This window comes from Micromonospora globosa (genome assembly GCF_000717585.1).
Classification (GTDB): domain Bacteria; phylum Actinomycetota; class Actinomycetes; order Mycobacteriales; family Micromonosporaceae; genus Micromonospora; species Micromonospora aurantiaca.
Map to the genome: position 1 here is coordinate 1 of NZ_JNZR01000001.1, position 652,845 is coordinate 652,845.

At 73.5% G+C, this 652,845-nt stretch carries 529 protein-coding genes, 1 pseudogene and 3 riboswitches; of the genes and pseudogenes, 277 read left to right on the forward strand and 253 right to left on the reverse strand.

Annotated features, from left to right (window positions below):
- Positions 1–427, forward strand: a 427-nt coding sequence (locus tag IF06_RS0100005) for a nucleotide disphospho-sugar-binding domain-containing protein (protein ID WP_030268060.1), incomplete at its 5' end; no start/stop codon positions are given.
- Here the strand turns inward: IF06_RS0100005 and IF06_RS0100010 are convergent.
- Genes IF06_RS0100010 through IF06_RS0100030 form a run of 5 tightly spaced genes read right to left on the reverse strand, consistent with a single transcriptional unit; the run spans position 408 to position 5,819 of the window.
- The gene (locus tag IF06_RS0100010; protein WP_030268061.1) at positions 408–1,670 is read right to left on the reverse strand and encodes an activator-dependent family glycosyltransferase; all 1,263 of its coding nucleotides are present in this window, start codon (positions 1,668–1,670) and stop codon (positions 408–410) included. The genes IF06_RS0100005 and IF06_RS0100010 overlap by 20 nt on opposite strands.
- Before the next feature lie 18 nt (positions 1,671–1,688).
- Entirely contained in the window at positions 1,689–2,933 is a 1,245-nt protein-coding gene (locus IF06_RS0100015; RefSeq protein ID WP_030268062.1) for a P450-derived glycosyltransferase activator, read from the reverse strand.
- A 34-nt stretch (positions 2,934–2,967) separates the two neighbouring features.
- The gene (locus IF06_RS0100020) at positions 2,968–3,894 is read right to left on the reverse strand and encodes an NAD-dependent epimerase/dehydratase family protein (protein ID WP_030268063.1); all 927 of its coding nucleotides are present in this window, start codon (positions 3,892–3,894) and stop codon (positions 2,968–2,970) included.
- Positions 3,891–4,511 carry a dTDP-4-dehydrorhamnose 3,5-epimerase family protein gene (locus IF06_RS0100025; protein ID WP_186461512.1) on the reverse strand — a complete coding sequence of 207 codons (621 nt, stop codon included), beginning with the start codon at positions 4,509–4,511 and terminating at the stop codon, positions 3,891–3,893. Before IF06_RS0100025 ends, IF06_RS0100020 begins: the two co-directional genes overlap by 4 nt.
- A 45-nt stretch (positions 4,512–4,556) precedes the next feature.
- Positions 4,557–5,819 carry an activator-dependent family glycosyltransferase gene (locus tag IF06_RS0100030; RefSeq protein WP_030268066.1) on the reverse strand — a complete coding sequence of 421 codons (1,263 nt, stop codon included), beginning with the start codon at positions 5,817–5,819 and terminating at the stop codon, positions 4,557–4,559.
- Between the two features lie 207 nt (positions 5,820–6,026).
- Here IF06_RS0100030 and IF06_RS0100035 point away from each other — a divergent pair, with 207 nt between their 5' ends.
- The 3 genes from IF06_RS0100035 to IF06_RS0100045 are packed head-to-tail and all read left to right on the forward strand — an operon-like array spanning position 6,027 to position 8,856.
- Positions 6,027–6,605, forward strand: a complete 579-nt coding sequence (locus IF06_RS0100035; RefSeq protein WP_013287150.1) for a TetR/AcrR family transcriptional regulator — start codon at positions 6,027–6,029, stop codon at positions 6,603–6,605.
- A gap of 41 nt (positions 6,606–6,646) precedes the next feature.
- Complete coding sequence (locus IF06_RS0100040) at positions 6,647–7,513, forward strand: SDR family oxidoreductase (protein WP_013287149.1); 867 nt, start codon at positions 6,647–6,649, stop codon at positions 7,511–7,513.
- 56 nt (positions 7,514–7,569) lie between these two features.
- Positions 7,570–8,856, forward strand: coding sequence for an activator-dependent family glycosyltransferase (locus IF06_RS0100045; protein ID WP_030268070.1), 1,287 nt, complete (start codon positions 7,570–7,572; stop codon positions 8,854–8,856).
- Here IF06_RS0100045 and IF06_RS0100050 read toward each other — a convergent pair.
- Complete coding sequence (locus tag IF06_RS0100050; RefSeq protein WP_052166114.1) at positions 8,849–9,616, reverse strand: SDR family NAD(P)-dependent oxidoreductase; 768 nt, start codon at positions 9,614–9,616, stop codon at positions 8,849–8,851. The two genes, IF06_RS0100045 and IF06_RS0100050, sit on opposite strands and share 8 nt — an antisense overlap.
- A 155-nt stretch (positions 9,617–9,771) precedes the next feature.
- On the opposite strand from IF06_RS0100050, the gene IF06_RS0100055 reads away from it, so the two are divergent.
- Positions 9,772–10,206: an ester cyclase gene (locus tag IF06_RS0100055; protein WP_013287146.1), complete on the forward strand. Its 435-nt coding sequence runs from the start codon at positions 9,772–9,774 to the stop codon at positions 10,204–10,206.
- Positions 10,203–11,078, forward strand: coding sequence for a class I SAM-dependent methyltransferase (locus IF06_RS0100060; protein WP_036310121.1), 876 nt, complete (start codon positions 10,203–10,205; stop codon positions 11,076–11,078). Before IF06_RS0100055 ends, IF06_RS0100060 begins: the two co-directional genes overlap by 4 nt.
- Positions 11,079–11,146: 68 nt before the next feature.
- Here IF06_RS0100060 and IF06_RS0100065 read toward each other — a convergent pair whose 3' ends face one another.
- From IF06_RS0100065 to IF06_RS0100085, 5 genes are all read right to left on the reverse strand, one after another.
- A complete protein-coding gene (locus IF06_RS0100065; RefSeq protein ID WP_030268078.1) occupies positions 11,147–11,974 on the reverse strand; it encodes an NAD(P)H-binding protein in 828 nt (275 codons plus the stop codon).
- A gap of 3 nt (positions 11,975–11,977) precedes the next feature.
- Positions 11,978–13,579, reverse strand: coding sequence for an FAD-binding oxidoreductase (locus IF06_RS0100070; RefSeq protein WP_030268080.1), 1,602 nt, complete (start codon positions 13,577–13,579; stop codon positions 11,978–11,980).
- Positions 13,576–13,899 (reverse strand): antibiotic biosynthesis monooxygenase family protein, encoded by a 324-nt coding sequence (locus IF06_RS0100075; protein ID WP_013287142.1) that lies wholly within the window; start codon positions 13,897–13,899, stop codon positions 13,576–13,578. The genes IF06_RS0100070 and IF06_RS0100075 overlap by 4 nt, the downstream gene beginning before the upstream one ends.
- A gap of 108 nt (positions 13,900–14,007) precedes the next feature.
- A complete protein-coding gene (locus IF06_RS0100080; protein WP_013287141.1) occupies positions 14,008–14,832 on the reverse strand; it encodes an ABC transporter permease in 825 nt (274 codons plus the stop codon).
- On the reverse strand, positions 14,829–15,815 hold the full coding sequence (locus tag IF06_RS0100085; protein WP_013287140.1) for a daunorubicin resistance protein DrrA family ABC transporter ATP-binding protein: 987 nt from the start codon (positions 15,813–15,815) through the stop codon (positions 14,829–14,831). The genes IF06_RS0100080 and IF06_RS0100085 overlap by 4 nt, the downstream gene beginning before the upstream one ends.
- Positions 15,816–16,013: 198 nt before the next feature.
- On the opposite strand from IF06_RS0100085, the gene IF06_RS0100090 reads away from it, so the two are divergent.
- The 3 genes from IF06_RS0100090 (at position 16,014) to IF06_RS0100100 (ending at position 20,070) form a co-directional block, all read left to right on the forward strand.
- On the forward strand, positions 16,014–16,784 hold the full coding sequence (locus IF06_RS0100090; protein ID WP_013476225.1) for a response regulator: 771 nt from the start codon (positions 16,014–16,016) through the stop codon (positions 16,782–16,784).
- 289 nt (positions 16,785–17,073) lie between these two features.
- Positions 17,074–18,999 (forward strand): AfsR/SARP family transcriptional regulator, encoded by a 1,926-nt coding sequence (locus IF06_RS0100095; protein WP_232236597.1) that lies wholly within the window; start codon positions 17,074–17,076, stop codon positions 18,997–18,999.
- Positions 19,000–19,083: 84 nt separating this feature from the next.
- A complete protein-coding gene (locus tag IF06_RS0100100) occupies positions 19,084–20,070 on the forward strand; it encodes a Gfo/Idh/MocA family protein (protein ID WP_030268087.1) in 987 nt (328 codons plus the stop codon).
- 15 nt (positions 20,071–20,085) lie between these two features.
- Here IF06_RS0100100 and IF06_RS0100105 read toward each other — a convergent pair whose 3' ends face one another.
- On the reverse strand, positions 20,086–20,796 hold the full coding sequence (locus IF06_RS0100105; RefSeq protein WP_013476227.1) for a class I SAM-dependent methyltransferase: 711 nt from the start codon (positions 20,794–20,796) through the stop codon (positions 20,086–20,088).
- Positions 20,797–20,974: 178 nt separating this feature from the next.
- Here IF06_RS0100105 and IF06_RS0100110 point away from each other — a divergent pair, with 178 nt between their 5' ends.
- A complete protein-coding gene (locus IF06_RS0100110; RefSeq protein WP_030268089.1) occupies positions 20,975–22,084 on the forward strand; it encodes a DegT/DnrJ/EryC1/StrS family aminotransferase in 1,110 nt (369 codons plus the stop codon).
- A gap of 127 nt (positions 22,085–22,211) precedes the next feature.
- A complete protein-coding gene (locus IF06_RS0100115; RefSeq protein ID WP_030268091.1) occupies positions 22,212–23,648 on the forward strand; it encodes an NDP-hexose 2,3-dehydratase family protein in 1,437 nt (478 codons plus the stop codon).
- A gap of 168 nt (positions 23,649–23,816) precedes the next feature.
- Here the strand turns inward: IF06_RS0100115 and IF06_RS0100125 are convergent, their stop codons facing one another.
- A complete protein-coding gene (locus IF06_RS0100125; RefSeq protein WP_232236574.1) occupies positions 23,817–24,977 on the reverse strand; it encodes a nucleotide disphospho-sugar-binding domain-containing protein in 1,161 nt (386 codons plus the stop codon).
- A gap of 203 nt (positions 24,978–25,180) precedes the next feature.
- Here IF06_RS0100125 and IF06_RS0100130 point away from each other — a divergent pair, with 203 nt between their 5' ends.
- The 3 genes from IF06_RS0100130 to IF06_RS0100140 all read left to right on the forward strand — a co-directional run bounded on the left by IF06_RS0100130 (position 25,181) and on the right by IF06_RS0100140 (position 27,033).
- Positions 25,181–25,795 carry an NADPH-dependent FMN reductase gene (locus IF06_RS0100130; RefSeq protein ID WP_030268096.1) on the forward strand — a complete coding sequence of 205 codons (615 nt, stop codon included), beginning with the start codon at positions 25,181–25,183 and terminating at the stop codon, positions 25,793–25,795.
- Complete coding sequence (locus IF06_RS0100135) at positions 25,792–26,544, forward strand: class I SAM-dependent DNA methyltransferase (protein WP_030268099.1); 753 nt, start codon at positions 25,792–25,794, stop codon at positions 26,542–26,544. Before IF06_RS0100130 ends, IF06_RS0100135 begins: the two co-directional genes overlap by 4 nt.
- A gap of 69 nt (positions 26,545–26,613) precedes the next feature.
- On the forward strand, positions 26,614–27,033 hold the full coding sequence (locus tag IF06_RS0100140) for an ester cyclase (protein WP_013476232.1): 420 nt from the start codon (positions 26,614–26,616) through the stop codon (positions 27,031–27,033).
- 77 nt (positions 27,034–27,110) lie between these two features.
- On the opposite strand, the gene IF06_RS0100145 is transcribed toward IF06_RS0100140, so the two are convergent.
- The 3 genes from IF06_RS0100145 to IF06_RS0100155 all read right to left on the reverse strand — a co-directional run bounded on the left by IF06_RS0100145 (position 27,111) and on the right by IF06_RS0100155 (position 32,766).
- Positions 27,111–28,244: a nucleotide disphospho-sugar-binding domain-containing protein gene (locus tag IF06_RS0100145; protein ID WP_030268100.1), complete on the reverse strand. Its 1,134-nt coding sequence runs from the start codon at positions 28,242–28,244 to the stop codon at positions 27,111–27,113.
- Positions 28,245–28,251: 7 nt separating this feature from the next.
- Complete coding sequence (locus IF06_RS0100150) at positions 28,252–29,523, reverse strand: acyl-CoA dehydrogenase family protein (protein ID WP_030268103.1); 1,272 nt, start codon at positions 29,521–29,523, stop codon at positions 28,252–28,254.
- A 243-nt stretch (positions 29,524–29,766) separates the two neighbouring features.
- Positions 29,767–32,766, reverse strand: a complete 3,000-nt coding sequence (locus IF06_RS0100155) for an AfsR/SARP family transcriptional regulator (RefSeq protein ID WP_030268105.1) — start codon at positions 32,764–32,766, stop codon at positions 29,767–29,769.
- Positions 32,767–33,094: 328 nt separating this feature from the next.
- Between IF06_RS0100155 and IF06_RS0100160 the strand changes: the two genes are divergently transcribed.
- The gene (locus IF06_RS0100160; protein WP_030268107.1) at positions 33,095–36,043 is read left to right on the forward strand and encodes a hypothetical protein; all 2,949 of its coding nucleotides are present in this window, start codon (positions 33,095–33,097) and stop codon (positions 36,041–36,043) included.
- Positions 36,044–36,195: 152 nt separating this feature from the next.
- On the forward strand, positions 36,196–36,414 hold the full coding sequence (locus IF06_RS32945) for a PEP-utilizing enzyme (protein ID WP_084588780.1): 219 nt from the start codon (positions 36,196–36,198) through the stop codon (positions 36,412–36,414).
- On the opposite strand, the gene IF06_RS0100165 is transcribed toward IF06_RS32945, so the two are convergent.
- From IF06_RS0100165 to IF06_RS0100190, 6 genes are all read right to left on the reverse strand, one after another.
- A complete protein-coding gene (locus tag IF06_RS0100165) occupies positions 36,365–36,865 on the reverse strand; it encodes a MauE/DoxX family redox-associated membrane protein (protein WP_030268110.1) in 501 nt (166 codons plus the stop codon). The two genes, IF06_RS32945 and IF06_RS0100165, sit on opposite strands and share 50 nt — an antisense overlap.
- A 3-nt stretch (positions 36,866–36,868) precedes the next feature.
- On the reverse strand, positions 36,869–37,180 hold the full coding sequence (locus tag IF06_RS0100170; protein WP_013287125.1) for a S24/S26 family peptidase: 312 nt from the start codon (positions 37,178–37,180) through the stop codon (positions 36,869–36,871).
- Positions 37,177–38,955: an ABC transporter ATP-binding protein gene (locus IF06_RS0100175; protein ID WP_030268113.1), complete on the reverse strand. Its 1,779-nt coding sequence runs from the start codon at positions 38,953–38,955 to the stop codon at positions 37,177–37,179. The genes IF06_RS0100170 and IF06_RS0100175 overlap by 4 nt, the downstream gene beginning before the upstream one ends.
- A 3-nt stretch (positions 38,956–38,958) precedes the next feature.
- The gene (locus IF06_RS0100180) at positions 38,959–39,441 is read right to left on the reverse strand and encodes a hypothetical protein (RefSeq protein WP_030268115.1); all 483 of its coding nucleotides are present in this window, start codon (positions 39,439–39,441) and stop codon (positions 38,959–38,961) included.
- A 70-nt stretch (positions 39,442–39,511) separates the two neighbouring features.
- A complete protein-coding gene (locus IF06_RS0100185) occupies positions 39,512–39,748 on the reverse strand; it encodes a hypothetical protein (RefSeq protein ID WP_013287122.1) in 237 nt (78 codons plus the stop codon).
- Between the two features lie 65 nt (positions 39,749–39,813).
- The gene (locus tag IF06_RS0100190) at positions 39,814–42,732 is read right to left on the reverse strand and encodes an AfsR/SARP family transcriptional regulator (protein ID WP_030268117.1); all 2,919 of its coding nucleotides are present in this window, start codon (positions 42,730–42,732) and stop codon (positions 39,814–39,816) included.
- 411 nt (positions 42,733–43,143) lie between these two features.
- On the opposite strand from IF06_RS0100190, the gene IF06_RS0100195 reads away from it, so the two are divergent.
- A complete protein-coding gene (locus IF06_RS0100195) occupies positions 43,144–44,685 on the forward strand; it encodes a CopD family protein (protein ID WP_030268119.1) in 1,542 nt (513 codons plus the stop codon).
- A 50-nt stretch (positions 44,686–44,735) separates the two neighbouring features.
- On the opposite strand, the gene IF06_RS0100200 is transcribed toward IF06_RS0100195, so the two are convergent.
- The 10 genes from IF06_RS0100200 to IF06_RS0100245 all read right to left on the reverse strand — a co-directional run bounded on the left by IF06_RS0100200 (position 44,736) and on the right by IF06_RS0100245 (position 56,721).
- Positions 44,736–45,656: a M56 family metallopeptidase gene (locus tag IF06_RS0100200; RefSeq protein WP_013476241.1), complete on the reverse strand. Its 921-nt coding sequence runs from the start codon at positions 45,654–45,656 to the stop codon at positions 44,736–44,738.
- Positions 45,653–46,015 carry a BlaI/MecI/CopY family transcriptional regulator gene (locus IF06_RS0100205; protein WP_013287118.1) on the reverse strand — a complete coding sequence of 121 codons (363 nt, stop codon included), beginning with the start codon at positions 46,013–46,015 and terminating at the stop codon, positions 45,653–45,655. The genes IF06_RS0100200 and IF06_RS0100205 overlap by 4 nt, the downstream gene beginning before the upstream one ends.
- A 108-nt stretch (positions 46,016–46,123) precedes the next feature.
- Entirely contained in the window at positions 46,124–46,780 is a 657-nt protein-coding gene (locus tag IF06_RS0100210; RefSeq protein WP_030268123.1) for a DUF305 domain-containing protein, read from the reverse strand.
- A gap of 76 nt (positions 46,781–46,856) precedes the next feature.
- Complete coding sequence (locus IF06_RS0100215) at positions 46,857–47,258, reverse strand: DUF6153 family protein (protein ID WP_030268124.1); 402 nt, start codon at positions 47,256–47,258, stop codon at positions 46,857–46,859.
- Positions 47,259–47,418: 160 nt separating this feature from the next.
- On the reverse strand, positions 47,419–48,648 hold the full coding sequence (locus IF06_RS0100220) for an MFS transporter (RefSeq protein ID WP_030268126.1): 1,230 nt from the start codon (positions 48,646–48,648) through the stop codon (positions 47,419–47,421).
- A 40-nt stretch (positions 48,649–48,688) separates the two neighbouring features.
- Positions 48,689–49,987 carry a molybdopterin molybdotransferase MoeA gene (locus tag IF06_RS0100225; protein WP_030268128.1) on the reverse strand — a complete coding sequence of 433 codons (1,299 nt, stop codon included), beginning with the start codon at positions 49,985–49,987 and terminating at the stop codon, positions 48,689–48,691.
- Positions 49,984–50,745, reverse strand: coding sequence for a respiratory nitrate reductase subunit gamma (gene narI / locus IF06_RS0100230; RefSeq protein WP_030268129.1), 762 nt, complete (start codon positions 50,743–50,745; stop codon positions 49,984–49,986). The genes IF06_RS0100225 and narI overlap by 4 nt, the downstream gene beginning before the upstream one ends.
- Positions 50,742–51,362 (reverse strand): nitrate reductase molybdenum cofactor assembly chaperone, encoded by a 621-nt coding sequence (narJ, locus tag IF06_RS0100235; protein ID WP_030268131.1) that lies wholly within the window; start codon positions 51,360–51,362, stop codon positions 50,742–50,744. The genes narI and narJ overlap by 4 nt, the downstream gene beginning before the upstream one ends.
- Positions 51,359–53,056 carry a nitrate reductase subunit beta gene (gene narH, locus IF06_RS0100240; protein WP_030268133.1) on the reverse strand — a complete coding sequence of 566 codons (1,698 nt, stop codon included), beginning with the start codon at positions 53,054–53,056 and terminating at the stop codon, positions 51,359–51,361. Before narH ends, narJ begins: the two co-directional genes overlap by 4 nt.
- Positions 53,056–56,721 (reverse strand): nitrate reductase subunit alpha, encoded by a 3,666-nt coding sequence (locus IF06_RS0100245; RefSeq protein WP_030268135.1) that lies wholly within the window; start codon positions 56,719–56,721, stop codon positions 53,056–53,058. The genes narH and IF06_RS0100245 overlap by 1 nt, the downstream gene beginning before the upstream one ends.
- Before the next feature lie 234 nt (positions 56,722–56,955).
- Between IF06_RS0100245 and IF06_RS33515 the strand changes: the two are divergent.
- Positions 56,956–57,131, forward strand: a pseudogene (locus IF06_RS33515) (radical SAM/SPASM domain-containing protein); the annotation flags it as partial.
- Positions 57,132–57,180: 49 nt separating this feature from the next.
- On the opposite strand, the gene IF06_RS0100255 reads toward IF06_RS33515, so the two are convergent.
- Together IF06_RS0100255 and IF06_RS0100260 are read right to left on the reverse strand one after the other, a co-directional pair.
- A complete protein-coding gene (locus tag IF06_RS0100255; RefSeq protein WP_013287109.1) occupies positions 57,181–57,621 on the reverse strand; it encodes a hemerythrin domain-containing protein in 441 nt (146 codons plus the stop codon).
- A gap of 129 nt (positions 57,622–57,750) precedes the next feature.
- The gene (locus tag IF06_RS0100260; protein ID WP_013287108.1) at positions 57,751–58,557 is read right to left on the reverse strand and encodes a DUF2249 domain-containing protein; all 807 of its coding nucleotides are present in this window, start codon (positions 58,555–58,557) and stop codon (positions 57,751–57,753) included.
- On the opposite strand from IF06_RS0100260, the gene IF06_RS0100265 reads away from it, so the two are divergent.
- The 8 genes from IF06_RS0100265 (at position 58,556) to IF06_RS0100300 (ending at position 66,892) form a co-directional block, all read left to right on the forward strand.
- Complete coding sequence (locus tag IF06_RS0100265; protein WP_262420890.1) at positions 58,556–59,314, forward strand: helix-turn-helix transcriptional regulator; 759 nt, start codon at positions 58,556–58,558, stop codon at positions 59,312–59,314. The genes IF06_RS0100260 and IF06_RS0100265 overlap by 2 nt on opposite strands.
- Entirely contained in the window at positions 59,311–60,438 is a 1,128-nt protein-coding gene (locus tag IF06_RS0100270) for a hypothetical protein (protein WP_030268138.1), read from the forward strand. Before IF06_RS0100265 ends, IF06_RS0100270 begins: the two co-directional genes overlap by 4 nt.
- Positions 60,438–61,760 (forward strand): hypothetical protein, encoded by a 1,323-nt coding sequence (locus IF06_RS0100275; protein ID WP_030268140.1) that lies wholly within the window; start codon positions 60,438–60,440, stop codon positions 61,758–61,760. Before IF06_RS0100270 ends, IF06_RS0100275 begins: the two co-directional genes overlap by 1 nt.
- Positions 61,761–61,814: 54 nt before the next feature.
- Entirely contained in the window at positions 61,815–63,116 is a 1,302-nt protein-coding gene (locus IF06_RS0100280; protein WP_232236575.1) for a multicopper oxidase domain-containing protein, read from the forward strand.
- 5 nt (positions 63,117–63,121) lie between these two features.
- Complete coding sequence (locus tag IF06_RS0100285) at positions 63,122–63,880, forward strand: YwiC-like family protein (protein WP_030268144.1); 759 nt, start codon at positions 63,122–63,124, stop codon at positions 63,878–63,880.
- A 141-nt stretch (positions 63,881–64,021) separates the two neighbouring features.
- Entirely contained in the window at positions 64,022–64,963 is a 942-nt protein-coding gene (locus IF06_RS0100290) for an NAD(P)-dependent alcohol dehydrogenase (RefSeq protein ID WP_232236576.1), read from the forward strand.
- Positions 64,964–65,148: 185 nt separating this feature from the next.
- Complete coding sequence (locus IF06_RS0100295; protein WP_030268150.1) at positions 65,149–66,216, forward strand: lytic polysaccharide monooxygenase auxiliary activity family 9 protein; 1,068 nt, start codon at positions 65,149–65,151, stop codon at positions 66,214–66,216.
- A gap of 91 nt (positions 66,217–66,307) precedes the next feature.
- Complete coding sequence (locus IF06_RS0100300; protein WP_013476257.1) at positions 66,308–66,892, forward strand: hypothetical protein; 585 nt, start codon at positions 66,308–66,310, stop codon at positions 66,890–66,892.
- Positions 66,893–67,048: 156 nt separating this feature from the next.
- Here the strand turns inward: IF06_RS0100300 and IF06_RS0100305 are convergent, their stop codons facing one another.
- A complete protein-coding gene (locus IF06_RS0100305) occupies positions 67,049–67,552 on the reverse strand; it encodes a hypothetical protein (RefSeq protein WP_030268152.1) in 504 nt (167 codons plus the stop codon).
- A complete protein-coding gene (locus IF06_RS0100310) occupies positions 67,545–68,876 on the reverse strand; it encodes a molybdopterin-dependent oxidoreductase (RefSeq protein WP_030268154.1) in 1,332 nt (443 codons plus the stop codon). The genes IF06_RS0100305 and IF06_RS0100310 overlap by 8 nt, the downstream gene beginning before the upstream one ends.
- Before the next feature lie 186 nt (positions 68,877–69,062).
- Here IF06_RS0100310 and IF06_RS0100315 point away from each other — a divergent pair, with 186 nt between their 5' ends.
- Entirely contained in the window at positions 69,063–70,124 is a 1,062-nt protein-coding gene (locus IF06_RS0100315; protein WP_013287097.1) for an NAD-dependent epimerase/dehydratase family protein, read from the forward strand.
- Between the two features lie 37 nt (positions 70,125–70,161).
- On the opposite strand, the gene IF06_RS0100320 is transcribed toward IF06_RS0100315, so the two are convergent.
- Entirely contained in the window at positions 70,162–71,643 is a 1,482-nt protein-coding gene (locus IF06_RS0100320) for a hypothetical protein (protein ID WP_030268157.1), read from the reverse strand.
- 145 nt (positions 71,644–71,788) lie between these two features.
- On the opposite strand from IF06_RS0100320, the gene IF06_RS0100325 reads away from it, so the two are divergent.
- From IF06_RS0100325 to IF06_RS0100335, 3 genes are all read left to right on the forward strand, one after another.
- On the forward strand, positions 71,789–72,463 hold the full coding sequence (locus IF06_RS0100325) for a glycosyltransferase family 2 protein (protein ID WP_030268159.1): 675 nt from the start codon (positions 71,789–71,791) through the stop codon (positions 72,461–72,463).
- On the forward strand, positions 72,460–73,134 hold the full coding sequence (locus IF06_RS0100330; protein ID WP_030268161.1) for a TIGR04282 family arsenosugar biosynthesis glycosyltransferase: 675 nt from the start codon (positions 72,460–72,462) through the stop codon (positions 73,132–73,134). The genes IF06_RS0100325 and IF06_RS0100330 overlap by 4 nt, the downstream gene beginning before the upstream one ends.
- A gap of 600 nt (positions 73,135–73,734) precedes the next feature.
- Positions 73,735–74,580 (forward strand): DUF6671 family protein, encoded by an 846-nt coding sequence (locus IF06_RS0100335; RefSeq protein ID WP_030268164.1) that lies wholly within the window; start codon positions 73,735–73,737, stop codon positions 74,578–74,580.
- Between the two features lie 16 nt (positions 74,581–74,596).
- Here the strand turns inward: IF06_RS0100335 and IF06_RS0100340 are convergent, their stop codons facing one another.
- Complete coding sequence (locus IF06_RS0100340; RefSeq protein WP_013287092.1) at positions 74,597–75,139, reverse strand: carbonic anhydrase; 543 nt, start codon at positions 75,137–75,139, stop codon at positions 74,597–74,599.
- A 95-nt stretch (positions 75,140–75,234) separates the two neighbouring features.
- Here IF06_RS0100340 and IF06_RS0100345 point away from each other — a divergent pair, with 95 nt between their 5' ends.
- Positions 75,235–79,467 (forward strand): putative inorganic carbon transporter subunit DabA, encoded by a 4,233-nt coding sequence (locus IF06_RS0100345; RefSeq protein WP_030268166.1) that lies wholly within the window; start codon positions 75,235–75,237, stop codon positions 79,465–79,467.
- Positions 79,464–79,814, forward strand: coding sequence for a DUF190 domain-containing protein (locus IF06_RS0100350; RefSeq protein ID WP_030268168.1), 351 nt, complete (start codon positions 79,464–79,466; stop codon positions 79,812–79,814). The genes IF06_RS0100345 and IF06_RS0100350 overlap by 4 nt, the downstream gene beginning before the upstream one ends.
- 153 nt (positions 79,815–79,967) lie before the next feature.
- Here the strand turns inward: IF06_RS0100350 and IF06_RS0100355 are convergent, their stop codons facing one another.
- Positions 79,968–80,567 (reverse strand): TetR family transcriptional regulator, encoded by a 600-nt coding sequence (locus IF06_RS0100355; RefSeq protein ID WP_013287089.1) that lies wholly within the window; start codon positions 80,565–80,567, stop codon positions 79,968–79,970.
- Between the two features lie 129 nt (positions 80,568–80,696).
- On the opposite strand from IF06_RS0100355, the gene IF06_RS0100360 reads away from it, so the two are divergent.
- From IF06_RS0100360 to IF06_RS34655, 3 genes are all read left to right on the forward strand, one after another.
- Positions 80,697–81,887 carry an alkane 1-monooxygenase gene (locus IF06_RS0100360; RefSeq protein WP_030268171.1) on the forward strand — a complete coding sequence of 397 codons (1,191 nt, stop codon included), beginning with the start codon at positions 80,697–80,699 and terminating at the stop codon, positions 81,885–81,887.
- Between the two features lie 147 nt (positions 81,888–82,034).
- Positions 82,035–83,360, forward strand: a complete 1,326-nt coding sequence (locus tag IF06_RS0100365; protein ID WP_030268173.1) for a polysaccharide pyruvyl transferase family protein — start codon at positions 82,035–82,037, stop codon at positions 83,358–83,360.
- A gap of 301 nt (positions 83,361–83,661) precedes the next feature.
- A complete protein-coding gene (locus IF06_RS34655) occupies positions 83,662–85,365 on the forward strand; it encodes a tetratricopeptide repeat protein (RefSeq protein WP_030268175.1) in 1,704 nt (567 codons plus the stop codon).
- A 65-nt stretch (positions 85,366–85,430) separates the two neighbouring features.
- Here IF06_RS34655 and IF06_RS0100375 read toward each other — a convergent pair whose 3' ends face one another.
- The gene (locus IF06_RS0100375) at positions 85,431–85,871 is read right to left on the reverse strand and encodes a hypothetical protein (RefSeq protein WP_013287086.1); all 441 of its coding nucleotides are present in this window, start codon (positions 85,869–85,871) and stop codon (positions 85,431–85,433) included.
- A gap of 171 nt (positions 85,872–86,042) precedes the next feature.
- On the opposite strand from IF06_RS0100375, the gene IF06_RS0100380 reads away from it, so the two are divergent.
- The 9 genes from IF06_RS0100380 to IF06_RS0100420 all read left to right on the forward strand — a co-directional run bounded on the left by IF06_RS0100380 (position 86,043) and on the right by IF06_RS0100420 (position 97,467).
- The gene (locus IF06_RS0100380) at positions 86,043–87,635 is read left to right on the forward strand and encodes a beta-1,3-glucanase family protein (RefSeq protein WP_030268178.1); all 1,593 of its coding nucleotides are present in this window, start codon (positions 86,043–86,045) and stop codon (positions 87,633–87,635) included.
- Positions 87,636–87,813: 178 nt separating this feature from the next.
- The gene (locus IF06_RS0100385) at positions 87,814–88,974 is read left to right on the forward strand and encodes an alkaline phosphatase PhoX (protein ID WP_013476266.1); all 1,161 of its coding nucleotides are present in this window, start codon (positions 87,814–87,816) and stop codon (positions 88,972–88,974) included.
- Positions 88,975–89,103: 129 nt separating this feature from the next.
- Positions 89,104–89,240: riboswitch (cobalamin riboswitch) on the forward strand.
- A gap of 98 nt (positions 89,241–89,338) precedes the next feature.
- On the forward strand, positions 89,339–90,382 hold the full coding sequence (locus IF06_RS0100390; protein ID WP_030268181.1) for a peptidase: 1,044 nt from the start codon (positions 89,339–89,341) through the stop codon (positions 90,380–90,382).
- A gap of 34 nt (positions 90,383–90,416) precedes the next feature.
- Complete coding sequence (locus IF06_RS0100395) at positions 90,417–90,902, forward strand: hypothetical protein (RefSeq protein WP_030268182.1); 486 nt, start codon at positions 90,417–90,419, stop codon at positions 90,900–90,902.
- A 131-nt stretch (positions 90,903–91,033) separates the two neighbouring features.
- Positions 91,034–91,107, forward strand: a riboswitch (cobalamin riboswitch).
- A gap of 158 nt (positions 91,108–91,265) precedes the next feature.
- On the forward strand, positions 91,266–92,738 hold the full coding sequence (locus IF06_RS0100400; protein ID WP_030268184.1) for a prenyltransferase/squalene oxidase repeat-containing protein: 1,473 nt from the start codon (positions 91,266–91,268) through the stop codon (positions 92,736–92,738).
- Complete coding sequence (locus tag IF06_RS0100405) at positions 92,735–93,649, forward strand: hypothetical protein (RefSeq protein ID WP_030268186.1); 915 nt, start codon at positions 92,735–92,737, stop codon at positions 93,647–93,649. The genes IF06_RS0100400 and IF06_RS0100405 overlap by 4 nt, the downstream gene beginning before the upstream one ends.
- A complete protein-coding gene (locus IF06_RS0100410; RefSeq protein WP_030268188.1) occupies positions 93,642–94,886 on the forward strand; it encodes a CbiQ family ECF transporter T component in 1,245 nt (414 codons plus the stop codon). The genes IF06_RS0100405 and IF06_RS0100410 overlap by 8 nt, the downstream gene beginning before the upstream one ends.
- The gene (locus tag IF06_RS0100415; RefSeq protein WP_030268191.1) at positions 94,883–96,514 is read left to right on the forward strand and encodes an ABC transporter ATP-binding protein; all 1,632 of its coding nucleotides are present in this window, start codon (positions 94,883–94,885) and stop codon (positions 96,512–96,514) included. Before IF06_RS0100410 ends, IF06_RS0100415 begins: the two co-directional genes overlap by 4 nt.
- Positions 96,511–97,467, forward strand: a complete 957-nt coding sequence (locus tag IF06_RS0100420) for an ECF transporter S component (protein ID WP_013287077.1) — start codon at positions 96,511–96,513, stop codon at positions 97,465–97,467. Before IF06_RS0100415 ends, IF06_RS0100420 begins: the two co-directional genes overlap by 4 nt.
- Here the strand turns inward: IF06_RS0100420 and IF06_RS0100425 are convergent.
- Positions 97,414–98,052 carry a response regulator gene (locus IF06_RS0100425; RefSeq protein WP_013287076.1) on the reverse strand — a complete coding sequence of 213 codons (639 nt, stop codon included), beginning with the start codon at positions 98,050–98,052 and terminating at the stop codon, positions 97,414–97,416. The genes IF06_RS0100420 and IF06_RS0100425 overlap by 54 nt on opposite strands.
- Complete coding sequence (locus tag IF06_RS0100430) at positions 98,049–99,269, reverse strand: sensor histidine kinase (protein WP_013476275.1); 1,221 nt, start codon at positions 99,267–99,269, stop codon at positions 98,049–98,051. Before IF06_RS0100430 ends, IF06_RS0100425 begins: the two co-directional genes overlap by 4 nt.
- A 222-nt stretch (positions 99,270–99,491) precedes the next feature.
- Between IF06_RS0100430 and IF06_RS0100435 the strand changes: the two genes are divergently transcribed.
- The 5 genes from IF06_RS0100435 (at position 99,492) to manD (ending at position 103,101) form a co-directional block, all read left to right on the forward strand.
- Positions 99,492–100,532: an ABC transporter permease gene (locus IF06_RS0100435; protein WP_221488052.1), complete on the forward strand. Its 1,041-nt coding sequence runs from the start codon at positions 99,492–99,494 to the stop codon at positions 100,530–100,532.
- Positions 100,529–101,212, forward strand: coding sequence for an ABC transporter ATP-binding protein (locus tag IF06_RS0100440; RefSeq protein WP_013287073.1), 684 nt, complete (start codon positions 100,529–100,531; stop codon positions 101,210–101,212). Before IF06_RS0100435 ends, IF06_RS0100440 begins: the two co-directional genes overlap by 4 nt.
- Before the next feature lie 73 nt (positions 101,213–101,285).
- Positions 101,286–101,507: a hypothetical protein gene (locus IF06_RS0100445; protein WP_225319635.1), complete on the forward strand. Its 222-nt coding sequence runs from the start codon at positions 101,286–101,288 to the stop codon at positions 101,505–101,507.
- A gap of 131 nt (positions 101,508–101,638) precedes the next feature.
- Positions 101,639–101,809 (forward strand): hypothetical protein, encoded by a 171-nt coding sequence (locus IF06_RS33820; protein ID WP_013287071.1) that lies wholly within the window; start codon positions 101,639–101,641, stop codon positions 101,807–101,809.
- 83 nt (positions 101,810–101,892) lie between these two features.
- Entirely contained in the window at positions 101,893–103,101 is a 1,209-nt protein-coding gene (manD, locus tag IF06_RS0100455) for a D-mannonate dehydratase ManD (protein ID WP_030268196.1), read from the forward strand.
- Between the two features lie 10 nt (positions 103,102–103,111).
- Here manD and IF06_RS0100460 read toward each other — a convergent pair whose 3' ends face one another.
- The 6 genes from IF06_RS0100460 to IF06_RS0100485 are packed head-to-tail and all read right to left on the reverse strand — an operon-like array spanning position 103,112 to position 110,974.
- Positions 103,112–105,223 carry an alpha-glucuronidase gene (locus IF06_RS0100460; RefSeq protein ID WP_030268198.1) on the reverse strand — a complete coding sequence of 704 codons (2,112 nt, stop codon included), beginning with the start codon at positions 105,221–105,223 and terminating at the stop codon, positions 103,112–103,114.
- The gene (locus IF06_RS0100465) at positions 105,220–105,909 is read right to left on the reverse strand and encodes a DUF624 domain-containing protein (RefSeq protein ID WP_030268200.1); all 690 of its coding nucleotides are present in this window, start codon (positions 105,907–105,909) and stop codon (positions 105,220–105,222) included. The genes IF06_RS0100460 and IF06_RS0100465 overlap by 4 nt, the downstream gene beginning before the upstream one ends.
- Positions 105,906–107,429, reverse strand: coding sequence for a GH39 family glycosyl hydrolase (locus tag IF06_RS0100470; protein WP_030268202.1), 1,524 nt, complete (start codon positions 107,427–107,429; stop codon positions 105,906–105,908). The genes IF06_RS0100465 and IF06_RS0100470 overlap by 4 nt, the downstream gene beginning before the upstream one ends.
- Before the next feature lie 6 nt (positions 107,430–107,435).
- Entirely contained in the window at positions 107,436–109,079 is a 1,644-nt protein-coding gene (locus IF06_RS0100475) for an extracellular solute-binding protein (protein ID WP_030268204.1), read from the reverse strand.
- A gap of 42 nt (positions 109,080–109,121) precedes the next feature.
- Positions 109,122–110,048 (reverse strand): carbohydrate ABC transporter permease, encoded by a 927-nt coding sequence (locus IF06_RS0100480; protein WP_230650141.1) that lies wholly within the window; start codon positions 110,046–110,048, stop codon positions 109,122–109,124.
- Positions 110,045–110,974: an ABC transporter permease gene (locus IF06_RS0100485; protein ID WP_013287064.1), complete on the reverse strand. Its 930-nt coding sequence runs from the start codon at positions 110,972–110,974 to the stop codon at positions 110,045–110,047. The genes IF06_RS0100480 and IF06_RS0100485 overlap by 4 nt, the downstream gene beginning before the upstream one ends.
- 67 nt (positions 110,975–111,041) lie before the next feature.
- Here IF06_RS0100485 and IF06_RS0100490 point away from each other — a divergent pair, with 67 nt between their 5' ends.
- From IF06_RS0100490 to IF06_RS0100500, 3 genes are all read left to right on the forward strand, one after another.
- Positions 111,042–112,067 carry an acetylxylan esterase gene (locus IF06_RS0100490; protein ID WP_030268208.1) on the forward strand — a complete coding sequence of 342 codons (1,026 nt, stop codon included), beginning with the start codon at positions 111,042–111,044 and terminating at the stop codon, positions 112,065–112,067.
- A gap of 42 nt (positions 112,068–112,109) precedes the next feature.
- Positions 112,110–113,150 (forward strand): DUF4034 domain-containing protein, encoded by a 1,041-nt coding sequence (locus tag IF06_RS0100495; protein WP_030268210.1) that lies wholly within the window; start codon positions 112,110–112,112, stop codon positions 113,148–113,150.
- A 147-nt stretch (positions 113,151–113,297) separates the two neighbouring features.
- Positions 113,298–114,434, forward strand: a complete 1,137-nt coding sequence (locus IF06_RS0100500; RefSeq protein ID WP_030268212.1) for a hypothetical protein — start codon at positions 113,298–113,300, stop codon at positions 114,432–114,434.
- A gap of 61 nt (positions 114,435–114,495) precedes the next feature.
- Here the strand turns inward: IF06_RS0100500 and IF06_RS0100505 are convergent, their stop codons facing one another.
- A complete protein-coding gene (locus IF06_RS0100505; RefSeq protein WP_013476286.1) occupies positions 114,496–115,044 on the reverse strand; it encodes a TetR/AcrR family transcriptional regulator in 549 nt (182 codons plus the stop codon).
- 107 nt (positions 115,045–115,151) lie between these two features.
- Here IF06_RS0100505 and IF06_RS0100510 point away from each other — a divergent pair, with 107 nt between their 5' ends.
- Together IF06_RS0100510 and IF06_RS0100515 are read left to right on the forward strand one after the other, a co-directional pair.
- A complete protein-coding gene (locus tag IF06_RS0100510; RefSeq protein WP_030268214.1) occupies positions 115,152–115,565 on the forward strand; it encodes a nuclear transport factor 2 family protein in 414 nt (137 codons plus the stop codon).
- Positions 115,562–116,410 carry an oxidoreductase gene (locus tag IF06_RS0100515; protein ID WP_013287058.1) on the forward strand — a complete coding sequence of 283 codons (849 nt, stop codon included), beginning with the start codon at positions 115,562–115,564 and terminating at the stop codon, positions 116,408–116,410. Before IF06_RS0100510 ends, IF06_RS0100515 begins: the two co-directional genes overlap by 4 nt.
- 19 nt (positions 116,411–116,429) lie before the next feature.
- Here IF06_RS0100515 and IF06_RS0100520 read toward each other — a convergent pair whose 3' ends face one another.
- Positions 116,430–117,335 carry a helix-turn-helix transcriptional regulator gene (locus tag IF06_RS0100520; protein WP_013287057.1) on the reverse strand — a complete coding sequence of 302 codons (906 nt, stop codon included), beginning with the start codon at positions 117,333–117,335 and terminating at the stop codon, positions 116,430–116,432.
- Positions 117,336–117,501: 166 nt separating this feature from the next.
- Here IF06_RS0100520 and IF06_RS0100525 point away from each other — a divergent pair, with 166 nt between their 5' ends.
- The 3 genes from IF06_RS0100525 to IF06_RS0100535 all read left to right on the forward strand — a co-directional run bounded on the left by IF06_RS0100525 (position 117,502) and on the right by IF06_RS0100535 (position 120,088).
- Positions 117,502–118,359 (forward strand): SDR family NAD(P)-dependent oxidoreductase, encoded by an 858-nt coding sequence (locus tag IF06_RS0100525; RefSeq protein WP_013287056.1) that lies wholly within the window; start codon positions 117,502–117,504, stop codon positions 118,357–118,359.
- A 132-nt stretch (positions 118,360–118,491) separates the two neighbouring features.
- Positions 118,492–119,439, forward strand: coding sequence for a hypothetical protein (locus tag IF06_RS0100530; RefSeq protein ID WP_013287055.1), 948 nt, complete (start codon positions 118,492–118,494; stop codon positions 119,437–119,439).
- Between the two features lie 7 nt (positions 119,440–119,446).
- Complete coding sequence (locus IF06_RS0100535; protein ID WP_030268217.1) at positions 119,447–120,088, forward strand: M23 family metallopeptidase; 642 nt, start codon at positions 119,447–119,449, stop codon at positions 120,086–120,088.
- A gap of 9 nt (positions 120,089–120,097) precedes the next feature.
- On the opposite strand, the gene IF06_RS0100540 is transcribed toward IF06_RS0100535, so the two are convergent.
- The 3 genes from IF06_RS0100540 to IF06_RS0100550 all read right to left on the reverse strand — a co-directional run bounded on the left by IF06_RS0100540 (position 120,098) and on the right by IF06_RS0100550 (position 123,404).
- On the reverse strand, positions 120,098–120,511 hold the full coding sequence (locus tag IF06_RS0100540) for a DUF4260 domain-containing protein (protein ID WP_013287053.1): 414 nt from the start codon (positions 120,509–120,511) through the stop codon (positions 120,098–120,100).
- Positions 120,512–120,654: 143 nt separating this feature from the next.
- Positions 120,655–122,139 (reverse strand): class I adenylate-forming enzyme family protein, encoded by a 1,485-nt coding sequence (locus tag IF06_RS0100545; RefSeq protein WP_013287052.1) that lies wholly within the window; start codon positions 122,137–122,139, stop codon positions 120,655–120,657.
- Positions 122,140–122,162: 23 nt separating this feature from the next.
- Positions 122,163–123,404, reverse strand: coding sequence for a hydroxymethylglutaryl-CoA synthase family protein (locus tag IF06_RS0100550; protein WP_013287051.1), 1,242 nt, complete (start codon positions 123,402–123,404; stop codon positions 122,163–122,165).
- A gap of 126 nt (positions 123,405–123,530) precedes the next feature.
- Between IF06_RS0100550 and IF06_RS0100555 the strand changes: the two genes are divergently transcribed.
- Entirely contained in the window at positions 123,531–124,070 is a 540-nt protein-coding gene (locus IF06_RS0100555) for a DUF1697 domain-containing protein (RefSeq protein ID WP_013287050.1), read from the forward strand.
- A gap of 11 nt (positions 124,071–124,081) precedes the next feature.
- Here IF06_RS0100555 and IF06_RS0100560 read toward each other — a convergent pair whose 3' ends face one another.
- The 5 genes from IF06_RS0100560 to IF06_RS0100580 all read right to left on the reverse strand — a co-directional run bounded on the left by IF06_RS0100560 (position 124,082) and on the right by IF06_RS0100580 (position 130,522).
- Positions 124,082–125,362 (reverse strand): cation:proton antiporter, encoded by a 1,281-nt coding sequence (locus IF06_RS0100560; RefSeq protein ID WP_013287049.1) that lies wholly within the window; start codon positions 125,360–125,362, stop codon positions 124,082–124,084.
- Positions 125,359–126,177, reverse strand: coding sequence for a Crp/Fnr family transcriptional regulator (locus IF06_RS0100565; RefSeq protein ID WP_255367944.1), 819 nt, complete (start codon positions 126,175–126,177; stop codon positions 125,359–125,361). The genes IF06_RS0100560 and IF06_RS0100565 overlap by 4 nt, the downstream gene beginning before the upstream one ends.
- Positions 126,178–126,674: 497 nt before the next feature.
- Positions 126,675–128,882, reverse strand: a complete 2,208-nt coding sequence (locus tag IF06_RS0100570; RefSeq protein ID WP_013287047.1) for an acyltransferase domain-containing protein — start codon at positions 128,880–128,882, stop codon at positions 126,675–126,677.
- The gene (locus tag IF06_RS0100575) at positions 128,879–129,637 is read right to left on the reverse strand and encodes an enoyl-CoA hydratase-related protein (RefSeq protein ID WP_013287046.1); all 759 of its coding nucleotides are present in this window, start codon (positions 129,635–129,637) and stop codon (positions 128,879–128,881) included. Before IF06_RS0100575 ends, IF06_RS0100570 begins: the two co-directional genes overlap by 4 nt.
- A gap of 6 nt (positions 129,638–129,643) precedes the next feature.
- Complete coding sequence (locus IF06_RS0100580) at positions 129,644–130,522, reverse strand: DUF6039 family protein (RefSeq protein WP_013287045.1); 879 nt, start codon at positions 130,520–130,522, stop codon at positions 129,644–129,646.
- Between the two features lie 198 nt (positions 130,523–130,720).
- Between IF06_RS0100580 and IF06_RS0100585 the strand changes: the two genes are divergently transcribed.
- The 7 genes from IF06_RS0100585 (at position 130,721) to IF06_RS0100620 (ending at position 162,057) form a co-directional block, all read left to right on the forward strand.
- A complete protein-coding gene (locus IF06_RS0100585; protein ID WP_030268220.1) occupies positions 130,721–136,681 on the forward strand; it encodes an SDR family NAD(P)-dependent oxidoreductase in 5,961 nt (1,986 codons plus the stop codon).
- 25 nt (positions 136,682–136,706) lie between these two features.
- Positions 136,707–157,022 carry an SDR family NAD(P)-dependent oxidoreductase gene (locus IF06_RS0100590; protein WP_030268223.1) on the forward strand — a complete coding sequence of 6,772 codons (20,316 nt, stop codon included), beginning with the start codon at positions 136,707–136,709 and terminating at the stop codon, positions 157,020–157,022.
- Positions 157,019–157,954 carry an LnmK family bifunctional acyltransferase/decarboxylase gene (locus tag IF06_RS0100595; RefSeq protein WP_030268226.1) on the forward strand — a complete coding sequence of 312 codons (936 nt, stop codon included), beginning with the start codon at positions 157,019–157,021 and terminating at the stop codon, positions 157,952–157,954. The genes IF06_RS0100590 and IF06_RS0100595 overlap by 4 nt, the downstream gene beginning before the upstream one ends.
- Complete coding sequence (locus tag IF06_RS0100600; RefSeq protein WP_013287041.1) at positions 157,951–158,199, forward strand: acyl carrier protein; 249 nt, start codon at positions 157,951–157,953, stop codon at positions 158,197–158,199. Before IF06_RS0100595 ends, IF06_RS0100600 begins: the two co-directional genes overlap by 4 nt.
- Positions 158,196–159,431, forward strand: a complete 1,236-nt coding sequence (locus IF06_RS0100605; protein WP_013287040.1) for a hydroxymethylglutaryl-CoA synthase family protein — start codon at positions 158,196–158,198, stop codon at positions 159,429–159,431. Before IF06_RS0100600 ends, IF06_RS0100605 begins: the two co-directional genes overlap by 4 nt.
- Positions 159,428–160,621, forward strand: a complete 1,194-nt coding sequence (locus IF06_RS0100610; RefSeq protein ID WP_013287039.1) for an alpha/beta fold hydrolase — start codon at positions 159,428–159,430, stop codon at positions 160,619–160,621. Before IF06_RS0100605 ends, IF06_RS0100610 begins: the two co-directional genes overlap by 4 nt.
- 179 nt (positions 160,622–160,800) lie before the next feature.
- On the forward strand, positions 160,801–162,057 hold the full coding sequence (locus IF06_RS0100620; RefSeq protein WP_030268228.1) for a hypothetical protein: 1,257 nt from the start codon (positions 160,801–160,803) through the stop codon (positions 162,055–162,057).
- Positions 162,058–162,124: 67 nt separating this feature from the next.
- Here the strand turns inward: IF06_RS0100620 and IF06_RS0100625 are convergent, their stop codons facing one another.
- From IF06_RS0100625 to IF06_RS0100635, 3 genes are all read right to left on the reverse strand, one after another.
- A complete protein-coding gene (locus IF06_RS0100625) occupies positions 162,125–162,925 on the reverse strand; it encodes an ABC transporter permease (protein WP_013287036.1) in 801 nt (266 codons plus the stop codon).
- Entirely contained in the window at positions 162,922–163,908 is a 987-nt protein-coding gene (locus IF06_RS0100630) for a daunorubicin resistance protein DrrA family ABC transporter ATP-binding protein (RefSeq protein ID WP_013287035.1), read from the reverse strand. Before IF06_RS0100630 ends, IF06_RS0100625 begins: the two co-directional genes overlap by 4 nt.
- Before the next feature lie 83 nt (positions 163,909–163,991).
- Positions 163,992–165,230 carry a cytochrome P450 family protein gene (locus tag IF06_RS0100635; protein ID WP_013287034.1) on the reverse strand — a complete coding sequence of 413 codons (1,239 nt, stop codon included), beginning with the start codon at positions 165,228–165,230 and terminating at the stop codon, positions 163,992–163,994.
- Between the two features lie 195 nt (positions 165,231–165,425).
- Here IF06_RS0100635 and bioA point away from each other — a divergent pair, with 195 nt between their 5' ends.
- Entirely contained in the window at positions 165,426–166,787 is a 1,362-nt protein-coding gene (gene bioA / locus IF06_RS0100640) for an adenosylmethionine--8-amino-7-oxononanoate transaminase (RefSeq protein WP_013287033.1), read from the forward strand.
- Positions 166,788–166,872: 85 nt separating this feature from the next.
- On the opposite strand, the gene IF06_RS0100645 is transcribed toward bioA, so the two are convergent.
- On the reverse strand, positions 166,873–167,613 hold the full coding sequence (locus IF06_RS0100645) for a thioesterase II family protein (protein ID WP_013287032.1): 741 nt from the start codon (positions 167,611–167,613) through the stop codon (positions 166,873–166,875).
- The gene (locus tag IF06_RS0100650) at positions 167,610–174,170 is read right to left on the reverse strand and encodes a non-ribosomal peptide synthetase (RefSeq protein WP_030268231.1); all 6,561 of its coding nucleotides are present in this window, start codon (positions 174,168–174,170) and stop codon (positions 167,610–167,612) included. The genes IF06_RS0100645 and IF06_RS0100650 overlap by 4 nt, the downstream gene beginning before the upstream one ends.
- A 111-nt stretch (positions 174,171–174,281) precedes the next feature.
- Here IF06_RS0100650 and fabD point away from each other — a divergent pair, with 111 nt between their 5' ends.
- The 11 genes from fabD to IF06_RS0100705 all read left to right on the forward strand — a co-directional run bounded on the left by fabD (position 174,282) and on the right by IF06_RS0100705 (position 187,944).
- On the forward strand, positions 174,282–176,531 hold the full coding sequence (gene fabD / locus IF06_RS0100655) for an ACP S-malonyltransferase (protein WP_030268233.1): 2,250 nt from the start codon (positions 174,282–174,284) through the stop codon (positions 176,529–176,531).
- Positions 176,532–176,576: 45 nt separating this feature from the next.
- Complete coding sequence (locus IF06_RS0100660; protein ID WP_013476308.1) at positions 176,577–177,518, forward strand: DUF6039 family protein; 942 nt, start codon at positions 176,577–176,579, stop codon at positions 177,516–177,518.
- A gap of 3 nt (positions 177,519–177,521) precedes the next feature.
- Positions 177,522–179,366: a non-ribosomal peptide synthetase gene (locus IF06_RS0100665; RefSeq protein WP_030268235.1), complete on the forward strand. Its 1,845-nt coding sequence runs from the start codon at positions 177,522–177,524 to the stop codon at positions 179,364–179,366.
- A gap of 1 nt (position 179,367) precedes the next feature.
- Complete coding sequence (locus tag IF06_RS0100670) at positions 179,368–180,333, forward strand: chlorinating enzyme (RefSeq protein WP_013476310.1); 966 nt, start codon at positions 179,368–179,370, stop codon at positions 180,331–180,333.
- Entirely contained in the window at positions 180,330–180,560 is a 231-nt protein-coding gene (locus IF06_RS0100675; RefSeq protein WP_013287026.1) for a phosphopantetheine-binding protein, read from the forward strand. The genes IF06_RS0100670 and IF06_RS0100675 overlap by 4 nt, the downstream gene beginning before the upstream one ends.
- Entirely contained in the window at positions 180,557–181,795 is a 1,239-nt protein-coding gene (locus IF06_RS0100680; protein WP_030268237.1) for a beta-ketoacyl synthase N-terminal-like domain-containing protein, read from the forward strand. The genes IF06_RS0100675 and IF06_RS0100680 overlap by 4 nt, the downstream gene beginning before the upstream one ends.
- A 6-nt stretch (positions 181,796–181,801) precedes the next feature.
- A complete protein-coding gene (locus IF06_RS0100685) occupies positions 181,802–182,986 on the forward strand; it encodes an NAD(P)/FAD-dependent oxidoreductase (RefSeq protein ID WP_030268239.1) in 1,185 nt (394 codons plus the stop codon).
- A 104-nt stretch (positions 182,987–183,090) separates the two neighbouring features.
- The gene (locus tag IF06_RS0100690) at positions 183,091–184,650 is read left to right on the forward strand and encodes an ABC transporter substrate-binding protein (protein ID WP_013476312.1); all 1,560 of its coding nucleotides are present in this window, start codon (positions 183,091–183,093) and stop codon (positions 184,648–184,650) included.
- On the forward strand, positions 184,647–185,603 hold the full coding sequence (locus IF06_RS0100695; protein WP_013287022.1) for an ABC transporter permease: 957 nt from the start codon (positions 184,647–184,649) through the stop codon (positions 185,601–185,603). The genes IF06_RS0100690 and IF06_RS0100695 overlap by 4 nt, the downstream gene beginning before the upstream one ends.
- On the forward strand, positions 185,600–186,391 hold the full coding sequence (locus tag IF06_RS0100700) for an ABC transporter permease (RefSeq protein WP_013287021.1): 792 nt from the start codon (positions 185,600–185,602) through the stop codon (positions 186,389–186,391). Before IF06_RS0100695 ends, IF06_RS0100700 begins: the two co-directional genes overlap by 4 nt.
- Positions 186,388–187,944 carry an ABC transporter ATP-binding protein gene (locus IF06_RS0100705; protein ID WP_030268242.1) on the forward strand — a complete coding sequence of 519 codons (1,557 nt, stop codon included), beginning with the start codon at positions 186,388–186,390 and terminating at the stop codon, positions 187,942–187,944. The genes IF06_RS0100700 and IF06_RS0100705 overlap by 4 nt, the downstream gene beginning before the upstream one ends.
- 64 nt (positions 187,945–188,008) lie before the next feature.
- Here the strand turns inward: IF06_RS0100705 and IF06_RS0100710 are convergent, their stop codons facing one another.
- Both IF06_RS0100710 and IF06_RS0100715 read right to left on the reverse strand, forming a co-directional pair.
- Positions 188,009–188,419 carry a DUF3224 domain-containing protein gene (locus tag IF06_RS0100710; protein ID WP_030268244.1) on the reverse strand — a complete coding sequence of 137 codons (411 nt, stop codon included), beginning with the start codon at positions 188,417–188,419 and terminating at the stop codon, positions 188,009–188,011.
- Positions 188,420–188,447: 28 nt separating this feature from the next.
- Complete coding sequence (locus IF06_RS0100715; RefSeq protein WP_013287018.1) at positions 188,448–188,813, reverse strand: VOC family protein; 366 nt, start codon at positions 188,811–188,813, stop codon at positions 188,448–188,450.
- A gap of 289 nt (positions 188,814–189,102) precedes the next feature.
- Here IF06_RS0100715 and IF06_RS0100720 point away from each other — a divergent pair, with 289 nt between their 5' ends.
- The 6 genes from IF06_RS0100720 (at position 189,103) to IF06_RS0100745 (ending at position 203,679) form a co-directional block, all read left to right on the forward strand.
- The gene (locus IF06_RS0100720) at positions 189,103–189,840 is read left to right on the forward strand and encodes a class I SAM-dependent DNA methyltransferase (protein ID WP_013287017.1); all 738 of its coding nucleotides are present in this window, start codon (positions 189,103–189,105) and stop codon (positions 189,838–189,840) included.
- 12 nt (positions 189,841–189,852) lie between these two features.
- The gene (locus IF06_RS0100725) at positions 189,853–191,787 is read left to right on the forward strand and encodes a KedN5 family methylcobalamin-dependent radical SAM C-methyltransferase (RefSeq protein WP_030268246.1); all 1,935 of its coding nucleotides are present in this window, start codon (positions 189,853–189,855) and stop codon (positions 191,785–191,787) included.
- A 64-nt stretch (positions 191,788–191,851) separates the two neighbouring features.
- Positions 191,852–194,950, forward strand: coding sequence for a BTAD domain-containing putative transcriptional regulator (locus tag IF06_RS0100730; RefSeq protein WP_232236578.1), 3,099 nt, complete (start codon positions 191,852–191,854; stop codon positions 194,948–194,950).
- Positions 194,951–195,082: 132 nt separating this feature from the next.
- Positions 195,083–196,807, forward strand: coding sequence for a bifunctional 3-(3-hydroxy-phenyl)propionate/3-hydroxycinnamic acid hydroxylase (locus IF06_RS0100735; protein WP_230650055.1), 1,725 nt, complete (start codon positions 195,083–195,085; stop codon positions 196,805–196,807).
- Between the two features lie 416 nt (positions 196,808–197,223).
- On the forward strand, positions 197,224–201,480 hold the full coding sequence (locus IF06_RS0100740; RefSeq protein ID WP_030268252.1) for an FG-GAP repeat domain-containing protein: 4,257 nt from the start codon (positions 197,224–197,226) through the stop codon (positions 201,478–201,480).
- A gap of 165 nt (positions 201,481–201,645) precedes the next feature.
- Positions 201,646–203,679 carry a hypothetical protein gene (locus tag IF06_RS0100745; protein WP_036310082.1) on the forward strand — a complete coding sequence of 678 codons (2,034 nt, stop codon included), beginning with the start codon at positions 201,646–201,648 and terminating at the stop codon, positions 203,677–203,679.
- A 127-nt stretch (positions 203,680–203,806) separates the two neighbouring features.
- On the opposite strand, the gene IF06_RS0100750 is transcribed toward IF06_RS0100745, so the two are convergent.
- The 12 genes from IF06_RS0100750 to IF06_RS0100805 are packed head-to-tail and all read right to left on the reverse strand — an operon-like array spanning position 203,807 to position 216,367.
- Positions 203,807–204,961, reverse strand: coding sequence for a pyridoxal-dependent decarboxylase, exosortase A system-associated (locus IF06_RS0100750; RefSeq protein WP_030268256.1), 1,155 nt, complete (start codon positions 204,959–204,961; stop codon positions 203,807–203,809).
- Positions 204,961–206,202 (reverse strand): ATP-grasp domain-containing protein, encoded by a 1,242-nt coding sequence (locus IF06_RS0100755; RefSeq protein ID WP_030268258.1) that lies wholly within the window; start codon positions 206,200–206,202, stop codon positions 204,961–204,963. The genes IF06_RS0100750 and IF06_RS0100755 overlap by 1 nt, the downstream gene beginning before the upstream one ends.
- Before the next feature lie 17 nt (positions 206,203–206,219).
- A complete protein-coding gene (locus tag IF06_RS0100760; protein WP_013476321.1) occupies positions 206,220–207,146 on the reverse strand; it encodes a 3-oxoacyl-[acyl-carrier-protein] synthase III C-terminal domain-containing protein in 927 nt (308 codons plus the stop codon).
- Entirely contained in the window at positions 207,133–208,110 is a 978-nt protein-coding gene (locus tag IF06_RS0100765) for a transglutaminase domain-containing protein (protein WP_030268259.1), read from the reverse strand. Before IF06_RS0100765 ends, IF06_RS0100760 begins: the two co-directional genes overlap by 14 nt.
- A complete protein-coding gene (locus IF06_RS0100770; RefSeq protein WP_030268261.1) occupies positions 208,107–209,612 on the reverse strand; it encodes an AMP-binding protein in 1,506 nt (501 codons plus the stop codon). The genes IF06_RS0100765 and IF06_RS0100770 overlap by 4 nt, the downstream gene beginning before the upstream one ends.
- Positions 209,609–210,550, reverse strand: a complete 942-nt coding sequence (locus tag IF06_RS0100775; RefSeq protein WP_013287006.1) for a ketoacyl-ACP synthase III family protein — start codon at positions 210,548–210,550, stop codon at positions 209,609–209,611. The genes IF06_RS0100770 and IF06_RS0100775 overlap by 4 nt, the downstream gene beginning before the upstream one ends.
- A complete protein-coding gene (locus tag IF06_RS0100780) occupies positions 210,544–212,082 on the reverse strand; it encodes a class I adenylate-forming enzyme family protein (protein ID WP_013287005.1) in 1,539 nt (512 codons plus the stop codon). Before IF06_RS0100780 ends, IF06_RS0100775 begins: the two co-directional genes overlap by 7 nt.
- 10 nt (positions 212,083–212,092) lie before the next feature.
- On the reverse strand, positions 212,093–213,454 hold the full coding sequence (locus tag IF06_RS0100785) for an MATE family efflux transporter (protein ID WP_013287004.1): 1,362 nt from the start codon (positions 213,452–213,454) through the stop codon (positions 212,093–212,095).
- Positions 213,451–214,542 (reverse strand): acyl-CoA dehydrogenase family protein, encoded by a 1,092-nt coding sequence (locus IF06_RS0100790; RefSeq protein WP_013287003.1) that lies wholly within the window; start codon positions 214,540–214,542, stop codon positions 213,451–213,453. Before IF06_RS0100790 ends, IF06_RS0100785 begins: the two co-directional genes overlap by 4 nt.
- Positions 214,530–215,216: a hypothetical protein gene (locus tag IF06_RS0100795; protein WP_013287002.1), complete on the reverse strand. Its 687-nt coding sequence runs from the start codon at positions 215,214–215,216 to the stop codon at positions 214,530–214,532. Before IF06_RS0100795 ends, IF06_RS0100790 begins: the two co-directional genes overlap by 13 nt.
- On the reverse strand, positions 215,213–216,088 hold the full coding sequence (locus IF06_RS0100800) for a hypothetical protein (RefSeq protein ID WP_013287001.1): 876 nt from the start codon (positions 216,086–216,088) through the stop codon (positions 215,213–215,215). The genes IF06_RS0100795 and IF06_RS0100800 overlap by 4 nt, the downstream gene beginning before the upstream one ends.
- 3 nt (positions 216,089–216,091) lie before the next feature.
- Entirely contained in the window at positions 216,092–216,367 is a 276-nt protein-coding gene (locus IF06_RS0100805) for an acyl carrier protein (RefSeq protein ID WP_013476329.1), read from the reverse strand.
- 999 nt (positions 216,368–217,366) lie between these two features.
- Here IF06_RS0100805 and IF06_RS0100810 point away from each other — a divergent pair.
- A complete protein-coding gene (locus tag IF06_RS0100810; protein WP_013286999.1) occupies positions 217,367–219,364 on the forward strand; it encodes a S8 family serine peptidase in 1,998 nt (665 codons plus the stop codon).
- On the opposite strand, the gene IF06_RS0100815 is transcribed toward IF06_RS0100810, so the two are convergent.
- The 9 genes from IF06_RS0100815 to IF06_RS0100855 form a co-directional block, all read right to left on the reverse strand.
- Positions 219,365–220,264, reverse strand: a complete 900-nt coding sequence (locus IF06_RS0100815; protein WP_013286998.1) for a GlcNAc-transferase family protein — start codon at positions 220,262–220,264, stop codon at positions 219,365–219,367. It abuts the gene before it with no gap.
- Positions 220,261–221,205: a hypothetical protein gene (locus IF06_RS0100820; RefSeq protein WP_030268265.1), complete on the reverse strand. Its 945-nt coding sequence runs from the start codon at positions 221,203–221,205 to the stop codon at positions 220,261–220,263. Before IF06_RS0100820 ends, IF06_RS0100815 begins: the two co-directional genes overlap by 4 nt.
- Positions 221,206–221,332: 127 nt before the next feature.
- Entirely contained in the window at positions 221,333–222,253 is a 921-nt protein-coding gene (locus tag IF06_RS0100825) for a hypothetical protein (RefSeq protein WP_030268268.1), read from the reverse strand.
- Positions 222,250–222,750 carry a type VII secretion system-associated protein gene (locus IF06_RS0100830; protein WP_013286995.1) on the reverse strand — a complete coding sequence of 167 codons (501 nt, stop codon included), beginning with the start codon at positions 222,748–222,750 and terminating at the stop codon, positions 222,250–222,252. The genes IF06_RS0100825 and IF06_RS0100830 overlap by 4 nt, the downstream gene beginning before the upstream one ends.
- Complete coding sequence (locus IF06_RS0100835) at positions 222,747–223,112, reverse strand: type VII secretion system-associated protein (RefSeq protein WP_013286994.1); 366 nt, start codon at positions 223,110–223,112, stop codon at positions 222,747–222,749. Before IF06_RS0100835 ends, IF06_RS0100830 begins: the two co-directional genes overlap by 4 nt.
- Before the next feature lie 62 nt (positions 223,113–223,174).
- On the reverse strand, positions 223,175–223,498 hold the full coding sequence (locus tag IF06_RS0100840) for a YrhB family protein (RefSeq protein ID WP_013286993.1): 324 nt from the start codon (positions 223,496–223,498) through the stop codon (positions 223,175–223,177).
- Positions 223,499–223,576: 78 nt separating this feature from the next.
- Entirely contained in the window at positions 223,577–243,565 is a 19,989-nt protein-coding gene (locus tag IF06_RS0100845) for a DUF6531 domain-containing protein (RefSeq protein WP_030268271.1), read from the reverse strand.
- Positions 243,566–243,590: 25 nt separating this feature from the next.
- Positions 243,591–244,484 (reverse strand): WXG100 family type VII secretion target, encoded by an 894-nt coding sequence (locus IF06_RS0100850; protein ID WP_030268273.1) that lies wholly within the window; start codon positions 244,482–244,484, stop codon positions 243,591–243,593.
- Positions 244,481–244,891 (reverse strand): YbaB/EbfC family nucleoid-associated protein, encoded by a 411-nt coding sequence (locus IF06_RS0100855; RefSeq protein ID WP_013286990.1) that lies wholly within the window; start codon positions 244,889–244,891, stop codon positions 244,481–244,483. Before IF06_RS0100855 ends, IF06_RS0100850 begins: the two co-directional genes overlap by 4 nt.
- 252 nt (positions 244,892–245,143) lie before the next feature.
- Here IF06_RS0100855 and IF06_RS0100860 point away from each other — a divergent pair, with 252 nt between their 5' ends.
- The 13 genes from IF06_RS0100860 (at position 245,144) to IF06_RS0100920 (ending at position 267,242) form a co-directional block, all read left to right on the forward strand.
- On the forward strand, positions 245,144–245,464 hold the full coding sequence (locus IF06_RS0100860) for a WXG100 family type VII secretion target (RefSeq protein WP_013286989.1): 321 nt from the start codon (positions 245,144–245,146) through the stop codon (positions 245,462–245,464).
- A 37-nt stretch (positions 245,465–245,501) separates the two neighbouring features.
- Positions 245,502–245,804: a WXG100 family type VII secretion target gene (locus IF06_RS0100865; protein WP_013286988.1), complete on the forward strand. Its 303-nt coding sequence runs from the start codon at positions 245,502–245,504 to the stop codon at positions 245,802–245,804.
- Between the two features lie 123 nt (positions 245,805–245,927).
- A complete protein-coding gene (locus tag IF06_RS0100870) occupies positions 245,928–246,776 on the forward strand; it encodes a hypothetical protein (RefSeq protein WP_225319862.1) in 849 nt (282 codons plus the stop codon).
- Between the two features lie 42 nt (positions 246,777–246,818).
- On the forward strand, positions 246,819–250,178 hold the full coding sequence (locus IF06_RS0100875) for a hypothetical protein (RefSeq protein WP_030268276.1): 3,360 nt from the start codon (positions 246,819–246,821) through the stop codon (positions 250,176–250,178).
- Positions 250,179–250,180: 2 nt separating this feature from the next.
- Complete coding sequence (locus IF06_RS0100880) at positions 250,181–250,579, forward strand: hypothetical protein (protein ID WP_013286984.1); 399 nt, start codon at positions 250,181–250,183, stop codon at positions 250,577–250,579.
- Positions 250,576–254,535, forward strand: coding sequence for a type VII secretion protein EccCa (eccCa, locus tag IF06_RS0100885; protein ID WP_013286983.1), 3,960 nt, complete (start codon positions 250,576–250,578; stop codon positions 254,533–254,535). Before IF06_RS0100880 ends, eccCa begins: the two co-directional genes overlap by 4 nt.
- A gap of 13 nt (positions 254,536–254,548) precedes the next feature.
- On the forward strand, positions 254,549–255,958 hold the full coding sequence (gene eccD, locus IF06_RS0100890; protein WP_030268281.1) for a type VII secretion integral membrane protein EccD: 1,410 nt from the start codon (positions 254,549–254,551) through the stop codon (positions 255,956–255,958).
- 6 nt (positions 255,959–255,964) lie between these two features.
- A complete protein-coding gene (gene eccB / locus IF06_RS0100895) occupies positions 255,965–257,320 on the forward strand; it encodes a type VII secretion protein EccB (RefSeq protein ID WP_030268283.1) in 1,356 nt (451 codons plus the stop codon).
- A gap of 7 nt (positions 257,321–257,327) precedes the next feature.
- Positions 257,328–260,363 (forward strand): hypothetical protein, encoded by a 3,036-nt coding sequence (locus IF06_RS0100900; protein WP_030268285.1) that lies wholly within the window; start codon positions 257,328–257,330, stop codon positions 260,361–260,363.
- 4 nt (positions 260,364–260,367) lie between these two features.
- Positions 260,368–263,655 carry a right-handed parallel beta-helix repeat-containing protein gene (locus IF06_RS0100905; RefSeq protein WP_030268287.1) on the forward strand — a complete coding sequence of 1,096 codons (3,288 nt, stop codon included), beginning with the start codon at positions 260,368–260,370 and terminating at the stop codon, positions 263,653–263,655.
- Between the two features lie 50 nt (positions 263,656–263,705).
- Positions 263,706–264,005, forward strand: a complete 300-nt coding sequence (locus tag IF06_RS0100910) for a YbaB/EbfC family nucleoid-associated protein (RefSeq protein WP_369752305.1) — start codon at positions 263,706–263,708, stop codon at positions 264,003–264,005.
- A gap of 119 nt (positions 264,006–264,124) precedes the next feature.
- Entirely contained in the window at positions 264,125–264,760 is a 636-nt protein-coding gene (locus IF06_RS0100915; RefSeq protein ID WP_030268292.1) for a helix-turn-helix transcriptional regulator, read from the forward strand.
- A gap of 1 nt (position 264,761) precedes the next feature.
- The gene (locus IF06_RS0100920) at positions 264,762–267,242 is read left to right on the forward strand and encodes a hypothetical protein (RefSeq protein WP_030268294.1); all 2,481 of its coding nucleotides are present in this window, start codon (positions 264,762–264,764) and stop codon (positions 267,240–267,242) included.
- A 28-nt stretch (positions 267,243–267,270) separates the two neighbouring features.
- Here the strand turns inward: IF06_RS0100920 and IF06_RS0100925 are convergent, their stop codons facing one another.
- The 3 genes from IF06_RS0100925 to IF06_RS0100935 all read right to left on the reverse strand — a co-directional run bounded on the left by IF06_RS0100925 (position 267,271) and on the right by IF06_RS0100935 (position 273,016).
- Positions 267,271–269,322, reverse strand: coding sequence for a BREX system ATP-binding domain-containing protein (locus IF06_RS0100925; protein WP_030268296.1), 2,052 nt, complete (start codon positions 269,320–269,322; stop codon positions 267,271–267,273).
- A complete protein-coding gene (locus tag IF06_RS0100930) occupies positions 269,319–271,511 on the reverse strand; it encodes a BTAD domain-containing putative transcriptional regulator (RefSeq protein ID WP_030268299.1) in 2,193 nt (730 codons plus the stop codon). The genes IF06_RS0100925 and IF06_RS0100930 overlap by 4 nt, the downstream gene beginning before the upstream one ends.
- Before the next feature lie 290 nt (positions 271,512–271,801).
- The gene (locus IF06_RS0100935) at positions 271,802–273,016 is read right to left on the reverse strand and encodes a cellulose binding domain-containing protein (protein ID WP_030268301.1); all 1,215 of its coding nucleotides are present in this window, start codon (positions 273,014–273,016) and stop codon (positions 271,802–271,804) included.
- 296 nt (positions 273,017–273,312) lie between these two features.
- Here IF06_RS0100935 and IF06_RS0100940 point away from each other — a divergent pair, with 296 nt between their 5' ends.
- The 6 genes from IF06_RS0100940 (at position 273,313) to IF06_RS0100965 (ending at position 279,842) form a co-directional block, all read left to right on the forward strand.
- Entirely contained in the window at positions 273,313–273,657 is a 345-nt protein-coding gene (locus IF06_RS0100940) for a hypothetical protein (protein WP_013286972.1), read from the forward strand.
- A gap of 64 nt (positions 273,658–273,721) precedes the next feature.
- On the forward strand, positions 273,722–274,441 hold the full coding sequence (locus IF06_RS0100945) for a hypothetical protein (RefSeq protein WP_030268303.1): 720 nt from the start codon (positions 273,722–273,724) through the stop codon (positions 274,439–274,441).
- A gap of 320 nt (positions 274,442–274,761) precedes the next feature.
- Positions 274,762–276,057 (forward strand): ABC transporter substrate-binding protein, encoded by a 1,296-nt coding sequence (locus tag IF06_RS0100950; protein WP_030268305.1) that lies wholly within the window; start codon positions 274,762–274,764, stop codon positions 276,055–276,057.
- A gap of 27 nt (positions 276,058–276,084) precedes the next feature.
- Positions 276,085–277,002 (forward strand): carbohydrate ABC transporter permease, encoded by a 918-nt coding sequence (locus IF06_RS0100955; RefSeq protein WP_030268306.1) that lies wholly within the window; start codon positions 276,085–276,087, stop codon positions 277,000–277,002.
- A 3-nt stretch (positions 277,003–277,005) separates the two neighbouring features.
- A complete protein-coding gene (locus IF06_RS0100960) occupies positions 277,006–277,923 on the forward strand; it encodes a carbohydrate ABC transporter permease (RefSeq protein ID WP_030268308.1) in 918 nt (305 codons plus the stop codon).
- Positions 277,920–279,842, forward strand: a complete 1,923-nt coding sequence (locus IF06_RS0100965; RefSeq protein ID WP_232236579.1) for a glycoside hydrolase family 127 protein — start codon at positions 277,920–277,922, stop codon at positions 279,840–279,842. Before IF06_RS0100960 ends, IF06_RS0100965 begins: the two co-directional genes overlap by 4 nt.
- Before the next feature lies 1 nt (position 279,843).
- Here IF06_RS0100965 and IF06_RS0100970 read toward each other — a convergent pair whose 3' ends face one another.
- The 3 genes from IF06_RS0100970 to IF06_RS0100980 all read right to left on the reverse strand — a co-directional run bounded on the left by IF06_RS0100970 (position 279,844) and on the right by IF06_RS0100980 (position 285,826).
- Complete coding sequence (locus IF06_RS0100970; protein WP_013286966.1) at positions 279,844–280,884, reverse strand: LacI family DNA-binding transcriptional regulator; 1,041 nt, start codon at positions 280,882–280,884, stop codon at positions 279,844–279,846.
- A 16-nt stretch (positions 280,885–280,900) separates the two neighbouring features.
- Positions 280,901–282,424 carry a family 43 glycosylhydrolase gene (locus IF06_RS0100975; RefSeq protein WP_030268312.1) on the reverse strand — a complete coding sequence of 508 codons (1,524 nt, stop codon included), beginning with the start codon at positions 282,422–282,424 and terminating at the stop codon, positions 280,901–280,903.
- Positions 282,425–282,496: 72 nt separating this feature from the next.
- Positions 282,497–285,826 carry a discoidin domain-containing protein gene (locus tag IF06_RS0100980; protein WP_030268314.1) on the reverse strand — a complete coding sequence of 1,110 codons (3,330 nt, stop codon included), beginning with the start codon at positions 285,824–285,826 and terminating at the stop codon, positions 282,497–282,499.
- Between the two features lie 503 nt (positions 285,827–286,329).
- Between IF06_RS0100980 and IF06_RS0100985 the strand changes: the two genes are divergently transcribed.
- Complete coding sequence (locus IF06_RS0100985; RefSeq protein ID WP_030268315.1) at positions 286,330–287,430, forward strand: LacI family DNA-binding transcriptional regulator; 1,101 nt, start codon at positions 286,330–286,332, stop codon at positions 287,428–287,430.
- On the opposite strand, the gene IF06_RS34920 is transcribed toward IF06_RS0100985, so the two are convergent.
- The 3 genes from IF06_RS34920 to IF06_RS0101000 all read right to left on the reverse strand — a co-directional run bounded on the left by IF06_RS34920 (position 287,372) and on the right by IF06_RS0101000 (position 291,925).
- Positions 287,372–288,451, reverse strand: a complete 1,080-nt coding sequence (locus IF06_RS34920) for a cellulose-binding domain-containing protein (RefSeq protein WP_030268317.1) — start codon at positions 288,449–288,451, stop codon at positions 287,372–287,374. The genes IF06_RS0100985 and IF06_RS34920 overlap by 59 nt on opposite strands.
- A 12-nt stretch (positions 288,452–288,463) precedes the next feature.
- Positions 288,464–289,714 carry a cellulose-binding domain-containing protein gene (locus IF06_RS0100995; RefSeq protein WP_030268319.1) on the reverse strand — a complete coding sequence of 417 codons (1,251 nt, stop codon included), beginning with the start codon at positions 289,712–289,714 and terminating at the stop codon, positions 288,464–288,466.
- A 219-nt stretch (positions 289,715–289,933) separates the two neighbouring features.
- A complete protein-coding gene (locus IF06_RS0101000; RefSeq protein ID WP_030268321.1) occupies positions 289,934–291,925 on the reverse strand; it encodes an acyl-CoA dehydrogenase in 1,992 nt (663 codons plus the stop codon).
- Between the two features lie 170 nt (positions 291,926–292,095).
- Between IF06_RS0101000 and IF06_RS0101005 the strand changes: the two genes are divergently transcribed.
- Genes IF06_RS0101005 through IF06_RS0101015 form a run of 3 tightly spaced genes read left to right on the forward strand, consistent with a single transcriptional unit; the run spans position 292,096 to position 297,168 of the window.
- Positions 292,096–293,817 carry an ABC transporter transmembrane domain-containing protein gene (locus tag IF06_RS0101005; RefSeq protein ID WP_030268324.1) on the forward strand — a complete coding sequence of 574 codons (1,722 nt, stop codon included), beginning with the start codon at positions 292,096–292,098 and terminating at the stop codon, positions 293,815–293,817.
- On the forward strand, positions 293,814–295,610 hold the full coding sequence (locus IF06_RS0101010; protein WP_030268325.1) for an ABC transporter ATP-binding protein: 1,797 nt from the start codon (positions 293,814–293,816) through the stop codon (positions 295,608–295,610). The genes IF06_RS0101005 and IF06_RS0101010 overlap by 4 nt, the downstream gene beginning before the upstream one ends.
- A gap of 34 nt (positions 295,611–295,644) precedes the next feature.
- Positions 295,645–297,168 (forward strand): methyltransferase, encoded by a 1,524-nt coding sequence (locus tag IF06_RS0101015; protein WP_013286957.1) that lies wholly within the window; start codon positions 295,645–295,647, stop codon positions 297,166–297,168.
- A 59-nt stretch (positions 297,169–297,227) separates the two neighbouring features.
- On the opposite strand, the gene IF06_RS0101020 is transcribed toward IF06_RS0101015, so the two are convergent.
- Genes IF06_RS0101020 through IF06_RS0101045 form a run of 6 tightly spaced genes read right to left on the reverse strand, consistent with a single transcriptional unit; the run spans position 297,228 to position 302,337 of the window.
- Entirely contained in the window at positions 297,228–297,929 is a 702-nt protein-coding gene (locus IF06_RS0101020) for a LysE family translocator (RefSeq protein WP_013286956.1), read from the reverse strand.
- Positions 297,922–298,311 carry a hypothetical protein gene (locus IF06_RS0101025; RefSeq protein WP_030268330.1) on the reverse strand — a complete coding sequence of 130 codons (390 nt, stop codon included), beginning with the start codon at positions 298,309–298,311 and terminating at the stop codon, positions 297,922–297,924. Before IF06_RS0101025 ends, IF06_RS0101020 begins: the two co-directional genes overlap by 8 nt.
- Positions 298,302–299,561, reverse strand: a complete 1,260-nt coding sequence (locus tag IF06_RS0101030) for a lysine N(6)-hydroxylase/L-ornithine N(5)-oxygenase family protein (protein ID WP_030268332.1) — start codon at positions 299,559–299,561, stop codon at positions 298,302–298,304. The genes IF06_RS0101025 and IF06_RS0101030 overlap by 10 nt, the downstream gene beginning before the upstream one ends.
- On the reverse strand, positions 299,561–300,604 hold the full coding sequence (locus IF06_RS0101035) for an NAD(P)/FAD-dependent oxidoreductase (protein WP_030268334.1): 1,044 nt from the start codon (positions 300,602–300,604) through the stop codon (positions 299,561–299,563). The genes IF06_RS0101030 and IF06_RS0101035 overlap by 1 nt, the downstream gene beginning before the upstream one ends.
- Positions 300,597–301,964, reverse strand: a complete 1,368-nt coding sequence (locus IF06_RS0101040; protein ID WP_030268336.1) for a class I tRNA ligase family protein — start codon at positions 301,962–301,964, stop codon at positions 300,597–300,599. The genes IF06_RS0101035 and IF06_RS0101040 overlap by 8 nt, the downstream gene beginning before the upstream one ends.
- Positions 301,957–302,337: a cupin domain-containing protein gene (locus IF06_RS0101045; RefSeq protein ID WP_013286951.1), complete on the reverse strand. Its 381-nt coding sequence runs from the start codon at positions 302,335–302,337 to the stop codon at positions 301,957–301,959. Before IF06_RS0101045 ends, IF06_RS0101040 begins: the two co-directional genes overlap by 8 nt.
- 315 nt (positions 302,338–302,652) lie before the next feature.
- On the opposite strand from IF06_RS0101045, the gene IF06_RS0101050 reads away from it, so the two are divergent.
- Positions 302,653–303,561: a helix-turn-helix domain-containing protein gene (locus IF06_RS0101050; protein WP_221488056.1), complete on the forward strand. Its 909-nt coding sequence runs from the start codon at positions 302,653–302,655 to the stop codon at positions 303,559–303,561.
- 23 nt (positions 303,562–303,584) lie between these two features.
- On the opposite strand, the gene IF06_RS0101055 is transcribed toward IF06_RS0101050, so the two are convergent.
- Entirely contained in the window at positions 303,585–304,259 is a 675-nt protein-coding gene (locus tag IF06_RS0101055) for a pyridoxamine 5'-phosphate oxidase family protein (protein ID WP_013286949.1), read from the reverse strand.
- Positions 304,260–304,288: 29 nt separating this feature from the next.
- The gene (locus IF06_RS0101060; protein WP_030268338.1) at positions 304,289–305,761 is read right to left on the reverse strand and encodes a PLP-dependent aminotransferase family protein; all 1,473 of its coding nucleotides are present in this window, start codon (positions 305,759–305,761) and stop codon (positions 304,289–304,291) included.
- Positions 305,762–305,807: 46 nt separating this feature from the next.
- Between IF06_RS0101060 and IF06_RS0101065 the strand changes: the two genes are divergently transcribed.
- On the forward strand, positions 305,808–307,115 hold the full coding sequence (locus tag IF06_RS0101065; protein ID WP_232236581.1) for an FAD-binding oxidoreductase: 1,308 nt from the start codon (positions 305,808–305,810) through the stop codon (positions 307,113–307,115).
- A 61-nt stretch (positions 307,116–307,176) separates the two neighbouring features.
- Here the strand turns inward: IF06_RS0101065 and IF06_RS0101070 are convergent, their stop codons facing one another.
- The 7 genes from IF06_RS0101070 to IF06_RS0101100 all read right to left on the reverse strand — a co-directional run bounded on the left by IF06_RS0101070 (position 307,177) and on the right by IF06_RS0101100 (position 311,789).
- Positions 307,177–307,539, reverse strand: coding sequence for an ArsR/SmtB family transcription factor (locus IF06_RS0101070; RefSeq protein WP_013286946.1), 363 nt, complete (start codon positions 307,537–307,539; stop codon positions 307,177–307,179).
- Positions 307,540–307,599: 60 nt separating this feature from the next.
- Complete coding sequence (locus IF06_RS0101075; protein WP_013286945.1) at positions 307,600–308,007, reverse strand: arsenate reductase ArsC; 408 nt, start codon at positions 308,005–308,007, stop codon at positions 307,600–307,602.
- A 58-nt stretch (positions 308,008–308,065) separates the two neighbouring features.
- Positions 308,066–309,151, reverse strand: a complete 1,086-nt coding sequence (gene arsB, locus IF06_RS0101080) for an ACR3 family arsenite efflux transporter (protein WP_030268340.1) — start codon at positions 309,149–309,151, stop codon at positions 308,066–308,068.
- A 70-nt stretch (positions 309,152–309,221) separates the two neighbouring features.
- A complete protein-coding gene (locus tag IF06_RS0101085; RefSeq protein WP_030268341.1) occupies positions 309,222–309,908 on the reverse strand; it encodes a helix-turn-helix domain-containing protein in 687 nt (228 codons plus the stop codon).
- Positions 309,909–310,001: 93 nt separating this feature from the next.
- Entirely contained in the window at positions 310,002–310,385 is a 384-nt protein-coding gene (locus tag IF06_RS0101090; protein WP_013286942.1) for an ArsR/SmtB family transcription factor, read from the reverse strand.
- 162 nt (positions 310,386–310,547) lie between these two features.
- The gene (locus IF06_RS0101095) at positions 310,548–311,339 is read right to left on the reverse strand and encodes a DUF2470 domain-containing protein (RefSeq protein ID WP_030268342.1); all 792 of its coding nucleotides are present in this window, start codon (positions 311,337–311,339) and stop codon (positions 310,548–310,550) included.
- Between the two features lie 153 nt (positions 311,340–311,492).
- Positions 311,493–311,789: a DUF1540 domain-containing protein gene (locus tag IF06_RS0101100; protein WP_030268344.1), complete on the reverse strand. Its 297-nt coding sequence runs from the start codon at positions 311,787–311,789 to the stop codon at positions 311,493–311,495.
- A gap of 597 nt (positions 311,790–312,386) precedes the next feature.
- Here IF06_RS0101100 and IF06_RS0101105 point away from each other — a divergent pair.
- Positions 312,387–312,986 carry a VanZ family protein gene (locus IF06_RS0101105; protein ID WP_030268346.1) on the forward strand — a complete coding sequence of 200 codons (600 nt, stop codon included), beginning with the start codon at positions 312,387–312,389 and terminating at the stop codon, positions 312,984–312,986.
- 74 nt (positions 312,987–313,060) lie between these two features.
- Here IF06_RS0101105 and IF06_RS0101110 read toward each other — a convergent pair whose 3' ends face one another.
- Positions 313,061–315,781, reverse strand: coding sequence for a sugar-binding protein (locus IF06_RS0101110; protein WP_030268348.1), 2,721 nt, complete (start codon positions 315,779–315,781; stop codon positions 313,061–313,063).
- Between the two features lie 590 nt (positions 315,782–316,371).
- Between IF06_RS0101110 and IF06_RS0101115 the strand changes: the two genes are divergently transcribed.
- The 7 genes from IF06_RS0101115 to IF06_RS0101145 all read left to right on the forward strand — a co-directional run bounded on the left by IF06_RS0101115 (position 316,372) and on the right by IF06_RS0101145 (position 324,947).
- A complete protein-coding gene (locus IF06_RS0101115) occupies positions 316,372–317,454 on the forward strand; it encodes an ROK family transcriptional regulator (RefSeq protein WP_232236582.1) in 1,083 nt (360 codons plus the stop codon).
- Between the two features lie 260 nt (positions 317,455–317,714).
- The gene (locus tag IF06_RS0101120) at positions 317,715–318,767 is read left to right on the forward strand and encodes an extracellular solute-binding protein (protein ID WP_030268350.1); all 1,053 of its coding nucleotides are present in this window, start codon (positions 317,715–317,717) and stop codon (positions 318,765–318,767) included.
- Positions 318,768–318,828: 61 nt separating this feature from the next.
- Positions 318,829–319,902 (forward strand): ABC transporter ATP-binding protein, encoded by a 1,074-nt coding sequence (locus IF06_RS0101125; RefSeq protein ID WP_030268352.1) that lies wholly within the window; start codon positions 318,829–318,831, stop codon positions 319,900–319,902.
- A complete protein-coding gene (locus tag IF06_RS0101130) occupies positions 319,899–321,647 on the forward strand; it encodes an ABC transporter permease (RefSeq protein WP_013476376.1) in 1,749 nt (582 codons plus the stop codon). The genes IF06_RS0101125 and IF06_RS0101130 overlap by 4 nt, the downstream gene beginning before the upstream one ends.
- Positions 321,635–322,456: a creatininase family protein gene (locus IF06_RS0101135; protein WP_013476377.1), complete on the forward strand. Its 822-nt coding sequence runs from the start codon at positions 321,635–321,637 to the stop codon at positions 322,454–322,456. The genes IF06_RS0101130 and IF06_RS0101135 overlap by 13 nt, the downstream gene beginning before the upstream one ends.
- Before the next feature lie 41 nt (positions 322,457–322,497).
- On the forward strand, positions 322,498–323,952 hold the full coding sequence (locus tag IF06_RS0101140; RefSeq protein ID WP_030268353.1) for an argininosuccinate lyase: 1,455 nt from the start codon (positions 322,498–322,500) through the stop codon (positions 323,950–323,952).
- A 95-nt stretch (positions 323,953–324,047) separates the two neighbouring features.
- Positions 324,048–324,947, forward strand: coding sequence for an ROK family protein (locus IF06_RS0101145; protein ID WP_013286931.1), 900 nt, complete (start codon positions 324,048–324,050; stop codon positions 324,945–324,947).
- Positions 324,948–325,017: 70 nt separating this feature from the next.
- On the opposite strand, the gene IF06_RS0101150 is transcribed toward IF06_RS0101145, so the two are convergent.
- The 11 genes from IF06_RS0101150 to IF06_RS0101200 are packed head-to-tail and all read right to left on the reverse strand — an operon-like array spanning position 325,018 to position 336,749.
- On the reverse strand, positions 325,018–325,767 hold the full coding sequence (locus IF06_RS0101150; protein WP_030268354.1) for an enoyl-CoA hydratase: 750 nt from the start codon (positions 325,765–325,767) through the stop codon (positions 325,018–325,020).
- Positions 325,764–327,878, reverse strand: coding sequence for an acyl-CoA dehydrogenase family protein (locus IF06_RS0101155; RefSeq protein WP_030268355.1), 2,115 nt, complete (start codon positions 327,876–327,878; stop codon positions 325,764–325,766). The genes IF06_RS0101150 and IF06_RS0101155 overlap by 4 nt, the downstream gene beginning before the upstream one ends.
- Positions 327,875–328,603 carry a hypothetical protein gene (locus IF06_RS0101160; RefSeq protein ID WP_030268356.1) on the reverse strand — a complete coding sequence of 243 codons (729 nt, stop codon included), beginning with the start codon at positions 328,601–328,603 and terminating at the stop codon, positions 327,875–327,877. The genes IF06_RS0101155 and IF06_RS0101160 overlap by 4 nt, the downstream gene beginning before the upstream one ends.
- Positions 328,600–329,394 carry a CoA transferase subunit A gene (locus tag IF06_RS0101165; protein WP_030268357.1) on the reverse strand — a complete coding sequence of 265 codons (795 nt, stop codon included), beginning with the start codon at positions 329,392–329,394 and terminating at the stop codon, positions 328,600–328,602. Before IF06_RS0101165 ends, IF06_RS0101160 begins: the two co-directional genes overlap by 4 nt.
- On the reverse strand, positions 329,391–330,236 hold the full coding sequence (locus IF06_RS0101170; RefSeq protein ID WP_030268359.1) for an SDR family oxidoreductase: 846 nt from the start codon (positions 330,234–330,236) through the stop codon (positions 329,391–329,393). Before IF06_RS0101170 ends, IF06_RS0101165 begins: the two co-directional genes overlap by 4 nt.
- Positions 330,233–331,636, reverse strand: coding sequence for a 3-hydroxyacyl-CoA dehydrogenase NAD-binding domain-containing protein (locus tag IF06_RS0101175; protein ID WP_030268361.1), 1,404 nt, complete (start codon positions 331,634–331,636; stop codon positions 330,233–330,235). The genes IF06_RS0101170 and IF06_RS0101175 overlap by 4 nt, the downstream gene beginning before the upstream one ends.
- Positions 331,633–332,799 carry a thiolase family protein gene (locus IF06_RS0101180; RefSeq protein WP_030268363.1) on the reverse strand — a complete coding sequence of 389 codons (1,167 nt, stop codon included), beginning with the start codon at positions 332,797–332,799 and terminating at the stop codon, positions 331,633–331,635. Before IF06_RS0101180 ends, IF06_RS0101175 begins: the two co-directional genes overlap by 4 nt.
- Entirely contained in the window at positions 332,799–334,133 is a 1,335-nt protein-coding gene (locus IF06_RS0101185) for a phenylacetate--CoA ligase family protein (protein ID WP_030268366.1), read from the reverse strand. The genes IF06_RS0101180 and IF06_RS0101185 overlap by 1 nt, the downstream gene beginning before the upstream one ends.
- Entirely contained in the window at positions 334,130–334,768 is a 639-nt protein-coding gene (locus IF06_RS0101190; protein ID WP_013286922.1) for a TetR/AcrR family transcriptional regulator, read from the reverse strand. The genes IF06_RS0101185 and IF06_RS0101190 overlap by 4 nt, the downstream gene beginning before the upstream one ends.
- The gene (locus tag IF06_RS0101195) at positions 334,765–335,598 is read right to left on the reverse strand and encodes a cyclase family protein (protein ID WP_052166115.1); all 834 of its coding nucleotides are present in this window, start codon (positions 335,596–335,598) and stop codon (positions 334,765–334,767) included. The genes IF06_RS0101190 and IF06_RS0101195 overlap by 4 nt, the downstream gene beginning before the upstream one ends.
- The gene (locus tag IF06_RS0101200) at positions 335,595–336,749 is read right to left on the reverse strand and encodes an acyl-CoA dehydrogenase family protein (RefSeq protein ID WP_013286920.1); all 1,155 of its coding nucleotides are present in this window, start codon (positions 336,747–336,749) and stop codon (positions 335,595–335,597) included. The genes IF06_RS0101195 and IF06_RS0101200 overlap by 4 nt, the downstream gene beginning before the upstream one ends.
- Positions 336,750–336,964: 215 nt before the next feature.
- On the opposite strand from IF06_RS0101200, the gene IF06_RS0101205 reads away from it, so the two are divergent.
- Together IF06_RS0101205 and IF06_RS32765 are read left to right on the forward strand one after the other, a co-directional pair.
- Positions 336,965–337,732, forward strand: coding sequence for an enoyl-CoA hydratase-related protein (locus IF06_RS0101205; protein WP_030268370.1), 768 nt, complete (start codon positions 336,965–336,967; stop codon positions 337,730–337,732).
- A 9-nt stretch (positions 337,733–337,741) separates the two neighbouring features.
- Positions 337,742–338,371 carry an enoyl-CoA hydratase-related protein gene (locus IF06_RS32765; RefSeq protein ID WP_013286918.1) on the forward strand — a complete coding sequence of 210 codons (630 nt, stop codon included), beginning with the start codon at positions 337,742–337,744 and terminating at the stop codon, positions 338,369–338,371.
- Positions 338,372–338,490: 119 nt separating this feature from the next.
- Here the strand turns inward: IF06_RS32765 and IF06_RS0101215 are convergent, their stop codons facing one another.
- The 4 genes from IF06_RS0101215 to IF06_RS34660 all read right to left on the reverse strand — a co-directional run bounded on the left by IF06_RS0101215 (position 338,491) and on the right by IF06_RS34660 (position 341,139).
- Positions 338,491–338,910, reverse strand: coding sequence for a GlcG/HbpS family heme-binding protein (locus IF06_RS0101215; protein ID WP_013286917.1), 420 nt, complete (start codon positions 338,908–338,910; stop codon positions 338,491–338,493).
- Between the two features lie 35 nt (positions 338,911–338,945).
- A complete protein-coding gene (locus IF06_RS0101220; protein WP_013286916.1) occupies positions 338,946–340,151 on the reverse strand; it encodes a CaiB/BaiF CoA transferase family protein in 1,206 nt (401 codons plus the stop codon).
- Between the two features lie 46 nt (positions 340,152–340,197).
- Positions 340,198–340,560: a hypothetical protein gene (locus IF06_RS0101225; RefSeq protein ID WP_143025307.1), complete on the reverse strand. Its 363-nt coding sequence runs from the start codon at positions 340,558–340,560 to the stop codon at positions 340,198–340,200.
- A gap of 456 nt (positions 340,561–341,016) precedes the next feature.
- On the reverse strand, positions 341,017–341,139 hold the full coding sequence (locus tag IF06_RS34660; protein WP_013286915.1) for a hypothetical protein: 123 nt from the start codon (positions 341,137–341,139) through the stop codon (positions 341,017–341,019).
- A 583-nt stretch (positions 341,140–341,722) separates the two neighbouring features.
- Here IF06_RS34660 and IF06_RS0101235 point away from each other — a divergent pair.
- The 12 genes from IF06_RS0101235 to IF06_RS0101290 all read left to right on the forward strand — a co-directional run bounded on the left by IF06_RS0101235 (position 341,723) and on the right by IF06_RS0101290 (position 351,818).
- On the forward strand, positions 341,723–342,151 hold the full coding sequence (locus IF06_RS0101235; RefSeq protein WP_041799045.1) for a hypothetical protein: 429 nt from the start codon (positions 341,723–341,725) through the stop codon (positions 342,149–342,151).
- 175 nt (positions 342,152–342,326) lie between these two features.
- Positions 342,327–343,535: a substrate-binding domain-containing protein gene (locus IF06_RS0101240; RefSeq protein ID WP_030268379.1), complete on the forward strand. Its 1,209-nt coding sequence runs from the start codon at positions 342,327–342,329 to the stop codon at positions 343,533–343,535.
- Positions 343,532–344,308, forward strand: coding sequence for an ATP-binding cassette domain-containing protein (locus IF06_RS0101245; protein WP_036310099.1), 777 nt, complete (start codon positions 343,532–343,534; stop codon positions 344,306–344,308). Before IF06_RS0101240 ends, IF06_RS0101245 begins: the two co-directional genes overlap by 4 nt.
- Complete coding sequence (locus IF06_RS0101250) at positions 344,305–345,402, forward strand: ABC transporter permease (RefSeq protein WP_013286912.1); 1,098 nt, start codon at positions 344,305–344,307, stop codon at positions 345,400–345,402. The genes IF06_RS0101245 and IF06_RS0101250 overlap by 4 nt, the downstream gene beginning before the upstream one ends.
- Complete coding sequence (locus tag IF06_RS0101255) at positions 345,399–346,439, forward strand: amidohydrolase family protein (RefSeq protein WP_013286911.1); 1,041 nt, start codon at positions 345,399–345,401, stop codon at positions 346,437–346,439. The genes IF06_RS0101250 and IF06_RS0101255 overlap by 4 nt, the downstream gene beginning before the upstream one ends.
- A complete protein-coding gene (locus IF06_RS0101260) occupies positions 346,429–346,728 on the forward strand; it encodes a NifU family protein (protein ID WP_052166116.1) in 300 nt (99 codons plus the stop codon). Before IF06_RS0101255 ends, IF06_RS0101260 begins: the two co-directional genes overlap by 11 nt.
- Positions 346,725–347,933 carry a CaiB/BaiF CoA transferase family protein gene (locus tag IF06_RS0101265; protein WP_013286909.1) on the forward strand — a complete coding sequence of 403 codons (1,209 nt, stop codon included), beginning with the start codon at positions 346,725–346,727 and terminating at the stop codon, positions 347,931–347,933. The genes IF06_RS0101260 and IF06_RS0101265 overlap by 4 nt, the downstream gene beginning before the upstream one ends.
- A 10-nt stretch (positions 347,934–347,943) precedes the next feature.
- Complete coding sequence (locus IF06_RS0101270; RefSeq protein ID WP_030268387.1) at positions 347,944–348,375, forward strand: GlcG/HbpS family heme-binding protein; 432 nt, start codon at positions 347,944–347,946, stop codon at positions 348,373–348,375.
- Positions 348,372–349,256, forward strand: a complete 885-nt coding sequence (locus tag IF06_RS0101275; RefSeq protein ID WP_030268389.1) for a hydroxymethylglutaryl-CoA lyase — start codon at positions 348,372–348,374, stop codon at positions 349,254–349,256. Before IF06_RS0101270 ends, IF06_RS0101275 begins: the two co-directional genes overlap by 4 nt.
- Positions 349,253–350,407 (forward strand): CaiB/BaiF CoA transferase family protein, encoded by a 1,155-nt coding sequence (locus IF06_RS0101280; RefSeq protein WP_030268391.1) that lies wholly within the window; start codon positions 349,253–349,255, stop codon positions 350,405–350,407. The genes IF06_RS0101275 and IF06_RS0101280 overlap by 4 nt, the downstream gene beginning before the upstream one ends.
- Entirely contained in the window at positions 350,404–351,153 is a 750-nt protein-coding gene (locus tag IF06_RS0101285) for an SDR family NAD(P)-dependent oxidoreductase (protein WP_013286905.1), read from the forward strand. The genes IF06_RS0101280 and IF06_RS0101285 overlap by 4 nt, the downstream gene beginning before the upstream one ends.
- Before the next feature lie 29 nt (positions 351,154–351,182).
- On the forward strand, positions 351,183–351,818 hold the full coding sequence (locus IF06_RS0101290; protein ID WP_013286904.1) for a GntR family transcriptional regulator: 636 nt from the start codon (positions 351,183–351,185) through the stop codon (positions 351,816–351,818).
- Between the two features lie 58 nt (positions 351,819–351,876).
- Here IF06_RS0101290 and IF06_RS0101295 read toward each other — a convergent pair whose 3' ends face one another.
- From IF06_RS0101295 to IF06_RS0101415, 25 genes are all read right to left on the reverse strand, one after another.
- A complete protein-coding gene (locus IF06_RS0101295; RefSeq protein ID WP_030268392.1) occupies positions 351,877–352,740 on the reverse strand; it encodes an HpcH/HpaI aldolase/citrate lyase family protein in 864 nt (287 codons plus the stop codon).
- A 12-nt stretch (positions 352,741–352,752) separates the two neighbouring features.
- Positions 352,753–354,216: a dihydroorotase gene (locus IF06_RS0101300; RefSeq protein ID WP_030268395.1), complete on the reverse strand. Its 1,464-nt coding sequence runs from the start codon at positions 354,214–354,216 to the stop codon at positions 352,753–352,755.
- 22 nt (positions 354,217–354,238) lie between these two features.
- Positions 354,239–355,645 (reverse strand): MmgE/PrpD family protein, encoded by a 1,407-nt coding sequence (locus IF06_RS0101305; RefSeq protein WP_030268397.1) that lies wholly within the window; start codon positions 355,643–355,645, stop codon positions 354,239–354,241.
- Entirely contained in the window at positions 355,638–356,477 is an 840-nt protein-coding gene (locus IF06_RS0101310) for a cyclase family protein (RefSeq protein ID WP_013476393.1), read from the reverse strand. The genes IF06_RS0101305 and IF06_RS0101310 overlap by 8 nt, the downstream gene beginning before the upstream one ends.
- Positions 356,478–356,508: 31 nt before the next feature.
- Positions 356,509–357,708 carry a CaiB/BaiF CoA transferase family protein gene (locus tag IF06_RS0101315; protein WP_013286899.1) on the reverse strand — a complete coding sequence of 400 codons (1,200 nt, stop codon included), beginning with the start codon at positions 357,706–357,708 and terminating at the stop codon, positions 356,509–356,511.
- Positions 357,701–358,558 (reverse strand): IclR family transcriptional regulator, encoded by an 858-nt coding sequence (locus IF06_RS0101320; RefSeq protein ID WP_013286898.1) that lies wholly within the window; start codon positions 358,556–358,558, stop codon positions 357,701–357,703. The genes IF06_RS0101315 and IF06_RS0101320 overlap by 8 nt, the downstream gene beginning before the upstream one ends.
- A 45-nt stretch (positions 358,559–358,603) precedes the next feature.
- Complete coding sequence (locus IF06_RS0101325) at positions 358,604–359,593, reverse strand: EamA family transporter (RefSeq protein WP_030268400.1); 990 nt, start codon at positions 359,591–359,593, stop codon at positions 358,604–358,606.
- Entirely contained in the window at positions 359,580–360,044 is a 465-nt protein-coding gene (locus IF06_RS0101330) for an Ohr family peroxiredoxin (RefSeq protein WP_013286896.1), read from the reverse strand. The genes IF06_RS0101325 and IF06_RS0101330 overlap by 14 nt, the downstream gene beginning before the upstream one ends.
- Positions 360,041–360,868 carry an alpha/beta fold hydrolase gene (locus IF06_RS0101335; protein ID WP_013476396.1) on the reverse strand — a complete coding sequence of 276 codons (828 nt, stop codon included), beginning with the start codon at positions 360,866–360,868 and terminating at the stop codon, positions 360,041–360,043. The genes IF06_RS0101330 and IF06_RS0101335 overlap by 4 nt, the downstream gene beginning before the upstream one ends.
- On the reverse strand, positions 360,865–362,229 hold the full coding sequence (locus tag IF06_RS0101340) for a M20/M25/M40 family metallo-hydrolase (protein ID WP_013476397.1): 1,365 nt from the start codon (positions 362,227–362,229) through the stop codon (positions 360,865–360,867). Before IF06_RS0101340 ends, IF06_RS0101335 begins: the two co-directional genes overlap by 4 nt.
- Before the next feature lie 36 nt (positions 362,230–362,265).
- Complete coding sequence (locus IF06_RS0101345) at positions 362,266–363,012, reverse strand: SDR family NAD(P)-dependent oxidoreductase (RefSeq protein ID WP_013286893.1); 747 nt, start codon at positions 363,010–363,012, stop codon at positions 362,266–362,268.
- Positions 363,013–363,112: 100 nt separating this feature from the next.
- Positions 363,113–363,973 (reverse strand): ABC transporter permease, encoded by an 861-nt coding sequence (locus tag IF06_RS0101350; RefSeq protein WP_030268404.1) that lies wholly within the window; start codon positions 363,971–363,973, stop codon positions 363,113–363,115.
- A 12-nt stretch (positions 363,974–363,985) separates the two neighbouring features.
- Entirely contained in the window at positions 363,986–364,816 is an 831-nt protein-coding gene (locus tag IF06_RS0101355) for an ABC transporter ATP-binding protein (protein ID WP_013286891.1), read from the reverse strand.
- 25 nt (positions 364,817–364,841) lie between these two features.
- Positions 364,842–365,954 (reverse strand): ABC transporter substrate-binding protein, encoded by a 1,113-nt coding sequence (locus IF06_RS0101360; RefSeq protein ID WP_013286890.1) that lies wholly within the window; start codon positions 365,952–365,954, stop codon positions 364,842–364,844.
- A 99-nt stretch (positions 365,955–366,053) separates the two neighbouring features.
- A complete protein-coding gene (locus IF06_RS0101365; protein ID WP_013286889.1) occupies positions 366,054–366,440 on the reverse strand; it encodes a nuclear transport factor 2 family protein in 387 nt (128 codons plus the stop codon).
- Complete coding sequence (locus tag IF06_RS0101370) at positions 366,440–366,751, reverse strand: hypothetical protein (RefSeq protein ID WP_013286888.1); 312 nt, start codon at positions 366,749–366,751, stop codon at positions 366,440–366,442. Before IF06_RS0101370 ends, IF06_RS0101365 begins: the two co-directional genes overlap by 1 nt.
- The gene (locus tag IF06_RS0101375; RefSeq protein ID WP_013286887.1) at positions 366,751–367,827 is read right to left on the reverse strand and encodes a class I SAM-dependent methyltransferase; all 1,077 of its coding nucleotides are present in this window, start codon (positions 367,825–367,827) and stop codon (positions 366,751–366,753) included. The genes IF06_RS0101370 and IF06_RS0101375 overlap by 1 nt, the downstream gene beginning before the upstream one ends.
- A 64-nt stretch (positions 367,828–367,891) precedes the next feature.
- Complete coding sequence (locus IF06_RS0101380; RefSeq protein ID WP_013286886.1) at positions 367,892–369,919, reverse strand: FAD-dependent oxidoreductase; 2,028 nt, start codon at positions 369,917–369,919, stop codon at positions 367,892–367,894.
- Between the two features lie 488 nt (positions 369,920–370,407).
- The gene (locus tag IF06_RS0101385) at positions 370,408–370,992 is read right to left on the reverse strand and encodes a TetR/AcrR family transcriptional regulator (RefSeq protein ID WP_013286885.1); all 585 of its coding nucleotides are present in this window, start codon (positions 370,990–370,992) and stop codon (positions 370,408–370,410) included.
- A 62-nt stretch (positions 370,993–371,054) separates the two neighbouring features.
- On the reverse strand, positions 371,055–371,780 hold the full coding sequence (locus IF06_RS0101390; protein ID WP_013286884.1) for an ABC transporter ATP-binding protein: 726 nt from the start codon (positions 371,778–371,780) through the stop codon (positions 371,055–371,057).
- A complete protein-coding gene (locus IF06_RS0101395) occupies positions 371,777–372,907 on the reverse strand; it encodes an ABC transporter permease (RefSeq protein WP_013476402.1) in 1,131 nt (376 codons plus the stop codon). Before IF06_RS0101395 ends, IF06_RS0101390 begins: the two co-directional genes overlap by 4 nt.
- Positions 372,908–373,051: 144 nt before the next feature.
- Positions 373,052–373,477, reverse strand: coding sequence for a DUF6069 family protein (locus tag IF06_RS0101400; RefSeq protein WP_013476403.1), 426 nt, complete (start codon positions 373,475–373,477; stop codon positions 373,052–373,054).
- Positions 373,470–373,937, reverse strand: coding sequence for an SRPBCC family protein (locus tag IF06_RS0101405; protein ID WP_013476404.1), 468 nt, complete (start codon positions 373,935–373,937; stop codon positions 373,470–373,472). Before IF06_RS0101405 ends, IF06_RS0101400 begins: the two co-directional genes overlap by 8 nt.
- The gene (locus IF06_RS0101410) at positions 373,891–374,271 is read right to left on the reverse strand and encodes an ArsR/SmtB family transcription factor (protein ID WP_174361719.1); all 381 of its coding nucleotides are present in this window, start codon (positions 374,269–374,271) and stop codon (positions 373,891–373,893) included. Before IF06_RS0101410 ends, IF06_RS0101405 begins: the two co-directional genes overlap by 47 nt.
- A 145-nt stretch (positions 374,272–374,416) precedes the next feature.
- Positions 374,417–375,784, reverse strand: a complete 1,368-nt coding sequence (locus IF06_RS0101415; protein ID WP_030268411.1) for a PHB depolymerase family esterase — start codon at positions 375,782–375,784, stop codon at positions 374,417–374,419.
- 237 nt (positions 375,785–376,021) lie between these two features.
- Here IF06_RS0101415 and IF06_RS0101420 point away from each other — a divergent pair, with 237 nt between their 5' ends.
- The 4 genes from IF06_RS0101420 to IF06_RS0101435 all read left to right on the forward strand — a co-directional run bounded on the left by IF06_RS0101420 (position 376,022) and on the right by IF06_RS0101435 (position 379,889).
- On the forward strand, positions 376,022–376,984 hold the full coding sequence (locus IF06_RS0101420) for a PaaX family transcriptional regulator C-terminal domain-containing protein (protein WP_013476406.1): 963 nt from the start codon (positions 376,022–376,024) through the stop codon (positions 376,982–376,984).
- Positions 376,975–378,228, forward strand: coding sequence for a cytochrome P450 (locus IF06_RS0101425; protein ID WP_030268413.1), 1,254 nt, complete (start codon positions 376,975–376,977; stop codon positions 378,226–378,228). Before IF06_RS0101420 ends, IF06_RS0101425 begins: the two co-directional genes overlap by 10 nt.
- 96 nt (positions 378,229–378,324) lie before the next feature.
- Positions 378,325–378,585 carry an acyl carrier protein gene (locus IF06_RS0101430; protein WP_013286876.1) on the forward strand — a complete coding sequence of 87 codons (261 nt, stop codon included), beginning with the start codon at positions 378,325–378,327 and terminating at the stop codon, positions 378,583–378,585.
- 65 nt (positions 378,586–378,650) lie between these two features.
- A complete protein-coding gene (locus IF06_RS0101435) occupies positions 378,651–379,889 on the forward strand; it encodes a beta-ketoacyl-[acyl-carrier-protein] synthase family protein (protein ID WP_030268415.1) in 1,239 nt (412 codons plus the stop codon).
- A gap of 30 nt (positions 379,890–379,919) precedes the next feature.
- On the opposite strand, the gene IF06_RS0101440 is transcribed toward IF06_RS0101435, so the two are convergent.
- The 3 genes from IF06_RS0101440 to IF06_RS0101450 all read right to left on the reverse strand — a co-directional run bounded on the left by IF06_RS0101440 (position 379,920) and on the right by IF06_RS0101450 (position 382,294).
- On the reverse strand, positions 379,920–381,233 hold the full coding sequence (locus IF06_RS0101440; RefSeq protein WP_030268417.1) for a glycosyltransferase family 2 protein: 1,314 nt from the start codon (positions 381,231–381,233) through the stop codon (positions 379,920–379,922).
- 12 nt (positions 381,234–381,245) lie between these two features.
- A complete protein-coding gene (locus IF06_RS0101445) occupies positions 381,246–381,539 on the reverse strand; it encodes a phosphopantetheine-binding protein (protein ID WP_232236583.1) in 294 nt (97 codons plus the stop codon).
- 74 nt (positions 381,540–381,613) lie between these two features.
- Entirely contained in the window at positions 381,614–382,294 is a 681-nt protein-coding gene (locus tag IF06_RS0101450) for a 4'-phosphopantetheinyl transferase family protein (protein ID WP_030268421.1), read from the reverse strand.
- A gap of 65 nt (positions 382,295–382,359) precedes the next feature.
- On the opposite strand from IF06_RS0101450, the gene IF06_RS0101455 reads away from it, so the two are divergent.
- Positions 382,360–383,769 carry a condensation domain-containing protein gene (locus IF06_RS0101455; RefSeq protein WP_030268423.1) on the forward strand — a complete coding sequence of 470 codons (1,410 nt, stop codon included), beginning with the start codon at positions 382,360–382,362 and terminating at the stop codon, positions 383,767–383,769.
- A 4-nt stretch (positions 383,770–383,773) separates the two neighbouring features.
- Here IF06_RS0101455 and IF06_RS0101460 read toward each other — a convergent pair whose 3' ends face one another.
- Together IF06_RS0101460 and IF06_RS0101465 are read right to left on the reverse strand one after the other, a co-directional pair.
- The gene (locus IF06_RS0101460; protein ID WP_030268425.1) at positions 383,774–384,976 is read right to left on the reverse strand and encodes a cytochrome P450; all 1,203 of its coding nucleotides are present in this window, start codon (positions 384,974–384,976) and stop codon (positions 383,774–383,776) included.
- A 10-nt stretch (positions 384,977–384,986) separates the two neighbouring features.
- Positions 384,987–386,150, reverse strand: coding sequence for a nucleotide disphospho-sugar-binding domain-containing protein (locus IF06_RS0101465; protein ID WP_030268427.1), 1,164 nt, complete (start codon positions 386,148–386,150; stop codon positions 384,987–384,989).
- A gap of 157 nt (positions 386,151–386,307) precedes the next feature.
- Here IF06_RS0101465 and IF06_RS0101470 point away from each other — a divergent pair, with 157 nt between their 5' ends.
- A complete protein-coding gene (locus IF06_RS0101470) occupies positions 386,308–387,519 on the forward strand; it encodes a cytochrome P450 (RefSeq protein WP_030268429.1) in 1,212 nt (403 codons plus the stop codon).
- Between the two features lie 7 nt (positions 387,520–387,526).
- Here IF06_RS0101470 and IF06_RS0101475 read toward each other — a convergent pair whose 3' ends face one another.
- The gene (locus IF06_RS0101475) at positions 387,527–388,390 is read right to left on the reverse strand and encodes a TauD/TfdA dioxygenase family protein (protein ID WP_013286867.1); all 864 of its coding nucleotides are present in this window, start codon (positions 388,388–388,390) and stop codon (positions 387,527–387,529) included.
- Positions 388,391–388,551: 161 nt separating this feature from the next.
- Between IF06_RS0101475 and IF06_RS0101480 the strand changes: the two genes are divergently transcribed.
- The 6 genes from IF06_RS0101480 to IF06_RS0101505 all read left to right on the forward strand — a co-directional run bounded on the left by IF06_RS0101480 (position 388,552) and on the right by IF06_RS0101505 (position 395,873).
- Positions 388,552–389,577: a methyltransferase gene (locus IF06_RS0101480; protein WP_030268431.1), complete on the forward strand. Its 1,026-nt coding sequence runs from the start codon at positions 388,552–388,554 to the stop codon at positions 389,575–389,577.
- A gap of 252 nt (positions 389,578–389,829) precedes the next feature.
- On the forward strand, positions 389,830–390,849 hold the full coding sequence (locus IF06_RS0101485; protein ID WP_013286865.1) for a polyprenyl synthetase family protein: 1,020 nt from the start codon (positions 389,830–389,832) through the stop codon (positions 390,847–390,849).
- Positions 390,846–391,880: a UbiA family prenyltransferase gene (locus IF06_RS0101490; protein ID WP_030268433.1), complete on the forward strand. Its 1,035-nt coding sequence runs from the start codon at positions 390,846–390,848 to the stop codon at positions 391,878–391,880. The genes IF06_RS0101485 and IF06_RS0101490 overlap by 4 nt, the downstream gene beginning before the upstream one ends.
- The gene (locus IF06_RS0101495) at positions 391,877–393,577 is read left to right on the forward strand and encodes a prenyltransferase/squalene oxidase repeat-containing protein (RefSeq protein ID WP_030268435.1); all 1,701 of its coding nucleotides are present in this window, start codon (positions 391,877–391,879) and stop codon (positions 393,575–393,577) included. The genes IF06_RS0101490 and IF06_RS0101495 overlap by 4 nt, the downstream gene beginning before the upstream one ends.
- Positions 393,574–394,848 (forward strand): FAD-dependent oxidoreductase, encoded by a 1,275-nt coding sequence (locus IF06_RS0101500; RefSeq protein WP_030268437.1) that lies wholly within the window; start codon positions 393,574–393,576, stop codon positions 394,846–394,848. The genes IF06_RS0101495 and IF06_RS0101500 overlap by 4 nt, the downstream gene beginning before the upstream one ends.
- Positions 394,848–395,873: an aminotransferase class I/II-fold pyridoxal phosphate-dependent enzyme gene (locus tag IF06_RS0101505; RefSeq protein ID WP_232236584.1), complete on the forward strand. Its 1,026-nt coding sequence runs from the start codon at positions 394,848–394,850 to the stop codon at positions 395,871–395,873. The genes IF06_RS0101500 and IF06_RS0101505 overlap by 1 nt, the downstream gene beginning before the upstream one ends.
- Here the strand turns inward: IF06_RS0101505 and IF06_RS31915 are convergent.
- Positions 395,778–396,746: a 2-hydroxy-acid oxidase gene (locus IF06_RS31915; protein ID WP_232236585.1), complete on the reverse strand. Its 969-nt coding sequence runs from the start codon at positions 396,744–396,746 to the stop codon at positions 395,778–395,780. The two genes, IF06_RS0101505 and IF06_RS31915, sit on opposite strands and share 96 nt — an antisense overlap.
- A 5-nt stretch (positions 396,747–396,751) precedes the next feature.
- Positions 396,752–397,690: a 3-oxoacyl-[acyl-carrier-protein] synthase III C-terminal domain-containing protein gene (locus tag IF06_RS0101515; RefSeq protein WP_030268443.1), complete on the reverse strand. Its 939-nt coding sequence runs from the start codon at positions 397,688–397,690 to the stop codon at positions 396,752–396,754.
- 71 nt (positions 397,691–397,761) lie between these two features.
- On the opposite strand from IF06_RS0101515, the gene IF06_RS0101520 reads away from it, so the two are divergent.
- The 5 genes from IF06_RS0101520 (at position 397,762) to IF06_RS0101540 (ending at position 403,066) form a co-directional block, all read left to right on the forward strand.
- Positions 397,762–398,922: a glycosyltransferase gene (locus tag IF06_RS0101520; RefSeq protein ID WP_030268445.1), complete on the forward strand. Its 1,161-nt coding sequence runs from the start codon at positions 397,762–397,764 to the stop codon at positions 398,920–398,922.
- 85 nt (positions 398,923–399,007) lie between these two features.
- Positions 399,008–399,985, forward strand: coding sequence for a daunorubicin resistance protein DrrA family ABC transporter ATP-binding protein (locus IF06_RS0101525; protein WP_013286857.1), 978 nt, complete (start codon positions 399,008–399,010; stop codon positions 399,983–399,985).
- Between the two features lie 23 nt (positions 399,986–400,008).
- The gene (locus IF06_RS0101530) at positions 400,009–400,773 is read left to right on the forward strand and encodes an ABC transporter permease (RefSeq protein ID WP_013476421.1); all 765 of its coding nucleotides are present in this window, start codon (positions 400,009–400,011) and stop codon (positions 400,771–400,773) included.
- A 116-nt stretch (positions 400,774–400,889) separates the two neighbouring features.
- Positions 400,890–402,542 carry a class I adenylate-forming enzyme family protein gene (locus tag IF06_RS0101535; protein ID WP_013476422.1) on the forward strand — a complete coding sequence of 551 codons (1,653 nt, stop codon included), beginning with the start codon at positions 400,890–400,892 and terminating at the stop codon, positions 402,540–402,542.
- A gap of 44 nt (positions 402,543–402,586) precedes the next feature.
- Positions 402,587–403,066 carry a hypothetical protein gene (locus IF06_RS0101540; RefSeq protein WP_030268449.1) on the forward strand — a complete coding sequence of 160 codons (480 nt, stop codon included), beginning with the start codon at positions 402,587–402,589 and terminating at the stop codon, positions 403,064–403,066.
- 31 nt (positions 403,067–403,097) lie between these two features.
- Here IF06_RS0101540 and IF06_RS0101545 read toward each other — a convergent pair whose 3' ends face one another.
- Entirely contained in the window at positions 403,098–404,681 is a 1,584-nt protein-coding gene (locus IF06_RS0101545) for a ricin-type beta-trefoil lectin domain protein (protein WP_030268451.1), read from the reverse strand.
- Between the two features lie 525 nt (positions 404,682–405,206).
- Here IF06_RS0101545 and IF06_RS0101550 point away from each other — a divergent pair.
- The 4 genes from IF06_RS0101550 to IF06_RS0101565 all read left to right on the forward strand — a co-directional run bounded on the left by IF06_RS0101550 (position 405,207) and on the right by IF06_RS0101565 (position 411,650).
- A complete protein-coding gene (locus tag IF06_RS0101550; protein WP_013286852.1) occupies positions 405,207–406,208 on the forward strand; it encodes a glycoside hydrolase family 11 protein in 1,002 nt (333 codons plus the stop codon).
- A 140-nt stretch (positions 406,209–406,348) separates the two neighbouring features.
- Entirely contained in the window at positions 406,349–406,777 is a 429-nt protein-coding gene (locus tag IF06_RS0101555; RefSeq protein ID WP_013286851.1) for a Fur family transcriptional regulator, read from the forward strand.
- Positions 406,778–406,800: 23 nt separating this feature from the next.
- Positions 406,801–409,077 carry a catalase/peroxidase HPI gene (katG, locus tag IF06_RS0101560; protein ID WP_030268453.1) on the forward strand — a complete coding sequence of 759 codons (2,277 nt, stop codon included), beginning with the start codon at positions 406,801–406,803 and terminating at the stop codon, positions 409,075–409,077.
- 368 nt (positions 409,078–409,445) lie between these two features.
- The gene (locus IF06_RS0101565; RefSeq protein WP_013286849.1) at positions 409,446–411,650 is read left to right on the forward strand and encodes a carbohydrate-binding module family 20 domain-containing protein; all 2,205 of its coding nucleotides are present in this window, start codon (positions 409,446–409,448) and stop codon (positions 411,648–411,650) included.
- Positions 411,651–411,703: 53 nt separating this feature from the next.
- On the opposite strand, the gene IF06_RS0101570 is transcribed toward IF06_RS0101565, so the two are convergent.
- Positions 411,704–412,225, reverse strand: coding sequence for an RICIN domain-containing protein (locus IF06_RS0101570; protein WP_013286848.1), 522 nt, complete (start codon positions 412,223–412,225; stop codon positions 411,704–411,706).
- 194 nt (positions 412,226–412,419) lie between these two features.
- Between IF06_RS0101570 and IF06_RS0101575 the strand changes: the two genes are divergently transcribed.
- Complete coding sequence (locus tag IF06_RS0101575; RefSeq protein WP_030268455.1) at positions 412,420–415,194, forward strand: helix-turn-helix transcriptional regulator; 2,775 nt, start codon at positions 412,420–412,422, stop codon at positions 415,192–415,194.
- Here IF06_RS0101575 and IF06_RS0101580 read toward each other — a convergent pair.
- From IF06_RS0101580 to IF06_RS0101595, 4 genes are all read right to left on the reverse strand, one after another.
- The gene (locus IF06_RS0101580; protein ID WP_030268457.1) at positions 415,122–416,342 is read right to left on the reverse strand and encodes an MFS transporter; all 1,221 of its coding nucleotides are present in this window, start codon (positions 416,340–416,342) and stop codon (positions 415,122–415,124) included. The two genes, IF06_RS0101575 and IF06_RS0101580, sit on opposite strands and share 73 nt — an antisense overlap.
- Before the next feature lie 79 nt (positions 416,343–416,421).
- Entirely contained in the window at positions 416,422–416,895 is a 474-nt protein-coding gene (locus IF06_RS0101585) for a hypothetical protein (protein ID WP_030268460.1), read from the reverse strand.
- 33 nt (positions 416,896–416,928) lie between these two features.
- Positions 416,929–417,117, reverse strand: a complete 189-nt coding sequence (locus IF06_RS34665) for a hypothetical protein (RefSeq protein ID WP_030268462.1) — start codon at positions 417,115–417,117, stop codon at positions 416,929–416,931.
- A gap of 41 nt (positions 417,118–417,158) precedes the next feature.
- A complete protein-coding gene (locus tag IF06_RS0101595; protein ID WP_232236586.1) occupies positions 417,159–417,971 on the reverse strand; it encodes a hypothetical protein in 813 nt (270 codons plus the stop codon).
- A gap of 110 nt (positions 417,972–418,081) precedes the next feature.
- Between IF06_RS0101595 and IF06_RS0101600 the strand changes: the two genes are divergently transcribed.
- Both IF06_RS0101600 and IF06_RS0101605 read left to right on the forward strand, forming a co-directional pair.
- Entirely contained in the window at positions 418,082–420,742 is a 2,661-nt protein-coding gene (locus tag IF06_RS0101600) for a cation-translocating P-type ATPase (RefSeq protein WP_030268466.1), read from the forward strand.
- A gap of 33 nt (positions 420,743–420,775) precedes the next feature.
- Complete coding sequence (locus IF06_RS0101605; RefSeq protein WP_030268468.1) at positions 420,776–421,657, forward strand: universal stress protein; 882 nt, start codon at positions 420,776–420,778, stop codon at positions 421,655–421,657.
- Between the two features lie 76 nt (positions 421,658–421,733).
- Here IF06_RS0101605 and IF06_RS0101610 read toward each other — a convergent pair whose 3' ends face one another.
- Positions 421,734–422,033: an STAS domain-containing protein gene (locus IF06_RS0101610; protein WP_013286839.1), complete on the reverse strand. Its 300-nt coding sequence runs from the start codon at positions 422,031–422,033 to the stop codon at positions 421,734–421,736.
- Entirely contained in the window at positions 422,030–426,175 is a 4,146-nt protein-coding gene (locus IF06_RS0101615; protein ID WP_030268470.1) for a SpoIIE family protein phosphatase, read from the reverse strand. Before IF06_RS0101615 ends, IF06_RS0101610 begins: the two co-directional genes overlap by 4 nt.
- 293 nt (positions 426,176–426,468) lie before the next feature.
- On the opposite strand from IF06_RS0101615, the gene rph reads away from it, so the two are divergent.
- The 7 genes from rph to mmsB all read left to right on the forward strand — a co-directional run bounded on the left by rph (position 426,469) and on the right by mmsB (position 436,364).
- Positions 426,469–429,063 carry a rifamycin-inactivating phosphotransferase gene (gene rph / locus IF06_RS0101620; protein ID WP_030268472.1) on the forward strand — a complete coding sequence of 865 codons (2,595 nt, stop codon included), beginning with the start codon at positions 426,469–426,471 and terminating at the stop codon, positions 429,061–429,063.
- 48 nt (positions 429,064–429,111) lie between these two features.
- On the forward strand, positions 429,112–429,480 hold the full coding sequence (locus tag IF06_RS0101625) for a MerR family transcriptional regulator (RefSeq protein ID WP_013286836.1): 369 nt from the start codon (positions 429,112–429,114) through the stop codon (positions 429,478–429,480).
- Positions 429,481–429,522: 42 nt separating this feature from the next.
- Positions 429,523–430,617 (forward strand): 12-oxophytodienoate reductase, encoded by a 1,095-nt coding sequence (locus tag IF06_RS0101630; RefSeq protein WP_030268474.1) that lies wholly within the window; start codon positions 429,523–429,525, stop codon positions 430,615–430,617.
- Positions 430,618–430,801: 184 nt separating this feature from the next.
- Positions 430,802–432,154 (forward strand): endo-1,4-beta-xylanase, encoded by a 1,353-nt coding sequence (locus IF06_RS0101635; protein WP_013286834.1) that lies wholly within the window; start codon positions 430,802–430,804, stop codon positions 432,152–432,154.
- Between the two features lie 201 nt (positions 432,155–432,355).
- Complete coding sequence (chvE, locus tag IF06_RS0101640; RefSeq protein WP_013286833.1) at positions 432,356–433,495, forward strand: multiple monosaccharide ABC transporter substrate-binding protein; 1,140 nt, start codon at positions 432,356–432,358, stop codon at positions 433,493–433,495.
- A gap of 83 nt (positions 433,496–433,578) precedes the next feature.
- Complete coding sequence (gene mmsA, locus IF06_RS0101645) at positions 433,579–435,117, forward strand: multiple monosaccharide ABC transporter ATP-binding protein (RefSeq protein ID WP_030268477.1); 1,539 nt, start codon at positions 433,579–433,581, stop codon at positions 435,115–435,117.
- On the forward strand, positions 435,114–436,364 hold the full coding sequence (mmsB, locus tag IF06_RS0101650; protein WP_013286831.1) for a multiple monosaccharide ABC transporter permease: 1,251 nt from the start codon (positions 435,114–435,116) through the stop codon (positions 436,362–436,364). Before mmsA ends, mmsB begins: the two co-directional genes overlap by 4 nt.
- A 59-nt stretch (positions 436,365–436,423) precedes the next feature.
- On the opposite strand, the gene IF06_RS0101655 is transcribed toward mmsB, so the two are convergent.
- Complete coding sequence (locus IF06_RS0101655; RefSeq protein WP_013286830.1) at positions 436,424–438,079, reverse strand: glycoside hydrolase family 27 protein; 1,656 nt, start codon at positions 438,077–438,079, stop codon at positions 436,424–436,426.
- Positions 438,080–438,732: 653 nt separating this feature from the next.
- Here IF06_RS0101655 and araB point away from each other — a divergent pair.
- The 9 genes from araB to IF06_RS0101700 all read left to right on the forward strand — a co-directional run bounded on the left by araB (position 438,733) and on the right by IF06_RS0101700 (position 451,006).
- Positions 438,733–440,415, forward strand: coding sequence for a ribulokinase (araB, locus tag IF06_RS0101660; RefSeq protein WP_030268479.1), 1,683 nt, complete (start codon positions 438,733–438,735; stop codon positions 440,413–440,415).
- Positions 440,412–441,083: an L-ribulose-5-phosphate 4-epimerase gene (locus IF06_RS0101665; protein ID WP_013286828.1), complete on the forward strand. Its 672-nt coding sequence runs from the start codon at positions 440,412–440,414 to the stop codon at positions 441,081–441,083. The genes araB and IF06_RS0101665 overlap by 4 nt, the downstream gene beginning before the upstream one ends.
- Before the next feature lie 97 nt (positions 441,084–441,180).
- On the forward strand, positions 441,181–442,176 hold the full coding sequence (locus IF06_RS0101670) for an ABC transporter substrate-binding protein (protein ID WP_013286827.1): 996 nt from the start codon (positions 441,181–441,183) through the stop codon (positions 442,174–442,176).
- A 72-nt stretch (positions 442,177–442,248) separates the two neighbouring features.
- On the forward strand, positions 442,249–443,790 hold the full coding sequence (locus IF06_RS0101675; RefSeq protein ID WP_013286826.1) for a sugar ABC transporter ATP-binding protein: 1,542 nt from the start codon (positions 442,249–442,251) through the stop codon (positions 443,788–443,790).
- A complete protein-coding gene (locus IF06_RS0101680) occupies positions 443,787–444,857 on the forward strand; it encodes an ABC transporter permease (RefSeq protein ID WP_013286825.1) in 1,071 nt (356 codons plus the stop codon). Before IF06_RS0101675 ends, IF06_RS0101680 begins: the two co-directional genes overlap by 4 nt.
- Complete coding sequence (gene yjfF, locus IF06_RS0101685; protein WP_013286824.1) at positions 444,854–445,846, forward strand: galactofuranose ABC transporter, permease protein YjfF; 993 nt, start codon at positions 444,854–444,856, stop codon at positions 445,844–445,846. The genes IF06_RS0101680 and yjfF overlap by 4 nt, the downstream gene beginning before the upstream one ends.
- Positions 445,847–445,872: 26 nt before the next feature.
- Entirely contained in the window at positions 445,873–447,375 is a 1,503-nt protein-coding gene (gene araA / locus IF06_RS0101690; RefSeq protein ID WP_013286823.1) for an L-arabinose isomerase, read from the forward strand.
- 248 nt (positions 447,376–447,623) lie between these two features.
- A complete protein-coding gene (locus tag IF06_RS0101695) occupies positions 447,624–449,699 on the forward strand; it encodes an RICIN domain-containing protein (RefSeq protein WP_013476442.1) in 2,076 nt (691 codons plus the stop codon).
- Between the two features lie 317 nt (positions 449,700–450,016).
- Complete coding sequence (locus IF06_RS0101700; RefSeq protein WP_030268480.1) at positions 450,017–451,006, forward strand: LacI family DNA-binding transcriptional regulator; 990 nt, start codon at positions 450,017–450,019, stop codon at positions 451,004–451,006.
- Between the two features lie 54 nt (positions 451,007–451,060).
- Here the strand turns inward: IF06_RS0101700 and IF06_RS0101705 are convergent, their stop codons facing one another.
- The 3 genes from IF06_RS0101705 to IF06_RS0101715 are packed head-to-tail and all read right to left on the reverse strand — an operon-like array spanning position 451,061 to position 453,455.
- Positions 451,061–451,663 carry a copper resistance CopC family protein gene (locus IF06_RS0101705; protein WP_030268481.1) on the reverse strand — a complete coding sequence of 201 codons (603 nt, stop codon included), beginning with the start codon at positions 451,661–451,663 and terminating at the stop codon, positions 451,061–451,063.
- 20 nt (positions 451,664–451,683) lie between these two features.
- A complete protein-coding gene (locus IF06_RS0101710) occupies positions 451,684–452,901 on the reverse strand; it encodes a Dyp-type peroxidase (protein WP_030268482.1) in 1,218 nt (405 codons plus the stop codon).
- The gene (locus IF06_RS0101715; protein ID WP_030268483.1) at positions 452,898–453,455 is read right to left on the reverse strand and encodes a copper chaperone PCu(A)C; all 558 of its coding nucleotides are present in this window, start codon (positions 453,453–453,455) and stop codon (positions 452,898–452,900) included. Before IF06_RS0101715 ends, IF06_RS0101710 begins: the two co-directional genes overlap by 4 nt.
- A gap of 229 nt (positions 453,456–453,684) precedes the next feature.
- Between IF06_RS0101715 and IF06_RS0101720 the strand changes: the two genes are divergently transcribed.
- A complete protein-coding gene (locus tag IF06_RS0101720) occupies positions 453,685–454,089 on the forward strand; it encodes a Fur family transcriptional regulator (protein WP_013286817.1) in 405 nt (134 codons plus the stop codon).
- Positions 454,090–454,127: 38 nt separating this feature from the next.
- On the opposite strand, the gene IF06_RS0101725 is transcribed toward IF06_RS0101720, so the two are convergent.
- The 6 genes from IF06_RS0101725 to IF06_RS0101750 all read right to left on the reverse strand — a co-directional run bounded on the left by IF06_RS0101725 (position 454,128) and on the right by IF06_RS0101750 (position 462,852).
- Positions 454,128–454,520 (reverse strand): SCO5389 family protein, encoded by a 393-nt coding sequence (locus IF06_RS0101725; protein WP_013286816.1) that lies wholly within the window; start codon positions 454,518–454,520, stop codon positions 454,128–454,130.
- A 139-nt stretch (positions 454,521–454,659) separates the two neighbouring features.
- Entirely contained in the window at positions 454,660–460,125 is a 5,466-nt protein-coding gene (locus IF06_RS0101730; protein WP_030268485.1) for a carboxyl transferase domain-containing protein, read from the reverse strand.
- Positions 460,126–460,360: 235 nt separating this feature from the next.
- On the reverse strand, positions 460,361–460,591 hold the full coding sequence (locus IF06_RS0101735; protein ID WP_013286814.1) for a DUF2188 domain-containing protein: 231 nt from the start codon (positions 460,589–460,591) through the stop codon (positions 460,361–460,363).
- A gap of 132 nt (positions 460,592–460,723) precedes the next feature.
- A complete protein-coding gene (locus tag IF06_RS0101740; protein WP_013286813.1) occupies positions 460,724–462,103 on the reverse strand; it encodes an MBL fold metallo-hydrolase in 1,380 nt (459 codons plus the stop codon).
- A gap of 39 nt (positions 462,104–462,142) precedes the next feature.
- A complete protein-coding gene (locus tag IF06_RS0101745; RefSeq protein WP_052166120.1) occupies positions 462,143–462,487 on the reverse strand; it encodes a rhodanese-like domain-containing protein in 345 nt (114 codons plus the stop codon).
- A 50-nt stretch (positions 462,488–462,537) separates the two neighbouring features.
- Complete coding sequence (locus IF06_RS0101750; protein ID WP_030268489.1) at positions 462,538–462,852, reverse strand: rhodanese-like domain-containing protein; 315 nt, start codon at positions 462,850–462,852, stop codon at positions 462,538–462,540.
- 195 nt (positions 462,853–463,047) lie between these two features.
- Between IF06_RS0101750 and IF06_RS0101755 the strand changes: the two genes are divergently transcribed.
- The gene (locus tag IF06_RS0101755) at positions 463,048–463,698 is read left to right on the forward strand and encodes a class I SAM-dependent methyltransferase (RefSeq protein ID WP_030268491.1); all 651 of its coding nucleotides are present in this window, start codon (positions 463,048–463,050) and stop codon (positions 463,696–463,698) included.
- Between the two features lie 12 nt (positions 463,699–463,710).
- Here IF06_RS0101755 and IF06_RS0101760 read toward each other — a convergent pair whose 3' ends face one another.
- From IF06_RS0101760 to IF06_RS0101785, 6 genes are all read right to left on the reverse strand, one after another.
- Positions 463,711–464,913 (reverse strand): sugar efflux transporter, encoded by a 1,203-nt coding sequence (locus tag IF06_RS0101760; protein WP_221488058.1) that lies wholly within the window; start codon positions 464,911–464,913, stop codon positions 463,711–463,713.
- Between the two features lie 68 nt (positions 464,914–464,981).
- Complete coding sequence (locus IF06_RS0101765) at positions 464,982–465,287, reverse strand: DUF2470 domain-containing protein (protein WP_013286808.1); 306 nt, start codon at positions 465,285–465,287, stop codon at positions 464,982–464,984.
- Positions 465,284–466,822 (reverse strand): heme ABC transporter ATP-binding protein, encoded by a 1,539-nt coding sequence (locus tag IF06_RS0101770; protein ID WP_030268493.1) that lies wholly within the window; start codon positions 466,820–466,822, stop codon positions 465,284–465,286. Before IF06_RS0101770 ends, IF06_RS0101765 begins: the two co-directional genes overlap by 4 nt.
- The gene (locus IF06_RS0101775) at positions 466,819–467,922 is read right to left on the reverse strand and encodes a FecCD family ABC transporter permease (protein WP_030268495.1); all 1,104 of its coding nucleotides are present in this window, start codon (positions 467,920–467,922) and stop codon (positions 466,819–466,821) included. The genes IF06_RS0101770 and IF06_RS0101775 overlap by 4 nt, the downstream gene beginning before the upstream one ends.
- Positions 467,919–468,953, reverse strand: a complete 1,035-nt coding sequence (locus IF06_RS0101780; RefSeq protein WP_232236587.1) for a heme/hemin ABC transporter substrate-binding protein — start codon at positions 468,951–468,953, stop codon at positions 467,919–467,921. Before IF06_RS0101780 ends, IF06_RS0101775 begins: the two co-directional genes overlap by 4 nt.
- Positions 468,950–469,777, reverse strand: coding sequence for a neocarzinostatin apoprotein domain-containing protein (locus tag IF06_RS0101785; RefSeq protein ID WP_013476452.1), 828 nt, complete (start codon positions 469,775–469,777; stop codon positions 468,950–468,952). Before IF06_RS0101785 ends, IF06_RS0101780 begins: the two co-directional genes overlap by 4 nt.
- A gap of 193 nt (positions 469,778–469,970) precedes the next feature.
- On the opposite strand from IF06_RS0101785, the gene IF06_RS0101790 reads away from it, so the two are divergent.
- The 3 genes from IF06_RS0101790 to IF06_RS0101800 all read left to right on the forward strand — a co-directional run bounded on the left by IF06_RS0101790 (position 469,971) and on the right by IF06_RS0101800 (position 473,571).
- Positions 469,971–471,464 (forward strand): HtaA domain-containing protein, encoded by a 1,494-nt coding sequence (locus IF06_RS0101790; protein WP_013286803.1) that lies wholly within the window; start codon positions 469,971–469,973, stop codon positions 471,462–471,464.
- 92 nt (positions 471,465–471,556) lie between these two features.
- Positions 471,557–472,672: a WxL protein peptidoglycan domain-containing protein gene (locus IF06_RS34670; protein WP_013286802.1), complete on the forward strand. Its 1,116-nt coding sequence runs from the start codon at positions 471,557–471,559 to the stop codon at positions 472,670–472,672.
- Positions 472,669–473,571 (forward strand): hypothetical protein, encoded by a 903-nt coding sequence (locus IF06_RS0101800; protein ID WP_013286801.1) that lies wholly within the window; start codon positions 472,669–472,671, stop codon positions 473,569–473,571. The genes IF06_RS34670 and IF06_RS0101800 overlap by 4 nt, the downstream gene beginning before the upstream one ends.
- On the opposite strand, the gene IF06_RS0101805 is transcribed toward IF06_RS0101800, so the two are convergent.
- A complete protein-coding gene (locus IF06_RS0101805) occupies positions 473,568–475,142 on the reverse strand; it encodes an FMN-binding glutamate synthase family protein (RefSeq protein ID WP_030268500.1) in 1,575 nt (524 codons plus the stop codon). The two genes, IF06_RS0101800 and IF06_RS0101805, sit on opposite strands and share 4 nt — an antisense overlap.
- A 40-nt stretch (positions 475,143–475,182) precedes the next feature.
- Between IF06_RS0101805 and IF06_RS0101810 the strand changes: the two genes are divergently transcribed.
- The 4 genes from IF06_RS0101810 (at position 475,183) to IF06_RS0101825 (ending at position 477,684) form a co-directional block, all read left to right on the forward strand.
- The gene (locus IF06_RS0101810; RefSeq protein ID WP_013286799.1) at positions 475,183–475,794 is read left to right on the forward strand and encodes an RNA polymerase sigma factor; all 612 of its coding nucleotides are present in this window, start codon (positions 475,183–475,185) and stop codon (positions 475,792–475,794) included.
- Entirely contained in the window at positions 475,787–476,500 is a 714-nt protein-coding gene (locus IF06_RS0101815) for a hypothetical protein (RefSeq protein ID WP_013286798.1), read from the forward strand. The genes IF06_RS0101810 and IF06_RS0101815 overlap by 8 nt, the downstream gene beginning before the upstream one ends.
- A 67-nt stretch (positions 476,501–476,567) precedes the next feature.
- Positions 476,568–477,086, forward strand: coding sequence for a hypothetical protein (locus IF06_RS0101820; protein WP_013286797.1), 519 nt, complete (start codon positions 476,568–476,570; stop codon positions 477,084–477,086).
- 37 nt (positions 477,087–477,123) lie between these two features.
- Positions 477,124–477,684 carry a DUF5872 domain-containing protein gene (locus tag IF06_RS0101825; protein ID WP_013286796.1) on the forward strand — a complete coding sequence of 187 codons (561 nt, stop codon included), beginning with the start codon at positions 477,124–477,126 and terminating at the stop codon, positions 477,682–477,684.
- A 69-nt stretch (positions 477,685–477,753) separates the two neighbouring features.
- On the opposite strand, the gene IF06_RS0101830 is transcribed toward IF06_RS0101825, so the two are convergent.
- Both IF06_RS0101830 and IF06_RS0101835 read right to left on the reverse strand, forming a co-directional pair.
- Entirely contained in the window at positions 477,754–478,947 is a 1,194-nt protein-coding gene (locus tag IF06_RS0101830) for an endo-1,4-beta-xylanase (RefSeq protein ID WP_013286795.1), read from the reverse strand.
- A 210-nt stretch (positions 478,948–479,157) separates the two neighbouring features.
- Positions 479,158–480,162, reverse strand: a complete 1,005-nt coding sequence (locus IF06_RS0101835; RefSeq protein WP_013286794.1) for a LacI family DNA-binding transcriptional regulator — start codon at positions 480,160–480,162, stop codon at positions 479,158–479,160.
- A gap of 177 nt (positions 480,163–480,339) precedes the next feature.
- Here IF06_RS0101835 and IF06_RS0101840 point away from each other — a divergent pair, with 177 nt between their 5' ends.
- From IF06_RS0101840 to IF06_RS0101870, 7 genes are all read left to right on the forward strand, one after another.
- Positions 480,340–481,608 carry an ABC transporter substrate-binding protein gene (locus tag IF06_RS0101840; RefSeq protein ID WP_232236588.1) on the forward strand — a complete coding sequence of 423 codons (1,269 nt, stop codon included), beginning with the start codon at positions 480,340–480,342 and terminating at the stop codon, positions 481,606–481,608.
- The gene (locus IF06_RS0101845; RefSeq protein ID WP_013286792.1) at positions 481,605–482,603 is read left to right on the forward strand and encodes a carbohydrate ABC transporter permease; all 999 of its coding nucleotides are present in this window, start codon (positions 481,605–481,607) and stop codon (positions 482,601–482,603) included. The genes IF06_RS0101840 and IF06_RS0101845 overlap by 4 nt, the downstream gene beginning before the upstream one ends.
- Positions 482,600–483,466, forward strand: a complete 867-nt coding sequence (locus IF06_RS0101850; protein WP_013286791.1) for a carbohydrate ABC transporter permease — start codon at positions 482,600–482,602, stop codon at positions 483,464–483,466. The genes IF06_RS0101845 and IF06_RS0101850 overlap by 4 nt, the downstream gene beginning before the upstream one ends.
- Before the next feature lie 39 nt (positions 483,467–483,505).
- Entirely contained in the window at positions 483,506–485,830 is a 2,325-nt protein-coding gene (locus IF06_RS0101855) for a glycoside hydrolase family 3 N-terminal domain-containing protein (RefSeq protein WP_013286790.1), read from the forward strand.
- Positions 485,831–486,039: 209 nt separating this feature from the next.
- Complete coding sequence (locus tag IF06_RS0101860) at positions 486,040–487,143, forward strand: glycosyltransferase family 39 protein (RefSeq protein WP_232236589.1); 1,104 nt, start codon at positions 486,040–486,042, stop codon at positions 487,141–487,143.
- Positions 487,144–487,256: 113 nt separating this feature from the next.
- Positions 487,257–489,125, forward strand: coding sequence for a glycosyltransferase family 2 protein (locus tag IF06_RS0101865; RefSeq protein WP_030268504.1), 1,869 nt, complete (start codon positions 487,257–487,259; stop codon positions 489,123–489,125).
- A complete protein-coding gene (locus tag IF06_RS0101870; RefSeq protein ID WP_030268506.1) occupies positions 489,119–490,273 on the forward strand; it encodes a glycoside hydrolase family 26 protein in 1,155 nt (384 codons plus the stop codon). The genes IF06_RS0101865 and IF06_RS0101870 overlap by 7 nt, the downstream gene beginning before the upstream one ends.
- Before the next feature lie 287 nt (positions 490,274–490,560).
- Here the strand turns inward: IF06_RS0101870 and IF06_RS0101875 are convergent, their stop codons facing one another.
- The gene (locus tag IF06_RS0101875; protein ID WP_225319553.1) at positions 490,561–490,737 is read right to left on the reverse strand and encodes a hypothetical protein; all 177 of its coding nucleotides are present in this window, start codon (positions 490,735–490,737) and stop codon (positions 490,561–490,563) included.
- Between the two features lie 34 nt (positions 490,738–490,771).
- Between IF06_RS0101875 and IF06_RS0101880 the strand changes: the two genes are divergently transcribed.
- Positions 490,772–492,004: an RNA-guided endonuclease InsQ/TnpB family protein gene (locus tag IF06_RS0101880; protein WP_145753481.1), complete on the forward strand. Its 1,233-nt coding sequence runs from the start codon at positions 490,772–490,774 to the stop codon at positions 492,002–492,004.
- 101 nt (positions 492,005–492,105) lie between these two features.
- On the forward strand, positions 492,106–492,273 hold the full coding sequence (locus IF06_RS0101885; protein ID WP_225319552.1) for a DUF1963 domain-containing protein: 168 nt from the start codon (positions 492,106–492,108) through the stop codon (positions 492,271–492,273).
- Between the two features lie 13 nt (positions 492,274–492,286).
- Here IF06_RS0101885 and IF06_RS0101890 read toward each other — a convergent pair whose 3' ends face one another.
- Positions 492,287–493,612: an aminotransferase class V-fold PLP-dependent enzyme gene (locus IF06_RS0101890; protein WP_030268509.1), complete on the reverse strand. Its 1,326-nt coding sequence runs from the start codon at positions 493,610–493,612 to the stop codon at positions 492,287–492,289.
- A 140-nt stretch (positions 493,613–493,752) separates the two neighbouring features.
- On the opposite strand from IF06_RS0101890, the gene IF06_RS0101895 reads away from it, so the two are divergent.
- Positions 493,753–494,643 (forward strand): alpha/beta hydrolase family protein, encoded by an 891-nt coding sequence (locus IF06_RS0101895; RefSeq protein ID WP_013286782.1) that lies wholly within the window; start codon positions 493,753–493,755, stop codon positions 494,641–494,643.
- Positions 494,644–494,736: 93 nt separating this feature from the next.
- Positions 494,737–497,454: a helix-turn-helix transcriptional regulator gene (locus IF06_RS0101900; RefSeq protein ID WP_030268512.1), complete on the forward strand. Its 2,718-nt coding sequence runs from the start codon at positions 494,737–494,739 to the stop codon at positions 497,452–497,454.
- Positions 497,455–497,518: 64 nt separating this feature from the next.
- Here the strand turns inward: IF06_RS0101900 and IF06_RS0101905 are convergent, their stop codons facing one another.
- Positions 497,519–498,277, reverse strand: coding sequence for a class I SAM-dependent methyltransferase (locus IF06_RS0101905; RefSeq protein WP_030268514.1), 759 nt, complete (start codon positions 498,275–498,277; stop codon positions 497,519–497,521).
- 181 nt (positions 498,278–498,458) lie between these two features.
- Between IF06_RS0101905 and IF06_RS0101910 the strand changes: the two genes are divergently transcribed.
- From IF06_RS0101910 to IF06_RS0102025, 24 genes are all read left to right on the forward strand, one after another.
- Entirely contained in the window at positions 498,459–500,738 is a 2,280-nt protein-coding gene (locus IF06_RS0101910) for an FAD-dependent oxidoreductase (RefSeq protein ID WP_030268516.1), read from the forward strand.
- Positions 500,735–501,055 carry a putative quinol monooxygenase gene (locus tag IF06_RS0101915; protein ID WP_013286778.1) on the forward strand — a complete coding sequence of 107 codons (321 nt, stop codon included), beginning with the start codon at positions 500,735–500,737 and terminating at the stop codon, positions 501,053–501,055. The genes IF06_RS0101910 and IF06_RS0101915 overlap by 4 nt, the downstream gene beginning before the upstream one ends.
- Positions 501,052–502,278, forward strand: a complete 1,227-nt coding sequence (locus IF06_RS0101920; protein ID WP_030268518.1) for a cytochrome P450 family protein — start codon at positions 501,052–501,054, stop codon at positions 502,276–502,278. Before IF06_RS0101915 ends, IF06_RS0101920 begins: the two co-directional genes overlap by 4 nt.
- A 38-nt stretch (positions 502,279–502,316) precedes the next feature.
- Positions 502,317–502,982 (forward strand): TcmI family type II polyketide cyclase, encoded by a 666-nt coding sequence (locus IF06_RS0101925; RefSeq protein ID WP_013286776.1) that lies wholly within the window; start codon positions 502,317–502,319, stop codon positions 502,980–502,982.
- Positions 502,983–503,102: 120 nt separating this feature from the next.
- Positions 503,103–505,253 carry a sigma-70 family RNA polymerase sigma factor gene (locus tag IF06_RS0101930; RefSeq protein WP_030268520.1) on the forward strand — a complete coding sequence of 717 codons (2,151 nt, stop codon included), beginning with the start codon at positions 503,103–503,105 and terminating at the stop codon, positions 505,251–505,253.
- A gap of 186 nt (positions 505,254–505,439) precedes the next feature.
- Positions 505,440–506,798: a pectinesterase family protein gene (locus IF06_RS0101935; protein WP_013286774.1), complete on the forward strand. Its 1,359-nt coding sequence runs from the start codon at positions 505,440–505,442 to the stop codon at positions 506,796–506,798.
- Between the two features lie 20 nt (positions 506,799–506,818).
- A complete protein-coding gene (locus tag IF06_RS0101940; protein ID WP_030268523.1) occupies positions 506,819–508,198 on the forward strand; it encodes a cellulose binding domain-containing protein in 1,380 nt (459 codons plus the stop codon).
- 126 nt (positions 508,199–508,324) lie between these two features.
- A complete protein-coding gene (locus tag IF06_RS0101945) occupies positions 508,325–508,708 on the forward strand; it encodes a DUF1622 domain-containing protein (RefSeq protein ID WP_013286772.1) in 384 nt (127 codons plus the stop codon).
- Positions 508,709–508,775: 67 nt separating this feature from the next.
- The gene (locus tag IF06_RS0101950) at positions 508,776–510,857 is read left to right on the forward strand and encodes a heavy metal translocating P-type ATPase (RefSeq protein ID WP_030268525.1); all 2,082 of its coding nucleotides are present in this window, start codon (positions 508,776–508,778) and stop codon (positions 510,855–510,857) included.
- Between the two features lie 94 nt (positions 510,858–510,951).
- Positions 510,952–511,359, forward strand: a complete 408-nt coding sequence (locus IF06_RS0101955; RefSeq protein ID WP_013286770.1) for a TOBE domain-containing protein — start codon at positions 510,952–510,954, stop codon at positions 511,357–511,359.
- Positions 511,356–512,138, forward strand: a complete 783-nt coding sequence (gene modA / locus IF06_RS0101960; protein ID WP_013476477.1) for a molybdate ABC transporter substrate-binding protein — start codon at positions 511,356–511,358, stop codon at positions 512,136–512,138. Before IF06_RS0101955 ends, modA begins: the two co-directional genes overlap by 4 nt.
- On the forward strand, positions 512,135–512,932 hold the full coding sequence (locus tag IF06_RS0101965; protein WP_030268528.1) for an ABC transporter permease: 798 nt from the start codon (positions 512,135–512,137) through the stop codon (positions 512,930–512,932). The genes modA and IF06_RS0101965 overlap by 4 nt, the downstream gene beginning before the upstream one ends.
- Positions 512,929–513,981, forward strand: a complete 1,053-nt coding sequence (locus tag IF06_RS0101970) for an ABC transporter ATP-binding protein (protein WP_030268530.1) — start codon at positions 512,929–512,931, stop codon at positions 513,979–513,981. The genes IF06_RS0101965 and IF06_RS0101970 overlap by 4 nt, the downstream gene beginning before the upstream one ends.
- 95 nt (positions 513,982–514,076) lie before the next feature.
- The gene (locus IF06_RS0101975) at positions 514,077–514,349 is read left to right on the forward strand and encodes a hypothetical protein (RefSeq protein WP_013286766.1); all 273 of its coding nucleotides are present in this window, start codon (positions 514,077–514,079) and stop codon (positions 514,347–514,349) included.
- Between the two features lie 49 nt (positions 514,350–514,398).
- Positions 514,399–515,418: a zinc-dependent alcohol dehydrogenase gene (locus tag IF06_RS0101980; RefSeq protein ID WP_420063433.1), complete on the forward strand. Its 1,020-nt coding sequence runs from the start codon at positions 514,399–514,401 to the stop codon at positions 515,416–515,418.
- Between the two features lie 2 nt (positions 515,419–515,420).
- Positions 515,421–515,819, forward strand: coding sequence for a 6-pyruvoyl trahydropterin synthase family protein (locus IF06_RS0101985; protein ID WP_013286764.1), 399 nt, complete (start codon positions 515,421–515,423; stop codon positions 515,817–515,819).
- Positions 515,820–515,823: 4 nt separating this feature from the next.
- The gene (locus tag IF06_RS0101990) at positions 515,824–516,861 is read left to right on the forward strand and encodes a glycosyltransferase family 4 protein (RefSeq protein ID WP_030268534.1); all 1,038 of its coding nucleotides are present in this window, start codon (positions 515,824–515,826) and stop codon (positions 516,859–516,861) included.
- Complete coding sequence (locus IF06_RS0101995) at positions 516,858–517,667, forward strand: class I SAM-dependent methyltransferase (RefSeq protein ID WP_030268536.1); 810 nt, start codon at positions 516,858–516,860, stop codon at positions 517,665–517,667. Before IF06_RS0101990 ends, IF06_RS0101995 begins: the two co-directional genes overlap by 4 nt.
- Positions 517,668–517,769: 102 nt before the next feature.
- Positions 517,770–518,711 carry a lysylphosphatidylglycerol synthase transmembrane domain-containing protein gene (locus IF06_RS0102000; protein WP_030268538.1) on the forward strand — a complete coding sequence of 314 codons (942 nt, stop codon included), beginning with the start codon at positions 517,770–517,772 and terminating at the stop codon, positions 518,709–518,711.
- A 69-nt stretch (positions 518,712–518,780) separates the two neighbouring features.
- Positions 518,781–519,410: a GTP cyclohydrolase II gene (locus IF06_RS0102005; RefSeq protein WP_030268540.1), complete on the forward strand. Its 630-nt coding sequence runs from the start codon at positions 518,781–518,783 to the stop codon at positions 519,408–519,410.
- On the forward strand, positions 519,407–520,096 hold the full coding sequence (locus IF06_RS0102010; protein WP_030268542.1) for a RibD family protein: 690 nt from the start codon (positions 519,407–519,409) through the stop codon (positions 520,094–520,096). Before IF06_RS0102005 ends, IF06_RS0102010 begins: the two co-directional genes overlap by 4 nt.
- 107 nt (positions 520,097–520,203) lie before the next feature.
- Entirely contained in the window at positions 520,204–521,883 is a 1,680-nt protein-coding gene (locus tag IF06_RS0102015) for an extracellular solute-binding protein (protein WP_030268545.1), read from the forward strand.
- Positions 521,880–522,905 carry an ABC transporter permease gene (locus IF06_RS0102020; protein WP_030268547.1) on the forward strand — a complete coding sequence of 342 codons (1,026 nt, stop codon included), beginning with the start codon at positions 521,880–521,882 and terminating at the stop codon, positions 522,903–522,905. Before IF06_RS0102015 ends, IF06_RS0102020 begins: the two co-directional genes overlap by 4 nt.
- The gene (locus IF06_RS0102025) at positions 522,902–523,822 is read left to right on the forward strand and encodes a carbohydrate ABC transporter permease (protein WP_013286756.1); all 921 of its coding nucleotides are present in this window, start codon (positions 522,902–522,904) and stop codon (positions 523,820–523,822) included. Before IF06_RS0102020 ends, IF06_RS0102025 begins: the two co-directional genes overlap by 4 nt.
- Before the next feature lie 50 nt (positions 523,823–523,872).
- Here IF06_RS0102025 and IF06_RS0102030 read toward each other — a convergent pair whose 3' ends face one another.
- The 6 genes from IF06_RS0102030 to IF06_RS0102050 all read right to left on the reverse strand — a co-directional run bounded on the left by IF06_RS0102030 (position 523,873) and on the right by IF06_RS0102050 (position 528,938).
- Complete coding sequence (locus tag IF06_RS0102030; protein WP_013286755.1) at positions 523,873–524,610, reverse strand: amino acid ABC transporter ATP-binding protein; 738 nt, start codon at positions 524,608–524,610, stop codon at positions 523,873–523,875.
- Positions 524,607–525,377 (reverse strand): amino acid ABC transporter permease, encoded by a 771-nt coding sequence (locus tag IF06_RS0102035; RefSeq protein ID WP_013286754.1) that lies wholly within the window; start codon positions 525,375–525,377, stop codon positions 524,607–524,609. Before IF06_RS0102035 ends, IF06_RS0102030 begins: the two co-directional genes overlap by 4 nt.
- 38 nt (positions 525,378–525,415) lie before the next feature.
- Positions 525,416–526,270, reverse strand: coding sequence for an ABC transporter substrate-binding protein (locus tag IF06_RS0102040; RefSeq protein ID WP_013476489.1), 855 nt, complete (start codon positions 526,268–526,270; stop codon positions 525,416–525,418).
- A gap of 109 nt (positions 526,271–526,379) precedes the next feature.
- Positions 526,380–526,505: a hypothetical protein gene (locus IF06_RS34675; RefSeq protein ID WP_013286752.1), complete on the reverse strand. Its 126-nt coding sequence runs from the start codon at positions 526,503–526,505 to the stop codon at positions 526,380–526,382.
- Positions 526,506–526,538: 33 nt separating this feature from the next.
- A riboswitch (SAM riboswitch) is annotated at positions 526,539–526,649 on the reverse strand.
- 55 nt (positions 526,650–526,704) lie between these two features.
- Entirely contained in the window at positions 526,705–527,355 is a 651-nt protein-coding gene (locus IF06_RS0102045) for a hypothetical protein (RefSeq protein ID WP_013286751.1), read from the reverse strand.
- A 107-nt stretch (positions 527,356–527,462) separates the two neighbouring features.
- Entirely contained in the window at positions 527,463–528,938 is a 1,476-nt protein-coding gene (locus IF06_RS0102050) for an NAD(P)/FAD-dependent oxidoreductase (protein ID WP_030268550.1), read from the reverse strand.
- Positions 528,939–529,119: 181 nt separating this feature from the next.
- On the opposite strand from IF06_RS0102050, the gene IF06_RS0102055 reads away from it, so the two are divergent.
- The gene (locus tag IF06_RS0102055; protein ID WP_013286749.1) at positions 529,120–530,364 is read left to right on the forward strand and encodes a hypothetical protein; all 1,245 of its coding nucleotides are present in this window, start codon (positions 529,120–529,122) and stop codon (positions 530,362–530,364) included.
- 76 nt (positions 530,365–530,440) lie between these two features.
- Here the strand turns inward: IF06_RS0102055 and IF06_RS34170 are convergent, their stop codons facing one another.
- From IF06_RS34170 to IF06_RS0102065, 3 genes are read right to left on the reverse strand one after another with little or no spacing between them, the layout of a single operon-like run.
- Positions 530,441–531,208 (reverse strand): hypothetical protein, encoded by a 768-nt coding sequence (locus tag IF06_RS34170; protein WP_232236590.1) that lies wholly within the window; start codon positions 531,206–531,208, stop codon positions 530,441–530,443.
- A 15-nt stretch (positions 531,209–531,223) separates the two neighbouring features.
- Positions 531,224–532,990, reverse strand: a complete 1,767-nt coding sequence (locus tag IF06_RS31925; protein ID WP_232236591.1) for a hypothetical protein — start codon at positions 532,988–532,990, stop codon at positions 531,224–531,226.
- Positions 532,987–534,321: an SWIM zinc finger family protein gene (locus IF06_RS0102065; protein ID WP_030268552.1), complete on the reverse strand. Its 1,335-nt coding sequence runs from the start codon at positions 534,319–534,321 to the stop codon at positions 532,987–532,989. Before IF06_RS0102065 ends, IF06_RS31925 begins: the two co-directional genes overlap by 4 nt.
- Before the next feature lie 59 nt (positions 534,322–534,380).
- Here IF06_RS0102065 and IF06_RS0102070 point away from each other — a divergent pair, with 59 nt between their 5' ends.
- On the forward strand, positions 534,381–534,923 hold the full coding sequence (locus IF06_RS0102070; protein WP_013286746.1) for a GNAT family N-acetyltransferase: 543 nt from the start codon (positions 534,381–534,383) through the stop codon (positions 534,921–534,923).
- Positions 534,924–534,960: 37 nt separating this feature from the next.
- A complete protein-coding gene (locus IF06_RS0102075) occupies positions 534,961–535,371 on the forward strand; it encodes a hypothetical protein (protein WP_013286745.1) in 411 nt (136 codons plus the stop codon).
- Positions 535,372–535,417: 46 nt separating this feature from the next.
- Here IF06_RS0102075 and pgi read toward each other — a convergent pair whose 3' ends face one another.
- Positions 535,418–537,052: a glucose-6-phosphate isomerase gene (gene pgi / locus IF06_RS0102080; protein WP_030268555.1), complete on the reverse strand. Its 1,635-nt coding sequence runs from the start codon at positions 537,050–537,052 to the stop codon at positions 535,418–535,420.
- 247 nt (positions 537,053–537,299) lie between these two features.
- Here pgi and IF06_RS0102085 point away from each other — a divergent pair, with 247 nt between their 5' ends.
- The 3 genes from IF06_RS0102085 to IF06_RS0102095 all read left to right on the forward strand — a co-directional run bounded on the left by IF06_RS0102085 (position 537,300) and on the right by IF06_RS0102095 (position 541,159).
- Positions 537,300–539,240 carry an ABC transporter ATP-binding protein gene (locus tag IF06_RS0102085; protein ID WP_030268557.1) on the forward strand — a complete coding sequence of 647 codons (1,941 nt, stop codon included), beginning with the start codon at positions 537,300–537,302 and terminating at the stop codon, positions 539,238–539,240.
- A 77-nt stretch (positions 539,241–539,317) separates the two neighbouring features.
- Positions 539,318–540,367: an aldo/keto reductase gene (locus IF06_RS0102090; RefSeq protein ID WP_030268559.1), complete on the forward strand. Its 1,050-nt coding sequence runs from the start codon at positions 539,318–539,320 to the stop codon at positions 540,365–540,367.
- A 249-nt stretch (positions 540,368–540,616) separates the two neighbouring features.
- Positions 540,617–541,159 carry an RNA 2'-phosphotransferase gene (locus tag IF06_RS0102095; RefSeq protein WP_030268561.1) on the forward strand — a complete coding sequence of 181 codons (543 nt, stop codon included), beginning with the start codon at positions 540,617–540,619 and terminating at the stop codon, positions 541,157–541,159.
- A 7-nt stretch (positions 541,160–541,166) separates the two neighbouring features.
- Here IF06_RS0102095 and IF06_RS0102100 read toward each other — a convergent pair whose 3' ends face one another.
- From IF06_RS0102100 to IF06_RS0102125, 6 genes are all read right to left on the reverse strand, one after another.
- Positions 541,167–542,450 (reverse strand): sulfite oxidase, encoded by a 1,284-nt coding sequence (locus tag IF06_RS0102100; protein ID WP_030268563.1) that lies wholly within the window; start codon positions 542,448–542,450, stop codon positions 541,167–541,169.
- Between the two features lie 83 nt (positions 542,451–542,533).
- Entirely contained in the window at positions 542,534–543,172 is a 639-nt protein-coding gene (locus IF06_RS0102105) for a hypothetical protein (RefSeq protein ID WP_030268565.1), read from the reverse strand.
- The gene (locus tag IF06_RS0102110; RefSeq protein WP_030268567.1) at positions 543,169–544,575 is read right to left on the reverse strand and encodes a selenium-binding family protein; all 1,407 of its coding nucleotides are present in this window, start codon (positions 544,573–544,575) and stop codon (positions 543,169–543,171) included. Before IF06_RS0102110 ends, IF06_RS0102105 begins: the two co-directional genes overlap by 4 nt.
- A 16-nt stretch (positions 544,576–544,591) precedes the next feature.
- Positions 544,592–545,317, reverse strand: a complete 726-nt coding sequence (locus IF06_RS0102115; RefSeq protein ID WP_030268569.1) for an ABC transporter ATP-binding protein — start codon at positions 545,315–545,317, stop codon at positions 544,592–544,594.
- Positions 545,290–546,126, reverse strand: coding sequence for an ABC transporter permease (locus IF06_RS0102120; protein WP_030268572.1), 837 nt, complete (start codon positions 546,124–546,126; stop codon positions 545,290–545,292). Before IF06_RS0102120 ends, IF06_RS0102115 begins: the two co-directional genes overlap by 28 nt.
- Positions 546,123–547,094: a sulfonate ABC transporter substrate-binding protein gene (locus IF06_RS0102125; RefSeq protein WP_030268574.1), complete on the reverse strand. Its 972-nt coding sequence runs from the start codon at positions 547,092–547,094 to the stop codon at positions 546,123–546,125. Before IF06_RS0102125 ends, IF06_RS0102120 begins: the two co-directional genes overlap by 4 nt.
- Positions 547,095–547,237: 143 nt before the next feature.
- Here IF06_RS0102125 and IF06_RS0102130 point away from each other — a divergent pair, with 143 nt between their 5' ends.
- A complete protein-coding gene (locus IF06_RS0102130; protein WP_030268576.1) occupies positions 547,238–548,404 on the forward strand; it encodes an LLM class flavin-dependent oxidoreductase in 1,167 nt (388 codons plus the stop codon).
- Positions 548,405–548,553: 149 nt separating this feature from the next.
- On the opposite strand, the gene IF06_RS0102135 is transcribed toward IF06_RS0102130, so the two are convergent.
- The 7 genes from IF06_RS0102135 to IF06_RS0102165 form a co-directional block, all read right to left on the reverse strand.
- Positions 548,554–549,063 carry an NUDIX domain-containing protein gene (locus IF06_RS0102135; protein ID WP_030268578.1) on the reverse strand — a complete coding sequence of 170 codons (510 nt, stop codon included), beginning with the start codon at positions 549,061–549,063 and terminating at the stop codon, positions 548,554–548,556.
- A gap of 34 nt (positions 549,064–549,097) precedes the next feature.
- The gene (locus IF06_RS0102140) at positions 549,098–549,694 is read right to left on the reverse strand and encodes an NADAR family protein (RefSeq protein WP_030268580.1); all 597 of its coding nucleotides are present in this window, start codon (positions 549,692–549,694) and stop codon (positions 549,098–549,100) included.
- Between the two features lie 389 nt (positions 549,695–550,083).
- Complete coding sequence (locus tag IF06_RS0102145) at positions 550,084–550,725, reverse strand: SRPBCC family protein (protein ID WP_030268582.1); 642 nt, start codon at positions 550,723–550,725, stop codon at positions 550,084–550,086.
- Complete coding sequence (locus tag IF06_RS0102150; protein ID WP_030268584.1) at positions 550,722–551,087, reverse strand: ArsR/SmtB family transcription factor; 366 nt, start codon at positions 551,085–551,087, stop codon at positions 550,722–550,724. The genes IF06_RS0102145 and IF06_RS0102150 overlap by 4 nt, the downstream gene beginning before the upstream one ends.
- Positions 551,088–551,206: 119 nt before the next feature.
- Positions 551,207–551,881 carry a peptidoglycan recognition family protein gene (locus IF06_RS0102155; RefSeq protein ID WP_013286729.1) on the reverse strand — a complete coding sequence of 225 codons (675 nt, stop codon included), beginning with the start codon at positions 551,879–551,881 and terminating at the stop codon, positions 551,207–551,209.
- A gap of 88 nt (positions 551,882–551,969) precedes the next feature.
- Complete coding sequence (locus IF06_RS0102160; protein ID WP_030268587.1) at positions 551,970–552,716, reverse strand: lysozyme; 747 nt, start codon at positions 552,714–552,716, stop codon at positions 551,970–551,972.
- Positions 552,717–552,842: 126 nt separating this feature from the next.
- The gene (locus IF06_RS0102165; protein WP_332258924.1) at positions 552,843–554,318 is read right to left on the reverse strand and encodes an NAD(P)/FAD-dependent oxidoreductase; all 1,476 of its coding nucleotides are present in this window, start codon (positions 554,316–554,318) and stop codon (positions 552,843–552,845) included.
- On the opposite strand from IF06_RS0102165, the gene IF06_RS0102170 reads away from it, so the two are divergent.
- The 8 genes from IF06_RS0102170 to IF06_RS0102205 all read left to right on the forward strand — a co-directional run bounded on the left by IF06_RS0102170 (position 554,289) and on the right by IF06_RS0102205 (position 561,591).
- Positions 554,289–554,639 (forward strand): YciI family protein, encoded by a 351-nt coding sequence (locus IF06_RS0102170; RefSeq protein ID WP_013286726.1) that lies wholly within the window; start codon positions 554,289–554,291, stop codon positions 554,637–554,639. The two genes, IF06_RS0102165 and IF06_RS0102170, sit on opposite strands and share 30 nt — an antisense overlap.
- On the forward strand, positions 554,636–555,841 hold the full coding sequence (locus IF06_RS0102175) for an RNA polymerase sigma factor (protein WP_030268590.1): 1,206 nt from the start codon (positions 554,636–554,638) through the stop codon (positions 555,839–555,841). The genes IF06_RS0102170 and IF06_RS0102175 overlap by 4 nt, the downstream gene beginning before the upstream one ends.
- A 140-nt stretch (positions 555,842–555,981) precedes the next feature.
- Entirely contained in the window at positions 555,982–556,800 is an 819-nt protein-coding gene (locus IF06_RS0102180; RefSeq protein ID WP_030268592.1) for an ABC transporter ATP-binding protein, read from the forward strand.
- Positions 556,797–557,513, forward strand: coding sequence for an ABC transporter ATP-binding protein (locus IF06_RS0102185; RefSeq protein ID WP_013286723.1), 717 nt, complete (start codon positions 556,797–556,799; stop codon positions 557,511–557,513). Before IF06_RS0102180 ends, IF06_RS0102185 begins: the two co-directional genes overlap by 4 nt.
- Before the next feature lie 13 nt (positions 557,514–557,526).
- Positions 557,527–558,405, forward strand: a complete 879-nt coding sequence (locus IF06_RS0102190) for a branched-chain amino acid ABC transporter permease (RefSeq protein ID WP_013286722.1) — start codon at positions 557,527–557,529, stop codon at positions 558,403–558,405.
- Complete coding sequence (locus tag IF06_RS0102195; RefSeq protein ID WP_030268594.1) at positions 558,402–559,547, forward strand: branched-chain amino acid ABC transporter permease; 1,146 nt, start codon at positions 558,402–558,404, stop codon at positions 559,545–559,547. Before IF06_RS0102190 ends, IF06_RS0102195 begins: the two co-directional genes overlap by 4 nt.
- A gap of 50 nt (positions 559,548–559,597) precedes the next feature.
- On the forward strand, positions 559,598–560,869 hold the full coding sequence (locus IF06_RS0102200; protein ID WP_030268596.1) for an ABC transporter substrate-binding protein: 1,272 nt from the start codon (positions 559,598–559,600) through the stop codon (positions 560,867–560,869).
- 95 nt (positions 560,870–560,964) lie between these two features.
- The gene (locus IF06_RS0102205; RefSeq protein ID WP_013286719.1) at positions 560,965–561,591 is read left to right on the forward strand and encodes a TetR/AcrR family transcriptional regulator; all 627 of its coding nucleotides are present in this window, start codon (positions 560,965–560,967) and stop codon (positions 561,589–561,591) included.
- A gap of 78 nt (positions 561,592–561,669) precedes the next feature.
- Here the strand turns inward: IF06_RS0102205 and IF06_RS0102210 are convergent, their stop codons facing one another.
- Positions 561,670–562,086: a MarR family winged helix-turn-helix transcriptional regulator gene (locus IF06_RS0102210; protein ID WP_030268597.1), complete on the reverse strand. Its 417-nt coding sequence runs from the start codon at positions 562,084–562,086 to the stop codon at positions 561,670–561,672.
- Positions 562,087–562,175: 89 nt separating this feature from the next.
- On the opposite strand from IF06_RS0102210, the gene IF06_RS0102215 reads away from it, so the two are divergent.
- Positions 562,176–563,957 (forward strand): ABC transporter ATP-binding protein, encoded by a 1,782-nt coding sequence (locus IF06_RS0102215; protein WP_369752312.1) that lies wholly within the window; start codon positions 562,176–562,178, stop codon positions 563,955–563,957.
- Positions 563,958–564,139: 182 nt separating this feature from the next.
- Here IF06_RS0102215 and IF06_RS0102220 read toward each other — a convergent pair whose 3' ends face one another.
- On the reverse strand, positions 564,140–565,042 hold the full coding sequence (locus IF06_RS0102220) for a hypothetical protein (RefSeq protein ID WP_030268599.1): 903 nt from the start codon (positions 565,040–565,042) through the stop codon (positions 564,140–564,142).
- Between the two features lie 337 nt (positions 565,043–565,379).
- Here IF06_RS0102220 and IF06_RS0102225 point away from each other — a divergent pair, with 337 nt between their 5' ends.
- Positions 565,380–565,925: a hypothetical protein gene (locus IF06_RS0102225; RefSeq protein ID WP_030268602.1), complete on the forward strand. Its 546-nt coding sequence runs from the start codon at positions 565,380–565,382 to the stop codon at positions 565,923–565,925.
- Positions 565,926–566,160: 235 nt separating this feature from the next.
- Here the strand turns inward: IF06_RS0102225 and IF06_RS0102230 are convergent, their stop codons facing one another.
- Entirely contained in the window at positions 566,161–566,436 is a 276-nt protein-coding gene (locus tag IF06_RS0102230; RefSeq protein WP_013476513.1) for a DivIVA domain-containing protein, read from the reverse strand.
- 294 nt (positions 566,437–566,730) lie between these two features.
- Between IF06_RS0102230 and IF06_RS0102235 the strand changes: the two genes are divergently transcribed.
- From IF06_RS0102235 to IF06_RS0102265, 7 genes are all read left to right on the forward strand, one after another.
- Entirely contained in the window at positions 566,731–566,970 is a 240-nt protein-coding gene (locus IF06_RS0102235; protein ID WP_013286712.1) for a winged helix-turn-helix domain-containing protein, read from the forward strand.
- A gap of 56 nt (positions 566,971–567,026) precedes the next feature.
- A complete protein-coding gene (locus IF06_RS0102240) occupies positions 567,027–567,872 on the forward strand; it encodes an alpha/beta fold hydrolase (RefSeq protein WP_030268604.1) in 846 nt (281 codons plus the stop codon).
- Positions 567,873–568,112: 240 nt separating this feature from the next.
- On the forward strand, positions 568,113–569,372 hold the full coding sequence (locus IF06_RS0102245; protein WP_030268606.1) for a hypothetical protein: 1,260 nt from the start codon (positions 568,113–568,115) through the stop codon (positions 569,370–569,372).
- A 211-nt stretch (positions 569,373–569,583) separates the two neighbouring features.
- Positions 569,584–570,318 carry an HNH endonuclease gene (locus IF06_RS0102250; RefSeq protein ID WP_232236593.1) on the forward strand — a complete coding sequence of 245 codons (735 nt, stop codon included), beginning with the start codon at positions 569,584–569,586 and terminating at the stop codon, positions 570,316–570,318.
- 288 nt (positions 570,319–570,606) lie between these two features.
- Positions 570,607–573,516: a M36 family metallopeptidase gene (locus IF06_RS0102255; RefSeq protein WP_232236594.1), complete on the forward strand. Its 2,910-nt coding sequence runs from the start codon at positions 570,607–570,609 to the stop codon at positions 573,514–573,516.
- Positions 573,517–573,702: 186 nt separating this feature from the next.
- Positions 573,703–574,143, forward strand: coding sequence for a ribonuclease domain-containing protein (locus tag IF06_RS0102260; RefSeq protein WP_013286706.1), 441 nt, complete (start codon positions 573,703–573,705; stop codon positions 574,141–574,143).
- Positions 574,144–574,203: 60 nt separating this feature from the next.
- Positions 574,204–574,632: a barstar family protein gene (locus IF06_RS0102265; RefSeq protein WP_030268612.1), complete on the forward strand. Its 429-nt coding sequence runs from the start codon at positions 574,204–574,206 to the stop codon at positions 574,630–574,632.
- 749 nt (positions 574,633–575,381) lie between these two features.
- Here the strand turns inward: IF06_RS0102265 and IF06_RS0102270 are convergent.
- The 8 genes from IF06_RS0102270 to IF06_RS0102305 form a co-directional block, all read right to left on the reverse strand.
- Positions 575,382–576,107, reverse strand: coding sequence for an HD domain-containing protein (locus IF06_RS0102270; protein WP_030268615.1), 726 nt, complete (start codon positions 576,105–576,107; stop codon positions 575,382–575,384).
- A gap of 7 nt (positions 576,108–576,114) precedes the next feature.
- Complete coding sequence (locus tag IF06_RS0102275) at positions 576,115–576,573, reverse strand: ATP-binding protein (RefSeq protein WP_013476520.1); 459 nt, start codon at positions 576,571–576,573, stop codon at positions 576,115–576,117.
- 284 nt (positions 576,574–576,857) lie between these two features.
- Positions 576,858–578,201: a pectate lyase family protein gene (locus IF06_RS0102280; RefSeq protein ID WP_030268617.1), complete on the reverse strand. Its 1,344-nt coding sequence runs from the start codon at positions 578,199–578,201 to the stop codon at positions 576,858–576,860.
- 29 nt (positions 578,202–578,230) lie between these two features.
- Positions 578,231–579,397 (reverse strand): Gfo/Idh/MocA family protein, encoded by a 1,167-nt coding sequence (locus tag IF06_RS0102285; protein WP_030268619.1) that lies wholly within the window; start codon positions 579,395–579,397, stop codon positions 578,231–578,233.
- Between the two features lie 35 nt (positions 579,398–579,432).
- Positions 579,433–580,917, reverse strand: coding sequence for a mannitol dehydrogenase family protein (locus IF06_RS0102290; protein ID WP_030268621.1), 1,485 nt, complete (start codon positions 580,915–580,917; stop codon positions 579,433–579,435).
- Positions 580,908–582,209 carry an enolase C-terminal domain-like protein gene (locus IF06_RS0102295; protein ID WP_013286700.1) on the reverse strand — a complete coding sequence of 434 codons (1,302 nt, stop codon included), beginning with the start codon at positions 582,207–582,209 and terminating at the stop codon, positions 580,908–580,910. The genes IF06_RS0102290 and IF06_RS0102295 overlap by 10 nt, the downstream gene beginning before the upstream one ends.
- Positions 582,206–583,639 carry a glucuronate isomerase gene (gene uxaC / locus IF06_RS0102300; protein WP_030268623.1) on the reverse strand — a complete coding sequence of 478 codons (1,434 nt, stop codon included), beginning with the start codon at positions 583,637–583,639 and terminating at the stop codon, positions 582,206–582,208. Before uxaC ends, IF06_RS0102295 begins: the two co-directional genes overlap by 4 nt.
- Positions 583,640–583,655: 16 nt before the next feature.
- On the reverse strand, positions 583,656–584,984 hold the full coding sequence (locus IF06_RS0102305) for a Gfo/Idh/MocA family protein (protein WP_013286698.1): 1,329 nt from the start codon (positions 584,982–584,984) through the stop codon (positions 583,656–583,658).
- 241 nt (positions 584,985–585,225) lie between these two features.
- Between IF06_RS0102305 and IF06_RS0102310 the strand changes: the two genes are divergently transcribed.
- The 8 genes from IF06_RS0102310 to IF06_RS0102345 all read left to right on the forward strand — a co-directional run bounded on the left by IF06_RS0102310 (position 585,226) and on the right by IF06_RS0102345 (position 592,849).
- Positions 585,226–586,272, forward strand: coding sequence for a LacI family DNA-binding transcriptional regulator (locus tag IF06_RS0102310; protein ID WP_030268624.1), 1,047 nt, complete (start codon positions 585,226–585,228; stop codon positions 586,270–586,272).
- Between the two features lie 97 nt (positions 586,273–586,369).
- Positions 586,370–587,713 (forward strand): ABC transporter substrate-binding protein, encoded by a 1,344-nt coding sequence (locus IF06_RS0102315; protein ID WP_030268626.1) that lies wholly within the window; start codon positions 586,370–586,372, stop codon positions 587,711–587,713.
- A 21-nt stretch (positions 587,714–587,734) separates the two neighbouring features.
- The gene (locus tag IF06_RS0102320) at positions 587,735–588,715 is read left to right on the forward strand and encodes a carbohydrate ABC transporter permease (protein ID WP_013286695.1); all 981 of its coding nucleotides are present in this window, start codon (positions 587,735–587,737) and stop codon (positions 588,713–588,715) included.
- Positions 588,712–589,581, forward strand: coding sequence for a carbohydrate ABC transporter permease (locus tag IF06_RS0102325; RefSeq protein ID WP_013286694.1), 870 nt, complete (start codon positions 588,712–588,714; stop codon positions 589,579–589,581). Before IF06_RS0102320 ends, IF06_RS0102325 begins: the two co-directional genes overlap by 4 nt.
- On the forward strand, positions 589,578–590,228 hold the full coding sequence (locus IF06_RS0102330) for a hypothetical protein (protein ID WP_030268629.1): 651 nt from the start codon (positions 589,578–589,580) through the stop codon (positions 590,226–590,228). The genes IF06_RS0102325 and IF06_RS0102330 overlap by 4 nt, the downstream gene beginning before the upstream one ends.
- Positions 590,225–591,169 (forward strand): PmoA family protein, encoded by a 945-nt coding sequence (locus tag IF06_RS0102335; RefSeq protein WP_030268631.1) that lies wholly within the window; start codon positions 590,225–590,227, stop codon positions 591,167–591,169. Before IF06_RS0102330 ends, IF06_RS0102335 begins: the two co-directional genes overlap by 4 nt.
- A 106-nt stretch (positions 591,170–591,275) precedes the next feature.
- A complete protein-coding gene (locus tag IF06_RS0102340; protein WP_232236595.1) occupies positions 591,276–592,238 on the forward strand; it encodes a sugar kinase in 963 nt (320 codons plus the stop codon).
- Positions 592,235–592,849, forward strand: a complete 615-nt coding sequence (locus IF06_RS0102345) for a bifunctional 4-hydroxy-2-oxoglutarate aldolase/2-dehydro-3-deoxy-phosphogluconate aldolase (RefSeq protein WP_013286690.1) — start codon at positions 592,235–592,237, stop codon at positions 592,847–592,849. The genes IF06_RS0102340 and IF06_RS0102345 overlap by 4 nt, the downstream gene beginning before the upstream one ends.
- Here the strand turns inward: IF06_RS0102345 and IF06_RS0102350 are convergent.
- From IF06_RS0102350 to IF06_RS0102435, 17 genes are all read right to left on the reverse strand, one after another.
- On the reverse strand, positions 592,842–593,606 hold the full coding sequence (locus IF06_RS0102350; RefSeq protein WP_013286689.1) for a hypothetical protein: 765 nt from the start codon (positions 593,604–593,606) through the stop codon (positions 592,842–592,844). The genes IF06_RS0102345 and IF06_RS0102350 overlap by 8 nt on opposite strands.
- Positions 593,607–593,624: 18 nt before the next feature.
- Positions 593,625–594,101, reverse strand: coding sequence for a hypothetical protein (locus IF06_RS0102355; RefSeq protein ID WP_013286688.1), 477 nt, complete (start codon positions 594,099–594,101; stop codon positions 593,625–593,627).
- Positions 594,102–594,156: 55 nt separating this feature from the next.
- Positions 594,157–595,077, reverse strand: a complete 921-nt coding sequence (locus IF06_RS0102360) for a hypothetical protein (protein ID WP_013286687.1) — start codon at positions 595,075–595,077, stop codon at positions 594,157–594,159.
- Positions 595,074–595,751, reverse strand: coding sequence for a phage tail protein (locus tag IF06_RS0102365; protein ID WP_030268633.1), 678 nt, complete (start codon positions 595,749–595,751; stop codon positions 595,074–595,076). Before IF06_RS0102365 ends, IF06_RS0102360 begins: the two co-directional genes overlap by 4 nt.
- Positions 595,732–598,356 carry a putative baseplate assembly protein gene (locus IF06_RS0102370; protein WP_030268635.1) on the reverse strand — a complete coding sequence of 875 codons (2,625 nt, stop codon included), beginning with the start codon at positions 598,354–598,356 and terminating at the stop codon, positions 595,732–595,734. Before IF06_RS0102370 ends, IF06_RS0102365 begins: the two co-directional genes overlap by 20 nt.
- On the reverse strand, positions 598,353–598,802 hold the full coding sequence (locus IF06_RS0102375; RefSeq protein ID WP_013286684.1) for a GPW/gp25 family protein: 450 nt from the start codon (positions 598,800–598,802) through the stop codon (positions 598,353–598,355). Before IF06_RS0102375 ends, IF06_RS0102370 begins: the two co-directional genes overlap by 4 nt.
- On the reverse strand, positions 598,799–599,137 hold the full coding sequence (locus IF06_RS0102380; RefSeq protein ID WP_030268638.1) for a hypothetical protein: 339 nt from the start codon (positions 599,135–599,137) through the stop codon (positions 598,799–598,801). The genes IF06_RS0102375 and IF06_RS0102380 overlap by 4 nt, the downstream gene beginning before the upstream one ends.
- A complete protein-coding gene (locus tag IF06_RS0102385) occupies positions 599,137–600,708 on the reverse strand; it encodes a phage baseplate assembly protein V (RefSeq protein WP_030268640.1) in 1,572 nt (523 codons plus the stop codon). The genes IF06_RS0102380 and IF06_RS0102385 overlap by 1 nt, the downstream gene beginning before the upstream one ends.
- A gap of 49 nt (positions 600,709–600,757) precedes the next feature.
- Positions 600,758–601,516 carry a hypothetical protein gene (locus tag IF06_RS0102390; protein WP_013286681.1) on the reverse strand — a complete coding sequence of 253 codons (759 nt, stop codon included), beginning with the start codon at positions 601,514–601,516 and terminating at the stop codon, positions 600,758–600,760.
- 1,581 nt (positions 601,517–603,097) lie between these two features.
- Positions 603,098–603,580, reverse strand: coding sequence for a phage tail protein (locus tag IF06_RS0102400; protein WP_013286679.1), 483 nt, complete (start codon positions 603,578–603,580; stop codon positions 603,098–603,100).
- Between the two features lies 1 nt (position 603,581).
- Positions 603,582–604,838 (reverse strand): phage tail sheath family protein, encoded by a 1,257-nt coding sequence (locus IF06_RS0102405; protein ID WP_013286678.1) that lies wholly within the window; start codon positions 604,836–604,838, stop codon positions 603,582–603,584.
- Positions 604,839–604,855: 17 nt separating this feature from the next.
- Positions 604,856–605,536: a carboxypeptidase-like regulatory domain-containing protein gene (locus tag IF06_RS0102410; RefSeq protein WP_030268644.1), complete on the reverse strand. Its 681-nt coding sequence runs from the start codon at positions 605,534–605,536 to the stop codon at positions 604,856–604,858.
- Complete coding sequence (locus IF06_RS0102415; RefSeq protein WP_030268646.1) at positions 605,533–606,141, reverse strand: glycine zipper family protein; 609 nt, start codon at positions 606,139–606,141, stop codon at positions 605,533–605,535. Before IF06_RS0102415 ends, IF06_RS0102410 begins: the two co-directional genes overlap by 4 nt.
- Before the next feature lie 14 nt (positions 606,142–606,155).
- Positions 606,156–606,500 (reverse strand): hypothetical protein, encoded by a 345-nt coding sequence (locus tag IF06_RS0102420; protein WP_013476543.1) that lies wholly within the window; start codon positions 606,498–606,500, stop codon positions 606,156–606,158.
- A 138-nt stretch (positions 606,501–606,638) separates the two neighbouring features.
- Positions 606,639–607,502 carry an LppM family (lipo)protein gene (locus IF06_RS0102425; RefSeq protein WP_232236596.1) on the reverse strand — a complete coding sequence of 288 codons (864 nt, stop codon included), beginning with the start codon at positions 607,500–607,502 and terminating at the stop codon, positions 606,639–606,641.
- A gap of 179 nt (positions 607,503–607,681) precedes the next feature.
- Complete coding sequence (locus IF06_RS0102430) at positions 607,682–608,155, reverse strand: nitroreductase/quinone reductase family protein (RefSeq protein ID WP_013286673.1); 474 nt, start codon at positions 608,153–608,155, stop codon at positions 607,682–607,684.
- Between the two features lie 29 nt (positions 608,156–608,184).
- A complete protein-coding gene (locus tag IF06_RS0102435; protein ID WP_013286672.1) occupies positions 608,185–609,174 on the reverse strand; it encodes a LacI family DNA-binding transcriptional regulator in 990 nt (329 codons plus the stop codon).
- A 117-nt stretch (positions 609,175–609,291) separates the two neighbouring features.
- On the opposite strand from IF06_RS0102435, the gene IF06_RS0102440 reads away from it, so the two are divergent.
- Positions 609,292–610,551 (forward strand): MFS transporter, encoded by a 1,260-nt coding sequence (locus IF06_RS0102440; protein WP_013286671.1) that lies wholly within the window; start codon positions 609,292–609,294, stop codon positions 610,549–610,551.
- An 87-nt stretch (positions 610,552–610,638) separates the two neighbouring features.
- Positions 610,639–610,971 carry a hypothetical protein gene (locus IF06_RS0102445; RefSeq protein WP_013286670.1) on the forward strand — a complete coding sequence of 111 codons (333 nt, stop codon included), beginning with the start codon at positions 610,639–610,641 and terminating at the stop codon, positions 610,969–610,971.
- A gap of 17 nt (positions 610,972–610,988) precedes the next feature.
- Here the strand turns inward: IF06_RS0102445 and IF06_RS0102450 are convergent, their stop codons facing one another.
- A complete protein-coding gene (locus IF06_RS0102450; RefSeq protein WP_013286669.1) occupies positions 610,989–611,351 on the reverse strand; it encodes a fluoride efflux transporter FluC in 363 nt (120 codons plus the stop codon).
- 22 nt (positions 611,352–611,373) lie between these two features.
- A complete protein-coding gene (locus IF06_RS0102455) occupies positions 611,374–611,844 on the reverse strand; it encodes a FluC/FEX family fluoride channel (RefSeq protein WP_036310115.1) in 471 nt (156 codons plus the stop codon).
- A 224-nt stretch (positions 611,845–612,068) separates the two neighbouring features.
- Between IF06_RS0102455 and paaK the strand changes: the two genes are divergently transcribed.
- Together paaK and paaI are read left to right on the forward strand one after the other, a co-directional pair.
- Positions 612,069–613,376 carry a phenylacetate--CoA ligase PaaK gene (gene paaK, locus IF06_RS0102460; RefSeq protein WP_013476549.1) on the forward strand — a complete coding sequence of 436 codons (1,308 nt, stop codon included), beginning with the start codon at positions 612,069–612,071 and terminating at the stop codon, positions 613,374–613,376.
- Position 613,377: 1 nt separating this feature from the next.
- Positions 613,378–613,785 (forward strand): hydroxyphenylacetyl-CoA thioesterase PaaI, encoded by a 408-nt coding sequence (gene paaI / locus IF06_RS0102465; protein ID WP_013286666.1) that lies wholly within the window; start codon positions 613,378–613,380, stop codon positions 613,783–613,785.
- A gap of 87 nt (positions 613,786–613,872) precedes the next feature.
- On the opposite strand, the gene IF06_RS0102470 is transcribed toward paaI, so the two are convergent.
- Positions 613,873–616,008, reverse strand: a complete 2,136-nt coding sequence (locus IF06_RS0102470; protein WP_030268659.1) for an adenylate/guanylate cyclase domain-containing protein — start codon at positions 616,006–616,008, stop codon at positions 613,873–613,875.
- Positions 616,009–616,197: 189 nt separating this feature from the next.
- Between IF06_RS0102470 and IF06_RS0102475 the strand changes: the two genes are divergently transcribed.
- The 4 genes from IF06_RS0102475 (at position 616,198) to IF06_RS0102490 (ending at position 622,717) form a co-directional block, all read left to right on the forward strand.
- Positions 616,198–619,137, forward strand: coding sequence for a helix-turn-helix transcriptional regulator (locus IF06_RS0102475; protein WP_030268661.1), 2,940 nt, complete (start codon positions 616,198–616,200; stop codon positions 619,135–619,137).
- Between the two features lie 115 nt (positions 619,138–619,252).
- Complete coding sequence (locus IF06_RS0102480; RefSeq protein WP_013476553.1) at positions 619,253–620,023, forward strand: DUF5995 family protein; 771 nt, start codon at positions 619,253–619,255, stop codon at positions 620,021–620,023.
- 96 nt (positions 620,024–620,119) lie between these two features.
- Entirely contained in the window at positions 620,120–620,557 is a 438-nt protein-coding gene (locus IF06_RS0102485) for a hypothetical protein (protein ID WP_013476554.1), read from the forward strand.
- A gap of 63 nt (positions 620,558–620,620) precedes the next feature.
- The gene (locus IF06_RS0102490) at positions 620,621–622,717 is read left to right on the forward strand and encodes a hypothetical protein (protein WP_036310118.1); all 2,097 of its coding nucleotides are present in this window, start codon (positions 620,621–620,623) and stop codon (positions 622,715–622,717) included.
- Positions 622,718–622,756: 39 nt separating this feature from the next.
- On the opposite strand, the gene IF06_RS0102495 is transcribed toward IF06_RS0102490, so the two are convergent.
- From IF06_RS0102495 to IF06_RS0102520, 6 genes are all read right to left on the reverse strand, one after another.
- Complete coding sequence (locus IF06_RS0102495) at positions 622,757–623,716, reverse strand: TIGR03557 family F420-dependent LLM class oxidoreductase (protein ID WP_013286660.1); 960 nt, start codon at positions 623,714–623,716, stop codon at positions 622,757–622,759.
- Between the two features lie 182 nt (positions 623,717–623,898).
- Entirely contained in the window at positions 623,899–624,105 is a 207-nt protein-coding gene (locus IF06_RS0102500; protein ID WP_013286658.1) for a hypothetical protein, read from the reverse strand.
- A gap of 108 nt (positions 624,106–624,213) precedes the next feature.
- Positions 624,214–625,416, reverse strand: a complete 1,203-nt coding sequence (locus tag IF06_RS0102505; RefSeq protein ID WP_030268666.1) for a low temperature requirement protein A — start codon at positions 625,414–625,416, stop codon at positions 624,214–624,216.
- A 328-nt stretch (positions 625,417–625,744) separates the two neighbouring features.
- Entirely contained in the window at positions 625,745–626,797 is a 1,053-nt protein-coding gene (locus IF06_RS0102510) for a helix-hairpin-helix domain-containing protein (RefSeq protein ID WP_030268668.1), read from the reverse strand.
- A gap of 252 nt (positions 626,798–627,049) precedes the next feature.
- Positions 627,050–627,397, reverse strand: coding sequence for a TcmI family type II polyketide cyclase (locus IF06_RS0102515; RefSeq protein WP_013286655.1), 348 nt, complete (start codon positions 627,395–627,397; stop codon positions 627,050–627,052).
- Positions 627,398–627,459: 62 nt separating this feature from the next.
- Positions 627,460–628,305 carry an AfsR/SARP family transcriptional regulator gene (locus IF06_RS0102520; protein WP_052166117.1) on the reverse strand — a complete coding sequence of 282 codons (846 nt, stop codon included), beginning with the start codon at positions 628,303–628,305 and terminating at the stop codon, positions 627,460–627,462.
- A 410-nt stretch (positions 628,306–628,715) separates the two neighbouring features.
- On the opposite strand from IF06_RS0102520, the gene IF06_RS0102525 reads away from it, so the two are divergent.
- The 8 genes from IF06_RS0102525 to IF06_RS0102560 are packed head-to-tail and all read left to right on the forward strand — an operon-like array spanning position 628,716 to position 636,406.
- Positions 628,716–629,069, forward strand: coding sequence for a TcmI family type II polyketide cyclase (locus tag IF06_RS0102525; RefSeq protein WP_013286653.1), 354 nt, complete (start codon positions 628,716–628,718; stop codon positions 629,067–629,069).
- A complete protein-coding gene (locus tag IF06_RS0102530; protein ID WP_013286652.1) occupies positions 629,066–630,787 on the forward strand; it encodes an acetyl-CoA carboxylase carboxyl transferase subunit in 1,722 nt (573 codons plus the stop codon). The genes IF06_RS0102525 and IF06_RS0102530 overlap by 4 nt, the downstream gene beginning before the upstream one ends.
- Positions 630,787–631,272, forward strand: coding sequence for an acetyl-CoA carboxylase biotin carboxyl carrier protein (gene accB, locus IF06_RS0102535; protein WP_013286651.1), 486 nt, complete (start codon positions 630,787–630,789; stop codon positions 631,270–631,272). The genes IF06_RS0102530 and accB overlap by 1 nt, the downstream gene beginning before the upstream one ends.
- Positions 631,272–632,786 carry an acetyl-CoA carboxylase biotin carboxylase subunit gene (locus IF06_RS0102540; protein ID WP_013286650.1) on the forward strand — a complete coding sequence of 505 codons (1,515 nt, stop codon included), beginning with the start codon at positions 631,272–631,274 and terminating at the stop codon, positions 632,784–632,786. Before accB ends, IF06_RS0102540 begins: the two co-directional genes overlap by 1 nt.
- Positions 632,783–633,490 (forward strand): SRPBCC family protein, encoded by a 708-nt coding sequence (locus IF06_RS0102545; protein ID WP_030268674.1) that lies wholly within the window; start codon positions 632,783–632,785, stop codon positions 633,488–633,490. Before IF06_RS0102540 ends, IF06_RS0102545 begins: the two co-directional genes overlap by 4 nt.
- Positions 633,487–633,897, forward strand: a complete 411-nt coding sequence (locus tag IF06_RS0102550) for a cupin domain-containing protein (RefSeq protein ID WP_013286648.1) — start codon at positions 633,487–633,489, stop codon at positions 633,895–633,897. The genes IF06_RS0102545 and IF06_RS0102550 overlap by 4 nt, the downstream gene beginning before the upstream one ends.
- Complete coding sequence (locus IF06_RS0102555; protein ID WP_013286647.1) at positions 633,894–635,162, forward strand: beta-ketoacyl-[acyl-carrier-protein] synthase family protein; 1,269 nt, start codon at positions 633,894–633,896, stop codon at positions 635,160–635,162. Before IF06_RS0102550 ends, IF06_RS0102555 begins: the two co-directional genes overlap by 4 nt.
- Entirely contained in the window at positions 635,159–636,406 is a 1,248-nt protein-coding gene (locus IF06_RS0102560; protein WP_030268677.1) for a beta-ketoacyl synthase N-terminal-like domain-containing protein, read from the forward strand. Before IF06_RS0102555 ends, IF06_RS0102560 begins: the two co-directional genes overlap by 4 nt.
- Before the next feature lie 10 nt (positions 636,407–636,416).
- On the opposite strand, the gene IF06_RS34680 is transcribed toward IF06_RS0102560, so the two are convergent.
- The 4 genes from IF06_RS34680 to IF06_RS34685 all read right to left on the reverse strand — a co-directional run bounded on the left by IF06_RS34680 (position 636,417) and on the right by IF06_RS34685 (position 638,495).
- Entirely contained in the window at positions 636,417–636,545 is a 129-nt protein-coding gene (locus tag IF06_RS34680; RefSeq protein ID WP_263643350.1) for a hypothetical protein, read from the reverse strand.
- A gap of 124 nt (positions 636,546–636,669) precedes the next feature.
- On the reverse strand, positions 636,670–637,326 hold the full coding sequence (locus tag IF06_RS0102570) for a CatB-related O-acetyltransferase (protein ID WP_013286644.1): 657 nt from the start codon (positions 637,324–637,326) through the stop codon (positions 636,670–636,672).
- Positions 637,327–637,373: 47 nt separating this feature from the next.
- Positions 637,374–638,318, reverse strand: coding sequence for a sigma-70 family RNA polymerase sigma factor (locus IF06_RS0102575; RefSeq protein ID WP_013286643.1), 945 nt, complete (start codon positions 638,316–638,318; stop codon positions 637,374–637,376).
- 48 nt (positions 638,319–638,366) lie between these two features.
- Entirely contained in the window at positions 638,367–638,495 is a 129-nt protein-coding gene (locus IF06_RS34685) for a hypothetical protein (protein ID WP_013286642.1), read from the reverse strand.
- Positions 638,496–638,603: 108 nt separating this feature from the next.
- On the opposite strand from IF06_RS34685, the gene IF06_RS0102580 reads away from it, so the two are divergent.
- The 14 genes from IF06_RS0102580 (at position 638,604) to IF06_RS0102645 (ending at position 652,348) form a co-directional block, all read left to right on the forward strand.
- Positions 638,604–639,263 carry a TetR/AcrR family transcriptional regulator gene (locus IF06_RS0102580; protein WP_145753546.1) on the forward strand — a complete coding sequence of 220 codons (660 nt, stop codon included), beginning with the start codon at positions 638,604–638,606 and terminating at the stop codon, positions 639,261–639,263.
- Between the two features lie 219 nt (positions 639,264–639,482).
- A complete protein-coding gene (locus IF06_RS0102585) occupies positions 639,483–640,880 on the forward strand; it encodes a class I adenylate-forming enzyme family protein (RefSeq protein WP_049794881.1) in 1,398 nt (465 codons plus the stop codon).
- Positions 640,881–641,060: 180 nt separating this feature from the next.
- Entirely contained in the window at positions 641,061–641,324 is a 264-nt protein-coding gene (locus IF06_RS0102590) for an acyl carrier protein (protein WP_013286639.1), read from the forward strand.
- Complete coding sequence (locus IF06_RS0102595; protein WP_013286638.1) at positions 641,324–641,569, forward strand: hypothetical protein; 246 nt, start codon at positions 641,324–641,326, stop codon at positions 641,567–641,569. The genes IF06_RS0102590 and IF06_RS0102595 overlap by 1 nt, the downstream gene beginning before the upstream one ends.
- Positions 641,562–642,692 carry a beta-ketoacyl-[acyl-carrier-protein] synthase family protein gene (locus IF06_RS0102600; RefSeq protein ID WP_013286637.1) on the forward strand — a complete coding sequence of 377 codons (1,131 nt, stop codon included), beginning with the start codon at positions 641,562–641,564 and terminating at the stop codon, positions 642,690–642,692. Before IF06_RS0102595 ends, IF06_RS0102600 begins: the two co-directional genes overlap by 8 nt.
- A gap of 113 nt (positions 642,693–642,805) precedes the next feature.
- Complete coding sequence (locus tag IF06_RS0102605) at positions 642,806–643,306, forward strand: beta-ketoacyl synthase chain length factor (RefSeq protein ID WP_013286636.1); 501 nt, start codon at positions 642,806–642,808, stop codon at positions 643,304–643,306.
- Positions 643,303–644,922: a class I adenylate-forming enzyme family protein gene (locus tag IF06_RS0102610; RefSeq protein ID WP_013476569.1), complete on the forward strand. Its 1,620-nt coding sequence runs from the start codon at positions 643,303–643,305 to the stop codon at positions 644,920–644,922. Before IF06_RS0102605 ends, IF06_RS0102610 begins: the two co-directional genes overlap by 4 nt.
- A complete protein-coding gene (locus IF06_RS0102615; RefSeq protein WP_013286634.1) occupies positions 644,919–646,181 on the forward strand; it encodes a beta-ketoacyl-[acyl-carrier-protein] synthase family protein in 1,263 nt (420 codons plus the stop codon). Before IF06_RS0102610 ends, IF06_RS0102615 begins: the two co-directional genes overlap by 4 nt.
- 60 nt (positions 646,182–646,241) lie before the next feature.
- Positions 646,242–647,342, forward strand: coding sequence for a 4-hydroxyphenylpyruvate dioxygenase (gene hppD / locus IF06_RS0102620; RefSeq protein ID WP_030268682.1), 1,101 nt, complete (start codon positions 646,242–646,244; stop codon positions 647,340–647,342).
- Positions 647,339–648,262, forward strand: coding sequence for a phytanoyl-CoA dioxygenase family protein (locus IF06_RS0102625; protein ID WP_030268684.1), 924 nt, complete (start codon positions 647,339–647,341; stop codon positions 648,260–648,262). Before hppD ends, IF06_RS0102625 begins: the two co-directional genes overlap by 4 nt.
- A gap of 2 nt (positions 648,263–648,264) precedes the next feature.
- Positions 648,265–649,062, forward strand: a complete 798-nt coding sequence (locus tag IF06_RS0102630; RefSeq protein WP_013286631.1) for a DUF3050 domain-containing protein — start codon at positions 648,265–648,267, stop codon at positions 649,060–649,062.
- Complete coding sequence (locus IF06_RS0102635) at positions 649,059–650,030, forward strand: thiamine pyrophosphate-dependent dehydrogenase E1 component subunit alpha (RefSeq protein WP_030268687.1); 972 nt, start codon at positions 649,059–649,061, stop codon at positions 650,028–650,030. Before IF06_RS0102630 ends, IF06_RS0102635 begins: the two co-directional genes overlap by 4 nt.
- Positions 650,030–650,995 (forward strand): alpha-ketoacid dehydrogenase subunit beta, encoded by a 966-nt coding sequence (locus tag IF06_RS0102640; protein WP_030268688.1) that lies wholly within the window; start codon positions 650,030–650,032, stop codon positions 650,993–650,995. Before IF06_RS0102635 ends, IF06_RS0102640 begins: the two co-directional genes overlap by 1 nt.
- A gap of 3 nt (positions 650,996–650,998) precedes the next feature.
- A complete protein-coding gene (locus IF06_RS0102645; protein ID WP_030268690.1) occupies positions 650,999–652,348 on the forward strand; it encodes a hypothetical protein in 1,350 nt (449 codons plus the stop codon).
- The last annotated feature ends 497 nt before the right edge of the window (positions 652,349–652,845 follow it).

Here is a 652,845-nt window from a genome sequence, read left to right on the forward strand (position 1 = left end):
CGACGTCGACGTCGTCGCCACCCTGAGCAACAGCCAGATCCCGCCCGGCCACCCCATACCGGACAACGTACGCACCGTCGAGTTCGTCAACCTCGACGTGCTCCTGCCCACCTGCGCCGCCATCATCCACCACGGCGGATCAGGCACCTCCCAGACCGCACTCATCCACGGCGTACCCCAGGTCATCGTGCCGGCGGTGTTGCTCGACAACCACCTGAAGTCGTGGCGGGTGGCGGAGGCGGGAGCGGCACTGTGCGGCAGCGCCGAGAAGTGCACGGCGCGGGAGCTGCGCGCACTGCTGTCGAGAGTGCTCGAGGAGTCGTCGTTCGCGGCCGCGGCCGCCCGGCTGCGGGTCGAGATGCTCGCCGCGCCGGCACCGGCCGAACTGGTGCCGGCGCTGCGGCGCCTCACCCGCGCTCTGCGGTGAGCTTCTCCAGCATTGGAACCACGTCGTTCGGCGAGGGCATCGCACTCATGGCCTCGCGCAGCTGTCCGGCCCGGTGCCGAAACGAGCCCTCGTCGAGGATTCGGGCCAGGAGGCCGCGCAGCCTCGCCGGGGTGAGGTCGGAGGAGTGCAGGGCCAGTCCCGCACCGAGCGCCTCGGTGCGCTGGGCCCGGTAGACCGCGTCCCACATGTATCCGAGCGACAACTGCGGTACGCCCAGCGCTGCAGCAGTCGCCCAGGTGCCCAGGCCCCCGTGGTGCAGGACGGCGGCGCACGTCGGCAGCAGAACGTCGAGCGGCACGTGTTCGACCAGCCGGACGTTGTCCGGCACGTCCGGCACGAGGGCCTGCTCCTCGGCGGAGAGCGTGGCGACCACCTCGACGTTGAGCTCCGCGACGACCTCGAAGAGGTCCTCGATGGCGATCATGTTCGACCAGTTGCTGGTACGGGCGGTCATGCCGAGCGTCACGCACAGACGCGGCCTGCCGGGCGGCTCGCGCAACCAGTCCGGCACGATCGACGGCACCTGGCCGTTGTAGGGGATGTAGCGTATCGGCACGGTCGGCTGCCGGGTGTCGATCCGAATGCCCTCGGGCATCGGGTCGATGGACCACTGCCCGGTGACGATCTCCTCGTCGAAGCCGTGACCGTAGCGCGCAAGGGTCGAGTCGAGCCAGGACGCGAGCACGTCGTCGCGCCGCCCGGCCGGTAGCCGGTCGAGCATGGACAGGTGTCGCTCACGGGTGCTGAGAAACATGTCCGGCATCGTCAACAGCCGGGCGTGCGCCGCGCCGGTGACCCGGGCGGCGACCGCACCCGCGAACGTGAACGGCTCCCACAGCACCAGGTCCGGCTGCCAGCCGTAGGCCAGGTCTACGACGTCGTCGATCATCGAGTCGCTGTTCACCTTGGAGTAGAACAGCGCAGTCATCACGGTCTCGTGGCCCCTGAGGAACTCCAGGCCCAGCCTGTCGTGGCGCTTTTCCAGGTAGTCGCGGTCGTCGTGCAGTGCGAGGATGTCAGCGCCGACCTTGGCGAGCATCTGGTCGTGGGCGTGGTCGACGCCGACCGGCGCCGCGGTGAGTCCGGCACGCACGACGGCCTCGACGAGCGCCGGCTGTCCGGCGACGAGAACCTGGTGCCCGGCGGTGCGCAGGGCCCAGGCGAGGGGCACGCATCCGCTGAAGTGGCTGTCGACGGCAAAGCAGGTGATGAGTACTCGCATGTCCGCGCCTCCTTTCGCTCACGCAACGACGGGCCGCGACAGCGGGCTGCCGGTCACGGGGGACCGCAGCCGCCGGTAGCCCTCGCCGGCGGCGCGCAACGTGGGCAGGTGTGCCGCGAGGGCGGACACGGCGACGGTGGCGTGCCGGCGTACCGTCTCGGCGACGACGCCGGCCGGCATCGCAGGGTGCGCCCAGAGGATCTCGGCAGCCGGCTCGCGTCCCGGATCGAAGTGGTCCGGGTCGGCGAACGCGGCGGGGTCGCGATTGGCAGCTTCGAGCAGGACCACGACCTCGCTGCCCGCCGTGATCGCGGTGCCGTCCAGATCGAGGTCGGTGCGGGCGACGAGGCGTTGCAGCCGGACGGGCGGCGCGAAGCGCAGGGTTTCGCGTACCGCGGCGGCAGCGAGACCCGGATCCGTCGCCACGGCTGTCCACCGCCCGGGCTCGGCGAGCAGCGCGCTCATGGTGTTGGCGATCAGCGTCGCCGTAAGGTCGGCGCCGACGGCACAGTGGAGCAGCGCCACCGGCAGGACGCTGTCCGGCTCGGTGCGCGTCAGCTCGCCGAGCAGGTCGTCACCGGCGCCGGTCGGCAGCGAGACGAGCAGTTCCCGCAGCCCGGCGATCGAGTCGAGCAGCAGCCGGGCGGTGTCCAACCGCGGCGGGCACAGCGTGGCGTCGAGGGCGGTCGCGGCGCCCGCACACAGCCGCGCGAACTCCTCCTGGTGCGCTGCCGGCACGCCGAGCAGGACAGAGGTGGCCATGGTGGCGACGGGCACCGCGTAGTCCGAGGTCAGGTCGAACGTGCCGTTGAGGCCGGCGGCCAGCCGGTCGATCCGGACGGTGATCTCCGTGTGTGCCTTTCTCAGGCGTGGTGCGGCGAGTGCGGCCGTGACGCTTCGCCCGAAGCGTTCGCAGTCCGTCCGGTCGAGTTGGAGGCCCACGTCGTCGAGGGGCAGCACGTCGTCGAGGGTCGGCATGGCCCACGACGGTGCGCTGTCGGTGGGCGGCGGTTTGCGCAGCCCGAGCCGCTCGTCGCGGAGGAGCCGGACGGCCAAGGCGTGCGTCGCGGTGACCCAGGCCTCGGCACTGCTCCAGGTCAGCGCACCGTTCGCGCGTACGCGCCGGCCGAGTTCGTGGGGGTCGTCGCTCTCTGCCCGGAGCAGGAGGGCGTAGGGGTCCTGCCGGGCCCCGTACACCCACTGGAAGCCGCGCAGTGTCATGAGGGTCGAGCCGAGGGCGTCGTCTGTGCTGGTCGCCGTCATGCGGACAAGCTAGGAACGCGCGCTCGTGGTGCCCTCAAGCTTCGCTGTACCGCCTTGCCGCGTCGTGCCACATGTCGCGCAGCGACGCGTCGAGCGCGGTCCGCGGCTGCCAGCCGAGCAGCCGCGCCGCCCGGCGGTTGTCCGCCCGGGTCCAGTCTCCGCCCTTGCTCTGCACCGCGGCGCCCTGCTCGTCGATCGTGTCGGGCGGCAGTCCGGCCGCGGCCAGGAGCCAGTCGACGAGCTGCCGCATGGCGACCGCCTCGCCGCGGCCGACGTTGATGACCTGACCCACCGTGCTCTCGGGCGCGCGGGCCGCCCGGACGACCGCGTCGGTGAGGTCCCGCACGTCGAGGTAGTCGCGGCGCGCGTCGGCAATCGTCATCGGCACGCGGTCGCCCGGCCGGACGTCGCGGATCCGGTCGAGGACCGCGCCGAGGAAGCTGGCGGAAGTCGTGCCCGGCCCGCACACGTTGACCGCGCGCAGGACCACGCCCCGTGCGGTGCCGGCGGCGGTCGCGTTCAGAAGCGCCTGTGAACCGGCCAGCTTCGTCCGGGCGTATCCGGTCTGCGGCTCCGGCGTGCGGCTCTCGTCGATCAGTGTCCCGGCCGGCACCGGGCCGTACTCGTGGATGGTGCCGATGTGGACGATGCGCGGCGGATCGGGCATGAGTGTGCTGGCGGCGACCAGCCGTTCGACGATCTGGACGTGGGCGAGGTGCATCGCTTCGGCGCTGAGGACCCAGCCCCCCGTCGCGTTCACCACGATCTCGGTGCGGTGTGCGGTCAACGCTGCGGCGAGCTGCGCCGGCGCAGCCTCGGCGAGGTCGAGGCGGAGGGCGGAGCCCGCCGCGGATGTGCGCCGGGCGATGCCGAGCACGTGGTCACCGGAGGCACGGAACGCCGAGCACACGTGCTGCCCGACGCCACCGGTGGCCCCGAGTACCGCGACCGCGGTGCTCACTCGCGGCCCCGGGGCGCGGCGAACAGGTCGCTCTCCAGCTTCTGGCACTGTGCGTAGTCCGGTAGCAGGCCCAGTCTGCGGGCCTCCTCGATCGTGGGCGCGGACCTGTCCCGATCGGAGAGCACCCGCTCGACGCCGGTCGGCAGCGGCAGGTTCAGCGCCGGGTCCAGCACGTTGACCGCCTTCTCGTGCGCCTCGACGTAGCCGTCGGAGAGCATGTACGACACGACGGTGTCGTCCTCGAGCGCGGCGAAGGCGTGGGCCACGCCAACCGGCAGGTAGACCGCCCGGAACGCCTCTTGGTCGAGCAGGACCTGATCGAACTGCCCGAAGGTCGGGGAACCGACTCGGATGTCCACGACGAAATCGATCGTCTTGCCCCGCGCGCAGTACACGTACTTGGCGATTCCGGGCGGGGTGAGGGTGAAGTGCGCGCCCCGGACCACGCCCTTGCGTGAGCGGCTGTGGTTGGTCTGGGCCACCGGAAAGAGTGGGTGGCCGAGCGCCTCGACGAAGGCGGTCTCCTGGAAGGGTGAGACGAAGATCCCGCGGTCGTCGGGGAAGACCCGTGGGGTGAATTCGACGGCGCCTTCGACCTTCAGTGCGCGGGCCTGCATGGTGGATGACATTCGGTGCTCCCGAATCGGTTGGGCGATGGACGATCAGTTCGGACCGGCGGTGACCGGCCGACGATGCTGCTCGGTGAGCAGTTCGAGGGCGGGAACGATGTCGGCCGGTGTCGGGGCGCCGAGCACCTCGCGTCGCAGCCGCGCCGCCGCCTCGCGGTACGACGGATCGATCAAGACACGGCGGACGGCCGCGGCCAGGGCCGGCGCGGGGAAGTCCGGGTCCCGGATCCACACCCCGGCACCCGCACGTTCGATCAGCTCGGCCTTGTATTCGGTGTCCCACATCAGGTCGGGCACGACGACCTGCGGTACGCCGTGCAGCAGCGCGGTCTGCATCGAGCCGGAGCCGCCGTGGTTGATGATCGCCGAGCAGGTTGGCAGCAGCACGTCAAGGGCCATGAAATCGACGACCCGGACGTTCGACGGCACCGGGCCGAGGCCGGCGAGTTGCCGCGCGTCGAGCGTAGCGACGATCTCGGCGTCGATCTCGGCCGCGGCGGCGAGCAGTTCGGCGCTCGCGGCGCGGTCGCGGCCGAGCACGTCGCGTCCGCTCTGACCGAGCGTCAGGCACACGCGTGGCCGGTGCGCCGGGGCGCACGTCATCTCCGTCGCCGTGGCCGCGCCGTTGTAGGGCACGTACCGGACCGGCACGCGAAGCTGGTCGGTGGCGAGCCCGACCGAGGGTGGCACGGGATCGATGGTCCACTGCCCGACCACGGCTTCCTCGGCGAACGCGACGCCGTACTTGTCGAGCGCGCTGCCGAGCCAGTCGCGGAACGGGTCGTCGGGTGCGTCGTGACGCCGGTACTCCATCCGTGCGCGGGCGATCAGGTCGAGTCCGAACAGCAGCCGCGCGTGCGCGGCGCCGCCGGCCATCGCGGCGACGGCGCCGCCGAACGTCATCGTGTCCCAGACGACGAGGTCGGGCCTCCAGTCGAAGACGAGGTCGACGAGCTGTGCGATCATCGGCTCCGGGTTCAGTGCTCGGTAGACGTCGGTGGATATCGCCAGGGCGGTGCGCAGGTATTCGCGCGTGCGCCGGTCGGACCGCCGGCAGCTCAGGTCGGCCAGTGCCGTGAAGTCGACGGAGCCGTCGTCGGGCCGGTCGATCTGTTCGGACAGGGCGAGCGGCTCGCCGACGGGCACGAACAGATGGCCGGTCCGCGCGACGGCGTCGGCGAGATCCGGCTGGCCCGCGATCCGGACGTCGTGCCCGGCTGCGCGCAGCGCCCACGCGATCGGCACCTGGATCTGCAGGTGCGAGGGGGCAGCGAACGTCGTGAACAGGACCCGCATGAAGGTCTCCTCGAATGCGGACGGCGGCTGCCTCAGGCCCAGAGATTCGCACCGGGCGCTTGCGATCCGCTCGAGTCGGACTCGATGACCCCGTCTCCGCTTTCGAGCCGGAGAAGTGGGATCAGGATGTGCCAATCGTGGAGTACGATCTCCAAATTAGTTGCACTCATGTTCCGCTCTGGGCCACTATCCTGCTAGGCTGGGTCAATGGTCACGGAGGTGCCGGAGTCCGGAACGCGCAACCGAACCCGGCGCGCGATTCTCAACGCTGCGGCGTCGGTCTTCGCGCACAATCGTTCGGCCACCCTGGCCGACGTCGCGGTGGCGGCCGACGTGGGTCGTAGCACACTGCACCGCTACTTCCCCGACCGCGACGAGCTGATCAACTCGGTGGTCGCCGACTGCTACACGGCGATCGAGCAAGCCGTCGTCGACGCGCACGTCGAGCAAGGCAAGCCGCTCGACGCCATGCGCCGCCTGGTGGCGGCCATGGTGGAGCTCGGCGACCGTCTGCTGTTCCTGTTCGGCGACCCACGGCTGGCGGAGGAGTTCGCCAATCGTAAGCCCGAGAAGCCGCCGATCGTGCAGCCGGTCATCCTGCTGATCGAGCGAGGTCAGCAGGAGGGGGTCTTCGATCACGCCGTTGATGCGCGGTGGATCCAGCACGTCCTGTGGTCGCTGGTCTATACCGGCTGCGAAATGTCCGGCCAGGGCATGATGTCGCGGCACGAGGTCACCTCGACGGTCATCCGCACGCTCGAGCGTGGTGTCGTCCGCGACGCGTGAACGCGACCGGACACCACCCCTACAAGCCAATGGGAGCAACGATGAGGATCCTTGTGACCGGTGCGACGGGTTACGTTGGCCGCAACGTCCTGCCGCAGTTGGTGTCCGCCGGCGTCGACGTCCGCGCGCTGACCCGCGACCCGGCCAGAGCAGAGGTGCCGGCCGGCGTGGACCTGGTCCGCGGCGACCTGAGCCGGCCGGACTCGTTGAGCGAGGCGCTTGAAGGCGTCGAGCGGATGTACCTCTTCCCGGCACCGGAGACCGCGCGTGAGGTAGTCGCCCGCGCCGTGAAGGCCGGCGTGCGGCGCATCGTCGTGCTGTCGTCGGGGGCGGTGACCACGGGTTACGACACCGACTTCCACCTGCCGGTCGAGCGGGCAGTCGAGGAGTCCGGCCTGGAGTGGACCCATGTCCGGCCCGGCGAGTTCGCGACCAACACTCTGCACATGTGGGCGCCGTCGATCCGTGCCGAGAACGCAGTGTACGACCCGCATCCGGACGCCGTCGGCGTGCCGACGCACGAGCGTGACGTCGCCGACATCGCTGCTCTCGCGCTACTCGAAGACGGGCACACAGGTAAGGCCTACACCATCGTCGGGCCGCAGCCGCTCACCCACGCCGAGCAGCTGGAGGCGATCGCCGCGGCGGTCGGACGGGAACTGTCCTTCAAGGACGTCACCGCGCAGGAGGCCTTGGCGTACTACCAGGCGCTCGGTGGCTGGGCAGCAGCGAACGCACCGTTCCTGCTAGGTCTCGTCACGTACTCCAACGAGGAGACGACGCCGGAGGCCGAGCACCAGTACGACAAGGACACGGTGGAGGAGCACCCCACGGCCGAGAGTGTGACCAACCGGCCCGGGCGCACGTTCGCGCAGTGGGCTCAGGACCACGCCGACGACTTTCGCTGACGGGCTGCCCAGCGCGCTTCGAGCCGGCCACCACGGCCGGCTCCTAGCTTCGCGGTATGCGGGTACTCCTGACGACCTTCGCGGTCCGGTCCCATATCTACAGCCTCGTGCCGATCGCGTGGGCGCTACGTGCGGCCGGCCACGACGTGTGCGTCGCGACCCACCCCGAGGGGGAGGAGCACGTCGTCAGCGCCGGCCTGCCGTTCGCAGGGGTCGGCGAGCCGATCCCGAGCGTCGGTGAACAGGACACCGGCGGGGACGTCGAGAGTGGGGCCGCGCAAGACGGCGGCGGGACCTTCGGTTGGGCGGACTGGCCGGAGCTGCTCGACCTCGCCGAGACCGACCCGACGACGCTCACCTACGACTACCTTCTCGGCGTCTTCGCGGCGTACACGCCGATGGTCTTTCGGTACTACACCGACGGCATGGTCGACGGCCTGGTGGAGTTCGCCCGCAGGTGGAAGCCCGATCTGGTGCTGTGGGACACGATGTCGTTTGCCGGCCCGGTGGCGGCGGCGGCGTGCGGCGCCGCCCATGCGCGGGTGCTGTTCGGACTGGACATCCTCGGCCACGCCCGCGGCGCGTTCCTGCGCGCGGCCGCACGACGCCCCGCGTCCGCATGCGACGATCCGCTGCGCGAGTGGCTCGACGGCGTGCTGCGCAGGCACGGCCGCACGTTCAGCGAGGAGGTGGTGGTCGGGCAGTGGACCGTGGATCCGGTGGTGTCCTCGTTGAGCCTGGGCACCGCATCGCCCCGCATCGGTATGCGATACGTGCCGTACAACGGGCCCTCGGTCGTTCCGGCGTGGCTGGCCGAACTCGATCCGGAGGTGCCCCGGGTATGCGTCACGATGGGAATCTCACACCGGGAGATATGGGGCGCGGACCGCGTACCCGTCGCCCGGTTGCTGGACGGGATCGCCGACCTGGGCGTCGAGGTGGTGGCGACATTGTCGGGCGGTCAGCGCGACGGCGTCGACACCGAGCGCGTACGGGTGGTGGACTTCGCGCCGCTGGACGCGCTGCTGCCGCTCTGCTCCGCCGTGGTGAGCCACGGCGGAGCCGGTTCGTTCCAGACCGCGCTCGTGCACGGGGTGCCGCAGGTGCTGGTGCCGGACATGCTGTGGGACACCGGGTTGAAGGCGAGCCGCCTCGAGCAGCTTGGCGCGGGTCTGCGCGTGCGGGAGGTGCCCGCGACCTCCGCGCTGGTGGAGCGGGCCCTGACTGACAGACGGCTTCGCGACCGGGCGGCGCGGCTGCGGCGCGAGGCCCTCGGCATGCCGGCCCCCCGCGAGGTGGTACCAGTCCTCGAACGGCTGACGGCACGTCACGGCGTCAGGTGAGGGACAGGCCTCCGTCGATCGGGATCACTACGCCGGTCAGGTAACCGGCGTCCGGCTCGACGAGCTTGCGCACCCAAGTGGCGATCTCCTCCGGCGTGCCGACCCGTCCCGCCGGCGCACGGTCGGCCATCCACTTGAGGAAGTCGGCGTACTGCTCCTCGGTCATGCCGCTGCGGACCCCGATACCCGTATCGGCGACGCCGGGCGCGATCCCCACGACCCGGATCCCGCGCGGAGCCATCTCGACGGCCCAGGTGCGGGTCAGAAAGTCCAGCGCCACCTTACTCGCGCCGTACGCCCCGTTGGCGGGCCACGTCCGCTGGCCGAGCGCGCCCGCCGTGCTGATGTTGACCACCACGCCCCGGCTGGCCGCGAGGGGTTCGAGAGCACACCGCGTCAGGTGGATCGGTGCCATGACATTCGTCGCGAACTGCGACTGGATCTCCTCCTCCGTGGTGTCGGCGAGGAGCTTCGCGACCGACGTGGCGGCGTTATTGACCAGGACGTCGATCCGCCCGTACGCCTGCTGAGCCGCGTCGACGACGGCCTGCGGTGCGCCGGGAGCGGTGATGTCGGCGACAGACGTCCGGATGCCCGGGTAACCCTCGGCGGTGTCCCTCAGGCTCGCCGCAGTACGGCCGACGATCAGGACGTCATCGCCCTGCTCGGCGAACCCGCGGGCCACGGCGCGGCCGATGCCGGTGCCGCCGCCGGTGATGACGATGCTGCGCCTCAGCGCGGACCTGTTCCCATTACCCATGGCCGGATTCTGCGCTCCGCACCTCGAGCGGGTCTGTCTGGAGACCGGACCGTCGGGTACGTGTGGGCGAGCGCCGTTCGAGCCGGGTTCGAACCGGTGACGATCGGCTGCTGCCAGGGTCGGGCAACCGCCCCGACCATCGGTAGGAGCACCGCATGAGCAGTCAGACCGACGCCGTACGGCGCGTGATCAACGCGTTCAACACCGGCAAGACCGACGACGTCGACGAGTACATCCACGACGAGTACCTCAACCCGGCGACGCTCGAACACGGCATCTCGCAGGGTCCGAAGGCCTTCGCGATGGTCGTCGCCTGGGTACGCCGGACGTTCTCCGAGGAGGCGCACCTCGAGGAGATCAACGTTACCGAGAACGGCGAATGGGTCCGCGCCCACCTTGTGCTGTACGGCCGTCACGTCGGCAACCTCGTCGGGATCCCGCCGACCGGCCGGCGCTTCGCCGGCGAGCAGATCCACCTCTTCCGGATCGTCGACGGCAAGATCCGCGACCACCGCGACTGGCCCGACTTCCAGGGCACCCTGCGCCAGCTCGGTGACCCGTGGCCGGAGAACGGCGGGTGGCGGCCGTGACGACGCTCAAGGCCTCGGACTACAAGACCGAGGTGGCCGCTGCTTTCGACCGGGTCGCCGGGACCTACGACCGGCTCGGGGTCGAGTTCTTCGGACCGATGGGGCGACGGCTGGTCGAGCGTGTCGCGCCCGCACCCGGCCACCGGGTCCTCGACGTCGGCTGCGGCTCCGGCGCCTGCCTGTTCCCGGCTGCGGCCCGGGTCGGTCCGGCCGGCCGCGTCGTCGGCATCGACATCGCGCCGGGCATGGTCGAAACAGCCCGTGCCGAAGCCGCCCGGCGCGGCGTCGGCAACGTCGAGGCACGCGTCATGGACGGCGAACGGGTCGACTTCCCGGCGGCCTCGTTCGACGTCGTGATCGGCAGTTACAGCCTCATCTTCCTGCCCGACGTGCGCAGCGCGTTGCGCCGCTACGCGCAGGTGTTGGTGCCGGGCGGCCGGATTGGCTTCACCAGCCCGCAGTTCCGCACCGGCACCTTTCCCTTCCTCCCGCCGGTCTTCACCGAGCTGATTCCGAACGATCTGTTGCGCAGCCTGCCCGAGCAATGGCGGCCGGAGGCGCTGCAGCGGCGCTTCAACAGCTGGCTGGAGGGCCCGGCCGACCTGCGCGCGACAATGGAGGCGGCGGGATTCGTCGATGTCGACGTGCATGACGAGGCGGTACCGCTCGTCGCGGCCACCGGAGAGGTTTGGGTCGACTGGTCACACACGCACGGCATGCGGCTGATGTGGGACCACCTGACCGCCGACGACGCCGCCGCGCTGCGGGCCCGGCTCATCAAGGCCCTCGATGAGATGCGCGACGGCGCGGGACCGCTCGTCATCGACACCCCGGTCCGGTTCGTCACCGCGCAGACGCCTCCGGTGCGATAACGGGTCGCTGTGTTCGTCGGTCAGGTGACCGACGAACACAGCGACCCGGTCTTCTCTCGGGAGTCCGGTCAGAAGTCCGCGACGTGGTCGGCGGCCCATTCGGCGAGCGTGCGGGTCGGGCGGCCGATCACCCGTTCGGCATCGGGAGAGACCTGCGGTGGATGTTCGACCCACCGCTCCTCGAAGGCGAGGAGGTAGTCGGCGATCTGCTCCGGGAAGCCGAGGCCGATCAGGTCCGCGCGTGCCTCCGCCGGGCTCACCTCGATGAACGTGAGCGGACGGCCGATGCCGGTCGCGATCGCGGCCACCTGCTCACCCGGCGTCAGCTGCTGCGGGCCGGTCACGCGGTACGCGGCGCCCACGTGGTCGTTGCTCGTGAGCGCCGCCGCCGCGACGGCCGCGATGTCGGCCTCGTGCACTGGTACGCCGCGCGCCGCCGGGTAGGCCGCACGCACCACGCCCTTCTCGCGGATCGAGCGACCCCAGGTGTCCAGCTTGTTGAGCGCGAACTCGCCGGGCCGCACGTGGGTCCACTCGAGGCCGGACTTCTCAATCGCGCGCTCCACCGGCAGGTGGTAGACGGTGTCGGTGCCGTCGGTGACCGCGTCCGAGGAGAGCACGACGGCGCGGCGGATCCCGGCGGCGCGGGCGCGCTCGGCCACCGCCCCGGCGGTTTCCGCGACCGGGAAGAGGAACATCCGGTCGACGCCGTCGAAGGCGGGACCGAGGGTGTCCGGTGCCGCGAGGTCGCCCCGGACGATCTCGACGCCCGCGGGTAACCCGGCGACGGCTGGTTCCTGGCGGGTCAGCGCGCGTACCTCGACGCGTAGGGCGAGGAGATGCGCGATGAGGTGCCGGCCCACGTTGCCGGTCGCACCGGTGATCAGAATCCTCATCGTCTACTCCCAGGCCCGAACGGATAGCCCGTGGTGGAACACGTCGAGCGGGTCGTATGTCCGCTTGACCCGCTGCAGCCGTGGATAGTTGTCGCGGTAGTAGAACGCATGCCAGGGCACCCCTGACCGGTTCCACGCGGGATCGGCGATGTCGACGTCCGGGTAGTTGATGTAGGTACCGCTGTAGGCCTCACCCGGCACCGGTACGCCGCCGGTGGAGGCGTACACATCGCGGTAGCACTCGCGGGCCCAGGTGAGGAGCTTGGTCTCCTGCTCAGGCGTGAACCACACCGACTGGATCACCGAGGCGAAGCGCGCGTCGCGGTGCGGCATCGCCGTGGACGCTGCATCGACGGTGTTCACCTTCCCGCCGAAGTACCCGATGAAGGCATTGCTGCCGTAGAACTCGTAGCTGCCCTCGGACAGATAGCGGTACAGGGTGGACAGTTGTTCGCCGGTCCAGCCCGTACGCAGGAACGCGTCCTTGGCCTTGAACGAGTAGTCGCCGGCAGGCGGCATCGACAGGGTGGCCTTCAGCCACGGAGTCACCGACCGTTCCTCGGTGTTGGTGATGCCGAGTCCGTCGGACAGCGCGGCCAGGTATCCGGTGAGCAGCGCGTCGGCATCCGGGCGGGTGCCGTCGACGTTCACCCCGAGCTGGATCTGACCGTTGATCTTATGGTAGAGGAAGATTCCCGCGTCGATTCCGGTGTCGGTCGTCCCGTCGCCGCCGTGCTCCTCGTGCCACCGGCAGAAGTTGTGGACGAGGCGGAGGAAGATCTGCTCGTTGATGTCGCTCCAGTTCCAGTTGACCGCGGCGTGCAGCAGCGTGGCGGGCGGCCGGGGCAGCAGGGCGGCTGCGCTGGCGCCCGTAGCGCCGGGGGAGCGCAGCAGGTAGCGGGTGACGACGCCGAAGTTCCCGCCGCCGCCGCCGGTGTGCGCCCACCAGAGGTCGCGGTTCGGGTCGTTCGGTGCCCGGGTCGCGACGACCGTGCGCACCCGTCCTGACGCATCGACGACGACGACCTCGACGCCGTAGAGATGGTCGGCCGCGAGCCCGTGCCGTAGCGCCAGCGTGCCGTAGCCACCGCCGGCGAGGTGCCCGCCGATTCCGACACTGGGGCAGACGCCGGCCGGCAGAGTGACACCCCACGCGAGGTACAGCGTCCGGTACAGCTGGCCCAGCGTTGCTCCCGACTGCACGGAGATGGCCCGGTGCACCGGGTCGTAGGAGATGCCGCGCATCTCGGAGACGTCGATGACCAGGCGAACCTCGGGGCTGTCGACGAAGTCCTCGAAGCAGTGCCCGCCGCTGCGCACCGCGAGCCGGGCTCCGGTGCGCCGGGCGTCCCGGACCGCCTCGACGACCTGGGCGGGGGTATTCACCAGCCGTACCGAGTCGGGTGTGCCGGTGAAGCGGCGGTTCGCGCCCCGGATCGTGAGCTCCTGGTAGCGCGGGTCGTCGCGCCCGACGCTCACCGCGCCGAACTCGGGTGCGCAGCCGGCGGCTGCGGCGCCGCCGGGCGCGCCGATACCGCCGACGAGTGCGGAGCCGCCCGCGACGATCGATCCGCCGAGCAACCGGCGGCGGGTCAACGGGGTCATCGCTGCTCTCCGGCGACTTCCCGGTACAGGTTCGGTTCGCTGCTGCTCAGGGCTCGCAGGGCGCGGGCGTGCGGGGTGAATCCGGGTTGTGCCAGCGCGTTGTGGAATCGTTCGGCGTCGCGCCACACCGCGATGTTGACGTAGCTCTGCTCGTCGGTGGTGTGTCGCAGCAACGTGTTGCCGAGGTAGCCGTCCTGCGCGGCCATGAACGCGGTGGTCGCGGCGAACGTCCGTTCGAACTCCTCCGCGGACGCGTGCACCGTGAAGCGGTTGATGAATGTGACCGGTGCTACCGGTCCGGTTGGTTCGTTACCTGCCACCTGATCGCCCTTCGCTGCGGTGCGGCGTCGGGCCTACCGGGCCCGGCGCCGGTCAGGCTGGCAGGGACGCCTCGCGCGGGGATCGACGATCGCTGGTCGGCCGGCGCGTCACCGGCTCAGGTTGCGCCACCGACGCACGGCCAGCGGGAGGAAGACCGCGGTGATCACCAGCGGCCAGACGATGGCCAGAAGGGTGGCGTGGTCCGCGGCCCAGGAACCACCGGTGCGCCCGGGATTGCCGAACAGTTCGGCGCTGGCGCCGATGGTCGCCGAGAGTGGGTTCCATTCGGACATGACCCGTAGCCACGTCGGCATCTGCTCCGGCGACACGAACGTGTTGGCCAGCAGCGAGACCGGAAACAGCACCACGAACGACGACCCGGCGGCCTCCGGGGAGAGCCGGAGTCCGATGTAGATGCCCACCCAGATCAGCGAGTATCGCAGCAACAGCAGTAGCAGCACCGCCAGAACGGCGCTCTCCCAGCCGTTGTGCCAGCGCCAGCCGATGGCCAGGCCGCACAGGATCAGGCTGACCAGTTCGAGGAAGGAGTGGAACATTCCGGTGAAGCAGTGCCCGAGCACGACCGACGAACGCGAGATCGGCATCGAGCGGAGGCGGTCGGTCACCCCCTTGGAGCTGTCGTTGGCGACCGTCATCAGGGTGGTGACGATGCCGAAGAGCATGGTCTGGCCGAACAGGCCCGGCATGAGGTATTCGCGGTAGTTGTCGACCCCGTCGACGGCCATCGCGCCGCCGAACACGAAGCCGAACAGCACGACCATCTCAACCGGCCAGAACAGGCTGTATGCCATCTGAATCGGCACGCGAACCCAGCTGATCAGGTTGCGATGCCACATGACGAAGCTCTCGGTCAACGTCCAGCGCAGGTGTCCGGTGAGGCGGTCCGGCGACGATACGACCGTCGGGTTCATCCGACCGGCTCCTTGGTCTGATCGATGGGTATGCCCTCCTGCGCCGGGTCTGCGGTCAGCCGCAGGAACACCTCGTCGAGGGTCGGCCTGCGCAGCGCGATGTCAGCGACGTCGATGCCGGCCTCAGCGAGCCGGCGCGTCACCTCGACGAGCGTGCCGACCCGGTCTTTGACCGGAGCATTGATGCGGCGGGTGTCTGGCTCGCTGTGCGCACTCTGCGTGGTGACGCGTTCCACCAGGGCGGTAGCCGCGGCCAGCTCAGCGGCGTCGCGCACGACGATGTCGAGCTGGTCGCCGCCGAGGGTGGACTTGAGCTGCTCCGGGGTGTCGTCGGCGATCACGCGGCCGTGGGCCATCACGGCGATCTGATCGGCGAGCTGGTCGGCCTCGTCGAGGTACTGCGTCGTCAGCAGAACGGTGGTACCGCCGTGGGTCAACATGCGCACGGCGTTCCAGACCTCGTTGCGGCTCCGAGGGTCGAGGCCGGTGGTCGGCTCGTCGAGAAAGAGCAACCGTGGGGCGAGGATGAACGCGATGGCAAGATCGAGCCGGCGGCGCATGCCGCCGGAGTAGTGCCGAACCTGCTTGTCGGCTGCGTCGGTGAGCCTGAACTGTTCCAGCAGCTCGTCGGCGCGGATCCGCGCCGCCCGGGCCGGAAGATGGTACAGGCGGCCCCACATGCGCAGGTTCTCGCGGCCTGTCAGCATCTCGTCGACGGTCGGCTGCTGCCCGGTGAGTCCGATCTGGAAGCGCACCCGGGCGGGCTCGCGTACCACGTCGAACCCGGCGACGGTCGCGCTGCCGCTGTCGGGCAGAAGCAGGGTTGTCAGGATGCGCACCGCGGTGGTCTTGCCCGCGCCGTTCGGGCCGAGAAGGCCACACACCGTGCCCTCCATGACCGTGAGGTCGAAGCCGTCCAACGCCTTCGTCTTGCCTAGCTTCTTGCACAGGTCACGGGCGATGAGCGCAGGTCTGGTCGGCATGCTGCGCCTCCTCTCGGCGCCCTGAATCTAGCACACGAAACTCCAGTAATGGAACACTGATGTTCCATTGAGATTCGATCTCTTGGCAGAATGGGCTTCGCTGGTACTCTTTCGTAAGGCATCGACGTACTCTTTTCACTCACAGGGGCATGTTTCCGGCGGGGGCTGGCGGGTGCTCACCGACTCGCTGAGGTGTTGATGAAGATCGATTCACGATCGGAGCCCGACTCGACGTCACCGGCGATGGGGTCGCCTGTTGGTCACGTCCGCCCGACGACATTGATGATCGTGGATGGCCACGAACTCATCCGGCATGGAGTGCGCCAGATCCTCGAGACCGAGCAGGATCTGTCGGTCGTCGCCGAGGCCGGTGACAGCGTCACCGCAGTGACCGTCTCGACGGCGGTCCGGCCCGATGTCGTCGTGCTGGACATCGAGATCCCGGGTGGCGACCCCGTCGGCACGGTGCGCCGGATCAGGGAGGGGTCACCCGACACGGCCGTCATCATCCTGAGCATGCTCGATGGCCCGGAGCTGGTGCGCGATCTGCTCGAGGTCGGCGTGCGGGGCTATCTGCACAAGAGCGTGGCGCGGCACGACCTGGTGAGCGCGGTCCGAGCCGTCTCGCGCGATCGGGCCCGGGTCGTGCTCGGAGTCTCACGCAGCAGCCTCGACCATGTCTACGGCCGGCGCGACGAAGTGCTGTCGCCGCGCGAACTCGAAGTGCTCGCTGCTACCGCCGAGGGCCTCAGCAACGCACAGATCGCGACCCGTCTGTCTCTCGCGGAGACAACCGTGAAGCGGCACCTGCGCAACATCTTCGCCAAGCTCAGCGCGGTCTCGCGAATCGATGCCGTCAACAAGGCGGTGGCCGCCTCGATCATTCAACCTCCGGGCGCCCGCAATTCCTCCCGGCCGGGCCTCGTCGCAGGGGCGGTGCGGCCCTTTCGTAGTCGCACCAAGAATTGACAGGGGCCTTAAGGCCGGTCAATCTCTCGGCTGTCCAGCATTCCCAAGATGGCTGCAAGATATGTTTACATGCATGCAACAAATTGGGCGCCCAACTCGTCGCCAACGCCACCTCTGAAATGCCCATATCGACGCTCTACTACTTTCGATACCACTCTCTGCTTCCTTTGTGCACTGCGGTGCCGAGTCTTTGGCCTGCGGTGTAAAGGTCGTTTACGCTCGACCTCGTCTACACCGAACGTCGAGTTTGGGGGACTCAATGGACTTTCGAGTGCTCGGGCCTCTGGAAATGTACGCCAACGGACGGGAGGTCGTTCCTACCGCACCCAAGCCGCGCCAGGTCATTTCGCTTCTCCTGCTGCGTCGAAACGCCCTCGTGCAGACCGGCGAGCTCATCGACGAGCTGTGGGAGCAGGACCCTCCGGCAAGCGCGATGACGACCCTGCAGACCTACGTGTACAAGCTGCGCCGGGCCCTGGTCGGGTGCGGGTCGGAGCCGATCCTGTCCACCAAGCCGGGTGGCTACCTGCTCAACGTCCCGGACGAGGCGGTCGACCTGTACCGGTTCGAGACCGACGCCGCCGAGGGACGCGCGCTACTGGAGGCCGATGACGCCGAGCGGGCCGCGACGACGCTGCGCCGTGCCCTCGCCCTGTGGCGCGGGGCCGCGTTGGTCGACGTGGTGCCCGGCGCGTTGCTCACCTCGTACGTGACCCGCCTCGAAGAACTCCGGGCCCGCATCCTCGATTTGCGCATTCAGGCCGATCTCACCCTCGGCCGGCACAACGAGCTGGTCAGTGAACTGAAAGCCCTCGTCCTCACCCGCCCGCTCGACGAGCAGCTGCACGCTTCGCTCATGCTGGCACTGCACCGCTCCGGCCGCCGTCAGGAGGCCCTCGAAGTCTTCCGGACCCTGCGCGGCAGAATGATCGAGGACCTTGGGCTCGAACCGGGCCACGCCCTCGGCGCGCTGCACCATTCGCTGCTGTCCGACGCCCCGATGGTACCGAGCCAGCCCGGGCCGCCGGCACGTGAGCGGATCGTCGCCGGCGGGCAGACGCCCGCCGAGCCGGCTCCGGGTCGCCGGACGGTGTCCGAACAGCCCCGGCCCGTGCCCACCGCCCCGGCGAGTCAGCTGCCGCGGCCCGCCCAGCTGCCGACCGACATCGCCGACTTCACCGGACGGGCCGGCGTACTCGCCGAACTCGGCGCACACCTCGCGATGGACGCGGACGTCGGGTCGCGGACCGCGACCCGCATCGGGTTCATCACCGGCATGCCCGGTGTCGGCAAGACCGCCCTCGCGACGCACCTGGCGCACCGGCTGCGGCGCTCGTACCCCGGGGGCCAGCTGTACGCCGACCTCAACGGATCCTCAGGCCGGGCCCTGGACCCGGCCGAGGTGTTGCACGGCTTTCTGCGGACGCTGGGTCTGGCGGAGGAGCACATCCCCGACGACCTCACCGAGCGGTGCAAGACGTACCGGTCGGCGACGGCGGGACGGCGGCTCCTGGTGCTCCTCGACGACGCCGCCTCCGTCGACCAGGTGCGGCTACTGCTGCCGAGCGACCCGCGGTGCGCGGTCGTCGTCACCGGACGTCGCCGCCTGTACGGGCTGGGCGGCCTCTGGAACATCGATCTCGACGTGTTCGACCACGCCGAGAGTCTGGAGCTGCTCGCCCGCATCATCGGCCGGGACCGTGTCGACCGCGAACAGCGGGCCGCCCGCACCCTCGTCGACATGGTGGGCCGGCTGCCGCTCGCGTTGCGGTGCATCGGCGCGCGGCTCGCCGCGGTACCGGCCCGCTCGCTCAGCGGCATGGCCGAGCATCTGCAGAGATCGCGCGAGGTACTCGACGAGCTGTGCCTCGGCGAGCTGGATGTGCGATCGGCATACGACGCGAGCTACGACCTGCTCAACCGGGTGGAGCAGAGCACCTTCCGGCTGCTGAGCATGCTGCCGCACGGGGAGTTCACCGCTGAGGCCGTAGCCGACCTGCTCGGCTGGGAGGTCCTGCCGGCGGAGCGGCTCCTGGAGCGGTTCGCCGACAACCACCTGCTGAAGGTGAGTGTCGTACCCGGCGCCCGAGACCAGCTGCACTACTCGTTCCCGAGGGTGGCGCACCTGTACGCCCGGGAACGGCTCGACTCGGTGCTGTCGACGATGCGTAAGTTGCCGCCGAACCCGATCGAGCGGGTGTCGAGCAGCCGATGAGGCGTGCCCGCCAGGGTCGCCTTGGTTCGCACGTACGCCCGCGCTGAGAGGTGCCCGTTGTCTGGATCCGGTTCTGTGCTTCGGATGGGCGTGCTCGGGTGCGCCGACATCGCCATCCGGCGGTTGATGCCCACGATCGCAGGGCTCGACGGTGTCGAGGTCGTCGCGGTGGCCAGCCGGAGCCGGTCCAAGGCCGAACAGGTCGCCGGCCGGTTCGGCTGCGCGGCGGTGACCGGCTACCGCGATCTGCTCAAGCGCGACGACGTCGAGGCGGTGTACATCCCGCTGCCGCCGCGGCTGCACTACGAGTGGGTGGCGGAGGCGCTGCAGGCCGGCAAACACGTGCTCGCCGAGAAGCCGTTGTGCACCACGCACGTGGAGACGGTCGAACTGATGGCCGTCGCCCGCGAACGCGGACGTGTCCTCGCCGAGAACTTCATGTTCCTGCACCACTCGCAGCACGACGCAGTCCGGGCCATGGTCGCCGCCAACGCCATCGGCCGGCTGCAGGTGTTCTCCAGCTCGTTCGGTGTGCCGCCACTCGATCCGGCCGGGTTCCGCTACCAGCCGGCCCTCGGCGGCGGCGCACTGCTCGACGTGGGGGTGTACCCGCTGCGGGCGGCGCAGCTGTTCCTGCCGGAGCTCGAGGTGCTCGCCGCCACCCTGCGGTACGACGAGACCACCGGCGTCGACGTGGCCGGATCCGCCCTGCTGGCCGCGCCGGACGGCGTGGCGGTACAGCTGGCGTTCGGCTTCGACCACTCCTACCGGTGCGAGTACGCGCTGTGGGGCAGCACCGGCCGGATCGCCGTCGACCGGGCGTTCACGCCGCCGGACCAGCTGAAACCGCCGGTCCGGGTCGAACGCCAGGATCAGGCCACCGAGTTGGCGATGCCAGCCGACCCGCAGGTACGCAACGCGGTGCGGGCGTTCGTCCAGGCGGTTCGCTCCGGTGTCGACGGGCCGATCGAGGAGCGGGCCACCCTGCGGCAGGCCCAACTGGTCGAGGCGGTCCGCGACGTGGCACGCGTGACTGGTTCTCCGGCGAGAATGCTGCGTGCGGCCGGATGACGGTGCCGCACGCCCTCACTGTCGGATACCGACGAACAGGCCGCGCCCGGTCGGCGGGCCGGGGAGGAACTCGATCGAGCATCCGGCATCGCGGAAAGCTGATTCGTACTCCTCACGCGTGAACAGCGTCAGGCGGTCGATCTCCACGAACTCGCGGATACCCGACTCGTCGGCGACCAGGAACCGGACCTCCATCCGGGTGGCCCGGCCGTCGAGTGTCGAGTGGGAGATCCGGGCGATCGTGAGGTCCTCACCACGGGCCAGGTCACCCGCCACGTAGCCCTCGATGAACTGTTCAGGGAACCACCAGGGCTCGACGACCAGGACCCCTCCGGGCGCCAGGTGCCGCGCCATGCAACCGATGGCGGCGCGCATCTCCTCGACCGTGTCCACGTACGCGATCGAGCAGAACATGCACGTGATCGCGTCGAAGGTGGTGTGCAGGTCGAAGTCGCGCATGTCGCCGGCCCGGATGTGGACGCCGGGCAGCCGCAGCCTGGCCCGCTCCCGCATCGGTTCGGCCAGTTCGAGGCCCTCGACGTGCGCGAATCGGCGGGACAGCGCTTCGAGATGGGCCCCGGTTCCGCAGGCGACGTCGAGCAGCGTGCGCGCCGCCGGGCGGTGCCGGCGCACGACCTCGTCGACGAGGACGGCTTCGGCGCCCCAGTCCTTGCCCCGGCTCTGATAGATCTGCTCGTACACGTCGGCCAGATCGGCGCTGTACATCGGCGCTCCTGCGAAAAGGGGAGGGTGTCGGCCAAGAACCCTGGCAGAGCCCGCTCGCGACGTGCTGAACGGCTCACCAAGGTGTATCGAGCCGCGTTGCAGCGGTTCCCGAGCGCGTGCTGCGAACGTCGTGCCGACCTAGCCTGGCGCAGCGAACGGATGAGGGGCCGGCGCATCGATGAGCGACAACGTATGGGACTACCTCGGCGAGTACGAGACCGAGCGGGACGACATCCTCGACGCGGTCGACACCGTGTTCCGGTCCGGTCAACTGGTGCTGGGCCAGAGCGTAAAGGCGTTCGAGGCGGAGTATGCGGCCTGGCACGGGATGGCCCACTGCGTCGGCGTCGACAACGGCACGAACGCGATCAAGCTCGCGCTGCAGGCGGCCGGGGTCCGCCCGGGCGACGAGGTGATCACGGTGTCGAACACTGCAGCGCCGACGATCGTCGCGATCGACTCGGTCGGCGCGGTGCCGGTCTTCGTCGACGTCGACAGTGACACGTACCTGATGGACAACTCAGCGGTGAGCAGCGTGGTCGGCCCGCGGACCACCTGCATCCTGCCGGTTCACCTGTACGGACAGTGCGTCGACCTGACCGAACTGCGCGCACTCGCCGACGCCCACGATCTGATCCTGCTGGAGGACTGCGCGCAGGCGCACGGCGCGCGCCACCGCGGCCGGCTGGCCGGAACGACCGGTGACGCCAGCGCGTTCTCGTTCTACCCCACCAAGGTGCTCGGCACATACGGCGACGGGGGAGCGGTCGTCACCGACGACGACGAGACGGCCCGGCGGCTGCGCAGGCTGCGGTACTACGGCATGGAGGAGCGCTACTACGTCGTCGAGACGCCCGGTCACAACAGCCGCCTCGACGAGGTCCACGCGGAGATCCTGCGCCGCAAGCTGCGCCGGCTGGACAGCTACATCGCGGCTCGGCGGGCGGTGGCCGACCGGTATGCCGCCGCGCTGGCCGGGACGGACCTCGCGCTGCCGGTGGTCGCACCCCACAACGAGCACGTCTACTACGTCTACGTGGTGCGCCATCCCCGGCGGGACGAGATCATCGCCGCTCTGCGCGAGTACGACATCAACCTCAACATCAGCTATCCCTGGCCGGTGCACACGATGACCGGCTTCGCGCACCTGGGCTATGCCGAGGGCGCCCTGCCGATCACGGAGAAGCTGGCGGGGGAGATCTTCTCGCTGCCGATGTATCCCGCGCTGGAGCCGGCGAAGCAGGACCGGATCATCGATGCGCTCCAAACGGTTCTGGCCAAGCTGTGACCGGGCCGGTGCGCGAGCCTGCTCGCGCGCCAGTAGAGCGCGGATCCAGCCATCGTCGACGGTTACCCGTGACGGGTGCGCGACCGTCGAGACTTCGCACTTGGTAACGACGACGGAGGACTGCCGCATGCCTGTCCTGCCCCCTGCCACGACGTTACGGGTCGATCGTGAGCCGATCCACCTGCGCCTAGCCCGCTCGGCTCTCGTCCGCGACGGCGCCGGCGTCGCGGACGTCCGGGGCTGGTTTGACGAATTCGCCCGGCGCGCGTACACCGACGTACGCCGGATTCCGTTGTCGGCGCTGAAGAGCTGGCACACCGACCCGGCGACCGGCGACATCCGCCACGACCTGAGCAAGTTCTTCGTGGTGCAGGGCATCGACGTGGCGGTTCCCGGCGGGCCGGTCGCCCACTGGCGCCAGCCGATCATCCACCAGCCGGAGATCGGAATTCTCGGCATCATCGCCAAGGAGTTCGACGGGGTACTGCATTTCCTGATGCAGGCGAAGGTGGAACCGGGCAACGGCAACGGCCTGCAGTTGTCGCCGACCGTACAGGCGACCCGAAGCAACTACACGCGGGTACACAACGGTCGCGCCGTGCCGTACCTGGACTACTTCCGCCACCCCGGTATGCACCGGGTGATCGGCGATGTACGCCAGTCCGAGCAGGGGTCCTGGTTCTACCGCAAGCGCAACCGGAACATGGTCGTCGAGGTGACCGGGGACGTCGAGGTGCTGGACGGGTTCCGCTGGCTCACGCTCGGCCAGATCCATGCCTTGCTCAGCGCAGACGATCTGGTGAACATGGACGCTCGCACCGTGCTGTCATGCCTGCCGTTCGCTGGCGCCGGTGTGCACAGGGTGCTGCCCGGCGGCGGCGCGATCCGCGAGTCGCTGATCCGTGCCTGCGACGAGACCGCCGGCAGTCTGCACACCACGGGCGAGGTCCTCAGCTGGATCACCGAGATGCGCTGCGGGCTCGACGTCGAGACCCGGCGGATCCCGCTGAACGAAGTGACCGGCTGGCATCGGACCGAGGACGCGATCGTCCACGAGAGCGGCCGGTTCTTCTCGGTCATCGGAGTCGGCGTCTCGGCGGGCGGGCGTGAGGTCGCCCACTGGACGCAGCCGATGATCGAGCCGGTCGGCACCGGGCTGATCGGACTCCTGGTGCAGGACATCGGCGGCGTGCTGCACGTCCTCGTGCAGGCCAGAGTCGAGCCCGGCTATCTCGACGTCGTCGAACTCGGTCCCACCGTGCAGTGCATCCCCGGCAACCACGAGATGCTGCCACCCGGCGACCGGCCGCGGTTCCTCCCAGACTTTCTCAACGCGCCTGCCGACCAGATCCACTTCGACACCGTGCTGTCCGAGGAGGGCGGTCGATTCTTCCACGCGCTCAACCGGTACATGATCGTCGAGACCAGTCGCGGCGCCGAGCTGGAGCATCGGGCGTTCCGCTGGATCGCCGTGCACCAGCTTGTGGCGCTGCTGCGACACAGCCACTACCTGAGTGTCCAGGCACGCAGCATGCTCGCCTGCCTGCACAGCCTGATCACCTGAGCACCCGCCGGCCGCCCGGTGGTCAGGCGGGGCGGTCGTCGGCGTCGTTGAGCGGCAGCCGCAGCCGCAGCCGCGTCCTCGTGCCGCCACCCGGTCCGCTCGACACGTGCAGCTTCGATGATCGCCGTCAGGGAGCCGGAGAGCTGTCACGGAGGAGGAAGCAGAGAGTCAGACGACGATCAGGTCTACGAGATCCGCGGGCGTCGGCCGCTGCTCCATCTCTCCGCGCAGCCGCACGGCCGACCGCCTGTACGACCCGTCGGCGAGCAGTTCGTCGATGGCACGGCGGATCGCGGCGGCGTCGACGAGGTGACCCGGCAGCTGAACGGCGGCGCCGGCTGCGGCCACCCGGGTCGCCGACGCGGCCTGTTCGGAGGCGAACGTCAGCAGCACCTGTGGCACGCCCGCCCAGAGCGAGGTCAGGGTGCTGCCGCCGCCTCCGTGGTGGACAACCGCTGAGCACGTCGGCAGCAGCAGCCGTAACGGAAGCCGCTCGAGTACCCGCACCGTCGGCGGCACCGGGCCGAGCTCGGCCACGTCCTGCGCGGTCGCGGTGAGCACCACCTCGGCGTCCAGGCCTTCGAGCGCACGCACTGCCTCGGGCAGCACGAACGAGCGGGGACCCGACATCGAGCGCAACGCCGTCGACCAGGACAGGCAGACCCGCGGACGGTCGATGGGTTCGAGCAGCCACGTCGGAGCCGGGGCGGTGCCGTTGTAGGGGACGTAGCGCACCGGCAGCCGCTCGGCCGCCAGCGGCGGTTCGACCGATGACGGGCACGGGTCGACGACCGTCTTGATCATGCCGGCGTCGAACGGGCCGAGACCGTAGCGGGCGAAGGAGCCGCTGATGTCATCCGGCACGATCCGCATGTGCTCTGGTTCGGCCGGACCGACCGGACCCCACAGCACCATGGCCGTCTTGACGCCGGTGACGAGGCCGGCGAGCAGGCCCTCCAGGCTCGCCGGGTCGTGCAGCACGAAGTCCGGCCGGAACGCCGTCGTGTACTCGACCGCGGCGTCGAAGCTGGCCGCGGCCCGGGCGGCGACCTCCGGGAGCTGACGCTCGCGAAACCCGGGCAGATCGAAGTCGTCCAAGCCGTCCAGCTGCGCGCCGGTGATCGGATGCAACGGCGGCCACGGGTACGGCCATACCCCGTCGACCGCCTCCATGAAGTACTGCAGGCGGAGCCGGATCTCGTCCGACGGACTGTCCAGAATCGGCACCGGAATCAGCCCCGCTGCGCACAGCGGCGCTACCTGCGACGGGGTGCACAAAACGCGCACCTCGTGCCCGCCGGCCTGCAGTGCCCAGCCGATCGGCACCATCACAGCGTAGTGGGTGGGCCAGGACGACACCGTGAACAGGACCTTCACCGCAGCTCCCTCGATACGGATGCGCACGGCCTGCGCGTCGCCATCCTGGCCACATCCGGTCGAAAGGTGCTCGAGCGGGCGTCGATGCGTCGCCGACCGGAGCCGGGCAGAGTCGCCATGACACGACGTTCAGCACGACAGAAAGAGGTCCGTCGATGCCTGGGCCACCCCACCGCAGCAACCATCCGGCTCCCCAGGTCGTACTCATCGGTGGCTCGCTGTGCGCATCGTCGCGCACCGGCCGGCTTGCCGTGTGGTGTGCTGGTAGATGCGCCGAGGAGGGAGCCGTCGTCACGTGCCTGCGCGGCGCCGACCTCGAGTTGCCGTTCTACCGGCCACACCGCGGGGACGGGCCGCAGCGGGTACCACGGATCGTGGCGGCCCTCGCCCGTGCCGACGGGGTCGTGCTCCTCTCACCCACGTATCACGGCACCGTCTCCGGCCTGCTGAAGAACGCTCTCGACTACGCCAACGACCTCGCCGACGCCCGTGAGCCGTTCCTCAGCGACCGGCCGATCGGCTGCGTTGCCATCTCCTCCGGGGAACAGGGCGCGCACTCCACCCTGGCCACCCTGCGGACCATCGCGCACGCGCTGCGCGGCTGGCCGACCCCGCTCGGCCTCGCCCTGTCCGGTGAGCGCGCCGAACTGGACACGACCGGAGCGCCCGCCGACCCCCGTACTCGGGCCGCTCTGGAGATTCTGCTGGATCAGGTACTCGTCGCCGCCCGCCGTCGGGTGCGGCCGACGGTGGCGGGAGCGCGGCGATGACGACATCGGTGCCGGCGGCCGGCATGTACGGCGAGGAACAGGCCGAGGTGTACGAGCTGGTGCACCGTGCCCGAGGCAAGGATTACGACGAGGAGGCCGCGTTCGTCGCCGAGCAGGCGCGGGCGTTGCTGCCCGGCGCTGCGACCCTGCTCGACGTCGCCTGCGGCACCGGTGCGCACCTGCGCGCGTTCGCTCGCCTCTTCGACCGGGTGGAGGGCCTGGAACTGTCCCCTGCGATGGTCGAGGCGGCCCGCACGAACACCCCGGGGGCGGTCGTGCACCACGGCGACATGCGCTCCTTCCATCTCGGCGAGCGGTACGACGTGATCACCTGCATGTTCGGCTCCGTGGGCTACCTCACCGACGTCGAGGAGCTGAACGCGGCCCTGCGGCGCTTCGCGGCGCACCTCTCGCCCGGCGGTGTGGTCGCGATCGACCCTTGGTGGTTCCCGGACACCTACCTCGACGGATACGTGTCGGCCTCCCTTGTCGAGGCCGACGGGACGACCGTCGTACGCGTCTCGCACTCCAAGCGCGACGGCGACGCTTCCCGAATGGAGGTCCACTACATCGTCGCTCGCCCCGCTGGCGGCGTCCACCACTTCGTCGAGCAGCATCGCATCACGCTCTTCCCCCGCGACACGTATGAGAAGGCATTCCGGGGCGCGGGATTGAGCGTGCGCTACCTCGAGGGCAGCCAGTCGGGCCGTGGCCTCTTCGTCGGCTGTGCCGGACACCAGGAGGACTGAAGCCCTTTCCGAGCGCCGGGTGCCAGCATCGGCGGCAACCCGGCAGACCCCAGAGCATGAGGAGTTGGCATGTCGCCGCTGGAGAACAAGAATCGCTGCCTGCAGATGGTCGCCGCCTGGAACAGGGCAGACGTGTCGGGGGTGACTGAGCACTGGGCGCCCGACGTCACGCATTACAACCTGGACGGCGAGCCGCACGACACCGAACTCGTCCTGACGGCGATGCGTGGCTCGCTGGTGTCCTTCTCAGACCTGCGACTCGAAGTGAGGAGCATCCTCGCGGAAGGCGACCGGGTGATGCTCCGGTTGACCGCGACCGCCACGCACAGCGGTGAGTTCGCCGGGATACCGGCGACCGGGCGGAAGGTCACCTGGCACTACCTCGAGGAGCTGCGCTTCAACGAGGAGGGCAAGGTCGTCGAGCACTGGGACATATTCGACTTCGCCCCGCTGTTCCGGGAACTCGGCCACCCGGCACCGGCGCTCTGAGCGTCACGCCGGGCAGCGCCGGCAGTGTGAAACGGCCTCGTCCGGTCGCCGCCGGCGAGGCCGTTTCGCGTACCGGCTCACCTGGTGAGCTGCACCAACCGGGGAACGAGGTCGGCGACCGGCGGCATGGTGGCGGCCTCGGAGGCCGCGTCCCGAGCCGCCTCGCGCATCGAGTCGTCCTCGAGGAGCCGCCGGCACTCTGCAGGACCCAGCTGGGCCGAACTGGTCGAGAAGCCGATGCCTCGCTTAACCAGCACGTCGCGCCCGATGTTCTGGAAGGAACCCTGCGGGATCACACACTGCGGCACCCCGGCGACGAGCGCGGTCATGATCGTGCCGCTGCCGCCGTGGTGGATGATCCCGGCGCAGGACTCCAGGAGCACACCCAGCGGGAGCCATTCGATGACGCGGACGTTCTGCGGCAACTTGCCGAGCAGCGCCTCGTCACCGCCGCCCAGAGTGAGCACGAACTCGGCCTCGACAGAACCGGCGGCCTCGATGAACGGGGCCAGCTGGGCGATCCCACCCCAGCGGGCGTCGATCGTGCCGAGCGTGACCGCGATGCGCGGCCGCGCCGGCGCTTCCACGAGCCACTCCGGCAGGATCGCACCGCCGTTGTAAGGCTGGTACCGCACCGGCCAGGCACCCGGCGTGTGCGGACCGGGCAACAATGACTCGATGCTCGGCGCCATCGGCATGAGCCGGACCCGGGTACCGGGCGAGCCGCCGACAGCGTGCCGCTCGTAGTCGGTGGCCATCGCCGCACGGATCAGCGATGGCAGCTGCTCCTCACCGTCGGCCGGCCCGAGCGGCAGTTCGGCGCAGGGTATCCCGAGCGCAGCGGCGACGAGTGGCCCGGCACCCTGCGTCGGGGTGTACACGACCAGGTCCGGCCGCCACTGCTTCGCGAACGCGAGCGCGCCGTTCACCACGGCCCCCGAGACCCGGGCGAACATGGCTGCGAGATCAGCGACGCCCGCCTCGTCGGAGTGCATCGGGTCGACGCCGTCGGTCTCGTCCGGGATGAACAACTTCGCGTAGTCGGCGCCGGGCGAGGCGTCGACGCCACACAAACCGGCCTCGGCGACGGCATGGATCTCGCCGCCACCCGCGTACCGGACGTGGTGGCCCGCGGCCTGAAGGGCGTGGGCGAGCGGCACGGTGGGCAGGATGTGGCTGAGCCCGGGGGACGGGATGAACAGGACGCGCATGGCTCTCCTAAGGGGACGGCTCGCGCCGGGCTCTGATCGCCCGGGCGCTGACGTAGTCGTTGTCCTGGTCAAAGCAGAGGACTTGGCCGCTGAGGTAGTCGATCGCGTCGACGTAGGTGTACGGCTGCATGTATCGGCCGGCGCGCACGTCGCGGTAGTGGCGGGCGAGCGGGTGCCGGGCCGAGAAGGAGGCGCCACCGACGACCGTCATGCAGCGATCAACAATGTCTGACGCGAGCTGGTTGACCATGAGCTTCGCGCACTGGAACGGGGTCATCATCCGGCGGCCGCGCTCATCGGCAACGACCGAGAAGTCGAATGCGAGCTCGTCGGCATTGCGTAGCGCGGCGGCGGCCGACGAGCGCAGTGCGAACAATCGCGCCTCGATCTCGGCGAGCAGCGTCCGGACCGCCGCTCCTGGGTCGACCCGGCGCCGGACGGTCCAGTCGACGGCCACGTTGCGCGCCGCCGACGCGATCCCGGCGTAGATGCCGAGCATGGTGACCGAGCTGACCGTCTGCCCAGCGAGCACCGCGTCCTGGCGGGCACCGACGGCGGCCCTGGGGAGGACGTCCTCCGCTGCGATCGGGCAGTTGTCGAAGACGATGTCGACAGTGCCCGAGCCGCGCATGCCGAGGCCGTCCCAGTTGTCGAGGACCGTGAGGCCGGGCGTCTGGCGGGTCAGTACCGGCGCGGCGAGGCGGAGCGGTTCCTCGTCGACGTGCACCTCGGCGTATACCGCGAAGTGTGTGGCGGCGGGCGCGAGGCTTACCAGGGTCTTGCGACCGTTGAGCAACCAACCTCCGCCAGGCGCCGGAGTCAGCCTGGTCGTGGCACGCGGCGCGTCCTTGACCGCGCCGCAGATGATCGCCTCGCGCTCGCCGACCGAACGCATGAGCCGCTCGGCGAGGGACTGCGCCTCCGGCGCGCCGTAACGCCACTCGTATGTGAGGGTGAGCCCACGGCTGAGCTGCATGTGCAGCGCGAGCGCGACGGACGCGTCGAACTCGGCGAGGGTACGTAGCGCGAGCGCCACGTCGTGCATGTGGCTCACCCCGAGACCGCCCAGTTCGGCGGGAACGGTGGCGGCCAACACCCCCGAGGTGCGAAAGCGATCGAACACCTCGAACGGAAATGTGCCGTCCCGGTCGTGCGCTCCGCTTACCTCCCGTACGTACGGAATGTGCACGGCCAGCAGGTCAAGGAACGCCTGCCCCTCCTTGCTTACCGGTGCCAGCAACTCCCCGGCCGCCGGTGCTCGTACAGGCGTGGTGGTCATCCATGCTCCAGTCTGTGACCGTGTGCGTCAGATGCATCCGACTCTGCTCCGGACGATTTGAGCCTCACTGGAGCGGCATCATCGCCGTCAAGGAGGATTCGAGGGACCATCGCGACGGACGTCGGCCGGCCCGCCGTAGCCCTGGATAGCGCCCCCGAAACCCATCCAGAGCGGAACAGGGAGTCTGTTGCCTGGTATCTCGCCGGGTTGGCCGCCGCCGTACGTGGGCCCGGTCAAGACGATTCAGTCGTCGAGCGTCTTCAACAGACCAAGCGCGCGCGACTCGATCAGCCGGTAGCCGGCTTCGATCGCCATGCGCAGCGCGGCCTCGGCGTGCTCGCGAGCGACGTCGGGCTGCTTGGTGGCCAGGCACACCGCCGCCAGCCCCACCAGGGCACTCGCCTCGCACCACACGAACCGGGTCTGCCGGGCCAGGTCGAGCGCCAGGCGGTGTTCCTCGGCTGCCTCTGCCGGCCGTTCAGCGGCCAGCAGCACGCGGCCGTAAGCCTCGCGTGCCCACGCCTCGGTGCCGGCGTCGCCGATCTCCTGGGTCAACGCCACTGCTTGTCGCGCGTCGGCGCAGGCGCGTGGTGCGCGGCCGGTCATCGACCACAACAACGCACGTCCGCTGAGTGCCGTCGCCTCGCCGTACCGATAGCCCAGATCGCGGTTGGCGACCAGCGCCCGGTCGTACAACTCCTCGGCGGCTTCCCGGTCTCCACGGTCGCGGCGGATGCCCGCGAGGTCGACGAGAAGCACCGCTTCGTTGTACCGCGAGCCGCTCCGTTCCGCGCAGGCTAGTGCGTCCCGGATGTGCTGGTCCGCCTGTGACAGCGCGCCGAGCTGCCAGTGTGCGAAGCCGAGGTTGGCGAGGGACATGGCCTCGCCGCCGTCGTTGCGGTATTGCCGGTTGAGCTCCAGGGATTGTTGGGCGCAGTCGATTGCGGCTCGGGGGTTGCCGAGGCGCTGGTGCACCGCGCTGAGATTGTTCAGCAGGGCCGTGCGTCCCTCCGGCCACCGGTCATGGGCGTTGATGCGGAGGCCGTCGAGGAGGTGTTGGCGGGCTTCCTCGTACCGGCCGGCGGTGACGTGGGCGAGGGCGATGCTCAGGTGCATGCTCGCCTGGGCTGTCAGGTCGTTCGCGGCCTGGGCGGCGGCCAACCCTCCGGTGGCCGCGGACAGCCACTCGGCGCGGCGTCCACGCTGGTGGAACCAGGCGCGTAGGGCGTCGGTGAGCTGCCAGACAAAGCGTGCATGCCCGTGGTCGGCGGCGTGGTTGATCGCCGCGATGACATTGGCTGCTTCTGCGTCCAGCCACGCCGACGCCTCGTCGGCATCCGGAAACGATTGTTGCGGGACCGGCCCGGGGAGCCTGAGGAAGTGGGGGATGAGTTGACGTCCGGCGGCGTCGGCCCTGCTGCGATAGTGCTCAAGCAGACGCTGCCGGGCGTCGTGACGGGTGGTGTCGTCGTCCTCCGTGACGAGCCGGTCCACGGCGTACTGGCGGAGCAGGTCGTGAAACCGGTATCTGTCGCCTCCCTGATGCTCGATCAGGTGTGCGGACGCGAGGGCGCGAAGTGTTCTCGTCGCGATGGGGGGCGCGACCCCCTCGAGCGCGGCGGCGACGTGGGGGGTGAAGCTGCCACCGGGGACCAGCCCGATGTGACGGAACATTCGTTGCTGAGCGGTGGGCAGGGCCCGATACGACATCGCGAAGGCCTTCGTGACCGCGCCCTCGTCGGCACCGTCGACGGTCAGGCTGGTGAGAGGACCGCCCTCGTCGAGTTCCTCGGCCAGTCCGGCGATGCGGGGATGGCCGCTCGTCTGCAGGTTCGCTGCCGCTATCCGCAGTGCCAGTGGCAGGTGCCCGCAGAGGTGGGCGAGGCGGGCCGCGGCGCCAGCCTCGACCCGGACGGCCTCGTCGCCGAGCATCGCCGCCAGCAGCCGTACGGAGTCCGTCGGGCTGAGCACACCCAGCAGCAGAGATCGGGCGCCGGCCCGGACGACCAGCTCACCGAGCCGACGACGGCTGGTGATCAGAACGGTGCCGCTGGGCGGGATCAGTGGTATCACCTGGTCAGCGTCACGAGCATTGTCCAGCACCAGCAAAATCCTGCGGCCGGTCATCGTCGAGCGGAACAGCGAGACCCGGCCGTCCTGATCGTCCGGAACGACGCGGGGGTCGACACCAAGCCCACCAAGTAGCTGTCCGAGCGCGGCGGACGGTGTGACGGGTGGGCGCTCGACGTCGAAGCCGCGCAGGTCGATGAACATCTGACCGTCGGGGAAGGCGTCACGTACCCGATGCGCCCAGCGCACCGCCAGCGCAGTCTTTCCGACGCCGGGGATTCCGCTGAGAACCCAGACCGTCGTGGCGCTGGATCCGCCCGGCAGCTGGTCGAGACGGGTCATCTCGTCAGTTCTACCGATGAAACCTGGCACGTCCTGTGGCAGCTCTTCCGGACGGTGCGGGACGCTCGGCAGTGCGTCGTCGCGTTCCGCCGGCAGCACCGGATCGCCCCTGAGGATGAGCCGGTGCAGGCGGCTGAGCTCGCGTGACGGTTCCAGGCCGAGATCGTCGTGTAGCCGGGTGCGGAGATTGCGGTAGACCTCCGATGCTCGATCGGCCTGGCCCTCGAGATACAGGGCTGTCATGAGCTGACCGACGAGGCGGTGCCGATAGGGCTGTCCGGCCACTTGGTCGGACACCTCGCGCACCACTCTCCTCGTGCGACCCAGCCGCAGCAGCGCGTCCGCCCGGTCCTCCGCAGCCGTCCAACGGGCCTCGACGAGACCCGAACAGAGCAGTTGGCGTCCGGAATCGTCGACGACGTCGAGCAGTGGCTCACCTCGCCACAGGTCCAGCGCCTGGTCCAGCAACTCCACGGTGGTGCGATCGTCGGAAGAGCCTGCGGCCTGCTGGACGAGGGCGGAGAAGCGGTGTGCGTCGACGGTCGCCGGATCGGTGTGCAGCCGGTAGGCGCCGCGCTCGCTCAGCAGCTGCGCGGATGCACCGATCTGCCGGAAGGTGGCCCGTAGGCGCGAGACCATGGCCTGCACCGTCGCTCGTGCGCTGGGTGGGGGCGCCTGAGCCCAGATCAGGTCGATGAGCCGGTCCGCAGGTACCGGTCGATTGGCCTCCAGGACGAGCGCCGCCAGGAGCAACCGGGGCTGTCGTCCTCCGATGGCGACGCGGACACCCTCGGACCAGATCTCCACCGGCCCGAGGACCCGAAACTCCATGTGCACTTCCCTGCCGTCGCTGCGTGTGCGGGCCGGCGCGACTCCTCTGCAAGCATTTTGCAAGATCGCTGCATGCGCCGGCCCTGATTATGGTCGAGCCCGCTGACAGTGAGCGGGCGGTACGAGCGTGCGCTTCGCGGCGCGGCCAGCACGGGGTGGCCGCGAGCGACGAAGGGTGCGCAGAGTCCGGTGCGCTCATCCGGGGGGCGATGAGCGACGCAATCGCCGGGGTGCGATGCCTGCTGGCCGAGCACAACGATCCACCGGCCCGACGCGCCGTCCGCCGGACGGCACCGGCACCGGCCGGTCATCCAACAGAGGGAGTGCGATGAGAGACCCCCTGGCCCTGCTCAGCGCGACAGTTGTGCTGGCAGCGGCCGTGTTGACCAGTGGCGCCGCGCAGGCGGCGCCCGATTCGGCCGCGGCGCCAGCCGCCGTGGGAGCCGTCGCGCCGCCGCACACCGAACCGCGAGTCGCCGCCCCGCCGGTCCCGCAACCGACGCCGTTCAAGGAGGCGCCGCTCAGCACCGCCACCGGCAGGACGGCCGCCCCGCCCGACTTCGGCCCCGGGGAACGCGTGCTCTCGGCGTACCACCGGGGGAAGCTCTCCCGCGACGACGCGGTGCGGTACGGCCTGGGCGCGGTGCGCTCGCCCCGGTCGGTGCCGGCGCACCTTCGACCGACCGGGGCCATCCGCGACCCGCAGCGATATCTGACATACCTGTCGATGTTGGCGGCGAGCGCCGATCCGGAGGCGGCGCGGACGATCGCGCCAGATGTCGCGGTGCCTGCCGGCGCCGCCACGGCCGCCGGCTACGACGACTGCGCCGCCGAACCGTACGACTACCTCGGGGTCACCTATCGCTGCCGGGCGTCGGCCGGCGAGTTCCTCGTCCTCTACAACATCGCCGGTGGAGGCAGGCCGGGCATCCCGGCGGACGCCAACCCGAACGGCCGGGCGAAGGCGGTGCAGCATCTGCTGAACGCGCTCTCGATCGCCGTCGACGAGTATCGCGAGATGGGCTACCCGCTGCCCGTGCGGGACGGCAAGCCCTGGGTGCTGGTCTACGGCGTCGACGAGATTCCGATCGTCGGCGGGGTCGGCCTGCCGATCGACGCGCCGTTCGTTCTGCCGTTCGGCTTGAACCAGCAGGCGACCATGCTGGTGCCCAACGGGCAGGACGACTGGGACTACCTGCCGCGGCATGAGCTGTTCCACGTCATGCAGTACCAGTACTGGGACCGGTCCGACGTCGGCCTGGACTACCTGGCCCTCTTCGTGGGCGGCAAGGAGTTCGGCTCGATGAACTGGTGGATGGAGGCCACCGCGGAGTGGGCGACCCGCCAGACCTACGTCCGGGCGCCGTACGTGCCCATCCCCGGCGAGGAGAAGCTGTACGCCCGCAACGTCTACGACGTGCTCAGCAAGCCCGGGGCGGCACTCAACTCCTGGGGCGGGCTGGGCGGCGGTCCGCAGTATGGCGCGTTCCTGCTGCCGACCTATCTCACCGAGCAGGTCGACGCCTCCTTCGTGCGACGCACGTGGGAGAGCATCCGGGACCACGACCATCTGCCGATCGAGGCGATCCGGCACACCGCTGAGGGCTACGGCCTGAACTTCGCGGACATGCTCCTCAACTACCACATCGCCAACTACCGACTGGCCAAGGCGAACGCCGCGCCCGCCCCGACCGTGGACGCCTGGCGCATCTACGGCTACTCCGACTCCGACGCGAGCCTGTGGCGCAGCAACCTCACCGGCGCGAGCGGGACGAGCGACGACGCCCTCGGGGGCGCCAGACCGGCCCGGAAGAGTCACTCGACGCCCGCCGGCACCCAGGCGGAGTACCAGGACATCCTGCGTAAGGGCGGTGCTGTCTACCACGACTTCCGCGCGGTCAGGAACTCCGGCGACGCGAGCTGCGGATACTGCTCGACACTGATGGTGGACACCACCAGGGACGCCAACCGCAGATCTGCCGTCGTCGTCTGGTCGCCGACGGGAAGCACCGGCACGCTGGCGAAGTACCCGAGCATCCACACCGTGCGCCATCCCGACGCGGGTGGACTGATCACGGTGCCGGACTTCGCGTACCCCATGGTGGCCACTCTGGTTACCACCTGGACCGAACTGGACATCCACTCCGCCGACGCGGACAGCAGCCCGAAGACGTTCACCACGAATGTGGAGAGCGTGCTGCCACTCACGGCCCGCTCGTGCGCGCTGCGCCCGCTCTCGGTGCACAGCGTCGAGACCACGGTCGAGCCGGAGGGCGCGTTCAACAGATACGCCGCCAGCACGCCGGACGGCTGGACCGGCGGCGACTCCACGTACTCGGTGAAGCTGCCCGACGGCCGGATCGTCTGGCTGTTCTCCGACACCTGGATGGGCCCGCTCAACAGCGACGGCACCCGCCCGGTGAGCGCCCCCCTGGTCAACAACACCTTCGTCGTGCAGAACGGCGGCAGCCTCACCACCTACCAGGGTGGCACCGCCGGGGCGCCTCGGGCGTTGATGCCGCCGTCCGGACCCGGAAAGTGGTACTGGGTCGGTGACGGCCACCTCTCGGGCGGACAACTTCAAGTCGTGTACCAGGAGTACGAGCGGTTCGGCTCCGGCGCCTGGGACTGGCGGTTCAACCGCAACGTCGTCGCCAACTTCGCCCTGTCCAACCTGCGGACCCCGGTCAGCGTCCGGGAGTTGCCCTCTGCCAGCGGGGTCGCCTGGGGCTCGGGGCTGCTGCCGGCCAGCCGCAGCGGCGACGGCTACACCTACGTCTACGGCGTCGACGACTCCCCGATCAACAAGCAGATGCGCATCGCCCGGGTGTACGGCAGCGACCTCGCCAACGGCACCTGGCAGTACCACACGCCGTGGGGCTGGACGCTCCGCGAGCAGAACTCCCGCAACCTGCTGACCGGCATCGCCAACGAGTACAGCGTCACCCCCTGGGGCGGACAGTTCCTCCTCCTCAGCCAGGACAGCACCGAGGCGTTCAGCGGACAGATCAACGCCTGGACGTCCTGCTCACCGTACGGGCCCTTCACCCAGAAGACCCCGGTCTACCGCATGCCGGAACCCGGCCCCTACGGCAGCTACTGGAACCCCAACGTCATCTCCTACAACGCCCACGTGCACCCCGCGCTCAGCTCCGGTGACACCTTCATCGCCTCCTACAACGTCAACAGCATGGACACCCGTGTCTCCCCGGACGCGGACCACTACCGCGATCCGGGCATCTACCGCCCCCGCTTCTTCCGGTTCGTCCTCGGATAACCACTGCGGTTCCGCCGGGCGTAGGACACGCCCGGCGGAACCATCGGGCATCACCGGTACCGGTGTGTGCCTCCAAGAGCGCGACCGCGACGTGGGGTCAGCGACTTCGACGACCTGCGGGGCCCCACGTCGCGGCATGCCTGGGGCCGCCGATGCCGGGCGTGCCGGACCCCGGCCACCCGTACCTGCTCATCGCCGGCGACCTGGCGTCAGCCGACACCGCCGGTCTCGAACCAGGCCTGGTCGCCGCCGAGGGCGGGCCGACCAGCCACACCGCGATCCTGGCCCGGACCCGCGGCATCCCGGCCGTGGTCGGCTGTGTCACGTGCGGCTGGCGGCGCCGAACAGGTAGCGCAGCTCGTCCAGCATGACGACCAGCACGCCGACGGCCAGCGCGGCGGCGCCGGCCAGGACCGCCTCGCCGGGGCGTACGGCACCGGCCGGCGCGAGCGCGCCGGCGACGGCACAGGCGACGAGGAACGCGTTGCGCCACACGTGGTGCCGGCCCAGGGGCGCGGCGGTGCGGCCGAAGCAGCGGCAGGTGCCGCCGCCGCGCCGCAGGTTCGCGACGATGGCGGCGGTGAAGGCGAGCAGCAGGGCGCCCGAGGCGAGGAATCCGGCCAGCGGGAACACCGCCAGCAGGACCACGGCGGTGAACTCGGCGGCGACCACGGCCGCGGCGAGCGGGCCGGCGGGCCGGAAGCCCATGTCGCGCAGGGAGCGCGTGAACTCGCGGTAGGCGTCGCGGCCGGAGACCTTCCCGACCGCCGCCGCCAGCAGGACCGTGCCGAGCAGCACCCGGCACCCGATCTCGACGTACATCTGTCATCGCCTCCCTCTGACCACGCCGAGGACCGCCTCGGGTGGCACCGCGCCGAAATGCCGCGAGTCCTGGCTGTGGGTGTTGTCGCCCCGTACCGTCACGGCGCCGTCCGGTTCGACCCGGTGCACCCGCTTGACCATCCACGTCAGGTCGGAGGCGGGGACGACGTCGCGGGCCCGGAAGACGACGAGGTCACCGACGGCGGGCGCCCGGCCGACGCGGACGATGAGCCGGTCGCCGTCCCGCAGCGTCGGCGCCATGCTCTGCCCGCTCACCACCACGAGGCGCCAGCGGCGGCGCAGCCAGCCGGTCATGTCGCCGCCAGCTGGTAGCCGTCCGCCTGGAGGCGGAAGAGCCGGGCGTACTCACCGTCGGCCGCCATCAGCTCGTCGTGCGTGCCCGACTCGACGACTCGCCCGGCGTCCAGCACGACGATGCGCCGCGCGTCGCGCAGGGTGCTGAGCCGGTGGGAGATCAGCAGCCCGGTGCGGCCGTGGCGGATCCGGGTCAGCGAGGCGTGCACGCGGGTCTCGGCGTCCGCGTCGAGCCCGGAGCTGGGCTCGTCCAGGATGAGCAGGTCGGCGTCGGCGCGCATCAGGGACCGGGCGAGCGCGACCCGCTGCCACTGCCCGCCGGAGAGCGTCACGCCGGGCTCGCCGTCCTGGCCGGCGAAGGTGCGGCTGAGCAGCGTGGCGTACCCGTGGGGGAGGGCGCGGAGGCGGTCGTGGATCTCGGCGTGCGCGGCGGCCTCGGCGACCTGCTCGGTCGTGTGCGGCAGCCGGCCGATGCCGACGTTCTCCTCGGCGGTGAGGTCGTAGCACATGAAATCCTGGAACACCGCGCCCATCCGCCGGCGCACCGTCTCGATCCGCAGCTCGCGCAGGTCCACCCCGTCCCATGTGATCCGGCCGCGGTCCGGGTCGTAGAACCGGCAGAGCAGCTTGACCAGGGTGCTCTTGCCGGCCCCGTTGAGTCCGACGAGCCCGACGGCCTGCCCGGCGGTGATCGTGAGGTCGACGCCCCGCAGGACCCAGGGGCCGTCCTCGTCGTAGCGGAACCATACGTCCTCGAACCTGATCGCGGTGCGCAGCGGCGGCGCCGGCACGGTCCCGTCGACCAGGTCGGTGGGGCTGTCGAGGACGGCGACGTAGTGCCGGAACAGCCGCATGGCGGCACCGGCCTCGCCGAGCTGGGCGGCGATGCCGGCCAGGCCGCTGTGCGCCGCGGTGAACGCGGCCAGCAGGAGGGTGAGGTCGCCGAGGCTGAGCCGGCCACGGACCGTGGCGTTCACCGCGAACACCGTCGCGGTGAGGGTCACCGCGGCGCCGGCCAACGCCCAGCACGCCTGCACCGTCGTGGTGTGCCGGGCGGCGGCCAGCTCGATCCCGGCGGCCGAGCGCACCGCGCCGATGAGCCGGTCGTGGAAGAAACGGCCGAGGTGGTAGAGGCGCACCTCCCGGGCGGCGCGCAGGTCGGTCAGCACGGTCTGGAACAGGAACCGGGCCCGGAACAGGCTGGCGCTCTCCTCCACGGCCCGCGCGGTCCGCCGGGACAGTCGCAGTTGGATGAGGAAGTCGGGCACCGCCACGGCGAGCAGGAGCAGACCGGCCGGCGGCCAGAGGGACGTCAGGATCACGGCGAAGCCGCCGATGGTGACGACGTTCTGGGCCACGTCGACCGCGAACATGACGACCACGTACGGCGCCTGGGTGGCGGCCTGCTGGGCCAGCGCCAGCCGGTCGCGCAGGGCCGGCTGCTCGAACGGGCCCAGCCCGACGAAGGTGTTCAGTTTCCGGTACAGCCGCACGTCGGCGGCGATCGTGATCGCGTTCTGCAGGGCCGTGGTGAAGTATCCGGACACCCGGCTGGCGATCGCCGCCAGCGCGCCCAGGACGGCGATCGCCACGGCGTACCAGGTGGCGGTCGACGGGTCGGCCGAGCGGCCCCTGCCGACCTCGTCAAACAGCAGCTTGGTGAACCACGCGACGCCGATCGGGGGCGCCGCGCCGATGACGACGAGGGCGACCGTGGCGGCGAGCGCCCTGCGGTCCGCGCAGCCCAGTCGCAGGGCGGCTCGCAACGTGGCCACGTCTCAGGCCAGGACCGGAAGCTGGTGGCTGGAGTTGACGACGACGCCGTCGACGACCGACAGCACGGCGGGGAAGCCCTTGACCCCGAACTCCTTCTCCGCCTGGTCCTCGTTGATGGTCGCCGTGTCGAAGTCGGCCAGGCGGGGCGCCATCTCCACCGTGTCCTCCGGCATGCCGATCATGAACACGAAGGTGTCGTGGCGGTAGCGCCGGGCGTCGACGGTGAGGGTGTCCAGGATGGTCTGGCACGGTGGACAGGTGGGGGTCAGCATGACCACCGTGCGCCGACCTGCGGTCAGGTCGACGTGCGGGAAGCCGGTGACCTCCAGGCCCGGGGCGGGCAGCACCTCGGGGGCGGCCCCGCCGTCGTGGGCGGCGGCGGTCTGCGTCTCCCGGAGCCGCCGGGCGAGGGCCAGGGTCAGGACGAGGTTGAGCACGGCGACCGCGCCGATCACGGCGATGGCGGCGTAGGCGAAACCCGGCATGGGAACTCCTCAACGAGTCAGCGGGGAGTGGGGGCCGCGCCGACGGCGCGGCCCCCGAGGATGAGCCAGGTCAGCAGACGCCGACCTTCTTCGTGTAGCAGATCGGCGACGACGTCGTGACCGAGCACACGCCGGTGCAGGACAGGGTGCTCCGCCGGTAGTAGCGGAAGTACGAACCGCCCGAGCAGTAGCCGTTGGACACCGCGCAGCACGACTGGCCGTGCTCCGGCACGCAGGCGCCGGCCACCTCGCGGCCGAGCACCTTGCTGAGCATCGCGTCGCCGACGCGGTTGATGAGCTTGGTCATGGCAGACCTCCTTGGTGGGTGACTGCCATCACTGTGCTGGGTGCCGCTGCGCGCGCCCTGCGCTCCTACTGCGCGCCGGCTGCGCTCCGCCAACGCGTCAGCGATTCGCGCAGGTCGTCGACGTACGCGGAGTCGAAGTGCTCGAAGATGTGCAGCGCCTCCTCGCCCAGCGCGACGGCCCGGTCGTGCCTGCCGAGGGTGGCCTGCGCCCGCGCGAGCAGGTGCAGCGAGTTCGCCAGCGGGAACGGCTGCCCGACGCCGCGCAGCATCGCCACCGAACTCTCCAGTTCCACCACCGCCCGGTCCGCGTCGCCCTCCTCGAGGTGCGCCTTGCCGAGCAGCCGCCGGGAGATCGCTTCGCCCCACTCGTGACGCAGCTCGTGGAACGCGAGCACCGTACGCCGCAGCAGCCGCCGTGCCGCCTCGCCGTCGCCGGCCGCAAGGTGCGTCGCGGCCAGCGCCTGCTCGGCCGTGGTCACGCTCATCCGATCGCCGAGCCGGCGCGCGGCGGCCACCGCCTGCCGAAGCTGCTCCACGGCTGGCGGCCACTGCTCGGCGTGCCGGTGCAGCAGCCCGATGGTCTCCCGCGCGAGCGCCTCGCCCCACAGGTCGCCGTCGTCGACGAAGACCCGCAGGGCCGCAGCGCAGGCGTCCAAGGCGAACGGGGAGGTGAGCCGGTACTGCCCGTGCTGCATGCCGAGGGCCAGCAGCACGTGCCCGCCGACGCGGCCGACCGGCCAGTGCGCGGCGCACAGCCGCACCATCACCAGCAGCGCGGCGTCCGCCTCCCGCAACCTGCCGAGGTGGCGGCAGCACAGCGAGTAGCCCTGCAGGGCGACGAGGCGGTGCGCCACCCACCGCCCGCGGCCGGCCCGCTGCGCCGCGCGCAGCAGCGGCACGGCTTCGGCGTGCCGGTTCAGCGACCGGTACGCCGTGCCCAGGTGCAGCCGCAGCGACATCCGGGTCGCCGACGGCAGCTCGGCGTGGCGGCCGAGCACGGCGCGCAGACAGTCGACCAGCTCGGGCAGGTGTTGGCTGCGCATCGTCGCGAAGTTGCCCATCGTGCAGGCCAACCGCCCCGCCAGGTCGACGGCGCCCAGCCGCAGCAGGTCCTGCACCGCCGCGACCAGGTTCTCCCGCTCCGCCTCGAACCAGTCGACGGCCTCCCAGGCGTCGAGCGCCGGCCCCGCGTCGGCCACCGGCAGGGCCCCGCAGGGCAGCGACGCGTCGGCCCGCTCGGCGTACGCGTGCAGCCGTGCGTACCAGGCGACGACCTCGTCGACGGGGACCTCGGTGCGTTCCCGGGCGACGAGCCTGACCAGGTCGTGCATGCGTGCCCGGCCGCTGGCGTCGTCGGTCAGCAGGTGGGCCCGGCACAGCTGCTCCAGCAGCGGCTCGGTGGTCTCGTCCCACATGCCGAAGCTGCGCAGCGACGTGCGGCTGAGCACCGCGAGCAGCCGCGCGGCGGGCTGCGGCAACCGCTCGAACCCGACGGTGAAGCTGCTGCGCACGTCGAGCCCGTCGAGGGAGAGTTCGTCGAGGCGCCGTCGCTCGTCGCGCAGCCGCTCGCGTAACCGCGCCACGGTCATCGCCTCCCGCTCGGCCAGCCGCACGCCGGCGATTCGCAACGCCAGCGGCAGGCGACCGCACAGCTCCACAACGTCGGCGGCGGCCCCGGCCTCCCGGTCGATTCGCTCGCCGCCGGCGAGCCCGGCCAGCAGGTCCAGGCCGTCGTCGATCGGCAGCACGTCGAGCGGGACGACCTCGGCGCCCGCCAGCCCCGGCAGCGCTCCCGTGCTCGTGACGACAGCGCTGCCGCCGGGCGGCAGCAGCGGACGCACCTGCGCCGCGTCCGCCGCGCTGTCCAACATCACCAGCAAGGTCTGGTCGGCGAGCACGGAGCGGTACAGCGCCGCGCGCTCCTCGGCCGCCGCCGGGATCGCCTCGCCGGCCACGCCGAGGGCGCGCAGGAACGCGCCGAGCACCGTGCCGGGCCGCGCCGGATCCGGGGTGTTGCCGCGCAGGTCCGCGTAGAGGCACCCCCCGGGGAAGCGGTGCCGGCTCTCGTGGGCCGCGCGCAGCGCCAGCGTGGTCTTGCCCGTTCCCGCCAGCCCGGTCACGACGATCACCTGGGCGACCCCGGCGACCGTCGGGGTGCGCCCCAGCAACGACAGCAGCAGCCCCAGCTCCTTGTCCCGCCCGACGAAGTCACCGGTGACTCCGGGAAGCTGGTTGGGGCGCACCCACCCCCGCGGGGACGTCTCCTGCTCGCTGCCGAGGATCTCCCGGTGCAGTTGCCGCAGCTCCGGCCCCGGGTCGATGCCGTGCTCCTCCGCCAGCACCCGGACCCCGGCCCGGTACACGGCGAGCGCCTCCGCCTGTCGGCCGCTGCGGTGCAGGGCCACCATCAGCTGGCCACGCAGCCGCTCCCGCAGGGGTCGGTCGCGGACCAGCGTGGTCAGCTCCGGCACGAGTTCCCGGTGCAGACCGAGCGAGAGCAGTGCCTCGGCGCGCAGCTCCGTCGCGTGCTCGCGCAGCTCACGAAGCCGATCGCGCTCGTACTCGACGAGCCGCGACCCGACGTCGACGAACGCGTCGTCGCGCCAGCGCGCCAGCGCCCGGTCGAGCAGCTCCACGGCGCGGCGGGCATCGGCGGTGGCCGCGGCGGCCGCTACCTCGGCGGCGAACTCCGCCGAGTCGACGACCGCCACGGGGTTCAGCTGGTAGCCGGGCGAGCGGGTGAGGATCAGCTCCGGCTTCGCGCCGCGGCGGACCGAGGCGACGACCGCCTGGACCCGGTTGCGCGCCCCCGTGGGCGGATCGTACGGCCAGAGCCCGTCGATCAGGCGGTCGACGGAGACGATGCGTCCGTGGTGGGCCGCCAGGCTCGCGACGAGTGCCCGCTCCAGCGGGGCGAGCGACACGGCCACACCGTCGATGCTCACCTCGATCCGACCGAGGATGCCGATCCGATACCCACGCACGGCGCAAAACTAGCGCGGTCTGCGCCCTTCGTGACCGCACGTCCGGAACGTTCCCGGCGCTGAAAGCGCTGGTCACGACGATCCGGCCCGAAGATCGTGACCAGAGCCACTGTCTGCCCGGTCGCGGGGTGGCCGGTCCGACGCGGACACCGCGACGCCGGTGGCCTGCCCGAGCCCTGGTGACCTGCGCGTGTCCGACCTTGGCGGGGCCGCCGTCGATTTGCGCGGCACCAGTGAGCTACTACTCCTTGCTAGTAGTTGCCCTATGATGGCGACCGCGTCAGGTCGGAGCGATGGGCGCCGGGTCCATGTCTTCTCGACGGAGGGTTCAGCAGTGCCTTTCTCGCGGCATGCCCAGGTGGCCTGACGGTGTCCGCCGCATCGACGAGGTCTTCCCGGCGCAGGTTGCCGATGCGTGGCGTGGCACGGTGGGTGCTGCTGGTATGGCTGGCGTGGTGTCCAGCCCTGTTCGTGGTGCTCGGGTTCGCCTCGCCGGCCGCCGCGCACTTCAAGCTGGTCAAGGCCGTGCCGGCCGACGGCGCGCGGGTGAGTGGCGCTGTCGGAGAGGTCCGGCTGACGTTCAGCGCGCCCGGCACGCCCACCGGGGCCGGTTTCCGGCTTTCCCGCGACGGCGAGGCCGTTGCGGTGACCAGTCACACCCCGGACGGGGGTCGTACGTGGCTGGTGCACCCGGCCGCCCCGTTGACCGGCGGGGAGTTCGCGCTGCGGTGGAGTGTCGCCGCCCCTGATGCTCACCCGCTGACCGGCGACGTGGCGTTCACTGTGGTTCCGTCGGCTGCGGCACCCGGGGCGACGGCCACGCCCCGGCCCACCGCCGGTCCGCCCGGGCATGCCGGTCACGGTGTGCCAGGACTGCCGTCGGCGTCGCCGTCGGCCCATGCCGGCGGGCACGCGGTGGGTCATACCGCTGACGCCGAACAGGGGGCGGTGCGGTTCGTCGGCGTGGCGGGCCGGTGGCTGTCCTACGGGGCGATCCTGCTCGGTGTCGGTGGTCTGGTCTTCGCGTTGACCACGCTGGTGGGAACGCGCCGCGACATCCAGCTGGTCCAGGTCTGGGTGCGGGCGGCCGGGCTGACGGTGGCAGCCGGCGCGGTGCTCGAACTCGCGGCGCTGGCGGCGGTGTTCAGTGCCGATGGTGGTCTCGCCTCGGCGGCCGGCACACAGGCGTTGACCGCGCTCAGTCGTACACCGGTGGCCGCCGGCCTGGGTCTGCGGCTCGCCGGCGCGGCCGGGTTGCTCGTGGCCGGGTCCTTGGAGCCGGCGCTGATCCGGGGCCGGCACGCGGTCGGTCGGCACGCCGCAGCGACCGTCGCCGGTATCCCGACCGACCCTCAACCCCTGGTCGTGCCCACCGTCGGCGAAGCGCACGACGACGACGCGCACCGGGTCCGGGCGCGCGCGGTCCGGCCTGTGCTTCTGGGTGTCACCGTGGCGCTGCTGGTGGGTTCGTTCCTGCTCGACGGGCACACCGTCACCGCGCGACCGCGGATGATCGTCGTGGCGGCGGACGTCGCGCACACTCTCGCCGCAGCCGTGTGGGTCGGTGGGGTCCTGCTCCTGGCCGCGCTGCTGCTGGGGCGTGCACGTCTCGGTGCGCCGACCGGGGCCGCCGAGATGGCGGTGCGGTTCTCCGTGCCGGCCACGGCGGCGGTGACGTTGACCGGAGTCGCCGGCGTCGCGTTGACCGTGGCGATCCTGGACCGGCCGGGTCACCTGGTGAGCACCAGTTGGGGGCGGGTGCTGCTGGTCAAGGTCGCGTTGGTGGCGGTCGTCGCCGTCATCGGGCTCTACAACAGCAGGCGGGTGGTACCCCGGTTGGACGATCCCGTGCCGGGCGGCACGCGTCGCCTGCGTCGCACGGTGCTGGTCGAGGCGGTGCTGATGGTCGCTGTCCTGCTGGTCACCGCGATCCTGGTCAACGCCGGCACGTAGGCAACGCCCACCGGACGCACGGCCGCGTGTCGCGGACGGGGTCGCGGGGGTTACAGGCAGAACAGGATGCCGGCGGCCACGCCGACGACCAGGGGTGCGGCCAGGGTGGCCGAGGCGAGCGCGGCGCGGGCGAGCACGTTGCGGCGGTCCGGCCGGTACCCCTGAAGGCGTTGGAGTCGGATGGCCACCTCGGCGCCGGCCATCGACAGCGCCGACGGTGGGTGCGGCGCGCCGGCGAAGGTCAGCAGCGCGTCGCGTACGGCGCTCGGGCCGCACTCGCGGACCGCGGCGGCATCGGCGCGCAGTTCGACGAGCAGGCGTACGGCCGAGGGCGCCTGCCGGGTCAGTGGCAGCCACGGTACGGCCGCCGCGAGCCCCTCCACTGCGCCGACGAGGAGGTGGTGGCGCTCGCGCAGGTGGGCGCGTTCGTGGCTGAGCACCGCGGCGAGCTGCTCTGCCGGCAGGTCACCGGCGGCGCTGGCCAGGACCGTGAGTCCGCGGGATCCGCCGATGCTGTACGCCATCGGGGTCGGGTGTGGAATCCACAGCACCGCCTCACCGGACGCAGGCGGCCCGCCGGCGAGCGTGAGCAGGTCGGCGTGGGCGCGACGGGCGCGGTGGGCGCGGTAGGCCCGTTGGGTGCAGGTCATGGTGAAGCGGGCGAGCACGGTCAGCAGGAGCAGGGCCCCTACCGCCCCGACGACCTCGTCGACGGCGGCCGGCCGGCTGGGTTGGGCCCAGTGCCAGCAGACGCGAGCGAGGTCGTGCAGTGCCCACTGCCGGGTGCTGCCCGGGGCGAGGAGCATCACGGTGGCCAGGAGAAAGGTGGCGATCATCGCGACGAGCAGGCCGAGCCAGCCGAGCAGCATCGCGACGGGATCGGCGACATGCCGGAAGCACCACCGCAGCGCGGCGGGACCCCACCAGGCCACGGCCGCGGCGCCGGTGACGAGGGCGAGCGCGAGGCTCACGCCTCGGACTTCCGCTCGTCGAGGACCCGCCGCAGGATGTGCAGCTCGTGGTCGGAGGCGGACCGGGCGAAGTGCATGAGCACCAGGTCGGGATGACTGCTCGTCTCGATGACCCGACGCAGGGTGCGCGCGGTGATCTCCTCGCGGGTGCCGGCGGCGCGATAGCGGTAGGCCTTGCCGTCCTTCTCGCGAACGGCCCAGCCCTTACGGTGCAGATTGTCCAGCACGGTGAGGACGGTCGTGTACGCCAGCGCCCGCTCGGTGGTCACCGCGTCGAGGACGTCGCGCACGAGCACCGGATCAGAGGCACGCCACAGCACGTCCATGACGGCCGATTCGAGTTTGCCCAGTTCCGCCACGTGCCCTCCTTCGTGTCGCTCAGGGTACGCGAGGCGACGCGGCGGAGTCACCGCGCGGCGGTGCGGCCGGTTCCGACGCCAAGGCCGAAACCGGCCGCACCACGCCGGCTACAGGCGGTCGAGGATCTTCTGCAGGGTCTGCACCTCGGCGGCCTGATCCGAGGCGATCTTGGCGGCCAGCGCCTTGGCCTCGGGGTTGCTCCCGTCGGCCTGCTCGGTCCGGGCCATGTCGATGGCGCCCTTGTGGTGGGCGATCATCATCTCGGCGAACATCTTGTCGAACGCGGGGCCCTTCGCCGCGGCGAGGTCCGTCATCTGCTGCTCGGACATCATGCCGGGCATCCCCGCGTCCATCCCCGGCATGCCGTGCCCGGGCGTGGCGCTCATGCCGGGCATGCTGTGGTCGCTGGGCAGGTCCGTGGGCTTGCCCCAGGCCGTGAGCCACCCCTTCATGGTGGCGATCTCCGGATCCTGCGCCGCCTTGATCTTTGCGGCCAGGTCCTTCAGTTCGCTGTCGCTCGCGCGCGTCGGGGCCAGGTCGGCCATGGCGACGGCCTGCTGGTGGTGCGGGATCATCATCTGGGCGAACATCACGTCCGCGTCGTTGGCGGTGGCGGTGGCCGAGGACGAGGCGCTCGGCGTGGCACTGCCGGCGTCGTGCGTCATGCCGCCGGCGTCGTCCGCGCCGCCGCAGGCGGCGACGGTGAGCAGGGCGGACAGGGCGACGCCCGCGAGGGCGGCGCGACGCAGGATGGTTGGCGTCATCTGGTACGTGGTCCTTGTCGTGAGGTGGGTCGGAACAGGGCCGTCGGTTCGGGCGAGGCGCCGGACCGGGGTCTGCTCACGTGCGCAGGACCGTGACGGCTCGCAGTCGCAGCCCGATGGGCCGGCGGGGTGGACCTCGATCCGGGCTGATCACCCGCCGGCGGTGGCCGGTCGGCGTGCGTGCGCCGCGATGGCGGGACCGCAGCAGGGACAGGACGCCGAGGATCAGTGCGCCGCCCAGCACCGCCAGGCACACGGTGAACGCGTGCTCCCCGCCCCGGTGTCCGGGCGAGCCGTCGGGTCCGTGTTCGGCGGCGGGCGCGGCGGCGCTCCGGTGGGCGGTGCTCGCGTGGGCGGCTCCGGGTTCGCCCGGGTGGCCGAGGGTGTGCATGCCGAACACGCCGAGCGTCACGGCGACGAGAAGCGCCAGCCGCAGCGGCGCGCGCGCCGGTGGACGCCCCACCCTCACGTGTCGCATCCCACCCCCAGAGGTCGGCCGCCCCGACATCCTCTTCTACTACAACCGCATAGTAGAAGGATTATCACGGCGGCTCGGCACGGGGCTGGCGTTTACCCGGATTCAGCTTTGTCGTGCCTGGCCCGACCGGTCCGGCGCCGGTCAGGCCGTACCGGGACCGTCAACCGGCGCGGCGGGCCAGGCCTCCCATCTTCACCGCGGTGAACACCGCGGCGGCCAGCGCCACGTCGGAGAGCAGCATCAGCCCGATGGCGTAGGAGCCCTGCGACCCGTACACCCAGCCCATGATCAGCGGCGGCACGAACCCGCCGAGCCCGCCGGCGGCCCCGACCAGCCCGGTGACCGCGCCCACCTGGTCGGCGGGGGCGACCTTGCCGACCAAGGCGAACACCGCGCCGCTGGCCGCGCCGAGCAGCACCGCCATGCCGAGCAGCGCGACCGTGGCCACCGGCATCAGGGCCGGCTGGAAGGCCTGCACGACGGCGAACCCGGCCACCCCGGAGAAGCACCACACCAGCACCGGCACGGGGTGTAGCCGGTCGGAGAGCCAGCCGCCCACCGGGCGGGCCAGCACGGCGAGCACGACGAACCCGGCGGTCCGCAGCGCACCGTCCCCGGCACTGAGCCCGTAGGCGGTGCGCAGGTACGCCGGCAGGTACACGCTGAAGGCCACGAACCCGCCGAACCCGACCGCGTACAGGAAGCACAGCTGCCAGGTGACGGTCAGCCGGGCGACGCCGGCGAGCCGCTGCCAGGCCGACCCGGTGGGCCGGGCCGGGCCCGGCGCGTCGCGCAGCAGCAGGAACGACAGCACCGCGTACGCCGCCAGGATCGCCGCGACCAGCAGGAACGGGGCCCGCTCCCCGTAGGCGTCGGCCAGCCGGACGGTGGTGAAGTTGGCGATCGCGGTGCCACCCATGCCGACACCGAACACGCCGATGGCGAAGCCGCGCCGGGCCGGCGGATACCAGCCGGACACCAGCGGGACGCCGACGGCGAAGGCGGTGCCGCCGATGCCGAGGAAGAAGCCGGTCACGATCAGCGCCGGGTAGGAGGAGACCGTGGTGAGGGTCAGCACCGGCACGATGGTGGCGACGGTGACCAGCGGGAAGACTACCCGGGCCCCGTACCGGTCGGTGAGCGCGCCGACCGGGATGCGGCCCAGCGAGCCCACGATCACCGGCACCGCGACGAGCAGGGACTGCGCGGCGAAGCCGAGCCCCAGCCGTTCCTTGATGCCGGGGCCCAGCGGACCGAGCAGGGCCCATGCCCAGAAGTTCACCAGGAAGCCGAGGGTGGCCAAGGCTAGCTGGAGGGCGGCGCCGGAGGTGGCCTCGGGACGCCCGACCGGGGCGGTGGACCCGGCTTGCCGGTCACGGATGCTGGTCATCGTTCAACTCCGTCGGGATCGTCGTGCTGCTGTCGCGGCGTCAAAGGGGAATGCGGCGGTCCGCTTCACCGGTACGAGCCTCGCTCGAGCCAACCCACCCCGGCAGGGCCGGAAGACCCGGCCCAGGAGGACGTCCCACCTGCCACGGCAGGGTGAGCAGACCGACCGGGGTGCCGGGGCGCCAACCGGGCGGCACCACGGCCAGCGCGTCGGCGTCCGCCGCCGCGCCCAGGTATCCCGGGTGCGCCCCGTCGACCAGCCGCAGGCCCCGCGCGCCGCGCCGGACCGGCACGATCCGGGTGTTCCGCTCGTCGAGGCGCAACGGATCGGTGGTGAGGACGGCGGTGTCCAGATCGGCCGGCGGCCGTCCGGCCAGCCCGGTGAGCAGCGGGTCGATCAGGGTGAGCGCGGCGACCAGCGCCGCGTACGGGTTGCCCGGCAGGCCGACGATCCAGCGGGCCCCGGCCTGGGCCAGGACCTGTGGGTGCCCGGGCCGGCACCGCACCCCGTCCACGTGCGCCACGGCCCCGAGGTGCCGCAGCGACGCGTGCAGCCCGTCCGCCGGGCCGACGGAGGACGCCCCGCAGACGACCGTCACGTCGGCGTCTCGCGTGCTGTCCGCGATCGCCCCGGCGAACCAGTCGGGCTGGTCGCCGACCATCCGTGGACCGAGGAGGTCCGCTCCCCAGGCGGACAGCAGCGGGGCCAGCATCGGGCCGATCGCGTCCCGGACCCTGCCCCACGGGGGACGGCCGGCGTGGACCACCTCGTCGCCGCTGATCAACAGGCGGGCCCGGGGTCGGGCCCGGACGGTGAGGTGGTCGAGGCCGACGCTCGCGGCCAGCCCCAGCACCGCCGGCGTGACCGGCGAACCCGCGGGCACCAGTTCCTGACCGCGGGCGGCGTACTCGCCCGCGCACCGGATGTGCCGACGGTCGCCCGGCACCGCCCGCAGGACGTCACCGATCCGGTCGGCGATCTCGTAGGGCACGACCCGGTCCGCCCGGCCCGGGACGGGAGCGCCGGTGGCCACCTCTACGGCGGTCCCCTCGACCAGGGGCGCGACGGCGTGGGTGCGACCGGCCAGGATCTGGCCGACCACCCGCCACGGGCCCGGACCGCGCACCGCGTATCCGTCCATCGCGGAGTTGTCGAACCCGGGCAGCGGGACCGCCGCGACAAGTGGCGCCGCGAGGGTCCGGCCGGCGGCGGAGGCCAGCGGTACCGACTCCGCGGGCAGGGGAGCGGGGAGCCGGTGGGCCAGCGCCCGCGCCGCGGCCCACTCCGTCGCGGGTCGGGACGAATGGTGACTGCCGGTGTGGTGCGGTGCGGTGGTCACCGGCGTGAGCGGGTCCGACCGCCGCGCGGGGTGGGCAGCCGGGGCGGCCCCTCCCATCCGGGACGGGTCGGCCGCAGTCCGGGCCGGTCGTCCCGGCTGCGGTAGACGACGTAGGGGCGGGTGGCGTAGCCGACCGGAGCGCTGAACGCATGGACGAGGCGGGTGAACGGCCAGAACGCGAAGAGCGCGAAGGCGGCCAGGATGTGGATCTGGAAGCCCACCGGGACGCCGGCCATGATCTCGGGGTCCGGGCGGAGGTAGAACAGCGACCGGAACCACGGGGAGATGGTCTCCCGGTAGTCGTAGCCGGGGCCGGCGACGTTGGCCCGCACAGTGGCCCAGAGGCCCAGCACGATCACCCCCGCCAGCACCACGTACATCGCCTTGTCGTTGCGGGTGGTGGCGGCGAAGACCGGCCCGGTCAACCGGCGGCGGGCGATCAGGATGCCCAGCCCGATCAGGGTGCAGAAGCCGGCCACCGTGCCGATGAACACGGCCATGAGGTGGTAGGTGTGCTCGGTGACGCCGACCGCCTCGGTCCAGGACTTCGGGACCACCAGGCCACCGATGTGTCCGATCAGGACCATCAGCACTCCGAAGTGGAACAGTGGGCTGCCCCACCGCAGGATGCTGCTCTCGTAGAGCTGGGAGGATCGGGTCGTCCAGCCGAACTTGTCGTAGCGGTGGCGCCAGATCAGGCCGCCGACGAGGATCGCGATCGACAGGTACGGGTACACCACCCACAGCAGGATGTTCATCGGCGTCCTCCAGTCGTGTCGACCAGTCCGAATGGTTCGAGTCCGACCTGCTCCACCGGCGGCCCGGTGCGGGCCAGCCGGGCGGCGGCGGCGATGTCCCCGGGCTGGGCGGGCGGCAGCATCTCCCGGACGGCGGCGACGGCCTGCCGGTATATCGACTTCTCCCGCCCCAGCGCCTCGACCAGCAGGTCGAGGCCGACGCGGTTCTCCCGCAGCAGCCGCCACCCCTCGTCGTCGGCGGCGGCCAGGTCGAGGACGGCGGGCAGGAAGTCGGGCAGCTCGCCGTCGACGACGGTCAGTCCGGCCGCCTTGTACGCGGCGGCGAAGTCGACCAGCGCCTCACCCCGGCGACGGGTGTCGCCGCAGGTGTAGTACGTCAGGTGCAGGCAGCAGCGGCGCCGGAAGTCGAACACCTCCACGTAGGCGGTCCGCAGGTCGACCGGCGCGGCGGCTTCCCGGTGGGCGACCACCTCGCGCAGCGGCCGGGCGACCTCGGCCGGCAGGCCGTCGAGCGCGGCCCGCACGGTGGGCAGCGCTGCGAGAACCTCCTCTTCGGGATAGCGCAGCAGCAGGGACGCCGCGCGGGCGGCCACCGCCCGCCAGGTCGGCCGGCTCACGGGTTACCTCCGTCGACGGGTGCGGATTCGCGGCTGCGGGGCGGGAAGAGGCCCTTCGGGCTGCCCTTGCCGTCCCAGTTGAGCAGGTTGACCCGGCGGGGTTCGTCGCCCGGGTCGGTGAAGCCCTCCGCCGTCTGCCGGTCGCGCAGCATGTGGAAGGTCTCCACCTGGACCGGCACCGGCGTGCCGGAGGACTCCCCGAAGGGCCCCTGGCCGTACGGGCCGCCGCCGCCCATCCCGGGGCCGCCCTCGTAGTCGAGGCTGCACTCGGTGGCGATCTTCTCCAGCCGGTGCGCGTCCTCGGCGTGCGCGGCGGGGATGACGTACCGCTGCTCGTACTTGGCGATGGCGAGTAGCCGGTACATCTCGTCCATCTCCGAGCCGGTCATGCCGACCGCGGCGGCGATGGCCTCGTCGCGCTCCTCGCCCAGGTTGATCCGGCGCTGGTAGGCGCGCATCGCGGCGAGCCGGTTCAGCACCCCGCGCACCGGCTCCGGGTCGCCGGCGGTGAAGAGCTCGGCGAGGTACTCCACCGGGATGCGCAGCGCGTCGATGGCCCCGAAGAGGTTGCCGGCCTCCTCCGCGTCGTGGCCGGTCTCGCGCAACGCGTCGGCCACCGGCGACAGCGGCGGGATGTACCAGACCATCGGCATGGTCCGGTACTCCGGGTGCAGCGGCAGCGCCACCTCGTAGCGCATGATCAGGTCCCAGATCGGCGAGCGCTGCGCGGCGTCGATCCAGTCGTCCGGGATGCCGGCCTCGCGGGCGGCGGCGACCACGGCCGGGTCGTGCGGGTCGAGGAAGACCGACCGCTGCGCGTCGTACAGGTCGTGTTCGTCGGCGATGGCGGCGGCCTCGGCGACGCGGTCGGCGTCGTAGAGCATCAGTCCGAGGTAGCGCAGCCGTCCCACGCAGGTCTCGGAGCAGATGGTGGGCTGGCCGATCTCGATGCGCGGGAAGCAGAAGGTGCACTTCTCGGCCTTGCCGGTGCGGTGGTTGAAGTAGACCTTCTTGTAGGGGCAGCCGGTCACGCACATCCGCCAGCCCCGGCAGCGGTCCTGGTCGACCAGCACGATGCCGTCCTCGGCCCGCTTGTAGATCGCCCCCGACGGGCAGGAGGCCGCGCAGGACGGGTTGAGGCAGTGCTCGCAGATGCGCGGCAGGAAGAACATGAAGGTCTTCTCGAACTCCTGCTTCACCTGGCCGGAGACCTTCGCCAGCACCGGGTCACCGGCGGCGATCTCGTTGCCGCCGGCGAGTGAGTCGTCCCAGTTGGCGCTCCAGGTGATCTTCGTATCCTGGCCGGTGAGCAGCGACTTCGGCCGGGCCACCGGGGTGTCCTCGCCGGCCGGCGCGTTGATCAGGTGCTCGTAGTCGTACGTCCACGGCTCGTAGTAGTCCTGCATGGACGGCAGCTTCGGGTTGGCGAAGATGCTGAACATCTTCTTCACCCGGCCACCGGAGCGTGGCTTGAGCTTGCCGGAGCGGGTCCGCACCCAGCCGCCCTGCCAGCGCTCCTGGTTCTCGTAGGTGCGCGGGTAGCCCTGCCCGGGGCGGGTCTCCACGTTGTTGAACCAGACGTACTCGACGCCGGAGCGGTTGGTCCACGCCTGCTTGCAGGTGACCGAGCAGGTGTGGCAGCCGATGCACTTGTCGAGGTTCATCACCATCGCCATCTGTGCCATGACCCGCATCAGTACTGCACCTCCTGGGAGCGGCGGCGGATCACGGTGACCTCGTCGCGTTGGTTGCCGGTCGGGCCGAGGTAGTTGAACGCGAAGGACAGCTGCGCGTACCCGCCGATGAGGTGGGTGGGCTTGACCAGCAGCCGGGTCAGCGAGTTGTGGATGCCGCCGCGCCGGCCGTTGGTCTCCGACTTGGGCACGTCGATCACCCGTTCCTGGGCGTGGTACATGTAGACCGTGCCCTCGGGCATCTTGTGCGTCACCACGGCCCGGCAGACCACCACGCCGTTGCGGTTGACCGCCTCGATCCACTCGTTGTCCCGGACGCCGATCTTCGCCGCGTCGGCCTCGCTCATCCACATCGTCGGCCCGCCCCGGGACAGCGTGAGCATGATCAGGTTGTCCTGGTACTCGGAGTGGATGGACCACTTCGAGTGCGGGGTGAGGTAGCGGACGGTGATCTCCAGCTCCCCGTTGCGGCCGAGCCTCGGTTCGCCGAAGAGCTTGTGCATGTCCAACGGCGGCCGGAAGATCGGCAGCGCCTCGCCGGCCTCGTGCATCCAGTCGTGGTCGAGGAAGAAGTGCTGCCGGCCGGTGAGCGTGTGCCAGGGCTTGAGCCGCTCGGTGTTGATGGTGAACGGGGAGTAGCGCCGGCCGCCGTGCTCGCTGCCCGACCACTCCGGGCTGGTGATCACCGGCACCGGGCGGGACTGGGTGTCGGCGAAGGTGATCTGCTTGCCCTCGTGCTCGGCAGCCAGGTCCGCCAGGCGTACCCCGGTGCGCTTCTCCACGTCCCGGAAGCCCGCGGTGGCGACCCGCCCGTTGGTGGTGCCCGACAGCGCCAGGATCGCCTCGCAGGCGTGCGTGTCCTTCGCCAGCGACGGCCGCCCGTCCGCGGCGCCGCCGCGCACCTCACCGTTCTTGTGGCGCAGATACTCGACCTCCGGCCGCACGTCGACCGAGAAGCCCTTGCCGGTGGTGCCGAGGGTGTCCATCAGCGGCCCGAGCGCGGCCATCTTGTCGGCGATCGCGCCGTAGTCCCTCTCGACCACCACCAGTTTCGGCATGGTCCGGCCCGGCACCGGTGTCTCCCCGGTCGCCGCCCAGTCGCGGACCCGGCCGTGCGGGGTCGCCATCGCGTCCGGGGTGTCGTGCAGCAGCGGCGCCGCGACCAGGTCCTTGCGTACGCCCAGCCGCGGCCCGGCGAGCGTGGAGAACGCCTTCGCGATGCCGTGGAAGGCGTCGAAGTCGGTCCGGGTCTGCCACGGCGGGTTGATCGCCGGGGTGAAGGCGTGCACGAACGGGTGCATGTCGGTACTGCTCAGGTCGTGCTTCTCGTACCAGGTGGCGGCGGGCAGCACGATGTCGGAGAAGAGCGTCGTGGAGGTCATCCGGAAGTCCAGGCTCAGCAGCAGGTCGAGCTTGCCCTCCGGGGCCTCCTCCCGCCAGGTAACGTCCTTGGGCCGCAGCTCCTCCGGCGCCTCCTCGGCGCGCAGGTTCGCGTCGGTGCCGAGCAGGTGCCGCAGGAAGTACTCGTTGCCCTTGGCCGACGAGCCGAGCAGGTTGGCCCGCCAGACGGTCAGCACCCGTGGCCAGTTCTCCGGCGCGTCCGGGTCGGTGCAGGCGAACTTCACGTCGCCCTCGCCGAGCCGCTCGGCCACCCAGCCCGCCGGGTCGTCCGGCCGGGCGGCGAGAGCCTCGTCGGCCAGGTCGAGCGGGCTGCGGTCGAAGGTGGGCATCGACGGCATCCACCCCGAGCGGGCCGACTGGGCCAGCAGGTCCATGGTGTGCTTGCCGGCGAACGCGCCGGTGCCGGTGGGGGAGGAGACCACGTCGGCGGAGTAGGTGTCGTAGCGCCACTGGTCGGTGTGCACGTACCAGAAGGCGGTGCCGATCATCTGCCGGGGCGGGCGGACCCAGTCCAGGCCGAACGCGAGCTGCGCCCAGCCGGTCGCCGGGCGGCACTTCTCCTGCCCCACGTAGTGCGCCCAGCCGCCGCCGTTGACCCCCTGGCAGCCGGTGAGGGTGACCAGCGCCAGGATCGCCCGGTAGGTGGCGTCGGAGTGGAACCAGTGGTTCGTGCCGGCGCCGAGCAGGATCATCGACCGTCCGCCGGAGCGGTCCGCGTTGTCGGCGAACTCCCGCGCCACCCGGGCCACCTGCGCCGCCGGCACCCCGGTGACCGGCTCCTGCCACGCCGGCGTGTACGGCGCCTCGACGTCGTCGTACCCGGTCGGCCACTGGCCCGGCAGGCCGTCGCGGCCCACCCCGTACTGGGCCAGCACCAGGTCGAAGACGCTGGTCACCAACTGGCCCCGCACCGTGCGGGTCGGCACGCCCCGGCGCAGCGCCTGCGGGGTGTCGGTGTCGAACCGAGGCAGCTCCACCTCCACCGCGTCGCCCGCCCCGAGGCAGGTCAGCGCCGGCTCCAGGTCGCCCAGGTCCAGGTTCCACTGGCCCTGCTGCTCGCCCCAACGGTGGCCGAGGCTGCCCCGCGGCACGGCGGGAGCGTCGGTGGCCGAGTCCCAGAGCACCGTCCGGAAGGCCGCCTCCTTGTCGGTCTCGCCCAGGTCGTCGGCGGTGAGGAACTTGCCCGGCCGGTACGCCCCGTCGGCACCCGGCTCCAGGGTGACCAGGAACGGCAGGTCGGTGAACCTGCGGACGTAGTCGACGAAGCGTGGGGTGCGCCGGTCGACGAAGAACTCCTTGAGGATGACGTGCCCCATCGCCATCGCCAGGGCGCCGTCGGTGCCCGGCTGGGCGGGCATCCACTCGTCGGCGAACTTGACGTTGTCGGCGAAGTCGGGGCTGACCACCACGACCTTCTGCCCCCGGTAGCGCGCCTCGGCCATCCAGTGTGCGTCCGGCGTGCGGGTCACCGGGACGTTGGAGCCCCACATGACGAAGTAGGAGGCGTCCCACCAGTCCCCGGACTCGGGCACGTCGGTCTGGTCGCCGAAGACCTGCGGGGAGGCCACCGGCAGGTCGGCGTACCAGTCGTAGAACGACAGCATCGAGCCGCCGAGCAGGGACAGGAACCGGGCGCCGACGGCGTGCGACACCATCGACATGGCCGGGATGGGGGAGAAGCCGGCGACCCGGTCCGGGCCGTACTCGGCGATCGCGTGCACGTGCGCGGCGGCGACCATCTCCTGCGCCTCGTCCCAGGTGATCCGCACCAGGCCGCCCTTGCCGCGGGCCTTCTGGTAGCGGCGGCGTCGTTCCGGGTCGCCCTGGATGTCCGCCCACGCGGCCACCGGATCACCGAGGCGGCCCCTGGCCTCCCGGTACATCTCCACCAGCACGCCCCGCGCGTACGGGTAGCGCACCCGGGTGGGGGAGTAGGTGTACCAGGAGAAGGCGGCACCCCGGGGGCAGCCCCGAGGCTCGTACTCCGGCCGGTCCGGCCCGACGCTCGGGTAGTCGGTCTGCTGCTGCTCCCAGGTGATGATGCCGTCCTTGACGTACACCTTCCAGGAGCACGAGCCGGTGCAGTTCACCCCGTGCGTGGAGCGCACCACCTTGTCGTAGGACCAGCGGTCCCGGTAGAAGGCGTCCGCCTCCCGGCCGCCGATCTGGTGCAATGTCCGGCCGTCGGCGGAGACCTCGGCCCGGCGTACGAGGCCGCCCACGGCCAGCAGCGCCCGCCCCGCACTATCGGTGGCTCGCGACATACGCCTCATTCCTTCGATAGATGGCCGTACTGCCCCACGTTCTCGGCAGATGCGCCGGAGCGCAACCCCGAGCGAGGGCGTCCTGGCCATGGTGCCGACGTACAACCTCGGGAAACCGGGCCGAAGGTCCCGAGATCATCGGCTTTGTACCTGCGGGTCCGTGGCGGGACTTCGGGCCCGGTCGGGCGGTCACCGGCGGGGCACGGAGCGGGGCCCGGCCGTCTCGGTGTCACCCTGCCGGAGATCGCCGGGCAGGTTCGGGACCGGGGGCCACCGTGGAGCGTGTTCTTCCTGGTGCCGGCCGGGTGGGGCGCCGCGCTGGGCGGCCGCGACGCGGGCAGACCGAGGACGTGCTCGACGCCCTCTACGACCTCGGCGAGACCGTGCCGGTCAAGACCACCGAGGCGCACCGCCGGTAGCCGCGGGGCGGCGTCGGCAGCGGCCGACATCCGGGCCGGCTCACCTGGCCGCCGCCTCCGCCGGGGTGATCCGGTCCCAGGCCGGGATCGGCAGCGCGATCACCGCGGCCGGGAAGAGACCGTGCTCCTCGTTGTCGATGTGCCGGTGGAGCCGGTCCAGGGCGGCCAGCACTGCGGGCCAGTCCGGGTCGGCCCGGTCGACGCCGCCGAGCACGCCGTGGATGTCGTCGTGCTCCGCGCAGAGCTTCGCCACCGCCCCGGCCAGGCTGCCCTCGGCCCGCAGCTCCACGAAGAGGCCGTCCTCCTCAGTGGAGGTGTGCGGCATCAGCAGCGCCAGCAGCGCGTCCAGCGCCACCAGGGCGTCCGGGCCGGAGGCCCGCACCGCGCCGCGCAGCCGGCCGGCCGCGTTCGCGATCGCCTCGTGCTCGGCCGAGAGCCGGCCGATCAGCGGGAACTCCCGACAGCCGCAGTAGTTGCACACTTCGTCTCCTGACCACGAGGGTGGGCGACTCCATCGTGCGCACCGGCAACCTCCGTCAGCAGGGCCGGACGGCCCGGTACGCCGGGACGGCGGGCCCTGATCCCCACCGCCCTGGCACCGACAGACTGCTCAGACCGTCACCGGCCGGCGGGAGAGCCGGATCTGCCACACGTCCGGCCCGTCCTGCAGCCACTCGCTGGTCATGCCGTCGCCGTAGCGGGCTGCGACCTCGGCCAGCAGCGGGCGGGGTGCGTGCGGGGCGACCAGCACCAGCGCTCCACCGGCCGGCAGCGCCTCCAGCGCCGCCAGCACCCGCGCGTGGCGCTGGTCGTGCGGGAGCTGCCGGACGTCCAGCCGGGGATCGATGGTGAGGGTCGGGGCCGGCGCGTCGGCCGGTGCCCGGTCACCACCGCAGCCGCAGCCACCCCCGCCGCAACCGCCGCCATTCGAGCTTTCCGAGGAGCCGAGCAGATCGTGCATCCCCTCCAGCAACTTCGCCAGCGAGACGTCGGCCGCGTCCACCAGTAGCGGGACGACCAGGTCGTTCTCCTTGGCCAGGTGGACGGCGAAGAGCGCGGCGAGGGCGCGCGCGGTGCCGGCGAGGCGTACCGGCCGGTTGCCGGTCTCCAGCTCGGCGACCAGGCCGGTGATCGCCTGGTGCTCGTCGAGCATGCCCCGGACCAGCAGCGCACCCTCGGCCCGCTCACCGGCGGCGGCGTAGAGGGAGTCCTCCTCGGCGTGCGCGTGCGGCAGCAGTTCGTCGCGGAGCCATCGGAGCAGTTCGTCACGGTGCCGGAGCGCCCCGGCGGCGTCACCCTGGTCGGCCGCGGTCAGCAGGTTTCCGACGTGCCGGTCGAGGTCGGCGGCGAGCTGGGCGTGGTGCCGGACGACGGCCTGCGCGGCCTCGCGGTCGGCCGGGGAGCGTGAGGCGGACATGGAACCCTCCAGGGTTTTGCGGTTGAACGACGTTGTAACGTTATCTAACGTGGAAACCCCGAGAACAGGGCCGGTCGGCGAGACCATCGACCCGCAGCGCCACCGGGCTCTCGGCACCGCCAGCCGGGCCTCGATCCTGGAGCTCGTGCGCGCCGCCGGCGCCGGCATGACGATCGCCGAGGTGGGGGAGCGGACGGGCCTGCACCTGTCCACCGCCCGCGCCCACCTCGACCGCCTGGTCGACGCAGGACTGCTGGTCAAGGCGCGGGCCAGTGGGGGCCAGCCCGGACGGCCGGCGTGGCGCTACCGGGTGGCCGTCGCGGAGGCCCCGGCCCCCGCGCCGTACCGGGCACTCGCCGCCGCCCTGCTCGACCACCTGTCGCGGCGTGGCCACGGAGACGTCCGGGCGGAGGCCACCCGCGCCGGCCAGGACTGGGGACGCCACCTCGCCGCCGCCACCCCGCCCGGCAGGGAGCCGGTCGATACGCTGCTCGACGTCCTGCGCGGGCTGGGCTTCAGTCCCCGCCGACACCGGACGGCCGACGGGGCGACCGAGATCCACCTGCACACCTGTCCCTTCCTGGAGCTGGTCAACCGCAACCCCGACGCGATCTGCGCCCTGCACGTCGGCGTGGTCCGCGGCACGCTCGAACACGCCGGTGCCTCACCGGCCGGCGCCGTGCTCGAACCCTTCGGCGCACCCGACGCCTGCGTGGTGCGGCTGGCCCTGCCGAATATCACCGAAGAGCCGGCATGAACCCACGGCCGATCGCCGTACAGTGGCGGCTCCCCGTCCTCGCGGCGGGCGGCTTCGCCCTGGTGAGCGGTCTCTACGCCGCCCTGCTGCTGCTCGGACTGCCGGTGCCCGCGCCTCACGTCCCGCTGGAGCAGGTGCACGGCCCGCTGATGGTGCTGGGCTTCGTCGGCACCCTGGTGGCGCTGGAACGCGCGGTGGCCCTCGGCACCCGGTGGGCCCTGCTCGCGCCCGCCTGCTCCGGCGCCGGGGCGGTGCTGCTGGTGCTGACCGGGCCGAGCCTGCCCGGCCGGCTGCTGCTCGTGCTCGCCTCGGTGCTGCTGCTGCTGATCTACCAGCGACTGTGGTGGCGGCAGCCCGGCCCGGCGCTGCTGGCCCAGGTCACCGGCGCGCTGAGCTGGTACGCCGCCACCCTGCTCTGGCTCGCCGGCCTCAGCGTGCCGGAGATCGTGCCCTGGCTGGCCACCTTCGTGGTGGCCACCATCGCCGGGGAGCGTCTGGAACTCGCTCACCTCACGCTGCCCCGGCACGGCGTCGGCTGGTTCCTCGCCGCACTCGGCATGCTGACCGCCGGCGCCACCGCCACCGCGCTCTGGCCGGCCGTCGGGGCGTACCTCTTCGGGGTCGGCCTGCTCGCGACGGTGGCCTGGCTGGTGGTCTGCGACGTCGCCCGCCGCACGGTGCGCGCCGTCGGCCTGCCCCGCTACGTCGCGGTCGGCCTGCTCACCGGGTACGCCTGGCTGGCGCTGGCCGGCCTGCTGTGGGCCGGTGCCGGGCCGGTCACCGGCGGCTCCCGTTACGACGCCACCCTGCACCTGGTCTTCCTGGGCTTCACCATGTCGATGATCTTCGCGCACGCTCCGGTGATCCTGCCGGCGGTGCTTCGCCGCCCACTGCCCTACGGACCGTGGCTGTACGCCCCGCTCGCCCTGCTGCACACCACCCTGACGATCCGGGTCCTGGTCGGCGACGTGCTCGGCGTGCCGGCCGGGTGGCGCTGGGGCGGCGTCGGCAACGTCCTGGCGGTGCTCGGTTTCGTCGGCGGAGTGGTGGCCGCGTTGGTCCGCGCCGCCCGGCGGCGGACCCGGACGGCGGCCGTCCCGCCGGTCGTGCCGGCGGTGCGGTGATGGCCGGCACCCGCGGCGACTCCGCCCCGACCGCGTCCTCGGGCCCGGGGGCCGGGCCGACCGTCTCGGCAGTCGCGTCGGCCGGTCCCGCCGCCCCGGCCCCCGGCCCGGCGACCGCTCCGGCCGTGGCGGCGGGCCTTCGGCGGGCCGGCTGGCACCGCCGGGTCGCTGCGCTGCCGCTGGCCTACCTGGCCGGGCTGGTCGTGCTCGCCTTCGTCCACCCGTTCCTCCCGGCGTGGCGCTGGACGGCCATCCACCTGCTGCTGCTCGGTGCGGTCAGCAACGCCGTCGTGGTGTGGAGCGCCCACTTCGCCGCCGCCGTGCTGCGTGCCCCCGCCCCGGACCGCCGCCGCGCCGAGGCGGCCCGGCTGGCCGCGCTCAACGTGGGCGTGCTGGCGGTCCTGACCGGCGGCACGGCTGACCGCCCCTGGCTGGGCGTGGCGGGCGCTACGCTGGTCTTCGTCGCGGTGACCGCCCACCTCGTCGCGCTCACCCACCGGCTGCGCCGCGCCCTGCCGGCCCGGTTCTCCGTCACGGTCCGCTACTACCTGGCGGCGACCGTGGCCCTGCTCGCCGGCGTGCCGGTCGGCGCCGGGATACTGGTGATCGACGACCCGCTGCGCCCCCGGCTGCTGCTGTTCCACGCGCACGTGAACCTGCTCGGCTGGGTGACGCTGACCGTCCTCGGGACGCTGCTGACGCTCTGGCCCACCGTGCTGCGTACCCGGATGGCCGACGGTGCGGTCCGCGCCGCCACCGTCGCGCTGCCGGTGGCGACGACCGGACTGGTCCTGCTGGGCGTCGGCCTGCTCGCCTGGTGGCGGGTGGTCGCCGCGGCCGGGCTGAGCCTGTTCGCCCTCGGCGCGCTGATCGCCCTGCGCCCCGCGCTGGCCGTCGCGCGCACCCGCCCCCCGTACGCGTTCGCGTCCTGGTCGCTCGCCGCGGCCGGCGGCTGGCTGATGGTCGCTCTCGCCGTGGACGCCGCGACGCTGCTGCCCCCTGCGGACCCGGCCGGCGCGGCCGACCGCTTCGGTGCGGTGCTGCTCCCGCTGCTGGTCGGCTTCGTCGCCCAGGTCCTCGTCGGAGCCCTGACCCACCTGCTGCCCGTGGTGCTCGGCGGCGGACCCGCGCCGGTGCGCCGCCGCGCCGCCCTGCTGGAGCGGCACGGCCCGCAGCGCGTCGCGATGACCAACGCCGCCCTGCTGGTCCTCGTCCTGCCCACCCCGCCGTTCGTCCGCATCACCACCTCACTGCTGGTCCTCGCCGCGCTGGTGCAGTTCCTCGTGCCGGCCGTGCGGGTCCTGCTCACCGCCCGGAGGTAACCCGTGTCCGCGCGCACCGAAGCCCCCGTGCCCCGCCCGCTCGGCGGAGCAGCCGTGGGTCTCGCCCTCGTCCTCGTCGCCGTCCTCGTCGGGGTCGCCGCCCAACGCGTCTCCGGTGACGCACCCGTCCCCGCCGCCGCCACCGCCGTCACCCCGACCGGGCACACCACCACGGTCACAGTGGTCGCAGACGGCATGCGTTTCCACCCCGACCGGATCGACGTGCCCCGGGGCGATCGACTGGTCATCGAGCTGACCAACCGGGACAACCGCCGCCACGACCTCGTCCTGGCCTCCGGGGCGAGGACACCGCTGCTGACGCGGGACGGCGACGCCCGGCTGGACGCCGGCGTGATCGGGGCGAGGGTGGAGGGCTGGTGCTCCCTGCCCGCCCACCGGCAGGCCGGCATGACACTTCGGATCGTCCCGACGGGGGCCACGGTGACCGCTCCGACAGGGACGGCCGTGGCGACGGAGGGAACGAGGCCGCGCCTCGATGCCATGGCCGACCCTGGCGCGGCCTTCGTCGCCCGGGACGCCACCGCGCCGCCCGCGCCGCCCGGCCGGCTGCACCGGCGGGAGCTGCACGTCCGGGAAGTCGTCCGGGAGGTCGCGCCCGGGGTACGGCAGCGGCTGTGGACCTTCGACGGAACCGTGCCCGGCCCGGTGTTGCGCGGCCGGGTCGGCGACACCTTCGAGATCACCCTGGTCAACGACGGCACCCTGGACCACGGCATCGACTTCCACGCCGGTGCCGTCGCCCCGGACGAGGTGATGCGCCCGATCGACCCCGGGCAGCGGCTGACCTACCGGTTCACCGCGACCCGCGCCGGCATCTGGATGTACCACTGCTCGACCATGCCGATGCTGCACCACATCGGCAACGGGATGTACGGTGCGGTCATCGTCGACCCGCCCGACCTGCCCCGCGTCGATCGCGAGTACGTGCTCGTCCAGTCCGAGTTCTACCTCGGCCCGGACGGCGAGCCCGGCGACCTGGCCGCGATGCAGGCGGAGCGCCCCGACGCCGTCGTCTTCAACGGCTACCCCGCCCAGTACGCGCACCGTCCGCTGCCCGCCCGGGCCGGTGAACGGGTCCGAATCTGGCTGCTCGACGCCGGCCCCAACCGAGACAGCTCGTTCCACATCGTCGGCGCCCAGTTCGACACCGTCTACCGGGAGGGGCACTGGGAGAACCGGCCGACCGACCCCGGCGGAGCCCAGGTGCTGTCCCTCACCCCGGCCGGCGGCGGCTTCGTGGAGACGGTCTTCCCCGCAGCCGGGCACTACCCGTTCGTCAGCCACGCCATGGTCGACGCCGAGCGCGGCGCCCGTGGCCTGTTCGAGGTCCGGTGACCACCATGAACACCGCTGTCGTAGCCGACCGCCCGGTAACGCGCCGCCGCCGCGTGCGGCAGTTCGTCCCACCCCAGCACGGCGCGTGGGCGATGCTCCTGCTGCCGTACACCGTGGGGGTGGCCTTGGCCGGCCCGCGCTGGCCGCACCTGCCGCTGCTCGGCGCCTGGCTGACCGGCTACCTGCTGTCGTATTACGCCTTCCAGGCGATCAAGAGCCGTCGGCCGAGCCGCTTTGCCCCCCAGCTGCTGGTGTACGGCCTGTTGGCGGCGCCGCTCGCGGCGACTGTGGCGCTCGCCCGGCCCGCTGTCCTCTGGTACGCCCCGGGCTACGCCGCGCTGCTGGCGGTCAACGCCGGATACGCCTGGCGTCGCCGGGAGCGGGCCCTGCTCAACGACTTGGCCTCGGTGGCGCAGAGCTGCCTGCTGGTCTTCGTCGCGGCGACCATCGCCGGTGTGTCCGTCACCCGGGTCACCCCGGCCTTCGCAGTGCTCCTGCTCTACTTGTTCGGCACTGTCCTCTATGTCAAGACGATGATCCGGCAACGCGGTGACAGCCGCTTCCTCCGTCTCTCCGTCGGATACCACGTGCTCGCCCTGGCCGCCGTGGTCTGGCTGGTGGATGTGCTGCTCGGTCCGGTCTTCCTGCTGCTCCTGCTCCGGGCCGCGCTGCTGCCGGCACGCCGGCTCCGCCCTGTGCAGGTCGGGATGATCGAGATCGGTTGCTGCCTGGTCGTTCTGGCCGGGGTGCTGGCGACGCTCTGATTCTTGCGCAACGTCCCCCACTCGGAGGCGGTTGGTCCCTTGTCTCTGTCTGCTACCAAGAGGCCGTTGCCTGCCGGCCGTGGGCATAGTGCGGCCGGAGCGCCTGGGTGAAGGGCTAGGGGTGCGTGGATGAGAGCGGTTGTGTACGACCGGTACGGGTCGCCGGATGTGTTACGGATCGAGGACGTCTCCAAGCCGTCTCCCACCGGTCGGCAGGTGCTCGTCAAGATCGCAGCGACCTCGGTCAACCTGAGCGATTGGGAGACCCTGCGCGGCTCGCCGCTGTATTCGCGCATCGGTGGGCTGCGCTCACCGGCACGCCGGACACTCGGTTCGGACATCGCAGGCCGGGTCGATGCGGTCGGCCCGGCGGTCACCCGGTTCCGGCCCGGTGACGCGGTGTACGGTGACAACCTCATGCTCAAGGGCGGCTTCGCCGAGTACGCGATCGCTCCCGAGTCGGTTCTGGCCCACAAGCCCGCCGCCCTGACCTACGCCGAGGCCTCAGCGATTCCGCAGGCGGGTGCCATCGCATGGCAAGGGACTCAAGGCGCGGCAGCCGGAAAACGGGTCCTGATCAACGGTGCCGGCGGCGGATCGGGCTCATTCGCCATTCAGGTCGCCAAGCGGTTCGGCGCCGAGGTGACCGGCGTCGACAACGCCGGCAAGCTCGACTTCATGCGATCTGTCGGCGCGGACGAGGTGATCGACTACCGCAGCCAGGACTTCACCCGCAGCGGCCCGTACGACCTCATCCTCGACCTGGTCGCGCACCGGTCGGTGTTCGACTACCGCCGGGCACTGGCCCCCGGCGGCCGTTACCGGTGCGTCGGCGGCTCGGTCCCGGCGCTGCTCCGCGTACTGACGATCGGTGCCGCGGCCGGCTGGCTCACCCACCGCCGCCTGGGTGTGCTCGCCGTCAAGGAAGGGCCGACACATTTCGAACCGGTGGCCGACCTCTGCGCCACGGGTGACCTCACCATCCACATCGACCGGACCTTCACCCTCGATGAGGTGCCCGAGGCGTTGGCCCACGTCGGAGAGGGCCGAGCCCTCGGGAAAGTCATCGTGACCGTCGTCTGACCCGATAAGCCGGTATCGATTTACATTGACAGCCGTCTTTACTAACATCGTGGCTGGGAGTCGCCATGCGCTGCTGGGCAGCAGTGCCGTCCACCCCTGGGACGGCTTGAATCGATCGGCGTCACCTTCTCCGGGGTGGGCACCCAGCGAGGGCCACTGGGCGCCGGCGCATCCACTGGAGCATCATGAAAATCTCACGGACAGGACGCCGTCTGGGACTGGGCGCGGTCGCAGTTCTCCTCGCCTCGTTCACGATGGTCGTCGTCAACCAGGCCGATCCGGCCTCGGCGCACGGATCGGTCACCAACCCGCCGACACGCAACTACGGATGCTGGGAGCGCTGGGGTTCCGATCACCTCAACCCCACTATGGCCCAGACCGACCCGATGTGCTGGCAGGCGTGGCAGGCCAACCCGAACACCATGTGGAACTGGAACGGCCTGTACCGCGAGAACGTCGGCGGCAACCACCAGGCGGCCGTGCCGGACGGACAGCTGTGCAGCGGCGGTCGCACCCAGGGCGGCCTGTACGCCTCGCTCGACGCGGTCGGCGCGTGGACCGCGAAGCCGATGCCGAACAACTTCACCCTCACGCTGACCGACGGCGCCAAGCACGGCGCCGACTACATGTTGATCTACATCACGAAGCAGGGTTTCGACCCGACCACCCAGCCCCTCACCTGGAACAGCCTGGAACTGGTGCTCCGCACCGGCAGCTACCCGACCACCGGGCTCTACGAGGCGCAGGTGAACGCGGGCAACCGCACCGGGCGGCACGTCGTCTACACCATCTGGCAGGCGTCCCACCTCGACCAGCCATACTACCTCTGCAGTGACGTGATCTTCGGCGGCGGCGGCAACCCGCCGCCGACGACCCCGCCGCCCACCACGCCGCCGCCCACCACCCCGCCGCCGACGACTCCGCCGCCCACCACGCCGCCGCCGGCCGGAAACGGTGCCTGCACCGCCACCTACCGCAAGACCAGCGAGTGGTCCGGTGGATTCGGCGCCGAGGTCACCGTCCGGGCCGGCAACGCCGCCATCTCCGGATGGACGGTGGCATGGACCTGGCCCAACGGCCAGAGCATCACCAACGCCTGGAACGCGACGGTCACCTCGAGCGGTTCGTCGGTCACCGCGTCGAACGTCGGTTACAACGGTTCCCTGAGCGCCAACGGCACCACCAGCTTCGGCTTCAACGCCTCCTGGAACGGCACCAACTCCACACCCACCCTCACCTGCACCGCTCGGTAACAGCATCTGCGGTGGGGTGGCGCGGCACGCGCCACCCCACCGTCGGCGCCCTCCGCCACCATCAGGAACCGCGACGAGGTGAAGAACGATCATGACTTCCCGGGTAGGCGTCGGCGGCTGGTACCGGAGCCGCGTCGTGTGGATCGAGGTGTGCCTGCTGGCCGCGTCGATCGGTGTGGCCGCCGTGGTCACCTCGACCACCCCGAGGACGGACCCGGCAGATCTCCGCCGGCAGATCCTGGCCCGGATGCGTACGACCCTCGAGCAGGCGGACCCGGCACATCACCAGCACGCCGGGCACACCGCCCCGCAGGTGCCGGCCGGAGAGCAGGCCGCGCCGGCGGTCGTCTGCGGAGTCCATGTCTACGGCCACGAGCCCACCGGGGCCGCCACCCTGGCCGACGTCCGGACGGTCTACGGCTTCCACCTCTGCGGCGTCGCCGAACAGAAGCGCCACTGGGACGGGGCGGTCAAACTCGTCGGCCCGGTGATCATGGACATGACCACCCAGCCTCCCGGCATCAAGGTGGTCGAGGCGACCGCCGACGTCAGGTTCGTCGACCGGCTACGGGAGATGTTCCCCGACAAGTACGAGGTCCTGGCACTCAGGGAGGCGTTGCCCCCGTCGGAGATGGCCGACCTGCGGCGCCGGTACGACGCCGCCGCCGGCCTCTGACCACGCCGAGCGGCCGATACCCGCGCCGCGGCGCCGCAGGCGGCGAGGGCGAGAACGCCAGCGGTCAAGGCGTCCGCACCGGGCAGGGAAGTGCTACGAGGACCGGACATGAGCGGATGTCGGACCGGCCCCTGGTCGCGCAGGATCACCTGATTCTCACGTCTCCGCCGGTGGTCGACGGGCTGCTCGTCCTGGAGTCCGGCGTCGCTGCGGACGCAGCGTGCCACGACGGTGCCGCAGCGCGTAGAGCGCCGCGCTGACCGCGAAGATCGCTGCGCTGGCCAGCAGCCAGCGGGCCAGCAGCGGCTGCGGGGTCAGGCCGGTCGCCGCCGTGTACGTGTCGCCGCCGAGCCCGAGGATGCCGGGAAGATAGACGAGCAGCAGCAGTCCGGAGGCGAGCGCGGGCACCCGCACGTGATTCAGCGCCGATCGACGCCCGGGGCCGCACACCGCGGCGCGCAGCGCCCGGTCGACCAGCGCGTAGAAGGGGAACAGGAGCAGGTCGTGGGCGACGACCGCGCCGACGAACCAGAGCAGCATCCGGCCGGCGGCCGGTTCTCCGGCCAGCCGCAGAGCCATCCAGCCGGTCACCGCGAAGCAGGCCAGCAGGAGCAGCAGGTGCCAGGGCGCGGCGCCGTAGCCACGCCGGAACTCAGTCATCAGGCTGGTCCTCGAAGGTGATGTCGCGGACCCACTTCGTGCAGTGCACGCCCGGCAGCGCCGGCACGACGACGCGGGCGGGGTAGCCGTGGTCGGCCGAGAGGTCCACGCCGTTGACTCTCAGGGCGAGCAGCGAGTCGGGGTGGCGGACCTGGTTGACCTGTAACCGGGCCTGACGGAACAGACCGCCCCGTTCCAGCGACTCGACCCGCGCCACGGCGCTGCCGGCTGCGCCGACCAGCGCCGCGAGGTCCCGTAGCCGCACCCCCGTCCAGGTCTGCGTCGTCGACCAGCCCTCCACGCAGGCGATCGGCAGGTCCGCGGTGTGCTGCGTCATCGCGAGCAGGCCGTCGCGGTCCACCTCCACAGTGCGGCTGCCGGCGCGCACCGTCAGCCGCCACTGAGCACCGGTGTCGTCGGGTCGGACACCGGCCGCGGCGGCGGTCCGGTTGACCGGGAAACCGTTGGGTCCGTCGTCGTGCTGCCGGCCCCGCGGTAGCAGCAGCGCGGTACGGCGCAGCACCCCGTCCAGGCCCTGCCCGACGGTCAGCGCAGCCAGCAGCAACGCGCCGCCCCCGGTCAGGGCGAGGACGCCACGCCGGCTCATCGTCGCCGGGCCGGGCCGGCGGGCCACCAGCCCGTCCGGATCCGGCGGCTCCGGCACTGTCTCCTCCGCCGTCGTACGCATGAAGCGCGGGCCGCGCAGCGCGGAGATCGTACGAGGAAGCTTGATCAGCACGTGCGCGACGAGGGCGGCGGTGAAGATCCAGGCGCCGTACCAGTGCGCGGTGTAGAAGTCGAATCCGAACAGGTAGGCGTACTGGACGTTGAGCAGGCCGGTGGCCGTCTCGAAGAGGACTCCGCCCACCAGGAGCAGCAGGGAGAGCCGTTCGAGCACCTGGGCCACGGACCGGGCCGGCGGCCAGTCGAACAGCTTGGGTACCACTGACCAGAGTTTCGCCACGACCACCGGTAGCAGCACGATGCCGAGCGTCACGTGCAGTCCCTGGGTGAGCCGGAACAGCCAGGCGGGACGGGTCGGCCAGTCGAAGACGGGAGGGTGCAGCCAGCCCACGTCGCTGGGAAATGCCTGGCCGAGCCGGGGACCGTACGCGATCCAGTCCAGGAAACCGGTGATGATCACCAACGGAAGCGTGGCGAGCAGGACGACGCCGAACACGGACGTCAGCCAGGGACCACGCACCGGACTGCGCCACGCGTCGGCGGCGGCGTCGGCTCCGGGCGGGCGATGCCGGTCCAACGTACGCCACAGCCGCGCCGGGTAGGCGGCAGGTGGTTCGTCGGACGGCGGGTCGGCTGGCACGGTTCCTCCAGTCGGCGAGGCCGTCGGACCGGACGCGACGGGCTTCGTGCAGGACGCTAACCGGCAACGGCGCCCTCGGGCGGGCTTTGCCGCATTACCGAAGGCTTACCGGCCGTCCCCTTACGAAGTGCTGACGTCGGAGCCGAACGAGCCCCGGCGGCTTCTCCGCTGACCTAGCGTGACGCAATGCGGGTACTCGTCACCGGCGCCGCCGGGTTCATCGGATCGCAGGTCGCGGACCTGCTCGTCGCGCAAGGCCATCAGGTGGTGTGCCTGGACGCGCTGTTGCCCCAGGCGCACGGGAGTGAGCCGCCCGAGTGGTTCCGCCGCCATGAACCGGTCGTCGGCGACATCCGCGATGCGCACCTGCTCGACGATCTGCTGGCGGGCGTCGACGCCGTGTGTCACCAGGCGGCGATGGTCGGGCACGGGCTGGACCCGTCGGATGCGCCCGACTACGTCAGCCACAACGACTACGGCACGGCGGTGCTGCTGGCAGCGATGCACCGGGCCGGCGTGTCTCGCCTGGTGCTGGCGAGTTCCATGGTCGTCTACGGCGAAGGGCGATACACGTGCGCCCGGCACGGCGTCGTCCGGCCGGCCCCACGCCGCGCCGCCGATGTCGCCGTCGGCCGGTACGACCCCACCTGCCCGGTCTGCGCCGGCGCACTCGCCAGCGCGCTCGTGCCGGAGGACGCCCCGCTCGAACCGCGCAGCACCTACGCGGCCAGCAAACTGGCCCAGGAGAACCTGGCCGCCGCGTGGAGCCGGCAGACCGGGGCGGGGGTCTGGGCACTGCGCTACCACAACGTGTACGGCCCCCGGATGCCCCGCGACACGCCGTACGCCGGAGTCGCGTCGATCTTCCGGTCGGCGCTGGCCCACGGCCGGCCGCCGCGCCTCTACGAGGACGGCTTGCAGCAGCGCGACTTCGTGCACGTCTCCGACGTGGCGCGCGCCAACGTGCTGGCGCTGACCGCTCCGGCTCCGGACGGCCTGGTGCCGGTGAACGTCTGCTCCGGCCGGCCGCACACAGTCGGTGATCTCGCCACCGCCTTGGCGGCGGCGATGGACGGTCCGGCGCCGGTGGTCGTCGGCGGTGCCCGGCCGGCCGACGTGCGGCACGTGGTCGCCGACCCTCGCCGCGCACGTGACCTGCTCGGATACACCGCACGGGTCAGCTTCGCCGACGGGGTGGCCGCCTTCGCCACGGATCCGCTGCGGGAACGCGCCGCCGTGTCGGTCTGAGCGGCCCGCCCCGGCCCGCCACCGGCGGCAGGGCGGCTCACGAGACGGTGAACACGAGGTGATTGACGGCGAGGGCGGTGAGCGCCTGCCCGGCCAGCCACCAGCGGTGCGTCGCGGCGGGTAGGTGCGCCACGGCGACGAGCAGCCAGACCGTGAACGGTAGCCAGATCCGCTCGACCTCCGCCTTGCTCATGCCCGACAGGTCGGCGGCGAGCACCGCCAGCACCGCAGCGGCCGGTAGCAGAACGGTCGGCCCCAGTGTCCCGACCCGTCGCGCGAGCGCGCCGAGCCGCCGGTTCCGCACCGCGACGTGGGTCAGCGGGTCACCGCCAGGTGCTGGTCTGCCGGTGCCGGGCGTCCAAGCGGCCGGTGCCGGGGAACCGTCCCACCCTCGCCAGGCCCGGCGGGCCGCGTGCAGAGTGCGGCGCAGTGCCGGTCCGACGACCGGACCGGCAGAGAGAAGCAGCGCCGCCAGGTTCGCCCAGACCCAGTACGCGTACGGACGGTCGGCCGCCCAGCCTTGGTAGTAGCGCTCGACCACCCGGTCGTACCCCTGCCACCAGTGGAAACCCGCGACGGTGAACACCGTCGCCACAGTGGCCACCCCGGTCGCACCGGCGAGCAGCGCGGCAACCCGGCCTCCTGGACGCAGCGCGAGCACGACGAGAGCCAGGGGCGCGACGAGCACGAAGCCGTAGGACAGGTACAGCGCGAAGCCGAGCAGCACGCCGCCCGCCAACGCGGTCGCGGTTCCCCGCACGGCCAGCAGCGCGAGGCCGGCGGCCACTACCCCGGTGAAGAGACCGTCGGCGGAGGCACCCGCCCAGACCGCTCCGGGCAGCAGCACCAGGAACGGCAACGACGTGCGGGCGGCCCCTCCGGCGCCCAGTGCCCGTAGGGCGATCGGCACGGACACCACGACGCTCGCCCCGACCAGGACGCAGGCCATCGCCGCGGCCGTGCCACCGCCCAGGCCGACCCGGTCGAGTGCGACGAACACCAGCAGGGCACCTGGTGGATGGCCGGCCGTGTGGGTGGACCACGAGTCCGGCTGGAAGTCCAGGATGCGGTCCGCGAAACCGGCCAGCATCCGCCCGACGTCGGTGACCCGGGGTACCTCGTGCAGATACTCCGCCTGCGCGGTGAGCCGTGTCGTCAGCCCCGCCGACCAGCCGTCCACCAGCGCCAGGGCGAGCGTCCAGCCGACCGCCGCCAGGTAGCCGACGGACAGCAGAGGGCCCCACCGGGCGGTGCGGGCCCACTGCGTTCCGGGGCCGACCACCGCGACGGCGATCGCCAACGCGGCCGGCGTGCCCCAGCCCAGGTGCGGTCTCCAGGTGGCGTAGAGCGGCGCGGCGTCGGCGTGCAGGCCCACTCCGGCGCGGTTGAGCATCGCGCCCACCGCCACGGCGGTGACCAGCAGCGTCGCCTCGACGCCCAGCACCAGCAGGTCCCCCCGGTGTCGATCCGGGAGGCGGTGGTGGACGGACGAGCGGGAAACGGTGGCACCGGGTCTCATGTCGACCGGACGGTACGGCTCGGTTCCTCCGCTGTCAGCCGCTTCGCCGGTACGTCACCGGACGGTAAGGAGTGTCGGCACGGTAAGTGTTCCGTAAGGTTGAATCGAGCGCGCACCGCCGTCGGGCGGCCCTAGCGTCGGCGGTATGCCGACACAGATCGACGTGGTGCTGCCGTGCCTGGACGAGGCCGCTGCTCTGCCCGCCGTGCTGACCGCGTTGCCGCCCGGGTACCGGGCGATCGTCGTTGACAACGGGTCGCGCGACGGCTCACCCGAGGTGGCCGCCCGGCACGGGGCCCGGGTGGTGCACGAACCACGGCGCGGGTACGGAGCGGCCGTGCACACCGGGGTCGAGGCCGCCGACACGGAACTGGTCTGCGTGCTGGACGCCGACGGCTCCTTCGCTCCCCGGGAGTTACCCGCTCTGGTCGCCCTCGTCGCCGACGGTCTCGCTGATCTGGCCGTCGGCCGTCGCCGACCGGTCGGCGACGGGGTATGGCCCTGGCACGCCCGGGCGGGCACGGCGCTGGTCGCCGCGCTGCTGCGGCACCGGGGCATGCCGCTGCGCGACCTCAGCCCGATGCGGGTGGCGCGCCGGGAGGCGCTGCTCGCCCTTGGGGTCACCGACCGGGCCTTCGGCTATCCGCTGGAGCTGTTGATCCGAGCCGCCGCGGCGGGCTGGCGCATCCACGAGGTGGACGTCACCTACGCACCGCGCGCTGCCGGCACCCGTTCCAAGGTCTCCGGCTCGGTACGGGGCACCCTGCGGGCCACCCGAGACTTCGCCGCCGTGTTGCGTACCGTCCGGAAGTCGCGGTGACCGTCGTACTGGTGATGGCCAAGGCGCCCGTGCCCGGTCTGGTGAAGACCCGGCTGTGCCCGCCGGTGACTCCCGTCCAGGCCGCCCTGCTGGCCGCCGCCGCGCTGCTCGACACCCTGGACGCCGTCCGGGGGACACCAGGGGTGACGCCGGTTCTGGCGTTGGCCGGACATCTCGCGGAAGCCGTGGACGGCGTGGAGCTGACCGCCGCCCTCGCCGGTTGGTCGGTTCTGCCGCAGCGCGGCACGGACCTCGCCGACCGGCTCGCGCACGCCCACCTCGACGTCGCCGAGATGTTCCCCGGCCGCTGGGTCCTGCAGATCGGGATGGACACCCCGCAACTGACCCCGGCGTCGCTGGCCGCCGCCGTGCGCCGGCTCGAAGATGCCGATGCGGCGCTCGGCTTCGCCCACGACGGCGGCTGGTGGGCGCTCGGGCTGCGCGACCCCCGGCAGGCCGTGATGCTACGGGCGGTGCCGATGTCGACGCCGGTCACGGGCCGATCGACATGGTCCGCGCTGACCGGACGCGGGTTACGCCCCGTGCCGCTGCCCGTGCTGCGGGACGTGGACGACTGGTCCGACGCGCACGCCGTGGCGTCGGCGGTCCCGGACGGCCGGTTCGCCCGCCAGGTAGAGGCCGTGCGTCGCGACATGGTGGTACGCGCGTGAACGGGGACGGATTCGCCTCCGCGCTACGCGACCCCGCCGGAGACGTGCACTGGCTGGTGCCTGCGGACGGGCCCAGCCGCCGCCTGCCGGTGGAGCGGTGGCATCGGCAGGCCACAGCCGCGGAGGCGACGGTGGTGGCCCGCTGTGCCGGCGCCGGTGCCTGGCAGGGGCAGGCCCACGTGGAGACCGGACGACACCGGCGGACCCCCTTCCGCCGGGCGTGGCTGGACCCGGATGCGATGTCAGGTGTCGCTGTGGCGGCGCGCTCGCCGATGACAACCGGGAGATCTACGAGGACATCGTGCGGCTGGCCGGTGGCCCCGGCCGGACCCGGATCGGCATCGTCACCGCCGCCGCGCGGTGCGGGCCGAGGATCCGACGCCGGCACTCCGGACTGCAACAACGGCGACTGCTACGCCGGCCTTTACCGGACCTGCGGGGCGGCCGACGCCCAGTGGATCCCGATCGACCTCGACCACCCGGGCGCCGCCGGCGACCGGTACCGCTACGTCACCACGATGACACCACAGCCCGGGCGACCGCTCCGATACGTAACCGAATTCCGGAATCCTACTTCTTATCTCGGGTAGGATCGGTGGTGTGGAGGCGTCACCGTTCCATGGCGTGGTGGCCTGCCTGGCCACCATGCACGGCAAACAGTGGGCGCTGCGTCCGCTGCTGCGACGACGGCTCGGGATGAGTGTGCGGGTGGCGCCGGTGGACACCGACGCGCTCGGTACGTTCACCGGCGAGGTGCGGCGGGTCGGCTCGGCGCGGGAGACCGTGGTGCGCAAGGCCCGGCTCGGGATGGCCGCGACCGGGTCCGTGGTCGGGCTGGCCAGCGAAGGGGCGTTCGGCCCGCACCCGGCGGCTCCCTGTACTCCTGCCGACGTGGAGTACGTGGCGCTCGTCGACGACCGGTCGGGTCTGACCCTGGTGGAGAGCGCTCTGAGCGTCGAGACCAACCACGGCCAGGTGGTCACCGACGGTCGGGACCGCGGCGCCGTGCTCGCGTTCCTGCGCCGGGCCGGGTTCCCGCACCACGCGGTCGTCGTCCGGCCCGCGGCCGGGCCCGGTCGGCCGGTCAAGGGACTCCGCCGGCTCGCCGACGTCCTCGTCGCCGTCCGGCGGGCCGCCCTCGACTCCGCCGACGGCACCGCCGTGCTCGGCGCGGACCTGCGGGCCCACGTCAATCCGACCCGGATGCGGGTCATCGCCGCCGCCGCCGACCGGTTGGCCCGGCGTCTCGCCACGCCCTGTCCCGCCTGTGCGGCGCCGGGATTCGGCCTGGTCGGCACCGAGCCGGGACTGCCCTGCCGCGACTGCGGCACGCCCACCGCCCACCACGCGCTGCTGGTCTCGGGATGCGGCAGGTGCGCGTACCGCTCGCGCCGGCCCGTGGGCGGCGCCGCGGACCCCGGTGCGTGCCCGGTGTGCAACCCCTGATGAGGCGTCGCCCCACTCAGTGCGACCGCATCGACGCGTTGTTCGGTGGCCGCAGGCGGCAGGCCCGCCGGGCCGGCGGTGGCAGCGCGGGCCGCACCTCGTTGAGGAGGCGGTCCGCGTCGTGCCAGATCATGCCGTGGATGCCGCAGCGGCCGGAGCGGACGGCCTGGTCGAGCAGGGGGGACCGGCGGCGCAGGGCGGTGAGCGTGGCGCGTACCCGGTCCGGCCCGCTGCCGCCCGCCAGGGAGCAGGAGGCGTGGCCCAGCACGACCAGCAGGGGTGCGCCGAGGCGCGCGACCGCGTACTCCAGACTGCCCAGCGCGGCCGGGCCGACCTGCAGGCCGGCGGTGCGGACCGCGTAGACGTCGACGCCGCCGAACACGGTCACGGCCTCGGGCTGCGGGTCGGCGCACGACAGGACCGCGGCCACCGGTGTCGCGCCGGCCGACGGGACGGGAAGGCCGCCGGCCCGGAACCGGTGGTGCCCGGCGCGTAGCCGGGCGAGGGCGAAGCTCGGGCTGGTCTGCCACACCTGCGACGGGGATCCGGTCGCGTCCATCGCTCCTCCTCGTGCCGAGCCACTGTCTGTCGTGCGTCTCACGATACACGAATTACGAATCGTGTAATACAGTGCGCATGTCTGAGGAGGTGACGATGTCCGTCGCACTGGTTCTGGGAGTCCTGGCCGGGCCCGCATCGGCGGCGCTGTGCGCGCTGGCGGTACCCGATCCCCGTCGAGCCGCCCGGGTGGTGGGGGCGCTGCTCGCTCTCACCGCCGCCGCGGCCGCCGCGCTGCTGGCCCGGGTCGCGTACGACCCGGTGGCCCCGGCGCTCCTGCTCCGGCTCGACCCACCCGGGCCGGCGTTCTCCGTGGGGATCCGGCTCGACCGGTTCACCGCGCTGTTCGCGCTCCTCGTCTGCGGGCTGGCCGCCGTCGTCGCCGGCTACGCGCGCCGCTATCTCGACGGCGAGCCGGGCGCCCGCGCCCTGCAGGCCCGGATCGCGGCGGCCACCACGGCGACCCTGGTGATGACCACCGCGCCCAGCCTCGTGCAACTGGCCGTCGGCTGGATCGCGGCCGGGCACCTGCTCATCGGGCTCATCGGCTACTACCGGGAGCAGCCCCGGGTACGGGCGGCGGTGCGCCGTACCCGGGCGGTGTTCCTCGTCGGCGACGTGGCCCTGGTCGCCGGCCTGGCGCTGCTGGTCGCGCCGACGGGCGACGCCGACCTGGACGCGGTCCGGGCGGCTGCCGGCGACCGGCCCGGCTGGCTCCTGGCCGCCGCCGGCGGGCTGCTGCTGGTGGCCGGCGCGGTGCGATCGGCCCAGGTGCCGGCGCACCGCTGGCTGCCGTACACCCTGGACGCCCCGACCCCGGTCTCCGCCTTCCTGCACGCAGGCATGGTCAACGTCGCCGGCTTCCTGATGATCACACTGGCGCCGGTGGTGGTCGCCGCACCCGGCGTGATGCCGGCGATGGTGCTGACCGGCCTCGTGACCGCGGTGTCCGGGACGGTGTTCGCCGCGGTGCGCACCGACGTCAAGGGCACCCTCGCCCGGTCCACTGTCGCGCAGATGGGCTTCATGCTCGCCCAGTGCGGGCTCGGCGCGTTCGGCCTGGCCGCCGTGCACCTGGTCGGGCACGCGGTCTACAAGGCGTACGCGTTCCTGTCCGCCGGCGGCGCGCTCCAGGCCCAGGCGCGGACCGCGGCCGCGCCCCGCCCGGTCGGCCCGCCCCGGACCCGGACCGTGGCGCTCGCCGGCGCGGCGGTGCTCGCCGCCGTGGCGCTCACCGAGCTGTCGCTCGGCGCCAGCCCGAGCGGCCTGCTCAGCGCCGTCCTGGCCGGTGCGGCCGCGCTGACCGCGGTGCGGTCGGCGCTCGTGGACCGCGAGGTGCCGGCGCGGACCGCCGTCGCGATCACCCTCGCGGCGGGCGCGCTGGCCGGCGGCTACCTGGTCGCCGGTCGGGCCGTCGCCCGGTGGCTGGGGCTGCCGACCTCGGTGACGGACGCCGGGGTGGGCGTCGCGGCGGTCACGCTGGCCCTGGTGGCCGTCGCCGGCGCGTTCCTGGTGCGCCGGCACGGCGCCGCGCTGTGGTGGTGGGCCTGGCGTGACGGCGCCGGCGCGTGGTGGCGCCGGTCCGCCGGCGTGGCGGCGGGGGAGCCGGCCGCCTGGGCCGTGACCGCCGTACGCCGCCGCGACGCGTCCGACCGGTCGGACGCCGCCCGGGTCGTCGCCGCGCTGGCCGCTGCCGGTGACCACGTCGCCGCGGTCTGGCCGCTGGACACGTTCGTGGCGGTCAACCCGCTCGCCGGCCGGGAGCGGGTGCCGTTCGCGCGGGCCACTGCCGAGCTGCGGGCGCTCGGCGGCGCGCGGACCCACCTGCCGGCCGACGAGTACCGGCGGCGGCTGCGCGACGGCGAGATCGAGCCGGCCGACCTGACCGCGGTGCTCCCCCCGGCGGCCTCGGCGCCGGTCACGCTCGGCGGACGGTCGATCACGGCCGCGGACCTCCAGGTCGCTGCACTGGCCCACCAGGTGCACGACGGACCGCCCCCGCCACCCGACCTGCTCGCCGTGGCGCGGCGCCGGCTCGCGGTGACCCGGCCCGCCGTCGAGGCCGACCCGGACCCGCTCACCCTGGCCGAGTTGCTCGACCGGGTCCTGGGTACCCGGATCGGCGCCGACGTCGACGAGCTGGTGGCCGGCTGGTGCGCGGCGCACTGCGGCCGTCCGGCCGCCCGCTGGCCGGTTCCCGGCCCGGCCGACGAGAGCTGCTGGGCGCGCTGGCGGCGGGTGGCCGGCGTCGACCGCGCGGGCGTCAGCGGCCTGCGGGCACTCGTCGCCGCGCTGCCCGCCGAGCCCGAGCGGGCAGTCGCCCTGCTCCTGCGCGCCCTCGGCGTGGCGCCGGCGGCCTGGCCGGCGTATCTCACCCGGTCCCTGCTCCGGTTGCCGGGCTGGGCCGGCTACGCCCGCTGGTCTCAGACGCGTCCCGGTGAGCGACCGGACCTGACCCCGCTGGACCTGCTCGCGGTCCGGCTCAGCTACGAGCTGGCGCTGGCCGGCACCGCCACCCACCGCCACCTCGGCGTCCCGCCGACGCTCCAAGCGGTGACCGCCGCGACGACCCCCACCGCCGCGACGCCGACCGCCGTGTCGACGCCCACCGCCGGGACGGCGGGGACCGTACCGGCCGCCGGTGCGCCGGGGACGGACGAGCCGGCGGCTCTCGCCCGGCTGGTCGCGGCGCTCGGCGTCGACGCGCCGGCCCTGGCGCTGCTGCCCGAGGAGACGGTGGCGGTGGTGCGCGACGTGGTGGCCGAGCTGTCCCCGGCGCGGCAGGCCGAGGTGTGGCTCGCCGCCGCGGAGCACGCATACCGGCGTCGGTTGCGGAACCGGCTGGACCACGGGGCGCGGCCGCGCCCACGCCGCGCCGCCCGCGTCACCCCGCTCGCCCAGGCGGTGTTCTGCATCGACGTGCGCAGCGAGGGCCTGCGCCGGCACCTGGAGGCGGCCGGGCCGGTGGACACCTACGGCTTCGCCGGCTTCTTCGGCCTACCCGTGCGCACCGTGGCGGCCGATGCCGCCCGGGGCCGGGACCGCTGCCCGGTGCTCATGCGACCGGTGGCCACCGTCGGGGAGACCGCCGACGCCACGCGGGTACGCCGCCGGCGGGCCCGGCAGGCGTGGCGCCGGGCGTTCGCCTCGGCCAAGGCCGACCCGGTCGGCGCGTTCGCCTTCGTGGAGGTCGCCGGCGTGCTCGCCACCGCCGCCCTGGCGGTGCGCGCCGTGGCGCCGGGCCGGTTCGCGCCACCCGCCGACGACACCGCGCCGACGGTGGCCGACCTCGCCGCCGCCCTGACCCTCGACGAGCAGGTCTACTACGCGGAGGCGACGCTGCGCACCGTCGGGCTGACGACCGGCTTCGCCCCGCTGGTGCTGCTCTGCGGGCACGGGGCCACCAGCACCAACAACCCCTACGCGGCCGCGCTCGACTGCGGCGCCTGCGGCGGCAACCGGGGCGGGGTCAGCGCCCGGCTGGTCGCCGCGCTGCTCAACCGGCCCGAGATCCGCGAGGCGCTGGTCGCCCGGGGGATCCACCTGCCCGCCGACACCCACGTCCTGGCCGGCGAGCACGACACCGTCACCGACGAGGTGCGCCTGTTCGATGTCGACACCGTCCCCGTCCGGCTGCGCCCGCACGTCGACGACCTGACGCGCCGGCTCGCCGAGGCGGGAGCGGGTCTGCGCGCGGAACGGGCCACCCGGCTGCCCGGCCGGCCGGGCTCCCGCCACCTGCCCGGCCGCGCCTCGGACTGGGCCCAGGTGCGGCCGGAGTGGGCGCTGGCCGGCAACGCCGCGTTCATCGCCGCGCCGCGCGAGCTGAGCGCCGGGCGCGATCTCGGCTGCCGCACGTTCCTGCACTCCTACGACTGGACCGCGGATCCGGACGCGGTCGCGCTGGAGACGATCATGACGGGCCCGCTCGTCGTGGCGTCCTGGATCAACCTCCAGTACTACTTCTCCACGGTGGATCCGCACCGCCTCGGTGCCGGCACCAAGACCGTGCACACCGTCCTCGGCGACGCGCTCGGCGTCCTCTCCGGATCCGGTGGCGACCTGCGTGCCGGGCTGCCGCTGCAGTCCGTCGACGACGGGACACGGCCGGCGCACGACCCGCTGCGGCTGCTCGCCGTGGTCCACGCCCCGCACCACCTCGTCGACACCGTGCTCGGCCGCAACCCGGCCCTGCGCCAGCTGATCGACGGCGGCTGGATGTCCCTGACCGTCATCGACCCCCGTACCGGCGAATGGAGTGACCCGGGCGGATCCCGGCGCACCACGCCGCTCCCGGCCCTCGGCCCAGAGAAGGAGTACAGCGTATGAACGAGCTCGGACTGACGCGCATGGTCAAGGTGGAGGTCGTGACCCGCGCCGACGACGTCGACGCCGTCCGGACGCTGCTGCACGCCTCCGGCGTGAGCGGTTGGACCAGCCTCAGCGGGGTCTCCGGCTTCGGCCACCACGGCACCCACGAGGGCCGGCTGCTCTTCAACGACCGGGCCGGACTCGTCATGGTGATCGCCGTGCTGCCGCTCGAGCGGGCCGAGCCTGTCGTCGTCGGCCTGCGCGACATCCTGGCCCACCGGCCCGGCGTCATGTTCGTCAGTGAGGCCTGGGTGAGCCGGCCCGAGTACTTCGGCGCCGATCGACCGGCGGGCCCGGTGACCTGAAGGGGGCGAGTCGCGTCCGGGCGGGGTGGCGACCGCCGCCCCGCCCCGCCCCGCCGTGGCGGCCGGACCCGGCCGAGGAGGCCCTCGGGCACGTCCGGTCGTCCGCCGCTGTACGCACCCGGCCGACGCCCGCATCCCAGCTGATGCGCTCGTTCACGCGCGCGGCGGGTCCAGGAAGCGTTGTGCCAGTTCGGCGAGGGTGTCGGCGGTGTTGTCGACGGGCGCCGTCGGCAGCACGATGTGGCTGACGACCAGTCGCGCGAGGGATTCGGCGCCGACGGCGACTTCATCGGGAGGCACCCGGGGCAGGTGCGTGTCCGCCCACTCCCTCAGCACCGTGACGGCGGCGGCCAGGGCCAGGTCGGCGCGGGTGGTCAGGTAGGGGAGCAGGGCGTCGGTGCCCCGGGCACTGTTGAGGACGGCTTTGACCAGCGGGTCGGTGCCGGCCTGCGTCAACACGAACGTGACTGCGGCATGGACGGCGGCTCGCACGTCGCCGCCGTGGGCGGACAACGCCTCCCGCACACCGTCCATGAACCGGTCGATCTCGCGGTGTGCGATGGCTTCGCCCAGTCCGGCCTTGTTGGTGAACTCGTTGTAGAGCGTCTGCCTGCTCACGCCCACGCGGGCCGCCACGTCGGCCATTCGTACCGCGTCCCAGCCGCGGTCGATCGCCAGGTCGCGGCCGGCCGTGATGACCGTGTCACGCAGGTGCCGGCGCGCGGTGTGGCGATAAGGCGGAGGGGCGGCCATGGTGCGCCGAGTCTATCGAGTAGACACACATGCCTTGCGTGTCTACTCAATTGACGCAGAGCCGGATATTGTCAAGCGTGGTTATCCGTGTGACAGTCGACGCAGCGCTCGACACTCCGGAGGCGGTACATGCAGACCTCGATCGATGCTCCAGCCGCCGGCTGGCGTGACGGCAAGAAGCACCTGTGGCCACTGGCTCTCCTCGTGCCGGTGCTGCCGTTTCTGGCGTACGCGTTGTGGCAGCCCGGCGCCGGACCCGCTGCCTGGTGGCTCACCCCGGCGGTGGTCTTCGGACTCATCCCGATCATCGACGTGCTGCTCGGTGACGACGGAGAGAACCCGCCCGACGACATCGCCCGGCGGTTGCAGGAGGTCCGCTACTACCGCTGGATCACGTTCCTGTTCCTGCCGGTGCAGTACGCCGCCCTGCTGCTCGGAGCGTGGGTCTGGACGCGTGGCGGCCTCGGTGCCGCCGGCGCCGCCGGCCTGGTCGCCACCATCGGGATCGTCAACGGACTGGCCATCAACACCGCACACGAGCTCGGCCACAAGCGCGAAACGGTCGAGCGGTGGTTGTCGAAGATCGCCCTCGCGCCCACCGGGTACGGCCACTTCTACGTCGAGCACAACCGCGGGCACCATGTCCGTGTCGCCACACCGGAGGACCCGGCCAGCGCCAGGCTGGGGGAGAGCTTCTACTCGTTCTGGCCGCGTACGGTCTGGGGCAGCCTCATCTCGGCGTGGCGGCTGGAGATCGGCCGCTTCCGGCTGCGGCACAAGAGCCCGTGGACGCTGCGTAACAACCTGCTCAACGCCGGGCTCATGACCGTCGTGCTCTTCGCCCTGCTGATCGCTGTGTTCGGGTGGCGGCTCGTGCCCTTCCTGTTCCTGCAGGCGATCGTCGGCTTCTCGCTGCTGGAAGCGGTCAACTACCTCGAGCACTACGGATTGTGCCGCCGGCGCACCGCCACCGGCCGCTTCGAGAAGGTCGACCCACGGCACAGCTGGAACAGCGACCGCGTCGTCACCAACGTGTTCCTCTTTCAACTGCAACGCCACAGCGACCACCACGCCAACCCGCTGCGCCGCTACCAGACGCTGCGCAGCTTCGACGTCTCGCCGCGACTGCCCGGAGGCTACGCCTCGATGGTGTTGCTCGCTCTCGTTCCGCCGCTGTGGTACCGGGTGATGAACCCACGGGTTCTGGCGCACTACGGCGGCGACCTTAACCTCGCCAATCGCAACCCCCGCGCCGAGGCCCGACTGCGTCGCCGCTACGGCCGGCCCGCAGCGGACACCACAGCGGTCCACGCCGCCTGACCCGACCCGGTGTAGGTCTGACGGCACCTCTCCGTGTCAGGGCGTAGGATTTCGGTTCCTGCACGGAACGGGGCCGTGCCCGGCCGGTCGCGCCGCTTCGGCCTCGCCGGGCGCCGTGGCGTCCGGGACGAAGGGTGGACACCCCGGATGCACCAGCGGATCCTGCTGCGAGCCCGCAAGGGCCCGTTCGACGTCGTCACCGCCGAGGAGACCTACGAGCGGGACTGGATCGGCAAGAACAGCGGCAACCTGGTCTTCAGCCACGCCGCGCACAAGCTGCTGTCCACCTCGACGGCGGAGATCACCCCGTCGCGGTTCCGGACGGACCCGCGCGATGCCGACGAGATCAACGAGAAGTACGACGTCTTCGTGATCCCGCTGGCGAACGCGTTCCGACACGACTACGTGAACCGGTTGACGTCGATGACCCGGCTGATCGAGCGGCTCAAGATCCCGGTGGTGGTGCTCGGGGTCGGGGCGCAGACCGACGTGGACGGCGACCGGGAGTACCTGCGCCCGATCGACGAGCCGGTGAAGGCGTTCTGCCGGGCGGTGCTGGACCGATCGCACAGCATCGGCGTACGCGGCGAGATCAGCGAGAACTACCTGCGGACGCTGGGCTTCTCCGCCGTCGAGCAGATCGGCTGTCCGTCGATGTTCCTGCACGGCGACAGCTTCCGGGTCGAGAAGGCGAAGGCCACCCTGGACACCGAGGATCGGCTCGCGTTCGTCATCTCGCCGTACGTCCGCGCGTTGGCCCCGATCGTCCAGCACCACCACCAGCGCTACCCGAACCTGCGCTACGTGGCGCAGGGCCTGTACACCCTCGGCACCCTGCTCTACGGCGACGCACCGAAGTTGCGCGGCAAGACCGACGACATGCCGATCCACACCTCACACCCGCTCTTCGTCGAGGACAAGGTGCGGATGTTCATGGACCCGTGGCCCTGGATGGAGTATCTCTCCGGATTCGACTTCGCCTTCGGCACCCGGATCCACGGCACCATCACGGCGCTGATCTCCGGCACTCCCGGGTATCTCCTCGCACACGACTCGCGCACCCTGGAACTGGCCCGCTACTTCGACATCCCGCACCGGTTGATGCGCGACGTGCCGGCCGACGTCGACGCCGCCCGACTCTACGAGGAAGCCGACTACACGGCCCTGAACGAGGGCCACAAGGAGCGCTTCGCGCGGATCACCGCGTTCCTCGCCAAGCACGACCTCGGCCTGTCGTTCGCCGACGGGGACAGCGCCACCCGCTTCGACGAGCAGGTCCGCCGAACCGTCTACCCGCCGGCGGTCCGGCCGGCCTCCGCCTACACGGCCGAGGAACTGCTGACGCGCATCCAATGGCTGCGGGACGAGAACCGGACGCTGCAGCAGAAGCTCACGGCACGCCGCGCGCAGCCACTGCGCGACCAGGTCAAGCAAGCGGTGGGCCGCCGGGTCCGCCGGATGCTGTCGCGCTGACCGTCGTACGCCTGCTCGGCAGCGGAATGGCCGGCGCCGCGACGGCGGAGTTCGGCGTGGCGGGGCGATCAGCCCGCCGCGAATCGCGAGAACCCTTCTTATTTCCATCGACCGGCATTACGCTCTGGGCCAGCCCTGAGGTGCATCACATCGGAGGTTCCTATGAGGACGATGACCATCCGTCGCACGACTGCACTCCGCCTGGTGTCCGGCGCACGCCGCCTGTGGATCGAGTGGTGCTGGTAACTGCCGGCCCGGCGGGCGCTCCCGGGCGCCCGCCCCTGCGGCGGTGGGCCCTGCGGTGACGGACGGGGCGGAGCGCTACGACTGCCACCGCGACCACGGACCGTACGCCGGGGTCTCGGCCTTCCTCGGCCGGGTCGCCGCCGACCGGCCCCGCCTGGCGGCCCGGCACGCGGTCGAACTGCACGCGATCGCTCCCCAGCTCGACCCGGCGGCCCGGCCGGCCGCCGAGGAGGAGCCGATCCGCTTCCACCCCGCCCGCCGTACCGCCTGCCTGGCCTACGGCGCGGCGGAACTCGTGGCGGCCTGGGCCGGCACGCTCCGGCGGCCCGTCACCGTCCGGTTCGATCACGTCGCCGGCGCCGACGAGACGACAGCCGAACTGCTGGACGCGCTGGCCCGCCGGCTCGGGCCGGCCCCGGTGCGCCTCGACCTGCGCGACGACGGTGCCCCCGATCCGGCGCCCGGCGAGCGCACCCCGCAGGCGCTGCGACGGGCACTGGGCGACAGCCTGGCCCGCGGCTACTACCACCACGCGGCCCGGGTCGCCCGGCGCGGGCGGGCGGCGGTCACCCCCGACGGCGACCTGCGGCACTGGTGGGCGTTCACCACCGGCCTGGCCACCGCCCTGGCGGCCCTGAACCGGGCCGCCGAGGCGCTCGACCTCTACGACGAGGCGCGGGCCGTCACCGACGACCCGAAGATCACTATGTCGGCGGCGTACGCCACCGCCATGCTGCACGCCCGGCACCTGCCGGCGGCCGACCAGGACCCGGCGCTGGCCCGGCACTGGCTGGAGGTGGCGCTGCGCCTCGCCGCCGAACTGGCCGACCCACGCCGGCGGCTGCTGTCGACGGTCTTCTACGAGCAGGGCCTGGCGCTGCTGGACAGCCGGGCCGGCCGGCCCGACCGCGCGCTGCGGCTCGTCGACGACGGGCTGACCCGGCTGACGGCCGCGCTCGGCCCCGGCGAACGCCCGCAGGACCTGGCCCGGCTGCGCCACAACCGGGCGCAGGTTCACCTCGCGCTGGGCGACCCGGCGCGGGCGCTGGCCGATCTGGACACCGTGATCGCCCACGACCCCGACAACTGCGAGTACTACGTGGACCGCGCCGCCCTCCACCGGGCGGCGGGCCGGACCCGAGCCGCGATCAGGGACTACGACGCCGCCATCCGGCTGGGACCGCACCTGCCCGAGGCGTACTACAACCGGGCCGTGCTCCAGCAGGAGCGGGGCCGCCCCGAGCGGGCGCGCGCCGACCTGGAGCGGGTGCTCGCCATCGAACCGGGGCACCTCGACGCCCGGATCGCCCTGGTCAACCTGCACGTGGAGCGCGGCGCGCTGGATGCCGCCGAGGCGGGTGCGCGGGCCGGGCTGGCCGGCGCTCCGCAGGAGCCCGCGCTGCTGTGCACCCTGGGCCTGGTCCTCGCCGAGCGCGGCCGGCCCGTCGAGGCCGACGAACTGCTCACCCGGGCCCTGAACGGGGACCCCGAACTGGTGGAGGCGTGGACGAACCGGGCCGCCGCCCGGTTCGAGCGCGGCGACGTGGCCGCCGCGCTCGCCGACCTGGACCGGGCGGTGGCGCTGTCGGAGGCCCCCGTGCCGCGCTACAACCGGGGTACGGCCCTGGCCCGGCTGGGCCGGTGGGACGAGGCGGCCCGCGACTTCGCCCAGGCGCTCGCCCAGCCCGGCCTGGACCGCGCCCTGCGCCGGGATCTGCGCGCGGAACTCACCAGGTGCCGCCGCGCGCTGGCCGTCTGACCCGGCCCGGCCGGGGAGCCGGCGCTCATCGTGCGCCGGCCCCGGTCCGGGGGAGGGGAGCGGGTTCAGCAGCCCTGGCGGCGGCTGTAGATCTGGTGGCGCTCACCGGCCCATCCGATGTAGCCGACCGCCTCGACGCAGTAGTTCGCCGTACCGGTGACGGCGACCGGGCCGGCGTAGTAGCTGAAGTCACCGGAATTGGTGTCCGCGCCGCCCGACCGGGTGCAGTGCGCGCCCTCGCCCGACCGCTCCGCGCAGCGGTAGATCTGCACGAAGGTCGGCGCCGACCTCCCGTACGCCGCGCCGCGGTGGTAGAAGCAGGCGCTGTTGGTGCCCCCGTTGCTGCTGTTGTAGTAGATCACCAGTTCACCGAGCCCGGACGACTGCACCTGGCTGTAGGTGATGGTCCCCGAGCAGGAGCCGGCCGCCTGGGCGGCGGGGGCGCCGACAGTCAGGCCCGCCGCGACGGTCACCAGCGCCGTCAGCGCCGAAAGCATGCGTTTCATGTACCTACCTACCCAATCCACAGTCGACTGTTCCGTAGTGGATCTTAATCAACCGGTGACCTTCGCCGTGGCCCTGATCCATAGGCAACCACCTATTGACAAACAATATTAACAATTGGACCCTGCTGAGAGAGCGCTCTCCCGTCCCCCTGTCTCCCGCGAGGTGTCCCCATGCGTCTCCGAAGAAGGCTGCTCGCCGCCGCGTCCGCCCTGCTCGCCGGGCTCACCGGCGCCGTCGTCGCTACGCCCGCCCAGGCGGTCGGACCGGCGTTGCTGCCGGTCACCGTCACCAACACCACCGGCCGCAGCGACCCGGTCCACCTCTACGTCATCGGCGTCCAGCTGTCCTCCGGCCGGCTCGGCTACGTCACCTCCGGCGGCGGATTCGTACCGTGGACCGGCGGGCAGCTCCCGCCGTCACCCGCGCCGGACGTCTCCATACCGGGCCCCGGCAACGGCGGCAGCACCACGATCCAGTTCCCCCGCGGCTTCTCCGGCCGGGCCTACTTCTCCCTCGGGCAGAAGCTTAAGTTCTTCCTCACCCCGGACGGACTGGTGCAGCCCGCGCCCTGGGCGGCCGGTGACGCGAACCGCGACATCCTCTTCGACTGGAGCGAGTTCACCTACAACGACTCCGGGCTGTGGCTCAACAGCTCCCAGGTCGACATGTTCGCGATCCCGCACGCGGTCACCGTGACCGGCGCCAACGGCGTCACCAAGCGCACCGGCGACGTGGTGGCCAACGGACGCAACGCGGTGATCGACGGGATCCGGGCGCAGCCGGGCTGGGCCGGCACCGTCCACACCCGCTCCGACGGGACCGTGCTGCGCGTCCTGGCTCCGGGCAAGGCGGCCGGGGCCGGCCTGCTCAGCACCACCTACCTGGACTCGTACATCGCCTCCGCGTGGAACGCGTACACCACGAAGACCCTGACCGTGGCGCCCTTCGCCGACCAGCCGGCCATCCGGTACTACGGCCGCACCTCGGGCAACACCATGACCTTCACCAACGGCAGCGGCCAGGTCGTCGCCTCCTTCAACCGGCCCTCCTCGGCCAGCGTCTGGGGCTGTGACGGCGACCTGCCCGCGCCGAACGACCAGGTGGTCGGCCCGATCTCGCGTACGCTCTGCGCCGCCCTCAACCGAGGCACGCTCGGCACCGTCGACACCCAGCCCAGCACGAACGCCGCCGACTTCTACCGCAGCAACCCCACCAACCAGTACGCACGCCTGATCCACGCCAACATGACCGACGGCCGGGCGTACGCGTTCGCCTTCGACGACGTCGGCGGATTCGAGTCGCTGGTGCACGACGGCGATCCCCGTTCGGCCGGACTGATCCTCAGCCCGTTCACCGGCGGTGGCGGCGGCACCCCGACCACCGGGGTGCCAGTGGTCAGCAACTGGAACAACAAGTGCATCGACGTGCCGAGCTCCAACTTCGTCGACCGCGCGCCGTTGCAGATGTGGAACTGCAACAACACCAACGCGCAGAAGTGGACGTTCAGCGGCACGGCGCTCAAGAGCCAGAACAACAAGTGCATGGACGTCGACGCCGGGTCCACCGCGAACGGGGCGGCGGTGCAGCTCTACACCTGCAACGGCACCGGCGCCCAGCAGTTCACCCTGAACGCGGCCGGAGACCTGGTCAACCTCCAGGCCGGCAAGTGCGTCGACATCAAGGACTGGAACGGCAACGACGGCGCGAGGCTCCAGCTCTGGGACTGCGGGGGCACGGCCAACCAGAAGTGGCGCAAGGGCTGACCAGCCGTGCGAACGGTGGCGGGGGCCGACCGCGAGTCGCTCCCGTCACCGGCAGGCGACGGACGAGACGGCCGGTGACACGACGCCGCGCACCGAGGCGTCCATCGACGTTCATCCAACAGATCGATGTGCGTAAGCTCCGCCCGGTCAGATCTGGGGAACCTACCGAGGAGGTTCCATGGATCGTCGAGCAATGCTGCGGGCCACTGTCGTCGGTGCGGGCGCTGTCGCGCTGCCGTTCACCGCGTGGTCGGCGGCGTACGGAGCCCCGGCGCAGAACGCGGCGGGCCCCTACGGTGGGCTCCAGCCCGCCGACGCCAACGGCATCCAGTTGCCGGCCGGCTTCACCAGCTCGATCGTCGCACGATCCCGTCGGACGGTGCCGGGGACGTCGTACACCTGGCACGACGCTCCGGACGGTGGCGCCGTGTTCCCGAACGGCACCGGCTGGATCTACGTGTCGAACTCCGAGGTGTCAGCCGGTGCGGGCGGCGGTGCCTCACGCCTCGTCTTCGACTCCAGCGGCACCGTGGTCGGGGCGTCGCGGATCCTCTCCGGAACCAATAACAACTGCGCCGGGGGCAAGACACCGTGGAACACCTGGCTCTCCTGCGAGGAGGTGTCCCTGGGCCGGGTCTTCGAGACGTACCCCCTCGGCGGGACCGCCGTGGCGCGTCCCGCGCTGGGCCGGTTCAAGCACGAGGCGGCCGCGGCCGACCCGGTCCGCCGGGTCGTCTACCTGACCGAGGACGAGACCGACGGCAAGTTCTACCGGTTCGTGCCGACCACCTGGGGCGACCTCTCCGCTGGAACCCTCCAGGTCTTCCGCGCCGGTACGGCGACCTCCGGCACGTTCACCTGGGCCACGGTGCCCGACCCGGACGGCTCGCCCACCCCGACCCGGCAGCAGGTGTCCGGCGCGAAGACGTTCAACGGCGGCGAGGGCTGTCACTACGCGGATGACACCGTCTGGTTCACCACGAAGGGCGACAACCGCGTGTGGCAGGTCAACCTGGCCGCCGGCACGTACGAGCTCGCCTACGACGACAACCTGGTCAGTCCGGGCACCCCTCCGCTGACCGGGGTCGACAACATCACCGGGTCCACTGCCGGTGACCTGTACGTCGCGGAGGACGGCGGGAACATGGAGATCTGCATGATCACGCCCGACGACAAGATCTCGGTCTTCCTGCGGATCACCGGACAGAGCGGTTCGGAGATCACCGGGCCGGCGTTCACCCCGGCGGGGGACCGGCTGTACTTCTCGTCGCAACGCGGCACGACCGGCTCGTCCTCCGGCGGCATCACCTACTGCGTCACCGGGCCGTTCCGCCGATGACCGGCTCCCGGCCCCGCTGACAGTGACCACGAGGTGGAGGACGCCCGGTCTTCACCGGGCGTCCCGCCGGCCGTCACGGCACGTGTCCGGTTCCTGGCGCATTGACATCGGCGCTCCGGCCACAGCAGACTGTCGCGACAACTGAACCACCGCGTGTACGTGCGGGGGAAGACCGGTCGAAATCCGGCGCTGGCCCGCAACGGTAGGCCGCCCAGAGAAATCTGCGGCGGCGAGCCCGAATACCCGTCGTACGCGTGCATCCGCTCCCCACCCGTCGTGGCCCACGGGTCGGAGTCCCGGTCGACGCGGCGTTGCCGCGGTCGTCCGGGCTTTCGACGACCGCCGGGCCGGAGAGGCGCTTCCGATGGTCGTCCGCCGAAGCCGGCACCGCCTGCTCACGCTCCTCTGCGGCGTACTCGCCGCCCTCACCCTCACCACACCCGCCGTCGCCGCCCCCGAGCGCGCCGCCCTCACCCGCCCGGAGGCCGCCGGCGGCTGGCTCGCCCGGCAACTCGTCGACGGCGAACGCTTCGAGGCGGTCTTCGACGGTGTCGCGTACCCCGACCAGGGGCTGACCCTCGACGCCGTGTTCGCCTTCGCCGCCACCGGCGTCGCCGACGACCACGGCGCCGACGCGCTGGCCTGGGTCACCCGGCCGGACATCCGCGACGGCTACCTCGGCGACGGCGTCTCCGAGGCGTACGCGGGTGCGACCGCCAAGCTCGCCCTCGCCGTGCAGGTGCGCGGTGGCGACCCGGCCGACGTCGGCGGGGTGGACCTGATCGCCCGGCTGCGCTCGCTCCAGACGCCGGCCGGCAGGTTCAGCGACCGGTCCGCGTACGGCGACTACAGCAACGCGTTCAGCCAATCCTTCGCGCTGCTGGCGCTGGACCGTACGGCGGGCGGAGCGCCGCCGGCGGCAGCTGCCTGGCTGGCCGGCACCCGGTGCCCGGACGGCGGCTACCCGCTGCTGCCCGCGCAACCGGTCTGCACGTCCGACGTGGACGCGACGGCGCTCGCGGCACAGGCGCTGCGCGCCGCGGACCGTCCGGCCGACGCCGCCGCCGGGCTGCGCTGGCTGGTGTCCGTTCAGCGTGCCGACGGCGGCTTCGCCAACGCGGGCGGCACGCCGAACGCCAACAGCACCGGCCTCGCCGCGCAGGCCCTGCGCGACGGCCACCGGCTGCCGGCCTGGGCGCGGGCCCGGGCATTCCTCGCCGGACTCCAGGTCGGCTGCGCCGGGGCGCCGGCCGACCGGGGCGCTGTCGACTTCGACGGCGGCGGCTTCGACCCGGCCACCGCACCCCGGGCGACCGCCCAGGCCGTCCTCGGTCTCACCGGGATCGGGTACGCCCGTCTGTCCGCCGCCGGCGCCGACCCCGGCGCACCGGCGCTCGCCTGCCCGTGAACCCTTCGCCGCTCACCCGATCACAGGAGGATCCGTGTTCCGTCATCGTTCCACAGTCCGCACCTGGCTGGCCGGCCTGCTGGCCGCCGTCGTCGCCGGCGTCGCGCTGACCGCAGTCGAACCCGCGCCCCGGGCGGCGCACGCCGCCGCCTGCGCCGGCACCTCGGGAGTCACTGTGGTCGTCGACTTCGCCGCGCTCGGCGGCGGCGTCCAGGTCGCCTGTGCGCCGGGCGATCCGGCCACCGGCCTGGCCGCGCTCCAGGCCGCCGGCTTCACAGTCACCGGCACCGCCCGCTGGGGCCTGGCCTTCGTCTGCCGGATCAACGGCAAGCCCACCGCCGCGACCGAGCCGTGCGTCAACACCCCGCCGGCCACGGCGTACTGGTCGTACTGGCATGCGTCCAGCGGCGGCTCCTGGTCCTACAGCACGTCGGGGGCGACCGGCTACAACCCCGCGCCGGGCAGTGTCGAGGGCTGGTCCTTCGGCGCCGGCGCCCCGCCGAGCATCGCCGCTCCCTGAACCGCCGCTTCTAAGTGGTGTGACCAGCGGCGCACCGGGTACCGGCAGCTGCTCTGGCGTCGTCGCGCGCCCGGGCGGTACGGTGTCGGCACCCGGTGCGCCGGGCACACAACTGCATACGTCCCGCGCGGGGGGAAGCCGGTTCGAAGCCGGCGCTGACCCGCAACCGTGAGCGAGAGTCCCCCTTTCGCGAGCCGGAATGCCCCGCCCGGGACGAGCGGCTTCCACTGTCGAGGTCTACAGGGTGAAGTCCGGGCCGCCGAGGTCCGACCACCCCGCTCACCGCAGCACGCGGAGCGGGGTGTCCGTTTCTCGGGGTGCTTTCCGGAGGTTTCACCGACCGCTCTGCGAAAGGCACCCCTGATGCCCCTGTCCCGGCGTCTCACCACCGGCCTCGGTATGGCCACGGTGACGGCTCTCGCCGCGATCACCGGCGCCCCGCCGGCCGTTGTCGCGGCACCCGCCCCGGCCCACGTCACAGCCGCCCGCGAGGCCGCGTCCTGGCTGGCCGGCGAGTTCACCGACGGTTCGCTGCCCGGCCCGTTCGCCCCCGAGGACTGGGGGCTGACCATCGACGGACTGGTCGCGCTGTCCGCCACCGGCGTCGACGCGCCGACCCGGCAGGCGGCAACCGCGCAGGTCGCGAGACACGTACGGTCCTACAACAGCTACGACGACTGGGGCATCGAGGGCTTCACCGACGGCGGGGCCACCGCCAAGCTGCTCTACGCCGCGGCCGCCGCCGACGCGGACCCCACCGACTTCGGCGGCTACGACCTGCGGGCGGAAACGCTGTCGCTGATCGCCACGGCCGACGCCGGGCACCAGCGGGGGCGGATCACCAGCCGTACCACCGCCGACAGCGGCCCGGACGCCAGCAACACCTTCGACCAGTCCTTCGCCGTGCTCGGCCTGGCCCGCAGTGGCGACCTGCCACAGGACACCGTGGACTTCCTGATCCGGCAGCAGTGTGCGGCAGGTGGCTTCCGGCTCTACCCGGACGCCGCCGACGGACCCTCGCCGTCCTGCGACGACCAGCCCGGCGCCACCCTCGACGTCGACTCGACAGCGATGGCCGTGCAGGCGTTGCTGGCCGCCGCCGAGGACGGCGCCACCGGCGCCGACGATGCCGCCCGCAAGGGCGCCGACTGGCTGGTCACCCAGCAGCACACCGACGGCTCCTTCGGCGGCTCCGGACCGACCACCGGCGCGAACTCCAACAGCACCGGCCTGGCCGGGCAGGCCCTCGCCGCCGCCGGCCGCGACGACGAGGCCGCCCGGGCGGCGAAGGCCCTGGCCGCGCTGCAGCTCACCGCGGGCAACGGTGGGGCGGCCTCCGCCGACGCCGGCGCGATCGCCTACAACACCGACGGGTTCACGACTGCCGCCGCGGCCGGGATCACCGACACCGACCGGGACCAGTGGCGCCGGGCCACCGCGCAGGCATTGCTCGGGCTGGCCCAGGTTCCGCTGGGCCGGATCGGCCTCGACCCGCCGCCCACGTCGCATCCCACCCCGACCGGCACAGCCTCGCCCACCGCGCCCGCCTCGCCCACCGCGCCCGCCACGCCCACCGCGTCTCCCACGCTCACCACGTCGCCTCCGCCGACCGGCACCGCCGGCCCGACGCCGAGCGTGACCAGCCCTCCGGCGACACCCGCGCCCACGACCGCGGCGCCGACCACCGCCGCTCCGCCGATCACGACCCCGGCCGCGTCAGGGCTGGGCGGGCTGCCGACCACCGGCGCGGCGATCGGCAGCTACCTGCTGATCGCGCTGCTGCTGATCGGTGGCGGAGTGACACTGCTCGTGCTCGGCCGACGGCGGGCGGGATGAGCCTCCGCGCCGCCCGCGGTGCGCTGGCCGTCGCCCTGGTCACCGCGGGCACCACGATCGGACCGGGCGGTCCTGCGGTGGCCGCCGGGTCGGCCGGATACTGCCCGGACGCCTCCGGGGTGACAGTCGTGGTGGACTTCAACGAACTCGGCGGCGGAACGGTGGTGCGCTGCGCGCAGGGCGCCCAGGCCAGCGGCCTCGCGGCGCTCAAGAACGCGGGCTTCCCGATCACCGGAACCCTGCGCTGGGGTGAGGGGTTCATCTGCCGGATCGACGGCAAGCCGTCGGCCGCGACGGAGAAGTGCGTCGACACGCCGCCGGCGAGCGCCTACTGGTCGTACTGGCACGCGCCGAACGGCGGCAGTTGGACGTACAGCGACAAGGGTGTGCTCAACCGCAAGCCGGCGGCCGGCAGCTTCGAGGGCTGGTCGTTCTCCCTCAACCGCAACGCCGATGACGCGCCTCGTCCCGGCGCCGCGCCGAAACGCCCCGCCCCTCCACCGCCGCCACCACCACCGCCCCCTCCGCCGCCGCCACCCGCGGGCGGCGGGCCGGCGGTGCCACCACCGGCGGGAGGAACCGTCGCACCGCCGCCGGTCGCCGGTGGCCGGCCCGGCGAGCCCACCCGGCCGGCCGGCACCTCCGGCCCGCCGGCCTCCGTCAGCCCGCCGGCCTCCGCCGGCGCGTCACCGACGGCCGGTACGCCGACCCTGGCGGCGACGCCGGGTGCCGCCACCGGAACGGCACCGCAGGGCTCCTCCGACGAGCCGGTGGTGACAGATGTCGCCGCGTCCCGTGACGACGACGGCCTGCCACCGGGCACGATCGCCGGGGTGCTGCTGCTCGCCGTGCTCGCCACCGGCGCGCTGGTCGCGGCCCGACGACGCCGTGCCGCCGGCCCGGGTGACTGACGCCACGGGCACCTGGTCGCGGACGGCTGACGCCGGCCGGCTGCCGGGCCGGTGGCCGGTGTGGTGGCTACCCCGAGGGCTGCACCCGGGCGCATGGTGGCTGTGGGCGCTCGGCCTGGCCACCGCGGCCAGCCACACCACGAATCCGCTGCCGCTGGCCCTGCTCGTCGCCGTCGCTGGTCTGGTGGTGGTGCGCCGCCGGGGCGACGCGCCGTGGGCGTTGGCGTTCCGCATGTACGTCTGGCTCGGCGCGGTGATCGTCACGATGCGCGTCGTGTTCCGGATCGTGTTCGGCGGCGGCCAGGGCGAGCACATCCTGGTCCGGCTGCCGGAGATCCCGCTGCCCGAGTGGGCGGCGGGCATCCGCCTGTTCGGACCGGTCGCCGTCGAGCAGATCCTCGGTGGCTTCTACGACGGGCTGCGGCTGGCGACGATGCTGGTCTGCCTCGGCGCGGCGAACGCCCTGGCCAACCCGAAACGGCTGCTCAAGGCCGTACCCGGAGCGCTGTACGCGGTCGGCACCGCCATCGTGGTCGCGTTGTCGGTCGCCCCGCAGCTGGTGGAGAGCGTGCTACGGGTCCGCCGGGCCCGTCGGCTGCGCGGCGCGTCCGGCCGGGGGATGCGGGCGCTGCGCGGTGTCGCCCTGCCGGTGCTGGCCGACGCGTTGGACAGGTCCCTGGCCCTCGCGGCGGCGATGGACTCCCGTGGTTACGGCCGCACCGCGGCGGTGCCCGCCGGGCAGCGAACCGTCACCGGCACGCTCGTGCTCGGCGGGCTGGTCGGCGTGTGTGCCGGCACCTACGGGCTGCTCGACACCGCCGCACCCGGCTACCTGGGGCTGCCGATGCTCCTGGCCGGACTGACCGCCGCCGTGACCGGCATGCTGCTCGCCGGCCGCCGGGTCCGCCGCAGCCGGTACCGACCGGACCGCTGGCGCCCGGCCGAGCTGCTCGTGGCCGGCTGCGGGGTGGCCGCCGCGGCACTGACCATGCTCGCCGGCTCGGTGGACCCGGAACTGCTCTACCCGCCGGTCAGCCCGCTCACCTGGCCCCAGCTGACCCCGCTGATGCTTCTCGCCGTGGGCGTCGCGGCGGCACCCGCCTGGCTGGCGCCGCCACCACCACCGACGGCACGTGCCGGACGCCCGCCGGCGGTGGACCGGCCGTTCCCCGTCACGGACGTGCCGGCAGACGGAGAGCGCGCCGCGACCGCGACGACACCGGGAGACCGTCCATGATCACTTTCGACCGGGTCACCGTCCACTACGCCGAGGGCGGCCCGCCGCCGTTGCGGGACGTGACGCTCCGCATCGAGGAGGGCGAACTCTGCCTGGTCGCGGGCCGTACCGGCGCCGGAAAGTCGACGCTGCTGCGGGCGATCAACGGCCTCGTCCCGCACTTCACCGGCGGCACCCTGCACGGCGCCGTCACCGTCGACGGCAGGGACACCCGCACGCACCCGCCGCGCGATCTCGCCGACGTCGTCGGCGTGGTCGGCCAGGACCCGCTGGCCGGGTTCGTCACCGACACCGTCGAGGAGGAACTGGCGTACGGGATGGAGCAGCTCGCCCTGTCACCCGCGGTGATGCGCAAGCGGGTGGAGGAGACCCTGGACCTGCTCGGCATCGCCGACCTGCGAGACCGGCCTCTGCGGACGCTGTCCGGCGGGCAGCAACAGCGGGTCGCCATCGGCGCGGTGCTCACCGCGCACCCCCGGGTGCTGGTGCTCGACGAACCCACCTCCGCGCTGGACCCCACCGCCGCGGAGGACGTGCTCGCCACCGTCACCCGGCTGGTGCACGACCTCGGAGTGACAGTGGTCCTGGCCGAGCACCGGTTGGAGCGTGTCCTGCAGTACGCCGACCGGCTGCTGTACCTGCCCGGCGACGGCCACGTCCACGACGGGACACCCGCGACCGGGCTGGCCCGCATCGACATCGCGCCACCCCTGATCGAGCTGGGTCGCCTCGCCGGCTGGACACCGCTGCCGCTGTCGGTCCGTGACGCCCGCCGACGGGCGTCCGACCTGCGGCACCGGCTCGCCGGCGTGGCGCCGCCGCCGGTCCCGGCGGGCGCGGACACCGGTCCCGCGCTGACCGCGCGGAAGATCGTCGTACGGTATCCGGGGACCGTCGCGGTGGCCGGTGTCGACCTCGATCTGCGCGCCGGACGGGTCGTCGCGTTGATGGGCCGCAACGGATCCGGCAAGTCCAGCCTGCTCTGGGCGGTGCAGGGCAGCGGCCCCCGCCACGGCGGCACCGTGGCCGTGACCGGGCCGCAGGGCACCGTCGACCCGAAGGCCCTGCCGGCCGGTCAGGCCCGCCGGCACGTCGGCCTCGTCCCGCAGAACTCCGGCGACCTGCTCTACCTGGAGACCGTCGACGCGGAGTGCGCCCAGGCCGACCGGGAGACCGACGTGCCGGCCGGCACCTGCCGGGCGCTGGTGGACCAGCTCGTCCCCGGACTGCCCGGTGACCGGCACCCCCGGGACCTGTCCGAGGGACAGCGGCTCGCCCTCGCGCTCGCCGTGCAGCTCACCGCCGCTCCGCCGGTGGTCCTGCTCGACGAGCCGACCCGCGGCCTGGACTACCACGCCAAGCGGCAGTTCACCGCCGTCGTCCGGATGCTGGCCGGCGACGGCCGGGCCGTGGTGGTCGCCACCCACGACGTCGAACTCGTCGCGACCCTCGCCGATCGGGTGATCGTGATGGCCGAGGGGGAGATCGTCTCCGACGGCACCACCGGAGAGGTCATGCTGGCCTCGCCGGCGTTCGCGCCGCAGGTGGCCAAGGTTCTCGCCCCCGCACCCTGGCTGACAGTGGAACAGGTCGCCGCCGCGATCGACGCGACCGGGGCACCGGCATGAGTGTCCTGCGGGTCGCCCCGCGTACCGCTGTGGTGCTGACCCTCGCCTCGGCCGCCGCGCTGGCCACCTTCACCTGGCCCTTCTTCGTCCCCGCACACCCGGAGACCACCGCCCGCACCGGCGAGGCGCCGCTGGTCTTCATCGTCATGCTGCCGGTACTCGTGGCGCTCGTCCTCGCCGAACTCACCTCCGGCGGTATCGACAGCAAAGCCCTGGCGATGCTCGGCGTACTCGCCGCCGTCAACGCCGCCCTGCGCCCCCTGGGGGCGGGGACCGCGGGCATCGAGACGGTGTTCTTCCTGCTCGTCCTGGCCGGCCGGGTCTTCGGACCCGGGTTCGGGTTCCTGCTCGGCGCCACGTCGCTGTTCGCCTCCGCCCTGCTCACCGCCGGCGTCGGGCCGTGGCTGCCGTTCCAGATGCTCTGCGCCTCCTGGATCGGCCTCGGCGCCGGCCTGCTCCCGGCCCGGCTGCGCGGCCGCGCCGAGGTCGCCGTCCTGGCCGGGTACGGGGTTCTCGCCGCCTACGGCTACGGCCTGCTGATGAACCTGTGGTTCTGGCCGTTCAGCGTCGGCGCGGACACCCAGCTGTCCTACGTCGCCGGCGCCCCCGTACTGGAGAACCTGCACCGTCTCGCGCTGTTCACCGCCGTCACCTCCACCTTCGGCTGGGACACCGGCCGCGCGATCACGACCGCCGTGGCGATCGTCCTCGCCGGTCCGGCCGTCCTCGCCGCGCTGCGGCGCGCCGTCCGGCGGGCCGCGTTCGGCGCGCCGGTCACCTTCGCCACGGCGTGCGACCCGCCCACGCCCCGGGCGGACGGCGACGACGTGACCACGCCCGGCGTCCCGCTGTCGTCCTCGCGTCAGGACGGAGACGTCGTGACCGGGCACGCGCTCGGATCAGCGGCGGATCAGGCCGAGTTCGGTGGCGGAGGCGACGGCCGCGGTGCGTGAGTCGACGCCGAGTTTGGCGTAGATGCGGGCCAGGTGGGACTTGACGGTGCCTTCGGTCAGGTGCAGGCGGGTGCCGATGCTGTGGTTGGACAAACCGTCGGCGACCAGGGCGAGAACCTCGGTCTCGCGTCGGGTCAGGGCGGTGCCCGGCGTGCGCAGCCGGTTCATCAGCCGGTTCGCGACGGTGGGCGCCAGCGTGGTGCGTCCGGCGGCGGCGGTGCGGACGGCGGCAGCCAGGTCTTCGGGTGGGGCGTCCTTGAGGAGGTAGCCGGTGGCACCGGCCTCGATGGCGGGCAGTGTGTCGGCGTCGGAGTCGTAGGTGGTGACGATCAGCACGCGCGGCGCTTCCGGGCGGGCGGTGATCCGGGCGGTGGCTTCGGCGCCGCCCATGCCCTTTCCGAACTGCAGGTCCATCAGCACGACGTCGATGTCGCCTTCGCCTGCACGGGTGACGGCCTCCTCGGCGGTGGCGGCTTCGGCCACGACGACGAGGCCGGGTTCGGTTTCCAGCACGGCGCGCAGTCCGGCCCGTACGACCGGGTGGTCGTCGGCCAGGAGGAGGCGGACGGGGACGTCGTCGGTCACGGGCGGCCCTCGGGCTCGGTCCTGCTGGGCGGGGTGAGGGGAAGCTCGGCGGTCAGGGCGGTGCCGTGGCCGGGCGCGGATTCGACGGCCAGGGTGCCGCCGAGGGCGTTCATGCGGGCGCGCATGGCCGTCAGGCCGAAGCCGCCGCTGTCGACGTCGGGGGCGGGCAGACGGTCGGGGTCGAAGCCTTGCCCGTTGTCGACGACGTGAAGGGCGATGCGGTCGCCGAGACAGCTGAGGGTGACCTCGGCCGTGGTGGCCCGGGCGTGGCGGACCGTGTTCGCGAGGGCGGACTGGGCGATACGCAGGAGCGCCACCTCGTGGGCGGTCGACAGCGATACGGGGGCGCCGACGAGGTGGAAGCGGGCGGCGAGGCGGTGGCGGGCGCTGGTGGTGGTGCACAGGCGTTCCAGGGCGCCGGCCAGGGTGGTGCCTTCCAGGGTGGGCGGGGTGAGTGCGGCGACGAAGCGGCGGGCCTCGGCGAGGTTGTCCACGGCGACCTGGCGGGCCGCGTCGACGTGGCCGGAGGCGGCACCGGGCCGGCCGGGCAGGGCGCGCTCGGCGGCGCGCAGCAGCAGCTGGATGCTGGACAGGCCCTGGGCGAGGGTGTCGTGGATCTCGCGGGCCAGACGCTCGCGTTCGGCGAGTACGCCGGCCGTGTGCTCGGCCCGGGCCAGGTCGGCCCGGGTGGCGGTGAGTTCCTCGATCAGCTGCCTGCGCTGTTCGCTCTCCCGATACAGGGCCTGGTATCCCCACACCACCCCGACGGCGACGGCGGCGCCGAGCGCGGGACCGATCACCGTGGCCGCGGTGAAGGAGCCGGTGTGGGCACCGAACCCGGCGACGGCCGCCGCGGCGGTGGCGATCACGGCAGCCAGGCCGGCGCGGCGCGGCAGCAGGTGGAGCTGGAGGAAGTACAGCGGGAAGGCCACCCAGATCGCATCGGGGGACAGGCCCAGCAACACCAGCCACGCGGCGCCCACGGCGGCCAGCCACCAGGCGGCGGCCCACCGCGAGCGGCGGATGCGGGGGAGGAGCGGCCCGATGGCGTACGCCAGGCCGCACGCCACCGACGCAGCGACGATCGATCCGGCGCGGGGCCGGTCGTCGGCCACCGCCCGGCCGGCGGCCAGGACGAGCAGGCCGATGATCAGCAGGTGCAGGCACCAGGCCAGGGCTCGGGTGGTCGGGGTCAGGGCAGGGGCAGCGGTGCTCACAGTGCGTCCCACGTTACCGAGGCCGGCGCCCCGGGGGCCTCTATCGAAAGTTAGAACCCGTGCCCCGTCCTTCGGCCCGCGAAGTGCCTGCCTACGCCAGACGCGGACACGGGCGCCGGCCGCGATGGTGGAGTCGTACCGCTTCCACCGTCGAAAGGACAGGCCGGGGCCGTGTTTGTCGCCTGGAGAGATCTGAAGTTCGCCAAGGGACGCTTCGCCCTGATGGGGACCGTCATCGTGCTGATCACCCTGCTGGTCGGGCTGCTGTCCGGGTTGACGGCCGGACTGGGCCGGCAGAACGTCTCCGCCATCACCGGCCTGCCCGCCGACAGGATCGCCTTCCAGGCCCCCGGCGAGGGCCAGGGCGTGTCGTACTCCAACTCCACAGTCACCGAGAAGCAGTGGCAGCAGTGGGCCGAGGCGCCCGGAGTGACAGGCGCCGAACCGCTGGGCATCGCCACGACGAGGGCCACCGCCGGAAACAGGAGCGCCGGGGTCTCCGCCTTCGGCGTCCGGCCCGGCTCCCACCTGGCCCCCGGCAGCGGCCGGATCGACGGCCGCTCGGCAGTGCTGTCCACCAGGGCCGCCGACGACCTCGGTGTGAAGGCCGGTGACTCCGTCACCCTCGCCGGGCAGCGACTGACAGTGGCGGCCGTACGCGGCGACGCCTCCTTCAGTCACACCCCTGTCGTGTGGATCAGCTTGGACGTGTGGCAGAAGATCGCGCCTCCCACCGGCACCGGCGGCGGCAGCTCGGCGGCCACCGTCGTCGCCCTGACCACCACCTCGGGGGCCGATCTGGTGGCCACCGACCGGCAGGCGGGCACCAAGACGGTCTCCGTCGACGACTCGCTGTCCGCGATCGGCTCCTACACCTCCGAGAACGGCTCCCTGCAGCTGATGCGCGGCTTCCTGTTCGCCATCTCCGCCCTCGTCATCGGAGCGTTCTTCACCGTCTGGACGATCCAGCGCAGCGGCGACGTCGCAGTGCTCAAGGCACTCGGCGCCTCGACCGCCACCCTTCTCAAGGACGCCATCGGGCAGGCCGTCGTCCTGCTCGCCGGCGGCACCCTGCTCGGCACCGGCATCGCCGCCGCGCTCGGCGCCCTCGTCGCCGGATCGGCTGTGCCGTTCGTCCTCACTCCGGTGACCGTCCTCCTTCCCGCGGCCGTGATGGTCGTCCTCGGCGCCCTCGGAGCCGCCCTGGCCATCCGCCGCATCACCTCCGTCGACCCGCTGACCGCCCTGGGGAGCGCCCGATGAGCCTGAACCTGACCGACATCACCCTCACCTACCCCGACGGCGAGGGCCGCCTGACCGCCCTCGACCGCGTCACCCTGGACGTGCCCAAGGGGAGCCTCACCGCCGTGATCGGCCCCTCCGGCTCCGGCAAGTCCAGCCTCCTCGCGGTCGCCGCGACCCTCATCACCCCCGACACCGGCACCGTCACCGTCGACGGCACCCCGACTACCGGTCTCATTCGGGCCGAACTCGCCGACCTGCGCCGCCGCAAGATCGGCATCGTCTTCCAGCAGCCCAACCTGCTGCCCTCCCTCACCGCCGCCGAGCAGCTCCAGGTCATGGCCCAGATCGACGGCCGCCCACCGGCCGATGCCCGTACCCGCGCCGTGGAACTGCTCGACGCGGTCGGCCTCGCCGGTCAGGCCGACCGCCGGCCGCACCAGCTCTCCGGCGGCCAGCGCCAACGCGTCAACATCGCCCGCGCCCTGATGAACAACCCCACGGTCCTGCTCGTCGACGAACCCACCAGCGCCCTCGACCACGAACGCGGCGCCGCCGTCATCGACCTGATCACCCGCCTCACCCACCAGCAGGCCACCGCCACCGTCCTGGTCACCCACGACCGCACCCACCTCACCGCCGTCGACCAGATCGCCGAGGTCCACGACGGCCGCCTCCACGTTCCGGCACCAGCCCGCTGAAGCGGGTGTTCCGGGGGGCGGGTCGGCGCAGCGGCCTGCGGGCTGCTGTCGACGTCGTGATCCAATGAAGCGCATGGTTGTCCAGCGGATCACCGCCGGCCTGCTGTTGCTGATCGGGTTTCTGGCGATGGCGGCCTCCCACACCTTCCCGTTCCTCGACGATCTCTCCGAACCGGCAGAGTCGGCGGTCGCGATCGGGGGCGCGGCGTGCCTGCTGGCGGGGGTGTGGCTGTGGTTGCGCAAGCCGGCGGACCGGTCGTCCGCGCCCTCGGCCGGTGACGGTGAGAGCCCGTGACGGCGCGCGGATCGAGGCCGGGAGAGGGCCGGCGCTCGCGGTGACACGTCCGCCCGCCGCTCACTCCGGCGGGCGCCGCCCGTCGTCGTGCTCGACGGGCGGTCCCGGCTGAGGCGTCGGATACTGAGCCGATGACCAACCCCGACCTCGATCCCGAGGTGTACCCGCCGATCGACCCGCGTGAGGACGTGCCGGACGACCCCGGCGAACTCCTCCCGGACACGCCCGGCGAACTGCCCGAGGCGCCGGTCGAGCCGATGCCCGACGACGGGGAGCCCGGGGGCGTACCCGAACCGGCCTGACCGGCCGGCACCGGGGCACCCGACAGATCGACGATGATGGATAATCTTGTGGTGACCGGCGCGCCGACCGCAGGGGAGACCGGATGAGGATCGTCGACGCCCGGGTGATCGTGACCTGCCCCGGCCGGAACTTCGTGACCCTGAAGGTCGTCACCGACGCCGGCGTCACCGGCGTCGGTGACGCCACCCTCAACGGCCGGGAACTGGCAGTCGCGTCCTACCTGCGTGACCACGTCGTGCCGCTGCTGATCGGGCGCGACCCGGCCCGGATCGAGGACACCTGGCAGTACCTCTACCAGGGGTCGTACTGGCGGCGCGGGCCGGTCACGATGAGCGCCGTCGCCGCTGTGGACACCGCGCTGTGGGACATCAAGGGCAAGGTCGCCGGGCTGCCGGTCTACCAGTTGCTCGGCGGCCGGTCCCGCGAGGGCGTGACCGTGTACGGGCACGCCAACGGCGAGACCGTCGACGAGGTGCTGACCGAGGTCGCCCGCTTCGTCGACCTCGGCTACCGCGCGGTCCGGGTGCAGTGCGGCGTGCCCGGCCTGCCCCGGACGTACGGCGTCAGCGCCGACAAGATGTTCTACGAGCCCGCCGACGCCGCGCTGCCGACCGAGGCGACCTGGTCGACCGAGGCCTACCTGGCCCACGTGCCGGGCGTGTTCGCCCGGGTCCGCAAGGAGTTCGGGCCCACCCTCCGGCTGCTGCACGACGTGCACCACCGGCTCACCCCGATCGAGGCGGCGCGGCTCGGCAGGAGCCTGGAGCCGTACGCGCTGACCTGGATGGAGGATCCCGTACCGGCGGACCTGCAGGAGGGTTTCCGGCTCATCCGGCAGCACACCACCACGCCGATCGCGGTCGGCGAGGTCTTCAGCAGCATCTGGGACGCCGCCCAGCTCATCCGGGAACAGCTCATCGACTACGTCCGCACCACAGTGGTCCACGCCGGCGGGATCACCCACCTGCGACGCATCTTCGACCTCGCCGCGCTGCACCACGTCCGCAGCGGCTCGCACGGAGCCACCGACCTGTCCCCGGTCTGCATGGCCGCCGCGCTGCACCTGGACCTCGCCATCCCCAACTTCGGCCTGCAGGAGTACATGCGGCACACCGAGGCGACCGACGAGGTGTTCCCGCACGGCTACCACTACGAGGGCGGCTACCTACATCCGGCCGAGACTCCGGGGCTCGGTGTGGACATCGACGAGCAGGCCGCGGCCCGCTACCCGTACGCGCCGGCCTACCTGCCGGTGAACCGGCTGACGGACGGCACCGTGCACCCGTGGTGAGCGCGCCGGTTCAGTGGATGCGGCGACCGTGCGCGTCCGGCACCCCGGACTTGCGGAAGAAGTAGGTGTTGATCTGGTCCCGCCACTCGACGGCGCTGCGGAACTGTTCGTCGAGGCGCTCGGCCACCCGGTCGTGGACGGCCGGGTCGACCGCCCCGGCGACGAGCCGCCACCGCTCCCGCATCGCCGTGACCTCCTCGACCCCGGCGAAGTGCGTGTCGTAGATGTGCTGGATCACGGTACGGCCGCTGTGCAGCACGTGCCGGTACGGGACGTGATGGAAGAACAGCAGCAGTTCGTCGGGGCAGCGCTCGCGTGACTCGTACACCTCCGACCACGGCGGCGGGTACTGGCCGGTGAACCCGGTCCCGGTCGCCCGGGTCCGGTCCACCCCGACGCCGTCGCGGTCGGCGAAGTGGTACGTGCCCCACGGGGTGTACTCGTAGCCGTCCACGTCCGGGCCGTAGTGGTGGCCGGGCCGCACCATGAAACCGACGCCGAGCGGGGCGGTGTAGCGCTCGTAGGTGCGCCAGGAATCGTCCATGACCGCGTGCATCGTCCGCCGCAGCGCTTCCGGATCGCCGGTGGTGACCGGCAGCCAGGTCAGGTCGATCCACTCGTCGAGGATCGCGGCAGGATCCAGCAGCGGATCCCAGGCGAGCCGGCCGAAGGCGTACAGGTTCGCCTGCGCCAGCGGGTGCCCGGTCCAGAACGGGTCGTCGCCCACGTTGGCCACTGCCACCAGACCGCCGCCGGTGCCCGCCCGCCCGGCCGCCACGTCGGCGATCGTGCCGCCGGCCGCGCCCCGGGGCCGGAACCGCAGCACCTCACTCCACCAGGGCGCGAGGTAGCAGACGTGCCGCTGCTGGCCGGTGTACTCCTGCGTCGCCTGCACCTCCACCGCCAGCCGGGTGGCCGGCATCGCGGCGAGCACCGGGGACACCGGTTCGCGTGTCTGGAAGTCGATCGGGCCGAACTTCACCTGGAGGATCACGTTGTCGGCGAATCGTCCGTCCAGCGGCGCGAAGTGGTCGTGCGCGGCCCGGGCCCGGTCGGTCGACCGGTCCCGCCAGTCCTGGTGGTGGTCGTAGACGAACGCCCGCCAGCGCACCACGCCTCCGTACGGGGCGAGCGCGTCGGCGAGCAGGTTCGCGCCGTCGGCGTGGTCGCGCCCGTACGCGAACGGGCCGGGCCGGCCCTCGGAGTCGGCCTTCACCAGATAGCCGCCGAAGTCGGGGATCCGCCGGTACACCCGCCGGGTGGCGGCGGCCCACCAGGCCCGTACCCGCTCGTCCAGCGGATCGGCCGTGGGCAGGCCGCCGAGGACCACCGGGGCGGCGAAGGTCACCGACAGATGCACCCGGATGCCGTACGGGCGGAGCACCTCGGCGATCTCCGCGACGTCGCCGAGCCGGTCGGTCAGCAGCCGCGCCTCGGTGTCGTGCACGTTGACGTTGTTCACCGTGACGGCGTTGACGCCGCAGGAGGCGAGCAGGCGTGCGTAGTCGCGGAGCCGGGCGGTCTCGTGCCGGGCGGCGCCGTCGCGCCAGAACAGGGAGCCGCCGGCGTAGCCCCGCTCGACCTGGCCCGACACCGGGTGTACGGCCACGTTGTCCCAGTGGTCGAGCGTCCGCCGGTCCAGTGCCGGTCGGTGCCGCCGCGCCGGGAGGTCGTCGTCGAAGGCCGCCGCGCCGAGCCGGACCACGTGGAACATCCCGTACAGCAGGCCGGCCGGCGCGTCGGCCAGGACCACTGTCACGCCGTCCACCCGCGCCAGCAGGTACCCCTCGTCGCCGAGGGAGCCGTCACCGGTGCCGTTCACCGTCGGTGTCGCGCCGAGCCGGGCCGTCTCGGCTGCCGCGTTCGGCACCGGGCCGGCCCCGCGCAGGGCCAGCACCAGGTCGGCGTCGACCTGCCACGGTGGACCGTGCCAGAGCCGTCCGCCGTACCGGCCGCAGGCCCGGCTCACCTCGTCGAGGACCGTGTCGACCAGGGGCCCGTCGCCGTGCACCAGCACCCCGCGGGAGCCGAGTTCGCGGAACGCCGCGGGCGGGAGCCAGGCGGCGTGCCAGGCCGACTCGCCGGCGTCCGCAGACGCCCGGCCGGTGACCGGGACGCTCATGCGGTGAACTCCGCCCGGATCTCGTCGATCATCGGGTCGCCGATCCGCAGCAGTGCCAGCACCAGGAGCGCGGCGAGCAGGGCGAGTACCGCCTCGGAGAACACCGCTGTGACGCCGGCGACGGCGGCCAGCAGGGCGACGTTGCCGACTGTGACGCCGGGCTTGCGCGCCACGTAGTAGACGGCGAGCCGGAGCACGTCGCGGGTGCGGAAGGTGAACAGGGAGACGATCACCAGCGCGTTGACCCCGACCAGGATCACCCCCGCCCCGACCGCGACGAGCGGCACTGCCCACCAGCCGGGGACGGCGGCGGCGGGCAGGTTCGCCAGGTTGACAGCGATGACTGCGAGCCACAGCAGCGTCGGCGCCCAGACGCGCAGCACGCCCGCCAGGTTGGCCCGGTAGGCCCGGAGGAACGTGGCGGCGGGACGGAGATCGGTCAGGTCGGGGCGTTGGTGCCGCAGCGTGTGCAGCGCGGCCGAGACGGCCGGACCGAGCGGCAGCGCGGCGGCGGCGACCAGCGGGAGGTTGCTGCTGTCGCGGTCGAGCAGCACGAGCACGGCCAGGCCGGGCAGCGTGCTCACCAGGAGCAGCAGTTCCACCACGAGCAGGATGTGGACCCTCGCGGCGGCCCGCGACAACGGCCCGTCGCCGAACTCCCGCAGCCCGCCGGTCGCGCCGGTCACTGCCGGTCCCCGGGCGGGTCGAGCAACCTGTCGTCCCACCACGGCGGGGTCTCGTCCACCACCGGCGTCAGTTCGGCGAGGGTCACCTCGTGCCGGGTGAGGACGAGGTCGAGGTCGGCCCGCCCGGCCGCGACCGGCACTGCGCGATGGGTACGGGCCGGCTCGGCGGCTTCCCGCAACGCGTCGAGCTGCCGGGGCCGGGGCGAGTGCGGGCTGCCCATCTCCCGCCAGGCCGCCCAGGCGTTGCCGGCGTCCTCGCTCACCGACGAGCGGAGCAGGAATGCCGACACGGTGCCCGGCGGGCCGATCGGGACCGACAGCGACAGGGTGTGCCGCTCGGGTGCCGGTTCCCGGCCGGTGACGTCGACCGGGGCCCAGGCCAGCACCGCGACCCGGCCGTCGGGGTGCCGGGTGACGAGGTGGTCCGGTCCGCGTGCGAGCACCTCGTCGCCGAGCCGGGCCATGAACGCGTACAGGTGGTAGGTGGGTTTCTTGATCTGCCGGTGGGTGAGCAGGCCGAAGCCGCCGTGCAGCGGCGCGGTCGGCACCCCTTCCTCCTCGAACACGTCGCTGAAGGTCCAGTAGGAGAAGGAGTCGACCAGGTCCCCGCCGCCGGCCAGCACCGGGGCGAGGTAGGCGGCGTGGAAGGCCGTGTCGTGGATCGGGTTGTCCGGCCGGTAGGAGGAGTTGAACTCGGTGATGTGCACCGGGAGGTCGGCCAGCGCGGTGCCGGCCAGGTGCCGGCGGGGCGCGGCGAACTGTTCCAGCAGGTCCGCGGCCGGGGCCAGCGTCTGCCGGGTGCCGAACGGCAGGTGCCGGGCCGGGCCGGAGGTGTAGGCGTGCCGGCTGACGAAGTCGACAGGCACGTCGCGGCCGGTGACGAACTCGGCGAACGGCTTGAGCCACTCGTCGGCGCCGGGGGAGAGGGCCGGGCCGCCGACCTGGAGCGACGCGTCGACGTCCTTGACGGCGTGCGCCGACACCTCGTACAGGCGGTGGTAGGCGTCCTGGTCGGCACCCTGCCAGAACGCCGTCAGGTTGGGCTCGTTCCACACCTCGACGGGCCAGCCGCGCACCTCGTCGAGGCCGTACCTGTCGACCAGGTGGGCCACCGTGGCGCGGACCAGGTCACCCCATTCGGTGTACGACCGGGGCGGCGTCACGTTGCCCCGCCACCAGAACACCGTCTGGTCGCCGGAGGCGAGCGCCGAGGGCATGAACCCCAGCTCCACGAAGGGCCGGACGCCCATCGCGAGGTAGGCGTCGACGACCTGGTCGACGTAGGTGAAGGCGTGCCGCACCCGGCGCTCGCCCTGGTACGAGTAGGGGCGGTGCACGCCGGCGCCGTCGCTGAGCAGCCCGTGCCCGCGGATGTGCCGGAAGCCGATGTCCCGCTGCACCAGCGCCAGCGAGTCCTGATAGTCGCGTCGCAGAGCCAGGTCGAACCTGCCGGTGCCCACGCAGGTACGCCAGGCGTCGGTCAGCCGGCCGACGGGCCGCTCGGGAACGGTGCCGCGCATCGCCGGTCAGCCGTGGCTCTTGCGGTACCGCTCGTACGCCTTGTTGACCAGGTCGGTGTAGGCCTGCGCGTTCTTGCCCTTCAGCTCCGAGACGTAGGCGTCCCACTCGCTCAGCGGCCGCTGGCCGAGGGCGAACTTCAGCGTGTTCTGGGTGACGTGGTCCTTCAGCGCGGTCGCCCACAGCGTCGTCTGCTCCCGCTCCTCATCACTGAGCGGCGCGGGCGGCGGAGTCACCCAGGGCGCGGGCTTGCGGGCGTTCATCTCCTTCTGGAACTCCAGTTCCTCGGGCGAGAAGAACGACTGCACCAGGTCGAGCTTGCCGCCGTAGGCGAAGACGCCGTTGTAGAAGCCGAAGTCCTTCTGCAGGTGCTTGCTGCCCTTGGGGTTGAGCCCGATGACGTTGACGTCCGGGGCGAGGGCGCGCTTGCCCGAGGCGTCCTTGGTGTACGTGGTTCCCTCGACGCCCCACTTGGCGAACTCCTGGCCGGCGTCGGAGTACCAGAGCCAGTCGACGAACTGCATCATGGCCACGAAGTTCTTGCCCTCCCGGGCCTTGCTGGAGATCATCACGCCGTTCTCCAGCCGGCTCGCCGCGTTGACCGGGCCGGCCGGCCCGACCGGGAAGAGGATCTTGCCGAGCCGGGCGTTCGGGTTGATCTTCGCGATGTCCGGGCGGTAGTCGTTCACCAGGGTCTGCGCGTTCGTGCTGATCACGAACGACTTGCCGCTGGCGAGCTTCTGCCGGGCCTGGTCGTCGGTCTGGGTGAACGTCTCCGGGTCGAGCAACCCCTCGGCGACCAGCTTGTGGAGGTACTCCACCACCTGCCGGTAGCCGTCCGAGGCGCCGGTGAAGACGTACTTCCCGGCACCGGCGTCCCAGCTCGTCGGCTGGTAGTTCCAGCCGGCGCCGGGCAGGCCGTGTGCCAGGGCGAGCATGTTCAGCAGGTTGCCGGCCGGGTTGGGCTTGCCGAACCGGTCGGAGAACGGGATGACGTCCGGGTGGGCCGCCTTCATCGCCTTGAGCATGGCGTACACCTCGTCCCAGGTGGTGGGGGACGGGATCTTCAACTGCTCCAGCACGTCGGTGCGGACCGCGAGCGTGTAGTCCTGCCAGGGCTTCTCGTGCAGGCCGGGCAGCAGGTAGAACTTCCCGTCCTCCTGCCGCAGCGTGTCCATCTCCGGCTGGAGTCCCCACCGCTCGATCTTGTCCTTGAAGTGCGGCATCAGGTCGAGGTAGTCGCTGACCGGCAGGATGGCGCCGGACGAGACGTACGAGCTCTCCTGCGGGTGGTAGGTCTTCGGGATGATCAGCGGGGCGTCGCCGGAGCCGACCAGCACGCTGCGCTTCTGCTCGTAGTCGCTCAGCGGCACGGCGACCGGGTCCAGCTTGACGTTCGTCCGCCGGGCCAGCTCGGCCCAGAACAGCCACTCGGGCTTGAGCGGGTAGTTCGGGTGGTTGTTGTAGAGGATCGAGAACGTGACCGGCTCGGTGGCCTTGAACTGGTCACCGATGCCGTACTTCTCCATCGCGCCCGTACGGTTGCGGTCGAGGTCCTTCTTGTCCGGGGTGTCGTCGCCGCAACCCGCCAGGGCGGCGACGGCGGCCGCGCCGCTGGCGAGCAGCACCTGGCGCCGGGACAGCTTGGCCATGGATTCTTCCTTCCGGTGGTGGGGTGGTGGTGCGGGGGGCGGCTATCCCTTCACGGCGCCGAGCATGATCCCGGAGACGAAATAGCGCTGGATGAAGGGATAGACCGCGAGGATCGGCAGGATCGTCAGCACGATGGTCACGGACTGGATGGTGGCGGCGGACTGGACGACGTCGCCGGCGCTGCCGAGGCCGCCGCCGGTCTGCGTGGCGTCGGTCGCGCCCGCGATGAGGTTGCGCAGATAGACGGTCACCGGGAGCAGGTCCTGGCGGTCCATGTAGAGGAACGCGGCGAACCAGGAGTTCCAGAACGAGACGGCGTAGAACAGCACCATCGTGGCGACCATCGCCTTCGACAGCGGCAGGACGATCCGCAGCAGCGTGCCGTACGTGTTCAGCCCGTCGACGGCGGCGGCCTCCTCCAGCTCGACCGGCAGGCTCTCGAAGAACGCCTTCATCACCAGCAGGTTGAACACGTTTATGGCGTTGGGCAGGGCGATCGCCCACACGGTGTTCTTCAGTCCCAGGCTGGTGACCAGGACGTAGTTGGGGATCAGGCCGCCGGTGAAGAACATGGTGAACACGGCGATCCCGACCAGCGCGGTCCGGCCCCGCAGGTGCCGCTTCGACAGCACGTACGCGTAGCAGGTGGTCAGCACGACGGAGATGAGCGTGGCGACCACCGTGTAGAAGACGGTGTTGCGGTAGCTGATCCAGAACGTCGGGTCCGACGTCACCACGCGGTACGCGGTGAGGTTGAACCCGCGCGGCACCAGGTTCACCTCACCCGCGACGATGTACGCGTTGTCGCTGAGCGAGCGGGCCACGATGGTGAGGAACGGATACAGGGTCACCACCACGACGCCGGTCAGCACGACGGCGTTGACGACCTGGAAGACCCGGTAGCCCGCTGTCGGCCGGGGGCCACGCGGGCGGACCGCCGGTGCCCGCGTGCGGGCGCGCGTGCTCACCACAGGCTCGTCCCCACCGTGCGGCGGGAGATCGCGTTCGCCGACAGCACCAGCGTCAGCCCGATCACGGACTCGAACAGGCCGATCGCGGCGGCGTAGCTGAGGTTCCCGGAGACGATGCCCACCCGGTACAGGTAGGTCGAGATCACGTCCGCCGTCGGGTAGGTGAGCGGGTTGTACAGCAGCAGGATCTTCTCGAAGCCGACGGCCATGAAGGTGCCGATGTTGAGGATCAGCAGGGTGACCATCGTCGGCCGGATCCCCGGCAGCGTGACGTGCCAGGTCTGCCGCCACCGGTTGGCGCCGTCGATGCGGGCCGCCTCGTACAGGTCGCCGTCGACGGTGGTGAGCGCGGCGAGGTAGAGGATGGTGCCCCACCCGACGGTCTGCCAGACCTCGGAGGAGACGTAGATCGTCCGGAACCATCCGGCCTGCTGCATGAACGGGACCGGCTCACCGCCCACGGCACGCACCATCTGGTTCACAGTGCCGTCCACCGACAGCAACTGGAGGACCATGGCGGCCACGATCACGATCGACAGGAAGTGCGGCAGGTAGGACACCGACTGGACGAACCGCTTGAGGGCACGGTTGCGCACCTCGTTGAGCAGCAGCGCGAGCACGATCGGCAGCGGGAAGCAGAACAGCAGGGTCAGCGCGCCCAGCACGAGCGTGTTGGTGAACACGCTCCAGAAGGTCGGGTCGGTGAAGAACAGCCGGAAGTACCGCAGCCCGGTCCAGTACTCGCCGAAGATGCTGCCGCCCGGCTGGAAGCGCCGGAACGCGATCACGTTGCCGAGCATCGGCAGGTAGCGGAACGTCAGGAAGAACAGCAGCGGCAGGACGGCGAGCGAGTAGAGCTGCCAGTCCCGGCGCAGGGCACGCCGCCAGGGCGTACGGCGACTGCGCGGGGTCGGGGCTGCCAAACTCGTCCTCCCGCCTGACCGTCGGCCGGAACTTTCCGGTAATACGTCGTAAGCCTTTCGGAAATTTATGGGTATCGTTATCAGCGTGTCAAGAGCGTCGATTGATATCTCCCTCGACCGGCTCCGCCGCTACACACCGGCCGTTGTCGAGCCCGCCGACTTCGACCGGTTCTGGCGCGCCACCCTCACCGCCGCCGCGGCCACCCCGGTGCTCGTCGACGTCCGTCCCGAACCCACCGACCTGCGGCTGGTCGACGTGTGGGACGTGACGTTCGCCGGGTACGCCGGCGAACCGGTCCGGGCCTGGTACACCCGACCCGCGGGCGTACCGGCGCCGCTGCCGGCAGTGGTGGAGTACCCCGGCTACGGACGCGGCCGGGGCCTGCCGGGCGAGCGGCTCACCTGGCCGGTGGCCGGTTACGCCCACCTGCTGGTGGACAACCGGGGACAGGCCGGCCTGTTCAGCCGCGGCGACACCCCGGACCCGCACGACGCGCCCGGCGGGCCCAGCCCCGCCACGCGGGGGATCCTGTCCCCGGACGACTACCACTACCGCCGCCTCATCACCGACGCCGTCCGCGCGATCGACGCCGTCCGCGTCCTGCCCGGGGTGGATCCGGCCCGCGTCGCCGCGGTGGGCAACAGCCAGGGCGGTGGACTCGCGCTCGCGGCGGCGGGCCTCGTCGACGGCCTCGCCGCGCTCCTGGTCACCGCCCCGTTCCTGTGCGACATCCAGCGCGCCATCGAACTGACCGAGGCCTCCCCGTACGGCGAGATCGCCCGCTACCTGGCGGTGCACCGCGAGGCGGAGGAGCCGGTCCGGCGCACGCTGTCCTACGTCGACGGCGTGACCTTCGCCCGGCGGGCCACCGCCCCGGCGCACTTCGGGATCGGTCTGCGGGACGAGGTCTGCCCGCCGAGCACCGGGTTCGCCGCCTACAACCAGTACGCCGCCGGTGGATCGGCAGCGCCGCTACGGGAGATCCACACGTACCCGTTCAACGGCCACGAGGGCGGGGAGGCCGTCCACGTCCGGCGGCAGCTGCGCTGGCTCGACGCGGTGCTCCGCCCCGCCGGGACGGCAGCCGGCTGACGGGCTCACCGGCGGGGCCCGCGACATCTACCATCCCTGATCATGATCTCGACCGTGTGGCGGATACTCACCCGCCAGATCGACCCCAACCCGGCGCAGGACGACGCCGTGCTGCGCGAGGCGTGCACGCAGGCGCGGTACGGCTCCGACATCGGGCCGGCCCGGACGGCGCTGGTCGCCACCCGGAACGACTACGACCGCCGGGCCCGGTACGTCCGCGTGCTCGCCGAATCGACAGCTCGCGGGCTGGGATCGCGGATCGACCGTACGACCGGCCGGGTCGACACCACGGACGCCTGGACCGATCGCTGGGCGTCGCGCGCGCCCGCGGACCCGGATGCCCAGCTCGTCCGTGCCCGTTCCCTGATGGCACGGGCGTGGGAGGTGCGCGGCGGCGACTGGGCCGCCGGCGTACGCCGGGAGCAGTGGGTCGAGTTCAGCCGCCTGCTGGACCTGGCCCGGCAGGTGAACGATGTCGCGATGCGGCTCGCGCCGGACGACCCCACGCCGTGGGCGCACCGCCTGGACCTCATGATCGACACGAGTGCGCCACTGGAGGACGTCGAGGAGGCGTGGCGTGAGCTGACCAAGCGGGATCCCGGGCACCATCTGGGCCACGTGCTCCGGCTGACCTACCACTGCCGGAAGTGGAGCGGCTCGCACGAGGCGATGTTCGGCTTCGCCCGCTCGGTCGCCGCCACGGCTCCTACCGGCTCACCACTGCTCGTGCTGCCGGTTCGGGCCGCCGCGGAGTGGGCGCTGTGGGAGCAGGATCGCGAACCTCACGGCGGTACCCCCGACGAGATCGGCGAGCGGTGGCGACAGGATCCGGTCATGCAGGCGGATCTCGACAACGCCCTGTCCCGGTGGTTCCACCAGCCGGCGACCCGGCACGCCGCCTGGCTCGACGACGCCAACTTCCTGGCGTACGGGCTGGTGCGCACCGGCCGCGCCGCCGAGGCCGCGCCGGTGTTCGCGTCGATCGGCCGGTACATGACCGGCGTTCCGTGGGGCTGGTGGGGCGACGAGCGGGGCGACGCCGTCTTCCTCCGAGCCCGTCGCCGCGCCCGCCGCGCTGCCTGACGGCGGGCGGCACCGTTCCGGCCACAGTCGATGCCCCCTCGGAGGGACCGTTCTTACCACTCCCTTACGGGACAGCAGCCGGGCACGCGCGCAGCTTCGCGGAACGCGATGCTGAGGTCCGACCACCGATCGGGGAAGAGGGCCACCATGGGATCACTGGCACGGTACGGGCTGTCGGTAGCGACGGTCTCCACTCTGACGGCGGGTGTACTGCTCCCACCCGTCACGCCGGTCGCAGCCGCGGCCCCTTCGACATGGACGGCGACGATCCCCGCGCTGATCCACGAGAGCCGGCTGACCGACGTGGCCGCCACCGGCCCGAACAACGCCTGGTCCGTCGGCTACCAGGCGTCGACCTACACGGGGTACTCGATCGACCAGCCGTACGCCCTGCTGCGGTGGAACGGGCGGACGTGGACGGAACGGCGGCTGCCGCACCAGGCGTATCTGCTGTACAAGGTGGACGCGGCGAGCGCCCGGGACGTCTGGACGGTGGGCTCCCGGCGCCTCGGCGAGTCGTACGCCGGGCACTTCGACGGCACGACCTGGACGGCGCACGCGCCGTGGCCCGCCCCGGCCGGGACCGCGGAGCTGCTGGACGTGGCCGCCACCGGCGGCGGGCGGGCCGTGTTCGTCGGCCACGACGGTGGCCGGCCGCTGGTCGTCGAGGGTGACACCGGTCAGTTCGGCCGGGTCGCGGTGCCGGGAACCGATGGACTCAACGGTGTCCTGCGGGCGGTCTCGCGTACCGCGGACGGTGGCGTGTTCGCCGCCGGGGAACGGTACGTCGCCGACGCGCCCTACCCGGAGCCGATGATCGCGCAGCGCGTCGGCGGGTCGTGGCGGGTGGCGCCGCTGCCGTCGATCCCGAGCGCCCGGCTCACCGGCGTGTGGGCCCGCTCGTCGACCGACGCCTGGGCGGTCGGCACCCAGGACTACGACTCCGCCCCCAGGCCGGTCATCCTGCACTGGGACGGCCGGACGTGGCAGCGGGTGGCCGGACCGGCATCGGCCGGCTGGGTGTACGCGGTCGCGGGCGACGCGAACGGCAACGTCTGGATCAGCGGCACGAACCCGATCCCGCCGTACGTCGAGTACCCGGGCACGCTGCTGCTGCGCTACACCGGCGGGCGATGGAGCGTCGCGTACGGGCCGAAGGTCGAGGGCAACGATCCGAGCCTGGACGCCCTGGCCAACATCCCGGGGACCGCGTCCTTCTGGGGGAGTGGCACGGTGTCGACAGCCGGGCTCCGCCTCACCGCCGTGATCGAGCGGACCAGGTGAGGGCAGGGGCGTGAGCGCGGCACGGCTCACGCCCCACCACCCTGGCACCCGTCGGGAGGAACTACCGCCCGGAGGTCAGCACCGAACGGGTCAGTGCGGTGAGCCCGGCATCCCAGCGCTCGTCGGGCCAGTCGCGAAGATGCTCGACGAGATCGCTGCGCACCGCGGCCAGCAGGGCGTGGGCGAGGAACTCCGCCGACTCGGGGCCCCGGGCCTCGGACACGATGGCGGTCAGCGTCGCGTGCCACTCCTCGTACGACTCGTTGCGATAGGGGCTTCCGCTTCCCGCGTTCTCCAGGGCCAGTGTGAGGACCCGGTTGGCCCGCTTGAACCGGACCAGTTCCCGCAGCAGGTGCAGGGCGCGGTCCGCCGGCGAGTCGCCGGGCGGGCTCGCCGCGAGTGACGCCTGAAGCTGTTCGCCGCGCGTGCCGTAGAGGGCGCGGACGAGGCCCAGCCGGTCGCCGAAGTGGCGGAACAGCGTGCCCTTGCCCACGCCGGCGGCAGCGGCGACGTCGTCCATGGAGATCCGGTCGGGGTCGTTCGCCGCCTCGAACAGCCGATCGGCCGCGGCGAGCACCGCCTCCCGATTCCGCGCCGCGTCAGCCCGCACTTCTGCCCCCTCTCGCAAACGGACCGCCAGTCCGCTATGGTGAAGCGGACCGGCCGTCCGCTTATCGTAGATCACCGCGGGCGGCCCGCCGACAGGAAGGAACAGCAGTGCCGAGTACCGCCACCGATGTGTTCCACCAGGCCCTGGACCGTCTGCTCGCCAAGGACATGCCGGGCTTCATCGCCCTGTTCGCCGACGACGCCGTCATGGAGTTCCCGTTCGCGCCGGCCGGGCGGCCCAGCCGGGTGGCCGACCGCGCCGAGCTGCACAACTACCTCATCGACTACCCGCGGACCCTGGACATCCGCGAGATCGCCGACGTCACTGTCCACCAGACCGCCGACCGGGAGGTGATCGTCGCCGAGTTCACCGCCACCGGCGTCGTCGTCGCCACGGGCGAGCCGTACCGGCTGCGCTACATCGCCGTCCTCACCATCAGGGCCGGGCGGATCCTGCGCTATCGCGACTACTGGAACCCGCTGGCCGTGCGGGAACTGTTCGGCGAGGGGGTGCGGGCATGATCCTCGTCGTCGGAGGCACGGGAACGACGGGCCGGCTCGTCGCCGCGAGACTCGCCGCCGCCGGCCGCCGGGCCCGCGTCGCCAGCCGCCGGGCGTCCGCCGAGGGCGTCCGCTTCGATTGGTACGACCGCAGCACGCACGACACGGCGCTGGACGGTGTGACAGCGCTCTACCTGATCGCGCCCCTCGGCGACGCCGACCCGGCGCCGACCATGCTGCCGTTCCTGGACCTGGCCCGGCGTGCCCGGGTACGGCGGGCCGTCCTGCTCAGCTCGTCGGCGATCGAGGCCGGCACGCCGGGACTGGGCGAGGTGCAGGCCCAGCTCGGCGAGATGATCCCCGAGTGGGCGGTGCTGCGACCGTCCTGGTTCATGGAGAACTTCGTCGGCGACCATCCGCACGCCGCGAGCGCCCGGGAGCGTGGCGAGATCGTCAGCGCCACCGGCGACGCCCGCGTGGGCTTCGTGGATCCGGCCGACATCGCCGAGGTGGCGGTGCGTGCCCTCACGGATCCCGCGCCCCACGACACCGAGCACGTCATCACCGGTCCCGAGCGGCTGAGCTACGCCGACGTCGCCGCCACGCTCACCGACTTCCTCGGCCGCCCGGTCCGGCACCGTGCGGTCGACGAGGACGCGCTCACCGCGTACCACGAGGCTCACGGCCTCGCGCCCGACTACGCCCGCTTCCTCGCGGGCCTGGACACGGCCGTCGCCGCGGGCTCGGAGGACCGGGTCACGACGACCGTCGCGGACGTGACCGGCCGGCCACCCCGGACGTTCCGGGACTTCTGCCGCGACCGGCTGGCCGGAGTCCCTCGGACCGCGGACGCCTCGCGGGCCTGAGATCGACGCGCGGCCGGCGTCAGGACGGGTTCGGTTCGGTCCTGCTCGCGTCGGGCAGCGGCGTGGACGAGGCTCTGCCGGGGGCCGGCGCGGTCCGGGCGGCCAGCGATCCCAGCAGGCGCAGGTTGTCGTACGACGGGCTGCCGGGATCGGTGGTGTAGAGGAACAGCGTCTGGTCCGGGTCGCCGGGCAGGACGAGGGCCTCGTAGCGGAGGGTGATCGGCCCGACCGCGGGGTGGTGCATCCGCTTGGTGCCGTGCGTGCGTTCGTGCACGTGGCGGCCGTTCCACCAGGCCCGGAACTCCGGGCTCTTGATGCTCAGCTCGCCGACGAGCTCGCTGAGCTGCGGATCGTCGGGATTGCGTCCGGCGTAGAGGCGCAGGGTGCCGACCACGTCGGCGGCCACCGCCGGCCAGTCCAGGAAGGCGTCGCGGGCGCCCGGGTCGAGGAAGACCCACCGGATGTAGTTGCGGTGCCGCGGCGGGAGCAGTGTCCAGTCGGTGAGGAGGGCACGGCCCAGGGCGTTCGAGGCGAGCACGTCCGTGCGCCGTCCGAGGATGAGCGCGGGGTGTTCGGTCATCGAGGCGAGCAGCTGGTGCATCGCCGGGCGTACCCGTTGGGCGGGCATCTGCCGGCTGCTGCGCCTCGCCGGCCGCGCGAGGTCGGCGAGGTGGGCGCGGGCGGCGGCGTCGAGCCGGAAGACCCGGGCCAAGGCGTCGACGACAGCGGCCGAAGGGCTGGTGTGCCGGCCCTGTTCGAGCCGGGTGTAGTAGTCGACGCTCACGCCGGCGAGCAGGGCCACCTCCTCGCGGCGCAGTCCGCGGACGCGGCGTCCCTGCGCCACGGCGGCGATGCCGACCGCTTCCGGAGTCAGGTCGGCCCGGCACTGACGAAGGAATCGGCCGAGGTCGGAGTGTCCTGCCATGACCCGATGATCCGCCGCGAACGTCGTCCGCGACACCGCCTGGGTGGGTACGCCGTTCCCAGGCAGCGCTGGGCTCGTCCGGCTGTGTTCTCGGCCCACCCTCGTACCCACGATGGAGTGGCGTCCCCGGCCGGGGACACGACGACACCGAGATCCGGGAGTTCCCATGCCCTACCCCACCGCAGGTCCGGCCACGTGGTTCGTCACCGGCACGTCCCGCGGCATCGGCCTCGAACTGGTCAAGCAGTTGCTGGAGCGGGGTGACGACGTCGCGGCGACGACCCGGTCGGCCGAGCGGCTCGTCGCGGCCCTCGGGCCGGTCGACAGTGAGCGACTGCTTCCCCTCGAACTCGACCTGACCGACGAGGCCGCGGTGACGGCGGCCGTCCGGGCCACCACCGACCGTTTCGGCGGGATCGACGTCGTGGTCAACAACGCGGGGTACGGCTTCCTCGGTGCGGTCGAGGAGGCAGGCGACGCCGAGGTCCGGACGATGTTCGAGGTGCAGGTCTTCGGCGTCTGGAACGTGCTCCGCGCGGCCCTGCCCGGCATGCGCGCCGCCGGCAGCGGCCACATCGTCAACGTGTCCTCGATCCTGGGGCTGACCGCGTTCCCCGGCTGGGGCCTCTACTGCTCCGCGAAGTACGCCCTGGAGGGTCTGTCGGACTCGCTCGCGGCCGAGGTCGCACACCTCGGCATCAAGGTCACCGTCGTGGAACCCGGGTACACGCGTACCGACTTCCTTCGGACGTCCTCCCTCGGCCTGCCGGCGCGCACCACCGACGGCTACGAGGCGATCCGCGAGATGACCGAGGCGCACCTGGCCATGCCCGGCACCCAGCTCGGCGACCCGGTCAAGGCCGCGGCCGCCATCGTCGAGGTGGCCGTCGGCGGCAGAGCGCCGCTGCACCAGGTGCTCGGCTCCGACTCATACGGCCTGGCCAAGGCCCGCGTGGCGACGCTGCTCGCCGACATCGAGGCCGGCCGCGAACTCGCGCTCAGCACGGACGCCGACGAAGCCTGACCGCTTCGTCGACGGGTCGCGGCGTGCCGTCGCGCACCCGGACAGCTCGCGTCGGCCCGCCTCCGGAGGCGGGCCGACCGGTCGCACCGGCGTCGATCCGGCTCTGTCGGAGCCCGTGGCTATCCTTTCGCCGTGTCGTACGCCGATCTCAGTCATGCCCAGTGGAACGATCTCTCCGACGGCGCTGCCGGCCGGCTCGCCCAGGACGTCGCCGCGCGGCACGAGCTGACAGTGACCGGCCTGGGCGACACGGCGTACGCGGGGCGGTCGCACCGGACTGCGCTGTTCGACCGGGGCGGGATGCGGTTCGCTCTCGTACCCGGCGGCCGGCCGACGCTCGGCTACGACGCGGCCCGCTTCCGGCCCGCTGCGCACCAGGCCGCCGACTACGCCGACAGCGCCGCCGAGTTCGGCCTTCCGTCGCTGACCGAGTACGTCGACGCGATGACGTCGCCCGTACGCGACGTCGACATGCCGGCGATGCTGGTCGCGGTGGACGCGTTCGACCCGTGCGAGGTGCCGCTGGCGCCGGACGACCCTCGGGTGCGGGAGCTGGTCGCGTCGGTCGGGAACCGGTTCGGCGGGGTGCGCACCTTCCGGTCGGGTGACGGGCTGACTGTGGAGTTCGACCGGACGACCGGGCAGGTGGTGCGCGCCCGGGCGATCCGCGAGGTCTCGTACGACGAGGCGATGGCCGGGCTCGGGAGCCTCGGCGTGCGGACGACCACTCCGGACGAGTGGGAGTGGGCGTGCGGCGCCGGTGCGACGACCCTGTTCCGCTGGGGCGACGACTGCCCCGGAGACGGCTATCCGTACGACCACAGGACCGGCCCGCACCGGCAGGAGAACCTCTGGGGTCTGGCGATCGGGCAGGACCCCTACCGGCACGAGGCGACGACCGAGCGCACCGTCGTCTGCGGTGGCGACGGCGGCGGTGCCACCTGTGGCGGGAGCGGCTTCTTCCTGGGCTGGCTCACCCTCGCGACCGCGTACCGCGACGAGGATTTCGGCCGGTGGGTCGCCTCCGACGACGGATACGCCGACGAGATCCTGACCCGGCCCGTCATCGAGCTGGGCTGAGGCCCGGATGACCACCGAGCGTCCCCACGGTTCCCGCCGCCCGCGCCGCCGCGCCCCGCGCGTCCTGCTGATCGTCGGCGTCCTCGCGGCGCTCGCCGCCGGTGCGGCGGTCGTGGTGCCGCTGGTACGGCCACCAGGCCCGCGACCGGACTTCCAGCTCCCGGTGGCCTGCGGCGAGACGTGGCGGCTGTCCACCTATCCGGGGCACGACGACTACGACGTCGACTTCTTCCCGACTTCCGGGGACGCGTGGGGACGGCCGGTGCTCGCCTCCGCCGACGGCACCGTCACGGTGGCGGGGATCAACGGCTCGCTGGGCGGACGTACCCCGCAGGATCCGGACGGGCCGCGGGGGCGCGGCGGCGGCTACTGGGTCAAGATCGACCACGGTGGCAAATGGGAGACGCAGTACCTGCACCTGCTCGAACCGCCGTCGGTGCAGGCCGGTCAGCGGGTGGCCCGGGGCGACCAGCTCGGACGGGTCGGCAGCACCGGGAACTCCGGCGCCCCGCACCTGCACTACGAGCAGCGCCGGGGCTGGGAGAAGGTGGAGGCATACTTCGACGGCGTGCCGTCCGGGATCACGTCCGACGACCGCGAGTACTCGGTGCGGCTGACGAGCGCGAACTGCCGGCCGACGCGCCCGTGACCGGAACCGTCAGCGTTCGTCGGTGGACGATCCGGCACGCCGGGCCTTTCCGATCAGGCCGAGGTGGGTGTGCTCGAACCCCTCGGTCGTCTTGAGGCCGTAGCCCAGGGCGCGGTCGACGGCGATGTGGAACGCCCACGCGACGGCCAGGACTCCCAGCCAGTCGATCCGGTCGCCGGACGCGGCCGCTGCCACTGCCACCGCGCCGAGCGCCGCCGGCAGCGTGTACGAGTGCGCCACGTTGTAGCAGACGGCGCCGACGCGCGGCCCGCGCAGGTAGCCGAGCATGGACAGGTCGAAGACGAGGAAGAGGGCGAGCAGCGACCACCACGGGTACCCGGCCGCGACGGTCACGACGACGGCGAGGGCCGCGACGGCGACGGCCTCCACGCGCTGCGCCGCGACCGGGTTCAACTGCGGCATCTCCCACCTCGATGTCTGTCAGTGGCCCTTGCGCAGGCCCGAGCCCCCCGGTGGCCGGGGTGGTCGGAGGCAGCCGGCTCGTGCCGCCACCAGCTCTGACAGGGTACGCGGCGGAGGCCGTGCGCCGGCGGCAACCGCGACGGTCAGCCGCCGAAGCGTTGCCGCAACTGGTACTTCAGCACCTTGCCGGTGCCGCCGCGGGGCAGCGCGTCGAGGCGGTGGATGCGGGCGGGGACCTGGTGCGGCTCCAGCCGCTCGGCGAGGAACGCGGCGAGCGTCGCGTCGTCCAGGGCCGGGTCGGCCGCCACGACGGCGGCGACGATCTCGCCGTGCTCGGGGTCGGGCAGCGCGACGACTGTGGCCTCGCGTACCGAGGGGTGGTCGTAGAGTGCGGCCTCGACCTCCAGCGACGACACGAGCTTCCCGTCGGTGGTGATGACGTCGGTCATCCGGTCGAACAGGAACAGCTCGCCGTCGGCGGTGGCGCGTCCGAGGTCGCGGGTGCGGGTCCACCCGCCGGCGTGCACGCGGGCGTTGAGCGCCTGGTCGAGGTACAGCCGCTTGGGCGCCTCGCAGCGCAGCCACACCTCGCCGAGTTCGCCCGGCGGCAGCGGCTCGCCCTGCTGGTCGACGACGCGCATCTCGGTGCCGCGTCCGGGGCGTCCCAGCCACATCGGCCGGTCCGGGTCGACGTTGCCCAGGATGATCGCCGGCACCGCCTCGGACTGCGCGTAGGCGTTGGCGATGGTGGCGTTCGGCATGGCCGCGAGGAGGTCGCGGGCGATGCGCGGCGGCATGATCGCCGATGCGTTGCCGATGGTCTTGACCGAGCCGAGGTCGTAGCGGTCCTGCGGGCGGATGGCGGCGAGCCGGATCGCGGTCCACGGGGTGAGGATGAGGGTCGCGCAGCCGTGCGTGGCGAGCAGGCGGGCGATCTCCTCCGGGTCGTCCGGTGAGCACACGATCAGCGGTGACGGCGTCGTGGTGGCCAGCACCGCGACAGTCGTCGCGCTCGACGTGGTGCCCAGCGGCATCGGCGCGAGCAGCGGTGCTGGGTCGACCAGCTGCCCGAGGGCGGCGGACCCGCGCCCGTACGTGAGGTTGCCGTGCGGGTTGGTGAACGGCTTCGCCGGGCCGGTGGTGCCGGAGGTGTAGAGGATGTCGGAGATGTCCTCGGGGGTGACGCCGGTGTCGACGGCGGCGGAGTCGCCCTGGTCGAGGTCCGCGACGACCACCGACCAGCGTCCGGCGTCGTCCCGCCACGGCGGGAGCGCCGCGCCGCGGATCACACCGGCCACCGCACACTGGTCGAACCGGCGGCGCAGCTCCACCGCCGGCATCGTGTCGTTCACGTGTACGGCGGTGGCGCCGGCCTTGAGCACGCCGAGGTAGGCGACGGCGTAGTCGATCCAGTCGTCGCCGCCGAACAGCAGCGCCACCCGGGCGCCCCGCCCGGTGCCGCCGAGCCGGTCGAGCACCGCGCGGGCGACGGCGTTCGAGCGCCGGTCCCAGTCCCGGTAGGTGATCGCCGTCTTGCCGCGGACGTTTATCGCCTCCTGCTCGGGCATCAGGCCGGTGCGGTGCCGGAGCAGGTCGGGTACGACGACCGCGGACGTGGGCACACTCATGGGTCCTCCCTCGGATGGCGCGCTCAACTCCACCGGTACACGCGGTGGAAGTCTTCGATCCGGTCGAGCAGCAGCAGGCCCCGGCCGGCCACGTGGCTGTCCAGGACGGACCGGTAGGGGCCGGTGTCCAGGACGGCGTCGCGGACGCCGAAGGCGCGGTCGGCGGTGTGCCGGCTCCATTCGTCGAACTCGGCGACTGTGAGCCGGCGGCGTTCCTCGACGGCGCGGGCGAGCGGGCGGGCCGCGAGCCGGCCGGCGGCGCGCTCGGTGACGACGCCGCTGAAGAACTCGGACCCGCAGCCGGAGCCGTAGGAGAACAGGCCGATCCGGCGGGCCACCGTGAAGTCGGCGTGGTCGATCAGCGAACACAGCGCGAGGTAGAGCGAACCGGAGTAGAGATTGCCGATCTGGCTCGTGTACGACAGCGACGGGGCCACCCGCGCCGCGAAGTCCCTGTCGATGTCGGCCGGCGCCATGCGCTTGGTCTTGCGCAGCAGCGTGCGGTGGGCGCCCTTGACCATCCCGGCGAAGGGGATGTGGAAGACGAGGTGGTCGAACGTGGTGACGATGTCGGCGCCCTCGACGCGGTCCCGGTAGGCGGCGAAGCACCGTTCCAGACAGGTGAGATAGGCGAGCAGGGACAGGTCGGAGTTCACCACGTCGACGTCCGGCCGGGGCCGCAGCGTGTCCATCACCTCCTGGGTGTGGTACCCGCTGGCGCCCAGGTCGAGCCGCAGCACGTCGGGCGTACGGCTGACCAGCATCGCGACCGCGCCGGCGCCCTCCGACGGCTCGAAGTAGCTGCCGGCCGCCGCGACGCCGGCGATGTCGGTGGCGATCACGAGCGCCCGCGCGTCCGGCGCCGGGCTCGCGGCGATGATCGCCGCCGCGCTCTGCAGGGCGGCGGTGCCGCCGTAGCAGGCGTGCTTGACCTCGAACGACCGGCAGCGCGGCGGCAGGCCGAGGAGGTCGTGGACATAGGTGCTGATCGGCTTGCCGAAGTCGAGCCCCGACTCGGTGGCCACCACCACCAGCTCGATCGCCTCCCGCTGCTCTGGCGACAGGGCGTCGACCAGTGGCCGGGCGGCGTTGACCGCGTGGGTCACCTGGTCCTCGCAGGGCAGGCTCACCGACCGGCGGCGCATCATCAGGTTCGGCAGCCGCGACGGGTCCAGGCCGCGCGCCTCGAACAGGCTGGGCACGTCGACGTACGCCCGGCCGGGGTAGACGTGGAGATCCTCGATGCCGACCGCCGTGGTGATCATCCTCGGGCCTCTCCTCTTCGTGGATCCCTCACCGCCGCGGTCCCTGACGTTGTACGACCGCGGGCCGGGCGTGTCTGCTCAGAGTTGAGCGCCCGCGATCGGCCCGGCCGGTTACCATCCCGGGTCATGACGAGATACGTCGCTCTGTTGCGTGCGGTGAACATCGGTGGCGGTAGCTCGATGGTGATGACGGAGCTGAAAGAGGTCTTCGTCTCCTGCGGCTTCGACGGCGTGGCCACGTACATCCAGAGCGGCAACGTCGTGTTCGGCTGCCCCGAGACCGACGAGGTCGCGATCCTGGCCGAGATCGACAGGGGCATCAAGCAGCGGTGGGGTCGCGACGTGCCGGTGCTGCTGCGCAGCCTGGACGAGCTCGACGCGATGATCGCCGCCAACCCGTATCTCGACGTGCAGACGGACCACACGAAGCTGCTCGTCACCATGCTCAGCGGCGACCCCGGCGCGGACAAGCAGGCGGCGCTCGCCGCCCCGCCCGGCGAGAGCGGCACGCTGACGCTGCTCGGCCGCGACGTGTTCGTGCACGTTCCCGACGGGTACGGGCGCAGCAAGCTCAGCAACGCCTTCGTGGAGAAGAAGACCGGTGTGGTCGGGACGACCCGCAACTGGCGCTCGGTGCTGAAGCTGCGCGACATGGCGGCGTCCTGACCGCGTACCCGTCATCGCGGGCTCACCATTGACGGGCCGGACACGGCGCCCGAGGCGCTGTCACCGGCGTCGGCGGCCCGCACGAACCGGTCCGCCAACGACAGCAGCGGGCCGGTGAGAAGCGTCGTGACCAGCGCCATGATGAGCAGGGCGAGGAACAGCGGCGGGCTGAGGATGCCGGCCTGGAACGCGACCTGGAGCACGATGAGCTCGGTGAGCCCGCGCGTGTTGAGCAGGATGCCGATCCGTGTCGCCTCTGCGGGAGAGCAGCCGCCGAGCCGGCTGCCGAGATAGCCGCCGCCGATCTTCCCGGCGAGTCCGAGGACGAGCACGACGACCACCAGCGACCACGGCGTGCTGGCGACCGCGCCGGTCAGCGCGGTGAGCCCGGCGCTCACGAAGAAGATCGGCAGCAGCGACCGCCCGAGCCGCGACACGGCGGCGGTCGGCGCGTCCCAGGGCTCGCCGGGCGGCACCGCCAGGCCGACCAGGATCGCGCCGAACACCGCGGTCAGCCCGAGGAGGTGGACGCCGAAGCCGACCACGAGAGCCACCACGCCGAGCACCACGGCACTGGCGGCCGGCCACCGGCCGCACCACAGTGCCGCCCGGGCGCGGCGCAGCACCCATCGGATCCCGCCGGCCAGCAGCAACGCGCCGGCGAGGACCGCCATCGCGCGGCCGAAGGTCGCGGGGTCTCCGGCGCCCAGCCCGACGGCCAGGGACAGCAGCAGCCAGCCGACGACGTCGACGACCACGGCGGCGGCCAGCGCGAGGGCCCCGGCCGTCGTCTCTGTCAGGCCCCGCTCGGTCAGCAGCCGCGCCAGCACCGGTACGGCGGTGATGGACAGCGTCACCGCGACGCCCAGCACGAAGGCCGGCATCGGCGCGTCGCCGCGTACGGCCGGTCCGGCGACGAACTGGACCCACAGTGCGACGAGCACCCCGCAGGCCAGCGCCGGGACGAGCGCACCGGCGGTCACCCAGGCCAGCCTGCGGTCGTCGCGCGCCGGCCCGACCCGCAGCTCACGCGCGAGGCCGACCAGGAAGAGCACCAGGGCACCCTCGGCGACCAGGCGCAGGAGTGCGCGTATGTCCTCCGGCAGCACCGCCGCCAGCCCGTCGTGACCGGCGAACAGGACGAGGGCCGGGCCGACGAGGAGACCGGCGACGATCTCCCCGATCACCGGCGGCTGCCGCAACAGCCGCGCCACGGCTCGTCCGGTCCCGCCGACGAGCAGCAGCGCCACGAGCAGCGCGGCTCCGTGCAGGAGGACCAGGACGGCGCTCATGCGGACAGTTCCCGGTCGCCGCGCAGCAGGCGTGCGCCGTTCACCGGCCGGATCGGCTCGGCGCCCCACCGGGCGGGCTCGTACTGTCCGCACTCCACGTACCGGGTCAGCGCCGGCTCGTTGATCAGGAGATATCCGCCGGGCAGCTGATCCACCAGCTTCGCCGCGCGGAAGTGCTTGAGGAACAGCCCGACGCGGGACCGGGTGGTGCCGACCATGCTGGCCAGCTCCTCCTGGGTGATCTTCGCGTCGATCTGCATGCCGAGGTTGAGCCGCCGGCCCACCTTGCGGGCGAGTCGCAGCAGCGTCGCGGCCAGCCGGTGTTCGCTGTCCATGGTGACCAGTTGGGTGATGGCCTGCTGCTGGTCGAGCAGCTTGGCCATGAGGAACCGGGTGAAGTGCCAGTTGAGCTGTTCGTCGCTGCTCAGCAGGTCGAACAGCTTCGCCGAGTTGACTCTCCTGATCACACTGTCGCGCATGGCCCGGGCGGTGTCGTGGCGTGGCCCGCCGAGCAGGCCGAGCTCGCCGAACATGTCGCCCCGTGTGTGGATCGACAGCAGGCACTGCTTGCCGTCCGCGGAGGACGCGATGGTCTTGAACTGGCCGACCTCCACGAGGTACATCCGCAGATCGTGGTCGCCGGAGTTGTACGCGGCCCCGCCTCGCGGGACGTGTGTGCGGACGGCGAAAGTCGGGTCGTCCCGGATCAGCCGATGCAGCTCGTTACGCAAACTGGTGGTGGCGCCGGCGATTCGCAAGGAGGCCTCCTGGCGCCCGATGTCGTGGCTCGGGCGTGTTGTCAGGTTCCTGATCATTCGCTGGTGAAATGCGTGACGCTATCAATCGTTGACAGTACAGCCGCAACGCCGGCAAGTATTTCTTCAGCCGGTGTCGGCAAACTGTCGGAATTGCAATACGGCCCGTGCCGGCCGTTCGTCCCGTCGGTCGTGCTCGGCATGCCGCGCGCCCGGCGCTGAGGCGACTCACCTGCATTTCCGCAGGCAGGAGCGCTTGATCTGGGCGGCGGCATGGCGCGACCTACGATGTCCATCTATCTGTGGTGTCTGGTTTCTTCCATGTTCGGGACGCGTTCATCCAGTGAAGCAAATGCATGCAAGGGGCCTTTCGGGGGTGTGGGCGAGGGTTGCGCATACTGCTTGATTGAGCCGTATTAATGCCCGCCGCCATCGTAACTAATTGGGTGGCGGGTGTCTACGCAGCGCAATGACCAGGCATTTTGCGACCTCGGTTGGGTTCGTAGGGGGTGATTGTCAGCGGAATGGGAGTCGGCTGGCCTTTTTAATGATTTAGGTCAATTTGCCTCGCTGAGCAGCCGCTCGGTGACCGACTCGGCGTGCCGGGCGCGCCAGTCGGCCAGCGGCTCCGCCGCGACGAGCCGGTTGAACGCCCCGACGTCGGTGGAGGCCGGCACCCGGTAGTTCAGCCGCTGACCCGGCGTTCCGCGCAGGGCCGCGGCGGTGGCCTCCCGGCAGTAGGCGGCGCAGACCGACGCGAGCACGCGCCGGTCGTCCCGCCCCGCGACGCCGAGATCGGCGCGCACGTCGTCCAGCGGGCGGCCGAAGTGCGTCCGCTCCAACTCGGCGAGCCGCCGCGGGCCGACGTCGGCCAGCCGGTCGTAGCGCAGGAACATCCGGTACAGCTCCTCGGCACGAGCGGCGAACAGGGTGCCCCGGTGCGCCACCGGAGACCGCGCGCCGAGCTCGAACAGGTCCGGATCGGGCGCCTCACGGATGTCGGTGACGTCGAGCGCGGCGAGCAGATCCTTCGCCGCGTCCGACGTGGCGGCCTCGGCGGTGCACTGGTTCACCGTCGTCGTGACGACGAAGTCGGCCCCGAGCGCGAAGGCGGCGGCGACGGCCGCCGGGGTGCCCACCCCGGCCACCCCGATCCGCGCCCCCGGCGCCTCCCGGTCGCGTAGGGCCACCAGAGCCGGCACCAGCGCATGGGCGTCCCGTTCGACTGCCACGTCGGTGGCGACCGCCTCCCGTGCCGCCGCGCCCGCTGCTCCGCCGTCCAGGTGCCCGGCGGCGGCCAGCGCCCGTACCGTCGCCGGGTCGGCGGGGCGCAGGAACCGGACCGCCGTGGCCAGATCCGGGGCACGGACCAGGACCTGCCGGGGACCGTCGCCGTAGCGGAACCGCACGAGCTGCGGCGACACCACGGCGAGCGGACCGGTGACCTCCACATGGCGGACGTCGTGGGCGAGGTACAGGTCGCACAGCGCCCGCTCGTCACCACCGGACGGCCAGGCCATGCCGTACCGGCGGACGTCGCGAAGCTCGGCCAGCGCGGCCCTGATCTCCGGCGGCGCCAGACCCTGGGCGCCGAAGAAGCCGAGCAGTCCGGCCTCCGACAGCCGTCGCAGGAACGCCGGCGACGTGACGCCGAACGGGGACGACCCGGCCAGGCAGGCGTACCGGATGCCGTAGTCGGACCGCAGCCCGGGCGAGCCCGCCGGGCGCGGACGCGACGCGGTGGCCGGCGGTGGGCCGAGGGCGGGACCTCGCGCCACCGGCGCGGCCGGCGCAGTCACCGGAAGCGCGGCCGGCGCGGCGGGCGCGACCGACGTCGCTGGCGGGGGCGGCGGGACCGGCGCGGGCGGCGGGACGGGCGCGGCGGGCGCGAGCGGCCCGCCGGGAGCGGGTGCCGGCAGGCTCCCGGCGGCCCGGCGCCACATCTTGGTCAGCACCTCACCGGGACCGACCTCGACCGGCTCGGTCACCCCCGACCGGGCCAGCAGGCACATCGTGTCCCACCACCGGACCGGCTCGACGAAGTGCCGCAGCAGCGTGCCCGGGATCTCGCCCGGGACGTGGGGCGCCCCGGTCACGTTGCTCACCACCGGGATCGACGGCGGGCCCGGCGTGACGTCGCGCAGGGCCACCGCGAACGCCTCCGCGGCGCCGGCCATGAACCGGGAGTGCGCCGGCACGCTGACCGCCAGCGGCACGCACCGGCCCGTACCGAGCCGCGGCACGGCGTCGACGACCGCGCGGATGCCCGCCGTGCTGCCGGCCAGCACGAACTGGTCGGGCAGGTTGTGGTTGGCGAGGTCGACGTCCGGGATCCCGGCCAGCAGCTCCGTCACCCGCGACAGCGGCAGGCCGAGCACCGCCACCATGCCGCCGCCGGTCACGCTCTCCATCAGCCGCCCACGGCGGACGACCAGGCTCAGCGCGCTGTCGAAGTCCAGGCAGCCGGCGAGGTGCAGCGCGGCGTACTCGCCGAGGCTGTGCCCGGCCACCACCTCGGGTGGCGGACGGCCGTCCGCCAGCGCGGCCCGGGCGGCCAGCACGCTGACCAGGAACACGGCCGGCTGCACGTACCGGGTGCGGCCGAGGTACTCGCCCCGGGCGTCCCGGCACAGCTGCGCCGGCGGCACGCCGATGAGCCGCTCGGCGGTGGCGCACTCGGCGGGGAAACGGTCCAGGAGACCCTCGCCCATGCCGGGATGCTGCGATCCCTGCCCCGGGAAGACCCACGCGCGCACGGCGATCACCGTTCCCAGGGGTAGCGGCCGTGCGCGACGAACTCCGTGATCCGCTGCCGCACCGCGGGCGCCGACATCAGCCGGCCGAACTCGGTGACCGCGTGGTCGCGCAGCCGGTCGTCGACGCCGGAGAACGCCCGGAAGTACCGCTTGGCGTCGCCGACGACCACCGGGTCGAGGCGGTTGAGCCGGAACAGCAGCTGCCGCAGCACCGTCTCGGGACGCTCGGCGACCTCGTCGACGAGATGGATCCGGTACGCCTCGGCCGCGGCGATCGTCTGCGTGCTCAACGTCGCGGCGTACGCCTTCTGGAACCCGACCCGCCGCACCAGGAACGGCAGCACGCAGCAGGGCAGCAACCCCCACAGCGCCTCCGGCAGCGCGAACGTGCTGCGGGCGGTGGCGTGCACGAAGTCGCTGGCGGCGACCAGCCCGACACCACCACCGGCGACCTGCCCGTCCACCTGGGCGATCACCACCCGCGGCACTGTGGTGAAGCGTTCCAGCAGGGCGAAGAACGCCGCGCCCCCGTCGGACGCGCCACCGTCACCGGCGGCGCTCTGGAAGTCCATGCCCGTGCTGAACACGCCGTCACGCCCGGCCAGGACCACCGCCCGGCAGGCGGCGTCGCCCTCGGCCTCGTCGAGTGCGGCGTGCAGCTCGCGCAGCGTCTCGTCGTCGATGCCGTTGCGCCGCTCCGGCCGGGCCAGCGTGACGCGCAACAGCCCGGGCTCGCGCCGGAGCTCGATCGTGCGGTACGCCATCGGAGCTCAGGCCGCGCCGCTCGGCACCTGCGGCAGCAGCAGCGTGTCGCGGATGCTGCCCTCGATGAACAGCCGGTCCCAGGTGCCGCCGCCCTTGGACTCGTGCAGCCGGCGCCGGCCGAACACCTCGGTGGCCATCTCCTTGCCGCGCTCCAGCTCGCGCAGCTCGTGGTAGTCGTCGACGCTGCGCAGGTGGATCAGCTGGAACAGGTGGTCCTGCTGGCCCCAGGTCTGCTCGTACAGCGTGGCGGTGACCCGGCCGGCGAGCCGCTCGTTGACGAAGTGCTGCCAGTGGGCCGCGTACATCCGGCCCTCCTCGCGGAACTCGTACTTGACGTCCGAGGTCCGCATGACGATCGCGCCGGCCGTCGCCGAGTTGATCTGCTGCTCCGGCGGCTGGTTGAGCTGGGACGAGGCGGGCGGCACGAAGGTCGCCGGCTCGGCGTCGTCGCCGTCGTGGTCCATCCCGTGCTGCGGTACGAGCACGTCCTCGTGCAGGCTGCGGTGGACGAAGATGCGGTCCCAGTTGCCGCCGCCCTTGTGCGGCAGCCGGTCCTCGTCGGAGATCCGGCGGAACTCCAGGTCGTGGTCGACCATGTTGAGCAGGATCCGGTAGTCCTGCGGGGACTTCAGGTGGATGAACCAGTGCATCCGGTCCCGGCCGCCGAACACCTCCTCGAAGGCGAACGACGTCGCCACGCCCTCCTGCGAGGTGTTGATGTACTGCAGCAGGTCCACGCTGAACTGGCGCCCCTCGGCGGCGAACCCGTAGGCCATCTGGCCGACCCGGTGCAGGATGAAGCCGGAGTTGAGCGTGTGCAGCACCCGCTCCAGCGGCAGCGACGATTGGTTCAGCGCGCGGTACGGCTCGACCGTCGTGGTCATCGGTTCGCTCCTCAGGTGAGATCGCCGGTTCCGGCCCGTTTCTACGGGGACGGCCGACGGCGTGTCTGCTCACGGTTGAGCGGGCGCCGGAAGCAACCGGCCTGCTCAAGGTTGAGCAGGCGAAGCCGGTACGACTGCCTAGCGTGATGACTCGGCCGGGATCCTCGGCCGTCGACCCTTCCCAGGCGGGCAGGTGCCGTGACGCAACAGACCGATCCAGCCCACGCCGTTGTCCTCTCCGCCGCCGATCCGGAGCGGCTACGCCGGTCCGCGCACCGGCTGCGCGAGCACGTCTCCACCGCGGACCCGGCGCTCGACCTCGCCGACGTGGCGTACACCACGCAGGTCGGCCGGATGCCGTTGCCGCACCGGCTCGCCGTGCGGTGCGCGAGCGTCGCGGACCTGGTCGGCGGACTCGACGCCTACCTGCGCGGCGAGGCCCGCGACGGGGTGCTGCACGGCGTCGCCGGGGCGCCGTTCGCGCCGGCCGCCGCGCCGACCGACGCCGACGCCGCCGCGGACTGGGTCGGCGGCGGCCTGGTCGACTGGCGGCGGTACTGGCCGGGACCACGCCCGCGGGTGCCGCTGCCCGGCTACCCCTTCGGTGCGGCGCCGCCGGCCCCGCCCGCCGCACGGCCGCGCGACCCGGCCGGGTCGCTGCGGGCCTATCTGGTCCAGGTGTACGCCGAGGTGTCCGGCCTGCCCGCCGAGTCCGTCGACCCGCTCCTGCCGCTGACCGAGCTGGGCCTGTCGTCGTTCCTCGTGACGCGACTGACCGCCCGGCTGGAGAACGACCTGGGCGAGCGGTCGCGGACGCTGTTCTTCGAGCACGCCACCCTTGGAGAGGTCGCCGCGGCGCTGGCGGCGGCCGGCCGCACGGCTCCCGCCGGCGCGGTTCCCGCCGAGCCCGCCGAGCCCGCCGAGTCCGCCGCACCTGCCGAGTCCGCCGCACCGCCCGCTGCGGACGTCGTGCCGGCGCCGGCCGTCGCCGTGGAGCGGGAGCCGGAGGAGGAGCGCGAGACGGAGATCGCGGTGATCGGCGTCGCGGGACGCTACCCGCGCTCGCCCGACCTCGACGCGTTCTGGGACAACCTCGCCGGCGGCCGCGACTGCGTCACCCCGCACCCGCCCGAACGCGCGCGGCCGGGATGGCCGACCCACCTCATGGACGGCGGGTACCTCGACGACGTCGACCGGTTCGATCCGCTGCTGTTCGGCATCACCCCCCGCGACGCCGCCCTGATGGACCCGCAGGAACGGCTGTTCCTCGAAGTGACCTGGGCCGCGCTGGAGAGCGCCGGATACACCCGCGCCCGGCTGCGGGAGCGGCACCAATCCTCGGTCGCCGTGTACGCGGGCGCGATGTGGAACGAGTACCCGCTGTTCGGGGCGGAGCGGACGCTGCGCGGCGTCCCGCAGGACTCCGGCGCGACGCTCGGCGGCATCGCCAACCGGGTGTCGTACTGCTTCGACCTGCACGGCCCGAGCCTCACCGTGGACACGATGTGCTCCTCCGCGCTGGTGGCGCTCGACCTGGCGGTGCAGAGCCTGCGGCGCGGCGAGGCCGAACTGGCGGTGGCCGGGGCCGTCAGCCTGTCGCTGCACCCGAACAAGTTCATCCAGCAGCACCGGATGAAGCTCACCGCGACCGACAGGCGCAGCCGGACCTTCGGCGCCGGCGGCGACGGGTTCGTGCCGGCCGAGGGGGTCGGCGCGCTGATCCTCAAGCCGCTGCGGCGGGCGCTGGACGACGGTGACCCGGTGCACGCCGTGATCCGCGGCACCGCCGTCGTCCACGCCGGACGGACGAACGGCTACATCGTGCCCAGCCCGGTCGCGCAGGCCGACGTGGTACGGCGGGCGCTGCGCGACGCCCGTACCGGACCCGCCGAGATCGGCTACGTGGAGGCACACGGCGCCGGCACGGCGCTCGGCGACCCGGTCGAGATCGACGGCCTGACCCGGGCGTACCGGGACGCGGCCGGGACCGACCTGCCGCCCGGCAGCATCCCGATCGGCTCGGTGAAGTCGACGATCGGGCACACCGAGGCCGCCGCCGGACTCGCCGGTCTCACCAAGGTCATCCTGCAACTGCGGCACGGCGTGCTCGCGCCGTCGCTGCACGCCGACGAACTCAACCCGAACATCCCCTGGGACGCCGTGCCGTTCCGGGTGCAGCGGCAGCGGGCCGAGTGGACCGGCCCCCGGGTCGCGGGCGTCAGCTCGTTCGGCGCCGGAGGGACCATCGCCCACGCGGTCGTCGCCGCGCCACCCGCCCGCACCCGCCCGGCCGCGCCGCCCGGCCCGCAGCTCGTCGTCCTGTCCGCCTACGACGAGGACCGCCTCGACGAGGTGGTGCGGCGGCTCGTCGCGTACCTGCGCCGGGACCGCGGACCGAGCACGGCGGACCTCGTCGCCGCGGTCCGGCGGATCGCCGCCGGGGAGCACCCCGGTTCGGCCGCCGACCACGCCGCCGCGCTGCTGGCGCACGACGGGCCGGCCCTCGCCGACATCGCCTACACGCTCCAGGTCGGCCGGGAGCCGCTGCGGCAGCGGCTGGCGGTCGTGGTCGAGGACGTCGCAACGTTGTGCGAGCGTCTCACCGCCTACCGCACCGATCCCGCCGTGCTGCGCGGGCGCGCGCCCGCCGCGCCGGACCCGGACGCCGTGCCGCCGGCCGGCGCGAGCCTGACCGACCTCGCCCGGCACTGGGTGGCCGGCGGAGCCGTCGACTGGGCCGCGCTCCACGAGCCGGGCCGGACGGTCGTGGACCTGCCGGCGTACCCGTTCGCCCGCATGCGGTGCTGGGTGCCGGAGGACACACCGGCCGGTGCCGGGCCGTCCGGCACGCAGGCGCCGACCGTCGCGGCGGCGCCGGACGCCGAGGTGCCGCTCTACGCCAAGGGGTGGGAGCCGGATCCCGATCCCGGGCCGGCCGCGTCGCCGGTGGCCGGGGTGATGCTGTGCGTCGGCGGCAGTCCCGATCTCGTCGCCCGTCTCGGCGGCCTGGCCGTGCACGACGTGGCGGACCTCGCCGCCGTGCTGTCCCGCGTGCCCGACGTCGGCGGGCTGGTCGGCCTGCCCGGCGGGCCCGGCTGGGAGACCCGGGTACGGATGGTGCAGCGGCTGCTGGCCGAGCGTCCCACCACGCCGTTGCGGATCCTGGAGACGGCCGTCGACGACGTCCGCACGGCCGGCTTCGTCAAGGTCCTCGGCGCCGAGTACGCCCGCGTCACCGCCACCGTGCTGCACACCGACCGGCCCGGCGACGACACCGATCTCGCCACCCGGATCCTCGCCGAATGGGTACGGGCCGACGCCTACGGCGAGGTCCGGTACGCCGACGGCCGGCGGTACCGGCCGCGCCTGGACCTCGTACCGGCGCCCCACGCGCCGCTGCGTTGCGACCCGGACGGGGCCTACCTGGTGACCGGCGGCACCCGGGGCGTCGGTGCGCTCGTCGCCCGGCACCTGGCCGGTCACGGCGCCCGGTCGATCGCCCTGGTCGGCGTCCACGCGGACACCGGCGTCGCGGACGACCTGCGCGCCCGCGGCGTGCGCGTGCTCCAGCACGCCGGCGGGTTCCCCGGTGTCGAGGAGTTCCTGCGGCAGGTCCGCGCGGAACTCGGCCCGCTGCGGGGCGTGGTGCACTGCGCCGGTGTGGAGAGCCGGGGCAACCCGGCGTTCCTGCACAAGGACCTGGCGGACGTCCGCGCGGCGATGGCGCCCAAGCTGGACGGTTTCGAGACCCTGGTGCCGCTGTGCGCCGCCGACCCGCTCGACTTCTTCCTGGTGTTCTCCTCGGTGTGCGCCACGGTGACCGGGCTGGCCGCCGGGGTCTCCGACTACGCCGCCGCGAACATCGCCGTCGACGAGCTGGTCCGCGCGCGGATCGCCGCCGGCCGTACGGAGTTCCGCTCGGTGGACTGGCCGCAGTGGGCACAGACCGGGTCCACGAGCGGACGCCCCAACCCGTGCGCGCCGGCCGGTCTCGCCCCGCTGGACGACGCCGCCGGACTACGCGTCGTCGACCGCGTGCTCGCCCTGCCGGCCGGCGCGGTGGTGCTGCCGTGCCCGCCGCTCGGCGACGCCCCCGACCCCGACGCCCTGCTGCGGCTGCGCCCGCGCCGCCCGGCGCCGACGTCACCCCCCGTCGTGGCAGGCGCTCCGGCCGCCGGTACGCCCGCCCCGGGCTCGGCGACAGCCTCGGTCCCAGCCCCGGCCTCGGTCCCGGCGCCGGCCCCAGCCTCGATCCCGGCCCCGGCCCCAGCCTCGGTCCCGGCCCCGGCGCCGGCGCCGGCCCTGACGACGGGCACGGCGACGGCCCCGCCGGGCTGGCTCGTGGGCATCTTCTCGGCGGCGCTGGGCATTCCCGAGCGCGACCTCGACCCGACCGTCGAGTTCGGCGACCTGGGCGTGGACTCGGTGCTCCTCGGCGAGCTGCTGATCCGCATCGAGGAGCGGCTCGGCACCCATCTCGACCCGGCGACGCTGCTGCTGCACCCCACGTTGGAGCGCCTCACCGCCCACCTCGGCGTGCAGGCCGCGACTCCCGAGCCCGAGCCGCCGACTGCGCCCGAGGCGGTGAACTCGCCCGGGCCGGTGGCTGCGCCCGTACCCGTGACTCCACCCGACGCGGTGACGGCGCCCGTACCCGTGACTGCGCCCGTACCCGTTGATGAGCCTGTGCCGACGGCGGCGCAGGCGGCGGTGGTCGCGGGCGGCGGCGCGCGGCCGGACCTGGACCGGCGGGTGGCGGTGATCGGCATGGCCTGCCGGTTCCCGGGAGCGACCGACGTCGTGACGCTGTGGGACAACCTGCTCCACGGGCGCTGCGCGGTCACCGAGGTGCCGGCCGAGCGGTGGGACCACCGCCGCTGGTACTCGCCCGAGCCCGGCCTCGGACGGTCGATCAGCAAGTGGGGCGGCTTCGTCGAGGGCATCGAGTGGTTCGACCCCGGCTACTTCGACATGAGCGACGACGAGGCGCGCTGCCTGGACCCGGCGATCCGGATGTTCCTGGAGGGCACCGCGGAGTGCCTGGCCGAGGCCGGGTACGCCCCGGACGAACTGCGCGGCCGGCGCGTCGCCGTCGTGGCCGGGGCGCGGCTGTCCGACTACGGCCGACGCGTCCCGATCCGCACCGACGTCCTGCGCTCCGACCAGAACTTCATCGCCGCCCGCGTCGCACACCACTTCGACCTGCGCGGCCCGAACCTGGTCGTCGACAGCGCCTGCTCGTCGTCGCTCGTCGCGGTGCAGGTCGCCTGCCGCAGCCTGCTCGCGGGGGAGTCGGAGCTGGCGGTCGTCGGCGGCGTCGAGGTGCTGCTGGACCCGGAGACGTACCTCGACCTGAGCGCCGCGCGGGCGCTGTCCCCGACCGGCCGGTGCTGGACGTTCGACGAACGCGCCGACGGCTTCGTGCCCGGCGAGGGCTGCGGCGTGGTGCTGCTCAAACCGCTGGCGGCCGCGCTCGCCGACGGCGACCGCGTCCACGCCGTGATCGACGGCGTGGCGGTGAACAACGACGGGCACACGATGGGCGTCACCACCCCCAGCCCCGCCGCCCAGGCCGACGTGGTCCGGCAGGCGCTGGCCGCCGCCGGCCGGCGCCCCGCCGACATCACGATGCTGGAGGCGCACGGCACCGGCACGCTCATCGGCGACCCGATCGAGCTGCGTGCCCTCAACGACGTCTTCGGCGACCGGCCCGGCGGCCGGATCGAGATCGGCAGCGTGAAGTCGAACCTGGGCCACCTGCTCAGCGCCGCCGGCATGGCCGGGCTGTTCAAGGTGGCGCTCGCCCTGGAACACGGCACGATCCCGCCGACGCTGTTCTGCGACACCCCGAACCCGCGGTTCGACTTCGACCGCTCACCGCTGCACCCCACCACGGAACCGGTCGGCTGGCCGGCCGGACGGGAACGCGTCGCCGGCGTCAGCTCGTTCGGCCTCGGCGGCACCAACGCCCACCTCGTACTCAGTGGCGCGCCGCCGGGGCCGGTACGCCGGGCGCCGCTGCCCCGCCCGGTGTTCCGGCGCAGGCGGCTGTGGCTCGACGGCGACGGCCCGGCCGGGGCGCCACCCCCGGCCCGGCCGGACACGGGCGAGCCGCTCACGGCGTCCCTGCTGCGACTGCAACTCGTCACCACCGACTGACCAGAAGACCGGAGGCAGGTTCCCGATGGCCGACGTCCAGAGCCGGTTCCGGCTCACCCACGACGACTTCGTCATGCGGAACCACCGGCTGCACGAGGTGTCGGTGCTTCCCGGCGTCGTCTTCTTCGACCTCGTCTACCGCACCGCCGTCGCGGCCGGCTGGGACCACCGCCGGCTCTGCGTACGGGACACAGTGCTCGCCGAGGCGATCGTCACCACCGACGGCTTCGACCGCGAGGTCGTGCTCACCATCGGCGAACCACAGGACGCGGGGCGTCCGTTCACCGTCCGCAGCCGCTGGCTTCGCGGTGACGACCCGGTGTCCGGCTGGCACGACAACGCTCACGGGCTGATCTGCCTCACCGACGAGCCGGTCCCGCCGCCGCTCGACCTGGCCGCGCTGCGGGCCGCCGCCGACCGGCACGACGACGTGGAGGTGCTCTACCAGCGGGCGGTACGGGAGCACATCCGCCACGGCCCGGCGATGCGCTGCCGCGGCACCCTGCACATCGGCGGCGGCGCGCTCCTGGCCGACCTGACCCGCGAGCAGCAACCGGGGGCCGCAGCCGCCGGGTTCCACCTGCACCCGGCCTCGCTGGACGCCTCGACGCTGGCCGGGTTCGGGCAGGTCGGGATGCCGACCGACGACCCGTTCGTGCCGATGTTCGTCCAGGAGTTCCGGGCACCCGAGCCGCTGCCGCCGACGTGTCATGTCCACGTGCCGCGCCCGGAACGGCTCGCGCCGTCCGGCGACGTGATCACCACCGACTACACGATCCGCGACGCGGACGGCCGGTTCCTGGCCGGCTTCACCGGCCTCACCTGCAAGCGCATCCGCGAATCCGGGCTGGTACGCCGGCTGCTCGCCGACGTGTCGGCCGACGCCGCGCCGGTCCGGCCCGCCGCCGCGCCACCGGCGACGGTGCCCGGGCAGCCCGCGGCGTCCTCGCCGGGCGCCGCGAACGGCTTCACCGACACGCTGCGCGCCGCCGTCGCGGACATGCTCGGCCGGCCGCCCGCCGAGGTGGCGACCGGCACCGGGTTCTACGACCTCGGCTTCGACTCGGTCGCGCTGCTCCGGCTCACCGAGCGGGTCGAGCAGCTCGTCGGCCGCAAGCTCTACCCGACGCTGTTGTTCGAGCACACCACCATCGACGCGCTCGCCGCGCACCTGTCCACCGGGCAGGCCCCGGCCGCGCCGGCCGTCCCTCAGTCGTCCGACGCGCCGGTGGCCGCCGCGGCTCCGGCCGCCCCCGAGTCGACGGTGCTGTCCTTCGTCGACGCCTGGGTGCCCGCGGACCCGGCGCCGCCGAGCACCGGTACCCCGGAGGCGCTCGTGGTGGGCGGCGCGCTCCCCGCCGGGCTCGCCGCCGCCCACGTGGACTCCGTCGACCGGCTCCGCGACGCCCCTGACCTGCCGCCCGCCGTCGTCCTGCTGACCGACGACCCGGCCGCCGACCTGTGGCGCGCCGCCACCGCCCTCGTCGACGCCGGACCGCGCGACCTGCTCGTCGTGCACGCCGGTGAGACCACCGCCGAGCAGGCGGCGACCGCGGCGCTGGCCCGTACCGTGACCGCCGAGATCCCCGGCCTGCGCTGCCGGTTCGTCCAGGTCGATCACGCCCGCGACCTCGCCACCGCGGTACGCGCCGAGCTGCGCGCGGGCGACGCCGAGCCGGAGGTCCGCCACGTCGGCGGCCGGCGTCTCGTGCGGCGATGGCGCGAGGTGGACCCGGCCGCCGGGGCCACGGGCGGGGAGCCGTTCCGCGACGGCGGCGTCTATCTGATCACCGGGGGATCCGGTGGTCTCGCCGCCGTCCTCGCGACGCACCTCGCGCGGCGGCACCGGGCCCGGATCGCCCTGCTGTCGCGTACCGCGCCCGCGGCGGCGCTCGTCGACCGGTGCCGCGCGGCGGGCGCCGAGGTGCACGTGGCCATCGCCGACGTCACCGACGCCGCCGCTGTGGACGCGGCGGTGACCGGTGTACGGGAGCGGTTCGGCCGGATCGACGGGGTCCTGCACTGCGCCGGCGTCACCCGGGACGGGCTGTTCTTCCGCGGCGATCCGGGCGACCTCGCCGCCGTCGCCGCCCCCAAACTCGACGGCCTGCGCCACGTCGACGCCGCCACCGCCGGTGACGCGCTCGACTTCCTGGTCGCCTTCTCCTCCGCTTCGGCCGACGTGGCCAACCCCGGTCAGGCCGCCTACGCGTACGCCAACGCGGGCCTGCGGCACGTCGAGCGGCGCGGTCGCGGCCGGACCGTCGTCATCGGCTGGCCGTACTGGGCCGAGGGCGGCATGCGCGCGCCCGCCGACGCCCTGCGCCGCTCGACCGAGCACACCGGCCAGGAGCCGATGCCCACCGACACCGCGCTGGGCGTCCTGCGCGACGTGCTGCGCGGTCCGTACGACGCGGTGCTGGTCCTGCACGGGCAGGCGGACCGGCTGCGGGAACTCGTGCCGGCCGCCGGTGCGGCTGCGGCCACCGCCGCCTCGCGCCCGGCCCTCGGAGCTGCCGCCGTCTCGCGCCCGGCTGCCGGGTCCGACGGCGGACCGGCTGTCGGTGAGCCGGCCGTGGGCGGGCCGGGCGACGACGCGGTCGCGGTGGTCGGCGTGGCCGGGCGTTACCCCGGCGCGGACGACCTGGACGCGTTCTGGCGCAACCTGGCCGGCGGCGTCGACGCGATCACCGAGGTGCCCGCCGGCCGCTGGGACCACGCGGCGCTGTTCGACCCGGAGAAGGGCACCCCCGGGCGTACGTACGGCCGGTGGGGCGGCTTCCTCGACGGCGTCGACCGCTTCGCGCCGACCTTCTTCGGGGTGTCCCGGCGCGACGCCGAGCGGATGGACCCCCAGGAACGGCTGTTCCTCACCACCTGCTGGCACGCCCTGGAGAACGCCGGACATCCGCCCGAGACCCTGCGCGGCGAGGTCGTCGGCGTCTACGCGGGCGTCATGTGGAACCACTACCAGCTCGTCGGCGGGGCCACCGACGGCGTCGCCCCGACCGCGATGCACTGCGCGATCGCCAACCGCGTCTCGCACACCTTCGACCTGACCGGGCCGAGCCTGGCCGTCGACACCGCCTGCTCGTCGTCGCTGATGGCCGTGCACCTCGCGGTCGAGAGCATCCGGCGGGGCGAGTGCACGCTCGCCCTGGCCGGCGGCGTGAACGTGACGGTGCACCCGCAGAAGTACCTCCAGCTCGCGCAGGGGCAGTGGTTGTCCACCGACGGCCGGTGCCGCGCGTTCGGCGCGGACGGCACCGGCTACGTGCCCGGCGAGGGGGTCGGCGCGGTGCTGCTCAAGCCGCTGTCGCGCGCGCTCGCCGACGGCGACCACGTGTACGGCGTCATCCGCGCGACGTCGGTGAACCACACCGGACGTACCGCCGGGGCGACAGTACCGAGCCCCGGCTCCCAGGCCGCGCTCGTCCGCGCCGCGCTGGACTCGGCCGGCTGGGCCCCCGCCACGCTGGGCTACGTCGAGGCCCACGGCACCGGCACCGCGCTCGGCGACCCGATCGAGGTCGAGGGCCTCCGGCAGGCGTTCGACGGTGCGGACCTGCCGGCCGGGGCGTGCGCGATCGGCTCGGTCAAGTCGAACATCGGGCACCTGGAGGGCGCCGCCGGGATAGCCGGCCTGACGAAGGTGCTGCTGCAACTGCGGCACCGCGCGCTCGTGCCGTCGCTGCACGCCGAGGAACTCAACCCGCACATCGACTTCGCCGCCGTGCCGCTGCGGGTCCAGCGCACGCTGGAGCCGTGGACTCCGCCGCCCGGCGTACCGCGGCGGGCCGGCGTCAGCGCGTTCGGCGCCGGGGGCACCAACGCGCACGTGCTGGTCGAGGAGTTCGCCCCCGCCGCCGCACCCGCGCCGGACGGGCCGGCGCTCGTGGTGCTCTCCGCGCCGACCGCCGAGACACTGCGGGCGTACGCGGGCGCGATGGCGGCCGGCCTGCCGGAGTCGACCGGCCCGACCGCGGCGGTGGCCGACCTTCTCGGCGTACCCGAGGAGGCGCTGGAACCGTCGGCGACCCTCGGCGATCTCGGGCTCGACCCGGCGCGGCTGGCGGACCTGGTCGGGGTGGAGGCGATCGGCCGGCTGAGCGTTGCGACGCGCCTCGACGAACTCGCCGCGGACCGGGGCGTCCGCGACATCGCCTACACGACGCAGGTGGGACGGGCGCCGCAGGCGGTCCGCATCGCCGTCGTGACGTCCGGCACCGACGCGCTGCGCAGCGCGCTGGAACGCTTCGCCCGCGGTGCGGACACCGGGGACGTGGTGACCACCGGCGCGCCCGCCACCGGCGATCCGGTGGCGGCCTTCCGGGCCGGTGACCTGCACGAGGTGGCCCGGCACTGGGTCGGCGGCGGCGCGGTCGACTGGTCCGCCTGCTACCCGGACGGGCATCCCCGCCGCGTACCGCTGCCGACCTGCCCGCTGCCGGAGGAGCCCTGCTGGATCGGCGGCTGGGACGCCGCTCGCGCCGGCTCCGCCGGCACGCTCCGCGCCGGGACCGGCGGTGGCGACGCCGTCGCGGTGGCCGCGAGCCCGCCACCGGCCGTCGACGGCGACGTGGTCGTGCCGGACGGGCCGGACCTGGAGTTCCGTGTCCTGGACCAGGGCGTCGCGCTGGTGTCGATGCGCGCGCCGATGTTCACCGACGGGCTGCTCGCGGCTTTGGGGGACACGTTCGCGGAGATCGAGCGGCGCGACGACGTACGTGCGGTGGTGATCACCGGCCACGGCTCGGTATTCAGCATGGGCGGCACTCCCGAGGCCCTGCGGGCGCTGGCCGAGGGCGAGGGCACGTTCACCGACGCCGCGCTCGTGTACGAGGGCATCCTGCGCTGCACCCGGCCGGTCGTCACCGCCGCCGCCGGGCACGCCTCCGGCGGGGGACTGGCGTTCGCCTGCTACGGCGACGTGGTCGTCCTCGGCGACACGTCGGTGTACAGCGCGAACTTCACCCGCTACGGCTTCACCCCGGGCATGGGCGCCACCTACATCCTGGAGCAACGCCTCGGCCCCGCCCTGGCCGCCGAGATGATGCTGACCGGACGGTCGATGACCGGCGCCGAGCTGAGCCGGCGCGGAGCCGGCGTGACCGTGCTGCCGCCGCAGGAAGTCGTTCCGGCCGCGCTGGACCTGGCCCGGTCCATGGCGGACAAGCCACCGGCGGTGATCCGGTCGCTCAAGAACGAACTCGCCGGCCGGATCCTCGACCGGCTGCCCGAGGTCATCGCCAGCGAGGTCCGAATGCACGGGAACGTCCTCGGCGCGGAGTCCGCCGCCCTGGTACGGGAGCACTTCACCAAGGTCGACGAGTTCCGTAGCCGGGCGACGCCGGCCGCGCAGCCGGAGCCCGGACCGGACGACGGCGCGGTGGGCGACGCGGTGACGGAGATCGTGGGCGCCCTGCTGTACCTGCGCCCGGACGAGGTGCTGCCGTCCCGCACCTTCGCCGACCTGGGACTGGACTCCATCGGCGCCGTCGAGCTGGTGCGGGACCTCAACCGCCGGTTCGGCACCGACCTGGACTCGGCAGCCGTGTACGACCACCCCACAGTGCCCGATCTCGCCCAGGCGGTGCTGCGCAACCTGGCCGAGTCCGCCTCCCTGCGCGCCCAGGCCACCGCGCCCCCGGAGCCGTCCGTCGTGGACGAACCGGTCCCGGCCAAGGTGCCCGGGCCCGCCGCACCCGCGCCCGCTGTCACCGAGGCCGCTACGCCGGCCGTCGCCGAGGTGGCCGCGCCCGCTGCGGCCGCTGTCACCGCGCCGGCTGTCGCCTCGCCGGCCGCCGCGGGCCCGCCGCCACTGGTCCTGACCGCGCCCGGCGCGGCGCCCGGGACTGCCCCGCCGTCCGGGGCCGCCCCCGCCACGGCCCCGGAGCCCCCGCCGCTGACGTTCGCCGTCCGCCCACCGCCCGCGTCGCCTTCCCACCGAGAGCCGGCACCGGCGGCGACACCGGCACCGGCGTCGTCATCCGCACCGGCCGGGACACCGGCCTCGGACGCGGCGTCGCCGGGCGCGGACCCGTCGACTGCGATCGCGGTGATCGGGATGGCCGGACGATTCCCGGGCGCCCCGGACCTCGACACGTTCTGGGACAACCTCGCCGCCGGCCGGTCCGCCATCCGGGAGGTGCCGTCCGACCGCTGGGACCTGACGGGACTCTACGACCCGGACCCGGCCGCACCCGGCCGCACCCGCAGCCGGTGGGCGGCGCTGCTGGACGACGTGGACGCGTTCGACGCCGGGCTGTTCCGCATCTCACCGCTCGAAGCCGAGGCGATGGACCCGCAGCAGCGGATCTTCCTGGAGCAGGCGTGGGCGGCACTGGAGAACGCCGGGTACGCCGGGCGGCCGATGCGGTGCGGCGTCTTCGTCGGCTGCGGCGCGGGCGACTATCCCCGGCTGCTGGAGCGGCACGGACGCAGCGACAGCAGCGAGGCGTTCCTCGGCGGGGCCAGCTCGATCCTGCCGGCCCGGATCGCGTACCTGCTCGACCTGACCGGGCCCACGATGGCGATCGACACCGCGTGCTCGTCGTCGTTGACGGCGGTGCACCTGGCCTGCGAGAGCCTGCGCTCGGGCGACTGCGACACGGCGCTGGCCGGCGGCGTCGCGGTGATGTGCACGCCGCAGATGCAGGTCTGGACCAGCCAGACGGGGATGCTGTCGCCGACCGGCCGGTGCCTGCCGTTCGACGCCGCCGCCGACGGCATCGTGCTCGGCGAGGGCGTCGGCGTGGTCGTCCTCAAGCGGCTGGACCGGGCGCTCGCCGACGGCGACCACGTCCACGGCGTCATCCTCGCCGGCGGCGTGAACGGCGACGGCCGTACCAACGGCATCACCGCGCCGAGCGCGGTCTCCCAGGTCCGTCTGCTGCGTGAGGTCCACGCCCGGGCGGGCGTCGAGGTCGGGTACGTCGAGACGCACGGCACCGGCACCGCGCTCGGCGACCCGATCGAGGTCAAGGCGCTGGCCCAGGTCGTCGGCCCGCACTGCCGGATCGGCTCGGTCAAGGCGAACATCGGTCACACCACGATGGCCGCCGGCGTGGCCGGCCTGATCAAGGTGCTGCTCAGCCTGCGGCACCGGCAGTTGCCACCGACCCCGCACGCCACCGAGGCGATCCCCGGGCTGCCGGTGGTGCGCGAACTCACCGGGTGGCACGACGACCGGCTGGTCGCCGGCGTCAGCTCGTTCGGCTTCAGCGGCACCAACTGCCATCTCGTGGTGGCCGAGGCGCCGGCCGCGACGGCGGGCACCGGCACCGGGCCGGTGGTGGTACCCGTCTCGGCCCGTACCGCGTCCGCGCTGCGCGACCTGACGGACCGGCTGGCCCGGCGCCTGCGTACCGAACCGGCCGACGTCCACGACGTCGCCGCGACCCTCGCGCGGGGCCGGGCGCACCTGGCGGTCCGGGCCGCGTTCGTCGCCGCCGACACCGCCGACCTGGTCCGGCAGCTCGCCGGCGGGCCGCCCGCGCCCGACGCGCCGGCCGACCTGGTCGCCCTCGCCGAGCGCTGGGTGGCCGGCGCGGACGTGGACTGGACGGCGATGCCGGCCGGGCGTCGCATCCCGCTGCCCACGTACCCCTTCGACCGCGACCGTTTTTGGACCGGCCGCGACCGGCGGGAGACGGCCCTCACCCCGGCCGACCCGCTGGTGGCCGACCACACGCTGCACGGCGTCCCGGTCCTGCCCGGCGCGGCGTTCCTGCACCAGGCCACCGCCGGCGGGACCGCCCGCGCCGCCGACGTGACCTGGCTGCGGCCCGTCGTGGTCACCGAGCCGGTGACGGCTGTCGTCACCCGGGACGACCGGATCACCCTCACCGTCGGGGGAACACCGCACGCCGTCGCCACCCGCCGCGCCCCCGACCCGGCACCGCCGGAGCGGGTGGACCTGCCGTCAGTCGAGGCCCGCTGCCCCGTCCGCCGTCCGGTCGACGACCTGTACGCGGGATTCGCCCGGGCCGGTCTGCGCTACGGGCCGTCCTTCCGGGTGCTGACGGAGCTGCGGCTGGGCGCCGGTGAGGCGCTCGGCATGCTCGCCACCGGCCCCGACAGCGACGTCCAGCTGCTCGACGGGGCGTTGCAGGCGGTCGCCGGGCTGGTCGATCCCGCCGACCGGATGCTCGTCCCGTTCGCCGTCGAGTCGGTCTTCGTCGCGGACCGGCTGCCGACGACCGCCCGCGTCCACGTGGTACGCCGGGACGGCGGACGGTTCGACGTGGTCCTCACCGACCTGACCGGTGACGTCCGGGCCCGGCTCGACGGTGTGACGCTGCGCCCCTACATGGCGTCCGGCGCCGCATCGGCCGAGAGCCGGCCGGTCGTGACGGCGCCGCCGGAGGACCTGCTGTACGTCCCGGCCTGGCGGCCGGCCGGTGCGCCCTCCGGCCAACCGCCTGCCGGGCGGGCCCTCGCCGTGCACGGCCCCGCCGACGCCGCGCTCGCCGCCGCCCTCGGCGCCGACGACACGCTGCCGCTCGGCGAGCTGCCCACCGGCCGGTACGACACGGTGTACGTGCTCGCCCGCACGGCCGACCCGGCCGCCCCGCCGCAGGACGACTCCGCGACGCCCGAGGCGTTCCGCCTGCTGCGCCGCCTGCTCGACCTGGGCGCGGACCGGGGACCGCTGACGCTCACATTCGTCGTGTCCGGGGTGGCCGGCCTGCCCGGCGAGCCGGTCCACCCGCACGCCGCCGGCCTGGCCGGGCTGGCGAGCGCGATCGCGGCCGAGTATCCGCAGTGGCGGGTCACCTGTGTCGACGCCGGTCCCGGCGACGTCACCCCGGCCGACGCGATCCGCCGCGAGGACGGCACCGACCGACTCGTCGCGCTGCGTGGTGACCGCCGCCTGGTCCGCCGACTGGAGCCGGTGGCCGGGCCGGCAGGCGTGGCGCCGCTGCGCGACGGCGGTGTCTACCTCGTCGTCGGCGGCACCGGCGGCATCGGGTTCGAAGTCAGCCGTCACCTCGCCCGGACCCGCCGTGCCCGGCTCGTGTGGCTCGGCCGGTCCCCGGAGGACGAGCGCATCCGGTCCCTGGTGGCGCAGATCGAGGCGCTGGGCGGACAGGCCGTCTACCTGCGTGCCGACGTCACCGACGCCGTCGCGGTCCGCCGCGCGGTGGCCGAGGCTCGACAGCGGTTCGGGCCCGTCGACGGCGCGTTCCACGCCGCGGTCGTGCTCCGTGACCGTGCCCTGTCCGCGATGGACGAGGCGGCGTTCACCGAGGTGCTGCGGCCGAAGGTCGCCGGTGTCGGTGTGCTCGCCGACGCGCTGGCCGGCGAGCCGCTGGACTTCCTCGCGCTGTTCTCCTCGGCGCTGTCGTTCGCTCCGGCCCCGGGGCAGGCCAACTACGCCGCCGCGAGCACGTTCGAGGACGCGTACGGGCTGGCGCTGCACCGCCGGGGACAACCGGTACGCGTGGTCAACTGGGGCTGGTGGGGCAGCGTCGGCGTGGTCGCCGACCCCGGGTACGCGGCCCGGTTCGCGACGCTGGGCATCGGCTCCATCGAGCCGGCCGAGGGCGTCGCGGCGCTGGAGCGGATCCTCGCCGGCCCGCACCCACAGGTGGCTGTCCTCAAGGGCACGAGGGACGGGCTCGCCGCACTCGGCGTCCACCCGTCGGCGCCCGCCGACGACGCCGTCACCGCGCTCGCGGCACCACCCTCGACGGACGGCACCGCCGCCGGGGACACCGACCCGTCGCTGGACCGGTCCAGCGCGGCCTTCCGTACCCTCGACGGGCTGGCCCGCGACCTGCTGCGCGACCGGCTCCGGGACCGTCAGGTGCCGGCCTCCGGGCCGCTGGCGGCCGCCGTCGCCGCGGCCGTGTCCGCGCCCCCGGCCGGCCTGTCCACCGCTGCCGTGCTCGCCCGGCACCCCGACCTCGCCCCGCACGTCGCGTTGCTGGCCCGGTGCGTCGACGCCCTGCCCGGCGTCCTGGACGGCCGGACCTCACCGACCGAGGTGCTCTTCCCCGGCGGCAGCACCGACCTGGTCGCCGCCGTCTACCAGGGGCAGCAGGCCGCGGACTTCTACCACCGCCTGGTGGCGGCGCAGGCCGCCGCTGCGCTCGGACGGACGGACGGCCGCCCGGGCCGGGTGCTGGAGATCGGCGCCGGCACCGGCGCGGGCTCGGCGTTCGTCCTCGACGCCTGCCCGGGCGTCCGGTACGACTTCACCGACCTGTCGACCGCGTTCCTCCGCGAGGCCGAGGACCGCTTCGGCGGACGCCATCCGGGCCTGCGGTTCGGCGTCCTCGACATCGAACGGGAACCGGCCGGGCAGGGCTTCGAGGCCGGCTCGTACGACGTCGTGCTCGCCACGAACGTGCTGCACGCCACCGCGGACGTGGTCCACAGCCTGCGCCATGCCCGATCCCTGCTGCGCCCCGGCGGTGTGCTGCTGCTCAACGAGGTCACCCGCGCCTCCGACTTCCTCACCGCGACGTTCGGCCTCCTGCCGGGCTGGTGGCGGTTCACCGACGCCCGGCGGCGGCTGCCGCACTCCCCGCTGCTGTCGCCGGCCGGGTGGCGCGCGGCGCTCGCCGAGGCGGGCCTGACCGGCCGGATCCTCGGCATGCCCGGTGTCCCCGACGACGAGCAGGAGCAGTGCGTGCTCGTGGCGACGGCCGGTGCGGCGCCGGTGGACCGGGTGCCGGCCCGCGCCGCCCGGGACTACGTCCGCGCGGTCTTCGCGGAGGTCCTCAAGTACCGCCCCGACCAGCTCGACGACGACGTCACGTTCGACAACTTCGGCGTCGACTCGCTGGTCAGCCAGCACCTCGTACGCCGGTTCTCGGCCGACCTCGGCGACCTGCCGGCCACCCTGCTGTTCGAGCACCTGACGATCGAGCAGCTCGCCGACCACCTGGCCCGGGAACGGCCGGGCCCGCTCGCCGCCACGCTCGGCGTCGCGGCGGTGGACGCCGTGCCGGCGCCGGTCCACCCGGCGGAACCGGAGCGACCGGCCGTCCCGGCGTTCCCGGCCGCCCCGGCCGCCCCGGTCACCTCGGTCACCTCGGTCACCTCGGCCTCCGCCGCCCGGGGCGACGCGGACGCGATAGCTGTCGTCGGCCTGTCCGGCCGCTATCCGGGCGCGCCGGACCTGGAGCGGTTCTGGCAGAACCTGGTCACCGGCACCACCTCGATCACGGAGGTGCCGCCGGAGCGGTGGGACTGGCGCGAGCACTTCGACCCGCGCCGCGGCCGGCCGGGGCACACGTACAGCCGGTGGGCCGGGTTCCTCACCGACGTCGACCGGTTCGACCCCGGCTTCTTCGGCATCCTGCCGAAGGACGCGGCCGCGATGGACCCGCAGGAGCGGCTGTTCCTGGAGACCGTCTGGCTGATGCTGGAGGACGCGGGCGCCCTCGGCGGAGCCCTGCCGCGCGACACCGGCGTCTTCGTCGGCACCATGTACGGCTCGTACGGCCGCATCGCCGCCGCGCAGGGCTGGCCGGAGGGCCGCTACACCGACGGGCACTCGGCGTACTGGTCGATCGCCAACCGGGTGTCGTACACGCTCGACCTGACCGGACCGAGCTTCGCCGTCGACTCGGCCTGCTCCTCCTCGCTGACGGCGGTCCACCTGGCCTGTGAGAGCCTGCGCCGCGGGGAGTGCTCGGCGGCCGTCGCCGGTGGCGTCAACCTGGTCCTGCACCCGGCGCACCTGATCGCGCTGTCGTCGATGACCATGTTGTCGGCCGACGGCGCCTGCAAGGTGTTCGACGAGCGCGCCGACGGGTTCGTGCCCGGCGAGGGCGTCGGCGCGGTACTGCTCAAACCCCTGTCCGCGGCCCTGCGCGACGGCGACCGGATCTGGGGCGTCATCGAGGGCGGCTTCGTCAACGCGGGCGGCCGGACCGCCGGCTACACCGTCCCCAACCCCACCGCGCAGGCCGACCTGGTGGTCCGGGCGCTCGCCGCGGCCGGGGTGACACCCGGCGACGTCGGCTATCTGGAGGCGCACGGCACCGGCACGGCTCTCGGCGACCCGATCGAGATCGCCGGTCTCGGCCGGGCGCTCGGTAACGCGCTGCCGGACGGCCGGCGGATCCCGGTCGGCTCGGTCAAGGCCAACATCGGTCACCTCGAAGGCGCCGCCGGCATCGCCGGCCTGACGAAGGTGCTGCTGCAACTCGCGCACGGCACGATCGCGCCCTGCGCGAACCTGTCCACTGTCAACTCCCGCATCGACCTGTCCGGGTCGTTCCTGCTGCCGACGAGCGCACAGCCGTGGACCGCGCCCCGGCGCGCCGGGGTCAGCTCGTTCGGGGCGGGCGGCGCGAACGCGCACCTCGTGGTCCGGGAGCATCCCGCGCCGCCGCCCGCGCCCGTCCAGCCGGGGCCGCACGTCGTGGTGCTGTCGGCGCGGACCCCGGAGCAGCTGCGGACGCTCACGGCCGACCTGGCCGACCTGGTCGAGCGGACGCGCCCGCGCCTCGACCAGCTCGCGTACAGCACCCAGGTCGGGCGGGCGGAGTTCGACAACCGGCTCGCCGTCGTCGTGTCCGACATCGACGAGCTGGTCCGCCGGCTGCGAGCCGGCGAGGTCATTACCGGAACCGCCGGCACCGATCCGCTGTTCGACGGCGACGGCGGCGCCGAGATCGCCGCCGACCTGCTGCGCCGCGGCCGGCTCGACCAGTCGGCGAAGCTGTGGGTACGCGGCGTCCCGGTCGACTGGGCGGGCCGCTGGCCGGTACGGCCGGGACGGGTGCCGCTGCCGCCGTACCCGTTCGACAGGCAGCGGCTGTGGCTGCCCGAGCCGACCGGTACCGCACGGCCACCGGCGCCGCCGTCCGTACCGGAGGGTGACCGGACCGCCGACGGCCGGGCCGCCGCGCTGCCGGGCCTGGCGGTGCCGGAGGCGACGGTGCCGGAGACCGCCGCGCCCGAGGCGGCGGTGCGGGAGACCGTCGTGCCCGAGGCGGCGGTGCCGCAGATCGTCGTGCCGGGGAGCGTCGTGCCGGACGTGGCGGCGCGGGAGACCGGCGTGCCCGAGAGCGACCCGTGCGTGTACCTGCGGCCGCAGTGGCGGGCCGAGCCGCCGCCGGAGGGTGGGCGGCCGCCGGCCCGCATCCGGGTGATCGGCGAGGGCCCGACGTTCGGCGGCCGCCACGACCAGGCCGACCCGGACGTGATCGTGGTGCACCTGCCGGCCCGTGCCGGCGGGCTCGCCGACGAGGTGCGCGAGAGCCTGCACACCGTCCTGCGGGCCGCCGTCGAGGTGCTCACCCCGGATCCGGCCGCGTCGCTGCGGATCGTCGTCGGCTGCCCGGACGAGCGGCCTGCCTACACCGCCGTGACGGCGGCGCTGCGCACGCTCGCGCTGGAGCACAGCGGCTTCTCCGGGGCGGTGGTCCGGGGTGGGGTGACCGCCGAGGCGGACCTGTGGCACGTCTCCGGGCCGCCGGAGCAGCGGGTCGACGACATCTGCTGGACCGGCGGCGTCCGTGAGGTACGCCGGATGGTGCCGTTCCGGCCCGGCCCGGCCGTCCGGCGCACCGGCGGCGTGTACGTCGTGGTCGGCGGCACCGGCGCCGTCGGCCGGCACCTCGCCGCACACCTCGCCGCGACCCGTACGCCCTCGGCGGTGGTGCTGGTCGGCCGGACCGCGCCGGCCGACGACGCCTTCGCGTTCGTCCGCGCGGACGTGACTGTCGAGTCCGACGTGCGCAGCGCCGTGGCCGAGATCCGCCGCCGCTACGGGCGCATCGACGGGGTGATTCACGCCGCGGGCGTGCACGACGACGCCCGCGCCCTGACGAAGCCGGCGACCGCCGTCGACGCGGTGCTGGCCCCGAAGGTGTTCGGCCTGCGGCACCTGGTGGACGCGCTCGGCACGGAACCGCTGGAGTTCCTCGCGCTGTGCTCGTCGATCGCCGGACGCACCGGCAACCTCGGGCAGGTCGACTACGCGTACGCCAACGCGTTCCTGGACGAGTTCGCCGCAGGCCGGCCCGGCACGGTGTCCGTCTGCTGGCCGCTGTGGGCCGACGGTGGGATGGCCGTCGACGACGCCACCCGCCGGTTGTTCGCGCGGCGCTGGGGGAGTGCCCCGCTGCCGACGGCCGACGCGGTACGGGCGTTCGACCGCGTCGTGTCGGGCACCGAGCCGGTGGTGGCGGTGCAGCGCCCGGTGGACGTCGCGCCGGAGGCCCCGGCCGGTGTTCCGGACCCGGAGCTGGACCTGGACGCGGAGCTGCGTGCGCTCGCCGCCGGGTTCCTGCTCGTCGAACCGGACGAGGTCGACCCGGACATCCAACTGCTCGACCTGGGCTTCGACTCCATCTCGCTGACCGGGCTGGTGAACGAGACGAACGAGCGCTTCGGCGTCGACCTGCTGCCCACAGTCCTCTACGAGCACCCCACGCTCGCCGCCTTCGGCGCGTACCTGCGCACCGTACTCCCGGCCCGGCCGGCCCCGGCCACCGTGGACGCCGGGCTCACGGCGGCCCGGCCCGCGGCGGAGGCCGCCGAGCCCTCGGCGGACCTGCCGGCCGACGCGGTCGCCGTGGTGGGAATGGCCGGGGTACTGCCCGGCTCGCCGGACCTCGACGCCTTCTGGCGGCACCTCGCCGCCGGCGACGACCTCGTCCGCGCGGTCCCGGCCGACCGCACCGACCTGCTCGGCGACCCGGCCACCGCCGGTGTCCGCGCCGGTTTCCTCGACGACGTACGCTCGTTCGACGCCGACCTGTTCGGCATCGCGCCGCGCGAGGCCGCGCTGATGGACCCGCAGCAGCGGTTGTTCCTCCAGACCGCCTGGCAGGCCGTCGCCGACGCGGGATACCGGCCGGAGGACCTCGCCGGCACCGACACCGGGATCTTCGTCGGCGTGTCCGCCTGCGACTACGACGACCTGCTCCGCGCGCACGACGTGCCGGTCGAGGCCCACACCGCCAGCGGCCTCGCCGACTGCATCCTGGCCAACCGGGTCTCCTACCTGCTGGACCTGCGCGGCCCCAGCGAGGCCGTCGACACCGCCTGCTCCAGCTCGCTCGTCGCGGTGCACCGCGCGGTACGGGCGTTGCTGGCCGGGGAGTGCGCCACGGCGCTCGCCGGTGGGGTGAACGTGCTGCTGAGCCCCGGCCTGTTCGTGGCGTTCCAGTCCTCGGGCATGCTCAGCGCCGACGGCCGGTGCAAGACGTTCGACGCCTCCGCCGACGGATACGGCCGCGGCGAGGGCTGCGGCGTCGTGCTGCTCAAACCGCTGCGCGCGGCGGTCGCCGACGGGGACCAGGTGATCGCCGTCATCCGGGGCAGCGCGGTGAACCACGCCGGCCGCGGGCCGTCGCTGACCGCCCCGAACCCGCAGGCGCAGGCGCAGGTCGTCAGCCGGGCGTACCGGGCCGGCGGCGTCGACCCGGCGAGCGTCAGCTACATCGAGGCCCACGGCACCGGCACCCGGCTCGGCGACCCGATCGAGATCGAAGGGCTGAAGAAGGCGTTCGAGGGCGTGGACGCCACGATCGCGGTCGGGACGGTGAAGACGAACATCGGCCACCTGGAGGCCGCGGCCGGCATCGCCGGGCTGCTCAAGGTGCTGCTGAGCCTGCGGCACGAACGGCTGCCGCGCACGCTGCACCAGCATCGGCGCAACCCGTACCTGCGGCTGGACGGCACCCCGTTCACAGTGCTGGACCACGACGTGCCGTGGACCGGCGACCGGGTCGCCGGGGTCAGCTCGTTCGGTTTCGGCGGCACCAACGCCCACGTGGTCGTGCAGTCGCCGCCGCCGCTGCCGGCGTCCCCGGCGTCGGGCCCCTGGCGCCTGGTGCTGTCCGCGTCCGGCCCCGCGGCGCTGGCGGAGTACCGGCGCCGGGTCGCGGACCACCTCGCGGAGAGCACCGACATGGCCCGTGCCACGTACACGCTCCAGGTGGGACGGGAGGCCCTGGCCCACCGGTTCGCCGCGGTGGTCGCCGACGCCGCCGAGGCGGTGGCGGTGCTGCGCGGCGAGGCGCCGCCCCGCCTCGACGCGGAGACCGAGACCTGGCTGGCCGGCGGCGACGTCGACTGGGCGGCGACCTGGGACCACCGGCCGGCCCGGATCTCCGTCCCCGCCCCGCCGCTGGACGCCCGGCCTTTCTGGTTCGACGAGGGACCGGCCCGCGCCGCCGCACCCTCCCGGCCCGCCCCGGCCGAGCTGCCCGCCCCGCGTGTTCCGGCGGAGCCGCCCGCCCCGGTCCGGCGCACCGCCGCCGACCGGATCGTGCTGCGTGATCCGTCGGCGTTGCGCAGGAACGGCGCGGGCCGGCGCACGGCCGCCGACGCGGGAGCGGTGAACGGCGGACCCGCGTCGAACGGCGCGGCCCCGGTGGGCGTGCTCGCCCGCCCGGCCCGACCGGCCACCCACCCGGCCGGAGCCGGTTCCGCCGCTGCCGCGCCACCCGCTGCCGCGCCACCCGCTGCCGCGCTACCCGCTGCCGCGCCACCCGCCGCCGCGCTACCGGCCGCCCCCGAGCGGCCGAGCCCCGTCGAACCGCACGCCCCCGTCGACCAGCCGGGCCGCGCCGAACGGCCGGCCGCCGCCGTCGCCCAGGGGCCGGCGCCCGCGGAGGTGGCCGAGGCGGTACGGGACTGTGTGGCGCGGGTGCTCGGCGCCGACCGTACGGAGATCACCGCCGACCGGGCGTTCGCCGACCTCGGCCTCGACTCGATCTTCCGGATGGAGCTGGCCCGGCTGGTGGTGGCGACGTTCGACGTGGAGATCACCGCCGCCGACCTGTACGAGCACGACACGGTCGAGGCGGTGGCGGCGCTCGTGGCCGCCGGTACGCAGGCATCACGCCCGGTCACACCGGCCGGAGACGGCGTCGAGGAGATCGTGACCGGGGTGCTGGAGCGTGCCGTCGAGCCCGGCCGGACGTTCGCCGACAGCGGCCTCACCTCGTTCGACATGCTGCGGGTCGTCGGCGCCCTGGAACAGCGCTACGGCGCGCTGCCTAAGACCCTGCTGTTCGACCACCCCACGATGCCCGACCTCACCGCGTTCCTGGCCGGGCGGTCCGCCGGGACCGGCGTCCGGACCGAGACGGGCACCGGTCCACGGGCCACCGGCCGGACGATCGAGAGCGGCGCCGAGGTCGACGGCGAGCCGGTAGTCGTCCGCAAGCGGACCCTGCCCGGCCGCCCGGCGCTGCGTGACCTCCTGGCCGACCTCGACCGCCGCCACGCCAAGGAGGGCGGGCTGGCCGGACGGGACATCGCACCGTACGCGTTCGTCGACTCGGCGCGGGCCGGCTACGTCAACTTCTCGGTCCGCGGCGACGACGTGTTCGCCTGGAGCTTCGTCGGGCACCACGACCACTTCCACGACCTCGTCGCGGAGTGGATCGCGTGGGCACGGCGCAACGGCCTGCGGCCCAACTTCCTGTCCCTGGCCCACCTGACCGAGGTCGCCGGGGAACCGGTCACCGCGACCCCGTTCGGGGCGGTGCAGCGCCTGACGGACCTGGCCTCGTTCACCGTACGGGGCGGCCGGATGCAGCGCCTGCGCAGCCTCCTGCACCGGTTCGAGCGGGCCGGTGACTGCCGGATCGAGGAGTATCAGGCCGGCGCGTCGCCGGAGACCGACCGGCAGATCGTCGGTCTGATCGACTCCTGGGGTCGCCGCAAGCAGATGGTGAACCCGTACGTCGGCGTGGTCCGGGAGGAGATCGGCGGCGGCACGCTCGACCCCCGGCACCGGGTCTTCCTCACCCGTGTGGACGACGTTCTCGTCAACGCGGTCATCGTCACCCGGATCCCGTCCGAGCGGGGATACCTGCTCGATCTGGAGTTCTACGCCGACGAGATGCCCGCCGGTGGCCTGGAGTGGGCGATCGTCCGGATCATCGAGGTGACCGCCGCCGAGGGCTGCACGTCGTTCAGCTTCGGGGCGAGCTTCGGCGTCGCCATCACCGAGTCGCCGAACGCCGACCCGGCGGTGGCGGACGCGCTGGCGGAGCTGCACTCGGTGGGCGTCTTCGGGCCGGGCAACTTCCAGTTCAAGAACAAGTTCCGGCCCGAGAACACGCCGATCTACCTGTGCCAGCCGGCGACCGGCGACCGTACGTCGGTCACCGACATCATCCTGATGATCGCCAATCCAGACCTCGTGGACGGCGCCCCCGCCGATCCCGCGCCGCTGAACGCCGCACCGCCGCCGCACGCCATCGTGCCGCCGGACGCCGCCGTGCCGTCGCACAACGCCGCGCCGCCGGAGGACGCGGGCCCGCCGCCGGACCCGGCGCTGCGGCCGGGACGTACGGATCTGCTGGCCGCGCACGGGTACAACGCGCTCGCCCTGCCGACCGAGCTGGTCCCCTTCGACCTGCTCACCGACTCCTGGGCGGAGCGGGCGGACGGCTTCGTCGCCGCCCGGACGCGGCTGCTCGCCGAACGGTCCGGCCCGCCGGAGCTCACCGCGCACGACTGGCTGCCCATGCCCGAGGTGGTGCCGACCCGGTCCGGGCGGACGGCCGAGGAACTGCTGTGCCGCTGCCACCCCGGCCCGCGCGGCGTCGTGCTGCACGCGGCGGCCTTCCCGACCTGGCTGTCGACGCTCGCCGACCTCGGCTACGAACCGGTCGCCGTTGGGGTGGGCCGGCTCGACCCGGAGACGATCGAGGCGTTCGCGGCGGAGCTGACCCGCCGGCCCGCCGGGTCGGTGTCGTTCGTGGTGGCGGAGGCGGCCAACAACGCCGCCGGTGGCGTACCCGTCGAACCCGACGCCCTCCGGGAGCTGCGCCGCGTCACCGCCGCGCACGGGGTGCCGCTCGTCCTGGACGCCAGCCGCGTCGTCGACAACGCCGTCGCGCTCGCCGGCCCCGGCGGGGATCCCTGGGCGGTGGTGCGGGACCTGCTCGCCGTCGCCGACACGGCGACGCTCAGCCTGTCCAAGGACTTCGGCGTCACAGCGGGCGGCCTGGTCGCCACCCGCGACCCGGAACTGGCGGCGCGGCTGCGCGAGCACGTGGCGCGGCGCGGCTCCGAGGTGGACCGGGCCACCCGGATGACGCTGCGGGCCGCCCTCGCGGACCGCCGGGGCGTCACGGAACTGGTCCGGCGGCGCGTCGCCGCGGTCGCGGTGCTCCGCGACGGCCTGCGGGCGGCCGGCCTGCCGGTCGTGGACGTCGACGGCGCCCACTGTGTCCTGCTCGACCTCGCCCGGATGCCCGGCCTGGCCGGTCAGGAGCACCCCACGATGTCCGGGCTGGCCTGGCTCTACGCCGGCGCCGGAGTCCGGGGCGCGCCGCACCTGGCGATCGGAGGGCCGCTCGCCGGCACCGTCCGGCTGGCAGTGCCGGTCGGCTTCGGGCCCGACGACGCCGAGGCGGTGGTGGCCGCCGTCGCCGCGCTCGCCGCCGCACCGGGAGAGATGCCCGAACTGGTCACCGGCGGGGTCCGCACGGCCGGGGAGGCGGCCCGGGCGGTCTACCAGCCCGCCGACCGGGTGCCCGAGGACGTCCGGCAGGCGCTGCGCGACCAGGCGCCGGCCGACGACAACGGCAGCGTGCTGCGGGAACACCAGCCGGCCGTACGCCGACGGGTGGTGCCGGTGGCCGGCGCCCAGGTGGAGGTCTTCACCGCCGGCGACGGCCCGCCGCTGCTGCTCGCGCACCCGTTCAACATCGGCGCGGGCGTCTTCGCGCGCCAGTTCGAGGCGCTGGCCGGGCGGTACCAGGTGATCAGCGTCCACCACCCCGGCGTCGGGGCGAGCACCGCCTCGGCCGACCTCACCCTGGACGGGATCGCCGCCCTCGAACTGCGGGTGCTGCGGGAGATCGGGGTCGACGGCCCGGTCCACGTCGCAGGCGCGTCGTTCGGCGGCCTGGTCGCGCTCACGTTCGCCCTGAATCATCCGGAGGACACCGCCTCGCTGATCCTGCTCGGCAGCTCCTACAAGATCGGCAACCGGGTCGGTGAGATCAACCGGCTGGCCGTCGTGGCCGCCCAGGACCTCGACCGCACGATCGAGGGGTCCGGCGCGGACCGGCTGCGGCACGAGCGGGCCGCCGTGGAGGCGCTGCTGCTGCGCTGCGAGAGCATGGACCCCCAGACCGGGCTGCGTTACCTCGACGTGTTCGCGGCCCGGCCGGACCTCCGCGACCGGCTGGGCGAGCTGGACCTGCCGGCGCTCGTGGTGCAGGGCCGGCACGACACAGTCATCCCGTCGGAGACGGCGCGGCTGCTGCACCAGGGCATCAGGGGCGCCCGCTACGAGGAGATCGCCGACGCCGGCCACTTCCCGTATCTGACCAGCCCTCGGGAGTGCAACCGGATCCTGACCGACTTCCTGCGCGGCGCCGGAGGGGAGGGGTCGTGACCGTCCTGACTCCCGAGCTGGAACTGCTCGGTCCCGACGCGACGACCCGTACGACTGTGGTGCGGCCCGGCATGTGCGGGCCGGGGTCGCTGTTCGTCGGCCAGGTCGGCGACTGGACCTGGGACACCGTCAGCGCGCTCTGCGACACCAACGTCTACACCGCCCGCGACGCCGACGGGATGCCGACCTACCTGGCGTTCCACTACATCCACCTGCGCGGCGGCGCGGACCTGCACGTGCGCGGCATGACCTTCGGCGACGTGCTGCGGGTGGACTCGCGGTCCTTCGCCTCCGGCAGCGAGTCGGTGCTGACGCTGCACGAGATCCGGCGCGGCGACCGGCCGGGACGCGTCGTCGACCCGGACGAGTTCTACGCCCACCCCGACCCGGGATGCCTGTACGCGCAGAACTTCAACCGCTGGGTGGTGCGCGGCCCGTCCGGCGGCAACGGCGACCTGCGCAGCGCGTCCCCACCGGGGTTCCGGCACGGGCACCTGCCCGTGCTGCCCGCGCGGCACTCGCCCCGGCGCGCGTACGCCGAACTGCGCGCCCTCGGCGCCGAGCCCGACCCGTCCGACCCGCTGGACCGGCTGGCGCTGGACTACCCGGTCGATCCGAGCCGCGACCTCAACGGGGTGGGACTGCTCTACTTCGCGTCCTACTTCTCCATCGTGGACTGGGCGTCGCTGCGGCTGTGGCGGCACCGCGGCGGCACCGACGCCGGCTTCCTCCGGCGGATCGTGCTGGATCAGCGGATGAGCTACCTCGGCAACGCCGACGTGGGCGCGGTGCTGCGGGTGCGGGTGTCCCGGCGGCCGGGCGGCGACGTGCCCGGCGCCGACGAGACGGTCCGGGTGGTGCTCGCCGACCGCGACACCGGACGGCCGCTCGCGGTGGCCCTTTCGCAGACCCGGACGGAGGGAACGACGTGAGCCCCAGCGACGAAGCGGTCCGGCGGGTGGTCCACGAGGTGATCGCCGAGATCCTGCCGGCGGTCCCCGGCGACCGGATCCCGGGGGACGCGCACCTGCGCGACCTGGGCGCCGACTCGATCGACCGGGTCGAGATCATCCTGGCCCTCCGTGAGCGGCTCGGCGTCGACGAGCCCCTCGGCAGCTTCAGCGACCTGCCCGACATCGACCACCTGGTCGCGTACCTCTGCGAGGTGACGGCATGAACGTGGGCATCGAGGCCCTGAACGTGTACTGCGGGGTGGCCTCCGTCGCGGTGCCGGTCCTGTTCGAGGGGCGCGGTCTGGACGCGGCCCGCCTCGGCAACCTGATGATGACCGCGAAGTCGGTCGCGCTGCCGTTCGAGGATCCGGTCACGCATGCGGTGAACGCCGCCAAGCCGATCCTCGACGCGATGGACGAGGCCGACCGCGACCGGATCGAACTGCTGGTGACCTCCAGCGAGTCCGGCCTGGACCTGAGCAAGTCGATCGCCTCGTACGTGCACCGGCACCTCGGGCTGAGCCGCCGCTGCCGGATGCTGGAGGTGAAACAGGCCTGCTACGCCGCGACCGGGGCGCTCCAGCTCGCCTGCGGCTACCTCGCCGCCGGCCTGTCACCGGGCGCCAAGGCGCTGGTGATCGCGACGGACGTGTCACTGGTGAACGAGAACGCCTCGTACACCGAGCCGGCGATGGGCACCGGCGCCGCCGCGGTGCTGCTCGGCGACGACCCGCGGGTGCTCGACGTGGACCTCGGGGCGTTCGGGACGCACAGCTACGAGACGTTCGACTCGGCCCGGCCGGGCCCGACGTTCGACGTCGCCGACGCCGACCGCTCGCTGTTCGCCTACCTGGACTGCCTGACGAACGCCTACGCGCACTACGCGGAGAAGGTGGCGGACGTCGACTTCGCCACCACGTTCGCCGGGCTGGCCATGCACACGCCGTTCGCGGGCATCGTCCGCGCGGCGCACCGCAAGCTCGCCCGCGAGCACCGGCTGCCCGACGCCGACGCGGACTTCGCCCGCCGGGTCGCGCCCGGCCTGGAGTACCCGCGGCTGGTCGGCAACCTCTGCTCCGGCTCGGTCTACCTGGCCCTGGCCAGCCTGATCGACCACCTGCGGCCCGACGACCCGGTACGCGTCGGGATGTACTCGTACGGCTCGGGCTGCGCCGCCGAGTTCTACAGCGGCCTGGTCGACGGCCGGTCCACCGCCGAGGTCGGCCGGATGCGCATCGGCGAGCACCTCGCCGGCCGGTGCGAGCTGACGTTCGACGAGTACAAGCGGATCCTCGCCGACAACGCCGACTGCCTGGTGCCGGTGGCGGACAAGCGGATCGACCCGGGGCGGTACGCCGAGGTGCTGGACCGGGTGGCCGGTGCGCGCACACTGCTCGCCTGCACCGGCGTCCGCGCCTACCACCGCAGCTACGAGTGGATCGGAGCAGGCGCGTGACGCCGGGGCGGGATCTGGCCGCCGCGCTGCTGGCGGCGGGTCCGCTGCTGCGGGTGCTGCCGCCACCGGTACGGGTGCGGTGCGCCGACCCGGCCACCGCGGCCGCGCTGGCCCGGCTGTGCGACCGGCTGGACGTGCCGGCACCGACGCCGGTGACCGACGCCGCCGACCTCGGCCCCTTCGAGCGGGTGGTGAGCGACCTGCTGGACCTCGACGCGAACCCGGCACCGCCGCCGGCGGACGAGCCGCGCGTGGTCGCCGAGGCGCGCGAACAGGACTTCACCTGCCGCTTCCGGCGCACCGACGTGCGTACCGGCGACGGGGTGGTGCTGCCCACGTACGCCGCCGGCGACCCGGACCGGCCGCCGGTGCTGATGGTGTCCGCGTGCGGGATGCCCGCCCGGCTCGCCGAGGGCTGGGCCGGCCGGCTGTCCCGCGACTTCCACGTGCTCGTCCCCGAGACGCGGGGCCTGTTCGCGGACGTGGACGGATTCTCCGCCGACACCGGCGTGGTGGCCCAGGCCGACGACCTCCTCGCGGTGCTGGACCGGTTCGGGCTGCGCCGCGCGCACCTGATCGGCCTGTGCGGCGGCGCGGTGCTCGCGGTCGTCGCGGCCGCGCGGGCGCCGGAGCGGGTGTCGTCGCTGAGCCTCTGGCACGGCGACTTCGACCTCGGCGACGAGAGCCCGAAAACCGACCACCAGCAGAACCTGCAGGCCCTGATGGCGATGGCCGCCCGCAGCCCGCAGCAGGCCGCGGCGGTGCACGCGGTGCTCACCAACACCATGCTCGGCGTCGCCCCGCCACGGCTGGCGCACCTGGTCACGTACCCGTACGCGACGCCGGAGCTGCTGCGCCGGTACTGCCGGCTCAACGGCGCGATCATGGGCACGGACCTGCGCCCGTACCTCGCCGGGCTGACCACGCGCACGCTCGTCGTCACCAGCGAGGACGACCACACGGCGCACCCCGCCGGGTCGCGGGCCGTGGCCGCCCGGATCGCCGGGTCCGTCCTGCACGTCGCCGAGCACGGCGACCACCTGTCGCTGTTCCACGCCGAGGAGAGCCTCGTCGACCTCGCCGCGCGATTCGTCGCCGGCGACGACGCCCTCGGCACACGATCTCCCGCCGAAGCCGGCCGGCGGGTGCCCCCCGTCCCGACGAGAGGTGGAGAGGAGGTGTTCCCATGACCAAGGAGACCGCGCCCAAGAAGTCGCTCCCGGTGCGCAAGCTGGAGTCCATCAAGGCCAGCACCGTCGCCCCGTGCGCGCCCGCGCTGAACTGAACCCGGTGACACGGGGGCGGGGGTCCGGCTGCCGGACCCCCGCCCCTGCGCCCAGTCCCGCACCGTCAGAGGAGAGGTCCCACAGTGACCGAGTTCGCCCTCGACGCACCGGTCCTGGTCCGGCCGTACACCGCCCGCAGAGACGGTGACTTCGCCGTGATCGGTGACGACAGTCGTCAGGTCTACCTGTCCATCCCGGCCGAGGGCCTCGACCTGCTGGAGTGGCTGCGCGACGGCGCCACAGTCGGTGAGGCCGTCCGCCGCTTCGAGGCGACGCACGAGGCGTCACCGGACGCCGACGCGTTCCTCCAGGCGCTGGCCGACGAGGGGTTCCTCGCCCCGGCCGGCGCGCACGACCCGCCACCGGACGCCGAACCGGCCCGGCCGCCACGCCCCGGACACCTGGAGTGGCTGTCCCCGCAGGCCGCGCGGCGCCTGCTGAGCCGGCCCGTGCTCGCCGTCTGCGGAGTGGTCGTCGGAGTCGCGGTCGCGATGGCCGTCGACCGGCCCGGGCTGGTGCCCGGGCCGTCCAGCCTCATGTTCCACTCCCACTTCTGGGCCTACCTGCTGGTCGTCCTGGGCATCGCGGTGATCGGCGTGTGGCTGCACGAGCTGGCCCACGTCGTGGGGGCGCGCGCCGCCGGCACGTCGGCCCGCATGACTGTCGGCAACCAGATGTACGCCATCGTCGCGCAGACCGACCTGTCCGGTATGTGGATGGCGTCCAAGCGGGAACGTTTCGTCGCGGTGCTGGTCGGGCCGCTCGTCGACGTGATCGGCGCGGCGCTGCTGTTCATCACGCTGTGGCTGAACGACGTCGGCGTCCTCGGCCTGCCGGAGCCGGTACGGCTGGTGGTGGCCGGCGTGCTGTTCACCTCGTTCATCCGGCTGCTCTGGCAGACGTTCCTGTTCCTGCGTACCGACTTCTACTACCTGATCACGACGGCGCTGGACACCCGGAGCCTGATGGCCGACACCGGCGCCTACCTGCGCAACCTCGTCCGGCGGGTGCTGCGCCGCCGGCTCATCGACCAGTCCGGGGTGGGGCGCGGCGAGATGCGCACCATCCGGATCTACGCGGTCGTCTGGGTGCTGGGCCGCGTCGTGGCCCTGGCCGTCCTGTTCACCGCGACGATCCCACTGCTGTGGTTCTACCTGGTCCGGGTCGTCGGCTTCTTCCGCGGTGACGAGATGACCGGCCAGTTCACCTGGGCGGACGTCCTCGCGCTGGCGATGCTGTCGTTCCTGCTCGACGGCGGCGGCACCCTGATGTGGCTGCGGTCGCTGCGACGCTCCAGCCGGCTGCGCCGCCGCGCGCCGGACCGCGTCCTGGTGGAGTAGGCCCCCACGGACGACGACTCCGCCCGCACGCCGACGGCGCGGGCGGAGTCGTCGTCTGCGAGGCGCCTCAGCGCCCGGCGGACCTGCGGAACTGGGCGATCGCCAGGGGGATCGACAGGGCCAGCAGAGCGCCGATCCACAGCCCGGAGGCGGCGACCGGGTGTTGCAGCGGCCAGACGTCCGGCGCGGTGGACGGGTCGACGTTGCCGAACTGGACCCGGACCGCCTGGACGATCGCCGAGACCGGGTTCCACTCGGCGACCGGTTGCAGGACGCCCGGCATGGAGTCGATCGGCACGTATGCGTTGGACAGGAAGCCCAGCGGGATGGCGATGGTGAAGCCGGTGCTGCTGACCGCCTCCGGCGCCCGGGACGCCAGCCCCACCACTGCCATCAGCCACGACAGCGCGTACGCGAACGCCAGCAGGATCAGAAACCCCAGCGCCGCCTCGGGCAGCGACGTGCGGCTGCGCCACCCGACGACCAGGCCGAGCAGCGCGGTGACGGTGATGACCACCCCGCTGTTCACCAGGTCGCTCGTGGTGCGGCCGACGAGCACCGCGGACCGGGAGATGGGCATCGACATCAGCCGGTCGACGATGCCGTTGCGCAGGTCGGCGGCGATCGCGGTGCCGGTGTTGACGGCACCGAAGAGGACCGCCTGCACGAAGATGCCGCCGAGCAGGTACTCGCGGTACGGCACCCCCTGCGCGTCGATCGCGCCGCCGACGATGAAGCCGAACAGCAGCGTCATCATCGCCGGCGCGATGGCGGCGTTGAGCAGCATCTCGGGTACGCGCAGGATCATCCGCAGGTTGCGCTTCGCGACGACGACGCCCTCACCGAAGGCCAGTACGACGGCGTTCACTGCTTCTCCTCCACGGTCTCCTTGACGGGCTCGTCGCCGGTGCCCCGGCCGGGGCCGCCGGTGAGGGCGAGGAAGACGTCGTCCAGCGTCGCCGTACGCAGCGCGGCGTCCCGGACCGGTATGCCGGCCTGGCGCAGCAGCCGCGCGCCGGCCAGGAGCGTGTCCACCCCGTCCCCGGCCGGCACGGAGATCCGGCCGGCTGTCTCGTCGACGCTGGCCGGACCGGTGCCGAGCGAGGTGAGTACCGTCTGCGCGGCGGTCAGGTCGGCGTCCGGCCCGACCGTGATCTCCAGGCTGGTGCCGGAGACCCGCCGCTTCAGCTCGTCCGGCGTGCCGCCGGCGACCACCCGGCCGTGGTCGATCACCACGATCTGGTCGGCCAGCCGGTCGGCCTCCTCGAGGTACTGCGTGGTCAGCAGCAGCGTCATGCCGCCGGAGACCAGCTCGCCGATGGTGTCCCAGAGCGCCGTCCGGCTCCGGGTGTCCAGGCCGGTGGTCGGCTCGTCCAGGAACAGCACCCGGGGGGTACGGATCAGCGCGGCGGCCAGGTCGAGGCGCCGCCGCATGCCACCGGAGTACTCCTTCGCCCGGCGTCCGGCGGCGTCCACGAGGTCGAAGCGTTGCAGCAGCTCGTCGGCCCGCTGCCGGCTCTGCCGGGCGCCCAGGTGCAGCAGCCGGCCCAGCATCTCCAGGTTCTCGAACCCGGAGAGGTTCTCGTCGACGGCGGCGTGCTGCCCGGACAGGCTGATCACCCGGCGTACCTCGGCGGCCTGGGTGACCACGTCGAACCCGGCCACCTCGGCCCGGCCGCCGGTCGGGGCGAGCAGTGTGGTGAGCAACCGGACGGCGGTGCTCTTGCCCGCGCCGTTCGGCCCGAGGATCCCGGTGATGGTGCCCTCCGGCACCACCAGGTCCAGGCCGTCCAGCGCGGTCACCTTGTCGAACTGTCTGCGTAGCCCGTCAGCGACGATGGCGTTCGCCACGTCGTCTCCTCCCTCTGCGGTTCGGTCGGATGCTCACCGGCCGGCCGGCCGAACCGCAGTGGGAGCCGGTCGCGCCGGCCCGGTCAGAACTCGACCGTGAGCGCGGTCAGCCCGCGCAGCGTGAGCCCGGGCCGCCAGGGCGTCTCGTCGAGGCTCTCCGCCGGGCGCAGGTCGGGCATCCGGGCGAGCAGCGTGGTGATGGCGACCTGCCCCTCGACGCGGGCCAGCGGCGCGCCCAGGCACATGTGGGCGCCCCGGCCGAAGGCGAGGTGCCGGTTGGCGGTCCGTTCGATGTCGAGCCGGTCCGGCTCCGGGTAGCGGCCCGGATCGCGGTCGGCGGCCGCGAGGACCCCGATGACCATCTCGCCGCGGCTGATCGGCACGCCGCCGATCTCGGTGTCCTCGGCGGCGAACCGCGGGAAGCTGATCTCGATCGGGCCGTGGTAGCGCAGCATCTCCTCGACGGCGCCCGGCGCCAGCTCGGGCTTGTCGCGCAGCAGCTGCAACTGCTCGGGGTTGCGGAACAGCGCCAGGACCATGTTGCCGATCAGGTGCTGCGTGGTGCCGAGACCGCCGACCACGAGCAGCGCCACCATCTTCAGCAGCTCGTCGTCGCTCATCCGCTCGCCGTCGGCCTCGGCCAGGGCCATCCCGGAGATCAGGTCGTCGCCGGGCTCGGCGCGCTTGCGCTGGATCAGCGCGTCCAGGTAGCGCACGAACTCCTCGATCTCCGCCATCACCTCGGCCGGGCTCATGCCCTGCGGCGCGGACTGTGCGGAGGTCGGATCCAGCGACAGCAGCAGCTCCGACCAGAGCCGGAACCGGTCCCGGTCGGCGCGGGGGATGCCGAGCATGTCGGACATGACGGTGAGCGGCAGCGGCACCGCGAAGTCCTCGACCAGGTCGAAGGTCCGTCCCTCGCGTTCGAGCAGCCCGTCGACCAGCTGGTCGGTGATCTGCTGGACGCCGGGACGCAGCCGTTCGACGTACTGCGGCGTGAACGCCTGCTGCACCAGCCGGCGCTGCCGCGTGTGCTCGGGCGGGTCGACGCTGCCCATGCTGCCGCCGAGCAGCCGTACCACAGCCTCGGGCAGCGCCGGCGCCTCCATGCCCTCGGGCATCACTGTCGGACTGGTCTTGAACCGGTGGTAGTCGGTGAGGAAGCTGGTGCACTCGTCGTAGCCGGTGACCAGCCAGACGTCCTGGCCGGTGGGCATCCGGACCCGGGAGACCGGGTTGGTGTCGCGGAGGGCGGCGTAGGTGTCGTAGGCCGTCTCCCGTGCGGCTGGTGACATCAGGTCCGGTTGTTCGGAGGTCGTCACGTCGGCGTCCCCTCTCCAGCGTTCGGCCGCACCGGTCGGCGCCGGCTCCGGATGAGCATTTCCGGGCCATGGCGACACCTCTGCTCAGAGTTGAGCACCGGCCACCCTGCGCACTACTGCGCAGACGTCACCGGCCCTCTTCCGGTGGACTGCGTGCTGTTGTCCTGGTTCCCTTCGATGACGGAGCGCCGACGCATGGACCTCGAAACCACGGAGACCGAACGCCTGCGCACGCTGGACCAGCAGCGCGTGTGGCACCCGTACACCCCCACCGACGCCTACCTCAACGCCAAGCCCCTGGTGATCACCCACGGCGAGGGTGTCTACCTGGTGGACAGCGACGGCAACCGCTATCTCGACGCGGGCTCCTCGCTGGGCGTGAACATCCACGGCCACCAACGTCGGGAACTGAACGAGGCGCTGGCCGCGCAGGCGGCGAAGATCGCGCACACCACGCTCTACGGCATGACCCACCCGGGCGCGGCGGAACTCGCCGACCGGCTGGTCCGGCTCGCCCCGGAGGGCATCGACAAGGTGCTGTTCCTGGAGTCCGGCTCCAGCGCCGTGGAGACGGCGATGAAGATGGCGTACTCCTACTGGGTCTTCAAGGGATCGCCGCAGCGCAACAAGTTCGTGTCCATGGGCGGGGCCTTCCACGGCGACACCATCGGCGCGCTGTCGGTGGGCCAGATGACGATCCTGAAGAACTTCTACCAGCCGCTGCTGCGCGAGACCAGCTCGTTCGCCCAGCCGTACGCGTACCGCTGCGGGTTGTGCAACAACAACTGCAACCTTGCCTGCGCGGACACGCTGGAGGAGGTGCTGGAGCGTGAGGGCGACGAGGTCGCCGCCGTGCTCGTGGAGCCGCGCGTGCAGAACGTCAGCGGCATGATCGTGGCGCGCGACGGTCACCTGGCCCGGGTCGCCGAGATCGCCCGCCGGTACGGCGTCCTGCTCATCGCCGACGAGCTGGGTGTGGGCTTCGGCCGTACCGGCCCGATGTTCGCCTGCCAGGCCGACGGCGTGTCGCCCGACATCCTCTGCGTCGGCAAGGGCCTGACCGGTGGGTACATGCCGTTGACGGCGACGATGGCGTCGGCGGAGGTGTTCGACGCGTTCCGCGGTGACGGCAAGATGCTGCTGTCCGGGCACACGTTCTCCGGCAACCCGCTCGCCGTCGCCGTGGCGCTGGCGAGCCTGGACCTGTTCGAGAAGGACGACCTGATCCGGCACGGCCAGGCGCAGGCCGTGGTCCTGGCCGAGGAGCTGGACAAGTTCCGCAGCGTGGCGCACGTCGGCGACGTCCGGCAGTGCGGCCTGCTGGCCGCCGTCGAGCTGGTGGCCGACGTGGAGACGCGCGAGCCGTTCCCGATGGAGCTGGGCGTCGCGACGCGCATCACCGAGCGGTGCCGGGAACTCGGCATGATCATCCACTCGGCGCCGAGCGACACCATCGTGATCGTGCCGCCGCTGGTGATGACCGAGGAGGAGCTGCGCACGATGGCGCGGATCCTGCTCCAGGCGACGCAGGAGGTCGTGGCCTCACTGCCGGCCTGAGCACGGAGAAACGGGAACGGGACGGGCGAGAGGCCCGTCCCGTTCCGTCGTCTCCGGACCGCCTCAGGACCGTCTCCGAACCGCCTCAGGACCGCACGGCGAGATCGGCCAGCAGCGCCTCGGCCAGCTCGGCGGGCGGGCCGGCCAGGTAGAAGTGCCCGCCGCTGAACACGCGCAGGCTGAAGCCGGCCGACGTGACGTCGGCCCAGGAACGCATCTCCACCACGTCGACCTCCGGGTCGGCGTCGCCGGTGAACGCCGACACGGGACAGCGCAGCGGCGGGCCGGGCAACTGCCGGTACGTCTCGTTGACCGCGAAGTCGGCGCGCAGCCCCGGCAGGAACAACGCCATCAGGTCGTGCCGGCGCAGCACCTCGTCCGGCGTGCCACCGAGCGCCGCGACCGCGGGCAGGAACTCGTCCGCGCCGAGCGTGTGCCGGTCCGGCCGGCGGGCGGGCAGGTGCGGCGCGCGCCGGCCGGAGACGAACAGCCGTGCCGGGCCGCCGCCCGGACCGGCGGACAGCCGCCGGGCGGTCTCGTAGGCGACCACCGCGCCCATGCTGTGGCCGAACAACGCGTACGGGCGGTCCGCGTGCGCGCTGATCGCGGCGGCCAGCGGGGGCACGAGGTGGTCGATGCTGGTGTACGGCGGCTCCCGCAGGCGGGACTCCCGGCCGGGCAGCACGACCGGGCAGACGCCCAGGTACGGCTCCAGCGCGGCGCGCCACGGCCGGAAGAACGAGCCGCCGCCCCCGGCGTGCGGGACGCAGTACAGCAGCATCGGGGCGTCCCGGTCGGCCGGGCCCTTGATCCACTGGTTGCTCATCGTTCCTCCTCGTCGGACCGCAGCACCACGTGCCCCACAGTGCCGGTGGCGCCGACCGCGGTGACGAGCGCGCGCAGCGGGACGCCGGTCCACGGCTCGGGCCGGCGCACGAACCGCACCGGCAGCGCGTCGAGGTCGACGAGCGGGTGGGGCGTCTCCGCCAGCAGGGTCGGTACGAGCCGGCGGTGCCGCAGCTGGAGGAGCACCTTGGTCAACTGCGCGAGCCCGGATGCGGCCTCTGCGTGGCCCAGGTTCGGCTTGAGGGTGCCGATCGGCACGCGTACCCCCTCGGGACCGGGCGCGGCGGCGGCCAGGAACCGGCCCACGGCCTCGATCTCGGCGGCGTCGGACAGGGCGGCGCCGGAGGCCGCGCACTCGACGTATCCGATGTCGGCGGGGGTGAGCCCGGCCCGGCTCACCGCCTCGGCGAGCGACCCGGCGAGGGTGGCCGCGTCGGGCGTTCCGAAGCGGCTCGTCGCGCCGCTGTGCCCCACCCAGGTGCTCTCCACCACGGCGTCGACGCGGTCGCGGTCGCGGCGCGCGTCGCCGAGCCGGCGCAGCAGCAGGGCGCCGGCGCCCTCGCCGGGCGACCAGCCGGCGGCGGCGGCGTCCAGTGCCGGGTGCGGCGTCTCGGCGACCAGGCCCAGACCGCGCAGCACCGCCACGTGGTACGGGTGCGCCAGCAGGTTGACCGCGCCGACCACAGCCGCGTCGCAGTCGCCCCGGTCGAGGCTCTCGGCCGCCTGGCGCAGGGCGGTGAGCGCGGAGGAACAGGAGGTGTCCACGGCGACGCTCGGGCCGCGGAAGTCGAAGGTGTGGGAGATCCGGTTGGCGATCTCGGAGCCGGTGCCGGAGATCCGGGCCGGGTCGCCGTCGCGCCACCGGTCGGTGCCGGCGAGGCGGTGGTCGTGCCACATCACACCGACGAAGACACCGACCCGGCCGAGGGACGCCGGGGTGTGGCCGGCGTCCTCCAGGCACGCCCACACCACTTCGAGCAGTACGCGTACCTGCGGGTCGAGGACGGCGGCCTCGGCCGGCGCGATCCCGAAGGCCATGCTGTCGAACGTCTCCAGGCCGGACAGGTAGCCGCCGGCCGGTCCGGAGCCCCGCCCGGGCGGGGGCGGCGTGATCGCGCAGTGGCCGGCGTCGAGGTTGCGCCAGAGCGTCCCGACGTCGTCCGCGCCGGGGTAGCGGCCGGCCACCCCGACCACGGCGATCTCGCCCGGCCCGGCGACGGACGGCGGACCGGCGGCGGGGGTGCCGGGCGTCTCGGCCTCGTCGTCGCGCGTCACCGGACCGCACAGGAACGCCTGCTGGAACACGTGGCCGTCGTCCAGCCGCAACGCGGCGCGGACCGGCGCCTCGGCGACCGCGCCGACCGGGCACAGCCCCAGCCCGTGGTCGGCCTGGGCGCCCATCAGCACCTGGCCGAGGTAGCCGGCCTCCAGCGCGAGGTACCGGTCGGCGTCGTCGCCGTAGAGCGGGCGGATCGCCCGCGCCTGCCCGACGAGGAGGAGCTGGAACGCCGCCCGGTCGTACACCGGGCGGTTGTAGACGAAGTGCGCGGTGCGGTCCAGGGCCGATCCGTCGCCGATGCGGCGCAGCGTGTGTTCGTCGGGGTGGTGGTAGTAGACGCCGGCCGGCAGCCCGGTGACCCGGTCGCCGGGCACGTGGACGTAGACCTGCACGCCGTAGGTGTCGCCGGCCGACGGGTACAGCCGCCGCGTCCGGTCGCCGTCGGACAGTGGACGCAGCAGGCTCAGCAGGTCCGCCACAGTGGACAGCGGCACGGGCCGGTCGAGGAAGTCGCGGCGCGAGGCCCGTCGCCGGTACCGCCGTGGCGCGGGGTGTTCCCCGGGCAGCGGCACGGCCTCGCCGTCGTCGCGCAGGTCGAGCCGGGCCGCGGCGAAGGCGGACCGTTCGGTGGGGGAGAGCACGTCGACCGTCCGCGGAGGCGGCGCGACGGCCGGGGACGGGTCCGCGGGTACGGGCGCGGGCGTGCCGGGCGACAGGTGCGCGGCGATGCCGTCGATCGTCGGGTTCTCCAGCAGCGCCGCCACCGGCACCCGCGTGCCGAGACGCTCGTGCAGCCGGGCCGAGACCTGGACCATGGTGAACGACGTGGCACCCTGGTCCCACAGGTCGGCCGCGGGGTCGACGGTCTCGCCGAGCAGTTCGCCGAACAGTTCCGTGAGCACCTGACGGACACCGGGCTCGTGCGGAGCGTCCGCCGGTCCCGGTGGGTCCGGCGGCCCGACCGGCGGCCCGACCGGCGGCCCGACCGGCGGCCCGACCGGCGGCCCGACCGGCGGCAGCGGCCACGGCAGCCGGGCGCGGTCCAGCTTGCCGTTGTCGGTGGCGGGGAACTGCTCCAGCACGGCCAGATGGCTCGGCACCATGTAGTCGGGCAGCGTCTCGGCGGCGAAGGCCCGCAGGTCGCGGACGGCCGGTGCGGCGCCACCGGAGGACAGCAGGTACGCCACCAGCTTGCGTTCGCCGCCCTCCTCACGGGCCACCACCACCGCGTCCTTGACGCCCGGATGGCCGCGCAGCCGGTGCTCGATCTCGCCGAGTTCGACCCGGAACCCGCGGATCTTCACCTGGTGGTCGGCCCGGCCCAGGAAGGTCAGGTTGCCGTCCGGCAGGAACGCCGCCCGGTCGCCGGTGCGGTACATCCGGTCGCCGGGCGGCCCGAACGGGCACGGCACGAACCGGTCCTCGGTGAGGTCCGGCCGGTTGTGGTAACCGGCGCTGAGCACCTCCCCGGCGATGTAGAGGTCGCCCTCGACGCCGGGCCGGCACGGGCGCCGGTCGTCGTCCAGGACGTAGTAGCGGGCGTTGTCGATCGGCCGGCCGTAGGGGATGCTGCGCCACCCGGGCTCGACGGTCCCGACGCGGTACCAGTTCGACCACACGGTGGCCTCGGTCGCCCCGCCGAGGTTGACGATCTCGGCGGCGGTGAAACAGGCCCGCAGCTCGTCGGGCAGGGACAGCGGCGTGTGGTCACCGCTGAGGAACACCAGCCGCAGGTCGGTCGTGCCGGGCCGGCCGCGGTGCGCGGCGGTCAGCGGTACGACGTGCGCCAGCGTGGTCGGCGCGGAGTTCCAGAACGTGACCGGCTCCCGCAGCAGGACGTCCAGCAGCAGCGCCGGGTCCTTCTGCTGCTCGGAGTCGGCGACGTAGATCGAGGCGCCGTAGCCGAGCAGCCCGAGGATGTCGAACACGGACAGGTCGAAGCCGAGCGAGGTCACGCACAGCCCGGTGTCCTCGGGTCCGAAGCGGAACGTCCGGCGCGCCCAGTGCAGGAGGTTGTGCACGGCCCGGTGGGTGACCGCGACACCCTTGGGCCGGCCGGTGCTGCCGGAGGTGAAGATGACGTAGGCGAGGTCGTCCTCGCCGGTGCACGGCTCCGGATCCGGCACGGCTGCGGAACCCACCCGGTCGGCGTGGACCACGGCGATCCCGTCCGGCCATCCCGGCGCCGGCAGGTCCAGGTCGCTCGTCGTGACGAGCGCGACCGCGCCCGCGTCGGCGAGCATCAGCGCGGCGCGCGCCGGCGGCAGCGACGGCTCCACCGGCAGGTAGGCGCCACCGGCCTTGAGCACGCCGTACACGGCGGCGACCATGAGCGGCCCCCGGGCGACGCTGATCCCGACCACGGACCCGGCGCCGACGCCCGCGGCGCGCAGCCGGACCGCGATCCGGTTCGCCACCGCGTTCAGCTCACCGAAGGACGTGGTCCCGCCGCGCCCGCGTACGGCCACCGCCTCGGGCCGGGTCCGGGCCTGGGCCTCGAACAGCAGGTGCACCGGCCCGGCGTGCGGGAACTCGACGGCGGTGTCGTTCCACCCGTACACGACGTCGCTGAGGTCGGCCAGTTCGGCCAGCGCCGACCGGTACGCGTCGAAGATCCGGTCCAGGTCGTCGTCGCCGATCGCACCCTCGGTGGCGTCCCAGAACAGCCGCAGCGTGTCGTCGCCCTCGTCGATCGCGATGCAGTCCAGCGCCACGTCGGGCGTGCACGTCAGCCACGGGCCGGCTGTCACGCCGTCCGGCAGCGGCACGTCGCCGAGTTCGAGGAGCCCGGTGCACACGACCGGGTACCCGGCGCCGCCGTCGCGCATCCGCCGCAGCACCAGCCGCCGCAGCTCGGCCAGGCCCGAGGCGCCGTCCGCCGCCGCGTCGGCGGTGATCTGCCGGTCGTAGCGCCCGGCGAGGTCGAGCAGGCCCTCGCCCGGTTCGCCGGCGGCCAGCCAGCTCAGCGCGGTCAGCTCGGCGGGCCGGAACGGCTCGGACCGCGACGTCCAGCGCACCAGCGGCACCGCGAAGCGGTCGCGGTGGCAGGTGCCGATCGCTGTGGTGAGCGCGGCCATGAGCAGCGCGTCGAGGGCGAGGCCGCGTTCCCGGGCCAGCCGCCGGATCCGCGTCCAGCCCGGCACCCGGGCGGTACGCCGCTGCCGTGGCCCGGTGCGCGCCTCGACCGGCGGGCCGGGCGGAAGGTCGGCCAGGCGGTCCTGCCAGTACCGGCGGGCGTGCGGGTCCGGTGCCGCCTGCGGTGCGCGGGGCGGCCCGGCCACCGGCGTGCCCGGCTCGGCGTAGCGGCGCATCAGCTCGCGCAGCAGCAGGTGGATGCTGCGGCCGTCGGCCACCAGCAGGTCCAGCGCCACGTGCACGGTGGCCCCGCCTGCCTCGTCCACCTGGACGCGCAGCTCACCCTGGGGGAGCCGGCCGAGCGGGAAGGCCCGGCCCACCATGTCCCGCTGCACCGCGTCGGGCGACGGCACGCCGCCCGCTTCGTCCGGCCCGGTCACCGGGATGTGCCACCCGTCCGGCACGTCGTCGCAGGTGACCAGCCGTCCGTCCGGGGTGACGACGGTCCGCAGCGGCTCGTGCGCGGCGAGCAGACCCAGCCAGGCCGCCTCCAGCCGGGGCAGGTCGAGCCGGTCGACGGCGAAGGCGTGCACCACCTGGCAGCCGCTCCACGGGCCGGTGCCGCCCGTGGTCCGGGCCACGAAGTACGCCTGCTGGAGGTCGTTCAGGGGCCGGCCGGCGTCGTCGGGGACGGGCCGCAGCCAGCGCAGCGTGTTGACGAACCAGGCGAAGGTCGCGGCGACCACGCCCGGGCCGAAGGCGTCCTCCGCGACGTCCCACCGCACGCGCAGTTCGCCGTCGCGCTCGCCGATCTGCGCGTCGAGCGTGACGCCAGTGGTCTGGCTGACCGCGTACCGGCCGTCGGCGCCGGTCCCGCCCACGTCGAGCAGGCTGGTGAACACCACCGGCAGCTGCGCCGGGACCGGCAGCCGGCGGGACCGCAGCTCACGGAGCGCGGCCACACCGGGCACGTCGGCGTGCTCGAGGTCGCGGCGCAGCCGGTCGTGGACCGCCCGGGCGGCCTCGGCGAACGGCCGCCCGGTCGTCGCCTCGGCGACGAACACGGTGGTCGAGGTGAACGGCCCGGGCACACCCGCCGCCTCGGCGGGCAGCCAGAGCCGGCTGTTCGTGGTCAGCACGAGCGAGAACGCCGCGTCGGCGCCGGCCCGCCGCAGTGCCTCGGTGAAGGCGGTGAGCACCACAGCGGTCGGTGAGACGCCGAGATCGCCCGCGTACGCGGTCACCGCGGCCCACTCGCGTCGCGTCAGCGCCGCCGTGTACGGCACCCGCACCGGGCCGGGCTCCACGCCGGAGGTGGGCAGGGCGGGTCCGGGCGGCAGGTCGCGCAGCGCGTCGGCCCAGTACTCCAGGCCGGCGCGGTACCCGTCGCCGTCGCGGTGGGCGGCGAGGGCCACGCCGAGGTCCCGCAGGCCGGCGCCGGGGGCGGGCAGCTCGCGCCCGGGGTCGTCGTGGAGCGCCCGGAGCTGACCGACGAGCAGCTCCAGCCCGGCGCCGTCGACGATCGCCGCGTCGACGCTGAGGTGCAGCACGCCGCCGCCGTCCGGGGCCCGGGTCACCTCGACCGTCCACAACGGCTCGTCGGCCGGGCCGTAGGAGTGGTGGGAGAGGCGCCGGCGTACGTCCTCGGCGTCGTCGCCGACCGGCATGGTCCAGTCCGGCGGCCGCTCGGCCACCCGTTGGCGCCCGTCGGGGGTCAGCACGAGCCGCAGCGCCTCGTGGTGCCCGACGAGCCGCCCCCACGCCGCGCGCAGGCGGTCCACGTCCAGGTCGGCGAGGTCGTACTCACGGTAGAGGTGGCAGCCGGGCAGACCGGTCGCCTTGGCCAGCAGGTACCCCTCCTGGAGCGGGGTGAGCGGGAACGGTTCGTGCCGCCGCCCGGGCTCGGGGCGTACGTCGGGACGCAGCCCCGCGCCGGCGGGTGCGGCGTGGGCGGCCAGCTCGGCCAGCTCCCGGGCGGTGGCGCAGCGGCGCAGCGCGTCGGTCGGCAGCTCGGTGCCGAACGCGGCGCCGACCTCCAGCAGCAGCCGCGCGGCGGCGAGGGAACCGAGTCCCAGGTCGCCCAGGGCCGTGTCGGCGTCCGCTGTGACCCCGGCCGGCAGCACGCCCGACAGGACGTCCAGGACGATCTCCACGCGGTCCGGGATGGCGGTCTGCTCGTTCATGCGCTCCCCGCTCCGAAGGCCGGCGTTCGCCGCAACCTAAGCGGCGCCGGACCGGACTTGCTGCTCAACTCTGGGCAGCACGTCCGTCCGGCGGGCCGGACAGTCCAAGTCGTGTCCTTACGACCGAAGTCCGCCTGGGTGTTCCCGGGGCAGGGCGCGCAGCGCCGGGGCATGGGCGGTGACCTGTTCGACCGCTTCCCGGACGAGTGCGCCGCCGCCGACCGGATCATCGGCGTACCGGTGACCCGGCTGTGCCGGGACGACGACCTGCTCGGCGACACCCGGTACGCCCAGCCGGCGCTGTTCGTCGTCGGTGCGCTGGCCTACCTGGCGGCACGCGAGGAGGAGCCGCCGCCGGACTACCTCGCCGGGCACAGCCTCGGCGAGTACGCGGCGCTGTTCGCGGCCGGCTGCCTGGACTTCGAGGAGGCGCTGCGCCTGGTGTGCCGCCGCGGCGAGATCATGGCCCGGGCGGCCGGCGGCGGCATGCTCGCCGTCCTCGGTGAACGGCTGGACCGGCTGCCCGGGGTACTCGCCGACGCCGGTGTCGACGACGTGGACGTGGCCAACGACAACGCCGACGGCCAGGTGACGCTCTCCGGCCCGCGCGAGTCGCTGTCGGCGGCGGCGCGGGCGGTCACCGGCGCCGGTCTGGGCCGATGCGTCCCGCTTCCGGTGGCCGCCGCGTTCCACTCGCGGTACATGCGCGCCGCGGCGGGCGAGTTCGCCGAGGTGCTGTCGCAGGTCCGCTTCGCGCCGCCGCGGGTGCCGGTGATCTCCAACGTGACCGCCCGGCCGCACGACCCGCTGCTGCTGCCCGACCTGCTCGCCGTGCAGCTGCGTCGCCCGGTGCGGTGGCGCGAGACCATGGCGTATCTGGTCGGCCGCGGCGTGCGCACTGTGCGCGAGCTGGGTCCGGGCCGTGTGCTGACGGACCTGTTCCGTCCGGTGCTCGCGGCGGCGCCGGCCGTGCCGGACGGCGGCGATCCGGGACCGGCGGCGCTCGGCTGTCAGCGGTTCCGCGCCGACTACGGCGTCACGTGGTCCTATCTCGCCGGCTCGATGTACCGCGGGATCAGCTCGGTGGCGATGGTCGCCCGCCTGGGCAAGGCGGGCCTGCTCGGCTTCTTCGGCGCGGGCGGCTTCGACCGCGACGAGGTCGAGGCGGTCCTGCGCTCGCTCACGGCGGATCCCGGTCCGGGCCGCTTCGGCATGAACCTGCTGGCGATGCCGGACAACCCGGCGCTGGAGTCGGCGCTGGCGGAGCTGTACGTCCGGCACGACGTCCGCTACGTCGAGGCGGCCGGGTACACCGGGGTCACCGCGGCCCTGGTGCGGTTCCGCTTCGCCGGCGCGCACCTGAGCGCCGACGGCACCCCGGTCGCCGTCCGGCACGTCGTGGCGAAGGTGTCCCGGCCCGAGGTCGCGGCCGCGTTCCTGGCCCCGCCGCCGCCGGCGATGCTCGCCGCTCTCGTGGCCGAGGGCGCGCTGTCCGCCGGGGAGGCAGCCGCGGCGGCGCGGCTGCCGGTGAGCGGCGACCTGTGCGCCGAGGCCGACTCGGCCGGGCACACCGACGCGCGGTCCCCGTTCACCCTCGTGCCGGACCTCGCCCTGCTGCGCGACGCGGAGATGCTCCGGCACCGCTACCACGAACGGATCCGGGTCGGCGCCGCGGGCGGCCTGGGCACCCCGGAGGCGGTCGCCGCGGCGTTCGTGCTCGGCGCCGACTTCGTGGTCACCGGGTCGATCAACCAGGCCACGCCCGAGGCCGGGACGTCACCCGAGGTCAAGGACCTGCTGGCAGGCGCCGGGATCCAGGACACGGCGTACGCGCCGGCCGGTGACACGTTCGAGTTCGGCTCCCGCGTGCAGGTGCTGCGCCGCGGCACGATGTTCGCGGCGCGGGCCACCCAGCTGCTCCAGCTCTACCACCGCTACGACACCTGGGACGAGGTGCCCGCCGCGATCCGCGACGCCGTGGAACGGACCACCTTCCGCCGGCCGTTCGCGCAGGTGTGGCGGGAGACCGAGCGGCACTACCGGGACACCGGCCGGGCCGCGGAGGTGGAGCGCGCCAGCCCGCGACGGCGGATGGCACTGGCGTTCAAGTGGTACTTCGCCCACGCCACGGAGGTGGCGCTGCGCGGCGACACCACCGAACGGGCGAACTTCCAGGTCCACACCGGACCGGCGATGGGCGCCTTCAACAGGTACGTGCGCGGCACCGAACTGGCCGACTGGCGGCTGCGGCACGTCGACGTCATAGCCGAACTGCTGATGCGCGGGGCGGCCGACGTCCTGCGCCGGCACTGTCCGCCGGTGGCCATTAGTGAGCAGAGCCGCTGGTCCGATGCTGACTAGCGTGTCCGGGCGCCCACCGAACCAGCCGAAGCGAAGGAGTCTCCGATGACCACCACATCGAGTCCGCCGTTCGTGTTGCCGACCGCCCAGGCCCAGACCTCGATCGACCGGGCCGCGATCCTGCACTCGGGCAACGCCGGCGTGATCGTCGAACGGGTCGGTCAGTTGCGTGCCGAGTTCCGCTCCGAGGCCCGGCAGTTCGCCCGGGAGCTGTCGGAGTACCTCAACACCAACTACGCCGGCATCATCACGGTGTTCGTCTACGAGGAGACCTTCGGCACGAAGGACCGCCTCCACTGGCTGATGCACCTGAAGTCGCTGCACGCGTACGAGACGCTGATCGAGATGGGCAGCCGCGACGCCGGCTGGCGGGACATCATCATGCGCCAGCGCATCGACCCCGCGCGCGGCGGCGGCACGTGGGACCGGATGTTCCTCGACGGCGACCTGCACGAGACGGTGCTCATCCCGTCGGCCTTCGGCATGTACGGCACGTCGGACGAGACGCCGGACTCGGTGCGGACCACCGAGGGCGCCGCCACGTTCACCGTACCCACCGCGCAGCTCCAGACCGACGTGCCGGTCGAGGACCAGCTCAACTCCGCCACCTGCGGCATCCTCATGCACCGCACCGGCGAGCTGCGCTACGAGTTCCGGGCCGAGGGGCGCGCGTTCGCCCGGGCGCTGTGCGAGAGCTGGAACCGGGCGCTCGCCGGCCACGCCACCATCTACCTGTACGAGGAGGCGTTCGGCCGGTCCGACCGCATCCACCACTTCATCCACCTGAAGTCACTCAGCTCGTACTACACGCTGATGGGCGTCCGCGCGATGAGCGACCCGGCCACCCGCGAGGTGTTCACCCGCCAGTGGATCCCGGAGGAGAAGGGCGGCGGCGGCTGGGAACGGATGTTCGTCCAGTCCAGCCTGTCCGACCTGTCGCTCACGCCCCAGCACTGGGGCATGTACGCCACCAAGACGGAGCGGTGACCGATGCCCGTGACTGACTGCCTGCACACGATCTTCTCCCGGCGGGCGGCGGAACAGCCGCACCGGATCGCGGTGACCTGCGGCGACCACCGGCTGTCCTACAGCGAGCTGGACCGCCTGTCCGGTGAGCTGGCCGAGCGGCTGCGCGGGTACGGGGTCGGCCCCGGCGTCCACGTCGGGGTGTGCGTGGACCGCTCGGTCGACCTGGTCGTGTGCGTGCTGGCGGTGGTGAAGGCGGGCGGCGCCTACGTGCCGGTGGACGCCGAGCATCCGGCCGCGCGGGTCGCGGCCGTGCTGGCCGGCAGCCGGGTTCCGGTGACGGTGGCGGTGACCCGGACCGCCGACTCGCTCGCGGAGTGGTCGGGTCCGGTGCTGTGGGCCGACGACAGCGAGGACGACGACACCGACGACGAGGACGGCGAGGGCACGGCCGCCGAGGCCGCGGCCGGTGCCGGCCCGGCGGACCGGGCCGTCGGCGCGGACGCGGTACGGGAGCCCGCCGGTGAGGCCGGGCCGGACGACCCCGCGTACGTCATCCACACGTCGGGCTCCACCGGGGCGCCGAAGGGCGTGGAGGTGTCGCACCGCAGCGTCGTGGCGCTGCTGGAGCACGGCGCGGAGCGCTTCGGCTTCGGCGGCGACGACACGTGGACGCTGTTCCACTCGATCGGCTTCGACTTCTCCGTCTGGGAGCTGTGGGGGGCGCTGCTGTCCGGCGGCCGGCTCGTCGTCGTACCGGGGAGCGTCGCCCGGACCCCGGCGCTGATGCTGGACCTGGTGCGGCGCGAACAGGTCACGGTGCTCAACCAGACCCCCTCGGCGTTCCGCCAGCTCGCCGCCGCCTACCTGGCCGACGAGGGCCCGGACGACCTGCGCCTGGTGGTGTTCGGCGGCGAGCGGCTCGACGTCGCGATGCTGGCGCCGTGGATCGCCCGGCGCGGCGACGACCGGCCGGAACTGGTCAACATGTACGGCATCACCGAGGTGACCGTGCACGCCACCGCCCGCCGGATCGTCGCGGCGGACCTCGACCGGCCGTCGGTGAGCCCGATCGGCCGGCCCCTGCCCGGCGTACGGATCGAGCTGCGCGACGAGACCGGTGCGCCGGTGCCGGATGGCACGCCGGGGGAGCTGTACGTGGCGGGCGCCGGGCTGGCGCGGGGCTACCTGCACCAGCCGGAGCTGACCGCCGAACGTTTCGCCGAGTCCGGCGGTGAACGCTGGTACCGCTCCGGGGACCGGGCCGTGCGGACCGACGGCGACCTGGTCTACCTCGGCCGGGTCGACAGGCAGTTGAAGGTCCGCGGCTACCGGATCGAGCCGGGCGAGGTGGAGGCGGCGGTCCTGGCGCACCCCGGCGTCGGCACCGCGCTGGTGACCGCCCAGGACTTCGGCGAGGGCGACGTACGCCTGGTCGCCTACGTCGCGCCCCCGCCCGGCGCGGACCCGTCCGCGCTCACCGAGGCGGACCTCGCCGTGACCGTGGCGGACCTGCCCGGCTATCTGCGGCCGTCCCGCTTCCACGTGGTCGCCGACATCCCGCTCACCGTGCAGGGCAAAGCCGACGTGGCGGTCCTGGACCGCCTGGCCGAGCCGGCCGGCGACGACGCGGTGTCCGGGGTGAAGGCCATCGCCGACGAGGTGCTGCGCCGCGACGTGCCGGTGGACGGCGACCTGTTCGACCTGGGCGCCACGTCGCTGGCCCTCACCCGGATCGTGGCCATGGTGAACGACCGGTTCGGCATCGCGCTGACCGGCGCCGAGATGGAGGAGCCCACGGTCGGGTGCCTCGCCGAGGTGGTGGACGCGTCCCGACGCCACCATTCCCTGCAACAGGTAGGAGGATGACATGGAGGACGACTACACGCTCACCGACGAGGAACTGGCCGACTTCCACCGCAACGGGTACTTCGGCCCGTTCCCGGTGTACGAGGTCGAGGAGATGCAGCGGCGGTGGCGGCGGGAACGGCTGCGCCTGCTGGACCGCTCGCACGCGGTCTACCAGGACGAGGCCGCGCTCTCCGGGAACACCAACATCTCCAACTACGACCGCCACCTGGACAACGAGTTCCTGGCCGACCACATCTGCCACCCGCGGATCGTCGACCGCGTCGTCAGCGTGCTCGGCCCGGACGTGCAGTGCTGGCGGTCGGAGTTCTTCCCCAAGTACCCGGGCGACGAGGGCACCGACTGGCACCAGGCCGACACGTTCGCCAACGCCTCCGGCAAGCCGCAGATCCTCTGGCCCGGCGACGCGAAGGACTTCGGCGGCACGATCACCGTCTGGACGGCCTTCACCGAGGCCAACGAGGAGACGGGGTGCCTCCAGTTCATCCCGGGCACCCACCGGACGATGTTCTACGACGAGACCAAGCGCATGCACTACGACCCGGCCTCCATCAACAGCACCGACAAGGACGGCGTACGCCGCGGGTTCTTCGGCTACGACTACCGCGAGCTGCAGATCGACCCGGACTGGAAGCCCGACGAGTCCAAGGCGGTGTCGATGGTGATGCGGCCCGGCGAGGCGATCATGTTCTGGTCGACGCTGATGCACGCGTCGCTGCCGCACGCGGGACGCACCGAGGAGATGCGGCTCGGCTTCGCCGGCCGGTACGTGCCGGTGTCGGTGGATGTCTACCCGGACACCGACGTCATCGAGGAGTACGGCGGCGCCGTGTCGCTGGACCGCTGGGGCTCGGTGCTCGTCGCGGGACACAACGGCAACCCGCACAACCGGATGGCGACCGAGACCACGCGCGGCCACCGGTTCACCCGGCGGGACCGCTCCGGGGCGCGGGTGTCACCGGCATGACCGTCTTCGAGGTCGTGAAGGCGAGCCTCGTCGAGGTCGTCCCGGACGTCGACCCGGCGAGCGTCACCGCCGGGCGCACGCTGAGCGACCTCGGCTGCACGAGCATCGACCGGGCCGAGGTCGTGACGCTGGCCATGGAGCGGCTCGGCATCGTGGTGCCGATCTCCGAGTTCCGCGACGTCAACGACCTCGACCGGATCGTCGAGCTGCTGCGGACGCACATGTGAGCACGGTCGCGGTGACCGGCACCGGGATCGTCTGCGCGATCGGTGCGGACGTCCCGTCGTTCACCACGGCGCTGCGGGCGGGCCGCAGCGGTGTCGTCGGCACCGCTGACGGCCTGGCCGCGCCGATCACCGGGTGGTCGTTCGACGACGCGGTGGCCGGCGTGCCCGAGCCGCTGCGCCGCCGGGCGGTCCGGGCCGCGGCGCGCGCGCCGCAGCCGGTGCGGGCCGCCGTCGCGGCGGCGCTCCAGGCGTGGACCGGGGCCGGCCTGCCCGGCGCCCGGATCTCCGGCGACCGGGTCGGGATCGTGGTGGCCGGGCACAACCTGACCGCGCGGTACACGCACGAGCTGTACCGGACCTGGCAGGAACGGCCGGCGTACCTGCCGGCGCGGTTCGCCCTGCACGTCCAGGACACCGACCACGTCGGGACGCTCAGCGAGGTGCTGTCCGCCACCGGCGAGGGTTTCACCGTCGGCGGGGCCTCGGCCAGCGGCAACGTCGGCATCGTGCACGCCGCCCGGCTGGTCGCCGCCGGCGCGGTGGACTGCTGCGTCCTGGTCGGCGCGGTCACCGAGCTGACACCGATGCACCACCGGGGTTTCGCGGTGCTCGGCGCGCTCGCCGAGCCGGGTGGCGACCCGGCCGCCGCCTGCCGGCCGTTCGACCACGACCGGCGCGGCTTCGTCCCCGGCGAGGCCGCCGCGGCGCTGGTGCTGGAACACCCGGCCGCCGCGGCCCGGCGCGGCGCGGCGGTCCTGGCGACGGTGGCCGGGTACGCCCTCGGCCTGGACGCCAACCGGCTCGCCGACCCCGACGCGGCCGGGCAGGCCCGCGTGATCCGGGCCGCCCTGGCCGCCGCGGGGCTGGCCCCGCACGAGGTGGACTACGTCAACGCCCACGCCACCGGTTCCCGGCTGGGCGACGAGACGGAACTCGCGTCGCTGCACGACGTGCTCGGCGCCGCCGCCGGCCGGCCGTGGGTGAACGCCACCAAGGCGCTGACCGGTCACTGCCTCGGCTCGGCCGGGGTGGTCGAGGCCGTCGCCACCGTCGCGCAGCTCACCGGCGGCTTCGTGCACCCCAACCCGAACCTGGCCCGACCGATCGATGCCCGGATCCGGTTCGCCGGCGCCGGGCCCGAGCCCGCCCGGCTGCGGTACGCGCTGTCCACCGGCTTCGGCTTCGGGGGCATCAACACGGCCGTGGTCCTCGCCCGTACCGCCGATGGAGGTTGAACGATCATGTATGACGTCGTCGTCGTCGGGGCCCGCTGCGCGGGCGCGCCGACCGCCATGCTCCTGGCCCGCCAGGGCCGCCGGGTGCTGCTGCTGGACCGCAGCGCCTTCCCGGCCGACAAGCTCTCCACGCTGTACATCCAGCAGCCGGGCGTCGCGCGGCTGGCCCGCTGGGGTCTGCTGGACGCGCTTCGGGCCACCGGCTGCCCGCCGTTGGACCACGTCGTCTACGAGCTGGGTGACGTGCGCGTCGAGGGCTGCTGCAGCGGCATCGACGGCATCCGCGCGGCGTACGCGCCCCGCCGCTCGATCCTGGACCCGCTGCTGGCCGGCGCCGCTGTCGACGCCGGCGCCGAGTTCCGCGACGACTGCCGGGTCACCGGCCTGCTGTGGGAGGACGACCGGGTCGTCGGGGTGCGCACCGACCGCGGCGACGAGCGGGCCGCGCTGGTCGTCGGCGCCGACGGGATGCGCTCCACCGTCGCCGGGCTCACCGGCGCGCCCACGACGACGTCCCACCCGCCGCTGACCTGCGCGTACTACGCGTTCTGGGACGGGCCGAAGACACACTTCGAGATGTACGAGGGCGACACCGGCTGGGTGTCAGCGGTGCCGACGAACGACGGCGCGGTGCTCATCGCCGCCTACTACCCGCAGCAGCGCTTCGACGAGGTCCGGCACGACGCGCGCGCGGCCTACCTCGACAACGTGCGGACCAACGCGCCGCGGCTGTACGAGCAGATGGAGCGCGGCCGGCAGATCGGCGGCGTGCACGGCACGGGTGACCAGCAGAACTTCTTCCGCCGCGCGCACGGCCCGGGCTGGGCGCTCGTCGGCGACGCCGGCCACCACAAGGACTCGCTGACCGCGCGCGGCATCTCCGACGCGTTCATGCAGGCCGACCTGCTCGCCGAGTCGGTGGGCGAGCACCTGGCCGACCGGACACGGCTCGACGCCGCGCTGGCCGACTACGACCGGGAACGCGAGCAGCGGCTGATGGAGAACTACCAGGCGACCCTGCTGGTGGCCCAGGCCGAGGCCCGGGACAAGCGCCGCGCGCTGCTGCGCGCCGTCGGCAGCAGCCCCGAACTGACCACCCGCTACTTCGACGCGGTGGCCGGGATCGTGCCGCTGCGGGAGCTGTACACACCGGAACTGATGGCGCTGATGTCCGCCCCGACGGCCCCCTGACACCGCGCCCTATTGAGCAGACACCCGTGCCGGTGATCGGCGACCGTCAGATCCGCAGACGTCTTGCGATCCGACCTCACCGGCACGACCTTTGTGGAGGAACCATGTCGCCCACCCCTTACGACTCGCCCTTCAATCGCCGCGCGCTGCTCCGGATGGGGCTCGTCGCGGGCGCCGCGGTGGCCGGCGTGCCGCTGCTGTCGGCCTGCGGCGACGACGACGAGCAGCCGTCGCCGGCGGCGGCCGGCGGGGGGTCGCTGGCGGTGCTGAAGGTGGGCGCGCCGAACGCGGTCACCGACGCCGAAGCCGGCAACCCGCTGCTGACCAGCATCGGCGCGACCCTCATCGTCATGCGGCACGTGTACGACTCGCTGATGGTGCTCGACAACGGCGAGTACAAGTACCAGCTCGCCGAGTCGGTGCAGCCGAACGCCGACGGCAGCGTGTGGACGATCAACCTGCGCTCCGGGGTGACGTTCCACGACGGCAAGCCGGTCACCGCGGCCGACGTGGTGCACAGCATCCGTACGCTCGGCGCCAAGCCCAGCAACCGGGCCTCCGTCTACGCCAACGTCGACCTCGCCAAGGTGACAGCCGTCAACGACCGCACCGTCACCGTCCCGCTGCTGACCCCCCGCGGTGACTTCAAGGAAGCCGTCCTCGTCGTCTTCTCGCCGGTCTTCCCGGCCGGCATGACCGAGTTCAGCAAGCCGATCGGCTCGGGCCCGTACCGGCTGGCCGAGCGCAACGGCACCACGACCCGGCTGGTCGCCAACGAGCAGTACTGGGGTGGCAAGCCGAGCGTCGCCGAACTCCAGATCGTCGGCATCCTCGACGCCGGCGCCCGGCTGTCGGCGCTGAAGGCGGGACAGGTCGACTACGCCGTCAGCATCAGCTCCACCGGCGCGAAGACCGAGGCGGCGAACAGCGAGCTCACCGTCGTACGCGGTGGTCCGGCGAACGCCAACGCGCTGTCGTTCGCGATGAACCAGAAGCTCGCGCCGTTCGACGACGTCCGGGTCCGCCAGGCGGTCCGGCTCGCCGTGGACCGGCAGGCGCTCGTCGACAACGCGCTGCTCGGGCTCGGCTCGACGGCCGACGACGTGGTCGGCAAGAGCCTGCCCGGCTACGCCGACCTGCCGGCGCGCGCCCGTGACCTGGAGCAGGCGAAGCGGCTGTTCGCCGAGGCCGGGATCACGAAGCTGACGCTGCGGACCGGCGAGATCGTCCCCGGCATGCTCAACGCCAGCCGGCTGATGGCCCAGCAGCTCAAGGAGGCGGGCGTCGAGCTGACCCTCCAGGAGATCTCGCCCGACGCCTACTACGCCGACCTCATGACGCTGGCCACGCACCCGTTCCAGGCGTTCTACTACGTCAACCGGCCGGCCGCCGTGCACCTGTCGGCGGTGACCCACGGCAAGGCGCCGTTCAACGTCACCGGCACGTCGGCGGCCTACCAGGCGCGGCTGGCCAAGGCCCAGGCGACTGTCGACGACAACGCCCGCGCCGAGGCGTTCAAGGCGTTGCAGGAGGAGTTCTACAAGGAGGGCGGCGACCTGCTGTGGGGCTTCCAGGAGCAGCTGGACGCCGCCCGTAAGGGGATCAGCGGGGTCCGCACGATGCAGTCGGTCCAGCTGTTCGACCGGGCGACCGGGCCGGCGTGACCGCGCTCGGGTTCCTGGCCCGACGGCTGCTGGCGACGGTGGCCACGCTGTTCGCGGTGGCGGTGGTGCTCTTCGCCGGCTCGGAGGTGCTCCCGGGTGACGCCGCGTCGGCGTCACTCGGGCCCGACGCCACCATCGAGGAGGTCGCGCAGCGCCGGGCCGAACTCGGCGTCGACCGGCCCTGGCCGGTGCGGTTCGTCGAGTGGGGGACCGCGGCGCTGCGCCTCGACCTGGGCACCAGCACCTCGATGCACCGGCCGGTGGTGGACGTCGTGGCCGAGCCGCTGGCCGCCACCGGCCTCCTGGTCGGGCTCACCGCGGCGGTGACGGTGCCGCTGGCGATGGGACTGGGGCTGCTCACCGGGCTGCGGCCGGGCGGCCGGGTGGACCGGGCGGTGTCGGCCGTCGCGGTGGTGGCGGTTTCGATCCCGCAGTTCGTCACCGCCGGCCTGCTCGTGCTGGTCTTCGCCGACCTGTGGCCGCTGCTGCCGGCGATCTCGCTGCCGCCGCTGGGCGGCGGACCGCTGGACCGGCCGGAGATCCTGGTGCTGCCGGTGGTCGCGCTGACGCTGTTCGGCGCGGCGTGGGCGAGCCGGATCGTGCGGGCGACTGTCATCGACGCGGACGCGATGCCCCACGTCGAGGCGGCCCGGCTGGCCGGGCTGCCCGAGCGGGTGGTCGTGGCGCGGCACCTGCTGCCCGCGGCGGCGCCGCCGTGCGCGCAGACGTTCGCGTGGCTGCTGTCCGGGCTGTTCGGCGGCACCACAGTGGTCGAGGTGGTCTTCAACTACCCGGGCCTGTCGCAGACGCTCGTGGCGGCGGTCCGCAACCACGACACCGCCGTCCTGGAGGGGGTCGGGCTGCTCCTCGCCGCGATCATCCTCGTCTCGTTCATCGTGGCCGACCTGCTCGTCCTCGCGGTCGACCCCCGGCTGCGGGTGGCCGCCCGATGAGGGCCGCGCGGTGGCTGCTCGCCGGGACGGCCGTGGCCGTGGTGCTGTTGGTGCTGGGCGTGGCGCTGTTCGGCCCGTTGTTCGCCGGCGAGCCGGAGCGGATCGTCGGGTTGCCCTACAGCGCCCCGACGGCCGGCAGCCCGCTGGGCACCGACAGCGCCGGACGGGACGTGCTGGACCGGGTGCTGGCCGGTGGCCGGCCGCTGGTGGCCGTGCCGGTGGTGGCGACGATCCTGGCCACCGTGCTCGGCCTGGTGCTGGGCCTGGTCGGCGGCTACTTCGCCGGGATCACCGATGCCGTGGTGTCCCGGCTGGACTACCTGCTGCTGGGCCTGCCGCCGGTGCTGATCCTGCTGGTGCTGCTGCACGGCTGGGGGTACAGCGCCACCACGATGATCATCGTGGTGGTGCTGACCGGCACGCCGTTCGTCTCCCGGGTCACCAGGGCCGAGACGCTCCGCGCGGTCGAGGACGGGTACGTGGTGGCCGCCTACGCCGGCGGCGACTCGCACCTGTCGGTGATCGTCCGGGAGATCCTGCCGAACATCGTCCGGCCGGTGCTCGCCGACTTCGGCACCCGCCTCGCCATCGCGGTCACGCTGACGGCGGCGGCGGCGTTCCTCGGCTTCGGCTCCAGCGGCCCGAACTGGGGGGCCATGATCAGCCAGAACGTCGAGGGCATCCAGCTCACCCCGTGGGGCGTCGCGGTGCCGGCGATCCTGCTCGGTGTGCTCACCGTCGCCGCGAACCTCGGCATCGACCGGATCGTCGGGCGGGTGCTGCGATGATCGAGATCAGTGGGCTGCGGGTCGAGGACACCGCCGGCCGGGCCGTCCTGGAGAACCTGTCGCTGCGCGTCGCCGAGGGTGAGCGGGTCGCCGTCGTCGGCGAGTCCGGGGCGGGCAAGACGACACTGGCGATGGCCCTCGTCGGCGCGGTACGGCGCGGACTGCGGGTGGCCGGGGGCACGGTCGTGGTCGACGGGCACGACGTGCTGACGGCCTCCGGCGCCGAGGTACGCCGGGTCCGGCGGCGGGTGCTGGCGTACCTTCCGCAGGACCCGCCGTCGGCGCTGAGCCCGACGCTGCGGGTCCGGGCGCAGATCCGGGAACTGGCCGCGGACCGGTCCGACGCGGCCGTGAGCCGAGGGCTGGTCGAGGTGGGCCTGCCGGGCGACCGGGCCTTCCTGCGCCGGTACCCGCACCAGCTCTCGGGCGGCCAGCAGCAACGCCTGGCGCTGGCCCGGCTGCTGGCCGGTGACCCGCGCGGCCTGGTGCTGGACGAGCCGACGACGGGCCTGGACGGGCTGGTGCGCAAGCAGGTGCTCGACCAGCTGGACCGGCTCTCCGCCGACCGCGGGCTGGCGGTCGTGTTCGTCACCCACGACCTCGCCGCGGCCGCCCGGATGACCGATCGCCTGATCGTGCTGCGGGGCGGCGTCGTGGTCGAGGAGGGACCGACAGCGCAGGTGCTCGCCCGCCCGGCCGCCGCGTACACCCGGGACCTGCTCGCCGCGGTGCCGGACCTGCCGGCCGAGATGCGCCGCCGCGCCGCCACGCCGGTGCGGGGGGCGGAGGTCCTGACCGTGTCCGGGCTGACCGTGCCGCGTGGCGGGCGGGTCGTCCTGGACGACGTGTCCCTGCGGTTGCGCGCCGGCGAGGCGCTGGCCCTGCTCGGCACGTCGGGCTGCGGCAAGACGACGCTCGCCCGGGCCGTCGTCGGAACACTGCGCCCCAGCTCGGGCCGGGTGACGCTGTCCGGCGAGGTCCTGGAGCCGACGCTCGGGCGCCGGCCGGTGCACCAGCGACGCCGCATGCAGCTCATCCCGCAGGACTCCGGCGGGTCGCTGAACCCGCGGCGGCCGGTGGGCGCGGCGATCGGCCGGGTGGTCCGCCTGGCCGGTGGGATGACGGCCGAGGCGGTGGCGGCGGAGACCCGCCGGCTGATGGGGCTCGTCGGCCTGCCGGGGGAGCTGGCGTCGCGGCTGCCGCGGGAGCTGTCCGGCGGGCAGCGGCAACGCGTCGCGATCGCCCGCGCGCTCGCCGCCGGGGCCGACGTGCTCGTCTGCGACGAGATCACGTCGAACCTCGACGCCCAGGTGGCGGCCTCGGTCCTGGCCCTGCTCGACTCGCTGCGGCGGACCCTGGGCCTGGCGGTGCTCATCGTGACGCACGACCTCGGTGTGATCGCCCGCAACGCGGACCGGGTCGCCGTGCTCAGCGGCGGGCGGATCGTCGAGGAGGGGACCGTCGAGCAGGTGTTCGGCAACCCGCGCCACGAGGCGAGCAGGATGCTGCTGGACGCCGCGCGGCCCGTCACGGCGGTGGCGGACGTGCCGTGACAGCCCGAGGCGGAGGGCCGCTACCGGCTTCCCGGTAGCGGCCCTCCGCCTCGATCTCAGCGCGTCAGACGAGCTCTTCGAGGAGTTCGTAGTTCAGCGTGAAGGTGTGGCTGCCGTCCTCCAGCTTGCGCATGGTGGCGGTGCCCTGGATGCCGGCGAGCCCCTCGGTGCCGGTCCCCGGCACGATGTGCCACTCGGCGCCGCCCTCCTCGTCGCTCATCAACCCGACGGCCTGGTGCTGGAGCATGAAACTGCCCTTGGAACCGCCGATCGACACCTCGATCACTTCGTGACCGACGTATCCGGCGCCGCCCTTGCCATAGGCGAACAGGAACTGCGCGCGGCTGGTGCCCTCGAGTTCACCGGAATACGTCTTGGTGACCGAGGCCCGCGAGAATTTCATGCCGTCGGGGGTCTCCTGCCACTCGTCTTCGTCCCAGGAGTCGAGCGTAAATGAAGCAGTCGCGGTGCTCACCTTGTCTCATTCCTTCCGTGGTTCTCTTTCAGTCCCAGACCGAGGCACAGAACGGGTGACCGGCCGGGTCGAGGAAGACCCGCCACTTCGCGTCGCCGGGCTGGTCGGCGGGCTTCGTCGCACCCAGGCGCAGCAGCTCGGTCTCGGCCGTCTCGATGTCGTCGACGGCCAGGTCGAGGTGCAGTTGCTGGGGAACCGTCTGCCCGGGCCACTCCGGACGCCGGTAGTTCTCCACCCGCTGCAACGCCACGGCGACGCCGTCACCGTTGCTGAGGAACGCGCCGGACTCCGACTCGTGCACCGGCTCGAGGCCGGCCGCTTCCCGGTAGAAGGCCACCAGCGGGGCGATTTCGGAACAATCCAGTGTTACCGCCGCCAAGCGACCGACAGCCATTCATGTCTCCTGGAGATTTGTCGTCCGATCGAAAGCGTGGCCCGAGCCTAGCAATCCGCCGTCGTCCACGCCACGGTCGCCGGGTGTGTCGCGACCGGCCTGCTCATTAGACGGTTGCGAATGGACAGCAGGCCCCGAAGGTTCGGCAGCATACCGGCTGAACCGTCGGCGGCGCCACCGATACACCAATCGAGTTGCCCTCACTTCGTGCTCACAACAGCGCAGCGTCAGGCGCACTCGTCCGCCACGATTCGCCGGTACCCCAATCACCGGCGTGGAGGAGAACACGGTGGAAGGCTTCGAGATCTTCACCTACGGGGACGCCGTCGCCGACGTCTTCGACGGGACGGGATGGGCCGGCGACCCGGGTGACACCGAGGAGACGATCGAGTGGCTCGCCGAGAACGCCGGCGGCGGGCCCGTGCTCGAACTCGGCGTCGGCACCGGCCGGGTCGCCGTCCCGCTGGCCCGCAGGGGCATCGAGGTGCACGGCATCGACGCGTCGGAGGGGATGCTGACGCAGCTGCGCGACAAACCCGGCGGCGAACTGGTGCACGTGCACGTGCAGGACTTCACCGACTTCACGCTGCCGTACAAGTTCTCGCTGGCGTACGCGGTCTTCGACACGCTGCCGTTCATCACCGACCAGGAGGAGCAGATCCGCTGCTTCCAGAAGGTCGCCGACGTCCTGGAGCCGGGCGGGCGGTTCGTGATCCAGACGTCGATCCCCGACCCGGCGCGGTACGACCGCAACCAGCGCACCCAGACCGTACGGGTGGAGAAGGACCACGTCGTGATGACGTTCACCCGGCGCGAGCGGATCTCCCAGTGCTCGTCGATCCAGTTCGCGGTCCTGCGGCCCGACGGCATCCGGTTCTTCCCGATGCGCATCCGCACCGTCATGCCGTCGGAGATGGACCTGATGGCCCGCCTCGGCGGGCTCACCATGGAGTCGCGCTGGGGTCACTGGGACGGACGACCACTGCGCGACTCCGACGAGCGGCACATCACCGTCTACCGCAAGTAGAGCGGCGGATCGGTGGAGCACAGCCAGACGAGCGCCGGCGGTGCGGGCCGGCGCCTTCGGGTGGTCCTGGTGCAGCAGGGCGTCTGGGACATGCCGCTGGAGTCGCTGCCGCTCGCCTCGGCGTACCTCAAGGCGATGGTGTCCGGCGACGCCGAGCTGAACGACCAGGTGTCGGTGGAGATCTGCAACTTCCGGGGGCGGGTGACGCACGGGGAGATGGCCGCCCGGCTGTTCGCCGGCCCGCTGCCCGACGTGATCGGGTTCTCCGTCTTCGGCTGGAGCCAGCGCGCGTTCGGGGCACTCGCCGCCACCTACAAGCAGCTCAACCCGCAGGGGTGGGTCATCTTCGGCGGCACCCACGTCAGCGCGCAGGCCGACCGCGTGTTCCGGCTCTACCCGGAGATCGACGTGGTGGTCAACGGCGAGGGCGAGCTGACCTTCCTCGACCTGCTCCGCGCCCGGCTGGCCGGCGTGGCCCCCGACGCCCTCGGCGACGTGCAGGGCATCTCCTGGCACCGCGCCGACGGCAGCGTGGTCACCAACCCGGACCGGCCCCGGATCGAGGATCTCGACATCATCCCGTCGCCGTTCCTCACCGGAGCCGTCGAACTGCTCGACGCCGACGGCCGGTTCCGCTACGACGTCGCGCTGTTCGAGACCAACCGCGGCTGCCCGTACAAGTGCTCGTTCTGCTACTGGGGCGGCGCGGTCGGCCAGCGGGTACGCGCGTTCTCCCGGGAACGGCTGCGCGCCGAGCTGGAACTGTTCGCCCGGTGCGGCGTGCACACAGTGGTCGCCTGCGACGCCAACTTCGGCATGCTGCCAATCGACCTGGAACTCGTCGACGACCTCATCGACATCAAGCGGCGGCACGGCTTCCCGCTGGCCTTCGAGAGCTCGTGGGCCAAGAACAAGTCGAAGGTGTTCTACGAGATCGTGCGGCGGATGAAGGAGGCGGGGCTGCGCAGTTCCTTCACCCTGGCCCTCCAGTCGCTCAACCCGGACGCCCTGACCCTGATGCGCCGGCGGAACATGAAGGTCAACGACTGGCGTGACCTGGTGCGGTGGCTCAACCGGGAAGGGCTGGACTGCTACGCCGAGCTGATCTGGGGCGCGCCGGGCGACACCGTCGAGTCGTTCCTGGCCGGGTACGACGAACTCGCCCAGCACGTGTCCCGGATCGCCGTCTACCCGATCATGCTGTTGCCGAACACCGAGTACGCGGAGAACAAGGAGCTGTACGGCATCGTCGCGCTGCGCGGCGACAACGACGACTTCGAGTACGTGCTCGCCCACCGCACCATGACCTTCGCGGACAACGCGGTGATGCAGCGATTCCTGTTCTGGGCCCGGGTGATGGCCGAGAACGCGGTCCTGCGTCACTGCTGGCTGCCGCTGCGGCGGCTCGCCGGGTGGGAGCAGTCCCGGGTCCTCAACAGCCTCGCCGACTGGGCGGACACCACCACGGCGCGGGAGGCGATCCCGTTGCGGGAGGCCGCGATGCGGGGTCACGGCGGCGGCGCGCCGGCGTACGCGGCCGCCATCGGCTACCTCTTCACCGAGGCGGATGGGCGGCGGGCGCTGGAGCTGTGGTGGCAGGAGGTGGTCTCGCGGCAGCTCGCGGCCGACGTCCGCCCGTTCCTCGACGAGGTGTACCGCTACGACCTGCTGACCCAGCCGGTCTGCGAGCCGGACGGACTCGCCGTCGTCGAGATCGGCGGCGTCGAGTACTTCCACCGCCCGGACGTGACCCTGGCCTACGACGTGCCGGGCGTCCTCGCGCGGATGCGCGCCGACGAGCCGGTCTCGCTGGAGCCGGAACCGATCCGCGTCGACATCTACTACCGCACCGGCGCCATGACCGCGGTCATGTCGACGAACCACGAGGAGATCCTGCACTTCATGGGGGAGGTGCGCAGAGCAGGCACCCCGCTCACAGTCCCCTGACCGATCGCCGGTGTCCGGAGTGGACCGGCGCTGCCATACTCGGCCCGATGGGGTCGTCGTCGAGGTGACTGTGCAGTTCCGGGTGCTGGGTCCGCCGGAGGTCGTCCGGCACGGGCGGGTGGTGCCCCTCGGCGGGCCGAAGCAGCAGGCGCTGCTGGCTCTGTTCCTGCTGCGGCCGAACCGGTTCGTCGCCGCCGACTGGCTGGTCGACGCGCTCTGGGACGCACGACCGCCGGCCAGCGCCCGGACGACGCTGCGCACGTACGTCGCCGGGCTGCGCCGGGCCGTGGAACCCCAACGGTCCCACCGCGAGCCGGCGCGCGTCCTGCGCAGCCACCCCGGGGGGTACGAGCTGCGGGTCGACGCCGACGCGGTGGACGCGATCCGGTTCGCCGGCCTGGTGGACCGGGCTGCGGACGCGCTCGCGGCCGGGCAGGCGGCGGCCGCCGAGCGGACGTACACCGAGGCGCTGGCGTTGTGGCGCGGCGAGCCGCTGGCGGGCGTGGCCGACCTGACCGCGGTGCGTCCGGAGGCGGCCCGGCTGGCCGAGCTGCGGCTGAGCGCCGAGGAGGGGCGGCTGACAGCCGCCGTCGCCGCGGGCCGGCACGCGACGCTGCTGCCGGAACTGCGCCGGTTCGTCTCGGCGCACCCGCTGCGCGAGGGCGCCCGGGCGCAGCTGATGCTGGCCCTGTACCGCTCGGGGCGGCAGACCGAGGCGCTCGCCGTCTTCGACGAGGGCCGCCGGATCCTGGCCGGCGAGTACGGGATCGACCCCGGCGAGCAGACCCGCGCGGTGCACCGGCTGATCCTGGAGCAGGCCGTACCGCCTGATCGGAGCAGTCCCGCGGACACCGGCGGCCCGGCGACCGCCGGGGCGGCGCCGGAGCGGGACGGCGGACCGCTCGTGGGCCGGGACGCGGAACTGGAACGGCTGCGGGGCACGCTGGACGCGGCCACGGGGCAGAGCGGGCGCGTGCTGACGCTGGTGGGGGAGGCCGGCATCGGCAAGACCAGCCTCGCCGCGGCACTCGGCGCCCGCGCCGCCGCGACCGGCGTCCCCGTGGTCTGGGGCCGCTGTCCGGACGTCGGGCAGGCGCCGCCGTTCTGGCTGTGGAGCCAGGTGGTACGCGCGCTGGTGGCGATGCCGCAGACCCGCGCCACCGGCTCGGCGAGCCGCCTGGACGGGTTCGCCGCCGGCGCGCCGAGCGGACCGGCCGACGGTCGCGGTCTCGACCCCACGGCCCGGTTCCAGGTGTACGAGGCGGTGTCGGAACTGGTGCACGCGGCGGCCCGGGAGCGCGGCCTGCTCGTCGTCCTCGACGACCTGCACGCCGCCGACCCGGACTCGCTGCTGTTGCTGCGGTTCCTCGCCACCGCCCTGCCCGCGTCCCGGGCGCTGGTGGTCGCCACGCTGCGGCCGTACGGCGACGACCCGGCCCTGGTGGCGACGGTCGCCGAGCTGGCGCGCGGGGGCGGCTTCGGTCAGGTCCGGCTCGCCGGGCTGGACGCCGCGGCGGTCGCCGACCTGGTCCGGGGCCGCACCGGCGTGGCGCCGCCGGAGCCGGTGGTGACCCGGCTCGTCACCCGGACCGGCGGGAACCCGTTCTTCCTCACCGAGCTGCTGCGGTCCCGGACCGATCCGGGCGCCGCAGCGGAGCTGCCGCCGAGCATCCGGGACACCGTGCGGCTGCGGCTCGCCGGACTGCCCGGCCCCGCCCGGCGCTGCCTCGACCTGCTCAGCGTGGCCGGGCACGACCTGGACCTGGCGGTGCTGGCGGCGGCACTGGACAGCACCGCCGAGACCGTCGCCGAGGACCTCGCCCCGGCCTATCCGGCCGCGCTGGTGGTCGAGACCGGACCGGGCGCGCTCGCGTTCCGCCACCCGCTGATCGCCGAGGTCACCTACGCCGAGCTGGTCCCGCCGCGCCGGGCCGCGCTGCACGCCCGGCTGGCCGCCGCGTACGAGCGGACGGCCGGCACCGCGCCGGCCGAGCTGGCCCACCACTACGGGGAGGCGGTCGGTCTGGGCCACGGCGAGGACCACCTGCGGTGGTCGCTGCGCGCCGCCGACGACGCCACCCGCCGGGTCGCCTACGAGGACGCGCTCGGCCACCTCGAACGCGCCGCGCTCCGGCTGGCCCCGGCCGCGCGGGTCTCGCCCGACGCGGCGGCCACCGAGCTGACCGTCCAGTTGCACCGCGCGTCCCTGCTCCAGATGACGGTGGGCGTCGGCAGCGACGCGGTCGACCGGGTCTGCGCCCGCGCCCGAGAGCTGCTGACGCTCGTCGGGCCGGACGCCGACATCCGCCACGCGCTCTGGGCGCTCGGCGAACTCGCCGCCAACCGGGCCGAGTTCGCGATCTGCGCCGACCTCGCCGGGCGGCTCGTACGGGCGCCCGACGACGGCAGCGGGCTGACCGCCGTCGCAGGTGAGTACCTGCTGGGCGCGGTCGCCTACTTCACCGGCCGGCAGGCCGAGAGCGAGCGGCGGCTCACCGCCGGGATCGAGCGGCTGGGTACCGTCGACCGGGCGCTGCTGCGCCGCGAGGTGGGCCGGCGTCCGGTGCTGGCCTGCCACAACTTCCGGGCGCTCGTGCGCTCGATGCGCGGCGACCCGGCCGGCGCGCGGGCCGACATCGCCGCCGCCGAGGCCCTCGCCGAGGACCTCGACGACCCGTACGGCCGGGCCAACGCGGCGCTCTACGCCGCCTGGCTGGCGATGCAGGAGCACGACGTCGCCGCGGCCGACGCGGCGGGGCGACGGTGCCGGGACATCGGCCGCGCCACCGGCCTGCCGCACATGACCGCGACCGGCGCGTACTTCCTGGAGTGGGCCGCCGCGCGCGGCGGCGACCACGGCCGGCTCGACGCGATGCGCGCCGCCGCCGAGGAGTTCTACCGTCCCGGACTGCGGTCCACCCGGACCATCACGCTCTGCGCGATGGCCGAGGCGTACCTGACCGGCGGCCGTCCGGACACCGCGGCGACACTGGCCGAGGAGGCGCTGGCAGTGGCGGACCGGGTGGGCGAGCGCGTCTTCGTCGCGGAGTTGCACCGGATCCGCGGCGCGGCCCGGCGCGACCGCGCGGAGTGGGACCTCGGCGCGCGGATCGCCGCCGAACAGGGCGCCGGGCTGCTGCTGCCCCGGTTCGCCGTCTTCTGACCGGCGTGGAATCCCGCCTCCACGCCGCCTCCACACACTTTCCACAGCCGTTCCACGCCCGGCTGGTGCCCTGGTCGGTGTCGGGTAGGACGGCCGGAGCCGTCCGGGACCATGTTCCGAAGGGGCACCACCATGGGATCAGCTCAGCCGCCGGCTCACCAGGAGGTCCAGGAGGTCGAGGTCGCCGTCGTCGGCTGCGGGCCGGTGGGTGCGCTCACCGCCAACCTGCTCGGCGCCCGCGGTGTCACCACGCTGGTCGTGGAGCGCAGTGCCACGCCGCACGGTCAGCCGCGGGCCTTCTCCTGTGACGACGAGGCGCTGCGCATCTACCAGCAGGCCGGGCTGCTCGACGAGGTACGCGACGAGACGATCGCGCCGCCGCTGGTCGAGTACGTCAACGGCGCGGGCCGGGTCTTCGCCCGGATGAAGCTGTCCGAGACGGACTTCGGGTACGGGCACGCGCCGCTGCGCTTCTTCGACCAGCCGCGACTGGAACGGACGCTGCGCGCCGGGCTGGACCGCTTCCCGCACGTCCGGCTCGCGCTCGGCACCGAGCTGGTCGGCCTGACCCAGGACGAGGACGGCGTGACGGTGCTCCTGTCCGACGTGGTCACCGGGCAGCGGCGGGCGGTCCGCGCCCGGTACGTGCTCGGCTGCGACGGCGCCCGCAGCGCCACCCGCGCCGCCGTCCGGATCCCGCTGTCCGGGGCGAGCTACGCCGAGCCGTGGCTCGCGGTCTCCGGCGACGTGCCGCCCGACGCCGTGCGGGTGGCCGACACCACGTTCGTGTGCGACTGGCGGCGCCCGGCGTTCGTCTCTCCCGGCGCGGCCGGCAGCTACCGGATGGAGTTCATGCTGCGCCCGGGCGAGACCGAGGACGAGGTGCAGCGGCCGGAGACCGTCGCCGCGCTCGTCTCGCCGTACGTCGACCCGGACCGGTTCGCCGTCACCCGGGCGGTCGTCTACACCTTCCACCACCTCGTCGCGCAGCGGTGGCGGGAGGGACGGGTGTTCCTGCTCGGCGACGCGGCCCACCAGATGCCCCCGTTCATGGGCCAGGGCCTGTGCAGCGGCCTGCGCGACGCGGCGAACCTGTCGTGGAAGCTGTCGCTGGTGCTGTCCGGTGCCGCCGATCCCGCGGTGCTCGACACGTACGAGACCGAGCGGCGCCCGCACACGGTGGAGATGGCACAGACGAGCGTCCGGCTGGGACGCGTCTTCCTGGCCCGCAACCGGATCTCCGCCTGGCTGCGTGACACCGCGCTGCGTGCGGTCCAGACGGTTCCCCGGGTACGGCGGTTCGTGGAGCGCTTCGAGTTCAAGCCGGTGCCGGCGTACCGGCGGGGCCTGATGACCGGCGGGCGGCGAGACGGCGTGGTCGGGACCATGTTCCCCCAGCCGCGGGTCCTCATCCCGGGTGCGCCCGGCGAGCGCCTGCTCGACGAGGCGCTCGGCGACGGCTTCGTCGTGCTGGGTCGCGCCGGTGTGGACGACCCGCCCGGCGCGTGGTGGCAGGGGTTGCCGGTGCGGTTCGTCGCGGTCCACCCGTCCGGCACGCCGCTCGCCGGCCTGCCGGACCCGCTCGCCGGCCCGCCGGAGTCGTCCGCGGACGGCCGTCCGGACCGGATCGACGTCGTGGACGCCGACGGGGTGCTCGGCGGGTGGCTGCGGCGGCACGGCGCCGACCTGGTGGTGCTGCGGCCGGACCGGTTCGTGTTCGCGCTGGCGACGGCCGGCGGGATCGAGCAGGCCGCACGGGACCTGTCGGCCGCCCTCGGTGCGCCGCCGGACGGCGGCCGGAACCGGGCGGCCGGCCCGGGACTCGCGACGGCGCCGGCAGTGCCCTCGTCGTCGTGACCGCCCTCGTCGGCAGCCGGGCCGATCTCCCACGCCCGCCGTCGCGGCGTGCCGACGTGCGGCCCCGGCCGTGGCGGTCCGCCGGCCGGCGGTGCCGAGCCGGCTCGGCGTCCACCGCCGCGCGCAATCGTCTTCCCGACTCGGCCGCCCGATGTGGCCGGACGGGCAGGGGGTTGTCTTGCGCGCGGGCAGAAAGATCCGGCACGCCGTTGCGCCGCCCTGGACCGCCGACCCTGTAGCCGGACGTCCCCCGGGGACGAGACTCGTACCGGACCGGCGGTGCCCCGCGTGCGGCACCCGGCCCGGGCCGGCTGTCTCCCGGTCGACCCGATCGAGACTTCCCACTCTCCTACGACGATCGTGCGCCGCCGTCCGGCCTCGCGCCGGACGGTCGTGCGCGCGGAAAGGTGGCAGTGATGCGTTCACGAAGATCAGGCCGGTGGACCGGCGCGGTGGCGGCCGCTCTGGCGGTGGTCCTGCTGGGGCCCGGGGCGACAGTGCCGGGCGCCGCGGCACCGGTCCGGGTCGCCGGCCCGCCGGGAGCGGGCCTCGTCGCCGGCTGCGAGACGTTCGGGTTCACGGCCATGCCGGCGGTCGCCGGTGTGGCCGCTCCCCGTGACGTCGAGGCGGTCGACACCAACCAGAACGGCTTCGACGACCTGCTCGTCGCCTCGGCGAGCGGTGACGGCGACGTGCACCAGCTCATCGCCGTCGGTAACGGGACGTTCCGCACGTCGGTGGGGCCCGGCGCCCCGCCGGAGGTCTATCCGGCGCCGGGCACGCCGCGCGCCGTCACCGTCGGCTACTTCAACCGGGACGCCAAACCGGACTACGCCGTCGCGACCACCGACGGGGTGGGTGTCTGGTTCGGCGCCGCCGGTGGAGACCCGGGCTTCGGGCCGGGAGGGCGCGTGCTGGCCGGCCGCAGCGTGGCGGACGTCGCGGTGGCCGACTTCGACCGTGATCTGCTGCCCGACCTGGCGGCCCTCGACCCGGAGGACCGGACCGACCGGGACGACGACCGGGTGCGGGTGTTCCGCAACCTCAACGGCGGCAGCTTCGACCAGAGGTTCCTCCTCGGTGACCAGCCGACGTACGTCCAGCCGGACTTCCTCGCCGCCGGCGACCTGACCGGCAACGGCGTGCCCGATCTCCTGGTCAGCAGCCGCACACAGGGCACGGTGTCGCTGATCCGCGACGGCGCTAACAGCCCCGCGCCCCGGGTGGAAGGGATCGGCGAGGCGTGGAAGCCCGCGATCGCCGACTTCGACCTCGACGGGCGGCTCGACGCGGCCGTCGCGATCCCCGGCGAGGACCGCATCCGGTTGTGGAGCGACTACCGCGACCCACCGTCCGGCGGCTTCCCGTCGGCGCCCCGGGAGTTGCCGTCGCTGGACCTGGGGCCGCTGACCCCGGGGCGGGAGGGTCCGCACGACGTGGACGTCGCCGACGTCAACCGGGACGGCCGTCCGGACCTGGTGGTGGTCGGCTACGCCAGCCGGGCGGTCTACGTCTTCCCGGGCCGTGGCGACGGCACGTTCGGCACCCCGGCCGTCCTCGCGGCGGGCAGCCAGCCGGTGCAGGCGGCCGTGGGGCGGTTCGACAACAACCAGTCCCTCGACGTGGCCGTCCTGGACGAGGTCGACAACACCCTGCGCGTCTACCTGAACACCTGCACCGCGCCCGGACCGAACCTGACCGCCGGCGGGCTGGAGGTCACCCAGGTCATCCAGGACCTGGGCAACTCCGTCGACCTGGTCGCCGACCGCCGCACCGTCGTCCGGGCGTACGTCGGCACCGACGCGCAGACGCCCGCGGTGACCGCGGCCCTGCACGGGTTCCGGGCCGACGGCACGTCGCTCGGCCCGCCGCTCGCCCCGGCGAACCCGGGCCGCCTGCTGGTGCCCGACCGGACGGTGCGACGCGGACAACTGGGCGGCGGGTTCCTGTTCGAGCTGCCCACCCAGTGGACGAGCGAGGGCCAGGTCAGGCTGCGGGTCGAGATCAACCCGGACCGCCGGGTCACCGAGCCCGACCACCTGGACAACGTGACCGAGCGCACGGTGCGCTTCCAGGCGTCCCAACCGGTTCGCGTCAAGCTGATCCGGTTCGGCTACCAGCGCGACGGACAGACAGTGCTGCCTCCCGAGTCCGACCTGGACCGGGCCGAGTCGCTGCTGCGGCGCACGCTGCCGACGAGCCGGCTGGAGGTCACCCGCGCCGACTACCGCGACGACCACCCGTTCTTCTGGATCGGTGACGACAGCTTCTTCCTCGACGCGCAGGACGCGCGTTCGGTGCTCGACCGCTACCGGCAGGCGACGGCAGGGACGCGGGAGCCCGGCGTCTACCACCTGGTCATGGTGAACCGGGACCGGATGGGCGGCATCGCCGAGAACATCCCCGGATGGGTGGCGGTCGGCGGAGCGCACAACCCCACGACCATCCTGCACGAGCTGGGGCACCTGCTCGGCGCCGGGCACGTGGAGTGCACGGACAATCCCGGCGACGAGACCGGGCCCCGGTCCTACCCGTACCCGCGCGGCACCATCGGCGGGCCGGACCCGGCGAATCCCGGCTTCGCCGGCTACGACATCGGTGACGCCTCGGTCGGCGCTCCGCGCCGGATCGTCTGGGCGCCGGACACCAGCCCGCCGGTCGCCGACCTGATGAGCTACTGCCGCAACACCTGGGTCTCCGACGACCTGTGGCGGCTGTGGCGCAACCGCGTCCAGAACCCGCCCGCCCAGCAGGGCGCGACGGGTGACCTGCTGGCGCTGTCCGGCGCCGTCGGCGACGGCACCGCCACCCTCACCGGGCAGCGCCTGACCCGCACCACCCAGCGCCCGGCCACCACGCCCGGCCCGTACGCGCTGCGGCTGCTCGACGCCGCCGGGGCGACGCTCGCCGAGCACCCGTTCACCCCGGCGGCCACCGAGCACGCCGCGACACGTCCCTTCCACGAGGTCGTCGACTTCGCCCCCGGCACCCGCCGGGTGACGCTCGTGGACACCCGCGCCGGGCGGGACCTCGCCACCCTCCCGGTGTCGGCGAACCCGCCCGTCGTGGCGCTGGCGGGCGAGGCGCCGCCCGCGTCGGTGCCGGCCACCGGGCCGGTCACTGTGGGCTGGAGCGCCGGCGACGCCGACGGCGGTCCGGTCACCGCGAGCGTCCTGTACAGCCCGGACGGCGCCGACGACTGGCGGGTGCTGGCCACCGGGCTCACCGGGACGTCGTACACGCTGGACGCCGCGCAGCTCGCGGGCACCGGCGGCGCGGCCACCGGCCGGCTGCGGGTACGGGTCACCGACGGTGTGCACACCGCCGACGCGACGAGCGGTCCGCTCACTGTCGCCGGCAAGAACCCGGCGGTACGGATCACCGCTCCGATGGGCGGCACGTTCTTCGCCACCGGGCAGACGGTCACGCTCGCCGCGTCCGTCACCGACCCGGAACAGGGCGACCTGGACGGGTCGGCGGTGCGCTGGACCTCCGACCGTGACGGTGACCTCGGCACCGGCGCCACCCGTACGCCGGGGCAGCTCAGCGAGGGACGGCACGTCCTCACGGTCACCGCCACCGACGCCGACGGCCTGCGGGCCACCGCGCGTACCGAGGTGACTGTGGGCCGGGTCCTGCCGGCCGGTGGCCCGCCCACAGCCGACGCCGGGCCGGACCGGACCGCCGTCGAGGGCGACACCGTCACCCTCGACGCGACCCGGACCACCGACCCGGACGGCGATCCGGTGACCCTGTCCTGGACGGTGCTCGCCCAGCCGGAGGGTGGCGGCCTCGGCGGCGGCCTGCGGCTGGAGGGTCCGGCCCGCACGCCGTCGTTCCGCGCCGACCGGGCCGGCACGTACCGGCTGGAACTGACCGCCACCGACGCCCGCCACGGCACCGCCACCGACACGGTGACAGTCACCGTGGCGAACCGGCCGATCGAGGTGAGCCCGATCGCACTGGACGAGGAGCTGCGGGTGGCCGGTCCGGTCACCGTGCGGGCCACGTTCACCGACCCGGGCGTGCCGGACACCCACCGCTGCGCGGTCGACTGGGACGGCGGGGGTCCGGCCCCGGCCACGCCCGGTGTGGTCAGCGAGGACCGCAACGAGGGCGGCTGCGTCGCCACCGGGAATCTCCGGCCCGGCGTGCACGTCGCGCGCCTCACGGTGACCGGCGACGACGGCGGAACCGGGCAGCAGACGGTACGGATCGTGGTCTACGACCCGTCGGACGTGACGGTGGCCGGCGCCGGCGCGATCGTCTCACCGGCGGGCGCGCTCAGCGCCGACGTGGCCGCCACCGGGCCGGGGGAGTTCGCCTTCGTCGCGGGCCTGGTGAAGGGTTCACCCACGCCGTTCGGCGCGACCACCTTCCGGCTGCCGGGACGCGAGTTCACGTTCGCCGGTACGACACACGAGCGTCTGACCGTCGCCGGATCGGTGGGCCGGTACCAGGGTGAGGGCACCGTGAACGGCCGGCCGGGGTACGCGTACCAGCTCACTGTCGCCGACTCCCCGGACGGACGTGACGTGGACCGGTTCCGGATCAGGATCTGGGAGAGCGACGGAGGACGCGTCGTCTACGACAGCGGCCGGGGCGCACCGGACGATCTCGACCCGGCGCACCTGCAACCGCTGAACCAGGGCCGCGTCGTGGTCGTCGGCTAGCCCGGCGCCCCTCCCGCCGTCCGCCGCCGGGAAGAGGCGGACGGCGGGAGGCCGTGCCCGTCACACCACGTAGTGCTTCGCGACCCTGTCGATGTGTGGGCCCTTGCCGAGATCCGGTCACGGGCGTAGGAAGAACACCACCGTCCGCTGTCGAAGGAGACACGCGTGCCCACCCCCAGACGGCTCCGTCTCGCCGTGTCCGCGTTGGTGACCGCATCGGCCGTGCTGCTCGGTTCCGGCGCCGCCGCGGCGCCGTCCGCGCCTCCCGCACCGGCCGGGCAGCGGTCCTGCGACCCGATCGACCCGGCGGCCTGCCTGCTGCCGTTCCCCAACGACTACTTCACCGTCCCGGACCGCAGCACCCCGACCGGCAAGCGGGTCCGGTTCGCGGCCTCCGCGATGCCCGCCAACGTGCTCGGCGTGCCGATCGACCCGGCGGAGTGGAACCGGCAGGACGGGTTCAGCCCCGGCTCGCCGATCCTGGCGCGCGTACCCGGCCTCGACGCCGCGCGGACGCGGATCGCGCCGGTCACCGACGTGGGCCGCTCGCTGGCGCCGGACGCGCCGATCGTGCTGCTCGACGCCCGCACCGGCAGGCGTACGCCCTACTGGGCGGAACTGGACGCGCACGCCGCCGGCGACCCGGACCGGCAGGCGCTGATCATCCGGCCGGCGGTCGCGCTGACCGAGGGCACGAGGTACGTCGTCGGCCTGCGCGGCATGCGCGACGGCGACGGCGCGCTGATCCCGGCGCCGAAGGCGTTCCGCGCGTACGTGACCGGCGCCGGCCTGGACCGGCGTGACCCGCGCGCGCCGCAGATGAGGCGGATCCTCGCCGACCTGAGCCGGGCCGGTGTCAAGCGGCACAGCCTCTACCTGGCCTGGGACTTCACAGTGGCCAGCCGGCAGGGCCTCACCGGGCGGATGCTCGCGGTCCGGGACGGCGCGTTCGCCGCGCTCGGCCGCCGCGCGCCCTCGTTCACAGTCAACCAGGTCACCGACTACACGCCGGAGCAGGATCCGCTGATCGCCCGGCAGGTGACCGGCACCGTCGCCGTACCGTCCTACCTGACCGGTGACGGCGGACCGGGCTCCCGGCTGCACTACGGGCCGCCCGGCGGCGACGGCACCCCGCCGGCGCCGGACGCGCTGCCCACACCGTCCGGCACGACGGTGGCGGCCGACTTCGTCTGCAACATCCCGCGCAGCGCGTCCGCCGCGAAGCCGGCCCACCTCTCGCTCTACGGCCACGGCCTGCTCGGCCGGCCGACCGAGGTCAACGCCGGCAACGTCAAGACCATGTCGCAGACGTACGACTTCACCTTCTGCGCCACGAGCTGGATCGGCATGGCCGCCGCCGACGTCCCGTACGTGGCGGGCGCCTTCACCGACCTCAGCGCCTTCCCCGCGGTGGCCGACCGGCTCCAGCAGAGCTTCCTGAACTTCCTCTTCCTGGGCCGGACGATGATCCACCGCAGCGGGTTCGCCGCCCACCCGGCGTTCCGCGACGCCGCCGGGCGACCGCTGATCGACGTGGCCGGCGGGCTGCACTACGACGGCAACAGCCAGGGCGGCATCAACGGCGGCGCGCTCACCGCCGTCGCCCAGGACTGGACCCGCTCGGTGCTCGGCGTGCCCGCGATGAACTACTCCACGCTGCTGCAACGCAGCGTCGACTTCGCCCCGTTCCAGTCCGTGATGGACGGCTACTACCCGGACCGCATCGACCAGCAGCTCATCTTCGGTCTGCTCCAGATGCTGTGGGACCGGTCCGAGGCCAACGGGTACGCCCGGCACATGACCGGCCGGCCGCTGCCGCGTACCCCGGCGCACCGGGTGCTGATGCACGTGGCCTTCGCCGACCAGCAGGTCTCGACCGCCGCGGCGGAGGTCCAGGCCCGCACCATCGGCGCCCGACTGCACACCCCGGCGCTGGCCGACGGCTGGTCACCGGACGTGCGGCCGTTCTGGGGCATCGCGCCGATCCGCAGGTACCCGTACGCCGGCTCGGCCATGGTGGTCTGGAACAGCGGCGCCGCGTACGCGCCGCCGCCGACCAACCTGGCCCCCGCCGGACCGGAGTACGGCGAGGACTCGCACGAGTTCCCGCGCGCCCAGCCCGGCGCGCAGCGGCAGAAGGCGGTGTTCCTGCTCACCGGCAAGGTGATCGACGTCTGCGCGGCCGGACCCTGCCCGTGAGCTGCGTCCGGCCGGTCTGAACACGCCTACCCACAGGCCGACCTCCCGCGGCAGCCGGCACACCAATGTCCTAGGACGCTCTGACGGGTGTGCCGGCCGTCGCGGTGCGGCGCAGCGCCGTGCCCACTCAGAGCAGCACCTCGACCGGCGCCGGATGACCGAGGAAGTGCACCGGGCTGGCGGTCGGCCCGTACGCCCCGGACTGGTGCACCACCACCAGGTCGCCGACCTCGCACCGGGGCAGCTCCACCCGCCGGCCGAGCGTGTCCAGCGGCGTGCAGAGCGGTCCGACCACTGTGACCGTCTCCCGCTCGTCGGCCGGCTTCGCGGTCACAGCGGACACCGGGTAGTTGCGGCGTACCACCTGGCCGAAGTTGCCGGAGGCGGCGAGGTGGTGGTGCATGCCGCCGTCGACCACCAGGAACGTCTCGCCGCGCGAGTGCTTGCGCTCGACCACCCGGCTGACGAAGACACCCGCCTCGCCGACCAGGTACCGCCCCAGCTCCAGCACGACAGCGGTGTCCGGGTGGCTGCGGCGCCACCGCTCCACCTCCACGGCCAGGTGCCGGCCGTACGCGGCCAGGTCCAGCGCCTCGTCGCGGGGGAAGTACGGGATGCCGAGCCCGCCGCCGATGTTGACGTGCGCGAGGTCCAGCCGATGCTCGCGTACCAGCCGGTCGGCCAGCTCGAACGTCTGGCTGACCCCTGTGGTCAGCGCGTCCAGGCGCAGGTTCTGCGACCCGGCGAAGATGTGCAGCCCGCACAGTCCGCGCCGGCCCGGCCCGCGCAGCACCTCGCCGACCGCCTCGGCGTCGATGCCGAACTGGGTCGCGCCGCCGCCCATCGTCATCCCGGAACCGGAGAGCTGGAAGTCCGGGTTGACCCGCAGCGCGAACCGGGCGGACCGCCCGACCGCCGTCTCGATCCGGCGCAGCCGGGCCAGCTCGTCGCCGGACTCGACGTTGACCACCACGCCGGCGGCGATCGCGGCGGCCAGCTCCGGGTCGCGCTTGCCCGGCCCGGCGAAACTGATCTGCTCCCGGTCGACGGCGGTGCCGAGCGCGGTCAGCAGCTCACCGTGGCTGGCCACGTCGAGTCCGTCGACGAGCGGCGCGAGGCGCTGCACAAGCGCCGGCATCGGGTTGGCCTTGATCGCGTAGTGCAGCAGCACACCGTCGGGCAGGGCCGCCCGCAGCTCGGCGACCCGGTGGCGGACGGCGGCGAAGTCGTACAGGTAGAAGGGCGTGCGGCCGGCGATGTCGGCGGCGAGGTTCAGGTCCATCAGGGCTCCACGCGGTAGAGGGTGAGGTCACGCAGCAGGTCCATGTCGTGGCCGAAGGCGGCCCGGTCGGCGCCGTAGACCATGAACACGGCCGACGGCGGCTCGACGATGTGCGCGCTGGCGCGCGCGACGGTCTCGCCGACCGACACGTGCACCTGCACGGTGTGCTCGCTGCGCAGCGCGGGCAGGTCGACGGCGCTGACCCGGCCGGCGTGACGAGGGGTGATCACCCAGGCCCCCAGCTCGCCGGTCGGCCGGGCCCGCACGTCGTACGGCTCGCCGGCCCGCAGCAGGTAGTGCGCGAGGTCGATGTCGACGCCGTGGGTGCGCAGGTAGACGGCGCGCATCTCGCCGCCGGGCGGCCGGGCCGCGACCTCCAGGAAGACCAGCTCGCCGTCGGGCGTGCCGAACACCTCCATGTGTACGCCGCCGTCCGGTGGCCGCAGCGCGGCGAGCGCCCGGTGGCCGAACCCGGACACCCGCACGGCCGTCGGGTCGTCGGCGGGCAGCGTCCACACGCCGAGCGACCGTCCGGCGGCGAACTCCATGCAGGGGTTGAGGTTGGCGCACACGTTGCTCCACACCACCCGGCCGTCCTGCACCAGCGCGTCGAAGTTGTAGAGCGTGCCGGAGACGAACTCGTCCACCTCGTAGCTGTTGCGGTCCTTCGGCGAGGACGCCCAGCTCGCCCAGGCGCGCAACGCCGCCGGCCCGTCCAGCCGCCGCACGTCCATGCTGGCGTACCTGTCGACCGGCTTGACGACCATCGGGAAGCCGATCTCCGCGGCGATCCGCTCGCAGTAGCCGCGCGGGTCGGCGGCGTGCCGGTCGCGGTCGAAGCGCAGGTGCCGCGGCAGCCGCAGCCCGCTGCCGGCGAGCGCGGCCTTGCTGGCCATCTTGTCCACGAACGGCAGCAGGCGCGCGGCCGGCCAGCCGGCCGTGCCGAGGCGCTCGGCGAGTCGCGCGCAGATCAGCTCGCAGGACTCGTCGTTGGTGAGGAACCGGAGCTGCTCCGGCCGGGGGCGGGGCAGCTCCCGGTCCAGCAACGCCACCAGGTCGGTCGTCTCCATGTCGTCGGGCACGACGATCCGGGCGTACGCGGCGCGCTGCTCGTCGGTGAGCCGGCGCGCGTAGTGCGGGCTGGAGACCAGCCAGAGTTCCGCGTCCGCGAGCCGGCCCAGGTCGGCCAGGCCGGATCGGATCACGTTGTCGTTGATGAGGATGACGTACAGCTTCTTCACGCGACTCTCCTCGCGGGTCAGTGTTCGAGCAGGACGGCGCCGAACGTGCCGCCGACCCCGACGGACGCCATCAGGGCCAGGTCACCCGGGCGCAGCCGGGGCCGGACGGTGTCCAGGTTCAGGAAGATGTCGGCGCCGAAGCAGTGGCCGTACCGGGGCACGTTGTCGAGCACGATCCGATCGGCCGGTACGCCGATCACACCGGCCGCCGCCCGCCACACGTTGACGTTGACGTTGTGCGGCAACAGGACTGTCAGCTCGTCGGGACGGCGTCCGGCCCGCCGCAGCGTCCGGTCGACCACGTCGCCGAGATGCTCCTGGAAGCGGCGTTCGTACTCCTGGCGGCTCGGCGCGCCGGGCTCGGTGTAGATGCCGCCGGCGTACTGGCCGTGCGTGGCGACCGCGTGGGCGAGCACCCGGTCGCGGGGCCCGTTCCGGCGCAGCAGCACCGCGCACGCCACGTCCCCGGCGATGCCGGTGTCCAGCACCCGCAGATCCGGGCTGTCGGCGGTCTCGCCGATCAGCAGGACGCCGACGGCGTCGCCGGGCCGCCCCGCGAGCAGCCGGTCCATCAGGTCCAGCGCGCTGATGCTGGAGACGCACTTGTTGGACTGGGTGCCGAAGCACAGCGCGTCGCCGCCGAGCTGCCGGGCGACCAGCCGGGGCAGGCCGGCGCCGACCGGTCCGATGTACGGGCCGGTGTGCGCGTGCACCACCACCGCCACCCGGTCCGGTGTCACGCGCGCCTCGTCGAGCAGCCGCCGGACGGCGTCCAGCAGCATCGGGAACTCCTGCCCGGCGGCGGCCACCGGGATCCGGTCGTAGCCGTAGAGCCGGCCGTACACCCGGGCGCGGGCCGAGGTGAGGCCGAGCAGCGCGTGGTCGTCGGTGACCGACAGCCGTCGTTCCGGTTCCACGCGTACCACCGCGTCAATCGCGATCATCGGGTGTCCTCCGGGCGGGCGGCGCGGCGACGACGCGGCGGCCGTTGACCGGGCTGCACGACAGCACCCGGGCCGGCACCCGGACCAGGCGGGTGGCCCGGTAGCGGCGCAGCAGCTCGCGCCACTGCTCCGGATCGCGGTCGTCGAGCGCGGCGAGCCGGCCGAGCTTGCGGTACTGGAGGAACCCGCGCGGGCGGGACTGCGGGCGGGCCCGGCGGATGTAGCCCCAGGCGTCCCACATCAGCGGCTCCCACCCGGCGAGGGCGGCCAGGTCGTACAGGAACAGGTTGCGGGCCTGCCAGCGGCCGGCGTCGGCGTTCAGCATCAGGCCGCTGAGGCGCAGCGCCGCACGCTCGCCCTCCTGGGCCCGGCGCCAGGCGCGGGCGCCGGTGAGGAACACCGACTCCGGTACGTCGTCCCGGTAGTGGTCGGGCAGTTGGAAGGTGTCCCGGGCGTTCCGGTACATCCGGCCGTCGGCGTACCGCCACCGGCCCTCGCCGGCCGACCAGTACTCGACCACCACGTGGTCGTGCATCGGCCGGTAGGGCACGTACAGGTGGTGGGCGGTGCCGTACCGCAGCCGGGCCGGCACCCCCTGCTCCCGCAGCACGGCGCAGAGCAGCAGGCTCGCGTCCCGGCAGACGCCCAGCCAGCGGCGGTGCAGCGGCCGGGCCCGGGTCAGCGGCGCCGGGTCGAGGGCGAGCACCCGGTCGAGCATCCGCCGGGTGGTGCGCAGGTCGACCTCGGCGAGCCGGTCCGGTCCGGGCTGCCAGCCGGCCGCGGGCGGGTCCAGCTCGTAGTGGGCGAACAGCCCGCCGATGACCTCCACGAGGGCCGGCACGTCGGCCGGCAGCCGGCGCAGCGCCTCGGCGTGCGGCCCGGGTTCGGTCATCGGGGTGTGCCGGCGGTAGGTGGCGAGCATCCGGTCCAGCCCGGCGGCCGGTGTCCGCACGGCGGCGGTCACGACTCCTCCTCGAGCCGGCGCCGCAGCTGCGGGTAGTCCACCTTGAGGCTGCGGTTCTGCGGCAGCGGACCGACGTGGATGCGGCTCGGCCACAGGTGTTCGGGCAGTTCCCGGCTGATCCGGCGGCGCATCTCGGGCACCGGCGTCGCGGTGTCCGCGACGAACGCGACGAGCCCCTGGACGAGGCCGCCCGGCGCCACCGGCCAGCCGACCACCGCCACGGCCTCGGTGCCGAGCACCTGCCGCAGCAGGGTCTCCACCTCGAGCCGTTCCACCCGGTGCCCGCGGACCTGCATCTGGTCGTCGCGGCGGCCCTTGAACACCAGCCCCCAGCGCGGGTCGTGGGCGACCAGGTCGCCGGTGCGGTACCAGCGTCCTGGCGCGTCCGGCAGCTCGACGAACCGGGCCGCGGTCTGCTCCGGGTCGCCGTGGTAGCCCGGGACGAGCTGGCTGCCACGCAGCAGCAACTCGCCGGTCTGCCCGGCGGCCACCCCGGCCAGGTCGGCGCCGACGACGCGGACCTCCTGCCGGGGGTACGGCCATCCGATCGGCACGACGTCCGGCAGGTCCTGGTCCGGCCGCCAGCCGAAGGAGGTCACCGCGATCGTGCACTCGGTCGGCCCGTACACGTTGAACAGCTCCCCGTCCGGGTTGGCGGCGTGCCACGCCTGCGCGAGCCGCCGGGGCAGCGGTTCCCCGCAGAACAGCGTCCGGCGCAGGCTGGGCAGCGCGCCGGGCCGGAGCAGGCCGAGGTCGAGCAGGCTGACGCCGGTGGTGGGCACGGACAGCCAGAACGTCAGCGCGTGCTCCCGTACCAGCGCGGGGAGCTTGTAGACGGCCTGGTCGGGCAGCGCGTACACGGCCGCGCCGACGGTCCACGGCAGCGCGATGTCGTGCACCGACAGGTCGAACGTGAAGTTGTTGACCTGGGCGAACCGGTCCTCGCAGGTCGGGCCGAACAGCTCGATCGCGCCGTCCAGGTACGCGGTGAGGTTGTCCAGTGTGACCAGGACGGCCTTGGGCACCCCGGTGCTGCCGGAGGTGAACATCAGGTACGCGCCGCCCTGCGGCCGCCGGGGCTCGCCCTCCCACCGCGGCCCGGGGCCGTGGTCGAGCACCGGCGCCGGCGGCGCCATCATCGTCCGCAGCCGGTCGTCCTGGTCCGGGTCACCGCTGTCCAGGACCGCGACCACCTGTCCGTCGAGCCGTTTGAGCACCTTCTCGCAGTAGGCGGGCGGCGACGTGGGGCACATCGGCACGAACGCCTTGCCGGCCAGCAGGCTCGCCAGGATCGCCACGTACCGGGTCAGGTTCCGGCCGCAGTACACCAGGCAGAACGGCTCGTCCCGCTCGTCGAGCCGGCCGGCCAGGGCGTCGGCGCGGGCGAACAGCTCCCGGTACGTGTACGCGCGGTCCTCGACCCAGAGCGCCGTACGCTCCGGGTGCCGCCGGGCGGCGGCCAGCAGCCGGTCGCGCAGCTCGGCGCGGTATCCGATGGTCATGTGTGACTCCCGTATTCGAGCACCACGGCGGCGAAGACCGCGCCGAGCCCGACCGTGGCGAGCATCAGCCGGTCACCGGGCCGCAGCAGGCCCGCGCGGTCGGCGGCGGCGAGGTTGAGGAAGATGTCGGCGCCGAAGCAGTGCGCCGTGTGCGGCACCTGGTCCAGGTAGACCGACTCGAACGGAATGCCGGCGCGCGCCGCGACCTGCTTCCAGGAGAATGTGTTGACGTTGTGCGGCAGCACCATGCGGATGTCCGGCCAGGTCAGCCCGGCGTCGTCGAGCGCGCGGCGCATCACGTCGGCGAGCCGCGCCGGATACTCGGCCTCGAACTCGGCGTTGGCCGCCTCGTCCTGCCACTGACAGGCGGCGTGCCGGCCGTACGTGTCGATCCGGGCGGCCAGGACGCGGTGACCGGCGTCGCGGCGGCTGAACAGGCAGGCGACCCCGGCGTCGCCGGTGACCGAGCTGTTCGGGATCACCTGCATGATCGGGGTGAACGCGACGTCGGCTGTCACCACGATCGCCACGTCGGTGGCCGAACCCCGGGCCAGCAGCCGGTCGACCACCCGCATGGCGGACACCGTCGACGCGCAGTTGTTGGTGGTCATGCCGAACGACTGCGCCCGGTCCAGCCCGAGCCGGCGGCAGATCCGGGCCAGGCCGGCGCGGCCCACCACGTCCTGGTGGGTGCCGGTGTGGGCGTGCACCAGCCAGCGGACCCGGCCGGAGTCCACACCCGACTCCTTGAGCAGGTTCGCCACCGTCTCCTCGACCAGGGCGGCGGTGTCGCCGGACCACACCGGTACCCGGTCGAGGCCGTAGATCCGGTGGAACACGGCCAGCTCGGCGCGCGGCATGTCGTACCGGCCGGCGAGGGCGAAGAGGCTGGGCCGGTCGTCCGGCACGACGGCCTGCACGGCGGTCAGGTTCAGCACGGCGCACCGGCCGGTGCCAGGGCCGCAGTGGGCACCGGGTACCGGCGCAGCAGCTCGGGCTTGTCCACCTTGCCGTTGCTGTTGCGCGGCAGCGTGGCGAGCACCTCGTACCGGGTGGGCCGCTGCCAGGTCTCCAGGCCGGACCGGCAGGCCGCACGCAGCGCGGACGCGTCGACGGCGGCCGGGTCGGCGGCGACGAAGGCGGCGATGTCGTGGTCGCCGTCGTCGAGGGCGGTGCAGACCACGCTCGCCTCGGCGACGCCCGGCACGGACCGCAGGACCTCCTCGACGTCGCGGGGGATCAGTTTGCGTCCCCGGACCTTGATCACCTCGTCGATCCGGCCCTTGAAGAAGAAGTGGCCGTCCTCGTCGAGGTAGCCGTAGTCGCCGGTGTAGAGGCAGCGGCCGCCGCGTACCGGGTGCTCGCGGATCTTGCGGGCGGTCTCGTCCGGCAGTCCCCAGTAGCCCTGCATCACCGTGCCGCCGCGCACCACGAGCTGCCCCACCTGGTACGGCGGGCAGGGCCGGTCCTGCTCGTCGACCACCAGGATCTGGGTGTTCGGGATGGCCTGCCCGACGCTGCCCGGCTTGGCGTCGAGCAGCTCCGGCGGAAGGTAGGTGCAGCGCTTGCACTCGGTGACGCCGTACATCGAGTAGATGTCCGCGCCGGGGAACAGCCGGCGGATCGCGGCGATGTGCCGGGGCAGCAGCGCGGCGCCGGTGTTGGTCAGGCAGCGGACGCTGCTCACGTCCGGCATGCCGAAGCGGCTGAACTGCTCGACCAGCTCGAACAGCACCGGCACGCCGGGCACGACTGTGCAGCGGTAGCGGGCGATGTCCTTGACGACCTGCAACGGCAGGCTCATGTCCCGCTCCAGGACCAGCGTCGCGCCCTGCGAGAACGCCATGATCATCTGGTAGAGCCCGTAGTCGAAGGCGAGCGGCAGGGCGCAGAGGAACACGTCCTCCGGGCCGTTGCGCAGGTACTCGTTGAGCGAGTCCAGCGCGGTCAGCATGTTCGCGTGGCTGAGCATCACGCCCTTGGCGTCGCCGGTGGAGCCGGACGTGTAGACCAGCGCGGCCAGATCCTCGCTGATCACGTCGACGGGTGCCGGCGTACCGGCGAAGAGGGTGTCCTCGGCGCCGACCGGCAGCACCGCCCGGACCGACGCCGGCAGGCCCAGGCCGGTCAGGGAGCGCGCCATCGGCTCCAGCGCGAGCAGGACGGTGGCGGCGCAGTCGGCCAGCACGTGGCGTACCCGCTCGGGCCGCTGCTCGTGGCCGACCACCACGGCCACCCCGCCGGCGGCCAGCGCCGCCCAGAAGGCGGTCACCGTCTCGACCCGGTTCCCGGCGCAGATCACCACCCGGTCGCCGGGGCGCACGCCGTCGGCCTGGAGGCGGCCGGCCAGGCCGGCCACGCGTGCCGCCAGGTCGCGGTAGGTCAGCCGGTGCGGTCCCGCGATCAGGGCGAGCTTGTCGGGATGACTGTCCACTGTGGCGGTGAGGACGTCGTACAGGGTTCGGTGCATCGTGTTTCCTTCAGCTCGTGGGGATGGCGCTGACCCGCCCACCGAGGCGGCGGGCGCGGAGCAGCTCGTGGACGACGAAGCCGACGGCCGGCAGGTGGGCCACGGCCAGCGCGAGGTAGACGTGGGACACCGGATGCCCGGCGCGGGCCAGCCCGGCGGCCAGGGCGAGCTGGACGACTGTGAGCGTGGCGTTCACGACCAGCGCCCGGACCCCGTTCCCGGTCTCCTCCAGGAAGATCGACAGGGTGAGCAGCGGACCGGCGACCAGATAGGCCGGCGCCAGGTGGCCGAGGTAGTCGGCGGCGGCCCGGGCCACCGCCGGATCGCCGGTGAGCAGCCCGGTCCCGGGCCCGCGGAGCAGCCAGACCAGGGCGGCCACGACCGCGAACACCGCCGCCGACAGCCCGACCGCGGCGACGACCGACGGTCCGACCCGCCCGCCCCGGCGCTGCGCGGCGAGCCGGTTGACGGTGATGCCGGCGCCCACACCGAGTGCGATGGCCGGCAGCAGCACGAGGTTCTGCACCCGGTACGCCACGCCGTACCCGGCCACTGTCAGCGGGGAGTAGCCGGCGAGGATCCGGGTCAGCACCAGCCCGCTGCCGAACAGCAGCAGGTAGCCCAGGCTCACCGGCACGCTGATCCGGCAGACCTCCCGCCAGGACCGGCGGACCGGTGCGCGCAGCCCGATCCGGGCCCAGGGCCGCACCCCGCAGCGGGCCAGGCGGCGGGACGCCCAGACCGCTGTGGCGGTCGCGGTGGTGGCGGTGGCCGCCGGCAGGGCGAACACGCCGAGCCAGCCGACGAGCGCGGCGGTGAGCACCACCCCGGAGCCGAGGCTCACCAGCGTGCCGACGGTCACCGCGCGTACCTGCCGCAGCCCGTAGAGGCTCGACATCAGCGCCACGCTCACCGCCAGCACCGCGCCGGTGAGCGTGTTGAGCTGGACGAACGCGTACACCAGGGTGCGCGAACCGGCGGGCACCGCGTACAGGTCGAGGAAGAGCGGGTGCGCCACCAGGAACAGCAGCGCCACGCCGAGGTTGACCGCCACGCCGAGCACGAGCACGGTCCGCTGCCGCCGCGCGTACGTGTCGAGGTCGCCGCTGCCCGACGCCTGGGCGGCGAACGCCACCGACGCGACACGCAGGCTCTCGTTCACCGAGTTCTGCAACAGGATCATCGGCAGCACCAGCGCCAGCGGGTACAGGTAGGCCGGATCGTGCCGGCCGATCACGGCGGTGTTCAGCAGCGGCGCCACCAGGCTCGCCAGCGACGCGAGCAGCACCGGCAGCGCGATCGCCAGCACCGGCCCGAGCACCGGCGGCGCGGCGCTGTCCCCGGCCGGGCGCGACTGGTCGACGGCTGTCATACCGGCACCTCCCGGCGCAGATAGCCGGCGTGCACGTTGGCGAGCTGGATGGGCGTGGTGCCCTCCATGAACTCGTACGCGACCACGTCGGTCAGGGACCGGGCGAGCCACGGGTGGTCGACGAGCGCCGCCACCGGCAGCTCCCGGGCGAGGACCGCGGCCACCTCCTCGGCCGCCGCTGTGGCCCGCTGCTTCGCCAGCGACACCAGCGCGCCGCGCAGCGGCTCCTCGTCGACCTCGCGGGCGGCGGCGGCGTTCAGCTCACGCGACCGCTCCAGCATCTGGTCGAACCGGTCCAGCTCCGGGCGGGCGGCGCCGACGTGGTCCCGGACGTAGTCGACGAGGGCCTGGGCGTGGCCGAGCGCCATCGCCGCCACCCCGGGCCGGAAGCGGTGGAACGTCTTGAGCATGCCCATCATGCCGCGCTCGGTGGCCTTCAGGTGGCTGCCGAGCACCGCCTCCGGCGGCACCCGCAGTCCGTCGACGCGCAGCTCGGACAGTTGCGCGCCGGGCAGGGCGAACATCGGGAGCACGCGTCGTCGTACCGCGCCGGACTCGATCAGCTCCGGCGTCATCAGCACCGCCACCAGGTCCAGCGGACCGTCGCCGGTGCGCGCGAGGACGGTGCCGACGGGCGCCACCGCCCCGTTGCCGAACAGCAGCTTCTCGCCGGTCAGCCGGCCGTCGCGCAGCGTGGTGTCCAGGTGGGCGGCGTCGGAGCCGCGTCCGGGCTCGGTGACCGCGAAGAACGTGCGGCACCGGGTGGTGGACACCAGCTCCCGGAACCAGGCCCGCTGCCGCGGTGTGCCCAGCGCGTCCAGCAGCACACCGGACAGCGACGGGCCCGGGGTGGTGAGCAGGAAACTCGCGCTGCCGTAGCTGAGCGCCTCGAACATCGCGGCCCGCCGGCGGGTGTCCGCCGCGAACTCGGCCTCGATCTTCTGCGCGACCGCCGGGTGGTCGAGGTGCCGCAGCACCAGGTCGGGATCGTCCGGCACGGCCGGCGAGTTCTCGCGGTACCAGCTGGCCGCGGCCAGCCACTCCGGCCCGTAGCGGGCGGCGAAGCGGTCGGGATTCAGTCGGAACACGGGGCACCGTCCAGGTAGATCCGGTTGGCGTAGAGCAGGGCGGTGCGCATCTGCGCCATCTGCCCGGCGAGGACGGACCGGCCGCCGGCCATCCGGATCAGGTCGCGGGCCAGCCCGTCGACCTCCCGGACCCACCAGGCCCGGCCCGCCGGTTCGGCGAGCGCGGCGGCCGCGTCGGTCTGGCGCAGGGCGGCGGCCCGGGCCACCAGCCCGGCCATCTGGTGGGCCACCACCGGGTGGGCACTGAGCCGCTGACCGGCCGAACGCCGGCCGGCGAGGAACCGCCGGCACCAGCGGACCGCCTCGCCGAGCGCGTCCCGCTCGGCGTCGGCGAGGGCCTGCCGGAACAGCCGCAGGGCCGGTGCGTCGGCCGGTCCGCCGGCCGCCCGGTACCGCAGCACCACCAGGCCCGCGCGGGTCAGCAGCTCATGGGGTACGACGGTGAGCCGTTCCGCCCCGAGGACGGCGCCCGTGGTGAGGTCGAACGCCTCCACCGGCGCCGCGTCGCGGTCGGCGAGCACCAGCCCGGCGTACCCGGCGGCCTGGCCGGATCCGGCCGGCAGCGCGCCGGTCTCGCAGGCCCGGGCAACGGCGGCGCCGACTGTGAACCGGACGGCGACCGGGTCGGTGGCCGGCCCGGCGGGCCGGGTGGGCAGTCGCAGCACGTTCGTCACGGCGTCACCGCCCGGGTCAGCACCACGGCGGCGGACAGGCTCTCCACGTCCTCCTCGACGTAGGCGACGTAACCGCCGGCCGGGGTGGTGGACTCGGCGCCGAGCCAGCGGAACAGCCCGGTGCAGGTGCGCTCGGGCGGCAGGAACTCGACCCGGCACGGCCAGGAGTCCGGCCCGTACGCGTAGGCCCACCGCCGGTAGAGGAACGTGGCCCGGTTGACCCGCACGGTCAGCTCCGCCGGGTCCACGTCGTACTCCGCGCACCAGCGCGCGACCAGGCGGGACAGGTCCCCGTCGTCGCCCAGCACCGCCGGCTCGCCGAGCGCCGTGACGGTCAGGATCTCCGTTCCGGCCGGCCGGCGGCCGATCCGCACCGCCCCGGCGGTGGACCGGCTCGGGCCGGGGAAGTGGGCGCCGACCGGGGCCGGGACTGTGGTCTGCTCGACGCTGAGCAGCAGGCCGTCGCGGTCCGCCGGACCGGCCCGCAGGAAGTCGCAGAGCACCAGCAACGCGAGCGCCGGGGAGATGCTGCCCTGGTCGACCAGGTCGAACGAGGTGCAGTCGAGGCGGTGCCGGTGGTGCAGGTACGGGCCGAACGCGGACACGTCCGGGTCGAACTCCGGCGTCCAGTAGCTGGTGACGAGCACACCGAGGTCGCGGAAGAGACCGGGTCCGGTGCGGTCGGCCAGCGCGTCGGCCAGGTCGACGAAGGTGTACTGGTCGCCCCGGGTGAGTGTGGCCTCGTCGAGGACCACGCCGGCCATCCGGTGCAGGTCCGCCTGGTACTCGACGAAGCGCGGCCGGGGTGGGTGCCGGTCGTCGCGGGTGGGCAGCACCGCGTGGTGCGCCGCCTGTACGTAGAGGCCGGTCATCGGTCAGGCGATCTTCGCGGTGCTCAGCTGCGTCCGGACGTACTCGTAGATGCTGCCGATGGTCTGGAAGTGCTCGGCCTCCAGCGTCGTCGCGTCCACGAAGAACCCGTCGACCGCGTCCTCCAGCGCCATGAGGAACGTCAACGACGTCATCGAGTCGATCCCGAGGTCCTCGCGGAGCTGGGTGTCGAGATCCATGTCGAGGACGGCGTCGTCGTGCGTCACGTCGGCGAGCACGCGCTTGACGGTGTCGATGAGCTCGGATTCCTGGATGGGCACGGAAATGCTCCTTCGTTCGGGTCGGAGGCGGCCGGAACCGGCCCGCGAGCGGGCTGGGAATCGCCCGGGTGGGCGCACGGTTGTCCGCCGGCGATGGTGATCGGTGCGGAAAGGATTTCCGGGATCGCGATAAGCCGCCGGAAAGTGTCCTCCGGTTGCGGTCGGCGGAAGGAACTTTGCCGAACCGCGATCGGGGGTGTCAATGCTTTTCCGACTCGGCGGGTGACGGCAGTACGACTGAGCGTGTCAGTCGGAAATGCGGCACCGTGGCGATTCGTGCGGACGCGGCCGGCTCGCCTTTCCGGTGTTCCCGGCCGACCCGGTCCGGATCGGCGATGTCGGACCTGGCCGTCCGTACCCGGATCCGCGCTATCTGTCCACCTTGCCGGGTCGGACCGGGCCGGAGGCGCCGCTCACCCGGGCCGGACGGGTGGTCGCGGGATGTCTCCGACCGGCCGGCGCGTGCTCGTGGCGATTACTCCATGAGGGCGTGTGGCGCTACCCGGTAGCCGACAGTCGTTTCCCGCAGTGATGCCGTGTGACGCAACTCGCCAACCGTCCTTCCCGGCGGCTGTCCGGCGGCTGTCACTCCGCTTGCGGATGAGTTCTCGGCGAATCGCCGGCATCGAAAGGATGATTCGGAGTGGTCTCTTCGGTCCGGCTGTCGGAAACCGAATTGACCGCCTTCCGATCACGCGTCATCACGCGTTTACGAGAATGTGTCGCGGTGGGAATTCCACAACGGCGCGGCACCCGAGGCGGCCGCCTCTCGCCTGCGTCCGCCGAAGCGGGTCGCGGTGATGCCGCGCCCGGACCCTCCGGCGGCCCTTCGTGCATCGGAGATCCGCGATGCTAGCCTGCCCGTCTGGTAAGGACAGTCTTCTCGACCGGGTTCAAGAGTGGATCGATGACGGATGGTTCGGACGCCCGGCGTTCGCGGCACCACGCAACGTCCGGGACCACACCCGTGACCGGCGCCGGCAGCCGAGGTGGTCGCGGATGACCCGGACCGCACCGGCGGCCGCCCGGGCCGCGCTCGCCGCCGTCGTCGCGTCGGCGGTGCTCGCGCTGACGCCGCTCGCGCCGGCCGCCCGCGCCGAGGGCGACCACGTCAAGTACTACACGGTCGAGGCGGCCCACCAGGGCGAGCCGGAGAACCTCACCGAGATCGCGGAGCGGTTCCTGGGCGACGGCGCGCGGGCGGCCGAGCTGTTCGCGCTCAACGCCGGGCGGATCCAGCCGGACGGCACCACCCTCACCGACGGTTCCCGGCTCCGGGCCGGCTGGGTGCTGGTGCTGCCGTGGGACGCGTACGGCAGCGAGGTCCGCCGGGGCGTCCCGCCGGCCGCGAAGCCGGCGCCCGGCGCGTCCACGCCGGCCGGACGGCAGCCCGCCGCCGACGGCGACGCGGCCGTCCGCCCGCCGAAGGGGTGCCGCACCGCCGCGACGTCGCGCGCCCGGTCACAGTGGGCGGGTCCGCGCGTCGCCGCCGACCAGGCGTGGCCGCACAGCCGGGGCCGGGACCAGCTCGTGGCCGTCGTCGACTCCGGCGTCGCCGGCGGCCTGCCCCCGCTCGCCGGCCGGGTGACGACGGGTGTCGACCGGGCGACCGGCGGCGCTCGCGGTGACACCGACTGCCTCGGCACCGGTACGGCGATGGCCGCGCTGATCGTGGCGCAGCCGGTGAAGGGGTCGGCGGTGGCCGGCATCGCGCCGGACGCGGCGGTCATGCCGGTCCGGGTAGCCGGCCGGACACCCGGCGCCTCGACCGCGGCGAGCGTGGCGGGCATCCGGGCGGCGGTCGGCTCCGGCGCCTCCGTCGTCGCGCTCGGGCCGCAGGTGGACCTCGGCCAGGCCGAGGTGGTGTCCGCCGTCAACGAGGCGGTCGACGACGGCGTGGTGGTCGTGGTGGGCGCCGCCGCTGAGTCGGCGCCACCGGACCCGGACGTGCCACTGAACGACGCGGTGCTGCGCGTCGGCGGGATCGGGCCGGACGGGGGTACGGCCGACAGCTACCGGTCCGGCGGCGTGGACGTGGTCGCACCCGGCGTCGACGTGACCAGCCTCGGCATCACCGGCGCGCGACCGGTGAACGGCGCCGGCACCCACCTCGCCGTCGCGTACGTGGCGGGGCAGGCGGCGCTGATCCGGTCGGCGTACCCGGATCTCGACCCGGCGCAGGTCCGCAACCGGGTGCTGAAGACCGCGAAGACCACCGGCGGCGTCGCGCCGGAGATCGACCTGACCGCCTCCGTCACCGCCGTGCTGCCCGAGGAGGCGCCCCGGGCACAGGCGGCCGCGCAGGCGTCCGGCTCCGCCGGGATCGGCCGCCGGGCGGCGTTGCTGACGCTCGCCGGGCCGGCGGCGCTCGCCGCCCTCCTGCTGGGCCTGCGCGCCCGCAGGTCGGCGCGGACCGGTGCCGGGCGGCCGGAGGCGGCACCCGCCGGGACCGGGACGGCAGCCCCGTCCGTCCCCACCGTCACGGCGGACGCCGCCGCGACGCGGACCGATCCGGCCGTCGCCGCCCCGCCCCCGACCGATCCGGCCGTCGCCGCCCCGGACGTGACGGCGGCGGTCGCGGAGCTGAGCCGCGACCCCGCGCTGCGGCACCTGGCCGCCGACGAGGCGGGCATGGCGTACCTGGCGGAGACCCGGCCGGAGGCGCGCGAGAAGGCGCTCATCGGCCTGGTGCCGGGCATGGACGACGAGACGGTGGCAGCGCTGCCGGCGATGGTGACGGCGCTGCCCGGCACCGACGAGCAGGAGCAGTCGCTCACCGGCGTCCTGGTCGACGTCCGGCGTCACCTGCGCGGCGACCCGCTCGCGCTGGACCGGGCGCTGGTGCGCGCCGGGAAGGTCCGGTGGCAGTCCCAGCACGAACTGGCCGAACACGTCACGTCGTACGCGCAGCAGCATCCGGAACTGGACCGGCTCGCCACCGCCATCGCCGAGACCCGCTGGTCGAGCGGCGCCGGGGAGCCGGCGCGGGGCAGCTGATCAGAGCAGCACGAGTTCCTGGGCCAGCATGTCGGTCCAGGTGCGCCGGGTGAAGTTGCAGCCGGTGTGCGCCACGAACTGCTCCAGGGTGCGTACCGGCCCGATGCCGAGCCGGTCGACCGGCGGGGTGTGCAGCATGTAGAGCACCCGGCGACGGCTCAGTTCCTCGTAGCGGGACCAGTCCTGCTCGACGTGGTCGCTCCAGTGCCGCGGCCGGTCCTGCCGGATGTAGTAGTGCCAGGTCAGCACCTCGGTGGGGTGGAACAGGTCGTAGCCCCACGTGTAGGCGCGCAGGGCCAGGGTGATCTCCTCGCCGTGGAAGTAGATGCCCGGGTCGTAGGGCACCTCGGCGACGAACGAGCCGGGCGCGAAGAGGAACCCGGCGGCCAGGAACAGCGCCGGCTTGGGCGGTACGCCGGGCGCGGCCCCCTCGATCAGGCGCTGACCGAAGACCGGTACGCCGAACGTCGTCCAGTCGCTGACGACGATCTCGGCGGGCGCGCCCGCGCCGGTAAACTCCTGATCGGGCTCGTAGCTTGCCGGGTACGCGGTGAGGACCGGCTTCGCCGCACCCGTCTCCCGCGCCATCCGGATCATCCGCACGTCCCAGCCCGGCGCGAACCGGGTGTGGCTGTCCACCTGCAACAGCCAGTCCTCGCCGCGGTATTGCTGGAACGTCTTGTCCCGGGCCCAGCAGGCGCCGCGGCTGTCCCGGGCGTCGTACTCCTGCACGTCCACCTGCGGCAGGTCCCGGATGGCGGAGATGTCCTCGTCGCCGAGGTGCTGCCAGCACACCCCGATGCGGACGTCCTCCGGGTGCGCCGCCTTGGCCAGGCAGTCCAGCACCGTCGGCACCAGTTCCCGGTCCCGGTACGACGCGACCGCCACGAAGATCGTCACGCGTCCGCCTCCGCCTCCGCCTCCGCCGGGACGAGGGCGTACGACTGGAACAGCAGCGCCAGCGCGCGGTGCTCGTCGGCGGGATCGGTGACCGGGAGCCGGTCACCACGTGACCGGATGTGGGCCAGGAGGTCCGGCTCCGGTGCCAGCCCGTACGCCTGGAGGTAGTAGGCGACGGACTCGGGCCAGAGCCAGCGTCCGTCGGTGCGGTAGGTCGTCGGCACGACCCGGCCGCGTCCGGGCTCCACCACGTCGAGCCCGCGCGCGGTGGTGGCGAGCACCGGCGTGCCCGCGTCGAGGTACGCCGCCGCCCGTTCGAGGTCGGTGCCGGACAGCCGCTCCCGGTCCGGCGCGAAGCGAGCACCGTCGTCGTCCACCTCGTCGAAGACGCGGGCGATCCGCAGCGGTTCGGTGTCCCGGCCGGCCCAGAGCAGCGCGCCGGACCGGCGGGCCCCGGCCGCGTAGGGCGGCAGCTTGTCACCGGGGCGGTACACCTCGACCAGCGGGGCCGAGATCCCGGCCCCGGCGAGTGCCCGCATCACTGTCGCCGCCGTCACCGCCTGCGGCCCGTTCGTCTCCAGCACGTAGACCGGCGCGGGCGGGATCACCGAGGCCGCCCACTCCGGAGCGATCCGCCATCCGCGCCACAGCGCCACCGCGCCGGGCTGCTGCCGGGCCGCCGCGACCGCGACCCGGTCGGTGTCGTCCATCAGGCCGTCGCGGCCGGTGAGGTCGGCCAGTGGCGGCACCCGGCCACCGAAGACACGCGGATTCGGTACGGCCGACGCGAACGTGAACGGCAGGTCGACCGGTCCGGGCGGCTCCGGGAGAGACACCGCGCCGGTGTCGGCGAGCCGCAGCCGCGCCTCGGCGAGCATCGCGTCCGGCACCCGGCCACCGAGGTGCAGCAGCGCGATATGCAGCTCGTCCTGGTCCGTCATTCCCGGCCTCCTCGCGTCCTCGTCGGCGGGCGTCGGCGCATTCGACCACGGCGGCCGACGGGAGCGCCGCGCAGCGCCGGGGCTCGTGCCCGAAGGACACCGCGACCCGAGGCGTTCGTGCACCCGGTCAGAGCGCCCTCGCGCGTACCAGGGCGGCGAACGCCCGGTGGACGGCGACCGCGTCGGCGGGCGCGGGCGGGTCGGCCCGGCACCGCCGCAGGTACCGCAGCAGACCCTCGTCGGCCAGCGCGCCCTCGTCGAGCAGCCGGTCGGCCACGTCGGCCGGCCAGACCCAGGTGCCGTCGGTGCGCAGGTGCGCGGTCAGGGCGGGCGCCGACCGCAGGTGGGTGACGAACGCCGCGATCTCGTCGTCGTCGACCGGGAGCCGGGCGTCCCCGTCGGCGGCCAGGTGCACCTCGCCGGGCGGCTGAGGAGCCCAGATCAGCGCGGACCGGGACCGGGCCGCCCACTGGTACGCGGGCAGCGGCAGGTCGGGCCGGTACACCTCGACCGGCGCGGCGTACCCGGCGTCGGCGAGGGCCTGCTGCCCCCGGTCGGCGATCGCGGGCAGTTCGTCGTCGGGCGCCGTCGCCTCGACCAGGTAGACCCGCACGGCGTCGACGGTGCCGTCCGGCCCCCGGGTGATCCGCCAGCAGCGCCACACCCCGGCGGTGCGCGCCGGGTCCAGCACGTCGAGCAGGGCCCGGTCGAGGTCGTCCACGGTGCCACCGGCTGTCTCGTCCACCACCGGCGGCGCGGCCGTCGCGTACAGCGGCAGGTCGGCCGGCGGGAACGGGACGAACAGGGCCGTCGGTTCGGCGTCCACGTTCTCGTCCGCAGCCGGTTCGGGCAGCAGCGGCGTCTCCGGGGGCAGCAGCGCGGTGAGCACCGCGATCTCCGCCGCTGACTGCGGGAACGCGCCGAGCAGCCGTGCGGCGCAGGCGCCGTGGTCGCCGTGGGCGAGCAGGCCACGCAGGCCGGCGAGGTCGCCGTCCGGGATCCGGCCCGCGGCACGCAGGCAGAGCAGGTGCAGCAGACCGGTGCTCATCGCGTCGCCGCCGTCTCGTGCAGGAAGGCGGCGGCCAGCCGGGCGGGCGCCGGGCCGCCCGGGTTGACGAGCACGTCACCGTCACCGGCCACCCGGGCCAGTTCCGCCAGGTCCAGCAGCCGCCACCCGGGCGCCGGCACCGGCTCCCGGTGGGGTTCGCCGGTGGCGACCACCACGCACCGCTCGTCGTCGGGGGCGCTGACGACGAGCGGCCGCCCGTCGCCGTTCACGGCCAGGTGCAGGGGGGACGCGCGCAGCACCGACCGCAGGTGAGCCGGCTGCGCCGCACCGGCCGCGACCAGGCGCAGCAGCGCGTCGACCGGGTCGGTGGGGGAGTCCGGGAAGTGCGGGCGGTAGTCCGGGTTGCGCCGGAACTCGCCCACCTCGCCGTCCGCGCCGACCTGCCACACCCCGACGACCGCCTCGAACGGCGGTTCGTCGTCCTCGCCTGCCGGCCACTGCGGGTCGAGCAGGAACAGGAACTCGTCGTCGCTCATCCGTCCGTGTCCTCGTCGGCGAACCGGAGGGCGTGCCAGACGATCGCGGCGGCCAGCCGTACCGGCTCGGGGCGGTTCGGGTCGACCAGGACGTCGATGCCGTCCGGAAGCAGCTCGGCCAGCTCGGCCGCCTCGACCCGGCGCCACCCGGGCGCGAAGGTGCGGGCGCGCTCGTCGGCCGAGGTGGCCACGACCACGCACGGCAGGTCGTCGAAGGAGCGGACGACGAGGGGACGGCCGTCGCCGTTCATCGCGAGGTCGAGCGGGGAGGCGCGCAGCGCGGACTGGACCTGCTCGATCGCGGCGTCGCCGCGCATCATCCGGTGCAGCAGCACGTCGAGCGGCTCGGCGCTGTGGGTCATGGTTCCTCCAGGTGGCGGCGGCCCGCCGCGACGGTACGGTCACGGCGGGCCGTCCGTCCGGCTCAGGCGAACGGGTCCGGTGCGGCCGGGACCGGCACCGGAGGCAGTCCCTCCCGCGCGGCGTACTCGTTGAGCCAGCGCTCCAGCGGCGGACCGGACGGCGCCACCCACGGCTCGGCGCCGTTCTTCGGCACGACCAGCGGGCCCACCGCGAGCGTGTCCATGATGTCGCCGGTCTCGGTGGCCCGGACCGTGTTGAACGGGTACACCCAGCACCACTCGTACTCGGCCGGTGCGTCCGGGGCGAGCAGCGTCAGCGGCTGCTCCGGGTTCTCCAGCCGGCGCAGCGCGGTCTGCGCCCGGGTGCGGGCGTCGTCGGCGTTCATCGGGTAGTCCTTCTCTGTCGTGGTTCGTCTGACGGGATGCCCGCCCCGGCCGCCGTGACGGCCGGGGCGGGCGGCGGGTCACCGCCGGGGTACTGGAGCGGTGTGCGGTTCCGGCAGGGAACCGCCGGACGAGGTGGACATTGTGGCGCCGCTCGCCACCCGGCCGGCGGCGTCGTGCTCCAGCCGGGCCTGCGAGCCGCCGTCCTCGGCCGGGACGACCCGGCCCGCAGCGTCGTACGCGATGCGCGTCACCGACTCGCCGGTGCGCCGTTCCACCACCCGGCCGAGCAGGTCGTACGTGTAGTGCGTGACCTCGCCGGCCGCGTCGGTGCGCTCGACGAGCTGCCCGGCGGCGTCGTAGACGTACCGCTGGGTGCGGCCGTCGAAGTCGGTCTCGGACACCATCCGCCCGTTCGGGTCGTACGTGTAGCTCCACGTCGCACCCGCCGGGTTGGTGACACGCACCAGCCGCAGCTCGGTGTCGTACGCGTACTCGGTGCGGTTGCCCTCGTCGTCGATCTCGGCCGTGACCAGGTCGAACGCGCCGTACTCGCGGATCGTCCGGCGGCCCGTGGCGTCGACCCACTCGACCAGGTTGCCCTCGCCGTCGTAGAGGAACTCCTCGACCGAACCGTCCGGGTTCTCCCGCCAGGCCAGGTCACCCTCCAGCGTCCAGCCGAACTCGGTGAGACCGGTGTCGTCCTGGATGCTGAACAGGCGGCCGAGCGCGTCGTAGGTGTACTCCGTCTCGCCCTGCCCGGTGCTCACCGCGGTGATCTGCCGGGCCGGGTCGTGCACGACGGCGGTCGGTCCGACGTGGGTGGTCGTGCCCCGGCCGTCGGCGGCCGGCTGCTCGTACCGGACCACCTCACCGGAGGCGTCCACCTCGGCGATCAGCAGGCCGTCCGGGCCGAACTGGCGGTTGCGGGTGCTGCCGTCGAAGTCGGTCCAGGACACCGCGCGACCGAGTTCGTCGTACGTGGTGACGGACCGGCTGCCGTCCGGCCGGGTGACCGCGACCAGCCGCCCGTACGCGTCGTACTCGCTCGCGGTGGTGCGGCCCAGCGGGTCGGTCGTGGACCGCAGGCGGTACGCCTCGTCCCAGACGTTACGCGTGGTCGCGCCGAGCGCGTCGGTCTCCGCGACCACCTGGAATCGGTCGTTGAGCTCGTATACGCGCACCGCGCCGAGCGAGTCGGTCACCACCGTACGGCCCGGCTGGTAGTCGAACCGGTAGCGCAGGTAGCCGCCCTTGCCGTCGGTGGCGACGCACCGGCCGGCCTCGTCGTAGGTGTACGTGTACCACTCGCCGTTGCGGTCCTCCCATCGCACCAGCCGCCCGTCGGCGTACGTGAAGCGCTCGGGGTCGCCCGAGGAGTTCGTCACCTCGATCAGGTTGAGGTCGCCGTCGTAGCCGAACTGCGACGCCGCCATCAGGTCACCCGCCGCGTTGGGCAGCGAGACCATCGTGACCAGTCCGGCGGACGAGGTGAACGCGATGGTGGCCCCGGTGGACGACAGCAGCTGCGTCGGCGTACCCCGGCGGTCGCGGTGGATCGTCCAGCGGACGCCGCCGTCGGTGACGTCGGTGAGCAGCGACTCGGTGCGCGACGCCGCGGCGAACAGCAGGCTGCGGCCGGACGTCGGATCGGTCAGCAGCCACCCGCCGCCCACCAGTCGGCGCAGCGGCAGCGTCCGGCCGGTCTCCGGCTGCGCCACCTCACCCTCCGCCGGTAGCGGGTAGGTGAGCAGCGAGCCGTCGGCGGCCAGGTACCGGACCTGCTCGCCGTCGACGATGATCCGCTGGTCGAGCGTGGAGGCCCAGGCCCGGCCGAACGACCGGCCCCACCGGTAGTCGGAGCGGTAGGTCCGCTCCAGCGTGAGCCCCGGCATCACGGCGTCGGTGTGGGTGAGGATCATCCGGCCGGTGGTGACGTCGATCGGGTCACCCACGGTCGGCGTCTCCGCGGTGGTCTTCGCCACCGCCTCGGGCGCCACCCCGGCGAACGTCTCGGTGGTCGGCGAGAAGTCCGTCATGTCCACGTCGGAGTCGCTGTCGCGGACCGAGGCCATGTCGACGTCGCTGTCGGCGTCGCGGACCGAGGCCATGTCGACGTCGCTGTCGGCGTCGCGGACCGAGGCCATGTCGACGTCGGAGTCGGCGTCGCGGACCGAGGCCATGTCCACGTCGCTGGACGGGCCGGGCACCGGGTCGCTGGTCCGGATCAGGACGACGGAGCCGTCCGGTCCGATCTGCGGCAGCGTCGCCAGACCGGGCACCTGCGAGTCCTCGAACGTCACCCGGCCCCGCGAGTCCTTCGACACGTTCACCACGTGGCCGACGGTGCCGGGACCGCCCGTGCGGAAGCCGACGATGCCGTTGGTGCCGTTCGGCATGGCGCCGAGCGCGTCCACCAGCCCCTGGAGGGTGCCGACCTCCTCGGTGGTGCGCCCCGGGTACTGCTTCTGGAGGTCGCTCAGCTCCCTCGGCTGCGTCTGCGACGGGATCTGGGTGATCAGCCCGGACTGCTTGTAGCTGTCGACCGCCATCGTGAGCGTGATGCAGTCGTTCTGGTTGCCGGCGTCGCGGGACTGGTGGATCTGCCGCAGGTGCCGCCGGTCCGCGTCGTTGAGCGTCTCGAGGTCGGCGGCGGTGTTGGCCGTGCCGCCGTGCGAGTTCGCCGCCATGATCTGCAACGTCGACCCGTTGCTCAACGGGACGTCCCGGGACAGCGCGTCCCGGAAGGTGTCGAGGATCCGGTTCTGTGCCTGCGGGTCGCCCTGCGCCGCTGCCAGCTGCTCGGCCAGCGGCGTCGTGGTGTCCGCCTGCGTCGCGGCAGAGGCGGTGCCGATGCTGACCGGGCCGGTCTGCTGCCCCTGGAAGCCGTACTCCTGGCGACGGCCTCGCCGGTGGCTGCTGCCGCTGGGGCGGCTCCGGTCCCGCGGGCTGCGCGACCGGTCGCTGCGGTCACGGCTGCCGCTCGGCTCGCCGTCGACGGCGAACGCGTGCGTCGTGGTCCGCTGCGGCCTGCGTGTACCGGTGATCAGCTGATCGGGCCGGGGCCGCTGCGACGGCGGAACGTAGTCCTCCTCGCTGGCGTAGCCACGACGGGCGGGGCCGTACCAGTGACCGACGTTCTCCCAGTAGTGCTGTGCGCGTTCGCTCCTCGCCAGTGAGTGGATCTCCTGGAGCGCGTTCGCCGCCTCGTGGCGCTCCTGGGCGTAGCCACGGGCCTGCTCCGCGAATGTGACCACGGTGGCGAACTCCCGGCCGGCGGCGCTGGTGATGGAGTCCAGCGCCGTGAACCCACGGAGGTAGTTCGCGATCTGGCCGGCGGTCCGGCGACCGCCGTCTGCCTCCGCGCCGATCCGGTCGCCGAGGCCGGTCCCCTCCGCGTTGTTGTACGGGCGGTTGCCGACCATCGGCTCGTTGAAGTGACCGTCCCGGTTGCTCCGCGGCCCGGTACGCGGGCGGTGCCCGGTGCTCGCGTACAGGTCGGAACGGATGCTCTGGTAGCTCTGGTACGCCGTCGAGGACGTGTCGGCCAGCGTCGTCTGCGAGGCGAAACCGACAGTGTCGAACCAGGCCTGGGCCTGCGCGGTGACCTGCCCGACCGGTGTGCTCAGCGGCGGCGGCGACGGGGTGTCGCGCTCCACGTACTCGTAGGTGACGGTGCCGTCCGGGTTGCGCCTGGCCTCCCGCACCCAGGTCGGCATGCCGTAGAGCGCGCTCGGCGGTGGCGGCGCCGCGTTCGTGGGCAGGCTGCTGGGCGTCTGGTCGGAGGGCGCGGCGAGCGCCGGCTCCACAGCGGCCAGCGGGTGCGGCGTCGTCGGAGCGGGCGTGCAACTGGTCAGGCCCAGCGGGTCGGCCACGGTCAGCGGGTTGCTGACGTACGCGGTCGGGTTCGGCCCGCCGGACAGGCCCAGCGGATCGGGGCTGACGTACCGGCCGGTGGCCGGGTCGTAGTAGCGGAACCGGTTGTAGTGCAGGCCGGTCTCGGCGTCGACGTACTGGCCGGGGAAGGCCAGCGGCGTCGCGGTCCGGTCCGCGCCGCGTCCCCACAGGTCGCCCCGCGACCACCAGCGCAGCCCGCCGCCCGGCTCGACCAGGTGGGTCGGGGTGCCGATGGTGTCGGTGATCACCGCGCGGAGCGTGCCGTCGTCGGTCTGCGCGACCGGCACCGCCGCGTCCGGACGGTAGTCCCACGTGGTCGTGGTGGTGGCGCCGGCGGCGTCGCGGTGCGTCTGCTCCAGCATCAGGTCACCGGACCAGGCGAACGACACCTCCTCCAGCACCCGGTCGCCGTCGCCGAGACGCTGCTTGGCGATACGCCGGCCGAAGCCGTCGTAGCGGTAACGCCAGCGGTCACCGCCGGGCGTGACGGCCAGGACCAGCTGGTCCTCGGCGTCCCACTCGAAGCGCCACGCGCCCGCGTCGTCGACCCGGCCGGTGAGGCGGCCCTTCGCGTCGTAGGAGAACGTCGCGTCGTCGGAGCGCACGAGCATGGTGCCGGTGAACTCCCAGCGCCCGCCACCGGCGCCGACCAGGTTGCCGGCCTCGTCGTAGTCGTACCGCTGCGGGACGTCGCCGTCGACGGCCCGGACGCGGCCGGTGTCGTCGGCGGTGAACGTCAGGTCGCCGGCGAGCGAGTCGGCGATCGCGGTGACCCGGTCGGCGGCGTCGTAGGTGTAGCGGCGCTCGGCGGCGTCGGCGATGTGCTGCCCGGTGAGCCGCCCGGCCGCGTCGAAGGTCTGCCGCAGCGCGACCAGGCCGCCGACGGTCCGGCCGATCTCCCGGCCGGCGTCGTCGTGGGTGAAGCCGAGCAGGTGCTCCCCGGCGGTCAGGCTCTCCGGGCGGCCGTCGGCGTCGAACGTCCAGCGGCTCGACCGGCCCGACGGCGTGGTGCGCGCCTCGACCGCGCCGGAGGCGGTGTACGAGGTGCGCACGGTCCGGCCGTTGATCGTCTCGGACAGCACCCGGCCCTCGGCGTCGCGGGTGAACCGCACCTGCGCGTCCGGGCTGAGCACTGCCGCCACGTGGCCGTCGGCGTCGTACTCGACGCGGGTGACGGCGTCGCCGACCCGGCGTTCCACGACCCGGCCCCGCGCGTCCCAGCGGTAGCGGGTGACGGTGCCGGCGGCGTCGGTGTGCGCGACCAGCCGGCCCGCCTCGTCGTGCTCGTAGCGCTGGGTACGGCCGTCGAAGTCGGTCTGCCCGCACAGCCGGCCTGCCGCGTCGTACTCGTAGTGCCACGTCCGGCCCGCCGGATTCGTCACCCCGATGAGCCGTAGTTCCGTGTCGTACGTGAACTCGGTGCGGTTCCCCGCCTGATCCACCCGTGCCGTGGGTAGATCGAAGGGGCCGTACTCGAAGCTCACCGCCCTTCCTGATGCGTCGATGACGTCCACCAGATTCCCTTCACCGTCGTAGAACCACCGTTGCGTGGAGCCGTCCGGGCGGACCCGCCACGCGAGATCCCCCTCGGCGGTCCAGCCGTACGTCGTGACCGCGCCGTCCGGGGCCCGGGTCGCCCGGACCCGTCCGAGCGCGTCGAACTCGATGTCGTCCGCGGGCGCGGGCGGGCGCGGCGGGACCGGGTGGGTCGAGCCGTCCGGAAGGGTGAGCGTGCGCGCCTCGTGGTCGAAGCGGGTGACGCGACCGAGCGGGTCGGTGCGCGACAGCAGCCGGTGCGCCGTGTCCCACTCCTGCCGGACCGTCGCGCCCAGCGGGTCGACGATCGCGGTGACCAGGTGGCGCTCGTCGAACTCGTACCGGGTCACCTCGCCCAGCGAGTTCGTCACGTGCGTGACGCCGTCGTCGTACCGCAGGGAGTAGCGCAGGACGTCGCCGCCGCCGCCGGCCCGGACGCAGCGGCCCGCCTCGTCGTAGTCGTAGCCGAACCACTCGCCGTTGCGGTCCTGCCAGCGCACGAGCCGGCCCGCGTCGTCGTAGCGCAGCCGCGTCTCGTGGCCGGAGGAGTTGCGGACCTCGACCAGGCGCCGCCTGTCGTCGTAGCCGAAGGAGGGGAGGTGGACGGTGCCGTCGGCGGCGCGGACGTGTGCGCCGACGACCAGGCCGCCGGTCAGGTGCGGCACCACGACCGGGCCGGACGCGGAGAGCAGCAGGCCGGGCGTGCCGTCGGCGGAGCGTTCGATCCGCCACCCGGTGCGGTCGGTGACCACGTCGGTGAGCCAGGAGTCGCCGTGCGCGTCGGCCGGCGCGAACAGCAGCGACCGGCCCGGCTCGGTGAGCAGCCAGCCGCCGCCGGTCAGCCGGCGCAGCGGCCCGCCGGGGCCGGCGACCGGCAGCGCCTCGTCGCCCTCGGCCGGCATCGGGTACGTGTGGATCGAGCCGTCGGCGGCCAGGAACCGCGCGTACGTGTCGTCGGTGACGACGCGCTGGTCCAGCGTGGAGGCCCAGGTCGGGCCGAAGCAGCGGCCCCACCGGTAGTCGGAGCGGTGGGTCCGTTCCAGGGTGAGCCCCGGCAGGCGGGCGTCGACCTCGGTGTAGAGGACCCGGCCGGTGGTGACGTCGACCGGGTCGCCGACCACAGGGGCCTGCGCGGTGGGCGTGGCCACCTCGGCGGCGGGCACGTCCACCGGCGGAGCCGGTGCCGGTGGTGGCGGGGCCACCTCGGCCTCGTGCGCACGGTAGGCGTCCCACCAGGCGTTCTCGGCCTCCGTCACGGACTGCTCGGCCTCGGCGGCGGCGTCGGCGTCCGCGTCCGTCCGGGAGGCCAGGCCGTCCAGGCGGGCCGCCGCCGCCGACAGCTTCTTCGCCGCGTCGGCGACGGCGAGCGCGGACGCGCGCAGACCGGGGGAGAGGTCCCGGCCGATGACGTCCCGGGCCGCCGCCTCGTCCAGCCGGACCACGAAACCGCCGGGCACCCGGACCTCCGTGCCGGCCCGGTGCCTGCCTGCGGCGTCGCGGGAACGCGCGACGAAACGGAACTCGACGTCGTACTCGACCGCGGCGGTGAGCTTGTCGTCCGGGTCGGTGCGCCGGGCCGGCTTGCCGGTCGTGCTGACCGAGACCTTGCCCTCGTCCTTCACCTGGGCGCCCGGGTCGGTCCGGTAGAGCTGCTGCTCGACCAGCGTGGCCGCGTTGACGGCGGCGAAGTCCTGCCGCTCGCCCACCCGGCTCGCGCCGCCCGGATGGCCGACGCCGCCGACGACGAGCGGCCCGGCCGTCTTCAGCGCGAACGAACGTCCGGCGGTCTGCTCGTACTCGGTGTCCGCGGCGCGCTTCGCCGAGCCGCCGATCTTCACCGTGGCGTCCGCGCGCAGGAGCTTCGGGCGGGCCACCAGCCGGGCGTCGAGGAACAGGTCGCGGCCCAGCCCGGCCGGCATCGGCAGCGGGAACGCGCCGTTCAACATCGCCGGCAACGCCTTGATCCGGCTCACGGTCAGTGTGTCGCGCAGCGCCGCGTCGACGTCCCTGCCGGGTGCGGCGCCGGAGGCGACGAGCGCCTGCCGGGCCGCATCGTGCAGGCCGGGCAGGTCGACCAGGACGTCCTCGACGGCGAACCGGCCCGGCTCGGGCAGCCGGTCGAAGCCGGCCTCCTCGCGCCATCGCCGCCGGCCCTCGTCGGTGGTCTGCCCGGCGGCGACCGGTGTGACCGGGCCGGACGGGGCCAGTTTCCTGCCCTCGGTCGCCGAGTACGTGGTGACGTCGTGGACCGCGTGGACCGACACGCCGCCCTCGGGCAGCCCGCGCCCGGTGACGGTGACGGTCAGGCGGACCGCCCCGCGGTAGGTGGGCACCGGGCCGGACACGGTCAGCGACTGCTCGTACGTGCGGCCGGTGCGCTCGATCGCCTTGGTGGCCTGGTTGCCGAGGGCGGCGGTGCCGGTGAGACCGGCGGCGACGGTGCCGGAGGCCGGGCCGTGCCCGGTGGTGCGGGTGGCGTCGTCCTGAACCCGGTCGGTCTCGGTGCCCTGCGCACGTCCGGTCAGCGTGACCTGCGCCGCCGTCCGCGACGTCGTGCGGGTCTGCGCCTCGCCGACGACCGCGCGGTCGGTGACGGACAGTTCGTCGACAAGGTCGATGCCGGTGAAGCTCGGCTCGCCCACCGGCTCGGCGGTGAGCGTGACGTCGTACGTGGCGCCCCGGAAACGCCGCTCCAGCCGTACCGTCTCGCTCCGGCCGCCGTTGAGCGCGTCGGCCAGGTGCAGGTGGGCGGCGCCGAGGAAACCGGTGCTGCCGAGCCCTCGGACCGGGTCGTCCGGGCCGCGGTCCCGGGTGGACGGCAGGATCGCCTGGGCGAGCTCCTCGCTCGACTCCCGCGCCAGGGCACGCCGCAGGTGCGGGATGCGATCGGTGAGGTCGATGTGGGTGGTGACGCCGCCGATGCCGAGGGACCGTTCCGGTCCGGCCCGGAACTCCGGTTGTGCCGCGTGGGCCGGTGCGCCGGGGCCGGCGGCGTCCTCGTTCTGCCGCTGCTGTGCCTCGCGTACCAGGTCGCGTTCCCGCTGCTGCTGTTCGGCCTGCTCGGCCCGCTCCCGCTCCTGCGCCGTCCGCAGCGCGTCCGTGGCCGCCTCGTGCGCCGCGGCCAGATCCTCGCGTTCGCGCCGGTGGCGTTCCTGGAGATCGGCCAGGTAGTCGTCGGCGAGCTGCCGGCCCGCCGGGCTGATGCGGCGGTCCCGCCGGACCCGGTCCACGTAGGCCTGCACGTCACGCAGGTCGGTGTGCTGCCGCCGCAGCAGGTTCCCGAGTTCCGTGGCCTGTTCGCGCGCCATCCGGGCGAGCTGCTCGCGCTGCTCGGCGCGGAGCGTCTCGGCGTTCTCGGCGTGCCGCAGGTGCAGCCGCACGTCGGCGGTGCCGTGCCGGCGGGCGCGGTCGCGGTCCTGGAGTCGTTTCAGCTCCGCCGGGGTCATCCGCATGACGACAGCGCCGGGCAGGGTGAGCCGCCGGCCGGCCCGCCGGGCCGGTGTGCCGGGCCAGCGGCCCAGCGGACGCAGGTTGCTGTCGTGCCGGGCCTCGGCGACCACCTCGGCCTCGACGTCCACCCGCACCAGCAGCTCGCGTTCGGCCCGGCCACCGCCGAGACGCAGCTTGGAGACCCCGGAGGCGCTGCGCTCGCTGATCCGGCCCCACGCCCGCCGCCACGGTGTGACGGACAGGATGACAGCGCCCCCGGGCCGGCCGGTGCTGCCGCCGTGGTCGGCGACCGGCCCGCTGACCGACGCGACGCCGGTGCCGGAGACGCTCACCTCGATCGCCCGCGCGTCGGTGGTCTTGCGGGCGGTGCCGCTGGCGAAGGTCCGCTTGACGCGCGCGAACTCGGCGCCGTCGAGCACCGCCGGGTTGGTCGGGCGCAGCCGTACCCGCACGTCGGCGCGGGCGTCGGCGGCCCGGCGGCCGTGCCACAGGTTGCTCAGCGCCAGCGGGCGGCTGAACAGCTCGGCGTCACCGGTGAGGCGCTCGGGCGACAGCTCGTCGGCGACCACAGTGGAGATCCGGCCGTCCTCGGCGGCGTAGATGTCGTCCCGGGCGGCCTCGCGCAGCGTCTCGACCACTGCGTCCTGCAACCGGTCGGCGCAGACGAACGACTCCACCCGGCGTCCGTCGAGGTCGTGCGGCCCGCCGGTCATCCGGCTCAGCGGCGGCGGGTACGCCATGGTCTCCACGTCGCGGGGGACCGGGCTGGGCTCCGCGCCGGGGCGCTGCCGGGAGACCCGCGACTCCGGGACGAGCATGCGCACGTCGAGGCGGTGCGTGCGGGGGCGCTGCGCTGATGCGGCTACGACGGTGGGCACGTCCCGGCCGTACGTGCCGAGGGAGAGCTGCCGGCCCGCCTGGTTGACCCGCACCGTGGACGTGGTGGTGACGGTGAGGTCGAGGGTGGCGGCGAACTCGCGCAGCCGTACCCCGGTGGGCTTGCCCTCGTCGTCGAGCGCCGGCCCGTGGTCGCTCTCGGTGGACTGCCCGCCGGTGACGGCGCTCTCGTCGGTGGTGCCCCAGGTGACCGCGGCGCGCGGTCCGCCGAGCAGCGTCGAGGCGGCCTGACCGAGCGGACCCAGGATGCGTGGCTCCAGGCTCAGCTCGGCCGACCGGCTGTCGTCGCGGGCGCTGGTGACTGTGGACCTGGCGGTCCGCTTGGCGGCGGTGCCGATCTTGTCGTGGTCGAGCAGGTCGCCGTCGGACACCTCGCCGAGGCTGCCCTTGATCGTCACCACCGTGACGTGGTCGTGGAACGTGCCGGTACGGATCAGCGGGATCTTCAACCCCGGGCCGACGATCCGGTCCGCCAGGTGGCGCAGCTGGTCGGGGGAGAGCTGCGTGCGCAGGTCGGTGGCCCGGGTCAGTGCCGCCTGAAGCTCGGGGGTCAGTCCGTCGGCGAGCTGCTGGTCGCCGAAGTGCCGCAGCGTCTCGTCGCGGGTGGCCAGGCGGAACCGGTCGTGACCGGGCACCGACCGCACCGCGTCGGCGACCGTCTCGTACAGGCTCCGGTCGCCGACCCGGGTCAGGTACGCGCCGCCGAACGACTCGCCCCGCTCGATGCGCGCCGGTGCGAAGTGGGTCCGGTCGGTGCCGCGCCGTCCGCGCCACTCCCGGCCGTCCGGGTCGAGGGCGGTGCCGGGCAGCCGGTCGCCGGTGGTCCACTGGAGCGCGTCGACGGAACCGGACAGCATCCGCGGCGCGCGGCCCAGGACGCGCACCTGGACGCCGTACTCGACCCGGTAGCGGACGCCCGGCGCGGTGCCCGTCACCGTCTGCTTGCCGCCGGTCCGCTCGGTGATCGTCCGGGTGGCGCCACGCTCCCGGCCGCCGCCGACCCGCGGCCCGACGACCAGGCTCAGCGGCGCGGCGTCCACTCCGGCGCCGGCGAGGCCCCACAGCCCCCACTGCCGCTTGGTGGCGGCGGCGCTCGTGCTCTCGGCGGCGAGCGCGGACGTGTCGACGTGCGTGAGCCCGTCGACCCGCTCCACCTCCTCGACGTGCCGGGCGACCAGGCGGACCTCGACCTGCCGGGCGCGGCCCGGGAAGAAACGCCGCCAGCCGCTGCGCGCGGCGCGCGGCAGCGAACCCGACCGGACCCAGCCGTCGTGGACGTTCGCCGGGTCGGTGACCACCATCGCCGGCAGGCTGCCGGAGAACGTCGCGTCGCTGAGCAGCTTCTGCATCACCGGGCGGCCGGGCGCGCCGATCCGGACGAGGTCGGCCATGCCGTCCTCGGCAAGGATCGCCTCCACCTGGTCGAAGAACGTGGCGCCCGGATCGGCCGGCCGGCTGCGTACGCTCTCCACCCCGAACCGGGCCGGCACGGGCGCGCCGAGCGCACGGTCCGCGGCGGCCGGCGCTGTCGCGTCTGCCGTCCGCAACCCCGTGTGTACGGCGAGAGCGACGCTGCCGGAGGTCTCGACCGGTTCGACGGCGGGACGGCCGGGCCGCACGAGCCTTGCGACGAACCGGATCGGCACCGTCACCTCGGTCAGCCCGGTGACCTTGACAGTGGTGGTGGACGTGTACGTGTCCTTGTGGGCGGCGGAGTGCTCGGTGGTGGGCGCCGTCGGCACCGACCCGCCGATCCCGACGACGACACCGGGTATCGCGGTGACTGTCACCTTCGGCTCGACCCGCCGGTCCCGGTTGTGGCGCAGCGTGTGGGTGAGGTTCTCCCGGTTCTTGGCGGAGACCTTGCGCGGGTCGTCGTGGGCCCGGTCCACTGTGAGCGCGTCCCAGTCGAGGACGGCGGTGACCCGCAGCTCGGCCGGCCGCCCGTCGATCGTGACCGGGTACGGGCGGCCCTCGCCGAGGAACTGGTCCACGTCGTCGCGGCTGTCCGCCTCCACGGCGGCGACCACGTCGTCGGACAGGCCGGGGTCGAGGGTCCGCAGCGCCGCGCCGAGCGCCGCGTTCTCGGTGGCGCGCAACTGTTCGGCGAGGCCGAGGGTGCGGCTGTCCCGCAGGTAGGAGGGCAGGCCCCGGCGTACCGCGTCGGGCGACGGCAGCGGCGCGGTGGTCTCGGTGGCCGACGACGTCTCGCCCGCGGTGTCCTCCGCGGCGGTGGTCTCTTCTGCGGCGGTCTCTTCTGCGGTGGTGGTGTCGTCGGCGGCCGACCGGGTGGCCGGGTCGCCGGCCGGCGTGGACGTGGCGAGCCCGTCGTCGCTGTCGTCGCTTCTGTCGTCGTCGAAGCCGCCGTCGAAGCCTCCGTAGCCGTCGTCGTCGCCGAACAGGTCGAAGCCGCCGGAATCGCTGTCACTGTCGCTGTCGGTGTCGCTCGCCGGGGCCGACGGAGGTGGCACATGGCGTGCGTAGGTGACGTGACCGGACGGGTCGATCGTGCGGAGCAGCTCCAGCCGTCCACGCGGCCGGGCGCCGACCACCGGGTAGTCGCGCGGCGTCCCGGCCGGGTCGTCGTACACGACGAGGTGCACCTGGGTGCCGCGGGCGGCGGCGAACTCGACCACGTCGTGCGCGTTGGCGATGCGCTGCCGTTCGGCGTCGTCGACCGGCGTGTCGCGGCGTCGCCCCCCGGGGTCGGGGGCGAGTACGGCCCGGACGAAGTGGCCGTTGTCGTACGTGTTGCGCTGCCGCATCGCCGCGGCCTCGTCGAGACTCATCGTGTCCCGGCCGGCGTGCAGCGTGCTCATCCGCAGGGCGTCGGCGTCACCGTCGGGCAGCGCGGCGGCGATCGCGTCGTAGAGGGAGCCGGACTGCCGGCCGAGCCCGCCACGGTCGGCGACGGCGGTGGCGGCGGCGAACTCCTGCTGGATGGTCCCGGAGTCGTTCGACGTCGCGACGAGGTGCGCGGCGACGAGGCGCTGGCTGTCCGGCAGGCCCACGGTCCGGGCCGGCCGTGCCGGGTCCAGGTCGGGGTCGAACTCGGGTGGGACGTCCGGCGCCGTGGTGGTGTCCGGCGCCGGCAGCGAGACGGCGGTGACGTACCTGTTGTGTGGTTGCGCGCCGAGCTGCCGCAGCTGCTGCGGCGTGAGCGTCTGCTGCCACGTCCACGACGGGCCGGGCACCACGTCGGTGGGCGCGGCGAACGGCTTCGGGGCGGCGAGGTCCGGCCTGCGCAGTTCGGCCCGGTACTCCTTGAAGCCGGTGCCCTCGGTGTAGAACAGCTGCCGGTTGACGTTCGTCGGCACGGCGTGCGACTGCGGCAGGAAGTTGCCGACGGCGAAGTCGGCCGCGAGCCGGGACAGGTCGGTGGGCGTGGCGGCGCCCACGAAGTCCGTCATGAAGGCCAGGTCGCGGTCGGGATGCCTGTTGTTCTGCGAGTCGACTTGGACGTCGACGGTGAGGACGTCCGCCGGCAGACCGGCCGGCGTCGCCGCGCCGTGGGCGACGGCAAGCTCCTCGCCGTACGCCCGGTGCAGGCTCTCGGCCAGCAGGAGGAACTCCGCGCCCGCGTCGCCGAACCGGACCTCGGGCCGGCCCAGGGTGAGCAGGCCGTCGACGAACAGGTTCGGCTCCGGCGAGTACGGCAGCATCGGGTGGACCGTGGCCTGCCGGTCCCGGGACCGCATGTCCTCGTCCACGGCTGTGGTGAAGTCCCGGACGAAGGCGTCCCGCCCGGCCTGCGTGTCGAGCTTGGCGAGGCCGTTGCGCACGGCGGCCAGCTTCTGCTGCTCGGTCGTGCGTTCGCTGCCCGCGGGGAGGCCGGCGATCCTCGCCCGGTGGTCGCGTGCGCGTCGTTCCAGCCGTTCCCGGGTACGCCGGATCAGCTCCTCGGTGTCGCCGACGCGGTATCCGCCGGAGATCATCATGGGCCGGGCCGGTGGCTCGTCCTGCGGTCCGGTCGCGTCCGGGTCGAAGCGGGTCCGGCTGTCGATGCGGTCGAACACGTGGGTGCCGTCGGCCGTCGTCCGGGCGCCCATGTCGAAGTCCTGGATCGACACGTACGGGTAGCGCCGGGCCTCGCCGTCCGGACCGCCCTGCGCGAGGCCCTGGATCGCGGCGACCGTGTCGGGGTCGCGGAGCACCTGGTTGCGGGTGCGGCCGTACGGGAACTTCCCGTTCTTCGTGCCGACCGCGTAGCCGTTGACCGCCACCGGCACGTCGAGGTCCTCGGCGAGCCGGGCGGCCCGGGCGACCGCGTCCCGGAAGGCGAGGTCGGGCACCTCGGCGGTGGTGTTGACGCCGAAGACGAACGCGACTGTGGTGCCCGGGGCGAGTCCCTCGGTGACGGCACGGACCACCTCGGGGATCTGGTCGACGTCGTCGGCGGGCAGCATCGAGTTGACGACGAACCCGATCGGCGCGCCGTCGTCCTTGAGGTCGGCAGTCTCCTGCCGGTAGTTGCCCGGACCGACGTCGCGGGTGTGCCGGGTCAGCTCGTCGAACCGCGCGTTGCGGCCGCCGGGCACCCGTACCGGCTCGAACCGGACCGGCGCCGTCCGGGGCGGCAAGCCGCCACGGTCGGGCGAGAGCACGTCGCGCTGCTGACCGGCGATCCGGTGGACGTTGCGCGCCAGCAACCGCGGATCGTTGCCGGGCTGCCGCGTGGTGGTCGCCATCAGCGAGTTGTCGCCCTGGACGAAGGTGCCGTCCAGGGCGCGGTCCGCCACCGAGTACTCGTCGCGCAGACCGAGGAAGTGCCCGATCTCGTGCGCGAGGTCGAGGTCGGAGGAGTGCGTCGACCAGGTGGTCTGGGTGGTAGGTGACGGAGAGCCGTGCAGCGCCACGACGGCGTGTGCCTCGCTCGGCCGGGTCACGAACTCCACTGTGACGTTGAGCTGATCGGCGCCGATCCGGAAGCCCTGGTTGTAGATCGCGTCGACCGCGTCGCGTACCCGGGTCTCCACGTCCGGCCGGGCATCCGCCGCCGCGTCGTCCCGGGGGTCCAGGAAGACCTTGACCGTGAAGTCCTGCACGTTGCGGTCGCCGAGGTCCAGCACCCGATGGTCGTACGCGATGCGGTTGTCCACCGCGTCGAGGCGCAGGCGGGGCCGGTCGCCCGCCGGAACGGTCAGGCCGGCCTGCTCGTACGAGCGGGCGACCACGTCGGGCACGCGGGTGTCGGGATGGAGCCCACGGTCGATGACGTCGTACGCGCTGGTGTGCGCGATCCGCCGTGGCGCCGTGTCGTGCTGCTCGGCGCGTGCCCGGGCGATCTCGTCGCGGGTCTTGGGCGTGGGGAACCGGTCCGGCAGGACTCCCGGGACGCGCAGGGTGTTGTCGACCGGGGGAGCGCCGGGCGCGGCGTCGGTGCGCGGGCGGGCGTCCGGGTCCAGCGGCAGGCCGGTGACCGTGGCGAGGGCCTGGTCGACCTGGTCGGAGCCGGTCTGGCCGAGCGCGTCCCGCCACCCGTCGAAGTACGTGCGGACACCGCCGTCGTCGTCCTGGACGAAGTCCCGCACCGTGGCGGGGTCGCCGCCGTTCCGCAGGTACTCCGACGCGTTCACGAGCAGGTCGTGGCCGCCCTGGGCGGAGTCGTTCCGGACCGCCGCGGGCTCGTGATCCCACGGCCGGGTGTCACCCACGGATCCGGTCACCGAGAGCGTGGGCTTGCCCGCCGTGAGCGCCTCCTGCCACGTGTTCGCGCCCTCGGTGACCACGAGCGTGGCGCGGTCGCGGAGACCGGCCATCTGCTCCGGTGTGATGCGGGGCAGCGCGGCGACGTGGACGTCGGCGTTGCTCGTGGTGAGGACCCGCTCGTCGTTGCCGAGGACCAGGACGACGGTCTTCCGGCCGGGCCGGGCGGCGGCGGCCAGCCGGTCGACGACCTCCTGGTGCGGGGGAGTGTCAGGCGTGTCGCCGTAGTAGACGAGCACCACGTCGGTGGCGTCGTCGTCGACCACCGTCGCGAGGTCGTCGGCCCCGGGGATCCCGGTGGCGGTGATGACGTCCCGGGCGGCCGGCCGGGTGGAGGGCGGCGGGCGACGGTAGGACGGCACCCCGGTCGAGGTCTCGTCGAGTTCCGCCTCGACCGTCCCGGTGGTGCTGCGGACCTGCCGGGGGAACTGGTCCCACAGGAACGGCTGGAGCGTGACGACGTCGTGGTCCCTGCCACGGGCGGCGTCGCGCAGCGGACCGGCCCACGCCTGCTGGAACCACTCCTGCTTCTGCTCCGCGGTCCACTCCGAGCCGTCGTCGTTCTTCGGTACGTCGACAGCCGGCAGCACCGTCAGCACGTCGCCCTCAGGGAGCAGGCGGGCGGCGAGCTCGTCCATGCGCAGGCTCTGGGTGTTGCCCTGCTCGCGGATCTTCTTCTCGCGGAAACCCTTCTGCCGGTCCACCTGCCACGCCTTGGCCCGTGGCGCGCCGGGCCAGTCCGTCGTCTTCCAGGCTTTCTCATTGGTGCCGGGCGGCCCCTGCGGTCGCATGACGACGTCCATCCCACCGCGGTGGCCGGTCCACTCCCGGTGGAACAGGTCGTACGAGCCCGCCGGTGTCTCGAACTCCTCCTGCCGGCCGAGCTGCTCGGCGTAGAAGGGCGTCTTGTTGCCGGGATAGGTCAGCACGACAGTGCCCCGGTAGCCGGTGGCGGCCAGCCCGTCGAGCATCGCGACCGTCGCGGCCTGGTGTCCCACGCCGGGCGACCCCTGGTCCACGACGTGCACGACGCCGTACTTCTCGTTCAGCCTCTGGCCGACGGGGGTGGGCGAGGGCCTCGGCGCGCGGTGCCGCAGCGTGGCGGGTGAGAGGTCCGTCGGGGTCAGGTCGACGGCCTGAGTCGTGGGACCGGCCGACGGCGGTGGCGGCATGCCGGGTGGTGGCGGCATACCCGGCGGCGGTGACGGTGGGAGCATGCCCGGCATACCGGGTGGCGGTGGCGGTGGTGGCGGCATGCCCGTCATGCCGGGCGGTGGTGGCGGCGGCGGTGGCGGGGCCGGGGCGCGGGACGGGATCTGCGGATTCGGACGCGGGTCCGGCGTCTGGTCGTGCGCCGTCTGCGGCACCGGCAGGTCGCGCACCGGGCCGGCAGTCAGCGCGGCGTCGTGGATCGTCGCCAGATCCTGCGCGGTGAGATAGTCGACCGGCCCGGTCGAGGTCGCGGCCTGCTCCGACGACGTCGGCAGGGCGCCGACGTCGAGGCCCATCACCCCGGGACGGTCGACAGTGGTGAACAGGTGCTCGGGGGCCTGGTGACCCTCCTTGGCCCCGAGGTAGTGCATCACCTCGTGCACCATCACCGAGAGACGGTCCCCGGTGTTCCACAGGTGCTGGTCGGTGCTCACCCCGGTCTCCGAGGTCACCTCGACCGGCGGGTTGCGGCGTGGATCCGCCTGCCAGTCGCGGGTCATACCGTCGCGCCACGGAGGCGTGTCGACGACCAGGTCGATGTGCAGCAGCCGGCCGTCGGGCAGCGTGTACCGGCCGTTGACCATCTCGTCGACGGTGCGCTGAACCGTCTCCGCGAAGTTCCGCAACTCCCGGGGGGACATCTGGTCGTTCTTCGAGACAAGATCCAGGTGTACGTCGAACGACCGGTAGTCCCTGCCGTCGGCGGTGAACTCCCGGGTGGTGAAGTCGATAGTCGTGATCTCGCCGCGCAGCAGGTGCGTGCCGGGGACGACGGTGTCCTTCCAGGGCACGTACCGCTCGGTGCGCAGCCGCTTCGGTTCCGCGCTCGCCTTGGCCTGCCGGAACTGCGGGCTCCGCTCGGCCCGGGTGGTCGCGGCAGGGTCCGCGACGGCGAGCGGCGGCGCTTGCACGCTTCGCGACCCGTCCGGCGTCGGTTCGGCGGTGTCGTCCCGCGCTGCCGTCGGTCCGTCCGGCGTCGGTGCGGTGTCGACGACGCTCGTGTCCGTGGCGTGGTCCGCCACCGTGGCGGCGGTGGCGTCCACCGAGGCGTCCGAGTGGACGTCGTTCGATGCGGCGTCGGTGGTCGGGCCTGGTACCGCGACCGCCTGCTCCCCTGTGGAGGGCGTGCCTGTACCCGGATCGGTGGCCGGGGAGGCGACCACGGCCGGGCCGTCGACCGAGATGCCGTCGACGGGCGCCATCGGTGGCGGGGGCGCGGCGCCGACGACGTCGCGTGGGAGAGCGGTCGGCTGGCCGCTGGTCGTCGACGGCGGCGTACCGGTGGCCGGTGTGCTCGTGGTCGACGTGCCGGTGCTCGGCGCGCTGGTCGGTGGGCTGGTCGACGGCGTGCTCGCAGACGGGGTGCCGGTGCCGGTGCTCGATGCGGTGGTGGTCGGCGTGACGGTGGTCGGCGGTGTGGTGGTGCTCGCGGTGCCGGTGCTCGGTGTGGTGGTGCTCGCGGTGCCGGTGCTCGGTGTGGCCGTGCCTGGCGTGGTGGTTGCCGGTGTGCCTGCGCTCGGTGTGGCGGTGGACGGTGCGGGGTCGGCCGGGACGGCCACCGGGCCGGCAGTGGTGGCAGGCGAGGTCACGGGTGCCGGGGTGTCGGCACCGGCTGTTCCGCCGCTCGACGTCGGAGTGTCGAAACCGGGAAGTCCGCCGCCGTAGGGCGCGGCGACGTCGGCGCCCGCTGCCGGGATGCCGGTCGTGGGCGTACCGGTGCCGGTGCTCGCCGGGTTGCCGCCCGGCGTACCCGTCGAGTCGGCGCGCGGGGCTGTGGCCTCGCCGCCTGCGGCCGGGCCCGGCCCCGTGGCGACACCGCCGACCCCACGCGGGTCGGCGCCGGCGCCCGGACCGGCCGTGCCGGGCCCGCTCGGGGTCTGACCTCCGACGCCGTCGGGGCTCGCGCTGCCGTTCGATACGCCCGCTTGCGACCCGTCGCGGACCTGACCACCGGCGGTCTGACCATCCGCGACTGGACCGCCCGCGGTCTGACCTCCCACGGTTGGACCGCCCGCGGTCTGACCGCCCGCGGTTTGGCCGCCCGGAGTCTGAGTGTCCGGGGTCTGACCGCCCGCAGTTTGGCCGCCCGCGGTCTGACCGCCCGCGCTTTGGCCCTCGGAGGTCTGACCGCCCGGGGTCTGAGCACCCGGGGTCTGGCCGCCCGCGGTCTGGCCCCCGGGAGGCTGGCTGCCCGGAGCGGTGCTTCCGGCGCTGCCCTGACCGGTGCCCTGGTTGCCCGGACCCTGGTCGCCGGAGCCCTGATGCGCCGGCCCCTGACCCCCGGCGTCGCCCGGGCCGGACCCCTGACCGGCACCGCCTCCGGCGACCGGGCCGCCCGAGGGCTGCGGACCCGGGCCGCCGCCCTGACTGCCCGGGCCGGCGGAGGAGCCGGCGGGTGGGGGCACGGGTGGTCCGTCCACGGCCGTGGGCGGAGGCGTGGGAGCGGTGGTCGTGAGGTTCTTCGTCTCGATCGTCGGCGGTGGCGCCCCGGCACCGGCGCCCGGGCCGTAGCTCTGGCCGACCACTGTGGCGTAGTGGTGGGCCATTCCGCCGATCATCGACGACGTCATGGTGGCCCACGGGTTGAAGCCGCCGCCACCGACCATCATGGTGAACAGGCCCTCGAACAGCGTCTCGGCGAGTGCCGACAGCCCTTCCCGCGACAGGACACTGTTGTTGATCTTCGGGAAGAACTTGCCGCCGATCATCTGCACGCCGCTGACGCCCGCGCCGATGAACGCGCCTCCGGCGAACGCCATCGCCAGGTCCTTGTAGTCCAGGGACTTGCGGTTGCCCTCGATGATCTGCGTGACCTGGGCGGCGGCGCTCTGCCAGAGTTCCTCCAGGCCCTCCTGGAACGCCTCCCAGGCCAGCCGCATCAGCATGTTGCGCAGGCGCTGGCGGAACAGGCTGATCAGCGCCCCGACGATCTCCTGACCGATCTTGATCAGGGCGGGCACCGCCGCCGCGCCGAAGCCGGAGGCCAGCGCGATGGCGATCTCCACGACCTGGGTGAAGGCCGCGATGACGATGTTGTACTGGGTGTTCTCCGAGTCCAGCGCGAAGTTGTAGGCCGAGCCGCCCAGTGCCAGCGCGATGTTGCCGCCGGCCGGCACGTTCTTGGTGATACCGACCTGGTACTGCTGGAACGCGTCCATCGCCGGGCCGGACAGGCTCCCGGCCAGCCCGTAGCCGAGGTTGGCGGTCGCGCCCATCCCGTTGAGGATGGTGCTGCTGAGCGCGTACAGCTCGTCGCCCATGGCCCGCAGGGCGGCGGGGTCGGCCTTCGGGTACTCCTCGCCGACGGCGACGAGGATCAGGTCGTACGCCCACTGCCACTGCGGGTCGTTGGGGATGTGGAAGTCGGGCATGTCCTACCGGGCGCGGGTGGGTGGCTCAGGCGCCGGGGATGATCGGGGTGGGCGTGCCGTCGGGCGCGTAGCTCAGGTACAGCGGCTGGTAGCCGGGCGCGGTGGGGTCCACCGAGGGGTTCTCCTTGACGACGAAGAACCGGCCCTGTCCGGGATCGATCGCCCTGCCGTCCGGCGTGGTGACGGGTGTGCCGGTCAGCGGGGTGATCGAGTCGTAGAGGTTCGCGTCCACCCGGGTGCTGCCGTCCTCGAACGGGTTGAGCGCGATCAGCCGGTACCCCTCGGGCAGCGGCCGGCCGCCGACGTGCGCGGTCGCGTACTCCGGCCGCACGGAGTAGGACGAGATGGCCGGAGTGGCGGCGGTGAGCGGGGTCAGCGCCTCGGCGGGCTCCAGCGGCAGCAGCGGCGTGCCCTGCTGCTGCGGGAGGAGCCTGGCCCGCTCGGCGACCGGCTCACCGGCCGGCTCGCCGACCGCCAGGCGGCGGGACAGCAGATGGGGCCGGCGCGGCTCACCCTCCGCCGTGGGCTCCAGCACCGGGCCCGCCACCGTCCGCCTCGCGTACGTGGGTCCGTCCAGGCCGTCGAAGTCCTTGGCCATCTTCCGGCTGACGTCCAGGGCGGCCTCGTCCGCCTCCCGGTACGCCCGGCCGCTCTCCTTGAGGCCCTGGGCGGTGTAGTGCAGGGTGCCCTTGACGCCGCCGATGATCGCTTCGAGGTTGTCCAGGCCCTGGAGGAACTTGGTCGAGAACTGCTCGCCCATGTCGTCGTCGCCCCAGGCGTCGGCGTACCGGGCGCGCAGGGCGGTCAGCTGGGAGAGGTAGGACTCGTAGAGCTGCACGTGCGACTCGTACGCCTTGCCGAGCCCCTCCACGCCGTCCGGGTCGACCCACAGCCGCCCGCCGGGATTGTTGCTGATCATTCGGGCCCCCGGGTCAGGAGTTCCCGCACGCTCGTCACCATGCGGGGTTCCTTGGGCAGGAACGCGTCGGCCCCGGCCTGGCCCCGGACCAGTTTGTGGGCGTCGAGGCCGTCCGGCAGCATCGGCGCGAGCACGTCGGCCGCCTGGTTCATCACCTGTTCCTTGGCGTCGGCGTAGGTGTCCATGATGAGCCGCGTCAGATCGGCGGTGGTGAGCCGCTTGTGGGCGCCGGAGGGGAACTGGATGTCGGTCAGCACGCCGTTCTGGCCGACGGTGACGCTCACCTCGCGGCGCGGTGACGTCGCGGTGGCCGAGAGCGCGCTCATCCGGGCCTGCATCTCGGCGAGGCTGGTGCGCTGCCGTTCGTACTCCTGGAACAGGCCTTCGATGCGCTCGCTGTAGTTCACGACGGACCACTCCCTCGACGTCGCGGTCCAGTGAAGACGCCACGACCGTCGCGCCGGAACTCCGGCCGGGGATCAGTGCATGAAAGTGCAACCACTCTTCCCGGGCTGTCGGCCGGTGGCGGCGGTTGCGGGGGCGCTGCCGTGCAATGTTGGGTGACGTTCGGACATGGTGGCGCGACCGGGTTGCCGCGGGGCGCGGCCGCGGATCAACACTCTTCCCTGCCACCTTTCCCTGACATGAGGAGTCCGGCCGTGACGATGCCGACCGTCAGTACCACCGAAGAGGGTATGCAGCGGGCTGCCCAGGAGTTCTCCGACAAGGCCACCGCCTTCACCGGCCAGCTGCGGGCCGTGAACGGGCAGATGGCCATCCTGATCTCCTCCTGGACCGGCCAGGCGTCGCAGGGCTTCAACCAGGCGATGGACAACTGGGAGAACGCGTTCCAGCGGGTGATCAACGAGCTGCTGAACATGCTCGAGGTCATGGGCGTGACCACCAAGGGCTACCAGACGGCCGAGGACGAGGCGTCGAGCGTGGCCAACTCCTTCGGCGCCGCCCTGCCGGGCATCTGAGCCGTACCCCGACCCCCGATCTCCCGAGAGGACTGACGTGTCCAACTACACCTTCGACTTCGTGCAGGCAGACGCCGTGCTGACCGACATGAACCGCATCAACGGCCAGATCCAGTCGTCGCTGGAGGAGATGGAGCGCACTGTCGAGGCCAGCCTCGCCCAGTGGACCGGTGCCGCCCAGGAGCAGTACAAGGTCTCGAAGCTGGCCTGGAACCAGGCGGCCGACTCGATGGTCGGCTACCTGGAGCAGGCCCGCATGACGCTGCTGCAGATCTCGGACAACTACGGCACCACCGAGCAGCGTCACGCCATGATCTGGAACGACGTCCGCGGCGGCTGAACCGCCGGACGGCCGCCGCGGACGCGGCGTGGCGGCCGGCGTCGTCCGTCCCCGGCCCGGTGAGCTAGACGACCCGGGCCGCTGGGGTCTGTGCCAGCGTTCCGCCGTCGACACCCGAGTGGAGTGAGCTCCTTGGCCCGCATTGACTGGGGATACCCCAACGACAAAGCCATCAGCGCGATGAACGCCTACGGCATGGGCGACGCCGCCATCGGAAAGCCGGAGGGCACCACCCAGGCGGCGTACGACTCCTGGATGGCCTTCTACAACAAGCACCAGAACAACCGCACCGGGGTGAACTACGAGCGGTGGAAGGACGAGGTCCGCGCCGAGCATCCGGAGTGGATCGAGGCCCGCGAGTGGTACGACAAGAACATCCTCGACACCGACGGCTGGCGGAACCTCGTCAAGACGTACAAGGACAAGATCACCGACCCGTCGAACGTGACGCCGCCCGCGTTCACCGACAAGTCCGACTGGATCGACGAGGACAAGACCCCGACGAACTCGGGCTTCACCCCGCCGGGAATCAACCCGACGTTCAAGGGTGACACCGCCTCGACCAGCGGGGTCGCGGTGAACACCGCCGCGCTGGAGTGGTTCGCCAAGGAGATCCTGGGCAAGATCACCGGTGCCGGGAACATCCTGCTCACCACGGCTGACCAGGTGGGCGCGATCGACCCGCGTCCCGGTGCCTTCGCCCGGGCCGAGGTGCTGCGGCAGGCGGTCGTCGGGGCGACGGCCCAGGACGGCGGCGTCAAGGGCGACATGAAGGACATGCTCGTCAACATGAACACCGCCCTCCTCGCGGTGCAGACCGCCCTGCTGAAGATGGCCGCGGACTACCGGAACCTCGAAGAACTCAACGCGCTGACCACCGACAAGCTCGGCGAGATCATGGGTGACTCCTTCAAGGGCCTGGACAACCTGAGCACCTACGGCCAGAAGATCATCAAGACCGACGGCAACTGACGCGGGCGGACAGGTCCGGCAGCTCGCGAAGAGGGACGGGGCATGGGAAACGGTCTCGGCGACACCAAGCTCGACGGGTGGAACGACCCGGCGGAGCCGGAAGGAACCTTCCCCCCGAAGGTGATCCCCGTCGGCGACCTGTACGACTACCGGACCTGGGCGACCGAGACCCGGGGCTGGCGCAAGCTCATGGCCTCGGTCAACGGCGGCGCCGCGGTGTTCAGCGAGGAGGGCCTGAAGTACGCGGCCGGCCGCGTCAACGTGGGGTCGGTGGTCGAGGCCGCCCGGGCCTTCCAGGCGACGCAGGACCTGCTGATCTGGCTCGAACAGACCATCCGCACCGCCGTCGCCTCGATGGTCGGCGACGACAAGGCGTGGAAGGGTCCGGCGGCCAACGGGTTCCGGGACAAGATGAACTTCTACGCCGACCTGCTCGGCAAGCAGGCCGAGCACCTCGCCGGCGGCGCGGTTCCGGACTCCACCACGGCGGCCAACAGCATCAACTCCTCGACCAACGTCACGTCGCTGCCGTCGCAGCTCTACGACGCCGCCAACCACCTCTCCTGGGCCCAGCAGACGATCTCCTACCTGGACGGCGCCTGGGCGACGATCGCCTCCCAGAACGGCGTCGGCAGCGGCAGCGGTCCGGTGCCGATCAGCGGCACCGAGTACGAGAAGCCGATGGCCCAGCAGATGGCCGATGTCGTCCACACGGTCGCCGAGCAGTACAAGATGACCACCGACAAGGCGGGGACGTCCGGCATCACCATGCCGACGCCCAGCATCACCACGCCGACGATGCCGAACTTCACGACGCCGAACCTCACGACGCCGAACCTCACACCCCCGCCGACACTGACCCCGCCGGGGTTCACCCCGCCACCCGTCGGCGGCATCACCACGCCGGGGTTCACCACGCCGCCGAACATCACAGTGCCCACCATCACGCCCCCGAACCTGGCCGGCATCGGTGGTCCGGGCTCCGGCCAGGGGCCGGGCGGCGTCACCCCGCCGTCGTTCTCAGGCCCCGGCGAGATCGGCGGTCCCACCCCCGGCGGCGGCAGCGGGCTGCCCGGATTCGACGCGCCGGGCATCAACGGCCCGGGGGGCGTCGGCTTCCCGGGCGTCGGCGTACCGGGTGGGGGCGGCCTGCCTGGCGGGCTCGGTTCCGGTGTCGTACCGCCGGGCGTCAAGCCGCCCGGCTCGGCCAACCTCGGTGGCGGGGCGGGCGGCGCCGGCTCGGTCAAGCCGCCGTCGTTCTCCGGGCCGGGTGAGGTGGGCGGCCCGAAGCCCGGGGCGGGCACGGGCACGGTCATCGGCAAGCCAGGCGGCGGGTTCACCGCGCCGAGCATCCCGGGATTCGGCCCGCCCGGCGGCGCCGGCCCCGGCGCGGGCGGCAGCCCCGGACTGCCGGAGAAGCCGGACGCGAACGGGCTGCTCGGCAACAGCGACGACTTCGCCCCCGGCACCGTCGGCGGTGTGGACATCCCGGCCGCCCCCGGTGGCGCCGTGCCCGGTGGCGGTGGCTTCCAGTCGCCGATGATGCCGGGCATGCCCGGCGCGGGCGCGCCCGGTGCCGGTGCCGGTGGCGGCTCCGGTGTCCCCGAGGCGCCGGACGCCAAGGGCCTGGTGGAGGGCGACGAGGCGGACTGGCGGTCACCCGGGTTCGACGGTGTGCAGGTTCCCGGCGCACCGGCCGGCGCCTCGTCCGGCGGTGCCGGGCTGGGTGCCCCGATGCCGGCCGTGCCCGGCATGCCGGGGCCCGCGGGCGGAGCCAACAACCCCGCTGGGGCCGAGTCGCCCGACGCCCGGGGACTCGTCAGCGGCGACCCCGAGACCTGGGGACCGGTGGGCGTGGACGCGGGCGTGCCGGACGGGTCGGCCGGTGCGCCGGCCGGTGGCGACGGGCTCGGCGTCGACGGTCCGCAGATCCCCGCCGGCCCGCCCGTGGCCCCGGGCGTCGGCGTCGACTCTCCGGTCGCGGCGGCGCCGCCCGGAGCCGCCATGCCGATGATGCCCGGCGCGCCGGGCGCGCCGGGCGCCGGTGCGGGCACGCCCGGCGGGGGCGTGCCGGACGCACCCGACGCCTCCGGGCTGATCGAGGCGGACATCGACGACTGGCGCCCGTCGACCCCCGACGCCGCAGGACCGCAGGCGCCCGCGGGCGCAGGTGCGGGCGGCACCGGGCTGGTGGAGCCGCCTCCCTCCGCGCCGCTGATCGCCGGTGCGACGCCGATCGCGGGTGTGGTGCCGCCGGTGGCCGGCCCGCCGGGCGGCACCGCACCCGCCGGGACCACGCCCCGGACCGCGCCCGACGTGTCCGGCCTGATCCGGCCGGACGAGACCGACTGGACCCCGGCCGGACCGGGTGACTTCGCGCCGGAGGCGGGCGACGGCACGACGGCCGGTGGCGCAGGCCTTGACGGATCCGCGCCGGTCGCCGACGTGTCCGGCCCGCAGCCGGGGCCGGGGGGCGGCACGGCGGACCTCGACGGTTCCGTGCCGGTCACCGGTGTGCCGGGCGCGCAAGCGGGTCCGGACGGTCCGCCGGCCGGTCCGGATCCGGGTGTGCCGGAGGCCGCCGTCGAGGAACCGGCCGCGCCGGACGTTCCGGCAGCGCCCGTGTCCGGCACCGGCGGTACGTCGCCGGGTGCACCCGTACCCGAGGTGATCGCACCGCCGACGGCGGTGGAGGTGCCGACTGTGGTCGACCTGTCCCCGGCGGCGGAACCGCAGCCGCAGGCCGAGCCGACCGCGGCCGTCGCGCCGCCTCCGGCCGACCTGTCCCCGGCGGTCGGCGGTGTCGTGGCGGCTCCGGTGATCGTCGGCCACCCGGGCCAGCCAGGGCAGCCGAGCCTGCCCGCCCAGCCCGGCCCGGTGCCGAACCCACCCGCCCAGACGGCCACGCCGAACCCGCCCGGGCAGCCGAACCCGCCCGCGCAGTCGAACCCGTCGGTCTCGCCGGGAGGCGGCAGTCCGGAGGGGACGCACCGGAAGGCCGGCGTCGCCGCTGCCGTGGCCGACGGTGAGGTTGCCGTCGCCGTCCCCGGCGCGCTCGGCCTGGCCGGCGCCGCCGCCGTGGCCGGACTCGCCGGTTCCGGCCCGCAGCCCTCCGGTCGCGCGACGCCCGGCGCGGACCCCGACGAGCCGGCCCGCGCCGGTACGGTCCGGGGTCGCTCCGATCGCGACGACGACCGCGAGCCCGGCGTCGACCGGGAGCCCGCCGCCGGCCTGCGCGAGGACGACGCCGTCTGGGGCGGTGACCGCGCCCGGCCGGCCGCCGACGACCACGTTCCGCTGGTCCGGCCGGACGACGACCCGGACGACACGACCGACTGGGACGACCTCAGCGACGCGGACTGGCTGACCGGTACGTCAGCGGACGACGGCAGGGAAGGGTGACCATGTCGGAGACACCGCAGCCCCCGCGCGCCGTGTGGCGGCGGGTCACGCCCGCGAAGGCGCCCCGGCCGGCCGGCGGCACGTTCGACTTCTTCAGCGCCGACCTGGAGAAGATGCGCCGGTGCGGCGAGCCCGGCGTCAGCGACGCCGAGTTCACGACGTCGCTGGCCGAGGAGGAGAAGGCGGCGGCCGCCCGCGCCGAGGCGTTCTGGGCCGAGCAGGAGCGACGCCGCAGGGACGAGGAGGAGCGGGCGGAGAAGGAGAAGAAGCGCCAGGCCGAGGAGGACGACGACGTCAAGGTGGCCGAGCGCTACCGCAACGACCGCTACGCGGTGAAGCTGCTGCGCCAGGAGCGCACCGTCTGGGGCGGCGACGGCGCCGACGCGGGGACGATCGGATGAGTACGGTCACCGTCAAGCGCCCGCCCCGCGCGCCCGGCCCGGAGGCGCCGGAAGGCTCGATCGAGCTCCAGGAGCCGCCGCTGATGGCGGAGGAGGCCCCGCTCGACTTCCGCTCGTTCGCGATGGTCGTGCCGATGGGCCTCGGCATGGGCGCGATGCTTGCCATGTTCGGCCTCTACAACCGCACCCCCGTGATGTACGTGATGGGCGGCGCGATGGCCGGCGGCATGCTGCTCATGGGCGTCATGCAGATCGGCCGGGCGGCCGCCGAGCGCAAGCGCAAGATGCGCGGCGAGCGGCGCGACTTCCTCCGCTACATCGGGCAGTTGCGCAAGCAGGCCCGCGAGGCGGCCGACCAGCAGCGCCGCCACGTGCTGTGGAACAACCCGCAGCCGGGCTGGCTGTGGTCGATCGCGATGGGCAGCCGGCTGTGGGAGCGCCGGCCCAGCCACGACGACTTCGGCCGGGTCCGGATCGGTCTCGGCCGGCAGACCGCGATGCTGAAGTTCAACCCGCCGTCCACCAAGCCGATCGAGGACCTCGAACCGCTGTCGTCGATCTCGCTGCGGCGGTTCTCCGAGGCGTACCGGACGGTGTCCGGCATCCCCACCTCCGTCGGCCTGCCGAGCTTCACCAGCGTCGAGTTCGAGGGCGCGATCGACCCGGCGATCGACCTGGCCCGCGCCATGGTGGCGCAGCTCGCCACGTTCCACGCCCCGGACGAGCTGCGGATCGCGGTGCTCGCCGCCGAGGTGCACCGGGGCCCGTGGGAGTGGGTCAAGTGGCTGCCGCACAACGCGCACCCCACCGCGTACGACGCGGCGGGTCCGGTCCGGATGTTCGCCGGCAGCCACGACGCGCTGATGGACATGCTCGGCCCGGAGATCACCGACCGGGGCGACCACGACCGGGCCGTCAGGCCGACCACCAGCGAGCCGTTCCTGGTCATCGTCGCGCATCTGGTGGACCTGCCGGACAGCTCCCGCCTGCTCGGCGCGGGCATCCGCAACGTGGTCCTGCTCGACCTGACCGGCGCGATGCCCGGCGGCCCCAAGGTGCTGCGGCTGACAGTCACCGACGACGTCGTGGAGTTCCCGGCCGGCGCCACGACCGGCTCGGCCAAGCGGGACGGCCTGGACCAGACCCAGTGCGAGGCGCTCGCCCGCATCATCGCGCCGAAGCGGACCAGCGGCACGCTGGAGGTCTCCGACGAGCCGCTGGACACCAGCTTCGAACTGACCACGCTGCTCGGCATCCGCGACGCCATGACCTTCGACGTGCAGGCCCTGTGGCGTACCCGCACACCGCAGCGCAACCGCCTCATGGTGCCGATCGGCGTCACCGAGGAGGGCGAGGTCATCGAGCTGGACCTGAAGGAGTCCGCGCAGGGCGGCATGGGGCCGCACGGCCTGCTCATCGGCGCCACCGGCTCGGGCAAGTCGGAGCTGCTGCGTACCCTCGTCTGCGGCCTGGCCGCGACGCACAGCTCGGAGATCCTGAACCTGGTGCTGGTCGACTTCAAGGGCGGCGCCACCTTCCTCGGCATGGACAAGCTGCCGCACACCTCGGCGGTGATCACCAACCTGGCCGACGAGCTGCCGCTGGTCGACCGGATGCAGGACGCGCTGAACGGCGAGATGACCCGGCGGCAGGAGATGCTGCGCGCGAGCGGTTACGCCTCGCTGTTCGACTACGAGAAGGCGCGCGGCAACGGCGCCCAGCTCGTGCCCTTCCCGGTGCTGCTGATCATCGTGGACGAGTTCAGCGAGCTGCTGTCCAGCAAGAGCGAGTTCATGGACCTGTTCGTGTCCATCGGCCGGCTCGGCCGGTCGCTCGGCGTGCACCTGCTGCTCGCCTCCCAGCGCCTGGACGAGGGGCGGATCAACCGGGTCGAGGGACACCTGTCGTATCGGCTGGCACTGCGCACGTTCTCCTCGATGGAGTCGCGGTCGGTGATCGGCGTGGGCGCGGCGTACGAGCTGCCGCCCGAGCCCGGCAACGGCTACCTGAAGGTGGACACCACGAACCTGGTGCGCTTCAAGGCGGCGTACGTCTCCGGCGCGTACACCGGAAGTGGACGCCGCGGCGGCGTCGCGGACGCCGGGGACGAGCCCACCGCGGACGTGGTGCCGTTCACCACCCGGCAGGTCGCGGTGCGCCACGACCCCGGGCCGGAGCGCCCGGCCGAGCAGGTCGAGGAGCCCGCCGCCGACGCGAACGGGCCGAGCCTGGTCGAGGTGCTGCTGGACCGGCTCGCCGGCTCGGGCCCACCGGCCCGCCAGGTCTGGCTGCCGCCGCTGTCCAGCGCGCCCAGCCTGGACTCGCTCATGCCGAGTGTGCTGCCCGACCCGGTACGCGGCATGACCATCGACGACCCGGCCGTCCAGGGCGGCCTGCGGGTGCCGGTGGGCGTGGTGGACCGGCCCGCCGAGCAGCTGCGCGAGCTGCTGGTGGTCGACCTGAACGGCGCGGACGGCCACGTCGGCATCGCGGGTGCCCCGCAGAGCGGCAAGTCGACGCTGCTGCGCAGCCTGATCCTGGCGCTGTCGCTGGCGAACACGCCGCGCGAGGTGCAGTTCTACGGCCTCGACTTCGGCGGCGGTGGTCTCGCCTCGATCGCCGGCCTGCCGCACGTCGGCTCGATCGCGACCCGGATGGAACGCGACCGCGTCGTCCGGACGGTCGAGGAGGTCCTCCAGGTCATGGAGAGGCGCGAGGCCGAGTTCGCGCGGCACGGCCTCGACTCCATGACCAGCTACCTGGCCAGGGTCGCCGACGGGGTGATCGAGGACGGCTTCGGGCACGTCTTCCTGGTCATCGACGGCTGGTACACGATGAAGCAGGACTTCCAGGAACTGGAGCAGAAGTTCCAGGAACTCGCCTCGCGGGGCCTGTCCTTCGGCGTGCACGTGATCGTCACCGCGACCCGCTGGTCGGAGCTGCGTACCTGGATGCGGGACCTGCTCGGCACGAAGCTGGAGCTGCGGCTCGGCGACGCGATGGAGTCCGAGCACGGCTCCCGCAAGGCGGCCACCGTGCCCAACCAGGTCGGCCGCGGCCTCACCGCGGGGGCGCTGCACTTCCTGGCCGCGCTGCCCCGGATGGACGGCAGCTCCGAGGTGGGCGACCTGGCCGAGGCCACCAAGTCGGTGGTCGAGGAGGTCGGCACGTTCTGGCCCGGCCCGGCCGCCCCGCCGGTACGGATGCTTCCGGCGCACCTGATGGTCGAGACGCTGCCGCCGCCCGAGTCCGACTTCAAGTTCGTCATCGGCCAGGACGAGCAGCGTCTCGCCCCGGTCTGGCACGACTTCATGACCACCCCGCACATGCTGGTCCTCGGTGACAGCGAGACCGGCAAGACCAACCTGCTGCGGCTCGTGCTGCGGTCCATCCAGCAGCACTACCCGCCGGAGCGGGCGAAGGTCGTGCTCGGCGACTCGCGCCGAGACCTGGACACCGCGATCGGCGCCGCGTACCAGGTGGGCTTCGCGTTCACCGGCGACAAGATGCACGAGCTGGCCGGCCAGGCGTCGGTCTCGATGAACCGGCGGATGCCCGGGGCGGACGTCTCGTCCGAGCGGATGCGCAAGCGCGACTGGTGGGAGGGGCCGGAGCTGTTCGTCATCGTCGACGACTACGACCTGATGACCAAGAGCACCGGGATGGGCTCGACGCTCGACCCGCTCCTGCCGCTGCTGGCCCAGGGCGCCTACATCGGCCTGCACGTGATCGTCGCGCGGAGCACCTCCGGCGCGATGCGGGCCATGATGGACCCGGTGATCCGGCGGATGTGGGAGCTGGGCACGCCCGCGACGCTCTTCTCCTACCCCAAGGAGGAGGGCAAGTTCCTCGGCGAGGCGAAGCCCCGTCAACTGCCGCCCGGGCGCGCCCAGCTCGTCACCCGGCGCGGCGTACGCCTGATGCAGACCGGTTTCGTGTCGGACACGGCCCGATGAGAGAGGCTCGCTGGTGACCGCAGCGCTGAACGACCAACTGTGCCGGATCACCGTGATCGGGCCGGCCCGCCGGGCCGATCTGGCCGTGCCGGCCCGGATGCCGGTGGCGAACCTGATGCCGCTGCTGGTGCGGCACACCACCGACGTGGCCCGGGTGCCCGACGGCGAGGTGCCCGACGAGTCGTGGGTGCTGCAACGCCTCGGCCAGCCGCCGTTCGAGCTGTCCGGCACGCCGGAGAGCCTGGACTGGCTGGAGGGCGAGGAACTGCACCTGCGCCCGGCACAGGACCCGCTGCCCGAACTCGACTTCGACGACCTGGCCGAGGGCGTCGCCACTGTGGTCAACCGGCGGGCCGACAGGTGGCAGCCGGAGTACCGCCGGGTGCTGTTCCTCGTCCTCTCCCTGGTGGCGATGGGCCTGATCGCCGCCGTACTCGTGGACCGGGGCCCGGTGCTGCCCCAGGTGATCGCCGGCGCGGTGCTCGCGGCCGGCCTGTTCACCGCGGCGATCGTCAGCGCCCGCCAGCAGACCGACGGCGCGTTCCCGCTGCTGTTCGGCGGCGGCGCGGCGTTCTTCGCGGCCGTCGCCGCGTCCAGCGCCGTCGACGGCGACCCGGACGGCGTGGCCTGGACCGCCGCCGCCGGGCTGGCCGCCGCCGTCGCGGTCGTCGCGGTGACCGCGTTCCTGCTGATCGCGCAGCGTACGGTCACGCCGGTCATGCCGTTCGCCCCGCTGCTGATCGTCGCGCTGACCGCCGCGATGGTGGTGCTCGTGCTGCTGGCCGGTGACGGCTTCGCGCTCACCGCGCCGCAGGTCTCCGCGGTGGCCGTGTCGGTGATCCTGGTGCTGATCGTGATCGCGCCCCGGGCGGCGGTGAAGCTGGCCCGGCTGCGCGGACCGCAGCTGCCCAAGACCGGCGCCGACATGTCGTACGACATCGAGCCGGAGGACTCCGACCTGGTCAAGTCGCGCGCGGACGAGGCGGACACCTACCTGACCGCCTGCATGACCGCGTCCGCCCTGGTCCTGCCGGTGCTGATGCACCACACCATGCGGGTGCCGGGCTGGTCCGGGTGGACACTCGTGCTCGTGACATCGAGTGCAATCCTGTTGCGCTCGCGTACCTTCTTCGGGTTCTGGCAGCGGGTCGCCCTGGTGGCGGCCGGTACCGTCGGCTACCTCATGGTGGCCCTGATGTTCTCCGACAAGCTCGCCCCGACCGGCCGGTACGTCCTGCTCGGCGGGCTCGTCGCCCTTCTGGTGCCGCTGGTGATGGCCGCGCTGCGGCCGTGGCCGCGGCGCATGCTGCCGTTCTGGGAGTACACCGCCGGCGGGCTGGACGTCGCGACCGGCCTGGTCGTGCTGCCGGTGCTCGCCCAGGTGCTGGGGCTCTACGCCTGGGCCCGCGGACTCTTCGGGTAGCCGGCGGTGCAGACCCAGCGCGACCACGTCCACGCCCACCAGTTCATGATGGGCCGGTTGAGTTCCGCCCTGGTGCAGGGCGACCCGTCCACGGCGGAGATTCCCGGGCAGCGTGCCGTCACCGGCCTGGCCTTCGGCGTGCTCATCAGCGTCCTGGTCGTGGCCGGGTTCGCCGTGTACGGCTGGATCGTCCCGGGCGGCAGCAAGGCGTACACCAAGAGCGGTGTGATCCTGGTGGAGAAGGAGAGCGGCAACCGGTACGTCTACCTCGACGGCGTGCTGCGCCCGACGCCGAACCTGACCTCGGCCATGCTGATCCAGGGCAGCGGCGCAACCGTGAAGCTGATCTCCAAGGAGTCGATCAAGGACGTTCCGCGCGGACCGTCGATCGGCATCGACGGCGCCCCGCAGTCGGTCGCCACCGGGTCGATGGTCGCCGGCCCGTGGCTGGCCTGCCTGCCCGGCTCGGTCACCGACGAACCCGGCGACCGCCTCGGCCTCAACCTCGACCCGCGCGCCGAGGCCGTCCCGCTGCCGGCCGACCGCTTCGCCGTCGTCCGCGCCGCCGACGGACCCACCTACCTGGTGACCGCCGGCCGCAGGCACCGGGTGGCCGACCCGGCGGTGCTCGCCGCGCTCGGCGCCACCACCACCCGCAAGGTGCCCGCCCCGCAGGACTGGCTCGACTTCCTGCCCGACGGACCGGACCTGGCGCCGGCCGAGATCCCCGGCGAGGGCCGCTCCGGGCGGGTCGGCGACCGCTCGTACCCGATCGGCACGCTGTTCCGGCAGCGGCCCGACACCGGCGCGGAGCAACTGCTGGTGCTGCGCCGCGACGGCCTCGCGCCGCTGAGCCGTACCGAGTTCCTGCTGGCCACCGCCACCTCCGGGGAGGAGCCGGTGGAGCTGAGCGCCGCCGACCTCGCCGCGGCCCGGATGTCGGCCGACCGGTCGCTGCTCACCCGGCTGCCCGACCTGACCGGCCTCACCCCGCAGGAACCCGGCCCGTACGCGCTGTGCCTGCGGCAGAGCGCGGTGGACGGGACGCGGTTCGACAGCACCGCGGTGCTCGTCCCACTGGCCCGCTCCGGCGTCCGCCCCGACGGCCGCACGACGGTGCTCCTGGCGCCCGGCAGCGGCATGGCGGTGCTCCCGGCGCCGGTCGGTCCCGGTGCGGCGCAACCCCTGCCCACGTACATCGCGGACGACGGAAAGGCGTACCCGATCGGCGACCAGGACGCGGTACGGGCGCTGAAGCTCGACCGGGTCGTGAACGTTCCCTTCCCGAGAGAGCTGCTCGCGCTGGTGCCCCAGGGCCCGGCGCTGGGCATGAGGGCCCTCGCGGCCGCAGAAGTGGGGTAGGTCGATCATGGCAACCCGGATCCGGGACCTGTTCGGCGGCGGCAAGGACCGTCCCGAGGGCGTCGTCCAGCACACCGTCGGCAACGCCCTCGTGGTGCACGCCGAGGACGCCATCAGTCCCGAGGCCCAGTCGCTGGCGCTGTCCGTGATCGAGGACGCGGAGAACGACGTCGTCGTGCTCGACCTCGGCGACGGCATGCCGATCAGCGCGTGGGAGGCGATGGCCGGGGTGCTGCCGCGCCGCCGCCGCGGCATCCGGCTCATCGCCTGCGGCCGGCACGGCAACTCCGCGGCGATGGCCGGTCAGTGGCTCTCCGAACGCCTCAACCGCACCGTCATCGCCCCGGACGGCGACCTGGTACGCGGCTCCGCCGGAACGCTGTTCGTCCACTCCGCACCGGGCAGCGGCTGGGTGCGGTTCCGGCCCGGCCGTCCGCCCGCCTGGGACGCCAAGCGCTACCCGACGCCGCGATGGGACCGGGCCGCGATCGACACCCGGCCGTCCAGCGCCACCGCCGAGATCGAGCCGATCCCGGCCGGGGTCTGGATCCACAGCAACCGTGCCCCGCAGGTGGTCGACCCGCAACGGCAGCGGCTCACCGCGTACGTGCCCTGCCAGGCGGAGACGATGACCGTGCTGCTGGGCTGCCCTGGCACGCCGCCGCTGTCGCTCGACGACGTGGTGCGCTTCTGGCGCGGACTCGACGAGGAGAACCGCCAGCGGGTGCGCTTCGTGCAGTTCGGCGAGGTCCGGATCCCCGAGGGCGAGGCGTTCGGCCAGGCGCTCGCCGACCTGCTGAACACCGACGTCACCTGCTACACCGGCGTGCCGATCGGCAGCCCGCACCGGTACGAGATCCGTACCGTGCTGCCGGACGGGGCGTTCGGCTGGGCGCCGTACGCGCTCGAACTGTCCTACACGCCCCGGGCGCACCCCAACTCGCGGGCCCGCCGCCCCACTGTGCTCAGCCACCGTCCGCCGCTGGCCGGCGCCGAGGAGGTCGCGCCCCGGGTCTACTGGTTCGCCCCCGGCGCGGTGGTCGAGGTGGTGCAGACCGGCCTCTGGGTACGCTCCACCGCCGAGCCGAAGAACGCCGAGCAGGTCCGGTCCGCGATGCTCGACGCGGGCAGCGGCACGCTCGTCTTCGACGACACCGTCCACTCCACCGCCCACCGGATGCGGGAGCTGGCGCTCGACCTGGCCGCACGCGTCGACGGCATGGCCGGTACGAGCCGCGCGCTGATGCCCGCGTCGGTGCTGGTGCCCGGCGCGAAACCGGCCAGCCGGGCCGAGGTGGTCATCGACCTGGAGACCGAGATGCGGGCGGTGGGCGCGACCGTGCCGGTGCCCGCGTACGTGGAGGTCGCCCCGCCCGCGCCTGTCGCACCGCCCGCGGCGGACAGTGTGGTGGTCGCCGTTCCCGCGCCGGTCCCGCCCCTCCCCGCCGGCCGGGAACAGCCGGCCGCACCGCCCGCGGTGCCGCTTCCGGTCGCGCCCGCACTGCCGCCGCCCCCGGTCGCGCCGCTCGCGTCCGAGTTGCCGGCTCCGCCCGTGGTGCCGCTCGTGTCCGCGCTCCCGGCTCCGCCCGCGGTGCCGCTCCCGGCAGCGCCTCCGGTCGTCTCCGAGCCGCCTGCGCCGTCGGTCGTGGCGGAGCTGCCGGAACCGCCCGCCGTGCCGCTCGTCTCCGAGCTGCCCGCACCGCCTGCGCCGCCGGTCGTGTCCGAGCTGCCGCCTCCACCTGCTGTGCCACTGCCGACGGCACCGCCGGTGGTGCCCGTGGTGGTGTCTGCACCCACGCCGCCGATCGCCGCCGGTGAGCCGGTCACGCCCGCCGCACCTGCCGGGCCTGGCGCCGCCGACGGACCGGTGGTCGCCGCCGACTCCGGGAGCGGGCCCTCGGCGGCACCCGTCGAGGACGCCGGACACGACACGTACCCCGCGCCGCCCACCATGCCGGCGGGCTTCGGCGAGCCGGCGCCGCCGACCATGCCCGCCGGTTTCGGCCAGGCGCTCGCGACGCCGCCGGTGGCGGCCGGGCCGGCGGCGCCGGTCGCGGCCCTGCCGTCGCTGCCTGCCGTCGCGGTCGACCTGCCGCCCGCCCCGCCCGCCGGAGCCGGTCCGTCGCACGTGGCCGCGCCCGCGCGGACCGCCGAGCCCGACGGACAGAGCGAGCCGTCGAACGCCGCCACGCCGTCGGAGAACGCCGAACCGTCGGAGGTGGCCGCCGAGGCGCGGGTGCAGCCGGTGCCGTCGGCCGGCGCGGGCGCGCTGCTGTCGGAGAAGAAGGGGCTCGCCGACGAGCGCGCATGGCTGCGCCGCACGCTCAGCCGCGAGTTCGACGTGATGGCCAGCTCGGTGTCCCGGATCATGTCCGAGCACCCGGGCATGCAGGGCTCGGGCGTGTCCACCGAGGACGTGCTCGCCGACTCGGTAGCGCTGCGGCTCTATCTGACCGGTCGCGGACCGGGTGTCGACGCGGGTCTGCGCTCCGGCCGCAAGGGGCCGCACGTGCCGTTCGCGCGTTGCGTGGTGGCCGGCGTCTCCCGGATGCCGTCGTTCCGGGGCACCACCGTCTACCGGCTGTCGCCGACCGCCAGGGAGTGGGCGCTCTACCAGGACCGGCGGCTGGTGACCGACTGGAGCTTCGTCAACGCGCTGACCCAGCCGTGCGCGTCCGAGGACGGCGACACCGACGTGCTGATCTGGTCGATGACCGCCCGCCGGACCAGCCTGCTGGAGCCGGAGGGGGACGAGCACGTCGAGGACCGGGTGCTGTTCCTGCCCGGTACGAACTTCAAGGTGCTGGACCTGCGCCGGCCCGCCGAGGGTGAGCGCGGCGCGGTCCTGCTGCGGGAGATCGGCGCCAACGAGATCGACGACACCGGCCGGGTCGACTCCAACCGGGTGTCGCTCGACGAGCTGGCGATCACGTCGCTGCGGCGCAGCGTGGACCGCTGGGCCACGGCCGAGCCCCGGGTACGCATCGGCGCGGCGGCCCGCGGGCGCCTGCGGGTGCTGCCCGGGCTGGACCGGAAGGGATGACGCGGTGAGTCGGCAGGTTCTTGTGGTGGGCGACCGGAAGCCGGGCTCGTACCCGACGATCGGCTCCGCGCTGTCCCGGGCCGAGCCCGGCGCCACTATCGACGTCCACCCCGGCCGGTACGTCGAGAAGCTCGTGGTCGGTGACCGGGTGACGATCAGCGCGGCCCGGCCCGGCACCGTCGAGGTGCAGGTGGAGGAGGGCAGCGTCCTCGTCGTCCGCGGTGAGGGCGCCCAGCTGCGCGGCATCACGCTCAGCAGCGCCGACACGACGCTGGCGGCGGTAGACGTGTACGCGGGCGAGGTGGCGCTCGACGACTGCCGGGTCAGCGGCGCCTCCTGGGTGACGCTGCTGGCCCGGATGCAGGGCACCGTCGCGCTGCGTGGCTGCGACGTGACCAGCTCGGCGGGCGCGGGTGTGGTGGTGATGTCGGCCGGGTCGAGCACGATCGAGGACACCGACGTCCACGACGTCGCCACGAGCAGCGTCGTGGTGGGGGAGCAGAGCGCCCTGACGCTGCGCCGTTGCCGCCTGCGCACGGCCGGCGCGAACAGCGTGTGTGCCGGCGGCGACGCCCGGCTCACGATCGAGCAGTGCGAGATCACCGGGGCCGGCAAGCCCGCCCTGGTGGTCGAGCAGCGCGCCTGGGCGCGCATCCGCGGCCTGGCCGTCACCGGCAGCGGCAACGTGGACGTCTTCGTACGCGGCGAAGGCGACGTGCAGATCAGCGACTCGACGTTCACCGGCGCCGCGGTGCAGTCGGCGCACATCGCCGAGGGCGCGTCGCCGTCGTTCCGCAACTGCACGTTCGGCGGTGCCGGGCACACCGCCGTGCAGGTGCTCGGCGGCGGCCGCCCGACCTTCACCGACTGCACGGTCCAGGACGCGCCGGTCGGGGTCGCCGTCACCGGCGGCTCGCCCCGCTTCCTCGGGCTGACCGTGCGGGGCACGCGCGACAACGTCGCCGTGCTCACCGGTGAGTCGGCTGTCGTGCTCCAGCGGCTGCGCGCCGAGATCACCACGGGCAGCGGGGTGCTGGTCCAGGACGGCGCCTCACTGGAGGGCACCGACCTGGTGATGGACGCGGGCGGGGCGACAGCGCTCGCGCTGACCGGCCCCGCGCGGGGCGTCGTGCACGAGGCCCGCCTCACCGGAACCGGCGTGGCCTGCGTCCGGGTGGGCGCCGGCGCCGACCTGACGCTGCGCGCGTCCCTGCTGCGGGGTGCGGGCGTGCTGGCCGAGGGGACGCTCCAGCTCGGCGACAGCGAGATCGTCGGCGCGGCCCGCGACGGCCTGCGGGTCACCGGGTCGGCGACCGTCACGCAGACCCGGGTGCGCGACGCCCGGGCCGACGGGATCGTCTTCGAGGCGGGCTCCCGCGGGTCGGTGAGCGACGGGGAGGTGCTGGGCAGCGGCGGGGCCGGCATCGGCGTGGACACCGTGGAGCCGGTGGCGCTGACCCGGTGCGTGGTGCGCGACAGCGGCGGCGAGGACGTCCGCCGCGGGCCCGGCGCCACGGTGACGACCGAGGCGCTGACCGTGGGCCGCCCGCAGGCCACCCCGGCGCCCGCCGGTCCGCCGTCCGCCGCGCCGGCCCCGGTGGCCGGCGACGAGGGTACGGCGGCGGAGAGCGGCGCGGACGAGCTGAGCGAGCCGCTTCGCGAGTTGAACGGGCTGATCGGTCTGCGCGGGGTGAAGCAGGAGGTCACCGCGCTGATCAATTTGATCAAGATGTCGCAGGTCCGGCTCCAGATGGGCCTGCCGATGCCGCCGATGAGCCGGCACCTGGTCTTCGCCGGGCCGCCCGGCACCGGTAAGACCACAGTGGCCCGCCTGTACGGCTCGGTGCTCAAGGATCTGGGCATCCTGTCCAAGGGCCACATGGTCGAGGCGGCGCGGGCCGACCTGGTGGGCCAGTACATCGGCTCCACGGCGATCAAGACGACCGAGCTGGTCACCAAGGCGCTCGGCGGCGTGCTCTTCATCGACGAGGCGTACACGCTGTCCAGCGGCTCGGGCGGCTCCGGGCCGGACTTCGGCCAGGAGGCCATCGACGCGCTGATGAAGATGATGGAGGACCACCGCGACGAGCTGGTGGTGATCGTCGCGGGCTACTCCGAGCTGATGGAGCAGTTCCTCGCCTCCAACCCCGGTATGGCGTCCCGCTTCACCCGCACCGTCGAGTTCCCGAACTACTCCGTCGAGGAACTGGTCACCATCACCTCGAACCTGGTCAGCAAGCACTACTACGAGCTGACCGACGACGCGGTGGACGCGCTCACCGCGTACTTCACCCGGGTGCCGAAGAACGCGACGTTCGGCAACGGCCGGGTGGCCCGCAAGCTGTTCGAGGCGCTGATCAACAACCAGGCGTCGCGCCTGGCGACCACGCCGCCCACGAAGGACAGCGAACTCAACCGGCTCACCGCCGCCGACGTCGAACCCGAGCTGGCGCTGCTGGAGGACCTGCCGGTCGAGCAGGGCGAGCAGCCCGACGCGGCGACCGACCCGACCGGCGCGATCAACGCGGCCCGCAGCTGGAAGCGTATCTGCGGCCTGGTCGGCGGGCAGCGCGTCAAGGAGGCGGCCGGGCAGACGCTGTTGCAGCTCTGCGAGGGACGCAACCGCCGGCGCGGCCCCGGCCGCACCGGCAACGTGCTGCTCGGCGGCCGGGCCGGGAGCGGCCGCAGCGAGTACGCCCGGCTGTACGCGGCATGCCTGTCGGAGCTGGGCCTGGTGCCGGTCGGCCAGCTGGTGCGGGTGAGCACGAGCCGGGAGCTGGCGCCGCAGTGGCCCGGCCAGGCCGGGAGCCTGGTGGACGCGGTCCTCGACGACGCGGCCGGGGGCGTGCTCCAGCTCGACTACGTCGACGACTCCTCGGGCGTCGCGCCGGAGATCGCCGAGGCGCTCGTGAGCCGGATGCGTTCCCGGCTCGGCGATCCGGTGGTGGTGCTGACCGGCGAGGAGGCGGCCTTGGCGAGCCTGCGGACCGCGGTGCCGGCGGTGAACGAGGTGTTCGGCCAGCAGTGGTCGGTGCCCGAGTTCAGCACCGACGAGCTGGCCACCGTCGTGCTGCGGCACCTGGTGCGGCGGGGCCATGAGGTGCCCGACGACGTCCGGGCCGCGCTGACGCAGATGGCCGGCCGGCTGCCCGAGCGCACAGTCCACGCCGCCCACCAGTTCTCGCTCGCGCTGACCCGGCGCACCGGCTCCCGTACCCTCGCGCTCGCCGACCTGGCCGCGCCCGGCCCGGCGGCCGGCGAGCGGCTCGGCGGCCTGGCCGCCGTCGGCTGACCACCCGCCCACACACAGAAAGGCCCGGCATGCAGCCCGAGTCCACGCCGATCCCACCCTCGTTCCAGGAGTTCATGGAGAACGCGCAGCGCCTGGAGGACCAGATGCGCAACGCGCAGTCGGAGCTGGAGCGGGCGATCGTCACCGGCCGCTCCCAGGACGCCACTGTGGTGGTCATGGCCAGCGGCCTGGGCAAGGTCCAGGCCGTCCGGGTCGACCCACGGGTGTACGAGCAGCGTGACGCAGCGTCGTTGCAGACGGCGATCATGGAGGCGATCCAGGCCGCCGCCGCGAACGCCGGGAAGCTCGCGACGGAGAAGATGGGCCCCGTCGAAATCAATCTTCACTGACTGAAAAAAGTCTGGCCAGCGGTTATGGGCAGATCTTCATGGCTCGACGCCATCAGGAAAGAGAGTGTGGAGATTTCTTGAAGGACTCTCCATGAGACTGTCAGCCCCTACTGACAGTGATGGAGATGGCTGTGGAGCAAGTTGCCGTCTTTGTGCACGCGCCCGACCCGCTGACCCACACCGGCCTGACCGCCCACCTCCGGTCGCGCTCCGACATCACGCTGCTGGACAGCGCGGACCGGACGCGGGCGCAGGTGCTCGTCGTCGCCGCGGAGCGGCTCACCACCGACGTGATCGCCATGCTGCGCCTCGCGGCGACCGAGATCGGCGCCCCGGTCGTCCTGATCACGACCGAGGTCAGCGAGCAGGAGCTGCTGACCGCTGTGGAGTGCCGGGTGGTGGCGGTCCTGCCGCGCGTGGCGGTCACCGCCGAACGCCTCGTGCACAGCGTCCGGGCGGCCGCCTCCGGCGGCGGCGTGCTGCCCCCGAACCTGGTGGGTGAGCTGCTCAAGCACATCGAACGGCTCCAGCGCGACGTGCTCAACCCCAACGGGCTCAACGCCTCCGGCCTGACCGCGCGCGAGATCGACGTGCTGCGGCTGATGGCCGAGGGCTTCGACACCAACGAGATCGCCGACGAGCTGCGCTACTCCGAACGCACTGTGAAGAACGTCATCTACGGCCTCAACCACCGGCTGAAGCTGCGCAACCGCTCGCACGCGGTGGCCTACGCCCTGCGCTCCGGCATGATCTGAGGTGATCACGCGCCACACCGTCGGCAACGCCCTGGTGCTGCACGCCAGCGAGCGGATCAGCACGGAGGCCCGTACGGTCGCGCTGTCGGTGGACCGGGATCCCGACAACGACATCGTGATCCTGGACCTGCAACACGAACTGCCGTTCGACATCTGGGACACGGTCGCGACCGAGCTGCGCCGGCAACGCCTGCGCCGGGGCATCCGGCTGGTGGTCTGCGGCGCCCGCCCGGAGACCGGGGCGCTCGCCGGCCAGTGGCTCTCCGACCGGCTGGGGCGGCCGGTGATCGCCCCGTTCGGACGGATGATCCCGGGTGCGGCGGGACTGCTGTTCGTGCACGCCACCGATCTCGGCGGCTGGGTCTGCTACCGGCGCGGCCACACGCCGGTCTGGCAGTCGAAGCGCTATCCCGTACCGGCCTGGGACGGCGCCGCCGTCGACCACCTGACGATCAGCTCGACCTGCGCCGCCGAGCCGCTGCCCGGCGGCGTCTGGCTCCGGGAGAGCCGCGACGAGGCCGCCGTCGCCGTACACGGAAGCCACCTCACCTCGACGATGCCGTGCCTGCCGGACGCCATGCCGGTCCTGGTGGGCTGCCCCGGGACGGCGCCGCTGCGCCTGGACGACATCGCCCGGTTCTGGCGCGGCCTGGCGCCGGAGGGGCGCGAGCACGCCCGCTTCGTCCAGTACGGCCCGGTCGCGCTGCCCGACGGCGAGCAGTTCGGGCAGGCGCTGGCCGACCTGCTGCGCAGCCCGGTGCGCGTCTTCACCGGCGTGCCCAGCGGCCGGCCCGACGGCCCGGCCATGTTCACTGTCGACGCCGACGGGCGGCCCGGCTGGCAGGTCTTCGCCGAGGAGCTGGCCTACCGGCCCCGGGAGACGCTGGGGGCGAAGGCGGTGACGCCGCGCATCCTGCGTCACCGCGCGCCGCCGGAACTCGGCGAGCCGGTCGGCCCGCGCGTCTACCAGTACGCCCACGACGCGGTGGTCGAGGTGATCCCGTCCGGCCTCTGGCTGCGCGCCCCGGAGCCGCCCCGCCACGCCGACCGGATCCGCGCGGTGCCGATGGACCCGAACCGGGTCCGCCTGGTCGTGGACGACCCGGCGCCGGCCGCTGCCGACCGCCACCGGGAACTGGCCGGTGACCTGGCCGCGCGGCTGGACCCGGCGACCCGCAGGCGCGCGGCGGTGCAGCCGTCCTCGCTCGTGGCGCCGGGACGCCCAGGGCTCTCGGCGCGCGGGATCGAGGCCGGGACGTACCGGCACACGACGGGTCACGCCGCCGACCTGCTCCCCGCGCCGTCGGTGCCGGCGCCCGTCCCGGAGCCGGTGCCCGTCGCCGTGGCCGGCCCGCCCGCCCCGTCGGCCGGCGAGGTGGCCGCGACCGTTCCCGCAGTCGCCGGTCCCGCCGCCCCGCCGGACACGCCCCTGCCGGGCGGCTCCGGGCTTCCCGGCCCAGGGGCAGAAGCGACCGGGCCTCACGATGCCGGGCCGGACGCGGCGGGGCTTCCCGGGGCCGGGCTGAGCGTTGTCGGGTCGGAGGCGGCCGGGCTTCCCGGGGCCGGGCCGGGCGTCGCCGGGCTCGACGGCATCGGGCCGGACGCGAACGGACCGGAGGCGGCGGCGCCCGACGCGGCCGGACCGGTGCTCGACGGCGGCGCGGGCTGGGCGACCAGCCCGACGATGACGCTGCCGGTGCACCGTCCCGCACCGGCGCCCGTCCGCTTCCAGCGCACCCCCGGCGACGACGCGCGGGGCGTACGCCCCGGCCCCGACCTGGACGAGGAGCGGACCTGGTTCCGGCGCGCGTTCCGCCGCGAGATCGCCGCGGTCTCCGCCGACGTGGCGGACGTGCTCGCCGCGCATCCGGCGCTCGCCGGCGGCGCCGACGCGGTGGAGTACGCGACAGCCGTCCGCCTCTACCTCTCGGCCGCGGGCGACGGCCTCGACCAGGCGCTGCGGTCCGCCGAGCCGGGCGGACACGTGCCGTTCGCCAGGTGCGTGTCAGCGGGCGTACGCCGGCTGCCCGTGCACCGTGGCGTCGCGTACGCAGGCGCCGGGCTGACCACGGCGGACCTGCGCCGGATCGCGCAGCGGCGGGTGCTCACCGACTGGGGGTTCACCAACGCCCTCGCCGAGCCGCCCGCCGACCTGCCGGGCACGGTCGAGGTGCTGATCTGGTCGGCGACCGCGCGGCGCACGGCGGCGTTCGAGACCGGCGACGGCGTGCCCGCCCGGGTGCTGTTCCTCCCCGGTACGGCGTTCACGGTGCTCCAGGTGCAGGAGCCCGAGGCCGGTGCACCCGCCCGGCTGCTGTTGCGGGAACTGGCGGTGGAGGAGCCGCCCGTGGACGGGCGGGTACGCTTCGACGCCCTCGCCCTGGCCGCCCTGCGCCAGCACCTCGTGCGCCGCACCGGCCCGGGTACGCCGGTCCCGGCGGCCGCCGCACGCCGGTTCACGGGCGTTCCCGGGCTGCGCTGAGGCGCTGTACCGGCCGAGCGCCGAGGCGCTACCGGTCGAGACCGTCGAGGAGGGCGGCGAGCGTCGCCCGTTGCGCCGGCGGCAGCCGGTGGCTCGCCAGGGCGCGGCGTACCAGCTCGCGGGCCGCCTCCGGGGCCTGCCGGGACAGCTCGGCGCCGTGCGCGACCAGCCAGCCCACCAGCCACTCGTCCACTTCGGGCGGCCCGGCGAGCAGGTGGTCGGCGACCCGGGTGACGGGGCCGCCGTTGTCCGCGAGCGCCTGCGCCGCGTGCCGGTGCAGCGTCGGCCGTAGCGCGGCGGGGATGCTGCCGGCGAGGGCCCGCCGCAGCACCGGTTGCCGGAACGCCAGCTCGCTGCCCGCGTCCACGAGGACGTCGGCGGCGACCGCCTCCTCCAGATCGGCCATCAGGTCGAACGGGGTCCGCCCGGTGACCGCCGCGACCTCCGTGACGGCGAACTCGTCGCCGAGCAGGGCGGCGTAGCGCAGCGCCTCCCGGGCGCCGGGGGAGAGGTGGTCGAGGCTGGCCCGCACGGTGTCCAGAAGCGAGCGCGGCATGTCGTCGGCCCGCGCGTCGACCTCGGCGAGCCCGTCGACCACCCGTACGCCGTCCTCCGCCACGAGGCCGGTGACCAGTTCCCGGGCATACAGCGGGTTGCCGGCGGCCAGCGGCGCCAGCGACCGCAGCGTGGCGCCGGGCGGCACGCCAACGGTCCGGCTGAAGATCTGCTCGATGTCCGACGGGGGCAGGGGAGTGAGCCGGATCAGGTGCCCGGCGCGGGTGCTCACGCCGCGCCGCAGCCGGGCCAGGTCGCGGCGGCCGGGCTCGGGCCGGGCGGTCGCGACGAGCAGCAGCGGCAGCCACCGGGTCAGCGCGGCCAGCCGCTCCCAGGCGAGCAGGCTCACCTCGTCAGCCCACTGGAGATGGTCGACGGCCAGGACCAGCGGGCCCTCGGCGGTCAGCCGGCGGACGTGGCCGAGCACCCGGTCGGCAGCCGCCGCCGGGTCGTCGTGCGGCGCGTCCTCCAGGCGCAGCGCCCGGCGCATCACGTGCAGAGGGATGCGGCTGCTGAGTTCCTCGGCGCTGCCGCGCGCGACCCGGTGGCCCCGCGCACGCGCCTCGTGCAGCGCCGCGTCGAGCAGCGCGGACTTGCCGATGCCCGGCTCACCCTCGATCCACACGATCGCGCTGCGGCCCTCGCCCACCGCGTCCAGCAGGTCGCGCAGCAGCGCCAGCTCGGCGTCGCGTCCGACCAGCCGGCCCCGCCGCGGTACGGGCGGCGCGGCCACCGCTGCCGGCACCTCCGCTACCGGCGTCACCGGTACGGCCGGAGGGGCCGCCGCCGGCTCGGCGAGGATCCGGCTCTGCAACTCGCGCAGCGCCGGGCCGGGCTCGACCCCGAGTTCGTCCACCAGCACCCGGCGCGCCGCGTGGAAGACGTCGAGCGCCTCGGTGCCCCGGCCGGCCCGGTGCAGCGCACACATCAGCAGCTCGTGGAACGGCTCGTGCAGCGGGTGGTCGCGGACCAGTGCGGTCAGGTCGGCGATGAGCGCGTCGTCGCCGCCGCCGGTCAGGACCAGCCGGGCCCGCCGCTCGGCCGCGGCGATCCGCATCTCGGTCAGGCGGTGCCGGTCGAGGTCGGCGAAGAGTCCGGTGACGTTCGCGTACGGCTCGCCCTGCCACAGCGCGAGCGCCTCGTCGAGCAGTGCGACGGCCGGTGCGGGCCGCCCGGCTGCGGCCGGTGCCACTGCGGCCTCGCACAGCGCCTCGAACCGGTCGGCGTCCAGCGCGCCCGGGTCGAGGCGCAACGTGTACCCGGCGCGGCCGGAGCGCAGCATCCCCCCGGCCGGGCCCAGGCTGCGCCGCAGGCCGGAGACGTAGGTGTAGATGTTGCCCGCCGCGGCGCTCGGCGCCGAGTCGCCCCACAGCGCCCGGATCAGCTCGGCGCGGGTGACCGGGCGGTTGGCGTTCGCGGCCAGCATCGCGAACAGGGCCCGCCGCCGGGCCGGTCCGAGGTCGATCTCGACCTCGCCGTTCCAGGCGCGTACCGGCCCCAGAACGGTGACGCGCAGTCTCCTCACCGGTGCCCGACGACCGCCGGTCCGACGCTCGGGGACGGCCCGCCCGGGCCGGCGATCCGGCTCATCTCGGCGCGCGTCGCGGCGTCCCCGGTGTGCGCCGACACCCAGCTCGCCTCGGCGCCCGCGGGCAGCCCGCAGCGGTGCAGCACCCGGGCCAGTTCCGCGGTGAGCAGCTCGCGGGACGGCGCGGAGAGGCCGGGCGAGGCGACGGCGTGCCGCAGCACCGCGATCGCGGGCGCGGGGGCGACGGCGCCCAGTTGCGCGGCGTGCGTGGTCAGCCAGTCCTGCACCCAGGCGTCGACCGGCACCGGTCCGGCCAGCAACTGGCCCGCGACCCGGCCGAGGTCGCCACCTGCTTCGGCGAGCCGCTGGGCGAACTGCCTGTGCATCAGCACCCGCAGCGCGGTCGGGATCGCGCCGCGCAGGACCCGGCGCAGGACCGGATGCCGGAACCGCAGGCGACGCCCGTCCTCGACGAGGACCCCGGCGGCCAGCGCCTCCTCCACCGCGGGCACGAGTTCCGGCGCCGACTTGCCGGTGACCGCGGCCAGGTCGGCGACCAGGTAGTTGTTGCCGAGGAACGCGATCGCCCGCAGCAACTGACGGGTGTCGTCGGCGAGCGGTTGCAGGTGCCGGGAGACCGCGTCGGTCAGCTCGGGTCCGGGCGTGTCGGCGGTCCGGCCGTCGCGGTCGGCGAGGACGAGATGACGAAGGTAGTACGGGTTCCCGGCGGCCGCCGCGACGAACGAGCGGGTGGTGCCGGGGTCCGGGCCGGGCGGACGGGACCAGTCGCGTACGAGCGCGGTCGCGGTGTCGTCGTCGAGCGGGCCGAGTTCGACGAGCGTGGTGCCGTCGCGGGGCAGCACCCGGCGCAGGAGCCGCACCTCGTATCCGGCCGGAACCGGGCGGGCGGCCGAGACGAGCAGCAGCGGCAACCGCGTGGTCAGCTTGTGCAGGGCGTGCCAGACCAGCAGCGACATGTCGTCGGCCCACTGGAGGTCGTCCAGGACCAGCAGCAGCGGCCGTTCGGCGCACCGCGCCACCACGAACCGCTGCACCGTGTCGATCACGGTCATGGTCGGCGGTGCCCCGGCCGTGCAGGCGTGCAGCGAGGCGGGCAGGCCGTCCGCGTCGTTGCCCAGGGAGAGGCACTCCAGCACGATGCTCAACGGCATCCGGTACGCCAGCTCGTCGCCGACGGCCCAGCCGACCTGGACGCCGAGCGGGGCCGCGCCGCTCAGCCCCTCGGCCAGCAGCGCCGACTTCCCGATGCCCGCCTCGCCGCTGATCCAGACGCTGCCGCCGCGTCCGCCCGCCAGGCCGGTGACCGCCGACCGCAGCCGGGCCAGCGCGGCGGAACGGCCCCGGAAGCCGGGGTGCCGCCGCGGGACCGGGCCGGGGCCACGTGCCGGGGCCGCGGTGCCGGCCGACAGCTGTTCGTGGATCTGCCGGACGGCGGCGGCGGGTTCGGTGCCCGACTCCTCGACCAGCCGGTCCCGTAGCGTGGCGTAGAGCGCGAGCGCCTCGGCGGTACGCCCCTGCGCGGCGAGCGCGCGCATCGCCACCGCGTACAGGCTCTCCCGGGCCGGGTGGCGGTCGACGAGCGCGAGCAGGCGGTCGACGACCTCGGCTCCGCGTCCGAGGCCCAGCATCAGCTCGGCCTGCCGTTCCACTGTCGTCAGGTACAGCTCGCCCAGCCGGATCCGGTGGCCGGCGGCCCGTGGTCCCGGTACGCCGACGAGCGCCTCGTCGCCCCGCCACTGCGCGAGCGCGGCGTCCAGGGCGGCCAGTTCGCCGGCGGTGTCCCCGGTGGCGCGGGGCGCGCGGCTGCGTTCGCGCAACCGCTCGAAGCGGTGCACGTCGACGGCGTCGGCGTCGAGGTGCAGCCGGTAGCTGCCGCCCTCGGAGGTGAGCACCCGGCCGGAGGACCACCTGTCACGGTCCGGTTCGAGCATCCGGCGCAGGGCGGAGACGTACGTGTAGAGGTTGCCGGTCGCGCTGGCCGGCGGGTGGTCACCCCAGACGGCGGTGATCAGCTCGTCCCGGGACAGGCCCCGCTCCGGGGTGAGCGCCAGCGCGCTGAAGACGGCCCGGCGCTGAGCCGAGCGCAGTGGCAGTTCCCGCCCGGCGTACGTGATCCGGAGATTGCCCAGCAAGCGGATGTCGAAGCCACTGCACTGTGCCGTCATGCCGTCCTCGTGGTGACCGGATACCTGCCTCGGTGACAACCGTTCGGCGGAACCCTAGCCCAACCATCTACCATGTCAACTTCGTGTGGATGGCGGAAAGGCTTACAGCGCAGGGCTTTCCGGTGTACGTCGCGTTCATCTCCGGCTGCCGCCGGTAGCGCTAGCAGGCAGTCTTCCCGAGGGTGGGCCCGAACCGTCCACGACGGACCGGCGGGCGGCCGGGCGTCCCGGCGAGACGATACTCACCTCGGGCGGGGCCGGGGTCCGGCGCCGGCCCTGCCCGAGGTGGTTCAGCTACCGGCGCAGGTGGCGGTGGCGCCGCCGCCGGTCCCGGTGCCCTGGAATCCGAAGGTGGTGCTCTGGCCCGCGCCCAGCCGTCCGTTGTAGCTCTGGTTGGCCACGGTGACGGTGCCGCTGGTGCCGCTGGGCACGCCGTTCCACAACGAGCTGATCGCGGCGCCGCCCGGCAGGGTGAGTGTCACGCGCCAGCCGGTCAGCGCGGTGCTCCCGGCGGTCACGGTCACGTTGGCGACGAAGCCACCGTTCCACTGGTCCTGGACGGCGTAGACGGCTGTGCAGGAGGCCCCACCCGGCGGCGGCGTGGTCGGCGGGGGCGTGATGGGCGGCGGGGTCGTGGGCGGGGGCGTGGTGGGCGGCGGGCCGTCCAGCGTCAGGTTCTTCTGCTGGACGCTCCACTGGCTGCGGCACAGACCGCAGTCTGGGCCGACGAAGTTCGCGCCGGCGCCGACGTCGCCCTTCAGGCGCCACTTGAGGTAGAGCACCGCGACCCGGCCGAACTCGCCGCCGTTGGTCTGGTCGTACGTGCCGCCGTGCCCGACGTTCAGGTTGCCCATGAAGGCGGGCAGCCCGGCCGGCAGCTTGCCCCAGTCGTCCATCGCGTTCGGGTACGCGATGTCGCTCGGCCCGCCGACGAAGTACGCGATCGGCTTGGTCAGTCGCCGCAGCTGGTAGTCGTCGGCGTCGTTGAGCAGGCCGCTGCTGAAGATGCCGGTGGTGGTGACGCGCGGGTCGTTCGAGACCGCGTACGCCTCCAGGCCACCGCAGGAGAACCCGGCCACGGCGATCTTCGTGGTGTCGATCCGGTTGTAGTACCTGCTGCCCGGCCGGGAGTTCTCCGCCACGGCCCAGTCGATGGACTGGGTGAGCATCTGGGCGTTCGTGGAGCCGGAGCCGTTCGGTGCGCCGTTGGCGATGGCGAGGAAGCCGTGGGAGGCGATCTCGCGCAGGAAGTTGCCCTGCGACAGGCCGTTCGCCGAGCAGCCGCCGTTGCCCCAGACCAGGACGGGAAGGCGCTCGGACGGGAGCGTCTGGGGCCGGAAGATGGTGTGGTTGGGCAGGCTCGACGAGGTCTCGTAGTCGGCGGGGTAGGGCCCCGAGCCGCCGATCGCGGCACCCGCGGGTGTCGCGCCGAGCGCCACGACCACGGAGGCGAGCGGGACGAGGGTGGCCGCCAGCCCCGCGTAGATCTTCGATCGTCTTCTCATGCGCCCTCCAGGGGACACGTCGTGACGGCGCTCCCTGGATGGTGGTGGTGGCGGTGGGTCGGCCACGTCGGTGTGGCGCCGCCGCGATGCGTCCCCGCGGAGGGACCGGCGGGAGCTTTTGCAGTTACTATCACCGCCGTAACAAAATGTGTCAATACACGTTGGTCGATGCCTGACACCGATTTGGTTGACAACTCAACCTTCCTGCGGCACCGTTGGCATCGATGCGCATCGCTCCTGACGGGGTGGGAAACCGCCGCCCCCCTCTTGGCCGCCCACCGTCCCTGGAGGACAGAATGCGCACGTCCACCATGCGAATCGCCGCCGGTCTCGCCGCCGCGGCCCTGACCGTCCCGCTGTTCGCCGCGCCCGCCGCCGCCGAGCCGGCCACGATTCCGAACCCCGACACGGGCCTGGTCTTCTACTCCAGCGATCCGCTCGCCGTGGTCGCCCGGCAGGCCGCGCCGGACGACCTGTGCCGCCCGTTCCCGGCCGACGCCGACTGGCTGCTCGGCTGGAGCGGCGGCTTCCAGAACGTCATCGGCTACCAGTCCGCCGACTGCAGCGGGCACGGGTACGGGCTCGGCCTGTTCCGGGGCTGGACGACGCGCGGCACCTTCGGCTCGTACAAGACGCTCTGACCGACCCCCGCGACGCCGGTCCGCGGTACGCCGAGCGCGGCGTGCCGCGGACCCCTCGCGCCACATGTCTTGCGCGCACATCGCCGACGCGCTGGACAGCGGACGCGACACCGCCGAGATCCTCGCCGGTCTCGGCGCACCGAGCGCGGTGGCGGGCCAGGCGCGGGAGGAACTGGGCCTGCCGGTCCGGGACGGCGCGGAGCGGGCCGCCCGGACGCTGTCAGTGGTCGCGGTGGCCGCCGGTGTGCTGATCGCCGTGTGCGTGAGCTTCCTGCTGCCGTCCGCGGTGCCGGTGGACCCGCTCGGCGCGGGCTCCGGCGAACAGGGCGTCGTCCGGCGGTTCGGCCCCGGCATCGCGTTGCTCACGCTGCTGCCGGCGCTCTTCGTGGCCGTGCCGCTCGTGCTGCGGGGCCGGGCCCGCGGCGCGGCACGGTTCGCCGGGGCGGCGGCGCTTGCGCTGTTCGCCTGCGTGTCCGGCGAGATCGGCCTGTACTACGTCCCGCTCGCGCTGGTGGCCGGGGCGGCGGCGCTCGTGCCGTGGGCGATGCGGCGAGGCGCCGGTGGACGGTGGTGGCGCTACCTGACCGGCGGCTTCGTGGCGATGCCCGGCGTGCTCGTGACCGTCGCGACCGTCGGTGGCTCGGTCGGCATCGGCTGGGCGGGTGCGGCGCTGTGGATCGCCGGACCCCTCGTGGTCGGCGCGCTGTGCGCGTACGGGATCCGTGCGTGGTACGCGGTGACCGCCCTGGCCGGCGTAGGCCGCGTCGCTCGCCGCCCACGGTGACCCGGCCGCAACGCCCGGCCCGTCGCCGCGACCCGCGCCGGCTCCCGGAGCGTGACCGGGGCCGTGATCGTCGGCGGCGCCGGGCGCGGTGAGCTGACCCGGTGGCCGGCCGGGGGTGCCGGTGCGGCGAGGCGCTCCACGCAGCCCTCCGGATCGAGGTATTGACACCTGCCTAAGTAGACGCCGAGAATTCTCCGAAAAGGTTTTCGGAGAATTCTCGGCCCACCTCGCCGGGCTGAGCCCGAGGGCCGGCATCGGCAACCGCTTACCGCTTCAGCCGTGGAGCCGGCTCCGGCTCCCTCAGAGAACGGGAGGCCGACATGACGATCACACCGAGCCGACGCGGACGGCGGTGGCTGGCCGGGCTCACGGCGGCCGTGCTGGTTCTCGGCGCGGCGGCGTGCGGCGACGACGGCGGCGACGACGGGGCACTGGCCCAGGCCGGCCCGAACGGGCTCGACGACGGCAGCAAGCTGACGCTGTGGACCCGGGCGCCGCTCGAGAAGCAGGCGAAGCTGCTGGTCGAGGCGTACAACGCCAGCCACCGGAACAAGGTCGCGCTGACCGTCGTCCCCAACGACGACTACGTCGCGAAGGTGGGCGCGGCGGCCGGCTCCGGCAGCCTGCCGGACCTGTTCGCCGCGGACATCGTGTACGTGCCGAACTGGGTGAGCCAGGGACTGTTCCAGGACCTCGGCGCCAACATCGACGGCCTCGACTTCAAGGACTCGGTCAACAAGGGCCACCTCGCCGCCGGTACGCGTGACGGCCGGAAGCACGTGCTGCCGTTCGTGCTCGACCTGTCGATGCTGTTCTGGAACAAGAAGCTGTTCCGGGAGGCCGGGCTCGACCCGGACCGGGCGCCGGCGACCCTCGCCGAGTACGCCACGGCCGCCAAGGCCGTCCAGGCCATCGGGAGGGACGGTGTCTACGGCACCGCCACCGGCCTCAACTGCGGCGGCTGCCTGGCCTTCACCTGGTTCCCGTCGATCTGGGCGGCGGGCGGCGAGGTGCTCGGCGCGGACGGCACCACCTCCGAACTCGCCGGAGACACCGCGGAGAAGGTCTACCGCACCTGGGCGGACCTGTGGCGCTCCGGCGCGGTCCTGCCGTCCTCGGCGGGGGAGACCGGTCCGACCTGGACCGCGGCCTTCACCGAGGGCAAGGTGGGCCTGATGTTCTATCCGGCGACGCTGCTCTCCTCGACGCCGTTCGACGTCGGGGTGGCCGGCATCCCCGGCCCCGACGGCGGTGCGTCGACATTCGTCGGAGGCGACGGCATCGGCGTGTCGAAGGACTCCCGGAAGTCCGGGCAGGCCTGGAACTTCCTCAACTGGTTGATGTCGGAGCAGGCCCAGGTGGAGGTGCTGGCGAAGAACAAGGACGTGGTGTCGCGCTCCGACCTGGCGGACAACAGGTACGCCGCGCGTGATCCCCGCCTGGTCACCGTCAACGAGGTGGCCGGCAAGGGCGACACCCCGGTCGCCCTGAACTTCCAGCAGGCCTTCAACGCCCCGGGCAGCCCCTGGCTCGCCCTGGTCCGCGGCCAGGTCCTCCAGGGCGGCGGCGACATCCAGAAGCAGAACGACCAGATCACCGCCGTCCTGAAGCAGTAGGCCGCGGCGGGGGAGCGAGGAGCTGCCATGGAGGTCACCGCACCACCGGATCCGCGCCGCGCGACGACCCGCCGCCGCTTCCGTTCCGGACGCCGGCAGGCGCTGCTCGGCTGGCTGTTCGCCGCACCCACAGCGGCCTTCGTCGCAGCGCTGTTCGCCGTTCCCCTGCTGCTGGTGCTCAAGATGGCGGCGTCGAGGTGGCCGCTGCTGGCCGGCGACCAGGGACTGAACGCGCCCGACAACGTCACCCGGGCGGTGAGCCACCGCTTCTTCAGCGACTCGGTCGTCTTCACCGTCAAGTACACGGTGCTCGCGACGGTGCTGCTGATCGCGCTCGGGCTGGGACTGGCACTGCTCGTACAGGAGTCGAGCCGGTGGAACAACCTGCTGCGCGCGTCGTTCCTCGTCCCCGGCGCCCTCGGGCTGGCCTCGGCGTCCCTGCTGTTCTACGTGATCTACTCGCCGTACGCCAGCCCGTTCGCGCCGGTGATGCGCCGGCTGGACGTCACGTTCCTCGGCTCACCGAACGCGGCGCTCCTGTCGACCGTCTTCCTCGTCGTCTGGCGCTACGCCGGCTTCTACATGGTGCTCATGCTCGTCGGCCTCCAGAGCATCCCGGCGGACGTCTTCGAGGCCGCGCGCGCGGACGGCGCGAGCCGCTGGCAGACGTTCCGGCGGGTGACCCTGCCGCTGCTGCGCCCGACGCTGGCGCTGACGACGGTGCTCTGCGTGACCGGTTCCCTGCTCGCGTTCGAACAGTTCTACATCCTCACGAAGGGCGGCCCGGACAACAGCACCGTCACCGTCGTGCAGCTGATCTACATGATCGCGTTCCAGGGCCAGAACGACCTCGGCGTCGCCGCCGCGCTGTCGGTCGTCGTCCTGGTGGCCCTGGTCCTGCTCAACGCGCTGCAACTGCGCGCCTTCCGGCCCGAGGAGCGCTGAACCATGGCCGTCGACTCCCGTTCCGCCCGGACCCCTGTGGACGGAACGCCCCGGCGTCCTGCCCCGGCGCCGGCCGCCGCGCGCAAGCCGGACGGTCTCACCGTCGCCGGCGTGGCGCTGCGCACGCCGTACTGGGTGTTCACCGGAGGGATGGCGCTGATCTTCCTCTTCCCGCTGGTCTGGACGGCTGTCGCGTCGGTGTCCCCGCAAGCCGGGACCGGCCAGACGCAGGGCTGGGGGTTCGGCAACTACGCGACCCTGGCCGGATATCAGGCGGGCGTGGGGCGCTATCTCGCCAACTCGGCGCTGGTGTCGCTCCTGACGGTCGTGCTCACCCTGTCCGTCTCCCTCCTGGGCGGCTACGCGTTCGCACGGTTCCGCTTCCCCGGGCGCAACGCGCTGTTCCTGCTCACCCTCGCCATCCTGATGGTGCCGTACGCGACCCTGCTCATCCCGCTCTACGTCCTGCTCAACCGGGTCGGGTTGCAGAACTCGCTCGTCGGCGTCGCCCTGGTGCTCACCATGTTCCAGCTCCCGTTCTCCACGTTCCTGATGCGGATCTCCTTCGAGGCGGTGCCGCGTGAACTCGACGAGGCGGCGATGGTCGACGGGTGCTCGTCGTTCGGCGCGCTGCGCCGGGTGCTCATCCCGGCCGTCAAGCCCGGCCTGATCACCGTCGGACTGTTCGCGTTCCTCGCCTCGTGGAACGACTTCATGGCGCCGCTGATCCTCATCAACGACTCCGAGCGGATGACCCTGCCGCTCGCGGTGGCCAACCTTCGCGGCCAGACCCAGGGCGTCGTCGACTACGGCGCGACCGAAGCGGGTGTCGTCGTGCTCGCCCTGCCGTGCGTCGTGCTGTTCCTGCTGCTCCAACGACACTACGTGCGCGGCTTCATGTCCGGCGCGGTGAAGGGATGACCATGGCTCGTAGCGTGCCCGCCGCCGCACCCGTCCTGCCGACGCGCGGCCGATTCCGGCCGCTCGGGCTCGGTGAGGTACGCATCACCGGCGGGTTCTGGGCGGACCGGCAGTCCGTCAACGCGGACGCGAGCCTGGGGCACATCGGGCACTGGCTGGAGCGGGAGGGCTGGATCCGCAACTTCGACCTGGTCGCCTCCGGCGGGCCGGCCGGCGGGCGCCGGGGGCGCGAGTTCTCCGACTCGGAGGTCTACAAGTACCTCGAGGCGATGGCGTGGGAGATCGGGCGCAGCGGCGACCCGCGGCTGGAGTCGGTCTTCGGCCGCGTCGTCAGCCGGGTGGCGCGGGCGCAGGACGGCGACGGCTACCTCAACACGCGGTTCGGGCACCGGGGGCAACCACCGCGCTGGTCCGACCTCGGGCACGGGCACGAGCTCTACTGCGCCGGCCACCTGCTCCAGGCGGCCGTCGCCCGGGCCCGGACCCGTCCACACGCCGACGACGGGCTGGTGGCGGTCGCCCGGCGGGTCGCCGACAACATCTGCGACACGTTCGGGCCGGACGGGCTCGACGGGCTGTGCGGGCACCCGGAGATCGAGACCGCGCTCGTCGAGTTCGCCCGCACGACCGGCGACGACCGCTACCTGGCCCAGGCGGCGCTCTTCCTCGACCGGCGCGGCCACGGCCGGCTGGGGGACGTGGAGTGGGGACGCGAGTACTTCCAGGACGAGACGCCGGTACGCGAGGCGACGGTGCTGCGGGGACACGCGGTCCGCGCGAACTACCTGGCCTGCGGGGCGGTCGACGTCGCCGTCGAGCGGGACGACCCGGGGCTGATGAAGGCGGTACGCCACCAGTGGCGTACCGCTGTGGCCCGGCGGACCTACCTCACCGGCGGGCAGGGTTCCCGGCACCAGGACGAGGCGTTCGGCGCCGACTGGGTGCTGCCGCCCGACCGCGCCTACTCCGAGACGTGCGCGGCGGTGGGCTCGGTGATGCTGGCCTGGCGGCTGCTGCTCGCCTCCGGCGACCCCGGCTGTGCCGATCTCATCGAGCGGACCCTGTTCAACGTGGTCGCGGCGTCCCCGGCGGCCGACGGCCGGGCGTTCTTCTACACCAACACGCTGCACCGCCGGGAACTCGGCGCCCGTCCCGACGACGACCGGCCGAGGATCCGCGCCGAGGCGGCCCAGCGGGCGCCCTGGTTCGAGGTGTCGTGCTGCCCGACGAACGTCGCGCGCACCCTGGCCGGCCTCGGCGCGTACGTGGCGACCACCGACGACGAGGGCCTCCAGATCCACCAGTACGTGCCGGCGACCGTCGCCCACCGCACCCCGGACGGGGGCGAGCGGCACCTGACGGTCACCACGGGCTATCCGGACGACGGCATGGTCCGGGTACGGATCGACAGCGACGACGAGCGGCTTTGGACCCTGTCGTTGCGGGTGCCGGACTGGGCGGGGCGGGGTGCGACGCTGACCGTCGGCGGCCGGACCCGCACCGCGCATCCGGGCTACGTCACCGAGCGCCGGACGTGGCGGAGCGGGGACGAGGTCGTGCTGAGCCTGCCGGTGCAGCCCCGGTTCACGTACCCGGACCCCCGCATCGACGCGGTCCGTGGATGCGTGGCGGTGGAACGCGGGCCGCTGGTGCTCGCGGTCGAGTCGGTGGACGTGCCGCCGGGCGCGGACCTGCAAGGGCTGCACGTCGACACGACCCGGCCGCCCCGGAGCGCCGGCGACCGGGTGTCGGTGCGCTGCCGGCGGCTCGACTGGCCCGACCACGACTGGCCCTACCGTGGTACGGCCGCGCCGCCGGCCGAGGCGGTGACGGAACCGGTCGAGGTCCCGCTCGTGGCGTACCACTCCTGGGCCAACCGGGGGCCGTCCACCATGCGGGTCTGGCTGCCGGCCGGCTGACTCAGCGCGCCGCCGGGGGCGCCGCCGTGCTGTCCCGCACGACGAGTTCGGGCGTCAGGAGCACGCGTCCGGGCGCCGATCGGTCCCCGCCCGCGTCGAGCTGGGCCAGCAGCAGGTCCAGGCTGCGCCGGCCGAGTTCGGCGAAGTCCTGCCGCACGGTGGTCAGCGGGGGCAGGAAGTAGCCCGCGTCGGGCATGTCGTCGAAGCCCACCACGCTGACCTCGTCCGGCACCCGCCGGCCCGCCTCGTGCAGAGCGCGGAGCACCCCCAGGGCGATCTGGTCGCTGGCGCAGAAGACCGCCGTCACCGACGGATCCCGGGCCAGTCGCCGGCCCTGCGTGTAGCCGGCCCGGGCGGTCCAGGCACCCGGCACGGCGTACGGCGACGGCCGGCCGGTGGCGTGCAGGCCGGCTCGCCACCCGTCGGTCCGCTCGGTCGCCTCCGGCCAGTCGGCCGGGCCGGCCACGTGATGCACCGTGGCATGCCCGAGGTCGAGCAGGTGCCGGGTGGCCAGCCGGGCGCCCGCGGCGTTGTCGATCTGGACGTTCGGCACCGCCTCGTCGTGCCCGCCGCCCACGCCGACGACCGCCAGGCCGTCGGACACCTGGGCCAGCGCGGCGGCCACCACCGGCTTCGGGGCGATCGCGATGATGCCCTCGACCGACTGCGCGCGCAGCCAGTCCACCGCGTCCAGCACCGACCGGCGGTCCAGGTCGCGCAGTCCCGCCACGCTCAGGAAGTAGCCGGCGGACCGGGCCGCGCCCTCGATCGCGTACAGCATGGAGGTCGGGCCGTACAGGGCGCTCTCGTACGCGATGATGCCGAGCGTCCCGGAGCGGCGGGTGACCAGCGCGCGGGCCGCCGGGTTGCGGCGGTAGTCCAGCGCCCGCACCGCCGCCAGCACCCGGCGGCGGGTGTCGTCCCGGACGTGCGGGTGCGCGTTGAGCACCCGGGAGACCGTCTGGTTCGACACCCCCGCCAGCCGCGCGACGTCGCGCATGATCGAGTGCCTCGGCACGGGTGTGTCCTCCGGCGTCCTCATCGACTCGGGCGAGGTGTCAGCCGGCCGGCTCGCCGGAGGGGGCGGGGAGCCGCACCCCGGTGGCTACCGGAGTGCCGAAGTTCGGTGTGCCGTCGGCGTTCCAGGTGAACTTCTGCGCCCGGGTGCTGCGGTTCATGTCGCAGCCGCCGGATGCCGAGCTGTTCGCGTGGTAGACGATCCAGTCCTCGGTGCCGTCCGGCGACGTGAAGAAGCCGTTGTGGCCGGGGCCGAAGACGCGGTTGGCGTCGCTGCGCTGGAAGACCGGCTGCGGGGACTTGACCCACGACGAGGAGTTGAGCGGATCGCCGCCGTTCCAGGTCAGCATCCCGAGCTTGTAGTCCGGTGTGCTGCAGTGGCTGGCCGAGAAGATGATGAACGTCCGGCCGTTGCGTTGCAGGACCTCGGCGCCCTCGTTCACGGCGCCCCCGGACGTCTCCCAGCCGTAGGTGGGGGTGGACAGCAGGCGCCGCGTGCCGGCGGCGGTCCACGGGTTGCTCAGCTCGCGGATGAAGTTGGGCTGTGCGCCGTTGTAGTACGTGCCCAGCAGGTACAGCTTGCCGTTGAGCTGCATGATGCTGGGGTCCAGCTCCCAGGTGTTGTCGGCGGTGGGATCCAGCAGGTCGGCCTTGAACGTGTACGGCCCCATCGGGTCGGTGCCGGCGCTCTCCAGCACGTGGATGCGCTGGCTGCCCAGGTCGAACGGCTGGCGGCCGGCGACGTAGTACAGGTACCAGCGCCTGCCGTTCGGGCCGTCGAGCAGGTGGAACTCGGGGGCCCACATGGTGCCCGCGCCGTTGGGGCGGGTGAGGGTGAACAGCACGGTGTCGGCCGCGCCGGCCAGCCCGTCCAGCGTCCGGGACCGTCGCATCGTGACGGTGTTGTTCCAGGTCGTGGTCGCCAGGTAGTAGTAGCCGTCGTGGTACTTCAACCACGGGTCGGGTCCGTTCACCTTGATCGGGTTGGCGTACGTGTTGGGGCCGGGGTTCGGCCCGCCGCCCGGGTAGCCGGTGAGCCGCCACGTCCGGCTGGCGGCGCTGGTGCAGGGCAACTGGACCAGAGCGGTGCCGGCCGCGCCGCCGTCGTTGACCGGAGCGACGCACTTCCCGCTGGAGACGGCGGCCAGGTTCACGGTGCCGGCGGCGCCGTTGGCCACCAGGCGGAACTGCTGGTTGGTGCCGCCGTGGCAGGTGTACTGGATGACGGCGGCGTTGTCGGCGGTGGACGCGCCGTAGATGTCGAGACAGCTGCCGGGGGTGAGTGTGGTGATCGTGTAGCGGTCGGTCGTGCCGGCCACCGGCGTGACGGTGAAGGTCTGCCGGGCGCCCGCGCCGCAGCCGGCCTGGACGAGCTGCAGCGCGTTCGTGGCGGCGCCGCCGGGCACCTCGACACAGTTTCCGTTCGCCTGGTTGACGACTGTGGTGCCGAAGGCGCTGACGGCCTGGGCGGGGCTGCCGGGGAGCAGGGGCAGGAGCGCGGCCAGCAGCAGGATCGCGACGGCGGCCCCACCGGTGCGCCGGCGGGGGTGCCGGGACGGGTCCATGGGGAGGTCCTTTCGGTGTGGTGACGGGGCGGACGCGCGGCGGTGGGTGGCGGGGCCTCCCACCGCCGCGGCTCAGCTGACCTGGATGCGGTCGAGGTCCGGCGCCCAGCCCGCGGTGTTGCCGAAGGTGAGGGTGTTCGTGCCCGCGTTGAGCGGGAGCGTGACGCTGACCGTGCCGACGGTGTCCCAGCCGCCGGTGCCCGGGGTGGCGACAGTGACCGGGGTGCCTCCGTTGACGCTGATCTGTGTCGACCTGGCCTCGGCCGAGGCGTAGGAGACGGTGACAGTGCGCGGTCCGGCGGCGTTCGCCGTGACGTTCGTGAACCGCAGCGTGTTCGCGGTGCCGTTGCCGACGTAGCCGACGAGCGCGCCGCCGGAGGCGCCGGCCGAGGAGCGCACCGCGGCCTGCCCGGTCAGCGTGTTGCCGCTCGCCTCCGCCTCGTACGAGGTGGAGGCCGGTGGCGTGGACCCGCCGCGGTGGTAGGCCTGCACCTCGGTCAGGCCGGACCGCGCGCCGCCGGCGTGCGTCAGCACCACCCGGATCCGCTGGGCGGCAACCGCGGCGAAGCGGACGTTGTTGTAGTTGCCCTGGGGTGCCGCCGGCGTGCCGACCTGTGCGCCGACGTTCACCCAGGCGCTGCCGTCGTGGTACTGGACCTGGTACGACGCCGGCGGCCGGTAGGTGCCGCCGGCCGGGCGGCTGTCCTTGACGTACAGGCGCAGCTCGTCGACGGTCTTCGGCGAACCGAAGTCGATCTCGTACCAGTCCTGGGCGGCGGACCCGCCGGCGCCCCAGAACGGCTCGTTCGTCGGGTAGCCGTCGATCGCGGCGCCGGCGCTGGTGCCGCTCGCGGTGGTCGAGGCCGTCACTCTCGCGCCGTCGGCGAGGTCGGGCAGGTTCGCGCTCAGATCCACCCCCGCCTTGGCGAGCAGGTCCACCGTGCCGGCGTCACTGTGGACCACCTGGTTGGGGGCCCGCATGCCGGGCACCGGCGTGCTGAAAGTGACACCGGCGGTGGCGCCGGGGAAGCTGACCGATCCGCTGGACGGGTCGAAGACCAGCGGCACGAGCTTGTCGACGGTGACGGCCCGGTTCCCGTTGACGTAGATCGAGTACCCCTCGGGGACGCCCGGGTACCGGGTCACCCCGTCGCCCGGGTCGTCCCAGACGATCGTCAGGTCGCTGTTGCGGTAGCGGATGTTGTTGACTGTGAAGTTCGGCCAGCCGATGGCGATCGGCGACAACTCGACCCGGTTGTCGTTGCGCGGCCGCAGACCGGCCACGTCCTCGACGACCGTCCAGTTGCTGCTGCCGAGGATGTTGTGGTGGATCCAGGAGCGGTAGTCGATGCGCTTGCCGCCCGGGTTCCAGTCGGCCCAGAACTCGTTGGCGTCGGGCCAGCGGGTGTCGCCGTTGACGTACTGGGCCCAGACGTTCCAGTAGAGCAGCTTCTTGTAGTCCTCCGGGCCGACCCACTGGTTGGGGTAGGTGCGCAGGACCGAGGAGAGCAACCGGAACTGCACTGTGGAGTTGATGGTGGAGAAGTTGTTGCTGCCGGGCGAGCCGGCGGCCGCCGCGGCGGCCTTGTCCCGCTGGTTGGCGGTGTAGAACGGGAAGATCGGGTACTCCGCCGGGTCGGCGAGGAGGCGCAGCGCCTGCTTGTACTGATCGGTGGCGGGCATCAGGCCGACCGCGTACGGGTAGTAGTTGTTGATCTCCTTCCACGGCACGTGGGCGTTCGTCGCCACGTGCCGGTGTTCCAGCAGGTTGTCGGCCGGGTTCCAGAGCACCGTGACGATCGCGTTGCGGATCCGGGCGGCCAGGGCCCGCATCTCGGCGGCCTTGGCCGAGTTGCCGACCGCCTCGTACGCCTGCGCGGCGGCCAGCGCGCCGCTGTACTGGTACGCGCCCTCGGCCCGGTCCAGGTTGCCGGGGCGCCAGTGGAACGAGACGGCGTCGGCGTCGTTGCCGGTCAGCGCGCCCCAGTCGTACTCGATGATGCCGTTGCCGTCGCGGTCGTAGTGGGCGAGCTGGCCCTTGACGTCGCCTTCGGCGTAGCGGGCGAGGCTCGCCGCGATGCCGGGCTGGCCGCCGTGGAGCTGGTAGCTGCGCCAGGCCGCCTCGGCGATGTACTGGGTGTAGCTGTTGGACCAGTTCTCCGGGTCGCCGGGGTTGTCCAGGAAGCGTCCGCCCTTGGACACCTGACCGACCGAGAGCCAGTCGCCGTAGGCGTACTTCGGGTCGCGCAGGTACTTCAGGTCGTCGATGTGCATCGGCTGGGTCAACGCGATGGCGTTGTTGTAGCCCAGCGCGCCCTCCACCGACGTCGGGAACTGGAAGGTCTGCCCGGGGATGTCGGCGTCGAGGTGGTTGAAGCGCATCAGCCACCAGCGGTAGTAGATGTTCTTCTTGATCGCCGGTTCCGGCACGTCGATGTAGGGGACGTTCTCGGCCCACCACCTGTGGTAGGCGCGGACGTGGGTGGCGAAGGCGGCGTCCGGGGTGGCGTCGCGGTAGCTCAGGTAGTCGGTCGACGACTGCGGGATCTCCCGGGCGGTGAACCCCATGACCACCTTGGTCTGCACCGTGGCGCCGGCGGCGACGGTGACCGTCCGGGTCAGCGCGCCGCCGGACGCGGTGAAGCCGTCACCGGCCAGCCTGGTGGCGAGCGTGGTGAGGCCGTTCTTCACACCGGTCGACCCGGTCAGCTCGTTGCCGCTGCCGGACGACGCGTACGGCGAGGTGGCCCGCAGGGTGAGTGTGACAGGAGCGCCGCCGCTGTTCCTGATCGACAGGTTGGTGACCGCGACGTTGTTGTCGGTGATGAACTTGGTGACTGTGGCCTGCACCGAGCCCCCGGCGTACACGCTCCTCCAGTGGCTGGGCGCCTGCCAGCGCTGGCTGCTCTGCTCGGTGAACGTCCCCGGGCCCAGCGCGATCGAGTACGCGGCGGCGTCGCTGATGCTCTCCCAGTACGCCACCCGGCCGCCGAAGCCGATCACCGCCGGGTTGTGCTGTTTCATGAACAGGGCCCGCCCGCGGGTCATCAGGATCCCGCCGTCGGCGTCGGACGGATCGCCGCCGCCGGAGCGCGACAGCAGCCGGTCGATCCAGAAGTCGGTGCCCGCCTTCTCCGCGTCGTAGATCGACTGCATCATGTTGCCGGTGGTGTACCCGACCGGCGGCTGCGGGACCGCCGGGCCGCCGAAGGTGGGATAGCCGATGGTCTGAGCGGCCTGTGCGGGGCTCGCGGCCACCGGGGTGAGCGCGCCGACGACCACCAGGGCGAGCGCCGCTCCGGTGACCCGCCGGAACCGGCGGACGGCCGGGGGTGGCGACGTGCGCACCTCCGGCCCGGCCCGATCGAGGTGTGGACTTCCGGGAGGATCCCATGTGTTCATGGGTGCTCACCGAGACCTTTCGTTGTCGGGATGAGAACTGCACCGCGACAGGCCGGACCGCCGGTACCGCGGCGGGGCGGCGGTCGGGGTGACACCTCGTACCGGTTTCGGGCGGCCGTCGTGACCCGCGTGCGCGGCGGGTGGAACGGCCCCCGGTCGTCGACGCCCGGTCGTCGGCGACTGCCTCGCCCGGCCGGCCGGCTGCCCCGCCGACCTGAGCCGAAAACCTTTTCAGCAACATACCACCGCATCGGAGTCTGTCAATCCTCTGCGCAGCCCGGGAGCCGTTCGGTGTGCGGCAGACGGGGTGCCGGCCGTGCGCCGATCGTCCGAAAAGCTTTCGGGCGAGAGGTGTCGGCGGGCGGGCCGGCGGTACACGCCGGTGGTGGCCGGCGCAGGCGCGGTGCTCGAAATCCTTTTCAGAATCGGCCGCGGGGTCGGGTATAGTCGGTACGCCTCGGTGGCTGCCTCGGTGATCCAGCCCCGGCCCGAAGGGGATCTCGGTGCGTAGACGACGTTCGCAGTCGGTGACTCTGATGGATGTGGCGAAGCTGGCTGGCGTGTCGGTGGCCACCGCGTCCAAGGCGCTCAACGCCCGTGAGGAGGTGGCACCGGCCACCCGCCGGCGGGTGCAGCAGGCCGCCGAGCAGCTCTCCTTCCAGCCGAACGGGCTGGCCCGGGGGCTCATCTCCGGACGCTCCCACACCATCGGGCTGCTGACCGAGACGCTCGGCGAGCGGTTCGCCTTCCCCGTCCTCAGGGGAGTGGAGAACGCCCTGGGCAACGAGCGGATGTGCGTGCTGCTGTGCGACGCCCGCGGCGACGTCATCCGCCGCCAGCACCACATCCGGACGCTGTTGTCACGTCAGGTCGACGGTTTCGTCATCCTCGGCGACTCCAACGACATCCGGCCGTCGCTGAGCCGCGACCTGCCCGTCCCGGCGGTCTACGTCTACGGCGAGTCGGACGACCCGGACGACCTGTCCGTCCTCGCCGACGACGAGGGCGGCGGTCGGCTCGCGGCCGAGCACCTGGTGTCGCTGGGCCGCCGCCGCATCGCCCACATCACCGGCCCGCAGACCTACCGGGCCGCCCGCGACCGGGTGGTCGGCCTGGAGGCGGTGCTGCGCGAGGCGGGTCTGCCGCTGGTCGGCGGCGGTCCCCGCTACGGCGACTGGTCGCAACGCTGGGGCCGGCAGGCGGCGGCCATGGTGATCAACGCCTCGCCGGACACGGACGCCGTCTTCTGCGGCAACGACCAGATCGCCACCGGGGTGGTCGAGGCGCTGCGCGACCTCGGCCGCCGTACGCCGCAGGACGTGGCGGTGGTCGGGTACGACAACTGGGAGGTCTTCGCCACCGACTGCCGTCCGCCGTTGACCACAGTGGACCTGAACCTGGAACAACTCGGCGCCACGGCGGTCAAGTACCTGTTCGCGGCGCTGGACGGCAACCCGTCGCGCGGCGTCATCCGGCACCCCGGCCGCCTGGTGGTCCGGGACTCCGCCGGCCCGCCCCCGCTCGGGGACGGGCCGGCGGAGGGCGTCAGGACAGGAAGGCGCCGTACGGGCCGGCGAGGATCTGGTTCTTCTGTGCCTGGCTGAAGTGCGTGTTCGGATAGTCGTAGAACGAGGCCGACATCGGGGTGCCGTCCGTCGACGTCGAGTCCGGCAACCCGAGCGCGTGGCCGAGTTCGTGCACCATGCCGCCGTACCAGCGGTTCATCGGGCCGTTCACGCCCGCCGCGCCGTCGGCGTCGTGCTGGCAGAGGATCACCCAGCCGCCACCGCCGCCACCCCCGGCGCCCGGACCCTCGGCGCTGATCTCACCCACGTTGATCCAGCGGTTGTCCGGTGCGCGCAGGCTCAGCTTGCGCATCAGCTCCTGCTGCATGTTGAACACCGACCACCAGTACCGGTCGGAGCCGTTCGGGGTGTTCTCGTACCAGGACTTGGCGTGGTCGCCGTCGACCACCTCCACCACCGGGTTGTTCAGTGTGAACGTCCGGCCCAGCTCCTGCCGGTAGTACCGCTGGGCCTCGCGCATCACGGCGGCGATGCCGTCCGGCCACCGCTGGTCGTACGCGACGTCGGAGGGCTTGAGCCAGTAGACGCGCACGGTGCCCGGCGGCGGTGTGCCGCCGGGCGGCGGCGCGGTCCCGGTCGGTGCCGGCGTGGCGGTCGGGGCCGGCGGTACCGACGTCGGCGGCGTACCGCCGGTGCAGGCGACGCCGTTGAGGGTGAACGCGCTCGGGGCCGGGTTGGCGGAGCCGTTCCAGGACCCGTTGAAGCCGAACGACGCGGACGCCCCGGTGCCGAGGCCGCCGTTGTAGCTGACGTTCGTCGCGGTGACAGCGGCGCCGCTCTGCGCCACCGTCGCGTTCCATGCCTGGGTGACGGTCTGCCCGGCCGTGAACGACCAGCGCAGCGTCCAGCCGCTGATCGGGTCGCCCAGGTTGGTGACCTGCACGTTCGCGCCGAAGCCGCCCGGCCACTGGGAGCTGACCGCGTACGCGATCCGGCAGCCCGCGGCGGCCGCGTGGCCGGCGCCGCCGGTCGCCACGACGGCGCCGGCCAGGATCACGGCGAGCGTCGCCGCCGCGAGACGGAACGGGTTTGCACGCATCGGGCACCCCCGTCAGTAGCCGTAGCGGCTCTTGAGGTGCCACCACCAGTCGCGCAGCATCCAGGCGTCGAAATCGGTGATCGAGGCGGCGCTGCCGGCCTTCATGACGAAGCCCTGGCCCGGCAGCGGGTCCCAGTCGTAGAAGTCGTCGAGGCCGTAGGTGTGCCCGATCTCGTGCAGCAGGATGTGGATGTTGTCGCTGCCGAGGTTGGACATGAAGTACTCCCGGCCGATCCGTTGCCCCCAGTCGCCGCCCGCGCCGCCGCCGAACCCGTCGGTCAGCCAGAGCGAGTGGTCGTAGTGGCGGCCGGCGCCACCCGGGCAGTTCGGGTACTGGCCGTTCTGGTTGAAGAACCGGCCGCACGGCTCGCTGCACTGCGGCGCGTTCTCCCGGATGTCGTTGACGTAGATGTCGACCGAGTTGTCGGACCACTGCAACTGGTTGCGGTCCCGCACCGCCCAGCCGACCACCTTCACCGGTACGTCCGTGTAGGGGAAGCCGTTGTGGCCGGCCAGGACGTTCATCCACTTCTTGTACTGGCGGGCCAGCGCGGCCTGGATCTGGTCACGTTGCGCCGCCGTCACGGTGGCCGACGAGTCCCATCGGACGCAGTAGTTGATGTAGCCCCGGTTCGCGAACAGCTGGTCCCAGCCGTAGTTGCGGAAGCCGTACAGGTTGCCGTTGTTGTAGGTCTGCTCCACGTGCTGCCAGACCTGGTTGAGCGGTCCGGCCAGGTTCGACGGCGGGTTCCAGCCGGAGCCGGGGGTTGGCGTGGTGGGGCCGGAGGTGGGGGTGGGCGCCGGTGTGGTCGGCGCGGGCGTCGTGGGAGCGGGCGTGGTCGGCGCCCCGGTGCAGGCCGTTCCGTTCAGGGTGAACGACGTGGGCGCCGGGTTGGTGCCGGTGAAGGCGCCGTTGAAGCCGAACGAGGCCGCGGCGCCGGTGCCCAGGGAGCCGTTGTAGGAGGCGTTCGTCGCGGTGACCCGGGTGCCGCTCTGGCTGACGCTCGCGTTCCACGCCTGCGTCACCGTCTGTCCGGCCGCGTACGACCAGGCCAGCGTCCAGCCGGTGACCGGGTCGCCGAGGTTGGCGATCGTCACGTCGGCGCCGAATCCGCCCGGCCACTGGCTGGTCACCCGGTAGTCGACCCGGCATCCGGGCGCCGCCGCCTGCGCCCCGGTGACCACGAGCGCCGCGCCGGCCACAGTGGTCAGGGTGGCGGCCAGGACGACCGCCAGCCGCGCGCCACCTCTCGCTGATGTCACGGACCTCTCCTCTCCTCTCGGTCGGGGCGGCGGCCCGGGAACAGCCGTCGCGCCGTCCTAGGTGAAATCGATTAGCATCTATTGCTTTCTCGACCACCATGGAGCCCGAAAAGGTTTTCGTCAAGGACCGGCCCACGTGGCAGGCGGACAGCGCGCAACCGCCGGACGGCCCCGGCAGGGGCACATCCGGCGGTACGGCGGATCAGCGCCGCGGGGCGGTCAGACCGGCGCGGACCGCGGGTCGGTGGCGGCGTCGTGGGCGGCCATCGTCTCCTGCCGTGCCGGCTCCTCCCGCAGGATCGCGGCGTGCAGCCACGCGTCCGGGATGGCGAAACCGTCCACCAGCGTGCGCATGTACGGGCGCAGCTCCTTGAGCAGCCCGTTCACCACGCCGGTGATCGCCTTGGACCGGGCCGGGGTGAGCCGGCCGTGCTCCATCAGCCAGCCCTTGTTCGCCTCGATGACGCTCAGCGCGTACAGGTCGCAGACCCGGGACAGCAGCTCCTTGACCGCCGGGTCGGCTGTCGCGTCGATACCGGCGACGAACGCCTCCAGGGTCACCCGGTCGACGTGCGCGGCGGCGACGGCGAGGACGTGGTCCTGCACGTCGTTGAAGATGTCGAACGGACGGTCCTTCTTGGTGGAGGCGCCACCGCGCAGGCGGCGGACCGCGCTGTCGAGCAGGTGCTCCTCGCGGTCCTCGAACACCTTGAGCTGCCAGCCCCGGTCGGTGACGGCGACCTCGTCGTCCCGGCCCGGCACGGCACCGACCAGCCGCGCGATGAGCGCCCGCGCGGCGGTGCGTTCCAGCACCATCTCGCGTACCTGCTCGGCGACGAACGAGGCGCGCCCCCAGCCGTCCAACGAGCCGAACTCGTCCCGGTAGCCGGTCAGCAGCCCCTTGGCGACCAGCTGGAGCAGGACCGTGTTGTCGCCCTCGAACGTGGTGAACACGTCGGTGTCGGCCTTGAGGCTGGGCAGCCGGTTCTCGGACAGGTAGCCGGCGCCGCCGCACGCCTCCCGGCACGCCTGGATGGTGCGTGTGGCGTGCCAGGTCTGCGCCGCCTTGAGCCCGGCGGCACGGGACTCCAGCTCCCGCTGCCGGTGCTCGTCGACCGGCCCGTCGCCGCCCTGGATCTCGTCGAGCGCGGCGACCAGCTCGGTCTGGGCGAAGTGCAGCGCGTACGTGGTGGCCAGCGCGGGCAGCAGCTTGCGCTGGTGGGCCAGGTAGTCGTTGAGGAGCACCTCGCGGTCACCCTCGGCGTCACTGAACTGACGGCGGATGTCGCCGTAGCGCACCGCGATGGCCAGCGCCGCCTTGGTGGCCGCCGACGCGGCGCCGCCCACGCTGACCCGGCCCCGCACCAGCGTGCCGAGCATGGTGAAGAACCGGCGGGAGTCGTTCTCGATCGCGCTGGAGTACGTCCCGTCCTCGGCCACCTGCGCGTACCGGTCCAGCAGCATGTCCCGCGGCACCCGTACGTGGTCGAAGCTGAGCCGCCCGTTGTCGACGCCGAGCAGGCCGGCCTTGGGTCCGGCGTCGCCGATGGTCACGCCGGGCATCGGGTTGCCGTGCTCGTCGCGGATCGGCACCAGCCACGCGTGCACCCCGTGCCGGCGCCCACCGCTGATCAGCTGGGCGAAGACCACAGCCATCCGCCCGTCCCGGGCCGCGTTGCCGATGTAGTCCTTGCGTGCCGCCTCGTGCGGCGTGTGCAGGTCGAAGGTCCGCGTCTGCGGGTCGTACACACAGGTGGTGCGCAGCTGCTGCACGTCCGAGCCGTGGCCGGTCTCGGTCATCGCGAAGCAGCCGAAGATCCGGCCCTCGACGATGTCCCGCAGGTAGGCGTCGTGGTGCCGCTTCGTGCCGAGCGCGGCGACCGCGCCGCCGAACAGGCCCCACTGCACGCCGGCCTTCACCATGAGTGACAGGTCGACCTGCGCCAGCATCTCGGTGGCGACGATCGAGGCGCCCACGTCGGACCGGCCGCCGTACTCGGCCGGGAAGCCCGCGGCGATGCCCAGCTCGACCGGGAGTTCGCCGAGCAGCCGCGTGATCCGCTCGCGCGCCTGGTCGCCGGTCTCGCCGTAGACCGGGAGGAAGCGTTCGTCGAGGTGTTTGCGGTGGGCCTGGCGGACCTCGGCCCACGGTCCGTCGAGCGTCTCCTGAAGGCGGGCGATGTCGATTCGGCCGGACGCGTGATCGAGCATGGTCGCTCCTCGGGGCAGCGGACATATGGGTGCACTCTCGGCCTGATCAACATTACCGGCGGTCACCGTGCCCCGCTGGCGGAGGCTGTGGTGAGCCGTGCCACCCGCCTCGGCCACCCCGGAGGCTGAGGTTAGGCTGTCCTCACTTCGAGCACTGGAGGCAACCCCTCGTGTCCCCGCATCCCGCCGGCGGCGCCGTCACGGCCCGGTACGTGCTGCGTCAGGCGTTGCGCCGCCAGCGACGGCCGGTGCTGATCGGCGTCACGCTGCTCGGCCTGCACCAGGTCGCCGAGGCGCTCGTGCCGGTGGCGATCGGCGTCATCATCGACCGCGCCGTGGTGACCGGTGACCCGTGGGCGCTGGCGTACTCGGTCGCCGGCCTCGCGGCCCTGTTCGCCGTGCTCGCGTTCGCCTACCGCAACGGCGCCCGCCAGGCGTTCGCGGCGGTGGAGCGGGAGGCGCACCTGCTGCGGGTGGAGATCGCCGAGCGCGCGCTCGACCCGCGCGGACACCGTTCCGGCCTGCGCGACGGCGAACTGCTCTCGGTCGCCGCCTCCGACGCCGAACTCTCCGCGCTCGTGGTGCGGGTCGCCGGATTCGGTGTCGCCGCGGTGACCGCGCTGACCGTCGCGGCGACCGCGCTGCTGGTCATCGACATCCCCCTCGGGCTCGGCGTGCTCGTCGGCGTACCGGTGCTGGTCCTCGTACTGCAACGGATGGCGCCGCTGCTGTCCCGGCGCAGCACCTCCCAGCAGGAGGCCCTCGCGGAGACCACGGCGCTCGCCGTGGACCTCGTCTCCGGCCTGCGCGTGCTGCGCGGCATCGGCGCCCAGCACCACGCCGCCGGCCGGTACGCCGCCGCCAGCCGCAACGCGCTCGCGGTGACGCTGCGCGCCGCCAACACCAAGGGACTGCATCTCGGGCTCACCACCGCCGCCAACGGCCTGTTCCTCGCGGCGGTCGCCGGGGTGGCCGGCTGGCTCGCCCTGCGCGGCCGGCTCACCATCGGCGAGCTGGTCACAGTGGTCGGACTCGCGCAGTTCGTGGCCGAGCCGGTGCAGACCATGGGCTGGTGCGTGCAACTGTTCGCGATGGCCCGCGCCTCCGCCGCCCGGGTGGTGCGCGTGCTCGGCGCCGAGCCGCTGACCCGGCCCGGCGACGCGTCGGCGCCGGCCCACCCGGACGGGCCACGGCTGGCCCTCGACGACGTCGGGCACGCCGGACTGGACGGGGTGAACCTGCGCGTCGGCCCCGGCGAGGTGGTGGGCGTGCTCGCGTACGACCCGGCCGACGCCGAAGCGCTGGTGGCGCTGCTGTCCGGGCGGGTGTCGCCGGACGCGTGCCGGGGCACCGTGCGTGTCGACGGCGTGCCCGCCGACGACCTGCACGTCGACGCGCTGCGCGGCACCGTGCTCGTCGAGCCGCACGACGTGACGCTCTTCGAGGGCACGGTGGCGGCCAACCTCGCCGCCGGCGCCCCGGCCGACCAGGCGCGGCTGCACGCCGCCGTCCGGGCGGCCGCGGCCCAGGACGTCGTGGACGCACACCCCGGCGGCCTCGACCACCGGCTCGTCGAGCGGGGCGCGAACCTCTCCGGCGGCCAGCGCCAGCGGCTCGGGCTGGCCCGGGCGCTGCACGCCGACCCGCCCGTGCTGGTGCTGCACGATCCCACCACCGCTGTCGACGCCGCCACCGAGGCGCAGCTCGCCGACGGACTGGCCGAAACGCGCCGGGTGGGGCCCCGGGGCACCCTGCTGATCACCAGCAGCCCGGCCCTGCTGCGGATCACCGACCGGGTGGTGGTGATCGCCGACGGCCGGGTGGCCGCCGAGGGACCGCACGAGCACCTGCTGGCCTCCGACGCCCGCTACCGCGAGGAGACACTGCGGTGACCGCTGACCCGCGTACCGCCGAACCCGGCCGGACGTTGCTGCCTGTCGCGTCCGCCCGGCAGACCTGGACGACGCTCGGCGCCCAGTTCCGCGCCCGGCCCGGCCTCAGCGCCGCCGCGGCGACCGTGCTCGTCGTCGCCGCCGCGGGTGGCCTGGTCGCGCCCTGGGTGCTCGGCCGCCTGGTCGACGACGTCATCGCCGACGCCCCGGTCTCCCGGATCGCCGGCCGGGTGGCGGTGATCGCCGGCGCCGCCGTGTTCACCGGCCTGCTCACGGCGCTCGGCGCCGCGCTCGCGTCCCGGCTCGGCGAGACGGTGCTGGCCCGGCTGCGCGAGCGCGTCCTCGACCGCGCGTTGCACCTGCCGTCCGCGACGCTGGAGCGGGCCGGCACCGGCGACCTGCTGGCCCGCGTCGGCGACGACGTGGCGGTGGTGACGAACGTGATCGCGGTGAGCGGCCCGGCGTTCGTCGGCGCGCTGCTGTCGGTGGTGCTCACCGTGTTCGGGCTGGTCGCGCTGGACTGGCGGCTCGGCCTCGCCGGGCTGCTAGCAGCGCCCGCGTACGCGCTGGCGCTGCGCTGGTACCTGCGGCGCTCCGCGCCCTACTACGCCCGCGAGCGGGTCGCCACCGGCGAGCGGACGCAGGCGATGGCCGGCGCGCTGCGCGGCGCGGCGACGGTGCGCGCGTACCGGACCGAGGACGCGCACGTGGCAGCCATCGCCGAGCGATCCGGCGTGGCGCGCGACCTGTCGCTGGAGATCTTCAACCTGCACACCCGCTTCGGGCTGCGGATCAACAGGTCGGAGTTCCTCGGCCTGGCCGCCGTGCTCGTGGCCGGGTTCCTCCTGGTCCGCGACGACCTGGTAACCGTCGGCGCGGCGACCACCGCCGCGCTCTACTTCCACCGCCTGTTCAACCCGATCGGCCTGCTGCTGCTGGAGTCCGACTCGGTGCTGCAGGCCGGCGCGAGCCTCGCCCGGCTGGTCGGCGTGGCGAACCTGCCCGACACCGGCCCGGCCACCGCCTCCGGCCCGGCCGCCCCGCCCGCCAGCCCGCGCGGCCCGGCCGCGCTGGACGTCACGGTGCGCCGGCACCACTACGACGACGGGCCGCTGGTGCTCGCCGACGTCGAACTGCGCCTGGCGCCGGGGGAGCGGGTCGCGCTGGTCGGCGCCAGCGGCGCGGGCAAGAGCACGCTCGCCGGCATCGCCGCCGGGATCATCGCGCCCACCGACGGATCGGTGCGCCTCGACGGCGCGCCGCTGACCGGGACGGGCACTGCCACGTCCCGGCGCGACGTCGCACTGGTCAGCCAGGAGGTGCACGTCTTCGCCGGGCCGATCGCCGAGGACCTGCGCCTGGCCGCGCCGGACGCGACCGACGCCGAGCTGCTCGACGCGCTGGAACGGGTCGGCGCCACCACCTGGCTGCGTGCCCTGCCGGACGGGCTGGCGACGCCTGTGGGCGAGGGCGGCCACCGGCTCACCGCCGCCCAGGCCCAGCAGGTGGCCCTGGCCCGGCTGGTGCTCACCGCGCCGGCCGTCGCCGTGCTGGACGAGGCGACAGCCGAGGCCGGCAGCGCCGGGGCCCGCGACCTGGACCGGGCGGCCCTCGCGGCCACGCAGGGGCGGACCACGCTGATCGTGGCGCACCGGCTCAGCCAGGCGGTGAGCGCGGACCGGATCGTCGTGCTCGACCACGGCCGGATCGTGGAGCAGGGCACGCACGAGGAGCTGCTGGCCGCCGACGGCCGGTACGGCCATCTCTGGCGTTCCTGGCGCGTCCCGGTATGATCACCGACCGCTGCACCGCCCAGGCGAGGTGACCATGACCGACCTGCCGACCCGCTTCGTGCTGTTCCCGGGGCGGCACCACCTGCTGACCCGGTTCCAGGCCGACTACCTGCGCCGGCTCGCCGGCGACGAGGCCACAGTGGTCTGGGCGGTGACGTCGGCCAACCACGAGAACACCAGGCGCAACCCCGTCGCGTACCACAGGCGGGAGGCCGCGATCGAGCGGTTCAGCGTGCTCAGCGGGCTGCGCTCGCTGGCCGTGCCGATCTTCGACACCGCGTACACCGACGCGTTCGCCGAGGTCACGCTCAAGAGCATCGCGGTGGCCACCGGGCTCGAACTCACGCCCGCCGACACGGTGGTGGCCTGCTCCACCCCGGAGGTCGCCAAGCTGTACGAGCGCCTCGGCTTCGGGATCGCGCTGGTCGAGGCGGATCCGGACCTGCCCGGGACGCCGGAACGGCCGTGGGACGTGCTGCTGCGCCTGGCCGCCGGCGACGAGAGCTGGCGGACGCTCACCCACCCGGCGACGATCGACGTGTTCGAGCGCTACCGCCTGGTCGAGGCGATCCGGTCGGTGGTGAACGACCCGCTCGTCGGCGACGAGGGCGGCCTCACCGTGACCCGCGACTACCGCACCTACGTGGAGGCGTTCGCCTCGGCCGCCCAACGCAAGTGGGACTCGGTGCGCCGGTACGTGCAGCCCGGACGCATCGTGGACATCGGCTGCGGCGCGGGCGCGGTCCTGGAGCTGGCCGACCGGGAGGCCGCGCTGCGCGAGAGCGACCTGATCGGTGTGGAGGTGGCCCGTCACCTCTACCAGGAGTGCCTGCACAAGAAGGCGCAGGGCGTGTTCCGCAACGCCAACGTGTACTTCTTCCACCGCAACGTCCTCGGCGGCGCGGTGTTCAAGGACCGGTCGGTGGACACCACGCTCACCTTCGCGCTGACCCACGAGATCTGGTCGTACGGGCGGCAGCGGGAGTCGCTGCTCCAGTTCGCCCGCCGCATCCACGACCACACGGTGCCCGGCGGTGTCTGGCTCAACAGCGACGTGTGCGGGCCGGACGAGCCGGACCGGCCGGTGATCCTGCGGCTGACCACCGACGACGGGGACAACCCCGCCTCGCCGCGCCGGGATCTCGCCGACCTGACCTCGGCCGAGGTCCGGCGGTACGTCTCCGGACTGTCGACGCGGGCCCGGCTGGACCAGTTCGCCGTGGACTTCGCGTTCGGCTTCGCGTACGAGCCGCTGGCCGACGGCGCGGTACGTCTCGGCCTGGGCGCGGCGATGGACTACCTGACCCGCAAGGACTACACCGACAACTGGCTGTCGGAGACCAGGGAGCAGTTCTGCGGCCTGAGCTTCGCCGACTGGACGGAGCTGCTCACCGAGGCCGGTTTCGAGATCGGCCCCGCCTCGGCGCCGGTCCGCAACGACTGGGTGATCGACAACCGGATCGCGCCCGTCGCGTCCCTGACCGACCTGGACGGCCGGCCGCTGGACTGGCCGACCACCCACGTCCTCACCGTCGCCCACCGCCCGCGCAACGCCTGACATCACGAGCGCCCGCCGGACCGGCTGGACGGCCGGGCCGGCGGGCGCCGTGATGCAGGTCAGTGGCTCAGCGCGATCCGTACCGCCAGGACGATCAGGATCAGCCCGGTCAGCCGTTCGATCACCAGCAGCACCGACGGCCGGGTCAGCCAGGGCTGCAACCGGTCGATGAGCAGGATGTAGCAGGCCCACCAGAGCACGGCGAGGCCGATGAACGTGGCGGCCAGCACCGCCGTACGGGCCGCCGCGCCGTCGCCGGGCTTGACGAACTGCGGCACGAACGAGACGTAGAAGACGACCACCTTGACGTTCAGCAGCTGGCTGGTGACGCCCATGACGAACGAGCGCCGGGCCACGTGCGGCTCGTCGGCGGCCACCGTCTCCGGCGCGGCGACCGGGCCGGTGTCCGCGTCCGGCCCGGGGCCGCCCGCGCCCACGGTGACCGGCTGCGCGGCCGGGGCGGTCGCGCGTCGTGGCCGGGTGGCCCAGAGGATGGTGCCGCCCAGGTAGAGCAGGTACAGCGCGCCGGCCACCCGCAGCACCGTGTAGAGCGCCGGCGAGGACACCAGCAGGGCGGACAGGCCGGCGGTGGCGAGCGAGGCGTGCACCAGGGCGGCGGCGAACAGCCCGGCCAGCACCACGAACCCGGCCCGCCGCCCGTACCGCACGGTCTGCCGGGTGACCAGGGCGAAGTCGACGCCCGGCACGATGATGATGAGCAGGCTCGCCGCGACGAAGCTGACGATCTGGATGTCAGACACGCTGCTCCTCCCTCGCCTCGATGCGGGCCGGGGCGGCCTCCTCGATGACGGAGACGCCGCTGTCGCGGCGCGGCCCGTGCCGGCGCCACTGCTCGCGCAGCCGGATCCGGCCGTCCGGCAGCCGCTCGGGCCGCGACTCGCACTCGCCGACCACGATGCTGCCGTCGGTGAGCACCTCCACGTACGCGAAACGCACCACGCCCTGCGCGTCGCAGGTGCCGGCGAGCCGTCCGTGCCGTACCGAGCCGCCGGAGATCTCCGCCCAGACCAGGTCGCCGCGCTGGTGGTAGTGCCCCCGCAACGGGTCGGCGTCACCGGCGTGGTCGACGGAGACGAAGATCCGGTCGTCGTAGTCGAACGATGTCATCGCGCTCACGCCCATCGGGTGCTCAGGTAGTCGTCGCGGAACCGGCAGACCGTGCGGCCGGCGATCGAGTTGAGGATCATCGCGCTGCGGATCGGCAGGATGCTCAGGTTGGAGTCGACGAGCCCCTGGACGTACCGCCCCCGGTTCAGCACGAAGATCTTGTGGTCGTCGGCGTGCTTCCACCGGATCGAGTAGTCCGACTCGATGACCGGCTCACCGCGCTCGTCCAGGTCGATCAGCGCGGTCAGCTCCGGGTCGAAGGGCAGCGGCGCCTGCCGGCGTCCCGCCGCGACGACGAGGTTCACCGCCCGGTGCCGTTCCTCGCCGCTGCCGGCGGTCAGGCACTCCAGCTCGACCTCCCCGTCGAGCTGCCGGGCGCCGGTCACGGTACGGCTCGGCATGATCGTCACCGGGAACCGGCCGGTGCGCAGCCGCTCCTCGTAGTTGTGCTGGTAGACGCCGCGCAACGTGCCCGGGGAGATGCCGTCGCTGGTCAGGATCTGACCGGAGACGAGCCGTTCCCGCACGTCCCGGGACAGGGTGAGGAACGCCTCCTGGTAGGCGGGCCGGTACAGGTCGTTCGCCGACGGGGAGTCCTCCAGCGGGGCGAACCACGACCGCCGCCCGATCCACCTGATGTCGCGGCACCCGCGGGCGAGCAGCGCCGCGACGCACTCCGCGCTGGTCTGGCCGCTGCCGATCACGATCCACGGCAGGTCCGGCTCGTCCGGCACCGTGGCGAGGCGCTGGTGCAGCTCGTCGGCGACGAACAGGTGCCGGGGGTCGAGGGCGTCCAGGAACTCCGGTACGAAGGGGACGGTCCCGCTGCCGAGCACCAGGTGCCGGGAGCGGGCGACCTCCGCACCGCCGCTGCGGCTGACCAGCGCGCCGTCGAACTCGACCCGGTCGACGCGGGTGCCGTACGTGATGCGCGGCAGCCGGCCCGCCGCCCACACCAGGTACTGCTGGTACTCGATCCGGGGGATGGTGTCGAACCCGGCGCCCAGCAGGGCGTACACCCGGCCGGTGGTGACCAGGTAGTTGAGGAACGACAGCGGGTGGGTCGGGTCGTAGAGCGAGACCAGGTCCTTGACCCAGCCGGTCTGCATGCGGACGCCGCTGTGCAGCATCCCGTCGTGCCAGCCCGGCCGGTCGCGGGCCTCGAACAGCGCAATGTCGTGCGGCGCGAGGGTGTCGTACATCGCCGCGAGGCTCAGGTTCGCCGGCCCGGCGCCGATTCCCACTGTGTGAAAGGTCTGCGTCATCAGTCTGCCTCTGTCTGGCCGTGGGGGACAGGGATCGCGGTTCGGGTGTTCAGCAGGGCGGTGGCGGCGAGCCGGCTGGCGGCCAGGACGGTCTTGGCGGCGCCGCCGCTGCCGCCGGTGAAGGTGTGCACCGCGCCGGCCACGTGGCGCAGGGCCAGCCCGGCGGGTTCGCTGTAGCAGTCGGTGGCGCTCACCGGCGGGCCGGCCGGTCGCGGGTCCAGGCCGGGCAGCCTCCGTGCCGCCACGGTCAGGACCCGTGCCGCCAGTGCGGCGTCCGGCTCGGGGGACGGCGGGTCGACGTCCCACCTGTCGCTGGGCAGCCCGAGCAGCACCCGCCCCGGACCGGCCGGCCGGCCGTAGAGGCCGCTGGTCTCGTCCACGAAGCACGGCAGCTCGGCGCGGCCGGTGACGTGGTGGGCGTACTGGATGTGCTTGGTGCGCAGCGAGGTCGGCAGCCCGGCGGCGCCCAGCAGACGCGGGGTCCAGGCCCCGGCGGCCACGACGACGAGGTCGCCGGTGAGCCGGCGGCCGTCGCGCAGCTCGACCACGCGGTCGTCGAGGCGGGCCACCGGTGTGGTCTCGGTCCGGCCGAGGCCACGCAGGACGGTCCGGCGCAGCCGGTCCGGGTCCAGGTAGCCGGCCCGGTCCTCCCAGATCCCCACCGTGCCGTCCGGGAGCCCGGCGAAGCCGAACCGGTCGGCGATCTCGGCCCGGGTCAGCACCTCGGCGCCGTCCACGCCGGCCGCCGCCCGGGCGTCGAGCAGGTAGAGCGAGCCGGTCCGCCGCCACCCGGCCGCTGTCGCGAGGGACGGATCGGCCAGCAGTTCGGCGAGGCTCGCGGCGGCGAGGGACCGGGCGGCCGGGTCGGGCTCGAAGGCACGCACCAGTCCGCCGGACGCGGCCGTCGCGTCGGCGGGCCGCCCGGCCGCGCCGCCGCCGTGCGGGCCGATCAGGACCGCGTCGGCGCCCGCGTCCCGCAGCCGCCGGGCGAGCAGGACGCCACTGATGCCCGCGCCGACGACGAGCACGCGCGGCTCACCCATCCGAACCCGCCGGTTCCGCGCCGCCGACGACGCCGAGCAGGCGGGCCGCCCGCTCCGGCGCACCGGGGTACGCGGCCAGCGCCGCCCGGACCGCGGTGGCGGGGTCGAAGTGGTCCAGGCGCAGCGCCTGCTCGCCGCGGGTCAGTTCGGTGTCGGCCAGGACGCCGTCCAGGCCGGCGGTGGTGCCGGCCAGGGTCGCGGCGTACCGGGCGGCGAACGCCTCGTACGCCTCCGGGCGGAAGTCCGACTCGTAGCTGTCCGGCCGGTCCCAGCTCAGGAACGCCCGGACCACAGCCGGGTCCTCGGTGGCCAGGAACTCGTGCGCCCAGATCGCGTGCTCGCGGCTGGTGGAGAACTTGGCGCCGGTGAGCCGGTAGAACTCGTTCACGACCAGCCCGGTCGGCCGGTCGGGCAGCCCGGCGGCCAGGTGCAGGGCCGGGATGAGCAGCGCGTAGTAGAACGCGTTGTCGACCCCGAGGAAGATCCACTGCTCGTCCACGTCCCGCCACGCGTCCAGGTACCCGGCCAGCGTGTCCGCGTCCGGCCGCAGGTGGCGGGCGGGCAGCACCAGGTTGGCCAGGGCCATCTCCGCCCAGACGTCGATGCGCAGGCCGTCGTCCCACTCGATGCCCCAGTCCGTCGGGTACGCCAGCGGCACCTCCGGCAGCCCGCCGTCGAGGTACGACGCGACGAGGCGCCGCAGCCGGGGCGGCAGCACCGCGCGGGACCAGAACTCGGCCAGCCGCTCCCGGTGCTCGTCGAGCCGCAGCACCGGGACCGTGCGGGTGACCGGTTCGGGTGCGGCGTCGCAGCAGGTCGACCGCGCGCCGGCCAGGTTCGCGGCGGTGCAGAACCCGCCACAGCCCTCGCAGGTGCCGCCGTTCGCGCCGGCGCCGCAGGCCGGGCAGCGCCCGGCGACCCGGACGTGGTGCAGGGTCCGCCCGCAGGCCGCGCACGCGCGCAGCGACACCGGGGCGACCTCCACCACCTTCGCCTCCACCAGTTCGGTGAGCAGGCTCGCGACCGCCCGGCGGTAGCCCTCGTCGGCCAGCGGGTCGGCCATGACGTCGTACCGGATGCGCGCGGCGCGCAGCGCGGCGTGGATCGACGACCCGTACCGGGCGACGGTGTCCGCCGGGGTCTCGCCCAGCGCCTCCGCCCGGGCGGGCACGTAGTTCTGGTGCGCGTCCAGCCCGCACTGGGTCACCACCCGCCGGCCGGCGGCACGCAGCGCGCGGGCCGCGACGTCCCCGGCGACGTACGGGCCGCTGAGGTGCCCGAGGTGCAGCGGCCCGTTCGGCGTCGGTGGCGGCGTCACCACCAGCACCACGCCGGAGGACGTGGCCGCCCCGTCAGTCACGGCCGGCTCCGTCGTCCGCGCCGGCCTGCGCCGCGTCGTCGGGCCGGGGCATCCAGTAGATGCTGAGGATGGTGAGCGGCTGCTCCGGCGAGGGGTTGTGGATGACGTGGCTCTGCTCGGGTTCGAGCAGGATCACGCCACCGGTCGGCACCTCGACCTTCTCGCCGCCCGCCTCGTAGATGGCCGTGCCGCGGGTCACCACGGCGAACTCGACCTCGGGGTGGACGTCCTCGCTGCTGCTGCCACCGGGCGGGATCACGCACCACATGGCGTCGAACGGCAACGGGCCGAGATCGCGGTACTGCGTCCAGCGGCCGATCCGGATGCCGTACTCGTCGGTGAGTTCGGCGGTGTCGCTGACGTACCTTCGCATGTTCGTCCTCCTGGTCGGCGCGCTGCCCGCCGGGCCCGCGCCGGACGGGTCTGAGGTTTGCGGAGAGTGACCGGAAGTGCTGCTTCTGCGACGCTGCACCGATGCCGGGAAGGGCCCGTCTCGTCGACCGTCGATTCGACTCCGGTCGATAGCGTCGGACCCACTGTGGACTTAACCTCGTCTGGCCAACAGGAGCTTCACCGGCAGATCACCGGCAATGTCGCTGCTGACTGCCCGCTCAGCGGCCTCGGCTTCGGTGGTCCACCGGCATGAATCCACCAGAACCGGTACGGAGACGACGCTGTGATCGGCTACATGGATACGTTGGGTCATGAAATCGCTACCGCGCGGCGACTGGCCAACCTGACACAGGAGGAGTTGGCCGCCCGCACCGGACTGAGCGTCCGGAGCATCCGCAACCTGGAGTCGTCGCGGGTGACCCGTCCGCGGCCCGCGACCGTCCGGCTGCTCCGTGAGGTCCTCGGCCTGCCCGCCCACCCGGCGTCCGCAGCCCGGATCCGCCCCATGCAACTACCGCTGGAGATTCCCGGCTTCACCGGCCGTTCCGCACAACTGCGGCAACTCGACCGGCTGCTCGACGGGGGACCGCGGCGGATGTCGAGCGTCGTCGTGTGCGTCCTCTCCGGCCGGTCCGGCATCGGCAAGACGGCGCTGGCGCTGCGCTGGGCGCACCGGTCGGCCGCCCGGTTCGCCGACGGGGTGCTGCACGTCCAGCTCGGCGGCAGCGACCCGGGAAGGGCGGCGGTGGCGCCGGCCGAGGCGCTCGGCGGTCTGATCGAGGCGCTCGACGTACCCGGCGGCGTCCCGTGCGGCCCGGCGGCGCGCACCGGGCTCTACCGCAGCGCGCTCGCCGGACGCCGGATGCTCATCGTGCTCGACGACGCCCGCGACGCCGACCAGGTACGGCCGCTGCTGCCCGGCGTACCCGGCTGCATGGTGGTCGTGACCAGCCGGGACCGCCTCACCGGCCTGGTCGTCGGCGAGGCCGCGTGCCCGGTCGTGGTCGACGAGCTGGCCGCCGGCGAGGCGTGGGACCTGCTGGCCGCCCGCCTCGGCGAGCGTCGCCTCACCGCCGAGCGCGCGGCGGTGCGGGAGATCATCGCGCACTGCGCCGGCGTACCCCGGGCGCTGGCTGTGGTGGCCGCCCGCGCGGCCGTCCAGCCCCGGCTGCCGCTGGCGGAGGTGGCCCGCCAGCTCCGGTAGACGGACCGGGGCCGCCCGGCCGGTCAGCCCTGGTCGGCGCGGGTGCCGTCGCGCGCGGCGACGTGCGCCGGCACCGGCGTCGCCGGCGGCAGCGCCGGGTCGGTCACCGGCTGCTGCCAGCGCGCGACCAGCGGAAGCTCGCCGGCCCAGAGCCCGAGGGCGGCGTCCGGGCCGTCGCCGTCGTCCGGCGGGCCGCTGCGCGTCTTGACCGACGCCTCGGCCAGCGGAAGCGCCAGCAGCGCGGTGGCCGCCAGCTCCCGCCGGTTCGGGCGGCGGGCGTGGTCCCACTGGCCGGGGGCCACGTGCTCGGTCAGCAGCCGCAGGCCGTACAGCTTCTCCTCGGCGTCGGTCACCCACCGGGGCCGGCCGTAGACCATCGCGCTGCGGTAGTTGATCCCGTGCTCGAACACCGAGCGCGCCAGGACCAGGCCGTCGACCACTGTGACCGTGACGCAGACCTCGGCGTCGGTGGTGAGGCTCCGGCTGGCCACCGAGCCGTGCAGGTAGAGGTGCCGGTCGTCGAAGCCGTAGACGGTCGGCACCACCATCGGGCCGCCGTCGACCAGCACGCCCAGATGGCAGACGAAGGCGGCCCGGAGCACGTCGAACAGGGCGGCGCGGTCGCGGTGCCCCTTCTCCTTCATCCGACGCAGTGTCGTACGCGGCGTCGCGGACAACCGTCCGTCGGTATCGGTCATGGCTGATTCTCCTGTCGGCCCCGCCGTTTCTACCGGGTCGGGCCGCGGTCCTCAAGGGCCGGCCCGCCGGGCCGGTGGGGGAGCGGGTCCGGGGGAAGGATCCGGCACAGCGCCTCCAGCGCGGCGGCGTACGCGTGCTCGGGCGGCGTGGCGTAGCCGACCACGAGGCCGTCGAGGGCGGGCATGGTGGCGTCCGGGTGGCGGAAACCGGCCAGCCCGTCGAGCGCGATCGACTGAGCGGCGGCGGCCTCGACCACCTGGCGCTCGGTGCCCGCGGGCAGGCGCAGCACGGCGTGCAGCCCGGCGGCGACGCCGGTCGGCGTGACGTGCGGGGCGTGGGCGGCGAGCGTGGCGACGAGACGGTCGCGGCGGGCGCGGTACCGCTGCCGCATCCGGCGCACGTGCCGGTCGTACCGGCCGGAGTCGAGGAAGTCGGCGAGGGTGAGCTGGTCCGTCACGCCCGCCCACGCCTCCCGCTCACCCTTGGCGTCCAGCACCGGGCCGACGAGCCGTTCGGGCAGCACCATCCAGCCCAGACGCAGCGCGGGGGAGAGACTCTTGCTCACCGAGCCCAGGTAGACCACGCGCTCCGGGGCCAGGCCCTGCACCGCGCCGACCGGATCCCGGTCGTACCGGAACTCGCCGTCGTAGTCGTCCTCCAGCACCAGTCCGTCCCGGCCCTCCGCCCACCCCAGCGCGGCGAGGCGCCGCCGGGGATGCAGCGGCCCGCCGGTGGGGAACTGGTGCGCGGGCGTGAGCAGCGCCGCCCGTACCCCGGCGAGGTCGGTCAGCTCCCCGGTGCGGGCGCCGTCCGCGTCGAGCGTGAGCGGGACGGTACGGACGCCTGCCGCCGCCAGGATCGCGCGGTGGAACGCGAGGCCGTAGGACTCGACCGCCAGCGGGCCGCGCAGAACCCGGCCACCGAAGAGCAGGCGCAGCGCGTGCGCGACACCGGAACACACCACGATCCGGTCCGGGGTGGTGCGGACACCCCGCGCCCGCGCCAGGTACCCGGCCAGTGCCCGGCGCAGCTCCGGGCGGCCCCGCGGGTCGCCCGGCCCGAACGCCTCGTTCGGCGCGGCGGTCAGGGCGCGGCGCGTGGACGCCAGCCACGCGGCGCGCGGGAAGGAGGCGGCATCCGGCTGCCCCTGCCGCAGGTGGTGCACGGCCGGGGCCGGACGCGCGGGCGTCTGCCTCGGGACGCGGGCGACCCGGGCGGGCTCGGTGCGCGGCGCCACCCGCGTCCCGGAGCCCTGCCGGGCGACCAGCCATCCCTCGGCCACCAGTTCGGCGTACGCGGCGGCGACGGTGTTGCGGGCCAGGCCGAGGTCGGCGGCGAGGGACCGGTACGGCGGCAGGAGGGTGCCGGCGGCCAGTCTCCCGTCCCGGACGGCGTCGCGCAGCGCGCGGATGAGCGCGGACCGGCGGCCGCGGGCGCCGGACAGTTCCAGATGCAGGTCGCTGCCGAGCCGTCGCGCCGGATTGGCCCACGAATCCGTCATGCGAATGCACCCTAGTCCGGGTCTTTTCCGACCCTAGTGTGGGCTCATGGACACGATCATGAACGCCCCGCACCCGCTGCGCTCCACCGTCCGGGGCCGGGTCCTGCTGCCGGGGGACGAGGGGTTCGAGGTGGCCGGCCGGGCCTGGAACCTGGCCGTCGCGCAGTCACCGGCGGCGGTGGTCGAGGCTGCCGACGCGGACGACGTCGCCGCGCTCGTCCGGTTCGCCCGCCCGGCCGGACTGAGCATCGCCGTGCAGCCCAACGGGCACGGTGCCACCGGCCGCGCCGACGGCGCGATCCTGCTGCGGACCGGCCGCCTGGACACCGTGGAGATCGACCCGGCTGCCCGCCGGGCCCGGGTCGGCGCGGGTGTGCCGTCCGGCCGGCTCCAGGCCGCCGCCGCGCCGTACGGGCTCACCGGGCTGCCCGGCAGCTCCCCCGTGGTCAGCGTGACCGGGGTGGCGCTCGGCGGCGGGCTGAGCTGGTTCGGCCGCGCGTACGGCTGGGTGTCCGACGCGGTCACCGCGTTCGACGTCGTGGACGCCGAGGCGCGGTACCGGCGCGTCACCGCCGAGACCGACCCCGACCTGTTCTGGGCGCTGCGCGGCGGTGGCGGAGACTTCGTGATCGTCACCGCGCTCGAAATCGCGCTGCACCCCGCGCCGGAGCTGTACGGCGGACGCATGATGTGGGCGGCGGCGCACGCGCCGGACGTGCTGCGGGCGTTCCGGCGGATCACCGCCACCGCGCCCGAGGAGCTGACCGTCTGGATGGACCTGCTGCACCTCCCCGGCGCCGACCCGATGGTGGCCCTCGACGTCACCTATCTCGGCGACGGGACCGGGGCGCGGGACCTGCTCGCACCGCTGGACCGGTTGCCCGCGCCGATTTCCGACAGCAGGCGGATCATGCCGGTCACCGAACTCGGCGGCATCACGGCTGAACCCACCGCCCCCAGCCCCGGCATCTCCCGCGCCGAACTGCTGACCCGCCTCGACGACGACGCGGCCGGGGCGCTGCTGGCCGACCCGATCGCCCCGCTGCTGAGCGTCCAGCTCCGGCACCTGGGCGGCGCCCTCGCCCGGTACTCCGACAGCCCGCACGGCCCGCTCACCGAGCCGTACGCGCTCTACCTGTTCGGCGTCGCCACCGACCCGGCGGCGGTCACGGCGCGGCAGCGGGCCCTGGCCGCCGCCCTGCCGGTCAGCGGGCGCAAGCCGGTGACCTTCCTCAACCCGGACGAGACGGTGGCCGACGCGTTCACCCCCGCCGTCCTGACCCGGCTCCGGGCGGTCAAGCGCCGCCACGACCCGGACGGCCTCGTCCGGTCCAACTTCCCGGTGGCCGGCTGACGCCCCGGGGCGCGACCCGGTCAGGCCGGGGGGTGCGCGCGGCAGCCCGGCAGTCCTCTGCTCAGCGGACCTTCTTCGTCGGCCGTTTACGAGGCGGGGTCAACGACTCGGCGATCGCCGAGATCGCGGACGGCACCAGGCGGTAGTACGCCCACACACCCCGCTTCTCCCGCTCGAGCAGGCCGGCCTCGGTGAGGATCCGGAGGTGATGGCTGACGGTCGGCTGGGAGAGACCGAGCGGCGCGGTGAGGTCGCTGACTGACGCCTCGCCCTCCGGAGCGGACTGGATCAGGCTGAGCAGGCGCAGCCGGGCCGGGTCGGCGAACGCCTTCAGGACTCCCGCGAGCCGCTCGGCATCGGCACGCTTGATCGGCTCGCCGGCAAGTGGCGAGATGGCAGGGGTGGCAGTTTTCGCAGTTCCCACGCTTGCATCGTTGCACCAATGGCGGCCACCTGCCCGGGCAACCAGGACCGGATCATCCGGTCAGGCGGTGGGGTGCAGTTCGGCGAGCAGTCGTTCCACCCGGGTGCGGATCTCGTCCCGGATGGGGCGTACCGCGTCGAGGCCCTTGCCCGCGGGGTCTTCGAGCTTCCAGTCCTCGTACCGCTTGCCGGGGAAGACGGGGCAGGCGTCACCGCAGCCCATGGTGACGATGACGTCCGAGGACTCCGCCGTCTCGTACCGGAGGAGCCTGGGGGTCTGGTCGGTGATGTCGATGCCGACCTCGGCCATGGCCTGTACGGCGGCGGGGTTGACGGTCTCGGCGGGTGCGCTGCCGGCGGAGCGGACCTCGACGGTGTCGCCGGCGAGGTGGCGCAGCCAGCCGGCGGCCATCTGGGAACGGCCGGCGTTGTGCACGCAGACGAACAGGACGCTGGGCTTGTCGCTCATCGGGTCTCCATGATTCCGGTGATTGCCGCGCGGCGTGCCGCGGCGCAGTCGAGGCATCTCATGGCCGGGCTCCCGGCGTGGGGAACAGGCGGGCGCGGGCCCACAGCGACACGTAGACCAGGCCGACGAGGACCGGGACCTCGATCAGCGGGCCGACGACGCCGGCCAGGGCCTGGCCGGAGGCGATCCCGAAGGTGCCGATCGCGACCGCGATGGCCAGTTCGAAGTTGTTGCCCGCTGCGGTGAACGCCAGGGTGGTGGTGCGTTCGTAGTTCAGGCCGATGGCCCGGCCGAGCAGGTAGGAGCCGGCCCACATGAGGGCGAAGTAGGCCAGCAGCGGCAGAGCGATGCGGGCCACGTCGGCCGGCCGGCCGGTGATGGCCTCGCCCTGCAGGGCGAACAGGACGACGATGGTGAACAGCAGTCCGTACAGGGCGACGGGTCCGACCCTGGGCAGGAACCGCTGCTCGTACCAGTCGCGACCCTTGGCGCGTTCGCCGACGCGGCGGGAGAGGTAGCCGGCGAGCAGTGGGATGCCGAGGAAGACGAGCACGTTGCCGGCGATGTCCCAGCCGGAGACCTCCAGCGCGGCGCCGTCCAGGCCCAGCCAGCCCGGCAGCACCGACAGGTAGAACCAGCCGAGCAGGCCGAAGGCGAGGACCTGGAACACCGAGTTGACGGCGACGAGGACCGCCGCCGCCTCCCGGTCGCCGCAGGCCAGGTCGTTCCAGATGATGACCATCGCGATGCAGCGGGCCAGGCCGACGATGATCAGACCGGTGCGGTACTCCGGCTGGTCGGCCAGGAACACCCAGGCCAGGGCGAACATGACGGCGGGACCGACGATCCAGTTGAGGACCAGCGACGAGACCAGGAGACGCCGGTCACCGGTGACGGTGTCGAGGCGGTCGTAGCGGACCTTGGCCAGTACCGGATACATCATGATCAGCAGGCCGAGAGCGATGGGCAGGGAGATGCCACCGACCTCGACGGCGTCGAGAGCGTCGTCCAGGCCGGGAACGATCCGGCCGAGCAGCAGACCGGCGACCATGGCCAGGCCGATCCAGAGCGGCAGGAACCGGTCGAGGCGCGACAGGCGTGCCACCACCGGTGGGGCGTGGTCGGCTCTGGTGGCGGTGCTCATGGGCACTCCCGTGGGTTGTCGGTGCCGGCGCGTACCCCGATCTCCTGGTGGATGCGGGCGCTGGTGCCGGTCATCGGGTGTCTCCCGACGTGGCGGCGGGGGCGAGGCGGTCGACGCGGTCGGCGAGGTCGGCGTAGGCCGCCTCGAACGCCTCGTCGGTGTCGACGCGGACCGGGTCCGGCACGGACCAGTGCAGGCGGGGGCGGATCGGCCCGGTGAGCTCCTCGTGGGCGTTGTCGCAGACGGCGACGATCAGGTCGTCGTCTCGGACGACGTCGTCGACGTGTGCGGTGCCGGTCGGGTCGAGGTCGAGTGCGTGGCGGTGGGCCACTGCGACCGCGCGGGGATGGACCCGCGGCGCCGGTCTGGTGCCGGCGGACGCGGCGTCGCCGTCGGTGCGTCGCCTCCACAGCGCCGCGGCCAGCTGCGAGCGGGCGGAGTTGTGGGTGCATACGAAGACGACCCGATGCACATCCGCCAGCGGTGGCGGCGCGAGAGCGGAGAGGGCGGCCGGCTGGAGTCGCAGGTAGGTGCGCCGCCGATCGCCCTCCGACCGGCCCCGGACGACGAGGCCCGCGTCGGTGAGGACCTTGACGTGGTGGGCGACCAGGTTCGTCGGCATGTCGAGGGCGTGGGCGATCTCCCCGGGGGAGGCGTCGCCCAGGGTGAGCGCGTCCACGATGGCCAGGCGGGCCGGATCGCCCAGCGCGGCGTGGATCCGGGCGCGCTCGGCCAGAGAAGTAAGCTCAGTTTCCATTGACTCAATTGTTGCTGAGTAACCTCGGAGCCGTCAAGCCGGCATCGGCCGGATCGCTGGGCGGAAGCACAGGGCGCCGTGCGGTACGGCGGCCTACCGCTGCGTCGCGGCGGTCGGCTCGATCGACAGCAGGCCGGCGAGCCGGCGCAGGATCTGCGGCCGCGCGCGGTAGTAGACCCAGGTGCCCCGCCGCTCGGCGTCCACCAGGCCCGCCTCGCGTAACGTCTTGAGATGGTGGGAGATCGTCGGCCCGGTCAGGTCGAACGCCGGCGTCAGGTCGCACACGCACACCTCGCCGCCTTCGGCGGAGGCGATCATCGACATCAGCTGCAGCCGCACCGGATCGCCGAGGGCCTTGAACGCGGGCGCGAGCACCGCGGCCGTCTCGGCGGGAACCCGGCGCTGCGCCAGCGGGGGGCAGCACGGCGCGTCGGCGCTGAGGTCGACGAGTGGGATCGGCGCCTGCTGCTTCGACATGTCCCTAGGTTGACATCTGTCTAATCAGCGTGCAAGTCACCGATCAGGCAGATGCCAGGCCAGGGTGTCCGGAGGAAGTGAGGCTCGCCGGACGCGCAACCCTCCACCGGGCGGGCCGCGTCGTCGCCGCCGTCGTCCGGCTTCCAAGATCGGCGCGACAGGCTAGGCGAGCAGCGTGCGCAGCGCCTCGGCCAGGCCGGAACCGGCGGTGACCGGGCGGGCGAAGGACAACCGGGTGTCGGCGTGACCGTCCGGCCGCTCCGCCCGCAGCACGATGCCCTCGGCGTCGAGCGCGACCGGGACGACGCGCGCCGAACCGGCTGTGACTGTGGGGTCGACGAGCGTGCCGAGCCGGTCGAGGACGTCGCGGTGGCAGCGCGTCAGGTGCGCGAGGTGGGCGGCCTCGTCGACGGCGATCGGATCCGGCCGGGCCGCGCGATACGCGCCGAGGTCCACCGCGACGGGATCGGCGGCCCGGTCGAGGACGACCTCGTCCGGCTCGACGGCCCACAGCGCCACCGGGGGCAGGTCGAGCAGCGACATCACGGTGGCCGGGTCGCAGGCGTCGAGGACGGCCGGGTCGAACCGGCGGGCCGTGCCGAGGATCCGCAGCCGGGACCGCACCCGGGAGCGCACGGCGACCGGGGCTAGGTGGGTCACGTCGAGGCGTACCGCGCCGCTGTGGCCGCGCGCGGCGACCAGCATGCCGCCGGTGCGGCTCATCGCGTCGACCGCCAGGACGATCGTGCCGTCGGGGAGGACGGCGTGGGCGGAGAGGAGGTCGGCGGTGGTGTCGCCGAGCGTGAGCCGCAGCGAGGAGGCAGCGGTCAGCACGCACCGGGCGGCGACGGCGTCGCGGGGCGTGGAGGAGGTGCCCGTACCGCCCGCCGACGACCCTGCGGCCGGGACGACGCCGGCCGGCGGGGCCGGACGCCCGGCGGGGTGCAACGCCATGTCTGTCTCCTCGGCCGGGAAGGGGTGAAGTCGGCCCAGGTCAGACGGTAGTAGGTAAGGCTTACCTCTGCAACGGCGGGTCGGGCGCCGCGCATGCCGTACGGGTCACGACGGTGACCGTCGTGACCCGTACGAGCGTGGTGTCCGGTTCTGTCAGGCGGGCTGGTAGGTGAGGCAGTCGCTGACAGTGGCGCCCGGACCGACGGTGATCGACTCGGCGGTGCAGGCCAGGTTGGTGTTGAACACGCAATCGGCCCGCGCGCACGCGCCCACCGCGCCGGTGACCTCCGCGATCCCGCCGCTGAGCGACGACTCGACGAACGTCGCGCAGGAGGCCGCGTCGGCGGACGCCGCCACGGTGATCGCGGGAGCGTGGCAGCCGTTGTCGTTGAAGCTGCACGCGGTGGCGGCGCATTCACGTACCGGCGGAGACTGCAACAGGGTCTTCATGGTGCCTCCAAGTCATGCGGGCCGGCGGAAGCGAACGGCCGGCCTCGTGGTGCTCGAATGCCATCTGGTATTTGCCGTGCGGCCGGTCCTCAAACCCGTCGGCCGTCAGTGAGGATCATGCTCACCTTAACAACGGAATGCGGGGTTGGCCGCCGGAAGGAGCCGTTTCCACACCGAATACCGAACGACGAAGATAAGGCTAACCTTGGTTAGGCGAGTCTTTCTTCACCCACCGGTACGGCGAATGCCGGCGTGCAATTTCCGCCCGTCCGACCAGGGTTCATCTGCGGGAACGCCACTGTCGCCCCGGACGGAGGCTGCGCCTCGGTGGTGGAATGGGCGAGCGCGGAACGCCGGTGAGGACGGAACGGCCGCGCCCTTCGGGTCGCGCCGAAATATCGGCTGGGAAATCAGCGGATCGGCAGGGATTCGGGACCGGCCGGGCGGCGGAATGCGAATCCGGTGGCAGGAAGCGCGGGCTCCGCATACGCGATGTCCGGGCCGGGGTCACCTGTCGGCGCGGGCGTGGCACCCTGAGCGGACCGCACGGGCCCGGTGCGGGCGCGGCGGATCCGGGGCGGGACGGGTGGAGGCGGCGTGATCGAGGGATGGCACGGCTGGTTCGGCACGGTCAACGGGGTCGTGCTCCTCACCGTGGCCGCGTTGCCGGCGGCTGCGCTCGCGGTGTGGGTTCTGGCCCGACGGCGCGGCGGGGCGGGGCCGGCGTGGCGGAGGTCGCTGGCCGAGGTGGGCATCGTCTACGGGACCGTGCCGTGGGTCTGGATGATCATGCTGCCGGGGGACGGGGCCGGCGTGGTTCCCGGCCGGGTGAGCCTGGTGCCGCTTCGGGACCTGCTCACCGTCCTCGCGAGCGGGCCGCTGACGGTGACGGTCCAGATCGTCGGCAACCTGCTGGTGTTCGCGGCGCTCGGGTTCCTCGGCCCGCTGCGGTTCGCGGCGCTGGCGTCGGTGCCGCGGATCCTGGCGCTCGCGGCCGGCTGCTCGGTCCTGGTCGAGGTCGCGCAGTACGTCCTGCGGCTGGACCGCGTCTCCTCCGTGGACGACGTTCTGCTCAACACCGCCGGCGCCGGGCTGGCCGCGCTGGCGTCGCGCCGCTGGTGGCGCCGGCCGGCTGAGGTGTCACCCGCCACCACCGGTCCCGGCACCGGCCCGCTGAGCGGGGCACGACCCGGGTGACGCGGACGGCACGATGGGCCGGGCCGGCCGGCCCGGCCCATCGTGTGCGTCAGGTCGACGCGATCAACGTCCGCTCAGCAGATCTTCTTCGCCAGAGCGGTGGTGGCGCCGCCGTGCTCGTACGAGACGAGCAGCGACGTGCCGGCCGGGAGCGACCCGCTCAGCGGCAGGACGAGCGTGCCGTCCTTGCGCAGAGCGGCGGTGGTCTCCGCCACGACCCGGGTGCCGTCCCAGAGGAAGGCGCGGGCGGTGCCCGCCTTCTTCACCTGGAGCTGGACGGACACCTTGCTCGCGGTGCGGGTGACCTTCTTGATCTTCACGGTGCCGTCCGGCAGCTTGGCGTAACCTCCCGGCGCCACCCCGTCCGAGACGGACTGCAGGAGGGTCTGCGGCGAGTCCACGCTCTGCGCCGCGGTGTCCGGCATGATCGGAGCCTTCGGCGCCGACGGCTTCGCCGCCAGGGCCGGCAGCGTCGCGTTGCCCCAGCGCCACGGGTCGGCCCGTACGCCGCTCCAGGTCGACCAGCCGACCCGGGTCTGCGCGGACAGGTCCTGCGTGTCCGAGTCGTTGACCAGGATGTTCAGGCCCATGCGGTTCGGGTCGACGGCGTCCGGCAGCACGCTGAACGGGATCTTGACCTCGATCCGGTAACCCGTGTAGGGGCTGCTGGTCACCACGGAGGCGATCTCCACGCCCGGCGCGGTCTCCGGGCCGCCCTGGTGGTTGTCCCGCTCCCGGGCGAAGCACGGCGGGTTCCCGTTGGCCGGGTCCTTCGTGGCCGGGAAGAGCGCCATGTTGAACACCGTGGAGGTGTTCGCCGAGTTGCCACGCGGGTCGATGCCGAACTCGATGTTGTCGTTACGCCGCGGACGCTTGCAGTCCTCCGGCGGCAGGACGGTGCCGAGCACGTCGTCGGTGATGGTGAAGACGGCGTACAGGGCGTCGTCGGTGTGGGTCAGCTGGGCGGTGCCGGAGATGTCCGACGCCGGGGCGGCGGTGCCCTCCCAGCGGGTGGAGATGTCGATGACCTCGCCGGTGTACTCGTTGTCGTGGGCGTGTCCGTCGACGGTCGGCGCGCTGGCGGCCTTCGGGATCGTGGTGACCGGGACCAGGTTGAACGCACCGGGCTCGTTCGCGCTGCCGCCGGTGTAGCTGGTCTCGATCTGCACCCGGTAGGCGCCGTTGTCCGGCGCCCGGTTGGCCGTCGGCAGCGACGTGTCGGTGTTGGTGACTGTGAACGTCACCGAGGTGCTGGCGCCCGGCCGGAGCCCGCTGTACGGCACCTGCTGCTCGGCCACCGAGAAACCGGCGGGGACGTTCAGCTTGACCGCGCCGGACTCGACCCGGGTGCCGTGGTTGGTCAGGTTGACCTTGACGCTGCGGGTGCCGCCGCTGGGGATGTTCAGCAGGGACTCGATGAGCGCGTCGAGCTGCTGGGTCTTGTTCCGCACGGTCCACGCGCGGAAGTCGGCGATCTCCTCCAGCGGCTCCAGGGTGCCGCGCACCGGCGCGGTGCCCTGAACCCGGGCGCTGCTGGTGCCGCTGCCGTCCTTCTTGCTGGTCAGCGTGGCGTCGATCTTGAAGCGGGTGCCCACCTCGACCTGCGCGGGCGGGGTGACCGTGAAGGTCTTCACGACCTCCTTACGCGGGGTCAGCGTGCCCACGTTGCCGTTGCCGGTGACCGTCCAGCCGGCCGGCACGTTCAGGGTGACCTTGGCCCCCGGGACGGCCTTCTCGGCGTACAGGACGGTGTCCACCTTGATGGGCTGGCCCGCGACGGCCTCCCAGGTGTGCGGACGCACGTGGACCTCGGTGCCCAGCGGCAGGCCGCCCTGGGCGCGCAGGGTGGCGCCCTGGAGCGCACCGGTGCCGGCGCCCACGTTCGGGTCCGGGTACGGGGTGCGGGTGTCGATCAGCGTCAGCCGGTTGCAGCCGATGGCGTCGGGGTCGGTCGTCGGGAAGGAGCTGTTGCCCCAGCCCTGCGACACGTACTCCCGGCGGGCCCAGGTCTGGACCGTGTTCCACCGGTTGCCGTCGTGGCGCGCCGACTCGTAGCCCTGCCAGGTGCCGAAGACGACGTTGCTGGCCTCGGCCGGCGTGAAGGTGGTCTCGCAGGCGGGGCCGTTGGTGCCGGTGGTGCCGCTGCCGCCGGTCTGGAAGATGCGGGAGGCCCGCCAGGGCTGGAGGCCCTCCTTCTTGATCTGCTCCGGGAACGCCTTCGGGTCGGCAGCCGCGTAGAAGGCCTCCACGGCCAGCATGGCCGCCTTCTGGTGGTTGCCGTGGTTGCCCTGCGTGGCCGAGGGGTTCATCGTGAGGATGACCTCGGGCTTGGTGGTCCGCAGGACCCGCACGATCCGGGACAGCGTCTCCTGGTGGCCCCAGACCTCCTCGGTCAGGGGAGCGCTGGCGGTGTACCAGAAGTCCAGCGCGTCCAGGTTGTAGATGTGCTCGACGCCGGCCCAGCCGACGGCCTTGCGCTCCTCGGCCTCCCGCAGGATGCCGAGCTCCGGGCCCTCCTCGAGACCGGTGGCGTTGCCGCCGCCCTCGCCGCGGGTGGTGGTGATGACGCCGGCCTTCATGCCGTGATACTCGTTCCAGTATCCGAGCATGCCGAGCTGGCCGGCCTCGTCGTCCGGGTGGGCGCCGATGAACATGATGTCCAGGTCGACCGGCTTGTCGGACTTCTTGGCCTGGGGCTTCGGTGATGCTTGCTGGGGGTTGGCCTGGGCCGGAGTGGCCAGGCCCAACGACAGCAGACCGCACATGGCGATCGCCGCGCTGGTGCGCCATCTCATGGGCATACCTCTTCGTCTCGAAGCGAGAGTGCTGCGGCTGGGGACGGTCGGCCCGGCACGGGCCGGCTGACACGGTGGCTCGTGCCGGGCCGTGTTGCAGACAGCTGTCCACAGAGGACCGTGAGGTCCTCGGGGGTCGTGGTGCTCGACAACGGGATGGTGGTGCTCGCGCACCGTCACGGCGTGAGCGGTACGCACGGTGGCGACGTCGGTCCACCGGAAGGCCTTCGGGCCGTAACCTAGGGATCTTGCGAAGGCGTCGTCAATAGCTCCGGACGACTTTCTTCCTTATCCGAATAAACGATCGCCCCTGCTCAGGGCGATCACTCGGAGGTCGGCCGTGACGTGCGGGCAGTCTTTGTCCAGGTTTGGCACCCCAATGTGGACCACAGGGCTCGGTTTTGCGCGACATGTCGGGCTGGCCCCGGCGCGACCGGCTTGTCGGCCGCAGAATTTTCCCTGGTCGGCGGACCGAGATCATCTCGTTACTTGACGCCAGAATTTTTTCTCACTAGGAAGAAAGTGTGTCTGACAAAGCCCCGACCAGTCCGGTCAGCCGTGAGCGGTCCCGTGAGATCAAGCGTCTCTCGGTGATCTTGGCCGCCCGGCAGGCCCGGCGGCTGTCCCGCGTGGATCTGGCCGAGATGACCGGCCTCTCGGCGGCCACCGTGACCGCGCTCGTGCGGGAACTCGTCGCCGAGGGTTACCTCATCGAACGCGGTCCCGGCGCGCCCACCACCGGCCGGCCCCGGGAGATGCTCGAGTTCAACCCCCGCGCCGAGCTCGTCGCGGCGGTGTCGCTGGAGCCGCCCCGGATCAGCTGCGAGATCGCCGACAGTGAGGGCGCGGTCATCGCGCACCGCGTCGCGCGGCTCGGCGCGAACGTGGTGGAGACCGTCTGCGAGTTCGTCCTCGACCTGGTCGGCGACAACCTGCCCTCGCTCCGCGGCGTCGCCATCGCGGTGCCCGGCGTGTCCAGCAACGGTGCGGTACGCCTCGCGCCGTCGGTCGGACTGGTCGAGGCGTGGCCGATCGGCGAATCCGTGCAACGGCGGCTCGGCGTACCCGTGGTCGTCGACAACGACGTCAACCTCATGGCCGCCGGCGAGTGCGTGGCCGGCGCCGGCGCGGACGTGGCGAACCTGTTGCTGATCCACGTGGCCGACGGCATCGGCGCCGGCCTCGTGCTCGACGGCAAGGTCCGCCGCGGCGCCAGCGGAGCCGCCGGCGAGGTCGGCTTCCTGCCGCTCGGCGGCGCGACCGAGCGCCGCTACAGCGGCGTCGGCGAGTTCGAGGCCCGGTGGTCGGTCAACGCCATCGCGGAGCGGGTCGTCGCGCTCAACCCGGGCCGCCGGCCCGAGTCACCGGTACGGGAGCTGAGCGGGCTCGCCGCGACCTCGGCGCCCGCCCGCGAGTACCTCGACGAGGTCCTCGGCGCCTGGGCCGGGCTCATCCTCTCCTGCGCCTGCGTCGTCGATCCGGGGCTGGTGCTGCTCAGCGGCGCCGCGGCGGAACTCGACGACGCGGCCCTCGACCAGCTACAGACCCTCGTCTCCGCCCGGACCCCGGCTCCCACCGAGGTACGCCGGGCCACCCTCGGCGACCAGGCCGTGCTGCACGGAGCCATCAGCTACGCGCTCTCGGCCGCGGTGCCCCGACCCTCGCTTCCCTGACCACCACCTGACCCCGGCCCCCGACGACCCCGACGCCCCCGACCCCGACACCCACCCCACCGTCACCGTCACCGTCGCGGCGACCGCGTCCGTATCCCGGACGACCGGTCGCGGCGCGATGCGGCGCGCCCCGGTCCGGGCGCGATCCGCGGACCTTCGACCCCGTCCCGGGGAACCGGCGAACCCGCCGGCGCCCCGGGTCGGGATCGCACACCGTCTTTCCCCGCTCCCGATAGTTCCCCCGCAAAATGGAGGTACCAATGAAACGTCGTTTGGCCCTGGCCGTCGCGTTCAGCGCGCTGCTGGCCGTCAGCGCGTGCGGCAGCAGCGACGACGACAAGGACACCGGCTCCTCCGGCTCCGCGTCGGCCGAGAAGGTCGTCATCTACAGTGCCCGCGACAAGTCGGTCACCGACTACGTCGTCGAGCAGTTCACGACCAAGAACCCCGAGTACAAGGGCAAGGTCGAGGTGCTCAACATGGGCGCCCAGGAGGTGCTGGAGCGGGTCCGCGCCGAGAAGGCCAACCCGCAGGCGTCGGTCTGGTGGGGCGGCACCCAGCAGGGCCTCGCCGCCGGCGCGTCCGAGGGCCTGCTGGAGTCCTGGCAGCCGTCGTTCGCCTCGAAGATCGACGCGCGGTACAAGGACGCCGAGGGCCGCTGGTTCGGCGAGATCCTGCTGCCCGAGGTCATCATGTACAACAACAAGGCGCTGACCCCGGAGACCGCGCCGAAGGACTGGGACGACCTGGTCGACCCGAAGTGGAAAGACAAGATCATCATCCGGGACGTGGCCGCCTCCGGCACCATGCGCTCGATTTACGCCTCGATGATCCAGCGCTTCACGGCCGACGGGTCCAACCCGCAGCCCGGCTACGACTGGCTGCGCAAGCTCGACGCCAACACCGTCGAGTACGCGGCCAACCCCAGCGACCTCTACCTGAAGATGTCGCGTGAGCAGGGCGTGGTGAGCGCCTGGAACCTCCAGGACATCCTGCTCCAGGCCAACGAGAAGATGCCGTTCGGCTACGTCATGCCGGTCTCCGGCGCGCCGGTGCTCGTCGACGGCGTGGCCGCGGTCAAGGGCGGCAACAGCGAGGGCGCGAAGAAGTTCCTCGAGTTCCTGTTCGACGACTCGCTGCGGGCCAGCCTGGCCAAGGACTACTTCCAGATCCCCGCTGTCGACATCGCCGAGAAGCCCGAGTGGCTGACCAAGCTCGACCTCAAGCCGATGAACGTCGACTGGAACGTGATCGGCAAGAACGAGACCGCCTGGATCACCCACTGGAACGCCCAGATCAAGGGCAAGGGCTAAGACGCTCGGAACCGGGCCGTGCTCCGGCACGGCCCGGCTTCGTCCTGGAAGGACCCACGAAATGATCGATGTCCGACTGACGGCGGTCAGTAAGCGCTTCGCCAAGTCGAGCGACTCCGCGGCGGTCGATGACGTCACCGTCACCATCGGAGCCGGCGAGTTCTTCACGCTGCTCGGGCCGAGCGGCTGCGGCAAGACGACGACGCTGCGCATGGTGGCCGGCTTCTACTTCCCGACGTCCGGTCACATCCACTTCGGCGACGACGACGTCACCCACTGGACGCCGAACAAGCGGGACACCGGCATGGTGTTCCAGAACTACGCGCTGTTCCCGCACATGACGGTGGCGCAGAACGTCGCGTACGGGCTCAAGGTCCGCCGGGTCTCCCGCGCCGAGCAGGCCCGGCGGGTCACCGAGGCGCTCGAACAGGTGCACCTCGCCGGCTACGGCGACCGGCGCATCGACGCGCTCTCCGGCGGCCAGCAGCAGCGCGTCGCGCTGGCGCGGGCCCTGGTGATCCGTCCCCGCACCATGCTGCTCGACGAACCGCTGTCGAACCTCGACGCGAAGCTGCGCGAGGAGACGCGTGCCGAGATCCGGCGGATCCAGCGGGAGAGCGGCACCACCTCGATCTACGTCACGCACGACCAGGCCGAGGCGATGGCGATGTCGGACCGGATCGCCGTCATGGAGTCCGGCCGGGTCCAGCAGGTCGGCACCCCGCACGAGGTCTACTACCAGCCCGCGAACGCGTTCGTGGCCCGGTTCATCGGACGCAGCAACGTGCTGAGCCTGCCGGTGACCGGCGCGGCGGAGCAGCGCGTCCAGGTACGCCTGCCCGGCGGCGCCACGATCGAGGTAGGCGCTCCCGCCGGACACGGGCTCACCGAGGGTGACACCGCACTGGTCTCCGCCCGCCCCGAGCACATCGCGCTCGGCGGCGACGACGACACCGCGGCCATGCGCGGCCGGGTCAGCCACGTCGAGTTCACCGGCATGGCCACCCACGTCACAGTCGACGTCGACGGTGACGAGGTGATGGCCGCACTGGTCGACGCGCCCGCCGGCATCGGGCTCGGCGACGTCGTGGGCCTGCGGCTCGCACCCGAGCGGCTCTGGGTGGTCAAGCCGTGACCGCTGCGACCCCGACCGCCCCCGGCTGGGCGGCGGCCCTCGGCCGGCGCCTGGCCGGCGGGGCGAACTCCCGATGGTTCCCCTACCTGCTGGTGCTGCCGCTGGTCCTGGTGCTGTGGGGCTTCGTCGTCCAGCCGATGTTCGCCACCTTCCGGGAGAGCGTCAGCGCCAACGGCACCGACAACTACCTCCAGTTCCTCTCCTCCTCCGGGGTGGCCCGCGAGTCGCTGTTCACCTCGCTGTTCATCTCGGCCGCGAGCGTGCTGCTCTGCGGCGTCGTCGGCGTGGCGATGGCGTTCCTGCTCAAGCGGTTCCACTTCCGCGGCCGGCGGCTCATCGAGGCGTTCATCCTGGTGCCGGCGGCCCTGCCGCCGCTGATCGGCGCCGTGTCCTTCCAGCTGCTCTACAGCAACATCGGCATCGTGCCGCGCGGCCTTCAGGCGCTGCTCGGCACCGAGAAGCCGGTCCTGGCCTTCGACGGGATCGCCGGTGTGCTGGTGGTGCACACGTTCACCATGTACCCGTTCTTCTTCCTGGCCGCCTCCGCGGCGCTGGCCGGGATGGACCCGTCGGTCGAGGAGGCGGCGTACAACCTCGGCGCGGGCCGGGTACGCGTGTGGCGCACCGTCCTGCTGCCGATGCTCACCCCGGCGCTGATCTCGGCGTCGCTGCTGGTCTTCATGACGTCGCTGGCGTCCTACACCGCGCCACTGCTGTTCAACGTCAGTCAGACCATGACGATGCAGATCTACATCAACCGCACCAACGGCGACCTGCCGATGGCCTCGGCGTACGCATCCGTGCTCGGCATCGTCTCGATCATCTTCCTGCTGGGCATGCGCTGGTACGAGGGGCGGCGCAACTACCAGTCGCAGTCCAAGGGCGTCTCGGCGGTCCGGCGGGAGATCACCAACCCGGTCGGCCGCTGGCTCGCGCCGCTCGCCTCGGTGCTGGCCACGCTGGTCCTGCTCGCCCCGGTCGGCGCGATCGCGCTCGTCGCGTTCTCCGAGGACCGGTCCTGGACCACCGAGGTGCTGCCGCCGACGTACACGTTCGAGAACTTCGTCACCATCTTCACCGACCCCAAGGCGTTCCAGCCGATCCTCAACTCGGTGCAGATGAGCCTCATCGCGGTCGTGGGCTGTGTGGTGATCGGCGTGCTGATCGCGTACGCGGTGCGGCGGCTGAAGTTCGTCGGGCGCGGCCTGCTCGACGTGGCCGTGATGATCGCCTGGGCACTGCCCGGCACGGTCGTGGCGATCAACCTGATCTCGGCGTTCAGCACCGGCAACGCGTTCAGCTTCGGGCAGGTGCTGGTCGGCACGTTCTGGATCCTGCCGCTGGCCTACTTCGTGCGGTTCCTGCCGATCGTGTTCCGGTCCAGCTCCGCGACGCTGGCCCTGATCGACCCGTCGCTGGAGGACGCCGCGCGTAACCTGGGCGCCTCCTGGCTGCGCGCGTTCTACACGATCACCGTGCGGCTGATGCTGCCCGGTGTGCTGGCCGGCGCGCTGCTGGCGTTCGTGCACGGCGTCGGCGAGTTCGTCGCCTCGGTGCTCATCTACACCTCGTCGACGGTCCCGATCTCGGTCGCCATCAACAACCGCATGTACAGCTTCGAGCTGGGCACCGCGGCCGCCTACGGCATGCTCCAGGTGCTGCTCATCTTCGTGGTGATGTGGTTCTCCGGACGGCTGGAGAGCAGCCGCACCGCGACCCGGAGGGCCGAGCAGTGGACGAACTGATCGAGCGGTGGCGGACCGGGGGAGGGCTGCTTCCGGTCACCCGGGTACCCGGGCACGCGTTCGCCGCCGTGACCGAGGCGGCCGACCTGGCGGTGCTGCCGGTCGGCGCGGTCGAGTGGCACGGTCCGCACCTGCCGATCGGTACCGACCTGATCCTGGCCGAGGGCTTCGCCGGGGAACTGGCCACCGGGTCCGCCCGGGCGGTGCTGTTCCCGGCCACGCCGTACGCCGCCTGCCCGGGCCAGACCCGGCCGTGGCCGGGCACTGTGGCGCTGCGGCCGGAGATCGCCGTCGGCTACCTCGCCGACGTGCTCGCCGGCATCGTCGAGGCGGGCTTCACCCGGGTGCTCGTGGTCAACGGGCACGACGCCAACATGTCCACCGTCCGCGCGGCGATGGAGTGGGTGTCCGGGCGGCACCGGGCCAGCATGATGCTGGTGAACTGGTTCCAGCTGGTCGGCCCGGACGAGACCACCGAGATGTTCGGTGAGCTGCCCGCCCGGGGGCACGGCGGCGCGTACGAGAGTTCCGCCGTGCTCGGCTTCGACCCGGCCGCGGTACGCCTGGACGCGGCGCCGGACCTGCCGCCCAAGCCGAAGCTGCCCACCCCGTACCCGTACGTGCTGGTGGAGTCGCGCCCCGACCCCTGGCAGGGCTGGTCGGGCCACGTCTCGCTGGCAGGCGAGGAGGCCGGCGGCCGGATCCGCGCCACCGCCGGCACCCGCCTGCGCGAGCTGGTCGGGGCGTGGCTCGCCGCGCCGCTGCCGGGACCGCCCGGCGCCGACCGGCCGGACCAGCCGGCCGGATGACAGTTACGCCCCAGGACCACGCACCACCTCGGGAGGCCTCCATGAGCCCGTCACTGACCGTCTACCAACAGCACCACCTCCGCGTCGTGTTCGACCACCACGTCGCCCACCTCTACCCGGCGATGGTCACGGCCAGCAAGGCCCACGTCGTCATGCTCGCCGAGCAGGGGCTGATCTCCGACGACGCCGCCGCGACGATGCTGCGCGGCCTGGTCGCCCTCGCCGCGGACCGGCCGGAGGAACTGGAGTACGACGGCAGCGTCGAGGACGTCTACTACACGCTGGAGAAGCGCCTCGCCGCCGCGGCCGGCATCGAGGTGTCGCAGCTGAGCGTGCAGCTCGCGCGTAGCCGCAACGACCTCGACGCCGGCGTCTTCCGGATGGTGCTGCGCGACCAGCTGCTCCAGGTGCTCGACGCGCTGCTGGCGACCGGCCGTACCGTGCTGGACCGCGCGGACCGGCACGCCGACGTGGTGATCACCGGCTACACGCACCGCCGCCCGGCCCAGCCGACCAGCATCGGGCACGTCTTCGCCGGCTACGCCGAGGCGCTCGCCGGCGAGGCCGCCGCGTACGCCGGCCTGCTGGACGAGATGAACCGCTCGCCGCTGGGCTCCTGCGCCTTCGCCGGCACCGACCTGGACATCTCGCCCCGCCGGCTGGCCGACCTGCTCGGCTTCGACCAGCTCATCGTTAACTCGTACGAGGCGGTGGCCGGCGCCGACCACCTGGTCCGGGTCGCCACGCTCAACGCGCAGGCGCTCGCCACCGGCGCCCGGCTGGCCCGCACCCTGATGGACTGGCTGAGCTGGGGCTGGGTGGTCACGCCCGGCGAGTTCACCCAGGGCAGCAGCATCATGCCGCAGAAGCGCAACCCGGTGGTGCTGGAACACCTCGTCTCGATGGCCGGCGCCGCCGCTGCCGACGCGGCGAGCGTGCTCAACAACGTCGGCGCCGCCTGGTGGGAGGACTCGAACAACGCCACCACCGACGTGCAGTCCCGGCTCTGGGACGGCGACGACCGGGCGTACCGGTTCTTCTCGCTGCTCGGTGGCCTGATCGAGAAGCTGGACCCGCAGCGCCCGCCGTCCGGCGAGGAGATCGTCGCCTCCGGCGCCACCACCACCGCGGCAGCCGACGCGCTGGCCCGCCACGGCGTGCCGTTCCGCGGCGCCCACTCGCTGCTCGGCCGGCTGGTCCGCGGCGGCGCCCCGGCGACCTGGACCGAGGATCTGGTCCGGTCCACCGCCGCCGACCTCGGTCTGGCGCTCGACGACGCCGCGGTACGGGACCTGCTGGCCGCCGCGGTCCGCCCGGAACTCGTGCTGCGCCGCGCCCAGGCCGACGGTCCCGGCGAGGCGGCCGTCCGGGACCAGGTCGGACGACTGTCTACAATGCTCGACGCGGTGCAGGAGCGGGCGCAGGCGTTGCGCGAGCGGCTGACCCGTGCCGACGCGGCTCTCGCCGAGGCGGTCGCGGCGAGGGTAGGCCTGTGACGGGGCGGCAGCCGCAGCTGGCCGTGGTCGCGGACGTCGTGTCGCGGCGACCACGTGATCTGGACCGACGGCCCGAAGGGCGATCTGACATCACCATGGAACGACCGGCAAATCCGCGCCTGCTCGGCATCGACTTCGGCGGCACCAAGATGGCGATCGGCGTGGGCGACACCGACGGCCGGCTGCTCGTCTCCGAGCGCCTGCCCACGATCGCCGAGCGGGGCGCGCAGCAGGCCCTCACCCGGGCGCTGGACCGGGCGTGCGAACTCGCCGAGCAGACCGGCGGCACGATCGTCGCGGCCGGCATCGCCTCGCCCGGCGTCGTCCACGACGACGGCATCGAACTGGCGCCGAACGTGCCCGGCTGGGAGCAGTTGCGGCTGGGCGAGGCGGTCCGCGCCCACCTCAACCTGGCGCACGTGCGGGTGACGAACGACCTGAAGGCGGCCGCCTACGCCGAGCTGCGGCTCGGGGCCCTGCGCGACGCCGATCCGGGCCTCGTCGTCGGGCTCGGGACCGGGGTGGCCGCCGCGGTGACGGTCAACGGCGAGGTGCTGCCGGGCCGCCACGGCGCGGCCGGCGAGATCGCCTACGGACTGACCGACCTCAGCTGGCCGCCCCGCCTGGAACCGATGCTGGAGGCGACGTTCTCCGGCCGGGCCCTGGACGAGCTGGCGCAGCGCCTCGGCGTGGACGGCCGGGCCGCCGGCCTGTGCGCGGCGGCGGAGCAGCCCGGCCCGGTACGGGAGCAGCTCCGCCTGCGCGTCGACGAACTGGCCCGCCAGCTGGTCACGTGCTGCCTGCTGCTCGACCCGCAGCGGATCGTGCTGGTCGGCAGCGTCGCCGGCAACGACCTGGTGCGGGAGCTGCTGACCGAGCGGCTCACCCACACGCTGCCGTACCCGCCGGAGATCGTGCTGTCGGACTTCGCGCAGGACGCCGCGCTGCTCGGCGCGCTCGTCATGGCCACCGAGGCACAGCCCGCCGTGGTCTGACCGGAGCGGCGGCGTGACGCCGCCGGGCGGGGCGCACAGCGGCGCCCCGCCCGGTCCCGCGGCGGACGGGTCACCTGCGGAACGCGGCCACCGCCTCCTGGATCGCCGGCCCGGTCGCCGAGGACGCCTGGGCCCACGACTCGAACTCCAGGGCGGCCGCGAAACCGGCCGTCTCCGCGGTGCGTACCGATGTCTTGATGTCCCGGGCCAGCGCCGGGTCCAGCGCCGCCCACCGTTCGGCCCGATCGTGCGCGGCCGCCAGCGGGTCGTCGGCGAGCGTCGCGGCGAGCCCGACGCGTACCGCCTCGGGGCCGTCCACGCTCCCGCCGTCGAGCAGCAGTTGCAGGGCGCGTTCCGGGCCGAGCGCCCGGGTGAGGAACCAGGTGCAGCCTCCGCCGGGGTGCAGGCCGAGCTTCGTGAACGAGGCGATCAGCTTCGCCTTCGGCCCGACGATCCGGGTGTCGCACGCGAGCGCCAGGTTCAGCCCGGCGCCCACCGCCGGTCCCTGCACCGCGGCGATCGTCGGGATCGGCAGCGCCCGTACCCGCAGGAAGCTGTCGTAGATGCGGTGCAGGTCGGCGCGGATCTCCGCGACGCCGCGGCCTGGTTCGCCGAACATGGCGGGCAGGTCGGCGCCGGCGCAGAACGCCGTGCCCGCGCCGGTGACCACGAGCGTGCGGGCGTGCCGGTCGGCGGCCACCTCGGCGATCGCGTCGCCGAGCGCGTCGCGCATCTCCGCGTCGATGGCGTTGCGCCGGTCCGGGTCGTTCAGCGTGAGCGTCCAGCGCCCGTCCGCGTTGTGCAGTTCCACTTTGCTCATGACTCAGCCTCCTGATCGGTCAGCCAGGACCAGACGCCCGCGCTGCCGCGCGGCACCAGCGCCGCACCGAGCGTGGCGGCCCAGAACTGCTGGGTGCCGTTCTCGTCCCGCCAGGACCAGAGCCTGCGGGTGGACAGGTGCAGCGGGTGCTCACGGGTGACGCCCATCGCCCCGTGCAGCTGGTGCGCGCCGCGCGCCACGATCGTCGCGGCCCGGCCGGTGAGCACCCGCGCGGCGGCGACCCGCAGCGGGTCCGGCCCGGCCAGCGCGGCGTCCAGCGCGGTGCCGGCGAGCAGCGTGTGCGCGGTCATCCGGGCCAGGGTCTGCCCGACCGCCTGGAACGCCAGCAGCGGCCGGCCGAACTGCTCCCGCGTCGTCACGTGCTGCCGGGTGTGCTCCACAGCCGTCTCCAGCGCGCCGGTGAGCGCGGCGGCGGTCAGCAACGCCGCCTCGGCGCGTACCGCCCCGGCGGGCCCGACGCCGGTGAGCCGCATGTCGCCGGTGACCGGCACGTCGAACACGACGTCGTCGCGCGGCTCGGCGGCCAGGTTGCGGCCGGGCGTGACCCGCACGCCGGGGTGGTCGGCGGGCACCACGAACGCCTCGTCGCCCGCGTACACCAGCAGTGTCCGCGCGGCGGCGGCCCACGGCACGCGGGCAGCCGTGCCGCGCAGCCGCCCGCCGGCCACCGCGAGCCCGTCGCCGGCGACCACGGTGGCGACGCCCTCGGGCAGGCCGCGACCGGCGGCGGCGAGCTGCCGGGCGGCCAGCACGGTCCCGGCCAGCGGCAGGGAGACACCGTGGCGACCCAGCCCGCGCACGAGCGCGGCCAGGTCGGCGAGCGTGCCGCCCGAGCCGCCCGCGTCCTCCGGCACCGACACCCCGGTCCAGCCCAGCCCGTGCACTGTGGACCAGAGCGTGGGCAGGCCGTCCGGGTCGCCGCCGTGACCGCCGAGCACGTCGTCGGTCAGCTCCCGCAGCTCGTCGCCGCCGCGCCGGGGCGCGCGGGCGGCGCCCTTGGCGATGATGGTGCGCAGCACCTCGGTGGTGCCGCCGCGGATCGAGAAACCCGGCGCGGCCAGCAGCCCCTGGGCGAGCAGCCCGGCCGGTCCGTCGCCGTCGGGGTCAGGCTCGACGTCGAGCACGGTACGGGCGATCTCGTTGACGTCGGCCTCGAACTCGGTGCCCAGGTCCTTCAGCACCGCCGCGGCGTGCACCGGGGCCTGCCCGGCGTCCAGCTCACCGGCGATGCGCCAGGCCAGGCCGCGCAGCCCGGCCAGCCGGGCCAGCGCCTCGCCCAGCGCGGCGTCCGCGTCCCGCCGCGCGGCGCACGCGTCGACGGTGGCGGCCAGCAGCGGGTACGTGCTGAGCACCCGCTCCATCCCGCCGCGCTCGAAGGACAACTGCTCGGTGACCTGCGTCCAGCCGTTGCCGGCGGTGCCCAGAACATGGTCGCCGGGCACCCGCACGTCGTCGAAGACGACCTCGTTGAAGTGGTGCTCGCCGCGCAGATCGACGATCGGCCGGACGGTGACGCCGGGCGCGGACATGTCCACGATCAGCTCGGTCAGGCCCTCGTGCCGGTCGCCGCCGGTGCCGGTGCGGCACAGCACGTACGCGTGCGTGGACCGGTGGGCGTGACTGGTCCAGATCTTGCCGCCGGTGAGCCGCCAGCCGTCGCCGTCCGGGCGGGCGGTGGTGCGCACCGAGGCGAGGTCGCTGCCGGACTCGGTCTCGCTCATGCCGAGGCAGAACGTCACCGCACCGGCGGCGATCGCCGGCAGGTACCGCTCGCGCAGCGCGGGGGAGCCGTACCGCAGGACGGCCGGGCCGATCTGCCGGTCCGCGATCCAGTGCGCGGCCACCGGCGCCCCGGCGCGCAACAGTTCCTCGGTGACCACCAGCCGGGCCCGGTTCGAGCGGGCCTGCCCGCCGTACTCGCGCGGCCAGGTCAGGCCGATCCAGCCCCGGTCCGCCAGCGCGCGGCTGAACTCCGTGTCGTACGAGCGCAGCCACGCGTCGCACACCGGCCGGAACCGGTCGCCGTCACGCCACTCACCGACCAGCTTCCGTACCTGCCGGCGCAGCTCACCGAGATCGTCGTCAGTCATCCTCTGTCCGTTCCCTTCGCCACTGAGTAGCCCCGTACGGCGGCGCGCCGCAGCACGCCCACGGCCGCGGCGCGTTCGGCCGCGGCGACCGGCGGCCGGGGCGCCGCGCCGTCGACGGGTACGCCGAGCGCGGTCAGGTGGGCACGCAGCACCTCGCCGTCCGCGGTGACCTCCTCCAGCCGCGGATCGGCGCCGAGCCGCACCACGCCCCACCGGGTGTGCAGCCGCACCAGCGCGTCCGGGGCGGGCGCGGCGGTCACGTGCTCGACCGCGCGCACGATCCGGCGTGGATCCCGTGCGCCGTGCAGCAGCACCAGTTCCCGTGCCGCCGCCGCGATGTCGGCGGCGCCCCCGCCGCCGGGCAGCCGCACCGTGGGCCGCTCCCGGGGGCCCAGGTACGACGAGTTGATCCGGCCGCGCAGGTCGACGTTGCCGGCGTCGAGCACCACCCGGTCGAACCGGTGGCCCATCGCCAGGAGCACGTCGGCGGTGCCGCCCAGCCAGCCGAACCCGCCGGCGTACGCCGGGTAGTCGGTGGTGCTGGTCGGCACGTCCGCGCCGGGCCGGTGCGCGCTGGCGCCGGCCTCGAAGACCTGGCTGAACGGTTCGCCGGGCAGCGCGTACGCGCACTGGCCGGCGAGCACCGGCCAGTGGAAGCCGGTGAACACCCAGCCGCCGCGCCGGAACTCCCGCGCCGCCCGGACCAGGAAGTCCGCTGTGGTCACAGCACCTCCTCGGCCAGCCACCGCCGGAAGCCGTCGGCGGTGGCCGAGCGGCGGGCATACCGCTGGTACGCCTCGACGTCACGCGGGTACCGGCCGACCGCGCCGTCGGGGTGTACCGCGCCGGGGGACTCGACCACCGCGTCGACGAGCAGCCCGGGGATGCTGATCCCGGCGGCGCGTACCGTCTCGGCGTCGGTGACCTGCTCGGCGACGAGCACGGTGCGCCGGGCCGCCTGGGCGGCCACGAGCACCTCACCGAGCGGGCCGCGGATCACCCCGTTGCCGTCGGCGTCGGCCAGGTCCACGTGGACGAACGCCACGTCGGGCCGCTCGGCGCGGACCACCCGGGCCGGCCCGAACGCCGAGTCCACCGAGGACAGCCGCCCCCGGCTCCAGTCCTCGTCCAGGTAGCCGGTGCCGGGCAGGTCCGGCACCGGCATGAACGGCACCCGCCAGGCGCCCGCGGTGAGTGCTGCGGTGAGCAGCCCGAGGCTCAGCTCGTGCAGCGTGACGCGGGTGTCGCCGTCCTGCGTGGCGCGCCGGAAGTTCCAGGCGGGCGCCGGGCCGACCGGGCTCCAGCAGTGGCCGTACGTGGCCGAGCGCAGCACCCCGGCGCCGAGCAACTGGTCCATCAGCAGCCCGCCGGAGGCGATCACCACGTCCACGTCCCGGATCCGCTGCCGGATCATCTCGTGGCCCACGGCGAACAGTTGCGCGCCGAAGTTGCCCAGGTAGACCCGCCGTCCGGGGCGTACGTGCTCGGCCACGACGTCGGCGAGGGCGCGGCTCACCGGTACGCCTCCGCCAGCATGTGCAGCCCCGGTCCCAGGTGTGCGCCGCCGTCGAGCTGGATGAGCTGGCCGGTCATCATGGCGGCGGCCGGGCCGGCCAGGAACGCCACCAGCTCGGCGACCTCCTCGGCGCGGGTCGGGCGGCGCAGCGGCGTGGCCCGGTCCACCAGGTTGTCCCGGACGTGCCGGTCGGCCTCGGCGTCGAGCGCGGCGGTGTGCACCGTGCCCGGTCCGAGGCAGTTGAGCCGGATACCGTCGGCGGCCCACTCCAGGGCCAGCGTGCGGGTCAGCCCGAGCACGCCGGCGCGGGCCGCGACGGCGTGCGCCATGCCCTGCCCGCCGCGTTCCACCCCTGACAGCGACATGTTCACCACCGCGCCGCGGGTGCGCCGCAGGTACGGGTACGCGGCGGTGGTCAGGTGGAAGACGCTGGTGAGGTTCAGGTCGACGACTGCGGCCCAGCCGCCCGCCGAGATCCGCGTGGCCGGGGCGAAGAACTGCCCGCCGGCGTTGTTCACCAGCAGGTCGATGCCGTGCGCCTCGCCTGCCTCGGCGAGGGTGGCTGCGGCGCGGTCGTGGTCGCGGACGTCGCAGACCGCGTACGTGTAGCGGCCGCCCCCGGTGGCCGCCTCGCCGGTGATCGCCTCGCCGGTGATCGCCTCGCCGGTGGCGGCGAGCGTGTCGGCGTGCCGGCCCAGCCCGGTGACGTGGGCGCCCAGCTCGGCCAGGCGTATCGCGACCGCCCGGCCGATGCCGCTGCCGGCGCCGGTGACCACCGCGTGCCGCCCGGCGAGCACACCCGCGCGCAGCACGGCCACGCCGGTGTCGTCCCCCGGCGTCACCGGGCGGCCCTCGCCTCACCGATCGCCTGCCGCCGCAGCAGTTGCGCCGGCCGGTAGCGGGGGTCGCCGAACGCGTCGGCCATCGACCGCAGGGCCTCGTACACGGTCCCCGCCCCGGCGGCCCGCAGCGTCTCGAACGGGCCGCGCGGATGGTTCATCGCCAGGCGCAATGCCACGTCCACGTCGTCGGCGGTGGCGGTGCCCTCCTCGACCACAGTGGCCGCCTCGTTCACCAGGCAGTGGGCGAGCCGATCGCCGACCAGGCCGGGCAGCGCCGGCACCCGCACCGACGACGCGCCGAGGTGGTCCAGCAGCCGGTTGACGAAGCCGGGGACGGCGACGCCCGCGACCGGGTCCTCGACCACCTCGGCGAACACGGCGTCGTCGGCGCGCCGGTGCAGCCGGATCCAGCCGACGTCGGCGGGCAGCACCTCGGCCCAGCCGGCGTCGGAGCTGTCCAGCACCACGTTCTGCCGGGCCGCCAGCCGGGTCAGCTCCGCCACCCGCTGCGGGGTCGGCGCGCCGAGGCTCACCACGCGGGCCGCCGGACCGTTCGGCGCCCCGGGCCGCCGGACCACCCGGGCGTTGGCGTCGCGCGGCGGCTCGACGGCGTAGTCGTAGAAGCCGCGGCCGGCGGCCTTGCCGGTCAGGCCGGCCCGGACCAGGCCACGCACCTGGGGGATGGGCCGGTAGCGGGGGTCGCCGAACTCGCGCAGCGCGGTCTCCGACGAGGCCAGGTGCGTGTGCAGCCCGGTGAAGTCGAGCAGTTGCAGCGGACCCATCGGGTGCCCGAGCGCGCCCCGGGCGACCGCGTCCACCACCGCCGCCTCGACGCCCTGCGCGAGGAGGAGCTGCGCCTCGTAGTACAGCGGCCGGCAGACCCGGTTGACGATGAAGTTCGGCGAGTCCCGGCACACCACAGCGGTCTTGCCGAGCGACTCCACGAGCGCCAGCGCCCGCCGCACCGTCGCCTCGCCGGTGGCCGCACCGACGATCACCTCCACCAGGCGCATCCGGGTGGGCGGGTTGAAGAAGTGCAGCCCGAGCAGGCGTTCCGGGGCGCCGAACGCGCGGCCCATCTCGTTGACGCTCAGCGACGAGGTGTTGGAGGCGACGAGCAGGTCCGGCCCGCCCGCGGCGGCGACCCGGGCGAGCAGGTCGCGCTTGGCGGCCATGTCCTCCACGATCGCCTCGATCAGCACGTCCGCGCCGGCGAGCGCGGTCTCGACGTCGGCGGCGGCGCCGAGGTCGCCGGTGGCGCCGTCGGCGCGGATCCGCTCCAGGCCGGCGCGGCCCAGCTCGGCGGTGGCGTCGACGACCCGGACGGTGTGCCCCGCCCCGGCGAGGACCTGCGCGATGCCCCGGCCCATCGGGCCCAGGCCGACCACGACGGCGATCACCGGGTCACCCGCTCGATCACGGCGGCGATGCCCTGTCCGCCGCCGACGCACAGGCTCGCCACGCCGTACCGGCCGTCGCGGCGGGCCAGCTCGTGCAGCAGCGAGACGATCAGCCGGGCGCCGCTCTGTCCGGTCGGGTGGCCGAGGGCGATCCCGCCGCCGTTGACGTTCACCCGCTCCTCGTCCAGGCCCAGCGCGCGCACGTTCTGCACGATCTGCGCGCCGAACGCCTCGTTGATCTCGAACAGGTCCACGTCGGCGGCGGTCAGCCCGGCCCGGTGCAGGGCCAGCGGAATGGCCTCGGCCGGTCCGACGCCCATCATCGTCGGGTCCACGCCGACGGCCGCGAACCCGACGATCCGGCCCAGCGGGGTCAGCCCGTACCGCCGTACCGCCTCGCCGCCGGCCACCACGACCGCGGCGGCGCCGTCGGCCATCTGGCTGGCGTTGCCCGCGGTGACCGTGCCGCCGTCGGTGAACGACGGGCGCAGCCGGGCGAGCCGTTCCGGTGTGGTGTCGGGGCGTACCGTCTCGTCGCGGTCCAGCTCGTCCAGCGGCAGGACCTCCTGCGCCATCGCGCCGGACTCCCAGGCCCGGGCCAGCCGCTGGTGGCTGCGCGCCGACCAGGCGTCCTGGTCGGCGCGGGACACGCCGAACTCGCGGGCGACCTTCTCCGCGGTCTCGCCCATGCTCAGGCCGCAGATCGGGTCGGTGCCGCCGTCGCGCCAGCCGTCCTGGAGCAGGACGTCGCCGCGGCGCACACCGTCCCAGCGCAGCGTGTACGGCGCCAGGTACGGCATCGTGCTCATGCTCTCCGCGGCCACCGCCAGTGCCACGTCGGCCTCGCCGGACCGCACCGACCGGTGCGCGAGCTGCACCGCCTTGAGGCCGGAGGCGCAGGCCATGTTGATGGTCTGCGCGGGCGTCGGCACCGGCACGCCCGCCGCCAGCGAGATCTGCCGTCCCGGGTTCGGGCCGTTGCCCGCCTGGCGGCAGTTGGCGACCACCGTCTCGTCCACCGCCTCGGCGGGCACCCCGGCCCGCTCCAGCGCCTCGGCGCCGGCCAGCCCGCCCAGACGCACCACCCGCACGTCGCGCAGCGCGCCGCCGTACCGGCCGTGCGGGGTACGCACGGCGCCGACCAGGAACGCTTGCCTGTCCATCACGGAACCTTCCGGTCGGCGCGTACGACGCGCTTGCTCTTGTGGGTGCTGCGCGGCAGCGTGCCCTCGGGAACGGTCTCCACCACCGCGCGCACCGTCAGCTCGGCGCGCACGGCGTGCGCCAGCTCGCGGGCCACCCGCTGGCCGTCGCCGGTCACCTCGACGCGCAGCTTGATGCCGGTGAGGTAGCCGGTCACCGGGTCGGTGACGTCCTCGTCGAGGACGATGAGGTATTCGCCGCAGGCGCCGGGCGTGGCCCGGACGACCTGCTCGACGGCGGACGGGAACAGGTTCACCCCGCGTACCACGAGCATGTCGTCGGCCCGGCCGACGACGCCGCCCGGCAGCCGGGCGAGCGTGCGCCCGCACGGGCAGGCGGTGCTGTCGCGGACCACCACGTCGCCGGTGGCCCACCGCACCAGCGGGCTCGCCCGCTTGTCCAGGTGGGTGAGCACCAGCAGGCCGGGTGCGCCGTCGGGCACCGGCTCGTGGGTGTACGGGTCGAGCACCTCGGCGTACGCGAAGTCCTCGGCCAGGTGGCCGCCGGCCTGTTCCTCGCACTCCCAGGCGATCGGCTGGAACTCCAGGCTGCCGTACCCGTCGAAGCACTTGGCGCCCCAGCGCTGCTCGATGTGCGCGCGGGTGGCCGGCACCCCGGCGCCGGGTTCGCCGCCGACCTGGATCCGCCGCACCGGCGAGTCGCGCAGCGGCGTGCCGGCGCGTTCCGCGGTCTCGGCCAGGTGCAGCATGAACGACGGCGTCCCGCCGACGGCTGTGGTGCCGTACCGGAAGATCGTGTCGATCTGACGCTGGGTGTCGCCGGACCCGGCGGGCAGCAGCGTCACGCCGATGCGCTGGTAGCCGGCTGTCGCGCCGAGCCCGCCGACGAACCAGGCGTAGCTGAACAGGCACTGGTACACGTCGGTGTCCCGCACGCCCTGGCTGTACGCGGCCCGCGCGTACAGGTCGGCCCAGCGGTCCAGGTCGTGCGCGGTCCACAGCACCGGAGTCGGGTTCGAGGTGGTGCCGGAGGAGAAGTGCACGCGGCGGCGGTCCGCGACCGGCGCGGCGACGGCGCTGCCCCACGGCGGGTGGGCGGCCAGGTCGGCCACGTAGTCGGCCTTGCCGACCAGCGGCAGGCGGCGCAGGTCGGCCAGTTCCCGGACGTCGCCCGGGTGGAAGCCGAGCGCGTCCCACCGGGTGCGGTAGAAGTCGCTGGCGGCGTACACGTAGGACAGTTGCGCCTTCAGGCGGGTGAGCTGGTACGCGGCCAGCCGCTCGCGCGGCCACGTCTCGGCCTCGTGCCAGTGGCGTTCGGAGAACGGCCCGGTCATCGCGGGCTCCGGCGCAGCCCGCCGACGATGAAGTCGGCGTACTCGTCGGCGAGCCGCTGGCGGGTGTTGTAGTCGCCGCGCTGCGGGTCGTACCAGAGGCTGATCCAGTTCAGCGCGCCGAGCAGCGGCTTGGTGGCCAGCCGGCTGTCCACCTCGCGGAACACCCCGGCCTTCCGGCCCTCGTCGATGACGTCGGCGAAGATCTGCTCGTACCGGTCGCGCATGGCGATCACGGTCTCCAGCGCCTGCTGCTGGGCCGGGGCCTCGCCGAGACGGCGCATCTCGACCGCGCGCATCGCCACCCGCTGGAACGAGTTGCGGGTCATCATCAGCCCGGCGTGGTGGTGCGCCATCCGCCAGAGCCGGGTGGCCGGGTCGAGGCCGCCGTTGCCGGCGATCGGCTCGATTCCGTCGATCAGCTCCTGCATGCCGGTGGTGACGATGTCCAGGAAGACGTCCGCCTTGGCCCGGTAGTAGTGGTAGACCCGGCCCTTCGTGGCGCCCATCTCGCGGGCGATGTCGTCGATGGTGGTGGCCGCGTACCCGTTGCGGGTGAACGCGGTGGCGGCGGCCTCCAGGATGTCCCGCCGGCCGGGGGCGGCCGGGCGCGCAGCGGTCTCGTCGTCGGCGGTCATGCGGTGGTCTCCGGTGCGGTGGTGTCGGGTACGACGGCGAGCGGGCGGATCGGTGACCCGGTGCCGCCCCGGATGGACAGCGGGGCGGCGATGAAGAAGAAGTCCCAGACCTCCTCGGCGGCCAGCGGCGCGAGGTTCATCGCCTCCATGATCGGCACGCCGTGGTCGACGAGCAGGTGGCAGTGCACCGCCAGCGCGGGGCTGGGCATGTGCTCGAACGCGATGGTGTCCGCGCCTGCAGCCACCACGCCGTGGTCGGTGAGCCAGCGCGCGCCGCTGACGTCCACGCCGGGTGCGCCGGTGGCGACACCGAGGTACGCGGCGTTGTCCGTCCACTTCTCGTCCCAGCCGGTACGCACCAGCACCACGGCGCCGGGGCGGGGGCGGGGCCGGTCGGCGAACCAGCGCTCGAACAGCTCCGCGCCGACGCCGTCGGCGGGTGTCAGCGGCCGGCCGAGCGCGACTGTCGCGTCCACCAGGTGACCGGGCGCCAGCATCGGCGGCAGCTCGTGCACCGACACGTCCGGCACCCCGTCGGCGTACGACTGGCTCGCGGTCACGTCCACCCCGCCGTACACCTTGCCGAGCCGGGAGACGTGGGCGAGCCCGTCGACGTGGGTGCCCACGTGCCCGCCCGTGGTGATCATCTCGGCGGCGGCGGAGACGCCGTCCGGGTACATGATCTCGCCGTGCCGCTTGGTCAGCGTGAAGCTGTACGGCGGGTGGTTCGGGTGGTGCGGGATGCCGGTGTACATCTGCTGCGCCAGGTCGAACACCCGGGTCGGGCCGGACGCGGGCCAGTCGACGTTCAGCCGCCAGGACGCGCTCATGCCGCCACCGACGCCTTGATCGCCCGGCCCAGCACCAGCCGCTGGATCTCCGAGGTGCCCTCGTAGATCTCCAGGATCCGCTGGTCCCGGTAGAGCCGCTCGGCGGGGCAGGGCTTGCAGAAGCCGTCGCCGCCGAACACCTGCACGGCCGTGTCGACCGCCCGGTGCGCGACCTCGCTGGCGTACAGCTTGGCCATCGCGCCGAGGATGCCGACGTCGCCGCCCTCCTGATGGGTGCGGGCGGCCTCGAAGGTGATCATCCGGGCGGCGGTGATGCCGGTGGCGACGTCCGCCAGCGGGAACGAGATGCCCTGGTTGTCGATGATCGGCCGGCCGAACGTCTCCCGCCGGGCCGCCTCCCGCGACGCGACGTCGAAGCCGGCCAGGGCGACGCCGAGCGACTGGGCGGCGACGCTGATCCGCCCGGCGGACAACGTCTGCATGGCCAGCCGCATGCCCCGGTTCAGGTCGCCGAGCACGTCGCCGTCGGGCACCCAGGTGTCCAGCTTGAGGTTGCTGGTGAGCGTCCCGCGGATGCCCATCTTGTCCTCGTACCTGTCGATGACCACGCCGTCGGCGTCCTTGTCCACCAGGAACGCGGTGATGCCGCGGGTGCCGGCCTGCGGGTCGGTGAGCGCGAAGACCACGTAGTAGCGCGACGCGCCGCCGTTTCCGATGTAGATCTTCTCGCCGCGCAGCCGCCAGCCCGCGCCCTCGCGCTCGGCTGTGGTGCGGATCCGGGCGGCGTCGCTGCCGGCGCCCTCCTCGGTCAGCGCGAAGCTGATCGCCTCGCCCCGGGCCAGGCCACCCAGGTAGCGCTCGCGCTGCTCGGGGGTGCCGGCCAGCACCAGCGGGGTGGCGCCGAGCGCGTACGCGGTGAGGATCGCGCCGGTCGACGGGCAGGCGCGGGAGACCTCCTCGATGACCGCGCAGGCGGTCACGAACGACGCGCCCCGCCCGCCGTGCTCGCGTTCCACGAGCAGCCCGGCCAGCCCTTCCTCGACGAGCACCCGCACGCTCTCCCACGGGTAGCGCTGCTCCCTGTCGAGTTCCTCGGCCAGCGGCGCGAAGTGGCGCGCCGCCACGTCCCGGGCGAGGTCGCGCCAGTGGCGGCCCTCGTCGTCCAGGCGTGGCTCCCAGATCACGGACACGTGGTGCCTCCCGGTTCTCCGGCGCGGGCCGGTCGTTGCGCCGCACGCCATACCGTTGCGTATGTCAAGATGTCTAGGCGGTGCGCTGGAAGTGTGTCAAGCGCTTCCCGGATGCTGTTTTCCCTTGTGTCGTGCGCTTGCCAAGCCGTCCGCGAAGATCTTGACGACATACCGAAGAGTATGTTCGCCTGGTGCGGACGACAGGGAGGTGATCCGTGGAACCCGTCGGTTACGCGGTACACGACGCGGTGGCGGTCGCCACCATCGACCGGCCGCAGACACGCAACGCCCTCAGCGCCGACGTCCTGCGCGCGCTCGCCGCCGCGATGGACCGGGCCGAGGCCGACCCGGCGGTACGGGTGCTGGTGCTGACCGGCGGCCCGCGACTGTTCGCCTCCGGCGCGGACATCCGCGAGCTGCGCCGCACGTCCCCGGCCGATTACCTGCTCTCCGAGCGGGTGGAGTGCTGGAACCGGTTCGCCCGCTTCGGCAAGCCGGCCGTCGCCGCGGTCGCCGGATACGTCCTGGGCGGCGGGTGCGAGCTGGCCATGACGTGTGACGCGGTGGTCGCGGCCGACTCCGCCGTGTTCGGCCAGCCGGAGATCAACCTCGGCATCATCCCCGGCGCGGGCGGCACCCAGCGCTGGGCCCGTGTCGCCGGCCGGTTCCGGGCCGCCGAGCTGGTGCTGGGCGGCCGGCTGGTGGACGCCTGGACCGCGCAGCGGATGGGCCTGGTCGGCCAGGTGGTGCCCGCCGAACGGGTGGTCGAGGCGGGGATCGCGCTGGCCGCCTCGATCGCCGCCCGCAGCCCGGTCGCGGCCCGCCTCGGCAAGCAGGCGCTGCGTACCGCCGAGGAGGTCGGCCTGACCGCCGGCCTCGCCCACGAGCGTTCGCTGCTGCTGACGCTGCTGTCCACCGACGACCACATCGAGGGCATCGACGCGTTCCTGGAGAAGCGTCCGGCCCGCTTCACCGGCCGATAGGAGAGACACGTGACGCAGGTACACGAGGCCGCCGACCCGGGCGCGGGCGAACGGCTCGGCCCGGCCGCCCGGGCCGCCCTGCTCGACGCGCTCAAGCGCCACGCCCGTACGCCGGGGGAGCCGCTGCTGATCCGCGTCGAGGGCGACGCCTGGCGGCACGAGCCCGACGACCTCACCCAGCCGGTGGTCAGCGGGCAGTTGCACGAACTCGTGCTGCGGGTGCACGCCGCACCCGGCCCGGTGATCGTCCACGTCGACGGCGCGGTACGCGGCCTCGGGCTCGGCTTGGCCCTCGCCGCGGACCTGCGCGTCGCCGCGCCCACCGCGACGTTCGGCACCGGCTCGCCGGCGGCGTTCCTGGCCGGCGGCGCCGGACGGCTGCTCGCCGGTGTCGCCGGCACCGGCGTGCTGGCACACCTGGCCTGGACCGGCGCCACGCTCGACGCCGACGAGGCGTTGCGGCACGGCCTGATCGGGTCGGTGTCGGCCGACCCGGACGCCGGGGCCGCGCTCGCCGCACGGGTCGCCACGATCGGCGCGGGCCCGGCGTCGGCGCTGGCACGCGCGCTGCGCGGCCGGGACCGGCCGGAGCTGACCGCCGCGCTCGACTACGAGTCCTGGCTGGCCGGCGTCGCGTGAGCCGGTCGCGCCGGCGCGCCCCGGCCGTTCCGCCCCGGCGGGACCAGCCGGGGCGGGCCGGGCGGGCGCCGGCACGGGACCGATGGCCGGGGAGCCCGGGCCCCGTGCCGGCGGCCGGGTCACGCGACGGCGTCCAGCCCGGCGCGCGCGACCTCCATGTCCTGCGTGTAGTGCCCGCCGCTGACCCCGATGCCGCCGATCACCGCGCCGTCGGCGGTGATCGGGTAGCCGCCGCCGAACACCACCAGCCGGTCGATGCCCGTGGTCGCGCCGGTGGCCAGCGGCGCGTCGTCCTTGATGAAGTCGTACCAGCCGTCGGTGGGCATGCCGAAGCCCGCCGCCGTGTACGCCTTGTCCTGCGCGACCTGCACCGACAGCAGCGCCGCGCCGTCCATCCGGGCGAACGCCTTCAACACGCCGCTCTCGTCGACGACGGCGATGACGCACGGCAGCGCGATCTGCTCGGCCTTGGCGATCGCGGCGGCGAGGATCCGCTGCGCGGCGCCGATCGTGACCGACGTCTTGGTGAAGTTGTCCATGAGGGGTTCCTTCCGTGGTGGTGGGTGGGGTGGGCTCAGACGACGCCCGCGGCGCGCAGGCGGGAGATCTCGTCGCCGTCGAGTCCGGCGACGTCGCGGAGCACCTCGTCGGTGTGCTCGCCCAGCTCGGGCCCGACGCGGCGGATGCCGCCGGGCGTCGCGGTCAGCTTCGGCACGACGTTCTGCATCGGGAACTCGCCGAGGTCCGGATGCTCCAGCCGGACGATCGCCTCCCGGGCGGCGAAGTGCGGGTCGGTGAGCATCTCCTTGGCGGTGTAGATCCGCCCGGCCGGCACACCGTGGCGGTGCAGCAGCTCCAGCAGCTCGTCCCCGGCGTACCCGGCGCACCACTTGGCGATCAGCTCGTCCAGCTCGTGCTGGTGCCGGCCGCGGTCGGTGTGCCCGGCGAACCGCGGGTCGGCGGCCAGTTCCGGCTGCGCCATCGCCTCGGCCAGCCGGCGGAACACGGTGTCCTGGTTCGCCGCGATAACCACCATGCCGCCGTCGGAGGCGACGTAGACGTTGCTCGGCGCGATGTTCGGCAGGATCGAGCCGGTGCGTTCCCTGATGTAGCCGCCGATCGCGTACTCCGGCACCAGCGACTCCATCAGCGCGAGCACCGACTCGTAGATGGCGCTGTCGACGATCTGGCCCCGGCCGGTCGCCTCGGCCACCCGCAGCGCGCCCATCGCGCCCACAGCGGCGAACGTGCCGGCCAGCGAGTCGCCGATGCTGATGCCGACCCGGCTGGGCAGCGAATCGGGATCGCCTGTGGTGTAGCGGATGCCGCCCATCGCCTCGCCGATCGAGCCGTACCCGGCGCGTTCGGCGTACGGCCCGGACTGCCCGTACGCGGACACCCGCACGATCACCAGCCGCGGGTTGATGTCCCACAGCACGTCCGGGCCGACGCCCCAGCGCTCCAGCGTGCCGGGCCGGAAGTTCTCCACCAGGACGTCGGCCTCGGCGGCGAGCCGGCGCAGCACCTCCTGCCCCTCCGGAACGCGCAGGTTGAGGGTGACCGAGCGCTTGTTGCGGCCGAGCACCGGGAACCACAGCGACTTGCCGTACGGCCGCTCGCGTCCCCATTCGCGCATCGGGTCGCCCCGCCCCGGCTCCTCCACTTTGATCACGTCGGCGCCCAGGTCGCCGAGGATCTGGCCGCAGAACGGCCCGGCCAGCAGGACCCCGGCTTCGATCACGCGCAAGCCGGACAACGGGCCGCGGGCATAGTCGTTCATGTCGTCCCTGTTCTCTCGTCGGTCGTCTCGTTGGTGCGGGCGGAGGTCAGGCCGGCACGGCGTGCGGGCGGGCCTCCGGTTCGGGTTCCGGCTCGGGGGAGTGCCGCTGGGTGCGCTGGCGGATCCAGCCGAGCGACACCGCGCCGAGCAGCGTGACGCCGAGCAGGATGTCGCCCAGCGGCAGCGGCATGCCGCGCAGCCGGAAGATGTTCAGCACGATGCTCAGCGAGAGCAGGCTGAGGAACGCGGTCATCGGGCTCCCGTGCCCGCCGCCGGCGAGCCGGAACCCGGCGATCAGCAGCGCGCCGTAGACGTACAGTTCGGTGCCCTCGCCGAGGGTGACGGCCGAGGCGCCGGTGCGCATCACCTGGACGCACCCGGCGACCGCCGCGGCGGTGCTGGTCAGCACGAACAGCGCCACTGCCCCGGCGGCCGGTGAGCGCCATCCCGCCGAGCAGCAGGATCGAGATCACCCGGAACTCGGTACCCGGGGTCAGCGTGGACCGGACGATGTCGCCCTGGGACGCGAGGACCAGCCCGGCGAGGCCGGCGACCAGCCCGCAGGACACCAGCGCGCCGGCCTGGATCCGGTCCGGCCGCAGGCCGCGCACGATCAGCGCCGCGTTCACGATGCCGATGAGCGTGCCGAACACCAGCACCGCCACCAGCACCACGGCGAACGGCGCGCCGTCGGTCAGCAGCTGGGCGGCGATCAGCGCGGCGGCCACAGCGGTCACGCCGACGGACAGGTCGAACTCGGCACCGCTGAGCATCACCAGGCTGACGCCGACGACCAGGACGCCGATGAACGCCATGTTGAAGGCCACCGCGATGACGGTCTGGTGGGACAGGAAGGCCGGCGACTTCACGGCGTGGCCAGCACCAGCGCGACCCAGAGCGCGGCCAGGGCGAGGGTGGCGCCGTGGCCGCGGAGCACGGGGAGAACCGTGCTCCGCCGGACGGCCGCCTGCGGGGCAGACACGGACATGGTCAGGTGTAGCCCTCGTACCAGAACGGGGTCGAGCCGCCGAGGCCGGCGGCGCTCGACGTCCCCGGGACGAGGGACTGTCGCTGCCTGCTCTGTCATGGCGAGAGAGTCAAGCAATGTATGCAATCACTGTCAAGGATTCTCCGCGAGGCGGCGGCTGCCGTGCTCGCCGCCGGGTCTCATTCGACCCGGCGTGTCGAGAAAATCGGGAAAACTACCAGGTGAAGACGCTGCTGGCGGCATGTGCCGGCCGATCTCACTGACCACGAGACAGTCTTGACCGCTCCGGGCTGCGCACCTATGTTGTGTACATTCTCGGGCCGCTGGTGGCCGCGATCACATACCGCGCAACGCCCCGACGAGCGGCCGCGCCCGTCCACCACCTCGTCGCGCTCCCGTCGACAGGAGAACGGAGTTGACATGATCAATGGGATGGTCGTGGTGGACGGTGTCGTCCACGGGTACGACTTCCGGCCCGGGAACCGGGCGCCGCACTGCTCCCGGGCCGCGTACGACGGCATGGTGAACGCGCTGTACCGCATCGGCCACACCCCACCCGAACATCTGGGCGACGATCGAGTCGGTGTCGAACATGATCGTGCGCAAGCCGCGCCGGTTCGCCGAGATCGTCGGCATGCTCATGATGCACGGCGGCACGGATCGCATCATGTTCGCCACCGGCGTGCCGTCCGCGCACCCGCAGCCGATCATCGACGCCTTGACGGATTTCGAGATGCCCCGTGATCTGGTGGACGGGTGGGGCTTCCCGGAGTTCACCCCGGACGTGTTCGCCAAGCTGATGGGCGGCAACGCGTTGCGCCTGCACGGCCTGGGCGGGGAGAAGGTGCGCGCGGATGCTGACCGAGCACGGCCGGGCGGTCCTGCGCATCGGGCGTTCCGCGGCGTCCGTCCGCTGACGCGTACCCCGCGAGCCTCACGTCGGAAAAATACAATTTCTCCGCCCGGTCGGGGCGAACGCGCCTCCCTCGCGGGCTGGAGAAACGCTCTCTAGCAGGGCTTATGTTTCGGCATTGTGAACTATTGACTGTCGATGTTGATCGTGTTGGACTGCGATTGCATGCAACCCGAAGCGCCCGTCACGCGCCGGGTTTGTTTTCGCCCCTCCCTGCGCCGACTCATCGATTCGCTTCTTTTCGACGACTGCCACCCACCGAGGGAGTAGCACCGTGACACACACTTTCGGAGCCCGCCGGCTCCGCGCCGCCGCCGCCGCGTTCGGGGCGGCCGCCCTTCTGCTCACCACCGCCGCCTGCGGATCGGGTGCGGAGAGCACCGCCTCCGACACGCCCGCAGCGGTCAACGACGAGTACACCGAGACGGCCCGCAAGCTGATCGCCGCCGGCACCGGCGGAATGCTCTACTTCGAGGGCAAGGAAGCCGACATCACCCTCGACAAGATCAAGGTCTACGAGGACTGGTCCGGGCCGACGACGTCGGTGAAGCCGCCGGCGAACGGCAAGCTCAACATCATCGTCTGCAAGATCGGCACCTCCTGCGAGGAGGTCGGCAAGCGGGCCACCGCCATCGCCGAGAAGCTCGGCTGGAGCGCCGAGATCCTGGACGGGCAGGGCACCCCGGAGGGCTACCAGAAGGCGCTGGCCACCGCCGCCGCCAACAAGCCCACCGCCGTCATCACCGTCGCCATCCCGGAGAACCAGGTCGCCGACGGCATCGCCGAGCTGCAGAAGGCGAAGATCCCGGTCGTGGGCGTCTCCGCCGTCGCCGAGGGCGGCGCGGTCGGCTACGACGCGCACGTGTCCAGCCGGGAGACGTTCCAGGCGGTGCTGGCCACCGCCAAGGCCGTCGCCGACTCCAACGGCAAGGCCAAGGTCGTCTTCCTCTGGGACGTCGGCTACCCGCACCTGGTCGAGGCGCTCAACGCCAGCAAGCGCGTGCTCGCCGGCTGCACCGGCTGCGAGCTGCTGGAGGTCCGCGAGCGCACGCTGGCGCAGGCGGTCGACCCGATCGAGATGCAGAACATCACCACCTCGCTGATCCAGAAGCACGGCGACAAGCTGCAGTACATCCTCACCCCGTACGGCAACGGCGTGGAGTCCGTCATCGCCGCCATCCGGGCCGCCGGCCGCAACGACATCAAGGTGCTGTCGAAGAACGCCGAGCCGGAGCGGCTGGGCAGCGTCGCAGCCGGTGACCAGCTCGCCGACTTCGGCGCCATCCGCGGCTGGAACGCCTACGCCGCCATCGACCAGGTGGGCCGGCTGGCCGCCGGTCAGCCCGCGCTGCCCGACGCCGAGCAGGGCATCCCGGCCACAGTCTTCGACAAGACGAACGCCCCCAAGGACGGCGCGGTCGACTGGAACAGCTACGTGAACTACGCCGAGCGCTACGAGAAGATGTGGAGCGAGGCCCGATGAGTGCCGCCCCGGTGCTGGAGGCGGTGGGCGTCAGCAAGTCCTACGGCCGGGTACGCGCCGTCACCGACGTCTCCTTCGACGTGCGCCCGGGCGAGATCCTGGGCGTCGTCGGGGACAACGGCGCCGGCAAGTCCACGCTGATGAGCATGGTCAGCGGCGCGCTGGCGCCGGACACCGGCCGCCTGCGGGTGGCCGGCCGGGACCTGACGCCGCACACCATCGGCGCGGCCCGGTCCGCCGGGATCGAGATGATCTACCAGGATCTCGGGCTCTCCGACAACCTGAGCATCGTCGAGAACGTCTTCCTCGGCCGCGAGTGGACCGGCGGTGTACGCGGCCTGCCCGTGCTGCGCAAGCGGGCGATGCGCGAGCGTACCCGGACGGTGCTGGAGGAGTTGGGCATCGACCTGCACGACATGAACGTGCTGGTCGAGGGGCTCTCCGGCGGGCAGCGGCAGATGGTCGCCATCGCCCGCGCGCTGGTCACCGAGAACGAGCCGCGCGTGATGGTGATGGACGAGCCGACCGCGGCGCTCGGCACCACCGAGTCCGACGGCGTCAACGCGCTGATCCGCCGGCTGCGCGACCGCGGCTACGCGGTCATCGTGATCAGCCACCGGATCCCGGAGGTCCTGTCGATGGCCGACCGGCTGCTGGTGATGAAGGGCGGCCGCAACGTCTACCACGGCCCCACCGAGGGGCTCGACGTCGAACGGTGCGTGCAGCTGATCGTCGCGGGCACGCTCGCCACGGCGGGGGAGGCGGTCCGATGACCGCCGCCACGACGAAGACGCCCCCGGGCGGCGGCCGCACCGTCGTCAAGCAGAGCGCCGACCGGTCCCGCGCCGGGGCCGGGGAGCGGGCGGTCGAGGGGGTGAGCCGGTTCGGGCTGCTCGGCATGCTCGTCCTGGTGATCGCGGTCTTCTCCGCGCTCACCCCGGACACGTACTTCACCACCACCAACTTCCGGCTGATCCTGGTCAACCAGACAGTGACGGTGATCGTGGCGATGGCCGCCACGCTGCCGTTGCTGGCGCACTATCTGGACGCGTCGGTCGGCCCGATGCTGGGCCTGGCGCAGGGCGTGAGCATCTGGCTGATCGCGGTGCAGGGCGTGCCGATCTGGCTGGCCCTGCTCGCGGTGCTCGCCGTCGGCGTCGCGGTCGGCCTGCTCAACAGCCTGCTGGTGCTGAAGTTCGGCATGAGTTCGATCATCGCCACGCTCGCCGTGGGCAGCCTGCTGATGGGTCTGCTCTACATGGTCACCGGCGGCCGGGTGCTGTACCAGAACGTGCCGCCGGCGTTCACCGAGATCGCCCGCGGCGACCTGGGCGGCGTCCCGCTGCCGCTGATCTACCTCGTGGTGCTGGTGCTGGCGCTGGAGTTCATCGTCGTCTGGACGCCCTTCGGGCAGCGGCTCTACGCGATGGACGGCAACCTGCGCGGCGCCGCCCGGGCCGGCATCGACGTCCGCAGCTACACCGTCCGGGCGTTCGTCGGCGCGGCGGTGCTCGCCTCGCTGGCCGGCGTGCTGCTGGCCTCGCGGATCGGCTCGGCCCAGCCGACGGTCGGCGAACAGTTCCTGCTGCCGGCCTTCGCAGCGGCCTTCCTCGGCGCCGCCGCGCTGCGACCAGGCCGGGTCAACATCCTCGGCACCGTGATCGCCGCGTACTTCATCACCTTCACCATCGCCGGTCTGCAACACCTCGGCGCCGCGACCTGGATCGAGCGCGTCTTCAACGGCCTCGCCGTGATCACCGGCGTATCGGTCGCCGCGTGGTCGGTGCGCCGCCGCCGCCAGCTCGCGGTCCGGCACGTCGAACGCCTGGAGAACGACACCACCCCGAAGGGACGTCCCACCCCATGAAGAACGGCTTCTTCGTCCTCGACAACGCCATCCACATGTACAAGCTCACCGACGAGAACATCGACTTCAACCACGGCGGCAAGAAGTCGACGAACGCGCTCGTCGAGTACGCCCGCAAGTACTCCGCGCCGGGCTACCCGTACGACGACATCTCCGGCCGCGAACTGTCGGTCGAGGACGCGTACCGGCTGATGTTCGAGGAGTCCGACACCGACATGGCGATGGCCCAGACGGTGCCCAGCCACGGCGGCTGGAAGCTGGGCTTCTCGCCGGCGGAGAACAACTACAAGCTCAAGGAGGCGTACCCGGACCGGGTGCTGTTCTGCGGCGGTGTCGACCCGATCACGCACGGCCGCTACGGCGCGGTGACCGAGATGATCCGCCAGATCGAGGAGTGGGGCGCCACCAGCTTCAAGTTCTACCAGGCGCACTCCGGCGGCCTGTCCTGGAAGATCGACGACCGGCAGGTCGCGTACCCGCTGTGGGAGACCGCCCTCGAACACGGCGTGACGAACGTGCAGTTCCACAAGGGCCTGGCGTTCAACACCCAGCACATCGCCGACCTGGCCCCGTACGACCTGGAGCGCGCGGCGCAGGACTTCCCCGAGATGACGTTCATCGTGCACCACCTCGGTGAGCCGTTCATCAACGAGACGATCAACATCGCGGCCCGGTACGAGAACATCCACCTCGCGCTGACCGCCTGGATCAACCAGTACCCGGTCGCGCCGCGCGCCGCGCTGCACGCCATCGGCAAGTGCCTGCTGCACGTCGGCCCGGACCGGCTGCTCTGGGGCTCCGAGGCGTTCGTCTGGCCGAAGGTGCAGGCGTACATCGACCTGTTCGCCGAGATGCGCATGCCGGAGGACCTCCAGGACGGCTACGGCTACCCGGAGCTGACCGACGAGATCAAGGAGAAGATCTTCGGCCTGAACTTCGCCCGGGTGCTCGGCATCGACGTGAAGGCCAAGAAGAAGGAGCTGTACGGCAAGAGCGGCAAGAAGTCCGCGAAGAAGGGCCGTAAGGATGGGCGCTGACAAGACGGCGAAGGCCGCCGACCGCGCGCTCGACGGCAAGGTACGCCAGCTCGTCGAGGCGCACGGCGGTGGCGTCACAGTCGACGTGGACGCCGACGGCGACGCCCGGGTGACGTTCCACGGCCGCTGCGCCGCCTGCCCGTCCGCGCCGGTCACCATGGGCTCCCTGGTCCGCCCGGCGCTGCTGAAGATCGAGGGCGTCCGGTCGGTGACCCGGGCGGGCGCGGTCTCCCGGTTCGCCGAGGCCCGCATCGAGAAGATGTTCGGACTGTCGGAGCCGGCCGGATGACCGACGGCTTTCCCGACGGGCCGCTGACCGGCGTGCGGGTGGTGGAGGCCGGGGTGCTGCTGGCCGGGCCGTTCTGCGCGCAACTGCTCGGCGACTTCGGCGCCGAGGTGATCAAGGTCGAGCAGCCGGACGGCGGCGACCCGATGCGGCAGTGGGGGCGGGAGAAGCCGCACGGCAAGTCGCTGTGGTTCCCGGTGGTGGCCCGCAACAAGAAGTCGGTCACCTGCAACCTGCGGATGCCCGAGGGACAGCAGCTCATGCGCGACCTGCTCGCCGGCGCCGACGTGTTCGTGGAGAACTTCCGCCCGGGCACGCTGGAACGCTGGGGGCTCGCGCCGGAGGAGCTGCACCGGATCAACCCGCGGCTCGTCGTCGTGCGGGTCACCGCGTTCGGGCAGGACGGCCCGTACGCGTCCCGGGCCGGCTACGGCTCGATCGGCGAGGCGATGGGCGGGATCCGGCACGTCACCGGCGACCCGTCCACGCCGCCGAGCCGCATCGGCGTGAGCCTCGGCGACTCGCTGGCCGGCACGTTCGCCGCGCTCGGCGCCATGATGGCGTTGCGGGTGGCGACCAGCACCGGCCAGGGCCAGGTGGTGGACAGCGCCATCTACGAGTCGGTGCTGGCCCTGATGGAGTCGCTGGTGCCGGAGTACGCGCTCACCGGCTACATCAGGGAGCGGACCGGCTCGATCCTGCCCAACGTGGCGCCGAGCAACGCGTACCCGACGCGCGACGGCGCCACAGTGCTGATCGCCGCGAACCAGGACACGGTGTTCCGCCGCCTGGCGGCGGTGATGGGCCGCCCGGACCTGGCCGACGACCCCCGGTACGCCACCCACGCCGCCCGCGGCGCGCACCAGGCCGAACTGGACGACCTGATCGCGGCGTGGACCGTCACGTTCGAACCGGCCGCGCTGCTGCGGCTGCTGCATCTGGGCGGCGTACCGGCCGGGTCGGTCTACACCGCCCGGGAGATGCTGACCGACGAGCACTTCGCCGCGCGCGAGGCGATCGTCGAACTCGACCACCCGGAGATGGGCGCGTTCCCGATGCAGAACGTCGCGCCCCGGCTGTCCCGCACCCCGGGCCGGCTGCGTTCGGTGGGCCCCCGGCTGGGCGAGCACACCGACGAGGTCCTGCGCCAGGTGCTGCGCCTGGCCGACGACCGGATCACCGAACTGCGCGCCGCCGGCGCGATCTGAGGAGGCAGTCATGGCGAAGAACCCGTACGTGGTGAAGAAGCGCTCGATCTCCGCGTCGGCCGCGCGGGCGATGGTGGCCGCCGCCGTCGCCCGCGCCGAGGAGATGGGCTTCGCGGTCACCGTCGCGGTGTGCGACGAGAGCGGCGTGCTGAAGGCGTACGAGCGGATGGACGGCGCGCCGCTGGTGAGCGTCCAGCTGGCGCAGGACAAGGCGTACACGGCAGTCGGTTTCGGGCTCAGCAGCGACGGCTGGTACGACTTCATCAAGGACGACGGGCCGCTGGCGATGGGCGCCCCGCCCGCGATCGACCGGCTGGTGACCTTCGGCGGCGGCTATCCGGTGAAGGTCGACGACGTGCTGGTCGGCGGCATCGGGGTCAGCGGCGGCCACTACACGCAGGACATGGAGGTCGCGCAGGCCGGACTGAAGGCGCTGTCTTGAACGTCGAGATCGTCGAGGTCGGCCCCCGGGACGGCCTCCAGAACCACCCGGCGGAGCTGACCACCGGGCAGAAGGCCGAACTGGTACGCCGGGCCGTCGCGGCGGGCAGCCGGCGGGTCGAGGTGACGAGCTTCGTCAACCCGGCGAAGGTGCCGAAGCTCGCCGACGCCGACGCGCTGGCGGCACTGGTCCGCGACGAGCCGGGCCTGGCCTCGATCGGCCTGGTGATGAACGGCCGCGGCCTGGACCGGGCGGTCGCCGCCGGCGTCACCGAGGTCAACTTCGTGGTCGTCGCCACCGACACGTTCTGCCGGCGCAACCAGGGCACGACCACCGCCGAGGCGGTGGCGCAGGTGCGGCGGCTGCTGCCCCGCGCCCGCGAGCAGGGGCTGCGCGCGTCGGTCACGGTCGGTGCCGCGTTCGGCTGCCCGTTCGAGGGGGAGACGCCGCCGGAGCGCGTGCTGCGCGTCGTCGACGACCTGGCACCGGTGGCACCGGACGAGGTGGCGCTCGCCGACACCATCGGCGTGGCCGTGCCGTCCCAGGTGGAGCGCCTGTTCACCGCCGTACGCGAGCGCACCGGGGCGAGCCTGCGCGGGCACTTCCACAACACCCGCAACCTGGGCCTGGCGAACGTCCTGGCCGCCGTCGGGGCCGGGGCGCGGGCGATCGACGCCAGCGTCGGCGGCATCGGCGGCTGCCCGTTCGCGCCGGCCGCCACCGGCAACGTGGCCACCGAGGACGTGGTGTACGCGTTGGAACGCTCCGGCACCCGGACCGGGGTGTCGCAGGAGGCGGCCATCGACAACGCCAGGTGGCTGGGCGAGGTGTTCGGCGCCGAGCTGCCGGGCATGCTGAGCCGGGCCGGTGGCTTCCCGTGACCGGGCCGCTGACCGGACTCCGGGTGCTGGACCTGACCAGCACGTTCTCCGGCCCGTACTGCACGCTGATGCTGGCCGACCTGGGCGCCGAGGTGATCAAGGTGGAGCCGCCGGGCGGCGACATCGCCCGCCAGCTCGGCGCCGCCCGCACCCCCGGCATGGCGGCGGTGTTCCTCAACATGAACCGGGGCAAGAAGAGCGTCCTGCTGGACCTCAAGGCGCCCGCCGACCGGGCCGCGTTCGACCGGCTGGTGCCGACGGTGGACGTGCTGGTGCACAACATGCGCCCGGCCGCCGCGGCCCGGCTCGCGCTCACCTACGACGACGTACGCGCGCTGCACCCGGCGATCGTCTACTGCGCGATCCCGGGCTTCCGTGGCACCGGCCGGCACGCCGACCGGCCCGCCTACGACGACGTGATCCAGGGCGCCTCCGGCATCGCCCGGCTCCAGAGCGTCAACCAGGACCAGCCCGGGTACGTCGTCACACCGCTCGCCGACAAGATCACCGGGCTCACCGCGTCCACCGCCGTGCTCGCCGCGCTGCGGCACCGCGACGCCACCGGCGAGGGGCAGCGCGTCGAGGTGCCGATGTACGACACGATGGTCGCCTTCGGCCTGCTCGAACAGCTCGACGGCTGGACGTTCGACCCGCCCACCGGGCCGCCGCTCTACCCGCGTACCGCCGCGCCGAACCGCCGTCCGTACGCCACCGCCGACGGGCACCTGTGCGTCCTGATCTACACCGGCCGGCAGTGGGAACGGTTCCTCACCCTGGTCGGGCGCGCCGACCTGCTGCGCCACCCCGACTACGACACCGTCGGCAAGCGGATCGCCAACGCCGACGGGCTCTACCGGGTGGTCGCCGAGGTGCTGCTCGGGCGTACCACGGCCGAGTGGCTGGCGGAGCTGTCCGCGATCGACGTGCCGTGCGCGCCGCTGGCCGGCTACGAGGAGATCCTCCGCGAGGAGGAAGAGGCCGGGTCCGGCCTGGTGTCGATCGTCGAGCATCCGGTGGCCGGGCGGCTGCGCAGCGTCGCCTCGCCGATCGTCATGTCCGGCTCGCCGTTGCCGGCCGGCCGGCTCGCACCGACGCTCGGCGAGCACACCGACGAGGTGCTCGCCGACGGCACCGAGGGGAGAAGCGGATGAGGGGCAGGGTCGCCGTCGTCACCGGCGCCGGATCGGGGATCGGGCTCGCCGTGGCCCGCCGGCTGGCCGACGAGGGCGCCGAGGTGGTCTCCGCCGACCTGGACGTCTCCGCCTGCGTGGGCGTCCCGGTCACCGCCGACCTGGGCACCCCGGCCGGCGTCGCCGCCGTCGTGCGGGAGGTGACCAGCCGGTACGGCGGCGCGGACGTGCTCGTCAACAACGTGGCGCTCGCGCCGTACCGGGACGCGTTCACCGACATCGACGACGCCGCCTGGCAGCGCACCTGGGACGTGAACGTGATGTCCTGCGTGCGCCTGTGCCGCGCGCTCGTGCCGCTCATGGTCGAGCGGGGCGGCGGCAGCGTGGTCACCATCGGCTCCGAGGCGGCGCGGCACCCCAAGCCGCACATGCTCGACTACGCGGTCAGCAAGGCCGCGCTGCTCAGCCTCGCCAAGGGCCTGGCCCTGGAGTACGGCTCCCGGGGTGTACGGGTGAACACCGTCGCGCCCGGCCCGACCCGGACCGCGACCATGGACGCCTACCTGGAGTCGGTCGCGCTCCGGCTCGGCATCGACGTCTCCGCCGCCGCCGACCACGTCGTGCACGAGCTGCGCCGGCTGCCGCTGGGCCGGATGAACGAGCCGGAGGACGTCGCCGAGGTGGTGCTCTTCCTGGCCGGGGACCGGTCCCGGCAGGTGACCGGCTCGGAGTACGCCGTCAACGGCGGTTCCACCGCGTCGATGTAGGTTCACCATCGGTGAACAGAGGGGGACGCATGGGCCGGGCCACGCAGTCGGCGTACGAGTCGATCAAGACGCGCATCCTCGGTGGGGCGTACGAGCCGGGGAAGAAGCTCTCCGAGGAGGACCTCGCCGCCGCGGTGGGGGTGAGCCGCACCCCCGTACGGGAGGCGCTGCGCCGGCTGCACGCCGAGGGCCTGGTGGACTGGGAGGCCAACCGGGGCGCCACCGTCCCGGCCTGGCGGGAGCAGGACCTGGAGGAGATCTTCGAGCTGCGTGCCCTGCTGGAGGGGTACGGCGCCGAGCTGGCCGCGACCCGGATCACGCCGGAGGAGATCGCCCGGCTGCGCGAGCTGTGCGCCGAGATGGAGGGCTACGCGGCCGGTCAGCGGCGGGACCGGGCGGACCGGATCGCGGTCTGCAACGCGCAGTTCCACGAGATCATCCTGGGCGCCGGGCGGAACCGCCGGTTGAGCGCGCTGCTCGGGGCGGTGGTGCAGACGCCGCTGGTGAACCGCACGTTCCGCCGGTACGACGAGGCGGCGATGGCGCGCAGCATGTCGCACCACCGGGAGCTGATCGACGCGTTCGAGGCGCGCGACCGGGCCTGGGCCGGCTCGGTGATGCGGGCGCACATCCTGGCTGCCCGCGCCACGCTCGGTACGCCCTGACCCACGCCGGGCCGGGCCACGTCGTACCCGTCGACGGTCCCCGGCCCGGCGTCACGTGTCACCCCGCGGACGCCTCGGCGCGGCGTACCACCTCGGCGGCGGCCCGTACCACCGCCCGGTCCAGCAGCCGCCCGCCGGCGTCGGTGGCCACCCCGGAGCCGCCGCGTTCGGCCCGCTCCAGCGCCTCCAGCACGGCCCGCGCCGAGGCCACCTCGGCCTCGGTGGGGGTGAACACCTCGTTGACCGTCGCGATCTGCCCGGGGTGGATGGCGCTGCGCGCCCGGAAGCCCTGCCGCAGCAGCGCCCGGGTGGTCTGCTCCAGCCGCTCCGGGTCGCGCAGCGTCGTCTCCACCGGCCCCACCGGCGGGGTGATGCCGGCCGCTGCCGACGCGACCACGACCTGGGAGCGGATCGGCGCGAACTCCGCCCGCTCCGGCCCGGGCTGCAACCCCAGCTCACCGGCGAGGTCCGCCTCGCCGAGGCCGAGCCGCAGCACCCGTGGCGCTTCGGCCACCCGCGGCGCGGTGAGCACGCCCCGGGCGGTCTCGATCAGCGCCACCACCCGGAACGCCGGGGCGTCCGGGCCGAGCCGCCGCTGCACCCGGGTCAGCGCCGCGTCGACCTCGGCGAGCAGGTCCGGCTCGGCCTTCGGTACCCAGACCCCGGCCGCCGCCGGGGAGAGCACCTCGACGTCCGCCTCGACCTGGTCGCTGTTGATCCGCACCCACAGCTCGGGGCCGGCGGCCGGCGCGGTGGCGCCCAGGTACCCGGCGACCGTCTCCCGGGCCTGCGCCTTGCGGGCCGGCGTGACCGCGTCCTCCAGGTCGAGCACGAGCGCGTCCGCGCCGCGCCCGGCCGCCTTGTCCAGCAGGTCCGCCCGGTCGCCCGGCACGTACAGGTAACTGCGCGCCACCGCCGCCATCAGTCGTTCCCCCTACCGCTGCGGGCGGGCGAGGTAGCGGCCGGCCGGCTCGCCGGTCACCTTGCCGTCGACGAGCACGTGCTGCCCGCGGACGAAGGTGTCGGTGACCCGTGCGGTCAGCTCGAAGCCCTCGAACGGCGTGTACTCCTGCGTCGACTCGGAGTCCTCGGCGCGCACCGTCCAGGTCGAGTCCGGGTCGACCAGGCAGATGTCGGCGTCGTACCCCTGCAGCAGCGCGCCCTTGTTGCGCAGGCCGAAGCGCTGAGCCGGGTTCCACGAGGTCAGCTCCGCCACCCGCTGGTACGACAGGCCGCGCCGGTTGCCCTCGGTGACCAGGCCGGGCAGCAGGTACTCGGCGCCGCCGAAGCCGGACTTGGCGACGAAGATGTCGTCGCGCGGCTCACCGAACTTGACCTCGTCCTTGCAGCAGGCGTGGTCGCTGACCACCCAGTCGATCTTGCCGTCCAGGACGTACCCCCAGAGCGCCTCGACGTCGGCGCGCGGGCGCAGCGGCGGGTTGACCTTGCCGCCCAGGCCGTGCGCGGTGTCGATGTCGGCGACCAGGTGGCCGATGGTCACCTCGCGGCGGAAGTCGATGTGCGGGAACGCCCGCGCCATCCGCAGCGCCGCGTCGACAGCCTTCTCCGAGGTCAGGTGCAGGAGGTTGATCTTCGGCAGACCGGTCTCGTGCGCCAGGTACGACGCGATCGACACGGCCAGTCCCTCGGAGTGCGGCGGCCGCGACGCGTGGTACGCCTCCAGCCCGCGCAGCGTGCCGTCCTGCTCGACCTGCTTGGTGTACGCGCTCATGATCTCGGCGGTCTCGCAGTGCAGCGACAGCGAGATCTCGTCGGCCAGCTCGGGGAAACGCTCCCGGGCCGCCTGGACGCCCCGCATCACGAACTCGAAGTGGGCGTAGTCGTACCGCTCGCCCTCCGGGATCATCAGGAACGAGTTCTGGTCGGCGGACCGGCCGTGCAGGCCGTGGCTGCCGTAGAACATGAAGATCTTGAACGAGGTGACGCCGTGCTCCTCGACCAGGGACGGCACCTCGCCGATGTGCTCCCGCGACATCGGCGCCAGGTGGAAGCCGTAGTCGATGTAGGAGCGGCCCTCGGTCGCGGACAGCACCTCGGGGAAGAAGTCGGCGTACCGGCCGCCCCGGTTGAGGTAGTACTGCCCGGTGCGCATGTAGTTCAGCGCCGTGGTGACGCCGCCCTGCACCGAGGCGCGGCTCTCCGAGACGGCGTCCTCGCTCAGCGGGTTGTAGATGCCCCAGTGCTGGTGCGCGTCCACCACGCCGGGGAAGGCGAGCCGGCCGCCGCCGTCGACGACCTGGGCGGCCTCCGCCCGGTCGATCTGCGGGGCGACGCGGCTGATCCGTCCGTCGGTGACGCCGATGTCCATCAGCTCGGGTTCGGGCCGGTCGTGCCGGACCACGCGGACGTTCGTCAGCAGCAGGTCGTAGGTGCTCATGGTGTTGCTCCTCGTGCTCGGTTCAGCGGCGGTTGATCAGGCCCATCAGGCCGTGGACGTCGGGGGCCCGGTCCAGCCGGTGGACCTCCTCGGTGATGCGGTCGGCGGTCGCCTCCGGCAGGGCGGCGGCGTTGGTGCGGAACTTGACCGCCAGTTCGGCGTCGCTGAGCGGACGCTGCGGCCCGCCCCGGTTGGCGAGCACCTCCTGCACCCACTCCCGCCCGTCGCGGGTGACCACCCGCAGCACGGCCGGGAACTGGTGCGGGAAGATCGCGTCGCACCGCTCGTCGCCCACCACGTCGACCAGCGCCATCAGCGCCCGCCGCTGCGGGTCGTGCGCCAGGGCGTCGGTGAAGTCGGCGAGGTCCACGCCGAGACCGCCGCCGCCGATCAGGCCGGCGACCACCGCGTACGGGCCGCTGAACTGCGCCTCGTAGCCGGTCTGCGGCGCCCGCTTGCGCTCGATGGGCTGGCCGATGGTGCGCACCGTCGGCGTCGGCACGCCGAGCGTGATCGACTCGATCTCGTCCAGCGGCAGCCCGCGCTCGCGCAACGCGATCGCCGCGTCGATGGCGGCGTGGGTGAAGTGGTTCGCCGGGTACGGCTTGAAGAAGATGCCCGGCACCGCCCAGTCGGTGCCGAGCCCGCGGACGATCTCGTCGCCGTCGAACTCGCCGCGCAGGAACGCCTGGAAGAAGCCGAAGCGTCCCTCCAGCACCGTCGGCGGGCCGGTCACGCCGTGCCGGGCCAGCTGCGCGGCGCTCACCGCCGCGTGCGCCGCCCAGCCGCAGTGGATCCGCTTGACGGTGCCGCCGTTGCGGTTGGACTCGATCAGACCGGCGGCCATCGAGGCGGATACGCCGAGCGCGTCGAGCGCGCCGTCGGCGTCCAGCTTCAGCAGCCGGGCCGCCGCCACCGCGCCGCCGAGCGTGCCGCAGATCGAGGTGGCGTGCTGCCCGTGCTCGAAGAAGACGGAGTTGCCGGCGGCCGGGTCGTAACCGGCCATGCCGAGCCGGACGCACACCTCCAGGCCGACGGCGATGGCCGCGACCGTCTCCCGCCCGGACGCCCCGGACGCCTCGGCGGCGGCCAGCGCGGCCGGCACCACCGACGCGCTCGGGTGCAGCACCGACGGCAGGTGCGTGTCGTCGTAGTCGAGCGAGTGCGCCAGCACGCCGTTGGCGAACGCGGCCAGCGCGGCCGGCGACTTCTCGTCCAGGCCGACGACAGTGGCCTGGCCACGGCCGCCCTGCTCCTCGACGTAGGCGAGGGCCGCCTGGCTGGTCGGCAGCGGCCGGGCCGCCACGCAGAGGCCGAGCACGTCCAGGACACGGGCCCGGACGCTCGCGACGACCTCGTCGGGCAGCGTCTCGGCGGCGGTGTCGGCGGCGAAGGTGGCCAGGTGGCGGCCCAGGGTCGGCTCAGCCACGGCTGATCACCGCCAGCGGGCGCACCGGGGAGCCGGTGGCGCCGTACAGCGGCAGCGGCGCCATGACGAATGTGAACTCGTGCACCTCGTCGCGGGCCAGCTCCTCCAGCGCCATCGTCTCGATCAGGTAGACGCCGTGCTCGACCAGCAGGATCCGGTGGGCCGGCAGCGAGCTGTGGCCCTTGCCCGGCGGCAGGCACTCGAAGGCGATGGTGTCCGCGCCGGCGGCGTGCACCTGCCGCTGCGCCAGCCACGTCGCGCCGTCCGCGCCGACCCCCGGCACGCCGGAGTCCTTGCCGACGTACACGCCGCGGTCCTCGTGGTCGAACAGCCGGCCCCACCCGCTGCGGATGAGCACGACGTCGCCCGGGCCCACCGGCGTGCCCTGCCGGGACACCGCGGCGTCCAGGTCGGCGGGGGTGATCTCGTAGCCGGGCTCGCAGGCCTCCACGCCCAGCGCGGCGGGCACGTCCAGCAGCACGCCCCGGCGGACCATCGGCGCGACGGTGTGCACGCCCAGCTCGTCGAACCGGCCGCCGACCTGCGCGTCGGCGGCGTCGGCGCCGCCGTGCAGCCGGCCGTCCTGGGAGACGTGCGCGAGCGCGTCGACGTGCGTGCCGACGTGCGTGCCCATCACCAGCAGGTCGTTGGCGGCGGAGCCGCCGTCGGCGCGCACCATGTCGCCGTGGCGGCGCGGCAGGGTGAGCCCGAACGCCGGGTGGTTCGGTGACTGCGGCATGCCGACGGTCAGCCGCCGGCCCAGGTCGTAGATCGTGACACCGGCCTGCACGGCGTCGAGCAGGCGGTCGGCGGTTCTGGCTGTGGTGCCCACGGGGTTCCTCGCGTTTCGGCTGTCGGCGTCGTCAGGCGACGACGCCACGGGCTTTCAGGTCGGCGATCTCGGCCGGGTCGCAGCCGAGTTCCTCGACGAGCAGGGCGTCGGTGTCGGCGCCGGGGGAGCGTCCGGTGAACCGGATCCGGCCCGGCGTCTCCGACATCCGCCACATGACGTTGTGCATCCGCATCGGGCCGAGGTCGGGATCGTCGACCGTGGTGATCATCTCGGTGGCCCGGACGTGCGGGTCCTCGACGATGTCCTTGGCGCTGTAGACCGGGGCGACAGCGGCACCGGCCTCGGCGAAAGCCGCGGCCACCTCGTCGCGGGTCCGCTCGGCGATCCACGACCCCACGTACTCGTCGAGCAGGTCCGCGTGCGCCACCCGCCCGACGCCGGTACGGAACCACGGCTCGTCGATCACCTCGGGGTGGCCCACCAGCCGCAGCACCCGCTCGGCGATGGCCTGGGCGCTGGTGGAGATGGCCACCCACGACCCGTCCTTGGTCTGGTACGTGTTGCGCGGCGCGTTGTTCGTCGAGCGGTTGCCCTGCCGCTGCTCCACCACGCCGAGCTGGTCGTAGACGGTGGGGCCGGGACCGACAGCGGTCATGATCGGCTCCAGCAGGCTCATGTCGACGACCTGGCCCCGGCCGCCGGAGCGCTCCCGGTGCCACAGCGCCATCATCACCGCCGACGAGGTGGCGATGCCGCAGATGCTGTCGGCCAGCCCGAACGCGGGCAGCGTGGGCGGGCCGTCCGCGGTGCCGGTCAGGTGGGCGAACCCGCTCATCGCCTCGGCCAGCGTGCCGAACCCGGCGCGGGAGGCGTACGGGCCGGTCTGCCCGAAGCCGGTGATCCGGGCGATCACCAGACCGGGGTTGACCCGGTGCAGCTCCTCCGGGCCGACACCCCAGCGCTCCAGCGTGCCCGGCCGGAAGTTCTCCACCAGCACGTCGGCCCGCTCGGCCAGCCGCAGCAGCAGCGCCGCGCCCTCCGGCGCGGACAGGTTCAGCCCGACCAGCCGCTTGTTGCGGGAGATCTCCTTCCACCACAGGGGATGGCCGTCCTTGGCCTTGCCGTGGCCGCGCATGCTGTCACCCATGGTCGGGTGCTCGATCTTGATCACGTCGGCGCCGTAGTCGCCGAGGATCTGACAGCACAGCGGCCCGGCGAGGATCGTCGAGACGTCAAGCACCCGCAGGCCCGTCAGCGGTCCGTCACTCACCTGTTCCACCTCCCCAGTTCTGTTCCTGACCCGTCCGCCCGGCGACACGCTGCGCCGGCGGCCGGAAACCCAGTTCGGCGGAGATCTCCGCCGCCGCCGCGGCGACCAGCGCCCCGTGCGCGGCGCACACCTCCGGGGTGAACCGGTTCTGCGGCCCGCACAGCGAGATCGAGCCGAACACCTGCCCGGTCGCGTAGCGCACCGCCGCGGCCACACTTCCCGCGCCGTTCTGCCGCTCGCCCATGCTCACCGCGTACCCCTGACGCCGGATCCGGGCCAGGTCGGCCCGCAGCTTGGCGGTGGAGGTGATGGTGGCCGGGGTGACCGCGTCCAGCGGGTGGTGGCCGAGGTAGTCGTCGACCTCCGCGTCCGGCAGCGCCGCCAGGATCGCCTTCGACGACGACCCGGAGTGCAGCGCGTGGCTGGTGCCCAGGGACACCGACATCCGGACCTCGTGCGGCGACAGCACCTGGTCGATGTAGACGCGTGACCAGCCCTGCCGCACCGACAGCGTGGCGGTCTCGCCGGTGTCGCGCACCAGCCGGACCAGGTAGCGGCGCGCGATGTCCGGCACGTCCAGCGCGCGCAGCGCGGCCAGGCCCACCGCGAGCGCGCCGGTGCCGAGCCGGTACCGCTTGGTCTCCTCGTTGAAGGTGAGGAAGTTGTCGGCCACCAGCTCCTTGAGGATGCGGTGCGCGACCGCCTTCGGCAGACCCAGTTCCCGCGCGATCGTCGACACGCCGAGGGTCTCCGGTGCCCGTTCGGCGATGATGTTGACGATGTCGAGGGCGCGGCCCAGACCGGAACGGGTCCGGCCGGCGGTGCTCTCGACGACCGCTGTCGTGATCATCTCTGTTCCTCCACTGTCGACGTACGTGCGTGGGGTCGCCGGGCGTCAGGCGGGTGCGACGGGGGTCTTCCCGGGCGGGAGGCCGTCGGCCTGCCGGGGTCGCTCCCGCGCGATGACGAGCGCCACCGAGGCGAGCACCACGGCACCGGCGAGCACCTGTCGTCCGGACAACGATTCATCCAGCACCATCATGCCGAGCAGGACCGCCACCACCGGGTTGACGTACGCGTAGGTGGACGCGAGCTGGATCGGCGCGTTGCGCAGCAACCACGTGTAGACGCTGAAGCCGACCACTGTGCACACCAGCATCAGGTAGGTCCACGCCAGCCAGGACCGGCCGGTCACGCCGGCGAGGTCGAACCGTCCCAGCTCACCGCTGACCACGCTCGCCACCGCCACCGCGACGCCGCCGACGAGCATCTGCCAGCCGGTGCCGACCAGGTGATCGGCCGGCATGTGCAGCCGCTGCGACAGCGTCGAGCCCAGCGCCCAGACCATCGTGGAGACCACCAGCAGCAGCATCCCGCCGAGGTGCCATCCCTTCGTCGGCACCGAGAACAGCAGCGCCAGCCCGGCCACCCCGCCCAGTACGCCCACCGCCGCGAGCGCCGACGGCCGTGGACCGACCGCCAGCCGCAACACCAGCACCCACAGCGGCATGCCGGCCACCACCAGCGACGTCAGCCCGGTCGGCACGTACTGCTGGCCCAGGGCGAGCAGCGCGCTGCCCGCACCGACCATCAGCAGCCCGCTGGCGCCCACCCCGCCCCACTGCCGCCGGGGCAGCAGCAGCCCGGCCGGTCCCCGGCGCAGCGCCGCCACCGCGAACAGCAGCAGCGCGGCGGCCAGGAACCGGGCCGAGGTGGCGACCAGCGGCGGGATGCTGTCCAGGGCCACCCGGTTGCCCAGGTAGGTCGAGCCCCAGATCAGGTAGACCGCGCCGAGCCCGACGGCCAGGGCCATCGGGCCGGCGGGCCGCTGCGGATCCGCCGGGTGGCGGACCGCTGCGGGCCGGGTCAGGTCAGCGGTGGCCATCGACCCGGATCGCCACCGCGGTGTTGCCCCGCAGGGCGTTCGAGTAGGGACACATCCGGTCGGCCAGCTCCACCGCGCGCTCCAGGTCGGCCTGCGGGCACTGCGGCGCGGACACGTCCAGCACCACGGCGATCGCGTACCGGCCGTCGTCGGTCTGCCCGAGGGAGACCGAGGCGGTGACGGTCGTCGGACCGGGCCGCACGCCGGCCTGCCGGGCGGCGACCGCGAGCGCGCTGTCGAAGCAGGCCGCGTAGCCGGCCGCGAACAGCTCCTCCGGGTCGGTGCCGGGCGCGTCCGGACCCCGCTGGGCGGGACGGGTCAGGTCGACCCGCAGCGACCCGGTCAGCGACCGGGCGCTGCCGCCGCGGCCGCCGGAGACCTCGACTGTGGCGGTGTAGACAGTGTTCGCCGGTACGACCTTCGCCTCGGTCACCGGGGTGCCGGCGCTCATGCCGCCACCTCCCGCCCGAGGTCGGCGTGCACCCGCGCGGCGACCGCGTCGGCGAACGCCTCCGGCTGCTCGTCGGCCACGAAGTCGGTGCCGCCGGGGATGGTGACCAGCTCGGCGCCGGGCAGCGCGGCCCGCACCTGCGGCGTCATCCGGTCCAGCAGGTCGTCGGCCCCGTGCAGCAGCACGATGGGCAGCGCGTCCAGCGCGGCGGTGTCGACGTGGTGGTCGAACACCGCCCGGTACGCGGTCGCGTAGTCCGGTCCGGTCAGCAGGTACTCGGTGACCTGCCGGTCCGCCTCCTCCGGGGTCAGGCGCGGGTACAGGCCGTACACCCGGTCCCAGATCACCTTCAGGTGCCCGCCGTCGCGGTCCGGCACGTAGCCGGGCGCGTACGACCGCTTCTTCTCCGCCCGCTCCTGCTCGTCGTAGAGCGGGATGCCCTGGAGAATCAGCCGGTGCACCCGCTCCGGCGCCGACATCAGCGCCTCCGCGCCGACGATCGCGCCGGTGTGCTGCCCGAGCAGGTGTACCCGGGACAGCCCGAGGGCGTCGGCGAACTGCCACACCCCGGCCGCGTACTCCGGGATGGACCACGGGCGCGGCGGCGCGTCGGACATGCCGAAGCCCGGCGTGTCCGGGGCGATCACCCGCAGGCCGCGGCGGGCCAGCGGCTCGATCACCGCGTCGTAGGTGGCCGAGGAGAGCGGGGACTGGTGCAGGATCAGCAGCACCGGGGCGTCGGCGTCGCCGCCGTGCCGGTAGTGCACCTGACCCCACGGCACGTCGACGTAGGCGCGGCGGGCCACGCCGCGGGCCCGGGTCACTCGGCCACCGCCAGCGCCGCCATGACCTCGATGACGTGCTTGATGCCGGCCTTGTAGTCGTCCAGCCGGATGTTCTCGTTCGGGCCGTCCACACCGGAGTCGGCGCGGGACACGCCGACGCCGACGATCGGCCGGTCGGCGATCACGCCCTGGTTGCCGATCCACTGCGTGTACGGCTCGATCACCGGCTCGGTCCCGTACACCCGGCGGGCCGCGTCGGCGACCAGCGCGACGAACGGGTCGCGGTGGTCGGTGAGGTTGGGCCGGCTGGTCGCCATCACCTCGATGCGCAGGTCACCGAAGCCGGTCGCGGCCAGGTGGTCGCGGATGCAGCCGAGCACCCGGTCCGGGTCCTGGCCCGGCACCAGCCGGATCTCCAGCTTCGCCGAGGCGGTCGACGGGATGCCGAGCGTCACGTCGTCGCGCATGTCGCCGCCGGCGAAACCGGCGACGGTGAGCGTCGGCACGGTACGGATGGCGACCGCGGCGCCCTGGTCGTCCAGGTCACCGGTGAACCGGTCGACCTGGGCCCGCTTGCGCAGGAAGTCCCCGTCGAACGCCACCTTCTCCAGCAGCGCCCGCTCCTCGTCGGTCGGCGGCCGGGCGTCGTCGGCGAAACCGGGGATCGTCACGGTGCCGTCGGGCCGCTGCAACTGCGCCAGGGCGGCGGCCAGCCGGGCCGTGGCAGCCGGCAGCAGCGCGGTGTTCTGGCTGGTCAGGTCGCGTGGCAGGGTCTGCGCGGTGAGGCGCAGGTAGAGCACGCCCTTCTCGGCGAGCTTGAGCAGCAGCCGGTCCTCGCCGTCGAGCCAGGAGTTCTCCCACAGCGCGGCGTCGCTGGCGAGCCGGTCGGCGTGCGCCTCGACGAACGAGCCCAGACCCGGGCTGTGCAGCCACTTCTTGCCCTCGAAGATGATCCGGTTGGTCACCGGCGGGGTCAGCCCGGCCAGCTTCCAGGCCGCCGCCGCGTGGATGCGGGACATGACGACGCCCTTGTCGTCGGCCACGCCCCGGGCGTACAGCCGGCCGTCGTGGATCTCCGCCGCGTACGGCGGGCTGATCCAGTCGGCGTCGTCACCGGCCGGCTCGACCTCCACGTCGTAGTGGGTGAAGTGCAGCAGCGCCTTGTCGCCCTCGCCCGGCACCTCGGCCAGCACGTACGGGTACGACTGCTCCCACGGGATGATCTCGGCTTCGCCGCCCCAGCGGCGGACCGACCCGGCGATGAACTCGGCGGTGGCCTCCATCTGCTCCGGCTCCTGGCGGCGGCTGCGGATGCGGCACAGCTGCTGGAGCTCCTCGACGAACTCGTCGAAGTGCGCGTCGACGGCCGCAAGCGCGGCCGCGGTATCCGGTTTGGGCATGGTGGTCCTCACAGAAGGGGTCGGGGAGGGGGGAAGTCAGTGGATGGTGACGCCGCCGTCGACGAAGATCGTCTGCCCGGTGGTCATGGCGGCGGCGTCACTGAGCAGGTAGGCGACCGCGTTGGCGACGTCCTGCGGCTGCGCCATCCGGCCCAGCGGGATCGACGCCATCTTGTCGGCCAGGTACGCCTCGTCGCCGCGGACGTCGGAGGTCATGTCGGTGGGCACGATGGTGGGTCCGACGGCGTTGACCCGGATCCGGTCCGGCGCCCACTCCAGCGCCAGCACGCGTGCCATGTGCATCACGCCGGCCTTGCTGACGCAGTACCCGAGCGTGTTCAGCACCGCGACGTGCCCGTTCGTGGAGCCGATGTTCACCACCGCGCCCCCGCTGCGCCGCAGCGCCGGGTACGCGGCCTGGCTCATCCGGAACGTGCCGGTCAGGTTGACGTCCAGGACGGTGGTGAAGTCCTCCTCGGACATCGTCGCCGCCGGTCCGCGCCGGACGATCCCGGCGTTGTTGACGAGCAGGTCCAGGCGGCCGTGGGCGTCCAGGACCTCGGCCACCAGCTGCGTGCAGGAGGCGGCCGACCGGACGTCCACCCGGTGCCGGGTGTGCGCGCCGCCGGTCAGCTCGGCCTCCGCCCAGTCGTCGAGCAGGTCGGCCTGCGCCACCGTCGCGCCGCGCTGTGCCAGCGTCGTGGCGATCCGGGCGCCGATGCCGCGGGCCGCCCCGGTCACCACTGCCACCCGTCCGTCGAACCGGTTCGGGTCGGTGTTCATGTCTCGTGTCCTGCCTTTCCGGTCCGGCCACCGGCCGGGCGGGCGTGAACCACGCCCGGCCGGTGCTCCGCACGCGTGACGACGGTCCCGTCAGCTGTCGTCACGCGCCGATCACCTTCGTGTCCTCGGCCCAGAAGGCCAGCCGCTTCTGCAGCAGCCGGATCACGAAGTGCGCCACCAGACCCATCACCGACAGCACCACCAGGACGGCGAACATGCCGGCGATGTCGAAGTTGTAGTTGGTCTGGAGCAGCAGATAGCCCAGGCCCTCCTTGGCGCCGATGAACTCGCCCACGACCGCGCCGAGGATGGCGAAGACGATGCCGATGTCCAGGCCGGCGAAGATGAACGGCAGCGCGCTGGGCAGCCGGACCATCCGGAAGATCTGGGTCTTGCTCGCGCCGAACACCGTCAGCATCTGGATCTTGTCGGCGTCGGCCGCCCGCAGGCCCTCGATGACGTTGACGAGCATCGGGAAGAACGAGATCACCGCGGCCATGACCACCTTGCTGGTCAGGCCGAAACCGAACCAGACCACGAACAGCGGGGCCAGGGCGACCTTCGGGACGGTCTGGAAGGCCACGATGTACGGCATCAGGGTGGCTTCGACGATCTTGATCTGGGAGATGAACGTGCCGAGCAGCAGCGCGGCCCCGACACCGATCACGAACCCGAGCAGCGCCTCCTGGGTGGTCACCCAGAAGTGACCCCAGAACTGGTCGTCGCCGAGCTGCTGCCACAGCGACTCGACCACGCTCGACGGCAGCGGCAGGACGTACTCGTCGACGCCGATGAGCTGGACGCCGTACTCCCAGGCCAGGACGACCACGACGAAGACCGTCGGGACCAGCCAGAGCTGGGGCTTCTCGCGGAGGTCGAACTTGCGCCGGGCGGGCTTGGCGGGCCGGGCGGACGGCGCCGGTGGCTGGGCCGGCTCGCGGACCAGGTTGCTTGTTGCCATGGCTGTCCCTCGTCAGTCGATAACGCCGGCGGCGTTGAAGTGTCGGCGGATCCGCTCCACGTAGACCCCGGCCCGGTCGGACGACATGACGCCGAGGTCACGCGGCCGCTCCAGGTCGATGTCCATGACCTCCGCGATGCGGCCCGGCCGGGGGCTGAGCACGACCACCCGGTCGGAGAGGAAGACCGCCTCCGGGATGGAGTGCGTGACCAGGACGATCGTCTGGTTGCTCTCCTGCCAGATGCGCAGCAGCTCCACGTTCATGTACTCGCGGGTCATCGCGTCGAGCGCGCCGAACGGCTCGTCCATCAGCAGTACCGCCGGGTCGTGCACCAGCGCCCGGCAGATGCCGGCCCGCTGCTGCATGCCGCCGCTGAGCTCGTGCGGGTACTTCTGCTCGAAGCCGTTGAGACCGACCATCTCGAGCAACTGCTGCGCGCGTTCCCGGTGCCGGCGGGGATCCAGTCGCTGGATCTCCGCCGGCACCATCACGTTGTCGAAGATGGTGCGCCACGGCAGCAGCGTCGGTGCCTGGAACACCATCCCGACCTCGGGAAGGGGCTTCGTCACGTCCCGCCCGGCGATCCGTACCGCGCCGCCGGTCTTCGGGCTGAGCCCGGCGAGGATCTTCAGCAAAGTGGTCTTGCCGCACCCGGACGGTCCCACGACCGAGATGAACTCGCCGCGACGTACCGTCAGGTTGATGTCGCTCAACGCCTGGGTCGGTGCCGACTTCCGGGGCCGGTACTCCTTGTCCAGCCCGTCGATCTCGATCCAGGAGTCTTCCGACACCGATGCCGGAGCCTGCGTCTGCGCCCGGCGGGCCGTCGCCTTGATGGCCATCGAAATCCCTTCCGCTGTCCGCTGCCTAGGCGGTGTAGTTCGCGGCCTTGCTCAGCACCGCGGCCTTGTCGAAGTTGTTGGCGCCGGAGAGCAGGCTCGGATCCCACAGCTTCTTGAGGTCGACCTCGCCGGTGATCTGCCCGGCCTCCTTGGTGTACGCCTGGGTCTTCGCCCACTCCTCGTCGCTGATCGCGCCCCAGTCGCCGAACTGCTCCGGGTCGCCGCTGGCCGGGGTGGCCGTCTTCAGCCAGGCGGTCAGGCTCTCGGTGTCCGCCTTGAGGCGCTCGTCGGCGGACTTGCCGGCGAGGATCTGCGGGAAGACCTTGTAGCCGATCTTCATGGCGGCCTCGGGGTTCTTCGCCGAGAAGAGCATCGCCTTGTACGCCGCGCGCAGGAACCGCTCGTACGAGTCCTTCTTGGCGTCGAAGTCACGGGCGCCGACGCTGAAGGTCAGCGACCGGATGCCGGAGAACACGTCCGGGTTGGTCAGGTACTTCAGCTCGGTGCCGGCGTTCTCGATGACCGCGTACGCCTGGGTGTAGAGCGCCAGCATGTCGACCTTGCCGTCGTTGAGCGCGGCGGCGGCCTGCGCGCCCACGCCCACCGGCAGAAGCTCGACGTCCTTGGTCGGGTCCAGGCCGGCGGCCTTGACGTAGGCGCGGGCGTACGGGGCCGAGCCGGAGGCCAGGCTGATCACGCCGATCTTCTTGCCGCGCAGGTCAGCGCCACCGGTGAGCGGGGAGTCCGGCTTCACAGCCATCACCCACGGCCAGTTCTGCACCAGGCCGCCGATCGCCTTGATCGGCACGTTCTTCTCCGCCGCGCCGAGCGCCGAGCCGGCGTCGGCGGGGGTGATGTCGCCGCTGCCGGACGCGACCGCCTGGAGGGCGGCGACCGAGCCGTCGGCGTTGATCGTCTCGACGGTCAGCTTCTCCTCGGCGAAGTAGCCGAGTTCCTTGGCGACCGCGTAGACGGCCACCTCCTCCTTCGGGCCGATCACGGCCGAGGCGATGGCCATGGTCAGCTTCGCCTCCTTGCCCTCGCCGCCGGCGCCGTCGTCGTCGGAGCCGCCGCCGCACGCGGACAGGACCAGCGCGGCGGCCAGCGCCGCCGGGAGCAGAGCCCACTTTCGTTTCATATGCACACACCTCGTCATGAGTCGGGGGAGACCACCTCCGCCGCCGGAGCGGCGGAGGTGGGGGAATCAGGCGTCGCGCTGCTGCGCGACCGTTGTCCGTCAGGCGTCGCGCTGCTGCGCGACCAGTGCCAGATCGTTGTAGACGTGCTGCTCGACGATCAGTCCGCCGTCGAGCACGAAGACGTCCGCGTAACGGATGTCCTCGAACGGAGTGCCGTCGAGCCATTCCCCGTACAGCCGCCCGAGCGAGGTCACGGTGACCCGCCCGTCGGCCTCACCCACCAGGTAGCGGTCCCGGTGCTTGCGCACCCACCGGTAGGTTCCGGTCGACGCGGCCGCCATCTCCCGCAGCGACGAGTACTCCCGGCCGCCCGGGAAGACCAACCGCGCCCGCTCCGCGAGAAAGCGCCCCGCTTCGTCGAGTTCGCGGTCCTCGCACAGCTGCAGGTAGCTGTCGATCAGGCCGGGCGCGTCCGGTGTGCTCATCAGCCGGTCTTCTCGCTCAGCGCCGCCTCCCACTGGTCCCGCAGCGGGTGCTCCGCGGGGCCGTGCTCGGTGAGGATGCGCATGAGGCGGGCCAGCAGCTCGTCCCGCTCGCGGTCGAGGACCTTCTGCTCCTCCTCGGTGGAGACGAACCCGTCGACGGCGCCCGCGGTGAGCGCGCCGGAGCGGGTCAGCAGCGCCTCGACGACGCGTACCCGCTGGCGGGTCACGTGCAGCTCGGTGGAGAGCTGCAGCACCAGGTCGAGCAGCTTGCCGACCTTGGGGTCCCCGAAGTAGTCGAACTCGGTGCTCATCACGCCTCCGGCTTGGTCGCGGCCAGTACGGCCCAGGGGAAGTGCCACTCGGGACGGTCGCCCCAGCCCTGCGGCTGGACGCCGTTGCGGCGCTCGTCGAACGGGGTCCACGACACGTCGGTCAGACCGGCCTCGGTGCAGACCTCGATCAGGTCGGAGCCGAACAGGTCGTGGAAGAACGGCTCGTTGTTGCGCTCGGCGTGCTCGTAGACGGTGGCGTCGCGCAGCGGGTCGCCGGTGAGCATGAACTCCAGGAAGCGCAGCGAGCCGCCCGGCTTGAGCAGGCGCGCGGCCTCCACGATCGTCTCCCGGATCGCGGTGGCGGGCATCTCGTGCAGCACCATCGTGCCGGTGACCACGTCGCAGCTGTCCGCCTCGATGCCGGTGGCCCGGCCGTCGGCCTGCCGGTAGTCGATCGCGACTCCGGTCGCCTCGGCCTCGGCGTGGGCCAGGCGCAGACCGGGCGCGGCCAGGTCCACGCCGATCACCTGCGCGGTCGGGTACTTGGCGGGCAGTGGGCGGGTGCTCTTGCCGAAACCGCACCCGATGTCGACGATCCGGGTCGCCGCGGGCAGCTCGGGCAGCGCGGTCTGGGCGAACAGCGTGTGGAACTTGTAGCCGTCGTTGTCGCGCAGCATGACGATGCGCGCGCCGAACTCGTACACGTAGGCCGACATGTCGTCGGAGAAGAAGCTGCCGGGCTGGATGTGGATGTCGTAGTCGGTGTACCAGTCGGGCAGTTCCAGGTCGGGGTTCAGCTCCAGCGAGCCCTTCGGCTGCTCGGGCAGCGAGGTGAGCTGGCCGGTCAGCTCCTCGCGGCGGCTGAGCACCGCGTCGCCGGCGACCTTCCACAGCATCTTCTGCTGCACCCGCTCCAGGTGGCTGAACCACGGGTAGAGCGGGAGACCGCGCAGCACCTGACCGGCGTCGGCGACGGTGGTGGCCGACGCCCCGGTGGCGCCGTACTCCTCGCGCAGCGCCGGGTAGACGGTGTCCGCCCAGCGCTTGCGCAGGCCGAGGACGAAGTCCACGGCGGAACGCTCATCCAGGGTGAGGCGCTCCTCGACATCGAACATGCCTTGTCTCCTCTACAGGTGGGGGAGGTCCGGCCCGCGGTGCACCGCGACCGGGGTGGACGGGTCAGTGGGCGTACCGCACGCGTTCGGCGGCCGCGGTGTCGAAGGCGCCGAGGAACGCGCCGGCCATGCGTCCCTCGTAGACGGCCTCGAAGGCGCTGCGGGGAGCGTTCGCGTCGCCGACGACGTGGACGCGGGGGCCGTCGGGCAGCGCGTCGAGCTGCCGGTACAACTCGTCCGCGGCCTGCGCCGAGCCGCCGTCGACGACTGTGGTGACGCCTTCGACGATCGTCTCGCCGCCGGCGAGCGGGCCGCCGAGCGCCACCGCGCCGGCGCCCGCCGCACGGGCGGTCCGCATCGGGTGGACCGCGATCCCCAGGTCCGCGAAGCGCTTGAGCAGCGCCAGCCGGGAGTACGTGGTGATCTTGGCGCTCACCGTGGCGGTGGGGGAGACGAGGTGGACGCGGGCGCCCCGCCGGGCGAACGCCTCCGCCACCGACGCCGCCGACCAGGTGCCCTCGTCGTCGAGCACGACGACGGCGCCGTCCGGCCGGTAGCCGGGGTCGGCCAGGTGGTCGACGGCCTGCCAGATGTCGACCACCGGCGGGCCGCCGGGCAGGTCGCGGCGGGCGGGCCGGGAGCCGGTGGCGAGGACGACGTCCTGGTAGCCGCCGGACAGCACGTCCTCGACGCCGGCGCGGTGGCCGAGCCGGACCGGGATGCCGGCGGCAGCCACGTCGCGGGCCAGGTCGCGGGTGAGCAGCCCGAGCCGCTCCCGGCCGGGTACGCGCGCGGCCACCTCGACCTGCCCGCCGAGCCGGTCGCGTGCCTCGACAACTGTCACCCGGTGCCCGGCCCGGTGCGCGGAGAGCGCCGCCTCCAGGCCGGCCGGACCGCCGCCGACGACCAGGACGTCCCGCGCGCCGGACGGTCCGGGCAGCTCCGGCCAGGCGTCGGCCCACTCCCGCTCGGCGCCGACCTCCGGGTTCACCACGCAGGAGATGGGCAGGCTGGTCTCCAGCCGGCCGATGCAGCCCTGGTTGCAGGCCAGGCAGGCGCGTACCTCGTGCTGGCGGCCCTGCTCGGCCTTGCGGACCAGGTGCGGGTCGGCGATGTGCGGGCGGGCCAGGCCGACCAGGTCGGCCTCGCCGGCGGCGACGAGTTCGGCCGCCTCCGGCAGGCTGTCCAGCCGGCACACCGCGAGCACCGGCAGGTCCGGGAACTCCTGCTTGAACAGCGCCGCGTGGTGCCGGAACGGGGCGTGACCGAAGCTCATGTCCGCCATCTGCGTCGCGAGCGACCAGCTGCCGTGGTAGGCGGAGTGGCTCACGTGCACGTAGGCGAGGGGGAACTCGGCGCGCAGCTTCCCGACGATCTCCAGCACCGCGGCCGGGTCGAGGCCGCCGGGCAGGAACTCGTCGGCGCTGACGCGCAGCCCGACGGGCAGTTCGGGTGCGGCGGCGAGAACCGCGGTCAGCACCTCGCGGGTCAGGCGCATCCGGTTGTCGAGGCTGCCGCCGTACGCGTCGTCGCGGGTGTTCGTGTGCGGCGAGAGGAACTGCTGGAGCAGGTGGCCGTGGCCGGCGTGCACCTCCAGGCCGTCGAAGCCGGCCTCGCGCATCCGTCGCGCGGCGGCGGCGAACGCCTCGACGACGACCGCGATGTCCCGGCGTCCCATCGCGTGCGGCACGTGCGAGCCGGCCGCCCACGGCACCGGCGACGAGGACCAGGCGGCGGTACGCGTCGCGTCGCCGTTGGCCTGCCGTCCGGCGTGCATGATCTGGGCGAACATGCGGGCCCCGTGCTCGTGCACGGCCTCGGTCACCGCCGCGTACGCCGGGATCGACGAGTCGTCGAAGCTGCCGAGGCTGATGCTGCGGCCCGCGCTCGTGGGGTGCACACGGATCGCCTCGGTGATGATCAGGCCGGCGCCGCCGCGCGCCCGCTCCGCGTGGTACGCGACGTGGCGGCGGGTGGGCACATTGTTCAGTCCGAAGTTGGTGGTGTGGCCGGGGACGAAGACCCGGTTCCGCAGTGTGAGACGCCCGAGCCGGGTGGGGGAGAGAAGAGCGAGAAGCTTGTCGTCAGGCATGCCTCGGACTTCCTGTTTCGGGCCGCACTCGGCGAGGCCGAGAGCGTTCGGATGAACCGTACGCCGTTCGATTGAGTGGAACGGTAGGGCCGGGTTCACATGCCGTCAACGGGCTACTGATCAGTAACTTAGTTCCCCGTACCGCCTCTGAGCTGCTGTTCCACTAGGCGGAACGCTGACCGATGACGACCGTCGATGCGGCGGTCGATCGTTCGGTTCCCCCTGCTCGGACGACAGTGCCGGCCGCCCATCGCCGGTCGGAGGCCCGTGCCGATCGTTTGGACGGCCGCTCCGGCCCGCGTCGGCGGACGCCCGCCGGCAGCGCCGGCGCGTCCCCGAGTGCCGGGTCCGGACATGCGTCGGCCCGGGTCGTCGCCCGTGCGCGCACGCGTGGTGCGGCTGCCGGCGACGACCCGGGCCGACGTTGTTCAGCAGGTGTGGTGGTGCCCGGACGCCGTCGCGCCGAGCCGGATCTCAGGGGCGGGTGGTCAGCCGGCGTCCGGGCGCAGGTACGGCGTGAGCAGCTCGCGGGCGAGGCCCCTGGCCGCCGGAAGGCCGAGACCGTTCTCGATCATGCGGCTCAGGGCGTAGACGACCGACTGGACGAGCTCCGCCATCCGGTCCGGGTCGCTCGCCCCGTGTTCGGTGAGCGCGGCGCGCAACGGCGCCTCGAGGCTGTCGTGCAGCAGCCGGCTGGAGGTCGCCAGCACCTCGCTGTTGCCCGCCGACGCCAGTGCCCGGGCCAGCGCGTGGTCGCCCCGGGCAACCAGTTGCAGGTTGGCCTCGACGTACGCCAGGATCCTCGCCCCCGGCGTGCGGGCCTCGGCCATCTGCTTCTCGACGAAGGCCGACCACCGGGGGAACGTGTCGGCGACCAGCACGTCGAACATGTCGGTGCGGGACTTGAAGTACGAGTACGCGCTGGAGCGGGCCAGCCCGGCGTGCCGGGCCACGTCGGCCAGGCTCGGGATCTGCTCCGGGTGCTCGGAGAGCAGGGCGCGGGCGGCGTCGAGCAACGCCGCCCGCTGCGCGGCCCGATGTTCCGCGACGGTAGAGGCTTGGATCTTCGGCACAGCGACCTCCCCGTGTCTCCCGCCGCCCGTGTCCGGTCCGCGTCGCTCCCTGCTCGTCGCGGTCAGCTGCTCGTGGCGAGCTTGCCGTCGATCATCTCGTAGATGGTGTCACAGTATTGCAGCACGTCGTGATCGTGAGTGACCATCACGACGGCCACCGAGCGCTCCCGCGCCTCCTGGGCGAGCAGCTGGACGATGTCGTGGCTGCGGGCCCGGTCCAGCGCCGCCGTCGGCTCGTCCACCAGCAGCACCGACGGCTCGGTCATCAGCGCCCGGGCGATGCCGACGCGCTGGCGCTCGCCGCCGGAGAGCTGGTGCGGCCGGCGGTCGGCCTTACCGGCCAGGCCGACGTGCGCGAGCATCTCCAGCGGGTCGCGTCCGGACCGTTCCCGTCGCCCGCCCAGCCGCAGCGGCAGGCGCAGCTGGTCGGCGGCGGTCAGCGCGGGCAGCAGGTTGCCCGACTGGAACACGAACCCCACGTGCCGGCGGCGCAGCTCGGTGCGCGCCCGGCGGCTGGACACGGTCATGTCGTGCCCGGCCACCGTGACGGTGCCCTGATCGGGGCGGGCCAGCCCGCCGGCCACGGCGAGCAGGCTGGACTTGCCCGCGCCGGACGGTCCGACGATCGCGGCCAGCTCACCGGGCGCGACGGTCAGGTCGACGTCGTCCAGCGCGTGCACGGTCTCCGCGCCGTCGCCGTGCCGCAGGTGGACGCCGCGCATGACCAGGCCGAGGCCGGCTCCAGCGGTGCCCGGCGTCGAGAGTGACGGTGTGGTCCGGCTGCTCATCGGTTGCCTCCCAGGGCGGTCGCCGGGTCGATGGAGGTGAGGCGGACGACGGCGGCTGCCGCGCCGACCAGGCCGAGCACGAGCAGGCCGGCCGCGGCGGCGGCGATGCTCTGCGGGTGCAGCGCGAACGGAACGTTGCCGCCGGAGATCAGCGCGCCGAGGCCGAGGCCGATCCCCATGCCGACGGCGATGGCGAGGGCCAGCAGGATCAGTGCCTGGGTGAGCGCGTCGCGCAGCACCCAGCCGGTCGAGGCGCCCAGCGCCCGCAGCACGGCGACCTCCTGCTTGCGCTGGATCGCCCAGACCGCGAAGAACGCGCCGGCCACGAGCGCCGAGATGGCGTAGAGGAAGCCCTGGATCAACTGGAGCGTGGTCGTCTCGGCGGTGTAGCCGGGCGAGGCGCCGTACGACTCGTCGAGCGTCAGGCTCTCCGTGCCCGCGGCCTTGTCGCCCGCGGCCAGGTCCACCGAGCCGCCGCCGGTCGCGCGGACCGCGACGGCGGTGATCTCCTGGGTCGCCTGCGCCGGCACCTGCGCGCCGGCCGGGGTGCCGGACTTGACCGCCTGCCACGTCGCCAGCGGCACGTACGCCACGTCGACGTGGCCGAACGTGTCCTGCTGCTCGGTGACGCCGACGACGCGCAGCCGCGTGCCCAGCCGGTCCACAGTCACGGTGTCGCCGACGCGCAGGCCCGCGTCGATGGCGGTGGGGCTCACCACGATCCCGTCCGCCGGGCCGAGCCGGTCGCCCTCGCTGACGGCGGGGGACAGGAACGAGCCGGTCTCGACGCCGAACAGCGCGAGGTCGACCTCGGTGCCACCGTCGGTCCGCCCGTTGACGAGCGTGTTGCCGAACGGGGTCGCCTCGGCCACGCCCGGCTGGTCGCGCCAGGTGTCCACCGCCGAGGCGTCCACCACGCTGCGCGAGAACGCCGAGTCGTGCTGCACGCCGTGGGCGAAGGCGAACGAGGTGACCGGCAGGTTCTGCAGGCCGGAGACACCGTCCCGGACCAGCCCGACGGACAGGCCGGACAGCATCACCATCAGCACCGAGATCAGCGCGATCACGGCCCCCATCAGGGCGAATCGCAGCCGCGCGAACCCCAGCTCACGAATGGCCAGGAACATCAGCCGCCACCTCTCAAACTTGTCGACACCATGTCGTCATGTTAACAACGCGGTGTCGGCAAAAGAGGCCGGCGGCGGCTGTCTACCCGACCACACTCCGTGACGGCGTGGGTCGGTCCCGCGGGCGGCGCCCCGTGCCCGGCGTCAGGCGGCGACCGGGCCCGCGGTGGCGCGGCGCGCGCGCCGGCCGAGGGCGGTCACCGCGACGACGATGATCGGGGCGAGCGTGAGGTGGCACGCCGCGAGCGTGATCTTGCTGGTGGTGTCCAGGTCCGCGGGCAGCGTCATGGTGGCGATCGTGAGCACCGCGAGCGCCGGGCCGATGATCAGCGCCGCCCGGACCACCCAGGCGAAGCGGGACGCCAGCAGGGCGACGGCGGTGAGCCCGAGCGCCAGCGGCAGCGCGCTGAAGCCCGCGACGGTCACCGCGTCGACCTCGACCCGCCGGCCGTCGGCGGTGAACAGGAAGCTGCCACCGGCCGCCCGGCCGATCGCGTACACGATCAGGTTGACGACCACCGCGACGGCGGTGGCGAGCGCGACGACGGCGGTGCGGGACAGGTCAGCCACGGGAGGTCTCCTCTGCGTGCTCTCGGATCAGGTACGCCTCGATGCGGGCGAACGCCCCGGTCCAGACCTCGCCGACGAAGAAGTCGCGCAGCTGCGGGGTCGGGAAGCCGCTCTGCACCACGGTCATCAGCGTGCCGCCGTCCTTCGCCTCGAAGGTGACCTCGATGCGCGTGGTCATGGTCGTGCCGTCCGGGCCGGTACCAGTCGACTCGGTGACCAGCCGGTGCGGGCGGTCGATCTCCAGGAACGTCTGCGTCTCGCGGAACAGCATGTCGGGGGAGGGGCCCCAGACGGCGGTCTGCTTCCCGCCGACCCGCAGGTCGACGTCGATCTCCACGATGCCGGGCTGCTCGTCGAGGATGCCGAACCAGATCTTTTGTTTGCCGGCGTCAGTGTAGGCGTCGAACACCTCGTCAGGGGTGCCCGGAAGGTGTCGTGTCACTCGCATGTGGAGCGTCATGGTCGCGGTCCTCCGTGGTGAGTGTGAGGTAGGCGTCGAGGCCGTCGAGGCGACGGGCCCAGAGACGTCGGTAGAAGGCGATCCAGGCCATGGCCGAGTCCAGCGGCGCCTCGCTGAGCCGGCACTGCCGGGACCGGCCGACCTTGCGCGTCACCACGAGGCCCGCGTCCTCCAGCGCCCGGACGTGCTTGCGCATGCCGGTGAGGCTCATCCCGGTGGGCTCGGTGAGCTCGCTGATGGTGGCCGGGCCCGCGCCGAGCCGGATCAGGATGTCGCGTCGGGTGGGGTCGGCCAGGCTGGCGAAAACCCGGTCGAGCGTCTCTTGCTGAACCACGAGGTTCACCGTACGACACTGAACCATTCGGTTCAACGTTATGCCGAGGTGGGCGTGGCGTACGCGTGAAACGGCCCCGCGACCTCTCGGGTCGCGGGGCCGTCCCCGGCGCCGTGGGAAGAAACGCCGGAGTGTGCGGTGCCGGTCAGGCGAGCGTGCAGGGTGCGCCGTTGAGGCTGAACGAGCCGGGCCGGGCGGTGTTGCCGGTGTGCGTGGCCTGGAAGCCGATGGTGGTCGAGCCGCGAGCCGGGATGACCGCGTTGTACGCGAGGTTGCGCGCGGTCACCTGACCCGAGGCGGGGGAGTAGGAGGCGTTCCAGCCCGAGGTGATGGTCTGGCCGCCGGGCAGCGTGAACGTCAGCGACCAGCCGTTCACCGCGGCCGAACCGGTGTTGCTGATGGTGATGTTCTCGGTCAGCCCGTTGTTCCAGGCGTTCAGCTCGATGCTCACCGAGCAGGCGCCGGTGCCGGGCGGGGGCGTGGTCGGGCCGGGCGGAGGCGTGGTCGGGCCCGGCGGAGGTGTGGTCGGGCCGGGCGGGGGCGTGGTCGGGCCCGGCGGGGGCGTGGTCGGGCCCGGCGTGGTGGTCAGGCCGAAGAACGCCACCGCGGCCGCGGCCATGCCGGCCGAGGGCAGGCTGTGCCCGGCACCCTGGATGCTGTACGCCTCGACCTGCACGGTGCCGGTGCCGTCGGCGTAGCGCCGCCGGTTCCAGCCGGACTGCGGCGTGTCGGTGGACGTGGGCGTCTGGCTGAGGCCGAACACGTTCGTCCACTGCTCGATCGTCTCCTGGAGCAGCGAGTACGGCACCAGCGTGTCGTTGGTGCCGTGCCACAACTGCGCCCGGGGACGGGGACCGGTGTAGCCGGGGTACGCCTGGCGGACCGCGTCACCCCACTGCTGCGGGGTGCGGTTCATGTTCCCGCCGGTGCACTGGCTGGATCCGGGCGGATAGTCGGCGGCGCCGGCGAAGCAGTTGAACGGCACGCCCATGAACGCCGCGCCGGCCTTGAAGACGTCCGGGTAGAGCGCCAGCATGTGGTTGGTCATCATGCCGCCGGACGAGCTGCCGGTGGCGTAGACCCGGTCCGGGTCTGCGCCGTACTGCTGCTGGACGTAGCGGACCATCGAGATGAGCGACACCGGGTCGCTGCCGCCGCCGCGCCGCTTGGCCGCGTCGGACCAGGTGTCGAAGCAGTTGCCGAAGCCGGCCTGCTGGGTCGCGCTGGGGTAGATGACGATGAAGCCGTACCGGTCGGCCAGGCCGGCGAACTCGCTGCCGGAGTAGAAGCCGGGGCCGGAACCGCCGCAGCCGTGCATGGCCACCACAGTGGCCGGCCGGGCCGGGCGGGCGTCCGGGACGTAGACGTGCATGCGCATCCGGCCGGGGTTGTCGCCGAAGCTGGTCACCTCGGTCAGCGACGCCGCGTACGCGGGTTGGACGGCGGGGATCACCAGGCCGGCCGCCGCCAGCGACGCGGCCAGGGCCACCACCATCTTGGCTCTGATTCTCACGGAGACTCCTTCGATCGCCCTGTGCGGGCGGGGTCGGGCGGATGCGCCCCGCGCCGGCGACCCGGGCCGCCGCGGTGTCGCGCCTCACCCACTGACGTGGTTCGCCCGGCCCGGCTCCGTCGTTTGGCACATAGTGTTCCGGCCGGACGGCGAAGTGTCAATCGACATGCTCCGATGAGCTGCGGCGGCGTTCGTCTACAGTCGGTGCACCGTCCCTGAGCCGAGCCCGGAGCGCGTGTGGCAAGCCCGTTCGACATCGAGGAGATCTACCCGGACGAGGGACCGGCGCCGCGGCTGCCCCGGCGGCAGGCCGGCACCTCGCCGCAGAGCGTCGCGGTGACGCTCCTGACCGACTACACGCTGCGTACCCGCGCCGCGCTGCCGTCCGCGGCGATCGTCGCGCTGCTCGGCGAGGCCGGCGTGACCAGCGCCGGCGCGCGTACCGCGATCAGCCGGCTGGCCCGCCGCGGTGTGCTGGAGGGCAGCCGGCAGGGCCGCAACAGCTTCTACCGGCTCAGCCGCGCCGCCGCCGCCGACCTGTCCGCCGGCGGGAACTGGATCACCGCCTCCACCGCCGAGACGCAGGCGTGGGACGGATGCTGGACGATCGTCGCCTTCTCGCTGCCGCAGGACCACGGCACGCAGCGCCGGGCGCTGCGCGGCCAGCTGCGCTGGCTCGGCTTCGCGCCGCTCTACGACGGGCTGTGGATCTCGCCGTACGAGCTGGCCGGGCCCGCGTGCGCCCGGCTGGCCCAGCTCGCCCTCGGTGCGGTCACGGTGTTCCGGGGACGGCAGGACGCGCTGGACGCGATCGGCCAGCGCGCCCCCGTGGACGCCTGGGACGTCGACGCGATCAGCGGGCACTACGAGGCGTTCCTGCGGCGGTGGACGCCGCTGGTGTCGCGGCTCGGCTCCGTCGACGGCGCCGCCGCCGTGCGGGCGCGTACCGAGGTGATGGACACGTACCGGCGGTTTCCCACGCTCGACCCGCGGCTGCCACTGGAACTGCTGCCCGCCGGATGGCCGCGCCGGGCGGCCCGGGACCTGTTCGCGGCCGTCTACGACGGCCTGGCCGGGGCCGCCGAAGCACACGTCCGGGCGGTCGTCGCCCGGTTCGCCGACCCGGTGCCGCCCGGCATCCGGGCGCACACCACCGCCGACATGCTCGCGGGCGTACGCGAGGAGCGGCCATGCGCGTGACCATCTCCCTCGACGAGCTGCTCGGCGACGAGGTACGGCGCGACCCGTACCCGTTCTACGCCCGGCTGCACGAGGCGGGAGAGGCGGTCGCGCTGCGGCCCGCCGACCCGCACGCGCTCGTCGTGCACGGATATGACGCGGTCAACAAGGTGCTGCGCGACCCCGTCTTCCGGGTGCTCGGCGCCGACTACCTGGACCGGGCCGGGGTGCGCTGGCGCGAGCACCAGGTCATCCGGATCCTCCAGTCGTCGATGCTCAACGCCGCCGAGGGCGACCACCTGCGGGTCCGGCACCTGTTCTCCCAGGCCCTCACCCCGCGCCGGGTCGCCGCGCTGGAGCCGGCCATCGGGCGCATCGCCGACGGCCTGCTCGACGGGCTCGCCGCCGAGGGCGCGGACGGCCGGCCGGTCGACTTCATGGCCCGCTTCGCGCTCCGGCTGCCCAGTGACGTCATCGGCGAGCTGCTGGGCGTGCCGGAGGCGGACCGGGAGTGGTTCCCGTCCCGGGTCCGCGCGTTCGACGCGGTGCTGGAGATCGGCCGCCGGTCCATGCGCGAGGTCCGGGCAGCCAACGTGGCGGCGGCGGAGCTGACCGCGTACTTCACCGACCTGGTCGCCGCGCGCCGGGCGGCGCCGCGCGACGACTTCGTCTCGGCGCTGCTGCGCGGCCTGGACGACGAGCCCGGCCGGCTGAGCGCCGACGAGCTGCTGGCCAACCTGATCATCATGTACAACGCCGGGTTCCGGACCACCGCGAACCTGCTCGGCAACGGGCTGGTGCTGCTCACCGAGCGGCCGGACGCGCGGGACGCGCTGCGCGCCGATCCGTCGCTGGCCGCGTCGTACGTCGAGGAGATCCTGCGGTACGAGCCGCCTGTGCACTTCGCGGTCCGGTACGCCGCCGAGGACACCGAGGTCGCCGGCCTGCCGGTGGCGGCGGGCCGGACGGTGGTGGTGCTGACCGGTGCCGCGAACCGGGATCCGCGCCGCTTCCCCGACCCGGACCGGTTCGACCCGTCCCGCACGGACAACCGGCACCTGGCGTTCAGCGCCGGGCCGCACTACTGCTTCGGGGCGACGCTGGCCCGGACCGAGGGACGGCTGGTCCTGCCCCGCCTGCTGGACCGCTTCCCGGCGCTGGCCGCCGAACCCGGGCCGCGCCGCGCGCTGATGCTGCGCGGGTACGACCGGCTTCCGGTACGGCTGACCGACCGGATATCTTGCCAAACCAATCCGATCGAGTAAGGTCGATGCTGCGCGGAGTGTCCGCTCCGCGCCTCACAGGTTCCGTCGAGCAGGTCGAGTGCGCCGCCAGGACACCGTGGAAGGGAAACACCGGGCATGACCGACGAGATCCGCGCGTTCCTCCTCGCCGCACTCACCGAGATGAAGTACGACGTCTCCGACGTCGACGACGACACCGTCTTCGGTCCCGCCGGGCTCGACGTGGACTCCCTCGGCCTGGCCGAGCTGGCGGTACGCGTGGAGGACCGGTTCGGGGTCGCCTTCGACGACGACGAGGCGGAGGACCTCGCCATGATGACCGTCGGCGAGTTCAGCCGGACGGTGGCGGCGCGCATCGCACCGGCCTCGGCGCACTGACCGATGTCGGGGCACGGCACCCGGCCGCGCGGCGTCCCGGCGCCCACGTCGGCGCAGCGGTTCCGGTGAGCGTGCGCGAGCCGGTCACCGTCACCGGGATCGGACTGGTCAGCCCGGTCGGCGCGACCGCCGCCGAGGTGTTCGACGCGGTCTGCGACGGCCGGTCCGGGCTCACCCGGCCCCCGGCCGGCCATCCGCTGCACGGCGTCGTCGACGTCGCCGCGTTCGCCCCGGCGATCGACCCGGCGAGCGTGCTGCCCGGCCCGGAGTCACGCGTCGTGGACCGGTCGATCGTGATGGTGCTGCGCGCCGCCGAGGACGCGCTCGCCGACGCCGGACTGCGGGTCGGCCAGGACGTCGATCCGTACCGGGTGGCGGTCGTCGTCTCCGGCGTCGGCGGTCTGTCCACGCTGGAGGAACAGGTGCTCGCCCGCGCCGGGCGGGGCCGGTTCGGAGTCAGCCCGTACATGCTGCCCGGGACGCTGCCGAACATGGGCGCGGCCCGAATCGCGATCAAGTTCGGCATCCACGGCTACACCTCGTCGATCGGCACGGCGTGTGCGGCCGGGGCGCAGTCGATCGGGGAGGCGCTGCGCATCCTGCGCTCCGGCGAGGCGGACGTGGTGCTCGCCGGATGCGCCGAGGCGCCGCTGTTCCCGACGTTCGCCGACGCGTTCGGCAACGCCCGCGCGCTGGCCCGCGGCTGGGCCGACCCGGCCGCCGCGAGCCGCCCCTTCGACCGCCGCCGCAACGGGCTCGTCCTCGGCGAGGGCGCCGGGGTGTTCGTCCTGGAACGCGCCGAGCACGCCGCCGCGCGCGGCGCCCACCGGCACGCCGACGTGCTCGGCTGGGGTGCCACGAACGACGCCCACCACCCGACCACGCCGCGCCCCGACGGCGCGGGCGCGGCCCGGTGCATGCGGATGGCCGTCCGCGACTCAGGGCTGGTGCCTGGCGACATCGGGTACGTCAACGCGCACGGCACCAGCACCCGGGCCGGGGACGCCGCCGAGCTGGCCGCGCTCGCCGAGGTGTACGGCGCCGCCCCGCCGCCGCTGAGTTCGACCAAGGGCGTGACCGGGCACATGCTCGGCGTCTCCGGCGTGATCGAGGCGGCCGTCGCGGTCGAGGCGCTGCGTCGCGGCCTGCTGCCGCCCACGCACAATCTGGACGACCCGGAGCGCGACGGCGAGGTCGACCACATCCGCGGGCGGGCACGCGCCACGGCCGTGGACGCGGTGCTGTCCAACTCGTTCGGCTTCGGCGGGCACAACGTCAGCCTCGTCCTGGCCCGGCCCGCCTGAGCGGCGCGGCCCCCTGCCCGGCCGGGTACCTCAGCGGAGCGTGATCACCGTGGCGGTGTCGTACGCGGCGACGGCGACGGTGAAGTGCGGGCGCAGCATGTCGGCCACGTAGTCGAGGTCGGCGACCAGCGGCACCGGAAGCAGGGCGCGCTGGTCCGGGCCGGTCCGGGTGGCGACCAGTTCGATCCGGTCGGCCTTGAGCAGCCCCCGGGTGAGGAACGCGGGCAGGTCCTCGGGCAGCAGGCACCGCCACAGGTCGACGTTGACGATCAGGTCCAGCGCGCCGGCCTTGAACTGCTGGAGCACGGTGCCGAGCAGGTGGGAGTTCGTCTCGCCGACCGGCGCGTCGTGGTCGAACGTGTGCGACCCGGCGCCCAGGTCCAGCGTGGACACGCCGTTGCCGACGACCAGCGCCGCGCTCGCCGTCAGCTCCTCGCGCAGCGACGCGGGCAGGACGTCCGGCCGGCCCAGCCCACCGGCCCGGTACGCCTCGATGGCCTGGCCGTAGAGCCGGATCCGGCCCAGGTGCCGGCCGAACGTGTTGAGCCCGTACAGCACCTCGACGTCGTAGCGCAGGTGCTTGCGCAGCAGGTACTTCATGTTGTCCATCGAGGCGAGCCCGTTCGACGTCTTGCGGAAGTGCGGCAGGTGGTAGGAGAGCGCGTCGACGTCCAGCCGGAACAGCTCCGGCGGCGCGCCGTGCAGGTGGAACACCCGATAGAAGAAGTCGAGGTCCTCGAAGCCCCACTTGACCATCGCCTCGTCGAAGCCGCCGACCCGCCGGAACGACTCGTGGTCCACCGAGGCGTTGTGGGTCAGGCCCAGCACCCAGGGCGCGCTCGGGAAGTCGTCCGTCCGCTGCGGGAGGGCGATGTCCTCCAGCCGCGGGTCGCCACGCTCGGCGTCGAGCATCGCCGGGGCGACCGGTTCGCCCCGGCGCAGCGCGTCCGCGCCGGCCCAGTCCAGGTCGTACCGCTGGCCGAGCAGCACCCCGGGCCGGCCGGCGCGACCGGCGTGGAAGTCGCGGTGCCGCTCCAGCAGCCCGGGATGCGCCACCGTGTCGGCGTCGAGGAACATCAGCGTGTCCGCGCGGGCCAGGGCCGCCGCCGCGTTGCGGTTGGCGCTGCGGCCGCGGTTCCGCTCGCTGCGGACGTAGTCGATCCGCAGCCGGTCCCGGTAGGCGTCCACCACCGGGCCGAGCGCCACGGCCGAGCCGTCGTCGCCGACGATCACCTCGAAGTCGCCGGGCGGCAGCGTCTGCCGGGTCAGCGACCGCAGCGTCGCGTCGAGTGCGGAGCCGTTCTCGTGCGCGGGCACCACCACGCTCAGGCCGGGCCGGTCCACGTCTCGGCCTGCTCAGCGCGGGGTGGAGTTGGCGGTGATGTAGTCGGCCAGGTCGCCGAGCGTGGCCATCCGATCCTCGTCGAGTTCCTCGACGTCGATCTGGATCTCCAGCTCGTCCTCCAGCGACAGCAGCAGCTCCAGGCCGAGCGAGGAGCTGAGGCCGAGGTCGTCCATCAGCTGGGTCTGCTCGGTGACCGGCGCGTCCGGCCGGAGCATGCGGGTCAGCAGGACGGTCAGGCGGTCGACGACCTGGTCACGGGGCGGCGCGTCGGCCGGCGCGTCGTGTTCTAGCACCGGGCGTCCCACGAGTCGATCATGCGCGTCGGCATGGAGTCATCAGAGCAGGGGACATCGGCAGGTGTCAACGGGTACGGCGATCGTCACCGATCGTGACCGAGGCCGGTGTGGCACTCGACGGCGTACGGCCGGTCGCCGGCGAGCGCGACCGCCACCGCGTACCCGGCGGGTGTGGGCAGGTCGGCGAGCCGGTGCGGGCCGGCCGGCTCGACGCACTCGACCACGTCGGCCCGGTGCACCGGCACGGCGAGGTTGGGCCACAGCCGGCCCCCGGCCGCCTTGACCGCCGCCTCCTTGCGCGCCCACAGCCGGGTGAACCGCAGCGCCCGGCCGGCCGGGTCCGGTCCGGCGGCGACGTGCCGCGCCTCCCGCGGGTCGAAGAAGCGCGCGGACGCCGAAACCGGGTCACCGCCCGGCGCGACGTGCTGGATGTCCACCCCGACCGGGCGGCCCTCGCTGAGCGCGACCGCCACCAGGTCGCCGGAGTACGACAGGCTCGTGTGCAGGCCGCTCCACGGGCCGGTCAGCGCCGGTTTGCCGTACCGGCCGCGGCGCCAGGTCAGGGCCGCCGGTGGCGCGCCGGCAGCCCGCCCGGCCAGGACGCGCAGCGCGCCGTGCGCCACTGTGAACCGGTCCCGCAGCGCCCCGGCGCCGAGCCGCGCGGCCCGGTCCCGCTCGTCCGCGTCGAGCACCGCCCGGTACCGGGCCAGCTCGTCCGCCGGCACCGCCACCGGGACGATCCAGACCCGGACGGCGTCCCGCATGGACGGCAGCGTAACCGTGCGCCGTCACGTTGACACACACCGATGCGCGTTGCTCTGATGAGCGGGTGTTCGCGCAGACGGTCCAGGCCCAGGTTCCCGTGGCGTTCGCCGGGCCGGGCGCCGGCACCGCGCCCCTGACCTGGGGGCAGAAGGCCATCATGCAGGACATGCGGGAGACCGGCTGGACGCACAACGTCAGCGGCGCCCACCCGATGCCCGCGGGTGTCACGATCGAGCAGGTGGCGGCCGAGTTCGCCGCGCTGATGGCCCGGCACCCGGCGCTGCGGATGCGGCTCGGCGCCGGCGACGACGGCGGCCCGTGCCAGGTCGTGTCGGCGAGCGGCGAGACGGTCCTGGACGTGGTGGACGTACCCGACGACGCGGACCCGGCCGACGTGGCCGCGTTCGCCTACGACCTGGGCCACGCCCGCCTGCTGAGCCATTACGACCTCTACCGGGACTGGTCGGTGCGGATGGCGGTGATCCGGCACCGCGGCGCGCTGGTGCACCGGGTGCTGACGATCGACCACCTCGTGGTGGACGGCACCGCCACGTCCCTGATCCTGGCCGACCTCGGCCTGGCCGGCCGGCCGGTCCGCCGGGTCGCCGACCCGCGTACCGTGCAGATCCTCGACCTGGGCCGGCGGGAGGAGACGCCGCCGCTGCGCCGCCTCAGTGACCGGGCCGTGCGCCACTGGACCGAGCATCTGCGGGACGTCCCGCCGCTGACGTTCGGTGAGCCGAAGGCCGGTGGGCGCCGGGGCCACCGGTACTGGCACGGCCGCTTCAGCTCGCCTGCCGTGTACCTGGCGGTGCGGGCCATCGCGGCGCGGACCCGCACGGACACCTCGCGCGTGCTGCTCGCGGTCATCGCGATCGCGATCGGCCGGGCCACCGGCGTCAGCCCGCTCACCGCGAAGCTCATCGTCGGCAACCGGTTCCGGCCGGGCTTCGCCGAGGCCATCGCCCCGCTCAGCCAGAACGGCGTGCTGCGCGTCGACACCGCGGACACCACCGTGGACGAGGTGGTGGCGCGCGCCCGCCGGGCCGCGGTCTCCGCCGGGAAGTACGCCTACTACGACCCGGCCCAGCTCGCCGAGGTCTCGGACCGTCTGGACGCCGAACGGGGGTACCCGGCCCGGATCAGCTGCCGGATCAACGACCGGCGGGTGACCACCCGGCAGGCGGCCGACGGCGGGCTGCACGACGACCCGGTGACCGCCGAGCGGATCCGCCGCCGGGCCGACGAGACGTTCCTGGTCTGGGACGGCCCGCTGGACCACCTGCCCGAGCAGGTCTTCATCACCGTCGAGGACCAGCCGGAGACGGTCCACCTCCAGGTCATCTTCGACTTCGGCTGCTTCACCGAGGAGCAGGCGGAACGGCTGCTGCGCGGCGTGGAGGAGGTGGCGGTGGAGGCGGCGCTCGACGCCGCCGCGCCGACCCGGGTCGTCCCCGGGTCGGCGGGCGGCTGACCGGTCACCGGTCCCAGGTCACCGGCAGCGACTCCAGGCTGCGCACCACCAGCCCGGGCCGGAACCGCAGCTCCGCCTCGTCGACGGCGAGCCGCAGCCCTGGCAGCCGCCGCAGCAGCGCACCCAGCGCCTCCTGCAACTCCATCCGGGCCAGCGCCGCGCCCAGGCAGTGGTGCGGACCGGCGCCGAACGCCAGGTGCGGATTGTGCACGCGGGTCAGGTCGAGCGTGTCCGCGCCCGGGAACACAGTGGCGTCCCGGTTGGCCGACGCGATCGCCGGCAGCACCGCGGCGCCGGCCGGCAGGCGTACGCCGCCCAGCTCCACCTCCTCGGTCGTGACCCGGGGCAGCAACACCCCGTTGTCGCCGAGCTGGATGAAGCGGGACAGCTCCTCGACCGCCCGGGCCATCGCCACCGGATCGTCGCCGCGCAGCCCGGCCAGCTGCTCCGGATGGCGGGCCAGGACCAGCAGGAACAGGTTGAGCTGGTTGGTGGTGGTCTCGTGCCCGCCCACGAAGATCCCGGCGGTGACCGACACCAGCTCCCGTTCGGTCAGGTCGTCGTGGTCGTCCCAGACCGAGATGAGCGCACTCATCAGGTCGTCGCCGGGCTCGCGGCGCCGCTCGTCGATCAGCTCGCGGAACGCCTCCAGCGCGGCCCGGGGCGCGTCCGGATCGGCGTCCCAGTCGCCGACGAGAGCGTCCGACCACTGGCGTACCCGCTCCCGGTCCCGCTCCGGGATGCCGAACAGCGTGCTGATCACGGAGATCGGCAGGGGACCGGAGAGGTGCGTGATCAGGTCGGCCGGCGGACCCGCGGCCTCCATGTCGTCGATCATCCGGTCGACGAGCGCCGCGACCCGCGGGCGCAGCTCCTCCACCCGGCGGACGGTGAACGCGTGCGAGACGGCGCGGCGCATCGTGGTGTGCCGGGGCGGATCCATCCCGATCAGCGAGTCCTCGGCGAGTGAGCCGAGTTCCCGGGTCGGGCGGTTCGGGCCGGCCGCGGCGGCCCGGCTGAACCGCTGGTCGGTGAAGACCCGGCGCACGTCGGCGTGCCGGGTGGCCAGGTACGCGCACGCCCCGTCGGGCAGCTCGACCCGGGCCACCGGGCACGTCTCCCGCATCCGGGTGTAGTCCGGCGACGGGTGGTAGATCGTCGGAGCCGGCGCGAGCGGGTACGGGATGGCCGGTGGCTCCTGCGTCATCTGCGACTCCTCAGATCGGGCCGCCCCGGGCCAGGGCGGCAAGCGCCGGCACCAGATCCGCGGGGGCGGGCATGGCGTGGACCCGGTCACGCATCGACGTCGCGGCCCGTCGCCGGGGCCCGTCACCGACCAGCTCGCCGACGAGTTCCCGGACCGCGTCGGCGGTGGCCTGCTCACCCGTCAGCGAGGTGCCGGCGCCGGTGGCGGCCAGCCGTTCCGCGTTGAAGTGCTGGTCACTGACCTGCGGCAGGACGAGCTGCGGCACGCCGTAGGCGAGCGCGGTCATGGTGGTGCCGGCCCCGCCCTGCTGCACGAGCGCGGCGCAGGTCGGCAGCACCAGCCGTACGGCCAGCGGCCCGTCGACCAGGCGGACCCGGGCCGGCAGCGGGCCCAGCCCCTCGTGCTGACGCGGTTCGACCACCACGACGACCTCCACGTCGAGCTCGGCCACCGCCCGGATCACCCCGCCCAGGTCGAACCTGTCGTGCAACCCGGCGGCGGCCATCATGGTGCCCGCCGTGACGCACACCCGGGGCCGGCCCGCCGGGCGGCGCAGCCAGTCCGGCACCACGGCCGGACCGTTGTACGGCACGAACCGCACCGGACGGCCGGGGCGCGCCGTCGGCACCTGCATGGGCGGCGGCACCGGGTCGAGCGTCAGGACGCCGTCCAGCGGCACGTCGGCGGCGCGCAACCCGAACCGGGCGGCCAGCGGCCCGACCACCTGATCCGGGTCCATGCGCAGTGTGGTCGAGGAGTCCGGCCCCCACAGGTTCAGCACGCCCGGCACGCCCAGCGCGGCGGCGGCCACCGGCGCGGCCAGGTTGAACGGCTCCCAGAGGACCAGGTCCGGCCGCCAGGACCGGCCGAAGGAGACCAGGTCGTCGAGGACGGCGTCGGCGAACCGGACCACCCCGCCGTCGGCGGTGATCGCCGGCACGACCGCGCCGGCCGGCGCGGAACCGGCGAGCGGGGCCACCGTGCCGATCCGGCCGGCGAACGCCTCGGCGAAGTCGACGTCCGCGCCCAGCGGTACGGCGGCGAGCCCGGCCGCGCTGATCGTGGCGGCCAGCGACGGGTGACTCGCCACCCGCACCTCGTGACCGGCGGCCTGCAACGCCCAGCCGAGCGGGACCAGGCTGTAGAAATGCGACCGCCAGCCCCACGTCGACATCAGAATTCGCAGCGGCGCAGTCAAATCCCACCAATCCGCGCGGCGAAACGGCAGCCCTGGAGAACCGATGCTAGGGGATCGGCACCGGTACGCGGAAGGCCGCGGACGCATGCGACGGATATTGACGCCGGACTAACCGATGCTGGACTCTTAGCCGATGTCGGACGTGGACCGCGATCAGCTGCCCGGTGGCCCGGTGACAGTCAATTCCGGGCCGCGTTCCTATCCGTTCGAACCGTTCACCGGTGACCTTCCCGCCGAGCTGCTGGAGATGGTCGTCGCCGAGCCGGTCAGCCGGGTGCGGCTGCCCGACGGGCGGGCGGCCTGGCTGGTGCTCGGCTACGAGGACTGCTGCACCGTCCTGGCCGATCCCCGCTTCTCCCGGCTGCCGCTGGGCGCGACGGCGACACCGGACGGCGGCGGTCCCCGTGAGTTGAACATGGACGGTCCGGCGCACGCCGTGGTGCGGCGGGTGGCCGGCCGCGCGTTCACCGCCCGGCGCATCGGGACGTTCCGGCCCCGGGTGCAGCGGCTGGTGGACGAGCTGGTCGACGCCATGCTGGCCGGTCCGCGCCCGGCCGACGTGGTGGCCGGACTGGTGGCGCCGCTGCCGGTGCTCGTGGTGTGCGACGTGCTCGGCGTCCCGGCCGCCGACCGGCCCCGGTTCTACGCCTGGATCGAGGGGCTGAACTCGGTCACCGCGTACGGCTCGGCCGCCGCCGCGACCGCGCAGGCCGAGCTGCGGGACTACCTGGCCGGGCAGCTGGCGCGCAAGCGGGCCGAGCCCGGCGACGACCTGCTCTCGGCCTGGGTCCGCGGCGGCGGCGCGCACGAGCTGGTCGACGCCGAACTGGTCGAGCTGGCCATGGGGGTGCTGCTCGGCGGCCTGGAGATCAATTCGACGAGCGCGGGCCTGCGCGCGTTGTTCCAGCACCCGGAGCAGCTGGCGAAGCTGCGCGCCGCGCCGGGCAAGCTCGCCGCGGCCACCGACGAGATCCTGCGCTACACGTCGGTGAGCGCCATGTTCCGGGTGCAGGTGGTCCGCGAGGACCTGGTCCTCGGCGGGGTCGGGATGAGGGCCGGCGACTGCGTGATGGCGATCCCGTGGGCCGGCAACCGCGACCCCCGGTTCTTCCCCGAGCCGAACGTCTTCGACATCGACCGCCGGCCCGGTGTGCCGCATCTGACCTTCGGCTTCGGGCCGCACTTCTGCCTCGGCACGGCGCTGGGCCGGATGCAGGTGGAGCTGTCGCTCGGGGCGCTGCTGACCCGGATGCCGGCGCTGTCCCCGGCCGTGCCGCTGGCGGAGATCCCGTGGCGGCACGACCGGATGAACGGCGGCATCGCCTCCTTCCCGGTCACCTGGTGACCGGCGGTCAGTAGCTCTCCACCGCGTTGACCCGGCCCGGCCAGTAGCGTTCGCCGGGTGCCGGGACGTAGTGCTCCCACCGGGGCTCGTTCCCGGTCGGGTGGTCGCCGAGCACGGTGATCCGCTGCCCGCGCCGCAGCCCGTCGTAGTCGTTCACGGCGTAGTGCTGGGTGACCCGGTTGTCCCACACCGCGACGTCCCCGGTCCGCCACCGGTAGCGGCAGGTGAACTGGGGACTCTCGGAGAAGGTGAACAGGTGCTCCAGCAGCGCGTCGCTCTCGTTGCGGGTCAGCTGCGGGATGTGCGAGGTGAACAGCCGGTTGACGTACAGCGAGCGGCGCCCGGTCTCCGGGTGCACCCGGACCACCGGGTGTTCGGCGCGGCTGGTGAACTCGGTGCCGATCCGGATGACGTGGATGGCGGTCAGCCCGTCGAGCAGGTCCCGCATCGGCGCGGAGAGCGCCTCGTAGACCCGGTACTGGTTGGTCCACATGGTGTCGCCGCCGACCTCGGGCAACTGGATCAGGTGCAGGATCGAGGCGATCGGCGGGCTCTGGTGGAACGTCATGTCGGTGTGCCAGACGTCGACCTTGCCGCCGTCGGCGGAGTCGATGACGACGATCTCCGGGTGCCCGTCCAGCCGGGGCAGGTACGGGTGCAGCTCCACCTCGCCGAAGCGGCGGCCGAACGCGACGTGCGCCTGCGGCGTCAGCCCGGTCTGACCGGCGAGGAAGACCACCTGGTGCTTGAGCAGCAGGTCGTGGATCAGCGCGAAGCCCTCGTCGGTGAGCGTGTTCAGGTCGATGCCGTGGACCTCGGCGCCCAGCGCGCCGGAGACGAGCCGGACCTCGGCCGCGATGGATGTGGTCATCGATGATCCCTCCGGTCTGCGCGCCTCGGCTGGTCCGCGAATTGTTCCACGTCCATGAATGTCCTCACCAGCCGTCGTCGTTGACTCACCCGCCGTACGCCTGGAAGCATGCGCACCGGCGGGGGCGGCGGTGCCGGCCCGCGACGCGGGAGGAGGCGCCGGTGTCGATCGATGCCCAGATCGAGGGTGACGCGGGGGAGCGGCTCGACCGGCTCACCGACCTGGCCACCCCGTTCGCGGTCCGCACGGCGGTGACGCTGCGCGTGCCGGACCGGATCGCCGCGGGCGTCACCGGTCTGGGTGAGCTGGCCGGCGCCTGCGGCGCGGACGCCGCCGCGCTGGGCCGCCTGCTGCGCTACCTCGTGCACCGGGGCGTGTTCGTCGAGGTGTCGCCGGACGTGTTCGGCCTCACCGACGTCGGCGAGCTGCTCTGCGACCGCGACGGCGGCGGCCACGGCGCCTACCTGGACCTCGGCGGGCTCGGCGCGCGGATGGACCTGGCCTGGACCGGCCTGCCGCACGCGATCCGCACCGGCGGGCCCGGCTACCGGGAGGTGCACGGGCGCGACTTCTGGGCCGACCTCGACGCCCACCCGGACCACCGGGCCTACTTCGACGCGCTGATGCTCAGCCAGCAGCGGTTCACCGCCCCGGAGGTCGCGGCGCTCTACCCCTGGCACGAGGCGAAGCACGTGGTCGACGTGGCCGGGGGTGCGGGCGGGCTGTTGCGGGAGGTGCTGGGCGCCCATCCGCACCTGCGGGGCACGCTCGTCGACCGCGACGAGCCGGTGGCCACCGCCGCCGCGACGTTCGCCGCATGCGGCCTCGCCGACCGGGCCGAGACCGTGGTGGGGGACTTCTTCGCCCCGCTGCCGCCCGGCGCCGACGTGTACGTGGTCTCCCGCGCGCTCACCGACTGGAGCGACGCCCACGCCACCGCGATCCTGCGGCGCTGCGCCGAGGCGGCCGGGACCACCGGCAGGGTGCTCGTCATCGAGGTGCTGCCGACGGAGCCGCACGTGCCGCACCTGTCCCCGTACGACCTGCGGATGCTGGTCCTCGTCGGCGGCCGGGAGCGCGGGTTGCCCGAGTTCGCCGCGCTCGCCGCCGCCGCGGGCCTGGCGCCCCGGCGCACCTACCACGGCACCGACGGGCTGACGCTCATGGAGTTCGCCGCCGGCGCCTGAGCGGGCCCGGGGGAGCCGAACCTGTCCGGTGCCGTCCCGTGCGCCCGAACATTGACGTATATGCATCGAGATGGCGGCCGTGGGTCAAACGGCGGATTTCTCTGCGCATCGGTCAATGTGCTGAAGAATGCTGTCGCGACATTTGCGGCCACCCATGTCCATGCGCGTTTATCAATGGTTGTTCCGGGGAGGACCTACCGGTAACGTCTCGCGTGGCGACTAGCCGATCCCTGGCGAAAGGGTCGACGCGTCATGACGGTTGCTGGCTCCACGCGATATCCGCCCTTCATCGACGACCTGGCCCGCAGCGAATCGGGGCGGCTGCTGCGCGCCGAACTCGGCCGGCGGTGGCCGGAGACGCCCGACCAGCTCGACGCGATCGTGCGCTACGCGCTGCTGCCGGCGGGCAAGATGCTCCGCCCGATGATGACGCTGCACGCCGCCGAGGCGGTGGGCGGATCACCACGGGACGTCCTCGCCGCCGCGCTCGGCACCGAATACCTGCACGTCGCGACGCTCGTGCACGACGACATCATCGACGCCGACACGCTGCGCCGCGGCCGCCCGGCGGTCCCGGTCGCGTACGGCATCCCCGGCGCCATCGTGGCCGGGGACCACCTCATCTTCCACGCCTTCCAGGCGATGGTGGAGAGCGGCCGGGCGGTCCCCGCGGCGTCGGTCGTCGCCGCCGTCACCGCGCTCGCCGAGGCCGGCCAGGACCTGTGCCGGGGCCAGGCGCTGGAGGCGCGGCTCGTCGGCGACCTGGACGCGGGCGCCCGCTGGTACCCGGAGATGATCCGGCTCAAGACCGGCTCGCTGTTCCGCGCCGTGTGCCACATCGGCGCGCTGCTCGGCGGCGCCGACCCGCTGGTGGCCTCCGGGCTGGCCCGCTACGGCGAGCACGTCGGCACCGCGTTCCAGATCCGCGACGACCTGCTGTCCTACCTGTCCACCCCGGAGCAGACCGGCAAGCCCGCGACGAGCGACCTCAACAACGGCCGCCCCACGCTGCCGTTGCTGCTGGCCTACGACGCGATCAGCGACGCCGCACGGGTGGAACTGCTGGCGGTGCTGCACCGCCGTGGCGCCGGTCCCGGCGACGTCGAGTGGGTCACCGCCCTGCTCCGCGAGGTGGGCGCTGTCGACGGCGCCCGGCGGCTGATGGTGGAGCACGCCGAGCGGGCCCGCGCCGAGCTGGCAGCGCTCACCCCGTCCGCGAGCGCGGACGTGCTCACCGGCATCGCGGCCTGGATGACGAGCGAGATGGCGTGAGCACGGCCGGCGCCGTGCGAGCACTGCGGGCCCACGTGGAGACCTGGCGGCCCTACACCCTCTGGTACGTCGGGCTCGTCGGCCTGGCCGGCGCCGCAGTGGCCGGTGGCCACGATCCGTGGCTGCTGCTGTCGGCCTGGGCCGCGCCCACCGCCGGCTGGCTGGGTGGCCACTATCTCGGCGACTACTTCGACCGCGACCTCGACGCCGGCAGTAAGCCGCACCGGCCGATCCCGTCCAGCCGGCTGCGCGCGGGCACGGCACTGTGGTGCGGCAGCGCCTGCTTCGCCGCACTCGGGGTCCTGGCCGTACTCGGCGGATGGGGCACCACAGTGGCGGCGCTGCTGGCCGCGTGCGGCATCATTGCGTACAGCAGGTGGTTCAAGGCCCGGGGGATCGCCGGCAACCTGGTCCGCGGCGCGCTCGGCGCGGTCGCGCTCGGCTACGGCGCGCTCGCCGCCGGCCTCGCGCCGGACCGGGACTGGGCGGTGCCGGTGCTGCTCGCGCTCGCCGTCGCGTTCTGGTCGCACGACGCCATGTCCAACCTGGTCGGCGCGCTGCGCGACATCGACGGCGACCGTGCCGGCGGCTACCGCACGCTGCCGGTGGGGCGGGGCGTGCCGGCGGCCGTACGGACAGTGGTGGCGCTCTACGCCGTCACGATCGGCGCCGCCGTGACCGCCGGGCTGCTGGCCGAGCCGGGCACACGGATGGCGTACCTGGCGACTGTGCTCGTCGTCCTGGTCACCGGCGTCGCCGCGCTGGCTCCGCTGGTGGCGCGCCGCGACGGGATGCCCGTCCTGGTGGCGCTGCGCGCCCACTCGGTCCTGGTCGTCGAGCGGGTCGTGCTGGCCTCGGCGGCGGTCGGGCTCGGCCTCGGCGTCGCCGTGCAGCTCGCGCTCGCGCTGCCGATGGTGCTGCTGACCTGGCTGGCGCAGCGCGGCATGCGCGTCCGGCACGAACTCGGCCCGCCGGTCGCGGGCCTGACCCTCGCCACCCACAGTCGACTGCCTCTGGAGGACGCGCCATGACCGCTGTGACCGCCGAGGCCGTCGGGAAGGCCCTCACCGCTGGTGCCGAGGCGCTGTTCCGGCGCCGCCGCCCCGACGGCGCCTTCGGCGACGACCCACCCGCCTCGGTGCTCGGCACCGCTGGGGCTGTCGCCGCGTTGCACGCCGCCGACCCGTCCGGCTGCGCCGACCTGGTCGACGCCGGAACCGCCTGGCTGCGCCGCGCGCAGCACGACGACGGCGGCTGGGGTGGCGTCGTGGGCGCCGGCACCGCCGTCGTACCCACCGCCGTGGCGGTCGCCGCGCTGGCGCTGAGCGCACCGGCTGACAGCGCCGACGCGATTGCGGCGGGCCGCGCCCGGCTGGCCGCGCTCGGCGGCGTCGACACCATCACCGATCCGGCGATCTCGCTGCTGTGCCGGCAACTGCTCACCATGGCCGGGATGACAGCCGAGGCCGGCCCGCTGCGCCGGCTGCCGCTGGAGATCGTCCTGTTCGACCGGGTACGCCGGCAGCGCCTGTCGTTCCGTACCGCGCCGTTCGTCGGGCTGGCCCTGATGCAGGCCGACATGCTGCCCGCGGGCCGGCTGCGCCGGGCCACGCTGCGCCGCGCCCGTCCGGCGGCGGTACGGCTGCTGCGGTCCATCCACGACCACGAGGGCCGCACCGGAGCGCTCAGCGAGGACCCGTGGCCGGCCGCGCTCGTCCTGCTCGGTCTGGCCCGCAGCGGCGAGGCGCCCGACATCGCCCGCGCCGTCGTCGGCTGGCTGCGCCGGGCGGTACGCCCCGACGGATCCTGGGACGCGGTCAGCAACCTGGACCTCACCCGGTCCGGGTACGCGGCGACCGGGCTGATCGCGGCCGGCTACGCCGACGATCCCCGGCTGCACGCCACCCGGGAGTTCCTCCACGCCGCCCGCAAGACGGAGGCGTTCGAGGTGCTGGACGTGCCGCCGGGCGGGTGGAGCTACTCGAACGCCCGGGGCTGGCCGGTCACGCTGGAGTCGGCCGAGATCCTCTCCGCGCTCGCCGGACTCCCCGGTGCCGGCACCGACCCGGTGCTGCGCCAGGGACTGGCGTGGCTCGTCGGCCGCCAGGACAGCCGCGGCTCGTGGAGCCTGTGGGTCCGCGACACCCGGCTCGCCAACGACGGACCCTGCCCGGCCATCACCAGTCAGGCGATCCTCGCGCTGCACGACGCCGGGTATCCGGACGACCATCCGGCGATCGCCCGCGCGGCGGCCTGGCTGCTCACCCGGGCCGCGCCCGCCGGCACGTTCGAGAACCTCTGGTACCGCGACCACACCTCCGGCACCGCGGTGGTGGTCGCCGCGCTGTCCCGGGTCGGGCACGCCCGGCACGAGGTGGTGCGCCGCGCGGCCCGGTGGCTGCGCGACACCCGGCTGCCCGACGGCTCGTGGGGCCCGGGCGACGGCACCGGCGGCACTGTGGAGGAGACGTCCTGGGCGGTGCAGGGCCTGCTCGCGACCGGCGATCCGAACGCCGCCGACGCGGTGGACCGGGGCGTCGCCTGGCTGGTGGCCGCCGCCGGACCGGACGGCGCCTGGCCCGCCGCCCGGGTGTGCAACTACATCCGCCACCACATGCGGTACCCGAACGCGGTGATCACCCAGGCGCTCGCGCTGCGGACGCTCGGCGAGTACCGCCGGGCCGCCGCCACGCGGTCCGGCGCCGCACCGGGCGCGGTGGCCCGATGACCGCCGACGTGGTGGTGGCCGGCGCCGGCGCGGGCGGGCTGGCCTGCGCGCACGCGCTCGGCGCGCTCGGCCTGCGGGTGCTCGTGCTCGACCGGCAGCGCTCTCCCGCGTCGATCGCCAAGGGCGAGATCCTCCAGCCCGAGACGGTCCGCATCCTCGACTCCTGGGGCGCGCTGGACGCCCTGCGGGCCACCGGCGCGCGTCCGGTCGGGCGGCTGGCCATCCGCGACGCGTGCGGCGAGCCGCTGCTCTGCCTGGACTACGCGGGCCTGCCCGGGGCGTACCGGCAGATCCTCTGCGCCGACTACGGCGACCTGCGCGCGGTGCTGACCGACCGGCTGCCGGCCGGCGTGGAGGTCCGGTGGGGCGTGCGGGTGACAGGCGTCCGGCGCGATCACGACGGGCGGATCGACGGCGTCCGGGTCGTCGCGGGCGGCGCCGAGCGGGACATCGCGGCGCCGCTGGTGGTCGCGGCCGACGGCATGTCCTCGCCGCTGCGCCGCGCGGCGGGGATCGGCGTGGAGCGCCGGGAGTACCCGCACGGCCTGGTCGCCTTCGACGTGGGCGGCGCCGAGGTGGCCGACGAGGTGTCCGCCTACCGCACCGCCCGGGGACTCTGCCTGGTCTACCCGCTGCCGGGCGGGCGGTGCCGCCTCTACGTGCAGGTCACACCGGACGAGTTCCGGGGCCGCGTGGACCTGGACGCGTGGTGCGGACGGCTGCTCGCCGACGTCCCGGCGATCAGCCCGCTGGAACCGGCCGTGCGCGCGAGCCTGCACCGGCGCCAGTTGCTCGCGGTCTACCGGCTGCGCAGCGCGCGCCTGGCCGCACCGGGGCTCGCGCTCGCCGGTGAGGCCGCCCACGCGGTGCACCCGATGGCCGCGCAGGGCGTCAACAGCTCCCTCGGTGACGCCGAGACGCTCGCCGCCTGCCTGGCCGCCGAGGGCGGCGCGCCGGAACCGGCCGCCGTGGACCGGGCGCTGCGGGCCTTCGAGGCGGCCCGGCGGCCCCGGCTCGACCACGTCGCCACCGTCAGCCACAACGCCTCCCGCATGATCACCGCCGTGTCCGGGCTGCCGAAGCTGCTCGGCGCGCGGATGATGCGCCGTACCGCCGCCAACCCCCGGCTGCTCGGGCTCACCGCCGGCAACCTCTCCGGCACCGACGTGCGGCCGCTGTCAGCCGTCGACCGGCTCTACCAACTGGGGCTGCTGGCCGACCGGCACGCGCACACCCCGTCCCCACCGGTCCCGTCGGAAAGTGAGCGATGATGACGCCTGCCACGGCCGTCGGGACGCAACCCCCGGCCGACCTGTCCATGAACGAGACGCCCTACCCGCCGCTGCCGGGGATCCGGCGGGTGGTCGAGGGCGCCGCCGCGACGCTCCAGCGCTATCCGGACCGCACGTCGTCGGCGCTCGTCGCGGCGCTGTCGGCGCGGCTCGGCGTGGGCCCCGAGGCGATCCTCGTCGGCCCCGGCTCGGCCGGACTGTGCCAGCACCTCGTGCAGTCCCTCGGACCACGCCCGGACGTCGTCCACCCCGCCCTGTCGTTCGAGGGCTACCCGCTGATCATCGGCAACGCCGGCGCCCGCGCCGTGCCGGTCCCGATGGACGTGTACGACCACGACCTTCCGGCCATGGCGGACGCGGTCACCGACCGGACCCGGTGCGTGCTGCTGTGCAACCCCAACAACCCGACCGGTACGGCGCTGCGCCGCGACGACGTCGAGGCGTTCCTGGAACGGATCCCGGCCGACGTGCCGGTGATCGTGGACGAGGCGTACCGCGAGTTCGTCACCGACCCGCGCTCGCCGGACGGGATGGACCTGTACCGCGCGTACGACAACGTCTGCGTGCTGCGCACGTTCTCCAAGGCGTACGGGCTCGCCGCGCTGCGCGTCGGGTACGCCGTGGTGCCGCCCCGGCTCACCCGGGCCGCCGCGCTCACCGGGGCGGTGTTCTTCCCCTCCGCGCTCGCCCAGGCGGCGGCGGTGGCGAGCCTGACGCCGGAGGTGGGTGCCGAACTGACCCGGCGGTGCACCGACCTGGTGGCGGCGCGTACCGGCCTGATCGGCGCGCTGCGCGGCCTCGGGCTCACCGTGGCGCCCAGCGAGGCCAACTTCGTGTGGCTGCCGCTGGGGGAGCGGGCCGTGCCGTTCGCCGAGCGGGCCCGGGAGGCGGGCATCCTGGTGATGGCGCTACCAGGCGCCGGGGTCCGGATCACCGTCGGCGCCCCGGAGGCGAACGAGCGGCTGTGCGCGTTCGTCCGCGCCGCGCTCGCCGACGGGCTCTGACCGGTCCGCCGGCTCCAGCGCGGCCACGCTCAGGTAGCCCAGGCCGGGCTCGTAGTCGGCCACCACCACCGGCCGGGGCCGCGCCGCGTCCCCGGCGAGACGGTCCAGCAGCGCCCACCAGACCCCGGTGGACGGCTGCCTCGGTGGACCGGTGGTCACCGCGCCGCCGCCGGGGCCGGGCCACACGGCCGCGAGGTCGGCGCCGAGCACGACCGCGACATCGGTACGCCCGGCCGTCAGCTCGCGCACCTCGGCCGCCGCGAGCGCCGCGACGTCGCCGGGGCCGACGTCGGCGCGCTGGCGCAGCCCTGTCACCCGCGCCCCGCCGCTCCGGGCGGTGTCGTCGGCGGCGGTGCCGTAGAGCATGGCCACGGCCCGGTGGCGCGCCGGTACGGGCACCGCCGTGTCGTACGGCAGGACCGCCTGCTCGACGGTGAGCAGCAGGGCACGGCGGCACCCGTACTCGCGGGCGATCCGCAGCCCGGTGAAAGCCGCCGCCGAACCCTGGTCGCAGAGCGCGAACGACATCGGCGTGCCCGGGCACACGTGACTGAGGTACGCCGCGGTGGCCCGCCCGGGCAGCACGTCGTGCACGGCGAACGCCAGCACCAGCAGGTCCACCGGCTCGTCCGGGGGCACGAGCGCCGGGATCAGCTCGGCGGCCATCTCCCCGTACGACTGGCCCAGCGCCTCCGACGGCGCGTCGAACAGACCGTTCGGCACTTGCAGTCCGTACGGCCGGGTCAGGTCCGCCAGGTAGCCGGCGCTGCGCTCGCGCAGCACGGGATCGCCGAGCAGCGCGGCGGGGCCGGTGACCGTGTGCCGCGCGGCCCGCAGCAGGCGCAGCCCGTCGTCCAAGGTGGCCTCCCGCACGCCGGTCAGTGCTCGAACACCATGGCGGCGAACGTCGCGCCGTCCCCGGCGCCCACCGCCGCGACCAGGTAGCTGTCACCCGGCCGGAGCAGGTCGCGCTCCTGGGCGGTGCGGTAGTTCACGAACGCGTCGGCGCAGAACACGTGCCCGGTCTCGGTCACGTTGTCCAGCAGCACCCGGTCCAGCGGCAGCCCGATCAGCCGGCACAGCCGCTTCCAGGTCATCAGGTTGACGTTGTGCGGCAGCACCAGCCGCAGCTCGGACAGCGCCGTCCCGGCCCGGTCCAGCGCGCGGCCGATCACCTCGGCCAGCGCCGGCCGGTACGCCCGCTGGAACCGTGCCGGGGACTCGCCGCCGGCCACGTCGAACTCGCCCCGCTGGTGGCAGGCGTACGCGAGGAGCCGGTCCCGGCCGCCTCCGGCGCTGAGCAGGCAGGCCGAGGAGCCCTCGCTGAACACCGACGTCTCGGGGATGAACTGGGCGTCGCGGGTGAACGCCTTCTCCCCGGTGAGCACCAGCGCGAGCGGCGGGCCGTCGGGCGTGTCCGGTTCGGACGCGAGCAGCCGCCCGGCCACGTCGATCGCGGCCAGCGCGCTGGCGCAGGACTGCTGGGTGAGCGTGAACGCGAGTGCGTGGCCCAGCCCGAGCGTGCGGCACACCTCGTGCAGCGGGTTGACCGGATAGGGGGTGACCACCGGGAACGCCCGCCCGTACACCACGAACCGCACGCGCTGCCGTAGCGCGGGAAGCGCGGTGAGGCCGGCCGCCGCGTGCAGCAGCAGGTCGGTCAGGGACAGCCCGGGGTCGCGACGGACCTCGGTCAGGCCGTGGAAGCGGCGGAACAGGCGGACCTGCATGTCGGTCAGGCCCAGCGGCGCGGCCAGGCTCTCGACCGGCACCCGGCGCTGCGGCAGGAACACCGAGACGGCGTCGATCGCCGTCATACGCGTACCGTCACGCCACGGATCAGATCAGTGACGCCGATGGATGTCAACGCGCGTGCGATCATATCGACGTGGCTCGCTTCCTCTTCGTCGTGCTGCCGGTGGAGTCCCATCTGCACGCCCCGGTCGCCATCGCCCAGCAACTGGAGGCGGCCGGGCACGAGGTGGCCTGGGTCGGGCCGCGCAGCGACCTGCGTCCGCTGGTCGGCCCGGACGCCACGCTGTTCCCGACCGGCAAGCGCTACTACCGCCCCGACGGCGCGTCCGGGCCGGACTCCGTGCGCAGCCTCTGGGAGGGGCACGTGCTGCCCGCCAACCGGTTCATCCGCGACGCCGCCGACTCGGCGGTCGAGCGGTACCGGCCGGACGTGGTGGTGGCCGACCAGTACGCGCTGGCCGGCGCGCTCGCCGCGCACCGGCGCGGGCTGCCGTGGGCGACGTTCTGCGTCGGCATGCTGGAGCTGACGCCGCCGACCGGGGAGATGCCCGAGTTCACCGACTGGGTTGACGCCCAGGTCCGCCGGGTGTGGGCGATGACCGACGTACCGGTGGACGAGACGATCGACCTGCGCTTCTCGCCGTACCTCGTGATCGGGCTGACCACCACGGCGCTGACCGGCCCGGCGCCGCTGCCGCCGGGCTGCGTGCTCACCGGGCCGGCGCTGGGACGGCGGCCGAACGCGCCCGCGTTCGCCTGGGACGCGTGGGATCCCGGCCGCCGGCACGTGCTGGTCACGGTCGGGACGATGGCCGAGCACCTCGCAGCCGACTTCTACCGGCGGATGACGGCGGCGACCGCGCCGCTCGCCGACCGGGTCCAGGTGATCCTCACCGCCGCCCCCGGCCTGGTGCCCGACCCGCCGCCGCACGTGCTGGTCGCGCCCCGGGTGCCGGTGCTGGAGCTGATGCCCCGGCTGGACGCGCTGGTGTCCCACGGTGGCCTGGGCACCGTCTCCGAGGCGCTGGCACACGGCGTGCCGGTGGTGGTCGCGCCGATCCGGCACGACCACCCGGCGGTGGCGCGTCAGGTGCGCCGGGCCGGCGCCGGCCTGGAGGTCTCCTTCGGATCGGCGACCCCGGCGGAGCTGACCGCCGCCCTGATCGCGGTGCTCGACGAGCCCGCGTACCGGGCGGGCGCGCGCCGGGTGGGGGAGTCGTTCGCAACGGCCGGCGGCGCCCGCGCGGCGGCGACGCACCTCGCCGCGTTGGCACGGACGGCTCCCGACGCCTGACGCATCGACCGTTGTCCAACAGTCGGGGCCGAACTAGCCTGACCTGACGCACCCGCGCAGGCGTCGTGCCGCACGAGGAGGCTCGATGATCGAGGCCACCGGCCTACGCAAGTCCTTCCGGGTCGGGCGCGGGCGCGGCGCCACCACCGTCGACGCGGTACGCGGCGTCGACTTCGCGGTACGCCGAGGCGAGATCGTCGGGTTCCTCGGCCCGAACGGCGCCGGTAAGTCCACCACGCTGCGGATGCTCGCGACGCTGATCCGGCCCAGCGGGGGAGCGGCCACCATCGCCGGTGTCGATCTGCTGCGCGCGCCCGCGCAGGTCCGACGGCGGATCGGCTTCGTGGCGCAGGCCAGCGGCACCTACGACGACTCCACCGCCCGGCGGGACCTGGTGCTCCAGGCCCGGATGCACGGCCTGTCCAAGTCGGTGGCGCAGGAACTGGCAGCCGGGGCGATCCGCGCGTTCCAGCTCGACGACTTCGCCGACCGCAAGATCAAGACGTACTCGGGCGGGCAGCGCCGCCGCCTCGACGTCGCGCTCGGCGTCATCCACTCGCCGCAGGTCATGTTCCTGGACGAGCCCACCGCCGGGCTCGACCCGCCCAGCCGGGTCCGGATGTGGCAGGAGGTACGGCGGCTGCGCGAGGAGGGCATGACCATCTTCCTCACCACGCACTACCTGGACGAGGCCGACAGCCTCTGCGACCGGGTCTCGATCATCGACGCCGGGCGGATCGTGGCCGAGGGCACCCCGTCGGCGCTCAAACGGGAGATCTCCGGTGACGTGGTCGCGATCGACTTCGCCGCCGCCGATGTTGCGGGCGAGACCGGCGGCGACCTGCCGGCAGCGACGAAGCTGCTGGCCGAGGCGCCGTACGTGCACGCGGCCGAGCCGGTCGACGGCACGCTGCGGCTCTACGTGGACAGTGCCGCCACCGCCATCCCGCAGATCATGCGGGCGCTCTACGACAGGGGCATCGAGCCCGGCGCGATCGAGGCCCGCCGGCCCAGCCTCGACGACGTGTTCCTGGCCAAGACCGGCCGGTCGCTCGCCGAGTGACCGGACGCCGAGAGGAGTACGGCGTGAAACTCGTCCGCGACACCTGGCTGATCTTCCAGCAGGAGGCCGGCCTGATGGTGCGCAACCCGGTGATGGTCGCGTTCAGCCTGGCCCAGCCGATCACCTACCTGATCCTCTTCGCGCCGTTCCTCAAGGTGGTGATGGTCGACCGGGGCGCCGCGTCCTACGCCGACGCGTACCGGATCTACGTGCCCGGCCTGTTCGTGGCGATGGGCCTGTTCGGTGGCCTGTTCGCCGGTTACGGGCTGCTCAGCGCGCTGCGCGCGGGCATCATCGACAGGTGCCGGGTGACGCCGGTGAGCCGGACCGGCCTGCTGCTGGGCCGGGCGCTGATGCACGTGTGCCTCAACGTGGTGCAGGCCGTCGTGGTCACGCTCGTGGCGCTGCCGTTCGGCCTGCGGGTGCACCTGGCGAACCTGCTGGTGTCGTACGCGCTGCTGTCGGTGATGGTGCTGCTCAGCACCTCGATCTCGTACGACATCGCGTTGCTGGTGCGCAACGAGAACAGCCTCGGCGTGCTGGTGAACACCGTCGGGCAGCCGGTGTCGCTGCTCGCCGGCGTGCTCATCCCGCTCGTGCTGGCGCCGATGTGGATCCAGCGGGTCGCGGTCTGGAACCCGTTCGCCTGGGCCACCGACGGCATGCGCGCGCTGTTCGCCGGCCAGATCACCCAGACCGTGGTGTGGCAGGGCGCGCTGATCATGTCCGGGCTGGCCGCCGCCAGTCTGTTCTGGTCGTCGCACCTGTTCAACCGCGAGGTCTCCTGACCGTCCGTACATCGACCATTGTCTCAGCGTGGCGGGCGCTCTAGCCTGATCGTGTCCCCGCTCGGCGGCCGGTACGGGGCGCGGCCGTGACGCGTGTCAGCTGAGGAGGCCACTCGTTGGGTGCCGACAACTTCCGGGCGACGCTGGCGGCCGACATGGAGCTGGGCGCGGGCAACGTGCTGCTCCGGCTGGCCGAGCACGGCGCCGACATGGACATGCCGCGGGTGACGTTCGACGCCGACGTCGACGGCATCCCCGCCTGGACGCCGCTGTCGCTGGCCACGCTCACCGACCGGGTCGCGGCCCGGGCCGCCTGGTTCCGGGCGCGCGGCGTCCGCCGGGCCGACCCGATCGCGGTGTACGTGACCTCCGCGCCCGACGTGTTCCTCAACTTCCTGGCGCTGACCTGGCTCGGCGCGATCCCGGCGCTGATGAACGGCAACATGCCGGTCCCGCTGGCGGCCGAGTTCATCAGGCGGCTGCGCGGGGCCGGTGTGGTGGTCGACGCCGACCACGCCGCGCTGGCCGGGCACGACCTCGGCGTGGAGATCCTCGGCGACGCGGCGCAGACCGGCACCGGCGACCCGGCGCAGGCACCGCCGCACCACCGGCACCACCCCGAGGAACCGGTCGTCATCACCCACTCCTCGGGCACCACCCGGGTACCTGCGGCGATCGTCCACTCGCACCACGGCCTGTTCGCCGCGATCCGCGCGGTCCGCCTCACCGAGTCCCGGCCGTACGGTGAGGTGCGGGAGATGTCCGCGCTGCCGGCCGCGCACGCCGCCGGCATCATCACGCTCAACCAGGCGCTCTGCAACGGCTACCAGCTGCTGTGCCTGTCCGCGCAGGGCGGCCCGTTCGAGCGCAGCGCGGAGACGATCCTGGACGCGATCGAGCGGTGGCGTCCCACCGGCGTCTTCGGCTTCGCGGTGACCTGGTCGGAGCTGGCCCGGGTCGACCTGACCACCCGCGACCTCAGCTCGGTGCGCAACTGGTTCAACACCGGTGACTGCGCGCACGAGGCGCACGTCCGCCGGCTGGTCGCCGTCGGCAGCCACCCCGCGTACACCCGCGACGGCATGGTCGACGTCCCCGGCTCCAAGTTCGTCGACATGCTCGGCTCCACCGAGATGGGGCACGGCGCGTTCCGGATCACCCACCGGCTGGGCAGCGACCGCTACGACCGCTGCGTCGGCAGGCCGTACCCGTTCGCCGAGATCGCGCTGCTCGACGTGGACACCGGCGAGGAGGTCCCGCCGGGGCAGGTGGGGCACGTCGGCCTGAAGTCGCCGACGCTGGCGCTCGGCTACTGGAACGACTCGGTCACCACGTACCGGACGCGGCTGGGCGGCTACTACCTGACCGGTGACCTGATGTACCGCGACGCGGCCGGCGACTACCACCACGTCGACCGGGCCAGCGACGCGGTCGACCTGGGCGGCGGCACCTGGCTGTACACCGCGCTGTCCGAGGAGCGCATCCTCCGGCACTGCCCGGACGTCCGCGACTGCACCGTCCTCGCGGCGGCGGGGGAGGACGGCACGACTGTGACCGACGTGCTGCTCCTGCTCACCGCCGACGCCGATCCGGCAGCCGACCGTACCGGCCGGGTCCGGGCCGCGCTGGGGCCGGCGGTGGCCGCGACGTTGCGCCGGGTGGTGACGGTCCCCGACGACGACGTGGTCATGGGGCCGACCGGGAAGGTGCGCAAGTTCCTGATGCGACAGCGGCTGCTGGCCGACGCCGGAGCGCCCGGAGCGGGCTGACCGGCGGGGATCGACGGTTGGCACGGCCGTGCCAGAATCCAGCCGTGTCCTACCTCCCCTCGCAGCCGTACCCGCCGATGCCCGGCGGCGTCAGCCCGCTGATCGCCTACCCGCACCCGATCACCCCGCCGCCCGGCTGCGGCGTGCTCGTCGTCTCGGTGAACCGCGGGCCGTACCTGATCCCCGTGCCGGCGACCAGCCGCTTCAAGATCGACCGTCAGGTGGTCGCCATCCCCGGCGAGGGGACATGGCACGTCGCGGTGCCGGCCGGCGCGCACGACATCCGGTACACCGACTTCATGGGTGTCCCGATCGTCACCACGACGCTCGCGGTGCAGCCGGGGGCCGCGCACCACCTCGCGTTCCGCTTCGGCGGGTGGCGCAACCGGGTGTACGACGGCTACGGCACCGACGTCACCCGGTTCGGCATGTGGTCCAACTACACCGTCATGCTGGTCCTGCTGGCCGTCGTCGGCGTGGCCTGCTGCGGGGTGCTCGGGCTGGCCGTGGGCTCGAATCCCTGATCCGGTCCGGCCGGCCGGACCGGCCGCGCGGCTAGCGCAGCGACCAGGTCTGCTTCACGTTGAACACGCAGGTCCAGGCGTTCAGCGGTGCGCCCGCGGCGTGCCCGTCGACGTCCAGGCAGCGGTCGGTGGCCCGGTTGAACAGCGACCGCCGGCCCTGGCTCTCGATCCACTCCCACTTCTGCGCCGGGTTGCCGCTGCACCACGCCGTCTGCACCGGTACGCCGTCGCGCTTCTCGCCCCAGGCCACGTCCAGGCAGAGGCCGCCCTCGACCCGGACGCTGCCGTCGGACGCGAACGTCCACCACTGGGAGCGCTCCTCCCGGCAGGCCCGCAGCACGACGCGTACGCCGTCCCCGCTGCCGCCGCTGGCGCACAGGCCGGTCTCCTTGCCGACGAGTTGCTTCGCGCCGGCCGGGCGGACCGGTGCGGCCGGCTTCTCCGGCTCGTTCGACGTGCCCGCTGCCGGCGACGACGTGGACGGGCGCGCGGCCGACGAGGCCGGCGGCTTCGGCGTCCGGGTGCCGGGCGACGGCGTGCCGGAAGTCACCGGCGTGCCCCGCAGCCGGCCGTCGAGGGCGTAGAAGTCGGTGAACTCCCGGACCGTGCGCAGGAACTCCTGCGTCCTGGCGTCGAAGTCGCCGCCGGTGTGGCGCACGGCGTCGGTCCCGTCGCGGTACGCCGCCAGCGCCAGCAGGTCCGGGTCGCCGTCGAGCGCGGCCAGTTCGCGCCGCAGCGCGCAGAGCGTGGCGCCGGCCGCCGGTACCGCTGCCTGCGGATCCCACGGCGAGGCGCCGGACGGGCCGTACGCACGCCACAGCTCGGGCCGGAACTGGGCGATGCCCTTGCGGCCGCCGTCGCCGAGCAGGTTCGGGTCGAACCCGGAGGAGGCCATCAGCTGCGCGGCGACAGCGGCCGGCGGCACCTGCGGGCACACCGAGCCGGCCCGCACCACCAGGCGGACGTACGCGGCGGGGACCGCCTTGGGCTGCCGGCGTTCGCTCTCGCGGTTCGCCGGGCCGGTCTCGGCGAAACCGTCCTGCCGGCCGTAGTAGGCGGCGTACCGGCTTGCCTCGTCGACGTACGGGACCGCCGTCGAGGGCACCCCCTCGGCGGCGCGTACCTCCTCGAACCCGGTGTGGAACGCGGCGAGCGACAGCCGCCACGGGTCGCCGGGGACGGCAGCCGCGCGAACCTGCCCGGCCAGGTCGCACATGTGGTGGGCGAGCGCGAGGATGTTGGCGGCGCTGTCGGTGCGCTGCGCGTCCGGCCACGGCGCCCAGGTCCGCCACCGCTCGTCGTCCAGCCCGGCCAGGCCCCGGCCGCCGGACGCGGTCCGCTCGGCCCGCGCGTCCAGACCCGACTCGGCCATCAGCTGCCCGGCCAGCCGCGCCGGGGTCAGCGCGGGGCAGGACCGGGCCGCGGTGCGGATCGCGGTCAGGTGCTCGGCGGAGACGGTCCGGGCGGCCGGCTCGTCGTCGCGGGCGGCGGCGACGCTCCCGCTGAGGGCGGCGACCACCAGGCTCAGCGCCGCCAGCCCGGCGGCGCCGGCGGCGACCACGCCGCGCGGGATCCGGCGCGGCCGCGGGCGCGCGCCGGGGGCATCGGGTGTCACAGGGCGGTCCTTCCGGTGATGACGTACGCCGGACGGGTGCGCGACGTCCTCGGTTCACCCGGCCGGAATCGGGTCCGACTCCGGTCCGGCCGTCATTGAACCGACCGACCGACGAGCCGTCAAATGTGGACTGTCCGGCCCGGCCCCGACCGCTCGCGCGCGCCGAGCAGCCGGGGCAGTGTTGATCCGGAACAGGGCCGAAAAGTTTCGGAATCAAGTCGCCTTCAATGGCGGTCGGGCGCCCTTAGTCGACATGTCGATGCTGATCCGAGGCCCTTTCCGGCAGCCGTAACGGCCGTTCAGGGCCGGACGGCGGTTACCACAACATTTCCGGAACTCGTTGACAGGATGAACCGGGCCTCCAATACTGTGGCCATCGGCGTATCTCGATTGACGTCGATGTCCGACCACCACCCGTGGCGCGGCTGTCGCCCCGGTCCCGCCGTCCGCGGGCGGGCGAGCACCCGCGGCTCGCGCCACCGGAAGCTGGCCGCCCGCCAGCCGTCACAGGGAGGAAACCCGTCCATGAAAGACGCCCCCGTCCGTACGGGCATCCGCAGGCGCGGACGCCTCAGGATGGTCCTCGGCGGCGCCTGCGCCGTGGCGCTGATCGCCGCCGGGGCGACGGCCGTCGCGTCAGGTCCGGCCTACGCCGACACCACCGTCACGTCGAACTCCACCGGCACCAACAACGGCTACTTCTATTCCTTCTGGAAGGACAGTGGCAACGTCTCCATGACCATGGGCAACGGTGGTCAGTACAGCACCCAGTGGAGCAACATCAACAACTTCGTCGCCGGCAAGGGCTGGAACCCGGGCGGCCGCCGCACGGTCAGCTACTCCGGCAGCTTCAACCCGTCCGGCAACGCGTACCTGACGCTCTACGGCTGGACGCGCAACCCGCTCGTCGAGTACTACATCGTGGACAGCTGGGGCAGCTGGCGCCCGCCGGGCAGCGGCTACATGGGCTCGGTGTCCTCCGACGGCGGCACGTACGACATCTACCGCACCCAGCGGGTCAACGCCCCCTCGATCGAGGGCACCCGGACGTTCTACCAGTACTGGAGCGTCCGCCAGTCGAAGCGCGTGGGCGGCACCATCACCTCCGGCAACCACTTCGACGCCTGGTCGCGCTACGGCATGAACCTCGGATCGCACGACTACCAGATCCTGGCCACCGAGGGCTACCAGAGCAGCGGCAACTCCAACATCACGATCGGCGGGACCGGCGGTGGCAACCCGACCACCCCGCCGCCGAACAACGGTGGCTGCACGGTCAGCGTGAGCCGGGCCGAGGAGTGGGGCGACCGGTTCAACGTGACCTTCTCGGTCAGCGGCACCAGCAACTGGGTGGTCAACATCCAGACCCAGGGCGGGCAGAGCCTGCAGAACAGCTGGAACGCCTCGATCAGCGGCACCAGCGGCACGCTCACCGCGCGCCCGAACGGCAACGGCAACAACTTCGGCATCACGCTCTACAAGAACGGCAACAGCAACACACCGACGGCGAGCTGTTCCGCCGCCTGAGCCCTTCTCCGGGGAGGGGGTGCCGCGTCGCGAGGCGCGCGGCACCCCCGTTTTCGTGCGCCCGGACCCTGCTGGTGTGACGGCCGACACACCTGGGCAAAAACTTGATTCATTCCAAAAGACCGGACTAAGGTCGTCGCATGACGGCCGACTTCGAGACGCAGCTCCGGGCGGTCTCGTTGCGGGTGACCCGGCCCCGCGTGGCGGTGCTGGCCGCGCTGCGTGACCACCCGCACGTCGACACCGACACGGTGATCGCCCTGGTCCGCGCCGAGCAGCCCACCGTGTCCCACCAGGCGGTCTACGATGTGCTCCGGGCACTCACCGACGCCGGGCTGATCCGGCGCATCCAGCCGGCCGGCGCCACGGCCCGCTACGAGTCGCGGGTGGGAGACAACCACCACCACGTCGTGTGCCGTTCCTGCGGCGCCATCGCCGACGTCGAGTGCGCCGTCGGCCGCGCCCCCTGTCTCACCGCCTCCGACGACCACGGCTTCGTGGTGGACGAGGCGGAGGTCGTCTACTGGGGCACCTGCCCCGGCTGCGCGGCCGACCGCACCGCCCAGTGATCCGCCAGTTCGGAAGGAAGCAGATGAGCGACACCCAGGACAACCGGCCCGTCAGCCCGCAGGGCGTGGACGCCAAGGAGGCGGCCGGCTGCCCGGTCGCGCACGACTCCGTGACCGCGCACGGCAGCGAGAGCGAGAACCCGGCGATCGACTCGCCGACCCCGAAGACCGGCGGTCGTCCGCGCAGCAACCGCGACTGGTGGCCCAACCAGCTCGACCTGTCGGTGCTGCACGCCCACTCGTCCAAGGGCAACCCGCTGGGCCCGGAGTTCAGCTACGCCAAGGAGTTCGCCAAGCTCGACGTCGAGGCGCTCAAGCGGGACATCACCGAGGTCCTCACCACCTCGCAGGACTGGTGGCCGGCCGACTTCGGCCACTACGGCGGCCTGATGATCCGGATGAGCTGGCACGCCGCGGGCACCTACCGCATCGAGGACGGCCGCGGTGGCGCCGGCGACGGCGGGCAGCGCTTCGCCCCGCTGAACAGCTGGCCGGACAACGCCAACCTGGACAAGGCCCGCCGGCTGCTCTGGCCGGTCAAGCAGAAGTACGGCCAGAAGATCTCCTGGGCCGACCTGCTGGTGCTCGCCGGCAACGTGTCCCTGGAGTCGATGGGCTTCAAGACCTTCGGCTTCGGCTTCGGCCGTGAGGACGTCTGGGAGCCGGAGGAGATCTTCTGGGGCCCCGAGGACACCTGGCTGGGCGACGAGCGCTACGCCTCCGAGAAGGACATGGTGGCCGGCGTCGGCGCGACCGAGATGGGTCTGATCTACGTCAACCCGGAGGGCCCGCGCGGCAACGCCGACCCGCTCGCCGCGGCGCACTTCATCCGCGAGACGTTCCGCCGGATGGCGATGAACGACGAGGAGACCGTCGCGCTGATCGCCGGCGGCCACACGTTCGGCAAGACCCACGGCGCCGGCCCCGCCGACCGGCACGTCGGCCCCGAGCCGGAGGCCGCGCCGCTGGAGGCGCAGGGCCTGGGCTGGCTGAGCACGTACGGCGAGGGCAAGGGCGGCGACACGATCACCAGCGGCCTCGAGGTCACCTGGACCGACAAGCCGACCCAGTGGAGCAACCGCTTCTTCGAGATCCTCTTCGGCTACGAGTGGGAGCTGACCACCAGCCCCGGTGGCGCCAAGCAGTGGGTGGCCAAGGACGCCGATGCGATCATCCCGGACGCCCACGACCCGTCGAAGAAGCACAAGCCGACCATGCTCACGACCGACCTGTCGCTGCGCGTGGACCCGGCGTACGAGAAGATCTCCCGCCGCTTCCTGGAGAACCCGGACGAGTTCGCGCTGGCGTTCGCCAAGGCCTGGTACAAGCTGCTGCACCGTGACATGGGCCCGGTCAGCCGCTTCCTCGGCCCGTGGGTGCCCGAGGCCCAGCTCTGGCAGGACCCGGTGCCGGCCGCCGCGCACGACCTGGTGAACGACGCCGACGTCGCCGCGCTCAAGGCGAAGGTGCTGGAGTCCGGCCTCACCACCGCCCAGCTCGTCTCCACCGCCTGGGCCTCGGCCGCGAGCTACCGCTCCACCGACAAGCGTGGTGGCGCCAACGGCGCGCGGATCCGGCTGGAGCCGCAGCGCAACTGGGAGGTCAACCAGCCCGAGCAGCTCGCCACCGTGCTGGCCACCCTGGAGGGCATCCAGCAGGAGTTCAACGCCGCTGGCGGCGCCCAGATCTCGCTCGCTGACCTGATCGTGCTGGCCGGCTCGGCCGCTGTCGAGCAGGCGGCGCGCGACGCCGGCGTCGAGGTGACTGTGCCGTTCCACCCGGGTCGTACCGACGCCACTCAGGAGCAGACCGACGTCGAGTCGTTCCGGGTGATGGAGCCGCGCGCCGACGGGTTCCGCAACTACCTGCGGCCGGGCGAGAAGACCCAGCCGGAGGTGCTGCTCGTCGACCGCGCGTACATGCTGAACCTGACCGCGCCGGAGATGACCGTCCTGGTCGGCGGCCTGCGCGCGCTCGGCAACAACGTCGGCGGCGCCGCGCACGGCGTGCTCACCGACCGGCCCGGCGTGCTCACCAACGACTTCTTCGTCAACCTCCTCTCCCCGGGCACCCGGTGGAAGGCGGCGGAGTCCGAGGAGCACGTGTACGAGATCCGCGACCTGGCGACCGACCAGGTGAAGTGGACCGCCACCGCGGTCGACCTCATCTTCGGCTCCAACTCGCAGCTGCGGGCGCTCGCCGAGGTCTACGCCAGCGACGACGCGCGGGAGAAGTTCGTCCGCGACTTCGTCGCCGCCTGGACGAAGGTCATGGAGCTGGACCGCTTCGACCTGGCCTGATCCGTCACATCTGAGCGAGCCCCGGTCCGTCGCGACGCGACGGACCGGGGCTCGTCCGTGTCCGGCGGGTGCCGGGCGCACCCGGCCCGCAAACGCTGGAAAATCTGCTCGGAAGTTGCGATCGTCCCGCGAAGCGGGTCGTCCCGTCCCGAGCAGCGGGATCTCGGTCGAGCGCCGACTCGCTCGGTCCAGCGTGGATCGCCGCTGGTGGCCGGGAATCCGAGCCCACTCGTGTTGCCTGCTGGTTTCGAAAACTTTGCCGCAAGCTCTTGCAAAGACTTTCATGGATGGCGCATGGTGTTCGCTACCCGGGACGGCCGCCCCACCCCCGCTCACCCTTTCGAACCCACGGAAGAGGTCCCCCGACCATGCAATCCGCCAGGCCACACCCCCGTGGCCGCGCCGGTCGCCTGCTGCTCGCCGCCGCGCTCGTCGCGGCCGGCGGCACGGTCGCCGTCGCCGCTGCCACCACCACCCCCACCCCCGCCCGCGCCGCCGTCGTCCTGAACGACAGCGAGGTGACCGCCAACCTCTGGGAATGGAACTGGAACTCGGTCGCCGCCGCCTGCACCGACCACCTCGGACCGGCCGGCTACGGCGCGGTGCAGGTGGCGCCGCCGCAGGAGTCGGTGAAGCTGCCCGCCAGCGCCGACGGCGCCTACCCCTGGTACGAGGTGTACCAGCCGGTGTCGTACAAGCTGGACAGCCGGTTCGGCAACCGCCAGCAGTTCGCCGCCATGGTCACCGCGTGCCACAACGCCGGTGTGCGCGTCTACGTCGACGCGGTCGTCAACCACATGGCCGGCACCAACAACCCGGCCGGCACGCGCGGCTACGCCGGCACCGAGTTCTCCGGCTACAGCTACCCGGCCGTGCCGTACGGCGCCGGCGACTTCCACCGCCCCGGCGACAACTGCCCGACCGGCGGCGCGATCAGCGACTGGAACAACGAGGCCCAGGTGACCAGCTGCGAGCTGCTGTCGCTGTCCGACCTCTACACCGAGAAGGAGGCGGTCCGCAACAAGATCGCGGGCTACCTCAACGACCTGATCGGGCTCGGCGTAGACGGCTTCCGGGTCGACGCGGTCAAGCACATCCGCAAGGACGACTTCGCGGCCATCCTGGGCAAGCTGAACAACACCGTCGCCGAGGGCCGGCGTCCGTACGTCGCACAGGAGATCTTCGACGGCGCCAGTAATCCCGCGTTGCAGGCCCGGGCGTACATCGGCAACGGCGACGTGCTCGACTTCGCGTACGCCAAGGGCATCCGCTCGGCGTTCCAGGGCTCGATCTCGGCGCTGGCGAACGTGCCGAACTGGAACCTCGACGCGCCGAGCGCCAACGTCTTCGCCATGGTCACCAACCACGACCTGGAGCGCGACGGTGTGGTGCTGTCGTACAAGAACGGCACCGACTACGTGCTGGCGAACTACTTCGCGCTGGCCTACCCGCACGGCAAGCCGTCGGTCTACGACAGCTTCACCTGGTCCAACCGCAACCAGTCCCCGCCGCACGACGGCACCGGACGGGTCACCGACACGACCTGCGGCGCCGCCTGGAACTGCCTGAGCCGCACCACCGGCGTCAAGGGCATGGTCGGCTGGGCCAACGCCGCCCGGCCGGTGAAGACCGTCTCGGACTTCACCACAGTGAACAGCAACGTGATCGGCTTCCACCGGGGCGACCGGGCCTGGATCGGCGTCAACGACTCCGGCTCGGCCACCACCGCCACCTTCGTCACCGGGCTCGCCGACGGCCGGTACTGCGACGTCATCTCCGGCGTCGCCACCGGCAGCGGCTGCACCGGCTCCACGGTGACCGTGTCCGGCGGCCGGGCCACGGTGACCCTCCCGGCCAACGACGCGGTCGCGATCCACGTGAACGCCCGGCCGGGTGCCAGCCCGTCCCCGACCGCCTCCCCGACCGTGTCGCCGACGGCCTCCCCGACCGCGTCCCCCACGGTCAGCCCGGGTGACCGGATCGCCACCACGTTCACCGTCGCCGCGAACCTGGCCGCCGGGCAGGACGTCTACGTCGTCGGCAGCATCCCCGAGCTGGGCTCGTGGACGCCCGCGAACGGCGTCAAGCTCGCCGCGCAGGGCGGCGGCACCTACCGCGCCACCGTCAGCCTGCCCCGGTCCACCGGCGTGGAGTTCAAGTTCGTCAAGCTGACCACCGCCGGTGCGGTCACCTGGGAGTCCGGCGCGAACCGGACGCTCACCACGCCGGCCACCGGCACGTACGCGGTGACCGAGACGTTCCGCGGCGACACCGTCAGCACGGCTGTGGCCACCACGTTCTCCGTCACCGCGACCACCGTCTACGGACAGAACGTGTTCGTGGTCGGCAACGTCCCGGCGCTCGGCGGCTGGAACCCGTCCGCCGCCGTCGCCCTCTCGCCCGCCGCCTATCCGGTCTGGCGGGCCACGGTCGACCTGCCCGCGAACACCGCTGTCGAGTACAAGTACGTCAAGAAGAACCCGGACGGCACGGTGATCTGGGAGTCCGGCGCGAACCGGACGTTCACCACGCCGGCCGGCGGCACCCGGGCCGTCAGCGACACCTGGCGCTGACGATCGTGCGGCCCGTCCCCCTCACCCCTGGGGACGGGCCGCATCCGCGCCGGTCAGACGGCCGCGAACGACCAGACCTGGGCCGGGTTGCCGAAGCCGGTGCAGCGGTAGATCTGGACGGTCGCGCCGTCGGCGTCCGATCCGCCCCGCACGTCCATGCACCGGCCGCCGATCTGCGACTTGATCTGGTGCACCCCCGCGAAGGAGTTCGGGTCGACCGTCCACTTCATGCTCGACGTGCCGGTGCAGGCCCACTGCTGCAACGGCGTGCCGTCGGCGTTCACCCCGTTGCGGACGTCCACGCACATGCCGCTGAACTGGTTGACGAACGTGTAGGTGTCCCTGCCCACCGGCGACCAGCGCTGCACGGCCTGGCCGTCGCAGGTGCGCTGCACGACCCGGCCGCCGAGCGACGACGGGGCGCCGGACCGGTCCACCTCCAGGCACTTGCCGCTGCCGTAGTTGACGATGGCGTAGTGGCCGGTCGCGGCCTGCGCCGGCGGGCCGGACGCCACCCCGAGCCCGGTGGCGAGCAGTCCCGCCGCCAGCACCCCGGCGGCTCTCTTCCCGATCATGGTGTCTCCCCTCGGAGTCGTGTCGCCGTCCCGGATGCGCCGGTGGTCACCGGCCGGACGACTGGGGACGACGCTAGGGATCCGCGACGGCCACCGGATCCGGGTTCCTCCTAGTCGACGAGGCCGCGCGAGCCTCCTGTCGGGTTCGCGTCGCGCCCGCCCGCCCTGACGACGCCGGCGGCTAGCGTGCGGTCATGGGCAGTGGTCCGGCGCCGGCCGGTGCCGTCGGCACGGCCACGGACACCGGCGGGGACGCCCTGCTCGGGCGCGCCGACGAGTGCCGGCGGCTCGGTGCGCTGCTGGCCGACGCGGTCGACGGTCACGGCGGCGCCCTGGTGGTGCTCGGCGCGGCGGGCGTCGGCAAGACGGCGCTGCTGGAGCACTGCGCCGCCCGGTCCACCGGGATGCGGGTGCTGCGCGCCACCGGCGCCCCGTTCGAGGCGGAACTGCCGTTCTCCGCGCTGCACCAACTGGCGCGCCCGCTGCTGCACCGGCTCGGCGATCTGCCCGCGCAGCAGGCCGACGCGCTGCGTACCGTCTTCGCCATCGGCGGCGGCTCCCGTCCGGTCAACCGGCTCGCCGCGTACGTGGCGACGCTGAGCCTGCTCACGACGGCGGCCGAGGACACGCCGGTGCTCTGCCTGGTCGACGACGCGCACTGGATCGACCCGGCCTCGGCGGAGGCGCTGCTGTTCACCGCCCGGCGGCTGCTCGCGGACCGGGTCGCCGTCGTCTTCGCGGCCCGCGACGCCCCCGCGTTCCCCGCGCCCGGCCTGCCGGAGCTGCCGCTGACCGGTCTGCCGCGGGACGACGCGATCCGGCTCGCCATGCGCGCCGGCCTGGACCCACGGGTCGCCGCCGACCTGGCGGCGGCCACCGCCGGCAACCCGCTCGCGCTGACCGAACTGCCGGCGACGCTGTCCGAGGAGCACCGCAACGGGTGGCTGCCGCTGCGGGAGCCTCTCGTGCTCGTCGAACGCATCGAGATGACCGTCCTGGCGCACGCCCGTGGGCTCCCCGACGACACCTGGCGCGCGCTCGTCGCCTGCGCGGTCACCGAGGCCACCACCCCGGCGCTGCTGGAGCGGATCCTGGCGGCGGACGGGCTGCGCCTGGGCGTGCTGGACCCGGCGGTCGACGCCGGGCTGATCCGGGTGACCGATCGCGAGGTGACGTTCCGCCACCCGCTGACCCGCGCCGCTGTGCACTCGGTCGCCGGCCCCGGCCGGCGGCGGGCCGCCCACCTGGCGGTGGCCGCGGCGCTCACCGGTGACGACACCGCCGACCGCCGGGCCTGGCATCTCGCGGCCGCCACCACAGTGCCCGACGAGGGCGTCGCCGCGTTGCTGGCCGACTCCGCCGAGCGGGCGCAACGCCGGGGCGGCGTGGTGGCCGAGGCGCGCGCGTACGAGCGGTCCGCCCGTCTCACACCGGACCCGGACGTACGCGCGTCCCGGCTCGCCGCCGCGTCCCGCGCCTGGGCCAACGCGGGCGCGAGCCGGCACGCGATCACGCTGGGGGAGGAGGCGATCGGGCTGACCCGGCGCGCCGACCTGCGTTGCCGGGTCAAGCCGTTGCTCGCCCACCTGGCGCAGCAGCACTGTGACACGGCGGGCGCCGAGGCGTACCTGGCCGACGCGCAGGCGTACGCGCAAGCGGATCCGCTCGGCGCGGCCCGGCTGATGAGCGCCCGCGTCAACCAGTTCTGGGCGCGGCTGGACGTCACCGGCATGGTGCCGCTGTGCGCGCGGGTGGCCGAGCTGGCCGCCGCGGACGCGGGCGCGACCTGGCCGAAGGGGCCGATCCGGCTGGCCGCGGCGCAGGTGCTGGCCGGGCTGCCCGAGGGGGTCGCGTCGGCCCGTGCCCTGGTCACCGCCTGCGCCGGCCACGCCGACGGCTCGGCGGCGGAGCTGGCCGAGGTGTTCTGCTGGATCGGGGAACACGACACCGCGCGTGCGCTGCTGGAACCGGAGATCGACCGGGCCCGCGCCACCGACGACGTGTTCCTGCTGGCGTACGCCCTGCCCCGGCTCGCCGGGCTGGAGTGGCGCACCGGCCGGCTGCACGCGGCGTACCAGGCCGCCGCCGAGGCGGTCCGGATCGCCGAGCAGGTGGCGCTTCCGGTGCTGCGGGCGGAGGCGCTGGCCGTGCTGGCCCTGGTGGAGGCGCTGCTCGGCGAGGAGCCGGAGGCGCTCGCACACGTCGAGGACGCCCGTCGTCTCCTGCCGGGCGAGTTCCGGGAGATCGAGGTCCGGCTCCGCTACGCCACCGGGATCGCGGCGGTGGTGGGCGCGCGCTGGCACGACGCCGTGACCGAGCTGGAACGGGTCCGCCGGGCCCAGCGCGACGGCGGCATCGCCGAACCGGGGTGGCTGCCCGTCGCGGCCGAGCTGGCCGAGGCGTACGCGCACCTGTCCGACCCGCAGCGGTCGGCACGGCGGTTGCGCGACCTGGCCGGTACGGGTGGTGCCGCCGCCCGCGCCGCCTCCGCGCGCGTCGAGGGCCTGCTCGCCGGCGAACCGGACCTGGACGAGGTCTTCGCGGCGGCGCTGGCCCGGTGTGATCCCGCCGTCGTCCCGCTGGAACGGGCCCGGACGCTGCTGAGCTACGGGCAGCGGCTGCGCCGGGCCCGCCGTCGCCGGGACGCGCGGGTCCAGTTGCACGCCGCGCTGCGGTTGTTCGAGGCGCTCGGCGCACAGGGCTGGGCGCGGCGGTGCCGCACCGAGATCGACGCCACCGGCCGGCGGCCGCCCGAGCCCGGCGACCGGACCGTCGACCGGCTGACCGGCCAGGAACGCCTGATCGCCCTGCACGTGGCGGAGGGCCTGACGAACCGGGAGATCGCGGCCCGGGTCTTCCTGTCACCGAAGACCGTCGAGTACCACCTCGGCAACGTCTACCGGAAGCTGCGGCTGCGTTCCCGGCCGGAGCTGATCCGCCATTTGTCCGGCCCGCCGGCCGCCGGTTGACGACGCGGCCGGACGGCCGCCGCCAGTGCCGCGGCCAGGCACGCCACCGCGGCGAGCACCAGCGGCGGCCGGCCGCCGACCGCGACCGCCGCCGACCCGAGCGGGATGGCCAGCGTGATCGGGCCGAACATCGCGGTGTTCGCGGTCCCGGCGACCCGCCCGAGCATCGCCTGCGGCGTGTACGTCTGCACGGCGGTGACCGCCGCGACGAGCGTCCACGGCAGACCCACACCGACGACGACCGAGGCGGCCACAGTGCCCGGCCACCAGGGCAGGCAGCGCCCCAGACAGCCGGCGGCGAACAGGACCGCGCCCGCGGCACCGACCGTGATCTCGCCGTGGCGACGGACGAGCCGGCCGACGACGAGCCCGGCGAGCAGTGACCCGCCGCCCTGCGCGCTCGCCAGCACACCGAGGAACGTCGACGGCAGCGCCAGGTCCGTCACCACCACGTCGTACAGCGCTGCGGTGGTGAACCCGGACATCGCGATGGACACCGCCGCGAGCGCCACGGGTACGCGTACCGCCCGCCGGGCCAGCAGCGCGGCGAGGCCGTCCCGCACCCGCGCCGGGCGTGCGGCCGGGGGAGCGGGGGCGGTCCGCGTCAGGCGCAACGCGCCGTACAGGGCGGCCGCGAGCACCGGTACGGCGGCGGCGAGCACCGCGACGACGTGCCCGCCCCGCCACGCGTACAGGCCCGCCCCGGCCAGCGGCGCCACCAGCTTCATGCCCTCCTGTGCGCTCGACCGCCAGCCGTTGACGTCGGCCAGCCGGGCCGGGGGGAGCGCGGCGGGCAGCAACGCGGTCTCGCCGGCGTCGACGAGCACGTAGCCGATGCCGTAGGCGAGCGAGACGGCGTAGATCAGCCACGCCTCGCCGGGCCCTCGCACCGCCAGCAGGCTCAGCAGCGCGGCGGCGAGCGCGAGGTCGACACCGATCACCAGGGGACGCCGGGGCACCCGGTCGAGCAGGCCGCCGAGCCACGGTCCGGCCAGCGTCGGGGCGTAGACGCAGAGCCCGGCCAGCGCGGCGAGCCCGGTGGAACCGGTGAGATCGAGGATCCAGATGCCGGAGACCAGGGCCATGGCGCTGCCGCCGAGGCCGGACAGCAGCGAGACGGCCACGAACAGGACGGCGTTGCGGCGCATGGATCCCCCGAGAGGTTGAGTCTGGTGGACTCACATCCTCCGGAGTTGAGCCGTCCCGGGGCAATGCCTTGGGCGTACGTCAATATGATGTTGACAGCGCGGCGGCGATGCGCCGGGCGGCGTCGCGTGCCGGAGCGGGCAGCCGCCGCCCCGCCCCGGCCAGGTCGTCGGCGAGGTGCGCGGCCAGCGCGTACAGCGGCCCGGCGGGGGCGTCCAGCGCGAGCGCGCAGGTGCGGCGCGTCAACGCCGCGCGGGCGAAGCGCCCGTCCCACGCGCGGTCCGTCTCGATCCAGCGGTGCAGGTCGGTGACTGCCGCCCGCAGCACGGGCAGTTCGGGGGAGCCGCCCGGGTCGAGCCGGGCCAGGCGGGTCCGCCGGGCCGCCACGAGGCGTTGCCGGCGCTGCTCGGCGGCCTGCCGGCTGCCCAGGCCCAGCGCCCGCGCGACGTCGGCCCAGGTGGCGCCGTCATGCCGGGCCCGGTCGATCAGGTCCAGCTCGCGGTCGTCCAGCCGGACCCGGGCCGCGGCGATCTCGGACAGGCGGTCCAGGGTCACCCGTCAACGCTACATTGACATCGGCCCGGCGCGTCAGTCCTCCGGGACGCCCGGGCCCACCTCGCCGCGCGCCAGGTGCTCGGCGTTGCGGTCGGCCTCACTCTCCGCGTTCTCCGCCCCGGCGCCCGGATCCCGGGTACGCCGCCCCTCGGCGTCCTGGAACACCTGCCCGCGCTCGAGCGCGCCCTCCTGCTGCCGCTGGAACTGCTCCGGATCAGTCATGACCGTCAGGTGCCCCGGCGGTCGCGCGGCAAACCGGTACGTCAGCGCGGCGGCGCCACGTAGAGGGCGGTCCGGCAGCCGGTCTCGCCCGGCTCCAGCCAGATCCGGTCGTACCCGGGACTCTCGATCTTCCCGGCCGGCGTGCGGACGAGCAGGAGACAGTCCCGTTCGGCCGGTACGCCGACGGCGGCGACGAGCGCGCCCTCGTGCACTGTCGCGTCGACGCTGATCCAGTCCTGTGGGAAGGCCGCCCGCACCGCGCCCGCAAGCGTGTCCGGGGTGGCGGTGCGCAGCACGGCGGTGAGCCGCTGCCGCCCGTCCTCGGGCACCCTCGGCACCGGCGCGGCGGTGGGCGGCGAGGGAGCGGGGCCGCTCGGACAGTCGATCTCGTGGTACGTCGTGTAGCGGTAGAGCTCGAACTCGTAGCGGTAGCAGCGCGTGGCCTCACCGGCGCTGTTGCTCGCGCCACCGATCGACACCGGCGGCTGCTCCGGCACCGTCACCACGAACCGCACGTCGACGGTGGCCCGCTCGTTCCCGGCGGTGCGCCCGGACCAGGCCAGCGCCTCCCGCCGGACTGTCGCACCGCCGCCGGACGCGGCGTCCGTCGGCTCCTGGACGATCTCGGCCGCTGCGATCGACCCGGCGTCCCGCGCCCGGTTGCGGTGACCCAGCTCCGTGTTGAGCTGCTTCGCCTCCGCCGCCGCGGTGTCACGCGCCAGCGCGTCGCCGCTCTCCTCCCCGAACCCCCTCCCGCACCCCGCCGACGCGAGGAGGAGCACCGCGAGCGTCCACCGGACCCATCGGTGACGGGACGGAGGTGTCGGCTCGGTGGCGCTGCGTGTCCGGCTCACCGCGCCGACGTTACCGACGAGCCGGGGGCCGCGCTGCCCCGTACGCGGGGGGCCGTTGGTCCCGGGTCCGACAGGCCCTCGGCCCTGCGAGCCACGTAGGTTCGCGCGGCATGCTGGGATTGCCCGGCGCGGGCGGCGACGACATGGAGGACGATGTGGTGATCAACGGCGGGCCGGCGACAGCGACGACGCCCACCGAGATCTCTCCGGCCCCCGCGACCGGGCTCAGCTCGGCCGAGGCGGCCGCCCGGCTGCGCGCCGACGGCCCGAACACCGTGGCCGCCCCGCGCAAGCGCGGGCTGGCCGGCCGGGTGTTCCGCCAGCTCACCGACCCGCTGGTGGCGCTGCTGCTGGCCGCCGCCGTGGTGACCACGCTGCTGCGCGACTACCCGGACACCGCGGTGATCGTGCTGGTCGTCCTGATCAACACCGCGATCGGCGTGGTGCAGGAGGTACGCGCCGACCGGGCCGTCGCCGCGCTGGACCGGCTCGCCGCACCGACCGCGCGTGTGGTCCGCGACGGCCGTGACCTCGTGCTGCCCGCCGCCGACCTGGTGCGCGGCGACCTGGTCCGCTTGGAGGCCGGCGACGTGGTACCCGCCGACCTGGACCTCACCGACGCGGTACGCCTCAGCCTGGACGAGTCGGCGCTGACCGGCGAGTCGGTGCCGGTGGCCCGGGTCGCGGGGGAGGAGGCCAGCGCCGGCACCGTGGTCACCACCGGCCGCGCCACCGGAACCGTGGCGCGCACCGGCGCGGCGAGCGCGCTGGGCCGGATCAGCGCCCTGGTCGCGGCGACCCGGCCGGCGCCCACCCCGCTGCAACGACGCCTGTCCTCGCTCGGCCGGGTGCTCGGCCTGACCGCCGTGGTGCTCTCCGGGCTGGTCTTCGCCATCGGCGTGCTCGACGGGCGGCCGGTCACGCAGATGGCCGTCACCGCCGTCAGCCTCGTGGTGGCGGCCGTACCGGAGTCGCTGCCCGCCGTCGTCACGCTGGCGCTCGCCCTGGGTGCGCGCCGGATGGCCGGCAGCCGCGCCATCCCCCGCCGGCTGCACGCGGTGGAGACCCTCGGCTCGGTCACCGTGATCGCCTCCGACAAGACCGGCACGCTCACCGAGGGCCGCATGGCGGTGCAGTACGCGGTCGTCCCCGGCCGGGACCGCTACGCCGTCACCGGCACCGGCTACGCGCCCGACGGCGAGGTGCACCACCGCGGCGAGCCGGTGAGCGCCCCCGACGAGCTGCGCGCTCTCGCCCGCGCCGGGCTGCTCTGCAACGACGCCACAGTGACGCCGCCGACCGACGAACGGCCCGAGTGGACGGCGATCGGTGACCCGCTGGAGGCGGCGCTCGTCACGTTCGGCGCCCGCTGCGGCCTGGACCCGGACACCACCCGCGACGCCTGGCCCCGCGTGGCGGAGGCCCCGTTCGACCAGGACCTGCGCCGCATGACCACGGTGCACCGCCGCTGCGACGGGCGCTACCTGGTGGTCTGCAAGGGCGCGCCGGAGAACCTGCTGGCCGCGCCGCTGGTGGACGCCGACGCCGCGGAACTGGCCGAGCTGACCGACGCCGCGCACCGGCTCGCCACCGAAGGGCTGCGGGTGCTGGCGGTGGCCTCCGCGGTGGTCGACACCCTGCCCGACCCGGCCCGGCCGACCGGCCTGCGCCCCCTGGGCCTGGTCGCGGTCGGCGACCCGCTGCGCGCCGCGGCCCCCGGCATCGCCGCGGGCTTCGAGGAGGCCGGCATCCGGCTGGTCCTCATCACCGGCGACCACCCGGCGACCGCCGCCGCCATCGGCGGACGGCTCGGGCTCTGGCGCGACGGCGACCCGCTCGCCAACGGCGACGACGGCGACCCGGGCCGCGCCCACCCCGAGACCCGGGTGTACGCGCGGACCCAGCCGGAACAGAAGCTCGACATCATCGCCGGCCTCCAGAACCGGGGGCACGTGGTGGCGATGACCGGCGACGGCGTCAACGACGCTCCGGCGCTGCGCCGCGCGGACATCGGCGTGGCCATGGGCGGCGGCACCGAGGTGGCCCGGCAGGCCTCCGACCTGGTCCTCGTCGACGACGACCTGACCACCGTGGCGACCGCCATCGGCGAGGGCCGCCGGATCTACGACAACATCCGCCGGTTCCTGCGCTACGCGCTCGCCGGTGGTGTCGCCGAGATCGCGGTGATGCTGCTCGGCCCGCTGTTCGGCCTGCCGGTGCCGCTGCTGCCGGCGCAGATCCTCTGGATCAACCTGCTCACCCACGGCGTACCCGGTGTGGCGCTCGGCGCGGAACCGGCCGAGCCGGGCACGCTGCGCCGGCCGCCCCGCTCGCCGCAGGAATCGGTGCTCGGCGCCGGCCTGGGCCGGGACGTGCTGGTCACCGGCGGGCTGATCGCCGCGGCGACGCTCGGCGCCGGGGTGTGGGCCGCGGCGGCCGACCGGCCGTGGCAGTCGGTGGTGTTCGTGGTCCTCGGCCTCGCCCAGCTCGGCGTGGCGCTGGCGGTCCGCGCGATCCGTACCCCGGGTTCGCGCGAGCGCAACCTCGCGCTGCCGGTGGCGGTAGCGATCTCCGCTGTGCTCCAGGTGGCGGGCGTGCTGCTGCCGCCCCTGCGCGAGCTGCTCGGCACCTCGCCGCTCAGCGCGCTCGACCTGCTCGCCTGCGCCGCGATCGGCGTGCTGCCCGGGCTGGTGCTGCGGCTGACCCGCCGCTTCCGCGGGACCAACGGCCCCCACGCCGGGCCCGCCGGCCCTGCCGGGCCGGCCGCCTGACCGGCAGGCTGAGGACGAGTGAAGGAGGACGACATGACGATCCACTCGCAGGCCCCCGTCGTGGTGGGCGTGGACGGCTCCGCCGCCTCGCTGGACGCGGTCCGGGTGGCCGCCCGCGAGGCCGCCGACCGGAACCGGCCGCTGCAGGTGGTGCACGCCTTCATCTGGCCGCTGACCCGCGCGCCACTCACCCCGGCCCCGGGCGCGCCCGCCGGCGCCGGCCTGCGCAACCAGGCCGAACGGGTCGTCGCCGAGGCGGTCGCCGAGGCCGGCAAGGTCGCCCCGGACGTACCTGTCACCGGCGTGGTGGTCGACGGCGCGCCGGCGGCGGTGCTGGTCGCCGAGTCCCGCGAGGCGGCGCTGATCGTGCTCGGCCACCGCGGTCTGGGCGGGTTCGCCGGCCTGCTGATCGGCTCGGTCACGCTCCAGGTGTCGGCCCGCGCGCACTGCCCGGTGCTGGTGACGCGCGGCGAGGCGCGCGCCGACGGCCCGGTCGTGGTCGGCGTGGACGGCTCCGAGCTGTCCACCGCGGCGGTCGGGTACGCGTACGAGGAGGCCGACCGCCGGGGCGCGTCGCTGATCGTGGTGCACGCCTGGCTGTACCCCACTCCGATCGGCCCCGGCGACATCCTGCCCCTGGTGTACGACCCGGAGGCGCTCGCCGAGGAGTCCCGGCGCGTCCTCGCCGAGTCGATCGCGGGCTGGGCCGAGCGTTACCCCGACGTGCCGGTACGGCAGCTGTCGCTGCGCGGCGCCCCGGCCCGGGTGCTTGTGGAGGAGTCGAAGGACGCCCAGCTCGTGGTGGTCGGCGCGCACGGACGTGGCGCGCTGGGCGGGCTGCTGCTCGGCTCGGTCAGCCACGCGGTGCTGCACCACGCCCACTCGCCGCTGGTGATCGTGCGCAACGGAACCTGACCCCGCGACCGCGCCCGACCAGGCGACAGCCCGTGACGGCGCCCGACCCGCGACAGCGCCTGACGCCCCGACGGCGTCAGGCGCTGCGGACCGTGGTGAGGTCGGCCAGCCCGGAGATGGTCAGCAACGGCTCCAGCAGCGGGCCGGCGATCAGCGCGATCCGGTCGGCGTGCGGGAACAGCGCGGCCAGCCCGGCGCTGTCCAGGTACTCCACCTTGGTGAGGTCCACGACCAGGGGCTCGCCGTCGGGGCGTACGGCCTCGGCCAGCGCGTCGGCGAAGGCGGACGCGTTGCTCATGTCGATCTCACCGACGGCGGCCAGCACGCGGACGCCGTCGGGGCTGTCGCTCGTGGTCAGGGTCAGGGACGTGCTCATGGCGTGATCCTCGCCTGCATGTCGACGGTGGTGCCGGTGGCCCCCGGAGTGACGCTGATGTTGTCCATCAGCGCGCGCATGAGCACGAGTCCCCGGCCGCGGTGCGGGTCGGGAGGCTGGTCCCGGTCGCGCCAGTGTCCGCTGTCGGTGACGCTCAGGCGCAGGGCGCCGGCGGTGGCGGCGGCGCGCAGCCGGATCCGGCCGCCCGGGTTGTCGCGGTGCCCGTGCTCGATCGCGTTGGCGCACGCCTCCCCGGCCGCCACCAGGATGTTGTACGCGTGGGCCGGGGCCAGCCCGCAGCGGTCCAGCCATCCCCGCAGCGCGGTGCGGACCTCGGCCAGGCGCGTCGACTCGGCCGGGAACTCCAGTTCCAGCGGCCCGGGGTGACGGTAGAGCAGCAGGGCCACGTCGTCGTGGTAGCCGCCGTCCGGGGTGAGCCGGTCCATGATCTCGGTCGCCAGCACCTCGACCGGCGCGTGGTGGCCCTGCTGGATGGCGTCGGTGGCGCGGGCGATGCCGGCGGTGATCGGCTGGCGGCGGCGTTCCACCAGGCCGTCGGTGTAGAGCATCAGGGTGGCGCGCGGCGGGACCGTCGCCTCCGCCTCGGGACGTTCCTGCCCGGGGCGTACGGCCAGCGGCCGGGACCGGCCGTGCTGCAGCAGTTCGGGAGTGCCGTCGGCGCGGACCACGATGGCCGGTGGGTGACCGGCGCTGGAGTAGCGCATCAGGCCGGTGGCCGGGTCGAGGACGCCACAGAAGACGGTGGCGCAGGACGCCCCCGGCAGCAGCGCGGCGAACCGGTCCAGCGCCACGAGCGTCCGGGCCGGGCTCGGGTCCTGCAACAGCAGGGCACGGCAGGCGCTGCGCAGCTGCCCCATCACCGTCGCGGCCTGAAGGCCGTGTCCCACGCAGTCGCCGACCACGATGCCGATGCGCCCGTCCGGCAGCTCGACGGTGTCGTACCAGTCGCCGCCGACCTTGAGCGGCATCGCGGCGGGGGAGTACCGCACCGCGAAGCCGGCGGGGAGCTGCGCCGGGCCGAGGATCGCCCGTTGCAGGGCCAGCGCGGTCTCCCGCTGCTGGTCGATCTGGTGCACCCGGTGCAGCCCCTGCCCGATGTGGCCGGCCAGCAGCGCCAGCAGCGTCTGGTCCTGCTCGGTGAAGGGCCGCTTCTCGCCCAGGTCGATCCAGAGCGCCATGGTGCCGTGCGGATGTTCGACGGCGATGCCGGCGCCGTGCGTACGCGTCGCCACCGGGGTCAGCAGCGGGGTGTCCCGGAGCGCGAGCAACGCCTGCCGGCGCTCCTGCGGCAACGTCTCCCACCGGGCCGCCGGGTCGGTGGCGGTCACCTCGGGGGCGGGCAGGTCGCCGAAGACGGCGGTGAGCACGCCGGCGGCCCGCCACAGCTTGCGCAGCTCGTCCAGCACCCCGTGCAGCGCGTCGGTGAGGTCGTCGGCCTGCGACAGCCGCATGCTGAGCCCGGCCAGGGCGGTCTCCCGCTGCACCGCGTAGTGCTCGGCGGTGACGTCGCGGAACGTGCCGACGATCATCCGGCGGCCGCTGTCCGGGTCGTCGACCTGGTTGAACGCGGCCGAGATCCAGATCCGGTGCCCGTCGCGGTGGGTCACCGGCACGGTGTACGTGCCACGGGTCTGGCCCACGAGTCTCGAGAACGCCTCCGCCACCTGGCGGTGCGCCTCGGGCTCGGCCTCCCGGTCCGGCCACCACGGGTGCACCGCGGGGTAGGGCAGGTCCTCGGTTCCGTAGCCGAGGATGCCGGTGAACGCCGCGTTGATCTCGACCACCGCGCCGTCCTCGTCGCAGACGAAGAACGCCTCCTGCAACGAGTCGACGAGCGCGGTACGCCAGCGGGCGTGGTGGTTGCGCAGCCGGGCCAGCTCCACGTTCGCGCGTACCCGGGCCAGCAGCTCGGCGGCCGGGAACGGCTTGACCAGGTAGTCGTCGGCGCCGGCCTCCAACCCCTCGATCGAGGCCTCCTGACCGGCGCGGGCGGACAGCAGCAGCACCGGAGTGCCGGCCGTACGCTGGTCGGCGCGCAGCGCGGCCACCAGTTGCAGGCCGTCGAGCCGGGGCATCATCACGTCGCTGACCACCAGGTCGGGGGTGTGCGCGCGGGCGGCGTCCAGCGCGGCCCGCCCGTCGGCGACGGCCCGCACCTCGTGTCCGGCCGAGCGCAGCAGCCGGGTGAGGTACTCCCGCATGTCGGCGTTGTCGTCGGCCACCAGGACCCGGGCCGGCGCCCCACCGGGCAGCGGCTGGACCGGCCCGTCGGCCGGGTCGCCCTCGCCGACGGCGGCGCCCGGGTCGGCGGGCAGCCAGCGCAGCGCCTCCTGCACGAACGGCTCGGCCGACACCGGCGCCCGGCCGGTGCCCGCCGGGGCGAGCGCGTCGGCGGGCAGGTGGGCGGTGCCGAACGGCAGCCGGATCGTGAAGGTGGTGCCCCGGCCCACCGCGCTGGACGCGTCGATGTCGCCGCCGTGCAGCGTGACCAGCTCCTGGACCAGGGCCAGGCCGATGCCGCTGCCCTCGTCGGAGCGGGAGCGGGCGTTCTCGATGCGGTGGAACCGCTCGAACAGGCGCGGCATCTCGTCGGCGGGTACGCCGATGCCGGTGTCGGAGATCCGCAGCACCGCCGCGTCGCCCTCGGCGCGCAGCTCCACCCGGATCGTGCCGTCGAAGGTGAACTTCAGCGCGTTGCTGAGCAGGTTGAGCACCACCTTCTCCCACATGCCGCGGTCCAGGTGCACCGGCTCGGGCAGGGGCGGGCAGTCGACCTCGAAGGACAGACCGGCCCGTTCGATAGCCGACCGGAAGACGCTCGCCAGGTCGGCGGTCACCGCGGCCAGGTCCACCGGCTCGTAGCGGGCCTGCATCCGCCCGGCCTCGATGCGGGAGAAGTCGAGCAGGCTGTTGACCAGCTTGCCCAGGCGCAGCCCGTTGCGGCGGATGACGTCCAGCTCGGTGCGGACCTGCTCGTCGGCGCCCTGCAACCGGCCGCGCAGCTCGTCCAGCGGTCCCATGATCAAGGTGAGCGGGGTGCGGAACTCGTGACTGATGTTGGAGAAGAACGCGGTCTTCGCGCGATCCAGCTCGGCGAGTTCCTCGGCCCGCCGCTGCTGCGCCTGGTAGCTGCGGGCGCTGGCGATCCCGGTGGCCAGATGCCCGGCGGTCAGCTCGACGAAGCCGCGGTACCCGTCGTCCAGCGCCCGGTAGCGGTTCAGTCCGGCGACCAGGAACCCGTACGGCGCTCCGCCCTGCTGGCGCAGCGGCACCAGGAGCGCCTCGGCCGGCGCGGCGGGCCAGACACCGGCGGGCAGGTCCGTGAAGGCGGGGCCGTCGAGCGCGACCCGCACCGACTCGCCCTCGGTGAGGGCGCCGGCCGGCCACGGCGCGGCCGGGTCGCCGAGGGACAGCGTGGCCGGTGCCGCCGGGTGGCCCGCCGCCAGCCCGGTCGCCTCGACGAGCCGGGCGCCGCCGTCGTCGTACAGGTAGGTGAGCGTGAACGGCAGGTCCTGCGGGTTGCGGGCCAGCTGGCGGCTGACGAACGCGAGCGTCTCCTGTTCGGTGCGGATGACGCTCGGGTCCGAGCCGAGGTCGCGCAGCGTGGCCATCCGTCGCTCACCGATGACCCGCTCGGTGTCCTCGCTGACCACACAGAGCATCCCGACCAGGCTGCCGTCGTCGGCGCGCAGCGGGCTGTAGGAGAACGTGTGGTACGTCTCCTCCCGGTAGCCGGCGCGCTCCAGGAACAGCAGCAGGCCCTCGTCCCAGGTCGCCTCGCCGGTGCGCAGCACGGTGTCGACACGGGGGCCGATGTCGTCCCAGATCTCCGCCCACACCTCGTTCGCCGGCAGCCCCAGCGCCCACGGGTACTTGCGGCCGAGCGTGTCCCGCCGATAGGCGGCGTTACAGAAGAAACTGAGCTGCGGCCCCCAGGCCATCCACATCGGGAACCGGGAGGACAGCAGGATCCGCACCGCGGTCCGCAGGCTCTGCGGCCAGGTGTCCGGCGGGCCCAGGGGGTGCGCCGACCAGTCGATCCGCGCCAGGTCCGGCCCGATCTCCGCGTCCACGGCGAAGACGTCGGCACGCGTACGCGGGTCGGTGTCAGCGCCGCTCATCGCCCGAGTCTCCCCCACCCCGTCCGGTCCCGCTCGTCCGGGCCGCGTCGCGGCCTCGTGGTCGCTTCTTGCCCCGTCGCGCCCCCGGCACTCCACCCGGGGCGGGGAGATCTGACTCACGTGACGGCAGCGGGTCAGGGCAGGGGTTCGTGGTGCGGCAAAACGAAAGGCAAGGAGACACCTCTCCTCGCCACTATCAACGTATATCGCACCCCGGGTCTTGCCGCAAGGCCCCGGTGATGCCGCAGAATCAGCGGCCGATGCGGGTCGAGCTGCGAAAACGGGGGCACGGCATGACCGGACGGTACGTGTGGCAACTGCACGAGGTCGACGAGACGCGGATCGCCGCGGTCGGCGGCAAGGGCGCGCACCTGGGGGCGTTGACGCGGATCGACGGGGTGCGCGTACCCCCGGGTTTCTGCGTCACCACCGACGCCTTCCGGCTGGCCGTGGCGCGGACGCCGGCGCTGGCCGGCCCGCTGGAGCGGCTCGCCCGCGCGGACGCGGACGACCCGGCGGCGCTCCGGACGGCCGCTGCCGAGGTGCGTCGCGTCGTCGAGCGGACCGCGCTACCGGGCGACGTCGCGGCGGCGGTCACCGCCGCGCTGGCCGGGCTCGGCGCGGACGCCGCGTACGCCGTGCGGTCGAGCGCGACCGCCGAGGACCTGCCGACCGCCTCGTTCGCGGGCCAGCAGGACACCTACCTGAACGTGGTCGGCACGGCCGAGGTGCTGCGGCACGTGAGCCGCTGCTGGGCCTCGCTGTTCACCGACCGGGCGGTGATCTACCGGCGGCGCCACGGCATCGACGACCGTGCCGTGGACATGGCCGTGGTGGTGCAGCTGATGGTCGTCCCGGACGCGGCCGGGATCATGTTCACCGCCGACCCGGTGACCGGGAACCGGACGGTGGTGTCGGTGGAGGCCGGCTTCGGTCTCGGCGAGGCCCTGGTCTCCGGCCTGGTGAACCCGGACGTCTTCACGGTGCGCGACGGCGCGGTGGCCGGCCGGACGATCGGCGCGAAGGCGCGGGCGGTGCACGCGGTGCCCGGCGGCGGCACCCGGGAGACGCCAGTCGGCCCGGCGCGGCAGGCCCAGCCCGCGCTGACCGACGCGCAGGCGGTACGCCTCGCCGCGCTGGGACGGCGGATCGAGGCGCGCTTCGGGTGCCCGCAGGACATCGAGTGGGCCCTGACCGGCGACGACATCCACATCCTCCAGAGCCGGCCGATCACCACGCTGTTCCCGGTGCCGGCGGCCGCCGACGGGCGGTTCCACGTCTACCTGTCGGTCGGCCACCAGCAGATGATGACCGACGCGATGAAGCCGCTGGGCCTGTCGATGTGGCGGCTGACCGCCATGGCGCCGATGCACGAGGCGGGTGGGCGGCTGTTCGTCGACGCCACGCCGCACCTGTCCACCCCGGCGGGTCGTACCGCGTTCCTGGGCATGATCGGCCGGGCCGACCCGCTCACCCGGGACGCGCTGGACACGGTCCTCGCCCGGGACGTCGTACCGGCCGCGCCGGACCCGGCCCCGGCCGGCCCGCCCGTGGTCGGCCCGCCGCCCTCGATCGACACCGACCCGGCGATCGTCACCACGCTCGTCGAGCGCAGCCGGGAGTCGATCGCCGCCCTGCGCCGCGACGTCCGCGGCCGCTCCGGGCCCGAGCTGTTCGACTTCCTGGTCGAGGCGTTCGCCGAGCACAAGCGGGTGCTCACCGACCCGTTGAGCGCCCAGGTGATCATGGCGGGGATGCAGGCCACCTGGTGGCTCAACGACAAGCTGGGGGAGTGGCTCGGCGAACGCGACGCGGCCGACACGCTCACGCTCTCCGCGCCCGGCAACGTCACCGCCGAGATGGGCCTGGCGTTGCTCGACGTGGCGGACGTGGTCCGCGCGTACCCCGAGGTGGTGGCGTTCCTGCGGGACGCCGCCGACGACGGGTTCCTGGACGAGCTGCCGAAGCTGCCCGGCGGCGTCGAGGCGCGCGACGCCATCGCCGGCTACCTCGACCGGTACGGCATGCGCTGCGTCGGCGAGATCGACATCACCCGGCCACGGTGGAGCGAGCACCCGGCCACGCTCGTCCCGCTGATCCTGGACAACGTCCGCACCTTCGCCCCGGGCGCCGCTGCGCGCCGCTTCGCCCAGGGCCGGGAGCGGGCCGAGGCGAAGGCCCGGGAGGTGCTGGACCGCCTGCGCGCGCTCCCCGACGGCGAGCGCAGGGCCGCCGAGACGCAGGCCGTGATCGAGCGGGTACGGACGTTCGCCGGCTACCGGGAGTACCCGAAGTACGACATCGTGAGCCGTTACGCCGTCTACAAGCAGGCGCTGATGGGCGAGGCCCGCCGGCTGGTGCGCGCCGGTGTGCTCGCCGGTCCGGAGGACGTCTTCTACCTCACCTTCGACGAGTTCCGCGAGGTCGCGGCCACCGGCTCTGTGGACGCCGCGCTGATCCGCAGCCGCCGGGAGGAGTTCCGGGCGCACCGGGCGCTCACCCCGCCCCGGGTGCTCACCTCCGACGGCGAGGCGCTGAACGGCTCGTACCGGCGCGACGACGTGCCACCGGGCGCCCTGGCCGGGCTGGCGGTCTCGGCCGGCGTCGTCGAGGGGCGGGCGCGGGTCGTGGCGGACCTGGCCGGCGCCGACCTGGAGCCGGGCGACATCCTCGTCACCGCACACACCGACCCGAGCTGGACGCCGCTGTTCGTGGCCGTCGCGGGCCTGGTGACGGAGGTTGGCGGGCTGATGACGCACGGCGCGGTGATCGCCCGTGAGTACGGCCTGCCCGCAGTGGTGGCGGTGCCGGACGCGACCCGGCTGATCCCGGACGGTGGGCGGATCCGCGTGCACGGCACCGACGGGTACGTCGAGCTGCTGTCCTGACCGGCGCGGCATGCTCGATGATGGAGGTCCGGCGAGCGGGGAGGCGCGATGCGGATCGGGGAGCTGTCGGCGCGGACCGGGGTGAGCGCCCGGTCCATCCGGTACTACGAGCAGCAGGGGCTGCTCGCCGCCGTGCGCACCGCGAGCGGGCAGCGGGTCTTCGCCGAGTCGGCCGTGGACCGGGTCCGGCTCATCCAGCGGCTGTTCGACGCCGGGCTGAGCAGCCGCCGGATGGCCGAGCTGCTGCCCTGCGTGACCGATCCGGAGGTCCGCACCTCGTGGCTCACCGACCGGCTGCGCGAGGAGCGGACCCGGATGACAGCCGAGATGGCACGGCTCGCGCACGCCGTCGCGGTGCTCGACGACGTGGTGTCCGACATGACAGTGACCGAGGACACCCGGGATCCGGCCGCCTGAGCGCTTGCCCTTGACACCGGTGTCAACTCCTAGCGTCGGGTCATGAACGCGACCCTGGACACCGGATCGCCGGTGACGCCGCTGCTGGAACCCGTCACCGTCGCCGGGCTGCCGTTGCCGTCCCGCTTCGTGATGGCGCCGATGACCCGTAACCGCGCGCCGGGCGGCGTGCCGACGCCGGAGATGGCCGACTACTACCGGCGCCGCGCCGCGGCCGGCATCGGCCTGATCGTCACCGAGGGTGTGCTGGTCGACCATCCCAGCGCGGGGCACGAGGACACCGTGCCCCGGATGACCGCCGGCGCGGCCGAGGCCGGCTGGCGGGGCGTGGTCGAGGCAGTGCACGCCGCCGGCGGCCGGATCGCCGCGCAGCTGTGGCACCTGGGCAGCCTGCGCGAACCGGTCGACGGCCGTCCGGCGTGGACCCCCTCGGGGGTACGCGAGCCGGGCCGCCCCGCGCCGTACGCGATGACCGCGGCCGACGTGGACACCCTGCTCGCGGCGTACGCGAATGCAGCAGAGGTCGCGGTGCGGGCCGGGTTCGACGCGATCGAGATCCACGCCGCGCACGGTTACCTGCTCGACGAGTTCCTGTGGCCGTACACGAACCGCCGGACCGACGCGTTCGGCGGCTCGCCGGAGCGGCGGGCGGCGTTCCCGGCGGCGGTGGTGCGCGCGGTCCGCGCGCAGGTCCCGGCGCGTCACCCGGTGATCGTGCGGTTCTCCCAGTTCAAGGAGCGGGCGTTCGACGCGCGGATCGCCGAGACCCCGGCCGAGCTGGCGCAGATCCTCGGCGCGTTCGCCGAGGCCGGCGCGGACGTGCTGCACGCCTCGCAGCGCCGCTTCTGGCAGCTGGCGTTCCCCGGCTCGCCGCTGAACCTGGCCGGCTGGGCGAAGCGTCTCACCGGCCTGCCGTCGATCACCGTCGGCTCGGTCGGGCTGCGGCGGGACTTCCTGCGCCCGGACGGCCCGGAGTCGGTGGCGGGCCTGGCCGCGCGGCTGGCGGACGGGGAGTTCGACCTGGTCGCGCTGGGCCGCGCGCTGCTGGGCAACCCGGCCTGGGTGACGCACGCCGCCGCCGGACGGCTGGGCGAGATCGTCGACTACCGCAAGGCGCACGAGGACGTGTACCCCTAGGACCGGGATGAGCCGAAGGGGTTGACGCCGGGGGATGTTATCGCTCACAGTCGATGGCAGGGCATGAGCGCCGCAAGGCTCACCGGGCGAGCCGCGCTGGTCGTACCTCGACACCACCGCCACCGGACGCGGGGTCGGGGAGTCGCACCACCACCATCGCGCAACCCCCGGAAGAGGAATCCGCATGAGACGAAAGAGAGCCTTGCTGACCACCGGCATCCTGGCCGGCGCGCTCGCCGCCGGGATGGCGGTGGCACTGGCGCCGGCCGCGAGCGCCGGCACCACGCTGCGCGCGGCGGCGGCCGAGAAGGGCCGCTACTTCGGCGCCGCCGTCGCCACCGGCAAGCTGTCCGACAACACGTACGCCACTGTGCTGAACCGCGAGTTCAACTCCGTGGTGGCCGAGAACGAGATGAAGTGGGACGCCACCGAGCCGCAGCAGGGGCGGTTCAGCTACACCGGCGGCGACCGGTTGGTCAGCCACGCCCGCGCGAACGGCATGTCGGTACGCGGGCACACGCTGCTCTGGCACGCCCAGCAGCCGTCGTGGGCACAGGGCCTGTCCGGCAGCGCGCTGCGCAACGCCGCGATCAACCACGTCACCCAGGTGGCCACCCACTTCCGGGGGCAGATCTACGCCTGGGACGTGGTGAACGAGGCGTTCGCCGACGGCGGCAGCGGCGGGCGCCGCGACTCGAACCTGCAGCGCACCGGCAACGACTGGATCGAGGCGGCGTTCCGGGCGGCCCGCGCCGCGGACCCGGGCGCGAAGCTCTGCTACAACGACTACAACACCGACGGCATCAACGCGAAGTCGACGGGCATCTACAACATGGTGCGCGACTTCAAGTCGCGCGGCGTGCCGATCGACTGCGTCGGCTTCCAGTCGCACCTGGGCACCACGATCCCCGGCGACTACCAGGCCAACCTCCAGCGCTTCGCCGACCTGGGCGTCGAGGTGCAGATCACCGAGCTGGACGTGATGACCGGCGGCAACCAGGCGAACATCTACGCCGCCGTGACCCGCGCCTGCCTGGCGGTGTCGCGCTGCACCGGCATCACGGTCTGGGGCGTGCGGGACTGCGACTCGTGGCGCGGCTCGGACAACGCGCTGCTGTTCGACTGCGCGGGCAACAAGAAGGCGGCGTACAACGCGGTGCTCGACGCGCTGAACGCCGGCGGCAACAATCCGCCGCCGACCACGACGCCGCCGCCGAACAACCCGACCACCCCGCCGCCGGGTCAGGGCGGGTGTTCGGCCTCGGTGTCGCTGAACTCCTGGACCGGTGGGTTCGTGGCGACGGTGAAGGTGACCGCGGGCTCGTCGGGCACCCGGGGATGGACCGTCACCATGACGTTGCCGGGCGGCGCGAGCATCACCAACACCTGGAGCGCCACCGCGAGCGGGAGCAGCGGCACGGTGCGGTTCGCGAACGTGAGCTACAACGGCCAGCTCGGCGCCGGTCAGAGCACCGAGTTCGGGTTCCAGGGCAACGGCAGCGGATCGGGCATGACGCCCACCTGCTCCGCGACCTGAGCCGGGCCACCGCGGGGGCGGCGCGCCGTCGCCCCCGCGGTGTTCCGCTACGTCGTCCCGTCCGACCTGGACTGTCGTCTCTGTTACGAGAAAGAGACATGCGCATTTCGCGCGATTGGTTGACGGGGCAACTTGTGAGCGTTAACACTCCCCGTGAGGGTTACCTGTGTCACAGGGACCGCCACGACAGGGAGGACGCTCGTGCGCAGACGACTTCTGGCCGCACTCAGCGGTGCCGCGCTCGCGATCAGCCTGGCCGCCTGCAGCGGCGAGGGCGCGGGAGGCGGCGGAGACACCAGCTCGGCCAAGCCCGGCGACCTGACGATCGGCGTCTCGATGCCGACGCAGACCTCGGAACGGTGGATCGCCGACGGCAACTCGGTGAAGGAGAAGCTCCAGGCCAAGGGCTACAAGGTCGACCTCCAGTACGCCGGGGACGACATCCCGACCCAGTCGCAGCAGATCGACCAGATGATCACGCAGGGCGCGGACGTGCTGGTCATCGCCCCGATCGACGGCACCGCGCTCAGCGGCCAGCTCCAGGCCGCCGCGGCGGCGAAGATCCCGGTCATCTCCTACGACCGGCTCATCCGCAACAGCCCGAACGTCAGCTTCTACGTCAGCTTCGACAACTACAAGGTCGGCGTGGCGCAGGCCAACGCGCTCCTGGTCGGGCTCGGCCTGCTCACCAAGGACGGCGCCAAGGGCACCGCCACCGGCCCGTTCAACGTGGAGCTGTTCGCCGGCTCGCTCGACGACAACAACGCCGGGTTCTTCTTCAACGGCGCGATGGACACGCTGAAGCCGTACTTCGACGCCGGGACGCTGAAGGTCAAGTCCGGGCAGACCAAGATCGAGCAGGCCGCCATCCTGCGCTGGCAGCAGGAGACCGCGCAGAAGCGGATGGAGGACCTGCTCACCTCCAGCTACAACGACGGCAGCAAGGTCGACGGCGTGCTGTCGCCGTTCGACGGCCTGTCCCGCGGCATCATCACCGCGCTGCAGAACGCCGGCTACCGCGGCGGCGCCAAGAAGATGCCGGTGGTGACCGGCCAGGACGCCGAGGTCGCCTCGGTCAAGCTGATCAACGACGGCGTGCAGAGCTCGACCGTCTTCAAGGACACCCGGCTGCTGGCCGAGCAGGCGGTGATCGCCGCCGAGGCGTTCCTGCGCAAGGAGGAGCCGAAGGCCAACGAGACCAAGGCGTACGACAACGGCGTCAAGGTCGTGCCGGCGTTCCTGCTGCCGGTGCAGACCGTCTACAAGGAGGACATCAAGTCCGTCCTGATCGACTCCGGCTACCTGACCGAGCAGGAGGTCGCCGCGGGCCGGGCCGGCTGACCCGCGGCGACGGGCCCGGCGGCCGCCCGCGCCACCGGGCCCGTCCGCTCCGGACACCACGACCACGAGCAGGACGGATATCCATGAGCGATCACATCCTCGAGATGCGTGGCATCACGAAGACCTTCCCGGGCGTGACCGCGCTCCAGGACGTCTCGCTCGCCGTACGGCGTGGCGAGATCCACGCGATCTGCGGTGAGAACGGCGCCGGGAAGTCGACCCTGATGAAGGTGCTGTCCGGCGTCTACCCGGCGGGCAGCTACGACGGCCAGATCGTCTTCGACGGCGAGCCGGTCGGGTTCCGGGGGATCCAGGACAGCGAGGCCCGCGGCATCGTCATCATCCACCAGGAACTCGCGCTGGTGCCCTACCTGTCGATCGCCGAGAACATCTTCCTCGGCAACGAGCGCCGCGGCCGCGGCGGGCTCATCGACTGGCACCGGACCAACGCGGAGGCCGCGGCGCTGCTGCGGTCGGTCGGGCTGCACGAGCACCCGGTCACCCCGGTCATCCAGCTCGGTGTCGGCAAGCAGCAGCTCGTGGAGATCGCCAAGGCGCTGTCCAAGAAGGTACGGCTGCTGATCCTCGACGAGCCCACAGCGGCACTCAACGACGTCGACTCCGCGCACCTGCTGGACCTGATGCGCCGGCTGCGCGACCAGGGCATCACCTGCATCATGATCTCGCACAAGCTCGGCGAGATCACCGCCGTCGCCGACTCGACCACAGTCATCCGCGACGGCCGTACCGTCGAGACGCTGGACATGTCCGACGGCGCCATCACCCAGGACCGGATCATCCGCGGCATGGTCGGCCGCGACCTGGCCGCCTTCTACCCGACCCGCAGCGTGACCCCCGGCGACGAGGTGCTGCGCATCGAGGACTGGTCGGTGCGCCACCCGACGCAGGACCGCCTGGTCGTCGACCGGGCCTCGCTGCACGTGCGGGCCGGGGAGGTCGTCGGCATCGCCGGCCTGATGGGCGCCGGGCGCACCGAGCTGGCGATGAGCGTGTTCGGCCGGGCGTACGGCCGGGACATCAGGGGCCGGCTGTTCGTCAAGGACCGCGAGGTACGGGCGCGCACTGTCGCCGAGGCCATCGCCAACGGCATCGCTTACGCCACCGAGGACCGCAAGCACTACGGCCTCAACCTGATCGACGACGTGCGGGGCAACGTCTCGGCCGCCGCGCTCGACAAGCTGGCCCGGCACGGCTGGATCGACGGCAACCGCGAGATCCAGGTCGCCGAGCGGGGCCGGCGCGACATGAACATCAAGGCGCCGACCGTGATGTCGGTGGTGGGCAAGCTCTCCGGCGGCAACCAGCAGAAGGTCGTGCTGGCGAAGTGGCTGTTCACCGACCCGGACGTGCTGATCCTCGACGAACCGACCCGGGGCATCGACGTCGGCGCGAAGTTCGAGATCTACACGATCGTCAACCGGCTGGTGGCCGACGGCAAGGCCGTCGTGCTCATCTCCTCCGAACTGCCCGAGCTGCTCGGCATGTGCGACCGCATCTACACCCTGGCGGCCGGCCGCATCACCGGGGAGATGCCGGTGGCCGAGGCCACCCAGGAGAACCTGATGGAACTCATGACCAAGGACAGGGATCTCGTCCGATGACCAGCACGAAGCCTCCCCCCGCCACGAAGATCGCCGCGCCGGACACCGGCGCGGCGGCGACCCTGCACACCGGCACCAGCGATCCGCGCGCGCTGATCCTGGGCAACCTGCGGCAGAGCGGCATCTACATCGCCCTGGTGGTGATCGTGGCGCTGTTCGCGGTCCTCACCGACGGCGTCTCGCTGAGCCCCGGCAACCTGACGAACATCGTCCTCCAGTACTCCTACATCCTGGTGCTCGCGATCGGCATGGTCATCGTGATCATCGGCGGCCACATCGACCTGTCCGTGGGATCGGTGGTGGCGCTCACCGGAGCGGTCTCTGCGGTGCTCGTCATCCGCGAGGGCATGCCCTGGTGGGCCGGCGTCCTGGCCGCGCTCGCGGTGGGCGTCGCGGTCGGTGCGTGGCACGGGCTCTGGGTCGCGTACGCCGGCATCCCGGCGTTCATCGTCACCCTGGCCGGCATGCTGTTGTTCCGGGGTCTGACGCTGCGCGTGCTGGACAACATCTCGCTGTCGCCGTTCCCGGAGGAGTACCAGCGGGTCGCCGCCGGGTTCCTCAACGGTCTGCTGGGCGGCCAGGGCTACGACGCCTTCACGCTGTTCATCGGCGCCTTCGCCGTGGTCGGGTATGCGGTGAGCGTGTTCCGGACCCGGGTCGCCCGGGTGCGCCACGAGCAGCCGGTGGAGTCGTTCCCGCTGTTCGTGCTGCGGATCGTGGTGGTCGGCGCCGTGGTCATGTGGTTCGCCTGGCAGCTCGCCCACGCCCGGGGCCTGCCGATCGTGCTGATCGTGCTCGCCGTGCTCGTGCTCGTCTACGGCCTGCTCACCCGCCGTACGGTGTTCGGCCGCCAGGTGTACGCCATCGGCGGCAACCTGCCCGCGGCGATGCTGTCCGGCGTACGGGTGAAGCGGGTCAACTTCTGGATCTTCGTCAACATGGGCTTCCTGTCCGCCGTGGCGGGCGTGATCTACTCGTCCCGGTCCAACGGGGCCCAGCCGGCGGCGGGCAACATGTTCGAGCTGGACGCGATCGCGGCGGCGTTCATCGGCGGCGCGGCCGTCACCGGCGGCGTCGGCACGGTGGTCGGCGCCATGGTGGGTGGCCTGATCATGGCGGTGATGAGCAACGGGATGCAGCTCATGGGCGTCGACCAGTCCGTCCAGTCGGTGGTCAAGGGCCTGGTGCTGCTCGTCGCGGTGGCGTTCGACATCTGGAACAAGCGCCGGGCCGCCGGCGCCCGGTGACGGCCGGCCGGACGCTCGCCCCTTCGTCCGGCCGACCGCCGTTCACCGGCCGTAGCCGCTCACGCCCGGCTCCACCGTTGGTTGGCGTTGCCGTGGCAGGTCCAGACGATCACCCGGGTGCCGTTGGCGGTGCCCGCGTTGTCGACGTCCAGGCACAGCGACGGGAAGCGCCCGTTGCTCACCGTGCCGTTGCCGTTGATGGTCCACTGCTGGTTGGTGCCGCCGTTGCAGTCCCAGATCTGCACCCGGGTGCCGGCCGTCGCGTTCGTCGGCACGTCCAGGCACTTGCCGAGCACCTGCAACGCCTGGCCGTTGGCGGTGAACTGCTGGTTGGCGTTGTTGTGGCAGTCCCAGATCAGCGTCCCGGTGCCGTTCGCGGTGCCGGCGTTGTCCACGTCGAGGCACCGGCCGGACGACTCGCTGCGCAGCCGGAACGTGGTCGGGACCGGCGGCGGCGTGGTGGTGCCGCCTCCGCTGACCCGGTAGACGACGGTGCCGTGCGCGGGCACGCTGGCGGAGATCGTGCCGGTGCTGGTGGAGGTGGCGTCGGTCCATGCGTCGCGCAGCGTGAAGGAGTTGCCGCTCTTGCCCACCGCCGCCGCGGTGGTGGAGACGGTGGTGGTCGAGCCGCCCTGGTTGAACAGGGCGACCGCCACGTCGCCGTTGGCCAGCGGCTTGGCCAGCACCCGCCGGGTGCCGTCGAAGGAGACCTGGGCCGCCTGACGGCCGAGCGTGTCCTGGTTGATCGCGACCAGGTTCGCGTTGCGCAGGATCGCCAGCGTGGCCGCGTTCGCCGACCGTACGTCGTTGCCCATCATCAGCGGCGCGGCGAGGACCGCCCAGAGCGCGAAGTGGCTGCGCATCTCGGTGTCGTTCATGCCCCCTCGGCCGACCTCGAGCATGTCCGGGTCGTTGAACCCGCCGGGCGCGGCGTACCCGGCCAGGGGCACCGTGACGTCGACGATGTTCTGGATGCCCATCGGGTAGCCGTTGGTCTGGCCGGTGTTCCACGCGTTGGTGATGTCCTCGGTGGTCCGCCAGAGGTTCGCCACGTCGCTCCAGTTGCGCTGCGGCCCGGTCTTGGCGTGGTAGCTGTTGGGGTTGATGCTGTAGACGATCGGCCGGCCGGTGGAGGCCAGCGCGTCGCGCATGATGCCGAACCGCGCCACCTGGTCGTTGATGGTGCCGGTGGACGAGCACCAGTCGTACTTCAGGTAGTCCACGCCCCAGGCGGCGAACTGCCGCGCGTCCTGGTACTCGTGGTTGAGGCTGCCGGTGGCGCCGGGGAACGCGCCGCCGACCTGGGCGCAGGTCTTGTCCAGCGGCACCTGGTAGATGCCGAACAGCAGGCCCCGGGCGTGCAGGTAGTCACCGAGCGACTTCATCCCGCTGGGGAACCGCTGCGGGTGGGCCTGGAGGTTGCCCTGCGAGTCCCGGTTCGGGTCGAACCAGCAGTCGTCCACGACGACGTACTTGTACCCGAGGTCGCGCAGGCCGTTGCTGACGATCGCGTCGGCGGTCTGGCGGATGAGGGTCTCGTTGATGTTGCAGCCGAAGGTGTTCCAGGTGTTCCACCCCATCGGCGGGGTGCGGGCGACGCCGTTGTCCAGCGCCCGGGCGGGACGCGGGGCCACGGCCTGGTCGGTGACTGTCGCGGCGAGCGCCACCGCCGCGACGCCCAGGACGGCGAGCGTCCGTCGGGTCCATCTGCGCACTGATCCTCCTCGGTCGCCGGGCGCCGGCCGTGCCGGCGTCCGGTTGGGAGCGGCCCGCCGATCGCGCGGCGTCGCCCGGGGTGCGCGGGGACGTACGCGGCACGGCAGTGGAGAGGGGCCGGCCGGTCACCGGCGGGCGCTCGTGGGTGGTGGGTCCGGCGGTCGACGGGGTCGCCGTCCGCGTCGCCGCCCGGCTGCGGCGCCGGGGTTTCCCGGACGGCGGCGCCACGAAGCAGGGATGGCGAGAATGTTATCGCTGACATCAAACCCTGTAAATAGCGAGACGGTCCGCCCGGCCCACGTCGGCGACCGTTCGCGCGGGTGTCGGGGCCGGGAAAAGTGCCGCTGAGGGGCGCTCTGTGACCTCGAGAGGCCCTCTCCGCGGGCCGGAGCCCGCAGCGCCGATCGCGGCGGTTCGACGATCCACGAAGGCATTGATTGTTGTCGCTAACAAGGCGCTCGCCGGGACTCGGCGGCCGGACCGGAAGCGCGTCCGTGTGGATCTCCTCCGGGTGCGGCCCCGCCGGTCCGTGCCGCCCGGCCGCGGTGGTCCGGCGAGGGCGGTTCCTCGTTACGTAGCTGTTGCCCGGAGGTGTCTTGACGGATGTATATGTGAGCGCTAACACTAACTCCGTGACACGGCGGAGGTGCAAATGAGCGAAGTGGACGCGTCCGACCGGTACGTGATCGGTGTCGACTTCGGCACGCTGTCCGGGCGGGCGCTCGTGGTCCGCGTCCGGGACGGCGCCGAACTCGGTACGGCGGTGCACGAGTACCGGCGCGGGGTCATCGAGACCGCGCTTCCCGACGGCGGCCCGGCGCTGCCCCCGGACTGGGCCCTCCAGGATCCGGACGACTACCGCGACGTGCTGCGCCACGCGGTGCCGGCCGCGCTCGCCGAAGCCGGCGTGGACCCGTCCCGGGTGGTGGGCATCGGCACCGACTTCACCGCCTGCACCGTGCTCCCGACGCTCGCCGACGGCACACCGCTGTGCGAGATCCCGCAACTGCGCGACCGCCCGCACGCCTGGGTGAAGCTCTGGAAGCACCACGCCGCGCAGCCGCACGCCGACCGGATCAACGCGCTGGCGGAAGAACGCGGCGAACCGTGGCTCGGCCGCTACGGCGGCAAGATCTCCGCGGAGTGGCAGTTCGCCAAGGGCCTGCAGATCCTGGAGGAGGACCCGGAGGTCTACCGGCGCGCCGAGCGCTTCGTCGAGGCCGCCGACTGGATCGTCTGGCAGCTGTGCGGCGCCGAGACCCGCAACGTCTGCACGGCCGGCTACAAGGGCATCCGGCAGGACGGCCGCTACCCGTCGCCGGACTACCTGGCCGCGCTCGACCCCGGATTCGCCGACTTCGTGACCAAGCTGGACGGTCCGCTGCTGCCGCTGGGCGCGCGGGCCGGCACGCTCAGCGCCCGCGCCGCGGCCTGGACCGGACTGCCCGAGGGCATCGCGGTCGCGGCGGGCAACGTCGACGCCCACGTCACCGCCGCGTCGGCCCAGGCGCTGCGGCCCGGCCGGCTGGTCGCCATCATGGGCACCTCCACCTGCCACGTCCTCAACGGCACCCACCCGGCCGAGGTGCCGGGCATGTGCGGCGTGGTCGACGGCGGGATCAGCCCCGGCGCCTGGGGTTTCGAGGCCGGGCAGAGCGGGGTGGGGGACATCTTCGGCTGGTTCGTCCGCCACGCCGCCCCGGCGGGGTTCGACTCGCACGAGCGGCTCACCGAGGCCGCCGCCGCCCAGCCGGTCGGCGCGCACGGGCTGGTGGCGCTGGACTGGTGGAACGGCAACCGGTCCCTGCTGGTCAACCACGACCTCAGCGGGATGATCATCGGGCTGACGCTGGCCACCCGGCCGCCGGACGTCTACCGGGCGCTGCTGGAGGCGACCGCGTACGGCACCCGGATGATCGTCGAGGCGTTCGGGCAGGCCGGGGTGCCGGTCGACGACCTGGTGGTGGCCGGTGGTCTCACCTCCAACCGGCTGCTCATGCAGATCTACGCCGACGTCACGAACCGGCCACTGAGCATCATCGGCTCCGCCCAGGGCCCGGCGCTCGGCTCGGCCATCCACGCGGCTGTCGCCGCCGGGGCGTACCCGACGATCCACGAGGCGTCCGCCGCGATGGGGCGCATCGACGAGGCCGTCTACCGGCCCGTACCGGAGAACGTGCGGGCCTACGACGCCCTCTACGCCGAGTACCGCGCGTTGCACGACCACTTCGGCCGCGGCGCGAACGACGTCATGCTCCGCCTGCGGGCGATCCGCAACGCGGCGGTCGACGCCGCCGCGGACCGCGCCGCCGCGACCCTGGAGGTGGTCGGATGAACAGCCAGGTCGACGCGCTACGCGAGACGGTGGCGCGCCTGCACCGCGAACTGACCCGCTACGACCTGGTGGCCTGGACCGCCGGGAACGTGTCGGCCCGCGTACCCGGTCAGGACCTGATGGTCATCAAGCCCAGCGGCGTCGACTACGACGACCTGACCGCGGCGGCCATGGTGGTCTGCGACCTCAACGGCGCCGTGGTCGACGGCGACGGCGCCCCGTCCAGCGACACCGCCGCGCACGCCTACGTCTACCGCGCGATGCCCGAGGTCGGCGGCGTCGTGCACACGCACAGCGGGTACGCCACCGCCTGGGCGGCCCGCGGCGAGGCGATCCCGTGCTGGCTGACCGCGCAGGCCGACGAGTTCGGCGGGGAGATCCCGATCGGGCCGTTCGCGCTGATCGGCGGCGACGACATCGGCAAGGGCATCGTCAGCACGCTGTCCGGGCACCGCTCACCCGCGGTGCTCATGCGCAACCACGGCGTCTTCACCATCGGCCGCGACGCCCGGGCGGCGGTCAAGGCCGCGGTGATGTGCGAGGACGTGGCCCGCACCGCACACCTGGCCCGCGCGCTCGGCCGGCCGGTGCCGATCGCGCCGGCCGACATCGACTCGCTCTACGACCGCTACCAGAACGTGTACGGCCAACGCCCGTCGGCGCACTGACCCCGGACCGCGCCGCGCACCCCCCACCACCACATCCGGGCCGCTCCGGTTTCCGCCGGTCGCGCGCCCGGAACATCCAACCCCCGGAGGAGAATCGATGAGAAGCAGGAGCACGGCACGCACTGTCATCGCGGCGTTCGCCGGCGTGCTGCTCGCCGCCAGCATGGCCGCGTGCGGCAACAGCGACACCGGCGGCGGTTCCGGCGACGGCAACGACAAGATCGTCCTGGGCTTCTCCCAGGTGGGCGCCGAGAGTGGCTGGCGCACCGCCAACACCACCTCGATCAAGGAGGCGGCGGCCGAGGCGGGCATCGAGCTGAAGTTCGACGACGCCCAGCAGAAGCAGGAGAACCAGATCAAGGCGATCCGCAACTTCATCCAGCAGAAGGTCGACGTGATCGCCTTCTCGCCGGTGGTGGAGTCCGGCTGGGACACCGTGCTCAAGGAGGCCAAGGACGCCAAGATCCCGGTGATCCTGACCGACCGCGCCGTCGACTCGGCCGACAAGTCGCTCTACAAGACGTTCCTCGGCTCGGACTTCGTCAAGGAGGGCCGCCTCGCGGGCGAGTGGCTGGTGGAGCAGAAGAAGGCGGCGTCCGGCCCGGTCAACATCGTCGAGCTGCAGGGCACGACCGGCTCGGCGCCGGCCAACGACCGGAAGAAGGGCTTCGCCGAGGCGATCGCCGCCAACCCGAACCTGAAGATCGTCGCCTCGCAGACCGGTGACTTCACCCGCGCCGGCGGCAAGCAGGTGATGGAGCAGTTCCTCAAGGCCAACCCGAAGATCGACGTGCTCTTCGCGCACAACGACGACATGGGCCTGGGCGCGCTCGAGGCGATCACCGCGGCGGGCAAGGAGCCCGGCAAGGACATCACCATCATCACCGTCGACGCGGTGAAGGACGGCATGCAGGCCCTCGCGGACGGCAAGTTCAACTTCATCGCCGAGTGCAGCCCGCTGCTCGGCCCGCAGCTGATGGACCTGGTCAAGAAGGTCAAGGCCGGCGAGGAGGTGCCCGCCCGGATCGAGACCGAGGAGACCACGTTCACCCAGGAGCAGGCCAAGGAGGCACTGCCCAACCGCAAGTACTGAGTCACCCGGGGGTCGCCGTCGCAACCGACGGCGGCCCCCGTACCACCACCGTCGAAGAAGAGGTCCGATGGGATGACGGGTAACCGTCCGGTCCTGACCATGACCGGCATCAGCAAGACCTTCCCCGGGGTCCGCGCGCTGCACGACGTCGACTTCCGGCTGTTCCCGGGCGAGGTCCACGCCCTGATGGGCGAGAACGGCGCCGGCAAGTCCACCCTGATCAAGGTGTTGACCGGCGTCTACGGGACCGACGCGGGCGTCGTCACGCTCGACGGCGAGCAGGTCTCGTTCACCGGTCCGATGCAGGCCGCAGCGGCCGGTGTCAGCACCGTCTACCAGGAGGTCAACCTCTGCACCAACCTGTCGGTGGCGGAGAACGTCTTCATCGGCCGGGAGCCCCGCCGGCTCGGCGCGGTGCGCTGGGGCGAGATGCGCCGCCGGGCCCGCGACCTGCTGGCCCGGCTCGATCTCGACCTCGACGTCTCCGCGCCGCTCGGCTCGTACTCGCTCGCGGTGCAGCAGATGGTCGCCATCGCCCGCGCGATCGACGTGCAGGCCCGGGTGCTGATCCTGGACGAGCCGACCTCCAGTCTGGACGCCGGCGAGGTGGCGCAGCTGTTCCGGATCATGCGGCAGCTGCGTGACGAGGGGATCGCGATCCTGTTCGTCACCCACTTCCTCGACCAGGTCTACGGCATCGCCGACCGGATCACGGTGCTGCGCAACGGCACGCTCGTGGGGGAGTACCGCACCGAGGAGCTGCCGCAGTTCAGCCTGGTCGAGAAGATGATCGGCCAGGAGCTGGACGTGCTGGAGCGGCTCGACGAGCAGCAGAAGCGCGCCACAGTCGACGCCGGTGGCGAGGCCCCGCTCGTGGACGCCGCCGAACTGGGCCGGCGTGGCGCTGTCGCCCCGTTCAGCCTCCGCATCCACGCCGGTGAGGTGGTCGGCCTGGCCGGCCTGCTCGGCTCCGGCCGGACCGAGGTGGCGCGGCTGATCTTCGGCGCCGACCGGGCCGACCACGGCCAGGTACGGCTCGACGGCGGCCGGGCGCCCGTGCGCAACCCGATGCAGGCCATCGGCCAAGGCGTCGGGTTCTGCTCGGAGAACCGCCGGGCCGAGGGCATCGTCCCGGAGCTGACGGTACGGGAGAACATGATCCTGGCGATGCAGGCCGCGCGCGGCTGGCTGCGTCCGATCCCGCGCCGCCGTCAGGACGAACTGGTCCGCAGGTACGTGGAGGCGCTGAGCATCCGCCCGGCCAACCCGGAACTGCCGGTTCGCAACCTGTCCGGCGGCAACCAGCAGAAGGTGCTGCTGGCCCGCTGGCTGATCACCGAGCCGCGCCTGCTGATCCTGGACGAGCCGACCCGCGGCATCGACGTCGGTGCCAAGGCCGAGATCCAGAAGCTGGTGGTGCAGCTCTCCGACGGCGGCATGGCGGTGCTGTTCATCTCCGCCGAGCTGGAGGAGGTGCTGCGCCTGAGCCACCGGGTCGCGGTCATGCGCGACCGGGAGATGGTCGCCCAGCTCGACAACGACGACACGCTCGACGCCGACCGCGTCATGCGCACCATCGCCAGTGGAACGCCCCGGGAGGAGGTGACCCCATGACCGCCGTCGCCGACCGCCTCCGCCCGCTGACCGGCCACCGCCTGTTCTGGCCGGCGCTCGTGCTCGTGGTCATGATCGCCGCGAACACCGTCTACCGTCCCGGCTTCCTCGCCGTCGAGGTCAAGAACGGCCACCTGTACGGCACGCCGATCGACATCCTCCGGCTGAGCGCGCCGCTGATCCTGGTCGCGCTCGGGATGACGCTCGTCATCGCCACCGGCGGCATCGACCTGTCGGTCGGTTCGCTCTGCGCGATCAGCGGCGCGATCGCCTGCCTGCACATCAGCGGGGCGGCCGACCAGAACAGCCCGGCCACGGTGGCCACCGCGCTGGCCCTGGCCTTCGGCGCCGCGCTCGTGCTCGGCGCCTGGAACGGGATACTCGTGGCGGTCATCGGCATCCAGCCGATCATCGCCACGCTGATCCTCATGGTGGCCGGGCGGGGCATCGCCCAGCTGGTCACCGAGGGCCAGATCATCACGATCAACTCCGGTCCGTACCGGGCGATCGGGCTCGGGCACTTCCTGACGCTGCCGCTGGCCATCCTGATCGCGCTCGCCGCCGCGCTGCTCGTGGCCGCGTTCACCCGCCGCACGGCGCTCGGGCTGATCGTCGAGTCGGTCGGCGGCAACGCCGAGGCCAGCCGGCTCGCCGGCATCCGGTCGCGGCGCATCGTCTTCCTCGTCTACGTGATCAGCGCCGTCTGCGCCGCGCTCGCCGGTTTCATGGTCACCGCGAACGTCTCCAGCGCCGACGGCAACGCCGCCGGCCTGTGGATCGAACTCGACGCGATCCTGGCGGTCGTCATCGGCGGCACCTCACTGGCCGGCGGCCGGTTCTCCCTCGGCGGCACCGTCCTCGGCGCGCTGATCATCCAGACCCTGACCACCACCGTGTACGCCATGAACATCTCGCCGCAGACGTCGCTGCTGTTCAAGGCGGTCGTCGTCATCGCCGTCTGCCTCGTCCAGGCCCCGGCGTTCCGGGCCCGGCTGCGCCGGCGACGGCGCGGGACCGAACCCGGCCCGGCGGCACCGCAGCGGGAGAAGGAGCAGGTGCCGGCATGAGCAGCACGTCGTTGACCACCGGCCGGTCCTGGCGGCCCAGCCTGCCCCGCCGGCACGTCCCGGTGCTGGCCACGCTCGCCCTGCTGCTGGTCATGTACGGCATCGGCGTGTCCCAGTACCGCGCCTTCTCCAACGTCCAGGTCGTCTTCAACGTCTTCATCGACAACGGCTTCCTGCTCGTCGTCGCGGTCGGCATGACGTTCGTGATCCTCACCGGCGGCATCGACCTGTCCGTCGGCTCGGTGGTGGCGATGACCGCGATGGTGTCGGCCGCGCTGCTGCGCGACGGCCTGCCCGCGGCCCTGGTGCTGGTGATCGCGCTGCTGATCGGCCCGACGCTCGGTTTCCTGATGGGCTGCGCGATCCACTTCTTCGAGATCCAGCCGTTCATCGTGACACTCGCCGGGATGTTCTTCGCCCGGGGCATGTGCACGTTCATCAGCGACGCCTCCATCTCCATCACCGACGGTTTCTGGACCTCGATGTCGCAGCAGCGCATCGGCGACCCGGCCGGAAACTTCGTGTCGATCAGCGTGCTGATCGCGTTCGCGGTGGTGCTGATCGCGGCGTACGTGCTGGCGTACACCCGGTTCGGCCGCAACGTGTACGCGGTCGGCGGCAACGCGCAGTCGGCGCTGCTGATGGGCCTGCCGGTGGCGCGGACCCGGATCGCCGTCTACACGATCAGCGGGCTCTGCTCGGCGATCGGCGGCATCCTGCTGTCGTTCTACACGCTGTCCGGCGCGCCGCTGATCGCCGTCGGGATGGAGCTGGACGTGATCGCCGCCGTGGTGATCGGCGGCACCGTGCTCACCGGCGGTTCCGGGTACGTCTTCGGCACCGTGCTCGGCGTGCTGGTGCTGGGCGTGATCCAGACGCTGATCACGTTCGACGGCAGCCTCAACTCCTGGTGGACCAAGATCGTGATCGGTGGCCTGCTGTTCGCGTTCATCCTCCTCCAGCGCCTCATCGGCATCCGGTTCAAGTGACGGTTCCTAGCGCGGAAGGCAACAACATGGCAACTCACCCCCAGCCCGAGGTCTGGTTCCTCACCGGCAGCCAGGGCCTCTACGGCGAGGACACCCTGCGGCAGGTCGCCGAGCAGTCCCGGCAGATCGCCGCGCGCCTGGACGAGTCGCCGGACATCCCCGTACGCGTGGTCTGGAAGCCGGTCCTCACCTCCAGTGCGGACATCCTCGCCGCCTGCCGGGACGCGGCCGCGCAGGGCGCGGTCGGGGTGATCGCCTGGATGCACACGTTCTCCCCGGCCAAGATGTGGATCTCCGGGCTGGACGCGCTGCGCACGCCGCTGCTGCACCTGCACACGCAGGCCAACGTGGCGCTGCCGTGGGACGACATCGACATGGACTTCATGAACCTCAACCAGGCCGCGCACGGCGACCGGGAGTTCGGGTTCATCCAGACCCGGCTCGGGGTGGCGCGCAAGACCGTCGCCGGGCACGTCACCGACCCCCGGGTCGTCGGGCGGGTCGCGGCCTGGGCCCGCGCCGCGATCGGCTGGTCGGCGGTGCGGACGCTGCGGCTGGCCCGCTTCGGCGACAACATGCGCGACGTCGCGGTCACCGAGGGGGACAAGGTCGAGGCGGAGCTGCGCTTCGGCGTCTCGGTCAACACCTACGGCGTCAACGACCTGGTCGCCGCCGTCGACCAGGTGCCCGACGCGCAGGTCGACGACCTGGTCAAGGAGTACGACGACACCTTCCGCGTCGCGTCCGAGCTGCGGCCCGGCGGGGACCGGCACGACTCGCTGCGGTACGCGGCGCGCCAGGAGCTGGGCCTGCGTGCTTTCCTCGACGCCGGCGGTTTCCGGGCGTTCACCACGAACTTCGAGGACCTCGGCGGACTGCGCCAGCTCCCCGGGATCGCGGTGCAGCGCCTGATGGCCGACGGCTACGGCTTCGGCGGCGAGGGGGACTGGAAGACCTCGGTGCTGGTGCACACGCTCAAGGCGATGGCCGTCGGCGTGCCGGGCGGCACCTCGTTCATGGAGGACTACACCTACGACCTGACGTTCGGTCAGGAGCTGATCCTGGGCGCGCACATGCTGGAGGTGTGCCCGAGCATCGCCGCCGACGTGCCGAGCGCGGAGGTGCACCCGCTGAGCATCGGCGGGCGGGAGGACCCGGTACGCCTGGTCTTCGACGCCGCGCCCGGCCCGGCGGTCGTGCTGGGCATGGTGGACATGGGGGAGCGGTTCCGGCTGGTCGCCAACGCGGTGGACGTGGTGCCGCCGCCGCACCCGCTGCGCCGGCTGCCGGTGGCGCGCGCGGTGTGGCGTCCGCAGCCCGACCTGGCCGGCTCGGCGGAGGCATGGATCACCGCGGGCGGGCCGCACCACACCGTCCTCTCCCAGGCCGTCGGCATGGAGGAGCTGCGCGACCTGGCCGCGATGGCCCGGACCGAGCTGGTGGTCATCGACGCCGAGACGCGCCCCCACCGCTTCGCGGACGAGCTGCGCTGGAACCAGGCGTACTACCGGCTCGCCCGGGGTTTCTGAGCCGCCTCGGGCCGCCTCGGGCCGCCCGTGCGGCGGGGTCCGTGTTACGCCTTGACGAACGGCATGTTATCGCTCACAGTCGATGGATAGGGTCACCGGCACCGCTCGCGGGCCGTTCCGGGCGCGATCTGCGCCGCAGTTGCCAGGGATCCGACTCCCGCCTGGGTGGGCATCGCTGTTAGCGATAACGCTGCCGTCGTCGGCGCGTACTGCCGTGCCCGGGCTCCGGTCGACGAAGGAGGATCGTGGTGACGGCTCGACTGTCCCGTGGACGTGGACGCCTGTCCCGGTTGCTGGCCGGGGTGGTGGCACTGCTTGTCGGCGGCGTGGTGGTGGGCGCCGTGCCCGCGCCGGTATCGGCTGCCACAGTGGACACCAGCGCCTACTACGTGCTGGTGAACCGCAACAGCGGCAAGGCGCTGGACCTGTACAACCAGGCGACGAACGACGGGGCGCGGATCACCCAGTGGACGCGCAACGACGGCGCCTGGCAGCAGTGGCAGTTCGTGGACTCCGGCGGTGGCTACTACCGGCTGCGGTCCCGGCACTCCGGCAAGGTGCTGGACGTGACCGGCGCGTCCACAGCCAACGGCGCGGCGGTGGTGCAGTGGACGGACCACGGCGGCACCAACCAGCAGTTCCGGCTGGCCGACTCCGACAGCGGGTACGTCCGGCTGATCAACCGGAACTCGAACAAGGTGATGGAGGTGCAGAACGCCTCCACCGCCGACGGCGGCAACATCGTCCAGTACGACGACTGGAACGGCGCGAACCAGCAGTGGCAGCTCGTCCGCGTCGGCGACAACCCCGGCAACCCGGGCAACCCGGGCGGCAGCTTCACCAACCCGGCCGTCTGGCAGGACTTCGCCGACGTCGACATCATCCGGGTGGGCGACGTCTACTACATGTCCGCCTCCACCATGCACTACTCGCCCGGCGCGCCGGTGCTGCGTTCCTGGGACCTGGTGAACTGGGAGTTCGCCGGGCACTCGGTGCCACGGCTGGAGTTCGGCACCAAGTACGACCTGAGCGCCAGCGAGCAGGCGTACGTGGACGGCATCTGGGCGTCGACGCTGAACTACCGGCCGAGCAACCGCACGTTCTACTGGGCCGGGTGCATCGACTTCGCGCAGACCCACATCTACACCGCCACCGCCGTGGACGGCGCGTGGAACCGCCTGACCACCATCCCCAACTGCTACTACGACGCCGGCATGCTGATCGACGACAACGACACCATGTACGTCGCGTACGGCAACGGCACGATCAGCGTGGCCCAGCTCTCCGCCGACGGGCGCAGCCAGGTCCGGGCCCAGCAGGTCTACCAGACGCCGTCGAGCATCGGCACGCTGGAGGGCGCGCGCTTCTACAAGCGCAACGGCGCGTACTACATCTGGCTGACCCGGCCGGCCAACGGCCAGTACGTGCTGAAGTCCACGAACGGCCCGTTCGGCCCGTACGAGCAGCGGCAGGTGCTGCTCAACCTGCCCGGCCCGATCTCCGGTGGCGGCGTGCCGCACCAGGGCGGGCTGGTGCAGACGCAGACGGGCGCCTGGTACTACATGGCGTTCACCGACGCCTATCCGGGCGGCCGGATGCCGACGCTGGCGCCGATCACCTGGACCTCCGACGGCTGGCCGCAGGTGCAGACCGTCAACGGCGCCTGGGGCGCGAGCTACCCCAACCCGCTGCCGACCCGCCCGGTCAAGCCGCTCACCGGCACCGACACGTTCTCCGGCACCACGCTCGGCGTGCAGTACGAGTGGAACCACAACCCGGACAACAGCAGATGGTCGGTGAACAACGGCCTGCGGTTGCAGACCGCCACCGTCACGAACGACCTGTACCGGGCCCGCAACACGCTCACCCACCGCATCCAGGGTCCGACCTCGACCGGCACGATCGAGCTGGACTACTCGACCATGCGCGACGGTGACCGGGCCGGCCTGGCGATGCTGCGGGACAGCTCGGCCTGGATCGGCGTACGGCGGGACAACGGCGCCACCCGCGTGGTGATGACGAACGGCCTGACCATGGGCTCGAACTGGAACACCACGAGCACCGGGACGGAGATCGCCAGTGCGGCGGTGTCCGGCGGGCGGATCTGGCTGCGGGCGAACGCCGACATCCGGCCCGGCTCGGGCCGGCAGGCGCGGTTCTCCTACAGCACCGACGGGGTGAACTTCGTGTCGCTCGGTAACGCGCTGACGCTCAACAACGCGTGGCAGTTCTTCATGGGCTACCGGTTCGGCTTCTTCAACTACGCCACCCAATCCCTCGGCGGCGCGGTGACGGTGCGGCAGTTCTCCCTGACGACACCGTGACAACGGTCACCATTCGCGGCCGTTGACACATCTTCGACAACCCGGGGTGCGGCTCCGGCAATCGCCGGAAATGCCGCACCCCGGGCGCAATTCCACCCGCTCCGAGCTGCCTGTTCGTGCCACTGCGTAACGGAAGGGAATGAGCCGCCTGTCGATTCCCCGATATCGCCGCGCCACGGCGGGAACGGGCGATCAACGGTGCCGATACCGATGGGACCGCTGGCGTAGACTGTCGCCACCCGGGACGGTCCGGTCGAGATCGACCGGGTGTGGCCGCGGGCAGTGGCGAAAGTGAGGTGGCCGTGCGCGGTCCTGCGATGACGGACGTGGCCCGCCTCGCCGGGGTGTCGCACCAGACGGTCTCCCGGGTTCTCAACGGGCATCCCAACGTGCGTGAGCAGACCCGGTTACGGGTGCAGGCCGCCATCACCGAACTCGGCTACCGGCCCAACCGCGCGGCCCGCGCGCTGGTGACCGGCCGGTCCCAGGTGATCGGCGTGGTCGCGCAGAACACCACGCTCTACGGCCCGGCGTCGCTGCTCGCGGCGCTGGAGCAGACCGCCGCCGAGGCCGGCTTCGCGGTGAGCGTCGGCAGCGTCCGCGACCTCGACCACCGCTCCATCTCGGCCGCCGTGGAACGGCACCTGGCACACCGGGTCGCCGGCATCGTGGTGATCGCGCCGGTCGAGTCCGCCGGGGAGGCGCTGGAACGGCTGCCCCAGGACGTACCGCTGGTGACTGTCGACGGCGACCCGCGGCGACCGATCCCGCTGGTCACAGTCGACCAGGTCGCCGGCGCCCGGGCCGCCACCGAGCACCTCCTCGCCGCCGGGCATCGCACGGTGTGGCACGTGTCCGGGCCGTCGGACTGGTTCGACAGCGCCGGCCGCATCGAGGGGTGGCGCGAGGCGCTGCGGCAGGCGGGAGCCGAGATCCCGCCGCTGGTCCCGGCCGACTGGTCGGCGGCGGCGGGCTACCGGTGTGGGCAGATGCTGGCCCGGATGCCGGAGGTCACCGCCGTCTTCACCGCCAACGACCACCTGGCGCTGGGCGTGCTGCGGGCGCTGCACGAGCACGGCCGCCGGGTTCCCGACGACATCAGCGTGGTCGGGTTCGACGACGTGCCCGAGGCGGCGTACTTCATCCCGCCGCTGACCACCGTCCGGCCGGACTTCGGCGCTGTCGCCGCGGCGAGTCTGGACCTGCTCCTGGCCCAGATCGAGTCGCAGACCGTCGGGCCGCTGCGGCAGACGATCGCGCCGACGCTGGTGCCGCGCCGCAGCGTCGGCCCGCCGCCCGCCCGCTGAGGCGGTAGCGGCCCGCCTGCCCGTGGCCGACCCCCGCCGTGCGAGGTCCGGTCGTCAGTGGTCCGTTCGGCGAGCGCGCGCCCGGCGTGCGACCAGCAGCACGATTCCGGTGATCACGAGCAGACCGGCGACCGCCCCACCCGCCAGCAGCGCGACCGGCGGGCCGTCGTCGCCGGACCGCGCGCCCGAGGCATCCGGCTCGTCCGCGCCGTCCACGCCGGCCGACGCGGCAACCGCCGTCGGCGTGGGAGCCGCCGATGCGGGAGCCGACGGTGCGGGCGCCGCCGGGTCGGCCATTGTGAAGCGGTACGAACCCTGGACGGGGTGGCCGTCGCGGGAGACCACCCGGTACGCGACGGTGTAGGTGCCGTTGCCCAGCGGCTCGTCGATCGTCACCGTGCCGGTGGCGCCGTCCACCGCCGGTGCGGAGGTGGGCACCGTGCGCTGGGCCGCGTCGCTGACCGTGATGGTGGTGAAGGAGGGGTTCAGCCCCTGCAGGAACCGCAGCGTGACCTGCGTGGGCGCGGCGGTGAGCCGGGCGTCGCGCGCTGGGGTGGCCTCCTGGAGCGAGTTGTGGGCCGCCGCGGGCGTGGCCGGGACCAGCAGCAGCGCGGTGAGGGCCGCGGCGAGCAGCGCGGTGACGGAACGGGTACGCATGACGCGCCTTCCTGTGGTGGTCAGCCGAGCAGTTGCGAGCCGATCCAGCCGCCCTCGGGGCAGCCGGGCGGTACGGCGAACACGGCGGAGCCGATCGGGGTGGTCCACTCGTTGAGCAGGTCGCGCTCGGCGAGCCGGCGCTGGACGGGCAGGAACTGCCGGGCGATGTCGGCCTGGTACGAGGCGAAGACGAGCCCGCTGTCCGCGGTCCCCTCCGGGGTCGGCACGCCGTCGTAGTTGTACGGCCGGCGCAGGATCTTCTGCCGGTCGTCGGTGACGCGGGCGCGGGTCAGGTGCGAGAAGTCGGGGATCACGGTGAGCCCGTCCGGGCCGAGCGCGGCGAAGTCCGGCTCGTCGTGTTCGGCCCGGCCGGTCAGCGGCGCGCCGGTGTCGATGCGCCGCCCCGCGGCGAGTTCCCGGTCGGCGCGGCCCAGCAGGTCCCAGGTCTCCAGGTTCATGCTGATCCGCCGCACCACGAGCGTGGTCGAGTCCCGCAACCAGTCCGGTCCGTCGGTCACCCACACCGCGGTGTCCGCGGGCGTGCCGGGCTTCGGGTTGGCGGTGCCGTCGAGCTGCCCGAACAGGTTGCGCTGGGTACGCCCCGGCTCGGCGCCGGCCGCCCGGCGGAAGCCCTGCTGCACCCAGCGGACGACGGCGAAGGGACGGCTGTCCTTGACCAGGACCCGCTGGGCGTGGGCGACTGTGAGCGGGTCGTCGGCGCAGATCTGGAGCAGCACGTCCCCGCCGGACCAGCGGGGTTGCAGCCGGTCGATGCCGAACGCCGGCAGCTCGGCCACCGAGGCGGGCCGCCGGTCGTCGAGCCCTGCGGCGGCGTAGAGCCCGGGTCCGAAGCCGAACGTGACGGTCAGCCGGGCCGGCAGGACGCTCAGTTCCGGCTCGGTGTCGGCCAGCGCCGGGCGGCCCTGGGTGAGCCGGGCCGCGTCGTCGGAGAGCAGCCGCAGCATCCGCCCGAGCGCCGCCCGGTCGGTGCCGGGACGCAGCGTGAACGCGACGAACGCCGCGTGCGCCTGCGGGTCGGTGGTGACCCCGGACTGCCGGACGCCGTGGAACGGCTCGACCGCGCTGCCGACCTGGGCCACCGGGACGGCGTCGCCGGGGCGTACCCCGGGAGGGCCGGAACGGACGGCGGTGAGGGCGCCGGCACCGGCCAGCGCGCCCCCGGCGGCCATCGCGCCGCCGGTGAGCAGGCCGCGCCGGCTCACCCGCCTGCCGGTCATGACGCCGGGCTCGGGCCGTGGCCGGGCGCGTAGCTCTCCTGGGCGCCGGTGAACGGCTTCGCCACGGCGGTGAACGTCTGGGTCCGGCCGTCGGCGAAGGTGAGCGTGATGTCGAGCTGGTCGCCGGGGCGCACCGGGCGGGTCAGGTCCATCAGCATCAGGTGGTCGCCGCCGGGTTCCAGGGCGGCCTGGGAGCGGGCGGCGACCACGACGCCGCCCTGCTTCTGCCGCATCGCCATCTTCCCGTCGGTCATGGCCATCTCGTGGATCTCGGCCCGGGACACGTCGGTGGTCACGCCGGTGATCGTGACGTCGGTGTCACCGTCGTTGGCGAGCGTGGCGAACGCGGCGGTCATGCCCTTGTCGGCGGCCTTCACCCACGGGTCGCGGACGGTGAGCACGCCCGCCGCCGCGCTCGCCGACGCCGAGGCGGACGCCGACGTGGCGGCGGACGGCGTGCCGGAGGATCCGCAGGCGGTGACCGACGCGGCGAGCACGGCGGCGCCGATCAGGGCCGCCGGGCGCAGGAACCGGCGGCTGGTGGTGCTGGGCATGACGTCGTCCCCTCGAAGATCCGGTGTTCGTACCGTTTGTCGGCGCGGTACGCCGGATAGTTCCGGCCGGGGCGGTCGGGCATGTCACACCCCGGGCGGCGGGCCGTCACGGACCCGGGATCGGCGGTGCGCCCGGAAGGCATAATGGTTCCGGGTGTCACGTGGCGCGCCGGGCGCGGCCGCGGCCGGACGAGGGTGCCGGGCGGGCGCCCGGACGAGGGAGGCGACGGTGACCCAGGCGACGACCGGGGCGACCCGCAACACCCGTCAGCGCGCCGAGGTGCTGGCGCTGCTGCGGGAGTTGGACGGCTTCCACAGCGCGCAGCAGCTGCACCAGATGCTCGTCCAGCGGCAGGCGAAGGTCGGCCTCACCACGGTGTACCGGACGCTCCAGATGCTCGTCGACAACGGCGAGATCGACTCGGCCCGGCTGCCCGGCGGCGAGCACCTCTACCGGCGGTGCAGCCAGAGCCGCCATCACCACCACCTGGTCTGCCGCCGCTGCGGCCGGGCCGTGGAGGTGGCCGGCCCGGCCGTGGAGCGGTGGGCCGACCAGGTGGCCGCGCAGCACGGCTTCACCGACGTCGGGCACACCCTGGAGATCTTCGGCACCTGCGACCGCTGCGCCGCCTGAGCCGCCGCGGGCGGTGACCCGCCCGCGGCGCGTCGCCGTCAGCAGTTGCGCAGTGCCGGTGACTGGTTCAGCAACTGGCCGCGGCTGGAGGTGAACCGGCGGTACGCCTCGGAGCCGGCCGCGCCGGGGCGGAACGCCGCCACCCGGTGGCAGTTCTGGAACGCCAGCGTCACCCCGAAGTGCCGTTCCAGGCCGGCGCGGATCGCGTCGCTGGCCATCGCGCGCAGCAGTTGCCCGCGCTCGGCGTCGCCCGGCGGCGGCACCACGTTGTCGGCGAACTCGGCGTCGGACGCGGCCAGGTCGGCGGCCACCCGGCTGACCGTCTCCCAGGCGTACGGCAGGGAGTCGCGGACGCAGGCGACGAACGCCTCCTCGTCCACGGGACCGGTCTCGGCGGCGTGCAGCAGGGCGGGCGGAACGGTGAGCGACATGGGTCCTCCGTCATCGCTAACGAACACGGTTTCCATTACCGATTGAGCACACCATGCGGCGGCAGGCCCGTCAAGGACCGGCGCACGCGAAACGGCGGGCGGACCCGAAGGCCCGCCCGCCGTCCGGCGGTGCAACGTGTCAGCGCAGGCGCGCCTCGATCGCCTCGATGACGCGGGGACGCAGCTCGGCGGCGCGGATCACCGCGTCGACCGAACCGACCTCGACCGCCCGCTGGATGCTGTGCACCCGGTCGAACTCGGCGGCCACCTCGCCCAGCTTCTCCGCCCGCACCGACGAGCGCAGCTCGTCCAGCTCGGCGGTGAGCGCCGCCCGCTCGGTGCCGGCCGCGGCGGTGACCTTCCCCTCCAGGTCGCGTACCCGGGGATCGGCGGCGGTACGGGCGGCGACCTCGCCGGCGAACACCACGGCGGCGGCGGGCGCGCCACCGAGCACCGAGGCGAACGACCCCTCGATCGCCAGCACCGTCATGTCCGGGTTGAGTGCCTTGGAGAACACCACGAACGCGCCGCCGTGGTAGCGCGAGATCACGCAGAACACGATCGGGCCGCGGAAGTTGACGATCGCCCGGCCGATCTCCGCGCCGTACTCCAGTTGCAGCTTGCGCATCGACTCGGGCGAACCGTCGAAGCCGGAGAGGTTGGCGAGCACGACCAGCGGCCGGTTGCCGCTGGCCGCGTTGATCGCCCGCGCGGCCTTCTTCGACGAGCGCGGGAACAGCGTGCCCGCGGTGTACGTGTCCGGGCCGTCGGTGGGCGGGAAGCCGTGCCGGGGCACCGAGCGGGACTCGATGCCGAGCAGGCACACCGGGATGCCGCCGAGGTGCACGTCCTGCACCACAGCCGTCTCCGCGTCGGCCATGCCGGCCCACCGCTCCAGCACCGGGTGGTCCTGGTCGGCGAGCGCCCGCATCACGGTACGGATGTCGAACGGCTTCTTCCGGTCCGGGTTCGCGGTGGCGGAGAAGATCTCGCCCACCGTGGCGAAGTCGCTGCCGGCCACCGCGTGCGGGTAGCCGCAGATGTCCCGGTCCACCGGGTCCATCGTGACGGCCCGGCGCGGCGCGTCCTCGCCCGGCGCGACGTACGTGTGGTCGTAGTGCGCCATCAGCACGTCCCGCGCGGCCGGCAGGCTCGGCGCCCAGTACTGCGCCTGCCCGTTCGGGCCCATCACCCGGTCGTAGCCGCCGATGCCGAAGTTGTCCTCGGCCGAGACACCGCCGGAGAAGTCGAGCGACTGCTTGCCGGTGAGCACCATCGCCGAGTCCGGCGTCATGACCAGCACGCCCTTGGTGTGCATGAGCATCGTCGCCTCGGCGTTCCAGTACGGCTGGGCGCCGACGTTGATGCCCGCCACCACGATGTTGATCTCACCGCCGTCCTGGGTGAACTCGACGATGCGCTTGAGCGCCGCGGCCACCCAGTCCATGTTCTCGGTGCCGGAGGTCATCGAGATGCGGGCGCCGGCGCTCAACGCGTACCACTCCAGCGGCACGCCCATCCGCTGCGCGAGGTCCAGCGCGGCGATCACCCGCCGGCACTCCGGCTCGGACAGCGCGCCGAGGGACTTGGTCGGGTCGCCGAGCAGCACCACCCGGGTCACGCCCTGCGGGTGCCGCGGTGTCGGCGTGGTCACCACACCGGCCACGATCGCCGCGGTGTTGCGGCCCTTCGGCCGGTCCACCGGCACCAGCGCGTGACCGGCGTCCAGGTCGTGCTCGACGAAGTCGCCCAGCAGGCCGGTCAGCTCGTACGGGTACACCGTGTTGCGGCCGGCCGCCCGCAGCACCTTCAACCGGTAGTCGTCAAGCGGCTCGACCGGCTCGGCCGGCGGCTCGCCCACTGTCAGCTGCGCGTGCCCTGTGGCGTCGAACGTGATCCGCACGCCGACCTTCGTCAGCTCGCCGGTACGCCGGTCGCGCTGCCGGGCGATGAACAGGATCTCCTCCAGCTCGGCGCCCACAGTGGTCGGGCGTACCCGGCCGGCGATCAGCTCCATCTCCTCGCGGGTCAGCTCGCTCGGCGGCCACACGTAGACGACGATCCGGTTGGTCGGGAACCGCGACTTCGACGGCCGCCGCGACTGCGCCCGGCGGATCGAGTCGATGCAGGCCGCCACCGTGTCCTCGGTGGTCGGCAGCGCCACCAGGCGGCCGTCCTGATCCCGCAGCTCGGTCAGGTCACGTACCTGCGCGAACGCGACCAGCCGCTGGTCGGACGGGTTCTGCCGGGCGACCGCCTGGAACAGGTAGACCTCCTCGTCCAGCGAGGGCAGCCGGGTCAGGTCGAACTCGCGCAGCCGTTCCAGTTGCATCCGCTGCGCGATGTACGGGTGCAGGCCGCGGATCAGCCGCTCCTCGGCCATCCCGCCGCCCTCGGCCGGACGGAACGTGACGTGGTGGTGCATCACCGCGCCGCCGCGCCCGGCGACGGTGGTGGTGAGGCGGCGTACCTGCTGCGGCAGCGGGTGTGCGTTCACCACGTCCAGCAGCGCGGCGGCGGCGGCGTCCAGGTCCTCGGGCTGGTTCTCCCAGGCCAGGTAGACGTCCGCGTCGACGGCCTCGCAGTCCCGGGCCACCTCGGCCAGGCCGCGCAGCGCGTCGCCGAGCGCGTCGAAGCGGACGGCGGCCGAGACGACACTCGACCCGTCCCGCCCGGCCACCACGAACGTGCAGCCACCGGCGGTGCGGGTGCGGACCTCGGTGAGCGCCTTGTTGCCGTAGTACCGGCGGGTCAGCACCTCCAGCATGGCCGCGTTGTCCAGGTCGTTGCGGACCAGGCGCTGGCCGAGCAGCCGGACCAGCGGCTCGGTGCTGCGCACCATCTCGGCGATCCGCCCGGCGCGGTCCGGCGCGTCCGGCTGCGCGTCGAGGTGCCGCAGGTGGGTGCGGACCTGGGCGTAGACCCGGGCCCGGTTGCGGCGCAGCAGCGGCTGGGCGAACCAGGCGAACACCACGCCCCGGGCCAGGTCGGCGACCACCGGGAAGCGGACCTGGGTGGCCGCGACGAGGCGTTCCAGCGTGAGACCGGCCGGCTCGCGCAGCGCCTCGTCCGGCGGCGGCTCGCGCAGCCAGGAGCGCAGCAGCGCGGCGATCACCGCGGCGTCCGCGGCGGCCCGCTGCTGGGCCAGGAAGATCCGGAAGACCGCGGCCTCCAGCTCGGGCGAGCGGTCCAGTTCGGTGACGCCGTAGTGGGCGAGCGCCTTGGCCAGGCGGGCCCGGAACGACTCCGGGGAACCGGCCCGCTCGACGTCGAGGCTCTGCAGGTAGGTGTGGAAGTACTCGCGGGCGCTGTGCACGTGCCCGCCCGGCCCGTCGTCGCCGCCGGGCCGGTTACGGCTCAGCTCGGCCAGGTCGGCGAAGACGTTCACCAGTTCCAGTTCCTCGGCCAGCGGCCGGTGCCCGGCCTCGGTGGCCGCCCGCCGCGCGTCCAGGTAGTCGTCGAGCACCCGGCGCTCGTCGTGCGGGTCCACGTCGTAGCCGAGCAGCAGCGAGCAGAGGTCCTCCTGGCCGCGTTCGGCGCGGGACCGCGCGGGTACGTCGGCGGGCGCGGTGGGCAGGTCCAGCTCGACAGCCGGTCCGGCCGGCCCGGCGGCCGCCTCGGCGTCGTCCTCCGCGACCGGCTCCAGGCGCAGCAGCGGCGCCCCGGCCTCCACCTGGGTGCCCACCGCGACCGACGACTCCTTGAGGCGGGCCCGGAACGGCGCCCGCAGCACCGTCTCCATCTTCATCGCCTCCAGCACCAGCACCGGCGCGCCGGCCTCGACCTCCGCGCCGACCTGAAGCGGCGTGGCGACCACCAGCGCCGGCATGGGGGAGCGCAGCACGCCGCCCTCGTCGCGGCTGACCCGGTGCGTCACGCCGTCCACCTCGACCAGGTGCACCGGGCCGTGAGTGTCGGTGAGCAGGCGGAACCGGGCGCCGTTGACGGCGATCTGACCGGTGTGCCGGTCGAAGCGGTCCAGCTCGACGTCGGCGGTGCGCACGTCGCCACCGGCCTCGACACCGACCCGGAACCGGTGCGCGCCGACCCGGGCCACCCGCATCCGGTAGGTCACGCCGCGCAGCTTCAGGTCCAGCGGCCGGCCGCTGCGGTGCTGCACCTGCGGGCGTCCACCGGCCGCGGTGGACAGCAGCCGCTGCCGTTCGGCGGTCTCGTCCTCCTCGTACGCCTCGATCGCGGCTGCCGCCAGCGCGACGGCGGAGTGCCGGTGCGCGACCAGGCGGCCCTCGCCGCGTACCCGGTCGATCCAGCCGGTGTCCGCGCTGGCGTCGATCACCTCGGGCTGGTCGAGCAGGTCGAGCACGAAGCTCTTGTTCGTCGCGCCGCCGGCGATGACCACAATGGTGTTCGCCATCGCCCGGCGCAGGCGGCCCAGCGCCTCGTCCCGGTCCCGGCCGTACGCGATGATCTTCGCGATCATGGAGTCGAAGTCGGCCGGGATGGTGTCGCCCTCGCTGACCCCGGTGTCGACCCGGATACCCGGCCCGGCGGGCAGGTCGAGCCGGGTGATCCGGCCGGGGGAGGGCGCGAAGTCGCGGTCCGGGTCCTCGGCGTTGAGCCGGGCCTCGATCGCGTGGCCGCGCTCGACCGGCGGCTCGCCGGTGAGCCGGCCGCCGCCGGCCACGTGAAGCTGCGCCTTGACCAGGTCGAACCCGGTGGTGGACTCGGTGATCGGGTGCTCGACCTGCAGGCGCGTGTTGACCTCCAGGAACGCGAACAGCCGGTCGCCCGGGTGGTAGAGGAACTCGACTGTGGCCGCGCCCCGGTAGCCGACGGCGACCGCCAGCCGCTCCGCCGACGCCTTCAGCTCCGCGGTCTGCTCCGGGCTGAGCACCGGCGACGCGGACTCCTCGATCACCTTCTGGTTGCGCCGCTGCACCGAGCAGTCCCGTACGCCGAGCGCCCACGCGGTGCCCTGGCCGTCGGCGATCACCTGGACCTCGACGTGCCGGGCGCCGGTGACCAGGCGCTCCAGGAACACCACGCCGCTGCCGAACGCGCGAGCCGCCTCCTGGCTGGTGCGCTCGTAGGCGTCGGCCAGCTCGGCGTCGCTGCGGATCACCCGGATGCCGCGCCCGCCGCCACCGGCGGTCGCCTTGAGCATCAGCGGGTAGCCGATCGAGGCCGCCGCGCGCAGCGCGTCGTCCAGACTCTCCACCGCGCCGCGGCTCCACGGCGCGACCGGCACGCCGACCTCCTCGGCGATCAGCTTCGCGCCGATCTTGTCGCCGAGCTTGCGCATGGCGTCCGGGCTCGGTCCGACGAACGTCACGCCGATCTTCTCGCACAGTTCGGCGAACGCCGGGTCCTCGGCCACGAAACCCCAGCCCACCCACGCGGCGTCCGCGCCGGTCTCGACCAGCGCGCGCTCCAGGGCCTTGAGGTCGAGGTACGGGCGGGCCGACGCGGGGCCCAGGTCGTAGGTGACGTCCGCCTCGCGGACGAAGGTGGCGGTACGGTCGACGTCGGTGTACAGCGCGACGGTCTCGATCCGGCTGCCGGTCTCCGCGGCCAGTTCCCGGACCGCGTGGATGAGCCGCATCGCGGCCTCACCACGGTTGACGATGGCGACACGGGTGAACACGTGACCGTCCCCTTCGGTTGACCCACGGTGGCGCGCCGGGCGCGGCGATGCCCCCGGCTCGCCTCACCTTTCCGCCTATGCGCGGGCGGCGCCATGTCGTAACGGCCGAAGCCTGAGCGGGGACCGTTGTAGGAACCGAACAAAAGTTTTTAGCCAGCCACTCACTACCCGCCGGTACGCGATACGGCGCCGGACCCGCTCGGGTCCGGCGCCGTACATCGCCTGCGCTGCGTGCTCAGCCCGGGATCTCCCGGGGGTCGCGGCTGCGGGGGTACGTGTTCTTCTCGCCGATCGTGCCGTCCTGCTTCTTGATCACGTGCTCGGCGCCGCGCTCGGCCGCCATCTCCCGGCCGGCCGCCTCGGCCTCCGCCTTGGTGTCGTGGCGGCTGGTCGCGCGCTCGTTGCCCTCCGGGCGGTTCTTCCACTGCCCGTCCTGCTGGTAGGTGTCGATGTCGCCCTTCGCCATGCCGTCAGCTCCCTCGTTCGCGTGTCCGATGACAAATGTCTGCCCATGCGAGGGGAGTGCTAATCCTGGCGGCGCGATCGGACGGTCCGGGCCGGGCGGGGGAGGGGCCCCAACCCGGGCCGGACCGGTGGGTCACGCGGCGGCGTGCAGGCCCTGCCAGGCGCCGTAGCCGCCGAGCAGGTCGGACACGTCGGCGTGACCGGCGTTGCGCAGCAGGCTGGCGGCCACCGAGGAGCGGTAGCCGCCGGCGCAGTGCACGACGACGGGGCGGTCGGTGGGCACCTCGCCGAGGCGGTGGGTCAGCTCGGCCAGCGGGATGTGCCGGGAGCCGTCCACCGCTCCCTGCTCCCGCTCGCCGGCGTTGCGGACGTCCAGCACCACCGGCGCGTCCGGACCGTCGAGGGCCGCGCGCAGCTCGGTGGCGGTGACCCGGCTGGCCCGGGTCATCTCGGCGACCATCTCCAGGAAGGCGCCCTCGGGTTCGCGCAGGTAGCCGATCACCCGGTCGAAGCCGATCCGGGCGAGGCGGACGACGATCTCCTCCTCCCGGTCCTGCGGGGCCACCACGAGCACCGGCCGGTCGGGCGCCACGACACTGCCGGCGGTCTCGGCGAACCGGCCGTCGGCCGGGACGTTGAGCGCGCCGCGCAGGTGCCCGGTCGCGTACTCCTGCGGGTCGCGGGCGTCGACCACGACGGCGCCGTCGGCCCGGGCGGCCAGGAACTCGGCCGGGGTGAGTGGGCGGGCCGGCCGGGCGTGGTCGAACAGCTCACGCGCCTTGCGGTTGAGCACCGCGTCGAAGGCGAAGTAACCCGGCGCGGCCGGCTGCCCGCCGGTGACCAGGGCGAGGAAGCGCTCCTCGCTCATCGGCGCGCAGGCGTAGTTGGTGCGGCGCTGCTCGCCGATGGTGGACTGCCGCTCGGTGGACAGGTTCTTGCCGCAGGCCGAGCCGGCGCCGTGGGCGGGGAAGACGCGCACCTCGTCGGGCAGGCCCATCAGCTTGTGCTGCACGCTGTCGTAGAGCATGCGGCCGAGTTCCTCGGCGGTCACGCCGAACGAGGCGAGCAGGTCGGGCCGGCCCACGTCGCCGATGAACAGCGCGTCGCCGGTCAGCACGCCGTACGGGACCGGGTCGTCGGCGCGCTCGTAGACCAGGATGCTGATCGACTCGGGCGTGTGGCCCGGGGTCTCCATGATCTCCAGCGTCACGTCGCCGAGGCTGATCCGTTCGCCGTCGGCGAGCTTGCGGCTCGGGTACTCGGTCTCGGCCCGGCTCCCGTAGCCGATCCACGCGCCGGTCGCGGCGGCCACCTCCAGGTGCCCGGCGAGGAAGTCGGCGTGGAAGTGGGTGTTGACGACGCCCTCGATCGTCAGGCCGTGCGCCTTGGCGTCGGTGAGGTATTCGTCGATGTCCCGGCGCGGGTCGACGAGCACGGCCCGGCCGGTGCGGTCGTCGGCGATCAGGTACGAGGCCTGGGACAGGCAGTCGAGGTAGTACTGGGTGAACAACATCGGCCGTGCTCCTTCTCCTGGTGATGGACGGGCGTCTGCTCAGGCCACGTGGCCCGGCCTGCCGCCCTTGGCTCGTACCGCCAGCCCGGCGTTCGTCCACGCCCGCATGCCGCCGGTCAGGTCGTGCACCTCGTGGCCTGCCGCGGCGAGCAGCTTCGCTGCCCGTCGCGACCGCGCGCCGGAGCGGCAGACGGTCACCACGGGCCGGTCCGCCGGCACCTCGGACAGCCGGCCCGCGAGCTGGCCGAGCGGGATGTGCCGGGCGCCGGGGGCGTGTCCGGCCCGCCACTCGGCCGGCTCGCGGACGTCGAGCAGCAGCGCGCCCGCGCCGGACAGCGCCGCCGCCTCCGCCGGGGTGATCCGGGCGACGCGAGGGCCGAGCAGGCGGCGGAGGAAGCCGGTGCGCGGAGCGGCTGCCGTCTCCCGCCGGCCGGTCACGGCCGGCTGCCAGCGGTGACCGGGCGGCCCGAGCGCACCCAGGCGGAGGTGCCGCCGGCCACCGACAGGGCGGTGATGCCGGCGCGTTCCAGCAGCTCGGCGCCGACCCGGCTCCGCCCGCCGGCCTCGCAGATCACGTAGACGGGGCCGGTGCGCGGCACCTGTGCCATCTGGGCAGGCAGGTGGCCCAGCGGCACACAACGGGCACCCGGGACGTGTCCGCCGAGGTACTCGGCGGTCTCCCGGACGTCGATGACAGTCGCCCCGTCGGCGTGGGCGGTGGCGAACGTGGTCACGTCGACCTCGTGCATGGGCGTTCTCCTTCCGGATCCATATACCCCCGGGGGTATCTGCTCTCGACGGTAGCGCAGCGTCCGGCCGCCCGCCACCCCCCCGCTCGTCCGGTGTGCTCGTTTGCCGGAACGGCAAGGTTCCTTGCTGTCCGGTCGGCGGCGGCGCACGATGGCGTGACCGGACGGGAGACGGCCGGCGGCGAGGAGGCGGACATGACGGGGCACCACCACGAGCAGCCGCCGGCGGACACCGACCCGGCCCGGTTCTGGGACGAGCGGTACGGCCAGCGGGACCGGATCTGGAGCGGCCGGGTGAACCCGGTCCTCGCCGAGGTCGCCGGCGCGCTGCCGCCCGGCACCGTGCTCGACCTGGGCTCCGGTGAGGGCGGCGACGCGGTGTGGCTCGCGTCGAAGGGATGGCGGGTCACCGCCGCGGACATTTCGTCCGTCGCGCTGGACCGGCTCACCGTCGAGGCCGAGCGGGCCGGGGTGGCGGACCGGATCACCACCGTCCGGCACGACCTGACCCAGGGCTTCCCGCCCGGCCGGTACGACCTGGTGTCCGCGCAGTTCTTCCAGTCGCCGCTGGTCCTGCCCCGGGAGAAGGTGCTGCCCCCGGCGGCCGAGGCGGTCGCGCCCGGCGGCCGGCTGCTCGTCGTCGAGCACGGCGCGCCGCCGCCCTGGGCCGGGCCCGACACCGGCCACCACCGGTTCGCCAGCCCGGAGGAGATCCTGGCCGCGATGAACCTCGACCCGGACGGCTGGGACACCGAGCGGCTGGGCGCGGCGCGCCGTACCGCCACCGGCCCGGACGGCCGGACCGGCGAGCTGATCGACCACGTGGTGCTGGTGCGGCGCCGCTGACCGCCGGGCCGGTCAGGCCCGCGCGTGCGGCCGGGTCAGCAGCAGCACCAGCAGCCCGGCCGCGCACAGCGCGGTGCTCATTCCGTACGCCCACCGGTAGCCGACCTGCGCGGAGAGCCCGAGCAACGGACCGGCGAGCATGGCGCCGATCGGGAACGTGTTGGTGAACAGCGTGGTGGCCCGGCCCGGCTCGCCCGGCAGCAGATCCTGCACGTAGGCGATGCCGACGCCGGACACCGCGGCGATGAACAGCGCGTTCACCGGCTGCGCGAGCAACAGGACCGCCACGCCCGGCGCCGTCGCGGCGGTCGCGTAGTAGGCGACCCCGCAGGCGCCGCCGACCAGGATCAGCGGCCGCAGCCGGACCCGCGCGGTCAGTGCGCCCAGCCCGAGCATCAGCGGGATCTCCAGCGCCGCGCACAGGCCCAGCACCAGCCCGGCGCGGGAGGGGTCGTCGTTCAGTTCGGCGTCGATGAACAGCGGCAGCGCCTGCACGGCGAGCGTCAGCGGGCACTGGAGCAGGACGAACGCGAGCGCCGTCAGCGCCAGCCGCAGCCGGGACGCGCCGGGCGGGGCGGGCACCGCGCCGTCCGGATCGCCGGGGACCGGCCGCGCCGGCAGCGGCAGCTCCTCCAGCCGGAACGCGGCCACCAGCGCGGCCAGCGCGTACATGACGGCGGCCATGCCGTAGACCAGGCGGAAGCCGCCGACGTCGAGCAGCACCGCGGCCAGCGCCGGCCCGGCCACCCAGGCCAGCGAGAACACGGTACGCATGAGGCTGACGCCGAACGCGGCCCGCCCCGGATCGTCCCTGTCGAACAGCGCCCGGGTGTACGCGAACGACTGCGGGAACAGCGAGTTCGCCAGCGCGGTGGCTGTCGCGGTCAGCCCCAGCAGGATCCAGTAGTCCCGGACGTACGCGGTCGTCCCCGCGCCCACCACACCGGCCAGCGCGGCGCCGACGAGAAGCGCGCGCCGGATCGGCAGGCGGTCCGACAGCCGGCCGATCAGCGCGGAGGCGACCACCCCGGACAGCGGGGCGACGACCAGGAACACGGTCACCCGTAACGGACTGGCGTGGACCTCGCGGTCGAGGAACAGCGACAGGAACGGCAGTACCACGGCGGTGGACAGACCGACGGTCAGGAAGACCACGCCCAGCGGGAGCAGCCGGAATCGGCCGGCGCGCACCGCCGGCCTCGTGTCCACAGCCATGCGGCGGACTGTACGCCGCGGCGGTGCGGCAGCCGACCGGGTTTCCGCAGCCCGGACGGTCCCGGTGCTCAGCCGGCCGGCCGGGGCGGTACGCCGGCCCGGTCGCAGGCCTCCCGGTACATGCGCACCACCTCCCGGCGGATCTGCGCCCGTTCGGTGAGCCGGTGGGCGAACGGGACGCGCACCGGGACCTCCGTGCCGCCGACTGTGACGGCGAAGTCGATGCCGTCGGCGTCCAGGCCGGTGGTGCGGGCCGCGGTGGCGTCCGGCCGGCCGCCGAGCGTACGGCAGATCAGCAGCGCGTCCCCGGCGTGGTCGTCGTTCATGTGCCGGCTGACGGCGGCGACCACCTCCGGCGGGAAACCGGCGCTCACGCGGCGCCCTGCCGGCCGCTCGCCGCCACCAGGCGACCCAGGTCGGTGAAGACCGCGATGTTGTGCTCGTACGCCACCAGCACCTCGTCGCGCAGCGCGGCCCGGCCGGCCTCGTCCAGCGCGAGCGCGTCCAGCCTCGCCCGGTAGGCGTCCTTGTACGACTTCGGGTCGCTGATCCCCGGGAACGTGTAGAACGACGCCCCGGCCTCCTCGGTCACCCCGTAGTACCGGGCCACGCAGCGCCCGATGTGCCGCCCGCCGGACAGGTCGCCGAGATAGCGGATGTAGTGGTGCGCGATGAACCGCTCGGGCGATCCGGCGCAGGCCGAGGCGATCCGCGCGGCGTACGCGACAGCGGCCGGAACAGGCTCCATCACCTCGCGCCAGCGCGGGCCGAGCAGGAACCGCAGGTCGGCGGCGAGCGCGGGCAGCCGGGTCAGCGCGTCGTCGACGAACGGGCCGGCCAGCGGGTCGTCGCGCATCGTGTCCGCCACGCCCTCCAGCGCCGCGTAGATGCCGTGGTGCGCGACGACGAGCGCGGTGTAGCCGGCGACGTCGAGTTCACCGGCGGTGAGCGCGGAGACGTACCGCTGGGACTCGGCGCTCCGGTGCGCGTCGCGTGTCTCGGCGCGCAGCCGGGCCGCGAACGTCTGTGTATCCATCTGCTGTCTCTCCTCGTCGGCTGACGGTCCTGCGGGCCGGCCGCGTCGGGGCACGATCAGCGGCAGCTCGTCACGGGGGTGGGGGACGACGTCGATGTCGTACCGGTAGACCTCGCTGAGCAGCGGGGCGGTGAGCACCTCGCGCGGTGTCCCGGCGGCGCGGACGCGTCCGTCGCCGAGCAGGGTCACGGTGTCCGCGTACGCCCCGGTCAGCGTCAGGTCGTGCAGCACCACGACCACGGCGTCCCCGGCGCGGGCCCGCTCCCGGGCGATGCGCATGACCAGTTCCTGGTGCCGCAGGTCGAGCGCGGCGGTCGGCTCGTCGAGCAGCAGCGTGGTGGCCCGCTGCGCCAGGACCCGGGCCAGCGCGGCGCGGGCCTGCTCGCCACCGGACAGCGCGGGGTACGGCCGGGCCGCGAAACGGGCGACCTCGCAGCGTTCGAGCACGTCGGCGACGACGGCGTCGTCCTGTTCCCGCTCCGGCCGCCCCGCCCACGGCGCCCGGCCCATCCGCACCACCTCCCCGACCGTGAACGGGAAGCTCAGCGTGTTGCGCTGGGTGAGCACGGCGCGGCGCCAGGCCAGCTCCACCGGGCTCCACGACTCGCGGGGCAGCCCGTCGACCTCGATCCGGCCGGCGGCGGCCGGCACGTCACCGCTGATCGCGCCGAGCAGCGTCGACTTCCCGGCGCCGTTCGGCCCGACCAGGGCGTGCACCTCGCCGGCGCGTACCTGAAGGTCGATCCCGTCGAGCACGGTCCGGCCGGCGCGCTCGACGCGCAGCCCGGCCACCCGGATCCGGAGGTGCCCGGCGGGCGCCGGGCGCGGCGGCCGGGCGGCGGCGAACCGGCGCGGCGTACGTGGGAGGCTCATCCCCAGCCTCCGGCCCGGTCGCGGGTGCGGCGCAGCAGCCAGAAGAACGCCGGGCCGCCGATGACCGCGGTGAGCACGCCGAGGGGCAGCTCCTGGTGCTCGACGAGGGTACGCGCCGCGAGGTCGGCGCCGATCACCACGACGGCCCCGCCGAGCGCGCTGGCGATCAGCAGCACCCGGTGGCCCGGTCCGGCGACCATCCGGATCAGGTGCGGCACGACCAGTCCGACGAAGCTGATGATGCCGGTGAACGCGACAGCGGCGGCGCCGAGAAGCGCGGTGACGACGATCAGCCGCAGCCGCAGGCGTTCGACGTTCACGCCGAGGTGCCGGGCGGCGGGTTCGCCGAGGGCGAGCAGGTCGAGGCGGCGCGCGTCGGCGCAGGCGACGGCGAGCCCGGCGAGCAGGCACGGCGCGGCGAGACCCACGGCCGTCCAGCTGGCCTGGGCGAGGCTGCCGAGGTTCCAGAACGCGATGGCCTGCACGCCGGACTGGTCGGTGACGAACATGAGCAGCCCGATCACCGAGCCGGCGACCGCGTTGACGGCGACGCCGGTCAGGACCAGCGTCACCACCTCGGTCCGGCCCCCGGAGCGGGCCAGCGCGTACACCAGGTAGGTGGTGGCGAGGCCGCCGGCGAAGGCGGCGAGCGGCACGGTCCATCCGCCCAGGACGGTGACGCCGGTGACGATGGCCAGGGCGGCGCCGACGGCCGCGCCGGCCGACACCCCGATGACGCCGGGCTCGGCGAGCGGGTTGCCGAAGACGCCCTGCATGACCGCGCCCGCGCAGCCGAGGGCGGCGCCGACGACGGCCGCCAGCAGCACCCGGGGGAAGCGGACGATCCAGAGCGCGTTCTCGCCCTGCGCCGCCGACGGCAGCGGACCGAGGTCCAGCCCGAGGCGGTGCAGCACGGAGCCGAGCACCTCGGCGGGGGAGATCGCCACCTGGCCGCGCCCGGCGGCCAGCAGGGCGACGAGCACGAGGGCGACGCCGAGCCCGGCCACCAGCACGGTGCCCCGCCGGCCGGGGGACCGGGGCGCGCCGGTGACCGTCGCCGGGGCGGCGGCGGGCGCGGGCCGCTTCCGTAGCGTGGTCACGACGGGTCCTCGCAGGAGTAGACGGCGCGGGCCAGCGCCTGGACGACCCGGCCGGAGCGGACGCCGAAGGTGAGCAGCGTGCCGTCGGCCATGTCGACGACGCGCCGGTTCGCCCCGGCCGGCGTCTGCGCCACGCCGGGCAGCTTCACCAGGCCGTCGACGCCGCCGACGGAGGCGAGCCCGGCGCTCATCACCAGGATCACGTCGGGCGCGGCGTTGATGAGGCCCTCGCTGGTCAGCGGACGGAACCTGGACAGCCCGGCGACGCTGCCGGCGTCGACGCCGCCGATCGCCTCGATCATCGCGTCGGACCCGGCGCCCCGGCCGCCGATCAGGTACGCCCCGGCGGTGCCGCGCAGGTAGAGGAACGCGATCCGTGGCGCTCGGCCCGCCGGGGCGGTACGCCGGGCTTCGGCGGTCTCGCTCTGCACGCGGGTCACCAGCCGCTCCCCGGCCCCGGGTACGCCGAGCGCCGCCGCGACCGCGCGGATGTGGGCCGGTACGCCGTCGAGGGTCGGCTCGGCGCGTACCTGGACGACCGGGATACCGGCGGCGCGGAGCTGGCGCAGCACCTCGGGCGGTCCGACGCCGTCGTCGACGAGCACGACGCTCGGGTCGAGGTCGAGCACCGCCTCGGCGGAGAGGTCGTGCCCGCCCGGGGTGACCACCGGCAGGTGCGCGGCGGCGGGGAACGTGGTCGAGGTGTCCCGCCCGATGACGTTGCCGCCCAGGCCGAGGCCGAAGACGATCTCGGCGATCGAGCCGTGCAGGTTCACCGGGAGGATGCGGCTGACGTCGTCCACAGTCACCGTCGTGCCGTCGCCGGAGCGTACGGTGGCCGGCAGCGCGGGCGTGGGTGCCGGGCGGACCGGCTCGACGTCGGCGTCGTCCACCGTGGCGGTGACCGGCCCGCAGCCGGCGGCGGACGGCGTACCCGATCGGCCCGGCGCGGCGCAGCCGGTCGCCGCCATGGTCACCGCGAGCAGCGCGACGAGCGGTCCCCGGCCTGGTCGCCGGTGCGGGCGGCTCACCGGCCGGCACCGCGACGGCGCCGCCACCGGCCGAGGCCGAGCAGGACGGCCAGGGCCAGTGCGGCGGCCACCACCCCGGCGGTCCATCCGCGTCCGGCCCCGGAGGTGTCGCTGACCCGCGTGACGTGGAGGTCGGAGGCCGCGGCCTGCGACGGCGCCCCGGCCCCGGTCGCGGCGCCCGTCACCCCTGCCGCCCCCGCTGCGGCCGGCGCGCTGCCGGAGGCGGCCGGGGCCGGTGCGTCCTGCGCGGTGGTGGTCCGGGGCGCGGCGGCGGGCGTGGTCGCCTTCGGCGCCGGACCGGCCTTCGGCGGGGCGCTCGTGGCGCCGGCGGCGAACGTGACCGGCACCCGTACGTCCTGGGACCGGTCGGAGGCCCGGGTGTGGTCGGCGCGGGTGACGACCGCGCAGCGCCGGACGGTGCAGTCGACGTCGCCGATGGTGGGGGTCACCTTGACCGTCACCGAGAAGGAGCCGCCCGGGCCGTACGGCTTCGGCAGGCCCTCGGCGTAGGCGGGCGGGTTCGACGAGATCCACTGCGAGGCGCCCAGGCTGCCGGTGGTGTCGGCGCCGCCGCCGCACGGGGTGGCCGCCACGCCCGGTCCGTTGTCGACGCAGTACGCGACGTAGATGCCCTTGTCGACGTCGTAGCCGCGCCCGGAGACGGACACGGTGGCGCCGGAGCGGCTCAGGCCGGTGCTCGGGGTGACGGTGAGCTTCTGACCGCCGCTGCCGGTGGCGGTGCCGGCGTGAGCCGGCGCGGGCGTGGCGACGACGGCGGCGGTGAGCAGAACGGTGGTCAGGATGGTGCGGCGCCGTGCTCGCATCGGGCTCCTCACACGACAGGTCCGGCCGGGTGCACCGACCGGGCAACAACTTAGGTTTGGCTAACCTAAGCGGCAAAAGCGCAGGTGGCAAGGGGTCCGTTCGGTTGAAGATCTTGGGACGCTTCGTCGATCACCCGATCATATTAGGTTTGCCTAACCTAATGTCTTCGCTTCCCCTCCCGAGAGGAACAGCATGTTCAGATCCAGAGCCGGAGCCCTCCGGTCGATGCGCTGGGCGGCGGTGCTCGCCCTCGGCGTGTCGAGTGCGCTCGTGGGCGCCGGACCCGCCTCGGCGGCCGAGGCCGAGATCACCAGTGGCAGCCTGACCTGGGGTTTCAAGGCCAGCTTCCGCAACTACGTCAAGGCCGGCAACGGGGATCCGCCGATCGCTGTCAGCAACGGCGCCACTGTCAACGCCGACGGCACGTTCACGTTCCCGTCGACCGGCGGCACGCACGACGCCGCCGCCGGTACGACCAACGCCACGTACGGCGGCACAGTGGTGTTCTCGTACCCGGCGCACCTGCTGACCATCACGCTGGCCAACCCGACCGTCGCCGTCTCCGGCGGCACCGCCTCGCTGAAGGCGGACGTCGACCTGGCCACCACGATGACCGAGCCGGTCTCGGTGAAGCAGGCCACCGTCGCCACCCTCACCGGCAGTCCCGCCGCCAGCGGGAACACGGTGACCGGCAGCAACCTCGCCGCGGCGCTCACCAGCGTGGGAGCCGGCGCCTTCAACGGCTTCTACGCCGCCGGTGAGGCGCTGGACCCGGTGTCGTTCACGTTCACCACGGCAGGCGGCACCGCGCCCGCCACCCCGGCGGTGACCGTCGACCCGGCCCAGGGTCTCGACCCCGCCGGCGCGACTGTCACCGTACGCGGCACCGGCTTCGACCCGGACTTCAACAACGGGGCCGGCATCTACGTCTCGTTCGGACCGAAGGTCGACGAGCACTGGGCCAACGCCGGCGTCCTCCAGGTCACCAAGTGGGTCAACAAGACCAACGAGCCGACCGACGCCCGGGACCGGATGGCCGCCGACGGCAGCTTCACCACGACGCTGCCGATCAGCGCCGTCTACACCGACCGCAACGGCGACGAGGTGGACTGCACCGAGGTGCAGTGCTACGTCATCACGTTCGCCGCCCGCGGTTCGGCCGACCGCCGCCAGGACACGTTCACCCCGATCACCTTCACCCGGACCGGGGCGGGCGGGAACTCGGCCCAGCAGCGGATCACCAGCACCGTGACCGGCGGTCCGCTCAGCCTGAGCGTCGCCGGCGCGACAGTCGCCCTGCCGCCGGTCGGCAAGGGCGAGTACGCCCGGGCGCCGCTGAACACGGCCACGGTGGCCGACCTGCGCGGCGCCGGCACCGGCTGGAGCCTGGTCGGACAGGTCTCCGAATTCACCTCCGCCGCCGGTGGCGTCATCGCCGGGAACTACCTCGGCTGGGCGCCGACGGCGAGCGTGGTGGACGACCCGCTGGGCGGCACGACCGGTGCCGTCACCCCGGGCGCGGTGGCCGCTCCCGGCGCCGGTCTCGGTGAGGCCCGGGCCCTGTGCACGGCCGGAGCCGGGACCAGCAACGGCGTCTTCGCCTGCGGCGCCGAGCTCAACCTCGGTGTGCCGGCGTCCGCCGCGGCGGGTGACTACGTCGCCACGCTCACCCTGACCCTCTCCTGATTCACCGACCGGGTCGGACCTGGTGGGGCGCGGGCACGTCGCCCGTGCCCCACCAGCCGCCTCCCGGCGACCACCTCGCAGCGGAGCACGGAATGCCCCTCCTCACGCCCTCCACCCGCACCCCGCGGCGGCGCACGCCCGGCCCGGCCGCGCGGTTCGGCGCCGCGCTCGCCGCCGTGCTGCTCGCGGTGCTGCTCGGGCCGCCGGCCGCCGGCGAGGCCGCCCCCCGGCCCGCACCGTCCGCCGACCCCGGTGCCGTCCGCTGGGCGGTCCAGCCGTCCGGGCCCGGCGGGCCGACCGGGCGCAACTACTTCACGTACGACCTGGCGCCCGGCGACAGCGTCACCGACCACGTCGGCGTCACCAACCTCGGTGACCGACCGCTCACCTTCGCGGTGTACGGCACCGACGCGTACACCACCACCGACGGCGCCTTCGCGCTGCTGCCCTCCGACCGGGCCGCCACCGACGTCGGCGCCTGGATCGGCGTCGAGCGGCGAAGCTGGACCGTCCAGCCCGGCAGGCGCGCGGACATCCCGTTCCGCCTCACGGTGCCGCGCAACGCCACGCCGGGCGACCACACCGGCGGCGTGATCGCCGCGGTCGCCCAGGACGGCGTGACCGCCGACGGGCAGCGGGTCCGGCTCGACCAGCGGATCGCCGCCCGGCTCTACCTCCGTGTGGCCGGCGAGGTCCGCCCCGCCGTGACTGTCGAATCGGTACGCGTCGGCTACGACACCCCGCTCAACCCGATCGGCCGCGCCGACCTCACAGTCACCTACCGGATCCGCAACAGCGGCAACGTCCGCGTCGGCGGCACCGGCGCGGTGGTCGTCGCCGGCCCCGGTGGCTGGACGCTGTCCCGGACCAGCCCGGTCGACCTGCCGGAGCTGCTGCCCGGCGCCGAGTTCACTGTCACCGAGCGGGTCACCGGGGTGCCGCCCGCGCTGCGGCTGACCGCGACAGTCGACCTCGCACCCACCACCGTCGACACCGCGCTGCCCCCGGTGCAGCGCACCGCGAGCGTGTGGGCGCCGCCCTGGCTGCTGATCGCCGCACTGGCGGCCGCCGGAGCCTGGCTCTACCTGCGTCGCCGTCGTCGCCGTCCCACCTCGGCCGCTGCCGCCGGGCCGGCGGATGCGTCCAGGGCCCCCGTCGCGGGGACGGCCGAACCCCCGGCGGGCGGCGCGGCGGCCGGTGCCCGGTGACCCCGGTCCTGCCGGCCGCCGCCGCGATCCTCGCGCTGGCCGCGCCGGCCCCGGCGCCGCCGTACACCCCGGACGGCACCGCCGTCGCCGCCCCGGCCGCGCCCTCGTCCACTGCGGCCTCCGCGGCGCCGCGGCCCGCTGTCGTCGTGCCGTCCGGCCCGCTGACTGTCGGGCAGCGGGTCACCGTCACGCTGCGCGGCTGGCCGGCCGGCCCGGTCCACCTCACGGTCTGCGGCAACGACGCCCACCGGGGCGCGCTCGACTGCGCCAACGAGCAGGCCACCACCGTCCAGGTGCCGGCGGGCACGACGGCGGTGCCGATCGTGCTGGCGGCACCGCCCGTCGCCTGTCCCTGCGTACTGCGCGCGCATGCCCTGACCGGCACCGTCCAGGCCACCGCCGCGCTGCCGGTCAGCGGCGTGACCGCCGCCCCGGCGCCCGCGCCGGCCGCCACGCCGCGACTGCACCTCGACGACCTGCGCGTCGCCGGCCGCCGCCCGCTGCGGGAATGGTTCGGGCTGCCCGAGACGCTCACCGTACGCGTCGCGCTGCGCAACCCCGGCCCGGCCGACGTGGTCGACCCGACGTTCACGCTGCTGTTCGGCCGGCCCGGACGGGCGCACACCATCGTCGCCGCCCCGCCCCTGGGCACCATCGGCGCCGGGCAGGTCCGGACGTACGAGATCCCGGTGCCGGTGGACGTCGCCGTGCTCGGGGCACACGAACTCCACGGCCGCGTCGACCTGCCGGAACGGCCGGTGGCGTTCGTGATCGAGACCAGCCGCCACCCCTGGGGACTGCTCGGTGCGGCGGCGGTCCTGGTGGTGGCGCCGGTCGTGCTCCGGCCGCGCCCGCCGCGCCGCCGGGGCCGGCACCGCACCGGCGAGGGAACCGGCTAGCCGACGGCGGTGGGGGAGGGCGGCGCGCTGCCGCCCTGCGGCGCCTCGGCCGTCATCAGCCGCACGATCTCCGCCCGGTCGGCTGCCGACGGCATCCCCCACTCCGGCCGGTAGCCGAACGCCCGGTCCAGGGGGATCGACGAGGTCCGGCCGTCGAGGATCTCCACCGCGTCGGTGCCGATCAGCCCGGGATGCTCGACGCCGCACGCCTCGGCCACCTTGACCAGGTCGCGGCGCAGCGTACGGATGTAGTTCGCGGCCCGCACCGACTTGCGGGCCGGGTCCAGACCCCGGGCCAGCCACGCGTTCTGCGTGGCGACGCCGGTCGGGCAGGTGTCGGTGTGGCACTTCTGCGCCTGGATGCAGCCGATCGCCAGCATCGCCTCCCGCCCGACGTTGACCATGTCGGCGCCGAGCGCGAACGCCACCACCGCGTTGTCCGGCAGGCCGAGCTTGCCGGCGCCGACGAACACCACGCTCTCGTGCAGGTCGCGTTCGGCGAAGGTGCGGTAGACCCGGGAGAAGCCCTGCTGGAACGGCAGCGAGACCGAGTCGCTGAAGATCAGCGGCGCGGCGCCGGTGCCGCCCTCGCCCCCGTCGACAGTCACGAAGTCCACGCCGCGCCCGGTGTCGCGCATCAGCGTGGCCATCTCCTCCCAGAACCCGAGGTCACCGACGGCGGACTTGATGCCGACCGGCAGGCCGGTCTCGGCGGCGAGCAGCTCCACCCAGTCGAGCAGACTGTCGCAGTCGGAGAACTCGGCGTGCCGGGACGGGCTGACGCAGTCCCGCCCGGCCGGGATGCCCCGGGTGGCGGCGATCTCGGCGGAGACCTTCGCCGCCGGCAGCAGGCCGCCGAGGCTCGGCTTGGCGCCCTGACTGAGCTTGATCTCCAGCGCGCGTACCGGCGCCGACGCCACCAGGTCCTTGAGCCGTTCCAGGCTGAACCGGCCCTGCTCGTCGCGGCAGCCGAAGTACGCGGTGCCGAGCTGGAAGACCAGCTCACCGCCGTTGCGGTGGTACGGCGACAGCCCGCCCTCGCCGGTGTTGTGCAGGCAGCCGGCCAGTGCGGCGCCCCGGTTGAGCGCCTCCACCGCGTTGCCGGACAGCGAACCGAAGCTCATCCCGGAGATGTTCACCACCGACTCCGGCCGGAACGCCTGCGCCCGGCCGCGCGCCGCGCCGAGCACCTTGGCGCAGGGCAGCGTCACGTCGTGCCCGGCGGTCGGCGTCGACGGCGGTACCGCCCGGCCGAACGTACGGTGCTTGATGATCGGATAGCCGGAGGTGTGCTCGATGTCGTTGTCGGTGCCGAAACCGAAGTAGTTGTTCTCCTGCTTGGCCGAGGCGTACACCCAGCGCCGCTGGTCGCGGGTGAACGGCCGCTCCTCGTCGTTGCCGGCCACGATGTACTGCCGCAGCTCCGGGCCGATCGACTCGATCAGGTACCGCGCCCGGCCCAGCACGGGGAAGTTGCGGCGCAGCGCGTGGTCGCGTTGCAGCAGGTCCCGGGCCGCCAGCGCGGCGACGGCGGCGACGGCTGCGGGTACGGCTCTTCTCGCCCAGCTCATCCCGCCACTCTTTCCGGCCCGGCACCCGGTCAAACGCCTGATGGAACCCGGCCGCCCCGGGCGGTGTCATGAAAGCGGACCGACGGCGGAGGCTGCCCTGGACGACGACGAACTCGTCACCCGCGTACGCGCCGGCGACCGGGAGGCGTACGACGCCCTGGTCGCCCGGCACACCGCGTCCGCGTACCGGACGGCGGTGCTGCTCGGCGCCGGTCCGGACGCCGAGGACGTGGTCCAGGAGGCGTTCGTGAAGGCGTACCGGAAACTGTCCCGCTACCGGGCCGAGGCGTCGTTCCGGTCCTGGCTGCTCGCGATCGTCGCCAACGAGACCCGGAACCTGCACCGTGCCCGCACCCGGCGGGACGGGCTGGCGCTGCGCGCGGCGGCGGCGGAGCCGGTCGCGGCGGTCACCGGCGACGACGGGCTCGACGCCGTGCTGGCGGCCGAGCGCCGCGCCGCGCTGGTGGGTGCGCTGCGGCGGTTGCCCGTCCGCGACCGCGAGGTGATCGTCTGCCGCTATCTGCTCGACCTCGGCGAGGACGAGACGGTGACAGTGCTGGGGGTGGCCCGGGGCACCGTGAAGTCACGGACCCACCGGGCGCTGGCGAAGCTGCGGGCCCTGCTGGACCGGGAGGTGGCGCACCGTGGATGACCTGGAACGGGAGCTGCGGGAGCTGACCGGCTGGCTGGAGCCGGCGCGGACGCCGGATCTGACCGCCCGGGTCCGGGCCCGGCTCGACGCGCCCGCGCCGCGCCGCCGGTGGCGATACGTGCTGGCCGGCGCGCTCGCCGCCCTGCTGGTGGCGGCGCTGCCGCCGGGGCGGGCCGCGGTCGCCGGCGCGGTGACCGGGCTGCTGCGGTTCTCCGGGGTCGTCATCGACACCGCACCCGCGCCGCCACCGGCCGGTACGCCGTCGCCGTTGCCCGCGCAGCACCAGGTTGCGCTCGCCGAGGCGCAGCGGCAGGTCCGCTTCCCGATCCGCGTCCCGGCCCGGCTCGGCGTGCCGGAACGGGTGCTGGTCGCCGATCCGGACGGTGCCGGCGCCCACCGGGTCGTCAGCCTCCTCTACCGGGGCGGGACGGTCCGGCTGGACGCGTTCGACGGCTCGCTCGACATCGTGTTCCACAAGCGGTCGGTCGGGGCGGACGTGACGCTCACCCAGGTCGGCGGCGAGTTCGCGATCTGGGTCGGTGGGCCGCACGCGCTCGCGTACGTGGACCGGTCCGGGACGGAACGGGTCGCCACCGCGCGGTTGTCCGCCGCCACGCTGATCTGGGAGCGGGCCGGGGTGAGCTACCGGCTGGAGGGCGACCTCACCCGCGAACAGGCGCTGGACGTCGCGTCCTCGTTGGAGTGAGGGCGCCGGGAACCCCGGGGCGCCGGGCGGTGTCCTGTTGACGAGAGTCGTCGACGGGGGAGGCCGGATGTCCGTTCCGAGAAGAGTCCTGCTGGTGTCGGTCCTGCTGCTGGCCGGGTGCACCGGCCCGGCCGGCGTGCCCGACACGGCCCCGGGCACCACGCCCGCCACCGGCCCGGCCGCGCCGTCGGCCTGTGCCGAGCGGCTGGAGACCGGCCGGCTACCGGACTGGGCGGACGCCGGGTTCACCGGCGACACCCGGGTGCGGCACGTCTTCGGCACCGGGGGCGACATCGTGGCGATCCTGTTCGCGTACCCGCTGGTGCAGGCGCGCGGGGACGGCGCGAACAACAAGATCCTCTGGGTGGCCCGCCCCGATCCCGGCCGGTCCGAACCGGCGCAACTCAGCCCCCTGGTGATCACCGCGACGCTCGACGGGACGGGTGCCCGGGCCGTCCGGGAGGTGCCCGGCGGACCCGGGCCGTCCATCGTCGACCTGCCGGCCGCCGGGTGCTGGCGGCTGCGGCTGGACTGGTCGGGCCGCACCGACACGATGGATCTGGTCTATCGACCGGCGCTCGGCTGACCGGCATGGCCGCTCCCGGTCCGGGTAACGCTGCGTCATGGCGAAGTACACCGAGCCGGAACTGCGGGAGCGCCTCAAGGCCGAGATCCGCGCCTCCGACAAGGGCGGACGGCCGGGGCAGTGGTCGGCCCGCAAGTCGCAGCTGCTGACGAACGAGTACAAGAAGGCCGGCGGGGGATTCGAGGGCCCGAAGGACGCACGGCAGCGCTCGCTGCAACGCTGGGGCGGCGAGAAGTGGCAGACCCGCAGCGGCGATACGCGCGCCCGCAACGGCGGCGAAACCCGCCGTTACCTGCCCAAACAGGCGTGGGAGGAGCTGTCGGAGAACGAGCGGCGCGCCACCGACACCCGCAAGCGCCGCGCGTCGCGCTCCGGCCGCCAGTACGTGCCGAACACCGGCCCGGCGAAGCGGGCCCGCCGGGACGCCACGGCCGCCGAGCAGATCAACGAGTTGCCGGTTACCGAGGCGGTCAAGCTGGTCCGTGACCTCGACACCCGTCAGCTCGACGCGGCGCTGCGCCGGGAACGCGGCGGCAAGGCCCGCAAGACGCTCATCGGGCGGCTGGAGTCGGAACTGGGCCGGCGCCGGGCGGCGTGAGCGTGTGCCGGCCGGGCACAGGCGGCGGGGCCGGTCACCGGACCGGCCCCGCCGTGGTGCGCCGGTCGTCTAGCGGCGCGGGTGCTGCGGGATGCGCGGCAGCACGTATGGCGGACCGGAGAAGATCAGGTCGGCCTTCAGCTCGTGGTACGCCCGCTTCGGCTGGTAGTTCTCGTCGTAGACGGTGGCCAGGCCCTCCGGCGGGTCGGAGAACGCGCCGGGTACCCAGGAGTGCTTGTCGGTGAAGCCCCAGAGGGTGAACGACAGGCAGTGCCGCTCGGCCAGGCAGGCCTGCATCAGCACGCTGAAGTTCGCCGCGGACGCCTGCAGACGCGGGTTGATCTCCGCGGAGTCGCCGGCCTCCACCCCCTCGGTGATCTGGCTGCGCACGTCCACCTCGGTGAGGGCCGTGGCCAGCCCGAGCCCGGCGAACTTGCGCAGGGCCGCGGCCACCTGGAGCGTGCTGAAGTTGCCGTACTGGGTGCCGAGGTGGCCCTGTGCGCCCACGCCGTCGATCGGCACGCCCTTGGCCCGCAGGTCACGGGCCATGTCGTAGACGAACTGCGTCTTGTCGTCGGCCGGGTTGCCGGAGCCGAACGCCTCGATGTTGTAGTCGTTGTAGAACAGCAGCGCCTTCGGGTCGGCGGCGCGGGCCCAGCGGAACGCGTCGGCGATGTAGCCGGGCCCGAGGTTCTGCGCCCAGAACCCCTTGTAGTGCAGGGTGGACGGGGTGTCCCAGGGGTCGCTGACCGCCTCGTTCACCACGTCCCACTGCCAGATCTTGCCCTTGAAGTGGGTGACCACGGCGGTGATGTGGTTGCGCAGGATCTGGCGCAGCTCGGCCTTGCTGATCGAGCCGTCCGCGACGCCGCTGGTCAGCCACGCCGGCAACTGGTTGTGCCAGACCAGCACGTGGCCCCGGACCCGCTGGTTGTTCTTGCGGGCGAAGTCGATCAGCTCGTCGGCCGGCCCCCAGTTGTATGTGCCCCGGGTGGGTTCGAGGCTCTCCCACTTCATGACGTTCTCGGCGGTGACGGTGGAGAACTCGGACGCGGCCAGCTCGCGGTACCGCGGCTCGGCGGCGTCGTTGAGGGCGGCCATGTCGACGGCGGTGCCCACGTACAGGCCGTGGCGCTTGGCCAGCTCGCGCAGGCTCTGCGCGGCCGGGTCGTAGGGGCGGCCGGCCGTCGCGGGGACGACGTTGAGGGCGGTGGCGGTCGCGACGGCGACGGCGCCGGCGGCGAGCCAACGTCTCAGCTTCATGGTCGTTCCTTTCGGGAGGGTGCGCGCGGCCGGAGGCCGGCGGTGGCGGTGCCGGGAACGCCGCGGCGTGGAACGGACCGGCGGGCGCCCGGGTGGACGGACGGTGCGGGCTTCCGAAACTTCCGGTCTCGCTTCCGGAAGTAGCCCGAAACATTACGGACGCCGATAGCCGTCCGTCAATCACCCGGGCCGGGAGGGTGAGGTGGCGCCTCAGCGCAGCGGGCGGCAGGAGGCCCGGACGACCAGCTCGGTGGGGAGCCGGATGTGCGTGTCCCGCTCGACGCCCGCGATGAGGTCGATCAGCAGACGCAGTGACTCGGCGCCCATGCGTTGCAGCGGCTGCCGGATCGTGGTGAGGGGAGGGTCGACGAGCGCCGACTCCGGGATGTTGTCGAAGCCGATGACCGACAGGTCGTCCGGTACGCCGAGGCCGAGGCCGCGGGCGACGTCCACCGTGGAGATGGCCGAGAGGTCGTTGCCGGCGAAGATCGCGGTGGGCCGGTCGGGGAGCGCGAGCAGCTCGGCGGCCGTGCTCGCGGCGCTCTCGGTGCGGAACCCGCCGACCCGCACGAGCCGCTCGTCCACCGTCAGGCCCGCGTCGGCCATCGCCTTGCGGAACCCGGCCTCGCGCAGGCGGGCCGACTCCAGGTCGGGGCGGCCGCTGATGTGCGCGATCCGCCGGTGCCCGAGCGACAGCAGGTAGTCGGTGGCCAGCACCGCGCCGGCGAAGTTGTCGGAGTCGACGGTGGGCAGACCGGACGGGCCGGTGTGCGGGTCGACGGCCACCACGTGGAAGCCGTGCTTGGTCTCGACCACTGTCGGCGTCACGATCACCGCGCCGTCGATGAGTGTGCCGGACAGCCGGGCCAGCGAGCGCCGCTCCCACCCTATGGCCGCGCCCTCCCCGTCACCGCTGGAGTAGGCGAGCAACTGGTAGCCGCTGCCGGCGACCTCCCGGGACGCGCCCTTGAGCAGCTCGGTCGAGAACGGCTCGAACTCGGCGACCAGGATGCCCAGCACGTTCGTGCGGTGGCTGCGCAGGCTCTGCGCCCCCAGGCTGGCCTCGTACCCGAGCTCGTGGATGACCTGCTGGACGCGCTCGACGGTGGCCTGCGCGACGCCGTATCGGCCATTGACAACCTTGGATACGGTTGCCACCGAGACGCCGGCCGTACGTGCCACGTCCGACATCTTGACGCGCTCCTGGAACACCACGCCGACGATGATAGAGGGCTCTCTCAGGTCGATCGAAGACGATGTCGAAAACGTTATCGATACCGATTGACTTCACGTTACGGCCCTGTAAAACTCCCCGGCAGGTAACCCGACTGAGTGGTCGAGGAGACATCTATGGTGATGAAGCGCCGTGCTGGCGCCGTCCTGGCACTGTTTGTGACAAGTGCTCTGCTGGCCTCCGCGTGCAGTGGTGGTGGCGACGAGGAGAAGGCCGCCGAGAGTGAGCTGTACAAGAACCCGGTGACGTTGACCTGGTGGCACAACGCGTCGCAGGACGGGCCCGGCAAGACGTACTGGGAGAAGGTCGCCAAGGACTTCTCCACGGCCCACCCGACCGTCAAGATCGAGATCGAGGCGATCGAGACGAACCAGCTCCAGCGCACCCGGCTCCCCGCCGCGCTGCTGAGCAACGACCCGCCGGACATCTTCCAGGCGTGGGGCGGCGGCGAGATGCGCGAGCAGGTCGAGGCCGACTACCTCAAGGACATCACCGACCAGGTGAAGGGCGAGGTCGCCGACATCGGCAACGCCGCCGAGATCTGGCAGGTCGAAGGCAAGCAGTACGGCCTGCCGTACCGGATGGGCATCGAGGGCATCTGGTACAACAAGGACATGTTCGCGAAGGCGGGCATCACGGCGCCGCCGACCACCTTCGAGGAACTCAACGCCGCGGTCACCAAGCTCAAGACCATCAACGTCATCCCGATCGCCCTCGGCGCCGGTGACAAGTGGCCCGCCGCGCACTGGTGGTACAACTTCGCGCTGCGTGCCTGCTCGGTCGACACGCTGAAGAAGGCGACCAAGGACCGGAACTTCGACGACCCGTGCTTCGTCAAGGCCGGCCAGGACCTCAAGACCTTCATCGACACCAAGCCGTTCCAGAACAACTTCATCGCCACGCCGGGTCAGAACGACCCGACCAGCGCCAACGGCCTGCTCGCGAACGGCAAGGCCGCGATGGAGCTGATGGGTGACTGGAACCGCGGCACCCTGGACACCGTCGCCACCGACAAGGCGGCCCTGGGCAAGTTCCTCGGCTGGTTCCCGGTGCCGGCGATCTCCGGCTCCGCCGGTGACCCGAAGGCGGCCCTCGGCGGCGGCGACGGGTTCGCCTGCTCCAAGAACGCCCCGGCCGAGTGCGTCGAGTTCCTCAAGTACCTCGTCAGCCCCGAGGTGCAGAAGGGCTACGCCGCCACCGGCACCGGCCTGCCCGTCGCCAAGGGCGCGGCCGACGGCGTCACCGACCCGGCCCTGAAGTCGATCCTCCAGGCCACGTCCGACGCCACCTACGTGCAGCTCTGGCTGGACACCGCCTACGGCAGCACCGTCGGCACCGCGATGAACGACGCGATCGTCGCGATCTTCGCCGGCAACGGGACACCTGAGAAGGTCGTCTCGGCCATGAAGGCGGCCGCAAGCAAGTGACGTCCGCATCGCAGACCCGTACGCCCGCCGTCGGTGCGCAAGCGCCGCCGGCGGGCCTCCGGCCCGGCGCACGGGCCGCCTCCCGCCGCGCCGAGACCCGTCGCAAGTGGTACGAGATCATCGGGCTGACCACGCCCGCGATCGTCATCTACGTGATGTTCGTGCTGGTGCCGATGGGCTTCGCGTTCTACTACAGCCTGTTCCGCTGGCGCGGCGTCGGCCCGCCCACCGAGTACGTCGGCTTCCGCAACTACACGCTCGCCTTCCAGGACCCGATCTTCCTCGACGCGCTGCGCAACAACGCGATCATCGTGTTCGGGTCGCTGCTGATCCAGGGCCCGGTCGCGCTGGGCATCGCCCTCCTGCTCAACCGCCGCTTCCGCGGGCGCTCGGCGTTCCGCCTGCTGGTGTTCGTGCCGTACGTGCTGGCCGAGGTCACCGTCGGCATCATGTGGAAGCTGATCCTGACCGAGAACGGCACGCTCGACGCGCTGCTGCAGTCGATCGGGCTCGGCGGGCTGGTGCAGGCGTGGCTGGCCGACCTGGACGTGGTGATCTGGACGCTGCTGTTCGTCCTCACCTGGAAGTACGTCGGCTTCGCCATCATCCTGCTGCTCGCCGGCCTGTCGAACGTGCCGCAGGAGTTGAACGAGGCCGCGGAGATCGACGGCGCGAGCTGGTGGCAGATCCAGCGCCACGTCACGCTGCCGCTGCTCGGCCCCACCATCCGGATCTGGATGTTCCTGTCGATGATCGGCTCGTTGCAGGTCTTCGACATGGTCTGGGTGACCTCGGTGCCGGCCGTGCGCTCGCTCGGCGCCTCGGCCACCATGGCGACGTACATGGTGGACAACGGCTTCTTCGCCCGGCTCTGGGGCTACGGCAACGCGGTGGCCGTGATCCTGTTCGCCATCTCCTTCGTCGCGGCGCTGCTGTTCCAGCGTTTCCTGCTCCGCCGTGACATCGAGGGCGCCATCACCCGGAAGGGGAAGTGACAGTGGCCGTGAACTCCGTACCCGCCCCCTCGGCCGGGCGCCGGCCGGTCCAGTGGAGCGCGCCGCTGACGTACGCGCTCGCGCTCGCGGTCGCGGCCGTCTCGATCGCACCCGTCGTGTACGTCGTCGTCGGCGGTTTCCGGACCACGCCGCAGATCGTGAACGACCCGGCCGGCCTGCCGGACCCGTGGGTCTGGGAGAACTACTACCGGGTGCTGACGCAGAGCGGCTTCTGGAAGCAGGCGTTCAACAGCGCCGTGGTCGCCCTCGGCACCACGCTCGGCGTGGTGGTGCTCGGCATGGCCGCCGCGTTCGTGCTCGCCCGGTACACGTTCCGGGGCCGCGAGGGGCTCTACACCTTCTTCACCCTCGGCCTGCTGTTCCCGGCCGGCGCGGCGATCCTGCCGCTGTACCTCATGCTGCGCGACCTGAACCTGATCAACTCCTACTACGCGGTGATCCTCCCGCAGGTGGCCTTCTCGTTGCCGCTGACGATCGTCATCCTGCGGCCGTTCCTGTCGGCCATCCCGCGGGAGCTGGAGGACGCGGCCGCCATCGACGGCGCCGGCCGGCTCGGCTTCCTCTGGCGGATCGTGCTGCCGCTGTCGCGGCCAGCGGTCGTCACCGTCGGCATCCTCGCGTTCGTGGCGAGCTGGAACGCGTTCCTCCTGCCGCTGCTCGTCCTGGGGGACGTCAACCTGCACACCCTGCCGCTGGGCGTGCAGAACTTCTCCAGCCAGTACACCACCGACACCGCGGGCGTCCTCGCCTTCACGTCGCTGGCGATGTTGCCGGCGCTGCTGTTCTTCACCCTGGCGGAGAAGCAGATCGTGGGCGGCCTCCAGGGCGCGGTCAAGGGCTGAGCGGCAGCGGTACCAGCACAACCAGTGGAAAGGCACACCATGACAGAGGTCCACGCGGTGGTGGACGGGCCGGTACCGGCTCAGGCAGGTTCGGACCACGACCGGCCGGACGGGCACGACGCCGAGGCGCGCGTACGGGAACTGCTCGCTCGCATGACGATCGAGGAGAAGGTCGCGCAGCTCGTCGGGTTCTGGGAGAAGGAGGACGGTGAGGCGGTCGCGCCCCTGCAGGGCGAGTTCGCCGACACCGGCCGGCTCGAGGACTTCTCCCGGCACGGGCTGGGTCACCTCACCCGCGCCTACGGCACCCGCCCGGTCGACGCCGCGGCCCGCGCGGCCTGGCTGTGGAAGTTCCAGCGGGACCTGGTGACCGGCACCCGGCTGGGCATCCCGGCGATCGTGCACGAGGAGTGCCTGACCGGCCTGTCGGCGTGGAAGGCGGCCACCTTCCCGACGCCGCTGGCCTGGGGCGCCGCGTTCGATCCCGATCTGGTCGCCGAGATGGCGGCGGCGATCGGGGCCTCGATGCGCGCGCTCGGCATCCACCAGGGACTGTCCCCGGTGCTCGACGTGATCCGGGATCCCCGCTGGGGCCGGGTCGACGAGTGCATCGCCGAGGACCCGTACCTCGTCGGCACCATCGGCACCTCGTACGTGCGAGGGCTCCAGTCGCAGGGCGTGCTCGCGACGCTGAAGCACTTCGCCGGCTACTCCGGCTCGCGGGCCGGGCGCAACTTCGGCCCGGTGCACGCCGGTCCCCGGGAACTCGCCGACGTGCTGCTGCCTCCGTTCGAGATGGCGATCCTCGACGGTGACGCGCGCAGCGTCATGCACTCGTACGCGGAGATCGACGGCGTGCCGGTCGCCGCCGACCCGACGATGCTCACCGACCTGCTGCGGGACCGGTGGGGGTTCGACGGGACCGTGGTGGCCGATTACTACGGGGTCGCCTTCCTCAACCTGCTGCACCACGTCGCGGCCGACAACGCGGACGCGGCCGTGCAGGCGCTGAGCGCGGGCCTCGACATCGAGCTGCCCACCGGCGACGCCTACCTGACCCTGACCGAGACGGTGCGGGCCGGCAAGGTCGACGAGGCGCTGGTCGACCGGGCGGTGCTGCGGGTCCTGCGCCAGAAGCAGGAACTCGGACTGCTCGACGCCACGTTCGACGACGAGCCGCCGGGCGCGATCGACCTCGACTCGCCGGAGCACCGGGCGATCGCCCGCCGGCTCGCCGAGGAGTCGGTCGTCCTGGTCGCCAACGAGGGCGTGCTCCCGCTGCCGGCGGGCCGGCGGGTGGCCGTGGTCGGCCCGAACGCCGACCGGCAGGGCGCGCTGTTCGGCTGCTACTCGTTCCTCAACCACGTGCTGGCCCACCACCCGGGCGTGGAGACCGGGTTCGAGGTGCCGACAGTGCTGGAGGCGGTGCGTGCCGAGTTCGGCGCCGACCGGGTCACCTTCGCGGCCGGCTGCGAGGTGGACTCGGCGGACCGGTCCGGGTTCGACGAGGCGGTCGCCGCCGCGTCCGCCGCCGACGTGGCAGTTCTCGTGGTCGGCGACCACGCGAGCCTGTTCGGCCGCGGCACCGTCGGCGAGGGCTGCGACCGGGACGACCTGGAGCTGCCCGGCGTGCAGCGGCAGCTCGTCGAGGCGGTGCTGGACACCGGCACCCCGGTCGTCCTCGTGCTGCTCACCGGCCGCCCGTACGCGCTCGGCTGGGCGCTGTCCCGGTGCGCGGCGGTGGTGCAGACGTTCTTCCCGGGCGAGGAGGGCGCCGGGGCGATCGCGGGTGTGCTCTCCGGGCGGGTCAACCCGTCCGGCCGGCTGCCGGTCAGCCTGCCCGGCTCGGCCGGCGCGCAGCCGTACTCGTACCTGCACCCGGAGCTGGGGGAGGGCATGAACGGGACCAACCTGCCGGCGACTCCGGTGGCGCCGTTCGGGCACGGGCTGTCCTACAGCACGTTCGCGTACACCGATCTGACCGTGCCGGCCGAGGTGCCGACCGACGGGGCGCTGCGGGTGTCGGTGCGCGTGACGAACACCGGCCCGGTCGCCGGTGACGACGTGGTGCAGCTCTACGGCCGCGACCTGGTCGCCTCGGTGACCCGGCCGGTCGCGCAGCTGCTCGGCTACCGGCGGGTGCGCCTGGAGCCGGGCGCCTCGGTGACCGTCGAGCTGACCGTCCCCACCACGCGGCTGGCGTTCACCGGCCGCACGCTCACCCGGGTGGTGGAGCCCGGGGAGGTCGACGTCTGGGTCGGCACGAGCGCCCGGCGCGACGCCCAGGCGCGGACGACGCTGACCGGCGACACCGCCGCGATCACCGCCGCCTCGCCCCGCTGGACGACGACCGACCTTCGCTGAGCCGGGTCCGCCGGTCGTCCACGGGGCGGCCGGCGGACCCTTTCAGTGCATATTGGCGTTATGCCGTTTTTGACTCAGTAGGCTCCAGGATGTCATCCAGCCCGTGACCCGGGGCTTCCGGTGCCGCCCGCCACGCGCGGATCGCGCCTCGCCGCCCGGTCGGCTGGATCCCCGTCGCCGGCACCCACAGGGATGCGTGAGTCACGATGATGGACGCGGACACAATGGTCCTGCCCCGGCTCGGGGACGCCACGGTCGAGGATCCGTGGGGCGAGGACCGGCCGCGCCGGGTCACCGTCCGCGCCGCGACCGGCGTGCTCCGGTGGCGGATCGTGGCGTGGCTGGTGCCGGCGGTCCTGATGGGTGCGCTCGGCGCCGCGCGGATCACGGAATCCGGGGCGAGCGCCGGAGAACTCGCGACCCGGCGCGCGGCCACGTCGCCCTGGCCGGGGATCGGCGTCACGCTGACCGGCGACGACCTCGCGCTCGGGCCGTACCACCTGCTCATGCGCGGCTGGGCGGCGCTGTTCGGCGCGGCGGACCTCGCGCTGCGCGTACCGTCCCTGCTGGCCATGGTCGGTGCCGCGGCGCTCGTCGGCGCGCTCGCCGCCCGGATCGCCACGCCCGCCGCCGGCCTGCTCGCCGGCGTGATCTTCGCGGTGCTGCCGGCCTCGATCCGGTACGCGCAGGAGGCGCAGCCGTACGCCCTGGCGGTGTTCGCCGCCGTGCTCGCCACCTGGCTGCTGGTGCCTGCGCTCGACCGGCCGGGCGCGCGCCGGCTCGTGCCCTACGCGGGCGCGGTGCTGCTGCTGGGCGTGTGCCAGCCGGTGGCGTTGCTGCTGCTCGCCGGCCACGGCTGGGTCGTGCTGGCGTTCCGTCGCCGCTGTGCTCTCCGGTGGCTGGCCGCCGTGGCCCTCGGGCTGCTCCCGGTCGCCGCGCTGCTCGCCTCCGGCCTGAGTGACGGCGGGCGCCTCGCGTCCGGCGCCCGTCCCGGTGCCGCAGTGCTCGCGGCCACGCCCGGGGACCTGTTCGGCGTCGCCGCGCTCGGCGGCGTGCTGGCCGGGCTGGCCCTGTTCAGCCTCCCGCTGCGGTACGCCGCCGCGATCTGCACCGCCTGGGCGCTGGTGCCGGCGCTCGGGCTGCTGGCGCTGGCGCAGGCAGTGCCGGTCTGGTCGGCGGTGAACCTGCTGTTCACGGTGCCGGCCTGGGCGGTGCTCGGCGGGGTGGCCCTGTCCCGGGCGCGTGCCGCCGGGGTCGTCGCCGTGCTGGTGCTCGTCGCGCTGCTCGCCGTGGCGGCCCAGCTTCCCGGCTGACCGCGTGACCGGTCGACGAACGGGCGATGTCTGCCTGATTCGCCCTTTTTGCGGTTGATTGTCGGCTTAGCATTCGGTCGGCTCCTGAGCCGGAAGCAGACCATGGGGGAAACGTGGCCGTCGCCGCCGATACACGCCCGTCCCGCGCCACGACGGCCGGGCCGCCGGGCGCCCGCCCGATCGCACCCGTCCCGCCCGGGACGCCGGCCGATCCGGACCGCCGGCAGCGCAACGTCCGCGCCCGCCTGGCGTACGCGCGCTGCGGCGCCACCGCCGGTCCGCTGCGCCCGCCCCGGCGCCCCGACGCGGCGGTCGAGTTCCGGCCCACCGCCTCGGTCACCGCGCGGCTGGTGCTGACGCTGCTGGTGCTCGTCAACAGCGCCGCCGGGCTGGTCTTCGTCGGCTGGCTGCTGCTGCCCCAGCACGTACCCGGCCCCGGCGTCGTCGGGCTCGGCGGCTGGCAGACAGTCGCCGCCCGGCTCGCGTTCTGCGTCGTCGTCGGCGTCGAGCTGATCCGCCTGGCGCAGAACGTGGTGGTCTGGGTATTCGCCTTCCACGCCCGGGATCCGGTGCCGGTCGACCCGCCGGTCGGCCTGCGGGTCGCCCTGCTCACCACCATCGTGCCGAGCAAGGAGCCGATCGAGGTCGCCGAGCGGACGCTGCGCCGACTGCGGGAGATCGTCTACTGCGGTCACGTCGACGTGTGGATCCTCGACGAGGGCGACGACCCGGCGGTACGGGCGATGGCCGCGCGGCTGGGCGTACGCCACTTCACCCGCAAGGGCCGGCCCGAGTACAACCGGCCCGGCGGCGAGTTCCGGGCCCGCACCAAGTCCGGCAACCACAACGCCTGGCGGGCCGAGCACGAGCACCGCTACGACGTGGTCGCCAACGTCGACCCGGACCACGTGCCGCTGCCGAACTTCCTGGAACGCACGCTCGGCTACTTCCGCGACCCGGACGTCGCGTTCGTGGTGACCCCCCAGGTGTACGGCAACATGCACCAGAACTTCGTCGCCCACGGCGCCTCGGTGCAGCAGTACCTCTACAACGGGCTGATCGCCCGTGGCGGCAACGGCCTGGACGCGCCGCTGCTGACCGGCACCGGGCACCTCTACCGGCCGGCGGCCTGGCGGACCATCGGCGGCTACCAGGACTCGATCATCGAGGACCACCTCACCAGCATCCGCGTGCACGCCGCCGTCAACCCGGCCACCGGCAACCGGTGGAAGGGCGTCTACACCCCGGACGTGGTGGCGCTCGGCGAGGGACCGACCTCCTGGGCGGACTACTTCAACCAGCAGAAGCGCTGGGCGGCCGGGATCTGCGAGATCCTGCTCCGGCGCGAGCTGCGCACACCGCGCGACCTGCCGTCCCGTCGTCGCTGGCAGTACCGGCTGCTCCAGTTCTACTACCCGAGCGTGGCGGTGAGCCTGCTGCTGGGTAACGCGGCCACCGCGCTGTACCTGCTGACCGGCGTCGACGCGGGTCGCCTCGACCCGCAGGTCTGGGCGACGCTGTGGGGGTCCACCATCGGCACCTGGTTCCTGCTCTGGCTGTGGCTGCGCCGCTTCAACATCGCCCCGCACGAGCGGGAGGAGGTGGGCATGGCCGGCATGGCGCTCGCGCTGTTCGCGGGACCGGTCTACGTGGCCGCGGCGGTGGGCGCCCTGCTGCGCCGCAAACTCGGCTTCGTGGTCACCGCCAAGGGCGCGCTGCGCACCGTCGAGTCGCCGCGTACGTTCCGGCTGCACCTGTGCTGGGCGCTTGCCGCCGCCGGACTGCTCGCGGCGAGCTTCGCGCTGGACCACGACTACCCGCTGCTGCGGGTATGGCCGGCGCTGACGCTGCTGACCGGGCTCGCGCCGCCGTTGATCTCCTGGGTGGAGAGTCTGCGGGCGCGCCGGGACCGGGTAGCCGGCGTGACCCGGGAGCCCCAGGTGGTGCCCCGGACCGTGGCCGAGGGTGGTGTGCCGTGCTGAGGCCGACGCTGCCCCGGATGGGCCTGGCGCTGGCCGGAGTGCTGCTGCTCGCGTACGCCTTCGTGGTGGCGCCGGGCGCGTGGCGCGACCCGGCCACCGACGCCGCGGTGCGGCGGCCCGCCCCGGCGACGCCGCAGGCGAGCACCGACGTGCCGGCGGCGGTCGTGCCGAGCCCGCGCGGCGGCCCGTTCCCGCCGGCCGGGCAGGCGTTCTTCGGGGTGATGACCGACAAGGGACCGTACGACTTCGCGCCGGTCGACCGGTTCGCCGACGCGGCCGGGCGGTCGCCGCAGGTGATGCTCTTCGGCGCGGACTGGGTGTCGGCCGCGTTCGACCGGAGCCTGTTCGACCGGATCGCCGAGCGGGGCATGATGCCGATGCTCGGCTGGGAGCCGTGGGACCACACGGTCGACAAGGCGGCCCGCCGCACCGAGCTGACCGACAGGCAGATCGACCGGCTGCGCGCCACCCAGCCGGACTACCGGCTGTCCCGGATCGCGCGCGGCGACTTCGACGCGTACCTGCGCTCCTGGGCCGACGGCGTCCGGTCGCTGGGCTACCCGGTGGCGATCCGCTTCGCGCACGAGATGAACGGCGACTGGTACCCCTGGTGCGAGCGGGCCAACGGCAACCGCCCCGGCGACTACGTCCGCGCCTGGCGGCACGTGCACGACGTCTTCGCCGAGGCCGGCGCCACGAACGTCACCTGGGTGTGGAGCCCGAACGCCCGCTGGGACAAGACGACCGCCGGGCTCACCGGCCTCTACCCGGGCGACGAGTACGTCGACTGGGTCGGTGTCACCGGCTACTACGGCAGCGGCGCCTTCACCAAGACGTACTGGTCGTTCGACCAGATCTTCGGCCCGACGATCGCGGAGATCCGCAAGGTCACCGGCAAGCCGCTCGTGGTCACCGAGACCGGCGCCGCCGACGCCGCCGGGCACAAGGCCCGGTGGATCCGGGACACGTTCCGCGCCCTGCCCCGCTATCCGAACCTGATCGGGCTGATCTGGTTCGAGGTGGACAAGGAGAAGGACTGGCGCATCGCCGGCTCGCCGGCGGCGGCGACCGCGTTCGCCGAGGCGGTGGCCGCCGAGCGCTACGACGTGACCTGGTCACCGGCGGTGCGGCCACGCGAAGGCCCCTGACCTGGAGCCGTTCCTCGCCCCCGAGCACGAGATGTACGCCGCCGTCCAGGCGGACCTGCCGGACTGGCTGGACCGCTCGGAGGAGTGGCTCAGCGCCACCCAGATCCGGCTGCTGCGCGACATGCCGCACCTCAATGAGTGCGCTGGCCGAGCAGCTCTGGCCGGAGCGGCAGTCGTGGCTGCCGGAGGACGTCTTCATCGGCGGCTACCGAAGTGCGGGCCAGTGCTCCGGCCTTCAGGCCGGGGAAGGCCCGCGCTGGGAGGGCCGCCAAGGCCCGAGCAGTGCCTTAACCTCGCGCCCGCTCGTTCTGCTCGGCCACGGGGACCGGCACGATGGCAGCGATCCGGCGTCCGTGGTTGGTCACGTAAAGGGTCTTGCCGTAGACGGCGACGCCGTTGAGCGCTCCGGCGAGCGTCTTGCGCAGCTCGCGGACGCTGATCTCATTTTCGCGGGTGTCACTCATAGTCGCCATCGTAACCTTGTGTACACTTGTGTGTGTGCAGCTCCGGTACAACTACCGCGTGTACCCGACGCCTGGCCAGCAGATCGAGCTGGCGCGGGCGTTCGGGTGCGCGCGGGTTGTGTTCAACGACGGGCTGCGCCTGCGTCAGCAGGCCCGGGAGGCGGGGGAGAAGTACATCTCCGACGGGGAGCTGTCCCGGCGTCTGATCACCGAGGCGAAGGCGACGCCGGAACGCGCGTGGCTGGGAGAGGTTTCCACCGTGGTGTTGCAGCAGGCACTGGCGGACCTGAACACCGCGTACCGCAACTTCTTCAACTCGATCACGGGCAAGCGCAAGGGCCGCAAGGTCGCACCTCCCCGGTTCCGCTCCCGCAAGGACAACCGGCAGGCCATCCGCTTCACGAAGAACTCCCGGTTCAAGGTCCTCGACAACGACCGGCTGCGGTTGCCGAAGATCGGCGACCTCGCAGTCCGCTGGTCCCGGACGCTGCCCTCAGACCCGTCATCGGTGGCGATCATCCGGGATGCGGCCGGACGGTACTTCGCGTCGTTCGTCGTGCAGACGGGCGAGGACGAGGCGTTACCGCCGGTCGACTCCGAGGTCGGGATCGACCTGGGCCTGACCCACTTCGCGGTGCTCTCGGACGGCACGAAGGTGGCGGCGCCGACGTTCCTGCGCCGGGCCGCGCGCAAGCTCAAGCGGTTGCAACACGACCTGTCCCGCAAGCAGAAGGGCTCGGCCAACCGCAAGAAGGCCGTCGTCAAGGTCGCACGGGCGCACGCCCGGGTGGCCGACATGCGGCGGGACTGGCAGCACAAGCTGTCCACGGCGATCATCCGCGAGAACCAAGCGGTGTACGTCGAGGACCTGTGCGTCGTCGGTCTCGGCCGGACGCGGCTCGCGAAGTCCGTGCACGACGCGGGCTGGGCCAGCTTCACCGCCATGATGGAGTACAAGGCCGCCCGGTACGGACGCACCTTCGGCCGGGTGGATCGGTTCTTCCCGTCCACCCGCATGTGCTCCGACTGTGGCCGGATCAACGAGAAGATGGCGCTCAACGTCCGAGCGTGGGACTGCCCCTGCGGGGCAGCCCACGACCGGGACGTGAACGCCGCGAAGAACGTCAAGGCCGCCGGGCAGGCGGACTTCAACGCCCGTGGAGCGCACGTAAGACCGGGGCTCGTCCCGGCGGCGCGCAACGAAGCGGGAACCCACCCGGACGCCGCGTGTTCCACGCGCAGCGTGGAGGGAATCTCCGTCCCTTAGGGCGGAGAGGATGTCAAACCATCTCGGCGCAGGACCCGCCCGAGGTGATCATGATGGAGCGGGAGCGGCAGGCGAGGTCGCTACCCCGCCAGGAGCAGATGGTGGCTCTGTACGAGGAGGAGCAGCGGGTGATGCGCGAGTGGGTGCCACTGGCCCAGTTCGGCGTACCGGACGAGGAGTACGTCAACGCGCGGTTCCTGATCCGCCACGACGACCTCGCCGCCCGGCGGTTCGACAGGGTGCTGTCCTTCTGCGAGTTCACCGAGTGACAGCCGGAGCGGCTCAGACCAGCGTGCGGACCGCCCGCAGCGCCGCCTCCACGTCCTGCTCGCCGTTCGCGATCGTCGCGCCGAAGCGCAGGTACGACGGCCGGTAGGGCGTGCTGCTGGCGATCACGCCGGCCGACCGCAGCCGGTCCACCGCCCGGTCCGCCGGCACGCCCGGCACCTCGCAGCAGACCACCCCGGCGGACAGGTCGGCGTCGCGCGGCGTGACCAGCCGGACGCCCCGGATCCCGGCCAGCCCCTCCTTGAGGAGGTCCGCGAGTTCCCGGGTGCGCCCGGCGACCCGGGCCGGGCCGATGCGCCGGTGGAACGCGAACGCGTCGGCGAGCGCCCAGCGGTGCTCGAAGCTGTGGTAGCCGCCGGGCGTGTGCGCCGGGCCCGGTGGCACGGGCTGCCCACCCGTGCCGCCGGCGAGCCAGCGACCGATGCCGCGCCTGTCGAAGCTGGGGATCACCGGCGTCATCCGGGCCCACGCCCGCTCGGCGGCCCAGACCAGGCCGGTGCCGCGCGGCCCGAGCAGCCACTTGTGGCAGCCGGAGACGAGCACGTCGCAGCCGAGCTGCTCCGGTGTGGACGCGTCGGCGCCGAACCCGTGCACCGCGTCGAGGCAGAGCAACGCCTCCGGGCTGCGCTCGCGGACCGCCTCGGCCAGCCGGCGTACCGGCAGCTTCACGCCGGTGCTGGAGTGCACCCAGGTCAGCGCCACCACCCGGGTACGCGGCGTGAGCGCCGCGGTCAGTCCCGCGACCATCTCGTCCGCCCCGGCCGTGGCCGCGTCGCGGTAGAGGCGGGCCCGGCGTACTGTCACCCCGTCGCGTTCGGCGCGCAGCCGCAGCGCCTCGTGGGTGGCGTAGAAGTCGTGCTCGGTGGTCAGCACCTCCTCGCCCGGTCGCAGTCGGATCGCGCTGTAGACCAGGCCGAGGCCCATGGTCGTGGAGTCGGTGAGCGCGATGTGGTCCGAGCGGGCGCCGAGGTGCCCGGCCGCCGCGGCGAGCACCGCCCGGTCCAGCCGTTCCTCGTTCGCGGCCAGGTAGCCGGAGGCGTCCCGGTCGAGGCCGGCGCGGTGGGTGGCCACGGCGGCCCGTACCGGGGCCGGGTGCGGGGCGAAGACGAACGTGGCCAGGTGCGCCCGGGAGCGGTCGAGCGCGAACTGGGCGCGGACGCTGTCCCAACTGGCCGGATCCAGGGCGGGCGCGTCGTCGGACACCGCGGTCCCGGCCGCCGGGCGGTCCGGGTCGCAGCCGGTGGCCAGGCCGGTGACGCCCGCCGCCGCTGTGGCGCCGAGCAGGTGCCGCCGGGTCAGGCGCCGTCGGGTCGGATGCATGGGGTCAATCGTCCGCCGTGCATGTCACGGCCGGGTCACCGTCGGTGCCGGGGGACCGGTGATTTCACCGATGCGCGTCGGCGGTCCGGGCGCGGATGCTGACGCATGTCGATGTAATTCCGGCGCAAGGAGTGACCGACGTGCCCACCACCATCCGTTCCCGTACCTCCGTCCGTGCCCTGGCCCGCCTCGCCGTGGCCGCACTGCTCGCCACCGGCGGCGCCCTCGCCGTCCCGGTCGCCGCGAACGCGGCCAGCCCCTACGAGCGCGGCCCGGCGCCCACGAACGCCATCCTGGAGGCCAGTCGCGGGCCGTTCGCCACCTCCTCGATCAACGTCTCCTCGTTGAGCGTCACCGGCTTCGGCGGCGGCGTCATCTACTACCCGACCAGCACCGCCGAGGGCACCTTCGGCGCGGTCGCCATCTCGCCCGGCTACACCGCCTCGTGGTCCAGCCTGAGCTGGCTGGGGCCGCGGATCGCCTCGCACGGCTTCGTGGTGATCGGCATCGAGACCAATACGCGGCTGGACCAGCCGGACAGCCGGGGCCGCCAGCTCCTGGCCGCGCTGGACTACCTGACCCAGCGCAGCTCGGTCCGGGGCCGGATCGACTCCTCCCGGCTGGCAGTGGCCGGGCACTCGATGGGTGGTGGCGGCAGCCTGGAGGCCGCGGCGGCCCGGCCGTCGTTGCAGGCCGCCGTCCCGCTCGCGCCGTGGAACCTGGACAAGACCTGGTCCGACGTACGGGTGCCGACGCTCATCATCGGCGGCGAGAGCGACAGCGTGGCACCGGTGGCGAGCCACTCGATCCCGTTCTACAACAGCATCCCGGCGTCCTCGGAGAAGGCGTACCTGGAGCTGAACGGCGCGAGCCACTTCTTCCCGCAGACCGTGAACACGCCGACGGCGAAGCAGACGGTCGCGTGGCTGAAGCGGTTCGTCGACGACGACACCCGCTACGAGCAGTTCCTCTGCCCCGGTCCGACCGGGTCGGCGATCGAGGAGTACCGCAACACCTGCCCCAGCTCCTGATCCCCTCCGCTCCCGGGGTGGTCGCCACGGCGGCCACCCCGGGAGCGTGTCCGCCTCTTTTCCGACGGGTTGCCCATCTGTGACACTGCATGCATGGTTTCTGCATCGACAGTGCATATAGCCTTGCGGGGCCGGGACGACGAGTGCGACGCGATCCGCCGGCTCCTCGACCGCGACGACGGCGGCGCCCTGCTGTTCCACGGGCCGCCCGGCTCCGGGCGCAGCGCGCTGCTGGCGTACGCCCGCAGGTGGGCCGGGCAGCGCGCGGTGCTCGCCGGCGGCGGCCTGGCCGACGAGGCGACACTGCCCTACGCCGGGCTGCACCGCCTGCTCGACCCGGTGCTGGACGCGGACACCGCACTCCCGGTGCGGCAACGCCGGCTGCTGCGCCGGGCGCTGGGCGGCGACGGGTGCCCGGCCGAGCAGCGGCTGGCCCTGGCCGCGGCGGTGCGCTCCCTGCTCGCCGCCGTAGCCGCGGACCGGCCGATGCTGTGCACGGTGGACGACCTCGACACCGGCGATCCGCAGAGCGCCTGGACGCTCGCCGTGGTGGCGCGCCGGCTGCGCCGGCTGCCGGTGGCGATGCTGCTGACCGCGACCGCACCGGCCACCGTCGACGGCGTACCCGCTCACCGGCTGCGCCCGCTGGACGCCCACGAGTGCCACGCGATGCTCGCCGGGCTCCGCGAGCGGCCGCCCGCGCCGGTCGCCGCCGCACTGGCCGCGCTCAGCCGGGGCAGCCCGGCGGCGCTGACCGACCTGGCCGGCACGCTCACCCCCGCCCAGTGGCGGGGCGAGGCGCCGCTGCCCGACGCGCCGCCCGTGGACGGCGCGCTCGCCGCCGCGTACCGGGCCCGCCTGGACCGGCTGCCGGTCCCGACCCGGCGGATGGTGCTGCTCGCCGCGCTCGACCCCGGCGACGACCCGGGCACCCTGGTCCGCGCCGCGTGGGCGGCCGGGCTGACGGTCGAGGCGCTCGCTCCCGCCGAGGCCGCCGGACTGCTGCGCACCGGGCCCGGCGGGGTGACGTTCCCGCACCCGCTCGCCCGCACGATGATCACCGCCGTCGCGCCGCTCGCCGACCTGCGCGCGGCGCACCTGCTGCTGGCCGGCACGCTCGCCGAGGGCACGCTGGGCCGGGCGCTGCGCCACGCCACCGCCGCCGACTGTCCCTCCGACGTGCTCGCCGCCGAGCTGAGCGCGGCTGTCGACGAGGTGCCGGACCGCGCCGCCGCGGCGGTCGTGCTGCGCCGCGCCGCCGAACTGAGCCCCGACCCCGGCCGCGCCGCCGAACTGACAGTCGCGGCCGCGCGGTGCGCCTGGACAGCAGGCGACCCGGACCAGGCCCGAGGGCTGCTGCGACGCCTGCCCGCCGCGTCGCCCGTCGAGGGCCGGGCCGACCTGCTCCGCGGCGACATGCAGCTGCGCTGCGACGCGCCCGCCGCCGCGGTCGTCACGCTGCTGGCCGCCGCCGACGCGGTCGCGCCGGCCGACCGGCGGGCCGCGCTGCTGGCGCTGGTCCGGGCCGGCGAGGCCATCTGCGTCACCGGCGACCAGTACCGGTACGCCGAGGTGGCCCGCCGGGCCGAGGCGCTGCGGCGGCCCGGCGACCCGCCCGAGCTCGACCTGCTGGCCACGTTCGCCTCGGGCGTCGGGGCGACGCTGCGCGGCGACCACGCGCGCGGCGGCCCGGCGCTGCGCCGGGTCGTCGTCCTCGGCGGCCGGCTGACCGGGCCCGCGCTCACCCCCGGCGCGCTCGTCTGCGCCGCCGCGGCCGCACTGCTGGTCGCAGTGGACGGTCCCGCGCACCGGCTCGCCGGCCGGGCGGCCGAGGCGGCCCGCTCACGCGGCGAGCTGTCCCTGCTGCCCCGGGCGCTGGAGCTGCGGGCGGTCGCCGAGTACTGGCTGGGCCGGCACGAGGCCGCGGCGGAGACCGCCCGCGAGGGCGTGCGCGCGGCCCGCGCCACGGGCCAGCACGTGTGCGCCCAGGTGCACCTCGGCATCCTCGCCGTGCTGGCCGCGGTCCGCGCCGACCGGGACGCCGCGCTGGCCCGGATCGCCGAGATCGGTGACGGGGCCGCGCCGGGGAGCCGGCCGGACGCCTACGCCCGCTGGGCGCTCGGCGTGCTGGACCTGATCGACGGCCGGTACGCCGACGCGGTGGCCCGGCTGTCCGCGCTGGCCCGTACCCGCACCGGCCGGGGGCAGGTGCTGGTCCAGGTGATGGCCACGCCGTACCTCGTGGAGGCCGCCGCCCACGACGGCGGGCGGCCGGCCGCCGCGCTCGCCGTGTTCGACCACTGGGCCAGCAGTACGGCGAGCCCGTCGCGGCGGGCGCTCGCCGCGCGCTGCCGGGCGCTGCTCGCGCCGCGCGGCGGTCCGGAGGCCGAACGGGAGTTCCACACGGCGCTGCGGCTGCACCCGGCCGACACCGACCGGTTCGAGCGCGCCCGCACCGAGCTGCTGTTCGGCCGCGAGCTGCGCCGCCGGCGCCGGCCGCGGGACGCCCGCGCGCACCTGCACCGGGCCCGGGAGGCGTTCACCCTGCTCGGCGCCGCCGTCTGGGCCGACCGGGCGGGGGAGGAGCTGCGCGCGGCGGGGGAGTCGGTCGGGCCGGTGCGGCACGGCCCGGAGCAGTTGCTGACCGGGCAGCAACTGCACATCGCCCGGCTGGTCGCGGAAGGGGCGACCAACCGGGAGATCGCCACCCGCATGTGCCTGTCCACCCGGACCGTCGACCACCACCTGCGCAACGTCTTCCACCGGCTGGGCGTCCGCTCGCGTACCGAACTGGCCCGACTGCTGTCCTGACCGCCCGCCGCCCTCGGGCGCCCGCGCGGCGTCGGTCGCCGCCGAGCCGGCTGCGCCGCCGGGGTCAGCGCAGTGCGGCCACCGCGGCGTCCGCGCCGCCGCGCCAGAGCACGCCGGCCTCGGTGAAGCCCGCCGCGCGCAGCGCGTCCAGGTGCCAGGTCGCGGGCGGGTTCCACTCCGGGCTGTGCCCGGTCGGGTAGATCTGCCGCCGCTTCTCCACCAGCGGCCCGAGCACCGGATCGTCGGCTGCCTGCTCCCACCAGTCCGACCAGGACAGCGCCGCGCCCGCGCGGTGCCGGGCCGCCCGCTGCTCGCCGGCCCGCGTGTGCAGTCGGCCGGTCAGCGTCGGCATCCCCTCGTCGGGCATGTGGTCGGCGTTGACGAACACCCCGCCGGGGCGCAGCACGTCGCGGATCTCGCCGTACAACCGCGCGAGGCGCGGACCGTCGAGCCAGTGCAGGGCGGTCGCGGTGAGCACGGCGTCGTAGTCGCGGTGCGGCAGCGCGGCGGCCCAGTCGGGCCGGTTGAGGTCGGCGGTCACCACAGTGGCCCGCCCGGCCAGCGCCGCCTCGGCGAGTGTGAGCAGCACCGGGTCGAGGTCGAGCACCGTCACCTCGGCGTCCGGCCGGCGGGCCAGCGTCCGCAGGCTGATCGATCCGGTGCCGCCCGCGAGGTCGAGGACGCGTGGCGGCCGGTCGCCGGCGACCGCCTCGACGGCGTCGAGCATCGCCGCGAAGCGGTGCTCCCGGTCGGGCAGGTACGCCTCCTGCTGCCGGTCCCAGCTCTCCTGCCAGGCCCGCACGTCCAAATCGTAAGGAGTCATGCCGCTCACGATAGTTACCGCCGGTGGACCTGTCGAGGCTTGTTGCCAAAGTTTTGCAATAAGCGCCGCCGTCCCGGCGGCGTCACCGGGACCGGACGTGCGGCGGGTCGACGGTGACGAGCGGGTGACGCGCGCTGCGGCAGGGTCGCGGCACGACGACGGCACCGTTCGAGGGGGCTGCATGATCAGGACGATGCTCCGGCTGCGCGCGCGCACCGGCTGCGAGCCCGCGGTCGGGCCGGCCTTCGAGACGGTCGCCGGGCAGCTCGGCGCGCTGGTCGGCAACCTGCGGCACGAGCTGCTGCGCGACGCCCTCGACCCGCGCGGCTTCGTCGTCGTCACCGAGTGGGCCGACGAGGCGGCGCTGCGCGCGTACCGGCGGGGGCCGGTGGCGGCCCGCCTGGCCGACCTGCTCCGGCCGCTGACCGAGCCGGACGGCGACCCCGGCTACCCGCTGATGCGCGAGACCGGGGACGGGACGGGTCCGGTCTACGTGGACGTCGAACTGACAGTGCCGCTCGACCGGCTCGCCGAGTTCCACAGCGGCTACCCCGAGGTGGTCCGGCGGATGGCGGCGATACCCGGCTACCGCCGCGAACAACTGCTGCGGGAGCCCGGCTCGGACATCCACCACATCTTCGCCGAGTGGGACGGCGCCGCGCCGTTCCTCGCCTGGATCGGCGACCCGGCCCACGCCTCGGCGCAGGCCGGGCCGATCGCGCCGTTCCTTCTCGACATCCGGCGCCGGCTGTTCCACGTCGTGCCCGACGCGGACGGCCGCCGACAACCCACCACGGGCTGGGAGGCCGACGTGCACAGGACAACAGACGTACTCGTCGTCGGGGCGGGGCCCACCGGGCTGACCGCCGCCGTCGAACTGGCCCGGCGGGGCATCGACTGCCTGGTGATCGACAAGCAGGCCACCCCGCCCGGCCACGCCGACAAGGCGATCGGTGTGCACTGCCGCACCATGGAGATCTGGGAGGAGCAGGGCGTCGTCCGCGAGGCCATGGACGCCGGCATCTGGCTCACCGGCAACACGGTCTTCGTCAACGGCGAGCAGACCCACCGGATGAGCTGGGAACTGCCCGGCCTGCCGTACGCCCACCTCGGCCTGCCGCAGTACGAGACCGAGCGGATCCTCACCGCCCGGCTGGCCACGCTCGGGGTCCGCCCGCAGCGCGGTGCCGAACTCGTCGACTTCACCCAGGACGCCGACGGCGTGACCGCCACAGTCCGCACCGCCGACGGCGGCACCGAGACGGTACGCGCGGCGTACCTGGTCGGCGCCGACGGCGCGCACAGCCGGGTACGGGAGCGGCTCGGGCTCACCTTCACCGGCGGGCTCGGCCGGTTCCCGCAACTGTTCATGCTGGTGGACGTCGACGTGGACTGGGACATGCCGGACGGGCACCTGCTGCGGTTCCTGCACATGACCGACGGGCAGATGGACGGGATGCTCGTCTGCGTACCGCTGCGCGGCGAGCACCGCTACCGCATCGCCACCCTCGCCCCGCCCCGGTTCTTCGCCCAGACCGGCGGACGGGACGCCCCGCCCGGGTTCAGCGAGGAACTCGACGAACCGACGATCGAGGACGTGCAGGCCGCGCTGGACCGCCTGGCGCCGCCCGGCACCCGGGCGAGCAACCTGCGCTGGTCGTCGGTGTTCCGGATCAGCCACGGCATCGTCGACCGCTACCGCGACGGTCGCGTGTTCGTCGCCGGGGACGCCGCCCACCTGCACCCGCCGGCCGGCGGCCAGGGCATGAACACCGGCATCCAGGACACCTGGAACCTCGCCTGGAAGCTGGCCCTGGCGGTACGCGGGCTCGCCGCGCCCGGCCTGCTCGACAGCTACGAGACCGAGCGGCGGCCGGAGGGCGAGGAGATCGTCGGCCGGGCGGTACGGATGGCCGGCACCGAGGAGGTGGACCGCGCCGACCTGGAACGGCAGTTCCTCCAGGAGATGTCCATGCTGCTCAGCTACGCCGGCAGCCCGCTGGTCGGGGAGACCGTCGCCGACCCGGCCGCGCTCGGTGACGCGCCCCGCCCCGGCGACATCGCGCCCGACGTCGACGGGCTGCGCCGGCGCGGCGTCGGCCACCCGCTGCGGCTGCGCGACCTGACCCGGGGCACCCGGCACACGCTGCTGCTCTACGCCGACCGCACGGCCGACGCGGGGCAGTTGGCCGCGTTCACCGGCCTGTGCGCCGACGCGCGCCGGCTCGCCGGCGGGGAGGTCGAGGCGTACCTGCTGCTCGACCCGGACGCCGACGAACCGCGACTGCTCGACCCGCCCGTGGTGCGCGACGCCGAGCGCCGCTTCCGCGCCGCGTACGGGCTGGACGGCACCGGCCTGTACCTGATCCGCCCGGACGGGCACATCGGGTTCCGGGGCGCGCCGGTCGACCCCGACGCGCTGCGCAAGCACCTGCACCTGGTGTTCGGGAGCGCCCGGTGAGCCGGGTCCGGACCGTGCTGTCGATGCGGACCCGGGAGGGCTGCGAGGAGCGCTTCGAGGCGGAGTGGCTCACCGCCGCCGAACAGATCCGCACCCTGGACGGCTGCCTGCACCAGGACCTGGTCCGCGACGCCGACGACCCGCGCAGCTATCTGATCATCAGCGACTGGGCGGACCGCGAGCGGCTCGACGCGTTCGGGCGCAGCTCGCACCGGGACCGGCTGCTGAGCATCATCCGTGAGCTGCGGGAGTCCGCCGACCGGCACACCTACCAGGTGCTGCACAGCGTGACCGGCGAGCCGGGGGAGGGGCGATGACCGACGACGTGGTGCCGGCGAGCGAGCTCTACACCGACGCGTTCGCTGCCGACCCGTACCCCACCCTGGCCCGGCTGCGCGCCGAGCGGCCGGTCTGCCCGGTCGGCTCGCCGCGCTTCGACTCGTGGCTCATCACCCGCTTCGACGACGCCCGCACCGCGCTGACCGACCCGCGCCTGTCCAAGGACCTGTACGGACCGGAGCAGCACTACCTGAAGATCTTCGGCCCGAACTCCGAGGGTCTGAACCGCAACATGCTCAACTCCGACCCGCCGGAGCACACCCGGCTGCGCCGGGTGGTGTCGCAGGCGTTCGCGCCCCGGCGGATCGAGGCGCTGCGCCCCCGGGTGGCGTCGATCGTCGACCAGCTCATCGACAAGATGGCGCCGCACGGCGAGGCGGACCTGATGCACGACTTCGCCATCCCGCTGCCGATGACAGTCATCTGCGAACTGCTCGGCGTGCCGCCCGCCGACCACGGCCGGGTGCTCGACTGGACCCAGGTCATCCGCACCTCCGGCTCCACCAGCCGGCCCCCCGCCGAGGAGCGGGCGGCGGTGCAGGAGGCCCAGCTCCGGCTGCACCACTACCTGGCCGGGCTGGTCCGCGCCAAACGCGACGACCCGGCCGACGACATCATCGGCGCGCTGATCAAGGCGGTCGACCAGGACGGGACGCTGTCCGAGGCGGAACTGGTCACCACCACGTTCCTGCTGCTGTTCGCCGGGCACCAGACCACCGCCGACTTCCTCGGCAACGCCGTACTGGCCCTGCTGACCCACCCCGAGCAGATGGAACTGCTGCGCGCCACGCCGCGTCTGCTGCCCGCCGCGATCGAGGAGCTGTTGCGCTTCGACGGGCCGCTGCCCGTGGCCAGCCCGCGCATCGCCACCGAGGACGTCGACTACCAGGACGTACGCATCCCGCGCGGCGCGATCGTCGGGGTGGCGATCAACGCGGCCAACCACGACCCGGCGCACTTCGCCGACCCGGACCGGCTGGACCTGCGCCGGGTGCGGGGCCCGCACCTCGGGTTCGGTCACGGCGTCCACTACTGCCTGGGCGTCTCGCTGGCCCGGATGGAGGCCGAACTCGCGCTCGGCGCGCTGCTGCGCCGGCTGCCCGGACTGCGTCTCGGCGTGCCGCTGGCCGAGGTGCGCCGGCTCCCCGCCGCCTCGCCGTTCCGCGGCCTGCTGGAACTGCCTGTCACCTTCACCGCGTGACGGCGCCGCCGTCCGAACCCACCCACCAAGGAGCAGTCATGGTCTTCCGCAACGTGATCGTCTGTCACATGGTCCCCGGCAGCGAGCAGATCGTCGGCGGCGTGTTCGGCCACTACGACCAGGCCACCCGGCCGCAGGATCTGGGCGTCATCGGCCGGTACCTGCTGTCGCACCACGACCTCTACATCCACGTGATCGAGCGGGAGCAGGACCCGCGGATCTCCGGGCAGACCCGCGGCCTGCCCGCCTTCCAGAAGATCGCCGAGGAGATCGGCCCGTACGTCACGCCCTACCCGCGCTACTGGAAGAACCCGTCGGACTCGGTGGCGAAGGAGTTCTACCACTGGGCGCCCGAGGGCGAGCCGCCAGCCGACACCACGCTCACCGTGATCGTCGGGCGGATCAAGCCGGGCGCCGAGCCGGACGTGGCACGGGTCTTCGCCGAGTCCGACGCCGGGTCGCTCCCGGCCGACCTCGGGGTCACCGGGCGCTGGCTCTACTCGATCGACGACGTCTACGTGCACCTGCTCGAACAGGAGTCGTCGGCGGCCGAGGCCACCCGGGACCAGCACGGCGACAAGCCCGCGTTCGGCAAGGTGATGCAGGATCTGGGCCCGTACATCGAGCCGTACCGGCCGGACCGGTGGCAGGGCCCGCAGGACTCGGTGGCCACCGTCTTCTACCGCTGGCAGGCCCAGGACTGAGCGCCCCGGACGCGACCACGAGCGGGGTTTACAACCCCGTGACCCTGTGCCAGCCTCGTGGGCGCGCTCCCACGATCGCCGGCGGTGGCACGTCTCCCGGGAGCCGGAGGGCGGTGCGCCGTGACGGCGGCGGTGGACGTCGAACTGGTGACGGCGGCACGCCAGGGTGACCGGGCCGCGCTCACCGCGCTTCTCGCCGCCCATCTGCCGCTGGTGTACAACGTGGTCGGACGCGCGCTGGCCGGGCACGCCGATGTCGACGACGTGGTGCAGGAGGTCATGCTCCGCGTCGTCGAGCGGCTGCCCACGCTGCGCGAGCCGGACCGGTTCCGCGCCTGGCTGGTCACCATCGCCATCCGCCAGGTCCGCGAACACGCCCGCCGCCGGGCCGGGGCCCGCCAGGTGCCGCTGGATCCGTACGCGGAGGTGCCGGATCCGGACGCGGACACCGCGGGCGCGGCCCTGTCCGAGGTGGACCGGGACGCCCGGCGACGGGACGTGCTCTCCGCGGTCGCCTGGCTCGACGCCGACGACCGTGAGGTGCTCGCGCTGTGGTGGCGGGAGCTGGACGGGGAGCTGACCCGCGGCGACGTGGGCGAGGCACTCGGGGTCGGCGCCTCCCACGCGGCGGTCCGGATCCAGCGGATGCGCTCCCGGCTCGCGCAGGCGTACACCGTCCTGGCCGCGTGGCGGGCCCGGCCGCGCTGCCCCGGCCTGGCCGTCGCCGCCCGGGCGTGGGACGGCACGCTCGTGCCGCTGTGGCGCAAACGGCTGAGCCGGCATGTCCTGGCCTGCCCGGCCTGCCTCGCCGCGGGCGGACGCCGCGGCACGCCGGAGCAGATCCTGCCCGGCCTGGCCGGGTTGGCGGTGCCGGCCGGCCTGGCCGCCGGACTGCGCGCGGCGCTCGAAGCGCAACCGGCGGTGGTGGCGGTCCCGCCCGTGGCGCCGGCCGCGGTGGGCGGCCTGCGGCGGGCGTTGTCGTCGAAGGCGGCGGTCGCCGCCGGCACGGTCGCGGTCCTGGCCGTCACCGCGCTCACCCTTGCCGTGCGCCACGAGCCGGACGGCCGGGACGGTGTGGTGGCCGCCGCGCCGACGCTCCCGGTCCGGGGCGGGCCGTCGGCCGCCGCAACGCCGTCCGCCGCCCCGTCCGCCGTCCCGTCGCCGCGTCCGTCGCGTGCGCTCACCGGCGTGACCGACGCCGACATCGTCGTCGCCCCGGACGGCAGCGACGACGGCGACGGCAGCCTCCGCCGTCCGTACGCCACGCTGAACCGGGCGGCCGAGGTGGTCCGGCCCGGCCAGACCATCGCCCTGCGCGGTGGCACGTACCGGATGACCGAGCCGGTGACCATCGGTACGGACGGCACGGCGGACCGGCGCATCGTGCTCAGCGCGTACCGGGGCGAGCGGCCGGTGCTCGACGCCGCCGCGGTGCCCGCGGACGCCTGGGCCGTCACCCAGCGGACCGCCTGGTGGACCGTGCAGGACATCGAGGTACGCGGCTCCCGCAGCCACGCCTGGGTCTGCCGGGCCTGCTCCCACACCGTGTTCCGTCGCCTGTCCGTGCACGACAACGCCCGTTCCGGCCTGACGCTGCGCGACCCGGGCACAGTGGGCAACCAGGTGCTCGACAGCGACTTCTTCCGCAGCTACGACCCGGCGGACCCGGGCGGCGCCGGCGTGGGGCTCGCGGTCAAGTTCGGCGACGGCGCGGGCAACGTGCTGCGCGGCAACCGGACCTTCCACAACGCCGACGACGGCATCGACCTCGGCGGCTTCGCCGACCCGGTCACCGTGGAGCGGAACTGGTCCTACGGCAACGGGCAGAACCGGTGGGGCGTGACCGGCTGGGACAGCAACGGGTACGGCTTCTCGCTCGGCGGCGGGGAACCGGTCCCGGCCGGTCACCGGGTGCGGGACAACGCCGCCTGGGGCAACCGGGGACACGGATTCGGTGTGGAGGCCAACGCCGGCCGGATCGACCTCACCGGCAACACCGCGTTCCGCAACGGTGGCGCTGGCTTCGACCTGACCGGCGCCGGCGGCACGGCCCGGTGGAACCTGGCCCTGGACAACCGGACGCCGGCCCGGGGCGGTGAGCGCGTCGCCGCCACCGGAAACTCGTGGGACGACGACGGCTGGAGCGCCGCCCGGCTGCGGTCCACCGATCCGCGGACGGCCGAGGGGCCCCGGCGCGCCGACGGGAGGTTGCCGTCCACCGGCTACCTGGGCACCGGCACCCGGGTCGGCGCCGACCTGACAGCCCGCTGAGGCGCCCGGCGGAAAACCGGCGCGAGAAAAAGCGTTGTCGCGGCCGGACCGCCCCGTCTGTGTGGTGACGGGTAGCCGGGCAGCATCCGTCACCGGGCACCGGCTGCCGCCGTGAGGGCCGCCGCCAGCGATGGCGGTGACGGCGGAGGCCGACACACCGCACACCCAGGATCCCCGGGGAGAACCGTGAGACATCTCGTCCGACGACGGGCGGCGGCCCTGTTCGCCGTCCTCGTCACCACCACCGCGACCGCCGCCGTCGGCGTCGCCACCGCCGGCCCGTCCCAGGCCGCCGCGGGCTGCCAGGTCGGCTACCGGGTCACCGCGCAGTGGGCCGGCGGCTTCACCGCCGCCGTCACCATCCGGAATCTCGGCGACAGCCTCACCGGCTGGCGTCTCGGCTGGACGTTCCCGGCCGGGCAGTCAGTCACCCAGGCGTGGGGCTTCACCACCAGCTCGACAGGCGCGTCAGTGGTCGCGGCCAACGTCGACTGGAACGCCACCATCGGCACCGGCGCGAGCGTCGAGGCCGGGTTCAACGGCACCTGGAACGGCGTCACGAACCCGAGCCCGGCCACGTTCACGCTCAACGGCGTCACCTGTACCGGCTCGTCCGGCTCGCCCACGCCCACCGCCGCGCCGACGTCACCGCCGCCGACCGGCACGGCGACCGTGGCGGCCGACGGCACCGGCACCTACCGCACCGTGCAGGAGGCCGTCGACGCGGTGCCGGCGAACAACACCACACGGCGGGTCGTCACCATCAAGCCGGGCACCTACCGCCAGGTGGTGCGGGTGCCGTCGAACAAACCCCACATCACGTTCCGGGGACTCGGCACGTCACCGGCGAACACCGTGATCGTCTTCAACAACTCGGCGAACAGCAGCGGCACCTCCGGCAGCGCCAGCATGTTCGTCGACGGGTCCGACTTCGTGGCGGAGAACCTGACCATCGCCAACGACTTCGACGAGGGCTCGGTGACCAGCGGCCAGCAGGCGGTCGCGCTGCACCTCAACGCCGATCGTGCGGTGCTGCGCAACGTACGCCTCCTCGGCGACCAGGACACCTTCCTGGTCAACGACCGCACCCGGGCGTACGTGGTCGACTCCTACGTCGAGGGCACCACCGACTTCATCTTCGGCGGTGGCACGATCGTCTTCCACGCCTGCACCATCCACGAGAAGCGTTCCAGCGGCGGCACCGTCACCGCCGCCAGCACGGATGCCGCCAAGACGTACGGCTTCCTGTTCTACCGGTCGACGATCACCGGCACCGGGAACAACAACACCACCCTCGGCCGGCCGTGGCGCCAGGGCGCGCAGGTGCTCTACCGGGAGTCCACGCTCAGCGGCACGGTCCGCAACGCCCAGCCGTGGACGAACATGGGCGACGCCACCTGGCAGAACGCCCGCTTCTCCGAATACCGCAACACCGGCCCCGGCGCGACGGTCAACGGCAACCGGCCGCAGCTCAGCGACGCCCAGGCCGCCACCTACACACCGCAGAGATACCTCGCCGGCACCGACGGGTGGAACCCGTTGTGATCACGATGTTGGAGAACGGCATGACTGTCACGAAGAAGGGCCGGCCCTGGCGTACCGCGCTGGTGCTCGGCACGACCGCGGCGCTGGCGGCGCTCGGCGCGGTCACCGCGGTCACCGCGGTCACCGCCCAGGCGGCGGCCGGCTGCCGGGTCGACTACCGGGTCAGCAGCGAGTGGAGCGGCGGCTTCAACGCCGACGTGACGATCACGAACCTGGGCGACGCGGTGAACGGCTGGCGGCTGGCCTGGACGTTCCCGGCCGGCCAGCAGGTCACCCAGTCGTGGAACGCCACCGTTACGGCCGGGACGTCGAGCGTCACCGCGACGAACGTCGACTGGAACGCCGCCCTGCCGGCCGGGGGGAGCGTCTCGTTCGGCTTCACCGGCTCGCGCGGCGCCACGAACCCGGCGCCCACGGTGTTCACGCTCAACGGCACCGCCTGCACCGGCGGGGTCACCCCGACGACCGGCGCGCCGTCCCCGACGCCGACCACGCCGCCGGCCGGTGTGCCGTACTCGAACGCGCCGGACGGGTTCGCCGGCGCGGCCGGCACCACCGGCGGGGCGGCCGGCGCCACGGTCACCGTGACCAGCCAGGCCGACCTGGAGCGGTACGCGGCGTCCAGCACGCCGTACGTCATCCGGGTCGGCGCGGCGATCACGGTCAGCCCGTACGGCCGGGAGATCCCGGTCGGCTCGAACAAGACGATCGTCGGAGTCGGGCGGAACGGGCAGATCGTCAACGGCGGATTCCACCTCGGCGCCGGCACCGCCAACGTCATCATCCGCAACCTGACCATCCGGGACACCCGGGTGGCCTCGGACGACCCGGACGACAAGGACTTCGACTACGACGGCATCCAGATGGACACCGCGAACCGGATCTGGATCGACCACAACACGATCACGCGGATGAACGACGGCCTGATCGACAGCCGGAAGGACACCACGAACCTGACCGTGTCCTGGAACGTCATCGCCGAGGGCAACAAGGCGTTCGGCATCGGCTGGACGGACAACGTCACCGCCCGGATCACCATGCACCACAACTGGATCCACGACACGAACGTGCGCAATCCCAGCACCGACAACGTCCAGTACGCCCACTTCTTCAACAACTACCTGCAGAACATCAGGGGGTACGGCAACTACTCCCGGGGCCGTACCAAGCTGGTGATCGAGAACAGCTACTACGAGAACGTGAAGGACCCCTACTACCGGGACGACACCGCGGAACTACGCCAGAGCGGCAGCGTGTGCGTCGGCTGCACCGGTCAGCGGGAGACCGGCGGCTCGGCGTTCACCCCGTCGAGTTTCTACTCCTACCGCCTCGACCCCGCCGCGCAGGTTCCCGCACTGCTGCGCACGTACGCCGGGCCGCAGGCCGCCATCGGGCAGTGACCGGGCCGGCCGGGACGGCGGCGCACCCGCCCCGCCGTCCCGGCCGGACGTCCCCCCACCGGCTGCCCGACCGGCAAACCCGCTCGCGGGCGTGGCCGACGGGTCAGGCTGGTGCGGGGGTGCCGGGTGCCGACGAAGGAGATCGTCCAGCACGTCGGGGCACTGCTCGACCTGGCCGGGGTGCTCGTCATCGCGGTCGGCGTCGCGGTCGCCACGGCGGTGTTCGCGGTGCGCTGCGCCCGGACCCGCCAGGTGGTCGCGCACTACCGGGCGTACCGGCAGGGGGTCGGCCGGGCCATCCTGCTCGGCCTGGAGTTCCTGGTCGGCGGCGACATCATCCGTACGGTAGCGGTGTCGCCCACTTTCACCAGCGTCGGCGTGCTGGCGCTGATCGTGCTGGTCCGCACGTTCCTGAGTTTCTCGCTGGAGGTGGAGCTGGACGGCCGCTGGCCCTGGCAGGGCCGTCCTCCGGCGGACCGGCCGAGCGTCGGCGCCCGCCCCCAGCGCTGACCACCGCGCCGACCGGACGCCAGCGGTTACCCCCAGGGGGTATGGTGGCGGGTGGAGGTGACGCCCGATGGAGCACGGAACCGGCCACCACGGAGGCCACGACACCGGCGGCCACGGCGGCGGTCAGGACGACCACGGCGGCGGGCACGGCGCGCACGCCGGGCACGACCCGGAGCAGTTCCGCCGCCGATTCTGGCTCAGCCTGGCGCTGACGGTACCGATCGTCGCCACCAGCCACATGGTGATGGACTGGTTCGGCTACTCGCTCGAGTTCCCGGGCGTGCGCTGGGTCGGCCCGGTGCTCGGCACCGTGGTGTTCGCGTACGGCGGCTGGCCGTTCCTCACCGGCGGGCTGCGTGAGCTGCGCGAACGTGCCCCCGGCATGATGCTGCTGATCTCGATGGCGATCGTCGTCGCGTACCTCGCCTCGGCCGCCACCAGCCTCGGCCTGTTCGACCTCGACTTCTGGTGGGAGCTGGCCGCGCTGGTCACCATCATGCTGCTCGGGCACTGGCAGGAGATGCGGGCGGTCGGGCAGGCGCGCGGCGCGCTCGGTGCCCTCGCGGCGCTGCTGCCCGACGACGCCGAGCGCCTGGACGACGCCGGGCGGCCGCATCCGGTGCCGGTCGGCGAGCTGCGGGTGGACGACCTGGTGCTGGTGCGCCCCGGCGGGCGGGTGCCGGCCGACGGCCGGATCGTCGAGGGCGCCGCCGAGCTGGACGAGTCGATGATCACCGGGGAGTCGCGGCCGGTGGCCCGCGCCGCCGGGGACCGGGTGGTCGCCGGCACCGTCGCCACCGACTCCACCCTCCGGGTACGCGTCGAGGCGGTCGGCGCGGACACCGCGCTGGCCGGCATCGGGCGGCTCGTCGCCGAGGCGCAGGCCTCCGGCGGGCGCGCGCAGGTGCTCGCCGACCGGTTCGCCGCGCTGCTGTTCTACCTGGCGGCGTTCGCCGGCCTCGCGACGTTCGCGGTCTGGGCGCTGCTCGGCGACCCCGACCAGGCGGTGGTACGCACCGTGACCGTGTTGGTGATCGCCTGCCCGCACGCGCTCGGCCTGGCCATCCCGCTGGTGGTGGCGCTGTCCACAGCGCTGTCGGCCCGCGCCGGCATCCTGGTCAAGGACCGGCTCGCGCTGGAGCGGATGCGCACCGTCGACACGGTCCTGTTCGACAAGACCGGCACGCTCACCACCGGCCGGCACACGGTGACCGGGGTGGCCACCACCGGCGGGACGGACGAGGCGGTCGCCCTGGCGCTGGCCGGCGCGGTGGAGGCCGACAGCGAGCACCCGCTGGCCCGGGCGCTGGTGGCCGCCGCCGACGCCCGCGGCGCCCGTCCCGCCGCGCGCGGCTTCCGGGCGCTGACCGGCCGGGGCGTGCGCGCCACTGTGGACGGCGTGGACTGGGCGGTCGGCGGTCCGGCGCTGCTGCGCGAACTCGACGCACGGGTGCCGGACGACCTGGCCCGGGCCGCGCGGGAGTGGTCGGGCCGGGGCGCCGCGGTGCTGCACCTGGTCCGCCTGCCCGAGGGCGGCCCGCCGGAGGTGACCGCCGCGTTCGGGCTGGAGGACCAGGTCCGCCCGGAGGCGCGGGCCGCCGTGGCCGAGCTGCGCGACCTCGGCGTACGCAAAATCGTGATGATCACCGGGGACGCGCGCCCGGTCGCCGAGGCGGTGGCCGCCGACCTCGGGTTCCGGCCCGGCGTCGACGAGGTCTTCGCCGAGGTGCTCCCGGCCGACAAGGACAAGGCGGTGGCCGAGCTGCGCGGCCGGGGACTGACGGTGGCGATGGTCGGCGACGGCGTGAACGACGCACCGGCGCTCGCCCGCGCCGACGTCGGGCTGGCCATCGGCGCGGGCACCGACGTGGCGATCGAGTCCGCCGGGGTGGTGCTCGCCGGCTCCGACCCGCGCGGCGTCGGTGGCGTGATCCGGCTGTCCCGCGCCTCGTACCGGAAGATGCGGCAGAACCTGGCCTGGGCGGCCGGCTACAACGTGGCGGCGATCCCGCTCGCCGCCGGTGTCCTCGCCTGGGCGGGGATCGCGCTCAGTCCGGCGCTGGGTGCGGTGCTGATGTCCGCCTCGACGATCGTGGTGGCGCTCAACGCCCAGCTGCTGCGGCGGGTCCGGATCACCCCGGCCGACTGAACCGCAGTTCCGGGCACCGAGGCGCATCGCGGCTCGCGGGTGCGAGCCACCTCGCCCCTTCCGGCTCGCACCTGCGGGCCGCTAGGGTGAGCGCGTGACGGTGTTCCGGATCGGCGAGGCAGCCGAACTGCTCGGGGTCAGCGCGGACACGGTCCGCCGCTGGATCGACGCAGGCAAGCTGCCGGCCACCCGCGACGAGCACGGCCACCGGGTGCTCGACGGCGCCGACGTGGCAGCGTTCGTCCGCGCGCCCGGCCACCCCGAGCTGTCCTCGGCCCGCAACCGGCTGCGCGGCATCGTCACCGCCGTCGTCAAGGACACCGTGATGGCCCAGGTGGACATCCAGGCCGGGCCGTTCCGTGTGGTGTCGCTGATGAGCCGCGAGGCCGTGGACGACCTCGACCTCCAGGTCGGCTCCGTCGCCGTCGCGGTGATCAAGTCGACCACCGTCGTGGTCGAGCGCGCCCCCGCCACCACCCCCAGGGGAAGGACAAGCCCGTGACCGTACGGTGGATCCGCGCCGCGCTCGCCGCCGCGCTGGTGGGGGCGCTGGGCCTGACCGCCTGCGGCGGCGCGGACGAACCGGCCGGTCCCGACGGTGCCGGTCCGGTGACCGTGTTCGCCGCCGCCTCGCTCACCGAGTCGTTCACCACGCTCGGCAAGGAGTACGAGGCCGCCCACCCGGGCAGCAGCGTCACGTTCAACTTCGGCGGCAGCTCGGGCCTCGCCACCCAGATCACCCAGGGCGCACCCGCCGACGTGTTCGCGGCCGCCTCCCCGGCCACCATGAAGACGGTCACCGACGCCGGTGACGCCGACGGCGAACCTGCTGTGCTGGTCCGCAACCAGCTCGTCGTCGCCGTACCCCGTGGTAACCCGGCCCGGGTCGGCGGCCTGGCCGACCTCGCCCGCCCCGGCGTCAAGGTGGCGCTCTGCGCCGAGCAGGTGCCCTGCGGCGCCGCCGCGCGTACCGCCCTGGACGCCGCGGGCGTGCGGCTCACCCCCGCCACGCTCGAACAGGACGTCAAGGGCGCGCTGGCCAAGCTGCGTCTCGGCGAGGTCGACGCGGCACTGGTCTACCGCACCGACGTCCGCGCCGCACCCGGACTCGACGCGGTCGAGTTCCCCGAGTCGGCGCGCGCGGTGAACGACTACCCGATCGTGGTGCTGCGCGCCGCCGGGAACCCGGCCGGCGCCCGCGCCTTCGTCGACTTCGTCCGCTCCGACGCCGGGATCGCCGTGCTCACCGCCGCCGGGTTCCAGGCGCCGCCCGGCGCATGAGCCGCACCGTACGCCGGCAGCGGGTGCCGATCGCCCTGCTCGTGCCCGCCGGGCTCGGCCTGACCTTCCTCGTCCTGCCGCTCGCCGGCCTGCTGCTCCGGACGCCCTGGACCACGCTGCCCCAGCGGCTGGCCGAGCCGGGTGTGCTCACCGCGCTGCGGCTGTCGCTGGAGACCGCCACCGTCGCCACGCTGCTCTGCGTGGCGCTCGGCGTACCCCTGGCCTGGCTCTTGGCGCGGGTGGAGTTCCCCGGCCGGCGGCTGGTCCGGGCGCTGGTCACGGTGCCGCTGGTGCTGCCGCCGGTGGTCGGCGGCGTGGCGCTGCTGCTGGTCTTCGGCCGGCGCGGGCTGGTCGGGTCGTGGCTCGACGAGACGTTCGGGGTGACGCTGCCGTTCACCACCGCCGGGGTGGTGCTGGCCGAGGCGTTCGTGGCCATGCCGTTCCTGGTCATCGCCGTCGAGGGGGCGCTTCGCGGCGCCGACCTCCGGTACGAGGAGGCCGCCGCCACGCTCGGCGCCGGACGGTTCACCACCTTCACCCGGGTCACGCTGCCGCTCGTCGCCCCGGGCGTGGCGGCCGGGGCGGTGCTGTGCTGGGCTCGCGCGCTCGGGGAGTTCGGCGCCACCATCACGTTCGCCGGCAACTATCCCGGCCGCACCCAGACCATGCCGCTGGCGGTCTACCTGGCGCTGGAGACCGACCTGCAGGCCGCGATCGTGCTGAGCCTGATCCTGCTCACCGTCTCCGTGGTCATCCTCGCCGCCCTGCGCGACAAATGGGTCGGGACGACATGAGTGTGCTGGACGCGCATCTGGTCGCCGAGCGGGACGGGTTCACCCTCGACGTGCGGCTGCGCATCGCCGCCGGTGAGGTGGTGGCGCTGCTCGGCCCCAACGGCGCCGGCAAGACCACAGCGCTGCGGGTGCTCGCCGGGCTGCACCCCCTCACCGCCGGGCACCTCACGCTCGACGGCGCCGACCTGGACCGGCCGGACCGCCGGGTGTGGACGCCGCCGGAGCGGCGGCCGGTCGGCGTGGTGTTCCAGGACTACCTGCTGTTCCCGCACCTCAGCGCGCTGGACAACGTGGCGTTCGGGCCGCGCCGCCGGGGCGCGGACAAGCGCGCCGCCCGCGCCCGTGCCCAGGAGTGGCTGGACCGGGTCGGCCTCGGTGACCAGGCCCGGCGCCGGCCCCGGCAGCTCTCCGGCGGGCAGGCGCAGCGGGTCGCGCTGGCCCGCGCGCTCGCCGTCGACCCGGCGCTGCTGCTGCTCGACGAGCCGCTCGCCGCGCTCGACGCCCGGACCCGGCTGGACACCCGCGCCGAACTCCAGCGCCACCTCGGCGCGCACCCCGGCGCGACGCTGCTCGTCACCCACGACCCCCTCGACGCCCTGGTGCTCGCCGACCGACTGGTCATCGTGGAGCACGGCCGGGTGGTGCAGGAGGGCGACGCCGCAACCGTCACGGCCCGGCCGCGCACCGACTACGTGGCCCGGCTGGTCGGCCTCAACCTGCACCGCGGCCGCGCCGACGGACACACCGTGACCGTCGGTGAGCTGACGCTCACCACCGCCGACACCGTCCACGGTGAGGTGTTCGTCGCGTACCCGCCGGCCGCCGTCGCGCTGCACCCGTCCCGGCCGGAGGGCAGCCCGCGCAACGTGTGGGCCGCCACCGTCACCGGCGTGCAACGCCACGGCGACAACCTGCGCGTGCAGCTGGCCGGGCCGGTCGAGGTCGCCGCCGACGTCACGCCCGCCGCCGCGGCCCATCTCGGACTGATCCCCGGCCGCGCGGTCTGGGCGGCGGTCAAGGCAGCCGAGACGCGCGCCTATCCGGCGTGACAAACACCGCTGGTCGCGACGTGTCCGCAGGTGAGAGGTTTGATCTGCGCTCAACCGGTCACTGGGACGGTAGCGACGACGCAAAGGGGGACACGGTGCCCGACACGATCCGCAACAGGTCCAGTCTGGACGCCGACCTGCCACGGGGAGTCACCGACCCGTTGCTCTGGCGGGCCGCGTACGACGTTGCAGTCGCCCACCGGCCCGACGAGGCCGGCCGGTGCGAGAGCCTGCTGTGTGACGGTCAGGTCGCGCCGTGTGACGCGCTGACCGCTGCCCACCGCGCGATGGAACTGGCCGGGGACCGCCACGCCGACCGGGCCGATCCGGAGACCTGGCGTACGGAGCAGCGCCGGCGCGCCGCCTGAGCATCGGGTCGCGGGCGGTTCGAACCGCGGACGCCCCGCTTCCGTGTTTATGATCGACAACTCGGTCGGAATGCGGGGAAGAGGAGAGTTCGTGACGGTCGACGCCCACGCGTTCTGGCTCCGCGCCCCCGGCGAGGGCGAGATCCGGCCGGTCCGGCTCGCCGCCCCCGGCCCCGGCGAGGTGCTGGTCCGGACCCGCTTCTCCGGGGTCAGCCGCGGCACCGAGACGCTGGTGTTCACCGGCCGCGTCCCGGCCGACCAGCACGACGCCATGCGCGCGCCGTTCCAGGAGGGCGACTTCCCGGCCCCGGTGAAATACGGCTACCTCAGCGTCGGCACCGTCGAGGCGGGCGACGAGCGGCTGCTCGGCCGTACCGTCTTCTGCCTCTACCCGCACCAGAGCGCGTACGTGGTCCCGGCCGACGCCGTGACCGTCGTGCCGGGCGGCGTACCGGCCGAGCGCGCCGTGCTGGCCGGCACCGTGGAGACCGCTGTGAACGCGCTCTGGGACGCCGCCCCGCTGGTCGGCGACCGGGTGACGGTGATCGGCGGCGGGATGGTCGGCTGCGCGGTGACCGCGCTGCTGGCCCGCTTCCCCGGCGTACGCGTCGAACTCGTCGACGCCGACCCGGCCCGCGCCGCGGTGGCCGCCGCGCTCGGCGCCGGCTTCGCCACGCCCGCCGACGCCACCGGCGAGCGCGACCTGGTGGTGCACGCCAGCGCCACCGCCGACGGGCTGCAACGCGGCCTGGAGCTGCTGCGCCCCGAGGGCACCGTGCTGGAACTGAGCTGGTACGGCGACCGGCCGGTCACGCTGGCGCTGGGCGGCGCGTTCCACTCCCGACGGCTGGGCATCCGCAGCAGCCAGGTCGGCACCGTGTCGCCCCGGCGGGCCGACCGCAGCTACGCCGACCGGCTCGCGCTCGCCCTCGACCTGCTGGCCGACCCGGCGTTCGACGCGCTGCTCACCGGCCGGTCCCGCTTCGACGACCTGCCCGACGTGCTGGACCGGCTCGCCTCGGGCGAGCTGCCGGCGCTGTGTCATCTCATCACCTACGGCGAGGAGTGATCGTGTTCAGCGTGACCGTCCGGGACCACATGATGGTCGCCCACAGCTTCCGCGGCGAGGTCTTCGGCCCGGCGCAGCGGCTGCACGGGGCGACGTTCGTCGTCGACGCCACGTTCCGCCGCGCCGAGCTGGACGACGACGGGATCGTGGTCGACATCGGGCTGGCCACCGAGCAGCTCAAGGCCGTGCTCGCCGAGCTGAACTACCGCAACCTCGACGACGAGCCCGCCTTCGCCGGGGTGAACACCACCACCGAGGTGCTCGCGCGGACGATCGCCGACCGGCTCGCCGACGCGGTGCACGCCGGCCGGCTGGGGGAGGGCGCGCGCGGTCTCGCCGGGATCACCGTCACCCTGCACGAGTCGCACATCGCGTGGGCGAGCTACGAGCGGTCGCTCTGACCGGATGACAGTCGTCCACGTGGTGCTGCCGGGCGACATCGACGACCCGGCGGACCCCAGCGGCGGCAACGCCTACGACCGGCACGCCTGCCGGGGCCTGGCCGCGCGCGGCTGGACGGTACGCGAACACCAGGTCCCCGGCGGCTGGCCACACCCGGGGCCACGGGAACGCGCCGACCTGGCCGGACTGCTCGGCGGGCTGCCCGACGGCGTGCCGGTGCTGCTCGACGGCCTGGTGGCCTCGACCGTGCCGGACGTGCTCGCCCCGCACGCCGCGCGGCTGCGCCTGGTGATCCTGGTGCACCTGCCGATCGAGGGCGAGACGGAGGCGCGGTCACTGGCGGCGGCCACCGCAGTGGTCGCCACCAGCGAGTGGACCCGCGACCGGCTGCTCGACCGCTACCGGCTGCGCCCCGAACGGGTGACCGTCGCGCCACCGGGCGTCGCCCCGGCGCCCGTCGCCGACGGCACGCCCGGCGGGGGACGGCTGCTCTGCGTCGCGGCGGTCACCCCGGTGAAGGGCCACGACGTGCTCGCCGCCGCGCTCACCGAGGTGGCCGACCTGGACTGGACCTGCGACTGGGTGGGTCCGACGGACCGGGACCGCGCGTTCGCCGACCGGCTGCGCGGACAGCTCACCGCTACCGGTCTCGCCGGCCGGGTCCGGCTCACCGGTCCGCGCACCGGACCCGACCTGGCCGCCACGTACGCGGCAGCCGATCTGCTGGTTCAGCCCTCCCGGCGGGAGACGTACGGGATGGTGGTCACCGAGGCGCTGGCCCGGGGCGTACCGGTGCTGGCGAGCGACACCGGCGGCCTGCCGGACACGCTCGGGCACGCCCCCGGCGGCGACCGGCCCGGCCTGCTGGTGCCGCCGGGCGACCCGTGCGCGACCGCCGCGGCGCTGCGCCGCTGGCTCACCGACCCGGGCCTGCGGGACCGGCTGCGCCGCGCCGCCCGGCAGCGGCGGCACACCCTCACCGGCTGGCCGGTCACCGTGGACCGGCTGGCGACGGTACTCAAGGAGGCGACCGCGGCATGACCACCTCACTCCCGCCCGGCTTCGCGGACTGGCTACGACTGCGCGAGCCCGCCGACGCGGCGGCCCGCAGCGCCGAGCTGGCCGACGCGGTCCGCGACCGGCTGCCCGCCGGCCGGCCGATCGTCGTGCACGACCTGGGCAGCGGCACCGGCTCGATGGCCCGCTGGCTCGCGCCCCGGCTGCCCGGCCCGCAGCGCTGGGTGCTGCACGAACGCGACGCGGACCTGCTGGCGCTGGCCCGGGCCGGACGGCTCACCGCCGCCGACGGCACCGAGGTCTCGGTGACCACGCGCGGCTCCGACGTCACCCGGCTGACCGCCGCCGACCTGGCCGACGCCCACCTGGTCACCGCGTCCGCGCTGCTGGACATGCTCACCGCCGAGGGGGTCGAGCGGATGGCGGCGGCCTGCGCCGGCCACCCGACGCTGTTCGCGCTCACCGTGACCGGACGGGCCGAGTTCACCCCGCCGGACCCGCTGGACGCCGAGCTGACCGCCGCGTTCAACGCCCACCAGCGTCGTACCGTCGACGGCCGGGTCCTGCTCGGGCCGGACGCCGTGGACGTCACGGTGGCCGCGTTCCGCCGTCACGGCGTCGAGACGCTCGTGCGGCCGACCCCGTGGCGGCTGGGCCCGGAGCAGGCGGAACTGGCCGCGGAGTGGCTCACCGGCTGGGTCGACGCGGCGGTCGAGGAACGACCGCATCTGTCCGGGCCCGCCGCGACGTATCAGAAGTGGCGGCTCACCGAGGCCGCCGCCGGCCGGCTCGAGGTGGTGCTGCACCACGCCGACCTGCTCGCCGGCTGAACCGTACCGGCTGCTGGCACGTGACAACCGGTGGGAACAAGGGAGGACCGTTTGTCACACGTCGCCGTCGCCGGACCCGTACCGGCCGTCGCATCCGTACCGATCCGGCCACGCCGGGCCCGGCTGAACGGAGCCTGGATACGCCCGCTGCTCGGGCTGGCGGTGCTCGCCGCGCTCGTCGCCTCGGTGGGCACGGGCCCGTTCCTGGCCGGGCTGCGGCTGATCGACGCGCCGGCGCTGGCCGCCGCGCTCGGCATCGGCGTGATCACCACCGTCTGCTGCGCCTGGCGCTGGTCGCTCGTCGCCGGTGGGCTGGGCGTACGGCTGCCGATGCGCGCCGCGGTGGCGCACTGCTACCGGGCGGTCTTCCTCAACTCCACGCTCCCCGGCGGCGTGCTCGGCGACGTGCACCGGGCGGTACGGCACGGCCGTGACGCCGGGGACGTGGCCCGCGGCGTCCGGGCGGTGGTGTGGGAGCGCACCGCCGGGCAGGTGGTGCAGGTGGTCATCGCGGTGGCGCTGCTCGCCGCGTTCCCGTCGCCGGTACGCCGGTACCTGCCGGCCCTCGCGGCCGTGCTCGCCGTGGTCGCGCTGGCGCTGGTGCTCGCCGCCCGCGCGGTGCCCCGCTCCGGGGCGTCCCGGCTCGCCCGGGCCGCCCGGACGGCTGTCGCCGACGTCCGCTCCGGAGTGCTCGGCCGCCGGACCTGGGCCGGCGTGGTGGTCGCCTCGACCGTGGTGTTCGCCGGTCACCTGGCCACGTTCGTGGTGGCGGCCCGCACGGCCGGCGCGGAGGCACCGCTGTCGCACCTGCTGCCGCTGACGCTGCTCGCCCTGCTGGCCATGGCGGTGCCGTTGAACGTCGGTGGTTTCGGGCCGCGCGAGGGAGTGGCCGCGTGGGCGTTCGCCTCGGCCGGGCTGACCGCCGCGCAGGGTGTGGCGACCGGCACGGTGTACGGCGCGCTGGTCCTCGTGGCCAGCCTTCCCGGCGCCACGGTGCTGCTGGCACGGCGGATGCCTCGGCGCGAGCCCGGCAACTGTCGGTGATCCCGCCTACGGTGGGGGAGCGAGGTGTGCGTCGCCGGGTCCGCCCGGCGACCGGAGGACAGGAGAACCATGGACGAAACGCTGCCCACCGCGACGGTCCGGACCCGCGTGACGGTTCCGCTCCGGTTCCCCGACGGCTACGTGACCACGGCCCGCGTGCACACCTTCCACGGTCTCGTCGACGGCCGCGAGCACCTGGCGTTCGGGCTCGGTGAGCACGTCGACGCCGACCCGCCGCTGGTCCGCCCGCACAGCGAGTGCCTCACCGGGGACGTGTTCGGCAGCCAGCGCTGCGACTGCGGCCCGCAGTTGCGCGAGGCGGTCGAGCGGATCGCCGAGGCCGGTGGCTACCTGCTCTACCTGCGGCAGGAGGGGCGTGGCATCGGCCTGTACGCCAAGCTCGACGCGTACGCCCTCCAGGACGGCGGCCTCGACACGTACGAGGCGAACCTGGCGCTCGGGCGCGGTGCGGACGAGCGCGACTACACGGTGGCCGCGCAGATGCTCGCCGCGCTGGGCGTGGACCGGGTGGCCCTGCTCAGCAACAACCCGGACAAGGCGGCGCAGCTCGAACGGCTGGGCGTGACGGTGGCCGACCGGGTGTCCACCGGTGTGCACCTGTCACCGGCGAACGCGGGCTATCTGGCGGCCAAGGTGACCCGCGCCGACCATGCCCTCGACCTGCCGTTCGTGCCGTGACGACCCGCCCGTACGTGCTGCTCAGCTGCGCGATGTCGATCGACGGCTACATCGACGACGCGACGACCGAGCGGCTGCTGCTGTCGAACGACGACGACCTGGACCGGGTCGACGCGACCCGGGCCGGGTGCGACGCGATCATGGTGGGCGCGGCCACCGTCCGCCGCGACGACCCTCGCCTGCTGGTGCGCAGCGAGCGCCGGCGCGCCGAGCGGGTGGCGCGCGGGTTGCCGCCGTCGCCGGTGAAGGTGACTGTCACCGGCAGCGGCGACCTCGATCCGCGGGCCCGGTTCTTCACCGCCGGTGACGGGCTCAAGCTGGTGTACTGCCCGAGCGGCGTGGTGGACAAGGCCCGCGAGCAGGTGGGCGCGGTGTCCACGGTGGTGGACGCCGGTGATCCGGCCACTCCGGAGGCGGTGGTGGCCGACCTGGCCGGGCGCGGGGTGGCGCGCCTGATGGTGGAGGGCGGCGGCTCGGTGCACCGCCAGTTCCTGACCGCCGGCCTGGCCGACGAGTTGCACCTGGTGGTGGCGCCGTTCTTCGTGGGGGACGGGCGGGCGCCGCGCTTCGTCGGGGACGGCCACTTCCCGTGGCACCCGGGGCGCCGGGCCCGGGTGGTCGAGGTGCGCCAGATCGGCGACGTGGTCCTCACCCGCTACGCGTTGTCCGACCGCTGCCCGGCCTGACCGCCGTGTCGATCCGGTCCGCCCTTGTGCAAGCTCATCGACGTGATTAGTTTGTTGACCATCCATACGAACTAATCCACTGCGCTTCCCTTCCCGAAGGGGGACCGATGACCGCGCACCACCCCGACCCGGGCTCCTCCCGCCGCCGCTTCCTCGGCCTGGTCGGCCTCGGCGTGGCCGCCACCGCCACCGGCCCGCTGCTCGCCGGCTGCTCGGAGAAGCCGGCCGGCTCCGGCGCCGCCCAGGACCTCGACGCCGTCTCCGGCCTGCTGCCCACCCGCAAGGACCTGCCCGGCGCCGTCAAGCCCGACATCGTGGGCACCCGTCCGGTGCCCGACGGCTACACCCGCTATCCGGCGAACCTCGTCGACGCCATCACCGACAAGCCCGGCACCAGCGGCAAGCAGGTCACCGCGATGACCCCCGCCTGGGGGCCGGCGCCGCCCGGAGTCGCGCAGAGCGCCTACCTCCAGGCCGTGAACGCCGAGCTGGGCGTGCCCGTCAACTTCACCATCCAGGACGGCGCCACGTACGCCGACAAGCTCAACGCGATGCTCGGCGCGCGGGACGTACCGGACCTGCTGTGCGTGCCGGGGTGGGAGGTGGAGAAGATCCCGCGCTTCGCCGAGGCGATCAAGGTGCTCTTCGAGGACCTGACCGACCACCTCAAGGGCGACGCCGCCGGCGCGTACCCGATGCTGGCGAGCTTCCCCACCGGGGCCTGGCGGCGCGCGGTCTGGAACGAGCGGATCATGTCCGTGCCGAACCCCACGGACGGGCCGTTCCCCTGGGCGCTGTTCACCCGCAAGGACCTGCTCGACGCGCGCGGCCTGGCCGTGCCGGCGAACCTCGACGACCTGCTCGCCGTGGCCAAGCAGGTCACCGACCCGGCGCGCAAGGTGTGGGCGTTCAACGACGTCTTCGCCATGATCCAGATGTTCCACGAGGTGCCGGGCCACAAGGGCGGGTGGCGGGTCAAGCCTGACGGCACCCCCGAGTTCAAGTACGAGACCCCGGAGTTCCGCCGCGCACTGGAGGTCATGGCCAAGATCTACGCGGACGGCCTGGTCCACCCGGACATCGTGGCCAGCAAGGGCGCGGACGCCAAGCAGCTGTTCGCCAAGAACGGCGCGATCGTGTTCCACCAGGACGGCGTCGGATTCTGGCAGGGCGCCCAGGCCGAGCACCAGAAGACCAACCCCAGGCTGAACATCCAGCCGGTGCCGATCTTCTCCGCCACCGGCGGTGACCCGCTGGTCTGGGGCGACGACGAGCCGATCTCCTACACCTTCGTCAAGAAGGGCCTCGGCAAGGACCGGGTCCAGGAACTGCTGCGGATCATCAACTGGTGCTCCGCGCCGCTGGGCAGCCAGGAGGCCCAGCTACGGGACTTCGGCGTGGCGGGCAAACACCACACCCCGTCGCCGAACGGTCCCGTCAAGACCGACCTGGCGTTCAAGGAGATCGCCAACCAGTACTTCTTCATCAGCGGCCGCAACCCCACCATCGGGCCGTTCCCGGACACCCCGCGCTTCGTGCCGGACGTGCTCGCGTACTCCAACGAGATGGTCAAGCACATGGAGCCCAACCCCTGGGCCGGGGTGAAGCTGGAGATGCCCGCGGCCTACAAGGCCAACCAGGTGCCCACCGAGGACAAGTTCACCGACGTGCTGCGCGGCCGCCGCCCGCTGAGCGACGTGGACGCCATCGTCGCGGAGTGGAAGGCGAACGGCGGCGAGGAGGCCCGCAAACTGCTCGCCGACTCGCTGCCCAAGGAGGGCCGGTGAACGAGCCGGCCGTCCTGGCCGGGCCCGAACGGGCCCGGCCGGACGCGCCGGCCCCACCGGGCCGTCCGCCCCGCCGTCGCCCGTCCCGCCGCCGGGTGCCGCTGCGCACCCGGCTGCGCCGGGACTGGCAACTGCTCGCCATGGTGGTGCCCGGCTTCCTCGTGCTGCTGATCTTCAGTTACCTGCCGATCGCCGGCAACGTGATCGCGTTCCAGGACTACAACCCCTACCTGGGCGACAACCCGTGGCAGGCGTTCCTGCACAGCGACTGGATCGGCTTCGGGCAGTTCCAGCTGCTGTTCGACGACCCGGCGTTCTGGGACGCGTTCCGCAACACGCTGGCGATCACCGCGTTCCAGCTCGTCTTCTTCTTCCCGCTGCCGATCCTGCTGGCCATCGCGCTGCACAACCTGATGTCCAGCCGGCTGCGCGGCCTGATCCAGACGATCGTCTACCTGCCGCACTTCTTCAGCTGGGTGCTGGTGGTGACGTTCTTCGTCGCGATGCTCGGCGGTGCCGGGCTGCTCGCCCAGAGCATGCGCGAGGCCGGGCTGCAACCGTGGAACGTGATGACCAACCCGGACACGTTCATCGTCCTGGTCACCGTCGAGGCGGTGTGGAAGGACGTCGGCTGGGGCACCATCGTCTTCCTCGCCGCGCTGTCCACCATCGACCAGAATCTCTACGAGGCCGCCGCCGCGGACGGCGCCGGCCGGTGGCGGCGGCTGTGGCACATCACGCTGCCCGGCCTGCGCCCGGTGATCGTGCTGCTGCTCATCCTGCGCCTGGGCGACGCGCTCTCGGTCGGCTTCGAGCAGTTCCTGCTGCAACGCGACGCCGTCGGCCGGCAGGCCGCCGAGGTGCTCGACACCTTCGTCTACCACTTCTCCATCGCCACCGGGAACTACGGCTACGGTGCGGCGGCCGGACTGTTCAAGGCTGTCATCGGGCTGGTGCTGATCCTGGCCGCGAACCGCGTGGCGCACATGCTCGGCGAACGAGGGATCTACTCGAAGTCATGACCACGCTCATCCGCCGGGCGTCCGGCACCCGATCCCGCCGGCCGGTGTGGCAGGAACCGCCCACCCCGGTCGGCCAGGGGCTCAAGGCCGTCGCGCTCACACTGCTGGTGGCGGGCGTGCTGTTCCCGCTCTGGGTGATCCTGGTGACCAGCCTCTCCTCCCGGGAGACCATCGCGCGGGCCGGCGGCCTGGTGGTCGTGCCCCGGGGGATCGACACGTCCGCGTACGAGACCATCTTCGCCGGTGGCGCGGTCACCCGGGCGCTGTGGATCAGCACGCTCGTCACCGTGATCGGCACCGCCATCGCGCTGACGGTCACCGTGCTCGCCGCGTACGGGCTGTCCCGGCCGGGCTCGCTGGGCCACCGCTGGCTGCTGGCGTACTTCCTGATCCCGTTCCTGGTCTATCCGCCGCTGGTGCCGCGCTACCTGGTGGTCACCGGGCTGGGCCTGAAGGACACCATCTGGGCGCTGGTCCTGCCGCCGGCGATCAGCGTGTTCAACCTGGTCGTGGTGCGCGGGTTCTTCCAGGGCATCCCGTCGGAGCTGCTGGACAGCGCCCGCATCGACGGCGCGAGCGACTTCCGTACGCTCGCGCGCATCGTGCTGCCGCTGTCCCGCGCGGTGATCGCCGTGGTCGGCCTGTTCTACGCGGTCAGCTACTGGAACGTCTGGTTCGACGCGCTGCTGTTCATCGACCGTAACGACATGTACCCGATCCAGCGGGTGCTCCAGAGCTACCTGCTGGCCGGGCAGGCCCCGCACACCTCCGGCGCGAGCAGCGGGGTGACCATGCCGCCGACCGAGGCGATCAAGATGGCGGTGGTGGTGCTGACGGTCGCCCCGATCGTCGCTGTCTACCCGTTCATCCAGCGGCACTTCGTCAAGGGCGTGCTGATCGGCGCGGTGAAGGGCTGAGGCGGCGCGGCGCTTCACCGCGTCGTGGCGCTTCACCGTGCTGGGGCGTGTCAGAGCACCTGGGACAGGAAGCGTCGCAGCCGCGGGTGCTCCGGCGCCTCGAACACCGCCTCCGGCGGCCCGGCCTCCAGCACCACGCCCGCGTCCATGAACGCCACCGTGTCGGCGACGCTGCGCGCGAACCCCATCTCGTGGGTGACCACGACCATCGTCATCCCGGCGGCGGCCAGGTCCGCCATCACCGCCAGTACGCCCTTGACCAGCTCCGGGTCCAGCGCGCTGGTCGCCTCGTCGAACAGCATCACCTGCGGGCGCAGCGCGAGCGCCCGTGCGATGGCGACGCGCTGCTGCTGGCCGCCGGAGAGCTGCGCCGGCCGCGCGTCCGCCTTGCCGGCCAGGCCGACCAGGTCGAGCTGGGCGCGGGCCAGCGCCACCGCCTCGTCCTCGCTCAGCTTCTTGAGCTTGCGCAGCGCCAGCGTGATGTTGCGCAGCACGCTCAGGTGCGGGAACAGGTTGAACTGCTGGAACACCATGCCGATGCGCTGACGCAGCGCGTCCGGGTCGTCGCGCAGCACGCTGCGCCCGTCCAGCAGCACGTCACCGCGGTCCGGCTCGATCAGCCGGTTGACGGTGCGCAGCAGCGTCGACTTGCCGGAGCCGGACGGGCCGATGACGCAGGCCGCGCGGCCCCGGGCCACGTCGAGGTCCGCGCCACGCAGCACCCGGTGCGCGCCGAAGGCCAGGTGCACGTCGCGGACGGCCAGGCTGACCGAGGTCGTGGTGGTCATCGCGGGTCCTTTCCGGACGGGGTGAGGTCGGCCGGCTCGGTGTCCGGCTCGGGCGGCGCGGCGGGGCGGCCCTGCCGCAGGCGCCGGTCCAGCCAGTTGACCGCGTGGGTCAGCGGCACGGTCAGCACCAGGTAGAACAACCCGGCCAGCAGCAGCGCGGACTGGTTGCCGGTGTTCGCCGCGTAGTCCTGCCCGATCCGGAACAGCTCTCGCTGGCTGGCCAGCAGGCCGAGGAAGTAGACCAGGCTGGAGTCCTTGATCAGCGCGATGAGCTGGTTGACCCAGGCGGGCAGCACCCGGCGTACGCCCTGCGGGATGATCACCAGACGCATCGCCTCACCCCAGGAGAAGCCGAGCGCCCGCGCGCCCTCCAACTGGGCGGCCTCCACGCTCAGGATGCCGGCCCGGAAGATCTCACCGAGGTAGGCGGCGGCGATCAGGGACAGCGCCAGCACGCCCAGCGGATAGGGGTTCGGGCCCCACACCTGCATGCCGAGCGGCGCCAGGCCCACGCCGATGAGCAGGATGGTCGCCGCGGCCGGCAGGCCGCGGAACACGTCGGTGTAGACCCGCGCCGGCCACCGCAACCATCGGGTACGCGAGATGCCGGCGACGGCCAGCAGCATGCCCAGCACCGAGCCGAGCAGGGCGGCGGAGACCGCCAGGGTGAGCGTGTTGGGCAGCCCGACGGTGAGCATCTCGGGCAGCGCCTCGCGCATCGAGTCCCAGTCGAAGAACGTCTCCCACAGCGTGCTCAGTGGATCCATGTCCGCTCCGTCCGCCCCGCTCGTGCTCGGTTACCGGTTCAGGAGGCGGCCGACGGCGACGGCACCGCCACCGACCCGCTGCCCGGCTTGAAGTCGGCCGGGACCGGCCGCCCCGGGTAGTACTCGGCCTGCAGGCGGCTCCACGTGCCGTCGGCGATGACCTCGTCGAGGCCCTTGTTCAGCGCCTCGCGCAGCTTGTCGTCGCCCTTCGCCACCGCGTACGCGGTAGGGGTGGGGCTGAGCTGCTTCGCCGCGACCTTGATCTTGCCGTTGCTGTCGGCGGCGGACTTGTCGCCGATCTCGGCCGGGGCGATCCAGGCGTCGGCGGTACCGGCCTTGAGCTGGTTGATCGCGCTGTTGTAGTCGGGCACCCGCACCGGGTCGAGGTTCTGCTTGGTGGCGTAGTCGTCCTGCACGGTGCCCTGGACCACCACCACGCGCTTGCCGGCGAGCTGGTCGAAGCCGGTGATCGAGGAGCCGGCCGGCACGTCCAGGCCGAAGTAGCCGAAGTCGTAGCCGTTGCCGAAGTCCACTGTCTTCTTCCGCGCCTCGGTGATCGTGATCGAGGAGCTGCCCACGTCGAACTTGCCGCTGTTGACCTGGGCGAGCAGGCCGGAGAAGTCGGTGCCGACGAACTCCACCTTCAGGTCGATCTTGGCGGCCACGGCGCGCAGCAGCTCGTTGTCGAAGCCGGTGAACTTGCCGTCCTTCAGGAAGACGTTCGGCGGGGCGTCGGTGAGCGTGCCGGCGCGGATCACGCCGGGCTGGAGCAGGCCGTACGGGTTGTCGGCCGCGGTGGTGTCGTCGTTGCCGCAGGCGGTGAGCGCGGTGACGGCGAGCAGGGCGGCCGCGCCGACGGCGGCGGCACGGGTCAGGACGGTACGGAAACGCACGATGTCTCTCCAGAGTGGATGGACGCGCGAGGTGCGCGTCGGCGCCGGCCCGCCGGACGGACGGCCGGGCCGGAGAAGGGTGGATCGGGGAAAGGAGGGTGGCGTTCGCTCAGCGCGCGAGGCGACAGGCGTCGCTGCACACCCGCATCAGGTCGACGTGACGGCGCTTGACCAGCGCGAAGCGGGCCGGGTACGCGGCGACGTCGCCGGATGGGGTGGAGGGTGGTGCGGACATCGGTCTCCCTGGTCTGTTGCTGACCTGGGTGCCAGGCCACGCTTGCACCGGCGGCTGCCGGTGCCTGGTCTTCACCCGGGGCACCCCACCGCGGAGGAGGGTTGCCGGCCAGCGAGCCGGGGCTTCGCGCTGGCGCTCATGACCTGCCCAGAAGGCTAGCAGCACCGCCGCGGCGGTCGTCCAGCGGTTATGACCACCCTCACGCGCCGGGGCCTTCAGCCGGTTCCGTTCCGGCCGGACCGCGGAGCCGGTCCTCGATGTCCGGGATGACGAAGCAGATCTCCAACGTCTTCAACTCGGCCCAGAACCGCAGCACGACGCTCCGCCAGGCGGCGCCACCCGCGACGGCGAGCAGAGCCGGCCCGGCGAGGACCGCCGCGGTCCCGCCGAACCCGCGACCGGCTTCGACAACGGCCAGGACCGCGCCGAGAAGCAGCGGCACCGTGGCGTTCCGCATCATCAGCCCGATCGCCCGCATCCGTGTCGCCTCGGCGGCCACCTCCCGGTTGTGCAACTCGGCCGCTGCGAGCAGCACCCCCCAGGGCGCGGTGAGCATCCGCGAGCCGGCCGCGCCGAGGGCCTGCTCCGCGAACACCCGGCGGGCGTCGAATCGGCCCCAGTTCCAGAACGGCAGTGCCCGGTCGACGACACGACCGAGGCCGTACGTGGCGTTGCCCAGCACGTAGGCGAGCAGCAGGGCCAGGAGCAGGAGCAGCGGCGTGGGCTGCCGGCTCAGGTCGTCCAGCCGCACCCAGTCCTGCCGGACCGCGAGGTAGGCGGACAGCGTGAGGTAGAGCGACCCGGGGGTGAGGTAGGTGAAGAGGTCGAAGATGCCGATGCTGAAGGTCATCAGTCCTCGCAGGGCCCGGAGGTGGCGACGCGGAAGGGGGCCGGTCCCGGTCCACGCTAGGTGACCGGCACAACGCCGCCCGTCACGACCACCTCACGCCCGGGGCCTCACCGCCGGGCCGGGACGACCGGCGCGTCCCGGCCGGTGCCGTGCCGCGACGGGCTGCGCTGCTCGTGGTAGTCCTGCTCGACGTTGACGGTCCAGACGTCGTGCTCCGCGCCGTGCGCGATGTTCTCCGCGGTCAGCATCGCGGTGAGCATGGAGTGGTCGGCGTTGTTGTACCGGTGCATGCCGTTGCGGCCGACCGGGTGCACGTTCGGCACGTTCGCTGCGAGCCAGTCCCGGATCACGTCGACGTTGCGCTGGTACCGCTCGTCGTAGACCGGGTACGCCTTCGGCATCCGGACCACGTAGCCCGCCTCCACGCACCCGGGCTTGACCAGGCCCAGCCGTTCCAACTCGGCGGTGGCGAACGCGATCAGCTCGGCGTCCGGCGTCCGCCACATCTCGTCGCCCTCGAACACGAAGTACTCCAGCCCCAGGCAGGTCCGCCCGTCCTTCACCAGGTACGGCGACCAGGAGCCGAAGTTCTGGATCCGGCCCACCCGGGCAGCCGGGTCGTGCACGTAGATCCAGTTGTCCGGGAACGAGAACTCCTCCGGCACCACCAGCGCCACGGTCAGGAAGTCCCGGTACCGCAGGTCGTCGGCGGCGGCCCGCACCTCGGGCGGCGCCTCCGGGCGCATCGCCCGCACCAGCGCGGAGATCGGCATCGAGGAGATCACGTGCGCAGCCGGCTCGGTGCGCTTCCCGCCCGCGTCGGCCACCGTCACGGCGGTGGCCCGCCGCGCGGCCGGATCCCGGTGCACCTCCGCGACCCAGACGCCGGTACTGACGGTGCCGCCGCGCTTGGCGACCTCCTCGGCGCATCGCTCCCACATCATCCCCGGGCCGTGCTTCGGGTACTGGAACTCCTCGATCAGGCTGGTCACGTCCGTGCGGTTGCGCCGGGGCAGCAGCGCGTTGCGCATCGCCGTGGCCAGCGACAGGTTCTTGATCCGCTGGGCGGCCCAGTCGGCCTGCAACCGGTCCGCCGGCATCCCCCAGACCTTCTCCGTGTACGTCTTGAAGAAGATCGAGTAGAGCCGCCAGCCGAACCGCGCCGACACCCACCCCTCGAAGTGCGACTGGTCCTTCGGCGGGCGCAGCCGGGCCCGGCCGTACGAGCCCAGACAGCGCGCCGCCTCCAGCAGGCCGAGGTTGCGCAGCGCGTTGCCGGCGCTGAGCGGGTAGTCGAACAGCGCGCCCCGGTAGTAGATCCGGCTCATCCGCGGCCTGAGCAGGAAGTCCTCGTCGGGGAGGATCTCGTGCCAGAAGTCCTCGACCCGGGACACCTTGGTGAAGAAGCGGTGCCCGCCGATGTCGAAGCGCCAGCCGTCGCGCTCCACCGTCCGGCTGATCCCGCCCACCACGTCGTCGGCCTCGTAGACCCGGACCGGCTCGCCGTGCCGCAGCAGCTCGTACGCGGCGGTCAGCCCGGCCGGCCCCGCCCCGATGATCACGGTCCCGTCGCCGTCGCCCATGCCGTACGCGCCCCCCGCCTGCCGATGCGGCAGCGCGCATACCCACCCTGGCGGCGTCCTCACCTGCCGATCAGCGCCGATCCGCGACGGCTGCGCGGGGTGTGGACCGGTCCGGACGGGGAACGCGCACCGGGTTTTGCGGCCGGGCGAGTCGGCCCGAGGGCCGGACGGTGGGAGCGCGATGGCGGACGAACGGCGGGTCGACCCCGGCGGCGGGGCGCGCGCCGGGCGTACCCGGTGGTGGTCGCGGGGAGTCTCGGTCGCCCGCCGGCTGCCCGAGCCGTGGGGATTCGTGCTCGCCGTCTTCGCCGGTTCGAAGCTCGTACTCAGCCTGATCGGCGTGCTGGTGCTCACCGCCTGGGACGGAGTGCCGGGCGCGCCGCCGGCCGACGAGACCGCGATGCGGGCCCAGCAGGATGCGATCTCGTCCCACCGTTGGTTCTCGCTCTGGTTCGCCTGGGACTCGTTCCTCTACGAGCACCTGGCCCGGCTGCCGCTGGACCGGCCCTGGCCCGACTTCGGCTTCCCGCTGCTGTACCCGTTCCTGGCCCGGCCGCTCGCGCCGCTGCTCGGCGGGCACACCGCATGGGCGCTGCTGCTCGTGAGCAACGTGGCGCTGGTGTTCCAGCTCTACTACGCGTACCGGCTGGGGGGCCGGCTGCTCGGCGGCGCGGGAGCGGCCGACGGCCGGCGAGCGGTCCGGTACCTGCTGCTCCTGCCGACGGCGTTCCTGTTCCAGGCGGCGCTGACCGAGTCGCTGTTCGTCTGCCTGGCGCTGGCCGCCTTCTGGTACGCCGAGCGGAGCCGCTGGCTGCTCGTCGGCGTCGTCGGCTACTTCCTGGCGATGAGCCGCTCGGTCGGCTTCCTCGTGGTGGTGCCGCTGGCGCTGGTGCTGCTGCGTGAACACGGCTGGCGAGCCGGACCCCGGGCGTGGCCGCGGCTGCTGCGGCAGGGCTGGCCGCTGCTGCTGGTCCCGGCGGGCTGGCTGACGTTCATGGCCTTCTGCCGCTGGCAGAGCGGCGACTGGTTCGCCTACCAGCACGCCCAGGAGACCGGCTGGGGGATCCGGCTGCAGAACCCGATCGCGACGGCCGCATCCGCGCTGACCGGCGGCAACTCGGCCGACGCGCTGCGGGTCTGGATCGCGGTGGCGACGCTGGCGGTGGCGGTCGTCGGGCTGCGCCGCCGCGCCGACTGGCCGTACCTGGTCTACACGCTCGTCATGGTGCTGGTGCCGCTGTCGATGGGGCCGCCGGTGTACAAGAGCCTGCTGCGCTACCTGCTCGCCGCCTTCCCGGTCGCGTTCGTGCTGGCCCGCTGGTCGCGGCGGCCCGGCCTCGACGGCTGGCTCACCGCCGCGCTGGCGCTGCTCCAGGGCGCGTTGTTCGCGGTCTGGCTCACCTACTGGACCCACCTGATCATCTGACCGGCGCGGCGGTGGCCGTGGGCGCTGCCCGGCGGTTGACACCCGACGACGCCAGCCCGTGCGACGACGTGCCGGCTCAGGCGGCCAGGGCGGTGGTGAGCCGGCGGGCCTCGGCGACGAGCCGGCTGCCGCCGCCCCGGGCCACCACGTCGGCCAGCCCCGGTACCTCGATCCGCACGCCCGTCGCGGTCGCCGTGTCCGCCGCCAGCGCCAGCAGGTCCGGCGTGCCCCGGGGCGGCGTCGGCGCGCCGAGCAGCGGCGGCAACGCCGAGGCGAGCAGCCGCCACACGCTCAGCGGGGCGCCCGCCGCCACCGCGTCGCGCAGCGGCGTGACCGCCCGGGTCAGCGTCACCTGCCCGCCGGCCGCCAGCGCGCCGAGGTGCCCGCCGGTCGCCGGCGCGTCCAGGTCACCGCCGGCGGCCAGGATCAGCACCGCGTCGAGCGCGGCCACCCGGTCCGCCTCGTGGCGGGCGCACAACCCGTAGGCCAGCGCCAGATCGAGGGCCGGTCCGCCCGCGCCCGTGCACTCGGCCAGCACCGGCAGGGCCGCGGCGTGCCCGAGGGTGTCCTCCTGCGCCGCGCCGGCCACCTCGGGCAGCAGGTGCGCGGCGACCACGCCCCGGTGGCCGGGCAGGACGGCCGGCCAGACGTCACCCCAGCCGTCGGTCCACCGGCCGATCGGCGTGGGCGTCAGGGTGAGCAGGCCGAGCCGGTCCTCGACGCCGTCCGGCGGGGTGAGCGCGACGAGCGTCCGGCCCTCGGGCAACTGGTCGTATCCCCAGTCGTACCCGGCCGACCGCGCCCGCCGGCCCACCGTCACCACCTGCTGCGCGGGGGCCGGCACGGCGTCGCCGCGCAGCTAGCGGGCCAGCTCGTCACCGGCCGGCGTGCGCAGCGCCGCGGCGCGTTCGGCCAGCGGCCCGTCGACGCCGGCCGGCAGGCGCAGCAGAGCCTGCGCGAGATCCCAGCGCCACACCGGACGGTCACCCAGCGCCGCCAGCCGTTCGTAGAGCGCCACCGGCTCGATCGCCCCGGTGACCGAGGTCGGCGCGGACAGCAGGCCCAGATCGTCGCGTCCGTCCAGCCGCTGCCCGATTTCGGCCAGCCGGGTGCAGGCGAGCTGGACGGGCGCGGGCCGGCGGGTGGCCGGAACCGGCGGACCACCCCGGAACGGGAGCGGCGCGCGCGGGCGGGACTCGGCCAGCAGCGTGCTCCACTGGTCGCGCCGGGTCGCCGCCTCGGCCTCGCCGCAGACGGCCAGCAGGAGCCCGTGCATCTGGACCGAGATGTTGAACACCGACCAGGGATGGTCGTACGCGCCGACCCGCTCGCGGCGCACCACAGGCAGGAGCGCCGCCGCGAGCCGTTCGCGGTCGGCGGTGCCGAGCCGGACCAGCCCGTCCATGACGCGTTCCGCCGTCAGCGCGGGCCAGCGTCGGCCGAGCGACGCCGCGACCTCCTCCACCAGTTCGTCCACGTCCTGGATCGGCGGCGGCGCGGCCGCTGCCGGCAGCGGCCGCGGCAGGTCGTCGCGGGCCTCGGCCACTGAGGCGACGGCCACCGGCCGGTGACCGTGGCGCTGCGCCAGCGTCAGCGCGCGCTCACGCAGGCCGGCGTCCGGATGGCCGGCCGCCACGGCGAGCACCGCACCGATCTCCGGGGCCCGGTCCGGGTGCTGCCGGGCCAGCCGGTCGAGCCAGGACACCTGCGCCCGGACCAGCGCCTTCTCCGGCCGGGCCAGCACCGTCCGGGCGGCCTCCCACAGTGCCTCGGGCTCGGCGACGTCACCGGCCTGCCGCAGCGTCCGTTGAGCGGCGCGGGCCACCGGCCCGGGGCCGTCGGCGAGCAGCCGCAGGTAGGCGCTCGACCGCACGGCCACCTCGTCCGGGGTCGGCGCCAGCAGGTCGTGCAGGACCAGGAACGGGCGCAGCGCGCCCGGCCGGTCGCCACGCAACAGCCGGCCCAGGACGCCGTTGAGCAGGACCGCCCGGTCGAGCCGGCCCTCCGCGGCCAGCGCCACCAGTGCCCGGGGCACCGCCTCCGTGCCCGTACCGTCGCCGCGGGCCAGCTCGGTGCCCACCCCGTCCACCTCGAACAGGCGCGGCAACAGCGCGTCGAGGAACGGGTCCGCGCGCAGCCGGTCCACGGTCGGCGGTCGCGTCCCGCGCGGGTCCGGCCAGCCCTGCGCCGCGGCCCAGCCTCGCACGAAGTCGTCCCCGGTCGGCGGCGGAGCCTTCTCGGCCGTCAGGAGGCCGGCGACGAACCGCCAGCCCGCGACCATCCGGTCCCGGGGGAGCCGGTCGGCCAGCTTGTACGCCACGTCGGCCAGCCAGGTCACCCCGCGTTCCCGGGCGACGTCGACCACCGGCGCCGCGTCGACGCCGTTCAGCCAGACCGAGCGGCGGCCGAGCAGCGCGGCCACCTTCGTCGGGGTGCTCAGCGTCCCCACCGCTGCGACCGCCAGCGTCGCCGCCTCGCCCTGCCACCACCAGGCGTCCCGCCTGCGGCGCACGTCGGCGACCAGCTCGTCGCCGAGTGCCCGCCGGGCCGGCTCGTCCAACCCGGCCAGGGCCGACCGGACCTGCGACATCCTGCCGCGCACCACCGCCTCGGCGAAGCCGGTCACGACAGCGCCCCCACCGGCGCCGCGACCATCGACACGGCCAGCGCGTGCCGGCACGGCCCTCGCTGCCCGCGGTGCCGCGCCCACCAGCGGCAGGAACAGGAGTACGCGCCGTCCGGGTGCCGGCGTACCCGGTAGGTCTCGGCATCGGTGCGTACCGTCGCGTTCTCGCCGTCGCGCTCGACGGCGCCGCGCTCGACGAGCGCACGCGCGCCGAGCAGCCGCGGGTTGTCCCGCTCCGCGCGGCCCGCGTCGTAGGGCATCACCCGGTGGAAGTACGCCCCGTCCGCCACGTCGTACCCGACCCGCCCGGCGGTGCCCAGCTGGGCGAGCGCGGCACGCACCCGCTCGTCGGGCAGCGCGGCGGCGTCGGCCAGCGCGGCCACGTCGATCGCCGGATCCCAGTTGAGCAGCGCGCCCACCAGCTCCGCGTCGTCGACCACGTCGTCACCGGCGAGCGCCGCCAGGGCGGCGCCCTCACCGGAGAAACCCCGGTACGGCTCGGGGGACAGCGTCAGCGACAGCCGCAACGCCCCGGTGTCCAGCTCCCACGTGCTCGGCACGGCGGGGGAACCGGCGCGCACCGCCGGGCCGTACACCCGCAGGGTGCGCGCGTGCCGCAGCACGCCGCGCAGCGCCGCGAGCCGGCCCGCGCCGGCCAGGCAGACAGCGCCCGGCACCGGGCGGGAGGTCAGCCGCAGCGTACGCCCGGCGGGCACCGCCCACAGCACACTCCGGTCACCGGCGGCGGGCAGCCGGCGCAGGAACGCCGCCGCCTCCGCCGCCGCGATCTCGGCGCGCGGCTCGAAGCCGGCGGTGAGCACGTGCACCTCGGCGAAGCCCCGCAGCCAGCGGCCGGGCAGCGGCACCTTCCGCTCGACCACCGAGCCGTCCATGGTGGAGACGGTCAGGTCGTCCGGGTCGACCGCCACGTGCAGCGGCTCGATGCCGCCCACCCGGGCCAGCGCCTCCCGCAGCGGCGGGTTCACGTCCACGTTCGTGGTGCCGTGGCCGCTGATCTCCCCGTCCAGCCCGGCCGGCAGCACGTCCATCCGCGCGTACACCCCGCAGCAGCCGGAGAACGACTCGAACCGCAGGCGGCCGCGGCTGCCGGTCACCACCGGGTCCAGACTGGCCGGGTTGACCGGCTGGTGGTAGCGGGTGCGGGCCACCTCGGCGACGGCGAGCAGCCCGGCCGCCGCCGCGGCGGGAGCGGTGAGGAAACCGGCGAAGAAGCGCGGGTTGGCCGCCGGGCCGCCGCAGGTCTGCAGGTCGAGACCGGCGGCGCGCAGCGCGGACGGCTGAAGATATCGGTACGTCTGGACGGCGTTCACGGCGCAGACCGTAGAGGGACCGACCGACAAAAGCGCGACGGTCCTGCTAGCTTCCCCTGATGTTCGCCCACGCCCTCACCGACGACGCCGAGCTGCGTCCACTGTCGCCCTGGCACGCCGACGAGTTCCTGGCCAACCTCGACCGCTGCCGCGACCACATCTCGCCCTGGGTCGGCGCGTCCTTCGTCGCCACCGACGCCGAGTCGGCCCGCAAGGTCCTTCAGGCGTACGCGGACCGCTGGGCCCGCGACGACGGCGGCATCTGGGGCATCTGGCAGCGCGGCACGCTCGTCGGCGGCGTGCTGTTCGTGTCGCTGAGCACCGAACGCGGGGTGTGCGAGGCCGGCTGCTGGCTGGAACCCGGCGCCGAGGGGCAGGGCCTGGTCACCCGCGCCGCCCGCTTCGTCATCGACTGGGCGGTGCGGGAGCGCGGCATCCACCGCGTCGAGTGGGTCACGAAGGCCGGCAACGACCGCAGCATCGCCGTCGCGCGGCGGCTCGGCATGAGCCGCGACGGCGTCATGCGCGGCGCCGCACCGACGCCCGACGGCCGCGCCGACCTGGAGGTCTGGTCCGTGCTGGCGCCGGAGTGGACCGCCTGACCGGGAAATTGTCGTACCCGGACGTGAACATCTGTCCATGGCTGTCCCCGCACTGGCCGACCGGTCCCCCCAGCCGCGCGCCCTGCCGCTGCGCGAGGTCCGCACCCGGCTCACCCAGCTCGTCTCCCTGGCCGAGCTGACCGACACCGTCACAGTCGTCACCCGCGACGGCGATCCCCGGCCGGTCGCCGCGATCGTGCCCGCGTCCGCCGCCCGCACCGGCGCCCAGGCCCGCGCCGACGCCGAACGCGTCGCCGCGATCAGCGCCGGCTGGGCCCGCCGCCTGGAGGAGCTGCACCGGCAGTCCAGCCGGCGGCACGCCGCCGAGCTGCGGGCGCTGGCCGACGCGCTCGCCGAGGCGTGGGCCGAACTCGACCGCCGCGCGCCGGCCGGCGACGCGGCGCTGACCCGGCTGCGCGCCGCGCACGCCGACCTGCTGCGCCGCTGACCCGTGGCGTCCCGCCCGGTCTACGCGGGACGCCACGGGCGCGCGGTCAGCTCCGGCCGCGCTCGGCCCGGTAGCGGCGGATCAGCTCGGCGGTCGAGGTGTCCACGTCGGCCAGGTCCGGGTCCGGCCCGGTGAGCTTCGGCGCGAGCTGGTTGGCCATCACCTTGCCCAGCTCCACACCCCACTGGTCGAAGGCGTTGATGTCCCAGATCGCGGCCTCGGTGAACGTGATGTGCTCGTAGAGCGCGATCAGCTGACCCAGCGTCGCCGGGGTGAGCTTCGGCGCCAGGATCGAGGTGGTCGGGTGGTTGCCCGTCATCACCCGGTGCGCCACCACCTCGGGCGCGGTGCCCTCGGCCTCCACCTGCTCCCGGGTCCGCCCGAACGCCAGCGCGGCGGTCTGGGCGAAGAAGTTCGACATGAACAGGTCGTGCATGTCGCCCAGGTCGTGGTTGGGCCGGCTGAACGCGATGAAGTCCGCCGGGATCAGCCGGGTGCCCTGGTGGATGAGCTGGTAGAACGCGTGCTGCCCGTTGGTGCCCGGCTCGCCCCAGAAGATCTCCCCGGTCGGGTACGTCACCGGCGAGCCGTCGACGCGTACCGACTTGCCGTTGCTCTCCATGGTGAGCTGCTGGAGGTAGGCGGGGAACCGGTGCAGGTACTGCGAGTAGGGCAGCACCGCGTGGGTCTCCGCGCCGAGGAAGTCGGTGTACCAGACGTTGAGCAGGCCGAGCAACGCCGGCACGTTGCGCTCCACCGGGGCGGACCGGAAGTGCTCGTCGACCACGTGGTAGCCGGCCAGCATCTCGCGGAACCGGTCCGGCCCGATCGCCAGCATGACCGACAGGCCGACCGCGGACGGCAGCGAGTAGCGTCCGCCCACCCAGTCCCAGAAGCCGAACATGTTCTCCGGGTCGATGCCGAAGTCGCGGACCCGCTGCTCGTTGGTGCTGACCGCGACGAAGTGCCGGGCGATCGCGTCGTCGTCGGCGTCCAGCCCGGCCAGCAGCCAGCGCCGCGCCTGGTCGGCGTTGGCGAGCGTCTCCTGGGTGGAGAACGTCTTGGACACCACGACGAACAGCGTGCTCGCCGGATCCAGGTCGGCGGTCTTGTCGTGGATGTCGGTCGGGTCGATGTTCGACACGAACCGGCAGCTGATGCCCGCGTCGCGGTACGCCTTCAGCGCCTCGTACGCCATCACCGGCCCGAGGTCGGAGCCGCCGATGCCGATGTTCACGACGGTGGTGATCCGCTCGCCGGTGTGGCCCCGCCACGAGCCGGAGCGCACCCGCTGCGCGAACGCCGACATGCGGTCCAGCACGGCGTGCACGTCGGCGACCACGTCCTGGCCGTCCACGGTGAGCGACGCGTCCGCCGGCAGGCGCAGCGCGGTGTGCAGCACCGCCCGGTCCTCGGTGACGTTGATGTGCCGGCCGGCGAACATGGCCGCGATCCGGTCGGTCAGGCCGACCCGCTCGGCGAGCGCGCCGAGCAGCGCGATGGTCTCGTCGGTGACCAGGTTCTTGCTGTAGTCCACGTGCAGGTCGGCGACCTCACCGGTGAGCCGCTCACCCCGCTGCCCGTCGGCGGCGAACAGGTCGCGCAGGTGCGTGGCGCGCATCGCCTCGGCGTGCTTGCGCAGCGCCTGCCATTCGTCGGTGGTGGTGACGTCCACAGCCATCGGGTCGATCTTCTCCTTCACGACGGGCGGTCGGCCGGCGCGCGCCGGCGAACCTCACAAGCCTGCCACCCGGACCGGTCGCGCGCGACGCGACCCGGCGGCGACCACCGTGCGGGCGGGTCTTTCCGGTCACCGCCGCGGGACACGCCGTTGGGACGTCTGTACGACATACCGGTTACTGAATGACATATTTCGATAGCGGAAAGTAGTATCCAGCGTTGCTGCCCGAACGCGTCGAGGGGGTGCCATGGCCGGGGTGATCCACCCTCGTCCACCGTCCGACCCGGAGGAGCCGGCGGGGGAGACGACCCTGCCCGAGCTCGTCGATCCGCACTGGATGCACCGGGCCACCGAGCTGGCCCACACCGGATTCTGGTCGGTGGCACGCCGGCTGCCCGCGTTGATCCGCGAGGCGATCACCCTCGCCTGGGCGACCAGCCGCCGGGACACCGCCGCGTCGCTGGGTCTCAACGTCGCCGCCGGGGTGCTCACCACGCTGGGCCTGCTCGCCACCACCGGAGTGCTCCACCAGCTGTTCGCAGCCGGCCCGACACCGGACCGCATCCGGGCGGCGCTGCCCGCCCTGACGCTGGCGGCGGCCGCCGTCGCCGGGCGCGGCGCGCTGACCATCGCCGCCGGATGGGCGCAGGCCCGGCTCGTACCGCAGATCAACTTCACAGTGGAGCGGCGGCTGTTCGAGACGACCTCCGCGGTGGAGCTGGCCGCCTTCGACGACGCCGGTTTCGCCGAGGAGATGGACCGCGCCCGCGACCGGGGACTGGTCGAGGCGGGCTCCCTGGTCAACGACACGGTCAACCTGGTCACCGGTGTGGTCGGCGTGATCGCCACGGCTACCGCGGTGACGATCATCCACCCGCTTCTGCTGCCCTGCCTGGTCGTCGCCGCCGCGCCGGAGGCGGTGACGGCGGTGCGGATGGCCCGCCGCCAGCACGTCGACTGGCTCGCCCGGATCACCCGGCGGCGACGCAAGTGGATGCTGGGCGACCTGATGGCCAACCGGCACACCGCGGCCGAGATCCGCGCTTACCAGATGCGCGACTTCCTGCTCTCGGAGTACCACCTCATGACGCGCCTGGAGACCCGCGCCGAGTTGCGCCTGGCCCGGGCGCAGACGATCACCCGGGCGATCGGCCTGTCCGTCACGGGCGTCGCCACGTTCGGGCTCTACGCGGTTCTGGGGACGTTGCTCGTCGGGGGCGTGGTGGCGCTCGCGGCGGCGGCCACCGCGCTGCTGGCGCTCCAATCCGCGCGTACGAGCCTGCGCACGGCGATCTTCGCCACCAACTCGCTCTACGAGGACGCCCTCTACTACCAGGACTACCGCGACTTCCTCGACCGGGCGACCCGGCGGATCCCGGCCGGCGGGCACCTGCCGGTCGACGGGTTCACGCGCATCGACGTCGAACGGGTCAGCCTGCGCTACCCGGACACCGACAGCGCGGCGGTCGACGAGGTGAGCCTCACGGTCCGGCGCGGTGAGGTGATCGCGCTGGTGGGGGAGAACGGCTCCGGCAAGACCACCCTCGCGAAGCTGATCGCCGGCCTCTACCGGCCCACCGGCGGCACGATCCGCTGGGACGGCGTGGACGCCGCCGAACTGGACCCACGGCAGACCGCCGCCCAGGTCGCGGTGATGAGCCAGGACTGGTGGAGGTTCCCGTTCACCGCCCGGCAGAACATCCGCGTCGGCCGCCACGACCGTGCCGGCGGGCCCGGGCCCAGCGTGGAGACCGCCGCCCGCGACGCCGCCGCCCACGACATGATCAGCGAGCTGCCGTTCGGGTACGACACGCTGCTGGACCGGCAGTTCAAGGACGGCCAGGACCTGTCCGGCGGGCAGTGGCAGCGGCTGGTGGCCGCACGCGGCCTCTACCGTGACGCCCGGCTGCTGATCTGCGACGAGCCGTCCGCGGCGCTTGACGCGCGTGCCGAGCACGCCCTCTTCCAGCATCTGCGGCGGCACCCGGACCGGGCCGTCGTGCTGATCACCCACCGGCTCGCCAACGTCCGGCACGCCGACCGGATCTTCGTGATGGACCACGGCCGGCTCGTGCAGTCAGGCGACCACGACACGCTGATGGCCCAGGGCGGGCTCTACCGAGAGCTGTTCGAGTTGCAGGCGGCCGGCTACCTCGCCGGCAGCGCGGAACCCGCGGCCGAGAGTTGACCTCCAGCGCACTCGAACTCCTACCGTGACCGGACCGCGCGCCACCCGGCCGGCGCGGTGCAACCCAGGGAGTTCACATGCGCTATCGCGTCCTCGGCGGCACCGGCATCGAGGTCAGCGTCCACTGCCTCGGCACCATGATGTTCGGCGCGGTCGGCAACCCCGACCACGACGACTGTGCCCGGATCGTCCACAAGGCACTCGATCAGGGGATCAACTTCGTGGACACCGCCGACATGTACTCGGCCGGCGAGTCGGAGGAGATCGTCGGCAAGGCCCTGCGCGGCCGCCGCGACGACGTGGTGCTCGCCACGAAGGTCCACTTCCCGATGGGGGAGGGGCCCAACCGGGGCGGCAACTCGCGACGATGGATCGTCCGGGCGGTCGAGGACAGCCTGCGCCGGCTCGGCACCGACTGGATCGACCTCTACCAGGTGCACCGTCCCGACCACACCACCGACGTCGAGGAGACGCTCGGCGCGTTGACCGACCTGGTCCGGGCCGGGAAGATCCGCGCGTTCGGCTGCTCGGCCTTCCCCGCCGAGGAGATCGTGGAGGCGCACCACGTCGCCGAACGGCGGGCGCTCGGCCGCTTCCGCACCGAGCAGCCGCCGTACTCGATCCTGGCGCGCGGCATCGAGACGTCGGTGTTGCCGGTCTGCCGCCGCTACCGGATGGGTGTGCTGGTGTGGAGCCCGCTGGCCTCCGGGTTCCTGTCCGGCCGGTACCGGCAGGGCCGGCCCGTCGACCTCGGCGCGGGCCGCCCGGCGCTCACCCCGGCCCGGTTCGACCCGGCGCTGCCGGGCAACACCGCCAAGTACGCCGCCGTGGAGGAACTGGTCGCGCTCGCCGACGAGGTGGGCTGCACGCTGCCGCAACTCGCCGTGGCGTTCGCCGCCGCGCACCCGGCGGTCACCTCGACCATCATCGGACCGCGCACCATGGACCAGTTGGACGCGCTGCTCGCCGGGGCGGAGCTGACGCTCGACGACGCGGTGCTGGACCGGATCGACGAGATCGTCCCGCCCGGTACGAACCTCTACCAGCCCGACGGCGCCTGGTCCCCGCCCACGCTGACCGACCCGTCCCACCGCCGCCGCCCCCTCCCGGAGCGGGCCGCCGCCTGACCCTCGCCCCTCCCGCCCTCCCGCCTCCGTCCCGACCCTCGGCTCCCCGGCTCGTCGATCATGGGCTTCCTGCCCCGGCAAAGAGTGCGAACCGGGCATCCGAGGGGCCGAAACCGCAAGATCGACGGGGCGAGGCCAGGCGACGCGGGAGCGGCGGGGGGAGGCGAGGCCGGGAGGGCGAGGGCTGAGGGGGAGAGCGGGCAGGGGAACTGCGTCGACAAGGGGCGAGGGCGGAATCAGACTGGGCGGGTGGAACATCGCGATCTTGTTCGGGTGAGCAAGCGGCTGTCGCTGGCATTGCGGCACCGGCCTGACACGTTCGGGCTGCTACTCGACCGGGCGGGCTGGGTGCCTGTGGCCGACGTGCTCGCCGGGCTGAGGATCAGCCGCGCCCAGCTGGACGCCGTGGTCGCGGGCAACGACAAGCAGCGCTTCGCCGTGGAGGCCGGTCCGGACGGGGCCGACCGGATCCGCGCCAACCAGGGGCACTCGATTCCGGTCGACCTCGGCCTCACCCCGGCCGCGCCGCCGCCCCGGCTGTTCCACGGCACCGGTGAGGCCGTGCTGGACGCGATCCGGGCGCAGGGGCTGCGCCGGGGCGGGCGGCACCACGTACACCTGTCGCCTGACGTGGCGACGGCCCGGCGCGTCGGTGCGCGCCGGGGCGGCGCGGTGGTGGTGCTGACCGTGGACGCGGCGGCGATGGCCGAGGCCGGGTACCTGTTCTACCGCTCGGCCAACGGGGTGTGGCTCACCGACACCGTGCCGCCGCCCTACCTCAGCACCACCTGAGCTGCGGTCAGCAGGCGGTCACCGGGTGAGCCACGACGGCGTCGAACAGGTACGCGAGGTCGTTCGGCGCGGCCCGGTCGGGCTGGACGGCGCCCGTGCAGTCGGTGGCGCGGGCGCGCAGGACGTGCCGGCCCGCTGCCGGGGGGCACCACCTGACGGTCCAGCGCTGCCAGGCTCCGCCCCGGTCGGCGGCGACCAGGTCGGCGGAGCGCCATCCGTCGCCGGTGTCCACCTCGACGTGCGCGATCGGGCCGTTGCCGGACCAGGAACGGCCGGTCAGCAGCATCTCCTCGCCGGCCGGCACCCGGGCGTCCCAGGGCAGCTCGAACGCGCTGCGCACCGGCTGGGCGGTGAGCACTGTGCCGTCGGCCGGGTGGCCGGGGCCGAACATCCGGTAGAACTGCGTGTTCCACGGCGAGAACAGGGGAGTGGTGGCGACCTCGATCGCGCCCACCCACTTGATCGAGGAGATGCCGACCCAACCGGGCACCACGACCCGCACCGGGAAGCCGTGGTCGGGGGGCAGCGGCTCGCCGTTCATCTCGTACGCCAGCAGCACGTCGTCGAGCGCCTTCGCGACCGGCATCGGGCGGCGTACCCGGCCGAGGTTGACCCCGCCGGAGACGTAGTCCGGGTCGAGGCCCTCGGGCATCACGTCGACCGCCTCGTCGCGCAGCCCGGCCAGGCGCAGCACCGTGCCGAGCCGCACGCCCCGCCACCGCGCCACGCCGACGCTGCCCAGCCCCCACGCCACGCCCGGGGTCGGCTCGTCCTGCTGCTCGGCGAAGTAGCGCCGCCCGTTGCCGGCGCACTCCAGCAGCGCCGCGTGCTCCTCGGCGGGCAGCCGGCGCAGCTCGTCGAGGTCGAACTCGACCGGGTTGTCCCGGGTGGGCGCGCCGCGCAGGCCGTCGCCGAACAGGCGCAGCCGCCAGGTGGCCGCGTCCAGGTGCGGGGTGACCGTGTGGTTGCGGACGAAGAAGCGGTCGATCGGGACCACGTACCCCTGGCCGGCCATCGACGGCCAGCGCATCTCGGCGTTGGTGTCCAGCGGGCGCAGCAGGTCCGCCGGCAGCGGCTTGACGATCGGCGCGCCGGGGTCGACGCCGACCGGCGCGGACGCCACCGCGACCGGCTCGCGCTCCGCGGCGGCGGCGGTCACCGCCGCCATCGCCGCGCCCACCTCCAGCAGCCGGTCGCGGTCGACGCCCGGCCCGTGCGCCTGCCCGGCGAGCCACTGCCGGCTCCGATCGGCGTCGTGGACGGCTTCGGCGGGGGACGGGGACTGACTCACGGCTGACCTCCGGGGTAGGCGACGCTGCCTTTCCTATTCAATCAGTAGGACTTTTCATCGATCCGTCGCAGGTGGCGGCGACCTCACGCGGCGCCGATCAGCGTCACCACGCCGGCCGCCACGAGCACACCGGCCCACAGTCGGTCGACGTTGAACCAGGCCCGGCGGAGCACACCGACGCCGAGCACCTCGTACACCAGCAGGGCCACGACCAGCGCGACGGCGAGCATGGCGACTGTGTGCACGGCGGCGGCGAGCAGGCCGGTCAGCGCGCCGGCCGGCGCGGCGGCGAGGTGCCCGGCGTGCGGGCCGGCGCCGGCCGCCGGTTCGGCGAGCAGCACCGGCAGCAGCATCAGGCCCGCGCCGTGCGCCGCGGACATCAGGAACGACCAGGCGGTGAGCTGCGCCGCCGACAGCCGCATCCCGGCCCACCGGAAGTGCCGCTCGGACAGCAGCCGCCACAGCCCGAACCCGACCAGCAGCACCCCGCCGGTCACCGCGACCAGGGTGCTCGCCGTCACCGACCGGGTGGCGCTGACCAGCGCGGCGACCACCGCCACCGACGCCAGGTGACCGGCCGCGATCGGCGGCAGCGCCGCCAGCAGCGCGGCCCGGCGGCGCTCCTGCAGGCCCCGGGCCACCGCGAACAGCCACCCCATCGCCGGGTTCAGGCCGTGGAACGCGCCGAGGCCGGCCAGCACCGCCCAGGTCGCGCCGGTCACGGGAAGCAGTACGAGTCGGACGAGGCGTCGCCGCCCTGCAACCGGGTCTGGTGTACGCGCAGGCCGCGGAACTCCTCGCCGCGCGGGAAGAACCTCGGGTCCGGCACGAGGCCGCCGTGCTCCGGGTCGACGTCGAGCTTCGCCACCCAGGCGCCCACCCCGTCGGGGTAGAACTGGTCGTCCCAGGCGCCGTAGAGCGAGTTGCTGACGTAGACGCGGCGGCCGTCGCGGCTGATCTCGACCATCTGCGGCCCGCCGGCCAGCGGCTCGTCCGGGAACGCCGGGTGCGGGGTGCGGTTGACGATGCCGCCGAGGCGTACCGAGCCGACGCGTACCGGGTGGAACGGGTCGCTGACGTCGTAGCGGATCAGTTCGCCGGTGCCCCAGCAGGAGACGTGCAGGAACCTGTCGTCAACGGACAGGTCGATGTCGGTGACCAGCGGCGGCACCGCCCCGAACGGCTTGAGCAGCTCCGGCAGGTCGGCCGGGTCGGCCGGCTCGGCGGGGATGTCGATCACCTTGGTGACCGCCCAGGCGTCGCCGTCGCGGTGCCACAGCCAGATCGACGCGGACAGGTCCTCGACGCTGATCACCACGCCGACGAAGCCGTACGACTTCGTCGGGTCGTGCGCGGGACGCAGCTCCAGCGGCATCTGGTACTGGTCGCCGAGGTCGACGCGCTGCACGTGCCGGCGCCTCGCCAGGTCCCAGAAGTGGATCGCGTGCCCGTACCGGCGGCCCAGCAGCAGCTCACCGACGATGCCGTCCTCGATCATCGACGGCGTGCCCCACTCGCTGGTGACCAGCACGTCCTGCGTGTAGTGCCACCAGAAGTCGTACGCCAGGAACTGCGGCCCCCGGTCGGCCTCCCACGCGCCGCGTACCTCGAACGTGGTGTGGTCGAGCACGGCGATGCCGCCCGGCCCCTCCTGCCCGTCGGCGCCGCCGAGCGCGGAGACGTAGATGCCGTCCGGCCCGCAGTGCACCGTGTGCGGGCGGGAGTACCCGGCACGCCTGCCGAGTTCCTCCGCGCCGATCACCTTGACCAGCTCGGGGCGGCGCGGGTCGGGCTTGGTGTCGAGCACGTGGATCCGGGACGAGCGCAGGCCCGGCACGATCAGGTAGCGGCGCTCCACGTGCGGGTGCGGCGCGGTCGGGCAGAGTGCGCTGCTGCACGCGTTCCAGCCGAAGTGGTGCAGCTCGTCGCCGGTGTCCGGCAGCTCGGTCCAGCCCACCACCCGGCCGTACGAGCCGGAGTCCGGGTCGGTGTCGAGCACCGCGATGGCGTCGGGGCGCTGTCCGGTGCGGTCGAACGCGGCGACGTACGCGAGTTTCTCGGCCGGCGCGGTGGCGGCGAGCGCGGGGGAGGGGTAGAAGGTCGGGTCGGGTGTCCAGCGGGTCATGGGTTCTCCCTCGCGGTCAGCCGGCGGGTACGCCGAGGCGGTCGAGCAGGTGGCGGCGCAGCGCGCCGAGGGCCGGGTCGTCGGGGCTCGGGGACGGGCCGAGGCGTACCGGCACCTCTTCGGCGATCACGCCGTCGTCGAGCAGCAGGACGCGGTCGGCCAGCAGCAGCGCCTCCTCCACGTCGTGGGTGATCAGCAGCGCGGCGAAGCCGTGCTGGGCGCGCAGCCGCCGCAGCAGCCCCTGCATGCGCAGCCGGGTCAGCGCGTCCAGCGCGCCGAACGGCTCGTCCAGCAGCAGCAGGTCCGGTTCGCGGACCAGCGCGCGGGCCACCGCGACCCGCTGAGCCTGCCCGCCGGACAGTTCGGCCGGCCAGGCCCGGCCCCGGTCGGCGAGACCCACCTCGGCCAGCGCGCGGCCGACCCGGTCGCCCACGTCCGGTCCGGTCAGCCCGAGCGCCACGTTGTCTGCCACCCGCTTCCACGGCAGCAGCCGGTGCTCCTGGAACACCACGGCGGCGGTGCCGTGCAGCACGTGCTCGCCGCCCGCGTCGCCGTCGAGCCCGGCGAGTACGCGCAGCAGCGTGCTCTTGCCGGATCCGCTGCCGCCGAGCAGCGCCACCGTCTCGCCGTCGCCGATGGTCAGGTCGACCCCGGCCAGCACCACCGCCGGGCCGAAGGACCGGGTCACCGCGCGTGCGGTGAGCACCGGCCCGGTCAGGTCGCGCGCAGTCCGCGTCGCCACGCCAGCGTCCTCCTCTCCGCGTACCGGATGAGCAGGTCGGAGGCCAGCCCCAGCAGTGCGTAGATGAGCAGGCCGAGCACCACCACGTCGGTCTGGCTGAACTCGCGCGCCTCCATCATCAGGAAGCCGACGCCGGTCTGCGCGTTGACCTGCTCGCCGACGACCAGGCTGAGCCAGGCCGCGCCGATGGCCAGCCGCAGCCCGAGGAACAGCGCCGGCAGCGCGCCGGGCAGCACCACGTGCCGCAGCCGGGCCGCCGCGCCGAGTCCGCAGGTGCGCGCCGCCTCCACCAGCCGCTCGTCGATGTCGCGGATGCCGGCGTACGTGTTGAAGTAGATCGGGAAGAACGCGCCGAGCGCCACGAGCGTGACTTTCAACGACTCGCCGATGCCCACCCAGATGATCAGCAGCGGGACCAGGCCCAGGTGCGGCAGCATCCGGGCCATCTGCACCGGCGGGTCGACCAGATCGTCGCCGAGGCGCAGCAGCCCGGCCGCCGCGCCGAGCACGAGCGCCAGGCCGCCGCCGATGAGCAGGCCGAGCGCGGCGCGGGTGAGCGAGTCGAGCAGGTGCACGCCGAGCGTCCCGTCGCTCGCCAGCCGCCACCCGGTCGCCAGCACCGCGCTGGGCGCGGGCAGCTTCTCCGGCGCGAGCAGCCCGGTCCGCGCGGCGGCCTCCCAGGCGAGGACCAGCACGACCGGGCTCACCGTGCGCCGCCACCGCCGCGGGGCGCGGGCCCGCGACCGCCGCGACGTCACCCGATCGGGTACGACCGCAGGACTCGCCTCGGCCAGCGCCGGACCGCTCACTGGAACGCCTCGTTGAACCGGCCGTCCACCCGCCCGGCGATGTCGACCGGTCCGGGCACCAGCTTCAGCTCCACGAAGCTGTCCGCGATGGCCTGCAACTCGGCGCCGATCTCCGGCGTGACCGGGGCGAGCGGCTTGGCGCTGCGGGCCAGCGCCCGGGTGGTCACGTCGAGCGGGATCTTCAGCTCCGGGGCGAGGACGGCGGCCCGCTCGGCCGGGTGGGCGATGCCCCAGTCGGTGGTCTGCCGGTACGTGTCCAGGAACGCCCGTACGTCGTCGGTGCGGTTCTTCACCGCATCCGGCGCGGCCAGCACGTACTCGCGGTTGCCGGCCAGGCCGGTCGCGTCGGCGAGCACCCGTACGCCGGGCTGCTCGGCCAGCGCGAAGTAGGGATCCCAGATGATCCACGCGTCGACCTGCCCGTTGTCGAACGCGGGCCGTCCCTCGGCGGGCTTGAGGTACTTCACCTTGATGTCGGCGAGCGTCATCCGGTTCGCCTCCAGCAGCTTCACCAGCAGCCAGTGCACGTTGGAGCCCTTGTTCAGCGCTACCGTCTTCCCGCGCAGGTCGGCGAATCCACGATACGGGCTGTCCGCCTTGACCAGAACCGCCTCGCCCTGCGGGATCGGCTGGGAGGTGCCGACCACGGAGAACGGGATCTTCCCGGCGGCGGCGAACACCGGCGGCGCCTCGCCCACCTGGCCGATGTCGATCGAACCGGCCTTGAGCGCCTCGGTCAGGGCCGGGCCGCTCTCGAACAGCGACCAGGTGACGTTCTTCGCGTCGCCGCGCGCCTTGACCAGGCTGAGCCCGCCGAAGCGCTGGTAGCCGATCCGCAGCGGGCCGTCGCCGCCGCCACTGGCGTCGGCCGCCTCGCCGCCGCAGGCCGTCAGCGCCGTCGCGGCGAGCAGCGCGAGGGTGGTGAGCAGCGCGGCCACCGGCCGGCGGCGCGATATGGGGGTACGCATGGCGACTCCTCGGGGAGGGATGGGCCCGGCCGTCGGCGGGCGACAGCAACCTACCAACCCGATAGGTTTTATGGGTAGTGTGTCGGCGTGGTCGTCCCACCACTCAGGAGGCGACCCGCCCGATCCCGCACCGGAGGTACACCATGTCGCTCACCTTCCACTGGTTCCTGCCGACCTACGGCGACAGCCGGGACATCGTGGGCGGCGGTCACGGCGTACCGGTCGGCACGGCCGGTGGCGCGCGACCGGCCAGCGTCGCGTACCTGGGGCAGATCGCCCGCACCGCCGAGCAGCTCGGCTTCGCCGGGGCGCTCACCCCGACCGGCGCCTGGTGCGAGGACGCCTGGCTGACCACCGCCATGCTCACCGAGGTGACCGAGCGGCTGAAGTTCCTCGTCGCGTTCCGGCCCGGCCTGCTCTCACCCACCCTCGCCGCGCAGATGGCGTCCACGTTCCAGCGCCTGTCCGGCGGGCGGCTGCTGCTCAACGTGGTCACCGGCGGCGAGTCCGCCGAGCAGCGCGCGTACGGCGACTTCCTGGACAAGGACGCCCGCTACGCGCGTACCGACGAGTTCCTGCACGTGGTGCGGGCGCTGTGGCGCGGCGAGACGGTCGACCACGACGGCGCCCATGTGCGGGTCGAGGGAGCCCGGCTCGGCCGGGTGCCCAACCCGGTGCCGCCGGTCTACTTCGGCGGTTCGTCCGGCGCGGCCGGGCCGGTGGCGGTACGGCACAGCGACGTGTACCTGACCTGGGGCGAGCCGCCCGCGCAGGTGGCCGGCAAGCTGGACTGGATCCGCGGGCTCGCCGCCGAGGCCGGCCGCGAGCTGCGGTACGGCATCCGGCTGCACGTGATCAGCCGGGACACCGCCGAGGAGGCGTGGGCCCAGGCGCGCAAGCTGCTCGACGGCATCCCCGAGGCCGACGTGCGCGCCGTGCAGGAAGGGCTGCGGCGCAGCGAGTCCGAGGGGCAGCGGCGGATGCTCGACCTGCACGGCGGCTCCCGCGACGGGCTGGAGGTCTCGCCGAACCTGTGGGCCGGATTCGGCCTGGTACGCGGCGGCGCGGGCACCGCGCTGGTCGGCAGCCACACCGAGGTCGCCGACCGGATCGCCGAGTACCACGCGCTCGGTCTGGACGAGTTCATCCTCTCCGGCCACCCGCACCTGGAGGAGGCGTACTGGTTCGGCGAGGGCGTGCTGCCGATCCTGCGGCGGCGCGGGCTGTGGCGGCACCCGGCCGGCGAGCCGGAGACCGAGGCGCCGGCCGCCGTGCCGTTCTCACCCCAGCCGGTCCCGGCCCGCGTCTGACCCCGCCGCGCCCGTTTCCGGGCTGGAGCGTGCCGGGCCGTCCGGCGCTGCCGGATTCGTCGCGGTCAGGGCCGGGCGCTGCCCGGGGTCGCCTCGGTCAGATCGGGCGGCCCCCGGGTTCCGGTCAGATCGGGCGGCCCCGGTTCCGGTCAGATCGGGCGTTGCTCGGCGAGGAAGTCGGCCAGCACCCGGGTGTGCGTGGAGAAGGCCAGCTCGACCGGATCGGTGAGCACCAGCCACTCGGTGGCATCCTCGGTCGGCGCCGACGGCGGCAGGTCACCGAGCGGCCGCTCGGGCAGCACGCCGAAGACCATCATGGTGCCGCCCGCCGGAGCGCCGTGCACCGCGAACAGTCGCGCCTCGCCGGCCTCGGCCCGCAGCCCGGTCTCCTCGCGCAGCTCACGCACGAGCGCCTCGGACCACTCCTCGCCGTACTCGATGAAGCCGCCCGGCAGCGCGAGCTGCCCCCGGGCCGGTTCGATGTCGCGGCGTACCACCACCACGCCGAGCCCCTCCGGCGTGCGGACCGGCAGCACCGCCACCGCCACCGGCAGCGGATTGCGCCACACCGTCTCGCCGCAGGAGGAACAGACACGCGGCCACCCGGAGTCCGCCGGGTAGGCCGCGCCGCAGAACGAGCAGTGCGAGTACGCGGTCACGCCGCAGCACGTTACCCGGACCCCCGGCCCGGGGTCAGGCGTCACCCCCTCGGCCGGCGAGCGTGGCGCGCGCCTCCATCAGGGCGAACCCGAGCAGGTTGTCGCCCCGCCAGGTAGCCGGGTCGGCAGCCCGTGGATCGTCGGCGGTCAGGCCGATGCCCCAGATCCGGTCGGTCGGGCTGGCCTCGACGAGCACCCGGTCGCCGGTGCCGAGCAGGAACCGCCGCAACGGCTCGTGCCGGCCGAACTTGGCGACGCTGCCGGCCACCACGATCTCGTAGCGGCGGGCCGTCCAGATCGCCTCGTCGAAGTCGCGGACCTGCCGGCCGAGCGCCTTGGCCCGGTGCGGATGCCCGGCGGCCAGCACCCGCTCGGCGATCGCGTGGTCCCCGAAGAGCGTGGCCTTGTGCCACATCATCCAGTGCTCGGCGGTGGCGAACTCCCGGCCGTCGACTGTGAACGCCGCCGGCCACCACTGGCTCAGGCAGCTCGCGCCGACGCTGCCGTCAGGCCGTGGCCGGTGCCCCCAGAAGCGCAGGTACTTGACCGTCTGACCCGCGTCGAGCGCAGTGGTCAGGTCGGTGACGGAGCGGATCGGCATGCCCCGCAGTCTGCCCCACCCCACCGACATCCCACCGCCGCATTTCACCCCGGGGACGGCACACCGACGTCACCGTCCACCACGGACATCTTCGTCCGGCCCCGCCCTCCCCGCCCGCTGCCTCGGCTCGTCCGCTCACGTCGACATTCCGACCACGCGCGCCTCGCGACGTCGAGCCGCATTCGCCTGCCCGAGCGGCCCGCGCATCTTGACTGCAGAGAAGGCCGTCCCGCATCACGAGATCCCGAGAGATCTTGGAGCGATCGGGCCCCCATGAGGGCCATTCCCTACCAAGATCTCCAAGACCTGAGCCGCCCTCATCGTCGATCTTGCGCTTTGGTGCCCTTCATAACGTGCGTATCGGACATTCTGCGGGCGCAAAGTGCAAGATCGACGGGGAACGGGGTGGGGTGGGGTGGTCAGGGAGTGGGGGCGCCTGTGTAGAACGCGGTTACTCGGGTGCCTGCGGTTTGTGCCTGCTCGGTGGGAGTGCCGGCCTCGATGCTTGCCGTCGTCCAGCTTCTGCTGGACTCGGTGACGAAGCGCAGGCCCTCGGGTGAGGCCATCCAGTCGGCTGCGGCGGCCGGGTCGACGCCCGTGCCGTCGATGGCGAAGTGGGAGGCCAGACCGACCAGTGCCAGGTCCCAGCCGATGCCGACCGCGCCCGGACCGTACTCGGCCCACCGCTGGTCGTCGACGTGCGCGACGTGTTCCAGCTCGAAGCGGGTACGCCCCGGTCCCGCCTCGCGCAGCCGTACCTCGATCCAGCTCACCTCGCCGCCGAACTCCCAGGTGGCGGCGAAGCCGTGCGGCGGGTCGCAGCGTTCGACGGTGCCGCCCGCGTTGCCCTCCAGCTGGTACCGGCCGCCGAGGCTCAGGTCGCCGGAGACCGGCAGGAACCAGCGGGGTATCCGTTCCGGGTTCGTGCACGCGTCGAAGACGTCGGCCACCAGCGCGTCGTACGTCTGGGCGATGGTGAGCACCCGCGCGTGCCCGGCGGGGAGCGTACGGTCGCCGATGCGGCGCTCGACGGCGCTGATCTGTCCGGTCACGTCGATCATGGTTCGGTCCTCTCGTCGTCGGTGGTGTCCTCGCGCAGCCGTCGTTCGCGGCGGCCCCGGGCCAGCTCGGTGGCGAGCGCCGCCAGCGGCGGCGTCCAGAAGCGGCGGAACCCGTCCAGCCACGCGTCTATCTCGCGCAGCGGGCCGGGATCCACGGCGTAGAGGCGGCGGGTGCCCTCGGCGCGCACAGTGGTGAAGCCGTGCTCTCGCAGCACCTTGAGGTGCTGGGAGACGGCGGGCTGGCTGATGCCGAACTCGCGCCGCACGGTCTCGCCGAGCGTGCCGGCGGGTTGCTCGCCGTCCGCGAGCAGTTCCAGGATCCGGCGGCGGACCGGGTCGCCGAGAACGTCGAAGGCGTGCACGAACCCTTTGTATCAGACCCAGCTTATATAAGCGAGCGCTGACGCAGTGAGCGCTGACGCAGTGGGCGCGCGCAACGCGGGGCGCCCGTCGCACCCGGGCGCCCCGCGTACCCCCGTGGTCAGCCGCCGAGACGGGCGGCGACGGTGCGGCGCAGCTCCGGCAGGCGGTCGTGCAGCAGCCCCGGGCACTGCGTGTTGTTGAAGTCCTTGTGCCCGTAGATCTCGGTGGGCGCGATGCCGTACTGCTGGCAGGTGAACGCGCAGAACGTGACGAGGCTGTTCCAGAGCGCCTGCGGCGGCTGCACGTCCACGTAGATGCCGTCGTTCTCGATGCCGATGGCCTGGCTGTTCTGCCCGACGCAGTGCGCGCCCTGCACCATCGTCTGGCCGTGCAGCAGCGCGTAGAGGCTGCCGTGCCGGCCCTCGGTCAGGTAGCCGCCCCGGCTGTTGGTGAAGTGCTGTCCGGAGTCGAGCCAGCCGTTGCCGTCCATGTGCAGGTTCTGGATGTCGCGGGAGTTGCGGTACGCCTGGGCGAGGCTGTAGTCGGTGGTGTTCGGGAACGCCGTGTGATGGACGATGATCTTGTTGGGCCGGCTGGTCACCACGCTCACCGGCGACGAGGGCGGGCGGGCGCCCCAGGTCGCGCAGTTGGCGATGGTCGGCTGGTCGACCCGGGTGGCGGCGGCCCGGGCGCCGGGGCCGGAGCCGATCTGGGTCAGCGCGCCGACGCCGGCGGCGGCGCCGAGCAGGACCGCGCCGCGCAGCACGGTCCGCCGGGGTACGGGAACGGACATCGCAACCTCCTCGCGGAAGGGGAGCGCCGGATCGGCCGGTACGCCGGGCGTGGCGGGACCGGCACCGCCCGCCACGCCCGGGCCGGGGTCAGCAGGGTCCGTTGCAGGCCAGGACGCGCAGCCGGTCGAGCGAGCCGTTCCAGACGTTCTGGTCACCGGGGAAGACCCCGGAGGACGACCACTGCCAGAACGAGTACGTGCCCCAGCCCGCGGGCAGCGTGCCGACGCTGCTTGCGTACCGGGCGATCCACAGTGGGTTGTTGGCGGCGAACTGCGAGGTGTTGCCGGTGCAGGTGCTCCACCAGTCGGTGGTGGTGTAGATGGTGGCCCACCGGCCGGTGCGGGCGTAGTACTGGTTGACGAACGAGGCGATCCAGCTGCGCATCGACGCCTGGCTCAGGCCGTAGCAGGTCGCGCCGTACGGGTTGTACTCGATGTCCAGCGCGCCGGGCAGCGTCCGCCCGTCCTTCGACCAGCCGCCGCCGTGGTCGACGAAGTAGTTGGCCTGGGTGGCGCCGCTCGTGGTGTCGGGGCGGGCGAAGTGGTACGAGCCGCGGATCATCCCGACGTTGTACGAGCCGTTGTACTGCTGGGCGAAGTACGGGTTGGTGTAGTACGTGCCCTCGGTCGCCTTGACGTACGCGAACCGGGCGCCGTTGGCCCACGCCCCGGACCAGTTCACGTTGCCCTGGTGGCTGGAGACGTCCATGCCGGGCAGTCCGGCCGGGGCGGCGGAGGCGGGTGCCGCCCCGGACAGGGTCGCGGCGGCGACGGTGACGGTGGCGAGCAGCGCGGCTCCGGCCGCGCGCAGCGCCGATCGGATCGAACTGTGCATCTGTCCTCCCTGGGGGTTGCCGCGCTCCGGCGGCGGGAGTATGACGAAAGGAACTGTCGTCATTAGGGCACAGGGCGGAGAAACTTTTCAATAGACTCCATCGAAGAATCTCACTGGACAGGGTGCTCAGCCGAGCTGGGCGAGCGCCTCGGCGGCGGCGCGCTCGCCGGCGGTCACCGCGCCCTCCAAGTATCCGCTCCACCGGGTCGCGGTCTCGGTGCCGGCCCAGTGCACCCGGCCCACTGGCGTCCGCAGCTCCGGGCCGTACGCGCACCACGCGCCGGGTGGCAGGACGCCGCAGAAGCAGCCGCGCGTCCACTCGTCGGCCGACCAGTCGTACTCGACGAGGTCGTCGGGGCGCGCGGCGGCCGGGCCGAAGATCGCGGCGAGCGCCTCGCACAGCGCGTCCCGGCGCGCGTCCTCCGGTAGCCCGCGCAGCGCCCGGGCCTGCGCGCCGTAGCTGAACGCGGTGAGCACCCCGCCCGGCGCGTCCGGCAGCGAGTTGTCCACCGTCTCGGTGAGCGGCCCGGTGTCGGTGCTGGACACGCCGGAGCGGCCGTCGGCCCGCCAGAACGGCTCCGGATAGAGCGCGTGCACCTTGAGCGCCACACCCATCGGCATCCGCTGGGTCAGCCCGTCGCGCAGCGGCGGCAGCGGCGGGTCGTACCGGATCCGCCCGGCCAGCGTCGGCGCCAGCGCGATCACCACCGCGTCGCCGCGGTACGTCTCGCCGCCGGCGCGCACCCGCACGCCGTCGCCGTCCTGCGCGACGCCGTCCACCGGGGCGCGCAGGCACAGGCTCCCCGGCGGCAGCGCGGCGGCCATCAGCTCGGCCAGCGCGGCCGGACCGCCGACCAGCCGGTCCTGCTGGGCGCCACCGGCCATGCGCAGCAGCGACCCGGTGCCGCCGCCGCTGCGCAGGTAGAACAGCATGTGCAGCAGAGAGACCTCGTCCGGTGAGGCGGCCAGCAGCCCACCGGCGAGCATCCGGCCCGCGTACCCGGCGGTGACCGGGTCGGCAGCGCTCGCGTCGAGCCAGCCGCCGAACGTGATCCGGTCCCACCGTGCCGCCTCGGCGGCCCGCCACGGCGCGGCCGGGTCGAGCCCGCCCGCCATCTCGTCGAGCGTGCCCAGCAGCGCGGACAGCCCGGGCGGCTCGCCGGTGGCCGGGCGTCCGCCGAGCAGCAGCGCCGCCGCGCCGTGCGCGGGGGAGGAGAACGTGGTCAGGCCGTACGCGGCGACGAGCGCGTACATCCGGTCCTGGGTCGGGCCGATCCACTGCGCGCCGAGGTCCAGCCAGCCGCCGCCGGGCAGCGGGCGGCTGAGCGTCCGGCCGCCCACCCGGTCCCGGGCCTCCAGCACCCGCACCTCGGCGCCCGCCGCGTCCAGCGCGAGCGCGCAGGCCAGACCGGAGAACCCGGCGCCCACGACGACGACCCGGTGACGGCGCACGCGACGGCGTACCCCGCTCCCGGCCGGATTCACCCGGCCCGGCGTGTCGAAACGGGCATCAGTCGTTCGTGTGGAGGGTGAGAGGGCGGCGCGGGGCCGTCCGGTGACGAGGAGAAGCCGATGAAGCAGTACCTGATCAGCATGTACCAGCCGGCCGGCGAGGGCCGCCCGGACCCGGAGTTCCTGGCCGGGGTGATGCGCGAGGTCGAGGCCATCGGCCGCGACCTGCGGGAGGCGGGGTGCTGGGTGTTCGGCAACGGCCTGCACGACCCGCAGACCGCCACCGTGCTGCGCCCGGCCGGTGACGAGGTGCTGGTCACCGACGGGCCGTTCGCCGAGGGCAAGGAGTACCTGGGCGGCGTCACCATCATCCGGGCGCCCGACCTGGACGCCGCGCTGGACTGGGGCCGCCGGTACGCCCTCGCCACCACGCTGCCGATCGAGGTCCGCCCGTTCCAGGGCGAGGGATGACCGACGTCGAACGCGTCTTCCGGGCCGAGTACGGCCGCGCGGTTGCCGTCCTGGTCCGTCTCCTCGGCGACATCGACCTCGCCGAGGAGGCGGTCCAGGAGGCGTTCACTGTCGCCGTGTCGCGGTGGGCCGCCGACGGGCCGCCGCCCAGCCCGGCCGGCTGGATCATCACCACCGCCCGGAACCGGGCGGTCGACAGGTTGCGGCGCGAGGCGACCCGGGCGGCCCGGCACGCCGAGGCCGCCCTGCTGCACGCCGCCGACCCGCCCGCCGAGGAGGGGCCCGTGCCCGACGACCGCCTGCGCCTGATCTTCACCTGCTGCCACCCGGCGCTCGCCGCTCCCGCCCGGGTGGCGTTGACGCTTCGCCTGCTCGGTGGCCTGAGCACCGCCGAGATCGCGCGGGCCTTCCTGGTGCCGGAGCCCACCATGTCGCAGCGCCTGGTCCGGGCCAAGGCGAAGATCCGCGACGCCGGTATCCCGTACCGGGTGCCGCGCGACGCGGACCTGCCGGACCGGCTGCGCGGGGTGCTGGCAGTGGTGTACCTGATCTTCAACGAGGGGCACACGGCGAGCGCGGGGGAGCGGCTGGGCCGCGCCGAGCTGGGCGCCGAGGCGATCCGGCTGGGCCGCCTGCTGGTGACGCTGATGCCGGACGAGCCGGAGGCGCTCGGCCTGCTCGCGCTGATGCTGCTCACCGAGGCGCGCCGCGCCGCCCGGACCGGCCCGGACGGGGTGCCGGTGTCGCTGTCCGAGCAGGACCGCGGCAGGTGGGACCGGGAGCTGATCGCGGAGGGACAGAACCTGGTCCGCCGGTGCCTGCGCCGGGACCGGCCCGGGCCGTACCAGATCCAGGCCGCGATCGGCGCTGTGCACGCGGACGCGCCCACCGCCGCCGTCACCGACTGGACCCAGATCCTCGCGCTCTACGACCAGCTCGCCGCCGTCGCGCCCGGGCCGGTGGTGGCGCTCAACCGGGCGGTCGCGCTGGCCGAGGTACGCGGACCGGCGGCGGGACTGGCCGAGGTGGAGCGTCTGGACCTGGCCGGTTACCACGTGTGGCACGCGATCCGGGCCGACCTGCTGCGCCGGCTGGACCGTCCGAAGCAGGCACGGGTCGCGTACGACGCGGCGATCGCCGGCACCGGCAACGCGGCGGAGCAGACGTTCCTGCGCCGCGCCCGCGACCGCATGCCGGGATGATCGCACCGACCGTGCACGTAGGAGGGCGGTAACCCCCGTAAGCGAGCGGTGATCGTCGGGGCATTGACGCGGCGGCAGAGAAAAGTACACTCCCGATGTAATTAGTTTTTCCGCGCTCCGTCGACCGGCACGAGGTGACGATGAGCCCACCGGCCACAGCCGCCGACGAACCGGGCCTGGCGCTGCACCACGTCGGCGTACGCTTCGGCGGCCTGGTCGCCCTCGACGACGTCTCGCTGCGGGTGCCGCCCGGCCGGATCGTCGGCGTGATCGGCCCCAACGGCGCCGGCAAGACCACGCTGTTCAACGTGGTCTGCGGCTTCGTCCGGCCGACCGAGGGTTCACTCACCCTCGACGGCCGGTCGTTCCGGCCCCGCCCGCACGCCCTCACCCGGCTCGGCATCGCCCGCACGCTTCAGGGCGTCGGCCTGTTCGCCGGGCTGAGCGTGCTGGAGAACGTGGTCGCAGGCGCCAGTCACACGGCCCGCGCCGGATTCGCCGCCGCGCTGTTCGGCCTGCCCCGCAGCGACCGGGACGAGCGACGGCTGCACGTCCGGGCCCTGGACCTGCTCACCGAGCTGGGCATCGAGAAGTACGCCGACGCGGCGCCCGCCACCCTGCCCTATCCGGTGCGCAAGCGGGTCGCGCTGGCCCGCGCGCTGATCGCCCGGCCCCGGCTGCTGCTGCTCGACGAACCGGCCGGCGGTCTCGGCGCCGACGACGTGGCCGAGCTGGCCGACCTGGTCCGCGCGCTGCCCGACCGGGAGGACGGCTGTGCCGTGCTGCTCGTCGAGCACCACATGGACCTGGTCATGTCCGTCTGCCAGGAACTGGTGGTGCTCGACTTCGGCAAGGTGATCGCGGCCGGGCCGCCGGACCGCATCCGCGACGACCCCCGGGTCACCGAGGCGTACCTGGGCGCGGACGTGCCCGCCGAGCCGACCGGGAGCGCGTCGTGACAGCCGTGCTGGAGGTGGAGGCGCTCAGCTGCGGCTACGGACCCGTGCCGGTGCTGCGCGACGTCGCGTTCACCGTCCCGGCCGGCACCGTAACCGCCGTCCTCGGCGCCAACGGCGCGGGCAAGACCACGCTGCTGCGTACCCTCTCGGGTCTGCTGCGGCCCACCGGCGGCCGCGTCCGGTACGCGGGCGAGGACCTGCGCGGCGTCCGGGTGGAACACCTGGTCCGACGCGGCCTGGCGCACGTGCCGGAGGGGCGCGGCGTGGTCACCGAGCTGACAGTGGCGGAGAACCTGCGCCTGGGCGGGCTGTGGCGGCGCGACCGGGCCGACGCCCGCCGCGCGCTCGACGAGGTGTATGAGCTGTTCCCCGCCCTGGCCCGCCGCCGCGACCACGCCGGGCACCAGCTCTCCGGCGGCGAGCGGCAGATGCTCGCCATCGGCCGGGCGCTGATCGCCCGGCCCCGGCTGCTGCTGCTCGACGAGCCGTCGCTCGGGCTGGCGCCCAAGGTGGCCGCGCAGATCATGGCGCTGCTGCGGCGGCTGCGCGACGAACGGGGGCTCACCGTGCTGCTCGTCGAGCAGAACGTGCGCACCGCGTTGTCAGTCGCCGACCAGGGCATCGTCATGTCGCTCGGGCGGGTGGTGACGGCCGCGCCGGCCGCCCGGCTGCGCGACGACGACCAGCTCCGGCACGCGTACCTCGGATTCTAGGAAGGGGTCGCGGATGGAGCGGTTCTGGTTCCTCACCTTCGACGGGCTCGCCGCCGGGGCGGTCTACGCGGCGTTCGCGCTCGCGCTCGTACTCATCTGGCGGGCCGCCCGGGTGGTCAACTTCGCCCAGGGTGCGATGGCCGTGGCCACCGCCTACGTCGGGTACGCGGTCGTCTCCGCCACCGGCTCGTACTGGCTGGGCCTGGCCGCCGCGATCCTGTCCGGGCTGGCCCTGGGCGCGCTCGTGGAGCGGGTGCTGATGCGGTTCGCCGGCCCCGGCGGCCCGCTCAACCAGGTGATCGTCGCGCTCGGGCTGGTGCTGGTCATCCAGGCGGTGCTCGGCATGGTCTTCGGCAACGACTACCGGCCCGCACCGGCGCCGTTCGACACCGACGCGCTCACCATCGGCGGGGTGGCCGCGCTGTCCCCGTACGACCTGTGGGTGCTCGGCGCGGCGCTGACTGTGGTGGCGCTGCTCGCGCTGCTGTTCACCCGTACCCCCGTGGGCCTGCGGATGCGGGCCGCCGCCTTCGCGCCAGAGGTGTCCCGGCTGCTCGGCGTCAGCGTCGGCCGGATGCTCACGCTGGGCTGGGCGCTCGCCGCCGGGGTCGGCGCGCTCGCCGGGATGCTCGTCGTCCCCACCGGACTCGGCCTGCACTCGCACGCCATGGACCTGGTCTTCGTGGTCGCGTTCACCGCCGCCGTGGTCGGCGGCCTGGACAGCCCTGTGGGCGCGGTGGTCGGCGGCCTGCTGGTCGGCCTGATCCTGTCCTACGTCACCGGCTACCTGGGACCGGACACCACCCCGCTGGCCGTCCTGGTGCTGCTGCTGTCCGTCCTGCTGGTCCGCCCCGGCGGACTCTTCTCCGCGGCGAGAGCGAGGCACGTGTGACGAGCACCCCCACCGAGATCGCGCCCGCCGCGCCGTCCCCGCTGCGGCGGCTGCTTCCCGGCGCCCCCGCCGGACGCGAGGCGCGCGGCTCCACGCTGCTGCGCCACCTGGCCGTGGCCGTGTTCGCCGGCACGCTCGTCGTGCTGGTGACCAACCAGCTCGCGCCGTACCAGAACCTCCAGGTGGCGCGCGTCTGCGCGTTCCTCTGCGTCACCGCCGGGCACACCGTCCTGGTCGGACTCAACGGCCAGCTCTCGCTCGGGCACGGCGCGCTGATGGCCACCGGCGCGTACACCGTGGCGCTGACCCAGCAGGCCCTCGACGAGCGGGCCGTACGCGGCTGGTGGACGCTGCCCGCGTCACTGCTCGTCGCCGTCGCGGTGACAGCGCTCGGCGGGCTTGTCGTCGGGCTGGCGGCGGCCCGGCTGCGCGGCCCCTACCTGGCCGGCGTGACGCTCGCGGTGGCGACGCTCGTCCCGGCGGTCACCACGATCTTCACCGGCGTGTTCAACGGCGAGCAGGGGCTGCGGTTCCCGGCGCAGACGCCACCGGCGGCGCTCGGCGCCTACTTCCAGCCGGAACGCTGGCTCGCCTGGATCGCGCTGGGCGCCGCGCTGCTCACCATGCTGCTGCTGGCCAACCTGGTGCGCAGCCGCTTCGGCCGGTCGCTGCGGGCGGTCCGCGACGACGAGGTCGCGGCCCGGCTCGCCGGCATCCCGGTGGCCCGCACGCAGGTGCTCGCGTTCGTGGTGAGCGCCGCCTGCGCGGGCCTCGGCGGCGGCGTGTACGCCATGCTCACCGCCACTGTCGCACCCGGCAAGTTCCCGCTGGACCTGTCGCTGTTCCTGCTCATGGCGATCGTGATCGGCGGGCTGGGCAGCCTGGCCGGCGCGGTCTGGGGAGCGGTGCTGCTGGTCGCGCTCCAGGACCTGCCCGGCCTGCTCACCGAACACCTCAGCCTCTCCGCCGGGCTGGCCCAGCGGCTGGAGGGCAACCTCGCGCTCGCCGTGTTCGGCCTGATCCTCATCGTCGTCATGCTCGCCGCCCCGGGCGGCCTGCAGGGCGGGGTGCGTGCCGTCGGCGCCCGCCTGCCCAGGGCCGTCCGCCGTCGTCCCGCCACCCGCCGGTCGCCGGACCGCTGACCTCACCGGTTCCACCCACCGTTCGCACCGTCGCACCGGAATGGAGAACCATGCGCCCCACCACCCGCCGCGTTCTCGCGGCCGCCGCCGGCCTGGCCCTGCTGGCCGCGTTGCCGGCCTGCGCCGACGACGAGAAGCAGGCCGCCGAGAACGTCCCCGGCGTCAGCGACTCCGAGGTCGTCATCGGCACCCACCAACCGCTCACCGGACCGGCCGCGCCCGGCTACTCGAAGATCTCCGCCGCCACCAAGGCGTACTTCGAGCACGTCAACAGCAAGGGCGGCGTGCACGGCCGGAAGATCGTCTACAAGGTCATGGACGACGGCTACAACCCCGCCAACACCGAGAACGTGGTCCGCAAGCTGGTGCTCGACGACAAGGTCTTCGCGCTGCTCGGCGGCCTCGGCACGCCGACGCACACGAACGTGCTGGAGTTCGTCAAGACGCAGAAGGTGCCGGACTTGTTCGTCTCCTCCGGCAGCCGCAACTGGAACCAGCCGGACAAGTACCCGACGACGTTCGGCTGGCAGCCCGACTACACGGTCGAGGGCAAGATCCTGGCCAGCTACGTCAAGCGGGAGTTCCCCGGCGCGAAGGTCTGCCACTTCGGGCAGAACGACGACTTCGGGCGGGACTCGCTGGCCGGGGTCGAGCAGGTCCTCGGCCCGGTCGCGGCGAAGCAGACGTACACCACCACGAACCAGCAGGTTGGCCCGGCGATCGGGGCGCTGCGCGCGGCCGGCTGCCAGGTGGTCATCTCGGCGACCATCCCCGGCTTCACCGCGCTCGCCATGGGCCAGGCCGCCGGGCAGGGCTTCAAGGCGCAGTGGGTGGTCTCCAACGTGGGCGCGGACTACACCACGCTGTCGGCCCAGCTCGGCGACAAGAAGGTGATCCTCGAAGGCATGATCGCCGACAACTACCTGCCGATGGTGGGCGACACCGCGAACCCGTGGATCCAGGAGTTCACCAAGATTCACCAGAAGTACAACGCGGGCAACCCGGTCGACGGTAACGCCATCTACGGCTACTCGATGGCGTACACGTTCGTCCAGGCGATGCTCGCCGCCGGGCCCGACCCCACCCGGGAGAAGCTGGTCGAGGCCGTGCGCAAGGGCGGCTTCCGCGGCCCGGGCCTGACCCCCTTCCGGTACGCCGAGGGCGTGCACGCCGGCTACGGCGGTGTCCGGCTGACCAAGGTGAGCAACGGCGCGCAGGCGTACTTCGGTCCCGCGTACACCACCGACGACGGCGACGGCGCGATCACCGAGTTCACCGAGCCGCCGACGAACCCGCCGGCGGACGCCGTTCCGACGTCCTGACCGCCGTGCTGCCGCCGGGCGGCCGGGTGCCGGTCGCCCGGCGGCACGCACGTAGAGTGGCCGCCGGCAGACGAGCAACAGGAGAGCCCGTACCCATGATCGAGCTGGAGACCGACCCGCCGGAGCGGGTGGACGGCCGGGCGGCGCGGGCCGAGCGGACCCGGGCCGCGATCGTGGAGGCGCACCTGGCCCTGATCGACTCCGGTGACCTGCGGCCCACCGGGGAACGGATCGCCGAGCGGGCCGGGGTGTCGCTGCGCACGCTCTGGACCAACTTCAAGGACATGGAGACGCTGTTCGCCGCGACCGGACGGCGGGTCGGCGAGCGGCAGGCCACGCTCTGGCAGCCCGTGTCGCCGGAACTGCCGCTGACCGCCCGGATCGCCGCGTTCTGCGACCAGCGCGCCCGGCTGCTGGAGGTGCTGGCGCCCTCGGCCCGTGCGTCGGCGCTGCGGGAGCCGTTCTCCCCGCAGTTGCGGCGCAACCGGGAGGCGGCCATCGCCCGGGTACGCCAGGAGATCGAGTCGGTGTTCGGCGCGGAGCTGGCACACGCCGGGCCGGGCCGGGAGCAGTTGCTCGACGCGCTCACCGTGGCCGGCACCTGGTCGGCGTGGTCGATGATGCGTGACTCGATGGGGCTCGACGTCGACGCGGCCCGCGCGGTGATGGCCCGTACGCTCGGCGCGCTGCTGGTCGACGCGATCGCCGCCGGCCTGCGCTGACGCTTCCGGCGGCCGGTCTTCCGGCCGACTTGGCGCCGACGGCCGCCTTCCGCGCCGGTCCAGGTGCCCGGCCCTCGTTCAGTCCTCGCGCAGCAGGCGCAGGATGCGGGTCAGTTCGGCCCGGTCGTCCGGTGCGAGCGCGCCGAAGAACCGTTCCGCCTCGGTGGCCCGCGCCTGCCGGATCGCGGTGCCCACCCGCTCGCCCTCGGCGGTGGGCGCGACCAGCGTGGCCCGCCTGTCGCCCGGGTCGGGCCGTCGCTCGACCAGGCCCCGCTCCTGCAACCCGTCGACCACCTCGGTGGCCGAGCGCGGCGCGATGCGCAGGTGCTCGGCGAGCGCGCCGGGCCGCAGCGCGCCGTGACGCATCAGCACGCCCAGCGCCCGCGCCTGCCCGGGGCTGATCTCCCACGGCTCCAGCGCGCCCTTGGTCTGGTGCCGCAGGCGGCGGGTCACCGCCCAGAACGTCTCGGCCAGGCTCTCGTCGCTGCCGTTCACGGGGAATACGGTAACAGGCTTTCGTGTTGTTCCCTCATGTTGAGGTAACCTCAGCATTGTCCCCTGCACGAGGAGCACAGTTGGATCGCATCCCCGACGGCCGCCGTGACGGCCGGACCGTTTCCCCCGCCGAGAAGGCCCAGGCCCGCGAGGTGTCCCTGCGCCGGATCGGCGGCCTGTTCACCGCCCACCGCGGCCCGCTCGCCACAGTGGTGGCGATCATCGTGGCGTCCTCGATCATCGCGATGGCCACGCCGTTCCTGCTGCGTACCGTGATCGACAGGGCCCTGCCCGAGCGTGACCTGACCCTGCTGGCCTGGCTGGTCGCGGGCATGGTCGCGGTCGCTGCGGTCACCGCGGTGCTCGGCGTCGCCCAGACCTGGATCTCCACCCGCGTCGGCCAGGAGGTCATGCACCGGCTGCGCGCCGACGTCTTCGCCCACCTCCAGCGCCAGTCGATCGGCTTCTTCGTGCGCACCCGTACCGGCGAGGTCCAGTCGCGCATCACCAACGACATCGGCGGCATGCAGGCGGTGGTCACCTCCACCGCCACCTCGATCGCCGCCAACCTCACCACGGTGGTCGCCACCACCATCGCCATGCTGGCGCTGAGCTGGCGCCTCACCCTCGTCTCGGCGGTCGTGCTTCCGCCCGCGCTCTGGCTCACCCGCCGGGTCGCCCGGCTGCGCCGGGAGATCACCGCCCAGCGCCAGCGCGAACTGGCCGACCTCACAGTGACCATCGAGGAGGGGCTGTCGGTGAGCGGCGTACGGCTGGCCAAGACGCTCGGCACCGGCCCGGCCCTGGTCGACCGGTTCACCGCCTCCTCGGCCCGCCTGGTCGACCTGGAACTGCGCTCGGAACTGGCCGGCCGCTGGCGGATGGCCGCCATGAGCATCGTCTTCGCCGCCATCCCCGCGGTGATCTACCTGAGCGCCGGCCTGCCCGGCACCGCCGGCACGCTCACCATCGGCACGCTCGTCGCGTTCACCGCCCTCCAGGGCAACCTGTTCCGGCCGCTGATGGGCCTGCTCAACGTCGGCGTCACGCTCACCGCGTCGCTGGCGCTGTTCGCCCGCATCTTCGAATACCTCGACCTGCCCGTCGAGGTCGCCGAGCCGGCCCGCCCGGTCCCGCTCGATCCGGCCACCGCCCGCGGCCACCTGCGCGTCGAGGACGTCACCTTCAGCTACCCGGGCAGCGACACCGCCGCCCTCGCCGGCGTCAGCCTGGACGTCCCGGCCGGCACCAGCCTCGCCCTGGTGGGGGAGACCGGCTCCGGCAAGAGCACGCTCGCCGCGCTGATCAGCCGGCTGCACGACCCGGACGCCGGCCGCATCACGATCGACGGGATCGACCTGCGCGACCTGCGCCCGGCCGACCTGGCCGCCGTCGTGGGCGTGGTCAGCCAGGAGACGTACCTGCTGCACGGCACCGTGCGGGACAACCTCCGGTACGCGCGCCCGGACGCCACCGACACCGAGATCGAGGCCGCCGCCCGCGCCGCCCGCATCCACGACCTCGTCACCGCGCTGCCCGACGGGTACGACACCATGGTCGGCTCGCGCGGCCACCGGTTCTCCGGCGGCGAGCAGCAGCGCCTGGCGATCGCCCGGACCCTGCTGCGCGACCCGCGGATCCTGGTGCTGGACGAGGCGACGAGCGCGCTGGACACCGAGACCGAGCGCGCGGTCCAGCGGGCGCTGGACGAGCTGGCCAGGGGCCGCACCGTGGTGACCATCGCGCACCGGCTCTCCACTGTTCGCGACGCCGACCGTATCGCCGTGCTCGACCACGGCCGCATCGTCGAATCCGGCACCCACGACGCACTGCTGGACCGGCGCGGCCGCTACGCCGCCCTGGTCGGCTGAGCGTAGGAAAGTGACCACCGCCGCCCGGTGGCGCGTGCCGGCGCTGCGCACGACCGCTGTCGTCGCCGGGGCGATGCTGGGCGTGCAGCAGCCCGCGCAGGCCGCCCGGGCAGAAACGCCCGCCCCGAGAACGCCGCCGTCCCGGGCTGACCGTCCCGGCTCAGACCTGGGCCCGTCCCGGCTCAGACCTGGGGCGGCTCCGGCTCGCCCGGGCGGGGCCGCTGTCCCGGGGCCGGGCGCGGCGCGGGCGGGGGGAGCAGCGGCTCCAGCGGGGTGAACGACTCCACCGGTCCGTCCGGCCGCGATCCACGCCGCGCCCGCCCCGGCCCGCCGGGCATCCCTCGCGCGTCCCGTGCCGCGCCCGCCGGCCCGGTCCCGTCGGCCGGCGGTGCCGTGGCGGCCGGCTCGCCGTCCTTCCCGGCTCGCGCCGCCGTCGGCCGTTCACGGCGGTCGCGTTCCTCCGCGTACTCGGCGCGGCGGCGGGCCAGGTCGCGCTCGCACTCCAGCGCGATGCGCTGCTCCCAGTACGGCTGGAGCAGCTTGCGCACCCGCTCGTCCAGGTGCACCGTGACGTCCGGCTCGCAGGCGAACGTCACCTCGCCGCGCGCGTACGTCCAGGGCGGCGGGTCGTCGTCGGCGAGCGCCGCGGTCAACGCGGCGTGCAGGTCGCGCGGGCGGTGCGGCGGCACCTCCACCGCGTGCCGGACCGCGAGCCGGTGCAGGCGCTGCGTGGCCTGCTGCTGGAAGTAGTCGACGTACCAGCCGAACAGCTCCGGCCGGGCCGTCTCCGACGACCAGGTGTAGGTGGCGCGGACCAGGAACACGTACACCTGGCCCTGCGCCGGCACCGCGAGCGGCTCCGGGACGCGCCGGTCGACTGTGGTCACCGGCGTCACCGGCTCCTCGGTCCACCAGAGCTGCCGCAGCGTCGGCTGCGCGCCGTCCCAGAAGCGCCGGGTCCGCACGCGCGCCGCCTCGCCCAGCGCCCGCGCCCGTCCGGCCCACCGCCGCCGCCTGCTGTCCACCGGCGCGCCGGGCTTCGGCCGGCCGCCGCCCGGCGCGGGCCCTTCCGGCACCGCGGTCATCGCACCCCCTCCATGCCGGATCGCAGCACCGCGTCCCGCAGCGTCACCGGCGCGCGCGGGCCGTCGGGCGAGGGGTGGCCGGACCGCCGTGGCGGTCCGCGATCCACGCTAACAACCCGGGCCGGTGTACGCGCGCAGCCGCGCGGCGGTTCCGCCCGGCCCAGGGGCGGGCGCTGACCGATCGGACGAGCCGTCCCGTAGTCCTATCCGTGGGACTCGGGCTGTTTCGGTCCCGTTCACGGGACCGACCATCCAGAGTCGATCGGCGCGCCTTGATCCGTGATCGAAGCGCTTCGTAGCGTGAGGCTCCGCGATCCTTCGGGGAGGACCAGAACGCATGGGCGTAGACGCTCGTCAGGCCGCCGGCCAGACCGTGAATTTCCTGCGGTCCCTGGCGGAGCGGCAGTACGACCGGGTCTGGACCCCGGACTTCCTGCACCTCAGCCCGGACGTGCAGGGCTTCGCCGTGTTCCACCGCGGCGGCCTGGTGCTGGTCTACGGCGCGGTGTCGCCGGAGGACCCGGCCCGCTGGGTGTTCCGGATGGCCTGCGTGGCCGGCGCCGACGTGCCGGACATCTCCGGGGCGATGGCCTGGGCGAACATCCGCAACCGGCTGGCCGAGGCCGGGCGCTACTACTGCGTCGTGAAGGCCGACCAGAGCGCCTGCCACGTGGTGTTCGCGCTGGATGTCCGCAGCCCGCTGCTCGACGACGTCACGGCCCCCGACGCGCAGGCGGTGCGGGAACTGCTGCACTTCTCGCTCGCGGTGTGCGTCCACAACGCCGTGGCGGACTTCCGCGACCTGGCGTCCTATCTGCCGGCGCGACCGCTGGCGCCGACCGAGATCGACGCCTGGACGCTGTTCGCCGGCACCCAGGACTGATCGCGCGGCAACGGTTCGCCGGCTCGGCGCAGCCCGGCGAGCTGCACGAAGATCTCCCGCTTCGCAGTGGCGGTGCCGCGACTGTTGACCACGTACCCGGTCAGCCAGATCCACCCGGTATACGTCACCTCGGGCCCGACCGATACGACCCGGAACGTGAGCGCCCGACCGCCGCCGAACTGCACCGACGCGCGGCCGTCGACCCGTAGCAGGTCGCCGGGTTGCGGGCGCACCGCTACCAGTGGCCGTCGTTCGGTGGGCGGCACTCCCGGGCGTGCATGGCCTGCCAGTCCCGCAGGGCGCGCTTCAGCCTGTCGTTCTCCTGCGCGAGCAGGCGTACCCGGCGGTGCAGTTCGGCCAGTTCGTCGGCGACCCGGGCCTGGAACTCGCGTACCTGATCAGGGTCGACGCCGCGCCTGCGGGCGTCGAAGGCGTGCGTGCGCACCTCGTGCGGGGTCAGCCGGGCCGGCAGGCCGCTCAGGTAGAGGCGGCCGGATCGATGCAGCGTCACTTCGGTCCTTCCAGGAGCAGGGGACAGGTGCGGTGGAAGGGCGGGCCGTCCGCACGCCGGCTGCGGCCGGCCCGCCCGCTCCGCCCACCGCAGCCCGGATCGGCGGTACGGAGGCGGAGCAGTCCGGAGGGTCGGGACGGGTACGCGCACCCGCCCCGACCGGGGGATGGGCCGAACTCGTTGCCACGCGAGGATCGGCCCAGAATCAACTTATCTAGACATGGCAGATGAGTCAACGCTGCTTGTTAGGCGCGTCGCGGTGTGATCGAATCGGGTCGCCACGCGAGGAGTGCCATGCGAGAAGTGCCGGATTACTGGCGCATCGCCGACGATGTGATCGCCGACGTCAGAGGAAAGAAGCTGAAGCCCGGGGACAAGCTGCCCTCGATCGCTGCGCTGCGCGATCGCTACGGCGTGAGTCACGGCACCGTGCAGATGGCGTATGCGCGTCTCGAAGCGTTGCGGGTGATCCGGCGGCAGCAGGGCAAGGGTGTCTTCGTGACCGATCCGAAGACCTGGATGAGGGAGCCGTAACCGGCGTCAGTCCAGCAGGCCCACCGGTCGTCGTCCGACTCGCCATACTGTCGGCGATGACTGCGGACGTGCGTACCGAAGACGGTTGTCGCCTGTGGGCCGACCAGGTCGGCGCCGGGGCGCCGCTGGTGCTCTGTCACGGCGGTCCGGGCATCTGGGACTACCTCGGCCCGGTCGCCCGGCTGCTCGACGGGCACGCCCGTGTCATCCGGTGGGACCAGCGTGGTTGCGGGCGCTCCGAGCGGCGCGGCCCGTACACGATCGGCCGTTTCGTCGCCGACCTCGACGCGGTCCGCGAACACCTGGCCGGACCGCGGACGGCACTGCTGGGCCACTCGTGGGGCGCGCACCTGGCGCTGCGGTACGCGATCGAACACCCGGAGCGGGTCAGCCACCTGATCTACGTCTCCGGCACCGGCATCGACGCTGAACGCGGCTGGCATCCGCATTACGAACGGAATCTCCGGCGGCGGCTCGGGCCGCACCTGGGCCGGTGGGAGGCGCTTGGCGGGCGGGACCGCACCCCGGCGGAGGAACGGGAACGGGCGGTCCTGCAGTGGTCGGCCGACTTCGCCGATCCGGACGCCGCCATGACGCACGCCGAGGACATGGCCACGCCGTGGCTGGGCATCAACCGCGACTGCAACCGGGCCGTCAACGCCGAGGTCAAGCGGGAACTCCGTACCTCCGGGATCGCGGCGCGGTGCCGGACGCTCGACCTGCCCGTGCTGATCATCGACGGCCCCGATGACATCCGTCCCCGCTGGGGCGTCGACTCGCTGGAGAAGGCGCTGCCCAATTGTGAGCGGGTCAGCCTCCCCGGATCCGGCCACCTGCCGTGGGTCGAGAATCCACACGACTTCCATCGGGCCGTGGCCGCCTTCCTCGACGCGCCGGCATGAGCCGGCGTCCGGAACCTGAAAGCGGGAGCCTTCGGTAGCGGCCTGTCGCGGAGATCGGTACTTACGGGTACACCCGTCCCGTCGACGGGACGGCTAGAGTCTTCGCGTGATCGACCGGAGGCGCCCCTCGAGTCGGTCAAGAAGGTGCGAGTCGCTGATCTGATAGCGCCCTCTTAAGGCCACACAGCGAACAGAGTAGACAGCGTCGCTCTCCATCCTCCCACCCGTCAGGAGCCGACAATGGGTAACGAGATTCAGCTGATCAGCGACGGCGACGGGCTGGCGGTCATCGGAGATCCGACGGCTGTCGAACGCTTCCTGGTCTCCGAGGGCTTGCCGTCGAAGAACCTCGGGCTGCCTCGGCTCGGGTCTGTTCTCAAGGTCGGGGCGGCAGCGACTCAGGCTGGTTCCGAGATCGCCGCCAACTCCGGTCGTTGGGTGCAGCTGACCCAGGAGTCAGCGCAGCTCGTCCACAAATTCGGTCTGATGCCGACCAAGACCCCAGGGGTCAGCCACGCGATGGTGGGAGATCCAGGCTCGATCCAGAAATGGCTTCAGATCTCGAAGGGGCCCGGGGCGGTCGCAGGCAATCCGGCGTTGCTGGCCGGTGCGGCGGGGCTCATGGCGCAGCTTGCGATGCAACAGAGCATGAAGGAGATCACCGACTATCTCGCCACGATCGACGAGAAGGTCGACGATGTGCTCCGTGCCCAGAAGGACGCTGTGTTGGCCCGCATGATCGGCGTGGGCTTCGTCATCGAGGAGTCCATGACCATCCGTGAGCAGCGCGGCCGAGTCGACGAAGTCACATGGTCGAAGGTGCAGGGCGCGCCGGCGACGATCGCAGAAACCCAGGCGTACGCGTTGCGTCAGCTCGACGCGCTCGCGGAGAAGCTGGAGCGTAAAAGCGCGATCGGTGAGCTTGCCAGGGCAGCCAGGGAAGCGGAGTCCAAGGCGCAGGAGTGGCTTGTCGTCCTGGCCCGCTGCTTCCAACTGCAGGACGCGATCGCCGTGCTCGAACTCGACCGGGTGCTGGACGCGTCGCCGGACGAGTTGGACGGGCATCGCGTCGGGCTGAGGAATGCTCGGCAGAACCGACTCGAACTCATCTCCCGGTGCACCGAGCGCCTCCTTGCCCGCATGGAAGCGGCCGCGGGCAGGGCGAACGCCAAGGTTTTGCTGAACCCGATGGACTCACCGGCGGTGGTGAAGTCGAGCAACCACGTCTCGACAGCCATCGTCAACTTCCATGGGCGACTCGGTATCGAGAGCGCTCGGCAGTCGTCGGAGGCGAGACGATGGGCGGATGCGGCCAAGGAGGCGAGAGACAAGGCGCTTGAGACCGGAGCAGACGGCGTTGATGCCGCCAGGCGCCTCGGTAACGACACTTTCGACCGGGCTAAATGGGCGACGGGCAAGCTTTCCGGCCGGGTCGGCGGGTGGGCACTGCGTCGGCGCGGGGAGGACGACGAACTCAAGGAGAAGAGTGGCGACGCTTGATCAGGAGAGAGAACGTGACCTGACCCCCGCCACCTATCCGCGTCTGGTGCGGTGGAGGACTGACCGAGACCCGCTGTTTGCGTCTTCGTAACGGACCCGACGACGTGGATGCGCGAACTTTGACTGGTCGGGTTCGTGACGCCGGTCGGGGTAGCGACAAGATGCGTTCAATCGCGTCGTCGGCGGTGGCTTCTTCAGCGGCTTCACCCAGTTGAAAATCTCGGAAGCGTGGAACCTCTTCGGCGAGGGCAACGGCGTCGCGAGCCTCGACGAGATGAGGCGTAGCGTCGGGCGGTACCGGAAACAGCCGATCGAGCCGGGGGAGGATCCGGTGATCGGGTGCATCTTCGTTCGTGACAGCGTCTTCTTCGCCGACGGCTCGACGGTCGATCCGCCCCCTGGCTTCGCGCCGAACGTCGTACAGGGCAAGACGTACGACCTTGCTGATCCAGCCGCTGCGGACTACTTCGGTCTTGCCCTTCACCGCCTTCTGGGTGGAGAGGTCGATTTGGACCTTCGTGAGCCGTGGCATCGCCCCGGCCCGATCTACGGAGATCCACGGCTCGTTCCCCAGCGTCTCGGCCAGAAGTCGTTCAAGGCGGTGGTGCTCGGTGCGTACGGCCGCCGCTGTGCGATCACGGGCAACAAGTTGCAACCGGTGCTCCAGGCGGCGCACATCCGGCCACTGCCGGCGGGTGGCGAGCATCGGATCGACAACGGCATGCTGCTCAGATCCGATGTCCACATCCTCTTCGATCAGGGCTACCTGGGCGTGGACCCGAGGTACCGCCTGATGGTGAGTCCGCGCCTGCGAAGCGAGTTCGGCAACGGCGACCAGTTCTACGCGAAGGCCGGGTCCGTTATCGCGATCCCAGAGCGACGTGGAGACCGTCCCAAGGCCGAGTTCCTGGAGTGGCACCTGGAGTCAGTGTTCAAAGCGGCCTGACTGCTGAGCCGCCTCCCGCCTAGCAGCTGCTGACGCTGTGGAGATCTTGGTACGAAAGGGCCCTCATGGGGGCCGTTTCGTACCAAGATCTATTCGTGTCTCGTCTGGTGAGACGCGAGTCTCGAAGCTGCTCGGCCAGGGGCGCCGTGAGGGCCGCCGAGAAATCGACGCAACAACAATTATGGATGTTCGGATGGTGTCGGACGGTTGATCGTCCTGGTCGGATGGCGGAACGGACATCGCCGTTCGACGATGACAGGAGGGACCGTGCGCACACCATCCCGTGCGTTGACGGGGACCACCGCGCTGCTGCTCGCAGCCGGGCTGGTTCTGACCGCCGCTGGCGGCGGCCAGGCGGCACCCCGGGAACAGACCCGTACCCAGGCGCCACCCGACCACCTGCCGGGCGACCGGCACGACACCAAGGCCAAGGACAACCGCAAGGGCCGCGTCGCCGCCAGCGACCGGCAGCGGGACCGGGCCGCCGCGCTCGGCGCGCGCGTGCGCTGGACCGACTTCGGTACGCCCGCCACGCTCACGTCGACCGGCAAGCCCCTCGCCACCGGCCTGCCCGCCGACCCGGCCGCCGCCGCGCGCGCGTACGTGGCCGCCAACCGGGACGTGCTGGGCCTGACCGCCGAGGGCGCCGCCGCGCTGGAACTGCTCACAGTGGCGCCGATGGGGCAGGGCGCGACCGTCCTGTTCCGGCAGCGCTTCGGTGACCTGCCGGCTGCCGTCGACGGCATGCTGTCGATCGGCGTACGCGACGGAGCGGTGTGGCACGTCAGCTCCTCGCTCGCCCGCGACGCCGGTACGCCGGCCCCGGCCACGATCAGCGCCGAGCAGGCCCGCAAGGCCGCCGTCGCCGACGCCGGCCGCTCCGACGCGCAGGTCGTGCGTACCTCGTTGGTCGCGGTGCCCACCGCGGACCGGGGGCCGCGCGCGGCGTGGGAGGTGGTCCTCGGGGCGGACACCACCGGCGCGGACCCGGCCGCCTACGCCACCTACGTGGACGCCCGCGACAGCGCCGTGCTGGTCCGTGAGGACCTGATCGACCACGACGCCGACCACCCCTCGTGGGAGGTCTTCCCGAACTCGCCGCGGGTCGACAGGTCCTCGGTCGACACCCGCAAGCGGTGGTGCGCCGTGCCGGCGCGCGGCTGCGCCGAGGTGGTGGGCGTGCCCGGGCACCCGGCGTGGGACGTGGACCCGGCCACCGGCCAGTCCACCACCACGACCAAGGGCAACAACGCGATCGCGGTGCAGAACTGGTTCAGCAACGACCCGTTCAGCGTCGGCACCGAGACCGCGACGCCCCGCCCGGACCGCCGGTACGACTACCCGTGGACGAACCAGTGGCAGGAGCAGCGCTGCAACCCGGAGGTGTTCACGTCGCCGCAGGCGAACGACATCGACGCGGCGCGGGCGAACCTGTTCGCCATGCACAACCGGATGCACGACTGGACCTATCACCTCGGGTTCACCGAGGAGACCTGGAACATGCAGCAGGACAACCTCGGCCGCGGCGGGCTCGGTAACGACCCCGAGCAGGGCAACGCCCAGGCCGGCGGGGCCAGCGGCGGCCCGCCCAACTTCGCGGCCCGCAACAACGCCAACCAGATCACCCCGCCGGACGGCGTCGCGCCGACCACCAACATGTACCTGTGGCAGCCCATGGCGGGCTCGTTCTACGCGCCGTGCGTCGACGGCGACTTCGACATGTCGGTGATCGCCCACGAGTACGGCCACGCGGTCACCAACCGCATGATCGCCGGCCCGAGCGCCGGGGTCAGCTCGCCGCAGGGCATGAGCGAGAGCTGGTCCGACCAGCTCGCCATGGAGTACCTGTTCGAGCACGGATACGCCGCGCCCGGCCGGCGCGGGTTCACCATCGGCGAGTACACCACCCAGGACCCGAACGCGGGTATCCGCAACTACAACATGAGTGACAGCCCGCTCAACTACAGCTCGGTCGACTACGACTTCGTCGGCCTCCAGGTGCACGCCTCCGGTGAGGTGTGGAGCGCCACCAACACCGACATCCGCGCGGCCATGATGCGCCGGTGGGGCAGCGGCACCCCGGCCGTGCAGAAGGCGTGCGCCACCGGCGCCCGCGACGTGACCGCCTGCCCGGGTAACCGGCGCTGGATCCAACTGGTCTTCGACTCGTTCCTGCTGATGTCGGTCAGCCAGGTCAGCATGGTCGACGCCCGGGACGCGATGCTCGCCGCCGACCGGATCCGCTTCGGCGGCGCCAACCAGGACCTGCTCTGGAACGCGTTCGCCGGGCGCGGCCTCGGCGAGACCGCGGCCAGCGTCGGCCACACCGACGCCGACCCCACGCCGGGCTTCACCTCGCCGTACGCGCGGGAGGGCTCGCTGCGGTTCCTCCCGGTCGGCGAGCGCGGGCCGGTGGCGGGCGCGCAGCTGTTCGTCGGGCGCTACCAGGCCCGGGCGGTGCCGGTGGCGGACACCGACGCGGCCACCCCGCTCACCGACCGGGTGGATCTGGTGCCCGGCACGTACGAGTTCGTGGTGCGGGCACCCGGCTACGGCCACACTCGGATCGGCCCGGTGAAGGTCAAGGCGGGCCAGAACCGGACGCTGGCGGTGTCGTTGCGACCCAACCTGGCCTCGGCAACCGCGGGTGCGGCGGTCACCGGCGACGGGATCAACCTGCCGCAGATCGCCGACGACGACGAGGCCACGAACTGGGCCTCGCTGGGCGCGCCGGTCGCCGGCCGGCAGGTCACAGTCGACCTGGCCGGCGACGTCCAGCAGGTACGCCGGGTGCAGGTCAGCGCCATGCTGCGTCCGGCGGTCGCCGGTGACGCGGACGCCGGCACCCAGAGCCGGTACTCCGCGGTGCGGCAGTTCCGGGTCCTCGCGTGCACCGCGACCGGGCCGGTGACCTGCGCGGACGCGGCGGACTTCCGCCCGGTCTACACCAGCCGGCCGGACGCGTTCCCGGCTGTGGCGCCGCGTCCCCGGGCGCCCGAGCTGATCATGCGGTCGTTCGACATTCCGCGTACCAAGGCCACGCACCTGCGCGTCGAGGTGCTGACCAACCAGTGCACGGGCGCGCCGGACTACGCCGGTGAGCAGGACGACGACCCGCGGGCGGCGACCGACTGCGCCACCGCCAGCCCGCAGGCGCAGAACGTGCGGATCGCCGAGTTCCAGGCGTTCACGCGCTGACCCACACGGCGGGTGCGGACGGGCGGCTCGGGTCGTCCGTCCGCACCCGCCATCGTGTGTTCACCCGGGGTTCGGGGCGCCGTCGCCGGATCGGGGCTGTACCGCGGGCAGGATCCTCGACAGACTGAGCGGCGACCAGCGAACGACGTTGGTCGATGCCCTGCCGGCTCGCTCAAGGAGGATCCCTTGACCCCGTTCCGTGCCGCCGTCACCCGCGTGCGCCGCGCCCTCGCCGCGTCCGCCCTGGTCACCGCCGTGGCCGCCGCGGCGCTCGTCGCACCGTCCACTGTCTCCACCCGCCTCGCCGAACCCGCCGCGGCCGCCGTCTACGGCTCCTGCACGCAGTCCCGCTGCGCCGACGCGCGCACCGCGCGGTCCGGCTGGTCCGCGAAGAGCTTCCCGACCAGCCGTGGCTGGTACTCGTGGAGCGGCGGCCAGTGCAACTTCGCCGGCGGCCGGTTCTACAACTACGAGGGTCAGCTGCCCGCCGGCGCCACCTACTACGAGTACGACGTCTACCCGCGCGCCTGCAACGCCTCCCGGGACGCGTACCGGATCGTGGTCAACAAGAGCACCGGGGCGACCTGGTTCTCGCCCGACCACTACGCCAACTTCTACCGGCTCTGAGCAGCTCGGCGCCGGCCGGGCCCGCTACGCCCGGTCGGCGCCGTCGGGAAAGGACGGATCATGGGCGCAGCGTCCCCGCAGCCGCCGGCCTGGCTCGTGTACGACGGCGCGCCGCCCGAGCCGGACGGGGTGCCGGTCTCCGGCGCGGCCAGCCGCACCCGCGCCGGGCTGCACGAGACGCTGGCCGGGTCACTGGCGCTGCCCGGCTGGTACGGCCGCAACTGGGACGCCCTCGCCGACGCGCTCGCAGACCGCCTCGACTCCGGTCCGCTGACGCTGGTCGTGACCGACGCGGCGGACCTGCTCGCCGACGAGCCGCCCGCCCAGCTCGGCACGCTGCTGGACGTGCTCGGCGCGGTCGCCGCCGGTGGGCACGAGACGCTGCGGGTGGTCCTGCGCGACGACCCGGACCGACTGCGCGCCCTGCGTGACCGCGTGGCCGCCGTGCTCGGCGGGCGGGTGGGCGCCCCGCCTCCCGCAACCGGCTGACCGGGTGCCGTTTCGCCGCCCCCTCCCCGAAGCGGCGACCTCGTGCGGTGAGCATGGCCGCCAGCTCGGCGAGCTGGCGGGGTCTGGTGGGTGGGGATGCGGCCACTTCCCCGTAATGGCGGGCCGGGTGCCAGTTCGGGGTGGTGGCGGGGGTCTGGTGGGTGGGGATGCGGCCACTTCGGGGAGGTGGTGGGCCGATCGCCAGTTCGGGGAGGTGGTGGGGTTCGGTGGGGAGGGATGCCGCCACTTCGCCGTAGTGGCGGGCCGGGCGCCAGTTCGGGGTGGTGGTGAGGTCCGGTCGGTGGGGATGCAGCCAATTCGGGGTGGTGGCTTGCGCGGTCGCCAGTTCGGGGAGTGGCGGGGTCCGCTGGGTGAGGTTGTCGCCACTTCGCCGTAGTGGCGAGCCGGGCGTCAGCCTGGGGAGTGGCGGGCCTGGTGGGTGGGGGATGCCGCCACTTCGCGGTGGTGGCGGGCCGGGCGCCAGTTCGGGGAGGTGGTGGGGTCTGGCGGGTGGGAATGCCGCCACCTCGGGGTGGTGGTGGGCCGGGTGCCACTTCGGGGAGGTGGTGGGCCGGGTGCCAGTTCGGGGAGGTGGTGAGGTCTGGTGGGTGGGGATGCGGCCACCTCGGGGTGGTGGTGGGCCGGGCGCCGGTTCGGGGAAGTGGCGAAGGTGAGGGTGAGTGCGAGCCGGGTGGTGAGGGCGCGGGTCGCGTCGGCGGCCTGGGCGGGACACGCCGGACCGGGTGGGGTCAGGCGGGCTGGTCGAGGATGGCGCTGAAGCGCTCCTCGGCCAGGTCCAGCTGGGCGAGGATGTGCTGCTTGACCGGTGCCGACAGCGGCGTGTCAGGCCGGGCGACCAGGTCGCGGAAGACCGGCACCAGCGGGCGGTACTTGGTGGCGGCGCGGGTCACCTTCGGACCGACCGTGTGGATCACGCCCACGCCGTTGTCGGTGAAGTCGGACACCTTGATCACGCGGGCCCAGGGTTCCCGTTCCAGGCTGGCCGCCACGTGCTCCCGGTACTGCTCGTCGCGGTCCCGCCCCGGGTCGTACGCCGGGTTGGTGACCGCCGCGACCAGCCGGGCGACCCGCGCGCCGAACCGGTCGGACAGCGCGTCGAGCGCCGCCGGCGTGGCGTCCGCTGCCGACTCGGTGTCGAGCCCTGCGAGTTCGGCGGGGTGGTCCTCGACCGCGTCGTGCAGCAGCCCGGCGACGATCACGTCCACGTCCCGCACCTGGTAGTGGTGCATCAGCCGGATCGCCACCCGCAGCAGGTGGTTGAGGTACGGCTCGCGTACCCGGCGGTCGTCGCGGTGCAGGTCGGCAGCCAGGTCGAGCGCCTCGGTCAGCCGGTCGCGGGCGGCCTCGTCGAACGCCTCGATCTCCAGCCGGAACCGGGCCAGCAGGCCGGGCTCACCGTGGATCTCGGTGATCGCGTGCATCGGCATGGTGGCGAGGTACGCGGGGAACTCCATGCGTCCCTTATAGCTGATCTTCGCTAGATCCGGCGTCCGCCGGGCCGCTCACGTCGCCGGTGAGGCGCTTGACCAGGCGTACGCAGGTGCCCTCCGGCGTGCCGACGATGGTGGCCTCGTCCATCACCCGCGCCATGATCAGCCGTCCCCGGCCGCGGTCGCCGGTGTCGTCGCCGTCGGCCGCGCGCCAGCCGCCCCGGTCGCGTACCTCGATCTCCAGCCGGTCGCCGCGCAGCTCGGCCCGCAGCGTGGTGATGCCCTCCCGGGCGAAGCGGTAGCCGTGCTCGATGGCGTTGGCGCACGCCTCACCGGTGGCGATGAGGACGGTGTCGACGTCCCACTCACTCACGCCCCGGGCGTGCAGCCAGCCGCGCAACCGTTCCCGGGTGGCGGCGAGCCGGGCCGGGTCGGCCGGCAGGTCGATGGTGAGGACCGGGCCGACGTCGCCGGATGTCCCACCCGTCACGTCCGGCCCTCCGTCCCGTGCCCGTCCCCGGACCTGGGCGCCCACTCGCGCTGTCACCGCCTGATTCTCACCCTGTTGTCCCCGGTGGCCGCCGATTCATTCCCCCGGCGGCGGTGTCCGTCAAACGTGATCATTGCGCATCGGGGGCGGCGTGTCAGCCGGCGGCCCGGCAGAGGCGGCAACGCGGCGGGCCGGCGACCCCCCGAGGGGACGCCGGCCCGGGACGAGCGGTCGCGGTTGCCCCGACGGCGTCGAGCTGGTGCGCGTGCGGGCTCGGGCGCAGGTCAGAGCGGCAGCCGCCCGGCGCCGGCCCAGGCGTCGACGACGAACGGGACCAGCGGGGCCGGCAGCGGCCGGGCGGCGCGCAGCGTGGGCGTCCACCCGGCGTCGCCGCCGAGGTCGGGGTCGTGGGCGGCGTTGTACGCGGCGCGCAGGTCCACCGGCCGGGGCAGGCGGTCACCCTGCCGGACCCAGCTGCCCCGCTCGGTGAGCGCGGTGCCGCCCCAGTCGTACAGCAGGTCGGCGGGGCCGGTGTCGCCGGTGAGCGTGAAGAAGTTGTTCTCCGCGTACAGCGCGGACTGCACGCCGACGCCGAGGGCGTACGCGAAGCCGGGCCCGCCGAGCCGGTAGTGGTTCTCGTGCACGTCGACCTGGCCGAACCGGACCCGGGGCAGGCGTTGCAGCGTGCCGTCGAACAGGTTGTGCCGCACGGTGACGTTGAGCCGGCCCACGTCCGGGCCGACCGTGTTCGACGAGCCGATGAGCATCACCTTGTCCCGGCCGGTGAACCGGTTCCAGGACACGGTGACCAGGCTGGCGGTGTGCGTGACGTCCACCGAGCCGTCGTGCACCTGCCAGGGCCGGCCGAAGTAGACGGGCTGCGCGCTGTCCGGGTTGTCGCCGTCGGTGAACGTGTTGTGGTCGATCCAGACGTGCTCGCTGCGGCGCACGGAGATCTGGTCGTACTGGGAGTTCCAGTTGCCGGTGTCGCCGTCGGCAGGGGACCAGGCCGGGAAGCAGTCCCGGGCGTCGGCGAACTCGATGTTGCGCACGATCACGTTGGCCACCCGGTCGATCATCAGCGTCAGGCCGGTGAGCCGCGCGCCGCGCAGCCCGACGATAGTGGTGTTCGAGCCGACGTTGATCTGCGTCTGCCGGGTCTGCTCGGCCACCGAACGCACCCGGGCGGCCTCCAGCGGTCCGCTCGGGTTGACCCGGCCCCAGGTCGCCGGGTCGTACGCGGCCAGGTAGGCGGGCAGCGAGTACTCCGGGTCGGCCAGGTCGGCGCAGTCCAGCAGGGTGCCGTCCGGTCCTTCGAAACCGTCGACTGTCCCGGCCACGTACACGATCTTGGGGGTGGCGTCGGCGGCGTTCGTGGCGTTGTCGCCGCCGAGCGCGGCGACCAGCTCGGCGCGGGTACGCACGACGTGTACCCGGTCCGGCGCGGCGGCCGACCCGCCGGTGGTGCCGGTGCCCGCGGCGGCCCAGCCGTCGTTCGCCGGGAGGGTCTGGCGGCCGATCAGCTCGGCGGCCCGGGACGGCTTACCAGGTGCGGCCGGCGCGGGCGCGGCGGTGGTGAGGACGAGCGCGGCGGCCAGCGCCGCGACGGCTGCGGTTCGGGTACGCATGACTCGTTTCCGTTCTCCTGGAGGGACATTCACTGCACGGGTAGATCCACCACATAGGGCTTGACCGCCCACGGCACGCCCGCCTCCGACGGCAGCGCACCGGTCTCCGCGGCGGTCCGCAGCACCGCGCCGACGCCCCGCACCATCCGCACCCGCTGCGGGCCGTCGCCCGCCTCGCGCACCAGGTCCCCGTCGAGCAGCGTCGGAACGGGTGCGTCCCGCAGCGCGTCCAGCACCGCGGTGAACGGCTCGGTGCGCGCCAGCGGCGCGATCAGCGGCGTGCCGTCGGTGCGGTGGTCGAGCAGGTTCGCCAGCAGCCCGCGGCGGCCGGGCACCGGGCGTGGCGCGTCGTCGCCGGGTAGCCGCAGCCGGTCGGTCGGGTACTCCAGCACCGCCCGGCCCCGCTCGCCGGTGACCAGCACCTCCCCGGGGACGTGTTCCTCGGCGGCGAGGGTGAGCGCGGCCAGCACCGGCGGCCCGGCGTGCGGGGTCAGCCGCAGCACACTGGTGTCGTCCACCTCGATCGGGCGGACGCGGTAGCGCTCCACTTCGATCCGGGCCGGGTGGACCGGCGCGCCGGTGACCGATTCGGCGACGGCGAGGCACTGCATCAGCGCGTGGGCGAGCGGGTTGGCGAGTGCGCCGTCCAGCGCCGGGCGGCCGTCGACCGACAGTCGCCCGGCCCAGGGGGAGCGGGCGTAGTAGGCGTCCGGGCGTTGCCAGGCGGCGAGCGTGGCGATGCCGGTGACCGGACCGAGCCGTCCGAGCGCGCCGGTCAGTTCGGTCAGCGCGGCCGAGCCGAGCGCCTGGAAGTTGACCTGCACGGCCCGGCCGGCCGCGGCGGCGGCTTCGGCGAGTGTCCGGTGTCCGGCCAGGTCGAGCACCGGCGGCTTCTCCAGCAGCAGGTCCGCCCCGGCGGCGAGTACGTCGAGCGCGATCGGCAGGTGGGTGTGCGGCGGTGTGCAGATCACCACCACGTCGGGCCGGGACTCGGCGAGCATGTCCCGGTGGTCGGTGAACACGCCGGTCTCCGGTGGGACCGGAGCCTCCGGTTCGTGCTCCAGCGGGCGCACGTCGACCAGCGCGACAAGGCGCGCACGCCCGGCCGCGTGCAGTTCGGCGATGGCCCGGCGGTGCCAGCGGCCGTGCCCGTTCGCCCCGATCAGCGCCACCCGCGGCGGGTCGTTGCCGCTCACCGGCGACCCCCGGCGGGTCGCCGCCCACCCGCCGGTCACCGGGCACCTGCCAGCGTGGCTCGGACGCCGTGGCGTTCCAGCGCGGTGAGCCAGCCGGTCACGTCGGCGCGGAACTCGTCGTCGGCGGCCAGGTCGGCGGGGAACACCTCGCGCAGTGCGAAGACCGCGTCCACCACCCCGGCCGGGGTGTGCGCTCCGGCGGCCAGCGCGGCGCGCAGCCGGTCCGCGAGCGGGTCGTCCAGCGGCAGCGGCCGCCCGTCGTCGGCGTACCCGAGCAGGAACCGCAGCCACGCGGCCACCACGAGCGCGCTCCACCGCGCCGACCGGCCCGCGGCCCGCAGGTCGGCGACGGTGTGCAGCACCCGCTGCGGCAGCTTCTGCGAGCCGTCCATGGCGACCTGCGTCGTCCGGTACCGGATCGCCGGGTTGCCGAAACGGGCCAGTACCTGCTCGCCGTAGTCGGCCACGTCGGCGCCGGGCGGTGGGGTGAAGCTCGGCGCGATCTCCTCGGCGAGCAGCCGCCGCAGCACCGCGTCCAGGTGCGGCAGCGTCAGCGCCTCGGCCACCGTCTCCGCGCCGGCGAGCGCACCGAGGTACGCGGTGGCGGAGTGCACGCCGTTGAGCGCCCGCAGTTTCAGCCGCTCCCACGGGCCGGCGTCGCCGGTGAGGATCGCGCCGGAGCGTTCCCAGGCCGGGCGGCCGCCGGGGAAGTCGTCCTCGATCACCCACTGCGACCACGGTTCGGCGGCGACCGCCGCGAGGTCGGTCACGCCCAGCGCCTGCCGGGCGGCGTCCCGGGTCTCGTCGGTGCTGGCCGGCACGATCCGGTCGACCATGGTGCCGGGGCAGGTGACCGCCGCCAGCACCCGCTCGGCTGTCGCGTCCGGCACCCGGGCCAGCGCGAGGCACTGCTCGACCAGACCGCGCAGCCGCCGCCCGTTGGCGGGCAGGTTGTCGCAGCTCACGAGCGCGATCGGCCCGGCGTCGGCGGCGGCGCGGGCGAGCAGCCCGCGGACCAGCAGACCCGGCACGGTACGCGGGGGACGGCCGGTGGTCAGGTCGGCGGTCAGGTCCGCGTCCACTGTCAGCGCGGCGGTCACCGGGTCCAGCCGGTACGCCTTCTCGGTCACCGTCAGCGTGACCACCCGGATCGCCGGGTCGGCGAGCAAACCGACCACCGCGTCCGGGTCGCTCGCGGCGTGCCGTACCCCGGCGAGCGCGCCGACCACCCGCGTGGCCGCGCCTTCGGCGGCGAGCGTGGTGACGCTGAACAGGCAGTCCTGCGCGTCGAGGGCCTCGACCACGTCGGTGCTGCGCGGCGCGACGCCGATGATGCCCCAGTCGCCGCCGGCCGCGCCGACCGCCGCCTCGGTGTGCACGGCCTGGTGGGCGCGGTGGAACGCGCCGAGACCGAGGTGGACGATGCCGGCCGGCACGGTGCCGGGGCGCACCAGCGGCCGGGACTCCGGCGGCAGGTGGCGCAGCGTGGCCAGGCCGAGCCGGTCGGGGGTCAGCGCCATGCCGGTCCCTCCGGGAAGCGGAACTCCGCGATCGACTCCGGGCGCATGGTGGCGCTGTAGCCGGGCGCTGTGGGCAGCAGGTAGCGCCCGCCCCGGGTGCGGACCGGGTCGGTGAAGTGTTCGTGCAGGTGGTCGACGTACTCGACCATCCGGCCGTCCAGGCTCGTGCCGACCCGCAGGTAGTCGAAGATCGCGAGGTGCTGCACGTACTCGCACAGGCCGACGCCGCCGGCGTGCGGGCACACCGGCACGCCGAACTTCGCGGCCAGCAGCAGTTCGGCGAGCACCTCGTCCACCCCGCCGACCCGGCAGGCGTCGACCTGCATGACGCCGATCGCCTCGGCCTGGAGCAGCTGCTTGAAGATCACCTTGTTGGCGGCGACCTCGCCGGTGGCGACCCGGCAGCGGCCGCCGGTCAGCTCGGTGACCGCGCGGGCGATCCGGGCGTGCCCCAGGACGTCGTCGGCGTGCGTGGGCTCCTCGATCCAGTACGGGTCGACCTCGGCGAGCACGCCCATCGCGGCGATCGCCTCGTCCACGTCCCACACCTGGTTGGCGTCCATCATGAGCAGCGCGTCCGGGCCGATCTCGGCCCGGATGATCCGGGCCCGCCGCAGGTCGTCCTCGATCCGCCCGCCGACCTTCATCTTCATCGCGCGCCACCCCTGCGCGTACGCGTCGCGGGTCAGCGCGCGCACCTGCTCGTCCGGGTAGCCGAGCCAGCCCACCGACGTGGTGTACGAGGGGAACCCGTCGCGTTCCAGCGCGGCGAGCCGGTCGGTGAGCCCGTCGCGTCCCTTGTCCAGGATGGCCGCCGCCTCGTCGGGGGTGAGCGCGTCGGTGATGTGGTGGAAGTCGACTGTCGCGACCAGTTCGTCGGTGGGCGCCTCGGCGAGGAACCGCCACATCGGCTTGCCGGCGAGCTTGGCGCGCAGGTCCCACACGGCGTTGACGAGCGCGCCGGTGGCCATGTGGATCACGCCCTTCTCCGGGCCGAGCCAGCGCAGTTGCACGTCGGCGGTGAGCGAGCGCCAGAACGCCACGGGTTCGGCGGCGATCTCGGCGACGGTGCGCCCCCGGACGTGGTGGGCGAGTGCGCGGACCGCCGCGCAGGTGATCTCGTTGCCCCGGCCGTTGGTGAACGTGAACCCGGTGCCGGTCGGCCCGCCGTCGGTCGTCAGCTCCACGTACGTGGCCGAGTAGTCGCCCCTGTTGATCGCGTCCGAGCCGTCGCCGCTGGCGGCGGTGGGGAAGCGCACGTCGTGCACCTCGACGTCGACGATTGTGGTCATGCGGGCCCACCTCCGAACTTGAAGACCTGCTTCGGCAGCCGGTACGCCAGGTCGACGATGGTCTCGGCGGCCTCGTCCTCGGTCAGCCGGTGCTCGGCGACGAGGCGGGCGAGGAATCCGGCGTCGACCCGGCGGGCCACGTCGTGGCGTACCGGGATGGAACAGAACGCGCGGGTGTCGTCGACGAACCCGGCGGTGTTGTAGAAGCCCGCGGTCTCGGTGACCGCCTCGCGGAACCGGCGCAGCACCTCGGGGGAGTCCAGGAACCACCAGGGCGCGCCGAGGAGCAGCGCCGCGTACCCGCCGGCGAGCGGGGCGAGTTCCCTGGTGAACGTGTCCTCGTCGAGCGTGTAGAGCACCACTGTGAGCCGGGGGTCGTTGCCGTGCGCGTCGAGCAGCGGCGCGAGGCCGTGCACGTACTCGGTGGCCTGCGGCACGTCGCCGCCCACGTCGCGGCCGTGCCGGGCGTGCAGCCAGCGGTTGTGGTTGCGGACCGCGCCGGGGTGCAGCTGCATGACCAGGCCGTCGTCGAGCGACATCCGGGCGAACTCCAGCAGCATGTGCGCCCGGAACGCCTCGGCGTCGGCGGCGTCGGCCAGGCCGCGCCGGCCCTTGTCGTACAGCGCCGCGGCCTGCGCGGGACTGAGATCGAGGGTACGGGCGGTGGGGTGCCCGTGGTCGGACGAGGTGGCCCCGGCGGCGGCGAACGCCTCCCGCCGTGCCCGCAGCGCGGCGAGGTATCCGGCGTACGTGCCGGTGTCCTCGCCGGAGACCTCGGCGAGCCGGTCCACGTTCGCGGCCCAGTTGTCGAACTCCATGTCCACCACGTCGTCGGGGCGGAACGTGGTGACCACCCGGCCGCCCGGCCCGCCCCAGCCGTCGGCGGCGAGCTTGGCGTGCCGGCCCAGGTCGTCCAGCGGTGACTCGGTGGTGGCGAGCACCTCGATGCCGAAGCGTTCGAACAGCGCCCGGGGCCGGAAGCCCGGCTCGGCCAGGCGCGCGGCGAGCGCGTCGTAGACGGCGTCGGCGGTGGCCGGGCTCAGCGGCGTGTCGACGCCGAACACGTGCCGGAACGTCTGCTCCAGCCACAGTCGCGACGGGGTGCCGCGGAACAGGTGCCAGTGCGCGGCGAAGCGCCGCCAGATGGTCCGCCCGTCGGTCTCCACCGGGCTGCCGTCGACGCTCGGCACGCCCAGGTCGGCCGGGGGTACGCCCTGGCTGAGCAGCATCCGGGTCAGGTAGTGGTCGGGCACGATGAGCAGCCGGGCCGGGTCGGGGAACGGCTGGTCCTCGGCCAGCAGCCCGGGGTCGACGTGCCCGTGCGGGGAGATGAGCGGCTGCTCGGCGGCGAGCGCGTACAGCTCGCGGGCCAGGGCGCGCAGCCCGGGCTCGGCGGGCAGCAGCAGGTCGCCGCGGGGGATGATCGGCACAGCGAGGGCTCCTCGGTCAGGGCAGGGTGAGCAGGTCGGCGACCCGGACGGGCGCGCCGGTCTCCAGCGAGCGGTTGGCGGCCAGGCCGGTGAGCAGGGCGAGTGCGCCGTCGCGGGCGGTGGCGGCCCGGCCGAGCGGGTCGGGTTCGCCGCCGAGCAGCACCCGGGTCATCCGGGCGTCCGCGCCGCCGTGCCCGCGCCGGGTCCAGCCCTCGACCGGGATCTCCTGCGGCGGCGCCCAGAACGGGCGCAGCGTGAGCCGGGCCGCGCCCTGCTCCACGGCGGCCTCGTCGCCGTGCAGCGCCGCGCCCTTGAGTGCACCGGCGACGGACGGGCTGACGTGGTCGCTCTCGGTCACCTCCAGTTCGAGGCGGCCCCGGCTGCCGTTGACCATGACCCGGTAGCCCTCCCAGGGGGCGTACGCGGTGAGGTGGTAGGTCATCGTGGCGCCGGTGTCGTAGCGGGCCAGCACCGCGAGGTCGTCCTCGATGGTCACGCCGGGGGCGAAGACGTTGCGGTCGCGGTGGTAGCCGTCCTCGGCCTCGGCGTCGAGGTACAGCTCGCGCAGCCTCGGGTGGTCGGCCAGGCGCAGCGCGAACGGGTCGCCGTCGGCGGCGGGGGAGCCGTGTGCCCGGTCGTAGTCGCGGGCGTAGCCGTGCCGGCGGCCATCCTCGCCGTAGAAGAACAGCCGGCCGTACGCGTGCACCTCGACCGGGCGGGCGTCCAGCCACCAGTTGACCAGGTCGAAGTGGTGGCCGGACTTGTGCACGAGCAGGCCGCCGGAGACGGACTTGTCCCGGTGCCAGCGGCGGAAGTAGTCGGCGCCGTGGCGCACGTCGAGCAGCCACTCGAAGTGCACCGACCCGATCTCGCCGACCGCGCCGTCGGCCAGCAGCCGCCGGAACTGCTCGTGCAGCGGGTTGTAGCGGTAGTTGAACGCGACGGTGACGCGCCGGCCGGTCTCGGCGACCGCGTCCAGGATGCGGCGGCACCGCTCCGCGTCGACGGTCATCGGCTTCTCCACGACCACGTCGCAGCCGGCCCGCAGCGCCGCCGTCACGTACTCGTCGTGGGTGGCGTCGACGCTGGTCACCAGCACCACGTCGACCCGCTCCTTGGCGAGCATGGCGGTGACGTCGGCGGCGGCGTACGTGGGCACCGGCGGGTGGCCCAGCTCGGCCAGCCAGCGGTTGTGGGCGTCCATCCGGATCTGGTTGACGTCGGCGAGCGCGACCAGCTCGGCGGTGTCGGCGTGGTCGAGCGCGAGGGCACGGACGAACATCTCGGCGCGTGCCCCGGCACCCACCAGGGCGTGGCGGACCCGTTTCCGGGCCGGTGGTGACATGACGTCGGCCTCCCCGGCAGTCGACTGCAAAGGTTTGCAGCCGAAGAAACCATGACGGTGGATGCGTCGTCAACGGTTGCCGCCCAACCCGCCCTATCCATCCGTATTGATGGGCATTCATGCACGTGGCGGGAACGCCGGCGCAATCGAGCCGCAACAATGGACCGTTGACACGGGCGCAACCGTTTGCATTAATGGGCGGCACCCGTGACGCCCACCACATCGGACGAGGGAGCCCGCCGTGCCAGCCACCATCCGGGACGTCGCCCGCGCCTCCGGTGTGCACATCTCCACCGTGTCCCGGACGTTCTCGGCCCCGCACCTGGTCAACCCGGAGACCCGGGTCCGGGTGCTGGCCTGCGCGGAGGACCTCGGCTACCGGCCCAACCGGGCCGCCCGGGCCCTCATCACCGGCCGTACGCACAACATCGGCCTGATCGTGGCCGACATCGCCAACCCGTTCTTCCCGCCGCTGATCAAGGCGGCGGAGGGGCAGGCCCGGCACCGCGACTACCACGTGTTCGTGGCCGACACCAACGAGGACCCGGTCGCCGAGGAGGACCTGGTCCACGCCCTGGCCAAGCAGGTCGACGGTGTGCTGCTGTGCAGCCCCCGGATGAGCAACAGCCTGATCGAGCAGGTCAGCCGCGAGGTCCCGGTGGTGGTGATAAACCGCCAGATCGCCGGCCTGCCCTGCGTGATGATGGACGTCGGGCAGGGCGCCCGGGCCGCGATCGAGCACCTGCTCGGGCTCGGTCACCGCCGGATCGCGCTGCTCGGCGGCCCGCGCGGCTCCTGGACCGCCCGGGAGATGCGCCGCGCCGCGACCGCCGCCGCCCGGGGCGGGGGAGCGGAACTGACAGTCCTCGGACCCAACCAGCCCACCGAGACCGGCGGCGGCGCGCTCGCCGAGCAGGTACGCCGCAGCGGCGTCACCGCCGTGCTCGCCTACAACGACCTGATGGCGATCGGCCTGATCGAAGGGCTGGACGCGATCGGGGCGCGGGTGCCGCACGACGTGAGCGTCGTCGGCGTCGACGACATCGCGCTGAGCCGGCTCACCCGCCCCAAGTTGACGACGGTGGCCACGCCGACCGCGGCCGCCGGCCGGACGGCCGTCGACATGCTGCTGCAACTCGACTCCGACGCGCCACGCGGCGCCCGGGGCCGGGGCGCGGCGGCCGGCGACCGTCGCACCACCGCACAGGTAATGCTCCAGACCGAACTGGTCGTCCGCGACTCGACCGGGCCCGTCCCCGCGCCCGGCCGGGACTGCACCGGAGCCTGAGCAGGTGGCCCGGGCCCGCACAGCCTTGCGGACCCGGGCGGCCCGCGGACGGCCGCCGGTGACGTCGTCGCCTCCCACAGCCGAGGAGTGAGCGCAGATGCACCCCGCAACGTCCCCCACCGCCGGCGCACCCGCCGGGCGGGATCACCGTACCCCCCTGACCCGACGCCGACTCGTCCGCGGCCTGGCCGTCGTCGCGCTCGCCGTGCCCCTCGCCCTGGGCGCGGCCGGCTGCGGCGACGACGAAGCCGGCGGCGACGGCGGCCCGGTCAAGCTCTCCGTCTTCTGGTGGGGCGGAGAGGCCCGGGCCAAGCTCACCGAGGACGCCCTGGCCCTCTACACCAAGAAGCACCCGGACGTGACGTTCGAGAAGACGTGGCAGGCCAACCAGGGCTACTTCGACAAGCTCGCCACACTGACCGCCGGCGGCAACCCGCCGGACCTGTTCCAGATCGACGACAACTACCTGGCCGAGTACGCCGGCCGCAGCACCACGCTCGACCTGAGCAGCTACCGCGACTCCGGCAAGCTCGACGTGTCGAAGTTCCCCAAGAGCCTGCTGGAGTACGGCGTGGTCGACGGCAAGCTCGCCGGGGTCGCCGCCGGGGAGAACACGCAGGGCCTGGTCTACAACAAGACGCTGCTCACCAAGAACGGGCTGCCCGAGCCGACCACCGGGATGAGCTGGGAGGAGCACATCGCCTGGGCCGAGCAGGTGGCGAAGAAGACGAAGGTGCCCGGCACCCAGGACCCGAGCGCCGACTACAAGGCGCTCTGGGTGTGGCTGCGCCAGCAGGGCAAGGACCTGTACAAGGGCAAGGAGCTCGGCTTCACCGCCGAGGACGTGACGAAGTGGTTCGAGCTGTGGAAGGGCGCGCGGGACCGGGGCGCCACCCCGACGCCTGACGTCATCCACGAGGGCAACTCCAGCGACATCACCAAGCAGCTAGTGGTCACCGGCAAGTCGGCCACCTCCTGGGTCTGGGTCAACCAGATGCCGGACCTGAAGAAGAACACCAAGGACGAACTGGGCGTGGTCGCGTACCCGGGTGACCCGAGCGCGCAGTGGGCGCGCGCCTCGATGTACTGGTCGGTGTTCAAGGGCAGCAAGCACAAGGACGTCGCCGTCGATGTGATCAACTTCCTGAACAACGACCCGGAGGCGGTGGCGCTGCTCGGCACCGACCGCGGTCTGCCGTCGAACATGGATCTGCGCGCCAAGGTCAGCGAGACCGCCACCGACCCGGCCATGAAGCAGTCCATCCAGGTCGAGTCCGACCTGGCGCAGAAGTTCGGCGCCTCGCCCCAGGTCCCGATCAAGGGGCACAGCAAGGTCAAGTCCGAGCTGGTCAAGGCCGCCGAGAACGCCCAGTACGGCCGCGCCACCCCGGCCCAGGCAGCGGAGCAGTTCGTCGCCGCCTGCAAGTCCGCGATCGCCTGACCCCACGAAAGGACCGGTCCCGTGGCTCTCACCACGGCGCCCGGCCGGACCCCGCGCACCGGACCGGCCGGCCCTCGCCCCACGCGGCGTCGGGCCGGCCGGGCCCGGCTCGGCGAGGGCCTGGCGGGGTACGTCTTCCTCTCGCCCTGGCTCATCGGACTGATGGGCGTCACGGCGATCCCGATGGTGCTCTCGCTCTGGCTGAGCTTCACCGACTACGACATCCTCACCCCGCTGTCCGAGGTGCGGTGGGTGGGGCTGGCCAACTACGAGCGGATGTTCACCGCCGACCCGTCGTACTGGCACGCGGTGCGGGTCACGCTGACGTTCGCGCTGATCGCGGTGCCGCTGAAGCTGGCCGCCGCGCTCGGTGTGGCGCTGCTGCTCAACCGTGCCTGGCGCGGCGTCGGGCTGTTCCGCAGCCTGTTCTACCTGCCGTCGCTGCTCGGCGGCAGCGTCGCGCTGGCCATCGTCTGGGTCAACATGTTCAACCGGGACGGCGCGTTCAACTCGTTCCTCGCCCTGTTCGGCGTCGAAGGGCTGCCCTGGGTCAGCGACCCGGACTGGGCGCTGGAGACGCTGATGGTCCTGGCGATCTGGCAGTTCGGCGCACCCATGGTGATCTTCCTGGCCGGGCTCAAGCAGGTGCCCACCGAACTGTACGAGGCGGCGGCCGTGGACGGCGCCGGGGCGTGGCGGCGCTTCCGCGCGGTCACGCTGCCCATGCTCTCCCCGGTGATCTTCTTCAACCTGGTGCTGGAGACCATCAACGGCTTCCAGGGCTTCACCGCCGCGTTCGTGCTCAGCAACGGCACCGGCGGCCCGGTCGACTCCACGTTGATGTACACGCTGAAGCTCTACATCTCCGGCTTCACCGACCTGGAGATGGGCTACGCGTCGGCGATGGCGTGGGTGTTCCTGGTGGCGATCGGCGTGGTCACCGCCGTCTTCTTCAGCACCGGCCGGTTCTGGGTGCACTACTCGGACGGAGACGACTCATGACGGCGCTTCCTGTCGCCCGCCGCCGGCCGGGCGGCGGCCGGAACGTCCTGCGGCTGATCGTGCTCGTGGCGATCGTCGCGGTGGTGCTCTACCCGCTGTTCTGGATGCTCGGCACCTCGGTCAAGTCGCAGGCCGAGATCGTCAACAACGTCGGCCTGCTGCCGGAACGTTTCACCCCCGGCAACTACCTCGACGGCTGGACCAACTTCGACATCAGCTTCGGCCGGTTCTTCCTCAACAGCGCGCTGGTCAGCGGGCTCACCGTCGTCGGCAACGCGCTGTCCTGCCTGCTCGCCGCGTACGCCCTGGGCCGGCTGCGGTTCCGGCTGCGCAAGATGTGGTTCACCGTCATGATCGGGACGCTGCTGCTGCCCGGGCACGTGCTGATCGTGCCGCAGTACATCCTGTTCCGCAGCCTCGGCCTGGTCGGCGGCGACTGGCCGTACCTGCCGCTGCTGGTGCCGCAGTTCCTGGCCACCGAGGCGTTCTTCGTCTTCCTCATGGTGCAGTTCATGCGCGGCATCCCGCGCGAGCTGGACGAGGCGGCCACCATCGACGGCGCGTCCCCGTACGGCGTGTTCCGGCACGTCATCCTGCCGCTGAGCCGCCCGGCGCTGGTCACCACCGCGATCTTCTCGTTCATCTGGACCTGGAACGACTTCTTCCGCCAGCTGGTGTTCCTGTCCAGCCTGGAGGACTACACGGTCCCGGTGGCGCTGACCCTGTTCATCGACTCGACAAGCCAGAGCGCTGTCGGCCCGATGTTCGCCATGTCGGTGCTGTCCCTGCTGCCGGTGTTCCTGTTCTTCCTGGCCTTCCAGCGGATGCTCGTCGAGGGCATCAACACCAGCGGGCTGAAGGGATGACCGCCGTGCCTGCCCACACCGACGCCGTACCCGCCCACCCCGACACCGTGCCGGCCCGTGCCGACTGGCGGGACACGCTGCGCGAGGCGACCGACCTGGCGCTGCTCGGCTTCGCCGTGGCGCTCGCCGCGCTGCCGGTGCTCACGCTCGCCCCGGCGGTCGCCACCGCGAGTGCCGCGCTGCACGACAGGTCGGTCACCGGCGCCTGGCCGGACGCGCGGACCAGCCTGACCCGGTTCGGCCGTGCGCTGCCCGCCGGGCTGGCGGTGAGCGCCGTCGCCCTGGCCGCCGCCGCGCTGCTCGCCGCCGATCTGCTCGCGCTCACCACCGGCCGGGTACCAGGCGGCGGGCCCGCGCTCGCGCTCACCGCCGTCGTGGTGGCTGTCCTGCTCGGGTACGCGGGCCTTGTCGCCGTAGCGGTCGGACGCACCGGCGGCCGGGGCTGGCGAACGGCCGCGCTCGAGGTGGCCCGCACCTGCCCGCAGCGCCCCGGCACCTGGGCCGCCGCCTCCGGCGTCTGCGCGCTCGCCGTGGTGCTGGGCGTGCTGGTCACGCCGGTGGCGGTGCCGATCCTCGGCGGGTACGCGCTCGCGGCGCTGCACGCGCTGGACGCCCGCCACCCGGTCCCCGCGCCGGAGCCGTCGTGACCGCCGAACCCCGTTCCGCCGCTGCCGAGCCGCGCCGTGCTGACGCCGAGTCGCGCCTTGCCGGGGGCGACGCGGAGTCGCGGCTTGCCGGCACCGACGCCGAGTCGCGGCTGGTCGTCGGTGGCGCCGAGGTGGCCCGGTACGTGGTCCGGCCCGACCTCGACCCGCGTCACGGACCCCGGCCGTACCTGCACCCGGTGCGGACCCGGGCCGGCACCCCGGTCACGGACGCGCTGCCGGCCGACCACGTCTGGCACCTCGGCGCGTCATTGGCGGTGCAGGACGTCGACGGCGTCAACCTGTGGGGCGGCCGGACGTACGTGCGCGGCACCGGCTACACCTGGCGCGACGACCACGGCGTGATCGCGCACACCGGCTGGCGGGAGCGGGCCGCCGACCGGTTCGACCACGATCTGGAGTGGCGGGACCGGCACGGCCGGGTGCTGCTGCGCGAACACCGGCGGATCACCGCCACGCTGGCCGGCGAGGACGCCTGGTGGCTGGACCTGTCCGCCACGCTCGCCTCCGCCACCGGCACTGACGTGCACCTGGGCAGCCCGGCCACGAACGGCCGCCCGGGCGGCGCGGGGTACGGCGGCTTCTTCTGGCGGGCGGTGGCCGACGGCGAACCCCTCGTGCGTACCGCCGACGCGGAAGGCGAGGAGGCGGTGAACGGCTCGGCCGCGCCCTGGATGGCGTTGTCCGCCACCGCGCCCGGAGGTGGCGCGTACACGCTGGTGTTCACCGGCCTGGGGCCGGGTGACAGGTGGTTCGTGCGCACCGCGATGTACCCGGGCGTCTGCGTCGCGTACGCGTTCGACAGCCCGGCCGTGGTCGCGGCCGGGCAGCCCCGGCACAACCGGCACCGGGTCCTCGTCGCCGACGGCCACCTCGACCCGGCCGACATCGCGGCCCGGCTGGACGCGGCGGTCATCCGGTGAGCGCGCGGTGTGAGCCGGTGTTGCGGGCCCCACGGTGAGCGCGGGGAGCGAGCCGCGTGCCTCCGGTACCGCGGTCGCGGCCGGGAGCGGGCCGGAGGTGGTCTGCGTGGGCGAGACGATGGTGGTGCTCGCCCCTGACGGCGGCGGGTCGCTGGAGGACGCCGCGCGGCTGACTGTCGGCGTGGGCGGCGCGGAGTCCAACGTGGCGGCCGGGCTGGCCCGGCTCGGGCACCGCGCGGCGTGGGTCAGCCGGGTCGGCGACGACCCGTTCGGGCGGCGGGTGGTGGCCGAGGTCGCCGCCGCGGGCGTGGACGTCTCCCCGGTCACCGTCGATCCGGACGCGCCGACCGGCCTCTACCTGAAGGATCCCGGCCCGGACGGCACCCGCGTCCACTACCACCGCGCCGGGTCGGCAGCGAGCCGCCTCGGCGCGCCGGACCTCGGGCGTCCCGCGCTGGCCGGGGCGCGGCTGCTGCACCTGTCCGGGATCACCGCCGCGCTCTCCGGCACCTGCCGTGACCTGCTCGTATCAGCGCTGGACGGGCGGGCGCTGCCCGGTGCCCGGGTCAGCTTCGACGTGAACCACCGCCCGGCGCTCTGGCCCGGCGGCCGGGCCGGACCGGTCCTGCGTGACCTGGCCGACCGCGCCGACGTGGTGCTTGTCGGACTGGACGAGGCGACCGTGCTCTGGTCGGCGGGCGATCCGGCCGCTGTCCGTGCGCTGCTGCCCGGCCCGGAGCTGGTGGTGGTCAAGGACGGGCCGGTCGGCGCGACGGCGCTGCCGCGTACCGGACCGGCGGTGTTCGTGCCGGCGTTGCCGGTGGACGTGGTGGAGCCGGTCGGCGCGGGTGACGCGTTCGCCGCCGGGTTCCTCTCCGGGCTGCTGCGCGGCCTCGACCTGCGAGCCTGCCTGCGGCTGGGCCACCTGACCGCCGCGCCGGTGCTGGCCGTGCCGGGCGACACCGCGCCGCCACCGGACGCGGAGACGATCGCGCGGGCGCTGGCGCTGCCGGACGCGGCGTGGACTGAGCAGGCGTCGATGCAGGTCAGGGGAGGGAGCGGGAGATGAGCGGGCACGACTTCGAGGCCCTGTTCGGCGGCGCGCGGGTGATGGTGATCCTGCGCGACCTGCCGCCCGGGGAGACGGTCCGGCTGGCGGAACTGGCCTGGGATCTCGGCATCGACGTGGTGGAGGTGCCCATCCGTACCCCGGAAGCGGTGCCGGCGCTGCACGCCGCCGTGACGGCCGGGCGTCGGCGGGGCCGCATCGTCGGCGCGGGCACTGTGCGTACCCCGGCGCAGGTCCACGACGCGGTGGCCGCTGGGGCGGCGTTCACAGTGGCGCCCGGCCTGGACCTGGCCGTCGCCGACGCGGCGGCCGGTCTCGGCGTGCCGCACCTGCCCGGCGTGGCCACCCCGACCGAGGCGCAGCGGGCGCTCGACCACGGCCTGGTGTGGCTCAAGGCGTTCCCGGCGGTCAGCCTCGGCCCGGCCTGGTTCCGGGCGGTGGCCGGGCCGCTGCCGGAGGCCCGGTTCGTGGCCACCGGCGGCGTCGACGCCGGCAACGCGGGTGACTTCCTCGCCGCCGGGGCGCGGGTGGTGGCGGTCGGGTCGGCGCTGACCGACCCGGAGCAGCTGCCCCGCCTGGCCACGCTCGCCGGCGGCGGTGCTATCACGTGACGGTACGGCCGGACGTGGTGGCGGTGGTCCGGATCGCCTTGACGATCGCCGGGATCGACCCGATCAGCAGCACCAGCGCCCAGATCAGCGCCACCACGGCGAACACCACGGCGCCCAGGTCGTCGAGGATGCTGACCAGGATCACCGGCACCAGGCCGTGCAGGAACTGCAACACCACAGTGCACAGCAGCGTGGTCAGCGCCAGCGCGACGAGGCCTTTGTTGCGCAGGAACCGGGGCTGGGCGGCGAGCAGCAGCGCGACCCAGACCAGTTTGAGCAGCAGCGCCAGCCCGAGCAGCACCGCCGCGTCGTCGACCGGGAAGAACCCCCACACCGCGAGGTACGCCAGCGTGCCGAACGGCGGGGCCAGGAACAGCGAGACCATCACCGTCAGCTCGATGAACGCGACGATCAGCAGGACCAGCGACACCAGCAGCAGCACGATCGAGAAGACGAGCGTGGCCACGCCCTGCACCCGGCCCTGCATCCGGTCCGGCAGCACCAGGCTCAGGCAGAACAGCCCGGTCGTCCAGAGCGCCACCACGTCGATCAGCGCCAGGTAGCCGATGCCGCGCCCGGACGGCTCGGACACCGCGCCGACGTCACCCAGTTCGACGCCGAGCCGGCCGGCGCTGTCCTGCAACGCGCCACTGGCGTCCCCACCGCCGGTCAGCGCCGCCGCGCCCAGCTCCACGCCGACCACGAGCGCCACCGCGAGCAGGGCCAGCAGCAGGAACGGCTTGCGCAACTCACCCATGCCGCGTCTCCGTTCCGGTCAGGACCGGGCCAGCGTGACCGAACATCCGCCACCTCCCGGACAGCGCAGGAGCACCTCGGTCTCCCGGTCCACAGCCACCTTCGCCACCGCCGGGCCGTCCGCGTCCGGGGCGACCTCGTCGGTGACTGTGACGTCCGCGTCGCCGGGTGCTCGGGCGGTCACCTCGAACGGCGTCGTACCGCGCAGCACCAGCGTGCGCAGCGCGCCCGGGTCAGCCACCCGCAGCCGGCACGCGGTGCCGAAGGCGAGCGTCACCCCGTCGGCGGTGGTGGCCGGTTCGGCGGCCGGCGGCAGGCAGGTCACGGCCACCGTCGCCGGGTCCACAGTTCCGGACCCGCGCCCGAGCCGGGCCAGCGCGCCCGGCCCGGCCCCCGGGTCGCCCGGGTCGTCGCGGCGCCCGGCGACCGCCACCACGTACAGCGCCACCAGCAGCACGGCCACGGCCACCAGCAGCACCTTCTGCCGCCCGCTCACAGTGCCGTCCCGGTTCGCGACTGCGGGGCTCGCAACACCGGCTCACTCCTCGCGCTCACGGCCGGACGACGGGCGTGAAGCGGATCTCGTCCACCCCGGCGAAGTACCTGTCGGTGCCCTGCGTCTTGCTCACCGCCACGAGCGTCAGCTTGTGCGGACCGCGGGTCAGCTCCACGGTGCCCACGTCCACCTCGTCGGTGCGGACCACAGTCGGGCTGAACCCGAAGAACGTGTCGCCGACCTGCCGGCCGTCGACCAGCCAGATCGTGTTCGCGTAGTCGAACGAGGTGGTGCGCACGGTGGAGAACCGCCAGGTGCCGTCGGACGGCACGTCCACCTGCACTGTCACCCGGTCGCCCACGCCCCGGCCCAGGAAGAACAGTTGCGCGTCGCCGGACCACACCACGTCGCAGCAGTTCTCCTGCGCCACCACCTCCGCCTTCGCGCCGGTGGTGGACTGCACCGCCGCGCCGGAGACGAGCGTCTCCGCCTCCACCGTCACCGCGTCGGCGCGCGGCGGAGCCGGGGTGTCCGGACCGCGGGTCACCAGCCAGGCCACCACCCCGGCCACGACCAGCACCAGCGCCGCGGCCGCGGCGATCCACGGCCACGGCGCGCGCTTCGGGGGTACGACGGCACGCACGTCGTACGTGACCCGGCCGCTGGATCGGGAACTCTCCTCCGGTGCGGTGTTGGCCGAGTACGCGAACCCGGTCATGTCGTAGCGCCGGGGCGGCGTGCCGGGCGGCACGGCGAGCCGGACCAGGAACGACACCGAGCCCTGCCCCGGCACCACCCGCTGCGGCTCGGCCACCGTGAACCAGGCCCGCTGGCTGCCCTCGCCGGGCGCCACGTCGAAGACGACGGTGTCCGGCGCGGTACCCGGGTTGGACACGGTGAACGTCAGCTCGCCGGCGTTGCGGGCGTCCAGCGTGAACTGTTCGGCGGCGGCGACGACTGTCCATTCGGTGGTCATGACGGCTCCTCGGGCGGATCGTGGGGCAGGGGTGCTGGTACGTGCGCCCGGCCGACCGCGCGCACCGCAGCGACCCCGGCGGCGGGCTCGGCGGTGTCCGGCTCGGGCGGTCCGGAGTCGGGGGGCGGGCTCGGGGTGGCCGGGACCGGATCGGCCGGTTCCGCGTCGACCGGGGAGGCGAGCACCTCGACGGTGACCGCGGCCGGTTTCTCCGCCTCGACGATGCGGGTGACCAGCGCGAGCCGGTCGGCGGCGGCCGGCGGCACCCGCACCACGAGGTGGAACGGCCGTTCGGGCGGCTCGTCCAGCACGAACCCGGTCACGCCGGTGGCCAGTTCCAGCGCGGTCCGCATGCCGTACGGGGTGCCGCGCCACCGGGCCAGCAGCGCGCCGTGCGCCACCAGGTCCCGCAACCGGCCTGCCGGCAACGGCAGCGGCGCGTCGGCGCGGGGTGCGGCGACCACGTGATCCATCGCCACCCAGCGGGTCAGGTACGCGACGAACCCGTCCGGCGTCCGGTACGGGTCGAACAGCGCGTCGACGTCGGCGAGCACCGCCTCGTCCGGGGCGTGCAGCGCCTCCATCACGTCCAGCAGCGCACCCAGCACGCTGCCCGGGCCGGCGGCCCGCTGGTACGCGGCCGGCAGCAGCCGCTCAATCGCCGCTCGGCGCATCCTGCCGCACCACCTCGATGTCGTGCTCGCCGGAGCAGAGCAGCCAGGTGCCGGGGACGGTGACCACGTCGGCGGTGGCCTGGTTGGCGCTCGCCGTCCAGTCCTCGCCGTCGCCGCTGCGGAACACGCCGCGCTCGCCGCCCGCGAGCACCAGCCGTCCGGCGCCTGACGTGCCGGTGGGCGCGGTGGCGGCGATGGCGTCGACCGGGACGAACCGGGTCCGGTCCCGCAGCGGCAGGCCGCAGTTGACCATCACCGGCGACCACTGCGGCTGCCCGGCGAGCGTGTCGAGCCGGACCACGCCGCCGCTCTGCGTCGCGGCGAGCGCGAGCGGGCCGCTGAACGCCAGATCCCGGCAGGTGCCGCCGATCCAGCCGGACGCCATCGACTGCCACTTCACGTCCGACTCGAACAGCCGGGTCCGGTGGCAGCCCTGGCCGGGCTTCTTCGGGTCCGGCTCGCCCGCGCCGCACCACAGCAGCGTGGCCGGGCCGTCGTACTGCACGGCGAGCACCCGGTTGTCCACGTTGGCGAGGCCGACGTGGGCGAACGTGCCGGGGCGTCCGGCCGCCGTGGACAGGTAGACCCCGAATCCGGCCTGCGCGGCCACCGCCACCCCGGGTGCGCCGCGCTCGGAGACGAACGCGCGTACCGCGTAGAAGCCCCGGTCCGCGTCGGCCGGGTCGACCAGGATCTGCAACGGCACCGCGCCGGGTAGCAGCGGCACCTCGTACAGGCCGCTGTCGGTGGCCAGCAGCAGCGCGCCCGTGCCGTCCCGGTCGATCCAGGCCAGGTCGCGGACGCCGGAGTCGAGGTCGGTCAGCAGCGTCCACGTCTCACCCAGGTCGGTGCTCAGCCGGACCCGGGAGCCACCGGCGTCGCAGGTGGTCACCACCGCCACCGAACCGGCCCGGGGGACCACGCCGGGGCGTACCGGGGCGGGCGCGGGCACCACCCGGACCACCGTCTCGTCGTCGAACCGGCCGGCCGGTTCCCAGCCCGCGCCGGCGTTGGTGGAGCGGAACAGCACCGGGCCGCCGCCGGCGTACCAGGTGTCGGCCTGGTACTGGTCCACCGCCACCGTGCGCACCTGCGCGTCCGGCGCCTCGTCGACCACGAACCGCACCGACTCGACGTAGCGCACGCCCGGCTCGGCGTGCTCCAGCATCCGGTACACGTTGGAGGCGCGCAGCGGCTCGCCGAACGCCCAGCCGGCCGGGTTCAGCGGCGTGGGCAGCGGGCTGAGCGTCTGGTGCAGCCGGTCGTGGATGCGGCGGCGCACCGCGTCCACGTCCTCCTCGCGGCGCACCACCACCCGCGCCTGGATGGACACCGCCTTGTACCGGGCCCAGCCCGCCCGCACCGCCGTACCGAGGGCGCGGCGGCGTTCCAGGTCGGCCTCGACCCGGCGGCGGGCCTCCTCCACCTCGTGCTCGCGCAGCACCGCCACCGGCAGCCGTCCGCCGGGCCGGGCCGCCTCCGGCACGTACGGCACCAGCACCACCTCGACCTCGCCGGGCCGGGCGAAGCTGTAGACGGCGGCCCGTGTGAACGCCCGCGCCCGCGCCACCGCCCCGGAACCGGTGGCGAGGATCTCGAAGTCCCGGGCGGTCACCGCGCGCTGCTGGGCGAAGAACTCGTACGGCCCGCGCGCCAGCACCGACTCCAGCGACTCCAGGTCCCGGCCGCCGGTGGCCGGCTCCGGGTTGTCCACCTTCACCCCGGGCAGCGGGTCGCGCAGGCTGGTGAGCACGCCCGCCGCCACGTTCCCGGCGGGCCCGCCGCCGCAGCGGTACCAGAGCCGCACCTGCCGCCCGGCCGGTGGCACCGCCGCCACAGTGGTCGCCCCGGCCGCCCCCTCGACGGCCGGAGCGGCTCCGGTGTCCGGGCGCAGGTCCAGCGCCGGGGCGAACGTGACCACCCCGGAGGCCCGGTCCACCAGGTAGACCTTCGCCTGCGGCCCGACACCGGCGAAGCTGTCCACCGGCCGCCAGATCTCGTACGTGCGCCCCTCGTGCTCCCGGGCCGCGGCGCCCAGCTCCACCGAGCCCGCCGGCACCTCCACGCCGAGCAGCAGATCGAGCGCCTCGGTGGTGCGGGTCAGCGGTGCGCGGGCGGCCCGGAACACCTGACCGGGCTGCCCGGTGCCGGTGCCCAGCAGCTCCGCCTCGACCGGTTCGCAGTGGTGCACGCGTACCGTCGTGGTGGTCTCCCCGGCGGGCAGCACCGCCGGCTCGGTGGTCACGAAGACGACCGGCCGGGGGTCGGCGCCGCGCGCCGCGGCGACCCGGGTGCCGGCCGGCACCCGCACCGGGCCGCGGTCCGGGCCGGTGCGGGTCAGGCGCACGTCGGCCCAGGCCGCCGCCGGTGGGTGCCGGGTGACGCCGAGCAGGTTCAGGAACGCGACGTACGCCTTCTCCGGCAACTGGTTCAGCCGGTAGATCATCACCTCGGTCAGGTAGGCGAACGCCTCCAGCAACGCCATCCCGGGGTCGTGCGCGGACAGGTCCGTCCAGTCCGGGCAGGACCGGGCGATGCGTTCCCGCGCCTCGGTGACCAGGTCGAGGAAGGCGCGGTCGTCCAGGTGCGGCACCGGCAGCGTCATGACGTGCCCTCCTCGTCGGGGGTGTCGCCGGGTTCCTCGTCGGCGGGGAGCAGGTCGACGGAGAACACCAGGTGGCCGGGGGAGAGGCTGGCCCGGACCCGGTAGTCCAGCCGGATCACCAGGCGCCACGGGTCGTCCGGGTCGGGACCGGCGTCCACGTCCAGCACCTCGACCCGGGGCTCCCAGCGCCGGATCGCCTGCCGCACGTAGTGGATCGCCAGCCCGGCGGTGGTGTCGTCGTTCGGCGCGAAGACCAGCCGGTGCAGCCGCGACCCGTACCCGGGACGCATCAGCCGTTCCCCGGGCGTGGTGGACAGCAGCAGGTACAGCGCCTGGCGTACCGTCTCGTCGCCGTCGGTCATGGCGAGCCCGCCGGCGGCGGTGAGCGCGAGACCACCGGCGCGGCCCGCGTCGAAACCGGCGCCGACGAAGCGGAAGGCCCTCATGCGTCCGCCCCCAGGAAGCCCTGCCGCACGTCGCGGACCTGGTGGTGCACGGTGCCCGGCGGGGTGCCGTCGGTGAGGCCGTCGAGGTGTGACAGCACCACGGGCTGCCGGTCCACCCGCACCCACGTGCTGTAACCCACTGTCACGGTCAGCGTGTGCAGGCACGGTTTGATCGTCGGGCCGTAGTTCGGGCAGGCGGTGATGTCGCGCCCCTCCGGGTCGGGCCGCACCAGCACCGGCACGCCCCGGACCGTGACCCAGTCCTGCGACGGGCGGTTCTTCACCCGCCCGTCGTGTCCACAGGTGATCAGCGAGTCGCGGTGGGTCCAGCGCATCAGCCACCTCCGGCGGAACGGGCGAGCGTACGGGCCTGCGCGGCGGCGGTCTCGGCGTCCTCGGCCGCCGGTGCGTGCAGGAAGTCGACTGTGCGGCCGCGCACCACGACGGCCCGGCCGGGCGCGGAGAGCACCAGGTCACCCGCCGCGTGCACGGTGGTCAGCTCGGGACGCAGCTCGACGAAGCTGCCCGCGTCGGTGGCCAGCCGAAGCGTCCGCCCGTCGTCGTCGATCACGATGGACTGCCCGGTGCCGGTCCGCATCGACCAGCGGCGCGAGCGCCCGGAGACGACCCCCGCGTCGTACGGCTCGACCGCGCCGAACAGCGAACCGAGCACCACGCCCGAGGCGGGTTCGCCGCCGGGCAGCGCCACCAGCACGGTGTCGTCCGGGTCGGGCAGCGCGACGATGCCCTTGCCCCGGCCCGCGCCCGGGCAGAGCACCGCGAGCCAGCCGGCGTCCAGATCGCCATACGCCGGGAGCGTCACCCGGGCCCGGCCCAGCCCGTCCGGGTCGTCGATGTCGGTGACGGTGCCGAGCGTGACTGTCGCCGCCGGGGGCGCGGCCGTCGGCGGCGGGCCGGGTGGCACCGTGGAGAACCGGGTCAGGTGCCCGTCGGCGTCCACCGTGTGCACCACCTCGGTGAGCACGTACACCCCGGCCAGCGGGTCCGGGACGCCGGCGAGGGCGATCCGCCGGCCGGGCCGCAGCGCCGGGTCGCCCTCCGCGGTGCCCTCGGCGGTGACCATCGCCGCCACCCGGCTGTCCAGTCCGGCCTGGGCCAGCGCGGCCAGCTCGTCGTCGCTGCGGCCCGGCTGGTCCACAGCCGTGCGTACGCCGTCCGCGCCGACGTCGCCCGGGTCCGGGCGCAGCGGGATGCGCCGCCCGCTGCGCGCCTCGTCCGCCCGCTGGCTCAGCGGCTCGGCGCGCTGCGGATGCCAGCCGAGGACGGCGCACTCCGCGCCCGCCCGGTCCAGGTTCTCGGTGACCCGCAACGCGTGCACCGTCTCGCCGAGCGTCAACGGCAGCGGCTCCCCGTACCCGTCCAGCGTGAACAGCCGCAACCGGTCACCGTCGGCGCCCAGGTGCAGCCCGGCCCGGCCGGCCACCTCGCACAGCAGGTCCAGGTCGGTGTGCCGGTGCTGGAGCAGCCGGTCCAGGCGCGGCCCGTCCTCATCGGCCGTCACGCTCAACCCGAGCCCGGCGCACAGCTCACCGGCCAGCTCGGCGGCGGTCACCGACTCGAACACCCGCAGCTCCTGCCGCTTGCGCAGCCGGTGCAGCGGGTCGTACGCCCGGATCCGGGCCAGCGCGACGCCGTCACCGGCGTACTCCCGCTCGACTGCCGTCACCTCGCCGGTGAACAGCGCCTCCGACTGCCCGTCGAGGCGGACGTCGACTGTGGCGCCGGGGCGTACCGGCGGGTCGAGCGGGCCCGCTCCGGGGGCGGCGGTGAGCGTCAGCTCGCACTGCGCGGGCCGGTCCAGCCGGGCGGCGACGCGGATGCCGCGCAGCCGGGCCGGGTCGGCCAGCGGCCGGCCGTCCACGGTCACGAGGGCGGCCCGGCTCACGGCCTGCTCCCGATGGCCGCTTGCCGCGTCGGACTGGTCGCGTGGCGGGTCACGGGGTGCCTCCCGTGGTGACGGCATCCGGCGGGGCGGTGGCGGCGCCGACCGGGGGGACGGCGAGCGCGGTGCCCGCGGGCACGGTGAGCGGGTCGGTGATCCGGTTGTGCTCGGCGAGCAGCCGCCAGCGCAGCGGCGAGCCCAGCGCGTCGTGGGCGAGCAGGTCGAAGCGCACCCCGGACCAGCCCGGCTCGGCCGCGCCGTCGGCGGCGGCCACCACCGCCGACCCGGGCGCGACAGCGGGTGTGCTCGCCGCGGCCAGCTCCTCCTCGAACCCGGCGCGCGCCGCCTCCGCGCCCTCCGCGACCCGGACCAGCTTCAACCGCAGCCAGGACCGCCGGGGCGTACCGGTGAGGGTGAACGCGTCGAAGCGTTCCGCGATCGCCGTGATCACGCCCGGGACGTTCCAGGTCTTGCCCCAGACCAGGCGGACCAGCGGCGGGCGCAGCCAGCCGTGCTCGACCGCCGAGTTCTCGGCGAGCATCCACAGCGGCCGGGTCAGCGCACGGACGTCCTCGGGCCGGGCCGGCGACTCCACGAAGTCGACGTCGAAGAGCAGGTCCAGCACCAGCTCGGTACGTCCGCCGCCGGTGAAGACGAGCGGGTCGTCGGCCAGCCCGGCGCCGGTGAGCGGCCCGTCCGGTCCGCCGCGCGGGCGTACCCCGGCCAGCCGGGTCACCTGCACGGTCTCCGGGTTGAGCAGGCAGTCGACCCGGGTACCTGACTCGTCCACGAGGAAGGCGACGCGCTCCATCAGTCACCCGCCTGTTCCCGGTCCAGCCGGACCGTGTCACCCCACGGGGTCGGTGTCGGAAGCCATGCCGGTTCGGCCGGGAGCACCGGCCACGGATCCGCGTGTGCTCCGCCGTCGGCCGCCCGGGCCGCGTCGGCCGGGTTCGTCGTCCGGGCCGGGCCGGCGTCGTCCGGCAGGACCGGCCACGGGCTGCCGGACGGGGGCCGCGCGGGTCGCTGCCACTGTCGCGCCCGGAGCTCGCCGCCGGGAGCCGGGTCGTGCCCATCCGGGTACGGCGAGCCGGCGGCCCGTCCCGGGTGGTCGGCGACGGATCCGTCCCCGGTCCCGCCGCGACAGTTCGCCGACCCGGTTCGACCGCCCCTGGTGTGTGCGGCCGGTCCATGCGGCAACGACGGTGGCGCAGCCGCGAAGACGAGCGGGAGCACGTCGCCTCGATCGGGCGACAGGTCCGCCCCGGCGGCGTCATTCCGGTGCCGTGCCCGGCCCCGGCGGATCTGTGCGAGGTTCCGGAGCGCCTCCACCCGGCCCGCGCCGAGGCTGGGCCACCGCTCAAAGGTCGACGGCGAGGCCGAGTCGCCGGACGTGACGCGGCCCGGCGATCCGATGGCGTCACGGCTGCCGTCCGGGTCTGCGCTGGTGCGCGCGCCGGTCCTTGCCTCTGCCGTCCGTCCGGTGCCGGCGGTCCCTGTGGTCTCGGTGGCTGTGGCTGTGGCACCGGTGCCTGTGGCCGGTGTGCCGCGGATGCCTGATGTGCCGAGGGCGTCCCGCGACCCGGAGCCGTCGGCGATGCACGCCGATCTCGCCGGACCCGGCGATCCGGCCGGACCGCTTGACGTCACGCACCCGCACGGCGAAGGGCTCTCACGTGACCCGGCGTCGTCCGGCCGCACCGCGTCACCCGAGCGGCATCGGGCGTCCACCATCGCCGGAGCGGTCTCCGACCCCGCCGCGCCCTCCCCACCACCTGCCCGCGTGACCGCCGCTCCCGGCCGCGGCAGCGCCGCACCGCGTGGCTCAGGCTTCTCAACTCCCGAGATCCCCGTCCCACCTTCCAGGAGCTGCGGAAGATCTTGGTAGGAAGCGGCCCCTATGGGGGCACTTTCGTACCAAGATCTCGACGGCGAACCGGGATCGGCCTCGTGGCGGGAGCGCGTCCGGGAACGGGATGTGCCGAAGCGGTCGGCCAACAACGCCGTCCAGCCTCGCCACAACCGCACCACTGCGTGCCGGGCCGTCCGGCTCCGCCGCACCGGCGTCTGGTCCGGGGCGGCGTTCGCGGACGGGTCGGTGAGAGGTCCGTGCTCGACGGAGGGCCGGGGGAGGTCGCGCAGGAGGCCCGGAGCGTGCGCCTCCACCAGCCGTCGCCAGTGCTCGGGCGGCTGTCCGGGCGGGCGCAGCACGTCGGCCGGCGAGCCCGGAGAGCCCGGCGAGCCCGGGGAGCCCGGGGAGCCCAGGGAGCCCAGGGAACCCGGAGAGCCCAGGGAGCCCAGAGAGTCCGGGAAATCCGGTGAGGACGGTGCGTCCGGTGAGCCCGGTCCGGACAGGCGGTCGGCGGTGGCCCGCAGCGCGCGGGCCAGCCGGTCACGCGGTCGCCGGGGCGGCGGCACCGCCGGCCTCCAGCTCCAGGCCCTCGTACGCCAGGGTCAGCGCCTCGATGGCGATCTCCTGCGACAGCGTGTTCAGGTGCGCGCCCCGCCACCGGGTCGGCCACGCGTTGATCATGTTCCAGCGCAGCACCTCGGCGGTGCCGGCCGGGTCCAGCAGCACCACCGACACGTTGCGCCGGTTGACTGTGCCCTTCGCCGCCGCGTTCACCCAGTCCCACAGCTCGCGCGAGCTGGTCAGGCCGAAGTGGAGGGTCACCGGGGCGTACTCGACCTGGCCCGGCACGGCCCGGATGCGCTCGTTGCCCGCCTCCCGGTACGACAGCGCCGGAATCGCCACCTCGAAGCCGCTGACCTCGGTGAAGTGCCCGTTGGTGATGCCGTTGATCAGCAGCTTGAAGTGGTACGCCCGGTACGGGTCGACGGGTGCTCCCGGCTGCGGCGTCGCAGTGGTGGGCATGTCAGCCTCCGATCGTCTCGGTCTCGGTGCCGCCGGCCCACTGGCTCAGCTTGAACACCACGAACTCCGCGGGCTTGACCACAGCGATGCCGATGTGGGCCACCACCATTCCGGCGTCGCGGACGTCGGCGGGGTTGGTCTCCTCGTCGCACTTGACGAAGAACGCCTCCTCGGGCGTACGGCCGAGCAGCGCGCCGTCGCGCCACACCCGGGTGAGGAACGCCCCGATGTCGCGGCGGATCGAGCGCCACAGCGTGAAGTCGTTCGGCTCGAACACCATCCACCGGGTGCCGTTGGCGATGGCCTGTTCGATGGAGATGGACAGCCGCCGCACGTTCAGGTAGCGCCACTCGCTGGCTTCGGCGGCGAGCGTACGGGCGCCCCACAGCCGGATGCCCTCCCCGGCGAAGAAGCGGATCACGTTGACGCCCTTGGGGTTGAGCACGTCGTGCTCGGGCCGGGTCACCCGGTACGCGAGGTCGACCGCGCCGCGTACCGGCTCGTTGGCGGGCGCCTTGTGCACGCCGCGCAGCGCGTCGGTGCGGGCCCAGATGCCGGCGACGTGCCCGCTCGGCGGGGTGAGCACGAGGTCGCCGCTGAGCGGGTCGCGGACCCGGATCCACGGGAAGTAGAAGGTGGCGAAGTCCGACTGCCGGGGCCGGTCGCCGCCGGTGCCGGGCGGTTCGCCGTCGCCGTCGCCCGGCGTACCCTCGGCGGGTTTGTCGGACGACGCGGCCGAGCCGGCCGACGCGGGCTTGGGCGGCTTGCCCGGCGTGCCGACGCGGGTGAGCCGGGAGACGTCGGTGACCTCCGGCGGCGGGTCGCAGATCGCGACCATGGTGCGCAGCCGCTCGGCCATGCTGATCAGGGCCTCGTGCGACACCGGGTCGTGGTAGCCGGGCGCGGCCAGGATGGAGATCTCGTCGATGGCCTCCAGCAGTTCCAGGCCGCCGCGCCGCCCGCCGGTGCCGGTGAGCCGGCCGCCCTCGCCGACGTTGACGACCCAGCAGCGGGTGCCGCCGTTGTCCAGGAAGCCGAACACGGCGCGGGCCAGCGGGGTGCTCTCCAGTTGCTCGCCGTCGGCGTAGAGCCGCAGGAACTCGGTCCAGCTGTTCACCGCCAGCGCCTCGCCGACGTGGGCGCCGCGGTCGGGCGCGACCCCGACGAACGCGGCGGTGCTCATGCCGACCGGCCCGATCGGGCGGGCCCCGCTGGGCACCTCCTCGACGTAGATGCCGGGGGAGAAGTAGGTGGGCATCGGTCCTCCTCGGGACGTCAGTCGGGGGCGCGGACGACGATCAGGCCGTCGCCTTCGGGGTCGAGCTCGGCGGTGTGGACGCGCCCCGCGCCGGTGAGCCGGATCCGCACCGGGGCGTCCGGCGCGTCGGGGTCGTGCGGCACGCCGGCCAGCCGGAACCGGCCGGCGGCGTCGGTCTCGGTGGCCTGGGCGGCGCCCACCAGCTCCACCCGGACGGCTGCGAGCGGCTGGTCCTGCGGACCGACCACCCGCCCGTGCAGCGTGCGCATGCCGAGCTGCCGCAGCCGCAGCGGCTGCCGTACCGGCGGCGCGACCGGGACCGGCCGTTCCACCCGGGCCGGCGCGTCCAGCAGCAGCGCGGGCCGGGGCGCCACGCCCAGCGCCCGCCACAGCGCCGGGTCGCCGGCGGCCAGGACCAGCTCCGGCCGGCCCGCCGTGGTGGCGGCGGCGAGCACCCGGTCCAGCGCGGGCAGCGCCGCCGGCCCGCCGCCGGAGACCAGCAGGCGGACCATGAACCGGTACGGCTCGCGCGTCGCGCCGCCGGTCGCGGTCTGCCGGGCCGGCCGCAGCTCCAGCGGCCAGACCGTGAGACCGCCGTCGGGGTCGTCGCGCGGCGGACCGACCGGTACGGGTTCACCCGCGGCCCCGGCCAGCCAGCTCGCGACGTCCGCGACGGCCGCCTCGATCGCGCCGGTCATCGCGGTGGCGTCCCCTGGATGCGGTACGCGATGGCCTCGTTCCACACGTGCGGGTAGACGCCGATCTCGAAGTAGCGGGTGAACCGGTTGATCGGCGCGTTGGTGTGGTCGTGCCAGAGCAGCCACACCGGTGCGATGGTGAACAGCGCGTAGTTGAGCGCCACCAGCGGCAGGTAGAACGGGCCGAGCAGCCGGGCCTGGAACACGTGCACGTCCTCGTGCCGCTGGATGCCCGGGCTGGACCCGGCGCAGACGGTGCCGATCGTGGTGGCGTACCGGGGGGAGACGCCCTCGACGACGTTGACCCGGCCGCTGCCGGCCGAGACGACCCGGTCGAGCTGGTGACCGAAGACCAGGTGCAGCGCCAGGTAGAGCGCCCCGGCGAACGTGTTGAGCAGGCTCCACGTGTGGTCGATCACGAAGAGGAAGATCCCCTTCGGGTCGGCGCCGTACGTGCCGGCCGAGGCGGACGCCCAGCCGAACGGCGCGCCGACGAGCAGGCCGACGACCGCGCCGACGAGAAGGCCGACGGTGCCGGCGGCGAGCTGCCCGAGCAGGGCGCCGAAGACGACCTGGACGGCCGCGCTGAGGATGCCGAAGATCATGGGGGTCACCTCTCTCAGACCCAGGAGCGGACGAAGCGGGGCTCCTGCCCCTGGGCGAGCTGGGTGGGCGACGCCTGCGTCGCCTGCCGGTTGCCAGGGGGGAGCTGGTTGACGCCGAGCGCGGCCGAGAAGATCACCAGGCCGTTGAAGAACGCGATGATCCACTTCTCCGGGCCGGCGTCGTCGGCGAACGCGGCGGTCAGGTAGGACAGCAGGAGCGCGATGCCCAGCGCGATCCACTTGCGCGCCTTGTCGCCGCTCGGTCCGATCAGCCCGCCGATGACGTTCGTGGCGAGCAGGGTGGCGGCGCTGGCGCCGGTGAGGCTGCCCAGGGCGGCCCAGGTGAAGAGATCGTTCACGGCGATCCCCCTTTTCCGATGGTGCGGTGGTGCGGTCGGGGTGGAGTGGTGCGGCGGTTTCCGGGTTCGGTGAACCCGGGTTCCGCCCGGTGTGCTGGTGGGCCGCCGGCGCGGGCGCCGTCGGTGGTCGGTGGGTTCTCAGGCCGGCGGACCGGCGGGTGGCGCCGGTGCGGCGGGGTTGCCGGGCGCGTTCGGTCCCGTGGTGGCCGCGGGTGCCGGTCCGGCGGGCGCTCCCGGGCCGGTGGGGGCGCCCGGACCGGTGGTGGCCGTCGTGGCCGGGCCGCTGCGGGAGCCCCGGCGCCGCAGCAGGAGCACGACCACCACGGCGACGACCAGCAGCAGGACGACCGCGCCGGCGACGACCGGCAGCCAGGGGAAGGAGCCGTCACCGGTCACCACTGCTGCCGGGCTGGTGGCGGGCGGCGGGGGCGCCTGGGCGATGGCGCGCAACTCGGCCGGCTTGGGCTGGTTGGCGACCACCTTCCAGCTGACCGAGCGTCCGGTGATCGTGCCGTTGGTGTCGAGCACCCGGCCGGGGAACGTCACCGAGATCTCGAACTCCATCAAGGTCATGAACGCCTGTTGCTGGCGCGGATCCTGCTGCCCGAACTTGCCGCCGTATTTCTTGGGGTCCAGCGGAAGCGAGAAGCGAATGAGATCATCGTCCCGGACAAGATTCACGCTTTCGCTCGTGAATTGCGCCAGCGGCGTTTTCCGGTACGTGATCTGAATGCCGTACGAGGTGGTGTCCTCGTACCGGGTCTCCGCTCCGGGTGGAAGTGAGGGAATGTTCGGCCGCAGTTCGGCGAACGCCACCGCCGGGTCCGGGTTCCGCTGCTTGAGCACGGACTTCGGCGCGGTGAGCAGGAGCTGACCGGAGACGGTGTCGTCGTCGTTCACGGTCAGCCCGAGGTTGAGCTGCATGCAGCCGCTCAATATCGCCACGAGGGCGAGACACACCGCGAGGCCGAATGCCCGGCTGCGGCGGAGTCTCGTATTCATGCGCTCAGTGTGAGCCGGTTCCGGTCGCCGGGCAGTCCGTGATCGGTCGCCGTTCTGTCGCCGATCTTACCGGCTCCCTCTCCCGTTCGGACGACCTCGAAAACGCGAGCGATCGATATTCTGAAGGATTGTCGCGACGCCGTTCCGCCGTGTTCCCCGGTGACGACCCCGGCGGCGGGTCACCGCGCCGAGGGCTCCGCCGCCACGACCCGGAACACCGGGATGCCCGCGGCGGCCCCTGCGAACTCGGCGAGCGGGGCGTGCCGGTCCACCGGCACGTGCGCCCGTGCGCCCGGGGCGAGCGCCAGGTGACGGCGCAGGATCGGTGGCCGCTGCGCCACCGGCACCTCGACCAGCCGCACCGGCTCGCGGCGGCGGCGACGCAGCACCACCCGCCCACCCGCGGCGCGCACGTTCGCCACCCAGTTGGCCCGCTCGCCCAGCATCGACACGACGTAACGCTCGCCGTCGTGGTCGGCGACGACGATCGGCACCGAGACGGTCCGGCCGGTGCGACGGCCCGGCACCTCCATGGTCACCCAGTGCCGCGGGGCGAGGCCGGCGCCGTACTGCCAGGCCGACAGCGCGTTCATCATCCGGGCCAGCCGGTTCGGCCGGCCGCCCCGGTACATCCACGTCATGACTCCGCCCATCGGACCCCTCCTTCCTCCGTGACCGGCGCTCAGGCGCTCTCCCGGGTGACCAGCGTCGACGGGAACGCGGTGCTCGGGGCGACCGGCGCGCGCGTCAGCACGGCCGTGGCCGCAGCGGCAGCGATCCGGTCGACCGGGTGGGTCGCGGTGGTCAGCGGCGGGCTGCTGATCGCCGCGTACGGCAGGTCGTCGAACCCGGCCACCGCCACGTCGTGCGGCACCCGCACACCGCGCCCGCGCAGCGCGGCGATCACGCCGAACGCGGTGGCGTCGCTGGCCGCGTAGACCGCGTCGGCGTCCGGCCACCGGCGCAGCGCCTCCAGCGCCGCCCGGCCGCCCCGTGCCGTGGTGAAGTCGCCGGTGACCAGCCGCTCCGGCGACCCCGACTCCCGCATCAGCTCCCGGTACGTGGTGACCGAACGCTCGGCGCAGCTCAGCCAGCGCGGCCCGGTGACCATGACGATGCGGCGCCGGCCGGTGGCGTACAGATGACGCAGCACCTCGCCCGCGCCACCGGCGTTGTCGACGTCGAACGACGGCACCGTCGCCGAGCCCTGGCCGATCGAGGCGACGCGGCCGCGCAGCCTCGGCGGCACCGCGTCCAGCGCCGCCTGGGTCGTGTTGACCAGGATCACCCCGCAGACGCCCCGGTCGGTGCCGAGCCGGGTCAGCCCCGACGGGTCGGCCAGCGGCAGCCACTCCAGGGCCACGCCGACGCCGTGCGGCGCGCACACCCGCGACGCCGCGCTCACCACCCGGTGCACGTACGGGTCGTCCAGCACCGTGTCGTCGCGGCCCACCACCGCCACCACCAGGCGTACGCCTGCTCCGCGCACCAGCGCCCGGGCCGCGAGGTCCGGCACGTAGTCGAGGCGCTCGGCGGCGGCCCGCACCCGGGCGCGGGCGTCCGTCGAGGTGAACCCGTAGCCGCCGAGCACCCGGGAGGCGGTGGCCCGGGACACCCCGGCGTCGCGGGCCACGTCGTCGAGCGTGGCGGGGCGTGTGGTCGGCGTTCCCATGTCCGCATCATGCCTGCTCGGGCGTGGATGAGCTAAGCCATAACGGCGCTTGTGGTGGTAGCGCTCTCAGGTGTGCGATTGTCGTCGGGACCAGCCGGGGGAAGGGACTACCGCACCGTGAGCAGCACCATCGACGCGCCGGCCGGGAAGCGGCCACCGGCGCCCCGGGCGGTGCTGACCGCCCGCAACGGCGTCGCCGTCGTCTTCGCCCTCAACGGGCTCGCGGTGGCGAGCTGGTTCTCCCGGGTTCCGGCGGCCCGCGAGGCGCTCGACCTCAGCCCGAGCCGGCTCGGACTGCTGCTGCTCTGCGTGTCGGCGGGTTCGCTGCTGGCCATGCCGACCGCCGGCCTGGTCGCCCAGCGGCTCGGGCCCGCGCGCACGGTGGCCGTATCGGTGGTGCTCGTCACGCTCGGCCTGACCGGGGCCGGTCTCGCCGCCAGCCTGGCCGGATCGGTCGTCGGGGTCGGGTTCGGGCTCGCCGCGTTCGGCTTCGGCTCCGGCCTGTGCGACGTGGCGATGAACGTCGAGGGCGCCGCGGTGGAGAAGCGCCTCGGCCGCACGATCCTTCCCCGCTTCCACGCCGCCTGGAGCCTCGGCTCGGTGGCCGGGGCCGGGCTGGGCGCCGGCGCCGCCCGGCTGGACGTACCCGTCGGGGTGCACCTGCCGGTCCTGTCCGTGCTGGTCCTGGTCGGCACGCTGCTCGGCGCCCGGGCGTTCCTCGCCGCACCTGCCGAGGCGGCCGGCGACGGGCAGCCGGCGGCCCGGCGGCGGGCGCTGCTGGCCGCCTGGCGCGAGCCCCGCACGCTGCTGGTCGGGCTGTTGGTGCTGGTCATGGCGTTCACCGAGGGCAGCGCCAACGACTGGCTCGCGGTGGCGTTCGTGGACGGGTACGGGGTCGACGAGGCCGTCGGCGCCGCCGTGTTCGGCGTGTTCGTGGTGGGCATGACGCTCGGCCGCACCGTCGGCACCGTCGCCATCGACAGGTGGGGGCGGGTGCCGGTGCTGTACGCGACCATCGCGACGGCGTCCGCCGGCGCGGCGCTCGCCGTGCTGGCCGGGTCCGGCCCGCTCGCCGTGGTCGGCGTCGCGCTGTGGGGACTCGGCGCCTCGCTCGGCTTCCCGGTCGGGATGAGCGCCGCCGCCGACGACGAGGACAAGGCCCCGGCCCGGGTGAGCGTGGTGGCGGTGATCGGTTACACCGCCTTCCTGGCCGGGCCGCCGCTGCTCGGCTTCCTCGGCGACCACTTCGGGGTGCTGTCCGCGCTCGGCGTGGTGCCGCTGCTCCTGCTGCCCACGCTCGCGCTGGTGCCGGTGCTGCGGGAGCGTCCCGCCGCGCCGGACGCGCAGGCCGGTGCCCCGGCGGCGAAGGTCGGCTGAGCCGGTCCAGCCGACTCCCACCGCGCTCCCAGCCGCCTGCCAGGCGGGCGTGCTGCACTGGAGCGAACGCGAGGAGAGGAGGCGGGCATGGGCTGGTTCAGCCGCCGGGCCGCCGACCCGACGACGCCCACGAAGCTCGACCGCGAGGCGACCAAGGAGGACCTGGCGCAGCTGGAGGCGTTCGTCACCAGCCGGCGCGGGGTCGAGTTCTACCTGGAACCGGAGACCACGGCCACCGACACCACAGTCGTCGCCATCGCGGACGACGGCGAGTGGATCCGCCGCCGTACCGGCTCGCCCCGCGTCGCCGGCCGGATCGCCCAGAAGCACGCGGTGCCGCTGTACGAGGCGGCCCGCACCGGCTACCCGGAGCGGATGCGGGCGTGGAACCGGGCCCACCCGGAGCGCCGGGCCCGCTGACCGGCTGACCGGCGCGGTCAGCCGCTCAGCGCGGTGACGAGGACGTAGCCGAGGAACGCCGCGCCGAGGCCCGCGACCACGCTGAGCGCCACATTCGCGTACGCGAGGTGGCGCTTCCCGGTGCGGGCCAGGCGCAGCGTCTCGTAGCTGAGCGTGGACCAGGTGGTCAGCGCGCCGCAGAAGCCGGTGCCGGCCAGCGCTGTCACGCCCGGTCCGACGGGCGCCGCGAGCAGGCCGCCGAGCAGCAGCGACCCGGCCACGTTGACGGTCAGCGTGCCCCACGGGAACGGTGAGCCGTGCCGGGCCTGCACCGCCCGGTCGGTCAGGTAGCGCAGCGGCGCGCCGATAGCGGCGCCGAGCGCGATCAGCAGGACTGTCACTGTGGCCTCCCGTCCCGGGCGGTCACCGTCGGCTCCCGTCGCGGGCGGCCAGCAGCCGGGCGGTCACCGTGTCCCCGGCGGCGACCGCCGCCAGCGCGCCGAGCACAGTCGCGGCCAGGTAGACGCCCGCCGTGCCGGCCGCGCCGTCGGTCAGCAGCCGCTGCGCGTCGACCGCGTACGCGGAGAACGTGGTGAACCCGCCGAGTACGCCGACGCCGAGGAACGGGCGGGTCAGCGGGTGGGCCGGGCGGGCGGCGAGCACCGCCATCAGCACGCCGATGAGCAGGCACCCGGTGACGTTGACGGCGAACGTGGCCCACGGGAACTCGCCGGGCTGGTGCGGCACCGCCGCCTGGGCGCCCGCCCGTGCGAGCGCGCCGGACACGCCACCGGCGGCGATCACGCCGAGCACGGCCGCCGGGTGCGCGGACAGTTCCGTCCGGTCCGCCGGTACGCGCAGATCGACGTCCGGGTCGACGCGGGGATCGGACACAACACCTCCCACCAGCACCCGCGAGCATAACCCTGCCCCCGCGCCCGGCCCTCGGCTCTCCGCGATCTTGCAGGTTCCGCCCCGGCGGACCGGACATTCGCGGCATCCGAGGGGCGGCAAGTGCAAGATCGCGGGGGAGAGAGCGGGGGAGGGGGAGGCGGGCGTACGGTGGGCGGCAGCGCCCGGCGCGCGGCGTCCGGGGCCCGTCGTGCCAGGAGGTCACCGTGGAGGAGCGCACGCCCCGTCCGGACGAGCTGGATCCCGTCGAGCGGATCGGTGTCGACGAGCTGCGCGCGCTGCAACTGGACCGGCTGCGGCACTCGCTGCGGCACGCGTACGACAACGTGCCCCACTACCGGCGCGCGTTCGACGCCCTCGGCGCCCACCCCGGCGACCTGCGTGAGCTGGCCGACCTGGCCCGCTTCCCGTTCACCGCGAAGGCGGAGCTGCGCGAGAACTACCCGTTCGGCATGTTCGCGGTGCCCCGCGAGCGTGTCGCCCGGCTGCACGCCTCCTCCGGCACCACCGGCCGTCCCACAGTGGTCGGCTACACCCGCGCCGACCTGGACACCTGGGCGAAGCTCATGGCCCGCTCGATCCGGGCTGCCGGGGGCCGCCGCGGCGACCGGGTGCACGTCGCGTACGGCTACGGGCTGTTCACCGGCGGTCTCGGCGCGCACTACGGCGCCGAGGAACTGGGCTGCACGGTCGTCCCGGTGTCCGGCGGCATGACCGAGCGCCAGGTCATGCTGATCCGTGACCTGGAGCCGGAGGTCATCATGGTGACCCCCAGCTACATGCTCGCCATCGTGGACGAGATGGAACGCCAGGGCGTCGACCCGCGCGCCACCTCGCTGCGTGTCGGTGTCTTCGGCGCCGAGCCGTGGACCGAGGACATGCGCCGCGAGCTGGAGCAGCGCCTGGACATGCACGCGCTCGACATCTACGGCCTGTCCGAGGTGATGGGCCCGGGTGTGGCGGTCGAGTGCGTGGAGACCAAGGACGGCCTGCACCTGTGGGAGGACCACTTCTATCCGGAGATCATCGACCCGGTCACCGGGGAGGTGCTGCCCGACGGGGAGCGGGGTGAGCTGGTGCTGACCTCGCTGACCAAGGAGGCCATGCCGGTGGTCCGCTACCGCACCCGCGACCTGACCCGGCTGCTGCCCGGCACCGCCCGCCCGATGCGGCGGATCGAGAAGATCACCGGGCGTACCGACGACATGATGATCGTCCGGGGGGTGAACGTCTTCCCGACCCAGATCGAGGAGCTGATCCTGCGTACCCCGGCCCTGTCGCCGCACTTCCAGTGCGTGCTCGACCGTCGGGGCCGGCTCGACACGCTCACCGTGCACGTGGAGCGACGCGCGGGCGCCGCCGCCGACGAGGCCGAGCGGGCCGGCGCGACGCTGGTCGAGCAGGTCAAGAACACCATCGGGGTGTCAGTGGCGGTACGGGTGATCGAGCCGGACGGGGTGGAACGCTCGATGGGCAAGATGCGCCGCATCGTCGACCAGCGGCGGGAGTCCTGAGATGAGCGGTGACGGCGGCCGCACGGCGGCGCACGACATGTTCGACGCCGACGTGGCGTCTAAGGGGCTCGGCATCGAACTCGTCTCGGCCGGCGACGGCGCGGCGGTCGCTCGGATGCGGGTCACCCCGTCGATGCTCAACGGGCACGCGATCGGGCACGGCGGCTTCGTGTTCCTGCTCGCCGACACCGCGTTCGCGCTGGCGTGCAACAGTCACGGCCCGGCCACGGTGGCGGCCGGCGGCGAGATCAGCTTCCTGCGCCCGGTACGCGAGGGCGACCTGCTGGAGGCGTACGCCACCGAGCGGGTCCGGCACGGCCGCAGCGGGATCTACGACGTGAGCGTGCGACGCGGGGACGAGGTGGTGGCCGAGTTCCGGGGCCGCAGCCGCACCATCGCCCGCGACTGATCGCCGGCCCGCCGGCCCGCGCCCGCACACCTGCGTGCCGGGTGACGTCCGGGCCGGAGTGGCCCCGTGCCCGCTCCGACCCGGACGTCATGCGGCCAGCCCGAGCGCCTGCCCGCCGGACCCGGTTCTTCGCCGGTTCCGGCCCACCCGCCCGGGCGGACCGGTCCGCCGCTCCTGCCGTGCCGGGACCGCTGGTGACGGATCGGTCCGCTGACCGGGCCACGCCGTGACCGCGGACGCCGGGCCGTTCCGCCACCGGGACCACTCCGCGGCATCCGCGACGGTCCCCGTCGCGCCGCCCGTCGCCGGTCCGGCGCGCACCGGCTGCCCCGGCCGTGCGGGCACCGCCCGGAGCGCGCCGGACCGGCCCGGCTGCCCGGGCACCGGACACAGCGCGTCGGACCCGTCCGGCCGGTCCGGCGGGACGGGCGCCGGTCGGGCCCCTCCACCCGACCGGCGCGACCGTCCCGCCCCGAGCGGGCAGACCTCCCGCTCGCCGGCGCCCCGGGACGGGACGCCGGTTCCCGCTGCCGGCACACGGCCGGCAGCGGTGTCCTTCGCGGCGCGCAGGCGGCGGGCGAAGTCCGCGCGTACCGCACGGGACAGCCGCATCGCGGCCACCCGCGCCACCAGCGCGTCAACCGCCCAGCCGTCCGTAGTGACCCGGCGGATCAGCCCAGCGGCGGCCAGGGCCCGCAGCACCGGCTCGGCCCGGCCGGCGGGCCAGCCGAGCATCGCCTCCACCGAGGCGGCCACGACCGGGCCACTCCGGGCGGCGCCGGCCAGCAGCACCGCCCGGTGCGTACCGTCGAGCCGGTCCAGCCGGGCGTCCACCAGGCGGCGCGCGGCGGCCGGTACGCCACCCGGCTCGCCGGCCGGGTCCGCGGACGCGTACGCGGTCGCGACCGCCGGACTGCCGCCGACCAGCGCGACCAGCCGCGCGGCGAGCGCGGCCGGCCGCCCGGCCCGGTCGAGCAGGTGCCGCAGCAGGCGCCCGGTGTCCAGCGGGCCCAGCGGCTCCACCGGGATCCGCCGCGCCGGGGTGGGCAGCGGGTCGGCCGAGCCGGAGCCGCACGTGGTGACCACCGCCAGGGGAAGTCCCCGCTCACCCGCGGCCACGTGGAGCTGGTGCAGGAACCGGCGCAGCGCCGGGGCGGCCCGGTCCAGGTCGTCCACCGCGACCACCACCGGTGCGTCGGCGGCCAGGCCGAGCAGCGCCTCGCGGCAGGCGACCACGGCGCGGGCCGCCACCGTGTCGTCGTCCGGCGCGGCGAGGAACGCCGCGAGCGCGCCGCTGCCCGGGCCGTCCGCGACGGGGCCGTCCGCGACCGAGCCGTCCGGCCGGGGACGGACCAGGTCGGCCAGCGGCGCCAGTTCCCCGCACGGGTACGGCGGGCAGGCCGTCACCCGCCGGCGCACCGGCACACCGTCCACGTGCGACACGGCGCGGGTCACCTCGTGCAGCAGCCGGCTGCGGCCGCTGCCCGGCGGCCCGACCAGCGAGATCCACCGGGGACGGCGCTCGCGCAGTGCCCGGGTCACCTCGTCGGCCGCGCCGGCCAGTTCCCGGCGGCGGCCCACCAGCGGGACGCGGTGCCGGGCCGGTCTGCTCCCGGCCGCCCCGGTCACCCGCCACACATCCAGCGGCAGGGCCTTGCCGGCCAGCGTCAGGGTGGCGAGTGGACGCTGTTCGACCAGCCCCGCCACCGCGGTGCGGGTGACCGGGCAGACCACGACCCCGCCGGGCGGCGCGTGCTCCTGGAGGCGGGCCGCCGTGGTGATCACCGCGCCGCTGGCCGCGCCGTGGCCGCCGTCGTGGACCCCGGCCAGGTCCAGCAGCACCTCGCCGGTCGCCACGCCGACCCGCACGCGCAGCCGGATGCCGGCCGGTCGCCGCCGCTCCAGCGCGGCCTGGATGTCCAGCCCGGCCCGCACCGCCCGGTACGCGTCGAGACCGTCCGATCCGGACGTGCCGAACAGCGCCATCACCGCGTCGCCGACGTACTTCTCCACCACGCCCCGCCAGCGGCGCAGCACCGAGGCGACGGTGCCGAAGTAGGCGCGCTGCAACGCGCGTACGTCCTCCGGGTCGAGCCGCTCGACCAGACGGGTCGAGCCGACGATGTCGACGAAGAGGACGGTGACGGTACGTCGTTCCTCGGGCACCGGCCGGCACGCCGCGATGACGGCTTCCCGACTCCCTGCGGGCGTGGTGATCAACATCGCACCCACCCTTTCCCGATCGTGGTGCCCGACGACCTCAGCAGACTTTCACCACCGGGTTGTCGGGGGATCTGTAGGACGACGTATGTCGGGCACCCGCAACCATTAGTCGTGTAGTCGACGCGAGAGGTACGAGTCCGGCCCCGAGGCCGTAGAACGGTGCGGGGACCTGTGACTAGGCTGCGTCCCATGGCCAGCGACGTGGACACGGCACCGCTCGTCGGCCGTACCGGGACCATGGCGACGCTGCGGTCGGCGCTCTTCGACGACCTACGGCCCGGGCAGACCGGCGCGGTGTTCCTCACCGGAGAGAGCGGGGTGGGCAAGACCCGCCTGCTGACCGAGGTCGGAGAGCAACTGCGGCAGACCGGCGCCCTGGTGCTCACCGGCACCTGCCTCGACATCGGAGACGCCTCGCCGCTGCACCCGGTACGGCAGGCGCTGCGCCGGCTCGACGCCGAGCAGGCGCAGGCGCGCACCACGTCGGCGATCCGCGGGGTGTTGCAGGTCTTCGACGAGGAGACCCCCGGCCCGGACGGCGCCGGCGCGCTGCTGGAACGCGTCGCCCAGGGCCTGCACGTGGTGGCCGGCGGACGGCCGCTGGTGCTCGTCCTCGACGATCTGCAGTGGGTCGACCGCAGCACCCGGCAGCTCCTGCTCTACCTGCTGGCCGGCCTCGGCGACCTCCAGCTCTCCGTGCTGGCCGCGATCCGGGCCGAGTCGCTGCGCGGCGCGCACCCGCTGCGCCGGGTGCTCACCGAGCTGCGCCGGCTGCGCTCGGTGCGGGTGATCGACCTGCTGCCGCTGGACCGATCCGCCACCGACGAACTGGCCGCCGCCGTGGTCGGCGCGCCGCTGCCGCCCGAGGCCGCCGACCAGCTCTGGCAGCGCAGCGGCGGCAACCCGTTCGTGGTGGAGGAACTGGCCCGCGACCGGCGCGACGGCCGCGACGGCCTCTCCGACACGCTGCGCGAGGTGTTCCTCGACCGGGTCGACGCGCTGCCCCAGCCGGCGCACGCGGTGGTGCACGCGGTGGCGGTCGGCGTCGAGCCGGTCGAGCACTGGCTGCTGGCCCAGGTGGTGCGGCTGCCCGAGGAGGAACTGCTCGACGCCGTCCGCGAGGCGGTCGCACACCGCCTGCTGGTCGGCGCCGACGACGGCTACCGGCTGCGGCACCGGCTGGTCGCCGAGGTCCTGGCCCACGAACTGCTGCCAGCCGAGCGGGCCGCACTGCACCGCCGCTACGCCGAGGCGCTCACCGCCGTACCGGCCGAGCTGCACCAGGCCCGGCTGGCCCACCACTGGCGGCACGCGGGCGAGCCGGCCCGGGCGCTGCCCGCGGCGATGGCGGCCGCCCGCGAGGCGGAACGACTGCACGGGTACGCCGAGGCGCACCGCCACTGGTCCGCCGCGCTGACCCTGGCCACCGAGCCGGCCTCCGTCCCGCCCGACGGGGCACGGCCCGAGCCGGTCGAGGTGGACCGGGCCGAGCTGCTCAGCCACGCCGCCGAGGCCGCGCACCACAGCGGGGAGCACGCCCGCGCCCTGACGCTGCTGGAGGAGCTGGCCGACGACCCGTCCGGCCCGCCGGTCTGCGCGCTGCGCATCCGCCGGGCCCGCTACCTGGCCGCAGCCGGCCGGTCGGCACCCGCCGAGCAGGAGTACTGGCGGGTGCTGGACTCGCCCGACTGCACGCCGCAGGAGCGGTGCACGGCCGCCGCCCGGCTGGCCGAGCTGTTGCTGCACCTGGGCCGCTACGCCGAGGCCGGCGACCAGGCCCGGGAGGCCCTCGCGCTCGCCGCCGACGTTCCCGGCACCACCTCCGAGGTGGTGATGGCCAGCGCCGCGCTCGGGTTCAGCGAGGCGTTCCTGGAGGATCCGGCTGCCGGGCTGGCGGTGATGCGCCAGGCGCTGGAGACCGCCGAGCGGTCCGGCCGTCCGGAGGACGTGGCCTGCGCGTACCTGCACCTGGCCGAGCTGCTCACCGGGCCGCTGAACATCCTCGAGGAGGGGGTGGTGGTGGCCCGGCGGGGCGCCGACCGGGTCGCCGAGCTGGGGCTCGGCCGCACCTGGGAGACCCGGCTGCTGGCGGTGGCGACGAACGGGCTGTTCCGGGTGGGGCAGTGGGCCGAGGCGGAGAAGGTCGTCGCGGCCGCGCTGCGGCACCGCCCGTCCGGGGCCGACGCGGTCGAGCTGCTGCTGGCGCGGTGCCGGCTCTCCGTCGGGTACGGCGACGTCGAGGCGTCCGACCGCGACCTGGAGGCGGTGGCGACGGTGCTGGCCGGCGGCGGCGCCCGGCACGTGCTGCCGATGCTCATCCTGCGGGCCGGCCTGGCCATGTGGCAGGGCCGGCACGACCTGGCCCGGCAGGCGGTGCAGCGGGGCCTGACCGAGAGCCGCTCCGACGACGTGATCGTGCTGGCCACACTGGCCTGGCACGGGCTGCGCGCGGAGGCCGAGGCGGCGGCCAGCCGCACGATCGAGGTGGACCCGAACGCGGTACGCCGGCTGCGCGAGGTGGTCGACCGGGTGACCGGCAAGAGCGCGAAGGCGGGCGCACCGGTGCGGTACGTCGCCGAGGGCTTCCTGGCGCTCTGCGACGCCGAGCTGAGCCGGCTCGACGACGGCCGCGGCGACCCGGCGCTGTGGGAGCGTTCCGCGCTCGAGTGGGACCGGCGCAACCACCCCTACCCGGCCGCGTACTCCCGGTTGCGGCAGGCCGAGGCGCTGCTGGCCCGCCGCAGCCGGGTGGCCACCGCCGGCAAGCTGCTGCACCGGGCGTACGCGATGGCCCAGTCGCTCGGCGCGGTGCCGCTGACCGCGGAGATCCGTACCATCGCCTCGCGGGCCCGGGTGGCACTGGACGCCGCGCCGGACCCCGCTCCGGTGCCCCGGCAGCGGGCGGCGGCGCCCGCCGGGCCGGCGGTGGACGAGCTGGCGACGCTCACCGCGCGGGAGCGTGAGGTGCTCGCCGCCGTCGCCGAGGGACTGACCAACCGGGAGATCGGGCAGCGGCTGTTCATCAGCGAGCGGACCATCGGCGTCCACGTCTCGCACATCTTCGACAAGCTCCAGGTACGCACGCGGGTGCAGGCCAGCGCCATCTTCCTGCGCAACGGCGCGGAGTAGGCGTACGTCGGCAATACGTCGTTCGACGGATCCGCGGTGTGGACGGCGGCTGGCAGGCTGTGCCGCGGAACAGGGGTGGTGGCGTCGTGGGGGCGCCGGCCGTTGTGGAGGAGAGATGACCGAACCGGTCTGGGGTCCTGTGCACCAGGACATCGTCGGCTTGCTCGCCGACCACCCCGCCGACGTGCCGGCGGTCGTGGACCATCTGACCAAGTTGCAGGATCTGCTGGTCCGGCTGCCGCCGCTGGAGGAGAGCTGCCCGCTCGCCGACTTCAACAAGCTCTACCTGGTCATCACCAGCACCGTGCTCGACGGCCTGTACGACGACCGGTTCTGCGACCCGGCGTTCCTGGCTCGGCTCGATGTGGAGTTCGCGGCCCGCTACTTCGAGGCGCTGCGGTTCTGGAGCGACTCAAGCCCGAGCACCCCGAAGGCGTGGTCGTGTCTGTTCAAGCGGATGCGCGGCCCGGACGCCCGGCCGTTGCCGTCGGCCGCCGCCGGCGTCAACGCGCACATCAACTACGACCTGCCGTTCGCGCTGGTGACCACGTTCGACAGCCTGGAGTCGGAGCCGATCGACGGCAGCGACCAGCACCGCGACTACCTGGAGATCAACAAGATCTTCGCCGAGCGGATCCCGGAGCTGCGCCGAGGCTACCTGGACAACTGGCAGCTCATGATCGACATGGTCAACGGCGACATCGACGACTGGTACCAGGGCGAACTGGTGGAGTACACCCGGAACGTGGCCTGGCGCAACGCGCAGAAGATCTGGCGCTGCCGGCACGACCCGGACGCCCGCGAGTGTGAGCGGATGCGGCTGGACGACAACGCCGCGCTGCTCGGCCGGCTGCTGCTGTCGCCCCTCGGGGCGTTCCTGCAGTAGCCGGGACGGGGGGTTCCCGCGTCCCGCCGTCCGGGCGCGGGACGCGGGAACGCCGCCCGCGGGTGTCGAGGCCGCCGCACCGGGTACGTCGCCGCCGTGCCGCCAGACGAACCGGCCGGTCCCGGGGCGCTCCCGCCGGGCCCGGTCCGCCGCTTCCCGTTCCGTTTCGACCCGGCGTTCCGGCTGCCGCTGGCGCTGCTCGGGGTACGGCCCGCCACGGCCTGGCTCGACTGGGGCCCGGACGCGCTCGTCGTCCGGTTCGGGCCGTGGCTGCTGCGCACCACGCCGGGCAACGTGACCGGGGCCGAGCTGAGCGGGCCGTACCGCTGGTGGCGGGCGATCGGCCCGCACCTGTCGGCGGCCGACGGCGGGGTGACCTTCGGCGCCAGCGTGGCCGGCGGGCTCTGCCTGCGCTTCGCCGAGCCGGTGCCGGCGCTGGCCCCCGGCCCTTGGCTGAGGCACCCGGCGGTCACCGTCACAGTGGCCGACCCGGCGGCGGTGCGCGACGCGCTGGCCCGCGGACCGGATCTTTGACCGGTTCGGCCGGGCCGCACCCGGGACAACCCCTACCGTCTTCATAGGGACGAAGGGGAGCAGATGGGGCAGGCGGGGGAGCCGGAACAGCCCAGGCGTACGCGGGAGCGGCGCCGGGAGGCGCACGCGGCCGCGGCGGCCCGGGCCGGTCGGCACGGCGACCACGCCGAGCGGGCCGGCCGTGCCGTGCCGGAGCTGCCGGAACGGGTGGCGGCCCCGACGCGGCCGGCGGCACCGGCGGGCCGGCTGCACCGGTGGTTGTTCGCGCACCGGGTCGAGCCGGTCGGACCGGAAATCCGCGAGCACCAGACCCGGTCCCACCCGTGGTGGCAGGTGATGTGCCTGACCGGCGTCGACTACTTCTCCACGCTGTCCTACCTGCCCGGCATCGCCGCCGTGGCGGCCGGCGCGCTCAGCCCGCTGGCCACGTTGCTGATCGTGGCGCTGACGCTGCTCGGGATGCTGCCGATGTACCGCCGGGTGGCCCGGGAGAGCCCGCACGGGCAGGGCTCGGTGGCCATGCTGGAGCGGCTGTTGCCGTTCTGGCGCGGCAAGGTCTTCGTGCTGGTGCTGCTGGGCTTCGTCGCCACCTCGTGGATCATCACGATCACGCTCTCCGCCGCCGACGCCAGCGTGCACCTGCTGGAGAACCCGGTCCTGCCCGCGTCGTTCCGGCACGGCGGCACGGCGGCGGTGCTGGTCACCGTGGCGCTGCTGCTCGTGCTCGGAGGCGTGTTCCTGCTCGGGTTCAGCGAGGCCGTGCAGGTCGCCATCCCGCTGGTGGCGGCGTTCCTGGCGTTGAACGCGGTGGTGGTGGTCGTCGGCGTGGCCGAGGTCGTCGCCGACCCGGGCCTGCTCGGCGACTGGACCGGACGGCTGGCCGGCACCGGCGGACCCGGCGACGTCCTGGCCACGAGCGTCCTCGCGTTCCCGCTGCTGGTGCTCGGCCTGTCCGGGTTCGAGACCGGGGTGAGCATGATGCCGCTGGTGCGCGGCGAGGGAGAGGACGCGCAGCGGCGGCTGGACGCCCGGATCCGCAACACCCGCCGGCTGCTCACCGCCGCCGCGCTGATCATGTCGGTCTACCTGATCGCCACCACATTCGTGACCACCGTGCTGATCCCGCCCGAGGCGTTCGAGCCCGGCGGGCCGGCGAACGGCCGGGCGCTGGCGTTCCTCGCCCACGAGCACCTCGGCGAGGCGTTCGGCACCGTCTACGACATCAGCAGCGTGCTCATCCTCTGGTTCGCCGGCGCGTCGGCGATGGCCGGGCTGATCAACATCGTGCCCCGCTACCTGCCGTCGTACGGCATGGCGCCGGAGTGGGGGCGGGCGGTGCGCCCGGTGGTGCTGGTCTACACCGCGATCAGCATCGCCATCACGATCGCCTTCTCCGCCGACGTGAACGCCCAGGCCGGCGCGTACGCCACGGGCATCCTCGCGATGATGGTCTCCGGCGCGATAGCGGTGACCATCGCGGCGCTGCGCGCCCGCAGCCGTGCCGCCGCGGCCGGGTTCGCGCTGCTCACCGCCGTGCTGCTGTACGCGCTGGTGGAGAACGTGGTGGCCAAGCCCGACGGCATCACCATCTCCGGGTTCTTCATCGCCGGGATCGTCGCGGTGTCGCTGATCTCCCGGGTCACCCGGACCACCGAGCTGCGCGCCGAGCGGATCGAGTTCGACGAGCCGGCCCGCCGCTTCGTCGACGAGTCGGTGGCCCGGGACGGGCGGCTGCACCTGATCGCCAACAAGCGGCAGAGCGGGTCGGTGAAGGAGTACCGGGTCAAGGAACGGGCGCAACGGTCGATGAACCCGGTGCCGGGCGCCGCCGACGTGCTGTTCCTGGAGATCGACGTGAGCGACCCGTCCCAGTTCAGCCAGGTGCTGCGGGTGCACGGGGTGGAGTCCGGCGGCTACCGGATCCTGCGTACCAGCAGCCCGGCCGCGCCGAACGCGATAGCCGCGATCCTGCTGGCGTTGCGGGACGCGACGGGGGTGCGCCCGCACTGCCACTTCGAGTGGTCCGAGGGGAACCCGATCGCGCACCTGCTGCGCTACCTCATCCTCGGCCGGGGCGACACCCCGCCGGTGGTACGGGAGATCATCCGCAAGTCCGAGCCGGACCCGACCCGCCGCCCCGGCATCCACGTCGGCGGCTGAGGTGCGCGGGCCGGCCGAGCGCGGGGGGAGCGCGGAGCGCTAGCCGAGCGCGCGGACGCGGGCGAGCAGGTCGCGGGCGCAGAAGTCCAGGAAGCCGTCCGGGTCCGGCCCGGCGTTCTGGAGCACGATGTGGTCGAAGCCGGCCTCGACGTACGTGCGCGCCTTCTCCACGTGCGGAGCGGCGTCCGGGCCGACGGAGAACTGCTGCCGGATGTGGTGGTCCTCGACCCAGGCGGTGGCGGCGTCGAAGTTCACCGGGTTGGGCAGCTCGCTCATCACCTTCCAGCCGGTGATCGCCCAGCGGCTGGTCTCCCGGGCCGCACGGACCGCCGACTCCTCGTCGGTGGCCCAGGCCATCGGCACCTCGGCGTAGCGCGGGCCCTGGCCGCCGGCGTTGCGGTACTGGTCGACGATCGACGACTTCGGCTCGGTGGCGAACAGGCCGGTGCCCAGCTCGGCCGCGAGACCGGCCGACTCCCGGCCGCTCGCGGCCACGGCGATCACCGGCGGCTGCTCGGGCAGGTCCCAGATCCGGGCGTCCTCCAGTTGGAGATGCCGGCCGCCGTACGAGCGGTAGCCACCCTGCCAGAGCAGCCGGATGATCTCCAGCGCCTCGCGCAGCCGCTCGTGCCGCCCCCGGACACTGGGGAAGCCCTGCCCGACGACGTGTTCGTTGAGCCGCTCGCCGGCACCCACCCCGAGCGTGAACCGCCCGTCGGAGATCAGCGCCATGGTGGCGGCGGCCTGCGCGACGATCGCCGGGTGGTAGCGGACCGACGGGCAGGTGACGCCGGTGGCGAGGCCGATGCGGGTGGTGCGGGCGGCGATCGCGCCGAGCGCGCTCCAGGTGAAGCAGGAGTGCCCCTGCACCTCCAGCCAGGGGTGGTAGTGGTCGCTCATCTCGACGAAGTCGAAACCGGCCTCCTCGGCCCGGACCGCCTGCCGGATGAGTTCCTGGGGCCCGAACGCCTCCGAGGCGAGCTTGTAGCCGATCCGCATGCCCGGTTCTCCGTTCCGTCGTCGGCGAACCGCTGCCGTTCCCACCGGTTCCGGCGGCAAACCAGGCGAAACCCAGCCTCCTAGGACGCCCCAGGGGTGGTGACGGTCCGCGCCGCGGGCACGGAACGGCCCGCGCTCGCCGGGCGGGCGCGGGCCGGAAGGGGAGTACGGGGGTGGCCCGCCTACTTCGACGGCTCGGGGAGCTTGCAGTCCACCTTCGGGTTGGCGCCGATGTAGTTCAGCGGGCCGGCCACGATCGTGACCAGGATCGTGCCCGCCTCCGCACAGTTGGTTTCGTCGTTGCCGTAGTAGCCGCGCTGACCGGCGGCGATGGCGCCGATGATGAGCCAGATGACGACCAGGACGCCGACTATCGAGGTGCCGCGCATCAGTTGCCTCCACTGGGGTCGTGGTGGATTCGAGGTGGAGGCCTTGTACCCCGTGCGGGTGATCCGCCAAACGGCGCACAGGTACCGGCACGGCCGATTCCGATTACCTCAGTGCGGTGGCATCGGCTCCTCCGGCGGGCGGCCCCGGCTGCGGCGGTAGTCGGCGCAAGCGACCCCGGCCAGCACCAGCATCGCCCCGGCGGAGGCGTAGACCGGGGCGAGGAACAACCCGGCCGGGGCGATCGTGAGCAGTGCCAGTATCCCGCCGGGCCGGGACGCCGACACCCGGCTGAACACCTCGTACTCGAAGGCGCCCCGGCCGATCAGGAACAGCGCCGGCCCGCCGAGGATCACCGCCAGCCAGGCCGGCGGCGTGTGGCCGGTCGGCTCCAGCAGGACCAGGTCGAAGCCCGCCGCGGTGGTCACCACTCCGGCCACCATCAGCAGATGGGTGTACGGCGCGGTGTTGAGGAACCGGCTCGGCTGAGCCGCCCGGGCGATGGCGTGCGGCAGCAGCTCACCGGACTTGTGCACGTAGATGCGCCAGAGCAGCAGCGTGGTGGCGAACGCGGTGGCGAACGCGGCCAGGTTCTCCACCTCGGAGTGGTGCAGGCTGAACACGGTGCCGGCGACCAGCACGGCGTCGCCGAGCGCGATGATGAAGAACTGCTGGTACCGCTCGGACAGGTGCTCGGCGGTCACGTTGCGCTGGGACTCCGGCACCGCGCCCAGACCCGGCACCGGGTACGCCAGACGGAACCCCAGGTAGTCGATGGCCAGGGCGCCGGCCCAGAACCACAACCGGGCGGTGCCGTGCGCGGCCAGCGCGCCGACCAGCCAGGGCACCGCCGACACGGCGAACCAGGCGAAGATGCGCAGGGCCCGGCGGTTGCTCTGCGGGTGCCGCCGTACGGCGGGCATGAGGAACAGGCCGCGTCCGAGATGGATCGCCACGTACGTGCCGGCGAACACCAGCCCCCGGGTGCCGAACGCCTCCGGGATGGCGGTGGTCATCAGCAGCGCGCCGAACATCACCGCCACGATCAGCAGCTTGATCTCGGTGCGCTGCGGGTCGTAGATGTCGGTGACCAGCGTGGTGATCGCCCAGGTCCACCAGATCGCCATCAGCATGACCAGGGACTCGGCGGCCCGTTCCCAGGACACGGAGCTGATCAGGTTGCGCGAGATCAACGCGAGCGCGACCACGTAGACCAGGTCGAAGAAGAGTTCGAGCAGCGTGACCCGGCGCGGCGCCTCCGGATCGCGGACCGGCGGTCGCCGGCCGGCGGGCTCCGGCGCTGCGGTGGGCACGAGATGCTCCTGCGGGTGGCGGTACGCGCGGCGGGCCGTCCCGGCCCTTCACCGACCGTAGTCATGCCCGCCCGCACGCGGTCACTTTTCCGGCATACCGGCCCGGGCGGGGGTGATGGAGGTGGCGATGTCACCACGTCGGGTGCTGGTGCTGGTGCTGGTGGAGCGGCCGCCAGTTCGGGGTTGTGGCGGGGTCGGCGGGGTGCTGATGCGACCACCTCGGCGTACTGGCGGGGCGGGCCGCGAGGTCGGGGAGGTGACGGGGTGGGGAAAGGCACCGGGCCGGTGGCGACCATCGTCACCACCGGCCCGGAATGTGGAGGACTGTCTACTCGGCGCTCGCCGGCAGCACCCGGTCGACGTCGGCGGAAGCACCCGCCAGCACCTTGGCCTGCTGCGGCCAGGTGGCCAGCCCGGGCGCCGCGCGCAGCCCGGCGGCCTTCACGGTCTGCCGCAGCGCGGCCTCGTCCAGCTCGGCGAGCTGCCGGTAGGTGCGGATCCCGGCGTCCTGGAGGGCGGCGGCCAGCTTCGGCCCGATGCCCTGGATCCGCCGGAAGTCGTCCGCCGCGTCCCCGGCCGCGTCCGCCGGCACGTCGTTCTCGACCGAGGCCCGCGGCGCGGGCACCACGGCCGGCACGGCGGGGACGGGCTCGGCGGTCTCCACCGGCTCGGCGGTCTCGGCCGTCGCGGCGGCGTCGACCGGCGAGGGCACCGCCTCGGCATCGGCCGACGACGTCGTCGCCGGCACCTCCGGCTCGTCGGCGGGCGTCGACTGCGCCGGAACGGCGACGGGGGCGCGCTCCGGCTCCGCCGCGAAGGGCTCCGACTCGGCGACGAGCGCCGGAGAAGCGGCCGGCTCGTCCACATCGGTGGAGGCCGGGGCGGCGGGCTCGTCCGCAGCGACCGACGCGGAGGACGGCACCGGCTCGTCCGCCGGACGGTCCACGGCGACCGGCTCGGCCTCGGCCACTGGCGCCGCAACCGGCTCGGCGGGGGACGCCACCGGCTCGGCGGCGACCGGCTCAGACGCGGCGGGCTCGGACACGGCGGGCTCGGACACGGCCGGCGAGGACACCGGCTCGGCGACGACCGACGACGCCTCCGGCTCGTCTGCGGTACGGGCGGCGGTGGCGACGGCCGGCTCGGTGGTCGCCGTCTCGGTGGGCGCGGGCTGCTCGGCCACCGTGGCGGTCGCCGGGGGCTCGTCGACCACAGCGACCGGGCGCGGCTCGTCGACGGTGGCGGTCACCTCGGGTGCGGTCTCCACCGTGGGCGTCGCCGGGGCGCCGGACCGGCGACGGCCGACGACCACCCAGCCGACGCCGAATCCGATGAGCAGGGCCAGTATCACGAACAGCCACTGCCCGAAGCTCGACGGCATGGCCAACCTCCTTCTATGTACGTGCACGACGGTGGCGAAAGACTCGGGGCAGCTTCGCACACGCGCGCGGCGCACGACAGGCAGCCCGGGGCCGGGCCACGACGGTGGGACCGGCGGTGTCGGCCGGTGGCCGCAGCATGACCGAGCGTGTGCCGGAGGCCGGTATCGAGCGGCCTCGCGGAGCAGGGAGACGCCCCGGAACCTGGGTGCCGTGCGTGGTTCCGGGGCGCCCCGTCCGTCGCCCGTGGCCGGTCAGTGGATCCGGTCGGGCGCAGGCACGTCGGCGGCGTCCCAGCTGTAGAAGCAGCCGGCCACGGCGTCGCGGGGGGAGTGCCAGGTCGGCAGGTACGGGGAGGTGTGCGCGGAGAGCCGCTTGTTCACCTGCTCGTAGAGCGGGTTGTCGCGCAGTTCCGCGGTCAGCCCGGGGGCGACGTCGACGGTCTCCATCAGATGGACGCACAGGTCGTGCAGGTAGTACAGCGACCGGTGCCGAACGCCGGTGAGGTGGGGGAGTTCGGTGGCGTCGGCCTCGGCGAAGATCTGCGCCACCCGTCCCTGTGCGCCCGGCACGATCCGGCTGACCACCAACAGTCGACTCATCGTGACCCCTCTCGCCGCCGCGGTGCTGGGTTCACGGTGCCGGTCGCGCTGTCACCTCGCCGTCACCGCGTACCCCGGGGCTTTGATGGTGGTGGCGACGGCGAGGTGGGGGCGCGCGGCGCCGGTTTCGCGGTCCGGTCCGTGCGGCGCGGCGGCTGCGGGTCCGGGCGGGTGGCCCGGCGGATCGGCGCCAGGGTGTCGTCGAGCAGCGCGGTCATCGCCGGGGACGGTTCCAGGCGCAGTTCGCGCAGGAGCAGATCGCGGTAGACGTAGAAGGAGTGGACCGCCTCGAACGCGTTGCCCTCGGCCAGGTGGATGCGGACCACCAGGCGGTGCGGGGTCTCCCGCAGCGGTTCGGCGGCCATCGCCTCCAGCGCCGCCTCCAGCGCCTCGCCGTGCCGCCCGGCGGTGAGGTGGTTGCCGGCGAGTTCCTCCAGCATGTGCAGGCGCAGCTGGCGCAGCCGTTCGCGTTCCAGCAGCACCCAGTCGTCGTACCAGCCGGGGAGCAGGTCGTGGCGTCCGGCGCCGGCGGCGCCGCGCGGGACGGCGCCCTCGCGGACCAGCGCCGCGGTCTCCACCAGGTCGTCAACGTCGAGGCGGACGGTCGGTCCGAGCCGGACGGTGTCGCCGTCGGTGCGCAGCGGGCAGCACGGATCCTGCCGCAGCCGCCACAGCGCGGTCCGCAGCGACGACAGCGCCCGCTCCTCAGGCGTCTCGGGCCACAGCAGCCCGGCGAGGTGGCTGCGGGTCGCGGCCGGGCGCAGGCCGATCAGGGCGATGACGCGCTGCAACCCCCGGGGTACGACCACGGGGGTGTCGTCGTGCAGCAGCTGGAAGCCGCCCAGCAGGTGCAGTGACACCCGTGGGGCGGGTTCGCCCGCCGTCGGCATTCTCGATCCACCCGACACGGCGCACCCCCCAGCACCGGAACCCTCGTCCCGACCGTTTCGCGTTGCCCGGACCGCCGCCGCGACGCCGGTGTCGGAACGCCTCCGCCACGGCGGGAAGCTCCACCGTGGCCGGGCTGACCGAGACGCAGAATATCAACGCCTGTTACTCTCAGTCAACGGTCGGTCGGTCACCTGACTGTCCGTAGTGGGCTCGGTAATACGCCTGTGATCTGCGAAGAAGTGTCGTCAACCGGAAACCGGAAAGCGATCTTCCCATAGCTCACGCACAGCTTGCGTCAACGCAGCGTCACCATGTTTGTGGCGCGATGGGGCCCGGTTGACGCCCGGTAGACGCCGCCGGCGCGACCGTGTGGCAATCCGTGCGGCGCGACCGGTTCGCCGCGCACCGGGACGTGCAGGAGGCGCGAATGGACCGTTCGCTCATCGTCGCCAAGGTGGTGCCGACGGCCGAGGACCGGGTGGCCGAGATCTTCGCCGAGTCCGACGCGACCGAGCTGCCCGGCCTGGTCGGGGTCCGGCACCGCTCGCTGTACCGGCTGCACGACCTCTACGTCCATCTGCTGGAGACGGAGACGCCCGCGCAGGGCGCGGTCGAGGACAACCGTGGGCATCCGGAGTTCATCCGGATCAGCGAGCGGCTGCGGCCGTACATCTCGCCGTACCTGCCGACCTGGCGTTCGCCGCGCGACGCGATGGCGCACTGCTTCTACCGCTACGACGCGCCGGCCCACCGGTACGACACCGCCGGGCGGCCACAGTGACCACGACCGCCCCGCGCGACGAGCAGCTCTGGTCGAGGTGCGACGGATGCGCGTCGCTGCTCTACCGCAAGCGGCTGCGCCGCAACCTGGACGTCTGCCCGGAGTGCGGGTCACACGCCCGGCTGGACGCGCCGGACCGGGTGGCGCAGCTGGCCGACCCGGACTCGTTCGTCCCGCTGCCGGACCGGGCGGTACGCGTCGACCCGATCGAGTTCGTCGACGAGCTGCCGTACCCGCACCGGCTCGGCGCGGCCCGCGCGGCGACCGGCCTGGACGAGGCGGTGCTGTGCGGCACCGCCCGGCTCGGCGGGCACCCGGTCGCGCTGGCGGTGATGGACTTCCGCTTCCTCGGCGGCAGCCTCGGCTGCGCGGTCGGTGAGCTGATCACCCGGACCGCCGAGCGGGCGCTCGCCGACGGCATCCCGCTGGTGCTGGTGACCGCGTCCGGCGGCGCGCGGATGCAGGAGGGCGCGCTGTCGCTGATGCAGATGGCCACCGTCAGCCAGGCGCTCGCGGGGATGCGGGAGGCGGGCCTGCTCACTGTCAGCGTGGTCACCGACCCCACGTACGGCGGGGTGGCCGCCTCCTTCGCCACCAACACCGACCTGGTGCTGGCCGAGAGCGGCGCCCGGCTGGGCTTCGCCGGGCCCCGGGTGATCCGCCAGGTCACCGGCGCCACGCTGCCGGAGGGCTTCCAGACCGCCGAGTACCTCCTACGGCACGGTCAGGTGGACATGGTGGTGCCCCGGCACGCGTTGCGGGGCCGGCTCGCGGCGCTGCTCGCCGCCGCCGAGGCGGGCCGCCGGGCGCCGGAGAACCCGCCCGCGCCGCGCCCGCCGGTCACCGCGCCGACCGCGACCCCGCGGCCCGACCGCGACCCCTGGGAGACGGTACGCACGGCGCGGCACCCGGGTCGTCCGACCACACTGGACTACCTGGAAACGGCGTTCGACGGGTTCGTGGAGCTGCACGGCGACCGGCTCGGCGCCGACTGCCCGGCTGTCGTCGGCGGCATCGCCCGCCTGGACGGCCGCCCGGTGATGGTGATCGGTCACCAGAAGGGGCACACCACCGCCGAGCTGGTGACCCGCAACTTCGGCATGGCCAGCCCGGCCGGGCACCGCAAGGCGCTGCGGCTGATGCGCCTCGCGGCGCGGCTGCGGCTGCCGGTGGTGACGCTCGTGGACACGCCCGGCGCGGACCCGGGGGTGAGCGCCGAGCAGCAGGGTCAGGCGGCGGCGATCGCGGAGAACATCCTCGCGCTCACCGTGCTGCCCACGCCGGTGGTGGCGGTGGTCACCGGGGAGGGCGGCAGCGGCGGCGCGCTCGCGCTCGCGGTCGCCGACCGGGTGCTCATGCTGGAGCACGCCGTCTACTCGGTGATCAGCCCGGAGGGCTGCGCCGCGATCCTCTGGCCGGACAGCTCGGCCGCCCCGCAGGCGGCCCGCGCGCTGCGGCTCACCGGCGCCGACCTGTGCCGCCTCGGCGTGGTCGACGAGCTGGTGCCGGAGCCGCGCCCGGCCGCGCACGCCGACCCGGGCGGCGCGGCCGAGCTGCTGCGCCGGGCGGTCGCGGCGAACCTCGCGCCGCTGCTCACCGTCCCCCCGGCCACGCTGGTCCGCCGCCGCCGGCAACGGTTCCGCCGCTTCGGCGCGGCCCGATCGGCAGCCGGCCCGTTCCCGGCCTCGCCGTCGGGTGACCGGGCGGAGGTGGCGTGATGGCCGACGCCGAGTCCGAGCAGGTGCTCGACGGGCTGCGCCGGCAGGCCCGCAAGCTCGTCGCCGACCTGGCCGGGCCGGTGCGCCGGGTGCGGCTGCGCAGCGGCGAGTCGGTGCTGGAGGTCGAGTGGCACGACCCGGCACCCCCGGCGCCGCGCGCCGCCGAACCGGCCGGGGCGTTCCCCGCGCGGGCCGCCGAACCGGCCGCGCGAGCCGCGCCGGCGACCGACCGGCCGGCCGTGCGCTCGCCCGTGGTCGGCACGTTCTACCGCGCCCCCGAACCCGGGGCGATGCCGTTCGTCGCGGTCGGCGACATGGTCCGCCCGGGCCAGGTGGTCGGCATCGTCGAGGCCATGAAGCTGATGAACGAGGTGACCGCCGGCCAGGCCGGACGGGTGGTCGAGGTGCTGGTCGACGACGGCAAGCCCGTCGAGTACGACCAGCCGCTGATCGCCCTGGAACCGGTCACCGGACAGGACTCCTGATGTTCGACAAGGTGCTGATCGCCAACCGGGGCGAGATCGCGCTGCGGGTGCTGCGCGCCTGCCGGGAACTCGGCGTGCGCACGGTGGTGGTGCACTCCAGCGCCGACGCCGACTCGCTGCCGGTGCGGCTCGCCGACGAGGCGGTACGGATCGGCCCGGCGGCCAGCCGCCGCAGCTACCTCAACGCGGCCGCGATCGTGGAGGCCGCCCGGCAGACCGGCGCGCAGGCGGTCCACCCCGGCTACGGCTTCCTGTCCGAGGACGCCGACTTCGCCGAGATCTGCGCCGAGAACGGCCTGGTCTTCGTCGGCCCGCCGCCGCAGGTGATGGCCGCGCTCGCGGACAAGTCGACGGCCCGCGCGCTGATGAGCGCAGCCGGGCTGCCGCTGCCGCCGGGCAGCGTCCGGACGCTGCCCACCGTCGGCGAGGCGCAGGAGGTGGCCGCCGAGGTGGGCTACCCGGTGATCGTGAAGGCCGCCGCGGGCGGTGGCGGGCGCGGCATGACAGTGGTGCGCTCGGCCGCCGAGCTGCCCCGCGCGTACGCCCGGACCCGCGCCGCCGCCCAGGTCGCGTTCGGCGACGACCGGGTGTACGTCGAGCGGTACCTCGCCGACGCCCGCCACGTCGAGGTGCAGGTGCTCTGCGACGGCCACGGCAACGGCGTGCACCTGGGCACCCGGGACTGCTCGGTGCAGCGCCGGCACCAGAAGCTGATCGAGGAGGCGCCCGCGCCCGCGCTGCGGCAGGCCACCCTGGACACCGTCGCCGAGGTGGCGCTGCGCGGCGCGCTGTCGGTCGGCTTCACCGGCGCCGGCACCGTGGAGTTCCTGGTCGACGAGGCCGAACGCTGCCACTTCCTGGAGATCAACTGCCGGATCCAGGTGGAACACCCGGTCACCGAGATGATCACCGGCATCGACCTGGTGCAGGAACAGCTGCACGTGGCCTTCGGCACCCCGCTGCGGCTGCGCCAGTCCGACGTACGCCTGGACGGTGTGGCGATCGAGTGCCGGGTCAACGTGGAGGACCCGGACCGCGACTTCGCGCCCGCACCGGGCCGGCTGGAGCGGTTCCGGCCGCCGGGCGGCCCGTTCACCCGGGTCGACACCCACGGGCACGTCGGTTACCTGGTCAGCCCGCACTACGACTCGCTGCTGGCGAAGGTGGCGGTGTGGGCGCCGGACCGGGACGCCGCGCTGGACCGGCTCGACCGGGCGCTGGCCGAGTTCGACGTGGCCGGTCCCGGTGTGCGTACCACGATCCCGTTCGCCCGCCGGGTGCTGCGCGACCCCGCGTTCCGCGCCGCCCGGCACACCACCGCCCTGGTGGAACGCCTGCTCGCCCCGCCCGCCGACGACGCGCCGCCCACCGACGCCCCGCCCGCCGACGCCGCGGCCGAGGCGTCCCCGGCGCGGGCCGTCGTGCCCGACCCGCGCGGCGCGGCCGAGCCGGGCGGCCGTACCCCCGTCAGCGCCGTGCCCGCCGCCGGCCCGACCACCTGGAGGAACCGATGACCGTCGCCCCCGACCGCCCGCTCGCCCGCGAGATCACCGACATCCTGGTCACGCACTGCGGCCTGGACCCGGACGCCGCCGCCGGCGCGCCCGCCGCGAGCCTGGAGGAACTGGGCATGGACTCCCTGGCGCTGCTCGAACTGTCGGCGGTGGTGGCCGACAGGTGGCGGGTGAAGATCCCCGAACAGGCCGGGCAGCTCAGCATCGCCGGCGTCGCCGACCTGGTGGCCCGCAAGGCGGACCCGCCCGGGCACACCGAGAACGCCGTGGAGATCGCCGCGCCGCTGCCGCTGGTCTGGGAGATCACCAACGACGTGGCCGGGTGGCCGGACCTGTTCACCGAGTACGCCACCGCGGAGATCCTGCACCGCGACGGCGACACCGTGCGCTTCCGGCTCACCATGCACCCGGACGAGAACGGCGTGTCGTGGAGCTGGGTCAGCGAACGCACCGCCGACCCGGCCACCCGCGAGGTGCACGCCCGGCGCGTCGAGACCGGCCCGTTCGAGTACATGCGCATCCACTGGCGCTACGACGAGACGCCCGCCGGCACCCGGATGACCTGGACCCAGGACTTCGCGATGAAGCCGGACGCACCGGTCGACAACGCCGCCATGACCAACCGGATCAACACCAACAGCACGATCCAGCTCGCCGTGATCAAGGAGAAGATCGAGCGGGCACACGCGGGAGGCGCGCGATGACCGACACCACCACCGCCCGGGTCTCCGTCCACGACGTACCGGCCGACCGCCGCCGCGGCGGGGAACTGCGGGTGCTGCTCGGCCCGAAGACGGTCGGCAGCACCTCCGGATTCATGGGCGTCGCCACGCTCGCGCCGGGGGAGCGGATCGCCGAGCACTACCACCCGTACAGCGAGGAGTTCCTCTACGTCGCCCGCGGCGCGATCACCGTCGACCTGGACGACACGCCGGTGCCGGTGGCCGCCGGGGAGGCGCTCTACGTACCGAAGGACGTGCGGCACCGGCTGCGCAACACCGGCGACGAGCCCGCCGAGGTGGTGTTCCACCTCGGACCGCTCGCCCCGCGCCCGGAACTCGGCCACGTCGACACCGAGAGCGCGGCACCGCCGCCACGGGAGCCGTCGTGACCGGCCGGCGCACAGTGGTCACCGGCATCGGCGTCGTCGCACCCGGCGGCGCCACCCGGGACCGCTTCTGGAAGACGATCACCGAGGGGCGCACCGCGACGCGGCGGATCAGCTTCTTCGACCCGTCGCCGTTCCGGTCGCAGATCGCCGCCGAGTGCGACTTCGACCCGGACGCCGCCGGGATCACGCTCGCCGAACGGCAGCGTGCCGACCGGTACGTGCAGTTCGCGCTCGCCTGCTCCGCCGAGGCGCTCGCGGACAGCGGCCTCACCCTCACCGACGCGCAGCGCGAACGCGCCGGGGTGGTGCTCGGCACCGCCGTCGGCGGGACCATGGCGCTGGAGCAGGAGTACGTGCGGGTCAGCGACTCCGGCCGGCACTGGCTGGTCGACCACGCGCTCGGTGGGCCGTACCTCTACCAGGCGCTGGTACCCAGCAGCCTGGCCGCCGACGTGGCCTGCCGGCACGGCCTGCACGGCCCGGCGCAGGTGATCTCCACCGGCTGCACCTCCGGCATCGACGCCATCGGGTACGCCCACCAGCTCGTCGCCGACGGCGAGGCCGACGTGGTGCTCGCCGGCGCCGCCGACTCGCCGATCTCCCCGGTCACCGTCGCCTCGTTCGACGCGATCGGCGCGACCAGCCCGGACAACGACGACCCGGAGCACGCCTCCCGGCCGTTCGACGCCGACCGGCACGGGTTCGTCCTCGCCGAGGGCGCGGCGGTGCTGGTGCTGGAGGAGGCCGAGCACGCCCGCCGCCGGGGCGCGCACGTCTACTGCGAGGTGGCCGGGTACGCCAGCCGCAGCAACGGCTTCCACATGACCGGGCTGCGCCCGGACGGCGCGGAGATGGCGGTGGCGATCAGCGACGCGCTGCGGCAGGCCCGGCTCGCCCCGACGGCCGTGTCGTACGTCAGCGCGCACGGCTCCGGCACCCGGCAGAACGACAGGCACGAGACTGCGGCGTTCAAACGGGCGCTGGGGGAGACGGCGTACCGGGTGCCGATCAGCTCGATCAAGTCGATGGTCGGCCACTCGCTCGGCGCCATCGGCTCGATCGAGATGGCCGCCTGCGCGCTCGCCATCGAGTACGGCGTGGTGCCGCCGACGGCGAACTGGACCACCCGCGACCCGGAGTGCGACCTGGACTACGTGCCGAACGAGGCCCGGGAGGTGCCGGTGGACGTGGCGTTGTCGGTGGGCAGCGGATTCGGCGGATTCCAGTCCGCGATGGTGTTCCGCCGGCTCGCGGTGGCACCGTGACCGCGCGGGCCGTGGTGACGGGCATCGGCGTGGTCGCGCCCAGCGGCGTCGGCGCCGAGGCGCACTGGAACACAGTGCTCGCCGGCACCCGGCGCGCCGGGCCGATCACGCTGTTCGACCCGGAGCGCTACCCGACCCGGGTGGCCGGGGAGGTGGCCGGCTTCGACCCGGCCGGGTTCAGCGACACCCGGCAGCGGGTGCAGACCGACAGGTGGACCCACCTGGGCTTCGCCGCCACCGGGCTGGCGCTCGCCGACGCCGGGCTGCCCGAGGTGTCGCCCGACCCGTACCAGTGGGCGGTCACGCTCGCCAGCTCGTCGGGCGGCAACCTGTTCGGGCAGCGGGAACTGCAACGGCTCTGGGGCGGGCCGAGCCGCACCGTCGGGGCGTACCAGTCGATCGCCTGGTTCTACGCCGCGAGCGTCGGGCAGCTGTCGATCCGCCACCAGTTCAAGGGGCCGTCCGGGGTGACCGTGTCCGAGTCGGCCGGCGGGCTGGACAGCCTGGCGCACGCGGTGCGCACCATCCGCCGGGGCACCCCCGTGGTGATCGCCGGGGCGACCGAGTGCCCGCTGAGCCCGTACGCGCTGGCCTGCCAGCTCCGCTCCGGCCTGCTCAGCGACGTGTCCGACCCGGAGCGGGCGTACCGGCCGTTCGACGTCGCGGCGAGCGGGTACGTGCCGGCCGAGGGCGGCGCCGTCTTCGTGGTGGAGGAACTGGGCCACGCGCTGGCCCGGGGCGCCCGCGTCTACGGGGAGATCACCGGCTGGGCCGCCACCCACGACGCCGCGCCCACCGACCCGGCCACCGGCCCCGACCCGGCCCACTACGCCCGCGCGATGCGCCTGGCGATGGAACGCGCCGGGGTACGCCCGCACGACGTGGACGTGATCTGGCCGGACGCGCTCGGGGTACCCGCGCACGACCGGGCCGAGGCGGCGGCGCTGCGTACCGTGTTCGGCGACCGGACCCCGCCGGTGACCACGCAGAAGCCGCTGACCGGCCGGGCGCACCAGGGCGGTTCCGCGCTGGACGCGGCCACCGCGCTGCTGGCGTTCCGGCGCGGGATGCTGCCCGCCTCGGCCGGCCCGGACGAGCCGGCGCCCGGCTGCGACCTGACGTTCCTGCGGCAGCCCCGCCCGCCCCGCAGCCGGATCGCGCTGGTCGGCGCGCGCGGCTTCGACGGGTTCAACAGCGCGCTGGTGCTGCGCGGCGCCGCGCCCCCACCGGCCGGGGAGGGCTGACGAAGCCCGGTCAGTCGCGTCCGTCGATGCGCTGCCGGAGGGAGCGGCCGGCCCGGAAGGCGCGCCGGGGGAGCCACACCCGCAACCCGACGAGAACCAGGATCAGCACGAGGGGCAGGACCAGGTATTGCCAGCGCATGACGCCTCCGCTCGTTCGGGGCGGACCGGTGGTGTCCACCGGGCACCTCCGTGCCCGGTGCCGGCGCCGGTGAATCCGTCCCTGCGGCCCGGCCGTCCGGGGTGCGCGTCGCCGGCCGGCGGTCTCACCCGGGCTGTTCCACGCCGTGCTCGGCGGCGATCCGGGCGATCTCGGCGGGTGTGCCGGCCATGATCGTGCGGGCGTGCGCGGTGACGAGGCCGGTGGGCCAGTCCCACCAGGCGGCGTGGCGGAGCCGCACGATGTCGGCGTCGTCGAAGCGTTGCCGGATCGGCCGGGCGGGATTGCCGCCGACGATCGTGTAGGGCGGCACGTCGGCGGTGACCACCGCGCCGGTTGCGATGACGGCGCCGTCGCCGATCCGCACGCCCGGCATGACCACGGATCCGAAGCCGAACCAGACGTCGTTCCCGACGACGGTGTCGCCGCGGCTCGGCATGGCGGTGACGATGTCGAGGGTCTGCTCGGCCCACTCGCCGCCGAACATGGTGAACGGGTACGTGGACACGCCCATGCCGGGATGGGCCGCGCCGGCCATCAGGAATCGGGTGCCGGAGGCGATCGCGCAGTACTTACCGATGACCAGCCGTTCCGGTCCATAGGCGTACAGGACGTTGCGGTGCTCGAAGCCGGTCGCGTCGTCAGGATCGTCGTAGTAGGTGTAGTCACCCACGACGATCTTCGGTGACGTCACCAGTGGTTTGAGGAACACCACGCGGTCGAAGGCGGGCAGCGGGTGGACGGTGCGGGGGTCGGGTGTCATCGGTCGGCCTCCTGGTGGGACGGTCGGTGTGCGGTCTTGACGCCGGCTCAGGCGTGCAGGTCGGCCAGGACGCGGGCGCGGGTGGGGTGGCGCAGCTTCCGCAGCGCCTGGCTCTCGATCTGGCGGACCCGCTCCCGGGTCAGCCCGATCCTCGTGCCGATCTCGTCGAGCGTGCTCGGCCGGTCGTCGTCGAGGCCGTACCGCTGGCAGATGACGGCCGCCTCGCGCTCCGACAGGGTGCCGAGCACCTCGTCCAGGTAGCGGCGCCGCCAGGAGGACACCACGACGCCGGCCGGGCCCGGTGCCTCGTCGGGGAGGAGGTCGCCCAGCTCGGTCGTGCCGGCAGCCCCGGCGACCGGCGTGTGCAGCGAGACCGGCTCGCGGTCGTGCCGCAGCAGCAGTTCCACCTTTTCGGCGGGCACCTCGACCCGGGCGGCGACCTCAGCGGGCGTCGGCTCCCGGTCGAGTTCGCCCGCGAGCGTGCGGCGGGTCCGGTTCACCCGGTTGAGCACCTCGACCAGGTGCGCCGGCAGGCGGATTGTGCGGCTCTGGTCGGTGAGGGCCCGGCCGATCGCCTGCTTGATCCACCAGGTCGCGTACGTCGAGAACTTCAGTCCACGCCGGTGGTCGAACTTCTCGACCGCCCGCATCAGGCCGATGGTGCCTTCCTGAATCAGGTCGAGCAGCGGCAGCCGGCCGGCGAGCGCGTACCGTTTCGCGACCGAGACAACCAGCCGGAGGTTGGCTTCGATCATGTGGTGCCGGGCGCGACGCCCGTCGGCGACGAGTCGCCGCAGCCGGTCCTGCTCGGCCGCGCCGACCCGGTCGCCGTCGTCGTCCAACCGCCGCTGCGCCAGGGCGCCGGCCTCGATTCGGGCGCCGAGGCGCGTCTCCTGCTCGGCGGTGAGCAGCGGCGTTCGTCCGATCGTCCGGAGGTAGGCGGCCACCGCGTCGGTGGTGTGGCCGGCGGCTGCAGGGGTGGTGGCGAGCATGAGGCGTGCTCCTTCCGGGACGGTGCGGGGCTCGGGACGGGCGGCGGGTCAGCGGCGGCCGGGGATCCGGCGGGGCTGGCGCCGGGGGGCGACCACGGGGACGTGCGGCCGGCGCGCCGGAGCGAGGTGCGGGCGGCGGGGCTTGCCGGCGGCGATGTCGCGGGTGTGGGCGGGCATGTCGGGCTCCCTTCCGTGCCGGCTGTTCGCCGGTACGACCTAAAGTTAGGCCCAACCTAAAAACATGTCAAGAACAATTTTTGGTTCGTACCAGGTATGGTGGGGGGCGTGACCGCGCAGAGCACCGGCCTCCGGGCCTTGAAGAAGCGCCAGACCAGGGAGAACATCTCGGGTCAGGCCACCCGCCTGTTCCTCGAACGTGGCTTCGACAACGTGACGATCGCCGAGGTGGCCGCCGCCGCGCAGGTGTCCAAGATGACCGTCACCAACTACTTCCCTCGGAAGGAGGATCTGGCGCTGGACATGCACGACGAGTTCGTGCGGCAGCTGGCCACCGTCGTCCGGGAGCGCGAGCCCGGCGAGTCGGCGCTGGCGGCGCTGCGCCGCGCCTACCTCGCGGCGGTGGCCGCCCACGACCCGGTCATCGGGTTCTCCGGTTCCGCGTTCGCCCGGATGATCGCCGCCAGTCCGGCGCTGGTGACCCGTCTGCGCGAGTTCCACGACGACCGGGAGAAGGCCCTGGCCGCCGCCCTGGCCGAGGAGACCGGGAGCCGCGAGGACGACATCCTGCCCCGGGTCGCCGCCGCGCAGCTGGCCGGCATCCATCGGCTGCTGTTCGAGGAGACCATGCGCCGCACCATCGCCGGGCAGGGCGACGACGACATCGCGCGGGCCGTCACCGGCTACGCGCACGTCGCCTTCGACGCCCTCGCACCCGCGCTCGCGGACTACGCCGTCCGCCCGGCAGGTGGGTGGGTGCCGGGTTGAGCTGGAGGACAGCATCCGGCGGCCGGCGGACTACCTTGCCGGCGTGGCCCCGATCCTGCCTGTCCGATCGAGCCTGAGCAATCCACCCAGCCGCTGTTTTGGATCTAGCCATTTGCATCTGGCGATGCAGAAGAGGGGCGTCGTAGGGTTCCGCCATACCCCGAACGACGTACCCGCTGGGCGGATCCGCCCAGTTCCTCAGTGGAACGGTGGCTGGTCGTGACTGCACATCCCGTGGCGGAAGATCCTGCCTCGACGACGGTGGACTGGGTGGACGACATCCTGTTCACCGGCCGCGACACCGACGTCTGCCTGCGCCTGCCCGAACCGGTCGACAAGGGCACGCTGCGCCGGCTCGTCGGCGAGGCGCAGGACCGGCTCGCCGGGGCCGGGCTGCGCGCCGGAGGCGCCGCCGCGCTGCGCCTGCCGCCCTCGCTGGCGTACGTGGCGCACCTGCTCGCCACCTGGCGTACCGGCGCCCAGGCGGTGCTGCTCGACCACCGGCTCACCGACCACGAGGTCGACCAGGCGCTGCGCCGGCTCGGCCCGCAGGTGGTGGTCGCCCCGGTACGAACCGGCGGCGGCGCGCTGCGGATCTTCGTCGACGTCACCGCGGGGGTCAGCGCGTACTCCGACCGCCCGGCGGGCAGCCCGCACGCGGTGATCCAGCTCAGCTCCGGCTCCACCGGACCGTCCAAGGTGATCGGCCGCACCGCCGCCGACCTGGTCGCCGAGGTGCACCGCTACACCCGCATCGACGGCGTCGCGCTGCCCGGCGAGCGGATCATCCTGCTCCCCAGCATGGTGCACGTGCTCGGCCTGGTCGGCGGCCTGCTCTACGGGCTGCACGCCGGCGTCGAGCTGTGCCCGCCGGAACGGCTCAGCGGCGACGCGATCCTCGCCGCCGTCGCCGCCCAGGACACCCCGGCCACTGTGCTCGGCGTCCCGTTCCACATCGGGCTGCTCGCCTCCACCACACCGGCCGGGCCGCTGCCCCAGCTCAAGCGCATGACCACAGGCGGCGAGCTGGTGCCCGCGGCCGTGGCGGACGCGTTCACCGGCCGCTACGGCGTCCCGCTGGGCAACATGTACGGGATGACCGAGGTCGGCGTCATCGGCACCGACCTGTACGGGCGGCACCGGCCCGCCATCGCGCCCGCCCCGGGCATCGAGGTACGCGAGCGCGACGGCGAGCTGTGGGTGAGCTGCCCGGCCAACCCGTACGTCGGACTGGCCGACCCGACCCGGTGGGCCGACGGCTGGCTGCACACCCGCGACGCCGGCGTGGTCGACCCGGACACGGGCCTGGTCACCATCAAGGGCCGGCTGGACTCGCAGGTGTCGGTGGGCGGCTTGAAGGTCGACCTGACCGAGGTGGAGGCCACGGTCGCCGGCCTGCCCGGCGTCGTCGCCGCGGTCGTGGTGTGGGACGACGGCATCACCGCGTACGTCCAGACCGACCGCTCTCTGACCGAGGACACGCTCGACAAGCTGATCGCCGAGCGGCTGGCCGGCTTCAAGCGTCCCCGCACGCTGCGCCTGCTCGACCAGATGCCCCGCACCACCACCGGAAAGCTGGTCCGGTCCGTCCCGGCGCTGCGGGATGCGGCGTCGTGACCGGCCCGCTGTACGAGCCGCACACCCGCCGGACGCCCACCGGACGTCCGGTCCACCCCGAATCCCGCCCCGGACCGGCCGGGCAACGCGCCACCCGCGCGCCCGACCCCGCCGGTTCACACGCACACGGTGTCCCGACCGGGCACCGTCAGCCGGTACACGGAGAAGAGGTCTGAACCCATGCGAGACGAGGTCCGCACCTTCGTCGTCGAACAGCTCGCCGACATGAACTACGACGTGGAGGAGCTCGACGACGACACCACGCTCGGCCCCTCCGGCGTCGACCTGGAGTCGCTGGCCCTGGCCGACCTGGCGGTCCGCGTCGAGGACCGCTACGCCGTGAAGTTCGCCGACGACGAGTCGGAGAAGCTGGCGCTGATGACGGTCGGCGAGTTCACCACGATGGTCGCCGACCGGGTGGCCGCGAACAGCGACAAGTCCTGATGTCCGGTCAGCCCGACCTGGGGCGAGCTGACCTGGTGAGCATGCTCGCCGAACTGACCGCGAAACCCGCCGACCAGGTGCCGGACCGGCTCGGCTCGATGGAGCTGGCCTGGCTGGTGCACATGGTCGAGCAGCGCTACGACCGCCGGCTGGACCTGAGCGACGACGAACTCGCCGGCATCCGCACCGTCGACGACGCGCTCGCGGTGTTCCGTGGCTCTCTCACCGCTCCCGCAGATGGCTGAGCGGGAGACCGTACGGATCACCGGCACCTACGCGCTCAGCGCCCTCGGCAGGGGCGCCGACGCGCTGCTGGCCGGAGTGCTCACCGGCACCCCGGCGTTCGCGCCGGTGCGCCGTTTCGACACCACCGGCCGCCGGGTGACGGTGGCGGCCACCCTGCCGGACGTCGGCACGCTCGCCGGCGAGCTGACCGACGCGATCGACACCGCCGCCCGGGCCGCCGGACTGGACCGGGCCGGGCGGGCGGAGTCGGCGCTGTTCCTGGCCACCCACGGCGGGCCGTACTCGCTGCCCGTACCGCAGGGGTGGGACGAGCCGACGGTGCCGGCGCTCGCCGGTCACCTGGCCGCACGGTGCGGCCTCGGCGGGCGTACCCGGATCTACACCACCGCGTGCGTGTCGGCGAGCAGCGCGGTCGCCGACGCGGCGGCGCTGATCCGCCGGGGCCACCTGGAGCGGGTCGTGGTCGCGGCCGGTTACCTGGTCGAACCGGACCAGTACGCGCTCTTCGACGCCGGCCGGGCGCTCGCCGCCGACGGCGCGGTACGCCCGTTCAGCGCCGGGCGCAAGGGCCTGCTGCTGGGCGACGGGGTGGCCGCCGTGGTGCTGGAGTCGGCGGGCGCCGCCGCCCGGCGGGGCGCCGAGACGCTGGCGAGCGTGGCCGGGTGGGGCCGGGCGGGGGACGCGTACCACGCGTGCCAGCCGCACCCGGACGGGCTCGGGCTGGCCCGGGCGGTCGAGGCGGCGCTGCGCCGGGGCGGGCTGCCCCCGGACGCGATCGGTTACGTCAACGCCAACGCCACCGGCACCCCGTTCAGCGACGCCTCCGAGGCGGCGGCGCTGACCCGGGTGTTCGGCGAGGACGCCGGGCGGCTGCCGGTCAGCTCCACCAAGTCGGTGCACGGGCACGCGCTGGAGGCGTCCGGGTTGCTGGAACTGCTGGTCACCGTGCTGGCCCTGCGGCACGGCAAGCTGCCGGTCACCGCCGGCTGGCTCGGCCCCGACCCGCAGTGCCCGCTGGACGTCATCCGCGACGCCCCGCGCCCCGCGCGCACCGAACACGCCCTGACCCTCAACGCCGCCTTCGGCGGCGCCGACACGGCCCTCCTGGTGAGCACCTCATGACCGCCCCCGCCCCCCACCCCGACCTCCCGCGATCTTGCACTCACGGCCCCGGCGAACCGGGCACAACGCCCGCGCCCGGGGCACCAACCGCAAGATCGCGCGACGGGGGGGTCGTGGTGCTCGCGGAGGCGCGGTGGCCCGAGGACGGGGACGGGGGCGCGGGGCCGGCCGGGGTGCCGGGGTTCGTGCACTCGCCGTTCGCGCCGCTGGTGGCCGCGGTGGCGCAGCGCTGCCTCGCGCGGCGGTACGGCGCCGGGCCGCTGCCGCCGGGCAACCGGACGGCTGTGGTGCTGGTCAGCGCCGGTGGGGACACCGCCGGGGCGGCGCACGTACGCGCCACTGTGGCCGCGGGCGGGCGGATCGGGCCGCTGTTCTTCTTCCAGTCGGTGCCGAACAGCGTGGCCGGGCACGTCGCGGCGCGCTGGGGACTGGACGGGCCGGTGGTGTGCCTGAGCCCCACCGGCGACGCGCGGGCCGAGGGGGAGGCCGAGGCGGACCTGCTGCTGTACGACGGCGACGCCGCACAGGCGTTGCTGATCCTGATCGAACTGGCACCGGACGGTACGCCGGGCGAGGCGACCGCGGTGCTGCTGGGGGAGGGAACACGTCAATGAGGACGAAGGGACTACGCGGCGCGCTCGCGGCCGACGCCGAGCTGGGCGCGGGCAACGTGCTCGCCCGGGTGCTGGCCCACGGCGCCGACCCGGACGGGCCGGGGCTCACGTTCGACACCGAGATCGACGGCCACCCGGCCGAGACCCCGCTGACCCTGGGCCGGCTCGACCGGATGGTCGCCGCCCGGGCGGCGTGGCTGCACGAACGCGGGGTGAAACCCCGCGACCCGGTCGCGGTCTGGGCCGGCACCGCCGCCGACATGGTGCTGTCGTTCCTGGCGCTGACCCGCCTCGGCGCCATCCCGGCGCTGATGAACGGCAGGCTGCGTCCCGAGATCGCCGCCGAGTACATCCGCCGGCTGCGCGCCGCCGGGGTGCTCGCCGACGCCGCGCACGCCGAGGCGCTGGCCGGGCACGACCTGGGCGCGCCGATGCTCGGCGAGCCCGCGCAGGCCGGCACCGGCGACCCCGACACGGCACCCGCACACTACCGGCACCACCCGGACGACCCGATCGTGATCACCCACACCTCCGGCACCACCGGTGTGCCGAAGGCGGTGCTGCACTCGCACGCCAGCCTGTTCGCCGCCACCCGCCACCTGCTGTCCATGCCGCAGGCACAGGGCACCACACGCATCCTCAACGCGCTGCCGGCCCCGCACACCGCCACAGTGCTCATGGTCAACCAGGCGCTCGGCAACCGGGCGGAGATGTTCCTGCTCTCCGACCAGGGCGGTGAGCGGGTGCTGGACGCGATCCAGCGGTGGCGCCCGGACGGCGTGTTCGGCTTCTCGGTCACCTGGGCCGAGCTGGCCCGCTTCGACCTGTCCGGCTACGACCTGGACTCGGTGCGGCTGTGGTTCAACACCGGCGACTGCTCGCACGAGCCGCACGTACGGCGGCTGGTCGCTGTCGGCTCCCGCGACGTGGTGACGCGTGGCGGCGTGACCCGGGTACCCGGGTCGGTGTTCATCGACGGGCTCGGCTCCAGCGAGATGGGCCACTCGATGTTCCACATCACCCACACCACCGACACCGACCGGTACGGCCGCTGCGTGGGCCGCCCGTACCGGTTCGCCAAGGTCGCCGTGCTCGACGCCGACGGCAACGAGCTGCCGCCCGGGCAGGTCGGCTGGCTCGGCATCGACTCGCCGTCGCTGTTCCGCGGCTACTGGAACGACTCGGTCACCACGTACCGGTTCCGGCTGCGCGGCTGGTACCTCACCGGCGACCTGGTGTACGCCGACGAGGACGGCCGCTACTACCACCTGGACCGGGCGGTCGACTCGGTCGAGGCAGGCGACGGGAAGCGGTTCTTCACCGCGCTGTCCGAGGAACGCATCCTCGCCGCCTGCCCCGACGTCACCGATTGCACTGTGGTGATCGTCAAGGCGGACGACGGCACAGTCACCACCGACGTGCTGCTGGAGCTGGCCGCCGGCGCCGACCCGGAGGCGGACCGCACCGAGCGCATCCGTACCGCGCTCGGCCCGGACGTGGCAGCCACGCTGCGCCGGATCGTCCCGGTACGCGCCGACGACATCCCGGTCACCGTGACCGGCAAGGTCCGCAAGGTGGCGCTGCGCGAGCGCTACCTGACCGAGGCGCCGTCGTGACCGCCGTCATCACCGGCATGGGCCTGTTCACCCCGGCCGGGCGCGGCGTGGCGGACACGTTCGACGCGCTGATCACCGGCCGGTCCGGGCTGCGCCGCCCGCCCGAGGGACACCCGGCGGCGGGCAGCCTGGAGGTGGCCGGGGTGCTGCCGGACATCGACCCGCGCAGCGTCGCCTCCGGACCGGAGACGAAGGTGCTCGACCGGGTGGTGCTGCTCGCCCTGATCACCGCCGCCGAGGCGCTCGCCGACGCCGGCATCGAGGTGGGCCGCGACGTCGACCCGGAGCGCATCGCGGTGATCGTCGGCGGCGTCGGCGGCATGTCCACGCTGGAGGGCCAGGTGCTGGCGCGGGCCGCCCGGGGCCGGGCGGCGGTCAGCCCGTACCTGCTCACCGGCATCCTGCCGAACATGCCATCGGCGCGGATCGCCATCGCGCACGGCATCCGCGGCTACAGCTCGTCGGTCGGCACGGCCTGTGCCTCCGGTGCCCAGGCCGTCGCCGACGGGGTACGCCTCATCCGCTCCGGCGAGGCCGACGTGGTGGTGTGCGGGGCGAGCGAGGCGCCGCTGTTCGGCACGTTCGCCGACACGTTCGGCAACGCCCGGGCGCTGGCCCGGGGCTGGGACGAACCGACCGAGGCGAGCCGCCCGTTCGACAAGCGGCGCAACGGTTTCGTGCTGGCCGAGGGCGCGGCGCTGCTGGTGCTGGAGCGCGCCGGGCACGCCGACGGCCGGGGTGTGCGCGGCTACGCCGAGGTCGCCGGTTTCGGGGCGAACACCGACGCGTACCACCCGACCGCGCCGCGGCCGGACGGCGCCGGAGCGGCGGCGTGCATGCGCCGCGCGCTGGCGGCCGGCGGGGTCGGGCCCGCCGACGTCGGGTACGTCAACGCGCACGGCACCGGCACCAAGCTCGGTGACATCGCCGAGACGACCGCGCTGGCCGAGGTGTTCGGCACCGGCGGCGTGCCGGTCAGCTCCACCAAGGCGCTCACCGGGCACCTGCTCGGCGCGTCAGGGGTGCTGGAGGCCGCGGCCACCGCGCTGGCGCTCGACAGTGGCCTGCTGCCACCCACCTACCACCTGGACGACCCGGACCCGGAGTGCGAGGCGGACCACGTCCGCGCCGTGCCCCGGCCCACCCGGGCCGGCCACGCGCTGACGAACTCGTTCGGGTTCGGCGGCCAGAACGTCAGTCTGCTCCTGCGCCGGCTCTCCGGGCCGGCCCGCCGGGCCGCCACCCCGGCCGCGGGCTGACCGGACTCCAGTCCCGGGCGTCCGTCCGGGTCGCGATCACGGGGGGAACAGGGGAAGCCCATGACCATCAACGGGATAGATCATCTCGAACTGTACGTGGGGGACGCCCGGCAGGCGGCCTTCTACTTCGACAACGCGGTCGGTTTCCGGCTGTGCGGGCAGGGCGGTCCGGAGACCGGGCTGGACGGGCAGCGCTCCCTGCTGCTGGCCCAGGCCGGCATCCGGCTGCTGCTGACCACCGGACTGTCCGCCGAGCACCCGGCGGCCACGTACGTGCACCGGCACGGCGACGGCATCGCCGTGGTGGCGCTCGCCGTGGACGACGCCGCCGGGGCGTACGCCGAGCTGGTGGACCGCGGCGCGACGGCGCTGAGCCCGCCGCGCACCTTCACCGGCGCGGACGCCGAGGTGGTGGTGGCCGAGGTCGGCGGCTTCGGCGACGTGGTACACCGCCTCGTCGAACGGCGCGGCGACCCGGGTGTGTTCCTGCCCGGCGCGATCGAGCCGGTGACCGCGCCCGACGGCACGGACACGCTGCTCGCCGAGGTGGACCACCTGGCGATCTGCGTGCCGCCGGGGCAGCTCGACGAGACCGTCGCGCACTACGAGAAGGTGTTCGGCTTCGCCGACATCTTCACCGAGCACATCGAGGTCGCCGGCCAGGCGATGAACTCCAAGGTGGTGCAGAGCCCGTCCGGGACTGTCACCTTCGTGCTGCTGGAGCCGGACACCGGCGCCCGGCCGGGGCAGATCGAGGACTTCCTGCGCTGGCATGCCGGGGCCGGGGTGCAGCACCTGGGCCTGCGCACCGACGACATCGTCACCGCCGTGGGCGCGCTCGCCGGGCGCGGGGTGCGGTTCGCCAGCACGCCCGGCGCCTACTACGACGGGCTGGAGCAGCGGGTCGGCCGGCTGGACGCGCCGGTGGACCGGCTGCGCGAGCTGAGCATCCTGGTCGACTCCGACCACGACGGGCAACTGCTGCAGATCTTCACCGAGTCGATGCACGTGCGCCGCACGCTCTTCCTCGAACTCATCGAGCGGCGCGGGGCGCGCACCTTCGGCAGCGGCAACATCAAGGCGCTCTACGAAGCGAAGGAACGCGAGCTGGCCGCGGCGGGGGCGACCCCCGGCGTCGCGGCCGGAAGGGCTGGGGCATGACCACCATCGATCCCGGGCTGACCGCCGAGGAGGAGGCGCTGCTTCCCTCCGACGAGGACGTCCGGCACTACGCCGAGCACGGCTGGTACCTGTCGAAGAAGCTGCTCACCGACGACGAGGTGGACGAACTCGTCGCCGCCACCGACAGCTACTACGCCGGGGACCGTGACCGCCGCCTGCCGGTACGCCCGCCGAAGCTGGCCTACTGGGAGCCCTCCAAGGGTGACGTGCAGCGGCACAACGACTACGTCCACCACGAGCACGACGGCATCGCCCGCATCCTGCGCAAGCCGCTGATCGGTGCGGTCGCCGCCCGGCTGGCCCGCGCCGCCGAGATCCGGATCTTCCAGTCCACGCTGATCTGGAAGCCGCCGATCGCCGGTGAGCCGTCGAACATCGTGCCCTGGCACTTCGACAAGCACTACTGGGCATCCTCGTCGTCGGAGAACATGCTCACCGCGTTCATCCCGTTCCACGACTGCGGTGAGGAGATGGGCACCATCACCATGGTCGACGGCTCCCACCGCTGGCGGGAGATCGGCGCCGACGACACGGTGGTGCGGCACTTCGCCGACCGGGACCGCGACCAGCTCGAGGTGATGCTCGCCGAGAACGCGGCGTACAACGGCGCCGAAATCCGCAAGATCCCCATGGTGATCCCCAAGGGACACATGAGTTTCCACCACTGCCGCACCTACCACGGCAGCGGTGCGAACGTCAGCGGCCGGCCCCGCCGGGCCGTCTCGCTGCACCTGCAGGACGGCGACAACGCCTGGCGGGAGTATCCGCTCTCCGACGGCACCCTCGCCGCGTACAACCACGACGTGCTGGTCCGCCGCACCCACGAGGGCTGGCCGGACTACGCGGACCCCGATTACTGCCCGGTCATCTGGCGCGACCGCGCCCAGCAGGGAGGCTGACAATGTCACGGTACGACTGGGGTAAGACGCACCCGGGCATCGAGCGGCTGGAGCGGGCGGTGACCGAGCGCCGCGACGTGGTGGTCAAGCACCCCCTCTACGCCAACCTCGACACCCACGACGCGCTCGTCACGTTCATGGAGCACCACGTCTTCGCCGTCTGGGACTTCATGTCCCTGCTGAAGTCGTTGCAGCGGCAGCTCACCTGCGTCACGGTGCCGTGGATCCCGACCGGCCCGACCGGCAGCCGCCGCCTCATCAACGACATCGTCATGGTCGAGGAGAGCGACGAGCTGGGCGACGGCTACATCAGCCACTTCGAGCTGTACGTGCAGGGCATGACCGAGGCCGGCGCCGACACCACAGCCGTGAACAAGCTCGTCGACCTGCTGCGCGACGGCACCCCGGTCACCGAGGCGCTCGGCGCCGCCGGCGTCCCCGCGGCGTCCGCCGCGTTCGCCGGCACCACCTGGCGCATCATCGAGACCACCCCTGTGCACTGCCAGGCCGCGGCGTTCGCGTTCGGCCGCGAGGACCTCATCCCCGAGATGTTCACCCAGGTCGTCGCCGTCAACGAGCGCAGCAACAGGCTCAACAAGTTCGTCGACTACCTGGAGCGGCACATCGAGGTCGACGGCGAGCAGCACACCCCGATGGCCATGCAGATGCTGGCCGACCTGTGCGGCGACGACGACACCAAGTGGCAGGAGTGCGCCGACACGGTGAACGCCGCGCTCGCCGCCCGCGCCCGCCTCTGGGACGACATCCTCGCCGCCGTCAAGGAGGGCCGTCCGGCGTGACCGGCTCCGACCCGCTCCGGCTCTACCGGACGGTCCGGCTGATCCGCCGCTTCGAGGAACGCGCGATCGAGCTGGTCCGCGCCGGGGAGATCGTCGGCGGCATCCACCCGTACCTCGGTCAGGAGGGGATCGCCGCCGGCGTCTGCGCGGCGCTGGACCGCGAGGACCTGGTCACCGGCACCCACCGCGGGCACGGGCACGTGCTCGCAAAGGGTGCCGACCCGGCCCGGATGCTGGCCGAACTGTGCGGCCGGGTCACCGGGCTCAACCGGGGCCGGGGCGGGTCGATGCACGCCGCCGACTTCGGCGTCGGCGTCCTCGGCGCCAACGCCATCGTCGGGGCCGCCGGGGCGATCCTCACCGGAGCGGTGTGGGAGCGGCGGCGGCGTGGCGCCGACATCGTCGGCGCCACCTTCTTCGGCGACGGCGCGGTCAACGAGGGCATGCTCCTGGAGGCGTTCAACCTGGCCGCGCTCTGGCGGATACCGGTGCTGTTCGTCTGCGAGAACAACGGCTACGCCACCACCATGCCGGTCGACGGCGCGGTCGCCGGCACCATCGCCGGGCGGGCCGCCGCCTTCGGCATGCCGGCGGCCACCGTCGACGGGCAGGACCCCGAGGCGGTACGCGAGGTCACCGCCGCCGCCGTCGCGCGGATGCGCGCCGGCGGCGGACCCGAGCTGGTCGAGGCCCGCACCTACCGCTTCGACGCCCACCACACCTTCGAACATCAGGTACGCCTCGACTACCGGCCGCCGGAGGAGGTGGCCGAGGGCCGGTCCCGCGATCCGGTGGACATCGCCGGAGCACGGCTCGACCCGGCGGTGCGGGCCGAGGTGGACGCCGCCGTCGAGGCGGAACTGGACGCTGCCGTCGACTTCGCGCTCGCCGGGCCGCACCCCGACCCGGCGACCGCCCTGGACCACCTGTACGCCAGCGGGCTCACCGCCCGGACCGGAGGTGGCTGATGCCCCGGCTCTCCTACCGCAGGGCGCTCACCCGGGCGCTCGCCGACGAGATGACCCGCGACGATTCGGTCGTGGTGCTCGGCGAGGACATCCGGGTGGCCGCCGCGAACGTCACCACCGGCCTGCTGAAGAAGTTCGGCCCGGAACGGGTCCGCGACACCCCCCTGTCCGAGCAGGCGTTCACCAGCTTCGCCACCGGCGCGGCGCTGGCCGGAGCCCGCCCGGTGGTGGAGTTCCAGATCCCGTCGCTGTTGTTCCTGGTCTTCGAGCAGATCGTCAACCACGCGCACAAGTTCCCGCTCATGACCGGCGGCCAGTGCGCGGTGCCGGTCACCTACGTGGTGCCCGGCTCCGGCTCCCGCACCGGCTGGGCCGGGCAGCACTCCGACCACCCGTACGCGTTGTTCGCCCACGTCGGGGTGACCACAGTCGTACCGGCCACCCCGGCCGACGCGTACGGGCTGCTGGTCTCCGCGATCCGCTGCGACGACCCGGTGGTGGTCTTCGCCCCGGCGGGCGCCCTGGACCTGCGCGCCGACGTCACCGACCTGGTGCCCGTGCCGCTGGGCCGGGGGATCGTCCGCCGTGCCGGCACCGACGTGACAGTGGTGGCGGTCGGGCACCTGGTGCACGACGCGCTCGCCGTCGCCGAGGAACTCGCCGGCCAGGCGTCGGTGGAGGTCTTCGACCCCCGCACGCTCTACCCGTTCGACTGGGACGGGCTGGTCGAGTCGGTGAGCCGCACCGGGCGGCTGGTGGTCGTCGACGACGGCAACCGCTCCTGCGGCATCGCCGGGGAGATCATCGCCACGGTGGTCGAGCGGGTCCGGCTGGCCGCGCCACCCCGCCGGGTCACCCGCCCCGACGGCGCGGTGCTGCCCTTCGCGCCCGCCCTGGACCGGGCCGTGCAGCCCGGCCGCGACCAGCTCACCGCCGCCATCCAACTGACCCTCAAGGACGGATGAACGATGGACCCGAACTACACGTGGCCGCCGCTCGGCCAGGCGTGGACCGACCTGCCCGAGTCCACCCGTACCGCGATGGTGACCACCGGCGCCGTGGCCTGGGAGAAGATCTTCCACGGCCGGGCCACGTACAACAAGCAGTGGCGGCTGGCCCGCCCGCCCGTGTTCACCGCCGACGCGTTCCGCGAGCTGAACGAGGTCTGCGACCGCATCGCCCAGCTCATCCTGGAGGCCTGCCGGCGCCGCGCCCGCACCGCCGGTGAGCTGCGCCTGCTGCTCGACGTGCCGGACGGCGAGACCCGGCTGCTCGACCCGGACGAGGAACTGCACGAGGGGCTGCTCGCCGCGTACCGGCCGGACGTGCTGTTCTCCGGCGGCGTGCCGTGCATCGTCGAGTACAACATCGACAGCAGCCTCGGCGGCGGCTTCGACGCCGACACCGTGATCCAGCGGTACGCCGAGCTGTACCGTACCCATGACCTGCTCGACGGCGCCCGGCCCGCGCCGTCCCTGCTGGACCAGCGGTTCGTGGCCATCCGGGACACGCTCGGCCTGCCCGACGGTGCCCGGGTGGCGCTGCTGATGGACTTCGACGCCGACTACCCGGGGCTGGACGACCCGGAGACGTTCATCCGGATCCTGTCCCCGCTGATCGACCAGGCCCGCCCGTTCGGCATCGACCTGGTCATCGCCCCGGTCGCCACCGCCACTCTGGACGGGCAGAACCGGCTGGTCGTCGGCGGCGCCCCGGTGGACGCCCTGTTCCGGCTGTTCGTGCCCAACCGGGTCACCCCCAGCGCCGGGCTGGACGCGGTGGCCGGCGCGCTCGCCGCCGGCACGCTGCCGATGTTCGTCAGCAGCGCCGCCTGGCTGCTCAGCAACAAGCTGAACTACGCCTGGCTCTGGGACGACCTGGAGCTGCTGCCGGAGGACGACCGGACGCTGATCCGCCGGTACGTGCCGCACACCGTGGCGCTCACCGCCGACCAGCTCGACCGGGCGCTCGCCGAACAGGCCGACCTGGTCGCCAAGCCGGCCGGCGGATCAGCCGGGCACGGCGTGCTGATCGGCCGGGAGATGACAGCTGTGGCGTGGGCGGACGGGGTACGCGCTGCGATCGCGGAGGGCGGCAACATCCTTCAGCGCTACCACGAGGCGGACCGGGTGGCGATGGACTTCGTGCAGATCGAGACCGGTGAGACGGTCACCGCCGGCGTCCCGTACAGCCTCGCCCCGTACCTGTTCGACCGCACAGGTTCAGGCGCACTGGCGCGGGTGGGCTACCCGGGGTGCGACGAGGTCCTCAACCTGGCGAGAGGCGTCCTCCTGACCGGCATCCTGCTCACGGACTGACCCGCTCCATCCCCGTCCACCCCCGTCCACCCCCGTTCCCCCTCACTCCCAGCGTTGATCAAGGAGTTTGTGTCCTCACGGGGGCGCGTCAGCGACCCAAACTCCTTGGTCAACAACGTGGATCCGGGGTCGGCGCTTGACCCTCGCCCCCTGACCCCGCTGATCATGAAGTTGACGGGAACAAATCGGACGCTCAGCGCCGCCAACTTCATGATCGGCGGACTGGGTTGGGCCGGGTCGGGGTCGGCCGCCCGTCCGGCCTCTTCGTCTCGTCTTCCGCCTCTCCGGTCCGCCCCGGCGCGTTGATCAAGGAGTTTGTGTCCTCACGGGGAGGTGTCAGCGACCCAAACTCCTTGGTCAACAAGGTGGATCCGGCCCGCAGGTCGGCCCTCGGCCCTCTGATCCCGCTGATCATGAAGTTAGCGGCGACAAAACGGACGCAGAGTGCGGTCAACTTCATGATCGTCGGGGCGGGGCGGGGCGGGGCGGGGCGGGGC

Coding starts and splice junctions, on each gene's coding strand:
- IF06_RS0101375 (WP_013286887.1), bottom strand. CDS start 367,827: ATGTTCGATGTCGAGGAGCGCCTCACCCTGGATGAGCGTTCCGCCGTG.
- IF06_RS0100045 (WP_030268070.1), top strand. CDS start 7,570: ATGCGGGTACTCCTGACGACCTTCGCGGTCCGGTCCCATATCTACAGC.
- IF06_RS0100270 (WP_030268138.1), top strand. CDS start 59,311: ATGAACCCACGGCCGATCGCCGTACAGTGGCGGCTCCCCGTCCTCGCG.
- IF06_RS0100645 (WP_013287032.1), bottom strand. CDS start 167,613: ATGAGCAACCAGTGGATCAAGGGCCCGGCCGACCGGGACGCCCCGATG.
- IF06_RS0102160 (WP_030268587.1), bottom strand. CDS start 552,716: ATGCACAGTTCGATCCGATCGGCGCTGCGCGCGGCCGGAGCCGCGCTG.
- IF06_RS0100220 (WP_030268126.1), bottom strand. CDS start 48,648: ATGACCAGCATCCGTGACCGGCAAGCCGGGTCCACCGCCCCGGTCGGG.
- IF06_RS0102405 (WP_013286678.1), bottom strand. CDS start 604,838: ATGCCCACCTACTTCTCCCCCGGCATCTACGTCGAGGAGGTGCCCAGC.
- IF06_RS0101180 (WP_030268363.1), bottom strand. CDS start 332,799: ATGGACAGGCAAGCGTTCCTGGTCGGCGCCGTGCGTACCCCGCACGGC.
- IF06_RS0102640 (WP_030268688.1), top strand. CDS start 650,030: ATGCCCCGGCTCTCCTACCGCAGGGCGCTCACCCGGGCGCTCGCCGAC.
- IF06_RS0101700 (WP_030268480.1), top strand. CDS start 450,017: ATGACGGACGTGGCCCGCCTCGCCGGGGTGTCGCACCAGACGGTCTCC.
- IF06_RS0101600 (WP_030268466.1), top strand. CDS start 418,082: ATGCTGGGATTGCCCGGCGCGGGCGGCGACGACATGGAGGACGATGTG.
- IF06_RS0100025 (WP_186461512.1), bottom strand. CDS start 4,511: ATGCAGGCCCGCGCACTGAAGGTCGAAGGCGCCGTCGAATTCACCCCA.
- IF06_RS0101470 (WP_030268429.1), top strand. CDS start 386,308: ATGTCGGACGTGGACCGCGATCAGCTGCCCGGTGGCCCGGTGACAGTC.
- IF06_RS0101805 (WP_030268500.1), bottom strand. CDS start 475,142: ATGAGCTGGGCGAGAAGAGCCGTACCCGCAGCCGTCGCCGCCGTCGCC.
- IF06_RS0101100 (WP_030268344.1), bottom strand. CDS start 311,789: ATGAAGACCCTGTTGCAGTCTCCGCCGGTACGTGAATGCGCCGCCACC.
- IF06_RS0100820 (WP_030268265.1), bottom strand. CDS start 221,205: ATGACGGACCAGGACGAGCTGCATATCGCGCTGCTGCACCTCGGTGGC.
- IF06_RS34685 (WP_013286642.1), bottom strand. CDS start 638,495: ATGCCCGCCCACACCCGCGACATCGCCGCCGGCAAGCCCCGCCGCCCG.
- IF06_RS0101140 (WP_030268353.1), top strand. CDS start 322,498: ATGAGCCCGTCACTGACCGTCTACCAACAGCACCACCTCCGCGTCGTG.
- IF06_RS0101500 (WP_030268437.1), top strand. CDS start 393,574: ATGACCGCCGACGTGGTGGTGGCCGGCGCCGGCGCGGGCGGGCTGGCC.
- IF06_RS0101320 (WP_013286898.1), bottom strand. CDS start 358,558: ATGATCACGACAGCGGTCGTCGAGAGCACCGCCGGCCGGACCCGTTCC.
- IF06_RS0101085 (WP_030268341.1), bottom strand. CDS start 309,908: ATGGAAACTGAGCTTACTTCTCTGGCCGAGCGCGCCCGGATCCACGCC.
- IF06_RS0102035 (WP_013286754.1), bottom strand. CDS start 525,377: ATGGATCCACTGAGCACGCTGTGGGAGACGTTCTTCGACTGGGACTCG.
- IF06_RS0102030 (WP_013286755.1), bottom strand. CDS start 524,610: ATGACCACCACGACCTCGGTCAGCCTGGCCGTCCGCGACGTGCACCTG.
- IF06_RS0100605 (WP_013287040.1), top strand. CDS start 158,196: ATGAACGTGGGCATCGAGGCCCTGAACGTGTACTGCGGGGTGGCCTCC.
- IF06_RS0101940 (WP_030268523.1), top strand. CDS start 506,819: ATGACTGTCACGAAGAAGGGCCGGCCCTGGCGTACCGCGCTGGTGCTC.
- IF06_RS0101950 (WP_030268525.1), top strand. CDS start 508,776: ATGGAGCACGGAACCGGCCACCACGGAGGCCACGACACCGGCGGCCAC.
- IF06_RS0101460 (WP_030268425.1), bottom strand. CDS start 384,976: ATGACGCAGGAGCCACCGGCCATCCCGTACCCGCTCGCGCCGGCTCCG.
- IF06_RS0101635 (WP_013286834.1), top strand. CDS start 430,802: ATGAGACGAAAGAGAGCCTTGCTGACCACCGGCATCCTGGCCGGCGCG.
- IF06_RS34920 (WP_030268317.1), bottom strand. CDS start 288,451: ATGCGTGCAAACCCGTTCCGTCTCGCGGCGGCGACGCTCGCCGTGATC.
- IF06_RS0101970 (WP_030268530.1), top strand. CDS start 512,929: ATGAGTGTGCTGGACGCGCATCTGGTCGCCGAGCGGGACGGGTTCACC.
- IF06_RS0102365 (WP_030268633.1), bottom strand. CDS start 595,751: ATGCGCCGAGCGGCGATTGAGCGGCTGCTGCCGGCCGCGTACCAGCGG.
- IF06_RS0101265 (WP_013286909.1), top strand. CDS start 346,725: ATGACCGACGGCTTTCCCGACGGGCCGCTGACCGGCGTGCGGGTGGTG.
- IF06_RS0100210 (WP_030268123.1), bottom strand. CDS start 46,780: ATGACGCCAACCATCCTGCGTCGCGCCGCCCTCGCGGGCGTCGCCCTG.
- IF06_RS0100150 (WP_030268103.1), bottom strand. CDS start 29,523: ATGACCACCACGCCTGTACGAGCACCGGCGGCCGGGGAGTTGCTGGCA.
- IF06_RS0100935 (WP_030268301.1), bottom strand. CDS start 273,016: ATGAGAAGACGATCGAAGATCTACGCGGGGCTGGCGGCCACCCTCGTC.
- IF06_RS0100365 (WP_030268173.1), top strand. CDS start 82,035: ATGCACCAGCGGATCCTGCTGCGAGCCCGCAAGGGCCCGTTCGACGTC.
- IF06_RS0101570 (WP_013286848.1), bottom strand. CDS start 412,225: ATGATCGGGAAGAGAGCCGCCGGGGTGCTGGCGGCGGGACTGCTCGCC.
- IF06_RS0100405 (WP_030268186.1), top strand. CDS start 92,735: ATGAGCCTCCGCGCCGCCCGCGGTGCGCTGGCCGTCGCCCTGGTCACC.
- IF06_RS0101050 (WP_221488056.1), top strand. CDS start 302,653: ATGGATACGTTGGGTCATGAAATCGCTACCGCGCGGCGACTGGCCAAC.
- IF06_RS0101000 (WP_030268321.1), bottom strand. CDS start 291,925: ATGCTCGATCACGCGTCCGGCCGAATCGACATCGCCCGCCTTCAGGAG.
- IF06_RS0100835 (WP_013286994.1), bottom strand. CDS start 223,112: ATGACCCACAGCGCCGAGCCGCTCGACGTGCTGCTGCACCGGATGATG.
- manD (WP_030268196.1), top strand. CDS start 101,893: ATGAGGATCGTCGACGCCCGGGTGATCGTGACCTGCCCCGGCCGGAAC.
- IF06_RS0101465 (WP_030268427.1), bottom strand. CDS start 386,150: ATGTCGACGTGGGGCTGGCGGTCGCATTTCTACAGCCTGGTCCCGCTC.
- IF06_RS0102510 (WP_030268668.1), bottom strand. CDS start 626,797: ATGCCGTCGAGCTTCGGGCAGTGGCTGTTCGTGATACTGGCCCTGCTC.
- IF06_RS0101875 (WP_225319553.1), bottom strand. CDS start 490,737: ATGAGTGACACCCGCGAAAATGAGATCAGCGTCCGCGAGCTGCGCAAG.
- IF06_RS0100540 (WP_013287053.1), bottom strand. CDS start 120,511: ATGCCGCAGTTGAACCCGGTCGCGGCGCAGCGCGTGGAGGCCGTCGCC.
- IF06_RS0102190 (WP_013286722.1), top strand. CDS start 557,527: ATGGAGCGGTTCTGGTTCCTCACCTTCGACGGGCTCGCCGCCGGGGCG.
- IF06_RS0101710 (WP_030268482.1), bottom strand. CDS start 452,901: ATGACCGGCAGGCGGGTGAGCCGGCGCGGCCTGCTCACCGGCGGCGCG.
- IF06_RS0102170 (WP_013286726.1), top strand. CDS start 554,289: ATGAAGCAGTACCTGATCAGCATGTACCAGCCGGCCGGCGAGGGCCGC.
- IF06_RS0101505 (WP_232236584.1), top strand. CDS start 394,848: ATGACGCCTGCCACGGCCGTCGGGACGCAACCCCCGGCCGACCTGTCC.
- IF06_RS0102590 (WP_013286639.1), top strand. CDS start 641,061: ATGCGAGACGAGGTCCGCACCTTCGTCGTCGAACAGCTCGCCGACATG.
- IF06_RS0102155 (WP_013286729.1), bottom strand. CDS start 551,881: ATGTCCGTTCCCGTACCCCGGCGGACCGTGCTGCGCGGCGCGGTCCTG.
- IF06_RS0100970 (WP_013286966.1), bottom strand. CDS start 280,884: ATGAGGACGCCGGAGGACACACCCGTGCCGAGGCACTCGATCATGCGC.
- IF06_RS0100705 (WP_030268242.1), top strand. CDS start 186,388: ATGATCGAGATCAGTGGGCTGCGGGTCGAGGACACCGCCGGCCGGGCC.
- IF06_RS0100770 (WP_030268261.1), bottom strand. CDS start 209,612: ATGACCATCGGATACCGCGCCGAGCTGCGCGACCGGCTGCTGGCCGCC.
- IF06_RS0100675 (WP_013287026.1), top strand. CDS start 180,330: ATGACCGTCTTCGAGGTCGTGAAGGCGAGCCTCGTCGAGGTCGTCCCG.
- IF06_RS0100840 (WP_013286993.1), bottom strand. CDS start 223,498: ATGAACGCCGACGACGCCCGCACCCGGGCGCAGACCGCGCTGCGCCGG.
- IF06_RS0101920 (WP_030268518.1), top strand. CDS start 501,052: ATGACCGACGACGTGGTGCCGGCGAGCGAGCTCTACACCGACGCGTTC.
- IF06_RS0100135 (WP_030268099.1), top strand. CDS start 25,792: ATGACGACATCGGTGCCGGCGGCCGGCATGTACGGCGAGGAACAGGCC.
- IF06_RS0102500 (WP_013286658.1), bottom strand. CDS start 624,105: ATGCGCGGCACCTCGATAGTCGGCGTCCTGGTCGTCATCTGGCTCATC.
- IF06_RS0101715 (WP_030268483.1), bottom strand. CDS start 453,455: ATGCCCAGCACCACCAGCCGCCGGTTCCTGCGCCCGGCGGCCCTGATC.
- IF06_RS0102430 (WP_013286673.1), bottom strand. CDS start 608,155: ATGGGCGGAGTCATGACGTGGATGTACCGGGGCGGCCGGCCGAACCGG.
- IF06_RS0100535 (WP_030268217.1), top strand. CDS start 119,447: ATGACCACCGAGCGTCCCCACGGTTCCCGCCGCCCGCGCCGCCGCGCC.
- IF06_RS0102245 (WP_030268606.1), top strand. CDS start 568,113: ATGGGTAACGAGATTCAGCTGATCAGCGACGGCGACGGGCTGGCGGTC.
- IF06_RS0101285 (WP_013286905.1), top strand. CDS start 350,404: ATGAGGGGCAGGGTCGCCGTCGTCACCGGCGCCGGATCGGGGATCGGG.
- IF06_RS0101260 (WP_052166116.1), top strand. CDS start 346,429: ATGGGCGCTGACAAGACGGCGAAGGCCGCCGACCGCGCGCTCGACGGC.
- IF06_RS0102090 (WP_030268559.1), top strand. CDS start 539,318: ATGCGCTATCGCGTCCTCGGCGGCACCGGCATCGAGGTCAGCGTCCAC.
- IF06_RS0100495 (WP_030268210.1), top strand. CDS start 112,110: ATGATCTCGACCGTGTGGCGGATACTCACCCGCCAGATCGACCCCAAC.
- IF06_RS0101290 (WP_013286904.1), top strand. CDS start 351,183: ATGGGCCGGGCCACGCAGTCGGCGTACGAGTCGATCAAGACGCGCATC.
- IF06_RS0102400 (WP_013286679.1), bottom strand. CDS start 603,580: ATGCCCACCACTGCGACGCCGCAGCCGGGAGCACCCGTCGACCCGTAC.
- IF06_RS0102625 (WP_030268684.1), top strand. CDS start 647,339: ATGACCACCATCGATCCCGGGCTGACCGCCGAGGAGGAGGCGCTGCTT.
- IF06_RS0100850 (WP_030268273.1), bottom strand. CDS start 244,484: ATGATCAGCAACAATCCCGGCGGGCGGCTGTGGGTCGACCCGGACGGC.
- IF06_RS0101345 (WP_013286893.1), bottom strand. CDS start 363,012: ATGAACACCGACCCGAACCGGTTCGACGGACGGGTGGCAGTGGTGACC.
- IF06_RS0102495 (WP_013286660.1), bottom strand. CDS start 623,716: ATGCGGATCGGCTACAAGCTCGCCTCGGAGGCGTTCGGGCCCCAGGAA.
- pgi (WP_030268555.1), bottom strand. CDS start 537,052: ATGGCTGTGGACGTCACCACCACCGACGAATGGCAGGCGCTGCGCAAG.
- IF06_RS0100305 (WP_030268152.1), bottom strand. CDS start 67,552: ATGACTGAGTTCCGGCGTGGCTACGGCGCCGCGCCCTGGCACCTGCTG.
- IF06_RS0102125 (WP_030268574.1), bottom strand. CDS start 547,094: ATGCGTACCCCCATATCGCGCCGCCGGCCGGTGGCCGCGCTGCTCACC.
- IF06_RS0100390 (WP_030268181.1), top strand. CDS start 89,339: ATGGTCGTCCGCCGAAGCCGGCACCGCCTGCTCACGCTCCTCTGCGGC.
- IF06_RS0101485 (WP_013286865.1), top strand. CDS start 389,830: ATGACGGTTGCTGGCTCCACGCGATATCCGCCCTTCATCGACGACCTG.
- narI (WP_030268129.1), bottom strand. CDS start 50,745: ATGAACATCCTGCTGTGGGTGGTGTACCCGTACCTGTCGATCGCGATC.
- IF06_RS0100875 (WP_030268276.1), top strand. CDS start 246,819: ATGGGAAACGGTCTCGGCGACACCAAGCTCGACGGGTGGAACGACCCG.
- IF06_RS0101825 (WP_013286796.1), top strand. CDS start 477,124: ATGGCGAAGTACACCGAGCCGGAACTGCGGGAGCGCCTCAAGGCCGAG.
- IF06_RS0102295 (WP_013286700.1), bottom strand. CDS start 582,209: ATGACCACAATCGTCGACGTCGAGGTGCACGACGTGCGCTTCCCCACC.
- IF06_RS0101515 (WP_030268443.1), bottom strand. CDS start 397,690: ATGACGGCGATCGACGCCGTCTCGGTGTTCCTGCCGCAGCGCCGGGTG.
- IF06_RS0100245 (WP_030268135.1), bottom strand. CDS start 56,721: ATGTCGCGAGCCACCGATAGTGCGGGGCGGGCGCTGCTGGCCGTGGGC.
- IF06_RS0101350 (WP_030268404.1), bottom strand. CDS start 363,973: ATGGCAACAAGCAACCTGGTCCGCGAGCCGGCCCAGCCACCGGCGCCG.
- IF06_RS0100065 (WP_030268078.1), bottom strand. CDS start 11,974: ATGAGGATTCTGATCACCGGTGCGACCGGCAACGTGGGCCGGCACCTC.
- IF06_RS0101980 (WP_420063433.1), top strand. CDS start 514,399: ATGATCGACAACTCGGTCGGAATGCGGGGAAGAGGAGAGTTCGTGACG.
- IF06_RS0101190 (WP_013286922.1), bottom strand. CDS start 334,768: ATGACCGCCGACGACGAGACCGCTGCGCGCCCGGCCGCCCCCGGCCGG.
- IF06_RS0101090 (WP_013286942.1), bottom strand. CDS start 310,385: ATGTCGAAGCAGCAGGCGCCGATCCCACTCGTCGACCTCAGCGCCGAC.
- IF06_RS0100490 (WP_030268208.1), top strand. CDS start 111,042: ATGGGTATCGTTATCAGCGTGTCAAGAGCGTCGATTGATATCTCCCTC.
- IF06_RS0101360 (WP_013286890.1), bottom strand. CDS start 365,954: ATGAAACGAAAGTGGGCTCTGCTCCCGGCGGCGCTGGCCGCCGCGCTG.
- IF06_RS0102610 (WP_013476569.1), top strand. CDS start 643,303: ATGAGGACGAAGGGACTACGCGGCGCGCTCGCGGCCGACGCCGAGCTG.
- IF06_RS0101820 (WP_013286797.1), top strand. CDS start 476,568: ATGTCCGTTCCGAGAAGAGTCCTGCTGGTGTCGGTCCTGCTGCTGGCC.
- IF06_RS0100715 (WP_013287018.1), bottom strand. CDS start 188,813: ATGGCTGTCGGTCGCTTGGCGGCGGTAACACTGGATTGTTCCGAAATC.
- IF06_RS0101810 (WP_013286799.1), top strand. CDS start 475,183: ATGGAACCCGGCCGCCCCGGGCGGTGTCATGAAAGCGGACCGACGGCG.
- paaI (WP_013286666.1), top strand. CDS start 613,378: ATGAGCGGTGACGGCGGCCGCACGGCGGCGCACGACATGTTCGACGCC.
- IF06_RS0100350 (WP_030268168.1), top strand. CDS start 79,464: ATGAACGAGCTCGGACTGACGCGCATGGTCAAGGTGGAGGTCGTGACC.
- IF06_RS0101450 (WP_030268421.1), bottom strand. CDS start 382,294: ATGCGGGACGCCGTCCGGGTCTGGATCGTCCCGGTGGCGGTGCCGGCG.
- IF06_RS0100915 (WP_030268292.1), top strand. CDS start 264,125: ATGGAGATGGCTGTGGAGCAAGTTGCCGTCTTTGTGCACGCGCCCGAC.
- IF06_RS0102240 (WP_030268604.1), top strand. CDS start 567,027: ATGACTGCGGACGTGCGTACCGAAGACGGTTGTCGCCTGTGGGCCGAC.
- IF06_RS0100180 (WP_030268115.1), bottom strand. CDS start 39,441: ATGCCGGGTTTCGCCTACGCCGCCATCGCCGTGATCGGCGCGGTCGCC.
- IF06_RS0101705 (WP_030268481.1), bottom strand. CDS start 451,663: ATGCGTACCCGTTCCGTCACCGCGCTGCTCGCCGCGGCCCTCACCGCG.
- IF06_RS0100665 (WP_030268235.1), top strand. CDS start 177,522: ATGCCCGTGACTGACTGCCTGCACACGATCTTCTCCCGGCGGGCGGCG.
- IF06_RS0101890 (WP_030268509.1), bottom strand. CDS start 493,612: ATGCATCCGACCCGACGGCGCCTGACCCGGCGGCACCTGCTCGGCGCC.
- IF06_RS0100325 (WP_030268159.1), top strand. CDS start 71,789: ATGCCGACACAGATCGACGTGGTGCTGCCGTGCCTGGACGAGGCCGCT.
- IF06_RS0102360 (WP_013286687.1), bottom strand. CDS start 595,077: ATGACCACCGAATGGACAGTCGTCGCCGCCGCCGAACAGTTCACGCTG.
- IF06_RS0100650 (WP_030268231.1), bottom strand. CDS start 174,170: ATGAACGAGCAGACCGCCATCCCGGACCGCGTGGAGATCGTCCTGGAC.
- IF06_RS0101790 (WP_013286803.1), top strand. CDS start 469,971: ATGTTCAGATCCAGAGCCGGAGCCCTCCGGTCGATGCGCTGGGCGGCG.
- IF06_RS0100080 (WP_013287141.1), bottom strand. CDS start 14,832: ATGAACCCGACGGTCGTATCGTCGCCGGACCGCCTCACCGGACACCTG.
- IF06_RS0101145 (WP_013286931.1), top strand. CDS start 324,048: ATGGAACGACCGGCAAATCCGCGCCTGCTCGGCATCGACTTCGGCGGC.
- IF06_RS0101015 (WP_013286957.1), top strand. CDS start 295,645: ATGACCGACCTGCCGACCCGCTTCGTGCTGTTCCCGGGGCGGCACCAC.
- IF06_RS0101185 (WP_030268366.1), bottom strand. CDS start 334,133: ATGACCGGGCCGTTCTCCGAACGCCACTGGCACGAGGCCGAGACGTGG.
- IF06_RS0100340 (WP_013287092.1), bottom strand. CDS start 75,139: ATGGACGCGACCGGATCCCCGTCGCAGGTGTGGCAGACCAGCCCGAGC.
- IF06_RS0100980 (WP_030268314.1), bottom strand. CDS start 285,826: ATGAACACATGGGATCCTCCCGGAAGTCCACACCTCGATCGGGCCGGG.
- IF06_RS0101555 (WP_013286851.1), top strand. CDS start 406,349: ATGACGGCCGACTTCGAGACGCAGCTCCGGGCGGTCTCGTTGCGGGTG.
- IF06_RS0100300 (WP_013476257.1), top strand. CDS start 66,308: ATGACTTCCCGGGTAGGCGTCGGCGGCTGGTACCGGAGCCGCGTCGTG.
- IF06_RS0101910 (WP_030268516.1), top strand. CDS start 498,459: ATGATCAGGACGATGCTCCGGCTGCGCGCGCGCACCGGCTGCGAGCCC.
- IF06_RS0102130 (WP_030268576.1), top strand. CDS start 547,238: ATGTCGCTCACCTTCCACTGGTTCCTGCCGACCTACGGCGACAGCCGG.
- IF06_RS0100940 (WP_013286972.1), top strand. CDS start 273,313: ATGCGCACGTCCACCATGCGAATCGCCGCCGGTCTCGCCGCCGCGGCC.
- IF06_RS0100400 (WP_030268184.1), top strand. CDS start 91,266: ATGCCCCTGTCCCGGCGTCTCACCACCGGCCTCGGTATGGCCACGGTG.
- IF06_RS0102515 (WP_013286655.1), bottom strand. CDS start 627,397: ATGAGTCGACTGTTGGTGGTCAGCCGGATCGTGCCGGGCGCACAGGGA.
- IF06_RS0100165 (WP_030268110.1), bottom strand. CDS start 36,865: ATGTACGTCGAGATCGGGTGCCGGGTGCTGCTCGGCACGGTCCTGCTG.
- IF06_RS0100660 (WP_013476308.1), top strand. CDS start 176,577: ATGACCACCACATCGAGTCCGCCGTTCGTGTTGCCGACCGCCCAGGCC.
- IF06_RS0101565 (WP_013286849.1), top strand. CDS start 409,446: ATGCAATCCGCCAGGCCACACCCCCGTGGCCGCGCCGGTCGCCTGCTG.
- IF06_RS0102415 (WP_030268646.1), bottom strand. CDS start 606,141: ATGATCTTCGGCATCCTCAGCGCGGCCGTCCAGGTCGTCTTCGGCGCC.
- IF06_RS0101270 (WP_030268387.1), top strand. CDS start 347,944: ATGGCGAAGAACCCGTACGTGGTGAAGAAGCGCTCGATCTCCGCGTCG.
- IF06_RS0100470 (WP_030268202.1), bottom strand. CDS start 107,429: ATGCGCGGCACCGTTCCCGAGCGGCCCGTCGGCCGGCTGACCGACGCC.
- IF06_RS0101605 (WP_030268468.1), top strand. CDS start 420,776: ATGACGATCCACTCGCAGGCCCCCGTCGTGGTGGGCGTGGACGGCTCC.
- IF06_RS0101325 (WP_030268400.1), bottom strand. CDS start 359,593: ATGGCCACCGCTGACCTGACCCGGCCCGCAGCGGTCCGCCACCCGGCG.
- IF06_RS0100030 (WP_030268066.1), bottom strand. CDS start 5,819: ATGCGGGTCCTGTTCACGACGTTCGCTGCCCCCTCGCACCTGCAGATC.
- IF06_RS0100145 (WP_030268100.1), bottom strand. CDS start 28,244: ATGCGCGTCCTGTTCATCCCGTCCCCCGGGCTCAGCCACATCCTGCCC.
- IF06_RS0101770 (WP_030268493.1), bottom strand. CDS start 466,822: ATGAGCCTCCCACGTACGCCGCGCCGGTTCGCCGCCGCCCGGCCGCCG.
- IF06_RS0101785 (WP_013476452.1), bottom strand. CDS start 469,777: ATGCGAGCACGGCGCCGCACCATCCTGACCACCGTTCTGCTCACCGCC.
- IF06_RS0102630 (WP_013286631.1), top strand. CDS start 648,265: ATGTCACGGTACGACTGGGGTAAGACGCACCCGGGCATCGAGCGGCTG.
- IF06_RS0100515 (WP_013287058.1), top strand. CDS start 115,562: ATGATCCTCGTCGTCGGAGGCACGGGAACGACGGGCCGGCTCGTCGCC.
- IF06_RS0101995 (WP_030268536.1), top strand. CDS start 516,858: ATGACCACCTCACTCCCGCCCGGCTTCGCGGACTGGCTACGACTGCGC.
- IF06_RS0100565 (WP_255367944.1), bottom strand. CDS start 126,177: ATGATCAGGAACCTGACAACACGCCCGAGCCACGACATCGGGCGCCAG.
- IF06_RS0102235 (WP_013286712.1), top strand. CDS start 566,731: ATGCGAGAAGTGCCGGATTACTGGCGCATCGCCGACGATGTGATCGCC.
- IF06_RS0102595 (WP_013286638.1), top strand. CDS start 641,324: ATGTCCGGTCAGCCCGACCTGGGGCGAGCTGACCTGGTGAGCATGCTC.
- IF06_RS0102045 (WP_013286751.1), bottom strand. CDS start 527,355: ATGACCTTCAGCATCGGCATCTTCGACCTCTTCACCTACCTCACCCCC.
- IF06_RS0100525 (WP_013287056.1), top strand. CDS start 117,502: ATGCCCTACCCCACCGCAGGTCCGGCCACGTGGTTCGTCACCGGCACG.
- IF06_RS0100100 (WP_030268087.1), top strand. CDS start 19,084: ATGGGCGTGCTCGGGTGCGCCGACATCGCCATCCGGCGGTTGATGCCC.
- IF06_RS0102140 (WP_030268580.1), bottom strand. CDS start 549,694: ATGTCGGTGGGGTGGGGCAGACTGCGGGGCATGCCGATCCGCTCCGTC.
- IF06_RS0100460 (WP_030268198.1), bottom strand. CDS start 105,223: ATGAGCGTCCCGGTCACCGGCCGGGCGTCTGCGGACGCCGGCGAGTCG.
- IF06_RS0102350 (WP_013286689.1), bottom strand. CDS start 593,606: ATGGGTGAGTTGCGCAAGCCGTTCCTGCTGCTGGCCCTGCTCGCGGTG.
- IF06_RS0101365 (WP_013286889.1), bottom strand. CDS start 366,440: ATGAGCACACCGGACGCGCCCGGCCTGATCGACAGCTACCTGCAGCTG.
- IF06_RS0100500 (WP_030268212.1), top strand. CDS start 113,298: ATGGGATCACTGGCACGGTACGGGCTGTCGGTAGCGACGGTCTCCACT.
- IF06_RS0101025 (WP_030268330.1), bottom strand. CDS start 298,311: ATGGGCGTGAGCGCGATGACATCGTTCGACTACGACGACCGGATCTTC.
- araB (WP_030268479.1), top strand. CDS start 438,733: ATGAGCGAAGTGGACGCGTCCGACCGGTACGTGATCGGTGTCGACTTC.
- IF06_RS34670 (WP_013286802.1), top strand. CDS start 471,557: ATGCCCCTCCTCACGCCCTCCACCCGCACCCCGCGGCGGCGCACGCCC.
- mmsA (WP_030268477.1), top strand. CDS start 433,579: ATGAGCGATCACATCCTCGAGATGCGTGGCATCACGAAGACCTTCCCG.
- IF06_RS0100690 (WP_013476312.1), top strand. CDS start 183,091: ATGTCGCCCACCCCTTACGACTCGCCCTTCAATCGCCGCGCGCTGCTC.
- IF06_RS0100215 (WP_030268124.1), bottom strand. CDS start 47,258: ATGCGACACGTGAGGGTGGGGCGTCCACCGGCGCGCGCGCCGCTGCGG.
- IF06_RS0102390 (WP_013286681.1), bottom strand. CDS start 601,516: ATGGAGCGCGTCGCCTTCCTCGTGGACGAGTCAGGTACCCGGGTCGAC.
- IF06_RS0100420 (WP_013287077.1), top strand. CDS start 96,511: ATGAGTGTCCTGCGGGTCGCCCCGCGTACCGCTGTGGTGCTGACCCTC.
- IF06_RS0100575 (WP_013287046.1), bottom strand. CDS start 129,637: ATGGCGTACCGCACGATCGAGCTCCGGCGCGAGCCCGGGCTGTTGCGC.
- IF06_RS0102645 (WP_030268690.1), top strand. CDS start 650,999: ATGGACCCGAACTACACGTGGCCGCCGCTCGGCCAGGCGTGGACCGAC.
- katG (WP_030268453.1), top strand. CDS start 406,801: ATGAGCGACACCCAGGACAACCGGCCCGTCAGCCCGCAGGGCGTGGAC.
- IF06_RS0100265 (WP_262420890.1), top strand. CDS start 58,556: ATGGAACCCTCCAGGGTTTTGCGGTTGAACGACGTTGTAACGTTATCT.
- IF06_RS0100960 (WP_030268308.1), top strand. CDS start 277,006: ATGGCCGTCGACTCCCGTTCCGCCCGGACCCCTGTGGACGGAACGCCC.
- IF06_RS0100760 (WP_013476321.1), bottom strand. CDS start 207,146: ATGATCGCGATTGACGCGGTGGTACGCGTGGAACCGGAACGACGGCTG.
- IF06_RS0102225 (WP_030268602.1), top strand. CDS start 565,380: ATGGGCGTAGACGCTCGTCAGGCCGCCGGCCAGACCGTGAATTTCCTG.
- IF06_RS0100900 (WP_030268285.1), top strand. CDS start 257,328: ATGGCAACCCGGATCCGGGACCTGTTCGGCGGCGGCAAGGACCGTCCC.
- IF06_RS0101760 (WP_221488058.1), bottom strand. CDS start 464,913: ATGGCTGTGGACACGAGGCCGGCGGTGCGCGCCGGCCGATTCCGGCTG.
- IF06_RS0101245 (WP_036310099.1), top strand. CDS start 343,532: ATGAGTGCCGCCCCGGTGCTGGAGGCGGTGGGCGTCAGCAAGTCCTAC.
- IF06_RS0102220 (WP_030268599.1), bottom strand. CDS start 565,042: ATGACCGCGGTGCCGGAAGGGCCCGCGCCGGGCGGCGGCCGGCCGAAG.
- IF06_RS0100950 (WP_030268305.1), top strand. CDS start 274,762: ATGACGATCACACCGAGCCGACGCGGACGGCGGTGGCTGGCCGGGCTC.
- IF06_RS0100930 (WP_030268299.1), bottom strand. CDS start 271,511: ATGACGGCACAGTGCAGTGGCTTCGACATCCGCTTGCTGGGCAATCTC.
- IF06_RS0101525 (WP_013286857.1), top strand. CDS start 399,008: ATGATCGAGGCCACCGGCCTACGCAAGTCCTTCCGGGTCGGGCGCGGG.
- IF06_RS0101740 (WP_013286813.1), bottom strand. CDS start 462,103: ATGTTGTTCACCCAGTACTACCTCGACTGCCTGTCCCAGGCCTCGTAC.
- IF06_RS0101725 (WP_013286816.1), bottom strand. CDS start 454,520: ATGTCGCTCACCGTTCCGCCCGCCCTGCTGCACGCCGCCGAGACCGGT.
- IF06_RS0100035 (WP_013287150.1), top strand. CDS start 6,027: ATGGTCACGGAGGTGCCGGAGTCCGGAACGCGCAACCGAACCCGGCGC.
- IF06_RS0101495 (WP_030268435.1), top strand. CDS start 391,877: ATGACCGCTGTGACCGCCGAGGCCGTCGGGAAGGCCCTCACCGCTGGT.
- IF06_RS0102425 (WP_232236596.1), bottom strand. CDS start 607,502: ATGAATACGAGACTCCGCCGCAGCCGGGCATTCGGCCTCGCGGTGTGT.
- IF06_RS0101830 (WP_013286795.1), bottom strand. CDS start 478,947: ATGAAGCTGAGACGTTGGCTCGCCGCCGGCGCCGTCGCCGTCGCGACC.
- IF06_RS0102145 (WP_030268582.1), bottom strand. CDS start 550,725: ATGATCGACGTGACCGGACAGATCAGCGCCGTCGAGCGCCGCATCGGC.
- IF06_RS0100130 (WP_030268096.1), top strand. CDS start 25,181: ATGCCTGGGCCACCCCACCGCAGCAACCATCCGGCTCCCCAGGTCGTA.
- IF06_RS0102370 (WP_030268635.1), bottom strand. CDS start 598,356: ATGACGCTGCCGGTGCCGCACCTGGACGACCGCGCCTTCCTCGACCTG.
- IF06_RS0101045 (WP_013286951.1), bottom strand. CDS start 302,337: ATGCGAAGGTACGTCAGCGACACCGCCGAACTCACCGACGAGTACGGC.
- IF06_RS0101110 (WP_030268348.1), bottom strand. CDS start 315,781: ATGAGATGGCGCACCAGCGCGGCGATCGCCATGTGCGGTCTGCTGTCG.
- IF06_RS0100050 (WP_052166114.1), bottom strand. CDS start 9,616: ATGGGTAATGGGAACAGGTCCGCGCTGAGGCGCAGCATCGTCATCACC.
- IF06_RS0101395 (WP_013476402.1), bottom strand. CDS start 372,907: ATGTTCCTGGCCATTCGTGAGCTGGGGTTCGCGCGGCTGCGATTCGCC.
- IF06_RS0102015 (WP_030268545.1), top strand. CDS start 520,204: ATGACCGCGCACCACCCCGACCCGGGCTCCTCCCGCCGCCGCTTCCTC.
- IF06_RS0100375 (WP_013287086.1), bottom strand. CDS start 85,871: ATGAAACGCATGCTTTCGGCGCTGACGGCGCTGGTGACCGTCGCGGCG.
- IF06_RS34680 (WP_263643350.1), bottom strand. CDS start 636,545: ATGCGCTGGCAATACCTGGTCCTGCCCCTCGTGCTGATCCTGGTTCTC.
- IF06_RS0100475 (WP_030268204.1), bottom strand. CDS start 109,079: ATGGCCAAGCTGTCCCGGCGCCAGGTGCTGCTCGCCAGCGGCGCGGCC.
- IF06_RS33820 (WP_013287071.1), top strand. CDS start 101,639: ATGACCAACCCCGACCTCGATCCCGAGGTGTACCCGCCGATCGACCCG.
- IF06_RS0101330 (WP_013286896.1), bottom strand. CDS start 360,044: ATGAGCGCCGGCACCCCGGTGACCGAGGCGAAGGTCGTACCGGCGAAC.
- IF06_RS0101215 (WP_013286917.1), bottom strand. CDS start 338,910: ATGGACAACTTCACCAAGACGTCGGTCACGATCGGCGCCGCGCAGCGG.
- arsB (WP_030268340.1), bottom strand. CDS start 309,151: ATGAGCACCGCCACCAGAGCCGACCACGCCCCACCGGTGGTGGCACGC.
- IF06_RS0102575 (WP_013286643.1), bottom strand. CDS start 638,318: ATGCTCGCCACCACCCCTGCAGCCGCCGGCCACACCACCGACGCGGTG.
- IF06_RS0101475 (WP_013286867.1), bottom strand. CDS start 388,390: ATGACCACATCCATCGCGGCCGAGGTCCGGCTCGTCTCCGGCGCGCTG.
- IF06_RS0100445 (WP_225319635.1), top strand. CDS start 101,286: ATGGTTGTCCAGCGGATCACCGCCGGCCTGCTGTTGCTGATCGGGTTT.
- IF06_RS0100015 (WP_030268062.1), bottom strand. CDS start 2,933: ATGACGGCGACCAGCACAGACGACGCCCTCGGCTCGACCCTCATGACA.
- IF06_RS0101925 (WP_013286776.1), top strand. CDS start 502,317: ATGGTCTTCCGCAACGTGATCGTCTGTCACATGGTCCCCGGCAGCGAG.
- IF06_RS0101580 (WP_030268457.1), bottom strand. CDS start 416,342: ATGCGCCGCAACGCCGTCCTGTTCGTGGCCGTCTCGCTGCTGTCCGGC.
- IF06_RS0100520 (WP_013287057.1), bottom strand. CDS start 117,335: ATGGCAGGACACTCCGACCTCGGCCGATTCCTTCGTCAGTGCCGGGCC.
- IF06_RS0101750 (WP_030268489.1), bottom strand. CDS start 462,852: ATGCACGAGGTCGACGTGACCACGTTCGCCACCGCCCACGCCGACGGG.
- IF06_RS0102490 (WP_036310118.1), top strand. CDS start 620,621: ATGGGGCAGGCGGGGGAGCCGGAACAGCCCAGGCGTACGCGGGAGCGG.
- rph (WP_030268472.1), top strand. CDS start 426,469: ATGACCGGACGGTACGTGTGGCAACTGCACGAGGTCGACGAGACGCGG.
- IF06_RS0101405 (WP_013476404.1), bottom strand. CDS start 373,937: ATGACGCTCCACATGCGAGTGACACGACACCTTCCGGGCACCCCTGAC.
- IF06_RS0100185 (WP_013287122.1), bottom strand. CDS start 39,748: ATGACCAAGCTCATCAACCGCGTCGGCGACGCGATGCTCAGCAAGGTG.
- IF06_RS0100700 (WP_013287021.1), top strand. CDS start 185,600: ATGAGGGCCGCGCGGTGGCTGCTCGCCGGGACGGCCGTGGCCGTGGTG.
- IF06_RS0101220 (WP_013286916.1), bottom strand. CDS start 340,151: ATGAACGACTATGCCCGCGGCCCGTTGTCCGGCTTGCGCGTGATCGAA.
- IF06_RS0101680 (WP_013286825.1), top strand. CDS start 443,787: ATGACCGCCGTCGCCGACCGCCTCCGCCCGCTGACCGGCCACCGCCTG.
- IF06_RS0101065 (WP_232236581.1), top strand. CDS start 305,808: ATGGACACGATCATGAACGCCCCGCACCCGCTGCGCTCCACCGTCCGG.
- IF06_RS0100750 (WP_030268256.1), bottom strand. CDS start 204,961: ATGGACCTGAACCTCGCCGCCGACATCGCCGGCCGCACGCCCTTCTAC.
- IF06_RS0101060 (WP_030268338.1), bottom strand. CDS start 305,761: ATGACGGATTCGTGGGCCAATCCGGCGCGACGGCTCGGCAGCGACCTG.
- IF06_RS0101390 (WP_013286884.1), bottom strand. CDS start 371,780: ATGAGCAGCCGGACCACACCGTCACTCTCGACGCCGGGCACCGCTGGA.
- IF06_RS0101430 (WP_013286876.1), top strand. CDS start 378,325: ATGACCGACGAGATCCGCGCGTTCCTCCTCGCCGCACTCACCGAGATG.
- IF06_RS0100105 (WP_013476227.1), bottom strand. CDS start 20,796: ATGTACAGCGCCGATCTGGCCGACGTGTACGAGCAGATCTATCAGAGC.
- IF06_RS0100830 (WP_013286995.1), bottom strand. CDS start 222,750: ATGAGCGACGACGAGTTCCTGTTCCTGCTCGACCCGCAGTGGCCGGCA.
- IF06_RS0100670 (WP_013476310.1), top strand. CDS start 179,368: ATGGAGGACGACTACACGCTCACCGACGAGGAACTGGCCGACTTCCAC.
- IF06_RS0101250 (WP_013286912.1), top strand. CDS start 344,305: ATGACCGCCGCCACGACGAAGACGCCCCCGGGCGGCGGCCGCACCGTC.
- IF06_RS0102550 (WP_013286648.1), top strand. CDS start 633,487: ATGACCGACACCACCACCGCCCGGGTCTCCGTCCACGACGTACCGGCC.
- accB (WP_013286651.1), top strand. CDS start 630,787: ATGGCCGACGCCGAGTCCGAGCAGGTGCTCGACGGGCTGCGCCGGCAG.
- IF06_RS0102570 (WP_013286644.1), bottom strand. CDS start 637,326: ATGACACCCGACCCCCGCACCGTCCACCCGCTGCCCGCCTTCGACCGC.
- IF06_RS0101615 (WP_030268470.1), bottom strand. CDS start 426,175: ATGAGCGGCGCTGACACCGACCCGCGTACGCGTGCCGACGTCTTCGCC.
- IF06_RS0101905 (WP_030268514.1), bottom strand. CDS start 498,277: ATGACTCCTTACGATTTGGACGTGCGGGCCTGGCAGGAGAGCTGGGAC.
- IF06_RS0100955 (WP_030268306.1), top strand. CDS start 276,085: ATGGAGGTCACCGCACCACCGGATCCGCGCCGCGCGACGACCCGCCGC.
- IF06_RS0101295 (WP_030268392.1), bottom strand. CDS start 352,740: ATGGCGGCGGTGGCGCGCAGTTACCTGTACGTGCCGGGCGACCGGGCG.
- yjfF (WP_013286824.1), top strand. CDS start 444,854: ATGAGCAGCACGTCGTTGACCACCGGCCGGTCCTGGCGGCCCAGCCTG.
- IF06_RS0102280 (WP_030268617.1), bottom strand. CDS start 578,201: ATGCGTACCCGAACCGCAGCCGTCGCGGCGCTGGCCGCCGCGCTCGTC.
- IF06_RS0101855 (WP_013286790.1), top strand. CDS start 483,506: ATGACAGAGGTCCACGCGGTGGTGGACGGGCCGGTACCGGCTCAGGCA.
- IF06_RS0102525 (WP_013286653.1), top strand. CDS start 628,716: ATGGACCGTTCGCTCATCGTCGCCAAGGTGGTGCCGACGGCCGAGGAC.
- IF06_RS0100140 (WP_013476232.1), top strand. CDS start 26,614: ATGTCGCCGCTGGAGAACAAGAATCGCTGCCTGCAGATGGTCGCCGCC.
- IF06_RS0101575 (WP_030268455.1), top strand. CDS start 412,420: ATGGGCAGTGGTCCGGCGCCGGCCGGTGCCGTCGGCACGGCCACGGAC.
- IF06_RS0101095 (WP_030268342.1), bottom strand. CDS start 311,339: ATGGCGTTGCACCCCGCCGGGCGTCCGGCCCCGCCGGCCGGCGTCGTC.
- IF06_RS0100545 (WP_013287052.1), bottom strand. CDS start 122,139: ATGAGTGTGCCCACGTCCGCGGTCGTCGTACCCGACCTGCTCCGGCAC.
- IF06_RS0102180 (WP_030268592.1), top strand. CDS start 555,982: ATGAGCCCACCGGCCACAGCCGCCGACGAACCGGGCCTGGCGCTGCAC.
- IF06_RS0100785 (WP_013287004.1), bottom strand. CDS start 213,454: ATGACAGCCGTCGACCAGTCGCGCCCGGCCGGGGACAGCGCCGCGCCG.
- IF06_RS0101195 (WP_052166115.1), bottom strand. CDS start 335,598: ATGAGCGCGTCCTGGCGGCTGAACGTCGACTGGCCCGCGTCCGGCCCG.
- IF06_RS0100975 (WP_030268312.1), bottom strand. CDS start 282,424: ATGGACCCGTCCCGGCACCCCCGCCGGCGCACCGGTGGGGCCGCCGTC.
- IF06_RS0100580 (WP_013287045.1), bottom strand. CDS start 130,522: ATGACCACGACGGTCGAGCCGTACCGCGCGCTGAACCAATCGTCGCTG.
- IF06_RS0102435 (WP_013286672.1), bottom strand. CDS start 609,174: ATGGGAACGCCGACCACACGCCCCGCCACGCTCGACGACGTGGCCCGC.
- IF06_RS0101300 (WP_030268395.1), bottom strand. CDS start 354,216: ATGAGCACCTACGACCTGCTGCTGACGAACGTCCGCGTGGTCCGGCAC.
- IF06_RS0100845 (WP_030268271.1), bottom strand. CDS start 243,565: ATGCCCGACTTCCACATCCCCAACGACCCGCAGTGGCAGTGGGCGTAC.
- IF06_RS0100285 (WP_030268144.1), top strand. CDS start 63,122: ATGAACACCGCTGTCGTAGCCGACCGCCCGGTAACGCGCCGCCGCCGC.
- IF06_RS0101035 (WP_030268334.1), bottom strand. CDS start 300,604: ATGGGTGAGCCGCGCGTGCTCGTCGTCGGCGCGGGCATCAGTGGCGTC.
- IF06_RS0100055 (WP_013287146.1), top strand. CDS start 9,772: ATGAGCAGTCAGACCGACGCCGTACGGCGCGTGATCAACGCGTTCAAC.
- IF06_RS0101965 (WP_030268528.1), top strand. CDS start 512,135: ATGAGCCGCACCGTACGCCGGCAGCGGGTGCCGATCGCCCTGCTCGTG.
- IF06_RS0101755 (WP_030268491.1), top strand. CDS start 463,048: ATGACGGGGCACCACCACGAGCAGCCGCCGGCGGACACCGACCCGGCC.
- IF06_RS0100275 (WP_030268140.1), top strand. CDS start 60,438: ATGGCCGGCACCCGCGGCGACTCCGCCCCGACCGCGTCCTCGGGCCCG.
- IF06_RS0102470 (WP_030268659.1), bottom strand. CDS start 616,008: ATGTTGATCACCACGCCCGCAGGGAGTCGGGAAGCCGTCATCGCGGCG.
- IF06_RS0102380 (WP_030268638.1), bottom strand. CDS start 599,137: ATGCGCTGGACCCACCGCGACTCGCTGATCACCTGTGGACACGACGGG.
- IF06_RS0102325 (WP_013286694.1), top strand. CDS start 588,712: ATGACGGCGCTTCCTGTCGCCCGCCGCCGGCCGGGCGGCGGCCGGAAC.
- IF06_RS0101120 (WP_030268350.1), top strand. CDS start 317,715: ATGAAACGTCGTTTGGCCCTGGCCGTCGCGTTCAGCGCGCTGCTGGCC.
- IF06_RS0102270 (WP_030268615.1), bottom strand. CDS start 576,107: ATGGAGTTCCCCGCGTACCTCGCCACCATGCCGATGCACGCGATCACC.
- IF06_RS0101625 (WP_013286836.1), top strand. CDS start 429,112: ATGCGGATCGGGGAGCTGTCGGCGCGGACCGGGGTGAGCGCCCGGTCC.
- IF06_RS0100085 (WP_013287140.1), bottom strand. CDS start 15,815: ATGCCGACCAGACCTGCGCTCATCGCCCGTGACCTGTGCAAGAAGCTA.
- IF06_RS0102070 (WP_013286746.1), top strand. CDS start 534,381: ATGTTCGCCCACGCCCTCACCGACGACGCCGAGCTGCGTCCACTGTCG.
- IF06_RS0102075 (WP_013286745.1), top strand. CDS start 534,961: ATGGCTGTCCCCGCACTGGCCGACCGGTCCCCCCAGCCGCGCGCCCTG.
- IF06_RS0100345 (WP_030268166.1), top strand. CDS start 75,235: ATGTCCGTCGCACTGGTTCTGGGAGTCCTGGCCGGGCCCGCATCGGCG.
- IF06_RS0102480 (WP_013476553.1), top strand. CDS start 619,253: ATGACCGAACCGGTCTGGGGTCCTGTGCACCAGGACATCGTCGGCTTG.
- IF06_RS0101055 (WP_013286949.1), bottom strand. CDS start 304,259: ATGACCGATACCGACGGACGGTTGTCCGCGACGCCGCGTACGACACTG.
- IF06_RS0100590 (WP_030268223.1), top strand. CDS start 136,707: ATGGCCGACGTCCAGAGCCGGTTCCGGCTCACCCACGACGACTTCGTC.
- IF06_RS0102545 (WP_030268674.1), top strand. CDS start 632,783: ATGACCGTCGCCCCCGACCGCCCGCTCGCCCGCGAGATCACCGACATC.
- IF06_RS0102375 (WP_013286684.1), bottom strand. CDS start 598,802: ATGAGGGCCTTCCGCTTCGTCGGCGCCGGTTTCGACGCGGGCCGCGCC.
- IF06_RS0102085 (WP_030268557.1), top strand. CDS start 537,300: ATGGCCGGGGTGATCCACCCTCGTCCACCGTCCGACCCGGAGGAGCCG.
- IF06_RS0102265 (WP_030268612.1), top strand. CDS start 574,204: ATGGGCGCAGCGTCCCCGCAGCCGCCGGCCTGGCTCGTGTACGACGGC.
- IF06_RS0102305 (WP_013286698.1), bottom strand. CDS start 584,984: ATGTCACCACCGGCCCGGAAACGGGTCCGCCACGCCCTGGTGGGTGCC.
- IF06_RS0101380 (WP_013286886.1), bottom strand. CDS start 369,919: ATGCCTGACGACAAGCTTCTCGCTCTTCTCTCCCCCACCCGGCTCGGG.
- IF06_RS0100685 (WP_030268239.1), top strand. CDS start 181,802: ATGTATGACGTCGTCGTCGTCGGGGCCCGCTGCGCGGGCGCGCCGACC.
- IF06_RS0102315 (WP_030268626.1), top strand. CDS start 586,370: ATGCACCCCGCAACGTCCCCCACCGCCGGCGCACCCGCCGGGCGGGAT.
- IF06_RS0100070 (WP_030268080.1), bottom strand. CDS start 13,579: ATGACCCCGTTGACCCGCCGCCGGTTGCTCGGCGGATCGATCGTCGCG.
- IF06_RS0100555 (WP_013287050.1), top strand. CDS start 123,531: ATGACGAGATACGTCGCTCTGTTGCGTGCGGTGAACATCGGTGGCGGT.
- IF06_RS0101255 (WP_013286911.1), top strand. CDS start 345,399: ATGAAGAACGGCTTCTTCGTCCTCGACAACGCCATCCACATGTACAAG.
- IF06_RS0101900 (WP_030268512.1), top strand. CDS start 494,737: ATGGTTTCTGCATCGACAGTGCATATAGCCTTGCGGGGCCGGGACGAC.
- IF06_RS0100440 (WP_013287073.1), top strand. CDS start 100,529: ATGAGCCTGAACCTGACCGACATCACCCTCACCTACCCCGACGGCGAG.
- IF06_RS0102600 (WP_013286637.1), top strand. CDS start 641,562: ATGGCTGAGCGGGAGACCGTACGGATCACCGGCACCTACGCGCTCAGC.
- IF06_RS0102290 (WP_030268621.1), bottom strand. CDS start 580,917: ATGGCGCTGACCCCCGACCGGCTCGGCCTGGCCACGCTGCGCCACCTG.
- IF06_RS0102345 (WP_013286690.1), top strand. CDS start 592,235: ATGAGCGGGCACGACTTCGAGGCCCTGTTCGGCGGCGCGCGGGTGATG.
- IF06_RS0101075 (WP_013286945.1), bottom strand. CDS start 308,007: ATGAGCGACAAGCCCAGCGTCCTGTTCGTCTGCGTGCACAACGCCGGC.
- araA (WP_013286823.1), top strand. CDS start 445,873: ATGGCAACTCACCCCCAGCCCGAGGTCTGGTTCCTCACCGGCAGCCAG.
- IF06_RS0100195 (WP_030268119.1), top strand. CDS start 43,144: ATGCGTGGCGTGGCACGGTGGGTGCTGCTGGTATGGCTGGCGTGGTGT.
- bioA (WP_013287033.1), top strand. CDS start 165,426: ATGGACCTCGAAACCACGGAGACCGAACGCCTGCGCACGCTGGACCAG.
- IF06_RS0101550 (WP_013286852.1), top strand. CDS start 405,207: ATGAAAGACGCCCCCGTCCGTACGGGCATCCGCAGGCGCGGACGCCTC.
- IF06_RS0100160 (WP_030268107.1), top strand. CDS start 33,095: ATGAGAGACCCCCTGGCCCTGCTCAGCGCGACAGTTGTGCTGGCAGCG.
- IF06_RS0102205 (WP_013286719.1), top strand. CDS start 560,965: ATGATCGAGCTGGAGACCGACCCGCCGGAGCGGGTGGACGGCCGGGCG.
- IF06_RS0102175 (WP_030268590.1), top strand. CDS start 554,636: ATGACCGACGTCGAACGCGTCTTCCGGGCCGAGTACGGCCGCGCGGTT.
- IF06_RS0100435 (WP_221488052.1), top strand. CDS start 99,492: ATGGGGACCGTCATCGTGCTGATCACCCTGCTGGTCGGGCTGCTGTCC.
- IF06_RS0102200 (WP_030268596.1), top strand. CDS start 559,598: ATGCGCCCCACCACCCGCCGCGTTCTCGCGGCCGCCGCCGGCCTGGCC.
- IF06_RS0101155 (WP_030268355.1), bottom strand. CDS start 327,878: ATGACTGACGACGATCTCGGTGAGCTGCGCCGGCAGGTACGGAAGCTG.
- IF06_RS0100095 (WP_232236597.1), top strand. CDS start 17,074: ATGTACGCCAACGGACGGGAGGTCGTTCCTACCGCACCCAAGCCGCGC.
- IF06_RS0100110 (WP_030268089.1), top strand. CDS start 20,975: ATGAGCGACAACGTATGGGACTACCTCGGCGAGTACGAGACCGAGCGG.
- IF06_RS0102110 (WP_030268567.1), bottom strand. CDS start 544,575: ATGACCCGCTGGACACCCGACCCGACCTTCTACCCCTCCCCCGCGCTC.
- IF06_RS0102005 (WP_030268540.1), top strand. CDS start 518,781: ATGGACGAAACGCTGCCCACCGCGACGGTCCGGACCCGCGTGACGGTT.
- IF06_RS0101675 (WP_013286826.1), top strand. CDS start 442,249: ATGACGGGTAACCGTCCGGTCCTGACCATGACCGGCATCAGCAAGACC.
- eccCa (WP_013286983.1), top strand. CDS start 250,576: ATGAGTACGGTCACCGTCAAGCGCCCGCCCCGCGCGCCCGGCCCGGAG.
- IF06_RS0102330 (WP_030268629.1), top strand. CDS start 589,578: ATGACCGCCGTGCCTGCCCACACCGACGCCGTACCCGCCCACCCCGAC.
- IF06_RS34665 (WP_030268462.1), bottom strand. CDS start 417,117: ATGACTGATCCGGAGCAGTTCCAGCGGCAGCAGGAGGGCGCGCTCGAG.
- IF06_RS0100780 (WP_013287005.1), bottom strand. CDS start 212,082: ATGCACCGAACCCTGTACGACGTCCTCACCGCCACAGTGGACAGTCAT.
- IF06_RS0100155 (WP_030268105.1), bottom strand. CDS start 32,766: ATGGAGTTTCGGGTCCTCGGGCCGGTGGAGATCTGGTCCGAGGGTGTC.
- IF06_RS0102540 (WP_013286650.1), top strand. CDS start 631,272: ATGTTCGACAAGGTGCTGATCGCCAACCGGGGCGAGATCGCGCTGCGG.
- narH (WP_030268133.1), bottom strand. CDS start 53,056: ATGCGGGTCATGGCACAGATGGCGATGGTGATGAACCTCGACAAGTGC.
- IF06_RS0100560 (WP_013287049.1), bottom strand. CDS start 125,362: ATGAGCGCCGTCCTGGTCCTCCTGCACGGAGCCGCGCTGCTCGTGGCG.
- IF06_RS0101425 (WP_030268413.1), top strand. CDS start 376,975: ATGCGCGTGACCATCTCCCTCGACGAGCTGCTCGGCGACGAGGTACGG.
- IF06_RS0100360 (WP_030268171.1), top strand. CDS start 80,697: ATGCAGACCTCGATCGATGCTCCAGCCGCCGGCTGGCGTGACGGCAAG.
- IF06_RS0100965 (WP_232236579.1), top strand. CDS start 277,920: ATGACCATGGCTCGTAGCGTGCCCGCCGCCGCACCCGTCCTGCCGACG.
- IF06_RS0101670 (WP_013286827.1), top strand. CDS start 441,181: ATGAGAAGCAGGAGCACGGCACGCACTGTCATCGCGGCGTTCGCCGGC.
- IF06_RS0100260 (WP_013287108.1), bottom strand. CDS start 58,557: ATGTCCGCCTCACGCTCCCCGGCCGACCGCGAGGCCGCGCAGGCCGTC.
- IF06_RS0100170 (WP_013287125.1), bottom strand. CDS start 37,180: ATGACCGGCTGGCTGCGCCGCCGCTGGCGCCTCGTGGTGGTGAGCGGG.
- IF06_RS0102025 (WP_013286756.1), top strand. CDS start 522,902: ATGACCACGCTCATCCGCCGGGCGTCCGGCACCCGATCCCGCCGGCCG.
- IF06_RS0101860 (WP_232236589.1), top strand. CDS start 486,040: ATGGACGCGGACACAATGGTCCTGCCCCGGCTCGGGGACGCCACGGTC.
- IF06_RS0101610 (WP_013286839.1), bottom strand. CDS start 422,033: ATGAGCACGTCCCTGACCCTGACCACGAGCGACAGCCCCGACGGCGTC.
- IF06_RS0101340 (WP_013476397.1), bottom strand. CDS start 362,229: ATGCCCAAACCGGATACCGCGGCCGCGCTTGCGGCCGTCGACGCGCAC.
- IF06_RS0102410 (WP_030268644.1), bottom strand. CDS start 605,536: ATGACCGGCGCGATCGAGGCGGCCGTCGCGGACGTCGCGAGCTGGCTG.
- IF06_RS0100125 (WP_232236574.1), bottom strand. CDS start 24,977: ATGGTGCCGATCGGCTGGGCACTGCAGGCCGGCGGGCACGAGGTGCGC.
- IF06_RS0101630 (WP_030268474.1), top strand. CDS start 429,523: ATGAACGCGACCCTGGACACCGGATCGCCGGTGACGCCGCTGCTGGAA.
- IF06_RS0101990 (WP_030268534.1), top strand. CDS start 515,824: ATGACAGTCGTCCACGTGGTGCTGCCGGGCGACATCGACGACCCGGCG.
- IF06_RS0100945 (WP_030268303.1), top strand. CDS start 273,722: ATGTCTTGCGCGCACATCGCCGACGCGCTGGACAGCGGACGCGACACC.
- IF06_RS0100810 (WP_013286999.1), top strand. CDS start 217,367: ATGACCCGGACCGCACCGGCGGCCGCCCGGGCCGCGCTCGCCGCCGTC.
- hppD (WP_030268682.1), top strand. CDS start 646,242: ATGACCATCAACGGGATAGATCATCTCGAACTGTACGTGGGGGACGCC.
- IF06_RS34660 (WP_013286915.1), bottom strand. CDS start 341,139: ATGTCCGTGTCTGCCCCGCAGGCGGCCGTCCGGCGGAGCACGGTTCTC.
- IF06_RS0102445 (WP_013286670.1), top strand. CDS start 610,639: ATGGGCTGGTTCAGCCGCCGGGCCGCCGACCCGACGACGCCCACGAAG.
- IF06_RS0100385 (WP_013476266.1), top strand. CDS start 87,814: ATGGATCGTCGAGCAATGCTGCGGGCCACTGTCGTCGGTGCGGGCGCT.
- IF06_RS0100800 (WP_013287001.1), bottom strand. CDS start 216,088: ATGACCGGCCTCTACGTACAGGCGGCGCACCACGCGGTGCTGCCCACC.
- IF06_RS0100380 (WP_030268178.1), top strand. CDS start 86,043: ATGCGTCTCCGAAGAAGGCTGCTCGCCGCCGCGTCCGCCCTGCTCGCC.
- IF06_RS0100740 (WP_030268252.1), top strand. CDS start 197,224: ATGCGTTCACGAAGATCAGGCCGGTGGACCGGCGCGGTGGCGGCCGCT.
- IF06_RS0101030 (WP_030268332.1), bottom strand. CDS start 299,561: ATGACGCAGACCTTTCACACAGTGGGAATCGGCGCCGGGCCGGCGAAC.
- IF06_RS0100115 (WP_030268091.1), top strand. CDS start 22,212: ATGCCTGTCCTGCCCCCTGCCACGACGTTACGGGTCGATCGTGAGCCG.
- IF06_RS0100735 (WP_230650055.1), top strand. CDS start 195,083: ATGGGATCAGCTCAGCCGCCGGCTCACCAGGAGGTCCAGGAGGTCGAG.
- IF06_RS0101355 (WP_013286891.1), bottom strand. CDS start 364,816: ATGGCCATCAAGGCGACGGCCCGCCGGGCGCAGACGCAGGCTCCGGCA.
- IF06_RS0100315 (WP_013287097.1), top strand. CDS start 69,063: ATGCGGGTACTCGTCACCGGCGCCGCCGGGTTCATCGGATCGCAGGTC.
- IF06_RS0102475 (WP_030268661.1), top strand. CDS start 616,198: ATGGCCAGCGACGTGGACACGGCACCGCTCGTCGGCCGTACCGGGACC.
- IF06_RS0101665 (WP_013286828.1), top strand. CDS start 440,412: ATGAACAGCCAGGTCGACGCGCTACGCGAGACGGTGGCGCGCCTGCAC.
- IF06_RS32945 (WP_084588780.1), top strand. CDS start 36,196: ATGCCGGGCGTGCCGGACCCCGGCCACCCGTACCTGCTCATCGCCGGC.
- IF06_RS0100320 (WP_030268157.1), bottom strand. CDS start 71,643: ATGAGACCCGGTGCCACCGTTTCCCGCTCGTCCGTCCACCACCGCCTC.
- IF06_RS0101150 (WP_030268354.1), bottom strand. CDS start 325,767: ATGAGCAAAGTGGAACTGCACAACGCGGACGGGCGCTGGACGCTCACG.
- IF06_RS0102050 (WP_030268550.1), bottom strand. CDS start 528,938: ATGGGCGACGGCGACGGGACCGTGATCATCGGGGCGGGGCCGGCCGGG.
- IF06_RS0101735 (WP_013286814.1), bottom strand. CDS start 460,591: ATGGCGAAGGGCGACATCGACACCTACCAGCAGGACGGGCAGTGGAAG.
- IF06_RS0100415 (WP_030268191.1), top strand. CDS start 94,883: ATGATCACTTTCGACCGGGTCACCGTCCACTACGCCGAGGGCGGCCCG.
- IF06_RS0101125 (WP_030268352.1), top strand. CDS start 318,829: ATGATCGATGTCCGACTGACGGCGGTCAGTAAGCGCTTCGCCAAGTCG.
- IF06_RS0100295 (WP_030268150.1), top strand. CDS start 65,149: ATGAAAATCTCACGGACAGGACGCCGTCTGGGACTGGGCGCGGTCGCA.
- IF06_RS0102055 (WP_013286749.1), top strand. CDS start 529,120: ATGGCGGACGAACGGCGGGTCGACCCCGGCGGCGGGGCGCGCGCCGGG.
- IF06_RS0100880 (WP_013286984.1), top strand. CDS start 250,181: ATGTCGGAGACACCGCAGCCCCCGCGCGCCGTGTGGCGGCGGGTCACG.
- IF06_RS0100825 (WP_030268268.1), bottom strand. CDS start 222,253: ATGAGCACCGGTCTGCTGCACCTGCTCTGCCTGCGTGCCGCGGGCCGG.
- mmsB (WP_013286831.1), top strand. CDS start 435,114: ATGACCAGCACGAAGCCTCCCCCCGCCACGAAGATCGCCGCGCCGGAC.
- IF06_RS0100355 (WP_013287089.1), bottom strand. CDS start 80,567: ATGGCCGCCCCTCCGCCTTATCGCCACACCGCGCGCCGGCACCTGCGT.
- IF06_RS0100090 (WP_013476225.1), top strand. CDS start 16,014: ATGAAGATCGATTCACGATCGGAGCCCGACTCGACGTCACCGGCGATG.
- IF06_RS0100550 (WP_013287051.1), bottom strand. CDS start 123,404: ATGATCACCACGGCGGTCGGCATCGAGGATCTCCACGTCTACCCCGGC.
- IF06_RS34675 (WP_013286752.1), bottom strand. CDS start 526,505: ATGTCCGCACCACCCTCCACCCCATCCGGCGACGTCGCCGCGTACCCG.
- IF06_RS0100040 (WP_013287149.1), top strand. CDS start 6,647: ATGAGGATCCTTGTGACCGGTGCGACGGGTTACGTTGGCCGCAACGTC.
- IF06_RS0100010 (WP_030268061.1), bottom strand. CDS start 1,670: ATGCGAGTACTCATCACCTGCTTTGCCGTCGACAGCCACTTCAGCGGA.
- IF06_RS0101370 (WP_013286888.1), bottom strand. CDS start 366,751: ATGAGCACCGAGTTCGACTACTTCGGGGACCCCAAGGTCGGCAAGCTG.